Source organism: Mycobacterium sp. SMC-2 (assembly GCF_025263485.1).
In the GTDB taxonomy this organism is placed as follows: domain Bacteria; phylum Actinomycetota; class Actinomycetes; order Mycobacteriales; family Mycobacteriaceae; genus Mycobacterium.
This window is the reverse complement of the sequence record NZ_CP079863.1, coordinates 4,064,482-4,978,365: the sequence shown is the minus strand read 5'-3', so window position 1 is coordinate 4,978,365 and position 913,884 is coordinate 4,064,482. Positions and strand designations below refer to the sequence as shown.

Genomic DNA, 913,884 nt, shown 5'->3' with positions numbered 1-913,884 from the left:
ATCATCGCGTAGATCCGGTCCTGGCCCGGCCCGACCCACGCGCCGCCACGATCGATCCACATTCCGTCGGGACGGTACTCGGTGAAGGTGCGGCCGCCGACCCGGTCACGCGCCTCCAGCAAGACCACCGAATGGCCGGCCTGTTTCAGCCGCAGGGCGGCCGTCAGACCGGCGAATCCCGCTCCGACCACGCAGTAATCGACTTCCGACATGGTTGGCTCCTCAACCTATGTCCCGCCCCAGCAGCAAACTACACCTGGGTCGACGTCGCCGGTGGCGAGTTAACGCAGATTTCCGCGCGCGTTCCCTGCGCCCATAGGCTGCGGATTTGTGTTGATGCATGCGGTTCGGGCGCGGCGCAGCTCCGACGACTTTCCCCGCGCCGAACACTTGGCGGCCAAGATCGCCGACGTCGCCGCCGACCCGGTCGCCGTCGAGCCGGAAGCCGCGGAGATGGTGGCGAACCGGATCATCGACAACGCGGCGGTCAGCGCCGCGGCCGTGCTGCGCCGGCCGGTCACGGTGGCGCGACAGCAGGCGCTGGCGCATCGGACGCGGCGCGGGGCGAGGGTTTTCGGCGTGGACGGAACCTATTCGGCGGAGTGGGCGGCCTGGGCCAATGGCGTCGCGGTGCGCGAACTCGACTTCCACGACACGTTTTTGGCCGCCGAGTACTCGCACCCGGGTGACAACATCCCCCCGCTGGTCGCGGTGGCCCAGCAGCTGGGCTTGCCGGGCGCGGACCTGATCCGCGGCGTGGCCACGGCCTACGAAATCCAGATCGACCTGGCTCGCGGAATCTGCCTGCACGAGCACAAGATTGACCACGTCGCGCATCTCGGGCCCTCGGTGGCCGCAGGCATCGGGACGATGCTTCGGCTCGACACCGAGACGATCTATCAGGCGGTGGGGCAGGCGCTACACCTGACGACCGCCACCCGTCAGTCCCGCAAGGGGCTGATCTCCAGCTGGAAGGCGTTCGCCCCCGCGCACGCCGGCAAGGTCGCCATCGAGGCGGTGGACCGCGCGATGCGCGGCGAGGGATCGCCGGCGCCGATCTGGGAGGGCGAGTACGGGGTGATCGCCTGGCTGCTGGGCGGGCCCGAGCGCGAATACCAGGTGCCGCTGCCCGCTCCGGGCGAACCCAAACGCGCCATCCTGGACAGCTACACCAAGGAGCACTCGGCGGAGTACCAGAGCCAGGCACCGATCGACCTGGCCCGGCGGCTCCGCGAGCGGATCGGCGACCTCGGCGAGATCGCGACCGTCGTGCTGCACACCAGCCACCACACCCACGTCGTGATCGGAACGGGCTCCGGGGATCCGCAGAAGTTCGACCCGGACGCGTCGCGGGAAACGCTCGACCACTCGCTGCCCTACATTTTCGCCGTCGCGCTGCAGGACGGCAGCTGGCACCACGAACGCTCCTACACTCCCGAGCGCGCCCACCGGCCCGACACCGTCGAACTGTGGCGCAAGATCTCGACGGTCGAGGATCCGGAGTGGACCCGCCGCTACCACTCGACGGATCCGGCCGAGAAGGCGTTCGGGGCGCGCGCCGAAATCACGCTGAGAAGCGGGGAAGTGATCGTCGACCAGCTGGCGGTGGCCGACGCCCACCCGCTGGGCGCGCGGCCGTTCGGGCGGCCGCAGTATGTGCAGAAGTTCACCGACCTCGCCGTCGACGTCGTGGAACCCGCTGAGCGGGAAAGGTTTCTAGCCGCCGTGGCGGCGCTGCCCGATCTGGACGACCTCGACGCGCTCAATCTGATGGTCGACCCGCAGGCGCTCGAGTGGGCCCCGGCGATCGCGCCGGGAATCTTCCGTGCGTGAAATCGCGTGTGCGCTCACGGATTTGGGCGTGCGTCCAGGGCGGGAATTTCGCGGATTTCTCACCCTCGGCGCACATCGGAAGCCCTTGGCTCACGGACGCGTTGGCCGCGCCTCATGCGCGCCTTAGCCGGGGCCGCCGTACTGCCACACCAGGTTGTGCGCGCCGGTCATCGTGGGGTTGCACCACATCGTCCTGTTGTTGGTGTCCTGGGTTGTCGCGTGCAACACCGTACAGGGATCGCCCGGCGCGGGTGGGTCGGCCCGGGCTGCTGGTGCGACGGCCGCGACGGTGGCCAGCACCGCGGCCGATATGACCATTCGAAGCCTGCTCATACTGGATGCCTCCTGCACGTCTCACGCTAACCGCTCGTGGAGTAGCGGGCAAAGGATTCTTGCCCGGCTCAACTGCCGCGCGCCTAGAACGCGTTCTAATCTGACCACCATGGGATTTCTCAAGCCTGAGCTGCCGCAGCTCGACATGGCCGAGTGGAAGAAGGGCACGCGTAGCGAGAAGATCCGCCCGATGGCCAGGCACTGGGCCGAGGTGGGCTTCGGCACGCCGCTCGCGTTGCACCTGTTCTACGTCGCCAAAATCCTTGTTTACATCCTCGGCGCGTGGCTGTTCGCCTCGGCCACCAAGGGACTCGGCGGGTTCACCCACGTCGCGTCGTGGTGGTCGGAGCCGATCGTGTTCGAGAAAGTCGTGCTCTACACGATGCTGTTCGAGGTGATCGGGCTGGGTTGCGGCTTCGGCCCGCTGAACAACCGGTTCTTCCCGCCGATGGGCTCGATCCTGTACTGGATGCGGTTCGGCACCATCCGGCTGCCACCGTGGCCGGACCGGGTCCCGCTGACCCGGGGCACCAAGCGCAAGCCGATCGACGTCGCGCTGTACGCGCTGTTCCTGCTGGTGACGTTGAGCGCGCTGTTCGCCGACGGCACCGGGCCGGCACCCGAGCTGGGTACGACGGTCGGGTTGCTGCCGGCCTGGAAGATCGTGCTCATCCTGCTGCTGCTCGGCGTGCTCGGGCTGCGCGACAAGGTGATCTTCCTGGCCGCCCGCGGCGAGGTCTACGCCACCATGGCGGTGACCTTCCTCTTCGGCGGGGTCGACATGATCGTCGGGTCCAAGGTGGTGTTCCTGGTGATCTGGATGGGCGCCGCCACCTCGAAGCTCAACAAGCACTTCCCGTTCGTGATCTCCACGATGATGTCCAACAACCCGCTGGTGCGGCCCCGCTGGCTGAAGCGGCAGTTCTTCGAGAAGTTCCCGGACGATCTGCGCCCCGGGCGGCTGTCGCGGTGGTTGGCGCATCTCAGCACCGCCATCGAGATGCTGGTGCCGCTGCCGTTGTTCTTCTGCCACACCGGCTGGCCCGTCACGGTGGCCGCCATCGTCATGGTCTGCTTCCACTTGGGGATCTTGGTGTCGATCCCCATGGGCGTGCCGCTGGAGTGGAACGTCTTCATGATCTTCGGTGTGCTGTCGCTGTTCGTAGCGCACGCCCGCCTGGGCCTGCGCGACCTGCGACACCCGGTGGTGGTGGCGATGCTGTTCGTCGTCATCGCGGGAATCGTTCTGTTAGGCAATATATTTCCCCGCAAGATCTCGTTCCTGCCGGGGATGCGGTACTACGCCGGGAACTGGGACACGACGTTGTGGTGCATCAAGCCCTCGGCGAGCGACAAGATCTCCAGGGGCATCGTGGCGATCGCGAGCATGCCGCAGGCCCAGCTCGAGCGGTTCTACGGCAGTCCGGAGGCCGCGCAGATCCCGATCTACATGGGATATGCGTTCCGCGGGTTCAACACTCACGGCCGCGCGCTGTTCACTCTGGCGCACCGCGCGATGGCGGGCCAGAACGAGGACGACTACGTGCTCACCGACGGCGAACGCATTTGCAGCACCGCGATCGGCTGGAACTTCGGGGACGGCCACATGCACAACGAGCAACTGATCGCCGCGCTGCAGGAGCGCTGCCACTTCGAGCCGGGCGAGGTGCGGGTGGTCCTGCTGGACGCGCAGCCCATCCACAAGCAAACGCAGGCGTACCGGTTGGTGGACGCGGCGACGGGCGAGTTCGAGCGGGGCATCGTCCGGGTCGCAGACATGGTGACCCGCCAACCGTGGGCCGACGATGTGCCCGTCGAGGTGGAGTCGGAATAGGTTCGCGAGCGTAACCGCACCGCGAAATATCCGCTCGGAAATCGCGGTGCGGTTACGCTCGCGGGCAAGAAGGGGAGACCCCGCGCAAGCTAGGCGCCCGAGCGCACTTCCCGCGCCGCGGCGACCATGTTCCTCAGCGACGCGGTGACCTCGTCGGGGTTGCGCGTCTTGAGCCCACAATCGGGGTTGACCCAGAGCCTTTCCGCCGGAACCGCTCTCAGCGCCGCGCGCAGCGACTCGGCCATCTCCTCGGTGCTCGGCACCCGCGGCGAGTGGATGTCGTAGACGCCCGGCCCCACGCTGTTGGAGAAGCCGATCGAGTTGAGGTCGTCCAGCACCTCCATGTGTGAGCGGGCCGCCTCCAGCGACGTGACGTCGGCGTCCAGGTCGGCGATGGCCCCGATCACCTCACCGAACTCCGAGTAGCACAGGTGGGTGTGGATCTGCGTGGAGTCCGCGACCCCGGAGGTGGCCAACCGGAAAGACCCTACGGCCCAACGCAAGTAGTCGTCTTGCTGAGCGCGGCGCAGCGGCAGCAGCTCCCGCAGCGCCGGCTCGTCGACCTGGATGACGGCGATGCCGGCCGACTGCAGATCGACGGTCTCGTCGCGGATGGCCAGCGCCACCTGATTGGCGGTGTCGGCCAGCGGCTGGTCGTCGCGGACGAACGACCACGCGAGGATCGTCACCGGACCGGTCAGCATGCCCTTGACCGGCTTGTCGGTCAGTGACTGCGCGTAGGTGATCCATTCGACGGTCATCGGGTGGGTACGAATGACGTCGCCGTAAAGGATCGGCGGACGCACGCAGCGGCTGCCGTAGGACTGCACCCATCCGTTCTGCGTGGCGAAGAAGCCCTCCAGCTGCTCGGCGAAGTACTGCACCATGTCGTTGCGCTCCGGCTCGCCGTGCACCAGCACGTCGAGCCCGAGTTCCTCCTGCAGCTTGATGACGTCGGCGATCTCCGTGCGCATCCGCTTTTCGTACTCCGCCTGGTCGATCTCGCCGGCCCGCAGCGCGGCGCGCGCCTTGCGGATCGCGGAGGTCTGCGGGTAGGAGCCGATGGTCGTCGTCGGCAGCGGCGGCAGGTGCAGCCGCGCGTCCTGCGTGGCGCGGCGCTGGGCGGCGTCGCCACGATGGGTGCCCGACGCGACGATCGAGTCAATGCGGGCCCGCAGCCGGTCGTTGTGCAGCCGTGGATCGCTCTTGCGGGAGGCCACCGCGGCGTTGGACGCGGCGATCTGGTCGGCGACGGCGTCGCGCCCGTCGCGCAGGGCGCGCGCGAGCGTCACCACCTCGGCCACCTTCTCCTGCCCGAACGCCAGCCAGCTGCGCAGCGCGTCGTCCAGATCGGTTTCCGGTTCCAGCGAGTACGGCACGTGCATCGTGGAGCATGACGTCGAAACCGCCACCGTGCCAACCGAGCCCAGCAGGGTGGCCAGCTTGCCGAGCGCCGCCTCCAGGTTGGTGCGCCAGACGTTGCGCCCGTCGACCACGCCGGCCACCAGGGTCTTGCCGGACAACTCCGGGATGCCCGCGACCGCGGTGTCGGCGCCGTAAACCAGGTCGATGCCGATCGCCTCGACCGGGGTGCGGGCCAGGCCGGCAAGCGAGGGGCCGGGGTCACCGAAATAGGTGGCGACATACATGGCCGGGCGGTTGCTTCGCTTGCCCAGCGCGTTGTATGTCGCCTCGGCCAGCGCCGGGGCGTCGGGGGAGATGTCGGTCACCAACGCCGGCTCGTCGAACTGCACCCACTGGGCGCCGTTGTCGGCGAGCAGGGACAACAGTTCCGAGTAGATCGGCACCAGCTCCTGGAGCCGTTCGATCGGCGCACCGCCGCCGTTGACCGCCTTGCTCAGCAGCAGGAAGGTGATCGGTCCGATGATGACGGGGCGGGCTGGAATCCCTTGCCCCAGCGCCTCTTTCAGTTCGGAAAGCACCTTGCCGGGGTTGAGCGAGAAGGTCGTGGCGGGCTCGATCTCGGGAACCAGATAGTGGTAGTTCGTGTCGAACCACTTGGTCATCTCCAGCGGCGCGACGTCGGAGTTGCCCCGCGCGGCCGCGAAGTAGCGGTCCAGATCGTCGGAGACCTGTGCGGCCCGGGACGGCAGGGCGCCGAGCATCACCGCCGTGTCCAGCATTTGGTCGTAGTAGGAGAAGGTGTTCACCGGCACCGAGTCGAGGCCGGCGGCGGCCAGGCCGGCCCACATGTCGCGGCGCAACGTCGCGGCGACGGATTCCAGCTTCGAGCGGCTGGTGCGGCCGGCCCAGTAGCCCTCGGTGGCGCGCTTGAGTTCGCGTTTCGGCCCGATGCGCGGCGAGCCGGTGACGGTGGCGGTGAATGGTTGAGCGGTCACGATCTGGTCCTATCCATCAGCGAGGTGGTCACCGCCGGAGGACGCGCAGCCGATCCGTCGCGGTTCGCACTTGCGTAGAACCGCAACGCATTCGGCCAAACGCCCATTCCACGAGGCGATGAGCCGCCGGACGCGGCGCGCCCGGCACAGCCGGCAGGTCTTCGGACTCGCAGGCGTGCACCGGGTGGGCGCTCCTACTGGCCGTCGCTTCCCAGTCTCGCGACCAGTGCTTGGTTGACGGCGGTCGTTCCTGCATACCGCTGCGGGACAGTCCCGGGCTCTCACCGGGTTCCCTCTCGCGAGGCGTTACTAACATGCCTCGCTCGATGCCGGCGTCGCGTTGTGCGGCGACGGCAGACCAGCTGCGTAGCGGAGTTTACCCCGGTCTTACGCGTCGGCTTGCCAGCGCCCGGGCGATCGGAGTCTCGCCATTGTTGAAGTCGATCGTTCGGCCGACCGTCGAGTCGTCCGCCAGCGCGGCGGCCACCACGAGCGCGACGTCGGCCCGCGAAACTTCTCCCTTGCCCCGCCCGAGCGCAATGTGGCCGGTGGCCGGCTCGAGGGTGAGCCGGCCCGGTCCCAGCACCGTCCAGTCCAGGCCGCTGGCGCGCAGATGTGCATCGGCGGCGGCCTTCGCCTCCGCGTAGGCGAAGAACGAATCGTCCCGCGGTACACCGTGATCCGGCCCGGCGCCGAAATAGGAGACCATCACGAAGCGCTTGACGTCCGTCCGCGCTGTGGCATCGATCACCCGAATGGCGGCGTCGCGGTCGACGGCGTAGGTGCGCGCCGGGTTGCCGCCGCCGGCTCCGGCCGAGAAGACCACCGCGTCGTGCCCGGCCAGCAGGCCGGCTAGCTGTACTGACCACGGACGTTGGTGACGGCGTGGCGTGGTGACATGACGAAGACCTCCGAGTGAAGTGCGAGCTGTCAAGGAACGCACTGCTCACAATCGGAGGTCTTCGTGTCCCACCGTAATGCTCCATTGTCTGAAACCGGTCGGCTGCGGCTGGCCCGATGTGTTGTTGATGATGGCTGGCCGCTGCGGCGGGCCGCCGAGCGGTTCCAGGTGTCGGCGACCACCGCGGCGCGCTGGGCCGGGCGGTACCGCGCCGCCGGGGCGCCGGCAATGGTTGATCGCAGTTCACGCCCGCATCACAGCCCTCGCCGCACACCCACGCGCACCGAGCGCCGCATCATTAAAGTTCGGGTGATCCGCAGGTGGGGACCCGCTCGAATCGGTTACCTACTCGGCATCCATCCCTCCACGGTGCATCGCGTGCTCACCCGTTACGGGATGGCCAGACTCCGTTGGCTAGACCGCCCCACCGGTCGGGTGATCCGCCGCATCGACTCGGCTAGGTGCGGCGAGCTAGTGCATGTCGATGTCAAAAAACTGGGCAAGATCCCCGCCGGCGGTGGTTGGCGGATGCTGGGCCGATCGCTGGGCAAACGCAATTCTCAAGCTCATCGATCGATTCGGATGACCGCGCGCCACCCCGCGATCGGGTACCACTTCCTACACACCGCCATTGATGGCCACTCGCGCCTGGCCTACACCGAGCTGCTGGCTGACGAACGCAAAGACACTGCGGCAGCGTTTTGGATCCGCGCTGATGCCTGGTTCACCGCGCACGGCATCACGGTACGGAAAGTATTGACCGACAACGGGTCCTGCTATCGATCCCAGGCCTTCACCGACGCACTCGGAGCTATCGAGCATCGCCGCACCCGCCCCTATCGGCCGCAAACCAACGGCAAAGTGGAGAGATTTCACCGCACGCTAGCCGACGAATGGGCCTACGCCCAGCTCTACACCAGCGACGCCGAACGCTGCCACGCCTTCACTGCCTGGCTCCACACCTACAATCACCACCGCGGCCACACCGCACTCGGCGGCCAACCACCCGCCAGCCGCGTACCTAACCTCTCAGGTCAGTACAGCTAGCGCATCGGTGTCGAGTTGCTCGATGTCGGCCACCACGGGCGTGGCGCCGGTGGCGGCGACGTCGTCGGAATGGTCAGGGTTGCGGAAGGCCGAACTCACCTCGTCGCCGCGTTCGGTCAGAATGCGGGCCAGCTGCAGCGCGACCTTGCCGTGGCCGCCGATGACGATGATCCGTGCCATGCCCCCGACGGTAGCTTCCGAGCCGAGCGCCCGGCTGGCCAGGCGATCGTGGCTCGGCGCCCGGCTACGCGGCGCTCGCGATCGCCGTCTAGAGCTTCACCCGGCCCATGATCAGGTCGATGATCGGCTTGCCCGGCGGGTACGCGCCGGTCAGCGATGCCATCGTGTGCCCGTAGTCCACCAGCAGCGTGATCCCGTTGATGCCGAAGGCGGCGGCGCTGTTCAGGAACGCCATCACGTCACCCATCTGCTCCGGGGTGTGCACCTTCGAACCGGTCTCGTCGCGGTAGTCCTGCGCGAAGGTCAGCCACAGGTCGGCGTTGGCCTGGGCCAGCGGGGTGTCGGTCGGGCCCGGGCAGATCGCGTTGATCCGGATGCCCTTCTTCAGCAGCGGGTAGCCCTGGGTCGCGACGTAGGCGTTGACGACCTTCTTGGAAAAGCCGTAGTGGATGATGCCTTCCGATTCGTGCGCTTTCACCCACTCTTGCGCCGCGGCGAAGTCCGGCGTGGCGAGGAATTCCGTCAGCAGGTCCAGGTCGTTCTCCCAGCCCATGCCGGCGACCGAGGAGATGAAGCAGATCGCCGAGCCCGACGGCAGCTGGTTCTTCTCGAGGAGGCGGTCGATGAGGTGCCGGTGGCCGATGAAGTTGATCGCCATCAGGTCGGTCGTCCCCTCGGCGATGCCGGCGGCTGAGAACAGCGCGTGGATCGGACCGTCCAGCTGCTCGAGCGCGGAGTCGATCGATGCGGGGTCGCGCAGGTCCACCTGAATGGACTTGGCGACGTCGTAGCTCACCGGCGCGTAGTCCATCACGATCACTTCGGCGCCGAGTTCGGCCGCTGACTTGGCCGCCGCTGCGCCCATGCCGGTGGCGCCGCCAACGACGAGAGCCCGCTTGCCGTCGTAGCGCAGCCGATCGACAATAGTCATGGAAATCCCCTTCTCGTTCACCGCCAATGCGGTTCTAGTCGCCCTACTGTATGGGTAACAGTTATTTGGTTCAATACCTACCCGGCGCGAACGGCGACACCACGCAGAACCGTGTCACGGACGTGCACCAGCGCCGCGCGTTTGCCCACCTCGGCGAGGATGTTCTCCGGTATCCACTGCAGGCCGATGACGCACCGGGCCAGCATCGCTGTGGACGCGGCGTCGACGGCGATCTCGCCTGACCGGAGTCCTTCGGAGAGCAGTGATTTCATCTGCCTTAGACGCGTTGTGTACGACCAGCCGGGGTTGGCCGTCGGTGGCGACAGCCGCATCCAGGCGAGTTGAATCCTGAACTCGTCGGAAAACCGGTCCAACGCATTGACGTTCACCCAGCTCAAGGCGTCCAGCTTCTCAATCGGTGTGGCGTCAGAGCGCAGCACGCTGACCCAGCCGGCCTCCACCTTCTTGCCGAAGGAGCGCATGATCGAGTCGAGGAGTTCGTCTTTCGATCCGATCACCCGATAGACGGTTCCGGTGCCGAGGCCGGCCGCCGCGGCGATGTCCCTGATGGTGGTGGCCTCGTACCCTCTGCGGCCGAACTCCGCTCGCGCCACCGCACGGACGTGCGCCGCTTTGTCGCTGGGGTCGGCGTCGCTGTCATCGGACCACGTCGCGATGACGTCCCTGGCGGCGGCGAAGGCGTTGGACCGGTCGAGCGCCGAGTCGGCGGGAGGCCGGGCTGCCAACCCGTGCAGGATAATTCGGCAGAGCAACTCGGCCACCTGGTCGGCCGATGAACTGTGGCGCATGACGTCAAGGCCGACCTGCAGCATGGTCTGGCAAATCCGGTCGGCCAACGTGGGCAGGTCGATGTCGGGTTTGATGTAGCCGCTCCACCTGCCCGCCCGCAGCGTTTGCAGCATCGCCTCCTGAATCGCCAGGGGCCGCTGCTGGGTCAGCTTCATCAACTCCGGATCGGTGCTGGGCCCCTCATAGAACGACATCTGCAGCGCGGCCCGATGCCGCACGGCGCAGTCGGCGATCGCCGAGCCCAGCTCGACAATCTGCTCGGGGACCGGGCGCGGGTCGGCTTTGTCCAACTTCGCTTGCGCGGCCTGCCCGATCCGGTCCAGATCGTCCTGGTAGCGGCGGATCAACTCGATGAGGATCGCCTCTTTGGACTCGAAGTGGTGATAGAGGCTGCCCGGAAGGATGCCCGCCGCGTCCGCGATCTCCTGCAACGAGGTCCGCAATCCCGACTGCGCGATCAATGAGGCGGCGGTGGTCAGGATTTCGGTTCGGCGCGTGCCCAAATCGGCTGTGGCGCCGACGCGTAATGACTCCGCTCGCGGCATGATCAGCGGTGCGCGCATCCGGACGACTGCGGACTGGCAAGCATACGCGTTCGTCCCTCTCGCCGAACCAAATCTTTGTTAGAGGCTATCAGACCGGGCGCAAGGAATGCGCTGCATAACGGCCGTGACGGCGTCCATTCTAGAGCCCCGGACCGTCCCAACCGTCGCGCACGACGACCTCGCCGACGGGCCGCCGACGGGCAGGCCGGAACGTGTGCCCGGCACGGAGCCGGCCCACCGGAAGCAGGCAACCCTGGACGTAGGTTTCCGGAATCCCAAGCAGCCGCCGCACCTCCTGCTCCCGATGCAGATGCAAGGTGGTGATGCAGGTTCCGTATCCCCGGGCGTGCAGCGCCAGCTGAAAGTTCCAGACTGCCGGGAAAATCGAGCCGTACAGCGTGGCCCGGTAAAACGATTCGTCACCCTCGATGCGCGGCAGGTATGGCTGATAGCAGGGAATCACCAGCAGCGGCACCTTCGCCATATTCTCGACCAACCACTCCGTCGACGACATGATCCGGCCTTGGGGCGTTCCGGCCGGCATGAGCTCGGCGAGCATCTGGCCACCGACCCGCAGCAGGTAGACCTCGCGGTACAACTCGGCGATCTCGTTGCGCAACGCCGGATCGGTGATCACCAGCCAGCGCCAGGACTGCTGATTGGAGCCGTTGGCCGCCTGCAAGCCGATGCGCAGGCACTCCCGGATGTCCGCGAGGTCGACCGGCGCGTCCAGGTCGAGCGTCTTGCGCGCCGAGCGGGTGGCGGTGAGAAGGTACTCGATATCCATTAACGTCGACTCCTCTTCGCAAGGCGCGCACCGAGTTCGGTGAGGTACCGGTCGGGGCCGCCGAGAAACGCGCTCCAACTCAGGAGGCGCTTGAGGTACAGGTGTGCGTCGTGCTCCCACGTGTAGCCGATGCCGCCGAACACCTGGATGGCCGTATCGCCGACGGTAGCCAGTCGCCCGGCGAAGGCTTTCGCCCGCAGCGCGGCCAGTTGCCGCCCGTCACGGTCGGCGTTATCAGCGGCCCACAGCGCATGGATGACACCGCTACGGGCCAGCTCGACCGTCTCGAACATGTCGACGCACAGATGCTGGACGGCCTGGAACGAGCCGATCGGATGACCGAATTGCGTTCTGTTTTTGGCGTATTCGACGGCCATGTCCATGACCGCGCGCGCGGCGCCGAGGGCGTCGGCGGCATTCGCGATCAGCACATCGTCAACCACCGCCGCGACGTTTTCTGCCGACGCCGTGGCCAGCCGTTGCGCGGGCGCTGACTCCAATGTGATGTGGAACCGCTTGCGGGTCTGGTCGATACCACGTTCCGGCGTGACCGACACCGCCGGCGAGCCGGTGCGCACCGCGAAAAGCCCGAGCCCCCGGTCGTCCTCGGCGAACGCCAACAGGACGTCCGCTGCGCCCGCATCGGGTACGGCGGCGATCTCACCCCGCAGCAGGCCGTCTCTGGATTCCAGGCCCTGCCGGCTCGCCGCACCGTCGGCATCCACGCAGACGGTCGCGACCGTGGTGCCGTCGGCGATCCCGCTCAACAGCTCGGCCGCGGTGTCGGTGGCTCCGAGCCGGGTCAGCGCCCGCGCGGCGCCGACGGCGGTCGACAACCACGGCCCCGGGTGCAGGGCGGCGCCCAGCTCTTCGGCGACGACGCCGGCCTCGACCATCGTCATGCCGGCGCCGCCGTTGTTTTCCGGTACCAGCAGGCCGGTCGTCCCGAGGTTGGCAAGGCCACGCCACACCGCGTCGGTGGTGCCGGTCGGGTCGTCGAGCAACGGGCGCACGTGATCCGAGATGGGTGCCTTTTCGGCGAGGAAGCGGCGGGTGGTGTCGCGCAGCGCAACTTGCTCGTCGGTGAGTTCGAGGTTCATGCGCGCGGCAACCCGAGTACCCGCTGGGCGGTGATGTTCTTATTGATCTGACTGGTGCCGCCCGCGATGGTCAGCGAGCGCGACGTCAGACGGTAGTTCGCCCACGGAGCACCGGCGCCGCCGGCACCCAGCAGGTCGAAGGCCAGGGCGGCCATGTCCTGGCCGATCTCGCCCCACACGGTCTTGGCGAGGCTGGCCGAGGCGAACGCATCACCGCCATGCAGCGTGGCCGAGATCGACCGCTGGCACAGGACTTCGAGATATTTGATGCGCAAAGCGATTTCGCCGAGGCGCCGCAGCGTCACGGCATCTTCGAGCGCGTCTGTGTGCGAGGCGATGTCGTCCACCAGTTCTTCCAGCCGGACCTGCATTTCGGCGTACAGCCGTGCGGCCCCGGCCCGTTCGTGGCTGAGCGTGGTGGTGGCCACCTGCCAGCCCCCATTCAGCGGCCCGAGCAACGCGTCCGCCGGGACGCGCACGTCGTGGAAGAACACCTCGGCGAAATCGGCGTCGCCGTTGAGCGTCACGAGTGGACGGGCTTCGATGCCGGGCAGCGTCATGTCGACGATCAAGCAGGAGATGCCCTTGTGCTTGGGTGCGTCGGGATCGGTGCGCACGTACAGCTGGCACCAGTCCGCCCGGTGCCCGAGTGAGGTCCAGATCTTTTGCCCGTTGACCACGAAGTCGTCGCCATCACGCACCGCCCGGGTGCGCAGCGCCGCGAGGTCGGACCCGGCTTCGGGTTCCGACATCCCTTGGCACCAGATGTCGTCGGCGCGCATCATGCGGGGGAGCAGCGTGAGCTTCTGCGATTCGGTTCCGTATTGCATGATGGCCGGCGCGATGTTGTTCAGCCCAATGACGTTGAGCGGCATGGGTGCTCGAGCGCGGGTGGTTTCCTCGGTGTAGACCAATTGCTCGAGAACGGTCGCGCCGCGGCCGCCGTATTCGCGGGGCCAGGACACCGCGGCCCAGCCCGCGTCGGCCATCGTCGCGCTCCACGCACGCAGCATCTCGATGGCGGCGTCGTCGCGTCCGGGGGGCCGACGGGCGGCCACCAGTTCGTCGGTCAGGTTCTCCGACAGCCAGTCGCGCAGCTCGACGCGGAACTGCTCCACTTCCGCCGGGTATGAGAAGTCCACGGTTCCTATTCTCTAGCCCTGGATTGTCCGGTCAACGTCGGTGGTCGGTGAGGCGACTGACCTGGTCCCGCAATTCGTCATCCACGGGCGGCGCCCTTGGGTTCGGGGAAGGCGACATCGGCGTTGCCCGGCATCGCGCTCACGCCGCGTCGCTCACACACTTCCAGCACCTCGTCGACGATCGACGTGGGCACGTAGAAGTTGTCCGTGGATGACATGTGTTCGAGACGTGCCTCGATGTCTTCGGCCGTCGGGTCGCTCTCGGCGTCGGCCAGCCACCCTTCGCTCAGTCCGACGAACACCCGCGCGTAGCGGCCGGCGGCAGCCGAATAATTGTGGTGGGTGAACGTGCAGGCCCGGCTGGCGAGGAAGGTGACCAGCGGCACGACGAGTTCGGGCCGGATGGCGCGCATGAAGCCGGATTCGGCGAGAAACTTCTCGTCGCCGACGGTCTCGGTGACCATTCGCGAAAAACCGGTCGGCATAACGGAATTGGCGAGAATCCCGTGCGGTTGGCCTTCGATCGCGATCACGTTCGTCAATCCGACCAGGCCGGCCTTCGCCGCGGCGTAGTGGGCCTCCATCGGCTGGCCGAAGATCCCGGCGGACGACGAGATGAACACGAAGCGCCCACCCCCGCTCTTCTTCATCACGCGGTACGCGGGCTGAGACAGATGAAAGCCGCCGTCCAGGTGCACGCGCAGCATGCGAGTCCAGTCGTCATGCGAGAGGTCCTCGAAGGGCACGCTGCCGAAAATGCCGGCGTTGCTGATCACCGCATCAAGCCGTCCGAACGAACCGACGGCCGCGTCGATGATCGCCTGGCCGCCCGCGGGGCTGTCGACCGAATCGTAGGAGGCGACGGCGGTGCCGTCGCCCTTCGTGATCTCGTCGACCACCTCATCGGCGACACCGGAGTCCGCGCCCTCGCCGCGCATCGAGCCGCCGACGTCGTTGACCACCACCGCGGCGCCGCGGCGCGCCAGGTCCAGCGCGTACAGCCGACCGAGTCCGCGGCCGGCACCGGTGACCACCACGACCTGGCCGGTGAAGTCAATCACCATGTGCTCCTTGCCCAAGTGCCCGTTGTCTCGTTGACTGCGGGTGGCACCGGACTTTACGGTGGAACAGATATTTGGTCAACGACGTCCAGGCGGGTCGGAGATTTGAGCGTGTCCACCGAGGTTCGCTGTGACTGGTTGCCCGGCCTCGGCATGCTCGCGTCCGCGCTGGCGGGCCGGGCCGTGGCGGTGGCCGAGCTGCGACCGGGCGAACCGTCGTGGACCGACGGCCAGACGATTCACGTCGACGCCGGGGCGAGCGCCCGCGGGCGGCTCGAAGCGGTCGCCGCGCAGGCCTCGATGATCGCGGCCGGCAGCCTGCACCCGGACGTGATGCGCCGACTGCTCCGCCACCCGCGGCTGGCCAGGCGCTACCTCGCGGTGGAGGGCCACCGCGCCCTCGCCGCCAACGCCGGCCTGCTGCCGGGCGTCCTGGCATCCCTGGGCGACCGCGAGGCCGGGAGGCGCAGCGATTCGCCCGCCGCTTCGCTGCGGATCGCCGAAGGGCGCGCGGCGATCGGCGACGCGGCACCGGAATTCGGCGTCATCCGTCCGGCGAAGGTGCTGGCCGCGTGCGCGCGGGCGGCCGAACAACAAGACGGCGAAAACCCCGGGCACGTCCCGAGGAGCCAGCGGGCCGCGCAGGAACTGGCGGAACTCGACGACGGCGAGCTCGACGACTCCGACGATCCGGACATGTTCACCAGCCCGGTGGGCGGCGGCGGTTTCATCGGCAAGTGGCTGAAGAAGATGCTCTCGTCGGCGCGCAAGACCGGGAGCGGCGGCGGACCGCCCGGCGCGGACACCCCGACGCATCGGACGAACTCCGCCAAGCGCGGGTTGCACGCGGTGACCTCGTTGGCTACCGCGTCGAGCGAGGATAGCGAAGACCAGCTGACGCCCACGGACGGTCTCACCTATCCGGAATGGGACGGCGCGCGCAAGATGTACCGGCCCGCGTGGTGCACCGTGCGCGAGGTCGAGGCGGAGATCAAGCCGTCGGCGACACATGCGATCGAAGCCGCCGTCAGCGTGCGTCGCCCGCTGTCGCGGCTGGGGATGGGACTGCACCGCCGCCACCGGCAGTCGCAGGGCGACGACATCGACATCGACGCGGCGGTCGAGGCCCGCGTGGAGGTGCTCGCGGGGTCGGTGCCCGACGAGGCGGTGTACCTGGACAGCCTGCGACGCCGCCGAGACCTGTCGGTGCTGCTCCTGCTCGACGTGTCAGGGTCGGCGGCGGAGCCCGGGACGGTGGGGCGCACGGTGCACGAGCAACAGCGCGCGGCGGTGGCCAACCTCGCGGTCGCGCTGCACGACCTGGGTGACCGGGTCGCGCTTTACGCCTACTACTCGCAGGGCCGCGCCGCGGTGAGCATGGTGCCGGTCAAGCGGTTCGACGATCACCTCGATGCCCGAGTCATGAAGCGGCTCAACAGCCTTGAACCCGGGGCGTATTCGCGCCTCGGTGCGGCCATCCGGCACGGTTCGGCGGTGCTGGAGGCGCGCGGGGGCACGTCACGGCGTCTGCTGGTGGTGCTGTCCGACGGACTGGCCTACGACCACGGGTACGAACGCGCCTACGGGGCCGCGGACGCGCGCCGCGCGTTGACCGAGGCCCGCCGCCGCGGCACCGGCTGCGTGTGCCTGACCGTCGGCGCGGGGACCGACGTGCAATCGCTGCGCCGAGTTTTCGGTAGCGCCGCGCACGCCACGATCGGGCGCCCGGACCAACTCGCGGGCGTGATCGGGCCGCTGTTCCGGTCCGCGCTGCGCTCGGCCGAGGTCCGCCGCAGGGTGTCATGATGCGCCGCCAAAACCGATTGTCGGGCCTGAATCCGCTCGTCAGAGAACTTGAAACAAACATCTGTTCCGGGATAGGCTCCACTCACCGTGGGTAGCAGAAGGGAAGCTATGGCCAACGAGTCCGGGCTTGCATACCGGAACGGCGCGATCCCCGAGGCCGGGGGGACGCGGCCCTACTACAAGGCGATCGGCGGCGAGGAAGCCGTCTTCAAGGCGGCGTACCGCCAGGGCCTGGCACTCGTCCTGAAGGGGCCGACGGGTTGCGGCAAGACGCGCTTCGTCGAGGCGATGGCCCACGACCTCGGCCGGCCGCTGATCACCGTCGCCTGCCATGACGACCTCACCACCGCGGACCTGGTGGGTCGGTATCTGCTGCAGGGCGACGAGACGGTGTGGGTGGACGGCCCGCTGACGCGCGCGGTGCGCGAGGGCGCGATCTGCTATCTGGACGAGGTTGTGGAGGCGCGGCAGGACACCACCGTGGTGCTGCATCCGCTCGCCGACCACCGGCGTCAGCTGCCGATCGAGCGCCTCGGCGTCACGCTGGACGCGGCGCCCGGATTCGGCCTCGTGGTGTCCTACAACCCCGGCTACCAGAGTGTGCTGAAAGACCTCAAGGATTCGACTCGGCAACGGATGGTCGCCATCGAATTCGATTTCCCCGCAGCCGATGTCGAGGAGGCGATCGTCGCGCACGAGGCGGGCGTGGACGGTGCGACCGCCGCGGAGCTGGTGCGGCTGGGCCAAGCCATCCGACGGCTGGAAACCGGCGGGCTGCGCGAAGTCGCGTCGACCCGCGTGCTGATCGCGGCGGGCAGGCTGGTGGCAGAAGGGCTGACGATGCGAGAGGCGGCGCGGGCCGCGATCGCCGGGCCGCTCACCGACGACGTGGCGGTGGGCAGGGCCCTGGGCGAGATGATCGAGATCTATCTGGGCGCGGCGAGTGATGATTGACCCGGTATAGCGCCGCCGTTAGGGTCTGAACAAATATTAGGTCTGCTTGATTCGGTTCGTGAGTCCGTCACCCGGGAGGTCAGATGTCCTACGAAAGTAGCGCTGAGCCGATCAAGGTCGGCTACCTGATGGACTTCACGCTGCCACCGGGATTTCCCGAGGAGATGAAGGCCGACTTCACGCGGTGCTTCGACCTGGTATTCGCCGAGGCCGTCGAAACCGCGACGATGGACCGGCCCGTCCAGATGGTGTACCGCGAGGTCGAGGGCCTGCCGAAGGGTTCGGTCAAGGCCGTCATCGACACATTCGGTGAGCTGGTGGACGAGGGCTGTTTGGTGGTGTTCGGGCCGCACATCACCGACAACTGCGTGCCGACCCGCGAGGCGATCGAAGAGCGGTTCAAGGTGCCGGCGATCAGCGTCACCGGCACCGACGACTGGCTGGGCGAATGGACGTTCGCATTCCCGCAGGGCTCCATGACCGACGAGCCCATCTTCATCGCCGACCTCGTCGCCAAACGCGGCCTCTCCGAAGTCGGAGTCCTGGTGGAGCAGAACCTGATCGGCGAGAGCTACCTGAAGAATCTGCGAAGCGCTTGCCGCCGCAAGGGCATTCGCATCGTCGCGGAAGCGGCCATCGCCCAGACCGCGCAAGACATCAACGACGCCGTCCGCACGCTGCACGAAGCCAAGGCCGAGGCGATCGTGCACCTGGGGTTCGGCTTCGGCATCGTCTTCATCAACCCCGCACTGGAGGCCGTGAGCTGGGATCCGCCGCGCTTCACCACCACGGCATTCCAGAACGCCTGGGTGAACCCGATCATGTGGAACGCCTTCATGGGCTGGGTCGGGGTCGACCAGTACGACGAACAGAACCGGCTCGGCCAGGATTTCCTCGACCGGTACGCGCAGAAGTATGACGGCAGGCGCCCCGAGTATTGCGTGCCGGTGGTCAACCGCGATGTCGCCGCGACGCTGGTCCGCGCGTTCACCGACGCGCACCCGCTGAGCCCGCGCGGGGTCAAAGAGGCATTGGAGCGGGTGAAGATGATGCCCGCGGCCTCGGGCGCCCCCGGCACTCGCGTCTCCTTCGGCAAATGGACTCGCCGCGCGTGGATGGGCGCGGGCTATCTGGTCGCCCGGACTCTGGACGCGGACGGGGTCAACTCGCACCTGATCGATCGCTTCGGAGAGTGAGGCTGACGAAGACATGAGCACTGACCAATCCATACCGCCTGCGGCGGAAGCAAAGCCGGCCAGCCCGCCCGCCGGCGAGAAGCGCAGCTGGGGTGGCTGGATCGCCGGCGCCGCCCTCGCCGCGTTCGCGCTCTTCTTCATTGCGAACTGCCGCGTCGCCCTGGACCCGCGCGTCGCCAACCCGAACGTGCAAGGCCGTCCGCGCCCGGTGAAGTTCATCTTCGGCCTGGACTACATCACGTTCCTGCACGTCTCCACCGTCATCATGCTGCTCGTTCTCTTGGTGGTGTTCATCAGGGGCTGGCGCCGCAACCCGGGCAGCCCGGTGATGCTGATGTTTTTGTGCACCACGCTGATCGTGTGGCAGGACCCGATCATGAACTGGGCCCCGTTCGCGGTGTACAACCCCGACCTCATCCACTGGCCGGAGTCCTGGCCGCTGGTGTCGCTGTCGCCGACCGTCGAGCCGTTCGTCGTATTCGGTTACGTCACTTTCTATTTCGGTCCGTACTTCCCGGCGATCTGGATCCTGCGCAAACTGCAGGCCAAGTACGGGCCGACGGCGTTCGTGTCTCGCCACCCGCTGGTCAGCCTGGGCGTGCTGACCTGTGCGATCGGCTTCGTCTTCGACGCCTGGCTGGAGATCCAGCTCGTGCATGCCGGCATGTACATCTACTCCCAGGTGATCCCCTGGGGCTCGGTGTTCACCGGCACGACGTTCCAGTTCCCGCTGATCTGGGAGTCGTTCTCGGTGACCTTCGTGATGGTCCCCGCGGCGATCCTCTGCTACCGCGACGACACCGGTAAATCGGTGGCCGAGAAGCTGGCGGCGAAGGCGAAGATCTTCCCGACGCGTCCGGTGCTCGGCACGTTCCTGGTGATGTTCGCCATCATCAACGTGTCCTACTTCGCCTACGGCGCGTGGTTCTGGGTCATCAAGGTCAGCCATGCGGCGACCTCCGTCGCCTGCCCGTGGCCGTATCCGGAGGCCAAAGTGTATGACCCGCAAGGGTTCTACGAGAAGGCCGGCGCGCAGGGGCCGTACTCGGTCGGCATCTGGTCGACGTGGGCCAGCGGGGAGCCGAATGGGCGGCCACACGTCGATCCGCCACCGCCCGGCGTAGGCCCGTGTGCGACTGCGGGCGCGCATGGCTGAGCCGCGCACCGTCGTCATCACCGGCGCCTCGCGCGGTCTGGGATTCGCCTCGGCCGTGCGCCTGTATCGCGAGGGCTGGCGCGTGGTAGCGGCCATGCGGACACCCGACCGCGGGCTGCCGCTACTTCGCGAGGCGACGGGCGCCGGCGACGACGACCGGCTGATCGGCGTGCAGCTGGACCTGCTGGATACCGCGTCGATAGCCGCGGCGGCCAAGGCCATCGAGGGAGCCGTTGGCGCGCCCTACGCGCTCGTGCACAACGCGGGGATCTCGGCCGCCGGAATGGTCGAGGAGACCGATATGGAGCTGTGGCAGAACATGTTCGCCACCAGCGTCATGGGTCCCGTCGCGCTCACCAAGGCATTGTTGCCGTCGATGCGGGCGGCGGGTGAGGGCCGCATCGTGCTGGTCTGCAGCGCGGCCGGGGTGCGCGGCCAGCCGGGCACCGCGCCGTACTCGGCCGCCAAGGGGGCCCTGGAGCGCTGGGGGGAGTCGTTGGCGGGCGAGATCGCGCCCTTCGGGTTGGGTGTCACCGTGTTGGTGGCAGGAATGTACGACACCGAAATCATCACCGACGCGGGCACCACCGACAGTCGCGACTTCGGCGGTCCATACGCCCGGCTGCACAACTCGATGGACACCCGGGGAAGGGCCGCAATGAGACTCGCCCGGTCACCCGAGCGGTTCACCGACGGCCTGCTCACGGCGCTCGGTGACCAGGGCCCGTTCCGCCGCCGCGGCGTGGGGCCCGACGCGTCGATGCTGTTGGTGGCCAACAGGATTCTGCCGGCCTCTGGCATGCACCACATGTCGCGGTTGGTGCTGGGCATACCGAGGCAGGGCTCGATGCGGGGCGGCGCGTGGCCGTTGACGGCCGCCCAACGGGCGATGGTATTCGCGGCGCGCGTTGTGCCGCAGTCGGTGCTGCAACGCTTGGCGTCGCTGGGGGCGAAGCGCCGCAAGGGAAATGACGGGACTGAGGGGTAAGCATGGAACAGCTTTTCGACGATCTGGAGGACTTCGGCGCCTTCGACGACGCGATATCCGGTGACGTCCGTGACCCGTACACCGAACTGGCGCGGCTGCGCGGCGAGGAACCGGTGCAGCGACTCGAGACGTCGGGAGCGCTGCCGCACGAGGAATCGCTGCCGATGTTCATCGTGTACCGCCACGAGGACATCCAGCAGATGCTGCGCGACAACGAGACGTTTTCGTCGTCGGCCGTCATCGCCGCGTTCGGTCCCGTGCTGGGTGAGGGCGTGATGCTCGGCATGGACGAGCCGATCCACGGCCGGCTGCGCTCGTTGATATCGAAGGCGTTCACGCAGAAGTCGTTGGCGCGGTGGGAAGACGAACTGGTCGGCCGTGTGGCAAACAGCCTGATCGACAAATTCGCGCCCAACGGCAAGGCGGATCTGGTCAAGGAATTCACCTTCGATTACCCGAGCCAGATCATCGCCGGCCTGCTGGGCCTGCCGGAGGAGGACTACCCGCAGTTCCAACGGTGGTCTATCTCTTTGCTGAGTTGGCTGATGAACCCGGAACGCGGGCTCGCGGCCTCGGCCGCCCTGTGCGACTACTTCGCGCCGATACTCGAGGCCCGCCGCACCGAGCCGAGGGACGACCTGATCAGCGCGCTGGCCGAGGCCGAGGTCGAGGGGCAAAAGCTCGACGACGAGGAAATCTTCTCGTTCCTTCGGCTGTTGCTCCCCGCCGGCGTCGAGACGACCTACCGGGCACTGGGCAGCCTGCTGCTGGCGCTCCTGAAGGATCCGGCGCAGTTGGATGCCATCCGCGCGGACCGGTCGCTGTTGCCACAGGCGATCGAGGAGGGCGTGCGGTGGGAATCACCGTTGTTGACGATCACCCGGGTGGCGACTCGCGACACCGAACTCGGCGGCGTCGCGATCCCGGCCGGGGCGACGGTGATGCCGATGCTCGGTTCGGCGAACCGGCAAGAGGATCGTTATCCCGATCCGGACACGTTCGACATCCACCGAGAGGCCCGGGCGCATCTGGGCTGGGGGCACGGCGTGCACGTGTGCCTCGGCATGCACCTGGCGCGGCTCGAAATGCGCACGGCGATCAACCTTTTGCTCGACCGGCTGCCGAACCTGCGGCTGGATCCCGACGCCGACGACCCGCACATCCGCGGACAGGTTTTCCGCTCGCCGACGTCGGTACCGGTGCTGTTCGACCCCCAATAGCGGCCCCGCGAAGGTTGGACCTTGCCAATCGGCTAGTTTCCGGTAAGGCTTTCCGTAGCCCCTCAACGACTCAGAAGAGAGTGACAAACATGACTGAGGCTGTAAAGGTCCGCTTCGAGCCCAAGATGATGATCGACGGCAAGCTCGTCGACGGACAGGGCGGCACCTTCACGAACATCAACCCCGCGACCGAGGAGCCGCTCGGCGAGGTCGCCGACGCGTCCAAAGAGGACATGCATCGGGCAATCGACGCGGCCCGGCGCGCCTTCGACGAGACCGACTGGTCGACCAACCGCGAGCTGCGCAAACGCTGCCTGTTGCAGCTGCACGAGGCGATCGAATCGGAGAAGGAAGAGTTGCGTGAGGAGCTCATCCTCGAGGTCGGCTCCCCCCGGGCGATCACGTTCGGGCCCCAGCTGGACGCCCCGCTGGCCGAAGGGCTGCTGTATCCGGCCAAGCTGATCGACGAATACCCGTGGGAAACCGACCTGGGCGACCGGGTGATCAGCCTCACCGGCACGAACACCACCGTCAAGGTCTGGCGGGAGCCGGTGGGCGTCGTCGGCGCTATCGTGCCGTGGAACTTCCCGTTCGAGGTCACCATCAACAAGCTCGGCCAGGCGCTGGGCACCGGCAACACCGTGGTCCTCAAGCCGGCGCCCGACACGCCGTTCAACGCAACCCGCCTGGGCCGGCTGATCGCCGAAAAGACCGACATTCCGGCCGGGGTCGTCAACGTCGTCACCGCCTCGGACCACTTGGTGGGCGAGGAGCTCACGCTGTCGCCCAAAGTGGACCTGATCTCGTTCACCGGCTCCACCGCGGTCGGAAGGCGGATCATGGAAAAGGGTGCGGCGACGCTCAAGCGGCTGTTCCTCGAACTGGGCGGCAAGTCGGCCACCATCGTTCTCGAAGACGCCGACTTCGGGACGGCCTGCGCAATCGGCATCTCGCCGTGCATGCACGCCGGGCAGGGCTGCGCCATCCCCACCCGGATGCTGCTCCCGCGGTCCCGCTACGACGAGGGTGTGGCGATTCTCAAGAGCATCTACGAGAACGTCATGCCGGGTGATCCGCAGGACCCCGCCACCCTGACCGGCCCGCTGATCTCGGACAAGCAGCGCAAGCGCGTGCTGGGTTACATCAACAAGGGCGTCGAGGAGGGTGCCACCGCGCTGGTCGGCGGGCCGGACGCTCCCACCGGCTTCGACAAGGGATTCTATGTCAGGCCAACACTTTTCACCGACGTCGACAACTCCATGACGATCGCCCAGGAGGAGATTTTCGGCCCGGTGCTGGCCGTCATCCCATTCGACGACGAGGAGGACGCGATCCGGATCGCCAACGACAGCATGTACGGGCTGGCCGGCAACGTGATGTCGGGTTCCCTGGAGCGTTCGCTGGCGGTGGCCCGTCGGATCCGGGCCGGCGGCATCGGCGTCAACGGTGGCGCTTGCTACGGCGCCGACATACCGTTCGGCGGTTACAAAGCCAGCGGCGTGGGCCGCCAGAACGGCATCGCCGGGTTCGACCAGTACACCGAGGTCAAGTCGGTGGGGTACCCCGCCGTCTAGAAGGACCCTTCGCCGACATTGCCGTCACGGCTGTGGGTTTGGGCTCACCCGCGACCGTGGCGGCAATCTCGGCGCGAAGTACGCGGTGGCCGCCTGCCGAATGCAATATCGCGTGCCCGCCGTGTGGTGGTCTCCAGCTACACCTGTGACTGCTGGTCGGACCTGGCGCGTCGAAACCACCCCGCCCTCAAACCTCCCAACCCCTTGGTTGACAATCGACGCAAGACCCACACGTCAAAGGAGACATCACCATGGCTGAAGCCGTCATCGTCGAGGCTGTCCGCTCACCGCTCGGGAAGCGCAACGGCGGACTGTCCGGGGTGCACCCGGCCGACCTGTCCGCGCAGGTGCTCAACGGGCTGGTCGACAGGGCCGGTATCGACCCGGGAATCGTCGACGACGTCATCTGGGGCTGCGTGATGCAGGCCGGTGAGCAGGCCCTCGACATCGGCCGCACTGCGCTGCTGGCCGCCGGTTGGCCCGAGACCGTGCCCGGCGTGACGGTCGACCGCCAGTGCGGGTCGAGCCAGCAGTCCATCCACTTCGCCGCGGCGGGCGTGATCGCCGGCCACTACGACGTCGTCGTCGCCGGCGGTGTCGAGTCGATGTCCCGGACGCCGATGGGATCGTCGCTGGCCAACGGCGGCAACCCGTACCCCCAGGGTTTCAAGGACCGGTACCACCGGACCCCGAACCAGGGCATCGGTGCGGAGATGATCGCCGAGCAGTGGGGCTTCGACCGCACCGCGCTCGACGAGTTCTCGCTGGGCTCGCACGAAAAGGCCGCCGCGGCACAGGATTCGGGCGCGTTTGACGACCAGATCGTGGGCATCAAAGACCAGGACGGCAACGTCCTTCTCAAGGACGAGGGCATCCGCCGCGGCACCACAATAGAAAAGATGGCGTCGCTGAAGCCGGCGTTCAAGGAAGACGGCGTCATCCACGCCGGCAACTCATCGCAGATCACCGACGGTTCGGCCGCACTGCTGCTCATGTCGGCCGAGAAGGCCAAGGAACTGGGCCTGAAGCCGATCGCCAGGGTGCACACCGCGGTACTGGCCGGCGCCGACCCGGTGATCATGCTGACGGCGCCCATCCCGGCGACGCAGAAGGCGCTGAAAAAGTCCGGCCTTTCCATCGGCGACATCGGCGCCTACGAGGTCAACGAGGCGTTCGCGCCGGTGCCGATGGCGTGGCTGAAAGACATCGGCGCCGACGAGAAGAAGCTCAACCCCAACGGCGGCGCCATCGCGCTCGGCCACCCGCTCGGCGGCTCGGGGGCGCGGCTGATGACCACGCTGCTCTACCACATGCGCGACAAGGGAATTCGCTACGGCCTGCAGACGATGTGCGAGGGTGGTGGCCAGGCCAACGCCACCGTCGTGGAATTGCTGTGACCGACGTCGACACCACCGCTCCCGGAGCGCTGGCCGAGCGCCGTGGCAACGTCATGGTGATCACCATCAACCGGCCGGAAGCCCGCAACGCGATCAACGGCGCGGTCAGCATCGGCGTCGGGGACGCGCTGGAAGCGGCCCAACAGGATCCCGAGGTCCGGGCCGTGGTGATCACCGGGGCCGGCGACAAGTCGTTCTGCGCCGGGGCCGACCTCAAGGCGATCTCGCGCCGGGAGAACATCTACCACCCCGACCATCCGGAGTGGGGTTTTGCCGGATACGTGCACCACTTCATCGACAAGCCCACCATCGCCGCGGTCAACGGCACCGCGCTGGGCGGCGGCACCGAGCTGGCCCTGGCCAGCGACCTGGTGGTGGCCGACGAACGGGCGAAATTCGGGCTGCCGGAGGTCAAACGCGGACTGATCGCGGCCGCCGGCGGCGTCTTTCGGATCGTCCAGCAGCTGCCGCGCAAGGTGGCGATGGAGCTACTGCTGACCGGCGAGCCGATGACCGCCTCCGACGCCCTCGAATGGGGCCTGCTCAACCAGGTCGTCGACGAGGGCACGGTGCTGGAGGCCGCGCTGGCCCTGGCCGCGCGGGTGACCGTCAACGCGCCGCTGTCCGTGCAGGCCAGCAAGCGCATCGCTTACGGGGTCGACGACGGCGTGATCGCCGACGAAGAGGCCGGCTGGGCGCGGACCACGAACGAGATGCGCGCACTGATCAGATCGGAAGACGCCAAGGAGGGCCCACTGGCGTTCGCCGAGAAGCGCGAGCCGGTCTGGAAGGCGCGCTAGCCCGGTGACGATGCGCGCCGGAACGGGGCGCGGAGGAGGCGGGCAATCGAGCCAGCCCGGTGACGATGCGCGCCGGAACGGCGCGCGGAGGAGGCGGGCAATCGAGCTAGGTCGCCAGGACGTTCATCCCGCGTTGGAACGCGCCCGGCAGCAGCGTGCACGTCGGCACGATGGCGCGGCGTGTGAGCGGCGGAGCGCTGGCGAGCACCAGGGCGCGGGTGAGTAGTCGGTAGTTGCGGGTAATCCGTTGCCACGCAAGCTCATAGGACGGCGGCGCCTCGTCGACGATGGCGGCGACGGCCGCGGCCGCTTGCTTGACGGCCAGGCTGATGCCCTCGCCGGTCAGCGCGTCCTCGTATCCCGCCGCGTCGCCCACCAGCAGCACCCGGCCCGCTACCCGGCGAGAGACCACCTGCCGCAACGGCCCGCAGCCACGCGCCTCGCCGCGAGCGGCGCCCGCCAACTGCTGGGCCAGCCGGGGGAACCAGGCGAGGTCGGGGCGTCCCCGAGACAGTATCGCCACCCCGACCAGATCCGGCTCCACCGGCGTCACGTACGCCTCGCCCCAGCGCGACCAGTGCACCTCGACGAATTCCGACCACGCCGGCACCCGGTAATGCCAGCGCACGCCGTAGCGCCGCGGTGTCCCGGCCGTCGCCGCGATCCCGACGGCCCGCCTGACCTGTGAGTGCAGCCCGTCGGCGGCCACCAACCATTTCGCGCGCACCCCGGCGGCCGTCACCCCGTGAGCGTCTTGTTGCACGGTGGTCACCCGCGCCCGAACCCATTCGGTGTCTTGCTCTTTGGCGCGCGCGACCAGCGCGGCGTGCAGCGTGGTGCGTCGCACACCGCGGCCCGGGCCGTTGCGAAACCGCGCCTGCGCGCGGCGGTGGTCGCTCACGTAGGCGATCCCGTGAAAGGGCATGCCGGCCGGGTCGACGCCGAGGGACGTCAGCTCGGCCAGTCCACCGGGCATCAGGCCCTCGCCGCACGCCTTGTCGATCGGGCCCTCCCGCGGGTCGGCGAGGATCACCGAAAGTCCTTGCCGGCGGGCGTGTAACGCCGTGGCCAGGCCGCCCGGCCCGCCTCCGACGATCAACAGGTCGGTGTCGTAATCGCTCACGTGTAGCCCAGAGCCGAGTTCTCGACCCGCAGCCGCACCCTGAGCAACGCCGCGTTGGCCAGCGTGAAGACGGCCGCGGTCAGCCAGGCCGTGTGCACCAACGGCAGCGCCAACCCCTCAGCCACCACTGCAACATAGTTCGGGTGGTGCAGCCACCGGTAGGGACCCTGGCGCACCAGCGGGGCCCGCGGCAGCACGATCACCCGGGTGTTCCACCGTCGGCCCAGCGTGGCGATGCACCACCAGCGCAGGCACTGGCTGAGCGCCACCACCGCCAGCATTGGCCAGCCCAGCCAACCGATGAACGGCCGGTGCAGCGCCCACGGCTCCAGGACGCAGCCGACCAGCAGTGCGGTGTGGATGGCCACCATCACCGGATAGTGCGGTCGGCCAAACTCCTTGGCGCCCTGGGCAAACGACCACTGCGCGTTGCGCTTGGAGACCACCAGCTCCGCGACGCGTTCGATGCCGACCGCCAGGACCAGCAGGTAATACATGTCTCCACTATCTCGTGCCGAGGGCTCGTTGTATCGGTCACGGTGCCGCCGCCGCGCCGGTTCACCCGCCGCGAGCGTAACCACACGGCGAAAATCCGGGCCGAAAGTCGCAGTGGCGTTACGTACGCGACGGTGCCCCGCGGCCGCGAGCTAGGTTGGACAGTATGCGGATCCTCGTCACCGGTGCCACCGGCTATGTCGGATCGCGGCTGGTCACGACGCTGCTGGCGGACCGGCACCAGGTCGTGGCCGCCACCCGAAACCCGGAGCGCCTCAGGCGGTTCGGCTGGTTCGACGAAGTCACGCCGGCGACCCTGGACGCCGCCGATCCCGCGTCGACCCGAGCGGCGTTCGCCGCCGCCGGCCCTCTTGACGTGGTGTATTACCTGGTGCACGCGATCGGCCAGCCCGGCTTCCGTGACGTCGACAAGGCGGCGGCCGCCAATGTGGCCGCGGGGGCCAGGGACGCCGGGGTGCGGCGCATCGTCTACCTGGGCGGATTCGTGCCCGCCGACGAGGTGCTGTCCGAGCACCTGACCAGCCGGGCCGAGGTGGCCGAGGCCCTGACCGTCCCGGGCGGCCCGGAGCTGGTGTGGCTGGGCGCGGCGATGATCATCGGTGCCGGCTCGACGTCGTTCGAGATGTTGCGCTACGTCGGGGACCGTTTTCCGCTGATGCCCATACCGAGCTGGATGGACAACCCGATCGACCCGATCTCCATCCGTGACGTGCTGCACTACCTCGTCGCCGCGGCCGATCCCGACCTGTTGCCGGCGGGGGCATACGACATTTCCGGCCCGGAGACCACGTCCTACCGGCGGCTGCTCAGGACGTACGCGCGGATCTCCGGCAGGTGGCACGCCGGGCTGCCGGTCGGCAGGGTCGACACCGGGCTGGCCTCGCTGCTCACCGGCGTCGTGCTGCCGGTGCCGCCGGGGCTGGCCGGGGACCTGGTCGAATCGCTGGACCACCCGATGATGGCGTCCGAGAGCGACCTGCGCGATCGAGTGCCCGACCCGCCCGGTGGGTTGCTCGGCGTCGACGACGCGATTGCCCTAGCCTTGGCCGATCAGACGAATCGCCCGTCCCCGGTCAACGCCCTGGCCGACCCCCACCGCCTGGCCAACACCGATCCCGTGTGGGCCGGCGGCGACGCGCGGCGCATCCGCCACGTCGCGGGGCGGCTCACCCCACCGGTCGTGCGGCCGGCTCTGGGGCTGGTGAGCATGGTCCCCGGTCCGCTGGCCGGAGCGCTCCGAACCGGCCTTGACCTCCTGATCGCCTTGACCCCGAAGGTGCGTCCCGCATGAGCCAGTCAACCGCCCCGTCCCGCACCGGCACGCTGTCCGAGCTGCGCCGCGCGCTCACCAAGGTCGCGGTGCCGCACCACGAATCGCCCGCCGTCGTGCGGCGCCGCCGCATCATCGTCGCCATCACATTGGTTGTCGGTGCCGCCGTGCTCGGATATTCGCTGCGGCTCCATCCGGGGGAGTCCAGCTTCTACTGGCTGACCCTGGCGCTGGCGGGGGTGTGGCTGATCGGCGCGTTCATCTCCGGCCCGCTGCATCTGGGCGGCATCTGCTGGCGCGGCCGCAACCAGCGGCCGGTCATCACCGGGACGACGATCGGCCTCCTGCTCGGCGGGATATTCGTCGCCGGCGGGCTGATCGCCCGCGAGATCACGCCCGTCGCGGAGTTGATCAACCGGGTGCTGCTGTACGCCCACCACGGGTGGTATCCGGTGATCGTGGCGATCACGCTGGTCAACGCCATCGCCGAGGAAGCGTTCTTTCGGGGCGCGCTCTACACCGCGCTGGGCCGCTATCACCCCGTCGTGATCTCGACCCTCCTTTACACGGGCGCGACGCTGGCCAGTGGCAACCCGATGCTCGGTTTCGCCGCGATCATCCTGGGGACGGTGTGCGCGTTCGAGCGCCGGGCCACCGGCGGTGTCCTGGCGCCGATGCTGACCCACTTCGTGTGGGGCCTGATCATGGTGCTCGCGCTGCCCCCGATGTTCGGGGTATGAGCTAACCGACGACCTCGCGGGCCAGCCGCCGCAGCGCGGCGGTGCGGGCCGGCCGCACGAAGAACCAGTACACCCGGCCGGGAATGCCCCGCGGCAGAAAGATGGCCCGCTGGGTGTAGCGGGTGCCGCGACCGTCTTGCTGCGTGACCGCGATCTCGAGCCACTGCCGTCCCGGCGCGCGCTTGGTGGAGCACAGCCGCAACAGGGTTCCCTCGGCGCGTTGCTCGACCCGCCAGCCCCGTGACTTCACGGCGGCCTCCGCCGCCTTCCACACGGTCACGGGTTCGGCGGCGGTGTGCGCGGTGCGCACATCGGTGTAGACGATCTCGCCCGCCCAGTCCGGGTCGCTGGGCAGCGCATCGGCCGGTGCGGATCGCAACGACGACCACGTGCGTTCCGGGACGCCACGCGCGGCGCGGTCAAGCGCCAGTTCGACGGACCGGCGGTAGCCGGTGAGGCCGCCGGGCGGCGGCTCGATGATGCCGTCGACGTCGTGGTTGCGCATCACCGCGTCGCACTCCAGCGATTCGATCAGCGGCCGCGCCAGTCCCGGCGGGATCGGCGTCACCGTCCCCACCCACAGGCTGGCGATCGTCGGGGTGAGAAACGGCAGCACTATCAGGTGGCGCTTGCCCAGCCCCGCGACCTCCGCGTAGATGCGCATCATGTCGCCGTACTCGAGGACGTCGGGTCCGCCGATGTCCCAGGCGCGCGATGACGGCACCGGGGCCGTGGCCGCGGCGACCAGGTAGTGGAGCACGTCGCGCACCGCGATCGGCTGAATCTTGTTGTGCACCCACTTCGGGGTGGTCATCACCGGCAACCGGTCGGTGAGGTGGCGGATCATTTCGAACGAGGCCGAGCCCGAACCGACGACGACGCCCGCCTGCAGCACCAGGGTTTCGATGCCCGACGCGATCAGCGCATCGCCGACGCCCGCCCGCGACTCGAGGTGCGGTGAGAGCTTGCGGCCCTCGGGGTGCAGCCCACCCAGATACACGATGCGCCGCACCTTGGTGCGCCGCGCCGCCGTCACCACGTTGCCGACCGCACGGGCTTCCTCGTCGGCGAAATCCTTGGAAGCGCCCATCGAATGGACCAGGTAGTAGACGACGTCGATCCCCTCGAACGCGGCGACCAGGGAATCGATCTCACCCAGATCGCCCCGCGCAACCTCCGCCTGCTCCCGCCACGGCACGTCCGCCAACTTGGCCGGGTCGCGTGCCAGGGCGCGGACCGAATGACCTTCGTCCAGCAGGCGCGGCACCAGCCGGGCGCCGATGTAGCCGGTGGCCCCGGTCACGAGACAGCGAACCTGTCCAGCCATCGATCCTCCGTTCGTCGTCAATCCAATTGTTCGGACCCGACGCGGGGAGGGTTACCGGCTTGGGGTACCCGTAAGCGCCCGGGTGTTCAGCGGTCGGTGAAGTCGGGCGTGCGGCGCTGCTGGAAAGCCGTTGCGCCCTCGACGAAGTCGTGCGATCGCAGCAGGACGGCCTGCCCTTCGTATTCACGCTGCAGCGCCGGCTCCAGCTGCGCGAGCGTGGCCGCGTTGATGGCGAGCTTCGTCTTGCCCAACGCCACGGCGGGACCCGCCAACAACCTCGCGATCACCTTGTCCACCTCGGCCTCGAATTCGTCGGCCGGGTAGACCGCGCTGACCAGGCCCCAGGCCAGCGCCTCGGCGGCCGGCAGGCGTTCGGGCAGCAGCGCCATGTGCATCGCCCGGATGCGGCCGACGGCCGCGGCGATCAGCGCGGACGCGCCGCCGTCGGGCATCAGGCCGATCTTGGTGAAGGCGAGCATGAAAAATGCGCTCTCCGAAGCCAATACGACGTCGCACGCCAGCGCCAGGGAAACCCCGACGCCGGCCGCCGGTCCCTGAACCACGGCGACCACCGGGTGCGGCACGGCGGCGATCGCCCGGATCAGCCGGTTGATCTCCACGACGATCTCGTCCGGCGAGACACCGGTGTCGGACACGTCGTCGGCGCTGATGCCCGCCCCGGAACAGAAGCCACGGCCGGCACCGCCGAGGCGCACCACCTTCACCTCCGGGTCGGAGGCCGCACGTTCCATCGCGTCGGCGATCCCGGTAACCATCGGCAGCGTCAGCGAATTGAGGCTGTCGGGGCGGTCAATGGTCACCGACAGCACACCGCCGGAAAGCGTGACGGAAAGGCCGGCGACGGGGGTCAGGGTGTCGATAGCGGATTGCGGCATGGCCTCACCCTAGGTGACCGGGCTGCGCGCCCGCCGAAGGCGGCTGCGAAGATGCCAACTACAACGGGCGTCAGAGCAGACGAAAGGTCGGTAGATCGTGGCTGGACCGCTGAAGGGGCTTCGGGTCGTCGAGTTGGCCGGCATCGGGCCGGGCCCGCATGCGGCGATGATTCTGGGGGATCTGGGAGCCGACGTGGTGCGCATCGACCGGCCGTCAACCGGTCCCGGCGGTGTCGCAAAGGACGCCATGCTGCGCAACCGGCGCGTGCTGACCGTCGACCTCAAGTCCGACGAGGGGCGTGCCGTCGTGCTCCAGCTCGTCGCCAAGGCCGACGTGCTGATCGAGGGCTTCCGTCCCGGGGTTACCGAGCGGCTCGGCCTGGGCCCCGAGCAGTGCGCCGAGGTCAACGGGCGGCTGATCTACGCCCGGATGACCGGCTGGGGACAGACCGGCCCGCGCAGTCAGCAAGCCGGCCACGACATCAACTACATCTCGCTCAACGGGATCCTGCACGCCATCGGCCGGGCGAACGAGCGGCCGGTGCCCCCGCTGAACCTGGTCGGCGACTTCGGCGGCGGCTCGATGTTCTTGCTGGTCGGCATCCTGTCTGCGCTGTGGGAGCGGCAGAGCTCCGGCAAGGGCCAGGTGATCGACGCCGCCATGGTCGACGGTTCCAGCGTGCTGATCCAGATGATGTGGGCGATGCGCGGCATGGGCATGTGGTCGGACGTGCGCGGCGCCAACATGCTCGACGGCGGCGCGCCCTACTACGACACCTACGAGTGCGCCGACGGACGCTACGTCGCCGTCGGCGCCATCGAACCGCAGTTCTACGCGGCCATGCTGGCCGGGCTGGGCCTGGACGCGGCCAACCTGCCTTCGCAGAACGACGTCAGCCGCTGGCCCGAGCTGCGCGCGGCGCTGACGACGGCGTTCGCCGGCCACGACCGCGACCACTGGGCCAAGGTGTTCGCCGATTCCGACGCCTGCGTGACGCCGGTGCTGGCGTTCGGCGAGGTGCACACCGAGCCGCACATCACCGAGCGGAACACCTTCTACGAAGTCGACGGTGGCCTGCAGCCGCTGCCCGCCCCGCGGTTCTCGCGCACCACACCCGACGTGCCTCGCCCGCCGGCAGCGCCCCTGGCCGACGTCCAAGCCGTGCTCGCCGACTGGGTATAGTCACCAACCAACTGGTTGGCTGGACCCCAAGCAAGGAAGGACTCGCATGAAGATCAAAGACGCCGTCGCCGTCGTCACCGGGGGCGCCTCGGGCCTGGGCCTGGCCACCACCAAGCGGCTGCTGGACGCGGGGGCGCAGGTGGTGGTGATCGACCTGCGCGGCGAAGAGGCGGTCCAAGAGCTGGGCGAACGTGCCCGGTTCGTGCAGGCCGACGTCACCGACGAGGCCGCCGTCGGCAAGGCGCTGGACATCGCCGAGTCGATGGGCCCGGTGCGCATCAACGTCAACTGCGCGGGCATCGGCAACGCCATCAAGACGCTGTCCAAGGACGGCCCGTTCCCGCTGGACGCGTTCAAGAAGGTGGTCGGGGTCAACCTGATCGGCACGTTCAACGTGCTGCGGCTGGCCGCCGAGCGCATCGCCAAGACGGAACCGGTCGGCGAGGAGCGCGGCGTCATCATCAACACCGCCTCGGTCGCCGCGTTCGAGGGCCAGATCGGCCAGGCCGCCTACTCCGCGTCCAAGGGCGGCGTGGTGGGCATGACGCTGCCGATCGCGCGCGACCTGTCGCGCGAGCTGATCCGCGTGGTGACCATCGCGCCGGGGCTGTTCAAGACCCCGCTGCTGGGTTCGCTGCCGGAGGAGGCGCAGAAGTCGCTGGGCAAGCAGGTGCCGCACCCGGCCCGGCTGGGCGACCCCGACGAGTACGGGGCGCTAGCGGTGCACATCATCGAGAACCCGATGCTCAACGGCGAGGTCATCCGCCTGGACGGCGCCATCCGGATGGCGCCACGCTGAGGCCCTCCGATACGAAAGCCCCCCGCGACGAGCGGGGGGCTTTCGTATCGGAGAAAGGACTTATCGGCGGAACCATCGACTGACAGCGGGTTCGGCCATCAACAGCCGTGCGAGCATGCTCATGGTCGTAGCTCAGCTCGCCGCTTGCAGTTCGTCGAACTGCTCGGAGGTCTCGCCTTCCACCAGCACGTCGCCGTGGTAGAGGGCTTCGAAGTCGACCTTGATGACGTCGGCACTTGTGTCGTCGATCCACATGACACTGAGCGTATGGGCCACCATTAAGGAATCTTTGAGTCACGATTCGGAAAACAGTGGCAATTTACCGGCGGGTAGGTTGCAGGCGGTCGAGCGCGGCATCAACCCCGTGACCTGCTTAGTTGCCGCACATTTTTCTGGCCGGACTCTTACCGCCGCCGCGGTTTAACCGCCGTACTGAACCGTGCCCGCGCCGTCATCCGTGCTTAAGGAGGAAGCTGTTCGACGCGTGCAAATTAGCGTTTGTTACGTTGACGCGGGGACGCCGGCGGCCAGCGCGGTCAGCGCCGGTGGCGGAAGGGCATGAAATGCTGCAGGCGATCGCTCGACTGGCCATTGCGGCGCCGCGCCGCATCATCGCAATCGGTGTCCTGGTCTTCGTCGCCGCCGCGGTCTTCGGCATCCCCGTCGCCAAGCGCCTGTCTCCCGGGGGCTTCCAGGATCCGCATTCGGAGTCCGCCCACGCGATCCAGGTGCTGACCGACAAGTTCGGGCAGAGCGGTCAGCAGATGCTGATCCTGGTGACCGCGCCGGGGGGCACCGACAGCGAACAGGCCCGCAACGTGGGCACCGACCTCGTCAACCAATTGCAGAAGTCGCCGTTGGTCTACAACGTGTCGTCGCCCTGGACGGTCCCGCGTGGGACAAACACCGATCTGGTCAGCCGCGACGGCAAGTCGGGTCTGCTCGTAGTCAACCTCAAGGGCGGCGAGAACTACGCGCAGAGCAACGCCCAAACCGTCGCGGACCAATTCATCCACGACCGTGACGGCGTCACCGTCCGCGCCGGGGGTGCCGCGATGCAGTACGCCCAAATCAACACCCAGAACCAGTCCGACCTGCTGGTGATGGAAATGATCGCGCTCCCGCTGAGCTTCCTGATCCTGATCTGGGTGTTCGGCGGGCTGCTGGCGGCGGCGTTGCCCATGGCGCTGGGCGCCCTGGCCGTCGTCGGGTCGATGACGGTCTTGCGGCTGATCACCTTCACCACCGAGGTGTCGATCTTCGCCCTGAACCTGGCCACCGCGTTGGGCCTGGCGCTGGCGATCGACTACACCCTGCTGATCGTCAGCCGCTATCGCGACGAGTTGGCCGAGGGCAGCGATCGCGAAGCGGCGCTGATCCGGACCATGACCACCTCCGGGCGGACGGTGTTGTTCTCCGCGGTGACCGTGGCGTTGTCCATGTCGGCGACCGTGGCGTTCCCGATGTACTTCCTCAAGTCGTTCGCCTACGCCGGCGTGGCCACCGTGGCCTTCGTCGCGACCGCCTCGATCGTGATAACCCCGGCCGCCATCGTGTTGCTGGGCCCCCGGCTGGACGCGCTGGACGCGCGCCGGCTGATGCGTCGGGTCTTCCGGCGTCCCGAGCCGGTGCACAAGCCCGTCGAGCAACTGTTCTGGTACCGGTCGAGCAAGTTGGTGATGCGCCGCTGGGCCTCGATCGGTCTGACCGTCGTCGCGCTGCTGCTGCTGCTCGGGCTTCCCTTCATGGGCGTGAAATGGGGGTTCCCCGACGACCGGGTGCTGCCGCGTTCGGCGTCGTCGCACCAGGTCGGGGACCAGCTGCGCAACGATTTCGCGCACGACTCCGCGACGTCGGTTCCGGTCGTGGTCCCCGACGCGCGCGGCCTGGATCCGGCGGACCTCGACAGGTACGCCGCCGACTTGTCGCGGGTTCCCGACGTGTCGGCGGTGTCGGCTCCCGGCGGGACGTTCGTCGGCGGCAACCGGACCGGGCCGCCGGCCGGCGCCACCGGGCTGGCCGACGGCAGCGCCTTTTTGACCGTGAGCAGCACGGCGCCCCTGTTCTCCAAGGCCAACGACGCCCAACTCCAGCGGTTGCACGGGGTGCCGGGGCCGGCGGGCCGGCCCGTGGCGATGGGCGGCGTGGCCCAGGTCAACCGCGACAGCGTCGACGCGGTCACGGACCGCCTTCCGCTGGTGCTCGGGTTGATGGCCGCCATCACCTTCGCGCTGCTGTTCCTGCTCACCGGCAGCTTGGTGCTGCCCGCCAAGGCGCTGGCCTGTAACTTCCTGTCGCTCACGGCGGCGTTCGGTGCGCTGGTGTGGATCTTCCAGGACGGGCATCTCGGCGCGCTCGGAACGACGCCGAGCGGGACGCTTGTCGCCAACATGCCGGTGCTGCTGTTCTGCATCGCCTTCGGCCTGTCGATGGACTACGAGGTGTTCCTGCTCTCGCGCATCCGCGAGTACTGGCTCGCGTCCGGGGCCGCTCGACCGGCAAAGCCGACCGCGAAAGAGGCCAACGCCGCCAACGACGAGAGCGTCGCGCTCGGCGTCGCCCGCACCGGCCGGGTGATCACCGCCGCCGCGCTGGTGATGTCGATGTCGTTCGCCGCGCTGATCGCCGCCCACGTTTCCTTCATGCGGATGTTCGGCCTCGGCCTGACCCTCGCCGTGTTCGCCGACGCCACCCTGGTGCGGATGGTTGTCGTGCCGGCGTTCATGCATGTGATGGGCCGATGGAACTGGTGGGCGCCCAGGCCCCTGGCCTGGCTGCACGATCGGTTCGGCATCAGCGAGTCAGCGGCCCACGCAACCGGATACGTCGAGCCGATCCCGATCGACGGCGGCCCGCTGGGCGAACCCGTACCCAACATCGGCTGACCCGCCGATAAACCCGCCCGCAGACCCTATTGTGAAGGCTCATCCGAGTCGGAAGGTTGACGTGTATGACAACGACGGTGGACAACCCGTTCTTCGCGCGCATCTGGCCCGTCGTCGCCACCCATGAAACCGAGGCGATACGGGCCCTGCGCCGGGAGAACCTGGCGGGGTTGTCGGGGCGGGTGCTCGAAGTCGGGGCGGGCATCGGGACGAACTTCCCGCACTACCCGGAGTCGGTCCACGAGGTGGTCGCGGTGGAGCCCGAGCCGCGGCTGGCGGCCCAGGCCCGCGCCGCCGCGGACGTGGTGTCCGCCCGTGTCGTCGTGACCGGCGAGACGGCCGAGGGGTTCAGCGGCGGCGACCCGTTCGACGCCGTGGTGTGCTCGCTGGTGTTGTGCTCGGTGCGCGACCCCGGCGGCGTGCTGCAACGGCTCTACTCGTTGCTACGGCCGGGCGGGGAGTTGCGATACCTCGAGCACGTCGCGAGCGGCGGCGCGCGGGGCCGCCTGCAACGGTTCGCCGACGCGACGCTGTGGCCCCGGTTGTTCGGCAACTGCCACACCCACCGCGATACCGAGCGCGCGATCGTCGACGCCGGGTTCGAGGTTGACATTTCCCGGCGCGAGTTCACGCTGCCGGCGTGGGCGCCGATGCCGGTGTCGGAATTGCTGCTGGGCCGCGCCCGCCGGCCGTAGTTCCCGCGGGGCTACTTCAGCAGGGCGGGCAGCCGCTGCAGCAACCCGGGCAAGGCCTGGCTGGCGGTCTCGCGAATGCTGAGCGTCGCGTGCCTGGACAGCGGCGTGACCTCCGGATTGACCTCGATGACGGCCGTGCCGCGCGACAGCGCCAGCTCTGCCAGCCCGGCCGCCGGATAGACGATCGCCGACGTTCCGACCACCACCATGACGTCGGCGGCCTCGGTCGCGTCGACGGCGCTCTGCCACGGCGCGTCGGGCAACGCCTCACCGAACCACACGATGTCGGGCCGGATCAGGCCGCCGCAGTGACAGACCGGTGGCTGAACCTCGAGCATCGGCTCGGCCATCGCGGGCAGCTCACCGGTGTAGGGCGTACCGCAACGGTCGCAACGGAATTCGAACAGGCTGCCGTGCAGGTGGTGAACCGGCGCGCTCCCGGCACGCTCGTGCAAGTCGTCGACGTTCTGAGTGATGACGCTGACCTCGGCGCCGTCCTGCCAGGCCGCGATGGCGCGATGCCCGACGTTCGGCTGAACGTCGGCCACCAGATAGTGACGCCACAAGTACCAACCCCAGACCCGCTCGGGATTGTCGCGCCACCCTTGCGTGCTGGACAGCTCGTAAGGATCGAAGCGGGCCCACAACCCGTTCTTGTCGTCGCGGAAGGTCGGCACGCCGCTCTCCGCGGAGATCCCCGCGCCGCTCAGCACCGTTACTCGCATCCCACCAAGATAGTCGCGCGTGGGACATACTGAACGCGTGGAGCTGCGGGATTTGCTGAAGGTCGACGTGAAGGCGAGCAGGCCACTGTTCGACCAGCTCAGGACCCAAGTCATCGACGGTGTTCGGGCCGGCGCCCTGCCGCCCGGGACCCGGCTCCCCACGGTGCGCGACCTGGCCGGCCAGCTGGGCGTCGCGGCCAACACCGTCGCCCGTGCGTACCGGGAATTGGAGTCGGCGGCGATCGTCGAAACCCGGGGTCGCTTCGGCACTTTCATCTCTCGCTTCGACCCGACCGATGCCGCCATGGCCGCCGCCGCCAGGGAGTACGTCGAGGTGGCCCGCGCGCTGGGGCTGACCAAGTCCGACGCGATGCGTTACCTGACGAACGTGGCGGACGACTGAGCGCGCCTGGGGCGCCGCGTTTTACCGCAATACTTTGGCCAGCGTGCGCAGGTTGCGCGTGGTCGTCGAGGACTTGTAGCGCGGCTTGCCCATTGTCTTGCCGATCGTGCTGTCCAGGGTGGCGCCCTTGGGCACCTGCCAATAGATGACGCCCGCGCCGCGGGCGATCCTCTCGTCGGGGCCGGCGCCGCCGCCCAGCGCGGCGAGCTCGTCGAGCGCCGCGTTGTCGGCGACGAACGTGACGTAGGACTGAAAGCCGTCCACCTCGGGCTCGAACGGGTAGGCGTCCACGACGGCGCGCACGGTTTCGAGGTCGTAGACCAGCACCCACGCGTCATAGCCGAAGCCGTCGCGCAGCGTGGCTTCGGCCTTCTTGCGCACCGCCGCCGCACCGGCGGATGACTCCAGCAGCACGTTCCCGCTGGCCAGGATGGTGCGCACGCCGGTGAATCCCGCGTCGGTCAATGCGCGCGCCACCTCGGCCATTTTGAGGTTGACTCCGCCGACGTTGACGCCGCGCAAAAAAGCCGCGTACGGGGTCATCATCCGATTCCACCAGGGCAGCCGGTGCGGACGCGATCCGGGACCGGTCGCTGGACGCGCGACGTAGGCTTTCGACATGGGGCGCCAAGTCTTCGACGACAAGCTGCTGGCCGTGATCAGTGGAAACTCTCTCGGAGTGCTGGCCACCATCAAACGCGACGGGCGTCCGCAGCTGTCGAACGTCAGCTACCACTTCGACCCGCGCGACTTGGCCATCCGGGTGTCGATCACCGAGCCGCGGGCCAAGACCCGCAACCTGCGCCGCGATCCGCGGACGTCCATCCTGGTCGACGCCGACGACGGGTGGTCGTACGCGGTGGCCGAAGGCACGGCGATCTTGACGCCCCCGGCGGCCGCCCCCGGCGACGACACCGTCGAGGGGCTGATTGCCTTGTACCGCAACATCGCCGGCGAACACCCGGATTGGGACGAGTTCCGCCAGGCGATGGTCACCGATCGGCGGGTGCTGCTGACCCTGCCGATCTCGCACGTGTACGGCATGCCGCCCGGCGTGCGGTAGCCGCCCGATTCCGGCCGCCTGGGGCTACGCTGCCGGTATGGCTGAACCCAAGTCGTCGGAGGCGCCGGAATCGGACGACGACACCAAGCGCAAGTTCCGTGAGGCCCTCGAACGCAAGATGGCCAAGTCGTCGGGCGGCTCCGACCACAAGAACGGCAGCGGCAAGCAGGCGCGGGCGCATGGCCCGGTGGAGAACCGCCGCGAATTCCGCCGCAAGAGCGGGTGACCTTCGGGCAGTCGTTGCCTTCCAACGGCTTTCGGTGAGAGTTCAGCCTTTGGGCGGTTCGAACAGGCTGATCGACGGGTCGGCCTGGCCCGGTGCGCCGCGCAGGCTGCCCCGGGTGCTCGGGTGCGAGAAGTCCAAGTGCGACGGGTCGTTGCGGTACGCCCAATCCGCCACGATGGTGCGTTGACGGAACTTCCAGCGGCCGTCGTGTCGGGTGTAGGTGTCCAGGTACCGGCCGCCGATGATGACGTCGATGTCGTGTTCGGGGCCGGCGAAGGTGTGGAACACCAGGCAGTAGACCTCACCGCGGGCGTCCTCGCCCTCGATCACGAAGTTCGTTGTGGTGATGTTGTGTTGCGAGACACGCACGTAGGGCTCCGCCGCCCGTAGCTGTGCGATGAACTGTTCGACGCCGCCCGTCGAGAACGAGCCGTGCGAGTCCGTCGCGTCGGGGTGGTACAGGCCCCGCAGCGCTTCATAGTCGGCGCGGTCGACGGCCCGGCAATAGGCGGTGACGAGCGCGTGCAGTTCGTCGCGGGCCAGCATCAGTGCCAATCGCGCCTCATCCACCACCACGCCACGATAACGCGGCGGTTGCTGCTGAGTACTCTCCCAACAACGGCTCATCGGGCTTAGGGTGTTCAGCGGAAAGGAAGGTCGTCGACGGTGAAACTGTGGCTCGCCCAAGATCCCGAGGCCGACGCGCTGCTGGACGAGGACCCGTTGGCGCTGCTCATCGGGATGGTTCTCGATCAGCAGGTACCTTTCGAGACCGCCTTCGCGGGCCCGAAGAAGATCGCCGACCGGATGGGCGGCTTCGGTGCGCATGAAATCGCCGAATTCGACCCCGACAAGTTCGCCGCGCTGTGCTCGGAAAAGCCTGCGATCCACCGCTTTCCGGGATCGATGGCCAAGCGGATCCAGACCCTGGCCCAGATCATCGTGGACCGTTACGACGGCGATGCGGCCGGCTTGTGGACCGCCGGCGACCCCGACGGCGCGGAGGTCCTGCGCCGAATCAAGGGGTTGCCCGGTTTCGGCGAGGTCAAGGCGCAGATCTTCCTGGCGTTGCTGGGCAAGCAGTACGGCGTCACTCCCGAGGGCTGGCGCGCGGCGGCCGGACAGTTCGGCAAGGCCGGCACGCACATCTCCGTCGCCGATATCGTCGACGCCCAATCGATGGGCGCGGTGCGTTCGTACAAGAAGCAGATGAAGGCAGCAGCCAAGAAGGGAAGGGCGGCAACGTGAAGACACACCTAACGTGTCCATGCGGGGAAGCCATCGTCGGCAAAGATGAGGACGAGCTGGTCGAGCTGACCCAGGCTCATCTCGCCAGCGTTCACCCGGGTCTCGAGTACGACCGCGACGCGATCTTGTTCATGGCGTACTAGATCTTCGTCTGACGCGAGCGCGCGTGCCGCCAGGTGGGGGACACGCGCGCTCGGGCGGGAAAGGTGCCAGCCCTACGGCACCACGGTGGAGCCGATCGTGGGCATGAACTGGCACTGCTTTTCCTTGGTGGTGACCTGCCCGAAAATGGTCGACATGATGCTGCCCGACCCGGTGTCGGCAATCGCGGTCAGCGTCGTCGGACCGTCGGGATTGATATCGGTGCGCGGCTTGAGCGCGACCGTTCCCGACTTGCCCGTGGTCAGGTTCACCCACGTCACGTTCAACGGCAGCTTCTGCACCTCCGCGGGTCCGGGGGTGCCGACGGCGGTGAACACGTAGGCGGTCTGCCCGGGGCCCGGCCCGGGAGTCGGGATCTTCGCCGGCCCCGCCACCGACAGCGCGGTGGCGATCGCACTGCTGCCGTCCGCGAGGCAGTTGGTGCCGATCGAGGGATACATGAAGTCCTGCGTCGGCGGAGCGTCGGGGCCGAAACCGGGGGCCGCCGCCGCGGCGGGCGCGGGGGCCGGTGCGACGTCGGGCGCGGGGGCTGTGGCCGGCGCGGGTGGCGCCGGTGCGGGCGCGGCGACGGGTGCGACGGTGCCGGGCCCCGGCGCGGAAGCGGCCGGAGCGGCCACCGGGGTGCCGCAGCCGGCGGGGCTGCGACCGGCCCGGGACCGGCGGCGTGCGCCGGGTCGATCCCGGCCGGCAGGTGCGCCTGCGGGCCCGCTGCGACCGCCGCCGGCGGGGCGGTGGCCGGCCCGGGACCCGCCGCGTGCGCGGGGTCGATGCCGGCGGGCAGGTGCGACTGCGCGCCCGGTTCGACGCCCGCCGCCGGGACGTGCGGCACCGGCGAGCCGTCGGGGAGCGCCGCGCCGGGCATCGCCAGGAACTGGTTCACCGACGCGGCCACGTTCCGGGACTCGGTGGGCGCGCTCTGGTTGTGGCTGAAAGCTTGCGCTGCGGCCATGAGCAGTTGCGTCGCCTGGCCGGGATTGCCGGCCGCCTGCTGGATGATGGGGCTCAGCTGCGACAACGCCGGCAGGCCCGGGAGTTCCTGAGTCGAGTTCGGTTGCGGTGCCGCCGGGTCGGCTGCCGCGCTCGGGCAGAACCCGAACGCGGCAGCCGACGCCGTCACGACAGCGGCCAAACCTTTGGACAGATTCCAAGTGGTTGCCACGCTGTGTCCTCCGGTCATTAGGTGGTGGGCTGTGCTGTCTGGCTGACTATTCAGGGCAGGGCGGCGAGCAGCGGAGCTACCGGGTTGGCCCCGGTTGCCGGTGCGGCCGGCGCGGCCGGGCCGGCCGGGGCCCCGGCCAGCGCCGGCAGGTCCTGCGGCAGGGTCATCTGCGCAGGCACGTTGACCGGCAGGTTGGGCAGGAACGCCGGCATGTCGACCTTCGCCTGCGGAATCTGCGGGGTCGGCGGGGTGGCGGGGGCGGTCGGCGTCGACAACCCCGGGATGGCCGGCAGTCCGGGAATGGACGACGTGGCCGGGGCGGCGGGTGCCGCGGGTGCCTGCTGCGTCAGGCCGGGGATCAACCCCTGCAGGCCCTGCGTGGTCGCCGGGGCGGATGGCGTCGGCGCCTGGGGCAGCCCGGGAATCGAGGGGATGGCCGCGGACGTCGCCGGTGACGTTGCCGACGGAACACCCGGGAAGGTGATGCCGGGAGCGGCCGGCGCGGCAGGCGGGGTCGCGCCGAGGGCGGTGGCGAGGTTCTGCAGGATCTGCGGCGCGTTGGCCGCCGAGCTGATCAGCTGCTGCGGAATGTTCGGGATGGGTGGAGCCGGCACGGGGTCGGCGTGGGCGATACCGCCCGTGAGTAGGGCTGCGGACGAACCGACTACGACGGCCGCTGCACGCAAGTAAGTCCAGATGGTTGGCATGACTCTCCCTGGTTGTGGATTACGGGGTCCAGCGCCGAAGTTACGTTGATACTGATGGGACTCAAGTGACACGTGTGGCATTTATTTGATCGTTATTGATACGAGTGACGGCGGTGACCGGACGCCTACCGACCAGGCGGGGGAGGTCGTCCCTATGCCGCTCAGCCCGCCTCGATCGCTAAAGTCATGCGGATAGACACCACCTCGGCCGCGCCAACCGCACCCCCGCGCCGGCGGTTCGCGAGTCTGCTTCGGGCGGCGGCACCCGCGCTGCTGGTCGCCAGCGTCGCCGCGCGGCTCGGCTGGACCTACCTGTCGCCGCACGGCGCGAACTTCGTCGACCTGCACGTTTATCTCGGCGGCGCCGCCGCCATCGACCATCCCGGCACGCTGTACAGCTACGTCTATGCCGATCAGACACCGGACTTCCCGCTGCCGTTCACCTATCCGCCCTTCGCGGCGGTCGTCTTCTACCCGCTGAGCCTGCTGCCGTTCGGCCTGGTCGCCTTCGCATGGCAGATCGCCACGATGGCCGCGCTGTACGGGGCGATCCGGATCAGTCAGCGCTTGATCGGTGTTGCGCCCGGCGCCGACGGCCGCCGCCTGGCCATGGGGTGGACGGCGATCTCGATCTGGATCGAACCGCTGCGCAGCACGTTCGACTACGGCCAGGTCAACGTGCTGCTGATGCTCGCGGTGCTGTGGGCGGTCCTGACGACACGGTGGTGGCTGTCCGGGTTGCTGGTCGGCGTGGCGGCCGGGATCAAGCTGACGCCGGCGATCGCCGGTGTCTATCTGGTCGGCGTGCGGAGATGGGCCGCGGCGGTTTTCTCCGCCGCGGTCTTCCTGGCCACGATCGGCGTGTCGGCCCTGGTGGTCGGGGATCAGACCCGCTACTACTTCACGAAGCTGCTGGGCGACGCGCACCGAGTGGGGCCCATCGCCACGTCGATCAATCAATCCTGGCGCGGCGGCATCTCCCGGATCCTGGGACACGACGCCGGCTTCGGCCCGCCGGTCCTGATCGCCATCGGCGCCACCGCGGTGGTGGCCGTGCTGGCCTGGCGGGCGCTGGGCCCGTCCGACCGGCTGGGCAAGTTACTGGTGGTCGAGCTGTTCGGGCTGCTGCTGTCGCCCATTTCGTGGACCCACCACTGGGTGTGGCTGGTGCCGCTGATGGTCTGGGCGATTCACGGGCCGGTGCGCGAGCGCCCCGGCGCGCGGATCGTCGGCTGGGGCTGGCTGGCGCTCGCCATCGCCGGCGTGCCGTGGCTGCTGCTCTACGCCCAGCCGACCATCTGGCAGATCAGCCGGCCCTGGTATCTGGCCTGGGCCGGCCTGCTCTACATCGTGGCGGCCGTGGCGACCTTGGTGTGGATCGGCGCCACCGGCAGGTCGAAGGACTAACTGCCGACGATCTCGTCGATGTCGTGGGCCATGGCCACGTCCTTGTCGGTAATCCCACCCTCGGAATGCGTAACCAGGGCGAAAGTCACTGTCCGCCAACGGATATCAATATCCGGGTGATGGTCCTTGCTCTCCGCGTGCTCGCCCACCCGGCGCACCGCGTCGATGCCGGCGAGAAAACTCGGAAACTTGATCGACCGGCGCAGCGCACCGTCGATGCGCTCCCATCCGTTGAGCTCGGGCAGTGCGGCGTCCACTTGCTCATCCGTTAACACAGCCATATCGTATCTATCTCCTCTCATACGACGAACGGTCTGACATGCGGAGACACGCCTGAAAACCGTGCTCAGCGCATTGCACAACGCTGTCAGTTAAAGTTAATAAGATGAGCGTTGCACTTCCCCCGGTGGACATCACCACCCTGGTCGCTAGTTTCGAGATCGCCCTCAAGTCGGCCCGTCGCTCTCCACAGACGCAGAAGCTGTATCTGTCGAGTATCCGCCGCTACTTCGCATGGTGCGCGAATAACGGGCATCCCGCTCAGATTGATCGCGGCCAGGTTCAAGCTTGGATTGCTGATTTGCTTGACTCCGGTGCTCAGTCCGCAACGGCAGCGGTGCGGCTGGCCGGCGTCCGTCAGTTCTCCAAATGGTTGGCCGAAGAGGGAGAGATCGACTCCGATCCGCTGCTGAGATTGAACGCACCGAAGTCGGATACCCCGATCACGCCAGTACTCACCGAGGATCAGCTTCGTGCGTTGATCAAGGCGTGCCAGGGAAGTGGCCTCAAAGACCGCCGTGACGAAGCGATCGTCCGATTGCTGGCCGAAACCGGGATGCGGGCCGGGGAGTTGATCGCCTTGGAGCTGGACGACGTTGACCTGTCGCGCGGGCTGGTGATGATTCGCCGCGGAAAAGGCGGCAAGGGCAGGATTGCGCCGTTTGGCCCGCAGACGGCCCGCGCCCTGGACCGCTATATCAGGTTGCGGCGCGGCCATCCTGGGGCCGAAAGCAAGGCGCTGTGGTTGGGTGCGCGCACTCACCAGCCGCTTGGACCGCACGGGTTGCGGGTCACTTTGGCCGACCGCGCTAAAACTGCAAATATCAACGGCTTTCACCCTCATGTACTTCGACACACTTTCGCCAGCAGATGGATGTCGTCTCGCGGGTCTGAAGGCGGTCTGATGTCGGTCGCCGGTTGGTCATCGCGGGAGATGCTCGACAGGTACGCCCGCGCCACTGCAGCCGAGCGCGCCACGGCTGAGGCTCGGGCGCTAAACCTCGGGGACTTCTGACGGCCGCCGCCGCGCTTGAGCCGACCGCAGCGCTAAACGCGTGTAGTAAGCCTTGCGTGCGTTTTCTGCCCTTTTTGAGCGTTCCGCTGGCAACAGTTCGTTGTTCGGGTCAACCTGTTCCTCGAACTTGCGTTGCATCGCCGCGCGGGCGGGTGCCGTTCTCGCAGTGCGGTTTTCGGTTCGTGCCCATGACTCGTGGGCGGCTGCCCTCGCCCGCAGTGTTGCCTCTGTAGACAATGTGCTTCTCTGTGTTCTGCCAGCATGCACCACCAGTTCGGCGCCAGCTCGATAGCGCAGTCTAGTGGGGCGCGAGCGGAATTAGCGCGAGGGCGCGACGCCGATAGCGAACAAAATTGTGCACTACTACGACCAATGTGGATATTACGATAATTAGCTGTGCTATATTGCGTTCCGCTCGGTCTGTTACTCGCGTTCCGCCGAAGGCGGCACCAAACAAATCAACGCAGACCCAGCGGAGCGGCTAGCCAACTAGCGGTAGCGGACAACCGTTAGTCCGCGATGGCATCTGAGGTGTTTTGTTTCGAGGCATACCCCTCTCATAGGCGAGGTATCACGACAGCTCAACGCCGCACTGACATCCCAGGAGGTTGAATCGCGTGCTCGACGGCCCGGGGGATATGTGCGGAGGCATCCGCTATCTTCTCTACCTTTAGTGTAATTCACAAATGGTGGATAGATTCGTTTCAGAAGCAATTTCGCGCGTTAATGATGTTAATCTGATTATAGAAAGGTTGTTTGGCGCAAATGGCAATCGAAACATGTCCGAAGTGTGGCCGAACGGCCACGTTAAATGGCGATGTCTTGATATTCGTGCAGGAGCATGGACGGCCCGTGCGGCCGGAGGATGTGGCGCGACACTTCGGCATCTCCACCACACGCGCCAACTGGGCACTGTGCCGCCTTGCGGACGGGGGTTTGATTGTCAGGCTGAGCCGGGGCGTCTATAGCGGCGACCTTGAACTCAGACGGCTGGTGCTTGATCAGCTTGATCGGCTGGCCCCGGCGTGAGCGGCTTCTGCATCGAATGCGGGGCGGCCGTGGCGTGGCTGGCTACCCTGTGCCCACGCTGCCAAGCCGTCGAAGAACGAACCGCACTTCGAGAGTGGGATCAATGACCACGGATGATCCGGTAACCCTGCTGCGCCCGTATCCCAACTCCGTTGGGGTCCAGATCCATCCTCATGTCGATGGCGATGTTGTTTCGGAAGTTTTCATGGATGCGGCCACTGGCGGCCGGTACATCATCTTGCGGCAGCCATCCGCCGCGCTCCGATTGGGCGAGGATTTGTTGGAGGCCACAACGAACCCTGACATCGCCCGCGAGGCCGACGCGGTACGCGAACGTCAGCAGCACCGCCGGTGAGCCGGGCCTCGCTTTGCGGCCAGTGCTTAACGCGAACGAACTTTCCGCATGCCCGACGGGTAAAGAGCGATCGAACCCCTTATCACGTGATCGCATGGGCTTCTCGGCGATGAGCATGATGTGATGCTTAAGCCTTGCCTAGTCTGCGGCGAACTCTCCAGCCAGTCACGCTGCCCTGCATGCCAACTCCCGAAGCTATCGCCGAAGGAACGCGGATACGGAACAGGTTGGAAGCGGCTGTCCGAACGTGCACGCCAGCTACAACCGTGGTGCTCGGAATGTCTGTCCCCTAAAGACTTACAGCTTCACCACACCAAAGCGGGCTGGGAAATTGTAGCGGCTGGCACGCCGCTAACTATGAAACACGTTGCAGCTGGATACTTCTTAGTCCTCTGTGGCGCATGCAACCGGGCGCAAGAGCCCGTGCGGCCGTCCCGCGCCAGCAAACGGTCCACAACGGAGTTTGCCAAGCGATCGTTGTAATCATGTCGTGGCACAAGCACTGTCGACACACCAACGGCATGGCGAGGCCCCGGGGGGATGCCCGCAAACCGCTTTGAACTCGTCGCGCTTGCGCTCGCCATTCACAATTAATTGCCGACCCTAACGGATTTAACCAATTAGAGCAGGCCCTAAGGCACGGGTTGATCCCTCGCCAATCCCGTTTAACCCCAGCGGGTTACCGTCCCAGCAGTTCGAGCAGTTCTGCAGGGAGTTTCTGGTTGTTCCCAAGGGGTATGGCGCTCGGCAAACATTCGAGTTACGGCCTTGGCAGCGCGAATTGTGCGCGTCAATGTTGGATCGGCCGAAGCGCCCCCGGACTGTTGGGTGGATGCTTCCTCGCGGCAATGGAAAGTCGACGTTGCTTGCAGCGCTGGCCATTTGGGAATTGTTCTGCGGTGGCGAATCGGCGACGGTGGTTATTGTCGCCTTCAGTAAGGAACAGGCGGGGCTTATTTTTGGGATTGCCCGCCAGTTCGTGCAGATGTCCGACCCGTTGGCGTCTCGCTGTCAGGTGGGTAGGGATCGGCTGACGATTCCGGCCAGGTATGCCACGTTGCAGACCCTACCGGCTGAACCGGCGGCCCTTGAGGGCCTCGACTACACCCTGGCTCTGCTCGATGAAGCGGGCCGTGTGGCGCGGGAGACGTATGAAGTTCTGACCCTGGCGCAGTCGAAGAGGCCGGTGTCCACGCTGGTGGCTATCGGGACGCCGCCGCCCGACCCGACCGATTCGGTGTTGACCGATCTGCGCAACATTCACGCCGAACTTGGTGACGATCATGTGGTGTGGAGAGAGTTCTCCGCCAATGACTTTCAGCATCACCCGCCCGATTGTCGGCACTGCATCGCGTTAGCGAATCCCGCGCTCGGTGATTTTCTCGACGCCGAGGATGCGGTTAAGTTGCTGAAGACGACCCGCGAAGGCACGTTCCGGCGTGCGCGGTTGTGCCAGCTGGTGAACGACACGGTGGGCGAGTTTTTGCCCGCCGGGGTGTGGGCTGCCCGCTCCACGGGTCAAGGGATCGCACCGGGTGCCCCGGTAGTCATCGCCCTTGACGGGTCACATTCGGATGACTCGACCGCGCTGGTGATCGGCACGGTATCCGCCGAGCCGCACTTCGATGTGCTCGCGGTGTGGGAGAAGCCCGCCGACGATGCGGGCTGGCAGGTTCCCATCGCTGAGGTTGAAGAGTGCATTAGGCAGGCCCGAAACATATACCGGGTTGTTGAATTAGTTGCTGACCCGTGGGGATGGCTGCGGACCATGCAGCTCCTAGAGGCTGAGGGTCTGGTGGTTTCGCAGTTCCCACATTCACCGTCCCGCCTCGTGGCGGCCACCACCGATCTGTACAACGCGGCCGTCAACGGCAACCTCACCCATTCGGGCAACGCGACGCTGGCGGCCCACATCGGCAACGCGGTGGTGGTCCGTAACCATCGCGGCTGCCGCATCGAGAAGGCTTCTCGGCGGGGCCGCAAGGTGGACGCCGCTGCGGCGCTGGTCATGTGTCACTCGCGGGCTACTTGGCACGGCACCCGTAAACCTAAGAAAAGATATGCGAGTTTCGCGAATTGAACCAAGATTTATTGGTTGAGCTGCTGCACACTCTGGACGGCCCGCAGTGGCGCTACTCCACCTTGCAGAGTTACTACACCGGCAGGCAACCACTTTCATTCCTATCTCCTGAGGCGCGGGTTGCGCTGGGTGACCGGTTCGGCCGCATGGCGTCGAACCTTCCCCGGCTGGCGGTGACGAGTCTGGCCGAACGCCTGCGCGTTGTGGGTTTCAAGGGTGCAGACGTGTGGCCCGACTGGCTTCGGTTAGACCTCGATCAGTTGTCGGCGGCCGCGCACCGTGACGCGCTGCTGTTCGGTCAGTCGTTTGTGATCTGTTGGGCGGACAGCGTAGGTCGGCCGCTCGTGACGGTGGAATCCCCGAAGCAAGTTGCGGTGATTTCCGACCCCGGCACGCGGGCGGTCACGTCTGCGGTGAAGCGGTGGCGCACCCAAACCACTACCGAGGCCGTGGTGTACCTGCCCGATCAGATCATCCGGCTTAGGGCTGACACACCCGGCGCGGCAACCGCCGGCTTCTACGTGGTGGAAACCCTGGACAACCCGATGGGCGTGGTTCCGGTTGTGCCGCTGCGTAACTCGGACCTGGTTAGCGTGTGGCGTCCCGACGCAAACGGAACCACTGACATCGGGCATTCGGAGCTTGACGATCTGATGCCGCTGGTTGACGGGCTCAACAAGGTGCTGACCGATCTCCTCGTTTCCAGTGAGTACGTGGGTCGGCCGCGACGGTGGGCTACGGGCATTGAGCTGGTGGAGCGGCCGGTGTTGGACGCGGACGGCAACCCCGTCTTGGACAACAACAATGAGCCTGTCATGGAAACCGTGTCACCCATTCCCGAGGGCGACCGGCTCATGACCGCCGAGAGTGAGCAGGCCAAGTTTGGCCAATTGGACGCCGCTGACCTCCGCGGCTACACGAACGCCGTCAACGTGCTGGTCACTCAGATCATGGCAGTGAGCGCTCTTCCCGCGCACTATGTGGGCATTCTGACCGACAGCCCGACGAGTGCTGACGCGATCCGCGCGGCGGAAGCGTCGTTGACTGCACGGGCGGAGGCCCGGCAACAGTCGTTTGGTCGTGGGTGGGAACAGGCGGCGCGCCTCATGGTGGCTGTCCGGGACGGCGTTGATCCGGCCGTGGTGGACGTGCAAGTGCAGTGGGCGCCCGCCGATACCCGCAGTGTGGCAGCCGAGGCGGACGCCACAGTCAAGTTGTTCCAAGCCGGTTTGTTGCCTGCGTCGTACGCGTTGCAGAAGCTGGGTTATTCCGCCGACGAGATAGCGGCGATCAGGGCCGCCAGGACGGCCGATGCGGCCACCCTGGCCAATCACGGCACCAACCCCGCGAACGGCCCGCAGCGTGAAGCTCAGGGCCAGAAGTAAACAGGACCATGGACGAAGAAGCAACAAACACCGAATTAGCAACTGACAGCGACGAGGCCGCTAACGATGCCGTCATGGAAACGCCCGAGGACACCACCGAGGGCACCGAGCCGGATAAGGATGTGCGCAAGCTCCGCAGGGAGGCCGCAACCCTGCGTGAACGGGCGAAGGCCGCCGAGGCCCGCGCCGCCCGCACTGACACCCTCGCAGCGCGACTGCACACCGAATTAGTGCGCGCCAGCGGCAAGCTGGCCGACCCGACCGACTTCCCCTACAATCCGGACGCCGATCTGCTGGACGACCCCGAAGCGCTCAACCAAGCGATTGACGCATTGTTAGAAGCCAAGCCCCATTTGAGGTCGCGGACGCCGAAGGGTGATGTGGGGCAGGGCAATCGGGGGCGAGCCGATGAGCCAGTGAACTTCCACAATATTCTCAAGCAATTCATTTGATACGCTAAGTAGTCCGCTAAACTAGAGGTAGGGAGAGCGCCCGGCAGCGCTCCGATTCACTTCTGACATTCGTCCCGGTTGACGAAACGTCTTTCACCACCAGACATTTCGCATCGTTCAGGACGTATTCTCCTATGACCATCGAGGTCACGGGTGGCAACTCCACCCTTTTGCAATCCGAAGTAGCTTCACTACTTGTCCAGCCGCTAGAACAGGCTTCCACCTTCCTGGCCGCCGGGCCGGTCATCTACGACACCAACGACACCCTTCGCGTTCCGCGTATCGCTAACGGTGTGACTGCGGGGTTTGTGGCGGAAGGTTCCCAGATTGGGGACGGGGACTTCTCGTTTGACGAGGTGACCCTTCTGCCGTCCACCCTCAAGGGCATTAAGACGCTCGTGAGGGTGAGTAACGAGCTGATCCGTCAAAGTGTGGTTGGTCTGGAAGTTGTTCTACAACAACGCCTTATCACTGATGTCGCACACGCATTAGACGCCGCTCTGTGGGACGGCACTGGCAGCTCCAACACCATTAAGGGCATTCTCCGCGCCACCGGTATCGCGACCGGCACACTGGACTTGACCGATGCCGACAGCCTGATCGACGGCCTGGCGACCGCACAAGGCAACCACGTCAACCCGACGCACTGGGTGATGACGTCGGCCACGTTCGCCGCGCTCCGCAAGCTGAAGGTGGCAAACCCTGGCGCGACATCTGACCAGGACTTCCGCCAATACCTGTTTGACCCCAGCACGATTCAGAACGGCACCGCGTTCCAGCTATTCGGCCTGCCCGTCATAGTCACTGACAACATCCCAGCTGTCTCGACTAAGAACCGTGTTGCGCTGGTGGACATGTCCAAGGTAGTTGTGGCCCGCGATGTTGACTCCGACGTGTTCATTTCGCCGCACCTGGCGGCCGACTACGACTCGGTCGTTATCCGCGTGGTAACCCGGTTCGACGTGGCCCTGCTACAGAATCACGCGGTCACCCTACTCACCGAGGCGTAATGTCGTTGGTGCAGAATGTGCTTGACCTTTTGAGCACATCGCCGGCCCCCACCGGCAACCAAGTCTCGCAGGCACTATCGGTGGTCACGAACATCGCCAAGGCTTACGTGCGCTCGGTCGGGTTCGAGAATGGCGAACCCAACGACGAGATCGCCAGCGTGATCGTCACGGCAACCGCCCGCCTGCTCCGCAACCCCGGTCAGTTGGCAGTGCGTGAAGAGATGGGCCCGATTGTTGTGGACTATCATGGCGGATTCGCCGGATGGTCAATAGCTGAGCGGGAGACGCTGAATAGATACCGCATGCAAGCGGTTTAACCGAATAGACTTCCCCGGCAGGTTTCCTTACCTTGATCGTTGGTGGCCAAGCCGGGGAGACAGAAAAGCTCCTTATCTGTCAGGGGCTAACGTGTGAGCCACGTTAGGCACTGGCCCCGCGGTGATCCTGCGGGGCCGGTGTTTATGCACCTAGTTGTTCTTCAAGGTCGAGGACTTAGGCAAGCCGGTCGTGGAGTGCTTGTATTCCGGCTTGTGTGGGTTGTCTGCCGTTGAGCGCGGCGCGGGGTTATCCACCTCATTTCGTCGGGCAGGTGGTCGGCGAGGTACGCGAGCGCGGCTAGGTCCATACAGGAATCGTTGACGCCCGGCAGCGGCGGTGTTAACACCAACATTGTGCGCTATTATTAAGGGGCGCAAGGTAATCGGACGAACATAGTACAGCTCGAAGCGCTTAATCCTTATTCACCGGAAACTCGGTGACACAATGATCCATCAACTTGATCATCTGATCGTAGATGTCGCTTTGTCGACTTAAGTGCCTCTCGGGCAGAGTACGACCGCGTTCCATTCTCGGATCGGAGGGCGACATCTTCTCTCGCGCCGCTATTAGGCTTTCGAAGTCTCGGCGGTCTTCTTCTATCAGTTTGTATATCTCGTGAGTGGGTTCAAGGATTCCCTTGTCGCTGGTAAGCATCATGAGGGTGAAATCACGTACTGCTAAGCGCCGGTAGACATCCCAGACGGTTTCAAGATAAGCAGCTTCCGACTGCTCCCGGTACTGTTCGAACTTCTCTGCTACCAACTGAGCATTCTGCTGCCAGGGTTGCGCCTCTGCTTGGGATAGTTGGTAGGGCGCGTCGATTAACTCCCGCATAAACTTGCCGAGTTTGCGGCTTTGGAGTCTGCATTCGTCCAGGTCGCTCAGGTATGCTGCCAGCTCCGCCCGCAGCTTGTCGTTTCGAGCGTCGATGCGGCCCTGAACAAACTTCTCGTTGGCACCTCGTAGCGTTCGGCGGTTATACCAGGCGCTTACCGCAATCGCGGCGACCGCGACCATGACCGTGAAGAGGTTGCCCCAACCGGGCGTCCATTGCCAGTCAATCACGCCATCCCAAAGCGTTGACCAAGCGCACATGACGTCATCACTCACGCCTTCAGCTGCTTGGGTAAACATTGTGCGCTAGCTTCCGTTGCGGCGCGCCACGGGTACGCCAGTCAGGGTTATCCACGGTTCGGCTAGTTGCATGGCTGCACGGTGGACCTCGGAAAATTCAGTGTCAAGGACCGCGCTGTGCACTACTATCCATTGGTGCACAACGGGTTTGCTACTCGCCACCCTGTGGCGGGTTGTTGATCACGATGGTGGTTGGCGCGTTGGTCACGTTGTTGATTGTCTGTTCTATGTGCTGTTGCGACGGCGGCACCCCATGCATCATCTGATATAGGCTCACGAACGCGGCTATCAGGTTTATCAATGCCGCACGGAAGTTTAGCGCCGCAGTGATGTCTTGCGGGCTGCGGAGCTCTAGCTCGTCGGCTAGCTCTCGATCGACCGCTCGAATCGCGGCAACCGCGGCCTGGCCGCTGAGAGACGCCTCAGTTGGTTGGAGTTGAGCCGCCATGCCCTGGGTCACGACGATCATGTCCCCAAATGCTCTCGGGCTCGGGACACCGATCAGTTCAATCTGCTGGGCGACTGCCTGTTGGGCTTGGATCAGTTTGTCCAGGCCTCCTTGGCCCAGCTGCTCGCGGATTCTGCGCGCCACCAAGTTTTCGATCCGCTCAGGTTGATCTCCCACGGTACCCACCTTAGGTCCGTGGCCTGCTGAAGACCAGGGCTGTGCATTATTACATTGCGGCACAGCGGATCGCTTGGTGGTTACTCCACGAACGTAATCGGAATATCGTTGTTGTCATCGAGCTCGGCAACAACCGGAGCCTTCGAGAATGGGACACTCAGGAACGGCTTGTCATCGCGGATGAACGTCACGTATCCGCTGTCGATGCGGTAGGAGTCGGCCAAAACCACCGTTTTGGCTCCAACGCGGCGACGAAACCCGAAGGGGTCGACCGGTTCTGATAATGCTCCATAGGTGTAACGCGGCACTGTGTTACCTCTCGAATCTGTGTTGGTCCACTCGGAAGCCTTGTGGGGCTGGTGGCGAGCCCAACGTCGTACACTACAGCGTTGTCAGGCAGGTGCTTACGGGACTTCATAGGGCTCCGATGTGCGGTAAAGATCTTCGAAGTCATACGTCAGCCCCATGAGCGTATGCCACTCTCTTGCGAATGCCATACTAGATTCGCAGGCCCACTCGGCAGTTCCAGCGCCGAGCGCCTTGTTCGGAAACCATGGCCTGCCTATCGGCTGCTGGTTTTCGCGGTGAGTCGTAATTTTACTCTTCAGTTGCCTCTCGAACTTCTCGTCTGTGTCGACGCGACGGTCGTGTGGCTTGAAGTGGACCAGCGCATTCCTCACCTGGATAAGCACTCTTACGCTCCGGTACGGGTCGCGGTCTTTCGGCATGCATTGCTGTCCAACCAATTCGAGCCCGAATTGGAATTTGTCCAGCATTGAGCGCATCTCGTAATCGGGCCACAGTTCGCGCATACGCGTGAGCGCTGCCTGAGGTATGCCCTGCGTGTACACCGTTGATTTTTGGTCGGCAGCGTCCTGCCAGGACGAATTGACGAGGCCTTCAAGGAAGGCGACCGCAGACAATACGGCGGTCACCGCATGGGAGTGACGCTTCGGGTCAAAGTTGCCATTGCCCTGGGCGACGAGCTCGTTCTCGCGGATGCGGCACAGCCACGCTTCGCGTCGCGCGGTCCAAAGGTGTTGCGAGGCGAGGTAGTCACGAACGCTGACGACCACAAAGTTCATGCGTGCAGTCACTTTCATCGCCCTTGCGCCCATTCCCGATCGCAGACGATGCAGTGTCTGACAACGGTGGCCCAACCCGGTTCACGGTCATCCGGCGGCCGGATCGGCTGCGCGTCAATATGCCCGCAGCCAGGACATATTGAGTATGTCCAGAACGGCTCCCATGGCTGCCGGGCCATGAGTAACCGGTTCTCCACTGGGCTGTACGGCTGGATCTGTAGCGGCTCCGGCGCGGGTATCGGTGGGTCAATCCACCAGATGCGGGCGCAGTACGCGGACATCGCTGCCAACAGAATGGCCAACACGAATACCAACGGCGCAAGCAACGCGGCGGTGATCCCGGCGGTGACCGCCAGCACCGCCAAGCCAACGGTGAGTTGACCGGCCAGCCGGTGCCCGCCGACGTCCATCGCCCTCCGATGCGCTACCTCGCGGTCTCGCTGGGCGATGTCCGCGAGGGTTGGGTGGTCAGGGAAACCGATCACCACCGTGGGGCCGAAGCCGAATCCCATCCGCGCGTGCCAGCTACTCGTCAATCTCGATGGTCACGCTGTCCAGGCGGTCACCCCGGACCGGGATCGCCATATTCCCGTTTCGGGTTTCGATGTTCAGCTCAGTCCAGTCGGCGGCGTGGGCGACGGTGTGCAGCCTCCCCGTGTTGGTGTTATTCGGTGTCGGCCTGAAGGTCACGTGCTTGCCCAAGTCGTCTGCGTTGAGTGCGCGCACTCGCTTTTTCGCCATGAGGATAGTCTGCCACCTGCACGCGGCGGAGCGGAATACTTACGTTTAACGGGCGGCATGACGCTCGAAGCGGGGCGGGGTTTACGCAGGCCGCGCACAACGTTGGGCATGAAATAACACAGCCATATCCAAGACCGTATACCGTCTGGCCATGCCGACCCAGGTCGTCGTCGCCGGCGCGGTCATCCGCCACGCCACGGTGCTGGTGGCGCAGCGCGTCCGGCCACCGGAGCTGGCCGGGCGCTGGGAGCTGCCCGGCGGCAAGGTCGCCCCGGGGGAGACCGAGCGCGACGCGCTGGCCCGTGAGCTGGCCGAGGAGCTGGACCTGGCGGTCGGCGACGTCGCGGTGGGCGACCGCCTCGGCGACGACGTCGCGCTGGACGGCATCACGTTGCGGGCATACCGCGTGCGACTGCTCGGTGGTGAACCGCGCGCGCGTGATCACCGGGCGGTGCGCTGGGTGACGGCCGCCCAACTGTCCGATGTCGACTGGGTGCCCGCCGACCGCGGCTGGGTCCCTGACCTGGTGCGGACGCTGGCCGGGGTGGCCTCATAACCAGTCCACAGCCTTCTTGCAGCTGACGTCCAGCGCCGCAGAAGGTCGCGAGGGTCAACTTGAGATATAACGCCAATGTGTACTTATAAAAAAGACTTAACCTAGAAGCGCGTACCGGTGGTCGCGGCGTCCGCGACGGCGCCTCTAGATCCGCAAAACCTATGCTGACCAAACGAATTTTCGTTAACAGGCCATTCGCGGCGGACATAGGTCCGTCTGCCGCGCCCCATGCCGACGCGCTCGCCGATCCCGGTCGGCGCGGGCGGACGAATCGACGTGCCACCGTCCAACACCACGCACCCGCGGTCGAAGCGACGGCCCGGCCAGGACGCGCGGCACTACGGAATAGAAGGGGTAGCTGTTGACTGTCACACCACACGTTGGTGGAGCGCTCGAGGAGCTACTGGAGCGCAGCGGGCGGTTCTTCACGCCCGGCGAGTTCTCGGCCGACCTGCGCACGGTCACGCGCAAGGGCGGCCGGGAGGCCGACGTGTTCTACCGCGACAGGTGGAGCCACGACAAGGTCGTCCGCTCCACCCACGGGGTCAACTGCACCGGCTCGTGCTCCTGGAAGATCTACGTCAAGGACGGGATCATCACCTGGGAGACCCAGCAAACCGACTACCCCTCGGTCGGCCCGGACCGGCCCGAATACGAGCCGCGTGGTTGCCCGCGCGGGGCGTCGTTCTCCTGGTACAGCTACTCGCCCACCCGGGTGCGCTATCCGTACGCGCGGGGCGTGCTGGTCGAGATGTACCGGGAAGCCAAGGCGCGGCTCGGCGATCCCGTGCTTGCGTGGGCCGACATCCAGGCGGACCCCGACCGCCGGCGCCGCTATCAGCGTGCCCGCGGCAAGGGCGGGCTGGTCCGGATCACCTGGGCCGAGGCCACCGAGCTGATCGCCGCCGCCCACGTGCACACCATCAAGACCTACGGCCCCGACCGGGTCGCCGGCTTCTCGCCCATCCCGGCGATGTCCATGGTGTCCTATGCCGCCGGTTCGCGATTCTTCGAGCTGACCGGCGCCCCCATGACGTCGTTCTACGACTGGTACGCCGACCTGCCGGTGGCCTCGCCGCAGGTGTTCGGCGATCAGACCGACGTGCCCGAATCCGGCGACTGGTGGGACGCGGCGTATTTGATGATGTGGGGCTCCAACGTGCCGATCACCCGGACCCCCGACGCGCACTGGATGGCCGAGGCGCGCTACCGCGGTACCAAGGTGGTGACCGTGAGCCCCGACTACGCGGACAACACCAAGTTCGCCGACGAGTGGATGCCCTGTGCGGCCGGCACCGACGGGGCGCTGGCCATGGCGATGGGGCATGTCATTCTCTCGGAATGCTATGTGCGGAGGGAGGTTCCGTTCTTCGTCGACTTCTCGCGCCGCTACACCGACCTGCCGTTCCTGATCAAGCTGGAAGAGCGCGGCGACATGCTGGTGCCGGGCAAGAACCTCACCGCGGCGGACCTGGGGGAGGCGGTCGAGAACGCGGCGCTCAAACCGGCGGTGTGGGACGAGGGCACCGACTCGGTCGTGGTGCCCCATGGCTCGCTGGGATTCCGCTACGGCGAGGACGGCGTGGGAAAGTGGAATCTGGATCTTGGCACCTTGATGCCGGCGCTCAGCGTGCGAAACGCCCGCGGTGCCAACGAAGTTGGGGACACCGCGTTGGTGCACCTGGCCAGCTTCGACACGGTCAACGGCGAAGGCACCACGGTGGCGCGCGGTGTCCCGGTGCGCCGTGTCGGTAAACACCTGGTGTGCACCGTCTTCGACCTGATGCTCGCCCAGTACGGGGTGGCCCGGCCGGGGCTGCCCGGCGACTGGCCCACCGGCTACGACGACCCGACCCAGCAGAACACCCCCGCCTGGCAGGAGGCGATCACCGGCGTGTCGGCCGCACAGGCCATCCGCGTCGCCAAGGAATTCGCCCGCAGCGCAGAGGAATCCGGCGGCCGCTCGATGATCATCATGGGCGGCGGCATCTGCCATTGGTTCCACAGCGACGCGATCTATCGGGCGGTGCTGGCGCTGCTGATGCTGACCGGCTCGATGGGGCGCAACGGCGGTGGCTGGGCCCACTACGTCGGCCAGGAGAAGGTGCGTCCGCTCAGCGGATGGCTGACGATGGCCATGGCCACCGATTGGTCACGCCCAGCCCGGCAGGTGCCGGGCGGGTCCTACTGGTACGCGCACACCGACCAGTGGCGCTACGACGGGTACGCCGCCGACAAGTTGGCCAGCCCGATCGGCCGCGGCCGCTTCGCGAACAAGCACACGATGGACGTGCTGGCCTCGGCGGCAGCGATGGGGTGGAGCCCGTTCTACCCGCAGTTCGACCGGTCCAGCCTGGACGTCGCCGACGAGGCCCGAGCCGCCGGCAGTGACGTCGCCGACTACGTCGCCGAGCAGCTCGGCCGGCGCAAACTCAAGCTCGCCGTGACCGATCCCGACAACCCCGCCAACTGGCCACGGGTGCTTACGGTGTGGCGGGCCAACCTGATCGGGTCCTCGGGCAAGGGCGGCGAGTACTTCCTGCGCCATTTGCTCGGGACCGACTCGAACGCGCAGGCCGAGCCCCCGGCCGACGGGATCCGGCCCGCCCATGTGGCCTGCGACGGTGACATCCCGGAGGGCAAGCTCGACCTGATGATGTCGATCGACTTCCGCATGACGTCGACGACGCTGGTGTCCGATGTCGTGCTGCCGGCCGCGACCTGGTACGAGAAGGCCGACATCTCCAGCACCGACATGCATCCGTACGTACACGCGTTCAGCGCCGCGACCGACCCGCCGTGGGAAACGCGTTCGGACTTCGAGGCTTTCGGCGCCATCGCCCGTGCCTTCAGCGCCTTGGCCAAGCGACACCTGGGCACCCGCAGCGATGTCGTGCTCACGGCGCTGCAGAACGACACCCCGGAGGCGATGGCCTGTCCCGACGGCGCCGAGGACGATTGGTTACGCACCGGGGCGACCCCCGTACCGGGCCGGACGATGGCCAAAGTCACCGTGGTGGAACGCGATTACGCGTCCGTCTACGACAAGTGGCTGACCTTGGGTCCGCTCGTCGACACGTTCGGGGTGAGCACCAAGGGCGTCACGGTGCACCCCTTCCGCGAGGTGGAGGAATTGGCCGCTAAGTTCGGCGTGCTGAATTCCGGCGCGGCGGCGGGTCGCCCGGCCATCACCACCGCGCAGCGGATGGCCGACGTCATGCTGCTGCTGTCGGGGACGACCAACGGCCGGCTGGCCGTGGAGGGCTTCCGCGAGTTGGAGAAGCGCACGGGTCAGCGGCTGGCCCACCTGGCCGAGGGCAGCGAGGAACGCCGCATCACCTACGCCGACACCCAGGCGCGTCCGGTCCCGGTGATCACCAGCCCGGAGTGGTCGGGCAGCGAAACGGGCGGTCGCCGCTACGCGCCGTTCACCATCAACATCGAGAACCTCAAGCCGTTCCACACGCTGACCGGACGGATGCACTTCTATCTGGCCCACGACTGGGTCGAGGAGCTCGGCGAGCATCTGCCGGTGTTTCGCCCACCGCTGGACATGGCGCGGTTGTTCGGCCAGCCGGAGCTCGGCCCCGCCCCGGACGGGATCGGGCTGACCGTGCGGTATTTGACGCCGCACTCGAAGTGGTCGTTCCACTCCACCTACCAGGACAACCTGTACATGCTGTCGCTGTCGCGCGGCGGCCCGACGATGTGGATGAGTCCGGGAGACGCGGCGAAGATCGGTGTGCGGGACAACGATTGGGTCGAGGCGGTCAACGCCAACGGCATCTACGTGTGCCGGGCGATCGTCAGCCACCGGATGCCCGACGGTGTGGTGTTCGTCTACCACGTCCAGGAACGCACGGTGGACACACCGCGCACCGAGACCAACAACAAGCGAGGCGGCAACCACAACGCGCTGACCCGGGTGCGCATCAAGCCCAGTCACCTGGCCGGCGGTTACGGCCAGCATGCGTTCGGGTTCAACTACCTGGGCCCCACCGGGAACCAGCGCGACGAGGTCACCGTGGTCCGCCGTCGCAGTCAGGATGTGACGTACTGATGCGCGCACGCGATGGGGGACTGCGATGAAAGTCATGGCGCAACTGGCGATGGTGATGAACCTCGACAAGTGCATCGGCTGCCACACCTGCTCGGTCACCTGCAAGCAGGCGTGGACCAACCGTCCCGGCACCGAGTACGTGTGGTTCAACAACGTCGAAACCCGCCCGGGGCAAGGTTATCCGCGCACCTACGAGGACCAGGAGCGCTGGCGTGGCGGCTGGATTCGCGACAAGAAGGGCCGGTTGCGGTTGCGTGACGGCGGCCGCATCCAGAAGCTGTTGCGCATCTTCGCCAACCCCAGGCTGCCCATCCTCGACGACTACTACCAGCCCTGGACCTACGACTACGAGAACCTGACCACGGCGCCCGCCGGTGACACCTTCCCCACGGCCGCACCGAAGAACCAGATCAGCGGCGAACCAATGAAGATCTCCTGGGGGCCGAACTGGGACGACAACCTGGCCGGGTCACCGGAGATCCTGGCCGGCGACCCGATCCTGAAGAAGGTGAACGAGGAGGTCAAACTCGCGCTCGAAGAGACCTTCATGTTCTACCTGCCCCGAATCTGCGAGCATTGCCTCAACCCCTCCTGCGTGGCGTCGTGCCCGTCGGGCGCGATGTACAAGCGCAGCGAGGACGGCATCGTGCTGGTCGACCAGGACCGCTGCCGTGGCTGGCGCTTCTGTGTCTCCGGATGTCCTTACAAGAAGGTCTATTTCAACCACAAGACCGGCAAGGCCGAGAAGTGCACGCTGTGCTACCCGCGGATGGAGGTCGGTCTGCCCACCATCTGCTCGGAGACCTGCGTGGGGCGGCTGCGGTATCTGGGCCTGGTCCTCTACGACGCCGACCGCGTGCTGGAGGCGGCCTCGGTGGACAACGATACCGACCTCTACGAGGCGCAGTGCCGAATCCTGTTGGACCCGAACGATCCCGAAGTGATCACCGCCGCGCGCGCGGAGGGCATCTCCGACGAGTGGATCGAGGCCGCGCAGCGCTCACCGGTGTACGCGCTGATCAACGACTACAAGGTGGCGCTGCCGCTGCACCCGGAATACCGCACGATGCCGATGGTCTGGTACATCCCGCCGCTGTCGCCGGTGGTGGACGCGGTCAGCCGCGACGGCCACGACGGGGAAGACCTGGGCAACCTGTTCGGCGCGCTCGACGCGTTGCGCATCCCCATGCAATACCTTGCCGAACTGTTCACCGCCGGCGACACCGCCGTGGTGGAGGGCGTGCTGCGGCGGCTGGCGGCGATGCGTTCGTACATGCGCGACATCAACCTCGGACGCGAGACCAAGCCGCACATCCCGCATTCGGTCGGGATGACCGAAGAGCAGATCTACGAGATGTACCGGCTGCTGGCCATCGCGAAATACGAAGAGCGCTACGTCATTCCGACCGCGTTCAGCCCGCAGGCCCGCGACCTCGAACAGATGGGTTGCTCGTTGACGAACGACGGCGGCCCGGGCATGTACGAGTCGGACGAACCGGTGCCCGTGGCCGTGGAGACCTTCCACGCGCTCAAGCGCCCCGACGGCGAGGCGGCGGCCAACGGGCGCCGGCCCGCGCGGGTGAACCTGCTCAACTGGGACGGACGCCAGGTGCCCACCGGAATGTTTCCCGAAGGGCCGAAGCGATGAGGCTGCTGGCCGGGCGTCGGGGTCGCACCGACATCCTGCAGGACCGCCTGGTGTGGCAGGCGGCATCGCTGCTGCTGGCCTACCCGGACGATGACCTGCCGGGGCGGCTGGACACCGTCGACGAGTTGCTCAGCCACCTCCGCGGGCCCGCATCGGCGCTGCTCGGACAGACGCTCGACGCGCTGCGCGCCCGCGACCCGATGGCCGCCGCGATGGACTACGTGGCGACCTTCGACATGCGGCGCCGCTGCACGATGTACCTGACGTACTGGACCGCCGGGGACACCCGTAACCGCGGCCGGGAGATGGTGAAGTTCGCCACCGCCTACCGGGAGTCGGGGGTGCAGCCGCCGCGCGCCGAGGCGCCCGATCATCTGCCCGTCGTGCTCGAATTCGCCGCCACCGTCGATCCGGAGGTGGGGCGGCGGCTGCTCATCGAGCACCGCATCCCGATCGAGGTGTTGCGGGGCGGCCTCGCCGACGCGAAGTCGCCCTACGAGCCCACCGTGGCGGCGGTGTGCGCGACGCTGCCCGTCGCGACCGACCAGGACGTGCGTCGCGCGGAGCACCTGGCGAAAGCCGGGCCGCCCGCGGAAGCCGTTGGGCTGCAACCCTTTAACTTGACCGTGCCGCCCCGAAGCGAAAAAGGAGCGCCAGGTGTTTAGCAATGTGCTGTTCTGGGACATCGCGCCGTACGTCACTCTGACCGTATTGATCGTCGGCACCTGGTGGCGCTACCGCTACGACAAGTTCGGCTGGACCTCGCGTTCCTCGCAGATGTACGAGTCGCGGCTGCTTCAGGTGGCCAGCCCGATGTTTCACTTCGGCATCCTGGCCGTGTTCGCCGGGCACGTGGTGGGGTTGTTCATCCCGCCGCGGGTGACGCAGATGCTGAAACTGAGCGACCACGCCTACCACCTGCAGGCCGTGATCGCCGGGTCATTGGCGGGCTTTGCGACCCTGGCCGGGATCGGCTTGCTCATCTACCGCCGGTTCACCCGCCCGGCGGTGTCCATGGCCACCACCCGCGGCGACAAGGTGATGTATCTGGTGCTGGTGCTGGCCATCGTGGTGGGCCTGTACTGCGACCTGATCGGCACGGGGCCACACGGCGGGGAGTTCCACTACCGCTACACGGTCGGCATGTGGTTCCGCCGGATCTGGATATTGCAGCCGCACGGCGAGGTGATGATTAACGCGCCGCTGGACTACCAGTTGCATGCCCTGATCGGCATGGTGCTGTTCACGCTGTTGCCGTTCACCCGGCTGGTGCACATCTTCAGCGCGCCGGTCGCCTACCTGTTCCGGCCCTACATCGTCTACCGCAGCCGCGAAACCAAGGGCGAATTGGTCGGTACGGCGCCCCGCCGCAGGGGCTGGTAGCGGGGGTTCAGCTCACGTTCCTTGAACATCTCGACGGGTAATCGGCCGCGCCACCGCCCCGGCGATGACCAGCACTGCGCCGGGGGAGTGGCTTCGTCGGAGTGTGGGTTGGCAACGCGCTGTTGGGGCCCGGCAATCAGTGGGCTAACGGGTCCGGGCCGCATCGGGGCCCGGGGGCCTGGCGCCTCCCACAACCGCCCGTGGTCAACGACGGTGGGTGGGACCGGCGGCGGCGCGGCCGGGCCGCTGAGCGCATGCCTGGCTGCGGCGGCAAGTTCGGTGGCGGTCTGATACCGCTCGTTGGGTGGTTTGGCCATCCCGCGCGCGATCACCTCGTCGAACCCTGCGGGAATCCTCGGGTCAGTCCGACTGGGTCTCGGGGGGGCCATGTTAAGGTGCCCAGCGATCTGCTTCCATGCTGTCGCCCGGGAAAGGCTTTGTCCCGGTTAGGCATTGGTAGAGCACGCACGCCAGCGAGTACACGTCAGCGCGGGCATCGGGAGTGCCGGGCGAGAAGCGTTCGGGTTGGCTTGGGCCTCGCGACGAAATCGTTGTCGGTAGCCCTCCAGCGTCGCCATCTCGGCGGGTAACACTTTCACTGCCACGTCCCGGCCGATCACGGTGTCATGAGCCTTGAACACCTGGCCCATGCCACCTTCGCCGATCAACTCCTGCAGCCGGTAGCGCCCGAGTCCACCGACCGCACCTCCTGCCGACGCCATGACGGATGCTACCGACCTGCTGCTCCGCCTGCCGCTGGTAGCGCGGGTTGCGATCGGCCTTACTCCCATCGAGCGTGCGTCCCGGGCTTTCGGCGTGCGGCCAGGGCGACGACACGCCGTGGCGGGCCACCATGGACGCACACCGGACGGCCGGCCAGCCGGCCGCCGGTTCGCCTTTGAGGGCCCCCCGCTGCCACAATCACCGACGTGCCATTCCGTAATGTCGCCATCGTCGCCCACGTAGACCACGGCAAGACCACCCTGGTGGACGCGATGCTGCGGCAGTCAGGCGCCCTGACCCACCGCGGCGACGACACCCAAGAACGAATCATGGACAGCGGTGACCTGGAAAAGGAAAAAGGCATCACCATCCTGGCCAAGAACACCGCCGTGCACCGCCGCAACCCGGATGGCACCGTCACGGTCATCAACGTGATCGATACGCCCGGGCACGCCGACTTCGGCGGCGAGGTGGAGCGCGGACTGTCCATGGTGGACGGGGTGCTGCTGCTGGTCGACGCATCCGAGGGGCCGTTGCCGCAGACGCGGTTCGTGTTGCGCAAGGCGCTGGCCGCGCACCTGCCGGTCATCCTCGTCGTCAACAAGACGGACCGGCCCGACGCGCGCATCGCCGAGGTGGTGGAGGCCAGCCACGACCTGCTGCTGGACGTCGCCTCGGATCTCGACGACGAGGCCGCCAAGGCCGCCGAACACGCACTGGGACTGCCGACGCTGTACGCCTCCGGCCGCGCGGGCATCGCAAGCACCACCCAGCCGGCCGACGGTGAGGTGCCCGCAGGCGACAACCTCGACCCGCTGTTCGACGTGCTGATGGAGCACATCCCGCCGCCGTCGGGGGACCCCGAGGCGCCGCTGCAGGCGTTGGTGACCAACCTCGACGCGTCGGCCTTCCTGGGCCGGCTCGCCCTGATCCGCATCTACAACGGCAAACTGCGCAAGGGCCAGCAGGTCGCGTGGATGCGTGAGGTCGACGGCTTGCCCGTGATCACCAGCGCCAAGATCACCGAGTTGCTCGCGACCGAGGGCGTGGAGCGCAGCGCCACCGACGAGGCGGTGGCAGGGGATATCGTCGCGGTGGCCGGGCTGCCCGAGATCATGATCGGCGACACGCTGGCCGATCCCGATCACGCCCACGCGCTGCCGCGGATCACCGTCGACGAGCCCGCGATCTCGGTGACGATCGGCACCAATACCTCGCCGCTGGCGGGCAAGGTGCCTGGCCACAAGCTCACCGCGCGCATGGTCCGTGGCCGCCTTGACCAGGAGTTGGTCGGCAACGTGTCGATCCGCGTCGTCGACATCGGCCGGCCCGACGCGTGGGAGGTGCAGGGCCGCGGCGAGCTCGCCCTGGCCGTGCTGGTCGAGCAGATGCGCCGCGAGGGGTTCGAGCTCACGGTCGGCAAGCCGCAGGTGGTTACCCGCACGATCGACGGTCAGCTGCACGAGCCGTTCGAGGCGATGACGATCGACTGCCCCGAGGAGTTCGTCGGCGCGATCACCCAGCTGATGGCCGCCCGCAAGGGCCGCATGGAGGAGATGGCCAACCACGCGGCCGGCTGGGTCCGGATGGACTTCATCGTGCCCAGCCGCGGCCTGATCGGCTTCCGCACCGACTTCCTCACCATCACCCGCGGCACCGGGATCGCCAACGCCGTGTTCGACGGCTACCGGCCGTGGGCGGGGGAGATCCGCGCCCGCCACACCGGCTCGCTGGTCTCCGATCGTTCCGGCACCATCACGCCGTTCGCGCTCATTCAGCTCGCCGACCGGGGCCAGTTCTTCGTCGAACCTGGCCAGGACACCTACGAGGGCATGGTCGTCGGGATCAACCCGCGCGCGGAGGACCTCGACATCAACGTCACCCGGGAGAAGAAGCTCACCAACATCCGATCGTCGACCGCGGACGTCATCGAGACCCTGGCCAAGCCGCTCGAGCTCGACCTGGAACAGGCCATGGAGTTCTGCGCGCAAGACGAATGTGTCGAGGTGACCCCGGAGATCGTCCGCGTGCGCAAAGTGGAGTTGGACGCCACTGCGCGGGCCCGCAGCCGGTCGCGGGCCAAGGCCCGGGGTTAGTCGCGCGTGCTTGGGCGGGCGGTCGGGCCGGTGCTCGATACCCTGATCGGCATGCCGAGCCGAGTCCGCCGTTTCTTCATGACGGTCGGCGTGCTCGTCTCGCTGGCCGGTTTGGTGCTGGCCGCCTGCACGGTCAACCCACCGCCGGCGCCGCAGAGCACCGACACGCCACACAACTCGCCCCCGCCGCCGCCGCGGCCCACCCAGATCATCATGGGCATCGACTCGATCGGGGCGGGCTTCAACCCGCACTTGCTGTCCGACCTGTCGCCGGTGAACGCGGCGATCAGCGCGCTGGTGTTGCCCAGCGCGTTCCGGCCGGTGCCCGACCCCGGCACGCCGACGGGCTCGCGCTGGGAGATGGACCCCACCCTGCTGGAGTCCGCCGAAGTCACCAACCAGAACCCGTTCACGGTGACCTACAAGATCCGGCCGGAGGCGCAGTGGACCGACAACGCCCCGATCGGCGCCGACGACTTCTGGTATCTGTGGCGGCAGATGGTCAGCCAGCCCGGCGTCGTCGACCCCGCCGGCTACGACCTCATCAGCGGGGTGCAGTCGCTCGAGGGCGGCAAGCAGGCGGTGGTCACTTTCGCCCAACCGTATCCCTCGTGGAAGGAACTGTTCAGCAACATCCTTCCGGCGCACATCGTCAAGGACGTGCCGGGCGGTTTCGCGGCCGGGCTGGCCCGGGCGCTGCCGGTCACCGGCGGCCAGTTCCGGGTGGAGAGCATCGACCCGCAGCGCGACGAAATCCTGGTCGCCCGCAACGACCGGTATTGGGGATCACCGGCCAAGCCCGCCCTCATCCTCTTCCGGCGTGCCGGAGCGCCGGCCGCGCTGGCCGATTCGGTGCGCAACGGCGACACCCAGGTGGCCCAGGTGCACGGCGGATCGGCGGCCTTCGCGCAGCTATCCGCAATCCCGGATGTGCGCACCGCCCGGATCGTGACGCCCCGCGTCATGCAGCTGACGCTGCGCGCCAACGAGCCCAAGCTGGCCGACGCGCCGGTGCGCAAGGCGATCCTCGGGCTGCTCGACGTCGACCTGCTGGCGGCGGTGGGCGCGGGCAGTGACAACACCGTCACGCTGGACCAGGCCCAGATCCGGGCGCCCAGCGATCCGGGCTACGAGCCGACCGCGCCGCCCGCGATGACGACGCAGGCGGCGCTGGCGTTGCTGGAGGGAGCGGGCTACAGGGTGGAGGGCAACTCCTCGGGGTCGCCGGCGCCGACGCCGGCGAACGCCGGGCCGCCCGAGGTCATCCGCGGCCGGATCAGCAAGGACGGTCAACAGCTGTCGCTGGTCATCGGCGTGGCCGCCAACGACCCGACGTCCGTCGCGGTGGCCAACACCGCGGCCGACCAGTTGCGCAACGTCGGCATCGCCGCCACTGTGCTGACGCTGGACCCGGTGGTGCTGTATCGCGACGCGCTGAACAACAACCAGGTGGACGCGATCATCGGCTGGCACCAGGCGGGCGGCAACCTGGCGACGCGGCTGGCGTCGCGGTACGGCTGCCCGGCGCTGCAGGCGACGCAGGTGCCCACGTCCGCGGGGCCGAGCCCCACCTCGGCGGGGCCGACTACGTCCGGGCCGGCCACGTCCGGGCCGGGCACCTCCGCCACCACGCCGACGTCGTCCCCGCCCAGTCGCCCGGCGGATCCCAACGCGCTGGTGCAGGCGCCGTCCAACCTCACCGGGATGTGCGATCGCAGCGTCCAGTCGAACATCGATGCCGCGCTCAACGGCACCAAGAACATCAACGACGTGATCGCCGCGGTCGAGCCGCGGCTGTGGAACATGTCCACCGTGTTGCCGATCCTGCAGGACACCACGATCGTCGCCGCCGGGCCGAGCGTGCAGAACGTCAGCCTGTCGGGCGCGGTGCCGGTCGGCATCGTCGGCGACGCGGGCCAATGGGTCAAGACCGGGCCCTGAGGGGCCCTCGCTAGTTCGGGGCAGCCCGCCCCGCTGGCGCCGGGATCACGGCGTCGACGATGAGCGCCAGCTCGCGGCGGTTCGGCGGCGAGCCGGTCATCAGGAAGTGCTGGTTGATCAGAGCGGGGCCGATGCGTGCGGTCAGCGGGGTGAGCATCTCCGCATCGAGGTCGCCCTCCGCGACGGCGGCCCGCAGGATCGATTCGACGATCTGCAGGCGGGGGGCCACCACGGCGTCGGCGAAGATAGCGCGCATCTCGGGTTCGTGCAGGAGCTGGTACACGGTGGCGATGCCGGGGAAGTTGGTCTTGCCGGCGCAGATGTCGCGGTGGGTGGTAAAGACCGCGAGCAGGTTCTCCCGGGCCGACCGCCCGGGGCGCGCCTCCGGCAACGGCGGCAAGGTGTGGACCAGCGCGGCGTGCACCAGCTCGCACTTGGTGGTCCAGCGCCGGTAGAGCGCGGCCTTGCCGGTGTGGGCGCGCGCCGCGATGCCCTCCATCGTCAACCTGCCGTAGCCGACTTCGGCCAGTTCGGCCAGGGTGGCCTCGTAGAGCGCCCGTTCGAGGACCTCTCCTCGTCGGCGGCTCCGGCCGCCCGTCGGGGCGGTCTGGCTGAGCTGCGGCATTCCCCGATAGTAGCCGCATGCGTTCCTATCGGATCGACCAGGCCGCCGCCCGCAGGCGCTGCGGGTAGGGTGCCTCCATGCCTGAGACTCCACGGCTGCTGTTCGTCCACGCGCATCCCGACGACGAGAGCCTCAGCAACGGCGCGACCATCGCCCACTACACCGCCCGCGGGGCCGACGTGCGCGTCGTCACCTGCACGCTCGGCGAGGAGGGTGAGGTCATCGGCGATCGCTGGGCCGAGCTGGCCGTCGACCGCGCAGATCAGTTGGGCGGCTACCGCATCGGCGAGCTCACCGCGGCGCTGCGTGCGCTGGGCGTCGACGCTCCCCACTACCTGGGCGGCGCCGGACGCTGGCGCGACTCGGGCATGCGGGGCACGCCCGGGCGGCGGCGCCAGCGGTTCGTCGACGCCGACGAACGCGAGGCCGTCGGCGCGCTGGTCGCGGTCATTCGCGAGCAACGGCCGCACGTCGTCGTGACCTACGACCCCGGCGGCGGCTACGGCCACCCCGATCACGTCCACACCCACACCGTGACCACGGCCGCCGTGGCGGCGTCTGGTTCGGGGGCCGGCTCCGGCGACTTCCCCGGCGAGCCGTGGACCGTGCCGAAGTTCTACTGGTCGGTGTTCGCCACCCGCGCCTTCCTGGCGGGCCTGCGGGCGCTGGATCGAGAGGATCTTCTGCCGCAGTGGACAATCCCCCCGGAGGAGGAGTTCGGCTTCGGGTACGCGGACGCAGACATCGACGCCGTCGTGCACGCCGCCCCGGAGGCGTGGGCGGCGAAGAGGGCGGCGCTCGCGGCGCACGCCACCCAGGTGCTCGTCGGGCCGACCGGCCGGGCCTGCGCCCTGTCGAACAACATGGCGCTGCCGATCCTGGCGGAGGAACACTACGTGCTGGCCGGCGGCGCTGCGGGGGAGCGCGACGAACGCGGCTGGGAGACAGATCTGCTTGCTGGGCTTGATTTCACCGCCGCCGTCACGCGGTAGGCTTGCCAATCAGGCAGCCACGGAAGGATTTCGCATGGACCCCGACCTGGACCCTAATCAGCAGCATTGGCAGGACCGGCTCGACAGCCTGCAGTGGGTTATCGGCTCCATACTCTCCAACCTCGACAGCGTTCCGACCTGACCGAAACCAGGCCGCGCGCCGCATCCCTCGAAGACGGCGGCGCGACAGACCCCGCGATACGCTTCGTTGTCCTGGCGCTGTTGGCCGTCGACGGGGTCCTCTCCGCATTGGCCGGGGCCCTGCTGCTGCCTTCCTATATCGGGGCCGTCCCGTTTCCCATCAGCGGATTGATCTCCGGATTGGTCAACGCCGCCCTGGTGTGGGCCGCCGGGCGGTGGACCACGTCGACGCGGCTGGCCGCGCTCCCGTTGTGGACGTGGCTTTTGACGGTGGCGGTGATCAGCATGGGCGGCCCCGCCGACGACGTCATCCTGGGCGGTCGCGGCGTGCTGGCCTACGGGGCTCTGCTGCTGATCGTGCTCGGCGTGGTGCCGCCCTTCTGGGTGCTGTGGCGGCGCGGCCACCGCGGCTGACGTTTGCGCGTTCGCGCGGGCCGGGATGTCCCCGCTTGGCGGTGTAGGCCTGCCGCTACTGTTTGACTGTTGCGCAGACGGGGCCCGTACGGGTCGGAAGAAAATTTCACATGTTGGGACACGCGGATGAAATTCGATCGTGGGGAAGTTACACGAAGGTGCCGCTGATTCCGGGCGAGGGGCCTACCGCTCTTCCTGATCCTGTGGTTCCGACGGCGGTTAACTCGAAGACCAGCGCGTCGGCGTTGCGGCGGGTGTTGCGCCGCGCTCGAGACGGGGTTGCGCTCAACGTCGATGAGGCGGCCGTTGCGATGACCGCGCGGGGCGCGGACCTCGAGGATCTGTGCGCCAGTGCGGCGCGGGTACGCGACGCGGGTCTGGTGTCGGCCGGCCGGCGCGGTCCCGGCGGCGGGTTGCCGATCACGTATTCGCGCAAGGTGTTCATCCCGGTCACCCATTTGTGCCGCGACACATGCCATTACTGCACCTTCGTCACCGTTCCGGGCAGGTTGCGCGCCCAGGGCGCAGGCATGTACCTCGAGCCGGACGAGATCCTCGACATCGCCCGGCGCGGGGCCGAACTTGGTTGCAAGGAAGCGCTTTTCACCCTCGGTGACCGCCCCGAGGATCGGTGGCCGGAGGCCGGGCAGTGGCTCAGCGAACGGGGTTACGACTCCACGCTGTCCTACGTGCGGGCCATGGCGATCAGGGTGCTCGAAGAGAGCGGGCTGCTGCCACACCTGAACCCCGGCGTGATGAGTTGGTCGGAGATGGCCCGGCTGAAGCCGGTGGCGCCGTCGATGGGCATGATGCTCGAGACGACGTCGCGACGGCTGTTCGAAACGAAAGGGCTTGCGCACTACGGCAGCCCGGACAAAGACCCGGCGGTGCGGCTGCGCGCGCTCACCGATGCGGGGCGGCTGTCCATTCCGTTCACCACCGGCCTGCTGGTCGGCATCGGCGAGACGCTGACCGAGCGCGCCGAAACCTTGCACGCGATTCGCAAGTCGCACAAGGAGTTCGGGCACGTTCAAGAAGTGATCGTGCAGAACTTCCGGGCCAAGGAACACACCGCCATGGCCGCCGTTCCCGACGCGGGGATCGACGACTACCTGGCGACGGTGGCGGTTGCGCGGCTGGTGCTCGGCCCCGGCATGCGCATCCAGGCGCCGCCCAACCTGGTGTCCCGCGAGGAGTGCCTGGCGCTGGTCCGCGCCGGCGTCGACGACTGGGGCGGCGTGTCGCCGCTGACGCCCGATCACGTCAACCCCGAGCGCCCATGGCCCGCGCTCGACGAGCTGGCCGACATCACCGCCGCGGCCGGATACGAACTCGTCCAGCGACTGACCGCCCAGCCGCGGTATGTGCAAGCGGGTGCGGCGTGGATCGACCCGCGGGTGCGCGGACACGTGATGGCGCTGGCCGATCCGGCGACCGGCCTGGCCCGCGACGTCAACCCGGCCGGGCTGCCCTGGCAGGAGCCCGACGATGTTTCGTCCGCCGGGCGCGTCGATCTGGGCGCGGCGATCGACACCGAGGGCCGCTCCACCGAAGCCCGCAGCGATCTGGACAGCGCCTTCGGCGACTGGGAATCCATCCGCGCGCACGTGCACGAGCTGGCCGCGCGGGCCCCCGAGCGCATCGACACCGATGTGCTCGCCGCCCTTAGGGCCGCCGAGCGCGACCCCGCCGGCTGCAGCGACGGCGAGTACCTGGCGCTGGCGACCGCCGACGGGCCGGCACTGGAAGCCGTTGTCGCCCTGGCGGATTCTCTGCGCCGCGACACGGTCGGTGACGACGTGACGTTCGTCGTGAACCGCAACATCAACTTCACCAACATCTGCTATACCGGTTGCCGGTTCTGCGCGTTCGCGCAGCGCAAGGGCGACGCCGACGCGTATTCGCTGTCCACCGAAGAGGTGGCGAACCGCGCCTGGGAGGCGTACGTCGAGGGCGCCACCGAGGTGTGCATGCAGGGTGGGATCGACCCGGAGTTGCCCGTCACCGGCTACGCCGACCTGGTCCGCGCCGTCAAGGCGCGGGTGCCGTCGATGCACGTGCACGCCTTCTCGCCGATGGAAATCGCCAACGGCGTGACCAAGAGTGGGCTCAGCGTGCGCGAGTGGCTGATCAGCCTGCGCGAGGCCGGGCTGGACACCATCCCGGGCACGGCCGCCGAGATCCTGGACGACGAAGTGCGCTGGGTGCTGACCAAGGGCAAGCTACCGACGTCGGAGTGGATCGACATCGTGACCACCGCACACGAGGTGGGCCTGCGATCGTCGTCGACGATGATGTACGGGCACGTCGACAGCCCGCGACACTGGGTGGGCCACCTCAACGTGTTGCGCGGGATCCAGGACCGCACCGGCGGGTTCACCGAGTTCGTGCCGTTGCCGTTCGTGCACCAGAGCTCGCCGTTGTATCTGGCCGGCGCGGCCCGTCCCGGCCCCACCCACCGCGACAATCGGGCCGTGCACGCGTTGGCGCGAATCATGTTGCACGGCCGCATTTCCCAGATTCAGACCAGCTGGGTCAAGTTGGGCGTCGAGCGCACCCAGGTGATGCTCAACGGCGGTGCCAACGATCTGGGCGGCACGCTGATGGAGGAGACCATCTCGCGGATGGCCGGCTCCGAGCACGGGTCGGCCAAGACCGTCGAGGAGCTGACCGCGATCGCCGAGGGGATCGGGCGCCCGGCGCGGCAACGCACCACCACGTACGCCCCGCGGGCGGCTTAGCGGTTTTAGGCGCGGGTATCCCCGATGCCGCGAGCCGACGTATCGACGACGACCCGGTTCCCGCAGTGGCGTCCCTTCGTGGACGCGGTGCAGCGGAGACGACCCGACGCGGGCACCCGGTGCGAGGCCGCGTCGGACCCGAAAACCCTGGGCCGCGTGCGCGGCCTACTCAGCGGTTACTGAACCGCGTGTGCGCTCGGGTCAGAAGTTGTTACAGGTGTTCGCGACCTGGTTGATGTCGTCGTAGTACTTCATCGCCGACGGCATCGACTGGATCTGCTGGGCCATCTGCTGGCGCTTGGGCGGCGGCGAGGCCAAGAAGCTGCGGATGTAGGACTGCGCCAGCGGCGAGCTGTTCAACTGCGTCGCGGCCGCCGGATCGGTGGCGTTGAGCGCGGCGATCACCTGCCCGTAGTTGCACGTGGTGTTGATGATTGCGTCCGTCGGGTCCGCGGACGCCATGCCGGCCGCGGCGGTCAACGCCACTGCCGCGCTGCCAACCGCAACGGTCAATTTGGTCAACGACAGCCTCACCATGTGTGGACACCCTTCCCCTGTTAATGCACCGCTAGCACGGCGACGACATTTGCCCCACGGCTGCCGCCTTTTGACGAGATTACCAGGCGCCGCGAGCAGCCTTCCATCGCAACAGATATCGCGGGGCGCCACCGAAGCGCGACTTTCTGCAGGTCATCCGGGGCGTGGACCCTGTTCGCCCTCCGCGAAAGCGACCCGGGTCGCAGGGTGCGAGACTGGCAGTCTTAGATCGTTGATTTAACGGGCGTGCCAAGTAGTTGACCTGTATGTGCTACGTCTAGTATCAGTAACCGAAAGCTTTGTCTGGAGCGGCCGAGTGCACCTGGCGCGAGCCGAAGAGCAGCCCACACCGAAGTAGTACATGGAGGAGACGTCTGTGACCTACACGATCGCCGAGCCCTGTGTCGACATCAAAGACAAGGCATGCATCGAGGAGTGCCCGGTCGACTGCATCTACGAAGGCGCGCGGATGCTCTACATCCACCCGGACGAGTGCGTCGACTGCGGGGCGTGCGAGCCGGTCTGCCCGGTGGAGGCCATCTACTACGAAGACGATGTGCCCGAGCAGTGGAGCCAGTACACGCAGATCAACGCCGACTTCTTCACCGAGCTGGGATCGCCGGGCGGCGCCGCCAAGGTCGGCATGACCGAGAACGACCCGCAGGTGGTCAAGGATCTGCCGCCGCAGGGCGAGGGCGACTGAGCGAGCCGGTGCTGCAGCAGCCCGGGGTGAGGCCGCGCGCCGCACGCGGGCGGGTGTCGGCGTCCCTGCCGGAGTTCCCCTGGGACACCCTGGCCGACGCCAAAGCGCTGGCCGGCTCCCATCCCGACGGGATCGTCGACCTGTCCGTGGGGACTCCGGTCGACCCGGTCGCGCCGGTGATACAGGAGGCGCTGGCGGCCGCCGGGTCCGCGCCCGGATATCCCGCCACCGCCGGCACCCCGCGACTGCGTCAAGCGGCGGTCGCCGCGCTGGGCCGCCGCTTCGGTGTCACCGGGCTGGCCGAGGCCGACGTGTTGCCGGTGATCGGCACCAAGGAGCTCATCGCGTGGCTCCCGACCCTGCTGGGGCTGGGGCCCGCGGATGGCATCGTGGTGCCCGAGCTGGCGTATCCGACCTACGACGTCGGGGCCCGGCTGGCCGGGGCGACGGTGCTGCGGGCCGATTCGTTGACCCAGTTGGGCCCGCAATCGCCGGCGCTGGTCTACCTCAACTCCCCGAGCAACCCGACCGGGCGCGTGCTGGGTGTCGACCACCTGCGCAAAGTGGTCGGCTGGGCGCGCGAGCGGGGCAGCGTCGTGGCTTCCGACGAGTGTTACCTGGGCCTGGGCTGGGAGGCCCAACCGCTGTCGATCCTGCATCCGTCGGTCTGCGACGGCGACCATGGCGGGCTGCTTGCGATCCACTCGCTGTCGAAGAGCTCGTCGCTGGCCGGTTACCGGGCCGGATTCGTCGCCGGTGACCCCGATCTGGTGGCCGAGCTACTGGCGGTGCGCAAACACGCCGGGATGATGGTGCCGACGCCGGTGCAGGCGGCCATGGTCGCCGCCCTGGACGACGACGCGCACGAGCGGGCGCAGCGGGAGCGCTACGAACGGCGGCGGGCCGCGTTGCTGCCGGCGCTGCGCGCGGCCGGATTCGCCATCGAGCACTCCGAAGCCGGCCTCTACCTGTGGGCCACGCGCGGCGAGTCGTGCGGCGACAGCGTCCGCTGGCTGGCCGAACGCGGCATCCTGGTGGCGCCCGGGCACTTCTACGGTCCGCGCGGCGCGCGACACGTGCGGATCGCGTTGACGGCCACCGACGAGCGGATCGCCGCCGCGGTGCGGCGGCTCGCCTAGCCGGCACCCACCGGTTGCCCGCCCGTCGCGGCGCCGAACGTGCACAATGCATCGGAGGTGTTTCGCCCGCTCAACCTCGGGTAAGGACGGTGGTCGTGACGACGTCGGCCGGCAAGCTGCGCATCCCCCTGTCCGTCGGGGACATCGTCAAGCGGGTGTTCCTGGGAAAGCCCCTCATCACCGAGGACATCGCCGCCGAGAAATTGTCGAATGGGGTTGCACTGGGGGCCCTTTCGCCGGACGCGGTGTCATCCGTCGCCTACGGTCCGGAGCAGATCCTGATCGAACTGCTGCCACACGCCGGGCTGGCCGCCTTCCTGCTGCTGCTTCCCATCACCGGTGTCATCCTGCTGATCCTGGTGCTGGTGGCCGCCTCGTATCGGCAGGTGGTGATGGCCTACACCCGGGCGGGCGGCTCCTACATCGTCGCGCGCGACAATTTCGGGCCCCGGGTGGCGCAGATCGCCGCCGCCGCGCTGCTGATCGACTACGTGGTGACCGTCGCGGTGCAGGCGGCGGCCGGGACCGTGGCGGTGGTCTCGGCGATCCCCGCCCTGGGCCCGTACAGCCTCGAACTCACGGTCGGTGTGGTGCTTGTCATCTGCTACGCGAACCTGCGTGGCCTGAAGGAGGCGGGCCTGCCGTTCGCGGTGGCGACCTACTCCTTCATCGTCATGGTCGGCCTGACCATCGTGGTCGGCGTGATTCGCGCGGCTATGGGGAATCTGCCGGTTTACGATCCCGCGCGCATGGCCGGCACCGTGCCGGTCCACCAGGGCAACGGGTTGGTGCTCGGTGCCACCATTTTGGTGTTGCTGCGCGCGTTCGCCAACGGGGGTTCGTCGCTGACGGGGGTGGAGGCGATCTCCAATACGGTCGATTACTTCCGAAAGCCCCAGGGACGCAACGCGCGCCGGGTGCTCACCGCCATGGCCACGATCCTGGGCCTGCTGCTGGCCGGCGTCGCCTACCTGGCGCACGTCACGCACGCGACGCCGCATCTCACCGAATACCCGTCGGTGCTGTCGCAGATCGGCCGCGCCGTCTTCGGAAGCGGCGTGATCGGCGACGTCTTCTTCGTTCTGGTCCAGGCCGCGACCGCCGCCATCCTGTTCACCGGCGCGAACACCAGTTTCAACGGATTCCCGGCGCTGGCCAGTTTCGTCGCCGAGGACCGCTTCCTGCCGCGCCAGCTCACCAAACGCGGGCACCGCCTGGTCTTTTCGAACGGCATCATCACCCTGACGGCGCTGTCGGTGGTGTTGCTGGTGGTGACCGGCGGCTCGGTGAGCGCGCTGGTCCCGTTCTACGCGATCGGGGTGTTCACGGGGTTCTCGATGGCCGGCTACGGGATGACCAGACACCATCTGACGCACCGCGAACCGGCATGGCGCCGCCGCCTGGCGATCAACCTGTCCGCGGCGATCCTGTCGACGATCGTGGTCGGCATCTTCGCGGTGGCCAAATTCACCGAGGGCGCCTGGCTGGTGGTCGTCGTGTTCCCCTTGCTGGTGTTCATGCTGATGCGGCTGAACCGCGAATACCGCGCCGAGGCAGCCATTCTCGAGATGTTCCGCACCGACCGCCCGGAGTTGGTGAAGTACGCGCACCATCGGGTGTTCGTGTTCGTCGACTCGGTCGACCTGGCGGTGATCGAAGCGTTGCGCTACGGCAAGGGATTGCGCGCCGACGAACTGACCGCGGTGCATTTCATGGTCGACCCGGCCCACGCCGCGCAACTGCGCAAGCGCTGGGATCACTTCGATCTCGACACCCCGCTGCGGGTGGTGGACTGCCCCGACCGGCGGGTCAGCCGGGCCGCGCAGCTACTGGTCGCCAAGGCGCGCGAGGACCAACCGCGCACCAACGTAACCGTGCTGCTGCCGCGCCGGACGTTCGCGCGGCTGCTGGGCCGGCTGCTGCATGACCGCACCGCGGACAAGATCTCCCGCGCGGTGAGCCTGATCCCCGATGCGGCGGCGACGATCGTGCCCTACGACGTGGAATCGCGCATCAAGGAGGCCTACCCCGACACCTTCGAGCAGCGGATCGCGCAGGAGATCGACAAGCTCGAAGCGTGGGTGTCCCGCGGCGAGGACGAGAAGGTGGAAGCCTACGAGCACCCCGAGCGGCCGGCGTCGGTGATCCTGGTGGCCGGCCTGATCTCGGGGCAACGGGCCACCGTCGAAGGGCGGGTCAACGAGGTCGAGGACGTCACCGACCGCGGGCGCACCTTTCGGCAGGTCGTCATCGGGGACAACAGCGGGGAAATGAAGATCACCTTCCGCCCCGGCCATGGCGGCGCCGACATCCAGCCCGGCCAGGTCTTGAGGATCACCGGAAAGGCCCGCCAGATGGGCAACCGGCCCATATCCATGGTCGATCCGGTGTATCACGTGATCGAGGACCCCGCGAAGGTCGTCGAGTCCGGCGAATCCGGGGACAGGGGCACCACGTAACCTCCCGAATCGAGCTGCGGGCGAGAGGGTTTCGGCACTGTGCGGTCGGCCCGGGTCGCGCCGTGGGCGGAACTGGCGAGCGATTCCCGGTGGGTCCGTATTCCTACGGCGCCATCCGGGCGTCACGAGCGTCGACGCAGTGCCGGACGAATTGTGGATCTCAAAGTCCCAACATGGGTTTCACGGCGGTTCACCGCGAAACTTGGCGCGCGGCGATATTGCCCCGACCGGCTAAGCTGAGGGGGTTAGGTCGGTAAGCTGACACCCGCACATACGAATCCTGAGCCCGAATGCGTTAGAGATGGTGCGCGCCGATGCGCACAGGGGGGCTCTGCTGAGCGTTATGGCCGCCGACCGCCCAACGCCGTTGGGCGAGAACAGGGGACCGCACACATTGCGTGCCGCAACTGCCACACCCGTTGCCGTCATCGGTATGGCCTGCCGACTTCCCGGCGGCATCGATTCTCCGCAACAGCTGTGGGAGGCATTGTTGCGCGGCGACGATTTCGTGGGGGAGATTCCCGCCGACCGGTGGGACGCGGACCTGTACTACGACCCCGAACCCGGCGTGCCCGGCCGCTCGGTGACGCGGTGGGGGGCCTTCCTGGACGACGTCGGCGGCTTTGACTGCGATTTCTTCGGCATGACCGAGCGCGAAGCCACCGCGATCGACCCGCAACACCGCCTGCTGCTGGAAACGTCCTGGGACGCCATCGAGCACGCGGGCCTCGATCCCGCCGGCCTGTCCCGCTCACAGACCGGCGTCTTCGTCGGGCTGACGCACGGCGACTACGAACTGCTGTCCGCCGACTGCGGCGCCGCCGAGGGCCCGTACGGATTCACCGGCACCAGCAACAGCTTCGCGTCGGGGCGGGTCGCCTACACCCTCGGTCTGCACGGCCCGGCGGTCACCGTGGACACCGCGTGCTCGTCGGGGTTGATGGCCGTCCACCAGGCCTGCGGCAGCCTGAACAGCGGTGAAAGCGATCTCGCGCTGGCCGGCGGCGTCGTCGTGACCCTGGAGCCGCGGAAGTCCGTCTCGGGATCGCTGCAGGGCATGCTGTCGCCGACCGGCCGCTGCCACGCCTTCGACGCGCAGGCGGACGGCTTCGTGTCGGGCGAGGGCTGCGTCATGTTGCTGCTCAAGCGGCTCGACGACGCGCAACGCGACCGGGACCGCGTCCTGGCCGTACTGCGCGGCACCGCCGCCAACCAGGACGGCCGCACCGTGAGCATCGCGGCGCCCTCGGAGACCGCCCAGGTGGCCGTCTACCAAAAGGCCCTGGATGTCGCCGGCGTCGACGCCACCACGGTCGGCTTCGTCGAGGCGCACGGGACCGGCACCCCAGTGGGGGACCCGATCGAATACTCGAGCCTGGCCGCCGTGTACGGAACCGGGGGGCCCTGCGCGCTGGGTTCGGTGAAGACGAACTTCGGGCACCTGCAGTCAACCTCCGGACCGCTGGGGTTGATGAAGGCGATCCTTGCCCTGCAGCACGGCACGGTGCCGCGGAACCTGCACTTCACCCGCCTGCCCGACGAGATCGCCCGGATCGAGACGGAACTGTTCGTGCCGCAGGCCAACACGCCGTGGCCCACCGACGGCCGGCACCCGCGGCGCGCGGCGGTGTCGTCGTACGGGATGTCCGGCACCAACGTGCACGCCGTTCTAGAACAGGCACCGGAACATGCGCCCGCCGAGCCGACGGCCGCGCCGAACCTCGGCGGGGCGTTGTTGTTTCCGGTATCGGCCACCTCCGCGGAGCAACTGCGCGTCACCGCCGCCCGGCTGGCCGCTTGGGTCGACGAGCACGCCGGTGACACGGGCCTGCGGGACCTCGGCTACACGCTGGCGCGCCGCCGCGCACACCGGCCGGTGCGAACCGTGGTGTCGGCGAGCAACTTCGGCGAACTGAGCGCGGCCCTGCGCGGCGTCGCCGACAGCGACATCCCGTACGGGCCCGCCGTCGGGCAGGACGACCGCGGCCCGGTGTGGGTGTTCTCCGGGCAGGGTTCGCAGTGGTCGCGTATGGGCGCCGAACTGCTGGCGCGCGAGCCGGTGTTCGCCGCGACGATCGCCGCGATGGAGCCGCTGATCGCGGCGGAATCGGGGTTCTCGGTCACCGAGGCGATGTCGGTGCCGGAGGTAGTGACCGGCATCGACCGGGTGCAGCCGACGATCTTCGCGATGCAGGTCGCGCTGGCCGAGGCGATGAAGTCCTATGGGGTGCGTCCGGGCGCCGTGATCGGGCATTCGCTGGGTGAATCCGCGGCGGCGGTCGTCGCCGGCGGTCTGTCGCTGGAAGACGGGGTGCGTGTCATCTGCCGGCGCTCGAGGCTGATGGTGCGGATCGCCGGCAGCGGCGCCATGGCGTCGGTGGAACTGCCCGGCCAACAGGTGCTGTCGGAACTGTCCATTCGCGGCATTACCGACGTCGTCCTCTCCGTCGTCGCCTCACCCACGTCGACGGTCGTCGGCGGCGACGCGCAGGCGATTCGGGACCTGGTCGCGGCCTGGCAGGAGCAGGATGTGATGGCGCGCGAGGTGGCGGTGGACGTGGCCTCGCACTCACCGCAGGTGGAGCCGATCCTCGACGAACTCATCGAGGCACTCGCCGGACTCGAGCCGAGGGAGCCGGAAGTCCCCTACTACTCGGCGACGCTGTGGAACCCCCGCGAACGGCCGTCGTTCACCGGTGACTACTGGGCCGAAAACCTGCGCTACACAGTGCGATTCGCGGCGGCCGTGCAGGCGGCCCTCAAGGACGGTTTCCGCGTCTTCGGGGAGTTGGCGCCGCATCCGCTGCTCACCCACGCCGTCGAGCAGAACGCCGCCAGCCTGGACATGCCCATCGTGGCGCTGGCGGCCATGCGCCGGGAGCAGGAGTTGCCGGCCGGCTTGCGCGGTTTCGTCGCCGACGTGCACAGCGCCGGTGCGGCGGTCGACTTCTCGGTGCAGTACCCGACGGGTCGCCTGCTCGACGCCCCGCTCCCGACGTGGACCCGCCGCAGGCTGATGCTCAGCCGCGAGTCGGTGGAGCAGGCGCACGGCGCCTCGGTCCAGGCCGTCCATCCCCTGCTCGGTGCGCACGTGCACCTGCTCGAGGAACCCGAGCGCCACGTCTGGCAGGGCGACGTCGGCACCGAGGCGCACCCATGGCTCGGCGACCACCAAATCCACCACGTGGCAGCGCTTCCCGGCGCCGCCTACTGCGAGATGGCGCTGGCCGCCGCGCGCGCCGCCCTCGGCGACCGGTCCGAGGTCGCAGACATCACCTTCGAGCAGACGCTGTTGCTGGACGGCCAGACGCGGGCATCCTCGGCCGCGACGGTCGCCGCGCCCGGTGTTCTCGAGTTCACCGTGGACACCCACGAGGACGGCGAACGCGTTCGCCGGGCGGGCGCGGTCCTGCGCGCCCCGGAAGAAACGGACGAGGCCGGGCCGGATCAGCCGCCCGCCCACGACATGGCCACGCTGATCGCCAATCACCCGTCCGGCATGGACGGGGCCGAATTGCGAAAGGCCTTCGACGCGATCGGGATTCAGTACGGCCCGGCCTTCTCGGGTCTGGCCGCCGCGCTCGTCGCCGACGGGGACGCCGCCACGGTGCTCGCCGAGGTCGCGCTGCCCGGGGCGATCCGCTCGCAGCAGTCCGGCTACACCGTCCACCCCGCCCTGCTCGACGCGTGCTTCCAGTCGGTGGTCGTGCATCCCGTGGTGCAGCGGGCGAGCGCGGGCGGCCTGCTGTTGCCCGTCGGCGTGCGCCGGCTGCGCAGCCATTCCTCGGCGCGCAACGCGCAATACTGCCTCGCCCGGGTGACGTCGTCCGGCCCCGGCGAGTGTGAAGCCGACATCGACGTGTTGGACCCGTCCGGCGCCGTGCTGCTCACCGTCGAGGGGCTGCGGCTGGCCGGCGGGGTCTCCGAGCGCGAGCAGGCGCACCGGCTGCTCAACGAGCGGTTGTTGACCGTCGAATGGGAGCCCCGTCAACTCCCGGACCCGTCCGGTGCCGAGCCGGGGTGGTGGCTGCTGCTCAGCGCGTGCGACGTGACGGATTCGCTGACGGCGCAACTGGGCGAGGCGTTGAATTCCGATGGCGCGCAATGCACCACGATGTCCCTGCCGCTCGGGTCGGCGCAAACCGCCCAGCTGCGCACGCTGCTGTCCGGCGGCGGTTTGGCCGCCTCCAATGGGCACGGGCCGCTCAAGGGCCTGACCGGTGTCGTCGTGGTGACCGCACAGCGGGCCGGGGGTGCCGACCAAACGCGGCGCGGCCGCGACTACGTGTCGCACGTGGTGGCCATCGCCCGTGAGCTCTCCGAGCTGCCCGGTCAGTCGCCCCGGCTCTTCGTGGTGACCAGGAACGCGGCGAACGTGGCCGCCGGTGATGTGGTCAACCTCGAGCAGACCGGGCTGCGCGGGCTGTTGCGGGTGATCGATTCCGAGCACCCGCACCTGAGCGCCACCCAAATCGACGTCGACGGTTCGACCGGACCCGATCACGTCGCGCTGCAACTCAAGAGCGGCTCGGAAGAAGACGAGACCGCGTGGCGCGACGGGCAGTGGTACACCGCGCGGCTGCGGCCCGGCCCGCTGCGCCCGGCCGAACGGCAAACCACGGTCGTCGATCATGAGCGGGACGGCATGCGCCTGCAGATCCGCACCCCGGGCGACCTCGAATCGCTGGAGTTCACCGCGTTCGACCGCGTGCCGCCGGGGCCGGGGGAGATCGAGGTCGCCGTCGCCGCGACGACCGTCAACTTCGCCGATGTGCTGGTCGCCTTCGGTCGCTACCCCACCTTCGAGGGCTACCAACAACAATTGGGCGGCGACTTCGCCGGTGTGGTGACCGCCGTCGGCCCGGACGTCACCGAGCACAAAGTGGGCGACCGCGTCGGCGGCCTGTCCCGCAACGGCTGCTGGGGCACCTTCGTCATCGCCGACGCCCGGCACGCCGTCAGCCTCCCGCCCGGCATGGCGCCGGAAGACGCCGCCGCCGTGCCCACCGCCTCGGCGACCGCCTGGTACGGCCTGCATGACCTGGCCCGCATCGCGCCGACCGACAAGGTGCTGATCCACTCCGGCACCGGAGGCGTCGGGCAGGCGGCCATCGCGATCGCCAGGGCCGCGGGCTGCGAGATCTTTGCGACCGCGGGCAGCCCCCAGCGCCGGCAACTGCTGCGGGACATGGGGATTGAGCACGTGTACGACTCGCGCAGCGCGAAGTTCGCAGATGAGATCCGCCGCGACACCGGCGGATACGGCGTCGACGTGGTGCTCAACTCCCTGCCCGGCGCGGCGCAGCGCGCGGGAATCGAGTTGCTGGCCTTCGGTGGGCGATTCATCGAACTGGGCAAGCGGGACATCTACCGCGACACGCATCTTGGGCTGTTCCCGTTCCGCCGTAACCTGTCCCTGTTCGCGGTCGACCTCGCGTTGCTGACGTTCAGCCACCCCGAGACGGTTCGCCGCCTGCTGACCACCGTCTACCAACGCACGGCCGACGGCGAGCTCGCGCTGCCGCGCACCACGCACTACCCGATCCACGACGCGGCCGCCGCGGTCCGCCTGGTCGGCGCCGCCGGGCACACCGGCAAGGTGGTGCTCGACGTGCCGCGCGCGGGACGCAGTGTCGCCGCGGTCCCCCCGGAGCAGGTGCGGCCGTTCCGCGCCGACGGCGCCTACATCGTCACGGGCGGTCTCGGCGGCCTGGGGCTGTTCTTGGCCGGTGAGATGGCCTCTCGAGGTGCCGGACGGATCGTGCTCAACTCCCGCTCGGCGCCCGACGGGCACGCACGGCAGGCCATCGAGCGTCTGCGCGCCGGTGGGGCCGACGTCGCGGTGGAGTGTGGCGACATCGCCGAGCCCGGCACGGCCGAACGCCTGGTGGCCTGCGCGACGGCCACGGGTCTGCCGGTACGCGGGGTGCTGCACGCGGCGGCGGTCGTCGAGGACGCCACGCTGACCAACGTCACCGACGAGCTCATCGACCGGTGCTGGGCGCCAAAGGTTTACGGCGCGTGGAACCTGCATCAAGCCTTGCGGGAACGAAAAGCCGGGCAGCCGCTGGACTGGTTCTGCTCGTTTTCCTCGGCCGCCGCGCTGGTCGGCTCCCCGGGGCAGGGCGCGTACGCGGCGGCCAACAGCTGGTTGGACGCGTTCGCTCACTGGCGCCGCGCCCAGGGGCTGCCGGGTAGCGCGATCGCCTGGGGCGCATGGTCCCAGGTCGGGCGCGCGACGGCCCTGGCGGAAGAGGCCGGCATCGCGATCAAGCCTTCGGAGGGGTATTACGCGTTCGAATCCCTGCTGCGCCACGACCGCCCCTACTCCGGCTACGCGCCGCTCATGGGAACGCCCTGGCTGACCTCGTTCGCCCAACGCAGCCGCTTCGCGGAGGCGTTCCAGTCGATGGGGCACGGCAACCGGGACACGGGCAAATTCCTGGCCGAACTCAATGCGCTGCCGCGCGAGGAATGGCCCAGCGCCATCCGTCGCCTGGTGTCCGGCCAGATCAGTCTATTGCTGCGGCGCACAATCGATCCGGATCGTCCGCTGTCCGACTATGGGCTGGATTCGCTCGGCAATCTGGAGCTGCGAACCCGCATCGAAACCGAAACGGGTGTGCGCATCAGCCCCACCAAGATCACCACGGTTCGTGATCTGGCGGAGCACCTGTGCGACGAGCTGGCCGCATCCCAAGCGGCATCGCCGGCATCCTGACCGCAGCCGCGGGGCCTGCCGGGCAACCCCGGGTAGGCTAAACCCGCCCTAAATTGACCATCTTTACTTGTAGACTGCGTAAAGTCCGTTTTCACTGCGAGCCATGCCGCGCATGGGTGTTGCAGGCGTGTCAACGCATGAGCGCGGTGGGGCCCTGCGAGGAGCTGAGGATGTCCGACAACATCACGTGGCACGAGCACCACATCTCTCGCGAGGCACGCGAACGGCTCAACGGCCACAAGGGCTGTGTCATCTGGTTCACCGGGCTGAGCGCCAGCGGTAAAAGCACGATCGCGAACATCGTCGAGCGGAAGCTGTACGACCGCGGCGTGCGGAGCTACCTGCTGGACGGGGACAACGTCCGCCACGGGCTCAACGCCGGGCCCAACCTTCTGCAAGAGCGCCACGGAACCGATTTCGCCAAGCGGTTCGGCCTGGGATTCTCCGCCGAGGACCGTGAGGAGAACATCCGGCGCCTCGGGGCGGTCGCGAAGTTGTTCTGCGATGCCGGCGTGGTCTCCGTGACGGCCTTCATCAGCCCGTACCGGCGCGACCGCGACGCTGTCCGCGCCACCCTCGGCGACGGCGATTTCTTCGAGATCTTCGTCGACACCCCGATAGAGATCTGTGAGCAGCGTGATCCGAAGGGGCTGTACAAGAAGGCCCGGGCAGGTGAGATCCGGGGATTCACCGGAATCGACGATCCCTACGAAGCCCCGCTGAGCCCGGAGTTGCGGCTCGAGGGCAGCACGAAGGATGCGGACACGCTGGCCGAGGAAGTGATCTTTTATCTCGAGACGGCGGGCGTTGTCCCCGCCCGCGCAACTGCCTGCCAAGGGCCTGACACACACCGCTAAGCGAGGTCATGGGATGGACTATCACGGTCACAATGGGAAACCGATCGTGGAAAGAGTGTTTACGGACGACGCGGCCGGACAGATCAAAGGGCTTCCGCGCGTCCCCATCTCGAAGGCCACCGCGCACGAGGTCATCAGCCTTTCCTACGGGTTCTTCACACCGCTGACCGGGTTCATGGGCCGGCAAGAGGTCGACACCACGCTGGACAAGTTGGCGCTGCCGGACGGGACGCTGTGGAGCATCCCGATCGTGTTCGACATTTCCGAAGACGACATCGAGCGGCTGGACATCACCGAGGGCGGCAGCGTGGTCCTCGAATATCTCGGGACCCCGATGGCCATCCTCGACGTCACCGAGATCTACAAGTACGACCTGCAACGCCTGGCGGAAAAGACCTACGGCACAACGGATCCGCGACACCCGGGCGTCAAGAAGACACTGGCGTATGAGAACCGGTTCGTCGCCGGGGACGTCACACTCATCAATGAGCCGGTTTTCAACGAGCCGTTCAAGAGTTTCTGGCTCACCCCCAGGCAACACCTGGACGCGCTCGCGGAAAAGAACTGGAAAAACGTCGTCGCCCATCAGACCCGCAACGTGCCACACACCGGCCACGAGGCGCTGATGAAGCAGGCGTGGTTGGCCGCCAACGAGGACCAGCCCGTCGACACCCTGAACGCGGGCGTGCTGGTCAACGCGATCATCGGGCAGAAGCGGGTCGGCGACTACATCGACGAGGCAATCCTTTTGGCGCAGGACGCGCTGAGGACCAGCGGGTACTTCCGCGAGGAGATCCACAAGGTGACCTTCACGCTGTGGGACATGCGATACGCGGGGCCGCGGGAGGCGATCTTCCACGCAATCCTGCGGACCAACCTCGGCTGCACGCACCACATGTTCGGGCGCGACCACGCCGGCGTCGGCGACTTCTACCACCCCTACGACTCCCAAGACCTTCTTCAGGAACACCGGTCGGAACTGGGCATCAAACCGGTCTTCCTGCGGGAGAACTGGTACTGCCCGGAATGCCGGGAAGTGACCAATTCGGCGCTGTGCGGTCACGACTCCAAGGCGCAGAGTTTCAGCGGAAGCCTGATCAGAAGCATTCTGACCGACGAGGTGAAGCCCACCCAGCAGGTCATGCGGCACGAGGTGTTCGAGGTGGTGCTTGCCGCCGCCGCCGAATACGGCCAGGGATCGCCGTTCGTCACCGAGCAGTACCTGGCGGACCGGCTGCCCGTCTTCACGCTGAACCCCTTGGAGGAAGCCCGATCATGAGCGGCGAGACGAAGATCAAGGTCAACGTGTGGATCAACGAGGAACGGCTCGAGGCGCTGGCGGACGCGGGAATGGCCGACTCGGCGAAGGAGGCTTTCGCCGGTATGCGGCTTCTGGAGATCCACACCACGGAGGAGCAGAAGAACGTTGTCCTGCAACGTTTTCCGGGAGCAAAATACGACTCGGCCACCACCAAGTCCATCGAACTGCTGCCCAAGAAGGTCAAGGATCGGCTCCTGGAGCTGTCGATCGCGCTGCGCTCCACGGGTCCTGACGTGGTGGACCGCTTCCTTGCCGAAGCGCAGTGCTGACGGTAGGGCGCTCAGGCGTCCAACCGGGTGAACTGCTGCTGGCGGTACTGCTCGACGCAGGCGGCCCGCCGGATCTTACCGCTGGTGGTGGTGGGAATCGACCCCGGCGGCACCAGCACCAGATCGGCGACGTTCAGACCGTGCGAACTCGAAATCGCCGCGGTCACATCGTTTTTGACGACGGCAAACCGGCGTAGCGCCTCCTCGTCGGAATCGCCGCGTTTCTTCAATTCGATGATGGTCACCAGCTTCTCGGTCTCGCCCACCGCGACGGAGATCGCCGCGACGCGACCCCCGGTGATCACCTGGACGGTGGACTCGATGTCCTCGGGATAGTGGTTGCGCCCGTAGACGATCAAAAGATCCTTCATCCGGCCCACGATGAACATCTCGCCCTCGGAGGCGAAGCCGAGATCGCCGGTGCGCAGCCATGGCCCCTCGGGCGTGCCCGGCGACGCGTCGGCGACGATGCCGCCGAAGGTGCGCTCGGTCTCCTCCGGCTTCCGCCAGTAGCCGCCCGCCACGTTCTCGCCGTGGACCCAGATCTCGCCGACCGAACCCGGCGGGCATTCTCTGCACGTGTCGGGGTCCACGATCCGCACCGTCGGCGATTTCGGCATGCCGTAGCTGAGCAGCGGCGAGCCGGTCTGGGCCGGACACCGTTCCGCGGTGCCCTCCGACAGCTTCTGGGGTTCGAAGTGCACCACCTGCGGGGCGCCGCGCACGGTGCGGCTGGCGACGTACACGGTGGCCTCGGCCAGGCCGTAGGAGGGGCGCATCATGCGGTCGTCAAAGTTGTACGGGGCGAACCGTTTAGAGAACCGGTCCAGCGTGGCCGGATGGATGCGTTCGGCGCCGCTGATGATGCCCAGCACGTGGCCCAGGTCGACGCCCTGCAGGTCGGCGTCCGTTGTCTTGCTGACAGCCAGCTCGAAGGCGAAATTCGGCGCCGCCGACATCACCGGGCCGCCGATCGACATCGCGTGGATCCACCGCGCCGGTCGCTGCAGGAAGGCGACCGGGCTGGTCAGGTCACCGCGATAGCCGCCCAGGATCGGCGCGATGACGCCGAGCACCAGCCCCATGTCGTGGTAGAAGGGCAGCCAGGACACCACGGCGGTTTCGCGGGGCGGCACGCCATTGACGTCGACGAAGTAGTCGGCCATCAGCTGCCGGAAGTTCACCTGAAGGTTCCGGTGGGAGATCATGACCCCGGCGGGCAGGCGCGTCGAGCCGGACGTGTACTGCAGGTACGCCGTGTCGGGGGCGCCGCTGGTCCGGATGCTCGGTGCGCCCGCGTCCAAATCCAGTGCGTCGACGGCGATGACGGCCGGGGCGGGGTCAGAGGCCGGCTGCCGGATGTAGTCGGTGACGGTACCGGCCGCCGCGGACGTGGTGAGGACGACGGTGGGCGCGGTGTCGGCCAGGACGGCGCTGACCCGTTCGTCGTGCGTGCCGGCCGCCGGCACCGACAGCGGCACCGCGATCAGCCCGGCCTGCATCGCCCCCAGGAACGCCACGATGTAGGGCAGACCCTGGGGAGCGAGGATCACGGCCCGGTCCCCGACGGCGCCGTGTCGCTTGACCTCGTGCGCGACGTTCAGCGTCCGCTGGTACAGCTGCGCCCACGTGAGTGCCTCGGTGACGCCCGCCCAATCCTGCTCGTAGTCGGTGTACCGGAACGCGACATCGTCGGGCTGCAGACCCGCGCGTTCCCGCAGCAGGGCGACCACGGACGCGTTCGGCATGGCCGTTAGGTTACCGCGTTGCCGCGGTTCCGCATGATGGTCGTGGGTTTTCGGCTCGGGCTGGCGGGGGTGTGGGCGCCATCCTGTCCGACCGCGCGAAAAACGCTGTACGGCAGTCCGATCACGGCTGGGTGTCCCACGTGCTTGGCAGCATCGGCGCGCGCGTGCCCCCGCCGAAGGAGTCGTGGGCGAGCGCGGTCAGTCCCGCCGGCGTGGTGGCGGACTGCGCCGGTAGGGTTCCGGCGAACCCCAGGGCTTCCGCGCCTCGGGCCGACGGTGTCGGCTCCGCGTCCAGATACTCGTAGCGGCGGCCGATTTGGTTGGCCTTCGCCCGCCGGCGCCGCCCGTGCGAATCCTGTTCCTCCGGCTGCGCCACCGCGGGAACCTCGGCGTGGTCGGGCTCCGGCGCCTTTTTCGCACGCGCGCTGGTGCTCGCCGCCCGCCGAGCATCGGCCGTCAGGCCACCGACCAGGTAGGCGAGACCCTGCATCGTTGCCACCGGTGGTCCCGATGGTGTGGGCGGCGGGCCCCCGGGTGAGGGCGGTGCGGGCGCCGCGGCGGGCGCGGCTGTGGGCGCCGGGGCCGGCGCCGGTGCCGGTGCCGGCGTGGGGGGCGGGGCAGGCGCCAGCGCGACCGGGGCGAACGCAGGGGCCGGCACGATCGGCACCACCGGGATGGCATGCAGCCCGGCCAAACCCGTCAAGCCCGCGAGACCCCCCACCAGGGTGGGCACCACCAGCGGGACCACCGAAACCGTCAGCAGCGGAAGAATGACCGGGATCAACACGATCATCTGCTCGAGCAAGGTCTTCAGTAGCGCGATGGTATCGGTGATGATCGTGCCGATAGCTTCGATGGCGGTGAACAACAGGGTCCACGCGATGGTCGCGGGATTGCCGGAGGCGAACGCCGCCGCCAGGTCGGCCGCGATGAACGAGAAGGTCTGCGCCAAATAGGCGAAGTACGAACCGAAGTCCATCGGGTAGCCGAGCGCAAACGCGATGTTGAACGGGTTGAGGAAGCTCAGTGGATTGCCGAGAACGGGCAGCCACGGGTCGAATCCGGAAAACAGCGCGTGGAAGAACGGGTTGTTCATCAGCTGGTCTATCAAGGGCTGGATGTATCTGTTGTAGAAGTCGATGAAGCCGATCTGCCGCAACCACTCGAGCACCTGGTTCTGCCGGTCGGGGGGTGACGCCGATGGGGTGGAAGTGGCGGCCAGCGCCTCGGCCTTCATCATCTGCGGAGCGGGTTCGGTCTGCGGTGCGGCGGACACTGCCGCGGTGGCGACGCCCTGGTATGTGCTCATCACGGTTGCGGCCTGCACCCACATCCGCGCATAGTCGGCTTCGTTGATCGCGATGGGAATGGTGTTGAGACCAAGGAAGTTCGTCGCCACCAAGGCGGTATGGGTGGCGTGGTTGGCGGCCAGCTCGGCCAGGGTGGGCATGGCCGCCAGCGCCGCGGAGTAGGCGATGGCCACGGTTTCGTGCTGGACGGCCGCGGCCGCGCTGTCGGTGCTCGTCCGCACCAGCCACGCCAGATAGGGCGCGTGCGCGGCCACGTAGGCCTGGGCGGCGGAGCCGTCCCAGGCTGCGCCTTGCAGCGCGCCCAACAGCGCGGCCAGTTCACTGGCGGCCTCGGCGTATTCGGCGCTCAGCGAACTCCACGACGCGGCGGCGGCCAGCAGCGGGCCGGGGCCGGGCCCGCTGCTGAGCAGCGCCGAATGCACCTCGGGAGGCGAGGCCAGCCAGATCGGGGCGGTCATCGCTCGCCCACCTCGGGGCCGATGAAAAAGCTTGTGCGGCTCGGGTTATCGGAAAAGATGGCGGCGGGGCGGGTGGCAACGACGACGGCCACCCATGCAGGACGTGACATGGACGTTGACAGCTCTCTCGGGGTACTCCGCCCCGGGTCGCAGGACGCAATGACGCGAGTGTCCTGGCTCTCGGATCGCTGCTCGCCTCGCCTTCCAGCTGGTCAGCCGTGGCAGTTGAGGGTCGCTCCCCGATGACAGTGGCGGGACCGCGCCGGATTCGCACCGGCTTCCTGCATCGTCATCACCTTACGGGTCGCATTGTTACATCCGTTGTGTCCAAACACCAGCAAAACGTCAGCCGCTGCCCAGAACCCGCAGGCCGAGCGAAAACAGCAGCCTCACCTCGGGATCGGCCAGCGACGTCGACAACAACTTTTCGATGCGCCGCACGCGGTAGCGAACCGTGTTGGGATGGACATGCAACGACTGCGCGGCGGCGGCAATGTCGCCGAAGCTGTCCAGATACACCCGCATGGTCTCCGCCAGCACCGGCTCCCGGGCGCGCAGGTCAACGATCCGCGGATCGACCAATCGCTTCTCGCGGCCGACCAGGGTGAGGATCTCGTCGAGCAAGACGGTGGTGCGAGCCTCGGCCAGCGACGTCACCTGCGGAATCGAAATAGGATGGCGCGCAGCGCTGTCCAGCACGCGGTCCAGCTCGGCGCGCGCCGCGGCTACCCCGGCCAGTCCGGCGACGGGGGCGGCGATGGCGGCCCGCAGCTGCACCCCGAGTTCGGTGCGCATTGCGGCGACGGTGCCGCGGACCCACGAGGTGGCCGAGCGGGTCTGCGTCGCCGGCAGCAGCACATAGATCCGCGATCCACGAGAGGCCACCTGGGCGTCAGGCCGGAAAGCGCTGGCGCTCAGCGCCATCACGTCGGCCAATCGTGTCTGAGGGGACGCGCCGTCCGCCAGGTCCCAACCGATTAGCGCCGCGGCGCCGTCCGCGGCGAGGCCGAGTTCGCGGGCGACGGCGGCCACGTCGGGTTCGCCGTCGACGAGGCCCAACAGCTGCTGCACCCGCCGCAGGTGCGTAGATGGCCGGGCCGCCAACCGCGCCATGATCCGCGCGGCCAGCACCGCCGCGCCGCGCAGCATCTCCTCGGCGTCGTCGGCCAGCGGTACTGCGCCCTGCTGCACCCAGATGGTGCCGGCGAACTCCGGCGGTCGCCGCGCGTCCACCGCGGGCTGGTAAATCCCGACGGCCAGCCGCGGACGCAGGCCCAGCTCCGGACGCTCGGCCACGCGCACCACCTGATCGCTCGCCCGCAGCGCGTCGAAAATGCCCCACTGGCCGATCCATTCGAGATGCTCGGGCGGTCCCGCCCGGCCCAGGATGGAAAGGCGGCGCAGCTCGTCGGCTTCGTCGTTGGAGGCCGAATAGGCCAGCACACGCGATTGGGCGTTTTCGATGCTGACCATGCCGTGGATGCGGTCGGCCAGCGACTGCGCCAGGCCGAACAGGTCGGTGCCCGAGTCTTCGGTCGCGTCGGCGCGATCGCCGTGGTGCTCCAGGACGTGATTGACCAACTGGTAGAGCCGTTCCCAGCGCGCCCGCGGCTCCACGGCCACCACCGCGGACCCGGCCCCGACCGCCGCGCCGACCAGCGCCGCCGACGGCTCCTTGGCGAAGATCGCCACCGGGACGCGCTCGCCGACCTGTTTGTCGATCCAGCGCAGCGCCTCGTCGTCGGCGACTCCCAGCAGGAAGAACACGTCGGCCGAACCGGCGGCCGCCGCCAAGCCCAGCCGGACATCGTCGCTATCGATCAGCGCCGCCGAGCTCACCGGAAGGTCCAGGCCCCGCGGCGCCTCCACCAGGCCGACCAGCGTCGCGTCCAGCGCCAGCAACAGCTGACCCAGCCCCACTCCAGCCATTGTCCGATCGTACTACTAAATAGACACTATCTTGTCCGATCAGCTAACTCAGCGCGTCGTCGCGGCGAGGATCCTAACGACATGGACGCGATAACCCAGGTGCCGCTGCCGGCCAACGAGCCGGTCCATGACTATGCGCCGCACTCACCCGAACGCGGCCGGCTGCGCGGCGAGTTGGCCGCGCTGGCCGAGCATCCGATCGACCTGCCGCACGTCATCGGCGGCAGACACCGGATGGGCGACGGGGAGCGCATCGACGTCGTCCAGCCGCACCGGCATTCCGCCAAGCTGGGCACCCTGACCAACGCCGTCCACGCCGACGCGGCGGCGGCCATCGATGCCGCGATGGCCGCGAAGAGCGCTTGGGCGGCATTGCCTTTCGACGAGCGCGCGGCGGTGTTCCTGCGGGCCGCCGACCTGCTGGCCGGGCCGTGGCGGGAGAAGATCGCCGCCGCGACCATGCTCGGCCAATCCAAGTCCGTCTACCAGGCCGAGATCGACTCGCCCTGCGAGCAGATCGACTTCTGGCGCTTCAACGTGGCCTTCGCCCGGCAGATCCTGGCGCAGCAGCCCATCAGCGGGCCCGGCGAATGGAATCGCATTGACTACCGCCCGCTGGACGGATTCGTGTACGCGGTCACGCCGTTCAACTTCACCTCGATCGCCGGCAACCTGCCGACCGCGCCGGCGCTGATGGGCAACACCGTGGTGTGGAAGCCGTCCATCACCCAGACGCTGTCGGCCTATCTGACCATGCGGCTGCTCGAGGCGGCGGGCCTGCCGCCCGGCGTGATCAACCTCGTCACCGGCGACGGCTACGCGGTTTCCGATGTCGCGCTGGCCGACCCGCGGCTGGCCGGCATCCACTTCACCGGGTCGACGGCCACCTTCGAACACCTGTGGCAGCGGGTGGGCGCCAATATCGGCGGCTACCACAGCTATCCGCGGTTGGTGGGCGAGACCGGCGGCAAGGACTTCGTGGTGGCGCACGCCTCGGCGCGGCCGGATGTGCTGCGCACGGCGTTGATTCGCGGCGCGTTCGACTACCAGGGGCAGAAATGCTCGGCGGCGTCGCGGGCCTTCATCCCGCATTCGGTGTGGCGGCGCATCGGTGACGACTTCCTGGGCCAGACCGCCGCGCTGCGCTACGGCGACGTCACCGACCTGAGCAACTACGGCGGCGCGCTGATCGACGAGCGCGCGTTCGCCAAGAACGTCAAGGCCCTCGAGCGCGCGAAAAGCGCCGCCCACGTCACCATCGCGGTGGGCGGCGAATACGACGACAGCGTCGGCTATTTCGTCCGTCCCACGGTGTTGCTCTCCGACGACCCGACCGACGAGTCGTTCGCCACCGAGTACTTCGGTCCGCTGCTGTCGCTGCACGTTTACCCCGACAACGACTACGAGCGGATCCTCGACGTGATCGACACCGGCTCGCGGTACGCGCTGACCGGGGCGGTCATCGCCGACGACCGCGAGGCCGTGCTGACCGCGCAGGACCGGCTGCGCTTCGCCGCCGGGAACTTCTACGTCAACGACAAGCCCACCGGCGCGGTGGTCGGGCGCCAGCCCTTCGGCGGTTCGCGCGGCTCCGGCACCAACGACAAGGCCGGGTCGGTGCTGAACCTGTTGCGCTGGACCTCGGCCCGCACCCTCAAGGAGACGTTCGTCCCGGCGACCCACCACAGCTATCCGCACATGGCGGCCGACTGATGGGCGGCGTGTTCGCCGGCACGCTGCGGCCCGCGATCCTGGCGGCCGGCCGGCGACCGGGGTTGCGCCGGGCCGCTGAAGGGCTGCCGGTCACCCGTCGCGTGGTGCACCGCTTCGTGCCCGGCGAGACGATCGGCAGCGCGCTGGACAGCGTTGCCGCGCTTCGCTCTTCGGGCCGCTACGTCAGCATCGACTATCTGGGTGAAGACGTCACCGATGCCGAGGACGCCGGCGCGGCGGTGCGCGTTTACCTGGATCTGATCGACCGCCTGGCCCGGTTCGGAGATCACGCCGCCGTCCGGCCGCTCGAGATTTCGCTGAAGCTGTCGGCCCTGGGGCAGTCGCTGGATCGCGACGGCGAGAAGATCGCCCGGGAGAACGCCTTCACGATTTGCGAAGCGGCGCAGCGGGCCGGCGTGTGGGTGACGGTGGACGCCGAAGACCACACGACGACGGATTCCACCCTGGCGATCGTGCGTGATCTGCGGCTCGACTTCGAATGGCTGGGTGTGGTGTTGCAGGCCTACCTGCGGCGCACGCTGGGCGATTGCGAGGGATTCGCCGCGGCCGGGGCGCGGATCCGGTTGTGCAAGGGCGCCTACGACGAACCGGGCGCGGTGGCCTACCGTGATCCCGCGGCGGTGACCGGCTCGTACCTGCGCTGCCTGCGGGTGCTGATGGCCGGCTCGGGGTACCCGATGGTGGCCTCCCACGACCCGGCGATCATCGAGGCGGTGCCCGCGCTGGCGCGCGAAGCGGGCCGGTCCGCAACCGATTTCGAGTACCAGATGCTGTACGGCATCCGCGACGGCGAGCAGCGCCGGCTGGCCGAATCCGGCAACCAGGTCCGCGTCTACGTGCCGTTCGGCACCCAGTGGTACGGCTACTTCATGCGCCGGCTGGCCGAGCGGCCCGCCAACCTGACGTTCTTCCTGCGGGCGCTGGCGCAGCGCGATCACTGAGTGTGCGCCCACGGCTTTGCGTGTGCGCCCACGGCGGGAAATTTCACCGGAATCCCGCCCTGGACGCACACGCAAAGCCCACGATGCACACTCGAATCACCTCCTGCCGGCGTAACGTCTCGGCCATGAGCCTGGTCATCGACGAGATGCCCGATCTCGGCGTTACGCGGGTCTCGCGCTGGGTATTCAACTGTTACGTCCTGCAGGGTCGTGATGGCGTGGTGGTCGTCGACGCTGGGTTGCCGCGGGTCGCCACCGATCTGCAGCCGATCGTGAATCGGCTCGGCGGCACCGTGCATGCCGTGGTGGCGACGCACGGACACAGCGATCACGTCGCCGGCGCGGTGGAGCTGACCGCCCGCTATCACGCGCCAATCTGGTTGCCCGCCCTGACCCTTACCTATTTCGACGGAGCAAAACCACGCACGCCGACCCCGGCCCGCGCCGCACGTATTTGGCCCACCCTCATCGACCAGCCGTTCGACGGGGCGGGTCTGGCCGGCCTCCTCGGCGGCGCCCGCGTGGCGGGCTACGGCACGCCGGCCGGCATGCGCTGGGCGGGGCCACCCCCGCAGGGTGGACTGGCCGCCGGGGAGTCGCTGCCCGGCGCGCCGGATTGGACCGTGATCAAGGCGGGCGGACACACCGATGACAGCATCGCGCTGTGGAATGCGACCACCCGGACGCTCTTGTCGGGCGACGCCGTGCTGACGGCCCGCGGCAAGGTTTGGCACACACCGGAAATCGTCGATGCGGCCAGCGCCGCCGACACCCGAAAGCGCCTGGAAGGGCTACCGGTTGCGCACTTGTTGCCCGGCCACGGGCGGCCGGTTCACGCTACCGATACCGTTTGGCCGCAACAGCGGGGCTGAGTGTGCGCTCAGGTACTTGCGTGTGCGCTCACGGCGGGAAATCCGCCGAAATCTAGCCTGGGCGCACACGCGACGCCCACGATGCACACGCGAAGTGAGCGCTATCCGCGGCGGGGCCGCGGGCGATCGCCCGCGAAACCGCGCACCACGTGCGCGCGCACGAACTCGGCCGCCACCTCGGGATCGCCCATGTCCCGGATCGAGGACGGCGTGCTGAAGAGCGAGAACAGGATCCGCGCAAACCATTCCGCGGCGGCCTCGACGTCGAGGCCCTTGCGCACCTCGCCGGTCAGCCGGGCGGCCGACAGGTAGGGCGCGAAGAAGTCGACGCATTCGCGCAGCAGCACGGCGGCGTCCTTGGTCAGCAGCAGGCTGATCGCGTCCTCGTCGAAGTACTTCTCCGACGCGATGGACCGTCGCGCCTGCGTCACGAAAACGGCGGCCTGGCTCAGCTTTTCCTCCAGCGAGCCGCCCCGGTCCATGGCCTTGGACATCTCGCGGTAGAACCGCTCGGAAGCGTGTTCGGCGCACGCCTCGATGATGGCGGCCTTGTCGCTGAAGTACTCGTAGATGGTGCTGCGGGACACCCCGGCCGTCCGGGCGATGTCGACGATCGTCGCCTTCTGCAGCCCCTGCCTGCGGAAGCAGGCGTACGCGGACTCGACGATGAGCTCGCGGGTATCGGTGGCCTGGGCCGCTTGAGTCATCACGGCACCAAGGCACCCCTGGGCACCAGCCCGGCGTCGGCCGACGCGAAGGCGGCGTTGACGTCGGCCAGGTGGAACGGTTCGGGCATCAGGCGGTCGAACGGAAAACTGGTGTGCTGCAGGAAGGTCAGGCCGGTGGCCAGCGTGACGGGATCGTAGAACATGACCCCGCGCACGGACTTGTTGCCGTAGACCAGCACGCTCGGATCCAGCTCGAACGTCCGCCCCACCCCGACGTTGCCGACCTCGAGCAGAGTGCCGGCGTTGTTGAGGAACCCGATCCCCTCGGGAATGACGCCCGGCACGCCGACGACCTCGAGCACCCAGTCGGCGCCGATGCCGTCGGTGCGCCTGTGCACCTGCTCGGTGATCTCCGCGGTCGAGATCGCACTCGCGTCGATGCACGCGGTGGCGCCGAAATCGGCTGCGACGTTGAGCCGTTCGGCGATCCTGTCGATGACGATGACCTCCGCGGCGCCCGCGGTGCGGGCCACGGCCGCGGCGTTGATACCCAGCCCGCCCGCACCCTGGATGACGACCGTGTCGCCCAGCCGCACGTCGCGCAGCGCGAACAGCACCTGGGCCAGCGCGCAGTTCAGCGGGGTGACGGCTTCGTCCGGTAGATCCTCGGGCACCTTGTACAGCGGCTGGCGCCGGCTGGTGTAGTAGTACTCGCCGTGAGCGGCGACGAAGTGCGGCTCTTGATCGTGGCTGCGGTATTCGCCGGCCATCAGGTTCTGACAGGCATAGGACCGGCCCCGCGCGCAGGCGTGGCATTGACCGCAGAACCAAAAGTACGGCGTCACCACGCGATCGCCGACGGCCAGCGGCTTGCCGGTCGCGTCGGTGCTCAGGCCCTCGCCGAGTTCGGCTATCTCCCCGACCATTTCGTGGCCCATGGCAAACGGGCATGGCAACGGTAGTTCGCCTCGGAAGATGTGCAGGTCGGACCCGCAGATGCCGGCCATCCGCAGCTTGAGCGCCGCCGTTCCGGGCGCCGGGGTGGACAACGGATATTCGGCAAGCTCGATGGGCCCGCCGTGGGCGGTCAGCAGCGCGAGCTTGGGCATGACGATCCCCCTCAGTCGGCGGGCGCCAGAATGAGCCCGCTGGTGGGCACCCCGGTGCCCGACGTGACCAGCACGTGTTCGACGTTGTCGACCTGGTTGTACGACGTGCCGCGGACTTGGCGCACCCCCTCGGTGATGCCGTTCATGCCGTGGATGTAGGCCTCGCCGAGCAGTCCGCCGTTGGTGTTGATCGGGAACTCCCCGCCCAGCGAGAGCCGCTCGACGGTGGCGAAGTCCTTCGCCTCGCCGCGCCCGCAGAACCCGAGTTCCTCGAGCTGGGTGAACACGAACGGCGTGAAATGGTCGTAGATGAAGGCGGTTTGGATGTCCTGCGGTTTGAGCCCCGAGTCGCGCCACAGCCTCTGGGCCACCACGCCCATCTCGGGCAGGCCGGTGATGTCGTCGCGGTAGTAGCTGGTCATCATCTCGCCGTTGGCGGCCGCGCCCTGCGCTGCCGCGGTGATGATGGCCGGTGGCTGACGCAGGTCGCGCGCGCGTTCCGCGCTGGTGACCACCAGCGCGACCCCGCCGTCGCTCTCCTGGCAGCAGTCCAGCAGGCGCAGTACCGGTTCGACGATCCAGCGCGACTTCTGGTGGTCTTCCAGCGTGATCGGACGCTGATAGAACCAGGCATCCGGATTGCGGGCCGCGTGCGCGCGGTCCACGACGGCGATGCGGCCGAAGTCCTCGTTGGTGACCCCGTACGTCGACATGTAGCGCTGGGCGTGCATTGCGACCCAGGCCGCGGGCGTGAGCAATCCGAACGGCGCGTAGTGCGCCATGAACAGCGGCGTCCCCAGGTCGGTGCGCCCGCTGCCGCCGAACCGCATGCCGGACCGCTCGTTGAAGGCGCGCCAGCACACCACCACGTCGGCGACGCCCGTCGCGACGGCCATCGCGGCGTGCACGACGGTGCCGGCGGCGGCGCCGCCCCCGTGGTGCACGCGGGAGAAGAAGCTCAGGTCGCCGATGCCGACGTTGCGCGCGATCTCGATCTCGTCGCTGGAGTCCATCGTGAAGGTGACCATGCCGTCGACGTCGCTGGGTGCCAGTCCGGCGTCGTCGAGCGCGGCGCTGACCGCCTCGCACGCCAATTGCAGTTCGCTGCGGCCGGATTCCTTGGAGAACTCGGTCTGGCCGATCCCGACGATGGCCGCGGCCCCGGGCAGTGCGCTGCTCACGCCTGGTCCCTTTCGAACGCCCCGTCGAGCAGGCTGAGGACCGCGGTGCCCGAGACGTGATCGCCCAGGCTGTTGGAGCCCTTGAACGTCACCTCGACGAAGTTCTCGCCCCCGGTGCCTTCGGTCTTCCCGGTGACGCTGCCGGTGAACCGCAGCGGGTCGTCCGGAAAGCACGGCACGCCAAGGCGTATCGACAGCTTCTTCACCATCGCCTCCGGTCCGGCCCAGTCGGTGAGGAACCGCACGCAGTAGCCGTTGGTGGTGAGGATGTTCATGAACAGGTTGGGCGAGCCCTGCTTGTTGGCGTAGTCGCGGTCGTGGTGCACGGGCATGAAGTCGCGGGTGGCGATCGCACCGGCGACGATCATCGTTGTGGTGATGGGGATCTCGAGCGGGGTGACCTCGTCGCCGACGGAGATGTCGGCCCAGCGCAGGGTGGTGGTGCGGCTCGCGGTGGTCGTCATGGGCGTCCTTCCGAATACGTTGCGCCGAGGTGGGCCAGCTGCGCCGTGGCCGGGCCGAGCGTGAGCTCGTTGTGCTTGGCCCACAAGAAGTAGCGGTGCAGGGGATAGGTGGTGTCGATCCCGATGCCGCCGTGGACGTGCTGGGCGGTGGCGGCGACGCGCGCGCCGGCCTCGGCGGCCCAGAATTTCGCGATGCGGGCGGCGCGGTGGGCCTCTTTTAGGGGCCGCCCGTGCGCGATCAGCCACGCCGCGTGCCACGTGGTCCACCGGATCGCCTCGACATCGATGAACGCGTCGGCCATGCGCTGCTGGACGGCCTGGAAGCTGCCGATGGGCCGGCCGAATTGCTCGCGGCCCGTGGTGTATTCGGCGGCGATCCGCAGCGCCCGCTCCGCCACGCCGAGCTGAACCGCGCACAGCGCGACCAGCGCGCGGGTGCGCAGCGACTCGATCAGGTCAGCCCCGACGAGCCGGTCGGCGTCGGATACCGTTGCGCCATCGAGGTAGACGTCGGCGTGCGGTTCGCGGTTGGTGGTCGGCGCCGGCCGGATCTCGACGCCGCGGGCGTCGGTCGCCAACAGGAACAGGCCGACCTGACCGTCCTGCGTCGCGGCGGGAATCAGGACGGTGTCGGCGGATTGGGCGGCCGGCACCAGCTCCTTGGCGCCGTCGAGCCGCCAATTACCGCCGTCGCGGCGCGCGGTGGTGGCCGGCGCCGTGACGTCGGAGCGGCCCGGCTCGGCCAGGCCCGCGGTCAGGATGCGGCTTCCGGCGGCGACACCGGGCAGGTAGCGTTGCCGCTGTTCGGGATTGCCGTGCCGGGCGATGGGGTCGGCCCCCAGCGCCAGCGTCGCGTAGGCCGGCACCGGCGCGACCGCCCGGCCCACCTCGGCCAGCAGCACCCCGAGCTCCACGAAGCCACCGCCGTTGCCGCCCACCGACTCCGGCAGCGCGGTGCCCAACAGGTCGGCGGCCGCCAGCTCCTTCCACAGTGCGTCGTCGAAGCGGACGTCGCCGGCTTCCAACTCGGTCAGGCGCTCCGGCGTGGCGCGGCGCTCGAATAGGTCGCGGGCGAGCTTGGAGATGGTCTCCTGCTCCTCGGTGAAGGTGAAGTCCATGAGCCCGCGCCTAGGTGGCCGGCCGGAACTGATGCAACACCAGGTCGGTATCGAAACTCTGGTAGTACACCTCGACCGGCATTCCGGTTGTCACGTCGGCCGGCTCGATGCCGGTCAGATTCGACACCAGCCGCACGCCCTCCTCGAGTTCCACCAGCACCACGACGTAGGGATACTCGAAGAACGGAAACTTCGGCTCGTGCGGCATCACGTAGCTGTAGACGGTGCCGCGGCCCGAGGACTCGACCGTGTCCCAGTCCAGGGACCGGCAGTGCGGGCACATCGGGCGCGGCGGGTGGCGCAGCTGCCCGCAGCCGCCGCAGCGCTGGATCAGGAGTTTGTTGTCCCGCAATCCGTTCCAGAAGAACTCCGTGTCGCCGGTGACGGCCGGCGCCAGTCGGGTCGCCATCAGCGCTCCGGCCTGAATCGCAGCACCCGGAAGCGCTGCCTGCCCAACACCTCGCCGTTCTGGTCGGTGTAGGTGGTCAGCCAGGTCAGGAAGAAGCCGGTGCCCAGCGCCGTTTTCTTTTCCTCGGAAACCGATTCGTACACCGTCGTCGCGCTGATGACGTCGCCCAGTCGCGGGTAGCGCTCGATCTCGAACTCCGAGTTGGTCGCCACCGTGCTGGTGTAGCCGGCCTCGTCGAGAAACGCCGTCGGATTGCTTTTGATTTCGACGGGTGCGCCACCACGCTCACCGATGCCCTCCAGGATCGGCGACGGCATCGTCCAGGTTTGCAGCATCACCGGCGGCGACACGATGCCGCCGAACCGCGACTTCTCGGCGAACTCCGGGTCGAGGTAGACGGGGTTCATGTCGGCCATCGCGTAGGCCCAGTGCCGGATCATCGGCTGGTTGACCGGATCCGGGGCCACCGAGGGCCTTCCGGTGCCGCCGGTCGGCTGGCCGACGAGGGCCCGCACCTTGGCGCTGACGGTTTCTGAGTCGGTCACTTACGGCTGTCCTCCTATGTTGCGGTGGCGCCACTTTCAGCGCGCAGGTCACGGGGAGCCCGCGGCATGCCCAATCCGGCCATGGCGATGATGTCACGTTGAATCTCGTTGGCGCCGCCACCGAACGTATTGATGACTGCCCATCGATACGCGGTTTCCAGCCCGCCGCGTAGCGGTGCATCGACGCCCCGGCGTACCCCGTTGTGGTTCAGCACTTCCAGCAGCTGGCGGGCGACCTGCTGGGTCAGTTCGGTGCCGAACACCTTCGCGGCGGAGGCTTCGCCCATGTTGAGGACGCCCTTGGTCATGGCCGCATTCACCCGTAGGTTGATCAATTTGTACGCCGCGACCTGGGCTTCGACCCTCGCCAGGGTGAGCTGCACCCACGGCTGGTCGATGACGCGGCCGCCATCGAGCTCGGTGGTTGCGGCCCACTGCAGGGTCTGCTCGAACAGTGGCTCGAGCGCGCCGAGGTTGCCCAGGGCCGCGCGCTCGAAGTTCAGCTGGGTGGTGATCAGCTGCCAGCCCTGGTTCTCCCCGCCCACCAGTGCGCTGGCCGGGACCCGCACGTTGTCGTAGAACGTATAGAAGGTGGAGATGCCGGGCATGGTGTGCAGCGGCTGCCAGGAGAAGCCGGGCGACGAGGTGGGCACGATCAGGATGGAAATGCCCTTGTGTTTCTTGGCGTTCGGATCGGTGCGGGCCGCCAACCAGATGTAGTCGGCGTACGCGGCGCCGCTGGTGAACATCTTCTGCCCGTTGATCACGTACTCATCGCCGTCGCGGACCGCGGTGGTGCGCAGGGACGCCAGGTCGCTTCCGGCTCCCGGCTCGGAGTAGCCGATCGCGAACTCGACACTGCCGTCCAGGATCGCGGGCAGGAACTTCCGCTTCTGCTCCTCGGTACCGCACTGCATCAGGGTCGGGCCGACCGTGTTGAGCGTCACCAGCGGGATTGGGGCGTTCACCCGCTGCGCTTCCTCGGAGAAGATGAACTGCTCGATCGCCGAGAATCCACGTCCGCCATACTCTTTGGGCCACCCGACGCCGAGTAGGTCGGCCGCGGCCAAGGCGCGTACGCACTCGCGCACTTCGGGGCCCCCCTCCATCCGCTCGCTGAGCGCGAGGGTGCGTTCGGGCGTCATCACCTTTTCGAGGGCGGCGCGGATCTCGGCGCGCAGCCGCTGCTGCTCGGGGGAGTACTCCAGATCCATCAGGACCCCAGCCGCACCGGCATGCGCTTGACCCCCGGAACCATGGTGGCCCGCATCCGGTCCACCTCGCCCACCAGCTCTAGTCTGGGGAAGCGGCGCAGCAGCTCGTCAAACATCACGCACGCCTCCAGCCGCGCCAATTGTGCGCCGACGCAAGAATGTTCGCCGCACCCGAACGCGATGTGCGGGTTGGGGTGCCGGGTCACCTTGAACTCCTCGGAGTCGGCACCGAACACCTCCTCGTCCCTATTGGCCGACCCGTAAAGCATCACCACCACGTCGCCCTCGGCGATCCGCTGACCGCGAATCGTCACCTCTGTCGTCGCGGTGCGCGCCATGTGGACCACCGGGCTGGTCCACCGGAGCATCTCCTCGACGGCGCCCGGGATCAGGGTGGGATCGTCGACCAAGAGGCGGCGTTGGCCGGGATGCTTTATCAGCGCCAGCGTGCCCAGCGCGATCAGGTTGCGGGTGGTCTCGTTGCCGGCCACCAGCAGCAAGAACGCGAAGTTGAGCAGATCCTCGTCGGTCAGCCGGACTCCGTCGATCTCGGCGCCGGCCAGCACCGACAATAGGTCGTCGCGCGCATCGGTACGCCTGGCCGCGATCAGCTTCTGGAAATACGCGTGCAGCTGGCCCATCGCGACCAACGGGTCCAGCTCGATCTCCGGGTCGGCCGTCCCGGTGGCCGCGTCCGACCACGCCCGGAACTGCTCCCAATCGTCGGGCGGTGCGCCGATCAGCTCGGCGATCATCCGGGTGGGCAGCGGCGCGGCGATCTCTTCGGCGAACTCGTGAACGGAATCCGGTTGGATGCCATCGAGGATTCCCCGCACGATCTCGCGGATCTTGGGCTCCAACCGGGCCACCCGCCGCCGGGTGAACCCGGAGTTGATCAGCTTGCGCAGCTGCCGGTGCCGTGGCGGGTCGGTGAAGATGAGATTGCCCTCCTGCACCGCGTTCCCCATCTGCGGGTCGGGGATGGTGATGCCGCGGGTCGAGGTGAACAGCGCCGGGTTGGTGGACACGAAGCGGATGTCTTCGTATTTCAACAGCGCCCAGAAGTGGGTGACGTCGTTCCAGCAGACCGGCGCCGTGGCGCGCAGCTCGCGGTACGCCGGGTACGGATCGCCGGCATAGAAGTCGGGGGAGTGCAGTGGAAAAGTGGTCCGCACGGCGGCCTCCCTGACCAGACGATCCGACACATAGATGTGATGTGTCTTGCGGCCTTGTGTCTACTCCGCGTCGCCCTTTCCTGTCAATACCGCTGCAAAACCCGAAAATAGCGTGTAATTCGCTTACTTGGTGATTGACGGCACGGGGGCATGGGTGTACACCAAGTGGTTAGATGACCGACGTTCGGGTGAGGAAGCGCATGACCGAGCTACAAACTCCGGGATCCCTTGTCGACACCTATCAGCTCTACATCGACGGCAGATGGGTCGAACCGGAGGACGGTCGTTACGACGACATCAACCCGGCCACCGAGCAGTCCATCGGCACCGCGCCCGACGCGAGTGTCACCCAGGTCGGCGCGGCGATCGCCGCCGCGCGCCGGGCCTTCGACAGCGGGCCGTGGGGCCGCATGGGCCCCGACGAGCGGGCCGGCTGCCTCAACCAGCTCGGTGGGGCCCTGGTCAAGCACGCCGACGAGATCTTCGCGCTGTCACAGGTCGAATGGGGCTGCGTCAGCAACGAGCGCATGATGCAAATCGACGGCGCCGGCTACATGTCCATGCATGCCGCCCAGCTCGCCACCAAGCTGGTCGACGAACCGGTCACCGGGATCGGTGCGGGAACGACGTTGCTGCGCCGCGAACCGCTCGGCGTCGTGTCGATCCTGACGCCGTGGAACTTCCCGCACTGCCTGAACGTCATGAAGGTCAACAACGCGCTGGCCGCGGGCAACACCGTCGTGCTCAAGCCCTCCCCGCTGACGCCACTCGCCGGGCTCGCGCTGGCGCGCATCATCGACGAGGAGACCGACATCCCCCCGGGTGTGGTCAACGTCGTCACGCCCTCGGGCCTGGAGGCGGCCAAACTGCTGACGACGGATCCGCGCATCGACATGATCAGCTTCACCGGCAGTTCGGCCGTCGGCTGTGAGGTGATGCGGGCGGCCGGCGACGCCATGAAGCGGTTGCTGCTGGAGTGCGGCGGGAAGTCGGCCAGCATCATCCTCGACGACACGCAAGTGACCGACGAGATGCTGCAACAGATGCTCTTCGATTGCTGCTCGTTGCACGCCGGGCAGGCGTGCATCCTGCACAGCCGGCTGCTGCTGCCCGCTTCGTTGCACGACGACGTCGTGGACCGGCTCGTCGCGCTGGCCCGCGACGTGAAGGTCGGCGACCCCACGGACCCGACGGTGCAAATGGGCCCGCTCATCAGCGCGGCGCAACGCGACCGGGTGCAGGCGCACGTCGACGGTGCCGTCCGCGACGGAGCGAAGCTGGCGATCGGCGGTGGCCGCCCGGCCGGCCTGGACGTCGGTTTCTACTTCGAACCGACGATTCTGACCGGCGTGCAACCGGATTCGACCATCGCCCAGGAAGAGGTGTTCGGGCCCGTGCTGTCGGTGCTGCGCTACCGCGACGACGAGGACGCCGTCGCGATCGCGAACAACTCGTGCTACGGGCTTTCCGGTGCCGTGTGGGGCGCCGACGTGGACCGGGCCGTCGCGGTCGCCCGGCGCATGCGCACGGGCCAGGTCGCCGTCAACGGCATCGGACCGGGCGATGCGCCATTCGGTGGCTTCAAGCTGAGCGGGTTCGGCCGGGAGAGCGGCGGCATCAGCGGACTGCACCAGTACATGGAGGTGAAGGCCATCGGGATCCCGGCATGACGGGACCCCTTGCCGGGCTCCACGTCGTCGAACTTGCCAACGAGATCTCAGGTTCCTACGCCGCAAAGCTTTTCGTCGACCTCGGCGCCGAGGTCACCAAGATCGAGCCACCCGCCGGCGATCCGCTGCGCCGATGGGGCCCGTTTCCCAGTGAAGTTCCCGACCCCGAGCGCTCCGGCCTGTTCCACTACCTCAACGCCGGAAAGCGCGGTGCCACCCTCGATTTGAATCAGCCGGGTGACCTGGACCGCGCCCGCGAGCTGATCGCGCGGGCGCACCTGCTCATCGACGACTTCGGCCCCGGGACGTTGGAAGGCTGGGCGCTGGGCCCGGAGACCCTGAGCCGGCTAAACCCAAACCTGGTGCTGCTGCGCATCTCTGCGTTTGGTCAGTGTGGACCCTGGCGTCAGCGGCGGGCCACGCCGCTGACCCTGCAGGCCGCGTCGGGCTGGATCAGCGCCCGCGATCCGGAACGTCCACCGGTACAGGTCGGCGCCCGCATCGCCGAGTACGTGGCGGGCGCCTACGCCGCGCTGGGCGCGCTGACCGCGCTGCGGCTGCCGCCCGAAGGCCGAGAGGTCGACGTCTCCCACTTGGAGGCGCTGCTGTCCACGCTGCCCTATCCGATGCTGATGGCCCAGCGCATGAAAAGCCTTGGCCTGCCACCGAACCTGCGGTCGGCCCCCATGCTGGGCGTAGTCCGGGCCGCCGACGGCTGGGTGGGCGTCAACTGCCTGACGGGCCAGCACTGGCTGGACGTGTGCGCGATGCTCGGCCTGCCCGAGTACGGCGAGCATCAGCTTGCGATCATGATGGGCGGGCCCGAGCGCGACGAGTTCTTCGCCAAGGCGCAGCCGCTGCTTGCCCAGCAGACCGTCGCCGAGATCGTGGAACTCGGTCAGGCGCTGCGCATTCCGACCGCGCCGGTCAACGACGGCGCAACCGTGCTGGACTGTCCGCAGTACGCCGAGCGCGGTTTTTTCGTGCAATCCGGTGGGCCCGGCTGGACGTTTCAGCGGCCCGGCCCGGCGTTCCGCTTCTCGAAAACCCCCGTGGGACCACCGCGCCCGGCGCCTCGTTTGGGCGGCCACCCCGAGCCGTGGGTCACCGATGCCCGATCGCATTCCACCACCGAAGGGCCGTTGCCGTTCTCCGGGCTGCGCGTGCTCGACCTGACCACGTTCTGGGCGGGGGCGTACCTGACCTGCTACCTCGGCGCGTTCGGCGCCGACGTCGTCAAGGTCGAGTCGATCCAGCGGCCCGACGGCCACCGCTACTCGGGAGCGTTCGCCTACGAGGGTGACGACTGGTACGAACGCAGCCCCATCTGGCAGGGCACCAACCTCAACAAGCGCGACCTCACGCTCGACCTGGCCTCGGAACGGGGTCTCGACATCGCCCGGCGTCTGGCCGCACAGGCCGACGTGGTCGTGGAGAACTTCTCACCCCGGGTCGTCGAGCAATTCGGCCTGGACTACGACTCGCTGACGTCGCTCAACCCCGACGTGATCGCCGTGCGGATGCCCGGCTACGGCCTGCATGGTCCGTGGCGCGACTACGTCGGCTGGGCGCTGAACTTCGAGCAGACCTCGGGCATGTCGGCGGTCACCGGCTACCCCGACGGCCCGCCGTGCAACCCACAGGGGCCCGCCGATCCCATCGTCGGCGTGCACGCGGGCGTCGCGCTGCTGGCCGCCCTCGAGCACCGGAGCCGCACGGGAGAAGGTCAGCTGATCGAGGTCGCGCAGGTCGAGGTCGCCGCCGACGTGACCGCCGAACCCGTGATCGACTTCTCGATGACCGGTGTCGTGCGCCCGCGAGAAGGCAACCGGCGGCGCGGTTACCTGCAGGGCGTTTACCCGACCAGCGCCGAGGGCGGGTGGGTCGCGCTGTCGCTGCCCGACGACGGGCGGCTCGACCACGACGTCTTCGACGAGCTGGTCGCCGCGTGGACCCGCACGCAGACCGCTGCAGTGGTCGTGGAAACGCTACGCGCACAGGGCATCCCGGCCGAACAGGTGATCACCGGCGACCGGATGTACGACGGTGACCTGATCGGGGCCCAGCTCGACGCCCGCGGCTACTACGAGGAACTTGCGCACCCGATCACCGGGCCGCACCGCTACCCCGGCTGGCCGTTTCGGATCACCCCCGGACCGGCGCGCCACCACCGCGCCGCCCCGCCCACGCTGGGCCAGCACAATGACGAAGTCCTGGGTGAGCTAGGCCTCTTCGCGGACGACGTCGCGAGCCTGCGGGCCGAGCGGGTCGCCGGCGAGCGGCCGCTCAACGCCTGATCCGTGAGCTTTTGGTAAACCGCGCGTCACATGCAAGGCTGCTGACATGGCCATCGAGATCGCCCGCCCCAAGCTCGAAGGAAACGTCGCCGTCGGCGAGGACCGCCAGATCGGTTTCGCCGAGTTCGGCGACCCGCAGGGCCGGGCGTTCTTCTGGCTGCACGGCACCCCCGGCGCCCGCCGTCAGATCCCCACCGAGGCCCGCCTCTACGCCGAGAAGAACAAAATCCGACTGATCGGCCTGGACCGGCCCGGCATCGGCTCGTCCACACCCCATCGCTACGAGAACATCCGGGCGTTCGGCGACGACTTGCGGACGATCGCGGACACGCTCGGCATCGACGACATGGCCGTCATCGGCCTGTCCGGCGGCGGTCCGTACGCGCTCGCGTCCGCCGCGGTGCTGCACGACCGGGTCGTGGCGGCCGGCGTCCTCGGTGGCGTCGCGCCCTTCCTCGGTGACGAGGGCATCACCAGTGGCCTGATGAACCTGGGCAAGCGGGTGGCGCCGCTGCTGCGGCTGGGCGGTGACCCACTGCGGATCGGCGCGAGCCTGGTGGTCCGGATGATCCGTCCGGTCGCGAATCCCGCGCTGTATCTGTATGCGGCGATATCGCCCGAGGCGGATCGGCGCCTGCTGACCCGGCCCGAGTTCGGGGCCATGTTCCTCGACGACCTGCTCAACGGCAGCCGCAAGCAGCTGGCGGCCCCGTTCAACGACGTCATCCTGTTCACCCGGGACTGGGGATTCCGGCTCGACGAGGTCAAGGTCCCGGTCCGCTGGTGGCACGGCGACAGCGACCACATCGTCCCGTTCGCCCACGGCGAGCACGTCGTGTCCTTGCTGCCCGACGCCGAGCTGTTCGTGCTGCCGGGTGAGAGCCACCTCGCCGGGCTGGGGCGCGGCGAGGAGATCCTGTCCACCCTGACGAAGATCTGGGACGAACGGGGCTGACGCTGCGGCCGCCGGGTAGCCTGCTCACGTGCTGCTGGCGTCCCTGAATCCCGCGGCGGTCACCGCCACCGACATCGCCGACGCGGTGCGCATCGACGGCGACGTGTTGAGTCGCAGCGACCTGGTCGGCGCCGCCACGTCGGTGGCGGAGCGGGTCGCCGGGGCGGACCGGGTCGCGATCCTGGCCACCCCGACCGCGTCGACGGTGCTGGCGGTGACCGGGTGCCTGATCGCCGGCGTTCCCTTCGTGCCGGTGCCCGCCGACGTCGGTGCGGCCGAACGCCGGCACATGCTCACCGATTCGGGAGTGCAGGCCTGGCTTGGCCCCGTGCCGGACGAATCGGAGGGGCTGCCGCACGTCCCGGTGCGCTTGCACGCCCGGTCCTGGCACCGCTACCCCGAGCCGTCGCCCGACGCCACCGCGATGGTGATCTACACCTCGGGCACCACCGGCCTGCCGAAGGGCGTGGTGCTGAGCCGGCGCGCGATCGCCGCCGACCTCGATGCCCTGGCGGAGGCGTGGCAGTGGCCGGCCGACGACGTGTTGGTGCACGGGCTGCCGCTGTTTCACGTGCACGGGCTGGTGCTGGGGTTGCTGGGGTCGCTGCGGGTGGGAAACCGGTTCGTGCACACCGGCAAACCGACGCCGGCGGGGTATGCGCAGGCTTGCTCGGAGGCGGGGGGGACGTTGTTTTTCGGCGTGCCTACCGTGTGGTCGCGGGTCGGCGCCGACGAGTCCGCCGCCCGGGCGCTGCGGCCGGCGCGGCTGCTGGTCTCCGGGAGCGCGCCGCTGCCGGTGCCGGTGTTCGACCGGCTCGCCCAACTCACCGGGCATCAGCCCATCGAACGGTACGGCGCCTCCGAATCGCTGATCACCCTGTCGACCCGCGCGGACGGCGAGCGACGCGCCGGGTGGGTGGGCCTACCGCTCGCCGGCGTGCAAACCAGGCTGCTGGACGACACCGGCGGACCGGTGCCGCACGACGGGGAAACCGTTGGGCGCCTTGAGGTTCGGGGCCCGATGATGTTCGACGGTTACCTGAACCGTCCCGACGCCACCGCCGAGGCGTTCGACGCCGACGGCTGGTATCGCACCGGCGACGTCGCGGTCATCGACGGCGGGGGGATGCACCGCATCGTGGGCCGCGAGTCGGTCGACCTGATCAAGTCCGGCGGCTACCGGATCGGCGCCGGCGAAATCGAGACGGCGCTGCTCGGGCATCCCGGGGTGCAGGAGGCGGCCGTCGTCGGGATGCCGGATGAAGATTTGGGCCAGCGCATCGTCGCGTTCATCGTCGGTGCGCCCGACGTGAAAGCCGACGACCTGATCAACCATGTCGCGCAACAGCTTTCGGTGCACAAACGGCCTCGCGAGGTGCGCCTCGTCGACGCGCTGCCCCGCAACGCGATGGGCAAGGTGCTCAAGAAACAGCTGCTGTCCGACGGCTGATACCCAGCAAGTTGCCAGCTGCAGCGCCGAGCGTGACCGCGAAGCTTCACCTACGGTCGTAACCGTGTGTCGAGGCAACCGGACAGTGAGCGGCGTGGATGGGTGAGCTGACTCGGCCCACCACCCCCATGCGGCGGATAGCGGCCGCCTGCCTCGTGGGCTCGGCCATCGAGTTCTACGACTTCCTCATTTACGGGACCGCGGCGGCACTGGTGTTTCCCACGGTGTTCTTCCCGCGCCTCGGCCCGACGCTGGCCACCATCGCCTCGCTGGCGACGTTCGCGACGGCGTTCCTGTCGCGCCCGCTGGGCGCGGCCGTCTTCGGCTACTTCGGGGACCGGCTCGGCCGCAAGAAGACGCTGGTCGCCACGCTGCTGATCATGGGCGCGTCGACGGTGAGCGTGGGGATGGTCCCCGGCACGGCGTCGATCGGCATCGCCGCACCGTTGATCCTCATCGGGCTGCGGCTGTTACAGGGGTTCGCCGTCGGCGGAGAATGGGCGGGGTCCGTCCTGCTGAGCGCCGAGTACGCCCCGCCCGGCAAGCGCGGCTGGTACGGCATGTTCACCCTGCTCGGCGGTGGCACCGCCGGGATCCTTGCCAGCCTGACCTTTCTCGCCGTCGACCTCACTATGGGCGAGAAAAGCCCCGCGTTCATGGAGTGGGGATGGCGGGTGCCGTTCCTGATCAGCAGCGGGCTGATCGGGATCGCCTTGTACGTACGACTGAACATCGACGAGACCCCGCTGTTCGTCGAGGAGAAGGTCCGCAACCTGGTGCCCAAGGCGCCGCTCGCGGAGCTGTTGCGGTTCCAGCGGCGTGAGATCGTGCTGGTCGCGGGCGTCTTTGTGGGCGGTATGGGCTTCGTGTACCTGGGCAACACCTTCCTCGTCATGTACGCCCACAACCATCTGGGGTACTCGCGCAGCTTCATCTGGGGCGTCGGGGCCCTCGGCGGGCTCACCAGCATGGCCTGCGTGTCGTTCTCGGCGTGGATCTCCGACCGAGTCGGGCGCCGCCGGGTGATGTTATGCGGGCTGGCGGCGTGCCTGCCGTGGGCGTTCGCGGTCATCCCGCTGCTGGACACCCGCAAGCCGGTGTTGTACGCGGTCGCCGTCCTCGGCATGTTCGCCGCCGCGGCGGTGGCCAACGGGCCGACGGGGGCCTTCGTTCCCGAACTGTTCGCCACTCGCTACCGCTACAGCGGCGCCGCGGTGGCGATGAACCTTGCCGGCATCCTCGGCGCGGCGGTGCCGCCGCTGGCCGCGGGCACGCTGCGGGCGACCTACGGCGGCTGGGCGATCGGGCTCATGATGGCCACCCTCGTGGTGGCCAGTTTTGTGTCCGTCTATCTGCTGCCCGAAACCAGCGGAGCCGCGCTTGGCGCCGCCCCGACCGCGGAGAAGGTCGCCGCCGAGGTATAGCCGCGCTCAGTTGGCGTGCAGATCCTCGTTGAGGGCGATGCCCTGACCGCCGCGGGCCACCACCTCGACGGCCCCGGTGACGGAGTTGCGGCGAAACAGCAGGTTGTTGCCGCCGGACAGCTCCAGCGCCTTGCGCACCTGGCCGTCGGGCGTGGCCACCTTGGTTCCCGCGGTCACGTAGAGGCCGGCTTCGACGATGCAGTCGTCGCCCAGCGAGATGCCCAGCCCCGCGTTGGCACCGAGCAGGCAGCGCTTGCCGATCGAGATGACTTCCGTGCCGCCGCCGGACAGCGTGCCCATGATCGACGCGCCGCCGCCGATATCGGATCCGTCGCCCACCACCACGCCGGCCGAGATGCGGCCCTCCACCATCGACGCGCCCAGCGTGCCCGCGTTGTAGTTGACGAAGCCCTCGTGCATCACCGTCGTCCCCGGCGCCAGGTGGGCGCCCAGCCGCACCCGGTCGGCGTCGGCGATGCGCACCCCGCTGGGCACGACGTAGTCCACCATGCGGGGGAACTTGTCGATGCCGTAGACGGTCACCGGGCCGTGCCGGCGCAGCCGCGCGCGGACCGCCTCGAACCCGTCGATGGCGCACGGTCCGCGGTTAGTCCACACCACATTGGTCAATACCCCGAACAGGCCGCCGGCGTTCAGCCCGTGCGGCGCCACCAACCGGTGCGACAGCAGATGCAGCCGCAGGTAGGCGTCGTAGGCGTCGGCGGCCACGTCGTCGAGCGAGCCGATGACCGTTCGCACGGCGACGCTTTCGGTGCCGCGGTCCTCGTCGCGCCCGGTCAGCGCGGCCAGCTCCGGGGGAACGTCCGACAGGGCGAGGCGCGAAGTACCGCTGGTGCCCGACTCGGTCAGTTCCGGTGCGGGGAACCACGTGTCGAGGATCGATCCGTCGGCGGCCAGCGTCGCCAGCCCGATGCCTACAGCTCCAGTCACGGCGGTCAGGTTACTTGCCGCTGGGCAGCGGATAACCTGGGACCCGTGCTGGACTTGCGCGGGGACCCGATCGAGCTGACCGCGGCGTTGGTCGACATCCCCAGCGAATCGCGGGACGAGGCGCGCCTGGCCGACGAGGTGGAGGCCGCGCTACGCGCCCAGACCTCCGGCTTCGAGATCGTTCGCAACGGCAACGCCGTCCTGGCGCGCACCCGGCGCCAGCGTCCGTCGCGGGTCCTGCTGGCCGGGCACCTGGACACCGTCCCGGTCGCCGGCAACCTGCCCAGCCGCCGCGAGGACGGCAACCTGTATGGCTGCGGCGCCGCGGACATGAAATCCGGCGACGCGGTCTTCCTGCACCTGGCCGCGACCGTGGCCGAACCGGTCCACGACCTGACCCTGGTGATGTACGACTGCGAGGAAATCGACGCGGCGGCAAACGGTTTGGGCCGCATCGAGCGGGAGTTGCCCGACTGGCTAGCCGCCGATGTGGCCATCCTGGGCGAACCCACCGGCGGCTACATCGAAGCCGGCTGCCAGGGCACGCTGCGCGTCGTGATCTCGGCGACCGGGACGCGCGCCCACTCGGCGCGACCGTGGCTGGGCGACAACGCGATTCACAAACTGGGCGCCGTGCTGGATCGGCTAACCGCGTACTCGGCGCGCACCGTGGACATCGACGGGTGCGAGTACCGCGAGGGCCTGTCGGCCGTCCGTATCGACGGCGGCGTGGCGGGCAACGTGATCCCGGATGCGGCCGCGGTCACGGTCAACTTCCGCTTCGCCCCCGACCGGTCGGTGGCGGCGGCGCTGCAGCACGTGCACGAGGTGTTCGACGGGCTCGACGTGCACATCGAGCAGACCGACGCCGCCGCGGGCGCGCTGCCCGGGCTGTCCCAGCCCGCGGCCAAGGCCCTGGTCGAGGCCGCCGGGGGACGGGTACGGGCCAAGTACGGCTGGACCGACGTCGCCCGTTTCGCCGCGTTGGGTATCCCGGCGGTCAACTTCGGCCCGGGCGATCCCAACCTGGCGCACCGCAGCGACGAGAGCGTCCCCGTCGTCAACATCACCGCCGCGGTGGACATGCTGCGCGGCTACCTGGGCGGCTAGCTGGGGCTGGCGACCCCGCACCGCCGGGCCTGCGCGGCGGCGTCGGCGGCCGCCGCGCGCATCCCCACCGCCGTGAGGTCGTCCGACACCGCCAGCAGCGCCGCATCGTCGCCGGCCGCCAGCGCCTGCGCGTGGGCGAGTGCGAGTTTTGCCGCGGCACAATGGATCTCATCGCAGAGCCGGGCCAGCGGATCGGCCGCACGGATGTCACCCAGCCGTACGGCCTCGTGCCAGACGCGCACCGCCACGGCTCCCTGCCCGCCGCGTTCGGCCATCCGGGCGGCATCGCGGGCGGCGGCCACCGCGCCGTGCGCGTCACGCATCGAGGCCAGCCGCCACGCCCGCGCCACGCCGAGCTCCGGCGCGAACAGCGCCGACTTGGTGCCGTGCCGGGATTCGGCCCTGGCCAACGTCTTTCCCGCGGCGGCGATGTCCCCCTGCTGGGCCAGCGCGGTGGCCAGCAGCGTCAACGACAGCGGCCCCCACGAATAGCCGGTGCGTTCCAACGTGGCGGCCGCCGGGCCGAGTAGCGCTGCCGCTCGGGCGAACTCACCGTCGACGAGCAGCACATGGGCCAGCAGCACCTCACCGATAGCGCGACCCGGTTGCTGCAGCTCCGCGAAATCGGTGAACTGCTGGGCGAGTTCGCGGGCCGCCTCGAGCCGGCCGGCCATCAGCAACGCGGTGGTCTGCCCCAACCCGATCGTGAAGCGCAGCAATCCGGGATGTTCGGCGGCCAGGGCACGCTGGGCCAGCGGCTCGACCTCGTCGAAACGCCCTTGCCGCGCCGCGCACAGCGCCGCCGCGCTGGCGGCCCAGGCCACCGCCTGGTCGTCGGCGTCCGGTGCGGCCAGCACCTCGCCCGCGACCTTCACGGCATGCCCGACGTTGCCGGCGTTCATGGCGAACGTGGCGCTCAGCGCGTCGAGGGTGGTGCGCGCGCCCGGATCGGTGATCCGGTTGCGGATGGTGCGCAGAAACGCGGTCGCCCGCTCGGGCTCGCTGAGCATCCAGAACTGGTTGGCCGCCCGCAGCAGCGTCCAGTCCATCAGCGCGGCCTCGGTCAACGCGGTGGGGTCCAGGCCGGCCAGCACAGCGTCCGCCTCGCGTCCGCGGCCCCGCCAGGCCAGGGCGTGCGCCAGCGCCAGCCGCGCCGCCAGCCCGGCGGACCGGTCCAGCGCCGAGCGGGCGAGTCGTTCGCCCAGGGCGAGGTCGCCCAGCCGCAGCGCCTGCTGGGCGGCGGCCACCACCTCGGCCGTGGGTTGGGGGGCGTCGCTGTCGAGGGCGAGGAAGGCCAGCCGCAGCCGGTCGCTGAGGTGGTCCGACGGGTGCTGCGAGAGCAGCCGCACCAATTCGGTGCGCCGTTGCCGCGCCCCATCGCCGCCGAGCGCGGCGCGCACCCGCTCGGCGAAGAGCGGGTGGGCCGTGTACACCACCGGCTCATCCGCGGCTCCGCCGCGCGCCCGCGTCTCCACCGCGCCGCAATCCGCCGCCTGGCGAACCGCGTCCGCGCCGGTCAGGGCGCTGAGGTCGGCGAGGGACAAGGGCTCGGCGACGGCCAGGTATTCCAGCACCGGCCGGGCCGGGGCGGGTATCTCGGCGAGGAACGCGTCGACCTCGGCCGGCGTGGTCATGTCGCCCGGCGGTTCGATGTCGATCCGGGGGAGCAGGCCGTCGGCCCACAGCGCCGCGATGGCCTCGGGAGCCGACTCGGCGCGGCCGGTGACGATCATCCTGGCCGCGCCGGCCAGCGCCAACTGGTACACCAGCGTGGCCGATAGGACGTCCAGGTCGTGGGCGTCGTCGACGAGGAGCAGCAGGTCGTCACCGTCCAGCGATGCTCTCGCGGCGCGCAACAGCGCGGCCGGCTTGCCGATGTCGGCGATCTGCACCAGGTGGCCGAAGGCGCCGAAGGGGACCGCGCGTTCGGTCGGGGTGCCGGTCACCCAGCGGACGCGCGTGCCGGGATGGCGCCGGCCGAAGTCTTCGGCGGCCAGCCGGGCCAACGTGGACTTGCCGCAGCCGTCCGGTCCGAGCACGACGGCCCCCCTGCCGGCCGCCAGCGCCGCGCCCAGCCGCTCCAAGGCCGAGGCGTGCTGGGGGACGTTCCATCGAATCGGCATCGCCGGATTTTATTGCGCGCGGCGTGCAGCCCGCAGCAAGCTTGGTCTACCTTTCGTTGTATGCGCGACTGGGCGGTGTGTGTGTACTGCGCGTCTGGCCCCCAACATCCCGAATTGCTTGCGGTCGCTGCCGAACTCGGTGAGGCGATCGCCGAGCGCGGCTGGACCCTGGTGTGGGGTGGCGGCCGCGTCTCGGCGATGGGCGCGGTGGCGACCGCGGCCCGCGCCCGCGGGGGCCGGACCGTCGGCGTCATTCCGCAAATCCTGATGCGCGTCGAGATCGCCGACACCGACGCCGACGAGCTGATCGTCACCGAGACCATGCACGAGCGCAAGCACGCCATGGAAGAGCGCTCCGATGCGTTCATCGTCCTCCCCGGCGGCGTGGGCACCCTGGACGAATTGCTGGACGCGTGGACCACGGGCTACCTCGGCCTGCACCGCAAACCCATCGTCTTGCTCGATCCCCTGGGGCACTACGAAGGGCTGTGGCTCTGGCTGTGCGGGCTGCTCGACAGCGGGTACGTCTCGCAACCGGCGATGGACCGGTTGTTGCTGGTCGACAAGGTGAGCGCCGCCGTGGAGGCGTGTGCGCCCGATTGAGCGCGCCGGCCAACGCGCTACCCCGACTAGGCTGTCGCCGGGTTGTTACGCAGAATCGAGGGACGACGTGGCCGATCACGACGGGGGAGCGCGCACCGCGGTCAAATTGACCGATATCGCATCTCGGGCGCCGGGGCTGCTGGCCGACATGCCGGTGATAGTGCGCGGGGCGATGACCGGGCTGCTGGCCCAGCCGGGTTCGAAGAAGTCGATCGGCATGGTGTTCCAGGAACGGGCCGCCCGCTACGGCGATCGGATCTTCTTGCGGTTCGGCGATCAGGAACTGACCTACCGCGACGCCAACGCCGCCGCCAACAGGTACGCCGCGGTGTTGGCCGCGCACGGCGTCGGCCACGGCGACGTCGTCGCGATCATGCTGCGCAACTCGCCCAACGCGGTGCTGGCGATGCTGGCCGCCGTCAAGTGTGGCGCGGTCGCCGGGATGCTGAACTACCACCAGCGCGGCGAGGTGTTGGCGCACAGCCTGGGTCTGCTGAACGCCAAGGTGTTGATCGCCGAGACGGACCTGGTCAGCGCGGTGGCCGAGTGCGGCGGCGCGGGCGACACGGAGACCATGACCGTGGAAGACCTGGAGCGATTCGCCGTCAGCGCGCCGGCCACCAACCCGGCGTCGGTGTCGGCCGTGCAGGCCAGGGACACCGCGTTCTACATCTTCACCTCGGGCACAACGGGATTCCCCAAGGCCAGCGTCATGACCCACCTGCGGTGGCTGAAGGCGCTGGCGGCGTTCGGCGGCATGGGGTTGCGGCTGAAGAGCTCCGACACGCTGTACAGCTGCCTGCCGCTGTACCACAACAACGCGCTGACCGTCGCGTTGTCGTCGGTGATCAACTCGGGCGCGACGCTGGCGCTGGGCCGCTCGTTCTCGGCGTCGAAGTTCTGGGATGAGGTCATCGCCGCAGAAGCCACGGCGTTCATCTACATCGGGGAGATCTGCCGGTATCTGCTCAACCAGCCACGCAAAGTCACCGACCGGGCGCACCGGGTGCGGGTGATCGCCGGCAACGGCCTGCGCCCGGAGATCTGGGACGAGTTCACGAATCGGTTCGACATCGCCCGCGTCTGCGAGTTCTACGCCTCCAGCGAGGGCAACACCGCGTTCATCAACGTCTTCAACGTGCCCCGGTCGACCGGCGTCTTCCCGATGCCATTGGCCTACGTGGAGTACGACCCCGACACCGGAGCCCCGCTGCGCGGCGACGACGGGCGGGTGCGCCGGGTGCCCCCCGGGGAGCCCGGCCTGCTGCTCAGCCCGGTCAACCGGCTGCAGCCGTTCGACGGCTACACCGACAAGGAGTCGAGCGAAAAGAAGTTGGTGCGCAACGCGTTTCGTGAGGGTGACGTGTGGTTCAACTCCGGTGACGTGATGAGCCCGCAGGGCATGGGGCACGCCGCATTCGTCGACCGCCTCGGCGACACGTTCCGGTGGAAGGGCGAGAACGTCGCCACCACCCAGGTGGAGGCCGCGTTGGGGTCCGACGAGTCCGTGGAGGAGTGCACGGTGTTCGGCGTCGAGATTCCCCGCACCGGCGGTCGCGCCGGGATGGCCGCGGTGAAGCTGCGCGACGGCGCCGAGTTCGACGGCAAGTCCCTGGCCCGCGCGGTGTACGACCAGCTGCCGGTCTACGCGTTGCCGCTGTTCGTGCGGGTGGTCGAGTCGCTGGAGCACACCACGACGTTCAAGAGCCGCAAGGTGGAGCTGCGCGAGCAGGCCTACGGACCCGACATCGATTCGCTCTACGTGCTGGCCGGCCGCGACGAGGGCTACGTGCCGTACTACGACGAGTACCCCGACGAGGTGGCCGACGGTAAGCGGCCGCGGGGCTGAGTGTGCGCTGGCGGCGTCGGGTGTGCGCCGACGGTGACGACACGCCGCAACATCGCGCCCTGGCCGCACACTCGATCCCCGGGCGCGCCCGGCGCGGTGACCGGGCACCATAGACGTGTGCATTCGACACCGTCGGCGTCAGCCGGCCAATCGACCTGGTGTGGCCGTCCGGTCGCCGGCGATCGCCCGCTGATCATGGCGATCGTCAACCGCACCCCGGACTCGTTCTACGACAAGGGTGCGACCTTCAGCGACGAGGCCGCCCGGGCCGCCGCACACCGGGCCATCGCCGAGGGCGCCGACGTCATCGACGTCGGCGGGGTCAAGGCCGGCCCGGGGCAGGAGGTTGACGCCGACACCGAGATCGCGCGGTTGATCCCGTTCATCGAATGGCTGCGCGGCGCCTACCCGGACCAGCTGATCAGCGTCGACACCTGGCGCTCCGAGGTGGCCAAGGTGGCGTGCGCGGCGGGGGCGGACCTGATCAACGACACCTGGGGCGGCATCGACCCGGCCTTGGCCGAGGTCGCCGCGGAGTTCGGTGCCGGCCTGGTGTGCTCGCACACCGGCGGCGCGCTGCCCCGCACGCGTCCGTTCCGGGTGAGCTACGGCACCACCACGCGCGGCGTGGTCGACGACGTCATTCGCCAGGTCACCACCGCCGCCGAGCGCGCAGTCGCCCGCGGGGTGGCCCGCGACCGGGTGCTCATCGACCCGGCCCACGACTTCGGCAAGAACACCTTCCACGGGCTGCTGTTGTTGCGCCACCTGGGCGATCTTGTTAGTACCGGATGGCCTGTGCTCATGGCTTTGAGTAACAAGGACTTCGTCGGCGAGACTCTGGGGGTGGAATTGACCGAGCGGCTCGAGGGAACGCTGGCGGCCACCGCGCTTGCGGCGGCCGCCGGTGCGCGGATGTTTCGCGTGCACCAGGTCGCAGAGACGCGACGGGTGCTCGAAATGGTGGCCTCCATCCAGGGAATACGCCCGCCGACACGCACGGTGAGGGGGCTGGCATGACGGCATCCGACCTGTTCGCCGGGGACCTCACCGACGACGCGGTACCGGCCTCCCGGCCCGGCGACACGTGGCTTTCCAACCGCAGCTGGAACCGTCCGAACTGGACCGTTGCCGAACTCGAGGCCGCGAAGGCGGGGCGAACCATCTCGGTGGTGCTGCCGGCCCTCGACGAAGAAGAAACCATCCAATCGGTGGTCGAGAGCATCTCACCGCTGGTTGACGGGCTGGTCGACGAGCTAATCGTGCTGGACTCCGGCTCGACGGACGACACCGAGATCCGCGCCGTCGCCGCCGGCGCCCGTGTCGTCAGCCGTGAGCAGGCATTGCCCGAGGTGCCGATCCGGCCGGGCAAGGGGGAGGCGCTGTGGCGCTCGCTCGCGGCCACCAGCGGCGACATCGTTGTGTTCGTCGACTCCGACCTGATCGACCCGCACCCGATGTTCGTGCCGTGGCTGGTGGGCCCGCTGCTCACGGGTGACGGCGTCCACCTGGTCAAGAGCTTCTACCGGCGGCCCCTCCAGGTCGCGGACGTCGGGGGCGGCGCGGGCGCTACCGGAGGCGGGCGCGTCACCGAGCTGGTGGCCCGGCCGCTGCTCGCCGCGCTGCGACCGGAGCTGGGCCGCATCCTGCAGCCGCTCGGCGGGGAGTACGCGGCCACCCGCGAACTGCTGACGTCGGTGCCGTTCGCGCCGGGCTACGGCGTGGAGATCGGCCTGCTGCTGGACACTTTCGACCGGCTGGGGTTGGACGCGATCGCCCAGGTCAACCTGGGTGTGCGCGCGCATCGCAACCGGCCGCTGACCGAGCTGGGCGCGATGAGCCGCCAGGTCATCGCCACCCTGCTCGCCCGCTGCGGGGTTCCCGACTCGGGGGTCGGGTTGACGCAGTTCTTCGCCGATGACTCCGAGAGTTACAGCTACACCCAGCACACCTCGCCGGTGTCGCTGGCGGACCGCCCGCCCATGAAGGTTCTGAGGCCGCGCTAAGGCCACGTTGCTTGATCGCGGTGTCGGCGGCATAGGGCAATATCGACGACGTGGCCTTGGTGTTGCTTTACCTAGTGGTGCTGGTGCTGGTGGCGATCGTGCTGTTCGGCGCGGCGAGCCTGCTGTTTGGTCGGGGTGAGCAGCTGCCACCCCTGCCGCGGGGGACGACCGCGACGGTGTTGCCCGCCTACGGTGTGACCGGCGCGGACGTCGACGCCGTCAAGTTCACCCAGGTGCTGCGCGGCTACAAAACCAGCGAGGTGGACTGGGTGCTGGATCGGCTCGCCCGCGAGCTCGAGGCGCTGCGCGGCCAGCTGGCCGCCGTGCACGCCCGCGCGGAGTGCGAAGTGGAACCCCAGGACGGCGAGGATCGTCAGGACTAGACGTGAGCGATGACGCATTGGTTCGGTGTAGCTGGGCGGCCATTCGGCCCGGACCCGATTTCGAGATGTACCGCGACTACCACGACCAGGAGTGGGGCCGTCCGGTGCACGACGGGGTGGCGCTGTTCGAGCGAATGAGCTTGGAGGCCTTCCAGAGCGGGCTGTCGTGGCTGATCATTTTGCGCAAACGGGAGAACTTCCGGCGGGCCTTCGCCGGGTTCGATTTCGAGCAGGTGGCCGGCTACACCGATGCCGACGTCCAGCGGTTGATGGCGGACACGGGAATCGTTCGCAACCGGGCCAAAATCGACGCGACGATCGCCAACGCGCGCGCCGCCGCCGAGCTGGGAACTCCGGCGGACCTGTCGAAGCTGCTGTGGTCGTTTGCGCCGGCGCCCCGGCCCCGGCCGGCTGCGGGCTCCGAAATTCCCTCGGCGACTGCCGAATCGAAGGCCATGGCGCGTGAGCTCAAGCGGCGCGGGTTCCGCTTCGTCGGGCCGACCACCGCCTATGCGTTGATGCAGGCGACCGGGATGGTCGACGACCATATCCGGGGTTGCTGGGTGCCCTCCAGCCGGTGACTACGGGGGTCCTGAGCGGCCCGCTAAGCCCTCAGAACCGGGTCTTTGTACAACTCGTGACCTGGATAGGGAACAATGGAGGGGTGATTTGGCAGTTCGATGCCGGGTATGGCTGGAAAATCGCTGGCGGGGCATGCTCGGCGCCGACCAGGTCCGCAAAGGCGGGCCAGCTCGAACCTGGAGGGAGCACTCGATGGCGGCGATGAAGCCCCGGACCGGAGACGGTCCTCTGGAAGCAACCAAGGAGGGGCGCGGCATCGTGATGCGGGTACCACTTGAGGGAGGCGGTCGACTGGTCGTTGAGCTGACGCCCGACGAAGCCGCCGCCCTCGGTGACGAACTCAAGGGTGTCACGAGCTCCAGCTGAGGCGGGCCGGCGGACCGTTGCCGGCGGCGCTACGCACAAACCTTTCGGTAGATTTCCAGGGTCTGCTCGGCGACGCGGGCCCAGGAGAATTCCTCGACGCAGCGCTGGCGTCCCGCCTCGCCGTAGCGCTTGGCCTTCTCGGGGTCGGCGACAAGCTCATTGACCGCTTCGGCCAGCCGGGCGTGGTAGCCGGAAGGGTCGCCGGCGTCGTAGTGCACCAGCGACCCGGTCACCCCGTCGGCGACCACCTCGGGTATCCCGCCGACGTCGGACGCCACCACCGCGGTCGCGCACGCCATCGCCTCCAGGTTGACGATGCCCAGCGGCTCGTACACCGAGGGACACACGAAAACGGTTGCCGCCGATAGTATTTCGCGTAGCTCGCCGATGGGCAGCATCTCTCTGATCCAGAACACGCCCTGTCGGTCGCGGGCCAGCCGCGCCACCGCGGACCGAATCTCGTCGGCTATCTCCTGGGTGTCGGGGGCGCCCGCGCACAGCACCACCTGCACCTCGGGGTCGAAGTGGTGCGCCGCGGCCACCAAATGGGCGACGCCCTTCTGCCGGGTGATCCGGCCGACGAACGCCACGGTGGGCCGCTGCGGGTCGACCCCGAGTTCGGCCAGCACAGACCCGGCTTGCACCGGCCCGGCGGGATGCCAGACGTCGGTGTCGACCCCGTTGCGGATGACGTGCACGACGTTGGGGTCCAGGGCGGGGTAGACCCGCAGGATGTCTTCGCGCATCGCGGAGCTGACCGCGATGACCGCGTCCGCAGCCTGTACCGCGGTGTGCTCCACCCACGTCGACACGCGGTAGCCGCCGCCGAGCTGTTCGGCCTTCCACGGCCGCAGCGGCTCGAGCGAATGGGCGGTCAGAACGTGGGGGACGTCGTAGAGCAGCGCGGCCAGATGCCCGGCCATGCCGGTGTACCAGGTGTGCGAATGCACGACGGTGGCGGCCGACGCGGCGTTGGCCATCATCAGGTCCGAGGACAGCGTCGACAGCGCCACGTTGGCGCCCTGCAAGCGCGGATCGGGTTGGTGCACGAAGGCGTTTGGCCGCTGCGCGCCCATGCAGTGCACGTCGACCGCGCACAGTCGGCGCAGTTGCGCCACCAGTTCGGTGACATGTACGCCGGCTCCCCCGTAAACCTCTGGTGGGTACTCCCGAGTCATCATCGCCACCCGCATACCCGCACGGTAGTTCGGCGACGACGAGGTCCGCGAGTCGGGCCGAGGAGAAGCCGGACGGTTGAGCTTGGACGGCGTCGAGGGGGCCCGCGAGTCGGGCCGAGGAGAAGCCGGACGGTTGAGCTTGGGCGGCGTCGACGGGGCCCGCGAGTCGGGCCTGGGCAATCCGTGGCCGGCCGCGGGACCAAATACCTTGACGGACAGCCGCACAGCAGACCACCAATAGCACCGTCCCTCTGGCAGCGGTTCGCGGCGGCCGATAGGTTTGAATCATGAGGGAAGCGCCACACGTGCTGGGCATCGTCCTGGCCGGCGGTGAGGGCAAGCGGCTGTATCCGCTGACCGCGGACCGGGCCAAGCCCGCAGTTCCCTTCGGGGGCGCCTATCGACTGATCGACTTCGTGCTGTCCAATCTCGTCAATGCCCGTTACTTGAGGATCTGCGTTCTCACCCAGTACAAATCGCATTCACTGGACCGTCACATTTCGCAGAACTGGCGGCTGTCCGGCCTGGCCGGTGAGTACATCACCCCGGTGCCCGCACAGCAGCGTCTGGGCCCGCGCTGGTACACCGGCTCCGCCGACGCGATCTACCAGTCGCTCAATCTGATCTATGACGAAGACCCCGACTACATAGTCGTTTTCGGAGCCGACCACGTGTACCGAATGGACCCCGAACAGATGGTCCAGTTCCACATCGAAAGTGGGGCGGGGGTAACGGTGGCGGGCATCCGGGTGCCGCGCAGCGAGGCCAGCGCGTTCGGGTGCATCGACGCCGACGACTCGGGCCGCATCCGCGCTTTCGTGGAGAAGCCGCTGGATCCGCCGAGCGTCCCGGGCGACCCCGACTCGACGTTCGTATCGATGGGCAACTACATCTTCACCACGAAGGTCCTCATCGACGCCATCCGCGCCGACGCCGACGACGACCATTCGGATCACGACATGGGCGGTGACATCATCCCGCGACTGGTAAGCGACGGCATGGCCGCGGTGTACGACTTCAAGGACAACGAGGTGCCGGGCGCCACCGATCGCGACCGCGGCTACTGGCGTGACGTGGGGACGCTGGACGCGTTCTACGACGCGCACATGGACCTGGTGTCGGTGCACCCGGTGTTCAACCTCTACAACAAGCGCTGGCCGATTCGCGGCGAGTCGGAGAACCTGGCACCGGCCAAGTTCGTCAACGGCGGCTCCGCACAGGAGTCGGTCGTCGGCGCCGGCAGCATCATTTCGGCGGCGTCGGTGCGTAACTCGGTGCTGTCGTCCAACGTGGTGGTCGACGACGGCGCGATCGTCGAGGGCAGCGTCATCATGCCGGGCGCCCGGGTCGGCCGGGGCGCGGTGGTACGCCACGCCATCCTGGACAAGAACGTCGTCGTCGGGCCCGGCGAGATGGTCGGAGTGGATCTGGAGCGGGACCGGGAACGGTTCGCGATCAGCGCCGGCGGCGTGGTCGCGGTGGGCAAGGGCGTCTGGATCTAGCTGGCCCAGCTTCCGCGAGCAGACGCAGAATCGCACGATTTCATCATGAAACGTGCGATTCTGCGTCTGCTCGCGCCTTACGGGACCTCGGGGATGAGCAGGTGCGCGTCGTAGCGCGGGCCCCAGTGCAGGGTGACGCGGCCGCGGGGCGAGCGCGCATAGGCCGCGGGCATCTGGCCGATCAGCGGATTGCGCGGGCACAGCCAGCGCCCGGCGACCACCAGCCGCAGCTGCTCGCCGGCCCGGAACAAGGTCGCCGACGGGCCCAGTGCGACATCGACCGCGACCACCTCCCCGGCGGGAACCGGCTGCGGCTCCGCGCACGACGGGACGGGCTCCCACGGCCGCGAAAGCTCGGGGTCCAGCGCCCGCAGCGAGACCCGCTGCCAGCCGGTGGTCACCCGGTCGCGGCCGTAGCCGTAGGACCCCTCGAACGCGACGAAGCGACCGTCTCGCCACTTCTCCACGCCGACGAACAGGTTGGCGTCGTCGCAGCCGTCCAGCGCCACCCACAACCGGGCGGCCATCGGGCCGGTCAGCTCGATGTCCGCCGGGACCGTCCAGCTGAATACCGCTGCGCGGGAAAGCGTTTCGAACGCGATGCTGCCGGCCTCCGCCGGCCGCCCGGGTGTCAGCACGCCGGCCCGTGCCAGATATATTGGCCGCCAACGGGTTCGGGGCAGCGGCCAGTCCGCTTCTTCGCGCACCGCGGCGATCGTGTCGCGGTCCTCGCGCACCTCGAGGCGGACGCTGCGCGAGCCCGGCACCCCGTCCAGCACTGCGCGGAAGAATGTCAGCTGTTCGGCCAGCGCCGCCTCGGAGTAGAAGGTCGCCCACTTGCCGCCTCGATGGGTGTACAGGCGGGCGTGCGCGGAGCCGGTGTGCGTGAAGGCCCGCATCGAGCCGCGGCTGTGCAGGTTGTTGTCCGAGAAGCTGCCGCAGATCAGCATGGGGATTTGGATCGCCGGCAGGTCGGGCGCCACCGAGCGCCAGAAGTCGTCGCGCAGCGGGTGGCCGTCCTGCATCCGTTCGAGGTCGTAGGTCTGCCGCGAGGCGCGCCGCAGGTTGCGCGACCACATCTTGGTGAAGCCGGTCTCGCGGACGCCGCCGGGAAAGGTCAGGTCGCGATAGGCGTCGGTGAAGCCTTCCCAGGGGCAGATCGCCCGCAGCGCCGGCGGCTGCAGGGCGGCGACGGCGTACTGGCTGATGGCCAGGTACGACACGCCGAGCATGACGACACGGCCGTCGCACCACGGCTGGCCGGCGAGCCACTGCACGAGGTCGTAGGTGTCCTCGGCCTCCCGGCGTGACAGCAGGTTTCCGGTGCCGCCGGAGTGGCCGCAGCCCCGCGAGTCGGCATTGACCACGGTGAAGCCCTGCGCGGTCCACCACGCGGGATCCGGTGCTTCCCAACCGGTCAGCGCCGAGAAGGTCACCGGGCGCGGTTGGCGCAACACCCGGTATTGCACCGAGAACGTCCACCTCCCGGCGCGCCGCTTGGGCAGGTTGTCCTTGCCGTAGGGATGGATGCTCAGAATGACCGGCCGGGGCCCGGTGCCGGCTCGCCGGAAAACGTTGATCCGCAGGACGGTTCCGTCGCGGGTCGGCGCTGCGACGTCGCGTTCGACGTGGATGTCGCCCGGTGGGTCGGTCACCGTGACGGGGGGCTTGGCGACGCCGCGTAGGCGGCTCAGCGCGTAACGAAGGGCGCCGGGGCGCCGCCAAGGCCGGTCTCGGGTGGGGACGGGAGCGCGCGCCACCCGACTACCCTAAGCGCCTTCTCCCGGCCGCTACCACACACTCGGCAGCAGCCGATAGCGAACGTGCTGCGCGTATTCGCGGTATCCCGGGAGTTCCCTTTTGAGGAGCTTCTCCTCGTCGAGGATGCGCAAGACGAGGAGCGTGACGCCCGGGATGACGAACAGAAGTGCCCAATAAGAGCCGAGCGCCAGGGCCATGCCCACCATCATGATCACGTTGCCGGCATACATCGGGTGCCTGACGAACCTGTAGAGGCCGCCCGTGGCTACTTTCTGGCCGCTCTCCACCGTGACGGTGGCAGCGGCGTAACTATTCTCGATGACCACGAGCATGGCGATGCCCAACCCGGCCGCCATCAGCACGTCCCCGACCAGGCACAGCCATACGGGCACCGTCGACCAGCCCATCCGATGGTCGAACGCGCTGAACGCCATGATCCCGAAGAGAAGCCCGAACGCGCCGGTGATGATCATTTTCTGGGCCATTCGGGTTTCCGCCTGCGGTCCCGCATGCATGCGCCGCCGCAGGGCCGCCGGACGTTTGCGCGCCAAATATATTGTGGGACCGATCGATACCGCCGTGAACAGGGCGATGAAAGCCCATCCCTGCCAATAGTGGATGGTGCCGGCCGGTAAGAACAGGACCAGAGCATAGGCGGCCATTCCGAGAATCGATGATGCCACCAGTCGAAGACCGAATTTCATGACACTCCTAACCTCGCAGATCACGTCGTCGGAAAGCCACGGCGCCCAGGGCGATCAGTGTCACGTCGACGACGAGCAACCACAACAGTGGCACGGTCGTGAAATCGCCGCTGACGCGCGGGATGTGGGCGAACGGTTCGAGATCCAGCAACCACTGGGGGAAGCCGGCCAGCGAACCGATCAGGTACAAGGCGACGAACCCGACCAGAGCGCCCCAGGCCACGGGCGTGAACCGCGGCGCGAGGCCGAACAACGCGACCGTCACCGCGCACAACAACCACACGGCCGGCAGTTGCACCGCCGCGCTTGCCCCCACGAGCGCCACCTTACCGCCGACATCGCCGGCGGCGGCGCCGTAGACGAGCCCGCCCGTCAACCCGCTGAGCAGCATCGCAACCGCGGATCCGAGCAGCGCGGCCAGCACGTGGCTTGCCAGCCAACGGGTTCGCGACACCGCACCGGCCAGTATCGTCTCGGCGCGTTGGGCCGACTCTTCCTGGTGCAACCGCAACGTCAGCGACACCGAGAACGCGGCGGCGGCCATGCCCAGCATGGTGAATGCCACGGCGATGAAGGCTTCGGCCAAAACGTTGGTGCCGCCCATCCGGACGACGATGTCGCGCGCGGCGTTGCTGCCGCCGAGTTCGTCGCCGATGCCGTGCACCACGCTGCCCACCAAAACGCCATAGAGGCACAGGCCCACGGTCCACAGCAGGAGCGCACCGCGGTCCAGCCGCCACGTCAGCCCGAACACGTTGCCCAGCGCGGGAGCGGCGGAGCCGGGGCCGGGCCGCTCGGCGAAAAGCCCGGCGCCGACATCGCGGCCGGCGAGTAGTCGATATGCCACCGCGGTGAGCGCGACGGTGGTCGCCAGATGCAGCACCAGCACCGGCCAGTGGTCGCCCGCGTAGGGCCGCACTTGCAGCGACCACCCCAGGGGCGAAAGCCACGACAGCGCACCGGAACCCGCGTCCCCGAGGGCACGCAGCGTGAAGGCGGCCGCCAAGACGGCGAACGCGGCGCCGCGGGCCGTGCGCGCGCTCGGCGACAACTGCGCGGCCACCGCGGCGACGGCGGTGAAGACCAGGCCGGAGCAGGCCAGCGCCGCGCCGAAGGCGAGCGACCCACCCGGCGGGACATCGGTGGTGAGCAATCCCGCCGCGCCGATCACCCCGGTGGCGACGCTGGCCCCGGAGGACAGCAGCAGCGCGGCGCTAAGGCTGGCGTAGCGACCGACCGCGGTCGAGTCCACGAGTTCGGTTCGGCCCGCCTCCTCGTCAGCGCGGGTGTGCCGGATGACGGTCAGGATGACGGCCACCGCTAGCAGCAAGTGGAAGATGCCGGCCTTCCAAATGCCAACGGCTCCAAGGCTATCGTTGTAAACCTGCCCGTAGAGCGCGCGTTGCGCGGGGCTCGCCATGATCGAAGCCGCGAATCCGGCGCGTGCGGCCCGGGTGGGGTAGACCTTTTCGATGCTGCCGACGTATACCGTCGCCAGCGGCACCGACAACAGCAGCACCCACAGCGGCAGTGAGATCCGGTCGCGGCGCAGGTAGAGCCGCAGCATCGCGAGCGTTCCCGAGAAGTTCGGCCCCAGTTGCGGCGCCGGGTAGGCCGGAGGGTGCGACCGATCCAAGGTTGCGGTGCTCATGATGCTGAAACCTGCTCGGCCGTGTCGTAGTGACGCAGGAAGAGCTCCTCGAGCGTGGGCGGCTGGCTGACGAGGCTGCGCACACCGGCGTCACCCAGCGCCCGGATCAGTTCCCCGAGGCTCTCGCCGTCGACCTGAGCGCGCACGGTGTTGCCCTCGAAGCTGACGTCCTCGACGCCCTTGATTCGGGTGAGATCGCCGGGATCGCCGTTGATTTCGGCTCTGATCGAGGTGCGGCTGAGATGCCGCATCGAGTCCAGCGAACCGCTCTCGACCGTCTTCCCGGCCCGGATGATGGTCACCCTCTCGCACAGCGCTTCCGTCTCGGCCAGGATGTGACTGGACAACAAGACCGTCGCGCCGCGGTCGCGCGCCTCGGCGACGCACTGTTGAAACACGTTTTCCATCAACGGGTCCAGGCCGCTGCTGGGCTCGTCCAGAAGCAGGAGGCGGGCCCGGGACGAGAAGGCGGAGATCAGCGAGACCTTCTGCCGGTTGCCCTTGGAGTAGGTCCGCGCCTTCTTGTGGGGGTCGAGGTCGAAGCGCTCGATCAGCTCGGCGCGACGGCCGTGGTCGATGCCGCCGCGCATGCGGGCCAGAATGTCGATGGTCTCGCCGCCCGTCAGGGTCGGCCACAGCGTGACATCGCCCGGCACATAGGCGATCTGGCGGTGCAGTGCGACCGCGTCGGTCCACGGATCACCACCCAGCAACCGCACGCTGCCACCGTCCGCCTTGACCAGGCCCAGCAGGATGCGGATGGTCGTCGACTTCCCTGCGCCGTTGGGGCCGAGAAAGCCGTGCACTTCGCCCTCGCGAACCGTGAGGTCGAGGCCGTCCAGCGCGCGCACCGCCCCGAAATTCTTTCTCAGACCGCGGATCTCGATGGGTGCGGCATTGTCAACTGGCATGGGGTTCTCCTTGATCATCGGCGGCCAGGAATGCGTCGTACATGGTGCGGTCGACCATGAGTCCTTCGGTGTAGATCTCCAGTGCGGGCAGCACCATCTCGCGGGCGTAGTCGCGGAGGACCGCGCGGATATCCGTCGGCGTTTCGTGCATCTGCAGATACAGCAGAAAGCCGCCACCGCCGGTGATGCCCAGATACCGTGCCCGGGCGACAGGGTCTCGACTCGCCTTTATGGTGCCGGCCCGCACGCCCTCCTCCAGGTACTCTTCGGCGTTGTCAATCATCCTGCGCCACAACATATTTGCTAGCTCACCGCCGGTCTGCATGCTGCGTACCAGGTAGGCCATTATCGGTGCGTACGACTCGATCTCGGCCATCTGCGCGAACCACGTGGCGGGATCGTTCGACGTCAGCGCCTCCGATTTGGTGTCTCGGATCTCTTCGGCGATGAAGTCGTCGCACGCCTTGCGCAGGCCCTCCTTGGAGCCGAAGTGGTGAATCACCAGCGCGGCACTCACCCCGGCGGCTTCTGCGATCGCGCGTAATCCCACGCTGAATCCGTGCTCGCCGAACTGCTCGATGGCCGCGTCGCGGATCCGGGCGGCGGCGGTCAGGTCGGCTGAACGCATGTTCAGTACACTAAACAGGCGTTCAGCCGAGAGTCAAGGAGACGCGCGTCAAGATTCCGTAAAAGGTTGGATCAGTGGCGATCGCAAGCGCGGCGTAGCCGGGCGCGGCGGGTCGCCACCATCGGATCAGTGGCGATCGCAAGCGCGGCGTAGCCGGGCGCGGCGGGTCGCCACCATCGGATCAGTGGCAGGGGGCACCACCCCTTGCGGGGCGGCGGCACCGGATCTAGTCGCGCACGGCCGCCAAAATGCCGTCGCCCAGCGGCACCAGGGCCGGCGTGAGGCGTTCGTCCTCGGCGATGAGTCGTGCCGCTTCCCGCACCGCGACCACCTCGGCATCGCGGGCGGCGGGGTCGCCGGCTCGCCCGCCGAGGGCGGCCCGATGCACCACGATGACCCCGCCGGATCGCAACAGCCGCACGCCCTCCACGACGTAATCCGGCTGGTCAACAGGGTCGGCGTCGATGAACACGAGGTCGTAGGACTCGTCGGCCAGCCGGGTCAGGACGTCTTGGGCCCGGCCGCTGATCAACCGGGTGCGCGACGGCCCGATCCCGGCTTCGGAGAAGGCCTGCTTGGCGAGCCGCAAATACTCGGGCTCGATGTCGATCGTCGTCAAGACACCGTCGTCGCTCATGCCGGACAACAACCAGAGCCCGCTGACTCCCGCGCCAGTACCGACCTCGGCCACGGCCTTGCCACCGCTGAGCTTGGTCAGCAGGCTCAGCAGCGCACCCACCGCCGGCGTCACGGCCCCCGCGCCGATGTCCACGGCGCGCTCGCGGGCGGCCGCCAGGATCGCATCTTCGGAAATCGACCCCTCGGCGTGCGCGAAGAGCGACTCAGCCCGACTGGGCGCAGGCTGGCCGGGGGTTTCTGCGTCGGTGCCGTCCATGCCCGCAGCGTATTCCACATCGCCGCGCACCCCGGCATGGCGCGCCTAGGCTGCACCGTCATGACACGCCCGGGAAAGCCGCTGCGTTTAGCTTCACCCCGCGGCGGATATTTCCTGCACAGCGCAGGTAACGATACGGTTTCTCAGCCTGAGCTCAGACTGTTCATATATCGCACATACGCCCATGCGCGACGGTGTCTGTTATGGATCGCGGCGCGGGTGGGTACGGGAATACGGACTGGCGGTTGCGTGTTACCGCCGGTGACGACTTGTCGTTTCGTGGCAGGACGAATTCGGAGGATTTGATCATCACCACGCTTTTGGGCCCGACCAGCATGTCGCACGCCCAGGACTGCCCCTCTGACGAATGGGTGGAGCCGTCTGACGGGTTGCAAGGCACCGCGGTATTCGACGCGACCGGGGACAAGGCCACGATGCCCTCGTGGGACGAGCTGGTGCGCCAGCACGCCGACCGGGTGTACCGGCTGGCCTACCGCCTCTCCGGCAATCAGCACGACGCGGAGGACCTCACCCAGGAGACTTTCATCCGGGTTTTCCGGTCGGTGCAGAACTACCAGCCGGGAACGTTCGAAGGCTGGCTGCACCGCATCACCACCAACCTCTTCCTCGACATGGTCCGCCGGCGCGCCCGCATCCGGATGGAGGCGCTGCCCGAGGATTACGAGCGGGTGCCCGCCGACGAGCCCAATCCCGAGCAGATCTACCACGATGCGCGGCTCGGGCCGGACCTGCAGGCGGCCTTGGACTCGCTGCCGCCGGAGTTCCGCGCCGCGGTCGTGCTGTGCGACATCGAGGGCCTGTCCTATGAGGAGATCGGCGCCACGCTGGGCGTGAAGCTCGGCACCGTGCGCAGCCGCATCCACCGCGGTCGGCAGGCGTTGCGCGACTACCTGGCCGCGCATCCGCAACCGGGCGCCGGCCGGGCAGACGCAATGCACGCCGAGTCGGCATAGCCGACGCTCGCCCGAAAACGCCACAGCAGAATCCGCCGCCGGGCGACGAGCCAGCGCCTTTGCCGTCTTGAGACGCGCTATTACGCACCTCCTCGCGCTACATTCGAGGGGAGGCGCAACGAAAGGACCCGGTGATGCTCGATCGAGGACATGTCTTCCGTCGCGCGTTCTCCTGGCTTCCCGCACAGTTTGCCTCTCAGAGCGATGCGCCCGTCGGCGCGCCGCGCCAGTTCGGTTCCACCGAGCACCTCTCCGTCGAAGCCATCGCGGCGTTCGTCGACGGCGAGCTGCGGATGAACGCGCATTTGCGGGCGGCGCACCACCTGTCGCTGTGCCCGCAATGCGCGGCCGAGGTCGATGATCAAAGCCGGGCCCGTGCGGCGCTGCGCGACTCGCACCCGATCCGCATCCCGAGCACGCTGCTGGGGATGCTGGCTGAGATTCCGTACGATGCGCCCGACGACGCGACCGCCCGGACGTCCGACCGTTTTGCCGACCGGGACGCCCGTAAGCAGCGCAAGCGCCCGTAGCTGGACACCTTTTCGCCGAAGCCCCCGTCGTTGATCCGCCCGAATTTCCGCACCCCGCCCGTGCGCTCATGGGCGAGGTGCACCGCACCGTGGATACTAGGGTGAACACGACCGGCCCGGTGTCGTGGATATCGCCCGCTGAAGGGCCGTCTCGAGCGCTCAAGAAGAGGATCTGAAGGGGTAACGTGACCTCCGATCAAGGCTTCGACCAGAAGCAGGACAGCGGCAACCGCTTAGCGCCGCGCCCCGTCTCCCGTCCGCCGGTGGATCCCGCATCGCGTCAACTGTTCAGCCGTCCCGACGGACTGCGCGGATCCTTCGTGGCCGATCGTGTCCGCCCGAAGAAGTATCGCGACCAGACCGAGTTCTCCCCGCACGACGAACCAGCCGATCCGGTGCTCCAGGAGGCCTTCAGCCGGCCCGTGGGGAGCCCCGACTCGTTGCAGCGCCACCCCATCGACGCCGGCGCCATGGCGGCCGAGAGAGACGGCGAGGGGCCGGACGAGCTCGACGACCCGTGGCGAGACCCGTCGGCGGCGGCGGCGTTGGGCACTCCGGCGGTCGCGCCGTCGGGGCCGCGCGCACCGCAAGGCTACGGCGGCAAGCTCGGTGTGCGCGATGTGCTGTTCGGCGGCAAGGTGTCCTACCTGGCGTTGCTCGTCCTGCTGCTGATCGCGCTGGTCATCGGCGTGATCGGCGGGGTGGTCGGTCGCAAGACGGCCGAGGTCGCCGAGGCGTTCACCACCTCGAAGGTGACGCTGTCGACCAATGGCAACGGTGAAGGCCCGGCCGGCCGGTTCGCGAAGGTGGCGGCCGCCACCGCCAATGCCGTGGTGACAATCGAGTCCAAGAGCGACCAGGAGGGCATGCAGGGCTCCGGCGTGGTGATCGACGGTCGCGGCTACATCGTCACCAACAACCACGTCATCTCGGAGGCGGCCAACAACCCCAGCCAGTTCAAGACGACCGTGGTGTTCAACGACGGCAAGGAAGTTCCCGCCAACCTCGTTGGCCGCGACCCCAAGACCGACCTGGCCGTGCTCAAGGTCGACAACGTCGACAATCTGAGCGTGGCCCGGTTCGGCGACTCGGACAAGGTGCGCGTCGGCGACGAGGTCCTCGCGGCCGGCGCGCCGCTGGGGCTGCGCAGCACCGTGACCCACGGCATCATCAGTGCGCTGCACCGGCCCGTCCCGTTGTCGGGGGAGGGCTCGGACACCGACACCGTCATCGATGCGCTGCAGACCGACGCGTCGATCAACCACGGCAACTCCGGTGGCCCGCTGATCGATATGGACTCGCGAGTGATCGGCATCAACACCGCGGGTAAATCCTTGTCCGACAGCGCAAGTGGGCTGGGCTTCGCGATCCCGATCAACGAGGCGAAGCAGGTTGCCCAGACGCTGATCAAAGACGGCAAGATCGTGCACCCGACGCTCGGGATCAGCACGCGGTCGGTGAGCAACGCGATCGCCTCCGGCGCCCAGGTCGCCAACGTGAAGGCGGGAAGCCCGGCGCAGAAGGGCGGGATTCTGGAGAACGACGTCATCGTCAAGGTCGGCAGCCGCACTGTCGCCGACTCGGACGAGTTCGTCGTCGCCGTGCGGCAGCTGACCATCGGCCAGGACTCCCCGATCGAGGTGGTCCGAGACGGCCGGCACGTCACCCTGACCGTCAAGCCCGACCCCGACGGCAGCTAAATGTTCGGCAGCCTGAGCTGGGAACACATCCTGGTCCTCGTCGTGGTCGGGCTGGTGGTTCTTGGCCCGGAGCGGCTTCCGGGTGCGATCCGCTGGACGTCGAACGCGCTGCGGCAGGCGCGCGACTACCTCAGCGGGGTGACCACTCAGCTGCGCGAAGACCTCGGGCCCGACTTCGAAGATCTGCGCGTCCCGCTGAGCGAACTACAGCGACTGCGGGGGATGACGCCGCGCGCCGCGCTGACCAAGCACCTGCTGGATGGCGATGATTCGTTCTTGACCGGGAACTTCGACAGGCCGGTGAACGGGGCGGCGGCTGAGCCGGTACAGCCTGCGCAGCCCGAGCACCACACCGGCGGCGGCCCCGCCCCGTTCGATACCGACGCGACCTGAGCGGTTCAGTCGCGCCCAACGTCGATCGTTGACCGCGAGCGACCGCGTATTTACGCGCCTGACGGCGTGTCGGCGTGCAAACACGGTCGCTCGCGGGCAGGTCAGCGCCGCGTCGGATCGAGCCCCAGTGAGACGCCCGCCAATCCCCGCCGCCGCGACGACAGGTTGTCGGCCACGCTGCGCAGTTCCTTGCCCGCCGGGGAGTCGGGGGCGCTCAGCACGATCGGGGTGCCGGAATCGCCGGCCGCGACTAGCGCGGGGTCCAACGGGATCTGACCCAGCAGCGGCACCTCAGCACCGACGGCGCGGGACAAACGTTCCGCCACTTGCCGGCCGCCGCCCTCACCGAACACCTGCATGGTCGAGCCGTCCGGCAGGGTGAGACCCGACATGTTCTCCACCACGCCGGCGATGCGCTGCCGGGTCTGCATCGCGATGCTGCCCGCCCGCTCGGCGACCTCGGCCGCGGCCAACTGGGGCGTCGTCACCACCAGGATCTCGGCGCTCGGGATCAGCTGAGCCACCGAGATGGCGATGTCGCCGGTGCCCGGCGGCAGGTCCAGCAGCAGGACGTCCAGATCGCCCCAATAGACGTCGGCCAAGAACTGTTGCAGCGCCCGGTGCAGCATCGGCCCGCGCCACACCACGGGCGTGTTGCCCTCGGTGAATTGGGCGATCGAGATGACCTTCACCTCGTGGGCGATGGGCGGCAGGATCATCGACTCCACCTGCGTGGGCCGGTCGGTGGTGCCCATCATCCGGGGGATGGAATGGCCGTGGATGTCGGCGTCGAGCACCCCGACGGACAGGCCCCGGGCCGCCATCGCCGCGGCCAGGTTGACCGTGACGGTGGACTTGCCCACCCCGCCCTTCCCGGACGCGACCGCATAGACCCTCGTCAGCGAGTTCGGTTGGGCGAAGGGGATGACGGGCTCGCGGGCATCGCCGCGCAACTGCTTGCGCAGTTCGGCGCGCTGCTCGTCGCTCATCACGTCCAGGGTGACTTTCACTGCCCCCGTGCCCGGAACGTCGGAGACCGCTTTGGTGACCCGCTCGGTGATTTCGGTCTTCTTCGGGCAGGCGGCGGTCGTCAGATAGATCGCCACGTGCACGCCGCCGTCGGGCTCGGTGTCAATGCTCTTGACCATCCCGAGTTCGGTGATCGGGCGCCGTAGTTCGGGGTCGATCACCTTCCCCAGTGCGGTGCGGATTGCTGCGCTCAAGTCGGCAGCGTCATGACCAGACATCACCGCCGAGTGTAGGCGCGCGCTTTGGGGCCGGTTGGCGGCGGCCCATTCGGGTCAGCCGCCCGCGACGGGTCCCGGCTGCTTCGGCGCGGCCGCGTTCGGCGGGCCGGCCGGGTTGGGCGCTGGCGGCGCGGGAACCGGGGCAGCCGGTGGTGGGGCCGCCTGCGGGTCCGGCGGTGGCGGCGGGGCCAGCGGCGGGGCGGGCGGCACGCCCATCGGCGGCGCCCACGGCATCGCAGGGTTGGGCGGCGGGCTCTGGGGCCCGACGCAGATCACCGTGCACCCGGGCAGCCGCGCCGGGGCCTGCTGTGGCGTGGGGGTCAGCCACGGGAACATCGGCGGTGGACCGGCGCTCTGCGGTTGGGTGAGGTCGATCAGCGGCATGCGCGCCAAAGGATCGTCCAGCGGCAACCCGTTGACGTTCATCGGCAGGTTGGGGCCGAGTCCCTCGGGATGCTCGAGGTGCGCGTCGCCGAGCGGAGGCGGCGGACCAGTCATCGGAGGCAGGTCGACCGGAACCACGCCGGTGGCGTATGCCGACGCCCATCCCAGCACGTTCTGCGCGTAAGCCATCGAGTTGTTGTAGCGAAGGATCGCGGCCATCACTTGCGACGGGTCGCGGAGGTTGAGGCCGCCGCTGCACAGGTAGCGGGCCGCGGCCAGGGTGGAATCGAAAAGGTTCTGCGGATCGGCGACGCCGTCGCCTTTGCCGTCGGAGGCGTACCGCGCCCAGGTGCCGGGCAAGAACTGCATCGGCCCCATCGCGCGGGCGTAGGTGGGGCGATTGCCGGCGCTGCTTTGCAGGATGATCTCGTTGCCCGGCAACGTGCCGTCCAACGCGGGGCCGTAGATCGGGACGACCGCGGTGCCACGCGCGTCAACCGCCCCGCCGCCCGCATGACCGGACTCGATGCGCCCGATCCCGGCCAGCAGGTTCCAGCTGACGCCGCAGCCCGGGGCGGCGACGGCCATCTTCTGTTCGGCACTGCGATAGGCCGCCAGCGCGATGCTTGGAATGCCAAGTGCGCCGGGCGAATTCACGATCATCGGTTTCGGCGGCGCCGACAGGGCGGGCTCGGCGACGTGAAAGGCGGTCGGCGAACGATCGATCGCGACGACGGCCGGTCCCGAGAGGTCGGGAAGGGTGTGGGAGACCGCGGCCATCGGAGTGACGTTCGCGTGCACCGGCGGGAGTTTTACCGGGAGCGAAGGGAGCGAGGGCGCCGCCCCGCTCACCGCTCCAGTGAAGACCAGGGGGGCGATGGTGGCTACACCGAAGGCACGCGTGCGTGTTACCTGAAGCGCTCGCTGCCGCTCCGCGGCGGCGGCCGGGCGTGCCCGGCGTCCCCCAATGCGCACTCGACCGTCCTAGGTGTGTGAGCGGGTCAACTGCCTCTCAGCCGTGAACTAGCTCACCATACATAACTCTTGTGACCAGAGTGGCGCAATGGTCGGAACTGGTTTTCACCCCGATTTCTTCGCGGTGCGGTCCCCGCCGTCACCGCCCGGCGCCGCCGCCGAGCCCTCGGATTCCGAGTCCAGATGGGCCAGCAGGGAGCGCAGGTCTTCGAGCTCGTGACGCAAGTATTCGCGGGTCACGACCTCGCCGACCGCCAGCCGCACCGCCGCGAGTTCGCGGGCCAGAAACTCGGTGTCTGCCTTGGTCTGCGCCGCGCGATGGCGGTCCTGTTCGAGCGCGACCCGGTCGCGGTTTTCCTGACGATTCTGGGCGAGCAGGATCAGCGGCGCCGCGTAGGCGGCCTGCGTGGAGAAGGCCAGGTTCAGCAGGATGAAGGGATAGGGGTCCCAGCGCAGCCCCACCGCGAACAGGTTCACCGCGATCCAGGCGAACACGATGATCGTCTGCACCAGCAGGTAGCGGCCGGTGCCGAAGAACCGCGCGATCGACTCGGTGATCTGGCCGACGGCCTCGGGATCCAGGCGTGGCGAGTACCTGCGCGACGTCCGCGGGGTGGAGAGGCGGCGCGCGGCCGAGAACTTGCTCACGCGGATCCTCCCAGTTCTTCCAGCCGGCCGTCGGCGTCGAGTGCCTGCATATCCACTCGCCAGTTGTGCGGCAACAAGTGGTCGAGCAGATCGTCCACCGTCACCGCACCCAACAGATGGTTCTGATCATCGAGCACCGGTCCGCACACCAGGTTGTATGCGGCCAGGTAGCGGGTCACCGCGCCCAGCGGCGTTTCCGGCTTCAGGGTGAGCAGGTCGGTGTCGACTATCCCACCGACTAGTTCCCCGGGTGCTTCGCGGAGCAGCCGCTGGAGCTGCACACAGCCCAAGAACCGACCTGTGGGTGTGGCGGTGGGCGGGCGCACCACGAACACCATCGACGCGAGGGCGGGGGTGAGGTCTGGGTCGCGCACCCGGGCCAGCGCCTCGGCGACCGACGTGTCGGGCGTCAGCACCACGGGATCCGAGGTCATCAGGCCGCCCGCGGTGTCCGGCGAATGCGCCAGCAGCCGGCGAACCACGGCCGAATCGTCGGGGTCCATTCGGGTCAGCAGCATCTCGGCGTCCGTCGGATTCAGCACGCCGAGCAGGTCGGCGGCATCGTCGGGATCCATCTCCTCGAGCACGTCGGCCGAGCGATCGGCACCCAGCTCGGACAGCACGTCGGCCTGGTCCAGCTCGGGCAATTCCTGCAGGACATCGGCCAGCCGGTCGTCGTCGAGCGCTTTGAGCACCTCGTAGCGCCGCTTGGGTGGTAGGCCGCGGATGGCGTCGGCCACATCCACCGCCTTCCGGCCCTCGAACTGGTTCAGCAGCTGCGCCACCCCCTGCCCTGGCAGCGCCAGCGCGGACGGTGTCAGGCCCTGCACGTTGCGCCAATCCACGACGTGCACGGGACCACGCCGGCCCAGCCGCCGCTGGCTTCTCACGGCGACCCGGCTCACCACCCAGTCGCGGGTGCGGGTTTGCTCGATGCCCAGGTCGGTGACGATGACGTCGAGGCCGGTCAGCTCCGGCAGCGCGGGATCGTCGACCTTGACCTGGGTGTCGAGTACCTGGCCGATCGCCAGCGCCTCGCCCGGGCGCTGTTCGAAGTGCCGCAGGGAGACGCTGCCGGTGTTGAGCGTGACGGCCTCCGGCTCGATCGCGGCGACCCGGAGCATCGGGATGAATATGCTGCGCCGCGTCGCGAGATCGACGACGAGTCCGAGGACGCGCGGCTGCTGACGCACGATGCTGATGCCGATCACGACATCGCGGATCCGGCCGAAGGACTCGCCGAGTGGACCCAGCACCAACATCCGCGAGAGCCGGGCGATGTACACCCTGTTGACCGACGCCATGGGGAAAGCCTAGGCAGGCGCGGGCGAGACCGCCGATGGTGGCGGTGTCGGCCCGGTTACTTCGGTGCCGCTAACGCGAGTGCAGCGCGAACATCGCGACGATCAGGGTCACCGCCAGGGTCGCGATGCCGATGGCGATGCCGGCGACCGCGAGGCCGTAGCCGTCTTGCTGGGTCCGCTTGATCTGATTGATCGCGATCGCGCCGAGCACGATGGCCACAATCGAGCCGAGGCAGCAGCAGAACACGCCGGTGAACGACGAGATGAGTGACGCGATAGCGAGCTTGTTCGTCCCCGGTTTCACTCCGCTCGGCGGCCCGTAGCCGCCCAGGTAGTCCGGCGCCGGGTAGTAGCCACCCGGATAGGGCGACGGCCCATAGCCGCCGGGCGGCCCACCGAATTGGGACGGCCCCGGTTGGTGCGGCGGTGCGCCATAACCCGGGGGCTGGTCATACCCGGGCGGCGGCCCGTAACCGGGTGGGGGCGGCGGGTATTGGGCCGAATAACCAGTGGGGTACTCGGTGGGATAGCCCGCCGGCGGATATGCCGGGGTCGGGTATTCGGCTGCCGGCGCCGGCGCCGGCGGTTCCCACGGAGCCTCTGGCTGTTCGGGGGCCCCGCCGCCGGCGGGGGACGGTTTCGCCTGGTCGCCGTCGGCGCCTTCGCCGAAGCCATCGCCGGGCGCTGTCATGCTGTTCAACCTAGCCGATGCGCGGGGAGGGCTCGGCGGTCAATCGCCGCGGCCGTCGGGCCGCCTCGCCCGACGGCGCCGTGTTTTCGCAGGTTGGTGCGCGGTCGCTGGATAGGCTAAGAGGGCCCGAGATGTGCGTTCGGCCAGGGCGGAGGAGAATGAGCACCAATGACTAGTCCTTTCCAGCCCGGTCAGGTTCCCGGCGCCACGCCCACGGGCGCGGCGGCCCGCCGGCATGGCGTCCCCGGACTGCCGACGCCGCCCAAGGGTTGGCCGGTCGGGTCCTATCCCACCTACGCCGAGGCACAGCGCGCCGTCGACTACCTTTCCGAGCACCAGTTCCCCGTTCAGCAGGTGACCATCGTCGGGGTCGACCTGATGCAGGTCGAACGTGTCACCGGCCGGCTGACGTGGGCCAAGGTGCTCGGCGGTGGTGTGCTCAGCGGGGCCTGGCTGGGCTTGTTCATCGGGTTGGTGCTCGGCTTCTTCAGCCCGAATCCCTGGGCCGCGCTGGCCACCGGCCTCGTCGCCGGTGTGTTCTTCGGGTTGATCACCTCCGCGGTCCCGTACGCGATGGCGCGTGGGACAAGGGATTTCAGCTCAACCATGCAACTGGTGGCCGGCCGCTACGACGTGCTCTGCGACCCGCAGAACGCGGAGAAGGCACGGGATCTCTTGGCGCGCTTGGCGATTTGAGGCCGCGCGCGAGAGGTGTGAACCCAGTGGTGCATCGTCGTGGTCGCCTGTTCCGGGCGGGCGCCAGCGCGTTGGCGACGGTGACCATCGCGGCGGCATCGGGCTGCGGAGGCGCCGGCCACGGGCTGGTGATCACGTTCTTCACGCCGGCCACCGATTCGGCCGCGTTCAACGCCGTCGCCCAAGAGTGCACCCGGCAAATGGGGGGCCGGTTCGCCATTCAGCACGTGAGCCTGCCGAGGGGGCCCGGAGAGCAGCGGGTGCAACTGGCGCGGCGGCTGAGCGCACACGACCGCGGGCTGGATGTGATGGCGCTGGACGTGGTGTGGACGGCCGAGTTCGCCGAGGCGGGCTGGGCGCTGCCGCTATCCGACGACCCGGAGGGTCGGGCCGACGGCGACGCCGTTGTTGACACCTTGCCGGGTCCGTTGGCGACGGCCCGTTGGAAGCACAAGCTGTATGCCGCACCCGTCACCACCAACACCGAATTGCTGTGGTACCGGCCAGATTTGGTGAAGCAACCACCGCGCGACTGGGACGGAATGGTGGCCGAGGCCGCCCGGTTGCACGCCGAGGGGCAGCCCGCCTGGATCGCCGTGCAGGCGAACGAGGGTGAGGGCCTGGTGGTGTGGTTCAACACGCTGCTGGTCAGCGGGGGCGGTCAGGTGCTCTCCGAGGACGGCCGCCGGGTCACCTTGACCGACACGCCCGCGCACCGGGCCGCGACCGTCAACGCACTGCGCATCCTCAAGTCGGTGGGCACCGCCCCCGGGGCCGACCCGTCGATCACCCGGACCGACGAGTCAACGGCGCGCCTGGCGGTCGAGCAGGGCAAGGCCGCACTGGAGGTCAACTGGCCGTACGTGCTGGCCTCCCTGCTGGAGAACGCGGTGAAGGGCGGTGTCCCCTTCCTGTCGCTGAACCGGGATCCGACCCTGGCCGGCAGCATCAACGACGTCGGGACGTTCGTGCCCAGCGACGAGCAATTCCGCGTCGCGTACGCGGCCAGCCAGAGGGTCTTCGGTTTCGCGCCGTATCCCGGTGTGGCGCCGGCGCGGCCGGCCAAGGTGACGATCGGCGGGCTGAATCTTGCCGTGGCCAGCACCACCCGCCACCGCGCGGAGGCTTTCGAAGCCGTACGCTGCCTGCGCAGCCCGCGGAGCCAGAAATACGTTTCGATCCAAGGCGGCCTGCCCGCGGTGCGGACGTCGTTGTACTCCGATCCGCAATTCCAGACCAAGTACCCGATGTACACGGTCATCCGCCGGCAACTCACCGACGCCGCCGTGCGGCCGGCAACGCCGGTCTATCAGGCGTTGTCGCTGCGACTGTCGGCGGCGCTGAGCCCCATCACCCGGATTGACCCCGAGCGGACGGCCGACGAGCTCACCGCGCAGGCGCAAAAGGCCATCGACGGCAAGGGGCTGTTGCCGTGACGGCGCCGGCTGTCGAGCTCGAAAGGACCGCCGTCGCGCCGCGTACCCGAAACCGGTTGTCGGAATGGCGACTTGCCTTCGTGCTCGTCGCGCCGTCGGCGATTCTCATGCTCGCGGTGACGGCCTACCCGATCGGCTACGCGGTGTGGCTGAGTCTGCAGCGCAACAACCTCGCGACCCCCGGCGACACCGCGTTCGTCGGGTTGAGCAACTACCAAACGATCCTGACCGACCGGTATTGGTGGACCGCGCTGGCCGTAACGGTGGGCATCGCAGTGGTTTCGGTGTCGCTCGAGTTCGTGTTGGGCCTGGCGCTGGCGTTGGTGATGCACCGCACCCTGGTCGGCAGGGGCCTGGTGCGCACCGCGATTCTCATCCCGTACGGCATCGTCACCGTGGTCGCGTCGTACAGCTGGTACTACGCGTGGACGCCGGGAACCGGCTATCTGGCCAACCTTTTGCCCCACGGCTCGCCTCTCACCCAAGCGCCCTTGACACAGCAGATCCCATCGCTGGGCATCGTCGTCCTCGCCGAGGTCTGGAAGACGACCCCGTTCATGTCGCTGCTGCTGCTGGCCGGGCTGGCGCTGGTGCCCGAGGACTTGCTCAAGGCCGCCCAGGTCGACGGCGCCGGCCCGTGGCGGCGGCTGATGCGCATCACCCTGCCCATCATCAAGCCGGCGGTCATGGTCGCGTTGCTGTTCCGGACGCTGGACGCCTTCCGCATCTTCGACAACATCTACGTGCTGACCGACGGCGCCAACAACACCGACTCGGTGTCAATCCTGGGCTACAACAACCTGTTCAAGGGGTTCAACGTCGGACTGGGCTCGGCCATCAGCGTGCTGATCTTCGTCTGTGCGGGCATCATCGCGCTGGTCTACATCAAGGCGTTCGGCGTGGCGGCGCCCGGTGGTGACGTCGATGGCCGGTAAGCGGGGAGGCGCCCGGCGCGCGGCGGCGTGGGCCATCATCGACACCGTGGTGGTGGTTTACGCGCTTGTCCCGGTGCTGTGGATCCTCAGCCTCTCGCTGAAACCCACGTCAATGGTCAAGGACGGCAAGCTGATTCCGTCGTCGGTGTCCTTCGAGAACTACCGCGGCATCTTCCGGGGGGACCTGTTCGGTTCGGCGCTGGTGAACTCGATCGGAATCGGGTTGATCACGACCGCGATCGCGGTGGTGCTCGGCGCGATGGCGGCCTATGCGATCGCCCGGCTGAGCTTCCCCGGCAAGCGGGTGCTGATCGGGGCCACCTTGCTGGTCGCCATGTTCCCCGCCATCTCGCTGGTCACCCCGCTGTTCAACATCGAACGCTTCGTCGGGCTGTTCGACACCTGGCCGGGCCTGATCCTGCCTTACATCACGTTCGCTCTGCCGCTTGCCATCTACACGCTGTCGGCGTTTTTCCGCGAGGTCCCGTGGGACCTGGAGAAGGCGGCCAAAGTCGACGGTGCCACACCGGCCCAGGCTTTCCGCAAGGTGATCGTCCCGCTGGCCGCGCCCGGAGTGGTGACCACGGCCATCCTGGTGTTCATCTTCGCCTGGAACGACCTGATGCTGGCGCTGTCGCTGACCGCCACGAAGGCGGCGATCACCGCACCGGTGGCAATCGCAAACTTCGGTGGCAGTTCGCAATTCGAGGAGCCCACCGGGTCAATCGCGGCCGGTGCCATCGTGATCACGGTCCCGATCATCGGTTTTGTTCTAATCTTTCAACGACGAATCATCGCCGGGTTGACCTCTGGCGCGGTGAAGGGATAGCGCGATGGCCGAGATTGTGCTGGACCATGTCAGCAAGCGCTACCCGGACGGCGCCACAGCGGTGGAAGACCTCAGCATCACCATCGCCGACGGCGAGTTCCTGATCCTGGTCGGGCCGTCGGGCTGCGGCAAGACGACGACGCTGAACATGATTGCCGGCCTTGAGGACATCTCGTCCGGGGAGCTGCGCATCGGCGGCGAGCGTGTGAACGAGAAGGCGCCCAAGGACCGCGACATCGCGATGGTCTTCCAGTCGTACGCGCTGTACCCCCACATGACCGTGCGACAGAACATCGCGTTTCCGCTCACACTGGCGAAAATGAAGAAGGCGGACATCGCCCAGAAGGTGGAGGAGACCGCCAAAACCCTTGACCTGACCGAACTGCTGGACCGTAAGCCATCCCAATTGTCGGGCGGGCAACGACAGCGGGTCGCGATGGGCCGGGCGATCGTGCGCCGCCCCAAGGCCTTCCTGATGGACGAACCGCTGTCCAACCTGGACGCCAAGCTACGCGTCCAGATGCGTGGCGAGATCGCCCGCCTGCAAAGGCGACTGGGCACCACCACCGTGTACGTCACCCACGACCAGACCGAGGCCATGACGCTCGGAGACCGGGTGGTGGTGATGCACGGCGGCATCGCGCAGCAGATCGGCACCCCGGACGAGCTCTACGAGCACCCGGCCAACCTGTTCGTCGCGGGGTTCATCGGCTCACCGGCGATGAACTTCTTCCCGGCCACGTTGACCCCCATCGGGCTGACGCTGCCTTTCGGGGAGGTGATGCTGAAACCAGAAGTCCAACAGGTGATCTCGCAGCATCAGGCGCCGGAGAACGTCATCGTCGGAGTCCGGCCCGAGCATCTCCACGACGCCGCGTTGATCGACGGGTACCAGCGCATCAGGGCGCTCACCTTCGAGGTGAAGGTCGACCTGGTCGAGTCGCTAGGCGCCGACAAGTTCGTGTACTTCTCCACCGCGGGGTGGGCGGCGCACTCCGCCCAGCTGGACGAGCTGGCCGCCCAGGCCGACGCGCACGAAAACCAGTTCGTGGCAAGGGTTCCCGCGGAATCCAAAGCGGCTATCGGGCAGTCGATCGAGTTGGCGTTCGATACCACCAAGCTTGCCGTCTTCGACGCCGGCTCCGGAGCCAACCTGACCGTTGCGCCGTCTGGGGCGCAGTGACCCCGATCCTGGACCAGGTGCGCGCGCACCTGCGCCGCCACTTCGCCGACGCCGAGCCGGATTCGGCGAGCGTGACGTTCCTGGGCACCGAACCCATCGAGGTGCTGCGTTTCCGCGGCAGCGACGGGCTGGTTCATTACGCCTCGCTGGGCTGTTCGCGCTATCCGATGACCGACCCGACGCAGCTCCTCGACGACCGGACGCGAGGCCCCCGCGCCGAAGTCGTGCTGCGCCTGCGGGATCCGGGGCCCGTCACCGGTATCGCCCGCAGCCTGGCGGTACTGGCCGCAACGCCGGCCGTCGAGGGTCTGGTGCTGACCGCCGACGCGTTGGTCGATCTCGGCTCGCCACTGTGGGCACGGCCTGCGGGCCGGGTGCCGTTCACCGCGGTGCTGTTGGGCCCCAGCGACATCGAGGATCTGCCGCTGGAACCGCCCCACGACCCGGTGCGATTCCTCGCGGCGACCCCCATCACCGCGACCGAGGCGGCCTGGGTGCGGCTCAAGGGCGCCGAGGCGATGCGGCAGGCGTGGCAGAACGACGGTGTGGACGTGTTGAACTCGAATCGTCCTGCGGCACAACCGAAATAAACCGCCATCGAGTGTGCGGCTAGGGCGTCGAGTGTGTACCCAGGCGGGAAAATCGCGAAATTCTCGCCCTGGATGCACACTCGAATTCCCAGGCGCACGCCGAAAGGCCGGCGTTAGAGCCAGTTGTTGCGTCGGAATTGGAAGTACAAGACCAGGCACACGAGGACCATCAGCGCCACTATTCCCGGATAACCCCAGGTCCAATTCAGCTCTGGCATGAAACGGAAGTTCATGCCGTAGATCGCGGCGACCATGGTGGGAAACGCCAAGATACCGGCCCAGGCCGCCATCTTGCGCATGTCGTTGTTCTGCTGCATCCCGACCCGGGCCAACGCCGCCTGGATCAGCGAGTTGAGCATGTCGTCGTAACTGGCAATCTGGTCGGCGGCCTGGGACTGGTGGTCGGAGACGTCGCGCAGGTAGCGCCGCACTTCTTTGGAGATGATGTCCTTGTTCTCCACTTGCATTCGCTGGAACGCCACGGACAGGGGGCTCACGCACCTGCGCAGCTCGACGACTTCCCGCTTGAGCAGATAGATCGGTTCGACGTCGATCTTGCTGCCCGGGGCGAACGCCACTTCCTCGATGGCGTCGATGTCGGCTTCGATCAGGGCGCTCACCCCGAGGTAGTGGTCCACCACGTCGTCGGCGATGGCGTGCATCACCGCGAAGGGGCCCAGCCGCAACTGCTCGGGATCGGCGTCCATCCGCTTGCGAACTTCGGACAGCCCGCCGTGCTTGCCGTGGCGCACGGTGATCACGAAGTCCTTGCCGACGAAGACCATGATCTCGCCGGTCTCGACGATCTGACGGGCCATCACCACCGATTCGTGTGGGACGTAGCTGACCGTCTTGAGAACCAGGAACACCGTTTCGTCGTAGCGCTCCAGCTTGGGTCGCTGGTGCGCGCAAACGGCGTCCTCGACGGCCAGCGGGTGCATGCCGAAAAGGTCCGCGACTTCCTGCATTTCGGTTTGGTCGGGTTCGTGCAGGCCGACCCAGACGAAGGCATCCTGTCCGAGCATGCCGATCTGGCGCACCTTGTCCCTGGCCGCGGCGTAGCTGAATTTCCCGGGCAGGCGGTGGCCTTCGGCGTAGACGGCGCAGTCGACCAACGTCTCGTTGGGCGAGTGCGGTTGGGGTTCGGGCTGCGGCGGGTGCGGTTCGTGCGCGAGTGGGCGAAGCGCTTCGGGCAATGCGTCAAAACCCTGGAACACATCCACCTCCGATCGCGGCGCAGGTCTGACCAGGCGGTGCTCCATGCTACGCGTCCCCGCCGACCGAGGCGCGACGATCCGTTTGCGCAGCAATGGGCCGGGTATTGGACCGGAGGTTGGCGGCCGATAAGGGTGCGCTAGTTTCGAGCCGAGACCCGAAATCTTCATGACTATCTCCACAAGGAGCGTTTCGACGTGAGCGCAAGTCCTCTCAAGGTTGCCGTCACCGGCGCCGCCGGCCAGATCGGCTACAGCCTGTTGTTCCGCTTGGCGAGCGGTGCACTGCTGGGCCCCGACCACCCGATCGAGCTGCGTCTGCTCGAGATCGAGCCGGCGCTCAAGGCGCTCGAGGGCGTCGTGATGGAATTGGACGACTGCGCGTTCCCGCTGCTGGCCGGGGTCCAGATCGGCTCGGATCCGAACAAGATCTTCGACGGTGCCAGCCTCGCCCTGTTGGTCGGCGCCCGCCCACGGGGCCCGGGCATGGAGCGCAGCGACCTGCTGGAGGCGAACGGCGCGATCTTCACCGCGCAGGGCAAGGCCCTGAACTCGGTCGCCGCCGACGACATCCGCATCGGCGTGACGGGCAACCCGGCCAACACCAACGCGCTCATCGCGATGAGCAACGCGCCCGACATTCCGAAGGAGCGGTTCTCGGCGCTGACCCGCCTGGACCACAACCGGGCCATCTCGCAGCTGGCCAAGAAGACCGGCGCGAAGGTCACCGACATCAAGAAGATGACGATCTGGGGCAACCATTCCGCCACCCAGTACCCCGACGTGTTCCACGCCGAGGTCGGCGGCAAGAACGCCGCCGAGGTGGTCGGTGACCAGAGCTGGATCGAGAACGACTTCATCCCGACCGTGGCCAAGCGCGGCGCGGCGATCATCGACGCGCGGGGTGCCTCCTCGGCGGCGTCGGCCGCGTCGGCGACCATCGACGCCGCCCGCGACTGGCTGCTCGGCAGCCCGGACGACGACTGGGTGTCCATGGCGGTCGTCTCCGACGGCTCCTACGGCGTGCCGGAAGGGCTGATCTCGTCGTTCCCGGTGACCACCAAGGACGGCGACTGGAAGATCGTCACCGGCCTCGAGATCGACGACTTCTCCCGCGGGCGCATCGACAAGTCCACCGCCGAGCTGGCCGACGAGCGCAACGCGGTTACCGGGCTCGGTCTGATCTGACCCGGCGGTCGTCACAAGAATGTGATCCCTAGAGGATTAGGTCTACTAACCGGTAGTCAGTACCCTAGGGCGCGTGTCCGAGTTGATTGAATCGATACAGACGCGCGCCGCACTGGGCGCGATCACCGACGACGAGATCTTCGACGCGCACGTAGGCGGGAAGCTTTCCGTAGCCCTGAGCGCGCCGCTGGACACCAAGCGCGCGCTGTCGATCGCCTACACCCCGGGCGTGGCGCAGGTCAGCCGCGCGATCGCCGCCGACCGCACCCTGGCCGCCCGCTACACCTGGTCGAACCGGCTGGTCGCCGTCGTCAGCGACGGCAGCGCGGTGCTCGGCCTGGGCGACATCGGGCCGGAGGCGTCGCTGCCGGTGATGGAGGGCAAGTGCGCCCTGTTCCAGGCGTACGGCGGGCTGAACGCGATCCCGATCGTGGTAGACACCAAGGACCCCGATGAGATCGTTGAAACCCTGGTGCGGCTGCGGCCGACGTTCGGCGCCGTCAACCTCGAGGACATCTCCGCGCCGCGCTGCTTCGAGATCGAGCGGCGGGTCGTCGAGGCGCTGGACTGCCCGGTGATGCACGACGACCAGCACGGCACGGCGATCGTGGTGCTGGCGGCGATGATGGGCGCCAGCAAGCTGCTGGGCCGCGACATGTCGTCGCTGCGGATGGTGGTCTCCGGTGCCGGCGCCGCCGGTGTGGCGTGCACGAATCTGCTTCTGACGATGGGTGTTTCGGACATCACGGTGCTGGATTCGCGCGGCATCCTGTACACCGGGCGCGACGACATGAACGGCGTCAAGGTCGAGCTGGCGCGACGGACCAATCCGGGCGGCCTCAGTGGCGGCCTGGTCGAGGCGCTCGAAGGGGCGGACGTCTTCCTCGGGGTGTCGGGGGGCGTGGTGCCCGAGGAGCTCGTCGCCACCATGGCACCCGGCGGGATCGTGTTCGCGCTGTCCAACCCGGACCCGGAGATTCAGCCCGAGGTCGCCGCCAGGTACGCGGCGGTGGTGGCCACCGGTCGCAGCGATTTCCCCAACCAGATCAACAATGTGCTCGCGTTCCCCGGAGTGTTCCGCGGCGCGCTGGACGCCGGGGCCCGGCGGATCACCGAGAAGATGAAGGTGGCCGCGGCCGAGGCGATCTTCTCCGTCGTCAGCGACGACCTGGCTTTCGACCGGATCGTCCCCAGCCCGCTTGACGTGCGCGTCGGAGATGCCGTCGCCACGGCGGTGGCCCTGGCCGCAGATCCCGCAGACACCGCGGGGTGAGAACCGGCTGGCCGGCGGTCTTGCTGCTTGCCGCCATACTCGCTGTGCCCGGCTGCGGGACCGACACCCGCGACCATGGCGCCCGTCCGGAACTGGTGGTCGGCTCCGCGACGGATCCCGAGTCGACGCTGTTGGCCGGGGTTTACGTGGCCGCGCTGCGCTCGTACGGTTTCGCGGCCCGCGCCCAGACCGCTGAGGATCCGATGGCGCGCCTGGACTCCGGCGCGTTCACCGTCGTCCCGGCCTTGACCGGCCGCAAGCTGCAGAGCCTGCAGCCGGGCGCGGTGGCGACGTCCGCCGCCGACGTCTACCGCGGGATGGTGGCCGCGCTTCCCGAAGGCGTCGCCGCGGGCGACTACACGACGGCCGCGGAAGACAAGCCCGTGCTGCTGGTGACGCCGGCCACCGCCAAGGCGTGGGGTGGCAGTGATGTCAGCGCGGAATTGAGCGCGTTGCCCAAGCACTGCACCGGCTTGGCCGTCGGGGCGGTCACCGGGCGCGCGGCCCCGTCGGCCGTGGGCACCTGTCGGCTTCCCGTTCCGCGCGATTTCCCCGACGAGACGGCGATGTTCGCCGCGGTGCGGGCCGGGCAGCTGACCGCGGGTTGGACGACGACCGCGGACCCCGGCCTACCGGCCGACCTGGTCACGCTCGCCGACGGCAAGCCCGCACTGATACGCGCCGAGAACGTGGTGCCGCTGTATCGCCGTAACGCGCTCAGCGATCGGCAGCTGTTGGCGATCAACGAGGTGGCCGGCGTGCTGGATACCGCAGCCCTTGTCGACATGCGCCGCCAAGTGGCCGGTGGAGCCGACCCGCAGGCCGTGGCCGGCGCATGGTTGGCGGAACACCCACTGGGGCGGTGACGCCCCAGAGCGACCGGGGTCAGCGCTTGGGCAACAACCGGGTCACGGCGCGCTGCACCCGACTCATGACGGGTCCGCCCAGTAGCCGATCGGCTTGCGAACCCGTCAGCCGCACGACCAGGTCCATGGCCTTGACGTCCGGCCCGACCAGCACCCGAGCCTTGTTCCTGCGCACACCCGCCAAGATGACATGGGCCGCCCGTTGCGGCGTGGTCTTGGCCTGCTGTTCCTCGAACATCTCCGCCAGGCTGTCCTGGTCGAGCCCGTCGGCGAACACGGCGTTGCGGGCGAACCCCGTCTTGACGCCGCCCGGGTGCACCGTCGTCACCCGCACCGGTCGGCCGGCCCGCACCATTTCCAGTCGCAGCGCTTCGGTGAAACCGCGAACGGCGAACTTGGCCGAAACGTACGCCGCCTGCCCCGGCGCCGCGAACAGGCCGAGCGCGCTCGAGATGTTGACGACGTGGCCGTCGCCCGAGGCGATCAAATAGGGGAGGAAAGCCTTGGTGCCGTTCACGACGCCCCAATAGTCGACGTCCATCACCTGCTCGATGTCCTTGAACCGGCTGTCGTTGATGGATCCGACGAACGTGATCCCGGCGTTGTTGTAGATCTGGTTGACCTTGCCGAAGTGCTCGTGGACGGCGTCGGCGTAGGCCAGGAACGCTTCGCGCTCGGTCACGTCGAGCCGGTCGGCTTTGACCGGTGCGCCGATGGCCTTCAGCTGCTCCTCGGTCCGCGCCAGCCCTTCGATGTCGGCGTCGCTGATCGCGAGCTTCGCACCGGCGCGGCCGAGTTCCAGGGCCAATGCCTGGCCGATCCCTGAGCCCGCGCCCGTCACCACGGCGACTTTTCCGGCGAACCCTTGCATGCCGTAACTCCCTAGTGGCGCCCCTGCGCCGTGGCCCCGTGCTGCGTCAGGTTATCCGGTACCGGCCGTCATTGCCACGGCGGGATCACTGCTTGGGCATCAGGCGGCCCATGACGGGCCCGAACAGCTGCTGATATCCGGGGCCGGTCAGCCGCACCAAGGCGTCCAGAATCTTGGCGTCCGTCCCGACCAGCACCCGGGCCTTCTTCTTGCGCACGCCCTCCAGGATTATCTGGGCGGCCCGCCGGGGGCTGGTCTTGGCGAGCCGTTTGTCGAACAGGCTGGCCAGCTCGGCCTGGTCCAGCCCCTCGGCGACGGTGGCGTTGCGGGCGATGGCGGTTTTGATGCCGCCTGGGTGCACCGTGGTCACCGCCACCGGGTGGCCGGCGGCCACCATTTCCTGTCGCAGCGCCTCAGTGAATCCCCGGACCGCGAACTTCGCCGAGTTGTAGGCCGCCTGCCCGGGCACCGAGAAGAGCCCGAACACGCTGGAGACGTTGATGACGTGGCCGTCGCCCGAGGCGATCAGGTGCGGAAGGAACGCCTTGGTGCCGTTGACGACGCCCCAGAAGTCGACGTCCATCACCCGCTCGATGTCCTTGAACTGGGTGACTTCGACGTCGCCGGAGAACGCGATGCCGGCGTTGTTGTAGATCTGGTTCACCTTGCCGAAGTGCTCGCGGACCGCGTCGGCGTAGGCCAGGAACGCCTCGCGCTCGGTCACGTCGAGCCGGTCCGATTTGAAGTCGGCTCCGATCGCCTTCAACTGCGCCTCGGTCTCCGCCAAACCCTCGAGGTTGACGTCGCTGATCGCGACCTTGGCACCCGAGCGAGCCAGCTCGACGGCCAGCGCTTGCCCGATACCCGAACCCGCGCCCGTCACCACGGCGACTTTGCCGGCGAACCCTTGCATGAGCAACCTTCCTTGTCAGCCCGTTTGCGTCGAGGCTAGCCGTGACCGGTGGTTCCCCGTACCGGTGGGTGGTCGAGAACTGCTCGCTCAGCGGAAGGCTGTGTCGAGGATCTCCTGCTGCTCGACCGCATGCACCTTCGACGAGCCCGACGACGGGGCCGACATGGCCCGGCGCGAGATGCGCTTGAGCCCGGTCAGCTTGTCGGGCAGCAGCTCGGGCAGCTCCAGCCCGAACCGCGGCCACGCCCCCTGGTTGGCCGGCTCCTCCTGCACCCAGAAGAATTCCTTGGCGCCGGGGTAGCGGTCCAGCGTCTCCCTGAGCCGGCGCTTGGGCAGCGGAGCGAGCTGCTCGATGCGCACGATCGCGACGTCGTCCCGCTTGTCCTTGGCCTTGCGCGCCACCAGCTCGTAGTAGAGCTTTCCGCTGGTCAGCAGGATCCTGGTGACCTTGCCGCGGTCGCCGACGCCGTCCTCGTAGGTCGGCTCTTCGAGCACCGAGCGGAACTTGATCTCGGTGAAGTCCCTGACGTCGCTGACGGCCGCCTTGTTGCGCAGCATCGACTTCGGCGTGAAGACGATCAGCGGGCGCCGAACGCCGTCGAGGGCGTGCCGACGCAGCAGGTGGAAGTAGTTGGACGGCGTCGAGGGCATGGCGATCGTCATCGAACCCTCCGCCCACAGCTGCAGGAAGCGTTCGATGCGGCCCGAGGTGTGGTCGGGGCCCTGGCCCTCGTGGCCGTGCGGCAGCAGCAGCACCACGTTCGACAGCTGGCCCCACTTGGCCTCGCCGGAGCTGATGAACTCGTCGATGATCGACTGCGCGCCATTGACGAAGTCGCCGAACTGCGCCTCCCACAGCACCAGGGCGTCCGGGTTGCCGACGGTGTAGCCGTACTCGAAGCCGACGGCGGCGTACTCCGACAGCGGGGAGTCGTAGACCAGGAACTTGCCGCCGGTGGGGGTGCCGTCGGGGTTGGTCGCCAGCAGTTGCAGCGGCGTGAACTCTTCGCCGGTGTGGCGGTCGATGAGCACCGAATGCCGCTGGGAGAAGGTGCCGCGCCGGGTGTCCTGGCCCGAGAGCCGCACCAGCTTGCCCTCGGCCACCAGCGAGCCCAGCGCCAGCAGCTCGCCGAAGGCCCAGTCGATCTTGCCTTCGTAGGCCATCTCCCGGCGCTTCTCCAGCACCGGCTGCACCCGCGGGTGCGGGCTGAAGCCCTCCGGCAGGGCGAGGAACGCGTCACCGATCCGGGACAGCAGCGCCTTGTCCACCCCGGTGGACAGGCCCGCGGGAAGCATCTGGTCTGCCTCGACCGATGCGCTGGGCTGCACGCCGTGTTTTTCCAGCTCCCGGACCTCGTTGAACACCCGCTCCAGCTGGCCCTGGTAGTCGCGCAGCGCGTCTTCCGCCTCCTTCAGCGAGATGTCGCCGCGGCCGATCAGGGCTTCGGTGTAGCTCTTGCGGACCCCACGCTTGATGTCGACGACGTCGTACATCGCGGGGTTGGTCATCGACGGGTCGTCACCCTCGTTGTGGCCGCGCTTGCGATAGCACAGCATGTCGATGACGACGTCCTTCTTGAACTTCTGCCGGAAGTCCACGGCCAGTTGCGCCACCCACACGCACGCCTCCGGGTCGTCGCCGTTGACGTGGAAGATCGGCGCCCCGATCATCTTGGCCACGTCGGTGCAGTACTCGCTGGACCGCGAATACTCCGGCGCCGTGGTGAAGCCGATCTGGTTGTTGACGATGATGTGGATCGTGCCGCCGACCCGGTAGCCGGGCAGGTTGGCCATGTTCAGCGTCTCGGCGACCACCCCCTGGCCCGCGAAGGCGGCGTCGCCGTGCACCATCATCGGCACCACCGAGAAGGCCTTCTCGTCGCCGTCGTCCTGGGCGCCACGGTTCAGCAGGTCCTGCTTGGCCCGGACCAGGCCCTCCAGCACCGGGTCCACGGCTTCGAGGTGGGACGGGTTGGCGGTCAGCGAGACTTGAATGTCGTTGTCGCCGAACATCTGTAGGTAGACGCCGGTGGCGCCGAGGTGGTACTTGACGTCACCGGAGCCGTGGGCCTGCGACGGGTTGAGGTTGCCCTCGAACTCGGAAAAGATCTGCGAGTACGGCTTGCCGACGATGTTGGCCAGCACGTTGAGCCGGCCGCGGTGCGGCATCGCGATGACCACTTCGTCGAGGCCGTGCTCGGCGCACTGGTCGATCGCCGCGTCCATCATCGGGATCACGCTTTCCGCGCCCTCCAGCGAAAAACGTTTCTGCCCAACGTACTTGGTCTGCAAGAACGTCTCGAATGCCTCGGCGGCATTCAGTTTGCTCAGGATGAACTTCTGCTCGGCCACCGTCGGTTTGACGTGCTTGGTCTCGACGCGTTGCTGCAGCCACTCTTGCTGCGTGGGCTCGAGGATGTGGGTGTATTCCACGCCGATGTGGCGGCAATAGGCGTCGCGCAACAGGCCCAGCACGTCGCGCAGCTTCTTGTACTCGCTACCGGCGAAGCCGTTGACCTTGAACACCCGATCGAGATCCCACAGCGTCAGGCCGTGGTTGAGGATTTCGAGGTCGGGGTGGCTGCGGAACCGGCTGCCGTCCAACCGCAGCGGGTCGATGTCGGCCATCAGGTGGCCGCGGTTGCGGTACGCCGCGATCAACTCCATCACCCGGGCGTTCTTGTCGACGATCGAGTCCGGGTTGTCGGTGCTCCACCGCACCGGCACGTACGGGTTGCCCAGTTCGCGGAAGATCTCGTCCCAGAACGCGTCCGACAGCAGCCTCTCGTGGATGGCGCGCAGGAAGTCGCCGGATTCCGCGCCCTGGATGATCCGGTGGTCGTACGTGGAGGTCAGGGTGATCAGCTTGCCGATCCCCAGTTCGGCGATGCGTTCCTCGCTGGCACCCTGGAACTCCGCGGGATACTCCATGGCGCCCACGCCGATGATGGCGCCCTGGCCGGCCATCAGGCGGGGCACCGAGTGCACGGTGCCGATGGTGCCGGGGTTGGTCAGCGAAATCGTCACGCCCGCAAAGTCTTCGGCGGTCAGCTTGCCGTCACGCGCGCGCCGCACGATGTCCTCGTAGGCGGTGACGAACTGCGCGAACCGCATGGTTTCGCAGCGCTTGATGCCGGCCACCACCAGGGAGCGCTTCCCGTCTTTGCCCTGCAGGTCGATGGCGAGGCCGAGGTTGGTGTGCGCGGGGGTGACCGCGGTGGGTTTGCCGTCGACCTCGGCGTAGTGCCGGTTCATGTTCGGGAACTGCTTGATCGCTTGCACCAGCGCGTAGCCCAGCAGGTGGGTGAAGGAGATCTTGCCGCCGCGGGTGCGCTTGAGCTGGTTGTTGATGACGATCCGGTTGTCGATGAGCAGCTTGGCCGGAACGGCGCGGACGCTGGTGGCGGTGGGCACGTCCAGCGAGGCGGACATGTTCTTGACGACGGCGGCCGCGGCGCCGCGCAGCGTCTGCAGTTCGTCGCCCTCGGCCGGCGGGGGAGTCGGGGCTTTGGCCTTCGCCGGTGCTGCGGCGGGGGCGCCGTTGCCGGCGCTGCCCGCGGGCTTGGCGGGCGCAGCGGTCTGAGCCGACGGCGGCGGGGCCGGCGCGGGCTTTGCTTGCGGGGCGCTCGCGGCCTGGCCGTCACCGGTGGGCGGGGCGCTCGAGGCCGATTCGCCGCTCGGCTCGGGGTTGTAGTCAACGAGGAACTCGTGCCAGCTCGGATCGACCGACGAGGGGTCATCGCGGAACTTGCGGTACATCTCCTCGACCAACCATTCGTTTTGCCCGAATGGTGAACTTATGTTGCTCACGACCGCTGTTCGCCTCAATTCCTCTGTCCTGCAAGCGCTCAAGCAGTTGTTGCGCGGCGCCCGCACGTTTGTCGGCCCCGGGATTGTGGAGCACGTCACACCAGCGACGATGCTCAACGTCTCCGCCCTATAAAGGCTAACCTTTCGCCAGCAATTCGCCAGGGAGACGGGGGTAGGAGGGGATGGTCGTTCGTTAGCCGGCTTCGTGCAGCGGCGGCACCAGGTGCAGGGCGCGTGGCCAGCGCACCGGTGGGGTGCCGAACGCCCGGTCGGCGTTGCGGACGATCTTGCGCCCGGCGAGGTAGTTGCCGACGGCCCCGACGACGATGCCGATGCCCACCGGCAGCAGCTTGCCGAACATGAGGGCGCCGCGCCGCAGCGTGTACCGCTTGACCCAGGACTTGAGCAACTGCGCGTTCAGCCGCGACATCGACGACAGCGGCACGGCTGCCACGGTCTCGGAAACCCAGCCGCCGTTGGTGCGGGCCGGGCCGAACAGTTGGGCGACCGTCTCCTTGCTGTTGTCGCCGACCAGCACCGACAGCACCAGAGCGCGGCGCCGTTCCCGGTGGTCGGCGGGAATGTCGTACACCACCGCGACGGCCAGCACGAAGAACGCGGTGGCCTCCAGGAACGTCACCGTTTCCGCCGCGGCGGCAGACAGCGCGCTCAGCGTGCCGACCCCGGGGACGGTCGCCGCCGCGCCCACCGCCATGCCGCTGGCCGTCACCATGCCCACATAACGGTTCTGCAGCTTGGCGAGGATGTCGGCCGGGCTGCTGCTCGGGTGCGCGTTGCGCAGCCGGGACACATAAGCCTCGGCCGCCGGGCCCTGGATCCGCGAGCTTCGCTCGATGACCTGGGCCAATGCCCGCGCGGAAGCCTTGGGCCGGCCGTTGGTGGGCGTCGGCGCCTGATCCGCATGGGACATGCTGAAAAACCGGTTCGAAGACCGCTTCCGTCGGGCCCGCATCTTGCCTCTCCTGCAAATGGCGTCCTACCAGGCTAACGTGCGCGCCGCGGAACACCCGACCGAACACGAAAGCTTCGAGCCTGGTGTACCCCGGATCGGGTCCGTGGCTGCGCTCAATAGGCTCAGCGGCAATAATGCAGGCTGGATGTCCATGACGGTCCGGGCCGGTCGACCACGCCCCGTGCAGGCAGGCATCGTCGGGAGCTGAAGCGAGGTGGGGTGGATGACCGCGGCGACCCCTCCGTCGTCCGGGGGGACCCGGCGCGCGGCGCCGAACCCAGCCCAGCTCACCACGCGCTGGAACTGCCTCACCCAGAGCTCGCCGCAATCGCGCAACCCCTGGAACGCGCTCTGGGCGATGATGATCGGCTTCTTCATGATCATGGTCGACTCGACCATCGTCGCCATCGCCAACCCGACGATCATGTCCAAGTTGCACATCGGCTACGACACCGTGGTCTGGGTGACCAGCGCCTATCTGCTGGGTTATGCGGTCGTGTTGCTGGTGGCCGGGCGGTTGGGTGACCGGTTCGGCCCCAAGAACCTCTACCTGATCGGTCTGGTGGTGTTCACCGTCGCCTCGGTGTGGTGCGGGCTGTCGGGCAGCGCCGCCATGCTGATCGCCGCCCGCGTCGTCCAGGGTGTGGGCGCCGGAGTCCTCACGCCCCAGACCTTGTCGACGATCACCCGGATCTTCCCGCCCGAGCGGCGCGGCGTCGCGGTGAGCCTGTGGGGAGCCACCGCCGGTGTCGCCAGCCTGGTGGGCCCACTCGCCGGCGGCGTGCTGGTCGACGGGCTGGGATGGCAGTGGATTTTCTTCGTCAACGTCCCCATCGGCGCAGTCGGGCTCGCCCTGGCGTACTGGCTGGTCCCCGTGCTACCCACCCATTCGCACCGATTCGATGCGGCGGGAGTCGCGCTGTCCGGCGCGGGCATGTTCCTGATCGTGTTCGGGTTGCAGCAGGGCCAGGCCGCGCACTGGGAACCCTGGATCTGGGCGATGATCGTCGCCGGGGTCGGGTTCATGACGATATTCGTGTTCTGGCAGTCGATGAACACCGACGAGCCGCTGATTCCGCTGGCGATCTTCGGTGACCGCGACTTCGGCCTGTGCAACGCCGGGGTCGCCATCGTCTCGTTCGTCTCCACGGCGATGATGCTGCCGCTGACGTTCTACGCGCAGGCCGTGTGCGGGCTCTCCCCGACGCGCTCGGCCCTGCTGATCGCGCCGATGGCGATCGCCAACGGCGTGTTCGCACCGTTCGTCGGCAGGATGGTTGACAGATACCACCCGCGGCCGGTCCTCGGCTTCGGCTTCTCGGTGCTGGCGATCGCGCTGACCTGGCTCACCGTCGAGATGTCGCCGGCGACGCCGATCTGGCGGCTGGTTCTGCCGTTCTTCGCGGCCGGGGTCGGGATGGCGTTCGTGTGGTCGCCGCTGACGGCCACCGCGACGCGCAACCTGCCGCCGCACCTGGCGGGCGCCGGCTCCGCCGCGTACAACTCCGTCCGCCAGCTCGGCGCCGTGATCGGCAGCGCCGGCATGGCCGCGTTCATGACGGCACGGATCGGCGCCGAGATGCCGCCGCAGCCGTCCGGTGGCGCCGCCGGCGAGGGGGTCGCCTCGTTGCAATTGCCCGAGTTCCTGCGTGATCCGTTCGCGGCCGCCATGTCGCAGTCGGTGCTGTTGCCCGCGTTCATCGCGCTGTTCGGGATCGTTGCCGCGCTGTTCTTGCTCGGGTTCGCGCCGTCGGCCATGGCGGGTGGCCCGCCCGAGGGGGCCGAGGCGCTGGACGACGACTATGACGACGACGAGTACGTCGAATTCATCCTTCTTCGTGAACCCGAGGCCGTCCCCGCGCCGGCCGATCGGGTCGTCCGACCGCCCCCGTCGCCAGGCGGCGCGCGGCAGAGCGTGCGAGACGACCCGCTTCCACACGTCGGACCAATTGGCTCGGAACACAACGGCTCTCACGCTGATGCACACGGACGTTTCCGTCCGGTCACTGAGCTTTCGGCACGCACCTATGGGTCTGCCCCGCGCGATCGGGTTGCGCCGCCGGAATGGCAGCAGAACGGCTCGGCGCGAGGTCGGCGTCACCGCCGTGATCCCGACGACGACCCGACCGGTTTCGGCCGCCACTCGTCCCGCGGCTAGGTGCTCGCCGGCTCGGTCAGCGCCAGAAACGCACCCAGGTCGATCAGGCCCGCGGGCGTCGTGGGCAGGTACTCGGTCAGCGACGCCGAGCGCACGATGACCGCCGCATATTGGGCCCGGCTGATGGCGACGTTGAGCCGGTTCCTGTTGAGCAGGAACGAGATTCCACGCGGCACCATGTCCGCGGTGGAGGCGGTCATCGAGATGAACACCACCGGCGCCTGCCCGCCCTGGAACTTGTCGACAGTGCCGACCCGGATCGCGTCGAGCCCGGCAGCCCTCAACCGCTGGCGCAGCAGCGCCACCTGGGCGTTGTAGGGCGCCAGCACCAACACGTCGGAGGCGGCCAGGGCCCGGGTGCCGTGCTCGTCGGTCCAGGGCGCGCCGAGCAGTTGGTCGACTTCGGCGGCGATCGCGTCGGCCTCCTCCGGGCTTTCCGTCGAGTTACCGTGGTGCGCAACGGTAAGCGTCCGCACGCCGGGCCGGTGACCGGCGAGGCGTCGCGCGGCGGTGCACTCGTGGGAATACAGCCTGCCCTCATAGGACAACGCGGAGACCGCGGCGCAGACCGCCGGATGCATGCGGTAGGAGCGGTCCAGGAAATAGCCGCGTTCGTCGGGCAGGGTGCGCCGGCCGTCCACCAGCCAGTCGAGCGCGGACGTGTCAACCGGGTCGGGATGGGTTCCCTGGCTGACCTGCGGCAGCTGCTGGGGGTCGCCGAGCAACAACAGGTTGGCGGCGGCCGGTGCCACCGCGATGGTGTTGGCCAAACAGAATTGGCCCGCCTCGTCGATCACCAGCAGGTCGAGGGCGCCCGGCGGTACCCGATTGGCGTTGGCGAAATCCCATGCCGTGCCGCCCACCACGCAGCCCGCGGTGTCGGCGATGAACGCGGCGTAAGCGCTGCTGTCGATTTCCTGCCAGCGCGGGGCGCGGTGGTCGTTGCGTTTCTTTGCGACCCGGGCCGGGTCCAGCCCGGCGTCGATAACACAGTCCAGCACGTTCTCCACGGTGGCATGCGATTGCGCGACAACGCCGATGCGCCAGCCATGGTCGGTGGCCAGGCGCTGGACCACGCGCGCGGCCGTGTGCGTCTTGCCGGTACCGGGCGGACCGTGCACCGCCAGGTACGACGAGTCCAGATCGAGGATCGCGGCGGTGATGTCGGCTGCGATGCCCGCGGTGCCGTCGCCGCGCGGCAGCGCGGAGCGGCTCCGCGTGCGCGGCGCGCGGCGCAGCAGGATGTCGACGACGGCGCTGCGGGGCAGTTGGGGCAAGCCGGCCGCCACGGCGGCGGCCGTGGCCTCGATCGACTCTCGCAGGGCGGTCGTCGGAATCGGCGGGCCTGGGGTGAGGGCGAACGGGAGTTGGTGAAATGGCTTGCCGTCGTTGCCGACTCGTTCCACGATGGTCACTTCGGTGGGCAGCGTGGGATCGTCGGCGGCTATGACGGTGGCGCGTCCGGCCGCCCGCCGGTCGGGATCGCTCGACATTCCCGGCGGGGCGGGCGGGTCGTAGAGGGCGAAGACGTCGGTCATCAGCTCCCCGCGTGCCAGCTCGCCGCGCAGTTGCACGCGTCGCTGTGGCTTGCGTGCGCGGGGCGGCGTGTTCCAGTCCACGGCCACCGACGCGTCCTCGGCGATGAAGACGTCGGTGTTGTCAGCCCACTCCTCGACGGGGAAGTTCAGCCGGTCAAAGTGCGCCCACCAGAACGGTTTATCCTCGCGCCGGTGGTAGCCGCGCGCGGCGGCCAGCAGCGCGACCGCCGTCTGTTCGGGCGTGCGCTCACCGACGGCGGCGTCGCCGGCGAATACCGCCAAGGTCACCGCCAGCTGGTCATGGTCCTCGACGGTGTTGCCGTCCGGGACGGGCTGGGCGCCAACCGGCACGACGCCGGATTCGTACGCGCGCAACATCAACCAGTTGCGCAGTTCCTGGGTGGAGCGGCAGTCATAGCGGTTGTAGTCCTCGATCTCCTTGAGCACCGAGGCGGCCTCGTCGCAGCGGCCGTCGGCCCGCAGTTCGCAGTACCGGGCGTAGGAGGTGATCGACCCGGTGGCCGTGGTGACGTCACCGGACCGCAGCTGCGCTCCCATGTACAGCGGTTCCAGCGCCTTGAGGCTGAACGACTCGGCACCGACCCGAATGCTCTTGCGCACCAAAGGGTAAAGGTCGACCAGCGTTCCGCTGCGCAATAGCTCGTCGACCTGGTCCTCGCCCACCCCGTAGCGGCCGGCGAGCCGCAGCAGCGCGGTCTTCTCGTAAGGCGCGTAGTGGTAGATGTGCATGTTGGGCCGGCGCTTACGGCGCTTGGCCACCATCGCCAGGAAATCGGCCAGTGCCTTGCGTTCGTCCACCCGGTTGTGCGCCCACAACGGGCGAAACGTGCCGGTGGGCCCGGCTTCCAGGACGCCGAACAGGTATTCCAGGCCCCAGTCCTTTCCGTCGACGGTCCACAGCGGGTCGCCCTCGAAATCGAAGAACAAGTCGCCCGGGTCCGGTTCGGGTAGCAGCGTCAGCGGCTGCGGGTCGACGATCTCGAACCGCGGCGTTCCGGTTTCGCGTTGGTGCACTTGAAGTTTCGCCTGGGCGGTCAGTTTGCCGAGCGCGGCCGGCGCCAGGTCAGGCACGGGACCGGTATGCCCGGCGAGCTCGGACACCGTGGTGATTCCGGCGTCGATCAGCTTGTCCCGCTGGCCGACTCGCATGCCGGCGACCAGCAGCAGGTCATCGGTGGCATGCAACTGCTCGGTGCACAGCGGGCAATCCAGACAGGCGCCCACGCCTTCGTCGTCCCAGCGGACCGCGGTGCCCCCGACATGGTGCTCATCGAGGATTCGCTGCAGCCGCGCGCGCTGGGAGCGGTAAACCGGGACCAGGTCTTTGACGCGATAGCGCACCGCCGTCCCGTCGCCCAGGTGCAGTTCGGCCTCGGGCGCCACCGGTACACCCGAGGCGGCCAGCGTGTCGGCGTAGGCGGCCAGCTGCAGCAGCGCCGTGACGTTGGCCGAACGGGCCAGCTTGGTGTCGATGACCCGGTACCGCTCGCCGTCCCGCACCAGGAAGTCGGCGAAGCCGACGAAGCGGCCGTCGAACATGGCGGCCTGATACACCGCGGGCGCACCGCCGGCGATGGCGCGCCGGGTCGCCTCGGCGGCCGCCGCGAGGCCGGCGAGGGTGTAGGCCGGGCGGCCGATGACCGCGACGCCGTCGCCGAACTCGGCGCGCAGCCGGTCCAGTTCGCGTCGCTCGTGTTCGTTCCCGAGGGCGGCGGTGCGCGCGAGAAGGTCGTCCTCGGCCGCGGCGGCGGGTCCCCAGCCGAGTTTCGCGTCGAAATCCCGGAGCAGTGCGTACTCACATCGCGCGGCGGCGGCGAGATCCGACGCGCTGTACACGATGCTGTCGCCGGTGACGAACACAGCAGCAACTGTAGGTGAGGGGACCGACGAAAAGGCGCGTCTGCCTAGCGGCCGGGGGCGTTACCGATCAACTCCACGCCGTTGCCGTTCCAGTGGAACCGCACGTCGGTGTTCAACCCGTTGATGCCGCTGGGGTAGGTCAGCGCGACCGTGTCGCCGGTGGTCTGCTCCGCGTCGATGCCGTTGAACCCGTAGGTGTCGGGCACCCCCTGCGGGATGAACTGCCCGAGGTGGAACAGCACCGCCCGGGTGGTCGGGTTGACGGCGTTGGTGTTGGCCTTGATGATCACCGCCGACAGCTGGGCGCACTGGTTGTAGTTGCCGGCCAGCGGCTCCGGGCTCCAGCCTTGCTGGCTGCGCGGATCGCGCGGCAGCTCCGAGACCACCTTCGCGATGGTGGGCGAGGCGAGGTTGACCGCGCACGGGTCGGCCGGCGCGGCGGCGCCGGAGGGCTGGGCCGGGGCGGTGATGGACGGGGTGTCGGTCGTCGTCGCCTGCGGCGTCTTCGCGACCGTGGAGTCTCCCGAACCGCAGCCGGTCAACGTCATGGCGATCAATGCGACAGCGGCCGAGCCGCTAAGTGGCTCGGTACGGCGGGGTAGCGACCACACATCGGGCACCGTACCGTCATCGCGCGCGCAGGTGTGACAGGCGTGGCCGGACCCGGCGCAGCTGTGCTCATGATCACGGGCTCGTCGCGCTCAGGCCCCGCTGCGCTCGCGATCAGCACTAGACTCCATGGACGATGACCCTCCCCGACGGCACGACCGAGGCTGCCCCGACGACGTTTGCCGACCTGCAGATCCACCCCTCTGTCCTGCGGGCGATCGCCGACGTCGGCTACGAGTCGCCCACCGGCATCCAGGCCACAACGATCCCGGCGTTGATGGCGGGCTCGGACGTCGTCGGGCTGGCGCAGACCGGCACCGGCAAGACGGCGGCGTTCGCGATCCCCATCCTGTCCAAGATCGACGTCACCAGCACCGCGACCCAGGCGCTGGTGCTGGCGCCCACCCGGGAGCTGGCGCTGCAGGTGGCCGAGGCGTTCAGCCGCTACGGGGCCCATCTGCCGAAGATCAACGTGTTGCCGATCTACGGCGGCTCCTCCTACAGCGTGCAGCTGGCCGGGCTGAGACGCGGCGCCCAGGTGGTGGTGGGGACACCCGGCCGGGTCATCGACCATCTCGAGCGCGGGACGCTGGACCTGTCGCGGGTCGACTACCTGGTGCTCGACGAGGCCGACGAGATGCTCACCATGGGCTTCGCCGAAGACGTCGAACGCATCCTGGCCGACACACCCGAGTACAAACAGGTCGCCCTGTTCTCGGCGACCATGCCGCCGGCCATCCGCAAGCTCACCACCAAGTATCTGCACGATCCGTTCGAGGTCACGACCAAGGCCAAAACGACCACGGCCGAGAACATTTCGCAGCGTTACATCCAGGTCGCCGGTCCGCGCAAGATGGACGCGCTGACCCGGGTCCTCGAAGTGGAGCCGTTCGAGGCGATGATCGTCTTCGTACGCACCAAGCAGGCCACGGAGGAGGTCGCCGAAAGGCTGCGCGCCCGAGGGTTTTCCGCGGCGGCGATCAACGGCGACATCCCGCAGGCGCAGCGGGAGCGGACCATCGCCGCGTTGCGGGACGGCGGCATCGACATTTTGGTCGCCACCGACGTGGCCGCCCGCGGGCTGGACGTGGAGCGGATCTCGCACGTGCTCAACTACGACATCCCGCACGACACCGAGTCCTACGTGCATCGCATCGGGCGCACTGGCCGGGCCGGGCGGGCGGGAACCGCGCTGCTGTTCGTTTCGCCGCGGGAACGCCACCTGCTCAGAGCGATCGAAAAGGCGACGCGCCAACCGCTCTCCGAGGCTGAGCTGCCCACCGTCGAGGACGTCAACGCCCAGCGGGTGGCGAAGTTCGCCGATTCCATCACCGCCGCGCTGGGCCGCCCGGGCATCGAGTTGTTCCGCAAGCTGGTGGAGGACTACGAACGCGAGCACGACGTCCCGTTGGCCGACATAGCCGCGGCGCTGGCGTTGCAGGCCCGCGACGGTGAAGAGTTCCTGATGGCGCCCGAGCCGCCGCGCGAACGACGCGAGCGGCACACCGAACACCGTGAGCGTCCCGGACGGCCAAGGGAAGCAAGGTCATTCAGCACGTACCGGATTGCGGTGGGCAAGCGGCACAAGGTCGGCCCGGGCGCGATCGTCGGCGCCATCGCCAACGAGGGCGGCCTGCATCGCAGCGATTTCGGCCACATCGCCATCGGCCCGGACTTCTCGCTGGTGGAATTGCCGGCGAAGCTGTCCAAGTCGACGCTGAAAAGGCTTGAGCGCACCCGCATCTCGGGGGTTCTGATCAACCTTCAGCCGGACCGGTCAGCGACCAAGCCCCGCAGCCGTGACGGGCAGAAGCCGCGCAGGAAACACACCGGATGATCCTGTCCGAAGAACAAGACGCCCAGGGCGGACTCGAACAGACCGCCCACGTCGACCGGGTCGCGTCGCTGACCGGAATTCGCGCCGTCGCCGCCCTCCTCGTCGTCGGCACCCACGCGGCCTACACCACCGGCAAGTACACCCACGGTTATTGGGGCCTGATGGGCTCCCGGTTGGAGATCGGCGTGCCGATCTTCTTCGTGCTGTCCGGCTTCCTGCTGTTCCGTCCGTGGCTGAAATCCGCCGCCACCGGCGCGCCGCCACCGTCACTGAGTCGCTATGCGTGGCACCGGGTTCGGCGCATCATGCCGGCCTACGTCATCACCGTGCTGTTCGCCTACGCGCTCTACCACTTCCGCGCGGCGGGACCCAACCCCGGGCACACGTGGCCCGGACTGGTGCGCAACTTGACGCTGACGCAGATCTACTGCAACGGCTACCTGGGGAAGTATCTGCACCAGGGCCTGACCCAGATGTGGAGCCTCGCGGTGGAAGCCTCGTTCTATGTGCTGCTCCCGCTGCTGGCATACGTGCTGCTGGTGCTCGTCTGCCGCCGGCGCTGGCGGCCGAGACTGCTGCTGGCTGCGCTGGCCGGGTTGAGCTTGATCAGCCCGGCCTGGCTGGTCCTCGTGCACACCGATCATTGGTTCCCCGACGGCGCGCGGCTGTGGCTGCCCACCTACCTGGCCTGGTTCCTCGCCGGGATGTTGTTGGCCGTGCTGCAGGCGATGAGGGTGCGGGGGTACGCGTTTGTGGCGATACCGCTGGCCGTCGTCTGCTATTTCATCGTCTCCACTCCCATCGCCGGCGCGCCCACCACGTCGCCGGCAACGCTGAGCGAGGCCCTGTTCAAGACCTGCTTCTACGCCGTGATCGCCGCGCTCGCGGTGGCGCCACTGGCTCTGGAGGACCAGGGTTGGTACTGGCGGGCGTTGGCGACGCGGCCGATGGTGTGGCTGGGGGAGATCTCCTACGAGATTTTCCTGATCCACCTGATCACCATGGAATTCGCCATGGTCTATGTCGTCCGCGCCCACGTCTACACCGGCTCGATGCTGTACCTGTTCATCGCGACGATGGTGCTGACGATTCCATTGGCCTGGCTGCTGCACCGCTTCACCCGCGTGCGGACCTGAGCCGTCTTCCGTCCGCTACCCGCGGGCGGAAACCGGCGTCACGATCGGGACGACGAACTCTTCGATCATCGCCCGCTCGTCGGCGTCGTCTCGGCCCGGGAATTGCAGCAGCGATGTGATCACTCGCACCACCCAGCGCGCCCGGCGCTCCACCAGGGCGGGGTCCTCGGGCCCGAGTGAGCCGACGAACGCGGCGGCCAGGGCGGTGATCACCTCGGATCGCCCCGCCATCTCGGCGCCGACCGGCGGCCGGGTGAGGACGAACCACGACGCCAGCGCGCGGCTGCCGCGAACCATCCGCAGCGTGGCGGTGATGCTCGCGACAAGCCGTTCCCGGGGATCGTCGAGGCCGCCGATCTGCTCCTTGATCGCCCGGCTCAGCCGGCGCGTCTCGCGGTGCACGTAGGCGGTGCGCAACGCCTCCCGGCTCTCGAAGTATCGGTACAGCGTGGCTCGCGAACACCCTGCGGCCCTGGCGATTTCGTTCATGCCGATCGAAGCGTGGTCGCGCTCGGTGTAGAGCCGCTCCGCCGCGTCGAGTATCCGGTCCGTGGCCGCCTCGGTGCGGTGCGCGCCCAGCCAGTCGTTCGGCATCAGGACTCCACCCGGATCGGCACCGACAGCGGGCGCCGCACGTAACTGCCGCCCGACCAGACGATCGCGGACTCGTCGACCTCGAAATCCGGGCAGCGGGTCAGCAGTTCGGTCAGGGCGACGCGGGATTGCATCCGTGCCGCCGCCGCTCCCAGGCAATGGTGTGCGCCGTGGCTGAAGGTCAGGATGTTGCGCGGGCGGCGGGTGACGTCGAGTTCTCCGGCGTCCGGCCCATATTGACGCTCGTCCCGGTTGGCCGACCCATACAGCAGAAGCACCTTGCGGCCCGCGGGGATCGTGGTGTCGCCGATCGTCACATCGCGGGTGGTCGTGCGGGCCAGCCCCTGCACCGGCGAGGTCAGCCGCAGCAGCTCCTCCACCGCGTCCGGGATCAGCCCCGGATCGTCGACGAGAAGCCGCCGCTGATCGGGCCGCCGGTGCAGCAAAGGCATTGAGCCGCCCAGCATTCCGGTGGTGGTGTCATTGCCTCCGGTCACCATGGTGAACGTGAACGCCAGCACCGACAGCGTGCCCGCGATGTCGCCGTCGGCGCCCACCCCGGCGGCCACCAGATGCGAGATGGTGTCGTCCTCGGGCTCGGTGCGGCGGCGCTCGATCAGGCCGGTGAAGTAGGCCATCATCGATCCGACCGCATCGCCAACCGTTTCCAGCGCCCCGGCCACCCCGCCTTCGGCGGTGTTGGCCGCGACGATCACGTCGGTCCACCAATCAAACTGCGCCCGATCCGCTTCGGGGACGCCGAGGTAGTGTGCGACCACCATCGACGGCAGCGGTTTGAACAGCTCGGTGACGATGTCGCCACCGCCCTCGGCGCGCAGCCGCTCGATGCGCTCGACGACGAAATCGCGCACCTTGGGCTCCACCGCCTCCACCTGGCGTGGCGTGAAGCCACGCGACACCAGTTTGCGAAACTCGGTGTGCACCGGCGGATCCTGCATCACAAACGGTGGATTGTCTTGTAGCCCGATCATTTCCAGGTCGCCGTAGTTCACGGTCAGTCCCTGCGCGGAGGAGAAGGTCTCGTGATCGCGCGCCGCGGCCCACACGTCGGCGTGCCGGGACAGCACGTAGTAGTCGTGCTCGGGCCGATTGGCCGGGACGACATGGTGTACCGGATCGTGGTCGCGAAGCGCGCGGTACATCGGCCAGGGATCCGGCCAGGTGTCTGCGGTGGCCAGCTCGAACACCACCGGCGCGTTGTGAGACATAACCGGAGTCATGTCTCATGAGTACGACAGTTGAGCAGCATTGTCAACAGGTGCGTCGTCGATCTGCGTCGAGTGTGCATTGACGGCGTCGAGTGTGCGTCCAGGGCGCAAGAAGGCCGGAAATCGTGCCATGGGCACACACCCGAAGCCTTCAGCGCACACTCAAGGCACCCAACAAAAATCAGATACCCGCGCCGGGGTTGAGAATGCCCTGGGGGTCCAGGGCCTGCTTGATGCGCCGGTTGAGGTCCATCACCTCCGGCCCGAGGTAGCCGGCCAGCCACGGCCGCTTCAATCGGCCGACGCCGTGCTCACCGGTGATGGTGCCGCCGAGCCCGACGGCCAGGTCCATGATCTCGCCGAAGGCCAGATGTGCCCGCTCGGACATCGCGGCATCCGCGGGGTCGTACACGATCAGCGGATGGGTGTTGCCGTCACCGGCGTGGGCGATCACCGAGATGGTCAGGTCACTCTCGGCGGCGATGCCCGCGATGCCGGTGACCAGCCTGCCCAGCGCCGGGAGCGGTACGCCGACATCCTCGAGCAGTAGCGATCCCTTCGCCTCGACCGCGGGGATGCAGAACCGGCGGGCGGCGACGAAGGCCTCACCCTCGTCGGGGTCGTCGGTCGAAAACACCTCCGTCGCACCGCTTTCCGCGAAAACCGCGGCCATGACCGAAGCGTCGTCAAAGGCCGCTCGCCCCCTTTCGTCGGACCCGGCCACCAGCATGGCGGCCGCCCCACGGTCCAGGTCCATGCGCAACGTGTCCTCGACGGCGTTGATCGCCACCGAATCCATGAACTCCAGCATCGATGGGCGCAGCCGCGCGGTCACCCCGAGCACCGCATCGACCGCCGCCTCTACGGTGGCGAAGCTCGCCACCACGATGCTGGACGCGTTCTGCTTGGGCACCAGCCGCAGCGTGACCTCGGTGACGACGCCCAGGGTGCCCTCGCTGCCGACGAACAACTTCGTCAACGACAGCCCCGCGACGTCCTTGAGCCGGGGGCCGCCGAGTCGGACCGCCGTACCGTCGGCCAGCACCACCTGCATGCCCAGCACGTAGTCGGTGGTGACGCCGTACTTCACGCAACACAGGCCGCCGGCATTGGTCGCGATGTTGCCGCCGATGCTGCAGATTTCGAACGACGACGGATCGGGCGGATACCACAGGCCGTGCTCGGCGGCGGCCTTCTTGACTTCGGCGTTGAACAGCCCGGGCTGGCACACCGCGGTGCGGGTCACCGGGTCGACGGTGATGTCGCGCATCTTCTCCGTCGACAGGACGATGCCGTTGTCCAGCGCCGTCGCCCCGCCGGACAGGCCGCTGCCGGCTCCGCGGGTCACCACCGGCACCCCGTGAGCACAAGCCCAGCGCAACACCGTCTGCACGTCTTCGGTGCGCCGCGGCCGGACCACGGCCAGTGGTTTGCCGGCCGACGGGTCGAACGCCCGGTCCTGCCGGTAGCCCTCGGTCACGGCCGGGTCGGTGACGACCATGCCGTCGGGCAGGCCCGCGGTGAGCTCGGCCAGGACGTCAGCATTCACAGACCGATCCTACGGGCCCGTCAGCGGCGTACAGTTGAGCGATTCTGGCGAAAGGCAGGTCAGAAGTGTTCGGACGGCGAGATCTCAGCAAAGTCGGTGTGCGCGCGTACGCGGACGTCCTGGCCGCGGAGCAATCGGCGCTGTCGGTCACCATCGGCAACCCGAACCTGGTTGACAACACCGAGGTTCGCTGGAAGCTGCACGTGAGGGTAACGCCGGACGGTGAGCCGCCGTTCGAGGCCGGCGTCACCGCGCTGCTGCCCCAGCTCACCAGGCCCCGGCCCGGCATGCGACTGGCGGTGCTCTACGACCCGAAGGACCACAGCCGCGTTCAAGTCGATCACCGGCCGGCCGCCACGGCCGGCGTGGCCATCGACGCCGTGACGGCGGCCCGCCCCGACCTGGCGGGCGCGCAGGTCATGGGGATGCCGATGGCCGATGTCATTCGGCGAGCCATCGCGGACCCCACCGCCTTCCGGGAAGAGATGATGCGGCGCGGGGCCGAGATGCAGCAGCAGGCGCTCGGCGCAATGCAGGCGGCGCAAACCCAACAAGCCCACCAGGACCCGATCGATCGGCTCGAACGGTTGGCCGCGCTGAAAGACCGGGGCTTGCTCACCGACGAGGAATTCGAGCAGCAAAAGCGCAAGATTCTCGGCGACTGACGAATCACAGCGGCGAACGCCGACTCGCCTCGAACTCCGGCGCGCGGTCCAATTCCCGCAGCGACGGCAGCCTCAACGCCACCAGGCCGATCAACAGAATCGGCACCGCCAGCGCCAGGAAGGTGACCTTCAATCCGGCGGCATCGGCGAGCGGACCGGCCACCAGCAAGCCGAGCGGTCCCGCGGTGTAGGTCAGCCCCGCCATCACCCCGACCACTCGACCGCGCAGATGCTGCGGCGCCCGGGTCTGCATGACGTAGTTGTAGATGGGCTGGATCGGCCCGTAGACCAGGCCGGTGACCGCGCAGAGCACCAGGATGACCGGCAGCGGCGGCAGGAACGCGATGCCGACCGTCGCGGCGCCGAAGGTGAGGGTCGCCGTCAACACGGCCGTGCGACGCCGGGTGTGTGTCGACAGCGCGGCATAGCCAAGCGCGCCCGCCACGCCGCCGACCGCGATCGCCATCAACGCCCAACCCAGCTGTGCGGGCTGGTCCTTGTCGGCGAAATACTTTGGGAACAGCACGCTTTCCATCGGCAGGTACAGCGCGGTCACCGCCAGGTCGATCAGACCGAGCGTCCGGAGCACCCGCAGCGTCCAGACGAACCGAAGCCCTTCGACGATGCCGGACACCAACCCCTCGGGGCGGGTCGCGTGGTGGGGCTTACCGGCCCCCTGGAGCCGCAGCGCACCAATGGCCAACAGGGACAACCCGAAACAACCCGCCGTGACCCACATCGTGTTGACGCCGCCGACCGTCGAGATCATCAAGCCGCCGATGCCCGGGCCCACCATGAAACCCAGGTTGAGCGCGGCCTCGTAGATGCCGTTGGTGCGGTCCAGCGACCAGCCCGCGCGGGCGGCGGCCTCCGGCAGCATCGACTGGCGCGCCGTCGTCCCGGCCGGGTCGAAAGCGGCCGCGCAGAACGCCAGCGCCGCCAGCTCGGCGACGTTGATCGCGTCCACCCCGAACAGCCCGGCGGCCAGCGGGACGGCGGCCACCGCCGCGCACGACAGCGAGTCGGAGACCAGCGACACCCGGCGGCGCCCGATGAAGTCGACCGCGGTACCGGCGACCAGCGTGGCGAGGACCAGCGGCAGCGTCATGGCCGCTGCCACGATCGACGCGTCGCGCGCGCGGTCGTGGTGCTGCAACGCCAACCAGGGGAACGCGATTATCGAGATGCCGGTACCCGTCGTCGCCAGCAGCGTGGCGAACAGGATCAGAAACGCCGGGCCGCGGCTCGGGTGGCTCATGGATATCCCGGAAAATTTAACCGCTCATCCGCGGCGGGACCACTCAATATCCGGGCCGTTCGGCCGTCACCCACCGGCTGACTGCAGGATGTTCATGTGCTCGTCCACCCACGCACCGGCCAGGCGTTCGACTCTCCAGTGGTTCCCGGCACCGGATGGCCGGGCGATCCGGCGACCCCGCAGACCACGGTGGCCGCCGACGCCGCAGGGGTCACGGCCCTGGCGGCGCAGGTCGCGTCGATCCCCGAACTCGACGCCGTGATCAGCGTCTGCCGGGCCTGCCCGCGGCTGGTCGCCTGGCGCGAGGACGTCGCCGTCCTCAAGCGGCGCGCCTTCGCCGACCAGCCGTATTGGGGCCGGCCGGTGCCGGGCTGGGGGTCGGAGCGGCCCCGGATGCTGATCGTCGGGTTGGCGCCCGCCGCGCACGGCGGCAACCGGACCGGACGTATGTTCACCGGCGACCGGTCCGGTGATCAGCTTTATGCGGCGCTGTACCGGGCCGGACTGGTGAACCAGCCGACCAGTGTGGATGCCGCGGATGGGTTGCGGGCCAACGGCGTTCGCATCGTGGCGCCGGTGCGGTGCGCGCCTCCGGCCAACGCCCCGACGCCCGTGGAGCGCGACACCTGCTGGCCCTGGCTGGAGGCCGAATGGCGGCTGGTGTCCGATCATGTGCGCACGATCGTGGCTTTGGGCGGATTCGCCTGGCAAATCGCGCTGCGACTGCCGGGCGCGTCGGCGATGCGCAAGCCGCGGTTCGGCCACGGGGTGGTCGCGCAATTCGCGCCCGGTGTGCGGTTACTCGGTTGCTACCACCCGAGCCAGCAAAACATGTTTACCGGTAGGTTGACACCAGCGATGCTCGACGACATATTCCGCGACGCAAAGAGGCTGGCAGGTATCAAGTGACTGACATTTTGATTTCCGGTGCCAGCGTGGCCGGTGCGACGGCGGCCTATTGGCTTGGACGGCACGGCTATTCGGTCACCGTGGTGGAGCGCCACGCCGGGCCGCGGCCGGGCGGTCAGGCGATCGACGTGCGTGGGCCGGCGCTGGGAGTGCTGGAACGCATGGGGCTGCTGGCCGCCGCCCAGAAGCGCAGGACGCAAATTCGCGGCGCGTCCGTCGTCGACCGCGACGGCAACGAACTGTCCCGCGACACCGAGTCGACACCCACCGGCGGCCCCATCGACAGCCCCGACATTGAACTTCTGCGTGACGACCTGGTCGAATTGCTTTACGGCGCAAGCCAATGGACGGCCGAATACATCTTCGATGACACCATCACCGGCTTGGACGACGACGGCGCCGCCGTCAACGTGACCTTCGAACGCGCCCCCGCGCGCCGCTTCGACTTGGTGATCGGCGCCGACGGATTGCATTCCAACGTGCGCCGATTGGTGTTCGGCCCCGAGGAGCAATTCATCGAGAGGCTGGGCACCCACGCGGCGATCTTCACCGTGCCCAACTTCCTGGGCCTCGATTACTGGCAGACCTGGCATTACGGGGACTCCACCATGGCCGGGGTCTACAGCGCCCGCAACAACACCGAGGCCCGCGCCATGCTCGGTTTTATGGACACCGATCTGCGGATCGACTACCGCGACACCGAAGCGCAGTTCGCCGAGCTGGAACGGCGGATGGCCGACGACGGGTGGGTGCGTCCGCAGCTGCTGGAATACATGCGCAGCGCGCCGGATTTCTATTTCGACGAGATGTCGCAGATCAAGATGGATCGCTGGTCCAATGGCAGGGTCGCGCTGGTCGGCGACGCCGGCTATTGCTGCTCGCCGCTGTCGGGTCAGGGCACCAGCGTCGCGCTGCTGGGCGCCTACATCCTGGCCGGCGAGCTGGCCGCCGCGGGTGACGACTATGCACTCGGCTTCGCCAACTACCACAAAGAGTTCAACGACTACGTTAATCGCAACCAATGGCTGGTCGTCGACAACATTCCGGGCGGGGCGCCCATACCGCAGGAGGTCTTCGACCGTATCGTCAGTTCGATCACGCTCAAGGACTACTGAGCTCAAGGACTACTGAGCTCAAGGACTACTGAGCTCAAGGACTACTGATGAGCCGGGAACGTTCGCATGCCGACCGGCGTTGACGCCAACGTGCGTCTTTCCGTCCTTGACCTCGTCCCGGTGCGCACGGACCAGACGACCCGCGATGCGCTCGCGGCGACCGTGCAGCTCGCACAGGCCGCCGATCGGCTGGGTTTCACGCGCTACTGGGTCGCCGAGCACCACAACATGCCGTCCGTCGGCGCCACCAGCCCGCCGGTCCTGATCGCCTATCTCGCGGCGCAAACCTCGCAGCTGCGGCTCGGGTCCGGCGGTGTCATGCTGCCCAATCACGCGCCGCTGGCGGTGGCCGAGCAGTTCGCGCTGCTGGAAGCCGCCGCGCCGGGCCGCATCGACCTGGGCATCGGCCGAGCGCCCGGATCGGACCCGGTGACCTCCTACGCGCTGCGCGGCGGCCGGGACGATCGCGACATCGAGAACTTCCCGGAATACCTCGACGACGTGGCGGCGCTGATGAGCGCGCGCGGCGTAGTGGTGCCGCTGCGCTCGGGGGACTACCGGCTCAAGGCCACGCCGGCAGCGGCCGGGGAGCCGCGCCTGTGGTTGTTGGGCTCGTCGATGTACTCGGCGCACCTGGCTGCCGCCAAGGGGTTGCCGTACGTCTTCGCGCATCACTTCTCCGGCAACGGAACCGAGGAGGCGCTCGAGGTGTATCGCTCCCGGTTCAAGCCGAGCGCCGTGGCGGCCGAGCCGGTGACGTTTCTGACCGTCAACGCGGCGGTGGCCGAAACCCGCGACGAGGCAACGGCATTGATGCTGCCCAACCTGCAGATGATGGCGAAGCTGCGCACCGGACAGCCCCTCGGGCCGGTGCCGCTCGTGGAAGAGGCCGAAGGCGCCGAGCTGACGCCCCAGCAGCGGCGCATCGTGGAGAGCGGGCTGCGACGAGCGGTCCTGGGTACGCCGGCCGAGGCGGCCGAACAATTGTGGGCGCTCGCGCAACGGTTCGACGTCGACGAGGTGATGATCAACCCGGTCGCCTCGGCCCGCCGGGGCACCGAGCCGGCCACCGCGCCGGCGCGGGTAACCACCCTGGAATTGCTCGCCAAGGAGCTGTTCTGACCGGTCAGTCCGCGACACGCTGGGACTCGACCGACCCGGCGGTCGCGCCCTTGGCCGTCATCCAGCGCAGCAGTTTGTCCGGTGGCAACGGTGGGCTGTGCACGAACCCCTGGGTGATGGTGCAGCCGTAACTCCGCAGCGCGCTCAGGGTGACCTCGTCCTCGACCCCCTCGGCGACGAGGTCTGCGCCCAAGTTCTGCGCCAGGTCCACGGTGGACTGCACGATGGCCACCGATCTAGGGTCCTGGGCCAGCCGGGCCACGAATCGCCTGTCGAGCTTCAGCTCGTCGACCGACACATCCTGCAGGCGGGCCAGCGACGACCATCCGGTGCCGTAGTCGTCCAGCGAGATGCGAACACCGAGGAGCTGCAGGGCGGCCACGGTGTTGCGGGACCGCTCCGAGTCGACCAGGGCGCTCTCGGTGATCTCGACGATCAGTGCGTCAGCGGGCAAGTCGTGGGTCCGCAGCAACCGCTCGATGGTGACCGCGAGGTCGAGGTCGAGCAGGCTCGCCGTCGACAAGTTCACTGCGACGGTCAGCGGGACCCCCTGGTCTCGCCAGGACCGAGTCTGCTCGAGCGCGAGGTCGAGGGTGCGATTGGCGACCGTGCGCATCAAACCGGCGCGCTCGGCGGCGGGCAGGAACTCCTCCGGCAGCAACAACCCACGGGCGGGATGCTGCCAGCGCAGCAGCGCCTCGACGCTGTGGACGCTTCCGTCGGCCGCGTCGACCTTGGGCTGGTAATGCACCGTCAACTGGTCGCCGTCGGTGAGCGCTGCGCGCAGCTCCCCGACGAGGTTGGGATCGTGGTCGCGGTCCACCTCGAAAGTCGACTCGTACACGGCGATTCTGCTGATGGCGGACTTGGCATGCGGGACCGCCGCTTCGGCCCGATTCAGCAGCTCCTGGGGATGGTCGCAATGGTCGGGGTAGAGCGCGACGGCGATGCAGGCGTCGATCTGCACACTGATCGCATCCAGTTCGAACGGGGTGTTCATGCCCTCGAGCAATCGGCCGGCCTGGGCGCGGGCGGCGATCAAGTCGGACCCTTCGCCGAGCAGGATGGCGAATTCTTCGTCACTGACACGCGCGAGCAGATCGTCGCGACGGACGTTGCGCCCCAATCGGTTTGCGATGTGCCACAGAAGTTCGCCGCCGAAATGGTGGCCGACCGAGTCGTTGATCTCCCGCAGCTTGTCGAGGTGCAGCAAGAGCAGCGCGCGACGCGATGACGTCCTCGCCTGCGACGCTGAGGCCGACAGCGCGGTGAGCGCCGTCGCCAGTGACCGCCGATTGGGCAGGGCGGTCAATTCGTCGGTCATGGCCTGCTGGTGGCTTTCGGCCAGCATGCTGACATCTCGGAAGGTCACCGCGAACCGCGCGGCGACCGCGATGAGGCTCAGCGCGGCGAGGGTCGAAGCGAGCCGCGAGTGGTGCCCCAGGATGGCCACGCCGAGTGCCACCACGGTGCACGTCACCGGCACCGCATAGGAGCCGAGCCCGCGCCGCGATGGCCGTGTCGCCGACGACCAACGCGCCCAGCTGGCGATCGCCACCAACAGCGACGAAGACGGCCAGAGTGCGTCCAGCGTGGTGCCCGCCCGGTATGAGCCCGCCGATGTCTGAAAGAGGTAGATGGTGTCCGCGACCGCGAAGCCGACCAGGCCGACAACGAGAAAGCCCCACCGAACGTCGCTGCGCCGGCCGACGATTGGCAACATGCCGACGGCCAGGGCCAGCAGCAGCAGATCACCCCAGGGGTAGACCAGACCCACCAGCACGGTCGCGGGCGTCCGGGCCGCTGCGGCGTGCATGGGTCCGGCCCTCAGCGCGGCGGCCAGCGCGGCCACGGCCAACGCGCACACCAGCGAATCGAGGCGGATGGGCATCGGCACCCGTTTCAGGCAGGATCGCATCAGCAGCAGAATCCCGGCGTAGACGAGCGGGTAGAACGCCAGGTATCCGGGATCGGCAACCGACGGCGAGTGGGCATTCGGAACCCACAATGCGTAGACGATGTCGCCGAGTGCCGAGAATGCCATGCCGGCCGCGATCAGGGACCACGCAAGCCGGTCGGCCCTGAGGCGGTGTGCGCGAACGGCAATCAGCCCGGCCGCCAGCACGTTCAACGCCGAATACAGGAATTTGGAGAAAAAGACGCCGCGGCTCGCATCCGGGAAGGCGACGCTGGCCGCGGTGAAGCAGACCACGCCAACCGCCAAGACGGCCAACGCAATCCGGATTGCCGTCGGTGGCCACCGAATGCCGTCGAGACCGTCGTCCGGTTGCGCCGGGCTGGACGTCGCCAGGTCGGTGGCCCGCCTGCGCATCGGGCCGGTACTCGGCTCAGCCACCGCCGCTGCCGCCGGGGCCGGCTCGGCGGCCGACGACGAGTACGCCAGGGGCAAATCGGGCAGGAAGCCGCGAACGCACTGGCCGCCTTCGCGTTTGGCGGCATACATCGCCAGGTCGGCGTGGCGGAGGAGCTGTTCGACACTGCAGTCCGACCCGCCGGTGGCCACCGTGAAACCGATACTCGGTCGGACCGCTATGGGAATGCCGTCGACCACGATTGGGGCTTTGAACGCCTCGAGCACCCGGCGCGCCTCCGCTTGCGACTCCTCGACGGAGCCTTCCAGCAGCACCGCGAATTCGTCACCGCCAAGGCGGGCGGTGACGCACTTGTCGCCCAAGGCGGCGGTGAGCCGCCCGGCGACCCGCACCAGCAGTTCGTCACCGGCGGGGTGGCCGAGGGCGTCGTTGACCGATTTGAAGTTGTCGAGGTCCAGGCACAGCACACCGATGGGTGCGATATCGCAGCTTTGGCGCGCGACGGCCTCTTCCAGTCGTTGCAGGAAATAGGTCCGATTGGCCAGCCCCGTCAGGCTGTCACGAAACGCTTCCCGCTCGACCTCCGACAGCAGACTCTGGTTCTCCATCAGCACCACGAACTGGCGGGCGAGCACCGCGGCCACGAGGATGCCCAGCGCGACCGCCAACGGCCCGCGCTCCATCAGGCCCACCGCGTGACCCACTCCGACCGCGGAGGCCACCACCAGCGGCAGATACGGCAACCACAGCCGGGTACGGGACCGAATCTCGTCGTTGCGCGTTGTCGGCGACGGGGACTCGCGGATGCTCGTCAGTGCGGCCAGCGCCAGCAATCCCAGCCCGGCCACCCTGCCCAGGTCGACCAGATCGCTCACCTGATAGGTGCCGATCCCGCTCTTGAACACCATCGCGATGTCGGAGACGCTGATGGTCGCCACGCCGCCCGCCAGCAGGTTGCGGCTCGGCTGGTCGCCGCGATGCTCCCGGGAAAGCATCAGGATTGCGGTCGTCAGGAGGACGACGTCGGTGAAGATTTCCGCGACGGTCGTCACCCGCGACCCGCTGTCCTCGCGCAGTTGTTGGTCGAGCACGAATACCCACGACACCACGAACAGCGAGGTCGCCACGATGAGACCGTCGAGCGCCAGCCGCCGTGGACTGTGGCGGGAAAAGCGCGACAACAGCAACATCGACGCGAAGGCGCCGAACGGCCAGAGCAGCAGCACGACCTCGGCGGCGGCCGGGTTGGTGGCATGGGCCAGTTCCGGACGCACGTCGTAGACGGCCCAGATGACCTCGCCGGCCGCCCAGCCCAGCAGCGCCGTCACCAACGCCAGCCATCCGCGCCGGTGCCGCCCGACGGTGGACCGGGCCGCATAGCCGGCACACACCGCCGCCGACAGCAGGCAAACCGCCAAAGCGATTTCGTCGACCGGTCGGGTGGCGTAGGCACCCTGCCAGCCACCGATCGAGGACGCGACCACCAGCGCGGCGGCCAAACCGTATACGCCGGCCACCAGCCAACCGAGGCGCGAAGGCAGCCGGAACCGCCACCGGGGATTTCCCGCCCAGGGTGTCATGCCCGCTCCAGCCGATCCCGCGCCATGTGGTGAGCTTCCGAGGAGTTCACCGCGCGCTAGTGGAGAATAATCCTCCGCGCCGGGTTCAGGGTCAGCGTCGCGTAAGTACCACGACCGGAATCGGCCGCGACGTCTTCTTCTGGTAAGCCGTGTATCGGTTGCCGTTGTTCTTGTTGACGATCTGCCACAGCCGCGAATAGTCGGCGTCATCCGGCAGCACGGGCCGGGCCGTTACCGCGAAACGCCTTGGCCCAACATTGATTTCCACGTCCGGATGCTTGCGGAGGTTGTGATACCAGCCGGGTGCGCGCGGGTCGCCCCCCTTGGACGCGACGATCAGGTAGTCGTCGCCGTCCCGAGCGTAGGTGAGCGCCGCGGTTCGGGGCTGGCCTGTCTTGGCGCCCACGGTGTGTAGCAGCAGGCTGGGTATCAGGAGCATGCGATGACCGACCCAGCCGTTCGTCCTGCGATAGACGGTGTCGTGTACGCGCAGAATTCGGGGCAGTAACCGCTGCTCGACCCAGGACGGAAGTGCCATCCGCCCAGTATTACTGGCTGGCGTCGATGCGGGCCAGAGCCGAACGCAGGATCTGCGCGGTGGCCTCCCGGTCGGGGTCGCGCCGCAGCAGCACGCCCTTGGCGACCGACAGCTTGTCGCCGTTGCGCCGCGGGAGCACGTGCAGGTGGATGTGGAACACCGTCTGGAAGGCGGCGCTGCCGTCGTTGATGGCGATGTTGGTCGCGTCGGCCAGTTCGGTCGCGCGGGCGGCACGGGCGATCCGTTGACCCATGGTGACCATCCCGGCCACCGTCTCCGGGGGCGTGTCAGTGAGGTCCACGCTGTGTCGTTTGGGGAGCACCAGGGTGTGGCCCCGGGTGAAGGGGCGGATGTCGAGGATGGACAGGTAGTCGTCGTCTTCACAGATCCGGATGGCCGGGGCCTCGCCGGCGACGATCGCACAGAACACGCAGGACATGTCGCCCACGGTACTGGCCGGGGGATACGCTGCCGCAGTGGACGCACCCGACGTGGCCCGCGAGGTGGCTTATGCCGGCGCGGCCGCGCAGGCACGGATGCTCGCCGACGGCGAACTGACGGCGCCCGAACTGCTCGAGATCTACCTGGACCGGATCGCGCGGCTGGACAGCCAGCTGCGCTGCTACCGCGTGGTGCTCTCCGACAGCGCGCGCTACGAGGCCGCCGTCGCGCAGGACCGCCTCGACGCCGGCGAGCGGCTCCCGCTGCTCGGGGTGCCGATCGCGATCAAAGACGATGTCGACGTCGCCGGCGAGGTGACGACGTACGGCAGCGGCGGACACCGGCCCGCGGCGACATCCGACGCGGAGGTGGTCCGCCGGCTGCGCGCCGCCGGCGCCGTCATCCTCGGCAAAACCAATGTGCCCGAGCTGATGATGTTTCCCTACACGGAATCGCTGACCTTCGGTGCGACCCGCAACCCCTGGAATCTGAGGCGCACCCCGGGTGGCAGCAGTGGCGGCAGCGCCGCCGCAGTGGCCGCCGGCCTCGCTCCACTGGCGCTGGGATCCGACGGCGGGGGCTCGATTCGCATCCCGGCGATCTGGTGCGGCCTGTTCGGTGTCAAACCGCAACGGGATCGGGTGTCGCTGGAGCCGCACGACAACGCCTGGCACGGGCTGAGCGTCAACGGTCCGCTGGCCCGGTCGGTGCTCGATGCCGCGCTGTTCCTGGATGCGACGTCGACGGTCCCGGGGCCCGAGGGGGAGTTCGTGGCCGCGGCGACTCGTGACCCCGGACGGCTGCGAATTGCCTTGAGCACCAAGTCCCCAACGCCGGTGCCGGTCAAGGTCGGTAAGGAGGCGCTGACGGCGGTCGAACAGGCCGGCGCGTTGCTGCGCGACCTGGGGCATGAGGTGATCGCCGGGGACCCCGACTATCCGCCGTCGGCCATCATGACCAATTACCTGCCCCGCTATCTGCGCGGCATCAGCGACGATGCCGATTCATTGGCGCACCCCGAACGGCTGGAGGCGCGCACCCGCAACCTGGCCCGCGCCGGTTCGTTGTTCTCCGACCACCGGATGACCGCCCTTCGCGAGGCCGAGCCGGCGGTGACCGCCCGGATCCAATCGATCTTCGACGACGTCGACGTCGTCCTCACGCCGGGCAACGCCACGGGCCCCTCCCGCATCGGCGCCTACCAGCGCCGCGGCGCGGTGTGGACGCTGCTCGCGGTGGCGCAGCGCGTTCCCTACCAGCAGATCTGGAATCTGACCGGACAGCCCGCCGCCGCCGTGCCGTGGGACTTCGACGGTGACGGCCTGCCGATCGCCGTTCAGCTGGTGGGCCGGCCGTACGACGAAGCGACGCTGTTGTCGCTGGCCGCGCAGATCGAATCCGCCAGGCCGTGGGCCCACCGGCGCCCTCCGGTGTCATAACGGCTGCACTGAAACTTCGCGCCAAGCCGCCAGCTTGGCTTCCGGCGGCACGGCATGGGCCGGGCTGGTCGACGGCAGCCGCCGGTACTCGAGCCGCTCGTCGGCATAGGCCAACCTGCGGTACAGCTCGGCGGCCTTGGCGCCGTTGAAGTACACCCGGGCGATGGTAGGGTGCCGCGCGAACAATCCACCGAAGTCGTTGACCACCAAGCTTTTCGGCTCGATCGCCGAGTCCGCGCTGCCGGCGCGGCGGCATGCGCGCACCACGTCCCAGAGGGCCACACCGGCCGATTGCAGCGCGGCCAGCCGTGCTTTGTAGGGCGCCGCCGCATCGAACCCGAACAGCTCTGCGGTGATCGGCCAGAACGCATTTCGGGGATTGGCGTAGTACTGACCCACCGCCAGGGACTGGGCGCTGGGAAACGAACCCAGGATCAGCACCCTCGCGCGCTGATCGACGACCGGCGGGAACCCCAGCAACAGTGATGCGCTCATCCTTCACATCATGACTTCACATCATGGCTCGCTGGCGTTGTACGTTGGCGACGTGGACGAGGACCTGCTCGAAGGACTCGAGGGCAGCGCGCGCACCGAGCGGGCGGAATTGGTGGAGTGGCTGCTCGAGCAGGGCATCACCGCGGACGAGATCAGGGCGACCAACCCGCCATTGCTGCTCGCCAGCCGCCACCTCATCGGTGACGACGGCACCTACGTGTCCACCCGGGAGATCAGCGAGACCCACGGCATCGACCTGGACCTGTTGCAACGAGTGCAGCGCGCGATCGGTCTGGCCCGGGTGGACGATCCCGACGCGGTCGTGCACATGCGCGCCGACGGTGAAGCCGCCGCCCGCGCCCAGCGCTTTGTCGAACTCGGCCTGGATCCCGAGCATGTGGTGCTGGTGGTCCGGGTGCTCGCCGAAGGGCTGTCACGCGCCGCCGAGGTCATGCGCTACTCCGCCCTCTCGGCCATCATGCGGCCCGGGGCGACCGAGCTGGAAATCGCCAAGGCCTCAAAGGCGTTGGTCAGCAAGATCGCGCCCGAGCTCGGCCCGCTGATTCAGCACATGCTCTTCATGCAGCTGCGCCACATGATGGAGACCGAGGCGGTCAATGCCGCGGAGCGCGCCGCCGGCAAACCGCTGCCGGGCGCGCGCCCGATCACCGTCGCCTTCGCCGACCTCGTCGGCTTCACCCGCATCGGCGAAGCGGTGTCGGCAGAGGAGCTGGGCCATCTGGCCAACCGGCTTGCCGTCCTGGCCCGAGACATCACCGTCCCGCCGGTCCGGTTCATCAAGACGATCGGTGACGCGGTGATGTTCGTCTGCCCCGACCCGCTGCCCATGCTCGACGTGGTGGTGAAGCTCGTGGACGCTGTCGACACCGACAACGACTTCCCGCGGCTGCGGGCGGGTGTGGCCTCCGGCATGGCGGTGAGCCGGGCGGGCGACTGGTTCGGCAGCCCGGTCAACGTCGCGAGCCGGGTCACCAGTGTGGCGCGCCCGGGCACCGTGCTGGCGGCGGATTCGGTCTGGGAGACGATCGGCGACACCGGCGAGTTCAACGGGTCGTTCGCCGGCGCGCGCCGCCTGAAGGGCATCAAGAACGAGGTGAAGCTTTTCCGGATTCGCCGCGGCGACGGGTCCAACGGCGACGACTGACCCGGGAAGCCCGCGGACATAGGCAGGCCCGGACGACACTAGGGGGCGTTTGACTCCGTCATGCGCGGGTCCTACGCGGCCGGTTTCTACCCTGACTTCCGGCGCTTGCGATCTGGTCGTTCCGGGCCTGCTTCGCTACCCAAAATACAACTTTGAGCAGCCCATATCAACGGGTTCTGCGCACTTGGGCGCACCTTTTGGTGCCCGCGTCGCCGCGACCGCGTTCGCCGCGGGTGAACGGCCTTCCATAAACCATGAAACGATGTAATTATGTAATCATGAAATCGCATCACACGCGCGGCCGGCGTTACGGCCGCCCCGGCGGCTGGCAGCAGGCCCAGCAACCCGACGCCAGCGACGCCGCGGAATGGTTCGCCGGGCGTCTGCCCGAAAGCTGGTTCGACGGTGACCCGACGGTCATCGTCGACCGCGAAGAGATCACGGTCATCGGACGGCTGCCCGACGTCCAGGGTTCGGAGCAAGAGGAGACCGAGGCGCGCGGGCAAGGCCGCGCCTCACGGTTCCGCGAGGAAACCCGTTCGGAGCGAATGCGCATCGCCGATGAGGCGCAGGATCGCTACGGCCGCAAGGTTTCCTGGGGCGTCGAGGTCGGCTCCAAATCCGGCGCGGAGCGAATCCTGTTCACTCACATCGCAGTACCGGTGATGACGCGCTTGAAGCAACCGGAACGGCAGGTGCTCGACACGCTGGTCGACGCCGGCGTCGCCCGGTCCCGCGCGGACGCGCTCGCGTGGTCGGTCAAGTTGGTCGGTGAGCACGCCGAGGAGTGGCTGGCCAAGTTGCGCAGCGCCATGTCGGCCGTCGACGACTTGCGCGCTCAGGGTCCGGACATCCAATAGCGCAGTGCCGCTTCGGCTTTGCCGTGCCTAGCCGTTCTCGATCTTCGCGAGGATCTTGTCGACGATCTGGGTGCCCTGGTCGCTGATGTGGTACCCGCAGGCATTGACGTCGACGATCACGTTGTTCGCCGTGCCCATAGCGCGCTGGCACTCCCAGCCGTCGGCGCCTTCTTGGGTGTCCAACACGGCGATCTTGGGTGGATCACCTTGAACCTGTGCAAACGTCCACCGATAAGTCTTGCCCTTGTTCGTCACGGTCACCGTCTTGCCGGCGCAGCCCTTCCACTTGCTCGCCGAACTCTGCAGGAATGCCTTCGCCTTGTCGGTGGATGGGAAAAGGACAACGGCCTGATTGACCCAATGGTCGTAGTTGTCTCCCGGCTCGGAAGACACCAGTCCGCTCACCGCCGAGTAACCGGTGCCCGCGTAGACCGGATTCTGGGTGGTGTAGAGCGCTCCCTGACAGTCGGGCTGCGACACCGTCAGCGACGAAGTGTCCATTGTCTGAATGGGCTTGCCGGGCTCCATGGTTGAGGAGCCCATGACGGTGTTGATGTCGGTAGCGCCGAGCAAGAGCGCGCTGAGACGCTCGGCCGGTATCGGGTCGGGAGGCGGCACCGGCTTGGGTCGCACGGCAAGCCAGATGCCGACGCCACCGGCGATGACGACGATGACTAGGGCGGCGGCGGCGGCGATGATGGGCCAGGGGTTGCGTTGTTTGGGTGGGGGTTGGTTCCAGGCGGGTGTGCCGGTGAATGGGGCTGGGGTTGGTGGTGGGGGGCCGCCCCAATTGGGGTTGGCGCCTTGGTAGTAGGGCGGTGTGGCCGCGGGCTGGCCGGCGGCTGGGATGGGGCCGCTTTCGGGCCGCCAGGTCGGCGGGCCCGGCGCGGGTATCGGGGTCGAGCCGGGTACCGGGGTGGAGCCGGGTACCGGGGTCGAGCCGGGGGCCGGGGGCGGTGGCGCCGGCGTCGGGGGAGGCGCCATGACGGTGCCGGGCAGGGTGGCTTCTTGGCTGCGGCGCAAGATGGTGGCGGCGTGGTCTTGGTCGGGGTCGCTGAGTGCCTCGTGGGCGGCCAGGGCCAGGTCGCCGGCGCTGGCGTAGCGGTCGGCGGGGTTTTTGGCCATCCCGCGGGCGATCACCGCGTCGAAACCCTTGGGTATGCCCGGCCGCAACGCGCTGGGCTGGGGGATGGGATTCATGGTGTGGGCGGTCACCAGCGCGCCCGCGCTACTGGATGTGTAGGGCGGGGATCCGGTGAGGCATTCATAGAGCACGCAGGCCAGGGCGTAGATGTCGGCGCGGTAGGTGACTTCGGCGTTGGAAAACCGTTCCGGGGCCATGTATTTCCACGTCCCGACCGCGGTGCCCAATTGGGTGAGCTTCTCGTCGGTGGTGGCGCTGGCGATGCCGAAGTCGACCAGGTAGGCGAAGTCATCGCGGGTGATGAGAATGTTTTGTGGTTTGACGTCGCGGTGCATCACCCCGGCGGCGTGGGCGGCATCCAGGGCCGAGGCGATCTGGGTGATGATGGCCACCGCGCGCGGCGGGGCCAGCGGGCCGAAGCGTTTGAGCACGCTGTCTAAGTCGGTGCCCTCGACCAGGCGCATCTCCAAGAACATCTGGCCATCGATTTCGCCGTAGTCGTGGATGGGCACCACGTGCGGCTCCTGCAAACGACCGGCGGTGCGGGCTTCGCGTTTCATCCGCTCCCGAAACACCGGGTCCTTGCTGAAGGTCTCCGAGAGCAGCTTGACCGCCACCGTCCACTCCTTGACGGTGTGCTCGGCCTCATAGACTTCCCCCATCCCACCCCGGCCCAGCAGCCGTTTTAGGTGATAGGGGCCAAAATCCGACCCCACCCGCGAGGGCTGCTCATCACTCATCGCCGATCCTTCACACCCATCCACCACGCCACCGACACCAACAATTGCCCGGCGCACCGGTCAGCCGCAACCCCCGCACCCAGCAACCACGACCGTAAGCCCCCACCCACCCCCACGCACCACAAACACCCGAATCAACCAACCCCGATCAACCCCCGCCGAACGCTTCAAGGATTCGTCAAGGATGCGGCGAGTAGATGCGCGGATTCTGAGGGCACATCTCGGGACGCAACGAAGGGAACGCAGGTGCTGACGACTACAGGGACCGCGGCACGCGGTGTCACCGCGCGGCACGCGTGCTCCTACCTGGTGTATTGCGTCGGATACCGGCTGTTGTCGATGCAATTGTGGTGCGCCGCGCTGGCGGTCAGCGGCGCCCCTCTCATGGTGAAGTTTCCCGCCTAGAACACTCGCCCGCATCGCTTCGCGGCGGTCAGGCGGAAGCCTCTCTCCGCGTTGCGGTTTGACCGCATCGGCTCAGCCGCCGTAGTTGGTCCACCACGTGTGCAGGTCCTCGATGGCGGGGGGATCCCCGTAAACATCACAGAGGATGAGTTTGGCGTCGTTGGTCCATATCACGTTCGGGTGGTTTTTGTAGGTGCCGCACGCGATCATGCCGGCGGTCACGTTCGGGGTGCTGTCGTGGTGCCAGCCATCCGGCGACGGCCCGGCTCCCGGACAGTTCATCAGCTGCACGGCGGCGACGTCGTCGTCGAACGCCTTCTTCAGCAGATCCTCATTGGCGAACAGCCCATAGATCGCGCGGGATGGGCCGCCAGGGTTGGTGTTCTTCTCGCAGTCGACCATGGCCAAAGTATTGATCCAGATGCTGTTCGCCTTAGGGGTCGCCGGTGTGCAAGCGCCCGCGGGATACCCCGCGGGCAGCATGCTCAGCAGCTTGCTCTGCGGATTGCTCGCCCGGGTGGTCGTCGTGGTGGTGGTCCTGGCGGTGGTCGTTGTCGTGGTCGACGTGGGGTTTGCTTGCGGCTTGGTGTCGTGACCTTGCATGACTATCGCGATGCCGACGGCGGCGGCGATGACGACGATGACTAGGGCGGCGGCGGCGGCGATGATGGGCCAGGGGTTGCGTTGTTTGGGTGGGGGTTGGTTCCAGGCGGGTGTGCCGGTGAATGGGGCTGGGGTTGGTGGTGGGGGGCCGCCCCAATTGGGGTTGGCGCCTTGGTAGTAGGGCGGTGTGGCCGCGGGCTGGCCGGCGGCTGGGATGGGGCCGCTTTCGGGCCGCCAGGTCGGCGGGCCCGGCGCGGGTATCGGGGTGGAGCCGGGTACCGGGGTGGAGCCGGGTACCGGGGTCGAGCCGGGGGCCGGGGGCGGTGGCGCCGGCGTCGGGGGAGGCGCCATGACGGTGCCGGGCAGGGTGGCTTCTTGGCTGCGGCGCAAGATGGTGGCGGCGTGGTCTTGGTCGGGGTCGCTGAGTGCCTCGTGGGCGGCCAGGGCCAGGTCGCCGGCGCTGGCGTAGCGGTCGGCGGGGTTTTTGGCCATCCCGCGGGCGATCACCGCGTCGAAACCCTTGGGTATGCCCGGCCGCAACGCGCTGGGCTGGGGGATGGGATTCATGGTGTGGGCGGTCACCAGCGCGCCCGCGCTACTGGATGTGTAGGGCGGGGATCCGGTGAGGCATTCATAGAGCACGCAGGCCAGGGCGTAGATGTCGGCGCGGTAGGTGACTTCGGCGTTGGAAAACCGTTCCGGGGCCATGTATTTCCACGTCCCGACCGCGGTGCCCAATTGGGTGAGCTTCTCGTCGGTGGTGGCGCTGGCGATGCCGAAGTCGACCAGGTAGGCGAAGTCATCGCGGGTGATGAGAATGTTTTGTGGTTTGACGTCGCGGTGCATCACCCCGGCGGCGTGGGCGGCATCCAGGGCCGAGGCGATCTGGGTGATGATGGCCACCGCGCGCGGCGGGGCCAGCGGGCCGAAGCGTTTGAGCACGCTGTCTAAGTCGGTGCCCTCGACCAGGCGCATCTCCAAGAACATCTGGCCATCGATTTCGCCGTAGTCGTGGATGGGCACCACGTGCGGCTCCTGCAAACGACCGGCGGTGCGGGCTTCGCGTTTCATCCGCTCCCGAAACACCGGGTCCTTGCTGAAGGTCTCCGAGAGCAGCTTGACCGCCACCGTCCACTCCTTGACGGTGTGCTCGGCCTCATAGACTTCCCCCATCCCACCCCGGCCCAGCAGCCGTTTTAGGTGATAGGGGCCAAAATCCGACCCCACCCGCGAGGGCTGCTCATCACTCATCGCCGATCCTTCACACCCATCCACCACGCCACCGACACCAACAATTGCCCGGCGCACCGGTCAGCCGCAACCCCCGCACCCAGCAACCACGACCGTAAGCCCCCACCCACCCCCACGCACCACAAACACCCGAATCAACCAACCCCGATCAACCCCCGCCTAGCCCTGGGTGTCCGCGGCGATCTGAAACGTGAATTCGTGGTCGCAGATGCGGACGTGGTCGCCGTCGCGCAGAGTGGCCGCCGAGCGGATCCGCTCATGTTGTACATGGACCCCGTTGGAGGACCGGAGGTCGTTGATGATGAAGCTGGTGCCGGTGTCGACAATGACGGCGTGGTGGCGGCTGACTTTCGGGCTGTCGAGCACGATGTCGTTGTCGGGAAGGCGCCCAATCCGGGTCGCCGCCGCGCGCAGCGGATAGCTGCGCCCGGTGGTCTCATGCAGATAAGCGATGGCCTTCTGCCCGGACACCATGGTGTGCTGTTCGAGCACCGTGACCGTGTCGACGGCGGCGGTCTTGGCACTTCGTTTCACGTCCAGCGGTTCCTGCCGCAAGATCCGCTCGTTGAGCGACCGCAGCGTCGGACCCGGATCGATCCCCAGGTCGTCGGCGAGCGTGGTCTTGACGCGGCGGTAGGCGGCCAACGCGTCGGACTGGCGGTCGGTGAGGTAGTAGGCCGTGATCAACTGGGCCCACAGCGGCTCGCGATAGGGGTGTTCGGCGGTGAGCGCTTCCAGCTCAGTGATCACACCAGACGCTCGCCCGCAAGCGATTTCGGCCTCCGCCTTTGCGCCGTGCACCAGAATCTTTTCCTCGACAAGGGAAGTCGCGAAGGTGTCGACGAACTGAAACTCGCGTAAGTCCTCGAGCACGGGTCCGCGCCATTGGGCCAACGCGGCCGCCAAGTGCCGGCTGGCTTCCTCGAATTTTCCTAGCGCGGCCGCGTGCACGCCCGCGGCCTTTTCCGCGATGAACCGTCCCAGATCGTAGGCGTTTTCGTCGATGCTGAGCCGGTATCCCGGTGGTGCCGCGGCCAGCACCGCTCTCGGGTCGATTCCCGCGTTGCTGAGCAGCTTGCGAAGATTGGACACGTAAGAATGAATGCTGGCCCGCGCCCCCGACGGCGGCTCGTCGTCCCATAGGGCCGTGATGAGCCTGTCGACCCCGACCGGAGTGTTGCGGTTCATCAGCAGCATGGCCAGCACCGCTCGCTGTTTGGGGGTGCCCAAGGCCACCAGGGTGCCGTCGACGGTCATCTCCAACGGTCCGAGCAGACCGAGTTCGAGACGTTTGTCCACCATCGCTTATCGGTCCTTCCGGTCCTGCGCAGCACCAAAGAAAATGTCCTAGCTTGTCATTGTGATATCAATCCCGGCGAATTCGGTAGAAACGCGCGAATCTGGCTCTGCCGCGGATGAGTGAAAAGCGTTCCCCGCCAGAACGACCTCTGACACGCGGTGCGAACAGGGTTGGCCCCCAGACGAACACGCATACGGCGGGCAACCGTGGGGCTGCCCGCCGCGCGATGGGAATTCGGTTGTGCCTCACATGGTGGCGACGATCAGCTCGTGGCTGGCTTCCCAGGCTCGCATGAAGAGCGCCATCGGGAGCTGCGCGTCCCGGCCCTTGGGGTCACCGCTGTCGTTCAGGTGCACGATGTTGTAGGCGGTGTCGACACCGGTCACCACCACGGCGTGGTCACCTATCGGGTTGCCGTTCTCGTCCGTTGTCTCGACGGGGATGTTCCAGATCAGTTCGGCGTTGACGCTGACCATCACCTTGTGACCGGTGCCCAGCAGCTGCTCGATTCCTTCGATGCCCGCGGGTACGCCGGTCTTCGCCGCGTGGGCCGCGTCGCTGACCACTCCGTAGACGTTGTACAGCTTCAGCAGCGTCGGGACATCGCCGAACATGGTGCCCTGGCCCGAATTCGGGTCCTTGGCGTTGGACGGCTTGATGTAAATCGAGCCCGGGTGGATCGTGCTGGGTGTTGACTGGGCCTTCTTGATGATGGCGTCCTCCGAGGGCTCCTTGCCGGTCATCTGGCCGATCACGTCGGCGGCGGCCATCAGCACGCAGTCGTCGTACTTCTGGTGGCGCCACCACTTGGCGGCAGCGGCGGGGTCGCCGTAGGTGGCGCCCGAGGCCGCTTCGGCCGGGCCGGCCACTCCCAGCGCGATGGCACCGGCGACCAGTGCCAAGACGGCGGTCTTGGCCATGCTGGCAATCTTGATGCTCTTCATGGTTTGTCCTTTTCTCGTTGCGTTCGTTGCGCCCCGTGGCGGCTTTGATTGAGAAAAGGTTCCGACCTTCGCCTTTTCGTTACCTCAACGAATTCTCAAAGTGACTTCGTCCGGATAACGGGAGGCGGTGCCCGGGCTGGCCGGACGAGCTCGCTTCTCGGGCTTACGCCTTCGTCATGGCGTAGTAGGCACCTCGCCGGGCCACCAGTTCGGGGTGGCTGCCTTGCTCGACGATCCGGCCCGCCTCGATAACGACGATGCGATCCGCATCGCGGATCGTCGAAAGCCGATGCGCGATAATAAAACTCGTGCGATCGCGGCGAAGCTCGGACATGGCGCGGGCAATAAAGGCCTCGGTGCGGGTGTCGACCGAGCTGGTCGCCTCGTCCAGGATCAACAGTTGCGGCCGGGCAAGGAATGCGCGGGCGATGGTGATGAGTTGCTTCTCGCCGGCGCTGATGTTGCCGCCGCCGCCGCTGACCCGGGTCTCGTAGCCTGCCGGCAGCGTGTGCACGAACCGGTCGACGTAAGCCGCCTTCGCGGCCTCCACCACCTCGTCCGCGCTGGCCCCGGGCCGCCCGTAGGCGATGTTCTCCGTGATCGTCCCGTCGAAAAGCCAGGTGTCTTGCAGCACCATGCCGATCCGCGACCGCAACGACTGCCTGCTCACCCTGGTGATGTCGACCCCGTCGACCAGGATCCGGCCGGAGTCAACGTCATAGAACCGCATGAGCAGGTTCACCAACGTGGTCTTGCCGGCGCCCGTCGGCCCGACGATCGCCACCGTGCTGCCCGGCTCGGCCACCATCGACAGGTCATGGATCACCCGCGAATTCGGGCGGTAACCGAAGCTCACGTGCTGGAACTCGACTCGTCCGGCACCGCCGCTGACCCCCACGGAGTCCGGCGATTCCTCCGGCTCGTCGAGCAGATCGAACACTCGCTCCGCGCTGGCGACCCCGGACTGCAGGGTGTTGTACATCCCGGCCACCTGGCTCAGCGGGGCGTTGAACTGCCGGACGTATTGGATGAAGGCCTGGATGTTACCCAGGGTGATGTGGCCGGTGGCCACCTGCAGGCCGCCCACGACGGCGACGGCCACGTAACCGAGATTGCCGATGAACGACGTCGCCGGCCCCACCAGGCCGGAGAAGAACTGGGCGCCGAAACTGGCGTGGTAGACGTCGTCGTTGAATTCGCGGAACTGCTCGCGCGCCGCAGCCTGGTGGCCGAACGTCTTGACCACCGTGAAGCCGCTGTAGGTCTCCTCGATATGGGCGTTGAGGCGCCCGATGCTTGTCCACTGCGCCACGAACAGGCGCTGTGCGCGCCGCGCGATCGCACGCGTCGCCACCAGCGACAGCGGCACCGTCGCCACGGCGATCAGGGCCAGCAGCGGCGAGATGGACACCATCATCGCCAGCACCGCGACGACGGTCAGGATCGACGTCACCAGCGCGCTGATGGTCATCGACAGCGACGACTGCACGTTGTCGATGTCGTTGGTCACGCGGCTCAGCAGCTCACCGCGTTGGCGCCCGTCGAAGTAAGACAGCGGCAGCCGGTGGATCTTGTCCTCCACGTCGGAACGCAGCGCGACCATGGTGCGCTGCACGGTGACGTTGAGCAGCCGCGCCTGCGCCCAAATCAGCAGCGCCGAAACCAGATACAGGCCCAACGCCAGCGTGAGGGTTCGTGCCACCGCGCCGAAATCCACGCCTTTGCCCGGCACCACGTTCATCCCCGACAGCAGGTCGGCGAAGGTGCCGTCGCCTCGGGCCCGGGCCGCGGCGACGGCCTGCGCCTTGGTGATTCCCGCGGGCAGCTGTCGCCCGATGACGCCGTTGAACAGTAAATCGGTGGCGTGACCGAGGATTCGCGGGACGATGACTCCGATCACCGTTCCGGTGATGCCGAGGCTGATCACCGCGATGCTCAGCCGGCGTTGTGGCGCAAGCCGTCTCACCAGCCGGCCGGCTGAACCCCAGAAGTCGCGGGAGCGCCCGGCCGGTGCCGGGGTCAGGCCGCGGGTGGCCGCCACGGTCATGGCGCGCCCCCGACTCGACCCGATGGCAAGGCGCTCACCGACTGCGAGTCGGCGAACTCCGCGTAGGTGGCGCAGTCTGTGAGTAGCGATTCGTGCGTGCCGGTGCCCACCAATTTCCCGTCGTCGACGACGATCACCTGGTCGGCCTGGGCGGCGGTGGAAACCCGTTGCGTGACAACGATGACGGTGGCCTCGCGCGAAACCTCCTGCAGCGACGCGCGCACCCGTGCGTCGGTGTGCACGTCGAGGGCGCCGAACGAGTCGTCGAAGAGATAGATGGCCGGGCGGCGGATGACCGCCCGTGCGATCGCCAGTCGCTGCCGCTGACCGCCGGAGAAGTTGATTCCGCCCTGGGCCACCCGCATGCGCAGCCCGTCGTCTTGCGCGCGCACGAACCCGTCGGCGTCGGCCACTCGCAACGCCTCCCACATCTCGTCCTCGGTCGCGTCCGCCTTGCCGTAGCGCAGGTTGTCGGCCACGGTCCCGGAGAACAGGTAGCCGCGCTGGGGAACCAGCCCGATCGCGGACCAGAGCCGTTCGGTGTGGTAGTCGCGGACGTCGACGTCGTCGATCAGGACGGCGCCACCCGTCACGTCGTAGAGCCGGCAGATCAGCGACACCAGCGTCGACTTGCCCGAACCGGTGCTGCCGACGATGGCCGTGGTGGCGCCGGGCCGCGCGGTCAGCGAAATGTCCTGCAACACAGCGCGATCAGCGCCCGGGTAGCTGAATGTCGCGTGTTCCAGGCGCACCACCCCGGTGATGCCGCCGCGCGGGAACACCGGACTTTGCGGGTTGTCGACGGCGGCCTGGGTCGAGAGCACCTCGGTGATCCGTTCGGCGCAGACGGAGGCTCGCGGCAGCACCACCAGCGTCATGGTCGCCATCAAGACCGCCATGAGGATCTGGGTGAAGTAGGCCAAGAACGCGGTCAGCGAGCCGACCTGCATTTGGCCGCGATCGATGCGCAGCCCGCCGAACCAGATCAGCGCGACACTGGACACGTTGACGGTCAGCGTGGTCACCGGCAGCATGACCGCTTGCCAGTTGCCGGCGGTCAGCGCGGTGTTCGAGAGCGCGGCGTTGGCGCGGGCGAATCGATCGCGCTCGTAGCCTTCGCGGGCGAACGCCCGGACGACCCGGACGCCGGACAACTGGTCGCGCATCACCCGATTGATGCCGTCGATGAGGCCCTGCATCCTGCGGAACAGGGGCAGCATGTGCGACATCACCCAGTAATTGGCCACGGCCATGATGGGAACGCTGACCAGCAGCAGCCAGGTCAGCGCCGCCTCCTGGTGGATGGCCATGATGATTCCGCCGATGCACATGATCGGCGCGGTGATTAGCACGGTGCTCGATATCTGGACCAGGTACTGGATCTGGCGGACGTCGTTGGTGCTGCGCGTCAACAGCGTCGGCGCGCCGAAGCGGGCGGTCTCATGCTCGGAAAAGGTCGTGACGTGTTCGAACATCGCCGCGCGCAGGTCGCGACCGAAACCCATTCCGGTCTTCGAGCCGAAGTACACCGCCGCGACCGCGCACAGCACCTGCAACCCGGTGACCGAGAGCATCACCATGCCGAGACTGACGATGGTCGCCGTGTCACCCTTGGCGACGCCCTCGTCGATGATTGCGGCGTTGACCGTCGGCAGGTACAGCGACGCCAACGTGCTGACCAGCTGCAGCAGCATCAGCACCGCGACCAGCCGCCGGTACGGCTGGATGTACTGGCGCAGCAGTGCCAGGAGCATTTCGTAACTGTCGCATACGGCGGGTCGCACAGTGGCCAGCAACCGCCGGACGCCCTAACCCGCGCATCGTTTGCGGCCGGGCCGGTGAAACGCCTGTTCAGGCGCGTCGGTGGTTGACCCGCTGAGCTGCCGCTACAGTGCATCGTGTGGACCGGCAGCAGGCTGAGCAAAAGCAGGGTAGCGGTGCGGCGTAACTCGAGGGCGCTGGCCGTTGCGGCGTCAGCCCTGGCGATCCTGGTTCCCGGGGTTGCGGCGTGCTCGGATTCCGGGAGCAACAAACCGGGGGCGACGTCCTCGTCGGCGCCGGGGAACTCCGAGGGCCACCACGGGCCGATGTTCCCCCAATGCGGCGGCGTCAGCGATCAGACCGTGGCGGAGTTGACCAGGGTGACGGGCCTGATCAATACCGCCCGTAACTCCGTCGGCTGCCAATGGCTGGCGGGCGGCGGCATCCTCGGTCCGCATTTTTCCTTCTCCTGGTATCGCGGCAGCCCGATCGGCCGTGAACGCAAGACCGAGGAGCTGTCGCGGGCCAGCGTCGATGACATCAACATCAACGGCCATAGCGGGTTCATCGCCATCGGAAACGAGCCCAACCTGGGTGACTCACTATGCGAGGTGGGCATCCAATTCCAGGACGACTTCTTCGAATGGTCGATCAGCTTCAGTCAAAAGCCGTTCCCGCCGCCCTGCGACATCGCCAAGGAGCTGGCACGTCAGTCGATTGCGAACTCCAAATGAGCAGACGAAGCGTCCGTGCCCTCGTAGCCGTCCTGATCGCCGCGCTGCTGGTGTTGACGGGATGTTCGAGATCCATCGGCGGTACCGCCGTCAAGGCGGGCGGTCCGACGCGCAACAACAACTCGCAGCAGCAGTATCCGAACCTGCTCAAAGAGTGCGAGGTGCTCACCAGCGACATCCTCGCCAAGACGGTGGGCGCCGACCCGCTCGACATTCAGAGCACGTTCGTCGGCGCCATCTGCCGGTGGCAGGCGGCCAACCCGGCCGGGCTGATCGACATCACCCGGTTCTGGTTCGAGCAGGGCAGCCTGAGCAACGAACGCAAGGTCGCCGAATTCCTGAAGTACAAGGTCGAGACCCGCAACATCGCCGGGATCGATTCGATCGTGATGCGCCCGGATGACCCGAACGGCGCGTGCGGAGTGGCCAGTGACGCCGCGGGGGTGGTCGGCTGGTGGGTCAACCCCCAGGCGCCCGGCATCGACGCGTGCGGTCAGGCTCTCAAGCTGATGGAGTTGACGCTGGCCACGAACTCCTAGGGTTCAGCGCGGCACCTCGAAGCCGATCAGCGCCGCGCGGCCGAGTTCGAGGCACTTCCATCCGGACGGCACGGTCAGGACGGCGATCGCCGACGTCGGGAACTTAGCCGAAACTCGTTCGGCCACAGCGACATCGGTGCCACTGCCGCCAAGGCCGAGCGCCACGGCCGACATCGTCGGCTCGTGTCCGATGACGAGCAGCGTCTCGACTCCCTCGCCGACCGTGCTGATCTCCTCGATCAGGGTGCCGGGCGTGGCGCCATAGAGCCGCTCGCTGTACCGCGCCGGCGCGTCGATACGCGTGTTGACGAACGTCTGTCGGGTACGCGTGGCGGTGGAGCACAGCACGGCATCGATGGCCGGGACGTTGGCGCGCAGCCAGTCACCGGCAAGGCCGGCTTCACGAACCCCGCGGGGCGCCAGCGGCCGGTCGTGGTCGGCAACGCCGGGCGGGTAGCCGGATTTCGCGTGTCGCATCAAGAGCAACGTGCGCTGGTCTTCCACGGCAGTCACGCTAACCAATCAGAAACCATCACCGCTATGCCGCGTCGTCATCGTCATCGTCATCGTCGCCGCGTAGCAGCTTTTCGGGATGATGAAATGTGTTGGTGCGGGGTTGGCCGCGGTCGAGGTGGGGCGGTGGGATCCACTGGGTTTCATGTTTGGCGTTCTTACGGGTGGTCCAGCCGCCGGGTTTGAGCATGCGGTGATGGGGTCCGCAGGCGAAGGTGAGGTTGTCGATGCCGGTGCGCCGGCATTTCACCCAGTCGGTGACGTGGTGGACTTCGGAGAGGTAGCCGGGCACGGTGCAGCCGGGTGCGGTGCAGCCGCGGTCCTTGGCGTAGAGCATGATTCGCTGACCGGGGGAGGCCAGGCGTTTGGTGTGGTACAGCGCCAGGGGTTTGGCGTTGTCGAAGACGGCCAAATAGTGATGGGCGTGGCGGGCCAGGCGGATGACCTCGCTCATCGGCAGCACGCTGCCGCCACCGGTCAGCCCCGTGCCGGCGGCGGTTTGCAGTTCCTGCAGGGTGGTGGTGATGATGATGGCGGCGGGTAACCCGTTGTGCTGGCCTAGATTTCCCGACGCCAGCAGCGCGCGCGACGCCGCCAGTAGGCCGTCGTGGTTGCGTTGGGCCGCCGAGCGGGTATCGCGGTCGATCGCCTCTTGTGTAGGTGCGCCGTCCACGCAGGGCGTGTCGTCGAGCGGGTTGCACATGCCCGGCGCGGCCAGCTTGGCCAGTACGGCCTCCACGCTGGCGCGGGCCTCGGGGGTCAGAACGCCGCGCAGTTCCGACATGCCGTCGGGGCCCTGCTTGCCAAGGATGAGGCCGCGGCGGCGGGCGCGGTCCTCGTCGCGGTAGGTGCCGTCAGGGTTGAGGCAGTCGGCGAGGTGATCGGCCAGTGCGGCCAGCTGTTCGGGGCGGTATTGCGTGCCGTGGGTGGCCAGGTCGGCCTCGACGGCGTCTCGGGTGTCGGCATCGACCCAACCGGGTAGGCGGTGGAAGAAGCGGCGGATCACCGCCACCTGCCCGGCGCCAAGCTTCCCGTCGCGTTGGGCGGTGGCGGTGGCCGGCAGGATCGGCGCCAGGGGCTCACCGGTGAGTCCGTGTCGCGGGCCCAGGTCGGCGGCCTCTTTGACGCGCCTGGATGCCTCGGCGCGGCTGATCAGTGTCGCCTCGGCGATCGCGTGCGGCAGCGTGCCGCCCAACTCCTCGGGCGTGGCCTGGCGGGCAAGGTTGTTGATCAACGGATGCTCCACCGCCGGGAGGCTCCGGCGGACCTTCTCACAGCGCCCCAACATCGCCAGCTGCTCGCGGGCGGCCAATGCGTCGCAGTCGTAGTTGACCAGATCGGCGATCGCAGCGTCGATGACATCAAACGCCGCCGACAACGCCTCCGGATCAACACTCACAACGCCAAACTAGCCACACCCACCGACAAAAAAGCCGCCATAAATCGCCATAGACGCACACTCGCGCAAAAAGTTTCCCGCGTACTCGTGGCATTCGCGATCGTGGCCGAAAACAGCCGCTCGGAGACCTGCCGTGCGAGGTCCCGCGTCTTGTCGGTGCGCGGATCTAAGCTCGCGGTGCCCTGATAATCACGCAGTTCGGAAGGGGGCCGCCGCCGTGCGATTCCTGCACACCGCCGATTGGCAGCTCGGCATGACCCGGCACTTCCTGGCCGGTGACGCCCAGCCGAGATACTCCGCGGCCCGGCGCGACGCGGTGGCCGGTCTGGGGGCGCTGGCGGCGGAGGTGGGCGCGGAGTTCGTCGTGGTGTCCGGTGATGTCTTCGAGCACAATCAGCTTCCCCAGCAGGTCGTCGGGCAGTCCCTGGAAGCCATGCGCGCCATCGGGATTCCGGTCTACCTGCTGCCGGGCAACCATGATCCGCTCGACGCCTCCTCGGTATACACCAGCGCTCTGTTCACCGCCGAATGTCCCGACAACGTGGTGGTGCTCGATCAGGCCGGCATCCATCGCGTAACGCCCGGGCTGGAGATTGTCGCGGCGCCTTGGCGGTCCAAGGCCCCGACCACCGACCTCGTCGCGGAAGTTCTCGAAGGCCTGGCGCCGGGACCGGTCACGCGGATACTGGTCGCCCACGGCGGGGTCGACGTCCTCGACCCGGACCGCGACAAGCCCTCCCTGATCCGGCTCGCCGCGCTCGACGCCGCGCTGGCGGCCGGCGCGGTGCATTATGTGGCGCTGGGGGATAAGCATTCGCGCACGCACGTCGGTGACAGCGGCCGGATCTGGTATTCCGGTGCGCCGGAAGTCACCAATTTCGACGACGTGGAGTCGGATCCCGGTCATGTCCTGATCGTCGACATCGACGAAACCGACCCGCGCCGCGCCGTCACGGTGGAATCGCGGCATGTCGGCCGGTGGCGTTTCGTCACCATGCGCCGCCAGGTCGATACCCGCCGCGACATCGCCGACCTCGACATGAACCTGGACCTGATGACCGAAAAGGACCGCACCGTGGTGCGGTTGGCGCTCACCGGATCGCTGACGGTGACCGACCGTGCCGCGCTGGACGCCTGTCTGGACAAGTACGCGCGGTTGTATGCCTGGCTCGGCCTGTGGGAACGCCGCACCGACCTGGCGGTCATCCCGGCCGACGGCGAATTCAGCGACCTCGGTATCGGGGGATTCGCCGCCGCCGCGGTCGACGAACTGGTGGCGACCGCACGCGAGGGCGACAACGAGACGGCAGCCGACGCTCAGGCGGCGCTTGCGCTGTTGCTGCGCCTCACCGACCGGGGCGCCGCATGAAGCTGCACCGCCTGACCCTGACGAATTACCGCGGCATCGCGCACCGGGATATCGAATTCCCCGATCATGGCGTCGTCGTGGTGTGCGGCGCGAACGAGATCGGCAAGTCGTCGATGATCGAAGCCTTGGACTTGCTGCTGGAGTCCAGAGATCGCTCGACGAAGAAGGAAGTCAAGCAGGTCAAGCCCACCCACAGCGACGTCGGCTCCGAGGTGAGCGCCGAATTGAGCTGTGGCCCTTACCGTTTCATCTACCGCAAGCGGTTCCACCGGAAATGCGAAACGGAGCTGACCATCCAGTCACCGCACCGCGAACAGCTCACCGGTGACGAGGCGCACGAACGCGTCCGTGCGATGCTGGCCGAGACGGTGGACAGCGATCTCTGGCATGCCCAGCGGGTGCTGCAATCCGCATCGACCGCGGCGGTCGATCTGTCAGGCTGCGACGCCCTGTCGCGTGCGCTCGATGTGGCGGCCGGGGACACCGCGGCGCTGTCCGGCACCGAGCCGCTGCTCATCGAGCGAATCGACGCGGAATACGGACGCTACTTCACCCCCACCGGGCGCCCCACCGGCGAATGGGCCGCGGCGATCACCCGGCTGGCCGACGCGGAGGCCGCGGTCGCGGAGTGCGCGGCGGCGGTCGCCGAGGTGGACGAGCGGGTGTGTCGGCACGCCACCCTGACGCAGCAGGTCGCCGACTTGTCCCGGCAGCGCGCCGCCGCCCGGCCCCGGCTCACCGCCGCACAGGAGGCCGCGGAGAAGGTCGCCGAACTGACGGCACAGGCGCGCGAGGCCGATTTGATCGCCGCCGCCGCGGCGGCGACGAGCAAGGCGGCGGCGACCGCCCACCACTCCCGCCTGCAACTACTTGCCGAAATCACTACGCGCACAGCGGCTGTCGCGGCCACCGAGGTTGAAGCGAAAGAAGCCGCCGACGCCTGCTCGGCGGCACACGCCGAAGCCGAGACCGCCGACGTCGCGGCACAGGAAGCCGCCGAGGCCCTTGCCGACCTGCAACGCCGAGCCGAATCCGCCCGGCGCTCCGTCGCTCAGCTCGCCGACCGCGAGGAGGCCGACCGGTTGAGCGCCCGGTTGGCCAAGATCGACGCCATCCGGCGGGAGCACGACGGCGTGTGCGCAGCACTCGGCGAAATCGCCATCGGCGAGCAGTCGCTGCGGCGAATCGAGACCGCGGCCGCCGCGGTCGATCGGATCGGCGACCAGTTGGCCCTGACGTCCGCGGCCGTCGAGTTCACCGCCGCCGCGGACATCGAACTCGCGATCGGCGACCAGCGGATCTCGTTGTCCGAGGGTCAAAGCTGGTCGCTCACGACCACCGGACCCACCGCGGTCCAGGTCCCCGGCGTCCTCACCGCGCGGATCACACCAGGCGCCACCACGCTCGATGTCCAAGCGAAACACGCTGCCGCACAAGAGGAGCTGGCCGCGGCGTTGGCCGCCAGCCGGGTGGCCGACCTCGCTGAGGCGCGGTCCGCCGATCAGCGTCGCCGCGAACTACAGGGCAGTCGCGACCAGCTGAGCGCCACCCTGGCCGGGCTGTGTGGCGACGAAGAGCTCGACCAGCTGCGTTCGCGGCTCGCGCAGCTGCGCGCCGGCCAACCGGCCGCGGCGGACCTCGCTGCGGCCGACATCGGCGCCGCCCGCGACGAGCTCGATGCGCTGGAGACGGCTAGCCGGGCCGCGACCGCCGAATGCGACGACCGCCGCCGGAACGCCGCCGCGGCCAAGGCCCGGCTCACCGAGTCAACCACCCGCGCAACGGTTCTGCACAACAAGCTGGAGACCCAGCGCGGCGAGCTCACCGCGGCCACCGAGCGGCTGGACCAAGAGCGGGCGTCGTCCGGCGATGACGAACTCGCGGCGGCGGCGGACACGGGGCGACAAGCGGTGCTGACCGCCGAAGGGCGTCGCGCCGAGCTGGCCGACGGACTCGCGGCGGCAAAGCCGGACGACGTGGACGCCGAATTACGCGCTGCCACAAGGGAGACGGAGGATCTGCGTGAACGCTACGAAGAGGCGGCCCGTGCGTTGCGTGAGATCACCATCGAACTCTCGGTAATGGGCAGCGAGGGTCGCCAGGGCAAGCTCGACGCCGCGGAAACCGAGCGCGAGCACGCCGCCAGCGAGCACATCCGGGTCGGTGGTCGGGCGCGGGCGGCGCGGCTGCTGCGCTCGGTCATGACACGCCACCGCGACACCACCCGGCAGCGGTACGTCGAGCCCTATCGCGCGGAACTGCAACGGCTCGGCCGCCCGGTGTTCGGTCCCACGTTCGAGGTGGACATCGACAGCGACCTCTGCATTCGCAGCCGCACGCTCAACGGCGTCACGGTGCCCTACGACTCCCTGTCGGGCGGGGCCAAGGAGCAACTCGGCATCTTGGCGCGGCTGGCCGGCGCCGCCCTGGTCGCCAAGGAGGACGCCGTTCCCGTGGTGGTCGACGACGCGCTGGGGTTCACCGATCCGGACCGGCTGGCGAAGATGGGGGAGGTCTTCAACACGGTGGGTACGGATGGGCAGGTGATCGTGCTCACCTGCAGCCCCGATCGGTACGACGGCGTCAAGGGCGCGCACCGCATCGATCTCAGCGCCTAGCCGGGGCCGAGCTGCGGCAATGCAGCGGACCGGCAGAATGGGGTCATGGCGGGCCGACACCGATGACGATGAATGCGAAGCGGCGCCGGGTGCAGGAGAAGCTCGCGGCATTGCCCGGGGTGCGGCCGGTGCGCCGGCCGATCTCGCCGGAGAGTCGCGAAGAGTTCGATCTGTACTACGTGCGCACGGGCCGAAAGTCGGCGCATCCGCTGGTCATCATCCCCGGCGGCCCCGGGGTGGCGTCGGTGCAGATGTACAAGGGGTTGCGGCGCCGTGCCGCCGCGGCCGGCCTGGACGTCATCATGGTCGAACACCGCGGGGTGGGCATGTCGCGGCACGACGACTCGGGCGCGGACCTGCCGCCCGAGGCGATCACCGTGAACCAGGTCGTCGATGACATCGCCGCCGTGCTCAACGACGCCCATGTCGACTCGGCCGTCGTCTACGGCGCGTCCTACGGCACGTACATCGCCTCGGGGTTCGGTGTGCGCCATCCGGGCCGGGTGCGGGCGATGATCCTCGACTCGCCTCTGCTGTCGCGGCATGACATCGTGATCGTGCGCCGCGCGATCCGTCGGCTTTTGCTCAGGGGTGATAGCCCGGAAACCGCTGCGCTGGCGCCGAAAATGCGCAAACTTGTCGAGGCGGGCGTGATGACCGCGGCGGCCACCCAGGTGGTGGCGACGATCTACGGCTACGGCGGCACCGACCTGCTCGAGCGGCAACTAGACCTGCTGCTGGATGGTCGAAAGCTGCTGTGGTGGGTGCTGACCCGGTTCACCACCCTGAGCCACCTGCCGTACCGCTACGAGGAAGACCTGGTGAGCCGCATCGCGTTCCGCGAACTGGACTACGCCGCCCAACCCGACGGCCTACCGCTGGACCCCGCCGTGGCCGAACGCGAAGCACGCACCCAGACAGTGACTTTCGAGGACGAGCCCTATGACCTGGCGACCGAGATGCCGCATTTCGACTGGCCCACCGTGGTGGTTTCCGGCGGCCGCGATCTCATCACTCCGCCGGCGGTCGCCGAGCGTGTCGCCGCGCTGCTGCCCAACGCGGTGCTCTTGAAACTGCCAAGCATGGCGCACAGCGCACTGGACTTTCGCGAGCGCGCCGCGATCGCCATCGCGCGGGCGGTGTGCCGCGGCGAGCTCGACGGGCTTGCCGCGAAGGCACCAGCGTTCGACGCGCTTCCGCCGCGTCCGGAGCTGCGCTTGCTGTGGGCGGCGGTCGGGGTGGCGGCCGCCGTGGAGGGCGCCCTGCCGATTCCGGCGCGGCTGCGGCGGATCAGCCGCGCATGAACCCGATGGCGGTGTAGCGCAGGTCGGCGAGACCGGCCGCGCCGAAATTGGCCAGCGTGCTGCGAACCGCGATGTCGCCGGGGGATTGCGTCAGCGGCAGGCTGAAACCCTCGGCCCAGATGAGTTTGTCGAGCTCGTTGGCCAACGCCCGCGCCTTGTCGGGATCGAGTTCTTCCAGGGTCCGTTCGATCGCCGCGTCGATCTGCGGGCTACCGATCTTGCCGAAATTGCTCTCCCCGCCCGATAGGTAGATCTGGGTCAGTGCCGACAGCGGGAATGCGTCGCCGAGCCAACCGAATTGGGCGATGTCGAAATCCCCGACGTTGATGTAGTTGGTGAAGAAACCGCTGCCCGCCCTGGCCACGAGTTCGAGCTTGACACCGATCCGCGCCAGACTGTGCTGCGCGATCTGGGCGAACTGCCGGCTGCCCTGGGTGTCGTAGAACAGATCGCGGATCACCAGCTGACGGCCGTCCTTCTCGCGGAACTGGCCGTTGAGCTTCCAGCCCAGGGCGTCGAGTTCGCGTCTGGCCGCCTCCGGGTCGTAGGGGACGACCGCGCTGTTGTCCTGGTAGCCCTTCTGGCCCGCGACGTAGATGTGGTTGCCCAACGCCGCGGGATCACTGGTGAGCCCGTATTGGACGACCTTGGCGATGGTGCGCCGGTCGATGCCCTTGGACACCGCGAGGCGCAGCGCCTTGTCGGACAGGATCGACCCGGGCGCACCGTTGAACGTGAAGTGCGACCACGCGGGAGCAGGGGCGCGCCGGATCGAGATTCCCTTCGTGCGCTGCGCGATGGTCAGTTGGTCGAGGGTACCGACGCCGGACGCATCGATGGTGTTGTTCTGCAGGGCCGGCAGCCGGGCGGCCTCATCCAGCACCAGGTAGGTGATGTTGTCCAGGCGTGGTCGGTCTCCCCACCATTTTGGGTTGCGGGACAACACGATTCGCTGTGCTGTCCGGTTCAGCGACGTGACGATGAAGGGGCCGGCCGACGGGCCGGGGCCGTCGAGTTGGCCCTTGTTGAACGCCTCCGGGGTTGCCGTCATGCTCCTCGGCAGCAGCATGCCGTTGCCGGCGAACATGCCGCGCCACTCGGCGTACGGCTTGGCGAAGGTGACGACGGCCTGGCGGTCGTCGACGCCCCGGGTGACCGATGCGACGCGGTCGGCGCCGCCGGGTCCGGCGATCTCGAACCTCTTGTCAGAGCCGCTCAATGCGTGGACCTGGCTGGCGATGTCTTCCCACGTGATGGGTGTGCCGTCGGACCACACCGCCCGGGGGTTGATGGTGTAGGTCACCACCTGCGGTGCGGTGCCGGTGAGTTCGACGCTGGTGAAGTAGTCGGTGTCGACCGTGGTCGAGCCGTCCGCGCCGATGATGAACGCCCGCGGCAACGTGGCCTTCATCATGGCGGCGACTTCGGCCGAATTGCCGTCGATGTGCAGGATGTTGAAGTTGGGCGGGAAGTCGCTGAGCGCCAGCCGCAGGCTGCCCCCGTCTCGCAGCGTGGCGGGATCCTGCGGGTTGATGTCGCTGGTGGTGCCGATCTCGGCGTTCTGGCCGGTTTCCGGCGTCAAATTGATGGCCGGCGAGCATCCGGAGACCACCAGCGCCACGACGAGAAGCGCCGTCGCGACCCGCCTAGACACGTCTGCCCGGATCCGGTTGTGGCACGGCGGCCAGCAGTCGCCGGGTGTACTCGTGCTGCGGGCTGCCGAACACCTGCTCGCTGTCGCCCTGCTCCACGATCGTGCCGGCATACATCACCACCACCTGGTGCGCGAGGTGTTTGACCACCGAAAGGTCATGGGACACGAAGAGATACGACAGGCCGAACCGCTCCTGCAAGTCGAGCAGCAGGTTGATGATGCCGGCCTGGATGGAGACGTCGAGCGCGGAGACCGGCTCGTCGAGCGCCAGGATCTTCGGCTGCAATGCCAGCGCCCGCGCGATGCCGATGCGCTGCTTCTGCCCGCCGGAGAACTCGGCGGGGTAGCGGGCGGCGTCGGCCCGCCGCAACCCCACGATGTCGAGCAGCTCGGCGACGCGCTCGTTCGTCTCGCTCTTGCCGAAGTCGTTGGCCAGCAACGGCTCCGCAAGCAGGTCGAACACGGGCAGTCGCGGGTCCAGTGACGCCACCGGATCCTGGAACACCACCTGTATGTCGCGTCGCAACGATCGCCGACGGGACGCGTTCAGGGCCGCGACATCGGCACCAAGCACTTCGATCGAGCCGGATTGCGGCGCAACGAGTTCCAGGATTTCGTTCAGCGTGGTCGACTTTCCCGAACCAGACTCGCCGACGATGCCCAGGGTGCGGCCCTGCCGCAACTCGAAACTGACACCGTCGACCGCGCGGACCTCACCGACGGTGCGGCGCAACACCACACCCTTCGTCAGCCGGAATGTCTTGACCAGATCACGCACGCGGATGACGACGGACGAGTCGCCGGCCGCCTCCGCTCGTGCGGAGGTGTTGACCCCGTAGATTTCCGCGGCGGTGCGCCCGTTGACCTGGTCGGTGCGGATGCAGGCGGCCCGATGGTCAACACCGACCGGAAGCAACTCCGGTTCATCCGCCCGGCATTCGTCGATGACGAGGGGGCAGCGCGGCGCGAAGGGGCAGCCCGGCTCCAGTCCCACCAACGACGGGGGCGCGCCGGGTATGGGCACCAGCCGGGTGCCCTGCGCGGCGTCCAGCCGCGGAACCGAACCCAACAGCCCGACGCTGTAAGGCATCTGGCGATCGCGATACAGGTCGTACACCCCGGCGGATTCGACGACCCGGCCGGCGTACATCACCAGCGCGCGGTCGGCGAACTCGGCGACCACGCCCAGGTCGTGGGTGATGATCAGGACCCCGGCGCCGGTGATGTCGCGCGCCGTCTTGAGCACCTCGAGGATCTGAGCCTGCACGGTGACGTCCAGGGCGGTAGTGGGCTCGTCGCAGATCAGCAGATCCGGGTCATTGGCGATCGCGATCGCGATGACCACCCGCTGACGCTCGCCGCCGGACAGCTCGTGCGGAAACGCGCGGGCGCGGCGCTCCGGCTGCGCGATGCCGACCATCTCGAGCAGTTCCACCGCGCGCCTGCGGGCGGCTTTCTTGCCCACGCGGGGCTGGTGAATTTCGATCGCCTCGGCGATCTGGTCGCCTACGGTGTAGACGGGCGTCAGCGCCGACATCGGATCCTGGAACATCATGCCGACCGTCTTGCCGCGGAACCGCGACATCGCGTCGTCGCCGAGCCCCAGCAACTCGGTGCCGTTCAACCGCACCGAGCCGTGTACTCGCGCATACTCCGGAAGCAGGCCCACCACCGCCATCGCCGAAACCGACTTGCCCGAGCCGGATTCGCCGACCATGGCCACGACTTCGCCCTTGGCGATGCTGTAGCTGATGCCGCGCACCGCGGTCACCGGTAGGCCGTCTGTCGGGAACGTGACCGCCAGGTCGGTCACCTCCAGGAGCGCGCTCATCCGGCGCCCCCTCGCAACATGCCGCTGCCGGGGTCGAGCGCGTCGCGCAGGCCGTCGCCGGTCACGTTGGCGCACACCAGGATCAACACCAGGACGCCGGCCGGAAACAGGAACACCCAGGGGAAGGTGGTCGCGGACTGGGTGCCGTTGGCGATCAGCGTGCCCAGCGACACGTCCGGCGGCTGGATGCCGAAACCGAGGAAGCTCAGCCCGGTCTCGGCCAGGATGGCCGAGGCGACGTTGAGGGCGGCGTCGATGATCAGGATAGATGCCACGTTGGGCACCACATGGCCCAGGATGATCCGCCGGCTGGACACCCCCATATACCGCGCGGCCCTGATGAATTCGCGTTCGCGCAGGCTCATGGTCATGCCACGCACCATCCGCGAGCTGATCATCCAGCCGAACCCCGCGAGCAGCAAGACGAGCGTCAGGATGTTGGCCGAGCTCTTGGTCCGCGGTGTGACGATGGCGATGAGGATGAAGCTGGGTACCACCAACAGCAGGTCGACCAGCCACATCAGCACCCGGTCTCGCCAGCCACCGAAATAGCCCGCGATCGAGCCGACGGTGGCGGCGATGCCGGTCGAGATGATGGCCACGCAGACACCGATCAGCATTGACTTCTGCATGCCGCGCAGGATCTGTGCCAGCAGGTCCTGCCCAAGCGCGTTGGTGCCCAACCAGTGCCGGTTGTTCGGCGGTTCCAAAAGCGCGTTGAAATCGAGGTCGTTATAGGAGTACGGCAACATCGCCGGCAGCGTGTAGCAACCGACGAACAGCAGCACCAGCAGCGTCAGCGAGGCGACGGCCCATCGGTTGCGCACGAACCTGCGCAGCACCAGGGTGCGCCGCGAGGTGAACTCCGCTTCCTTTGGCACAGCAATCCCCTGGGCGCCACCCACTTTCGCCTCGGACGTCATGACACCCGCACTCTGGGATCGAGAGCCGCGTAGAAGACGTCGGAGAGCAGCCCGGCCAGCAGCACCACCGTGCCGGAGAACAGCGTGATCGCGGCGATGATGTAGGTGTCCTGCGTCGCGATGCCCTGCACTAGCCATTCACCCATGCCGTGCCAGCCGAAGATCTTCTCCACGAACACCGCGCCGGTGACCAGCCCGGCCACCCCATAGGCGAACAGGGTGGCCAACGGTATCAGCGCGGTGCGCAGCCCGTGCTTCACCAGCGCGCGCCGGCGCGTGAGCCCTTTGGCGCGCGCGGTGCGAATGAAATCCTGGCCCAGGACGTCGAGCATCGCGTTGCGCTGATAGCGGCTGTATCCGGCGGCGGCGGCCAACGTCAGGGTGAGTGTCGGCAGAATCAGATGCCGCAACCGGTCCACGAAGTGGTGCCAGGCTCCGCCGCCCACCCCCGGCGAGGTTTCCCCCGTGTAGTCGAAAAGGTTCACGCCCAAAGCCCAATTCACCCGCAGCGCGCCAAGGATCAAAAGGCTGGCGATGACGAACGTCGGGGTGCTGAGGACCAGCAGCGCCACCATGGTGACGAGGCGGTCGCTGAGTCGGTACTGGCGGATGGCGCCCCACGCCCCGGCCACGATGCCCAGGACCGTGCCCGCCAGCGATCCAATGACCAATAGCCGCAGGGTGACTCCGACGCGGCGCCAAAGTGTGGCACCGACGGGCTGTCCGGTGACGGTTTTTCCGAAGTCGCCGCGGACGGCGTGCGAGGCCCATTGCGCGTAGCGGATCGGTATCGGCTTGTCCAGATTGAGCGCATGAGCCTTGGCGTCGATGACTGACTGTGGCGGCCGTGGACTGCGCTGCAACAGGGTGTCCAATGGCCGGAACGCCGCCGACGTCAGGCAGAACGTCAGAAACGACGCCAGCGCCAGCAGCACGACATAGTTGAGCACCCGGCGCGCCAAGAAGCGAATCATCCGCGACTGCACCGCCCGTCTCGCATTGGGACAGGTTAACGAGCCGAGCCGGGAGCGGTCGGGTTCGGCGCCCGCATCCTTGTGATCCGGCTGATTTTCATGCGTCAATAATCGGTGGCCCGTTGTTAACATCCACCGTGGCACCGAAGCAGGCGGCAAAAACCGTGCTGCGACACTCCTGAGGAGGCTGGCATGACGGTTACCGAGGACTACCTGGCCAACAACGCCCAATACGCCAGCACGTTCCAGGGTCCCCTGCCGATGCCCCCGTCCAAACACGTCGCGGTCGTCGCGTGCATGGACGCCCGGCTCGACGTCTATCGGCTTCTAGGCCTCAACGAGGGCGAGGCGCACGTCATCCGCAACGCCGGCGGGGTCGTCACCGACGACGTCGTCCGCTCGCTGGCCATCAGTCAGCGGTTATTGGGGACCCGGGAGATCATTCTGATCCACCACACCGACTGCGGCATGCTGACCTTCACCGACGACGACTTCAAGCGCTCCATTCAAGAGGAGATCGGCCTCAAGCCGCCGTGGGCCCCCGAATCCTTCCCGGACCCCGCCGAGGACGTCCGGCAGTCGTTGCGTCGCATCGAGGCCAGCCCGTTCGTGACCATGCACGGATCCCTGCGCGGATTCGTCTTCGACGTCGCGACCGGGAAGCTCAACGAAGTGACTCTCTAGCCGACCTCTAGCCGACCTTGTAGGTGGCGAGCGCCTTTGCGACGAGCGTGTCCCCGCGCGTCGACGATCTCGGCCTCGCGGTTGACCAGCGACCGGCCGCGCCGCAGTACCCGGCCGATGCCGATCACATCGGCGGCCCGGGCCGGGGCCATGAAGTCCAATGCCATCGAAACGGTGACGCCCCGCAGCTCCCGGGGCGCATCCGCGCCGCACCACGCCGCCGCCATGACGGTGACATCGGCGAATGTGGCGATGGCGCCCCCGTGGACCATGTCACCGATGGTCACGTTGGACGGGTCCCACGGCAGCCGCACCCTGACCTCGCGCTCGTCGAGCTTTTCTAGATTCCCAGCTTCGCGACGAACGCGGATTGGGGGAGGAACGGCGCGATGACGTCACGGCCGGAAGCCATCCGCTCATACTTTCGCACCGGGCGCCGGCCGGAAAAGGGCTGGCGGCAGTCTTGACGCGATGCGTCGGATGGCCGGCGTCCGCGCCATCGGGGGGCCCACTTGACAACCGTCATCGCGAACTGCTGCTATGGAGGGCAAAACTGCCAAACTTGACCGACTCTACCAGGTTTACCTAGGAAGCTATGACCAGCGATCTGAAGGCGGGCCCTGCCGCCGGCCAGTACGAGTTGAGCCATCTGCGCTCGCTGGAGGCCGAAGCGATCCACATCATCCGGGAGGTGGCCGCCGAGTTCGAGCGGCCCGTGCTGTTGTTCTCGGGTGGCAAGGACTCCATCGTCATGCTGCACCTGGCGTTGCGGGCCTTCCGGCCGGGGCGGTTGCCGTTCCCGGTGATGCACGTCGACACCGGTCACAACTTCGACGAGGTGATCGCCACCCGCGACGAGCTGGTCGCCGAGCACGGGGTGCGTCTGGTGATCGCCTCGGTCCAGGAGGACATCGACGCCGGTCGCGTCGTCGAGCCGCGGCAGGGACGCAACTCGATCCAGACCGTGACGCTGCTCCGCGCCATCCGGGAGAACAAATTCGACGCGGCGTTCGGCGGGGCGCGCCGCGACGAGGAGAAGGCACGCGCCAAGGAGCGGGTGTTCAGCTTCCGCGACGAGTTCGGCCAGTGGGACCCGAAGGCGCAGCGACCCGAGCTGTGGAATCTCTACAACGGCCGGCACCACAAGGGCGAGCACATCCGGGCCTTCCCGCTGTCCAACTGGACCGAGTTCGACATCTGGTCCTACATCGGCGCGGAGAACATCGCGCTGCCCTCGATCTACTACGCCCACCGGCGCGAGGTTTTTCGCCGCGACGGCATGTTGCTGGCGGTCGACCGGCACATGCAGCCGCGCGACGACGAGCCGGTGTTCGAAGCGACGGTGCGTTTCCGCACGGTCGGGGACGTCACCTGCACCGGATGCGTGGAGTCGCAGGCCGCCACGGTCGAGGAGGTCATCGCCGAGACCGCGGTGTCGCGGCTGACCGAGCGTGGCGCGACCCGCGCCGACGACCGGATCTCGGAAGCCGGAATGGAAGACCGCAAACGGCAGGGGTACTTCTGATGACCACCCTGTTGAGGCTCGCCACCGCCGGTTCGGTCGACGACGGCAAGTCCACGCTGATCGGGCGCCTGCTCTATGACTCCAAGGCCGTCATGGAGGACCAGTGGGCGGCGGTGGAGCAGACGTCCAAAGAGCGCGGTCACGACTACACCGACCTGGCGCTGGTGACCGACGGCCTGCGTGCCGAACGCGAGCAGGGCATCACGATCGACGTCGCCTACCGCTACTTCGCCACTCCCAAGCGGAAATTCATCATCGCCGACACCCCGGGCCACATCCAGTACACCCGCAACATGGTGACCGGCGCGTCGACCGCCCAACTGGTGATCGTGCTCGTCGATGCCCGGCACGGTCTGCTGGAGCAGTCCCGCCGGCACGCCTTCCTCGCCTCGCTGCTGGGCATCCGGCACATCGTGCTCGCCGTCAACAAGATGGACCTCATCGGTTGGGACAGAGAGAAATTCGAGGCTATCCGGGACGAGTTCCACGCCTTCGCCGCTCGCCTGGATGTGCACGACGTGGCCACCATCCCGATCTCCGCGCTGCACGGCGACAACGTGGTGGCCAAGTCGGATCAGGCGCCCTGGTACGAGGGCCCGGCGCTACTGTCGCATCTCGAAGAGGTCTACATCGCCGGTGACCGCAACCTTGTCGACGTGCGGTTCCCGGTCCAGTACGTCATCCGGCCGCACACCCGCGAGCATCAAGACCACCGCAGCTATGCCGGCACCGTGGCCAGCGGGGTCATGCGCCCGGGAGACGAAGTCGTCGTTTTGCCGATCGGCAAGACCACCCGGATCACCGCGATCGACGGGCCGAACGGTCCGGTGGACGAAGCGTTTCCGCCGATGGCCGTGTCGGTGAGCCTCGCCGACGAGATCGACATTTCCCGCGGCGATCTCATTGCCCGTACCCACAACCAGCCACGGGTCACGCAGGAATTCGACGCCACCGTGTGCTGGATGGCCGACGACGCCGCGCTGGAGCCCGGTCGCGACTACGTCATCAAACACACGACCCGCACCACCCGAGCGCGGGTGACCGGTCTGGACTACCGGCTCGACGTGAACACCCTGCATCGCGACAAGGGCGCAACGGCGCTGCAACTCAACGAACTCGGCCGCATCTCGCTGCGCACCCAGGTGCCGCTGCTGCTCGACGAGTACACCCGCAACGCCAGCACCGGCTCGTTCATCCTGATCGACCCGCACACCAACTGCACCGTCGCGGCGGGCATGGTGCTGCGTGACGTCTCGGTGCAGACGGCAAGCCCGAACACCGTGCGGCACAAATCATCCGCCGTCGCCGAAGCCCGGCCGCGGGGGAAGACGGTGTGGTTCACCGGCCTGTCCGGTTCCGGCAAGTCGTCGGTGGCCATGCTGGTCGAGCAGATGCTTCTCGAAAAGGGCACCGCCGCTTACGTTCTCGACGGCGACAACCTGCGGCACGGTTTGAACGCCGACCTGGGCTTCAGCATGGCTGACCGCGCGGAGAACTTGCGCCGCCTCGCCCATGTGGCGGCGCTACTGGCCGACTGTGGCAACGTCGTGTTGGTACCGGCGATCAGCCCGTTGACCGAGCAACGCGAGATGGCCCGTAACGTGCACGCCGCGGCGGGATTCGACTTCGTCGAGGTGTTCTGCGACACCCCGATCGAGGAATGCGAGCGGCGTGATCCGAAGGGGTTGTACGCCAAGGCCCGCGCGGGCGAGGTCGCGCACTTCACCGGCATCGACAGTCCGTATCAACCGCCGACGAACCCCGACCTGCGGCTGACTCCGGAGCGCACCGTTGAGGAGCAGGCGCAGAGCATCGTCGATCTGCTCGAATCGCGGGCTTAAGCACGGCTGCGCCGAAATCCGCGCAGCGGGTGGCACAATCCTGAGAGTGCGCATGTCGGCGAAGGCGGAGTATGCGGTGCGGGCCATGGTTCAACTCGCCACGGTCCCCCATGGGACGTTGGTCAAGACCGACGACTTGGCCCATGCGCAGGGCATACCGCCGCAGTTCCTCGTCGACATTCTGACCAATCTGCGCACCGACCGCCTGGTGCGCAGCCATCGGGGCCGCGAGGGTGGCTACGAGCTTGCCCGTCCCGGGAACGAGATCAGCATCGCTGACGTATTGCGCTGTATCGACGGACCACTGGCCAGCGTGCGCGACATAGGCCTCGGGGACCTCCCCTACTCAGGGCCGACCGCGGCGCTCACCGACGTCTGGCGGGCGCTGCGCGCCAGCATGCGGTCGGTGCTGGAGGAGACAACACTGGCCCACGTCGCCGCCAACGCACTGCCGGAGCATGTCGCGCGATTCGCCGACGAATATCGGACACAGGAAAGCGTGCGGCACGGCACACCCCGCGCCGGCGAATAGGCGTTACCGCTGGCGCCCCGACCCGTAGGGGCGGGTGAGGATTTCCATGGCATGGCCTGAGGGGTCGCGGAAGTACACCCCGCGCCCGCTGTCGTTGTGGTTGATCTCGCCGGGCCGTCGTGCGCCCGGGTCCGCCCAGTGCTGCAGGCCGCGTGAGGAGATCTTTCCGTAGATGGTGTCGAATTCCTCTTCGGACACCAGGAAGGCATAGTGCTGCCGCGTGATGTCCGCGCCCTCGGGCGCGTCCGCGTAATCCAGACTGACACCGTGCTCGAGTTGGACAACCATGAAGTGGCCGAAGGGCTTTGGGCTGGGCAGGTCGAACAATTCGGCGAGAAACTCCGCGGACTCGTGTTTGTCGCGGGAGGCGACGATGGTGTGGTTGAAACTGATGGCCATAGTTCCTCTTTACCCCTTGACGAGCGTGCGTGTTTGCCCGCCGACACGCCGTGCACGCTGTCATTCTGCGCGCGCTGGCCGCGGCGTGCCGCTCCTATTTGGGCGCCGTGAGCTCCAGGGCGATGTTGTCGGGGTCGCGGAACTGAAGGATGTAGGACGGCCCGATGTCTTTCACCGGCTCGTGTGCGATGCTGAGTCCATCGAGATGTGCGGCGGCGGAATCTAATTCGTCCTTGCTGGCGACACGGAACGCGATGTGGTCGAGCCCGGCACGATCCTCGTGGAAGCGGTCGGTGGCGACCGGCCGCAGCCCGAGCAGCGTTCCGCCGAGGTCGTAGATGACGCCACCGAACAGGAAGCTCAACTGTTTGCGGGTGGCCTCGTCGGCGTTGTCGGGCACTTCCAGAAGGACCGGCCAACCGAACACGCTCTCGTAGAACTGTCGGGACCGCTCGATATCGGTGACGGTGAGGCGGACGTGCGCGATCGAACTACTGCTGAAACCCATCTGCTACATGCTGCCACTTGCGGTACCGAATGTTGACTCCATGCCAGAATCGCGGTCGTGCGGATTGCGATGACCCTGCCGGTGATGGAGCCGGACCTGGATGCCGGAGTTTTGGAGAACTGGGCACGTGCGATAGACGACGGCCCGTTCTCGTCGCTGTGCTGGGGCGAGCGCATCGCCTTCGAGAACCCGGACAACCTCACCCTGCTGGGAGCGCTGGCCGCCTGGACCAACCGGGTGCGGCTGCTGACAACCGTGATCGTGCCGCAGCTGCATGACCCGGTCATGCTGGCCAAGGCGCTGGCCACCGGCGACATGCTCTGCGGCGGGCGGCTGAGCGTGGGCATCGGCGTGGGCGGCAGGCACGAGGACTACCATGCCGTCGGCGCCGACCCGGCGACGCAGACCATGCGCGACATGGCCGAGCGCGTGGCCGTGATGAAGCGGGTGTGGGCCGGGGAAAAGCTCACCGACTCGGTCCTGCCGGTTGGGCCGGCGCCAGTGCAGCCCGGCGGTCCGCCGCTGTTCGTGGGCAGCATCGGCCCGAAGACCATCCGCAGCGCCGCGGCCTGGGCCGAGGGCCTGGCGGGGACCACGCTGGATCTCGACGTCGCCAAACAGAACGAGCTGTTCGACGTCGCGCGCGACGCGTGGGCGCGGGCGGGCAAGGGCAAACCGCACCTGGTGACGTCGTTCTGGTTCGCGTTCGGGTCGCCCGAAGAGTCCCGCGCCCAGGTGCATCGTCATCTACGGCGCTACATGAACTGGATACCGGCCGAGTACGTCGACGCCATGGCGCCGACGACCGGGTGGGCGGGCACCGAGGAGGAGCTGCTGGCGGTGCTGCGCAAGTTCGAGGACATCGGCACCGACGAGGTGCAGCTGATCCCGACGAGCACCGACGTCGACCAGCTGAGCCGCGCGGCGGACGTGGCCGGCCGGCTCTAGCCTGAATGGCTGCGCCGCGCTTGCGATCCCCACTCGGCCTGATGGTGGCGACCCGCGGCGCCCGGCTGCGCCGCGCTTGCGATCCCCACTCGGCCTGATGGTGGCGACCCGCGGCGCCCGGCTGCGCCGCGCTTGCGATCCCCATTCGGCCTGATGGTGGCGACCCGCGGCGCCCGGCTGCGCCGCGCTTGCGATCCCCATTCGGCCTGATGGTGGCGACCCGCGGCGCCCGGCTGCGCCGCGCTTGCGATCCCCGCTCGGCCTGATGGTGGCGACCCGCCGCGCCCGGCTGCGCCGCGCTTGCGATCCCCGCTAGGCCGACGCGCGCGTCTCCCCGGCGGCCGGCTGTTGCGGCGGCTGGCCCTTGCGCAGCGTCGCCATCAACTCGCGGTAGGGGCCGACGAGGTAGACGGTGTCGCCGCCGCGGAGCCAGGCGTCGCGTCGCGGGTGTAGCTCGACGGGCGCGTCCTCTCGGGTGATCGCGATGACACGGGTTTGGGTGGACAGTTCGAACATCTTCAGCCCGTCCAGTTCGCTGCCTGGCGCCACATGCATTCCGCCGATCATGAACGAGCGCTGTCCGACCGAGAAGGTGCCCAGCACCTGCAGGCCCATCGCGGCGCCGATGAACCAGGGTGCGGCGAGTTCGACGGTGGACCGGACGTTTTCGAATCCGAACCGCTGCGCGACCGCCGCCCCGAGCGCACGGTCGTACACGCGCAGCACCAGGGGAACGTCGGTCCGGACGACTTCCGGCATCACCCGTGGCCCGAGCATCTCGCGCAGCACGATCCCGGTCTCGATGTTCACCATGTCGTCCTGCGTCAGTACCGCCACCGCGCGGGCGTGCTCGACGCGGGCGGCCTCCAGCGTCTGGCGCAGCGTCGCGTCCCCGAAGATCACCGGGACGTCGAGGTCGGCGGCGGTCGACAGGAAGCGGTTGTTATCGTCGCGCTCGATCACCGCGACGTCGTATCCGGCTGACCGCAGGTCGGCGATCACGCGGCTGCCGAACGAACCGAGCCCGACGACGATGACGTGATTGCGCAGATGGCGTGCCCGGCGACGTCCGACCGAATGCGCGAAACGTCGCGATATCAGCAGGTCGGCGATGAAGGCCACGAGGAGCGCGGTGGTCGTCACGCCCGCGAACATCAGCATGATGCTGTAGATCCGTAGCCAGGTGGGCTGCTGGAGGAAGCTGAAGTCGCCGTAACCCACCGTCGCGATCGTCTCGGTGCTGAAATACAGCGCGTCGAGCCACGTCATCTTTGGATTCGGCTGGTAGCAGAAGCGCAGGACCACCGTCGACCCGAGCAGCAGGCATGCCGCGGCCAGCAAAGCTCGCCCGAACATCGGGTTGACGTCGTCACGCAGGGCCCGCACGCTGTCGAGGGTCCGCCGCAGCCGGGACAGGCGATAGCGCGTCACGGTCGGCCGCGGGACCTTGATGCCGCGGGCGGCCAATTCGTCCGCGGTGCCGATCATCGCGGTCCAGTCACCGGCGTGAACCGACAGATCACGGCCCGGACAGTTCACCACCTCTCCCGGCGTGGCGCAGTTCTCGCCGTGTATCACCGCCACCGGAGCGAGATCGCCGTAGATGTCGCGCAGCGTCGCGTCACGCGGTGCTTCGGCGCAGGAGACCACGAACTCCATGCCCGCCGCCTCGAACGGGTGCACGGTGTGGGCCAGACAAGCCTCGACGACCGAGGGCGCCGCAAGGTCGGCGACGTCCAGGATCGCGCCGGGGCGCTTGTCGGCGGCCATCGCCGTGCGCAGCACATCATTGGCCAGCCGCGCCACCACGCGCACCCGGGGATTGGCTTTCCTTGCCAGCAGCGCGATTTCGAGGTTTGTTGCGTCGTCATCCCCGACACAGATCACGGCGCGAGCGCGGCCCACATCAGCGTTCTCGAGTTCGCCGGCGCTTTGGAGCTTGACGATGTGCACACCGGCGTTGTTGAGCTCCTCGACGATCGTGGTCGCCAGCGCGTCCTCACCGCTGACGATGATGTGGCCGCGCATGGCTACGCACCCTTCCGGGCGTCGGGCATAACCCCCACCTCTGGCGACGTTGGCGTTGTGTTCCTATGACTATCGGGCACCGTACCCATTGATGCCAGTGCGGCACCGGACGCGGGGGGAGACGAGGTGAATTGCCACGAGGCCGCATGAGAGATTCGATAGCCCTATGACGCAGCCGGAACTGCCTGGGCCGCTCGCCGCCTTGACCCGGCTGATCTCGGAGCGCATCGCCGCGGCGGACTTCGCCGGGGCGTTACCGCTCATGAACGAGCTGGTCGCTGTCTGCCGGCCGGTCTTGGGCGAGCGCCACCCCAACGTCTTGGACATGCGGCTCGCGCTGGTGCATCTGCAGCTGCAGATGGGCGACCAGGCCGGGGCCTATGCCGCCCTCGAGCAGCTGGTACCCGAACTCGAGGAGGTGCTCGGCCGCGATCACATCACCACGTTGACGGCGCGCCACATGTTCGCGGACCGGCCGCAGCCCGAAGTGGGGGCCGCGTTGGCCGAATGGTCGGAGCTGCTGTCCGACGAAGAACGGGTGCTGGGGCCCGAGCACCCCACCGCGCTGACGTCCAGGGACCGGGTGGCGCAGAAGCGCAAGGAGCTTGGGGACTATGCCGGCGCCATCGCCGAGGGCGAGCGGGTCCTTGCCGCCCGGTGCCGGGTGCTCGGCGACCACCACGAGGACACGCTGGGCATGCGCATGGCGCTGGCCCAATGGCACGGCGAGTCGGTGGATGGCCCGGGCGCCGTCGCCGAGCTGCTGTTGCTGGTCGAGGTGATGCGCGAAAAGCTGGGCCACGACCACCGCCACACGCTGATCGCGCGGCACACCATCGCGCTGTGGGAGCCGGAACCGGAGGACTGCCGGGACAAGGTCGCCACCTGGCAAGCCCTGGTCGACGACGAGGCCAGGGTCTTCGGCGAGGACAATCCCGTCACCGTCGCGGCCCGGGAGGAATTGGCGAAGTGGCGTGACCGTGCTGAGGACTGCCGGAGGGTGGCCGGGATGCGCGACCGGGTCGAGAAGTCCGCCAAACGCCGGATGCGCGCCAAAAGTCAAGCAACGCAGCACTTTTCGGATCAAGAATTCCTGCGGTGCTGGCTTGCCGAGCGTGGGGCCCAATTCCCGGTGTGGGCGGGCCATTACGGTGGCGACGCCGTGTGGGACTTCTCCCCGGAGTCCCTTGACGCATTGGAAGAGCTGGTCGTTGAGAAGGCCCCGACCCCCGAACAGCTCCTGGAGGAGGAGCGCAATGCGCCGTTCGTCGACGGCGCCGTGTGGTACCTCGGCGAAGTGCTGCGCCGCGGACGGTCCCTACCGTGGCAATACACCCGCGGCGACACGGCGGATCCCACTGTCGGGCATGTCGACGTTTTCGGAGTCCTCACCCGGGTGCTGCACTCGGCCGAGCGCGGCGCCCTGCGCCGCACGTACGACCGCTTCACGGCATCGCGGTAGAGATACTGAGTTGGTGCCCTTCATCGAATGCGTCGCGTCCCGCGAGATCTATCGGAGCCAGTGGATGGTGCTCCGCGAAGACGACATCCGTCGCCCGGACGGCAGCCCCGGCATTTACGGTGTGGTGGACAAACCGGACTATGCGCTGGTGATGCCGTTCGACGGGCACCGCTTCCGGCTGGTCGAGCAGTTCCGGTATCCGCTCGGGGAGCGGCGGTGGGAATTCCCGCAGGGCACCGCCCCCGGCTTGGCGGCCACCGACCCGTCCGAGCTGGCCGAGCGTGAGCTGCGCGAGGAAACGGGGTTGAGTGCGACGTCGTTCGAGGTGCTGGGCCAGCTCGATGTCGCCCCGGGCATGACCAGCCAGCGAGGGTGGGTGTTCTTGGCCACCGGAATCGCCGAGGGGGAGCCGGATCCAGAGCACGAGGAACAGGACCTGCGAAGTGCCTGGTTCGACCGCGAGGACGTCGAGCAGATGATCCGTTCCGGAGTGATCGCCGACGCGCAGTCCGTCGCCGCCTACAGCCTGTTTCTGCTCCGGTGCCCATGACAAGTGCGGGGACCCGCCGGGGTCCCCGCACTTCACCAAGGCCACTGTGGTGGTGGTGTCAGGCCGAGGTGACGTACTGCGGGCAGTAGGCCGAAGCGGCGTCGACGGCGAACGTCTTGGAGCCCTTGGCGCTCAATCCGGTCGCCTTGGCCACGGCGCTGATGACCTCTTTGCTCGAGTGACCCTGGTCGAGGGCGTTGCAGACGGCGTGTGCGTCCTTGATGGCGATCGAAGCGCTCGGCGGGGTGATGCCGTCCGACGCCAGTTGGGCGAGGAACGCGTCATCGACCGAGCTCGCGCCCGCGGTGCCGGCGAGGCCGAGCGCGGCCAGGCCCAGGGCGGCGGTGCCGACGACGGAGGCGGTGAAACGGCGAGAAAACATCGGGATCTCCTTGTGCTGATGTGGGTTTTCTGGTGACGCTGGGTGCGTTGATCACAGAATCAGCACGGGGGCTTAACGGCTTCTCAACAAATTCTTGGAGCAGTAACAGGGGAGGTCTCCGGCGGCACTCGGTGGGTCGAGCATTTGCGACTGTGTGGGCGCCCGCTGGGTCGTGGGCGTTCTACGCGCCGCAGGCGGACGGATGAATCTGCTTGTCGCCCAACGGCTCCGCTATTGCTGCGGGGCGGGCGTCATCGAGGCGATGTAGTAGACCTCGTGCCCGTTCGGGTATCCGCCACCGTTGGTGGCGATATGAACGTGGTCGTAGTGGTTGAGGGTTTCCGAACCAAGATCGGCGGTCCAGCTACCCCCGCCGACGCCCGGGTAGATCTTCTGCCGCCAGATCACGTGGTTGATGCCCCAGCGTTTGGCATTCGCCAGGGCGTAGCCGGCGATCTGGTTACCGAGCTCGATACCCTCGGGGCTGTTGTGGTTCGGGATCATCACGTCGATCGCCAACCCGTTGGGATGCCACGGCAGGGGATCTTCCCGGTACCCGTAGATGGTCGTGATCTGCGGAAACAGCACGCTGATGGCGCGCTCCGCCCAGATCGTCTTGACCTGCAATCTGTCCTCCGACGCGATGCCACGGGGCAAAGCGACCTGAAACTGCTGGGCGGCGGCGGGCGCGTTTGCGGTCAACATCGCGATTTCAGCGGGAGTGGCGGTGTGCGGGCCGTCGGGCAGCGCGGCGACCGCGCTGGTCGGCGCAGCGGCCGGAGTGGTGGGGGCTGCCGCGGCCGCGGCGTTCGGCGCGCAGCATCGCGGCTTTGTGTCTTGGGCGTACACCATGCCGGCCGCGAGGGCGAACGAGGCCACGATCGCCAGCCAACGACCCCGACCGTTGGCTAACACGTTCTTGCCCACGACCAGCAGCTTAATGTCGTGGGCGACGCCTGTGGCGCGTTTTGAAAGGGTTGTTCGGCCCGGGGAACCGGCTCGTAAGCCGCACATCGTCGGGTCCACAATGGCACCATGCCCAATCGGTCCTTCGACGATGCCAACGCCTTCCACCGGGTGATGCGTCGCTTCGCGTCCACGACGGTGGGTGTGGCGCTCCTGCGCCACACGGCGCACCACCTGGACCGGCTCGTCACAAGGGTTGCGGGTGGCAGAACCAGCTTCGCCGGCGTCGCAACCGGCATCCCCGTGGTCATGCTCACCACCACGGGCGCCAAATCCGGTGAGCCACGCACCGTGGCCGTGTACGGAATTCCGCATCCGGATGGTTTGGCGCTCATCGCATCCAACTTCGGCGGCGCCAAGCATCCCGCCTGGTACCACAACCTGAAGGCCCATCCCGAAGCGACGGTGACCATCGGCCGCGACACCTGGCAGACGGCCGCACGGCTCGCCACGCCAGTCGAGCGCGACGAGATCTGGGCAAAGGGCCTCGAGCTGTATCCCGGCTGGCGGAAGTACGAAGTGCGGGCCGGCAAGCGCCACATCGAGGCGTTCGTCCTGCCGAGAAGTTGAGGGGGAACGCGGTTACGCCTGCGCTGGTCAGAGAGTGCCCCCGGCAGGATTCGAACCTGCGGCCTTCTGCTCCGGAGGCAGACGCTCTATCCCCTGAGCTACGGGGGCGCTACGGCTTTGGCGTGGCGCCATTGGGCCCAGCCAGACTAGCGCATGTTGGTAGCCGCGTTGCGACCGCAATGGATTCGGGGCGCGGGCACCTCAGCCAATAGGATGGACGCTCGTGACCCCCGCTGACCTCGCTGAGCTGCTCAGAACCACCGCTTCCGCGGTGCTGGCCGAGCGCGGGCTGGATGCTGCCGCGCTGCCGGCGACGGTCACCGTGGAACGACCCCGCAATCCCGAGCACGGCGACTACGCCAGCAACCTGGCCTTGCAGCTGGGCAAGAAGGTCGGCGTCAACCCCCGTGAGCTGGCCGGATGGCTGGCCGAGGCGCTGTCAGAGGCCGACGGCATCGCCTCGGCGGAGGTGGCCGGGCCCGGCTTCATCAACCTGCGCCTCGAGACGTCGGCGCAGGCCAAGATCGTCAATGCCGTCCTCGGCGCCGGCGACCGCTTCGGGCACTCCGACGCGCTGGGCGGCCACAAGATCAACCTCGAGTTCGTCTCCGCCAACCCCACCGGACCGATCCACATCGGTGGCACCCGCTGGGCCGCCGTCGGCGACGCGCTGGGCCGGCTGCTCGCCACCCAGGGCGCCGACGTGGAGCGCGAGTACTACTTCAACGACCACGGCGCCCAGATCGACCGGTTCGCCAGCTCGCTGATCGCCGCCGCCAAGGGCGAACCCACCCCCGCCGACGGCTACGCCGGCGCGTACATCAACGACATCGCCGCGCAGGTATTGCAGAAGGCGCCCGACGCGTTGAGCCTGCCCGCCGCCGAAATGCGTGAGACGTTCCGCGAAATCGGTGTCGACCTGATGTTCACCCACATCAAGCAGTCGTTGCACGAGTTCGGCACCGACTTCGACGTCTACACCCACGAAGACTCGATGCACACCAGCGGCCGGGTCGACCAGGCCATCGCCCGGCTGCGCGCGACGGGCAACATCTACGAGAAGGACGGCGCAACCTGGTTGCGCACCAGCGCTTTTGGTGACGACAAGGACCGCGTCGTGATCAAGAGTGACGGCAAACCGGCCTACATCGCCGGTGACATCGCCTACTACCTGGACAAGCGGCAGCGCGGCTTCGACCTGTGCATCTACATGCTCGGCGCCGACCACCACGGATACATCGCCCGGCTCAAGGCCGTGGCCGCCGCGTTCGGTGATGACCCGGCGACCGTCGAGGTGCTCATCGGGCAGATGGTCAACCTGGTCCGCGACGGCGCGCCGGTCCGGATGAGCAAGCGGGCCGGAACCGTGATCACGCTCGATGACCTGGTCGAGGCGATCGGCGTCGACGCGGCGCGCTACAGCCTGATTCGCTCCTCGGTCGACACCCCGATCGATATCGACCTGGCGCTGTGGTCATCGGCGTCGAACGAAAACCCGGTCTATTATGTGCAATACGCGCATGCCCGGCTGTCGGCGCTGGCCCGCAACGCCGCCGAGCTGGGCCTGATCCCCGACACCGGGCACCTCGAGCTGCTCAGCCACGACAAGGAGGGCACGCTGCTGCGCAGCATCGGGGAATTCCCCCGCGTGCTCAAGACGGCCGCGTCCCTGCGGGAGCCGCACCGGGTGTGCCGTTACCTGGAAGACCTGGCCGGCGACTACCACCGGTTCTACGACTCCTGCCGGGTGCTGCCCCAGGGGGACGAACAGCCCACCGATCTGCACACCGCGCGCCTGGCGCTGTGTCAGGCCACTCGCCAGGTCATCGCCAACGGGCTGGCGATCCTGGGCGTCACCGCTCCGGAGCGAATGTGAACGTACACCCGGCCGGTCCCCGGCACGCCGAGGAGACCCGGCACCCCGACAGCACGCCGCGGCCGCAATCGCCCGACGAGCTGTTGCGTCTTGCACCGAACGTGTGGCCGCGCAACATTATTCGCGACGAGAACGGTGTGGTCAGCCTCGCCGGGATCCCGGTCACCCGGCTCGCCCAGGAGTACGGCACTCCGCTGTTCGTCATCGACGAGGACGACTTCCGTTCCCGGTGCCGCGAGCTCGCGACGGCCTTCGGCGGCGGACACAACGTCTGCTACGCGGCGAAGGCCTTCCTGTGCAGCGAGATCGCCCGCTGGGTCGACGAGGAAGGCCTCTCGCTTGACGTGTCCACCGGTGGCGAGCTCGCCGTCGCCCTGCACGCCGACTTCCCGCCGGAGCGGATCACCTTCCACGGCAACAACAAGTCCGTCGCGGAACTGACCGCCGCGGTCAAAGCCGGTGTCGGGCAGATCGTCTTGGACTCGATGACCGAGATCGAGCGTCTCGATGTCATCGCGGGGGAGGCGGGCGTCGTCCAGGACGTCTATGTCCGGCTGACGGTCGGGGTCGAAGCGCACACGCACGAATTCATCTCCACCGCACACGAAGACCAGAAGTTCGGGCTGTCGGTGGCCAGCGGCGCGGCGCTGGCCGCGGTGCGCCGGGTCTTCGCCACCGATCACCTGCGACTGGTGGGGCTGCACAGCCACATCGGCTCGCAGATCTTCGACGTCGACGGATTCGAGGTCGCCGCGCACCGTGTCATCGGACTGCTGCACCAGATCGTCGACGAATTCGGCGTCGACAAGACGGGGCAGATCTCGACGGTGGATCTCGGTGGCGGGCTGGGGATTTCATACGTGGGAACCGACGACCCGCCCCCGGTGGCGGAGTTGGCGGCCAAGCTGACGACCATCGTCGGCAACGAGTCGGCGGCCGTGGGACTGCCCACCCCGCGACTGGTGGTCGAGCCCGGGCGCGCCATCGCCGGGCCGGGCACCATCACGCTGTATGAGGTGGGCACCATCAAGGACGTCGACGTGAGCAGCACGGCCGAGCGCCGTTATGTCAGCGTCGACGGCGGCATGAGCGACAACATCCGCACCGCGCTCTATGACGCGCAGTACGACGCCCGGCTGGTCTCGCGGGCCAGCGACGCACCGGCGACACTGGCACGAGTCGTCGGGAAGCACTGCGAAAGCGGTGACATCGTCGTGCGCGACGCGTGGGTGCCCGACGACCTGCGGCCCGGTGACCTGCTCGGGATCGCCGCCACCGGTGCGTACTGCTATTCGCTGTCCAGCCGCTACAACATGATCTGCCGTCCGGCGGTGGTAGCGGTGCGTGCGGGACAGTCCCGCCTGATCCTGCGCCGCGAGACGGTTGACGATCTACTGAGTCTGGAAGTGAGGTGAACTGTGCCCCGTGACGAAAAGCCTGTCGGCGTAGCGGTACTCGGGTTCGGCAACGTCGGAAGCGAAGTTGTGCGAATCATCCAGAACAGCGCCGACGACCTCGCGGCTCGGGTCGGCGCGCCCTTGGTGTTGCGCGGCATCGGAGTGCGGCGGGTCGCCGCCGACCGCGGTGTTCCGATCGAGTTGTTCACCGACAACGTCGAAGAACTCGTCTCCCGCGAAGACGTCGACATCGTCGTGGAGCTGATGGGGCCGGTCGAGCCGGCGCGCAAGGCCATCCTGCGCGCGCTCGAGCACGGGAAATCCGTCGTCACCGCGAACAAGGCGCTATTGGCCACCTCTACCGGGGAATTGGCGCAAGCCGCCGAAAACGCCCATGTCGACCTGTATTTCGAGGCGGCGGTCGCGGGTGCTATCCCGGTCATCCGCCCGCTCACCCAGTCGCTGGCGGGCGACACGGTGCTGCGGGTCGCCGGCATCGTCAACGGCACCACCAACTACATCCTGTCCGCCATGGACAGCACCGGCGCCGACTACGCCACCGCCCTGGCCGAAGCGAGCGCGCTTGGCTATGCGGAGGCCGATCCCACCGCCGACGTCGAAGGCTACGACGCTGCGGCCAAGGCCGCGATCCTGGCATCGATCGCCTTTCACACCAGGGTCACCGCCGACGACGTCTATCGCGAAGGAATCACCAAGATCACGCCGGCCGACTTCGCCTCCGCGCGGTCCCTGGGCTGCACCATCAAGCTGCTGTCGATCTGCGAGCGCATCACGACCGACGACGGGCAGGAACGGGTGTCGGCCCGCGTCTATCCGGCGCTGGTGCCGCTGTCGCACCCGTTGGCCACGGTCAACGGCGCGTTCAACGCGGTTGTGGTCGAGGCCAAGGCCGCCGGCCGGCTCATGTTCTACGGGCAGGGCGCCGGCGGCGCGCCCACCGCGTCGGCGGTCACCGGTGACCTGGTGATGGCCGCCCGGAACCGGGTACTCGGCAGCCGCGGGCCGAAAGAATCCAAGTATGCCCAGCTTCCCATTGCCCCAATGGGTTTCATCTCCACCCGCTACTACGTCAGCATGAACGTCGCCGACAAGCCGGGTGTGTTGTCCACGGTGGCGGCCGAATTCGCCAAGCGCGAGGTGAGTATCGCCGAGGTCCGCCAAGAGGGCGTGTCCGACGAAGGCGGGCGGAGGGTGGGAGCCCGTGTCGTGGTGGTCACCCACAGCGCCACCGATGCCGCGCTCTCCGAAACCGTCGATGCGCTGGCACATCTGGATGTCGTGCAGGGCGTCACCAGTGTGCTGCGACTGGAAGAGACCGCCCGATGAGCGTCCCGCGTACCGCCGTGCACCAACCCTGGCCGGGGTTGATCGCGGCGTACCGCGACCGGCTGCCAGTCGGCGACGACTGGACCCCGGTCACCCTGCTCGAGGGCGGTACCCCGCTGATCGCGGCGACGCGTCTCTCGGAGAAGACCGGCTGCACGGTGCACCTCAAGGTCGAGGGCCTCAACCCGACGGGCTCGTTCAAGGACCGGGGCATGACCATGGCGGTCACCGATGCACTGGCGCGGGGTCAGCAGGCCGTGCTGTGCGCGTCGACCGGCAATACCTCGGCGTCGGCAGCGGCATACGCCGCCCGCGCCGGCATCACCTGCGCGGTGCTGATCCCGCAGGGCAAGATCGCGATGGGCAAGTTGGCGCAGGCGGTCATGCACGGCGCCAAGATCATCCAGATCGACGGCAACTTCGACGACTGCCTGGAGTTGGCCCGCAAGATGGCCGCCGACTTCCCGACGATCGCGTTGGTCAACTCGGTCAACCCAGTGCGCATCGAGGGCCAGAAGACGGCGGCGTTCGAGATCGTCGACGCGCTGGGCGCCGCGCCGGACGTGCACGCCCTGCCGGTCGGCAACGCGGGCAACATCACCGCGTACTGGAAGGGCTACACCGAATATCACCACGACGGCGTCATCGACAAGCTGCCCCGCATGCTGGGCACCCAAGCGGCCGGCGCGGCACCGCTGGTGCACGGCGCCCCGGTCAGCCACCCCGAGACGATCGCGACCGCGATACGCATCGGTGCTCCCGCGTCGTGGGCGGCCGCGGTCAACGCGCAGCAGCAGTCCAACGGTCGCTTCCTGGCCGCCACCGACGACGAGATCCTGGCCGCCTACCACCTGGTGGCCGAGAGTGAAGGCGTCTTCGTCGAGCCCGCATCGGCGGCCAGCATCGCGGGTCTGCTCAAGGCCGTCGACGACGGTTGGGTGGCGCGCGGCTCGACGGTGGTCTGTACGGTGACCGGCAATGGCCTCAAAGACCCCGACACCGCGCTGAGGGATATGCCGACCGTGTCGCCGCTGCCCGTCGATCCGGTGCTCGTCGTCGAGAAGTTGGGGCTGGCCTGAGATGGTGGTCTGTCGGTGACCCGGCTGCTGCCCGCCGGGCTGGTGGCAAGCGCCGTCGTGTCGGCGTCGAGCGCCAACCTCGGTCCCGGTTTCGACAGCATCGGACTGGCCCTGAGCCTTAGCGATGAGATCGTCGTGGAGACAACGGATTCCGGCCTGGTGGTGCAGGTCGAAGGGGAGGGCGCCCAGCAGGTGCCGCGGGGCCCCGAACACCTGGTGGTCCGCGCCGTGGAACGCGGGCTACGGGCCATGGGCGTCCGCGCCCCGGGCCTGGTGGTCCGCTGCCGCAACGCCATCCCGCACTCCCGCGGCCTGGGCTCGTCCGCGGCGGCCGTGGTCGGCGGCCTGGCGGCCGCGAACGGCCTTGTCGCGCAGTTGGATTCGAAACCACTAAGCGATGTCCAACTGATCCAGCTGTCCTCGGAATTCGAGGGCCACCCCGACAACGCCGCCGCCGCCGTGCTGGGGGGTGCGGTGGTTTCCTGGATCGACCGCTCCGGTGACCGGCCCGGGTACGCGGCGGTGCCGGTGCGGCTTCACCCCGACATCCGGCTCTACTGCGCGGTACCCCAAGAGCGCTCCCTGACCGCGGAGACCCGGGTGCTGCTGCCCGCCCACGTGAGCCACGAGGATGCCCGGTTCAACATCAGCCGCGCCGCCTTGCTGGTGGTAGCGCTGACCGAGCGCCCGGACTTGCTCATGCCGGCCACCGAGGATGTGCTCCATCAGCCACAGCGTGCTTCGGCGATGCCGGCCTCCGCGGAATATTTGCGGCTGTTCCGGCGTCATAATGTCGCAGCGACACTTTCTGGGGCTGGTCCGGCACTGATTGCGTTGAGCACGGAGCCGGAGTTGCCCACGGAAGTGGTGGGGTACGGGGCCGCGAATGGATTTGCCCTCACTGAGATGACCGCCGGCGATGGAGTTCGCTGGAGCCCGGGAGTCACAGTCCCAGGTTGATCCACCCGGTTGATCCACAGCGTGGCCGGAGGGTTTGCTTGCTTCCATCAAAGATGCGGGCTATCCTCGGTTCCGTCCAGCAATCGCAGCATCTGCATCTGCATCCATACTGCCTTGCCGCTAGGACACACCAATTCTTCTCGTGAACGAGGTTCGCCGCTTACTCCGCCGATTAAGGCGATCACCGTTGCAGAGTCGATATTTGGGCGCACTCGGCGATTTGCTGAATGCAACGACCCCCCGGATGACCTGATCAGAGGGGGAAGAAAGGAAATCCGTGACCGATACGGACCTATTCACGGCTGACACGAGCACCGAAAGCAATGAGGTGCCGAGCGCTGTGACCCCAGACACACCCGACGGCAACACCAATGCGCCTGTCGGGTCCCTGTCCACCATGGTGCTTCCCGAACTGCGCGCGCTGGCTAACCAAGTCGGCGTCAAGGGGACGTCGGGCATGCGCAAGAACGAACTCATCGCCGCCATCAAGGAAATCAGGGGACAGTCCAACGGGACCCCCGCCCCTGCCGCCCCTGAGGACAGCGGCAAGTCCGGCGCCGCCGGTGCTGAAGCGCCGGCCGCCGAGGACCACCAGAACGGTTCGACGACCGAGGCGCCCCGCCGCGAACGGCGCAGCGCCTCCCGCGAGCCGGGAGCAGCCCGCACCGGCGACGGGGAGGACGCCGAGCGCTCACGCACCCGTGAGGGCGCGCCGACTGGCGAGGACGACACCCGTCAGGGCGGCAAGCGCGACACCCAGAGCGACGAGCGCGGCCAAGACTCCGGTGGCGACCAGCAAGGCACGGGCGGCCAGCAGAATCGCGGCGGCTCGACCCAGCAAGACGACGACGGCGAGGGCCGTCAGGGCCGGCGGGGCCGCCGGTTCCGCGATCGCAGGCGGCGCGGCGAGCGCACCGGCGAAGGTGGCGACACCGAACTGCGCGAGGACGACGTCGTGCAGCCCGTCGCCGGCATCCTTGACGTTCTCGACAATTACGCCTTCGTGCGCACCTCCGGTTACCTGGCCGGGCCGCATGACGTCTACGTGTCCATGAACATGGTGCGCAAGAACGGCCTGCGCCGCGGCGACGCGGTGACCGGCGCGGTCCGCGTGCCGAAGGACGGCGAACAGCCCAACCAGCGCCAGAAGTTCAACCCGCTGGTGCGCCTGGACAGTGTCAATGGCGGTCCGGTCGAAGACGCGAAGAAGCGGCCTGATTTTTCCAAGCTGACGCCGCTCTACCCCAACCAGCGCCTTCGCCTGGAAACCACTCCCGACCGGCTGACCACCCGAGTCATCGACCTGATCATGCCGATCGGCAAGGGCCAGCGCGCCCTGATCGTCTCGCCGCCCAAGGCCGGTAAGACGACGATCTTGCAGGACATCGCCAACGCGATCACCAGGAACAACCCGGAATGCCACCTGATGGTCGTGCTCGTCGACGAGCGCCCCGAGGAGGTCACCGACATGACGCGCTCGGTCAAGGGCGAGGTCATCGCCTCGACCTTCGACCGGCCGCCGTCGGACCACACCTCGGTCGCCGAGCTGGCTATCGAGCGCGCCAAGCGGCTCGTCGAACAGGGCAAGGACGTCGTGGTGCTGCTCGACTCGATCACCCGCCTGGGCCGCGCCTACAACAACGCGTCACCCGCGTCGGGCCGGATCTTGTCCGGTGGTGTCGACTCCACCGCGCTGTACCCGCCGAAGCGCTTCCTGGGTGCCGCACGAAACATCGAGGAAGGTGGATCGCTGACGATCATCGCCACCGCGATGGTCGAGACCGGATCCACCGGTGACACGGTCATCTTCGAGGAGTTCAAGGGCACCGGTAACGCCGAGCTCAAGCTAGACCGCAAGATCTCCGAACGGCGGGTCTTCCCGGCGGTCGACGTGAACCCCTCCGGTACCCGCAAGGACGAGCTGCTGCTCTCGCCGGACGAGTTCGCGATCGTGCACAAGCTGCGCCGCGTGCTGTCGGGGCTGGACTCCCACCAGGCCATCGACCTGCTGATGTCCCAGCTGCGCAAGACGAAGAACAACTACGAGTTCCTGGTGCAGGTCTCCAAGACCACGCCGGGGTCGATGGACAACGACTAGCCCAGAGGCTGCTGCGGCCCGGGAATGTCCGGGCGCAGCTCCTTGTTTGGGAAGATAGCGGTTGACCTGGCATAATCGAGGCTCGATTACTTCAGGACCGCCTTGAAGGTTCGAAGTTCACGCCCGACCGTCGGATTCCGACTGGTGGAGGCCGGGCGACACAGCGATCGAAGAGGACGTTATGAAAGCCGACATTCACCCCGCTTACGCGGAGACCACCGTGCACTGTGGGTGTGGAAACACCTTCCAGACCCGCAGCACCAAGCCTGGCGGCAACATCGTCGTCGAAGTGTGCTCGCAGTGCCACCCCTTCTACACCGGCAAGCAGAAGATCCTCGACAGCGGCGGCCGGGTGGCCCGCTTCGAGAAGCGCTACGGCAAGCGCAAAGGCGCCGCGGCGGACAACACCGACAAATAGCTGCGTTGCCGACGCCCGAACTGTGCGAGACAGCACAGGCCGGGCGTCGGTTTGCGTTTGCAGGCAATGACTCGGGGGCCGAACGGGGCAGGAGGTGACACACATGACGCAGCCCGTGCAGACGATTGATGTGCTGCTGGCCGAACACGCCGAACTCGAGCAACGGCTGTCGGATCCCGACTTGCACAGCAATCCGGCCGAGGCGCGCAAAGCCGGCCGCCGATTTGCCCGATTGGCCCCGATCGTTGCCACCTATCGCAAGTTGGAGTCGGCGCGCGGCGACCTGGAGACCGCGCGGGAACTGGCCGCCGACGACGACTCGTTCGCCGACGAGGTGACCGAACTGCAGTCGCGGGTGGCCGAATTGGACACCCAACTGACCGACATGCTGGCGCCCCGCGATCCGCATGACGCCGACGACATCGTGCTGGAAGTCAAATCCGGTGAGGGTGGCGAGGAATCGGCATTGTTCGCGGCCGACCTGGCCAGGATGTACATCCGCTATGCCGAGCGGCGCGGCTGGAACGTGACCGTACTGGACGAGACCACGTCCGACCTCGGCGGCTACAAGGACGCGACGCTCAGCATCGCGAGCAAGGGCGACTCCGCCGACGGGGTGTGGTCGCGAATGAAGTTCGAGGGCGGGGTGCACCGGGTGCAGCGCGTCCCGGTGACGGAATCCCAAGGCCGAGTGCACACTTCGGCGGCGGGCGTACTGGTCTATCCCGAACCCGAGGAAGTGGGCGAGGTGCAGATCGACGAGTCGGATCTGCGCATCGACGTGTACCGCTCGTCCGGCAAGGGTGGGCAGGGGGTGAATACGACCGACTCCGCGGTGCGGATCACGCATCTGCCCACCGGGATCGTGGTCACCTGTCAGAACGAACGCTCGCAGTTGCAGAACAAGACGCGCGCGCTGCAGGTGCTGGCCGCCCGCCTGCAGGCACTGGCCGAAGAGCAGGCGCTGGCCGACGCGTCGGCCGATCGGGCCAGCCAGATCCGGACCGTGGACCGCAGCGAACGGATCCGTACCTACAACTTCCCGGAGAACCGGATCACCGACCACCGGATCGGTTACAAGGCGCACAATCTCGATCAGGTACTCGACGGCGACCTGGACGCGATGTTCGACGCCTTGAGTGCCGCTGACAAACAGTCCCGGCTGCAACAGGCATGAACGTCTTGCGGCGCGCGATCGACTACGCTGCGGCGACGCTCGCCGAAGCGGGGATCGGCTCTGCGCGTTGGGATGCCGAGGAGCTGGCTGCACACCTCACGGGCACCGAGCGCAGCCGGCTGGCCATGCTCGAGTCGCCCGGGGACGACTTCTTCGGCCGTTACCGCGACGTCGTGGCCGCGCGTTCCCGGCGGGTGCCGTTGCAGCATCTCACCGGCACGGCCGCATTCGGACCGCTGATACTGCACGTCGGCCCCGGCGTCTTCATACCGCGCCCGGAAACCGAAGCCCTTTTCGCGTGGGTCACCGAACAGCGCCTCCCGGGCCGGCCGGTCATCGTCGACCTGTGTACCGGATCCGGCGCATTGGCCGTGGCGCTGGCCCATCGGCACCCCACAGCGCGAATCATCGCCGTCGATGACTCCGGGGCGGCCCTCGACTACGCGCGCCGCAACGCGGCGGGCACTGCGGTCGAGCTCATGCAGGCCGACGTCACCGCGCCCGGCCTGCTGCCCGAACTGGACGGCGGTGTCGACGTGGTGGTCGCCAATCCGCCCTATGTCCCCGACGCAACCGTCGTGGAACCTGAAGTCGCCCAATATGATCCACACCGCGCGGTGTTCGGCGGACCAGACGGGATGGCGGTGATCGCCTCCGTCGTCGAGCTGGCCGGGCGCTGGCTGCGCCCGGGCGGCATCTTCGCCGTCGAACATGACGACACGACCTCGTCGAAGACCGCCGAACTGGTCTGCAAGACGGGGCTTTTCGACGAGGTCGCGGCCCACCAGGACCTGGCCGGCCGGCCGAGATTTGTCACCGCCCGAAAGGGCGGCGCCGGTGAGTCGCGTCGCGACGATGCAGAGCGGAGCGATGGGGTGGGGGCACGCCCCACAACTGGGAGGTACCCCCACCCGCTAGCGGGGGAAGGCGGCGCAATTGACTGAAGTCTTCGACTGCGCCGACCCCGGCCAGCGTTCGCGCGGAATCGCCTCGGCGGCAGGCGCGCTCAAGGGTGGCCGACTGGTCGTCATGCCGACGGACACCGTCTACGGCATCGGCGCCGACGCCTTCAACAGCGCCGCGGTGGCCGCCCTGCTCTCGGCGAAGGGGCGGGGCCGGGACATGCCGGTCGGCGTGCTGGTCGGCTCCTGGCACACCATCGAGGGACTCGTCTACACGATGCCGGGCGGGGCCCGCGACCTGATTCGCGCGTTCTGGCCGGGAGCACTGAGTCTGGTGGTGCCGCAGGCGCCGTCGCTGCAATGGGACCTCGGCGACGCCCGGGGCACCGTTATGCTGCGGATGCCGCTGCACCCGGTGGCCATCGAGCTGTTGCGAGAAGTGGGGCCCATGGCGGTATCCAGCGCGAACGTCTCCGGCCGTGCGCCGGCGGTGGGCGCCAACGAGGCCCGAAATCAATTCGGCGAGCTCGTCGACGTCTATCTCGACGCGGGGACGGCCCAGCAGCAGGCCGCCTCCACGATCGTCGACCTGACCGGCGCCGCCCCGCACATCCTGCGACCCGGTCCGGTGAGCGCCGAGCGGATCGCCGAGGTGCTCGGGGTGGAGCCCGAAAGCCTGACCGCCCAGGCCTAACCGGAGCGGTTCTCTGGTTGCCAGGTTGGTGCAGTACGGTCTCGACGTGTCCAGCGACCCGGCCGCCGGCGTAGCCAACCTCGCAAGTGGTTTGCTCGCCCTGTCCGACCGTGGCGCCGGTGTCCCACTGCGCGAGCTTGCACTCGTGGGACTGACCGCGGCGATCATCACCTACTTCGCGACCGGACCCGTGCGCGTGCTCGCCACCCGGTTGGGCGCGGTCGCCTATCCGCGGGAACGCGACGTCCACGTGACCCCGACCCCGCGCATGGGCGGTCTGGCGATGTTTCTCGGCGTCGTCTCGGCCGTCTTCCTGGCTTCCCAGCTTCCGGCGCTCACCCGCGGCTTCGTCTATTCGACGGGTATGCCCGCGGTGCTGGTGGCCGGCGCGGTGATCATGGGCATCGGCCTCATCGACGATCGTTGGGGGCTGGACGCCCTGACGAAGTTCGCCGGCCAGATCACCGCGGCCAGCGTGCTGGTCACCATGGGCGTGGCCTGGAGCGTGCTCTACATCCCGATCGGCGGTGTCGGCACCATCGTGCTGGACCAAGCGTCGTCGATCCTGCTCACGCTGGCGCTGACGGTGTCCATCGTGAACGCCATGAACTTCGTCGACGGCCTCGACGGACTGGCTGCCGGCCTCGGACTGATCACCGCGCTGGCGATCTGCATGTTCTCGGTCGGCCTGCTGCGCGACCACGGCGGCGATGTCCTCTTCTATCCGCCCGCCGTGATCTCCGTGGTGCTCGCCGGGGCCTGTCTGGGCTTCCTGCCGCACAACTTCCACCGCGCCAAGATCTTCATGGGTGATTCGGGCTCCATGCTGATCGGGTTGATGCTCGCCGCGGCCTCCACCACCGCCGCCGGCCCCGTCTCGCAGAACGCCTATGGTGCGCGCGACGTGTTCGCCCTGCTGTCGCCGTTCCTGCTGGTCGTCGCGGTCATGTTCGTGCCGATGCTCGATTTGCTGTTGGCGATCGTGCGCCGCACCCGCGCGGGCCGCAGCGCGTTCAGCCCCGACAAGATGCACCTGCACCACCGGTTGCTGCAGATCGGTCATTCCCATCGCCGGGTGGTGTTGCTGATCTACCTCTGGGTGGGCATTGTCGCGTTCGGTGCGGCCAGCACGATTTTCTTCAATCCCCGCGACACCGCCGCGGTGATGCTGGGCGCCATTCTGGTCGCCGGCGTCGCGACGGCCATCCCGCTCATGCGCCGGCGAGATGAGTACGACGATGAGGACTACGACAGCTAGTAGTAGTTGGGCCCTACGTTGTGGTACGGTGCAGGTAGAGCCCCAAAAAGCCGCACAATTTGCCGGTCCATCGGACGCAGTTCCGATCGGGTCGGTTGAGGACTCGCGTCGGGAGATACCCCTTGGGCGAATCCCCTGTGACGTGCGATACGCTCGGCGGGCCACCGATCAGTCGGTCGGGGGACTCCCGCTCCAACAACTTGGGATTGAGGTGCTGCAGTGACGACACCAGCGCAGGACGCGCCGTTGGTGTTTCCCTCTGTTGCTTTTCGCCCGGTCCGCCTGTTCGTCCTCAGCATTGCCGTTACCGCGGTGGCGGTCGTCGTTGCCGGCCTGGCCGGTCACCCGATGGTCGGGGTGTTCTTCGGCATCGGGTTGCTGCTCGGTTTGCTCAACGCCCTTCTGGTGCGTCGTTCGGTCGCGTCGATCACCGCCAAAGACCACCCGCTGAAAAGCGCGATGGCGCTGAATTCAGCCACCCGGCTGGCCATCATCACGGTCATCGGGCTGATCATTGCCTACATCTTCCGGCCCGCCGGGCTGGGTGTCGTGTTCGGACTGGCGCTATTCCAGATCCTGCTGGTGGCATCGACGGCGCTTCCGGTGTGGAAGAAGCTGCGTGCCGGTGACTGGGCCGAGGCCCATCCCTCGGACGGTTCCGGAGGTGGCGTGAGCGCGGGATCGGAAGGAACGGAAGGAAGAAGCAGCAGCGATGACTGAAACGACGTTCCTCGCCGCCGCCATCGAGGTCGGCGAGCACGCGCACGCCACGTGGCTCGGGATGACCGTTAACACGGACACCATCCTGTCCACCGCGATCGCCGCGGTGATCGTGCTCGCGCTGGCCTTCTTCCTGCGCGCGAAGATCACCTCCACCGGGGTCCCCAGCGGCGTTCAGTTGTTCTGGGAGGCCATCACCGTCCAGATGCGCGATCAGATCGAGAGCGCGGTCGGCATGCGGATAGCGCCGTTCGTACTGCCGCTGGCCGTCACCATCTTCGTGTTCATCCTGATCTCCAACTGGCTGTCGGTGCTTCCGCTGCAGTACACCGACGCGTCCGGGCACACCACCGAGCTTCTGAAGTCGGCGGCCGCGGACATCAACTACGTCTTGGCGTTGGCTCTCTTCGTGTTCGTCTGCTATCACGTGGCGGGCATCTGGCGCCGCGGGATCGTCGGACACCCGCTCGCCGTGCTCAAGGGGCACGTGGCGTTCCTGGCGCCGATCAACCTGGTGGAAGAGCTGGCCAAGCCGATCTCGTTGTCGCTCCGACTTTTCGGGAACATCTTCGCCGGCGGCATCCTGGTCGCGCTGATCGCGCTCTTCCCGCCGTACATCATGTGGGCACCCAACGCCATCTGGAAGGCCTTCGATCTGTTCGTCGGGGCGATTCAGGCCTTCATCTTCTCGATCCTGACCATCCTCTACTTCAGCCAAGCCATGGAGATCGAGGAACATCACGACTGAGACCACCATGAATTGCTTTGACCCACACACCATTACAGAGGCCTGGTAGACCGCTACCAGCTATCAAGGAGGATAAGAATGGCTCTGGACCCCCAAGTCGCTGCCGCTGCTCTCATCGGCGGTGGACTCATCATGGGCGGTGGCGCGATCGGCGCCGGTATCGGTGACGGTATTGCCGGTAACGCGTTGGTCTCCGGCATCGCCCGGCAACCCGAGGCGCAAGGCCGGCTGTTCACGCCGTTCTTCATCACCGTCGGTCTGGTTGAGGCGGCCTACTTCATCAACCTGGCGTTCATGGCGCTGTTCGTGTTCGCCACACCCGTCGGCACCTAACTCGCTGTGATGGGTGACGCGAGCCTGAGCTTTCTGGCGTCCAGCCAGGTGGTGGCCGAGGGAGGCAACAACTTCCTCGTCCCGAACGGCACTTTCTTCTTCGTGCTGGCGATCTTTTTGATCGTGCTGGCCGTCATCGGCACGTTCGTCGTGCCGCCCGTCATGCGGGTGTTGCGCGAGCGTGACGCCATGGTCGCCAAGACGGTTGCCGACAACAAGAAGGCCGGCGAGCAGTTCGAGGCCGCCGAGGCCGACTACGAAGAAGCTATGACGGAAGCCCGGGTGAAGGCGTCGTCGCTGCGCGACAACGCTCGGGCGGAGGGCCGTAAGGTTGTGGAAGACGCGCGCGCCCGAGCCGAGCAACAGGTGATGTCGACGTTGCAAATGGCCGCCGAGCAATTGAAGCGGGAAAGGGACGCCGTGGAGCTGGATCTGCGTGCCAACGTGGCGTCCATGTCGGCGACGTTGGCCAGTCGAATCCTCGGCGTGGACGTCGCCCCCGTCACCGCGACCACATCAGCAACCAAGACATCCGGACGGTAATCACGCATGTCGACATTCATCGGCCAGTTGGTGGGCTTCGCGGCCATCGTTTTCCTGGTGGTGCGTTACGTGGTGCCGCCCGTGCGTCGTCTGATGGCGGCGCGCCAAGAGGCGGTGCGCCAACAGCTCAAGGACGCGTCCGCGGCGGCCGATCGGTTGACCGAGTCGACCGCGGCTCACAGCAAGGCCGTGGAAGCCGCCAAGGCGGAGTCGAAACGGGTTGTCGCAGAAGCGGAGGCGGACGCGAAACGCATCACCGAGCAACTGGGGATGCAGGCGGGGGTCGAGGAGGAACGCATCAATTCGCAGGGCGGCCGCCAGGTCGAACTGCTGCGCACCCAGCTGACCCGTCAGCTTCGCCTGGAACTCGGTCACGAGGCGGTGCGCCAGGCTGGCGAGTTGGTCCGCAACTACGTCGCCGACCCCGCCCAGCAGTCGGCGACCGTCGACCGGTTCCTCGATGATCTCGAGGCGATGGCACCGGCGTCCGCTGAAGTCCAGTACCCAGTGATGACAAAGATGCGCTCGTCGAGCCGCGCTGCGCTGACCAACCTGTCGGAACGGTTCAACACCATCGCGAAAGACCTTGACAACAAGGGCCTTTCCACGCTCTCCAGTGAACTGGTGGCGGTGGCCCAGATGCTGGACCGCGAGATCGTGGTTACCCGGTATCTCACCGTTCCGGCCGAGGACGGGGCCCCCAGGGTCCGATTGCTCGAGCGGTTGCTCGCGGGCAAGGTCGGCGACACCACACTCGACGTGCTGCGGTTCGCGGTGTCGGAGCGGTGGTCGGCCAACTCCGACCTGATCGACGCCATCGAGCACATATCGCGGCAGGCGCTGCTCGAGGTCGCCGAGCGTGAGAACAAGGTCGACGAGGTCGAAGAACAGCTGTTCCGGTTCTCCCGCATCCTCGACGCGCAGCCGCGGCTCGCGATCCTGCTGGGCGACTACGCCGTTCCGGTCGAGGGCCGAGTTAACTTGCTGCGCAAGGTACTGGACAGCGCGAGCGGCAGAGTCGAACCGATTGTGCAGTCCCTGCTGACCCAGACCGTCGAGCTGCTCAGAGGCCAGCCGGCCGAGGTGGCCGTTCAGTTCTTGGCCGAGGTTGCGGTGGCGCGCCGTGGCGAAGTCGTCGCGCAGGTCGGGGCGGCGGCCGAGCTGAGCGATGCCCAGCGGACCCGCCTCACCGAAGTGCTCACCCGCATCTACGGTCACCCGGTGGCGGTGCAGCTGCAGGTCGACACCGAACTGTTGGGCGGGCTGCTCATTGCCGTGTCCGACGAAGTGATCGACGGGACGCTCGCGTCCCGTCTGACCGCGGCCCGGGCCCAGTTGCCGGACTGACCACCAACCACTCACCACAAACCCTTTCCAACACACGCGATACGAAGATCAAGTAGGAAGACGAAAAGCCATGGCCGAGTTGACAATCTCCGCTGATGACATTCAGGGCGCCATCGAGGAGTACGTAGGCTCTTTCACCTCCGACACCACGCGCGAAGAGGTCGGTACCGTCGTCGACGCCGGCGACGGCATCGCGCACGTCGAGGGTCTCCCGTCCGTGATGACCCAGGAGCTGCTCGAGTTTCCCGGCGGTGTCTTGGGCGTCGCGCTGAACCTCGACGAGCACAGCGTCGGCGCGGTGATCCTGGGTGACTTCGAGAAGATCGAAGAAGGCCAGCAGGTCAAGCGCACCGGTGAGGTCCTCTCGGTTCCCGTCGGCGACGCATTCCTCGGGCGGGTGGTCAACCCGCTGGGTCAGCCGATCGACGGCCGCGGGGACATCGAAACCGACACGCGGCGCGCGCTGGAGATCCAGGCACCCTCGGTGGTGCAGCGGCAGAGCGTGAAAGAGCCGCTGCAGACCGGGATCAAGGCCATCGACGCGATGACGCCGATCGGTCGTGGCCAGCGCCAGCTGATCATCGGTGACCGCAAGACCGGCAAGACCGCCGTGTGTGTGGACACCATCCTGAACCAGCGGCAGAACTGGGAGTCGGGCGACGAGCGCAAGCAGGTGCGTTGCGTGTACGTGGCCATCGGGCAGAAGGGCACCACGATCGCGTCGGTGCGGCGCGCCCTGGAAGAGGGCGGGGCGATGGACTACACGACCATCGTCGCGGCGCCGGCGTCCGACTCTGCCGGGTTCAAATGGCTTGCGCCGTACACCGGTTCGGCGATCGCCCAGCAATGGATGTACGACGGCAAGCACGTGCTGATCGTCTTCGACGACCTGTCCAAGCAGGCCGAGGCGTACCGCGCGATCTCGCTGCTGCTGCGCCGCCCCCCGGGCCGCGAGGCCTACCCGGGTGACGTGTTCTACCTGCACTCCCGGCTGCTGGAGCGTTGCGCCAAGCTGTCCGACGAACTCGGCGGCGGCTCGATGACCGGCCTGCCGATCATCGAGACCAAGGCCAACGACATCTCGGCCTACATCCCGACCAACGTCATCTCGATCACCGACGGGCAATGCTTCCTGGAGTCCGACCTGTTCAACCAGGGTGTGCGGCCGGCCATCAACGTCGGCGTCTCGGTGTCCCGCGTCGGTGGCGCCGCGCAGATCAAGGCCATGAAAGAGGTGGCCGGTTCGTTGCGTCTGGACCTGTCGCAGTTCCGCGAGCTGGAATCCTTCGCCGCCTTCGCCTCCGACCTGGACGCCACGTCCAAGGCGCAGCTGGAGCGCGGCGAGCGGCTGGTGGAGCTGCTCAAGCAACCGCAGTACCAGCCCATGCCCGTTGAGGAGCAAGTGGTTTCGATCTTCCTCGGCACCGGCGGCCACCTGGACTCGGTGCCGGTCGAGGACGTCCGGCGGTTCGAAACCGAGTTGCTGGACCACATGCGGGCTTCCGAGGAGAAGATCCTGGCCGGTATTCGCGACAGCCAGAAGCTTTCCGACGAAACCGCCGAAGAACTCGAGAAGGTCATCAACAACTTCAAGAAGGGCTTCGCCGCCACCGGCGGTGCATCCGTGGTGCCCGACGAGCACGTCGAGCCGCTCGACGAAGAGGAGCTGGAAAAGGAATCGGTGAAGGTCAAGAAGCCGGCGCCGGAGAAGAAGGCAAAGAAAGAGAAGAAGTAGCAACCAATGGCTGCCACACTTCGCGAATTACGCGGCCGGATCCGATCGGCAGGGTCGATCAAGAAGATCACGAAGGCCCAGGAGATGATCGCCACGTCGCGCATCGGCAAGGCGCAGGCGCGGCTGGAGTCCGCACGGCCATATGCGTTCCAGCTCACCGCGATGCTCACCACCCTGTCGGCCGAAGCCGCGCTCGATCATCCGTTGTTGGTCGAGCGTGAGGAACCCAAACGGGCTGCTGTCGTGGTGGTGTCGTCCGACCGTGGCTTGTGCGGTGCGTACAACTCGAGCATCTTCCGGCGCTCCGAGGAGCTGTTCTCCCTGCTGAGGGAGGAAGGTAAGACGCCGGTCCTCTACACGGTTGGCCGCAAGGCGCAGAACTACTTCAGCTTCCGCAACTGGGATATCACCCAGTCGTGGACGGGCTTCTCCGAGCAGCCCAAGTACGAGAACGCCGCGGAGATTGCTTCGGTCTTGGTCGACACCTTCATGAAGGGCGCCGGCGGCGAGGATGAGGACGGCGAAGGCGTCGACGAACTGCACATCGTCTACTCGGAATTCAAGTCGATGATGTCTCAGGCCGCAGTGGCCCACCGGATCGCCCCCATGGTCGTCGAGTACGTCGAGGAGGCGCCAGAGGTGCGCACCCTGTATTCGTTCGAACCGGATGCGACAACGCTTTTCGAGTCGCTGCTGCCGCGATACCTGACCACCCGCGTCTACGAAGCGCTGCTCGAATCCGCCGCATCGGAGCTTGCGTCGCGCCAGCGGGCGATGAAGTCGGCCACCGACAACGCGGACGACCTGATCAAGGCCCTGACGCTGATGGCGAACCGCGAGCGGCAGGCCCAGATCACCCAGGAGATTAGCGAAATCGTCGGTGGCGCAAACGCGCTCGCCGACGCGCGCTAGATAGGCCCCCACGAGGAAGCGAAGAAAATGACTGCTACAGACGAAAAGACCGAAAAGTCGACCAAGAGCGACACCAGCGGCCGCGTGGTGCGGGTCACCGGGCCGGTCGTCGACGTCGAGTTCCCCCGGGGTTCGGTGCCGGAGCTGTTCAACGCGCTCAACGCGGAGATCACGTTCTCCGAACTCGCGAAGACCCTGACGCTCGAGGTCGCCCAGCACCTGGGTGACAACCTGGTGCGCACGATCTCGCTGCAGCCCACCGACGGCCTGGTGCGCGGGGTGGAGGTCACCGACACCGGTCGGGCGATCTCGGTGCCGGTCGGCCAAGAGGTCAAGGGCCACGTCTTCAACGCGCTGGGGCACTGCCTGGACAAGCCGGGCTATGGCGAGGACTTTGAGCACTGGTCGATTCACCGCAAGCCGCCGGCCTTCGAAGAGCTCGAGCCGCGCACCGAGATGCTCGAGACCGGCCTGAAGGTGGTCGACCTGCTCACCCCGTACGTGCGTGGCGGCAAGATCGCGCTGTTCGGCGGCGCCGGGGTGGGCAAGACGGTGCTCATCCAGGAGATGATCAACCGTATTGCCCGCAACTTCGGTGGTACGTCGGTGTTCGCCGGCGTGGGGGAGCGCACCCGCGAGGGCAACGACCTGTGGGTCGAGTTGCAGGAAGCCAACGTGCTCAAGGACACCGCCCTGGTGTTCGGTCAGATGGACGAGCCGCCCGGCACCCGTATGCGGGTGGCGCTGTCCGCGCTGACGATGGCGGAGTGGTTCCGCGACGAGGCGGGCCAGGACGTGCTGCTGTTCATCGACAACATCTTCCGCTTCACCCAGGCGGGTTCGGAGGTGTCGACGCTGCTCGGTCGCATGCCGTCGGCCGTGGGCTACCAGCCCACGCTGGCCGACGAGATGGGCGAGCTGCAGGAGCGCATCACGTCAACGCGTGGCCGGTCGATCACGTCGATGCAGGCGGTTTATGTGCCCGCCGACGACTACACCGACCCGGCGCCGGCGACGACCTTCGCCCACCTGGATGCCACCACCGAGCTGTCCCGTTCGGTGTTCTCCAAGGGCATCTTCCCCGCGGTGGACCCGCTGGCGTCCAGCTCGACCATCCTCGACCCGGGTGTCGTCGGTGAAGAGCACTACCGCGTGGCGCAGGAAGTCATCCGAATCCTGCAGCGCTACAAGGACCTTCAGGACATCATCGCGATCCTCGGTATCGACGAGCTGTCCGAAGAGGACAAGCAGCTGGTGCAGCGCGCCCGCCGTATCGAGCGGTTCCTGTCGCAGAACATGATGGCGGCCGAGCAGTTCACCGGCCAACCCGGTTCGACGGTGCCGCTGAAGGAGACCATCGAGGCATTCGACCGCCTGACCAAGGGTGAGTTCGACCACGTGCCCGAGCAGGCCTTCTTCTTGATCGGTGGCCTGGATGACCTGGCCAAGAAGGCCGAGAGCCTTGGCGCCAAGCTCTAACCTCGTCGACGGGTCGAAAGGTGGTGTGACATGGCCGAACTGAACGTTGAGATCGTCGCGGTCGATCGAAAGATCTGGTCGGGTGAGGCAACGTTTCTGTTCACCCGCACCACCGTCGGCGAGATCGGTATCCTGCCGCGGCACATCCCGTTGGTGGCGCAATTGGTCGACGACGCGATGGTGCGTGTCGAGCGGGAAGGCGAAGACGATCTGCGGATCGCGGTGGACGGCGGTTTTCTGTCGGTCACCGAGGAGGCGGTGACCATCCTCGCCGAGTCCGCCGCATTCGAGTCGGAGATCGACGAGAGCGCCGCCAGAGAGGCTTCTGAGTCGGACGATCCGCGTATCGCCGCCAGAGGGCGCGCAAGGTTGCGCGCCGTCGGCGCGATCGACTAACCGCCGATGAGCGCGCCCATGGTCGGCATGGTCGTGCTCGTTGTCGTCCTAGCGGGCGCGGTCGTCGCGCTGAGCTATCGGTTGTGGAAACTGCGCCAGGGCGGCACCGCGGGGATCATGCGAGACATTCCCGCGGTCGGCGGTCACGGCTGGCGTCACGGCGTGATTCGTTACCGCGGCGGTGAGGCCGCGTTTTACCGCCTCTCCAGCCTGCGTCTGTGGCCGGACCGTCGACTCAGCCGCAGGGGAGTGGAGATCGTGGCCCGGCGGGCGCCGCGCGGTGACGAGTTCGACATCATGACCGACGAGATCGTCGTGGTGGAACTGCGCGACACGACGCAGGACCGCAGGACCGGTTACGAGATCGCGCTGGACAAGGGGGCTTTGACGGCATTCCTGTCCTGGCTGGAATCCCGCCCGTCACCGCGTGCTCGTCGGCGCAGCGTTTAGGCCTTGCGCCGCAAGTTAACTCGCACTTGGTGCTCCGCCGGCGGGCTTCCAGAGCACGTCGCCGCCGGGATTGGCCGCGCGAGCCAGGATGAAGAGCAGATCCGAGAGGCGGTTCAGGTATTTCGCCGGAAGGGCGTTTACCTGCTGCGGTGCGGCATCGACCGCCGCCCATGCCGAGCGTTCCGCTCGACGGACGATCGTGCGGGCGACGTGCAGCAGCGCCGATAGCGGCGAACCACCTGGCAGCACAAAGGAATTCAGCGCGGGCAGGTTCTCATTGTATTTGTCACACCAGCGCTCGAGCCGATCGATGTAGGGCTGAGTGACCCGCAGCGGCGGATACTGCGGGTTTTCCACCACCGGGGTCGACAGGTCCGCGCCGGCGTCGAACAGATCGTTCTGGATCTGACGCAGCACGCCGGCGGTCTCCTCGTCGGGCTCACCCAGGGCGATCGCGACGCCGATCGCCGAGTTGGCCTCGTCGCAATCCGCGTAGGCGACCAGGCGGGGATCATTCTTCGAGACCCGCGAGAAGTCACTCAAACCCGTCGTGCCGTCGTCGCCGGTTCGCGTATAGATGCGGGTCAGATGTACTGCCATGAGCAAAACGGTACTGCTGCTCGCAACGGGCTGGAGCGTCGGCTGACTGCTTGACTCGCCCCGCGCCGCTTCGCGGCTGGCGGTGCCCCCACCGCATCGTCGTCAAGCGGGCCGACTGACAACCCGATACCGCTTCACTAGACTGACGCGGGTGGCTGAGCGATTCGTGGTGACCGGCGGCAACCGGTTATCCGGCGAAGTCGCGGTGGGGGGCGCCAAGAACAGCGTGCTCAAGCTGATGGCCGCGACGCTGCTGGCCGAAGGCACCAGCACCATCACCAACTGCCCCGACATCCTCGATGTGCCGTTGATGGCCGAGGTGTTGCGTGGCCTGGGCGCCACCGTCGAACTCGACGGTGACGTCGCCCGCATCACCTCGCCCGACGAGCCGAAATACGACGCCGACTTCGCCGCGGTGCGACAGTTCCGGGCCTCGGTCTGCGTGCTCGGGCCACTGGTCGGCCGGTGCAAGCGCGCCAGGGTCGCGCTCCCGGGCGGTGACGCCATCGGGTCGCGGCCCCTGGACATGCATCAGGCGGGCCTGCGCCAGCTGGGCGCGCAGTGCAACATCGAGCACGGCTGCGTCGTCGCCCAGGCCGACACATTGCGCGGCGCGGAGATCCAGCTGGAATTCCCGTCCGTGGGAGCCACCGAGAACATCCTGATGGCCGCCGTCCTGGCCGAGGGTGTCACCACGATCCACAACGCGGCGCGCGAGCCCGACGTCGTCGACCTGTGCACCATGTTGAACCAGATGGGCGCGCAGGTCGAAGGTGCCGGTTCGCCGACCATGACCATCACCGGCGTCCCGCGGCTGTACCCGACCGAGCACCGCGTGATCGGGGATCGCATCGTCGCCGCCACCTGGGGCATCGCCGCGGCGATGACCCGGGGCGACATTTCGGTGACGGGCGTCGACCCGGCCCACCTTCAGGTGGTGCTGCACAAGTTGCACGACGCCGGCGCCACGGTCACCCAAACGGACAACAGCTTCCGGATCACCCAGTACGAGCGCCCCAAGGCCGTCAACGTCGCGACGCTGCCGTTCCCCGGATTTCCCACCGACCTGCAGCCGATGGCGATCGCTCTGGCGTCGATCGCCGACGGCACCTCGATGATCACGGAAAACGTCTTCGAGGCGCGCTTCCGTTTCGTCGAAGAGATGATCCGGTTAGGCGCCGACGCCCGCACGGACGGCCACCACGCCGTCGTGCGAGGCCTGCCGCAATTGTCGAGCGCCCCGGTGTGGTGTTCGGACATTCGTGCCGGAGCCGGCCTGGTGCTGGCGGGGCTCGTCGCCGACGGTGACACCGAGGTTCACGACGTCTTCCACATCGATCGCGGCTATCCGCTGTTCGTCGAGAACCTGTCGATTTTGGGAGCGGAGATCGAGCGGGTAGAGTAGCCAAAGTCAGTGCCCCGCAGGGGCGGTCGCCACACCAGGCGGCCGACACCCCGGGCGCTTGACTCCCTCGCTGGATTGGTACTAGCCTGGCACGGCTGCTCCCGAAACGGTCCTTGGAGACCACGACTGGGAGTTGACTCCCTGCCGGACCTGTATTAAGCTGGCAGGGTTGCCCCAAAGCGGGCGGAACAAGTGTTGTTTGAGAACTCAATAGTGTGTTTGGTCTTTTTATTTGTTGTTGTTTTTTGGCCATACCTAGCACTCCCCGTGTGTGGGTATGGCAATTTTTGATGCCAGTTAATTGGCGTCTTGTCAGGTATCTCTGATTTGAAATTCACCTCGTTCTGCGAGGAGATTTTGTTTGGAGAGTTTGATCCTGGCTCAGGACGAACGCTGGCGGCGTGCTTAACACATGCAAGTCGAACGGAAAGGTCTCTTCGGAGATACTCGAGTGGCGAACGGGTGAGTAACACGTGGGCAATCTGCCCTGCACTTCGGGATAAGCCTGGGAAACTGGGTCTAATACCGAATAGGACCACTTGGCGCATGCCTTGTGGTGGAAAGCTTTTGCGGTGTGGGATGGGCCCGCGGCCTATCAGCTTGTTGGTGGGGTGATGGCCTACCAAGGCGACGACGGGTAGCCGGCCTGAGAGGGTGTCCGGCCACACTGGGACTGAGATACGGCCCAGACTCCTACGGGAGGCAGCAGTGGGGAATATTGCACAATGGGCGCAAGCCTGATGCAGCGACGCCGCGTGGGGGATGACGGCCTTCGGGTTGTAAACCTCTTTCACCATCGACGAAGGTCCGGGTTTTCTCGGATTGACGGTAGGTGGAGAAGAAGCACCGGCCAACTACGTGCCAGCAGCCGCGGTAATACGTAGGGTGCGAGCGTTGTCCGGAATTACTGGGCGTAAAGAGCTCGTAGGTGGTTTGTCGCGTTGTTCGTGAAATCTCACGGCTTAACTGTGAGCGTGCGGGCGATACGGGCAGACTAGAGTACTGCAGGGGAGACTGGAATTCCTGGTGTAGCGGTGGAATGCGCAGATATCAGGAGGAACACCGGTGGCGAAGGCGGGTCTCTGGGCAGTAACTGACGCTGAGGAGCGAAAGCGTGGGGAGCGAACAGGATTAGATACCCTGGTAGTCCACGCCGTAAACGGTGGGTACTAGGTGTGGGTTTCCTTCCTTGGGATCCGTGCCGTAGCTAACGCATTAAGTACCCCGCCTGGGGAGTACGGCCGCAAGGCTAAAACTCAAAGGAATTGACGGGGGCCCGCACAAGCGGCGGAGCATGTGGATTAATTCGATGCAACGCGAAGAACCTTACCTGGGTTTGACATGCACAGGACGCGTCTAGAGATAGGCGTTCCCTTGTGGCCTGTGTGCAGGTGGTGCATGGCTGTCGTCAGCTCGTGTCGTGAGATGTTGGGTTAAGTCCCGCAACGAGCGCAACCCTTGTCTCATGTTGCCAGCGGGTAATGCCGGGGACTCGTGAGAGACTGCCGGGGTCAACTCGGAGGAAGGTGGGGATGACGTCAAGTCATCATGCCCCTTATGTCCAGGGCTTCACACATGCTACAATGGCCGGTACAAAGGGCTGCGATGCCGCAAGGTTAAGCGAATCCTTTTAAAGCCGGTCTCAGTTCGGATCGGGGTCTGCAACTCGACCCCGTGAAGTCGGAGTCGCTAGTAATCGCAGATCAGCAACGCTGCGGTGAATACGTTCCCGGGCCTTGTACACACCGCCCGTCACGTCATGAAAGTCGGTAACACCCGAAGCCAGTGGCCTAACCCTTGGGAGGGAGCTGTCGAAGGTGGGATCGGCGATTGGGACGAAGTCGTAACAAGGTAGCCGTACCGGAAGGTGCGGCTGGATCACCTCCTTTCTAAGGAGCACCACGAAAAACACCCCAATTGGTGGGGTGTGAGCCGTGAGGGGTTCTCGCCTGTAGTGGGCGGGAGCCGGGTGCACAACAGCAAATGATTGCCAGACACACTATTGGGCCCTGAGACAACACTCGGCCAGTCCGTGTGGTGTCCCTCCATCTTGGTGGTGGGGTGTGGTGTTTGAGTATTGGATAGTGGTTGCGAGCATCTAAACGGATGCGTTGCCGGCAACGGTGGCGTGTTCGTTGAAATGTGTAATTTCTTCTTTGGTTTTTGTGTGTAAGTAAGTGTTTAAGGGCGCATGGTGGATGCCTTGGCATCGAGAGCCGATGAAGGACGTGGGAGGCTGCGATATGCCTCGGGGAGCTGTCAACCGAGCATTGATCCGAGGATTTCCGAATGGGGAAACCCAGCACGAGTGATGTCGTGTTACCCGCATCTGAATATATAGGGTGCGGGAGGTAACGCGGGGAAGTGAAACATCTCAGTACCCGTAGGAGAAGAAAACAATTGTGATTCCGTGAGTAGTGGCGAGCGAAAGCGGAACAGGCTAAACCGCACGCATGGGTAACCGGGTAGGGGTTGTGTGTGCGGGGTTGTGGGATTGATATGTCTCAGCTCTACCTGGCTGAGGGGTAGTCATAAAGTGTCGTGGTTAGCGGAAGTGGCCTGGGACGGTCCGCCGTAGACGGTGAAAGCCCGGTACGCGAAAACCCGGCACCTACCTTGTATCAACTCCCGAGTAGCAGCGGGCCCGTGGAATCTGCTGTGAATCTGCCGGGACCACCCGGTAAGCCTAAATACTTCTCGATGACCGATAGCGGATTAGTACCGTGAGGGAATGGTGAAAAGTACCCCGGGAGGGGAGTGAAAGAGTACCTGAAACCGTGTGCCTACAATCCGTCAGAGCCTCCTCGTGGGGTGATGGCGTGCCTTTTGAAGAATGAGCCTGCGAGTCAGGGACACGTCGCGAGGTTAACCCGTGTGGGGTAGCCGCAGCGAAAGCGAGTCTGAATAGGGCGCATCCCCTTTGGGGTGTAGTGGCGTGTTCTGGACCCGAAGCGGAGTGATCTACCCATGGCCAGGGTGAAGCGCGGGTAAGACCGCGTGGAGGCCCGAACCCACTTAGGTTGAAGACTGAGGGGATGAGCTGTGGGTAGGGGTGAAAGGCCAATCAAACTCCGTGATAGCTGGTTCTCCCCGAAATGCATTTAGGTGCAGCGTTGCGTGTTTCACCACGGAGGTAGAGCTACTGGATGGCCGATGGGCCCTACTAGGTTACTGACGTCAGCCAAACTCCGAATGCCGTGGTGTATAGCGTGGCAGTGAGACGGCGGGGGATAAGCTCCGTACGTCGAGAGGGAAACAGCCCAGATCGCCGGCTAAGGCCCCTAAGCGTGTGCTAAGTGGAAAAGGATGTGCAGTCGCAGAGACAACCAGGAGGTTGGCTTAGAAGCAGCCACCCTTGAAAGAGTGCGTAATAGCTCACTGGTCAAGTGATTGTGCGCCGATAATGTAGCGGGGCTCAAGCACACCGCCGAAGCCGCGGCAACCGTAAGGTTGGGTAGGGGAGCGTCCCCCATGCAGCGAAGCTACCGGGTAACCGGTGGTGGAGTTTGGGGGAGTGAGAATGCAGGCATGAGTAGCGATAAGGCAAGTGAGAACCTTGCCCGCCGTAAGACCAAGGGTTCCTGGGCCAGGCCAGTCCGCCCAGGGTGAGTCGGGACCTAAGGCGAGGCCGACAGGCGTAGTCGATGGACAACGGGTTGATATTCCCGTACCCGTGTGTGGGCGTCCCTGACGAATCAGCGGTACTAACCACCCAAAACCGGATCGATCATTCCCCTTCGGGGGCGTGGAGGTTCGGGGCTGCGTGGGAACTTCGCTGGTAGTAGTCAAGCAATGGGGTGACGCAGGAAGGTAGCCGTACCAGTCAGTGGTAACACTGGGGTAAGCCTGTAGGGAGAGCGATAGGCAAATCCGTCGCTCATTAATCCTGAGAGGTGATGCATAGCCGATTGAGGCGAATTCGGTGATCCTCTGCTGCCAAGAAAAGCCTCTAGCGAGCACACACACGGCCCGTACCCCAAACCGACACAGGTGGTCAGGTAGAGCATACCAAGGCGTACGAGATAACTATGGTTAAGGAACTCGGCAAAATGCCCCCGTAACTTCGGGAGAAGGGGGGCCGGAATACCGTGAACACCCTTGCGGTGGGAGCGGGATTCGGCCGCAGAAACCAGTGGGTAGCGACTGTTTACTAAAAACACAGGTCCGTGCGAAGTCGCAAGACGATGTATACGGACTGACGCCTGCCCGGTGCTGGAAGGTTAAGAGGACCCGTTAACCGTAAGGTGAAGCGGAGAATTTAAGCCCCAGTAAACGGCGGTGGTAACTATAACCATCCTAAGGTAGCGAAATTCCTTGTCGGGTAAGTTCCGACCTGCACGAATGGCGTAACGACTTCCCAACTGTCTCAACCATAGACTCGGCGAAATTGCACTACGAGTAAAGATGCTCGTTACGCGCGGCAGGACGAAAAGACCCCGGGACCTTCACTACAACTTGGTATTGGTGTTCGGTACGGTTTGTGTAGGATAGGTGGGAGACTGTGAAACCTCAACGCCAGTTGGGGCGGAGTCGTTGTTGAAATACCACTCTGATCGTATTGGACACCTAACGTCGAACCCTTATCGGGTTCACGGACAGTGCCTGGCGGGTAGTTTAACTGGGGCGGTTGCCTCCTAAAATGTAACGGAGGCGCCCAAAGGTTCCCTCAACCTGGACGGCAATCAGGTGTTGAGTGTAAGTGCACAAGGGAGCTTGACTGCGAGACCTACAAGTCAAGCAGGGACGAAAGTCGGGACTAGTGATCCGGCACCCCCGAGTGGAAGGGGTGTCGCTCAACGGATAAAAGGTACCCCGGGGATAACAGGCTGATCTTCCCCAAGAGTCCATATCGACGGGATGGTTTGGCACCTCGATGTCGGCTCGTCGCATCCTGGGGCTGGAGCAGGTCCCAAGGGTTGGGCTGTTCGCCCATTAAAGCGGCACGCGAGCTGGGTTTAGAACGTCGTGAGACAGTTCGGTCTCTATCCGCCGCGCGCGTCAGAAACTTGAGGAAACCTGTCCCTAGTACGAGAGGACCGGGACGGACGAACCTCTGGTATACCAGTTGTCCCACCAGGGGCACCGCTGGATAGCCACGTTCGGACAGGATAACCGCTGAAAGCATCTAAGCGGGAAACCTTCTCCAAGATCAGGTTTCTCACCCTTTTAGAGGGATAAGGCCCCCCGCAGACCACGGGATCGATAGGCCAGACCTGGAAGCTCAGTAATGAGTGCAGGGAACTGGCACTAACCGGCCGAAAACTTACCAACACACAATCGCAACCACTTTTCAGTTCCAGCGACTATTTGTCGCGGGACGCTCTGACGCCACACCCCCCACCGAAACAAATTTAAATAGAGTTACGGCGGCCACAGCGACAGGGAAACGCCCGGTCCCATTCCGAACCCGGAAGCTAAGCCTGTCAGCGCCGATGATACTGCCCATGCGGGTGGAAAAGTAGGACACCGCCGAACATACACAAAAACACCCCCGGCAACGGGGGTGTTTTTGCATTGTTGGTACACGGCATTCCTAGTCGAACAATGTCAATGCCGCATTGTGCGATACGCGTTTCTTTTCCAGTGCCAGCAGGGTTCGCTTTCGGTCGAGCCCACCGCCATAGCCGGTAAGGCTCCCGTTGGCGCCGATGACGCGGTGACAGGGAACGACAATCGCGATGGGGTTGTGGCCGTTGGCCAATCCCACGGCGCGCGCGGAACCCGGAGCGCCGATCTGTTCCGCGATTTCTCCGTAGGATCTGGTTTCGCCGTAAGGAATTGTCTGAAGTGCGTTCCACACGCGCCGCTGAAATTCCGACCCGCGGAGCTCAAACTGGAAATTGAACTCCGTCAGCTCGCCGGCGAAATACGCGTCCAGTTGCTCGGTGGCCTCGTTGAATGCCCCGGGATTCGGCGCCCAACCGGTGCGGCTCGGTTCGTAGGTCTGGTCGACCATGCGAAGCATGGTCAGTACCGAGTCCTGGCCGGCCAGGGTCAGCGGCCCGATCGGGCTGTCGATGGTGCGGTACTCGATCATGCGACCTCCTGTGGTGGCCATTGGTTAACCGGATGCTCGAGGGTGGTCCATAGGTATTGGGCGGCGTAGGAGCGCCAGGGGCGCCATCGGGCGCCACGGCTGACCAGGGCCCGCTCGTCGGTCGGTAAGCCCAGCTGCTTGGCGGCCAGGCGAAGGCCAAGGTCCGTGGCGGGGAAGGCATCCGGGTCGCCAAGGCCGCGCATTGCGATCACCTCCGCGGTCCACGCGCCTACGCCGGGCACGTCCAGCAATTGCCGGCGGGCGGCTTCCCAGTCGCTTCCGCTGTCGAGGACGATACTGCCGTCGGCAAGGCCCGCCACCAATGCGCTCAGGGTCCGTTGCCGGGCCTTGGGGACCGCCAGGTGGATGGGGTCGATCTCCGCAAGCTGTTGCACCGACGGGAAGGTATGGGTCAGCCCGCCGTCCGGGTCTGCGACCGGCCGCCCGTAGGCCGAGGCCAGGCGACCCGCGTGGGTTCTGGCCGCCTTGGTCGACACCTGTTGGCCCAGTACGGCGCGCACGGCGAGTTCGGCCTCGTCGACGGTGCGCGGAATGCGTTGTCCGGGCGCCTTTGTCACCACGGGACGCAGGTGCGGGTCGCCGGACAGCGCGTCGTCCACCGCTTCGGGATCGGCGTCGAGATCCAGCAGCCGCCGGCAGCGGGCGATCGCCGTCGTCAGGTCACGAAAGTCGTCGAGCACCAGCACGCAGCGTACGTGATCGGCGGCAGGCGTGAGGGTGACGACGGCGCTGCCGAACGGGAGGCGCAGGCTCCGCCGGTACGCACCCTCGCGAACCTCCTCGCAGCCGGGCACTGCACCGGCGGCCAGGTGACCGAACACGCCCTCATAGGCGAACGGGGTGCGTACCGGCAAGCGAAGGCAAACCGTGCCAGCCGACGCGGCTCCGGATTTGAGGGCCGCGGACGGGTTCGTCGCGCGGCGGCGCAACTCCGTCGGCGTGCTTTCGAATACCAAGCGCACGGTGTCGTTGAACTGGCGAATGCTGGAAAAGCCTGATGCGAACGCGATGTCCCCGAACGGCAGGTCGGTGGTCTCCGTGAGCAGGCGGGCGGTCTGCGCTCGTTGGGCGCGGGCCAGCGCGAGAGGGCCGGCGCCGACCTCGGCCCGCAACAGCCGCTCCAGCTGGCGGGGGGTGTAGCCGAGGTGGGCCGCCAGGCCGCCGACGCCTTCGCGGTCCACGGTGCCGTCGGCGATGAGCCGCATCGTCCGCGCAACCACGTCGCCACGCACGTTCCATTCGGGTGACCCCGGGGACGCGTCGGGGCGGCACCGCTTACATGCGCGGAAGCCCGCCCGCTGAGCGGCGGCGGCCGTCGGATAGAACCTCACGTTGCGAGCGAACGGCGGCCGCACCGGGCAGCTGGGCCGGCAGTAGATCCGGGTGGTCAGCACCGCCGTGACGAACCAGCCGTCGAACCGGGCGTCCTTGGACTGGACGGCGCGGTAACAGCGTTCGAAGTCGTCGTGCATGCCTCAAGACTTACACCCGCCCACCGACAAAACTGGCGGAAAAACGACATGGTAGTGGGGCGGGCGGGTCAAGCAGGCGCTACGACGCCGGTGGCGCCGGCGCGGCTACGGGCCGGGAGGGGTTCCGACGCACACGCCGCCGGCGCAGGCACCCGCACCGCCGGGCCCGGCGGACGCCCCGGCGCCCGGAACCCCAGCACTTGCCCCACCCGGCCCGGCGCCGGCGCCGGAACCACCCGGTCCAGCGGTCGTGGCACCGCCGGGTCCGGTCTCGGGACCGCCGCCCGGTCCGGCGGGAGTCGTCGCCGCCGGGGCCGTTGTCGTGACGCTGGACGGCGTCGTGACGGTGGTGGTGACCGTCGAAGTCGTCGGGTTCTTGTTGTTGTTGCCCGAGCCGCAGCCCGCGGTCAACGAGCTCAAGGCGATCGCCGCGGCGATCCCCGCGGCGATGCAAACGCGGCGGGCAGCTCCACTACCGGTCATGTCAACACCAATCTCTTCGAGGGGCGATGTCCTTACTCTCCTTACCCACTCGGGTCCGAAACCAATCGCATCAGGTCGATGGGGCGGCGGCCCCTGCGGGCGAAGCGAGCCGGGTAGGGCGTTCGTATCCCCGCAGGGTCACGGTCTCGCCCAAAGACCAACGGCCGCGCTCGTTCTCGCTCGCACGCTTCAGCGCATCGGCAGTCGCAAGCAGTCGCCCCGGATGCGACTTGGCGAGCTCGCATAGGCGGGAGGCCTCGTTGACCGGCTCGCCGATCACGGTGTACTCGAAACGCTCCCTCGCACCGACGTTCCCGGCGACGACCTGCCCCGCCGCCACGCCGATGCCGGCCTCGCACACCGACATTTCATCGTTCAGCCGCTCGGCGATGCTGCGCGCGGCGGCCAGCGCCTCGTCTTCGGGACGGTCGATACGATTGGGAGCCCCGAACACTGCCAGCGTCGCATCGCCCTCGAACTTGTTGACCAGCCCGCAATGTCGGTCCACCTCTTCGACGACGATTGCGAAGAATCGGTTGAGCAACTGAACGACCTCCGCCGCGGGTCGACTGGTCACCAGCTTGGTGGATCCGATGATGTCGATGAATACGACTGCCACATGGCGTTCTTCGCCGCCCAGTTTCGGTCGCTCGCGTTCCGCGGCCAGGGCGACCTCGCGTCCGACGTGTCGGCCGAAGAGGTCGCGAACGCGTTCGCGCTCGCGCAGGCCGTCGACCATCGCGTTGAAACCACGTTGCAGCTCCCCGAGTTCGGTGCCGTCGAAAACGACGAGTTCCCCCTGCAGATCACCCCGCTCCACGCGCCGTAGCGCCGCGCGGACCACGCGCACCGGAGTCGCGGTGATCCAGGCCAGGATCCACATCAAGGCGCTCCCGAAGATCACCGTGGCCATCGACACGATCAGTACGCCGACCGCGAACTGGGTTTCGCTCAGATTCCGCATCCAAATTTGGAAGCTCGCCAGGAAGGCGATGCCGAGGACGGGCAGGCCCGAGCCGACGAACCAGACCATCATGGTCCGGCCTATGAGGCCCGCCGCCAACCGCCGCGGCGGGGGGCCCGCCTCGAGCGCCTGGGCCGCCACCGGGCGCAGCGCGAACTCGGCGAGGAGGTAACTGCCGGTGGCGACCAGGACGCCGCAGATGCTCACGGCGACCAGGAAGCGCGGGATGAACAGCGTGTTGGCCAGCCCGAAGAGGGTCGTCAGCACCACGGTCCCGACGCCCCACAGGATGAGGTCGAAGGCCGCGATCCGCCACGGCGCCAGGAAGGTGTTGCGCTCGTCTTCTTCGGTCGGGGTGCGCTCCTCGATCGCCCAGCGCAGAGCGTCGACGGTTCGGCGGGTGATGACGAAGGTGCCCAGCGCCAGCGCCAGAGCGATGTAAGCCGGTGAAACCACCCAGGTGCTCCACCACGGCGCGTCGTCGAACACGCTCGGTTGCGGAATGGCGACCGTCACGATGACCAACGCGACCGCGATGCCGACCACGTTGGCACCCAAGATCATCACGGTCAGGATGATCTGAATGCGGATGCGGCGACGTCGCTGGCTTTCGGAGACCCGTCCCAGCAGCAGGGAGCCGTACGCCGGGGTCTCCGGTAGCCGGCCGCTCTGACGAGTGACCGTCTCGAGCACCCGGCCGATGCGTTTTGCCAAGCTCTGGTTGGCCGACATGGTGGCGTCAGCCTAATTTGTCGGCCACGCTCTAAGGTGAGTCGGGTGCGTCTAGTGATTGCCCAGTGCACCGTCGATTACGTCGGCCGGCTCACCGCGCATCTTCCCTCGGCCCGCAGGCTGCTGCTGTTCAAGGCCGACGGATCGGTGAGCGTGCATGCCGATGACCGCGCCTACAAGCCGCTGAACTGGATGAGCCCGCCGTGCTGGCTGACCGAGGAGCCGGGTGATCAGGCGCCCGTCTGGGTGGTGCAGAACAAGGCCGGCGAACAGCTGCGCATCACCGTCGAGGACGTCGAGCACGACTCCAGTCACGATCTGGGTGTGGACCCCGGGCTGGTCAAGGACGGCGTCGAAGCCCACCTGCAGGCGTTGCTCGCCGAGCACGTGCAACTGCTGGGCGAGGGTTACACGCTGGTTCGGCGCGAGTACATGACCGCTATCGGGCCCGTCGACCTGCTCTGCCGTGACGAGCAGGGCGGTTCGGTCGCCGTGGAGATCAAGCGGCGCGGCGAGATCGACGGCGTCGAACAGCTGACCCGCTACCTCGAGTTGCTCAATCGCGACAGTGTGCTTGCGCCGGTGAAGGGGGTGTTCGCCGCCCAGCAGATCAAGCCGCAAGCGCGCACACTGGCCACAGATCGCGGGATCCGTTGCATCACACTGGATTACGACAAAATGCGCGGGATGGACAGCGACGAATACCGGCTGTTCTGAGCCTCGCGGCTAGGCTGGCGGTATGGCTCGGCGCCGCACACCGCCACGTCCGCGACGGCGGTCGTCGCCGCCACCGGTGTTACCCCGGGTGGAGGTCGGGCCCGACGGGCACGAGTACGAAGTACGTCCCGTCGCGGCGGCCCGCGCGGTCAAGACCTACCGCTGTCCCGGTTGCGATCACGAAATACGAACCGGCACCGCACATCTGGTGGTGTGGCCGACCGATCCGACCCTCGGGGGAGCCGACGATCGGCGGCATTGGCATACCCCGTGCTGGAGCCACCGCGCTACGCGGGGCCCGACCCGAAAGTGGTCTTGATCAGGCGGCCGGTTCGACCAGCTCGATGAGAACGCCGCCGGCGTCCTTGGGGTGGATGAAGTTGATCCGCGAGTTTGCCGTGCCGCGGCGCGGGGCCTCGTAAACGAGCCGGATGCCCTGCGAGCGCAAGTGCTCGATCACGCTGTCCAGGTCGCTCACCCGAACCGCCATCTGCTGGATGCCGGGCCCGCGCTTGTCGAGGAACTTGGCGATGGTCGAGGAGTCGTCGATCGGGGCCATCAACTGGATCTGTGCGGTGCCGGCCGGGGCCCCGCGCACAGCCAGCATGGCTTCGCGGATTCCCTGGTCGGAGTTGACTTCCTCGTGCACCAGGATCATTCCGAGGTGGTCGCGGTACCAGGCGATTGCCGCGTCCAGGTCGGCGACTGCGATGCCGACGTGATCGATCGCCGTCACCAGCGCGGTGGCCAGGAACTGACGGGCGTCAACTTGATCGGTCGTCATCACATAACGGTAACCTGGCGGCAAAGATTGCGCTTCTGCGGGAGGGCGAACGGCCGTCCAGGGGAGCCTTAGGAGGTTGGTATGACGACGTCGGTAATCGTTGCCGGAGCCCGGACGCCGATCGGCAAGTTGATGGGTTCGCTGAAGGATTTCTCGGCCAGCGATCTGGGTGCCATCGCGATTGCCGGCGCACTGGAGAAGGCCAATGTCCCCGCTTCGGCGGTCGAGTACGTGATCATGGGCCAGGTGTTGACGGCCGGTGCCGGCCAGATGCCCGCGCGCCAGGCGGCCGTAGCGGCCGGCATTGGCTGGGACGTCCCGGCGCTGACCATCAACAAGATGTGCCTGTCCGGCATCGATGCCATCGCGCTTGCTGACCAGCTGATTCGCGCCGGCGAGTTCGACGTGGTGGTGGCCGGTGGTCAGGAGTCCATGACCAAGGCGCCTCATTTGCTGATGGACAGCCGGGCGGGCTACAAGTACGGCGACGTGACGGTCCTGGACCACATGGCCTACGACGGCCTACGCGACGTGTTCACCGACCAACCCATGGGCGCGCTCACCGAGCAGCGCAACGACATGGACAAGTTCACCCGCCAGGAGCAGGACGAGTTCGCTGCGCGGTCGCATCAGAAGGCGGCCGCGGCGTGGAAGGACGGCGCCTTCGCCGACGAGGTCGTGCCGGTCAATATCCCGCAGCGCAAGGGTGATCCGCTGCAGTTCACCGAGGATGAGGGGATTCGCGCCAACACCACCGCGGAGTCCCTGGCCGGCCTCAAACCGGCTTTCCGCCGCGACGGCACCATCACCGCCGGCTCGGCGTCGCAGATCTCCGACGGGGCGGCGGCCGTCGTGGTGATGAACAAGGCCAAGGCCGAGGAGCTGGGCTTGAGCTGGCTGGCCGAAATCGGTGCGCACGGCGTCGTGGCCGGACCGGACTCCTCCCTGCAATCGCAGCCGGCCAACGCGATCAAGAAGGCGCTCGGGCGCGAGGGCATCTCCGTCGACCAGCTCGACGTGGTGGAAATCAACGAGGCGTTCGCGGCGGTCGCGCTGGCCTCGACCCGCGAACTCGGCGTGGATCCCGAGATCGTCAACGTCAACGGGGGTGCGATCGCCGTCGGGCATCCGATCGGGATGTCGGGCGCGCGGATCACGCTGCATGTGGCCCTGGAGCTGGCCCGCCGCGGGTCCGGCTACGGCGTTGCGGCCCTGTGCGGCGCGGGTGGGCAGGGCGACGCGTTGATCCTGCGGGCAAAGTAAGCGGCCTGGGACGGGCGCGCTGACGCGCCCGTCGACGTTTTGCTGATATGACGGGCGCCGGAACTTTTGTGATCTTCGTCATATGTTTGCCCGGGCGGGCGGCTTCGGGGCCGGTTCCGCGCCCGGCACGGCGGATCCGAGCGCCCCGCCACCGGGTGGATAGGTCTCCGGCGCGCATGCCAAACTTGACGACGTGACGCGTCCGCGACCCTCGATCGGCCCCGCGATGGCTGGTGCTGTCGACTTGTCCGGCCTCAAGCAGCGGGCCCAGCAGCCGCCGCCGGGAGCTGGCGCCACGTCGGCCGCCGAGGGCGCTCCCGGCGTCACTGCGATCACCGAGGCCAATTTCGAGGCCGAAGTTCTGCTCCGGTCCGAGGAAGTGCCCATTGTGGTGGTGTTGTGGTCACCGCGCAGCGACGCGTGTGTCCAGCTCGTCGACATCCTGTCCGGCCTGGCCGCCGAGGACAACGGCAAGTGGTCGCTGGGGACCGTCAACGTCGACGTGGCACCCAGGGTGGCCCAGATATTCGGCGTCGATGCGGTGCCGACCGTCGTCGCTCTGGCCGCCGGGCAGCCGATTTCGAGTTTCCAGGGCATGCAGCCGCCCGAACAACTGCGGGGCTGGTTGGATCAGATTCTTTCGGCGACGGCCGGGAAACTCAGGGGCCCAGGCAATTCCGCGGGTGCCGACGAGGTCGACCCCGAGCTGGCGGCGGCCCGCGAACAGCTGGAGGCCGGCAACTTCGAGGCCGCCAGAGGGTCGTATCAGGCGATACTGGACGCCAATCCGGGCAGTGCCGAGGCAAAGGGCGCGATCCGGCAGATCGACTTTCTCATGCGCGCAACCGCCCATTCACCGGACGCAATCGCCGCCGCCGACGCGGCGCCGGGCGACATCGATGCGGCGTTCGCGGCCGCCGACGTCCAAATCCTCAATCAGGACGTGAGTGCGGCGTTTGAGCGCCTAACCGCTTTGGTGCGCAGCACATCCGGGGACGAGCGCACCCGCGTACGCACCCGGTTGATCGAGCTTTTCGAACTCTTCGATCCCGCCGATCCCGAGGTCGTCGCCGGACGGCGGAACCTGGCCAACGCGCTCTACTGAGGTTCGCGGGCCGCGTCGAGTTCTTGCGACCAATTGGGCCGAATTTCAACAACAAGTCGACGTTCGCGGTGAGAGCGTGGACGTTCGTGGCGAGGGCTGCTCGGGCTCCAGCCACAGCGCTGAGTTGGGCGGCAGCACCAGCACCGCCGAGGCCGGTCGGCCATGCCACGGTTCCTCGGTGGCCTCGACGCCGCCCATGTTGCCGATACCGGAGCCGTTGTAGTCGGTGGCATCGGTGTTGAGCACCTCACGCCAACGCCCGGCCGACGGCAGGCCCAGCCGGTAGCCGCTGTGCTCATTGCCGGCGAAGTTGAACACGCAGGCCATGACGGAGCCGTCGCTGCCGTAACGCAGGAAGCTCAACACGTTGTTGGCCGAGTCGTTGGCGTCGATCCAGGAGTAGCCGTCGGGGATGGTGTCCTGACTCCACAGCGCAGGGTGGCTGCGGTAGATGGCGTTGATGTCGCGCACCAGCCGCAGGACGCCGTTCGAGAAGCCCTGCTCGTCGAGCTGCCACCAGTCCAGGCCGCGTTCCTCGGACCACTCGGCACGCTGGCCGAATTCCTGCCCCATGAACAGCAATTGCTTGCCGGGATGCGCCCACTGATAGGCCAGCAGGCTGCGCAGCCCGGAGGCCTTGACGTGGTTGTTGCCCGGCATCCGCCCCCACAGCGTGCCCTTGCCGTGCACCACCTCGTCGTGGCTGATCGGCAGGACGTAGTTCTCGCTGAATGCGTACAGCATCGAGAACGTCATCTCGCCATGGTGGTAGCTGCGGTAGATCGGGTCACGGCTGATGTAGTCGAGCGTGTCGTGCATCCAGCCCATGTTCCACTTCATCGAAAAGCCCAGGCCACCAAGGTTTGTCGGGCGGGTCACGCCTGGCCACGACGTCGACTCCTCGGCGATCGTGACGATGCCGGGGGCGGCCTTGTGCGCCGTCGCGTTCATCTCCTGCAGGAACTGCACGGCCTCCAGGTTCTCCCGGCCGCCGTAGATGTTCGGCGTCCAGCCGCCCTCGGGGCGCGAGTAGTCCAGGTACAGCATGGAAGCAACCGCGTCCACCCGCAGCCCGTCGACGTGGTACTCCTCTAGCCAATACAGCGCGTTGGCCACCAGGAAGTTGCGCACCTCGTTGCGGCCGAAGTCGAACACGTAAGTGCCCCAGTCGAGTTGCTCGCCGCGCTTGGGGTCGGAGTGCTCGTAGAGCGCGGTGCCGTCGAACCGTCCCAGCGCCCAGGCGTCCTTCGGAAAGTGCGCGGGCACCCAGTCCACGATGACGCCGACGCCGGCACGGTGCAGCGCGTCGACCAGCGCCCGGAATTCGTCGGGCGTGCCGAATCGCGACGTCGGCGCGTAGTAAGACGTCACCTGGTAGCCCCACGATCCGGCGAACGGGTGCTCGGCGACGGGCAGCAGCTCGACGTGAGTGAATCCATGCTCGACCACGTAATTCGTCAGTTCTTCGGCAAGCTGCCGATAGCCCAGCCCGGGGCGCCACGAGCCGAGGTGCACCTCGTAGGTGCTCATCGGCTCGAAGACCGGATTGCGGTGGGCGCGCTGTTCCATCCACGCGGCATCCTGCCAGGTGTATTCGCTGTGCGTCACGCGGGAGGCGGTGTGCGGCGGCACCTCGGTGGCGAAGGCCATGGGGTCGGCCCGCTCGGTCACCACGCCGTCGGCGCCGTGCACGCGGAACTTGTACAGGCCGCCTACGGGAAAGTCGGGCCAGAACAGCTCCCACACCCCCGAGGAACCGAGCGACCGCATCGGAGCGTCGCTGCCCGTCCAGCCGTTGAACTCACCGATCAGGCTGACGCCCTTGGCGTTGGGCGCCCACACTGCGAACGACACCCCGTGGACGACACCGTCGGCCGTGGTGAACGAGCGGGGATGTGCGCCAAGGACTTCCCAGAGCCGCTCATGACGACCCTCGCCGAACAGGAAGAGGTCTACCTCGCCCAGGGTGGGCAGAAAGCGGTACGCGTCGGCGACGGTGTACGGGTCGGAGCCCTCGTATCGCACCTCTAGCCGGTAGTCGATCAGGTCGGTGAACGGCAACGCCGTCGCGAACAGGCCGGACTCGATGTGCTCCAGCGGGAACCGGTCCTCGCCGACGAGCGCGACCACCTCGACGGCATGCGGGCGGAACGCCCGGATGACGGTGTGGTCGGCGTACTCGTGGGCCCCCAGAATGCCGTGCGGGTTGTAGTGCGTGCCGGCCAGCAGGCGCGATAGGTCGGCCGGGTCGGGCACCAGGTGTGTCCTGGCGAGTTGGTCGGCTTGGCTCATGTCCTTTTTCACCTCCGGTCCGTTTTACCGCCTGCGCAGCAACGTCATTCGGGACTCATGCGGTATGAGTGGCATGTTGATGACGTGCGCGACCGCCCGCGCAGGGTCGATACGAACGTAATTTGCCTGCCCCCATTGGAATTCCTGGCCGGTGATTTCGTCGCGCACCCAGAACCGCTCATAGGGCTCCATACCCAAAGCCGCCATATCCAAAAACAGCGTGGCTTCCTCGGAGCCGAACGCGTTGAGCGTCACCACCACCAACACACAGTCGCCGGTCGCGGGGTCGAACTTGCTGTAGGCCAGCAGCGCATCGTTGTCCACGGCGTGGAAATGGATGGTGCGCAACTGCTGCAGGGCGGGATGCAGCCGGCGAATCGAGTTGAGCAGCGTGATGAACGGCTCGAGCGAGCGTCCTTCGGCCAGCGCGCCCGCGAAATCACGCGGCCGCAGTTCATACTTTTCGGAGTCCAGATACTCCTCGCTGCCCTCCCGCAACGCGCGGTGCTCGAACAGCTCATAGCCCGAGTACACGCCCCATGCCGGGCCCAACGTCGCGGCCAGCACCGCGCGGATGGCGAACATCCCGGGGCCGTCGTGCTGCAGGACGGCGTGCAGGATGTCGGGCGTGTTCACAAACAGGTTCGGCCGACGGAAGTCGGCGAGGGCGGCGATGTCGTTGCCGAACTCGGTCAGTTCCCACTTCGCCGTGCGCCACGTGAAATAGCTGTAGGACTGCGTGAACCCGAGCTTGGCCAGGCCGTACTGCCGGGCCGGGGGCGTGAAGGCCTCCGAGAGGAAGAGCACATCGGGGTCGATGCTTTTTGCCTGGGCGATCAGCCACGCCCAGAAGTTGGGCGGCTTGGTGTGCGGGTTGTCCACCCGAAAGAACTTGATGCCGTGGTCCATCCAGTGCCGGACGACGCGCAGCACCTCGTCGTAGAGTCCCGCCGGGTCGTTGTCGAAGTTGAGCGGATAGATGTCCTGGTATTTCTTGGGCGGGTTTTCCGCATACGCGATGGTGCCGTCGGGCAGTTCGGTGAACCACTCGCGGTGCTCGCGCGCCCACGGATGGTCGGGCGCGCACTGCAACGCCAGGTCCAACGACACCTCCATGCCCAGCTCGCGCGCCGCGGCGACGAAGGCGTCGAAATCCTCGATGGTGCCCAGGTCCGGGTGGATGGCGTCGTGGCCGCCCTCGTCACTGCCGATGGCCCACGGCGAACCCACATCCCCGGGGGCGGCGGTGGGAGAGTTGTTGCGGCCCTTGCGGTGTACCTTGCCGATCGGGTGAATCGGCGGCAGGTAGACGACATCGAACCCCATTGCCGCGATGCGCGGAAGCTGGGCGGCAGCCGTGGCGAACGTGCCGTGCACGGGTTTACCCTCGGCGTCCCACCCGCCGGTCGAGCGGGGAAACATCTCATACCAGGAACCGAAGCGCGCCAGCGGCCGATCCACCCAGACTCCGTACTGATCGCCGCGCGTGAGCAGATCGCGCAACGGATACTCAGCCAGGATCTCGTCGATTTCGGGTGCGAGGGCCAACGCGGTGCGGGTGAGGGGGTCCCCGGGCTTTCGCAACGCGGCGGCGGCCGCCAGCAGCGGGTCGCGCCGTGCGCGCGGCACGCCCGTGGCGGCGCGCTCGAACAGCGCGGCGCCGACCAGGAGGTCGTTGGACAACTCCTTCTCGCCCTGGCCGGCATCGAGCTTGGCGACCACGCCATGCCGCCAGGAGTGGATCGGGTCGCCCCAACCGTCGACCCTGAAGGTCCACAGCCCGACCCGGTCGGGCGTGAATTGCCCATGGAAGACATACGGCTCGAGGCCCACCGTCATCGGCAGTAGCACCGGCTTGATCCGTTGCTGGTCCACACCGCCGTCGACTGCGGTTGCGGGTTTCACCGGAGCCTGAACCGCTTTGATCCGGCGGGTTTCCGTTGCCTGCGGATAACGCGGCCCGAGGTAGCGCACGACCAGGGTCGCGGCGACGGCATCGTGGCCTTCCCGCCATACCGCCGCGCTGACCGGGATGATCTCGCCGACCACGGCCTTGGCGGGATACGCGCCGCAGGAAACGACGGGTTGGACGTTATCGATCTCGACACGACCAGGCACAACACTCCGTTCCGATGCGCCAGCTCCTCCTCGGTCCGCATTCTCGGACCGCATCGTCGCCGGCAGTGTTCCGATTTCGTGCGGCCAACCGCGGTGTGCTCCGTCGCGGAATGCCTCTCGTCTGGCGAAACTTCCTGTCGTGGGGAGCTTCCTCTGCAGGGGAAGCACCGTTGCGGCCCCAATTACTAACCGATACCCACCCTAGTGTCCGGTCACACGCTTGGCGGCAAAAGCGGTCTCTGCCGCCGCCGTGCGCGGGGCGAAATCCTCAGTAAGGTAATGACGCGTGAAAGCCCTCCGCCGCTTTACCGTCCGTGCTCACCTTCCGGAACGGCTGGCCGCGCTGGACCAGCTGTCGACCAACTTGCGATGGTCGTGGGACAAGCCCACCCAGGACTTGTTCGCGACCATCGACGCGGACCTGTGGGGGCGGTGCGGCTCTGACCCGGTGGCGTTGTTGGGCGCTGTCAGTCCGGCACGGCTCGACGACTTGGCGCTCGACGCGACGTTCCTCGGCCGGCTCGACCAGTTGGCCGCCGACCTCAACGATTACCTGTCTCGTCCGCTGTGGTACCAGCAGCAGCAGGCCGAAGGCATGGCGATGCCGAAGGCCGTCGCCTACTTCTCGATGGAGTTCGGCGTCGCGGAGGTGCTGCCCAATTACTCCGGCGGTTTGGGCATCCTCGCCGGGGACCACCTGAAGTCGGCCTCGGATTTGGGGGTGCCGCTGGTGGCGGTCGGCCTGTACTACCGGTCGGGGTATTTCCGCCAGTCGCTGACCGCGGACGGCTGGCAGAACGAGACATACCCGTCGCTGGATCCGCAGGGGTTGCCCTTGCGGCTACTCACGGATGCCGCCGGCGATCCGGTCCTGGTCGAGCTGACGCTCGCCGACTCCGCGCAGCTGCACGCGCGCATCTGGGTCGCGCAGGTGGGCCGGGTCCCGCTGCTCCTGCTGGACTCCGACGTCCCCGAGAACGAGCACGATCTGCGCGGCATCACCGACCGGCTGTACGGCGGTGACCAGGAACACCGGATGCGCCAGGAGCTGCTGGCCGGCATCGGCGGGGTGCGGGCGATCCGCGCGTTCACCGCCATCGAGGGGCTTCCCGCGCCCGAGGTCTTCCACATGAACGAGGGGCACGCCGGCTTCCTCGGCGCCGAACGCATCCGCGAGTTGATCACCGATGCCGGGTTGGACTTCGACACCGCGCTGGCCGTGGTGCGATCCAGCACGGTGTTCACCACCCACACTCCGGTGCCCGCCGGTATCGACCGCTTCCCGATCGACATGGTGCGGCTCTACTTCGACGGCCATGTCGAGGACGATCCCGAAACGAAGACCGAGAAAGCCGGTGGCAAGAGCGCGCCCGTGTTGTTGCCCGGCGTGCCGACCGCCCGGATTCTCGCGCTCGGCGCCGAGGAGGATCCGACCAAGTTCAACATGGCGCACATGGGTCTGCGGCTGGCGCAGCGGGCCAACGGCGTCTCGTTGCTGCACGGCGAGGTGAGCCGGGCCATGTTCAACGACCTGTGGTCCGGGTTCGACGCGGACGAGGTGCCGATCGGGTCGATCACCAACGGGGTTCACGCGCGCACTTGGGCGGCGCCGCAGTGGTTGCAGCTGGGGCGGGAACTGGCCGGGTCGGATTCGTTCAGCGATCCGGGCGTCTGGCTGCGAGTGAATCAGGTTGATGCGGGCCATCTCTGGTGGATCCGCTCGCAACTGCGGTCGCTGCTGGTCGAGGACGTCCGGCGGCGGCTGCGCAAGTCCTGGCTCGAACGCGGTGCGTCGGAGGCCGAACTAAGTTGGATAGCAACGGCTTTCGATCCGGATGTGCTCACCATCGGATTCGCCCGGCGGGTGCCCACCTACAAGCGGCTGACGCTGATGCTGCGCGACCCGGAGCGGCTCGAACGCCTGCTGCTCGACGAGGACAGGCCCATCCAGCTGATCGTCGCCGGGAAGTCGCACCCGGCCGACGACGGGGGTAAAGCGTTGATCCAGCAGGTGGTGCGCTTCGCCGACCGGCCGGAGGTGCGCCACCGCATCGCGTTCCTGCCCGACTATGACATGTCCATGGCCCGGCTCCTGTACTGGGGCTGCGACGTTTGGCTGAACAACCCACTGCGCCCGCTGGAGGCCTGCGGCACCTCCGGAATGAAGAGCGCACTCAATGGCGGGCTGAACCTGTCGATCCGTGACGGCTGGTGGGACGAGTGGTACGACGGCGAAAACGGTTGGGCGATACCGTCTGCCGACGGCCTGAGCGACGAGGCCCGCCGGGACGACCTGGAGGCCAGCGCGCTTTACGACCTGCTGGAACAGGCCGTGGCACCCAAGTTCTACGACCGCGACGAACACGGGGTGCCGCCCCGGTGGATCGAGATGGTGCGGCACACGCTGCAGACGCTCGGCCCGAAGGTGCTCGCTTCGCGCATGGTGCGCGACTACGTGCAGCAGTACTACACGCCTGCGGCGCAATCGCTGCGCAGGACCGTGGGGCCGGCCGAGGGCGGTGAGGGCGGCGGCGAGTTCGGCGCGGCCCGCGAGGTGGCCGCTTACCGTCGCCGCGCCGAAGAGGCATGGCCCAAGATCACCATCACCGACGTGGACAGCACCGGGCTGCCGGATACGCCGGTGCTCGGCTCCAAGCTGACCCTGACCGCCACCGTGGCGCTGGCCGGGCTCGCGCCCGACGAGGTCACGGTCCAGGGGGTGGTGGGCCGGGTGGACGCCAGCGACGCGCTGCTGGACCCGGTCACCGTCGAGATGTCGTATACCGGGAGTGCCGAAGGCGGCAACCAGGTGTTCTCGACGACGCTGTCGTTACCGCTGGCGGGGGCGGTCGGGTACACCGTGCGAGTGCTGCCCCGCCACCCGCTGCTGGCCGCCGGCACCGAGCTGGGTCTGGTCACTCTGGCCCGCTGACCTCAGGCGGGCAAGCCCTCCGCCGAGGCACGCAGCCGCTCCAACGCGGCGCGGACCTGGGCCGGGTCGGTGGTCTGCCAGAACGGCGGCAGCGACGCGCACAGGTAGCCGCCGTAGCCGGCGGTGACCATCCGCGAGTCCAGCACCGCAACCACTCCGCGGTCGGTGACGCGACGCAAGAGCCGACCGGAGCCCTGCGCCAACAGCAACGCGGCGTGGCTGGCCGCGACCGCCATGAAGCCGTTGCCGCCGCGCGCGGCCACCGAGCGCTGCCGCGCGCCCAGCAGCGGGTCGTCCGGCCGCGGAAATGGGATGCGGTCGATGAGCACCAAAGACAGCGACGGCCCCGGCACGTCGACGCCCTGCCATAGCGACAGGGTCCCGAACAGCGATGTCTGCGGGTCGGCGCTGAACTGCTCGACCAGCGTGGCAGTGCTGTCGTCGCCCTGACACAGCACCGGCGTCGACAGCCGCTGGCGCATGGCCTCCGCGGCGGCCTGGGCGGCCCGCATCGAGGAGAACAACCCCAGGGTCCGCCCGCCCGCCGCGGTGATGAGCTCGGCGATTTCGGTGAGCTGCTCGGCCGAGCCGGTGCCGTCTCGGCCCGGCGGTGGCAGGTGCGCGGCGACGTAGAGGATTCCGGCCTTGGCGTGGTGGAACGGCGAGCCGACGTCGACGCCGCGCCAGCGTGCATCCTCGGTGTCTGGAGCGGTCAGACCCCACGCCGCGGCCATCGCGTCGAAGGATCCGCCGATGGTCAGCGTCGCCGACGTCAGCACCGTGGTGGAACGGGAGAACACCCGGTCGCGCAGCAGGCCCGCGACCGACAGCGGCGCCACCCGTAACACCGGGCGCATCGAGCCTCTGTTGTCCTCGTGTTCCAGCCACACCACGTCGGTGCGATCCGGAATCGCCGGGCCGAACGACGTCAGGACGCGCGAGGCGGTATCGGATATCTCGCTCAGGGCCGCGACCGCTTCGGCGCGCGCCGCGGCCGCTTTCGCGTCGCTGGTGGTGTCGATCGCCGACCGTGCCGCGCCGGCCGCGTCGCGCAGGGCGGTCAGGTATGTCGCCAGCTCGTCGTCGAGGCGGTCGATGCGGCCGGGGCTGGCATCGTGGGTCGCCGCGGCGAAGTTGGCCGTCGCCGCCTCCAGCCGTTGGGTCAGCTCGGGATTCACCAATCGGGCGATCCGGCGCGCGGCGACGCCCAGGGCGGCCGCCGTCAGCTCCGCGGTGGCCACCGACGTCACCCGGTCGACCAACTCGTGGGCCTCGTCCACCACCAGCAACTGGTGTTCGGGCAGCACCGCCGATTCGGCGACCGCGTCGATGGCGAGCAGCGCGTGGTTGGTGACCACGATGTCGGCGGCGCCGGCCCGGCCGCGCGCCCGTTCCGAGAAGCACTCGGAGCCGAACGGACAACGCGCCACGCCCAGGCATTCCCGCGCCGACACGCTGACCTGGGACCACGACCGTTCTGGCACACCGGGTTTCAGGTCGTCGCGGTCTCCGGAATCGGTCGTCGACGCCCAGGTGGTGAGCCGTTGGACGTCGCGACCCAAGGCGGTGGCCGCCAGGGCATCGAAGAGCTCCTCCTGCGGCCGGTCGCCGGGTGCTTCCTCGGTCTCGGCGCCGCCGTTGTGGATCTTGTTCAGGCACAGATAGTTTCGACGCCCCTTGAGCAACGCGAACTGCGGGCGGCGCGGAAGCGCGTCGGCGACCGAATCGATGAGCCTGGGCAGGTCGCGATCGACGAGCTGTCGCTGCAGCGCGATGGTGGCCGTCGACACGACGACGGGCGAGTCGTCTTCGATGGCGCGCACGATCGCGGGGACGAGGTACGCCAGCGACTTTCCGGTGCCGGTACCGGCCTGCACGACGAGATGCTCACCGGTTGCGAAGGCGCGCGCGACGGCGTTGGCCATCTCGAGTTGGCCGCTGCGCTCACTGCCACCGAGCGCGGCCACGGCGATGGCCAGCAACTCGGGCACGGACAATTCGGACGTGGCTATCCTCTTTTTGCTCTGCGGTGCTACGGGCGGCCGGCGGTAATCTGCGTCGTCGGGATCGCGGGCTCACCCTGCGACAGGTTCAAACCCTCCCACGGCAGACTGCGCAGCCCGGAAGCTACCAGCTCGCGCGCCGTGGCCACGTCAGGTTTGGACACCATGTCCCCGCCGCGGACCAGCGGGACGGTCAACATCCGATGCGGCTCGGTGACCGGGGGCCGGTGGCCCGCCGGATACACCACCTCCTCGGTCACGGTGCCCGACGTGCGCATCAGGCGGAGGGCCTCTTTGCGGCCGCCGTGGGATTCCTTGTGGCTGCTGCGCTTTTGCACCGGCATTCCGTTCACTTCGACGAGTTTGTAGACCATGTTCGCCGTCGGTGCGCCCGAACCCGTCACGAGCGACGTGCCGACGCCGTAGCTGTCCACCGGCTCGGCACCCAGGGCCGCGATGGAGAACTCGTCGAGGTCACTGGAGACCACGATGCGGGTGCTGGTGGCGCCCAAGCCGTCGAGCTGATCGCGGACCTGACGGGTCAACACGCCCAGCTCGCCGGAGTCGATGCGGACCGCCCCGAGCGACTTGCCGGCGGCGGCCACGGCATTGGCGACGCCGGTCGTCACGTCGTAGGTGTCCACCAGCAGCGTGGTGCCGGCGCCCAGCGCATCGACCTGGGCCCGGAAGGCGGCCAGCTCGGTCGCTTCGGGGGGCTCCCCGCTGGCGTGCAGCATGGTGAACGCGTGCGCGGTGGTGCCCTCCGCGGGTATGCCGTATCGGCGCTGGGCCTCGAGGTTGGAGGACGCGGCAAAGCCGGCGATATAGGCGGCGCGCGCCGCGGCTACCGCGGCGCGTTCGTGGGTTCGCCGCGACCCCATCTCGATCAGGGGACGGCCCCTGGCCGCGCTCACCATTCGCGCCGCTGCCGACGCGATCGCGGTGTCGTGATTGAAGATCGACAACGCCAGCGTCTCGAGCACGATGCACTCGGCGAAAGTGCCGGTCACCGACAGCACGGGGGAGCCGGGGAAGTACAGCTCGCCTTCGGCGTAGCCGTCGATATCGCCGCGGAAGCGGAAATCGCGCAAGTAACGCAACGTATCCGCATCGAGGAATTGCGCCAGCAACTGGCACGCCTCGTCATCGAACCCGAACTGCGGCAACGCTTCGAGCAGCCGCCCGGTCCCGCAGACCACGCCGTAACGGCGGCCCGCGGGGAGTCGGCGCGCGAACAATTCGAAGGTGGTCCGGCGATCGGCTGTGCCGTCTCGCAGCGCCGCCGCCAGCATCGTCAACTCGTACTTGTCGGTAAGCAGCCCAGTTAAGACCGGGTCGTTCATTCCATAACGGTATCGGCTGCCGCCCGGGGCTCGGAAACCTCACCCATCCCTCGGTATCGTGTACGTCATGGTTGTTATGTCAGCGCCCACTAAGCCGGGCACTACAGGACAACGCGAGTCCGCCCCGGTAGACGTCACGGCAAGTCCGTGGGTCACGATCGTGTGGGATGACCCGGTCAACCTGATGACCTACGTGACGTATGTGTTCCAGAAGTTGTTCGGTTACAGCGAGCCGCATGCCACCAAGCTGATGTTGCAGGTGCACAACGAAGGCAGGGCGGTGGTGTCGGCCGGCAGCCGGGAGTCCATGGAAGTCGACGTGTCCAAGCTGCATGCCGCCGGTTTATGGGCGACCTTGCAGCAGGACCGGTGACCTGCGAGGGCTTCGGCGATCACCTGTGCGCAAATGGAAGCGCGTCGAGACCGCGGACGGTCCCCGTTTTCGGTCCGCCTTGGCGTCTCACGAGGCCGCCCTGCTGAAGAACCTGGCGACCGCCATGGTCGGGTTGCTCGATGAGCGTGAATCTTCTTCGCCCGCAGACGAACTCGAGGAGATAACCGGTATAAAGACCGGTAACAGCGATCCGCCCAAGGATCCGACCCTGCGCCGGCTGCTGCCCGACTTCTTCCATCCCGACGACGATGACCCGTCGGCCCGCGACGTGGCCGACAGCCTCAACGCCGCGCTGCGCAGCCTGCACGAGCCGGAGATCATCGACGCCAAACGCCTTGCCGCACAGCGGTTATTGGACACCGTTCCGGATGACGGGGGCCGGTTCGACCTGACCGAGGAGGACGCCAACGCGTGGGTGGCGGCGGTCAACGACATCCGGTTGACGCTGGGAGTCATGCTCGAGGTCGGGCCCGAGGGACCTGAGCGCCTGCCCGCCGACCACCCGCTGGCCGTGCACTTCGACGTTTACCAGTGGTTGACCGTCCTGCAGGAGTACCTCGTCCTGATGCTGATGGGGCCCAGATGACCCCCATTGGCTGCGGGATGAACGCCATCACCGACGTCGGGGGCATCCGCGTCGGGCACCATCAACGACTCGACCCCGACGCCACCATGGGCGCCGGATGGGCCTGCGGCGTCACCGTCGTACTGGCCCCGCCCGGGACCGTGGGCGCGGTCGACTGCCGCGGCGGTGCGCCCGGCACCCGGGAGACCGACTTGCTGGACCCGGCCAACACCGTCCGGTACGTCGACGCGGTGTTGCTCGCGGGCGGCAGCGCCTACGGTCTGGCGGCCGCCGACGGCGTCATGCGCTGGCTGGAAGAACGGGAACGCGGCGTGGCGATGGACGGCGGGGTGGTGCCCATCGTGCCCGCCGCGGTGATCTTCGATCTGCCGGTCGGTGCTTGGGATTGTCGCCCGACGGCGGAGTTCGGCTACCTGGCCTGCGAGGCCGCCGCAAACGGCGAGGGTGCGCCGGCCATCGGGAGCGTCGGCGCCGGCGTCGGGGCCCGCGCCGGGGTGCTCAAGGGCGGTGTCGGGACGGCGTCGACCGTGCTGCCGTGCGGGGTGACCGTCGGCGCGGTGGTCGTGGTGAACTCGGCCGGCGACGTCGCCGACCGCGCCACCGGCCTGCCCTGGATGGCGGACCTGACAGGCGAGTTCGGGCTGCGGCCACCGCCGGCGGAGCAGGTCGAGGCCTTCGCGCAGTTACCCACGGCGGCGAGCCCGCAGCAGAACCCGCTCAACACCGTCATCGGGGTGGTGGCGACCGACGCGGCGCTCAGCCCGGCCGCGTGCCGGCGCATCGCCGTCGCCGCCCAGGACGGCCTGGCCCGGGCGATCCGCCCGGCGCACACCCCGTACGACGGCGACACCGTTTTTGCCCTGGCGACGGGGGCGGTCGAGGTGTCACCCGCGGCCGACGCACCCGCGTCGTTCTCGCCGGAGATGCGGCTGGCCGCCGAGGTGGGCGCGGCAGCGGCCGACTGCGTCGGGCGTGCGGTGTTGGGCGGGGTGTTCGCCGCGGAATCGGTGGCGGGGATACCGACCTACCGCGACGTGCTGCCCGGGGCGTTCGCCCGATGAGGAGTTCACCGCCGCCCGCGCCGGTACCCTGCAGCCATGGGTAAGACCACCCCGAAGGGACGCCCTGGCGCACCCGCGGCACGGGCGAAGCGGCCCGCGTGGGTGGTGGGCGGGGCAACGATCCTCACCTTCGTCGCGCTGCTCTACCTCATCGAGCTGATCGACCAGCTGACGCGGCATTCCCTGGACATCAACGGCATCCGGCCGCTCGAGGCGGACGGGCTGTGGGGGATCGTCTTCTCCCCGGTCTTGCACGCCAGTTGGCAGCATCTGATGGCCAACACGATCCCGCTCTTGGTCCTGGGTTTTCTGATGACGCTGGCCGGTCTGAGCCGGTTCGTCTGGGCCACCGCGATTGTGTGGATCCTGGGCGGTTTCGGCACCTGGCTCATCGGCGACCTGGGCAGCACCTGCGGGCCGACCGACCACATCGGGGCCTCCGGCCTGATCTTCGGCTGGCTGGCCTTCCTGCTCGTGTTCGGGATTTTCGTGCGCAGGTTCGCCGACATCGCGATCGGCCTGGTGGTGTTGTTCGCCTACGGCGGCGTGCTGCTGGGCGCCATGCCCGTGCTGGGCAGGTGCGGTGGCGTGTCATGGCAGGGGCACCTGTGCGGTGCGATCGCCGGCGTCCTCGCCGCGTATTGGTTGTCCGCGCCGGAACGCAAGGCCCGCGCGAAGAGAAAAGCCGGCCCCGCCACGCCGCGCCCCACGATATGAGCTCGCCGTTGGCACCCGTCGGGATCTTCGACTCCGGCGTGGGCGGACTGACCGTCGCGCGGGCGATCATCGACCAACTGCCCGACGAGGACATCGTCTACGTCGGCGACACCGGGCACGGACCCTACGGTCCGCTCACCATTCCCGAGGTCCGCGCGCACGCGTTGGCCATCGGCGACGACCTCGTCGGCCGCGGCGTCAAGGCGTTGGTGATCGCGTGCAACACGGCGTCCGCGGCGTGCCTGCGGGACGCCCGCGAGCGTTACGACGTACCGGTCATCGAGGTGATCCTGCCGGCCGTGCGACGTGCGGTCGCGACGACGCGCAACGGTCGCATCGGCGTCATCGGCACGCAGGCGACCATCAACTCGCACGCGTACCAGGACGCGTTCGCCGCCGCCCGCGACACCGAGATCACCGCGGTGGCCTGTCCGCGCTTCGTCGACTTCGTGGAGCGCGGCGTGACCAGCGGCCGCCAGGTGCTCGGACTGGCCGAGGGCTACCTGGAGCCGCTGCAGCGCGCCCAGGTCGACACGCTGGTGCTCGGATGCACGCACTACCCGCTGCTGTCCGGGCTGATCCAGCTCGCAATGGGCGAGCACGTGACGCTGGTGTCCAGCGCCGAGGAAACCGCCAAGGAGGTGCTTCGGGTGCTCACCGAGCGCGACCTGCTGCGTCCGCATGACGCGCCGCCCGCGACCCGGGTCTTCGAAGCCACCGGCGATCCCGAGGCATTCACCACGTTGGCGGCGCGGTTCCTGGGTCCCGCGGTCACCGGAGTGCAACCCGTTCACCACGTGCAGATCGACTAGATGCTCATTGTGGCGACCCGCTTCGCCCGGCTTCGCCGCGCTCGCGATCGCCACTGGTGCTGATGGTGGCGACCCGCTTCGCCCGGCTTCGCCGCGCTCGCGATCGCCACTGGTGCTGATGGTGGCGACCCGCTTCGCCCGGCTTCGCCGCGCTCGCGATCGCCACTGGTGCGGGACGAGATTCTCATCACATGAATGCGGCGATGTTTTCGTCGCGGTCCCATCGGGCATGGCACAGTAGTGTCCGTGCGAATAACCGTGCTCGGCTGCTCGGGCAGCGTGGTGGGGCCGGATTCGCCTGCGTCGGGATATCTGCTTCGCGCACCGGACACTCCGCCGTTGGTCCTCGACTTCGGTGGCGGCGTGCTGGGCGCGCTCCAGCGTTACGCCGATCCCGCTTCTGTGCACGTGCTCTTGACCCATCTGCACGCTGACCATTGTCTGGATCTGCCCGGCCTGTTCGTATGGCGGCGCTACCACCCGTCGCGCCCCGGCGGCAAGGCATTGTTGTACGGCCCTGGCGACACCTGGTCCCGGCTGGGAGCTGCATCGTCACCGTACGGCGGCGAAATCGACGACTGCTCAGACATTTTCGACATCCGGCACTGGGTGGACGGCGAACCGGTGACGTTCGGGTCGGTCTCGGTGACGCCGCGGGTGGTGGCCCACCCCACGGAGTCCTACGGCATGAGGATCATCGATTCCACCGGCGCCTCGTTCGTCTACAGCGGGGACACCGGGGTCTGTGACGAGCTGGTCGAGCTGGCTCGGGACGCCGACGTGTTCCTTTGCGAAGCCTCTTGGACGCATTCGCCGGATCGCCCGCCCGCTCTGCACCTGTCGGGCACCGAGGCCGGCAGGACCGCGGCGCAGGCCGGCGTTCGCGAGCTGTTGCTGACCCATATCCCGCCGTGGACTTCGCGCGAGGACGTAATCAGCGAGGCCAAGGCCGAGTTCGATGGTCCCGTGCATGCGGTGGTGTGCGGTGAGACGTTCGATATCCGCCGCTCTGAAAGGGTTTGAGAATCCCGCGTTAGGGTTGGCGTCGTGACCAGACGAGAAGACGGCCGCCTTGACGACGAGCTGCGGCCCGTAGTCATCACCCGCGGGTTCACCGACCATCCGGCGGGGTCGGTACTGATCGAATTCGGCCACACGAAAGTGATGTGCACCGCCAGCGTCACCGAGGGGGTGCCCCGCTGGCGCAAGGGATCGGGTCTGGGTTGGTTGACCGCCGAGTACGCGATGCTGCCGGCGGCCACCCACACGCGCTCCGACCGCGAAGCCGTCAAGGGACGCCTGTCCGGGCGCACCCAGGAGATCAGCCGGCTGGTCGGCCGCTCGCTGCGGGCCTGCATCGATTTGGCGGCGCTGGGGGAGAACACCATCGCCGTCGACTGCGACGTGCTGCAGGCCGACGGCGGCACCCGCACCGCCGCCATCACGGGCGCCTACGTGGCGCTGGCCGACGCCGTCACCTACCTGGCGGCGGCGGGCAAGCTGTCGGACCCCCGGCCGTTGTCGTGTGCCATCGCGGCGGTCAGCGTCGGGGTCGTCGACGGCAGGATCCGGGTGGACCTGCCCTACGAGGAAGACGCGCGTGCCGAGGTGGACATGAATGTCGTCGCCACCGACACCGGGACGCTCGTAGAGGTGCAGGGGACCGGCGAGGGGGCGACGTTCCCGCGTTCGACGCTGGACAAGCTGCTCGACGTGGCGCTGGCCGCCTGCGACAAGTTGTTCGCCGCCCAGCGCGAGGCGCTCGCCCTGCCGTACCCGGGTGAGCTGCCCGAGGGGCCGCCGCCCTCGAAGGCGTTCGGCAGCTGAGCCACAGCACCGGGACTGAGTTAGCTCGCGCCCGCCGCGATCACCTGGTCCACCTCGAGGGCGCGCTCGGCCATCTCGGCGTGTGCCTTGTCCAGAGCCTCGGCCTGATCTTCGTCGGCCTTCATCAGCGCCTCGATGTCGAAGTTGGCCATGTCGTGGACGCCCATGTCCCTGAACGCCTTCTGCACCTTGTCGCCCCACAACCCGATGTCCTTGACGATCGGCACGATTCGGCTGAACAGATGCGAGCGGAACTGGATCATCAGCGGTGACGTGTCGACCCACTCGGCGCACGCCTTGACGTCCATGCCGAGGGTCTCGAAGACCTCCTCGCCGCGGAACCGGTCGCGCATCAGGTAGCAGGCGTCCACGACGAACTCTTCGCGCTCGTCCCGCTCGGCCTCGGTCAGCGCGGAGTAGTAGTCCTTCAGTGAGATCCGGCCGAAGGCGACGTGCCGGGCCTCGTCCTGCATGACATAGGCCAGCACCTGCTTGGCCAGCGAGTCCGGCGCCGCCATGTCACGCAGCACCCCGAAGGCGGCGAGCGCCAGCCCTTCGATGAGTACCTGCATGCCGAGGTAGGGCATGTCCCAGCGCGAGTCGCGCAGGGTGTCGTCCAGCAGTGCGGTCAGGTGCTTGTTGATCGGGTAGACCAAGCCGGCCTTCTCCTGCAGGAGCCGCGAGAACGCTTCGACGTGCCGGGCCTCGTCCATGGTCTGGGTGGCCGCGTAGAACTTCGCGTCCAGGTCGGGGACGACCTCCACGATCTTGGCCGCGCACACCATCGCGCCCTGTTCGCCGTGCAGGAACTGCGAGAGCTGCCAGGCCTGGAAGTGCTGGCGCATCTCGGCGCGACGGGCTTCGTCGGCGGCGTCCCACATCGGGCTGCCGAACAGCGGGTGGAATTCGTCGGGTAGCCCAACCGGGTTCATCGGGTCGACGTCTTGCGCCCAGTCGATGCGCGACTGCGCATCCCACTGCTTGTCCTTGCCCTTTTGGTACAGGGAAAGCAGTCGGGAGCGCCCCTCGTCGTATTCCCAGGTGAAGCGCGCGCTGCCGGCGCTGGGGACCTCCCACGAGTACGGGGAGGGCACGTCGGTGTACTTGTCCCTCGTGGTCATGGGCTACCCCTCTCTACCTCGTATGACCAGTGGTCATATGACGGGTATCACATTGCGCCGCGTTCGGCGGCGCTGTCAACCCCTAGGCACGTCGCTGGACCGATCCGCGGTCGAACGTCGGGGGCTAATTTGTTGTCTGCATGGGTGGCTCTTGCGGAGGTGATGGCATGTCTCGGATTGACCCGTGACCGAGCTCCTGGTCGCCAGCCGCAATCCAAAGAAGCTGGCCGAATTGCGGCGGGTGCTCGACGCGGCCGGCTTGACGGGGTTGACGTTGGTGTCTCTGCGCGACGTGCCCTCGTTCGACGAAGCACCCGAAGACGGCGCGACGTTCGAGGACAACGCGTTGGCCAAGGCGCGGGCCGCGTTCGCCGCGACGGGCCTGGCCTCGGTGGCCGACGATTCCGGGCTGGAGGTGGCCGCGCTGAACGGGATGCCCGGGGTGCTGTCGGCGCGCTGGTCGGGTAAGCACGGCGACGATGCCGCCAACACTGCGCTGCTGCTGGCGCAGTTGCATGACGTGCCCGACGAACGGCGCGGGGCGGCGTTCGTGTCCGCCTGCGCCCTGGCCGGGCCGTCCGGCGAGCTCGTAGTCCGCGGCGAGTGGCCCGGCAGCATCGCTCGGGCACCACGGGGCCACGGCGGCTTCGGCTATGACCCTGTCTTCGTCCCCGACGGCTCCGAACGTACGGCCGCGGAGCTCAGCCCCGAGGAGAAGGACGCCGTCTCCCATCGCGGTCGCGCGCTTGCGTTGCTAGTGCCGGCGCTGCGCGACCTGACCTAGCGCTGCACACTCGGAAGCTACAGCCCGAAGCGGGCCTGGACGTCCCTGGTTTGGAAGTGTTCGACGATGATGCCCAGCACCGGGATGGTCCCGGCAAGCAGCACGCCGATCGTCTTGGGAATCGGCCACCGCACCTTGACCGCAAGGTTGAAGGCGGTCAGGACGTAGATGAAGTACACCCAGCCGTGCACCACCTCGATCCAGCGGATCTCGTGGTGCCAGACGAGGTGCGAGACGATCTCGTAGCACAGCGCGATCAGCCAGAGTCCCGTCGTCCACGCCATGATCCGGTAGCCGAGCAACGCGGTGCGGATCTTCTCGACGGGAAACGCCGACGCGGGTGTCTCGGGTGTGGTCATGCGGTGGTCCTGTTCTGCTTTTCGTTGTCTTGTTTGGCCAGCTCGGCCAGGTAGGCGTTGTATTGCGCCAGCGCGGGATCGTCGGACGGCTGCGGTGTCGGCTTGGGCCGCTCCGGCAGCAAACCGGCGGGTATCTCGGTGAGGGCGGCGTCCTGCCGGGGCTCCGGCGGCATCTCTTCGTAGCGCACGTATTTGCGGTACGCGTACACGCAGAACCAGGCGAACAGCGGCCATTGCAGCGCATAGCCGAGATTCTGGAACGTGCCCGAGACCGACTGGAACCTGGTCCACTGCCACCAGCCCAGCGCCAGGCAACCGCAGGCAGCGACGATCACCAAGGCGATCAGCGCGGGCCTACGACGACGCGTGGTGGACACCCCTTGAAGGTACCGCTCACGTTTTGGGTCCGACGAATTCGTCGACGCGTGCCACCGACAGGTCCGTCCTCGAATAGAGCGGTAAGATCGCTAGGCCCGCGGGCGTGGCGAAATTGGGAATACGCGCCGGCTTTAGGTGCCGGTGCTCGAAAGAGCGTGAGGGTTCGAGTCCCTCCGCCCGCACTCTTATTTCGCGAACTCGAAGCGTCAAACCCTCGATGCGGGGTACCTGCAATTGCACGGGACACGAGGGAGACGCCATGGCCATCGAAAACCAGTCACCAGGGCACGCCTTTACCACCAAAGATGCCGAGCTCGCCGAACGCCGGGCCGCAGAGGCTCGCGAACGCGCCGCGCAGGCGGGCCTCTCGGCGGCCCGCAGCATTGAGCGATCGGCCCTTCAGCACGAGCGGGTCGCGCGGGTGCAAGACCGGACCATCGAACAAGGGGCCTCTCACGAGGACCTGCATCGCGAGTGGGCGGCCAAGCATCGCGATGCGGCGGTCGACGACCACAAGCTGGCCGAACTGAAGCGCAAAGAGTCCGAGGCCGACCTAGCAGTCGATTAGGCGTCCAGAAAGCGCGCGCGAACCTCCGGCGGCGGCAGCGGACAGGTGTCGTACTTGCCGAAGAGGCGGTACCGGACATCGGCGACCCTGTCGTAGAGCCAGTCGCGCACGGGAGCGGGGATGACGCGGGCCGCCCCGAGCAGCTTCCACGGCCCGCCAAGGTAATCCACCACCCGCAACGCCGCGGCGGAACGGACGGCCACGCGCTCCTCGGGCCGGCCGGGTTTGTCGACGAACACCACGGAATCGACGCCCTCGATGGCCGGATGCCGAGCGAAGACCGCCCGGGCGTAGTCGCTATCCAGGGCCGCGAAGCGCAGCGTGCCGTGGCGATCGAACCGAAGTATCGTCCGCACCGCCGAGTTGCAGACGCCGCAGACCCCGTCGTACAGCAAAACGGGCGGCACCGATTCACCGCTCACACCGCCAGGCTACTGACCGGCCGCCGACCACGCGGGTTGACCTTCGGTAAGGTAACCCTTAGTTTGTGGGGGTAACTTTCCGAGCGGAGGGTGGTGTCGATGCGCGCCGTTGCGCCTCGCCAGGGCGGGCGACCGCCGCTGATCACGCTGGACGACGTCATCGCGATCGGCCGTGACCTGGGCATGCGACGGCTCAGCGTCAACGCCGTCGCGGCGCGGCTCGGGGTGTCGGCGACCGCCCTGTACCGGCACGTCGAAGGCAGATGGGAGCTCGAGCGGCTGGTGGGCGAGAGCCTGCTCGCCGAACTCGACCTTCGCGACGACCCCAGCGCCGACGCCGTACGCCACCTGCTGTCGTTCGCCCTGCAACTGCAGGACTTCACCGCCGAGCACCCCGGGCTGGCGTCGTACCTGCAAGTGCTGTTCCCGCGCGGCGACGCCGGTCGCCGGCTGCTGGCGACCGAGATTGAGGCGCTGACCCGACGCGGTTATTCGGCGGACGCCGCCATGGTGCTGAGCAGCGCGGTCGCCACGCTGGCGATCAGCCTGGCCGCCGGCGAGGAGAACAACGCGGACGCGACCAGCGGGGGCCAGGCCGGCGGTTTCGCGGAGGAATGGGACGCCGTCGCCGACGCGTTGTCCCACGACCCGCGACTCGGCCCCGCATGGGCCGGGTTGCCGCAGGCGTCAAGTTCGCAATTCGTGCGGCTGTTGCTGGCCGCTTCGGTCCGGGGGCTGGTGACGCTGATTCCGCCCGGCCGCCCGTTCGCTGAAGTCGTCGCGGAGTTGAGCGACGCGGGAAGGGACCGCTGATGGCGCGCGGATTCTCCGGTGTGATGTTGCGGAGCTTCGGCGCGCGCGACCACACCGCCACAGTGATCGAAACCGTCGATATCGCACCGCATTTCGTGCGGGTGCGGTTGATGTCACCGACGTTGTTCGAAGACGTGGACGCCGAACCCGCCGCGTGGCTGCGGTTCTGGTTCCCGGACCCGGACGGATCCACCACCGAGTTCCAGCGCGCCTACACGATTTCGGAGGCCGACGTCCCCACCGGCCGCTTCGCGATCGACATCGTGTTGCACGAGCCCGCCGGCCCGGCGTCGACGTGGGCGCGCACTGTTGCGCCCGGCGCCACCATCGCCGTCATGGCGCTGATGGGCTCGTCGCGTTTCGACATGCCCGACGAGCAGCCTGCCGGCTACCTGCTGATCGGTGACTCCGCGTCGATCCCGGGCATGAACGGCATCATCGGCGTCGTCCCCGATGACGTGCCCATCGAGATGTATCTCGAGCGGCACGACGACAACGACGTCCGGATCCCGATCGCGCAGCACCCCCGGTTGCGAGTGCACTGGGTGACCCGCCGCGACGAGAAATCCCTTGCCGCGGCGATCGATAACCGCGACTGGTCCAACTGGTACGCGTGGGCGACGCCCGAGGCCACCGTGCTCAAACACGTGCGCACGCGATTGCGCGACGAGTTCGGCTTCCCCAAGTCCGAAATACACGCCCAGGCGTACTGGAGTGCCGGGCGGGCGATGGGCACGCGCCGCGGTGACGAGCCGGAGACCTCGAATGACGTTGCGCACGAGGAGCCTTCGACACCGAAACCTTCGGAGAAGACGGCCGCCGCGGCGGCGCGCGGAAGGTGGCGTGCCCAGGCCGCCGGCCGGTTGCTCGCGCCGCTGCGCTCGGCGCTGATCGTCTCCGGTGTGCTGCAAGCCGTCATCACGGTGGTGCAGCTGGCACCGTTCGTGCTACTGGTCGAGCTGGCCCGGCTGCTGGTGGCTGGTGCGCCCGCGTCCCGACTCTGGGACGTCGGGATCGCGGCCGTCGCGCTGCTGGGAACGGGCACCGTCCTCGGCGCGGCCCTCACGCTATGGCTGCACGTCGTCGACGCGCGGTTCGCCGCCGACCTGCGTTCGGGGTTGTTACGCAAGCTTTCTCGATTGCCGCTGGGCTGGTTCACCGCGCGCGGGTCCGGCTCGATCAAGCAGTTGCTGCAGGACGACACGCTGTCGCTGCACTATCTGGTCACGCACGCCATCCCGGACGCGGTCGCGGCGATCATCGCGCCGGTCGCGGTGCTGGTCTACCTGTTCGTCATCGACTGGCGAGTGGCTTTGGTGTTGTTCCTGCCCGTCCTGGTGTATCTGGTTTTGACGTCGTCGCTCACGATTCAGTCGGGCCCGCGCATCCCGCAATCGCAGCGCTGGGCCGAGAAGATGAGCGGCGAGGCCGGCGCCTACTTGGAGGGGCAGCCGGTAATCCGCGTCTTCGGCGGCGCGGCCGCATCCAGCTTCCGGCGCCGCCTCGACGAATACGTCGAATTCCTGGTGTCCTGGCAGCGGCCGCTGGCGGGCAAGAAGACGCTGATGGACCTGGCCACCCGGCCCTCGACCTTCCTGTGGCTCATCGCGCTCACCGGTACCCTGCTCACGGTCACCGGGCGGATGGATCCGGTGAATCTCCTACCGTTCTTGTTGCTGGGCACCACATTCGGCGCGCGCCTGCTCGGGATCGCTTACGGAGTGGGCGGTATCAGCGCCGGCATGCTGGCCGCCCGACGACTGCAAAACACGCTCGACGAGCCGGAGCTGGAAGTGCGAGACCGGGCCCCGTCAGCAGATTCGTCGGCGACGGTCGTCTTCGAGGATGTCAGCTTCGCCTATCGCCCGGGCGTCCCGGTGCTCAGGGACGTCTCGCTGACGCTGCGGCCCGGCACCGTCACCGCCCTCGTCGGCCCGTCCGGGTCCGGCAAGTCCACGCTGGCCGCGCTGCTGGCCCGTTTCCACGACGTCGAGCAGGGCTCGATATGCGTTGGAGGACAGGATATCCGGTCGATGACCGCCGACGAACTGTACGCGAAGGTCGGCTTCGTCCTGCAGGAGACGCAGCTGGTGCATGGCACCGTCGCGGACAACATCGCGCTGGCCGTCCCCGACGCCACCGCGGAGCGGATCCAGGAGGCGGCGCGGCAGGCCCAGATCCACGACCGCATCATGCGGTTGCCGGACGGCTACGATACGGTGCTGGGCGCGGCAACGGGGCTTTCGGGCGGGGAACGGCAGCGGCTCACCATCGCCCGGGCGATCCTGGCGGACACCCCGGTGCTGATCCTCGACGAGGCCACCGCATTCGCCGACCCCGAATCGGAATACCTTGTGCAGCGGGCGCTCAGCCGGCTGACCCGGGATCGCACCGTCTTGGTGATCGCCCACCGATTGCACACCATCACCGGCGCCGACCAGATCGTCGTCCTCGACCGCGGCCGGATCGCCGAACGCGGCACGCATGACGAGTTGCTGGCCGCCGACGACCGGTACCGACGGCTATGGGAAGGCGGTCGACGGGAGCCGGTGGCCGCCACCAGGGTTCGGGAAGGGGCGCGATGATTCGCACGTGGTTGGGGCTGGTGCCCGCGGACCGCCGCGCCAAGGTCGTTGCCTACGCCGTGCTCGCGGTGCTCTCCGTGGTGGTGCGGGCGGCGGCCGCCGTCCTCCTCGTCCCACTGGTGGGCGCCCTGTTCAGCGAGCCGCACCGCGCGCTGGCATGGTTGGGCTGGCTCACCGCCGCCACCGTGACCGGATGGGTGATCGACACCGCCACGGCGCGCATCGGCTTCGAACTCGGTTTCGCCGTGCTCGACCACAGCCAGCACGACGTGGCGGACCGGTTGCCCGGCGTGCGACTGGACTGGTTCACCGCCGAGCACACCGCGACGGCGCGCCAGGCGATCGCCGCCACCGGGCCGGAACTGGTCGGCCTCGTCGTCAACCTGCTGACGCCGCTGATATCCGCCATTCTGCTGCCCGCGGCAATCGCGGTGGCCCTGCTCCCGATCTCCTGGCAGCTCGGCGTGGCCGCGCTGGGCGGCGTGCCGCTGCTCTTGGGTGCGCTCTGGGCCTCGGCGCGACTGGCGCGACGGGCCGACGCCGCGGCCGACGAAGCCAACAGCGCACTCACCGAACGGATCATCGAATTCGCCCGCACTCAGCAGGCGTTGCGGGCCGCGCGGCGGGTCGAACCGGCGCGCAGTCTCGTCGGCGATGCGCTGGCGGCGCAGCACGGGGCGACCATGCGGTTGCTGTCCATGCAGGTTCCGGGCCAGCTACTGTTCAGCCTGGCCAGCCAGCTGTCGCTCATCCTGCTCGCCGGGGCGACCGCGGCGCTGACGGTGAACCAAACGGTCACGGTTCCCGAAGCCATCGCCTTGATCGTGGTGATCGTGCGCTACCTGGAGCCGTTCACCACGATCAGCGAGCTGGCACCGGCGCTGGAGAGCACGCGCGCCACGCTCGGCCGCATTCGCTCGGTGCTCACCGCGCCGCTGACGAACTCCGGCCCTGCCACGCCGCCCGCCGCCGCGGTGCCCCGCATCGAATTCGACGACGTCGCGTTCCGCTATTCCGGCGGAGGCGCACCGGTGCTCGACGGGGTGAGTTTCACCCTGGAGCCGGGCAGCACCACGGCGATCGTCGGCCCGTCCGGATCGGGCAAGAGCACGATCCTGGCGCTGATCGCCGGCCTGCACGAGCCCACCCGTGGCCGGGTCCTGATCGACGGCGTCGACGCGGCGACGCTGGACGCCGATGCGCGACGCGCGTTGAGCAGTGTCGTGTTCCAACATCCGTATCTGTTCCACGGGTCGATCCGCGACAACGTGTTCGCCGGGGATCCGGGCGCCGGCGATGACCAGTTCAACCGGGCCATGGCCCTCGCCCGCGTCGACGAACTCATCGGCCGGCTGCCCGACGGCGCCGAGACGATCGTCGGCGAAGCCGGCTCGGCCCTGTCCGGCGGCGAACGTCAACGGGTCAGCATCGCGCGGGCGCTGCTCAAGCCGGCGTCGATACTGTTGGTCGACGAGGCCACCAGCGCTCTGGACACCGAAAACGAGGCCGCCGTGGTGGACGCGCTGACGCTCGACCCGCGATCGCGCACCCAGGTGATCGTCGCGCATCGGTTGGCCAGCATCAGTCACGCCGACCGCGTCCTGTTCCTCGACGACGGCCGAGTGCTCGAGGACGGAACCGTCGGCGAATTGCTCGCGGCGGGTGGACGTTTCGACGAGTTCTGGCGGCAGCAACACGAGGCCGCCGAATGGCGCATTCTCGCCGACTAAATCGCCGTAGTTGACCGCAACTCTTGCGGTATGCCTTACAGTTTGTCAGTCGGGCAGGGCTGTCCGGGTACAGGAGGCGAGCTGTTCATGAGTGCTGTGGTGTCGATTCCGCGGTATCCCGGCGACGTGACCCCGCAATGGTTGTCGGCCGCGCTCAGCGGGCGTGGCGCACCCGTCGAGGTTGCCGAGGTGGACGTGGTCGCGATCGGCACCGGGCAGACGGGTGCGACTTACCGGGTGACCGCTCGCTACGCGACGGAGCCCGGAGACTTGCCGCAAACGTTCGTGATCAAGCTGCCGTCCCAGGACGACACGGTGCGCGACAGGGTCGTCATCGGATACCGCAGCGAATGCGCGTTCTACTCGTCCGTGGCGGGCCGAGTGCAGGTACCGACGCCGCGGTGCTTCTACTCCGAGATCACCGCGGACGCAATGGATTTCGCGTTGCTGCTCGCCGATCAAGCGCCCGCGGTGCAGGGTGACCAACTCGTCGGCTGCGGCGAAGCGGAAGCGCGCCTTGCGGTCACGGCCCTGGCCGGTCTGCACGCGCCCAGTTGGTGCGACCCCTACTGGCTGGATTTCCCGGGCATCGCGTTCGCCAGGCCCGACGAGGCGGGTGCCGCCGGCATGGGCGAGGTGGCGAAGATGAGCGCCGACATCACGCTGGACAAGCTGGGCGATCGGATGAGCGGCGAAGACCGCGATACCTTGAGTGCGGCAATGGGTTTGATCACACCGTGGCTGCTCTTAGAGTATGATCGGTTCGCCCTGCTGCACGGCGACTATCGCCTGGACAATCTGCTGTTCGATCCGGAGCTAACCCGCGTCAGCGTGGTCGACTGGCAGACGCTCGGGGTGGGCCTGCCGGCCAGGGATCTCGCCTACTTCACCGCGACCAGCCTCGATCCACAGCTGCGCGCGAGCATCGAAGAACAGCTCGTCGCCGACTATCATCGCGCGCTGTTGGCCTACGGGGTCACCGGCTACGACCGCGAAACGTGTTGGCGCGATTACCGGCTCGGGGTATTGCAGGCACCGCTGATCTCGGCGCTGGGGTTCGCGTTTGCCGCCGCCACCGACCGTGGCGATGACATGGTGCTGACCATGCTCAGCCGCGGCTGCCAAGCGATCCGGGAGTTGGGCACGCTGGAACTGATCGGCTGAGGCCTCAGAGGTCGCCGGTGAAGTCCGCGCTCAGCCAGCGGTCGGGCCGGATGGTGAACATGACCTCTTCCACGCCCTCCATGCTGCGGATGAACGCCCGCCCGCCTTCCTCGCCGAGGTAACGAATGGCGATGGACTCCTGCACGTCGGGCGGAGCCGGCTTGGTGGTCTCCACAACGGCGCCCTCGACCACCACGTACTGATACGGCGGCTCCTCGCGCTGCACCACCAACGTCACCACACCGGCCCGCTCGATCAGCTGCACCTTGCGGCTGGACGCCCCGGTCATGATCCGGATCTCGCCGCCGGGGGTGTAGTCGTACCAGATCGGAACGCTGGCTGGCGGCCGGCCGTCGGTGGCCGCGACGGACAGCACGGCGATGTGCTTGGCGGCCAGGAACTCTTGGCGTTCGCTCTCGGTGAAGGCTCTCATGTGCCCTGAAAGTACCGATGCCGCGGAATCTATTCCCAAGCGCCGCCGAATCAGTACTGCGTCGAGCCCTGGTCGATCGGTATCCGGGCGGCGGTGACCTTGCGCGACTCGTCGCTGGCCAGCCAGCACACCGCGTCGGCGATCTCCTCCGGCTCGGCGACCCAGTCGGGCAGGAATGGGGTGAGCACGTGGGACAGCTGCGGGTTGGTCTGCATTGTTGAGCCCACCGCCGTGACCATGTCGCCCGCTCCCATCGGGGTGTTCACCGGCCCGGGATGAACGCTGTTGACTCGGATCGAATGCTTGCCCAGCTCGGCGGCGAAAGCGCGCGCCATCCCGGTGACGGCGTGCTTGCTGGCGGTGTAGTGAATCATGAACGGCTGCATCTTCATGCCGGCCGCGGAACTGATCAAGATGATGGAGCCGCCGCGGCCCCCTTCGATGATCTTGTCGGCGCCGACCATCACGGTGTTCCAGGTGCCGGTCACGTTGATGTCGATCACGTCGCGGAAGTTCTCGGGCGTGATGTCGTGCCAGGCCTGCGGTGCCGCGACGCCGGCATTGGCGACGATGATGTCCAACCGCCCGAGCGCGGCGACACCGTCGTCGACGGCCTTGCGAAGCCCGTCGAAGTCGCGGGTGTCCACCACTGAGGCGATGATCCGGCGGTTGGTCTCTTCGACCAGGCGGACGGTCTCGTTCAGATCGTCGGGAGTCGCCGGGTCATAGGGGACACAGGACGGAAGCTTGCCGGCGATGTCGACGGCGATGATGTCGGCGCCCTCTCGCGCCAGGCGAACCGCGTGAGCCCGGCCCTGGCCGCGTGCGGCCCCGGTGATGAAGGCGACTTTCCCCTCGAGCTTGCCTGCCATTAACGCTCCTTCGTTGTGGTAGCTCGCTGCGCTGCTTTGACGAGGTTGGACCCGATGATCAAGCGCTGAATCTCGCTGGTGCCCTCGTAGAGCCGCAGCAGCCGCACATCGCGGTAGATGCGCTCGACCGGGACACCATGCATGTAGCCGCTGCCGCCGTGCACTTGCACCGCCAGATCGGCGACATTGCCGGCCATTTCGGTGCAGAACAGCTTGGCCGCCGACGGCGCGACCCTGCGGTCTTCGCCCGTGTCCCAGAGCCGCGCGGCGTCGCGGACGAGCGCACGGCCGGCGAGCACTCCGGTCTGCTGGTCGGCGATCATCGCCTGCACCAATTGGAAGTGACCGATCGGCGTGCCGCCCTGCGTCGCGGTGGCGGCGTAGGAGACCGATTCGTCGAGCGCGCGTTGGGCGGCGCCCACCGCCAGGGCGGCAATGTGGACGCGGCCACGGGCCAGCGAGGTCATGGCGGCTCGATAACCGATGTCTTCGCTGCCGCCGATCAGCGCGCCGCCCTCGACGCGGATGTCGTTGAAGCTGACATCGGCGGTCCACGCGCCCTCCTGCCCCATCTTGGCGTCCTTGGCGCCCACCTCTACGCCCGGCGCGTCCGCGGGAACCAGGAACACCGCGATCCCGGGACCCTGGTCGTCGGCCGGTCGGGTGCGCGCGAACACCACGAACAGATCGGCGACGGGCGCGTTGGTGATAAAGCGCTTCTGCCCGGAGATCACCCAATCACCTTCGTCGCGAACGGCTTTCGTTCGCAGGCCGGCCGGATTCGATCCGGCGCCGGGTTCGGTCAGCGCGAAGGAGGCGACGACGTCGCCGGACGCCATGGATTCCAGCCAGCGTGCCTTCTGCTCGTCGGTGCCGAAGCCGACCAGGACCTGCCCGGCGATGCCGTTGTTGGTGCCGAACATCGATCGCAGCGCCAGCGAGGTGTAGCCCAATTCCATTGCCAGCTCGACGTCTTGCATCAGGTTCAACCCGAGGCCGCCCCACTGCTGCGGGATCGCGTACCCGAACAGGCCCATCTTCTTGGCTTGGTCACGCAGGTCATCGGGCACCCGATCCTCGGCCAGGATCTCCTGTTCGCGCGGGACCACGGCGGTGCGAACGAAGTGACGGGTCTGGGCGAGGATCTGCTGAAAGTCGTCGTCGGAGACCTCGGGTTGTTCGGCGGTGGTCACTAGGGCACCATCCTTTCGGCGGATGTCTGATGGGCATTCGTTGAAGGGACTCGGCGGGGGCCGAGGTGACGGCCAGTGGTGGTCGCTCGTTGAGGGCCTGTATGACACCGCCGCCCTCGGTCCTCCCGGGGTCGCAGACCGGCATCAGGAAGACGCGCCGCAGAGCGCCAGTTAGTGACCGTCCGGTGGTCGATCCCCTCGCCGCGTCGTCGCTGCCAAGTTGAGGAGATCCGTTGCCGGAAGACACCACAGGAATTATCTACGTCGGTTTGGACTGGGCCGCTGCCGCACATGCTGTGTGCGTGCTGTCTGCGGTGGGAAAAGTATTGGCACAGTTCATGATTGACCACACTGCGGAAGGCATTGCCATGCTGATCCGTAGACTCGCCAAGTACGGCGATCCCACCCAGATACACATCGGGATCGAGCGACCCAATGGGCGGTTGGTCGACCTGCTGCTCGAGGCCGGCCACCCGGTCATCCCGGTATCGCCGAACGCCATCAAAACCTGGCGCGACGGCGAAGTCATCTCCGGCGCTAAGTCCGACGCCGGCGACGCACTGGTGATCGCCGAGTACCTGCGACTGCGCCACCACCGACTGCATCCCGTAGCGCCCTACAGTGCTCAGACCAAGGCACTTCGCACGGTAGTGCGCACCCGCGATGACATCGTCGCCATGCGGGTATCGGCCACCAACCAACTCAGCGCCTTGCTCGATGACCACTGGCCCGGCGCCAAGGCGATCTTCGCCGATATCGAGTCCCCGATCAGCCTGGCGTTCCTGCGCCAGTACCCCACTGCGGGCAGCACATCGCGCCTCGGTGAGAAACGCCTGGCCGCGTTCCTGGCCAAGCACGGCTACTCCGGCCGTCGGCCAGCCAGCGAGCTGCTGGGCCGGCTGCGCGCGACCCCGCGGGCACCACCGACCCCACCCTGTCGGTCGCCGTCGCCGACGCCGTAGGAGCCCTGGTCACCGTGCTGGAGGCCCTCAACAGCGCCGCCAAAACTCTCGACCGCTCCGTCATCGCCCGCCTCGGGAAGCACCCGGACGCCGAGATCTTCACGTCGCTGCCAAGGTCGGGTCAGATCAACGCCGCCCAGGTGCTCGCCGAGTGGGGCGACTCCCGGGCAGCCTACGACGGACCCGACGCCGTAGCGGCTCTGGCCGGAGCCACTCCAGTGACCAAAGCCTCCGGCAAACAGCACGCCGTGCACTTCCGCTGGGCCTGCAACAAACGCTTCCGCCGGGCACTGACCACCTTCGCCGACAACAGTCGTCACCAAAGTCCTTGGGCCGCCGACATCTACGCCCGAGCCCGCGCTCGCGGACACGACCACCCTCACGCCGTACGTATCCTCGCCCGCGCCTGGATCCGCGTCATCTACCGCTGCTGGCACGACCACCGCCCCTACGACCCCAACCTCCACGGCGGAACACAAAGACTGTTGCCACAAACAGCCTGAGGTTGACTCAGGAAGTGTCATAGGCGGACGCTCCATCGTTGGCACCTCGTTGGTGGCGAGTCGCTCAGCCGCAAGCGGCCGGCCGGCTCAACGGGCCTGGGTGGGAACCCGGCACCGGAGCAGATCCTATATGAAATATGATATTCGACTGCCGGGGCGTCCCCGGGACGGAAAGCACAGGGAGGCGGGATCAGGTGTCGTTGTTGACGGGTCAGACCGCAGTAATCACCGGCGGTGCGCAGGGCCTGGGTCTGGCCATCGCGGAACGCTTTGTCGCCGAGGGGGCGCGAGTTGTACTCGGCGACGTCAACCTCGCGGAAACCCAAGTTGCGGCGAAACAATTGGGCGGCGATGACGTCGCGCTGGCGGTGCGGTGCGATGTCACCCAGGCGTCCGACGTCGAAACCCTGATCCAGACCGCCGTCGAGCGCTTCGGCGGCCTGGACATCATGGTCAACAACGCGGGCATCACCCGCGACGCGACGATGCGCAAGATGACCGAGGAGCAGTTCGATCAGGTCATCGCCGTGCATCTGAAGGGCACGTGGAACGGCACCCGGCTGGCCGCCGCGGTCATGCGGGAAAACAAGCGGGGCGCCATCATCAACATGTCCTCGGTGTCGGGGAAGGTCGGCATGGTCGGCCAGACCAACTACTCGGCTGCCAAGGCCGGCATCGTCGGCATGACCAAGGCGGCCGCCAAAGAGTTGGCCTACCTGGGCGTCCGCGTGAACGCGATCGCCCCCGGTTTGATCCGCTCCGCCATGACGGAGGCCATGCCGCAGCGCATTTGGGATTCAAAGGTTGCCGAGGTGCCGATGGGCCGGGCCGGCGAACCGAGCGAAGTCGCCAGCGTGGCGCTGTTCCTGGCTTCCGACCTGTCCTCGTACATGACCGGCACGGTCCTGGAAATCACCGGCGGCCGGCATCTATGAGCGCGCTGCGCGACACGGTCATTTGTGAACCCGTACGGACCCCGATCGGCCGCTACGGCGGGATGTTCAAGTCGCTGACGGCCGTCGACCTGGGGGTCGCCGCCCTGAAGGGCCTGCTTGAGCGCACCGGACTCTCGCCCGAGGCCGTGCAGGACGTCATCCTCGGGCACTGCTATCCCACCAGTGAGGCGCCGGCGATCGGGCGGGTGGTGGCGCTGGATGCGGGCCTGCCGGTGACGGTCCCCGGAATGCAGGTCGACCGCCGCTGCGGGTCGGGCCTGCAGGCGGTGATCCAGGCGTGCCTGCAGGTGGGCAACGGCGATCACGACCTCGTGGTGGCCGGTGGCTGCGAGAGCATGAGCAACGTCGCGTTCTATTCCACCGACATGCGGTGGGGTGGCGCGCGAAGCGGCGTCCGGGTGCACGACGGGCTGGCGCGCGGACGCACCACCGCCGGTGGCCGGCACCACCCCGTGCCCGGCGGCATGCTCGAGACGGCCGAGAATCTGCGCCGCCAGTACGGCATTCCGCGGGTGGAGCAAGACGAGCTGGCCGTGCGATCGCACCAACGCGCCGTGGCCGCCCAGAAGGACGGCATCTTCGCATCGGAGATCGTTCCCGTCGCGGTGCCCACCCGCCACGGTGAGGAGCTGATCGACACCGACGAACATCCGCGCGCCGACACGTCGGTCGAGTCGCTGAGCAAACTGAAACCCGTTTTGGGAAGCGATGATCCAGAGGCGACGGTCACCGCGGGCAATTCGAGCGGGCAGAACGACGCCGCGTCCATGTGCGTGGTGACCACGCCCGAGAAGGCCCGCGAATACGGTCTGACTCCGTTGGTCCGCCTGGTCTCGTGGGGGTTGGCGGGGGTGGCGCCCCACATCATGGGCATCGGCCCGGTACCGGCGACCGAGTTGGCGCTCGGCAAGGCCGGGCTTGCGCTGTCCGACATCGACGTCATCGAACTCAACGAAGCCTTCGCCGCGCAAGCGCTCGCGGTGATGCGGGAGTGGAATTTCGGCGACGCCGACCACGAGCGCACGAACGTGCATGGATCGGGCATCTCCCTGGGCCACCCGGTCGGTGCGACGGGTGGGCGGATGCTGGCCACCCTGGCGCGCGAGCTCAACCGCCGCGAGGCGCGCTACGGGTTGGAAACCATGTGTATCGGCGGCGGCCAGGGTCTCGCCGCGGTCTTCGAGCGGGTCGCTTCGGCGTGACCGGCCCCCTGGGTGGTCTCACCGTCGTCGAGGTGTCCAGCTTCGTCGCCGCCCCGCTCTGCGGCATGACGCTGAACCAGCTTGGCGCTGAAGTGATTCGGGTCGACCCGATCGGTGGCGCATCCGACGTTCACCGCTGGCCGTTGGCGGCCGACGGCACGTCGATCTATTGGACCGGCCTGAACAAGGGGAAGCGTTCGGCCACCATCGATTTGCGGTCCCCGGACGGCCAAGAGCTGGTCCAGCGCCTCATCGTCGACGGGGACGGCGTGGTGGTGACCAACGCCGCCGGGCTGTCCTGGCTCAGCCACGAGGCCTTGGCCGGGAGGCGTCCCGACGTCATCCACGTGCAGCTGCTCGGACGTGGCGACGGCTCCACGGGCGTGGATTACACGGTCAACGCCGGCATCGGATTCCCGCTCGTCACCGGTCCGGCCGATCATGCCGGTCCGATCAATCACGTGTTGCCGGCCTGGGACGTGTGTTGCGGGCTCTACGCCGCGCTGGCCGTCGTCACCGCCGTCCGCCGCCGGGACGAATCCGGGGTGGGAGCGCGGATCAGCTTGGCGCTCGAGGATGTCGCGCTGGCCACCGCGTCAAGCCTGGGTCTGTTGACCGAGCCGCAAGTCACCGGCACGCAACGCCAGCGGCTCGGCAACGCCATCTACGGCCAGTACGGGCAGGACTTCGCCAGTCGCGACGGCGCCAGGTTCATGGTGGTCACCTTGACCCGCAGGCATTTTCGCGATCTGGTCGATGTGACGGGCACCGGGGCCGCCGTGTGGGCACTCGCCGAGGCGCTGGGTGTCGATTTCGATTCCGAGGGTGACCGCTACCGATACCGCGACGTGCTGTCCGGCCTGTTCGGCACCTGGTTCACCGATCACACGGCCGACGAGATCACCGTCGCGCTGTCGGAGACCACGGTGCTCTTCGAGCGGTACCGCACCTTCGCGGAGGTCGCGGCGGGCCCGAAGGTGACGGCCAACCCCCTGTTTTCGCGGCTGCGCCAACCGGGTCTGGGCGACTACTTCGCCGCCGGGCTGCCGGCCGCGTTCGACGGCGTTCACCCCGCCGGCGCGCCCGCGCCAGCCCTGGGACAAGACACCGCCGAGATCCTCGAGCGGCGCCTGGGATTGACATCCGCCGACATCGAACGGCTGACGAACGCCAAGACAATCAACTAGCGAAGAAAGCCGAAGCCAACGCATGACCAAACTCGCACAGACCCTTGGGCTGACCGAATTCCAGACCGAAATCATCGCCACCGTGCGGCAGTTCGTCGAGAAGGAAGTCATCCCCAACGCCGCGGAGCTCGAACGCGGCGACACCTATCCGCAGCACATCGTCGACCAGATGCGTGAGATGGGGCTGTTCGGATTGATGATCCCCCAGGACTACGGCGGCCTGGGGGAGTCGCTGCTGACCTACGCCCTATGCGTCGAGGAGTTGGCACGCGGCTGGATGAGCGTGTCCGGCGTCCTCAACACCCACTTCATCGTGGCCTACATGCTGCGCCAGCACGGCACCGATGCGCAGAAGCAGCGGTTCCTGCCACGCATGGCGACCGGCGAATCACGGGGCGCCTTCTCGATGTCGGAGCCGGAGCTGGGCTCCGACGTGGCCGCGATCCGTACTCGGGCGGGGCGCAATCCGGACGGCACCTACACCATCAACGGCCAGAAGATGTGGCTCACCAACGGCGGGAGTTCGACGCTGGTCGCGGTGCTGGTCCGCACCGACGAGGGCGCCGACAAGCCGCACCGGAACCTGACCGCGTTCCTGGTCGAAAAGCCAACGGGCTTTGGCGAAGTCGTGCCCGGCCTGCTGATACCCGGCAAGATCGACAAGCTGGGCTACAAGGGGATCGACACCACCGAACTCATCTTCGACGGCTACCGGGCGAGCGCCGACGACGTTCTCGGCGGCACCCCGGGACAGGGCTTCTTCCAGATGATGGACGGCATCGAAGTCGGCAGGGTCAACGTGTCGGCCCGGGCGTGCGGTGTCGGCATCCGCGCCTTCGAGTTGGCGGTGCGTTACGCCCAGCAGCGCCACACCTTCGGCCAACCCATCGCCGAGCACCAGGCCATCGCATTCCAGCTGGCCGAGATGGCCACCAAAATCGAAGCGGCACACCTGATGATGGTCAACGCGGCCCGGCTGAAGGATTCGGGGGAGCGCAACGACGTCGCCGCCGGGATGGCGAAGTATCTCGCCAGCGAATACTGCACCGAAGTGACCCAGCAGAGCTTCCGGATCCATGGCGGCTATGGGTATTCCAAGGAATACGAGATCGAGCGGCTGATGCGCGATGCGCCGTTCCTGCTCATCGGCGAGGGCACCAGCGAGATTCAAAAGTCCATCATCAGCAAGCGGCTGCTCGCCGAGTATCGGGTATAACGATGACGGCTCCGGATTTCGCCGCGCGCCCACAACTTTCGGACGATGTCGCGCGCTTTGTCCGACAGCGGATCTTCGATGGCACCTACGCCGCGGGGTCGTATGTCCGCTTGGACCAACTGGCCGCCGAACTGGGAATCAGCGTCACCCCGGTGCGGGAGGCGCTTTTCGCGCTGCGCGCCGAGGGCTTGATCGACCAGCAGCCCCGCCGGGGCTTCATGGTGTTGCCGGTGACCGGGCGCGACGTCACCGACGTCGCCAACGTCCAGGCTCACGTCGGCGGCGAACTCGCCGCCCGGGCCGCGATCAACATCACCGACGACCAACTGCGCGAACTCAAGCAGATCCAGGCGGAACTCGAGGACGCCTACGCCGGCGACGACGACGAGCGGACGGTGCGCCTCAACCACGAATTCCACCGGGCCATCAACGTCGCCGCGGACTCGCCGAAACTTGCCCAGCTGATGTCGCAGATCACCCGCTACGCACCGGAATCGGTGTTTCCCGTCATCGAAGGCTGGCCGGAACAGTCGATGCGCGACCACCGGCGCATTCTGTCCGCGCTGAAAAAGCGCGACGAGCAGCTCGCGCGCGCGGCGATGTCGCACCACCTCGCCGCGGGCGCCGTCCCGTTGATCGATCACCTCACCGCGCGCGGCGTGGTCGTCGATGCGAGCCTTCCGACATCTGGCTAGCTGTTGTTTCGCGTGCTCGTCTCGGCATAGGCTGGCCTCTAAGGGGGCAACAACACAGAGCGAGGAAAAGTGCCCCGAAGGATTCGCACATCGGCCATGCTCGCTGCAGCCGTGGTCGCGATAGCCCTTGCGCCGGCTGCCGTCGCCGACCTACTCGACCCGATCCCCGGCAATGGTGTCTTCGTCGTCGGGCCCGACATCGCGCCCGGCCTCTACCACACCGACGGTTCGGCGTCGACCTTTGGGGTTTGGATAAACAATGTGCCGACCCAGGACTCGATGTGCGCGTGGTTCACCTACAGCACACCCGATGCCAACAAGGAACATGTCCTTCAGACGAATATGTCGATCGGCCCGATGTACGCGAACATCAACACTGCGGTCAAGGCCTTCGAGTCGCGGAATTGTCAACCCTGGACCCGGGTTCCCTAGGGCCGATCCGCGTCAATCAACATCTCCCGCAGCCGGCAGGTGTCGACCTTGCCGGTGCCGCCGCGCGGGACGTCGTCGTCGGATTTCAACAGCAGCCACGCCGTCGGTACCTTGAACGCGCTCAGCAGATTTCGCGCACACCGACTCAGCTGGTCGACGGACATCGCGTCGTCGCACACCACCGCCGCGCCCACCCGCTGTCCCGCCGCCGCGGGCACGTTGGTGACGAAGGCGCTGTGGACGCCGTCGATGGTGCGCAGCGCCCGTTCCACCTCGCTGGGATAGACGGTGGCACCGCTCACCTTGAACATGTCGTCGGAGCGTCCGTGGTAGAACAGGAACCCCTCCTCGTCGAGGCGGCCCAGGTCGCCGGTGGGGTAGAAGCCGTCGACGGTGAACAGTTCCTCTCGGCTGCGACCGCAGATTCCGCGCAGGGTGTGCGGTCCCCGAATTTGGATCATGCCCACGGCGCCGGCCGGGACGGGCCCGCCGCTGTCGGCGTCGACGATGCGAACTTCCATCCCCGCGAACGGTTTTCCACAACTGCCCCATGCCGCCGCGGGCATGTCGGTGTCGGCGGGGTAGCCGCAGTACGGGCCGAACGCCTCGGTCATGCCGAACAACGTGGCCCGGGCGCCGGGCTGAGCCCGCTGCTCGGGCGGGAGTAGCGCCTGTAGGCTGCCCGGCCGCAGGGACGACAGATCGGCGCCGACGGTGGCGGCGTGCCGCGCCAGCGTCTCGGCTTGGTCGGGCCAGCCGCGAAACAGCGTGACCCGCTCGGCTTCCAGGAGGCGCAGCGTGGTCTCCGGCCGCGGTATCTCTTCGGTCACCAGGGTGGCGCCCGCCAGCAGCGTGGACAGGATTCCGCTGCCGAAGCCGCCCACCCAGAAGAACGGCATCGGCAGATACAGCCGGGTGTCGGCCGTGATGCAGCGCGCGGCCAGGCCCGAGCGCACGGCGCCCAGCGCGCTGCCGTGGGAGTGCATGACTCCCTTGGGCGCCCCGCTGCTGCCGGAGGTGAACATGATGACCAACAGGTCGGCGGCCGTGACCGTTTCCGTCATGGCGTCGACGATTCGGCGGGCCCGATCGCCGGCGGTGGCGCCGGCGAGCCGGTCGGCCGTCCAGACCTGGCGCAGGGCGGGCAGCTCGGTCCGCGGCGCCAGCTCGTCGAGGTAGCGGTGTCCACGGAACTCCTCGACGCTGATCAGGAATTGCACCGCCGCGGCCCGCAGTTGCGCGGCCAGTTCGCCCGCTGACAGCAGGGTGCTCAGCGGAACCAGCACGGCGCCGACGCGGGCCAGGGCGAGGGCCACCTCGACCCAGCGGGCGCCGTTGGGCATGATCAGCCCGACCCGGGTGCCCTTGCCGACACCCGCGTCGACGAAGACCGCGGCGAGATCCCTTGTCGCCGCGTCGAGTTGGCGGTAGCTGATTCGCGACGTCGGGTCGATCACCATCGGCTTGTCCCCATAAATCGCGGCGCGCGAACGCACTAACGCATCGATGGTCGTCGAGTCAGGCATCGAGCAGCTTCCTCAGGTGCTGCCCGTCGACCTTGCCGCTGGCCAGCAACGGCAGCTGGGCGCGGGACACGACGAGAAACCGCCGGGGGATCTTGTAGGCCGACAGTTCCGCTTTCAGCCGGTCGCGCAGCGCCGCCTCGTCGAAGGCGGCGCCGTCCGGCACCACCACGACCGCCGCGACCAGCTGCCCGCGCTGGGCATCGGGGACGCCCACCACATGGGCAGTCAGCCCGCCGGTGACCCTGGCAATCGCCCGTTCCACCTCGTCCGCCGACACGTTGGCGCCCGCCGTCTTGATCATCGTGCTGAGCCGGCCGACGTAGTAGAAGAATCCGTCCGCGTCGACGCGCGCCAAATCGCCGGTGTGGAACCAGCCGTCGGCGTCGAAGCACTCCTCGCGACTGCGCCGGTAGTAGCCCTGCATGACGTAAGGCCCGCGGATGCACAGTTCCCCGACCTCGCCGCCGACCGCCGGTAGCCCGGTCTGGGTGTCGATGATTTTGGTCTCGAACCCGGGTGCCGGCCTGCCGAACGATCCGCGCCGGTTCTCGGGTTGATCGGTTTCGTCGTCGCTGATCAGCACGATGCTGCCGGCTTCGGTCATGCCCAGCATGTTGTGCCGCAATTCCGGGTCGGCCGGTCGAACGTCGGGCGCCATGATCGGGTACAGGTTGCCCCGGCGCATCGAGGACAGGTCGCGACGGGGGAAGCTCGGATGATCGGCCAGGTGGGCGATACCGGCGCTGAAACCGTTGGTCAGGGTGGGCCTTTCGGCCTCCAGCAGGTCGAGCGTCGCACCGGGATCGACGGCGTTGGAGCACACCAGCGTGGACCCGGCGAGCAAGGTGGCCAGGAGTCCGAACGCGAGGCCGCCGATCCAGAAGAAGGGCGAGTTGCAGAACAGCTTGTCGTCGGCGGTCAAACCGCGGATCTCGTTGAGGTTGCGCTGATGCCCGAGCAGGGCGGCCTGCGTGTGCACGACCCCCTTGGGCGCGCTGGTGGAACCCGACGTGTACACGATGGCCAGGGGATCGCAGCCGCGGACATCGTCTTGCGTCGCCGCCAGCAGCTCGGGGGCCACGGTAGCGGCCAGCCGGTAGAACCGGTCGATGTCGCGGACGCGCTGCACCGCGCCGGGGCCATAGCTGATGCCGACGTGCCGCAGTTGTGGCGCGGTGGGGGAGAACAACCGGCGGCCGGATTCGAAGTCGGGCTCCGCCAGCACCTCGGCCAGCCGCTGCACGTAGTCGTGGCTGCGGAAAGACGCTGTGGTCAAGAATATTTCGACGTCGCTGTCGAGCAACTGCTCGCGCAGCTCGCGGGCGGTGACGAAGGTGGAGAAGGGAACCACCACGGCGCCGATTCGCGCCACCGCAAGCATGGTGACCACGAAATCCGGGCCGTTGGGGTAGAGCAGGCCCACATGGGTGCCCTTGCCCGCGCCTGCGGCGATCAGCCCGCGGGCGAGCTCGGCCGAGCGGACGTCGGCTTCGGCATAGCTGATGCGGTCGCGGTCGCAGACGAGTAGGGGATGGTCTCCACGCGAGCGGGCCTGGCATGTCAGGACCTCGGCGACCGTCAGCGCGTCACCGCGCATGGTCGCTGTGGGCGGCGGGCGCGCTGAAGTAGCGCTGGACCGCGCCGAGGTCGGCCTTGCCCGACGGTGTCCGCGGGATGGCGCCCACGATCACGATCTCGGTGGGAATCTCGTAGCGCGCCAGCCGTGTTCGCAGATATTCCATCAGAGTGTCGGATTCGACGGAGGCGCGCTCGCGCAGTTCCACCACGGCGACCGGCGTCGCGCCGAGGCGCTGGTCGGACCGGCCGACCACCGCCGCGCCGGCAACCGCGGGGTGGCTCTCCAGGGCGGTGCGTACGTCGTCGGGCATCACCTTGAACCCACCGCGGATGATCGCCTGGTCGGCCCGCCCGACGATCCAGACGAAGCCGTCGGCGTCGATGCGCGCCATATCCGTGGTCCGCATCCACCGAGCCGACGGCCCCAGCTGGCCCGGCTTGACTTCGAGCAAACCGACCTGGTCGGGCCCGAGCGGCGCGCCGTCGTCCCCGACCACCCGCAGCTGCGCACCGGGGTTGGCGCGGCCGACGCTACCCCGTTTGGCCGCCCAGTATCGCTGGTAGTCGGGCAGTGTCCAGCCCGCCACGCCGCCCCCGAATTCCGTTGCCGCGTAGGAGGTCAGGACCGGGATACCGTACTTGTCGGTGAAGGCGTCGGCGTCGTCGGCCGTCAGCGGGGCCGTGCCGCAGGTGACCGCGCGGATGCTCTCCAGATCGGCCCTCGGTAGGTCGGAGTGCAACACCGTCCGCAGGGCGGCGGGTACCAGCGATACCGTGCGCGGGCGGTGCCTGCGCACCGCGTCGGCCCAGGCGTTCAGCTCAAAACGCTCGAGGAGCGCGAAGGGTCTTGCCTCGGCGATGCATTGCAGCACGCGGAACACGCCGCCGATGTGCACCAGCGGCGAGTTGACGATCGCGACGCCGCGCCGTAGCTCGGTGGGGGCCGGGGCGCGCTCAGGCTCGGCGCCCATCACGCTGCGCGCCAGCATGTCGTAGCCGAGGTCGATCCGTTTGGGCGGGCCCGTCGTACCGCTGGTCAACATGCGTACCGCGACGCCGGTCCGCGGGCCGGTCTCCGGCACCGGATGACTCGCCGAGCAACCGGTCTGGGCGTCCTCCAATCGGCCCGAGATCGCCACTGTGGTCGCATCGGTCGCCGGCGGCAGCAGTGTCGTCAGATCGTCCTGTTCCCCGATGATCAGCGGCAGCCGCAGGCCGGCGACGTCGGCCCTGGTGCGCTCGTCGCCGCGCGACGGGTTGATGACGACGACGGTGCCGCCGCCCAGCAGCACCCCCAGGAAGGCCGCGACGTGACCGGGCCGGTTGCGCAGCAGCATCCCGACGCCGGGTCCGTGCTCGGCGACCAGGCCGGCGACGCGCTGTGCCATGGCGCTGACCCCGGCCCACGAGATCCATTTGCCCTCATATTCGATGGCGTGCGCGTCCGGCTGCAGGTCGAGGACCTCGGCGATGCGTTGGCTGAGCGGGTGCGGGGGCATCAACGGGTCTTCGGAGTGTGCGGGGTGCTTTTGCCGCCGGAATCCTGCTGGGCCGCAAGTTCCGCCGTGCCGATCGGATTGCCCAGCCGGGTGTAGATCAGCCCCTGCTCCATGGCCGCGCGATACGGCTTGTCGAGCGACTCCCAAATCGCCTTCACCGTGCCCTGAGTCGCGCTCGGTGGCTTCGCGGCGATCGTTGCGGCGATCTCGTGCGCACGATCCCAGAGCTGCTCGGCGGGGACCACTTCCGAGACCAAACCGATCCGTAGCGCGGTGCCGGCGCCGACCCGCTCGTCGTTGCCCATCAGGGCGATGCGCAGCGTCTCTCCGAGGCCGATGCGCCTCATCAGGCCGATCGGCTCCAAGGCGCAGACCAGGCCGGCCGAGACGTGCGAGTCGAAGAACGTGGCGTCCTCCGAGCAGATGACCACGTCCGATTCGTTGACGAAGTAGAACGCGCCCGCGGTGCACATGCCCTGAACCGCGCACACGACCGGCTTCCACATCTTCTGCCATTTGGGGCTGAGCGCCTCGCCGGGATCCTCGTGGTTCCAGATGTTTTCGGGCTGGCCGTACGGCGTCTTGACGTCCAGCCCGGCGCTGAACGCGCGGTCACCGGCCGCCCGCAGCACGACCGCGTTCACCGATTCGTCGAGTTTGACCGTGCGCCAGGCGCGGGCCATCTCCTCACACATGGTGCGGTTGAACGCGTTCAACTGCGCGGGCCGGTTCAGCGTGATGGTCGCGACCCGGTCGGTCTGATCGACTTCGAGCAGGATGGTCTCGAACGTCATCGGCATTGCCAATCCGGCTTGCGTTTCTCCACGAAGGCCTTGGGCCCTTCCGCCGCGTCCTCGGTGCGCAATACACGCTCGCGGAACGTCTCGGCCATGATCTCGGCTTCGTGCAGCGGCACGTTGAGGCCCTTGATGATGGCCAGCCGAGTTCCCCGAACCGCCAGCGGCGCATTGGAGTTGACGACGTCGGCAATCTCGTGGGCCCGCTCGAGGAGCCGGTCGTGCTCGACGATTTCGCTGATCAAACCGAGTTCGTAGGCGCGCCCCGCGCTCATCCGCTCGTGCTTGCCCATCAACGCCATGCGCAGGGCAATGGAGCGGGGCAGCACGCGCGACACCCGCACCATCTCGCGTCCGGCCACCAGCCCGATGCTCACATGAGGATCGAAGAAAGTGGCTTGCTCCGAGGCGATCACGATGTCCGAGGTGGTGACCCAGTCCATGCCGGCGCCGCAGCATAACCCGTTGACCGCGGCGAGCACCGGCTTGGCGGCCGTGCGAAACGGCGGAGTGCCCTCCTGCGGCGCCTCCCATTGGTCGTAGGTCGACAGGTACGGGCGCTCGTAGATCACCTTGCCGTCTTCGGGGATGGCCTTGACGTCGGCACCGGTGCAGAACGCGCGACCGGTGCCGGTCACGATCGTCAGCCACACCTTGTCATCGTTTTCGGCCTCCACGTAGGCGGCCCGCAGTTCGGTGATCATGTGCGGGCTGAGCGCATTGAGGGCGTCCGGACGGTTCAGCGTGATGGTGGCGGTATGCCCGTCGACGTCGTAGTTGATGGTGTCGAACGAGTCAGTAGGCATCCTGCTCCCTCATCGGCCCTGGAATTTCGGTGCTCGTCGCTGCCGGAAGGCCTCCAGGCCCTCCTTGAAATCGGCTGTCCGGCAAGACAGTTCGAGGTTAAACAACTCCTGGTTCATGGACTGGCTCAGCGTCGTGTCCTGGCCGAAGCTCAGGGCCTGCTTGGCCAGCCCGATCGCCGTCGTCGGCCCCGAGGCCAGCCGCTGCAACAACTCTTCGGTGACATCGTCGAGTTCGGCGGGGCTCACCGCCTGGTGAATCAATCCCCAGTCGGCCGCATCCACCGCGCTGACCTTCTCGCCCAGCAGCAGCATTCGCCTGGCCCGTGCCAGGCCTACCAGCCGGGGCAGCAGCCAGGTGGCGCCCGAATCGGGGCTGAAACCGCGATCCACGAAGGGCTCCCAGAACACCGCGTCGGCGGCGGCGACGGTGAAGTCGGCCGCCAGCGCGAGGTTGCAGCCGAAGCCCGCGGCCCATCCCCGCACCGTGCAGAGCACCGGCAGCTGGATGCTCGCGACAAGCTCGATCACGCGGTGAGCGGCGTGGGGGATCCGCCGCACCAGGTCGCCGGTGCGGGGCCGCCGCCGGTCGTTGCTGGCCACCCAGTCCACTCCGGCGCAGAAGTCGTCGCCGCCGCGGATGTGGACGGCGCGTAACGAATCGTCGGCTCCGGCATCGGTCAAGGTCTCGACCAAGGTCCCAATCATCGGCTCGCTCAACGAGTTACGCCGCGACGGGCGATCGAGCGTTATCCGCAACACCGCGCCGTCCCGGCGCACTGCCACCGCACCCTCGGCACCGGCCGCGTCGGCCTCCTGACTCACCGTCTAATCCGGCCTTTCTGCCGATACGGTTACCCATACAGTAGGCAATACGATTGATACGCTGTATAAGTTAGCAGGGTACGCTGCCGCCGGAAATAGCCGGGCCGGAACCCAAGCGAAAAGAGAGAAGCATGGCCTTGCAGGAGGGGCGAGCGGACGGGCGGGCCGCACCCGAGTCGACGCGCACCGGCGATGCCAGATTCGGCGAACAGCCCCTCGCCCAGACCGTGGCCGCCGCCGGTGCCATGCGGCGCCTGAGCTCGCTGCTGCTTTCACTCGAACATCCGCATCCGACGGTCGACACCATGGTGGCGAAGTTTGCGGAATGGGAGCGCGAACTGTCCACCGCGGCCCCGGTGGACACTGCGCCGCGCATCGGCGAAGTCGCCGACGATCCCCGGCGCGTCTATCTCAACCACGCGACCGATATCGGCGCCTACAACCCGTGCTTTCCGGAGTATCGGTTCGACCACCTCGATGCCGACAAAGCAACCGGCCGGGTCGACTTCCCCCTGCTCTACGAGGGCCCACCGGGATTGGTGCACGGTGGCTTTCTGGGCGTCTTCTTCGACTGCGTCATCCAGCACCATAACTGCGTCACTGGCCTGTCCGGCAAGACGCGGTCCCTGGTCGTGACGTTCCGCCGACCGACGCCGGTGTTGACCGAGCTGCGATTCGACATCGCCCGTTCGGAGATCGAACGCGGCATCGCATCGACGGCGCGGCTGCTGCTCGACGACGAAGTGCTGTGCACCGGTGAGGTGAACACGTTGGCGTCACCGCCCGAAAAGCTGGCCGGGTTTCAATTCGGCAGGCGCCGAAAGGAGTCCGATACATGACTGCCCCGAACTCCTCGGACGATCGCGTGCTGTTCGAGATCGACCGCGACCGTCGCATCGCCACGATCACGCTGAACAATCCGTCGCAACGCAACTCCTACGACGCCGCGATGCGCGAGGCCGTCGCCCGCTGTCTCGACCGGGTGGCCGACGACGACGACCTGACGGTGGTGTTGTTGCGGGGGGCCGGCGGCGTCTTCTCCACCGGGGCCGACATGAACAACGCGTACGGCTGGTACGGCAAGCAAAGCCAGGCCGACGGCGACGACGCACGGGCCAAGCGCCGCCCCAGTCAGCGCCGGCGACTCACCGTGGATCGCAAGTCTTTTGGCTTCTACCACAACTTCATGGGCTTTCCCAAGGTCACGGTGGGTGAGATCGCCGGCTATGCGCTCGGCGGTGGCTTCGAGATGGCGTTGATGACCGACATCTCCGTGATCGCGCGCGACACGAGGATCGGCATGCCGGCGACCCGGTTCCTCGGCCCCGCGCTCGGCAGCCTGCACATGTTCTTCCACCGGCTGGGTCCGGTGCTGGCGCGGCGCCTGCTGCTGACCGGCGACGTCATCGAGGCGGGCGAGGTCGAACATCTCGGAATCTTCACCGATACATGCGATTCCGCCGCCGTCTCAGCGCGGGCGCGGTACTGGGCCGAGAAGGCGGCGAAGATGCCCGCCGACGGAGTGGTCATCGCCAAGGAGGCGTTCCGTCTCGTCGAACAGAGCCAGGCCTACCAGGGTGAGGAAGTCGCCAGCTATCTCTTCCACGCGTTCGGCACTAACCTGCAATTCGGGCCGGGCGAGTTCAACTTCGTCAAGACCCGCGCACAGCACGGGACCAAGGAAGCGTTTCGGCTCCGCGACGAATACTTCGACGTCCCGGAACCCGAAGTGTGATAAGTCGATTGGGCTCGGGCTAGCGCGCGGGCGGTGCCTTCGTCCGCGCGCGCGACCCGGGCGACTTGGCCGCCTTGCGTGGCCGTGACGGCGCCGCCTTGCCGCCTTTGGATCCCTTACCCTCCTCGATCAACCGGCTGGCGTGGTCGAGGATGCAGCCGAGTCCGTACTCGAAGTTGGTTTCGTCGGGGGCGCCGATGCGGTGACCGATCCGGCTCACCTGAGCCAGCAGGGGGGTCTTCTCGGGGTCGATGGCGACGGCGTCCTCGATCGCGCGTGCACCCTCATCGGAGGATTGGTTCTTCTCGTAGAGGCGCTGCAGCACCACCGACCCGCGGACGTGCACCGAAACCGCCGAGTAGGTGTCGAAGGCATCCTCGGGCGACAGGCCGGCCTCGACCAGGTTGGCGATCGCCTTCTCCATCTCCTCGGCACCCATCCGAGCCGCCCTCGGGCTGAGCGCGGCGCGAATCAGGATCAGGTCGCACAGAATTGGGTTGCCCATGAACGTCTTGCGCATCAGGCGCGCGTGGTTACGCAACGTCTCGCGCCAGTCACTGGCCTCGACGTAGGGGGTGGCGAACACATACTTGCTCAAGGCACGGTCGGTCATCGCGTTGAGCAGGTCGTCTTTCTTGCGGAAGTACCAGTAGATGCTGGTGACGCCGACACCGAGATGTTTGCCCAGCAGCGGCATGCTCAGGTTGTCGATCGACACTTGCTCCGCGAGTTCGAATGCGCCACTGATAATGTCATCGGGGTTGATGGATCCGCGCTCGCGTCGTTGACGCTTATCGGCGGTAGCCTGCTTTGCCACTACGGGCACCTCCATCGCGATGTATCCTGTGCATGCGGTCGGGGAGCCGTGCCAACTCACCTGCGCACACGTAGGCGTGTCGCCGCTCGACGATGACCGTCAACCGGCCTTTCGTGCGCTTTTCCATCTGCTACTGTAATACCTATCGTAGGCTTTTTGGTAACAGCGGCTGGACGGGCGAAAATGACCGGGCTAAAGCCATTGAACGAGTCACCCGATGAGCCACGGGAATTGCCATGGATTTAGGCCTGGCCAATGCCGCAACGGTGGTCGTCGGCGGTAGTCGTGGGATGGGGTTGGCGGCCGCCCGTTGCCTCGCCGACGAGGGCGCCCGGGTGGCGTTGGTCGGCCGTAGCCGCGACGCGCTCGACTCCGCGGTTGCGGACTTGACGGGGCGCGGTAGCGCGGATGCCCTCGGACTGGTCGCGGACATCGGCGATGCCGGGCAGGTTGACGAGGCATTCGCCGAACTCGACCGCCGATGGGGCGGCGAACTGAACGTGCTTGTCAATACGGTCGGGCCGGGCGCGGCGGGCACCTTCGATGATCTGACCGACGAGCAGTGGCGCCAAGCCGTCGAAGAGGGCGTGATGGGAATGGTGCGTTGCGTCCGCGCGGCACTTCCGCTGCTGCGCAGCGCGCCATGGGCGCGGATAGTCAACTTCTCGGCGCACTCGACCCAGCGACAAAGCGTCATGCTGCCCGCCTACACGGCGGCCAAATCGATGTTGACGAGCGTCTCCAAGAACCTGTCCCTGCTGTTGGCCAAGGACGAAATCTTGGTCAACGTGGTGTCGCCCGGCAGCATCGCGTCCGAGTCCCTGGTCGGTTGGGCGAAGTCGGTGGGCGTCGACGGCGACGATCCCTACGCGCTAATGGACGCGATTGCCAAGCACTTTGGCCATCCGGCGCACATGCCCCGGGCGGGCCTGCCGGAGGAGATCGGACCCGTGGTCGCCTTCCTCGCGTCGCGGCGCAACTCCTACATGACGGGGGCCAACATCAACGTCGACGGTGGTTCGGACTTCACGTAACCGCCCGCAAGAATGCACGGCTGAGGACAAGGAGTCGACTGTGGCAACGGCAAGCGAGGCGCGTGCCTGGGCGCGCGGGGCATTGCGGGGAATCGGCGACTCCCTCTACACCCCGTTCTGCGGCCCGGATGGCGACAACATCGACTGGGAGGCGTACCGCACGCTGGTGCGCTACTGCGTCGGCGACCTCGGGCACCCGATGTTGTGGTGCACCAGTGGGCTGTCCGAATTCTGGGCGTTGACCCTGGACGAACGAAAACGCTTGCTGGAGGTCGCAATCGAGGAGGGACGCGCCGTCAATCCCGACGTCGTCGTGCAGGCGTGCACGGCGGCCATGACGGCCAAGGACTGTGTGGACTTGACGCTGCACGCCCAGGAGGCCGGCGCCGACATCGCCTACATCCAGACGCCGATGATGGAGGCGCATGGCGGCGAGGGCGTGCTGCGATTCTTCAAGTACGTCGCTTCGCGTACCGACATCGCGCTGGGCATGTTCAACTCGCCCTCATCCGGCTACGTGCTGACGGCGGCGGAAAGCGCACGGATCTACGACGAGGTGCCCGCGGTGTGCGCCACCAAGGAGGGCGCCTTCCGGCCGGCCAGCAGCCGGTTGCTGCACCAGTTGGCGCCGGGCCTGGTGCTCTGGGAATGCGACAAGACGGTGTATCGCGCGGGATGGCTGCGCGACGGGATCGTCTGCCCGGCACAGCTGGGCACCGCGGGCTACCTGTTCGAGACGCCGCAGCGGCGATTGTTCTCCCAGTACTGGGATTTGGTGCAAAACGACAAGCTGCTCGAGGCGATGGACTTCGGCCGTGAGTCGGGCCTGGACCAGTTCGACCTCGATGTCGGGTCCTGGTGGACGTGCTACCCGGGGCGGCCGGACTACTTCACCCACTGGGGTGGCGCGTTCAAATACGCCGCCTCGCTACTGGGCTTGCCGATAGGTGCGTATCCGCATTCCCGGCCTCCCCAAGCGGAGTTGCCGCCCGAGGCCAAGGCGCAGATCGAGGAGGCCTACCGCCGTCTCGGGCTCATCTGAACGTAGCGGGTTCGTCGGCGATACGGGACGATTCGCGGTCGCGCCCACCGCGGTCCAAGGTGGGGTCCTGTAAGCCGAAATCCGCTGTTCGCCCGGGGTTCGCGGGGGTGCGGAGGCAGTTGTGGAAAACAGTACCGATAGGTATACAGTATGCGTACAAAATATCGCGGGATCCGTCGGCAAGTCGTGAGGAGGTACCGGGGGAGATGTCCGGCAGCGACGGCGCTTCCGAGGACGCGGTGCTCTACGAGGACACAGGCACCGGCGTCGCGATTCTGACCTTCAACCGCCCGGACCGCCTCAACGCCTGGGGGCCAGACATCGCCGGCGGGTTCTACTCCGCGATCGACCGCGCCGAACGGGACCCGGCCATCCGGGCGATCGTGCTGACCGGCCGGGGCAAGGGTTTTTGCGCCGGCGCGTATCTCGGTACGCCGAGTTCCGCACCCTCCTACCGCGACACGATGGAGAGGGCGAGTCAGACCAACCTCGCCGACTTGGTCGGCGAACGCCCGCCGCACTTCGTGACCACGCTCCGCAAGCCCGTCATCGCGGCCATCAACGGCGCCTGCGTCGGCATCGGCCTGACCCACGCGCTCATGTGCGACGTCCGGTTCGCGGCGTCCGGCGCCAAGTTCGCCGCGGTTTTCGCTCGCCGCGGACTGATCGCCGAGTTCGGCATCTCCTGGATCCTGCCGCGCCTCACCACGTGGGGTGTAGCCCTGGATCTGCTGCTCAGTGGCCGTACCTTCCTCGCCGAAGAGGCGGCCGAGCTCGGTCTCGTCAAGGAAGTGGTGGAGCCCGAGGAGCTGATGAAGCGCGCGCTGGACTATGCCGAGGATATCGCCCGCAATTGTTCGCCGGCTTCGATGGAAGTGATCAAGAGGCAAGTGTACGGCGACGCCACGCGCGACGTCGTGGACGCCACGTCGCGAGCCGAGGTCCTACTGCACGAGGCGATGCCGCGGCCGGACGTGATCGAAGGCATCACCAGTTTCCTCGAGAAGCGGCCGCCGCAGTTTCCCTCACTCAACTCGACCGACGCTTAGTGTTCGCCGGTAATGCCGGAAAGGATGATGATGGCCACTTTGGGGTACCAGGCGATTGACGTCGACAACCACTACTACGAGCCACTCGACGCTTTCACTCGCCACCTGGACAAGAAGTTCAAACGCCGCGGCGTGCAAATGCTCAGCGACGGCAAGCGCACCTGGGCCGTGATCGGGGACCGGATCAACCACTTCATCCCCAACCCGACCTTCGACCCGATCATCGTGCCGGGCTGCCTCGACTTGTTGTTCCGCGGCGAGATCCCCGAGGGCGTCGACCCGGCCTCGCTGATGAAAGTCGAGCGCCTGGCCAGCCACCCCGAGTACCAGAACCGCGATGCGCGGATTGCGGTGATGGACACCCAGGACATCGAAACGGTGTTCATGCTGCCGACTTTCGCGTGCGGCGTGGAGGAGGCGCTCAAGGCAGACATCGAGGCGACGATGGCTTCGGTGCACGCGTTCAACCTGTGGCTCGACGAGGACTGGGGCTTCGACCGGCCCGACCACCGAATCATTGCCGCGCCGATCATCTCGCTGGCCGATCCGGTCAAGGCGCTCGAAGAGGTCGAGTTCGTGTTGGCGCGAGGCGCCAAGCTGGTGCTGGTGCGGCCGGCGCCGGTGCCCGGTGTCGTGAAGCCCAGGTCGCTGGGGGATCCCAGTCACGACCCGGTGTGGGCCCGGCTGGCCGAGGCGGGGGTACCGGTGGGCTTCCATTTGTCCGACAGCGGCTATCTGCACATTGCGGCGCAGTGGGGCGGCAAAGCGACCTTCGAAGGGTTCGGTGAGAAGGACCCACTGGACACGGTGCTCCTCGACGACCGTGCCATCCACGACACGATGGCCTCGATGATCGTGCACGGCGTTTTCACCCGCCACCCCAAGCTCAGGGCGGTCAGCATCGAAAACGGTTCGTACTTCGTGCACCGGCTGATCAAGCGCCTGAAGAAGGCGGCCAACAATTATCCGCGGCACTTCCCCGAGGATCCGGTGGAGCAGTTGCGCAACAACGTGTGGATCGCCCCCTACTACGAGGACGATTTGGCGGAGCTGGCCAATACCATCGGTATCGACAAGATCCTCTTTGGCTCCGACTGGCCGCACGGCGAAGGCCTGGAGTCGCCGGTGTCCTTCGTCGAGGAGCTCAACGGCTTCAGCGAATCCGATATCCGAAAAGTGATGCGCGACAACGCCCTCGACCTGCTCGGCGTTCCTGTCGCGTCGGGCGTCTAGCCACTCGCGCTATGAGTGAATGGACTGTGGGCGCCGTTCTGGACGCCATCGCGGACGTGGTGCCCGACCGCCTGATGACCGTGTGCGGCGACCGCAAAAGCACGTTCGCCGAATCCGCGCGCCGCACCAACCGATTGGCGAACTACCTGGAGGCCAAGGGTTTCGGCGTCTACGCGGCGCGTGACGAGTTGCAGCGGTGGGAGTGCGGCCAGGACCGCATCGCGCTCATCATGTACAACGACCTATACCCCGACATGGTGATCGGATGCCTCAAGGCGCGCACCGTCCCGGTCAACGTGAACCACCACTACTCGCCACGGGAAATCCGCGACCTGCTCGACTACGTCCGCCCCCGGGGCATCATCTATCACCGTTCGCTCGGCGCCCGGTTCGCCGACGTGTTGCCGCCGGCCGGAACCGAGCTGCTGATCTCCATCGACGACGGCAGCGCCGCTCCCCAACTGCCGAAAGCGATCTCGCTCGACGAAGTCCTGGCGGCCGCCAGCCCGGACCGAGAGGACGCGGGTTCCCCGGACGACCTCATCATGATGTGCACCGGTGGAACGACGGGACGCCCGAAGGGTGTTCTGTGGCGACAGAGCGACATGTATGTCTCGTCGATGGTGGGCGCCGACCATGCCAGCGTCGCCGAGATCCACGACAAGGTGGCCGGCGGCGGGCAGCCGTGGTTCGCCGTCTCTCCGCTCATGCACGCCGCCGGCATGTGGACCGCCTTCTCCGCGCACTGCGCCGGCCTGCCGGTGGTGCTCTACGACGACCGCAACAAGCTGGACGTACGGTCGGTGTGGGAAACCGCCGAGCGGGAGAAGGTGGGCATGATGACCATGGTGGGTGACGCGTACGCCGGGCCGCTGATCGCCGAGCTACGCGCGCGCTCCTACGACCTGTCCTCACTGCAGGCGATCGGCACCGGCGGCGCCGCGACGAATGCGAAACACAAACGCGCACTGATGGAATGCCTGCCACACATCACCATCATCGAGGGCTACGGGTCTTCCGAGAGCGGCAACATGGCGTTCGGGCACAGCCGCGAAGGGAACGCCAGCGAGACCTTTCAGCCCAGGGACGGGGCCACCGTGGTGTCGGCCGATCGCAGCCGGTTCCTGTGGCCCGGTGAGCGAGAGGTTGGCTGGGCCGCCCGGACCGGCCGCATTCCGCTCGGCTACTTCGGCGATCCCGAGGCCACGCAGCGGACCTTCCCGGAGATCGACGGCCGACGGGTGGTGCTACCGGGTGACCGGGCGTCGCTGGAAGCCGACGGCACCATTCGCCTGTTCGGCCGCGATTCGCTGGTGGTGAACACCGGTGGCGAAAAGGTTTTTGTCGAAGAGGTCGAGGAAGTGCTCCGGGCGCAGCCGGGCGTCGTCGACGCTTTGGTTGTGGGGCGCCCGAGCGAGCGGTGGGGCGAAGAGGTCGTCGCTCTCGTCGCGACGCACCCCGACGCCCGCCCCACCCGTGACGCCCTGTACGGCGCGTGCACCACGCAGCTGGCGCACTTCAAGGCGCCCAAGGACTTCATCTTCGTCGAGCAGATCGAACGCCTGGGCAACGGCAAGCCCAACTACCGTTGGGCGAAGCGCCAGGCAACGGCAAAGGCGCCGATGTCGACATGAAAGCCATTGATTGCCTGGTCAACGTCCACTTCGGCGAGACTGAGAAGCAGCCGGCATGGATGCTCAAGGTGCGTGACGATTACTTCAAAGGTCCGCAGTCCATGTTCGAGCCGGTCGAGTTGTCGCAGCTGCTCGACGAAATGGACACTCAGGGTGTGCGCAAAGCCATCTTGATGGACAACCTGGCCAAGCCATCGGTGACCGCGCGCAAATTCGTCGAGGAGAAGCCCGAGCGTTTCGCCCTGGCGATGGGAGGGGTGAACCTGTTGCGGCCGATGCCGTCCCTGCGGGAACTCTCTTCCATCGTCAATGATTTGCCCGTCGCGTATGCCGCTGTCGGACCCAGCTTTTGGGGTGATGGTCAATACCCACCCAGCGACGCCGTCTACTACCCGCTATACACCAAGTGCGCCGAGCTCGAGCTGCCGCTGTGTATCAACACCGGTATTCCCGGGCCTCCCATCCCCGGGGAGGTACAGAATCCGATCCACCTCGACCGGGTCTGCGTGCGATTTCCGGAACTGAAGCTGTGCATGATCCACGGGGCGGATCCTTGGTGGGACATAGCGATCAGGTTGTTGATCAAATACGCCAACCTGCGCCTCATGACGTCGGCGTGGTCGCCCAAGCGGCTGCCGGAAAGCCTGCTGCACTACATGCGCACCCGCGGCCCCAACAAAGTGATCTTCGCTTCCGACTGGCCGGTGCTGAAAATGCGCCGCGTCGTTCCCGAAGCGGCCGGGCTCGACCTGCCCGCCGACGTGCTCGAAAACTACCTCTACAACAATGCACAAGAATTCTTCTTCGGTCGCCAGGAGGAACGCTGAGTATGGACCGTTACGAGCTACGCAGGCTCGACTACAGCCTGACGTCGGATCACGAGGCGTTGCAGGCCGCGTACCGCGATTTCTTCAAGACACATTGTTCGATCGACACCGTACGCGCCGCGGAGGAAACCGGTTTCGACAAGAACCTGTGGGAGCGGTTGTGCGCCATGGGCGCAACGACCATGGCGCTCCCGGAGTCCGCGGGTGGCGACGGTGCCACGGTCGTCGATCTGACGTTGGTCGCGGAGGAGATTGGCCGGTCGCTGGCACCGGTGCCGTGGGTCGACCAGGTCTGCACGGCGCGGTTGCTGGCTCGACTGGGCGCGGCGGAACCCGATGTGGTGCATGGCAAGCGACTCGTCGCATTCGATCCGCAGCACGACAGCGCCTCTGGTGCTCGCCTCATCCCCGCCGGGTCGATTGCCGACCAGATCATCGTGCGCGACGGCACGGACGTCGTTGCGCTGACGTTCGGTACGCGCCCGACGAAGGTTGACAACATCGGCCGGCTGCCGATGGCCTGGGTGGATCCGGCGACCGCCGACACCCGCACCGTGCTGGCCAGTGGATCCGACGCGTTGGCGGAATATCAACGGGCGCTGGATGAGTGGCGGGTGCTGACGGCCGCGGCGTTGGTAGGTCTGGTAGAGGAGACCATGACGATCGCGGCCGAGTTCGCCAAGACCCGCTACACGTTGGGCGTGCCGATCTCGACGCTGCAGGGCATCTCTCATCCGCTGGCCAACATCGCGATCACCGTGCAGGGCGGCCGCAATCTGGCGCGGCGCGCGGCCTGGTTCTTGGATAACGAGCCCCACGAGCGTCCGGAACTGGCGCCCTCGGCGTTCGTGTTCATGGCGGAAGAGGCAGCGAAGGCGGCGACCATGGCGGTGCATGTGCAAGGTGGCCTTGGTGTTTCGGCGGAGGCGGCCGCGACGGCCTATCTGGTGCGTGCCCGTGGCTGGGCGCTGGCCGGTGGGGATCCTGGGGCGAGCGCCAAGTACATAGGCGAACTCGTCGCCGCACGCGAAGGTGGAGAGGGAGCATAGTGGATTTCTCACGAGTCACGCTGTCCGCGGACGATCAGCATTTCCTCGAAGAGGCGCGCGAATTCCTGCGCACGCACGTGACCGAAGACGTCAAGCGCCGCGACCGCGAAACGGGCGACAACTTCGACGAAGGGGTGCACCTGGCGCTGGGTGCCGCCGGCTATCTCGAACGCGAATGGAAGCCGGAGGCCGAGGGCGGCTTCACCAGGGTGCGGCGCCGCATCTGGGAGCTGGAGAAACGGCGTGCGCACGTGCCCTGGGTGACCTGGGGTACCACCGCCATGGTGGCGCGTTCCGTCGCGAAGTTCGGCTCCGCCGAGCTACGCGATGAGGTGCTGCCGGGCGTCTTCAGCGGGCACATCCGGCTCTGCTTGGGCTACACCGAACCCGAGGGTGGATCCGATGTTGCCACCTGCAAAACCCGGGCGGTCCGCGACGGCAACGGCTGGATCATCAACGGGTCCAAGATGTTTACCACCGGTGCGCACAACTGCCAGTACGTCTTCCTGATCACCAACACCGATCCGATTGCCCCGAAGCACAAGAGCCTGACCATGTTTTTGGTTCCCCTGGACTCCCCGGGCATCGAGATCCAGGGTATCCGCACCGTCGACGGTGACCGCACCAACATCGTCTACTACAGCGACGTGCGTGTTGACGACAAGTATCGCCTGGGCGACGTGAACGCTGGCTGGACGGTGCTGCGCGAGCCGCTCAACGTCGAACACGGGGCGGTGGCGGCCGCCCCTGACGGCCTGCAGGACGTGTCGATCATGATGCACCAGGCCAGCTTCATGGCCGACGCCGTGGACAAGGCCGCCGGTAAAGTGGCAGAGCGGGACCCCAACGGACGCAGGCTCATTGACGATTCGGCGGTGGCGTACCGATTGGGGCGCAGCGCGGCACGGATGGAGGCGGCGCTGAGCGCGCCGAGCATCTACGGCCGGGTCGCCATCGCCCAGACGATGCGCGACATCTCCCCGGACCTGATGGACCTACTCGGCACGGCGTCCGCCTTGCCGCTCGGCACAGACGGCGCGGCCGACGACGGCGCCGCCGAGTACGTATTCCGATTCGCACCGTTGGTCGGGATCTACGGCGGCACCCTGGAGGTGTTCCGGAACATGATCGCGCAGTACATGCTTGGCCTGGGCAAGCCGGCTTACGCGCCGCCGGTCAAGAAAGCCTCGTGACCCGTCGCCACTCTTGACCGGCCCCTCGTCAGCCGTGGCCGTAGATGATCCGCAGCATCTTGAGGTTGATGCGGATGAAGCGTCCGAACTGGACGAGGATATTCTGACGCATCCGCAGCGTCGCAGGGGTGGGCAGCGGTGCGTCGGAGATGCGCTCGGCTGTCAGCGCATTCACGTCTGAATAGTTGTTTCCGTCGTCCATTGGAGTGCCTTTCACTCAGGGATCAGCCACCAGAATGGGCGGGCTTTCGCCTTGTAGATGAAGAGGTAGTGCAACAGCAGCTTGATCCAGTGGCCGGCAAAGCCGAGCTCACCGGAGGTGCCAGCGATGTCACGCCCCGTTTGGGGATACTTCACCGGATCGGGGACAACCGGGAACATCGTCATCGCCGCGGCCGAGCCCTCACGCAAACCGGTTCCTGCCGACGCGACGCACGCGGCGCCCATGCTCGACATCGAGGCGCGGTGCGCAACACTGGCCGTTCCCTTGGTGATCCGATCGCGAATCGTCGCAGCGACCGTCTTGGCCATGATGCCCGACGGCATGCCGGTGCGCGGCGGGCTGGGCGTGATGACCGTCCCGTTGGGGCTCGTGCGGGGCCGGGAGATGGGATGCGGGGGCGCAAAAGCGATGCCCGGCGCGAAAATGTTCGGGTAGGCCGGAGACTCGTACGTGTGCGGCCAATCCTCGGCGGACCACTCGTCATAGGGCTTGCTGGAGTAGTCGGCGTCGACCTTCATGAAGCCCGACGGTGCGAACAGGACGGAGCTGATGTCGTTGCCGCGCTTGTCGTATGCCGCTAGGTCGGCTCCCCTGAACGGAGGTAGCAGCATGGCGAAGTCGAAGTCCAGCTCGTGCTCTTTGCCGTCGAGTTGCTCGTAGCGCAGCTTGCCGTCCATCACCTCATGGACGGCCGCCTGCGTGATGGCCCTGACGCCGCGCTCGCGGAACAGCGACTCCGTCCACAGCCGACTGGACTGCACGAAGCCCTTCTCGACGAAACTCATGCCGCCGACGCCGAAGTCGCCCAGTTCGTACTCGTTGGTGAGGTAGACGATCTCGGCGAGGTCTCGCACGCCGGCCGCACGCAGCGTGTGCTCGACGTTGAAGGCGTACTCGAACGCCGCACCCTCGCACGTGCAGGTGCCGTGTCCGACGCCGATAACGAGGCGCTGCTTCTCGCCGGCCTTCAATCTGGCGATGATCCGGTCGAGCGCCTCGGCCGCCTCGACGGCGTGGGCTGCGGTGCACACCGAGTAGGAATGGCCGGCAGGGCCGAGCCCGGGAGTGGCCCCGAAGTTCAGTCGCGGTCCGGTCGCATTGATGAGGTAGTCATAAGTGATCGTGCCGGTTTGGCCGTCGCGCTCGTCATCTGTGTAGGTGAAGTCCACCGATGGTGCCGACTGCTCGTCGGTGCCCTCCGGATGGATCGCCGTGGCGAGCGCCTGATGAAACACGATCCCCTTGCGCCGGTAGATCGGCCCGAGTGGGATCAGTACCTTGGCCGGATCCATCCGGCCCACGCCGACCCAGATGTTCGACGGGATCCAGTTCCAGTCGGCGTTGGGAGAAATGACCACGACCTCATGACTGCGGCCCAGCCATCGGCGCAGGTGCAGCGCGGCGGTGTGCCCGGCGATTCCAGCGCCGAGGATGACGACTCGTGCCATTGATGCTCCTCTGTCGAAATTGGAGACCTTGCTCCTCGTCGGGAACACCGGGTGCTCCGAGGCCAGATTGCGCTCAGCGACGAGGTGTTCCTAGGGCCGATGGACCCTACTGGCGGAGGTCTATGTGCACCAAAAGAGAAATTCGGCCGACCGGAGGAATACCCATACCCGTATAGGTATTATTCGAGGTATGACGGAACACAACCACTACCAGCACGTGCTGGACGACCTCAACCCACAGCACCGCGCGCTGCGCAAGATGATCCCTGATGTGTACCGGGGTTTTGCCGAGATGAGCAATGGCGCACTGACCTCGGGCGCCTTGGACAAAAAGTTCAAGGAGCTGATCGCGATGGCGATCGGGGTCGTCGCCGGGTGCGACGGTTGCATCGCCTCCCACGCCCAGGGGGCGGCTCGCGCCGGCGCATCCAAGGAAGAGGCCGCCGAGGCCATCGGCGTCAGCATTCTCATGCACGGTGGGCCGGCCACGATCTACGGTGCCCGTGCCTACGCCGCTTTCTGCGAGTTCGCCGACAAGGCCTCCGATACCGGCCCAGCATCGACCCAGTGATCGCGCACGGTGACATGGGTCCTGGTTAGACCAGTGCCTCCACGCCGCCGGACCCGTTCAGCTCTAGATTTCGCCGTAACCCCGTACCCCGAAAGGAACAACCATGACCGTAAAAACACTGACCCTCGCCGATTTCGAGTCGACGGTACTGGCGAGCCCGATCGTCCTGGTCGACTTCTGGGCCCCTTGGTGCGGGCCATGCCGGGCTTTCGCGCCCGTCTTCGAACGGTCCGCGCAGGACCACTCGGACATCGTTTACGCGAAGGTAGACACCGATGCAGAGCGCGAACTGGCGGCGACGGTGGGCATCCGCTCGGTTCCGACCCTCATGGCATTCCGCGACGGCATTCTCATCTACAGCCAGCCGGGAGCGATGTCACCAGCGGTGCTCGACGACTTGATCGACCAGATCAAAGGTCTCGACATGGAGAGGGTCCGTGCCAAGATCGCTGAGCGCAAAGCTGCGGTGAAGGCATAGTGGCTCTGCCACTTCGCCTGAATTGCCGGTGACCAACGATGTGTTACCCCGTGCGCTGTCGCCAGTGCGGCAAGATCACCTGGGCGGGCTGTGGCGCGCACGCCGAGAGTGTGATGACACGTGTGCCCACCGATCAACGATGCACGTGCAGCCATAGCATCGCCAGATAGCGCACGCCGTCGTCAGGTTGTCAGGATGGTCGCCGCGGCGGTGCCCGGCGCCCCGTAGAGCTGAGCGAACCCGACTCGCGGCTCACCGGGTACCTGTCGGTCGCCCGCCTCGCCGCGAAGTTGGCGGACCAGTTCGTGAATCTGGCGCAGACCCGACGCCCCGATCGGCTCGCCGTTGGCGATGAGGCCGCCGTCGGTATTGACCGGCATCGTGCCGGAGATTTCGGTAGCGCCGTCGGCCAATAGCTTTTCCTGCTCGCCGTCGGCGCAGAACCCGCACTCGGCCATGTGGATGATTTCCGCCCCGGCGTCGGTGTCCTGCAGCTGGATGACGTCGACGTCCTGCGGCGCGATGCCCGCTCTTTCGAACGCGGCGCGCGACGCGTACACCGTCGGGGACGCGTCCTCGTCGACCGGAGCGAAGGTGGTGTTGACTTCGTAGGCGCCATACCGGCGAGTACGCACCTCGACCGCCCGCAGGAAGACCGGCGTGCCGGTGTAACGGTGAGCGATGTCCGCCCGGCACATCACCACGGCGGCGGCGCCCTCGTCGGGCGCGCAGAACATGTACTGGGTGAGTGGGTAGTTCAGCATCGTCGAGTTGAGGATGTCGTCTTCGGATATCGGCTTGCGGCGAAAGGCGTTGGGATTCAGCGCCCCGTTGCGGAAGTTCTTCGCGGCCACCTTGGCCAGTGTCTGCTGCGAGATGTCGTGGTCGTGCAAGTAGCGGTTGGCCTTCATGCCGAAAAACTTCGTCGTCAGGTACTGCCCATTCTCGGCATACCAGCGTGGCATGCCCACCAGCGCCGGGTCCTCGGTGAAGGCGCCGCGTGGGTGTTTGTCCAAGCCGATGGCGATCCCGATGTCGTAGTCGCCCAGCCGGATACCGTCGGCGCACGCCTTGGCGGCGCTGGCTGCGGTCGCGCACGCATTGAACACGTTGGTGAACGGGATGCCCGACAGCCCGACCATGGCCACGATCGCGTCGGGGTTGGCCACCGTCCAGCTGCCTCCCGTGGCGGCTTGGATGTCTTTCCACTCGATGCCCGCATCGGCGACCGCAAGTTGGATCGCGTCGGCGGCCATCTCCATCGCGGACTTGCCCTCGAAGCGGCCGAAGGGGTGCAGGCCGGCACCGATGATGGCCACGTCATTCATGAGCGCCGCCCTCCCCCGCACGCGGGTGGTGCCCCCACTGCATCGTCGCCGGCGCGGTCACGCAATAGCTCCCGATTCCTTCAGTTCCTCGATGCGGTCCCAATCCATGCCCAGTTCCATCAGCACGATTTCGGTGTGCTCGGAGGGTTGGGGCGCCCGGGTGGTCTCCAGCGGCTCGTGGTTGAACTGCACCGGACCGCGCACGACGCGGAAAGGCTTTCCGCCGCTGGCGAGCTCGACCTCGCTCACCATGTCGTTGGCAAGGGCCTGCTCGTCGTCGATCAGGTCGAGGAGGCTCTGGAACGGCGCCCATTGACCCTTCATCGTTTTAAGGTGCTGCCGCCAGTAGTCGAAGGGCTTGCCGGCGAAGGCCTTTGCGATCAGTTCGGCGGCCGCGTCGGCGTTTTGTATCAAGGGCAGCACGTCACAGAAGCGCGGATCGTCGGCCGCCTCGGGGATGCCGAGGTGCTCGAACGTGTCGCGGATCAACCCGGTCGGGCTGATGATGCACAGGTTGATCGTGCCGCCGTCGGAGGTTTCGTAGTTGCCCATGAAGGGATTGACCGACGGCGCGCCGGCACCCGGCATGGGCGTGCGCATCACCTGTCCGGTCTCCATGCCCTGCGTGACGCTCGCTCCCGCCGCCCACCAGGCGGTGCTCAACAACGACACATCCAGCTCGACGGCTTCGCCGGTACGCTCCCGATGCAGCAACGCGGCCGAGATGCCGCCGGCGATGAACATGCCGCCGATGGAGTCGCCGAACGCGGGAATGCCTTGTCCCAGTGCGCCGCCCAGTTCCTCCGGCGTCAGCGCGTACCCGATGCCGCTGCGTGTCCAGAACGCTGTCCCGTCATAGCCGCCCACGTCGCGCTCCGCGCCCTTGTCGCCGTACGCCGAACCGCGCGCGTAGACGATGTTCGGGTTCACCGCGCGAATGTGCTCCACGTCGAACTTGTGCTTCTGCCGTTGCGCCGGCATGTAGTTGGTGAGGAAAACGTCGGAGGTCTTGGCCAGTTCGTAGATCACTTCCTGACCGCCCGGCGTGGACACGTCGATCCCGACGCTGCGTTTGCCCCGGTTGGGATGTTCCATCAGGGGGTGCCGCTCCGGATCGAGTTGGATGCCACCCATGTTGATGAAGCCACGCTGGGTGTCGCCGCGCAGCGGGTGTTCGACCTTGATGACGTCTGCCCCCCAATCGGCCAGGATGGCGCCCGCCGCCGGGACGAAGGTGAATTGCGCAAGTTCCAGGACCCGGAAGCCCGACATGACTTTGACCATTTTCGGGACCCTACTTGGCGTCGAACGTCACGGGAAGCGCGGTCGGCGAACGGAAGGGCTGGCCGTGGATGTGCGGGTCGTCGTCGGTGAGCAACCTGATGTTGGTCACCCGGTCCAGCAGGCATTCGACCGCGACGCGGGTTTCCAGCCGGGCCAGGTGCAGACCCAGACACGTGTGCTCACCGGCGGCGAAGGAGATGTGCGGCACGTGCTTGCGGAAGATGTCGAACTCTCCCGAACGTTCCCAGCGCCGCTCGTCGCGGTTCGCCGACCCGATGCACACGCCGATCACCGAGCGCGCCGGAATCTGGACGCCTTCCAGCTCGGTGTCCTCGGTGGTGAACCGCTGCACGGTGGTCAGCGGTGTCTCGAAGCGCAGCCCTTCCTCGATCGCCTGCGGCAACAGCCCGCGGTCGGTCTGCACCGCGGCGAACTGGTCCGGGTGGGTGAGCAGCAGGTACAGCAGGTTGCCCGACGACCGGTAGGTGGTCTCCAGCCCGGCCGGCAACAGCAGCCGCAGGAAGGAGTAAATGGCTTCGTCGCTTAGCTTTTCGCCGTCGATCTCCGCAGTGACCAGGTCGCCGATGATGTCCTCGGTGGGCTGGGACTTGCGCTGTTCGATCTGCTCGACGAAGTAATCCTTGAGCGCCGCCGACGCCTCGAAGGCGCCTTCGTAGTTGACGTGGTAGCTGATCAGCTGCACGGCGCGCTTGCGGAACGTCGGCAGGTCGTCGGCCGGCAGCCCCAGTAGCTTGGCGATGACGCGGGTGGGGAATTCGAAGGTGAATTGCCGGACCAGGTCGGCTTCGCCGGTGTCGATGAACTCGTCGATCAACGCGTTGCAGATCGGCCGGACGATGGTGTTCTCCCAGCGGGCCAGCGCCTTGGACTTGAACGCCGCGGACACGAGGTTGCGGTGATCGCGATGCTTCTTGCCCTCCATCGCCAGGATGGTCGGTCCCATGAAGAGGCCGATCGTCTTGTCGTACGGCGCGGAGCTGAACACCTGGCCGTCGCGGAACACGGTGTTCACCGCATTGAAGGACATCGCGGAGTACTCGCGCTTGGGCATCAGCGACTCGGGAGTCTTGGAATAGTCCAAGACCGTGCCGCGGAACACCCCGGACTCGTTACGCTTCCGGGCGAAGAACGGGTAGGGATCACGCAGGTCGACGGTCTGGCCGTCGGCACCCGCGGCAGCGTGAACGTTGGTCGTCACCTTGATCTCCAGCATCTTCAGCGTGAACGGCAAGCCCTTGCGTAAGATCGTACTGTAATTCTTACAGTAGACAATATGGCGGACTTGCCCGAAGTTGCTCGTGTCCGAGCGCCTCAGCGAGCGGAGTGGGCCGAGCCGGAGTTGGTCAACCTGGCGGCGCGGGCCAACAGGCCCGTGTAGCCTGCACCGAACAGGCGGGGCAGGGCCGCCATCGCTCGTCCATCGGGGCCGATCAGGATTCTGGCGTGGTTGCGCTCGGCGCCGCGAAGAATCAGGCGGGCCGCCTTCGCTGCCGAGGTGAGCGCCGCACGGTCGAACAGCTTGGCGGCGAGGTCGGGGTCCTCGGCGCCCGCGGTGCGCATATTGGCACCGAAGTTGGTGCGCACGACACCCGGATGCACGCAGTGCACCGTCACCGGGCGGCGTTCGATGATCATCTCCTGGCGCAGCGCCTCGGTGAAGCCGCGCACCGCGAACTTCGAAGTGCTGTAGGCGCCTTGATAGGGAATCGCGATGAGGCCGAAGGCGCTGGACAGGTTGACCAACCGCGCGGGCCGTCGGGCGGAACCGGACTGGATGAGTTGCGGCAGAAAGGCTTTGGTGCCATTGACCACCCCGCCGACGTTGATGCCGATGAGCCAGTCGTAGTCCTCCCAGGACATGTCCGCCACACCGGCGAACAGGTCGACGCCTGCATTGTTGAACAGCATTGAAGCGGGCCCGTATTCGCGGCGCACGTCTTCGGCGAAGGCCGACACCGCCTCGCGGTCCGCCACGTCGACCTGGTACGTCGTGACATGGCCGGGCGGGCAAGCCGCCTGGGTTTCCGCCAGGCCATGGGGGTCGATGTCGGAGGCCGCCACGTGCGCACCGCCGCCGGTGAGCGCGCTGGTCAGTGCGCGACCGATGCCCGAGCCGGCGCCGGTGACCACGGCAACGCGGTCCCGGTACCTCATGGCCTCGTCGCCGCTCACCCGTTCACCGCCTGCTCGCGCGCCCACCGGTAGTCGGCCTTGCCCGAGGGGCTGCGCTCGATGGCCGCGCGGAACACGATCGCCTTGGGAAGCTTGTATCGAGCCAACGATTGCGCGGCGTGTGCGACCAACTCTTCGGCGTCGGCGCGGGCGCCCTGGGCAAGCGCGACGACGGCAACAACCTCTTGGCCCCACCGCTCGCTGGGGCGCCCGGCCACCAGCACGTCGGCCACAGCGGGATGCGACGCGATCGCGGTCTCGACCTCCTCGGCGAAGATCTTCTCGCCACCGGAGTTGATCGTCACCGAATCGCGGCCCAGCAATTCGACGCTGCCATCGGCGTGCTGGCGGGCCCGGTCGCCGGGAATCGCGTACCGCACCCCGTCGATGACGGGAAATGTCTTGGCGGTCTTGGCCGCATCCCCCTTGTAGCCCAGCGGAACGTAACCGCGCTGCGCCAGCCAGCCCATTCCGTCGTGGCCCGGTTCCAGGATGCTGGCCAGATCCTCGGCCGCCACGAACGTGTCTGGTCCGGCGTTGAAGGTACCGGTCGAGACCGCGCCCGACGTCGACATGTGGTGCATCTGCGCGCCGGTCTCCGAGGATCCGACGCCGTCGACGACGACGGCATTCGGCAGGACCTCGATCAAGCGCTGCTTGACGTATGGGGTGAGCAACGCGCCCCCGTTGGCGACCACGGCCAGCGACGACACGTCGGCGATCCCTTTCTCGATGGCGGTCACCAGCGGGCGGGCCATGGCATCGCCGACCACCGTCACCACCGTCACCCGTTCGCGTTCGATGGTGCGGACGACATCGTCGGCGTCCAAACGATCGACCACCGAGGGGAAGACGACCGATTGCCCGGTCGTGATCGCCGTCATCACACTCCACTGGGCCGCGCCGTGCATCAGCGGCGGCAGGATCATCAGCTTGGTGCCGGGGCCGGCGGCCGCGCCCGCCGCGATCTCCTCGACGGACCCGAACGGCTCGCCCGTCATCAGGTTGCGGCCACCGAAGGACGTCATGAAGATGTCGTGCTGGCGCCACAGCACGCCTTTCGGCATTCCCGTCGTGCCGCCGGTGTACAGGACGTACAGGTCGTCGGGCGAATGCTGCACCGGCAGTGGCCCCGGCGCGCAGGACGCGAGGGCGGCCTCGTAATCCACCGCGCCGTAGATCAATTCGTTGCCCGAGTCATCGGCGATCTGAATCAGCACCCGCAGCTGGGGAAGATCCGGCAGGATTTCGGCCACCCGCGGCGCGAACGCGGCGTGGTAGATCAGCCCGGTTGCCCCCGAGTCCGCCAGCAGATACTGCAACTCGCTCTTGACGTAGCGGAAGTTGACGTTGAACGGGGCGACCCGGGCCCCGAACGCGCCGAGCAACGCCTCGACGAATTCGTTTCCGTTGTAGGCGTAGACACCGAGCAGGTCCTGGCCGGCCTCATGGCCGGGCAGTGCGGAGCGTTCGGTGTGGCACCCCAGCCCACGGGAATGCAGGTACGCGGCGAGGCGGTGCGACCGCTCGACCACCTGCTCGTAGCTGTACCGCCGTTCGCCCTGGATCAGCAGCTCCCGATCGGGGATTGTGGCCGCAACGGCTGCCGCGACGGCCGGGACCGTGAATTGTGTTGCCGTGTCGGACATCAGGCCTCTCATGTAGTCACGCTCGCGCTTTCACGGCTGGTGGGGGAGCAGTCGGACCATCAGGCCGTTGGCTTCGGTGAGCAGCGTACCGTCGGCGGCGGTCATGGTAGCCGAGATGAAGATCTTCCTGCCGTCGATATCGGTGATGCGGCCGCGGGCGGCCAGCGGCTCGTCGATCGGGGTGATGTTTCGGTAGTCGACGTGCAGGTATGCCGTACGGGTGGGTGGAGTGCCGGCTGTGGAGACCACCATTCCGAACAGCCAGTCGTAGAGCAGGGGGATCATGCCGCCGTGCACGGCGTTGTTTCCGCCGACGTGCGATCGGGTGAAGTGTCCGGCCATCGTGACGCCGTTCGGCCCGGATTCGGTGATGGTCCAGGGCGGCAGCAGGGGATGACCCAGGCCCGGCAGTTCGATGACCCGGCCGGCCGGCGCCATGCCTTCGGGCACCTGATGGCCGTCCAGTAGGGCGCAGGCTTCTTCGACGTGCCGGGCCGCGGTCGTCCATGCCGAGCTGTCCGGATTGCTGGCGAGGGTCAGATCCTGCAGGCGGCGCATCGCGTCGACGAACCTGCCCAGTCCGGGCGGCGCGTGCTCGGCCGGCTTGATCTCGGGAAATCCGCCGCGCACGCCGGGTGCGGTCTCGGTCATCGCCGCGTCCATGTCTGGAGCAGCTCGTCGGTGGTGGTGATGGTCGCGAGCAGCGACAGGGTGTTGGCGATGATGGCCTCTCCGTACTCGGTGGGGATGCCGGCAACGGCATCCCGGGGAACGATCACGCGGTAGGCGGCATTGACCGCATCCATGACGACATTGGGGATGGCGATGTTCAACGACACCCCGACGACCACGATGGTGGACACCCCGAGGTTGCGCAGTACCGCGTCCAGGTCGGTGCCGCCCATCGGCCCAACGCCGTGCCACCGGCTCAGCACCAGATCGCTTGGCTCGGGACCTAATTCGGGTAGCACCGCCGCACCCGGAGTGCCCGGGGTGATGTCGACATGACCATCTCCCATGGCGAAGATCTTGGCGTTGTGGTTGGACCCGAGCCCGTCGGGCCGCCGCTGCACCAAGCAGTGCACGACGCGTACGCCGGCCGCACGGGCCACGGGCAGCAGCCGCACGATATTGGGCAGCGCGACCCGGCGGGCCTCCTCGGCCAGCATCGCCAGCCCGGCGTTGGGGCCGATGACCGCTCCCTGGCATTCCTGTGTGACGATCGCGGTGTGCTCGGGCGCCGCGATTTCGGTGAGGTCCGGTGTCATGCCGGCACTTCGTAGAACTGCGTCGCCCACTTGCGCAGTGCCATGTACCCTTTCGCGTCCACCTTGGACAGCGCCGGATGCTCGACGTACTTCTGGTAGCGCCAGATCTGCAGATCGTCGAAGACGGTGGACAGGAACTGCGTTTCGATCACGTCGCGTAGCTTGCCTTCCGGCACGGCGGAGTCATCGCCCGGGACCCGCGGCCACCAGATCGAGTAGAACAGGTCCGAGCACTCGTCATCGACCGGCGTGCAGGTGAAGATCAGCCGATGGTTCTGCGCGCCCTCGAAGACGCTGATCGCCCCGCCCAGGCCGAACAGGTGGCTGTGGAACCGCAACGCGAGGTCCTCGGGGTTGTCGCTGCGCGCGTCCGGCCAGCCCGCGACGAACTGCCACTCGTGGTCGACGATCTTCCAGTCCAGCACTCGCGGCGTCACCGTGGCGTGGTGCACGTATTCGAAATGTGCGCTGTCGGGAGCGTTCTCCGCGACGATCTGCGGATGCACCGGCTCGCGTTCGGCGCGCCGGGAGAACTCCGGGTACGCGCGGTAATAGGCCGCCGGATCGGTTTCGAATTGCGGAAACTTCTTGAAGATGTCCGGCATCTCCCACTGCGGCTCCTTGCCGTCCGGCTGGTGCCAGATGAACACGCAGTCGTACTGCTCACGTACCGGGTACACCCGCAGCCGCAGCGCGCGGTTGGGCCGGTCCGGTTGGTAGGGGATGTACCGGTTGGTGCCGTCCGGGCCCCAGCGCCAGCCGTGGAACGGGCACTCGACGCAATCGCCCAGCACCTTGCCGCCGTGGCCGATATGCGCGCCGAGGTGTCTGCAGTGCGCTTCGAGAACGTGCAGCTCGCCGGACTCGTCGCGGTAGGCGACCAGGTCCTCGCCGAAGTAGCGCAGCGGCCGCACTTCGCCGACCGGAAACTCGGGCGACCACCCGACCATGAACCACCCGGTGACCTTCCAGGTGAATGGCACTTTCACGTCGACGCCTCCGATTGCCTGATACTAAGCCCGTTACAGTATAGATTTCAGCAGTCCGGCCCGTGCACGGCAGGAGCGAAATGACACAGGCGGCTGACGAGCTGCAAGAGCGGTGGTGACGGTGGACGCTGACCCAGGCCTCGACGTCATCGTCATCGGCGCCGGCTTCTCCGGCCTGTACATGCTGCATCGGCTGCGTCAGTTGGGCATGCGGACCCGCGTGCTGGAGATGGCCGAAAACGTCGGCGGCACCTGGTTGTACAACCGTTACCCCGGCGCTCGCTGCGACATAGAAAGCATCGAATACTCGTACAGCTTCTCCGAAGAGATTCAGCAGGAATGGGTTTGGACCGAATCGATGCCTGCCCAGCCTGAGATCGAGGCCTACCTGAACTTCGTCGCCGACCGGCTCGATCTTCGCCGCGACATCCAATTCGGCACCAAGGTCGTCGCGATGACCTTCGACGAGGGCGCCGCCGCGTGGCTGGTGCGTACGCAGGGCGGCGAAACCTTGCGGGCCCCGTTCGTCGTCGCCGCCTCCGGCATCCTGTCCGTTCCGCTGAAACCCGACATCCCCGGGATGGACAGCTTCGCCGGGACGTCGCTGTACACCAGCAATTGGCCCAAGGAGGGCTTCGACCTGACCGGGAAGCGGGTGGGCGTCATCGGGACCGGTTCCACGGGCGTTCAGCTCATTCCCGTCGTCGCCGCCGAGGCGCGGCGGCTCTGCGTGTTTCAGCGCTCGCCCGCGTACACCCTGCCGTGGCGCGTGCACCGGTTCGAGGCCGGCGAGCTGGACGAGATGAAGGCCCGCTACGACGAAATCCGCGCCGCCCAACGGGCCCACCCCATCGGGGCGGCGCGGCTGAGCGCCTTCTCGGTGCTGCTGGAGATGCTGGGCAGGCCTCCGCTGAAGTCGGCCACCCGCGAAGAGCAATTGCGCGCCATCGAGGAACACGGCGTCATGGGCGCGCTCAACTGGGGCGACATCTTCTTCGACATCGAGGCCAATCGAATGGCCGCCAAACTCTACGGCGAGGCGGTGGCCCGCATCGTCAAGGATCCGGAAACGGCGGCCTCGTTGGTGCCCGTCCATCCGTTCGCATGCAAGCGACCGATCATCGATCAGGGTTACTACGAGACGTTCAACCGGGACAACGTCACCCTCGTCGACCTGCGCAAGTCACCGATCCGCGAGGTGACGCCCGGTGGCATCCGCACCGAGGAGCATTGCTACGAATTGGACGTCATCGTCTACGCCACGGGATTCGACGCGATGACCGGGGCGCTGTCCCGCATCGACATTCGCGGCCGTGGCGGAATGTCGCTGGCCGAGTTCTGGGCGGGCAAGGGCCCGCTGTCCTATCTTGGTTTGGCGGTCGCCGGCTTCCCGAACCTCTTCACCATCCAGGGTCCGGGCAGTCCCAGCGCCGCCACCAATTTCGTCGCCGCGCTGGAACAGCATGTGGAGTGGATCGGTGATTGCATCGCACACCTGCGGGACCGCGGGATCCGCACGATCGAGGCGCTGGCCACCGCGCAGCAGGAGTGGGTCGACCACGCCACCGCGCTCGTCGCGCCGACCGTGCTGGTCCACCCGTCGTGCAACTCGTGGTACAACGGCGGCAACGTGCCCGAGAAGAAGCGGATGTACATGGGCTACACCGGCGGAATTCCCGAATACCGGCGCCGCTGTGACCAGATTGCGGCAGGCGGATACGCCGGATTCAAGCTGGCTTAGGTGAATGGCATGTCGAAGGTGACGCGCGGGCTGGGGCTCGCCAGGGAGGCGACCCGCGAGCTCGGCATGTTATTGCCCCGCACGCTGGCCGGGCTGAACGAATCGACCGGCTGGGCGCCGGTGTCGCCGCGTGGCGTGCGGCAGTTCGGCGAGGTCATGCTGGATGAGCTTGTGCTGAGCAGCTTTTCGCTGCTCGGCGGGTCCCCCGCGGCGATCCGGCCGCTGGCCGGCTGCACGGCGGCGGCCGAAGAACTGTCCGCCCTGGGCATCGACCGTGCGCACGCCGACCCTGCGCCGCTGCGCGCGATCTCGGTGCGGCGGCGGCGCATCGGCAATCTCGCGTACGAGCGGATGGCCTTCGAGCACGATCCGGCGTTGCCGCAAACGCTGGAAGCCGAGGGTCTGGGCGGACCGGCGAGGGCGGTGGTGCACCTGTGCCGGCACACCGACGGCCCGAGGCCGTGGCTCGTCTGGGTGCACGGCGCCGGTCAGGGCGGCACCGAAGACCTGTTGCTGAGTCGCATCGGCCGAATACACCACCAGCTGGGATTCAACGTCGCGCTGCCGGTGCAGCCGGGCCACGGCTGCCGGCGTCGGGACTGGCCGGCCTACCCCGACATGGACCCCGTGGGCAACGTCGCCGGCATGATGCGCTCGGTGTCGGAGATCCGCGCGGTGGTGCGCTGGGTCCAACCGCGGGCGAGTGCGGTTGTGGTGGCGGGGATTTCGATGGGTACTCCGGTCGCGGCGCTGGTTTCGCACCTGGAGAGACAGATCGATGCGGTGGCGCTGTACACGCCGATCCTGGGGCTGAACGCGATGATCGCGCGGCACCTGGGGCGCTGGGGATCCTCGCGGGACGGATACCGTGAGCTGCTGGCGTCCCCGGAGGTCGCGAAGCTGACGTCGGTGATCGATCCGCTGCGGGCGGATCCGGCACCGCCGCCGGATCGCCGGCTCATCGTCGGCGCCTGGCACGACCGGATGGCCATGCGCGACCCCACGGTCGAATTGCAAAAGCGCTGGGGTGGGCGGCTGTACTGGTATGACGGCAGCCACGTGGGACACATCTTCTCCCGGCGGGTGCAGCGGGTGACCGATCGATTCCTGCGCGAGGTGGCCGGCTGATGGCGGCCCCGCGCACGGCCCGTGAAGTGGTCGAGCTCTACAACCTGGTCGTGTGGAACGAGTGCGACCTGAGCCTGGCCGAGGAGCTGTTCGCCGACACTGTGATTCGGCACGGGGTGGGGGAGGCACACACCCTCACCCGTGAACAGGCGGTCAGCCGGGTCAAGGACGTCTGGGGGATGTTCGACAAGTTGCGCTTCGACCTGAACGTCGTCGCCGCCGGCGACGACGGCGAGCACGTCGCGATCGTCTACGACTCGTCGATGACGGCCAAGGACGGCACCGAAACCAACGTCGCCAGCATCGAGATGTTCCGCGTCGTCGACGGGAAGATCACCGAAGTCTGGAATTGCGGCTACCAGCAAGGAGTTTGGAGTTGACCGATCGCATGCTTGATGAATTGGGCTATTACCTGCTGGCCGGTGCCGGTGGGGAGGGGCCGGCCACGCTGGTCGACGAGGCCCGCCGCGGTGAGGAGCTGGGCTTCGGCACCGCGTTCATCTCCGAGCGCTGGAACGTCAAAGAGGCGTCGTCGCTGACCGGCGCCGCGTGTGCGGTGACCACCCGCATGCAGATCGCCACCGCCGCAACCAATCACAACACCCGCCACCCGCTGATCACCGGATCGTGGGCCACCACCATGCACCGGCTCTCCAGCGGGCGCTTCACCCTGGGCATCGGGCGCGGCATCGCGGCGATCTACGGGGCGTTCGGCATACCGGCGGTCACGACCGCGCAGATGGAGGACTGGGCCCGGGTCATGCGCCGCCTGTGGCACGGCGAACTGATCTTCAACCACGACGGACCCATGGGCAAATACCCGATCCTGTTCCTCGACCCGGACTTCAACGAGGACATCCGGCTGGCGCTGGTGGCTTTCGGGCCCAAGACCCTCGACCTCGGCGGCCGCGTGTTCGACGACGTCATCCTGCACACCTACTTCACCCCCGAGACGCTGCAGCGCTGCGTGGCGACCGTCAAGTCCGCGGCCGAGAAGGCCGGCCGCGACCCGGACAGCGTTCGGGTATGGTCGTGCTTCGCGACGGTCGGTGACCACCTGCCCGAAGAGCTGCGGCTGAAGAAGACGGTCGCCCGCCTGGCCACCTATCTGCAGGGCTACGGCGACCTGATGGTGCGGACGAACAACTGGGATCCTGCTGTGCTGCAACGCTTCCGGGAAGACCCGGTGGTGACTTCCATCGCAGGCGGGATCGACCACAAGGCCACGGCCGAGCAGATCGAGCACATCGCGACGTTGATTCCCGGTGAGTGGCTCGAGCCGTCGGCCACCGGGTCGGCCCGGCAGTGCGCGGATCGGGTCCGCAAGGAATTCGACTACGGGGCCGACGCGGTGATCATGCACGGCGCGACGCCGGACGAACTCGAGCCTGTGGTCGCGGCGTATCGGGCCGGCTGACCGCGAGAGTGCAACTAGCGGCGCATTCCCCGAGAGGCGCCGTCGGTGGTTGCACTTTCGCGAAGGCCGGGTGCGTGGCATCGCGCGGATGAAGAGCGCTACGGCAAGATGACGGTCCGGCTGACCGGCTCCGCGGCAGCCTGCCGGCTGGACAGGCCGCGCCGCAAGGCGGCGAGCAGGGCGTCCCGGGTCTCACCGGGGTCGATGAGTTCGTCGAAACCCATGTGTTCCGCCGAGCGGTAGGACGCTTGCAGTTCCGCGTCGCGCAGCCGGGCGGTGAGGTCCTCGCCGGCGTGCGAAGCCCGGCTGAGCGCCGCGGCGCTCATCGCGCCCATCGTCGCCCCGGGATAGGCGAAGGTCGCGACCTGGTGGTCGAAACCCAGCAGCGACATGACCATCGAGCCGAATCCGTACGCCTTGCGGAGCGTGACGTGCAGTTTCAACGTGGTGGCCGCGGTCTGGGCGGCGAACATCCGCCCACCGGCGCGCAGCACACCGCTGCGCTCGGAGCGGCTTCCGGGCAGCATGCCGGGGTTGTCGGCGAGGAAGACGATCGGCAAGTGGAACGAGTCGGCCACCAGGATGAAGTGCGCTGCCTTGTCCGCGGCGTCCGCGTCGATCGAGCCGGCGATCACCTGGGGCTGGTTGGCCACCACCGCGACCGGATGCCCCCCGAGATGTGCCAGCGCGCAGATGATCGCCCTGCCGTACTGCGGCTGCACCTCGAACCAGTCCGGCCGGTCGAAGATCACGTCCAGGACGGCGCGCATGTCATACACGCGGCGGTTGTCGCGGGAGATGATGTCGAGCAGTTCCGGTGTCTGCCGCGGCTCGCCGGTCTGGTCGGCGGGTAGCGGCGACGGGTAGGACCAGGCGCTGGGCGGGAAGTAGGACAGGTAGCGCCGGATGTCGTCGAGCACATCTTCGTCGCTCTCGGCGACGTTGTGAATCACCCCGCTGGGCAGCGCGACATCCGGCCCGCCGAGATCCTCCTTCGAAATGTCTTCGCCCGTAGACTCTTTGACCACGGGCGGGCCGGCGGTGAAGATGGCGCCCTGTCTGCTCATGATGCGGAAGTCACACACCGGCGCGACGAGCGCGCCGTGTCCCGCCGAGGGGCCGAGCACGGCGGCGATGGTCGGCACCCGGCCCGAGCACTGCGCCTGGGCGAGCAGGTCGGTGGGGGTGCGCCCGTAGTGACCGCCGGTCGGACGAAACCCGGCGCCCTCGAGCAGCATCACCAGCGGAACCTTGTCCCGCAGCGCGAGTTCTGCGATGCGGTAGCGCTTCGAGTTGCCGCCGGGCCCGATGGTGCCGGCCATTGTGGTGAAATCCTCGGCGCCGAGCATCACCGGTGAGCCGTTGATCAAACCGGAGCCGACGACGATCCCGTCGGCGGCGACCTGGCCCCCGACGAGGGTGCCGATTTCACGGAATGACCCCGGGTCCAGCAGCCGGTCGATGCGCGCGCGGGCGTCGAGCTTGCCCTTGCCGCGGTGCTTGTCGAGCCGCTCCGGCCCGCCCATTTCCAGCGCGTGCTGACGACGCCGCTCGAGGTCGTCGAGCGTTTCTCCCCAGTCCTGGGTTTTCGCCATGCCTATGTCCTACCTCATGGAGTTTCGTCGCGCGATCAGATCCGCAGGGTCACATACTGGATTGCTTACTGTAAAGTTACCCGCATGGCCGACGCCGCCCGCCTCAAGATCGACGGGGGCATCCCCAATCGACTGGCCGAGGCGACCGAGGCGGCGGTCGCCCTGGAACGCGACGGGTATGACGGCGGCTGGACGGCGGAGACCAGTCACGACCCGTTTCTGCCGCTGCTGCTGGCCGCCGAGCACACGTCGCGGCTGCAACTCGGCACCAACATCGCGGTGGCGTTCGCCCGCAATCCGATGATCGTCGCCAACATCGGTTGGGACCTACAGGCTTACTCGAAGGGCCGGTTCATCCTCGGCCTGGGCACCCAGATCCAACCGCATATCGAAAAGCGGTTCAGCATGCCGTGGAGCCATCCCGCGCGCCGGATGCGCGAGTTCGTCTCCGCCCTGCACGCGATCTGGTCCGCGTGGAAAGACGGCGGCAAACTGCGTTTCGAGGGCGACTTCTACACGCACAAGATCATGACCCCGATGTTCACGCCGGAGCCGCAACCCTATCCGGTGCCGAAGGTCTTCCTCGCGGCGGTGGGCGAAGCGATGACCGAGATGTGCGGCGAGGTCGCCGATGGTCACCTCGGACATCCGATGGTTTCCAAGCGCTACCTCGACGAGGTCACGATGCCGGCACTGCTGCGCGGCATGCAGCGATCGGGCCGGCGCCGCAGAGACTTTGAAGTGTCGAGCGAGGTGCTCATCGCGACCGGCGAGAACGAGGAAGAGCTGACGTCGGCCACCGCCGCCGTGCGCAAGCAGATCGGCTTCTATGGGTCAACGCCCGCTTACCGCACGGTCTTGGAGCTACACGGTTGGGGAGACCTGCAACCCGAACTGCATCGCCTGTCCCTTGCGGGTGAGTGGGACGCCATGGGTGCGCTCATCGACGACGAGGTGCTCGCCGCCTTCGCGGTCGTCGGACCGGTGGACGCCGTCGCCGCCGCGCTCAAAAAGCGCTGCCAAGGCGCGGTCGACCGGGTCCTGCCGATCTTTCCGAATGCTTCTCAGCACTGTATTTCGGCCGCACTGAAGGAGTTTCGCGAGTGAGCACAACCGCGGTAGACGAGTCCGCCAAGCTGTTGGCAGATCCCTTGGCCTACACCGACGAACAACGCTTGCATGCGGCGCTTACCCACCTGCGGGCCAGCGCACCGGTGTCCCGGGTCGAGGTGCCGAACTACCGGCCGTTCTGGGCGATCACCAAGCACGCCGACATCATGGATATCGAACGCGAAAACATGCTGTTCACCAACTGGCCCCGGCCCGTCCTGACCACCGTGGAGGGAGACGAGCAGGCGCTCGCGGCGGGCGTCCGCACGCTGATCCACCTCGACGATCCGCAGCATCGGGTGGTGCGCGCGATCGGCTCCGACTGGTTCCGCCCGAAGGCGATGCGAGCACTCAAGGTTCGGGTCGACGAGCTCGCCAAGATCTATGTCGACAAGATGATGGCCGCAGGCCCGGAGTGCGACTTCGTACAGGAGGTGGCGGTCAACTACCCGCTCTACGTGATCATGTCGCTGCTGGGGCTGCCGGAGGTCGACTTTCCGAGGATGCTCAAGTTGACCCAGGAATTATTCGGCAGCGACGACTCCGAATTCAAGCGGGGCGCCAGCAGCGAGGATCAACTGCCGGCGTTGTTCGACATGTTCCAGTACTTCAACGGGGTAACCGAGTCGCGCCGCGAGCACCCGACCGAGGACCTGGCGTCCGCGATCGCCAACGCCCGCGTCGACGGCGAGCCGCTGTCGGACATCGACACCGTGTCGTACTACCTCATCGTCGCCACCGCCGGCCACGACACCACCAGTGCAACCATCTCCGGTGGCCTGCAAGCGCTCATCGAAAACCCGGACCAGCTCGAGCGCCTGCGCGACAACCTCGATTTGATGCCGCTGGCCACCGAGGAAATGATCCGCTGGGTCACCCCCGTCAAGGAATTCATGCGCACCGCCACCGAGGACACCACCGTGCGCGGGGTGCCCATCGCGGCGGGGGATTCGGTGCTGCTGTCCTATGTGTCGGCCAACCGTGACGAGGATGTCTTCGTCGACCCGTTCCGCTTCGACGTCGGGCGCGACCCCAACAAACACCTCGCCTTCGGCTACGGGGTGCACTTCTGCATGGGCGCGGCGTTGGCCCGCATGGAGGTCAACAGCTTCTTCACCGAACTACTGCCCAGGCTCAAATCCATTGAACTGACCGGTGAGCCGAAACTGATGGCCACCACCTTCGTCGGCGGCCTCAAACACCTGCCGGTTCGCTACGCGCTGACCTGAACGCAAGGCCCTACCGTCCTCGTTACACTCCACGTGGAGGACTGGGCAATGACGCGTAGGACGATTGTGATCACCGGTGCCAGCGACGGCATCGGCGCCGCGGCGGCCCGCCGGATGCGCCGTGGCGGCGCGAACGTCGTACTGGTCGGCCGGACGGAAGGCAAGACCGCGGCCATGGCCGCGGAGCTGGACGCCGGCTATTTCGTGGCCGACTTCGCCGACCTGTGCCAAGTGCGGGCACTGGCGGACAAGATCCGCTCGGAGTGCCCGCGTATCGACGTCTTGGGCAACAACGCCGGCGGCGTCTTCAGCAAGTTGCGCACCACGGCCGACGGCCATGAGATCACCCTTCAGGTCAACTACCTGGCGCCGTTTCTGCTCACCACGCTGCTGCTCGACGTGCTCGTCGCTTCGCGCGCCACGATCGTCAACACATCGAGCTCGTCGCAGCGGCTGCTCCGCCAGGTCACCCTCACCGATTTCGAGACGACCGGCCGGCGCCGGCCGAGCACCGCCTACGCCCTGGCGAAACTGGCAAACATCTTGTTCACCAGGGAATTACATCGGCGCTACAACGCCGACGGGCTTTCGGCCGCCGTCGTGCATCCGGGCTTCGTCAACACCAACATCGGCCACTCGTCGGGATCGCGATTCCTGACGACCATGCAACGCACCCCGGTGAGCCGCCTCATCAAAACCGCGGATCGGGGTGCCGACCAGCTGGTCTGGTTGGCCACCAGCACGCCCGGCGTGGACTGGTCTTCCGGCGAGTACTACTCCGGGGGCAAAGTCGCGAGGGCCAACCGCGCGGCCGACGATCCGGTGCTCGCGCGCGAACTGTGGGATCGCACCCTGGCCAAGGTTACATAGCAGCCCGAGCCTCCCGGCGGCGCCGTGGAGCCGGGCTAGACTCGCATCCCGTGGAAACTGCTCACCACCCGGCCCTGGTGACCGGTGGCGCGTCCGGCATCGGGCGTGAGGTCGCCGCACGGCTGCGCGAAGCGGGCCACCACGTCGTGGTGTGGGACCTCTCGAACGCCGACATCGCCTGCGACGTCAGCGATCCCGACGCGGTGTCTGCCGCTATGGAGCAAACCGTGCGCGACCACGGCACGCCGACCCGGATCGTCACCTGCGCCGGAGTCGGTGCGTCGGGCCTGCTGCTCGAGCAGGCGCCCGCGGAATGGAACCGCGTGTTGGGCGTCAACCTCACGGGCACCTGGCTGACCATTCGCGCGGCCGCCAGGGCCATGGCCGACGCAGGCGTGGGCGGCTCGATCGTTGCCGTCTCCAGCATCAGCGGCACTCTCGCCGACCGGGACATGGGCGCCTACTGCGTGTCGAAGGCCGGGGTGGACATGCTGGTGAAGGTCGCCGCCGCGGAGTGGGGCGTGCACGGCATTCGGGTGAACGCCGTCGGGCCGGGCGTTACGCGCACCCCCATGCTGGCGAAACCCGAACAGCTGCCGGGCTGGGTCGAAGCCCTGTCCGAACGGACGGCGCTGGGCGGCCTGGGGGACCCCGCCGACGTGGCCGCAGCGATCGTCGGCGTCCTCGAGTTGCCTTGGGTGACGGGGCAAGTCGTGCACGCAGACGGCGGCCTGGCGCTGCACAGTCCCATCGACGCGTATGGCCAACTGCAGCGGGTGATGCGCCGGAAAGGCCTCAGCTGATTCCGAAATCGATGATGCCCCTGATGATTCTGCCGTTGCGGAGGTCATCGTAGGCATCGTTGATCTCGTCGAGGCGGTAGCGGCGCGTGATCATCTCGTCGAGCTGAAGTTGCCCGGTTTGATAAAGCCCGGCCAGCCGGGAGATGTCCGCCCTCGGGTTGCACGAGCCGAATATCGTTCCCGCCAGCGTCTTGTTCATCAGGATGAAGTCTTGCAGGTCGATCTTCACCGACCGGGTCAGCTGCGAGGTCATGCCGGTGAGCACACAGGTGCCGCCCTTGCGCGTGAGCTGCAGCGCGTCGCGGACGTCGGCGGCGGTGATCAACGAAGGCGAGACCACCACCGCGTCGGCCATGACGCCGTACGTCAAGCCCCGCACGAGGTCCAGCGCCTCGGCGACCGTCGCCACACTGTGGGTCGCGCCGAACTGCAACGCCGATTTCTGCTTGAAGTCCACCGGGTCCACGGCGACGATTTGTGCGGCGCCGTTGATCCGTGCGCCCTGGATCGCACCCGTGCCGATTCCGCCGGCGCCGACGATCACGACGGTGTCACCGCCGCGCACGCCGGCGCGATTGGCGGCCGAACCGTAGCCGGTTGGGATGGCGCACGACAGCAACGCGACCGGCGCCAGCGGGAGATCCGGCTCGACTTTCACCAGTGAATTCGTAGACACCACAGTGTGTTCGGCGAACGCCCCGACCTTGGCCAGATGTCCCAACGGCCGGCCGTCGGCGGTGTGATGACGAAAGGTACCGTCGGTGGGCATGCCGGGGGTGAGGGTGAAAGCACCGACGTCGCAGATGTATTCCATGCCGGTCGCGCACCAGCGGCACTGCCCGCAGACCGCGACGAACGACATCACCACGTGATCACCGGGGGCGAAATCCGTTACCCCCTCGCCGACTTCGCGCACGATGCCCGAGCCCTCGTGGCCGCCGATCGTCGGGAACATGGTCGGCAGGCCGAGGGACCGCATCACCTCGTTGGGTGCCGACATGTCGCCCTTGAGGATGTGGTCGTCGGAGTGACACAGCCCGGCCGCCGCCAGCTCGACCAGGACTTCCCCCGCGCGGGGCGGGTCGAGCTCGAATTCCTCGACCGACCAGGGTCCGCCGACATCGTGCAGGATCGCCGCGCGGCTTCTCATTTGACCGGGGCGAAGGTGACCGGAAGCTTGTTGGGGGAGCGGAACGTAAGCCCGACGATCTTGGATTCCTGGCCGGTTCCATCGTCGGCCACGAAGGCCAGATCCTTGACGCGGTCGAACAGGCTGTTCAGCATGACCCGCGTCTCGAGCCGGGCCAGATGCATGCCGAGACACATGTGGATACCGCCGGCGAACGCGATGTGCGCCTGGCGGGGCCGGCGGATGTCGAAGGTGTTGGGGTCGGTCCAGCGGCTCTCGTCACGGTTGGCCGAGCCCATGCACATGTCGATCTGCGCGTCGGATGGGATTGTCTTGCCGCCGATTTCGACCTCTTCGGTGGTGGTCCGCATGACCATCGTCAGTGGGGTTTCGAAGCGCAGGCCCTCTTCGATCGCCATCGGTATCAGCGACCGATCCTGGTAGACGAGCGCCAGCTGCTCGGGGTGGGTCAGCAGCAGGTACAGCAGGTTGCCCGACGACCGATAGGTGGTCTCCAGCCCGGCGGGCAGCAGCAGGCGCAGGAACGCGATGATGGCCTCGTCGGAGAGCTTCTCGCCCTCGATCTCGGCGGCGACCAGGTCGCCGATGATGTCGTCGGTGTGTTTGCGCCGCCGCTGCTCGACCTGTTCGAGGAAGTAATCGTGCAACTCCGCCGCCGCGTTGAGCCCGGCGACGATGTCGGTCGGGATGGAGATGAGGTCGAGGGACAGGCGCCGGAAGAGGTCGAGATCCTCGGGAGGCAGACCGAGCAGCGTGGAGATGATCCGGGTCGGGAACTCGAACGTCACCGCCTTGACCAGGTCCGCCTGGCCGTCGTTCTTGATTTCGTCGACGAGTTGATCGCACACCGGCCCGATGACCGACGGCTCCCAGCGTTCCAGCGCGGTGGAGCGGAAGGCCTTGGCCACCAGGTTGCGGTGATCGTGGTGCTCCTTGCCGCCCATCGCCAGGATGGTGTGGCCCATCACCAAACCGATGGTCTCGTCGTACTTGTGCGAGCTGAAGATGCGGTCGTCGCGGAACGCCTGGAACACCGCGTCGTAACCGAACAGCACCCACTCGTCGTTCGGGCGCAGCTCTTCCGGCATCTGGGAGTGGTCGGCCAGTGCGCCGTGCCAAACCGGTTCCGTGCGCCTCATGTACTCGAAGAACGGGTAGGGGCTGGTTTCGCCGGTGAGGTCGAGTGCGACGGGCGGGTTCGCGGGGTCGGTACTGAGCGACATCAGCGCTGCTCCTGAGCGGCCGTAAGCGGATTGGTACGCGGAATATTGCTATCATAGTATAAATAGCAACTAAGCCCAACGGGCTTGTCGTGGTTACCGTAACGGGCACAGTATTGAGCTTGCGTTGGTCAGAGGTGGTGATGCAGGTGGCCCAGCGGCGATTCGTATGTGCTCTGGACGATCTGCCGCCCGGCGCGATGAAGCTGGTCGACGTCGGAAAGTTCGGTGTCGGGGTGTACAACGTGCGCGGCGAGCTCTACGCGATCGTCAACTATTGCTCGCATGAGGGCGCCCCGCTGTGCCTCGGTTTGATCGGTGGGACCAACGAGTTCGACCCCGGCGAACCCGGCGGGGTGCGGCGTGTCCGCGACGGTCAGATCGTCCGATGCCCTTGGCACAACTGGGAATTCGATATCACCACCGGACAAAATCTCGCCGATCCGACGCGCCGTGTCCGCACCTACCCGGTCGACGTCACCGACGGGGAGGTGTACCTGACCGCATGAGCCGGATCATCGATGCCAACGTGCAGCCACATTTTCGCTCCAACGCGGAGATACGGCGCTATCTGCCCGCGGCGCATAGGTTGAGGTCGATCCCCGACGTCGAGCAGCAGTGGTATCAGGCGCCCGGCGGCGACTACCGCCAAGACCTCTACGGGGAGCACTACCCCGGGTCGGACCCGGAGACGGTCGGCCGCGACCTGTTCGCGCAGGGTGTCGAGTACGCCATCCTCAATCCGCTGACCCGCGGCAACATCGCCGACTACCTGCTCAACAGCAGGATCTGCGCGGCGGTCAACGACTGGCTGCTCGACCGCTGGCTCGAGCCCGACAACGCCGATCGATTCCGGGGCACCATCCGCGTCAATCCGGAAGACCCCAAGGGGGCCGTGGCGGAGATCGAGCGCCTGGCCGATCACCCGAAGCTGGTGCAGGTCGGCGTCCCGCTGCAGTCCCGCGAACCCTATGGCAAGCCGATGTTCGAGCCGATCTGGGAGGCCGCGGCCGCCCACGGGCTGCCGGTGGCGGTGCACATCAATGGCGGCAATGGCGTCGACTATCCGCCCACCTTCGCCGGGCACGCCCACACCTATCCGGGATACGCGGCGTTCATGCCGCTGAACTACTTCGTGCACCTGGCCACCCTCATCGTCGAGGGCGTGTTCGGCAGGCACCCCGGCCTCAAGTTCGTCTTCGCCGACGGGGGCTACGACATCCTCACCCCGTTGATCTGGCGGCTGGACACCTTCTGGGTGTCGATGCGCGATCAGACGCCGTGGGTGGACCGCTATCCGAGCGAGTACCTGCCCGGCCATGTCAGGTTCTGCTCGTCGGCGTTCGACGGCCCGACCGACGCCGGCGAGATGCGCCGCTGGATGGAGTTCAGCGGCAAGTCCGACCTGCTGATGTACGGATCGGCGTATCCGCATTGGTCCACGTCGCCGCCGGAGGCCGTGGCGGAGGGTCTCGACGCCGCGCAACGCGACAAGGTGCTGTGGCGAAACGCAAGCGAGTTGTACGGGCTGAAGGAGCGTGTCCGATGACCACGATCGAACGGGTCGAGTCGCCGACCGACCACGACGACGAAATAGCTGTCACCATCGTCGACACAGACGTGCACCCGTTGCCCGTCTCGACCGACGTGCTCAAGTCGTACGCGGCGCCCGAATGGGTGGACAAGATCTGGCCGACCGGCAACGCCGTCGCCCCGGTGCCGCATTTCTACGACACCCCGGACTCGTACAAGACATCGTCGCTGCGTATGGACGCGTGGCCGCCCAATGGGGGAGTCGCGGGCAGCGACCCCGAGTTCGCCGCCAAGCAACTGCTGCTCGATGCCGGCGTCAGCATCGCGACGCTGGAGCCCATGTGTGACGCCCAGCTGCCGCAGGCCGAACATGTTCTCAAGTCCGCCTACAACGACTGGCTTGCCGACGTCTGGCTTGACACCAACAACCAGCACGGCCGCTGGCGCGGATCGATCAGCGTCAGCGCGCAGACGCCCGAGCAGGCGGCGCGGGAAGTCGAACGGTGGGCGGGGCACCCGTACATGGCCCAGGTGCTGATGACACCCCAGACCCGCGGAATCCCTTTTGGGAACCCGCATTTCGACCCGCTTTATGAAGCCGCGTCGCGCCACGGTTTTCCGGTGGCCACGCACCTGATGGGGCAGACGCCGTTCGAGCTGATCCCTCTGTATCCGGTTGGCAATCCGGCGCATTGGCACGACTTCTTCGCCTCCTGGCCACTGCTGTACGTCTCGCACCTGATGAGCCTGGTGTTCGACGGCGCGTTCGACCGCCACCCCGACCTGCGGGTGGTATTCGTCGAAGGCGGCTTCACGTGGGCGATGCCGGTGATGTCGCGGATGGACCGCATCTGGGAGGCGCGCCGCGGCGACCTGCCCCACGTGCGGCGCCGCCCGTCGGAGTATGTGCGCGAACATGTTCGGTTCACCACCCAGCCGCTGGAAGACGCCGACACCGTGCAGTTCCGGGAGTACCTGGAGATGATGGACCTGGGTGACAACCTGATGTTCTCCACGGACTACCCGCACTGGAGCTACGACTCGCCGGCCTATGCGATCAACCGATTCCCGGCCGACCAGCGGGAGCGGATCATGCGCGGCAACGCGACCGCTCTGTACGGGCTACCGGCGACGGTCAAGGCGCTCCCCGGAGAACGCCAAATCTGACCCGAGCGCGGGCGGCAAGCACCTCATCTTTCACCACCCGGAATCGCAGGTCTACCTTGAAGGGGGCTTCCGGCACTTCGCGCGCCGGGACCGGACGAGCCCCCACGACGAGCCCGGAAGATGAGAGGGTATGACACAAACGAATCTGACACGGCCGCAGGGCCTTACCCGGATCGACCCGGTGCTCCGGGAGGCCGCCACCGCGCTGGGCGTCGCCGAATTCCGCGCCGAGACGCTGCCCGCCGAACGCGAACACGCCAACCGGCTCGCCGCCGAGCGCGCCGCGGCGGCCGACACCGCCGATGTCGCCATCGAAACCCGCACCATCGCCGGTCCGGGTGGCCACCAGCTGAATCTTCGCCTCTACCGGGGTCCCAACCTGGAGCGAGCCGAGTCGGGCTTGCCCCTTGTCCTGTATGCACACGGCGGCGGCTTCGTGACCGGGAACCTCGACACCGATCACGCCCAATGCGTGGAGCTGGCCAGAGAGGGCGGCTGCCTGCTGATATCGGTCGACTACCGGCTCGCGCCCGAGCATCCGTGCCCCGCGGCGTTGGACGACGTCGAGGCCGGCTTTTACTACGCGATCCGCAATTGCGCCGAGCTGAACGTCGACGTCAAACGCATCGCGGTGATGGGCCGCGACGCGGGTGCGGCGCTGGTCGCCGGCCTGAGTCAGCGCATGTTCGATGACGAGGGCCCGCAGATCCTGGTGCAGATCCTGCACCAGCCGATGCTGGACTCCGACGCCACCCAGTCGCGGCGGGAGTTCCAGCGCACGCCGGGTCTCAATGGGCCGGCGGTGAGCCGGGCGTGGGGTCATTACCTCGGGCACGCGAGCGCCAGCGGTCAACACGTGCCCGCGCACCGGGCGAACCTCGAGGGCCTGCCGCCCACGTTCATCAGCTGCGCGGAGATCGATCCCTGCCGCGATGAAGCCATCGGCTACGCGAACCGGCTGTTGCACGCCTACGTGCACACCGAATTGCACGTCATCGCAGCGGCATTCAACGGGTTCGACTCGGTGGTTCCCGATTGGGTCGTTTCCCGGGAGAACCGGGCCCTGCACGCGCGTTCGCTGCGCCGCGTATTCGCCATGTAGGCGCGCGCAGCACTATCGACGGGACTCCGGTATCTCTTACCGTAGTGCCCGTTGCTACCATCGAAAACGCCGGCGAACTCTCCACGAGAGGCAGCATGACCACACTCGACTCTCCCGAGAAGACGCTGTTCACCTCGACGACCCAAGCCTTCCTGGAAAAGGAGGCGCCCCTGCGCCGCGTGCGCGAGTTGCACGCCGCGGGGGTGTCGTTCGATCCGGCATGGTGGCGGCGCGCCGCGGAGCTGGGCTGGACGGGCCTGCTGGTGCCGGAGGAATTGGGCGGCGGCAGCGTCTCGGACAGCGGTCTGGCCGATCTGGCCATCGTCGCCGAACAGCTCGGCAAGACGGTGGCGCCCGGGCCCCTGTATCCGGTCAGCGTCGTGCTGGCCGCGCTTGTCGAGTGCGCGGACCCCGGGCCGCACACCGCCACCATCGAGGCGTTGATGTCCGGTGAAACGGTGGCGTCGTGGGCGGTTTCGGAGCCGGGCCGCGGCTGGGCGCCGCTGAATCCGTCGGTGACGGCCACGCCGACCGATTCGGGCTATCGCATCGACGGCGCCAAGGACCGGGTCGAGGCGGGCGCGCAGAGCGCGGTGCTGCTGGTGGTGGTGCGCTGCGGTAACGAGCTTCGCCAGTTTCTGGTCCCGACGGATGCGCCGGGCGTCACGGTCACGCCCCAGCAGTCGGTCGACCTGGTCAAGCAATACGCCCGGGTGCGTTTCGACGGTGTGATGGTGGACCGATCCGCGGCCGTCGGCACCGCCGCCGAGACCGCCGCGCTGGTAGACCGGCAGAGCCACATCGCACAGGTCCTGCAATGCGCCGAGGTGGTCGGCGCGTTGCAGACGGTGTTCGACCTGACCGCGCAGTGGGCGCTGGATCGGCACACGTTCGGGCGTCCGCTGGCGTCCTACCAGGCGCTCAAACACAAATTCGCCGACATGAAGCTGTGGCTGGAAGCCTGTCGCGCCACCACGGCCGCGGCGGTCGCCGACGTCGCCGCCAACGCGCCCGGGGCGGGCATGTCGGCCAGCGTGGCCAAGTCCTACGTGGGCGAGATGGCCGGCCAGATCGTCCAGGCCTGCGTGCAGATGCACGGGGGCATCGGCGTCACCTGGGAACACGACCTGCATCTTTACCTGCGCCGGGTCACGTTGTACCGCTCCATGTTCGGGACACCAGAGGAACACAACCTGCGCGTGTACGAATACGAGAAGGCGGGGCGGTCGAACCGATGACGGCGACCGAATCCGTTGCCGACTTCGCCGCCAGGGCCAGGGCGTGGCTGGCGGACAACATGCCCCCTATCGACCCCGAGTCCCCGCCGCCCGCCCCGCGCGACGACGAGCGATCCTGGGTGCGGGCCCGGGAACTGCAAAAGCGGCTCTACGAAGGGGGATTCGCCGGCATTTGCTTCCCCCGCGAGTACGGCGGCCTCGGCCTGGACTACGAGTATCAGAAGGCGTTCGACGCGGAATCCCTCGCCTACGAGATGCCGCTGATTCTCAACACTCCCACGTTCACGATCTGCTGCGCCACACTGCTCGACACCGGCAGCGAGGATCAAAAGAAGCGACACATCGCGGCGGCGCTGCGCGGCGACGAGGTTCTGGTGCAGTTGTTGTCCGAGCCGAGCGGGGGATCCGATCTGGCCGGCGTCATCACTCGAGCCGAACGTCGCGGCAACCGCTGGATACTCAATGGGGCCAAGACGTGGAGCACGAGCGCCTTCGCCGCCGACTACGGGCTGTGTCTGGCCCGCACCAATTGGGATGTGCCCAAGCACGAGGGCCTGACCATGTTCCTGGTGCCCATCGCCCATCCGGGAATCACCTTGCGGCGCATCACCATGCTGAGCGGTTCCACCGAGTTTTGCGAGGAGTTCCTGGACGAGGTGGACGTCGGCGGCGACGCCGTCGTCGGGGAGGTCGACGGTGGCTGGGCGGTGGCGTCGCGACAGCTGTATCACGAGCGCCGCGCGGTGGGTCAAGGGTCGGAGTTTGCCAGCGGGAGCGGTAGCGAGGGTGGTAACGCGAATCCGGTTGACTATGTGGGCCTTATCGAAAAGACGGGGCAGGCCGGTAACGAACGCGTGCAGCAGATGGCCGGCCGCGCACTGGTACAGCGCGCGGTGGCCGAGCAGCTGATCGGCCACGTCTACCGCAGCGTCCGAGACGGCACGCTGCCGCCGGCCGCGGGCACGCTCATCCGGCTGTTCCACGCCGAGACCGTGTTCGTGGATGTCGACACCGCCATGGCGATCGCGGGAAGCGCCGGGGTCGTCGGGGAACCCGGCGAAGGCCTGGAAACCGGGCTGCGCTACCTGGCCCGCCAGACCGTCGCGATGGGCGGCGGCACCACGGAGATGGCTCGCAACGTCATCGGCGAGCGGGTGCTGGGCCTCCCACGGGAATTCGCGGCCGACCGCGGCGTGCCATTCAAGCAGGTGCGGCACGGCCAGCGGTCCGACCGCCCCTAGCCCTCCGCGACGAGGTTCTCGGCGAGCCCACCGGCAACGGGGAGTTGTACCAACGACAGGACATGGTGCGCTGGGCTTCCCGGCGGAGCCACCAGCACATACTCGCTGCCCTGTCGTAGCGCTCGCTCGCGGGCGGCGGCCAGCGCGCTGACCCCGGCCGAGCCGAGCTGGGTCACGGCACTGAGGTCGATCGTCAATGGCGCTACGCCGGAACGGCTTTCGACCGCAATCTGGCGATCCAGGGTGGATGCGGAATTGGAGTCGACGTCGCCGTTGACGACTATGCGGCCCGGTTCGGTGACCACGGAGGCAAATTCGGAGTTCATCGACCGCTGCTGGTCTCTCCGGGTGACGAGCGTGTCGGTGACGAAATTGGCCGGCCGCGACAGGCGGTGCGTCAAGCTGGCGGTGGTCCCGCCAGGACCGTGGCTGACGTGCGCGCTGGACACCAGGGCTTCGGCCATGGCAAGTCCGCGGCCGCGGCCCTGCTCGCCCTCGCGATGATCCTTCCACTGCCCGTGATCGATGACCGATGCGTACAGCTTGCCGTCTCCGGCCAGCGACGCCTCAACGGCGACTCCGTCGGAAACCTCTGCGGCGTAACCGTGTTCGACCGCATTCTCGACGAATTCGGAGACCGCGTGCACGATGTCGGAAATGTCGTCGGCGGCGGCGCCGACGTCGGAGAGCCACTGGCGCAGGCGGGCGCGAACCGCGCGTGCGGCGTGAATCGTGGCGTCCAGCGTCATCTGGAGCGGTGGCGGTGGCGTGCGCCGTTGCGCCGCGAGCAGGGTGATGTCGTCGTTATAGCCGGTCGACCGCAGCAGCAGCTCCAAAGTCTCCGAACAGATACGGTCGATGCGCCGTGCCGAGGACTCGATGACGAACCCGCTTTGACCGCCGGCGACGTTCGCGGCCAGATCGGCGAATTCGGCGGTGCTGGCCATCAGCGGCCGGCCCGGGCGTTCGATCAGACCGTCGCTATAAAGCATGACCGTGTCGCCCACGTCAAGAAACTCGGTGCGCACCGGGAAACCCGTGCCGCTGCCCAGCGGGCCGGCCCCAGACGGCTCGAGGTAGCGCGCGGCGGCCTCCGCCGTGACGAGCAGCGGCGGCGGGTGACCGGCGGTGCAGTACTGGAATTCGCCCGTGGTGAAGTCGAGCGATCCCACGCACACGGTGGCAGACCTCGACCCGGGCACATGTTCGTGGAACCGGTCGACCGCCGCCAGTGCCTCGGCGATCGGATGTCCCGCCAAGATCTGCATCCGCAGCGCGGTGCGCAATTGCGACATCACCGCGGCCGCTTCGACGCCATGGCCCACGACGTCGCCAACGATGACAACCAGTCGATCCCCAAGGGGGACCGCATCAAACCAGTCGCCGCCCGCCCCGGTGTCCTCCGCGGCGACGAGGTACTCGGCGGCCACGTCGGCGCCGGGAACGACCGGGACCGACGGAGCCAGCAACGCCTGCTGCATAACGGTGGCCGAATCGCGGACGTTGCGGTACCGCTCGGACAACTCCTGCATGCGCGACTCGGCGGCCAGCCGTGCCCGCACCCGGTCGGTCACGTCGACGAAGGCGAGTTGCACGCCGTCGATCGAGCCGTCGTCGCCGCGCCGCGCGGTGACGATGAAGTCGAAGAAGTGTTCTTGTGCTGCCCCCGAGCCTTCGAAGTCGGCCTGCACCCGCCACTCGGTCCCCGATTGCGGCTCGCCCGTTTGATACACCCGGTCGAACATCTGCAAGATCTGCTGGCCCTCGAGCTCGGGATAGACCTCACGCACCAGCAGCCCGATGCTGTCGACCGGCGGACTGAGTGCGCGGTAAGCCGCGTTGACCGCGACGAAGCGGTGGTCGGGCCCTTCGAGCCCAACCAACAGCGCGGGGACGTTATCGAAGGTGCGGCGCACATCGTCGGCCGCACCCACGGTCTTGTCCCAGTCTCTGTCAGCGGCCATTGGCCGTTCCTCCTACGGACCCGTTCTCCAACCGAGTCCCGCAAGCTGGTCACAAAGCGTTGAGCACTCGCCAGACACCGAAGTAAAGGGTATCAACGGCAGTCCGGTGCTCGATGCACCAATTTTCCCAGCGTGGCGCGGCTGCGCCGGTCACCCGTCGATTTAACCAGCCCTGTTTGTAATTACTCTGCGCGGGTATCACGCGCCAATGGTCAATGGCTTCCTAGGGCGATTGATCTCGCGCTGGCAGAGCATCGTGTCCTCACCGGTGCTCACCCTGAACGGCTGGGTCGCCTTCAACCTGCCGCGAACGGTGACCGCACTCGGCGGATCGCTACTGATGGGTCTGGTGGCCGTGCATGCATACGTCTTTATCAGGGAGCCGACACCCTGGTACTTCGGTGTCTACTCGGCTCTGCTGGCAATCGGCTGCCTGGGGGCGGCGGCCGCGATGGTGTTCGCCCTCAAACCGCATGTGCCACAGGCGGGCTGGTACTTCGGCAGTCTGGTCTGCCTGGCCTTCCTGGCCATCTACCTGGTCAGCCGGTGGGTCACCCTAGCCGGGCTGGAAGCGCTGACCGGCCGATGGGACCTGACGCCGGGCACTTTCGCACTGGTGTTCGCCGCCGGCTTCATCGCGGTGCACACGACGGTGCTGTCCGGCATCAACGTGGCCTACCCGCAACGGCAGCATTGGTACGACTGACTGGAGCCCAGGCATGACGACGCTCGATTACCCGGTGTGGCTGCGAGTGGATCACTGGCTCAACGTCCTGTTCGTCACCCTGATCATCCGCAGCGGCATCGAGATACTCTCCACCCACCCCAAGTTGTATTGGCACGACGACAGCAAACCCGGCAGCGAATGGGCGCGCTTTACCCGCAAGGTAATGCCGCGCGACCGGCTGTACGACACCCTCGACGAAGAAGAGTCCTACAGTTCGTTGGTCGCGCTGCCCGGTCACAAGAAATTGGGGATGGGGCGCCATTGGCACTTCTTCTCGGTGATCTGCTGGATTCTGCTCGGGTTGTCGTACTACGTCCTGCTTTTCACGACCGGTCAATGGCACCGGTACTGGCCCTATTCGTGGTCGATCTTTCCCGAGGCCGCCAATGACATCGTCACGTACATGTCGTTCAACCTGCCGCCGCTGCTCCCCGGTGAGCCATTGGACGCCATTCAGAAGCTGACCTATGCGGGCGTCGTTTTCATCCTCGCACCGTTCCAGATCCTCACCGGGGCCGCACAGTCGCCGGCGATCGAGGCGCGCTTTCCGTGGTATGTGCGGATGTGGGGTGGCCGGCAATCGGCCCGGAGCCTGCATTTCCTGGGGTTGTTGGCCTTCGTCGTCTTCATCGCGATTCATCTGTCGATGATCTTCTTCTGGGGCTGGGGCCAACTGACGGCGTCGATGATCTTCGGCTCCGTCCGCAACATCAATTGGGCTACGGCGCTGTCGCTGATCATCATCGGGGCGATCGTCGCCATCCACGTCGCGGCCACCAAATGGAGCCTGCGCTACCCAGTCCAGGTTCACCGCATACTCGGTGCCGCGGTGACCGGCGCCCGGCTGCTGTTGCTGCGCCCGCTGAATTCTCGGCAGAACTACCCGGCCCGCAAGTTGACCAAAGATCACCGGATCAACGGAAAGCCGCCTGCCAGCACCGAATACAAAGTCATGGCGGTCCACAACTTCGTCGACTGGCGGCTGCCGGTCGGCGGACTCGTCGAAAACCCGGTGACGTTGGATCTGGCCGCGCTACGCGCGCTCGCCGAGCGGCAGACGCAGCGGACGCTGCACAACTGCGTGCAAGGTTGGACCAGCATCGGCGAGTGGAGCGGAATTCTGCTGGCCCGGCTGGCGGATGTGGTGCGGCCGTTGCCGCAAGCCAAGTACATCTGCTTCCTGAGCATGCAGGAGACCGGGCGCGACGAACCCGCGGCAGAGCTACCGGGGGGCCAGTTCTATGAGGTGATGGACATCGAGCTCGCCTATAAGCCGCAGACGCTGCTGGCGTATGAGATGAACGGCCGGCCGTTGCCCATCAAACATGGCGCACCCCTGCGGCTGCGGGTGGAGACGCAGGTCGGTTTCAAGATGGTCAAGTGGATCAACGGGATCGAGTTCGTCAACGACTATTCCGGCATCGGCAAGGGGCTGGGTGGCTGGCGTGAGGATCATGTCCACTACGACAAGGACGTGGAGATTTGACATGACCGATGAGGACCCGACCGTGCGGCCCGAGCTCATCGACCTGAATTCCGCTGCGCGGCACCGTGTTCTGGAAAACGTCTCCGCCAAGGGCGGCCACTGCGAGCAGTGCGGCGGAACCGACTTCGACGTGGGTCACGCCCTATACCTCGGATTCCTGTTCCTCAACGAGGACCATGACGCCTATATGGTGGCGCTGACCTGCCGCAACCCGGATTGCACCAGGCCACGCACCGGGATCGTGTTGCCGCAGAGCGACTTTCTCAGTCACGGCGCTTCGGAGAGCGCAACCGCATCCTGAGACGACGGTGATCCTTTGCCGCCGCGGCCTGGTCGCCGGGTAGCACCGGGCGCGGTAGCCGCAACCTTTCGGCGAGATCCGAAACCCTGCGGAGGTCTTCACACAGCGACTGGAACCGTTGCCGGTCCGCGCCGTCGAGCAGACCGAGCGAGCTGTAGTGCACCAGCCGGGGCAGTCGTCCCGCCAGCGCCGCGCCCCAACGGACGCTGAAGTCGTAGAGCTCGGCGTCGTCGACCGAACCTTTTCGACCCAAAGCTTCGAGGGCATTAATCTGCCCGGCGAGCAACTCGACGTCGGCGTCGATACTGACCGGCGCCCGGCCTTCCGATGCCACGCTCATCTGTCCTCCATCGCTCCGACCGCAGAACCCGCGTCAGCATCGTGCCGTATACCCCGCCACGCCGGTTTACACGCGCCGTCGGCGGGTACTTGCGGGGTCGTGGGGCGTTGGGGCTGGCCGCACCAACGACCACGCGCACAGAGAGCAAGCCATGGGCGATCCCGACACGATCGTCGACGCAGTTGTACCAGCCCCTCGACGAAGAAGACGGGCTTGCCAATCTCCTTGAGCGCTCGTTGGTTACGGCCCGAGAATGGGCGGAGGCCGAGTTGAGGCCCGACCTCTTCGCGGCCCCGACGTTCGCCTCGCGTTGTTGGAGACGAAGGGGTGGTCTCTGTCTTCGCCGATGCCGAGCCGTCCGGCACCGACGGCCGGTCAGGCCGAGACGGGCTTCTTCGCCGGCGCGGAAACCTTCATCAGCTTCATCAGGTTGCCGCCCATGATCTTGGCGACATCCTCCTCGCTGAAATCGGTCAGCTCGTCGACGAAGGAGATGGGGTCCTTCAGGCCTTCCGGGTGCGGCCAGTCGGAGCCGAACAGCACCCGGTCAGTGCCGACCATCTTGACGATCTCGGTGAACCGGTCCTCCCAGAACGGGGTGATGTAGACGCAGCGCTTGAACGCCTCGATCGGGTCCTCGCTGAACGACTGCGGCATCTTCTTGTAGACGCCCTTGAGGCCCTTGAACAGGTCGGGCACCCAGTCGGCGCCGTTTTCGATCGACAGAATCCGCAGCTCCGGGTTGCGCGACAGCGCGCCGTGGCAGATCAGCGCGCCCATCGCGTCCAGGATCGGCCGATGGCCCATCGCGAAGCTGCGGAAGGCGGTCGGCTTGAACGGCAGGAACTCGTCGCCTGGCTCCCACACGTTCGCGAACTCTGAGTAGCCGCTGTCCGAGGCGTGCATCGAAACCGGCAGCTCGGCTTTGATGCAGGCCTGCCAGAACGGATCGAATTCCTCGAGCCCGAACGAGCGGCTGCCCTTGTAGCCGGGCACCGGCGCCGGGCGGACCAGCACGGTGCGGGCGCCGCGCTCCAAGACCCATTCGAGTTCTTCGAGCGCGCGTTCGACGATGGGCAGGGTGATCACCGGGGTGGCGAAGATGCGGTCCTGGTAGTTGAACGACCATTGCTCGTACATCCACTGGTTGAGCGCGTGGATGACGTCGTGGGTCATCTCGGGGTCGTCCTTCATGCGCTCCTCGACCAGGCTGGCCAGCGTCGGGAACATCAGGGCGTAGTCGATGCCGAGCTCGTCCATGACCTCCAGCCGGGCGCCGGGTTCGCGGAAGGCAGGGATGGCCTTCATGGGCTCGCCGAGGATCTCGCGGTAGCTCTTGCCCTGCGCGCCGTGGCGGAAGTAGTCCTCCTGGGCGCCGGGGCGGGCCACCACCTCGAACGTCGGGTTGGGGATGTACTCGCTGATGTGGCCGCGCACCACGATCTTGGTGCGGCCGCGCACCTGCACGTAGTCGATGACGTTCTTGCGGTTGTCCGGCAGGAACTTGGTCAGCGCCTCTTGCGGCTCGTACATGTGGTTGTCCGCGTCGAACACGGGGAAGGAAAGTTCGCGAGACGGCATGGCGATCTCCTTGGGAGAAGTCTTGGATTCTCGGTAGGTGGTAATGACGTTACCACTTTGGTCGCGTCGCGTGTAGCGCACCCAGCGGGCTCGGTCGCCGCGCTGGCATGACGTTCGACGACGACTGCCACGCCGGCGTGGCGCGTGGTCGCCGTCTAAGCGTCCGGCCAGTTGGGAAGCTTCGGCGTCTTTCCGTTGATGACGGCGAAGTTGACGGTCGCCGTCGCCACGAGCTCGTCGTCGGCGTCGCCGTAGATGTCCACCTGCATCACCATCGCCCGCCTGCCGGAACGCAGCATCCTGGGCACTGCGAACGCCGCGCCCTGCCGGATCGGACGCAGGTAGCGAATGAAGAGGTCGGCCGTCGTCATCGTGGTGTCCGGCTGCAGGTAGTCCAGGCCGAACTGTCCACCCGCCACGTCGACGAGCGTCGCGATCAGGCCGCCCTGCAGCGCGCCGGACGTGTTGACGACGGCCGGGCTCACCGGCATCGTCATCGCGAATTGGCCGTCCCGGGTCCCCGGTCGTATGCCGATCTGGGCGAATAGCTCGCCCAGCGACGGTGCGCTCGATTCCTCGTCGCTTTCCGGGATGCCCAGGGCACGACTGCAGAACTCATACAGTTGCCCGACGTCGACCGGGGTTCCGTTGAGTTCCGTTCCCAGCCAATGCAATCGCTGCGCCCCCATCACCGTCTGCATGACGATGGCGGCCGCCGCCCCGACGTCCAGTCCCGGGTTGAAGACACCTTCGGTGATGCCCTGCCCCACGATGTCGCGGATCAGCCGGTGCAAGGGCGAGAGCACCCGGGCGTAATCGCGGGGGCGGGTCTCGGCCAAGTGCTGGTTGTAGAGGGTCAACGCGCGATTGAGGCTGTCCTGGGTGCTCGATTCCGGCTGTTGGCTGATGCGGTCGATCACCAGCTTGAGCGCCGCGGTGCTGTCCAGCCCGTCGATCTCGGCGCGCCAGGTCTGCACCGATTGGGCGATGGTCCGGTCGAACAGCGCCAGCAGGAGCTCATCCTTGCTGCTGAAATGCTGGTAGAAGGCGCGCAGCGACGTCTTGGACCGTGCGACGACCTCCTGCACGGTGAAGTCGGTGCGTCCGGTTTCACCCAGGATCTCGACGGCCGTCTTGATGAAGCGGTCGCCGCGCGTCACTTCGACGTCGTCGCCAAGGTCGGCCATGAGCGCTTCGTCCCCTTCCGCCGCGCGGTGCTCGCGCGATGAGAATGAGGTTACCGCGAATCCGGACCGGCGTGACGCTATGCCTTCGGGCAGAAGATTCCGAGTATCTGCTGGCAGTTGTCTTTGGTGATGAGGGCCGGCGGGGGTGGCGGCTTCGGCGGCGGGTTGTCCCCGTCCCAGATCATGTTCGAGACGTTGCCCATCCCGGGCCAGAGGTAGTAGTAGGTGTGGCACACGTTCATATCCCAACCGCGGAATGGGTCAGTGACATGGTTGCCTGTCGCGGGCAGCGGTTGCCCCGGGCACCACTGGTGGGCTGGCCCCCAGTCGGGGTTGTCGGCCCGGGCGGTGCCCGCGGCGAGACCGGCACCGGCGACCGCCAGGCCGCCCGAGAGCGTCGCGGCGGCAACGACCTTCTTCAGGGCGCGGATGGTGTCCACGAAGCGTTCCTTTCGCTGTTCTGACTAGCGAAATTCTTGCGGCCGCTGCCGATTACCGATCCCAACTATGACAAGACCGCGATGGATTTCATTTCCAGGTAGCTGTCGATGCCCTCGGGCCCCAGTTCGCGACCGTATCCGCTGCCCTTGACGCCGCCGAAGGGTGCGAACGGGTCCATGGTGTAGCCCTGGTTGATCCCGAGAGTGCCGCTACGTACCCGCCCGGCGAGCGACAGAGCCCGGTCGGTGTCAGCGGTCCACACCGACCCGGCCAGGCCGTAGTCGGAATCGTTGGCGATTGCGACGGCCTCGTCCTCGTCGCGATAGGGGATGACGGTGATCACGGGTCCGAAGATCTCTTCGCGGGCGATGCGCATGGTGTTGTCGGCCGAGGCGAACAGGGTGGGGGCGACGTACCAGCCGCGGTCGAGCCCGTCGGGCATGTCGGTCCCGCCGGTGACGAGCCGTGCGCCTTCGTCCTGGCCGATCTGGATGTACTCGCGAACACGTTTCTGTTGGCGGCGCGAGACCAGCGGGCCCAGCTGGGTTGCGGGATCGCCGGGATCGCCGACTCGCAGGGCGGTCATCTCGGCAGCGAGTGCGTCGACGTACTCGTCCTCGCGGTGGCGGGGGACCAGAACGCGGGTGAGGGCGTTGCAGATTTGACCGCTGTTCGACAGGCTGGCCGATCGCACGCCGGCCGCGACCGCCTCGGGCGCGGCGTCGTCCAGGACGATCGCGGCCGACTTGCCGCCCAGCTCGAGACTGACCTTGGTGAGGTTCGCCGCGCAGGCGGCCGCGACGGCCCGCCCCGCCGCCGTCGATCCGGTGAACGACACCTTGTCCACACCAGGGTGGGATACCAGGAGTTCGCCGACGCTCCGGTCGCCGGGCAGGACGCCGACCACACCCGGGGGCAGGTCGATCTGGTCGAGCATCTCGGCCAAAAGCAATGCGTCCAAGGGTGATTCGGGGGCGGGTTTGAGCACGACGGCACAGCCGGCGAGCAGCGCCGGCACCAGCTTGGTGGCGATGAGGAATTGGGGCATGTTCCACGGCACGATTGCGGCGACGACGCCGACGGGTTCCTTCTGCACGCGCACGTCGGCGCCGAAGAACCCGCGACGGGTATCGCTCCAGGTGTGCCGCTCGGCGAGGTCGCAGAACGCGCGCATCATCATCGCGGGCAGGCCGACTTGGGCGCGCTGCGAAAAGGTGATAGGTGCGCCGATCTCGGCCGTGATGATGCCCGCCATCTCTGCGCGCCGCTGGTCGTAGGCGTCGGCGAGTCGCCGGATCGCCGCGATGCGTTCGTCGGGGGCGGTCCTGCCCCAGGCCCCGGAGTCCAGTGCCGCGTGTGCGGCCTTGACCGCAGTGTCGACGTCCGCCGGTGCGGCAGCGGCCACTTCGGCGATGGGTTCCTCGGTGTGCGGGGAGATGACCTCGAATGCCTCCGCGTGCGACAGTACGGAGCGGCCCGGAGCGATCCGCAACCCGAGGTCTTGATCCATCGAGGACTCCCATCGGTAGTATCAACTACTTGCGATTATCCGGTCGAGCATATACCGTCGGGCCCGACGGAGCCCTACGAAATCACTGAAACCGGTGGGCGCGCGGCAGTTCGGGGTAAACCGCCCGTCGGGTGGCCCCGGCGAGATCGGATCGGATAGGAGCGGTCATGGCTCGATTCCCCAAGCCGCCGGAGGGCAGCTGGACCCAGCACTACCCCGAGCTGGGAACCGGACCGGTCTCGTATGAGGACTCCATCAGCCCGGAGATCCACGAGTTGGAGCGCGAAGCCATCTTCAAGCGCGCTTGGCTCAATGTTGGCCGCGTCGAACAACTCTCGCGTACGGGCAGCTATTTCACCAAAGAGCTCAAGGCCGTCAACACCTCGATTATCTTGGTGCGCACGAAATCCGGGGAGATCAAGGCGTATCACAACGTATGTCGCCACCGGGGCAACAAGCTGGTGTGGAACGACATGCCGCTCGAGGAGACCAGCGGTGTGTGCCGTCAGTTCACCTGCAAGTACCACGGCTGGAGATACGACCTGGACGGCAACCTGACGTTCGTCCAGCAGGAGGAGGAGTTTTTCGACCTGGACAAGAGCCGCTACGGGTTGGTGCCGGTGCACTGCGAGGTCTGGGAGGGCTTCATCTTCGTCAACTTCGCCGAGAAGCCCGAACAGTCGTTGCGCGAATTCCTCGGGCCGATGGTCACCGCGCTGGAGGGCTATCCGTTCCACAAGATGACTTCTCGCTGGCACTACCGCTCGGAGGTCAAGGCGAACTGGAAGCTCTACATGGACGCGTTCCAGGAGTTCTATCACGCGCCGGTGCTGCACGCGAACCAGTCACCGAGCGCTTACTCAAAAGCGGCCGCCGAGGCCGGATTTGAGGCCCCGCACTACCGATTGGAAGGCCCGCACCGGTTGGTCAGCACCTCGGGGGTGCGGGCCTGGGAGATGTCGCCCGAGATGCGCAAGCCGATCGAGGACATCTGCCAGAGCGGACTGTTCGGTCCGTGGGAGAAGCCCGATCTCGGGGAGATGCCGGCCGGGCTGAACCCGGCGAAATGCGATCCGTGGGGGCTGGACTCCTTCCAGTTGTTTCCCAACTTCGTGGTGCTGTTCTGGGGCCAGGGCTGGTATCTGACCTACCACTACTGGCCTACCTCGTATAATTCCCACATCTTCGAGGGAACGCTGTACTTCCCCGAGCCGCGCACCCCGCGTGAGCGCGTCGCCCAGGAACTGGCGGCCGTCTCGTTCAAGGAATACGGCCTGCAGGACGCAAACACGCTCGAGGCGACCCAGAGCATGATCGAGTCGCGGGTGGTCGACCGGTTCGTGCTCAACGACCAGGAGATACTGCTGCGACACTTGCACAAGGAGACCGCGGCGTGGATCGATCGGTACCGCCGCACGTCCAAGGCGGGGGTGTGAGCGCGATGTCCCGCGTGCTGCCAAGCGAATTCGCCGATCTGGAGCGGTTCGCGGACTGGTGCCTGCCTTCCGAACCGGAGCGCTATGCCAAGAGGCTGGCGAGCACCATGACCGAGATGACGGCGTTCTACGACGCGATCACGCCGCGGGCGGAGGAGGCCCTGGCGTACTGCGACAAGTTCTCCCTCGACGACCTGCCCGAGGACGTGCTGAACCTCATGCACCTGCTGTATTCGATGATCATGGTGTCGTTTCCGGTGGAGTGCTGGAAGCAACCAAGGGTGCCCGACTCCGGTGCTTCCACCCTGGATTGCGTGTCCGAGCCCGTTCCATGACAACCGTCCTGCGCGCGGCGCGGTGGGGCGACGTGGTCGACGGCCGGGTTCGCTCGCCTGCGGTCGTGGTGATCGAGGGTGAGCGCATCGCCGCCGTCAATCCCACAGGCGGCGTGCCGGATTCGGCCACCGTCATCGACCTGGGCGACGTGACGCTGCTGCCGGGCCTGATGGACATGGAACTCAACCTGCTGATCGGCGGCCCGGGTGGACCGGAAGGCCTACCGGCGCCGATGCACGGTGTCCAGGACGACCCGGCCTATCGCACCCTGCGCGGTGCGGTCAACGCGCGCACCACGCTGGAGGCCGGCTTCACCACTGTGCGCAACCTGGGGTTGATGGTCAAGACCGGTGGCTACCTGCTCGACGTTGCGCTGCAGCGCGCCATCGACCAGGGCTGGCACGCCGGCCCCCGCATCTATCCCGCCGGTCACGCCGTCACCCCCTACGGCGGGCACCTGGATCCGACGGTGTTCCAGCGGCTCGCGCCCGGAGTCATGCCGCTATCGGTGGCCGAAGGCATCGCCAACGGTGTTCCGGACGTGATCGCCTGCGTCCGTTATCAAATCCGCCACGGCGCGAAGCTGATCAAAGTGTCGGCGTCCGGCGGGGTCATGTCCCACAGCACGGCCCCGGGTGCCCAGCAATATTCCGACGCCGAGTTCGCCGCGATCGCCGACGAAGCCCACCGGGCCGGGGTGCGGGTGGCCGCGCACGCCGTCGGCGATACCGCGATCCAGGCGTGCATCCGCGCCGGAATCGACTGCATCGAGCACGGATTCCTGGCCAGCGACGAGACGATCCAGATGATGGTCGACCACGGCACCTTCCTGGTGTCCACCACCTACTTGACCGAGGCGATGGCGGTCGACCGGATCGCGCCGGAGCTGCGCAGGAAAGCCGAAGAGGTGTTCCCGCGGGCGAAGGCCATGCTGCCGAAGGCGATTGCCGCCGGAGTGCGGATCGCGTGTGGCACCGACGCGCCGGCCATCCCGCACGGCCACAACGCCAAGGAGCTTGGCGCACTGGTGAAGCGCGGCATGACGCCGATGCAGGCGATCCGGTCGGCCACGGTGGTGGCCGCGGAGCTCATCGATGCCGACGACGAGCTGGGCCGGCTGGCGCCCGGCTACCTCGCCGACATCATCGCTGTGCCCGGGGATCCCTCCCACGACATCGACACCACTCTGGAGGTGTCGTTCGTCATGAAGGGTGGCGAGGTCTTCGAGCAGGGAGGTGGCCATGGAACTCACCGATAACATCCTGTGGCTGCTCAAGCAGGCCTTCTATTACTCGCTGACCACCATCAACGACGCGATGCGAGTGCACGGGGTCAGCACCGCCCAGATCGGTGTGCTGCGCCAACTCGCCAACGAGCCCGGCCTTTCCGGCGCCGAGCTGGCCCGACGCCTGTTGATCAGCCCGCAAGGGGTTCAGCTCGCGCTGACCGCCCTCGAGCGCCGCGGCCTGGTGGAACGAAAACGCGATCCCCAGCACGGCCGAATTCTGCAGGCCTACCTCACCGGGGAGGGCCGCAGTGTCGCGGCGACCGTCGTCAACGACGCGATCGCCGCTCACGAGAAGGTGTTCGGCGTCCTCAGCAAGCAGGAGCAGCAAACTTTGCGTGAGCTGCTGGGCCGGGTGGTCGAAAAGGGCACGGGCCATGAGCTTTTCAACGATCACGTCGAGGGCTGACGTCCGGCGCCGGGCGCGTATCTCTAGTAGTTGATGATAATAACAAGTAGTTGATATTGTTCGGGAGATGCCAGAGCCCACTGCGGCCGCCGGGGCGGGGCCGCCCGACCGCGACGGGGTCGTGACCGAGGAAGTGACCATAGAGCTGGATCGGCGCACCACCACGGTGGCCTACAGTGCGGGCGACACCTTACTGCAGACCGCCCGCATGGCGGGCTTGGCCGCGCCGTACTCGTGCGAAACAGGTTCCTGTGCAACCTGTATGGCGCGGCTGACGCAGGGCAGCGCCCGGATGCTCAACAACGATGCACTCGAGGCCGACGAGGTCGACGACGGCTGGGTACTGACCTGCCAGGCGCTGCCGACCAGCCGCGCGGTGCGCGTGGTCTACGAGTGACTGGACAGGAGAGCTGCCGCAATGGAGCAGGGTCGATGAGCCGGGTGGCCGTGGTGACGGGTGGCGCCTCGGGCATGGGCGAAGCCACCTGTCACGAGCTGGGCCGGCGCGGGCACAAGGTCGCGGTCCTTGACGTCAACGAGCAAGCGGCGCAGCGTGTCACCGAAGACCTGCGCGCCGGGGGCGTCACGGCGATCGGCGTAAGTGCCGATGTCACCGACCGGCCCGCGCTCGAGCAGGCTTTCGCCAAGGTCCGCAGCGAGTTGGGTGCGGTCGCGGTGTTGGTGACCAGTGCCGGGATGTTCGAGTTTTCGGCCTTCGCCGACATCAGCGCCGAATCGTGGGCGCGCATCATCGACGTCAATCTCACCGGCACGTTTCATTGCTGCCAAATCGCGCTGCCGGACATGGTCGACGCGAAATGGGGACGGATCGTCATGATCTCGTCGTCTAGCGCCCAGCGCGGCTCACCGTATGCGGCCCACTACGCGGCATCCAAAGGCGGCGTGATCACCTTGACCAAGTCGCTTGCGCGCGAGTATGCGTCGCACGGGATCACGGTCAACAACATCCCGCCGTCGGGCATCGAAACGCCGATGCAGCACCAGGGTCAGGCCGCCGGCTATCTGCCATCCAACGAGCAGATCGCCGCCAACATCCCGCTGGGCTACCTGGGCGCGGGGGCGGACGTCGCCGCGGCGGTGGGGTTCTTGTGCTCGGAGGAAGCCCGGTTCATCACCGGCCAGGTCTTGGGCGTCAACGGCGGGGCGGTGTTGTGAGGTCGATCAGGAGGTTCAGATGACGCGAGCAGGCAGGCCACCGGAGGGCTCCTGGACCGAACACTATCCCGGACTGGGCACCGGTCCGGTGTCGTTCAGCGACTCCACCTCGCCGGAGTTCTACCAACTCGAACGCGAGGCGATCTTCAAACGTGCCTGGCTGAACGTCGCCCGGGTCGAGGAGTTGCCCCGCGTCGGCAGCTACCTCACCAAAGAAATCGAGGTGGTCGGGACTTCGGTCATTGTGGTGAAGGGCCGAGACGAGCGCATCCGCGCCTTCTACAACGTCTGCCGTCACCGGGGAAACAAGTTGGTGTGGAACGACTTTCCCAACCAGGAGACGCGAGGCAACTGCCGGCAATTCACCTGCAAGTACCACGGGTGGCGCTATGACCTCGAGGGCGCCTTGAAATTCGTTCAGCAGGAAGGCGAGTTCTTCGATCTGGACCTGTCCGAGTACGGCCTGCGGCCCGTGCGCTGCGACGTCTGGAACGGGTTCATCTTCATCAACTTCGACGCCGAACCACGGCAGACCCTGCGGGAATTCCTCGGGCCCATGGTCACCGGTCTCGACGGCTACCCCTTCGACAAATTGACGGAACGCTACGAGTGGGTCGCGCATAACAACAGCAACTGGAAGATCTTCGCCGACGCGTTTCAGGAGTACTACCACGTACCTTCCCTGCATCCACAGCAAGTGCCCCCCGACGTGCGCGACCCCAACGCCGGATTCACCTGCGGGCACTTCCAACTCGACGGTCCGCACCGGCTGGTGTCGACCGCCGGGCGGCGGCGGTGGCTGCTGCCGCCCGAGTATATGTATCCCATCGAGCGGGCCACCCAGAGCGGACTGGTCGGCCCCTGGCGCACACCGGATATCGGCGCATTGCCGCCCGGCCTCAACCCCGGCGGCATCGAACCCTGGGGAATCAGCAACTTCCAGATTTTCCCCAACATCGAGATCTTGATCTACGGCGGCTGGTATCTGCTCTACCGGTACTGGCCCACCTCACACAACACGCATCGCTTCGAGGCCTACACGTACTTCCACCCCGCCCGCAGCGTCCGCGAACGCGTCGAACACGAAGTGGCGTCGGTGGTGCTCAAGGAGTTCGCGCTGCAGGACGCGGGGATGCTCGGTGGGACCCAGGCGGCACTGGAATACGGCATCGTCGACGAGTTTCCACTCAACGACCAAGAAATCCTGGTCCGCCATCTGCACAAGGTCGTCGTCGACTGGGTCGATGCCTACCGGCGCGAACGCGCCTCCGAGCCGGCAGGAGTGTGACCGATGTCAGATGCTGCGATGCTGCCCAGCGCCTTCGCCGAACTGGAGAAGTACGCCAAAAAGTGGTGTCTGGCAACCGAAACCGAACGCTGGAACGCCCGGATCACCAGCACGATGCCCGACATGCACGAGTTCTACGACGCGTTCTTCCCCCGGCTCGAGGAGGCCATCGAGTACTGCGACAAGTTCTCGCTGGACAACCTGCCTGACGACGCGCTCAACCTGCTGCACATGATCTATTCGTTGATCATGGTCGCGATGGCGGTGGAGATCATGCACCAACCCACGCCGGTCAGCGCCGCCGACGCGGTCATGATCCGCACCGTCGAGCCAGCGCCCTGACGGCGAGACCCCCGCACCTTCATCAGGAAGGACAGACCATGAGTCTGCTCACCATCAACAAGCTCACCGCGTCCGTCGGCGCGGAAGTCACCGGCCTCGAACCGGCCCGGCTGGTTCCCGGCGACCCGGTCGGCGGGGCGGTCCTGGATGCGTTGGAGGACAACGGCGTTCTGGTCTTCCGCGGTCTACATCTCGATCCGCAGGTCCAGGTCGCCTTCTGCCGTCTACTCGGCGCGGTCGATCACTCCGCTGACGGCCATCACCCGGTCGCAGGCATCTACCCCATCTCGCTGAACCCGGCCAAGAACTCCTCGGCGGAAATCTTGAAGGCCACGTTCGACTGGCACATCGACGGTTGTACCCCGCTCGGCGACGAGTGCCCGCAGAAGGCCACCGTGCTCTCGGCCGTGCAGGTCGCCGAATGGGGCGGCGAGACTGAATTCGCCAACTCTTATGCCGCCTATGACGAATTGAGCGACGAGGAGAAGGATCGCTTCGGCTCGCTTCGCGTCGTGCACTCACTAGAGGCCTCGCAGCGCCGCGTCTATCCGGACGCCGGTCCAGAGCAGGTGGCCCGCTGGCGATCCCGGCGCACGCATGAACACCCGCTGGTGTGGACGCACCGCAGTGGCCGCAAGTCGCTGGTGCTGGGCGCGTCGGCCGACTACGTGGTGGGCATGGATCTCGACGAGGGCCGAGCGCTGCTTCAGGAATTGCTCGAGCGGGCCACGGACACGGACAAGGTGTACCGGCACGAATGGTCAGTGGGGGACACCGTCATCTGGGACAACCGCGGAGTACTCCACCGCGCGGCCCCCTACGATCCCACGTCGCAGCGCGAGATGCTGCGCACGACCGTGCTCGGCGACGAACCGATCCAATAAGCTGCCACGACGAACACCCGTAGCTAGAGGCACCAATCCAGTCCGCTGACTGCCCCGCTATGTCTCTCGCCGGCGTTGTCGATGCGAGCGGCGAAAGGAATGCTCAGCGCAGTCGGATCAGGGAACGCTGTCCCACTGCTCGTCTTGCACGTCGGCGATGCAGTGATAGGCGATCACCGGAGTCCCCGGGTTCGCAACGCCGCCGTTGATGTTGAGGCAGGGACCGAGAGCGCTCGTCACCTGGCCGTTCGGCTGGGCAGTCCAACGCTGGTTGTTCCCATTGGGCTGACAGGTCGACAGCATCGCCGGGGTGGTATCGGCTGCGTCGCTGATGCTCACGCAACTCCCCGGGAAGGCCACGCTCGCGATCTGGCCGGCAGCGTTGAAATCCCATAACTGGGTTTTCGACCCATCACAGGGGTTGACCATCGTCGCCGTGTTGTTGCCATTCGGGGCGTCGAGGCACACATTGGCCAATCGGCTCCTCAACTGGGCCGGGCCAGCGGCGCTCGCCGCACCAGCGCTCAGCAGCGCGACGCCCGACACGGCGCCGATCACGACGAGGGCCCAGCGCACACCACCCGTTGATCGCGATCTATGCATTTCAGCTCCCTCCTTTGGTCCCGGCCGACCTCTGCCCGGCATCCCAGGCCGGGGCGATACCGCCACCACCCCGGACGGCCTCAGGTAAAACGATTCTCACCCCAGCCCGCCGCAAACACCACCTTCACCCGCATCCGACGCTCATGGGGTTTTCGGCGCCAGCCATAACACCGGCATCTCCCGAACGCCGGCGGTCTCGGCGTAGACAGCTTGGCCTGACTGGGGATTACCCGCCGCGGGATTCGATCATGGCCGAGCGGTTGACCTTGGTCGCCGCGGTGCGGGGAATCGCGTCGACGAATTCGACGGTCTTGGGGGCCTTGTAGTGGGCGAGCCGGCCCTTCGCGTACTCGATCACCTGCTCTTCGGTGAGCGCCACGCCGTCGGCCAGCTGCACCACCGCGTGCACGCGGCGTCCCCACTGCGGGTCGGCGAGGCCGATGACGACGACGTCGGCGATATCGGGATGGCCCGCCAAAGCCGACTCCACCTCCGCGGGAAACACATTCGCGCCGCCGCTAACGATCATGTCGACGCGGCGGTCGACGATGTAGAGGTAGCCGTCCTCGTCCAGGTAGCCGATGTCGCCGGCGGAGCGGAAGCCATCTTCGGTGGACGGTAGCGGCGCCGCACCGCCCACGTAGCGGGATCCCGCGCTCATCGGTGCGCGTAGATAGATCTCGCCATGCTCGCCGGGGCCAAGCTGTTTGCTTCCGCCGTCGAGAATCCGGATCTCCGTATCGCGGAAACCGCGGCCGACGCTGCCCGGATGATCGAGCCACTCGTCACCCCGCAACGCGGTGAGCCCAAGGTTCTCCGTCATGCCGTATGCCGACACGATCTGCTGCGGGCTCAGCAGTTCGAACCAGGTGTGCATGAGCGACGGGGGCATCACGGCGGCGCCCTGCAGGATGAACACGATGCTGGACAGGTCCCGCTCCCGGACGTCGGGCCTGGCCGCGATGCGCGCCAGCATCGTCGGTGTGGCCGTGAAATTGGTGATCTTGAAGCGTTCGATCACATCCAGAACCAGTGCGGCATCGAACTTTTCGAGTATCACCAGGTGGTCGCCGGCCAGCAGGAAGAATAAGGTGGCGAAGCCGTTGGTGTGATACATCGGCGCGGGCACCATGATGGTCTGGGGCGCGGCCACGGGCGTCCAGTTCGCGAGGAACGGCTCGCCGTGCTGTGGCGTCCACAGCGACGGCGCCAGGCTCAGGATCACTTTCGGTATCCCGGTCGAACCGCTGCTGCAGATGCCGTTGACATGGGGGGAGACGGCCTCCGGCAGGGCGTCGGCGGACTCGGCGTCCGCTTGGGCCTCGAGGCGCCACCGGCTCTCCTCGTCTACGACGACCGCGGGATCGATCACCTCACGCACCCGGTCTCGCTCCCACTCGGGCAGGTCCCAGTGCATGGGAACGGGAACGGCGCCGATCTTCCAGCAGCCCAGCGTGGCCAGAACCAGATGGGTCGAGTTCGGGATCGCCAGCGCCACAAGCGAACCGGTCTCGGCGCCGTTGGCGGCCAGCGCCCGGCCCCACTGGTTGGCGCGGGCGTCGAGCTCACCGAATGTCAGTGACTGCGCGGTGCCGTCGAGGGCGACGATCGTGACCCCGACTTCGTCGCCACGCTGCTCGGCGAGCTGTTGAAGCTTGGCTCCGAACGGGATTCCGTCCGCTAACGGGTCGGCCGCCACTTCGGCCGCGGCATATTCGGTCACGCGGACACCGGCCCGCTGAACAGGGTTTCCAGGGAGCCGTCCGGGACACCGGGGATCAGGCGCAACGCGAGCGCCTCGGTGCCCAGCGGCAAGCGGATCAGCGGCTGGGTGTGCCGGTCGAGCACGCTGACGTCGGACTCGTCGCAGAAGCCCAAGGCGCCGAGCAACTGATGGGAGGTGCGCAGCACCTGTCGCGCGGTGTCGGACGCCTTGAGCCGAAGAACGAGTGCGTCCGCCGACCGGATCTGCATCGGTAGCGATTCGGGACGGCAGACGGTGTATTTTGCCAACTCTTGCAGTCCGCGCACGGCGACGGCGGCCTCCGCGACGGCGAACCTGACGGCCTGGAAATCCGCCAGTGGCTTGCCGAACTGAACGCGGGCGCACACGTGATCGGTGACGATCTGCAGCGCCTGCTGCACCGATCCCAGAATCCGCCATGATCCGAGCACGAGATGAAGGTTAACGTCGGCGGCCGGAATGGCTCCATCGGGTGGGCCGAGAAAGGCGGGCACCAGGAACGGCCCGAGTTTGGCCGCGGTTCGCGACGCCGGCCGCGGGTGGTACCGGATGCCGTCCAGGTCGGCGGCGATCCAGTCACCGGGCAGGTCGCCATGGTCGATGCGCGGCGCCTCGGGGTTGACCAGGGCAAGGCGTGCGCCGTCGATCGCCAGCAACTCTTCGACGAGGGGATAGGGCAACGCGGTGGCGCCGGCGGCGCGGCACAGCACGGCGGCGGCGAGCAGGTCCTCGGGCGCCGACCGGACATCGAGCTCGAACGCGCCCACCTCGCTCAGGGCGGTGCGCGCGGCGTCCCGGATGCCGTTGTCGGTTTCGGCGCGCAATGCTGCCTGCGGCCCGCCCAGCCGGGCGAAGCGCTTGGCCGCGACCGCGGCGAAGTCACTGATGTCTTGTGGCAGATCAGTGTTCACCGGTGCTCTCCCAACACGTCGCGGGCCACCAACATCTTCTGCACTTCGATGGTGCCGGATGCCACGGTGGCCGCCTGTGCGTAACGCCAATGGTCTTCGATCGCCCCGTGCAGCGCCGCGCCGGCGCCGCTGTCCAGCGCCACCGGGCCCAGGACGTCGAAAAGTAGCTCCGCGACCTGCTGGTCGCACGTCGTCGTGGCGATGCGGGCCGCGCTGGCCGCCGCGCCCGCCGCCGGGTCGTCCTGCAGTGACACGGCTCGGTAGGCCAGCAGCCGGGCCACCCGTAGGTCCACCAGCGCCCGCACCCATCGGGAGCGGAGTGATTCCGGCAGCGCGTCCCAGTCATCGCCCAGCTGGGTGCGCATCCGCTCGAGTAGCGATTCGCAGCGCGCGTAGCGGGCGATGCCGACGCGCTCGAACGCCAGCGCCTCGCGCATCACCCGCCAGCCGTCGCCTACCTCGCCGAGAACGTCACCCGGAAACGCCTGCACGTCGTCGAGGAACATCTCGTTGAGGTGATGCGGTCCCAGCATCGACCCGATGGGCCGGACGGTGAAGCCGGGTCGGTCCATAGGAATCAGAAATAACGTGAGCCGCTTGGGTTTTGGGGCCTCGGGGTCGGTGCACGCCGCCAGCACACACCACGATGCCATCAGCGCATACGACGTCCACACCTTCTGGCCGGTGATCCGCCAACCGTCCCCGTCCGGCACGGCACGTGTGCGCAACGAGGCGAGGTCGGTGCCGGCCTCCGGCTCGGAGAAGCCCTGGCACCAGATCACGTCGCCTGCGGCGATGGCGGCCAGATGCTTGGCCTTCTGCTCGGCCGTCCCATAGCGCATCAGCGCCGGACCCACCCAGTTGATCCCCATGTACTGGGGACCGCGGGGCTCGTGCTGGGCCCACATCTCCTCGCGCAGCACCGTCTGCTGCCACACCGAACCGCCTCCGCCGCCATGCTCTTTCGGCCAGGCCAGCGCCAGCAGGCCCTCGGCGGCCAGCAGTTTGCAGAACGTCTCGGTGGTGGCCAGGTCCCGCGGGTTCTCGGTGCAGGCGCCGAGGAAGTCGGCGGGGATGTGATTGGACACCAGCTCGCGCAGGTGGTTTCGCAGTTGTGCGGCGTCGTCGCCGAGGTCGTAATCCATCGTGGTCATCCCTTCGGCAGCCCGAGCAGCCGCTCGGCGATGATGTTGCGCTGCACCTCCGATGTCCCGCCGTAGATGGTCGCGGCCAGCGCGTCCTGGCGCTCGAAGAGCAGGTCCGGGTCGGTGAGCGACTGGGTTCCCTCCGCGACGGCGGCGAGCTCCCAAACACGCTGCAAGGTAACCGATCCGAGCAGCTTCATGGTGTCGGCCTCGGGGCTGGGTCGCCCCGCCAGCTCGTTGCCCAGGGCGCGATATCCGGTGGCCCGCAACGCTTCGGCGTCGGCAAGCAGGGAGCCGAGCTCCGCGCAGATGTCCGCCGTCGGTTGCGCCCTACGTACCGCGTCGAGCCCACGTTTGATCTCGACCCAGTTCATGATCCAGATCATCTGGCGTTCATGGTGCAGCGACGACAACGCGACGTTCCACCCGCCGTGCAACGGCCCCAATAGGTTTTCGGCGGGCACCTCGACGTCGTCCAGGAACACTTCGCAGAATGTCTCGTCGGAGATGGACGCCATCCGGATGGGTTCGATCCGCACCCCCGGGGAGTGCAGGTCGAGGATCAGGCAGGAGATGCCGCGGTGTTTCGGCGCCTCCGGGTCGGTGCGCGCATACAGGGTGCACCACCGCGATTCGTGCGCCTGCGTCGTCCAAATCTTGTGGCCGTTGACCCGGAAGCTGTCCCCGTCGCGTTCGGCGCGCGTGCGCAGGCCGGCGAAGTCCGATCCGGCTTCCGGCTCGGACATGCCCAGCGCCCACCATTCGTCGCCGCGCAGCAGTGGCACCAGGAGGCGGTCGATCTGCGCCGGGGTGCCGAACTGGCGGATGCCGGGTGCGGCGACGTTGGGGCCCGCGATGTTGGGCAGCTTGGGCGCGGACCGCAGCGCGGCCTCGAGCCGGACCTCCATCGCGTCCCGCAGGCCCAGCGATCGGCCGCCGTGTTCGCGGGTCCAGGTCGGCTGTATCCAGCCCGCCTCGAAGGCCGCTCGCTGGTAATCGCGCCGCAGCTTCAGGTCCCAGCGGTATTCGCGATAGTTGTCGTAGTAGTCCTTCGGCAGAAAATCCGTCAGCCAGGTGGCGAATTCGTCGACTATCGAAACCGCCCCGGTCATGCCGCGCCTCCCGCAAAACGCCGGCCCACCTCGTGGTAGAGCGCGCGGCTGTCTCCCAGCATCGCTGCGGCCTGCCAGGCGTGCCGGACGTAGAGGTGGGCGTCGTGCTCCCAGGTCTGCCCGAGGGCGCCGTGCACCTGGACCGCGGTCTTCGCGCAGTTGGCGGCCGCGTCGCCGGCCGCCGCTTTGGCGAGCGCTGCGGTGGTCCAGGCGTCGGCGGGTGCCGTGGCCGGATCGCCCAGCCGGGCGGCCGCGGCATAGGTGAGACTGCGGGCGCGCTCCAAACCGACGTAGTTGTCGGCGAGTGCGTGCTTGATTCCCTGGAACGCGCCGATCGGCGTGCCGAACTGGCGACGCGTCTTCGCGTGCTCGACGGCGCGGTGCAAGGCGGTGCTCGCCGTGCCGACCAGGTCGGCGGCGGCCGCCACCAACGGCGCCGTCAACGCTTTTTCGATATCGACCGGTGCGGTGGCCAACGGCTCGGCGTCGACCTCGACATCCGCCAGCGGTTGGGCGGGGTCGGTGGACTCGCCCGCGATCACGGTCACCCCGTCGCCGCAGCGCGCGACGGCCACCACCGTGTCGTCGGGGCCGGTGTCGGACCGCGCCAGCGTGACGAGCAGCTCGGCGCGGGACAGGTTGGGGACCGCGACGGCTCGTCCGCGCAGGTGCCCGCCGCGTAGCGTCATCGGCGCCCCGGGCAGCCGAGACCCCTTGGAGTGCACGGCCAGGGTGGCGACGACACCGCCGGCGATGTCCTCGAGAACCGCGTCGAGGCCGGTGGGGCGCAACGCGCCGGCAGCCAGACCGATGCTGCTCAGCAGCGGGATCGGCGCGATGGCGGCACCGCATTCCTCGAGTACCACAGCCAGCTCAACCGGTCCGTAGTCGCCGGCCCCAGGGACGGCCAGCTCCGTCCAACCGAGATCGACGACCGTCTTCCACAGCGCGCGCCACCGCTCCGGATCCGTCATCGCTTGGCGAGCGGAATCGGGAGGGCACTCGGTGCGCAGGACGTCACGCACGGTGTCCCGCAGCGACAGCTGCTCCGAGTTCAGTCCAACATCCATAAGACCCCTAACATAATAAAAATAGTAAACTAGCGGGCCGGTCCGCAATCGCAGGGAACACACGCATAGGTGGGTGCATGGTCGAGTGGTATTTGTTCTTGCCGCAGGTGCGGTTGTCGGCGGCGGACATCGCGGAGCGGGCACGCCACGCCGAGGCGAGTGGCTTCGACGGGATGGCGTTCATCGATCACCTCGAGGCGCCGGGCCTACCCGATGAAAGCATCTGGGAGGCAATGGGCATCGCCGGCTGGGTGGCGGCCAAGACGGAGCGGCTGCGGATCGGCCACCTGGTGCTGTGCGACGCGTTTCGCCACCCCGCCGTGCTGGCCAAACAGGCCGTCACCCTGTCGGACGCATCCGAGGGCAGATTCGATCTGGGCCTGGGTTCGGGATCCTGGCCGGCGGAGCTAACCAGATTCAATGTGGGGCAGCAGGATCCGAAGGCCAGGGTCGAACAACTCGGGCGCCACCTCGAGCTGATCCGGCAGTACTGGGGCGACGCGTCGGGGGAGCCCGCGCAGGCCCCACGCAGGTCCCATCCGATACCGTTGGTCCTGGGCGGCACGGGACCCCGGATGATGGAACTCGTTCGTAGACACGCGGATTGGTGGAATGTGCCGGCCAACCACCTCGACAAGTTGCCCAAGCTGGCCCCCAACGCGGGGACGGCCCGGGTGTCGATCCAGCAGATGGTGGGTTTTGTCAGGGCCGGCAGCGATCCGAAGACCGTACGCGAGGTGAGCACGCGGCGATTCGGCAACCTGGGATCGGGTCTGGTCTGCGGCGATGCCGAGGAGCTGATCGGTCACTTCAGCGGGTTGGCCGCCCAGCGGGTCGAGCGGTTCTACGTGTGGTTCGCCGACTTCGCGCAGCCGGATTCCCTGCGCGAGTTCGGCGAGTCGGTGATCAAGGCGTTCCCTGGCGGCGCCGGCGCGCCTCGGTAGGCACGACCGGCGGCCGGGCGAACGGCCCGCGCTGCACCGCGCTGAGCCGGATCTCCGGCAGGTCGACGGACGGGTCGACGGTGTCCAGCCAGGCGACCGCATCCGCCACGTCGGACACCTGAATCGCGTACATCTCGAAGGGCACGTCCTGGAGCATGTCGGTTTCCACCGGGCCCGGCGTCACGATGTGCACGGCGATGCCGTCGCGGTCGACCTCCAGCGCCAGGGCGCGGGCGAACGCGTTCATGCCGGCCTTGGATGCCGAGTAGGCGGTCCGGGCCATCATCGGTTCGTGCGCCGCCGACGACGAGATGAACACGAACCGCGAACCCGCGCGCATCTTGGGCAGCGCGGCGGCGGTCACCACGAAGCACGAGTCCAGGTTGGCCGAGATGATGGTCCGCCACTGCTCGAACGTCTGCTTGCGCGCGTACGTTCCGCCCAGCGTCCCGGCGGCGTGCACGACGAGGTCGATCCGCTCCAAAGCTCTTGTGGCAGTGGTAAACCCGCCCGGATCCGACGCGTCGGCCACGATGTGCCGGGCGCCGATCTCCTCGGCGGCCGCCCGCAACGGGGCCTCGCGGCGCGCCGCCAGCACGACGTCGTAACCCAGCTCCACCAACTTGCGAGCGCACCCTTTGCCGATCCCGCCGCTGCCGCCGGTGACCAATGCGGTTCTCAAGGGGCGCCTCTTACGGTTGCCGGAAGTCCCGCGTCCGCGACAAAGCCTGCGGCGACAGCGCGTGGATTCGTTGATCGTGCCGATCGGAGAGCACGTAGGTCTGCGTGTCGGCGAGATGGCGACCCGCGATGCGGCGCGCCCGGTCGACATCACCCTCCGCGATGGTCTCGGTCAGCTTCACGTGCGTGCTGAGGACGGCGCGGCGTTGAGCCAGCGAGGGGTAGGTGCCGCGCGCCGCGCTCTCGTCCGCCCACTGTTGTTCGTGGCTGGTCCACAGCGTCTCCAAGCTGCCGACCACCGCGATGATGGTGTGGTTCCCGCAGCCGCGGACCACGAGATCGTGGAATTCCCGGCCGATTTCGGTGAACAGCCCCCCGTCCTCGATGTTTTCGGCCATGGAGTCGTTGACCCGGTTGAGTTCGGGAACCAGGGTGTCCGCCCGGTCCGGCCGCCGGGCGGCCAGCGCGGCGCACGCGGGCTCGAGTTCCTGCAACGCCATACCGAGGTCGGCGACCGCTACGGACTCGCTCTGCAGTAAGAGCCCGAGCATGTAGGCGGCGCTGGTCTTCGCCGGGGCGTGCACGACGGCGCCGCCGCGATTTCCCCGCCGAACCGAAACCAGCCCCTCGGTCTCCAGAATCCGAAGCGCTTCGCGCAGCGAAACCAGGCTCACGTTGAACTGTTCGACGAGCACCTCTTGACGCGGCAACAGATCGCCGTCGGCGAGCTCGCCATTGATGATCTGGCGGCGCAACTCGTCGGCTACGATTTCTGCGATCCGCGGCGCCGACAATCGGCGACGGGCGTCGCGCCCAATTCCCAAGTCGGTCATCCGATCCTCGAAACCAATCAACTCGCTGGCTTAGCTATTTTAGCAGTAATGGTATAAATAGCTTCTTCGATCGCGCGTCGATCGGGAGGGCGGGTGTAAGTGAGCGAGCGGTCCGAAAGCCGGCCCACGCCCCTGCATGACCTGCGTGTCGTCGAGATCAGTGACCGGATAGCGGGCAGCTACTGCGGCAAGCTGCTGGCCGATGCCGGCGCGCAGGTGCTCAAAATCGAACCGCCGCAAGGCGATTGGCTCCGCCGGTACTCCGCGACACGCTCACCGGTGCCGGACGGGCAGAGCTCGCCGTTTTTCGCTTACCTCAATGCCGGCAAGCGCAGCTTGACTCACCCGCCTGGTTCCGGTCGCTTTGCCGTCGAACTCGCCGCCGCGGACGTGGTCGTGGTCACGGCCGGCAGGGCGCAGGCCGCGGCGCTGGGCGTCGACCCGCAGCGGCTGCTGGCGTCGTCGCCACACGCCATCGTCGTCAGCATTTCCGACTTCGGCTGGTCCGGGCCGTACGCCGACCGGGCTGCCAGCGAATTCACCCTGCAGGCGTGGGCGGGCTCGCCCGGCTTTCGCGGTGATCCCGATGGCCCGCCCATCTCCATCGGCGGCGACCTGGGGGAGTACATGGGCGGCGTGTACGCGGCCTTCGGCGCGCTGGCCGTGCGCCGCCGTGTCGAGCGTGGCGGCCCCGGCGAGCACCTCGACCTGTCCATGCTCGAGGCGTTGACCGCGATGCAGAGCAGCGAATGGCTGCACTCCCAGCTGCTGCGGGTGCCCCCAATCCGCCGCACGCTCGAAGTGCCGTCGATCGAGCCCGCCAAGGACGGCTACGTCGGGATCACCATGGTCACCGGCCAGCAGTGGCTCGACTTCTGCGCGATGGTCGAATGCCCGCAGCTCGAGGAGATCGAACAGCTCCGCTTCCAGATCGGCCGGTGGGCCTACCGTGACCTGATCCGCGAACAGATCGGCCCATGGCTGGCCGAACGGACCGTCGAGGAAATCGTCGAGCTCGGGCAACTGTTCCGGTTGCCCATCGCGGCGCTGGGCAACGGCTCCACGATCCGGGATATGGAGTACGTGACCCAGCGCGGGGCATTCGTCTCGAATCCCGCCGGCTTTCACCAGCCGCGCCCGCCATGGTTGATGTCGGTGTGTGCGCCCGCCCCGCCGCGGGTCACCCCCGATCTGGGTGAGGCTGACGACGAGATGCCTTGGCCCCGAAAGGAGCTCGCGGTCGGCTCGATACCGCGCGGGCTGCCCCTGGCCGGGGTGCGCATCGTCGACCTCACCGCGTTCTGGGCCGGTCCCGCGGCAACCCACCTGCTGGCCGCGTTCGGAGCCGACGTCGTCAAGGTGGAGTCGATACAGCGACCCGACGGCATCCGGTACTCGGGCGGCATGCGCACCGACGTCGACGATTGGTGGGAATACGGCTGGGTGTTCCACGCCATGAACACCAACAAGCGTTCCGTCACAATGGATTTGGGATCCGAAGACGGGCGCCGCCTGTTCACCGAGCTGGCCGCCGACGCCGACGTCGTGATCGAAAACTTCTCACCGCGGGTGATGGAGCAGTTCGGCCTGACCGCCGACGTGCTGCTGAAGGTCAACCCCAGGCTGGTCGTTGCCCGGATGCCCGCCTTCGGACTGGATGGGCCGTGGCGGGACCGGGTCGGATTCGCCCCCACCATGGAGCAGATCGCCGGCCTGGCCTGGGTGACCGGACTGCCCGACACCCCGCCGGTCACGCCGCGCGGGGCTTGCGATCCGCTGGCCGGCGTGCACGCCGCGTTCGCCGTGCTGGCCGCGCTCAACTTCGCCGAACGCACCGGCTCGGGCCAGCTGGTCGAGCTGCCGATGCTGGAAACGGTGCTGAACGCCACCGCGATACAGGCCATCGAATCGGAGGTGTTCGGCACAACGCTGACCCGGCGGGGCAACCGCGGTTTCGGCGACGCGATCCAAAACATCTACCGGTGTGCCGGGGAAGACGATTGGATCGCGGTCACCGTGCGCGACGATCGGCAGTGGCGTGCCCTGGTCGAGCTGATGGATCGTCCCGCGTGGTGTGACGACGAGCTGCTGACTGTCGCCGGGCGGTGGCAGCGGGCCGACGACGTCGATCGCCGGCTCGCGGATTGGTTCGGCCGGCAACCCCTTGCGTCGACGGCGGAGCGGTTGGCCGCCGCCGGCATTCCCGCCGCGCCGGTGGTGTCGCCGTCGTTGGTCACCGACAATCCCCAACTGCGCCATCGGGGATTCCTGGAGACCCTGCAACACCCCAGCACCGGTGCGGGCCTCTACCCCTGCCCCCCGTTCGCCAAGCTGGCGGGCCAGGACAAGTGGCTGCTTCGCCCACCGCCGCGATTGGGCGAGCACAATGAAGACATACTGCGCGAGCGGTGCGGGCTGACCGACGAAGAACTGACGCGCCTCGCAACCAGCGGGGTGATCGGGACCCGACCCAAGGGCCTGTGAGAAGTGGAGGGCATCTGATGCGCGTGACAGTTGACGAAAACCTGTGTGAGGCCAACGGCTTCTGCGAATCGCTGGCACCGGAAATCTTCGAACTGGGGGACGAGGACGTGGTGCAGATCGCGGATGGACCCGTGCCGCCGCGGCTGGAGATCGACGTGCGCGCCGCGGTTGACCAGTGCCCCAAGGCGGCGCTGCGGCTGATCGACTGACTCCGCCCGACGACGGCGCGAGTTGGGCACCCCAGCCGCAGCGGCGAGGGTCGAGATAGGCAATCAGCCTCGCCGCTCGGTGAGCGAGATCGGCATCTCGTCGTAGATCGACATGTTCGTGGTCAGGTTTGGGTAAGCCACCTTGGCCGGGCCGAGGGCGATGTCGTCGCAGCGCAGCAACAGTTCGTCGAAAACCGCGCGGAGTTCCGCTCGCGCCAGCATGGCGCCCAAGCAGTGGTGCGGCCCGCCCCCTCCGAACGCCACCTGCGGGTTGGGTTGGCGCCCGATGTCGAAGGTGAACGGCGAGGAGAACACCTCCTCGTCGCGATTCGCCGAACGCAACATCGACACCACCCGCTCGCCCTTCGCGATGTGCTGGCCGTCCATTTCCACGTCGACCTTGGCGGTGCGCGTCCAGTACGCGACCGGTGATGCCCAGCGCAACACCTCCTCGACGGCGCTGGGGCGCAACGCTTCCCGCTCGCGATAACGTCCGATCTGCTCCGGGTTCTCGGTGAAGGCCTGCAGCCCGATGGCCAACGCGTTCTTTGTGGTGTCGCTGCCCGCGAACGCCAGCACGAAGAAGAAGAACTCGAGTTCGTTGGGGGGCAGGCTGAATTCCTCACCGTCCTCGCCGGTGATCACCGCGGTCGCCAGCGTGCTCCAGATGTCGTCGGTGGGATTGCGCCGCTTCTCCGCGGTGAGCTCCATGGCGTAGCCGAAGATGGTGGCGTAGAGGTCGGTGTAATCCTGGCGACTCAGCCGCGCCCCGGCCGAGTTGGCCTTCAATATGGCGTCCAGCGAGTCGAAGATCCGCGGCCGGTCGTCCTCCGGTATGCCGATGATGTCGCCGATGACCGTCATCGGCAGGGCGTCGGCGACGTCCTCGATCCAATCGCCGCCGCCCTCGTCGAGCAGACGGTCGATCATGCGCGCGGCGCGCGCCCGGATGCCATCCTCGAGTTTGGCGATCGCCCGCGGGTTGAAGGCGTTCGAGATGAGCTTGCGGCGCTTGTTCAGCCCGGGCGGGTCCATGTTGATGATGGTCGGGTACGACGAGAACATCCCGACCGGCTGGATGAGCGGGCCGTCGACCGCGGTGAAGGAGTCGACATCGCGATGCAGCCGGACCGTGTGCCGGTGTTTGGTGGTGATCCAGAACTCGCGCTGGGCGCCCCCGGGAAACAGCGCGGCGACGCCGGGGGTGAGGTCGTGGCGAAAAAGTGGCCGGCTGCGCCGCAGTTCCGCGAACAGCTCGTCGGGGAACCCGTTGCGCCACAGAGCGAAATCGGAAAGGTCCACTGCCGCAGCCGTCATTTCTAACCCCGCTCTGCCGGACGCGCCTGGAGCCGCGTTGACGTTCAATGCTTAAAATAGTAAAAATAGACGTTGTAGTCGAACCGCGGTGAGTGACGGGCGGCTTAGATGCAGCTCGGCTCGCCTGGGTCAAGGCGGGATATGGAGAGCGCGTGACGCATACGATTTCGGATCCGGCGTCGGATTCCGCCGGAGATCCCTCGGAACGCGAATTCGGACAAGCAGGCATCGCGTTGTCGACCTATCGGTTCCCGACGGGCTGGTTCATCGTGGCCTTCGGCTCCGACCTGGCCGCCGGTCAGGTCAAGCGGGCGCACTACTTCGGTGAGGAACTCGTCATCTTCCGCACGGAGTCCGGCCGGGTGCACGTCATGGACGCCTACTGCCAACACCTCGGCGCCAACCTGGGTGTCGGCGGCACCGTAGAAGGCGACAACATCGTCTGCCCCTGGCACGGCTGGCGGTGGCGGGGTGACGGCACCAATGCCCTCATCCCCTACAGCAAGATCGGTTGCAAGAACAACGTCCGCATCCGCACCTATCCGAGCATGGAGTGGTACGGCTTCGTCCTCGCGTGGCACGAGCGCCACGGCCGGGCGCCCTACTGGCAGCCCCCCGTGTTGCCCGAGTTGGAGACCAACGAGTACTACCCGCTGCACCCGCACACTCAGATGCTCAACCGAGTCAAGGTGCACCCGCAGATGATCATCGAGAACGCCGCCGACCCGTACCACGTGCAATACGTGCACAAGGCCGCCAATCCCGCCACCACCGCCTCTTTCGAGGTGTCCGGTTACCACTTGCACGCGACCGTCAACGCCCATTTCGGCGGTGGCCGCGCCTCGACCTGGCTGACACCGAACGGGCCGGTCGACGCCAAGATCATCTACGACAACTACTCGCTGGGGCTGGGGATCGTCCGCTTCCCGAGCGAGCTGGTGGCCACGGTCCAGGTCACCGGGCAGACGCCGGTGGACGAGGACTACACCGACTACTTCTACACGCAGGCGTCCGTCCGCGAGCCGGGCGACACCGGCGACGTGCCGACCGGCCGCGCGGCCAAATTCCTGGCGCTGCAGCAAGAAGTCATCAAACAGGACTTCTTCACGTGGGAGAACATGAAGTACCTGGAAAAGCCGAATCTGGCTCCCGAAGAGGCGCACGACTATGCGGCCCTTCGCCGCTGGGCGCACCGCTTCTACCCGGGCACGCAGCCGTCGCCGTCCGACTTCGGCTACACCGCCGACGGTGAGCCCGACCCGGCGGCCGCGAAAGCCTGAGCGAAAGCCATGTGTCCCGACCGGAGCGGACCTCTCGGGCCCTCCGATTTCGGCGTCGACAGTTTCACGGTGCCGGCCGTGCTCGACCGGCGCGCCGAGCAGTACCCCGACCGGGTGATGATGTCGATCGCCGGGGTCGACGTGACCTTCGAGCAGATGCGGCAGCGGTCCTGCGCCGCGGCGAACATGCTCGCGGACTTGGGCGTCGGCCGTGGTGATGGCGTGGCCCTGTTCACCGGCACCTGCCCGGAATGGGTCTACTTCTGGCTGGGCGCGGCGCGCATCGGCGCGGTGAGCGCGGCCGTCAACGCCGCCAACAAAGGAGACTTCCTACTGCACACCCTGCGCCTGTCGCAGGCCAAGGTGATCCTCACCGATGCCGAGCGCCGGCCCCGGGTCGACGAGGTCACCGGCGTGTTGGACACGGCGCCGAGCCTTGTGCTGCAAGATGATTCACTCGCGGCCACCTTGACCCGCGGCGCAGCCAGGCCCGCCCCCGACGTCGGCGCGACGGCGGGGGAGGTGGGCTGTCTGTTCTACACGTCCGGCACCACGGGGCCATCGAAAGCGGTTGCCACGACCTGGCACTACCTGTTCACGGTGGCCGCGACGGTCGCCTCGGCCTGGGAATTGCGCGCCGGGGAGGTGCTGTGGACGGCGATGCCGCTGTTTCACTTGAGCGCGGCGCCCAGCGTGCTGGTCCCGATGCTGCTCGGCGCGACGACCGTGCTGGCCCAGGCGTTTCACCCCGGCGAGGTGTGGGACGACGTGCGCGCCCACAATGCCGTCGGCTTCGCCGGCGCCGGCGCGATGGTGTCGATGCTGCAAAACCTGCCCGCGGACCCCCAGGATGCGCGGCTGCCGCTGCGGTTCATCTCCGCGGCTCCGATCGACGCCAAGGCCTATCGCGACATCGAAAAGCGTTACGGCTGCCGGATAGTCACGATGTACGGGATGACCGAGGCGTTCCCGATCGCCGTCAAGGCCCTGGCCGACGACGGGGTGCCCGGGACATCGGGCAGGCCGAATCCCAATTTCGACGTGCGCATCGTCGACGAAAGCGGCGATCCGTTGCCCGCCGGCGCAGTCGGGGAGATCGCCTGCCGGGCCCGGTATCCGCGCGTGATGAGCGAAGGCTATGTCGGCCAAGGGTTGCGGGTGATTCCACACCAGGAATGGTTTCGGACCGGCGACCTCGGCCGGCTCGACGCCGAGGGAAACCTGACATACGTCGACCGCAGCAAGGATTCGCTGCGCCGGCGCGGTGAAAACGTTTCCTCGGTCGAAGTGGAGGCCGTCGTCATGAGCCATCCCGCCGTGGCCGAAGCCGCCGCGGTCGGGGTGCCCAGCCCGTTGGGCGAGGACGACATCATGGTGGTCGTGACGTTGCGGCCCGGTGCCACAGTGGATTACCCGGAGCTGCTTGATTTCTGCGCGGCCCGGATGCCCTACTTCTGTGTACCGCGATTCCTGGAGACCGTCAGCGAGCTCCCGAAGAATGCGATCGGGCGAATAAGGAAAGACTTGTTGCGCGAACGGGGGGTGACGCGTGAGGCGTGGGATCGTGAAACTCAGGGCTATACCGTTACCCGCTGAGTTACGTTAATGTTACGTAATCTTCGGCTAGGCGCTTTACCGTTGCATCATTTCGCTCGCTGGCGGCCATCCGAGAGAGGCTGGAGACCAAAATGACCATGTCCTACCAAGAACAGCAAATGCTGCAGGCCGCCACGGCCCGTGCCGCCATTCTCAACCTGAACGCCCGACACAACCGGGCCTACTCCGATGGCGATCGCGAGCGTTGGATTGCCACGTTCCGCCACGCCGGCGCCACCTACCGCCGTGATGGTGAGACGTTCGACGACCTGCGCGCGGCTTTCGGCGGCGGCGACGGTCAACGGCTTGTCACGGTCGACCACGAAATACGCGTCGACGGCGTCAACGCGACACAGCATTGTGTCGCCGTGCTTTATGCCGCCATGTACGGTGACACCACGCTGCGTGCCACCGGGGTATTCCGGGACACGCTGATCTACGAGCGTGGCGGCTGGTACTTCACTTCCCGCACACTGCAATGGGATTCGGCGCCCAGCCGGCACCCGCTTGTTATGTGAGCGGCGTGGACCTCAGTTACCGGCTGGCCTTCGGCACCTATGAAGACGCGCTGCGGATGGTCGGCGCGACGACCGAGCCGCGCACCGCGGCTACGGCGGTCAGCGGGGCGCGCATCCAGTTGTTCGCCGCGATGGTCCAGGACGGCAACCGTTCGTACTGGGACGCCGAGTTCGCCGGCCGAACATGGGGAGGCCTGCTAGCGCCTCCGGCATTGCTGATGGGATGGCTGATCCCTCCGCCGTGGCAGCCGCAGGGCACGCCGCCGGTGGCGTCCCTGGTGTTGCGAGTGCCGCTGCCGGGCACCACATTCATCAACGCCGCCAACGATGTCGAGTTCCTTCAGCCCATCATCGAAGGAGACGTGCTGACCGTCGTCGAGGAGCTGGTGTCGGTGTCACCGGAAAAGCGGACGCGGCTGGGCGCCGGCCATTTCGTCGAGACGCTGGAGACCTATCGCCGCCAGGACGGGACGGTGGTCGCCACCTGCCGGAACACCTTGTTCCGCTTCACACCCGGGGCGTCCCCGTGACCGGCGACGACCTTGACTTCGACGAGATCACCGTGCCGGTCGAGCTGCCCGAGGTGATCGACGACATCAGCTATCAGCGAGTCGTGGAGAACGCCGGAGCGACGTGGGACTACTTTCCGGGCCACTTCGATCCCGAATACGCGCGGCGCCAGGGGAATCCGACGATCTATGTCAACACCATGCATCTCGCCGGCTTCGCCGACCGCGTCGCGACGGATTGGGCGGGCCCGAGCAGCCGCGTGGTGCGGCGCTCCCTGCGGCTGACGGGCTCGGTGTATGCCGGCGACACCATGATCGGCCGGGGACGCGCGGTGGCCAAGCGGCGGGACACCTCGGTGGACCCGCCGCGCTGCCTCGTCGACATCGAGATCCAGGTGACCAATCAGCACGGCGCGCTGTGCTGCCCGGTCGAGCTCACCCTGCAGATGCCGCATGCCGCAACTGCCCGATGACGAGGTAGCCGCACTGCATCTCGCGGTCTGCCGACGGTTTGGCGAGGCCGTCTGGTCTGCCGATGGCAGATGGGATCGTCGAACTCCGTGCGATGAGTGGGACGCCCGGGCGGTGCTTGAACATGTGATCGGTTTTCATGACGTACTCGTCTTGCGCCCTTTGGGATTGAAGCCCGAGCGTCCACGAGCCGATGCTCGGGCGCGATGGCAGCTCACTTACGACTCTCTGGTCGAGGCTTTCGAGTCTGGCGGGGTCACAGCGCTTGATGCGTTCAAGCTGATACCGAATCTGACGCGCGATGTTCTGGTGCACACGTGGGACCTCGCGCGTGCGGTTGAGGCAGACGACCGTCTTGATGCCGCGTGGTGCCAGCTGTTCTACGCCGACCTTCCGGCAGACCCGCAGGTGTTGAGTTCCTCGGAAATGTTCAGTGCTCCCGTTGCGGTGCCCAGCGAAAGCGATGCGCAGGCCAAGCTTCTCGCGCGGCTTGGCCGCGATCCTTCATGGCGACCGGAGATCTCATAGCGGCGCAGGCCGCTGCGCGAGCGAGCATAGGACGACTTTGGATCGTGATATCGCCGGTGATATCGCACATGGAAGTCGCTCTTGTCCCGGTCACGGACAGGCGTGACTGATGTGATCACGGCCAGCGCTTATAGCGGCGGCAGCTGCCCCTTGCATACCAGCGTCTGAAGCTCGACGTATTCGTGGAGACCCTCCGGGCCGAACTCGCGTCCGATGCCCGACTGCTTGAAGCCACCGAACGGGGCGCCGATGTCCAGCGTGTACATGTTGATGCCGTAGGTGCCGGTGCGCACACCCGCCGCGATCTCCAGGCCGTGTGCGATGTCGGAGGTCCACACGGAACCGGCCAGCCCGTAGTCGCTCTCGTTGGCGATGCGGATTGCGTCGTCCTCATCGCGGTAGCGCAACACGGTCAACACCGGACCGAAGATCTCCTCCCTGGCGATGCGCATCTCGTTGGTGGCGTCCGCGAACAGCGTCGGCTGCACATACCAGCCACGCGTGGACGGGCTGTCCTGGCCGCCGAGGACGACGCGCGCGCCTTCGGCCTGGCCGGACTTGATGTAGTCCTGGACGCGGCGTTGTTGCCGTTGCGCGACAAGGGGTCCGATGTCGGTGGCGTCGTCGGCCGGATCGCCGACATTGAGGGACGACATCATGTCGGCCAGTGCGTCGACCACCTCGTCGTGCCGCCGGTCGCTGACCAGGATGCGGGTCTGGGCGACGCAGGCCTGGCCGTTGTTCATCAGGCCGGCGGTTTTCAATCCGGCGACGGTCTTGCCGATGTCGGCGTCGTCGAGAATGATCGCCGCGGACTTGCCGCCCAGCTCCAGGCTCACTCGCTTGAGCTGTTCGCCGCACAGGGCGGCGATGCGGCGGCCGACGACGCTGGAGCCGGTGAACGCGATCTTGTCCACATCCCGATGGCGCACCAGCGCCTCGCCGATCTCGGGACCGCCGGGCAACACCGAGACCACACCTTCGGGCAGGTCGAGCTGCTCGATCATTTCCGCCAACCACAAAGCGTCCAAGGGTGTTTCGGGCGCCGGTTTGATGATGACGGTGCACCCGGCGATCAATGCCGGGATCAGTTTGGGCATGATCAGGAACTGCGGCACGTTCCACGGGACGATCGCGCCGACCACGCCGACCGGGGCCCTGCGCAGGTGCACTTCGCCGAGCACGCCTTGACGCCGTTCCTCCCACGGAAAGTCGCGCGCGGCCGCCAGCGCCAGATGTATGAGCGACGCCGCGGCCGCCGCTTGGCCCATCCGGCTGAAACTGCGCGGAGAGCCCATTTCGTCGGTGATCAGGTCGGCCATCTCCTCGAGGTGACCGGCGTAGATCGCGGCAAGCTGTTCGACCTTGGCCATCCGCTCGGCGTGACTCATCCGCGGCCACGGGCCGTTGTCGAAGGCGTGTCGCGCGGCCGCGCCGGCGGCGTCGACGTCCTCAGGCCCGGCCAGCTGGACGTGGCCGACCGGTTCTTCGGAGTGCGGGGAGATGACGGCGAGCTGTCGGGGGTTGGCGGGCTTGCGCCACTGCCCCCCGATGAAGAGTTCGTCGTAGTACCGGTGAGCGGCGTTTTCCGTCATCGGGCACTTCCTCGAGGGGTTGGGCGCAAAGGCGACAGTGACCGTGATTTCGCTATTGACGCTAACATAGCGAAAAAAGCAGCGAGGCTTGATATGACCAGGGATTGGCGCAGTTACCCGTTCCAGTTGGTGCCCGGCGACGCCCAGCTGGATTTCCCCGCGGCCGAGGGCGAACACCCGGATCAGGAGTCGGACACCTGGTTCATCGCCGGGCAGCTCGATGCCGCGGAGGCCGACCGGTCGTTCGCCTTCCTGACCATCTTCAACAAGAACCGCCCCGGCGGGACCGTGGTCGCGGACTTCTACACGCTGGCGCTGTTCGACCTTGATACCGGTGACTACGGCACCTATACGGACTACGACATGCCGCCGGCCAACATGAAACCCGGAGCGCAGCCCAAGCTGACTTTGACCCCGGGCTATCTGGACATCCACTACGCCAGCGGGGCCGGCACCGCGTCGTGGGCCACGTGCCGCGACGCCGACGGGGAGCTGCTGCCCTACACCTACCGCGTCAGCCTGGTCGGCGAGGACCATTCGGGCCGGCCCATGCGCCTGGACCTGGCCGTAACGCCAACGCGCGCACCGACACCGGTGGGTGCGTCGACGTACAACGGGAAGATCTGCTGCTTCGGCCAGACCGAAACCTATTCGTATTTCCAGACCGGCATGGCGATGACGGGCACCCTGCGCTGGGGCGACGTAGTTGAACAGGTTTCCGGCAGCAGCGGGCACATCGACCGGCAGTGGTTCCCCAAATACGCCGGCGGCGGCGGAACCGAGGGAGACCCGCGGGCGCTGTCGCACGAATGGCGCACCATCAACTTCGACAACGGCGTGGATCTCAGCATCTGGCGGCAGTTCGACCGCCTCAATGGCAATGCGCTTCAGCCGTTTACCGGCGTGACGATGAGTCATCCCGATCCGGCCATGCCCCCGGAATGCGCCGAAGACGTCGAGGTGACGGTCAGCAGCTACGTGCGATGGCCGGATGCGGTGAAACCGTTGGTGCGGCCGCACGCGGCCGCCCGATACATGCCGGACCGCCACCGGATCACCTGCCGCACCATGCAACTCGACATCGTCGGCGAGCCGCTGGTGGCCGCACCCGCGCACGGCCTGCCCATCGAATACATGGAGGGCCCGTACCGCTACCACGGCACCCTGTGGGGTAAGCCCGTGACCGGCTTCGCGTTCAACGAGCGCTCGCTGGCCCTGTACCGGGACTGGGAGCTGGTCGAGGTGCTGACCACCACCGTCGCGAACATGGAGCCGGCCGATCGCGACCTGCAGATGGCGGCGGGTCTGCTGGTGCAGCTGCTGGCCCGCGGGCGACGACAGGAAGCGGTCGGGCTGTTGACAACGGTGCGCGCCGCACAAAGCGACGCGTTGGCAACCCTGTTGGATGACCTCGTGGCGGCGCTATCCGCCGAAATATCAACCGAGAGCGGCTGACTCGGCAAGCGCCCGGGCCCAGGCGGTGTGGCGATGCTGCAGCCCGGGTTCGTTGCGACCGAACAGCAGGTGTTCGCTGGCGCCCGACTCGAGGTTCGCCTGCAGGCCTTCCACCAGCCGGTAGTCCTCGTCGCGCACCGTGGCGTGGGCGTACTCGAAGACGGCCTGTGCCCCGGCGGCCACCGCTTCGTCGGACAGGTCCAGCGGTGTCGAGTTCTGGTGCACGGTGATCGATCTCCCCGGTCGATCGCCCGGGTAGATCCGGAACAGCTCGCCGTTGGCGATGGTCACCGACAGCACGATGTTGGGGAACAGCGCGTAGATGACGACCATGTTCTGGAACGGATCCCACTGCTCTTCGGGGACATCCTCCAGCGCCAGGATCGTGTTGAGCGGGAAGATCAACCGATGGTGCGGACCGAACGCATCGAAAACCGTGCAGTTGCTGCGGGCGATGGTGGCGAAGGTCTGCCGGTGCACGGTGGCGAAATGGTAGTTCTCCGAGAAGGTGTCGACCGCGAGCTTCCAATTGATCGGGCAGTCGAGCACCTTCTCGCCCAGCGGTGACCAGCGCCCGATGCCCCAGGAATCGAGCTCGGCGGCCAGCGGGCCGAGGTGTGCGGCGACGTCCAAGCCCGCCCCGGGATCCATTGCGACCCAGAGGAATCCGGCGAACTCCGCAGCCGGTAATTCGGTCAGGCCACCGGACTTCGTCGCCGCGTCGCTTTGGCGGCGACCCGCTGCGCCCGGCTTCGCCGCGCTTGCGATCGCCGCGTCGCTTTGGCGGCGACCCGCTGCGCCCGGCTTCGCCGCGCTTGCGATCGCCGCGTCGCTTTGGCGGCGACCCGCTGCGCCCGGCTTCGCCGCGCTTGCGATCGCCGCGTCGGGAAAGCCCTCGCGGCCCGGCAGGCCGACCAACCGCCCGGTGTTGTCGTAGGTCCACGCGTGGTACGGGCAGGTGAATCGCTTCGCGCTGCCGCATCCCGTCGCCACCTGCGACTGGCGGTGCAGGCAGACGTTGTTGAACGCTTTGACCGATCCGTCGGCCGTGCGGGTCAGCAGGATCGACCGGCCCATCACCGTCTTGGTGCAGTACGCGCCGGGGGCGGGGAGCTCCGAGACGTAGCCGACCAACTGTGGGCTGGCCATCACCATGGCCCGGTCCCGGTCGTGGCGCTCTCCCGACGTGTAGGCGCGCGCCTCGACCCGGTGCTCGGCCGGGGCGAGATCGGTGGTCTTGTCGCGCGCCAACTTCAAGGCGCGGCGGGTGAGGTCGATCAGCTGGTCGCGTTCCATGTGATCAGTACAGACCTTGCCACGGTTGTAAGGTCAAGGAGTGGCTGAGCAGTTGCTGATCGGCGACGTCACGGCCCTGACCGGGATCGCTTCCGGTCGCATCCGCCACTACGAGAAAATCGGCCTGCTGCGCGCCGAGCATCTGTCCAACGGCTATCGGGTCTTCGACGTGGAGCAGGTGCTCGACCTGTTGCGCATCGATCTGATGAGAAGTCTCGGCGTCAGCATCAACGACATCCAGCGGTTGATCGCGGGCGGGCGCACCACGTTGGCGGGCGTGCTCGACGAGCACCGGACGTTGTTGGTGCGTCAGCGCGACCGGCTGGATCAGCTGATCGCAGCCATCGACCGCTCCCGCGCCGCCACCGATTGCCCCGCCGCCGACGTCAACGAGGACATCCTGCGCAGGCTGGCGACCACGCACCGCGACAGCATCGGGGTCATCGGGCGGCTTACCGCGCCGCTGTCTGCGCCCGTCGCCGCCATGTACGCCGAGCTGTTCGACGAGTGGGACTTGCCGGTTCCGGCGCTGTTCGGGCAAATGGTCCTGCCCCCGGCTGCCAGCACCCTGCTGGCGGAATTGGCGGAGACACCGGGACGTCAGGTGCTGTTCGACCGCTTGCGCAGCCTCGCCGGCGACGTGGTCGGGTTGGGCGACGATCACGCGGCGGCAACGGAACTCGCGCACACCTGGATCGACAAGCAGTTGGCCGACCCATTGCCCGACGACGTGGTCGGCGTGCTGCGGGGCGTGCAGCCGTCCTTGGAGCGTGACCCCGTGATCGTGCAGGGGTTCCGGGCCTGGGCGGCATCGATCAACCCCGCGGCCGCTCACTTTCTCGACGAGATCGCCCGTCAGACCGCTCGCCGCGGCCTGGAGGCAGTGAGCGTCATCGTGCTGCCCGCGCCGACGCGGGCCCAAAACCAACGATGCGGCACTGTGATGTAGATGTGACCAGTGTGGTCAATGTGTCATATGGTGTTCCCGTCGTACTCTGTCGCTTGTGTCATCGGTTTCGCGGCGCGACCTCCTCAAACTGGCGGCCGCGACCCCTGCCTTGATGGGCCTGGGTGTCGCGGGTGCCTCCTTGCGCCCGGCACCCGCGTCGGCGTCGCTCGGCACCCTGTTGGACTACGCGGCCGGGGTCATCCCGGCCAGCCAGATCAGGGCCGCCGGCGCCGTGGGCTCGATCAGGTACGTGTCGGACCGCCGCCCTGGCGGCAACTGGATGCTGGGCAAGCCGATCCAGTTCGCCGAGGCGCGCGACCTCAACAGCAACGGGCTGAAAATCGTTTCCTGTTATCAGTACGGCAAGGGCAACACCGCCGACTGGCTCGGCGGAGCCAACGCCGGGATCCAGCACGCCCAGCGCGGAATGCAACTGCACGCCGCCGCGGGCGGGCCCGCGAGCGCGCCGATCTACGCCTCGATCGACGACGACCCGTCCTACGAGCAGTACAAGCAGCAGATCGCGCCCTACCTGCGGTCCTGGGAGTCGGTGATCGGTCATCAGCGCACAGGTGTGTACGCCAACTCGAAGACCATCGACTGGGCCCTGCACGACGGTTTGGGCTCGTACTTCTGGCAGCACAACTGGGGCTCGCCGAAGGGGTTCGCCCACCCGGCCGCGCATTTGCATCAGGTAGAGATCGACAAACGCAGCGTCGGCGGGGTCGGGGTGGACATCAACGAAATCCTCAAGCCGCAATTCGGGCAGTGGGCCTAGCGTCGCGACTCCTGCACCCACCGCCGGCCGACTCGGACTCTTAGAGATCCCAGCAAACACTCGTTCGCTCATTTTCCGGCGCGGCGGGCGCGAACGCCGCCCGGGCGACGCGACCGAAGCGGCCGCGGCGCCGCCCCACGGCGCAAAATCTTTACATAACGATTACATAACAAAACTGCTTTGATCAGCGCAGTTATAGCTACTCGACCGTAACCACCTGCATGCAGCAGGTTTGTTCGCGGCGCCCGCACCGCCAATTCCGGCAGGTGTTACCCACGACACGGTTACCCATGCGTAGAACTCATCAGTAACCGATCACCACGCGAAACGAGGGTCGATCCTTATGACACTCTTAGTGCAGCCGATGCAGTCCGCCGCGCCGCTCTACAACCCATCCGGCCGGCCCGCGGACACACACCGGTCAGCCGCTTCCCGGCTTTGATTCGACGCGGAATCGCCGAGCCCGCCCGCCGGCGGTGACGACCGGCCGGACGCACCGATACGTAAAGACGCATACAGGGAGACAGAGAAGGTGACGATCCACGAGAGGCACGACTGGGGTTCCCCAGCGAAGCGAGGGGAGGTGTCCGCTGACCGCGACCACGCGCCGGCCGGCGACACCCATGCTCTGGTCGACCGTCTGACGGCCGGGGAGCCGTACGCCGTTGCTTTCGGAGGCCAGGGCAGCGCCTGGCTGGAAACCCTCGAAGAGCTGGTGTCGTCGGCCGGGATCGAAGCCGAGCTGGCAACGCTGGTCGGTGAGGTGGAGCTGCTGCTCGAGCCGGTGGCCAAAGAGTTGGTGGTGGTCCGTCCGATCGGCTTTGAGCCGCTCGCATGGGTACGTGCGCTGGCCGCCGAGGACCTGGTCCCGTCGCCTAAGCACCTCACGTCGGCCGCGGTGTCGATCCCCGGCGTGCTGCTCACCCAGATCGCGGCCGTGCGCGCGCTGGCGCGCCAGGGCATGGATCTGAAGGCCACCCCGCCGGTGGCCGTCGCCGGGCATTCGCAAGGCGTGCTCGCTGTCGAGGCGCTCAAGGCCGCGGGCACCCGCGACGCCGAGCTGCTGGCCATGGCCCAGCTGATCGGTGCGGCCGGGACGCTGGTAGCCCGCCGGCGCGGGATCTCCGTGCTCGGTGACCGGCCGCCGATGGTGTCGGTGACCAACGCGGACCCCGAGCGCATTCGCCGGCTGCTCGACGAGTTCGCGCAGGATGTCCGCACTGTGCTGCCGCCGGTGCTGTCCATTCGCAACGGCAGGCGCTCGGTCGTCATCACCGGCACGCCCGAGCAGCTGTCCCGGTTCGAGCTCTACTGCCAGCAGATCTCGGAGAAGGAGGAGGCCGACCGGAAGAACAAGCTCCGCGGCGGGGACGTCTTCTCTCCGGTCTTCGATCCGGTGCAGGTCGAGGTGGGCTTCCACACGCCCCGGTTGGCCGACGGCATCGACATCGTCGGCGGCTGGGCCGAGAAGGTGGGCCTGGACGTCGGGCTCGCCCGCGAGCTGACCGAGGCCATCCTGGTGCGCTGCGTCGACTGGGTCGAGGAGATCACCCGCGTGCACGAGGCCGGTGCGCGCTGGATTCTCGACCTGGGACCCGGCGACATCCTGACCCGGCTGACCGCGCCGGTGATCCGCGGCCTTGGTGTCGGCATCGTGCCCGCCGCGACCCGCGGCGGGCAGCGCAACCTCTTCACCGTCGGGGCTGTGCCCGAGGTGGCGCGGGCGTGGTCGACCTATGCGCCGACCGTCGTCCGGCTTCCCGATGGCAGGGTCAAGCTTTCGACGAAGTTCACCCGATTGACCGGACGCTCCCCGATCCTGCTTGCGGGCATGACCCCGACCACCGTCGACGCCAAGATCGTCGCCGCCGCCGCCAACGCCGGGCACTGGGCCGAGCTGGCCGGCGGTGGGCAGGTCACCGAGGAAATCTTCGCCGGCCGCATCGCCGAGCTCGCCACGCTGCTCGAACCGGGCCGCACCTATCAGTTCAACGCGCTGTTCCTCGACCCGTACCTGTGGAAGCTGCAGGTCGGTGGAAAGCGCTTGGTGCAGAAGGCGCGTCAGTCCGGCGCGGCGATCGACGGCCTGGTGATCAGTGCCGGCATCCCGGACCTCGAGGATGCCGTCGAGCTGATCGAGGAGCTGAACGACGTCGGCATCAGTCACGTCGTGTTCAAGCCCGGCACGGTCGAGCAGATCCGCTCGGTCATCCGCATCGCGACCGAAGTGCCCACCAAGCCGGTGATCATGCACATCGAGGGCGGCCGCGCCGGTGGCCACCATTCCTGGGAAGACCTCGACGACCTGTTGCTGGCGACCTATTCGGAGTTGCGGTCGCGCCCCAACATCACGGTCTGCGTGGGCGGTGGCATCGGCACGCCGGAGCGGGCGGCCGAGTACCTTTCGGGGCGCTGGGCGAAGGCGTACGGCTTCCCGCTGATGCCGATCGACGGCATCCTGGTCGGTACCGCGGCGATGGCGACCAAGGAGGCCACCACGTCGCCGTCGGTCAAGCGCATGCTGGTCGAGACCCAGGGCACCGACCAGTGGGTCGGCGCCGGAAAAGCCGTGGGCGGCATGGCTTCCAGCCGCAGCCAGCTCGGTGCCGACATCCACGAGATCGACAACAGCGCCTCGCGGTGCGGCCGGCTGCTCGACGAGGTCGCCGGTGACGCGGAGGCGGTCGCCGAGCGCCGCGACGAGATCATCGCGGCGATGGCCAACACCGCCAAGCCGTACTTCGGCGACGTCGCCGACATGACGTACCTACAGTGGCTGCAGCGCTACGTCGAGCTGACCATCGGTGAGGGCTACTCCACCGCCGACACCGCCGCGCCGGGCAGCCCGTGGCTGGCCGACACCTGGTGTGACCGGTTCCAGCAGATGCTGCAGCGCACCGAAGCGCGTTTGCATCCAAAGGATTCCGGCCCTATCGAGACGCTGTTCAACGACGAGGCGCTGCTGGAGCACCCCGCGGCGGCGATCGACATGCTGCTCGATAGTTACCCGGACGCCGAGACCGTGCAGCTGCACCCGGCCGACGTCCCGTTCTTCGTCACGCTGTGCAAGACGCTGGGCAAGCCGGTCAACTTCGTGCCGGTCATCGACAAGGACGTGCGGCGCTGGTGGCGCAGCGACTCGCTGTGGCAGGCGCACGATGCCCGTTACGACGCGGATCAGGTGTGCATCATCCCCGGCACCGCGGCCGTGGCCGGCATCACCCGGATGGACGAACCCGTCGGTGAGTTGCTGGATCGCTTCGAGCAGGCCGCCATCGACGAGGTGCTGTCGGCCAACGGGCAGCCGCGCGCCGTCGCGTCGCGTCGGCTGGGTCGTCCGGACGTGACCGGACCGCTGGCCGTCGTGCTCGACGCCCCCGACGTGCGGTGGGCCGGTCGCACCGCGACCAACCCGGTCCACCGGATCGCCGACCCCGGCGATTGGCTCGTGCACGACGGACCCGAAAGCCGCCGCGCCACAAACTCGTTCACCGGGGCACGCCTCGAGGTCGACGGCGACCGAGTGGTGCTGAGCGTCCCGGTGTCGGGGACCTGGATCGACATCCCGTTCACCCTGCCCGCCAACACGATGGACGGTGGCACTCCGGTGGTGTCCACCGAAGACGCCGCCACCGCCATGCGCGCGGTGCTGGCGATCGCCGCGGGTGTCGACGGGCCGGAATTCTTGCCCGCGGTCGTCGACGGGACGGCCACCGTCACGGTGAACTGGGACCCCGAGCGGGTCGCCGACCACACCGGGGTCACGGCCACCTTCGGGGAGCCGCTGGCGCCCGGCCTCACCACGGTGCCCGACGCCCTGGTCGGCCTTTGCTGGCCAGCGATCTTCGCGGCGATCGGCTCGGCGGTCACCGACGCCGGCGTCCCGGTCGTCGAAGGCCTGCTGAGCCTCGTGCACCTCGACCACGCCGCGCACGTGGTCGGCGCGCTGCCGAAAGTCCCGGCCGAATTGGCTGTCAACGCAACGGCTTTGCCAGCCGTCGACACGGACATGGGTCGTGTCGTCCGGGTCGCGGTGACGATCGCCGGCGCCGACGGCACGACGATCGCCAGCCTCGATGAGCGGTTCGCGATCCTGGGACGCACCGGTGCCGCCGAGCTCGCCGAGCCGGCGCGGGCCGGCGGTGCGGTGTCGCAGAACGCGACCGACACCCCGCGTCGCCGCCGGCGCGACGTCCGCCTGACCGCGCCGGTCGACATGCGACCGTTCGCCGTGGTGTCCGGTGACCACAACCCGATTCACACCGACCGGGCGGCCGCGCTGCTGGCCGGCCTGGAATCGCCCATCGTGCACGGCATGTGGTTGTCGGCGGCCGCACAGCACGCGGTGACCGCCACCGACGGCCAGGCCCGGCCCCCGGCCCGGCTGGTCGGCTGGACCGCGCGGTTCCTGGGCATGGTGCGTCCTGGCGACGAGGTCGACTTCCGGGTCGAGCGCGTCGGAATCGACCAGGGCGCCGAGGTTTTGGAGGTGGCCGCCCGCATCGGGTCCGATTTGGTGATGTCGGCGACGGCACGCCTGGCCGCCCCGCTCACGGTGTACGCCTTCCCCGGTCAAGGGATTCAGCACAAGGGCATGGGCATGGACGTCCGCGCCCGCTCCAAGGCCGCCCGCAAGGTGTGGGACAAAGCGGACAAGTTCACCCGCGACACGCTGGGTTTCTCGGTGCTGCACGTGGTGCGGGACAACCCGACCAGCATCATCGCCAGCGGCGTGCACTACAACCACCCCGAGGGCGTGCTGTACCTGACGCAGTTCACCCAGGTCGCGATGGCGACCGTGGCGGCGGCGCAGGTGGCCGAGATGCGCGAGCAGGGCGCCTTCGTCGAAGGTGCCATCGCCTGCGGCCACTCCGTCGGCGAGTACACTGCGCTGGCCTGTGTGACGGGTATCTACGAACTGGAAGCGTTGCTGGAGACGGTCTTTCACCGTGGCTCGAAGATGCACGACATCGTGCCGCGCGACGAGCTGGGCCGCTCCAACTACCGGCTGGCGGCCATCCGGCCCTCCCAGATCGACCTGCCCGACGACGAGGTGCCCGCGTTCATCGCCGAAATCGCCGAGCGTACCGGCGAATTCCTGGAGATCGTGAACTTCAACCTGCGCGGTTCGCAGTACGCGATCGCCGGAACCGTCCGCGGTCTGGAGGAGCTGGAGGCCGAGGTGGAGCGGCGTCGCGAGCTCACCGGGGGCCGCCGGTCGTTCATCCTGGTTCCGGGCATCGACGTGCCGTTCCACTCGCGGGTGCTGCGCGTCGGGGTGGCGGAGTTCCGCCGCTCGCTGGAACGCGTGATGCCGCGGGACAAGGATCCCGACGTCATCATCGGGCGTTACATCCCGAACCTGGTGCCGCGCCCGTTCACCCTGGACCGCGACTTCATCCAGGAGATCCGGGATTTGGTGCCCGCCGAGCCGCTCGACGCGATCCTGGCCGACTACGACACCTGGCTCGCCGAGCGTCGCAACGAGATGGCGCGCATCGTCTTGATCGAGCTGCTGGCATGGCAGTTCGCCAGCCCGGTGCGTTGGATCGAGACCCAGGACCTGCTGTTCACCGAGGAGGCCGCGGGTGGTCTGGGTGTGGAGCGATTCGTCGAGATCGGCGTGAAGTCGGCCCCGACCGTCGCCGGACTGGCCACCAACACCCTGAAGCTGCCCGAATATGCCCACAGCACAGTCGAAGTGCTCAACGCCGAGCGCGACGCCGCGGTGCTGTTCGCCACCGACACCGACCCGGAGCCGGAGCTAGAGGAAGCACCCGATGAGCCGGCCCCGTCGGAGGGTGCGACCACCGCGGAGGCCGCCCCGGCGCCTGCGCCGGCGGCCGCCCCGTCAGGTGGCCCCCGACCGGACGACATCGGGTTCGACGCCGCCGACGCCACCCTGGCCCTGATCGCGCTGTCGGCCAAGATGCGCATGGACCAGATCGAGGAGCTGGACTCCATCGAGTCGATCACCGACGGCGCCTCGTCGCGGCGCAACCAGTTGCTGGTGGACCTCGGCTCGGAGTTGAACCTGGGCGCCATCGACGGCGCCGCCGAGGCCGACCTGGCCGGGCTGCGGTCACAGGTGACCAAGTTGGCCCGCACCTACAAGCCTTTCGGCCCAGTGCTTTCCGACGCGATCAACGACCAGCTGCGCACGGTGCTCGGGCCCTCGGGCAAGCGGCCCGGCGCGATCGCCGAGCGCGTCAAGAAGACGTGGGAGCTCGGTGACGGGTGGGCCAAGCACGTCACGGTCGAAGTGGCGTTGGGAACCCGCGAGGGCACCAGCGTTCGCGGGGGCGCCATGGGCCACCTGCACGAGGGCGCGCTGGCCGACGCCGCCTCGGTCGACAAGGTGATCGACGCCGCCGTCGCTTCCGTCGCCGCGCGTCGCGGCATCTCGGTGGCGCTGCCGTCGTCGGGCGGCGGTGGCGGAGCGACCGTGGACGCGGCCGCGTTGAGCGAATTCACCGATCAGATCACCGGTCGCGAGGGTGTGCTCGCCTCGGCGGCCCGCCTGGTGCTGAACCAGTTGGGGTTGGACGACCCGGTCAGCGCGGCGCCGGCGGCCACGGACGCCGAGCTCATCGACTTGGTCACCGCCGAACTCGGCGCGGACTGGCCGCGTTTGGTGGCGCCGGCTTTCGACGCCAAGAAGGCCGTCGTGTTCGACGACCGGTGGGCCAGCGCCCGGGAGGACTTGGTCAAGCTCTGGCTGACCGACGAGGGTGCCATCGACGCCCAGTGGAAGAGCCTGTCCGAAAGGTTCGAGGGCGCAGGCCATGTCGTCGCCACCCAGGCCACCTGGTGGCAGGGCAAGTCGCTGGCCGCCGGCCGGCAGATCCACGCGTCGCTGTACGGCCGCATCGCCGCCGGCGCCGAGAATCCCGATCCCGGCCCCTACAGCAACGAAGTCGCCGTGGTGACGGGCGCGTCGAAGGGTTCGATCGCCGCGTCGGTGGTCGCGCGACTGCTCGACGGCGGGGCCACCGTCATCGCCACGACATCGAAGCTCGACGACGAGCGGCTGGAGTTCTACCGCGGCCTGTATCGCGACCACGCCCGCTACGGCGCGGCGCTGTGGGTGGTCGCCGCCAACATGGCGTCCTACTCCGATATCGATGCACTGGTGGAATGGATCGGCACCGAGCAAACCGAAAGCCTTGGGCCGCAATCCATTCACATCAAGGACGCGCAGACCCCCACGCTGCTCTTCCCGTTCGCGGCGCCACGCGTGGCCGGCGACCTGTCGGAGGCCGGTTCGCGCTCCGAGATGGAGATGAAGGTTCTGCTCTGGGCGGTGCAGCGTTTGATCGGTGGGCTGTCCAAGATCGGCGCCGAGCGCGACATCGCGTCGCGGCTGCACGTGGTGTTGCCCGGCTCGCCCAACCGCGGCATGTTCGGCGGGGACGGGGCCTACGGCGAGGCCAAGTCGGCGCTGGATGCCGTGGTGAGCCGCTGGCAGGCCGAGTCCTCCTGGGCCGCGCGGGTCAGCCTCGCGCACGCGCTGATCGGGTGGACCAGGGGCACCGGGCTGATGGGCCACAACGACGCCATCGTCGACGCCGTGGAGCAGGCCGGTGTCACCACGTATTCCACCGACGAGATGGCGGCCATGCTGCTGGACCTCTGCGACGTCGAGTCCAAGGTGGCGGCCGCCGGCGCGCCGATCAAGGCCGACCTGACCGGTGGGCTGGCCGAGGCCAACCTCGACATGGCCGAACTGGCCGCCAAGGCCCGCGAGCAGGCCACCTCGGGCGAGGCGACCGCCGATGACGTTGTGGCCGAAGGCACCATCGCCGCGCTGCCGTCCCCGCCGCGCGGCTTCACCCCGGCACCGCCGCCGGAATGGGCCGACTTGGACGTCGACCCGGCCGACCTGGTCGTGATCGTCGGCGGCGCCGAGATCGGCCCCTACGGTTCGTCGCGCACCCGGTTCGAGATGGAGGTCGACAACGAACTGTCGGCGGCCGGCGTCCTCGAGCTGGCCTGGACTACCGGGCTGGTTCGCTGGGAGGCCGACCCCCAACCAGGTTGGTACGACACCGAATCCGGTGACCTGGTTGACGAGACCGAGTTGGTCGAGCGCTACCACGACATCGTGGTCGACAGGGTGGGCATCCGCGAGTTCGTCGACGACGGCGCAATCGACCCCGATCACGCGTCGCCGCTGCTGGTCTCGGTGTTCCTGGAGAAGGACTTCGCCTTCGTGGTGTCCTCCGAGGCCGACGCTCGCGCCTTCGTCGAATTCGACCCCGAGCACACCATCATCCGGCCGGTGCCCGAGTCCAGCGACTGGCAGGTGATCCGCAAGGCCGGCACCGAGATCCGGGTGCCGCGCAAGACCAAGCTGTCGCGAACCGTCGGCGCGCAGATCCCCACCGGGTTCGATCCGACCGTGTTCGGCATCAGCCAGGACATGGCCAGCTCGATCGACCGGGTGGCGCTGTGGAACATCGTCGCGACCGTCGACGCGTTCCTGTCGTCCGGATTCACCCCGACCGAGTTGATGCGGTGGGTGCACCCGGGCCTGGTGGCCAGCACGCAGGGCACCGGCATGGGCGGCATGACGTCGATGCAGACCATGTATCACGGCAACCTGCTCGGCCGGAGCAAGCCGAACGACATCCTGCAGGAAGTGCTGCCGAATGTGGTTGCCGCGCACGTCATTCAGAGCTATGTAGGCAGCTACGGCGCGATGATCCACCCGGTGGGCGCGTGCGCGACCGCGGCGGTGTCGGTCGAGGAGGGCGTCGACAAGATCCGCCTCGGCAAGGCCGAACTGGTGGTCGCCGGTGGCTTCGACGACCTGACGCTGGAAGCCATCATCGGCTTCGGCGACATGGCGGCCACCGCCGACACCTCCATGATGCGGGGTCGGGGCATCCACGACTCGAAGTTCTCCCGGCCCAATGACCGGCGCCGGCTCGGTTTCGTCGAGGCGCAGGGCGGCGGCACCATCCTGCTGGCCCGGGGTGACCTCGCGCTCAAGATGGGCCTGCCGGTGTTGGCCGTGGTGGCCTACGCGCAGTCGTTCGCCGACGGCGTGCACTCCTCGATCCCGGCGCCGGGTCTGGGCGCGCTGGGCGCCGGCCGCGGCGGCAAGGACTCGCAGTTGGCGCGGGCGCTCGGCAAGCTCGGCGTCGGCGCCGACGACATCGCGGTGATCTCCAAGCACGACACCTCGACGCTGGCCAACGACCCCAACGAGACCGAGCTGCACGAGCGGCTGGCGGACTCGCTGGGCCGCTCCGAGGGCGCCCCCCTGTTCGTGGTGTCGCAGAAGAGCCTCACCGGGCACGCCAAGGGCGGCGCGGCGGTGTTCCAGATGATGGGCCTGTGCCAGATGCTGCGCGACGGGGTGATTCCGCCGAACCGCAGCCTGGACTGCGTCGATGACGAACTCGCCGGCTCGGCGCACTTCGTCTGGGTGCGTGAGACACTGCGGCTGGGTGAGAAGTTCCCGCTCAAGGCGGGGCTGGTAACCAGCCTCGGGTTCGGCCACGTGTCCGGACTGGTGGCGCTGGTGCACCCGCAGGCCTTCGTCGCCTCGCTGGATCCCGATGAGCGCGCGGACTACCAGCGGCGTGCGGAGGCGCGGCTGCTGGCCGGTCAGCGCCGGTTGGCTTCTGCCATCGCCGGCGGCGCGCCGATGTACGAGCGGCCGCCGGACCGTCGTTTCAGCCACGATGCAGCGGAGAAGCGCCAGGAGGCGGCGATGCTGCTGAACCCGGCCGCCCGGTTGGGTGAGGGCGAGGCCTACGAGGTCTCGGCCGGATGACGTCGGTTTATTGCCCGGCTTCTTCTCGGTCCGCATCGTCGCCGGGCTTGACCGTCCGTTAGCCTGGCCATCCATGGGAATTGTCGGTGTGGGGATCGATGTCGTCTCCATCCCTGATTTCGCCGAGCAGGTCGACCAGCCGGGAACCGTTTTCTCCGAGACGTTCACACCGGGTGAGCGTCGCGATGCGTCGGACAAGAGTTCGTCGGCCGCGCGTCACCTGGCGGCCCGGTGGGCGGCTAAGGAGGCGGTGATCAAGGCGTGGTCGGGTTCCCGGTTCGCGCAACGGCCCGTCCTGCCGGAGGACATCCACCGCGACATCGAGGTGGTCACCGACATGTGGGGGCGGCCCCGGGTTCGGCTGAGCGGCGACATCGCCAAACATCTGGCCGACGTGACGATTCATGTGTCGCTGACGCATGAAGGGGATACCGCGGCCGCGGTGGCCATCTTGGAGACCCCTTGATGCCGCCGAACGTGGGGCTTATGGACGAATTCACGCGCCAATTTTCATATCTAACCGTCACACTCGGCGTCGCGCGCGGAGAAGCGCATGACTGATCTGGTCGAGCGCGTCCGCGAGGCGTTGCCATCGGTGCGCCGCGACCTCGAGGACCTGGTGCGCATCGAGTCGGTGTGGGCCGACCCCGCGAGGCGCGACGAGGTGCACCGCAGCGCACGGGCGGTAGCGGATTTGTTGTCGCAAGCGGGTTTTGGCGAGGTGGAGATCGTCAGCGAGGGTGGCGCGCCGGCGGTCATCGCGCGCCATCCCGCGCCGCCGGGCGCACCGACCGTGCTGCTGTACGCCCACCACGACGTCCAGCCCGAAGGCGATGTCGGCCAGTGGGCGTCGCCGCCCTTCGAACCCACCGAACGCGGCGGGCGGCTCTACGGGCGCGGCAGCGCCGACGACAAGGCCGGCATCGCAACGCATTTGGCGGCATTCAAGGCGCACGGTGGGCAACCGCCGGTCGGCGTAACCGTTTTCGTCGAGGGCGAGGAGGAATCCGGCTCGCCGTCACTGGGACGGTTGCTGGCCGCCCACCGCGACGCGCTGGCCGCCGACGTGATCGTCATCGCCGACTCGGACAATTGGAGCACGGATGTTCCGGCGCTCACGGTTTCGCTGCGGGGCCTGGTCGACTGCGTGGTCGAGGTCGCCACTCTCGACCACGGCCTGCACTCCGGCATCTGGGGCGGCGTGGTTCCCGACGCGCTGAGCGCGCTGGTGCGGCTGCTGGCCAGCCTGCACGACGACGACGGCAACGTGGCGGTCGCCGGCCTGCACGAAAGTACTGCCGCCGCTGTGGATTACCCGCCCGAGCGGGTGCGTGCCGACTCCGGGCTGCTGGACGGGGTGTCCGAGATCGGCTCGGGTTCGGCGCCGCAGCGGCTATGGGCCAAGCCGGCGATCACCGTGATCGGGATCGACACCACGCCCATCGAGAAGGCGTCGAACACGCTGATCCCGCGGGCCCGCGCAAAGATCAGCATGCGCGTCGCGCCGGGCGGTGACGCCGCGGCGCACCTTGACGCGTTGACCGCGCACCTGCAGCGGCGTGCGCCGTGGGGCGCGCAGGTCAGCGTCACCCGCGGCGACGTCGGTGAGCCCTACGCCATCGACGCCAGCGGCCCGGTATACGACGCGGCGCGCGCGGCGTTCCGGCAGGCATGGGGTACCGAGCCGATCGACATGGGCATGGGCGGCTCTATCCCGTTCATCGCCGAGTTCGCCGACGCGTTCCCGCAGGCCAGAATCCTGGTCACCGGCGTCGAGGACCCGGGCACCCAGGCGCACAGCATCAACGAGAGCCTGCACCTCGGCGTCCTGGAGCGCGCCGCGATCGCCGAGGCGCTGCTGCTGGCCAACCTGGGCCAGTGACGTATCGAGCGCGACGTCAGCGCCCGAGCAGATCGTCCGTAACGCGGCCGCCCGACTGCCTCGGCCTGATCCACTCGTCGAGATCGAACCCTTGCCGGGTCGCTTCGGCGAGGTAGGCCGCTTCGGTGGCGTCGTCGATGTGCGGCTCGCGGGCCAGCAGCCACAGGTATTTGCGGTCGGGCGTACCGACAAGGGCAACGGTGTAGGCATCATCGATCTTCAAAACCCAGTAGTCGCCTTTCGTGAAAGGGATCCACCGCAGGAATTCCGGAAGGAACGAAACCTCCAACCGTCCCGCCTGGCCGTTAACAACGGTTGCGCGACCGACCGCTTGCGACGGTGCGCCGTGCTTGTCGACGCACCGGTTGTCGACGCGCACGCTTCCGTCGTCCTGGGCCGTGTATTCGGCGGTGATGTCTGAGGCGTCGGCGTCCTCCCACCTGAATGGGAGCCGGCCGATCTCATACCAGAGGCCGCTGTAGCGGTTGAGTTCGAGAGATCCGACGGAGTTGACAGCGGACCGTTGAGTCATGCTGGCTTCTCTCCGACTACTCAGCACCGGGCTTCTCGTCGACCTGCTTCTTCAACGCCTCGGTCGCGCTCCCGACGACGCTTCGGATGAACTCGTACTGCGTCTTGACGAGTTTGTCGGCCATCTCGAGGGCAGCGTCGACGATGGTGTTGCGTCTCGACGGCTGGTCGCCGCTGTGCCCGGGCAACGACTCATCGACGGTGCCGACGAACTTACGCACGGCGTCGATGGCGGCCCGTTGCCCGGATTCGACCGACTTGAGCACTTCGTCGGACAGGCCCGCCACTCGTTCCGTCAGCTCCGAGGCTCGTTCCGCCGCCGTTTTCTTCTCGGTGCCTTCTGTCATGACCGCCCCTCGAGTTTCGATGCGAAGAAAGCAATGGGTCTCCGACGACTCAGCATCAAGGATGCGCTCGAGGTCTCGGGGTTCTATAGGGTCAATGGTCCTTTCCGCCGGCCGGCGGAACTACCTCGAGGACAGGGCATGACGCGGTGACTCGGAAACGGCGATCATCCCGCCCAGGGGTGGTTAGGAGGCGCTGAGCACTTTTTGGATGAACGATGTTGTGTGCGCAGCCTTCACGTTGTACTGCGCTACGGCGACCTTGCCCTTCTCGTCGATCACGAACGTTGACCGGATGACACCAGTGACCGTCTTGCCGTACATCTGCTTTTCGCCGTAGGCCCCGTAGGCCGTCAGCACCTTGCGATCCGGATCCGACAACAGTGGGAACGTCAGTTTCTCGGCGTCGCGGAATTTGGCCAGCTTTTCCGGTTTGTCGGGGGAGATGCCGATCACGTCGAGGCCGGTGTCGCTGAGTTCGTGCAGGTTGTCGCGGAAGGCGCAGGCCTGCTTGGTGCAGCCCGGCGTCAAGGCCGCCGGGTAGAAGTACACGATGACGCGACGCCCCTTGTAGTCGGCGAGCGACACCTGGTTTCCGTCGGCGTCGGGCAGGCTGAAGGAGGGCGCCTTGTCGCCCGGCGCAAGCCGCGTGGTCTCGGTCAACTCGGGTCCTTTCTGTTCACCGCAGCATCGGCACTAGGGTAGTGCGTCAGGTGCATCAGGCCGATTGGGAGGACAGACACGTGGCGGACCGGGACCCCGAGGCCATCAAGCGGGACATCGACGTTGCCCGTGACCAGCTGGCGGCCACCGTCGACTCGCTCGCCGTGCGGGCCAACCCGCGCCGCCTCGCCGAGGACCTCAAGGTGCGGGCGATTGCCTTCGTCAAGAAGCCCGCGGTGACGGTTTCACTGGCCGGCGTCGGCGTCCTCGTCGTCGTGGTGGTGGTGCACCGGGTGCGGAACCGCTGACGCGTCACGTCATGCCGGCGCCCGTGCCGCTCTGCACGTGCACGGGAATGTCGTCGGCCCACGGCTGCGACGTGACCATGTCGTCGACGTCGACATAACCGCGCTCGAATTCGCCGGTCGCCGCGTCGGCCAGGCGGTACTCCTGCCGCTGGATGTGGATGGGCTGCGCGTCGAGGATCACCACCCGCACTTCGCCGGGCTGGAAGTGGCAGCGCTGCTGGAGCGCCTCGATGAGGCATTCGTTGTGCATGTGCCCGTCGCCGAAGTTCCACCCGAGCACCATCGCGCACAGGACTTCGCCCTCGCAGAGGTTGTAGTCGTCCTCGTCATAGCCGGCCAGCGCGCGGTGCACCAGGGTGAACAGCGCGCGCCCGTGGGTGTTCATCCCGCGGAACGCCATGGCCAGATGCAGCGGCACCAGCGTGGCCTCCTTGGAGCCGTAGAGGCGCTCGAGCTGCAGGTGTTGCATCGGCCCCAGCGCGCGCGACCCGGTGCGGAACTTGTCGTCGACCGACGGCTTGACGCACCACACCGTGGTGTCCCAGTTGCCCGCGTAATACCGCATGCTCGGCAGGAAGGACACCTTGCGCGGGTAGAGGTTTCCCACGACGACGATGCCGGCGATGACCACGAACAGGATCGCCACCGGCAACGGGTTGGCCAGATCGGACAATCCCAGGCCCGCATGCGCGACGAACAGCGACAGCACCCCGAAGATCATGAACACGTTCCACTCCAGCGGCACCCCCATCGGGAAGGCCAGCAGGATGTTCAGGTGGAAGACGATCATCACGAACGCGGCGATGGCCGTCGACCAGCCGCCGTGGGAGAAGAGCAGCGCCAGCGGCACCAGGCCTTCCACGGCGGTGGAGAAGTGCGCGATGAAGCCCGCCAGCGCGCTGGGGCGCAGGTCGTCCGGATAGCGCTTGAACATCGAACGTTTCAGTGCCCCGGACGGGATGAATGGGTTGTTCGCCAGCATCGTCGAGATCACGAACGGGAAGTGCCGGTTGAGCTTTGAGGTGGCGGCCCCCAGCCAGATCACCATGAAGACCACCTTGGCCCCGATGATGGAGTCCGCCCCGGCGAACAGGAAAACCAGCGCCAGCGGCGCGTATACCTCGCCGCGAGCGGCCAGGAAGATCACCTTGTCGCGGAGGCCGACGACGGCCAGCACCGCCAGGATCGCGACGGTATGCCAGGGCGCGAGCACTCCAATTTCCGTGTGCAGGGCGGGAATTGGACCGCTGCCGTCGGACACCAGCGCGACCGCGAGCAAGACCAGCAACGCGCCGTAGAGGGCCGCATCGATCGGGCTGCGGAAGCTGCCCTTGGTCAGCGGCACCCGATTGGGCCACGGCGGCAACCGGATGGTGCCGGGCCGCAGCCAGTACAGGATCGAGCCCATCGGGGGGAAGTAACGTCCGGCCAGCGGCCCGAAGCAGCAGCCCAGGCCGATGACTTCGAACAGCATCGTGTAGAGCACGGCCTTCTCGAACACGATCGGTTCCGACCACCACGCGGCGACGCCCGTGAAGCTGCCGATGCCGGTCGTGCACCACCCGAACACCCAACCGCCGAGGATGTACAGCGCGATCTTCGCGCCGTACATCACATGCATCACCAGTGGGGTGCCGAACCCGTTCTCGGCGATGTGGCGCGCCATCGGCACGATTCGCTGCGCGCGGCTCTGCTTGCTCCACTCGGCAACGTCCACAATCGGCAGATTCGGCTGGATGAACCCCATTGCAGCTCCTTCGACGCGGCTCGTTCCAAGGGCGCCGGTGGCGCGCTTGCGCCAACCGGTGCCAGCAAAAAGTACCTGGAGCGTCAGCTACTGCGTGTGGATACGAAGTGGGCAGTTTCACGGGTTTCCTTCGGCCCCGCCGTTGTCTCAATTCTCCGTGCTTGCGACACAGGTGTTGCGCACCTGCTAAGGCCTGTCCGAATCAACTGCGGTGCAGTCGATGTCAAGGGCTTCGACTTCTTGCGCACGATTCAGGCGGCAACGTCAGAAGTCGAACCCTTAAGGGCGCAGGGTGATTCCGATAGGCGCGGTCGCTCGCGCCGCTGCATTCCTACGCATCGAGCCGGGGGAAGTGGCAAACGACCCGGGACGGAAGCGGCTATCGGCTGTAAAATTGCTGTCTAGCTTGGGTTTCGGTGCGAGCTAGGGCGGTACCCGTACCAGGTGTTTATGGACCTCTACGGGCTTCCGCTGGAAGACCGAGATCGCGTGATCGGCTGGCCGCGGTGGAGGGCAAGCCCGAGGGCCAGGAGTTGTTGGCCTACTTCACCGACGCCATCCAGCAGCGCCGGCAGAACCCGGGGTCCGACATGTTGTCGGAAGTGATGACTGGTCCGGGTGCACTGAGCGACCTCGAACTACTCGGCATGAGCCACCTCTTGGTCTTGTCCGGTCTGGACACCCTGGCCGCGGCGATCGGATTCTCGCTGTTCGAACTGGCGCGCAGACCGCAGCTGCGCAGGGAGCTTCGCGACCGACCGGAACGGGTCAAGGTTTTCATCGAGGAGATCGTCCGACTCGAGCCGGCAGCCCCGTTGGCGGCGCGGGTTACCACGGACTTCGTCAACGTGGGTGGCATGACACTTCCCCTGGTACGCCGGTACGGCTGTGCACGGCCGCGATCAACCGCGACGGCAGCGACGAGATATCGACCGACGACCTGGTCATGGACGGAAAGGTGCACCGACACTGGGGATTCGGTGGCGGACCGCACCGCTGCATAGGCTCCCACATGGCGCGATTCGAACTGACGATCATTGTCGAGGAGTGGCTGAAGCAAATCCCCGACTTCGACGTGCCGCAGGGGTATGTTCCGGAGATTAAGTTTCCCTCGAAAAGCTTCGCTATCATCTCGCTGCCGTTGACCTGGGCCAAATCGGCCGCCTCGGCGTCGCGCGCTGCTAGCTCAAACTCCTGGACGAGAGCACGGTGAACGAGTCAGTACCCCGCTTGCATCCTCCGGGACAGCGGTACTGCGTATGCCCGCTTTGCGTGGAGAAGCCGCATCGACGCTGCTCAGGAGCGTAACGCTCGAGGTAATACACGTCAGTGGTGCGCCGTCAGGGTTTCGAACCCCGGACCCGCTGATTAAGAGTCAGCTGCTCTACCAACTGAGCTAACGGCGCTTTTCGACGGCCGAGACCGCGTACGCGACAATAACAGGCGTCCTGCCGCGGAGTGAAATCCTTCGATCTCCTCCAGGATAGTCACCACGCAGGGACGGTGAGGCCGCGCCTGGGCGGTCCCGTGTTGTCAGTCTCGAAGTGGCCTGCAGCGCCGCTACAACTCAGAACAGCGTCCCGCAGTACGGTGCCCGGTCGGTGCGGAACGCGGCATCCAACTCGCGTAGCGCGCCCGGCCGCAGTTCTGTGATCCGGCCCGCTCGGTGGATTTCCGAGGCGCTGTGCGCTCCGATGTAGATCGTGGCCAGGTCGGCCAGACCGATTTCGACGTCGGCGGGCCCCTCATGCGGCGCGCACTTTCCCGCACCATCGCGGGCCTGGAGCAAGAATCGTCCGCCGGCGAGGCCGAGCGGATCGGTGACGTCCAGTGCGACCTCGATCTCCGCCCCGTAGGCGCGGGTGCCCAGTACCTCGGGCACATCGTTGATCCGTACCCACAGGAAGTCGCTCTGGCCGGTGGTTTGGGCGGCCCGCAGGTCGGTGAGTTTGAGCGGCAGCGGGTCGTCGACCGGCAGGTCCATTTCGACGTTGTCGAACATCTCCAAGACCAACAACGTCTGGAGTAGCTCGGTGTGGGCCTCGTCCGTGATGGGGCAGAAGTCCTCGACAACCACGGTGCCCAACGGTGGCCGGTACCCGTGATTGGACTTACTGAGGACGCGGTATGTCAGGAACCCGTCCGGATGAACCGTGTAATTCGACGCAGTTCTGTTGCCTCGCTGCGTCGGCCTGTCCTCCAAATGATCGGCCCACCAAGCGTCATCGCGGCCGACCGCTCCAATCGTTGTGGCGCACCATCGTTCGTAGATGTTCGGCAACTGGCGCTTCGCCTCGTCAGCGTTGACCTCGCGGGCCCGCATCTCGCCCGGCGGGGTTCGCAGCTTCGCAAAGCGGCGGTCGACCGAGTAGGTGCGGCTGTAACTCGCCACGCCGGCTCCGAAGCCGTCGTACATTGCCGTCTGGGTCGGCACCCCGCAGATGATCGGGTAGCCCCGCTCGATCAGGATTCCCAGTCCCTGGGCACTGAGATGACCCCACACTCCCTTGCCCTGATGCGTTGACGCGACGGCAATCATCGTCAGCCACGCGGCTCGCAACCTGGCGCCGCCGGGCACGGTCAACTGCGCGCGGTAGATGATCGAGGTTCCCACCAGGAATGGGTTTTGCGGATCGGAGACGTCTTCGGCCACCAGGATGTCTTCGACGTTGACGCGTCGCTTCCATGCTTCGATGTCGTCTGGATCGACCGGGTCCCCGAAAGTGCGAGCCTGATTCCGGTAAACCTGTCGGCTGCCAGGAATAAGGGACCAGCTCGGCGCCGGTTTTGCCATGAGCATGGGACCACCCGATTGCCAGTGATGGGACCATCTGGCTAGCTGTTTTGCCAGTTATGGGACCACCCCGGCGTGGCGTTGGGGGCTTCCGGTTGCTCGGCCGCTGTATTGGCCGAATGAGCTACCGGGAGGTGTCGGTGATCGAAGTCAGGGAGATGCTGCGGTTGTGGCTGCAGGGTCATGGGTTGCGCGAGGTGGCCCGGTTATCGGGCACGGACCGCAAAACGGTGCGCCGGTATGTGGACCGCGCCCGCGCGTGCGGGCTGGACCGTGACGGCGACGGGTGTCAGTTGACCGACGAGCTGTTGGCGGCGGTGATCGCCGGCGTGCGGCCGAGTCGGCCCAACGGCAAGAGCCAGGCCTGGGAGACCATCGCCGCCCAGCACGAGCAGATCAAGGCGTGGCTGAAGCAAGACTTGACTCTGACGAAGGTGCACACGCTGCTTGGGCGTCGGGGCGTGGTGGTGTCGTATCGAACGTTGCATCGCTATGCCACAACGGAATTGGGGTTCGGGATTCGGCAGGCCACGGTGCCGGTGGCCGATTGCGAGCCCGGTGCTGAACTGCAGGTCGATTTCGGTCGGCTCGGAATGCTCACTGATGCCGCGGATGGCCGCCGGCGGGTAGTGCAGGGGTTGATCTTCACTGCGGTGTATTCGCGGCACATGTTCGTCTGGCCGACCTACCGGCAGACGCTTCACGAGGTGATCGCCGGGTTTGAGGCCGCGTGGGCATTCTTCGGCGGGGTGTTCGCGGTGGCGATCCCCGACAACATGAAGGCCATCGTCGACAAGGCTGATGCGACCGATCCGAAACTTAATGACGCCTTCCGCGAATACGCTCAGGCGCGGGGCTTCGTCGTGGACCCCACCCGCATCCGCAGCCCGCGCGACAAGCCTAGGGTTGAGCGCTGTGTCCAATATGTTCGGTCGAATTTCTTTGCTGGAGAAGACTTTCGGAATCTGAGTGACTGCCGGGCACGAGCCGAGCAGTGGTGTGGGCAGGTGGCGGGGATGCGGATACACGGCACCACTCGGCTGCGCCCGGCCGAGGTATTCGCCACCGACGAGCTACCCCACCTCAAACCGGCACCCGACGAGGTGTTCGACATCCCGACCTGGAGCCGGCCCAAGGTGGCTCCCGATCGGCACGTGCAGGTCGCCAAGGCGCTCTACAGCGTTCCCGGTGAGCTGATTGGGCGCCGGCTGGATGCCCGGGTGGATGCGCGCACGGTGAAGCTGTATTGGCGCGGTGAGCTGATCAAGGTCCATCCGGTCATGGCGCCAGGACGCCGCCATACCGACCCCGCTGATCTACCGGCCGAGGTGTCGGTCTATGCGATGCGAGATATCAACACCTTGCAGCGCAAGGCATCCGCACACGGGCAGCATGTCGGCGCCTACGCGGCGGCGGTGCTGGAGCATCCGCTGCCGTGGACCAAGATGCGCCAGGTCTACCGACTCCTGGGACTGGTGCGCCGCCACGGCGCCGACGCGGTCGATGACGCCTGCCAGCGCGCGCTGGACGCCGAGGTCATCGACGTCGGGCTGATCGAGCGCATGCTTACCCGCGGTGCCGGCGCACAGCTGCCGCTGATCCCGAACCCGCCGCAGGCGTCGCGGTTCGTCCGCGCGGCCACCGACTTCGCGGTGCGCAGGCCCTCATGAGCACAACCCGCCGCCCCGATGCCACCCCCGCGGTCAAGCCGATCGAGGTGTCTGCAGACCTCAAAGCGCTGATGCGCCGCCTCAAGCTCGGCCGCCTGCTCGACACCCTGCCCGAACGGCTCGCGCTGGCACGATCGAATCGGCTGCCACACCACGACTTCCTGGAAATGCTGCTAGCCGATGAGGTCACCCGCCGCGACCGCGAGTCCGCCGCCCGCCGCGCCAAGACAGCACAATTGGATCCGCAGATGCAGCTGCAGGCCTGGGATGACACCGCCGCGGTCAGCTACGACCGCCAACTATGGGCAGAGTTGACCTCGCTGCGGTTTCTGGCCGACGCCTACAACGTGCTCATCATGGGACCGGTCGGAGTCGGAAAAACGTTCCTGGCCAACGCATTAGGCCACATCGCCGTGCGACGTCACCACAGCGTGCATACCGAACGCGCCGACAAACTGTTCAAACGCCTCCGCGGAGCACGGCTAGACGGCAGCTATGAAGACGAGATGCGCAAACTACACCGCGTCGAGCTGCTCATCATCGATGACCTCGCGTTGCACCGGCTTGAGGCCACCGAGACCAATGACTTCTACGAGCTCATCGTGGAACGCCACCGCACCGCATCAACGGTCATCACCAGCAACCGCGAACCACCGGAGATCCTCACCATGATGGCCGACCCACTCCTGGCCCAGTCGGCGATGGACCGGCTCCAATCCGCGGCCTACGAACTCGTCGTCGAGGGCGAGTCCTACCGGCAACGCCAGAAACCCCGTCCTCGAAAGCCGGTCAATTCGGACCAGCCGAATTGACCAGCAGCCAGGTCATCAGTCACCATCACCCCACGGCCAGCAACCGGAAACAACCGGTCCCATGCTCATGGCAAAACGGTGGTCCCATCACCCTGGCAAGCGACAAACCGCCTGCAATTCGTCTTCGGTCGGATATCTCATGCTGATGGCGTTATCCACCGAGTTCATCGCTGATCCAATCCGCTTATAGCCCAGCCAAACCGGCGCTCCGCACGCGAATGACTTGCTGAATGCACCCCTTTTCGTTCGATACCCGAGTGGCCAATTGTCAAACGTCGTCGGGCCACCTCCGGGGGAAAGTGGGTCAGGCGGCCGCGCCCGGGTATAGGGCTGGGGACTAGCGATGAAAGGACCATAGATGCTGCAAGCAATCACCAGACTTGCCATCGCCGCACCGCGACGCATCATCGCGGTCGCCTTCTTGGTCCTGGTCGGCGCCGCCGTTTTCGGCCTTCCGGTGATCAACAGCCTGTCGGGTGGCGGTTTTCAGGACCCGACCTCGGAGTCTGCGCGGGCGACCGAGGTGCTTCGCGACAAGTTCAACCAAACCGATCAACAAATGGTGATCGTGCTGAGCACCCCGGCCGGTGCCCAAAGCAATGAGGCGCGCCAGGTCGGCACCGACATCGTCGACCACCTTCGACGATCGCCATGGGTGTTGAACGTGTCCTCGCCGTGGACGTCCCCGCCGCAGGCCGCCGCCCAACTGGTCAGCAAGGACCAAAAGTCCGGCATGGTGGTGGCCGGCCTGAAGGGCGGCGAAAACGACGCCCAAAAGTACGCCGGCGAGCTCACCGAGCAACTGGTGCACGACCGTGCCGGTGTCACCGTGCGCGCCGGGGGCGTGGCGGTGGCGTATGCCCAGATCAACGACCAGAACGAGCGCGACCTGCTGTTGATGGAGTCCATCGCGATCCCGCTCAGCTTCGCGGTGCTGGTCTGGGTGCTGGGGGGCGTGGTCGCGGCGGCGCTGCCGGTCGTGCTGGGCGCCCTCGCCATTGTCTGCACCATGTCGGTGCTGCGGCTGATCAGCTTCGCGACCGACGTGTCGACGTACGCGCTGGACCTGAGCATCGCGATGGGCCTCGCCCTGGCGATCGACTACAACCTGCTGATCATCAGCCGCTTCCGCGAGGAGCTGGCACGCAGCGGCGACCGGGAGCGAGCGCTCCTGCGGACCATGGCCACCGCCGGCCGGACGGTGCTGTTCTCCGCGACCACCGTCGGGTTGTCGATGGCGGTGATGGCGGTCTTTCCGATGTACTTCTTGAAATCGTCGGCCTACACCATCGTGGCCACCGCGGCCATCGTCGCGTTCGCCGCGGTGGTAGTCACCCCGGCGGCGATCGCGCTGCTGGGCCCCCGGCTGGACGCGCTGGACGGCCGTCGGGTGCTGCACCGCATCCTGCACGGCCAGCGGTCGTCCCGCGATCACGCGCACCAGCCGTTCGAGGCGCAGTTCTGGTACCGCTCGACCAGATACGTGCTGCGCCATGCCTTGCCGGTCGGCCTGAGCGTCGTCGCGTTGCTGCTATTGCTGGGGGTTCCGTTCCTGGGGGTGAAGTGGGGCTTTCCCGACGAGCGGGTGTTGCCGCGATCGGCGTCGGCGCGCCAGGTCGCCGACATGATGGACGACGATTTCGCGAACGGATTCGGTGCCGGGGTCACCGTCGTCGTGCCAGACGCCCGGGGCGTGGGCCCCGCCGATCTGGACCGCTACGCCGCCGAGCTGTCGCGCGTGCCGGACGTCACGTCGATGGCCGCGCCGACCGGGACATTTGTCGCCGGTAAGCGGGTGGGACCGCCCGCGGCGGCCACCGGCGTGGCCAACGGTGGCGCGTTCTTCACCGTGGCCAGCAGCGCGCCGCTCTATTCGCCGGCATCGGACGCGCAGCTCGACCGACTCCACCAGGTCGCGGGACCCGCGGGGCGGTCGGTGGAGATGACCGGGCTGGCGCAGATCAACCGCGACAGTGTCGACGCGATCACCAAGCGGCTGCCCATCGTGTTCGGGCTGATCGCCCTGATCACCGTCACGCTGTTGTTCTTGCTGACCGGCAGCGCGGTGCTGCCGCTGCAGGCCCTGGTATGCAACCTGCTGTCGCTGACGGCCGCTTTTGGGGCAATGGTGTGGATCTTCCAAGACGGCAACCTGGGTGCGCTGGGCACCACCCCGAACGGGACGCTGAACGCCAACATCCCGGTGTTGTTGTTCTGCATCGCCTTCGGGCTGGCCATGGATTACGAAGTGTTCCTGGTGTCGCGGATTTACGAATACTGGCTGGCGTCCCGAGCGATCCAGGAGACGCCGCCGAGCGCGGCCGAGGCGCGCGCCGCCACGGACGAGAGCACGGCCTTGGGCATCGCCGGCATCGGCCGGGTGGTCACCACCGCCGCTGTGGTGATGTCGATTTCGTTCGCCGCGTTGATACCCGCGCATGTGTCGTTCATGCGAATGCTCGGTCTGGGGCTGACCCTTGCCGTGCTGGCCGACGCCACCCTGGTTCGGATGGTCCTGGTGCCCGCCTTCATCCACCTGCTCGGCCGGTGGACTTGGTGGGCGCCCAAACCGTTGGAGTGGCTGCGGGACCGGTCTGAGACGGGAGAAGGCGCGGCCGCCGCGGTGGGGCGGCGCCGCTGGGCCTCTGACGCGTCCGAGCCGCAGGGGCCCTCGATCCGCAGGTGGCCCACCAGAGCGGCGACATACCGTGGCTAGCCCTTGCGGTGCAACGGTTTTCGCGCCACAGATCGTTCCCGACATCGGAGACTCCTGATGCCCACGACGGACCTCGCCGCTCTGCTCGCGCTGGCATCCGCGCTGTGCGTAGCGATCGGTGACGTGCTGCAGCAGCGAGCGGCGCATTGCATCGAGGACAAGTCGGTCGGGCATGTCGAATTGTTCGCCAGCTTGCTGCGCAACCAGCGGTGGTGGTGGGGCACCCTGCTGCTCGCGGGGAGCGTCGCATTACAGGCGGCCGCGTTGGGTCAGGGTTCGGTGCTGCTGGTCCAGGCGCTGCTGATGTGTTCGCTGCTGTTCGCGCTGCCGATCAACGCCAGGGTGTATCACCGCAAGGTGACGGGAGCCGAGTGGATGTGGGCCGGTCTGCTCACCGCCGCGGTGACCGTGATCGTCGTTGTCGGCAATCCGCGGGCCGGTCACGCGTCCGCGCCGTTTCGGACCTGGGCCGTGGTGGCCGTCGTGCTCGGGCCGCTTTTGGTCGCCTGCGTCGTGGCGGGCCGGATCTGGGGTGGTGCGGCGGCCGCGGTGCTGTTCGCTCTGATTTCCGGCTCACTGTGGGGGATCTTTGCGGTGCTCGCCAAGGAGGTGGTCGCGCGGCTCGGCGATGGCGGCTGGGCGGTGATCCGCACCCCCGAGCTCTACGCGGCGATCCTGGTCATAGCCGGCGGTGTGGTGTGGAGCCAGGCGGCGTTTCGGGCGGGGCCCTTGACCGCGTCGATGCCCACGCTGGAGGTGTCGCAGCCGGTCGTGGGTGCCGTGCTGGGGGTCGTCGTGCTCGACGAGACGCTGGACGCGGGTCCCGCCGGGATGATCGCCTTGGCGGTGGCCGTCCTCGCGGTGGCGGCGGCCATCGTCAAGCTCGCGCGTGTCGAGGCCGCCACGACCCGCGATCGGGTTGAGACGGAACTCCACGACAGGGCCAGCCAACCGGCCTGAATTTCGTCCGGGCGGCCCGCGTGACACCCGATCACGGACCTGTCAAGGTCGGCATGCGAACGCCACAAAACGCTTTACAATGCATGCACTGTGCTGGTCAGCGGTGACCAACTACATCGGATTTCATGGAAGGTCATTCGATGACGCCTTTGCGCAGACGACGATCGTGGCTGGCCGCCGCGATCGCTTCGGTTGCTGTGCTCGGCGTTGCCTGCGGTGGCGGCAGCCCGGCCGCGGCGCCGGCGAAGGTCATCTTCGACAAGGGCACTCCGTTTGCCGATCTGCTCGTCCCGAAGCTCACTGCCTCGGTGACCGACGGCGCCGTCGGCGTCACCGTCGATGCACCGGTGACGGTCAGCGTCGCCGACGGCGTTCTTGCGTCCGTCACCATGGTCAACGAGAACGGAAAGTCCATCAGCGGCCAACTCAGCCCCGACGGACTACGCTGGTCGACCACCGAGCAACTCGGCTACAACCGGCGCTACACCTTGAGCGCCAAAGCGCTGGGTTTGGGCGGCGCGGCGAATCGGCAGATGACCTTCCAGACCAGCTCGCCGGCGCACCTGACTATGCCATACGTCGCTCCGGGCGACGGCGAGGTCGTGGGCATCGGTGAGCCGGTCGCGATCCGGTTCGACGAGAACATCGCGGACCGCGCCGCGGCGCAGAAGGCCATCAAGATCACCACCAACCCGCCCGTCGAGGGTGCGTTCTACTGGCTCAACAATCGCGAAGTGCGTTGGCGCCCAGAACATTTCTGGAAATCGGGAACGGCCGTTGATGTGGCGGTCAACACCTATGGCGTCGACCTGGGTGACGGGATGTTCGGCGAGGACAACGTCAAGACCCACTTCACCATTGGCGACGAGGTCATTTCGACGGCCGACGACACCACCAAGACGGTGACCGTGCGCGTCAACGGCGAAGTGGTCAAGACGATGCCGACGTCGATGGGCAAGGACAGCACGCCAACCGACAACGGCTTCTACATCATCGGCGGGCGGTACCGGCACATCATCATGGACTCGTCGACCTACGGCGTTCCGGTCAACTCGCCCAACGGATATCGCACCGAAGTGGACTGGGCCACCCAGATGTCCTATAGCGGTGTTTTCGTGCACTCCGCGCCCTGGTCGGTCGGCGCACAGGGGCACAGCAACACCAGCCACGGCTGCTTGAACGTGAGCCCCAGCAACGCCGAGTGGTTCTACGACCACAGCAAGAGCGGCGACATCGTCGAGGTCATCAACACGGTGGGGCCGACGCTGCCGGGCACCGAGGGGCTGGGTGACTGGAACATTCCCTGGGCGCAGTGGAAAGCGGGCAACGCCAACACCTGAAGTGGGTCGGTCGACCTTCTGCCATCTGGCGCAATTTCTGGAGGGCACGGTGACGGTGGTCGCCGCGTGGTCCGCCGTGCCTTCCGTTACGGGCGCAATCACATTGCGTGCGCCGGTAGGCCCCGGGCGGTCAGGAAGCAGCGATGCCTTCCAGCCGATTGGGGTGGCTGACGGGACTCGAACCCGCGACACCCAGGATCACAACCTGGTGCTCTACCAGCTGAACTACAGCCACCATCGCCGCCTGGCCTCGAGGCCAACGAGCGGCGACGTCGATACTAGCCGGTCGGTGGCTCGGCGGCCGAATCGTTTGACCCCGGTGTGCCCTCTCCGCCGTCCAGTTCGGCGACGACGGCCTCGATCTCGCTGGTAGAGGGGCCCGGCGGGGCGACGAACGCGGTCCGGCGATAGAACTTCAGCTCGCGGATGGATTCGTGAATGTCGGCCAGTGCCCGGTGGGCGAGTCCCTTAACCGGCTGGCCGAAGTAGATCCGCGGATACCAGCGCCGGCAGAGCTCCTTGATCGAACTCACGTCGATCATCCGGTAATGCAGGAACGAGTCCAGCGCGGGCATGTCGCGGGCGATGAACGCGCGATCGGTGGCGATGGAATTGCCGGCCAGTGGCGCGGTCTTGGGTTGCTTGACGTGCTTGCCGACGTAATCGAGCACCATGGCCTCGGCGGTTGCCACGTCGACGGTGGACGCCCTCACCTCGTCGATCAAGCCGGAACGCGAGTGCATGTCGGTGACCACGTCGATCATCGACGACAGCGCCGCGTCGTCAGCGTGGATCACCACGTCGACGCCGTCGCCCAGAACGTTCAAATCGGCGTCGGTGACCAGGGCCGCGATCTCGATCAGCTTGTCCGAGCCGAGATCCAGCCCGGTCATCTCGCAATCGATCCACACCAACTCGTCTCGCACAGCGCTCAGACTAGGCCCACCGGGCGCTCACGCCGCCCCTCGCCCCCGACTCGGCCGGAGAAGTAGTGTGAGCGTTGCCGAACCGCATGCCGAACCACTGGAGAACGGGGGCGCGGCACGATGAGCACCGAACCAGCAGAGACCGCCGCGCGCCGGATCGCCAACGGCTACGCCGTCGACGGGCGGGCGCTCGAATTGGGCACGGTCGTCGTCGATGGCGTCGCCGACCCGACGGCACAGATACGCATCCCGCTGTCCACCGTCAACCGGCACGGCCTGGTGGCCGGCGCGACCGGAACCGGCAAAACCAAGACGCTGCAGCTGATCGCCGAGCAACTCAGCGCGGCGGGTGTGGCGGTGATGATGGCCGACGTCAAGGGTGACCTGTCGGGTCTGACCCGGCCGGGGGAGGCCAACGACAAGACCGCCGCGCGTGCCAAAGACACCGGCGACGACTGGGTGGCAACCGGATTCCCGGTCGAGTTCCTGTCGCTGGGCACCGGGGGAGTGGGCGTACCGGTACGCGCGACCATCTCCAGCTTCGGTCCTGTTCTGCTGTCGAAAGTGCTGGGCCTCAACGCCACTCAAGAGTCGACGCTGGGACTGATCTTTCACTGGGCCCAGCAAGCCAACCGTCCGCTGATCACTCTGAACGATCTGCGCGGCGTGATCAGCCACCTGGCGAGCGACGAGGGCAAGGCCGATCTGAAAGACCTGGGCGGGGTGTCGTCGACGACGGCGGGTGTCATCCTGCGGGCGCTGGTGAACCTGGCCGGCGAGGGTGGGGATACGTTCTTCGGCGAGCCGAAGCTTGATCCGAACGATCTGCTGCGCGTCGACGACCAGGGCCGCGGCATCATTTCGTTGCTGGAGTTCAGCGGCCAGTCGTTGCGTCCCGTCATCTTCTCCACCTTCCTCATGTGGCTGCTGGCCGATCTGTTCGCGGAGTTGCCAGAGGTCGGTGATGTCGACAAGCCCAAGCTGGTCTTCTTTTTCGACGAGGCGCACCTGTTGTTCGCCGACGCTTCGAAGGCGTTCCTCGAACAGGTCGAACAAACCGTCAAGCTGATTCGCTCCAAGGGCGTCGGGGTGTTCTTCTGCACCCAGCTACCCACCGACGTGCCCAACGACGTGCTCTCCCAGCTGGGCGCCCGAATCCAGCACGCGCTGCGGGCGTTTACCCCCGACGACCAGCAGGCGCTGAGCAAGACCGTGCGGACGTACCCGAAAACGGATGTGTACGACCTGGAGTCGGCGCTCACGTCGCTGGGAATCGGTGAGGCCGTCGTCACCGTGCTGTCGGAGAAGGGTGCACCCACGCCCGTCGCATGGACACGCATGCGGGTCCCCCGGTCACTGATGGCCTCGATCGGCACCGACGCGATCGCCAAGGCGGCGAAAGACAGTCCCCTGCAGCAAAAGTACGGCCAAACGGTTGAACAACCGGCGCAGCCCCAGGCCGGCCCGCAGGCCCAGCCCGCGCCGCACGTCCAGTCGGACTATCCGCCGGTTCCGTCGAACGAGCCGCCACCGCCCATGCCGGAGCCGGCGGAGCCAAAGGGCCCCGCGATGTGGGAAGAATTGCTGAGTAACCCGACCGTGAAAAGCGGTATCAATACGGCGATACGGGAAGCGGTGAAAGGCATCTTCGGCACCGGCCGCCGCCGCCGCCGGAAGTAAGGGCTAGCTGCCGCCGAGCTTCTTGTAGAAGCTGCCCACGATGGGCGCGACGATAGCGCGGGGGGCGTAGCCGCTCGCCACCGACATGGCCTTGGACGTCAAGCCCGGGACGACGCGCATCTTGTTGCGCTCCAACGCATCCAGCGACACCTGCGCGGTGTGTTCGGTGGAGATCCACAGGAAGTCCGGCACCAGCCGTTCCACCAGCGATCTCTCGGCGTCGTCGGGGAGGTCTGTGCGCACCGGTCCCGGCGCCAGCAGCGTGACGTGCACACCCGAGTTGCGCAGTTCACCGCGCAGCGATTCGCTGAACGTGTTGGCGAACGCCTTGGTGGCCGCATAGGTGGCGTTGTAGGGAATCGGCGAATTGCCCGCCGCCGAACCGGAAATCAGAATGCCGCCCGCCTTGCGCTCGACCATGCCAGGGAGCACCGCCAACGTAAGGTCGTGCACGCCCAGCACGTTGAGCTGCACTTGCGCCTTTTCGCCGGCCGGGTCCAGCGTCGCCACCGGACCGAAGGTCGCGGTGCCCGCGTTGGCGCACAAGATCGAGATCGGCCGGGCGGCCAGTTCGTCGCACAGTTTCGCGCGTTCCCCCGGATCGGCGAGGTCGGCGGGTCGCACGTCGACCGCGACGCGGTACTTGTCGGTCAGGCGCGCGGCCAGCTCGTTGAGCAGGTCTTCACGTCGAGCGGTGACGATCAGGCTGTGTCCACGGGCGGCCAGTTCGGTGGCCAGCGCCTCGCCGATGTTCTGCGAAGCTCCGGTCACGACGGCGCGCGCGTCTGGGCTGGGCGGGGGGATCGGCATGAAGCCAATCGTAGACAGCCAGCGCGGCGAAGCCGGGCGCGGCGGGTCGGCTGCGGAACAAATAGAGTGCCGGGCATGGGGCAGCCGTCGCCGCGTTCACTCACGCCGGTGCCATCCCGGGTGGTGGCGTGGGCGCTCTGGGACTGCGGCTCCACCGGCCTGAACGCGATCGTGACGACCTTCGTCTTCGCCGTGTACCTGACCAGCAGCGTGGGGGTGGGCATTTCCGGCGGCACCACGCCGGCGAGTTGGTTGGGGCGTGCCGCGGCGATTGCCGGGCTAACCGTCGCGCTGCTGGCGCCGGCCGTGGGCGTCTGGGTGGAGTCCCCGCATCGCCGGCGGGTCGCCCTGAGCGTGTTGACCGCTCTGGCCGTCGCGCTGACGAGCGCGATGTTCTTCATCCACGACCGCCCCGGCTACCTGTGGGCCGGGCTGGTGTTGATGGGAGCTACGGCGGCCTGCAGCGACCTGGCCAGCGTCCCGTATAACGCCATGCTGCGCCAACTTTCGACGCCGCAGACCGCCGGCCGGATATCTGGGCTGGGCTGGGCGGCCGGCTACGTCGGCAGCGTCCTGCTCCTGCTTGTGGTCTACAGCGGATTCATTTCGGGGACCGGCTCCGGGCCGAACGCGACGCGCGGGCTATTGCGGGTGTCTCTTCACGACGGCCTCTACGTCCGGGAGGCGATGCTGGTCGCGGCGGCATGGCTGGCGATCTTCGCTCTGCCACTGCTGTTCGTCGCCCATCGGCTCCCCGACTCGGCCGCGGTGCACGGGCCGACGAGCATGCTCGGCGGCTATCGCAAGCTGTGGACAGAGGTCTCCGCCGAATGGCGGCGCGACCGCAATCTGGTCTACTTCCTGTTGGCCAGCGCGCTTTTCCGGGATGGGCTGGCGGCGATCTTCGCCTTCGGCGCCGTGCTGGGCGTCAACGTGTACGGCATCTCGCAGGGCGACGTGCTCGTATTCGGTGTGGTGGCCAGCGTGGTGGCGGCGGTGGGCGCGGTGCTGGGTGGGTTCGTCGATCATCGGATCGGGTCGAAACCCGTCATCGTGGGGTCGCTGGCCGCCATCGTCGCCCTGGGCCTCACCCTGATGTCGCTGTCCGGTCCGGTGGCCTTCTGGATATGCGGGCTACTGCTGTGCATGTTCATCGGGCCATCGCAGTCATCCTCACGTGCCCTGCTGCTGCACATGGCGAAGCGCGGCAGGGAAGGCGTCGCGTTCGGCCTTTACACCATGACCGGGCGGGCGGTGGCGTTCCTGGCGCCCTGGCTGTTCTCCGTGTTCGTGGACGTATTCGGCGCCGTGCGTGCGGGCCTGGGCGGCATCACGCTGGTGCTAGGCGCCGGGCTGCTGGCGATGCTGGCGGTCCGGGTTCCCGCGCGTGGCGCTTTGGCAGTCGAGCCGTCGTAACGGGCGCTTAGCCCCTGGCGTCGCAGATCGTCAGCCCGACGCCGACGCGCTTGCTCATCTGGATGCCGTTGACGGTGACCGAGCAGGTGACGTTGTGCCCGATGTTGACGACCGTGACGTTGGCCGGATGGACCGCCGTCTTGGGCAGGGTGACCTCTTTGCTCCAGGGCAGCGCGACGTTGAATTCAGTCTGGATCAGGTCCCCGGTGTCGATGTACATGATGCTGATCGCGCGGCCTTCGCCGGCGACGCTGTAGACGATGTCCTGCATCGCGGCCGGGCCGGTGGACTCGGTGGGCGTCTGCGAGCCGCCGGGCGGCACGGGAGCCGGGACGCGGGTCGGTGACGTGCGCGTCGACGGGCTCGGCATCGTCGAAGTGGTCTCCGGCATGGCGGGCAACGGCGGGACCGCGGTCTGGGTCTTGATCGCGTCGTTCACCAACACCAACGCAACGACGAGGGCGACCACCAGCAGCACGGCCGCGCCGGCAAGGATCCACAGCCATCGCGGTGGAGGTTTCGGGCCGCCCGGCGGCGGCGGAGCCTGGGGATGCGGTTGACCCGACGGAGGAAGCTCATGCTGCCAGTACGCCGGCAGCTCTCGGGTCGTGTTGGCCTCGTTCATGCTGGGTGCCCACGGCGGAGCTTGCCCACCGTAGGCAGGCGCGTAGGGCGCCTGGTCGGCGTACGCCGGGTCGGCGGGCGGGTACCACGGGCCCTGCGGCGACGATCCCGGCAGGGAGGGACTGTACCGCTCGGTGGGACGTGAATCGTTCATGTCCACCTCATGGATTGCAGAGTACCTGCGCCGGGCGCCCGAGCGGCGAATCACCTCACCAGCGGCAATTCAGGGGCACTCGTTCCCGGCGGCGAGCGCGGCGACCGTCATCGCCCGCATGACGGCGCGGGACCGTGCGCTGCGGGCGGACTTGCTGCGCGAGGCATCGGGGGACTTCATGCTGTGCGGCGTCGAGTTGAGCAGGCCGAACACCGCGTGGGCGGTCAGCCGGGCATCGGGCTCGGGCAGCTCGGGGTTCAGCTCGCGCAACACCTCGACCCACACCTCGACGTATTGGCGTTGCGCTTTGCGCACCTGCTTCTCGGCCGCCTCGGGCAGGTGCGCGAGGTCGCGGTCCTGGATGCGGATCAGGTCCGGTTCGCCCAGCGCGAAGTCCAGGTGAAAGTCGATCAGGCCGTCCAGCGCGCTGGCCGCGTCGGGGTTGCGGGCCCGCACGTCCCGGGCACCGGCGAGCAAGCGGGCGCTGATGCCCACCAGCAACTCGACCAGCAGCGACTCCTTGTTGGGGAAGTGGCGGTAGATCGCCGGACCGCTGACACCGGCGGCGGCGCCGATGTCCTCGAGCCGCACGGCCAGGAAGCCGCGCTCGGCGAACAGACGCTCGGCGGCCGACAGCAGCTGCAGGCGCCGGTCGGATTTCAACCGGCTCCGACGATTTGGGGCATCGGGGGGGCCGGGCTGGCCGTCAGAGGTGGACGTTGTCACGACGAACCCCCGTCGAGTTGGTTAATCGCCACTAACTTAGCACGAGTTTTGGCGGTTGACTTGCGGCAATGGACGGCGATGACCCGGCGTCGTCGTCGCTGGACCGGCGGGACCGACGGTGGTATTCTCAGCCGTTAGTTAATGAGCATTAACTCAAAATGGCCCGCCCGACGGCAAGGAGGCTGCTGCGGCGATGGACAAGGTGGTGGCGACGGCCGCTGAGGCGGTAGCCGACATAACCGACGGGTCGTCCCTGGCGGTCGGGGGCTTTGGGTTTTGTGGCATCCCCGAAGCTTTGATCACCGCGCTCGTCGCCACCGGGGTCCGCAACCTGGAGACGGTGTCCAACAACTGTGGCGGCGATGGAATCGGGCTGGGCCCATTGTTGGCGCACAAGCGAATTCGGCGAACCATCGCCTCGTATGTGGGCGACAACAAGGAGTTCGCTCGCCAGTTCCTCGCGGGTGAACTCGAGGTGGAGCTCAACCCGCAGGGCACGCTCGCGGAGCGGCTGCGCGCAGGAGGAATGGGGATTCCCGCCTTCTACACCGCCGCGGGGGTGGGGACGGCCGTTGCCGACGGTGGGTTGCCGTGGCGCTACGACGCCTCCGGCGCGGTGGCGGTGATGTCGCCACCGAAGGAGACCCGCGAGTTCGACGGTGTCACCTATGTTCTGGAGCGGGCGATCCGCACGGACTTCGCACTGGTGCACGCCTGGAAGGGGGACCGGCACGGCAACCTCGTCTACCGGGGGGCCGCCGCCAACTTCAACCCGGACTGCGCCCAGGCCGGCAGGATCACCATCGCCGAGGTGGAACACCTTGTCGAGCCGGGAGAGATCGATCCCGCCGCGGTGCACACGCCGGGCATCTATGTGCAACGGGTCGTGCACGCGCCGGGGCCGGTGAAGCGGATCGAAAAGTTGACGGTGCGCTGATGCCCGCGCCACGACGATGCAGAGTGAAGCGATGAGGAGAAGTGGCGCCTGATGCCTTGGAGCAAAGAGGGTTTGGCCGCGCGGGTGGCCGCCGAATTCGAGGACGGCCAGTACGTCAACCTCGGCATCGGGATGCCCACTCTTGTCCCCAATCACATCCCGGCGGGCGTCACCGTCGTCGTGCATTCGGAGAACGGAATCCTCGGTGTCGGACCGTATCCCCGGCCCGAGGACGTCGACGCGGATGTGATCAACGCGGGCAAGGAGACAGTCACCACGATTCCGGGTGCGGCCTTACTCGGTTCCTCGGCCTCATTCGGGATCATTCGCGGCGGACACCTCGACCTCGCGGTGCTGGGGGCGATGCAGGTCTCGGCCACCGGCGACCTCGCCAACTGGATGATTCCCGGAAAGATGGTGAAGGGCATGGGCGGCGCGATGGACCTCGTCCACGGCGCCCGCAAGGTGATCGCCATGATGGAGCACACCGCCCGCGACGGCAGCCCGAAAATCGTTGCGCGGTGTACTCTTCCGCTGACCGGCGCGGGCTGTGTCGATCGCATCATCACCGACCTGGCCGTCATCGACGTGTGCGACGACGGCCTGCGCCTGGTCGAGACCGCCCCGGGGGTCTCGGCCGACGAGGTGCGCGCCAAGACCGAACCGTCCCTGATGACCGGGAGGCAACCGTGACCTCTGTGATGACCGCGCCATCGTTCGCCGACGAGCACCGCAGGCTGGTCGCCGAGTTGAACGCCAAGCTGGCGGCCGCCGCACTGGGCGGCAACGAACGCGCGCGCGAACGCCATGTGAGCCGCGGCAAGCTGCTGCCGCGGGAGCGGGTGGATCGCCTGCTCGACCCGGGCAGCCCGTTCTTGGAGTTGGCGCCCCTGGCCGCCAACGGCATGTATGACGACGAGTCCCCGGGGGCCGGCATCATCACCGGGATCGGCCGGGTGTCCGCGCGCGAGTGTGTGATCGTCGCCAACGACGCCACCGTCAAGGGCGGCACCTACTACCCCATGACGGTCAAAAAGCACTTGCGCGCACAGGAAGTCGCGCTGCAGAATCGCCTGCCCTGCATCTACCTGGTGGACTCCGGCGGCGCCTTCCTGCCGCGCCAGGACGAGGTGTTTCCCGACCGCGAGCACTTCGGCCGCATCTTCTACAACCAGGCGACCATGAGCGCCAAGGAGATTCCCCAGGTGGCCGCCGTCCTCGGCTCGTGCACGGCCGGTGGCGCCTATGTGCCGGCCATGAGCGACGAGGCCGTCATCGTCCGCGAGCAGGGCACGATCTTCCTCGGTGGTCCGCCCCTGGTGAAGGCGGCCACCGGTGAGATCGTCTCGGCCGAGGACCTCGGCGGCGGCGACCTGCACTCGCGGGTCTCCGGTGTCACCGACCATCTCGCCGACGACGACGAGCACGCGCTGCGCATCGTGCGCGCCATCGCGGCCACCTTCGGCCCGCGCGAACCCAGCCAGTGGGACGTCCGGCCCCCGGTGGAGCCCAAGCATCCGCAGAGCGAGCTCTACGATGTGGTGCCGCCGGATCCGCGCGTGCCCTACGACGTGCACGAGGTGGTAGTGCGGCTGGTCGACGGCGGCGAATTCAGCGAATTCAAGGCGAATTACGGCAAGACGCTGATGACCGCCTTCGCCCGCATCCACGGCCACCCGGTGGGGATCGTCGCCAACAACGGCATCCTGTTCAGCGAATCCGCCCTGAAGGCCGCCCATTTCATCGAGCTGTGTGACAAACGCAAGATCCCACTGTTGTTCCTGCAGAACATCGCCGGGTTCATGGTCGGGCGTGACTACGAGGCCGGCGGAATCGCCAAGCACGGCGCCAAGATGGTGACCGCCGTGGCCTGTGCCCGGGTGCCCAAGCTGACCGTCGTGATCGGCGGATCCTATGGCGCGGGTAACTATTCGATGTGCGGGCGGGCATACTCCCCGCGCTTCTTGTGGATGTGGCCCAACGCCCGCATCTCGGTCATGGGCGGCGAACAGGCCGCCTCGGTGTTGGCCACGGTGCGCGGCGAGCAGCTCGCGGCGGCCGGCAAACCGTGGCCGCCCGACGAGGAGGAGGCGTTCAAGGCCCCCATCCGCCAGCAGTATGAGGACCAGGGCAACCCGTACTATTCGACCGCCCGACTGTGGGACGACGGCATCATCGATCCGGCCGACACCAGAACGGTTGTCGGGCTGGCCCTTTCGGTGTGCGCCCACGCCCCGTTGGATCCGGTCTCCTACGGCGTCTTTCGGATGTGATGACGATGTTTTCGACTGTATTAGTGGCCAACCGTGGCGAGATCGCCGTCCGGGTGATGCGGACCCTGCGCCGCCTCGGCATCCGCTCGGTCGCGGTGTACAGCGACCCCGATGCCGGCGCCCGTCATGTCCTGGAGGCCGACACGGCCGTGCGCCTGGGCCCCGCGGCGGCCCGCGAGAGCTACCTCGACATCGGCAAAGTGCTCGATGCGGCGGCACGCACCGGGGCTCAGGCGATCCATCCGGGCTACGGGTTCCTCTCGGAGAACGCGGAATTCGCGGCCGCCTGCGAAAAGGCCGGCGTGGTGTTCCTCGGCCCGCCGGCGCGAGCGATCCAGGTGATGGGCGACAAGATCACCGCCAAGAACGCGGTCGCCGCCTTCGACGTGCCGGTGGTGCCCGGGGTGGCCAAGCCCGGACTGAGCGACGACGAGTTGGTGGCGGCAGCCGAAGACATCGGATACCCGGTGTTGATCAAGCCGTCGGCGGGCGGCGGCGGCAAGGGCATGCGCCTGGTGGATGACCCGAGCCGGCTGCGCGACGCCCTGCTGGGTGCCCGGCGCGAGGCCGCCTCGTCGTTCGGCGACGACACCCTGTTCCTGGAGCGATTCGTGTTGAGCCCCAGACACATCGAGGTGCAGGTGCTCGCTGACACCCACGGCAACGTGGTCCACCTCGGCGAGCGCGAATGCAGCCTGCAGCGGCGTCACCAGAAGGTGATCGAGGAAGCGCCCTCGCCGCTGCTCGACCCGCAGACACGCGCCCGCATCGGGGCGGCTGCGTGCAACACCGCCCGCAGCGTCGACTACGTCGGCGCGGGCACGGTGGAGTTCATCGTCTCCGCCGACCGTCCCGACGAGTTCTTCTTCATGGAGATGAACACCCGGCTGCAGGTGGAACATCCGGTCACCGAAGCGATTACCGGACTGGACCTGGTGGAGTGGCAGCTACGGGTGGCCGCCGGCGAGAAGCTGGGGTTCGCGCAGGATGACATCGAACTGCGGGGCCACGCGATCGAGGCCCGGGTGTATGCCGAGGACCCCGCACGCGGATTCCTGCCCACCGGTGGCCGCGTGCTGCAGGTGGCCGAGCCCTCCGGCGCCGGCGTGCGGGTCGACTCGTCGCTGTTGCCCGGCACGCTGGTCGGCAGCGATTACGACCCGATGCTGAGCAAGGTGATCGCCTGCGGAGAGGACCGCGACGAGGCGCTGGCCAGGCTCGACGGGGCGCTGGCGCAGACCGCGATCCTGGGGGTGCAGACCAACATCGAGTTCCTCCGGTTCCTGCTGGCCGACGGGCGAGTGCAATCCGGTGACCTCGACACGGCGCTGCTCGACGAGCGGGTGGCGGACTTCGCGCCGTTGCCGGCGCCCGACGACGTGCTCGCCGCCGGTGGTCTCTACCGCCAGTGGGCCCTGGACCGCCGCGCCGCCGGCAGACTCTGGGCCGTCCCGACCGGATGGCGGGTCGGGGGTGCGCAGGCACCCGTGCGCACTGAGATGCGGACCCCCCTGCGCAGCGAAACCGTGTCGGTATGGGGTTCCCCGTCCGACGCCCGGGTGCAAGTCGGGACGGGCAAAATCCGTTCCGCGAGCGTGCAAGTCGACGACGATCGGATGGATGTCACGCTGGAGGGGGTGCGCCGTGAATACCGGTGGGCGGAGGCCAACCGTCACCTTTGGATCGCCGACGAGCGCGGAGCGTGGCACCTGCGTGAGGCCGAGGAGCACAAGATTCACCGCGCGGTCGGTGCGCAGCAGGCCGAGATTCTCAGCCCCATGCCCGGCAGCGTGATCGCGGTCCAGGCCGCCTCCGGCGCCGAGGTGTCCGCGGGCGACGTGGTGGTGGTTGTGGAGGCAATGAAGATGGAACACTCGCTCTCCGCGCCGCTTTCGGGACGGCCTGAGCTCTTGGTGTCCGTCGGCGATCAGGTCACGGTCGACCAGGTGCTGGCCCGGCTGGTGCCCGAAGAGCCTGATGCAGCAGCAGATTCGAGTGAGGACGAAACATGACGACATCCATTGCCGCGGGGACGCTACCCAAGGAATACCAGGATCTTCGCGATACGGTGGCCGAGTTCGCACGCACCGTGGTCGCCCCCGTATCGGCCAAACACGATGAGGAGCACAGCTTCCCGTACGAGGTCGTCGCCAAGATGGGCGAGATGGGGCTGTTCGGCCTGCCGTTCCCGGAGGAGTACGGCGGCATGGGCGGTGACTACTTCGCGCTGTCGCTGGCGCTCGAGGAACTCGGCAAGGTCGACCAGTCGGTGGCGATCACGCTGGAGGCCGGCGTGAGCCTCGGCGCCATGCCCATCTACCGCTTCGGCACCGAAGAGCAGAAAACTATATGGCTGCCTGACCTGACGGCCGGCCGGGCCCTGGCCGGTTTCGGGCTCACCGAACCGGGCGCCGGTTCCGACGCGGGCGCCACCCGGACCACTGCCCGGCTCGACGACGGCGAGTGGGTGATCAACGGCAGCAAGCAATTCATCACCAACTCCGGCACCGACATCACCAAGCTCGTCACCGTCACCGCGGTCACCGGCACCGTCGCCGACGGGAAAAAGGAGATCTCGACGATCATCGTGCCCAACGGAACACCGGGATTCACCGTCGAACCGGTTTACAGCAAGGTCGGCTGGAACGCCTCGGATACCCACCCGTTGAGCTTCGCCGACGCCCGGGTGCCGGAGGAGAACCTGCTTGGCCCGCGCGGCACAGGCTATGCGAACTTCCTGTCCATCCTGGACGAGGGCCGCATCGCGATCGCCGCGCTGGCGACCGGCGCCGCGCAGGGCTGCGTCGACGAGAGCGTCAAGTACGCCGGGGAACGCCAGTCCTTCGGTCAGCCGATAGGCTCCTACCAGGCGATCAGTTTCAAGATCGCGCGGATGGAAGCACGCGCGCACGTCGCCCGCACGGCGTATTACGATGCGGCGGCAAAGATGTTGGCCGGCAAGCCATTCAAGAAGGAGGCAGCTATCGCGAAGATGATCGCGTCGGAAGCGGCCATGGACAACGCGCGCGACGCCACCCAGATCCACGGGGGATACGGCTTCATGAACGAGTACCCGGTGGCGCGGCACTACCGCGATAGCAAGATCTTGGAGATCGGTGCGGGGACCACCGAGGTGCAGTTGATGCTCATCGCGCGATCGCTGGGGCTGTCGTGACCGAACCAGGAGGCGGTAAGTCAATCGTCCAGCGGGGCTTGTGGTTCGACGAGTTCGAGATCGGCACGACGTACCTGCACCGGCCCGGCCGCACCATCACCGAGGCCGACAACGTCTTGTTCACCACGCTGACCATGAACACCCAGTCGTTGCACCTGGACGCGGCGTGGGCGGCCGAGCAGCCGGGCTTTCGGGGCGAGCGGTTGGTGAACTCGATGTTCACCCTGTCCACGCTGGTCGGGCTGTCGGTCTCGCAGTTGACCTTGGGCACCATCGTGGCCAATCTTGGCTTCTCCGAGGTGTCCTTCCCCAAGCCGGTCTTCCACGGCGACACCCTGTATGCGGAGACGGTCTGCACCGGCAAGCGCGAGTCGAAGAGCCGGCCCGGCGAAGGGATCGTCACCCTCGAGCACACCGGGCGCAACCAGAACGGCGAAATCGTTGCGCGGGCGGTGCGGACAACGCTGGTCCAGAAGCGGCCAAGCGGGGAGGGTTCCCGATGAACCTGGAAGCCGCCGGTCCTGCCTGGTTGTTCTGCCCGGCCGACCGTCCCGAGCGGTTCGCGAAGGCCGCCGCCGCGGCCGACGTGGTGATCCTCGACCTCGAGGACGGCGTGGCCGCAGCGGACAAGCCCGCCGCCCGCAAGGCGCTGCGGGAGACCCCGCTCGATCCCGCGCGCACCGTGGTGCGCGTCAACGCGGCCGGCACCGAGGAGTACGGCCGCGACCTGGACGCCCTGGCCGGAACCCCCTACACGACCGTGATGCTCTCGAAGGCCGAATCGGCCGCCCAGGTCGCCGCGCTGGCGCCCCGGGACGTCATCGCGCTGATCGAGACGCCCCGCGGCGCGGTGTTCAGCACCGAGATCGCCGCCGCCGAGGGCGCCGTCGCGCTGATGTGGGGGGCCGAGGACCTCGTCGCCGCCCTCGGCGGCAGCTCCAGCCGTTTGGCCGACGGCACCTACCGGGACTTTGCCCGCCATGTCCGGTCCACCGTCCTGCTGGCGGCGTCCACCTTCGGCCGGGCTGCGCTCGATGCGGTTCATCTGGACATCCACGACGTCGAAGGCCTGCGGGCCGAAGCCGCCGACGCCGTCGCGGTGGGGTTCCACGCGACGGTCTGCATCCACCCGACCCAAATTCCGGTCGTGCGCGACGCCTACCGCCCCAGCGAGGAGAAACTCGACTGGGCGCGAAGGGTATTGGAGGCGGCGCGGACCGAGCGCGGCGTTTTCGCGTTCGAGGGACAGATGGTGGACTCGCCGGTGCTCAAGCACGCGGAAATGCTGGTGCGCAGGGCGGGTCAGCCCGCGAGCGGGTGAAATTCGCGAAGCAGCATCACCGACGATATCGAATTCAGAAGTCGTCTAACGGTCGCAAGCTGCCTCTTGCCCCGCGGGCGCGACACGTTTGCGATCACCGCGATCTCTCCCGAATCGAGCGCATAATGGTGAGTACGCCAGTGTCGCGGCGAGCGGAGCCTTTCGTGTAGCTGGCGATCGACTTCGGCTCGCGGTAGGTCCCGGCTGTGACCCCTGCGGCACCGAAGTAGGGAGACGGTATGGCGACGATGCCTCACTTGCCGATGACCGTCGACCTCGAGCCGGTGCAACTCGTCGCCCCGGACGGCACATCGACGCCCGAACTCCGCTATGACCGCGACCTGCCCGCCGAGACGCTGTGCTGGCTCTACGAAATGATGATGGTCACCCGCGAGCTCGACACCGAGTTCGTCAACCTCAAGCACCAAGGGGAGTTGGCTTTGTTCGCCTCCTGCCGCGGCCAGGAAGCCGCCCAGGTGGGCGCGGCGGCCTGTCTGCGCAAGACGGACTGGCTGTTTCCCCAATACCGTGAGCTCGGTGCGTATCTGGTGCGCGGCATCCCGCTGGGGCACGTCGGTGCGTTGTGGCGCGGAACCTGGCACGGCGGATTGGAATTCACCAAGAAATGCTGCGCCCCGATCTCGATCCCGATCGGCACCCAGACCCTGCACGCCGTCGGCGCGGCGATGGCCGCGCAACGCCTCGGCGAGGATTCGGTGACGGTTGCCTTTCTCGGGGACGGCGCCACCAGCGTCGGGGATGTGCATGAGGCGCTGAACTTCTCGGCCGTGTTCGCCACGCCCTGCGTGTTCTTCGTGCAGAACAACCAGTGGGCGATCTCGGTGCCGGTCCACAAACAGACCGCGGCGCCGTCCATCGCGCACAGGGCAATCGGCTACGGCATGCCGGGGATACGGGTGGACGGCAACGATGTGCTGGCGTGCTACGCGGTGATGGCCGAGGCCGCCGCCCGCGCCCGGGACGGCGGTGGCCCCACGTTGATCGAGGCGGTCACCTACCGGCTCGGCGCGCACACCACGTCGGACGATCCCAGCCGGTACCGGACCCAGGAGGAGGTGGACCGCTGGGCGGCGCTCGACCCGATCACGCGCTATCGCACCTACCTGCGGGGCCAGGGCCTGTGGTCGGATCGCCTGGAGGACAGGGTAACCGCCCGCGCAAAGCGGATGCGCGCCGAATTGCGCGACGCGGTGTTCGGCGCACCCGATTTCGACATCGACGAGGTGTTCGCAACGGTGTACGCCGAGACCACGCCCGAGTTGGAGGCGCAGCGCCAACAGTTGCGAGCCGAACTGGACCGTAGCGATGGGGAGGCGTGATGACTCAGCTCGCTGATCGTCCGGCGAGTGCCGACGAAACCCTTACCGCCACAGCGCAGAACACTGCGCAATCGCTGACCATGGTGCAGGCGCTCAACCGGGCGCTGCGGGATGCGATGGCCGCCGACGAGCGGGTGCTGGTGTTCGGCGAAGACGTCTCGGTCGCGGGCGGGGTGTTTAGGGTAACAGAGGGGATCGCCGAAACGTTCGGCGAGAAACGCTGTTTCGACACGCCGCTGGCGGAATCCGCCATCATCGGGATCGCGGTGGGGCTGGCGCTGCGCGGCTTCGTACCGGTGCCGGAGATACAGTTCGACGGGTTCTCTTACCCGGCGTTCGATCAGGTGGTCAGCCATCTGGCGAAGTACCGCACCCGCACCCGCGGCGAGATCAACATGCCGGTGACGGTGCGCATCCCGTCCTTCGGCGGAATCGGTGCGGCCGAACATCATTCGGACTCCACCGAATCGTATTGGGCACATACCGCCGGCCTGAAGGTGGTGGTTCCGTCCAGCCCGGCCGACGCGTACTGGCTGCTCCGACACGCGATCGCCTGCCCGGACCCGGTAATGTACCTCGAGCCCAAGCGGCGCTATCAGGTCCGCGGCACGGTGGACACCGCGCGGCCCGAACCGCCGATCGGGCGGGCGATGGTGCGCCGTCCCGGGTCCGATGTCACCGTGTTGACCTATGGCGGCTTGGTCGGCACCGCCATCGGCGCAGCGGAAGAGGCACAGCGGCAACGCGGTTGGAGCCTGGAGGTCATCGACCTGCGGTCACTGGTTCCGTTGGACTTCGACACCGTGGCGGCATCGATTCGTCGGACCGGGCGTTGCGTGGTGATGCACGAGGCGCCGCACAGCCTGGGATATGGCGCCGAATTGGCCGCCAGGATTCAAGAGGAAATGTTCTACGAGCTGGAGGCGCCGGTGTTGCGCGCCTGCGGATTCGACACTCCGTACCCGCCCGCCAGGCTGGAGCGACTGTGGCTGCCCGGCCCCGACCGGCTGCTGGACTGCGTCGAGCGCGCCTTGGGGCAGCCATGAGCGCCGACGAGCGGGTCAAGGCATTCCGGGTTCCCGACCTCGGTGAGGGGCTGCAGGAAGTGACGGTGACGCACTGGAACGTCGCCGCGGGCGACGACGTCGAGCTCAACCAGGTGTTGTGCACGGTGGAGACCGCCAAGGCCGAGGTCGAACTTCCCAGCCCGTACGCGGGCCGGATCGTCGAAACGCACGGCGGTGAGGGTGACGTGCTCGAGGTCGGGGCGGTGCTCGTGCGCATCGACACCGCACCGATGAACGGCGACATCCCTACCACCGCTGCGGCGGTCCCCACTCTGGTCGGCTATGGCGCGGACGCCGGCATCGACGCCAGCCGACGGGCCAGCCGCCCGCTCGCCGCTCCTCCGGTGCGCAAACTGGCCAAGGAGTTGATGGTCGACCTGCGCTCGCTGCAACGCGGCCCCGACAGCATCATCACCCGCGCGGACGTGCTGGCGGCGGCCGACCAAAACGTGGCAGACGTTCGACCGGTCCGTGGCGTGCAGGCGCGAATGGCCGAGAAAATGGCGTTGTCGCACAGGGAAATCCCGGCCGCCAAAGTCAGCGTCGCGGTTGACTGCACCGAATTGTTGCGGCTGTCGGACCGCGCGTCGGCTGACCAGAAGGTCACGCCGTTCGTGCTCACAATGAGGTTGCTGCTGATTGCGCTGCGCCACAACGAAATTCTCAACTCGACATGGGTGGATTCGCCCGACGGCCCGCGGCTTCGCGTTCATCATCACGTGCATCTGGGATTCGGCGTGGCCACCACGCGGGGCCTGCTGGTCCCGGTGGTCCCCGACGCACACAAGAAGACTACCCGCGAACTCGCAAGTCGGACAGAAGAATTGATCATCGGCGCGCGGGAAGGCACGCTCACGCCGGGGGAGTTGCGCGGCTCGACCTTTACCGTGTCGAACTTCGGGGCGCTGGGCGCCGACGACGGTGTGCCAGTGATCAACCATCCCGAAGCGGCCATCCTTGGCATGGGGGCAATCAAACCCCGCCCGGTGGCCGTCGGTGATCAGGTCGTGGTGCGCCCGACGATGACGCTGACCTGTGTCTTCGATCATCGCGTCGCCGACGGCGCCCAGGCGGCTCAATTCGTCACCGAGCTCAGGGATTTGGTCGAGTCGCCGATGACCGCGTTGCTCGACCTGTAAGAACTCAGGGATGTGGCGGTACGGGGCACCAGAACAGGCCGCAGTTGAAATTGGGCTGGCGGGACGGCGGCGGGGGTGGGTAGTGCGGCGGGTTGTCGGTGTCCCAGCACTGATTCCAGTACTTGTTCTCGCCCCATGCCGGGTTCCATGGCTGGTTTGGGCACCAATACACCTGCGGCGCAGGAGTTGGCTGCGCCTGGGCAACGCCTTCAACCAGCGCGGATACAGCCGCCAGCAGGCCGGTGGACAATAGGGCCCCGGCGACGATCCGGGTGGGGGCGCGGGTGATGTGCACTTGCGTGTCCTTTGCTGGGGCGCCAGGTCTGCCGGCGTCTTCGTAGCTAAGCACACAGTGGCGGGTGCGCTACCGATCCCAACCGCTAACTCACGCTAGTCACGAGCGGCGTTGCGCTGCGGCCAGTCGCTGGGCGAATTCGGGTGACTGGATGGAGTAGGCCTGCGGCCCGAGCTCGGTGCGCATGGCGAAGACGTGTTGTTCGTGATCGAGCGACCCCGGGCTGATGGTGGCGCGCATCGTGGCCTTCGTCGCCAGCACGACGTCGCGCGGGGCGGCCGCGGGCCCCGCGGCCAGTTCCAGCGCCGCGGCGACCGGGTCGTCGGCGACAAAGAGCGCCAGGCCGTGGTGCACGGCGGCTTCGGCGTCGAACCGCATGCCGAAGAGCAGGGCCGCGCGGGCCACTTGAGGGCCCACCGCCCGCTGCAGCATCCAGGTCGCCCCACCACCGGGATGCAGTCCCAGCTTTTGGAATCGGGCGTCGAACAACGCCCCCGGCCCGGCGATGCGCACGTCGGCCGCCAGAGCGAGATTCAGGCCCGCGCCCACGGCCGCGCCGTTGACCGCGGCGATCGTGGGCAGCCGGCAACTGCCGACGGCCATGAAGCCGTCGTAGAGCTCCTGCAGACCCGTCTCGGTTTTGTCGCCGCCCGCGGCGCCGAGCGCGCTGAGGTCCGCGCCGGCACAGAAGGCCTTGCCTGCACCGGTGACCACCACGGCGTGCACGTCGGGATCGGCCTCGGCCCGCTCGACGGCGGCCCGCAGCTGCCCCGACATCTCGGCGGTCACCGCGTTGCGCCGGTCGGGGTCGTTGACGGTGATCAGCGCGACGCGATTGTCGACGGTGAACGAGACGAGGTCGGATTGGGCCATCGGGCACCTCCACGGCTTGGGTTTTGGGGGTCCGCGCGACGCACGATTGCTGTGCCGTCGGCTGCGACTCCCGGGCAGGGTAAGGGTACTGCCCGGCGTGTTCTCCGACGGTGGCCGGTGTGCGGGCGATCCGGCTGTCCGTCCGGTCGCCTAACGCGCTTTCGAACGCCATCGGTTACCGCGTGGGTATCTTTAAAGAATGGTTGTGTGAACGCGAATACGTTTGCGCTTGAGTGCGGGAAACGAGACGCATCGTCAATCACAACGATGCAATTCAGCCGCGCAGTGGCAGACCGCGACGCCATTCCGGGGTCTCGATCGGTTTGCCTCACCCAACTTCGGGTCTTGCCAACTTCTTCGCGAGCTGATCGAGCGCCGCTTGACGCCGTTTTACGGCGCACGCGCGCTGGTCCCGCAGCGTCCCCTGAATAACCGCCTTCGGCAACGCGTCGCGCCGCAACCTAGTGTTCGCATAGTGGATTGCCGCATCGATCATTTCGATGTAGCGCTCCGCCTCATCGACAGCGCATGTTCCTTCGATCCGCTGGACCTCATCCCAACACGGATAAGACGAGTACCTGGCATCGATCCGTTGTTGCGATACCTGTAGACCGAAGTAGCAGCGCCAGTCTCGGCTTAGCCATCCCCTGGTCTTGACTTCAACTTTGATCCTGTTCCCAAGGCCGGCTACGAACTTTGGTTCTCCGACTCGCACTACCGGTTGCCAGTCGTCCGACGTCATCATCATCGACCACCCCTCGAATAGAGACGCCTAAGTCATGATCCCCCTGCTGGCGTCATCTGCTCGCACGACACGCCAATTGTGGTGCCCTAACCATCCAATTGGCAAACTTTGGGTGACGGCGGGCATCGCAGCACTTGTTGAGGGCCATTTGTGGTGCACAGTTGTTGCGAAGTGCCGGGCCGGGGTTGGCCACTTTGCTTTTGCGTGGCCATGCGCGGGTCCACACTTAGGGAATGACGGTATATGAATGCAAGGCCGGCGTCCTGACCGCACCACCCTTGCCGCCGCAGCGGTCTGAGGCGTCGACGTCAGCGCGGGCGGCGTGACCGCGCCCGCGGGCGGGCCCGAGCCGGAGGCGCGCCGCCTGCTCAAAGGCCTCTCGGACGTGCGCGCTTTCTTTCACACCAATACCGTGCCGCTGTACTTCATCTCGCCGACCCCGTTCAACCTGCTCGGAATCGACCGCTGGATACGGAACTTCTTCTACCTGACCTACTTTGACTCGTTCGAGGGCATACATTCACGCGTGTTCGTACCCCGGCGGCGGGACCGCATCGATTTTGACTCCATGGGGGATGTGTGCAACCACCTCCTGCGCGATCCCGAGACGCTCGAGTTCATCGCGGGCCGGGGGCCTGGTGGCAAGGCGTGCTTCGTGATGATGGACGAGGAGACCCAGGCCCTCGCTCGGCAGGCGGGTCTCGAGGTCATGCATCCGCCGGTGGAACTGCGCCATCGTCTCGGCTCCAAGACCGTCATGACGCGCCTGGCCGACGAGGCGGGCGTACCGAGCGTGCCCCACGCGATGGGGCGGGCCGGCTCCTACGACGAACTGCTGGCTCTCGCCCAGAACGCCGGATTGGGCGATGACCTCGTTATCTCGGTCCCTTATGGCAACGCCGGCAGCGGCACGTTCTTTGTGCGCGGCCAGCGTGATTGGGACGAGTATGCCGGTGAACTGACCGCGCAGCATGAATTCAAAGTCATGAAGCGCATCCGCAATGTCGAGGTGTGCATCGAGGGTGCCGTGACCCGCCACGGCACCGTGATCGGCCCCCCGATGACGAGTCTCGTCGGTTACCCCGAGCTGACTCCGCACCGGGGCGCCTGGTGCGGCAACGACATTTGGCGCGAAGTCCTGCCGCCGGACCAGACGCACGCCGCGCGGGAAATGGTGCGGAAGCTGGGCGACATCCTGAGCCGCGAGGGTTACCGCGGCTACTTCGAGGTGGACCTCCTGCATGACTTGGACTCTGACGAGCTCTACCTCGGCGAGGTGAACCCGCGCTTGAGCGGTGCCAGCCCGATGACGAACCTGACGACCGAGGCCTACGCCGACATGCCCCTGTTTCTTTTTCACCTGCTCGAGTACATGGACGTGGAGTACGAGCTCGACATCGAGGACATCAACGCGCGCTGGGAGCGCGGTTATGGCGAGGACGAGGTCTGGGGTCAAGTGATATTGACGGAGACCTCGCCGGATGTCGAACTCTTCACCGCGACGCCACGCACCGGTGTGTGGCGCATCGACGACGACGGTCGTGTCTCCTTCGCGCGCTCCGCCAACGACTGGGCCACGCTGCTCGACGGGTCCGAGGCCTTCTACATGCGTGTCGCGGCCCCCGGCGACTTGCGTTCTGAGGGCGCTCAACTCGGGGTGCTGGTCACCCGCGGGCACCTGCAGACCGACGATTACCACCTCACCGAGCGCTGCCAGCGCTGGGTCAAGGGCATGAAGGCGAAGTTCGCCTCGACACCCCTGGCGCCGGCGACGCCGATCGTCTCGCGACTCGTCGCACGAGCGTGAGCTTCCCGGCGGGCATCTCACTGGACAACTGGCTGTCGCCGCCGTACTCGAGGTGGTCGTTCCAGCACGTCGAAGACATGGTGCCGACGGCGGTGATCTCGCGCGGGACCGGGCCCGCCGCGGCGCTGCCCGCGGCCCCCGCTCCCTTGGCGGAGATCCCGGTCACCAGAGTTCATGGCCGGGCCACCACCGTGGGCGCGGTGATGGCCGCCACCGTTACCGACGGGTGGGCCGTCGCATACCGCGGGTCGCTGGTGGCCGAGGAGTACCTCGACCACCTACGGGCCGACAGCCGACACCTGCTGTTCTCGGTGAGCAAATCGCTGGTGGGCGCCATTGTTGGCGCGCTGCACGGGGCCGGCGCGATCGAGCTTGACGCGCCGGTCACGGCATTCGTTCCCGAGCTAGCGAATTGCGGCTATGCCGGTGCGACTGTGCGCCACCTGCTGGACATGAGGTCGGGTATCAAGTTTTCGGAGAGCTACGACGATCCGGCGGCGGAGATACACCTGCTCGACCAAGCGATGGGGTGGGCGCCAAAGAGAACCTCGAATGGCCCTTCCACGCTGCGCGACTTCCTGCTTACCCTGCGGCAGAAGTCAGCTCACGGCGGCCCGTTCGAATACCGCTCGTGTGAAACCGACGTGCTGGGCTGGATATGCGAGGTCGCCGGAGCCCAGCGGATGCCGGAACTGATGTCGGACGTGCTGTGGAGCCGCATCGGCGCCCAGTACGACGCCACCATCGGTGTCGATTCCGCCGGCACCGGATTCTTCGACGGCGGCATCAACGCCTGCCTTACCGACATGATCCGGTTCGGTTCGCTGTTCTTGCGCGACGGCGTTTCGTTGACCGGTCGGCAGGTGGTGCCGCCGGCGTGGATCGCCGACACCTTCGACGGCGGGCACGATTCGCGTCGGGCGTTCGCCGCGAGCCCCGACCACGACACCGATTTGCCCGGCGGGATGTACCGCAACCAGATGTGGTTCCCCTACCCGGGCAGCAATGTCGTGTTGTGCCTGGGCATGTGCGGTCAGATGATCTACGTCAACCGCGCCGCGGAGTTAGTCGCCGCCAAGGTGTCCACCCAGCCGCACTCTCATGAGCCGCACATGCTCGACACGCTGCGCGCATTCGATGCGGTGGCACACGAATTGGCTGAAACCGCTGGTTAGCCTCGGCCCGTCAAGCATCAACCGACATCAGGTAGGAGTGCCCCTGCTGCCCGCGCTGATTGTGCGGCCGTGCTGCTAACGGCGCGCCTCTGAAGCGGGCACAACTGGATGCCAGGACATTTCAGTCGATAGCTGATAAGCGATTCCATCGCGCCTTGTGCACGAGCCCTCCCGATTCCATACGTCGCGAGTCCCAGCCATTGTGTGGGCTGTGGTGCCATCGACGACACCGCACGACTTTCCGTTTTGGCGGCTCCACAGGCGACCGCCGACTGCGCGCCAACGAATTGGAGGTTGTCGCTAGTCGCTATTCGGTGACCACTTCGCGGATCGCCGCGACGATCTTCTGCGGGTCGGGAAGCCAAACCTGCTCGAGGACAGGCGAATACGGTGCAGGAGTAAAGGGAGGGGTCACCCGCTTGATCGGGCCGTCGAGGTGCCATATCGCCGCGTCGGCCACTTGAGCCGCGATCTCGCCACCCAGCCCTGCTCGGCCATGCGCCTCGTGTGCGATGACGAGTCGTGTGGTCTTACGAACGGACCGGAGAATCGAATCGATGTCAAACGGCGCGACGGTCCGAAGATCGATGACCTCGACGTCGATCCCGTCGGACGCTACCTGGTCCGCCGCGCTGAGCGCGGTGTGCACCATGCGTGACCAGCTGACCAATGTGACGTCGGAGCCCTGCCGCCGAATAGCCGCCTGCCCCAAGGGAACTACGTGATCGGAAGCGGGGCGATTGCCCTTGAGCCCGTATTGGAGTCTGTGTTCGACGAAGATCACCGGGTTGGGGTCTAGAACGGCTGCGCGAAGAAGGCCGTACGTGTCTTCTGCCGTTGACGGCATGACCACTGTCAGACCGGGGATGTGCGCGAGTAGGGCTTCCAGGCTCTGCGAGTGTTGGGCTGCCGATGACCGTCCGGACCCGAACTGGGTCCTGATCACCAGGGAGGCCGGCGCGCGGCCGCCGGTCATGAAGTGAATCTTGGCTGCCTGGTTCAGGATTTGATCGAATGCGACGCCGATGAAGTCGAAGTACATGATCTCGACGATGGGTTTGCAGCCGGTCATGGCTGAGCCCACGGCAAGTCCGACTACGGCAGTTTCCGAAATCGGGGTGTTGAAGACGCGGCCGCCGAAGCTGTCGCGCAGGCCGCGAGTGAGGCCGAAGACGTTGCCTGCGCCGACGTCGACGCCGGCGACGAACACCGAGGGATCGTTCGCCAGCGAGTACTCCAGCGCGTCGTGAACGGCGTGCATGAGCTTGAAACCGCGGTCGCCGCCGACCGTAATCGGATCAAGCTGGGCCGGTGCGGGTTTCGCACGTGGCACCTCGACCGAACTGAACAGCGCCGAAAGATCCGGCGGTGGTGCGGCATCGGCGAAATCCACAGCATCGGAAATCACCGTCTCGGCGCGTTCGGTGAGGGACGACAGCACAGCGTGGTCAACCTGATCATGCAGTCTGCCGGCCAGCGCGGCGATCGGGTCCTTCTGCTTCCACTGTGCCAACTCCTCGTCGGTCCGATACGACATCGGATCGCCTTCGTAGTGGCCGTGCCAGCGGTACGTGACCGCTTCCAGAAGGAACGGACCCTCGGCGGCGCGCATACGAGATACGAATGAGGTTGCGGCGCAAGCCACCGCCACCACGTCGTTTCCGTCGACCGATGTGCAGTCGATGCCATAGGACAACGCCCTGGCGGCCACGGGGACGGGATGCTGTTCTTCGAACGGCGAGAACTCCGAATACTGGTTGTTCTCGCATACGAAGAGCACCGGGAGCTTTCGCAGAGCCGCAAGATTCACGGCTTCGTGGAAGGCTCCCTGGGCGATGGCTCCGTCCCCGAAGAACGCGACCACGACATCGTCACGACCCAACTGGCGGAAGCCTTCGGCAACACCCACCGCAATCGGCAGTCCGGCGCCGACGATGCCGTTGGCGCCATAGATCCCGCAGCCGAAGTCAGCGATGTGCATCGACCCGCCCATTCCGCTGCCGGTGCCGACCGCCTTTCCCATCAACTCACCGAACATCGCCTTGGGGTCTGCACCCTTCGCGAGGCAGTGCCCATGCCCGCGGTGGTTGGAAACGATCCCGTCCGATGGCCGCAACGGCCAGCACCCTCCGACCGCCGATGCCTCCTGCCCGATCGACAAGTGAACGAATCCGGGCACGCGGCCCGCTGCGTAGAGCTCCGACGTCCGTTGCTCAAAGCTCCGGATGAGCAGCATCCGGTAGTACATCTCCAGCAGGTCCTCGGTCGACAGGGAACACGCAGAGGTATCAGTCACCACGTCGTCACACTTTTCCGATGACATGCCGGGCGATAACGTTTCGTTGGATCTCGCTGGTGCCCTCTCCGATTTCGAGGATCTTGGCGTCGGAGTAGAACCGGGCGATCTCCGATTCGCGCATGTAGCCGTAGCCGCCATGGATCTGCAGGCTGGCGCTGGCGGCGCGATTCGCCACTTCTGACGCGTGCAGCTTGGCCATGGCCGCAGCTTTGCTGAACGGTTGCCCGGTGTCCGCCAGCCACGCGGCCCGGTACACCAGCCAGCGGGCCGTTTCGACCTCGGTCGCGATGTCGGCGACCTTGTGAGCAATCGCCTGAAACTTCGCGATCGGCTGGCCGAACTGCTCGCGCTCCCGGCACTGTCGCACTGCCAGCCGAAGGGCTGCCTCGGCGAGTGAAAGGCTCACCGCTGCCACGCTGATGCGACCCGGGTCGAGAACCTCGAGGAACTGGCGAAGCCCCCCGCTGTCGTCTCCGATCAGGTGGTCGTCGGGAACCCAACAGTCCTGGAAGACGAGCTCGCGGGTGTCGCTGGAATTCCAGCCCAACTTGCGCAGTGGCTGGCCGAGCGTGAAACCTTTTGTGCCCGCAGGCACGAAGAACGTGCCGTACCGCCTTCGGTCGCCGTCGTCGCTTGTCACGGCGAGCAAGCTGACTCCGAGACTCATATCGGTGCCGGCGTTGGTGATGAACATCTTGGTGCCGTCGATGAGCCAACCTCCCGCCTCGCGGCGGGCGCGCGTCCGGATTGACGCGGCATCCGAGCCGGCTGTGGGTTCGGTGAGGCCGAACGCTCCGATGTGAGTGCCTTCGGCGAGTGGGCGCAGCCACCTCTCCTTCTGCTCATGCGTCCCATACCGGATCAGCGGCAGCGATGCGATGGTCAGATGAGCATTCCAACTGGCGGCAACCGACTGATCGGCAACGCCGATCTCCTCCATCGCGGCCACATAGGCGACGTAGCCCACGTCGGTGCCGCCGTACTCTGCTGGGGCCAGCAGCCCCATCAGCCCCAGCTCGCCCATCTTCTTGAACACCTCGGTGGGGAACCGGTGCTGTTCGGACCAGGCGGCCGCGTACGGTGCGATCTCTTTCTGGGCGAATGCGCGGCACAGTTCGCGAAGCTCATGGGTTTGCGCATCGAAGGAAAAGTCCATGGTCAACCGTTCGGGGTAAGGAGAATTTTGAGTTGGTCGACCGGCGAGGTGGCCAGTTGCAGGAACGTGTCGACTGCAGCGTCGAGCGGGCGCACGTCGGTGATGAACGGCACCGGGTCGAGGCGACCCGAAGCCATGAGCCTGAGCACTCGTTCGATGTCGTGGTGATATCCCAAGGCGCCCAGCACGCTGCGTTCGAAGAGGACGACCTGTCGAAGGTCGACGCTGAGCTGGGCGTCAGAGATGCCGACGATGCTGACGCGCCCACCGCGTCGGACCGAGGTGATGGCGAGCTCGAAGGCGTCGGGCCGCCCGGTCGCTTCTATCGCGGCATCCGGACCGACCTTGCCCGAACGAAGGAATACTTCCCGCCGGACGTCGGTCGTTGTCGGGTCGAATGCTTCGGTGGCTCCGAATCGCCGGGCGAGTTCCGCCCGGCCGGGTACCGGTTCGCTGACGTACACGGCCGCGGCACCGCGACTGATCGCGCCTAGCAGCGATGCGATACCGATCGGACCCGCACCAGTAACGAGGACCACGTCACCCGGTCCGATTCCCGCTCGTGCAGCTGCGTGCAATCCGACCGCAAGGGGCTCCGCGACCGCGGCCCATTCTGCCGGCACCCCGTCTGGGACGGGCAGGACATTCACCCGCGGGACAAGGACGTGGGAGGCGAACGCGCCATCGGATGCCAGCCCAACCGAGCCGCCCTTGGTGCAGAGGTGATAGTCGCCGCGAAGGCAAGACGGACACGAACCGCATCGCAAGCACGGGTCAACGGTTACCAGTTGGCCGGGGTCAAGACCACTGACGTCGTCGCCGACGCCGGTGACGCGGCCGCTGAATTCGTGGCCGAGGGTGAGTGGTGGGGCTACGCCACTCAGCGGATGAGGAGTCGAGCGAATCATGTTGGGGCCGTGGCGGAATTCGTGGAGATCGGTTCCGCAGATTCCGCATGCCGCAACCTCGATGAGAACGTCGTGAGGCCCCGGTTGTGGTGTCGGCACCTCTTCGAGCCGCAGGTCGTTGTTGGCGTGCCACCGCAGTGCTTGCATCAGATCCTCACAGGGTCAACGAGCTTGACGGGTTGATTGGCGACCAGCTGTGGTGTGCGGCCGGCCATGATCCGACCCGCGGTCGATTCCGCTTGCCGGACCATTGCGGTCTCGGCGCCGAAGCCGAGCATGAGCGTGCGGTAGTAGACAACAGACAAATCCGAGGGTGACCACGGCAGGTTCGGCCGCGCCCATTGAAAGGTGTGGTTGTGCAGATTGAGGAACTGCAGCATGGCGAGCTTGGGGTCTGCACGGGTGAGTTCGCCGGCATCCATGGCCTCCTCGAGCATCGATCGGACAAAATTTTCGAACTCGTGGCGCTGCGCCAGAACACGCGCACGATTCGGCTTGGAGAGGTGTCGATAGTCGTGTTCATAGACCCAAATATGGTCGAGCCGCTCGAAGATGACGGTCAGCAGATATTGAGACAGGACTCGCAGGCGCACCATCGCGGAGACATCGGTCGCGTTGATCCGTTCGGTTTCCCGCAAGAGGGGGGCCAAGACGCGGTTCTGGATCTCGATCAGCAGGTTCTCTTTCGAGCCGATGTAGTGGTACAGCGCTCCCTTGCCCAGATTGACCTGCCGGCAGATGTCCGAGATGCTGGTTGCCGCATACCCTTTCGTTGCGAACAGCACCGCCGCCTGGTCGATGATGGCTTGGCGTCTGAGCTCGAAGTCTGGGCCGTGGCCGGGAGGGCGTGGCATCGAGCTTCTCCTTCATTTTGGTGACAGTGTTGGGGCGGTTATGCACGGCTGCAACTTCTTACGTCCTCTTTCGCCGGTTCAAGAAGCGCGCCATCGCGGTGTCTCGGTCGCCGGTGGCGAACATGCCTGCCAGCGCGGACCGTTCCAAGGCCAGCCCGGCTTCGCTGATCGGCACAGCGGCGTCGACGCATTCCTTGATCGCCCGGACGGCATGGCGCGGCGCCGCCGCCAGCGTGTCGGCCAGTTCGTACGCACGTGGCAGAGTGCGGGCCGGCTCGACGATTTCGTCGAGGATGCCCAGGTGCAACGCCTCGTCGGCGGCGATATGCCGCCCCGTCATCATCAGGAGTTTCGCGGTACTGCGACCGACGATCTGTGGCAGTCGCTGCGTGCCTCCGGAACCGGGGACAATGCCCAGCGTGACTTCGGGGAGCCCCACCTTGCACGTGTTGGAGCCGATGCGGAAATCGGCGGCAAGTGCGAGCTCGAGGCCGCCGCCGAGCGCGTAACCATTGATCGCCGCGATCACCGGCAACGGCAACCTGGCCAGGGCGGTGAACGCGACATTGAGGCGTTCGTTCCAGCCGACGATCTCCTCGTACCCCATTTCTGCGAGGGCTTTGATGTCGGCACCGGCTGCGAAGTTCTCGGTGCCGCCGTGAACTACGCACGCCCGGACGTCAGGATCGTCCGCGACCGCCCGGATCGCCGCTATGAGCGCGTCCCGCATCGCGGTATCGAGCGGATTCATCGGGGGATGGGCGAGTTCGATAATCGCTACCGCATTTTCCTGTGTGAGCCGCACCGGCGGTTCGCCGAGACTTCCGCTCACCATGCTTGCCACCCCCCGTCGACCGCGAAAGTTGCACCGGGGACGTAGGTCGACGCGTCGCTGAGCAGGAAGCTGACGGCGCCTGCCAACTCGCTGGGCCGGCCGGTGCGCGCCATCGGGATCCGGCGGAGTATGCCCCCACCCCAACGGCTTTCGCGAAGCCCATGACTGAGCTCGGTACGGAAGTTCACGATGGCTCGGCCGAGTCCTTTGCCTGCTCCGGTGACCCAGATGACCTTGCCGCCCAGCGGGGGTGCCGGTGCGCTCATCGGCTCACGCCCGTTCTTGTATTAGCAATGCGCAGTTCGCGTTTGAGTACCTTGCCCGACGGTGTGCGGGGGAGAGCATCGATGAACTCGACGTAGCGGGGGACCTTGAACCGGGCAAGGCGTTCATGGCAGAAGTCGATCAGCTCCTCGGCCGTCGCGTCCGCGCCTTGTCGCACGACGACGAATGCCTTGGGGACCTCCCCCCATTTCTCGTCGGGATACCCGATCACGGCGGCTTCGAGCACCGCGGGGTGTTCGTAGAGCGCGCGTTCCACCTCCGGTGAGGCGATGTTCTCCCCACCGGAGATCAACATGTCCTTCTTGCGATCCTCGATGTACAAATACCCATCCTGGTCGAGTCGGCCCACGTCTCCGGTGTGAAACCATCCGTCGCGGATCGCGTCGGCCGAGGCTTTCGGGTCGCGCCAGTAGCCGCCGAACACCTTGGGCCCGCGGACCGCAATCTCGCCTATCGTCCCTGCCGGGACGGGTTCGCCTGCGTCGTCGACGATTCGGACTTGCTGGTGAGGCAGCGGCAACCCCACCGAGCCGAGTTTGGTGACCATGTGGTCGCGATCGAGGAACGTGTCGCTGGAGACGGTTTCGGTCAGGCCGTACGCGTCGGCGAACCACACATCCGGCAATGCGTCCAGCAGCTGGCGTAGCCGGGCTTCTGGCATCTTCTCGCCGCCGCTGAGAATTGTTTTCAGACTTGACAAGTCGCGTGTCGTCAACTCCGCGCACTGCAGCACTTGATTGACCATCGCCGGCGCCAGCCAGCAGTTGGTGCCGCGGTACTCCTCGATGAGCGCGAGCAGCTCGGCCGCGTCGAATTTGCGTTGCAGCACCAGGGTGCCGCCGACATGCAGAGTGGTGATGCCGCCCATGTCGAGTGCACCGACGTGGTAGAGGGGTCCGCCCACGACCGTGACGTCATTGTGATTCCAGCCGAACTGCACCAGCAGGCCGAGTGTTTTCCACGCGAAGTTCGAGTGCGTGATGCATACGCCTTTCGGATGGGCGGTCGTTCCCGACGTGTACATCAGTCGTTGCAGCGCGTCCGGTGCAACATCGACGGGGGCAACGAAACTGCCTCGATACGGAGCCACGACGTCGGCGTAGCGTTCGAATGCGGGCGTCGCGGGCTCGTCGACGGTGAATCGGACGGAAAGCGTTAGTCCCTCGATCACACCGGCCAGGTCCGACTCGAACTGCGCTTCGGTGACGACCGCCGCAGCTTGACCGTGGTCGAGGATGTAGCGCCACTCCGCCGGGGCCAGCCTGAAGTTGATCGGCAAGAACGCCGCGCCGAGCCGGTTCACGGCATAGATCGTTTCGATGAATTCCGGGGTGTTCTGCATCAGCAGTGCGACATGGTCGGATTCGCGTATGCCGCGCTCGGCCAGGGCGACGGCAAGGGCGTTGACGCGTTCGAGAAACTGCGCATAGGTGTAGTGGCCGCCGCGCCATGCCAGGGCCGTTTTGTCCGGACGCACCGCGGCGTGGTGATCGAGTATTGCGGCGACGTTGATCACGGAGTGCGCTCCTTTGCATCAACGCAGGCCAATCTTAGATACTATATATTGAATGGACCGACCGGTCCAGATAACAATCTCCGGCCGGGCTGAATTTGCCGGTCAGTCGCTAGCTTGGCCTACGAAGGCAAGAAGTCGCCGCTTCCAGTCGGCGGAGCCCGTGTCCTCGTCCAGGGCGATGTCGATGCTCGGTGTCAACACCGTTCCACTTTCTGCGGCCGATCGCGCATCGTCGAGATCGGCCGTTGCCTCGTCCACGACCTTGGCGCCGTCACCGTGGGCGTCGTTGGTGGTCCACACCACCGTCGCGACCATGGAGTGGCGGCTATCAATGGGTGCGCACGACACGAGTCGACGATGCTGCGCGCCGTCAGACTTCGAAGTGCCTTGAACGACGAACGGAATATCAGCGGTGACGTCATCGAAGGGCGAATTTGCCCGTGCGAGAAGCGTTTCGACAATCCGTATCGGATTGGAGTTCCACACCGACACACTGCTGTGGATCCTGCGGTGCACAGCGTCGCCGTCCCACGCCAGATCGATGAGCGGTGCGGCAGGCTCGTTCAGAGACACCCAGATCAGCCCGTATCGCTCGGTGCACGCATGGATCTTGAGATGCGCTTTGTCGTTGATCGAGAGTCCCGACGGTTTGAACACACAACGACCTTCGTCGCCGAATGTCCAACCGTGTTTCGGGCACACCAGGAGGCCCTCGTTCACTTCGCCCTTGGTCAAGTCGCCCTTGCTGTGCGTGCACAGATCAGGAGCGGCTACGACCGCGGCACTGGGACTGCGCCACAGCACGAGGTTGCGTCCCAACAACCGTGCGGCGGCTGGCGAGTCCTGAACGTCTGCTGAACTCGCCACCGGCAACCACTGGCGGCCGAACGGTCCAGCAGCACTGAATCCGATTACCGCACTGGTCATTACGCGAATTTCTCCTCGGGAAACGTTGCAGACGATCTGCCGGATGAGATGTCAAGACGCGGCGCCCGGTGCGCCGAAACGCCCCGGGCGCCGCACCTCGGCTGTCACATCATGCAGTTGTCGGTGATCGTCTTGTACTGCGTGTACTGCAAGATGCCGTGTTCGCCACCGAACTCCTGGCCGACGCCGCTCTGCTTGAAACCGCCGAAGGGTCCGTCGACGTCCACGCTGGCGAGGTTGTGGCTGTTCACCCACGTGCAGCCGGCCTCGATGCGGGAGCCGATGGCGAAGGCTTTGTCGACGTCTTGTGACCATACGGAACTGGACAGCCCGTACTCGGTGTTGTTGGCGCGGCGCACGGCTTCGTCGGTGTCGGAGAATTTCATGATCGGCAGGATGGGGCCCATCTGCTCGCAGCTGACGATGGTCGCCTCGTCCGGCGGGTTGAGAACCAGGTGCGGCAGGAGGAAGTAGCCATTGGCCGGATCGGTGCCCTCGGCATAGGAGCCGAGCTGCACGACATCGAGGCCGGCGTCCTTGGTCTCTTTGAGCAGCGCCGAGACCTTCTTGAACTGGCGCTCATTGTTCAGCGGCCCCATGGTCACCTCGGGCCGGGTCCCGTCACCCACGACGAGCTGATCGACTGCGGCCTTCAGCTTTTCGACGAGCTCGTCGTAGCGCGACTCGTGCACGAAGAGCCGTTTGATCGCAAAACAGATCTGGCCGGCGTCGGCGAACGCGCCGTTCACGATGCGCCCGATGGCCTGCTCACCGAGGTCGGCATCGTCGAGGATCAGCGCGGCGTCGTTACCGCCCAGCTCCAGCGTGACGCTGGCGAGATGCGATGCGGCGTCAGCCATCACGGCCCGGCCGGTCTCGGTGCTGCCGACGAACGCGACCTTGCGCACGCGCGGATCTTTGACCAGCGCCGAGCCCACCTCCGGACCCAACCCCGACACGATGTTGAGGACACCGGGCGGAAACACCGCCGCCACCGCTCCGAGGACTTCCAGGGTGGCCAGCGGTGCGAATTCGGGGACCTTGACGACCACGGTGTTGCCGGCCATCAGCGCCGGGCCGATCTTGCCGCACGCCAATCCGGGCGGAAAGTTCCACGGGATGATGGCGGCGACGACGCCAAGCGGCTGCCGTTCCACCCGTAGACGTTTGGTGTCTGTGTCGAGCACCTTGGTCTCCAGGTACTCCGGTTGCGGCGCGTAGTAACTCAGCGTCATGGCCGCCATGCCGAAGCAGATGAACGACTCCATCAGCGTCTTGCCGTTTTCGGCGGTCAGGATCGGCGCGAGTTCATTGGTGCGTTCGCCGGCGACTGCCGCGGCCTGCATCAGCAATGCGCCCCGATCAGCGGGCGGCGTGTCGCGCCACGCCGGGAAGGCATCGGCGGCGGCCTGCACCGCGCTGGCCGCGTGCGCGGCCGACCCGTTCGGATAGCGGCCGACGACCGTCTTGAGGTCCGCGGGGTTGCGGACGTCGATCCAGTCGTCGCTGGTGGCGGGTTTGCCACCGATGGTCATGGTGGGCTCGATGGGCACGTGAATCCCTTTCTCGCGGGGTCAATCAGAGGTAGGTGTTGGTGATCGACTGCAGCTGGGTGTAGCTGTCGACGGCTTCCGCGGACATCTCATAACCACAACCGCTTTGCTTGGCACCGCCAACCGGACCGTCCGGGTGCAGCGCGAAGATGCTGTGCCCGTTGATGAACGTCATGCCGGCTTCCATCCGGTCGGCGACCGCGAAGGCGCGGTTCTCGTCTGCCGACCACACCGACGACGCGAGGCCGTACTCGGTGCCGTTCGCGCGCGCGACGGCCTCGTCGTCCGTCGAGAACTTCATGACCGGCAGGATCGGGGACATCTGCTCGGTCGCGACGACCCTCATGTCGTCCGGGGGGTTGAGCACGAGGTGCGGGAGCATGAAGTACCCGTCCTCGACGTCGGTTCCCTCGGCATAAGAACCGAGCTGTACGCAGTCGGCCCCCTCCTTGGTCTCAGCGAGAAGCTTGGTGACTTTGTCGTACTGGCGCGAATTGTTGATCGGCCCCATGGTGACCTCGGGCCGGGTGCCGTCACCCACCACGATCTGGTCGACGGCGCCGCTTAACTTGTCGACGAGCTCCTCGTACCGGCTCTCGTGCACATAGAGCCGCTTGATGTCGATGCAGATCTGCCCGGTGTGCATGAACGCACCGGTGACCAGTCGCTCGATCGCCTGGTCGGAGAGATCGACGTCATCGAGCAGGACCGCGGCGTCGTTGCCGCCGAGTTCGAGGGACAGCCGGGCCAGGTGACCCGAGGCGTCGGCCATGACCTGCCGGCCGGTCTCGGTGCTGCCGGTGAACGCGACCTTGCGCACCTTGGGATGCGTGACGAGAGCGCGTCCGACTTCCGGACCGAACCCGGACACGACGTTCAGCACGCCCGGCGGGAGCATCGCGGCCATCTCGCCGTAGCCCTGCAGCGTCGCCAGCGGACCGAACTCCGGGACCTTGAGGATCATCGTGTTGCCCGCCAGCAGCGCCGGGGCGATCTTGAGGCTTCCGACGATGAGCGGGAAATTCCACGGAACGATCCCGACACAGACGCCGAGCGGCTGCCTGCGCACCACCAGGCGCCCCCGCTCGTCGTCGATGGCGCGCCCGTTCGCCCATTCCGGGTGTGCCCCGTACGTCGAAATCGCTTGCCCCGCAAAACCGAAGTCGATGGCCGACTCCTTCAGCAGCTTGCCATTCTCGGACGTCAGCAGGCCGATCCATTCGTCGGGAGGTTGCGCCAGCATCAAGCCTGCCTTGGTCAGCAGGTCCGCCCGGTCCTCCACGGGCATCGCCCGCCAGTCGGGAAACGCCGCGGCGGCCGCTTTGACGGCCAGGTCGGCGTGCTTGGCCGTGCCGCTCGGATACCTGCCGACCGTCCGGCTCAGGTGGGCGGGATTCGGAACCGTGACCCAGTCGTCGGCGGTGACCGGCTTGCCGCCGATTGTCATGTGCCCCTCAAAGCTCATGTGGAGACAACCTCCTCGAACGCCAAGCTCGACGCTGGGCCCCGGCTATATGCGCGCATAGTCCACCTATCGCCTGACCGTAGATATAATACTTTATCATCTTTAACTCCTTGAGGTCTAGACCGCCGAGCAAGGGACCTCCTTACATGAAGCGCCGCATCATGGCCTGCTTGAGCCGCCCCATCGGCGGATACATCATCGGCGGGTCGAAGCGAGTCGACCGGGTGAGCACGCCGCGGCGATGGCTGAAGGTGTCGAAGCCCGATCGGCCGTGGTAGACCCCCATCCCGCTGGCTCCCACTCCGCCGAACGGCAGGTCGGAGACCGCGACTTGCAAGATTGTGCCGTTCACGCACACACCGCCCGACGACGTCGCACAAAGCACGCGGTCCACAACCGCGCGGTCTTCTGAGAACACGTAGAGCGCGAGCGGCTTTTCGCCGGCGTTGACGCGCTCGATCGCGTCCCCGATGTCGTCGACGGCCAGTACGGGCAGGATCGGCCCGAAGATCTCCTCGGCCATGACGGCGGCGTCGGGCTCAACACCGGTGAGGATGGTTGGGGCGAGGTAACACGTCTCCTCGTCGCCGTCACCCCCGCACGCCACCGACTGGTAGCCGCCCGCCCCGAGTAGATCCATCAGCCGCCGCCAGTGCCGAGCGTTCACGATGCGGGCGAAGTCATTGCTTGCCTTGGGGTCAGGGCCGAAGAAGTCGCGGACCGCTGCTGTCATCCGCTCGACCAGCTTGTCCTCGATTTCGCGATGAACCAGCACATAGTCCGGCGCGATGCATGCCTGGCCGGCATTGGTGAACTTGCCCCAGGTGATACGGCGGGCAGCGACGTCGAGGTTGGCGTCGCGGTCGACGATCACCGGGCTCTTGCCACCCAGCTCGAGTGTGACCGGCGTGAGATGGCGTGCGGCGGCGGCCATTACGATGCGGCCGACCCGCCCGTTGCCGGTATAGAAGATGTGGTCGAAGCGCTGCTCGAGCAGCGCGGTGGTCTCGTCGACGCCACCCTCGACGATGGTGACCGCTCTCTTGTCGAGATAGCGGGGGATTAGCCTGGTCAGCACGGCAGATACGCGCGGTGTTACCTCCGACGGCTTGCCTACCACCGCGTTCCCCGCCGCGAGCGCGGTGGCCATCGGTACCAGCAGCAGCTGGACGGGCAGGTTCCACGGAGCGATGACCAGGACCACCCCCAGCGGCTCGGGAACGACGCGGGCGCTCCCCGGGCGGAGCTTCAACCCCGGTGACACGCGTTGCGGCGCCATCCACCTGTCCAGGTGTGCCTCCATGTGACGGATCTGGCCCAGCGTGAAACCGACGTCCGCGGCGTAGGCCTCCGCGCTGGACTTCCCGAGGTCGGCGCACACGGCCTCGAGCAACTCGGGCTCGTTCTCCACGATCATCCGCCGAAGCTGCGCGAGCTGGGAACGTCGCCACGCGGCGGGGCGGGTCAGCCCGCCGCGAAAGGTGACACGGAGCCTATCGACGACCTCGGCGGCGTCGGCGGCCGTCGGCTGGCCGACCCCGGATACCGCTACCGATTTTCCTGACAACGCCCGCGGCTCCCCTTCGTCATGGCAGCGCCAACAGGCCAGGATCGCGGGTCATAGGCGACGCTTGCCGGATACTTGGTAGGGGTAATCTATCTCCAAACTCGACATTAGTGTAGCGAAATCACCATAGATGTCGAATATCGATGCTTACGCGAGCCCCGCGACACGCATCATCCCGCGAACGCCGAGGCCGCCGTCGGACTGGATGATGGTGCCGGTCACCGCGCCGCTGCAGGCCTTAGACGCGAGGTAGACATACGCCCCGGCATGCACGGACGGAGCGGGGTCGTAGTCGAGCGGAGAGTATTCGGCCATCCGGGCCCGCAGCTCCTCCGGCGGCCCGCTGAGCAGCGCGACGTCCTGCAGACCCAGCGCACGCAGACCGCGCAAGTCCGACGTCGTCCCTCCGGGTGCGACGCCGTTGACGCGGATCTTGGGTGCCAGCTCGTGGGCCAGTTCGATGACGAGGCCTCGCACCGCGAACTTCGTTGCGGTGTAAAGGATCCCCCCGCCACCGGGATAGAACCCGGAGTTGGACACGGTGAAGATGATGTTGCCCTCCGACTTCTCCAGCTCGGCGAGCGCGGCCTTCGCGGAGAACAGGTAGCTCTTCACGTTGACCGTGAAGATCTCGTCGAAGGCGGGGGAGAGCACATCTGCGGCCGTGTCTCGCAGTGTCTGGAAGAAGTCGAATACCCCGACGAACGTTGCCAGCACGTCGATCCCACCGAATGCCGAAACCGTCGCCTCGACAGCGCGCTCATTGTCTTCCATCCGGGTGGCGTCACCCTCGACCACCACAACGGCGTCATCGAGATCCTGCCTAAGCTGCTGAGCTTTCTCCGAAACTAGCTCGAGCACACCGACTTTGGCGCCTTCGTCGACGAATGCTTCGACCGCGGCGCGGCCGATCCCCGACCCGGCCCCGGTTGCCAGCACCGTCACGCCGTCAAGCCAACCCACGTCACCGTCTCCTTGGGGTCAGAGGAATATCGACAGGTTCGACACGCCCAGGCTGGATTGGTCGACGAGGATCTCGCGAGACGCCAGCACAAGCCGGTCGCCGTCGACGCGGCGAAGCCGGTCGTGGCGTTCGCACGAGATGGTTTCGTAATTCGGGGTATCGCGTCGGCTGCGCAGCAGCAGCAGGTAGCTGGAAGCCGTCAGTTCATCGTCGCGTTCGGCGGTGGCGACCCGCACGTTCGACACGTGTCGGCGAGTCCGTGATGGCGGGTTCTCGGACTGCGCGGCCCCGCCGATCAGCCGTTGGACCCGCACCCACAGCGACTCGTAGTTCTCATCCAGGTAGTGGAATGTCGCCCGGCTTTCCTCATCGTCGGCTCCATCGACCGTTTGACGTACCGGCATCCGGTAGCTGACATCGGCGCCGACGCGTGCGAGCCAGTCTTCGAACCGGCGGCCGTCGAGCAGTTCGGCCTCTTCGATCAGCCACTCGCAGACCTCGGCATAGCGGGGATCGGTCATCCGCAGTCGCGTGGTCGTTCGCCCGACGGCGCTGGACATCACGCGTCCACGGCCATCAGTTCGCGCCACTGGGCGTAATACTCCAGCAGGGTGTCGTCCGCAGCACCGCCCAGCCGCAGCACACCGGGCAGGTCGGACTCAATCTGCGGCACGGTTACCAGGTAGCGGTTGACGTGGCGCCGGCCCTGGCTGCCGCGGAAGCTGGCTTGCACCAACGACCACACCTCGGCGTCGTCTTGCTCGAAGGTGCCGCCGGGCCCGAAGGTGCGCAGCGCCGCGCGGGCGCCGGCCGCCTTCAGCTCGGCGTCGGCGTCCTTGTGCACCAGCCCCCACGACCAGATCTCCATCTCGTCGACGCTGCGGGGCTGGTACACCCGGATGCTCAGCAGGTGCGGTATCACGCCCTCTGACTGCCCGCGCTCGGTGGGCAGGTTGAGGTTGAGGAACGCGAAGTTCGGGAAGAGCGCACCGACCGACGGCATCATCGTCTGAAAGGCCCGGCGCTGCAGCTCGGTTCGCAGGCGCTGGTGGACCTGGGGGAGTGCCTTGGGCGGGATGCCCACCGACTCGCCGATGCGATCGATCGTCTCGTGTTCAGACATCTCCCCGGCGCCCAGCAACGCCAGAGCCGTAAAGCCGGACATGAAGGCATGTCCGTGCCGCGGGTCGGAGACCAGCGTCAAGAACTGCAGCCCAATGGGATCCATCATCGGCATCAATCCGAGTTCGGACACGAACTTGTGCACCGAAAAGATGTGTGTGTTGTCGACGGCGAAATTCTCCGACGCGAGCTTCCAATTCGCGGGCACGATCCAGCGCTGCGGTGGGCCGGCGACTTTGAAGCCACCATCGGTGAGCCCAAGCATCAGCTCGTAGTAGAAAGCCATGTCGCCCAAATACTCCCGCAGCGACGGGCCGTCGATGTTCCAGGTGGCGAAGATCAAGCCGTGGAAGCTTTCGACGCGGGCACGCCGCAGGCCCAGCGGGCCCTTGTCGAGTCCGTCGCCGAAGATCATCCGCTGTGCCCGCATGCCCCGCAGCTCGCCGGTGTTCTTGTAGACCCAGCCGTGGTAGGGGCATTCGAACGTGGTCCGGGTGCCGCGTTCGGCGCTGCACACCCGGGCCCCGCGGTGCGCGCAGACGTTTAGCAGGACGTGCGGGTCACCGTCTGGGTCGCGGCTGACGATTACCGAGTCCAGGCCCATGTAACGGACAACGAAGTCGCCACTGCCGGGGATCTCGGAGTCATGGGCGACGAAGACCCACACCCGATCGAAGATCCGCTCCATCTCGAGCGCGAAGATCGCCGGGTCGCTGACGACCCGCGCCGACACTTCACGTGCCTCGATCCGGACGAGGTCGTCGATCGAGATTCCGTTCGTCAACGTGTCATTGGCGACAGTGGCGTCGCGGTTGGATCGCACGCGCGCATCAACGGTCATGGCCTGGTCATCGTCCTTCCATACGGTACCGTATGGAAGGACGATAGGCGTCGGTGGGAATAGACGTCAACACTCGAAATCCGCTAAAGAGGGACATGGCCATCGCCCGGACACCGCGCCGACGTTGGGTCGAACAAGGGCTCCGTGCCCTTGCCGCCGGCGGGCCGGACGCTGTCCGGATCGAGACGTTGGCGAAGGCGCTCGCCGTCTCGAAAGGCGGTTTCTACTGGCATTTCAAGGACCGCAGCGCCCTGCTCGACGAGATGCTCAGTACGTGGGAACAGCGCGGAGTCGACGAGGTGATCAGCTGGGTTGACACCGGCGGGGGTGACGCCAAGGCGAAGCTGTGGCGATTGTTCTCGCCTCCGTCCACGATCAACGAAGAGGTCAGTGTCGAACTCGCGATCCGCGACTGGGCGCGGCGCGACAAGAGCGTCGCCAAGCGCGTGCGACGCGTCGACAACCGACGAATGGATTACCTGCGTTCCCTTTTCGGGACTTTCTGCCCCGACCAGGAGGACGTCGAGGCGCGCTGCATGCTCGCGATGGCGCTCTTCATGGGTGACCAATTCATCGTTGCCGATCATGGCGAGCGCAGCCGTCGCGAGGTGCTGGACGCCGCGCTGCGGCGGCTGTTGTCGTAGCTGGCCTCTGGCGCAACATCATTCGAGCCGTGATCTCGCGCGTCAGCTCACCCGTCCGCCTAAGTCGGACCCAACCCGGTGCATCCGCGTTGGGTCCAACGCGTTGCCGTAGAACCCGACAACATGCTTGTAGGCCGTCGGTGCCAAGCAGCCACGCACTGCGAAGCCGCGTTCCTCGAAGGCGGCCGCCCATCGCGGTTATGATAAAAATTCATCTGTGGTAGCGGCTGTGACCAGTGCGTCCACCGCTGGAAACGTGGCGCATGCGTTCCTGAAGGCTCTGCTGGAAACGCGGCTGCTGTCGCCGACTACAGCACTTGTGATTGGCATACGGCGGACGGAAACGCGGGCTAATGAAAGCAGTAAGATTCGACCGCTACGGCGGCGTGGACGTGCTCGAGGTGCGCGAGGTTGACCGCCCAGTGCCGGGCGTAGGTGAAGTACTGGTCGAGGTGAAGGCGGCTGGTATCAACCCAGGTGAAGCCATGATTCGCCAGGGTATGTTCCACGAGATCTTCCCGGCGACCTTTCCCTCCGGGCAGGGCAGTGATCTGGCCGGTGTCGTCACAGAGGTCGGCCCTGGCGTCGAATTGTTCTCGGCGGGCGACGAAGTGCTGGGTTTCACGAACAACCGGGCCAGTCAGGCCGAATTCGTTGTGGTGCCCGTCAACCAGCTCACCGCCAAACCGCCGGCAGTGTCATGGGAAGCCGCCGGTGCTCTTTTCGTAGCCGGCACAACGGCATACGCCGCGGTCGGTTCGGTCGAGTTGACGCCCGACGACACCGTCGCGGTCGCGGGCTCCACCGGCGGGGTGGGCACGATAGCTGTACAGCTGGCAAAGCGCACGGGCGCGACTGTGCTCGGTATCGCGGGCCCGTCCAACGACGAGTGGCTGGCCGCGCATGGCGTGATCCCTGTCAACTACGGCGATGGTCTGGCCGACAGGTTGCGCTCGGCGGCACCTGATGGCCGCGTCGATGCGTTTCTGGACTTCTTCGGTGGCGGCTACGTCGACCTAGCCATAACCGAACTGGGCACTGCACCGGCGCGCATCGACACGATCATCGACTTCCCGGCGTTGGAGCGGTTCGGAGCGCTCGGGGTCAAGTTCGTGGGCAATGAGGACGCGGCCGACGCAGCTGTGCTGGCCGAACTCGCCGCGATGATCGGTGGGGGACAACTGGAAGTGCCGATCGCGGAGGTCGTTCCTCTCGACGAGGTCCAGCGCGCCTACTCCATCCTCGAGCGCCGCCATACCCGCGGCAAGATCGTACTTCGGCCCTAGGCGAGTTCAGCGGCGGCTGACCCCGAAACGCCTTGCTCGTCAGTCGGTTTGGTGGCCTCCACCAGGATCGCGTGCTCGGGGCAGACGAACTCCGCCTCCCGGACCGCGCCGGCCTGCTCCGCGGGTACGCGTTCGACGTATGCATCGACGACGAACGCCTTGCCCGCCTCGTCGACATCGAACACCTCGGGGGCCTCGCCGATGCACAGCTCGTAGCCCTTGCACTTCACTCGATCCACGCGAACCTTCATCGGACCCCGTTGCTCGGAAACTTCTTGACAAGCTCCGCCCAGCGCCGACCGCACTCGCGTGCGCCGTCGGCGAGATCTTCGGGAAGCACGTTGTAAGGCGGGCGAATTGGTCCGGGACTGCAATACCCGGCGGCCTGGATGCGTGTCCGCTCGAGCTGGAGGTTGTAGTGCGCGAACACCGGAAACGCATGCGGCGGAAGGAAAGTCTCGCACGCCACGGCCATCTCTTCGGAGATCGCCTTGGCACGGTCCATGTCGCCGGCCAGTATCGCGTCCATCACTGCGACCGACGGCTGAGGTCCCATGCCCGCGCCGGTGGCCCAGCAGGCCGTGACCGCCCCCGGATAGGTGCTCGCCAGGGGGTAGGCGAATGAGTCGATGGGCATGAGGTTGAGCCGGCCACCCGTCACTTCGCGCAGCTCTGGGTAGTTCGCGAACGGGTCGATCTTCGCGCACACCGCGGTGGGAGCACGATCGAGCAGCTGTGCCCAGAAATCGGGAGGAAAGCCGTAGCGGAATGCATTCGAGTTCGCATACACCATGATCGCCAGGTCCGGAAACGCCTCGGAGATGGACTCGTAGAAGCCGAGCGCCATCTCGTCGGTGCAGGGCTGCCACATCGGCAGGCCGAGCAGTGTTCCGGTGGCACCCCGTTCCCGGGCGAAGCGCAGCCGCGCGACGGTCTGGTGGGTGCCCATCGTTGTCGCACCCACGAAGGTGGGGACGCGGCCGCCGACCGTCGACAGGAAACAGTCGACGAAAGCCCGGTACTCGTCGTCGGTCACCGTCGCGCATTCGCCCGTGGTGCCCAGCACGATCAAGCGCTGACGCCGTCGGCGATCAGCTGGTTGGTCAGGTTGACGGTGTCGACCGCATCCCAACGCTCGGCGCCCTCGTTCGCCGGGGTCACGATGATTCCGTAGAGGCCCTGCACGTCAGATGCACTCAGCACCGGTCACCCTCCTCATTCGCGTTTGGTGGCGCCTGTCGGCCGGAAGCCCCGCGAGATGCTTGACCAACGCTTCGGATAGGACTTTACTGTAGTGCACATACCAATATCAAATATGTAGTAGCCGCGAAGGTGAAGCGATGTCGGTGAGTGGATGCAAGGACGATGTGCGCACTTCCGGTGCCGGTTCGGAGACTGTGCGCGTTCGGCCCGGCGACCCGCTGTATAACGACGTACTCGATTTCCTCTACGAGGAAGCCGAGCTGCTGGACGACGACCGCCTCAACGAGTGGCTCAACATGATGGATGAGGAACTGTCGTATCGCATGCCGGTGCGGCTCACCGTGGCCCGGGGAGATGGCGCGGGCTTCGCACCCGAGGCGACGTTCTTCGATGACGGCCTTCCAATGTTGACGTTGCGGGTCCGACGCATCCTGGAGACCGCGAACGCCCACTCCGAGATGCCGCCCACGCGCTCGCGTCGTTTTGTGACGAACGTCCGCGTCGGCGTGCTCGGCGACGATGTGCTGGCACGGAGTTCGGTGCTGCTGCTGCGCAGCCGCTGGGATTCGAAGTGGTTCGAGTTTTTCGTCGCACGCCGCGACGACGTGTTGCGACCATCCGACGGCGGCCGGCTGAAGTTGGTGCGGCGCGAGATCCTCATCGAGCAATCAGTCGCCGAGTCGCCGAACCTGTCGGTGTTCCTATGACATCGACATTGGGAGCGAGCCTGCGCGACGGCACGCGCCTGGAAGACCTCTTCGATCTCGAGAGGCGGCGGATCAAGGGGCGGGTGTTCTCGGACCCGGAGATCTTCGAGCTGGAGATGACCCGCATCTTCTCGCGGTCATGGCTGTTCGTCGGGCTGGAGTCGGAGATTCCCAAACCGGGTGACTACGTGGTGCGCCCGATGGCGGGTGACTCGGTCATCGTGTCTAGAGACCGTGGTGGCTCCGTCAACGTGCTGTTGAACCGGTGCACGCACCGGGGGACACAGCTGTGCGTGACCGACGGCGGGCAGGCGCTACGGTTCCGCTGCCCCTATCACGGCTGGCTGTTTACCCCCGACGGGCGGTTGGAGGCCATGCCGGCCGAGCGCGACTGGTTGGGCGACACAGGCAAGGCCGACTACGCGATGCGCAAGGCGCGGGTGGCGGTCCGGGGCGGGTTGATCTTCGCCACCTTCGACGACGACATGCCTGACTTCGAGACGTACCTGGGCGACTTCCGCTTCTACTTCGACATGATGTTCTGCGCCCTCGACGACAACCTCGTCTCGGTCGGGCCGCCGCAGCGGTGGTCGGTGCCGTTCAACTGGAAGCTGGGTGCGGAGAACTTCGTCGGCGACGGCTACCACCTGCAGACTGCCCACGCGTCGCTCGTCGAGCTCGGGATGGTGCCGGGCTTCAGTGACGTGGTTGCCGCGTTCGGCGCCGAACCGCGGTGGGGTCACGGGTTCCAGGCGCTTGCGCTGGATGTGCCGCTACCGCAGGAGATCCTGCTGACCTGGTTGCCGCCCGACGTGATTCCGCAGATGGCGCGCCATCTCGACGAGACCCAGCTAGCGCTGGTCAATCAGGGTTCGGTGCCCATGGTGGCCACATTGTTCCCGAATATGTCATGGCTGACGATGCCGTTCTTCGGCGCATTCCTGCGAGTGTGGCATCCGGTGGGGCCCGGCGAGATCGAATTGCGCACCTGGGTGATCGCCCACCCGGCTGCCGACGGCCCGCAACGTCGCGCCCGCATGCAGGGCGTGAACTCCACCTTCGGCGCCACCGGCATGTTCGAGCAGGACGACACCGCGATCTGGAGCCGCGCCCAGCGCGCCCACCAGTCATTCGAGGGCAGCCGCCAGTGGGTCAGCTACGCCCCGAGCAAAGGCGCCCCAAGCACCGATTGGCCGGGGCCCGGGCCCGTCTGGACCGGTTTCAACTCCGACGACCACATATGGGCCTTCCACCTGCGCTGGCTGCACCTGATGGCCGGGGGCGAACTGTAGTGCACAGGGTCGACGAGCTGAGCTACCTGGGCATTCACGCCGCGGATCTGGACGCCTGGTCGGCCTACGCCACCGAGGTGCTCGGGTTCGAAGCCTGCCGCGAGGGTGAGAACCTCTACCTGCGGATGGACATCAACCACCACCGGTTCATCGTCCAACCGTGCGGGGATGGACCCGAGGACGTGGCGTACGTCGGCTGGGAGGTCCGCGACGCTTCGCGGATGCGGGCGATCGCGGCACAGGTCGAGGCCGCGGGGGTCGCCGTCAACGAGGGGTCGGCCGAAGAGGCGGCGGTCCGCCGGGTGCTCGGCTTCGTGCACTTCGCCGATCCGCACTCCAGGGTGCGCATGGAGATCTCGTATGGGCCACAGCTGACGTTCAGCCTGCCTTTCCGGCCAGGCCGGCCGATCGACGGTTTCCTCACCGACGGCATGGGTTTGGGCCACTACGTCACCTATGTCCCCGACGTCGAGGCGGCCGAGCAGTTCTACAGCGCGGCGCTGGGTCTGGCGACGTCGGACACGCCCAACTTCGGCGGCTATCGGGTGGCGGCGTTCATGTACTGCAACTCGCGGCACCACTCGCTGGCGTTCTTCGGCAACAGCGAGGCGAAGCGGCGCGCCAACCACGTCATGCTCGAATACACCGCGCTCGACGACGTCGGCGCCGCGTACGACATCTGCAACGCCCGGGACTTGGTCAAGGTCGAACTGGGCCGGCACCAAAACGACCGGATGTTCTCGTTCTACGCCACCAACCCGTCGGGCTGGTATTTCGAATTGGGCTGGGGCGCCCGCCAGATCGACCCGGACACCTTCCGGGTCGAGCACTACAGCCTGGGCGGCAGCTCGGGGATGGGCGAGTGGGGCCACCGCGGCCTCACCGAACTCGTCTGAGCCGCCGGCGCGAGGGGTGAGGAAGGACCATATGCAACGCAACGGACGAAGGCCGGCGGAAGCGGTGCTCGCCGACGGCTCCCAAGTGGAGGACCTGATCGACCGCGCCGAGCGCACGGTGTCGGCCCGCGTGCTCGCCGACCAGGAGATCTTCGAGCTCGAGCTGGTCAACATCTTCGCCAAGGCATGGATTCCGGTGGCGCTGACCGCCGAACTGCAGCAACCCGGTGATTTCGTGACGAGGCGGATTGGGCTCGACCCCGTCATCGTCAGCCGCGACCACGTCGGTGAGTACCACGTGATGCTGAATGTCTGCTCGCACCGTGGCGCGCAGGTGTGCCGGGGTGAGGCGGGCAACGCACGCACCCACACCTGTCCGTTCCACGGTTGGGCGTTCGGCTCGGACGGCAAGCTCGTCGGCGTGCCGTTCGAGCGGCTCGTCTACGGTGACCGCCTCGACAAGGCGCGGCTGGGTTTGCGCCACGCGCGGGTGGGCGTCATGTCCGGGATCATCTTTGCCACCTGGGCCGACGACGCGCCCACACTCGAGCAATACATCGGGGACTACCGCTTCTACCTCGACGCGATGCTGAACCGCACCGATGCCGGTCTGGAGGCGTGCGGGCCACCACAACGATTCGTGGTGAACGCGAACTGGAAGCTGCTCGGCGGCTACGGCGACAACTACCACGTACTGTCCATGCACCGCTCTCTGGCTGACATCGGCGCGGGACCGACCGGTGAGCAGGTCCTCTACGGCTTCAAGTCCAGCGTCAACGGCCACGCCGTGAGCGGACCGGACTTCGAGCGCTTCGACACGGGTCTGGAGCCGGCTCAGTTCCTCGCGATGATGCCGCCCGCGGGCATGTGCGCGGAGCTTGTTCCGCAACTCGAACGCCGGCTCAGCCCCGAGCAGGTGACCTACTTGGGCACCACACCGCCGTCGACGGCCGCACTCTTCCCATCGACCTCGATCCTGATGTTCGGCGCGGAGCGGGCAGGGCAGCAGGGTGAGCGTCCGGCGGGGCAGTCGGTGAATCTGCGATTCTTCGCCCCGCTGGGGCCGGACCGCACCGAGCTGTTCCTGTTCTACCTCGTCGAGCGCGATGCTCCCGAGGAGCTCAAGGCCCGCATGAGGCAGAACTGCACCGCCGCGTTCGGGATCGGCGGCTACATCGACGAGGACGACTTCGAGGTCTTCGGCAGTATTCAGCGCAACCTCGATGGGGTGATCGCCCGCCAGGAGTTTGCGTGCTACCGGGCGGCCGGAACACCCCTGGACCCCGACCCCGCCCGGCCCGGCATCGCCTTCCGCGGGGTGTCCACCGACGATGGCCAGTGGGCCTTCTACGAGCGCTACTTCGAGTTCCTGGAGGGAAAGCCATGGTGACTGACACCGCGACACGTCGGGGCGAGCTCGTTCGCCCGACCGATCCGGACCACGTCGATGCGCTGCTGTTTTTGATGGCCGAGGCCGAGGTGCTCGATGCCGGCGATTTCACGGGTTGGCTTGCGCTGTTGGCTCCCGACGTCACCTACAAGGTGCCGGTGCAGACCACCCGCCTGCGCCGCGATCGCGCCGACTCCGCGGTCATGTACCACCACGAGGAAGACAGAGCCTCGCTCGAGTTTCGGGTCAAGCGCATCGCCGAGGCCGACACGTCGTGGGCGTACAACCCGGCGTCGCGGACCCGGCGGTTCGTCTCGAACGTCCGCGTCCGTCGCACCGGCGGCACCGACCTGCGAGTCTCGAGCTACGTGCTGTTCCTGCGGTCCCGCCACGACCGCGAGACCTACGAGCTGCTCACCGGCGAGCGCAACGACGTGCTGCGTCGTACGGCCGAGGGCCAACTCACGCTCGGCGCGCGCGAGGTCACCGTCGACCAGGCTCGGGTGGGCGTCGCCGGCCTGCCGTTTCCGCTGTGACGCCCATGCCCGAGATGACCGACCTGGAGACGGCGCGAGCCGAGGCGGCGATCACCCGGCTTGCCGCGGACGAACGGATGGCCCGGGATACCGGCCAGTGGGACTTGATGCACGCCTCCTACCACGACGAATCCCACGTGCGGGTGTTCTGGTTCAACGGCACCGGCCACGACTTCATCGAGGCCTCGCGCAACATGACGGCGCCGGACCAGAAGTGGTCGTCGTCGATTCACGTCGTCGGCCCGACTTCAGTGAAGCTGCAGGGGCATCGGGCGATCGCCGACACCGGATGCACGGTGCACGGCCGCCTGCTCATCACCGACGTCGAGGTCGACCACACGATCTTCGTCCGCCACCGGTCGATGGTCGAGCGTGACGGCGACGGCGCCTGGAAGCTGCGGTCGTTCAGGGCCTGCTACCAACGTGACGCCTTCACGCCGACGATCCCCGGCGAGACCCTGCCCATCGACAAGGAGCGGCTGGCCACCTTCCGGCAGAGCTACAAGTTCATGAGCGCCTTCATGGACCTGATGGGCGCGGAGGCGGACCGGACGTTGCCGGGCATCGACCGGCCGGACCTCATCGATTCGCTGATCGCCGAAGAGGAGGCGTGGCTGGCGGGCGGGACCTACACGCCGAAGCTCTCCTCGCAAGCGGAAGGGAAAGCATGACCGATCACACACCCGCACCACCGGCTGAGAAGTTCGTCGGGGACTTCATGTCGGCGATGGACCCCAGCAAACCCGCGTCGATGGTGTTCTCGATGTCCACCTATCAGGTCTTCGACGAAGAGGCGCCGACGGTCGTCATGGCCTACGCCACCGGCAAACTAGGAATCGTGATGTGGAACCTTCTGCCCGGCCAGGAGAACGACTACCACCTGCACCCGAAGATGGAACACCTGCAGATCGTCACCCAAGGAGAGGTGGAGTACACGATCGGTGACGAGCCGCCGGTGACGCTCGCGGTGGGCCAGGCGGTGCTGGTTCCCGCCGGTGTCCCGCACGGGATCCGCAACACGTCCAGCGCCCCGGCCTCTTATCTCGCTGTCACCGATGCGACAGGCGGGTACGAGAAAGTCCTCGTCGAACGAAACGCAGGATCGTGAAGCCGGGTTCACTCGAGAGACCCCGGCGCGGTCAACGCACCGAAACCCGCTTGCTGCCCAGACATCTGTCGGGTGCGCCTTAATTGCTGCACAGGAGGCCTGAGCATGGTCGCAGACCTGCGTGTCGCGGTTGTCGGTGGCGGCATTGGCGGGCTGGCGGCCACGCTCGCGTTTTACCGTCGCGGGATCGAAGTGCGGTGCTTCGAGCAGGCTGGTGTGCTGGCGGAGGTGGGCGCGGGGCTGATGCTCGCCCCGAACGGGGTCCGGGCGCTCCGGCACCTGGGTGTAGGTGATGTAGTCGACCGGTTGGGCGGCCCGATCACGGACATGATCATCAGCGGAGCCGACGGCACCGAGGTGGCCCGCGTGGATCGGCGGACGCCGGGCGGCTCAGAAAGGTACCTCGGGATCCACCGGGCGGATCTGTTCGAATTGCTGGCGTCGGAGCTGCCGGACGACATCGTGGTGGCTGGCCACCGTTGCGTCCAATTCGAGCAGGAGCCTGAGCGGGCAACCGTGTGCTTCGCGAACGGCGCGTCTTACGACGCCGATGTAGTGATCGCCGCTGACGGTATCCACTCGTTTCTTCAGCGTTACGTGGTGTCTCCGGCGAAGCCTGTGCACTCGGGAACGACGGCGTACCGGGGGACGCTGCCAAGCAGCGAGGTCGATTGGCCGCCGGGGCGGTTCCAGATCTGGATGGGGCTGGGCAAGCACTTCATCGCCTACCCCCTGCGTGCCGGCGAGCTCGTCAACTATGTCGGGTTCGTCACGACCGCCGATAAGGCGAGGGAGTCGTGGTCGGCGCACGGCGATCTTCGCGAACTTGCTGCTGCCTTCGCGGGCTGGGACGAGACGGTGAAACGGATCATCGACCGGATCGGGGATACGTTCGCGTGGGGGTTGTACGACCGGGAGCCGCTTTCCCGCTGGACGGCCGGTCGGCTCGCACTGCTTGGCGACGCTGCCCATCCCATGTTGCCGCATGCCGGCCAAGGGGCTAACCAGGCGCTCGAGGACGCAGTCACCGTTGCAGCACTCGTCGCGCGTGCTCACCGAGCGGACGTTCCACGTGCGCTGCAGCACTACGTCAACCTACGCCGGCCAAGGACTACCGAGATCCAACGGAATTCCCGGAGTAACGGCAACCGGTTCGACTCCGACGAGGGTCACATCGAAGCTCGTGATCGTTCGATCTCGTCCGGTCCCGGCGACACCAGTTGGATCGACGACCACGACGCCGTCGCACATGCCGAGGCATATGCCGATGCGCTCGACTGAAGACGCCGCGCGCGAAATAGAGCAGTGGGCCGGAGACCCCAGAATCAGTCGATAACCGCCGGGCCTGGACGAGAGGCACTGAGGTGGTCGGCAGCGGCGAGTACAGCCGCCGCGAGCATTTCAGACTGGCCGAGAATGTCAACGGTATTGCTGTCGAATTCGCCGGCGATGAACAGCCCATCGGTCATCGCCATCGAGAATGTGACGAGCTGCCGAACAGCCGACTCATCCAACTCCGGGAAGAGCTCGGTGAACGAGGCGACTGTGCGTCGATATGCCTCGTCGCGCACTTGCAAGAACATTCGTCGCGCCGAGCGCTCTTCATCGCGGTGCTCCAGTGTGAGCAACATCCCGAGGCGCAAGAAGACACGCGATATCTTCAGGCCGTTCGCGGTGCGCTGCATCATCGCAACCAGCCGACCCGCCCTCGTGGATCCCGGGGTCGCCGGCGGTAGGGCGGTCGCGCCGGCCAGCCATTCACCGAAGCTGTGTTCGATGGCGGCCGCGATCAAGGCATCCTTGTCTCCGTAATGCCAATAGATCGAACTCGCCGGTAGTCCCGAACGTTCGCTGACCAACGCGATGCTGGTGCCGTCGTAACCGCGCTCAGCCGCGATGTGTGTCGCCGCCTCGAGGATGCGTTGACGCGAACGTTCGCCGTTGGCGCGTATCTTTCTCGGGAGCCGCTGTTTCGCAGCGCTCGGCACGGCCTTCTCCTCATCGTCAGGCAATCTTCAACAATCGAGCCTATTGTAGTGGTCATTCCATTTTCGGTCGTTGGTTATGCGACTCTTGAGTCGGCGCGCGCATCCCGGCGGCAAGGGCTTCCAACGGGCGCTGACAAGCCGATACAGGGAACGATCCGCGCCGATGGCTGGCTCGCCAAGCTATCGCTGTATATTATATCTCCCAGGCGATCAACGTTGGCGTGGTGATCTCGCCGCCCACGTTGATCTGTCCGTGAAGAAGCCCGCGTGACCACTAGCGCGAACGAGACACATAGCCGGCAAGGGCTACCAGGACGAGTACGCGACCGCCCCGAAAGGGGGACCATGTGACCACCGTCAACGCCGCCGCATCCGAGAAGGGCTGCCCGGTCGTCGACAGCTACCAACCGACGGCTGACGAGCAGCTCGTCGACCCGTTCTCGACGTGGGCGGTGGCCCGGCGTGAGACGCCGGTGTTCTTCGCACCGGCGCTCGGCGCCTACGTGGTGACGCGTCACGACGATATCTGCGCGATCACCAACGATCCGCAGGCATTTTCCAACAGCGACATCCTCAAGCCGCTGAAACCGACTCCGCCGGCGGTGGCCGAGATCCTGGCTACCGGCTTCGACCCCTCGAAGCTGGGCGCCATGATCATGCTCGACCCGCCCGAGCACGACAAGATCCGCCGCTCGATAGCGGCCAGGTTCACCTTCCGGCGGATCGGCCAACTTGAGCAGGAAATCCGCACGGCTGCAGATGATTTCATCGACCGCATGCTCGCCGGGGGCACCAGTGCGGACTTCGTCAAGGCGTTCGCATATCCCTTGCCGCTGCGGATCATCTGCCGACTGCTCGGTGTACCGCTGGAGGACTCGGAACAGCTGCACGAGTGGGCCACTTTCAAGCTCGCGTTGCAGTTCGGCGACATGCCGCTCGACGAACACGTGCGCGCGGCTCGCGGATACGTCGATTTCCAGCGATATGTAGCCAACCTCATCGACCAGAAGCGGGCCGATCCCCAAGACGACCTCGTTTCGGCGATGCTTGCGCCGACCGCCGACGGCGACGTACTCGACGACATCGTCCTCGTCGGTCAGGTCATGGGTCTGGTCAATGCCGGGCACGAGACGACCACGACTGTGTTGACGATGGGTCTCTACCACCTGTTGTCGAATCGCGAGCAGTGGGAGATGCTTTGCGCGGACCCGGGACTCGCGGCGGCGGCCGCCGAGGAGGCGCTGCGCTTCGACGGACCTATCAAGCAACTGTGGCGGCGCGCGGTTCGTGATGTCGAGGTCGGAGGCGTGCCCATTCCGTGCGGAGCGCGCATCGCGATCGTCAACGGCTCCGCGAACCACGACGAGACCGTGTTCGACGACTCCGAACGTTTCGACATCGCCAAGAAGCGCGACGGGATTCACCTGGCGTTCGGGCGCGGCACCCACTACTGTCTCGGTGCGAACCTTGCGCGGGCGGAAGCCCGCATCTCGCTCGAATTGCTCAGCGCGCGTATCCCTTCGATCCGGCTGGTTACCGGTGCGCCAACCGGATACGCCCGCAACGTCACGGTCCGGATGCCGCTCGGACTCGACGTCGAGTGGGATGGCTGAGGTCTCTCCGACGGCGGCGTCGCTGCGTGACGCCACGATCGTCGTCACCGGTGGAGCCTCGGGCATCGGGCTGGCCGCCGCCGAGGCGGCGGCCGAGGTCGGCGCGGCCGTCATGCTCGCCGACCGTGACCGCGGCGCGCTTGACGCGGCCCACGTCGAGCTGAAGCGTTTCGGCACGCCGGTCGCGACCCATCAGGTCGATGTAGCCGATGCCGCCCAGGTGCAAAGCCTCGTCGAAGCCACGCTGTCGGCGTTCGGTCGCGTCGACGGGCTCGTCACGTCGGCCGGGATCGAACGCTCGGCGCCGGCAGTGCAAATCAGCGACGACGACTTCGACGAGGTGCTCCGAGTGAACCTCAAGGGCACGTTCCTGTGTGCTCAGGCGTTCGCCCGGGCGATGGTGGACCGAAGATCGGGCGGATCGATCGTCACTGTCTCGTCTGCGCTTGCCTTCAGCGGGCGGGTCAACGCTGCCCAGTACACCGCATCCAAGGGCGCGGTCGTCTCCCTCACGAAGAGCCTGGCCATCGAGTGGGGCCCACTGGGCATCCGGGTCAACTCGGTGGCGCCGGGGTTGATTGCCACGCCGATAACTTCAGACATGCCAATCAAATACCTCAAGGAATACGCAAGCCGTACGCCGCTCGGGCGGATAGGCACGCCGGAAGATGTGGCGAAAGCCATTCGGTTCCTGCTCAGCGACGAATCCTCCTACGTCACCGGGCAAACCCTCGTCGTCAACGGTGGATTCCTGATGCCGTCATGAGCGACATCGGACAGATCTCCGTCGTTGTGTGCGGCTGGGTCGAATCCGGGAGCGTCCCAACGAAAGTGAGGAGCCAACCATGACTACGAAACTCGCGGGAGGGATGCGGGGCGTCGATCACGTCGCCTACCCGACCTGGAAACTGCCGGAGACCGTTCATTTCTATCGCGACGTGCTGGGGTTCCCGCTCAAGCACTGCATCCTGGCGCCCGGTTGGGGCAATGACCCGCATCCTGACTTCGCGCATTTCTTCTTCGACATCGGTGCTAACGGAACCATTGCCTTCTTCTACTATTTCAACACTCCGGAGTATCGCGACCCGAACGTCCCGGACCGCATCAATCGGGCACGGCATCTGGCGCTGCAGGTCGACACCCTTGAGGAGCTAGACGGCTATCAGAAGCGCATCGAAGACGCCGGCTATGAGCTGCGGTTCCGCATCGCGCACGAGATCATCGAGTCGATCTATGTGTGGGATCCCAACGGGTATTCCATCGAGATCTCCCGGCATCTGCGACCCTTGCAGGAAGCCGACACCGTCGACACTGAGCTCTCCATTCAGGCTTTGGTCGATGTGACCCAAGGCCCAGAGCCGTCGCTGGCCAAGGTGTGGGAGCGCAAGGCCGAGCTCATCGCCGAGAAGCTGGGGGTTCCTAATGTCTAGTGTGTTTTTCGCCGACATCCCCGAGACCGAGCCGATCTGGAAGCGCGCCGTGGGAGACAGCGGGCAGGTCGAAACCCGCCACGTGGGTACCTATGTCGAGTTGCGATTCCCCGACGGAATCACGATCGACCGGCGCAGCACCGGTGCGCGGCATGCGGTGTGGTACAGCTGCATCGGCGCCCTCGACCATGCCCGCGTTGTGCAGTTCGACAAGGACGCGCTGCGCATCGTGACCGACAGCGCATCGTGACTGCGCCGACCAAGCGACTGGGCTACCGGCCGCGGATGGAGCCGGGCCCGATGCCCGATTGCGTCGAGATGGGGAAACAATGACTGATTTCCGTGAATCCGAGCTGCACAACGACATTCGTGAAGGCGTTCGGCTGGTATGCCGAGACTTTCCGGACAGTTACTGGCGTGATCTCGATGAACGACACGAATTTCCATGGGAGTTCTACAAGGCCCTTGCGGAAGGCGGCTGGGTTGGCATCGCCATTCCCGAGGAGTACGGGGGAGGCGGATGCGGGATCGCTGAAGCGTCGATCGTGCTCGAAGAGGTAGCAGCTTCCGGCGCGGCGATGAACGGCTGCAGTGCGATTCACCTGTCCATCTTCGGAATGAACCCCGTGACGAAGTTCGGGAGCGAGCACATGCGGCAGAAGTATCTGCCTGCCGCGGCCGCCGGTAACCTGCACGTCGCATTCGGGGTGACCGAGCCCGATGCCGGCACCGACACCACCAACATCCGCACGCGCGCCGTGCGCGACGGTGACAACTACGTTGTGCGCGGCCAAAAGGTTTGGATGTCCAAGGCCTCGTTCTGTCAGAAGACGCTGCTGCTCGTTCGGACGACACCGCTCGAGGATGTGCAGAAGCGAACCGACGGCCTGACGCTGTTGTTGGCGGACCTCGAGGCACCCGAGGTGCGGATCAACCCGATCCCGAAGGTTGGGCGCAACGCAGTCGTGTCATGCGAGGTGACTTTCGACGACCACGTCGTGCCGGTGCACGATCGCGTCGGCGAGGAAGGGCAGGGCTTCAAGTATCTGCTGCACGGGCTGAACCCCGAGCGAATCCTGGTGGCGGCGGAGGCTATTGGCATTGGACGGGCGGCTATCCGGCGAGCCGTCGAGTACGCCAACGACCGCGTCGTCTACGGAGCGCCGATCGGTTCCAATCAAGGCATTGCGTTCCCCCTCGCGGAGGCTTATGCCCGCCTGCACGCCGCGGAGCTGGTGGTGCGCGAGGCGGCGTGGCGATACGACAACGGGCTGCATTGCGGTGAACAGGCGAACATGGCGAAATGGCTCGCCGCCGACGCCGCCTTCGCCGCCGCCGACCAGGCCGTGCAGACACACGGCGGGTTCGGTTACGCCCATGAGTATGACGTCGCGCGGTACTGGCGGGAGGCGCGCCTGATGAGGATCGCCCCGGTGCCGCAGGAGATGATCCTGAATTACCTTGCCGAGCACGTGCTCGGCTTGCCCCGCTCTTACGGGACTCGCCGCTAGCATCGCGTGTCTGAAATTCGTTGACGTTGCGGATGGTCCCATTCACCGCATCGGGTCGACAAAGGGTTAGCTGGCCGCTTCCGCAGTGCCCTCCGACTCGGACCAGTAGCCCTGCGCGCGCAGCTCATCGATGGTCACTTTGGCGCAGGTGCGGAGGTGTTCCTCGGTCGCCCTGGCCGCTGCCTCAGCATCGTGGCTCTCGATTGCGGTGAGGACGCGCTCTCGGTAAGCCGTCTCTGTCGCCGGCCATCGGGAGGTGCTGAAGTAGTAGTCGCTCGGCAGCGCGAGGGCCAAGAACCGAAGTGTCACGAGCAATCGTTCGGTAATTCCCAACTCATTGATCACCCGGTAGAACTCGTAGGTCAATGCCAGCCGGGTCGACGGATCCTGCGTAGTGGTGGCTTCGGTGTGGAGCTTCTTCAGGCTGCGGAGCTGCTCGTCGGTGATGCACTTGGCTGCCCGCCGTGCGGTCAGCCCGAAGAACAAGCCGATCACCTCGAAATAGTCTTCGATGTCCTGGACCGTGAGCCTTGCGACGAATGCACCGCGGCGGGGGATCGATTCGACAAAACCCCTCGCCGTGAGGTCGATGAGCGCCTCTCTGATGGGAAGCCGGCTGATGCCGAGTTCTCCAGCAATCTGGTCTTGATCCACCTTGGCGCCAGGCCGCAAGCGACCGGAGACGATGCCTTCGCGGATGTAGTCGGTAGCCAGCTCTTTGAGGCTTTGGTGATTGCGGCGACCGCCTCGGGCGTCGAACAGGAGAGACCCCGTGTGCCTGTCTGGGGCGTCGTTATCGGGATCGGGCAAGTGCGACATACTTTCGGGAGAAGGGGCGATGCGGCCGAGCTAACTCCAGTTTTGTGACCATTGGTTCATATATCTTATCTCATGTTGTCGAGCCACGGCCGTTGGCGCGGCCGTGATCAGAAGACCGATTCCGCCAAACCTGCGTGCCCCCACTCGCCCATGCCGTTTCCGCCGCCGATGGTGTAATGCTCGACCGCGAAGGTGTTCGGATCGATGGTGCGGGCGCCCCACCCGAGTTCGAACAGCCAGCCCGACGGGTTCTCGGTGTAGAACGAGAACATCCGGTCGTTGTTGTGGCGGCCGAGCTGCACTTTGACCTTGCCCTGCGACTGGCAGATGTCGAACGCCGAACCCACATCGTCGATACTCGTGTGCTCGAGCATCACGTGATAGGTACGGCGCCGGGGCTGCGGATTGCCGAAGAACGCAAATGAGTGATGCCTTTGGTTGCAGGACATGAACGCCGCGAACTGGGCGCCACCCGGGATGCTGGGCGAGTCAGTCGTGGTGAAGCCCAGGGTCTCGCTGTAGAACTTCTCGGCGGCAGCCACATCGGGCACGTAGGTGACGAAGTGGCCGAGACCCTGAGCGCCGGTGACGAACCCCGAGATCGGCCGGGACGGCCGGTACGGCGGCTGGAAGGTCACTTCGTGGCCGTACGCCAATTCCATGCGTACGCCCGAGTGCGGGTCAGCGAAGTGCACGAAGCCGAGTACGCGCCGGGTAGCCGCTTCCTCGGGCTTGCCTTCGATGACGTTGACTCCTGCGGCGTTTAGCTTGCCCGCAATGGCGTCCATCGCGTCGGCATTGCGTACCTGCCATCCGACGTAGGAGACGTCTTCAGGTTCGTTGTCCGCCGGGTGGACGATAAACCTGTGGTGGCGTTCGTCCATGCGCAAGTAGAGGTTGCTGTTATCGCTGTCGGCGGTGACCTCTTGCCCCAGCACCTCTTGTGCGTATTTCGACCAAACGTCGAGGTCCTTGGCGCTGATCCCGACGTAAGCGAGCTCGTCGACTTTGTGCACGCTTGCTCCTTCCAACCGACCTGACAAGTCCGCACGGTCTATGTGGCAGCGGATGACCCGTTCGATGATAATATATCTAAAATGACCCAACGGTCAGGGCTAGTGTCAGCTTTGATTCCGCAACAAGACTCGAATTCGGTCCCGTCGGGTCCGGCTCGATGAAAGCGCGAGTTGCCCTTCTAGGGACATTTATATATTATTTACAAGATTCTGGACCGACTTGGTCGTCATCAATGGCGCGGATACCGCGTGACGGCCTAGGGAAGGACAGGGAGTGCACGACCACGAATGCGATGTCGCCGTCGTCGGCGGGGGTTTGGCTGGTGCCGCCGCGGCTCTCGCGTTCTCCCGGCAGGGATGTTCGGTTCGGTTGTTCGAGCGCCGCGATCTGGCGCGTGATCCAAACCGTGGCGACATCCTGCACGAGCCGACCGTCCAGATCGCGCGGCAGCTCGGCATCCTGGACCTCCTCGAGGCTCGGGGCGCGACGAGGTGGCGCGGCAGCAAGATCGTGGATTCCGGGGGAAGCTTCTCCGCGGCCTCCGAGGTCCGGGAGGCCTGGCTGCTCAACCATGCCGAGATGGAAGCGGTCTTTCTCGAGGCAGCCGAGTCGGCCGGCACCGTCGTTCAGCGGGACCGGGTACGCGCGCTCGAGCGCGACGGTTTACCCCGTGGGGGCTGGCTGCTCGGCACCGACAACGGGACAACCAGCGCTCGGCTGCTCGTCGGTGCGGATGGCGCGGAGTCGTTCACGCGCCAGACGTTGGGCATCCCGCTTGAGGATGTGCACCCCTACGACAACTGGATCGTTGTGTTGCACAGCCCCACGCCGTCGTGGCTGCAGACAGATCATGTATGGACCCTGCTGCACCCCGCGGGGACTGTCTGGATGCTTCCCACCACGCCGGTCGGACGCCACCGGGTGGTGCTCACCGTCCGCCGCGACGAAGCCAGAGAATGGATGTCGTTGAGTGAGGCTGAGCTCGGCCGGCGGCTTGAGCAGCGCGATCCAGGGCTCGGTGAGCTCAAGCTCAACAAGCGGGGCGGCTCGCACGTGTACCGCGTCAAACGCCAGCACGCGGCCAGCTACTCCGGGCCGCGGGCCGCGCTGACCGGCGATGCGGTGCACACCATCCATCCGGTCGGTGGCCAGGGGCTCAACATCGCCATCCAGGATTCGGCGAAGTTGGCCGAGCTGCTGGGGCCCGTGCTGTCGGACGACCGAGCGTCCGAGCAGGTGTTCACCGACGCGCTGACCGAGTACGAAGAGGTACGCCGACCGATCAACAGCGCCACGATCCACGTGGCTCATCTCGGATCGCAGATCGCCGGCCCGGGCCGCGAGCCTTACGAGCAGGCGATCGAGTTCTACAGCAAGGCGGCGTCGGACCCGGAGTGGGTGCGACAGTACATGGCCGGTTTCGGCGGGCGGGTGAGCTGACTTGAACTACGGGCACATCGGAATCGTCGGCGCCGGCATCGGTGGTTTGACCGCGGCCGTGTCGTTGCAACGAATCGGCATGCGGGTTTCGGTGTTCGAGCGCGCCCCGGAGATTCACGAGGTGGGCGCCGGCATGGTCGTGGCGGGACCGTCGATGCGGGCGCTGGACTTCCTCGGCCTGGGTGACCGAGTCCGGGACAAAGCCGGCGAGCGGCCCCGCGGCTACTTCCATATGAAGCACTACGCTACGGGGGCGACAATCCAGGAGGCGCTTGACGTTCCGGGCCAAGAGCTCGCATACGCCCTGCATCGGGCCGACCTGCATGGCGTTCTGATGGACGCAGCGCTCGCACACGATCCCGGCTGCCTGCACCTGGGGAGCGAGTTCGCCGGTTTCAGCCAGGACGACGATTCCGTGACTGTCACGTTCACCAACGGCCGTTCGGCAACCGTGGACGGGCTCGTCGGTTGCGACGGTGTGGCCTCTGTGGTGCGGCCGGCGATGTTCGGACCCGAGCCGGTCGTCTACACCGGCATGGTGTCCTACCGGGGGCTTATCCCGGCCCCGCTGGTGACCGAAGGCGTGGCGAACGAGAACGGCAGCTTCTACGTCGGCCCCGATCAGATGTTCCTTTTGTATTTTGTGCGTGGGACCGAGTTCATGAATGTGGTGGCCCACGCCCGCCAGCCTGGCTGGGAAGAGGAGGGCTGGTCGATTCCGGCCGAACGGGCGTCGCTGCTCGGCCTCTATCAGGACTACTGCGGCGTCGTGCACGAGGTCATCAACGCGATCCCGGAGGAAAACCTCTTCAAGTGGGCGTTGCGCGACCGGCCCACCATCGACCTGTGGACGCTGGGGCGGGTGTCGCTGCTCGGCGACGCCGCGCACCCCCTGCTGCCGTTCTTGGGTCAGGGCGGAAACATGGCGATCGAAGACGGCACCGTGATCGGCCGCTGCTTCGAGGCGGCCGACGGCGTCGAGGAGGCCCTCGCCCGCTACGAGGCCACCCGGAAGTTCCGCGCCAACGCGGTACAGATCATCTCCCGTCAGAAAGCCGAAGAGCTGATGACGTTCACCGATGCGGAAGCCCTGCCGTTCCGCAACACCGGCGGCCCGCCGGATTACGACCCGGGCACCGTTGCTCTTGCGACCAAGGAAGAAGCCATGACCCACGCACCGATCAAGGAGAGCCAGTAATGCTGACAGCCCAGGACTTCAAAGGCGTCTACGGGATCTTGGCGACTCCCGCCAAGCCGGGCGCCGATCGATGGGACGCGACCGACACCGTCGATCTCGACGAAACCGCCCGCTTGACCGAACGGATGATCCAAGACGGCTGCGCCGGACTGCTGGCACTCGGGACGACGGGGGAGTGCGCCACCTTGACCGAGGCCGAGTTCCAGGCTTTCACCGATTGCTTCCTGTCAACGGTCGACAAGCGGGTGCCCGCGTTTGTCGGCGCCACGACTCTCGGCACGCACGAGACGGTGCGGCGGATGCGGTTCCTGCGCGACCGCGGCGCCGACGGCACCATGCTCGGGCTGCCGATGTGGCAAGCCTGCAGCGAGAGGCAGGCGGTCAACTTCTACGCGTCGATCTCCGAGGCCTTCCCGGACATTGCGATCATGGTCTACGCCAACCAGTACGCCTTCCGCTTCGGATTCCCGCCGTCGTTCTGGGCCGGGGTCGCCGCCGCGGCGCCGACTGTCACCAGCGCCAAGTTCGCCAGCCCGGTCTCTTACCTCGACTGCCTGGCAGCGGTGAACGGCAAGATCAACTTTCTGCCGATCGACATGATGGCGCTCGGTTTCGCCCAGCAGGCCCCCGATGCCATGACGGCACTGTGGGCCACGGCCGCCTCCATGGGCCCGCAGCCCTGCGTTGCCCTGATGAACGCAATCGAGGCCAAAGACCTCGACCGGGCCGGCGAGATCGCCAAGGACATCTTCTGGGCCAACGAGACGTTCATCCCGAACGGCGACTTCGAGACGTTCTCCCAGTTCAACCTCCAGCTGGAGAAAATCCGGTTCAACGAGTCCGGGTACTGCAAGGCCGGCCCGATCCGGCCTCCTTACAACGACGTTCCGGAGGAGTACGCCGAGGGTGCCCGCGAGTGCGGTCGCCGCTGGGCCGAGCTCGTGAAGAAGTACTCCTCCGAGGCGAACTGAAACAACTACAACCGCGACTGGGAGCGAACCTTGACCGCACCACCCGACATGCCCAAGCTGCCCGACGACGAGAACGTCGTCTTCGACTTCCTCGGCAAGATCAACCCCGAGAACCTGCCGAGCATGATCTTCTCGCTCTCCGAGCTGCAGCAGTTCGACCGGGAAAAGCCGACCGTTGTCCTCGGCTATGCCGCCGGGCAGATCGGCGTGGTCGTGTGGAACCTCGAGCCGGGGCAGGAGAACGACTATCACATGCACCCGACCACGGAGCACATACACATAATCATCGAGGGCGAGTGCGAGTACACGCTGGGCGCCGAGCCGCCTGTGATCACCCGGGCCGGCGACGCGATCATGGTCCCGGCCAAGGTCGCGCACGGTATCCGCAACGTCAGTGACAAGCGGGCGTCCTACGTCGCGGTCACCAGCCCGGGGCCGTACGAGAAAATCCGCGTCGAGCGACCCGGCCACTGAGCCGCGCACGACGCCAGCAAACCAACGTGGGCTGATCGCATCGCGCAGTCGATCGCAGATTGTGACCAATGGGGCAGAGCGAACCTGGCGGATCATTCCCGCGCGGTGGTGGTCCGCCTGTCGTTGCTGACGAACGACGCCATCGAGGTGTTCAACCCGCCTCGCACGCAGATGCTCAGGTGAATTCGCCGAACAGAGCTATATCCGTGCTCGACACTAATGTAGAATATTCACCACTTATGTTCGATGGGACGAACTGAGAGGCCATGATGCCAACTTCGACCGTGCGGGAGGATGTGACGCTGGCTGAGCTATCCCAGATGTGGCTCAATGCCTTCGAACAAGCACTTCACGCGGGCGACAGCGAAGCCTTCGACGGGTTATTCCTCATGGAGTCATACTGGCGCGACATGGTGTCGCTGACGTGGGACACGCGCCAGTTCTGGGGCAGGCACGCCGTGCGGGACGCGATGCTTGATTACGCGCCGTCGGCCGGCTTCAACGAGCTACGCCTCGATGACGAGCGCTCGGCCCCCCGCTTGGCAGAGTTCCTCGGTGAGGAGGTCTTCGAGGTCTTCTTCGCCTTCAAGACCGCAGTCGGAATCGGCAAGGGCTTCGCCCGGTTGGCTCGCGACGAGTCGTCCCGATTCGGTATGCGCGTCTGGATGATTGCCACCGGTTTGGTGGCGTTGAATTGCGCACCAGAGGCCGTCGGGCGGCACCCCCGGCTAGGGTTCGAACCCGCCTGTCCGGGCCAGACCTGGGGTGAGTGGGCGGAGGCGAAGTCGGACTTCTCGACGCGTGACCCCGACGTCCTGATCATCGGCGGCAGCCATTCCGGGCTGAGCGTCGGTGCGCGGTTCGAGCGCAAGGGCGCGTCCTACCTCATCGTGGAAAAGAACGAAAAGCCCGGTGACACATGGCGCAATCGCTACGAGTCGCTGGCCCTGCACACACCGACGTGGATGAATGACCTGCCCTACATCCCGTTGCCTGAAGGCTGGCCGATGTTCCTGCCGAAGGACCGCTGGGCCGACTGGCTGGATTGCTATGCCACGCTGATGAATCTCAACTTCTGGGGATCCACGGAAGTTCTGAGCGCATCGTTCGACGAGACCGCTCGTGTATGGGAGGTGTCGCTGCGCCTCGCCGACGGCTCCACGCGGGTCATGCATCCCAAGCACCTGGTGCTGGCCGTCGGCGGCGCCGGGGGCAGGCCGAGGATTCCCGAGCTGCCCGGACTGAACGAGTTTGCGGGCGAAGTTCTGCACTCCTCGATGTTCAAGAGCGGCAGCGTGTTTCGGAGCAAGAGGGTGCTGGTCGTCGGTACGTCGACCACCGGCCATGACATCTGTCTCGACCTGTATCAGAAGGGCGCGTTTCCGACCATGGCCCAGCGCGGTGCCGCCTGCGTCGTCAATATCGACGAGGTCGTAAAGTTCAGCGCGGACTATGGCAGATTGCCAGTGGATGAGGCCGACCAACTCCGCAGCTCCATGAACCTGCCCATGATGGTGGCGCGGGCGAAGGCCTACACCGCCGCGACAGAGGTGTCGCACGCCGAACTGCACACCGGCTTGAGGAAGGCCGGCCAGAAACTCACCGTCGGTGACGACGAAACCGGCTGGACCATGAAGTTGTTCCGCGACGTGCGAGGGTACTACCTCAACGTCGGCGCGTCGGAGGCGATCGTCGAGGGCAAGATCACGATGCTGGACTTCGACCGGATCGAGCGATTCGTCCCCGAGGGTGTCCGCATGAAGGACGGCCGTGTGACGCCGTTCGACGCGGTCGTCTTGTGCACGGGCTACCACGACCTGTCCGAGGACATCGCTGCGCTGCTCGGCCCGGCGGTGGCGCAGAAGGTCGGCCGCTGCATCGGCGTCGCCGAAGACGGCGAGTACCGCACGATGAGCCGACCGACCGCACAACCGCACCTGTGGCTGATCAACGGGGGAATCGTCGACTCCCGCAAGTCCAGCGACATCCTGGCGCTGCAGGTGATCGCACAGATGGAGGGGCTGGTGCCGAGCCTGGTGAGGCAGCCCGACGGCAGCGTCAAACCGCTTTGACGTCGGCGATCTAAGTGCCTAGTGCTGCGCGGTTTTCTGCAGGATCAGATCCGCGGCGCGCTCGGCGACCATGATGACCGGCGCATTCGTGTTGCCGCTGGTGATCCGGGGGAAGACCGAAGCGTCGACGACCCGCAGCCCGTCGATACCCCGCACCCGCAGCTCGGGATCCACGACCGCACCGTCATCGGACCCCATCCGGCAGGTCCCCACCGGGTGATAGGGCCGGAACGCGTGCCGCCGCAGGAATTCCGCCCACTGCTCGTCGGTCTGCACCTCGTCACCGGGAAGTTCCTCAACGACCTCGCGAGCCTTCATCACCGGCGTGCGGAAGATCTCTCGCGCCTGGCGGCACGCGGCAATGAGCGCCGCCATGTCCTCGCCGCCCACCAGCGAGTGCTCGATCACCGGTGTAGCCCTCGGGTCGGCCGACGCAAGGCGGACGGTGCCCCGGCCCGTCGGGTGGACGAAACTCGGGTACAGCATCACCCGCTTACCGACGATCTTCACGTTGTGGATGTCGTGGGTGTCCTCTTGGCCCTCAAGGGATTTGAACTCCATACCGACGGGCATCAGAATGATCTCGGTCTCGGTGGGTCGCTCGCCGGTGATCGGCGCGAACACGATGGCCGCGCCGCCGGACATCGTCAAGGCGCCCCCGCCCCGCCGGAGAAACTCCCAACCATGCCGGATCGCGCGTAGCGGCCGCAGCTCCTCGCGTAGCGTGCCGGCGGTCGTGCGGTACCGCATGAGGGCGTACGCGTGCTCCTGCAAGTTCGTCCCGACGGCGGGCTGGTCGAGGCGAACGTGGATGCCGAGCGCTTGCAGATGGTCGGCCGGCCCGATACCCGACAGCATGAGCAGCTTCGGGGATGTGAGCGAACCCGCGCTGACGATCACCTCCGAGGCGGCACGCGCCTGGACGCGGCGCCCCTCATGCTCGTACTCCACGCCCGTAGCCCGCGTCCCTTCGATGCACACTCGATTGACGAACGCACCGGTGCGGATCGTCAGGTTCGGGCGCTTGCGGGCAGGCACCAGGTACGCGCGGGCGGTGTTGCACCGAAACCCGCGCCGCTGGTTCACCTGTGCGACGGAGACGCCCTGCTGACGTTCACCGTTGTAATCGGGATTCGGCTGGTGACCCGCCGCTTCGGCAGCTTCGAGGAAGTCATCGAGGGCCTCGACCCGCATCTTGACCTTGGTCACGCTCATCGGGCCGCTGCTGCCGCGGTAGGGACTCGGCCCGTCGGCGAACGTCTCGGCGCGCTCGAAGTACGGCAAGACGTCGTCGTATCCCCAGCCCGGGCAGCCCAGGTCGCGCCACTCGTCGAAGTCCGAGCGCTCCCCGCGCACCCAGCACATCATGTTGATCGAGCTGCCGCCGCCGAGCACTTTTCCTGCCGACCAGTCGTCGGGCAACCCATTGCGGGACGGGTCGGGCGCACCGGCGAACCGCCAGTCGAATTTCTCGGGCATCATCGCCAGTGCCGCCGGGATGCGAATCAGGGGGTGGCCGTCCCAGCCGCCGGCCTCCAGCAGCAGCACGCTATTGGACGGGTTCGCGGAAAGCCGATTGGCGAGAACACATCCGGCCGATCCGCCACCGATGATGACGTAATCCCACTCGGCGCGGTCATGGTCGCGTGGCATTACTGCCCCAACCCGCCGAGGGATGTCACGAGACCGGGCAACGGTATTGCCATCGCTACCAACTGCACGCCTTCCAAGATCGTTACCGATGCTCTTGGTTCAGTTGGGCCTCGACCCATTCGGCCAAACTTGATAAAATAGTTCATATCACGTCGGGTTAGACTCCAGCAATCCATTCGGCAGCGCGCCTCCATGGTCGCCGCCGGGTCCGGTCCAAAGGAAAGGCGTCGATGACGAACTACGTTCCCGAGCCTGGCCATGAGCGCTTCATCGCCGATCGGGCGTCAGCGATGAACCCGGCGGATCCGCCTTCGCTGGTGTTTTCGATGTCGACCTATCAGGAGTTCGACGAGAAGTCACCGACCGCAGTGCTTGCGTCCGCGACGACCGACCTCGGCCTGATCATGTGGAACCTGTCGCCCGGCCAGGAGAACGACTACCACGTTCATCCCAGGACCGAGCACCTCCACATCATCGTTGAGGGCGAGGTCGAATACACGCTAGGCGAATATCCCCCAAGGAGGATGAAGGTCGGTGAAGCGGTGCTGGTGCCGGCCGGAATTCCGCACGGGATCCGCAATGTGTCCAGCGCGCCGGCGTCGTACCTGGCCGTCGCCGGCATGACGTCGGGAGCTTACGAGAAGATCCTCGTCGAGCGACCTCAGTCCACGAATAGCGCCGGCTGACAGGGCCATTGGGCGCGCGCTCACCCTAAGGAGCAAGGCATGACGGTGGAATCGGCAGTACCGACCCTCGACACCATCGACCTGAGCCTGGAGGACTTCACCCACGGCTTCCCGCACGACGTCTTCACGGTCTTGCGTGAGCAGGCGCCGGTGTGGCGTCATCCGGAGACTGCGGGTGCCAAGGAGAAGCTCGGCGGCGGATCGTTCTGGGTGGTGTCGACCCACGAAGAGATCAAGACGGTGAGCGCCGACCACACTACGTTCCGGTCGTTCGAGGGCCCCAAAATCCCCGACTGGGATCACAACGCCCGCGGGATGATGCTCATCACGATGGACCCGCCCGACCACACCCGCCTGCGCAAGCTGGTGAACAAGGGGTTCACGGCCAGGATGACGGCGATGCTCGAGGACCAGGCGCGGTCCTGGGCGATCCGGATCATCGAGCGAGCTCTGGAATTGGGGGAGTGCAACTTCGTCGAAGAGATTGCCTACCAGCTGCCGGTGCACATGATCGCCGACATCGTGGGCATCCCCGAGGCGGATCGCGAGCCGCTGTTCCACGTGGTCCGCGCTGCCATCGAGGCCCAGAGCATGCAGTTGCCCGAAGCAGAGCAGCAGGCGCGCATGGGCCAGATGTTCGCCTATGCCCACGAACTCGCCGACCGCAAGCGGCAGTCGCCGGCCGACGACGTGTGGACCAAGCTCACCACGGCCGAGATCGCACAACCCGACGGGTCCACGACCCGGCTCACCGAGTTCGAGCTCGACCTGTTCTTCATGGTGCTGACCATTGCCGGCAGCGAGACCACCCGTGATTCAACCTCCAGCGGGTTGCTGGCCCTGCTCGAAAACCCCGACCAGATGGAGCTTTTGCGCAGCGACCCGTCGGTGATGGGCACCGCCGTGGACGAGATTGTCCGCTGGGCATCGCCTGTCGTCGTCTTCCGGCGGACCGCGACTAAGGACACTGTGCTGCATGGCGCCGAGATCAAAGCGGGTGAACGGGTCGCGCTGTTCTACCCGTCGGCCAATCGCGATGCCAAGGTGTTCGCGGATCCGTTCCGCTTCGATGTCACCCGTAGCCCGAACCCGCATGTCGGCTTCGGCGGGCACGGCGTGCACTACTGCCTGGGCGCCAACCTGGCCCGGCGTGAGATCCGGGTCATGTTCGAAGAGCTGCTGGCACGCACGAAAGACATCGAGCTTCTCGCTGAGCCCACCTACCGGGTCGGGCACATCGACATCATGACGCCCTGCGGAGTGAGCAACCTCCCGGTGCGCCTCACGCCACGCTGAACCTGTCCACGTCCGAGCGAGAGAACGGATCGAAATGCCGCCGACCCGGTTGGGCCTGATCGTGCCGAGTTCCAACACCACCATGGAGACCGAGCTTCCCGAGATGTTCGCGCGGCGCGCGCAATTGATACCCGAGGAGCGCTTCACCTTTCATTCCAGCCGCATGCGGATGCAGCATGTCACGGCGGATGCGCTGGCGCAGATGGACCGCGACAGCAACCGGTGCGCAGTCGAGCTCGCCGATGCGCAGTGCGACGCCATGGCCTACGCCTGTCTGGTGGCGATCATGTCGCAGGGGCCGGGTGCACACGTCGGCGCCGAGGAACGGTTGACCGGGGTTGCGCGAGACGAAAACTGCAACGTGCCAGTCGTTTCCAGTGCGGGTGCGTTGGTGCGCAGCCTCAATGCGCTTGGTGCGAAGAAGATTTCGATGGTCACCCCCTATGTCCCGGAGCTCACCCAGAAGGTGTGTGACTACATCGAGGACGCCGGCGTCGAGGTGGTGGACGTGGTCAGTCGTGGCGTCGCGGACAATTGCGCGGTCGGGCGGCTCGACACCGACGAACTGCTGCCGTTGGCCACCGGGCTGAAGCGCGCTGGCAGCGACGCGCTGGTGCTCTCGGCATGCGTGCAGATGCCCTCGCTGGCGGCGATTCCGCACGTCGAGGCGCGGCTGGACCTGCCGGTCTTGTCGGCGGCGACGGCGACCACCTACGACCTGCTCACCGCGCTCGGCCGGTCGACGGCGGTCCCCAACGCGGGCTACCTGCTGAGCAAAGACTTCGCGGGCTGAGGCCCGCTGTGGGCACTGACCGCGTCGTCCTCGTCACCGGTGGCGCCAGGAACATCGGCGCCGCAATTGCGGCAAGGTTCGCTTTCGAAGGGGCGCGGGTTGTGGTGGCAGATCTCGAGGCGCCGGCCGATGCCGACGCCCGGATCCGGTACGAGACCGCGGATGTGTCGGTCGAAGACGACGTCGAGGCGTTGTTCGAGCGGGTCCGGTCCGAGTACGAGCGAGTCGATGTGTTGGTGAACAACGTCGGGATCTGGTTTCGCCGGCCCTTCAAAGAGATCACGGTCGACGAGTGGGATCGCGTCATCGCGGTGAACCTACGCGGCGTGTTCCTGTGCACGCGGGCGGTGCTGCCACTCATGGAGGCTGCCGGGGGCGGGGCGATCGTGAACATCGGTTCTCAGGCCGGTGTGACCATCACCCGGGGGCAGGGCGCGCACTATCACGCATCGAAGGCCGCGATATCGCACCTGACCAAGGCGTTGGCCGTGGAGTTCGGGCCGCTCGGGATCCGGGTCAACTGCTTGGCCCCGGGGCAGACGTTCCCCGATCCGTCGTTTCTGCCGCCGCAGATTCTCGATCAGATTCCGTTGGGGCGGGGCGGCGTACCCGAAGAGGTTGCGGGCGTATGTGCGTTTCTCGCGTCGCCCGACGCCTCGTACATCACCGGTCAAACGTTGCTCGTCAACGGGGGCGCCGTCGCGCTGCTTTAGGGCTTTGCCGGTGAAGCCTGTTGACCCAACAGGAATATACTAAATATTCTGATTGATCAGGCTCCCCCGCTTTAGGCGGCGGCGCGACACCCGGGAAGGCCCGTCAATGAGCGTGACGACGCAGCAGCCGACACTCGACTCGATCGATCTCGGTGACCCGGAGTTGTTCCGGCACGGTTTCCCGCACGACGTCTTCACGGTGCTTCGTGAGCAGGCACCCGTGTGGCGCCACCCCGAGACCCCGGGCACCAAGGAGTTGAATCGGCCCTTCTGGGTCGTGTCGCGCCACGCCGACATCGACACGGTGAGCCGCGACCATGAGAACTTCCGATCGTATGAAGGTCCGAGCATTCCGGACTGGGACCAAAACATGCGGGGACTGATGCTCATCGCGATGGACCCGCCCGATCATTCGCGGCTGCGCCGGCTCGTCAACCGAGGGTTTACACCTCGAATGATCGCCATGCTGGAGGACCAGGCACGGGCTTGGGCAATCGCCGTCATCGATCGTGCGCTGGACCAGGGCGAGTGCAACTTCGTCAACGAGGTCGCCTATCAGCTGCCGATGCACATGATCGCCGACATCGTCGGCATTCCCCGCAATGACCGGGCGGAGTTGTTCGAGTTGGTCACGAGGACGCTTGATACCTTCGACCCGCAGTCGGGACGCACAGAAGTCGAACTCGCAGAGATCCTCGGCAAGACGTACGCATACGCTCACGAACTTGCCGAGGAAAAGCGCCGGTCGCCGCAAGACGACGTGTGGAGCAAACTCACCTCGGCCGAGGTCGAGCAATCGGACGGCACAACCACACGGCTGAGCGAACCCGAACTCGATCTGTTCTTCATGCTCCTTACGTTCGCGGGCAGCGAGACCACCCGCGACGCGATCTCCGCGGGACTGCTGGCATTGCTCGAACACCCCGCCCAGCTGGAAATCATCCGCAACGACCCGTCGGTACTGGACACCGCGGTCGAAGAGATCGTCCGCTGGACCTCGCCGACATCCTATTTCGGTCGAACCGCAACGCGGGACGTCACCTTGCACGACGCCCGGATAAAGGCGGGGGATCGCGTCAGCCTTTGGTATGCCTCCGCCAACCGCGACGCCGCGGTCTTCGCCGACCCGTTTCGCTTCGACGTCACCCGCAACCCGAACCCACAGGTCGGTTTCGGCGGCCACGGCGTGCACTACTGCCTGGGGGCCAACCTGGCCCGGCGAAACATCAAGGTGATGTTCGAAGAACTTCTTGCTCGCGTGAAGAGCATCGAGATGCTCGGGGAGCCGTCCTACCGCTCGGTCGGCATCAAGAACATGATCACGTGCTCGCTCAAGGAGCTTCCGGTTCGTCTGGTGGCTGCCTGACGGCCGGATAGGCGAAGACGTGAACACACTGTGGCTGCACCGAAACCCATTGACGCGCATACTGATTGGCGCGATAGCTGCCCTGGTATCTGGCGCTTTGCTGGCGGTGCCGTCGGCCAGGGCCGATGACGTGGCGTATCTGGTCAATGTGACGGTTCGGCCGGGCTACAACTTCCCCAACGCCGACGCCGCACTGGCGTACGGGCACGGCATCTGTGACAAGGTCGCGCACGGCCGGAGCTATGCCGATCTGGTCAGCGACGTGCAGGCCGACTTTGCCACCTCCGACTACTACCAGGGTGCCTACCTGATCAACCAAGCCGTCAACGAACTGTGCCCGGCCCTGATCTGGCAGCTACGCAACTCGGCAGCGCACTACCGTCCACCGCCCGCTGGCGGCTGACCAGGAGGAGATCGACATGCAACCTAGGCCGCTGATCCTGCCTGTATTGGTGGCCATTGCCGCCGGCTCCCTCGTGGGCACGCCCGCCGCACGTGCCGACAACAAGCGACTCAACGACGGCGTGGTGGCCAACGTCTACACCCTGCAGCATCAGGCAGGCTGCACCAACGACGTCAAGATCAACCCGCAGCTGCAACTGGCCGCGCAATGGCACACCCTCGATGTGTTGAACAACCGAAACCTCGACGGGGACATCGGTTCCGACGGGTCTACGCCACAGGACCGCGCAAACGCCGCCGGCTTCCACGGGAAGGTGGCGGAAACCGTGGCGATCAATCCCGCCGTGGCGATCAGTGGGATCGAGTTGCTCAACCAGTGGTATCGCAACCCGGCGGATTACGCGGTCATGTCCAATTGCGCCAACAACCAAGTCGGCGTGTGGTCGGAAAACAGTCCGGACCGCACCGTCGTGGTGGCCGTTTACGGGCAGTCCGACCAGCCAAACCCGACATCACCGAAGGCGCCGCAAATCGGGCCGCCTGGGACGACTATTCAGGAGAACGTACCCATCGATCCGAGCCCGGACTATGACGCCAGCGACGAAATCGAATTCGGCATCAACTGGTTGCCCTGGATCCTGCGTGGTGTGTACCCACCGCCCGCAATGCCGCCGCAATAGTCCGGCGCCAGAAAACGGTTGGGATCGCACCCGCGCTGGCCGGCTGGGGACAACCGACTTGAATCAGTGTGTAATGCTCACGCCGCGACAGTAGGCGTGCCTTCCACGGCCGCGAGGGCCAGCCGCTCGATCTCGGCGAACATCAACGCGAACGTCTCCACGGCGGTTTTCGCGGCCCACAGCATCTGCTCCTGGGTGTGGGGGTCAGCACCGTACTTGGACAGCAGCTCGAGTTCGCCGCCCCCGTGGAACTGGTCTTTATACCCGTGCAACGCGTTGAATAGCAGGTCGTCGCCGGGAATGCCGAGCCGCTCCGGCAACGAAGACGACATGGCGGCCGTGGCGTCGGCCAGCTGCTCGGGGGTCATCAGCTTGAGGCGCAGCTCCACAGCGGGCTTGGAGTTGATGATCTCCAGTCCGGCGATCGCCGCGTAGGCCGCCTCCCAGGGCAAGGTCCGGGCGAGGTCGTCGAGCGCCAGGATGCAGGCCTGGATCAGCGGGCTGGGAGGGGTCGCCGCGACCACGTCGCGGGTGATGCCGCAGGCCTCGGTCTCGTCATACAACACGTCGACGTGGCAGCGGCCGTTGGCGTCCTCGTCGCCGACCTCCTCGTCGACGCAGTCCTGGATGATCTCGCGGCGCACGTCCTGATACGGGCAGCGCGAGGCCACCTCGAGTAGCCAGCTGGGGAAGCGCCACGCAAAAAAGGAGAAGTACTCCATCGACGTCGCGTGGTACAAGCGCGCCTGTGTCTGGTCGTAGTGATCGGGGATGACAAATGGGCGCTTCATGTGCTTCATCGCGGTGGTGACGACGGTCTCGACCAGCTTGTCCTGGAACTCCTCCGGGGAGATGTCGCTGGTCCACTTGGGGGCGCCTCGATCCCGGCCGTCGTACGGCAATCCGGTCATGGCAATCCTCTCGGTGTCCTCTTCCGATGGTCAGCGCGGGCAGCGGGCGCTAGGCCTGCTGTGTACCCGCCGTATAACTTAATATAATATTCAATCTTGAACGCCTCAACCTCAGGATCAGGGATGCCGATCGACGCCGCAACGATCTCGAAGCGCTGGCTGAGCTACATAGACGGGCGGTGGACCGAGTCGCAGACCGGCGATGTTTTGCCGGTGGAAAATCCGTCAACCGGTGAACACCTCGCACAGGTCGCTCAAGCGGGCGCCGGCGACGTTGACGCCGCGGTCGACGCGGCGAGCCGTGCCTTCGCGACACGCCTTCTCGCCGACATGCGGCCGGCGGACAGGGGCGCGATGATGCTCGACATCGCCCGGCACCTCAAAGAGATGTCCGAGGACATTGCCGTCGTCGACTGCCTCGAAAGCGGCAAGCCGATCCACACCGCCCGCAACGAACCCGCGGCCGCGGTCCGCTACTTCACCTACTACGGCGGGCTCGCCGACAAGCTCGAGGGCGTGTCAATTCCGCTCGGTGCCGACTACGTGGACTACACGATCCGTGCGCCGTTCGGAGTCTCCGCGCAGATCGTGCCGTGGAACTTCCCGCTGCAAATCGCGGCCCGCTCCATCGCGTGCGCGATCGCGACGGGGAACACCGTGGTGCTCAAAACACCAGAGCTGTCGCCCCTGGCGTGCACGTACCTGGCCGAGGCGTGCAGCCGTGCCGGTGTTCCCGACGGCGTCGTGAACATCATCTGTGGCTATGGCAACGAGGCGGGGGCGGCGCTGGTCGCCCACAGCGGCATCGACCACATTGTGTTTACCGGCAGTGTGGCCACCGGTCAGAGCATCATGTGCGCCGCGGCGGAGCGCGTGATCCCGAGTGTGATGGAGCTGGGCGGGAAGTCGGCGGCCGTGGTGTACCCGGACGCCGATCTGGCGCAGGTGGTGGCGTCGACGACGGCGGGCATCTTCACCCACGCCGGCCAGGTCTGCTCGGCCGCTTCCCGGCTCGTCGTACATCGCTCGGTGCACGACGACGTCGTCGAAAAAATCGCCGAGCGGGTCGGCCGATTCACTATCGGGCCCGCGATCGAGGGTCCCGACCTCGGCCCGGTGATTTCCGAGCAGCAGCTCGCCAAGGTGGAAGGCTTCGTCCAGCGCGCATCGGCCGCCGGTGGCCAGGTGGTGACCGGGGGCAAGCGGGTCGGATATCTGCCGGGCCACTTCATGGAACCGACGATTGTCACAAACGTTGCACCCGACTCCGAAATCGTGCAGAGCGAGGTATTCGGGCCCGTTCTCGTCGTGCAATCTTTCGAGGAGCCTGAGGAGGCAGTGGAGCTCGCAAACGGGACCGACTACGGCTTGTGCGCCGGAGTGCACACCAACGACCTGCGGCTCGCGCACTGGACGGCGGAGCGGTTGGTGGCCGGGCAGGTCTTTGTCAACGAGTGGTTCGCGGGCGGAGTGGAAACGCCGTTTGGCGGCACGAAGCGCTCGGGCTTCGGCCGCGAGAAGGGCCAGGAGGCGCTACTCAACTACGTGCAGACCAAGAACGTCGCCATCCGCATCGGCGGTACGGGCACGGGACGACCGGGCGGCTGAGCTTGTCCGGACCACGGGACAGAAATGTCGATTGGAGGTCGTGTTGAGTCGGGTGGCGGTCGTGACCGGTGGGGCATCCGGGATGGGTCTGGCGATATGCCGTCATCTTGCGGAGCAAGGAAATGCCGTCGCCGTGCTGGACCTGCAGGGCGACGCGGCGGCCGAGGTCGCCGCTGGACTGTCGGGGAACCCCTCCCGCTCCGTCGGGGTGGAGGTCGACGTCGCGGACAAGGCATCAGTAGACGCGGCATTCGACGAGGTACGCAACGCTTTAGGTCCGGTGTCCATCCTGGTCACGAGCGCGGGTATCGCGCCCTACGATGCGTGCCTCGACATCACCCTCGAGTCATGGCGCCGGGTGGTCGACGTGAACCTCACCGGCACGTTCCTTTGCGCTCAGGCCGCGATTCCCGACATGGTCGACGCGGCATGGGGCCGGATCGTCACGGTCTCATCGGCAGCCGGGCAGTGGGGCACCGCCAGGATGGCGCACTACTCCGCGGCCAAGGGCGGCGTCATCGCGCTCACCAAGGCGCTCGCGCGTGAGCTGGCGCCGTGCGGAATCACCGTCAACACGGTTCCTCCGGGGGTGATCGATACGCCAATGAGCCGACGAGCGCAGGCCGACGGGGAGATTCCCACCGACGACGTGGTTTCGGCACGGATCCCACTCGGGCGCAAAGGGTCGGTCGACGAAATCGCGGCGACTTGCGCCTTCTTGTGCACCGATCACGCGGCCTACATCACCGGACAGGTCTACGCCGTCAACGGCGGGATGGTCATCTGACGGTAGGGGGACCCAGAGCTGCGCTTGGCAACATCGGCGAATAATATATAGTATTAACGACAGCCGACCACGGGAGCAAATGAAGTGACAGCCGAGACTGGCGCGACGACATCGAGCGACCAGGCGCTGCGGGAGCCGACCGAAGAGGTCGTCATCACACTGAACGGCCGGCGCTATCGGCAGCCCTACACAGCTGGGGAAAGCGTGCTCGAGACCGCCCGGCGAGCCGGGCTTGCACCGCCATTCTCCTGCGAGGCGGGGGAGTGCGGTTCGTGCATGGCCCTACTCCTGGAAGGCGAAATCGAGATGACGGCCAACAAGGCACTGATGCCCGACGAGCTCGACGAGGGCTGGCGACTGACATGTCAGGGTTACCCGATCACCAAGCGGGTCGCCGTCGAGTACCCGGAGTAACTTGCGTGGGTTGCAGAATTCGGCGCTGGAGCCTTCAATATATTAGATATACTTTACAAGCGCTCGGTACAGAGAACTCAGTGTCGAGAAGGGACGTAGGGCCATGACAGCACAGATCTCGGGTCTGACCGAGGCCGAGGCCGCGGGCATCCAGAGCTTCGAGAAGCCTCCGGCCGGCAGCTGGACGAAAGCCTTCGAGCTTGACACCGGGCCGATCGCGTACGAGGACTCGTTCTCGCCGGAGTTCTACGAACTGGAGAAAGAAGCCGTCTTCCGTCGTTCGTGGCTCAACGTCGGGCGGGTCCAGGACCTGCCGCGGCGCGGCAGCTACTTCACCAAGGAACTGAGGTTCCTCAACGCCTCGCTCCTCGTCATCCGGGGCATGGACGACAAGATCCGGGCGTTTCACAACGTCTGCTCGCACCGCGGCAACCAACTGGTGTGGGATGAGTTCCCCGGCCAGGAAACACGGGGGACTTGCCGGGCGATCTCCTGCAAGTTCCACGGCTGGCGCTACGGGCTGGACGGATCGATCGACTATGTCCACAATGCCGCCGAGTTCTTCGACCTGGATCCCGAGAAGCTGGCGCTGCCCATGGTGCATCTCGAAGTCTGGGCCGGCTTCATTTTCATCAATCTCGAGAAGGAACCGCGCCAGTCGCTGCGCGAATTCCTCGGCCCTGACGTGGTCAAGCTCGAAAGCTACCCGTTCGAGAAGCTGACGCAGACCTATGTGATGGAAGCCGACGTCGATGCGAACTGGAAGTTGTTTCTGGACGCATTCCAGGAGGTGTACCACGTCCCGTACGTGCACGGGAAAATGAACAACCCGACCGGTCCCGCGACCGGGGTCGACAAGGTTCCGTTCATGATCCCGTTCTTCGGAAAGTACGGAAAACACCGGCTGTTCACCTCGGGCGGCCAACACGCGAATGCCAACGTACTGAACGCCCGGCCGCTGGACGAGCTGTTCAACGGCGGGTTCTTCGGGCCGATCCCGGTGCCGGACATTGGCTCTCTTGGGGATGGCATCAATCCAACCCGCATTCAGAATTGGGGCCTGGATTCGTGGCAGATCTATCCCAACTTCGTCATCCTGTGCTGGTCCCGGAACTGGCTAATCACTTACCATTACTGGCCAACCGACGTGAACAAACACAAATTCGTGTTGTCGGCCTACTACGTGCCACCCCAGAATGCAACCGAGCGTTTGGCGCAGGAGTACACGATTGCGACCACGCGCGAGTTCGTGATCCAGGACGCCAACACGCTGGCGGCGACTCAGCGGATGATTGAGACGAACGCGCGCCGCGAGTATTACCTCAACGACCAAGAGGTTTTGGTGCGCCACCTGCACAAGGTGGTCACCGACGATGTGGAGGCGTACCGCAACGAGTTGCACGTCGCAGGAAACGGTAAAGCTGGGAGCGTGATCGAATGACCACAGTCGAGGCTGGAATCTTCCCGCGCGAATTCGCCGATCTGGAGCCGTTCGCGGAATGGTCCATCGAAAAGAACCACGACCGCTACCAGAAAAGGCTGGCAAGCTCCATGCCTGAACTTCAGGCGTTCTATGACGCTGTGGTGCCGCGCGTGCCGGCCGCGAAGGAATACCTCGACCAGTTCGATCTGAAAGAGTTGCCGGACAACGGACTTCGTCTGATGTGGCTGCTCTATTCGCTCATCACGATCTCGTTTGCGGTGGACATCTTCAAGCAGCCGAGGATTCCCGATACCGGTTCCGCCTACGTCAAGGTGATTCGCGAACCCAGCCCCTAGACGCCTGCGAGGCCTCGCTCAGTACGCAGTCGGAAAAGGATGACATATGAGCCGTGACTTCGAATCGGTGGATTACTTCCGCGACGAAGAACTCGTCATCGACCCACACCCGTATTACGAATACCTGAGGAGTAAATGCCCCGTCTACCGGGAGTCCCACCACGACGTGGTGATGGTGACCGGCTACGACGAGGCCTCCGCGGCCTTCACCGACACCGACTCGCTGTCGGCGTGCATCGCGCCGAGCGGGCCGTTCCCCGGGTTCCCCGTCCCGCTCGACGGACGCGACGACGTGACCGAGTTGATCGAGCAGTATCGCGACCAGCTGCCGCTGAACAAAGAAGTCATGACCATGGACCCGCCGCTGCACACCCGGCACCGGGCCCTGATGAAGCAGCAGTTCACGCCCAGAAGGGTCAGCGAGACCGAGGACGCCATGATCGGCCTGGCCGACAACGAAATCGACCGCTTCATCGGCAACGGCGTGTTCGACCTCATCGGCGAATTCGCCGCACCATTCGCGCTGCTGAACATCTGCACACTGCTGGGCATCCCGGAAGAAGACTGGCCGGAGTGGCGCGTGGAGATGCTGGGCGAGCACCGTGACCGCGGGCTGGGAACCGTCAAAGGCGAGATCGCCAAGGATGCGCACTCGTTTGTGCACGAGCGGTTCCGCCGCTACATCGAGGACCGGCGCCGCGATCCCCGCGACGACATCATCACGCACATGACCGAGGCGACCTTCCCCGACGGCGAGACCCCCACCGTCGACGACGTCCTCGAGCTTGCCTCGGCGCTGTTCATCGGCGGCAGCGGAACGACGGCCCACCTTCTCGGGTCGGCATTTCTGCGGATCGCCGAGGACCCGGAACTGCAGCATCGGCTGCGCACCGACCCCGGCCTCGTCCCGAATTTCGTCGAGGAGATGCTGCGCCTCGAGGGCCCGGTCAAGGGGACGTTCCGGCTGGCGAAAGTCCCGATTACGCTCGGCGGCGTCGACGTCCCGGCCGGTTCCACGTTGATGCTCATCTGCGCGGCCGCGGGCCGGGATGCGCGCCACTTCGATCACCCTGACGAGCTCGACCTCGAGCGGGCCAACGTGCGCCATCACCGGTCGTTCGGTTTCGGTGCCCATGTCTGCCCCGGCGCCCCGCTCGCCCGGGCAGAAGCGCGGGTGGCCATCGAGCGTCTTCTCGAACGCCTCGACCAGATCGAGATCAACGAAGCGATTCACGGTCCCGCAGGCGCCCGCAGGTTCCACTACCTTCCCACATATCAGCTGCGTGGTTTGGGTGACCTGCACCTGAAATTCAAAGCGCGGTAACGAAAGTCCGTCCGAGTCACAGCTTCGAGGAGCAATGCCGAAACGCACACGTTTTGACGACTACAAGGACAGCTACGCCAACTTTCAGTTCGAGTTGAGCGACGAGGGCATTCTTCTGATGCGTTGCCACACCGACGGCGGACCATTGGTGTGGGACGCCGAGTCACACGACCGGATGGCGGATGCGTTCGCGGATATCGCCGGCGACCGCGACATCAAAGTCGTCATCCACACCGGAACCGGGGAGAACTACAACGCGGACTGGGGTTTCCTGGCGAAAGGCTCCACCGACGACGACACGGTCGCCAAGTCTCAAATCCCAAAGGGATTCACGCCGCCGGTCGAGTTCATGGACGAGCGCGGGTGGTACGGGCGCATGCTGATCATGAACCTGCTCGACATCGAGGTGCCGATCATCGCGGCGGTCAACGGGCCGTGCAATATCCACTCCGAAGTTCCGCTGTTGTGCGACATCGTGATTGCCTCCGACGACGCGACGTTCCAAGACGCACCGCACTACCGGCGTGGCATGGTGCCGGGTGACGGCCAGCACATCGCGTGGCCCATGGTGGTCGGCCCGAACCGGGCGCGGTACTTGATGCTAACCGGCCACACGCTGTCCGCCCAACAGGCTCTGGAGTGGGGCGCCGTCGCGGAGGTATTACCCAAAGACCGTGTCCTGGAACGTGCTTGGGAGCTGGCGCGCGACATCGCCAAGCGGCCCCCGATGGCAACGCGCTACACGCGCATGCTTTTCACGCAGAACTTCAAGCGGGCTTGCATCGACGAACTGAGCCACGGCATTGGGCTCGAGCTGTATGCTCAGCGCCAGTTCTACCCCGTCGGCGGCGGTATGGGCCCGATCAAGCAGGCATGGGATTCCGATGATCCCATGGCCGACTAGCATTGTGACAGAACCGCATTCACGTTATATGAGCGGTTTTGAAGTGATTTCACTTACCGCGATGGGGGCATAACAACGCCACTGGCGTGCAGAGCCTTTCACGCTACGATCCGCGACCGGTGTCGGCCTTGGAAATGTCGACGGCCTTCGGCATCGATCCCGCCAATGCGTGCAACCGCCGACCGCTCCACCCGGTTGCACCACTGCCAAAGCCTCACCAAGACCGAGGTGCAGTCGGCACGATCTGATCGAAGGCCTGGTCGAGCACCCGGCTCCAAGGAACTGCCCGGCCGGATTCCTCCCACCAGGAAAGGCCCGCCCGCAGCGTGGCCACCACGGCCGCGACCAGCATGCGCGGTGAAGGGTCGGCCTCGGCATCGACGCCCATGCGTTCAGCCAGCGACTTCGCCAGGGCTGACTCGATCTCCACCAATGCCGCCAGATACTGCGGCAGCAGGGCGGGGTACTTGCTCACTAGTTCATATCGAAGACCCCAACGGCTGAGGATCACGTCTTGATCCATCATGTTGGTGAACACCGCATGTAACGCATCGCGCGGCCTCTCCCGCTTGGGACGGGCACGCAACGCGGCGTCTAGTTCCGCAAGCAGTTCCTCGGGAACACCGACGACCGCCTCCTCCTTGCACGAGAAGTAGTTGAAAAACGTGCGTTCCGAGACGCCCGCGCCTCGGGCGATGTCCTCCACGGTGACTGAGCCGAGGCCCCGGTCACGCACAAGGTCCTGCGCCGTCCGGGCAATGGCTCGACTCGTCTCCCGCTTCATCTGATGCCACAACTGCTGCCGCAGGCTCATCGATCTCCTTCGAGCCGTCCACATAACTGCCGGCGGTCACCCGCCAGCGGTCGCAATCTGCGCCGGTAACGAGGGTATCGAGTCATCAGCTGACTCCGCTCGATCGCGCTCGTTGCGCGATCAACTTGTTGGCGCATTCTTCGCAGTTTAGCTAGTTATATTGCAGAATCTGCAAAATACTGCATATCATGCATAGTACTGCGGAGTGTGGGGAGGACAACATGAGCCCAGCCCAGACGATTGGTGATGGGCCGCTGGTTCCGACACGGCTGGCTCCTGGTGATCCGGTCTACAACGACGCGCTCGAGTTTCTGTACACCGAGGCGGAACTGCTGGATGAGAACCGGCTGGTTGATTGGCTTGCCCTGCTGGCGGACGAGCTGTCCTACCGCATGCCCGTGCGGGTGACGCGCCAGCGCGGCGACGGCGACGACTTCGCGCGGGGAGTGACGTTCTTCGATGACGATCTGCAGACGCTGACGCTTCGTGTTCGTCGTCTTACTGAGAGCCCGAACGCTCATGCCGAGATGCCGGCGACGCGCTCGCGGCGGTTTGTGACGAACGTGCGGATCGAGCGGCTAGGAGATGACGTGTTCGCCCGCAGTTCGCTGCTGCTATTGGGCAGTCGCTGGGATTCCCACTCATACGAATTCCTCGCGGCCCGCCGCAATGATGTGCTGCGACGCTTCGATCAGGGGCTGAAGCTGGTGCGGCGGGAGATCCTCATCGACCAGACCGTGCCGGAATCGCCGTGTCTGTCGGTGTTTCTGTGACGGCCGGGCCAATCGGACGAGGACGAACGTTGAAAGGGGAGAGTCGTTGAGCACAACACAGGAAGCCACGGACCGAGACGCATGCTCGCTGTCGGACGGTACCCGCCTGCATGACCTCTTCGACCTCGAACGCCGACAGCTTTCGGCGAGGGTGTTCTCCGATCCGGAAATCTACGAGCTGGAGATGGCGCGGATCTTTGGTCGGTCCTGGCTGTTCGTCGGGTTCGAGTCGGAGATCCCCGAGACCGGCGACTACGTTGTGCGGCCGATGGGCGGCGACTCGGTGATCGTCACCAGGGGCAAGGACGGTGCGATCAGCATTCTGCTGAACCGGTGCGCGCACCGCGGAGTACAACTGTGCGTGACCGACTGCGGGTCGGCCAACCGGCTCCACTGCCCCTATCACGGTTGGACCTACGGCCTGGATGGCCGCTTGCTGGCGATACCGTCACAGCGCTACTGGATTGGTGGCAAGAAGTCCGAGTATGGACTGCGCTCGGCGAGAGTGGCCACTCGCGGTGGCCTGATATTCGGGACGTGGCAGCAAGACATGCCCGATTTCGAAACCTACCTGGGTGACTTCGCGTTCTACTTCGACTCGATCTTCTGCGCAGTTGACAAGAACCTCGTGGCGATAGGTCCTCCGCAGCGGTGGGCCCTGCCGTTCGACTGGAAAATCGGTACCGAAAACTCGCTCGGTGACGGTTACCACCTGCAGGCCACGCACAAATCGCTCGCTGACATCGGCATGCTTCCCCAGCTTGCGCAGACTTTGGAGGGGATCATCGGTGCCGACCCGCGCTGGGGGCACGGCTTTTTGGCGCCGATGGCGCCCGAACGTCCGTCCTTGGAAGCCGCTCTGCACTGGCTACCCGCAACGGTGCTGTCCGAAATCGACCGACACTTATCCCCTGAACAATTGACCCTGTTGCGCAATGGCACGGCCACCAACATCGCCACGATCTTTCCCAACACGACCTGGTCGATGGCACCAGGCATGTTCTTCTTCGTCCGCACGTGGCAACCTGTCGCTCCCGGTCAGATCGAAATCTGGACCTGGACGCTCAGCCATCCCGACGCCAGCGAGGAGCAGAAGCGAGCGCGAGACCGCGGGCTCAATCTGACCTTTGGTCCGACCGGAATGTTCGGCCAAGACGACTTGGTCGTGTTCTCGCGCGGTCAGCGGGGAGCGCGCGGCACCGTCGGATCCCGCGAGTTCATGAACTATGGCTACTCCAACGGAGCCCCGGACAAGCGCGGCTACCTCTCTGACGACGGTGAATGGCCCGGACCCGGTGACGTGTGGATCGGTTTCCCCGGTGACGACCAGATCTGGAACTTTTACCTGCGCTGGTTGCACCTGATGACCGGGGGAGACCTTTAGCTCTGCCAACGCCGGACCAGCATGCGCGGTAAGGATTTCGGCTGGTTAGACCGCCGTCAGGCCCCCGTCCACCACAAAATCCGCGCCGGTGATGTAACTGGCCTGGTCCGAGGCGAGGAAAACCGCAAGGCTCACGACATCTGCCGGCGTGCCGAGGCGAGGCAACAGGTTCTGGCTCTCCGCCGCCGCGCGCACTTCGGGAACGGCGAGCAGGTCGGCGATGGCGGGAGTCTCGACGCCGCCCGGACTGATGCTGACGGCGCGAATGCCCACCGGTCCGCCTTCGGCGGCCATGTGCCGCGTCATCGCGATTACGCCGCCTTTTGCCGCCACGTGGGCCAGCAGCGGCAACGAACGGTTGCCGACCCACCCCGCGACCGAGGCGACGTTGATGACCGTGCCGCCACCAGATCGAACCAGAATTGGCCATGCGTACTTGGTCACAAAGAAAACGAGATCAAGCTCGTTGCGCATGGTGAATCGCCAGTCCTCAATGGACAGTTCGGCGATCGGGCCCAACCGGGCCGCCGAACCGTTGTTGTACACCACGTCGATCCTGTCGTGTCGTTGCGCGGCAGCTTCCACCCACAGCCGTGCTTGCTCGGGGTCACCAAGATCCACGTCGTCAACCGCGATGTCGGCATTCAGTCCCGCGGCCTCGACCGCCAGCTTGGTTTCCCGTGCCGTGCTGCCGTTGATGTCGCAGCCGACCACTACGGCTCCTTCGGCAGCGAAGCGCAGTGCCGCTTCTCGCCCTTGGCCGCCGCCGATGCCGGTGATCAGTGCGACCTTGCCAGGCAGGATCATTCGATTCCGTCCCTTCCCGCGGCGGTATTGCGGAGCCGACCCGGCGGATCTCAGCGCATCGGCGTCTGGCCGCCATCGAGCGCGAGTGTCGTCCCGGTGACGTAACTCATCTCCGGACGACACATCATCGCGACGGCACGGCCGATGTCTTCGACAACGTCACCGATCCGGCCCAGCGGAACGGTCTCGGCGGGGTTGTGGCGGCCGGGTGGAATGTTGTCCATGTACTGCTTCATCGCCGGTGACAAGGCAAGGGGCAGTATGGCGTTCACTCGGATGCCGTCGGGTCCCCACTCGCATGCCGCCGCGCGGGTCAGCGTCCGCATGGCTTCTTTGACCATCCCGTAGGCGCCGACGCCGGACAGGTTGGGTAACAGCGCCGACCCGGTCCCCATGTTGATGATGACCCCGCCTCCTTTGAGGTGCGGATAGCACAGTCGCATGTACCGGAAGGCTGCGAGCGGGCCTGAGCGCCAACCCCTTTCGAGCGCTTCCTCGGATAGGTCGTTCAGTCTGCCGGCGGGTGGCTCCACCGCGTTGTTCACCAGGATGTCGATGGTGCCGAAGCGTTCGAGCGTCGCGTCGACGCTGGCGCGGATGTCGTCGGCGTCGGTCACGTCGGCCTGTAGCGCGATGGCGGTGCCGCCGCGCGCCGCGATCTCCTCGGCGACGCGCTCGACCTTGGACAGCGTGCGGCCGACGCAGGCGACGGCCGCACCCTCGTCGGCCAACGCGATCGCGCAGCCTTCGCCGACTCCCTGGCCCGCGCCAGTGACCAGTGCGACTTTGTCCGACAGTGCACCCTTCATCTGACCCGACGTCCTTTCAGAATTTGACATTGCGACCGAAAATCATTGGCAGGTCACGGGTGCTCAGCAGTCCCGGGGCCGCGCCGCACACGTAGGGGATGGCATTGACAACGCGCATGCCGCATGCGATCAGCAGACCCCGGGTGCCGTCCTCGGCCAGCATCTCGATCTCGCACTCGATGCGCGGTCTGCCCTCGATGATGACCTTGTAGCACTTGTCGCCGCGGGTGCCCCGCGGCCAGTCCGGAGCGGCGTCGTCGTCGATACGCGAGGAGTGCTCCAGCACGATCGTCGGACGGCCGTTGACGATGCCCTGGAGCTCGAAGCGCATGGCGCCGACAGTGCCCGCTTCGATACGCCCGATCGCCGCGTCGACGGTGTTGCGCGCCGGTGCCAGCTCGCCGACCTGACGGATCTCTTCGAGCTCGACCCCCAGCTGATCGGCCATCAGCTGAACCATGCCGCCGAACCACTCGGTCAGCTTTCCACTTGCGAAGAAAGGAGATTCGTAGCCCATCGGCTGCCCGTAGCCGATGACCTTTCGGAGCAGCTCCGGATGATCGTAGTGTTTGTAGTTGCTGATCTCCTGGGTGCGCACTTCCTCGATGTCGTCCATCAGCGACAGCAGCGTGAGCGGCATCAGGTCGCTGGCATAGCCCGGGTCGGCGCCGCTGCAAAAGAACGTCGTGCCCCCTGCCGCACAGGCCCGTTCGATCGGCTCACGATGATCCCTCGGCGCGGCCGGCGGATATACCAAATCCAAGAACGACGTCGACACCACGTTTCGGCCGGCTTCCAGGAAGCGACAGGCATCGGCGATGGCCTCCGCCGGACGCATCGGATAGTCGCCCATATAGACCAGGCAATCCGCATCGATGGCGAGTAGTGCGTCCGGGTCATCGATGGCTTCGACGCCCACTGGGTCGATGCCGCAGAGTTCACCGGCATCCTTCCCAACCTTCGCGGGGTCGTGGACGAGGAGCCCGACGAGTTCAAGGTCGGGGTGGTTGATGACCCCACGCAGTGCAGGGGCGCCAGTATTGCCCGTGCCCCAGTGCACAACACGATGTTTCATCCGGCGCTCCTATCCTGCTGGCGTTTCAATCCTCACGAAGTGCGCGCTCGATCGCGCCTGCGAGCTCGGTCAAAGGACGGCCTACCAGTCGACGGAGGTCACCCGTGTCGACGACGGCCTCACCAGCGGCTGTGGCGCGCTCGTAATCGGCAAGGCTCGTCGCGATGCGTGCGCTAAGGCCTGCATCGAGAAGCCGCGATTCGAACGTTTCCTGATCGAGGTCGACGTAGGGCAGCGCTTCCCCGGTCTGGCGACTCAGTTCGGCGGCGAACTCCGCGAGGGTGTACGGCACGTCGCTGGCCAGCTCGTAGACCGCCCCGTCATGACCGTCGGTGGTAAGCACCGCCGCAGCCGCATCGGCGAGATCGGCCCGTACTGCGGAACTCACCCGCCCGTCGCCGCTCGCGCCGAGTACTTCGCCCCGCGCGCGCCAGAACCCGATCATCGCGGTGCGCGCCTCAAAATAGCCCGCACACCGCAGCACCGCGTGCGGGATGCTCGTCTCGGTCAGGGCATGCTCGGTCGCCCGGTGGTCGACGGCAATCATCATCGTGCTGGTCGCCGCATGCATCCAGCTCGTGAAGACCACAAGCTCGGCGCCGGCCGCCTCTGCCGCCCGAATCACGTTGCGGTGCTGAGTCTTTCGATCGGGATTACCCGGCACCGAGATGAGCATTACCCGGTGCGCCCCGTCGAAGGCGGCGCGCAGCGTTGCCGCATCATCGAAATCAGCGTGCATTGTCCGGACGCCTCGTGCGCGAAGCTCGTTGAGGCGCTCGGTGTTTCGGCCGGTCGCGACGATCTCCTTGGGGTCGACGCCACGGTTGAGCAGCGCGTCGATGGTGAGCGCGCCGAGGTTGCCGGTGGCGCCGGTGATGGCCAGGGTCACTAAATCACCGCGGGATTACATCGCCGGTTCGAGCACCCAGTCAAGCGTCGCCGCGTTGGAGTCGGGGATCTGTGGCTGCTTGAACACGTCGACGCAGAAGGAGATGGTGCTGAACGACGCGAGCAGCCACATCAGGTGGCGCGCATCATCGGGCATCCCAGGGAGGTCTTCGAACTGCTCGAGGTAGGCGAGGGCTCTTTCGCCGTGAGTTGCCACCGCGTCGTAGAACGGCTGAATCTCTGCCATCGTGGCGGACAACCGAGCCTGGTAGCGCTCGGGCCCGGTCGGCAACGCCCATTGCTCGGCAAAGGGCTGCAGGTCGGCGAATTCGGCAGGCAATTGCTTGGTCGCACTCATCAGGCCTGCGCCCCCTTCTGCTCGACCTCGCGCCGGTAGGCCTCGACATCGTCCTGAATCACCTTGTGGAAGTGGCGAACCGCCACCTCCTGGTCGCCGATGTAGTAGTCGTCACGCACCCCCGTGGCCACCATCTGCTGGGTCGCCTCCAGGGTGTTCGCGTCCTGGATGAGGAACTCGCGCGTCGTGATCAGGCAGTGCTCCTGGGCCAGCCGTTCCCGGGCGTTCCTGGGGGGGACGAAGTTGACGGTCCACACGAAGCGGTTGGTGCTCTCATCGACGGGCCAGTACTGGTAGGTGATGAACCAGTTGCGACCCCACGTGATGATGTCGAAGTTCGGGTAGATCTTCCAGGAATCGAGCCCCCAGTTCTCGATGCCGCCCGGGTTGAGTGCGTCTCCGAGGGGTCCCACGTCCGGCACGTCGAGCGGCCCGTAGAAGGTGGCCCCGAACATCGCGTCGGCAGGACGGGCCTTGCGAACCTTCACGTTGGCCAGGGGGCCACCCGAGGTGAACAGCCTGTGCTTCCCGTAGGCCGCGAAGTACGGAACCATCGTCGGAATCTTGTCGACGCCGGTCTGCGGGAGGTTCGGGTCGTTGAGCTTCCCGTGCACGAACGGGTTGTGGTACACCTCCTGGAACGCGTCCATGAACAGCTTCCAGTTCGACTTGATCGTCGACTCGAAGACGTACCGCTGGGTCATCTTGTGGAATGGGTACGTGTCCAGCTTGGCGATTGCCGGCGTGAGGAAGTCACGCAGGCTCTGGGCGGGCTCCTTGGCCAAGTTGATGAAGATGAATCCGGCCCACACTTCCAAGTGCACCTTGGGCAGCGCCAGCTTCGCCGGGTCGAGGTCGAAGAACTCCGGAGCGTTGTGGACGTAGGTGATCTCGCCGTCGAGGCCGTAGCGCCAGCCGTGGTATTTGCAGGCCAGCGCCCGGCAGATGCCTTTGGCCTCCTTCTTAGGGTGCTCGTCCCACACGAGTTTGTTTCCGCGGTGTGAGCAGATGTTGTGGAACGCGCGGATCTGGTCGTCCATCCCACGGACGACCAGGATGGACCACCCGAGGAACGTCAGCTCCCGGGTGAAGTAGCTGCCCTTGCGCGGTAGCTCCTCCACGCGCCCCAGGTGCAGCCAAGACCGCTTGAACACCGCCTCCTTTTCGAGCCGATAGAACTCCGGGTCGTACGAGTCCACGAACGAGACCGCCCCGGTGTCGAGTCCGAAGGATTCGGTCCAGGACCCTTCCGGCGGCTTCGGGAACTGCTCGGCGCCCTCGGAATCGGTCGGGGTGAAGCTGCTGGTCTGTAGGTCCGTCATCTGGTCACCCTTTCGTGATGGCAGAACAAGCCTGGCCCGCGGCGAGGGAAACGTCGCGACGCAATACGACGGCTATTTAGTATATAGTATTTTCCATACGGCGGTAGACCCATGTCGGTTCCCGCCGGTTTCCGGAAGGGAGGGGCGGTGGCCCGCAAAGGAGTTTTCCTCGTCTTGTCCGAACCGGTCTCCGAGGACGTCGACGCCGAATTCAACCGCTGGTACGACGAGAACCACATCCCCGATGGGCTGCTGTTGCCTGGCATCGCGAAGGCCCGCCGGTTTCGCATGGCCGCGGAGCAGTTGACGCCCGACATGGCGACTGCGGGCGGCTTCAAGTACGTCACGATCTTCGAGGTCGACGACGTCGACCGCATCCCGGACGCCCGAGCGCTTCTGCCCCGCCTGAGAGCGGTGTCGGCCCAGTTCTTCACCGACGCGCTCGACCGCGACAGCCTGCGTGCGTTCGTCTTCGAGCAGATCTCCGAGATTGACCAGCCCAGCCCGCTGCCCGACGGCATCGAATCTCTCGCCGACGTCCCGGCGCCTGGCACGGACTGACAATTAGGTGGCGCGGCCCGAGGTGGTGTGGTCGCCGCCGGCAGACGTGATGCAGCGCAGCCAGGTCGGTCACTTCCTGACGTTTCTGCGCGACGAACACGGGCTGACGTTTCGCGGCTATCCCGACCTGTGGCAGTGGTCGGTCGATGATCTCGACGCGTTCTGGGGGTGCTTGGCCGACTGGGCGGGCGTGCGGTGGCATCAACCACCGCTAGCCGTGCTCGCGACCCGCACGATGCCCGGAGCGAAGTGGTTTCCGGGCGGCACGCTGAGCTTCGCCGAGCACGCGCTGGCGCATGCCGACGAGCGGCCGGGCAGCGTCGCGATCGTGGCACGCAGCCAGACGCGCGCGGAAAGCGAGCTGACCTGGGCCGAGTTGCGCGACGCCGTGGCACGCTGCCGCGCCGGCCTGCTCCGGCTGGGCGTCGGCCGCGGTGATCGGGTGTGCGCCTACGCGCCCAACATCCCCGAGACACTGATCGCGTACCTGGCCACCGCCAGCCTGGGCGCGACCTGGGCCGCCTGCGCGCCGGAGTTCGGCACGCGCGCCGTGATCGATCGGTTCGCCCAGATCGAGCCCAAGGTGTTGCTGGCCGTCGACGGCTACCGCTACGGCGCGCGCCGCGTCGACCGCCACGACGAGGTCGCAGCCATCGAGGCGGCCCTCCCGACGCTGCGGCACACGGTCCGCCTGCGCTACCTGGGCGAGTGGGCCGACGGCTGGGGTCGGCTGCTCGCCCACCACGAACCCATGGCCTACGAGGCCGTCCCGTTCGACCATCCGCTCCATGTGCTGTTCAGCTCTGGGACGACCGGCCTGCCGAAGCCGATCGTGCACGGGCACGGCGGCATCGTCATCGAGCACCTCAAAACGATGGCCCTACACCACGACCTGTCGCCCGGCGACCGGCTCAGCTGGTTCACCACGACGGGCTGGACCATGTGGAACTATCTGGTGGGAGGCCTGCTCGTCGGGGCGACCCTGGTGCTGTTCGACGGCGACCCGGGCCATCCCGACCTGTCGACATTATGGCGGCTGGCCGCCGAGACCGAGCTTGACGTCTTCGGGGTCAGCGCGCCGTTCATCATGGCCTCGCGCAAAGCAGGCGTGCGCCCGCCCGCCCACCGGCTGCGGGCTCTCGGCTCGACCGGCGCACCCCTGCCGCCGGACGGCTTTCGCTGGGTGTGCGCCGTGCTCGGCGCGGGCGTGCAACCGTGCTCGATGAGCGGGGGCACCGATGTCGCCGCCGCCTTCGTCGGGTCCACGCCGCTGTTGCCCGTGCGGGCCGGCGAGATCACCTGCCGGATGCTCGGGGTGGCCGCTACCGCCTACGACCCGGACGGCCGCCCCTGCCCGGCCGGCGTTCAAGGCGAGCTGGTGATCACACAGCCGATGCCGTCCATGCCCGTCAAGTTCTGGGGCGACCCAGACGGTGAGCAGCTGCGGGCCGCCTACTTCTCCACCTACCCGGGCGTGTGGCGCCACGGCGACTGGATCACGTTCGCTGACGACGGCGCGTCGGTGCTGTCCGGCCGCTCCGACGCCACCCTCAACCGGGGTGGTGTGCGGCTGGGCACGTCCGACTTCTACGCCGTGGTGGAGGAGCTGCCCTGGGTGCGCGACTCGCTCGTTGTGCACCTCGAGGGCGACGGCGGGTCGATGGGCACCCTGGTGCTATTCGTAAGCACGGCAAGCGAAGTCGAGCTCGGCGACACATACCGAGCCGAGATCGCCGCTGCGCTGCGAGCGCAGCTGTCGCCCCGCCACGTCCCCGACGTGATCGAGCGGGTACCGACGGTCCCGCGCACGCTCTCGGGTAAGAAGCTCGAGGTACCCGTGAAGAGAATCCTGACGGGCGCTGCGGCCGATGCCGTCGCGAGCCGCAGCTCGCTCGCCGACCCTGATTCGTTGGCGTGGTTCGAGGCCTACGCAAAACGGCTGACTCAGGGGATCGGTTCGGTCACCCAATCGAGGTAGGTGGCACCCGAATCGGGAGTCTTGGGTTGCTTGAACAGGTCGGTGGCCATCGACACGATGCTCAACGAGTAAAGCATCCGCATCAGGTTGAGCGCCTGATCAGGCAGGTCGTCGAGCGGAAGGGGATCGAGGTATTCCATGATCGCCTCGGCGCGGGGAAAGACGGCGTCGTAGAAAGCCTGCAGCTGGGGCATGGTGCTGCCCAACCGCTGCTCCCAGCGCTGCTGGCCGGTCTCGAGCGACCAGATTCGGGCGAAGGGCTCCATGTCGGCGAACTGCTCGGGTAGCAGCGCGGTCGCGGCCGTCATCGAACGCCTCCAGTTGGGTTGACCTCCCGGCTGTAGGCGGCCACGTCGTCCTGCACCACGCTGTGCAGGTGCCGGATGGCGACCTCCTGGTCGCACAGGAAGAACTTCTTGCGGGCACCCGACGCGATCCCCATCTGGGTCGCCTCGAGCGTGGCGGCATCCTGCAGGCCTCCCTCGCGGATCACCATCGCCGCGTGTTCCTGGGCCAGCCGCTCGCGGGTGGTGGTCGGCGGCACGAAATTCACCGTCCAGACGAACTTGTGTCGCGTCGGGCTCAGCGGCCAGTAGTGGTAGGTGAAGTAGTGGTTGCGATTCCAGGTGACTATCACGAAGTTCGGGTAGATCTGCCACGAGTCCGCACCCCACCGGTCGATGCCGCCCGGGTTGACGCCCTCGCCCAGCGGGCCTACGTCGGGGGTGTAGTCGGTGCCGAGCAAGCCGGCCTGAAACAGTGCGTCGGCCGCCTTGCGGACCCGCAGGTTGACGTTGCCGAGCGGGCCCACGGACGTGAACAGCCGGTGCTTACCGTAGGGCGCCCAGTACGGAATCATGAACGGGATCTTGTCGATTCCGGTCTGCTCGGCGGCGGGGTTGTTCAGCTTTCCGTGCACGTAGGGCACGTGGTAGACCTCCTGGAAGGCGTCCACGAAGAGCTTCCAGTTCGCTTCGACCTCGGACTCGAAGACGTAGGTCTGCGTCATCTTCTCGAACGGGTAGGTCTCCAGCCTGGCCACCGTGGGCGTCAGGAACTCGCGCAGGCTCTGCCGGGGTTCGTTGTCGAGGTTGATCCAGATGAAGCCGGCCCAGGTGTCGAGGTGGATCTTCGGCAGCGCGAGCTCCTCGGGCTTGAGGTCGAAGAACTCCTGCGCGTTGTGGACGTAGGCGATCTGGCCGTCGAGGCTGTAGCGCCAGCCGTGGTATTTGCATGACAGCGCCCGGCACATGCCGCGGGTCTCTCGGTCCGGGTAGTCGTCCCAGATCAGCCGGTTGCCGCGGTGCGAACAGACATTGTGGAAGGCGCGGATCTGGTCATCCATGCCCCGCAGCACGATCACCGAGATGCCGAGAAATTTGAGCTCCTTGGTGAAGTAGCTGCCCTTTCTCGGGAGCTGCTCGACACGTCCCAGGTTCAGCCAGGATCGCCGGAACACCGCCTCCTTTTCCAGCTCGTAGAACGCGGGGTCGAACGAGTCACGGAATGACACCGGGCCGGTTTCCAGTCCGAACGACGCGGTCCACGAGCCTGCCTGCGGCTTGTCGAACACTTCGATGCCGGCGGCTTCACCCTCGGTCAGGCCCCGGATGTGCGCCGTCGTCAGCTGATCCGTCATCTGCTCACCTCTTCCGATGTTGTCCCCGACGCGGCAGCCCCGGCCTGCAATCGGGCGCGGATCTTGTCCACGAGCCGGGCGCCCCCGGCCATCAATCCGCCGTCGACGGTGACCGACTCACCCGTGATGAAACGGGCATCGTCGCTGGCGAGGAACTCGACCACGGCGGCCACATCCTCCGGCAGGCCCGCCTCCGGCCACGGCTGCAGTTTCTCGAGCCACGTCCGCGCGCCCTCCACGTCACCGCGGGCCAGCATCGGCGTCAGGACACCGCCGGGGCAGATCACGTTGACGCGGATACGGGCTGGCGCGAGCTCGACGGCCGCCACCCGGGTCAGGTTGATGACGGCGGCCTTCGCGGCGGAGTAGGAAGGGAAGCCAGAGGAGGCCGACAACCCGTCGATCGAAGCGGTGTTCACGATGGCGCCGCCGTGCTCAGCCGCCAGCATCGCGCGCGCGCTGTGCTTGATGCCGAGGAACACCCCGCGGGCGTTGACGGCGAACACCCGGTCCCAGTGCTCGACGGGTACCTCCACGATCGGGTCCAGGGTGTCGGAAACACCCGCGTTGTTGAACATGACGTGCAGGTCGCCGAACTCGGCGACCGCGGCGGCGATCAGGGCGGCGACATCATCTTCCGCCGAGACGTCGGTGCGCCGGAAGCGGACGTTCTCGGCATGCCCGGCCATCGCGGCATCGGAAAGCAGTTGCTCGGCCGCCGCTTCGTCGACGTCCCCGACCATGACCCGAGCGCCCGCCGCGCACATGCGCAGGGTGGTGGCCTTACCTATTCCGCTCGCGCCGCCGGTGACCACTGCAACCCGGCCTGTTAAACGTGGTTCGATGATGGATTCCCTTGGTCGGTCAGTGCGACAATAATATACAAGATAATCTACGGTGGACTAACGGAAGGACTTCGTCATGACGACCACGTCGGACACCGACCTGAACCTGTCAAAGGTCGATCTCACCGACCTTTCCTACTTCAAAGACGGTCCGCCGTACGAGATCTTTGCGCAGATGCGCGCGCTGCCGGCTCCGCACTGGAATGCGCTGCGCGGTAGCGAACCGGGTTTCTGGTCCTTCACCCGCTTCGCGGACATCGCAACCATCAGTCGCGACTCGCACACCTTCTCATCGGCTCGCGGGGGCGTGTTCACCACGAGCGAAGGCGGGGCCGTGCCACTCGATGCGCTGCGGCAGATCCTCCTGGGCATGGACGACCCCGAGCACGGGAAGCAACGCAGAGTCGTCCACGGCGTGTTCACTCCCAGGCTGGTGGCCCGACGAGAGGGCCACATCCGCAACACGGTGACCGAGCTGCTCGACGACGTGATCGAGAGGGGCAGCTGCGACTTCGTCGAAGACATCGCCGTCGAGCTGCCGCTTCGTGTGATTGCCGACCTGCTCGGTGTCCCTCAGAGCGACCGTCCGAAGCTGTTCGAATGGACGAACACGGTGTCACTCGCGCAGGCAACGGCCGATAAAGAGTTGGGACTTGGTGCGATCTTCGAGATGGGTGCCTACCTGGCAGCGCTCACGGCAGCCCGAAAGGCCAACCCGACTGAGGACCTCATCTCTCTTCTGCTGGCGGCCGAGATCGATGGCGAAAGCCTCACCGAGGACGAAGTGACGTTCTTCTTCGCCACGCTGATGTTCGCCGGCAACGACACCACGCGGAACACCGCCTCCGGCGCCATGCGTGCCTTGATGCAACACGAAAGCGAACGGCAGAAGCTGATCGCCAACCCCGGCGCTATGTCCAACGCCGTCGAGGAGATGTTGCGTTGGGTCTGCTCGGTGGTGTACTTCGCCCGCGTTGCCCAGTGCGACACGCAAGTCGGTGGACACCCGGTCCGCGAGGGCGAGCGTGTCGTCATGTGGTACGCGGCCGGGTCCCGGGACCCGGCGGTAAACGAGGACCCGGAAATCTTCAATGTGTCTCGCGAGAAGCCACAGCACCAGGCTTTCGGTGGGGGTGGAGCGCATTTCTGTATCGGCGCTGCGCTCGCGCGACTCGAATTGCGTGTGCTCTTCGAGGAACTGGTACGGCGGGTGCCGGACATGCAGTTCGCCGGACCGGTCACGCGCCTCGAGACGAACTTCTTGAACGCGCTTACGTCGATGCCTGTTTCGTTCACCCCGGGCCGGCGCGAAGGCGTAAATAGCAGCTAAGGCTCTGAGCTGCAAGCCTTTTCAGTGGATTGCATGATTCACAGGCGGAAGAGGCGCTCGGCGTTACGGTGCGCGAGCTGGTGCGCCTCGTCGTCGGTGACGGGCAAGTTCTCCAGGAACTTCCGGGTCCCGTCGAGGGTTAGGTAGGGGTAGTCGACCGACCAGATGAGGCGGTCGATACCGATGACCGCGCGGATGAACTCGAAATGTGGTTCGTCGAACATGCCACTCGGGGTGATCCAGACGTGGTTGCGGTAGGTGTCGCTGATCGTCGTGGACAGACCGGTGAATTTGGGTGGCAGCAGGTCATCGAGGCGTTGCAGATAGAACGGGACCATCTCGCCCCAATGGCCACTGATGACTTGGAGGTCTCCGTACCGCTCGAAGACCCCCGCCAAGATCAGGCGCAACACGTGAATGCCGGCTTCGTGGTGCCAGCCCCATCCGCCCAGGGAGAACATCGCGCTCACCTCCGGCCGAAACCCCGCGTAGTACGCCTGCTGTACCTGCGGCAGCGGGTAGAACGGGTGCAGGTAGATTGGCAACCCGAGGTCGTTGAGCCGCTGTAAAACCGGCGCGTAACGCGCATCGTCGAGGAACGTCTCGCCGGGGCGGCCCGCGAGCATCACTCCTCGCAGGCCAAGTTCGCCGGTCGCACGGTCGAGCTCATCGACCGCGGCTTGGGGGTCCTGCCAGGGCAACGCGGCGAACCCGCGCAGCCGGCTTGGATTCGCCGTCACCGCCGCTGCGAGCCGATCGTTGGCGGCCCGGGCGATCGACACGGCTTCTGCCGCCGGCACCAATTGGATTGGGCTGCTGTAAGACACGATCTGCATGTCGATCCCGTGTTGGTCCATGTCCCGGATTCGCCCGTCCCCCAGATCGTCGGCCAACTCCACGGCTTCGCTGAACTCAACCAGGCTCGGCCGGTCGGCCGGGCGTGTTTCGGGGAGCGCGTCGGGCGATCTTTGCAGGCCCATGTATGGGGCTTCGCGTTGCAGCGCGGGTCGTGCCGCCTGCGCGATCGGTCGATCGATGGCGTGCTCTTCGATGCATATGAGTTTCATCAGGTGGCTCCGGGCGTCAGCGGATGGCAGGGGAGGGGCGCTACGGACTTGACCGGTATTGCAAATTTAATATTATATTTGTAGCGATACGATACACAGTCAGCCGACTTGGAGCCGAGGTGCTGACCACCCACTCGGCGCGACGAAAGGAATGCGATGACGGGATTGCCGTATGACGGCCGGGATCGGGGCGCGCCCAAGTGGACCAGTGACATTTCGCCCGAGGAGTTCCAGGCCCAACTGGTCGAGACCATCGTCGTGACAGCGGCCAAATACATGAAGCGGCCGTTCGCGATTCCAGAGCACTATGACCAGACGCAGGCGCGGCTGTATCACGCCACCGCGATGAAGTACTTCTCGTTCTTCGCGTGGCGGTTCCCGAGCTGGCTGCTCGAGGTGGCGTCGCGCTGCCCGTACCAGGACGTGCGCCGCGAGATCATCCAGGACTGTGTCGACGAGGAGGTCGGCGACGAGGACGCCAACGGCCGCTGCCATGTCGACGTGCTCTACGAGGAGGTCGAGGCCTGCGGCATTTCACGCGAGGAAGTCGCGGCGACGCCTCCCAGTCCGCTTATTCAGACCTGCGTCCTGGCACTCGACGACCTGGCCCGGACCCTCCCCTGGGAGGCGGCTTATGCCGCAATCGCGGGGCTGGAGATCATGAACTCCAAGCCGGCAATTGAGCTGCGGGCGAAGATGATGACGCCGGAGCAGCTCAAGGCCGCCACGGCCGCCATGTCGTCTTCTTTGCCGGAGCGGCTCGGGATTCCGGGCGACGACCTGCTGTTCGCCGCGTTGCATCAATACAAAGACCAGTTCCACGGTGGCGGCGAACTCGAGCTGCTGTCCAAGTACGGTGCTGACCTCCACACCCAGGAGCAGATGCTGTGGGGAGCCAGGGTCGGCTTCGAGACGTTCGCCCTCATGGTCAATGAGATCGACCGGCTCGCTCTGGAGGCTGTCGAGGGGGCGCCGACTCCTGCTGCCGTGTAAGCGGTTCTTCTCGACAGCTCCCGCAGTAGGCGGGGTGGTACGGAGTTGCACGGCTGCAACTCCGCCCACTCTGCGCAAATCGTCGCGTGTCGCGTGTTCGAGCGCGCCACCTCGCCCTGAATCCGGATGCTGACCGATGCGCGTCAAGCCTCGACCGGCGTCGAGCGGGGTTCGATCACGCGCCGGAGCTCCTCTTCCAGCGCGTCGATGCAGTCGCGCCAGTCAGCGACGATGCCCACGTCGGCGTGGTCCCACACAGGGGCGTTCCGATCGGGGTTGATCGCCAGCACCATACCTGCCGATCGCACTCCCACCATGTGGTTGAACTTGCCGCTTGTGCCGATGGCGACGTAGAGGCGCGGCGAGATCGATCGCCCGGTGATCCCGATCTGGCAGGAGTGCGGCATCCACCCGTGATCGGTGACCTTGCGGGTACAGCCGATCTCGGCGCCGAGCAGCTCGCGCAGTACCTCAAGACGGTGTAGCTCCTCGGGTGCTACTCCGGCGCCGACTCCAATTACGACACCGGCCTCACCCAGGCGCTCCAGTGAGTCCTCCTGCCGCCGCAGCCGGATAACCAGTCGCCTGCGCGGTTTCGCGACGATCGAGGCAACGTCGGCTACGTGAGTGCGAGGCTGCGGGCGCGGCAGCACACCGGCGCGGACGGTAGCCATCTGCACGGGCGACGTTGCGGTGATCGCGGCGAGCAGTGACCCACCGAATGCCGGCTTCCAGGCGACCAATCGTCCGTCGCTGACCTCCAAGTCGACGGCGTCGCCGGTCAGCCCGGCCCCCACTGCGGCGGCGACGCGTGAGGCGATCTCGCGACCCCACGCAGTCGAACCGGCCAGGATCGCCCACGGCTGCTCAGCGCGTGTCCAGTGTGCGACCTCGCTCGCGATGTCCTCTTCTGCTTCGGCTCCGCGAATGAGCACAAGCCGGTCGGCGCCCCAGGAACCGGCCATAGCGGCGCCGAGCTCATCGGGAGTCAGCAGAACGGTGCAGCCGGACAGCGAAGCCGCCAATCGCGCTGCGGCACCGCATAATTCCTGACTCAGCGCAGCATGGCCCGGCTCAGCGAGGACGGCGACTACCGGACCGTCGCCGCCGGTGGTTCCGAGGACCGGAGGGGTGGGCACCTGGCCAGCGTCCAGCGCGCCTCGATCGCGCAGCGTGCGGACAGCGTCCCGGACCTGCGCTGCGATCGGGGCGTCGGCATCGCGCTGACGTCCCCTGTTCGCCGCAACTCGCCGGACCTCGCCCACCACAGTCAAGCTGGCCGCTGCGCCCCATGGCCCCGGTCCCAGCTCGGTGGCGCAGATAGCACGGATCGCCGCGGCCGGCACGGCGGAGCGCCCCTCCGGCGCCACCTTCGCGGGGTCGCACAGCCGCTCCGCGCACGATAGAACGGCCGGCAATCTCACCTCGGCATCTACCCAGCCGTCATCGTGTTCACAACCGATGGTGAGCACGCACCCGTCGAGGGCGAGAACCTTGACTCCGGCCGCGAATGGGAGATCGAGAAGCTGAGCGAGCTGCGGCGGAACCTGTCCTGTGTCCGCGTCGAGTGAGTTCTTTCCGGTGAGGATGAGGTCGAACGGCCCTTCGCGCTCGATGGCCGCGGCAAGCACGCGTGCGGTCGCGATAGTGTCGCTTCCCGCGAATGCAGGGTCGGTGGCAAGGACCCCTCGTATCTCGACACCGCGTTTGAGGCCCAACGCGAGTGCCTCCCGCAGGACATCCTCGGCGACCGGGGGACCGAGTGTGAAGACCACGATGGACGAACCGGGTTCGCCGGCTGCGAGTTCGACCGCCTTGCTCACCGCTCGGCGACAGTAGGCGCTCATCTCCAGCGCAGCGCCATCGCGAACTAGACGACCGTCCGGACCGAGCGCCATCTCCTCGAATGCAGGAATCTGCTTCACCAGCACCGCGAACCTCGTCATCGCCCGGCGCATTCCTTCCGATAGGATGAATATGATATTTTATTCTGCATTCCGCTGAGCTCCGCCATCATAAGCCGCCTACCCGCAGGACCTGGGAGTCGTCAGTAGAACTGGCGGCGCGAGCGCGAGGTTGCCACCCGATCCGGACGGCAACCTCGGCGTCCTGCTTTCTATGCCAGCGTGCGGTGGATGTATCGCTGTCCGCCTCCGGCTCCTGGGACAACCAATTTCCAGTCGGCACCTCTAGGCACCCGAGAATCAGATATATAGTATCGCCATGTCGAAGCAAGCGGCCGATGCTATGAACTGCGAGTATGCGGGAGGGGGTTCGATCGTGGTCTATGCGCAGGGCGTCTCCAAGCCGCTGAGCGCGATCGGCGGTTTTTTTGCGATGGCGCTCGATGCGTTGTTCCTGATGCCGCGAAGGCCGTTCGCGTGGCGGGAGTTGCTGCATCAGACATGGTTCGTGGCGCGAGTGTCGATTCTGCCCACATTGATGTTGTCGATCCCGTTCATGGTGTTGATCGTCTTCATGCTCAACATCCTGCTGAGCGAGTTCGGCGCGGCCGACCTCTCCGGGTCCGGCGCGGCGCTGGGTGCGGTCACGCAGATCGGCCCCTTGGTGACGGTACTCGTGGTCGCTGGGGCAGGCGCCACGGCGATGTGCGCAGACCTCGGAGCCCGCACCATCCGCGAAGAACTCGACGCGCTGCGAGTAATGGGGATCAACCCGGTCCAAGCCCTTGTGGTGCCCAGGGTGCTGGCCGCCACCGTGGTCGCATTGGCGCTGTCCTCGTCTGTGACCCTCGTCGGCTTGACCGGCAGCTTCTTCTTCTCGGTGTTCATCCAACACGTCACACCGGGCGCGTTCGCGTCGAGCCTGACGCTACTGGTCGGCCTGCCCGACATGATCGTCGCGCTTGCCAAGGCCGCGTTGTTTGGCCTGGCCGCCAGCCTGATCGCTTGCTACAAGGGCGTCTCGGTCGAAAGGGGACCGGCTGGAGTCGGCAACGCGGTCAACGAGACCGTCGTGTATGCGTTCATGGCACTGTTCGTGATCAACGTCGTGGTGACCGCAGTCGGCGTCAAGGCGACAATGTGAGCCTCGCCGTTCCCAGCACGCTGTATCCCCAGCTACGCCGGCTGGTGACGAAGTTGGTCTACGGCTGGGACCGCGTCGGAGCCCAGACACAGTTCTACGGCAAGACCCTCGGCGCATCCGGGACTGCTCTGGCGAATTACAGGTCAGAAGTGGTGCGGCTGATCGCACAGATGAGCCTGGGCACCGGCGCCCTGGCGATCATCGGCGGCACCGTGGTGATTGTCGGCTTCTTGACTCTGGCGGCTGGCTCGATCATCGCGATCCAGGGCTACAACTCTCTTGCCAACATCGGCGTCGAGGCCCTGACCGGCTTCATCTCCGCTTACGTCAACGTACGTCTCATCGCACCGTTGGTGGCCGGCATCGGCCTGTCCGCGACCATCGGCGCCGGTGCCACCGCGCAGCTGGGGGCGATGCGGATCAATGAGGAGATCGATGCGCTCGAGGCGATGGGAATCCGATCGATTCCCTACCTGGCGTCGACGCGGGTTCTCGCCGGGATGATCGTGGTGATTCCGCTGTACTGCGTCGCGGTATTGATGTCGTTCCTGGCCGCCCGTTTCGGTACCACCGCGGTCTACGGCCAGTCGGCGGGCGTCTACGACCACTACTTCTACACGTTCCTCAATCCCACCGATCTGGTCTGGTCGTTCTTTCTGGCTTTATGCATGGCCATCGTCGTCATGCTCGTGCACACCTTCTATGGCTTCACCGCATCTGGTGGGCCGGCTGGGGTGGGCGAGGCGGTCGGCCGGGCGGTACGTACCTCGCTGGTTTCCGCGGTATTCGTGACCCTGTTTGTCTCGCTGGCGATTTATGGCCAGTCCGGCGGCTTGAACTTCTCTGGGTAGAAAGATGGCTGCCAGTACAGGGGAGGACCGCACTCGCCGGATTTTCACGCGCGTGCGGCGAGTTGTCAGCGCGCCGGCCTGGTGGACTTTGATGCTGATCGTCGGTGTCGTGTGCTTCGTCTGGGTGTGCTCGGCGTTGTTCGGCGGAACATTCCGGTCATACGTCCCGGTCACATTGACCTCCGATCGCTCGGGTCTGGTGATGGAGACCGGGGCCAAGGTCAAACTGCGCGGCGTTCAAGTCGGCCGGGTCGCGGCGGTGACAGGCGGGAACGGACCGGCGAGTTTGAAGCTGGAGATCGACCCCGATCAGATCAAACGCATCCCGGCCAATGTGGAGGCGCAGATCCGCGCCACGACGGCGTTCGGTTCGAAGTACGTCGACCTCATCTATCCGGACCACCCCAGCCCACAGCGGCTGGCCGCCGGGGCGGTGCTGCGGTCGAGCAACGTCAGCACCGAGGTGAACACGGTGTTCCAGAACCTTGTCGGGGTGCTGAAGCAGATCGAACCGGCCAAACTCAACGCGGTGCTGGGCGCGCTCGCCGAGGGGGTGCGCGGCCAGGGGCAGCGCATCGGCGAAGCCACCACCGATGCCGACCAGGTGCTGCAGGCGGTCAACCCGCGGATGGACGCCGTACGGCAGGACTTCCGCTCGTTTGCGGAATTCAGCCAGACCTACAGCGCGGCCGCCCACGACATCCTCACAGTTCTCGACTCCGCAAGCACCACCAGCAGCACCATCACCACTCAGGCCTCCGAACTCGATGCCCTGCTGCTGGCGACCATCGGGTTCTCGCGGGCCGGCAGCGACCTGCTCGGGCCCACCGAGAACAACCTGATTCGCTCGATCGATTTGCTGGAGCCCACGACCGACCTGCTGTTGAAGTACAACCCGGAGTACACCTGCACGCTGCAGGGCGGGTTGTGGCTCCTGCAAAACGGCGGCTGGGAGGAAACCGGCGGCCTGAACGGTTATTCGGTGATCACCGACGCGGGCTTGCTATTCGGTGACGACCCTTACAAATATCCGGACAACTTGCCGATCGTTGCTGCCAAGGGCGGACCTGGCGGTAAGCCCGGGTGCGGATCGCTGCCGGATGCCAGCAAGAACTTTCCGGTGCGCTATCTGGTGACCAACACCGGTTGGGGCACCGGCCTCGACGTCCGGCCGAACCCGGGTATCGGGCACCCGTGGTGGATCGACTACTTCCCCGTTACTAGGGCTGTGCCGGAGCCGCCCAGCATCCGTGGGGTGAAACCCCCGGCCATCGGCCCGGTGCCTTACCCGGGTGCGCCACCGTACGGCGCGCCGCTGTACGGCCCGGACGGGACGCCGCTCTATCCGGGGGTTCCGCCGCCCCCACCGCCAGCTCCCGAGCCGGCACCGGCGGCGCCGGCGACCGGCGCGGAACCCCCGCCAACACCCTGACCGACGACTGCGAGGACCGAACATGAGAGACAACCTGCGCGGTGTCATCTGGCGCCTCGCGGTATTCCTGACGGTGTGTGGGCTGGGGACGTTCGTGCTGCTGGCGGTGTTCGCCCAACTTCGCTTCGAGGCGCAGACCACCTACAAAGCCGAGTTCAAGAATGTGACCGGCCTGGCGGAGGGCAACTTCGTCCGGATCGCCGGTGTCGAGGTCGGCAAGGTGAAGAACATCTCGATCAAGGACGACACCGTTGCGGTCGTCGAATTCTCGACCGACGACTCGGTGGTCCTGACCAAAGGCGCCAGGGCCGCGATCCGCTACGAGAACTTGATCGGCGGCCGATACATGGCGCTCGAGGAAGGCGCCGGCAGTGTCGACCGGCTCAAACCTGGCCAGACAATCCCCGTGTCGCAGACTGAGCCCGCGCTAGATCTGGACGCCCTGATAGGCGGTTTTCGGCCGCTGTTCCGCGCACTGGATCCCGATCAAGTCAACGCGCTCAGCGGCCAATTGGTGCAAGCCTTCCAAGGGCAGGGTGCGACGATCGGCTCGTTCCTCACCCAGGTCACTGCGCTCACCAATACCCTGGCAGACCGGGACCAGCTGATCGGGCAAGTCATCACCAATCTCAACGTCGTCCTGGGTTCGCTCGGTGACCAAAGCCAACAGTTCGACAAGGCGGTCACTTCGCTTTCCGAGTTGGTCGGGGGCCTCGCGGCCCGTAAGAAAGACATCAGCAACGGCCTGGCGAACGCCAGTGGGGCGGCAGGAACCGTCGCGGACCTGCTGTCGCAGGCCCGGCCGCCACTAACCAAGGTCGTCCATGAGGGCGACAGGACCGCGGGCATCGCGGTCGCCGACCACGACTACCTGAATACCTTGCTCGACAAGCTTCCCGACAAGTACCGGCTCCTCGCCAGGCAGGGCATCTACGGCGACTACTTCAACTTCTATCTCTGTGACCTGATCCTGAAGGTCAACGGCAAGGGCGGCCAGCCCGTGTTCGTGAAGCTGGCAAGCCAGAGCACCGGGCGGTGCACGCCCAAATGAAATCCTTCGCGGAACGTAGTCCACTGGCCATCGGAGCGATCGGTGTCGCGTTGACCGCCGGGGTCATGCTGGCGGCACTGCAGTACGACAAATTGCCGTTTTTGTCCGGTGGCAACAAATACGAAGCGTATTTTGCCGAGGCAGGAGGCTTGCACGGCGGGGACGCGGTACAGGTATCCGGATTCCGGGTGGGTCAGGTTTCCAGCGTCGACCTAGACGGCAACAAGGTGCTCATCAAATTCAACGTCGACAAGAAGATCAGGCTGGGCGACCGTACCGAGGCGGCGATCAAAACCAAGAGCTTGCTCGGCGCGAAGATCCTCGAGGTCACCCCGCGTGGAGAAGGCAGGCTGAAGGGTGCGATTCCGGTGGACCGCACCACCGCGCCATATCAATTGCCTGACGCGCTGGGGGATTTGACCACCACGATCAGCGGTCTGAACACGTCCCAGCTGTCCGATGCCCTGCAGACGCTGGCACAAACCTTCCGGGACACTCCACCGGATTTACAGGTCGCGGTGCAAGGGGTGGCACGCTTCTCCGAGACGCTGAACAGGCGCGACGCCCAACTGCGGAACCTGCTGGCGAACGCCAACAAGGTGACGGGGGTGCTCTCCGAGCGGACCGACCAAGTTGTCAGCCTGATCGCCAACACGAACGCGCTGTTGGTTCAATTACGAACAGAAAGCGATGCGCTGGAACGCCTTTCGGGCAATATCTCCGTACTTTCCAAGCAGCTGTCCGGATTCGTCGCCGAAAATCGCGCAACGCTGCGGCCGGCGCTGGACAAACTCAACGGCGTGTTGACCATCGTCGACAACCACAAGGACCAGGTCAAGCAGAGCCTCAAGCTGCTCGAGAAATACGCGATGGGACTAGGTGAAGCGGTAACCTCCGGCCCCTTCTTCAAAGCGTATCTGGGCAATCTGATACCGGGTCAATTCCTGCAGCCCTTCATCAATGCGGCGTTCTCCGACCTGGGTCTGGATCCCAACGTGCTGTTGCCGTCTCAACGGCACGATCCACACACCGGCCAGCCGGGCACGCCGCCGCTGCCCGTCCCCTACCCACGCACCGGTCAGGGGGGCGAGCCGAGGCTGACGCTGCCCGACGCCATCACCGGCAATCCCGGCGACCCCCGTTATCCCTATCGCCCGCCCCTACCGGCTCCTCCACCGGGCGGCCCACCGCCCGGCCCTCCGGCCGGATATGCGCCAACGCCCGTCCCCACCACGCCCGGAGCGCCCGCGGAGGGAGGACAGTGACCCGCTCACGCGCGAGGATCGGCCTTGCGATCGGCCTGGCGATCACGCTGATCGCCGGGTTTGTGGTCGCGCTGCGATCCGCCGATGCAGCCGACCGGACCAGGATCACTGCGTATTTCGACAACGCCAACGGGCTGTACGCCGGTGACGACGTGCGCATCCTCGGCGTGTCTGTAGGAAAGATCGACAAGATCGAGCCGCACCCCCAGCACGTCAAGGTTGAATTCTGGATCAACGCGAAGTACAAGGTGCCCGCCGACGCCGACGCGGTCATCGTGTCGCCGTCTCTGGTCACAGCGCGGGCCATCCAATTGACACCCGCGTACACCCATGGCCTGGCGATGCACGACGGCGCGGTCATTCCCCAGAACCGCACGGCCGTCCCGGTCGAGTGGGACGACCTGCGCACCCAGTTGCAGAAGCTGACCGATTCGCTGCAGCCCACCCAACCCGGCGGCGTCAGCACACTGGGCGCCTTAATCGACACCACCGCCGACAACTTGCGCGGCCAGGGCGCCAACATTCGCGACACCATCATCAAACTGTCGCAAGCGTTTTCGGCGTTAGGCGATCACAGCACCGACATCTTCGGCACCGTCAAGAATCTGTCGATCGTGGTATCGGCGCTGCAATCCAGCACGAACCTGCTCAAACAGTTGAACACCAACCTCGCGGGGGTGACCGCGCTGTTCGCCAACGAGCCGAACAAGGTTGCCAACGCGATCCGCGATCTGGACACAGCCGTCGGCGACGTCCAGGGTTTCGTGGCCGAAAACCGTGAATCGCTGGGAACGACGTCAGACAAGCTGGCGTCGGTGACGAACGCGGTCGTCGACAGCCTCGACACCGTCAAGGAAATCCTGCACATCGGCCCCAACGCCTTTCAGAACTTCACCAACATCTATCAGCCCGCACAGAGCGCTTTGACAGGTATCGCGGCCTTCAGCAACTTCGCCGACCCGATCTCGTTCTTGTGCGGCGCCATACAGGCGGCATCGCGCCTGGGCGCTGAGCAATCGGCAAAGCTGTGCGTGCAATACCTGGCACCCATCATCAAGAACCGGCAGTACAACTTCCCTCCGCTCGGCTTGAACCCCTTCGTCGGCACGGCGGCGCGGCCCAATGAGATCACCTATAGCGAGGACTGGCTGCGTCCGGATTACGTTCCGCCGCAACCGCCCTCGCCGCCGGCCGCACCACCGGCGGGCGGCGCTCCGTTGGCTGCCGACCAGGGTCCACCCCCCGGTGCGGGCGCGCCGGCGGACATCGCGCCCGTAACGCCCCCGGGTGCGGTTGCGACAAATCCGGCCCAGGGCCTGCCCGGGATGATGGTGCCGCCTGGAGGGGACTCGTGATGCGAACCCGCCGGCGTCGCGTCGCTGCCGCTCTGGTGTTGTCGGTGTTGTTGATGGCCGTCGCGTCCGGCTGTGGTTGGCGAGGGGTCAACTCGCTTTCGCTTCCTGGAACCCAGGGAAACGGCCCCGGCTCGTTCGAGATCAAGGCTCAGCTGCCCGACGTGACGAACATCCAGCAGAATTCCCTGGTCCGCGTGGGTGACGTGAACGTAGGCCACATCACCAAAATCGAGCGCCAGGGTTGGCACGCACTGGTGACGATGCGGGTCAACGGCGGCGTCAACCTGCCGGCCAACGCGACCGCCAAGGTGGGCCAGACCAGCCTTCTCGGCTCGCTGCACATCGAGCTGGCGCCGCCGACCGATGTCGCCCCGAAGGGAAGACTCCATGACGGGTCACTCATTCCGCTGTCGTCCGGCTCCACCTACCCGACCACCGAGCAAACGCTGGCCGCGATATCGACTCTGCTCAACGGGGGCGGGCTCGCCCAGGTTCAAGACATCACCAGGGCCTTCAGCACGGCCTTCGCCGGCCGGGAAAAGGACCTCAGGAACCTCATCGAACAACTCGACACGTTCATCGCGCATCTCAACAAACAGACTGACGACATCATCCACGCCACCGACAGTCTCAATAATCTCGTCGGTCAGTTCGCCGATCAGAAGCCGGTGATGGACAGGGCGCTGCGGACGATCCCCGATGCGCTGAGCGTACTCAGGGACGAGCGGGACAACCTGGCACAAGCGGTCGACCAGCTGGGCAGGTTCAGCGCTCTGGCTGCGCAATCAGCCAACCTAACCAAGGACGCCCTGGTCAAGGAGCTTCACCAGCTCGGGCCGGTGCTCGAGTCGCTGGCCAACGCCGGCCCGGCGCTGACCCGCTCATTGAGCTTCTACCTGACCTACCCGTGGCCGAACGAGACGATCGACAACTGGTTCCGCGGCGACTACGCCAACCTCACGCTCATCATCGACCTCACGCTCAGCCGTATCGACTCGGGCATCTTCACCGGCACCCGTTGGGAGGGCAACCTGACCCAGCTGGAGATGCAATGGGGCCGCACGATAGGGCAGATGCCCAGCCCGTATACCGCTGCCAATCCTCTGATCGTCCCCTACCACTTCGATCAGGGTCGCTGACGTGACCACTCGACGGATCAAGATTCAGCTGGCGATCTTCATCGTGGTATCAGTGGTCGCGGCCGGGTTCATGCTCGTCGACTATGTCAGGTTGCCGGCGATGTTGGGCGTTGATCGTTATACCGTCACCCTCGACTTGCACGAGTCGGGAGGGTTGTACGCGCGAGGCAACGTGACCTATCGCGGCATCGAGGTCGGGCGCGTCGAATCTGTCAGTCTCACTGACTCCGGTGTGCAAGCCGTGCTGTCACTGCGGTCCGACGTGGCGATCCCTTCCGATCTCGAGGCCCAGGTGCACAGCGAAAGCGCGGTCGGCGAGCAATACGTCGCCCTGATACCACGCGACGGGGCATCCCGACCGCTGAAGAACGGCGACGTCATATCGGCGAGCCGGACGACGGTGCCACCGGACATCAACAACTTGCTGGATGCGACCAACCGTGGCCTGCAGGCGATTCCGCGCGACAACCTGAAGACAGCTGTCGACGAGGCGTATGCGGCCGTCGGCGGGTTGGGTCCCGAAATCCGGCGGTTCGTCAACGGTTCGACCACCCTGGCCATCGATGCCCGCACCAACCTCGACGCGTTGACCACGGTGATCGACCAGTCGCAGCCGGTGCTGGACTCGCAGACGCAAACCTCCGACGCAGTCCGGGCATGGGCGGCACACTTGGCCGTGATCACCCGGCAGTTGCAGTCAGAAGACAGCGCGGTGAACGGCGTCCTCACCAAGGGCGCGCCGGCTGCCGGCGAAGCGCGCGCGCTCTTCGAGCGACTGCAGCCCTCGCTGCCACTGCTCCTGGCCAACTTGGTCAGCGTCGCCGATGTCGGCATCACCTATCGCAATGACCTCGAGCAGTTGCTGGTCCTGCTGCCCCAGGCCACCGGGATCCTGGAGGCGTTCGTCGTGCCCAACCGGAACACCAAGCAGGCCTACCGGGGTGCCTATCTGGACTTCAACCTCAACCTCAACCTTCCGCCGGCGTGTACCACCGGGTTCTTGCCCGCCCAGCAAATGCGATCGCCCACCGAGGTGGACGCTCCGGATCGACCCGAGGGCGACTTGTACTGCCGAATACCGCAGGACTCGCCGTTCAACGTCCGCGGGGTGCGCAACACACCGTGCGAGACACGTCCGGGCAAGCGCGCCCCAACGGTCAAGCTGTGCGAGAGCGACGAGAACTACGTTCCGCTCAATGACGGCCTGAACTGGAAAGGCGACCCGAACGCCACCCTGTCCGGTCAGGACATTCCCCAGCTGCCGCCGGGATCCCCGCCACAAGCGGCACCATCCCCGCCGCCGGCGCCCCCGCCGCCGCTCGCGTTTGCTCAGCACGACCCGGCTACCGGTACATATATCGGGCCTGACGGGAGGGTGTACAAGCAATCCAACCTAGCCCAGACTGCACCAAAGGAGAAGAAATGGCAGGACCTGCTGATACCGCCGACGGGGAACTGAGCGGGTCCCCGTCCAAGCCCGTTGGCGCCGAGGAAGATTCGTCAACTGGTGATGGCGAGGTTGCCACTGAGACTGCCGAGGCGCCGGCAGCCGGTGAGGGCGAGATAGCGACGACGGCCAGCGAAAGCACAGACGAAGCGAATGGCAGCGGCGACTCCGAGTTCGCCGAAGATGGCGAGGCTGTCGCAACCAGCAAAGGCCCGCGCTCCGGCGTGCGGCTGGCCTTGGCTTTCGGAATTGCGGCCATGCTGACGCTGGGCGCACTGGCCGGTTGGCTGGGCTACCACGCGTACCAGGGGCACGAGGCCGCCAAGCAGCGGGAGCTTTTCCTGCAGGTCGCTCGGCAAGGTGCGGTCAACCTGACAACAGTTAGCTACATGGAAGCAGAAGCAGACGTCCAGCGGATCCTGGATTCGTCGACCGGCACCTTGTACGACGACTTCTTGAAGCGGTCGCAGCCCTTCATCGAGGTCCTCAAGCAGGCGCAGTCGACGTCAGCGGGCACGGTCACGTCGGCCGGTCTCGAGTCCGTCAATGGTGACGAGGCTCAGGTACTGGTGACGGTTCAGGTGAAGTCGTCGAATGCCGGGGCCGGCGAACAGGCCCCCCGAGCTTGGCGGATGCGCATGAGCGTGCGGAAGATCGGCGACAGCGCCAAGGTCTCCAACGTCGCGTTCATCCCATGACCGACTCCGGCAGACCACGACTTACGGATAGAGGTAATCATGCTTGTCAGAATTGAGGATGTGACTGACGAACGCGTCGTAGATGACGACAGCGCCGACAACGACAGTGGGCAGCCTGTCGAGACAGCTGGTTCGCCCGAAGGCACCGTGTCCAGGGACGCTGATGTCGCGATTGAGCGCGAAGACGACGACACAGAAACCAAGGCCACTCAACCGGAGGCGCGCTCCAAGCGTCGTGCGTCTTTTGAACGCGCGATTGCTTTCGCGGTGCTTCCCGGGCTGGTACTGATGGTCGCAATGGCCGCAGCCTTCCTGAAGTGGGAAGATGCATCGACGCGGGCGGCAGACAATGCACGGGTGGAGTCCATGCGGGCCGCGAAGGACAGCACAATCGCGCTTCTTTCTTATCGGCCCGACACCGTAGACAAAGACCTGGGCGCGGCCCGCGATCGGCTGACCGGCAGTTTCCGCGACTCCTACACCAAGCTCATCCACGATGTGGTCATCCCCGGTGCCAAACAGAGGAAGATTTCGACAGTCGTCGATGCCCCTGCCGTCGCTTCGATATCAGCCAATGCGAACCACGCGGTCGTGCTGGTGTTCGTCAATCAGACCACCATCATCGGCAACGATGCGCCTACCGCAACCGCGTCCAGCGTCCGGGTGACCCTCGAAAAGATCGACGGCCGCTGGCTGATCTCCGACTTCACGCCAGTATGAGCACCGGAGCGGGACCGGACCATGTGAGGCTGAGTGGACGGTTCGCACAGCGCGAGTTGCGGAAGGACATGTGGCGGCGCTAGCGGACCGGCATACAGGGCTGAGTATGGTAGTGAATTCGCCTCGATAGATATATTATATACACTATGTCCGACATGATTGAGATTTGGCGCCAGATCAGCTTGACCCCTCTGGCTAGCGGTTTCTGCCTCGGTGAAGGTCCGCGTTGGTTTGAGGGCCTGCTGTGGTTTTCCGACCCGCCGGGTGGGGCGGTGCACACCGTCAATCTCTCCGGAGCAACGAGCACACTGCCTCTCCCTGGTCACGCTCCGTCCGGTTTAGGATTCCGACCTGACGGGTCATTGCTAATCGCCTCCACCGAGAGTCGGCGGATACTGCGATATGACGGTGAAATAGTCTCGACCGAAGCCGATTTGAGCCACACCGTCCCGGCCAACCTCGGCGGCATGGTCGTCGACGAACTTGGGCGCGCATACGTCGGATGCCAAGTTCGCGGCGGGGTGATCGTCCGGATCGATCCTGACGGTAGCCAGACCGTTGTCGCCGAAGAGCTCGACATTCCCAGCGGAATGGGCATCACCTCCGACGGCGAATCAATGATCGTCGCCGAGTCGGGGAGCCGTCGGCTGACCGCCTTCGCCGTAAGCGAGGATGGGGCCCTGTCGGATCGACGGATCTTCGCTGACGGACTCGCTGGACCTCCCAATGGCATTGCGCTGGATGTCGACGGCGGAGTTTGGACCTCGATGACAGCGGCGCACCAATTCTTGCGGGTCCTCGAGGGCGGCAGGGTCACGGATCGCGTCGACATGGCTGGGCGCAGTGCAAACGCCTGCACGCTCGGTGGACCGCAGCGCCGGACACTATTCCTGCTGTCAAGCACCCAGGCCGGTCGTCAACGTCTGACCGAGACGAAATCCTGCCGCGTTGACGCGGTAATGGTTGACATTCCAGGCGCGGGCTTGCCCCAGCCCGACAAGGAAGTCAAGGTAGCGACTTGCCCCTGAGAGGTCGGCTTCAGCGTGCAATCATCCTCTCACTGAAGCGATTTGAGGATTTAGCTTCGACATGGCACTGAGCAGAGCTGACACACTGGCGACACCTCTAATCCGAACGGCTGACCGCTTTTTCAACCGCGACGTACAACCCATCGCGTTGCTGGAGTGGGCGAAGCTTCGAAGCGATCCCGACTATTGCTGCGTCGGGTACTGGGAGGGCGAAGGTGGGGCCTGGGTCTACACCTTCTGGCTCGGCCTCGACATCAGTTTCGGCGCCGGTGCGGAGGCGTCGGCAATCTTCGACACGCATGTTTCTGCGTATGGCAGTCAACCCTATGCCGACTGGACCTGTCCCACGGACTCAATCGAGCGGGCGCAAGCGCTGCATCAGCGAGTCGTCGAATACGTGGAACGGGGAATGACGCCGCCGACGTGGGACCTCGAGGGCATTTGATGCTCAAGGTCATCGAGATATGTTGTCGACCCACAACTGGCTGCGGTCACGGTGTCGCTTGCCAGGGTGATGGGACCACCGTTTTGCCATGAGCATGGGACCGGTTGTTTCCGGTTGCTGGCCGTGGGGTGATGGTGACTGATGACCTGGCTGCTGGTCAATTCGGCTGGTCCGAATTGACCGGCTTTCGAGGACGGGGTTTCTGGCGTTGCCGGTAGGACTCGCCCTCGACGACGAGTTCGTAGGCCGCGGATTGGAGCCGGTCCATCGCCGACTGGGCCAGGAGTGGGTCGGCCATCATGGTGAGGATCTCCGGTGGTTCGCGGTTGCTGGTGATGACCGTTGATGCGGTGCGGTGGCGTTCCACGATGAGCTCGTAGAAGTCATTGGTCTCGGTGGCCTCAAGCCGGTGCAACGCGAGGTCATCGATGATGAGCAGCTCGACGCGGTGTAGTTTGCGCATCTCGTCTTCATAGCTGCCGTCTAGCCGTGCTCCGCGGAGGCGTTTGAACAGTTTGTCGGCGCGTTCGGTATGCACGCTGTGGTGACGTCGCACGGCGATGTGGCCTAATGCGTTGGCCAGGAACGTTTTTCCGACTCCGACCGGTCCCATGATGAGCACGTTGTAGGCGTCGGCCAGAAACCGCAGCGAGGTCAACTCTGCCCATAGTTGGCGGTCGTAGCTGACCGCGGCGGTGTCATCCCAGGCCTGCAGCTGCATCTGCGGATCCAATTGTGCTGTCTTGGCGCGGCGGGCGGCGGACTCGCGGTCGCGGCGGGTGACCTCATCGGCTAGCAGCATTTCCAGGAAGTCGTGGTGTGGCAGCCGATTCGATCGTGCCAGCGCGAGCCGTTCGGGCAGGGTGTCGAGCAGGCGGCCGAGCTTGAGGCGGCGCATCAGCGCTTTGAGGTCTGCAGACACCTCGATCGGCTTGACCGCGGGGGTGGCATCGGGGCGGCGGGTTGTGCTCATGAGGGCCTGCGCACCGCGAAGTCGGTGGCCGCGCGGACGAACCGCGACGCCTGCGGCGGGTTCGGGATCAGCGGCAGCTGTGCGCCGGCACCGCGGGTAAGCATGCGCTCGATCAGCCCGACGTCGATGACCTCGGCGTCCAGCGCGCGCTGGCAGGCGTCATCGACCGCGTCGGCGCCGTGGCGGCGCACCAGTCCCAGGAGTCGGTAGACCTGGCGCATCTTGGTCCACGGCAGCGGATGCTCCAGCACCGCCGCCGCGTAGGCGCCGACATGCTGCCCGTGTGCGGATGCCTTGCGCTGCAAGGTGTTGATATCTCGCATCGCATAGACCGACACCTCGGCCGGTAGATCAGCGGGGTCGGTATGGCGGCGTCCTGGCGCCATGACCGGATGGACCTTGATCAGCTCACCGCGCCAATACAGCTTCACCGTGCGCGCATCCACCCGGGCATCCAGCCGGCGCCCAATCAGCTCACCGGGAACGCTGTAGAGCGCCTTGGCGACCTGCACGTGCCGATCGGGAGCCACCTTGGGCCGGCTCCAGGTCGGGATGTCGAACACCTCGTCGGGTGCCGGTTTGAGGTGGGGTAGCTCGTCGGTGGCGAATACCTCGGCCGGGCGCAGCCGAGTGGTGCCGTGTATCCGCATCCCCGCCACCTGCCCACACCACTGCTCGGCTCGTGCCCGGCAGTCACTCAGATTCCGAAAGTCTTCTCCAGCAAAGAAATTCGACCGAACATATTGGACACAGCGCTCAACCCTAGGCTTGTCGCGCGGGCTGCGGATGCGGGTGGGGTCCACGACGAAGCCCCGCGCCTGAGCGTATTCGCGGAAGGCGTCATTAAGTTTCGGATCGGTCGCATCAGCCTTGTCGACGATGGCCTTCATGTTGTCGGGGATCGCCACCGCGAACACCCCGCCGAAGAATGCCCACGCGGCCTCAAACCCGGCGATCACCTCGTGAAGCGTCTGCCGGTAGGTCGGCCAGACGAACATGTGCCGCGAATACACCGCAGTGAAGATCAACCCCTGCACTACCCGCCGGCGGCCATCCGCGGCATCAGTGAGCATTCCGAGCCGACCGAAATCGACCTGCAGTTCAGCACCGGGCTCGCAATCGGCCACCGGCACCGTGGCCTGCCGAATCCCGAACCCCAATTCCGTTGTGGCATAGCGATGCAACGTTCGATACGACACCACCACGCCCCGACGCCCAAGCAGCGTGTGCACCTTCGTCAGAGTCAAGTCTTGCTTCAGCCACGCCTTGATCTGCTCGTGCTGGGCGGCGATGGTCTCCCAGGCCTGGCTCTTGCCGTTGGGCCGACTCGGCCGCACGCCGGCGATCACCGCCGCCAACAGCTCGTCGGTCAACTGACACCCGTCGCCGTCACGGTCCAGCCCGCACGCGCGGGCGCGGTCCACATACCGGCGCACCGTTTTGCGGTCCGTGCCCGATAACCGGGCCACCTCGCGCAACCCATGACCCTGCAGCCACAACCGCAGCATCTCCCTGACTTCGATCACCGACACCTCCCGGTAGCTCATTCGGCCAATACAGCGGCCGAGCAACCGGAAGCCCCCAACGCCACGCCGGGGTGGTCCCATAACTGGCAAAACAGCTAGCCAGATGGTCCCATCACTGGCAATCGGGTGGTCCCATGCTCATGGCAAAACCGGCGCCGAGCTGGTCCCTTATTCCTGGCAGCCGACAGTCACGGGCTGTGACTCCGGAAGATTTCCTGGCGAAGCCTCGGATGTGCTCCAAAAAAGCTTTGCTGTCAATGTAATTCGAGATCAAAGGTTACAAATGGCCCGAGCCGAAAACGACCGATGGGACTTGAAGTCGAGCGTGGGCGCCACCGCGACGATGGTGGCCGCCCAGCGGGCGTTAGCACATCGCGACAAGCTGATCGATGACCCATTCGCCGAGCCGCTGGTGCGAGCCGCGGGTCACCACTACTCGATCCGGCTCGTTGACGGCAGCATTGAGTCCCAAGAGGATCCGGAATCCACCGTGCGGCGATCGGTCGACGCCATAACGGTGCGCACCCGATTCTTCGACCGGCTGTTCAACGATGCGGCTGCGTCAGGCGTGCGTCAGGCGGTGATTCTCGCGGCGGGACTGGATACCCGCGCCTACCGATTGTGGTGGCCTAAGGAAACTGTCGTCTTCGAACTGGACCAGCCCGCAGTGATCGACTTCAAGACCGCTACGCTGGCCGATCTGCATGTAAAACCAAGGGCGGTCCAGCGAGCCATCGGTATCGATCTTCGCGACGACTGGCCGAAGGCGTTATTAGACAATGCCTTCGATCGCAGCAAGGCGACTGCCTGGATCGCGGAAGGTCTGTTGATCTATCTGCCGCCCGAAGCGCTGGGCCGCCTGTTTGAGAACGTAACCGAGCTCAGCGGGCCGGGAAGCACGATGGCCACCGAGTACGTCCCCGACATGAGCGTGTTTTTTGGCGCACGCGCCCAGAGCGTTGCCGAGCAAATGAAGAAGTCCGGCCACGACCTCGATGTCGCCGACCTCATCTACCACGGCGAACGCAGCCACGTGATCGAGCACCTTGGCCGGTTGGGCTGGCAAGTGTCCTCACAGACAAGCAAAGAGCTCCTTGAAGCTGACGGCTTCTCATACCCCGACGACGAGGATGCCGTACCGTTCGGCAACGCCAACTATGTCACCGCGATGCTGCTATAGGGCTAGCAACCAACCATCATTCGGTTTCGCGCAGACCTCGCGAATGTTTCTTCCGCCTCATCGGTCAGCATTCTCAGCCCCGATGCCATTGGCGGCTCGTCGAGCTAACCGGAGCCGAGATGCCGCAGCGGCAGTCGGCTTTCCCGAGCAGACACATCCGAGGACGTCGGTGCAGCCGTCCTGTACTTCGCGACATCGGCCACGACTGTGTGCATTCGGCCATGTTGTGTTTCCAGTTGTCTGCGACTCAAACGGCCGTAGAGTTCTCGGATCCCCACAAAGATGAGAATGGCGCGAGGTTAGCCCTTGACACTGTGGCTACAGTGTTGTAGAAAACTCGACATCTGTGACTAAGGGCGTCCTCCGCACATGCGGGTCGCCGCACCGAAGTGACTGGATATCAGGTGCCCACAGCGTCGTATGCGATGTCGCTCCCTTCCGCTGGAAGCGAGCCAGCTTCCGAGCGGTCCGATGTCTCTGCGATTAGCAGCGGTTGGTTTGGTCAGAAGACACCGCTTGAGGCGCGCTGGGCCGCCGTTGAGCGTCAGGACACTCCACTACTCGTATGCCTGCACGGTGGTGGTTACGACAACCGCTACTTTGACGCGCCACGTTGTTCACTGCTGTGCCAGGCAAGCGCGGCGGCCTTCGGTGTTGTCTCGCTTAGCCGACCCGGATATCCCGCTGACGACGATTCTGCGCGCCGCCAGCCGTCCTTCTCGCAGGCGGCGGAGATAATCGCCGACGTCGTCACCCATATTTGGGACCAATTGGGCGAAGGCCGTCCGGGCATTGTGCTGATTGGGCACTCGATCGGCGCGGCGATCGCCATCCACGTCGCAGCGAAGAAGGTCTCCTGGCCGCTGATTGGGCTGGCGATCTCCAGTGTTTGCGACTCACTTGCGCCCGTCGTGGTTGAGCTGATCGGGCAGCTGCCCACCGACGTCGCTTTGAGCATGCCGGGCGATCTTATCCGCCCGCTCTTCTACGGCCCGGACTGGACCTTGAACACGACGACCCTGGCCGACGTCGCGGATCTGCCGGTGAGCACCCCATCGGCCGACCTCGTGGAACTGAACACCAGCTGGGCAGATGACCTACCGAAAGTCGCCTCCCGCGTTGAGGTTCCGCTGCACTACGTGCTCGCCGAGTTCGACGGGCTTTGGGAGACATCAGCTGAGCGGGTCGCCACCATCGCCGGCCTATTCTCCCGAGCGCCGTTTGTGGAGGCATCGTTTTGGCGCGGCGTCGGACACAACATTGAACATCACCGGCTCGGCGAAGCCTACGGACGGGCCGTGCTCGCTTTCGCTGAACGCTGCGCAGTCGAGACAGATCGACCGAAGGCTTAGTCGGACGGCACCCACGCTTCTGGGTCAGTGGTCAGGCCTACTCGCGGGTGCGAAAGGCCCGTTGGTTTCTTACCTCGCCGCGGCTGGTGTGCGCGGCGGTCTTGGACAACCGGTCGCCGATCGCAACAGCTCTGCGTCGAAGTGCACATCGCAGCGGGCCCCGGCGTAGTGGGCTCCGACGCAGACCTGCGGCCAGTCAGGCGTCACCTAAGCCGAAATGGCAAGCATCAGCCGAAAACGCCGTCAGGCAGCACCCGAAGACGAAATGTCACGCATCCACCGAGGTCATACACACTGGCCAGTGCCCCCGGCACGACTCGAACGTGCGACCTAGGGATTAGAAGGCCCTTGCTCTATCCACCTGAGCTACGGAGGCGTTGTGCAGGTCAGTCTATTCCAACGGCGTGTCGCGACACGACTCGCCGCCGCCACGCGCGCGAAAAGCGTTCCGGCCCCGCGGTTATCAGTTATGGTGGTGACCCTCGACACACGTAGAACACCGGCCGGTCACCGGCCGTTTACCGCAACGAGGCGTGTGCATACCGTCGAGGGGTGGCGTTGCTATGAGCGTGACCATGCACTTGACTTCACGGTGCTCGTGGGCCGGTACCCAGGCAGCACGCCTGGCGGCCGACGCGATGGACGTCTACCGGGCCGGCACGCTGTTGCTGCGCGGTTCGCCGCTCGCGGTCGGCTTCGTCGCCGGCTGGCTTGCCACGGAGTTTCCCCCGCACGTCCTGACCGGCCACGCGTTGTCGCGGGTTGCGCACCCGTCCATCGGCCGCGTCGGCACCACCTGGGCGGCGCAGCGGGCCGATCGGGCCCTCACCGCCGCGCTCGAGCAATCGTTCGGACCGGGCTTCCGTGAGCAGGTGTGCCACCCGGCCAGCGACAAGACCGTCTGTGCCCCGCCCGGCGGCGTGTTGAGCAGGCCCGGGCCGCACCGCCGGTACGCGGCGCAGACGTCCAACATCTCCTACGGCCCCGGAGGACGCGACAACCTGCTCGACATCTGGCGGCGCGACGATTTGGCGCCGGGTTGCCGGGCGCCGGTGCTGATTCAGGTTCCCGGTGGGGCGTGGACGGTCGGCGATAAGCGGGTGCAGGCCTACACGCTGATGAGCCGCATGGCCGAACTCGGCTGGATCTGCGTCTCGATCAACTACTGCAAGAGCCCGCGTTCCACGTTTCCCGCGCACCTGATCGACGTGAAAAGGGCGATCGCATGGGTCCGGCAAAACATCGCCGACTACGGCGGTGATCCCGACTTCATCGCGATCACCGGCGGATCGGCGGGTGGCCACCTGGCTTCGCTGGCGGCGCTGACCCCGAACGACCCGGCGTTCCAGCCCGGATTCGAGGGCGCCGACACGACGGTTCAGGCCGTCGCGCCCTACTACGGCGTCTACGACTTCACCGACTTCGACAACATGCACGAATTGATGCTGCCGTTTCTGGAGCACTTCGTCTTGAAGGCCCGCTACGCCGATCACCCCGAGCGGTTCATGGCGGCGTCCCCGGTCTCCTACGCGCACAGCGACGCGCCGCCCTTCTTCGTGCTGCACGGCGAGAAGGACGAACTGGTTCCCAGCGGCCAGGCGCGGGCCTTCTGCGCGGCGCTGCGCGCGGCGGGCGCTGCGACGGTGGCCCACGCCGAACTCGCGAACGCGCACCACGCGTTCGACATCCTCTCCACGGTTCGGTCGCGCCTGGCCGCCGACGCCGTCTCGGACTTCTTGGGTGTCGTGTACGGCCGGCGCGTCAGCTCGCTGCTGGACGCGGTCCCGCTGGCGGCCACCCCTGCGAGCTGACTCGCACCGCGACCGCTCCTTTCACCAGCGCGGCAACCCGGCTAGCGTTGTGTTGGCGAAGGTTGGTGGGTCCAAGGCAGGAGGCTTGAGCGACGGTGACAGGATTGACGCGTCCGTGAGCGAATCCGTCGAGGTCGTGCAGTTATCCGATCAGCTCGGACCGGTCGACTATCTGATGCACCGGGGAGAAGCGAATCCCCGCACCCGGTCGGGCATCATGGCGTTGGAACTCCTCGACACCACGCCGGACTGGGACAGGTTCCTGGCCCGATTCGAGAACGCCTCGCGGCGCGTGTTGCGGCTGCGGCAGAAGGTGGTCGTGCCGACGCTGCCGACGGCATCGCCGCGCTGGGTGGTGGACCCCGATTTCAACCTCGAATTCCATGTGCGCCGGATGCGGGTGGCCGAGCCCGGCACCCTGCGCGACGTGTTCAACCTCGCCGAGGTGATCCTGCAGTCGCCGCTGGACATCTCCCGACCGCTGTGGACGGCCACCTTGGTCGAGGGTCTGGCCGACGGGAAAGCCGCGACGCTGCTGCACGTCAGCCATGCGGTCACCGACGGCGTCGGCGGGGTGCAGATGTTTGCGGAAATCTATGACCTCGAGCGCAACCCGCCGCCCAAGCCGACGCCCCCGCTGCCCATCCCTCAGGACCTCACGCCCAATGACTTGATGCGGCAAGGCATTAGCCACCTGCCCACCGCCGTGGTCGGTGGCGTCCTGAGCGCAGTGTCCGGGGCGGTATCGGTGGCCGGACGGGCGGTGCTGGAACCGGCGTCGACCGTGTCCGGGATCGTGGGTTACGCCCTGTCCGGGATGCGGGTGCTCAACCGGGCGGCCGAGCCGTCGCCGCTGCTGCGGCGGCGCAGCCTGGCCACCCGCACCGAAGCGATCGACATCCCGCTCTCGGATCTGCACCGGGCCGCCAAGGCCGGCGGGGGTTCGATCAACGACGCCTACCTCGCCGGCCTGTGCGGCGCCTTGCGGCGCTACCACGAGGCGCTCGGCGTGCCGATCAGCACGCTGCCGATGGCGGTACCGGTGAACCTGCGGGCCGAAGCCGATACGGCCGGCGGCAACCGGTTCACCGGCGTCAACCTGGCCGCACCCGTGGGCACCCTCGATCCGGTCTCGCGGATGAAGAAGATCCGCGCACAGATGACGCAGCGCCGCGACGAGCCCGCCATGAACATCATCGGTTCCGTCGCACCACTGCTCAGCGTCCTGCCGACCGCGGTCCTCGAGGGCATCACCGGCTCGGTCATCGGCTCCGACGTGCAGGCCAGCAATGTCCCGGTGTACCCCGGAGACACCTACATTGCCGGTGCAAAGGTGTTGCGGCAGTATGGCATTGGCCCACTGCCCGGGGTGGCGATGATGGTGGTGCTGATCTCGCGGGGCGGGTGGTGCACCATCACGGTGCGTTACGACCGGGCGTCGGTGCGCAACGAGCCGCTGTTCGCCCAATGCCTGCTGGAGGGCTTCGACGAAATCCTGGCGCTCGCCGGTGACGGGGCGACCCGCGCGGTGCCCGCTTCCTTCACCGAACCGGCGACCTCGGCACGAACGGCGGCCGGCTCATGAGCGCCCCGAAAGATCAGCGAGACGACGGCGGAACGCCCGGGGACATGCGGTTGCCGGGCTCGGTCGCCGAAATCATGTCCAGCCCACCGGGTCCCAGGATCGGGGCGTTCTTCGACCTGGACGGGACACTGGTGGCCGGCTTCACGGCGGTGATCCTCACCCAGGAGCGGCTGCTGCGCCGTGACATGGGTGTGGGCGAGCTGCTCGGCATGGTCCAGGCCGGGCTGAGCCACACGCTGGGGCGCATCGAGTTCGAAGACCTCATCGGCAAGGCCGCCGCCGCGTTGGCCGGCCGCGTGCTGGACGACCTGGAGGAGATCGGTGAGCGGCTGTTCGTGCAGCGGATCGAGTCGCGGATTTACCCGGAGATGCGCGAGCTGGTACGGGCGCACGTCGCGCGCGGGCACACCGTGGTGCTCAGCTCGTCGGCGCTGACCATCCAGGTCAACCCGGTGGCGCGGTTCCTCGGCATCTCCAACATGCTCACCAACAAGTTCGAGACCACCGAAGACGGCATCCTCACCGGCGGTGTACAGAAGCCGATCCTGTGGGGGCCGGGCAAAGCCGCTGCGGTGCAACGGTTTGCAGCCGAGAACGGCATCGACCTGCAGGACAGCTACTTCTACGCCGACGGCGACGAGGACGTCGCCCTGATGTATCTGGTCGGCAACCCGCGTCCGACCAATCCGGAGGGCAAAATGGCCGCCGTGGCCAAGCGCCGCGGCTGGCCGATCCTGCGGTTCAACAGCCGCGGTCCGGTGGGTCTGCGGCGCCAGCTGCGCACCCTCGCCGGCTTCGGCTCGATGTTCCCCGTCGCCGCCGGCGCCGTGGGCATCGGGGTACTGACCCGCAACCGGCGCCGCGGCGTCAACTTCTTCACCTCGACCTTCTCCCAGCTGTCGCTGGCGATCGCCGGCGTGCACCTCAACGTCATCGGGGGGGAGAACCTGACCGCGCAGCGCCCGGCGGTCTTCATCTTCAATCACCGCAACCAGGTCGATCCGGTCATCGCCGGCGCGCTGGTGCGCGACAACTGGATCGGCGTGGGCAAAAAGGAGCTGAAGAAGGACCCGATCATGGGCACGCTGGGCAAGCTACTCGACGGCGTGTTCATCGACCGCGACGATCCCGTCGCCGCGGTGGAGACGATGCGCGAGGTGGAAGACCGCGCCAAAAAGGGGCTGTCGATCGTGATCGCCCCGGAAGGCACCCGGGTGGACACCACCGAAGTCGGGCCGTTCAAGAAGGGCCCGTTCCGCCTCGCCATGGCGGCCGGAATCCCGATCGTCCCGATCGTGATCCGCAACGCGGAGCTCGTCGCCGCCCGCAACTCCACCGTCATCAATCCCGGCACGGTCGACGTCGCGGTATTCCCGCCTATTTCGGTGCAGGACTGGACCGTCGAGAACCTGCCCGAACGCATCGCCGAGGTCCGGCAGCTGTATCTCGACACGCTGGCCAACTGGCCCGTCGATGAGCTACCCCAGGTCGACCTGTACGCGGAAAAAAAGGCGGCGGCCAAGGCCAAGACGTTGGCGAAAAAGACTGCCGCCAAAGCCGTTTCGAAGGCGCCGGCAAAGAAAGCGCCGGCGAAGAAGGCCGCACCGAAACGCCGGCCAGCCAAGGCGAATCCCCACGAGTCCCAGGTCGCTCTCAAAGACGGTGAGGCACAACGGCCCACCGAAACGACCGCCGTTGCCGAACCGCCGCAATCCCCGCCCGAAGGGCGAAGGTGACCGAACCGGCCGCGGATACCACCGCAGTCCTCACCGGCCGAGACTCGCTGGTGTTGGCGGCCATGGCCTCGCCGGTCGAGAGGGAACTGGTAACGGCCTGGATGGCCCAACAGCGGGCCGACAAGCCGGAGGCGAGATTCGACGTCCTGGACCTGCCACGGCCACACGCGCCGCCCGACGCGCTGAGCGCGCTGATCGGGCAGCTCGAGGCCGGTGGCGGCGCCGACGACGACCGTTCGGTCGTGCCGGTGCGGGTGTTCTGGCTGCCGCCGCCCGATCGCGGCAGGATCGCCAAGCTGGCCGGCCTGCTCCCGGGTCGGGATCCCTACCACCCCAACGAACGCCAGCAACTGCAGATCATGCGTAACGCTCCCGAGCGGGCGCGGGTGGTGGCCGGGGAACCGGCGAAAGTCTCCGAACTGCGCCAGCAGTGGCGCGACACCACCGTGGGTGAGAACGAGACCGACTTCGCCCGATTCGTCATCCGCCGCGCGCTGTTGGCCCTGGAGCGCGTGGAGTACCGAATCCTGGGGCCGCACTACAAGTCTCCGCGCCTGGTCAAGCCGGAGATCTTGGAGTCCAGCCGATTTCGTGCCGGGCTGAAGAAGATCCCCGGCGCAACCGTCGAGGAGGCGGGTGGGATCCTCGACGAACTCGCCACCGGCTGGAGCCGGGTGTCCGTCGACCTCGTCGGTGTCCTCGGCAGGGCGCTCAGCCGCGGGTTCGATCCGGACATCGACTACGACGAATATCAGATCGCGGCCATGCGCGCCGCGCTGGAAACCCATCCCGCGGTGCTGCTGTTCTCGCACCGGTCCTACATCGACGGTGCGGTGATCCCGGTGGCGATGCAGGAGAACCGGCTGCCCCCGGTGCACGTGTTCGCCGGTATCAACCTGTCGTTCGGGGTGATGGGGCCGCTGCTGCGCCGGTCCGGCGCCATCTTCATCCGGCGCAACATCGGCGATGACCCCCTGTACAAGTACGTCCTGCGCGAGTACGTCGGCTACATCGTCGAGAAGCGGTTCAACCTGAGCTGGTCGATCGAGGGGACGCGTTCGCGGACCGGAAAGATGTTGCCGCCCAAGCTGGGTCTGCTGTCCTATGTGGCCGACGCGTACCTGGACGGCCGCAGCGAAGACATCTTGCTGCAGCCGGTGTCGATCGGATTCGATCAGCTGCACGAGACCGACGAGTATGCCGCCTACGCCCGCGGCGGCGAGAAGACGCCGGAGGGCGTCGTCTGGCTCTACAACTTCATCAGGGCGCAAGGCGAACGCAACTACGGCAAGATCTACGTCCGCTTCCCCGAAGCCGTTTCGATGCGCCAGTACCTCGGCCCGGCGCACGGCCCGCTGATCGACGACCAGGACGCCAAACGGCTTGCGCTGCAGAAGATGTCGTTCGAGGTCGCGTGGCGGATATTGCAGGCGACACCGGTGACCGCGACGGGTCTGGTGTGCGCGCTGCTGCTGACGACCCGCGGTGCGGCGCTGACGCTCGGCCAGCTGCACCACACGCTGCAGGATTCGCTCGACTACCTGGAACGCAAACAAATCCCGATGTCGACCAGTGCATTGCGGCTGCGCTCGCGCGACGGGGTGCGGGCGGCGGTTGACGCGTTGTCGAACGGGCACCCGATCACCCGGGTCGACGGCGGCCGGGAGCCGGTGTGGCTCATCGCCCCCGACGAGCAGCACGCCGCGGCGTTCTACCGCAACTCGCTGATCCATGCCTTCCTGGAGACCTCGATCGTCGAGCTCGCGCTGGCACACGCCCGTCACGCCGAGGGCGACCGCATGAAGGCCTTCTGGGATCAGGCGATGCGGCTGCGTCACCTGCTCAAGTTCGACTTCTACTTCGCGGACTCGGCGGCGTTTCGGGACAACATCGCCGCGGAAATGGCCTGGCACGACGATTGGGAAGCCCACGTCACCGCGGGCGGCGACGAGATCGACGCGTTGCTGTTCGCCAAGCGTCCGCTGATGGCCGAGGCGATGCTGCGGGTGTTCTTCGAGGCCTACGAGATCGTCGCCGACGTGCTGCGGGACGCGCCGGCCGGCGTCGGCCAAAAGGAATTGACGGAGTCGGCGCTCGGCGTGGGCCGCCAATACGTGGCGCAGATGCGGGTTCGCAGCAGCGAGTCGGTGTCGACGTTGTTGTTCGCCACCGCGTATCAGGTCGTCGTCGATCAGGACCTGATCGCGCCCGCCCCGGACCTCGCCGAGCGTCGGACCGCTTTTCGGGAAGAACTCCGGATGATCCTGCGGGATTCCGATCACGTCGGGCGGATCGCGCGCGACCAGTTCGTCTCCCGCGACGTCAGGGCCCGTCAGGAGCGCCTGGCTCGGTAATCACCGGTCCGGGCCCATACCCTGGCTGTATGACGGTCGATCGGTCGGTGACCACAATGCGTGCGCCGGCGTGGCCGCTGCTGGTCGGTGTCGCGCTGCTGGCGGGTTGCACCGCGGCCGGTATCGGGGCGCTGGCGCTGGCCGACGCGCTGACCGCGACGGGCTTGCCAAACCCGGGTCCGGCGACCACGCTGGGGCTGCCGTTCGTCCGGGCGGCGGGGGAGATCGCCGCGGTGCTGGCCGTCGGGTCGTTCCTGTTCGCGGCGTTTTTCGTGCCACCGCAACGCAGCGGCGTCCTGGACGCCGACGGCTATCGGGCGCTTCGGCTGGGGACGGTGGCGTCGGGCGTCTGGGCGGTGTGCGCGGCGCTGCTTGTACCGCTGACGATTTCCGACGTGTCGGGTCGACCGCTGGTCGCGCTGCTCAACCCGGTGCGGATTTGGTCGGTGGCGGGCCTGGTCACCACCGCCTCCGCGTGGCGCTGGACCGCGGCACTTGCGGCCCTGGTGATGCTGGCCAGCCTGTCGGTGCTGCGCTGGTCGTGGACGCCGCTGCTGCTCGCCGGCTCGTTGCTGACGCTCATCCCGTTGGGACTGACCGGCCACTCGTCGGTCGGCGGGTCGCACGACCTGGCGACCAACAGCCTGCTGATCCACCTCGTGGCTGGCGCCCTGTGGGCCGGCGGCCTGCTGGCGTTGGCCGCCCACGGGCTGCGCGGAGGGGGGCACGTCGCCCTGGCGGCGCGGCGCTTCTCGGCGGTCGCGCTGTGGTGTTGGGTCGCGATGGCGCTCAGCGGCGTGGTGAACGCCGTGGTGCGCGTGCCGCTCGCCGACCTGTTGACCACCGATTACGGGCGCCTGGTGGTGGCCAAGTTCGTCGCGCTGTGCGTGCTCGGGGTCATCGGCTGGCGCCAGCGGCGCTCCGCGGTCGCCAGGCTGCAAACGGAACCGGGCCATCCCGAGGCGCGACGCGCCCTGCTCCGGCTGGCGCTCGCCGAGGCCGCGGTCTTCGGCCTCACCTTCGGCGTCGCCGTCGGGCTGGGCCGCACCCCACCACCACCGCCGCCGAGTCGGCTGCCCTCGATTCCCGAGGCCGAGATCGGCTACGACTTCGCCGGGCCGCCCACCCCGGCGCGCATTCTGTTCGACTGGCGCTTCGACTTGATCTTCGGCAGCGCCGCGATCGTCTTCGCCGCCCTGTACGTAGCCGCCGTAATGCGCCTGCGCCGCCGCGGTGATGCCTGGCCGCGCGGCCGGACCGTTGCCTGGCTGCTTGGCTGCCTGACTTTGCTGTTCGTCACCTCGTCGGGCGTCGGTCGCTACATGCCGGCGATGTTCAGCGTCCACATGGTCGCTCACATGGGCCTGTCGATGCTGGTGCCCATCCTGCTGGTGCTCGGCGCCCCGGTGAGCCTGGCCCTGCGCGCATTGCCCGCCGCCGGGCGCAACGACCCGCCCGGGATGCGGGAATGGGTGTTGGCCGCGCTGCACAGCCGCTACTCGCGCTTCGTCACCAACCCGCTCGTCGCCACCGTGCTCTTCATCGCCGGTTTCTACGGGCTGTACCTGTCGAGCCTGTTCGACACCGCCGTGAGCAGCCACGCGGGACACCTGGCGATGAACGTGCACTTCCTGCTCAGCGGCTACCTCTTCTACTGGATCGTCATCGGGGTCGACCCCACCCCACGCCCGATCCCGCCGCTGGCCAAGGTGGGCGTGGTCTTCGCGTCCTTGCCGCTGCACGCCTTCTTCGGGGTGGTGCTGATGGGCACCCGCACGGTGCTCGGTGCCGACTATTACCGCTCGCTCGGATTGAGCTGGCACACCGACCTGCTCGGTGACCAGCGACTGGGCGGCGGCATCGCCTGGGCGGCCGGCGAGGTGCCGTTGGTGATCGTGATGCTGGCCTTGCTCGTGCAATGGGCCCGCAGCGACGACCGCACCGCCCGGCGGCTCGACCGCGCCGCCGAACGGGACGACGATGCCGAGCTGGTCGCCTACAACGCGATGCTGGCCGAATTGGCGCGCCGGGAAACGCCGGGGCGTAGCGGTGGCCCGCGAGCGTAACGGCACTGCGAAATCCGCGGCGAATTTTCGCGGTGAGGTTACGCTCGCGCGCCGGGACGCGACCGACGTCGACGCCCGTGGTGTCATCGTCACCATGCGCGGCAGCGACTTCGCTTCTTTGCACCCGCTGCCCGTATCGATGAGGACCCAGTGACTGCGTCCGCGAATTGGCCTGCAACTCTGCGACGGCCGGGTCGACCTGACCGGTCGCGCGGTCACCATCACCCGCGGCCGGCTGGCGATCTGAGCCAATACGGCTGCCCCGGTTCGGTAAAAACGAACCCGGACCCGGGAAGTCGGGACGCGTACCGAAATGCGGCGGCTTTTACGGGCAGGTGTCGTCCAAGGTGGAGTCGGAATCTCCAGACGTCAAAGACGCTGTCGGCCACGAGCAGCGGGTCCACATTTGATCGAGGTTTGACTTGACCGACTCGGCTCCCGGTGGAAGTGGGACGCGTCCGACCGAGCCGTACACGCGCTCCATGCATGACTGCACCACCGCACGTGCTCGCCGCACCCCCATGCCCCAGGATGCGGCTTCGGCGGCCAGGTCATCGACATTGATGTTGTCGATCCTGGTCTTACCGTTGATCACATGGCCCGTGCTTTTGAATGCGGGGTCCAGGTACATCACCGGCGCGGCATCGTAGAGCGGGGCCAGCGAAACACTGCCATCGCGGCTGATCATCACCGAATAGTTTTTGGAGTGCGCGTCAGCGTTACCGATCACCACGTTAAACGTCACAGCCTGCAGCAACATCAACCGAAACCCATCGGGGTCCAGCGCCCTGGGTGCGGCCAGGCGCGCTATGCGACGGAGCCTCGAGCCCAAACGTGCTGCTTCGCTGGTGCTTTCGTACTTGGCCTGAGGATCGAGACCCAGCGCCTGACAGAAATCCTCCTGATGCAGGCGGTAGCCTTCAGGGCTTCGGTCATAGCGGACAACGACAATCGCCTCGCGCCCTTCGAACCGCTCTAAACGCGACTCCGCAGCGGTTATGCCCGTTCCCCGCGCCACCCGTAGCGCCCAGTCCTCCGTCTGGATGAGATGCTTCACCGCGCCGCCCACTGGCTCGGGCTTGATGATGTGCGTCGAGGCCGCGCCCGCTTCGGGCCAGCCCCATCCTCCGTCGGGGAGAGCTACCAACAGCACTTTGTCCTGAATGCCGGCCAGCGATGCCTGTGGTGTGGTGCCCTCGGGGAGGTGGTAGGTCGGCAGGTCCGCGATAAGACTGTCGACCTCCTGCTTGGTCAACCGGCGGACTCGACCGGCACTGGGCTTTGCTTCCGCGGCGAGAATCTGGACAGCGCCGGCACATTCGGCGCCGACCCGTTCTAATAGCGTCATCGTGTCGTTGACGGGTACGCCGGCTTCTGTGGCGATGTGACGGCGCAGGTTGCCCTCCGGCAGAAGACCTTCGATGAACGCCGACACCTGCAACGCGCCGTTCCTGTCCCGGATTGGTTGGGGTGATATGGGCAAAGCCAAAGAGAGGACTCGACTCCCTTCGCCGAATGTGTCGAGCGCCTCCTCGGTGAATTCCAAATGCAGGCGGAATCGGCGTGGCTCGGTCAGCCTCGCGATGCGCACGCCGTACAACCAAACGTCAAGTGCCTTACGTGCCATCGATCACCGCCACGCGGGAAAACTTCGGCACCAGCGCGAGTGCGATCCCGCACTCCGATAGCGCGCGCAGCGCTATATCGACGCTGACAGATTCCCCCCGCTCAAGGCGGGAGATGGTCATACGAGTGACCCCGATACGGTCAGCGAGCTCACCCTGGTGAAAGCCCCGAGCCTGGCGCGCGCGTCGCAGGTGTTCGCCGAGTTCGACGGTGTCGTACACGAGCGCGACAGGGCGATGATTCATATTTCGATCATACCGTTCACATGCCGAAATGATCAATATTTCAATCATATGATCACAGCTTATGAAATGATCGCTATTTCGATCATCGTGGCCAAAGCCCCTCGTGATCGAAATATGTAGCACGTCCCTTACAAATAGCTCGTGATGGAACGCGCCCTGCACCAGCCCGCGCCCGATCCACAGTCACGGGTTTCTCCACAGGGGCCGCAGGTGGACGTCGTCTCAATGCGGAACCCGTCTGTGGTGCCGGGCTGAATGGCGATCGGATAGGGCGGTGATGCGGTCACCGCGCCAAGAGAGAAATGAAACCGAGAAGGGATCAGCCAATGTTCGAAACCCCGCTTACCGTGGTCGGCCACATCGTCAACAACCCCGAACGCCGACAGGTCGGCACCCAGGAGGTCATCAAGTTTCGCGTCGCCAGCAACTCCCGGCGGCGCACCGCCGACGGCGGCTGGGAGCCGGGCAACTCGCTGTTCATCAACGTCAATTGCTGGGGCAGGTTAGTCACTGGCGTGGGTGCCGCGTTGGGTAAGGGTGCGCCGGTGATCGTGGTGGGCCAGGTCTACACCAGCGAGTACGAAGACCGGGACGGCAACCGCCGGTCGTCACTGGAGATGCGTGCCACCTCCGTCGGGCCCGATGTGTCCCGCGCGATTGTGCGCATCGAGAGGCCGGGCTATACCGGTCCGACTGCCGGTGATGCGACCACACCCCCGACGGACGCGACCGGCGCAGGTGAGGGCGCCGATGTCGACGGCAGCGTCGAGGCCGCCGCAAAGGGACCGCTGCCGCTGTCGGCTTAGCTGCGGGATCCGGCCTCCCGCCCGGTGCCTAGGATGGTCGGCGAGAACTCTCTCAAAAACCAGAAAGGCACAACCGCGGCATGGCTGAGTTCATCTACACGATGAAAAAGGTCCGCAAGGCGCACGGCGACAAGGTGATCCTGGACGACGTCACGTTGAGCTTCTACCCGGGCGCCAAGATCGGTGTCGTCGGCCCCAACGGCGCCGGCAAGTCGAGCGTCTTGCGGATCATGGCCGGGCTGGACAAGCCGAACAACGGCGAGGCCTTCCTGGCCACCGGCGCCACCGTCGGCATCCTGCAGCAGGAGCCGCCGCTCAACGAAGAGAAGACGGTGCGCGGCAACGTCGAGGAGGGGCTCGGTGAGATCAAGGTCAAGCTGGACCGCTTCAACGAGGTCGCCGAATTGATGGCCACCGACTACTCCGACGACCTGATGGAGGAAATGGGCCGGCTGCAGGAGGAGCTCGACCACGCCGACGCCTGGGACCTCGATTCGCAGCTGGAGCAGGCGATGGATGCGCTGCGCTGCCCGCCGCCGGACGAGCCGGTGACGAATCTGTCCGGCGGTGAGCGGCGCCGCGTGGCGCTGTGCAAGCTGCTGCTGTCCAAGCCCGACCTGTTGCTGCTCGACGAGCCGACCAACCACCTGGACGCCGAAAGCGTGCAGTGGCTCGAACAACACCTGGCCGCCTACCCGGGCGCTGTGCTGGCGGTGACCCACGACCGGTACTTCCTGGACAACGTCGCCCAGTGGATCCTCGAGCTCGACCGCGGTCGCGCGTACCCGTACGAGGGCAACTACTCGACCTACCTGGAGAAGAAGGCCGAGCGCTTGGCCGTACAGGGCCGCAAGGACGCCAAGCTGCAAAAGCGGCTGATCGAGGAGCTGGCCTGGGTGCGTTCGGGGGCCAAGGCGCGGCAGGCCAAGAGCAAGGCGCGGCTGCAGCGTTACGAGGAGATGGCCGCCGAAGCGGAGAAGACGCGCAAGCTCGACTTCGAGGAGATCCAGATCCCGGTGGGGCCGCGGTTGGGCAACGTGGTCGTCGAGGTCGAGCACCTGGACAAGGGGTTCGGCGGACGCACCCTGATCAAGGACCTGTCCTTCACCCTGCCGCGCAACGGCATCGTCGGCGTCATCGGCCCCAACGGGGTGGGCAAGACCACGTTGTTCAAGACCATCGTCGGCCTCGAACAGCCGGACAGCGGCACGGTGAAGGTCGGCGAGACCGTCAAGCTCAGCTATGTCGACCAGTCCCGCGCCGGGATCGACCCCAAGAAGACCGTGTGGGAAGTCGTTTCCGACGGCCTCGATTACATCGAGGTCGGCCAGAACGAGATCCCGTCGCGCGCCTACGTCTCGGCGTTCGGGTTCAAGGGTCCCGACCAGCAGAAGCCGGCCGGCGTGCTGTCCGGTGGCGAGCGCAACCGGCTGAACCTGGCGCTCACCCTGAAAGAAGGCGGCAACCTGCTGCTGCTCGACGAGCCGACCAACGACCTCGACGTCGAAACGCTGGGCTCGCTGGAGAACGCCCTGGAGAAATTCCCGGGCTGCGCGGTGGTGATCTCCCACGATCGCTGGTTCCTGGACCGCACCTGCACCCACATCCTGGCGTGGGAGGGCGACGAGGACAACGAAGCCAAGTGGTTCTGGTTCGAGGGCAACTTTGGTGCCTACGAGGAGAACAAGATCGAACGGCTCGGCGCTGAAGCGGCGCGGCCGCACAGAGTGACCCACCGGAAGCTCACCCGCGACTAGTGTCAACTGCGCACGTCCCGACGATGCGGCCCCGACGGCCGCTTGGGGCGTCTCCCGGCTGCGCGGGGGGAGTGGGCGGTTGAACGCAGTGGCACTGGTCACTAGTTGGGAGCCATCGGCATGACGATCGATCCCGGAGCCAAGCAGAGCCTCAAGCCGTGGACCGCCTTCTCCCGGCGGCAGGACATTCCGGACTGGATCGCCAAGGCCTACATCGAGAGCTATCGCGGCCCGCGCGCCGGCGAACCGGGGGTGGAATCGGGTCCTATCGACCTGACCGTCCCAACCACCATCCTGACTCCGGCCATGCTGGGCGCCCACTATCGGCTGGGTCAGCGCCGTCCTTCGGGCCAGAGCAAGGTCGCCGTCTACCCCCCGGACGACCCCGCCGGATTCGGGCCCGCGCTGCAAGTCGTCACCGACCACGGCGGCATGCTGATGGACTCCGTGACCGTGCTGCTGCACCGGCTCGGCGTGCCCTACGCGGCCATCATGACGCCGGTGTTCGAGGTGAACCGCAACCCGGACGGCGAGCTGGTCGGCGTCCAACCGAAACCCCCCGGCGCCCCGCAATACGTCGGCGAAGCGTGGATACACGTGCAGCTGCTGCCGTCGGTCGACAGCAAGGGACTCGCCGAGGTCGAACGGCTGCTGCCCAAGGTCCTGTCAGACGTGCAACAGGTCGCCAGCGACGCCGGCGCGTTGATCGCCGCCCTCAGCGGTCTGGCCGCGGAGGTCGAAACCAACGCGCAAGGCCACTTCTCGGCCCCCGACCGCGACGACGTCGCGGCCCTGCTGCGCTGGCTGGGTAACGGCAACTTCCTGCTGCTCGGCTACCAGCGCTGCCACGTGCACGACCGTCTGGTCTCCGGCGACGGGTCACCCGGCCTGGGCGTCCTGCGCGTCCGCACCGGTTCCCGCCCCCGGTTGACCGACGACGACACGATGCTGGTGTTGGCGCAATCGGTCGTCGGCAGCTACCTGCGCTACGGCGCCTACCCGTACGCCATCGCGGTTCGCGAGAACGTCGGCGGCGAAGAGGGCGTGGTCGAACACCGCTTCGTCGGGCTCTTCACCGTCGCCGCCATGAACGCGGACGTCTTGGAGATTCCGACGGTCTCGACCAGGGTGCGCGAGGCGCTGGCCCTGGCCGACAGTGACCCGATTCACCCCGGCCAACTGCTGCTCGACGTCATCCAAACCGTTCCGCGTTCGGAACTGTTCACGCTGAGCGCCGAACGGCTGTTGGCGATGGCAAAAGCGGTGGTGGATCTGGGATCCCAACGGCGGGCGTTGTTGTTCCTGCGCGCCGACCGGCTCCAGTACTTCGTTTCCTGCCTGGTCTATCTGCCCCGCGACCGCTACACCACGCAGGTGCGGCTGCAGATCGAGGACATCCTGGTCCGCGAGTTTGGTGGTACGCGACTGGAGTTCACCGCCCGCGTCAGCGAATCACCATGGGCCCTCATGCATTTCATGGTCCGGCTGTCTGAAGACGCGGGACCGGTCGACGTCTCCGAGGACAACCGGGTCCGCATCCAGGGGCTGCTGAGCGAGGCCGCGCGAACCTGGACAGACCGGTTGATCGGCGCGGCCACGGGCGGCCCCGTCGGACAGTCCGACGTCGAGCACTACGCGACGGCGTTCTCCGAGGTCTACAAGCAGGCCGTCAGCCCGGCCGATGCCATCGAGCACATCGCCATCGTCCAAGAGCTGCAGGACAATTCGGTCAAGTTGGTGTTCTCCGAACACGGCGCGGATGGGGCCGCCCAGCTGACATGGTTCCTGGGTGGGCGCACCGCTTCGCTGAGCCAGCTGCTGCCCATGCTGCAGAGCATGGGGGTGGTGGTGCTCGAGGAACGACCGTTCGCCGTGACCCGCCCGGACGGGCTGCCGGTATGGATCTACCAGTTCAAGATTTCGACGCAGCCCACCATCGCGCCCGCGACGACACCCGCCGAGCGCGACGCGACCGCACAGCGATTCGCCGACGCGGTGACCGCGATCTGGGAAGGCCGGGTCGAGATCGACCGGTTCAACGAGCTGGTCATGCGCGCACAGCTGACCTGGCAGCAGGTCGTGCTGTTGCGCGCTTACGCGAAATACCTGCGGCAGGCGGGCTTTCCCTACAGCCAGTCCTACATCGAGTCGGTGCTGGGCGAGCACCCCTCGACCGCGCGGTCTCTGGTCGCCCTGTTCGAGGCGCTTTTCGATCCGCGGCCGTCGGACTCGTCAACCAACCGCGACGCACAGGCGGCGGCGACCGCCGTCGCCGCCGACATCGACGCGCTGATCAGCCTCGACACCGACCGCATTCTGCGCGCGTTCGCGTCACTGGTTCAGGCGACGTTGCGCACCAATTACTTTGTGACGCGCGAGGGTTCGGCCCGCGCCCGAAATGTGCTGGCCCTCAAGCTCGATGCTCAGCTCATCGACGAGCTGCCGCTGCCGCGCCCCAAGTACGAGATCTTCGTCTATTCGCCCCGCGTCGAAGGCGTGCACCTGCGGTTCGGCCCGGTGGCCCGCGGCGGGCTGCGCTGGTCGGACCGCCGCGACGATTTCCGCACCGAGGTCCTCGGACTGGTCAAGGCGCAGGCGGTTAAGAACGCCGTCATCGTGCCGGTCGGGGCCAAGGGCGGCTTCGTCGTCAAGCGGCCGCCGCTGGCGACCGGCGATCAGGCGGAGGATCGCGAGGCCACCCGCGCCGAAGGTGTCGCCTGCTATGAGCTGTTCATCTCCGGATTGCTCGACGTCACCGACAACGTCGACCACGCAACGAAAAAGGTCAACCCGCCGCCCGAGGTGTTACGGCGGGACGGCGACGATGCCTACCTGGTGGTGGCCGCGGACAAGGGCACCGCCACCTTCTCCGACATCGCCAACGACGTCGCGAAGTCCTACGGATTCTGGTTGGGCGACGCCTTCGCGTCCGGCGGATCGGTGGGCTACGACCACAAGGCCATGGGCATCACCGCCAGGGGCGCGTGGGAGGCCGTCAAGCGACACTTCCGGGAGATGGGTGTCGACACCCAGGCCGAGGACTTCACGGTGGTGGGCATCGGCGATATGAGCGGCGACGTGTTCGGCAACGGCATGCTGCTGTCCAAACACATCCGATTGATCGCCGCCTTCGATCACCGGCACATCTTCCTCGATCCCGACCCCGACACCGCGTCCTCGTGGGAGGAACGCAAGCGGATGTTCGACCTGCCGCGGTCCAGCTGGGACGACTACGACAAGTCGTTGATCAGTGAGGGCGGTGGGGTGTACAGCCGCGAACACAAATCCATCCCGGTCAGCCCCCAGGTGCGCGATGCGTTGGGCATCGACGGCGACATCACCGAAATGACCCCGCCCAACCTGATCAAGGCGATCTTGCAGGCGCCGGTCGATCTGCTGTTCAACGGCGGCATCGGCACCTACATCAAGGCCCAATCCGAGTCCGACGCCGACGTCGGCGACCGCGCCAACGATCCCGTCCGGGTCAACGCAACTCAGGTGCGCGCCAAGGTGATCGGTGAAGGCGGGAACCTGGGGGTGACCGCCCTGGGCCGCGTCGAGTTCGATCTGTCGGGTGGGCGCATCAACACTGACGCGATGGACAACTCCGCCGGTGTGGACTGTTCGGACCACGAGGTCAACATCAAGATCTTGATCGACTCGCTGGTCACCGCCGGCAGGGTCGACCCCGGCGAGCGCAAAGAGCTGCTGGAGTCGATGACCGACGAGGTCGCGCAACTGGTGCTCACCGACAACGAGGATCAGAACGACTTGATCGGCATCAGCCGCGCCAACGCGGCCAGCCTGCTGCCGGTGCACGGCAGGCAGATTCAGTACCTGGTCGACGAGCGAGGGCTCAACCGCGAATTGGAAGCGCTGCCATCGGAAAAGGAAGTCAACCGGAGGTGGGAGGCGGGCATCGGGCTCACCTCGCCCGAGCTGTGCACCCTGATGGCGCACGTCAAACTCGGCCTCAAAGAGGAGATGCTGAACACCGAACTGACCGAGCAGGACGTGTTCGCATCCCGGTTGCCCCAATACTTCCCGACGCCGTTGCGGGAACGGTTCACCCCGGAGATCCGCACCCACCAGCTGCGCCGCGAGATCGTCGCCACCATGCTGATCAACGACCTGGTCGACACCGCGGGCATCACCTACGCGTTCCGAATCACCGAAGATGTCGGCGTGGGGTCCGTCGACGCGGTGCGGACCTACGTCGCCACGGACGCCATCTTCGGCGTGGGGGATATCTGGCGGCGGATCCGCGCCGCGAATCTGCCCGTCCCACTGTCGGACCGGCTCACGCTGGACACCCGGCGGCTGATCGACCGCGCCGGACGCTGGCTGCTCAATTACCGTCCACAGCCGCTGGCCGTCGGCGCCGAGATCAACCGGTTCGCCGCGAAAGTCAAAGACCTCACTCCCCGGATGTCGGAGTGGCTGCGCGGCGACGACAAGGCGATCGTCGAGAAGGAAGCCGCCGAGTTCTGCTCGCAGGGCACGCCCGAGGATTTGGCGTACACGATCGCCGCCGGTCTGTACCGCTTCAGCCTGCTCGACATCATCGACATCGCCGACATCAATGACATCGACGCCGCCGAGGTGGCGGACACCTATTTCGCCCTGATGGACCGGCTGGGCACGGACGCCCTGCTGACGGCGGTATCCGAGCTGCCCCGAAACGACCGCTGGCATTCCCTGGCGCGCTTGGCGATTCGCGACGACATCTATGCCTCGCTGCGGTCGTTGTGCTTCGACGTGCTCGCCGTGGGGGAGCCCGACGAAAGCGGCGAGGAGAAGATCGCCGAGTGGGAGCACCTGTCGGCATCGCGGGTGGAGCGGGCCCGCCGCACCCTCATCGAAATCCAAGAAAGCGGGGAGAAGGATCTCGCGACGCTTTCGGTGGCCGCGCGCCAGATCCGGCGGATGACCCGCACCAGCGGGAGAGGATCGTCTAGTTGAGCATCGGCTTCGTCGCCCCCGTACCTGTGCGCTGGTCGGACATCGACATGTATCAGCACGTCAATCACGCGACCATGGTCACGATCCTGGAGGAGGCGCGGGTCCAGTTCCTGCGCGAAGCATTCGAGGTCGACATCTTGACCATCGGATTGCTGATCGCCGAAGTCAAGGTGACCTACAAAGGTCAACTGCGGCTGGTCGATTCGCCGCTGCAGGTGACGATGTGGACCAAGCGGTTGCGGGCGGTGGACTTTACGCTGGGCTACGAAGTGCGCTCGGTCAGCGCCGCCCCCGAGTCTAAGCCCGCCGTCATCGCCGAGTCGCAGCTGGCCGCCGTTCATATCGAGGAGGAGCGCTTGGTGCGGCTCTCCCCACACCATCGGGAGTATCTGCAACGGTGGATTCGGTAGTAGTCGACCGCGGGCTCTGGTTGGGGCCAGCCGACCGGGCCGCCCAGCGCAGGGATCTGGCCGCGTTCGTCGACTACGCGCTGCGCCTCGACGACGCCGCCGTCATTCGCCTGCGGACTCGACCGGCCGGCCTGCTGACGGCCTGGGTGGCAACGGGTTTCGACGTCCTGGCCAGCCGGGTGGTCGGTGGCGAAGTGCGGCCCGATGATCTGTCGGTGGGCGCGGACGCCCTGGCGCGCGGCCTGTCCGCGATGGACGACTCGGGCTACGTCGATCCCGGCTTCGCGATGGACTCGGCGTGGCGGGGGGCGTTGCCGCCGGACTCCGGCTTCACGCACCTCGAGGACATACCCGCCCGGGTGGTCCTCGAACTGGCGCAGCGTGGTGCGCGACTCGCCAAGGAACACGGCAGTTCGCACGGCCCGCCCGTGTCCCTGCTGGACCAGGAGGTCATTCAGGTGAGCTCCCCCGAGGCCAGCGTGGGGCTGCCCATGCGGTGTGTGTTCGCCTTGACGGCAATGGGTTTCCTGCCGCAGTCACCGGATGCCGTCGGCGCGGACGAAATGATCCGCGTCCGGGTCCTGCCGACCTGGTTGCGCATCGATGCCCGGTTCGGCTCCGTGTACCGACGCCGCGGAGACCCCACGCTGCTGCTGCGCTGACGCATCGGCCGGCCCGACCTCGCTCGCGATCACGTCCCGTACATCATCCACAGCGGCAGGACCGCGTCCAGGTGATCCATGAACTTCTTGAGGCCCACGCGGTATTGCCCGTAGCCATACGGGTCTTCGGCGTAATCCGGAAATGCGATGCCCAGCCCGAACAGGCCGGGGGCAAGGATTCCGTTCATCCGGTTGTATTGCAGCGGACCCCACTGCGGCGTCTCGGGCAGCCTCCGCGGCTCGAAACCGACGGTGTAGATCACGTGGTCACATTCGGCGACCTTCGCGTCGAATTCCGGGCTAAAGACCCAGCAGCGCTCCAAGCGTTCCGGGTACACCCCGTCGATGTTCTCGCGGGCCCACACGGCGGCTCTTCCCTTGAGCCCGGTGTCGTCGAACAGTATCCAATCATCCAGATAGACAGCGTATTTGAGCGGGCTGCGGTAAAAATTGATCACCTTGGCGACCGGAAGCCGTAGCAGGTGCGGCAACGCGATCATCGACGAGTGCGACGAGCCGAAGACGGCAACCGTCGCGCCTTCGAGCGGCACCTCGGCGAGCTTGTCGGCATCAAGGGCGACCTCGACCGGAATCTCGTCGATGGGATAGTCGAGCCTCTTTGGCACCGCACCGACGGCGAGGATGACGTTGTCGGAGGTGAGTTCCGGGTCCTGCGTCTCGATCCACCACTGCCGTCGCCGCAGCGACAGGGTGGTCGCGGTCGTCTCGAACACGTGCACCCGATGGCGCAACTGTGCGGTGACCCACACCAAGGGGTCGGCGACCAGGGCGAGGGCGCAGGTTTCCTCCGGGTCGACTTCGGCCAGCGGCATGGGCGGGGCCTGTGAGAACCGAAACGCCGCAGAACCATTCAAGTAACTCAGGAAAGTCCCGGCAATGGTGTTGCTGGACACCGAACGCCACTTACCGCCCAAGTCTCCTGCACCGAAGGCCGGGTCGATCCAGGCGATCTTGTCAGGCGGTACGCCCTGATCGAGCAGCCTCCCCACGGCAGCAATCCCCGCGGGCCCGGCTCCGATCACTGTCCACGCGTAGGTCGCCATGTACTAGGTATAGAGCAGCGACGAGCCAAGCGCAGAATAGGACGGTTGGCCGAACCGCTCGGGCCGATCCGCTCAGATGATGTCGGCGAACATCAGCGCGGCGCCGGCGGCGGTCACCGTTTGAGTCATGATTTGCGCGTACGTCGGTCGAACGGTGCGCGGCATCGGCTTCGTCCAGCGCCCGGTGATCCAGCGGTACGCCCAGTAGATCGCCACCGCGGCGAAGCCCAGGGCCGCGATCCAGTTCACCCTGTCCACCCAGTCCGCGGTCTGGGGCATGTGGTGTGCCGCATGCTGCATTTCGGATGCTGCCCCGGGTGAGGCCATGTCCATCGCCTCGCCGCCCGAGTGACCCGACCGGCCCGGCAGGCCGCCATTCATCACCCCGTACATCCACGCCATCGCCACCATCATCACGGCGTAGTAGTAGTTCGTCAGCCGGCCCTCGACGGCCCAGGGCGCGTGGCCGGCGATGCTGACAAACCAGGCGCCGCCGAGTGAAAAGCACATCGTCGCCGCTACCGTCGGAAGGGTCATTCCCACACCCCAAGCCATCAAGATCATCACGGCCGACATCGCCAGATGTATCAGCTGGCTCACAACGCTTGTCCAGCAGCGGCGCTGGGCGACAAGGAAATACGCATAGGCTGCGAAGCTGACGGCGAACAGCGCCGTCACCACCCATCGCAACGCGTTATCCACCTACCCGCCTTTCGCTCCCGACCACATCTCGGCCACGACACGACAGTACCCCCACAGGGTATCTACTCCCGAATCGACACCCCCAGGTAGTCATGCGAAAGCGACTACTCCGCCGTGCCTTTGGGCGCTCAGGCCAGCCAGGCCGCGGCATCCGGCGCGAGTTTGCCGCCGATCAGCGGCGCACTGGCCACGATGAGCTCGCCCGGCGGCAGTGGTATTGGTCGGCGGCCCGCGTTCACTGCGCACACCGCCCCGCCGCCGCGGCGCCGAAAGATCAGCGCATCCCGTGGTGCGTCCAACCAATCGATCTCTTCGCCATCGAATTCGGTGTGCTCCTTGCGCAATTTGATGACGTGCCGGAAGAACGAAAAGGTGGAGTCGGGGTCCGACATCTGCCGCTCGACGGTAAGCGTCGCCCATTCCCGCGGCATCGGTAACCACGTGTCCGGCGACGAGGAGAACCCGAATGGGGGAGCGTCGCCCGACCACGGAATCGGGACTCTGCACCGGTCGCGGCCGCGCTCGGTATGCCCGGAGCGTTCCCACGTCGGGTCCTGCAGCACCTCGTCGGGCAGCTGCACGTCCGGCAGCCCCAGCTCTTCGCCGTTGTAGACGAACACCGCGCCCGGCAACGCCAGCATCACCATCGCCATCGCGCGCGCCCGGCGCAGCCCGGTCTCGCCGTCGCCGTAACGGGTGACCTCGCGTCCGACGTCGTGATTGGACAGCGTCCACGTCGGTGTGGCGTTCTCGATGGCGGTGGCCGCCAGTGAATTCTCGATCGCGTCGTGAATCGCGACCGCGTCGAAGTCGATCCGCGCCAACCGGAAGTTGAAGCCGAGATGGAGTTCGTCGGGCCGCAGGTACTCCGCCCAGCGGATGTTGTCGGTGACCCAGACCTCGCCGACGGTCATTGCCCCGGGATAGTCGTCGACGACCGACCGAATGCCGCGGTGGATGTCGTGCACGCTGGGGTGATTGAAGCGCGGGTCGTCATCGTTGTGGTGCAACACCCTGCTGTCGCCCTTGGCGTCCGGCAGGCCGGGCGGTTTCGCCATGCCGTGCGCCACGTCGATGCGGAAGCCGTCGACGCCGCGTTCCAGCCAGAACCGCAGCGTCTTCTCGAAGTCGTCGAAGACCTCCGGGTGTTCCCAGTTCAAGTCGGGCTGCTCGGCGTCGAAGAGGTGCAGGTACCACTGACCGGGATTGCCGTCCGGTTCAGTCACCCGCGTCCACGCCGGCCCGCCGAACACCGACTTCCAGTTGTTCGGCGGCAGCTCGCCGCGGGAGCCGCGCCCGTCGCGAAAGAAGTAGCGCTCGCGCGCGTCGGTGCCCGGACCGGCCTCCAGCGCGGCCTGAAACCAGGGATGCGCCGAACTGCTGTGGTTGGGCACCACGTCCATGGTGATCTTGATGCCTCGTTCGTGGGCCGCCGCCACCAGCCGCTCGAACGCCGCCATCCCGCCGAACAGCGGGTCGATGTCGCGCGGATCCGCGACGTCGTAGCCGTGGTCGGCCATCGGCGAGACGGTGACCGGGTTGAGCCAGATCGCGTCGACACCCAGCCGTTCGAGGTGTTCCAGCCGGGCCGTGAGACCGTCCAGATCACCGACCCCGTCGCCGTTGCTGTCGGCGAACGACCGCGGATACACCTGGTAAAAGACCGCGTTTGACCACCACGGCTTGGAGGAGTTCATTGGACCCCGCTCGGTTTCGTGGGCCGACATCACAAGGCCGCGTTGACCAGCGAGTGGGCGGCCATCTCAAGGTAATCGAGCAACTGACGTCGGTGCTCGTCGTCCAGGGTCGCCGAGTCGATCGACGCGACGGCGGTGTGCATGCAGCGCAGCCAGGCGTCCCGCTCGATCGGGGTGATCCGGAATGGGACGTGACGCATCCGCAACCTGGGATGGCCCCGCCGGTCGGAGTAGGTGCGCGGGCCGCCCCAGTACTGCTCGAGGAACATGCGCAACCGTTCCTCGGCGCCCGCCAGATCGTCTTCGGGATAGAGCCGGCGCAGGATCTCGTCCTCGGCGACCTGGGCATAAAAGCGGGACACGATCGCGTGAAAGGTTTCGGCGCCGCCGACGGCGTCATAGAACGACTGTGGCTCGGAATCCATCGCCTCCATTGTGGTCCATCCTGGCGGCGCCGGCCCGAGGCGGGCCGGCCGCGCTTCCGGAGTTCACCCCGGCGACATGCCGTTCACCTGCAATAGGGGTGCGATTGGCGGCGAATCATGGTGGACTATCCGCGGAGGATCTATGGCGCAGGGCAAGAGACGCCGCAGCCACCGCAGTTCTGGTGTCGCGGCAGGGTTAACCGGGCCCCCAACCGCGTCATGCCTGCATAGCGTCGAAACCCATCCCCCCACCCGCCAAGAAACCGCATCCGTGTGGAGCCGCCGGCGGGTGCTGCTGCTGAATTCGACCTACGAACCGTTGACCGCCCTGCCGATGCGGCGGGCCATCGTGATGGTGATCTGCGGGAAGGCCGACGTGGTCCACCACGACCCTGCCGGACCGGTGATCCACTCCGCCACCAGCTCGATCGTGGTGCCCTCGGTGATTCAGCTGCGGACCTACGTGCGAGTTCCCTACCGGGCCCGGGTCCCGATGACCCGGGCCGCGCTCATGCATCGAGACCGGTTCAGCTGCGTCTATTGCGGCGCGAAGGCCGACACCGTCGACCACGTGGTGCCCCGCAGTCGCGGCGGCGACCACTCCTGGGAGAACTGCGTCGCATGCTGTTCGACGTGCAATCACCGCAAGGGCGACAAGCTGCTCACCGAACTGGGCTGGGTGCTGCGCCGGGCGCCGCTGCCGCCGACGGGCCAGCACTGGCGACTGCTGTCCACGGTCAAGGAGCTCGATCCGGCCTGGGCGCGCTACCTCGGCGAAGGTGCGGCCTGACCAATCTCGTGTCCGGGTGTGCCGCGAGATCACCCGGTGGGTTACGGTTTTCGTCGTGAGCCCTTTGCAGATTCACCTGTACTTCATCGGAATACCGTTGCTGCTGGTGGCCGTGCTGGCGCTGCTGATCTGGTCCCACAAGGGACCGCATCCGGCGACCTACAAGTTGGGCGAGAAGTGGACGCACCCGCCGATCCTGTGGGCGGCCACGGACGAAGACGTCGGCCATGCGCACGGCGGGCACGGCGAACAGGAATTCTCAGTCGGAGGTGGCGCCAGTGGCACGTGGTGATGTAGCGACGATCGAGCCCGGCGAGCTCCCCAACGGGTGGGTGATCACCACCAGCGGCAGGATCTCCGGGGTCACCGAGCCCGGCGAGCTGAGTGTTCATTTCCCGTTTCCGATCAAGGACCTCGTCGCCATCGACGACGCGCTGAAGTTCGGCTCGCGGGCGTCGAAGGCGCGGTTCGCCATCTACCTCGGCGACCTGGGCAACGACACCGCGGCACGGGCCCGCGAGATCCTGGCCAAGGTGCCGACGCCGGACAACGCGGTGCTGCTGGCCGTCTCGCCCGACCAGAAGGTCATCGAGGTCGTCTACGGCTCGCAGGTCCGCGGCCGCGGCGCCGAGTCGTCGGCGCCGCTGGGGGTCGCCGCCGCGTCTTCGGTGTTTCAGCGGGGCGACCTGGTGGACGGGCTGGTCAGCGCGATCCGGGTCCTCAGCGCGGGTATCTCCCCGGCCTAGTGGTGATCGCAAGCGCGGCGTAGCCGGGCGCTGGGGGTACCTCCCGCTTGCGGGGGACGGGTCGCCACGATCGGCCTAGCCAGCCGCGTCGAACGTGCGGGCCCGCAAGGCCCGCTTCACACCGGCCTGGCCCTCGAGCACAAGTCGCCGCAACGCCGGCGGTACCTCCGGATCGGACAGGAACTTGTCGGCGGCCGCGATGCCGGCCTCGCTGATGTTCCAGTGCGGGTACAGCCCGATCACCACCGTTTGCGCGACTTCGCTGGACCGCCGCGCCCACACCCCCGGTATCGCCTCGAAATAGCGATCGGTGAACGGTGTGAGCAACTCGTGCTGCCCGGGCGGGGCGAAGCCCGCGATGATGGCGCGGGCCGTGATGTTGGCCAGGGTGTCGTCCTCGATCACCGTGGTCCAGGCTTCCTCCTTGACCCGCAGTTGCGGCCGCGCCGTCGCCGCTTGGGCGGCGTTGCGCTTGCCGGCGGCGGTGGGGTCGCGCTGCACCTCCGCGTCGATGAACGGTGTCGCGGACCCGTCGGCGTCGATCTCGCCGGCGGCGGCGAGCACCGTCACAATGCGCCACCGCAGGTCCGTGTCGACCTCGAGGCCGGCCAGTCCCAGGTCAGCCGGGTCGTGGTCGAGCAGGTCCGCAAGCGTCACGACGTGCCGGGTCGACAGCACCGACGAGCACAGGGTGTTGACGAAGGCGAGCTGATGATCCGAGCCGGGCTGCGCGGCGCGCGCCAGCTCCAGCAGCCGGTCGGCGAACTGCGGCCACCCATGCTCGTGCGCCCAGCACGGTTCGGCATAGGAGCCCAGCGCCGTTTGCGCCTGCAGCAGCAGCCGCTGCGCCACCCCGACCTCGGTTTCGGCCCGCACCCCGTCCGAGACCAGGGCCACGAAGTCGCGGGCGCGCAGTTCGGCCTCGCGTGTCATCTCCCACGCCGCCGACCACACCAGCGAGCGGGGCAGCGGCTCGGCGATGTCGGCGATGCGCCGCAGCGCGGTCTGCAGCGACTCACCGTCGAGCCGCAATGAGCAGTACGTCAGGTCGTCATCGTTGACCAGAACCAGCTGACCGCGCGAAACCCCAACCAGCGCAGGCACTTCCGTGACGGCACTTTCGACGTCGAGTTCTTCCCGGCGCACCCGCACCAGCTTGCCGGCGCCGTCATCGTCATAGATGCCGATCGCCAACCGGTGCTTGCGGGTTTCGCCGGCCCCCGGGGCGGCGCCGCTCTGTGTCACCGCGAACCGGGTGAACCGGCCGTCGGCGTCGACGTCGAAATCCGGCCGCAGCGTGTTCAGGCCGGTCGTCTTCAGCCACTGTTGACCCCAGTCGGACAGATCCCGGCCCGACGCCTTCTCCAGCGCGGCGACCAGGTCGTCGAAGGTGGCGTTGCCGAAGGCGTGGCTGCGGAAATAGTCGCGCAGCCCGGCCAGGAAATGCTCCAACCCCACGTAGGCGACAAGTTGTTTGAGGACGGAGGCGCCCTTGGCGTAGGTGATGCCGTCGAAGTTCACCTCGACCGCGGCCAGGTCGGGGATGTCCGCGGCGATCGGATGCGTCGACGGCAGTTGGTCCTGGCGGTACGCCCACGACTTTTCGACGGTGGCGAAAGTCGTCCAGGCCTCGGTGAATTCGGTGGCCTCCGCCTGACACAGCACCGACGCAAACGTCGCGAACGACTCGTTGAGCCAGAGGTCGTCCCACCACGTCATGGTGACCAGGTCCCCGAACCACATGTGCGCCATCTCGTGCAGCACCGTCTCGGCGCGCCGCTCGTAGGAGGCCCGGGTGACCTTGCTGCGGAAGACGTAGTCCTCCAAGAAGGTCACCGCCCCGGCGTTTTCCATTGCGCCCGCGTTGAATTCGGGGACGAACAGCTGATCGTATTTGCCGAACGCATACGGCAGCCCAAAGTTCTTGTGGTAGAAGCCGAATCCCTGTTTGGTCTGGGTGAACAACCGCTCGGCGTCCATGTACTCGGCCAGCGACTCCCGGCAGAAGATGCCCAGCGGGATCTCGCCGTGTTCGTCGGTGTAGCTGTCATTCCACTCGGCGTACGGCCCGGCGATCAGCGCCACCAGATAGGTGCTCATCCGCGGGGTGGTGGAGAAGGTGTGCACGCCGTCCTCGATGGACACCGTCGCGCCGTTGGAGACCACCTTCCAGTGCCTGGGGGCGGTCACCCGCAGGTCGAACGTCGCCTTGAGGTCGGGTTGGTCGAAGCAGGTGAACATGCGCTTGGCGTCGGCGGTTTCGAATTGCGAGTACAGGTACGTCTCGTTGTCGACCGGGTCGACGAAGCGATGCAAGCCCTCCCCGGTGTTGGAGTAGCGGCAGTCCGCGTCGACGACGAGCACGTTGTGTTTCTCGAGGCCCCGCAACGGGATGCCCGTCGATTCGTCGTATCCGGACACATCCAGCTCGCGGCCGTTGAGGGTGGCGGCGCGCACCGTCTCGGCGGCGATGTCGACGTAGGTATCGGCGCCGGGAAGCGCGTCGAACACCACCGTGGTCGTGGACCGGAAGGTCTGTTCGCCTGCAGCGCCGTGGCCATCGGTGACATCGAGTTCGATCCGGTAGTTGTCGACGGTGATCAGGGCGGCGCGTTCGACGGCCTGGTCCCGGGTGAGGTTAGGAAGGGCCACGCCTCCAACTTACGTGCCCGCCTTGCATCCGGGCGCTGCGGGAACAGAGGCGACGCGCCTACGGTTGTGCTGAACGGTGTGTTGACCGACGAGAGGACTGCGCTATGCCTGACAAGGCTGCCGGGAAAGACCAAGCCGATTTCTGGTTCGATCCGCTGTGCCCGTGGTGCTGGATCACGTCGCGCTGGATCCTCGAGGTGGAGAAGGTCCGCGACATCGAGGTCCACTTTCGCGTCATGAGCCTGGCGATCCTCAACGAGAACCGCGAAGGGCTGTCCGACAAGTATCGCGAAATGATGAAGCACGCCTGGGGGCCGGTGCGGGTGGCGATCGCCGCCGAACAGGCTCACGGCGCCGACGTGCTGGGCCCGCTGTACACCGCGATGGGGACCCGGATTCACAACGAGGACAACAAGAACCTCGACGAGGTCATCAAGTTGTCCCTGGCCGACGCCGGCCTGCCCGCGGAGCTTGCCGAGGCCGCGCACAGCGAGGCCTACGACGACGCCCTGCGCAAGAGCCACCACGCCGGCATGGACGCGGTCGGCGACGACGTCGGCACGCCGACCATCCACGTCAACGGTGTGGCGTTCTTCGGGCCGGTGCTCTCGAAGATCCCGCGCGGCGAGGAGGCGGGCAAGCTGTGGGACGCGTCGGTGACCTTCGCGTCCTACCCGCACTTCTTCGAACTCAAGCGGACTCGCACCGAGAAGCCCGAATTCGACTAGGTCATCGGGCGGCCATCCGTCCCCCGCAAGCGGGAGGTACCCCCAGCGCTCGGCTTCGCCGCGCTTGCGACCGCCGCGGCACGCAGCTGTGTAAGGATGGCGGGCATGCGTGTCTACCTCGGCTCTGACCACGCCGGATTCGAGCTCAAGCAGCACATCATCTCCCACCTCAAGGCGTCCGGGCACGAGCCGATCGATTGCGGCGCCTTCACCTATGACGCCGAGGACGACTACCCGGCGTTCTGCATCGCCGCCGCGACGCGCACGGTGGCCGACCCGGACAGCCTGGGCATCGTGCTGGGGGGGTCGGGCAACGGCGAGCAGATCGCGGCCAACAAGGTGCCCGGGGCCCGCTGCGCGCTGGCCTGGAGCGTGGAGACGGCGACGCTGGCCCGCGAACACAACAACGCCCAGTTGATCGGGATCGGCGGCCGCATGCACACCGTCGCCGAGGCGCTGGCCATCGTCGACGCCTTCCTGGGTGCGCAATGGTCGAAAGCCGAACGCCACCAAAGGCGTATCGACATTCTCGCCGAATACGAACGCACCCACCAGGCGCCGCCGGTTCCCGGCGCGCAGGGCTAAGAGGCACCGTGCCCGAGGGCCATACTCTGCATCGGCTGGCCCGGCTGCACCAGCGACGATTCGGTGGGGCGCCCGTCGCGGTGTCGAGCCCGCAGGGGCGCTTCGTCGATTCGGCCGTGGTGGACGGCCGCGTGCTGCGCCGCACCAGCGTGTGGGGCAAACACCTGTTCCACCACTACGACGGCGGCCCGATCGTGCACGTGCACCTGGGTCTGTACGGCGCCTTCACCGAATGGCCACGCGCGGACGCGATCCTGCCCGAACCGGTCGGGCAGGTGCGGATGCGGATGGTCGGCGCCGACTACGGCACGGACTTGCGCGGACCGACCGTTTGCGAGGTGATCGACGAGGGCCGGGTCTCCGACGTGCTGGCCAAGCTCGGCCCCGACCCGTTGCGCAACGACGCCGACCCATCATGGGCGTGGAACCGAATCGCCAAGTCCCGCAGGCCGATCGGTGCATTGCTGATGGACCAGAGCGTCGTCGCGGGCGTGGGCAACGTCTACCGCAGCGAGCTGCTGTACCGCCACAACATCGACCCGTTCCGGCCGGGCCGGGACATTGGGGAGGCGGAGTTCGACGCGGCGTGGACCGATCTGGTGGCGCTGATGAAGGTCGGCTTCCGCCGCGGGCAGATCGTCGTGGTGCGGCCCGAGCACGATCACGGCGCGCCGCCGTATCGCCCCGACCGGCCCCGGACCTATGTGTACCGGCGCGCCGGTGACGCCTGCCGCGTGTGCGGAGATTCGATCCGCACGGCCGTGCTGGAGGGGCGAAACGTGTTCTGGTGTCCGACGTGCCAGAAATGACGCGACGCGTGAGCGAGGACTAGATGTGATGTCCAGGGAGGTTGGTCAGTCGTGTCACGGGTGGCTGGCCTCCGATGGCGGAGTGGGCTCGGTGATGATTGTAGAAATGCAGCCAGCCGGGCAGTGCGGTGTCGCGCTGTTCGGTTGACTCGTAGAGCTGGGCGTAGGCCCAGCCGTCGGCGAGGGTGCGGTGGAATCGCTCAATCTTGCCGTTGGTCTGAGGTCGGTAGGGACGGGTCCGCTTAGGGGTGATGCGCAGTTCGGCGCAAGCGTCGCGCCATGCGCTGGACCTGTAGGCAGACCCGTTGTCGGACAGCACTCGTTCAACGGTCACGCCGCGCTCGGCGAACCAGGCCACCGCGCGCTGCAGCACGCCGATCGCGGTGGCAGCTTTCTCATTGGTGCAAATCTCGGCGTAGGCCATGCGGGAGTGGTCGTCAATGACGGTGTGTACGAATGCCGTTCCGATCCTGGGACGCCAATTCTTGGCGGAGTCGCCGCGATTACCGGTGCGGTGGGCCGTCTGTATCGCGTTGTGCTTACTTTGTTGTCGGCTCACGAACTTGTGGCCGCCGCCGTCGGGAATGTTGCCGAACTTGGTGACATCGACGTGAATCAGCGCGCCGGGATGAGCGTGCTCGTAGCGGCGCAGTGGCTCACCGGTAGCGCGATCGATGGCCGACAGGCGGTTGATCCGACAACGGGTCAGCACTGCGTGCACAGTCGATGCCGGCATGCCCAAGCGTCCGGCGATCTGCACGGGCCCGAGCCGGTGACGCCACCGCACGCCGACTATCTGTCGCACGAGCTCAGGCGCAGTGCGGGTGGGGCTGATCCGCGGCCGGGAGCTGCGGTCAATCATCCCGAGCGCACCTTCGGCGCGGAAGCGGTCGGCCCACTTCTTGGCAGTTCGCGGTGCGACCATGAACATCTTGGCGGCCTCGGCGTAGGTCCAGCCACCCTCGACGATCAGCTCAGCGAGCCTCAACCGAGCACGCGGGGTCAAAGCAGCATTAGCGTGGGACACGAAGGCCTCCTGGTTTGTGAAGCGGTTCCTAGACAGCTCCACTTCACAACGGGAGGCCTTCACCTGTCACACAGGCTCACCGATACCAAACAGGACAACGTCCCTGGACATCACAACTAGATGACGCCCAGCGCGGCATAGACCTCGTTGCTGAGGGCGAGGCTGCGCGGGTCGGCGTTGGCCTTGGTGGCGTCGAAGCGGTTCGCCACGTACGCGTAGCCGATCCGGTGTTCCAGATCGACGAACCCGAACGAGCCGCCCAGGCCGCCGTGGCCGAAGATGCGAGGGTTGGGCCCGTTGACGCACCGTTGGTTGAGCATGTAGCCCAGGCCCCATCCATGGTCGGCGACCCGTGGGCCGAGCACCAAGTCGGTCTCCAGCCCGCCCTGACACTCCCGCACCAGGTCCATGTGCTCGCGGCTGAGCACCTTCTCCTGGGCTAGCGCGTTGTAGAAGGTCGCCAATCCCAGCGCCGACACCTGCCCGTTCGTGCCGGGGAACTCGAGTTCGCGCCACAGCTGTAGGTCGTGCGAGCCGAGCTCGTCGTCAGGGGCGAAACCCATCGAGATCGACAGCCCCGCCTTGGGGTGCTCGGCCAGGCTGGTCGGGTAGCCGGGGGCTTGCGCGTCGGCCAGCAGGTCGCGGGCGTGCGGCTTGTTGACCCGCTCGGCGCAGCGGCGTTGTTCGGCCAGCGGCAACCCGATGTGGACGTCGGCGCCCAACGGTTCGGCGATCTCGGTGCGCAGGTACTGGCCGATGGTGCGGCCGGTGACGCGGCGGAACACCTCGCCGAGGATGAATCCGAAGGTGGTCATGTGGTAGCCCTGGGCGGTGCCCGGCTCCCAATAGGGTTCGGCGGCGGCCAGCCGGGCGCAGACGAAGTCCCAATCGGCGACGTCTTCCCAGCGCAACCGGGTGCGCGGGCCGATCACGCCGGACCGGTGGCTCATCACCATCGCCAGCGTGATGTCTTGTTTGCCCGCCTGCCCGAACTCGGGCCAGTAGTGGGCCACCGGGGCCTGCAGGTCCAGCTCCCCCCGGTCGGCCAGCTGGTGGACACAGGTGGCGGACAGGCCCTTGGTGCCGGACAACACCGTGGTCAGCGTGTTCTGCTGCCAGGGCCGGGTGCGGGCGGCATCAGCCCAGCCACCCCAGAGATTGACGACGAGGGAGCCGTCCACCCAGACCGCGACGGCCGCGCCGACTTCCTTGCCCAGCGTGAAGTTGCGCTCGAAAGCGTCGCGCACTCCGACGAAGCCCGACGCGCATGAACCATGGATCGCCGCGTCCGGTTTTAGGTCGCTCATGGCGCCCTCTCTATGGAGCAGATCCTTACGCCGAGCGGGCGACGGGAATCGAACCCGCGTAGCTAGTTTGGAAGACTAGGGCTCTACCATTGAGCTACGCCCGCATGTGTTAGTCGAGCGTGACTGTAACTGCCGACGAAGATCAAATCTAATCGACGCGATCTTGTGATCGCTCCGTGAGGGTCTGCAAGTCGCCGCGAAGCCTGTCGCCAACCCCGGCACCGAGGAGCCTTAGGATCATCGAGGTCAGCGCGGGGTGTAGCGCAGCTTGGTAGCGCATCCGCTTTGGGAGCGGAAGGCCGCAGGTTCAAATCCTGTCACCCCGACCAGCACGACCCCGTGCCGCATGCATACGGCCCACCGAACGCCAGGAACGACCACCGAGGAGCACCCCCGTGAAGAGCACTGTCGAGCAGTTGAGCCCCACCCGGGTCCGCATCAACGTGGAGGTGCCGTTCGCCGAACTCGAGCCCGACTTCCAGCGGGCCTACCGGGAGCTGGCCAAGCAGGTGCGGCTGCCCGGCTTCCGGCCCGGCAAGGCGCCGGCGAAGTTGCTGGAGGCCCGGTTCGGCCGGGAGGCGCTACTGGACCAGGTCGTCAACGAGGCGCTGCCCGCGCGGTACGGGCAGGCGGTCGTGGAGTCGGAAGTGCAGCCGCTCGGTCAGCCCGAAATCGAGGTGACCAAGAAGGAGTACGGCGAGGAGCTCGCGTTCACCGCGGAGGTCGACGTCCGCCCCAAGATCGAGCTGCCGGACCTGGGTGCGCTGAAGATCTCGGTGGACCCCATCGAGGTCAGCGACGAAGACGTCGACACCGAGCTGGAATCGCTGCGCGCCCGGTTCGGCACGCTGACCGGCGTCGACCGGCCCGTGGCCACCGGCGACTTCGTCTCGATCGACTTGTCGGCCGCCATCAACGGCGAAGAGGTGCCGGGGGCCGCCGCCGAGGGGCTGTCCCACGAGGTGGGGTCGGGCCGGCTCATCGCGGGTCTCGACGATGCCCTGGTCGGTTTGTCCGTCGATGAGTCGCGGGAGTTCACCGCGAAGCTGGCGGCCGGTGAACACGCCGGGCAGGACGCGCAGGTGACCGTCACGGTCAAGTCGATCAAGCAACGCGAGCTCCCCGAGCCCGACGACGAGTTCGCCCAATTGGCCAGCGAGTTCGACACCATCGAGGAGCTGCGGTCCAACTTGCGCGACCAGGTGGGGAGGATCAAGCGCGCCCAGCAGGCCGATCAGATCCGCAACGCTGCCCTGGACGCGCTGCTCGAGCAGGTAGACGTGCCGCTGCCCGAAGCCATCGTCCAGGCGCAGTACGACAGCACCATTCACGGCGCGCTGCACGGCCTCGACCACGACGACACCAAGCTCGAAGAGGCGCTCGCCGGGCAGGGTAAGACGCGTGAAGAGTTCGAGACCGAGACGCGCACCGCCGCCGAGACGGACGTCAAGAGGCAGCTCCTGCTGGATGCGCTGGCCGACGAGCTGCAGGTCCAGGTGGGCCAGGACGACCTGACCGAGCGACTGGTGGCGACCTCGCGCCAGTACGGCATCGAGCCGCAGCAGCTGTTGGGCTATCTGCAGGAGAACAACCAGCTGCCGGCCATGTTCGCCGATGTCCGGCGCGGGCTGGCCATCGCCGAAGTGGTGCGGGCGGCGACGGTCACCGACACCGCCGGGAACACCATCGACACCAGTGAGTTCTTCGGCAAGCGTTCGGAGGCCGCCGACGAGGTCCACGAAACCGAAGCCTCCGACGACGAAGCGGAGTGACCGGGCTTGACGCTGTGAGCGAAAGCGCCCAATTGAGGGGGAGCGTGGCCGCCAAACAGTCGGCTCGGTTGGTTAGTGTCGGTGCATAGAAGAACTCGAGAAAGCAGGTAACCCAGTCGTGTCTGACATGCGTTCGCCCTCGCAGGGGCTCAACCTCACGGACTCGGTCTATGAGCGCTTGCTCTCCGAGCGCATCATCTTCCTGGGTTCGGAGGTGAACGACGAGGTCGCCAACCGGCTGTGCGCGCAGATCCTGTTGCTCGCCGCCGAGGACGCCGACAAGGACATCTCGCTCTACATCAACTCCCCGGGCGGATCGATCAGCGCCGGCATGGCCATCTACGACACGATGGTGCTGGCGCCCTGCGACATCGCCACCTACGCGATGGGCATGGCGGCCTCGATGGGAGAGTTTCTGCTCGCGGCCGGCACCAAGGGCAAGCGCTACGCGCTGCCGCACGCACGCATCCTGATGCACCAGCCGCTGGGCGGGGTGACGGGCAGCGCCGCCGACATCGCCATCCAGGCCGAGCAGTTCCACGTCATCAAGAAGGAGATGTTCCGGCTCAACGCCGAATTCACCGGGCAGTCGATCGAACGCATCGAGGCCGATTCCGACCGCGATCGCTGGTTCACCGCACAGGAGGCCCTGGAATACGGGTTCGTCGACCACATCATCACCCGCGCCGCCCACATCACCAACGGAGAAGCCCAGTGAGCACCCAGCACCCGAACATCCAGCCGCAGGCGCGCTACATCCTGCCGTCGTTCATCGAGCACTCCAGCTTCGGCATCAAGGAGTCGAACCCGTACAACAAGCTGTTCGAGGAGCGCATCATCTTCCTCGGCGTCCAGGTCGACGACGCTTCGGCGAACGACATCATGGCCCAGCTGCTGGTGCTCGAGTCGCTGGACCCCGACCGCGACATCACTATGTACATCAACTCGCCCGGCGGTGGATTCACCTCGCTGATGGCGATTTACGACACCATGCAGTACGTGCGCGCCGACATCCAGACGGTGTGCCTGGGCCAGGCGGCCTCTGCCGCGGCCGTGCTGCTGGCCGCGGGAACCCCGGGCAAGCGGATGGCGCTGCCCAACGCCCGGGTGCTGATCCACCAGCCGTCGCTTCAGGGTGTCATCCAGGGCCAGTTCTCCGATCTGGAGATCCAGGCGGCCGAGATCGAGCGGATGCGCACGCTGATGGAGACCACGCTGGCCCGCCACACCGGCAAGGACGCCGCGACGATCCGCAAGGACACCGACCGGGACAAAATCCTGACCGCCGAAGAGGCCAAGGACTACGGGATCATCGACACCGTCCTGGAGTACCGCAAGCTCTCCGCGCAGACCGCTTGACGGTTCGCCGAACGTGTAGTCACTGCGACTTTTCGGCTAGTCTTTCGCGCTCAGTGCACGCTCGGCGCACGTCGGCGACGGCAGCCGGCTCACGCGGCAGCAGCCACCCACGATGCTGACGCCGGCCGCGACGGCGCACGCGTCGGCCAGAGGTTGCCCGGCCCGCGTCCTGGTGCCTGAGACGGTGTAGCTGAGCCAGGAGCCTCGCCGACCACAGCCGGTCGGAAAGGTCATGACCGCGTACTTCGAGCTCGGTGCCCAAACCGCCGTCGCTGATCGGTACCGACCCGCGGATCAGAGCCAATTCCCCCCAGCCACTGTAGGGTGATTTCTTGGGGATCTGTCCAGGAACCAGCCCGGGTCGGCATCTCCAGCGGAAGTGGGGGTCGGTCGACGCACCAGCCTCGGTCGGGTAACGACCGCGACACGCCAAAGACACACAAAGCGCGTCTTTCGCGAGTTATGGGCGTCGTCTGGCTATATGTTTCATCGAGACGGACGGCATGAATACCACCGACGCGATTCGGCCTTAATGGTCGCGTCGGGCCCGATCTAACGGGTAGCGTCGGGGGATACATGCGGCACAGGACGACGACGGCGAACAGGAAGTAGGCCCTGAAGCACAATGGCGCGCATCGGAGACGGGGGTGACCTGCTGAAGTGCTCGTTCTGCGGGAAGAGCCAAAAGCAGGTGAAGAAGCTCATTGCTGGCCCCGGTGTGTACATCTGCGATGAATGCATCGACCTCTGCAACGAGATCATCGAAGAGGAACTCGCCGACGCCGACGACGTCAAACTTGACGAACTGCCCAAGCCCGCTGAAATCCGAGAGTTCTTGGAGGGCTACGTCATTGGGCAGGACACTGCCAAGCGGACGCTGGCCGTCGCGGTTTACAACCACTACAAGCGGATTCAGGCCGGCGAGAAGGGCCGTGACTCCCGGCACGAGCCGGTTGAGCTGACCAAGTCCAACATCTTGATGCTCGGGCCCACCGGCTGCGGCAAGACCTACCTGGCCCAGACGCTCGCCAAGATGCTCAACGTGCCGTTCGCCATCGCCGACGCCACCGCGCTGACCGAGGCCGGATACGTCGGCGAGGACGTCGAAAACATTCTGCTCAAACTCATTCAGGCCGCCGACTACGACGTCAAGCGCGCAGAGACCGGCATCATCTACATCGACGAGGTCGACAAGATCGCCCGCAAGAGCGAGAACCCTTCGATCACCCGCGACGTCTCCGGTGAGGGCGTACAGCAGGCCCTGCTGAAGATCCTGGAGGGCACCCAGGCCTCGGTTCCCCCGCAGGGCGGCCGCAAGCACCCGCACCAGGAGTTCATCCAGATCGACACGACCAACGTGCTGTTCATCGTGGCGGGCGCGTTCGCCGGTCTGGAGAAGATCATCTACGAACGAGTCGGCAAGCGGGGTCTGGGCTTCGGTGCGGAGGTGCGCTCCAAGGCCGAGATCGACACCACCGACCACTTCGCCGAGGTCATGCCCGAGGACCTGATCAAGTTCGGCCTGATCCCCGAGTTCATCGGGCGGTTGCCGGTGGTCGCCTCGGTGACCAACCTGGACCGGGAGTCTCTGGTCAAGATCCTGTCCGAGCCGAAGAATGCTCTGGTCAAGCAGTACACCCGGCTGTTCGAGATGGATGGCGTCGAGCTCGAGTTCACCGACGACGCGCTGGAGGCGATCGCCGATCAGGCCATCCACCGCGGCACGGGAGCCCGTGGTCTGCGGGCGATCATGGAAGAGGTCCTGCTGCCGGTGATGTATGACATCCCGAGCCGCGACGACGTCGCCAAGGTCGTGGTGACCAAGGAGACCGTGCAGGACAACGTGCTGCCGACGATCGTGCCGCGCAAGCCGTCGCGCACAGAACGCCGCGACAAGAGCGCCTGATACCCCGTCCCCACCAGACGCGCCGCGGCGTGGGCTTTTCCGCTGCCTGAACCCGAGGCCGGCAACGGCGCCGAGAGTTTTGATCACCGCCGCGCGGACGTGATCAATGCCACAGTTTGGTGTGATCCGCACCACCGTGCCCGCGCTGACATCGGCTTTAGGTGTAAAACCGCTGGATGCAATGGTTTAGAGACGCCCATTCTCGCCTGGAAAGAGTGCCATAATTGGTACTACCAGTGACACACAGCTCGAGGGCGCGGGAGCCGCTTCTTTGGCGCGTACCCTAAAGCTCCAGCGAAGTGCCTATTCCGGATGACGAATGGAAGGCGGATACGTGGATCCGAACGGCAGCGGAGCCGGGTCTGATTCTCATAACGGGTCGCCCCGGCAGGGGGCAACTACCCGAAACGGATCCGGCCGCCAGCGCCTGGAACAAGTCGTCATTCGCTTCGCCGGGGACTCCGGCGACGGAATGCAGCTGACCGGCGACCGGTTCACGTCGGAGGCAGCGCTTTTCGGTAACGACCTGGCGACCCAGCCGAACTATCCCGCCGAGATCCGGGCCCCCGCAGGCACCCTGCCCGGGGTCTCGTCTTTCCAGATCCAGATCGCCGACTACGACATCCTGACAGCCGGTGACCGCCCGGACGTTCTCGTCGCGATGAACCCGGCGGCGCTCAAGGCCAACCTCGGCGACCTGCCACGCGGCGGCATGGTGATCGCGAACTCCGACGAGTTCACCAAGCGCAACCTGACCAAGGTGGGTTACGTAACCAACCCGCTCGAGTCCGACGAGTTGTCCGACTATGTCGTGCATTCCGTCGCGATGACCACCCTGACGCTGGGCGCCGTCGAGGCGATCGGCGCGTCGAAGAAAGACGGCCAGCGCGCCAAGAACATGTTCGCGCTCGGCCTGCTGTCATGGATGTACGGCCGCCCGATCGAGACGAGCGAGAAGTTCATCCGGGAGAAGTTCGCCCGCAAGCCCGATATCGCGGAGGCCAACGTCTTGGCGCTGAAGGCGGGCTGGAACTACGGCGAGACGACCGAGGCGTTCGGCACCACCTACGAGGTTTCGCGCGCGACGTTGCCCGCCGGCGAATACCGCCAGATCTCCGGCAATACGGCGATGGCCTACGGCATCGTCGCGGCGGGTCAGCTGGCCGGCATTCCGGTGGTGCTCGGCAGCTACCCGATCACGCCGGCGTCGGACATCCTGCACGAGCTGTCCAAGCACAAGAACTTCAACGTGATCACCTTCCAGGCCGAGGACGAGATCGGCGGCATCTGCGCCGCGATCGGCGCCTCGTACGGCGGTGCCCTCGGCGTCACGAGCACCTCGGGTCCGGGGATTTCGTTGAAGTCCGAAGCGCTGGGTCTTGCGGTGATGACCGAATTGCCGTTGCTCGTCATCGACGTTCAGCGCGGTGGGCCCTCGACCGGCCTGCCGACCAAGACCGAACAAGCCGACCTGCTGCAGGCGCTGTACGGCCGCAATGGGGAGTCGCCGGTAGCCGTGCTGGCGCCGCGCTCGCCGTCCGACTGTTTCGAAACCGCGATCGAGGCGGTGCGCATCGCGGTCTCGTATCACACGCCGGTGATCGTGTTGTCCGACGGCGCGATCGCCAACGGTTCGGAGCCGTGGCGGATTCCGGACGTCAGCACGCTGCAGCCGATCCAGCACACCTTCGCCAAGCCGGACGAGCCGTTCCAGCCCTACAACCGCGACCCGGAAACGCTGGCACGCCAATTCGCCATTCCCGGCACCCCCGGCCTTGAGCACCGCATCGGTGGCCTGGAAGCGGCGAACGGCTCGGGTGCCATCTCCTACGAACCGGTCAACCACGACCTCATGGTTCGGTTGCGCCAGGCCAAGATTGACGGCATCTCGGTCCCCGATGTTGAGGTCGACGACCCGACCGGAGACGCTGAGTTACTGCTGATCGGCTGGGGCAGCTCGTACGGGCCGATCGGTGAAGCCTGCCGGCGCGCGCGGCGCAAGGGTGTGAAGGTGGCGCATGCACACCTGCGCTCGCTGAACCCATTCCCGGCGAACCTGGGCGACGTGTTGCGGCGCTACCCGATGGTGGTGTGTCCGGAGATGAATCTCGGCCAGCTGGCGTTGGTGCTTCGCGGCAAGTACCTGGTCGACGTGCAATCGGTCACCAAGGTTCAGGGTGTGGCGTTCCTGGCGGACGAGATCGGGCGTGTCATCCGCGCCGCGCTGGGCGGCACGCTGGCCGAGATCGAGCAGGACAAGGCGATGGTCGCCAGAATGGCGGCGGCAACGGTTGGAGCGGGAGCTAGCGAATGACCGACCTGATGGGAAATCTGGCGGGCACAGACCTCGGGCTGACCCCGAGGTTGAAGAAGAACGACGGGGTGCCCACGACGGATCAGCCGCAGAAGGCTAAGGACTTCACGAGTGACCAAGAGGTCCGTTGGTGTCCCGGGTGTGGTGACTACGTCATCCTCAACACCATCCGCAACTTCCTGCCCGAACTCGGGCTGCGTCGCGAGAACATCGTGTTCGTCAGCGGCATCGGTTGCTCGAGCCGATTCCCGTATTACTTGGAGACCTACGGGTTTCACTCGATCCACGGCCGCGCGCCGGCGATCGCGACCGGCCTCGCGCTGGCCCGCGAGGACCTGTCGGTATGGGTAGTCACGGGCGACGGCGACGCGTTGTCGATCGGCGGTAACCATCTGATCCACGCGCTGCGACGCAACGTCAACATCACGATCCTGTTGTTCAACAACCGGATTTACGGGCTGACCAAGGGCCAGTACTCGCCGACGTCGGAGGTCGGCAAGGTCACCAAGTCGACGCCCATGGGATCGCTCGATCATCCGTTTAACCCGGTGTCGTTGGCGCTGGGCGCCGAGGCGACGTTCGTCGGCCGCGCCCTCGACTCGGACCGCAACGGACTGTCCGAGGTGTTGCGCGCCGCCGCCGAGCACCGCGGTGCAGCGGTGGTCGAAATCCTGCAGGACTGCCCGATTTTCAACGACGGGTCGTTCGACGTGCTGCGCAAGGAGGGCGCCGAGGAGCGGGTGATCAACGTGCGCCACGGTGAGCCGATCACCTTCGGCGCCGACGGCGAGTACTGCGTAGTGAAATCCGGCTTCGGCCTGGAGTTCGCCAAGACCGCCGACGTGTCCGTGGACGAGATCATGGTGCACGACGCGCATTCCGACGACTCCGCCTACGCCTTCGCGCTGTCGCGGCTGTCCGATCAGAACCTCGAGCACACGGTGCTGGGCATCTTCCGCGACGTCAGCAGGCCCACGTACGACGACGCCGCCCGCTCCCAAGTGGAGGCCGCGCGGGCCTCGAAGCCGTTCGACACCGCCGCCCTGCAATCGCTGCTGCGCGGGCGCGACACCTGGACCGTCGACTGACGTGGGTGAAACAGGTTCACTGGCCGGCGTAGTGCTCGCCGGCGGCGCATCGCAACGGATGGGCCGTGACAAGGCCAGCCTCCCAGTCCCGGCGTCCGCAGGCTCCGCGAGCACGATGGTCGAGCACGTGGTCGGCGTCCTCCAACAGCGTTGTGACCCAGTGCTTGTGATGGCCGCCCAGGGCCAGCCGCTGCCCGAACTGCGGGCTCGGGTCATCCGCGACGAACTGCGCGGGCTAGGCCCGTTGCCGGCGACGGGACGGGCGTTGCGCGCGGCCGCCGATGCCGGGGCCCGGCTCGCCTTCGTTTGCGCCGTCGACATGCCGTTCCTCGCGGTCGATCTGATCGACGATCTCGCCCGCCGGGCTCTGGAGACCGGCGCGGAAGTGGTGTTGCCGTGGGATGGTCAGGATCACTACCTCGCCGCCGTGTATAGGACCGACCTCGCCGACCGCGTCGACACGTTGGTGGCAGCCGGCGAGCGCAAGATGCGCGCCCTGGTGGACGCATCCGACGCCCAGCGCGTCGTGACGTCGGACGCGCGGTCGCTGACCAACGTCAACACCGACGCCGAGCTACGCGCCCTCGCACAGTCCCGCGGCTGACGCCATCCGCGCCCGTCGCGGATGCAGCGTCGCGAATATTCGCGTTCAAAATCATGGCCTGCCGCGACGAGACGCGAAATCGGCAATTCTATTTGACATAAGACGAGTCCTCCTTTTCCGCGTGAATAATTGCGAGGCGACTGCGCCTTGGGTTGAGTCCATAAGATAGGCCGCGGGCCGTGATCTGTTGGTATACCGGCGGTTTCGGATCGAATGGCCACCGATCTGGGGCAGTTGGTGGAGCCGTCGCGCTTGGTGCCCCGTCGGAACGCGGGGTGGCGTGAGCAAATTGGCATTGCCTGAATCGGACGGCGCTGTGGAGCCCTCCCGGGGTGTCGTTCTTCCAGAGCCATGGCGCATCTCAACGGGGTGACCAATGCGTAATATGTTGTGCGAGGGAATATTTCGATAAGCCACGGGTTGTGGCACGCACATGACCTGTCAGGGATCCAGTGCGCTATTCGAATAACGCCAGTTAGTCGGCAGCTCAACATAATTCGTTCATTTGTCTGGGGTGTCCCGTGGTGAGCGCACGTACCTTGTTGTAAACTACAGCACTTCGCGACGGCGGACCTGGGTCCATTTGCGCCACAGTGGCTAAACCTGGTACCGCAAATGCGTGGGCCAGTTCACAAAATCGACGTGATTCGGCTCACGATTTGTAAGCATTTGCGTTTCTTGGGTACCCGCCGGAATTGTGCGGATGACCTGCAAGAATGGCGATGCGATCGCGCTGTGATCACCCCGTTACCCAAACGAGATGTCCGATTACCGAAGATGACGAATGCGGCCGGGTCTCGTACGGTCCTTGTTAGCCCGCAATGGGTTACGAAAGAGTAACTGAAAACAGAATCACGGACCCGCGTGTGAGCGGGGCTGCGGACGGCGAAAATCCGGTCCGCGGCCGACGGGTGGTAGCCCGCCGGGCGACTCGAGCCCACCGCTGTCGTGCCAGAACAAGTCGGCACGTTCCAAAGCAGGTTTTCCGCATCAAGCAGACACCTTCAGCCCACCCCCCGTGGGCTTGCTTTGGCGCGCGCGCACCGCGAAAGGAAAAAATATTGAAGAACGTCCGTAAGACGCTCGTTCTTGCCGCGATCACGGGCACCCTCGTGACCATCCCGTCGGCCGCCGCCAATGCGGAGCCGATGGGTTTTGACCCCAACTTGGCGCCCGCCGGGGCGCCGGACGCGCCCCCGCCGCCCCCGGCTCCTGACGCGCCCCCGCCGCCGGCTCCGGACGCCCCCCCGGCTCCGGACGCGCCCCCGCCGCCGGCACCCGCCGGCTTCGACCCGAACGTTCCGCCGCCTCCCGGCCCGGAAGCGCCGCCGCCTCCGCCGGTCCGGGCGTACAGCGTGAACTGGGACGCCATCGCGCAGTGTGAGTCCGGTGGTAACTGGGCGATCAACACCGGCAACGGCTTCTCCGGTGGCCTGCAGTTCACACCGAGCACCTGGCGCGCCAACGGTGGCGCGGGTTCGCCCCAGAATGCGAGCCGTGAGGAGCAGATTCGGGTTGCCGAGAACGTGCTGCACTCGCAGGGCATCGGTGCCTGGCCGGTCTGCGGACGCCGCGGCTGACCGACGCAGTGATAAGTAGTGCCGGGCTTGTGGCCCGGCACTACTTATTTGCGGGTCGGGTAGCGTCGGGCCTGTGACCGCAACGCCGCGCGAATTCGACATCGTGTTGTACGGGGCGACCGGCTTCGTCGGGAAGTTGACCGCCGAATACCTGGCGCGGTCGGCTCCGGACACGCGAGTGGCGCTGGCCGGCAGGTCGACCGAACGCTTGCGGGCCGTCCGCGACACACTGGGCGGGCCCGCGCAGTCCTGGCCGCTGGTGGCCGCCGACGCCTCGTCGCCGTCGACGCTCAACGAGATGGCGGCCCGCACCCAGGTCGTCATCACCACCGTCGGGCCCTATACCCGCTACGGGCTGCCGCTGGTGGCCGCGTGTGCGGCGGCCGGCACCGACTACGCCGACCTGACCGGCGAGGCGATGTTCGTCCGCGACAGCATCGACTCCTACCACAAGCAGGCCGCCGACAGCGGCGCCCGCATCGTGCACGCCTGCGGGTTCGATTCCGTGCCTTCGGATCTCAGCGTGTACGCCCTGTACCGGGCGGCGCGCGACGACGACGCCGGCGACCTCGCCGACACTGACCTGGTCATCCGGTCCTTCTCCGGCGGGTTCTCCGGCGGAACCATCGCCTCGATGATGGAGGTGCTGGACACGGCGTCCAGGGATGCAGACGCACGGCGCCAGCTCGCCGACCCCTACACGTTGAGCACCGACCGCAGCGCCGAACCGGAAATCGGCCCGCAGCCCGACCTGCCGTGGCGGCGTGGTCGTCAGATCGCGCCGGAACTGACCGGCCTGTGGACGTCGGGATTCGTGATGGCGCCCTACAACACCCGGATCGTGCGGCGCAGCAACGCATTACTGGACTGGGCGTACGGCCGCCGATTCCGCTACAGCGAAAGCATGAGTTTGGGGTCGTCGCCTCTGGCGCCGCTGGCGTCCGCCGCTGTCGGCGGGGTCACCACCGCGACCTTCGGCTTGGGCAGCCGCTACTTCCGGCTGTTGCCGCGCCGGCTGCTGGAGCGCATCGTCCCCAAACCGGGGACAGGCCCGAGCGCCGCGGCCCGCGAGCGCGGCTACTACCGCATCGAGACCTACACCACCACGACCACCGGCGCCCGCTACGTTGCCCGCATGGAGCAGCGCGGTGACCCCGGCTACAAGGCGACCTCCGTGCTGTTGGGCGAGTGCGGCCTTGCGCTCGCATTCGACCGCGACAAGCTCTCGGACCTGCGCGGCGTCCTGACCCCCGCGGCCGCCATGGGTGACGCACTGCTGGCCAGGTTCCCCGCCGCGGGTGTGACGCTGCAGGTCGATCGGCTGGCAAAGTGAGCCGACTCACCTGCGATTTGGGCACTTACATCGGGGTGAACGGCGCTCCCTAGAATTGACGGGTGACCGCCAGCCCCAGCCCCGCCACCGACCTGCCGAAGTCGTGGGATCCGGCTGCGGCCGAAAGCGCGATCTATCAGAAGTGGCTCGACGCGGGCTACTTCGAGGCTGACCCGACGAGCGCCAAACCCGGGTACTCGATCGTGCTGCCACCGCCGAACGTCACCGGCAGCCTGCACATGGGGCATGCGCTGGAGCACACCATGATGGACGCCCTGACGCGCCGCAAGCGGATGCAGGGATATGAGGTGCTCTGGCAGCCGGGCATGGATCACGCGGGCATCGCGACCCAGAGCGTGGTGGAAAAGCAGCTCGCCGTCGACGGCAAGACCAAAGAGGACTTCGGCCGGGAGCTGTTCGTCGAGAAGGTGTGGGACTGGAAGCGCGAGTCCGGTGGTGCCATCGGCGGTCAGATGCGCCGGCTGGGCGACGGGGTGGCCTGGAGCCGCGACCGGTTCACCATGGACGAAGGCCTGTCCCGGGCGGTGCGCACGATCTTCAAGCGGCTTTACGACGCGGGGCTGATCTATCGGGCCGAGCGGCTGGTCAACTGGTCCCCGGTGCTCGAGACGGCGATCTCCGACCTCGAGGTCAACTACCAAGACGTCGAAGGCGAACTGGTGTCGTTCCGCTACGGCTCGCTCGACGATTCCCAACCCCACATCGTGGTCGCCACCACGCGCGTCGAGACGATGCTCGGCGACACCGCCGTCGCGGTCCACCCGGACGACGAGCGCTACCGTCACCTGGTCGGCAGCACCCTGCCGCATCCCTTCGTGGACCGGCAGCTCCTCGTCGTCGCCGACGAACACGTCGACCCGGAATTCGGCACGGGCGCAGTCAAAGTCACTCCCGCCCACGACCCGAACGACTTCGAAATCGGCCTGCGGCACCAGCTGCCGATGATCTCGATCATGGACACCAAGGGCCGGATCGCCGACACCGGAACGCGATTCGACGGCATGGACCGCTTCGAGGCCCGGGTCGCGGTGCGGGAGGCGTTGGCCGCCCAGGGACGTGTCGTCGAAGAGAAGCGCCCTTACCTGCACAGCGTCGGGCATTCCGAACGCACCGGTGAGCCGATCGAGCCGCGGCTGTCGCTGCAATGGTGGGTCCGGGTCGAAACGCTGGCCAAGGCCGCCGGTGATGCGGTTCGCAACGGCGACACCGTGATTCACCCCGCCAGCCTGGAACCGCGCTGGTTCGCCTGGGTCGACGATATGCACGACTGGTGTATTTCGCGGCAGCTGTGGTGGGGTCATCGGATCCCGATCTGGTACGGGCCGGGCGGCGAGCAGGTGTGCGTCGGCCCCGACGAGACACCGCCGGAGGGCTGGGAGCAGGACCACGACGTGCTGGACACCTGGTTCTCGTCGGCCTTGTGGCCGTTCTCCACATTGGGCTGGCCGGAGAAGACTCCGGAGCTGGAAAAGTTCTACCCCACAAGCGTTTTGGTCACCGGATACGACATCTTGTTCTTCTGGGTGGCGCGGATGATGATGTTCGGCACGTTCGTGGGGGGCGACGACGCCATCACCCTCGACGGCCGCCGCGGCCCGCAGGTGCCGTTCACCAACGTGTTCCTGCATGGGCTGATCCGCGACGAATTCGGCCGGAAGATGAGTAAGTCCAAGGGCAACGTCATCGACCCGCTGGACTGGGTGGACATGTTCGGGGCGGACGCGCTGAGGTTCACGCTCGCTCGCGGCGCCAGCCCCGGCGGTGACCTGGCCGTCGGCGAGGACGCCGTCCGGGCGTCACGCAATTTCTGTACCAAGCTGTTCAACGCCACCCGCTACGCGTTGCTCAATGGCGCGGCAGTGGTTCCGTTGCCGGCTCCTGACCAGCTGACCGATGCCGACCGCTGGATCCTGGGACGGGTGGAAGAGGTTCGCGCCGAAGTCGATTCGGCACTCGACGGTTACGAGTTCAGCCGCGCCTGCGAAGCGCTCTACCACTTCGCCTGGGACGAATTCTGCGACTGGTACGTCGAATTGGCCAAGACACAGCTGGCCGAGGGGAACGCATACACCACCGCCGTGCTCGCCGCCGTGCTGGACACGTTGCTGCGGCTGCTGCACCCCGTCATCCCGTTCCTCACCGAGGCGTTGTGGCAGGCGCTGACCCACCAGGAGTCGCTGGTGATCGCCGACTGGCCCGAATCGTCGGGTCTGAAACTGGATCCCGTTGCCGCACAGCGGATCAGCGATATGCAGAGGCTGGTCACCGAGGTCCGGCGATTCCGCAGCGATCAAGGCCTGGCCGATCGGCAGAAGGTGCCGGCCCGGCTCACCGGGGTGGCGGGCGCGGACCTGAGCGCCCAGGTGGCCGCGGTGACCTCGCTGGCCTGGCTGACCGAGCCGGGCGAGGATTTTCAGCCGTCGGTGTCGCTGGAGGTGCGGCTCGGCCCCGGCATGGACAGCACGGTCGTCGTCGAACTGGACACCTCGGGCACCATCGACGTCGCCGCGGAACGCCGCCGCCTGGAGAAAGACCTCGCCGCAGCGCAGAAGGAATTGGCTTCCACCACCGCCAAATTGGCCAACGACGACTTTCTGGCCAAGGCCCCGCAGAATGTCGTCGACAAGATCCGGGACCGCCAGCGGGTGGCCCAGGACGAGACCGACCGGATCACCGCGCGGCTCGCCGGGTTGCAGTGAGGGTTCGATGACCGAGCCCCCCGACTGGCCCGAGCGCGGCGAAACCAGCCTGGCTCCCACCCCGGACGAGATCGCCGCGCTGCTGCAAGTCGAACATCTGCTGGACCAACGCTGGCCGGAGACGAAGATCGATCCGAGCCTGACCAGGATCAGCGCACTGATGGACTTGCTGGGCTCACCGCAACTGGCCTATCCCTCGATCCACATCGCCGGCACCAACGGCAAGACGTCGGTGGCGCGCATGGTGGACGCTCTGGTGACCGCGCTGCACCGGCGCACGGGGCGGACCACCAGCCCGCACCTGCAATCGGCGGTGGAGCGCATCGCGATCGACGGACGGCCGATCACCCCGGCGCAGTACGTGTCCACGTACCGGGAGATCGAGCCGTTCGTGCACATGATCGACGCGCAGTCACAGGCCGCCGGCGGGCCGGCGATGAGCAAGTTCGAGGTGCTGACCGCCATGGCGTTCGCCGCTTTCGCCGACGCGCCCGTCGACGTCGCGGTCGTCGAGGTCGGCATGGGCGGGCGGTGGGATGCCACCAACGTGATCAACGCGCCGGTGGCGGTCATCACCCCCGTCGGCGTCGACCACGTCGAGTACCTCGGCGACGACCTGGCCGGCATCGCCGGCGAGAAGGCGGGGATCATCACCAAGGCTCCCGAGGGTGCGCCCGACACCGTCGCGGTCCTCGCGCGCCAGGCGCCGGAAGCGATGGAGGTGCTGCTGGCCCAGACCGTGCGCGCCGACGCCGCCGTGGCCCGCGAGGACTCAGAGTTCGCGGTCCTGGGCCGTCAGGTCGCGATCGGCGGACAGGTGCTGCAGCTGCAGGGCCTCGGCGGGGTGTATTCCGACATCTATCTCCCGCTGCACGGCGAACACCAGGCGCACAACGCCGCGGTGGCGCTCGCGGCGGTGGAAGCGTTCTTCGGCGCCGGCGCGCAGCGGCAACTCGACATCGAGGCGGTGCGGGCCGGGTTCGCCGCCGTCAGGAGCCCGGGCCGCCTGGAACGCATGCGCAGCGCGCCCACGGTGTTCGTCGACGCCGCGCACAATCCGGCCGGTGCCGCCGCGCTGGCGCAGACCCTGAGCGACGAATTCGATTTCCGATACCTGGTCGGGGTGCTAAGCGTGCTGGGCGACAAGGACGTGAACGGCATCCTCGCCGCGCTCGAGCCGGTGTTGGACTCCGTCGTGGTGACCCACAACGGGTCGCCGCGGGCACTGGACGTCGAGTCGCTGGCGCTGGCGGCGGGGGAGCGCTTCGGGCCCGACCGGGTGGTCTCCGCCGAGAACCTGCGCGACGCCATCGACGCCGCGACCGCGCTGGTTGACGACGCGACGTTGCACGGGGAAGCCGAAGCGTTCTCCGGAACCGGGATCGTCATCACCGGCTCGGTCGTCACCGCCGGGGCGGCGCGGACCCTGTTCGGTCGTGATCCGGAATGACCGACCAGAATCGGGCCGACCCCTGGAAGAGCTTCGGAGCGGTGATGGCCGCGACGCTGCTGCTGGAAGCGATCGTGGTGTTGCTGGCGATCCCGGTGGTGGGCGCGGTCGGTGGTGGGCTGACGCCGGTGTCGCTGGGCTATCTGATCGGCGTGGCCGCGCTGCTCGTCCTGCTCTGCGTGGTGCAGCGCAAACCGTGGGCGATCTGGGTGAACCTGAGCGTCCAGGCGGTCCTGCTCGCCGGCTTCGCGGTGTACCCGGGCGTCGGGTTCATCGGGGTGCTGTTCACCGGGTTGTGGGCCTTGCTCGCGTACTTCCGCGCCGAGGTGCGGCGCCGCCGGCTCTAGGCGGCCCGTAAAGGGCCGACCGCGGTCGCCGCCCGGTTCTGTACGCTGTGCGCCGTGACGGAACGGACCCTGGTACTGATCAAGCCGGACGGCGTCGAGCGGCAGTTGGTGGGGGAAATCATCGGCCGCATCGAGCGGAAGGGCCTGACCATCGCTGCGCTGGAGCTCCGGCGCGTCAGCCAGGACCTGGCCGCCGCGCATTACGCCGAGCACGAAGGCAAGCCGTTCTTCGGCTCGCTGCTGGAGTTCATCACCTCGGGGCCGGTGGTGGCGGCGATTGTCGAGGGACCGCGGGCGATCGCCGCGTTTCGGCAGCTCGCGGGGGGCACCGACCCGGTGGAGAAGGCAACACCCGGGACGATCCGGGGCGATTTCGGGCTAGAGACGCAGTTCAATCTGGTGCACGGGTCCGATTCCCCGGAGTCCGCCAAGCGCGAAATCCAGCTCTGGTTTCCGGACGCGTAGCGTGCCCGCTGACGGGGGCGCGTCACGCCGCGGACGGCGCGTTTGCTCGGGGGCGGGTGGGCCCGCCGAGTGATGTGGGATACTGACGGAGGGTGAACGTCGCCGGACCGGCTTCGGACACCCGAATGAAGACTTAGACAAGCGCGATCATCGTCACAGCGCGTTGGTGCGCGGCATGTCAAGCCGTCATTCAGCACGGCGCCGAGTGCGTTCCCCGCGAACCGCTCGGGGCGAGACCATCACAAGCCCGGGGAAACACCCGGGCCCATAGCGAAGCCCTCGCGTGGCCGCGTCGCAAGGACGCGCCCGGGGGCTTGAGGAGAATACGTGGTAGACGGTGCACCATCTGCAGAGTCATCCGAAGAGCCGACCCGGCCCGGCGAACTGCCGGACCGCCTGAGAGTCCATTCGCTGGCACGAACGCTGGGAACCAGCAGTAAGCGGGTGCTGGACGCGCTGAGCGAACTCGACGGGCGGGTACGCAGCGCGCACTCCACCGTCGACCGCGAGGACGCGGTCCGCGTACGCGACCTGCTTGCCGCCCAGCCCGGCGGAGGCGCCGAGGACACCGCCGTCGCCGGCGGCGAAAACGCCGACGAACCCGAATCCCGGCTGATGCTGGAGACGGCGATCGAGCGGCCGCATTACATGCCGCTGTTCGTCGCGCCGCAGCCGATCGAGGCGGACGAAGACGACGCGAACGCCGACGGCGGCTCCGACTCCGACTCCGACGATTCCGACACCGAGGACGAAGACGACCAGACCGATCGACCGGCCAACCGGCGGCGGCGTCGAGGCCGCCGCGGTCGCGGTCGCGGCCGCGGCGAGCAGGGCGGACCGGACAACCAGAACGACGATGACGACGAAGAGTCGCAACAGCGGGGCCAGAAGGCGGGCCGGGGCGACTCCTCCGACGCCGAGGAGGAGGACGGCGAAGAGGGCTCCGACTATTCGGACTCCGAGGACTCCGACACCGGTGACGACGGTTCGGCGGAGGGCGCCAGCCGCCGCCGCCGCAGGCGCCGCCGCCGCAAGTCGGGCTCGGGTGACGATGGTGACGAAAGCCCATCGCCCGACGACCCGCCCAACACGGTGGTGCACGAGCGGCCGCCCCGCAACGGCAAGAGCGGCGGCGACGGTGGAAACGGCTCGGCGAACGCCGAGATCAAGGGCATCGACGGCTCCACTCGACTCGAGGCCAAGCGGCAACGCCGACGAGACGGCCGCGACGCCGGGCGGCGCCGGCCGCCGGTCCTGACCGAGGCGGAGTTCCTGGCGCGCCGCGAGGCCGTCGAACGGGTCATGGTCGTGCGGGACAGGGTCCGCACCGAGCCGCCGCATCAGGGGGCGCGGTACACCCAGATCGCGGTCCTGGAGGACGGCATCGTCGTCGAGCACTTCGTGACGTCGGCCGCGTCCGCCTCGTTGGTGGGCAACATCTATCTCGGGATCGTGCAGAACGTCCTGCCCTCGATGGAGGCGGCGTTCGTCGACATCGGCCGCGGCCGCAACGGCGTGCTCTACGCCGGCGAGGTCAACTGGGAAGCCGCGGGGCTGGGCGGTTCCGACCGCAAGATCGAACAGGCGCTCAAACCGGGTGACTATGTCGTAGTCCAGGTCAGCAAGGATCCCGTCGGGCACAAGGGCGCCCGCCTGACCACCCAGGTGTCGCTGGCCGGCCGGTACCTGGTGTATGTGCCGGGCGCGTCGTCGACCGGGATCAGCCGCAAGTTGCCCGACGTCGAGCGGCAGCGGCTCAAAGAAATCCTGCGCGAGGTGGTGCCGTCGGATGCAGGGGTGATCATCCGCACCGCGTCCGAGGGCGTCAAAGAGGACGACATCCGCAACGACGTCACCCGCCTGCAGGAGCGCTGGAAGCAAATCGAGGCCAAGGCGACCGAGGTCAGGGATAAGGCCGCCGGCGCCGCCGTCGCGCTGTACGAAGAGCCCGACGTGCTCGTCAAGGTCATCCGTGACCTGTTCAACGAGGACTTCACCGGCCTGATCGTCTCCGGTGACGAAGCGTGGACGACGATCACCGATTACGTGAATTCCGTTGCGCCCGACCTGGTTTCGAAGCTGAGCAAGTACGAACCCCCCGCCGGCCCGGACGGCCAGGCCGGCCCCGACGTGTTCGCGGTGCATCGCATCGACGAGCAGCTCGCCAAGGCGATGGAGCGCAAGGTGTGGCTGCCCTCGGGCGGCACGCTGGTGATCGACCGCACCGAGGCCATGACGGTGGTCGACGTCAACACCGGCAAGTTCACCGGGTCCGGCGGCAACCTGGAACAGACCGTCACCAAGAACAACCTCGAGGCGGCCGAGGAGATCGTCCGCCAACTGCGGCTGCGCGACATCGGCGGCATCGTGGTCATCGACTTCATCGACATGGTCCTCGAGTCCAACCGCGACTTGGTGTTGCGGCGTCTGACCGAGGCGCTGGCTCGCGACCGCACCCGCCATCAGGTGTCCGAGGTAACGTCGCTGGGCTTGGTTCAGCTGACCCGCAAGCGGTTGGGGACAGGGCTGGTCGAGGCGTTCTCGACGTCGTGCCCCCACTGCAGCGGCCGCGGGATCCTGCTGCACACCGACCCGGTGGACTCGGCCCCCTCGAACGGGCGCAAGTCCGAGTCCGGTGGTCGCCGCGGCAGGCGCTCCAAGAAGAACCGCGCCGAGGAGCCGGTGGTCGCCAAGGTGCCGGCCCACGCTCCCGGCGAGCACCCGATGTTCAAGGCGATGGCCGCCGGCGGCTCGGCGCAGAACGGCCGCGAGGACGAAGAGTCCGACGAGTCCGCCGAGGAAGCGGCCAACGAGCTCGATGAGCAGAAGCAGCGCGACGTAGCCGAGATCGAGGACACCGACCAAGAGGACTTCGAGGAGTCTGACGAAGACACCGACGAGGATCTCGACGAGGACGAGGACGAGGACGAGGACCTCGACGACGAGGAAGACCTTGGCGACGATGACGACGACCTGGAGATGGACGACGACGACCTGGACGTCGAGGATTCCGACTCCGATGACTCCGACGACTCCGACGAGGGGTCCGAAGCGTCCTACAGCGCCGGATCGGGGTTCGGACGTCCCCGGCGGCGCCGCGCGGCGGGCCGGCCGGCAGGCCCGCCGATCCACGCGGACTGACCCGACCCGGTTTGACCCTGTAGCCGCTGGTCAAGTACCCTAGGACAGTTGTCGCCAGGCCGTGTGGACTTTGGCCGGCGACAGCGGGACTCCCGGGCAGTCGGCGCGGACCCGCAACCCAGACCCACTGAGCTTTGTCCGAGCGCACCGCCGGTGGCTCGCGCGCGAAGAGCCGAAGAAGCGGCTGAGCAGAGGAAAGAAGGCAGGAGCAACGATGGCGACCTACGCAATCGTCAAGACGGGCGGCAAGCAGTACAAGGTCGCCGTCGGGGACGTGGTCAAGGTCGAGAAGCTCGACTCCGACCCCGGCGCGAACGTCTCGCTGCCCGTCACCCTGGTCGTGGACGGCGCGAAGGTGACCACCGACGCCGCGGCGCTGGCCAAGCTGGCGGTGACCGGCGAGGTGCTCGAGCACACCAAGGGCCCCAAGATCCGTATCCACAAGTTCAGGAACAAGACCGGCTACCACAAGCGTCAGGGACACCGTCAGCAGCTGACGGTCCTGAAGGTCACCGGGATCAAGTAGCGGGAGGCGACAGAAATGGCACACAAGAAGGGCGCTTCCAGCTCGCGGAACGGTCGCGATTCCGCTGCTCAGCGGCTTGGCGTGAAGCGGTTCGGCGGCCAGATCGTCAAGGCGGGCGAGATCATCGTTCGCCAGCGTGGCACCAAGTTCCACCCCGGCCTCAACGTCGGGCGTGGCGGCGACGACACGTTGTTCGCCAAGGCCGCCGGAGCCGTCGAGTTCGGCATCAAGCGCGGACGCAAAACCGTCAGCATCGCCGCGGCCGACCAGACCACCGACTGACCATCGCGAGCGTGCGCTCACTGCGAAAATCGAACGCGAAGTTCGCAGTGAGTACACGTTCGGCGGTTGGGAGGATCCTCGATGCCCCGGTTCGTCGACCGCGTCGTCATCCACGCGCGTGCGGGTTCGGGCGGTAACGGCTGTGCGTCGGTCCATCGCGAGAAATTCAAGCCGCTGGGCGGTCCCGACGGCGGCAACGGCGGGCGCGGCGGCAGCATCGTGTTCGTCGTCGACCCGCAGGTGCACACCCTGCTGGACTTCCACTTCCATCCGCACGTCACCGCGCCGTCGGGCAAGCAGGGGATGGGCAACAACCGCGACGGGGCGGCCGGCGCGGATTTAGAGGTCAAAGTTCCCGACGGCACCGTCGTGTTGGACGAAAATGGGCGGCTGCTAGCCGATCTGGTCGGTGCGGGCACCCGCTTCGAAGCGGTGGCCGGAGGTCGTGGCGGCCTGGGCAACGCGGCACTCGCCTCGCGCGCGCGCAAGGCCCCCGGTTTCGCGCTGCTCGGGGAACAGGGCGAGGAGCGGGACCTGACGCTGGAGCTCAAGACCGTCGCCGACGTCGGTCTCATCGGGTTTCCCTCGGCCGGCAAATCGTCACTGGTGTCGGCGATCTCGGCGGCCAAACCGAAAGTCGCGGACTACCCGTTCACCACGCTGGTGCCCAACCTCGGTGTGGTGTCGGCGGGCGAGCACACCTTCACCGTCGCCGACGTGCCGGGCCTGATCCCCGGCGCGTCGCAGGGCCGCGGCCTGGGCCTGGATTTCCTTCGGCACATTGAACGGTGCGCCGTGCTGGTGCACGTCGTCGACTGCGCCACCGCGGAGCCGGGCCGCGACCCGATCTCCGACATCGACGCGCTGGAAGCCGAACTCGCCGCGTACACGCCTACCCTGCAAGGGGATACGACGCTGGGTGACCTCGCCGAGCGGCCACGGGCGGTGGTGCTCAACAAGATCGACGTGCCCGAGGCGCGTGAGCTCGCCGAGTTCGTCCGCGACGAGATCGCCGAGCGCGGCTGGCCGGTGTTCCTCGTGTCGACGGTGTCGCGGGAAGGGTTGCAGCCGTTGGTATTCGGGCTCTGGCGGATGATCTCGGAATACAACGCCGCCCGGCCGGAGATCGTGCCGCGGCGGCCGGTCATCCGTCCGGTTCCCGTCGACGACAGCGGCTTCACCGTCGAGCCGGACGGCAAGGGCGGCTTTGTGGTCACCGGCGCCCGGCCCCAGCGTTGGGTCCGGCAGACCAACTTCGACAACGACGAAGCCGTCGGTTATCTCGCCGACCGCCTGGCCCGGTTGGGTGTCGAGGAGGAACTGCTGCGGCTCGGCGCGCAACCCGGGTGCGCCGTGAGCATCGGGGACATGACATTCGACTGGGAGCCGCAAACGCCTGCGGGACAACACGTGGCGATGTCGGGCCGCGGGACCGATGTGCGGCTGGAACGTAGCGATCGCACCGGTGCCTCGGAGCGTAAGGCGGCCCGGCGTCAGCGCCGCGAACGCGGTGACGAACAGTGAGCGCTCAGCGCGACGCCATCCGGACCGCGCGCAGCCTGGTGGTCAAGGTCGGAACCAACGCGTTGACCACCGATTCCGGCGTGTTCGACGCCGCCCGGCTGGCCGGGCTGGCCGACGCCATCGAGTCGCGCATGAAGGCGGGCACCGACGTCGTCATCGTCTCTTCGGGCGCCATCGCCGCCGGTATCGAGCCGCTCGGATTAGCCCGCCGCCCCAAGGATTTGGCGACCAAGCAGGCCGCGGCGAGCGTGGGGCAGGTCGCGCTGGTGAACGCGTGGAGTGCGGCGTTCGCGCGGTATGGCCGCACGGTGGGTCAGGTGCTGCTGACCGCGCACGATATCTCGATGCGGGCCCAGCACACCAACGCCCAGCGCACGTTGGACCGGCTGCGCGCCCTGCACGCGGTGGCGATCGTCAACGAGAACGACACCGTGGCCACCAACGAGATTCGGTTCGGTGACAACGATCGGCTGTCGGCGCTGGTGGCTCACCTGGTCGGCGCCGAAGCCCTGGTGCTGCTCTCCGACATCGACGGTCTCTACGACTCCGATCCCCGAAAAAGCAAGGGCGCTCGATTCATTGCGGAAGTGTCCGGCGCGGCGGATCTGTCCGGCGTGGTCGCCGGCCCGGGCAGCGACCTGGGTACCGGCGGAATGGTGTCGAAGATGTCGTCGGCATTGCTGGCGGCCGACGCCGGGGTGCCGGTCCTGCTGGCCGCCGCCTCCGCCGCCGCGACCGCGCTGACCGACGCCTCGGCCGGCACCGTGTTCGCCGCGCGGCCCGTCCGGATGTCGGCCCGCCGGTTCTGGGTGCGGTATGCCGCCGAGGCGGCCGGTGCGTTGACCCTGGACGAGGGGGCGGTGCGCGCGGTGGTCGCCCAGCGCCGCTCACTGCTGGCCGCCGGGATCACCGCGGTGTCGGGCCGGTTCTACGCCGGAGACGTCGTCGAATTGCGCGGCCCGGACGCGGCCATGGTGGCCCGGGGCGTGGTGGCCTACGACGCCACCGAACTGGCGACCATGATCGGCCGGTCGACCTCCGAGCTGCCGGGCGAACTTCGCCGGCCCGCGGTGCACGCCGACGACCTGGTGGCGGTGTAAGCCGGCTAGCTGAAGGGGTTGCTGTTGTCCTGCCACGCAGCCGATTCGGGACGCGGGCCGAAACGGCGGGCGTACTCCTCATGCATCTTCGCTTGTTTCTTGTTCTTGAGCACATCGACCAGGTTGGGGTCGAGGCCATGCTGCGCCAACCGGTGTCGGCGCCAGACCTTGTTCAGCGCAAGCGAGATCAGCAGGGCCCAGACGTAGAGCGGCACCGTCATCTCGGTGTGCACATACAGCGATGCGGGCAGCAGCCAGAGGGGCGCGAGGACGAACAGCGGGGGTACGGCCCACCGGAACATGTGCCGGCGCACGGCTCCCTTGCCCGCCAGATCGTTGGCGACCCAGTCGCGCATCGAGTCGGGTAGGCATCGACCGTACGAGTAGGCGATGTATTGCCAAACGTTGGGTTTGGTGTTGGTCATGGTGGCTGGCTCCTAGGGCCGGTTTTCAGGACTGTAGCGCGCCCGCCGCCAAGGCGGCCGCGTTGACGCGGGTGAGCACCTGGTGCAGGTGCGCAAGTTCGCCCATGCCGACGCCGAGACGCTCGACCACGGCGGGCGGAATCTTGCACGCACGTCGGCGTAAAGCGGTCCCTTTGCCGGTGAGTTTGACGTCAGTGGAGCGCTCGTCGACGGCGCTTCGTGCACGGGTGATCAGGCCGAGCGCCTCCAAGCGCTTGAGCATCGGCGACAGGGTCGCCGAATCCATCTGCAGCGTGGTGGCGATCTCCTTGACCGACAGCGGCTTCTGCTGTCGTGTTGCCGCCTTCTGGTGACCCCAGAGCGTCAGCATCACCAGATATTGGGGGTGGGTCAGCCCCAACGGCTCCAATAACGGCCGGTAGACGGCCAGGACCGCGCGGTTGGTCACGCTCAGCGCAAAGCAGACCTGCTGCTCGAGGGAGAGCGGGTCGGTCTCCGGTGCGGTCAACTGCGCCATACTTGCAAGGTACCTAATTATTAGTGCACTAACTATATTGTGTTCGTCACAGGGTCCGTGGTGACTGTGGTTGGCTTGAGATACAGTGCGCCCCAAACGATCTCAGCCAGTGTGGCGGCCAGTTCGGCGTCGTAACCGGCGGACGCGGTCGGAAGGTTTTGCTGGCACGCGCGCTCCACCATCCACGTCAGCGCGCTGGCGGTGGTGGCCGCAGGCAGCTCTGGCCGGATAGAGCCGTCGGCCTGGCCATGCTCGATGACGCGGGTCATCCGCCCGGTAACGGCGGTCAATAGGTTGCGGTAGGTCGCCGCGACCAGCGGGTCATAGCCGGCCATCTCGTTGAGCGCGACCAGCAGCGGTTGGTGACGCCGATAGCTGGCGAGGATGCCGTCCATCGCGGCACGGACGTCGCCCGAATCGTGCCGCGCCGCCACGCTCCACCAGCGATCCGCGTTGTCGGCGAGATCGGCGAACACCTGGTTGGCCAGGCGGCGCAATAGGTGGCCTTTGTCCTCGAAGTAGATATAGAAGCTCGCGCGGGAGATGCCGGCCGCGCCCGACAGCCGGTCCACGCTGAGCTCGGTGAAACTGGCGCCCTCGCGCATCAGCCGCTCGGTGGCCTCCAGCAACCGGCGCTCGATCTGTTCGCGCCGCTGCTGACGTTCCCGTTCGCGGTTGGCCTGCCGCTTGCGCGTAACCGATGGCATTCACCCAGCATAGACCGCTATTTGACGACTTGACTAGACACTATGTCTAGGAATAGTGTTGCGGGCAATTGTGACCGAGGTCATACGCAACGGAGGATCGCCATGACCGTGATGACCGGGAGGTCGGGCATCGAGCGCGCCTACGACCCCATCGACCTGTCCTCGCGCGCATTTTGGTCGACGACCGCGGCCGATCGGGAACGTTCGTTCGCGGTGCTGCGGGCCGAGCGGCCGGTGAGCTGGCACCCGCCGGTCGAGGACGCCCTGATGCCCGATCCCGACGACCCGGGCTACTGGGCGGTCACGAGGCGCGCGGACATCGTCTCGGTCAGCCGCAACAACGAGGTCTTCCTGTCCGGCCGGGGCGTGTTGTTCGAGAACGTCCCCCCCGAACTGCTCGAGGCGTCGCAATCCTTCCTGGCGATGGACCCACCGCGACACACCAAGCTGCGCAAGCTCGTCAGCGCGGCGTTCACCCCGCGGCAGGTCCGCCGCATCGAGGACTCGATCAAGGCGAACGCCAGAACCATCGTTGAAGAGCTCCGGAATGCAGGCAGCGGCGTCGATTTCGTCGAGCACTGCGCGAAGCAACTGCCCATCCGCACGCTCTCGGACATGGTGGGAATCCCGGAATCCGAGCGTGAGCGGGTGGCGCACGCCGCCGATGCGATGGTGTGCTGGGCGGATCCCGTTTACCTCGGCGGGCGCAATCCGCTGGAGGTCTTGGTGGAAAGTCAGATGTACCTGCATCAGGTTGCCGGCACGTTGGCCGCGGAGCGCCGCGAGCGGCCGGGCGACGACCTGTTCAGCGGCCTGGTGAACGCCGAGGTGGACGGTGACCGGCTGACGGACGCGGAGGTGGCCGCGTTCTTCGTGCTGCTGGCCGTGGCCGCCAACGACACCACCCGTCAGACCACCAGCCATGCGATGAAGGCGCTCACCGACTTTCCCGACGAGAGGGCCTGGCTCCTCGAGGATTTCGACAACCGGATCAGCATGGCGGTCGAGGAGTTCATTCGGTGGGCCAGCCCGGTGATGACCTTCCGGCGGACGGCGGCAACGGATGTCGAGCTGGGTGGCCAGATCATCCGGGCGGGTGAAAAGGTGGTGATGTTCTACCCGTCCGGCAACTGGGACACCGAGGCTTTCGACCATCCGGAGCGTTTCGATCTGAGCCGCGACCCCAACCCGCACGTCGGCTTCGGCGGGGGCGGGGTGCACTTCTGCCTCGGCGCACATGTGGCCCGGGCGCAGCTGCGCGCCATCTTCGCCGAATTACTGCGGCAGGTGCCGGACATTCAGGCGGGCGAGCCGAACTACGTGGCGGGCAACTTCATCCACGCCGTCCGCAGCATGCCGTGCATGTTCTAACGCGTTGGTATCGGCGATAACTCGTCCACTAGCAACGTCAGCAGTTCGGAGCAGCCGCCGTCGACCTTGACGGTGGCCAGCGCATCGCCCCGAGTACGGCCCCGGTTGATGATGGTGATCGGCATGCGGCGCGCGGCGGCGTGACGCACGAACCGGTAGCCGGAGAACACGGTCAGCGACGAGCCGGCGACCAGCAGCGCATCGGCTTCATCCACCAGTGAATAGGCTTGGTCGACAACGGCTTTGGCGACGTTCTCGCCGAAATAGACGATGTCCGGCTTGAGCATGCCGCCGCAGCGCGGGCAGTCGAGATAGCGGAACGACGTGGTGTCGGCGACGACGGCGTCGGCGTCGGGCGCCACGGCGAGACCGCCGACCGCTTCGGCACGTTCGATGAATCCCGGGTTGAGCGCTTCCAGCTCGTCGGCCAGCGCGGCGCGGCTTATGGCGTACCCGCAGCCCAGGCAGATCACCCGCGCGTAGGTGCCGTGCAGGTTGACGACGTTCGCGCTGCCGGCCTTGGTGTGCAGCAGGTCGACGTTCTGCGTGATCACCCCGGTCACCACGGAAGCGCGCTCGAGGGCGGCCAACGCCCGGTGCCCGGCGTTGGGCAGGGTGTGGTCCATGTGGCGCCAGCCGACGTGATTGCGCGCCCAGTAGCGCTGCCGGAACACCGGATCCGACGTGAACTGGCGGATCGTCATCGGGTTGCTGGGCGGCGAATCAGGCCCGCGGTAGTCGGGGATGCCGGAGTCGGTGGATAGCCCCGCGCCCGTCAGCACCGCGATCCGAAGGCCGGCCAGCAGGGCGACCAGCTCCGGCGATTCGGCGCAGCGGGTCACCGTGCCAGGGTAGCCGCCCTTCGCGACCGTCCGTGTTTGTACGCCGACACGCCGATGCCGCTGGCATTGTGCGGCCCCTCGCGGGCTTCTAGCCCAGGCACTCCGCGCCGGTGGTGAGCTCCGCGGACATGTTCTTCTCCATCATTTTCACCGCGGCCGCGGCCAGCTCGGCGTCGATGCCGGCGACGGTGTCGGTCGCGATGACGACGGGAAAATGGCGCACGTACGCGTCGAGGGCGGTGTAGAGGATGCACTGCTCGGTGACCTGGCCGGCGATGATCAGCCGCTTGGTCTCCAGCCGGTTCAGCAGATACGCCAGCGCGGTCGCGTAGAAGGCGCTGTGCCGCACCTTGGTCAGGACGCGGCAGTCCCCGGCCGGGACGATCGGTTTCACCAGATCGGGACGCGCGCCGTCGAGCGCGGAGCCCACGATGTCGGAGAACTGGGCCGCGAAATCGCCGTAGTTGTCGTTGACGTAGATCAGGTCGACGTCGTCGGATTCGCGTGCGCGCCGGACCAAATCGGCCAGCGGGTCGATGATCTTGGCGACATTGGGTATTAGCTGTTCAGCATCGGGATGCTGATAGGTGTTCATCATGTCGACCACGACGACGGCAGTATCGCTCATGATGGAGGGGATACCCGGCGGCCGCGGGTTGACACCGGTCAGGCGACAATGGAAGGGCGATGGACTTCTACAACGCTTACAGCCAGGGCTTCGTCCGGGTCGCCGCGTGCACCCATCACACCACGATCGGCGATCCGGCGGCCAACGCGGAGTCGGTCCTGGGGCTGGCGCGCGAGTGCCACGACGACGGCGTTGCGGTGGCCGTGTTCCCGGAGCTGACGCTCTCCGGGTATTCCATCGAGGACATCGTGATGCAGGACCTGTTGCTCGACGATGTGCAGGCCGCCATCGAGAGCATCGTCGCGTCCTCGACCGATCTGCTGCCGATCCTGGTTGTCGGCGCCCCGCTGCGGTACCGGCATCGCATCTACAACACCGCGGTGGTCATTCACCGCGGCGCCGTGCTCGGGGTGGTGCCGAAGTCGTACCTGCCCACCTACCGGGAGTTCTACGAGCGCCGCCAGATCGCGGCCGGGGACGACGAGCGCGGCACCATCCGGATCTGTGACGCCGATGTCCCGTTCGGCTCCGACCTGCTGTTCGCCGCGTCCGATGTCCGCGGCTTCGTGCTGCACGTCGAAATCTGCGAGGACATGTTCGTGCCGATCCCGCCCAGTGCGGAGGCGGCGCTGGCCGGCGCGACGGTGCTGGCGAACCTGTCCGGCAGCCCCATCACGATCGGCCGCGCCGAGGACCGCTGCCTGCTGGCCCGCTCGGCATCGGCGCGGTGCCTGGCCGCCTACGTCTATGCCGCCGCGGGCGAGGGCGAGTCGACCACCGACCTGGCCTGGGACGGCCAGACCATGGTGTGGGAGAACGGCGAACTGCTGGCCTCATCCGAGCGCTTCCCGAAAGGCGAGCGGCGCAGCGTCGCCGACGTCGACATCGACCTGCTGCGCTCAGAACGGCTGCGCATGGGGACGTTCGACGACAACCGGCGCCACCACCGCGGCTCGGCCGAGGCGTTCCGGCGCATCGATTTCCGGCTGGACCCGCCGGGCGGCGACATCGGATTGCGCCGTGACATCGAGCGATTCCCGTTCGTGCCTGCCGATGCGCAACGCCTGGAACAGGACTGCTACGAGGCCTACAACATCCAGGTCGCCGGTCTCGAGCAGCGGCTGCGCGCGCTGAACTACCCAAAGGTGGTCATCGGGATCTCCGGTGGCCTGGACTCGACGCACGCGCTGATCGTCGCCGCGCGCGCGATGGACCGCGAAGAACGGCCGCGCAGCGACATTCTGGCCTTCACACTGCCCGGTTTCGCGACGGGCGATCGCACCAAACGCAACGCCATCGAGCTGTGCCGCGCGCTCGGGGTCACCTTCGCCGAGATCGACATCACCGAGACCGCGATGCTGATGTTCAAAGAGATCGACCATCCGTTCGGTCGCGGCGAGAAGGTCTACGACGTCACCTTCGAAAACGTCCAGGCCGGACTGCGCACCGACTACCTCTTCCGCCTGGCCAACCAGCGCGGCGGCATCGTGCTCGGCACCGGTGACCTCTCCGAGTTGGGGCTGGGCTGGTCCACGTACGGGGTGGGCGACCAGATGTCCCACTACAACGTCAACGGCGGTGTCCCGAAGACGCTCATCCAGCACCTGATCCGCTGGGTCATCTCGTCCGGCCAGTTCTCCTCCGAGGTCACCGACGTGCTGCAGTCGGTGCTCGGCACCGAGATCTCCCCGGAACTCGTTCCGAGCGGCGAAGAGGAAGAGCTGCAGAGCAGCGAGGAAAAGGTCGGACCCTATGCGCTGCAGGACTTCTCGCTGTTCCATGTGCTGCGCTACGGGTTCCGGCCGTCGAAGATCGCGTTCTTGGCCTGGCACGCGTGGAGCGACCCTGAGCGTGGGACCTGGCCGCCTGGATTCCCGGAGGACAAGCGACCGACTTACTCGCTGAAGGAGATTCGGCACTGGCTCGGCGTTTTTGTGCAGCGCTTCTACTCGTTCAGCCAGTTCAAGCGCTCGGCGCTGCCGAACGGCCCCAAGGTGTCCCACGGTGGTGCGCTGTCGCCGCGCGGTGATTGGCGCGCCCCGTCGGACATGTCCGCGCGCATCTGGCTCGACGAGATCGAGCGCCAGATTCCCGAGGAGTAGCGCGCTCGTGAGCCCGCCCGGGCAGGGCGGGCTCACGGCGTCCGGCTCACGCCCTCGCGCGACGCCACCCCTGGTATTGCAGCTCCGCGAACACCAGCGTGTAGGCGCCGGCCGCCAGATTCAACGCGACGCCCGCCGAGGTCAGCGGGAAGACGTCCGCGAGCACCAGAACGACGGCGGCCACCGTGTACGTCAAGTTGCCAATGATGACGCACATTCCGGCTCGGCGCACCGACGGCAGGCGGGCGAGCCCGAACACGAGCACGCCATAGGCGACCAGGAATGCGCCCATGGCGTACTCGAACGCCTTCGTGGTGCCCGAGAGCTCGGCGAGCCGGCCGGCCAGCGGGATACCGGCCAGGCCGATAAGCCCACTGATGGCGGCGTCGGCGCGCATGGCCAGGCGAAGCAGCCCGTCCCGGGTGCCCGTGCGGTCAATCGTGGTGGCGGACATGATGTTCCTTTCGTCGATGGCTGGGAGGTCGCCACCGACGCTGCCCGCCAGCCACTGCCAGATCGACGCGGGAAGCTGCCAATCACTGCCAACCGCAGGTCAGCGGGGTCAGCGTTCGTAGGTTCCGGTCAGCACACCGCGGGCCAGCACGTGCCCCCTCATCGCGGTCAGCAACGGCTTGGCTGTGGTGACGTGGTCCGGGACTGCGTGGTCAATCGCGAACACCTGAAATCGGTAGTGGTGGGGGCCATGGCCGGGGATCGGGCGGGGCCCGGCGTAGCCGTGGTGGCCGAGATCGGTTCGAAGGCAGCGGATGCCTGACGCGCCCGGTCGCAGCCCGCCGGCGCCGAGGCCGTCCAGCGTGGGTTCGATCACCGCGACGGTGTGCAGCAGCGGGCGGGGCAGCGGGACGTCGACGTCGTCGATGATGAGCACTACCTGGCGGGTCCCTGGTGGCGGCGCGCTCCACCGCAACGGCGGCGAGACGTTGTCCCCGACGCCCTTGCCGGCGCTGGAGGTCGGCATGCAGCCCCCATCGGTGAACGCGGCGCTGCTGACGCTAATGGAGGTGGGCGCATCGAACGCCGGCCCGGCAAGGGGACTGCGGTGTGCGCCGGCGCGGACCCCACGCAGCAGCCTGCCCACCGGCGCCATCATGCTCCGCTGCCCGCGCCGCGAATCGTGACGGTGGGAGACCGTAAAAGATCGCCCAATTCAGCTGGGAGATAACCCTGCTCGACCAAGCGCGGCAGCACGCCACCGCTCTCGATGATGTCGAGGATGAGGCCCGGGAGTTTGGCGACACTTCCGGACGCACCCGTGGTGTCGTTACGCCAGGTGCCGCCGGTCAGGTCGAAGGTTCCGGTTTCGCCTTCGTGGAAAACGCTGGTGGCCTCGGGCACGGTCATCGCCGGCAGGCCGGCGTTGACGGCATTGCGGAAGAACAGCGAGTTGAACTCCTCGGCGACCAGCCCCGCGACGCCGAGCTCGACAAAAAGGGCCGCGACCGGCCGCGACGATCCCAGCCCGAAGTTCCTACCGGCTACGACAATGTCACCCGGGGACACCTGGTCGGTCCAACCCGGGCGGACCTCGTAGAAGACGTGCTTGGCCGCCTCGGCCGGGTCCATCTTCATCGCGAAGGCGGGGTACATGGCATCGGTGTTCAGGTTGTCTCCGAACATCCAGACTCGCCCGCCGAACACCACGGTCATGCCGTCACACTCCTCGGGTCGGTGATATAGCCGGTGATAGCCGACGCGGCAACGGTTGCCGGTGACGCCATGAAGATCTCCGCCTCGGTGCTACCCATGCGCCCGGTGAAGTTGCGGGTGCTCGAGGTGATGCACACTTCGCCGGGACCGACCACCCCCATGTGGTAGCCGAAGCAGGCGCCGCAGGTGGAGTTGGTGATGACCGCACCCGCGTCGGCCAGGTCCTGCAGATAGCCCAGCCGCATGGCGTCCCGGTACACCGCTTGCGAGGCGGGCGTGACCAACAAGCGCACACCCGGTGCGACGGACTTGCCGCGGACCACCCGCGCGGCGATCTCGAGGTCCTCGAGCTGGCCGTTCGCACACGAGCCGATGAAGGCCTGGTCGACGTTGCGGCGCTCCAGCCGGGAGACGGGCAGCCCGTTGCGGCTGACCGTTCCCGGCCGGGCTACGTAAGGCTCCAGCGTCGAAAGATCGACATGCCGGATCTCCCGGTACGTGGCGTCGGAATCCGGTGTGGCGGCGTCGTATCCGGCGACGCCGCGCTCGCGCAGAAACGACGCCAACACATCGTCGGGCTCGAACGTGGCGAAGTCGGCGGAAACCTCGGCGCACTGCGTAGCGATGGTGCGCCGGTCGTGCATCGGCATGCCGGCCAGGCCGCTGCCACCGAATTCCAGGTTCAGGTTCGGGGCATCGCCGTACTCGTTGGCGATGTGCAAAAAGATGTCTTTGCCGCTGACGGTCTGTGGTTTGACGTCCTCGAGCTCGTAGCGGATCGTGGGCGCGACCTGGAACCACGTCGCGCCGGTGCACATGATCGAATAGATCTCCGCGGGCCCGAGGCCCCGCGCGGCGGTGTTGTAAGCGCCCGCGGCACAGGTGTGAGAGTCGGTGCAGGCCAAGATTTCTCCGGGCCGTGCCAGTCCGTTCTCCGCGATCACCTGGTGACAGATGCCGTGCCTGCCGACGTCGTAGAACCGTTCGATGCCGAAGTCGGCGACGAATTTGCGGGCCTGCGGGCCGGCGGCGGCATCTTTGATGGTCGGCGCCGGAACGGCGTGATCCATGACGACGGCCAGTTTCTCGGGGTCGTGGATTCGGTTGGGCGTGATCCACATCGTGGCGAACTGCAGATCGATCAGCACGGTCATGTCGACGTCGACCACCACCGTGTCACCCGCCGACACCGCGTCCAGACCGGCCTTGCGGGCGAAGATCTTCTCGATGATCGTCATGCCCACGAGCGGTCCTTGCGGGCGTATCGGGCGTCGCGTTCCAGCCATTCAGCCATCCCCACCATGTTGAAGAAGTCGGCCGGTGTGGTGAGAGGGTGGCCGGCGATGTCAGTGCCGTTCAGTTCGCAAAGGCTCTGCAGCATACCAAAAGTCGCCTGCATCAAGAGGTTGCTCGGATGGATCGCGATAGCGTAGCCCAACTCCTGCAGCCGCGCGGCCGACTGCAGCGGCGTCCGGCCGCCGAGCACCAGATTGATCAGCAGCGGGGCGTCCACTTCCCTTGCGATGCGCTCGATCTCGCCGGCGTCCTGCGGCGCCTCGACGAAGATGATGTCGGCGCCGGCATGTGCGTACCGGTTGGCGCGCTCGATGGCAGCGTCCAGACCGAGGGGGGCCCGTGCGTCGGTGCGGGCCACCACCAGCAGGTCGTCGCCGGATCGGGCGTCCAGCGCCGCGGCGAGTGTCTGTTCGAACACCGCCGCGTCGACCACCTGTTTGTCGGGCATGTGTCCGCAACGTTTCGGAAAGACCTGATCCTCCAACTGAATTGCTGCCACCCCCGCCGCGTCGTAGGAGCGAACGGTGCGCACCACATTCATGGGCGCGCCATAGCCGGTGTCGGCATCGGCGATCAACGGGATGTCGCCCAACGCGTCGGTGATCATCGCGACCCGGCCGGCCATCTCGGTCGCGGTGACCAGCCCGATGTCGGGTAGGCCGAAACCGGAGGCTGCCACACCGGCACCCGTCATGTACGCCGCAACGTGGCCGGTGCACCTGGCCAGGTGTGCAGATATGCCGTCGAAAACGCCTGGGGCGACGATGAGTTCACGAGTGCTGAGTAAGTCCTTCAGCCGTTGGCGGGCCGGGGTGCTGGGCATGGCTCTCCTTTCAGTCCAGGGCGCCCGCGACCGGGGCCGCGAGCAGATCCATCAGTTGCCCGATGTCATCGAGGTCGTCGAGATGGACCACCGCTTGTTCGATCGCTTCGGCCCGCGCGCGGCTGGTGACCCGGTCGGCGAGTGAGTGGAACTTGTCGACGATTTCGTCGTTGGTGACGGGATCGTTGGGCGCGCCGTGCGGCAAGGCCACGCGGGCGCGGTGGACTTCGCCGTCGCGGGTGGTCACCACGACGTCGGTGCGAAACTTCTCGGTGATGCCGGCGTGGGTGAGTGATTCGTCGAGGTGAACCGTCGTCGCGGCGATGAGCGACCAGATGTCGTCGGAATCGAGGCGTGCGGGGGTGAATTGCTCGGGTAGCACGTTTCCGTCCAGCAGCGCCGCGGCGGTCGCGTACCCGATGTTCATCTGGGCACCGATCGGGGGGAGGGGTCGCTGCGGCCGCCACCAGCCGTGCTTGTAGATGGTCTCGCCGACGGTGATGTCGATCTTCGAGATATCCTGGGGCACAACCGAGCCGCGTAATTGCCGGGCGGCGTCGATCGCCGCGTGCACGCCACCCATCGCGGCGTAGGACTTGACCATGATGGTGGTGGTCTCCCACCGTTGGCCGAGTTCGCCGGTCAGTGATGCTGCGTCGGGATCGTGGCCCTCACCGAAAACGCTGAGGAATCCGCCGTATTCACGCTCGAACACCCGCTTGATGCCGGTGTAGCCGGCCGCCGCCAGCCCCGCTGCGTAGAAGCCGTTGCGCGCCGCGAAACCGTGGTGCATGCGCTTGCTCATGGCCTCGTACTGGGCGGCCATCAGTCCCGCCGACTGGGTACCGGCCAGTCCGAGGGCGTCTTCCAGTTGCGCCGGCGACAGCCCGCGCAACTTTCCGGAGGCCATCGCCGCGGCGTGGGTTCCGAAAACCGACCCCGAGTGCCAGCCCCGATCGAGCATCTGGGTGCCGTGCAGCGTGTAGCCGACGCGGGGACCCACCTCGAAGCCGGCGGCGGCAGCCAGCAGCAGTTCGTGGCCCGTCGAGGGGTGCGGCCGCGTGCACACCGTCGACAGCAGCGCGGGAATCAGCAGCGCGCAGCTATGTAGCGGGGCGAGGGGGTGAAAGTCGTCGAGCTCGAAGCCCTGGATGAACGTGCCGTTGAGTATCGCCGCTGCGGGTGCCGGGGCCGTGCGTCCGGTGCCGATGACGGCGGCGTCGCCGCGGCCTTCCAACGCGAGGACGGCGTCGGTTGCGACGCGTGACCACGGCAGTTGCGCCCCGACGAGTGCGCAGCCGATGCCATCCAGCAGAAGGTGTTTCGCGCGGTCGAGGACGGTCGGCGGGATGTCGTCGAGCGTGAGGCCAGCGATCCAGGTGGCCAGTCGCCCGGTCGACCCGGCCGGGTCGGTGGCGGCCAGCGCGTTCATCGGATCCCTCCGGAGGACTAGAGGTAAGTTGTTATATACATATAACAACTCGTCGGGCCGTGCAAGGGAGGGTCGTGTGGAAGCATTGACCACCGTGCGGCAGGGCAGAGGTGGGCCGGTCTCGGCGGCGGCCGGGGTGCCGCTGCACCGGCAGCTGTTCTTGGTGCTGCACGACGAGATCGACCGCGGCGTCATCGCCCCTGGCGACGCGTTGCCCACCGAGCAGACCCTGTGCGACCAGTTCGGAGTGTCGCGCATCACGGTGCGCAGGGCGCTGGCGGACCTGGCCGAACAGGGCTACATCGAGCGCAGGCACGGCGTCGGGTCGTTTGTGCGGCCGCACGGACCGACGGACGCCTCGGGCGCTCCAGGGGCGGGGCGTTCGTTCATGCAGGGACTGCGACAGACACAATTCGAAACCAAGGCCGAGGTCGTCGAACTCGGGAAGCACCGTCCGCCGCAGCCCATTGGCGCGGCCCTGCAAACGTCCGACGAGTTGCTCCACATCGTCCGAGTGCGGCGCCAACGCAGGACCGATGAGCCGTTGATGGTGACCGAAGCCTGGCTGCCGCAGGAATTGGCCGACGTGCTGACCGAGCCGGAGTTGCGGCGTGCGCCGCTATACCGGCTGCTGTCGGAGGCGGGCGTCGCCGTGGACCGGGTGCGGCACGAGATCACGGCCGAGATCGCGGGACCGCGCAACGCGCAGCTGCTGGACACGGCCATCGGCGCCGCGTTGCTGCGCATCAACCGCCTGGCGTTCGTGGCTGAGGCGCCGCATCATTACCTGTCGACGGTGCTGTCACCGAGCCGCAGCCGTTTGCTGCTCAGCCAGACGGCGGACGAGTTGGAGACCGGCGACGGCCTGAGAATCGCCCACGACGTCGGCGGCGATACCGGCTAGCGGTCGTCGTGCAGCGCCGCGTCGATCGCTTCGGCGTCCGGTGCGCAGTTGCCGGCCCCGGGCACCAGCGTGGCCAGCGCGCCCGCGGCGCAGGCGCGCCGCAACGCGCGCAGCCGCCGGGCGGGCGAACCCGGATTGCGTGGCCAGCTGCCCGCCAGCACGCCCGCGAACACGTCCCCGGCCCCGGCGGTGTCCACCGCGGCTACCGTCGGAGCAGGCACCAGGAAGTCACCGTCGGCGCCCACGTACCGCGCGCCGCGCGCACCCAGTGTGGTCACCAGGTGGCTTGGCCGCCACGGCCACTCGCCCGCCTCGGCTTCATTGGCGATCACTACGTCGGCCGCGTCGGCCAGGTCGGACAACGAGCCGAGATCCTGGCCGGCCGGGGAGGCGTTGACGATGACGACCGCCCCCGCCGAGCGGGCCCGCTGTGCCGCTTCGACCGCCGCCTCCATCGGAATTTCCAACTGCGTCAATAACACGTCGCAGTCGGCGATGACCGCCCGCACGTCCGCGGAGTCGAGCCTCAGCCGCCCGTTGGCGCCTGGCGCGACCACGATGGTGTTCTCGGCACCGGCATCGACGACGACGACCGCCGTGCCGCTCGCTCCCGTCGTTTCCGCGGTCCCGTCCAGCCCGACGCCGTTCGCGAGCAGGTGGGCGCGTAACTGCTCGGCGGCCGGGTCGTCGCCGACGGCCCCGACGAATTGCACCTGGGCGCCCGCGCGCGCCGCCGCCACGGCCTGGTTGCCGCCCTTGCCGCCGGGTGCGTACGTCAAGGAAGACGCCAGCACCGTCTCGCCGGGACGGGGCAGGGCCTGGACGCGCAGCGCCAGGTCCATGTTCACGCTGCCGACCACACAGACTCGTGCCATTACGTTGACGTCAGTCGATTGCAGGAGCCAAACCGTCTGCGGCGCCGTCGTTTTGATGGGTGTGTCAGCATCCGCAGTCCTCACCGCGCCACGCCAGGAAACCCTCCCGCACGGCGAGGCCGGCGATAACGAGTCCGGCCACCGGGTCCAGCCACCAGCCGCCCGGCCACACGGCGATGACGGCCAGCGTGATCAGCACCGCGGCGGACTGCGCGGCGCACAAATAGTTTTGGATCCCCTCGCCGGCGGTGGCTCGCGAGTCCAGGCGCGCGCCGAGCCGCTGCTTGGCCCATCCCAGAAGCGGCATCAGGACCAGCGCCGCGGCGGTCAAGGCGATCCCGATCAACGTCGTCCCGGGGCGGGCCCCCGTGAGCAGGTTCCGGATTGATTCGACAGCGATGTAGGGCGCGATGAGCCAGAACGAAACGGCCACCCCACGTTGCGCGCGGTGCTCCGACGTCTCCGACAGCGTGCGTGAACCCGTGAACCTCCATACGACGACCACGCTCGCCAAGCCCTCGACCGCGCTCCCGAGCGCCCAGCCGATCAAGGAGATGGACCCGACGGCAAACCCTTGCCACAGGCCGAGGGCGCCCTCCGCGCACATCCAGACCAGGCTCGCCCACGCGAGCCAACGCGCCCAGCGCGCGGCCCGTACCCATTCGGCATCGCGCTCGAGGGTGCGCGCGGTTGCGGCGCCGGTCGCGCCGCAGCCGCAACCGTCCGCGCATCCATCGCCCATAACGCCCAAGGATAAGTGCACGCCATTAGCGGGGGTAGGTGAATCGGGGCGCGAGCAGTCTTTACGCTGAAACGCTTTGCCGCATTCGCGAATATCTTCAGGCGTGCGCGCTAGGGTGCTGCGTGAGCGATGCTGCGTGTCCGAGGAAGGACGAAGTCGAGTGACATCGAGCGAGCTACAAGACGCCGAGCCGGCTTCCGAGAACGCCCCGGAACATGGCCCGGCGGAAGTGGCTGGGACGCGGGAGGGCGAGGCTCGCAAAAGCCGTAGGTTTCGCCGTCGCCGGCTGTTGCGGATCGGCCTTCAATCCAAGCTTTTGCTGACGCTGCTGGTCTGCAGCATCCTGTCGATCGGCGTGATCGGCTTCATCGGGGCGTCGTCGGGCCGCAATGCGCTGCGCCAAGTCGAATCCGAGCGACTCACCGAGTTGCGCCAGTCCCAGGCGCGTCAGGTGCAGTCCCTTTTCAAAGAGGTGACGAATTCCCTGATCGTCTACAGCGGAGGGTTCAGCATCGTCGACGCGACGACGGCGTTCACCGACGGCTTCGCGCAGCTGTCCAACGCGACGATCACGCCGGCCCAGCAGCAGGCGCTCGTCGCCTACTACGACGACAACATGATCAAACCGATCAAGCGGATCACCGGTGAGGAACTCGATCGCAACGCAATCTTTCCGAGTTCCAACGCGCAGAAGTACCTTCAGGCGTACTACACGGCGCCGTACCGCTCGATCTCCGAGGCGAGGAAGGTCGAGGACGCCGGTGACGGCAGCGCGTGGTCGGCGGCCAGCGCCCGCTATAGCTTCTTCATGCGCGACATCGTCACCCGTTTTGAGTATCCGGACGCGCTGTTGCTGGACCTGCAGGGCAACGTGGTCTTTTCGGTGAACAAGGGCCCAGACCTCGGCACCAATATCTTCACCGGCCCGTACCGCGAATCCAATCTGCGCGACGCATACCAAAAGGCCTTGCGCTCTAATGATCTCAGTTTCGTCTGGATCACCGACTTCCAGCCCTACCAGCCGCAACTCGACGTCCCCACGGCGTGGGTGGTGTCGCCGATCGGAATGAACGGCAAATTCAACGGCGTCATGGCGTTGCCACTGCCGATCTCGAAGATCAACAAGATCATGACCGCCGACAAGCAATGGGAAGCCGCCGGGATGGGGCCGGCGACGGAGACATACCTGGCCGGTCCCGATAACCTGATGCGTTCAGATTCAAGGCTTTTCCTCGAGGACCCAGCCGAATACCGGCGCGAGGCCGTGGCCTCCGGTACCGCACCCGACATCGCGGAGGAAGCGATCCGCCTGGGTGGCACGACACTGGTGCAGCCGGTCCCGACCGCGGGTCTGCGTGCCGCCCAACGCGGACAAACCGGGGTCGTCAGCGCCACCGACTATCTGGGCAACCGGGAGCTGGAAGCCTACGCACCGCTAGAGGTGCCCAACTCCGATCTCCGTTGGTCGATCCTGGCGACGCGCGACAACTCCAATGCATTCGCGCGCCTCGGCAGGTTCAGCAGAACGCTGGTGCTGGCGGTGTCGATCATGATCTTTGTCATCTGCGTGGCATCGATGGTGATGGCCCAGCTGATGTTGCGTCCGATCCGCCGGCTGCAGGCCGGCACGCAGAAGATCAGTTCCGGCGACTACGAAGTCAACATCCCGGTGAAAACACACGACGAAATCGGCGACCTGACAGCTGCTTTCAACGAGATGAGCCGCAACCTGGCGATCAAGGAGGAGTTGCTCAACGAACAGCGCCGGGAGAACGACCGCTTGCTGCTGGCGCTGATGCCCGAGTCCGTGGTCCAGCGATATCGCGAGGGCCAGGAAACCATCGCGCAGGAACACCAGGATGTGGCCGTCATTTTCGCCGAAATCGTCGGACTCGACGAGGTTTCCGTTGACCTATCCGGCGACGAGCTGGTCGGGATCGTCGACGAGCTGTTCCGGCAATTCGATTCGGCCGCCGAATCGTTCGGCGTCGAGCGGATCCGCACCTTCCACAACGTCTACCTCGCCAGCTGCGGGGTGGTCACGCCGCGGCTGGACAGCATTCACCGCAGCGTCGACTTCGCAATGGAGATGCGCCGCATCATCGAGCGGTTCAACGGCCAAACCGGTCACGAGCTGCGGCTGCGCGTGGGCATCAGCACCGGCAACGTCATCAGCGGGCTGGTCGGCCGCTCCGGGCTCGTCTACGACATGTGGGGCGCCGCGGTGAGTCTTGCTTACCAAATGCAAAGCGGCGCAGACCAATCGGGTATATATGTGACCTCGCAGGTGTACGAGGCGTTGCGTGACGTGCGGCAGTTCGCGCCGGTCGGCACCATCTCGGTCGGCGGAACCGACCAGGCGATCTACCGGTTGTCGGAGCGGTCATGAACTTGTTCGAATCCTCGTGGTTTTACTGGGCCATCGGCGTCGCGTTGGGATTCCCGGTCTGTTTGATCCTGCTCACCGAGCTGCACCGCACGCTGGTCCGCCGGAATAGCCATCTGGCCAGGCAGGTGAGCCTGCTGCGCAACTACCTGCTGCCGCTGGGTGCGCTGTTGCTGCTGCTCGTCAAGGCTTCGCAGATTCCTGCCGGGCAGGGCTCGGTGCGGATCCTCACCACCGTCTTCGGCCTGCTGGTGCTGTTGTTGGTGCTGTCGGCCCTGAACGCCACCGTGTTCGAGCGCGCGCCCGAAGAGAGCTGGCGCAAACGGCTGCCCGCCATCTTCATCGACGTCGCCCGGTTCGGGGTCATCGGCGTCGGGGTGGCGGTGATGCTGTCGTATATCTGGGGCGTCCGGATCGGCGGCCTGTTCACCGCGCTGGGCATCACCTCGGTGGTGATCGGCCTGATGCTGCAGAACTCCGTCGGCCAGATCGTATCGGGCTTGTTCATGCTGTTCGAGCAGCCGTTCCGGATCAATGACTGGCTGGACACGGGAACGGCGCGGGGGCGCGTCGTCGAAGTGAACTGGCGCTCCGTGCACATCGACACCGGCAGCGGAATCCGCATCATGCCCAACTCGATGCTGGCCAGCACCTCGTTCACGAATCTCAGTCGCCCGTTGGGCGCCTACGACTGCGCGATCACTACCAAATTCGCGACCGGCGATCCGCCGGACAAGGTGTGCGCGATGCTGACGCGAGTCGCGGGCGCGCTACCGGCCCGCAAACCCGAAATCCCGCCCACCACGGTCGCCCTGGGCGGCGCCCAGTACCGCACGACGATCAGGCTGATGTCGCCGGCCGACGCCGAAGCCACCGAAGCGACCTTCCTGCGCTGGGTCTGGTACGCCGCCCGGCGGGCGGGCCTGCGGCTCGACGGTGCCGACGACAACTACTCCACCAAGCAACGCGTGGAGAAAGCGTTGCGCACGGTCGTGGCCCCGGCGTTGCGGCTGAGTCACACCGATCAGCAATCGCTGGTGCCCTACGCGAAGGTCGTCCGCTACGGTGCCGACGAAATCGTCGAGTCCGCCGGTCAAGTGTCGCGGGGGATGACCTTCTTGATTGCCGGCCGGGTGCGCTTGACCGCGACGACCGACGACGGGTCGGTGATACCGGTCAGCATCCTCGACGAAGGGACCTTCCTCGGACTGACCGCGCTGACCCGTCAACCCAACCTTGCCGGCGCGTACGCGCTGGACGAGGTGACGGCGCTGCAGATCGATCGCGAGCATCTCGAGCACCTGGTGATGCGTAAACCGTTGCTGCTCCAAGACTTAGGCCGATTGATCGACGAGCGGCAGACCATGGTGCGACAGGCAACCCGCCGCGAACGGGTCGGGCCGGACGGCATCGGGGTGCCGGGGCCGGCGAAACCGCTTCGCTGACCCGCCGCGCCCGACGTTCTTGGTCGCCGGCACGTTACGCGCGGGGCGGATGCCGTAAATCCCGGGCCGCCTCACCTGGCCAGCTAAGGACCGATACCCTGGTTCAATGAGTCTGCAAGCACCATTCCTCAGCGGTGGGGCTCAACCGCGGGAGTCTGACTTGCGCCGGGAGGTCCACAACGCGGCTCGCCGCGCCCGGGTCGCCTCCCGCGTCCTGGCATTGTTGCCGACCGTCGCCAAGGACCAGGCGCTACGGTCCGCGGCCGACGAGATAGCCGCCCACACCGACTTGATCCTCTCGGCCAACGCCGAAGATCTCCGCGCGGCCGAAGCCGCCGGCACACCGACCGCGATGCTCGACCGGTTGGCGCTGGACCCCAAGCGCGTCGAGGGAATCGCCGGCGGATTGCGCCAGGTCGCGGGTCTGCCCGACCCGGTCGGGGAGGTGCTGCGCGGCTACACCCTGCCCAACGGTCTGCATTTGCGGCAGCAGCGCGTGCCGCTCGGCGTCGTGGGCATGATCTACGAGGGCCGGCCCAACGTCACCGTCGACGCCTTCGGTCTGGCGCTCAAGTCGGGCAACGCGGTGTTGTTGCGGGGCAGTTCGTCGGCGGCACGGTCGAACCAGGCGCTGGTGCAGGTGCTGCGCGCTTCGCTGGTCAGCGAGGACCTGCCCGCCGATGCGGTGCAACTGCTTTCGTCCGCCGATCGCGCCACGGTGACGCACCTGATCCAGGCCCGGGGCCTGGTCGACGTGGTCATTCCGCGCGGGGGAGCGAGCCTGATCGACGCGGTGGTCCGCGACGCGCAGGTGCCCACCATCGAGACCGGCGTCGGCAACTGCCACGTGTACGTGCACGAGGGAGCCGACCTGGACGTCGCGGAAAGGATCCTGCTGAACTCCAAGACCCGCCGGCCCAGTGTCTGCAACGCGGCCGAGACGTTGTTGGTCGATGCCGCGATCGCCAAGAAGGCGCTACCCCGGTTGCTGACCGCCCTGCAGAATGCCGGCGTGACCGTGCACGGGGGGGTCTCGGCGGACGCCGGGGAGGACGATTTGCGGCGCGAGTACCTGTCGATGGACATCGCGGTCGCGGTGGTCGACGGCGTCGACGCCGCGATCGCTCACATCAACGAGTACGGCACCGGGCACACCGAGTCGATCGTGACCAGCAATATGGCTGCGGCGCAACGGTTCAGCGACGGCGTCGACGCCGCCGCGGTGATGATCAACGCGTCGACGGCGTTCACCGACGGAGAGCAGTTCGGTTTCGGCGCCGAAATCGGCATTTCCACCCAGAAATTGCATGCGCGCGGTCCGATGGGGCTGCCGGAGTTGACCTCGACCAAGTGGATTGCCTGGGGGGACGGGCAAGTCCGCCCCGCCTGACAACCACGACGAAAAGTGCCTTAGGAGAACTGAGATAGTGAGCGTGCCCGCCCGGCCCAAGCCGCTGTTCGCCGACATCGACGACGTCTCGCGACGGTTGGCCGAGACCGGCTACCTACCCGACACCGCCACCGCCACCGCGGTGTTCTTGGCCGACCGGCTGGGCAAGCCGTTGCTGGTGGAGGGCCCCGCCGGCGTCGGCAAGACCGAGCTGGCCCGCGCCGTCGCCCAGGCGACCGGCTCGGGACTGGTGCGCCTGCAGTGCTACGAGGGGGTGGACGAGGCGCGCGCCCTCTACGAGTGGAACCACGCCAAACAGATCCTGCGTATCCAGGCCGGGTCCGGCGACTGGGATCAGACCAAGGACGACGTGTTCAGCGAGGAGTTCCTGCTGCAGCGTCCGTTGCTGACGGCGATCCGGCGCACCGAGCCGACGGTGCTGCTGATCGACGAGACCGACAAGGCGGACATCGAGATCGAGGGCCTGCTGCTGGAGGTGCTGTCCGACTTCGCCGTGACCGTCCCCGAACTGGGCACGCTGACCGCGGAGCGGGCCCCGTTCGTCTTGCTGACGTCCAACGCCACCCGCGAGCTGTCCGAGGCGCTCAAGCGTCGCTGCCTGTTCCTGCACATCGATTTCCCGAGCCCCGAGCTGGAGCGGCGCATCCTGCTGTCCCGGGTGCCCGAGTTGCCCCAGCATCTCGCCGAGGAACTGGTGCGCATCATCGGAGTGCTGCGCGGCATGCAACTCAAGAAGGTGCCGTCCATCGCCGAGACCATCGACTGGGGCCGCACGCTGCTCGCGCTGGGCCTCGACACCATCGACGACGCCGTCGTCGCCGCCACGCTCGGCGTGGTCCTCAAGCACCAATCCGACCAGCAGCGCGCAAGCGGCGAGCTCAGGCTGAACTAGTGTCCCGCCGCGTCCGCCCCACCCGCCCGCTCGCCCCGCACGGGCTGCCGGGGCACCTGGTGGGCTTCGTGGAAGCGCTTCGCGGAGTGGGCATTTCGGTGGGGCCATCGGAAACCGTGGACGCCGGCCGGGTGGTGGCCACCCTCGGTTTGAGCGATCGTGAGGTGTTGCGCGAGGGCATCGCCTGTGCGGTGCTGCGGCGTCCCGATCACCGCGAGACCTACGACGCCATGTTCGACCTGTGGTTCCCCGCGGCGTTGGGCGCGCGGGCGGTGGTGCTGGACGAGGAGGCCGACGGAACGCCGGACGATTCGCTGCCGGCGGACGACGTCGAGGCGATGCGCCAGATGCTGCTGGATCTGCTCGCCGAGAACCCCGAGCTCGCCGACATGAACGAGCGGCTGGTCGCGATGATCGCGCGCATCGTCGAGGCGTATGGCAAATACAGTTCCAGCCGCGGCCCGTCGTTCTCGTCGTACCAGGCGCTCAAGGCGATGGCGCTGGACGAACTGGAGGGCAAGCTGCTGGCGGGCCTGCTCGCCCCGTACGGCGACGAACCCACGCCCACCCAGGAGCAGATCGCCAAAGCCATGGCGGCGCAGCGGATCACGCAGCTGCGCAAGATGGTCGACGCCGAGACCAAGCGGCGTACCGCCGAGCAGCTCGGCCGCGACCACGTCCAGATGTACGGCATCCCACAGCTTTCCGAGAACGTCGAGTTCCTGCGCGCCTCCGGCGAACAGTTGCGTCAGATGCAGCGGGTGGTGGCCCCGCTGGCCCGGACCCTGGCCACGCGGCTGGCGGCCCGGCGGCGCCGGTCGCGCGCGGGGGTGATCGACCTGCGCAAGACGCTGCGCAAGTCGATGTCCACCGGCGGCGTGCCGATCGACGTGGTGCTGGCCAAACCGCGCCCCGCGCGGCCCGAACTGGTGGTGCTGTGCGACGTGTCCGGTTCGGTCGCCGGGTTCAGCCACTTCACCCTGTTGCTGGTTCACGCTCTGCGCCAACAGTTTTCGCGGGTCCGGGTGTTCGCGTTCATCGACACCACCGACGAGGTGACCCACATGTTCGGGCCCGAGGCCGACCTGGCGGTGGCGATCCAGCGGATCACCCGGGAGGCCGGCGTGTACAGCCGCGATGGGCATTCCGACTACGGCAACGCGTTCGCGTCGTTCGTGCAGGCCTTCCCCAACGTGCTGTCGCCGCGCGCCTCGTTGCTGGTGCTCGGAGACGGGCGCACCAACTACCGCAATCCCGAAACCGAGCTGTTGTCCCACATGGTGACCGCCAGCCGGCACGCGCACTGGCTCAACCCCGAGCCGAGGCACCTGTGGGGCAGCGGCGACTCGGCGGTGCCGCGCTACCAAGAGATCATCACGATGCACGAATGCCGGTCGGCCAAGCAGCTGGCCGCGGTGATCGACCAGCTGCTGCCCGTCTGAGGGCGGGCTCGCCTCGTCCTTTCGCACCCGCCACAGGCGTCTCTGGCCGCGTCGGCGCTCTTTGTTCCCATGACAGCGACAACCTCGTGTGTCGCTCGAAGGCGGGCGCAACGCGTGCCGCCCGACGCAGAGGCGGGCGTGGCCCGTGTGACCCGAGCCCGGAAAATCCGGCCGAGTCGCTGCCTCAAGTAAGCTGGCAAATCGTGCAAAAGCAGCTTCGCAGGCTGGGTGTGATGGGTGGGACGTTCGATCCCATCCATTACGGGCACCTGGTTGCCGCCAGTGAGGTCGCCGACCTGTTCGACCTCGACGAAGTGGTGTTCGTGCCCAGCGGTCAGCCCTGGCAGAAGGCTCGGCACGTTTCCGCTGCGGAGGACCGGTACCTGATGACGGTGATCGCCACGGCGTCCAACCCCCGCTTCTCGGTGAGCCGGGTCGACATCGACCGCGCCGGGCCCACCTACACCAAGGACACGCTGCGGGATCTGCACGCCCTGAACCCCGATTCGCAGCTGTACTTCATCACCGGCGCGGACGCGCTGGAAGCCATCCTGTCGTGGCAGGGCTGGGAAGAGCTGTTCGGGCTCGCGCGCTTCATCGGCGTCAGCCGGCCCGGATACGAGCTGCGGCGCGAACACATCACCGGCGTGCTGGGCGAGCTGACCGAGGATGCGCTGACGCTCGTTGAGATCCCTGCGCTGGCGATCTCGTCGACCGATTGCCGTCTGCGCGCCGAACAGCATCGGCCGCTGTGGTACCTGATGCCCGACGGTGTCGTGCAGTACGTCTCCAAGCGCCGGCTGTATCGCGCCGGCGAAAAATCGAAGGACACCGTGAGCCGATCAACCCTGCCCGCCGGGAACAACACATGACCGCCACCCAGGAAGCCATCGACATGGCGACCGTGGCCGCCCGCGCGGCGGCCTCGAAGCTGGCGGACGATGTCGTCGTGATCGACGTGTCGGGGCACCTGGTCATCACCGACTGCTTCGTCATCGCCTCGGCGTCCAACGAGCGGCAGGTCAACGCCATCGTCGACGAGGTCGAGGAGAAGATGCGACGGGCGGGCTACAAGCCGGCGCGCCGGGAGGGCACCAGGGAGGGCCGCTGGACGCTGCTGGACTACCGCGACATCGTCGTGCACATCCAGCACCAGGACGACCGCAACTTCTATGCCCTGGACCGGTTGTGGGCCGACTGCCCCGTGGTGCCGGTGGACCTGACCGAGGTCCACGAAGACTCAGCGGGCGCGCAATGACGATTCGGCGCCTGATCATGTTGCGGCACGGGCAAACCGAGTTCAATGCCGGGAGCCGGATGCAGGGACAGCTGGATTCCCAACTCAGCGAACTAGGCCGGGCGCAAGCGATCGCTGCCGCCGAGGTGCTCGGCAAGATGCAGCCGTTGCTGATCGTGTCGTCGGATCTGCATCGCGCCTACGACACGGCGACCAGGCTGGGGGAGCGGACCGGTCTGCCGGTCCGGGTGGACCCGCGGCTGCGCGAAACCCATCTCGGCGACTGGCAGGGACTCACTCATACCGAAGTCGACACGCAGGCGCCCGGTGCCAGGCTGGCCTGGCGCGAAGACGCCACCTGGGCACCGCATGGCGGCGAGAGCCGGGTAGACGTCGCCGCTCGCGGCGTGCCGTTGATTTCCGAACTGGTGTGCGGCGAACCGGAATGGGGTGACCCCCAGCACGCCGACCGGCCGGTGGTGCTGGTGGCTCACGGCGGCCTGATCGCCGCGCTGTCGGCCGCGCTGCTGAGGCTTCCGGTTGCCAACTGGCCGATGTTGGGTGGCATGGGTAATGCCAGCTGGGTGCAACTTTCGGGTCATTCCCACGACGGCGGTTTGGCTCTCGACGGCATCCGCTGGCGCCTCGACGTGTGGAACGCTTCGGCACAGGTGTCCAACGATGTCCTCTGATGCACGGCCCACCCTGCTGATCTTCGCCGACTCACTGGCCTACTACGGGCCCACCGGCGGCCTGCCCGCCGATGATCCACGCATCTGGCCCAACATCGTTGCCGCGCAACTGGGTTGGGACGTCGAACTCATCGGTCGCATCGGCTGGACCTGCCGCGACATCTGGTGGGCGGCGACCCAGGACCCGCGCGCCTGGGCGGCACTGCCCAGGGCGGGTGCTGTCATCTTCGCCACCGGCGGCATGGATTCACTGCCGTCGGTGCTGCCGACAGCGCTGCGCGAACTGATCCGCTACGTGCGCCCGCCGTGGTTGCGGCGCTGGGTCCGTGACGGCTACGGCTGGCTGCAGCCCAGGCTCTCACCGGTGGCCAGGTCCGCGCTGCCCCCGCACCTGAGCGCCGAATACCTCGAACAAACACGCGGCGCCATCGATTTCAACCGACCCGGGATTCCGATCGTGGCGTCACTGCCTTCGGTGCACATCGCCGAAACTTACGGCAACGCCCACCATGGCCGCCCCGGAACCGTCGCGGCGATCACCGAGTGGGCGCAAAGCCACGATGTACCGCTCGTCGATTTGAAAGCCGCTGTCGCCGAACACATCATGGCCGGTCGGGGAAACCCCGACGGCATTCATTGGAATTTCGAAGCGCACCAGGCGGTCGCCGAGCTGATGCTCAAGGCTCTGGCCGAGGCCTTTGAGAAATCCCCCGTGGCGACCGACAAGCCACTCGGGTAGCGCCGTGTCTGTCGTGGTGGTGACCGACGCGTCCGCGCGCTTGCCGGCCGACCTGCTGGACAAGTGGGCGATACGCGTTGTGCCGCTCCACATTCTGCTCGACGGTGTCGATCTGCGCGACGGGGTGGACCAGATCCCCGACGACATCTACAAGCGCCAGGCGACCACCGCGGCGGCCACACCGGCCGAGCTGGCCGATGCCTATCAGCAGGCGTTGGCCGACAGCGGCGGGGACGGCGTGGTGGCGGTGCACCTTTCGTCCGCGCTGTCGGGCACCTGCGGTGCCGCGGAACGGACGGCCACCGACCTGGACCCCCACGTGCGGGTGGTCGACTCGAAGTCGGCAGCGATGGGCACGGGGTTTGTGGCGTTGGCGGCCGCACGGGTTGCGGCGGCCGGCGCCGACCTCGACGCCGTCACGGACGCGGCGAATGCGGCCGTGCCACATGGTCACGCGTTCATGGTGGTGCACCGGCTGGACAACTTGCGCCGCAGTGGACGAATCGGCGGGGCCAAGGCGTGGCTGGGCACGGCGCTGGCGCTCAAGCCGCTGCTGCGCATCGACGAAGGCAAACTCGTTCTGGCTCAACGGGTGCGCACCGTCACCCATGCGACGGAGGCGATGATCGAGCGGGTCTGTGAGGTCGCCGGCGACAAGGCCGCCGCCCTGGCGGTGCATCACGTCGCCAACCCGGACGGTGCCAAAGAGGTGGCGGCGGCGCTCGCGCGGCGGTTACCGGCGTGCGAGCCGGCGATCATCACCCCGTTGGGCCCGGTGCTGGCGCTGCACGTCGGCGCCGGGGCCGTCGCCGTCGTCGCGCAGCTGCCGTCGGATTAAGTCCGCCCGGCGACGATGCAGACGGCGTAGCCGTGTGAGGTGGGGGTACCGCCCGCTTGCGGGGGCGAGCCGGGCCATTAAGCCGATGCTGGAGCGGCCCGCCGGGCGTTGTCGCCGCGCGGATGCACCACCTGCGGCCACCAGAACCAGCGGCCCAGCAGCGTCGCGATGGACGGCATCAGCAGCGTGCGCACGATCAGGGTGTCGAGCAACAGACCGATGCACACCGTCGAGCCGAACTGCCCCAGCACGCGCAGGTCGCTGCCGAGCATCGAGGCCATGGTGAAGGCGAACACCAGCCCCGCCGCCGTCACCACTCCACCGGTGCCGGCCATCGACCGGATGATCCCCGTCTTCAGCCCGGCATGGATCTCTTCTTTGAACCGCGAGACCAGCAGCAGGTTGTAGTCGGATCCGACGGCCAGCAGGATGATCACCGACAGCGCCATCACGATCCAGTGGATCTTGATGCCGAACAGGTCCTGCCAAATGAGCACGGACAACCCGAATGACGCCGCGATGGAGCTGGCCGCGGTGCCGACGATCACCAGAGCCGCGACGACGCTGCGGGTCAGAAGCAGCATGATCATGAAGATCAGCGTCAGGGCCGAAACGACCGCGATCATCAGGTCGTACTTCTCGCCGTCGGCCATGTCCCGGAACGTCGCCGCGGTGCCGCCGAGGTAGACCCGGGCGTCCGACAGCGACGATTGCTTCAGCCCCTCCTGCGCAGCGCTGCGTTCGGCGTCGACCCGCGAAATGCCTTCCGGCGTCATCGGGTCGCCCTGGTGGGTGATGAAGAACCGCGCCGACTTGCCGTCCGGCGACAAGAACATCCGCAGGCCGGTCTGGAAGTCCGGGTTGTCGAAGGCCTCCGGCGGCAGGTAGAAGAAGTCGTCATTCTTCGATGCGTCGAAGCTCTGTCCCATCACGATCGCGGTGTTGCTCATCGCCTCCATCTGGTCGATCATCGCCTTGAACGTCTGGTACAGCGTCAGCGTGATGCCCCTGGTGGTCTTCAGCGTCGCGATCAGCGTGGGAAACAGCGCGGTCAGGTCGTGGGTGGCTTTGGCGGTGTGCTCGATATCGGCTGTCAGATAGTGGAATTGCTCGGCGAGCTGGTCGAACCCGTCGAAAGTGTCGAAGAGCGACCGCAACCCGATACACACGGGAATGTCGTAGCAGTGCCTCTCCCAATAGAAGATGCTGCGTATCGGCCGGAAGGTGTCGTCGAAATCCGCGATGTGGTCGCGCAGGGTATCGGTGATCTGCGACGTCACCGCCGTCGTTCGTGCGCTGTCGTCCGCGGCGTTGGCCAGGTCAAGCGACACCTCGTACTGGCGCTGCGTGGTTTCGATCTGGGTCTGCAGGTCGTCGGCCATCCTCAGGATGTCGGCGATGCGCTCCTTGAGGAAGCCCATGTTCTGCATCGTGGTCTGACTTTGGATGCTGTTCTGAAACGGTATGGAGCTGTGCTGAATCGGAATGCCCAGCGGCCTGGTGATGTCCTGCACCATGGCGATGCCCAGCGTGCGCATCTCGTTCTTGGCCACCCGGTCCAGAACCAGCATGTCGGCCGGGTTTCGCATGTCATGGTCGGACTCGACCATCAACATGTCGGGATTCATCCGGGCCTGCGAGAAATGGCGGTCGGCGGCCGCCTGCCCGAGATTGGACGGGGCCGAGGTCGGCAGGTAGTAGCGGTCGTTATAGCTCGTCTTGTAGCTCGGCAGGGCGACCATGCCGATCAGCACGATGGCGGCGCTCACGGCCAACACCGGTGCGGGCCAGCGCACCACTGCCGTGCCCACCCGCCGCCACAGCCGCCCGCGCTTGGCCGCCCGTTTGGACTCGAAGAAGTGAAATCGACTGCCCACGAAGACAACCGCGGGGCCCAGCGTGAGCCCGGCCAGCACCACGACCAGCATGCCGATCGCCACGGGTGCGCCCATGGTGTTGAACCACGGCAACCGCGTGAAACTCAGGCAGTAGGTCGCCCCGGCGATGGTCAGCCCTGACCCCAGCACAACGGGGGCCACCCCTTTGAAAGTCGTGTAGTACGCGGTTTCTCGATCCTCGCCCGCGCGCAACGCTTCTTGATAACGTCCGACGAGGAAGATGCCGTAGTCGGTGCCGGCCGCGATCGCCAGCATCGTGAGGATGTTGGCGGCGAAGGTGGTGAGCCCGAATGCGTTGTGGTACGCGAGAACCGCGACGACGCCACGCGAACAGAGCAAGGCGACGAAGGTCATGAACAGCTGGACCAGCGTGGTCACGATGGACCGGTAGACCAGCAGCAACATGATCGCGATGGCACCCAAGGTGAACAGCGTGATCTTGGCCAGGCTGGCGTTACCGATGATGTGCATATCGTCGGACAGCGCGGCGGGACCGGTGACGTAGGCCTTCACGCCCGGGGGTGCCTTGTTCTCGTCGATCACCTTGCGCACGGCGTCCACGGACTCATTGGCTTGCGTGGTGCCTTGGTTGCCGGCCAGGTTGATCATGACGTAGGCGCCCTTGGCGTCGGCGCTCTGCGCGCCCGCGGCCGTCAGCCGGTCGCCCCAGAAGTCCTGGATGTGCTGGATGTGCTTGGGATCCTTGCGGAGGTCCCGAATCAGTTTGTCGTAGTACTGGTGCGCCTCGGGGCCGAGGGGCTGCTGGCCCTCCAGGACGATCATCACCGTGCTGTTGGAGTCGAACTCGTGGAAGTTGTGGCCCAGGCGCATCATCGCCTTCATCGACGGAGCGTCCAGCGGTGTCATCGGCGCCGAATGCTGCTCGCCGACCACTTCCAGGGTGGGGACGATGACGTTGACCAGGACCGTGACGAGCACCCAGCCCACGATGATCGGCACCGCGAAGATGCGGATCGCATGGGGCAGGTACGGCCGGTGGCCGCGCTCGGTCTTTGCTTGAGCCGGTGTCGTGATCGGACTGGTGTCGGCGGTGTCCACGTCACCCGGCCTGTTCGCGTCGCTCATGCCGACTTCACCAAGCAGAAGGTCTGCGCGTTGTGGCCGTCGGAGTTGCGTTGCTCGCGGACGACACCGTCGACGGTGATCTTGCAGCTGATCTGACCGCTGTCGCTTTGCGCCATGATGTTGGCGCTCACCGACGGCAGGGTGGTCGAGATGGTGGTCGACCACGGCAGCGGTGCGCCGTTGACCTGATGGGTGTTGGCGTTCTCGTCCCAGTAGTTGATGTTGGCGGTGGCCCCGGGCGGCCCCGTGATGTCGTAGACGACGACCTTCGGATTGAACTGAACGATTTCGATCCCCTTGCCGGCGTTCGCGTTGAGATCCTGTGAGCCGAAAATCTTGTGGAGCCGCGACACGATCAAGGCCGAAAAGGCCAGGACCACCACCAAAACCAGCGGTATCCACGCCCGTCGGAGCACACGGCTGACGGCGCCGGAACGTGGACTTGAGTCTGGACTAGCCACCACCTGACCGCCTTCCGCTTACCGCCACCCCGGCGCTGAAGCCAAGCTACCTACCTCGCCGACGACCTCGATGTCTTTCGACCATTTGCTCAGCTAAGCACTCTAAACCTTAGTGCACGTGAGCGTTCCTCCGGGGGCCTCCGGCGTGGTGAACGGCATATGCCGTGGGGGGCTTAGCGCGCCACCCGGCCGGTCACCGGTGGTAGGTCGGCGAGCGTCACGATCCCGGGCTCGGCGGCGACGACGGCCGGGACAGCGTTGGTAACCGGCATCGCCGTGTAGATCATTCCCAATCCCATGAACCCGGGCTCGGTCCAATCCTTCGGCGGCAGGCAATGCAGGACGGTCCGCATGTTGGGCAGCCCGAACACCTGGATGACGTGGCCGTGCTCCAACGGCTTGGGCGGCATCACGTGACTGCCCATGGTCCAGTTGAAGCCGACGCTGACCACGTTGCGGTCGCCTTCCCAGCCGCGGTGGTAGCCGTAGACGCCGCCCACCGTTCCCGCGGGGATCTTCATGAAGCCCAGGTCGGAATCACCGGTGGCCGCGGTGAACGTCACGTCGAACGTCATCCGGTCCAGCTTCGCCCCGATCGCGTCGGCCATCATGGCGGCCGATTCGGCGAAGACCTCGCTTTCACGCCGGACGCTTTCCGCCAGGCCTGGAGTGTCCGGATCCTGCGAGAAGCCCATCGCCTTTTGGGTTTCCGCCGATTCGTAAGTCGAGCAGTCCACCGACTCGGTGATGCGTATCTCGTCGACGCGTTCGCAGGCGCCGCTGAGGACCATGCCGACCATGTTGGTCATGCCCGGGTGCGCCCCGCTGCCGAAGATCGTCGAACCGCCTCGTTTGCAGGCGTCCGCGATGCGCTCGCGGTCCTCGGGTGTCTGCTTGCCCCCGGTGATCCAAGCCGCGCTGGAGCACACGTTGACACCCGATTCCAGCAACCGCACCAGCTCATCGATGTTGGGCCACAACGGGTTATAGCAACACGCGTCGGCGCCCAGGGCGAGCAGCGCATCGATGTCATTCGTCGCCCGCACGCCGGTCGGTTCCGGCCAGCCGGCCAGTTCGGCGGCATCGACCCCGACCTTGTCCGCCCCGTGCGCGTACACCCCGACCAGCTCCATGTCCGGCCTGCCGATGATGGCGTGCAGCGAACGTCGCCCGATGTTGCCGGTGGTCCACTGGATCACCCGCAGCGGACGGTCTGTCGGGGATTTGCTCATCGCGTGCTCCTTTGGCGGTGCGTTCAAGTCATTATGCGAAGCGGGTCTGGTGCCGTTGAACCCGAGTCGGGAATCGGCGGCGCGAACCGGAGGCGCGCCGGGCCAAAGCCGCTCTTCCGCTGGGACTAACTGCTTCGCGCAATTGGCGCTCAGTACGCCCCAGTGACGAACCTCCGCCCTGCAGGAGCAGTGATTGTCAGCAAAGTGAGTTCCAGGGGTGCGCTCTGTTCGCACCTTCGCACTATTTGAACATCGCCCTCTGTTCGCCTAATGGATCGCCTGTGCGCTCACGGAAGATACTAGCCACAGTTCTGTTTGCAAGTTTCGAGGTTGCTGTGGGCATCTCGAAGGCATTGCTGGGTGGTCCAGTAGTCGTGCTCGGGGTAGTAGCAAAGTTGCACCCTTCGCCGCCAATCACTCCTGCAATAATCCAGACACGCTCCCGAGGCCTTCGACTCAGGACCCCCGGGTGCGACCGACTCGCCGCAACCGCCTGTGAAGTCATGCATTCCAAAGACGGCTCCGGCGGCGAATACAAGGGCCAAGAGCGATACCAGCGCAACGGCCGCGGCGACTTTGAACAGATTCATGCCGAGCCCCTTTCGCGCGACCGTGCTATTGCTATTCGCCGATTCCGATGTGACCACGCTTAGTAGAATCGCTGCGCCCACCCAGGGAGGCGTAGAGCCATTTGTCACACAGCCATAAAGCACTTCTGCCTGCAATGTCGTTTAGACGACGTTTCGTCATCGGCTTCTTTGATGCCGACTGGACTCGCTACGCGATCAGACTTGGCGGGCGTTGCGCCCGTTTCACGCGCTGATATCGAAGCCCGCAACGACCTTGGTGGGGCGCAGCCGCACCACGACCTCGCCGGGCACTGCATTGCGGCGGCCGAATTCTTCGGCGCGGTTGGCGCCCATGTACCGCCCGCCGGTCCGGGTGGCGATGTCCAACACGTCGGCCGGGTCATCGCCGACGGCGGCAACGCCCTGCACCTGAACGAACGAATACGGCGGATGGGGATCATCGACGCAGATCACCGCTCGCGGATCACGAGCCAGGGCACGGCCTTTCGACGTGTGACGGCCGGTCGTGAAAGCCAGCTGGTCGCCATCGACCACGAACCACACCGGCGCGACCAGCGGCCGGCCGTCGGCGGCGACGTACCCCAGCATCCCGGTGCGGGTGCCGGCTGAGAGGAACTCCACGACCCTCTCGGATAGCCCCGGCGGCTGGGCCATCGGCTACAGCCGGGCCAAATCGTAGTCGCCGATGTGGTCGATCAAATTGTGCAGGTGGTCACCGGACGTGCCCAGGGTGTGCTCGATAGCGGTGAGCCGGGCCGCATAGTGTGCCACCGGATATTCCGCGGTCACGCCGATACCGCCGTGCATCTGGACCGATTCCTGCGCGATGTGCCGGCCCGAGCGGCCGATCTGCAGCTTGGCCCGCGAGGCGATCACCGGGTCGAGGTTGCCGTCGGCGATCGACATCGACGCGTACAGGCTCATGCTGCGGGCCAGCTCCAGCGAGACGTACATGTCGGCCGCCCGCTGGGTGAGTGCCTGAAATTTGTTGAGCGTGACGCCGAACTGCTTGCGGGTCTTGAGATATTCGGTGGTCAGGCGCAGCGCTTCCTCCATCGCCCCGAGCGCTTCGGAGCACAGCCCCGCCTGGATGCGGATGACGGCGTCGCGGATGGCCTGCGACGCGTCGACCGCCTCGCCCAAGGGTTCGGCCGGTGTGGCGTCCAAGTCGACCTGCGCACCGCGTTGTCCGTCGAAGGTCCGGTACGGGTGACGGGTGATGGCGCCCGCGTCGACCAGGAACAGGCCGGTGCCCCCGTCCGGCAGGGCGGCGCTGACCACCAGGGTGTCGGCGCAGTCACCGGCAAGCACCGGGTTCTTGCGACCGCTCAAGGTCCACGAATCGCCTTGCCGCGCAGCGGTTGTGCCCACGTCGACGGATGGTGTGCGGCGGCCCGGTTCGAGGTGGGCGAACGCCAGCAACCGCCGCCCGCCCGCGACGTCGTCGAGCAGCTGCTTCTGCTCCTGGCTGCCCAGCTCGGCGATTAGCGCGCCGGGGCCGAGCGCGGCGTGCAGGACCGGTTCCGGGGCGAGCCGGCGCCCGATCTCGGTGAGCACCACCGCGATCTCGATCTGCCCCGACTCGTCGGGGTCGAAACCGAGACCGAGTATCCCGGTGTCGGCAAGCTGACTCCACACCTCACGGCTCCAGCCGAGGTCGGAACCGATGATCTTGTTGCGGCTTTCCGGGTCGTAGGTGCGCGACAGCAAGTCGCGGGTGGTGTCGCGGAGCAGTACCTGCTCGTCGCTCAACTGAAAGTCCATGGCTGCCTCACAATCCCAGAATGGTGGACGCGATGATGTTGCGCTGCACTTCGCTGCTGCCGCCGTAGATCGACGTCTTGCGGTAGTTGAGGTAGTGCGGCGCGCTGTGTTGCGCCCAGGCCGGGGACGCGATGCCATCCCCGTCGGCGGGCAGCGCATCCGGCCCGGCCACCTCGACGAGCAGTTCGGTGGCCACCTGTTGCAGCTGGCTGCCGCGCAGCTTGAGCACCGACGACGCGGGGTTGGGCTGCCCGTTCGCGGAGTCCGTGACCACCCGCGACTGCGTGAGTTCCAGTGCCAACAACTCGTTTTCGGCCTCGGCCAGCCGCGCCGCGAACAGGGGATCGTCGAGCACCCCGGCGGCCGCCGCGTGCTTCTTCACCTCGGCGAGGCGCACTTTGGTCCGGCCTACCCCGGCGATGCCGGTGCGTTCGTTGCCCAGCAGGAACTTCGCGTACGTCCAGCCCTTGTTCTCTTCTCCGACAAGCTGATTGGCGGGCACCCGGACGTCTTCGAAGAACACCTCGTTGATTTCGTGGCCGCCGTCGATCGTCTTGATGGGCCGCAGCGTGATGCCCGGTGTCTTCATGTCGAACAGCAGAAACGAGATGCCGGCCTGCCGCTTGGGGGCCTGCGGGTCGGTGCGCACCAGACAGAAGATCCAGTCCGCATACTGGCCCAGCGTGGTCCAGGTCTTCTGGCCGTTGACGACGTAGCTGTCGCCGTCCCGGACCGCGGTGGTGCGCAGCGAGGCCAGGTCCGAACCGGCCTCCGGCTCGGAGAACCCTTGACACCACCAGATGTCGAGGCTGGCCGTCGGCGGCAGGAAGCGTTGTTTGAGCTCCTCCGAACCGAACTCGGCGATCACCGGGCCCACCATCTTGGTGTTGAAGTTCAGCGGCTCCGGGACGCACGCCAGCTGCATCTCGTCGGCCCAGATTTGGTGCTGGGTCGGCGTCCAGTCCTTGCCGCCCCACTCGACCGGCCAGTTCGGCACCGCCAGACCGTGCTCGTGCAGGATCTTGTGGCTGGTGACGATGTCGTCGCGGTTCACTTCCGCGGCGCCCCGGCGCACCCGCTCGCGCATCTCTTCCGGGATTTTGGTGGTGTAGATGGCGCGGAGTTCGTCGCGGAACGCGGCCTCCTCCGGTGTGAGCGCCAGTTGCACGGCGACCTCCTGTCGTCTGGGGGTGAAAGTGGCCACCAGCGACGGGTGGATGCCCGGTCCTGGCGATGCGTTCGTGGTTCCATATTGACCCATCGCGCACAGCGGTTGTGCACAGCCTCGGTTTAGTCCACAGTCGCCGGTCGCGGCACCGGGAAGCGGGGCCGATCGGGCGGTTCACGCACCTACCGTGGGCGCATGCGAACAGAACTTCCCGCCGAGCGCCTGCAGCGGCGACTCGGTGCCGAACCGGACGCGGAGTACGACGGCGCGGGGTCGATGCCATCAGGGGAGGCGGCAGACGAGGACCCGAATTCGCTGCTGCCGCGATGGTTGCCCGACGCGTCCGCGGATCGGGGCTGGATGGCGAAGCTACGTGCCGACCCCGGGCGTGCCGGTGCCGTCGGCCTGGCGATCGTGGCCGCGCTGGCCGTGCTGGTCACGGTGTTCACCCTGCTACGCGACCGCCCGGCGCCGGTGATGTCGGCCAAGCTGCCGCCAGTGGAGAAGGCGTCCACGACGAGCCCCAAGTCGTCGGCGAGCCCCGACCGGCCCGTGGTGGTGAGCGTGGTGGGCCTGGTGCACAGCCCCGGTCTGGTCACCCTGGCGCCCGGCGCGCGCATCGCCGACGCGTTGCAGGCCGCGGGAGGTGCGGTGAGCGGGGCGGACACCGTCGGGCTGAACATGGCGCGCCCGCTCGGCGATGGTGAGCAGATCGTCGTCGGGCTTGCTCCCGCCCCCGGGCAGCCGACGGCTCTGGGAAGTTCGGTGGCGTCCGGTTCGACGCCGACGTCGAAGCCGCCGCCGCGCCCAGGAACGGGGTCCGTCAAGCCCAAGGCGGGCGGGGTGCTCGACCTCAATACCGCGACCGCGGAGGAGTTGGACGCCCTGCCCGGCGTCGGACCCATCACGGCCGCTGCGATCGTCGCCTGGCGGCAGGCCAACGGCAAATTCACCAGCGTCGACCAGCTCGCCGATGTCGACGGCATCGGCCCGGCGCGCCTGGAGAAGCTGCGCGCCCTGGTCCGGGTCTGACGCCGGTGCACCATCCCGGCCTCGAATCGGGCGGCGCGACGCGCCTCGATGCGCGGCTGGTGCCGGCCGCGCTTACCTGCTGGGTGGTGACCGCCGCCGGCATCTGGTGGGCGATCGGCCGGGCGGTGGCGGCGTGCTGTGTGCTGTTGGTCGCCGCCTCGGGGCTGGCGTGGCGCGCCGCCTGCCGGCGGGACGAGACCGGGCGACTGCGGGGCGTCGCCGCCGGCTTGGTCGCGGTCGGTGTCACCGGCGCGGGGTTCGGGTTCGCGGTCGCGCTGCGCGCCGAAGCGGTTGACCGCCACCCGATCACCGCAGCGTTCGGCGCTGCCGGCCCGGTGACCGTCACCCCGACCGAGAGCCCGGTGCCGTTGGGTCGCGGCCGGCTCATGTTTCGCGCCACGCTGCAGCGCCTGCGCGACGCGCAGACGTCGGGCCGGGTGGTCGTTTTCGCGCGCGCCGCGGACTTCGAATCGCCAGCCGACGTCCTGATGGTGGGCCGCCCGGTGCGGTTCACCGCGCGGATCAGCCGTCCGACCCGCCGCGACCTGACCGTCGCGGTGCTCAACGCGTCGGGCCGCCCGGTCGCGGGCACCGCGGGCGCCGTGCAGCGGGCGGCCCACGCGCTGCGCGGTCGATTCGCCGCCGCCGTTCGGGACACGTTGCCCGCCGAGCAGGCGGCGATGCTGCCCGCCCTGGTCCTCGGTGACACCTCGGCGGTCACTGCCGAGACCGAGCGCGACTTTCGCGCGGCGGGAATGACGCACCTAATGGCGGTGTCGGGCGCCAACGTGACCATCGTCTGCGCCGCCGTCCTGTTCTCGGCGCGCCTGCTCGGCCCGCGGGCGGCCGTCGTCCTCGCCGCGCTGACGCTCGTAGCGTTCGTCGTCGTCGTGCAACCGACGGCGAGCGTGTTGCGGGCGGCCGTGATGGGCGTCATCGCACTGGCGGGGATGCTGTCTTCGCGTCGGCGCCAAGCCATTCCGGCGCTCTGCGGCACGGTGCTGGGATTGCTGGCGGTGGCGCCGCAGCTGGCCGTCGACGTGGGCTTCGCGCTGTCGGTGGTCGCGACGGCCGCCCTGGTCGTCATCGCGCCGGCGTGGTCGCGGCGCCTGGTCGGGAGAGGCTGCCCGAAACCGCTGGCCGACGCGCTCGCGGTCGCCGTGGCCGCGCACGTGGTGACCGCCCCGCTGGTGGCCGGTATCTCCGGGCGAGTCAGCCTGGTGGCGGTGGCCGCCAACCTCGCTGCGGCACCGGTGATAGCGCCGATCACCGTTCTGGGCAGCGCCGCAGCGGTGCTGAGCGTGGCGTGGCCGCCCGGCGCGCAGATCTTGATCCGGTTCACCGGCCCCGAACTGTGGTGGGTGGTGCGGGTGGCGCAGTGGTCGGCCGGGGCCCCCGCGGCGACGGTGCCGGTTCCGTCCGGCGTGCCAGGGGTGCTGCTGGTCGCCGCGGTGACCGTGGTGATCGTCGTCATGGCCGCGCGGCGGCGCGGCCGGCGCTGGATTGGGGCCGCGGTCGGCTTGGGTGCGCTTTGCGCGCTGGCTTGGTGGTTGTCCACGCTGCTGGATCCCCGGGCGGCGTGGTCGGTGCGTCGTGACACCATCGTGGGGTGAGCGAGGATTCGCCGTTGCACCTGGTCCTGGGAGACGAGGAGCTGCTGGTCGAGCGGGCGGTGGCAGACGTGCTGCGGTCGGCGCGTCGGCGGGCCGGCTCCCAAAACGAGGCCGACGTTCCGGTCAGCCGCATGCGGGCGGGCGATGTCAGCACCTACGAGCTCGCCGAACTGCTGAGCCCGTCGCTATTCGGTGACGAGCGCATCGTCGTGCTCGAGGCCGCCGGCGAAGCGGGCAAGGAGGCCGCCGCGGTCATCGCCTCGGCCGCGGCCGACGTTCCCCTGGGCACCACGCTGGTGGTGGTGCACTCCGGTGGTGGTCGGGCCAAGGCGCTGGCCACCGAGCTGCAGTCACTCGGGGCCAACGTGCATCCGTGCGCGCGGATCACCAAGGCCAGCGAGCGAATCGACTTCGTCCGCAAGGAGTTTCGCGCGCTGCGCGTCAAGGTCGATGAGGACACCGTGACCGCGATGCTGGACGCGGTCGGCTCCGACGTGCGGGAGCTGGCGGCCGCCTGTTCGCAGTTGGTCGCCGACACCGGCGGGCTCGTCGACGCCGCGGCGGTCCGCCGCTACCACAGCGGCAAAGCCGAGGTGAAGGGGTTCGACATCGCGGACAAGGCGGTGGTCGGCGACGTCGCGGGGGCCGCCGAGGCGCTGCGGTGGGCGATGATGCGCGGCGAGCCGTTGGTGGTGTTGGCCGACGCGCTGGCCGAAGCCGTCCACACGATCGGCCGGGTCGGGCCGTTGTCAGGCGATCCCTACCGGCTGGCGTCGCAGTTGGGCATGCCGCCCTGGCGGGTCCAGAAGGCCCAGAAGCAGGCGCGGTATTGGTCGCGCGACAGTGTGGCGGCCGCGATGAAGGTGGTGGCGACGCTCAACGCCAACGTCAAAGGGGCCGTGGCCGACGCGGACTACGCGCTGGAATCGGCGGTCAGGAAGGTGGCCGAGCTGGCCGCCCACCGGAATCGGTGAGCGGGCGGGCGGGGCTCAGAGCTTGTTGAGGGCTCGCGCCAGGGCCGACTTCTTGTTGGCGGCCTGATTCTTGTGGATCACGCCCTTGCTGGCCGCTTTGTCCAGCTTGCGGTTGGTCGATGCAAGCAACTCCGTGGCCTTCTCTTTGTCGCCGGCGTGGGCCGCCTCGCGGAACGCCCGGACGGCGGTGCGAAGCGAAGACTTCACCGACTTGTTGCGCAGGCGAGCGCGCTCATTGGTGCGATTGCGCTTCTGCTGCGACTTGATGTTGGCCACGCTTCTAGTTCCTTCTTCGATTCGACGTTTGTTTTTCGGCGCCGGATACCACCACAGCGACTGCCCAGGTTATCAGTCGGTTACGTTTTCTCCCAAAACGGGAACCCGTGGCCTGCCATAACGCCAATTTGAGGCAGCATCTGACAAGTGAGCCTTCCGAGCCAGCTTGAGGGAACCGGGTGGGGGTTACGCGCTGCGCGCGCCGAGCGCATTTTCGGGGGATACAACGCGTCGTCGGACATCTATTCCATGGCCTTTGACGAGATGTTCGACGCCCAGGGCGTCGTGCGGGGGCCCTACAAGGGCATCTACGCCGAGCTTGCGCCGTCGGACGCCTCGGAACTCAAGGCCCGCGCCGAGGCGCTGGGCCGCGCGTTCATCGACCAGGGCATCACGTTCTCGCTCTCGGGTCAGGAGCGGCCCTTTCCGCTCGACCTGGTTCCCCGGGTGATCTCGGCCGCCGAGTGGAGCCGGTTGGAGCGCGGCATCATCCAGCGCGTCAAGGCCCTTGAGATGTATCTCGACGACATCTACGGCGACCAGGAGATCCTGAACGACGACATCATCCCGCGCCGCCTGGTCACTTCCTGCGAGCATTTCCACCGCCAGGCGGTGGGCATCGTCCCGCCCAACGGCGTGCGCATCCACGTCGCCGGCATCGACCTGATCCGCGACGAGAAGGGCAACTTTCGCGTTCTCGAGGACAACCTGCGCTCGCCGTCGGGGGTGTCTTATGTCATGGAGAACCGGCGGACCATGGCGCGGGTCTTTCCGAATCTGTTCGCCACCCACCGGGTGCGTGCGGTCGACGACTACGCGTCGCACCTGCTGCGCGCCCTGCGCAATTCCGCGGCCACCAACGAAGCCGATCCGACGGTGGTGGTGCTGACGCCCGGGGTATACAACTCGGCGTACTTCGAGCACTCACTGCTGGCCCGTCAGATGGGCGTCGAACTGGTCGAGGGGCGCGACCTGTTCTGCCGGGACAACCAGGTGTACATGCGCACCACCGAAGGGGAGGTGCAGGTCGACGTCATCTACCGTCGCATCGACGACGCCTTCCTGGACCCGCTGCAATTCCGCGCCGACTCCGTGCTGGGCGTGCCCGGCCTGGTCAACGCCGCGCGCGCCGGGAACGTCGTCATCTCCAGCGCCATCGGCAACGGTGTGGGTGACGACAAGCTCGTCTACACGTATGTGCCGACGATGATCGAGTACTACCTGGGGGAGAAGCCACTGCTGGCTAACGTCGAGACCTACCGGTGTTGGCTCGACGACGAACGCGAAGAGGTGCTGGACCGGATCGACGAGTTGGTCCTCAAGCCGGTCGAGGGGTCCGGGGGTTACGGCATCGTGTTCGGGCCGGAAGCGTGCGAGAAAGATCTGGCCGCCGTCGCCAAGAAGATTCGTGACGATCCGCGCAGCTGGATTGCCCAGCCGATGATGGAACTGTCCACCGTGCCGACGCGGGTCGGCGACACGCTCGCGCCCCGATACGTCGACCTGCGGCCGTTCGCGGTCAACGACGGCGACGACGTGTGGGTGCTGCCCGGCGGGCTTACCCGGGTCGCCCTGGTCGAGGGCTCGCGAGTGGTCAACTCCAGTCAGGGCGGTGGCTCGAAGGACACGTGGGTGCTGGCGCCCCGCGCGTCACGTGGCGACCGGGAACTCGGCGCGGCGGAAGTCGTGCGCTCGTTGCCGGAGTCGATGCCCGACCCGATGCTGGACGGCGCGCCGCGACTGCCGCAAACGCAGGCGCAACCCACGGAATCGCCCCAGGAACAGCAACAGCAACGGACGATGCGCTGATGCTCGCCCGTAACGCAGAGGCGTTATTTTGGATCGGTCGCTATGTCGAGCGCGCGGACGACACCGCGCGCATTCTCGACGTGACGCTGCACCAACTGCTCGAGGATTCCAGTGTCGACCCGGACCAGGCGTCCCGGGTGCTGCTGCGGGTGCTCGGAATCGATCCCCCGAGCCACGACCTCGACGTCTGGTCGTTGACCGACCTGGTGGCCTTCAGCACCAACGCTTCTGGCGGTTGTTCGATCGTCGACGCCATCACGGCGGCGCGGGAGAACGCCAACTCTGCGCGGGAAGTGACGTCCAGCGAGATCTGGGAGTGCCTCAACGGCACCTACCATGCCCTGGCCGAACGCGAGCGTGCCGCCAAACGCCTTGGGCCCCACGAATTCCTGGCCTACATCGAGGGACGGGCCGCGATGTTCGCCGGCCTGGCGGACTCGACGCTGTCCCGCGACGACGGGTACCGCTTCATGGTGCTGGGCCGGGCGATCGAGCGGGTCGACATGACTGTGCGGCTGTTGCTTTCGCGGGTGGGGGACAGCGCGTCGTCCCCGGCATGGGTGACGCTGCTGCGCTCGGCGGGCGCGCACGACACCTACCTGCGCACCTACCGCGGCGTGCTGGATGCCGGCCGGGTGGTCGAGTTCATGCTGCTCGACCGGCTGTTTCCCCGGTCGGTGTTCTATTCGCTGCGGTTGGCCGAACACAACCTCGACGAACTGCTGCACAATCGGCAGAGCCGGATCGGGGCCACCGGGGAGGCGCAGCGGCTGCTCGGGCAGGCGCGCAGCGAACTGGAATTCGTGCAACCCGGCGTGCTGCTGGAGTCCCTGGAGATCCGCTTGGCGGGGCTGCAGCGAACCTGTCGCGATGTCGGAGAAGCGTTGTCGCTGCAGTACTTCCACGTCACCCCGTGGGTGGCATGGTCGGATGCCGGAAACCACGCCCCCGTGGTCAAAAGGCAGGGGGACGCCTGATGTGGCGCCTGCGGGTGGTGCACACCACCGGGTACGCGTACCAGTCGGCGGTGACCGCGTCCTATAACGAGGCCCGGCTGACCCCGCGGTCGGACGCCAGGCAGAACGTCATCCTCAATCGCGTCGAAACGATCCCCGCAACCAGGTCCTATCGCTACATCGACTATTGGGGCACTGCCGTAACGGCATTCGACCTGCACGCGCCGCACACCGATCTCACGGTGACGTCGTCTTCGGTGGTCGAAACCGATCCGCCGGAACCGCGGGCGGCCGGCGTCGGCTGGGGTGACCTGCGGTCGGAGGCCGTGATCGACCGGTTCGACGAGTTGCTTCGCCCCACCGGGCACACCCCGGCGAGCAAAAAGGTGGCGTCCGTGGCGAAAAAGATCGCCAAGTCGCACCAGCCCGCCGACGTCGTCGTCGCCGCGGCCCACTGGGTGCGCGGCGAGGTGGAATATCTCCCCGGGACCACCAGCGTGGCTTCGTCGGGCCTGGATGCGTTGAACCAGGGCAAGGGCGTCTGCCAGGACTTCGTGCATCTGTCGCTGATGTTGTTGCGCGCCATGGGGATTCCCGCGCTCTACGTGTCGGGTTACCTGCATCCCAAGCGGCACGCCGTCGTCGGGGACACGGTCGACGGGCGCAGTCACGCCTGGGTTCAGGCGTGGACGGGCGGGTGGTGGAGCTACGACCCGACGAACGAAACCGAGATCTCCGAGCAATACGTCAGTGTGGGCGCCGGCCGCGACTACACCGACGTCCCTCCCCTGAAGGGCATCTACTCCGGTCAGGGTGCGACCGATCTCGACGTGGTCGTGGAGGTCACCCGGCTGGCTTAGCCGTGGAGCCTGCGCGGGCATAGCGTTCATGCCATGAACGACGCTGCGCCCCGCGGTGGCTCCCCGGTTGACGGCGGTGTGATCTGGCCGGGGCGCTGCTGCCTTTGCGGGCGACGACGTTCGGGAACGAGCTAGGGCGCGTCGATCTCGACGCGATGCAGGTCGTCGCCGAGCTCGATCCGCCCGCCGAACTGCGAAGCGGCCAGCGCGCGCCATTGTTCTTCCTGGCCCGGCACCAGCGCCGGCACGTAGTGCGTCATGACGAGGGTGCCGACCCCCGCGCGGGCGGCGGTTGCCGCCGCTTCTTCGACTGACGAGTGGTAGTCGCAGATGTCCTGCAGCCGCTGTTGCGGGATGTTGCCGACGATGTCCTTTCGGATCACGGTGTGCACCAACGCACCGGCGCCGGCCGCCAGCTCGTCGAGGCCGGGGCAGGGCACGGTGTCCCCGGCGAGCACCACCGAGGCGGTCCCGTAGTCGATGCGGAACCCGATGGTCGGCGCTACCGGCCGGTGATCGGTTGGCGCCACGCGGATCGACACGCCGTCGCGGTCCCACACCGCCCCCTCGGTGCATTCGTGGACCTCGACCGCCGGTGGGGCGTTCAGGTCGGCGTGATGCGCGATCCGGTACTCGATGTCGTGGCGAAACGCGTGCAGCGTCGCCTGGACCGTCTCCGCGGTCCCGGGCGGCCCGATGATCGGCAGCGGCGCGGGGTCCGGTGCGAAGGTGCTGATCCAGCGGGTGATGAGGAGATCGCCGAGGTCTCCGATGTGGTCGCTGTGCAGGTGGGTGATCAGCAGTGCCGACAACCCGGCGGCGCCCACGCCCACCGCCGCCGCGCGCTGCAGCACGCCGCGGCCGCAATCCGCCAAAAACACCTGTCCGCCGGCGCGCACCAGAGTCGACGGCCCGGCCCGGTTCGGGTCGGGGATCGGGCTTCCGGTTCCGAGGAGCGTGATCTCGATCATGGCCCCTATCTTGCAAGCCGCGGCCCTTGGCAGTGGGTCAATCCGACGATCCGGCCGTGGAGCACCGCGTTGGTTTCGAGCGCTGACGTCAGGGTATGGACACGGATCGGCTACCGGTGCTCGTGGTGGCTTTTCCGCCGCGCGAGTTAGCCGTAGCCTGATGTGAAGCGGATCACGACCAGCTGGAGGTCCTTGATGCGGATTGCAGACGTGTTGCGAAACAAGGGCGCGGCGGTGGTGACCATCAACCCCGAGGCGACCGTGAAAGAGCTGCTCGCGGGCCTCGCCGAGCAGAACATCGGCGCAATGGTGGTGGTCGGCGACGAGGGTGTCGTCGGCATTGTCTCCGAGCGCGACGTCGTGCGCCAACTGCACACCCATGGCGCCAGCGTGCTGTCGCGCCCGATCTCCAAGATCATGACCACCACCGTCGCCACCTGCACGAAAGCCGACACGGTGGACTCCCTCAGCGTGCTGATGACCAAGAACCGGGTGCGCCACGTGCCGGTGCTCGACGGCAAGAAGCTGATCGGGATCGTCAGCATCGGCGACGTGGTGAAGACCCGCATGGAAGAACTCGAGGCCGAGCAGCAGCAGCTGCAGTCCTACATCACGCAGGGCTAGCTCGGCGCGGCTGACCGCAGCTTTTCGCCGAGCGTGCACTCAGCGCGAAAATCCTGCCATCTTCTCGCAGTGGTTACACGCTGGGCGCGGGTCAGCTCCAGGAGTAGTCGGCGCGCAACCGCTCGGCCACCAGCTCGAAGATCTCCCGTTCCAGGATCGCGCCCTCGCGGCGGATGCTCTCCTCAGGCACGTCGAGCACGCGATCCAACCGGACCCAGCTCGGCCTGCCCTCGTAATCCCAAGCGCCGGAACCGATCCCGATCCAGTCCCGGTCCTCGGCGTGGTGCTCCTGGCTGGACACCATCAGCCCGAGCAGGACTCGGCGGTCACGACCGACCACCAGCACGGGCCTGTCTTTGCCGCGGGTGGGGTCGTCCTCGTAGACCACCCAGGTCCAGACGATCTCGCCGGGATCGGCTCGGCCGTCGAGGTCGGGGGCATACACCAGCTTGCGGGCCCGCTGGGCGGTGGGGAAGCTCGTGCTCGTCACCGGGCGCCCCGCGGTGACCGCGGGCGGCTGCGGTGCGGCCGCGGCGATGACGTTCGCGGTGATCCTGACGGCCTGCTGCAGCTCCCGCAGCACGGTCTGCGAGTTCTGCACGTGCCGGGCCAGCCGCGGCGCCCGATCGAAGACCAGGTTCTCGGCAAAGCGCTGGAACGTCTTCCACTGGGATTTGCGGGCAGACGCCATATTCGCAGCATAGACGCGGGCGCGCGGGCGCGATTGTGTCCAAGTAGGTCTCGGCCGCCCCGCCTAGATACCCTGGACATACCAACTGAGCCGGCGCTCAAGCCCGCCTCAAGCATGTGCAGACCAGGAGATTCCCATCAGCAGTTTCGCCGACAAGACCTTCACCGCGCCGGCGCAGATTCGGAACTTCTGCATCATCGCCCACATCGATCACGGCAAGTCCACGCTGGCGGACCGGATGCTTCAGCTCACCGGCGTCGTCGACGAGCGGTCCATGCGCGCGCAATACCTGGACCGGATGGACATCGAGCGCGAGCGCGGGATCACCATCAAGGCGCAGAACGTGCGGCTGCCCTGGAAGGTCGGCGATGAAGAGTACGTCCTGCACCTGATCGACACCCCCGGCCACGTCGACTTCACCTACGAGGTGTCGCGGGCGCTGGAGGCCTGTGAGGGCGCGGTGCTGCTGGTCGACGCCGCCCAGGGCATCGAGGCGCAGACGCTGGCCAACCTGTACCTGGCGCTGGACCGCGACCTGCACATCATCCCGGTGCTCAACAAGATCGACCTGCCTGCGGCCGACCCCGAGCGCTACGCCGCCGAACTCGCCCACATCGTCGGCTGCGAACCCGGCGACGTGCTGCGGGTGTCCGGCAAAACCGGGGAGGGCGTCGCCGACCTGCTCGACCACGTCGTGCGCGAGGTGCCCCCTCCGCAAGGCGACGCCGATGCGCCCACCCGCGCAATGATCTTCGACTCCGTCTACGACATCTACCGCGGCGTGGTGACCTACGTCCGGGTCATGGACGGCAAGATCGTCCCGCGCGAGCGCATCCTGATGATGTCCACCGGCGCCACCCACGAGCTGCTCGAGGTGGGCATCGTCTCGCCCGAGCCCAAGCCCAGCGAGGGGTTGGGGGTGGGCGAGGTGGGTTACCTGATCACCGGGGTGAAGGACGTTCGCCAATCCAAGGTCGGCGACACGGTGACGACGGCTCGCCACGGCGCCACCGAGGCGCTGACGGGCTACCGCGAACCCAAGCCGATGGTCTACTCGGGCCTGTATCCCGTCGACGGCTCCGATTACCCGGTGCTGCGCGACGCCCTGGACAGGCTGCAGCTCAACGACGCGGCCCTGACCTACGAGCCGGAAACGTCGGTGGCGCTGGGCTTCGGCTTCCGGTGCGGTTTCTTGGGACTGCTGCACATGGAGATCACCCGCGAACGCCTGGAGCGCGAGTTCGACCTGGATCTGATCTCGACCTCGCCGAACGTCGTCTACCGGGTGATCAAGGAAGACGACACCGAGATCGTGGTGACCAACCCGTCGGACTGGCCCGAGGGCAAGGTCCGCACGGTCTACGAGCCCGTCGTCAAGACCACCATCATCGCGCCCAGCGAGTTCATCGGCACCATCATGGAGCTGTGTCAGTCCCGCCGCGGCGAGCTGGGCGGCATGGACTACCTGTCGCCCGAGCGGGTCGAGTTGCGCTACACCATGCCGCTCGGCGAGATCATCTTCGACTTCTTCGACTCGCTGAAGTCGCGCACCCGCGGCTACGCCAGCCTGGACTATGAGGAGGCCGGCGAGCAGGAGGCCCAGCTGGTCAAGGTCGACATCCTGCTGCAGGGCGAGGCTGTCGACGCGTTCAGCGCGATCGTGCACAAAGACTCGGCGTTCGCCTACGGCAACAAGATGACCACCAAGCTCAAAGAGCTCATTCCGCGCCAGCAGTTCGAGGTGCCGGTGCAGGCGGCCATCGGATCGAAAATCATTGCGCGCGAGAATATTCGGGCGATCCGCAAGGACGTGCTATCCAAGTGCTACGGCGGGGACATCACCCGCAAACGCAAACTGCTGGAAAAGCAGAAGGAAGGCAAGAAGCGGATGAAGACCATCGGGCGGGTGGACGTGCCCCAGGAGGCCTTCGTCGCGGCGCTGTCCACCGACGCCGCGGGAGACAAGGGCAAGAAGTAGCAGTGATACTGGCGCGGGTCCGTGGTGTGGTCGGTATCTGCCTGCTGGCCGTCGCGCTGACCGCCGGGTGCACCGTCGCCGGCACCCCGCGGCCGGCACCGGGTCTGAAGCCCCACCCGGTCATCGGGCAACCCGTCAAGAAGGTGCTCCTCGACGACCGTGAGCTGTCGAAGCTGCTCGGCCAGTCCTTCGGATCCAAAGCCGAACTTCCAGCGCGGTTCGGCGGTCCCGAGGTGCTGCCGCCGGCCTTCGGGGCGGTCTCGCCCGCCAACTGCGTCGGTGTCACCTCGATGATGGTGAAGGACGCCTACCGGTCCGGCGACGTCAAGAATGCGGCGCGGGAGACGTGGTGGAACCAGCGCGGGCCGGCGAAGGTGATCAGTGTCGCCGAGGGCGTGGTTGCGCTGTCCAGCGCCGCCGGGGCCGCCGCGCTGTTCCAACAGTTTGCGCAGCAGTGGCGCGACTGCGACGGCACGACCGTGACCATCGGGCGCCCCAGCATCATCACCGACCGCCCCGCGGTCGTCTTCTCGGACACCATCTCCGAGGTGCGGGTCTCGGATTCGGTTCTGGCCGCGACCCTTTCGATCGACACCCAGTTGCCCGGTTTGCCGTCCAGCGGACCCAGGCCCGAGGCGCGCGCCATCGGTGTGCGGGGGAACTGTCTCGTTGAGGTCGAGGTGGCGTTCTTCAATTCGACGAGCCCGTCGGACGAGGGCTCCGGCGACGCGCACCGCAGCGCCATCGACATCGCGCACGCGATGATGGATAAGGTCAGCGACCTGAGCTGAGTCGGGTCGCGCTGATGGCGGCGACCCGCTTCGCCCGGCCTGGCGGCCGCGCTCGCGATCGCCGCCGCGCTGATGGCGGCGACCCGCTTCGCCCGGCCTGGCGGCCGCGCTCGCGATCGCCGCCGCGCTGATGGCGGCGACCCGCTTCGCCCGGCCTGGCGGCCGCGCTCGCGATCGCCGCCGCGCTGATGGCGGCGACCCGCTTCGCCCGGCCTAGCGGCCGCGCTCGCGATCGCCGCCGCGCTGATGGCGGCGACCCGCTTCGCCCGGCCTAGCGGCCGCGCTCGCGATCGCCGCCGCGTTGATGGCGGCGACCCGCTTCGCCCGGCCTAGCGGCCGCGCTCGCGATCGCCGCTCCTACATCGGCGCGTTGGCGGGCTGGAACATCCCGGAGCCGTCGGCCTCCTCCTCGGCGCGAATCACGTGCACCACCGCGTTGATCAGCGCCAGGTGGGTGAACGCCTGCGGGAAATTGCCCAGGTGCCGGCCGGTCCGTGGCTCGATCTCCTCGGCGTAGAGGTGCAGCGGGCTGGCGTAGGCGAGCAGCCGCTCGCACAGCCGCTTGGCGCGCGCCACCTCGCCGATCTCCACCAGCGCCGACACCAGCCAGAACGAGCAGATCGTGAACGTGCCTTCCTCGCCGGACAGCCCGTCGTCGGTCTCCTCCACGCGGTAGCGCAGCACCAGACCTTCCGAGGTGAGTTCGTTGGCGATGGCCAGCACAGTGTTGCGCACCCGCGGGTCGTCCGGCGGCAGGAACCGGGTCAACACCACCAGCAGCAGCGACGCGTCCAGCGCGTCGCTGCCATAGCGCTGGGTGAACACCCCGCGGGAATCCACGCCGTGTTGCAGGATGTCGTCCTTGATCTCCTCGGCGATGGCCCGCCACTGCTGGGCGTAGCTCTTCTCGCCCTGCCGCTCGGCCAGCTTCGCCCCGCGGTCGAGCGCCACCCAGCACATCACCTTCGACGAGGTGAAGTGCTGCGGTTCGCCGCGGACCTCCCAGATGCCCCGGTCGGGCTCGCGCCAGTGCTTGATGGCCTCTTCCACCTGCTTCTTGAGCACCGGCCAAAGGCTCTCCGGAATCTGCTCGCGGGATTTGCAGTGCAGGTAGAACGAGTCGAGGATCGAGCCCCAGATGTCGTGCTGCACCTGGTCGTAGGCGCCGTTGCCGATCCGCACCGGCCGCGCGTGGTCATAACCGGACAGGTGGTGCAGCTCCTCTTCGACCAGGCTGCGTTCGCCGCCGACGCCGTACATCACCTGCAGCGGGTGGCGTTCGTTGCTGTTGGCGCCGGAGACGTCGGCGATGAACGCGAAGAAGTCGTCCGCCTCGCGGTCCAGTCCGAGCGTGTAGAGCCCCCACAACGCGAACGTGGAGTCGCGCACCCAGGCGTAGCGGTAGTCCCAGTTGCGTTCGCCATGCGGCGTTTCCGGCAGCGACGTGGTGCTGGCCGCCAGCAACGCGCCGGTGGGTGAGTACGTCAGCCCCTTCAGGGTGAGCGCACTGCGCTGCAGGTAGGCGCGCCACGGGTGATCGGGGAAGTTGCCGATGTTGATCCACTGCCGCCAGCATTCGGTGGTCTGCCACATCCTCTCGGCGGCCTCTTCGTAGGTCTGCGGCGCCGGGTGCTTGGTCCAGCTCAGGGCGACGAACACGTCGTCGCCCTCCTTCATTCGGGTGCGCGCCCGCGCCTCGCGTCCCTCCAGCCCGATCCGCAGGTTGCTGGTGAGCCGCAGCGTCGGGTGGGCGTCGGGCTGCTTGGTAGCCCGCGCGATCGCCTCGCCGTACGCGTTGGCCGAGTATTCCCAGTTGGCGCCGACGCGGTGGTAGTCGAAAGCGGGCTCGCAGCTCATCATCAGCTCGACGGTGCCGCTGACGCAGCGCACCGTGCGCAACAGGATGTGTTCGGCGTCCCAGTCCATCGGGGTGCGCCGGTGGGTCCGCGACCGGCGCTCGATGTCGTGCCACGGCCCCATTACCAGGGCGTCGCGCACGATCAGCCACCCGGTGTGGGTTTGCCACGTGGTCTCCATGATCAGGCTGCCGGGCAGGTAGCGGCGGGCCGAGGGCACCGAGACGCCGTAGGGGCCGAGCCGGAAATGGCCGGCGCTGCGGTCCAGGATTGCGCCGAAGACGCTGGCCGAGTCCGGCCGCGGGACGCACAGCCATTCGACGGACCCGGCGGGGGAGATCAGGCACGTCGTCTCCCAGTCCGACAGGAACGCGTAATCGGCGATCGGCGGAAACGGGTTCCGCAGTGCCCCGCTGGAGGCCAGTGGCGCTGGCGCGCTGAAGTCGATGGGCGACGGCAGGGCCGCCGAGGCCGCCTGGAACGCTTCATCCGGCATGGCGTCGGCGGGCTGCTCATCGGGCTGGGCGTGCAGGACCATCCCGACATCATCATCTGTTGAGCGGCCCGGCGTCCATTCTTTCGCCGACGTGGCGTTCAGCCGCGGCGCCTGGCAAATCTCGGGGCGTGCTCCGGCAGCGGGCCGACCGCGACGAGGTAGCCGACGAGCCGCCGCAGGGCCGTGGAACGGCCCGCCAGCCGCACGCCGAGCGGCGCTCGGTGCTCCTGTCCGCCTACCGCGGCGGCGATCACCTTGGCGTGGATCAGTCGTTGTGCGGCCTGCAGCCCCACCGTGGGAAGCCAGCGTCGCGCCTGTACCCGGGCCAGCCGCCAGGTGGGCACCCGCCCCGCGCCCAGCGGGCCGGCCAGGATGCGGGCGGCCGCCACCGCGTCGGCCACCGCGAGGTTGATGCCGATCCCACCCACCGGCGACATCGCGTGCGCGGAGTCGCCGATGAACAGGACGCCGTCGGCATACCAACGGGAAAGCCGATTAAGTTGCACGTCAAGCAGTTTCACGTCATCGAACGTTGTCAGCGTCGCCACGCGGTCACCGAGCCAGGGCACCATGCCGACCAGCGCCCGGTGCAGCGCTTCGATGCCCTGAGACCGCAACTGGGCGTCGGTTCCCTTCGGGATGATGTAGGCGATCTGGTAGTAGTCGCCGCGATCGACCACGATGACCGCGTGCCCGGCCCGCAGCACGCCGCCCAGCCCCCGAGGATCGCCGGGATGGCGGGGCAAGCGGAACCACCACACGTCCATGGGCGCGCCGAAGCTGTGCGGTGTGAGGCCGACCGCCGCACGCACGGTGGAAGACCGGCCGTCGCAGGCCACGGTCAGCTCGGCCCGCATTTCTTTGATCTCGCCCGTGGGGTCGCGGTAGGTGACGCCGACGACGCGGTCGGCGTCCCGGATCACGCCGACCACCTCGGTGCTGCGCAGCAGCCGAAAGCTCGGCTCTGCCTCGGCGGCGGTGGCTACCAGTTCCAGGAAGTCCCATTGCGGCACCAGGGCGATGTGCTTGTGCGCGCCCGGAAGGCGGGTCAGGTCGAGTGCCACCGGGTGGTTCTGTATCTCCATCTGGACGGTGTCGATAAGGCGATGCGGAATCTGCGCGAACTGTGCGCCCAACCCCAGCTCGTCGAGCAGTCGCAGGGTGCTCGCATGCACGGTGTCGCCGCGAAAGTCACGCAGGAAGTCGGCGTGCTTTTCCATCACCGTGACGTCAACGCCGGCGCGGGCCAGCAGCAGGCCCAGCACCATGCCCGCCGGTCCGCCGCCGGCGATCAGGCACGCGGTCGCCTCCGACGCGGGGAACGGGGGAGGCATGCGCCGATCTTGGCACATTGGTTTTCCGCCGCAGGCCCGAATAGGGTGAGCCCGTGACCGCGTTCCTGAATTGGTGGGACGGCAACGAGCTGTGGCTTTCCGGGCTCGCTTTCGTACTCCAGGCCATGGTGGTGATGCCGGTCGTGCTGGTGGTGGCCGCCGTCACGGCGGGGTTGCTCGACGGCCTACTCGGCAAGAGCATCGCCCTGATGCGCCGTGTCCGCCACGCCGGTGGGGCGCCCGGGTAACGCGCATGCCCCGGTCACACGTGACGCTGATTCTGGTCTCGCTCGTGGTGCTCGTGCTCGTCGCGTGGTGGGTAACGCACTGAACACCCGGGGTGCCGCTCAGCCCGGCGCGCGGTGGCGGGCCTGCCGATTCCTGTTAGGCTTCCCGCCATGCATTCGACATTCGGTGTCGTGGGGCGCCATGTCCTCGTGCACTGTTGTCGCTGACTGCCACGCCCGTGCGCGGTCTGGTTTGGGGTTCGTGAGGTCTCCCGTCGTTCAAGGCGCCTTTCCGCAGCATCGGGACCGATATCTGTAAGTCCCCATACCGGAAGGCCCGAATGCTCAACGACATCGCTGGTGCGCCGCGCTGGCGGCCGGGGGTCGCGCTCGCCCTGGTCGCCGCCGTCATCGCGGGGTGTAGTGGCGGGCCCAGCGACGTCGTGGGCGGAAGCGGCCCGAGCAACGCACACACGAGCATCACCCTCGTCGCCTATTCGGTCCCGGAACCCGGCTGGAGCAAGGTGATTCCGGCGTTCAATGCCGCCGAGGAGGGCAAGGGCGTGCAGGTGATCACCTCTTACGGTGCCTCCGGCGACCAATCGCGCGGGGTCGTCGATGGCAAGCCGGCCGACGTCGTGAACTTCTCGGTCGAACCCGACATCACCCGGTTGGTGAAGGCCGGCAAGGTCTCCAAAGACTGGAATACCGACGCCACCAAGGGGATTCCTTTCGGTTCGGTGGTGAGTTTGGTGGTGCGTAAGGGCAATCCGAAGAACATCAGGGACTGGGATGACCTGCTGAGGCCGGGAGTGGAGGTGATCACGCCCAGTCCGCTGAGCTCGGGGTCGGCCAAGTGGAACCTGCTGGCCCCGTACGCGGTCAAGAGCGAGGGCGGCGGCAACCCTCAGGCCGGCGTTGACTTCATCAGCAAGTTGGTGCACGAGCACGTCAAATTGCGTCCGGGATCGGGCAGGGAAGCGACCGACGTTTTCGTCCAGGGCAGCGGGGACGTGTTGATCAGTTACGAGAACGAGGCGATCGCCACCGAGCGCGCAGGCAAACCAGTCGAGCACATCAATCCACCGCAGACGTTCAAGATCGACAACCCGGTGGCGGTGGTTACCACCAGCGCGCACCTGGACGCCGCCGTCGCCTTCAAGAACTTCCAGTACACGGCCGCTGCGCAGAAGGTATGGGCGCAGGCCGGCTTTCGGCCCGTCGATCCGGCCGTCGCCGCCGATTTCCGTGACCAGTTCCCGGCGCCGGCGAAGCTGTGGACGATCGCCGACCTCGGCGGTTGGGCGGCGGTGGACCCGCAGCTGTTCGACAAGACCACCGGCAGCATCACCAAGATCTACACGCGGGCGACCGGATGACGGCCGCGATCACGCCCGACCCCCAGGCAGTCAGGCCCGAACTGGGCCAACCCTCCGGTGACGCCGAGCACCCCCCGGCGACGATGCGGGCCTCCGGGGGCACCACGTCGCTGCGGGTGGGCGTCGCGACGCTGTGGCTTTCGGTGATCGTGCTGCTGCCTTTGGCCGCCATCGCCGGGCAGGCCGCCGGCGGTGGGTGGCACGCCTTCCGGTTGGCGGTCACCTCGAACGCGGCGTTGGAGTCGTTCCGGGTGACGCTGACCATCTCCGCCGGGGTCACATTGGTCAACCTGGTTTTCGGCCTGGTGATCGCCTGGGTGCTGGTGCGGGACAACTTCGTCGGCAAGCGGCTCGTGGATGCGATCATCGATCTGCCCTTCGCGCTGCCCACCATCGTCGCCAGCCTGGTGATGCTGGCCCTCTACGGCAACAACAGCCCGGTACGTCTTCATCTGCAGCACACGGCGTGGGGCGTGGCGGTGGCGTTGGCCTTCGTCACGCTGCCCTTCGTGGTGCGTGCGGTGCAGCCGGTGCTGCTGGAGATCGATCGGGAGACCGAGGAGGCGGCGGCGTCGTTGGGTGCCAGCGGGCCAAAGGTTTTCACCTCGGTCGTGTTGCCGTCGTTGACGCCGGCCTTGTTGTCCGGTGCGGGCCTGGCCTTTTCGCGAGCGATCGGTGAGTTCGGGTCGGTGGTCCTGATCGGCGGCGCGGTACCCGGCAAGACGGAGGTCTCATCGCAGTGGATACGGACCCTGATCGAGAACGACGACCGCACCGGTGCCGCCGCGATATCGATTGTGTTGCTGTCGATCTCGTTCGTCGTGCTTTTCATCCTGCGGATCGTGGGTGGGCGCGCGGCCAAGCGAGAGGAGCTGGCCCCGTGACACCATCGCGCAGGGTTCGTTACCTGATCCGGTTCGTCGCACTGGCGTACATTTTCGTGCTGCTCGTCGTCCCGATAGCCCTGATCTTGTGGCGGACATTCCGGCCCGGCGTCGGCCAGTTTTTCGACTGGGTAAGCACGCCCGCGGCGGTGTCGGCGCTGAACCTGACGTTGCTGGTCGTCGCCATCGTGGTGCCACTGAACGTGCTTTTCGGCATCCCTACCGCATTGGTACTGGCCCGCAACCGCTTTCGCGGCAAGGGCTTTCTGCAGGCGGTCATCGATCTGCCCTTCGCGGTGTCGCCCGTCATCGTGGGCGTCGCCCTGATCCTGCTGTGGGGATCGGCCGGTGCGTTCGGCTTCGTTGAAAACGACCTTGGGTTCAAGGTCATTTTCGGGCTGCCCGGCATCGTGCTCGCCAGCGTCTTCGTCACGCTGCCGTTCGTGGTGCGCGAGGTGGAACCCGTTCTGCACGAATTGGGCACCGACCAGGAAGAGGCCGCCGCCACCCTGGGATCGGGCTGGTGGCAGACGTTTTGGCGGATCACCCTGCCATCCATCCGGTGGGGCTTGACCTACGGCATCGTGCTGACCGTCGCCCGCACCCTCGGCGAATACGGTGCGGTACTCATCGTGTCGTCGAACCTGCCGGGCAAGTCCCAAACCCTGACGCTGCTCGTCTCGGATCGGTATAACCGCGGGGCCGAGTACGGCGCCTATGCGTTGTCGACGCTGTTGATGGGCGTCGCGGTGCTGGTCCTGGTCTTCCAGGTGGTTCTGGACCTTCGCCGGGCGCGAGCGGCCAGATAGGCTTGACATGGAGACTCGTAGATGACCGACAAGGACAGCCGGCCCGTCGACCACGCCATTGTCGTGCGGAACGCCTACAAACGCTATGGCGAATTCGTGGCATTGGACAACGTCGACTTCGTCGTGCCCTCCGGTTCGCTTACGGCACTGCTGGGTCCCAGCGGCTCGGGCAAGTCCACCCTGTTGCGCGCCATTGCCGGGCTCGACCAACCCGACAGCGGGACGATCACGATCAACGGTCTGGACGTGACGCGGATTCCGCCGCAGCGACGGGGCATCGGGTTCGTGTTCCAGCACTATGCCGCCTTCAAGCACATGACCGTTCGTGACAACGTGGCGTACGGGCTGAAGATCCGCAAGCGGCCCAAAGCAGAGGTCAAGGCCAAGGTCGACAATCTGTTGGAAGTTGTGGGGCTGAGCGGGTTTCAGAACCGCTACCCCAATCAGCTGTCCGGTGGTCAGCGACAGCGGATGGCGCTCGCGCGGGCGCTGGCGGTCGACCCGCAGGTGTTGCTGCTCGACGAGCCGTTCGGCGCGCTGGACGCCAAGGTGCGTGAGGATCTGCGCGCGTGGCTGCGCCGCCTGCATGATGAGGTGCACGTCACGACAGTCCTGGTTACCCACGACCAGTCGGAGGCACTGGACGTCGCCGACCGGATCGCGGTTCTCAACCAGGGCCGCATCGAGCAGGTCGGATCCCCGACCGAGGTCTATGACGCCCCGGCGACCGCGTTCGTGATGTCCTTCCTGGGAGCGGTTTCCACGCTGAACGGCAATCTGGTTCGCCCGCATGACATCCGCGTCGGCCGCAACCCCGAGATGGCCATCGCGGGTGGGGATGGCACCGCGGAGTCGATCGGGGTGGTGCGCGCCACCGTCGACCGCGTGGTCGTGCTGGGTTTCGAGGTGCGGGTTGAGCTGACCAGCGCCGCCACCGGCGGTGCCTTCACCGCCCAGATCACCCGCGGGGACGCCGAGGCCCTGGCTCTCCGCGAGGGCGACACCGTCTACGTGCGCGCCACCCGTGTCCCGTCCCTTCCCAGCGATCATGTCGCCCTTCGCGGCGGGGAAGCCGGCAGTGCCGGCCAAGGTCGCATTCACGCTGAGGCCGGCTCGGCGGGGACGTCCCCGGGATGATCAAACGTGTCGCGCGCATCGCCTGTTTGTCGTCGCCGCGCCACGCGCTGCGGCCCCGGTAGCGCATCAGAGCGCCCAAATTCTCAGGAGTTCTTACGGCTCCGGCAATGTTGGCTAGCTGCGGACTTGTGGCACCCTCACGTCCATGCTGGTAGACACTGTCAACGACACCATCGACCACTATCGGACCAGCCGCCCGCGCGTGGGGCAAACGTTGAAGAGTCCGGCCAAAGAGCCCGGATTGCTCTTCATGGCGGTCGGCCTGGTGGCATACGGGATCTGTCTTGTCAGCTTCGCCCAACGCCAAGTCGAGGCGGGTGTCACCGCCGCCCTGATTTCGTTGGTGGCGATGGTGGCGGGCGGGGCCTGGTTGTGGAAAGAAGCACGGCGAGTCCGAAAACTCGAAAACGACTACAACGCCAAGAAGGCCATCGAGTCGGTCGAAGCGAGTGCTTCCGCCGCGCAGGTCGTAGACCTGAACCAACGGGAGCTCGCGAACCACTAGCCCTTCGCTCGTCGACATCGAGGTTCATCGACGCCGGACCGCGACTGGTGGCCGCCCTTCGTCGCGCGGCTCAGGAACAGGGCGATTACGAGGCGTGCAGCCCGCACTCGGTCTTCGACAGCCCCTGCCAGCGCCCGCTGCGCGGGTCGGCGCCAGCGAGCGGCTTGGCCGTGCAGGGGGCGCAGCCGATCGACGGATATCCGTCGTAGAGAAGCGGATTGACCAGCACGCCGTGCTCGTCGATATAGTTCTGCATGTCCTCGTCGGTCCATGTGGCCAACGGGTTGATCTTCACGAGTTTGAAGCCCTCGTCGAAGCCGATCACCGGGGTGTTGGCGCGGGTCGCCGCTTCGCTCCGGCGTAATCCGGTCACCCACGCTGAGTATCCGCTCAGGGCTTTGCGCAGCGGCACGACCTTGCGCAACCGGCAGCACTCGCCCGGATCCCGGCCGAAGAGGTTCTTCCCCAGCAACTGGTCCTGCTCGGCCACCGTCTGTTCGGGCGTGATGTTGAGTACGTGGATGTCGTAGACCGACTCGACCGCGTCCCGGGTTCCGATGGTTTCGGCGAAGTGGTAGCCGGTGTCCAGGAAGACCACCGGCACACCCGGCCGAACCTTGGCGGCCAGATCGATCAGCACGGCCTCCTGCATGCTGGAGGTCAGCACGTAGTTACAGGTCGCCCAGCCCCGGGGGCCGTTGACTCCGCCGAAGGTCTCATCGGTCCAACGCAACACCTCGGTGGCGCTGGCGCCCTCGAGCTCCGCGGCGCCGCGCGCCGCCAGGTCCCGCAGCTCGGCTTCGGTCGGTTTCGTTGCTCGTTCACTCATCGTAAGTCGTCCTCATCTGCCCGAATCACCCACTGCGCGAACCGTTCTCCCGCACTGCGGTGTTTGATGAAGTTACGTACCACCCGCTCGATATAGTCGCCCAGCTCGTCGCTGGTGACCTTGTGCTGGCGCAGCTTTCGGCCGAATCCGCTGTCCAGCCCGAGGCTGCCGCCCAGGTGCACCTGAAAGCCCTCGACGGAGCCCCCATGACCGTCGTCAACCATTTGACCCTTGAAGCCGATGTCGGCCACTTGAATTCGCGCGCACGAGTTCGGACAACCGTTGATGTTGACGGTGATCGGCACGTCGAGCGCGGCGTTGATGTCCTCGAGCCGGCGCTCCAGCTCCGGCACCAAAACCTGCGCCTTGCCCCTGGTCTCGGCGAACGACAACTTGCAGTACTCGATTCCCGTGCACGCCATCAGGTTTCGGCGCCAATGGGACGGTTTGGTCTGCAGTCCGAGCGCCTCCAGCCCGGCGAGCACGTCGTCGAGTTTGTCGTCGGCTATGTCGAGGATGACCAGCTTCTGGTACGGGGTGAACCGGATGCGGTTCGAGCCGGCCCGGCCCATCAGGTCGGCCACCGCGGAGAGGATGGTGCCCGACACCCGTCCGGCGATCGGCGCCGCCCCGACCGCGTTGAGCCCGTTCTTGAGCCGCTGGACCCCGATGTGGTCGATCGGATGCTTGAGCGGCTCGGGGGCCGGGCCGTCGATCAGCGGCCGCTTGAGGTACTCGGTTTCGAGGACCTGGCGGAATTTTTCGATGCCCCAGTCCTTGATCAAGAACTTCAGCCGGGCCTTGGACCGCAGCCGCCGGTAGCCGTAGTCGCGGAATATCGACGTCACGGCCTCCCAGACCTCGGGCACCTCGTCCAGCGGCACCCACGCCCCGACCCGCTGCGCCAGCATCGGATTGGTGGACAGGCCGCCGCCGACCCACAGGTCCAGGCCGGGCCCATGCTCGGGATGGTTGACCCCGATGAAGGCGATGTCGTTGATTTCGTGCGCGACATCCTGCAGGCCCGAGATCGCGGTCTTGTACTTGCGCGGCAGGTCGGCGAAGTCCGGCTTGCCGATATAGCGGCGCACGATTTCGTCGATAGCCCAGGTCGGGTCGAGCACCTCATCGAGCGACTCACCGGCCAGCGGCGAACCCAGGATGACGCGGGGGCAGTCGCCGCACGCCTCGGCGGTCTGCAGACCGACGTCGGCCAGCCGCCGCCAGATCTCGGGGACGTTCTCGACCTCGATCCAGTGCATCTGCACGTTCTGGCGGTCGGAGATGTCGGCGGTGTCGCGGCCGAACTCGGTCGAGATCTGGCCCACCGTGCGCAGCGCGGCGGCCGACAGCGCGCCGCCGTCGCAGCGCACCCGCATCATGAAGTACCTGGCTTCGAGCAGGTCGGCGTTCTCGTCGCCGGTGAAGGTGCCGTCGTAGCCCTGTTCGCGCTGGGTGTAGAGCCCCCACCAGCGGAAGCGCCCGCGCAGGTCACTCTTGTCGATGCTGTCGAACCCGGCCTTGGCGTAGACGTTCTCGATGCGTTCGCGCACGTCAAGGGGCGCGCCGGCACGCTTCATCTCTTCGTTGGGGTTGAGCGGCTGCCGGTCTCCCAGCGCCCACTGGCCCTCGTCGCGGGCCTTGTTTTGAGCCCCGGCGGGACGGGCTGTGGTCATTTGAGAAGGTCTCCTTTGCGACATCGCAGGCATAGAAGCGCAGCTCACCGGTGGTATCGGCGGCGCAGATCCGATGCCAGCTGGACGTACAGGTGGGCGGGTCTACGACATCAAGGGAGACAGCAACAGCTGCAAACACGCTTGAGATCAATGTGCCGCCGCGCCACGAGCGCAATGCGAAGGCTGGGCTGAGCGACGGTCACGTTGAACATTGTGCCATGCCCGTCGGGCAGTGACGCCACCAGGTCAAAGTTCGGCTCACGGTGAGCGGAATTCCCCGATTAAGCTGGCCGCCCGGCAAGGGCGAGATCGACGCCAGGGCCGCGGCCCGCTCACCGTGGGATGATTTGGCATGGCACTTCGCGAGGAAGCGGTCGAGCTTCCCGACCTGCAGCCCGTGCCCGGACGGCCGTTCGGGATCTACATTCACGTCCCGTTCTGCGTAACACGTTGCGGCTACTGTGATTTCAACACCTACACCCCAGCCGAGCTGGGCGGTGTGAACCCCGACGCCTGGCTGGCGGCGCTGCGGACGGAGTTGAAGCTGGCGGCCGAGCGGCTTCCGGGGCCGACCGTGAGCACGGTGTTCGTCGGGGGCGGGACGCCGTCGCTGTTGGGCGGGCCGCGCGTGGCCTCTGTGCTGGACATGGTGCGCGACCATTTCGTGCTGGCACCGGATGCCGAGATCACCACCGAGGCCAACCCGGAGTCGGCGTGGCCCGACTTTTTCGACGCCATCCGCGCGGCCGGCTACACCCGGGTGTCGCTGGGCATGCAGTCGGTGTCACCCCGAGTGCTCGGGGTCCTCGACCGCATCCACACCCCGAACCGATCGGCGGCCGCCGCCCGCGAAGCGTTGGACGCGGGCTTCGAGCACGTCAGCCTGGATCTGATCTATGGAACTCCGGGGGAGACCGACGACGATCTGCTGCGCTCGGTCGACACGGCGATCGACACCGGCGTCGATCACGTGTCCGCCTACGCACTGGTGGTCGAGGAAGGCACCGCGCTGGCCCGACGGGTTCGGCGCGGCGAGTTGGCGGCTCCCGACGACGACGTGCTCGCGCACCGCTATGAACTGGTCGATGCCCGGCTGTCCGAGGCCGGAATGACCTGGTACGAGGTGTCCAACTGGGCGCGGCTAGGCGGTGAATGCCGGCACAACCTCGGCTACTGGGACGGTGGTCAATGGTGGGGTGCGGGGCCCGGGGCGCACGGATACGTCGGTGCCACGCGCTGGTGGAATGTCAAGCACCCCAATGCCTATGCGGAGCGGCTGGCCGATGCCAGGCTGCCGGTGGCCGGATTCGAGCGGTTGGACGCGGAGGCCCTGCACACCGAAGACGTGTTGTTGAAAACCCGCCTGCGCCAAGGGCTTCCGCTAGAGCTGCTGAGCCCCGCCGAACGCGAACGCGCCGAAGGCGCGGTCGCCGACGGGTTACTGGTGCGCGACGCCGACCGGTTCGTTCTCACGCCGCGCGGGCGCCTCCTGGCCGACGCGGTGGTGCGCACCGTCCTGGGGTAGTGCTCAGATCGCCGGAAACCCAGTGCGCAACTAGAACCAGTGCGAGATCAGCCGATTGACCTCGATGTAGAGCGGGATTCCGATGGTGACGTTGTAGGAGAACGTCAGACCGAGCGATGCGGCCAACGGCAGGGTGGGGCTGGCCTCGGGGATCGCCAGCCGCTGGACCGCCGGGACGGCGATGTAGGACGCCGCGCCGCAGAGCACCGCGAAAAGTACGTAGGTTCCCGGCTTGAAATCGGCGTGGGTGAGCGACGAATAGATGTGAGCGACCAGGATGCCAAGCGGCGCAAAGATGTTCGGTGCCAGCAGGCCGAAGGCGATGAACCCGAGGCCGGCCGTTCGCAGGTCCTTCAACTTCCGGGAGGCGGTCATGCCCATCTCGAGCAGGAACAAACAGAGCACACCCTGGAACGCCAAGACAAAGAACTTGTCGTCGTCGGCGACCACCTTCTGCCCCTGCAGCCCGCTGACGAGGCCGATGATGATGCCCCCCATGAGCAGGACGAGTCCCGGGTTGAGGAACACCTCTTGGAACAGCTCTCGCGAGAAGATCGGCACCCTCTTGCCCCTCGCGCGGGTCAGGCTTTCGTCGGCCTCCCAATCCGGGTGGTCGAGCTTCTCCAGGGAGAATTCGAGCTCCTCCTCGAGTCCGCGCTCGTGCTCGGCCTCGAGGCTCGAGCCGTGCGGGGGCTTGGCCGCGGTGCCGGGCCCGACTCCGACCCTGACCGGCGCGCTGTAGCCCGGCTCGTCGACCATGTTCCCCGCCGTGTCCATCCCACGGTGGCGAAGACGCGCCACCAGGTACAGCGCCACCAGGCAGCCCGGAATCTCCATGACGGCCAACATGACCGGCATGTACGCGTTGAACGCCATGCCGACTGCCGTCAGGACCGCAACGCAGGTGGCAAAGGTACCCGCCGAGTCGGACCCGTAGAACCCCGCGACCGTCGCTCGGTCTATTCGTCGAAGAGAGGAAAGCCAATTCAGCAGCAGGTAGGCGATGCAACCGATCACGAAATTGAGCACGAAGCCCAACACCATGAAGCCCACGATCACCCCGACGCTGCCAGCGCTGATCTTGGCGAGCTCCTCACCGCCGTGCCAGCCGATGGCCAGCAGCAGGTACAAGGTCAGGCCCTGATAAATCACGTAGGGAAACTCGAAGCGCACCTTGAGGATAGGAATGAGGAATCCGAAGTAGAAGAACAGCAGGAGCGGCTTGAACAGGTTGTGGGTGAAGTTCTGCCAAAACTCTTGCAGCATCCAGTGCCTCCCTCGATGAGTGTGGTGATCAGGAAAAGCACCGTCCGCAAGCGAAGCCACCACGAACATCCCGACGACCGTGGAAAACGTATCCTCGGCGGTGTCAAACCGCCACTCGTATGCAAAGGACCAAGTACAAGCGTGTCGGGGCGATGCGGGCCGGCCGTCGCCCGGCAGAAGCGCTGGTCAGAGGGCTGTGAGCGGCGAAGGGCGGGGCGCGCGGCTATCGCACCGCAGGCGTGAATCTGGTGGGAAAGTACTGTGTATTTGCTGTGGGTCAGAAAAATAACGCGTGATGGGCGAAATCAACGAGGCCTGACCTCGACGCCCTTCTTGCGGTGCGTCACCGACAGCCATGCCACTGGCGAGTAATGCGTGGTGATCTCCTCGAAACCGTCGACGCGCGTAATCGTGAGCACACCGGTCTGCTGGTTGATCTCGAGCCCGTCGCTATCGCCGCCCTGGACCTCTTCGCCGTTCGCGAGCCGGATTACGAACATGGTGTTCCTCTCGAATAGAGGCCAGCGGGTTCGGTCTGGCAGCGATTTTAGGAGAAGTCACGTTGCCGCGACCGGTGCTTTGACTCCAGCGGAGCCTCGGCGGGCGGCCGCGTTTGCCGGGCCGAAGCGGGGATTAGTTGCGCGCCATTAGATAGGTTAGGCTACATTTACTAACCGTGACCGAGGTCAGCGTTCAGACGAGTTCCGCCGGCTCCACGTCGTCACCCATTCCGCTTCCCGCACACGTCGAGCCGGCCGACCTGGCCGGCGAGCTGGCCGCGTTGCTGCCGGAACGAGTCGGCGAGGAATACCTGCTCTACGAGCGCGGCGGTCAATGGGTGCTGGCCAGCGGTGTCCGCGCGATGGTCGAGCTGGACTGCGACGAAGTACGCGTCATCCGCGACGGCGTGACTCAGCGGCAACGATGGTCGGGTCGACCCGGGACCGTCCTGGGGGAAGCCATTGACAGGCTATTGCTGGAAACCGACCAACTCTTCGGTTGGATCGCCTTTGAGTTCGGCGTCTACCGCTATGGGCTGCAGCAGCGGCTGGCGCCGCGAACGCCGCTGGCCCGCGTGTTCTGGCCACGCACCCGCATCGTGGTGACCCGGGAGGCGGTCCAGCTGTGGGGCACGACCGCGGTTCATCGCGACGCGGTGCTCGGCTTGCTGGGCGGCGGTGTGCCCGAGTTGCGCCAGGCCCGCGGCGTCGACGTCGTCGCCGACCCCTCCGGCTATCGCGATCGGGTGGCGTCGGCTGTCGCCGAGATCGCGGCGGGTCGCTACCACAAGGTGATCCTGTCCCGTTGCCTGGAAGTGCCCTTCCCGCTGGACTTCCCGTCCACCTACCGGCTGGGCCGTCGACACAACACCCCGGTGCGGTCGTTCTTGTTGCGACTGGGCGGGATTCGCGCTGTCGGCTACAGCCCTGAACTCGTCGCAGCCGTCCATGACGACGGCATCGTAGTGACCGAGCCGCTGGCCGGTACCCGCGCGCTGGGCCGGGGTGTGGTGCGCGACCGGCAGGCCCGCGACGATCTAGAGTCGAACTCCAAAGAGATTGTGGAACATGCGATCTCGGTGCGAAGCTCGCTTCAGGAGATGACCGAGATCACCGAACCCGGTAGCGCGGTGGTCACCGACTTCATGACGGTGCGGGAGCGCGGGAGCGTGCAACACCTCGGCTCCACGGTCAGCGGGCGGCTAGGTCCGACGAACGACCGGATGGACGCGCTGGAAGCGCTTTTCCCGGCGGTCACCGCGTCGGGCATTCCGAAAGCGGGCGGCGTGGAAGCGATCCTGCGCCTCGACGAGGGCCCGCGCGGACTGTATTCGGGAGCGGTCGTGATGTTCTCGGCCGATGGCGGCCTGGACGCGGCGCTGACGCTGCGGGCGGCCTACGAACGCGACGGCAAGACATGGTTGCGGGCCGGCGCGGGCATTATCGAAGAGTCCACACCCGAGCGTGAGTTCGAAGAGACATGCGAAAAGCTGTCCACGCTCGCGCCCTATTTGGTTCCGCGCCGCTAACCCAGCTCGACTGGTCGGCGGCCCGCCCGGGCCGCCGCGGCGTCGTGGGCACCCTTCCCGGCGTAGGGACTTTTGGCCCTAGTTGGCCGAGTTTCCGGCGTGTCACTTTATGTAACCGTATGACACAGGTACATTGTGCGTTACGCGACGACACATATAACTGGAGGACCCAGTGTCCAAGGAATTGACTAACCTGCAGCTACTCCACGAGCTAGAACCCGTGGTCGAGACCCTGATCAACCGCCACCTGTCGATGTTCAAGGAATGGAATCCGCACGACTACGTCCCGTGGTCGGACGGCAAGAACTTCTACACGCTGGACGGTCAGGATTGGGAGCCCGGCCAGAGCCGGCTGCCGGACGTCGCGCAGGTGGCCATGGTGCAAAACCTGCTAACAGAGGACAACTTGCCGTCGTATCACCGCGAGATCGCGATGAACTTCAGCATGGACGGCCCGTGGGGTCAGTGGGTGAACAGGTGGACGGCCGAGGAGGCCAGGCACAGCACGGCGCTGCGCGACTACCTGGTGGTCACCCGCGCCGTCGATCCGGTGGCGCTGGAGCGGCTACGGCTCGAGCAAATGACCAGGGGCTTCAGCCCCGGGCAGAATCAGCAGGGTGACATGTTTGCCGAGAGCCTGTTCGACTCGGTCATGTACGTCTCGTTTCAGGAGCTGGCCACCCGGGTCTCCCACCGCAACACCGGTAAGGCCTCCTGCGACCCCATCGCCGAGCAGCTGATGGCCAGGGTGTCGCACGACGAGAACCTGCACATGATCTTCTACCGGGACGTCAGCGCGGCGGGCCTGGACATCGCCCCGAACCAGGCGATGAAGTCCGTGCACCGCATCCTGCGCAACTTCAAGATGCCCGGCTTCACGGTGCCGGAATTCCGGCGCAAGGCGGTGATCATCGCCGTCGGCGGCGTCTACGACCCGCTGATCCATCTCGAAGAGGTGGTGATGCCGGTGCTCAGGAAGTGGCGCATCTTCGAACGCGAAGACTTCACCGGCGAGGCCGCGCGGATGCGCGACGATCTGGCCGTGTTGGTGAAGGAGCTGGAGCAGGCCTCCGACAAGTTCGACGAATCCAAGCAGCGCTATCTCGAGCGCGAGGCCCGCAAAACCGAGAGAATCACCGCCAGCAAGGTGCTTAAAACGGAAGGGACGCTGACCCTGAGCGGCCACTGACCGTGGTTTTCCCAGGTTCCGGTAACCACCGTTTCATCGCGGGCCGTGAAAGGGCTGGGAATCTCGCAAATCGCCTGCATTTCCGCGGCGGCGCGCTTAACATCCCACCCATCTTCAACGGGATGGAGTACTCGTGTCCGGCCTTAAGTCCAAAGTCGTTCTTGCCCTGATACTTGCCCTCAGCACCCCGACCATGGCGGAATGCACGGCGACCATCGGATGCCCGACCTGCACCGTCGTCACCTCCTAGCGCTGTCGACAGGTTTTGGGCCCCACGGCATAGCCATGAGAGGCCGGCCGCAGCCGGTCAGACAGAGGAGCTGGACTCGAGATAGTCGGCGAGTATGCGGCTGACGAGGGACTCGATGTTGGACTCGATCGACGACGCCAGCGTGGCGGTGACCGTCGCCACGGCCTGAGTGCGGAAGCGCACCAGCATGGTGATCAACTCGGCGATCTCGGCATCCGCCGGTAGGGGCTCGCCCGGCTTGATGCGGTCCAGCACGTGTTCGGCCCCGGCGCGCACCAGGATGTCGCTGATCTGGTCGACCTCGGGGACGATCTGCTCGTGTAGGTCGATGAGCTTTTCCAATTTGACGCCGTAGCCACGGATTTCGTTGAACGCTTCGATCAGTTTGGGACGGGTGATGGTGGCTCGCGCCCCGTCGACCCGGATGACTTGCAGCGCCACCAGGCGCTCGAACGCGTCCGGGTCGTCGACGAGCCGCTGTGCGTCGACCAGCGGCATGGTCTCTGGTTTTTCGGTGGTCCAGGTGCCCACGATGGCCGTTTCCAGGCCCAGCACGTCGCCCAGGTTCTTGCCTTCCTCCCAGGCGCTGAGCATTTCGCGCACGTGCGCGATGTTGTATCCGCGGTCGAGCATCGAGGTGATCAGCCGCAGGCGGGTCAGGTGGGTGTCGTTGAACAATGCGATGCGGCCGACGCGTAACGGTGGAGGGAGTAATCCGCGGTCGCGGTAGACCCGGATGTTGCGCGTGGTGGTGCCGGCGAGCCGGGCCAGGTCGTCGATCCGGTACTCGCCGGATGCGGGAGCGCCGTGAGGGTGCCGGACCGCCGCGTCGAAGAGCTGCGACACCGCAGTCTCGATCAATTGCCGGTATTCCCGCGATTGCCGCCGAACGCGCTTGGGCGCGCCCCGCACGTTGTGCAGCGCGCTGGCGATCGTGCCGGGTTCGGGTCTTGTAGAACGATCCGGTGTCATGTGTCAGCCCGACGAGGCGGCGAACACCCTGGCGCTGCGCGCCACCGCTCGGTAATCCTCGTAGCGGAAATCCCTCATCTGGCGAAGATACTGTGTCGCGAAACCCGGGTACATCGACCCGTTGTATCCGTCCTTGGTGAGGTACCAACTGCGGCAGCCTGACATCCACGTCGTCCTGGCGAGGCGGCGCTGCAGGCGATCGTTGTGCCGGCGCTGGACATCTTCGCGCACGTCGAGATAGCGCAGGTCGTTGTCGAGGATGGCGGCGATGCCACGCACCGCGTAGTCCAGTTGACCCTCGATGTAAACCAGCAGCGAGTTGTGGCCCGGCCCGGAGTTGGGTCCGGTCATGACGAACAAATTCGGGTAGCCGTGCACGTTGATGCTCTTGTACGCCTGTGCGCCACCGGCCCATTCGTCGGCCAGCGAGCGACCGCCGAGCCCGGTAACCGCAAAGGGCGGTCCGGTGAGATGGACGTCGTAGCCGGTGGCGAACACGATGCAGTCGAGGTGGTGCTCGATGCCGTCGCTGGTGCGGATTCCCGCCGGACTCAGGGTGGCGATCGGCCAGTCGATGAGCTTGCAGTTCTCCCGCTGCAGGGCGGGGTAGTAATCGCTGGAGATCAGCATCCGCTTGCACCCTGGCCGGAAGTCCGGGGTCAGCTGGCGCCGCAGCCACGGATCCTTCACCTGAGCGCGCAGGTGTGCCCGCCCCAGACGCGCAACCAGCGATGTCAACGGCGTGTCCCACACCAGCGCGGTGGCGCTGGCCTCATGGCCCCAGAACAAGGCCTGGCGCGCAAGTTCCTGGGCGGCAGGAACTTTCGTGAACAGGGCTTGCACGGCCGGCGGTGTGGCCACGTCCAGGCGTGGCAGCACCCAGCACGGCGTGCGTTGGAACACCTTGACGAAACCGGCCCGCTTCACCAACTCGGGGATGATCTGGATCGCGCTGGCTCCCGTGCCGATGACGGCGACCCGCTTGCCCGCGAAGTCGTAGTCGTGGTCCCAGCGGGCGCTGTGAATCTTGTGTCCGCGGTAGCTGTCCAGGCCGCGGATGTCTGGCAGGCTGACGTCCGACAGCGGTCCGGAGGCCAGCACGACGGTGCGCGCAAAAAACCGCCTGCCGCCCGTGGTGGTTGCGATCCAGCTGCCGGCATCCTCGTCGAAGGTGAGGTTGCTGACCTCATGGCCGAATCGGATGTGGCGGCGGATGCCGAATCTCGTTGCCATGTCTTCGAGATGGCGGCAGATCTCCGGGGCGGGGGAGTACGTACGCGACCAGGCGGGGTTCTTGACGAACGTGTAGGAATACAGCAGCGAGGGGACGTCACAGCTGGCGCCGGGATAGGTTGTGTCGCGCCAGGTTCCGCCGATGCGGTCGCTGCGTTCCAGGATCACGATGTCGTCGACCCCGGCGTCGGCCAGTCGAATAGCCGCTCCCAGTCCGGTGAAGCCGGCCCCGACGATGAGTGTGGCGTAGGTGTGTTCGGTCGCCACGGTCAAGCCGCCGGCTTGTAGGTGAGTTCCTTGAACCAGCTGGGCACCGGTCGCAGAAGTGGCTTGGGGTAGCGATCCGAGAGCCAGACCATGGAACTGGCCAGCATCTGATACGGGTGTCGGGCGTTGACCACCATCGCGCCGTGCCGCTTGAGCAGCTGATAGGTGGGCACGCGCCAGGTGTGTTCGCCCCGTTCGCCGAGTTCCTTGAAACGCTTGACCGCGTTGTTCAGCCGCTCGGGCTCCAAGCCCATTTCGGCCATCTCGGCGTAGATGCGTTTGAGCAGCGGCACGTACATGAGCATGCCGATGATGAGACCCGGTGAGGCGAAGCGGCCGACGAGTTCGATGGTAAGCCGGCGCGCCGTCGCGTGCCCGATCATGTCGAGCACCTCGAAATCGACTGCGATGTGCCGAGACTCGTCGTTGTTGATCTTTTCGAACACCTGATGGCAGACGGGATCCTCGACGCTGTCCAGCAGGAACTTCAGCAGCGCGCCGTCGAGGGCCACCTCGAGCATGGGTATGACGGTGCCCAGCACGGACAGCGGCATGTCGTCGGAGAACGCGTCGAGCCACTCGATAGCCAGCCGGATGTTGACGTTCGGCTCTGGGACTTCGCCGTCGTCGAGCATCCCCCATCGCTTCATCAGCGCCATCTCGGCGTTGGCATGACGCTGCTCCTCGGCATGGAAATAGCGGTATATCTCCGCCAGCGTCGGGTCGGGCGCCTTCTTGGCCAGCGCGGCGAAGCCCCGCGCACCCACGTTCTCGATCCAGCACAGGTCGGCCATGAATGCCTTGAGTTTGGGACGAAATTCGGGCCGGATGGTATCGGCACCGGGCGCGTCCCAATCGATGTCGGCGAGCGCCCATTGCCGATCCTTGATCTTGGCGAGCATGGCTTCCATGTCGATGGCCACCGGGAGCTCCTTTGCGTTGGGCGATCAGGGCAGGTTGATTCGGGACACCAGGCCGGCCGCACGCGTATACGCCTGCGGCGCCAGGCGTTTGATGCTCCAGCCGATCTTGGCGTCGAGTTGCGGCATGCAGTACAGGTCGCCGCGGTCGTGTGCGTCCAGGCAAATCCGCGCGACTTTGTCCGCCGAGAATCCGGTCCAGCGCATCAATCTGTTGGCCAGCTCGCTGGACTCCTCGCTGATGCGGCCCGACTCGACGATGTTCGTCTTCACGAAGGTCGGACACAGCACGGTGACTCTCACCCCGGTACCGGCCAATTCGGCGGCCAGGGTCTCCGAAAGTGACAGCACGCCCGCCTTGCTGACGTTGTAGGCGGCCATACCCGGGGCCGCGCCGAACGCCGCTGCGGAGGCCACGTTGATGATGCCGCGAGGCGCGTGCGACCGACCGGCCTCCCGCAGGATCGGGGTGAACACGTGACAGCCGTGGATGGGCCCCCACAGGTTGATCCCCAAGGTCCACACCCAATCCTCAAGCGGTGCATCGCCGATGGCCGCGCCGCCGGCGCCGACGCCGGCATTGTTGATCACCAGGGTGGGCGGCCCGGAAAACCAGGCCTGCGATTGCTCGGCCAGCGCCTCGACGTCCTCGAATCGCGATACGTCGCAACGGATTGCGGTGGCCTTGCCGCCCCGTTCGGTGATTTCGTCGGCCGTCCTTTGGGCGGCGGTCACGTCGATGTCGCTGCACACGACCGCGCCGCCGCGGTGCCCGAGTTCGACGGCGAAGGCCGCACCAATGCCGCTTCCGGCGCCGGTCACCACCGCCGACGCGTCGCGGCTGGCCTTCGACCTGCCCAGGAGTCTGTCCAGCATTCCTCAGTGCACCTCCCGGGTCGTGGCGCGTGCGTCCTGTAACGAGTGCGGCGCGACGTAAGTCACGGTCTTGGCGTCTTCGGGAGTCATGCGTGGCAATGCCTGAAGTACGTGTGGCTGACGCGGGCAGGCGATCAACCCGTTTTGGCCCCAACCTGTTTGGATGCCAGCGGCGAGCCGGCGCGCGTCGTCTTCGAGCGTCTCCGCGCCGCCGATCTCGGACCCCTGAGGCGGTACCCGGACCGTGACCGGCCGCAGCGTGTATGCACTTACCGCTGGCACGCCGCGGGACCGCACTGACCCGCGGGCCGGAACGTCGTCCGCCATGCAATAAAGTCAATAGCAAATGGTGACATTAGTCAATGGCAGCATTGCGGCAGCGTTGTGCTAGCGGGAATCTCCGCACCAAGCCGGGATCGGCTTGTATGTGTTCGGCTGCGTCGCCGTGCCGCGCGATCCAGCGGTCCGCCGCGCCGACCTACCGGCGTCGGACTTCCTGGCCACTCGGGCGTTCGGTGCTGCGTAGCGGTCCGCGATATCGGCGTGTTTGTCGAGGCTCGCGGCGGCCCGGACATGGGCTGCCGCCGCACGTCGAGTTCGTTGTCGGCCATGGACTTAGCCCCTCCCCACATTTTTACAATCCGAACAGCCCCTGCGCGCGTCAGATTGTTTGGTGACGTCCGAAGTATTCGTGGTCTTCGTTGTAGCCGCCGTACCCGCTACCCAGCTCGGAGTAGTGTGCGATGAACTCAATGCCCTTGATCCACTTCACATGCCGGAATCCGTGTTGGAGCTCGTTGCGCAGCCGCAACGGCGCGCCGTGGCCGTAGCTCACCGGTTCGTCGTTCATGTTGTAGGCCAGCATGGTCAGGTGGTGGCTCATCTGCTCGATCGGATGGGCGACGTAGTAGATTCCGCCATCCGCCCCGGCGCCCAGTGAGTAGAACACCACCCATTTGGCCTCGCGCAAAGGTTTGACGATATCCATGATCGTCTGCATCGACACGCCACCCCATTTGGCGACACCCGACCAGCCCTGGATGCAGAAGTGTTGGGTGATTTGCTCGTGGTAGGGCAGCTCATGCAGGTCGGCCAGGGAGAACTCGGTCGGATGCTTGACGAGGCCGTAGACGCGCAGCCGCCAATCGACGAACTCGTTCTTCTCTAACTCTTTGTATTCAACACTTTCCGGATAGGTGCCGTTGTGCCACAAGTACGGAGAGATGTCCTTGTCGGTGAACGCACCCGGCCTGGGGTTGGTGTGCTCGAACAGCCGCTGCAGCGGCCCGACGAGCGCGTAGCCAATCCGTTGTACCACGCGGGGGTGTCGATAGGTTAGCGGCGTGGCGGCCACCCAGCCGACGATGACGACCGTCATGGCCACGCTGAAGATCGCGAATCCCACCCAGCCGTTGTCGTCGCGCGCGGCGAAGATGTGGTTGAGGTTGCGCAATGCGTCGGTGGTGAAGACGAAGGTGACGTGGACGACGATGAACAACAGGAAATACACCAGCACCAGGAAATGCAGTGAGCGGGCGGCCTGGATGCTCAACCTCTTACTGATCACCGTGAAACGCATCGAGAGGGCGGGCGACATGCCAAGACCGGTGATGACGGCGAGCGGTGCGGCGATGAAGACCGTGGTGAAGTACGCCAGCAGCTGCAGTGCGTTGTAGGCCACCCATGTGTTGTCCGTCGGCCAGTTCAGCGACAGGTATTGGATCGCAACCGATGCCGCGTTGGGAAAGACGTCCCAGCTGGTCGGAACGACGTGACGCCATTGGCCGGTGACGAACAACAGCGCGTAGAAGACTGCGCCGTTGAGTAACCACAAGACGTCGATGCCAAGGTGCCACCATCGTGCCAGCCCGATCGAGTGACGAATTCCCGGCAGCCCCAATTGGCCGGGCAGTCCAACCGAGTCGTCCTTGGCGGTCCACAGCGGGTCATCCGGCACGGGCTTTGCCACCCGCAGCCACTCGTCCTTTCCTGGGGTGGAGTTGCGGCTGAAGTAAAGCCGTGGATGGTCGCACAGGATTTGAATTCCGGAGCGGATGATGAAGATCATCAGGAACAGGTTGAAGAAGTGCGTCCAGCCCACCCAGGCGGGGATACCCGGGCTGATCCCAGAAGGCGTCGGGGTGCCCGGATACCTCTGGATGAATGCCTGCACCGCCGGCATGTTGTGCAGGCCTTTACCCGCCGCCACCGCCGCGATCAGCAGAATGAACCCAATGGGGATGAGCCACAATAGGTTTAACCACCTGTCACGACCGATGCGTAGACGGGGTGCAATCGCCCGTTTATCTTCCATCCCACCGGCCCAGGTCTGCGGGTCGACGATGTTCTCGGCCAGCAGCAATTCTGACCGGTAGCCCGCATCCTGAAACTGATCGCCGACGTCGTTGTCGGGTGGGACGTTTCGACCAAGCTGTCCGTCGTCATCGTGATCACCCTGCGAACGCAGAAAGGAGGTGTGTTTGCCGGTCATGGAGGCCCACGCTCCCTCTAGTTTATACAAACCCTCTTGTGTAAACTCTACGCCATGGCATACGTGATAGGAAAGCCATGCATTGACGTGATGGACCGGGCCTGCGTCGAGGAGTGTCCCGTCGACTGCATCTACGAGGGGGGCCGTGCGCTCTACATTCATCCCGACGAGTGCGTGGACTGCGGAGCATGCGAGCCCGTATGCCCTGTCGAGGCGATCTACTACGAGGATGACCTGCCCGAAGAGCTACAGCCCTATCTAGCGGACAACGCGGAGTTCTTTTCCGAAACACTGGCGGGCCGTGACGAGCCCCTTGGGTCACCGGGCGGAGCCGCCAAGATGGGCCCGCTCGGCGTCGACACACCGTTGGTGGCAAGTCTGCCCAAACAGGATCCCCAGCGCGCGTGCGCGTGGCCGCCGTGGCACGGGAGGAGTTGTCCGGTCACCGTCGTGATGTGCTGCGCGTATTGAAGGCGGGACCCGGCCCGATGAGCATTTGGGCGCGATCGCCAAAGTGCCTGAGGTGCAACATGAGATCATCCGCTTTCACCGGGGCACGTTGGTTAACGCCGGCCGGGGCGGGCATGTCGAGCCGGGTGGCAAGCGACCAAGGCGAACCAACGCTGATGTCTCGTGCGATCCCGCGGATGGACCGCGGAAGACCGCGCCGTTACCGGCTGGTCGCGGAGATCCTGGCGGCGACACTTGCCTCGGGTCGTGATCCGAGTGCCAAGGCGCGGGCCGCGGGCCGTGCGTGTGGGCGGCAGTTCAAAAAGCCGGGGCGACAACAGAAAAAGACGAGTGCAAAGAAATCGATCGACCGCTCCGCACTTGTAGTCGGACGAACGACGGCCAATCCTCCTCGGCCGTCATGCGACCCGACGATGCGGGCCGCGGCCGGATCCGCTCGAGACTCTAAGCCGAAGACCGGCTACGGACACGCGAAGGAAGGGCAGCAACGCAATGAGTTTTCGAGACGACGGCAAGGTGTACCTCGAAGTCGGGGTGAACGAAGACGCCAGTAAGGACGAAAACCCGAATGTGCCTTATGGCGCTGAAGAAACGGCCCGCAACGTGGTGGAGTGCATTGAGCACGGAGCCTCTGCCGTCCAATTCCATGCCCGCTGCGACGACGGTGGGCAGGCCTGGACCAACGACGAGGTCTCTCGCACCATCTTGGCTACCGCGGCCCGTGATGTTGACCCGCTGGCCTACCCCGGGTATGCCGGTAGCCTCGAACACATCTGGGCGCTGGCTGAGCACCCACCGGCCGCCACTGGGCTGCTGCTCGCGCCGTTCGACCCGGCTCAACACGTCAAGCGTGTGTTGTGGTTAGAAGACGAGAACAAGTTCAAGACAGTCGATTTGGGCCCCGCCAGTTCGAACGGCTCCCGCCCGCATTACCCGCCCGAACTCGATCGTTTCCCCAAGCTGGGACTGGTGCCCAGTATCGGTGTGTTCAACGCAGTCGACTTACGCTGGGTGATACTGGCCGCCCGCATCGGGATCTTGCGGCAACCATTGAATATCAAGTTGTTCTTTTCCGACCGTTGGGTGTCCCACAACGATCCCGACCCTGACGTCCTCGACTTCCTAGTCTCGCGCATCCCAAAGTGGATCGACCACGAAATCGTCGTGGTGCCGTATGCGATGAGCTCGGCAGAACGGTGTCAAGAGATTTGGGAACATGCACTGAACCGGGGGTTCGGCATTCGCGTGGGCATCGGTGATTGCCCATCGACATTCCGGACTGCCACCAACGCCCAGATGGTGGATCGTGCGGTCAACCTCATTACCAAGCAGGCACTCGTCCCGGCCACACAAGATGACGTGCGCGCCCGCTTCGCTGCGGCCGTGGCGGACGAAAGCGAAACGGTAAGAGTGGTCGTCAACCGGAATCGCTGTATGGGATGGGGCGTCTGCTACGCGCATGCGCCGGAGATATACCAACTCGATTCCGCTGGCTACTGCGTCGTCGTGAAGCCCCATGTCGACGCGAGCCTGCTGGAGAAGGCCATCCAGGGTGCGGCGAGCTGTCCGGAGCGGGCGATCCGAGTCGAGTTGTAACAACACATCACGAGGCCGCCTGCTGCATGGATTCGGGCATCTCGGCATTCTTGATTTCCACGAGTCGGACTTCGATACCCGGGTCTTCGGTTCGATGATGGTCTGAAGAAACAAGCGGCGCGGCCCGAGTCGTACCACCTGATCGGTGGGAGGAAGCGTCGAGCGTTGCGGCGGCGCGGGTTTGGGCGCTCCGCTTTGATCACAGGCGATCGTTCTTTGAGGTCGTGGGCGACCTGGACTTCTGCGCAACTTGTTGATGTGGGATGCGACGGCATGCTTGTGTTTTATACATACGGTATGTATCTTCATACATATTGTATGTATCTAGGTGGGGAGGGCCGAATGAGTGCCACGCTCGAAGCCATAGCGCAGGAACGCGCAATCGCTCTAGAGGTTTGCTCGCAGCTGCCTGACTCGATGTGGGCGAAGGACAGCGGGTGCCCCGGCTGGTCCGTCCGGGATCTGGTGTCGCACATGGCGTGCAGCTATTGGTTGGCCGTCGATCCGTCGACGCTGCCCGATCCCGGCGGGCTGCCCGCAGAACGCGCAGCCGACCTCTACGTCGAGTCACGTCGCTGGATGACCCCCGCGGAAGTGGTGGCCGACTACGAGTCGGTCAGTTCGCGAGGGCTGGGCGTCCTCGCCGCGGTCGAGGGTCAAGACGTCGAGATACCGATAGGCGATGTCGGGACCTACCCGGCCTCCGTCGTGCCCACGACTTTCGTGTTCGAGTCCTTCATCCATCTTCGGTACGACTTGTTCGCGCCGGATGGGCCATTGCGCTCAGATCCGCCGCCCGTCGACGAGGCACGGCTTGCACCCACGCTCGACTGGATCGAGGCGGCGCTGCCGCAGCAGAACACCCACCTACTCAACGATTTACGCGCCGGTGCCGAGGTCCGGCTCGAGGGGCTGTGCGCCAGGACGCTGCGCCTGGGCCCGCGGGCCGATCCGGCCGCGCACATCACGTCCGATTCGCAGGCCTTCGTGCGGTGGGTCACCCAGCGCGGCACCTGGGAACGCCTGGGGGTTCGTGCCGAAGGGGACCCGTCGACGCTGGACGCCATCCGCCGGCTCAGGGTGTTCTGAACGACGCTACCGCCAGGGCAGCTGCCTCCCACGACCTCCATACGGTATGTATGACAATGCCTACGTAGCTGTGAAGGAAAGGGTCGCATTGGCGCAGGATGGTCGCCGCACACAGGCCGAGCGTGCCGCCGACACGCGTGGCGCGTTGATCAGCGCCGCCCGCCCGCTTTTCGCGTCGCTGGGATTCGCGGAGGCGTCCCTGGAGACGATCGTGCGCGACGCGGGGGTGACGCGCGGCGCTTTGTATCACCACTTCGCCGACAAGACAGAGCTATTCGCGGCGGTGTTCGAACAAGTGGAAGGCGAGATGGCCGCCCGGATGGGGGAGGCCGTGGCGGCCGCGGGGCACACCGATCCCGTCGAGATCATGCGGCTGTGCGCGGGCCTGTGGTTGGACGCGTGCGCCGACCCCGAGGTTCAGCGCATCGTCTTGCTGGAGGCGCTGGCTGTGCTGGGATGGGAACGCTGGAGCGACATCGGGCACAGATACAACATCGGATTCGTGACGGCGCTGCTGACCGACGCGATCGAGTCCGGCAGCATCCCGCCCCAGCCCGTCGAGGCGACGGCCCTGACGGTCATGGGTGCGCTGCGCGAGGCAACGCTCTACATCGCCCGGGCAGACGATCAGCGCAAAGCCCGCGCGGATGCCGGCGCGGTGATGGACAGGCTCATCAATGCGTTGCGTGCCAAAGACATCGGCTAACGCGGGCCTGTTCAGGTCGATGCCGAAAGCTGGCTGGCGATCGCCTTCTTGTCGACCTTGCCGATCGGGGTGGTCGGTAGCGCCGCCATCGCGACCAGTACGTCGGGCCGGGCATGGGCGGCGACGCCACGGCGGTCGAGGTAGGCGTTCAGTTCCGCCACCGTAACCGCTGGCCCGGTGAAAACGACCGCCGCGCAGATCCTTTCACCCAGGTATGGATCGGGCAGCGGCACCGCCGCCGCCGAGAAGATCGACGGATGACCGAGCATCTGCTCCTCGAGGTCGGCCGCGGAGACGGTTTCACCGGCACGGCAGATCACGTCCTTGACCCGCCCGGTGACGGTCAAATGGCCGTCGGGCCTTCGCCTGACCAGGTCACCGCTGCGGAAGAAGCCGTCGGGGTCGAAGCAGCGTTCGTTGTCGCGCTCGGCGCGGTAGTAGCCGTTGAGCGTGTACGGCCCGCGCACCAAGAGCTCGCCTTCCTCGCCCGGCGCCACCGGTTCCCCGTCCGCGCCGACCACGCGCAATTCGTCGGCCGCGCACAACGGCCGCCCCTGGGTGTGCTCGATCACCTCGGGCGGATCGTCCAGTCGGGTGTAGTTCAGCAGTCCCTCCGCCATCCCGAACACCTGCTGCAGCCCCGGGGTCAACGCGGCGCGGATCAGGCGGGCGTCCTCGGGCTCGAGCTTCGCCCCGCCAACTTGCAAGAGCCGCAGCGACTTCGGCGTCACCGCCTCCCACTCGCACGCCTGTGCCCACAGTTTGGCCAGGGTCGGCACCAGCGCGGTGACCGTGACGCCGTGGCGCTCGATGGCGGCGAAGGCGGCCTCGGGGCTGGGATCGGTGCCGAACACGGTGGTCGCGCCCACCGTCATGGCGCCGAGCAGCCCGGGGCAGGCCAACGGGAAATTGTGGCCGGCCGAGAGCACCACCAGATAGACGTCGTCCGCGGTGAGGCGGCACAGGCGCGCGCTGGCGGTCGCGTTGAACAGGTAATCGTCGTGGGTGCGGGGGATGAGTTTGGGTGTCCCGGTGGTGCCGCCCGAAACCAGCAGCAGCGCAGGCGATCCCGGGTCGGGCGGGGGTGCCGGGGGAAGCGTGGTTGCCCGGTCGCACAGTTGCGTCCACGAGGTGAATGGGCCGGGGTCGCCGTCGACGATGACGTGCTCGAGCGTCGGGTGATCCTTGACGAGTTCGCGGGCCATGGCGCGGTAGTCGAAACCGCTTGCCGCCTCGGCGATCACCAACCCGGTGGACTGGCTGACGGCGGCGAAATGGGCCAATTCGGTCGCCCGGTGGCCGGGCAGACACATCACCGGGATGGCGCCCGCCCGCAGCAGCCCGAAAAGCGCCACCGCGAACTGGCACCCGTTGGGGAGTTGCAGCAGAACCCGGTCGCCCGGCGCGATGCCGAGGCCGCGCAGTCCTGCGGCGGCGCGGTCGGCGTGCTCGTCGAGCTGGGCATAGCTCAAGCCGCCCACGGCGTCGAGCACGGCGGTGTGGTCCGGCCACCGTCGCGCCGCGTCACCCAGGATGGTGTCCAGGGTCCGTCCCGCCCAGTAGCCGGCCGCCCGGTACGCGGCGGCCCGGGCAGCCGGAAATGGCACGAACCCGTCCAGGGCCCCGGCCAGGGGTTGCCGTGCGTTCGCGGTCATCGAGGTCCTTAGACGGGGGGCGTGGTAGCGGGGATCCGTGAGTAAGGATAGGGTAACCATCACAACTTAGGGCAGCCTGTGCTAATTCAGGGAGGATTCATGGTGCGTGCCTCGGCGCGCTCGGAAGACGTCCGGGCGGAGGTGGCCGAACTGCTCGGCGTCGCTGTCGACCAAGTTCACCCAAACACCAACCTCATCGGCCAGGGCCTGGACTCCATCCGGATCATGACCCTCGCCGGCCGCTGGCGCCGCCGGGGCATCGCCGTCGATTTCGCCACGTTGGCCGAAACCCCGACGGTCGAGGCCTGGGCCGAGCTGGTGGCCGCCGACTCGCCGGTCGCGGTCGCCGAGCCACCCGTCGAATCGCCGGATCACGACGCGGGCGAGCCGTTCCCGCTGGCCCCGATGCAGCACGCGATGTGGGTCGGGCGGCAGGACCACCAGCAGCTCGGCGGGGTGGCCGGGCACCTCTACGTCGAATTCGACGGCGGCCCGACCGATCCCCGGCGCCTGCGCGCGGCCGCCACGGCGCTGGCCCGGCGCCACCCGATGCTGCGGGTGCAGTTCCTGCCCGACGGCACCCAGCGCATCGCGCCCGCCGGTGACGAATTCCCGGTCGCGCTAGAGGACCTGCGCCACCTGAACGACGACGAGGTCGACCAGCGGCTGGCCGCCATCCGCGACGCCAAATCGCACCAGCAGCTCGACGGTGCGGTGTTCGAGCTCACATTGACGCGGCTGCCCGGCGAAAGGTCGCGCCTGCACGTCGATCTGGACATGCAGGCCGCCGACGCGATGAGCTATCGCACCCTGATGGCCGACCTGGCCGCCCTGTACTTCGGCCACGACCTGCCCCCGTTGAGCTATAGCTACCGGCAATACCGCCAGGCCGTCGAGGCGGAAGAGGCGCGCCCGCAACCCGCCCGCGACGCCGCCCGCCAGTGGTGGGCGCAGCGCATCCCGCAGCTGCCGGACCCACCGGCGCTCCCCATCACCGGGGACCGCGCCTCGCAGCAGAGCACCCGGCGCTGGCACTGGCTGGACCCGGAAACCTGCGACGCCCTGTTTTCCCGCGCCCGGGCCCGCGGGGTCACCCCGGCGATGACGCTGGCCGGCTCCTTCGCCAACGCGCTTGCGCGCTGGTCGACCGCCTCGCGCTTCCTGCTGAACGTCCCGCTGTTCGGGCGCCGGCCGCTGCACCCCGACGTCGATTCGCTGGTCGGCGATTTCACCTCCTCGCTGCTGCTGGACGTGGACCTCACCGGCACGCGCACCCCGGCGGCGCGGGCGGAGGCCGTGCAGGACGCGATGCGGGCCGCCGCCGCCCATTCCGCCTATCCCGGGCTGTCGGTGCTGCGGGACCTCAGCCGCCATCGCGGCACCCAGGTGCTGGCGCCGGTCGTCTTCACCAGCGCGCTGGGACTCGGCGCGTTGTTCAGCCGCGGGGTCACTGCCCAATTCGGCACACCCGCGTGGATCATCTCCCAAGGGCCGCAGGTGCTGCTCGACGCTCAAGTCACCGAATTCGACGGCGGCGTCCTGGTGAATTGGGATGTGCGCGACGGGGTTTTCGCCCCGGGCGTCATCGACGCCATGTTCGCCTACCACATCGACGAACTGCTCAGGCTCGCATCCGCCGACGACAGCTGGGAGGCGCCCGCGCCGCCGCCGCTGCCCGACGCGCAGCGCGCCGTGCGCAACGCGGTCAACGGCCGCACCGCCGAGCCCAGCGGAGAAGCGTTGCACGACGGGTTCTTTCGCCAAGCCGAGCGGCGGCCCGACGCGCCCGCGGTATTCGCCGGCTCCGGTGACCTCAGCTACGCACAACTGCGCGACCAGGCGCTGGCCGTGGCCGCCGCGCTGCGCGCGGCCGGTGTGGCCGCCGGCGACACGGTCGCGGTGATGGGCCCGAAAACCGCCGAGCAGGTGCCGGCGCTGCTGGGCATCCTGAGCATCGGCGCGGCCTACCTGCCGATCGGCGCCGACCAGCCGCGCGACCGCGCGGAGCGCATCCTGCGAACCGGCGCCGTGCGCCTGGCCGTGGTGTGCGGCGGACAGCGGCTGACCCTGCCGGTGCCCGAGCTGATCCTCGCCGATGCGCTGCGCGACACACCCTTCGCCGCGGACCTTCCGAGCATCGATCCCGGCGGGCTCGCCTACGTCTTGTTCACCTCCGGCTCCACCGGCGAGCCCAAGGGCGTCGAGGTGACGCACGACGCCGCGATGAACACCGTGGAATTCATCGCCCGCCACTTCGAGATCGGCCCCGCGGATCGATGCCTGGCCCTGTCCACGCTAGAGGGCGACATCTCGGTGATGGACATCTTCGTCACCCTGCGGACGGGCGGGACGATCGTGGTGGTGGACGAGGCGCAGCGCCGCGACCCCGACGCCTGGGCCCGCCTCATCGACACCCACCGAGTCACGGTGCTGCACTTCATGCCGGGCTGGCTGGAGATGCTGATCGAAGTCGGCCGCGGCCGGCTCTCCTCGTTGCGGGTGATTCCCACCGGCGGGGACTGGGTGCGGCCCGAGGTCGCGCGCCGCCTGAAGGCCGAGGCGCCCAACCTGCGGTTCGCCGGCCTGGGGGGAGCGACCGAAACCCCGGTTCACAACACCATTTTCGAGGTTCCCGACCCTCACGCGCTGCCGGCGGACTGGACCGCTCTGCCCTACGGCGTGCCGCTGGCCAACAACGCCTGCCGCGTCGTCAACGACGCGGGCGATGACTGCCCCGACTGGGTCGCCGGCGAACTGTGGGTGTCCGGTCGCGGCATCGCGCGGGGCTATCGCGGGCGGCCGGACCTCACAGCGGAGCGCTTCGTCGAGCATGCGGGACGAAGGTGGTACCGCACCGGCGACCTCGCCCGGTATTGGCCCGACGGCACGCTCGAGTTCGTCGGCCGCGCCGATCACCGGCTCAAGATCAGCGGGTACCGCGTCGAACTCGGGGAGATCGAGGCCGCGTTGCGGCGCCTGCCGGGTGTGGCGATCGCGGTCGTGGCCCCGGCCCCCGGGCCAGGTGGGTCCGAGGCGCTGGCCGCCGCGGTCTGCCTCAACAGCTCCAGCGGTGCCCAGCTGACCGCCGAGCGGATTCGGGAACTCATGGCCGAACTCGTTCCCGCGCACATGGTGCCGCGACACGTAGTCCTGGTGGACCGCGTTCCGTTCACCGACGCCGGCAAGATCGACCGTCGAGCCGTCGCGCGCGACTTGGGCGCCGTAATTTCGCTCTCCGAGCAGCCCGGCTATCGCGCACCGGCGACACCGCTGGAATCCGCCCTCGCCGCGCTCCTCGGCGATCTACTCGGCGTGGACCGGGTCGGTCGTGACGACGACTTCTTTGCGCTGGGCGGTGATTCGGTGCTGGCCACGCAGGCCGTGGGTCGTATCCGCACCTGGTTGGACACCCCCCACATCCTGGTCGCCGACATTTTCGCCACCAGAACCGTTGCGGCACTGGCCGATTTGCTCGCCTACCGCGAGCAGGACCGCGCGCGGCTGGATCAGGTGGCCGAGCTGTACCTCGAAGTCGTCCACATGGACGCCGACACCGTGTTGGCGGCTTCCCAGCGGACCGGCGATTTCGAGACCGCCCAATGAAATTCGACCCTGTGGTGGACATGCCCACCGAGTTCGCAGCCTGGATCAAGCGGGTGCCCGGCAGTAACGGGAACCGACGCGCCGGTGCGACCGTCGTATTTCCGCACGCCGGGTCGGCCGCGGCAGGCTACCGCGCGCTGGCGACCGCGCTGGCCGCCGGCGGCGACACCTACATCGTGCAGTACCCCCAGCGCGCGGACCGGCTGAATCACCCGGCCCCCGACACCGTGCGCGACCTTGCCCAGGGCCTGTTCGACGCGGGGCCGTGGGGTCGCGTCGCGCCGCTACGGCTGTTCGGCCACAGCATGGGCGCCGTGGTCGCGTTCGAGTTCGCCAGGATCGCCGAGTCCCGCGACGTTGCCGTGCAGCGCGTTTGGGTCTCGGCCGGTCCGGCGCCATCCGCGGTTGCCGCCATGCCGGAGCTGCCCACCACCGACGACGCATTGCTCGCCGACATCGCCGACCTCGGTGGCACCGATGCGGAACTGCTCGCCGACGAAGAGTTCGCCGAGCTGCTGACCACCGCGGTGCGGGCCGACTACCAAGCGGTCAACCGCTACGAGTGCGCTCCCGGCGTCCGCATCCGCGCCGACATCTGCGTGTTGGGGGCGCACGACGACCACCGCGTCGATCCGGCCGTGTTGCGGCTCTGGGAGAACCACACCGCCGGCGCCTTCGAGTTGTTCTGGTACGACGGCGGACATTTCTATCTGGACGAACACCGCGATGCCGTGGCCGCACGGGTGAATGCCGATGTCTGAGAACCTCAACGGCGCATCCGATCCGGTCGTGATCGCCGGCATGGCCGTCGAAGCGCCCGGTGGCATCGACACCGCCGAGAAATACTGGGAGCTGTTGTCGCAGGGCGGGGAGGCGCTGGGGCCGTTCCCCACCGACCGCGGTTGGCGGGTGCGCGAGCTGCTTGCCGGGTCGCGGCGCAGCGGCTTCAAGGAGATCCACGACCGCGGTGGATTCCTGACCGGCGCAACGGCATTTGACCCGGAGTTCTTCGGCATCTCGCCGCGCGAGGCCGTCGCCATGGACCCCCAGCAACGCGTCGCGCTTCGGGTGTCCTGGCGGGCACTGGAAAACAGCGGCATCAACCCCGACGACCTGGCCGGGCATGACGTGGGGTGCTTCGTCGGCGCCTCGGCCACCGGATACGGGCCACAGATGGCGAACTTCTCCGAGCACAGCGGACACCTGCTGGCCGGGACCGCGCTGAGCGTGATCTCCGGACGGGTCGCCTACACGCTGGGATTGGCCGGGCCTGCGCTGACGGTGGATTCGTCGTGTGCGTCCGCGCTGGCGGCCTTCCACGTCGCCGTGCGATCGGTGCAGAACGGCGACTGCGACCTGGCGCTGGCCGGTGGGGTCAACGTGCTGGGCTCGCCCGGCTTCTTCGTCGAGTTCTCCAAGCAACACGCCCTCTCCGACGACGGTCATTGCCGCCCCTACAGTGCGCAGGCCAGCGGAACGGTGTGGGGCGAGGGGGCGGCGATGTTTGTGCTGCAACGCAAGTCGGCCGCATTACGCGCCGGTCGCCAGGTCGTCGCCGAGGTCCGCGCCACCGCCGTCAACCAGGACGGCCGCAGCGCCGGGCTCAGCGCCCCCAGCGGTGAGGCGCAGGTCCGCCTGTTCCGGCGAGCCATGGCGCAGGCCGGGATTCGGCCCGAAGAGGTAGGGATGATCGAAGGCCACGGCACCGGCACCCGGCTCGGCGACCGCACCGAACTGCGATCGCTGGCACAAACCTACGGCGACACGGCATCCGGCGGCGGTGCGCTGCTGGGCTCGGTGAAATCGAATGTGGGGCACGCCCTGGCCGCCAGCGGGGCGCTGGGGCTGGCCAAGGTGATGGTCGCCGCCGAGCACGGGGCTATCCCACCGACCCTGCACACGGCGGACCCGAGCCCGGAAATCGACTGGGACAGCCAGGGTTTGCGCTTGGCGAAGGCCCTGACCCCCTGGCCCGCGGTCGGCGGCCAACGGATCGCGGCGACATCGGCATTCGGCATCGCCGGCACCAACGCGCACGTCATCGTCTCCCTGCCCGAGGTCGCGTGATGCTGACCTCGCCACTGCCCGACGGCCGCGTGCCCGTGCTCCTCTCCGCCCATCACGAAGAGCTGATCGGTCAGGACGCCCAAGCCATCCTGGACTACCTGCGCCGCGCCGGTGCGGACGCAGACCCCGCGGCGATAGCCTCGACCCTGCTGCGGCTGCGGCGGGTGCGGCGGCACCGCGCGGTGCTCCGGGCCGCCGACCGCGCCGAGCTGGCCTCCGGGCTGGCCGCGCTGGCCAGCGGCGAAGAGCACCCGCTGGTCACCCGATCCTCCATCGGCGTCGCCCCCCGCATCGCCTTCGTGTTTCCCGGCCAGGGCAACCAATGGCCATCGATGGGCGCCGGGGCCTACCAACGACTTCCCGCTTACCGGGCCGAGGCCGACCGATGTGCCCGGGCGTTTCTCACCGCCGGCCTGCCCTCGCCGTTGCCCTACCTGACCGGAAAACTCGACCAGTACTGGGCGCGCACCGAAATCCAGGGAGCGCAGTTCACCCACGCCGTCAGCCTGGCCCACGAGTGGCGGTTCCACGGCGTGCTCCCCGCGATCGCCATCGGACACAGCCTCGGCGAGGTGGCGGCGGCGTACGTCGCCGGAACGATTTCGCTGCCAGACGCGGTCGCGTTGGTGGGAGCCCGCGCCACGATCGTCGACCAATTGACCGGCGACTACGCCATGGCGGTGCTCGGTGCCGGCGTCGACGAGGCCGTGGCTGTCATAGCCGAAACGGCTGGTTGGCTGGAAGTTTCGGCGGTCAACGGCCCTTCCTCGACCGTGGTGTCCGGCGAGCACGACGCCGTGGCGGCCGCCGTGCGGCTGGCCCGGCAGCGGGGCGTGTTCGCCCACCAACTGTCCGTGGACTACCCGGGGCACACCAGCGTCCTGCGGCGGTTGCGCACCGAGTTGGCCGAGTTGGTTCCCCGCTCCGCATTCCGGGCCAGCCCGGTCAGATTCGTCGGCTCAACCTTCGGCGCCGAGGTCGGCAGCGACGCGGACTTCTGCCAGTACTGGTATGACAACCTCTGCAACACCGTGCGTTTCGATCACGCGGTGGCGGCTGCACAGAAGCTCGGAGCCACCACGTTCATCGAGCTGTCCGCGCATCCCTCGCTGCTGTATCCGCTCGCGGAGCTGATCGACGAGCGCACGACCGTCGTCGTCGGTTCGGGGCACCGCGAAGGCGCCATCACTGACGTGCTGGCGGGGAACATCGCCACCGTGGCGGCCGCCGATCCCGGCTGCCATTGGGGCGACACCATATCCGGTGGTGTCCGGCCGCCGCTGCGCGGGTTCCCGAACGCGCCCATGCGGGCGGTGCATCTGTGGGCGGCACCCGAACCTCCGATGCAGACGGCGCCGGCGTCATCGCTCACCGTCGCCGTGGAGGACTGGCAGCAGGCGACCCCGTCAGACGCGTCGGGCGCCGACATCGGGTTCTTCACCCTCGCCGGTATCGAAACCGCTTTGACGCAGCGGCTGATCGACGCCGTTGGTGCACAGGGGAGTTGCCGGGTTGTCCCGCCGCGCGACGCGGAAATCCTCGCCGTCATCGCCCCCGGCCTGGACGAGCCGGACGCCGCCGCCGCGATCGAGCAGATCGCGCGCCGGCCCGACGCGGGTCTACCCGACTACGCCGCCCTGATCGGCGCGCGGTGCCGGGCCGTGTGGTTGCTCACCACCGGCGCCGAGGCCCTCGACCGGGATGGCGCCGATGCGTCCCCGGCGCAGGCGGCGCTGGCCGCGATGCACCGCAGCGTCGGCTTCGAATTCACCGACCAGGCGTTCGGGCACCTGGACCTGGCGGGCCCGGACGTCGACGAGCCGACGGCGCACGCCGTCGTCGACGCGCTGCTCGGTGAGGTAGCCGAGGTCGCGCTGCGCGGCGGCGCATCGCCGCGGCGCTACGTCCGAACCTTCCGCGAATGCCGCGATTCGGCGACCAGACGGCCGTTGGATGCCGCCGCGCTGGACAACGTCGTCATCACCGGCGGCAGCGGAGCGATCGGCCTGCAGTACGCCCGGTACTGCATCGAGCGCGGCGCACGGACGGTCACTCTGTTGAGCCGCAACGGTATCGACCTCGCCACGCTGCGCCGGCTCATCGCGGACCACAACGCCGAGGTGCACGCCCCGCGGTGCGACATCACCGATCCGCTCGCGCTGGCCGCCGTCGCCGCCCGGCACGCCGGCCCCGGCGCGTCGCTGGTGGTCCACACCGCGGGCATCGCCGAGGCCCGCTCCCGCGGCGCTTTGACCGGTACCCACGTGGCGACGGTGTGCGCCGCCAAGGTCCGTGGCCTCGCGCTGCTCGCCGACGTGTGGCCGCTACGGCCGGATTGCCGAATCCTGGCCTGCTCGTCGGTGTTCGGCGTGTGGGGCGGCCACAACCACGCGGCCTACGCCGCCTCGAACCGGATGCTCGACCTGTTGGCCGCCCAGCTGCGCGGCCGCGGCCACGACTGCGTCGCGATTCGGTGGGGACTCTGGCAGGCCGCCGGCGTGGTGACGGCCGACGAGATCACCCGCACCGAACGCTCCGGCCTGATCGCGATGCTGCCGGACCTGGCGATCGAGGCCAGCCTGTACCGCTACGACGGCGACCCGCTGATCTTCGACGCGGACTTCGACCGGCTGGCGGTGTTCTTCGAAAGCCAAGGCATACCAACGCCGTTCCGCGCGCCCCAAGGCGGCGATGGCGCAGTGGGCGTCTCCGCCGCGAAGCCGCTCGCCGAGGTGGTGCGCGCGGAGCTCGCCGCGACCTTGCACCTGGGTGACTCGGTTTCGATCGACCCGAGCGCACCACTGATCGACCTTGGGGTGGACTCGTTGCTCGCACTCGACCTGCGCAAGCGGCTGCGCCGGACGGTCGGAAGCTCCGTCCCGGTGGCTCGCATGCTCGGCGGCATCACCCTGGACGAATTGATCGACGCGCTGCGCGCCCGCCCGACCGGCGAGCCGGTAAAAGCCGCGACACTCGATGCTCGCCAAGCCAGGAAGGTTGGACTCCCCGCGTGACGAACCCCACCCGAACCGGCGCACGGCTCGACGACGAGCGCCTGGAATTGTTGCGCCGCAAGATCGCCGAACGGGGCCTGGCCAGGCCGGCCGCCGGCGCACCCGTGGCGGCCCACGACGAGCCGCGCATGTCCGCCGGCCAGCACCGGATGTGGTTCGTGCAGTCGATGGACCCCGACAGCGCGCTGCTCAACGTCTGTGTCTCCTACCGCATCACCGGTGCGGTCGACACCGAACGACTGCGGTGCGCGGTCGACGCCGTGGCCGCGCGGCATCACGGCCTGCACACGACGTATGACACCGGCGCGGATGGCGACCCGTGCCCGGTCATCCGCGACGAGCTACGACCCGAGTGGGCCGAGCACGACTTGTCGGCGCTGACCGATCAGGCCCGGCGGTTGCGGCTGGATGTGCTGGCGCAGCGGGATTTCCGCCGTCCCTTCGACCTCGCCAAGGATTCGCCGCTGCGTGTCACCGTGGCGCGCCTGTCCGCCGACGAGCTGATGCTGCTGATCACCGCCCATCACATCGCCTGGGACGATGGCTCCTGGGGCCCCTTTTTCGCCGACCTGACCCGCGCATACACCGATCCGGACGGCTTCGCCGACGAGCCCGCGGTGGCGGCCCCCGTGCCGGACGAAGCCGCGAATGCCGCCGACTTCGAATACTGGCGGCCCCTGATGGCGAATCTGCCGGAGCCACTTGAGCTTCCGGGTCCCAACGGATCAGTGGTGCCGAGCACCTGGCGTGCGCAACGCGCCACGACGCGGTTGTCCGCGGCCACCGTCGACCGGGCGGCGGCGCTGGCGCGCGAAACCGGTGCCACGCCGTACATGGTGCTGATGGCCGCCTTCGCGGCCCTGGTGCACCGCTACACCCAGTCGACCGACTTTCTGATCGCGGCCCCCGTGCTCAACCGCGGCGTCGGGACCGAATCCGCCATCGGCTACTACGGCAACACCGTGGTGATTCGGGTGCGGCCGGAGCCGCGCCAGACGTTCCGTGAGCTGCTGGCCCAAACCCGGGACAGCGCGGTGGGCGCCTTTGCCCATTCGCGCGCCGACTTGGACTGGCTGGTCCGCGAGTCCAATCCCGACCGCCGGCACGGCGCCGACCGGATGACCCGGGTGAGCTTCGGGCAGAGGCAGCCCGATGGCGCCGGCTTCTGCCCGCCCGGCGTGCGCTGCACGCGCGGGGAGTTGCGCGGCCATTTCAACCAGCTGCCCCTGAGTTTCATGGTCGAGCTGGACCGCTCGGGCGGCGGGTTCGTCGAGGCCGAATACCTGGTCGAGGTGCTCGATCAGGGGTTGGTGGACCAGCTGCTGCGGCACTATGCCGTGTTGCTGGACAACGCGCTCGCCAACCCCGATTCGACGCTGTCGGCGTGCGCGCTGATGGACTCCGAGGACGCCGACTGGCTGCGCAGGGCCTCGACCGGCGCGGAGTTCCAGACCCCGGCCGCGACCTTGCCCGCGCTGGTCACCCGCCGAGCGGCGCTGTCGCCCGCTGCCATCGCCGTCGTCTACGAGGGCCGCGAGTACACCTACCGCGAGATCGACGAAGAGTCGAACCGCGTGGCGCACTGGCTGATCGAGCGGGGCGTCGGCACCGAGGACCGCGTCGCGGTGCTGCTGGACAAGTCACCCGAGTTGGTCATCACCGCGCTGGGCGTGCTGAAGGCAGGGGCGGTCTACCTGCCGGTGGATCCCACCTACCCAGCGGACCGGCTGACCTTCATCGTGGGTGACGCAGACGCCAAACTGGTGCTGCGCGAGCCGATTACCGGACTGTCGCGGTACCCGGCCACCGCGCCCGCCGAGCTTATCCGGCCACTGAGCCCGGACAACACCGCCTACCTGATCTACACGTCGGGGTCGACCGGGCTGCCCAAGGGCGTGCCGGTGCCCCACGCGCCGATTGCCGAATACTTCGTCTGGTTCGGTGCGGAGTACCGCGTCGACGAAACCGACCGGCTGTTGCAGGTCGCGTCGCCGAGCTTCGACGTGTCGATGGGGGAGATCTTCGGCACGTTGATAATGGGTGCGCGCCTGGTCATTCCGCGGCCCGACGGCCTGCGCGACATCGGCTATTTGACCGATCTGCTGAGCCGCGAGGGCATCACCTCGATGCACTTCGTGCCGTCGCTGCTCGGTCTGTTCCTGTCGCTTCCCGGGGTCAGCCAGTGGCGCACGCTGCGGCGGGTCCCCATCGGCGGGGAGGCGCTACCGGGCGAGATCGCCGACAAGTTTCACGCCACCTTCGACGCGCTGCTGTACAACTTCTACGGACCGACGGAGACCGTGGTCAACTGCACCAGCTACCCGGTGGAAGGGGCTCAGGGCACGCGGGTGGTGCCCATCGGACGTCCCAAGATCAACACCCAGGTGCATCTCCTCGACAACGCGCTGCGGCCGGTTCCGGCGGGCGTGATCGGCGAGATCTACATCGGCGGAACGCATGTCGCGCACGGATACCACCGCCGGCCGGGCCTGACGGCCGAGCGTTTCGTCGCCGACCCCTTCACCCCGGGCGGCCGGCTGTACCGCTCGGGTGACCTGGCCCGCCGCAACGCCGACGGGGACATCGAATTCGTCGGCCGCGCCGACGAGCAGGTGAAGATCCGGGGCTTCCGCATCGAACTGGGCGAGATCGCCGCCGCCATCTCGGTCGATCCCAGCGTGGGGCAGGCGGTGGTGTTGGCCATGGACCTGCCCCGGTTGGGCAAGAGCCTGGTGGGATACGTCACGCCGGCCCAGGGCGGCGGCCCGGAAACCGTTGACGTCGAACGCATCCGCGCCCGGGTGGCCGCTGCGCTCCCGGACTACATGACGCCGGCCGCCTACGTGGCGCTCGACGAGATTCCGATCACGGCGCACGGCAAGATCGACCGCACCGCGTTGCCCCAACCGCAGATCGCCGCGGGCGCGGAATACCGCGACCCTACGACTCCCGCCGAACGCCGCATCGCCGCACTGTTTTCCGGGCTGCTCGGCCACGACCGGGTGGGTGTCGACGACTCGTTCTTCGACTTGGGCGGCCACTCACTGGTGGCCACCAAACTGGTCACCGCGATCCGCTCGGAGTGCGGAGTGGAGATCGGCATCCGCGACGTCTTCGAACTGGCGACGGTGGGCCTGCTGGCGGAGCGGGTCGACCAGCTGAGTTCCGGCGAGCTCACGCAGTCGCGGCCCAAGCTGATCGCGACCGCCCACGACGAGCCCATGCCGCTGTCGGCATCCCAGCTGCGCAGCTGGTTCGCCTACCGCGTCGACGGACCCAGCTGGGTCAACAACATTCCCTTCGCCGCGAAACTGAGCGGACCGTGGGACATCGACGCGCTGATCGCCGCCGTCGGCGACGTCGTCGCGCGGCACGAAATCCTGCGCACCTCCTACGTGGAACTGGACGGTGTGCCCTACCAGGTGGTCGGACCGGCCGGGGAGGTCTCCGTGCGCCGCGCCAGCGGGCCCGACGATGACTGGCTGCAGCGGCAACTGGACGCCGAGCGCCGCCACTGCTTCGAGCTGGACCGCGAGTTGCCCGTTCGGGTCGCGGTGCTGCACACCGCCGACAACGCCGCCGAGCACGTGCTGTCGCTGGTGGTGCACCACATCGCCTCCGACCATTGGTCGGCCGGGGTGCTCTTTGCCGACGTCATGACCGCGTATCGGGCCCGGCGGGTCGGGGAAGCCCCGGCCTGGGCGCCGCTGCGGGTGCAGTACGCCGACTACGCGGCGTGGCAGGGGGAGTTCCTGGGCGACTCGAGCGGTCACGAGTCCCCGGTCGCCGCCGAGCAGCGGGAGTACTGGAACCGGCAACTGGCCGGGCTTCCCGAGGACACCGGGCTGCGGCCCGACTTCCCGCGCCAGCCGGTGCCCAGCGGTGCGGGCGAATCCGTCGACTTCCACATCGACGCGGCCACCCGCGCCAAGCTCGCCGAGTTGTCCCGCGAGCTGGGCATCACCGAATTCATGCTGCTGCAAACGGCCGTCGCCGTGGTGCTGCACAAGGCGGGTGGCGGCCTGGACATCCCCCTGGGCACCCCGGTCGCCGGGCGCACCGAGGCCGAATTGGACCAACTGATCGGCTTTTTCGTCAACATCCTCGTGCTGCGCAACGACCTGGCCGGCAACCCGACGCTGCGCGAGCTGCTGACCCGCGCCCGGCAGACCGCGCTGGCCGCCTACGCCCACCAGGATCTGCCGTTCGACCGGGTGGTCGACAGCGTCAGCCCGGTGCGCTCGCTGTCGCGCAACCCGCTGTTCCAGGTCGTGGTGCACGTCCGCGACCAGCTGCCGGCCACCCGGGTGATCGAGCCGGCCCCCGAAACCGGTGGCCAGGACACGGTGTGCACCTCGTTGGACCCCGTCTTCGACATGGCGCACGCCGATCTCAGTGTCAACTTCTTCGGCGCCGACGGCTCCGGGGGCATCGGGTACAACTGCAACCTGATCTTCCGCACCGAGCTGTACCGCAGGGCCACCATCGAGCGGTTGGCCGCCTGGCTGACGCGGGTGGTCACCGCGTTCGCAGGCGATATCGACCAGACGTTGCGCGACGTGCAGTTGACCGACGCCGAAGAGCGCCTTCGTATTTTGGAGCAGTGGAGCCGTGGCGAGCGGCCGCCACTCGAACGACCCCGCACCATCCCGGAATTGCTGCAGCCGAGCCGGAGCTGGGGACCGGATCGGATCGCGGTGCGCTGCGGCGGCGAGCAGATCGATTACCCTGCGCTGCACCGTCGTTCGGACAACCTGGCGGCGATGCTCGCCCGGCGCGGCGTGGGACCGGGCTCGCTGGTGGGGCTGTCGACGCGGCGCAGCATCGACCTGGTGGTGGCACTGGTGGCCATCATGAAGGCCGGTGCCGGGTACTTCCCGATCGATCCCGGCTACCCGCCGGCGCGCAAACAGTTCATGCTCGACGACGTGCAACCGCCGGTGGTGGTAGCCACGGCCGAAGCGGCGGACGGCATGCCCGAAATGGCCGGCGTCACGGTGATTTCGCTGGACGATCCGCAGGTGCGCGCGGCGGTGGAGGCCGGGAAGGTCGATCGGCGGGAACTGCCCCTACCGCACCCCGACGACCCGATGTATCTGGTATTCACGTCCGGTTCCACTGGGAAGCCGAAAGGAGCGCTGGGCACCCACCGATCGATGGCCGCCCGGCTCGACTGGCAGTTGCGGCACTACCCGCCGCGGACGGACGACGTTCGACTGGCGCAGGCCTCGATCACGTTCCTCGAAGGCGGTATGGAGATGCTCGCCGGCTTGGCGGCGGGCGCCACGATGATCCTCGCCGACGACGCCGAGCATCGCGACCCGGAAGCCCTGGGAGAGTTGATGAACCGGTATGGGGTTGCCCAGGTGACCGCCGTGCCCAGCCTGGTCTCCGCCCTGGTCGACAGCCGGCCCGAGGCGGTGCGTGGCTTGTCCCGGCTGGTGTGCGGCGGGGAACCGGTGAGCGTGTCGCTGCTGCAGCGGCTGGTGTCGGTATGCGGCGGCGCAGACCCCGAGCTGCTGAACAACATCGGATCCACCGAGACCTCCGGTGCGGTGTCCCGCGGGCGACTGGAGCTGCCGAATCCGTTAGTGGGCAAGCCGGTACCGGGAGCGGACGCCTACCTGCTCGACGACGGCCTGCGGCCGGTACCGGTCGGGGTGGTGGGCGAGCTGTATTACGCCGGTGATCAACTGGCCCGGGGCTACTGGAAGCGGCCCGGGCTGACCGCCACCCGTTTCGTCGCCAACCCCTATGCCCTCGAACCCGGTTCGCGTCTCTACCGCAGCGGCGACCTCGCCCGCTGGACCGACGACGGCCGACTGGAATTCGTCGGACGCTCCGACCACCAGGTGCAGGTCCGCGGTTTCCGGGTGGAGTTGGCCGAGGTCGAGGCCGCGCTGTCGGGAGTCGACGGCGTCGCCGCCGCGGCGGCCCGCACCTGGGACGTGCACGGCGGCACCTCACTGGCCGGATACGTTGTCCCGCAACGGCCGATCGTCGATGAGGCCGAGAAGGCCTCGTTCGCATCGGAGGTGCGCGCCGCGATCGGCAGCACACTGCCCGGCTACATGATGCCCTCGTCGTTGACCGTCCTCGGTGCGCTCCCGAAGACCGAGTCGGGCAAGTTGAACCGGCCCGGGCTGCCGCGGCCGGCGGTCGCCACCAGCGCGCGCATCGAACCGTCGCGCACCGACACCGAGCGGGCGCTGTCCAAAATGTTCGCCGAGCTGCTCTCGACGCCCGAGGTGGGCCGCTTCGACGACTTCTTCGCGCTGGGCGGCGACAGCATCCTGTCGGTGCAGCTGGCCTCGCGGGCGCGGGCCGCCGGCCTGCCGGTCAGCCCACGGATGATCTTCGAGAACCCGACGGTGCAGCAGTTGTCCGCCGCTCTGGATGCGTTGGGACAGAACAGGTCCGAGCCGATCGAGGAGCCCACCGACACCCGGTTCGAACCCATGAGCACCTCCGGGCTGTCGGCCGAGGATCTGGCTGCCGTGACGCGGCTTTGGTCGCCGGCACGCGACGGTACGCCATGACGGCCACCAAAGATGTGGCGCCCGCCATCGAGGACGTGATGGCGTTGAGCCCGCTGCAAGAGGGCTTGTATTCGCTCACCACGCTGGCCGAATTCGCCGGCGGCGAGGCCGACGATCCGTACGTGATCGGCATGGCAGCCGACATCTCCGGTGCGCTCGACGTCGCGCTGTTGCGGGATTGCGCGACAAAGATGTTGGTGCGCCACCCGAACCTGCGGGCCAGCTTCTTCAGCCGGGGCATCGCGCGCCCCGTGCAGATCGTGCCCTCCCGGGTCGACCTGCCGTGGCGCACCGTCACTGCCGCACCCGAGGAAGTGCAGGCGCTGGAGGTTGGCGAACGTCGGCGGCCGTTCGATCTGGAACGCGGGCCGGCCATCCGCTTCCTGCTCATCGAATTGCCCAGCGCGCGATGGCGTTTGGTGCTCACCGCCCACCACATCGTGATCGACGGCTGGTCGCTGCCGGTGTTCGTCAACGAGATGATGACCCTGTATCAGGCCGGCGGCGACCTGTCGGCGCTGCCCGTCACCCCGCGGCCGTACCGCGACTACATCGGCTGGCTGGCGAGCCGCGACCTCGAAGCCAGCCAACAGGTCTGGCGCCGGCACCTGGCCGGCCTTCCGGGCCCGACCCTGCTATCGGCGGCGCTGGGCTTGGCCGAAGACCGGCGCAGCGCGCTGCCCCGCGCCACCGAACTGCGGATGCCGGCCGAGGCCACCGCGCGATTGGTCGAGGAGACCCGCTCCCGGGGCATCACCGTCAACACCCTGATGCAGATGGCCTGGGCGCTGGTGCTGTCCCGGCTGACCGACACCCATGACGTGATTTTCGGGGTCACCGTGTCCGGCAGGCCGCCGGAACTGACCGGCGTGGAAACCATGATCGGCCTTTTCATCAACACCGTTCCCATGCGGGTGCGGCTCGACCCGGCCGCGGGCGTCGGCGAGCACTGCCGCACGGTGCAGCGAAACGCCGCGCTGCTGCGTGAGCACGGCTACCTCGGCCATGCCCAACTAAGGGCACTCGGCGGCGTCGGGGAGATGTTCGACACCCTGCTCGTCTACGAGAACTTCCCTTTGGACGGACTGACCGCCGGGACCGAATTGACCGCTGCCGGTGCGACATTCCGGCCATCCGCCCTACAAACCCTGTCGCATTTCCCGATCACCATCGCGGCCCACATGGAACGCGGCGAACTTGTCGTGCTGATCGAAGCGATCGACGGGGCGCTGGGCGCCATCCCCGCCGCCACCTTCGGGCGGCGGGTGCTCGTTGCCGCCGAGCGGCTGCTGCAGGGCTGGGAGCGGCCGCTGCGCGAGGTCAGCGTCCTCTTCGAGGACGAGGCGGTCCCGCCGCGCGCCGCCGCCGCGCCCACCCCGCCGGGGGTCGGCATCCACGCGCGATTCGCCGACGTCGCCGGCAAAGCCCCGGATGGCGTCGCGGTCAGCTGGGCGGGCGGCACGCTGAGCTATCGCGAACTGGACGCCCTGACCAACGGCCTGGCCACCCGGCTCGCGGACCGCGGCGTGCGGTCCGAAACCCCGGTGGTCATCCGGCTTCCCCGGGGGCCCGAGTACATCGTCGCGATGCTCGCGATCCTCAAGGCCGGCGGCGTGTGCGTGCCGATGGAGCCGGGGACGCCCCCGGAACGGGTCGAATCGATCCTGCGCCAATCCGGGGCCGCCATCGTGATCGACGAGGCGTCCGCCGGCGGCCCACCCGGCGACTTCCACGCGGTCGACGTGGCGCCCGGGCAGGCCGCCTACGTCGTCTTCACCTCGGGCACCACGGGAGAACCCAAGGGCGTCATCGGAACTCACGCGGCGGTGGGCGCCTACGCCGACGATCACCGTGACAACGTGTTGCGGCCGGCGGCCGCCCGGCTGGGTCGGCCGCTGCGCATCGCGCACGCGTGGTCGTTCGCGTTCGACGCGGCCTGGCAGCCGTTGGTCGCGCTGCTCGACGGCCACAGTGTGCACATCGTGGACGAGCACACGCAGACCGACGCCGAGGCGCTGGTCGCGGCGATCGCCGAACACCGCATCGACATGATCGACACCACCCCGTCGATGTTCGCCCAACTCACGGCATGCGGCTTGCTCACCACGGTCCCGCTGGCGGTGCTGGCGCTTGGCGGGGAAGCGCTCGGCAAACCCGCTTGGACGGTCATCCGCGCCCAGTGCGCGCGCACGGGCATGGCGGCCTACAACTGCTACGGCCCCACCGAAACCACGGTCGAGGCGGTGGTCGCCGCCATCGCCGAGCACGACGAGCCCTCGATCGGGCGGCCGACCCGGCACACCCGCGCTTACGTGCTGGACTCCGCGCTGCGCCCGGTGCCCTGCGGGGCGACCGGCGAACTTTATCTGGCCGGCGCCCAGCTGGCCCGCGGGTATCTCGGCCGCGCGGCGGAGACCAGCCGGCGGTTCGTCGCCGATCCGTTCGCGATCGGTGGACGCATGTACCGCACCGGCGATTTGGTGCGTCGGGGCCTCGACGGCTCGCTGCAATACGTGGGCCGCGCCGACGAGCAGGTGAAGATCCGCGGCTACCGCGTCGAACCGGGCGAGATCGCGGCCGCACTCGAATCGCATCCGGCCGTCCGGCAGGCGGGCGTTCTGGTGCGCCGACCGCAAGGAATCGCGCGGCTAACCGCCTACGTGGTCATTTCCGATGCGGCACCGCGCCCACCGTCGCCCGCCGAGCTGCGCGGCATGCTCGGCTCCCGGCTGCCCCGCTACATGATTCCGCAGTGCATCGTCACCGTCGACGAAATCCCCCTGACGGTCAACGGCAAGCTGGACGAGGCCGCGCTGAGCGCCTTCGACCCCGCCGAGGCCGGTGACGGCGAAGCCGGAGCCGATCCGGAAACTCCGACCGAAGCCGCGCTGGCCGAGCTCCTTTCCGAGCTGCTGCATCAACCACGGGTAGACGTCTCCACGGATTTCCTGCAGCTGGGCCTGGATTCCATCGTGGCCCTGTCGGTGGTGCAGGCGGCCCGGGCGCGGGGGATCGCGCTGCGCGCCAGGCTCATCCTCGAGTGCGCCAACGTCCGCGAGCTGGCCGAGGCCATCGACTCCGAAAACATCACCGCCAGAAGCGATCTGGAAGACGACACCGGACCGACGCCGGTGCTGCCCAACGGCCGCTGGCTGTACGAATACGGCGAGCCGCGCCGGCTGGCGCAAACCGAAGCCATCCGGCTGCCCGACGACGTCACCCGCGCGCAATTGGACGCCGCGCTGGCCGGCATCATCGACGGGCACGAAGTGCTGCGCGCCCGCCTGGACCGTGCCGCCATGACCCTGGTTTCGACGCCGGCCAGCGACGCCGCACTCGTCCACGAGGTCGCGGTCTCCGGCGAGCTGCAGGCGGTGGTTCCCGAACACGCCGCGCGGGCCGTCGACCGCCTCGACCCGGAGCGGGGGACGTTGCTGGCCGCGGTGTGGCTTCGCCCCCCGGCCGGGCCGAGCGTCCTGCTGCTGGCCGCCCACGTGCTGGCGCTGGATCCTGCGTCGTGGCGAGTGGTCCTCGGCGAATTAGATGGTGCCCTAAGATCTTTGGCCGCCGGGCGCCCACCCGCACCGATCCGCGAGCATACCAGCTACCGGCGCTGGGCCGGCGCGCTCGTCGAACGCGCACACCGGCTGGACACGGTGGAATTCTGGGCCGCACAGTCCGAGGGCGCCGACCCCGACCTCGGCGCCCGACGGGTCGATCCGGGCCGCGACCGAGCGCGCGAGCTGGACGTGCGCATGATCGCCGCCGATGCGGAGACGACCCGCCGGCTGCTGGACTCGGGGCTACCCTTGCCGCACCTGTTGGTCGCCGCCACGGCGGCGACGGTGACGCGGTGGCGGCGGTCGCGGAATCAGGCCACGCCACCACCCCTGCTGGCGCTCGAAACACATGGGCGCGCCGACGGTCTCGTCGACCCAGCGGGCGCGCACATCGTCGACACCGGCGACACCGTCGGGCTGCTGAGTTCCATCTACCCCATACGCGTGGCGTCGGCCGATCCGCGAGAGGTGGGGGAGCAACTGGCGGCCATCCCCGGCGACGGGCTGGACTACGGGTTGCTGCGCTATCTGCGTGCCGACACCGCCGAACGCCTCGCCCCGCTGCCCGGGCCGCAACTGCTGTTGAACTACCTCGGTGCCGCCCACGCCCACGGCGGCACCGGGCTGACGCTGGAGCGTGAGCTCCTTGCCGGGGTGTCGCCGCAGCCGGAACCGGATCTGGCGGTGCGCCATGAGCTCACCATCGTGGCCGCCATGCTTACGTTCGACGGTCAGCGCGTGCTGGCCGCGCAGTGGCGCACGCTCCCCGACATTCTCGGCGAGGCCGATGTCGCTGCGTTACAACACCTTTGGATTGAATCGTTGCGGGAGATGGTGCGATGAGCACATTTGCGATCCTGGGCGCGGGAGCCAAGGCGGTCGCGGTCGCGGCCAAGGCGTCCGTGCTGCGGGACATGGGCATCGATGCCCCCGAGGTGATCGCGGTCGAACGCCTCGGCGTCGGGGCCAACTGGCACGCGGGCGGCGGTTGGACCGACGGGGCGCAGCGGCTCGGCACCAGCCCGGAAAAGGATGTGGGCTTTCCATACCGCTCCGCGCTCGTGCCCCGCCGCAACGCCGAACTCGACGAGCGGATGACCCGCTACAGCTGGCAGTCCTACCTGATCGCCACGGCGTCGTTCGCCGAATGGATCGACCGTGGCCGACCGGCGCCGACGCATCGCCGGTGGAGCCGGTACCTGGGCTGGGTGGCCGACCAGGTCGGGCTCGACGTGGTGCACGGTGAGGTGGAAAGGCTGGCCGTGCGCGGCGACCAATGGGCGCTACACACCCACGAGACGACCGTGCACGCCGACGCCCTGATGATCACCGGGCCCGGCCAGGCCGAGAAGTCGTTGCTCCCCGGCAATCCGCGGGTGCTGTCGATTGCCCAGTTCTGGGACCGCGCGGCGGGCCATGACCGGATCAGCGCCGAGCGGGTGGCGGTGATCGGCGGCGGTGAGACCGCAGCGTCGATGCTCAATGAGCTTTTCCGGCACCGGGTTTCGACCATCACCGTCATCTCACCACAGGTGACGTTGTTCACCCGGGGGGAGAGCTTCTTTGAGAATTCGCTGTTTTCCGATCCGACCGACTGGAGCGCCCTGACGCTGGCCGAACGCCGCGACGCGATTGCCCGCACCGACCGCGGCGTGTTCTCGGCCAACGTGCAGGAGGCCCTGCTGGCCGACGACCGCATCCGCCACTTGCGGGGCCGCGTTGCCCATGCCGTGGGCCGGGACGGGCAGATCCGGCTCACCTTGTCCACCAACCGGGGCAGCGAGAACCTCGAGACGGTGCACGGTTTCGACCTGGTCATCGACGGTTCCGGCGCCGACTCGCTCTGGTTCACGTCGTTGTTCGGCCAGGACGTGCTGGATCTGTTGGAACTCGGCCTGGGCGGACCACTGACGGCCGACAGCCTGCAGGAAGCGATCGGCTACGACCTGGCGGTCGCCGACGTCACGCCCAAGTTGTTCCTGCCCAACCTGTCCGGTCTGACGCAGGGGCCGGGATTTCCGAACCTCAGTTGCTTGGGATTGTTGTCTGACCGGGTATTGGGATCCACAGTGGGCTCAGTGGGGCCGACCAAGCACACGACAAGGAGACGCGATGAGCATCAACCCCTTCGATGACGACAACGGCACTTTCTTCGTTTTGGTCAACGACGAAAACCAACACAGCCTGTGGCCGAGCTTCGCCGACAAACCGGCGGGGTGGCGGGTGGTCTTCGGCGAAGCAAGCCGCGCGGAGTGCCTGGAGTATGTCGAACAGAACTGGACCGACATCCGGCCGAAGAGTCTTCAGGAATCGCTCAAGCGACGCTCGTAAGAGTGGCGGCGGGTGCACCGCCGCCGTACCGTGACCGGCCCGAGACACAATCGCCGGTCACACGAGGCACACTTAACACCCATTGCACGTGGTAACGCGGAACCGTGTGGGGGACAAGATCGCTGAGATCCCGCCACGGTGCATGCGTATCTGAAGGGGGAACCGTGAAAACCAGGAAAAGTATTGCCACCGGCGTGGCGGCGTTCGCCGTCGTAGGGGGAGCCGCCGGTGGCGCGTTCGTCGCAACACCGATGGATCAGGTGCGGTTGGCCGCGATCGGCGCGCCGATACCGCAGGACCCGCCACCGCCGCCGCCGGCCCCGGGAGCGCTGCCGACCGCGGATCAGTTGTCGAACCTGTGCGACCAGGCCACCAATCCAGGCGTCTCCTACACGACCAAGAACAACTTGGTCGAGAACGGCATCAGCCCCGACGAGGGCCACGTGGCCGACCACGAGCTGCGAAAGGCCTACCGGAATGGGAACTTTCCGGAGACGTTCGCCGTGACGAACATCGCGCCGGCCGGCCCGAACATGGCCCAGGCCGATGTGGCCATCTCGGGTCCGAAGTTCGCCGGCCCGGTGCAAAAGCATCTGGAGTTCGTCAACCAAGGCGGGAACTGGGTGCTGCAGCACGACGCCGCCATCGCCCTCATCCAGGCGGCCACGGCGATCAACTAGCCGGCCCGAACTCTGGGCGGCCACACAGCGCGCGCACAGCTTCCGCCTGTTGTCTTCATATGGCGCTGCCGTAACGTAGCCGTGCCGAGTTGCGAAACAACAGGGTGCGGGCGCGCTGAGACTCGTGCCCGTCGAAGGGGGAAGCATGAAAACCGTTAAGTTGCTCGCCACCAGCGTGGCAGCATTCGCCGCCATCGGGGGCGCCGCCGCCGGCTTGGCCTCCACCGCGGCGCCGATGGATCAGGTGCGGTTGGCCGCGGTCGGCGCGCCTCTACCGCAGGACCCGGTCCCGGCCGCCGCCGCCGACGTCCCGACCGCCGATCAGCTGACCGGCGTGCTGACCAGCCTGGCCGACCCGAGCGTGTCGTTCTCCAGCAAGGGCAATCTGGTTCAAGGCGGCATCAGCGGGATCGAGGCGCACGTCGCCGACAAGAAGCTGCAGAAGGCGGCCAAGAACGGCGACCTGCCCCTGTCGTTCGACGTCACGAACATCCAGCCGGCCGCCGCGGGTTCGGCCACCGCCGACGTGGCGGTCTCCGGCCCGAAGCTGACGTCGCCGGTCACGCAGCACATCACGTTCGTCAACCAGGGCGGCTGGGTGCTGTCCCGCGCGTCGGCGATGCAGTTGCTGCAGGCCGCCGGTCAGTGACCGGCGCGCAGGTGTGATCTGGCGACGCGAACGGGGTCGGCCAGCACGTCGATCGAGGCGATCAGGCCGTCGCGCACCACGAACCCCATGATCGCCGTCGCGTGCCCCGCGACGAAGATGACCGCGCCGGCGGCCCCGTTGACGGTCGCGGCACGCACCTCGCGGTCCGCACCCGCGTAACCGCGGGCGAGCCTGGCCACCTCGGACGCACCCTCGGCGCGGAAACCCGCGGTGCCGCGGCCGAAATCGCCGCGGAGCACCACGTCGGGATGCAGCACCGCCACCAGGCGGTCGAAGTCGCCGCTTCGTCCCGCCGCGAAGAATGCGTCGACCGCCTCCCGCTGGGCGGCCACGTCGCCGTCGGGGGCCGGATCGGCCTCTTCGATGCGTCGGCGCGCCCGGCTGGCCAGCTTGCGGGTGGCCTCCGGCGTCCGCCCGACGATGGGTGCGATCTGGTCGAACGGCACGGCGAAGACGTCGTGCAGCACGAAGGCCAGGCGCTGCTCCGGCGGCAACGTGTTCAGCACCACGAACAACGCCAGCCCGACCGCGTCGGCCAGCATCGCGCGATGTTCGGGGTCGAATTCGTCGTCGACTTCCACGATCGGATCGGGCAGGACGACGGCCGGTTCCTCCCTGCCGCGGGCCCGGCGGTCGCGCAGCATGTTCAGGCAGATGCGGGCCACCACGGTGGTCAGCCAGGCGTCCAGGTTGTCGATGCCGTCGGCGCCGCTGCCGCTCAGCCGCAGCCAGGCTTCCTGCACGGCGTCCTGGGCGTCGTCGATCGAACCCAGCATGCGGTAGGCGATGGCGCCCAGCTGCGGTCGCGCCGCCTCGAACCGCGCCGTCACGGACGCATCCACGGTCATGTGCCGCCCTGGAGTTCGGGCAGGGCGCAGACCTGGTTGCCGGAGAAGCCGGACGAGCCGATCCCCAGCGCGAGGTTGAAGCGCGCGCGCAGGTTGCCCAGCGTGATGACGTGGGTGAGCCCGACGAGTTGGGCCGTGTCGAAATGCGCGCGCAGCGCAGCGAAAAGCTCGTCGTCGACCTCGACGGGGGTGCGGCTGATCGCGGTGGCGTACTCGAGGATCAGCTTGTCGACCTCGGAGAAGCACGCGGCGTTTCGATAGTCGGCCATCGCGAGCAGCTCCTCGTCGGTGATGCCCCACCTTCGGGCGATCTGCGAACCGAGGTCGATGCAGTACTCGCAGCGCACCGTCGTCGCCGCCTTGAGCTCCGCGAGCGCGCGATGGCGCGGGCGCAGGATGTCCAGCTTCGACTCGGCCTGCTCGAGCCTGCCGTAGGCATTGAGCAGCCGGGGGATGTGCGCGTACATCCGCAGCGGTTCGAGCATTCCGGCCGTTTCCAGGCCGGTCATCTGGGCCAGCTTGCGCTTGGTGAAGAAGAAGGCGATCTTGGCGCCCAGACTGGCGTCGTGGTCGGAGACCCCTGGCAACCGGGACATGGCGATCCTCCTAGCAAGTTGCGGTGTGAACCAACGTCCTTACTAAGTCGACACCCGGCGTCACCCAAACGTGACCGGCCCTACCTGCGCGGCCCCGGCGCCATGTCCATGTCGAACACGCGGGCGTGCAACACGGTGCGGTTGCGCAGCGCCGCACGGACCGCCCGGTGCAGCCCGTCTTCGAGATAGGTGACGCCCTTCCACCGCACCGCATGCGGGAAGAGGTCGCCGTAGAAGGTTGAATCCTCCGACAGCAGGCGGTCCAGCGCCAGCACCGTCGTCGTGGTGACCAATTCGTCGAGCCGGATCTGCTGCGGCGGGATCTGGGCCCAGTCCCGGTAGGACAGCCCGTGCTCGGGATACGGCTTGCCTTCGCGGACGCCCTTGAAAATCATTGCCCGATCTTCCCCGACGCGTTGCTGTGACCCGACCGGTTCATGCTGGACAGGCTAGTCGGAAGAAGCGTCGCCAGCGGCGAAGCCGCCCGGAATCCCGACCGCCGCCGCCGAGCGCCCGCCGCGGCTCGCCCCCGCGGCCGGTTGCTGGTAACAGTTAGCACGGCTCGGGACCCGTAAAATGAACCCGGTCAGGGTGGTGAAGGGAGGTGACAACGCGTGGGAAGCGCCGACGATCGTCGTTTCGAGGTGCTGCGTGCCATTGTCGCCGATTTCGTTGCCACCAAGGAACCCATCGGTTCCAAGACCCTGGTGGAGCGTCATAACCTGGGCGTCTCGTCCGCAACTGTCCGCAACGACATGGCGGTGCTGGAGGCCGAGGGTTACATCGCCCAGCCGCACACCAGCTCCGGCCGCGTGCCCACCGAGAAGGGCTACCGCGAGTTCGTCGACCGGCTGCACGACGTCAAGCCGCTGTCCTCCGCCGAGCGCAGCGCGATCCTGAGCTTTCTGGAGTCCGGCGTCGACCTGGACGATGTGCTGCGGCGCGCGGTGCGGTTGCTGGCCCAGCTGACCCGCCAGGTGGCCGTGGTGCAGTATCCGACGCTGACGTCGTCGACCGTGCGCCACCTGGAAGTGATCGCCCTGACCCCGGCGCGGCTGCTGATGGTCATCATCACCGACACCGGTCGCGTCGATCAGCGCATCGTCGAACTCGGCGACGTCATCGACGACCACCAGCTGTCCCAGCTCCGCGAGATGCTCGGCCAGGCGTTGGTCGGCAAGAAGCTCTCGGCGGCCTCGGTCGCCGTGGCCGACCTGGCCGGACAGCTCCGCGCCCCGGACGGCCTGGGCGACGCTGTCGGCCGTTCGGCCACGGTGTTGTTGGAGTCGTTGGTGGAACACAGCGAAGAACGCTTGTTGATGGGCGGGACCGCCAACCTGACCCGGAACGCCGCCGATTTCGGCGGCTCGCTGCGCTCGATCCTGGAGGCGCTCGAGGAGCAGGTGGTGGTGCTGCGGTTGCTGGCGGCCCAGCAGGAAGCCGGTAAGGTGACGGTGCGCATCGGCCATGAGACGGCCGCCGAGCAAATGGCGGGCACCTCGATGGTGACCACCGCCTACGGCACCTCCGACACCGTGTTCGGCGGAATGGGTGTGCTGGGGCCCACCCGGATGGACTATCCGGGAACTATCGCCAGCGTCGCCGCGGTTGCCCTATATATCGGCGAAGTCCTGGGTGCTCGATGAACGCGCACCCGCGGTCTGCGCAGGCGCGGGATAAGGACCAGGTTTAGGAGAGTCAGGCGTGGCACGCGACTATTACGGGCTGCTCGGCGTGAGCAGGAACGCCAGCGACGCGGAGATCAAGCGCGCGTACCGCAAGCTGGCGCGCGAACTGCATCCCGACGTCAACCCGGATGAGGCCGCGCAGGCGAAGTTCAAGGAGATCAGCGTCGCCTACGAGGTGCTGAGCGACCCTGAGAAACGACGCATCGTCGACCTGGGTGGCGATCCGATGGAGAACGCCGCCGCGGCGGGCGGCGGCTTCGGCGGCGGCTTCGGTGGCCTCGGCGACGTGTTCGAAGCGTTCTTCGGCGGCGGGTTCAGCGGCGGTCCTACCGCGCGCGGCCCCGTCGGCCGGGTGCGGCCGGGCTCCGACTCGCTGCTGCGGATGCGGCTCGACCTCGAAGAATGCGCGACCGGTGTGACCAAGCAGGTCACCGTCGACACCGCGGTGCTGTGTGACCGCTGCCAGGGCAAGGGCACCAACGGGGATTCCGTGCCGGTCCCGTGCGACACCTGCGGCGGCCGCGGCGAGGTCCAGACGGTGCAGCGGTCGCTGCTCGGCCAGGTGATGACGTCCCGGCCGTGTCCCACCTGCCGCGGTGTCGGCGTCGTCATTCCCGATCCCTGCCACCAATGCATGGGCGACGGACGGGTGCGGGCCCGCCGCGAGATCAGCGTCAAGATTCCCGCCGGGGTCGGCGACGGCATGCGGGTTCGCCTCGCCGCCCAGGGTGAGGTCGGGCCCGGGGGAGGGCCGGCCGGCGATCTGTACGTCGAGGTCCACGAGCAGGCCCACGACGTCTTCGTGCGCGAGGGCGACGACCTGCACTGCACGGTGTCGGTGCCCATGGTCGACGCGGCGCTGGGGGCCACCGTCACCATCGACGCCATCCTGGATGGTCTGAGCGAGATCACCATTCCGCCTGGCACACAACCGGGTTCGGTGATCACCCTGCGTGGCCACGGGATGCCGCACCTACGGTCGGGCACCCGGGGTGATCTGCACGTACACGTCGAGGTCGTGGTCCCCACGCGGCTGGACCACCACGACACCGAACTGCTGCGCGAGTTCAAGGGGCGCCGCGGCCGCGATGTGCCCGAGGTCCGCTCGACGAACGCCGGCGGCGGGCTGTTCAGCCGGCTGCGCGAAACCTTCACCGGGCGCTAGCCGCGCCGTTTCAGCTCGTCGAGCGTGTGGCCTGTGGACGAAGTCGGAGCGCTTTTCGTACCTAGACCCCACGCTCGGCGACGTGCGGGTCACCCGCGACTGACGTAGGAGAAACTCATGGTCGCGACCCTCTTCTACATCGACGCACTGCCCGACATCGGCTCGCTGGCCGTCCTCGACGGCGACGAGGGATTTCACGCCGCCACCGTGCGGCGGATCCGCCCCGGCGAGCAATTGGTCCTCGGCGACGGAGCCGGCGGCCTGGCGCACTGCGAGGTCGAGCACGCCGGCCGCGAGGGATTGCGCGCCCGAGTGCTGAAGCGCTGGCACATCGCACCTGCGTACCCGCCGGTGACGGTGGTTCAGGCGCTGCCCAAGTCGGAACGCTCGGAGTTGGCGGTCGAGCTGGCCACTGAAGCCGGCGCCGACGCGTTCGTGGCCTGGCAGGCGGCCCGGTGTGTGGCCAATTGGCAGGGCGCCCGTGCGGACAAGGGCCTGCGCCGATGGCGTGCCGTCGTCCGTGCTGCGGCACGGCAATCGCGCCGGGCGCACATCCCGCCCGTCGACGGCGTGCTGACCACCGCCGAGCTGACCGAACGGATCCGCGACGAGGTAGCCGCCGGAGCGACTGTGCTGGCGCTGCACGAGTCGGCCACCGAACGGCTCGCCGACATTGATGTCGCGCAAGCGAATTCGTTGCTCTTGGTGGTCGGTCCCGAAGGGGGTATCACCCCCGAAGAGATCGCCGCCTTGACCCACGCGGGCGCGGCAGCGGTGCGGCTTGGCCCCCAGGTCCTGCGGACCTCGACCGCCGCGGCGGTGGCGTTGGGCGCGCTGGGCGTGCTGACGCCGCGGTGGGATATCGATGCGGGTCCCTAAATTCGCCGGTTTCGCACTTTCCCGGCACCGGCGTTCGTCGGCGGAGTTATCTTGCGGTGATGGCCGAGATTGCCGGCGATTTGAGCGCCATCTTCGACGCGCATGTCGCGCACGAGTTCGTCGCCAAGGACGTCGCCGCCACCATGGCGACGATGACCGCCGACCCCTTCGTCAACCACGTGCCCACGATGATGGGCGGGGTCGGCGGCCGTGAGGTGGCGGAGTTCTACGACAGATACTTCATCGGCCACTGGCCTGCCGACACCGCGATCATCCCGGTCTGCCGCACGGTGGGCGCCGACCGCGTGGTCGACGAGATGATCATGTCGTTCACCCACGACATCCCGATGCCCACCTTCCTTCCCGGCGTACCGCCGACTGGCCGCGCCGTCCTGCTGCCCGTGGTGGTGGTGATGGGCTTCGACATGGGCTCCGAGACGCCCAAAGTGGCATATGAGCGGATTTACTGGGACCAGGCGTGCCTGCTGGTACAGGTCGGACTGCTCGACCAGGCGCCGCTGCCGGTCACCGGGGTTGCGCAGGCCCGCAAGGTGATGGACCAAGGCTCTGCCGGCCAATACGTTGCTGAAAGCTGACCTACCAGGGCCCCCGGCGTAGACTGAGGCGACTAACAAACCACCGACAAGCCGAGGAAGCAGGCATCGAAAACCACGTGACGCCCCGCGAGACGAGGGCTGCCGACGCAGCCGGAGGCCCCGAGGCCAACGCTCAAGTACGCAGCAGCATCGATGTTCCGCCCGATATCGTCGTGGGCTTGTTGGGTTCGGCGGACGAAAATTTGCGGGCCCTGGAAAGCACCCTGAGCGCCGAGCTCCATGTGCGCGGCAATACCGTGACCATCTCGGGTGAGCCCGCCGACGTCGCGCTCGCCGAGCGGGCGATCTCCGAGCTGGTCGCGATTGCGGCCAGCGGGCAGCCGATGACGCCGGAGGTGGTCCGCCACAGTGTCGCCATGCTGGTCGGCACCGATAACGAGTCACCGGCCGAGGTGCTCACGCTGGACATCCTGTCGCGCCGCGGCAGGACGATCCGGCCCAAGACGCTCAACCAGAAGCGCTACGTCGACGCCATCGACGCCAATACCGTCGTCTTCGGGGTCGGCCCGGCCGGCACCGGTAAGACGTACCTGGCGATGGCCAAGGCCGTGCATGCGCTGCAAACCAAGCAGGTGACCCGCATCATCTTGACCCGGCCGGCCGTGGAAGCCGGTGAGCGCCTTGGCTTTTTGCCGGGGACGCTCAGCGAGAAGATCGACCCGTATCTGCGGCCGCTGTATGACGCGCTCTACGACATGATGGACCCCGAGCTGATCCCGAAGCTGATGTCCGCCGGGGTGATCGAGGTGGCGCCGCTGGCATACATGCGTGGTCGCACCCTCAATTCGGCCTTCATCGTCCTCGACGAGGCGCAGAACACCACCGCCGAGCAGATGAAGATGTTCCTCACCCGGCTCGGCTTCGGATCGAAGATCGTCGTCACCGGAGACATCACCCAGGTGGACCTTCCGGGCGGCGCCCGATCGGGCCTGCGCTCGGCGATGCAAATCCTGGAAAACGTCGAGGACATCCACATCGCGGAACTGACCAGTGTGGACGTCGTGCGGCACCGGCTGGTCTCCGAAATCGTCGACGCCTATGCGAAATACGAAGAGCCCGACCTGGCGATGAACCGGGCGGCTCGGCGGGCCGCGGGCTCCCGCGGTCGCCGGTGATAGGGCCGTGAGCCTCGATGAGTATTGAAGTATCTAACGAGTCGGGCATCGACGTCTCCGAAGAGGAACTGATCAGCGTCGCGCGCTTCGTCATCGCCAAGATGGACGTCAATCCCGCGGCCGAGCTGTCGATGGTGCTGCTGGACACCGCGGCGATGGCCGACCTGCACATGCGCTGGATGGACCTCCCCGGGCCGACGGACGTCATGAGTTTCCCGATGGACGAGCTCGAGCCGGGTGGCCGGCCCGATGCGCCGGAACCGGGACCGTCGATGCTGGGCGACATCGTGCTGTGCCCGGAATTCGCGGCCGGGCAGGCCGACGCGGCGGGCCACAGCCTGGGCCACGAGTTGGCGCTGTTGACCATCCACGGCGTGCTGCATCTGCTGGGCTACGACCACGCCGAGCCGGACGAGGCAAAAGAGATGTTCGCCCTTCAGGACCGGTTACTCGAAGAGTGGGTCGCCGAGCAAGTCCACGCCTACCACCAGGACCGCCAGCAGGAGCGGGATCGCCGGTTGCTGGACAAATCGAGGTATTTCGACAATTGATCCGACGAAAAGCACTCGGCGTCGCGGCCGCGGCCGCCATCATCTTCGCACCGCTCTCGGTGGTAGCCACCACGATCGGGGTGGCGGAGGCGGCTCCATGCGCCGGGGCGGGCTCGAACCCCGCCAGATGCCAGTGGTGTCAATACCTGGTGGCGCAGTATCACACCTCCAACGTGTGCTCCCAGGACGCGCCGCCCCGCCGGGCTCAGCCGTCCCCGACTCCAGTACAGGTTCCGGAGCTTCCCCCGTACGTGCCGCCAAGCCCGGAGCCCGTCCACGCCCCACCGCTCATTCCGTCGAATCTGCCGCCTACCAACCCGGTTGCGACGATCAATCCGCCGGGCCCCGACGCGTCGAGAAACGTCTCGGTCGTGGCGCCGCCGAGGGGGCTCGACGTTTCGCCAGAGGCGGTCGCGGCGGCCAAGGCCGCACCGGCCACGCGGGTCAACCCCGCCGACCCTCCCAAGCCGCCGAAGCAGATGGACTTCAACCAGCGGGTGCAGAACGTCGTCAGCACCCACCGGGAGAACGTGGACGTCCTGAAGGTTGACAATCAGCGACTGGTCCGGCCCCGGCACTGGGACTACGTCGACTACGACGACGCCTATCGCCGCCCGGCCCTCTTCAACCCGCTCAACCAGGCGATGATCTTCCGCTACTTCTACGACGGCGCCGACCGGGAGGCCTACCTGCCGGCGGGCGCCCGGATCGTGTTGGACGCCGCCACCGTCGGCGTGGTCCCCTTCACCGCGGTCGGCGACAGCTGGGTGGCGGCAGGCAGCTTCTACGGCGGGGGCTCGTTACCGCCGGACGGCTCCAACGGCCCCCCGCCGCCGAACTACAAGCCGCCCGAGCCCCCGAAGTTGTACCGCAACGTCCTGGTTGCCGTCCCCGCCGCCAGCCAGACGTTGGAAGTCGGCGAGGTGGCGGTGGTGGGCCGGGACGAGAGCCAGCCCGGGGGCAGCCAGCAGACCTTCCTGCTCGACGACTCCACGATGGCCTGGGGTGAGATCAACGACTCCAGCAGCAGCAGTGCCCAAATCAGGGTGACCAAGACTCAGTCGCTGCCGCGCACCGGACCGACCGACGACGGCAACTTCTTGGTGGTGCTGGCCGTTCGCCCGCGCGAGGAACCCACCCAGCCCCCCCAACCGTGGTGGCCCTCGGCGCTGGGCTACGGCGTATTGGGTGTAGTAGTGGGCCTGACCGCCTGGGCCCTCAACCGAAAACGGAGTGACGACGACGTAGGGGAGTCTGTCACCACGTCAAGGTCTTCCGGCAGTTGACCGGCCTGTCCTGGCTGCTCGGCGCGATGGCGCTGATCGCCATCGGTGGGCTCTTCGCGGCCATCGACGCCGCCATCAGCACGGTGTCGCTGGCCCGGGTCCAGGAGCTGGTGCGTGAGGAACGGCCCGGCGCCGTGTCGCTGTCGGAGGTGATGGCCGAGCGGCCGCGCTATATCAACCTGGTCGTGCTGCTGCGAATCACCTGCGAAATCACGGCGACCGTGTTGCTGGTGCTTTTTCTGTACGACAACTTCGGCTTGGGCTGGGCGCTGTTCGGCGCCGCGGCCACCATGGTGGTGATGAGTTTCGTCGTCATCGGGGTGGGTCCGCGCACACTCGGCCGCCAGCACGCGTATTCCATCTCGTTGACGACAGCCGTTCCACTGCGGCTCATTTCGTGGTTGTTGATGCCGCTCAGCCGGTTGCTGGTGGTGCTGGGTAATGCGCTGACACCCGGCCGCGGCTTGCGCAACGGGCCATTCGCATCCGAGATCGAGCTACGCGAAGTCGTCGACCTGGCCCAGCAGCGCGGCGTGGTCGCCGCCGACGAACGCCGGATGATCGAGTCCGTCTTCGAGCTCGGTGACACGCCGGCCCGCGAGGTGATGGTGCCGCGCACCGAGATGATCTGGATCGAAAGTGACAAGCTCGCCAGTCAGGCGCTGAACCTGGCGGTGCGCAGCGGGCATTCCCGCCTCCCGGTGATCGGGGAGAATGTCGACGACATCGTCGGGGTGGTCTACCTGAAAGACCTTGTGCAGAAGAGCTTTCTGCCGGGTGACGGTGGTCGGGGCATCACCGTGGCACAGGTGATGCGGCCGGCGGTGTTCGTGCCGGACTCCAAGCCGCTGGATACGCTCCTTCGCGAAATGCAGCGCGACCGCAACCACATGGCTCTTCTCGTCGACGAATACGGCGCGATAGCCGGCCTGGTCACCATCGAAGACGTGCTGGAGGAGATCGTCGGGGAGATCGCCGACGAGTACGACCAGGCGGAGACGGCACCAATAGAAGACCTGGGCGACAAGCGGTTCCGCGTCTCGGCGCGGTTGCCGATCGAAGACCTCGGCGAGCTGTACGGCGTGGACTTCGACGACGGTCTCGACGTCGATACCGTGGGCGGCCTGCTCGCCCTGGAGCTGGGCCGGGTTCCGCTGCCGGGTGCCGAGGTGGTCTCCCACGGCCTGCGGCTCCAAGCCGAAGGCGGGACCGACCACCGGGGCCGGGTAAGGATCGGCACTGTCCTGCTGAGCCCGGTCGAGTCCGAGTCCAACGGCTCCGACGGGGCAAACCCGCAATGACGCCAAGCGTGCGCCCAGTGCGAAAAACCGGCCCGTCACCCGCGACATGAGCGAATTCCATTCCGGCTTTGTGTGTTTCGTCGGGCGTCCGAACACCGGCAAGTCGACGCTGACCAACGCGCTCGTCGGCACCAAGGTGGCGATCACCTCGACCCGGCCGCAGACCACCCGCCACACCATTCGCGGCATCGTGCACCGGGAGAACTTTCAGATCATTTTGGTGGACACCCCGGGCCTGCACCGGCCGCGCACCCTGCTCGGCAAGCGGCTCAACGACCTGGTGCGCGACACCTACGCCGAAGTCGACGTGATCGGGTTGTGCATCCCGGCCGACGAGGCGATCGGCCCGGGGGACAGGTGGATCGTCGACCAAATCCGTTCGACCGCACCGAAGACGACGCTGGTGGCGATAGTCACCAAGATCGACAAGGTGCCCAAGGATCGGGTGGCCGCGCAGCTGCTGGCGGTGAGCGAACTGGTCGGTGACTCGGCCGAGATCGTCCCGGTGTCCGCGGCCACCGGGACGCAGGTGGACGTGCTGATCGACGTGCTGGCCGCGGCGCTTCCCGTCGGCCCGGCGTACTACCCCGACGGCGAGCTGACCGACGAACCCGAGGAAGTCCTGATGGCGGAGCTCATCCGCGAGGCCGCCCTGGAGGGGGTGCGCGACGAGCTGCCGCATTCGTTGGCCGTGGTCATCGACGAGGTCACCCCCCGGGAGGGCCGCGACGACCTGATCGATGTGCACGCGGTCCTCTACGTCGAGCGCGACAGCCAGAAGGGCATCATCATCGGCAAGGGTGGCACCCGGCTGCGACAGGTGGGCACCGCGGCGCGCGGCCAGATCGAAAAGTTGCTCGGTACCAAGGTCTACCTCGACCTGCGCGTCAAGGTCGCCAAGAACTGGCAGAGCGACCCCAAACAGCTTGGTCGGCTTGGCTTCTGAAATGCCGGCGCGAAGGTTTTCACCGCCAGCGAGCGGGTAGCCGTCGCGTATGACCCAAGCACAGTTAGCGTTAGTGACCGGCGCGTCCAGTGGTATTGGGCTCGAACTGGCCAAGCAGTTCGCCCAACACGGCTACGACCTAGTCGTGGCCGCCGAAGACGATTCCATCCATGACGTACCGGACAAACTGTCCCAGTGGAGTTCCACCGTGCAGCCGGTGCAGGTAGACCTGCGCACCCCCGAGGGGGTGGAGCATTTGTACCAGAGCACGATCGAGGGCGACCGAGTGCTGGCCGCCGCGGCGCTCAACGCCGGGATCGGCCGCGGCGAGATGTTCCTCAAGAGCGAGCTCGCCGACGATCTCAGCATCGTCGACCTCAACGTGCGCTCCACGGTTCACCTGGCCAAGCTGGTGCTGCGCGACATGGCAAACCGCGATACGGGCAAGGTCCTGTTCACGTCGTCCATCGCGGCCCAGATGCCGGGTTCGTATCAACCGGTGTACAACGCGTCGAAGTCGTTCATCCAGTCGTTCGCGGCGGCGCTCCAGGACGAATTGCGCGACACCGCAATCACTGTCACGGCAATGATGCCCGGCCCGACGGACACCAACTTCTTCGGGCGCGCGAAGATGGTGGAGTCCCTGATGGGGAAGGGTCGGAAGGACGATCCGGCCAAGGTCGCGCGGCAAGGGTTCGAGGCGTTGATGCGCGGTGATCAGAAGGTCATCGTCGGTTCGGTCCTCGTCAAGGCGATGGGCATGGCGAACCACGTGTTGCCCGACAGCGTGAAAGCCGTTGGCAATCGGGTGATGTCGCGCCCGCGCGGAAACTAGCCACCCGCTAGGCGAGCACGCGGATGGTTTGCAGCGACGGGTCCGCCGCGTCTGGGACGTTCATGCCCGCGCGCACACCGGAACACAAGTAGTCCAGGACCGCGTCGTTGAGGCGCTCGCCGGGCACGACGGCGGGAATCCCCGGGGGGTACGGCGTGCACTGTTCGGCGGCGACGCGGCCCGCGGCCCGGTCGGTGGGTACAGTTTCGACGCGCCCGAAAAACGCGTCGCGGGGCAGGCACACGGTCTCGAGTTGCAGCTGCTCGGGTGAGGGCAGATCGATGCGCGGGGGTGGGTCGAAGGTGTCGGCGGCCTTGCGCCAGGCCACGAGCGCATCCGTGAGCCGGCCTGCGGTGTTTTCGTCTTCGGCCATGGACAGCGTCGCCAGGATGCGGCGGTGATCGCTCATTCCCATGTCGATGTGCGCGTGCTCACGCAGCCAGTCGTGGGCCTGATAACCGGAGGTGCCCGTCGCGGACACGTCCATCAACACCTGCATCCGGTCCAGGTCGTGGGACGCCTGCACGCCGAGCAATTCGTCGTCGAGCACCTTCACATCCGGGATGCCTTCGATGTCCTGGCGCAGCTGGTATGCGAGATCAATTGCGGTGCTGAGCAATTCGTGTCCATGCTGCACCATCTGCCGCCGCCAACCATCCATGGCGGCATACACCAGGACGTTGGGACTGGTGGTCATCAGCAGGTCCGCGCACGCCGATATGCGGTCCTGATCGATCCGATCGCCCTGCACGTGGAACACGGAACCCTGTTCGAAGCCGGCACCCATCTTGTGGACGCTGACCACGCAGACGTCCGCGCCGGCGTCCATCGCCCATGTCGGCAGCTTCTCGTGGAACGGCAGGTGCGCCCCCCACGCCTCGTCGATGATCAACGGTTTGCCGCGCGCGTGGCAGACCTCGGCGATCCCGGCTATGTCGGCGCACGTGCCGTAGGGGCTGGGGCTGACGATGAGCGCGCCGGCGGCGTCGGGGTGCTTTTCCCAGGTCTCTTCCACCTGCTGCGGTGACGGCGGATGCGAGAAATGGTGCTCGGCGTCCCAGCGGGGGGTGATCCAACGGGGTTGCATTCCGGAGAAGATGAGCCCCGCCACGATCGACTTGTGGCTGTCCCGGCTGACGAGCAGGCTGCCGTCGCCGCCGGCCACGGCCATCATCGCCGCCTTCACCGACAGCGAACTGCCGCAGGTGGAGAACCAGGCGATGTCGGCGCCCACGGCCTCGGCCATCAGGTCCTCGGCGTGCTTGAGGTATTCGTGGCTGGTCCTGCGGTCATCGAGCCCGCCGCTGGCCAGCACGTCGTCCAGAAAGGGCTCGCGGCCGAGGACCGCTAGGACACGCTCATCCGTGCCGCGGCCCTGCCGATGGCCCGGCGGCGTGAACCCGTACCGGTTCTTTTCGCGGTAATCGACCAGCGCATCTAACAGTGGAGCATCAGATTGGTCCATTGCGAAGGGGTACCCGCCTTGTCACCCGCTATGCGACGGCCTCGGTGACCTCGAGTAGCCCGCGTTCGCGTACCGGCTTATGCGCGACTGCGTCGAGGTCCAGGCCGTCGGATCGTTGCACTGCGGTCAATTACCCGGTGCGGGCATCGACAAACCCAAAGCTCCCCAAGCGAACTCAACTTCTGGCGATGTGGCGCCCGCGGTTTCACCTTCCTGGCGGCGCGGTGCCCGCCACCGGCGGCGTGCCCGTTTCGGCGTTCCACCACATCGTCGGCTGCTTGGTCGACCACCCGCACACGGCCTCCAGCTCGGCGGCCAGCGAGATCAGCATGCCCTCACTGTTGGCCGGCCCCATCAACTGGACCCCGATCGGCAATCCCTCGGAAGTGAACCCGGCCGGCACGTTGATCGACGGCCAGCCCAGCACGTTCCACGGGAAGGTCAGTGGGCACGCGGCGATCATCGCGCGATCGGTGTCGAAGCTGCTCAACCGGTCGAAGGCGCGCGCCAGCGGTGGCGGCTGGGCGGTGGTCGGAGCCAAAACGACGTCGACGATGTCGAAGATCGAACCCACCCGGCGCTGGGCGGCGGTTTCGTGCCGGCGCGCGGAGCGCAGGATCGCCTGCCCCAGCACGTGGCCCAGGCGCAGATTGGACAGCGTGCGGGGGTCGAGGTTCACCCCGTCGCCCAGCCGCTCCTCCCAATCCCGCAGGCCCGCGGTGGACCGGACGAGGAAGTCCCACGACAGCCGCAGGCCGTAGTCGGGATTGCCCGGCACCACGGTATGGCCGAGCAACTCGAGCTGCTTGGCCACGGCTTGGGTCGCGGCCAGGATTTCGGGATGCAGCTTGGTCCGGAAACCGGTGTACGGGAACCGCGTCGACAGCGCGATGTTCAGCGGTCCGGGCGCGATACCGACATAGTCCGACGCGGTGATCGGGGGTGGCTTGTGCCGGTCGACCTCGACGTTGCCAGACGCCGCGTCGAGCACCAACGCCGCATCGGCCACCGTTCGGGCCAGCACGCCGTTGACCGTGATGCCGTTGAACGCATCCGGCAGTGGCCAGGTGGAGATGCGGCCGCGCTGCGGCTTGATGCCCACCAGGTGCGTCCACGCGGCGGGCACCCGGATGCTGCCCGCGCCGTCGGAGCCGATCGCCGCGGTGACCAGCCCCGCCGCCACCGCGGCCGCGCTGCCCCCCGACGAGCCGCCCGGGGTGTGTCGGCGCGACCAGGGGTTGCGGGTATGCCCGAACCCGGGCCCGCTGGTGAACGGCCACTGACCCAGTTCGCAGGTGTTGGTCTTGCCGACGATCACCGCGCCCGCGGCCTTGAGCCGGCGAACCACCTCGGCGTCGTGGGGGGCGGGCGCGACATAGCCCTCGGTGCCGTAGGCGGTGGGCACGCCAGCAACGTCGACGTCGTCCTTGATCGCGATCGGTATGCCCAGCAACGGCGCGGTGTCACCGGCGGCCCGCCGCCGATCGGCCGCCGCGGCGTCGGCCAGCGCCGACTCGGTGAGCACGACGCGGAAAGCGTTCAACGTCGGCTGGCTCGCGTGGATGGCGTGCAGCGACCGGCGCACTAGTGTGACGGAGGTCACGGAGCGGTTGGCCAGCTGATAGAGCAGGTCAGTCAGTGTGGGCAGGCGCTGGCCGCCGGATCCGAAAACGGACCCAGGACCTGACTCGGAAGCGCCGATCACGGGGTACGAGACTAACCGGCGCGGATACCAGCATTGTCGCGGCGGGGTGCAAAACTGTTGTGATGCGGCTATATCGAGACCGGGCGGTGGTGTTGCGCCAGCACAAGCTCGGCGAAGCCGACCGGATCGTCACCCTGCTAACCCGCGATCACGGGCTGGTTCGGGCGGTGGCGAAGGGTGTTCGTCGCACCCGCAGCAAATTCGGCGCACGGCTGGAGCCGTTCGCGCACGTCGACGCGCAACTGCATCCCGGCCGCAATCTCGACATCGTCACCCAGGTGGTCTCGATTGACGCGTTCGCCACCGACATCGTCAGCGACTACGGCCGCTACACCTGCGGGTGCGCGATGCTGGAAACCGCCGAACGCCTCGCCGGTGAGGAGCGGGCCCCCGCCCCGGCCCTGCACCGGCTCACGGTGAGTGCGCTGCGGGCGGTGGCCGACGGCCGCCGGTCCCGGGACCTGCTGCTGGACGCCTACCTGCTGCGCGCCATGGGCATCGCCGGATGGGCACCGTCGCTGACCGAGTGTGCCCGGTGCGCCACACCGGGGCCGCATCGGGCGTTTCACGTCGGCGCCGGGGGGAGCGTCTGTGCACACTGTCGTCCGGCCGGTTCGACGACACCGCCGCCGGGTGTGCTGGACCTGATGTCCGCGCTGCACGACGGCGACTGGGAGTTCGCCGAACAGGCCCAACAAGCGCATCGCAGCTACGTCAGCGGGCTGGTGGCCGCGCACCTGCAATGGCATCTGGAACGGCAGCTCAAAACGTTGCCACTGGTGGAACGGACGTATCACGTCGACCGCACCATCGCCGAACGGCGCGCCGCGCTGATCGAGCAGGATTTGGACTGTGGCTAAGAAGGCCGAGCGGAAGCTGGCGTCCACCGTCTTCCCGCAGCTGCCTCCCGCCCCCGACGACTATCCGAGCTTCCCCGACAGGTCGACCTGGCCGGTGGTGTTCCCCGAGTTGCCGGCGCCTCCCGGCGGCGGCCCGAGCCGGCCACCACAGCACATCTCGAAAGCGGTAGCGCCCCGCATCCCGGCCGATCGATTGCCCAACCATGTGGCGATCGTGATGGACGGCAACGGCCGCTGGGCCACCCAACGTGGGCTGACTCGTACCGACGGCCATAAAGCGGGCGAGGCGGTCGTCATCGATATCGTCTGTGGCGCAATAGAAATCGGGATCAAGTGGCTCAGCCTCTACGCCTTCTCCACCGAAAACTGGAAGCGTTCCCCCGAGGAAGTCCGGTTCCTCATGGGCTTCAACCGCGATGTGGTGCGCATGCGCCGGGTGAACCTCAAGACGATAGGGGTCAAGATCCGCTGGGTGGGCTCGCGTCCACGCCTGTGGCGCAGCGTGATCAATGAATTGGCGATCGCGGAAGAGATGACGAAGGACAACGACGTCATCACGGTCAACTACTGCGTCAACTACGGGGGCCGCGCCGAAATCGCCGACGCCACAAAGGAAATCGCGCGCTTGGCCGCCGCCGGCCGGCTGAATCCGGAGCGCATCACCGAGTCGACGGTGGCGCAGCACCTGCAGCGGCCCGACATCCCGGACGTGGACCTCTTTCTGCGGAGCTCCGGGGAGCAGCGCTCCAGCAATTTCATGCTGTGGCAGGCGGCCTACGCGGAGTACATCTTCCAGGACAAACTATGGCCCGACTATGACCGCCGTGACCTGTGGGCGGCCTGCGAGGAATACGCTTCTCGCAATCGAAGGTTCGGGAGTGCCTAATGCCATCACTGCAAGAGCGCCTGGCGTCGGTGCTCGGCGAAGTCCTCCGGGTCGAGGAGGAGCCCGACGGGGCGCTGACGGTGCGCCACGCCGGGACCATCGCCTCGTTGCGGGTGGTGAACATCGCTGAAGACCTGGATCTGGTGTCGCTCACCCAGGTGGTGGCGTGGGATCTGCCGCTGACCAAGAAGGTCAGCGATCAGGTCGCCAAGCAGGCCCGCTCTAGCAACTTCGGCACCGTCACGCTCGTCGAGAAGATCAACGACAAGGCAGTGCAACGCAACTCGGGCAAGGGTGCGGCCAAGAGCGCCGACGTGATCCTGCGCTACAACTTTCCCGGCGCGGGGCTGACCGACGACGCCCTGCGCACCCTGATACTGCTGGTGCTGGATGCGGGCGCCGGGATGAGTCGCACGCTGACGCCGTGAATGCGGCGTCGGCATCGACGGGATCGACTGCAGCGCGCACGGGAAGGTGTCGCCGTAGCGTCGATTTCGCGGGGGTCAGCTCCTACATTGTCGGCAGGTGCCGAAGATCTCGATGGTGTGGCTGACGTCGGAATAGCCGTGCTTGGCGGCGACTTGCGCGGCCCACTCCTCGACCTCGTGGTCGCCGACCTCGATGGTGGAACCGCAACTGCGACAGACCAGATGGTGATGATGGTGCTCGGAGCACCTGCGGTAGACCGACTCGCCGGTGTCGGTGCGCAGCGTGTCGACCATTCCCGCCGCCGCCATCGACTGCAGCGTCCGGTAGACGGTGGTCAGCCCGATGTTCTCGCCGCGCCGGCGCAGCTCGTCGTGCAGCTCCTGCGCCGAGCGGAAGTCGTCGAGGGTGTCCATCAGGGTGGATATGGCCGCCCGCTGACGGGTCGACCGGACGGTCGCGCCCGTCATGCGGTGTCCTCGCCCGCGTGGGCGACCGCGTCCACGACGATGTGCGCCAGGTGATGGTCGGCGAGCCGGTACAGCACCTCGCGGCCGGATCGCTCACCGGCGACCACGCCGGCCGCCTTGAGAATCTTCAGGTGCTGGCTGACCAGCGGCTGCGGCACGCCGAGCGCGTCGACCAGCTCGTGCACGCAGCGGTGGGATTCGTGCAGCTGCAGCACGATCGCGATCCGCACGGGTGCGGCCAGCGCGCGCAGCAACTCGCCGGCCGCGTCGAGGATCTCCCGCGCCGGCGGCACGGGGTAGGCGGCCGGCGCGCCGGACCCGGTTCCGCCGTGCTCGTGGGCTACCACGCTCATGTCACCAGCGGCGGCGGCCGGCATCGAGGAAGGCGGAGAGGAGGACATCGCCATGGGAGAGAGTCATCACCTCGAGAAGTGCCAGGTAGTGGTGGGACGCCCGCCGTGAGGCATCGCGAGCGGCCGACTTCCACTGTCACATGCATGATGACGCATGTCAAAGACCGCGGCGGTGATCGTTACCATGACTACTGCTCTGCGCACGGCGGTTCACTGCCGCGTGTGCTTGCCCAAACCCGGAAAGGGAGTGCACCACCCCGTGGCGTCCGTCATCGACACCGTAGTCAACCTTGCCAAGCGGCGCGGCTTCGTCTTTCCCTCGGGTGAGATTTACGGCGGTACCCGGTCGGCGTGGGACTACGGCCCGCTGGGGGTGGAACTCAAGGAGAACATCAAACGGCAGTGGTGGCGCTCGGTGGTCACCGGGCGCGACGACGTCGTGGGCATCGACTCGTCGATCATCCTGCCGCGGCAGGTGTGGGTGGCCTCCGGCCATGTCGAGGTCTTCCACGACCCGCTGGTCGAGTGCCTGAACTGCCACCACCGGCATCGCCAGGACCACATGCAGGAGGCCTATCTAGCTAAGAAAGCGGCCAAGGCGGGGATCGACGACCCCGGGTCGGTGCCGATGACCGAGATCGTCTGCCCGGATTGCGGCACCAAGGGGCAGTGGACGGAGCCGCGTGAGTTCAACATGATGCTCAAGACCTACCTCGGGCCGATCGAGAGCGAGGAGGGCCTGCACTATCTGCGTCCCGAGACCGCGCAGGGCATCTTCGTCAACTTCGCCAACGTGGTCACCACCGCGCGCAAGAAGCCACCGTTCGGTATCGGCCAGATCGGCAAGAGCTTTCGCAACGAGATCACGCCCGGCAACTTCATTTTCCGAACCCGCGAGTTCGAACAAATGGAAATGGAGTTCTTCGTGGAGCCGTCGACCGCGAAGGAATGGCACCAGTATTGGATCGACACCCGGCTGCAATGGTATGTCGAGCTGGGTATCAACCCGGAGAATCTGCGCCTGTTCGAGCACCCCGCGGACAAGCTTTCCCACTACTCCGATCGCACCGTCGACATCGAGTACAAGTTCGGCTTCGCCGGCAACCCGTGGGGGGAACTGGAAGGCGTCGCCAACCGAACTGACTTCGACTTGTCAACGCACGCAAAGCATTCCGGTGTCGACCTGTCGTACTACGACCAAGTCACCGACACGCGGTACACCCCCTACGTCATCGAACCCGCAGCTGGCCTGACCCGGTCGTTCATGGCGTTCTTGATCGATGCCTACACCGAGGACCAGGCCCCCAACGCCAAGGGTGTGATGGAGAAGCGCACGCTGCTCCGCCTGGACCCGCGGTTGGCCCCGGTCAAGGCCGCGGTGCTGCCGCTGTCCCGGCACGCCGACCTGAGTCCAAAGGCTCGCGACCTGGCCGCGGAGTTGCGCACCTGCTGGAACATCGATTTCGACGACGCGGGCGCCATCGGGCGGCGCTACCGCCGCCAGGACGAGGTGGGGACGCCGTTCTGTGTGACGGTGGATTTCGATTCACTCGAGGACAACGCCGTCACCGTGCGCCGGCGCGACGACATGACGCAGGAGCGGGTCGCGATGAACGCCGTCTGCGACTATCTCGCCGCCCGGCTCAAGGGTTGCTAGCCGCCACCGGTAGCGGCCGCGTACAGGGGCGGACTTGCCTGGTTGATCGAGGTCGACACCCCGCCACGGCGTAATTAAACGTTTCGTAAAAATCCAGTTCTGGGTAGCCGATTGGCCTAGGCTCTTAAGGCGAATGTTGCTCACGTATCTAGTGGCCGGGGGTGGGTGTCGGTTCGTGTGGGTGTAGGTGCCGTTGACGCGGTCGGCGGGTTGGGGATGTGATGATTCCAGCTTTTCTCTTCTTCCCCCCCGAGATCAACTCTGCGCTCATGTACGGCGGCGCGGGGCCCGGTCCGTTGTTGACGGCGGCCTCGGCCTGGGAGGCGCTGGCGGCGGATCTGGCGGCCGCCGCGGCCTCGTTCGAGTCGGTTGTGACGGGAGTCGCCGCGGGTCCGTGGACCGGTCCGTCGTCGGAGGCGATGGTGGCGGCTGCGACGCCGTATCTGCAATGGCTGATCTCGGCCGCGGGACAAGCCGAGATGGCCGCAGCGCAGGCCACTGCGGCGGCGACGGCCTATGAGGCGGCGTTCATGGCGACGGTGCCCACCCCGGAGGTGCTGGCGAATCGCATCCGGCTGGTCGCGCTGATCGCGACGAACTTCTTCGGTCAGAACACCCCGGCGATCGCGATGACCGAAATCGAGTACATGGAAATGTGGGCCCAGGACGTGGCCGCGATGGTGGGCTACCACGCCGGGGCGCAGACGGTGGCGTCGACGTTGCCGGCGTTCAGCGTCCCGCCGGCCGGCCTGGGTGGGTTGGCGGGGCTGGTGACGGCGCCGCTGAACCTGGCGTCGGAGGCTCTCGGGGCGTTCTCCTCGCTCGGGGCCACATTCGTTGCCCAGCTGCAGTCGGTGCTGGGGGCGTTCTCGCCCGCGTTCACGTCGGTCACGTCGTTACTTTCATCGATGCCAGTGACGACGCTGACCGCCATGGCGCCGATCGGGATGTATCCCGCGACGGCGCTGATGTCGCCCATGATGGTGCTCGCGCACAGTGTCGGGCCTGCGGCGCCGGCCGCGACGGGCGTCACCACCGTGGCTGCCGAGATTCCGCACGCCGCCGGCGGCGCGGTCCTAGGGCCGCAACCGCTCGGCGGGCTGGGCGTCGCGACCGCCGGGCTGGGCAACGCGCGGTTCGTGGGGGCGATTACGGTGCCGCCGACCTGGCAGGGGTCGCTGCCGGTGCCGGCGGTCCTGACCAGTCTGGCGGTGCCGGCATTGGGCACCCAGATACCGACCCCGATCGCGACCGGAGGATCGTCCGCGCCCGCCGGTTCGACGTCGGCGATGCCCGTGGCGCTGGAGGGTCGGGACGCCGAGGACGACAAGACCGACCGGAGGGGGCGCCGCGGCGGGGAGAACCCGCACGTGGTGCAGTCGCGGCCCAAGGTGGTGCCGCGGACCAAAGGCGGATAGGGCCGGGCAACCCCGCTCGTAGGCGCTGGTCGGGAGCGAAAGCAAATCGGAGTTTTTCGGGTTTTTGCCCCAAGTTTGGCTTACGATGTGGCTGCTTGGTGTTAATTGGTTCGGCCACAGCGACCGAAGATTAGCTGTGGAAGGGGGCAACATGCTTTTGCCTCTTGCTCCGCCGTTACCAGATGACTCTGTGTCGGCGGTTCGGGGTGAGTCGGGGATGCTCGGGGGCCTGTCGGTACCACTCAAATGGGGCGTGGCCGTCCCGCCTGATGACTACGACCATTGGGCACCGAAGCCGGAAGCGAGCGCCGACCCCGGCGACGCGGCGGCCGAGGTGCCGGCCCCGGCGGTCGTCCCCGACGCCAGCCAGTGGAATGAGTGGAAGCGGTGGGAGGGTGAAACCGAACCCCACTTCGACATACCGCGCAGCGGAGGCGTGATTCCGCATTCACCGGCCGCCGGTTGACGTTCGGGGGTGTTGGGCCGAGCTCAGAATCGGCCGCCGCCACCCATGAAGCCGCCGCCTGACGAGCCGCCGAACGATGTCGGACTCCACCCGCCGAACCCTCCCCGCATTGCCCCGCCGAGCAAGTTGCCGATGATGATGCCGCCCAGCATCGCGCCCATGTCGCTGCTCGCGCCCCGGCTGTAGGCACGCTGAGCCGCTTGTACATCGGCATTGGCCAGTGCTTGCGCCTGGGCGGCCAGCGTCGACGCCGCGTTGGCGTGGGAGATCGCTTCGGCCGGGTTCGTCGCCCTCTTGTCCTGCGCGGATTGCAGGTGCCGTCTGGCTTCGGCAAGCCGGGTGCGGGCCTCCGGGCCGACGCAGCCCCGGCGCGTGTCGATGTAGTCGGAGACCGCGCGCACCCGGGACTCGGCGCTGAACGCCGCCTGCTGGTACGACCGATTGAGCTGTTCGGCGGTGGCCTGCTCCTGGGACAGGGTGACCAGCAGACCGTTCAGGTCGGCGCCCGCCTTGACCAACTGGGCGAAGGCGCCCAGCGGGTCGGTGGAGCCTCCGGCGCGCGCACCGTCGACGGCCCGGGTGGCCGCATCGCGCGCCGCGATCAGGTCGCCGGTGCGAGCAGATTTGATGGGCTGTGCTTTCTGCAATAGCTCGCCGGCCCGCTTGATGTGCGCCTGAACGTCCGCCATGGCCGACGGCAGCCGGTCGATGGCGTGCTGGATGTCGTTGGCGGCGTTGTCGACCGAGTCGAGCAGCGCACGGGCCTGCCCGAGCGCGGACTCGGCGGCGCGGACGGCATCCACCAATCCGGCCTGCCGTCCGCTGACGGCTTCGGCGGCCAAACCCCGGGCAGCGCTGATGTTGCGGTCGGCGAAGGCCAGCCGCTCGTTGGCCGCCGCGACGTTGCCGGACACCGATGTCAATGCGGCAGCATCGAATTGGGCGTGCAGCTCGGCCAGTCGCTGTTCTGACGGGGCTATGCGGGTGGTGAGCTCGACGTACTGCTGGGTCAGCGCGTCGAGCCGCGACGGGGCGTTGATCACCAGGTCGCGCAGATTTTCGAACGCCTCGGTCTGCGACTCCAGTTCGCGGTCCGCGCGCGCCGCCGCGACGACCACCTGGGTGATCAGCTCGCGACGCTGCTCAGACGTCTCCGGTGTGCTGTCGTCCAGCCGTTGTCGCACCGTAAATGCTTGCGACAGGGCGGCTTTGGCGTTGTTCAAGGCCTGGGTAAACGGCTGGGTCCGCTCTTCACCGAACTCGGCGACCGCCAGGTCGAGTTCGTTGGAGCTCGTCCGCACGGCGTTGTCGACATCGACCACCAGCGCGCGGGACAAATCGTCGAGGGCCAGCAGCGGGACCGCGGCCAGCGCTTGGGAGTCGGTGGGGTCCACCCGCCGGGCCGCGGCCAATTCGGCCGCGCGCCGCCGCCGGCCGCGATACTGCATCACCAACAACAGAACCGCCAGCGCGACCAGGATGACGGCCAGTGTTACCAGCAGGACGACCCGGCCCGACGAATCCGGCGATTTGTTGAGCCCATTGGCGGCCGCGACCGCGGCGCCGCTCCAGTCGCCGTTGTGCAAAGCGGGCTCAATCTTGTTGCGCCGCAAGTCATCGACCTGGCGCGCGTTGACGCTCTTGACGGTGGACGGCACCAGGAAGGCGTATGCCCGGCTGTTGGTGGCGACGGCCAGCAGGGCGTCATAGTCGCCCAGATCGCTGGCGCGCATGGTGGCCTGCGCCCAACTCGCGGCGCCCTGGCCGGAGAAGTCATCGACGTAGACCACCCACAGCCGGATGTGGCGATCCGTGTACAGCTTGCCCAGCGCCGACGTGACCGCCGCGCGGCCGGAGTCGGACAAAACGCCCGCGTTGTCGCTGATGTAGTCCGCCAGCCGGAACGGGGGTTGCGCGCCGGCCGCGGGTGCCACCAGCAGCCCGCCGCTGAAAGCAATCGCGAGAATCGTCCCGATCACGCTTAGCAGGCGAGCAATGCGCATGACGCCAATTTAGCCCGGCCACGATGCGGGCAAATGGGCGTGCGGCGGAGCGGTCCCTCGCCCGGCATTCCCTGGCAGACTGTGCTGCGGTGACCACGAATCGGCAAGACCCTTATGACGACTTCGACCGCCAACGGCGGGTACACGAAGCGCCGAAGACTGCGAGTTTGCCGGGGACCGAAGGCCAGCATCGCACCGACTTCGCCCGGGACCGGGCACGGGTGCTGCACAGCGCCGCGCTGCGCCGGCTGGCCGACAAGACCCAGGTTGTCGGGCCCCGCGAAGGGGACACACCGCGCACCAGGTTGACGCACTCGCTGGAGGTCGCCCAGATCGGGCGGGGGATGGCGGTCGGCTTGAGCTGCGACCTCGACCTGGTGGAGCTGGCCGGCCTGGCCCACGACATAGGCCACCCGCCCTACGGGCACAACGGCGAGCGCGCCCTCGATGAGGTCGCCGCGAACTATGGCGGTTTCGAAGGGAACGCACAGAACTTCCGCATCCTGACCAGCCTCGAGCCCAAAGTGCTTGACGAACAAGGTAATAGCGCAGGGCTGAACCTGACCCGCGCGTCCCTGGACGCGGTCATCAAGTATCCGTGGTACCGCGGCAGGGGCCTTGGGGAAGGGCGAAGAAAGTTCGGGTTTTACGACGAGGACCGCGAGCCGGCGGCCTGGGTTCGCGCCGGCGCGCCGGAGGGCCGGATGTGCCTGGAGGCGCAGGTGATGGATTGGGCCGACGATATCGCCTATTCGGTCCACGACGTCGAGGACGGCGTCGTCTCCCAGCGCATCGACCTGCGCGTGCTCGCCGACGACGACGAGGCGGCCGCGCTTGCCAAACTGGGTGCGAGCGAATTCTCGCGGGTCAGCGCCGACGACTTCATGGCGGCCGCGGCGCGGCTCTCGGGACTGCCGGTGGTCGCCGCGGTCGGCAAGTTCGACGCCACGTTGGCGGCGTCGGTCGCGCTCAAGCGGCTCACCAGTGAATTGGTCGGCAGGTTCGCCTCGGCCGCCATTGCCACCACGTGCGCCGCGGCCGGTCCCGGGCCGCTGGTACGCTACCGGGCCGAGTTGCTGGTGCCCGATCTGGTGCGCGCCGAGGTCGCGCTGCTGAAAATCCTGGCGCTGCAGTTCATCATGTCCGATCCGCGGCATCTCGATTCCCAAGCGCGGCAGCGCGAACGAATCCACCGGGTGGCGCACTGGCTGTATTCCGGAGCGCCCCAGACGCTCGACCCCGTTTTCGCCGCGGCCTTCACCACCGCGGTCGACGACCGCGCCCGGTTACGGGTCATCGTCGATCAGATCGCGTCATACACCGAGGGCCGGCTGGAACGCATCGACGCGCGCCAGGCCGGCGGCTAGGAGCGGCTCGGCCGCACGTCATCCCAGCGCGGTCCCGTCGTCGTCGCGGGATAGGCTGCCCGTCATGACCAAATTCAGCGGTATCGCCACCCTCGCGGTGGGGCTTCCCGTCGTCGCCATGACCGCCTGCAGCTCGCCTCAGCATGCGAGCACCCAGCCCGGGACCACCCCTCCGGTCAAGAGCGCCCCGCCGGCGTCTTCGGGTGAGTCGACGACCCCGCCGCCCAATGGCAACTCGCTCACGGCGCAGTTGAAGGCGCCCGACGGGCGGCCGGTGGCCACGGCGACCTTCGATTTCACCGAGGGCTACGTCACCGTCACCGTCAAGACGGTCACCCCCGGCATCCTGACGCCCGGCTTCCACGGCATGCACGTGCACGAGATCGGCAAATGCGAGCCCAACTCCGTCGCCCCGACCGGCGGTGCACCCGGCAACTTCCTGTCCGCCGGGGGGCATTACAACGCGCCCGGCCACACCGGAAAGCCCGAAACCGGCGACCTGACATCGCTTGAGGTACGTCAGGACGGCTCGGGCTACCTGGTGACGACCACCGATGCGCTCACCAGGGACGTGCTGCTGGCGGACGGTGGCAAAGCGTTGATGTTGCACGGCGCCGAATACAGCGACCGCGCGATGGAACGGGTGGCATGCGGCGTCATCGGAACCGGATAGCCGGCCGGCTCGGCGCTCTAGACTGAGCCGATGTCCAGCCCGGCAGGTTCGTGGGGGCACCACCCGCGCGCGGGGGAGGATGACGCCCGGCCCAGGGGCCGGGGCCGGATTCCCGATCGTGACATCGCCGCCATCCGCGAGCGGGTCCGCATCGACGAAGTCATCGGCGACTACGTCCAATTGCGGCGCGCCGGTGCCGATTCCCTCAAGGGGCTGTGCCCGTTTCACGACGAGAAGTCGCCGTCGTTCCACGTTCGCCCCAACCACGGACACTTCCATTGCTTCGGCTGCGGGGAGGGCGGCGACGTCTACGCGTTCATTCAGAAGATCGAACACGTCACCTTCGTGGAGGCCGTCGAGCTGCTCGCCGACCGGATCGGCCACACCATCAGCTACACAGGGCCGGCGACCAGCGTGCAGCGCGATCGGGGGAGCCGCAGCCGGCTGGTCGCGGCCAACGCCGCCGCGGCGGAGTTCTACGCGGCGGCGCTGGAATCCGACGAGGCCGCGCCGGCCCGCCAGTACCTGACGGAACGGAATTTCGACGCCGAGGCGGCCCGCCGCTTCGGCTGCGGCTTCGCGCCGTCGGGATGGGATTCGCTGACAAAACATCTGGTGCGCAAGGGTTTCGAGTTCAAGGAGCTGGAAGCGGCCGGCCTGTCGCGGCAGGGGCGTCGCGGCCCGATCGACCGGTTTCACCGGCGGCTGCTGTGGCCCATCCGCACCGCCGCGGGCGAGGTGATCGGGTTCGGCGCCCGCCGGCTGTTCGACGACGATCCGATGGAAGCCAAGTACATCAACACGCCCGAGACGCTGCTGTACATGAAATCGTCGGTGATGTTCGGCATCGATCTGGCCAAACGCGACATCGCGAAGGGGCATCAGGCCGTCGTCGTCGAGGGCTACACCGACGTGATGGCGATGCATCTGGCCGGGGTCACCACCGCGGTGGCGTCGTGCGGCACCGCGTTCGGCGACGAGCATCTGGCGATGCTGCGCCGGCTGATGATGGACGACAGTTTCTTCCGCGGCGAGCTGATCTACGTTTTCGACGGTGATGCGGCGGGGCGCGCGGCCGCGCTCAAGGCCTTCGGCGGCGAGCAGAATCTGGCGGGGCAGTCCTTCGTCGCGGTGGCCCCGGACGGCATGGATCCCTGCGATCTTCGGCTGAAGTCCGGCGACGGCGCGCTGCGCGACCTGGTGGCGCGGCGCACCCCGTTATTCGAGTTCGCGATCCGCACCGCGATCGGCGAGATGGACCTGGACAGCGCCGAGGGCAGGGTCGCGGCGCTGCGCCGCTGTGTGCCGATGGTGAGCCAGATCAAAGATCCCACGCTGCGCGACGAGTACGCCCGCCAGCTCGCCGGGTGGGTCGGGTGGGACGACGTGGCACAGGTCATCGACCGGGTGCGCAGCCGGGCCAAGAAGTCGCCGGCCCCGTCGCGTTCCGGTCCGGATGCCGCCCGCCGCCCCGCCCAGCAGCCCCGTGCGGCGGCCCCGGCCCAATCCGCCTCCACCCGCCCCGACCCGCGGGACCCGATGCTGTGGCCCCAGCGGGAGGCGCTCAAGTCAGCGTTGCAGTACCCGGCGCTGGCCGGCCCGGTCTTCGACACGCTGACCGTCGAAAGCTTCACCCATCCCGGTTACGCCGCCGTGCGCAAGGCCATCGAGGCGGCCGGCGGGACGTCGAGCGGCATCACCGGGGCGCAATGGATCGATGCGGTGCGCCAGCGGGCCGGCTCGGACCTGACCGCGGGGCTGGTCAGCGAGCTCGGTGTGGAGGCCGTCCAGGTGGACGACGAAAAGCTGCCGCGCTACATCGCCGGCGTGCTGGCCCGGTTGCAGGAGGTGTGGATGGGCCGCCAGATCGCCGAGGTGAAGTCCAAGCTGCAGCGCATGTCGCCGATCGAACAGGGCGACGAGTACCACGCGCTGTTCGGCGACCTGGTCGCGATGGAGGCCTACCGGCGCAGCCTGCTGGAACAGGCTAGCGGCGACGATCTGACGATGTGAGGGCCTCGTCGGCGGGCCGCTCGGCGCCACGCTCCATGACGGCCGTCTGGTCGTCGATCTCGGCGACGGTCACGAACCCGGTGTCCGGGGAGATCCGGTTCGCGACCTTGCGGCGCCCCCCCTCGATCATCGACTTGGCCACGGGGCTGCTGGTCAGGGCGCGATACGTGCCGACGATCTGCTCGTATCGGCGACGGCCGGCCCTCGAGCCCAGCACGTAACCCAGTCCCAGCACCACGACATACCGGATCAAAGCGTTCCTCCCGACTATCGACCCGTTCCATCCTGCCTCACCCGGCCCGGTGCGTGCGCGCCCGATCCGTCCCGGCCCACCAGTCAGAGGCGACGCGGGAACGGTCCCTGTCCAGTTGGGTGCGGTTACGCCAATACGCTAGAGTCGTCCCGCGATCGTGTTGATCCCCCGTAGCTCAATTGGCAGAGCGTTCGGCTGTTAACCGATAGGTTCCTGGTTCGAGTCCAGGCGGGGGAGCAAGGCCGCTAGTCGTACACCGGGGTCCACACGGTGTCGAGGACGGCTCGCCGGGGATCGGCATGCGTCCGGGTGGCCACCCCGTCGGCGACGGCGGCGTGATAGACGGCTTCGGCAACGGCCGTCGAGATGGTGCGCAACTCCTTGACATCCGGTAGCAGCGAATCGCCGCGAGCTGACGCGCTGGCTTGCCGCACAAGGGCTTTCGCCGCCGCCTGCAGCATCCCCTTGGTCAGCAGCCGGGCCCCGGCGACGATGACGCCCAGCCCGATCCCGGGGAACACCAGCACGTTGTTGGCCTGGCCGATGGTGTAGGTGGTGCCGTCGTACTCGATCGGCGCGACGGGGGTGCCGGTGGTGATCAGCGCCTTGCCGTCGGACCACTGCAGCACGTCGGCCGGCACGGCTTCCATGCGTGAGGTGGGGTTGGACAGCGGGAAAATCATCGGGTGCTCGCAGGACGCGGTCATGGCCTGCACGGCCTTCTCGGTGAACGCGCCGAACACGGTCGAGAAGCCCACCAGGGTGGTCGGGGAGGCGAGCTTGATGGCATCCACCAACCCCACCCGGTCCCCCACTCCCACGCCCAGCTGGGCGCGGTTCTTGGCGTAGGGCACCTGGAAATCGCGCAGGTCCGCCATGTCGTCGAACAGCAGGCCCTGCTTGTCGATCGGCCAGATCTGGGCCGTGGCCTGCTCGAGGGTGGCGCCGTCGGACACCATCGCGTCGCGAATCTGATCGGCCACCCCGATCCCGGCGGTCCCGGCACCGAAGACGACTACCCTTTGGTCGCGCATCGGCACGCCGGTGATACGGCATCCGCCGTACACGGCCGCGACGACCACTGCGCCGGTTCCCTGGACGTCGTCGTTGAACACGCAGTACTTCTCGCCGTACGCCTGCAGGATCCGGCGCGCGTTCAGCGGCCCGAAGTCCTCGAAATGCAGGATCGCCTTCGGAAACAGCCGGTGGGCGGTCTCGATGTAGCGGTTGACGAAGTCGTCGTACTCCGCGCCGACGCGCCGGGCGTGTCGGTTGCCCAAGTAGAACGGATCCTGCAGCAGTTGTTCGTTATTGGTGCCGACGTCCAGGGAGACCGCGATGCAGCGGCGGGGATCGATGCCGCCGCCGGCGGTGTAGAGCGCCAACTTGCCCACGGCGATCTGGATGCCGCCCACACCCCAGTCGCCGATGCCCAGGATCGCTTCGGCGTCGGTGCACACGATCAGGTCGACGTCGTCCGGCTCCAGCCCGAAAGTCGCGAAGGCCGCCTCGATTTCGTCGGGCTCGTCGATGCTCAGGAAAAGCCCGCGCTGTCCGCGGTATTCGTCGGAGAACCGTTGGATGGCCTCCCCGACGGTGGGTGTGTACACCACCGGCATCAGTTCGGGCAGATGGTCCTCCAACACCTTGTAGTAGAGCAGCTCGTGGCGGTAGTGCAGCTGCTCCAACAGCAGATTGCGGCCCAGATCCGTTGCCAGGCTTTGCAATTGATGCCACACCCGGTCGGCTTGTTGATCCAGCGTGAGCACGGCGGACGGGAGCCGTCCGGTCAGCCCCAGCTGCCGCCGCTGCTCGTGCGTGAAGCCGACTCCCCGGTTGAGGCTGGGCGCGGCCAGTGCCGGAGGGATCCGCGGCGCGTGTGCGTCGTACATCGCAATCTCCGTCCGTAACTTGGCCCTCTACGCCACGGTAGCGTCGATCGCGTCGAACGCATGTCGAAGAGCGTTTGAAGCGCCGGCACGGCCGGTCTAAGCCAGCAGAGGTTGCAGCGCTTGTCGCAAGTCGGCAGCCTTGGGCACGCCCGCGCTGCGGTATCGCTGCCGGCCGTCGGCGTCGAAGATGAACGTGGTCGGCAGTGACAACACCGAAAGCTGTTTGGCGGCCGCGGGGTGGGAGTCAATGTCGATCTCGAGATGCGACACGTCGCGAAGATCGGCGCACACCTGCTCGACCACGCGACGGACTGATGCGCACGGGCCGCACCACGGGGCCGTGAAATGCACGATGGTCGGACCCATCTCGGACAGGTCCAGTTCCGCCGCGTTGCGCTGCAGGCTGGGGGTCGTTGCGCGCAACACGCCCGAGCGTCGATTGACCATCACGCCTGCGACGGTGGCGGCTCCCAGCGCAGCGATCAGCGCCGTCCCCGCGATGACAAGAGTGCTCAATTGGTCCTCAGATGGAGAAGTCTTCGCCGTGCCACACCCCGGCTTGGGGTGGCCGGATGACACGCCCTGCTTGTTGTTGTCCGTCGTTGGCGGCTTCCAGCTTGGCGACCCTGGTGAGCAGGGACTGGAGACTGACACCGACGAGGTCTGGCATCATCGAGTCGTCCGGGCTGCTGCGGCCGTGGCGACTGATCACCTGGCCGGGAACTCCGATGACCACGGCGCACGACGGGACCTCTTTGACGACGACGGCGTTGGCGCCGATCCGGCTGTCGTCGCCGATTTTGATCGCGCCGAGCACCTTTGCGCCGGCACCGATGACTACCCGGTCACCGATGGTCGGGTGGCGTTTGCCCGTATCCCTGCCGCTGCCGCCGAGGGTGACCCCGTGGTACAGCGTGACGTCCTCGCCCACCTCAGCCGTTTCTCCGATTACCACGCCGGTGGCGTGGTCGATGAAGAGCCCGGGGCCGAGGACGGCGCCCGGGTGGACCTCGACCCCCGTCAGGATGCGGGTCAGTTCGGCCAGCGTTCGGGCGACCAGTCGCGCACCGCGAAGCCAGAGCCAGTGGTTGATCCGGTGTGCCCAGATGGCGTGCACGCCCGGGTAGGCGAAGATCACCTCCAGCGTGGTCGGGCGGGCCGGATCACGCTCCCTGGCCACCCGGATGTCACGTCGTATGGTCGCGAGCATGGCTAATCCGCCAGGTCGGCGAAGAGCGGCGTGCTCAGATACCGCTCACCGAAGCTGGGCAGCACCACGACGACGAGCTTGCCGGCGTTCTCCGGCCGGCGGGCTACCTGAAGGGCGGCCACGACGGCCGCGCCCGAGGAGATGCCGACCAGCAGACCTTCCTCCCGCGCCATCCGCCGGGCCATATCCAGCGACTCTTCGTTTCCGACCGTGATGACTTCGTCGACCAGGTCCATGTCGAGGACCGGCGGGATGAACCCGGCGCCGATGCCCTGGATGGGGTGAGGTCCCTTCTGGCCTCCGGACATGACCGCGGAGGCGGTGGGCTCCACGGCAACGATCTGCACCGATGGCTTGCGTTCCTTGATGACCTGGGCGACACCGGTGATGGTGCCCCCGGTGCCGACCCCGGCGACGAAAAAGTCGACCTTGCCCTCGGTGTCTCGCCACACCTCCTCGGCCGTCGTCTTGCGGTGTATCTCCGGATTGGCGGGGTTTTCGAACTGCTGGGGTATGAAATACCGCTGGTCGTTCTTGGCCAGCTCCTCGGCCTTGGCGATAGCGCCCGCCATGCCCTCGGCGCCCGGCGTCAGGACGATCTCGGCGCCGAACGCGCGCAACAACATTCGGCGTTCGGTGCTCATGGTGTCCGGCATGGTCAGGACGCACCGATAGCCGCGCGCCGCGCACACCATCGCCAGGGCGATACCGGTGTTCCCGCTCGTGGGTTCCAAGATGATGGTGTCGGGTTTGATCAGACCCGCCTGCTCGGCCGCATCGAGCATCGCAACCCCGATGCGGTCCTTCACACTGTTCGCCGGGTTGAAGAATTCCAGCTTGGCGACGACGTCGGCGACCGCGCCCTCGGTTACCCGGTTCAGCCGGACTAGCGGCGTGTTCCCGATCAGTTGCGTGACGTTCTCTGCGATGCTCATCTGTCTTCCTCAACGATGTCATTACCAGCTTCGTCGGCTTGCCGGTTGATGTCGAATTCGGCGGCGACGCCGTGGCGTGTGGACAACATGGTCATCGGGGGGTTGATCTTCCTGGGATTGACTAACGCGCGTAGGCGGCCACTGGGCGTTACCTGTGCTAGGGCCCGCAAACCGGGCAAGCGCGAGGATTTCTGCAGCGTCAGAAAATCAACAACAACGACAACAACAGCGCACGGCGGCGCGGTGCGTGAGGACGAGGCACGGCTGTGTGGCCTGTTGCATAGAGCCCACTATAGGACATCCACGGATTTAGGCCTGTTGAGCTCATCCTTTACCGCAGCAAAGCCCCGCCGGGGGTTCACGGTCAGGTTGGCAGGCCGTGCTTCTCGGCATCCGCACGGTACCGGTCCACCCACTCGTCGGAGCGCTGGTCGGCCTGACGTTCCAGTACCGGCTGGGGCGCCAGCCTCGGGTCGAGCCCCAGCGCCTCCAGAATGGAAGCCACCACCTGAGTCAGATTGCGCCACAACACCGGGTACGGAATCTCCATGTGTTTGACGTCCTCCTCGGCAAACCAATTTCGCCAGCTCTCGTTCTGGGCGCGCAGCATGGTGACGACGTGCGCGATCGCGCGCGCGTGATAGGTGGCGCGCGCGTCGCGAGCCGGATCGGGCCGCCCCCGCCACACCCGCGTCTGAACTGCGCGCCAGAACGACACCGCCTGCGAAATCACGTCGGGCCGGTGCACATAGATGAAGAGCGGTTCCTCACCCACCACGTCGGTGATCGCGGCCAGCAGACCGTCGCCGCTGCGATTCGGGAGATTCTTCGCGCGGTTCAACAACAGCGGCGTCTGGTTCCACATCAGCTTGCCGCCCCATATCCCGTTCGGCGTCCTCCCGACCGTGCGGATGTAGTCGCGCCAGATCTCGGGCGGCGCGAGGTCCGGGGTCCCGACATCGAGCGGGTCGAGTAGGCGATGGATCGACTCATCCTCCGCGTCGGCGAACCACTCGCGGGGCTGCGGCGCCTGGCTGGTGGCCGGCAGGTATTGGAAGAACTCCTGCGGCTCGCCGGCGACGCCGGTCGCGCGCAGCGACTCGACGAGCAGTGTGCTGCCGCTCCGTTGGGATGCCAGCACCAAGTAGGAGGACGGGGTGGCTGTCACCGTGTCAGCCTATTCGCACGGGATCGAGTGCGCAGGTGATGCGTTTACGCTCACTCTGAATGTAACCCTTGCTGTGAACAAAAATTATCCGAACCGTGTCGTTTGGCGGCGATAGCTTAACGGGACGGTGGGCCGTGAGCGCTCAACTAGATTGTCGTAGGATCGAAACTCGCCGGGCGACGAGTTCCTATTCCGCGTCCCCGCCGTCGAACGGCTCCGAAAAGCATGTGACGTTGGCCGCGTGCCGGCCGGCTGCCCCTCGCGCGCCCCCGGCGGGCCACCCGTGTCCTGAACGCGGTCGCCGCCCAGCCGTGAGACGGCGCCTATGGCCAGGGATTATTCACGAGTATGCGGCGCGGTGTGTGCGGCAGGCCTGTGCCTGGCCTGAATCTTGTTCATCGCTGGCTCGATTTCTTCTCGGTGATTGCAAACCTGACGCGGACATCGTCCTGCCCGTAAATTCCTCGCTTGATCTATGCGCATGTGACATTGCGGTCCGGCGTGCAGGAAGGGCTGCATGGGCCCGCAAATTGCGGGCAGATTAATTGCGTTAAGAGAATGGAAACGGGGTTGAGCCATATGGACGGCGGTCGGGCTGAGCGAGCCATATGAACGGCATGACAATCGCGAAGCCCATGAACGCGTTGGGCGAATTCTTCATGCTCAGCGCCGAAGCTTTGATTGCCGCGGTGCGGGGTCCGTGGGCATGGCGGGAGTTGCTCGAGCAGATCTGGTTCGTGGCCCGGGTTTCGATCTTCCCGACCATCATGCTGTCGATCCCGTACACGGTGCTGATCGTGTTCGTCCTGAACATCTTGCTCGTCGAGATCGGCGCCGGTGACTTGTCCGGTGCGGGTGCGGCCCTCGCTTCGGTGGGCCAAGTCGGACCGGTGGTGACCGCGATGGCCGTCGCCGGTGCCGGATCGACCGCGATGTGCGCCGATCTGGGCGCCCGCACGATCCGGGAAGAGATCGACGCGATGAAGGTGATCGGCGTCAATCCCGTTCAGGCTCTTGTGGTCCCGCGGATCATCGCGGCCACTTTCGTTGCGTTGCTGCTCTACTCGGTCGTCGCGGTCACCGGGTTGACCGGCAGCTACATCTTCGTGGTCTTCGTCCAGCACGTCACCCCGGGTGCTTTCATCACCGGCATGACGCTGGTTACCGGACTGCCGCAGGTCGTCACCTCGCTCATCAAGGCAACGTTGTTCGGGTTGTCCGCCGGTCTGATCGCCTGCTACAAGGGGCTGTCTGTGGGCGGCGGTCCGACCGGTGTCGGCAATGCCGTGAACGAGACCGTGGTGTTCTCCTTCATGGCCTTGTTTTTCATCAACATCGTGCTCACGGCGCTCGGAGTGAAGGTGACCGCCAAATGACCGATGCGGCGCGGGAACCATCGTGGTTCCTCACCCTTGGCCCGAGCGCGGCCGATTACGCCCGCAAGCTGGGTGAGCAGACCGAGTTCTACGGGAAGTCCTTGGCGTCCACGGTCGACGCGGTGCGCCGCTATCCCAATGAGTTGCTGCGACTCATCGCCGAGATGGGTTTGGGCACGGGCGCTTTGGCGGTGATCGGGGGAACCGTCGGCATCATCGGCTTTCTGACGCTGACCACCGGCGCGCTCGTCGCGGTGCAGGGTTACGACACCTTGTCGAACATCGGGGTGGAGGCGTTGACCGGTTTCCTGTCGGCGTTCTTCAACGTCCGGATGATCGCGCCGTGCACCGCCGGGGTGGCTTTGGCCGCCACCATCGGCGCCGGTACCACGGCGCAGCTGGGCGCCATGCGGATCAACGAGGAAATCGACGCGCTGGAAGTGATGGGCATCCGCGCGATCACCTATCTGTCGTCGACGCGGATCATCGCCGGCATTCTGGTCGTCATTCCGCTGTACGCCGTTGCGGTGCTGATGTCGTTCATCGCCGCGAAGTTCGGCACCATCTACATCTACGGCCAGTCACGCGGCGTGTACGAACATTACTTCTCCACGTTCCTGCGTCCCACCGATCTGTTCTGGTCGTTCTTGGCGGCGCTGGCGATGGCGACGGGCGTGATGGTCGTGCACACCTACTACGGCTTCACCGCGACAGGTGGTCCTGCCGGTGTGGGGGAGGCTGTTGGTCGGTCGGTGCGGTCATCGATGATCGTCACAGCGTTTGTCTGCCTGGTGATTTCGCTGTCCGTCTACGGGCAGTCCGGCAACTTCAACCTGTCGGGATGACGGGATGAGCAACCACAGGGACAGCGGGCCACGCAACAGGAATCGGGCCCGCCGCAGCAGAGTCGACCCGATCTGGTGGGCGCCAACCCTGTTCCTCCTCGTCGCGGGCATCATCGCGTTGACCGCGGGGGCGTTCTCGGGCAAGTTCCAGGAGACGATCCCGCTCACGCTGGTGTCGGACCGGGCGGGGCTGGTGATGGAGCAGGGCGCCAAGGTCAAGCTGCGCGGCGTGCAGGTCGGCCAGGTCGGTTCGATCGGCACCGGCGTGAAAGCGGCACAGCTGCAGCTCAAGATGCAACCGGGCCCGTTCAAATATCTGCCGAGCAACCTCGAGGCCGAGATCAAATCGACGACGGCCTTCGGGTCGAAGTACGTCGACCTGATCATGCCCGAACATCCCAGCACCACACCGCTGAAGCCGGGCGCGGTGCTGCACTCCCGCAACGTGACGGTGGAAGTCAACACCGTCTTCGAGAATCTCCAATCCGTGGTCCATGCGATCGATCCGGCGAAGCTGAACGCGATCTTGTCGGCCTTCTCGGAATCGCTGCGCGGCAAGGGGGAACGGCTCGGTGAAGCGATCACCGATGCGAACAACCTGCTGCTGACCGTCAACCCCCGCATGGACACCATCGACAAGGACTGGAAGTTGTTCGGCAAGACGACGGCGATTTATTCGGATGCCGCCCAGAACATCTTGTCGATCCTCGACTCCGCGACGACCACCAGCACCGCCCTCACCGACAACCAACGGTCACTCGACAGGCTGTTGTTGTCGGCGGTGGGCCTGAGCCAGACCGGCATCAACGTCATCGGCCGGAACGAATCCGACATCGTGCGTTCCGTCAACCTACTCGATCCGACCACGGCGCTGCTGAACAAGTACTCGCCGACGTTCACCTGCTTGTTCCAGGGCGCGCAGTGGTACGTCGACCACGGGGGCCGGGACGCGTTGGGCGGCAACGGCTATTCCTTCATCATGGACGCCGGGCTGCTCTTCGGCGACGACCCGTATCGGTACCCGAAACACCTCCCGAAGGTGAATGCCACCGGCGGCCCGGGCGGCAGACCCAGTTGCGGCTCGCTGCCCGATCCGAGCGCGAACTTCCCGGTGCGCGCGCTGGTTACGGACACGGGCTGGGGCGCCGCTCCGAACGAGATCCGCACGAATGTGGCCGCCGGCAACCCGTGGTGGTCCAACTACTTCCCGACCACCAAGAATCCGCCCGAACCGCCGCGCTACTTCTTCCGCGGGGGGCAGCCACCGCCATGAGAAGGAGCCTGTCCGGGATCGTCGCGCGCGTGGCGCTGTTCACGACGGTCTGCCTGGTGTTCACGTTCGCCCTGATCGCGGTGTTCGGGCAGTTGCGTTTCGGGGACCGCACCGGCTATCAGGCGGTCTTCACCAACATCTCCGGTCTGAAGTCCGGCAACTTCGTCCGCATTGCCGGGGTGGAGGTCGGCAAGGTCGGCGACCTCACCCTGCATCGCGACGGCACCGTCACCGTCGGCTTCGCGGTCGACAAGGGGGTCCGCCTCACCGAGGGCACCAGAGCAGTGGTGCGCTACGAAAACCTGATCGGGGACCGCTATCTCGCGCTCGAAGACGGCCCCGGGCCGCCCCGACGGCTGCCGCCGGGCGCGATGATCCCGCTGGCGCGAACCTCACCCGCGCTGGACGTCGACGCATTGATCGGGGGCTTCCGCCCGTTGTTCCGGGCGCTGAACCCCGATCAGGTCAACGCCCTGTCCGGCGAGCTGCTGCGCATCTTCCAGGGGCAGGGCGGCACCCTTGCCTCGGTGCTGGCGCGGACCTCGACGCTGACATCGACCCTGGCCGGGCGCAGCCAGCTGATCGGTGAGCTGATCAACAACCTCAACATCGTGTTGCACACCTTCGCGACTCGTGACCACGCGTTCTCCGACGGACTGGACAAGCTGTCCGCGCTCGTGCAGGGCTTGGCGCAGCGCAAGGACGACATCTCCACCGACTTGGCCTACATCAACGCGGCCGCGGGGTCCATCACCGATCTGCTGGTCCAGGCGCGACAGCCGATTAAGGACGTGGTGCACGAGACCGACCGGATGTCGGCGCAGGTGCTCGCCAACGGGGAGTATGTGGACAACTTGCTCAAGCAGCTGCCCGACACATATCAGGTGCTGGCCCGGCAGGGGCTTAATGGCGACTACTTCGGCTTCTATTTCTGCGAGGTGTTGCTGAAGCTAAACGGCAAGGGGGGCAATCCCATCTATGTCAAGCTGCTCGGCCAGCCGAGCGGGCGGTGCACGCCGAAATGAGGTTACCCCAGCCCAAATCGCTCGGCGCGCGAAACCCGGTCACGATAGGCGTCATGGGTACCGCGACCTTGATCTGCGTGACCGTGGCCGCTTTCCAATACGACAAGCTGCCGTTCGTCAAGAACACCAACGACTATGCGGCCTACTTCTCCGAAGCCGGTGGCATCAAAGTCGGTAACTCGGTGCGCGTTTCCGGCATGGGCGTCGGCAGGGTCTCCGACATCAGGTTGGAGGGCACCAAGGTTCGGGTCAACTTCACCGTCCGCCAGGGAATCGAGCTGGGCGACCGCACGGAGGCCGCGATCAAGACCGAAACCATACTCGGCGCCAAAATGCTCGAGCTCACGTCGCGCGGTGAGGGAAAGCTGACGGGCGTCATCCCGCTGCAGCGCACCACCTCGCCGTACGACCTTCCTGTGGCGCTGGGCGACCTGACGACCACCATCAGCGGCCTGGATACTAACCAGCTGTCTTCGGCGTTAACGACATTGGCCGAGACCTTCAAGGAAACGCCGGCGGATCTCAAGCCCGCGCTACAGGGCGTGGCCCGGTTCTCGCAGACCCTTAACACCCGCGACGAGCAGCTCCGCAGCCTGTTGGGGAACGCGAACAAGGTGTCCGGGGTGTTGGGCAGGCGCAGCCAGCAGATCGCGAGCCTGGTGTCCAACTCCAACGCGTTGCTGGCGGCGCTGCTCGACGAACGGGATTCGATCGACGCGCTGATGAACAACCTCACCGCGCTGTCGCATCAGATCTCTGGGCTGGTGGACGACAACCGGACCCAACTCAAACCGGCCCTCGACAAGCTCAACGGCGTGCTGGAAATCCTGGACAACCGGAAGGAAGAGCTGCAGCAGACCCTGCCCAAGTTCAAGCGGTATGCGATGTCGTTCGGTGAAGTGTTGGGCTCCGGACCGTTTTTCAAGGCTTACGTCGCCAACCTGATCCCCGGCCAGCTGGGCGGGCCGACCCTCGACGCGCGAATGTATGACCGGCCGTTGGATCCCAACCAGAAGTTGCCGTCGGAGGCGGTGGATCCGCCGACGGGGACGCCGCCAGTGCCGCCGGAAAACGCGCCGCACCCGATCTGGTCGCAGCCGCCCTCACCGGGACCCGCGCCCGGGCCGCCTCCCGAGCCCGGCCCCGCTCCCGTCGGAAGCGGGGAACAATGACGAGTCCGCGCACCCTACGACGAGTGACCGCCACCTGCCTGGTCCTGACGCTGGCCGCTGCCTCGTTTCTCGTCGGCGAGACGCTATGGAAAGGCGTCGAAAAGAACACGTATTCGGCGTATTTCGCGGAGTCCAACGGGCTGTTCGTCGGTGACGAGATCCGGATCTTGGGCGTCGCCGTCGGCGTGGTGGACAAGATCGAGCCACAGCCGTCGAGTTCCAAGGTGACGTTCTCGGTTGACAAGCAGTATCCGGTGCCCGCCGACGCCCGCGCCGCGATCCTGTCGCCGTCGCTGGTGACGTCCCGGGCGATCCAGCTCGTCCCGGCGTATTCGGGCGGGCCCAAATTGAGCCCGGGAGCGTCGATCCCGCTAAGCCGCACCGCGGTCCCCGTCGAATGGGACGACTTCCGCAAGCAGTTGGAGAAGTTGACCGACGCGCTGCAACCGACGGCACCCGGCGGAGTGAACTCGGTGGGCGAGTTCATCAACTCGGCCGCGGACAACCTCCGCGGTCAGGGGGACACCGCGCGCGACACGATCATCAAGCTGTCGCAGGCCATTTCGGCGCTGGGCGACCATGCCGACGACATCTTCAGCACTGTGCGCAATCTCCAATTACTGGTCTCGGCCCTGTATTCCAGCAGCGACCTGCTGGCCTCCTTCAACCAGAACCTGGCCAGCGTGACGACGGCCCTGACGAACAGCCCCGACGAAGTCGCCAATGCGGTCAAGGGTCTCGATGGGGCGCTGGCCGACCTGCGCGACTTCCTCGCCGAGAACCGGGAGGCCGTGGGCACCACCTTCGACCGGCTCGGTTCCATCACCACCGCGCTGAACGACAGCCGTGCCGACATCAAACAGATCCTGCATGTCGTCCCCACCGTTTTCCAAAACTTCATGAACATCTATCAGCCGGCGCAGAGCGCGATGACCGGCATCCTGGCGCTGAACAACTTCGCTGACATCCCGCAGTGGATCTGCAGCTCGATCGAGGCGGCCGCCCGGGCCCGGCTGGACCGGGTTTCGAAGCTGTGCCTGCAGTACGTCAACCCGATCATCAAAAACCGCATCTACAACTACATTCCGGTGGGGATCAACCCGTTCGTGGGGACGCAGGCCCGGCCGAACGAGATCACCTACAGCGAGAATTCGCTCCGGCCCGGTTACACGTCGCCGCCCGAAGCGACGCCGCCGCCGGCGGACACCGCGCCGCCGCCCGGCGAGGCGGCGCCCACGGCGCCGAACACCGGCCTCAGCTCGACGCAGGTTCTGCAAAACTTGATGCTGCCGACGGGGGCGCCATGAGACGGGCGATAGCCGTCGCGGTCGGCCTCATATGCATCGCCGCGCTTTCGGGCTGTGAGTGGCGGGGCCTGAACTCGTTCAAGCTGCCCGGCACCGCCGGCGGGGGCCCGGGCGCCTACACGATCCAGGCCCTGCTGCCCGACGTCGTCACCATTCAGCAGAACACCCGCGTTCGGGTCGACGACGTCAACGTCGGCAACGTCACCAGGATCGAGCTCCAGGACTGGCATGCCCTGGTCACCATGCGCATCAACGGAGATGTCCACCTGCCCGCCAATGCGACGGCCAAGCTCGGCCAGACCAGCCTGCTCGGCTCGATGCACATCGAACTCGCACCCCCCAAGGACGAGCCTCCGGTCGGCGAGCTCGAGAACGGTTCGGTGATACCCCTGGAGCGCACGAGCATGTATCCGACCACCGAGCAGACCCTGGCCTCGGTGTCAATCCTGCTCAATGGCGGCGGAATTGGGCAGTTGCAGGAGATCAACCAGGCGATCGCCAAGGCGTTCGGGGGTCACGAGAACGACATGCGCAGCCTGCTGAAGCAGCTCGACGAGTTCATCGGAGGCACCAATGCCCAGACCGACGACATCATCGCCGCGGCCGAGAATCTCAACTCGCTGGCCGGACAGTTCGCCGAGAAAGATCCGGCCGTCGACAAGGCGCTGATGACAGTGCCCAAGGCGCTCGCGATCCTGGCCGAGGAGCGCACCAAGATCGCCGATGCGATCGACCAGCTCGGCAAGTTCAGCGCCATCGCGGCCGACACCATTCAGCAAAGCAAGGAATCTCTGGTCAACAACCTGCGCAGCATCGCACCGGTGCTGCGGTCGCTCGCCGACGCCGGACCGGCTCTCACCAAGGGCCTGGACGGATTGGCCACCTATCCGTGGCCGACCTCCACGGTGAAGAACTGGTTCCGTGGCGACTACGCCAACCTGACGATGATCGTCGACTTGACGTTGAGCCGCATAGACACCTCACTGTTCACCGGGTCCCGCTGGGAGGGGAACCTCACCGAACTCGAGCTGCAGTGGGGACGAACGATCGGCATGCAGCCCAGCCCGGTGACCGGCGGCAACCCGCTCACTTTCCCGTACCACAACGGGGGATACTGAATGCTGCGCCTGAACCGCCGGACATGGATCCAACTGTCGATCTTGACATTGGTGACCGTCTTCTCCTGTGGTGCAATGGCATTCAGCTTCATGAAGTTGCCGCAGACGCTGTTCGGGATCGGGGAGTACAACGTCACGGTAGACCTGCCCACCTCGGGCGGGCTGTACAAGACCTCGGTCGTCACCTACCGCGGAACCGACATCGGGCAGGTCGAGTCGGTCGACGTCACCGCCACCGGGGTGCGTGCGGTCCTTGCGTTGAGATCGGGCGTCAAGGTCCCCTCCGACGTGCAGGCGTCGGTGCACAGCCGCTCGGCGATCGGCGAGCAGTACATCGAGCTGACCCCGCAGCCGGCAAAGGACGGAGAACACCTGCGGCCGCTGCGCGCCGGTGACGTCATACCGGCTGGCCGCGTCGACGTCCCGGTTGACATCGGGCACCTCCTCGACCTGACCAACCGTGCCCTGCAAGCGATTCCGCGCAACAATTTGCGCACAGTGATCGACGAGACCGACCGCGCCGTCAGCGGACTCGGGCCCGAACTATCCCGGATCGTCGACGGGTCCGCGGCGCTGGCCATCGCGGGAGGCCGGACCACAGACCCGCTGGCCGCGCTGATCGACCAGTCGCCGCCCGTCCTCGACTCCCAAGTGCAGACATCGGGGGCGATCGCCACGTGGGCCAATCGGACCGCCGCGATCATGGCGCAGTTCAAGGCGCAGGACGCGGCGGTGCGAGACCTGTTGAACCGGGGTAGTTCCGGGCTGGAGGAGGGCCGCGCGCTCTTCGACCGCGTGGCCCCGGCGGTGCCGCTGTTGATGGCCAACCTGGTGAGCCTCGGTGACATCGGCGTGGTCTACCGCCACGACCTCGAGCAGATCCTGGTGCTTCTGCCGCAGGGCATCGCGGTGATGTCGGCGGCCCTCGTGCCGAACCTGTACAGCAAGCAGGAATACCGCGGCTTCTACCTGGATTTCAATCTCAACCTCAACCTGCCGCCACCCTGCACGACGGGCTTCCTGCCGCCCGCGCAGCGCCGCTCACCGGCCGACATCGACTCTCCGGACAGGCCGGCGGCGGACCTGTATTGCCGGATCCCGCAGGATTCCGAACTCAATGTGCGTGGGGCGCGCAACATTCCCTGCGAAACCAAGCCCTGGAAGCGGGCGCCGACAGTGGAGTTGTGCGAAAGCGACGAGGACTACGTGCCGCTCAACGACGGCTACAACTGGAAGGGAGACCCCAACGCCACCTACAGCGGGCAGGGGGTGCCGCAGTACCCTCCGGGCCAGGATCCGCGGCTGCCACCGCCGCGCGGCATCGCGCCACCGACACCGTCGCCACCGCCGCTCGCGGTTGCGACGTATGACCCGGCCAACGGCGACTACATCGGCCCCGATGGCCGCCGGTACACCGAATTCGACTTGGCCCACCCGCGTGCCAAGAACTGGCAGTCACTTCTGGTGCCGCCGGCGTAAGTAAAGGAGCAACATGGCACAACAGACCGAAAAGCCCGCCGAACCCGACGGCGCAGCGGGTGGCGAACACCCTGACGATCAGCCGAGCGAGATCGTCGGCGAGACAACCCCATCCAAGGGTCAGCTCACCCGCTTGCGGTACCGCGCCACCCCGTGGCTATCGCATACCGGGCGAGCGTTGTTGGCCGGTGGCCTCGTCGTAGCGGTCTTGGCCGGATTAACCGGTTGGCTCGGCTACCGGACCTACCAACAGCATGAGGCTCAAGCCCAGCGCGATCTGTTCGTTCAGGTTGCACGGCAGGGAGCGGTCAACCTGACCACGATCAACTACACGCAGGTCGATGCCGACGTGCAACGCATCCTCGATCTCGCCACCGGAGCATTCCGTGATGACTTCGAGCAGCGGTCCAAGCCGTTCATCGAGGTTGTCAAGGCGGCGCAGTCGAAATCCGAAGGCACGGTGACCGACGCCGGTCTGGAGTCGCAGCGCGGCGATTCGGGTCAGGTGCTGGTGGCGGTCGGGGTGAAGTCGCGCACCGCCGGTGGCGAGGAGGCGCCCCGGGAATGGCGCATGCGGATCGAGGTCCGGTCGGTCGGCCAGGGCGCCAAGGTGTCGAATGTGGTGTTCGTGCCATGACGACTCTCGACGAAATCGCCACGCACAACGAGCAGATAGACGACGAGTCAACGCCACAGGGCGCCGCCGATATCGCTAAGGTCCCCGACGACGAGCCCGACACCACGAGAAGAAGGCGTCCGATCCCGTGGTCGCGTGTCTTCGCGTATGGAGTTCTGCCCGGACTGGCGCTGCTGTTGGCGCTGAGCGCGGGTTATTTCAAATGGGTGGCGGCCTCGGCCGACGATGCCGCTCAAGCCCGTGCCGAATCGGTGCGCGTCGCCAGCGACGACGCGGTTGCACTGTTGTCGTACACGGCGGATTCGGTGGACAAAGACTTGGCCGCCGCCCGCGAGCGGCTGACCGGAGATTTCAGGGATGCGTACACCGAACTCACCCGCCAGGTGGTCATTCCGGGGGCAAAGGAGAAACACATCACCGCGGTCGCCAAAGTGACTGCCGCGGGCCCGGTTTCGGCTGCCGCCAACCACGCCGTGGTGTTGTTGTTCGTTAACCAGACCGTGACGGTCGGGGGCGGCGCTCCGACGGATACCCAGCCGGTCGTCCGCGTGACGTTGGACAGGGTCAACGGCCGATGGCTGGTGTCGCACTTCGACCCGGTGTGAGGGAAGTCGTCATGATCGGATCGGTGCGTGCGCTGCCCGCGGCGTTTCTTCTCGCGGGGCAGGTGCTGCTGGCAGCCCCCGCCGCGCATGCCGACAACAAGCGGCTCAACAGCGCCGTCGTCTCCGCCGTCTACACCTTGCAACATCAGGCGGGGTGCACGAACGACGTCGTCAGGGATAACGCGCTCACGCTGGCCGCTCAATGGCATGCCGACGACATGCTGAAGAACCAGAACATCAACGGCGACAGAGGATCCGACGGATCGATACCGCAGGACCGTGCCAACGCCGCCGGCTTCCACGGCAAAGCGTCCCAGACGGTGGCGATCAACCCGGCCATGGCCATCAGCAGCCTGGAGCTGGTCAACCAGTGGTACTACAACCCCGACGACATGGCGATCATCCGCGACTGCGCCAACACCGCCATGGGGGTGTGGTCGGACAACAGCGTGGACCGCACCGTCGTGGTAGCGATGTACGGGCAGCCGGCACCGCGCAATCGGTGACGTCCGACCGAAGACGTGGACCTCGTTGAGACCCTCTGCGGTTGACCAGCGGTCCTATTGCCGTGAAAGCTGGCTGGCTCACGATTCGCAATAGTTGCAGCGGGTTCGGCGGGCCGGGAGTTGTCGTACCCGGCTGCTTTGATGTGGTTATGTCTTCGACCGCATCTGCTGAGGCCGTGGTGGTGAGTCCTAAAGAGCGCCTTGAGGGGTTGTTCGAGGAGTTGGCGGAGTTGGCCGGTCAGCGCAACGCCATCGATGGGCGCATCGTGGAGATTGTCGCCGAGATCGATCGTGAGCAGTTGTGGGGAGGCACGGGGGCGCGGTCGGTGCCGGCGTTGGTGGCCTGGAAGACGGGCTGCTCGCCGGCCAATGCGCAGACGGTCGCCACCGTCGCGGGCCGGCTGGGGGAGTTTCCGCGCTGTGCTGCGGGCATGCGGGAGGGTCGGCTGTCGCTGGATCAGGTCGGCGTCATCGCGGGGCGCGCCGGTGCGGGATCTGATGAGCACTACGCGCAGCTGGCGCACGTCGCCACGGTCACCCAGCTGCGCACCGCGGTCAAGCTCGAACCGCGACCCGACCCCGATTCCCGGCCGCAACCGCAGCCCTCGATCACCAAGACCACCCCCGGCGAGGGGTTCAGCTGCTACCGGATCACCCTGCCGCAGCCCGACGCGGCGAAGTTCGACGCCGCCTTGGCGTCTCATCGGGAGGCGCTGATCGCCGAATGGAAACACGACCACGACAACGGCCAGGGCGCCTCCGATCAGCGGCCCCCGTTGCCGGGCACCCTCGAGGCGTTTCTGCGCCTAGTCGAGGCCGGGTGGGACGCCGAGGCCACCCGCCGCCCCCACGGGCTGCACACCACCGTGGTGGTGCACCTCGACGTGAAACAGCGCGCTGCGACGCTGCATCTGGGTCCGCTGCTGTCCGACGCCGAACGCCAATATTTGACCTGTGATGCCACGGCTGAAGTGTGGTTCGAACGCGACGGCCAGGTCATCGGCGCCGGCCGGGCCAGCCGGGTGATCAACCGGCGGTTGCGCCGCGCGCTGGAGCATCGCGACCGCATGTGCGTGGTTCCCGGTTGCGGCGCCACCCGGGGCCTGCACGCCCACCACATCCGGCACTGGGAAGACGGCGGCCCCACCGAGCTGGCCAACCTCGTTTTGGTCTGCCCCTATCACCACCGGTCGCACCACCGCGGCGCCATCACCCTCACCGGGCCCGCACACACTCTCACCGTCACCGACGACGCCGGCCAAGCACTAAGCCCGGGATCGCTGGCCCGCCCACCCACCCAACCCCCACCCGCCGTGCCACCCTGCCCCGGACCCACCGGCGAACGCGCCCAATGGTGGTGGTACGACCCCTTCCAACCCCAACCACCACCAACACCCAACTAACTACTCGGCTACCGGGCCGGTCACCACCGGCAACCTGAGTGCGCCGACGTTCATCCCATACACAGCAAGGGCGTCCGCGACCAGGAGTCGATGACCTCACAACTCACCGACTCCGCTCGAAGCAGCTGTATTCGCCTCAACGAAGTGGCACAGGCCTTTTGGCTGCCAGACCCGCCGGGCTGTTCAAAACTTGGTGATTATTTTCGGCGGCCGGGCCGTCACCGATCGGACATGGAGTCGGCGTCGCCCGGGGAGACGCGCCGACCGTCGGCCGCAAACTCGCAGGCGCACCGCTGACCCCGGTCCTGAAGCCGCCGCAGCGCAGTTCCGCGCTTGCGCATCAGGTGCTGTGCGTAGACCTTGTCGCGTTGCTGCGGCGAGAACGCCCAGTCCAAGTTGACCGGCAGCCCGGCCCAATCGACCCGGTCATCGTCTGCGGCGCGCCGCAGCCTGCACTGCAGCGGGCAGACCGCCCGCACGGTGTCCTCGAGGGGCCCATCGAAATCCAGAGCCACGCGTACGTCCCTCCTCGCGCAACCAATGACTGAATGGTGCGACGAGGTTGTTTCAGCGGCAGGCGCGAGACGTTTCCGTCTTATTACAAGTGCGCCTAGTAGACGTCGCGGTGGTAGCGCTTGTCGGCGCTCAACGACCGGATGTACTCCTTCGCCGCGTCGGGATCGAGGTTGCCGTGTTCGGCCGCGATCTCGCAGAGCGTGCGGTCGACGTCCTTGGCCATCGGGTCCGCGGTCCCGCAGACGTACAGTTGCGCCCCGTCCTGCAGCCAGTGCCACAGCTGCGCGCCGCGCTGACGCATCAGGTGCTGCACATAGACCTTCTCGCGCTGGTCCCTGGAGAACGCCAGGTCCAGTTCGGTGAGCAACCCGTCGGCATGCATCTGCTCGATCTCGTCGCGGTAGTAGTAGTCGGTCTCGGCGTGCTGTTCGCCGAAGAACAGCCAGTTGGGGCCGGTGTGGCCGAGCGCACGACGTTCCTGCAGGAAGCCGCGGAAGGGCGCGATCCCGGTGCCCGGACCGATCATGATCATCGGCGTGTCCGGGTCACTCGGCGGCCGGAAATTGCTCGATGGCTGCAGATAAATCGCGACGCGATCGCCCGGGGAGCGGTCGGCAAGGTAGGTCGAACACACCCCGCGGCGTGGAACGCCCTGGAAGTTGTAGCGCACCGGCGAGACCGTCAGGTGGACTTCCCGCGGGCTCTCCTTGGGGCTCGACGAGATCGAGTACAGTCGCGGCTGAAGGCGTTTGAGGACCCGCAGCCACTCGTGAGCCGATGCGGAGACCGGATGCTGCGCCAGCAGGTCGATGGACTGCCGCCCCCACACCCAATTGCTCAGGGCAGCTTTGTTTTCCGGCTTCAGCATCGAGGCGAGTTTCGGGTCGCCGGTGCGCTCCTGCACGAACCGCACCAGGTCGCGGCTGATGTGGGCGATCTCGATGCGCTCGGTGAGCGCCGAGCGCAACGACATCAGACCATGCTCGCCGACCTCGACGGGGGTCTGCCCGTCCAGCCCGGTGACGGAGAGCCATTCGTCGACCAGCTGGTCGCTGTTGCGCGGCCACACCCCCAGCGCGTCACCGGCCTCGTAGCTGATCGTGTCTTCGGGCAGACGAAAGATCAACTGCCGCACGTCCTTCGTCGATTCCGGGCGGCCGAGCTTGATGTTGTGGGCCATGTCCGTGATCAGCGGATGCTTCTTGGTGTATCCGACCGCTCCGGAGCCGTTGGCAGGCCGGGGCCGCGGCGCCACCGCGGAGGTGGTCGCCACCGGCGCACCGCCATCCCGGCCCACCGGCGCGGGCGCGGGCGCGGGGGAGAGCGCCCGGATGACACCGGCCAGCCACTTGGCCGCGCCGTCTTCGTAGTCGGGTTCGCAGTCGACCCGGTCGACGATGCGGGTCGCCCCGAGCTGGGCCAGCCGCTCGTCGAGCTTGCGGCCATGACCGCAGAAGTCGTCGTAGTTGGAGTCGCCCAGCGCGAGAACCGCGTAGCGGGTGCCCGCCAATCGCGGTGCGCTGTCCGAAGTTAGCGCCCGCCAGAGCCCGGCGCCGTTGTCGGGCGGCTCGCCGTCACCGGTGGTGCTGGTGATCAGCAACAGCTGCCGCGTCGTCCGTAGCTCGGCCACCGGGAAGTCGCCCATGCTGTGCAACGCGACGGGCAGCTCCTTTTCGCGCAGTCGCGCCGCGATGTCGGCGGCGAGCTCCTCCGCGTTCCCCGTCTGCGACGCCCACAGCAGCACGACGGGCGCCCGGTCGGCGGCGTTCGCCCGGGGTGGCCCGGTCGTCGGTTCCTTGACCGCCGGCGCCGGCCTCGGCGTGGGCCGGGGCCCGTCGTTGCGCGAGAACAGACCGGCGAGCAGGCCATCCACCCACAGCCGGGTGCCGGAATCGAATGGGGCGCTTTGGGGCAGCGTCGGGACCCCGGCCGCCAGTCGGCCGGCGTCCGACCGAAGAGCGGTCAACATTCCGGCAAGGTAGGAGCGGCCAAGCTCATCAAATTCCGGCACGGGTGTTGTTGCCACGCCGAGCAAGGTGGCGAGGGCATCGACCTGTGACACGCTGATTTCCGATACCACCGCGGGTGCGGGTGACTCCGTGTCGGCGTCCACCGAGGGCTTGGGTTCGGTGCCCGGGCCTGCCGCGGGCACAGCGACTTTCGCCAAAGTGACGGCGCACGCTTTGAATTCCGGCTGGTTCGAGATCGGGTCTACCGCATCGTTGGTGACCGCGTTGATCGCCAGGTACTCGCCGAAAACGTCGTTCCAGTGGAACGGGGCGAAGCAGTTGCCGGGACGCACCCGGTCGCTGATCGCGGCGGGCAGCACGGCGCGCCCGCGGCGGGAAGCGATCTCGACCGAGTCGCCCCCGGCGATCTGCAGCCGCGCGGCGTCGTCGGGGTGGATTTCGACGAACGGGCCGGGGTTCAGCTTGTTGAGCTTGGCGACCTTGCCGGTTTTGGTCATCGTGTGCCACTGGTGCGGCAGGCGCCCGGTGTTCAACAGGAACGGGTAGTCGTTGTCGGGCATTTCCTCGGGCGGCAGGTGCGGGCGGGCGAAGAACACCGCGCGGCCGTTCTCGGTGGGAAAGGCCAACCGGGGAGCGCTGCCGTCCCCGCGGAGCAGCCGCGCCTGGCTGACACCGTCGTTGAGGTAGCGAATGGGGTTGCGGCCGCCCGCGCCGTCGGGCGCGCACGGCCACTGCAGCGGGCCGCGACGCAGCCGCTCGTAGCTGACGCCCCGAAGGTCGTAGCCGGTCTTCGGGTTCGAGAATCGCTTGATCTCTTCGAAGACTTCCTCGGCGCAGCCGTAGCTGAAGGCGTCCGAAAAGCCCATCTCGCAGGCGATCCGGGCGATGATCTGCCAGTCTGGCATCGCGTCGCCCGGTGCGGTGACCGCCGGCTGGAACAGTGTCATGTTGCGTTCGGAGTTGACCATCACCCCCTCGGCCTCCGACCACAGGGCCGCCGGCAGCAGCACGTCGGCGTATTCGTTTGTCTCCGTGTCGAGGAAGGCGTCCTGGGTAATGACCAGCTCGGCGCGCTCCAGACCCGCCAGCACGGTCTTGCGATTGGCAACGGAGGCAACGGGGTTGGTGCAGACGATCCAGCACGCCTTGATTTCACCGGCGGCCATCCGGGAGAACATGTCGATCGTGCCGGCGCCGACCTCCGTGCGGAGTGTGCCCCGGGGAATGCCCCACTGGTCTTCGGCGAAGGCGCGGTCGTCGGCGGAGAGGACGGAGCGCTGGCCGGGCAATCCCGGTCCCATGTAACCCATTTCGCGGCCGCCCATGGCGTTGGGCTGGCCGGTGAGCGAGAAGGGGCCGCTGCCGGGTTTGCAGATCGCGCCGGTGGCCAGGTGCAGGTTGCAGATGGCGTTGGTGTTCCAGGTGCCGTGCGTGCTCTGGTTGAGGCCCATGGTCCAGCAGCTCATAAAATTCTGGGCTTCGCCGATCATGCGGGCCGCCGCGCGGATGTCTTCCGCGGGGATCCCGGTGATTTCGCTGACAGTGTCCGGGGTGTACTGCTGCAGGAAGCTGGGCATCACCTCCCAGCCCTCGGTGAACTCGGCGATGAATTCGGGATCGGTGTGCCCATTCTCGACGATCAGGTGCAGCAGCCCGTTGAGCAGTGCGAGGTCCGAACCGGGGGCGATCTGGAGGAACAGGTCGGCCTTGTCCGCGGTCGCGGTGCGGCGTGGATCGACGACGATCAGTTTCGCCCCGGCCTTGACGCGGTCCATCATCCGCAGGAACAGGATCGGATGGCAGTCGGCCATGTTGGCACCGATGACGAAGAACACGTCGGCGTGTTCGAAGTCTTGGTAGGAGCCGGGTGGTCCGTCCGCGCCCAGGGAGAGCTTGTAGCCGGAGCCGGCGCTGGCCATGCACAGCCGCGAGTTCGACTCGATCTGGTTGGTGCCGATGAAGCCCTTGGTGAGCTTGTTCGCCAGGTACTGCGCCTCGATGGACATCTGGCCCGACACGTACATGGCAAACGAATCCGGGCCGTGCGCATCGATGATCGCCCGTAACCGGCGGGCGCAGTGGACGATTGCCCGGTCCATGTCGACGGGATCGGCGGGCTCGCCACGATCGGCACGCAGCTGCGCGGATTCCATTCGTCCGGGTGCATTGAGCAAGTCGTTGGTGGTGGCACCCTTGGTGCACAGCCGGCCGAAGTTGGCCGGATGTTCTTTGTTGCCAAGGGGCTTCGCGACGTGGCGCCGACCGCTTTCGGGATCCGTTGTGACCTGCAGCACCATTCCGCAGCCGACGCCGCAGTACGCGCACATGGTGTTCACGGCATCGCTGTTTGACGCCATGGACTCCGTGGCCACGCCTACCTTCCCTCCATTGAGCACAATGGGCTTGCGTTGAATGGTGCGACGAGGATGTTTCGGCACCGGGTATCCGGAGTTTCCCCCGTTTTACGGCTTCCTCTCACGGGCCAATGCGCGCGCGTGAAGTCTCGGAAAAGCCGTAAAGCCCGAGGCCAGCGGGGGTCGTCGTCGGCCCGCCAACTCCGGTCAAGGCTACCCGGGCGGCCGGAGGCTTTGTCTGTCAAAGCGGGGTCCGGAACCAAACAAACTGGACATTCACAGCCTTCGCTAAGCTCACCGAGTGCGTCGGCTGATTGTGATCCTGTTGATCCTGCTGGCCTCCGGTTGCGGCGGGAAGCACACCGGTTCGCCGCCGATGTCACCCGACAAGTGCAAGGACTCCGACGGCCCGACGGCCGACACGGTGCGGCGGGCCATCGCGTCGGTTCCCATCACCATCCCCGGAACGACTTGGGTGGAAATCGCTCGGGGACATGCCAAGAAGTGCCGTTTGTACTGGGTTCAGATCATCCCGACCATCGCCAGCGAATCGACCCCGCAGCAGCTGCTGTTCTTCGATCACAACACGCCGCTGGGTACGCCCACCCCAAATCCCAAGCCATACATCACCGTATTGCCGCCCTCCGATGACACCGTCGCCGTTCAGTACCAATGGTTGAAGGGCAACGATCAGCCGTGCTGTCCCACCGGCAGCGGCACGGTGAAGTTCGAGATCGGTCAGGACGGCAAGCTGAAGGCGCTCGGCAAAATACCCAATCAGTAGCGTTGCGCTACAACGTGCGCAACCAGCTGGTCAGCTCGCGACGCCGTCCGTCAAGTTCTCCGGGTGCAACATCTCGGCGTAGCGCAACTGTTCCGGGATCCCGAAACCGTCGACGAGCGTTTCCGCGTTCGGCCGCAGCGCGCGGCACCGGTCGTTGATACCCCGCGTCACCGCCTTGGCCCGCTCGGTGGACAGGTACCGATGCTCGATGTACCAGGCCTTGTCGTCCTCGATGACCGACAGCGCATACAGATCGCACAGAACGCCCAGCAGCTCGCGGGCCTCCTCGTGCGGGCAGGCGTCGATGCCGGCGACGAACGCCTCGAGCACCACCCGGTCGATGTGTGCGGCCGCGGCGTGTAGGACGTGGTCCTGCACCGAGTTGAACGCGTCGAATTCCGACATTTCCTTGGATTTGGCCTGCAGTCGGCGCGCGACCGACGCCAGCAGGTACTCTTCCCGGTCCTCGAACATCTTGATCTGCGTACCGCGGTTGAAGAGGCTGCCCTCTTCCTCGCTGTCTTGCCGGGCGTCGACGATCGTTTGGATAATGATCTCTGCCGCAGTGCGTTTGACGACGCGCTCGCCGACGGTGTTGGCGGCGAAGCGCACCCATTCGACCGGGCTCATGCTGCGGATGTCATCGGCGTAAGCCGTCAGCAGCTCCTTGGCGACCAGCTGCGTCAGCACGTGGTTGTCGCCCTCGAACGTGGTGAACACGTCGGTGTCGCCGCGCAGCGCGATCAACCGGTTCTCGGCCATGTAGCCCGCGCCGCCGCAAGCCTCCCGCGCCTCCTGAATTGCCCGCGACGCGTGCCACGTGTTGGCCGCCTTCAAACCGGCGGCGCGAGCCTCCAATTCGCGCTGCTCGTCGGCGTCGGGCGCGTCCGCGGTCTGGATGTCGTGGCATTTACTGACCAGCTCGTTCTGGGCGAACTGCAGCGCGTATGACTTTGCGATCAACGGAAACAGCCGGCGCTGGTGCACCAGGTAGTCCATGATCAGCACCTCGGACTCATCGTCGGGAGCGCAGAATTGCTTGCGCTGCAACGCGTATCGCGTGGCGATGTCCAAGGCGACGCGGGCGGCGGCGCCCGCGCTGCCACCCACAGTGATCCGCCCGCGGACCAACGTCCCCAGCATGGTGAAGAACCGGCGGTTGGAGTTCTCGATCGGCGAGCTGTAGGTGCCGTCCGGGGCCACGTCGCCGTACTTGTTCAGCAGGTTCACCCGCGGGACGCGGACGTGGTCGAACACAATGCGGCCGTTGTCGACGCCGGGCAGCCCGCCCTTGTACTCACAGTCCGACGTCGTCACGCCCGGAAGGTCGTTGCCGTCGGCGTCGCGGATCGGCGCCAGCAGACAATGCACGCCGTGGTTGACCGGCTTGCCGTCCTCGGTCGTGATCAGTTGGGCGAATACCGCTGCCATGGTGGCCGTTTCGGCCGCACCACCGATGTAGTCCTTGCGGGCGGTCGGCGTGGGGGAGTCGATGACGAACTCCTCGGTCGCCGGGTCGTAGGTCGCGGTGGTCTCCAGCGACTGAACGTCGCTGCCGTGCCCGGTCTCGGTCATCGCGAAGCAGCCCCGTAGTTCAAGGCTGATGATCTTCTTCACGTACGCCTCGTGGTGGCGCTCGGTGCCCAGATTCTCGACCGCGCCGCCGAACAGCCCCCACTGCACCCCGGCCTTCACCATCAGCGACAGATCCGACATCGCGAGCATCTCGATCATCGTGATCGCCGCGCCGATGTCGCCCGTTCCGCCGTGCTCCTTGCGGAAATTGTCGGCTGCGGCACCGAACGCCGCCATGATCCTCATCTGCTCGGCCACCTTGGTGCGGGCGATCACCGTGTTCGGGGTGTAGTGCGGCCGGAAGAGGTCCTCGCTCATGGTGGACCGCAGCTGGTTCCTGGTGTCGCGCCAACGCCCGTCGAGGGCGTTGCGCAGATGGTCGGCGATGGTGGTGGTGTCTGGCGCCATAACCCGACCGTATCCTGCGGTTCGCGTCGCGGGAATAACAACCGGATGCCAATCGCCGTTTTCGCCCAGCGTGCATCCAGTGCGAGGTCGCGGCCCGATTTTCGCGCTGAGTGCACGCTCGGCGATACCTTCGCGGGTATGGGTCGCCTCCAGGCAGCGTGCATGTGCGTCGCCCTGGTGTTCGCCGGATGCGCACCCGCGCATCCGCCCGGGCCCGCGACCGCGCCGCGGCCCATGCTGACTTATCTCGGGCAGTCGCAGGTGCCGTTCGATGCCACCTTCGACGGCACCGTCATCGGCGGGCTGTCGGCGCTCAGCTATGACCCGGGCCGTCAGCTGTACTACGTCATCAGCGACGACCGCTCGAAGAAGAACCCGGCCCGGTTCTACACCGTGGAGCTCTCCTTATCCGGCAGGGGAATTGACGAGGTCAAGTTCCCGGTACCCACCCGTTGCTGGACCGTTCCGGTCGGCCGTTTCGGCCGCTGACCCTGGACACCACGCCGCCGGTCGTTCCCCCCGATCCCGAGGGCGTCGCCTTCGACCCGGTTCGGCAGCGGCTGTATTGGTCCTCCGAAGGCGAGCGGCTCACCGCGGGGCCGGTGTTGCTCGACCCGTGGGTCCGGATCGCCGCGCTGGACGGCGCCTACCTCGGCGAGTTCACCCTCCCGGGCAATCTCATGATGTCCGCGCAGCCCACGGGTCCGCGCCGGGACAAGGCGCTCGAGGGGTTGGCACTGACACCTGACGGCCGATCGTTGTTCGCCGCGATGGAGGAGCCCGGATACAACGACGGCCCGGCCGGCGGCGACGGCCACCGCGTGCTCACCCGGATCACCAAATTCGACGTCGCCACCGGGGCGCCCACCGCTCAGTACGCCTACCCGATGGAGCCGCCCGCCCCGCCCGCCGGCCTCAACGGTCTCTCGGACTTGGTGGCGCTGTCGGACACGACGTTTCTGGTGGTCGAACGATCCTCCGCCTGGCCGCCGACCGTGCGAATCTACCGGGCCGAAATCGGTGCCGCGACCGACGTTTTGGCCACGCCGTCGCTGCAGAACGCGGCCGTGAGCGCGATGGGAAAATCGCTGGCGGTCGACCTGTCCGCCACACCGGGACTGTCGCCGCTGGACAACGTCGAGGGCATCACCCTGGGACCCAAACTGCCCGACGGTCGCCAATCGGTGGTGCTGGTCAGCGACAACAACTTCAAACCCGGTCAGGTCACTCAGTTCCTGTTGTTCGCGATGTGACCGCTTCGGCGCCTCAGCCGGTAGAGGGCGAAGCCCCCCGCCGCCACGCCGAAGAGCACGAGCATCGTCATGTCGAACACCCACCAGCCGCTGTAGTGGGTCCACGTCTCGGAGTCGGCGGCCAGCGCGTCAACCCTGCGCAGGTCGACCGTGGACGCCAACGCGGCGAAGCCCCATTGGGCCGGGACGAACCACGAGACCTGTTGGAAGCCCCACTTGCTCACCAGGTGAACGAGGCTCCCGTTGAACAGTGCGGATGCCAGGATCACCGGCAGCAGCAGCGGCAGGACTTCGCGCAGCGACTTGCCGAGCGTCGACAACGCCAGCCCGACCACCGCCGACACGGCGGCCGTCACCGCGACGCTTACGCAGAGCTCGACCGTGGCGTTGTGCAGCAAGACGGCGCCACGCGCGGGCCCGCCCTTGTCGGCGATGACGATGGCGAACACGATGGCCGCCAGGACGGCCGAGGCCAGGCCGAACACGAGGACTTTGGCGGCCAGGTAGGCCGCGGTCGAGAGCCCGAGAGCCTGCTCGCGCCGGAAGATGCGATGCTCGCCCACCACGGCCCGGAAGGTCAGCGCGGTGCCGATGATCACTGCGGCGACGTTGAGGGCGGCCAGGATCTCGATGGCTTCGTGCGGGTGGGCGCTGCCCGCGCTGGGCCGGGCAAGGCCCGAATCACCCGGGATCAGCAGGGTCAGGCCCGCCAGCGCGAACGGCAGAATCGCCAAGAACACCAGATAGAGGCGGCCGGCGAACAGCAGTCGGACGTCGCGCCGGGCCAGCAACCCGAATTGGCGCGTCAGGGGGGCTTGGGTGGGAGGCGGCGACGGCGCGACGACTTCTGGCGGCGCCGCCGACGCCGATGCCTGCGGCCGGGCGAGAAACGCTCGGTAAGTTCCGTTGGGATCGGCGCTCACCCGCGCGAGCACCTGCGACCAGTCGGCGGTGCCCATCGCGGGCTCGATCTGCGGGGGCGGCCCGAAAAATGCCGTCGTCCCGGCTGCGGTCAAGACCAGCACCTGGTCGCACAGGTCGAGGTTCGGCAACGACGTTTGCGATGACACGGCCACCACGACCGCGCAGCCAATGTCGGCCTGCCGGCGCAACATCGCCATCACGTGACGCTGTTGCTCAGCATCCAGACCGGCGCTCGGCTCGTCGACGACGAGCAGGGTCGGCCGGGTGATGAGCTCGACCGCCAGCGCGGCGCACCGGCGCACCTCGGGTGGCAGTTTGCCGATCCGGGTGGCCCGGTGTGGCGTGAGGCCGAGCTCCTCGAGGACCTGGCTGACCACGCGGTCACGTTGCTCGGCTGAGACATCCTGGGGCAGGCGCATTTCGGCGGCGTACCGCACCGCCTTGTCGACGGTGAGCTGCCGGTGCAAGCGGTCGTCGGGCGACACAACGCCGATGCGGGTGCGCATGTGCTCCGGCTCCGCGTGCACGTCGTGGCCGTCGACGGTCACGCGCCCGGAGCTGAGTTGCCTGGTTCCGGCGAGCAGCCCGAGCAGGGCGGAGTTGCGTGTGGCTGACGGCCCGACGACCGCGGTGAACATGCCCGGCCGCGCGGCGAACGAGACGCCCGACAGCAGTTCGCGCCCGTCGACGGTAAGTCCCAGCTGGTAGGCGGCCACCCCGACGGTGCGGGCCTCGGCCTTGAGCGGCAAGCGATAGGTGGTATTTCCCTGCGCGGTGCGAAAGGACGGACGCGCGACGCGCAGTTTGGAGGTGATCATCCGCTCGATCAGGCCCGGACCCTTCGCCTGCTCATCCGCAGCGGCGGGCGGCGAAGGGGGTGGTGCCGGTTGCTGCGGCAGTGCGCGCATGCGCTGGGTCTCCCGCTCGGTCGGGGCCCGCAGGTTCGGATCGTTGGGGCGCGCGGGTTGGGGCGCGACGGGAGGAGGAGGCGGTGGGTAAGCGGGCGGCCGAGGAGCCGGCCTGGGCGGACCGGCGTGGTGAGCGATTTGAAAGACCAGCCGCGGACCGCGCTGCGGATCACCGAGGCTGATCGCCTGACCGTTGCGAATATTCACCGTCGATGCCCGTGCGCCGTCGACGAAGATGCCGTTGTGGCTCAGATCAATGGCCACCCAGTGCGTGCCGGCGAACCGCAGCACCACCTCGGGGCGGGGCGCCGGCGGTGGCGAGGTCGGAGTTCCGAGGCGTTCGAGGGCGATGTCGCTGCCCGGGCCGTAGCCGATGATCACGTCGCGCCCCGGCGAGAAGTCGAATCGCGCCGACCCGACCCATACGGTCAACGGGGAGGCTCTGAACGCGGAAGCCTCGGGCCGCATGGCCGCCACCTTTCGTCACACGGTCAGCTCGACTCAGTGTCTACCCGCTGGCCGCCGTCTCTCCACCGGGGTCCTGCCCATCACAGCGTGTTACGCCGACCCGGCGACGCATTTTCGAGGAGCCGGCGCAACACCTCGACCGCCTCCGTCAGAACCTGGCGGTCACCCGGCTCGAGCAACGCCAGTTGCGGTTCGATTGCGGCCGCCCGGTCGGTGCGAACCGCGTTGAGCGTGCGCCTCCCCTGGGGTGTGATCCGGATCCGGACGGCGCGGGCGTCGCCCGGGTCGACGGTTCGAGTGACCAGGCCGGCGTCCTCGAGCCGGCGCACCTGCGTGGTCATGGTCGGTTGTGAGCAGTGATCGACGGCGGCCAGGTCGCCGATTCGGGCTTCCCCGTGGGCCTCGATCGTGGCGAGCAGCCGGGCCTGGGCCGCGGGCAGCGGCATCTGGATCCGCTGGGTGGCCAGCCGGTTGAGCCGCGCCACCACGGCGAGCAGGTCCGCTCCCAACTGCTGAGCCCCGACGTCTCCGCCCTCGACAACTCTGTCCATGTAACCCATAGTTCCATAGCTTTGCTAAGCGAGACGAGGAGCGGCGGTCCGAATCGAGCCGGAACTCACGAAGTGTGACGAACCAACTTGGTGGTGCCGCCTGGCAGAATCAGTGAAGTGAATGCCCGCCGCCCCGTTCGTGCGCGCCGTCGGGGTGGACCGCTACAACCGGCCGAGTTGGCGCAGGCCTCGGTCATGGGCGCGCTCTGCGCGGTGATCGCGATCATCGCCGGGGTGATCCCGTTCGCGCAAGGATTGGCGCTGCTGGGCACGGTGCCCATGGGGCTGCTGACCTACCGTTACCGGCTTCGCGCGCTCTTCGCCGCGACGTTTGCCGCCGGAACGATCGCCTTCCTCATCTCTGGGCTGGGCGGCTTCCTGACCGTTGCCAACTGTGCCTACATCGGCGGGTTGACCGGGGCCGTGAAACGCAGGGGCAGGGGCACACCGACCGTGGCCGTCGCGTCCCTGATCGCCGGGGTCGCCGTCGGTGCCGCGACGGTCGGCTTGTTGGCGGTCCTGAATCGGCTGCGCCATCTCATTTTTCAGGTGATGACGGCCAACGTCGACGGTGTTGTCGCATTTCTGAACCGGGTCGATCTCGGGTGGCTCGGCGCCGACGTCAAGCGGTGCTTCGACTTCGGTCTGCACTACTGGCCGTGGCTGATTTTCGGCTACGTCACCTACGCGGTCATCATTTCGTCGCTGATCGGTTGGTGGGCACTGTCTCGCTTGCTGAACCGGATGGGCAACGTCCCGGATGTGCACAAACTCGACGCTCCGGACGAGGCCCCCGACGCCCCGATCGGGCCGGTGCCCGTGCGGTTGGACAAGGTGCGGTTCCGCTACCCCCACGCCAAGCAAGACGCGTTGCGTGAGCTCAGCCTGGACCTCCAAGTCGGCGAACACGTCGCCGTCATTGGCGCCAACGGGTCCGGGAAGACCACGTTGACGCTGATCCTGGCGGGCCGGCAACCGACGTCGGGCTCCGTGCAGCGCCCGGGCGCGATCGGGTTGGGCATGGTGGGCGGCACGGCGCTTGTTCTGCAGCACCCGAAGAGCCAGGTCTTGGGAACCAGGGTGGCCGATGACGTGGTCTGGGGGCTGCCGCCGGGCACCGAGGTCGACGTCGACCATCTGCTGCGCGAAGTAGGGCTGGAGGGTTTTGCCGAACGTGACACCGGAAGCCTGTCCGGTGGCGAACTGCAGCGCCTGGCGCTCGCCGCGGCGCTGGCTCGGGAGCCGGCGCTACTGATCGCCGACGAATTCACCAGCATGATCGACCAAGAGGGTCGTGACGTCCTGTTGAATGTGCTGTCAGGCCTTCCCAAACGGCACCGGACCGCCCTGGTGCACATCACGCATTTCGACAACGAGGCCGCGTCAGCGGACCGGACGATCAACCTCAGCGATTCCCCCGACAACACCGGCATGGTCGAAACCGCGCCGGCCCCGTCGCCGGTCACCGTGGTCAAGCGCACCCCGGCCAAGCCGGTACTCGAAATCGTCGGCGTCGCACACGAATACAACAGCGGCACACCGTGGGCGAAGACTGCGCTGCACGACATCACCTTTGTCGTGGAACAAGGCGACGGGATCTTGATCCACGGCGGCAACGGCTCGGGCAAGTCGACGCTGGCGTGGATCATGGCCGGGCTGACCGTTCCCACCGTCGGCGCCTGCTTGATCGACGGCGAGCCCATCCGCGAGCACGTTGGCGCGGTGGCGCTGTCGTTTCAGACGGCGAGGTTGCAGTTGATGCGCAGCCACGTTGGCTTGGAAATCGCTTCGGTGGCGGGCTTTTCGCACCACGACAAAGGCCGCGTGGTCGCTGCCCTGGCCGCGGTCGGACTGGAACCGACGATGGCTGAGCGGCCCATCGATCAGCTCAGCGGTGGCCAAATGCGACGCGTCGTGCTGGCCGGGCTTCTGGCGTGTTCGCCACGCGTGTTGATCCTCGATGAGCCGCTGGCGGGGTTGGACATCGACAGCCAGCGGGGCCTGCTGAGCGTGCTGGCGGACCTGCGCCGCCATAGAGGTCTGACCGTAGTTGTCATCTCGCACGACTTCGCCGGTTTGGAAGCCGTGTGCCCGCGGACTCTGCATCTGCAGAATGGCGCGCTGAGATCGATGTCGGCCACCGCCGCGGCTGGGGGTGTGGCGTGACCGCGAGCCCGGACCCGACGCCCGATAGAAACCCGCGCACTTCGCGTCCGGTCGTGCTGTTGGTTCCGGTGCCCGGAGGGTCGGCAATCCACAACTTGTGGGCCGGCACCAAACTCCTGGTGGTATTCGGTGTTTCGGTGTTGCTGACCCTATACCCGGGGTGGGTGACGATTGGTTCGGTGGCCGCGCTGGTCCTGGCGGCGATCTGGATCGCTCACATCCCGCGCGGTGCGCTTCCGTCAATTCCGCGGTGGCTGTGGGTCCTCGTGGCATTGGGTTTCGTGACGGCCGCGTTGGCCGGTGGTAGCCCAATGGTGTCGGTCGGCGGGGTCGATGTTGGGCTCGGCGGCGCCTTGAACTTCCTGCGAATCACCGCGCTATCGGTGGTTTTGCTTGGGCTGGGAGCGATGGTGTCCTGGACCACCAATGTCGCCGAAATCGCGCCGGCCCTGGCGGTTTTGGGCCGTCCGTTCAAATTGCTGCGGATACCGGTTGACGAGTGGGCGGTGGCCTTGGCTCTTGCGCTACGCGCCTTTCCGTTGTTGATCGAGGAATTCCAGGTGCTCTACGCCGCTCGTCGGCTGCGGCCCAACCATATGCCACCAAGCCGCAAGGCTCGGGTACGGCAGACGACGGGCAACTCGATCGACTTGGTCGCCGCCGCCATCGTGGTGACGCTGCGGCGTGCCGATGAGATGGGCGACGCGATCACCGCCCGCGGCGGCATCGGTCAACTCTCTGCCGCTCCGGCGCGGCCGAAATTGGGGGACTGGGCGGCGCTCGCGGTGACCATCGCGGTCAGCGCGGGCGCGGTGGCGGTGGAGACGATATTCCACCTGACCCGCTAGCCCGTCGCGTAGCGTGAGCGGGTGTCCGACATTCACCGGAGTCGCACGATCGCGGCCCGCATCGGCGACATCTGGGAAATCCTCGCAGACTTCGGGTCCATCAGTTCGTGGGCCGGCAACGTCGTCCACTCGTGCATCTTGTTTTCCGGGCCCGACGGGGGCCCTCTCGGCACCGCCCGACGAGTGCAGGTCAAACGCGACGCCCTCGTCGAGCGCATCACCGAGTTCGAGCCGCCGCGCGCCCTCGGCTACGACATCGAAGGCCTGCCCAGTCGTCTGCGCAGGGTGTCCAACCGCTGGACGCTGGCGCCGACCGCCGGCGAGTCGGCCACCACCATGGTGACCCTCACCAGCACCGTCGAAATCGGGCCGCACGCAATGCAAGCGCTGGCCGAACGGGTCTTGTGTCGCTTCCTTGCCCGACAGTCCGAGGCGATGCTCGCCGGGCTGGCGAATCGATTGGAGCATGCTGGTGTCTGACCGCCCCGATGTCATCGTCATCATGACGGACGAGGAACGCGCGGTGCCGCCGTACGAGGCGCCCGACGTGCTCGCGTGGCGCAACCGTACGCTGACTGGCCGCAAATGGTTTGACGATCACGGCGTCAGCTTCGCTCGGCACTACACCGGCTCGCTGGCCTGCGTGCCGAGCCGCCCAACGATCTTCACCGGGCACTACCCAGACCTGCACGGCGTCACCCAGACCGATGGCATCGGAAAGACTGCCGACGATTCGCGCATGCGTTGGCTCCGCCCGGGCGAGGTGCCCACACTGGGGAATTGGTTCCGCGCGGCCGGGTACGACACCCACTACGACGGCAAGTGGCACATCTCGCACGCCGACCTCACCGACCACCGCACCGATCGACCGCTGGCCACCAATGATGAGAACGGTGTCGTCGACGCCGCCGCGGTGCAACGCTACCTGCGGGCAGATCCGTTGGGGCCGTTCGGTTTCTCCGGGTGGGTCGGCCCCGAGCCGCACGGGGCGGCGCTGGCTGACGCCGGTGTCCGCCGCGACCCGTTGATCGCCGACCGCGTGGTCACCTGGCTCGCCGACCGCTACGCCCGTCGCCGCGACGGCGACCCCGCCGCGTTGCGCCCGTTCCTCCTCGTCGCCAGCTTCGTCAATCCCCACGACATCGTGCTGTTTCCGACCTGGTCACGGCGCGGCCCGGTCAAGCCGTCGCCGCTGGATCCGCCCGCGGTGCCTGCCGCACCCACCGCGGATGAAGACCTGTCCACCAAACCGGCGGCGCAGATCGCCTTTCGCGAGGCCTACTACTCCGGCTACGGCCCCGCGGCCGCGATCGACCGCACGTATGAGCGCAACGCGCAGCGCTACCGGGACCTGTACTACCGGCTGCACGCCGAGGTGGACGGCCCGATCGACCGGGTCAGGCGGGCCGTCACCGAGGGCGGTTCGGACGACGCGGTGTTGGTGCGTACGGCCGATCATGGCGACCTGCTAGGCGCCCACGGGGGTCTGCACCAGAAATGGTTCAACCTGTACGACGAGGCCACCCGCGTTCCCTTCGTGATCGCGCGTGTCGGGTCGGGCGCCACGAGGCCACGGGTCGTCACGGCGCCGACCTCACACGTCGACCTGGTCCCCACCCTGCTGGCGGCCGCGGGCATCGATGTCGCGGCGGTGGCCGCCACGCTGGCCGGGTCGTTCTCCGAAGTGCACCGGCTGCCCGGCCGAAACCTCATGCCCATCGTGGACGGCGCCCCGGCCGACGAGGCCCGCGCCGTCTACCTGATGACCCGTGACAACATGCTCGAAGGAGACAGCGGCGCCTCGGGATTGGCGCGCCGCCTCAAGCGGACGGTGAATCCGCCCGCGCCACTGCGCATCCGGGTCCCGGCACACACCGCGTCGAACTTCGAGGGGCTGGTCGTCCGCGTCGAGGAGGCGACGGCTCCGGGCGGCGCCGGCCATTTATGGAAGCTGGTACGCACTTTCGACGATCCGAGCACCTGGACAGAACCGGGAGTGCGGCACCTGGCGGCCAACGGGCTTGGGGGAGAGGCGTACCGAACCTCTCCGCTCGACGACCAGTGGGAACTCTACGACCTCACCGCCGACCCGATCGAAGCGATCAACCGCTGGGCCGATCCGGAGCTGCATTCCCTGCGCCAGCACCTTCGGGCCCGGCTCAAGCACACGCGGGCCGAGTCCGTCCCCGAGCGAAACCGGCCGTGGCCCTACGCGTCTCGCCGGCCGCCGGCGCCACGACCGTCGCGGATGAAGCGGCTTTTTGGCCGCTGATACCGCGAGCGTAGCCACACTGCGAAAAATCGACCCCGAATTCGCAGTGTGGTTACGCTCGCGAGCGTAACCACACGTTCAGGTCGCTAGTGCCGGCGGTCTAGCTGGATCCGGGTGTTCTGCCGGATCAGCGATCGCGCCTGACGCAGGTGCTTAGCCGCCCACCTTCGATACGTCCGCCGTGCCCACGACATCCGCTCGTGCGGCCGCTCGGTGCTTCGCACCAGCTCGAGCTCGACATGGCCGGGTTCCTCCGCCCCGATTTCCATGCTGTCGTCATCGCGGATGAAGTCGATCAAGAGCGCATCGGGGTCCAGCAACTCGCGCTCCCACGCCTCGTGGTCCAAAAATCCCATACCGGCGATCCGGCTCAGCATTCGTAGATAAGCCCGACGGCTCAGCAGCAGCCCGGGCATGAACAGCAACGGCACTCCACGGCCGCCGACCGAAAGACCGATCCGGCGCCCGTCATCGAGTTCCACGGTGTGATGGCGCAGGCGCATACGGCTTTGTGATGTCTCCGGCATGGCGACAACGGGATTCCCGGCCCGCCGGCCGTCAAACCGGGCCCTATGCGTTCGAGGGGCGCATGCGGTCGATGAGGTTCGAGAGCACGACGATGCTTTCGCTGCGTTCGATGTCCGCGCTCGAGCGGATGCGTTCCAGGGCCGCCTCCAGGTGGCGCATGTCGCGGGCCAGCACGTGCAGGATCGCGTCCGACGTGCCGGTGACCGTGGCCGCACTGACCACTTCGGGCATGTCCACCCACGCCGCCCGCAGCTGGTCGGGCGCGATCGTGCCGTGGCAGAACACCTGCACGTAGGCCTGCGTCTTCCAGCCGAGCGCATTGGGGTCGACGACCGTCGTGAAGCCCTTGATCACGCCGTCGTCGAGCATCCGGTCGACGCGGCGCTTGACCGCGGGGGCCGAAAGGTTCACCGTCTGGCCGATTTCCGCGAAGGTGGCCCGCGCGTTCCGGGTCAGCTCGGCCAGGATGCGCTCGTCGGTCTCGTCCAGGCGCTCCATGCGCTATCCCCTTTAACAAATCGCCGTTACGACGATAATAACGCAATAAACCGACCATAGACACACAAGAAACGTCGTTTGCTTGTTTCAACCAGGGTAAATACCGTTGATTTATGACGGATTCGTACGTGGCTGCACCCGCGGTGACCAAGCCCGTCCGCGGGTCACGGGCCCGCCGGTATGCGATGACGCCGCCGGCATTCTTCGCGGTTGAGTACGCGATCAACCCGTGGATGGACATCGCTACGCCCGTCGACCTCGGCCTCGCGCACGCGCAATGGGAGGCGCTGCGCACGACCTATCTGCGGCTGGGTCACCGGGTGGAGGTCATCGAGCCGCGGCCCGGGCTGCCGGACATGGTGTACGCCGCCAATGGCGGATTCATCGCCGGCGACGTCGCGATCGTCGCGAAGTTTCGATTCGCCGAGCGGGCCGGCGAATCGCGCGCCTACGCCGACTGGATGTCGTCGCTCGGGTACCGGCCGGTGTCCACTCGTCACATCAACGAGGGGCAGGGCGACCTGCTGATGGTGGGGGAAACGGTGTTGGCGGGCTACGGCTTTCGCACCGATCGGCGCGCGCACGCGGAAATCTCCGCGGCGCTCCGCGTGCCGGTCGTCTCGCTCGAACTGGTGGATCCGCGTTTCTACCACCTCGACACCGCCCTGGCCGTCCTCGACGACCACACGATCGCGTTCTACCCGCCGGCGTTCAGCGCTGCCGCACAGGACCGACTGCGGGCCCTGTTTCCCGACGCGATCGTGGTGGGAAGCGCCGACGCATTCGTGCTCGGCCTCAACGTGGTTTCTGACGGGCTGCACGTTGTCTTACCTTCTAAGGCAACCGGTTTCGGCGCTCAACTGCGTGACGCCGGCTTCGAGCCCGTCGGCGTCGACCTGTCCGAGCTGCTCAAGGGCGGCGGTTCGGTCAAGTGCTGCACACTGGAGGTGTTTGAATGACGATCCTCGACGCCCCGACTTCGATGCGCACCCGGGGTGCCATCGACTTGGTCGAACGCCATGCGGCGCACAACTATTCGCCGCTGCCTGTGGTGGCGGCCAGCGCCGAGGGCGCCTGGATTACCGATGTGGAGGGCCGGCGCTACCTGGATTTCCTGGCCGCCTACTCGGCGGTCAACTTCGGCCATCGCAACCCGGAGATCACCGCGACGGCCCACGCCCAGCTCGACGCCGTCACACTGGTCAGCCGCGCATTCCATTCCGACACGCTCGGTCCGTTTTGCGCTGCACTCGCGCGGCTATGCGGCAAAGACCTGGTACTGCCGATGAACTCGGGTGCCGAAGCCGTGGAGAGCGGCCTCAAGGTTGCCCGCAAGTGGGGTACCGACGTAAAGGGTGTCCCGGACGGCCGGGCGAACATCATCGTGGCGGACAACAACTTTCACGGCCGCACGATCAGCATCGTCAGCTTCTCCTCGGATCCCGCGGCGCGGGACGGATTTGGACCGTTCACGCCGGGGTTCCGCTCGGTGCCCTTCGGTGATGCCGCCGCGCTGGCCCGCGCGATCGACGACGACACCGTCGCGGTGCTGCTCGAGCCGATCCAGGGCGAGGCGGGCATCGTCGTTCCGCCCGACGACTACCTGCCGGCCGTTCGCGCCCTGTGCAGCGAGCGCAACGTGCTGATGATCGCCGACGAGATCCAATCCGGCCTCGCGCGCGCGGGCCGCACCTTCGCCTGCGACCACTGGGGCGTGGTGCCGGACGTCTACCTGCTCGGCAAGGCGCTGGGCGGCGGCGTGGTTCCCCTGTCGGCGGTTGTCGCCGACCGCGAGGTCCTGGGCGTGCTGCATCCCGGTGAACACGGCTCCACCTTCGGCGGTAACCCGTTGGCCGCGGCCATCGGTACCACCGTGGTTTCCATGCTGAGCCGCGGGGAGTTCCAAGCTCGCTCGGCGGAATTGGGCGCGCACCTGCACGGGCGCCTGCGCGAATTTGTGGGCCACGGCGTGCTGGCCGTGCGCGGCCTGGGACTGTGGGCCGGAGTCGACATCGACCCGGCGCTCGGGACGGGCAAGCAGGTGAGCCTTCGGCTGGCCGATCGCGGCGTGTTGGTCAAGGACACGCACTCCTCGACGCTGCGGTTCGCACCGCCGCTGGTGGTCAGCGAGCAGGAGATCGACTGGGCGATTGAGCAGTTCGCTATGGCGTTGCGGGAGGCTGGCCCATAATCAGCTGATCGAGCAAGGAGGGGAATTGCCACCCGCGTCGATCGGTCTGAAAGAGCAGATGCTGCGGCGCCGCCCGGTTGTCGGCATGGCCGTCGCGCACGGGGCCGCCGACCATCTCAAGCGGAGCATCGGCACTTTCCAGCTGACCATGTTCGGGGTTGGCTCAACTGTCGGGACGGGCATCTTCTTCGTCATGTCGCAGGCCGTACCGGAGGCCGGCCCCGGGGTGATCCTGTCGTTCCTCATCGCCGGGCTCGCGGCCGGCCTCGCGGCCATCTGCTACGCCGAATTGGCTTCGGCCGTACCGGTTTCCGGCTCGTCCTACTCGTATGCCTACACCACCCTCGGTGAGATCGTCGCGATGGGGGTGGCGGCCTGCCTGCTGCTCGAATACGGGGTGTCGACCGCCGCGGTCGCGGTCAACTGGAGCGGCTACCTCAACAAGCTGCTCAGCAATGTCTTCGGTTTCCAGTTGCCGCATGCCCTGTCGGCCGCGCCGTGGGATGCGCGGCCCGGCTACGTGAATCTGCCGGCGATCATCTTGATCGGGATGTGCGCGCTGCTACTCATCCGCGGCGCCAGCGAATCGGCCAGGGTCAACACCATCATGGTGCTGATCAAGCTGGGCGTGCTGGTCATCTTCGTGATCGTCGCGTTCACCGCCTTCGACGCCGACCATCTCCACGACTTTGCGCCGTTCGGCGTCGCGGGCATCGGCACGGCCGCCGGCACCATCTTCTTTTCCTATATCGGCCTCGATGCCGTATCGACGGCCGGCGACGAGGTGAAGAACCCGCAAAAGACCATGCCGCGTGCGCTGATTGCGGCCTTGCTGACCGTGACCAGCGTGTACGTGTTCGTCGCGCTCGCCGCCCTGGGCACCCAGCCGTGGCAGGACTTCGCCGGGCAGCAGGAGGCCGGGCTGGCCACCATCCTCGACAACGTCACGCGCCGCAGCTGGGCCGGCACGATTCTGGCTGCGGGCGCCGTCATCTCGATCTTCTCCGTCACCCTGGTCAGCATGTACGGCCAAACGCGGATCCTCTTCGCGATGGGCCGCGACGGGCTGCTGCCCGCGCGATTCGCACGCGTGAACACGCGAACCATGACGCCGGTAAGCAACACGGTGATCGTGGCCATCGCTGCCTCGGCGCTGGCCGCCTTCATACCGCTGGACAAGCTGGCGGACATGGTGTCCATCGGGACGCTCACCGCGTTCGTCGTCGTATCCGCCGGAGTGATCATCCTGCGGGTGCGCGAGCCCGACCTGCCGCGCGGCTTCAAGGTGCCGGGTTATCCCGTCACGCCGGTCCTTTCGGTGCTGGCGTGCGGATACATCCTCGTCAGCTTGCATTGGTACACCTGGATTGCGTTCACTGGCTGGATCGCGCTCGCGTTAGTCTTCTATTTCGTGTGGGGCCGCCATCACAGCGCGCTCAACGGCGAAGCGTTGCAGCGGGAGGCGCTGTGACCGTCGTCGTCGGTTACCGGGCCGGCGAGGTCGGGCTCTCGGGGTTGCACCTGGGCGTGCGCATCGCGCGGACCCGCGGCACCTCGCTCACCGTGGCGACCATCGTGCCCAAGCCTTGGCTCACACCGTCGCTGGGCCGCGTCGACGCCGAGTACGAGCAGTGGGCGGACAACCTGGCTGCGGAGTCGGCGAGGGAGGCCGACCGCTTTCTGAGCACGGTGACCGACGGCATCCAGGTCGAGTATGTGCATCGCGCGCACGGGTCGGTGTCGGGGGGACTGCTCGAAGTCGTCCATGAGGTGGACGCCGACGTGCTGGTGCTGGGCTCGCTGCCCAGCGGCGGCGCCGGCCAGGTGGTGATCGGCTCCACCGCCGAATGGCTGCTGCACGCGTCGCCCGTGCCGGTGGCCATCAGTCCCCGTAACTACCGTTCGCACAAGGGAAAGCTGACCCGGCTCACCTGCGCCTACTCCGCCACCCGGGACGCGATCGACGTGGTGAGACGCTGCGTCGATTTCGGTCAACGGTTCGGTGTGCCGGTGCGGGTCATCACCTTCGCGGTCCGCGGCAAGACGATGTATCCGCCGGAGGTGGGGCTCGAGGTCGAGGACGAGGTCCTTGCGGCCTGGGCGTCGCAGGTGCGAGACATCCTCGAGGAGCTGAAGACGGACGGGATCGTGAGCGAAGACGTTGCGCTGCGGGTGGTTACGGGCCGCAGCTGGCAAGAGGCGCTGGCCAAGGCCGATTGGCAGGAGGGCGAGATCCTGGCGTTGGGCACCCGGCCGCGCGGCGACATCCGCCGGGTGTTCCTCGGTTCCCGCAGCGCCAAGATCATCCGGGAGAGCCCGGTGCCGGTGCTGGTGCTGCCCGGCTAGCGTTGTGCCGCGGCGTTGGCGGCCGCTTGCGCCCGCGTCAGGGTCGCCGCGACGTCGCCGCGGCCCAAGAACATTTCGTCGAAATATGGCCGCAGGGCGTCGTTGCCGGCCGCGAAGCCGGCGCCGCCGGGCGCCGGGATGCGTGGGCCGTCGAGCACGGTGAAGAAGGGTGTGACGTCGACGCCTCGGGCGGACCAGTGATTGAAGTAGACCGGCTGAGCCGACAGGACCGCCGGGATGGCCGCACCCTCGCGGCCCAGGAACTCGTTGCCCTCCCTGCTGCCCATCCAGGCCAGGACCTGACGCACCGCGTCGGGATGCTTCGTTGCGGCATTGCCCGCCGCCGCAATGCCATTGGTGACGCTCACCCGCCCGACCGGGCCCGCCGCCATCATCGCCACACCCCAGTGGAAGCGGGCATCGCGGGCCACCGGCGCCAGGTTGTAGGTGCCGGACTGGAAGAGCGCCATCCGGCCGGCCAGGAACTGGTTGCGGGAGAAGTCGCCGTTGTCGTTGGTGTCCGAGGCGGGCGGCGCGACGTGGTCGTCGTTGATCAGGCCGACCAGGTAGCGGAAGGCTTGCACCGCCCCGGGATTGTCGAAGGCGAACTTGTCGCCGCGTTGGAAAACCCCGCCGGCCGAGCCGATGTAGTTGAGGTAGATGCCCTGCGGGTCGTTGGCGGCGTTGTAGCCCCACTGCCGGACCCGTCCGGCGTCGAAACCCGCTGCGTTGGCTGGGCGTCCAGCGGCGTCGACTGTGAGCCGGGCGAGCAGGGCGCGCAGCGTGTCGCGGCCGTCGGGGCTCCACCGCAAATCCTTCAGTTGGGCGGGGTCGACGCCGGCCGAGGCCAGCAGGTCCGCGTTGTAATACAGCGCGATCCCGGCATCGGTCAGCTGCGGCACGCCCCACAGCGTGCCCCCGCGGGTGAACTGTTCCACGACCGCGGAGTCCCAACCGGGGGCCCGCTCGATCTTCATCAGCCGGTCGCTGTCGGCGTAGGCGGCCAAGTAGGCGTTGGAGATCCAGAAGATGTCGTCGGCGCTGCCCCCGGCGACGTCGGTACGCAGCGTGTCGAAGTACGTCGAGTACGCGACCACGTTGGTGTGCACCTCGATGTCGGGATGCGCGCGGGTGAATGCCTCGAACGACTGTCGATAGGCCGCGGCGATCTGTTCGGCCCACACCCGCACTGTGACGACGACCTTGCCGCCGAGAGGCTGGCCGGAGTAGTCGAGCAGCACCGCGGTCGCACCCAACAGCACCGCCACCAGCGCGAGCGCCCCGGCCATCAGCGTCGAAAAGCGGGGCCGGCTCATGGTGTATGTCCAGATTGCCGTGCTGGTCGTGGATCGTCGAAAACCCCAGCCCTGACGGCAATCTCGGCGCGAGGAACGCTCACTTGAGCCCCGAGACGACGATCGAAGCGACGATGTGGCGCTGGAAGACCACGAAAAGCGCGATCAGCGGGACGATCGCGACGGTCGTCGCCGCCATCACCAGCGTCCACTGGGCGTTGAATCGCGACTGCAGATCGGCCGTCGCGACCGTGAGCACCCGCCACTTGTGGCCGCTGGTGATCACCAGCGGCCACATGAAGTTGTTCCACTGCGAGACGACCGTAATCAGCGTCAAGGCCGCCAGCACCGGTCGGCTGGACGGAATCACCACATGCACGATCACGTCCAGGGTGTTGGCCCCGTCCAGGTGGGCGGCATTGATCAAGTCGTTCGGGATGATCCGGAAGTGCTCGCGCAGCAGGAAGATCGCGTACGGCGAGCCGAACATGAACGGCAGCACCAACGCCCAGAACGTGTTACGCAGGCCCAGCTGGGCCATCATGAGATACAACGGCACCACCGTGACCGTCCCCGGCACCATCAACGTCGCGATGTACACCCAGAACAGCGCGTCGCGCCCGGGGAATTCCAGCCGCGCGAACGCGTATCCGGCCAGCACCGAAAACGTCAACTGACCCACCAGGATCACGGCCGTCATCAAGGCGGTCACGGCCGCCGCGCGGCCGAATCCCGCTCCGGCCAGGTCCGCGTAATTGGCCAAAGTGAACGGCCGCGGCAGCTGCAGGGGTGTGCCCGTGGCGAACTGGTGCGCGGAGGTGAACGAGGTCAACAAGCCAAGTAGAAAGGGCACCAACGTGATCAGCGCACCGAGGATAAGCCCGGCGTAGATGGCGAGCCGGCTAGGTGAGGTCATAGCTGATCCGCCGCCGGAAATATTGCTGCTGCACCATGGTGACGCCGATCAGGATGACGAACAGCACCACCGCCATCACCGACGCGCGCCCGATGGCCGCCGAGCCGAAAGCTTCGGCGTAGATGCGGTGGGCCACCAGGTCGGTGCTGCCGCCCGGCCCGCCGCCGGTCAGTGCGTAGACCATGTCGAAAACCTGTGCCGTGCTGACGATCCCGGTCACCAGGACGAAGAAGGTGGTCGGCCGCAGCATGGGCAGGGTGATGCGCCAGAACCGTTGCCACGCAGTGGCGCCATCGGTGCGCGCGGCGGCGTGAATGTCGTCGGGGATCGCCAGCAGGCCGGCCAGGAACGACAGCGAGACGTATCCGACGTTGGTCCATACGACCACGGCCGAGACGAGCGGCAGCGCGAAGCTGGGGTCCGACAGCCATTCGATGCTGTGCCCGAGCAGGGTGCTCACCGCTCCGTCGGTGGGAGCCAGAATCCAGCGCCACAGCACCGCGATCGCCAGCGGCGCGCAGATCCACGGCAGCACATACAGGGTGCGGAACAGGCCGGTGCCGGGAAGCCGGCGGGCCAGCATGGACGCGGCCACCAGGCCCAGCACCGTCTGCGCGGGAACCACGATCGCCACGAAGAGGGCCGTGACGATCAGCGAGTTGGCGAAACCGCGATCCGTCAAAACCGACCGCCAGTTCGACAGGGCCACGTAGCGCAGCGGACCCAGCAGGTCCCAGCGGTAGAGGCTCAGCCAGATCACCACGAGGATGGGCAGCAACAAGAAGGCGACGACGCCGAACAGGCTGGGCGCCAGCAGGGCATAGCCCAGCGCGGGTTGTTTTCTCAGGGCGCCGCCGGCCATGGAGGTAATTAAAGCGGGCGGCACCGGGGTTTGGGGCGAACGGCCGTTACGGTGGAACCGTGACACCGAACCGGGGGATCGATGCCGACTTCCTGAACCTGCCGCGCCACGAGCTCGCCGCGGCCGCGCTGTCGTCGGCCACCGCGGCCGGCGCCAGCTACGCCGACCTGCGGATTCACCGCATCATGACCGAGATCGTCCAGCTGCGCGACGGCGAATTGCAGACCGCGGTCGTCAATCGCGAGGTCGGCTTGGCCGTACGGGTGATCGTCGATGGCACGTGGGGGTTCGCCTCGCACGCGGAGCTGGCGCCATCGGTCGCGGCCGAGACCGCGCGTCACGCCGTGCAAGTGGCCACCACCCTGGCGACGCTGAACAGCGAGCGCGTCGAGCTGGCACCCGAGCCCGTGTACGCCGACGCCACCTGGGTTTCCGATTACCGGATCGACCCGTTCAGCGTCCCGGCGAGCGACAAGATCGCAGTGCTGGAGGAGTACTCCGGCCAGCTGCTCAGCGCCGACGGTGTCGATCACGTGTCGGCGGTGCTCACGGCGGTCAAGGAGCAGACGTTCTATGCCGACACCTTCGGGTCGGCGATCACCCAGCAACGGGTCCGGATACAGCCGTCGCTGGAGGCGGTGACCGTCGACGCCGAGGCCGGCAGCTTCGACTCGATGCGCACGCTGGCCCCGCCGACCGGACGCGGCTGGGAAGTGCTGGCCGGCGACGAGGTGTGGAACTGGAGCGACGAGCTGGCGCAACTGCCGTCGCTGCTCGCCGAAAAGGTCAAGGCGCCCAGCGTGATCGCGGGCCGCAAGGACCTGGTGATCGACCCCACCAACCTGTGGCTCACGATCCACGAATCCATCGGGCATGCAACCGAATACGACCGAGCCATCGGCTACGAGGCCGCCTACGCCGGAACGTCGTTCGCTACCCCGGACAAACTCGGCACCATGCGGTACGGCTCCCCGGTGATGAACGTGACCGCCGACCGCACCGTCGAACATGGCTTGGCCACCATCGGTTACGACGACGAGGGTGTCGCGGCGCAAACCTGGGATCTAGTGCGCGACGGGGTATTTGTCGGCTATCAGCTCGACCGGGTCTTCGCGCCCCGCCTGGGACAGCCGCGCTCCAACGGATGCTCGTACGCCGACTCCCCGCATCACGTGCCGATTCAACGGATGGCCAACGTCTCGCTGCAGCCGGCGCGTGAGGACGTCAGCACCGCCGACCTGATCGGCCGCGTCGAGGATGGCATCTACATCATCGGCGACAAGTCATGGTCAATCGACATGCAGCGCTACAACTTTCAGTTCACCGGTCAGCGATTCTTCCGTATCCGCGACGGCCGGCTGGACGGGCAATTGCGAGACGTCGCCTATCAGGCCACCACCACAGATTTCTGGAACTCCATGGAAGCCGTGGGCGGCCCGTCGACCTGGCGGCTCGGTGGCGCATTCAACTGCGGCAAGGCCCAACCCGGGCAGGTCGCCCCGGTCAGCCATGGCTGCCCGTCGGCGTTGTTCCGCGGCGTCAACGTGCTCAACACCCGGACCGAGGGCGGCCGATGATCACCCCACAGCATGTCGTCAACCTCGTCCTCGAGGAGGCCGCCAAGCTCGGCGGCGCCAACGAAACCATGGTGCTGGTCACCGACAAGGTCGAGGCGACGTTGCGGTGGGCGGGCAATTCGATGACCACCAACGGGGTTTCGGTCAACCGGAGCATCACGGTGATCTCCGTTGTACGCCAAGGGTCCAGCGCCCGAATCGGCACCATGGTTTCAGCCGAGGTGGATCCGCGGGTGATCCCCGAGCTGGTGGCTGCGTCGCAGGAGGCGGCCCGTTCGGCGCCCGAGGCGGGCGACGCCGCGCCGCTGCTGGCCGACACCGGGATTCCCCCGGACTGGAACGCGCCGGTGCCGGGTACGGGACCGTTGGTGTTCGCCGATGTCGCCGACTCCTTGAGCCGCGCCTTCCGTGGTACCGATCGACTTTACGGCTTTGCGCACCACAGTGTTTCGACGACGTTCCTCGCGTCGTCGACGGGGGTGCGCCGACGCTACACGCAGCCCGCCGGGGCGGTGGAGATGAACGGTAAACGCGGCGACGCGAGCGCCTGGGTGGGTGTCGGCGCACCCGACTTCGCCGACGTGCCAATGGATTCGCTGCTCGATGAGCTGTCGATGCGGCTGGGGTGGGCCGAGCGCAGCGTGGAGCTGCCTGCGGGACGCTACGAGACGATCATGCCGCCGTCCACGGTGGCCGACATGATGCTTTACCTGGCCTGGTCGATGGCCGGCCGCGGCGCCCAGGAGGGCCGCACCGCCTTTTCGGCGCCCGGCGGCGGGACGCGGGTGGGGGAGCGGCTCACCGAATTGCCGCTGACGCTGTTCTCCGATCCGTTGGCGCCGGGCCTGGCGTGCACCCCGTTCGTGGCGGTGAGCAGCTCGTCGGAGACGGTGTCGGTGTTCGACAACGGCATGGAGATCGGCCAGGTGGACTGGATCCGCAACGGGGTGATCAACGCGCTGGCCTACCCGCGCGCGACGGCCGCCAAGTTCGATGCCGACGTCGCGGTCGCCGCCGACAACCTGGTGATGACTGGCGGGTCGGCCGAGCTTGCCGACATGATCGCGGCCACCGAACGCGGCCTGCTGCTGACCACGCTGTGGTACATCCGCGAGGTCGACCCCACCACGCTGCTGCTCACCGGGCTGACCCGGGACGGCGTCTACCTCATCGAAGACGGCGAGGTGACCGCCGCGGTCAACAACTTCCGGTTCAACGAGAGTCCGCTGGACCTGCTGCGGCGGGCCACCGAGGCCGGGGTGAGCGAGAAGACCCTGCCCCGGGAGTGGGCGGACTGGGCCAGCCGCGCGGCGATGCCGTCGCTGCGGATACCGGACTTCTATATGTCGTCGGTCAGCCAGGCCCAATAGACGATTGCCGCAGGGCCTACCGCGTTCTAGCGTGTGACGAATGGCGGCTCCGGTTTCGGCTCAAAAAGATCAGCTGACGAGGTTGGTGGTGTTGTCGCCGGGCTCACCGGCGGACGCGCGCATCGCGGCATTGATCCGGCGGACGTGCGCTCAGACGTTGTCTTTGCCGCCGTTGCCAAGTGGCGTCGAGGCCGGCGCACCCGAATCGCAGGCCGAGGTCGTCGCCGCCGAGTTCGCCGAACAGTTCAGCACGGACGTCTCCGCGATCACCGGCGAGCAGCGATCGGGGCTCATCGAGCACCTGGGGGATAGCGCCTTCGGCGTGGTGGTCCAGACATATATCGCCGACTTCGTTCCGCGCGTGCGCGCCGGGCTGGACGCGCTCGGCGTCGGCTCGGAGTACTTGGGCTGGGTGTCCGGCGCCGTCGAGTGGGATCACACGACCGATCCGTCGAGTGCGGTATTCAACGACTTCTTGCCCGCGGTGGCCCGGATGCGCGCGCTCGACCCGCTCACCTCCGAGTTGGTCCGGCTGCGCGGAGCGGCTCAGCACAATTGCCGGTTGTGCAAGTCCCTGCGCGAGGGCACCGCGCTCGATGCCGGCGGTTCGGAGACGCTGTACGACGAGATCGCTCGCTTCGAGTCGTCGAGCTTGCTTGACGACCGCGTTAAAGCCGCGCTGCGCTACGCCGATGCGTTAATTTGGACCCCTGCGCACCTCGCCGCCGACGATGTCGCCGAGGTGCGCTCCCGGTTCTCCGATGCCGAGGCCGTCGAGCTCACCTTTGACATCATGCGGAATGCAAGCAACAAAGTTGCCGTCGCTCTTGGCGCGGACGCCCCGCGGGTCGAGCAGGGTACCGAGCGATACCTGCTCGGAGCAGACGGGCAGACCGTATTCAGCCACGCGTGAAGTACGAAATGTTAACCATCCATACACGGGCACGCAAACAGAAGTTCGCTCCGCGCGGGGCCGTGCTGGCTAAATTTATGTCCCGGCAGCGAAACTGAGACGTGCCGGTGATCGTGTCTGGCAGCGCCGCCTGAGTTGACGGCCATGGACCGCGCGCGAATGAGCCGCGGCCCAAATCGCGTCTCGGCTAGTTGTCGCCACACCACAGCTTGGATTGCGTCGGAGAGCAACACGTTCCCGCGCAGAGGGAGGTCCGGAGATGAGAACCACCCGTTCACGCTCGCGCCGGCGGGTGTTGCCGGTGTTGGCCGCCGGGGTCGCGCCGGCGGTCGCGATGCTGGGCTATGCGGTGCTGTCGGCGCCACAGGCGTCAGCGTCCTGCAATTTGAGCCCCAAAGACGACCAGTACATCCAGTTGCTCGCGCAGAACAAGATGGTTCACAACGCCGATTTCAGCGATTGCCATGAGGCCGCCGAGGGGCGTTGGTTCGCCGACCAGGTACGGAACCACCCCAATCCGTTTGGGGAGGCCCAGGAGCTGGTCAATATGATCACCAGCACCACGCCGATGAGCCAGGCCCAGGCCGAGTGGGAGGTCGAGTCGGCGATCTATGTCTACGCCCCAGAAGTGATCCCCAAGATCAAGGATCAGGCCGCGCATTTCAACTGGCCGGCCGAATAGCGAGGGTCACCAGCTAACTTAGTTCCGGGACGCTTGATGCGCCCGCAGCACGGCGGCGACATGTCGTCGTCCATGTAAAACGGTGTCGATTCGTCGGCCTGCCATATCGCTCGAATCGTCTGCCGCGCTGGAATTTTCGACAGCTTATGTTCACCTATTGTTTGCAAACGCGGCTGTTTGTCACGCTGGATACCTGTGGTACGCGGTGTTTGGATGTCACGAGAAACAGCAAATTTTCCGTGCAAGGGGGTTCGGGAAAATGACGATCAGAGGGAGGCACGGTCGGGTGCTGGCGGTAGGGGCCGCCGGCGCTGTATTGGCAACGTCGACGCTGGGTGGAGCGCTGTTGGCAGCGCCGCAGGCATCGGCCCAGTGCAGCATGACCCCGGCCGACGACCAATACATCAAGCTGTTGGCGCAGAACAAGATGACTCACAGCGCCGGTGTCAACGATTGCAACGTCACCGCCGAAGGTCGTTGGTTGGCCGACCAGGTCCGGACATCGGCCGATCCGTACGCAACCGCCAAGCGACTTGTGCAGGTGGTGGACGACAAGACGTCAATGGACGCCAAGCAGGCCGAGTGGGAGGTCGAGACGGCGATCTACGTGTACGCGCCAGACATGATCCCCAAGATCAAGAATCAAGCCGCGCAGCAGGCGCCCGCTTAGCGCACGCAATGTCGAACGGCCACAACGGCTTTCGCCGTTCTCATCGGGCATCGAGTCGCGCCCGCCCGCGTGGGTGAGCTTCTGACGACGCTTGCGGCCGCCGGCGATGTGTCCGCCGGTACTTATCCAGCGCGTCGACGCCGAACAGGATCGGCACCGCGGCCAGGGCGACGGCCCAGCCCCACGGCGGCGGATTCCACTGACCGAGCAACCTCGCGATCGGTGGCACCCACAGTTCGACAAGGGAAAAGGCCAGCCCGATGAACGCCGCCGGCACCAGGAGCCGGTTGGTGAGCCAGCCCAGCGCTCCCGGCCAGCGCGAGGAGGACCGGCACGCAAAGACGTTCGCGGTCTGGGCGAAGACGACGGTGATGAACGCCGCGCCGGATGCCATTGCCAGGTCGTGCCCGGTTGGGAACGGGTTTGCGGGACGCCAGCCGAGCGCCATCAGGGACACCACGAAGGCGGTGAGCGAGACGACGGCCTCGAGCGGCCCCAGCACTCCGAAGGCCCGGCGTAGCACCGTGCGGTTCATCAGCCGACCGTGGACCGGGGGTCCCTCGAGCAGGTGCTTGGCGGGCGGCTCGGCGCCGAGTGCCACCGCGGACAGGGTGTCGGTGCCGATGTCGAGCGCGATGATCTGCAGAACACCGAGCGCGAGGGGGAACAGGCCGCCCGAGAGCGCCCACACGAGAAAAGGTGCGAGCTCGGCGACGTTGTCGGTGAGGTGATAGGTCAGGAATCGGCGGATGTTGACGAAGGTCGCGCGACCTTGCTCGATGCCGGCCACGATGCCGGCGAAGGAGTCGTCGAGCAGAACAAGGTCGGCGGCCTCGCGGGCGACGTCGGTGCCGGAGCGGCCCATTGCCACACCGATGTCGGACTCGTGCAGTGCCGGCGCGTCGTTGACCCCGTCGCCGGTCATCGCCACCACGTGGCCCCGGGAGCGAAGGGCACGGGCGATGCGGAGCTTGTCCTCGGGAGAGACCCGAGCGATAACCACCCCGTCGTGGTCGAGGACAGCGGCGAGATGCTGCTCGTCCTCCGGTAAATCCGCTCCCAACAGCACCGGAGAGTCGGCGGACCGCAGCCGCACCTCGTTGCCGATGGCCGTGGCGGTGGCCGGATGATCACCGGTCACCATCGCCACCTTCACCCCCGCCTTGCGGCAGGCGTCGAGCGATGCGGAGATGTCGTCGCGCGGCGGATCCTCGAGCGCCACCAGGCCGAGCAGGCGCAACCCCTGGTCGCATTCCTGCTGGTCCCGGGGTATACGGCCGTTCCTCGGGCCCGCGGCGACGGCGAGAACTCGGAGCCCCCGGGCGGTCAGGGCGTCCACGGCCTGGTGTGCCGCCGGGTCGTCACCGCACAGCGGAAGCACCGCGTCCGGCGCGCCCTTCACCACGACCTCGTCTGCCCGCACGACGGCCATGCGGCGCAGCCGGGGATCGAAGGGGAACCGCAGCTCGGCGTGGCCGGTACGACGGTCCTCGACGGTGTCGATGCCCAGTCGTCGGGCGAAGGTATCGAGGGCCGCCTCCATGGGGTCGCCGTGTGCCCGCCACTGCCCGTGGACTTCTTCGGCGTATCCGGTGGAGCAGCGTTCCCCGGCCAGGGCGAGCCGGCGAACCGACTCGTATGCGCCGGGTGAGGACCACGTGAGCTGCGCTGTGGGCCCATAGCCGGCACCGCCGATGGTCAACGAGCCGGCGGGCGTCCACGCTTCGACCACCGTCATCTGGTTGCGGGTGAGGGTTCCCGTCTTGTCGGTGCAGATGAACGTCGTGGAGCCGAGCGTCTCGACGGCCTCGAGGTTGCGCACCAGGATCTCCCGCTTCGCCATCTGCTCCGAGCCCCAGGCGAGGGACAGCGTCACGGTGGGCAGCAGCGCCTCCGGGACCAGGGCGACCGTGACACCGATCGCGAACACGAAGGCCTGCTGGATCGGATTGCCCACGAGCACGGAGACGAGCAGGAACAGCGCGCCCACGCCGATTGCGATGGCGGCGATGAGGCGGACGACGCCGCGCAAACCGCGGGTCAGGGGGGTGTCCGGTTTCCTGGTCGCGGTTGTCAGCCGGGTGATGCCGGCCAGGCGGGTCTGTTGGCCGGTCGCGGTGACCAGGGCGCGCGAATCCCCTTCCACGACAAACGTGCCCGCGAAGAGCGGTTCGCCCGCCGCGACGGCGCCGGCCACGCTCTCGCCGGTGAGCATGGAGGAGTCGACGAGCAACCGATTCTGGCGAAGCACCACGGCGTCGGCCGGGACGCGGTCGCCGCTTTCGAGGAGCAGCACGTCGTCGACGACGACGTCCTCGGCCTCGATCACCCGCCGAGCGCCATCACGCAAGACCGTGACGCGCGTCGGCAGCATCTCCTGGAGCCGGTCGGCGGCGCGGTCTGCCCGCGCTTGCTGGATCAGGGAGAAGACCCCGTTCAGCACTATTACCGCGATGATGGCGACGCTGAGTTGGGGCAGCTTCGCCAGGAAGGCGAGCACCGCGGCAGCCCAGAGGAGCAGGGCGAAGAAATGCGTCAGCTCCCCGAGCAGGCGGCGGGCGATCGACGGCCGCCTCGTTGCGGGCAGCCTGTTCGGACCGCTCTGCGCGCGCCGCTCGGTGGCCTCCGCGGTGGTCAGCCCGAGCGTCGTGACGTTGGCCATGGCTCTCCCCTCAGCTGGGTTGAGACCATGATGTCTCGGCCGCCTTCGTGCCCAGCCTGCCGGGCCGATTCTGTCCCGATCTGCCCCGGGGTCCCGCCAGGCGCACACTGGGTTTGGCGTTGGTCTACGGTTTCGTACGGAACGATCACGTCAGGGGCGGTAGCTCAGTTGGTTAGAGCCGCGGACTCATAATCCGTTGGTCGCGGGTTCGAGCCCCGCCCGCCCCACCTGAAATATTGTCGCTTGCCAGGGTGATGGGACCACCGTTTTGCCATGAGCATGGGACCGGTTGTTTCCGGTTGCTGGCCGTGGGGTGATGGTGACTGATGACCTGGCTGCTGGTCAATTCGGCTGGTCCGAATTGACCGGCTTTCGAGGACGGGGTTTCTGGCGTTGCCGGTAGGACTCGCCCTCGACGACGAGTTCGTAGGCCGCGGATTGGAGCCGGTCCATCGCCGACTGGGCCAGGAGTGGGTCGGCCATCATGGTGAGGATCTCCGGTGGTTCGCGGTTGCTGGTGATGACCGTTGATGCGGTGCGGTGGCGTTCCACGATGAGCTCGTAGAAGTCATTGGTCTCGGTGGCCTCAAGCCGGTGCAACGCGAGGTCATCGATGATGAGCAGCTCGACGCGGTGTAGTTTGCGCATCTCGTCTTCATAGCTGCCGTCTAGCCGTGCTCCGCGGAGGCGTTTGAACAGTTTGTCGGCGCGTTCGGTATGCACGCTGTGGTGACGTCGCACGGCGATGTGGCCTAATGCGTTGGCCAGGAACGTTTTTCCGACTCCGACCGGTCCCATGATGAGCACGTTGTAGGCGTCGGCCAGAAACCGCAGCGAGGTCAACTCTGCCCATAGTTGGCGGTCGTAGCTGACCGCGGCGGTGTCATCCCAGGCCTGCAGCTGCATCTGCGGATCCAATTGTGCTGTCTTGGCGCGGCGGGCGGCGGACTCGCGGTCGCGGCGGGTGACCTCATCGGCTAGCAGCATTTCCAGGAAGTCGTGGTGTGGCAGCCGATTCGATCGTGCCAGCGCGAGCCGTTCGGGCAGGGTGTCGAGCAGGCGGCCGAGCTTGAGGCGGCGCATCAGCGCTTTGAGGTCTGCAGACACCTCGATCGGCTTGACCGCGGGGGTGGCATCGGGGCGGCGGGTTGTGCTCATGAGGGCCTGCGCACCGCGAAGTCGGTGGCCGCGCGGACGAACCGCGACGCCTGCGGCGGGTTCGGGATCAGCGGCAGCTGTGCGCCGGCACCGCGGGTAAGCATGCGCTCGATCAGCCCGACGTCGATGACCTCGGCGTCCAGCGCGCGCTGGCAGGCGTCATCGACCGCGTCGGCGCCGTGGCGGCGCACCAGTCCCAGGAGTCGGTAGACCTGGCGCATCTTGGTCCACGGCAGCGGATGCTCCAGCACCGCCGCCGCGTAGGCGCCGACATGCTGCCCGTGTGCGGATGCCTTGCGCTGCAAGGTGTTGATATCTCGCATCGCATAGACCGACACCTCGGCCGGTAGATCAGCGGGGTCGGTATGGCGGCGTCCTGGCGCCATGACCGGATGGACCTTGATCAGCTCACCGCGCCAATACAGCTTCACCGTGCGCGCATCCACCCGGGCATCCAGCCGGCGCCCAATCAGCTCACCGGGAACGCTGTAGAGCGCCTTGGCGACCTGCACGTGCCGATCGGGAGCCACCTTGGGCCGGCTCCAGGTCGGGATGTCGAACACCTCGTCGGGTGCCGGTTTGAGGTGGGGTAGCTCGTCGGTGGCGAATACCTCGGCCGGGCGCAGCCGAGTGGTGCCGTGTATCCGCATCCCCGCCACCTGCCCACACCACTGCTCGGCTCGTGCCCGGCAGTCACTCAGATTCCGAAAGTCTTCTCCAGCAAAGAAATTCGACCGAACATATTGGACACAGCGCTCAACCCTAGGCTTGTCGCGCGGGCTGCGGATGCGGGTGGGGTCCACGACGAAGCCCCGCGCCTGAGCGTATTCGCGGAAGGCGTCATTAAGTTTCGGATCGGTCGCATCAGCCTTGTCGACGATGGCCTTCATGTTGTCGGGGATCGCCACCGCGAACACCCCGCCGAAGAATGCCCACGCGGCCTCAAACCCGGCGATCACCTCGTGAAGCGTCTGCCGGTAGGTCGGCCAGACGAACATGTGCCGCGAATACACCGCAGTGAAGATCAACCCCTGCACTACCCGCCGGCGGCCATCCGCGGCATCAGTGAGCATTCCGAGCCGACCGAAATCGACCTGCAGTTCAGCACCGGGCTCGCAATCGGCCACCGGCACCGTGGCCTGCCGAATCCCGAACCCCAATTCCGTTGTGGCATAGCGATGCAACGTTCGATACGACACCACCACGCCCCGACGCCCAAGCAGCGTGTGCACCTTCGTCAGAGTCAAGTCTTGCTTCAGCCACGCCTTGATCTGCTCGTGCTGGGCGGCGATGGTCTCCCAGGCCTGGCTCTTGCCGTTGGGCCGACTCGGCCGCACGCCGGCGATCACCGCCGCCAACAGCTCGTCGGTCAACTGACACCCGTCGCCGTCACGGTCCAGCCCGCACGCGCGGGCGCGGTCCACATACCGGCGCACCGTTTTGCGGTCCGTGCCCGATAACCGGGCCACCTCGCGCAACCCATGACCCTGCAGCCACAACCGCAGCATCTCCCTGACTTCGATCACCGACACCTCCCGGTAGCTCATTCGGCCAATACAGCGGCCGAGCAACCGGAAGCCCCCAACGCCACGCCGGGGTGGTCCCATAACTGGCAAAACAGCTAGCCAGATGGTCCCATCACTGGCAATCGGGTGGTCCCATGCTCATGGCAAAACCGGCGCCGAGCTGGTCCCTTATTCCTGGCAGCCGACAAAATATGTATGACCTCGGCTGATGCTTGACATTTCAGTTCCGGGTGATGCCTGACAGTGTTTCGGCTGATGGTTGACAGTTACTTCGGTTGATCCTTGACACTCCCTAGATGAGGGAGTTGAGCGTGGCTGAGCAGCGGTATCAGGCCGTGTTGGCGGTGATCAGTGATGGGTTGTCGATCTCGCAGGTCGCCGAGAAAGTTGGGGTGTCGCGTCAGACGCTGCACGCCTGGTTGGCCCGGTATGAGGCCTCGGGCCTGGAGGGGCTGGTGGATCGGTCGCATCGACCGGTGTCGTGTCCGCATCAGATGCCGGCCGCGGTGGAGGCCGCGCTGTTGGAGTTGCGTCGGTCGCGGCCGTATTGGGGGCCGCGGCGGTTGGTATTCGAGCTGGCCAAGCGCCGCATAGGGCCGGCGCCCTCGGAGTCGGCGGCGTACCGGGCGTTGGTGCGCGCGGGCATGATTGACCCGAGCCTGCGGGATCGGCGCTCACGCAAGTGGAAACGCTGGGAACGCGGCACCGCGATGGAGTTGTGGCAGATGGACATCGTGGGTGGCTTTCCATTGGCCGATGGCACTAGCGCCAAAGCGTTGACCGGAATTGATGATCACTCCCGGATGTGTGTCTGCGCGCGGTTGATGGCCCGCGAGCGTACCCGCGCGGTCTGCGAGGGACTACGTGGGGCGCTGGCCACGTACGGGGTCCCCGAGCAGATCTTGACCGATAACGGCAAGGTGTTCACTGGCCGGTTCAACCACCCGGTGGTGGAAGTGCTCTTCGACCGGATCTGCCGCGAAAACGGGATCGAGCACCTGCTGACCCAGCCGCGCAGCCCTACCACCACTGGCAAGATTGAGCGCTTCCACCGCAGCATGCGTGCGGAGTTCCTCAGCAACAGGCCAGCTTTCGCCAACTTAAAGGCAGCGCAGCAGGCCCTTGATGAGTGGGTGGACTACTACAACACCACCCGCCCGCATCAATCGCTGGACATGGCCACCCCGGCACAACGGTTTACCCTCGCCGCGACCCCCGCGACATCACCGCCGAGGGCCGAACAAGTCGGCGCTGATCGCAGCGGTGATGACTGGGTCAGCCGCCGGGTGTGTGTCAACGGCATCGTGTGCGTGTCCTGGCAGCAAGTCAGCGTTGGGCGCCACTACGCCGGCGCCCGCTGCGATGTCCACGTCGATGGTGACCTGCTGCGGTTTTGGATCGGCGACCAACTCGTCAAAACCGCCGCCCGCACCAGCTCCGGAGAGGTACGAAACAAGCGGGCCTTGCGCACCAGCGCAGGCGCCTAACACACAACAAGAGTGTCAAGGATCAACCGAAACAGAAACGTCAAGAATCAACCGACTCTGAACAGCCCCACCTGAAATATGTATGACCTCGGCTGATGGTTGACATTTTGTCTTCGGGTGATGTCTGACAGTGTTTCGGTTGATCCTTTACAGTCCATCAGGCTCGCGGCGGTCGGTGTCAGATCACGTAAGGCGCGATCAGCGTGGTGGCACCCAGCACCACCAATCCGATCAAGAAGGCGACGATCGTAAAACCCATCACCTGGCGGACATTGAGTTTCGCAATCGCAAGCAGCGGCAGCAACCAGAATGGCTGGATCATGTTCGCGACGCCTTCGCCGACGGCAACTGCCATGGAAATCAATCCGAGATAGCCCGGCGAGCGCTGGCCGATCGCCAGCGCCGAGTCGACCGCGATCGGGCCCTGCACGGCCCAGTGCCCGCCGCCCGACGGCACGAACAAGCTGATGACCAAGGAGCCGACGAAGGTCAGGAACGGCAGTGTGTACTGCGTCGCGCCGCCAACCACTGCCTCGGCCAGCAGCGTCTGCAGCGGCTTGGCGCCCTCAATCGCGCGATAACCCAGCAGGCCAACCAGGCCGCCGTACAGCGGATACTGCAGGAGCAGCGGACCGGACACCTTCGCCGCGCCGGTAAATGCCCGGATGAACCGGATCGGTGTGCGGTGCAGCAGCGCGCTCGTGATCGTGAACAACATGATCATCGACGAGATGTTCAGCGCGAAACCGCTGATGCAGAAATAAGCAATCCCCGCGGCGAATACGAGGACATTCAGGATCCACAGGTTTTCCAGCCATTCAGCAAACGTCTTCTTGCCCTGGGCCGTAACCTCCGGCTGGTCCTCGTCTTCGAACACCGCGGGATCCGGCGCAAGGCTCTGCGCCGGCTCCATACGCCAGATGGCGAGCGCGAGCAGCCCGAGCGCGACGAGCGCCGACACCCAGCTATAGGGCTGGAAGATGGTCAGCTTCAGCGGCACGGTACTGCCGGTTATCTTGTGGATCACGTTGATTGGGCTGCCGGTGTCCGTGTTCGCCAGCGCGATCGACGACGAGAGCCCCTGTGTCCAGACGATGAAGCCCATAAACGCCGCCGCTATGAGGTAGCCGAAATGTGCGTCGGTGAAGCGCTTGGCGACCTGCCGCGCGACGAGCGCGCCGGCCACCAGACCGAGGCCCCAATTCAGCAGGGAGAGGACAGCGCTCACGCCGAAGCAGAGGAGGGCTCCCTGGACCTGGTTCCCCGGCTTGCTGGCGAGCGAGACGATGGCGCGCTTGAGGACCGGCGCCTCGGCGAGCGTGTATCCCGTCACCAGGATCAGGACCATCTGGAATGCGAACGTGAAGATGTTCTGGGATCCCCAGACACCGCCATACCACGCCTTGAGCATGCCGTTGACGGAGGCGCCCTTCACCAAAAGGGCGACCAGCGTGGCGACGATGACGGTGAGGATGACGGCGAAAAGATAAGGGTCCGGCATCAATCGTTCGACATACCGGACACACAGCGCGGTGAGGGACTGCATCACACCGTGGCGTTCGGGTTTGTTTTCGACGTCTGACGGCCGCAGCCGTTCGGGCCCGGCCTGTGGTGGCGTGCTCGAGGCCGTTGCGTCTATGCCGCTCGCCTCGGGGTCCTCGCTTGCGGCCTTCGGGTCTCCGCTCGTCTTCATTGACCTACCCTCGTCAGCTGTCCCAACGTTTGCCAACCGCATCAACTCTGGTCGAACCGGCTGATCTGGGCCGGATCACAAGAGCAAAGATCCCATGTTCCCGGGATCGAGCCGCACCCGCCCTACCGAGAATCCGTATCTCTCGCGACCACAGCCTCAACCCTCGACCGCGAACAGCGGCCACTCGCCCGCCACACCCTTGAGGGTGTGCTCGCCGCGAGCCGCAAAGCGCAGGCCCGACCCGGCGACCAGATCGACGACGGTGCGCGAGACGAGCACCTCGCCGGCCCCGGCCGCTGCCGCCACACGCGCCGCGATATGGACGGCGATGCCGCTGATGTCGTCGCCGCGCAGCTCGACCTCGCCCGTATGAACGCCCGCCCGCACTTCGAGACCCAGGCTCCGCAGCACGTCGCGGATCGCCATGGCGCAGCGGATCGCTCGGGCGGGTCCGTCGAACCGGGCGAGGAAGCCGTCGCCCGTCGTGTTGACCTCATCGCCGCGGAAGCGCTCGAGTTGGCGGCGGACCTGGGCGTCGTGCCTGCCGAGCAACTCCTTCCATCGCTCGTCTCCGAGCTCGACGGCTCGCTTCGTGGAGTCGACGATGTCGGTGAACAGCACGGTGGCCAGGACGCGCTCGACCGCAGGCAACGGCCGGACACCGGTGAGAAACTCCTCGATCTCGTCGAGCACGGCGTCGGCGTCGCCCGTGAAGAACAGGTGGTCGGTGCCGTCGACCTCGACGAATTTGGCCCCGGCGATGCGGTCGGCGAGGTAGCGACCCATCTCGACAGTCACCATCCGGTCGTCCCGCCGATGGACCACGAGCGTCGGCACCTGGATCGCGGGCAGCACGTCGCGGATGTCCAATTGCGGATAAAGCGCAAATATGTTGCGGACCATGCCCGGGCTGGCGGCCATGCGCTGCAGCCGGCCCCACCACCGCCGCAGTTCGGCGTCGCCCCGCCGGCTCGGAGCCCAACCACCCAGTCCAATGCCCTCACCCCAGCCCTTGGCGCTCAACTCGACCAACGCCGACAGCTGCTCCTCGGTAACGCCGAGCGGGTAGTCGGGCGCTCGGAGCAGCCGGGAGAACGTGCCGTATAGGACGAGCGCCTTCACCCGGTCGGGGTGGCTGGCCGTCATCAGCATCGCCATCGTGCCACCTTCGGAAATGCCCACCAGGTCGGCACTTTCACATCCGGCCGCGTCCATAACGGCGCGCAGGTCGTCGACGGACTCTTCCAACGTCGGCGCGTCGGTCGCCGGATCCGAGAGGCCTGTGCCTCGCTTGTCGAATGTGACCACGCGCCGGAAGGAGGCAAGCCGGGAAAAGAAGTGGACGACCGATGGCTCTTCCCACATGATCTCGAGGTGCGAGATGAAGCCGGGCGCGACCACGAGGTCGGGCCCTTTCCCGGTCACGGAGTAGGCGATGTTCAGGTCACCGCTCTTGGCATAGTGAATGTCCGGTGCCCTGCCCGCGACGTTCATGGCCAAACACTACGCTGCCTGGGCCTCGCCGCCCCAGTCATTCCGCTGGTCAATAGCGGTTCAGGCCAGCAGCGCTGCCAGGTCGACGCGGGGCACCTTGACTTGGTGTGGCCCGGCGTTGTCCTGGACCACCTGGTCTTGGCCGAAGAAGAAGATCACCGCCTCGTTCGTGATCGCGAAGTTTTGGTAGGTCTTCTCATCGAGTTCGGCTGTCGGCGCGTCCAACTCGCGCCGCACGATCGGGTTGAGGACATCAAGCGGTTTCGTACCGGGCTTGAATAACGTGTCGAACGTGATCGCGGTGTGCTTGGCGAGGTCAAAGTTGAACGCCCGGAAAGTGGTGTTTGGGTGGCCTTCGTGGGCCAGGCCGGTGTCGTTGTCGATCTTGAGCACCAGGCTTTGGGTGCCCGCGCCCGGGGTTCCCGACCGAAACGTCTTGGCGGTGACGATGTATTGATACGGCCGGCCACGCTTCTGTTGCGGTCCCACCTCGGCGACCCAGTCGACGAAGTCGTCGCGGTCCCGTTTCAGGAATGCGCCGACGGCCGACATGTCCGGGTAGTCGATGGGAAAGCTCATCTCGGTCTGGTAGGTGGATGTCGCATTCCGCACGTGGCAGATGCCGTCGGGACCAACGGTTCCGCCGAGATCGACGCACATCGACTGTCCTTGCGCCGCAACGGACGTGGTAGCCGCCGTCGACGTGGTCTGACGAATGTTGCTTGACGTACCGCACCCCGCCGCACAGGCGATCACCGCCGTCGCGGCGAGGGCCACAAATGGGCGGTGGGTTGTCGCTTTCATTTCGCGTTTCCTTCTCGGGGTGGGTCAGATATCGGGGTGCTTGGGGAACATCTTGCGTGACGGGCCGCGGCGTCTCAGTAAGGTGCCTCGACGCCGTCCCGCGCCATGGTCAGGTCGCCGCAACTGATGTCGCCCGCCGTGGTCCAGGCTGGGTCCTGATCCGACGTCGCGGAAACCGTATCGGAGCGGCCGATCGTGGCCGTCGCGCCATTCAGGACGATCTCGGTGCGGCGCACACTCAACAGCGGTTGGTCGCGTTCGTCCCGCATTTGCAGCAACCCGACCAGGCGACGGCCGTCGCCCAAGTCGCTGCAGCCGATGCCGTCGCCGTTGCCCATCCGGTGCCCAATGTCTAAACGGAACGACGCGCCCCGCTGATCGACGACCGGGGTGATGGTGCAACCCGAGACCGCGTGGAGGATTGCCTCCCGCCCGGTGTAGACGATGATCTGGTGGTTGCCGTCCTGTTGGGCGTCGATCAGCAGCGCGGGTCGCTGAAGGGGGCTGGGGCTGTGTATCTCTGCCTGGCCGTAGCCGTGGGCGGTGGAGATGCCGACGATCGTGTTGGTGAGCCACAGCGTGGCGGGCTGGCCATAAACATCGCTGACATCTCTGCTCGCCGCGCCGGGCGGTGGCCCGCCCGACCCGCACCCCGCGTCCGCGAGTGCGGGCGGCGCGACGCCGACACCGAATGGCGCCATCGCGATGGCGAGTAGACCCGAAAGCTTTGGATTCATCTTTGTTCTCCTGTTTGAGTGTGGTTCAACCCGTTGGGTACGGCCTTCAGTTATGCGGCGAAAAGGATTGGTCGCCAAGCGTTATCCGCCGAGCATCAGGCAGCCGCAAGTTTGAGCACGTTGTGGTTGCCGACGTCGGTGACGTAGACACTGCCCGCGGCGTCCACCGCCACCCGTACAGGCTGATTGAGGCCGGTGAACGGAAGCACGATTGGCTTGTCCGCCCCGGGCGCCAACTTCAGCACCTGCTTGCGCTCGGCGTCGACCACGTACACGCTTCCGGCGGAATCCACTGCCACACCTACAACGCTGCCGAGATCGAACGGCAGCTCCGTTGGGGTGTCGGCCCGCGCCGTCAGCTTCAGCACCCGGTTGAAGTCGCCCACGTACACGTTTCCGGCGGCGTCCACCGCCATTCCGCCGAGGCCGAGGATGTGGGTGAACGGCAACACCGTCGGGGCGTGCGACCCGGGTTCCGACTTCACCACGTGGACGGGCACACAGCACCCACCAACGGGGTACACCCCACCGCCGTCGATACCGTAAGCGGCGCCGGCGGTATTCACTGCTAGTACCTCGCCGCGCAAGCCGAGATCGGGCAACGGCAGCACGGTCTGGATGTCCGAGCCGGCCGCCAGCTTCACCAGTTGTTGGTTTGCGGCGTCGATGACCCACACGGCGCCCGCGGAGTCCGCCGCCAGGTCGGCATGAACGAACTGCGGCAACACCGTAGGGTTGTTCGATCCTGCCGGCAGCTTGATCACGCGGGTGGTCACGTAGGGGTGTCCCGCTTCGTCTTCGGAGTGATGAAGGTCGGCGACGTACACGTTGCCCACGGCGTCCACCGCCAGATCGCGGGGACTCTCGAGGCCGGTGAAGGGCAGCAGGGTCTGTCGGGGCGCCGGTGCCGGCGTCGGGGCCATCGCCCGCGGCGACGGTGGTGTTCCGCTGCATCCGCTCATGCCGAAGGCGCTGACCGCTAGTAGGACCAAAGCCGCGATTTTGCGCCGCATCATCGTGCTGCCAACTTCACGACTCGGCCGAAGCCGCTGCGGTCGAGGACGTAGACATTGCCGCCGCCATCCACCGCCACAGCGTTGGGTCCGTTGAGACCGGTGAACGGCAGCACGGTCGCGTCGTTTGACCCCGCCGGCAACTTGAGCACCTGCTTGCCTTCGCTGTCCGTGACATACAAGTCACCGGCGGAGTCGACCGCAATGGAGCCGTTATGGCCGTCGACCGGCAGCACGGTCTGGTCGCGAGATCCGGCCGGCAGCTTAAGCATCCGTTTGTTGCTCGGGTCCGAGACGAACACAGTGCCAGCGCCGTCCACCGCAACGCCGCCGGGCCACCTGAGGCCGGTGAACGGCAGCACGGTCTGTTCGTTGGAGCCTGCCGCCAGCTTGACGACCCGCACCTTGCTGTCGGTGACGTAAACGTCGCCGCGGCCGTCCACCGCGACATTGCGCGGATTCTCCAGGCCCGTAAACGGCAGCACCGCTTGCTCGTTCGATCCGGCCGGCAGCTTCAGCACCCGGTTGTTGGCCGCATCGGTGACGAACACATCGCCGGCGCTGTCCACCGCGACACCGGCGGGTCTATTCAGGCCCGTGAACGGCAGTACCGTCTGCTCGTTCGATCCGGCCGGCAGCTTCAGCACCCGGTCATTCCATGAGTCGGTGAGATAGACGTTGCCGATCGCGTCCGCCGCCAGGTTGCTCGGATAGGTGAGACCTTTGAAAGGCAACACCGCTTGTCGGGGTGTCGGCATATTCGACGGAGCCGTTGAGTCATGCGAAACGGTGAAGGGCAAGTCAGCCTTGCCGATCTGAACGAGTGGATGAGGAGTCACGGCCACGGCCTCCACACCGCCCGCGCCGTCGGTCATTGCGGTGTCGAGGGCGATCCGATACCGCAGCGTCACGGATTTGCCCTTCGGCAGCCCCTGTACGTTGTCGTACGCCATGAGGTAGTCCATTCCGGTGCCCATGGACGGATAGTGGGACTGGATCCAGGCGTTGGTGGCCGGGTCGAAGCGCTCGACGCTCCCCTCGGTGATTCCCAAATTGTTTGTCGCGCAACTGCAGCGCTCGAGCACCAGTACGACGCCGACCTTCGGGTAGTCGACGGGGGAGTCGTTGCATAGCGTCACATCGACCTCGGTTGGTGGGTCGCCGGGCTTGACGGTCCCCGACGGGATGCCGCTCAGCGCGACGGAGACCCTACCCACCTCGGGCACCGGTCTTAACTCTTCGACGCTCGGCACCGGCGCGGAGGACGGGTTGACCGCGCAGCGGGTGGGGCTCGCGCCAGACGGCCCCGCGTTGGGTCCGCTCGTCGAGCATGCGCCGAGCGAGATCGTTGCCGCAAATGTCGCCGTCGCAATCAAAATGCGCCTCGTAAGTTGTTGGCGGCGCGTAGTTTTGGTCATGTTGATCGCTCCTGATTACCGCTGGCCCGGGTAGGGCACCGCATTGATGACGCCGCCGCCGTTGACGGGCGGACCGAGCAGCACGGTTGAGGTGCCGGTCGCCGGGTTGTAGTCGATGAGCGCCTGGCCGCCCCCGCAGCCCGCCCTGGCTTTGAGGTCGAGGTTGCCCCCGTTGACGCCGATCACGACGACGCTGTCGCCTTTCACGCCGGGTACCGAGACCTTCGATGTCGTGCCGTCGTCGTTGAGCTTGGCAAGATAGACCACGCCGCACGCGCCGGCTGCCTGCACGTACGTCCCGGCCGGGAGTTGCCACGCGTTCAAGTCGCCGTAATCGGGGCCGTGCCCGGTGTTCGGCGCGGTGAGAGCGGTCGGTTTCCCGCCGTCGATGGGCACCAGCCACAGCTGCGATCCGGCGGAGCTATCGCAGCGGGTGAGGGCGATCGTCGAGCCGGCGTCCCACCACCGCGTCGGTGAGCAGTCCTTCTGCCCGGCGATCGGCAGCGCTTTGCCTGGGACGCCGTCGTTGCCCATGAGGCCCAGACCGGACGCCGTCCCCAGCACCAACTGCGTGCCGTCTGGTGTGGCGAGATATCCCCGGTAGTCCGGGCCGACCGGGTACGTCAGCTGATGGTTGCCGGCAAGGTCGACTCTTTGAAGCGACCCAGGCCCCGCCATCTCCCACCTGTCCAGGAATAACGCCTTGCCGCTGGGGCGGGTGTACCGAGGGTTTGGATGAGTGCCTTCGACGGTGAACGTCTTCTGCGTGCCGCTGCGCAAGTTGACCTCGGTGATGACGGTCTGGCCCTTCTCGATATTGGAGAACAGGGCGCGGGTCCCGTCACCCGACCAGTCGACCAGCTTCGGGCTGTCACCGTCGCCCGGAGGCGGGAAGGTGGTAATCGGGTAGCGGCCGCCCGCCGGGTCGACCAGATACAGCGTGGTGGCGGCCGTCCGCCATGTTGGTGAGCCGGGGGGCGGTGACTCGCCGTGGTGCAAGCCGGGAACCGGGCTCCACATCGCGAGCATCCAACCCGGACCGACCTGCGACCACGGGACGGCCCCGAGCGGGGCCTCGACGCCGTGGGCCGCCATCGCCTCGGGCCCCGCGTGTGCCGTGGGTGGGAGCGTGATCGTTGCCGAGCCTGTCGCTAGTGCCATCAGCGCGAGCGTCATCGACGTCGTTCGTCGTACAAGCCGGGTCCGCTGACGCAGGTGGCGTGACGTTGTGGCCATCTTCGTGTCCTTCGGTAAATGGGCCGTGGTTCCGCTGGGCCGCGCTGCCCGGTCGCACAAAGCCTGCGGCGGATGCCTTGCGCATTTCTTGCGCGGATCTTGTGCCTGGTTGCCGACCCCGTCGTGGTGGCTTTGCGGCAAACATGTGCACCGGCTGGCCGCCAGGGGAGATACTGCCTCGATAACCGAGGAATCGAGGCGGATGGCGGTGGACGCGCGCGTCGGTACGACGTTCGGCAAGTACGACATCACGCGCCGCATCGGCAAGGGCGGCGGCGGGGTGGTGTACGAGGCCTACGACACCGACAAGAGGCGAACCGTCGCGCTCAAGGTGCTCGCCGAAGAGTCCTCAGCTAACGCCACCTTCCGGACCAGGTTCCAGCGGGAGTCCGAGGCGGCGGCGATGCTGCAAGAGCCGCACGTCATTCCCATCCACGACTGGGGCGAGATCGACGGCAACCTTTACATTGATATGCGGCTGGTCCAGGGACAGACGCTTCTTGACCTCATCGCGGAGGGACCGCTGGCGCCCGCACGGGCGGTGGCCATCATCACTCAAGTCGCCGCCGCGCTGGACGCGGCACACGCCGAGGGATTGATCCACCGCGACGTCAAGCCGCAGAACATCCTCGTCACCCCTGCGGATTTCGTGTATCTCGTCGACTTCGGCATCGCGCAGACCATGTCCGATCCCCGCCTGACGACGGTCGGCAGTCAGATCGGCACGTTGAATTACATGGCGCCCGAACGGTTTAACGACAAGGTGACCACACGCGCTGTAGACGTCTACTCGCTGGCATGCGTTTTGTACGAGTCGCTGACCGCTGAGGCCCCGTTCGCCGGTGACAGCCTTGAGCATGTGGTGGCGGCCCACCTCGCCGTGCCGCCGCCGCGGCCGAGCGCCGCCAATAGGCGCGTTCCCCCGGCGTTCGACGAAGTCGTCGCCCGCGGCATGGCCAAACGCCCCGGTGAGCGGTACGCAACGGCGGGTGACCTTGCCAGCGCCGCGCAGCACGCATTGGAAAGCTCGTCGGCTGACGGGGACCGCACGCGGCCGTTCGCGACCGCCGTGGTGCCGTCCGACGGCCCGACAGACCGACGCACCGATGGGGAAGAACGCCGGCGCAGCTGGGTGCTCCCGACCGTGATCGGGGTCGCGGCGGGCCTGATTGTCGCGGGCACCGTCATCGGACTTCTCACCCATCGGTCGACTGGGCAACAGCAGGCACCGCCGCCACGCGCCGTCCAGCCTCCCCTAATCACCGGACCCGACCTCAGTAGCCTGCATCAGTCCTGCGACCAAGGGTTCTCGTTGCCGGCGGCTACGGGCTTCGGCACCCATGCCGGACGTGGGACTCCCGAAACCTCATGCCTTTTCGCCAATAGCGTGCTGACGTCGTACTGGGCTGAATACGGCGACGCCAGCCCGCTGCCGCGCGCCGTCTCGGCGCCCGGCGCGGTTGACTGCAAGACCGTGCCCGGTGCGCTGTGCACCGGCTCGAACTTCCTCATGCACTGCCAGCAGCGCCCCGCGGAAAGCTGGATCACCTGCATCGGGGGCAGCAGCGCCCGCGTATACCTGTGGTGACGGCGCGGGCCGGCACGACAATGGGTTTCAACCACCACCGAGCTGAAAGGATTACCACCGCGATGGGCCAGAACGCTCTCCGGTTCGGAGTGTTGGGACCGTTGCAGATAAGTGCCGACGGCAACGAGCTGCCACTGGGACCGGCAAAGCAACGGGCGGTGCTGGCCACGCTCTTGATCAACCGAAATCGCACAGTCTCGATTGACTCGCTGATTGACGCTGCCTGGCGCCAGTGCCCACCACCGGAGGCTCGGGGTAGCCTGCACGCGCACGTGTCCAGGCTCCGCCGATTGGTCAGCAGTGCCGGCGTGGATGCCGCCGCCGTTCTGGCCAGCGCCCAGCCGGGGTATCGGCTGAACGTCCCCGACGAGGCTTGCGACGTCGACCGCTTCGCCATCGCGCAGAAAGCGGGAATTGAGGCGGCCGCGGCGGGCAGGTTCGAACAGGCCAGCGGCCACCTATCGGCCGCACTGGCCGAGTGGCGCGGCCCGGTGCTCGAGGATCTGCGGGACTTTGAATTCGTCGATGCCTTCGCCGCCGCGCTCGCGGAGGACAAGCTGGTGACGCTGACGGTGCGGGCAGAGGCTGAAATCGCTTGCGGGCGAACTCACTCCATCATCGGAGAGTTGGAAAGGCTCGTGGCCGAGCACCCCTACCGAGAACCGCTGTGGGCACAGTTGATAACCGGCTACTATCTGGCGGAACGCCAATACGATGCACTGGACGCATACGGTCGGCTGAAGGCTTTGCTCGCCGACGATCTGGGCATCGACCCTGGGCCTACGTTGCGGAGTCTGCATGAGAAGGTCCTTCGCCAAGAGCCGCTGGACGTCAAGCACGCGGCCCGCGCAACCGCTAAGCGTGCCGCCGGCACCTTCCAGTGGCGCACCGGACGCGGCCGCGGGTCCACCGTTGGCCATCTGCGCGACGCCGCCGGACGTCGTTATCCGCTGGTAGGGACAGCCACCAGGATCGGGCGCCTTCCCGAGAATGACATCGCACTCGACGATGACACCGTCAGCCGTTTCCACGCGGTGATCGTCGACACCGGTAACAGCTTTGTCATTACAGATCTGCAGTCAGCCAACGGAGTCGATGTAGCGGGCCGGCGGATCCGCACCAGCGCGACGCTGGCCGATGGCGACCGCATTCGCATCTGCGACCACGAATTCACGTTCGAAGTCGGTGCCAGCTGAAGAAGCCCTGAGATACATTGCCTGCCCGCGCTTGCGGGGCGTTGCCGGCGACTCCGTAGCGGGCGTTGCCCCAGTGCCCCGATCCTCAGATCGGCATGTTCCGCAGAATGTCGAGTGCTTGTTGCATGTGGGTGTCCCCTTGGCTCAGGTACGACGAGGCCTGGTTCAAGTCGCTCGCGGTTCCGCTGTGCACTGCTGCATCGCAGTACACGGCTCCTGCGTGATAGTCGTTCATAGCGGCTTGCAGCACGTTGGTAAGAGCCGGGTCGGGGGAAGGCAAGTCAGCCGCCATACCCTCCGTCGCGTCGTGCAATGCCGCACAGGCGTCGTGGAGGGCGGGCAGATCGCCGGTTCGCGCCGCGATGGACGCGTCTTCGAAGGCGTCCTGCATCTGATGCACGTGCACGCTGCTTCGCGACCACCAGTCAAGCCAGGATGTCGCGGCACTGGCCGTTGCTGCTGAGCCAAGGCTCGCGAGTATCGCGGCGGCGACAACCGCCCCCGCTATGCGGTAAACCGGCCCGGCGTTGACTTGGATGCGGTTGAACATGACGCGAATTCCTCCCTCTCGCGGCGACAGAGCGGCGGCAGGTTCGGTGCGGCCTTTGCCTGCTTGCGCCCGGAAATAAGTTGTCTGATGTGGCATATCGCTTACCTGCGGGGCCCGACTAGGGCCATTAGTCCTGGCGCGGTCTTCTAAGCCAAGAAGTACGGCACACACGCTTGCGGAGAACCGCACTTGGTCCGCGGCTTCGAACCCGCCCGCCCCTGCACGATCGACGGCTAGATTGGCCCTATGCGGGTTGTTCGCCTGTTCGGAGTCGTCTCGGCATTCCTCACAGCGGGGCTGCTGCTGGCAAACCCCGCCGCCGCGCAACCGCCGTCCAAGCTCACGGATCACATCACTGACAGCACCGGGGTGTTGACGAATCCCGGTCGGGCAGCGGTCAGCTCGGCGATCGACCGGCTTTACCGCGATCGGCACATTCAACTGTGGGTGGTCTACGTCGACAACTTCTCCCGGTTCAAACCCGACAACTGGGCCACTCAAACTCGCAGTGCCAGCGGCATGGGCGACCACGACGCGCTGCTGGCCGTGGCCACGAACACCAAGCTGTACGCGTTCTCCGTGCCGCCGCAGGTGCAAGGTCTCACCGCAGCCGAGCTAAACAGTTTGCGGAGTAACCAAATTGAGCCTGCGGTGGCCGCGAAAGATTGGAGCGGTGCCGCGGTCGCCGCAGCTGACGGGCTGAACCGAGCGGCAAGCTCGTCAAAGCCGACCGGGTTGCGGATCGTGATCGGCGTCATCGTCGTTGTGGTCGTCGTCGCGGTGTTTTTCCTGCTCTATCGCCGATACCGCCGTCGGCGGGCCGACGCTGGCGATGGGCGGGTAACCATTGAAGGGCGCGACGTTTCATTGGGGCAGGCGTTATCCACCGCGGACGCCCGACTGCGCCAAGTCTCCGACTATGTCGCCAGGCATCGCGACAGCGTTGGCGCCCCGACGCAGAACCGGTTCGAAGAGGCGAAACGGTATTTGGCAGCGGCGCGCGGCAAGGAAGCAACAAATAGCGCCGAAGCAATCGCCTACGCCAACAGGGCGTCGACGCTGGCCGCTCAGGCGCAGACGTTGGCGAACGCCGACGTGCTGGCGGCGCACCGCACGCGGCGGGGCCGAGGCACTGCATCTCCGCGATGATTGGTGGGGCCGCTAGGCTTGCTAGAAGCACCCGCTTACATGAACTCGACGGCCGCCTCCGACGCAGACATTCACCGGTGGCGGTGGGGGCGGAAAGTCTTGCGGCAGTGGCGCATACGCATCCGGTGGTGGCACGTTGGCGTTGATTGTGTCGGCGATGTTGGTGCACCCGCTCACCGAAACACGCCTGCCGACGCTTGCGCACACGTCCGCGTTGGCCACGCCGGGTGGCTGCACCACGGCATAGAGCTCGGGAATCGCGGCAAGGGCCAACATCGCAATCCCCCCGGCCGTCCACGACCGTACCCACGCATTCATCGGGATCTCCTTCCCTCGCAGCGGGTCTGATCGCTCAGGAAGTCGCGCCGGCCTGCCCGACCAGCGGTGTCCACTGGCAGCGTTGCCTGATGTCAGCCAGTGGCTGACGGATGTTCTCAAGATCTGCCTGCTCCTGTGGGTTGGCGTTGAAGTACGACTGCACGTCGTCGCGAATCTGATCTTTGGGCCGATCCTGCAGGTCGGTGTAGAAGCCGTTGAGGTCCGGATGGGTGAACAGGTAGGCCGACAGCGCCGCGGCGACGCCGGCCGCGACGCCGGCCACGTCTGCCGCTGTGCAGTTGGGCGGCCGGGGCGGGGGATCCGCCGCGGCGGTCCCCGCCGTAGCACATAACAGCGTGCCGGTCACCGCGCCGGCACTGATGGCCCCGAGCAGTAGCCGACGCGGGATCAGATCTGCGAGGAACACAACGGCTCCCTTCGTTACGGCACGGTTCAGACTGAGTCGAGCAGTTGACATGGGATTAACTGTGGACAAGAGCGGGGTTCACTACGCGGGCCGAAAGTCACTACCACAACGGCCAAGCGTCACCATCCGATTTCGATGTCGCCCTCAGGTGCGGCTGCAAGCCATGGCTCGGCGACACTGGCGCGTCGCATGCTAGCGGGGCTGAGAGATGGCGAAGTGCATTGCGGCAAAAGAAGACAAGACCCCTCACCCCGTCGACCAGCACCGCTAAAGGTGGGGGATGCCGGGCAGAGGGGTGTGCGGGATAGGCACGACCGGAGGTCCGGCTGGTATCGGGGGACGTATGGCCGGGATCGGGGGCCCGGGCGGCCCGGCCGGAAGCGGCGGGGCCGGCGCGGGAACCCGGGGTGCGGGTCACGCAGGTTGTCGCGTATCGCCCCGGCTTCCAGCCTAACGTCGCGGCCAGGCAGGCGGGCCTGGCGCGGACGCGGCCGGGGGCCGGGTACACCCGGGGGGCTCGTTGGAGGTTCGAGTCCGCCAGCCAAAGCCCGTGGGCTGGCCGAACCGTCAGTCCCCCTCATCTGCACGCAATAGCGTGTGCACGACGCGGGTGCCGTCGTAGCGGAACTCGTGCGCCGGATGCCGGAGAGACTCGACAGTGCCATTTGCATGGACGATGACTCCGCCACCAGAGGGGATTCCGAGCCCGGTGGTCATTCCCTGCAAGGATTCGATCGTCCGGGATAGCCGCGCCCACCCGGCCCGCTCGTCGTGCACGTCGATGACCATGGGGACGAGATTGAACATATCGAGCAGCTCAGGTGCGGCGGACTCCGGTGTGCCGACAATTCCGTAGCGTCCGAGCTGGACCGCGCCGGCCGAAATGCCCACCAGGACCGCTCCCTTGGCGTAACGGGCCAGGATCACCTCCGTCATGCCGGTTCTCTCGAACGTGTCCCAGCCGAGAACCACATCGCCGCCTGCCAGGACGATCAACTGGGCAGTCTCCAGGAAGGCCCGGTCCTCCTGGCCGAATGACGAAACGATCATGCGACGGCCGGCGATTCCGATCGCATCCATTGCCGCCTCGAAGATTTCGTAGAACTCCGCCAAATCCCCGTTGGAGGCGCCGACGTATGCCGCGCTAATTGGTGTGTCGCAAGCTACTTCGTAGAGAGCCGCCTCGAGGAGCAGTCGGTCGCGCCGTTTCCAAAACAGCAGCTGACTGTCCGCCAGCAGATAGAGCGGTTGATGTTGTGGGGCAGACTCATTCACTAGCGCTGCCAAGTAGCGGCCTCGGTGAGGTGAGCTCGTCGAACCGCGCCAGCACGGCGTCGAGGTCTGCCTCGTCGAATAATTCGCAGCGGTCCATCCGGTCGCCGCGAACGGTCAAAAGTTGGATCACTCGCCACTCGGCGTCGAGTCCTTCTGGGGTCCCATGCGCCGCATAGGTGGCGACCGCTCCGAAACTGCTGAGCCGATGTACTGCCTCGATGTGAATCTTGAAGTTCGGCGTGGAATCCCAAATAGCCATGGCTGATTGCGGATCGCTCGCGTCGATTACAGCAAGCTGCCGGTGGTCGATGGTGACCCAGTCCGCTGCGGGGGGTTCATGTCGATTGAACGCTGCGCATTGCCGTGCGATGACCGACCATGTGCGTGCGGCGGCACCCGCCGACGGCCGCTCGAAAACCGAGAACGTGGCGTCGCCCTCGCCGCGGGTCTTGATCAGGCGCCCTCCACGCGACGTCACGACCTGCTCGATGAGCTCGTCGTGTCGCGCCAGCGCTACCGCCATGGCTTCGGCGTCTGCCTCCCACGCGGCGGTCGACCCTTCGATGTCGGTCAGCAGGAACGTCACGGCGCGCGTCACCGACGAGAGTTGTTGTACGGCAGGTATTTCCAGCGCGGAGTCCTGCGCGACGATCGCGGCCTCCAGTCGGCGAAGATCCGGTCCCGGGTCCACCCCCAGTTCTTCGGCGAGCAGGGCGCGCGCACGCTGGTATGCGCCAAGCGCTTCGCCCTGCCTGCCGGCGCGATTGAGCGCGAGCATCAGCTGGCCCCAGCGTCGTTCGCGCAGCGGCGCATCGGTGACCGCGGCCTCGAGCTCACCGATGTGCTCCGCGGCCCGGCCCGTCGCGAGCAGCGCATCGGCCCGATCCTCCACCTGCGCGGCATGACCCTCGATCCACCGTGTCTTCTCGGAGGTTCCTCGCCGGCCGTCGGGCAGCTTGGGGATTCCACGCCACAGAGCGAGCGCCTCCTCGAAGCGGGCCACCGCCTGGCTGGTGTCGCCGGCCGCGGCGGCGTGGCGTCCCAGTCGGGCGGCCGACTTGTAGCGCGCGGCATCGACCTTGGTGTCGGCCAGCGTCCAACCCGCGCCCGCCGTCAGAACAAAGCCGTCGCCCAGGGTGCGACGCAACGAGGAGATATGGGTTTGTAGGGCCTTGGCCGAGGTGCGTGGCGGGTCTTCGCCCCAGAGCAGCTCGACGAGCGTGTCGGCCGATACGACCGAACCGCCGTGCAGCCCGAGCATCGACAGGATCGCGCGAGGCTTGGCGCCCGGGATAGTGACGGGCGCCCCGCCTTGCCGGACCTGGAGAGGTCCCAAAACGCCCAGTTCCACCGATGGAAGCGTACTCACATCGGCCATCGTCGGTGCGGCGATTCAATGCATGGTCAAAGTCGAGTAAAGCCCGTCGTATCCAGCCCGAATATCAGCGCCACCCTAGGGCTCACCAGGGTGAGCGGTTAGGTTTGTAGCCATGGGCAATGAAGGAGGAGGTGGATCGGCGTTCACCTGGCGGGGCCGGCGCGAGCTGGTGAGCCAGATACACGAGCAGCTCGACGAGCTGGTGGAAGCTCGCGACCAGATGGAACAACTGGTGCGAGTCATCAGCGAAATCGGTTCTGACCTCGACCTGGACGTGACCCTCCACCGAATCGTCAAGGGGGCGATGGGGCTGACCGGCTCCCCCTACGGGGCCCTGGGTATTCGAGCTTCCGACGGCACCCTGGCCTCGTTCGTGCGCGAGGGGATCGACGACGATACGGCGCGGCGGCTCGGCGATCTACCGGTGGGCGAGGGCCTCCGACTCGACGATGTGAGCGCGCATCCGCAGGCCGGCGCGCTGGTTGCCCATGATCCGCCGATGCGGGCGCTCCTGGCGATACCGATCACGGTACGGGGAGCGGACTTCGGAAGCCTGTACCTGGCCGACGACGTTGCCGGGCGGGTGTTCTCGGACTCCCAGGCCGCCGCCGTGCGGGCCTTGGCGACGGCCGCGGCGGCCGCCATCGACAACGCGCGCCTGTTCGAGCGGGAACGCGAATCGGCGAAATGGACGAAAGCCAGCCGCGAGATCACCACCGCCCTGCTGTCCGGCGACCCCCAGACCGGGCCGCTGCAGCTCATCGTGAACCGTGCACTGGAGTTGGCCGGTGCCGAACAGGCGATTCTGCTGGTTCCGAAGGAGCCCGACCTGCCGGCCGACGAGGTCGACACCCTCGTCGTGGCCGCCACGGCGGGCCGGTACTCCTCGGAGGTGATCGGTCGCCAGGTGCCGATGGACGGTTCCACCACGGGCGGGGTGGCGCGGCGCGGCCTGCCGCAGATCACCGATTCCTTCCAGTATCCGATCGAGGGATTCACCGACGTCGGCGCGCGCTCGGCGATCGTCATGCCGCTGATCGCCGACGGCGCGGTGCTCGGCGTGATCGCTGTTGCCCGCGACCCGCAGCAGTCACCCTTCGGCAACGACTACCTCGAGCTCGTCAGCGACTTCGCCCGGCACGCGGCTATCGCCCTGGCGCTGGCGGCGGGCCGCGAACATGCGCTCAACCAGGAACTCGCCCAGGCGGACACCGTCGACGACGCGGTGAACGCCGCGGCCGAGGAACTGCGCCGGCTGTGGCGGGCTCGCCGCGTCGTCGCGGTCACCTTCCCGACCCAGAGTTCTTCCAACGGAACCGCCCATGGCGCACCGCAAGTCGTGTCGGTCGGCGAGCCCGCGCAGTGGGCCGACCTACCGCCCCGTACCCAACGGGTGCTCAGCTCGTTGCGCGACGGCGACCTACTCACCCCCAGCACCGGGGATCCCGGGACGGCTGGCATCGCGCTGCAGCATCCCGAGGGCGTGCTCGTCGTCTGGATCGATCTGGCCGAGCGTCGGCCATTCACCCTGGAAGACCAGACGTTGCTCACGGTGCTGGCGGGCCGCCTCGGCCAGGGCCTGCAGCGGGTCCATCAGGTCGACCAGCAGCGCGAAACCGCATTGGCGCTACAGCACGCGATCCTCGGCCCCGCTGTTCTGCCGCAGGGGTTCACGGTGCGCTATCAGGCAGCCAGCCGGCCCCTACAGGTGGGCGGTGACTGGTACGACGTCGTCGACCTGGACGACGGGCGCATCGCGATGGTCGTCGGCGACTGTGTGGGGCATGGTCTCGCCGCCGCCACCGTAATGGGGCAGGTGCGCAGCGCCTGCCGCGCGTTGCTGTTCGAAAACCCCAGTCCCGCAGCCGCTCTCGCCGGATTGGATCGCTTCGCTGCCCGGCTGGCCGGCGCTCAATGCACCACCGCGGTCTGCGCCGTGCTCGACCCAGAGACCGGCGAGCTGGTGTATTCCAGTGCCGGGCACCCACCGCCCATCCTGGTCCACGCGGACGGCACCACCCAGATGCTCGACGACGGTCACACCATCGCCTTGGGAGTGCGAGCCGACTGGTCGCGTCCCGAGGCCCGGGTGACCATTCCGGCGCGCGCCACCCTGCTGCTCTACACGGACGGGTTGGTCGAACGTCGCCGCGCCGCTCTGGGGAAGGGCATCTCGCAGGCCACCGAGCTCGTGCAGGACGGCCGCGGGTCCACGCTCGACGATTTGGCGAACCACATCATGTCAAGTCTGGCCCCCAGCGGCGGCTATCAGGACGACGTTGTCCTCCTGCTCTACCGCCATCCCGCACCCCTGGAGCTGACGTTCCCCGCGGACGTCAGCCACCTCGCCCCCGCCCGAACGGCGTTGCGCACCTGGTTGACCCGGACCCGCCTCGACCCGGAACAGGCGATGAACGTGCTCGTCGCCGCCGGGGAAGCCGTCGCCAACGCCATCGAGCATGGTCACCGCGACAAGCCGGGCGGCACGATCAGCCTGGGCGCGACGGCACTGGTCGACCGCGTGCAGTTGACCATCACCGACACTGGATCGTGGAAGCCTCCGCAACCGGCCAGCTATCCCCACCGGGGCCGGGGCATCGCCCTCATGCGAGGGCTCATGCATGACGTCACCATCGACCCCGACGCCGCTGGGACCACGGTTCACCTGTCCGCGAGGATCACATGATTCCCACGTCGCTCACCCTGGACACCGCGCGCGGCAACGACGGAAAACTGATGCTGGTCGCGGCGGGCGAGATCGATCTGAGCAACATCGACGACTTCGTTCGAGCTCTCACCAGCGCCAGCGGTGACGCTACGGGCGACGGGCCACTCACCGTCGACCTCAGCGGCGTCGAGTACCTCGACAGCGCCGCCATCAACGCGTTGTTCTCCCACGCCAACCACATCCAGCTGATCGCCCATCCGATCCTGATGCCGGTCCTGACAATCAGCGGCCTCACGGAACTGGTTGCCATCGAGCCCGCACCTTCAGCGGACTCATGACGAACCGGCCGAGTATCAGGCGTTCTCGGCGATCCAGGTGCTGGTGAAGCGCTGCAACGCGGGGATGCTCTCGGCCAGGTCGGCTTGCATCGACTTCTCGAGTTTGCGGCCCACCAACGGAATCTTCACGGCCACCTCCACGGCGAACCGCAACCGGGCGCCGTCGCCGGCTGCCGCCATCCACGCTTCGGCACGACCCGATCCCAACCCGCCGGAGGTCACCACATTGATTTGTCCGCGGACCTCGCCGTCAGCGAGAGGTCGCCACGTCTCGCTGTGGGAGATCTTCAGGTCGCCGGGGACGGCTTTGGCCAGCAGCGCCGGCAGCACCTGGCGGCCCACGTGTTGGGTGGCGCGCATGGTCACCGTGCCGTCGGCATCGACAATCAACGAATCCAGCGTGGTGGGCGCGTTGCTGGCGGCAAGGCGGGCCAGCCAATAGTCTTCGCGCCCGAACGCCGCGTGGATCTGTCCGACGCTGGCGGGCGATTCGATTCGGATGTCGAAGGAACGCGACATAGCAACCGATTCTTACAAAGGGTGGGTCGCGACGACCGGGTGCCCGAGGTTTCGAACGTACGTGCGATGGTTATCCGTGGCGGCGGAGGTGGAAAGACATGACTGACGACGCGCGACAGGCGCCAAGTGAAAACCCCGAGAAGGACACGTCCGACTGGGTGACCGGCGACGAACCGATGACCGGTCCGCAGCGCAGCTACGTGCACACGCTCGCACAGGAAGCCGGCCGCGATATCCCCGACGATATGACGAAGGCGCAGGCGTCGGAGCTCATCGACGAGCTGCAGCAGCAGACGGGGCGCGGCAACTGACTAGCCGGCGGGCCGGCTGATCGTCGGCGTCCGCGGCCGGCTCGCCTTGCGGGCGAGGTCGCCGAACCGGACGCTGACGCGCTGAAAGCCCTTGAACCGCTCGGCTTTTGTCTTCTTGGTATACGTCTTGCGGTCCGCCGGTGTGAGTTCGGCGTCATCGGTAAATGGTGTGAGCAAGGCGCGCGGGTAAAGCCGTTCCACCAGAACGACATTGATCTCGGCGCACAGAACCAGTGTGGACGACACCAGGAAAAGGAAGGCCAGTAATCCAAGCACCAGAGCGAAGACGCTGTTGGTGGCGCTGGCCGTCTTCACCGTGTGCCGAATGTATCCCGCTCCGCCCCACTGTAAAATCTGCCAAATCACCGCCGCGGCAAGCGCTCCCGGCAGCACTTGGCGATAGGTGAGGTCCCGCGCCGTGGTCACCCGGAACGCCACCAGGCAAATCAACGCATTGATGCCCACGGCGACCAGTGCGACACCGATCTTTCCGTACACGCCCAGCGCCCCGGTGGCCTGGCCCGCCGCGGACAGGGCGGTGGCGGCGATGGCCGCGGAGCCAAGGACCAGCAGCAAGAGCAGGCTGCGCAGGCGGGAGCGGAACGGGTCGGGACGCTTGTTCCTCGGGACGGCCCATACCGAGTCCATTGCATTCTGCACCGCCTGGCCCACGCCCAGACCGCCGTAGAGCGCGCCCGCAATGCCGACGACGACGGCGACGGTCCCTCCGCTGAGCCCCGCGGGCTGATGCAGTTGGCCGCCGATCACCGGGAATTGGCTCAACGTGCTGTGCAGCACCTGCTGCTGCAGTTCGGGGTGTCCGGCGAGGACCACTCCGAGGCCCGTCGTCAACAGCAGCAATAGCGGGAACAGCGACACGAAGCCGTAATAGGTGATCAGGGCGGACAGGTAACCGCCTTGGTCGTCGAGGTATTTGTAAACCACGCCGATCACCACGCCGGCGGCGCGGTTCCGTCGCTGCAGCCTGTCCAGCCAGCCGACCATCTCGTGCTCACTTCGTTGCTACGGAAGCGGATGCCCCCCCCGATGGGATTTCCAGGTGATACCCCGATCCGGCGGCGATCAATCGCGGGCCGCTGGCCGGCCGGGGCAAGAACCCCGTGGGTCCACAACATCCGCGCCAATCCGCGGGTGACTGCGGAGATCGGTTCGCAAGCCCCCATGCCGGCTACGGTGCGCGAACTGCCGCGCGGCGAGCGCGATTCCGTCTATCTTGTCGTCGTCGAGCGAGCGCCGGGTTCGGCGAGTACCAGGAGCGCACCGACCGCGTCTCCCGGTCTTCGAACTGGTTACCGGATAACCGCAGCGCTGGCGGGTTGCGAGTCGCAAAATGATGTATAGGGTGTCGCTGGCCGGGAGGAGACCGACATGACGATCGCAGCGATGAAGGACCTGTTGCGGGGCAGGGTATTCGGCGCCTTGTGGCTCGCTTTGGCGATGTTGTCGGCAATCGCGATTGCCGCGCCGGCGATCGGCCGGGCCGACCCTAATTGCGCCGAGGGGTTTGCGTGGAGCGTGGACTTGCATCAATGCGTGCCCGAGGTCCCCGCCGTGAACGGACCGGGCGGACCCGCTGGACCTAGCTCACCGGGCGGAGTCGCCCAATCTAGCGAACCGGGCGCACCCGAGGTGCCCGGCGAACCGGGCCTGCCTGGCTATTCCGGTCCGTAGTAGCGCGCTAGCCCAAAGCCCCAACCCGCGCGGCGAGCGAGAACTGGTTACCGACCACGGCTGGCGCCGACGGGTTGCATGGCGGAAAATCGTGTGCATCGCGTCGCCGGCCGGGAGGAGGCCGAGATGACGATCGCGGCGGTGAAGCGTCGGGTGCGGGGCAGGGCCTTCGGCGCCGTCTCGCTCGCTTTGGCGGTGTTGCCGATTTTGGCACCGGCGATCGGCCGGGCCGACCCCGATTGCGGTCCGGGGTTCGTGTGGAGCAGGTCCTTGAGTCAATGCGTGTTGTGGGTCCCTGCCGCGAACGGGCCGGCTGCACCCGTTGGGCCGGGTGGGCCCGGTGCAACGGGTGGGCCCGTGGGCCCGGGTGCACCTGGCGTTCCCTGTCCGCGCCGTTAGGGCGCAACAGTCCAACCCGCGATCAGCGCGGTGACCTGCGGCGAAACGCTCGGGAACCAACCGCCCCTTGCGGTCGTTATAGTGGCTAAGTATCGCTTCACTCCGAGGGGGAACAGGCGCATGCCACGCACAGACGACGACAGCTGGGATCTGGCCACCAGTGTGGGCGCGACGGCCACGATGGTGGCCGCCGCCCGAGCGATCGCGACCAAGGCCGACAATCCGCTGATCGAGGACCGGTTTGCCGAACCGCTGGTTCGCGCGGTCGGGGTGGACTTCTTCACGCGATGGGTCGACGGTGCCCTCGCCGCCGCTGACGTCGACGACCACGAATCCGGTTGGAAACTCGAGCACATGCCCGCGGCGATGGCCGCTCGGACCCGGTTCTTCGACACCTTCTTTCACGACGCTGCGCAGGCGGGGATCCGTCAGGCGGTAATCCTGGCTTCCGGCCTTGACGCGCGCGCCTACCGGTTGGCGTGGCCCGCCGACATGACGGTGTTCGAGATCGACCAGCCGGAGGTGATCGAGTTCAAGACCACCACCCTGGCGAAGCTGGGGGCCGCCCCGCGGGCGGACCTGCGCACGGTCGCCATCGACTTGCGCCGTGACTGGCCGAAGGCGTTGGTGGATGCGGGATTTGATGGCAACCGCCCGACCGCGTGGATCGCGGAGGGGCTCTTCGGGTATCTGCCACCCGACGCTCAGGACCGCTTGCTGGACAACATTTCCGCGCTGAGCGCCGATGGCAGCAGGCTTGCTGTCGAAGCCATCCCCGCCCGGCCGCACCGGGACGTCGAGAAAGCGCGGGAAATGATGCGCAGGGCCACCGCGAAGTGGCGCGACCACGGCTTCGAGCTGGATTGGGAGGAGCTGGGTTTCGAGGGTGAGCGCAACGACGTCGCCGACTACCTGAAGAACTTCGGCTGGCAGACGGTGGGCACCCAGATGAGTGAGCTGCTGGCCGACAGGGGGCTTGCGGCGCTCCCGCAGACGAACGACTCGGTATCCGTCGCCGACACCGTTTACTACAGCTCTGTTCTGAGCAAATGACGGCACCGAGTCGCCGGGGCCTCAACGACGCGGTGACACGGTTGTGGAGCTTCCTGGCCCCGGCGTACGACCTGCCGTTCCTGCAGCAGTGGGTCTATCGTCCCCCGCACGATGAGGTGATCGCGCAGCTGCGCGCCCACAAAGCCCGCAAGATCGCTGACATCGCCTGCGGCACCGGCATTCTCAGTGATCGGATCGCCCGGGAACTGCAGCACGACGAGATCTACGGCGTCGACATGTCCGACGGCATGCTCGCCCAGGCGCGTGCCAGAACCGACCGGGTGCAGTGGTTGCGCGGCCCGGCTGAGCAGTTGCCATTCGACGACGGAGCGCTCGACGCGGTGGTGACCACCTCGGCGTTCCACTTCTTCGACCAGCCCGCGGCGTTACAAGAATTCCACCGCGTGCTGGCGCCCGGCGGGTTGGTGGCCGTTGCGGCCCTCAGTACGCGGCAATCGCTGCTGCAAGTACCCTCGGCCAATCGGTGGAAGCCGCAACACAATGCGTCGCCGGCGGAGATGCGGACTTTGTTCGAAGGCGCCGGGTTCGTCGTCAACGATCAGCACCGCATTCCGCGGCCGGTTTGGACGCGGGTCATTTCCGACCTCATCACGGTCGGCATTAAAAGATGATCGATCCTCAGGCGGCCAACTTGCTCACGACGCGCGGTGCGGGTCGCGAGAAGTGTTCGCAGCGACCGGTGTGCACGACGCGGGAGCGCTGATAAGCCGGAACCGGGCGCCGAGCGAAACGCTCCTGCCGGTACCGTTCGATGAAGTCGGTGACGATCCACCCGGCGCCGAATAATGCCAACGCGACACCGAACTGAAGTGGCGAGCCGGCGGCGAGCGCAACTAATGCGCAGATTCCCGACACCACGGCGAGGACCAGTGTGCCGACGTAGAGGAGGGTTACGCGGGGGTCTCGGGTTTGCGGCGGGATACTAGGCATTGCCGCGGCTCCTTCTGTTCAATCGGCACAAATCGTTTACGGCGGAATCTCCCGACCGTGACCTCAATGTTTCGTTACCGAGACACTTCAAAGGAGGGTCATACGGCACGTGTGGCGTGGCGTAGGGCTCCCGCTGAGAGGACAAAAGTCCCACCAGCGCGCCGGCGAGGGAACCACGGGACATAAGCCACTGCGACGGACGCCGGGGCATTGTCAATCGGTTGGTGCGACATCTGGCTAGGCGGCTTGGTCGAGGAGTTGGGCGAGCCGTTGGGCGAGCCGTTGGGCGGGGGTGTCGAGGTTGAGTGTGGGTCTGGGCCGGCGGTTGAGGGTGTCTTGGATGCGCTTGAGGTCGGTCTTGGTGTGGCCGGACAGGTCGGTGCCCTTTTCGAACCAGAACCGCAAGAGTCGGTTGGTGTTTTCGTTACTGCCGCGCTGCCAGGGTGAGTGGGGGTTACAGAAGTAGACCGGGGCGCCCAGCTGTAGCTGGATGTCGCGCCATTTGGCCATTTCGCTGCCCCGGTCCCAGGTAATGGAGCGCCGTAGGTGTTCGGGCAGCTCGCGCATCGCCTCGATCATCGCTGTGGCCACGGCCTGGGCACTGTGGTCGGCGGGCAGGTGCAACAAGAGCGTGAACCGTGTGCTGCGTTCAACCAGGGTGCCTATCGCACTGTTGTTAGGCCCGACGATCAGGTCGCCTTCCCAATGACCGGGCACGGCCCGATCCGCGGCTTCGGGAGGACGATCGCTGATCATGAACTCCTCGCCGTTGTAGACGCCGCGGCTCACGTAGCGGCCCTGGGGTTTGCGTGCCGCCCGCTTGGTGGACAAGCACTTGTGCAAATCAGCACGCAAACTGCCGCGGGTCTGCACATACAGACTCTGGTAGATGGTTTCGTGGCTCACCCGCGCCTGCCTATTGTCGGGGTGATCGCGGGCCAACATATCGGCGATCAGTTTGGGACTCCAGCCATCATCCATCCATGCCTCGATGAGCGCGCACAACGGATTGTCTTTGAGCTTGAAGGGCTTTGGTCGACGCGCTCTGTCTGCGGCACGGCCATGGGCCATCAACGCGTGGTAGTCCCCGTCGGCATTTTGGTTGCGTCGAATCTCGCGATAGACCACGCTGCGATCACGGCCGATCTGCTTGCCGATGTCGGCGTGGCTAAGGCCAGCGTCGCGCCCGCGCATGATTGATCACCCGCTCGTCGGCGCTGAGCCGGTGTCCACGCCCGCCGGGCCGCGACACATCGCCGGGGTTTGCCAAACCACCGCGTCCCCAACTGTTGACCCGCAGTTCATCGCCCCAGCCTCGCGCCACCAGCGCGACCCGGTCAGAAACGACACACCCACAGCACGTTCGGTCTGCAGCACCGAGGTGCCCTGGCACACCAGATCGAAAAACTGGCGTCGAACCGACCTCGCAAACGGATAACCACTCGGCACGGCAACCTCCCGAATCACAGATGTTGCACTGACCGTATGAATCCACCCGGCGTGTCGTCGCAGGCGTTTATGTGTCGCGGTCGGCGGCGGCCGGGTGCGGCACCTTCAGGCGACCCGACGAGCCCGAGCGGCCCTCGCGGACGCTTTGGCAAGGCTAGGTTTAGTAGTCGCGCGGGTCTTTGGTGTATATCGTTGCGGCCGTGTCGAGTCCGTCGCATCCGCATCCGTCCGAACCGCATGTGGGTTCGGTGTCGTCGAGATTGAATTGGCTGCGCGCCGGCGTCCTGGGCGCCAACGACGGAATCGTGTCCACGGCGGGCATCGTGGTGGGAGTCGCGGCGGCGACGGTGGAACGCGCTCCGATACTTACCGCCGGCAGCGCCGGGCTGGTCGCCGGAGCGGTGTCGATGGCGCTGGGGGAATACGTGTCGGTCAGCACCCAGCGGGACACGGAGAAGGCGCTGTTGCACAAGGAGCGCCAAGAGCTGCGTGACGCACCGGCCGCCGAGTTGGACGAGCTCGCGGCCCTGTACGAAGCGAAAGGTTTGACCGCGGCGACCGCCCGCACCGTCGCCGAGGAACTCACCGACCACAATCCGCTACTGGCCCATGCCGAAGTCGAACTCGGTATCAATCCCGCGGAGCTGACCAACCCGTGGCAGGCGTCGTCGTCCTCGGCCCTGTCGTTCGCCATCGGGGCCCTCTTGCCGTTGATCGCGATCTTGGCCCCGCCCGCGGCGTGGCGAATCCCGGTCACCGTCGCGGCGGTACTCGTCGCGCTGGTGATCACCGGGGCGGTGTCGGCGGGCTTGGGCGGGGCGCCCAGGGGCCGCGCAGTGCTCCGCAACGTCATCGGCGGTGGTCTGGCACTGTCGATCACCTACATGATCGGCCACTTGGTGGGTGCGGCGATCGCCTGACGGCGCCAACGCCATTGCTCGGCCCATTGGGACTGCAACTCGAACTGTAATATCTACTGTTGCCATCCTCATACGAGAGATCCCAACCCTGGGCGGAGCGCCTTGACCGAAACGAATTTGGTACCGGATGACGTTGATTCGGCCGCGTCGACCCCGTACTTTTTGCGCGACGAAAGCCGTTTCGTGCCAAACCGGATCGCGCGCGGTGGATGGGGTCCTTCGCTCAGCGGGCACGTGGTCGGCGGACTGCTGGGCTGGGCGGTCGAACGCGCGGTCGACGACCCGGAGCTGCAACCCGCCCGGCTGACGGTCGACCTTCCCGCTCCGGTCGCGCTGGAACCCATCGAGGTGCACACCACCGTGCACCATGATCGTCGGCGGCTGCGCCTCGTCGAGGCCGTCCTCAGCCAGCGTGGCGCACCCGTCGCGCGGGGGAGCGCGTTGTTTCTGCGGCGCGGCCCCCAGCCCGAAGGCGACGTGTGGTCCCCGAAGTTGCAGATGCCGCCGCTGCCCATCGAGGACGGCGCCCAACCGTCGCTGTTCATGCGCACCTACGGCTGGGGCACCGAACTGCAGAATCCCGACCCCGATTGGGCCGACGTCGCAGGGCCGAAATACACCTGGCTGTATGAGACGCGCCCCCTGATCGACGGCGAACCGCTGAGCGCCTTCGCCCGCGCCGCCATGGCCGCCGATATCACCGCGTCCCTTGCGAATTGGGGCACCAACGGTCTGCAATTCATCAATGCCGACTACACGCTCACGCTGAGCCGGCTGCCGGAAGGCCCCCACATCGGCATGGCCTCGCTGACGCATTACAGCCATGACGGGGTGGCCACCGGTTCGGCCGTGCTCGTCGATCGGAAGGGTCCCATCGGCAGCGGCGTGTCGGTCGCGATAGCGCACTCCGGATTCCGCCCGGTGCAGGTCAATTCGACGAACGAATGAAGACCGGAAGTGACGTCACCTACTGGACGTTGATCGCCGACGCCGCGCGGGCGGCGTCGCCCCGGCCGCTGCTCGCCGACGACTACGGGCGCAGCCTGACCGCGCGTCAGTTCCACGACGCCGCGTGCGCGACAGCCGCCGCGTTCGCCGGCCGCGGAATACGCGCGGGAACCGTCGTGTCCTGGCAGCTGCCGACCACGCTGGAGACGATGGTCGTCATGGCGGCGCTGGCCCGGGTCGGTGCGGTGCAAAACCCGATCATCCCGATACTGCGCGAACACGAGGTCGGCTTCATAACCGAGCAGCTGTCCTCGGAATACCTTGTGGTGCCCGGGGTTTGGCGCGGATTCGATCACGGCGCGCTGGCGCGCGCCCTGGCGGCGAGGCGAGGCTTCGAGGTCATCACCGTCGACCTGGCGAGGCCGCCGCTCGGCGGCCAGCTGCGGCTGCCCCAGGAAAGCACGGACGCGCTCGCGTCGCCGCCGGGTTCCGCCGGCGACGCGCGATGGACCTATTACTCGTCGGGAACCACCGCGGCCCCCAAAGGGATTCGCCACACCGACGCATCGGTGATCGCCGCCGCCACCGGGCTGGTCGGCGCGATCGGCATCACCGGCGACGACGTTGACCCCATCGCCTTTCCGGTCGCGCACATCGGCGGGGCGGTGATGCTCGCCGCCGCGCTGCAGACCGGCATGCGGCTGGCGCTGTTCGACGTGTTCGACCCCGCGACGACACCGTTTTCCATCGCGGCGCACAACCCGACGTTTCTCGGCACCGCGACGCCGTTTTTCGTCGGCTTCCTCGAGGCGCAAAAAGCCCACGGCGACCAGCCGCTGTTCCCCCACCTGCGCGGCTGCCTGGCCGGCGGCGCGCCCATCACCGCCGAGCTCGGCCGCCAGATCCGGGAAGCTTTCGGCCTGCCGGGCATCGCCAACGCGTGGGGGCTCACCGAGTTCCCCGTGGCGGCTTCACCGTCGCTCACCGACACCCCCGATTCGCTCGACCACACCGTCGGCAAGCCGACCCCGGGAGTCAGCGTCCGGGTGGTCGGCGGCGACGAAGCCGAACTGCCAGCCGGGCAGGAAGGCGAGCTGCGGCTCAAGGGACCGCAGTGCTTTCTCGGCTACGCGGACCCCGCCCTGGACGCCGACGCGTTCGACGCGGACGGCTGGCTCCGCACCGGCGACCTAGGGCTGGTCGATGAGGATGGCAACGTCCACGTCACCGGCCGCAGCAAGGATGCGATCATCCGCAACGCGGAGAATGTCTCGGCCCTCGAAGTCGAGAACGTGCTCGCCACCCACCCCGCGGTCGCCGACATCGCGGTCATCGGCGTCCCCGACGCGCGCACCGGTGAACGCGTCTGCGCGGTGGTGGTGCCCGCGCCGGCCGAAGCGGTGTCGTTGGAATCGCTGGTGCGGCATTGCCATTCAAGCGGGTTGAGCCGCTACAAACATCCCGAGCGCCTGGTGATCGTTGATGCGCTGCCGCGCAACCAGTTCGGCAAGGTGATCAAGAAGGACCTTCGCGAAGCCTTCGGGTGAGGCCGGGACTAGAGCCCCTTGGGCGCCTCGCGGACGGCCTGAACCGCCGAGGCGTCACCGTCGAACTCGACCTGGGCGGCTCGCCCGACGGCGAACAGCAGCAACTCCTCGGGCGGACCGGTCACCGTAACCGCCGGGCCACGCCCCGCGGTCAGCAGCGTCTTGCCCTCCGGGGTGCGCAGCGCCACCCGGCCCGGCACCTTGGCGAGCGTGAGGCGGGCCATCAGCGGCAGGGTGCGGCGCAGCCTGGCGCTCAGGTCGGGGGCAAGGACGCGCGGCTGCCAGGCGGGCTGCGCGCGTCGCACGTCCTCGTGGTGGATGAACATCTCGGCGACATTGGCCACCGGGTCGAGAAGCTTGAACGGCGAGTAAAGCGGCGGGCCGGACGCGACCTTGTCCACCAGCTCGTCCCACTCGGCCTGCTCGGCCACCTGGTTCTGCACCTTCTCGGTGTGCGAGGCGAAGAAGGGGATCAGGATGCCCGGAGCGGCGTCGGGCCGGTACTCGCGGATGACGAGGTGGGCGGCGAGGTCGCGCGTCTTCCACCCTTCGCACAAGGTGGGTGCCTCCGGCCCGACGGCACGCAGGGTCTCCACGAGGGCGGCTCGTTCGCGTTGAGCTACAGACATCCGTTCAGCCTAGGCCCGCCGCGACGGCCCCAGGCGACGCGTGTCTCGCATCTCGGTAAATTTGGTACGTCAATGTCCTCGAAGAGGACCTGGGAAGAGATATAGGGAATGGCATGAACGCGCGTGTCGAGCAGCTGGAGTTTCAGGCGGAAGCACGACAACTGCTGGACCTGATGGTCCACTCCGTCTACTCCAACAAGGATTCGTTTCTGCGGGAGCTGATCTCGAACGCTTCCGACGCATTGGACAAGCTGCGGCTGGAAGCGTTCCGGAACAAAGAGCTCCACGTCGACACCTCGGACCTGCACATCGAGATCGAGGTCGACAAGAGCGCAAGGACGCTCACCGTCCGCGACAACGGGATCGGTATGACCCGTGACGAGGTGGTCGGGTTGATCGGCACGCTGGCCAAGTCGGGCACCGCCGAGCTGCGTCAGCAATTGAGGGAGGCCAAGAACGAGGCCGCGTCGGAGGAGCTGATCGGTCAGTTCGGCATCGGTTTCTACTCGAGCTTCATGGTCGCCGACAAGGTCGAACTGCTCACCCGCAAGGCCGGCGAGAGCGAAGCGACCAGGTGGGAATCGAGCGGCGAGGGCACCTACACCATCGAAGCCGTCGAGAGCGCTCCGCAGGGAACGTCGGTCACCCTGCACCTCAAGCCCGAAGACGCCGAGGATGAGCTGCACGACTACACGTCGGAGTGGAAGATCCGGGGCCTGGTCAAGAAGTACTCCGACTTCATCGCCTGGCCCATCCGGATGGAGGTCGAACACCGGACGCCCGCGACCGAGGAGGGCGGCGAGGAGACCGTCACCAAAGAAATCGAGACCCTCAACTCGATGAAGGCTCTTTGGGCCAGGCCCAAAGAAGAGGTCTCCGAGGACGAGTACAAGGAGTTCTACAAGCACATCGCGCACGCCTGGGATGACCCGCTGGAAATCATCGCGATGAAGGCCGAGGGCACCTTCGAATACCAGGCGTTGCTGTTCATCCCGTCCCACGCGCCGTTCGACCTGTTCAACCGCGACGCCCACACCGGGATCCAGCTCTACGTCAAGCGCGTGTTCATCATGGGCGATTGCGACGACCTCATGCCCGAATACCTGCGCTTCGTCAAAGGCGTCGTCGACGCGCAGGACATGTCGCTCAATGTGTCGCGCGAAATCCTGCAGCAGGATCGGCAGATCAAGGCGATCCGCCGCCGGCTCACCAAGAAGGTGCTCTCCACCATCAAGGAGCTGCAGTCCGAGCGGCCCGACGACTACCGCAGCTTCTGGACCCAATTCGGCAGAGTCGTCAAAGAGGGGCTGCTGTCGGACTTCGACAACCGCGAGACCCTGCTGGAAATCTGCGCATTCGCCTCGACGCACAGCGAGGAGGAGGCCACCACCCTCGCCGAGTACGTGGAGCGCATGAAGGAGGGCCAGGAGCAGATCTTCTTCGCCACGGGGGAGACGCGGCAACAGATCCTGAAGTCGCCGCACCTCGAGGCCTTCAAAGCCAAGGGCTACGAGGTGTTGCTACTCACCGACCCGGTCGACGAGGTCTGGGTGGGAACGGTGACCGAGTTCGACGGCAAGCCGCTGCAGTCGGTCGCCAAGGGCGAGGTGGACCTCAGCTCCGAAGGCGAGGAGAGCGAGGCCGAGCGGGAGGAGCAGCAGAAGGACTTCGCCGACTTGCTGACCTGGATGAAGGAGACCTTGAGCGACCACGTCAAGGAGGTGCGGCTGTCCAGCCGCCTGACGGAGTCCCCGGCCTGCCTGATCACCGACGCCTTCGGAATCACCCCCGCGCTCGCACGGCTCTACCGTGCGTCCGGACAGGACATCCCGGTCGGCAAGCGGATTCTGGAACTCAATCCGAACCACCCGCTGGTCACCGGCCTGCGTGAGGCGCAAAAGAAGGCGGACGGCGACGCCGCGCTCGCCGAGGTCGCCGAGACCGCCGAATTGCTCTACGGCACAGCACTTCTGGCCGAAGGCGGTGCGCTCGAAGACCCGGCGAGGTTCGCCGAGCTGCTCGCAGACCGATTGACCCGCACGGTGTAACCCCGGCGGCGGCCGTAGCGTTCACACCCGCCACATCAGTCACGAGATGGTGGGCACCATTGCGGCTGGAAAATTGGTAGCGCCCGCGCTATCACGTTTGCGGATTGCCACATACCGGCGAGGGTGAGGCTGGTGTGACTGACGCGAACAATGGCGAACGGCAGTGCTTGAAAACCCTCCGACGGGGATAATCACATCCCATGGTTGAGTTTCGCGTCATCGACCCACATGGGCGGGTCGTCGCGACGAAGAATTTTGCCAACGCGGAGTCCGCGCACGCATGGTTCATCCATTCGATCGGCGGCGACACAGAGCTGGGCTGGCGCATGGAGGTCAACGACGCCGGGCAGTGGGCCCACTTCGACGACACCGAGGGCTTCACCGCCCCGGTGAGCCACCGCCCTGGCAAGCGCTGATCAAGTTTCCCCGCCGTTGGGGCCGATGACGAAGCAGCGGGCGTCGCCGCTGGTGAACAAGACCTCGGAAACCGCGGACGACGCGACGTTGGGGAACCCGAAGCGATGCACCTGTTGGCCGGTCTCGATGTCGGCGTCCTGCGATTCGGTGGTGCCATCCTTCTTGCGCACCAACGCCGTGACCTTGTCCGGCTTGGCCGGGATCTGCGGGTCACGGAAGTACCACACCTCGATCCCGGCGCCCGAGTCGTCGGCGCGCCACCCGTCGGCGTAGTAGCACGCCGGATTTCCCTCGGCGTCCGGCGGCGGTGGCGGGCAGATGGATAACCCGATGCACGGCGCCGTGCTGGTGCTGGTGGTGGTGGACGAGACGACTGGGCTGGCCGGTGTGCTCGAGGTGGGCGGCTTCGTCGTGCTCGAACTAAAGGTGTTGGGCGGTGCGGCGTGCTGCGACCCGCAAGCCATCAGACCGGCGCAGGCCGTCGCGAGGATGGCGGTCGAGCGGACCCAGTTCGAGATCATCGAGGGCACACTTCGCAGGCGACCCCGTCGCCGTCGCGGTCCAGACCCGGCCGGTAACCCAGCTGCCCGCGGTAGAGGGGAGCCACCCCGTCGGCACACGCCGCTTTGCAGTCCGGGTAGTAAACGCTGGCGCCCGCCGTTGGGGCGGGTGAGGGCGAGGTTGTCGCCGTCAGGGGAGCGGCTTGGGCCGCGGGGCTCCCCGCAATCCCCACGACGATTGCTCCGATCGTGAGCAACACACGAAGCATGTTGGCAAGTCTTCTGTTAGCGAAGCGGCGTTCGTTGCTCACGACTAAAGAGCTAACACTGTGATGCGGTCGCCCAGCAAGAGGCAAATACCACGTAGGCTCCGCTCATGCACGTCGACGCGATGACGGTCCCTCAGCCGCTACACCAGATCGGCGACCTGGCCCGGCGAACGCAATCCGCCGGCTTCTCCGGTCTGTTGTTCACCGAGACCGGCCGCACGGCCTATCTCAACGCCGCCGTGGCGTCGCAGGCCGCGCCCGGCCTCGAGTTGTCCACCGGGGTGGCGGTGGCCTTCCCGCGCAGTCCCTTCATCACGGCGGCCACGGCCTGGGAGCTACAGGAAGCGACCGGTGGAAACTTCCGGCTGGGTCTGGGCACTCAGGTGCGCACCCACGTCGTTCGGCGGTACGGCGTGGCATTCGAGCGGCCGGGCCCGCGGCTGCGCGACTACCTGTTCGCGGTCAAGGCGTGCTTCGCGGCATTCCGTTCCGGGACGCTCGAGCACCACGGCGACTTCTACGACCTCGACTTCATCACCCCGCAATGGAGCCCGGGTCCGATCGAGGCGCCCAATCCGAAAGTCGATATCGCAGCGGTCAATCCGTGGATGCTGCGGATGGCGGGCGAAGTGGCCGACGGCGTGCACGTGCATCCGATCGGTGAGCCGGGCTACATCGCGCGGCATGTCCTGCCGAACATCGCCGAAGGAGCGGGCAAGGCGGGACGCTCGCCGTCGGACCTCGCGGTGATCGTCCCGGTGTTGACCATCGTCGGCGACAGCGACGAAGAGCGCGACAAACAACGAGAAGGGGTGCGGGCCAGCATGGCCTTTTACGGCAGCACACCCAACTACGCGTTCATCTGGGACCAGGCCGGGTTCGAGGGCACGACCGCCCGGATTCGTGAGAAGCAGAAGGCCGGCGACTTCGCCGGCATGGCGGCGCAGGTCAGCGACGACCACATCGCCGCCTTCGCCACAGAGTCGACATGGGACGGGCTGGCCGACGCCCTGATCGAGAAATACGCCGGAAAAGCCACGCGCCTGGTGCTTTACAACGCCGTTGGCGATCCGGAGCATTTCGAGCGATACGGCGAGGTGGCCCGACAGATCCAACAAGCGGCCAGTCACTGAGCTGTATCGCCTTGACTAAGCGATATGTTCGCTGAGTGGCCGCAGTGAACTTCACCTCGGTGGCGCCGATCGTCCCCGTCCGAAATCTGGACGTCGCCCTGGACCGCTACCGGCGACTCGGGTTCGATGCACGCAGATACGACGGCCCCGACCGCTACGGCTTCGTGGAGCGCGGGGCCGTGTCTATGCACCTCATCGAATGGGACGAGCACGACCCGCTGCGCACGGCCGCCAGCGTCTACCTCTACGTCAGCGACGCCGACGCCCTCTATGCCGAGTGGGAAGCGCTGGAAGGCCTTGAGGGCCGCCTGATCCCACCGCAGGACACGCCATATGGTCTGCGCGAGTTCGCCTATGTCGATCCGGACGGCACGGCGCACCGAGTCGGCTCGCGCGTCTGATCAGCTTGGTACTGCCGGCTTTTCGTCCGGCGGCGCGGCGGAAGTGGCCTGGCTGTGGGCCAGCGCCAGCGTCGCCGCCGCCATCACCGCGACCGATAGTCCCAGCGCCACCAGGCCGACCTCGTTGGTGTGCAGCGTCTCGCCGAGCACCGTGACGCCGAGCACCGACCCGACGACGGGCTCGGCGACGGTCACCGCCGGAAGCGACGCGGTGAGCGGGCCGGCCCGAAACGCCGACTGCTCCCAGGCGGTGGCGGCGATCGCCACCACCACCCACACGTACAGCTCGGGCAGGCGAAGGAGGGCGGGGATGCCGCGGTCGAGTTGGTCGACCACGCCCTTGGTGAGCACCGAGAACAATCCCCACAGCGAGCCGGACATCAGGCCCAGCAACAGCGCGCCGACCATGCCCGGGAAGATGCGCGCGCCGATCACGCACAGGATCAGCGCGGGACCCATCACCAACGCCACGATGGTCCATGTCTCCGCCGACCCTCGCGGCGTCCCCTCCTGAGGGTCGCCGACCGTCACCACCACCCCGACCGCGGCCGCCAGCAATATGGCCCAAATCCCTTGCCGCGGCGTGATTCTCCGGTGGTCCACCCGCGCGCTGATGAGCAACGCGAACAGCAACGACGTCACCAGTATCGCCTGCACGAGCACCACGGAACCCAGGCCCAGCGCCGCGGCCTGGAACCCGAACCCCGCGCCGGCCACCAGGCTGCCCGTCCACCATTGGCGGTCGCGCAGCAGCCGGCGAAACAGCGCGAGGGTGCTAACCGGCTTGTCGGTGACCTGTTGGGCTGATCGCTGCTGGATGACGTCCCCGATGCCGACCATCAGGGCGGCCGCGACCGCGAGAACCGCCGCGATGTCTGTCCTGCCCAAGCGGACCTCCCGTGAACCGGCGTTGCGACCCTAGACTTCTGGACGGTACGCGACCGCATCGCTATATGGCATTTCAAGGAGATCCGCGCCATGGACGACACCCGGATCGGCGTGATGGCCACCGAGGCACTCGGTCTGCTCATCGAAGCCGTCGACCGGATTCCACCGGAGCGCTGGGATCAGCCGTCCAATCTGGACGGCTGGAGCCTGCGCGAGCTGGTGGGTCATGTCACCGGCAGCGCGGCCAAAGTCGTCGCACTCGTTGAGAACGGCGAGGTCTGGGACCGCCCCTCGCAGCCTTCCGACTGGCTATGCGACAACCCGGCGGCGCGGCTTCGCGAGTTGGCGACGCGGCTGCAGGAGGCCCTGCCGGGCGCCGACCTCGACGGGATGCGGACATCGCCGGAAGGCGAGGTTCCGGTGCGCCGGGCGCTGAGTTATCCGGTCTCGGACCTGGCCATGCACGCCTGGGACATCCATCGGTCACAAGGGCGGCTGATCGAGCTGCCCGTCGAGCTGCTGGGGCTGTGCCGCCGGCTGGTGGAGTCGGTGCCGGAGCAGCTGTTGCGGCGACCGGGCGGATTTGGGCCCGCCCAAGCCGCGCCGGATGATGCGACGCCGACCGCCCGGCTGATGGCCTACCTGGGGCGCTCGGTCGACGTCAGGGTATGACTTTGTTTGCGGCGCAACGGATTCTGCTGGGGCTCTTGTCACACCGGTCGCAGCTGCCCCATCAGCCCCCGCGTCGGGAAATGCCCTGAGTTGCCCGCCTTCGAGCGACAAACCGGGTGATGAAAGCTCGGGGCCACCCAACGCGCGCGTTGTCGCTCGAAGGCGGGCACCCCGGGCATTCCCTCGGGCAGGGACGGCTGTGGCGCAAGTGACGGCGACGCGGAACCTCAGCTGTCGCGGGTGGTGTCGAGCTGCACCATGACCTCGCCGCGGCGCCGTTCGCCGATCTCGATCTCCTCGACCGACCACGGTTGGTTCAACTCCCAGACCAGAGCGCCTTTGGTTTTCACGTCGGTCTCCTGTCCGTCGCCCGCTGCTCCAGGTGAACTCAGGCCATTTACTATTGGCCATACGGTATTTGTTACGATTCGCGTCATCTGCTGACATCCGCGCTGCCGACCGCAGCCAGACCGTTCGAGGTTGAGAACATGGCAACACCCGTCATTGTCGGAGCGGTGAGGACGGCGATCGGCCGCTCCTTCAAGGGCACGCTCGTCAACACGCCGCCCGAGACGCTGATCACCGCGGTGCTTCCCGAGGTGGTGCGCAGGTCCGGCGTCGACCCGTCCGCGATCGACGACATCATCTTCGCCGAATCACATTATGGCGGAGGGGATTTGGCGCGGTACGCGGCCACCGCGACGGGCATGGAGGACATTCCCGGCCAGTCGGTGAACCGGCACTGCGCGGGCAGCCTGACCGCCATCGGCAACGCCGCGGCCCAGATCGGCTCCGGAATGGAGCGCGTGCTCATCGCGGGTGGGGTGCAGTCCTTGTCGATGACCCCGCTGACCAACTGGCGGATCCCCGGCCCGGAGCTCAAGTTCGAGGAGCGCTGGATGCCGCCGACCCACGTGGAAACCCCCGATGCGCCCGCCAAGGACATGTCGATCACGGTGGGCTGGAACACCGCCCAGGCGGTCGGCATCACCCGCGAGGAGATGGACGCCTGGGCGGCCCGCTCCCATCAGCGCGCCATCGCGGCCATCGACGCCGGCAAGTTCGTAGACGAGATCATCCCGCTGAAGATCACCCAATTCGACGGTTCGGTGACTGAGTTTTGCGTCGACGAGCACCCTCGCCGCGACACGACCGTCGAAAAGCTCGCCGGGCTCAAGGTGCTGCACCCGGAGATCGAGGGATTCTCGATCACCGCCGGGAACAGCAGTGGCACCAACGACGCCGCGGCGGCCGTGGCCCTCGTCGACCGCGACTACGCCGCCGCCGAGAACCTCAACGTGATGGGCACGGTCCGCGCGTGGGCCGCCGCCGGCGTCGCCCCCAGGGACACCGGTCTGGGGGCCGTGAAGGTCATCGGCAAGGTGTTGCAGCGGGCCGGCCTTTCCGTCAACGACGTGGCGCTGTGGGAGATCAACGAGGCGTTCGCCTCCGTGCCGATCGCGGCGTGCCGGGAGTACGGCATCGACGAGGAGAAAGTGAACTTCTCCGGCAGCGGCTGCAGCCTGGGCCACCCCATCGCGGCCTCGGGTGCGCGCATGGTGACCACGCTGGCCTACGAGCTGGCCCGCCGGGGCGGCGGCATCGGCGTCGCGGCCATGTGCGCGGGTGGCGGCCAGGGCGGCGCCGTGGTGATCGAGGTCTAGCTAGTTGCAGTAGGTGTAGCCGATGAATTGGGTGCCGCGGGTGTCGCCGCTCGAGTAGTTGGCGAAGTGCACCGCCGGCTGTCCGTTGTACTGGGTGTTCATCTTCTGCACGTTCGGTGGCGGGACGCCTTTGGGGAACGCCAAAATCATGTCGGCGAAGATGTTCAGGCCGGCCTGGCAGATGGCCTCGCGCCGCGGCGGCTGCGGATTCCACGCGTGGACGACGACCGGCTCGGTGAGCTGATACCCGGCGGCGCAATTCGGGTCGCAGACCTTGAACACGGCCGTGCCGGTCCCGTCGGCACCCTGTGGGCCCCACGAGCCCCACGACATGTCTTGCAGCGCAACGGCAACGCTCGCGCAGCCCAGCACGTTGAGCCGCTTCGGACGCTCGACCGGCGGAACGGACATGTTGTAGCAGCCCGGGATGGCGAAGCTCCGCGGCGGTGGTGGCTGGGCGGTGGGTGGCCCGGCGCCCTGGTCGCCCTGTGTCAGCTCCGGTATCGCGAACGCCAGCACGCCGGCCAGCGCGACGCCCGAGACGATACCGATCACGATCAGACGTCCCCGTGGAATGCGTCGCAATCGGCTCAACAATGGAACGTTGCCCCCGCTCACGTTCACCAGATTACGGCGAAACCATCCCGGGGGTGGTGCCCGTCAGCACCGGAGTTGGCAGGGTAAAGTTGGTCAACGCTACCAACTTAAGGATTGTGATGGCCTTGCAGCTGACGGATGACCACGAACTGGCCGCGCGGTTGGCCACCGAGGCGGGGCGGCTGCTGCTCACGGTTCGGGAAGAGTTCGCCGACGTGGACGCGAGCGAGCGGAAAGCCGCGGGGGACAAGCGATCCCACGACTTTCTGATGTCAGCGCTTGCCGATGAGCGGCCCGACGACGCGGTGCTGTCGGAGGAGGGTGCCGACGATCCGGTCCGGCTGCGCTCGGAGCGGGTGTGGATCGTCGACCCGCTGGACGGGACGCGGGAATTCTCCGAACTCGGGCGCGACGACTGGGCGGTGCACGTCGCCCTGTGGGAGGCCGGTGAGCTGGTCGCCGGGGCGGTAGCGCTGCCGGCGCAGGGCGTCACGTTCGCCACTCCTGAGGTGGATTCGCCCCCCGTCGCGCCGGGCAAGCCGCGCATCGTGGTATCGCGCACCCGGCCGCCCGCCATCGCCCTGACCGTCCGCGACCAGCTGGACGGGGTGCTGGTGGAGATGGGATCCGCCGGGGCCAAGGTGGCGTCGCTCGTGCAGGGGTTGTCCGACGTCTATGTGCACGCGGGCGGTCAATTCGAATGGGACTCGGCCGCCCCGGTGGCCGTCGCCCGCGCCGCGGGTCTGCACACCTCGCGCATCGACGGTTCTGCGCTGGCCTACAACCGCTCGGATCCGAAGTTGCCGGATCTGGTGGTCTGCCGGCCCGAGTTGGCCGAAGCCGTACTGACCGTCACGCGCTGACTCTCAGTCGACGCAACGTATTTCGTGCGCGGCGCGGTTGCCGAGATCAATGTTGGTGCGAAGAAGTGCGAGCGAGCCGCACGCTGGCGTCGATCTCGGCGTTCCAAGCGCGGTCAGCGCAGCGCCTGCTGCCAGGACAGAACGCGTTCGGCCAGTTCGGGTCCGGAGTCTTCCTGGATGAAGTGACTGGCGTTGATGCGGGCGTGCGGTTGCCCCGCGGCGCCGGGAATGTGCTGGATGAGCGGACGGTCCGCCTGTCCGAGGATGGGGTCGCGGGCCCCGAAGATGGCGAGGAAGGGTTTCTCCCATTGGCCCAGTGCTTTCCATGCCGCCCTATTGGCGGGGACCGCCGGATCATCCGGTGAGGTCGGCACCAGCTGCGGGAAGGCGCGGGCCCCGGCCTGATAGGCCTTGTCGGGAAACGGGGCGTCATACCCCGCGCGCACCCTGGCGGATACCCGGCGCACGGTACCCACGGACACGATGCGGCCCGCGGGCAGCACGGGGGAGTAGCGCGCGAACGCCCGCCAGACATAGAAGGCGGGCGGGGTGCGTCGCTGCGCGGTCGGCAGGAAACCATTGGCCACCACGAGCCGCGCGATGCGGTCACCCTGCTCGGCGGCGATGCGCAGTCCGATCAGCGAGCCCCAGTCCTGCACGAACAGCGTCACATCCTTGAGGTTGAGCCGCTCGAACCAGGAGGTCACCCAGTCGACGTGCCGCTGGTAGGTGTAATCCTCGATCCGGCTGGGCTTGTCCGAGCGGCCAAAGCCGATCAGGTCAGGCGCCAGCACGCGGTTCCCGGCGTCGGCGAGCGGCTGGATCATCGTCCGGTAGAGGTAGCTCCAGGTGGGCTCCCCGTGCAGCAGCACGATCGGCGGCCCGTCGGCCGGCCCCTCGTCCAGGAAATGCATGCGTACCGACTGGGTGTCGCTTGCCGCGACGTCAACGTAGTTCGCTACGAACGGATAGCCCTCCAAATTTTCGAATCGGGAATCCGGGGTTCGTAGCACATCCATACTCAGCTCCTCCGGTGCGCGGGCGCCTCTGCTAGCCTCTCGCGACAACGCGAGTTCGTCTAGTGGGAGATTTCATTGGGCTAGACGTCGCGTGGCCAGTAAACTGGCTTGCTCATGGCGATTCGGCGCGCGGTCCTGATCATTGCCGACATCGGCGGCTACACCAGCTACATGCAGTGGAACCGCACCCACCTGGCCCACGCGCAGTTGACGGTGGCGGGCCTGCTGGAGTCGGTGATCGACGCGGGCAGAGGCCTGAAGCTGGCGAAGCTGGAGGGCGACGCCGCGTTCTTCTGGGCGCCCGACGGCGACGCCAAAGTGCTGGTGTGTGACCGGCTGTCCCGGATGCGGGAGGCGTTCATCGCGCGGCGGGAGCGCTTCAAGAAGGATCTCGCCTGCGAGTGTGCGAGTTGCGCGCAATTGGACAACCTCTCGTTGAAGTTCGTCGTCCACCAGGGTGAAGTGGCCGAGCAACGGGTGAAGCGCCACGTCGAACTCGCGGGTTACGACGTCATCCTGGTGCATCGAATGCTGAAAAACCTGGTGCCCGTGGCCGAATACGTGCTGATGACCGATCCCGTCGCGGCGTGCCTCGACGAGCCGGTGCGTTCGCTCTGCAAACCGCTGACCCACATCTTCGACGACATCGGGGAGACACCGACGTACTACATCGACCTCGCGACGTCGCAGGTTTCCCTTGCCCCGCCCGAGTACAGCTTCCTTCGCCGGCTCGGGGCGACGATGAAGCTCGAGTTGAGTTCGCTGCCGTTCGTGCTTGGCTTCAAGGAGCCCGCGGAGGGCTTCCGCAACTTGGGCCGGGGCGCCGAGGAGATACCCGCCTAGCCGGCGTCGGCGAGGGCCCGGCCCATCCGCGACACCGCCTCGGTGAGGATGGCCCGCGAGGTCGCGAAGTTCAATCTGACGTGCCCCGCGCCGCCGGTTCCGAAGACGTGACCGGAACTGAGCGCCACCCGGGCGTGGTCGAGGAACCACCGGGCGGGCCCGGACAGGTCGGCGACCACCGCAAGACCGTCGGCGGCTTCTTCGACGAACCCGAGCTCCCGGCAATCGAGCCACGCGAGGTAAGTCCCCTGCGGCCAAAGGTATTTCACCCTCGGCAGGTGCTCGGCGACCAGGTCGCCGAGCAGCGCCCGATTTTGATCCAGGCCGCGCAGCAGGTCGTCGAGCCAGTCGCCGCCGGTTCGGAACGCTTCGGCGTGGGCGATCACGCCGAAGTGGCTCGGTCCATGACTGACCTCCTCGGGCATCCGGTGCAGGTCCGCGACCGCCTCCGGTCCGGCGATCGCCAACGCCGCCTTGAGGCCGGACAAGTTCCAGGCCTTGGAGGCGGACGTGAGGGCGAAAGCGTTCTCCGCTCCGGGCACGGTCAGGTACGGGGTGAAACGCGACCCCGGCAAGACGACGGGCGAGTGGATCTCATCCGACACCACCCGGACGGCGAACCGGCGGGCAAGCTCGGCGACCTGGCGCAGTTCCTCGGCGGTGTGCACGGTACCGGTCGGGTTGTGCGGGTTGCACAGCAAGTACGCAACCTTTCGGCCCGATGCGCCGGCACGCGCGAAGGCATTCTCCAAGGCGTCCAGGTCAATTCGGCCCTCGGCGCCCAGCGGCGCTTCGACGATTCGGCGGCCATCGTGCGACACGAACGCGTAGAACGGCGCATAGACCGGCGGGTTGACGACGACGGCGTCGCCACGGTCGGTGAGAAGACGCAGCACCTCGACGGCGGCGAGCATCACGTCCGGGACGATCGCGGTGCGGCTGACCGCCAGGTCGTGCCATTGCCAACGCCGCGAGGCGAATTCACTGACCGCCTCGGCGAACGCGGTGCCGCACGGGTATCCGGTGTCACCGATGTCGATCGCCCGGCGCAGGGCGTCGGCCACCGTCGGCGCCAGGTTGACGTCCATCTCCGCGACCCAGAGCGGCAGGACGTCGGCCGGATGCGCGCGCCACTTCATGCTGGTGCGCAGCCGCAGTTGCCGCAGCGTGATTTCCTCGAGTGGGTTAAACGTCACCCCGGCAGACTAAGTGGCAAACGCGTGCTTTGGAATCGTCAGCGGTAGATCCACCGAACTCAACAACCCAGGTTCTGCGGCAACGACATACGGCACTGCGTTGACGACGCGCATCGCGGTCGCGACCATGGCGCCCGCCCCCGAAGTCATTCCGGCCACCCCGGCCTTGCGCGGATCCTTCAGCGTCGCCGCCAGGGTGCAATCGATGTCGGGGTCGCCGCTGATCATCACACGGTAGGACAGGTCGCCGATCCCGGTCGGCCAGTCCGGGGCGACGTCGTGGGCGAGCCGGGTCACGTGCTCGATGACGATCGCCTCACGGCCGTCGACCACGCCGATCGCCCGTATCCGCAGCGCACCGCACGTCCCGGCCTCGACGGTGCCCATGGCGACCTCCAGCGTCCGGTTGGTGACCGCGCGGTCGAAATATTCGCGCACCTCTTGGACTTCGACGCCGAGTGCGTCGGCGACCAACCGGATCTGCCCCTGCCATTCGCCGGCGATGGCGCCGGGGAAGCCGATCCAGGGCCGGTAGTCCAGCGGCCGGCCGAAACCCAGTGCGTCGCTCATGATGTCGGGGACGCCGTAGTCGTCGTACAGGCCGATCTCGTACGCGTGGATCTTGTCGATGGACGACGACTGGGTGGACAGCACCAGGGGCAAATAATCGGCGGCGAAGCCGGGCTCGATCCCCGACGCGTACAGCGATACCTGGCCCTGCTTGGCCGCGGCCATCAGTTGGTTGCGCCATTCGGCGGGTTCGTAGGCGTGCGGGTTGACCAGTCGGGTGGTGCTGGTCGTGACGACGTTGATGCCGGACTCGAGCAGCCTGACGTAATCCGGGATGGCCAGCGCGTCGCGCTCCGGGCCGCTGGCGGCGTAGATGACGCAGTCGGGCTTCAGCGCGATGAGCGCGTCGGCATCGGTGGTGGCGGCCAGACCGATCGGCTCGCCGTTGGCGAGTTCGCCGGCGTCCTTGCCATCCTTTTCCGGCGAGTGCACCCACACGCCGACCAATTCCAGATTGGGGCGACGCGCAATGGTGCGGATGGCGATCGACCCGATGCCGCCCGTCGCCCACACCACCACGCGGTGAGCTGTCATCTTGTTCCTCCTCAGTGCGTGCGCGATGAAAGCCGAGGCGGCCGTTGCCCTTACGCAGGCGGTTACCCAACGTTCGATTCGGAAGCTAACAGCCGCGAACCCGCCCGGTCAAGGGGTTAGGAAAGCGCGCACTATCTTAACGAACAAATTTTAGGTTATGGTGCTGCTGATGTTCACCCTCAGGTTCGACATGCGCGCCCCGACGTGGGCCGCGCCGGCAGCCGACCTGTACGCCGCGGCCATCGACATGTGCGCCTGGGCGGAAACTCGCGGCGGCGTGCTGGCGGTGCTGTCGGAGCATCACGGCGCGGACGACGGCCACCTGCCGGCGCCGCTGACCCTGGCTTCGGCGATCGCGGCCAGGACGCGCACGCTGGCGATCCTGCTTGCGGCGGTGCCGATTCCGTTGTGGGATCCCGTCCGGCTCGCCGAGGAGATGAGCGTGCTCGATCTGATCAGCCGCGGCCGGGTCTCCTATGCGTTCGGCGTCGGGCATCGACGCGAGGAATACGACCACTTCGGCGTCGACATGGGCACGCGCGGCCGAGTCGCCGACGAGACGCTGGCTGTGCTCGGCCCACTGGTGCGCGGCGAACCGGTCGAATATCGCGGCCGCCGGGTGCGCGTCACGCCGCCGTGCGCGTCGCCGAACGGGCCCATGGTGCTGATTGCGGGCGGTAGCAAGGCCGCGGCGCGGCGGGCCGGCGCGCACGGGATGGGGTTCATCTCGCAGACCGCATCGCCCGGCCTCAAGGAATACTACGAGGCCCAGTGCCGCGCGCACGGGCACGAACCCGGGATCATCCAGTTTCCCCAACCGGATTCCCCGACAGCGGTTTTCGTCGCCGACGACATCGACGAGGCGTGGGACGAGCTGGGGCCGAACCTGTTGCATGACGCGCAGACGGCGGCGTCCTATCGGCCACACGACGACTCGGTGGCCAGCATCACCCGGGCCACCAGCGTGGCGGGGTTGCGCGAAGAGGGCGGACCTTACCGCATCTTCACCGTCGACGAGGCGGCGGACTTTGTGCGCAGCGGGCGACCGCTGCCCTTGCACCCGCTCTGTGGTGGCGTTGCGCCCGACGTGGCCTGGTCGTATCTCGAGCGCGCCGCGGCCGCGAGCGCTCGAGCTCACCACGAGTAAGGACTGGTTATGCGTGTTGTCGTGTGGGCCACCGGGGGAGTCGGCGCGATCGCGATCGACGCCATCAGGCGCCGGCCCGATCTGGAACTCGTTGGCGTCTGGGTGCATTCGCCCGACAAGATCGGTAAGGACGCCGGCGAATTGGCCGGCGGCGAGCCGCTGGGATTACCAGCCACCAACGATGCCCACGCGTTGATCGCGTTGAAGCCCGACTGCGTGGTGTACGCGGCGAGCGGCCCCGAGCGCGACGGCGCCGCCGTCCCCGACTATGCGCGCCTGCTGGCGGCGGGCATCAACGTGGTATCGACGTCGTCGACGAGCCTGGTGTATCCGCCGTCGTACTTCGCGCCCAACTGGCGGGACGAGCTGGAAGCGGCGGCCACGTCCGGCGGGGCGTCGTTCTACGTGTCGGGCATTTTTCCCGGCTTCGCCTCCGATCAGCTGGCGTTGCTGATGACGACACAGTCCAAGAGCATCCGCCGGATCACGGCGAGCGAGGTCGCTCTCAACGACCACTATCCCGTGGCCGACGTGATGATGGACGGGATGGGGTTTGGCCGGCCGCTGGATTTCGAGCCGATGCTGAAGACGCCCGGATTCATCGAAATGGCTTGGAAAGCACCGATATACCTGATGGCAGACGGCCTCGGGGTCGAGGTGGAACAAATTCGCGGCTCGCTCGATCGTGAGTTGACGCATTGCGACATCGAGGTCGCGTTCGGCACCATCAAGGCGGGGACCTGCGGTGCGGTGCGGACCCGGGCGGCGGGGGTGGTCAACGGGCGGGAAGCCATCGTCATCGAGCACGTCATCCGGATGGCCCGCGATGTCGCGCCCGACTGGCCGACCTCGGACTCCGACGCGACGTATCGGGTCGACATCGAAGGCGATCCCGACATCCACTGCGTGCTGACGCTAGGTGCGGCCGAAGGCCATGCGGCGGGGCGCGCCGCGATGACGGCCACGGCGATGCGGGTGGTGAACGCGATTCCCTATGTCGTGGGAGCGCCCGCGGGCCTGCTGAGCTCGCTGGACATCCCGACCACGCTGCCGCTTTACGCCTTCGACTGAACGTGTAACGTGCATCGCAAAGATTAGGCCACCTAGGAGTTCGCCGTGTACACATTGCGCTTCGACATGCGCGATCCTGAGTGGGCCGCGCCCCCCGCTGATCTGTACGCCGCGGCGCCCGAAATGTCCGCCTGGGCAGAGGAACACGGCGGTCTGGCCGCCGTGCTTTGTGAGCATCACGGGTCCGAGGACGGCTATTTGCCGTCACCGTTCTTGCTCGCCTCAGCGGTGGCCGCGCGAACCCAGCGTCTGGCACTGAGCCTGATCCTGATCCTCCCGTTCTACGAAACCGTGCGCCTCGCCGAGGACATGGCGGTTCTCGACATCATCAGCAACGGGCGGGCGTCGTACATCCTGGCTTTGGGCTACCGGCCCGAGGAGTTCGAGCACTTCGGCGTGCCGATCAAGACCCGTGGCCGCGTCTGCGACGAGAAACTCGCGCTGTTACGGCGACTGCTTGCCGGTGAAACCGTCGTCGAAGACGGGCGACGGATCACCGTGACACCGCGTCCGCTGACTGCCGGCGGGCCTGGACTGATGTGGGGCGGCGGAACGGTCGCCGCGGCCCGCCGGGCCGGCAGGTACGGCCTGGGGATGCTCGGCAACGCCAACGCACCGGGCATGCAGGAGGCCTACGAGGAGGCCTGCCGCGAGCATGGTCACGAGCCCGGGCCGACGATGTTTCCCAGCCGCGACACGCCGTCGGTCGTGTTCGTCGCCGACGACGTGGAGCAGGCGTGGAAGGAGATCGGCGAGCACCTGCTGCACGACGTGCGCACCTACGCCGCGTGGAATCCCGGGGACGAGACGACGGCCGGCTTCTCGCACGTGAACACCGTCGACGAGTTGCGCGAGACGGGCACCTCGCACATCATCATCTCAGTGCCAGAAGCGGTTTCGCGAGTCCGCAATGGTCAGGTGCTCAACCTCTCACCGCTGTGTGGCGGGCTGCCACCCGACGTTGCGTGGCCGTACCTGAAGCGAGTTGGCGAGGTTGTGCTGCCCGAGGCTCTCGGGTAGATCGCTACTCCACGCCGAAACGATCCACGAGGTGGGAATTGACGCCGTCGGCGTCGAGCCGGCGTGCCACCAGGTAGCCCGCACCCATCCAGGCGCGGCGGGTCCAGTTGCCGAATGACACCCGCGTGCCGGGAGCGCCGGATGCGGCCGGCATCATCTTGACGCGCTCGAGCGCCTCCTTCACGCCGCGCGGGCTCAGCGGGTGGGCGTCCGCGAGCGCCCGCAACAGGGTGCATGCCACGTCTCGATTGACCACCGGCACGCACCATTCCGGCCGCCTGCCGTAGGCCTCGTCGTATTCGTCCAGGAATTGCTGCCCGACCATGTTGCCCTCGTCGTATTGGTCGACCCCGGTCCAGCCCATGAGCGCGTTCCACATGACGGGGTTGAGCCACGCGTTCTGGAAGGCGGTGCCGCAGAACCGGGGCGGATCCCACCCCAGCGCCTCCAGCGCCGGGTTGACGAACACTATCCCGAAGCCGAAGCCGCAGTGCACGATCGCCTCTACCTTAGCGTCGTGCAGCGCGGTGACGGCGGCCGTGACGTCGCCGGCCGTCTGTGCGATGGATGCTTCAGCGGCAACGCGAATTCCCCTGCGTTTGGCGGCCTCCCGGAAGTTCTTGAGATATGCCTCGCCCACCAGGGACTGCTCCACCAGCACCCCGACCTCGGTGTGACCGCCCTTGGCCAGTAGGTCGGACCAGAAGATCGGCTCGTCGGTGTGCGAACCCATCGGAAACGCGAAAACCCATTCACCCAACGCTGCGTCCGATCCCGTCACGCTGATGCACGGAACCTTGAAACGCTCCTCGATGGCTTCCCTGGCCGGGATCACGTTGTCACCGATATTCGGGCCGAAAACGGCCAGGCACCCCTCGTCACATAATTCGCCGTAGGCGTCCACGACCGCTTTGACCGATCCCTTGGGCAGGCCTTCGACCTCGCGGTAGATGATCTCGATCGGCCGATCGATAAGCCCCTGCTCGACACCCTTCTCGAAGACGAGGTCGAAAGGCTGGGTCAGATCCTCGAAGTACGTCTTGGGAAAGCCCTCGGGCAGCCGAAAGTCCATCAGGTAGCCCATCTTGATCGGCTCGGCGCCGCTCTCGTAAGCCATGAGACTCCCTCCGTTTCCGTGCTGAGCGTCGAGTTGTTGGGTGAAATGTGCGCGATTCTGCGCAACAACTCGACGTTCGTGGCTAGCGCGGTTGGTTCGGTACGCCGGGGAACAACTGTTCCGTCGGCCCCGCGGTCACCCAACCACCCAGCTTCGTCACCAGGTGCGGTGCGAAAACCGCGCCATAGAGCACGTTTCCGACCACGACGACGGCCAGGACGGACAGCAGTGACGAGCCGAGTCGGCCCTTCGACCTGCGCTTGGCCCACATCTCGATGACGTTTCGCCCTTGCGCGTCGGTGCGTCCCAGCAGATAGGTGAAGGCCATCATCTGGATGGCCATCGCGAGGGAGTCGTAGAGCGGGTACTGATGCACCGTGCCCTCGCGGATCGCCAGACCGGGGATCACCCGGCCGTAATAGAATACGCCGAGCTTGGCGCCCAGGAACCCGTTGAAGAAGAGCGCCCAGCAGAAGCCGACGATGAGACCGACCACCAATAATGTTGGGGGCCTGCGCCACCCGAACCGTGCGCTCAGCCATCGCCCGAGCGCCGTGCCCGTCACGGCGGGCAGCACGAAGTAGGAGATGTAGCCGACGGGAACGAACAAGGGCAGTCCGCCCCACGTCACGTTCAACGGCCACCACGACGGCATGCGGGGGATGGCCGGCGGGAACTGCGCGTACATCGCCCAGTCGTAGGGCGCCTCGATCCAGGAGAACGACATCGCCGAGATGCACAGCAGCAGGAGCGGGTGCAGGCGGCGCCGGCGAACGCTCAGGTACACGCCGAGGGCGGTGAACGAGATGCCCCCGACGAGCGCGAAGTCGCTGGCCGCCTGCATCACGGGCGTCATCTGGGAGCTCACTGGTCGGGACCCGGAGTCCGGCGTGCCTGCGGGTCAAAGCGCAGCACCAGCCCGAATATCAGCACGATCAGCCCGAACAACGTGCCCAGCATGATGACAGCGCCCACGGTCACACCCCTTCCGATACTCGACTGTGTAGATAGTGCACACTATCCTAAAGGCAGTCAACCATCGGGCGAGGAGCGAGACAGTGCCCCAGCGGCCACCCACGAAGCGCAGCACATCGGCTGCGACGACGCGCCGGCCCCGCGGCGCCCCGCGCGGACTGCTGCTCGACGCCGCCCGTGCCCGCTTCGCCCGCCAGGACTACCGCAGCACGACGACGCGTGAAATCGCCCAGGCCGCAGGTGTTACCGAGCATCTGTTGTTTCGGCACTTCGGCTCGAAGGCGGCGCTGTTCCGCGAGGCGCTCGTGTTGCCCTTCACCACCTTCGTCGAGGAGTTCGGCCGGACCTGGCAGTCGGTGGTCCCGGAGGAGACCGACGAGGAGGAGCTGTCGCGCCACTTCGTCGGGCAGCTCTACGACGTGTTCGTCGAGCACCAGGGCCTGCTGTTGACGCTGATGGCGTCGGAGGCGCTGAGCGAGGAGGAAAAGGCCGACGCCGGCATCGCGGAGATCAGGCGGGCGATCACGACGCTCGGCCAGATCAGCGCCGAGGGCATGAACCTGCGGGGGTTGCGGGCGCAACACCCGGACCTGCCGGCCCATTCGACGGTGGCGATGATCGCCGGGATGGCAGCGTTGCGTTCCGCGTATTTCGGGAGCAGGCCGCCGTCGAGGAAGGTCATCGTCGACGAACTCGTCCAGGCGATCCTGCATGGCTTCCTACACCGAAACGACTGACTGAAGGGACTTTACATTGGTGGGCACCAGCGCGATCGACTTGTACTACGACCCGTTCGACTCCGACATCGACGACAACCCGTACCCGGTGTGGAGGCGCATGCGCGAAGAAGCGCCGCTGTACTACAACGAGAAGTACAACTTCTACGCCCTGAGCCGGTACGAGGACGTGGCGCGTGAACTGCCGAACTGGCAGACCTACCGATCCGGGCGGGGGACCACGGCCGACATCTTGTTCGCCAATATCGAAGTGCCGCCGGGCATTCTGTTGTTCGAGGACCCCCCGCTGCACGACCTGCACCGCCGCCTGCTGTCCCGCGTTTTCACGCCACGGCGCATGCTGGCGGTGGAGGACCTGGTGCGCAGCTTCTGTGTTCGAGAGTTGGATCCGCTGATCGGTGCGGGCGGCTTCGACTTCATCGCCGACCTCGGGGCGATGATGCCGATGCGGACCATCGGGTACCTGTTGGGCATTCCCGAGCAGGATCAGGCCAAGATTCGCGATCGCGGCGGGGCGTACATCGAGTTGTCCAAGGACCGCGACCCCGCTGAGGTCAACGCGAAGCTATTCGAGGACAGCATCGTGATGTTCGCCGAGTACATCGAGTGGCGGGCGAATCACCCGTCCGACGACCTGATGACCGACTTGCTGCGGGCCGAGATCGAAGAACCCGACGGCACGCGACGCCCCTTGTCACGGACCGAGGTGCTGGCGTACACCGCCATGATCGCCGGCGCCGGGAACGAGACCACGGCCCGGCTGATCGGCTTCATGGGGCAGCTGCTGTCGGACCACCCGGATCAGCGCCGCGAACTCGTCGCGGACCCGTCCCTGATTCCCGGCGCGGTCGAGGAGACCCTGCGCTACGAGCCGCCGTCGCCGGTGCAGGCCCGGTACGTGGCCCAGGATGCCGAACTCTACGGCCGGGCGGTGCCCGAGGGCTCATACATGTTGCTGCTCAACGGTTCCGCCAACCGCGACGACCGCCACTTCGACGATCCGGATCGCTACGACATCCACCGCCAGGGCGGCCACCTGAGTTTCGGGCAGGGGCTGCACTTCTGCCTCGGCTCGGCGCTGGCCCGGATGGAGGGCCGGGTTGCCCTCGAAGAGGTTTTGAAACGCTGGCCCGACTGGGAGGTCGACTACGCCAACGCCCAGCGGGCGCACACCGCGAGCGTGCGCGGATGGGCGCGCCTGCCCGTCGTCACGGGCTGAGGCCTTCTCGGCCTTCCGGCTCGAGCGTGACGCCACCGTCACGTTGGGCGTCGAACGTGACGGTGGCGTCACACTCGGCGGCAACGGCGAGGCTACGACTGGTCCACCAGCACCGCGCCGTCGGGTTGGTCGCCGAGCGTCTGCAGCGGAATGTCCCCACCCCGAGCCGTGAGACGAACGATCTGGGCGAGTTGCCCGGGGGCGTCGCATTGCAGGTAGTGGTCGGCGCCGGGCACCACCCAGTAGCGGTTGCGGCCGGGCTTGGTCTTCAGATACGCCTGCCAGACATGGTTGGGGACGCGCAGCGGCGCGACACCATCGTGCAACCCCCACACCACGGTGGTATTGACCGGGCTCTTGGAAAGCGCTTCCAGCCAACCCGTTTCGTCCGCGGCACGCTCGTGGAGATATTGAATGGTGTCGGGCAGGACGCGGATCCCGTCGTTGTGGGCGAAGCACTTCGCCAACGCGGCGATCTCCGGGTCGTCGAGCGTTCGCCGCGGCATGAAGGTGTTGGCCCCCAGGCCGGCGGCCAACATCTCCGGCGTCGTCGCCGCGGCGGTGGGCCGCCCGGTCGCGGGGTCGAGCAACGCGGTCTGGAACGCGGTCAGGTTGGACAGGGGCAGGTAGATGTTGGCATTCGTCACGATGAGATCGACGGGTACGGCAGGCGGATCCAGGGCCGCCAGCATCTCCACCGCGATCATCCCGACGCTGCTGCCGCGGTCGTGGGTGAGCATGCGAAAGTCGGTCAGATTCCACACCTGGGTGATCGCGTACACGAGCAGACGCGCGTCGTCGTAGAGCGAATAGACGTACGGCTCAGCCGGTTTGTCCGACAGGCCGTAACCCGGAAAGTCCAGTAAGTACATGTCGAACTCCGAGCCCAGCTCACCCGCCAGGGCGAAAAAGTCGATGCTCGACGTCGGGAAGCCGTGCACGAGCACCAAGGCGGGTGCGCCCGGTGTCCCGCAGCGGCGACAGAACACCGCGACTTCGCGCCCGTCGTTGGCGGCGGTCGTTGACCGCCAACGCAGTTCCGTACCGCCGTCCTGCCACTCCGCGAAGATGTCCAAGCCGCCAGCATCGCAGAGGCGGTCGCGGCAGACAACTACCGGAAGGTGACGACCACCTTGTCGGCGGCGCCCGGGGAGCCGGCCAGCTCGAGCGCTTCGCCGAGGTTTTCGAACGGGATGGTATGGCTGACGATGAGCGCGTATTTCTCCCAGTTCGCCACCAGATCGCCGGTGACCTGAAAGATTTCGTCGGGGTAGCCCATGCAGCCGATGATGTTGATCTCATTGCTCATCACGTTGACGAATTCCACGGGGACCGGTTCCTTGTGCACCCCGACGATTCCCAAAGTGGCCCCCTTCTTCGCGGCGGCCAGCGCCGTGTTGACGACGGCTGGCGCGCCCGCTGCGTCGAGGTAGATGTCGGTGCCCGCCTTCCCAGGGAATACCGACTCGCCCTCGCCGTGCAACTCGATCAGGCGGCGGACGACGTCCTCCTGGGCGGAGTTGATGACCGCGTCGGCCCCGATCTGCAACGCCTTCTCCAGGCGGGGCGGGATCAGATCGGCGACCACCACGTGGCTGACCCCAACGGATTTGAAGGCCAGCGTCGCGCCCAACCCGATCGGGCCGGCGCCAAACACCACAACCTTGTCCGACGGTTTGGGTTTGCAGCGGTTGACGCCGTGGCGCGCGACGGCCATCGGCTCGTTGAGCGCGGCGACCTCCCACGGGACGTGGTCGGGGATGACCTCCAGGCTGGTTCCGCGGACGGCGTTCTCGATGAGCAGGTAGTCGCCGAGTGCCCCAGTGGCCCCGCCGTTTCCGATGATCCCACCGGCCGAGGCCATGGGGTTGATCACCACGTGATCACCCACCCCGATGCCGGACACGTCGGCGCCGACCTCGACGACCTCCCCGGCCGGCTCGTGCCCCAGCGGCATCCGGCCGTGACGAGGCGGGATACCGCCGATGGCGATGTAGAACGCGTCGGAACCGCAGATGCCGCAGGCGCGCATCCGGACGAGCGCGTCGTGCGGGCCGATCTGGGGGCGGTCGGCGTCGACGACCTCGGCCTTACCCGGGCCCGTCACCATTGCCACCTTCATGACTCACTCCTTGCGGTTTGCGGCGTGCCTCCGAGGTTTCCTTCTCGCCCGCAACCCTCTAGAACTGTAGAGGTCAAGTCAACAGTCCCGAAGGAGGCGGCCATGGGGCTGCGCGGTCTGGCCGACAAGGTCGCGATCGTCGTCGGCGGTGCCACCGGCATCGGTGCGGCAACGGCAGCTCGCCTCGGCGCCGAAGGCTGCCGGGTGGTCGTCGGCGACATCGCCGACGACGCCGCGGAGCAGACGGCCGCGCGCATCGTGACTGCGGGTGGAACGGCGGCGCACTTCGCCTTCGATCTGTCGGATCCCGAATCGGTTGCCGCCCTGGTCGACAGCGCGGCCACCACGTACGGCGGGGTCGACCTGCTGTTCAACGTGGGCGCGGACATGAGCACCATCCGGGTCGACACCGACGTGGTGGATATCGACTTCGGCACCTGGGATCGCGTGATGGCCGTGAACCTGCGCGGATACCTGGCCGCGATGAAGTACACCATCCCGCGAATGTTGGAGCGCGGCGGCGGGGTGATCGTCAACATGTCCTCGGCGGCGGCCTTTCAGGGAGAGCCCGCGCGACCGGCCTACGCCACCGCAAAGGCCGGAATCGGCGCGCTGACAAGGCACGTCGCGTCCCGGTGGGGGAAGGAAGGCATTCGCTGCAACGCCGTCGCACCGGGATTCACCGCCACCGACGCCATCCGCTCCGCACCGCAATGGCCGGAGCTGCAAGCCGGCGCGCTGAAGCGAATCCGCGGAACGCGCGTGGGGGATCCCGACGACGTCGCCGCGCTGGTCGCCTTTCTGTGCTCCGAGGAGGGCTCCTGGATCAACGGACAGGTGATCAACATCGACGGCGGCACCATTCTGCGCTGACTCACGGGCAGGTGACGTGCACCCCGAAAGTCACCGGGCGCGTGCCGCTTTGGCCGGGTGTTGTCGCTTCGCCCGTCCCGGTCACCGTGTAACTCTTGCCCTGCCTGGTTGCCTGGACCTGGGTTGCCGACCTGGTGGCCTGATAGGGGAGTTGGTATTGACCGGTCGCCAGAGTGAGCGAGACCGCGAATCCGTCCACCATGGGCGGATTCTCGTCCGAAATCGCCAGTGACACTGACGCCGTATCGTCGTGCACGTTGATGCGGGTGGTGAGGTCCCCCGATTCCGGGGGCGACGCGTCCGGTTGCGCCGCCGAACTGGAGCATTCGACTCGCGCGGTCATGGTGTGTTTGTTCCCGTCGATCATGACGGTCGTGGTTACCGGAGCCGGAGTCGAACTCGGGGCGGACGCCGGTTTCCCGCCCTTGCCGGAACAGCCGGACAGACCGGCCGCCAGCACGATCCCGGTGGCCGCGAGGACGTACGGGCTTCGCATGTCACCTCCTTTGCCAGCGGGGACTATAGGGCCCATTCGTTGCGGGAAGGCCTCATTTCCCTAACGGCCGGCCAACCGCGGGGTTTACCGCCACGCTTCCCAATTCACCATGCTCCGCAGCGGCCCGGCAAACAACGGTCGCACGGCGGCCCATCGCCAGCGCTCTTCCAGGACGGGTGCCAGCGCGCCCGAGGTGGTCAGCGGGTCGTCATCGAGGTAGACGACGGTGATGTACTGTCGGCCCGTTCGCCAGCCCTGCGGCAGGTGGCTCCAGCCGGCGCTGGAACCGAATGTCCATGCGCCGGCCGTGCCCGGCACGGCGAGCAGCGCCGGATGGTGCTCGGCACGCAGCCATTGCAGCCACTCGTCCGGGCGGCGTCCGTCGACGGGTTCTTCGACGATGAGCACGATGCCGCGGTGCGGCCGAAACGGCACCACCTCGGCGGAAACGAGCGCGTGCGGCGAAGATTCCCACTGCAGCAACCGCAGGCCGCACACTTGCAGCGACGGCCGGACGACGGGGAACCGACCGTTCTCGCGCAGCGCGCGACCGAGCGCGACGAAGTCGTCGAAGGTTTCCTCGACGGGGTCGCTCACCAGGTAGTGCACCGCGTTGCCGATCTCACCGAGGGGGCCGTTTCCGGCCAGGCGATGCTCGGGGTAGTCGCCGTCGGCGATCCAGCGCAGCCCGTGCACGATGCCCGGCAGCTGATACTGCTCCGGCATGTGATCCAGCAGGTGCCAACGCAGGTAGCTGCCGTCGTCGTCGGCCGGAGCGGGGGCGGTAAGGCTGAATATGCCTGCCCTGACGCGTATCACGCGGCACCCGCGGGGGAGTGCAGCTCGGCCAGCGCCTGCAGGTTGTCCAGGTAGTGCTGCAGCGAGGTGTGGTTGAAGACGGCGGGCACGATGGTGGCGCCGTGCGCGGCCGCTTGGCCGACCGCGTCGCGGGTGCGCTCCGGCTCGTCGATCGGGTCCAGCGGCGCCGGTGGGGGCAGCACGACCTCGAATCCCGGCCGAAGGTCGAAGCGGCGCAACCAGTCCCGCGCTTGCTCCAGGGTCACGCTGAAGGGCGCCCAGCCGTCGGCCAGGGCCACGGCGCGGCGCAGCGACCGTAGCGTGCGCCCACCGATCCAGATCGGGACATGCTCCTGCACCGCGCACGGATCGACGACCATGCCGTCGAACGAATAGAACTCGCCGTGGTAGGCGGGTTCGGGCACGGACAGCGAGGCGCGCAGGGCCCTGAGGGCGTCGTCGCCGCGCGGTCCGCGGTCGTCGAACGGCGCGCCGATGAGCTCGAACTCTTCTTTGAGGCTGCCGACGCCGACCCCGAGGATGAGCCTGCCGCCGCTGACCTTGTCCAGCGTGCCGTAGCGCTTGGCGACCTCGAGTGGATGGTGGTACCCGAGCACCAGCACGTTGGTGGCCAACCGAATTCGCCGGGTGCGCGCGGCCAAGTAGCCGAAGGTGGCCAGCGGATCCCAATAGCGGGTGCCGCGGCGGTGCGTCTCGGCGGCGGGCAGCGCGATGTGCTCGCTGCAGGTCAGGTGGTGGTAGCCGAGCCGATCGGCGGCTTCGGCGATGCGCGCCAGGTCCTCGATGGAGGCGTGTTTCTCCCAGTCGCCGCTGGACTTTGGGAACATCGTCACCACGGGTGTGGCCACCGAGAGTCGAACGGTGCTCATCCCTGCATGTACCCTCCGGCGTCGACGGGGATCGATTGGCCGGTGATGGTCCGGCTTTCGTCACTGGCCAGGAACAGCGCCAAGTTGGCGACATCGTTGGTCGTGGAGATATCCTGCAGCGCAACCCCTTTGAGGGCTTTGGCCCGCTGGGTGGCGAAATCGACCCCTTGCTCGTCGGCCGTGCGCTGCACCCACCGACGCCACAGCTCAGTGTCGATGGCTCCGGGCACGATGCAGTTGCACCGGATGCCGTAGGGGCCGACCTCCAGCGCCACGGCCTTGGTGAACGCCCGAAGGGACGCCTTGGCGGTGACGTAGTGGCTCTTGCGGACGACGCCGGAATAGCCCGCCGTGGAGGAGAAGTTGAGGATGACGCCGCGACGGCGCGCCAACATCGACTGGTTGAGCACTTCCCGGGTGCACAGCATCGCCGCGGTGACGTCGATGGCGATCGTGGCGTTCCAGTTGTCCAGCGTCTGCTCCCAGATCCAGCGGTCCTGTCCCGGGGCGGCGGCGTTGTTGCACAGGACGTCGACATGGCCGAATTCGTCGACGGCTCGGGCCACCATGGCAGCGACGTCATGCTCGTCGGTCACATCCGCGCGCATCGCGACGGCTCCGGGACCGGCCGCGGTGGCGGCATCGCGGACGAGCTCTTCGCGCCGCGCGGCCAGCAGCACCTTGGCCCCCTCCCGGACGAACACCGAACCCAGCACCGGTCCCAGGCCGGTGCTGGCCCCGGTGATGATCGCGACCTTGCCGTCCAGTCGGCCCGTCATCGCGGAGTCAGCCTGCGGGCACACATATTTCGAGCCACGCGTGGATTCGTTCGGCGACGGCGCGCCACCCGGGATCGAGCATCATGTCATGGCTCATCTTAGGGAAGATCTCCGCGTCGGTGGCGTAGGTGCTCCTCCGTGCCTGGCTGCAACGCCGCTGAGACTAACCGCTGGCCTGCCGGTGCAGGGCCGGAATCAGCAAAGCCGCTGTGTCCGGACGCGGCCGTGGTGGCGTTTACTGGGGCGGTGGGTGTGGCACGACGCACGCTGGTGTTGTCCGCGTTTCCGGCCGAGGCCGACGCGGTGCTGTCGCACACCACGCTCGATCCCGATCCGGTGGTGATCGCCGACCGTCGGCACTTCTATCTCGGCGCGATCGCCGGCACGAAGGTGATCGTGGCGATGACCGGCATCGGCCTGGTGAACGCCGTCGACACCACCGCGGTAGCCTGCGCCCGATTCGCCCTTGGCGCGGTGGTATTTTCGGGCGTCGCCGGCGGGGCGGGGCGCACCAGCATCGCGGACGTGGCCGTACCGGCGCGCTGGACACTGGACAACGGCAACACGTTTCACCCGGTGGATCCCGCCATGCTGGCGACGGCCGAGAAGCTCTCTGTCCCACTGGAAAGCGTCGTCCGGAGGATCGATCTGCGACGCCGGCCGCAAGTCGTGGTCGGCGGTGACGGTTGCAGCTGGGACAACAACAACGGCGTGGCGTTCCCGTGCATCCCGAACGGCGGCGACGTTTTCGGCTGCCAGCCCCGCAGCGCGCCGGACCGATCGCTCCGCTATACCGGCAACTTCCGGCGGGCGGCGGGCCCCTGGCTGAGAAGCGCCCTGATCAGCAACCTGAACGTCGTCTCGACGGCGGACCCGGCCTTTGACGCGACGGACATGGAGACCGCGGCCGCGCAGGGCGTGGCCGACGCGCACGGTATCCCGTTCCTTGGCATCCGGGGCATTACGGACGGCCCGGGCGACCCACTTCACCTGCCGGGCTTCCCCGTCCAGTTCTTCCGCTACAAGCGGATCGCCGCCAACAACGCCGCGCGGGTGACCGCTGCCTTCCTGCGGAGCTGGACGGGTGCCTGACCGTTATCCGGGTCCGACGGCGACCGCGCGGCCCGGGTCCGAACACCACTCGGACCACGACCCGGGAAAAAGGGCTGCTTCCCGGCCCAGCGCCGCGAGCGCGGCGATCGTGACGCTGGCGGTCACGCCCGAGCCGCAGTAGGCGGCCAGCGCGCCGTCAGACTCGATCCCGCAGTCGGCCAGCAGTCGGACGAGCGCGTCGCCGCCGACGAACGTGCCGTCGGCGGCCAGGACGGCGGTGCTCGGCAGGTTCGTGGCCCCGGGGATGTGCCCGGCGGCGGGGTCGAGCGGTTCGACCTCGCCGCGGAAGCGCTCGGGCGCTCGCGCATCGAGCAACGTCACGTCGCCGGTGCCGGCTTGCTCGGCCGTCAGGGTGGGTCGGCATCCGGCATACAGATCATCGTGCAGCACAGTCACATTTCCGGGTTGCGGTGTGACAGGGCCGGTTTCGAGGCCACGGCCGGCCGAGCGCCAGGCGGCCAGCCCACCGTCCAGAATGCGGACGTTCGGCAGGCCGGCGGCCGTCAACACCCACCAGGCGCGCGCCGAACCGGCGCGATTCCAGTCGTCATAGACCACCACCGGCGAGTCCCGCCGGACCCCCCATCGGCGGGCGGCGGCCTGGAGCTCGCTCCCCGACGGCAGCGGGTGGCGGCCGCGTCCGGCGACCGTGTGATCGCTCAGTTCGTCCTCGAGGGACGCGTACACCGCGCCCGGGAGGTGGCCCCGCAGGTAGGCCGGCCGCCCGTCGGGCTCGTCGAGCCGCCAACGGACGTCAAGGATGGCTAACGGATCGCCGGCCTCGATGAGCTCAGCCAACTCCGCGACGGTGATCAAAACCTGGTCTCGGGCTTCCACCGATTCGCCTCCTCATGTTTTCAGCGAGCCTAGCGACCGCGCGATTTCGCTTCTCATCAGCAAACCGCGGCGTAGTGTCCTGGTGGGCGATAGGGCAGATGGAGCAGATCGTGACGCGCATCAGCTATGGATTCACCGGGTGTCTCGCGGTCGCGTCGGCTCTGGTGACCGCGGTTCCCGCCGAAGCGATGCCAAATACCCAGTGCGCGCTGACGACACCCGTTCAGGAAGTGCAGCATTTGTCCCAGGTGCCCCCGGAGCTCCTCAAGCTTCTTCCGCCCATCGCCGACGTCGGCGCGCCGTTCAACGCGACCGACTCGGTCAGCGATCCGACGTTGCCGTTCCGCCGGCTGATTCGGGCCGGCAATCACGACGGCGATTGGTTCGTCTGGTACGAGCACGGCGGTATCGGCTACTTTTGGCAGGCGGTGGTCGCGCGCGTCGTGCCGGGCAGCGACCCGAAGGTATTGGCCAACGCCGGAACGATTTCCGACACCCTGTGCAGGATCACCGATGGCGCCTTCGCCGGCACGGTTCCGCCTTACCCGCCCGGATCATGGGCGGCATCCGGCTTCTAAGGACTTCATCGATGAGTTCATCCGAGCAATCGCAGACCCGTACCCGCATGTTCGCCCGTGTGCTGGGCCCCTACCTCACCATCGTGCCGATCACGGTCGCGGTGCGCCGCTCGTACATGCAGACGCTGTTCACGGAGTTCAAGGCAAATCCCATGTGGCCGTGGCTTTATGGGGCCATCCTGTTGATGGGTGGGATCTTCATCATCGCGTTCCACCAGTACTGGCGCAGCCTGGCGGCGGTCATCGTGTCGACCGTGGGCTGGTTTTTCCTGATACGTGGAGTGCTGTTGTTGACCGTGCCCCGGGCCTACGACGCGGCCGGCGACGCGGTGCAAGGCTCGGGTATGTCCGCGGTGATATGGGTGTTATTCGCCTGCCTCGCGTCCGCCGGGCTTTACCTGACGTATGTCGGCTGGAAGCCGGAGCGCGCCGGCGGATAGTAAAGCTCGCGACCATTTTCCATTTCCGCCGCGGGCGCCGAATGCCGGGCCATTTGGTGCCGGGTAGCCCCGGAGAACTAATGGGTCGAATGGCCCTAGCGAAAGGACAATGCGGGAGACACAATTAATCCTTCGGATCGATTGGCGGCAAATGGCTTGGCCGCTCAAACGAGGAGGAATACAGTGAAAATCACCACGATGATCATGACGGTAGCAGCCGTCGTAATGACCGCGATTGGTGTGAGCGGCGTGCCGACTGCATCGGCCACCTATCCCGTTGTCGGCAAACTGGGTAGCGAACTGACGATGACCGACAGCGTCGGCCAGGTTGTCCTTGCGTGGACGGTCAGCAACCTCCAGCCCAGCACCGACGCAACCCCCGGCTACACCCCGACGGGCAAGCTATGGGAAGCCACGGCTACCGTCAGGTCGATCCGGGGCACTGTTACTCCAGCAATTTCGCAGTTCAATGCCGTCGCCCCGAATGCGGCCGCCTATCGGGTCCTGTGGTACGTCGCGAGCCCGACGAACATCAGTGGGGCAACCATTCCCGACGGCGCGCAGGCGACCGGCAAAATCCACTTCGACGTCACGGGTCCGGCGCCGACCACAGTGACGATGAACAACGGGATGGAAGACCTGCTCATTTGGGGACCGTAAGCCCTCGGAGCTAACACGCGACCCCAGCGTATTCGCCCGCTTCATGGCGAATAGGCGGGAATGGTTATGCGGTGTGTTCGGAATCGCCGCGGTGATCGGGCAGTGCCGGCGCCCCCAACGAGGCCAGCATGCCCGTCGCCGCGCGATGCCAGGTGAAGTCCTCGGCGCGGCGTCGAGCGGAGACGCGGCGGTGGTGTTCGGGACGACTGGTGACGGCGCTGACCGCACGCGCGATCGCGGCCGGGTGGTTGTCCGCCGAAGCGCCGCTGTCCGGGGTGATGATCTCGGTCAGCGCCGAGGTGCGCGAGACCACGGCCGGCGTCCCGCAGGCCAGCGACTCCAGCGCGGCCAGCCCGAACGTCTCGTGCGGCCCGGGCGCCAGCGTCACGTCGGCCGACGCTAGAAGCCCGGCCACCGTGCGCCGGTCGGAGACGAAGCCGGTGAAGTCAACCGGCAGCCGGGCGGCCTGTCGCTCCAGCCGGGCCCGCAACGGACCCTCGCCCACCACGACGAGCCGGGCATCGACCCCGGCGTGGCGCAACTCGCCGATCGCGTCGATGCTGCGGTCGACGCGCTTTTCCACCGACAGCCGGCCGCAATGAACCACCAGCAGCTGCGTCGGTGCGGCCCAGCGTCGCCGCAGCAGGTACGAGTGCCGGCGCGGGTGAAAGGTCTGCAGGTCCACACCCAGCGGGACGGTCACGGTGTTGGTCGCACCGATTCGGTCGAATTCCTCGCGCGCGAAACCGGTGGTGCACACCACTGTGTCGTAATCGGCCGCGGTGCGCGCGTTGGCCAGATCGGCGAACTTTACCGCGGCCCGGTGCGGAAGTATTTGTCCCACAAGCCGATCCAACCGCTCGTGGGAGATCATCACGGTCGTGGCGCCATGGTCGCGACCCCACTTGCCCAGTGAGCGCAGCGTGAGCCGGTCGGAGACCTCCAGCGCGTCGGGCCGCAAAGCCCGCAGCAGCGCCTTGACCGGGCCGGGCATAACCGCGCGATAGCCACCGGTGAGGGGAATCAGCCGGGCCGGCAGGGTGATTCGCACCACGCCGGTGTGCAGCCGGCTGCGCTCGGCGCGCTGACCGGGAACGATCAGGAACACCTCGTGCCCGCCGGCGCAATATTCGGCGCCCAGTCGATCCACCGCGGTGCGAAGGCCGCCGGAGCGAGGGCCGTAGAAATTGGCGACCTGTGCAACGCGCATAAGGTGAGGACACGCGGCGCGCGTGTGCACTCAACAATGGGGAATTGGCGCTGGCCTGAACAGTCCATGAATTCCGCCGAAGGGCCGGCATCTGGGGACGCTCGGCCCGCGTCGAGCGTGCGCTCAGGGCTTTGGGTGTGCGCCCAGGGCGGCGACACGCCGAGTGGCGCCGCCCTGGGCGCACACGCAACGGGGTCGGCGGGCGCGCGAAACTACCGCTTGCCCCAGTCCCAGGGCGGCGTGGTCACCAATTCCTGACCGGCGACGCGCGTCTCGCCCCACTCTTTGCACAGCTCGATCTCGACGGCTCGGTCGCTCCCGTCGGCGTCGGCCACCGGCACGGTGTCCAGGAATTCGAGCAGAGCACGCGAATGGGTGACCACCAGGACCTGTGTGCGCGCTGCGGCGGTGCGGATCAGCCCCGCGAGCGGATGCACCAGATCGGGATGCAGTGAGGTCTCGGGTTCGTTGAGCACCATCAGCGACGGCGCCTGCGGGCTCGACAGCGCGGCGGCCCACAGCAGGAGTCGCAGTGTGCCGTCGGACAATTCGGCAGACCGCAGCGGTCGCAGCATGCCCCGCTGACGCAGCTGCAGATCGAAGAGCCCGTCGTGGACGGCGACGGAAACCGTTGCGCCGTCGAACGCGTCGGCGACGGCGCGGCTCAGGTCGTCGAAACCGGCCTCGATGATGGTCTGGATCGCTGCGGCCAAGTCGCTGCCGTCATCGGAGAGCACCGGGGTGCGCGTCCCCACCTGCGGGTGCCGCGCCGGCGCCCCCGCGTCGACGCGGAAGCCGTCGTAGAACCGCCACCCGCGCAACCGCTCCCGGACGGCCGCGAGTTCGGGGAGCGCGTGCGGGTGGGCGTACTCGGCCAACACGCTGCGGTACGACGGCAGCGAGTGGGACAACTCGTCGAACCCGCGGCCGGAGTCCGCGCTCACCTCGGCGAAATCGCGCGTGCGGCGCACGAGCGTCGTGCCGGCGCGCAGCACCGGGCCGGCGAACAACGCTTCCCGCTTGATCTCGGGGTCACGGCCGAAGGCCGACTTCGGCCCCGCCATCTGCGGCATGCCCAGGTCGACGAGATAGCCGAAATCGTCTGAGGCGAAGCCCAATTCGAGGGAGACCGGCCGGGTGCGCACCGTGCCCTCAACCCTCCCGGTCCGGCGGGCGCCCTTGAGCTCCTCGGGTCCGGCCCACAGCGCGGACTGCAGCCCGCCCTCGCGGGCGAGCGACGCGATCACCTCGCCGCGGCCGCAATCGGCCAGCAGCCGCAACGCACGGTATAGCGACGACTTGCCGGCCCCGTTGGCGCCGGTAACCACCGATAGCCGACCCACCGGCAGGATCACCTCGCGCAGCGAGCGATACCCGCGGATCGCCACCGTCTGCAACATGGTGGCTTACTCGTTCTCGGCGGCGCCGAGCAGTTGGATCTCCTCGAGGTCCATTTCGTTCTGCAGCTCGCGCAGCACGATGTCGTCGATCAGGTTTTGGTTGCGCAGCGCGGTGATCTCGCGGCGTTTGCTCTCCAGCACACCCAGTCGCACCCGGCGGACCAGCTCCTTGCGCTTGACCAGGTGGCTGTTCGTCGAGTCGCCCTCGGTGGCCAGGGTCAGCGCGGCCTTTTCCTCGTACTCCTTCTGCAGCCGCCGCCGCAGGTCGTCACTGATGCCGACCTCGTCGGCAACGGACGGCAGCGCGTCGAGGGCGGCTCGGACGCCCCGGGTGCGGGCCAGCTGCAATTCCTCGGCGTGGGCAACGTCCTCGGGCATCTTGGCCCAGCGGACCACGGCCGGCAGCGTGGTGCCCTGAACCAGGACGGTCGTCAGAATCACGAAAACCACGACGAAAATGAGCAGGCTGCGGTCGGGGAACGGCGCGCCGCCGAGCGTGGTCGCCGGGACGGCAAGCGCGGCGGCCAGCGACACGGCCCCGCGGAACCCCGCCCACGCGGTGACGAAGCGCTGACGCCAGCTGACGCGACGTTCGCGCTGCGCCTCCCGGCGGTCGATCAGCCGGATCAGCAGCACCGTGATCTCGCCCCAGAAAATCCGCGACAGGATCACCACGCCGGTGACGGCGAGCGCAATGAACAGCGCGTGGCGAACCCCGCCGCCCACGCCGGCGATGCCGCGCAGCGCTCCCGGTATCTGGACGCCGACGAACACCCACAACGAGCCGTTGAGCAGGAAGGTCGCGCTGTCCCAGAACGCGTACGCCTGCAGGCGGGATCGCGCGCGGATCACCACCGGCCCGGCGTAGGCGAGCATCAGGGCGGCGACCATGACCGCGACAACCCCGCTGCAGTCCATGCTCTGCGCCAGCAGGAACGCCGCGAACGGCGTCAGCAGGCTCAACGCCCCTTCCTCTTGGGGCGCGTCAAGTCTCTTGCGCAGCAACGTAACCGCGCCACCGACCAAGAGCCCGGCGGCGATCCCGCCGAGGTAGGAGCCGACGAACCGGCCGACCAGGTCGGCCGGGGTGATCGCGGATCCGCCGATCGCGACGTGGACCGTGACCGCGAACAGGACCAGGGCCGTGCCGTCGTTGATCAGACTCTCGGCCTTGAGCACGGTGACCGACCGGCGGGGCAACTTCTTCGCCAAGCCGGCCACGGCGGCGGCGTCGGTGGGGGACAGCACCGCGCCCAGCACGGCCGCCGCGTGGGAGTCCATGCCCAGCGCCCGCGCCGTCCACGACACCGCGACGGCCGTCGCGATCACCAGCGCCACGCTCAGGAACACGATGATGCGTGCGTTCGCCCGGATCTCGCGGAAGCTGGTGTTCAGGCCCTCCCAGTAGAGGATGGCCGGCAGGAACAGCAGCAGCACGATCTCACCGTTGATGTGCACGTGGCCGAAGCTTGGGATCAAACCCAGCAACGTGCCGAGCACGATCAGCAGCACCGGGGGACCAACGCGATAGCGCCGCCCCAGGACCGTCCCGACGATGACGGTGGAGACGAGCGCAACGATCAGGACGAGGCCAAACACCAGCCCATCCTGCCGGACACGTCCGGTGTGCGCCGAGCGGGGCGCGGGTGCAGAGCGTTGTCACTTGGGTCATTTCAGCCCCGTGTGCGGGGAGCCACCCGAAGCTCAAAACTGATAGCGCCCGCGATATCAAATTCGACGGTCGTGTGATGGTCGAGGATGAGCCCTTAGCCGGGCCTCAAGTGCAATCGCAGCAGCAGTCGTCGCACTCGCAGCAGCAATCGCAGCCATCGCAGCAGCACCAGCAGCTGCCGGTGCCGCCTCCGCGCCGCTTGCGGCCCGGAATTCCCTCCCCGACCGCGGGCTCAAACGGTTGGTCGCCGAAGTTGATCGGTCCCTGCTGGCCGTGCGGCGTTCCGCTTTGTGCGCGGTAACCGGCCTGCGCGAAAGTGCGGTTGATCGCGCGGCGCACCTCGCCGATCAACAGCCGATCGACCAAACGCCTGTCGGTAAACGACACGTCGGCCAGCGCCAGCTCGATGCCCAAGACCGCGTCGTCACACAGAGCACGGGCGGCCGCGACGGGAGTTGCGGTGGCGGCCAACGGGTTCCACTTGCCTCGCGCGACGTCGTCGCGGTAGTCCTCGACCGCATCGAGCAGGTGGGCCACCCTGCCGAATAGCCGCCCCACCTCGCGCAGCGGCATCCCGTTGTCGGGGCGGCCGGCCAGCACGGCGGTGTGGGCGAACGCTTCGGCGACGGCGGTCTCGGTGGGCTCGGTCACCAGCAACAGTGAGCTGCCCGGACGGGCCTGCGATTCGAGCGCGGCCTGGCGGTCCATCGCGGCGACGAGCTTCCCGGTGTCGAAGCCCAGGGAGCGACCGGTGTCGGTGCCCTGGCGCACCCAGCGTTCGGCGATGCGGCGCGCCGCCGGGCGCACCCCGGCCACGCCCACCATGCCGTCGCGGTCGTCGATATGGTCGCGGACTCGCGCCGCGGCCAGCGCCAACGACACCACCGCGGCCAGCCGCGCGCATTCGCCGGTGGCCACGTCGGCGCGGCGCATCCCCCGCAACGGGCACCGCCCGGCCGTGCGGCGGGTCGGCTGCCCGGCCGACTGCGCTTCGACCAGCAACGAGACCACCAACCCGTCGTAGTTGGTGGCGATGCGGGCGGCTTGGCCGTAGTCGTCACGCAGCGCCAGACATAACCCGCACAGTTGCGCTCTCCAGGCCGCTGCGAACTCGTCGCCAAGCCGGTGACGGCAGGGCCGGATGATGCCAAACATGCACAGAAGCTACCGGACATTCAGCAAACACGAGCCCAAAACGCCGAGCCGGTGATGGGCTCGTGCGCAGCCGCACGTCGATCAGGCTCCAGGCCATAATGGGCTCGATGACTGTCGGGAAGATCAGGCGCTTGGTGGCCGTCGCGATGCTCGTTTCGCCGATCTTGGCGGGCTGCCACTTCGGGTCCAGGAACCCACCGTCGACCAAGACGCTCGAGGTGCCCATGAGCCAGGTGCTCACGGAAAGCGACATCACGCAGAACATCACCGTGGCCGTCGGCAACACGCTGATCCTCCGGTTGGGCTCGAACTACACCACCCCGTACCGGTGGACGCCGGACACGACGATCGGCGACCCGGGCATCATCAAGCAAACGAGTCACGAGTTCGTCCCACCGAGCTCCGACGCGTTGGGCGCGCCCGGAACCGAGGTGTGGAAGTTCACCGCGTTGCGGCCGGGCACGACGACGATCGGCACGTCCTACACCAGCTTCGTCGGCAATGACTCCAAGCCGGCGTGCACGTATACGGCCACCGTCACGGTGCAATAACCATGCCGGAAACGACGCCGCGCTTTCCGGTTCAGCCGGTTTTCGTGTAACGCGGCGTGCGTCCCAAGGCATAGCCTGCGGCACAGGGGCTTTCCCATTTCGCAAAGGCTGTCCCCGCGGGGCGAATGCCGAGGGCGTGGCTGAGGAGGCCGATCCCGGCGCCGAGGATGGGCCATATCGGCCAGAAGTACGTGGCGCCGGTGGTGGCGGCGACGGCCGCCCACACGGTGAGCACGATGACGGTCATCGCAACGTAGGCGGCGAGGTGAACGCGCACGCCGCGGCGGGCGGCCTCGATGCGGGCGGCGCGACGTCGCGGGTCCGCCCGCCGGATCCGTTCCAGCGGCAGGTCGGCGAGGAGTTGGCGCAGTTCCTCAGTGGTGTGTGTCTCGAAGACCGCCTGCACCCGTTGGTCGTATTCGTTCAGATCCAGGTAGCCCTGCGCGAGCGCTTGGCCGAGGCGTGCGGCCGTCCTCTCCCGGTCGCGGTCGCCGGCGCGCGGGGTCGCGAGTTGCTGGTTCATTTCGTCCCCTTCCAACGATGTGAATGGCCTTAACATAGTCCCAAATGTTAATGTCGTCAACATGGCACGTGAGCGGAAAACCCCGGCGGGTGCGAAGCGTCGGGACAGCTACCACCACGGCGACCTGAAACGCGCCCTGACCAGCGCCGCCTTGTCGCTGGTGGCCGAAAAGGGGCCCAAAGGCTTCACGCTGACCGAGGCGGCGAGGCGCGCCGGGGTCAGCGCCGCGGCCCCGTACCGGCACTTCGCGGACAAGGCCGCGCTGCTCGCGACGGTGGCCGAGCAGGGCTTCCGCGACCTGCACGCCGGCCTCGCCGCGGCCGCCGAGGCCACGCCCGACCCGAAGGACCGGGTGGTCGAACTCGGCCGCGCGTACGTGCGCTGGGCCGTCGCCCACCCGGATCGCTACCAGGTGATGTTCGGCGCCGAGCTCCCGAAGGCGGACCATCCCGAGCTGGCCGTCGCCGGCGAGCAGGCGTTCGCGGACCTTCTCGACGCGATCGCGGCGTGCCAGGCGGCGGGCATCGTCGGCGGTCGGGATCCGCGCGAGCTCGCCGCGCCGCTGTGGTCGCTGGTGCACGGCGTCTCGTCCCTGGCGATCGGCGGCGAACTACGCACCGTCGGCATCGAGCGGGACCCGGAGGCCATCGTCACCGGCGTGGTGGCCCAAATACTCGGCGGCTAAGCCACATTGGCCTGGCGGCGCGTCGAATACACCTGGGCCAGGAATTGCTCGACGGCGACCGCGGTGTGCGCCGCGCGGGCCGAACCGAAGATGTCGAAAGCGTGCTGGGTGAACGGCAATTCGGCGTACACGACGGGCTGGTTGCTGACTTGCCGCAGTCGCTCGACGAACCCACGCGCCTGCTCGACGGGCACCAGCGAGTCGTTGCGGCCGTGCAGGACGAAGAACGGGGGAGCGTCGGGCGAAACGTGGTTGATCGGCGAGGCGGTGATGAACGGCTGCATGTTGGTCGACGGCCGTTCCTTGACAACGGATTTGACCAGCAGCGCGGGCATCATCGGGTGCATCGCGTCGCTGAACCGGGTGAAATCGTAGACGCCGTAGAACGGCACGGCGGCCTGCACCCGGGTGTCGGCGTCCTCGAAGCCGGGCTGGAACTCAGGGTCGTTGGGGGTGAGCGCGGCCAACGCCGACAGGTGGCCGCCGGCCGAACCGCCGGTGATGGCGATGAATTCGGGATCGCCGCCGTACTCGGCGATGTGGCCCTTAACCCACGCCAGGGCGCGCTTGACGTCGATGATGTGAGCGGGCCAGGTGTTGCGGGGGCTGTGCCGGTAGTTGATCGCCACGCAGATCCAGCCCAACTCCGCAAGGTGGCTCATCAACGGATGCGCTTGCCCGCGTTTGTTTCCCAACGTCCAGGCGCCGCCGGGGATCTGGAAAAGCACCGGCGCCTTGCCGCTCAGGTCGAGATCGGGACGGCGCCAGATGTCCAGAAAATTGGCGCTGCCGAATTCGCCGTAGCTGATGTTGGAGTCGTGGGCGTAGTCGCGATAGATGCGCATCATCCGCAGCAGCCCCGGTGTCTTGGCGGTGCCGCTGCCGGCCGGCTTACGCCACAGGTCCCCCGATTCGGTGAGACGAGACGCGCCCAGGCCACTGTCTAGCGCCTCGGTCAGCGGCACGTTGGCCTTGTGCCCGGCACGGCTGAAGTTCAGCAGGCCCATTGCCGACACTCCCGCCACCGTCCACGCGGCGATCCGCACCGGCCGCGTCAGGCGACGGGCGGTCAACGCCAGCCCGCCGAGCTGGCTGACCAAAGTCTGCAGCGGCAACTCGGTGACGACCAGCCCGAACATGAACGAGAAGAGCGAGAGGTATCCGCTGCGCGCCAGTGGCCGGTAGGCGTTGAGCGTGGATACCGCGGTTACCGCCGTGACGACGAGCGACCCTATCTGCCGGATGACGTGGATGATTCGAGCTGTCCGCATGGGCTCACCCTATTAAAGGCCCCGGCGGGCCGGCCATGGCCGGTTGTCTCAGGCGAAAACCGTCTTCGGCATCACCGTGGGCTTGACCCCGTACCGCGGGGTGCTGAAGCCGTAACCTCTACCGGCCGTGGCCATCGCCGGCATCCCGGCCGGCACCGCGGTCACCGGTGCCGCCTCCTCGGGCGCCACTGCCCAGCCCGACCCGACCGAAGCGACGGGATCCATCGGGGGAGCGGCCGCCGACCAGGTGGCCGGAACCGACAGACGACCCACCGTGGACGCCTGGCCGACGCCGGCCAGCACGGGCGCCTGGGCCATTCCGGTCGACCCGGCCTGCGCCACCGACCCCGCCAGCGTGGGTCCGACGAAGGGGCCCGCGGTGCCGAGCATGACCGACGGAACGCCGTTCATCGTGTGTCCCAGCAACACCGAGGTCGGGATGGTTTCCATGGACCACCACGCGGCGGTGTTGATCGCGCCGTTGATGGTGTTCTGCACGATCGGGATTTGGAAGAAGGGCGTGGCCGGGGGAGGGTCGGCGGTCGCCCCGACGTTCGGGCCGGCGAGTCCCGCCACCGTGTTCTGGAACGTGTTGACCGACTGCATGAGCCCGGCCTGCGTGTTGGTGGCGGCACCCGTGCCCGATACCACGGCGGCCTGGCGGGCGATCCCGCCTGGGCTGGTCGTCGATGTCGGCGAGGTCAGCGGGCTCAACTTTCCGGCGGCCGACGACGAGGCTGCATAGCCGTACATGGCGGCGGCGTCTTGGGCCCACATCGCCGAGTACTCCGCCTCGGTGGCCATGATCGCCGACGTGTTCTGTCCGAGCACGTTGGTGGCGACTAGGGCCGCCAGCTGGGCCCTGTTGGCCGCGATCACCGGAGGCGGAACCGTCATCGCAAAGGCCGCCTCGTAGGCGGCCGCGGACGCCATGGCCTGGGCGGCGGCGTACTGGGCGGCCGCGGCGGTGGTGTTCAGCCAGCTCACGAAGGGCTGGACCGCGGTGGCCGCCGATGTGGAGGCCGGGCCCATCCACTGCTCGCCGGTCAGCTCCGAGATCACCGACTCGTAGCCCGCCGCGGTGGTGCTCAGCTCGGCGGCCAGGGCGTTCCAGGCGGCCGCGGCGGCCATCATCGGCCCGGCGCCGGCCCCGGCGTACATGCGTGCCGAGTTGATTTCTGGGGGTAGTGCTCCGAAGTCCATTGTCCTGCACTCCTTTTCGCTCAAAACTTGGGGTTTCCTAGGCGACCGTGGGGCGTCCCATGACGGTGGGCTTGACGCCGTAGCGGGGCGCGCCCAGTCCGCCGAGTTTCCCGGCGGTCGCCACGGCGGGCATCCCGGCAGGCACGCCGGCCACCGACGGGCCCTGGGGCGCCGCGGTAGTCCAGCCGGTCAGCGTCGGAGCTGCCGGCGGCGTGGTTGGCGCGCTCGCTCCGGCGGCCCAGCTGGGCGGCACCGACAGCCGGCCGACCGCGGTCGCCTGTCCGAGACCCGCCACCATCGGGGCTCCCGCCGCACCTGCGGGTTGCGGCGTTCCCGCGAGGGGCTGCACCGTGTCCGTAAGGGTCGTCCCGGCCAGGGCGGACGATGCCGGGCCCGACAGCCCTTCGGGTCTGACGAGCAGGCCGCCACCCGCCATCGCAAGCAGGTCCGACGTCGCGGAGCCGAAGTTGCCCACCCCGATGTCGCCGATGTTGAGCAGGCCACTGCCCGCCGGCGGGTCCGCCGCGGCCGCCGGGGTTGCCGCACCGTTGACGGCCGGTGCGGCCGCGAAGGGCGACGCGGTTGCCGCGGAGTTGGTGGCCTCGGCGGTTTGATACGACCCGGCGCTGGTGTCAAGGGTTTCCACGAACTGCTGGTGGATGCTCGCGGCCTGGGCGTTGATCGACTGATACAGCTCGCCATACGCCGTGAACAGCGCCGCTTGCAACGCCGATATTTCGTCGGCGGCCGCGGGCGCGATCGCGGTGGTCGGCGGAGCCGCCGCCGCGCTTTCGGCCGCCAACGCGGACCCAAGGGCCTCGAGCTTGCCCGCGGCGTAGAGCAAAGCTTCGGGTTGGGTAATCACAAAGGACATCGGTGTCTCCTTATGGAATTTGGTCGGGCAATGTGGGAATGCCCCGACTTGTGACGGCTGAAGCCGCCAATTCCATTCGACGCCGGTTGAGCGCGCCCGGAAAGGCGCCTTAGGTCCCTAGCTGGCCTCGGCCCGGCTCTCGAGGTTCTTGACCGCGGCCGGGTCGTTCTCCGTCGGTCCAATCTTCGCCGCACCGCCGGGCGAGCCGAGCTCCGTGAAGAAGTCGGCGTTGATCTGCGTGTATTTGGCGTATTCGGCGGGCAGGTCGTCTTCGTAGTAGATGGACTCGACCGGGCACACCGGCTCGCAGGCGCCGCAGTCGACGCACTCGTCGGGGTGGATGTAGAGCATCCGCGCGCCCTCGTAGATGCAGTCGACGGGGCACTCCTCGATGCACGCCTTGTCCTTGATGGCGACGCAGGGCTCGGCGATCACGTAGGTCATGGCTTCATGGTTCGTGCCGCGACCAGCCGCGAGTAGGGCCCCCGGCGTTGTGGAGTCACAAGCTATCGTTGTGTCACACGAATCGATTGTGATGTGATCAGCCATGCCGCTCAGCCCCCGGATGCCCGAGCTCGCCTCGTTCGAGGTGTTTCTGGCGATCGCCGAGACGGGCAGCCTGGGCCGCGCCGCGCGCGAACTCGGGCTGACGCAGCAGGCCATTTCGCGGCGGCTCGCGGCGATGGAGGCCCAGGTCGGGGTGACGTTGGCGGTGCGGACGACCCGCGGCTCGCAACTGACGCCGGCGGGGCTGATCGTCGCGGACTGGGCGAGGCGGTTGCTCGAGGTCGCCGCCGAGCTGGATGCGGGTATGGGCGCGCTGCGCAAGGAGGGCCGCGAGCGGATCCGGGTGGCGGCCAGCCAGACGATCTCCGAACAGCTGATGCCGCACTGGCTGCTGTCCCTGCAGACCGAGGCGACGCGGCGCGGTGGCGCTGCACCGCAAGTCATTTTGACCGCCACCAACAGCGAGCACGCTATCACCGCGGTCCGCGACGGCAGCGTCGATCTCGGCTTCGTCGAAAACCCCGGCACGCCAACGGGGTTGGGCACCTGCGTGGTGGGGCAGGACGAATTGGTGATCGTCGTGCCGCCGGGGCACAAGTGGACCCGACGGGCGCGGGGCGTGACCGCCCGTGAACTCGCGGAAACGCCGCTGGTTGCGCGCGAACCGCATTCGGGCATCCGCGATTCGCTGACCGTGGCGCTGCGCCGGGTGCTGGGCGACGACATGGAACAGGCCGCGCCGGTGCTGGAGTTGACGTCGGCGGCGGCGATGCGCGCGGCCGTCCTCGCCGGCGCGGGGCCGGCGGCGATGAGCCGGTTGGCGGTGGCCGACGACCTGGCGGTCGGGCGGCTGAGCGCGGTCACCATCCCGAAGTTGGACTTACGACGCAAGTTTCGCGCCATCTGGGTGGGCGGGCGCACCCCGCCGGCGGGGGCGGTGCGAGACATGGTGAGCCACATCGTCGGTCGCACGCGCGGATAGGCTCGCGCCGAACGTCGAGTTGTCGTGGTGTTTCGGGTGGTTTGCCCGCAACAAGTCGACGTTCGGCGAATGGATTAGGCCGCGGCGTCGGCGTCCAGCGCCTCGTCGTAACGGTCCAACACGGTTTCGGCCACCAATCGGTGCGCGCCGAGCGGCGCGGCCATCGCAATGCCGTTGTCCCGCACATACGTTGAGACGCCGTCGGTGAGCAGTCCCGGTGCCAGGAACCACGGCGCGATGACGAGCCGCCGCGCGCCGCGGCGGCTCAGGTGGCCGGCGGCGCGGTGCACCGACGCCTCGGGCCGGGTGGCGAAGGCCGTCGTGGCCCCGGCCCACCGGGTGCCGACGGCCAGCCGGGACGCCACCTGCGCGGTGCGCGCGTTCGCCGCGGGGTTGGACGAGCCGATCGCGACCACCATCACCCCTAGGTCCTCGTCGTCGGGCGAAACCCCCAACTCAGCGAGGCGTTCGCGCAGCACCGAGATCAGCCGCCCGTCCTCGCCGAGCACGTCGGCCTGCCGGATGCCGTGGGCTCCGGCCCTCGCGATCTGCTTCGGGATGTCCAGGCGCGCGTGGTAGGCGCTGGCCAGCAGCAGCGGGGCGACCACCGCGCGGCGGCTGTCCGGCAATCCGGCCAGGACGTCGACGAAGTTCGGCGCGTTGAGCTCCAGGAAGGCCAGCCGCACGTCGAGGTCGGGGCGCATGAATGCCAGCCGGTCGGCCAGGGCCTGGGCGTTGGCGCCCGACCGTGGGTCCCGGCTGCCGTGCGCGGTGAGGACGAGGGTGCTCATGATGCGTGTAACCCGCATTCGATCTTGTTTCGTCCGTGCCAGCGCCCGCTGCGCGGGTCCTCGCCCGCGGCCGGCTTGGTGGTGCAGGGGGCGCAGCCGATGGAGGGGTAGCCCTCCTCGACCAGCGGGTTGACCAGCACGTTGTTGCGCCCGATGTAGTCCTGGACGTCCTCGTCGGTCCAGGCCGCGATCGGGTTGACCTTGATCAGGTTGAACGATTCGTCGAAGCTGATCAGCGGCGCGTTGGCCCGGGTGGCGGCCTCCGCCCGGCGCAACCCGCTGACCCAGGCCGCGTAGCCGCGCAGCGCGCGGCGCAGGGGGAGGACCTTGCGCAGCCGGCAGCATTCGTTGGGATCGCGGGCGAACAGATCCTTGCCCAGCAGCTCGTCTTGCTCGGCCACGGTGTGCTCGGGCGTGACGTTGAGCAGGTGGATGTCGTAGACGGACTCGACCGCGTCGCGGGTGCCGATGGTTTCGGCGAAGTGGTAGCCGGTGTCCAGGAACAGCACCGGCACACCCGGCCGCACGTCGGAGGCCAGCGAAACCACCACCGCGTCTTGCATATTGGCGGCGACCACGTACTTGCAGTTGGCCCAGCCGCGGGGACCGTCGACGCCGCCGAAGTGCCCGTCGGTCCAGCGCAAGATGTCGACGGCGTCAGCCCCGTCCATTTCGGCCGCGCCCCGCTCCGCCAGCTTGCGCAGCTGGTCTTCGGTGAAGTTCATCGCCACCATGGCGTGTCCTCAGCTCCTATCGCAGGTCGCCCTCGTCGGCGCGCAGGGCCCAGGACGCGAAACGCTCACCGCCGTCGCGCTGTTCGAGGAACTTGCGGGTCACCCGGTCGATGTAGTCGCCGAGCTCGGCGCTGGTCACCTTGTGCTGGCGCAGCTTTCGGCCGAAACCGCTTGCCTCGCCGAGGCCGCCGCCCAGGTGCACCTGGAAGCCTTCGACGGAATTGCCCTCGCCGTCGTCGATCCACTGGCCCTTGAAGCCGATGTCGGCGACCTGAATTCGCGCGCACGAGTTCGGGCATCCGTTGAGGTGGACGCTGATCGGCACGTCGAGCTCGCCGTTGACGTCGGCCAGCCGCTGTTCCAGCTCGGGCACCAAAGCCTGTGTGCGAACCCGGGTTTCGGCGAAGGACAGCTTGCAGTACTCGATGCCGGTGCAGGCCATGGTGTTCTTGCGCCACGCCGACGGCCGCGACGGCAGGCCCAACGCGTCCAGCGCGGCGACCGTCTCGTCGACCTTTTCGTCGGGCACGTCGAGGATGACCAGCTTCTGGAACGGGGTCAGCCGGGCGCGGTCGGAGCCGACCTTCTCCATCAGGTCGGCGACCGCCGAGAGCGTGGTGCCCGACACGCGCCCGGCGATCGGGGCGACGCCAATGGCGTTGAGCCCGTTCTTGATCTTCTGCACGCCGACGTGGTCGATGGTCTGCTTGACCGGCTCGGGGGCGGGGCCGTCGACGAGCCGGCGGTTGAGGTATTCGGTTTCGAGGACCTCGCGGAACTTGTCGACGCCCCAGTCCTTGATCAGGAATTTCAGCCGGGCCTTGGCGCGCAGCCGCCGGTAGCCGTAGTCGCGGAAGACCTGGGTGACGGCCTCCCAGACGTCGGGCACCTCGTCCAAGGGGACCCACACGCCGACCCGCTGGGCCAGCATCGGGTTGGTCGACAGGCCGCCGCCCACCCACAGATCCAGGCCGGGGCCGTGCTCGGGGTGGTTGATGCCGACGAACGCAACGTCGTGGGTCTCGTGTGAGACGTCCTGCAGGCCCGAGACCGCGGTCTTGTACTTGCGGGGCAGGTTCGCGTACTCGGGGTTGCCCATGGAGCGGCGGACGATCTCGTCGATCGCGGGGGACGGGTCGAGCACCTCGTCGAGCGAATCGCCGGCCAGCGGCGAGCCGTGGATGCCGCGCGGGCAGTCGCCGCACGCCTCGGTGGTCTGCAGACCCACCGAGTCCAGGCGGCGCCAGATCTCGGGGACGTCCTCGATGCGGACCCAGTGCAGTTGCAGGTTTTCCCGGTCGCTGATGTCGGCGGTGTCGCGGGCGAACTCGGTCGAGATCCGGCCCAGCGTGCGCATCGAGTGCGCCGTCAGCGGTTTGCCGTCGGTGCGGACGCGCATCATGAAGTACTTGGCTTCGATCTTGTCGGTGTTGTCGTCACCGGTCCAGCTGCCGTCGTAGCCCTGTTCGCGTTGCGTGTACAGGCCCATCCAGCGAAAGCGGCCGCGCAGATCGGAGTGGTCGATGCTGTCGAAGCCCCGTTTGGCGTAGACGTTGACGATGCGGTCGCGCACGTTCAGCGGCGCGTCGTCGTCCTTGATCTTCTCGGTGTCGTTCAGCGGTTCGCGGTCACCCAGCGCCCACTGGCCCTCGCTGCGGGTCTTGGCGGGACGTGCTGCTGTGGTCATGTGGTGTGTGCTCCTTCGCGGTGCTCGGGGCTGCAGGGCTGCGGGCCGCGGCATCGACGCGATGATGTTTGTCAGTGAGGTCGTGGCGCTGCGTTGCGCCCACGCCTCATGGCTTCATAGTGCCCATTGGTGGGGCGAGTGCAGTAGAGGTCGTGCTGTTGTGAGGCCACAACCGTTGGTTGTGTGTGCCGGTTCACGTTTATTGGTTTGGCGCGCAGCGTGATTGCCGTACCCTGCAGTCGTGGCCTCGCCCGTTTCGACGCCCACGCTCGACGCGCGGGAGCGGTCCGCGCTCTGCGACCTTTTCGACGAACTCGGCCCGTCCGCGCCCACGCTGATCGATGGCTGGACCGCACGCGATCTCGCCGCCCATCTGGTGTTGCGGGAACGCGATGTGGTTGCGGGACCGTGCCTCGTGCTGCCCGGCCCATTCCAGCGGTTCGCCGAGCGGCGCAGGGCCGCATTGGCTCGGCGCAAGGATTTCGCTTGGCTCGTCGCGCGGATTCGCTCCGGTCCGCCGGTCGGGTTGTTCCGCATCGGATGGGTGCGGGAGATGGCGAATCTCAACGAGTTCTTCGTTCACCACGAGGATGTCCGCCGGGCCAACGGACTCGCGCCCCGCGAGTTGGCGCCCGACATGGAGGCGGCGTTGTGGCGGAACGTTCGGCGCGGCGGTCGCTTTCTGGGTCGGCGGCTTGAGGGCTGCGGGCTTGCCGTCGAATGGGCCGGCGAGCGGGCCACCATTCGATCGGGTACGCCGATGGCGTTACTCAGCGGTCCGCCAGGTGAACTGCTGGGGTACCTGTTTGGGCGGCAATCCGCCGCGCAGGTCGAGGTGGGTGGGCCGCCGGAAGCCGTTGCGGCGCTGCGGCGTACGCACTTCGGGATGTGAGCCCGTCGTCCGCTTCGCCACACGAGCCACAGGGGCCTCTGGCTGAGGAGGCGCACCCAAAGCGCCCGCCTCACAGCGACAACTCGCGGGGCGCGTCGCTGAAGGCGCGGTTGTCGCTCGGAGGCGGGCACCTCCGCTAATCCCTAGGAATCGCCGGCCCTGATAAAACCTATGTCGCCGCAGGATCGGCGGGCGTAGCATCAGCCAATCTGAGGGCGACATGAACGACACCCACACCGACTCGACCGACGTCGAGAAATGGGACCGCGGTCTGACCGAGCACGTCATCGCGCTGACCCGGCCGCTCGTCAAACGGTATTTCCGCTCCGAGGTGCGCGGCCTGGACAATATCCCGCCGGGACCGTCGCTGGTGGTGGCCAACCATTCCGGCGGCATGCTCACCTTGGACCTGTCGGTGTTCGCCGTCGACTATTACGACGCCTACGGCTACGACCGTCCCCTCTACGCGCTTGCCTTCGACACCGTCTTCGCCGGGCCGGCCGGCGATTTCTTTCGGCGCACCGGGGTGATCCGGGCGACGCGCGAGAACGCCGCCGAGGCGTTGGCCGCGGGTGCGGTCGTGTTGGTCTTCCCGGGCGGTGACTATGACGTGTACCGGCCGACCCTGAAGGAGAACGTCATCGACTTCGCCGGCCGAACCGGCTATATCAGCACCGCCCTGGAGGCGAACGTTCCAATCGTGCCCGCCGTGTCCGTCGGCGGGCAGGAAACCCAGTTGTTCTTGACCCGTGGGCAATGGCTGGCACGCCTGCTTCGGCTCACCAAGCTGGAGCGCAAGCTATTCCGGACGAACATCATGCCGATAACGTTCGGTTTTCCCTTCGGATTCAGCGTCCTCGCCCCGGTCAACGTGCCGCTGCCCACCAAGATCGTCACCGAGGTGTTGCCGCCGATCAACCTCGCCAAATGCGGCGGAGCTCCCGACATCAAAAGGCTCGATGCGCATGTGCGTTCGGTCATGCAAAAGGGAATCAAAGACCTTGCCGCTCAACGCCGCTTCCCGATTATCGGCTAGGGGTTCGCGAACACCACGTCGGGGTTGAGGATGCCCGCCGGGTCGAAGCTCTGCTTGATGCGGCGCATCAGGTCGATCTTGACCGGGTCTTCCAACTCGAGGAAGTACGCGGTCTTGGCGCGGCCCAGACCGTGTTCGCCGGAGATCGCACCACCCAATTCCATTGCCAGCGCGAAGATGTCGGTAAGCAGTTTCTTGCGCGCGTCGGGGTCCTTGCAGAAGATGGCCAGGTGCACGTTGCCGTCGCCGGCGTGCCCGCAGCCCGCCGCGGCGCCGCCCGCGGCCGCCGCCAGGCCGCGTGCGGCGGACAGGAACTTCGGCATCGCGCCGCGCGGCACCACGGTGTCGATGAGGTCGTCGGCGCCGACGGCCTTCAACGTCCAAAACGCCTTCTCCCGCGCCTCGATCAGCTTGCGCGCCGAACCACCTTCGAGCACGTAGGCGTCCACGGCGCCGAGCTCGGCCAGCAGTTCGCCGGCCTTCTCGACGTCCTCGTCCAGCCGGCTTGCGGTCCGGTTTTCCAGCGCCACAACCAGATACGCGCTGCAGCTGTCGCGGACGCTGTCCGGAACACCCAGCTCCAGGTTTTGCGTGTGGACCAGCGCGGCCATCGTCACGTTGTCGACGTATTCCAGGATGTAGGGCCCCAGCCCGCTGGCCAGGATCTTGGGCACCGCCGTCATCACTTGATCCAAGTCGGCGAACGGGGCGAGCACGGTGGCGGCGTGGTCGAGCCGCGGGTGCAGCTTGACGGTCACCTCGGTGGCCAGCGCCAGGGTGCCCTCGGAGCCGACGATGAGCTGGGTCAGGTCGTAGCCGGTGGAGATCTTGGCGACCTTGCCGCCGGTGCGGATGAGCTCGCCGGTCGGCAGCGCCGCCTGCAGCCCGAGCACGTTGTGGCGGGCGATCCCGTACTTGACCGCGTTCATGCCGCCGGCGTTGGTGCCGACGTTGCCGCCGACGCTCGACGACAGCTCGCCCGGGTGCACCATGTAGCGCAGGCCCGTATCGGCGGTGGCCTCGTCCAGCTGGGTGAGCGTCACCCCGGGTTGGACGACGGCGACCTGGTTGGTGGTGTCGACCTCCAGGACGGCGTTCATGCGCTCGAAGGAGATCAGCAGCCCGTCGGCCCGCGGGATCGCCGCGCCCGACAGTCCGGTGCCGGAGCCGCGGGCCGTCACCGGGATGCCGTTGTCCGAGGCGGCCTTGAGCAGCTGCGAAACCGCTTCCGCCGAAGCCGGTTTGGTGACGTATGCCGGGCGTTGCGGCGGCTTGGTCAGCACCTCGTCGTGCCAGTAGTCCGCGGGGATGGCGTCACCGGTCAGCAGGTTGTGCCGGCCGACGATCTCGGCGAACCGCGCCGTCATGTCGCTCATGAAGATTCACCCTATCGCCGGAGTGAGGTGATCGACGGGTGCTCGCATTCGACCGCGGACGATCGGCACGCAGTCGTCGGGGAGGTCGGTGGTGACCTCTACGCCGGAGTCGTCGAGTTCATCGAGAAACGTGGTTAGCTGCTCCATCGCGCCAGTGGGCAGGTCGTGCAGCACGACCACGGTGTGCTGTTGGCTGCGGGCATCGGCGAGCGCCCGGTTAACCCAGCCGCGGGGGTCGGCCCAGTCGCGCGGGACGCTGTTCCACAGCACGCAGGTGTACTTCTCCGCGATGAGGTGGTCGATCGCCGTCGGATTCAGGCAGCGCCGTTCGAGTGCGCCCTCCGTGCCCCAGGGCCTGAAGTAGCGGTCGCCATCGCCGAATTCGTCCAAAAGGTCTTGGGTGGTGTGGATTTCGTGGATGGTCTCCGCGGGGGAGAGCTCGCCGAGAGGTCGGCCGTGCGTGAAGGAGTGATTGCCGATCCGGTGCCCCTCGCGCACGGCCCGCTCGACCAACCGGCGTCCCGCGGGGGAGGAGGCGTTCTGCCCGACGACGAAGAAGGTGGCGGGTGCCCGGCGCTGGGCGAGGACGTCGAGGACCCGGTCCGTGACACCGGGCGTCGGACCGTTGTCAAAGGTCAGAGTGATCTTCGGTCGCATCAGTCTCTAGCCTACCTTGCCTGACTGATCGATCAGGCAGTATCGTGGCGGAAGGCGGAAACACGAAAAGAGGCGATGTTGACCGCGACAGTTTCCAAGTGCGAGGTACCCGCCGGTGACGCCCGGCAGCGAATCCTGCAGACGACGATCCAATGCTTTTGCGCGTACGGCTATGAAAAGTCCTCGATGAAGCTGATCTCGACGAAGGCGGGCGTCTCGCAGACGCTGCTGCACTATCACTTCGAGACGAAGGAAAAGCTCTTCCAGGCGGCGATCGACGACATGGCCAAGCGAATGTTCGCCACGGCGGCGACCCAACTGCCGCACAGGGTGTCGGTGCGTGAGGGTCTGGCCGAGGCGGCCGGTCTGATGTACGCCCTGTTCATCGACAACCTCGACGCGGTCACGTTCATGGTGGAGTTCGCCGCGGCGGCCAACCACAACGAGTTCCTGCGGACCGCGTATGTCGACTATCGCGACACCCAGCGTCGGCAGCTGGGCGAGGCGCTGCGCCGCATCGTCGGTAAAGGTGTGCCGCAGCGCTTGATCGATGAGTCGGTGCGCCTCTTCGAGACCGTGCTGCTGGGCATGTCCATGCAGCGACCGTTCGTTTCCGACACGTCGGGGTTCCGTCGCGACTTCGACGTGTTCGCCCAACTGCTCGCCGCCCGCATCACCGAAGGATTGGAACCCAGGCGATGACCTCGAACGTCACCGATCAGCCGATGGTGGAAGACGCCGTAACCCGATCCGGCGGCAAACGAATCTTCGTGCGCCGCTACGACAACCCCAACGCCGACTACGTACTGGTGCTGGTGCACGGCACCGCCGGGAACAGCGAGAATTACGACGCGTTCGCCGAGCACATGCGCCGCAACTTTTCCGCGGCCGTCTATTCGTTCGACCTGACCGGGCACGGCCGCACCGAGGGCGAGCCGGGTGTGTTCAGCTTCGAAGACTTCCTCGAAGACACCAGGGCGGTCACCGATTACGCGGCGCGGCGCACCTCCCTGCCGGTCGTGCTGCACGGCGCGAGCCAGGGTGGGGAAGTCGCGTTCCACGCGCTCGACGCGTGCCCGGCCGTGACGGCCGGTGTGTGCATGAACATCCTGTTGAACCACGAGGCGCCGATGAGCCCGGCGATTCGGTTGTTCCAGTCGCGGCCGGCCAAGTGGGCGGCCAAGGCGATCGGCGATCGGCTGCGGGTCCCGCTGCGGCGGGTCATCGACTTCAAGGCCGCCTACCAGGAAGACCCCGGGCTGCTGGACACCAAGAAGAAAGACCCGTATTACGTCTGGCGGTACGGACTCAAGAGCTATCACTCGGTGTTCAACTACGTGCCACCAAAACCCGCCGCCGCCAACACCAAACCCGTCCTGATCACCTGCGGGGAGCACGACGAGGTCGTCGGCGCCGAGCACTGCCGAGCATGCTTCGCGCGGATCGGTGGGACCAAGGACTTCTTCATGATGCCCGGTGGCGGCCACCAGCTCATGCTGTTCGACACGGTCGTCTACGGCCGCGTGATCGACTCGTGGATCCGGCAACGCGTCCTCGGGCACGCCCAGTCGTGGGAGCCGCCCATCGAACCCGAAGAGCGACGCTACTTCGAGTTCCTCGATCGTGAACGGGCCAACGACGCGGCGGGCGAGCCCGAGTACCGCTATTCGATGATCGACCGCGCGCTGATGCGGATCAGCAACGGCACGATCGAGCGCGGGGTGCGCTACTTCTCCAACGCTGAGGTCAGCGAGCAGTGGCGCTTCACCGCCGAGCTCGTCAGCGAAATCGACTACGCCGCATGGGATTTTCTGCGCGACTACCTTCCTCCCGTCGATGGTCCGCGCCCGAGGATGGCGGTGGTCGGTTGCGGCGGAGGCGGGGCGATCGGGGGGTTGCTCGATCGATATCCGGAATTGGCCCAATGGGACATCGTGGGCGTCGACGTCGACTACAAGTCGATCGACGCGGCCCGCAAGCGTTTTGCCGACAAGGCCGGCGTGGCCTTTGTCGTCGGCGACATGCGTGACCCGGAGGTGTTGGGAGATAACCGATTCGACCTCGTTTACCTGCACGGGGTGCTCGACCACTGCACCGAGCACCGCCGCCTGATGGACAGCGTGTTTCGCGCGCTGCGGCCTGGCGGGCGGATGTTCTATGTCGCACCGGATCGCAACGTGTGCACATGGCTGTGTTTCGTGACGGTCGGGCCGCTGTTCGTGTTCGGTCTGCACAAGCCGAACCACGACTTCCGGCGGTTTCCTCGCCCCGCCGAGTTGAACACCGTGCTGGCGCAGGCCGGCTTCGAGCTGCTGCCCAGGCAAGGCCGGCCGGACGCCCCCGCCATGGTCGGGGTCGAATACAAGTCGGGGATGAATCCGTTTCCCGTCAAGCGGTCGGTGCGCACTCGCGTCCTGGGCGAGGAAATCTTCGAGCACACCGAGCCCAGGTGGTGGTTGAGAAACGGCTTCGTCGGCGAGTATGCGGGGGCGGTCCAGAAACCGTTGCTGACGTCGACATGGGATCGGTAGCCAGCCGGCGGCTGTGTGCTTGGCGGCATGACTAAGAAGTGGATGGCCGGCGCGCTGCTGACGGCCTTTGCCGGCCTTGGTTTGGGCGTAGGCGTCGCGCAGGCCGACCCGTACGGCCACGTCGGCGGGAACTGCCCGGCCGGGCACACCTGCGGCAAGTGGTGCCCGGGCGAGCGCGTCCCGGACAACTTCATCAGCTGGGACATGGGCGTGTGCCACCTCTACTACTACGACTACCGCGGCGTCGTCGACGCCGATACCGGCGCCGTCTATGGGTGGCCGAGCGGCCCGATCACCGCGACCCCGCGGGCGCCGGCGGGCCCGCCAAACTTCAACTGCGGCCTGTTCTGGTGCCCGGTGCCGCCGCACGCGTGAGCCGCCGCACGTTAGGTCGGTGCCGAATTTGGGAACCCGCCGGGCTGGACCTGTTCGACCTGGCGAAGGGAGCGCCGATTGACCCGCTTCGGCCGCTACGAGCTGCGCTCACTGATCGGGACGGGTGCGACGGGCCAGGTCTACCGGGCTTACGACTCGGTTAAGGACCGGATGGTCGCGGTCAAGCTATTGCCTGGCGCGATGGCCGCGGAACCCGGCTTCCAGCAACGCTTTCGGCGAGAGTGCGCGATCGCGTCACGACTGGGGGAGCCGCACATCGTCCCGGTGCACGATTTCGGCGAGATCGACGGCGTGCCGTTCGTCGACATGCAGCTGGTCGAGGGCGGCAGCCTCAGGGACCTGCTGCGTGAGCGTGGACCGCTGGAACCCCCGCGCGCCGCGTCGATCGTCGCGCAGGTGGCCCGGGCGCTGGATGCCGCGCACACCGCCGGGCTGGTGCACCTGGGCGTCAGACGGGAGAACGTGCTGCTAACCCCCGATCACTTCGCGTATGTCGCCGACTTCGGGATCGGGCACGCCGACGCGTCGCGCGTCTACATGGCGCCCGAGCGGTTCACCACCGGCCGGGTGGGGCCGCAGACCGACGTGTACTCGCTGGCGTGCCTGCTCTACGAGTGCCTCACCGGTCAGCCGCCGTTCGAGGGCGCGGACCCGGGGGAGCTGAAGAGCGCACACCTGTTGTCGCCGGCGCCGCGGCCCAGCATCATGCGTCGCGGTGTGGGCCGGGCCTTCGACGACGTCATCGCCCGAGGCATGGCCAAGCAGCGTGCGGCGCGGTTCGCTTCCGCGGGTGACCTCGCCCGGGCGGCCAGCGCGGCGGTGAACGCGGCGTACGACCCGGTTGGCGCTGGCGCGGGGCCCCTTCGCACCCGGCCGTTTGAGGCGGTCTATCCGAATCCCGACGACACCGGCTACAGCCCCTATCCGGTTGTCGAGCCGCCTTCACCGCCGGTGAATCGGCCTTTTGCCAGCCGGGCGCCGTTCGTGGTGACCGGGGCGGCGGTGGTGCTGGTGATCGCCGGTCTGGTCGGGGCGCTGGTATCGGCGTTGATGACCGGTGGTTCGCCGCCGCCGGCCGCCAAGCCGGCCTCGCCCGCGCCGTCCAGCCCGCCCCCACCGAAGACGCCGACGTTGTCGGCTCCGGTGCGGGGCGCCGACGGGTTGGGATTCGTCGGCGAGACGGCCCGTTGCGACCCGGGCAACCCGCCGGCCGCGGTGGTGCGGACCGCCAAGTCGCTGGCCGTGGTATGTCAAAACCTCAGCGGCAGTTACTACTACCGCGGTGAGCGCATCCGCGACGGCGCGCACATCGAGCTGTCGAACGCGGAGCGCGTGGGGGACGGATTCGACGTCACCAATCCGGTCAACGGCGTGCGCTACGAGGTGCGCCCGAACCGGCTCAGGATCATCAGCGGCAGCCACGTCGATTCGTCGGAACCGGTGTTGCAGTACGCGACGGCGTCCTGATCATCACGGGCGCAACGTGTCTCGGCTCTTCGCCGGGATAAAGGTGACCGGCAGCTTGCCCAGCCCGGTCGTGCTGGGGTTACCGAGGTATTGGTGGACGTGGTTGAGGTCGACCTCATATGGCGCTCCTAGCGCGCCATACCCAGCGGGGGCTGGCCTGAGCTCGTTGGCCGGGCGCATGATCAGCAGAGAGGGAAGCGCCAAAGTCGACCGTTCGTGGAGGTGCGAGGTGGCAGAGCGACGCCGGCTCGGCATCCAGGACGCCCTGTGGCTGGAGATGGACCGCCCCAACAATCTGATGGTCGTCGACACGGTGGTCTGGACGGCCGACCCGCTCGACTGGAACCGGGTGCGTCAGGTCATCGAGGAGCGGCTCACCAACCGCTACCCGGTGTTCCGCAGCCTGGCGGTCAAGGACCGCGACGGCTCGTGGTGGTGGGAGGTCGACGACGACTTCGACTTCGAGGAGCACGTCACGATCGTGGACCTGAAAGACCCCGACGACCGCCGCGAGTTGCAGGCGCTGGTGGCCAGCCATCACACCGAAATGCTCGACCGTAAAAAGCCACTCTGGAAGAGCATTTGGGTGAACCGCTACCGGGAGGGTAGCGCCATGATCATGCGGACGCACCACGCCGTCGCCGATGGCATGCGCATGGTCGAGCTGGCGATGAGCCTGTTCGACGCGTCGCCCGACGGGGGCCCCATCCGCGGTCCCGACGTGGTGCAGCACGCCGCGCGGCCCCACCCGCCGGGACGGCCGATGAAGGACCGGTTGCGGACCGCGGCGGTGAGGGCGGCGGGCACGGCGCGGCGCGCGCGGTCGGTCGCCAATGAGATGCTGGACGACCCGGTCGGACGGGCGACGGCAGGTGCCGTACGGACCACCGCCGGACTGCCTCGAATTGTCGCTCGTGCCACCGACTTTGGTCGCCTGGCGCTGGAGAACCCGGTGGGCGCCGGCCACACGATCACGATGTCGGCGCGGGCGAGGGTGTTCGACGTCGCCGAATCCGTCCGCTCGATCATGCGGGCGGCGGTGCCCGGCAGCGGCGCGCTGGTCGACGTGTTCTCGTCGGCGCCGGGTGACCTGGACACGGTCCGCAAACTGCTGGTCGGCACCCGCAACGACGCGACCCTGTGGACGGGCACCGCAGGCGTCGAGAAAGCGGTGGCATGGTCGGAGCCGATCCCGCTGGCCAAAGCGAGGGCCGTCGCCAGGGCGAATCGGTGCACGGTCAACGACGTGCTGGTGACGTGTGTGGCCGGAGCGTTGCACGACTACCTCGAGACCCAACACGCCCGCTGCTCCGCGGTGACCTTCATGGTCCCGGTCAACCTCAAGCCGGTCGACGTGACGCTGCCCGACAATCTCGGTAACGAGTTCGCGCTCGTGCAACTCGAACTGCCGACCGACGAGCCCGATGCCCTGCGAGTGCTGGCCGTGGCCAAACGGCGGATGAACCGCATCAAGCACGGCCACGAGGCGGCCGTGGCGTTTCGCCTGCAGGAGAGCATCGCCGGGTTCAACAGGCAGCTATATGAAGCGTCGGTGGGCCTGTTCACCGACCGCACGATCGGCACGCTCACCAATGTGCCCGGCCCGCCGATGCCGGTGTACCTGGCCGGCAGCAAGGTGGAGGGCATCGTCGGGTGGGCGCCCGTATCGGGCAACCAGCCCATGAGCTTCGGCATCTTCACCTACAACGGCGACGTGACCGTGGGCATCGCCTGTGACAAAACCCTTGTGCCCGAACATGAGACGATCGTCGACGGCTTCGCCCACGCCTTCGACCGGTTGCTGGCGGCGACTCCTGGCGTGACGGCTTGAACGACGGCGAGGCTCGGGTGCGGCCGGCCGGTAGCCGCTATCAGGCTGACCACACCTGCCGATACTTGCCGGTTCCGGGGTCGAGGGCGGGCAGCTCGGTCGCGTGTTCCACGACTACCGGCGCGGCTCCCTGTGTCGCCAAGAACGCGTCCAGCCGCTGGTCGACGGCATGCCAGACCTGCACCGGGTCGGCGTCAGGCCATATCTCCAATCGCACGGTCACAGCCGACGGGCTGGTGCGGATCACCTGAAACCGGCGCACGCCGGGGGTTTCCTCGACGACAGTCCCGAGCGCGAGTGACAGCACCGTGACCGCCGTCCCGTCTGGTGCCTCGAACGAGAGCAGGTCGCCGCTGCGTCCCTCCACCGTGATCCCCGGCAGCCGATTGCCGCACGCGCACGGCGTAGCGGCCAGCTTCACCCGGTCACCGAGGTCGTAGCGGATCAGCGGTTGCACCCGGTTAGCCAAGTTGGTGACCAGAACGGTATGGGAGACAACGCCCGGCGGGACGGGACGATAATCCTCATCGACCGGCTCGAGGACGTACCAATCACTGTTGACGTGGAACAGGCCGTGCGTGCATTCCATTGACAAACCAGGAAATTCGGCTGAAGCATAGCGATTCTGGACCGGACAGCCGAACGTCGACTCGATGTCGGCGCGCAGCGTGGCCGTCAGGTGCTCCCCCGAGGTGATGGCCAGCAGTGGTCGAATCGTCAGCCGGCCCGCCCGTTGTTCGCTCGCCAGCAGTGCCAGCGCGCTCGGGTAGCCCTCGAGCACCGTCGGCTGGAAAGCATTGATCTGTGCGACCAATTCCGAAAGTGGCCGCAGCACCGAGAACACGCGAGCGCGTTCGGCCAGGAATCGGCTGCGGCGCCGGGCAGACTCCAGCGCGGCGGACGCGCCGATGTGCCCGTCGGTGACGAACAACGCCGCGGCGCGCACTCCGCGCCGCAGGACCCCGAACAGAAGGTCCCGGCGAGCGATGAATCGCAGTTCTCCTCGCCGGCCGACGAAGTGAAACAGCGCCCACGAGGCGTCATCGTGGATCAGGATGGCCGGGTCGCCGCTCGTTCCCGATGTCGTCGCCACGTGATAGCGGCCCAGGTACCGGGCGCCGACCAGCGAGTGGTCTGCGAGAAAGTCGCGCCGCAGCGATTCAAGGCTGATGGCCGGGTCGGTGACCCAGTCATCGAAATGCGCCATCAGGTCGCGCTTCGCCACGACCGGCAGTGACGCCAGTTTCACCGGCCCAGGCTCGAGGTGCCGGTACAGATTCCGGTAGTACGGTGACGCGATTCGCGCATGCCGCACAATATCTTCGAGTCGGGCCTGCTGGCGGCGTGCGATGCTCTTGTCATCACCCCGGTGGAAACGCCAAGCCTCCCAAGCGATCTTGAGCAAACCTAACTTGGCAGGGATGGCCCGCAATTTTGCACGCATGCGTGATCCTCCTGGCAACTGGATTCGGCGGGCCGGCAACGTTTGTGATCGTCACGCTTGCTAATTGTCCTCGACGGAGACGACGAATCCGGCTCCGGTCAGGGCGGTCAACACCTCTTCCCGGTGTGCCTGACCCCGGGTCTCGAGGGTAAGCCTCACCTCGACTTCGTCCAGTGCCAGCTTGCGTGCCGTACGCGAGTGCACCACGTCGAGCACGCTGGCGCCGCTCGCGCTGACCACGTCGAGTAGCCTGCTGAGCCCACCGGGGCGGTCGGGGATGGTGACCTCGACTGCGAGATAGCGCCCGGCCGCACGCAGGCCGTGAGTGATCACGTGGGTCAACACCAGCGGGTCGATATTGCCGCCCGACAAGACCGCGCAAACGGGACCGCGCAAGCCGAGTTCGGGTGCCCGGGTCAGCAGCGCCGCCACGGCTGCCGCCCCGGCCGGTTCGACGATGAGTTTCACGCGCTCCATGCACACCAACAGCGCCCGCGAGAGCGCCTCTTCGCTAACCGTCTGAATCGAGGTGCCGAATGCCTGTACATGGGCGAAAGGGATTGCTCCAGGCAAGGCCACGGCGATGCCGTCGGCCATCGTCGACATCGACTCCAACCGCACGGGATGCCCGGCGGCCAACGAAGCCGGCCAGGCGGCCGCGTTGGCGGCCTGCACTCCGATGACCTGGACGTGCGGGCGCCAGAAAGTGTGCCGCAGTGGCAATTCCGGCTAGGAGGCCTCCGCCGCCGGTCGGTACGACGATGGTTGCCACATCGGGAATCTGCTCGAGGATCTCTAGCCCGACGGTGGCCTGGCCGGCGACGACGTCGGCGTGATCGAACGGGTGGATGAAGACCGCGTCGTGTTGCTCCGAATATTCACACGCCGCGACCAGTGCGTCGTCGACCGTGTTGCCGATCAGGTGAACTTGCCCACCATAAGCCTTGGTGGCCGCCAGTTTTGGGAGCGGGACGGTGATGGGCATGAACACCGTTGATGCGATCCCCAGCTGGGTCGCGGCCCACGCGACGCCCTGCGCGTGGTTGCCTGCGCTGGCCGCCACCACACCGCGAGCCCGCTCCTCGACGCTGAGATTGGCGATCCGGTTGTAGGCTCCGCGGGTCTTGAACGACCCAGTGAGTTGCAGGTTCTCGCATTTGAGCCACACCTGTTCGCCCGTGCGATCCGACAGCATTCGCGACGCGATAACCGGGGTTTGGCGCACTACCGCGCTCAGCCGATTTGCCGCCGTGTTGATCTGATCGAGCGTCAGCAGCTCCACAGCAAGACTCGCAGCATGCGGGTCGTCGTCCAGATCTTCCACTGGCTCAGTACCTTTTGCGTTGTGACCGTGACGGGTCGGCCAGGCCCGACTGCACCAGCGCGTCGTCGATGAAGCGCTGCACCGGCCGCGAGCGGAAGAATCCGGTGTGACCGCCTGGGTACCACTGGATTTCGGGTTTGCCCCAGTGCTCCCAGAGTCGGGTGACCTGGTCGCGCGGGTGTACCAGCCGGTCGGCGAGGCCGGCGTAGATGAAGCGGCCCTTCTTCGGCACGCGCGGGGTCAGGGCGAGCGGCGAGATCATCCGGCCCAGGGGCTTGGCCGAGTTCATCGTGTGCCGCAGGGCGGCGTGGCCGCTGAGGCCGGCGTGGCGGCCGACCAGGTTCACCAGGTCGACGGCCGGCACGCCCAGGATCGCGCAGCTGAGGCCGTCGTCGAGGCTGGCGACCAGCGACGAGATCAGGCCGCCGAGGGAGATGCCGTTGACCCCGATCGCGGCGCCGGGCTGTTGCGCGCGGATCCAGGCGATGAGGCGCCGGATGTCCCAGACCGCCTGAGCGGCGCCGTGGACGTCGTCGAGCACGTCCTCGCTGGGGAACTTTGGTCCGCCGCTCGCTCGAGGGCCGTGCAGGGGCAGTACCGGAAGCACGACGTTGAGGTCGAGATCGCGATACAGGTGCCAGGCGTGAAACAGCATCGGGTCGAGCGCCGCGCGCCCCATCTCCGCGCCGTGGATGCAGACCAGCCAGGGCCGCGGCCGGCGGTGCCGGAACATCAGGGCGTACTCGCGTGTGTTGCCGGTGTAGCTTTGCCAGCGCTCCCGGCCGGGTTCCCCTTCGTGGGGCTCGTAGCCGCTGTCGAAGGACAGCCGCTCGTAGTTGCGTCCCATGCTGCTGACGCGCTTGACCGTGACGTCGGTGAGCGGCGGGGGCGGGGCGAAGAAACCCCCGGGATTGTCGAGCCAGCCCTTGTCGCCGTAAAAGTCCTGTGCGGCAAGCACTTCGCTGTTGATGCGTTCGAGGGTTTTTGTGTCGGGGGCTCGGCGCAGCAGGCTGAAGCCGGCCAGCAGGATTTCGTCGCGGAAGGCCTGTGCCGCGAGCGCGATGGTGGGCCGGGCCACCGGTAGCTCGTCGGGCTGGCGATCCAGGTAGGTGCCCCAGGAGCGGGCGTAGAAACCGCCGGTGCGGGTGAATGGGCCCAGCATTTGCGTTACTGGGTTGGCGGGTCTGCGAGCGCTGTCCGGCATCTAGCCTCGCTTTGCTCCGGGGGTGAAGGTGACCGGCAGCTTGCCCAGCCCGGTCATGCTCGGGTTGCCCAGGTATTGGTGGACGTTTTGGATGTCGACCTGGTAGTCGGGGATGCGGTCGAGGACCGCTCTCACCATGGTTTCGGACATCAGGCGCGCGAGGTGCGAGCCGATGCAGCGGTGCGGCCCGAGCCCGAAGGCGAGGTGGCGGTTGGGTGTTCGGTCCAGGATGATCTCGTCGGGCTTTTCGAATTCTTTTTCGTCGTGGTTGGCGGAGAGCCAGCTGATGACGACTCTGTCGTTCTTTCTCAGGTGTTGGCCGTTGAGTTCGACGTCGTGAGTGACTGTGCGGCTGAGGGTTTGGTTCACCGAGAAGTAGCGCAGGAATTCGTCGGTGGCGGTGCGGTAGAGCTCCGGGTGGTCGATGAGTTGCTGTCTGATGGCCGGGTGGGTGCCCAGGTGTTGCAGTGTCAGTGCGGTTTGGGAGGTGGTGGTGTCGACGCCGCCGCCGATGAGGTTCCAGAGGATGTTAAGCAGCTGCTCGTCGGTGAGGCGGTGGCCGTCGAACTCGAACTGGATGAGGAAGCTAGTCAGGTCTTCCTCGGGTCTGGCCCTTCTGCCGGCCGCATATTCCAGGACTTCTTCCATCATCTTCGGGACTTTGGCGATGGCTTCCAGGTACTCCGGGCTGTCCTGCGGGACGGCCATGACGGAGTGGAAGAGGTTGGCGTAGAGGTGCCAGTTGTCGTGGGGCAAGCCCATCAGCTTCATGGTGAGGATGGCCGGGACCGGGCTGGCGTAGTCGAGGACGAGGTCCATCTGTCCGTCTTCGATTTTTTGGTCGAGGAACTCGTGGGCTTTTTGTTCCATGAACGGCTTGAGTTTCTGGACGGCGCCGGGGGAGAAGAACGGGGCCAGGGCGTGCCGTAGGGCTTGGTGGTAGGGGCCGTCGACTTCGCCGATGCCCAGGGCCGGCTGGCCTTCGGGGCGTGGGACGCCCATCTCGCCCTGATAGTCGACGCCGTCCTCGGCGTTGGGCTCGTATTTGTGGGCGAAGGTGTCGCCGTCTCTGGCCGTGTGGCTGACCGCGTCGTAGCTGCTGAGGAACCAGAAGCCGCCGTAGTTCTTGTTCCAGGCGACCGGGCATTTCTGCCGCAGCTCGGCGTTGATGGCCAGCTCGTTGAGGTTGAACGCGTCGGAGTGGTGGTCGAAGTCGACGATGGCGTCGTCGCTGACGTCAGGTCGAGTTGCCATCTGGAAGTCCTCCACCGCGACGAGAGCCCTGCTTTCTACACTATCTTTGCATTATTACGCTCGTGGGTTCTGTCGAGAAAGGCCGCGATGAGTAGTCACCGGACGACCTTCAACCATGTCGGATTGTGCGTCTCCGATCGCGAGCGGTCGCGGCGGTTCTACGAAAACGTGCTCGGGTTTCAGTTCTGGTGGGAGCTCGATCCGCCCGACGGCCCCACCGCCAAGCTTGTCCAGCTTCCCGAGCCGCTCGGGGTGCATGCGACCTACTTGGTGCGCGACGGGTTTGTGCTCGAACTCATGGATTACTCGAAGCGTCAAGTTCACACGGGGTCGGAACGCGTCATGGATCAGATTGGGCTGACGCACATTTCGTTTTCGGTGTCCGATCTCGGCGGCGCGCTCGAGAAGGTTGAGGAGTACGGGGGAGCGGTGGTCGATGGGACTGTGACCGAGGCGATGGCGATGATCCGGGATCCTGATGGGCAGTTGCTGGAGTTGCTTTCCGATGGGTGGCTTTCGGCGTTACCGCCACGGCCGTAACGCGTACGCGGGGTTCAACGGGCTGACGCACCGCATGAACGCACCGTGATGACCGGCTTGGGTCGGTTCCGGATTCTTGGATCAGTTGTAAGCCGTACTCCCCGCAACAGGATGCGTCGTGCTGACGATCTTCGCGGCGCAGTGGTCTCGATCGAATCCATGGTTCCTGCACCACGCCAGCGCACCCGCGGAATCGGCGAATGTGATGCCGGCGACGGTGACCCAGAAGTCCGGCGCTGAAAACGTCGACCAGTCACCCGACCAGAGCAGCCTCACGTTCGAGTAGCGCTGCCTCAACTGAAGGTGCTCTTGGAGGGTCATCGCGTTGTCCCACACCTGCCCGTTGTCGACGACCCCGGGGCGCTTGGAACTGAGTTGCGGCACCCATTGGTCCGCGAGATGCGCGCCCACCCATGCCCGGTCATCGTTCGCGATCTGCCGGAGCTCTTGCGCTGGATCTTGGGGGGCAGACGTACCCGTGGGCGGCAATTGGGCTGGCGGTGTCGTTGAGGATGACTCGGTCGGGTACCAGGTGGGTACGGGGTTGGAGTAGGTGACGAGCGATGACGTCGAGGGCCCCGAGTTGTTGGAGTCCCGGTGAGCGAGAAGACCGATCGTCACACCGGCACCGCCCACCAACGCGACCGCGATCCCGATAGTCACCCCCACGACCAACTGCCTTGAGCGTCCTTGGTCGGCGCCAACGACCGGCGTCGACCCTCCTGCGGGGTACCCATATTGGGCATTGAACGGCGGATAACTTGAAGGCCCGCTGATGTATTGGGGCGCAAGCAGGGTGTCCGGGAGCGGCGCGGCCGACGAGTCTGCAGACAGTGCCCGCTTGGCGGCACGTCCCAGCGCGCCAGCACTGCCGTAGCGGTCGTCAGGGTGCTTCGCCATACCGCGAGCGATGACCTCGTCAAAAGCCGCTGGAACGCGTGGATTAACGGCACTCGGCCGTGGAGGTGGCGACGAGATGTGCGCGCCGATGACCTGCTCGGCACTGTGCACCGGGAACGGCTTGGCGCCGGTCAGCGCCTCGTAGAGGACGCAGGCCAGCGAGTAGATGTCCACCGACGCCGTCGCGTCCTCGTCGCCGAATCGTTCCGGGGCCATGTAGTCGAAGGTGCCGACTTGGTAGCCCGCCATCGTCAGGTGCGTGTCACCCTTGGCTTCGGCGATACCGAAGTCGACCAAGTACGCGAAATCATCCGGCGTCACAATGATGTTCTGCGGCTTCACGTCCCGATGGATGAGTGCTTCAGCGTGGGCAGCGTCCAACGCCGCGGCGATCTGGCGGATGATGTCGGTCGCGCGCTCTGGCTCAAGGGGGCCGGCCTTCAGCATGTCGTGCAACGTCTGTCCCCGGACCAACCGCATATCGATGTACAGAACGCCGTTGATCTCTCCCCAATCGTGGATCGGGATGACATGTGGCTCCTGCAGAACAGCTGCCGCGTGGGACTCGCGGAGAAAGCGCGCACGATATGTCTCGTCTCGGGCGTACCGGTCCGTGAGTAACTTGAGCGCGACGGTTCTGCCCTTATTGGTGTCGTATGCCTCGTAAACCTCGCCCATACCGCCCTGGCCGAGCAGTCGCCTGATCTCGTACCGCCCAAACGCACCGCCGACCAGTGACCTCACAGCAGACTTCCTTCTCTTCGCTGCGCTCAGTGTCCGTCCACTTGACTCTGCTACGGAGGAGTTTGCCCAAGAAGCGTTGAATTTATGCGATGCGGCAGAATCTGCGCCGTTGGTCCGGACAATAGTGATAAGGACTTCGAATGGCGGACCCGGCTCAAGCCGGTAAATCCCGTCATCGAAGCCGCCCTCTCTGCGGCAAAGGTTAGGACCGCGCAGAGCAAATACGGCGCAGCTGTGGGACACCTCGTCCATCGTGGGTGGACATACGAAAAGATCATCAGCGATTCCCGGCGCTGACTCTAATGATTCTCGTCGGACATGCGGCGCTCGCCTATGACCACGGTGCCTATAGGGAAAACTATTGGGGGCGAAACACTCGGGCTGCAGAGCGATTCGGCCCGCCGCTGGGGAACCGGCGCCCCGACGAGTTCGACCCGGACCAAGGCCGGTTCCTGGACGACCCGCAGGTGAGCCGTCGTTGGGGATGGCCGACGGATGCGCGTTCGACGCCGAGGGAAACCTCTGGGTCACAATCGTTTTAGCGAACAGGATCGTGGCATTCCGCCACGACGGCACGGCAACCGTGGTACTCGACGACCCTGACGGTGCGGTGTTAAGCGGCCCCACGAGTATTGCCTGGGGCGGTCAGGAGATGCGCGACATCTACATCGGTTCGATCCTGGTCCCCTACGTTCGCAAGGAGAGAAGCTCGGTGCCGGGCCTGCAGATGATCCACCAGCGCTAGAGCCCTGGCCTGGACGGGCTTCTTCGCCCGTATGCCTGCTGCACAGTCGATCTCGCTTAGACCCGCTTGAGGTGGTTGGTGATGATCGGCGTGACCCGCGCGATGAGTTCGTCCACTGGTGTGGACGCGATCGGCTCCACCTGCAGCACGTGGCGCAGGTAGGCGATGCCCAGGAGTTGGGCCATCGCCAAATCGATCCGCAGTTCGGCATCCGATCCCTTCAGCGGCTTGGCCAAGTGCGGGTACAACTGGCCCTGAATGAACTGACGCACCAGTACGGTGGACTCCTCGTGGGTCGCCGCGCCGCGCAGGATCGCCAGGAGCGGGGCGCGCGAGTCCGGGTGCTCCCACGCTTCGAAGAACACCCGCGTCAGTCGCGCACCGATTTCGCCGCGCTCACCGCTGATTATTCGGGTCCCAAGCTCGGCTGGCTCGAACGGCCATCCCACGGTGGACCGGAATAGCTCAGCCTTGCTGCCGAAATAGTGGCGGATCAGTGCCGGGTCGACGCCGGCCGCGGCGGCGATGTCGCGGACCGAGGTCTTGTCGTATCCGGAGTCGGCGAACAGCCGTCGAGCGGTCGCCACGATCGCGTTGCGGGTGTCGGGGTTACCCGGACGTCGTCCAATCGGGCGCATAGTCCTGAAATTCTACAGCCGTTGACTTCCGCGCCCACGGTCGCTAACCTGGGCGTATAAATTCCACAGGCGAGGAGTTTCGGAGATGCCGACACCACGATGGGTCGCCAAAGCCAATAAGATCGGCCTCAATCGCGTCACCAGGTACATCGCCCCCTGGGCACCGGGATGGGCGGTCGTCATCCATCGCGGTCGCAAATCGGGCCGCACCTTCCGCACCCCGCTGTGGGCGTTCCGTCGCCACAACGGATTTGTGATTGCGCTGACCTACGGTCCGGGCACCGACTGGGTGCAGAATGTCCTAGCCGCGGGCGGTTGCGAACTGCAGAGTAGGCGGCGACACTACCAACTCGGCGCCCCGACGATCTTCCGCGACGAGAACGCGACCGACATGCCGCCGTTCATCCGGTTCATGCTCCGCAGGGTGATCAAGGCGCCAGAGTTCCTGAAGCTCGACGTGGTGCGCGAACTGGCGCCCGCACGCTGATTTGGCCGGATTCCGTTGTCAGGGTTGAAAGAAGAGGTGAGTCCAGTGACGGTGGACCTACCGAGCAGTCCGCTCGGGGAAGTAGATCCGCAGTTCGAAAAGCTCGCGGTCGAAGGGATCGCTGCGTTCACGTTCGCACTGCCCGGGACCAGCGTCCGCGAAAAGCTACTGCAGAACCTGACCCTGGATGTGTGCCGTTCATATATGGGGCTGGCCTTCCGGATGCACATCACCGCGGCCCTGATGCACGGTCTTACCTACGCCGACCTGTTGGCCGCGATCCGGTTTATCGCCCCATACTCGGGTTATCCGGCCGCAGCCGACGCCCTCGCCCGGCTCAAGGAGGTCGCGACCGAGATCGGTTTGGACACAAGCGATCTCGGTGAGCCGCCGATGACCGGCGCCGGGGGCGACGGTTTGGCCCGCCTCGACACCGCAGACGAATGGACCACCAAGTTCCTTGATTGGCAGCTATCGCGGGCGTGGTCGGAGGATCGACTGAGCATGCGAGAGCGCGCCATCATGGCGCTCACCTCCGATGTCAGCCAGCAGGCTCTGGACGAGACTTTCCATCGGCACGTCGAACTCGCGCTCGACACCGGTCTCGGCGCGGACGGCGTCCGCGACGTGGTCCGCTTCTGCGCCGAGCACGGCATCGCCCGCGTCGTGGCGGCGCTGAGAGAGCTCGACAACGTGTTGTCGACAGCTCACTGAACGTCGCGCTCCAGCGGCGCCTCTGATATCGACCCGATCTGCGCGCAGCTGGGGCAGCGTGATCTCTTGCAGCTCAGAGGAGTTCGGGGCCGCCCCGCGCAGCCGGCCACTAAGGTCACGGTCACTCCGCCACGCGTATGTCCTAGTCGTGTTCGCGTTTGTGGAGCGTGCGTGAAGCCGGACGCAGGGCCCATGACGCGACCGTCAGTACGAGCAGAATGGAGCAGATCGGGACTTCTTGGACATCCTTGCCCGTGGTCAAATGCGACACGATGGCCCCCGAATAGACAAAGAAGATGCCGGCGTAGGCCCACTCCTTGACCAGCGGAAGCCGTGGCACGACGAGGGCAGCCGCGCCGAGCAGTTTCCATGTCCCTAGCAAAACCAAGAAGTACGTCGGATAACCCACGTGCGTCACGACGTCGCGAACCAACGGAACGCGGAGCACATCCCAGATGCCTCCCAGTGTCAACTCAGCGACGAGCAGGGCGGTGGCAATCCAGTAGGTGGTCATCTGGGCGCGAGTGCGCATGTCAGGGGTTGTTGTGATCGCAGTCATTTCAGAGTCTCCTTGAAGCGTCGTAACGAATGGTCTACTGCTACGACACCCCACGACGCCAGAACGTGACCGCCGACGACCTCAGGTTCTGTGATAGATCGGTTGGATCGCGGGACGTCGGGTGATCTTGCCGCTCGCAATTCACCGACTACCGCGGCACCTTGCTCGTCATGTCCACGGCCGTCGCCCACACGGTGCTGACGTGGTACTACTACGGCAGCGAAATCATCGGCGGCTTGCCGTCGGTGAACACCTCGAGTTTCTTCGACCTGGGCGTGAAGTTCATCATGCTCAACATGCCCTGGCTCATCGCGCCCTGGCTAGTACTCGCCTGGGGATACCAAATGCTCAAACGCCAATTCGCAGCCATTGCCTAACGGCCAGGAATGGTCAACGGCACCACGGCCTGAGCACACTGGCCCGCCCTGTGCCGGGTGAGGGTCTTTCATGCTGGGCTGCTCGACCCGGTGAGCTCGCGTACCCTCTACTAGCCTGACATCGGGTTGCGACAAGTCCACAAGGGAATCGATGAGCGGAAGCGGCAAGACCACAATCGGGGTGACCGGTTTGCACGCCGTCGGGTGCGGCGTGGATCGTCCGGAACACGTTGTGGTGGCTGGTGATGGTCGGGTGTTCGCGTCAGACAAGGCCTCAGCCGTCGCAGAACTCGTTGATGAGAACACTGTTCGACGCATAGGCCAGGCCGGCGGCGAGCCGAACGGTATTGCTCTCGACCGCGACGGCCACTTTCTGATCGCCAATTGGGGCTTGGGTGTGTTGCAGGATCTCGACCCGCAGACCGGCGCGATCACGGTGGTATTAAGCGGCCAACTTGACGGACACCCGCTGCGATGGCTGAACTTCGTTCTGGTGGATTCCATTGGGGCGTTGTGGTGTTCGGTGAGCACGACGGCAGACGATCTGCTGGACACCATTGCGCGCGGCACCGCCGACGGGTTCATTTGTCGGGTCACACCAGATCGCCAATCCGCGCAAGTGGTCGCCGACGCGGTGAGCTTCCCGAACTGCATGGCGCTGGATCGTAACGAGGACTTTCTGTATGTGGTCCGGACGGTGGCCGCCGACGTGGTGCGGTTTCCGATCCACGGCGAAACACTCGGGCCGCCAGAGCGATTCGGCCCGCCGCTGGGGGACCGGCGCCCCGGCGAGTTCGGCCCCGACGCCGGCCGGTTCCTGGCCGACCCGCAGGTGGGCCGCCGATGGGGGATGGCCGACGGATGCGCGTTCGACGGCGAGGGAAACCTCTGGGTCACACTCGTTTTGGCGAACAAGATCGTGGCAATAAGCACGGACGGCCAGGCGCAAACGGTACTCGAAGACCCCGACGGCGCGCTATTGAAAGGCCCGACCAGCATCGCCTGGGGCGGACACGACATGCGCGACATCTACATCGGCTCGATCACGGCCCCATATGTGCTCAAGGGGAGAAGCTCGGTGCCCGGCCTGCCGCTCGTGCACCGGCGCTAGCCAGTCGACGGCCCGGGTTTCATGAAGTCCGGCAGCGCCGCCTCCGGGTCCGCCGGGATCATCGATTCGGGCAGGTTCCACAGCTGGCGAATGGTGGCACCGCCGTCGACGACGAGGGTCTGACCGGTGATGCGCGCGGCCAGCTCGGAGGAGAGGAACAACGCGGCGTTGGCGACGTCGTGCGCCCGCGGCGCGGCCAGCGGGTTGATCCCGTTGACGGCATACTCACCAGGCGGCTGATCCTCGTTGCCGGAGCCCACATTGCCCGGGGCGACCGCGTTGGCGCGAATGCCGTACCGGCCCAGTTCGTCGGCGAAGGTCTTGACCAGCGCGATGACGCCGGCCTTGGCGGCGCCGTAGGCGGCGTGGTAGGTCGCCGAGGCGATGCCGTCGACCGACGCGATCGCGACCAACGATCCGCCGCTGCCCTGGGCGATCATGTACCGCGACGCGGCCTGAAAGAGGTAGAAGACCTGGGTCAGGTTGTAGTGGATCGCCGCGTCCCACAGCTCGGTGGTGAAGTCCTCGACCTTCGACCAGGTCGCACCACCGATGATGTCCACGCACACGTCGATACCGCCGAGCGCTGCCTCGACGTCGTCGATCGCCCGACCGACCTGCTCGGAGTCGGTCATGTCGGCGATGATCGGGATGGCATGACCGCCCCTGCCGACGATCTCGCCGGCGATGCGCTCCGCGCGCTCCTCGTCGATATCGATGCAGGCCACCGAGGCGCCGGCTTCGGCCAGGGCCAACGACGTGAACCAGCCGTGGCCCGCGCGCTCGGGGATGTAGCCGGCACCCGACACCACCGCACGCTTGCCGGATAGTCCCAAATCGATCACGTCGACCTCCTTTGCGCGCCAACTGGCCAGCGTTGATGGTGGAGTATCAAGGCAGCCTGGACCACAGTCAACGAGTCAGCACGCCGAATCGGGTTCCTCGACTCCAGCGCCGGCGGCCTGACATTCAAAGTCCTTGCCGTCCTTCAGATCTTCGCCATGCCCGCCCCGGAACTGCCCTGCCAGCTGCTCGCCCAAGCCAACGAGCCCCCGGCCGACGGTCACCAGCGCCCGGCCCGTAAAGCTTCCTACAACTTCGAGCGTGGCCAGCGCAGCGTCGAGCACGCTGGGAATGTGGAAGTCCTCCCACGTCTCGACCTGGTGCTGCCGCGCCTCCGCGAACCGGTCGAGCTCGTCGCGCAGGGCGCCACGCTGTTTGGCCAGCTCCCGCACCGCCCAGAACCGGAAGCCGTCGATGGCCTGCGTCTTCCCGAACCGGTCGAGGATCTCCTTCGCGCTCCGGTAAATGTCGAGGTCCTCGCGCAGATGGTGGTCGACGAGCCCGCGAGCTTCGTCGATTGCCCGTAGCAGCTGCTCGGGCTGCGTGGCTTCGATGCGTGCGAGGTTCAGCCGCTGCCACTTGTGCAACGCTTCCTCGGCGATCACCAGCAGGCTCAGAGTGTCGCCCAGCCGGTTCTCGCTGATGGCATTTCGCAGCTTCGAGGCGCGCTGCTGCACGCCCAGGGTGTGATCGAACGACGCCAGGATCCGGCTGACATGGTTGCGGAGTTGCTCGACGGTGACGTTGAGCGCGGGTCCCAGCGCGGCCACCGAATCCCAGTACGCGTCGGGCAGCGACCCGTACTTGTCCAAGGAGTCGACCATCCGCGAGATCGTCAGGCTGGTGCCCAGGACGTCGCCGGCGCGCTGGGCCCGGGCGACTTCGAGCACCGCCTCGACCTTGTCCTCCACCCGCCGCACGGCGTCTTCCACCTCGGCGACCGCGGACTTCAACGCCATCTGCACCGCGAGCATCTGCGCAGACAGCATCACCTCCGGGCCGATCAGTTCCGGTCGCCATTGCAGCTGAGCCAGGAGCGGGCCGGCATCGGCGCCCGTCGTCAGCCGGAAGAACCCGTCGGCGACGGGAACCAGATTGCCTTCCCTCAACGCGTCCACGGTGTCGCGATGCAACTGCACGTACTTGCCGGAGTCGGCCAGTAGCGAAGCCAGCCCGGCGATCGCCGCGTTCGCGAGCGAGGCGCTGTCGATGCCGGCGACCCGGATGGCTTGGCCTGCGGTCGCGCGCAGCCGGGTCAGGTAGGACTCGACGGCGGCGGGGTCGCCGCCCAGCAGCAGGGACTCGTCCTGGAACGACACCACGACCTCGTCGTTATCGGTGGTTGCCGACACGTCGGACACCTCGGTCACGGCACCCCCTGGTCCTTCGGCGCGGCAGCAAGCGGGCCAAGAGTTAACAGGAATTTGTCGGCTAGCAAATGCGGACATTACACCCAAGCCGTAGCGGCGCCCCACGGTTCGCCGCCAGTTCGGGAGGAATTCACCCGGCACGGGAGCGGTCGGCGCCGTGCCCAGGTGTCCGCCTCACCCAGCCGGGCTGTAACCCCCCGTAACCTTGCACGATGTGGCCGCACGCAAACCCCCTCGGCTGACAGTCGAAGACTGGCTACAGGCGGGCTACACGCTGCTCGCCGAACAGGGAATGCGCGCGCTGAAGATCGAACGCCTGTGCCAGCAGGCGGGCGTCACCCGGGGCAGCTTCTACTGGCACTTCGCCGACATGGACAGCTACCGGGCCGCGCTGGTCGAATCGTGGAACATTTTCCTGGAAAAAGACCGCCAGTCGCTGGCCGAGCTCGACGCGCTACCACCGCGAGAACGCCTGTCCGCCATGATGACCGCGTTGACCAGCCCGGGGCATTGGACGCTCGAGCGCGCGATGCGCGAATGGGCGCGCACCGACCCGGCCGCCGCCGCCAACGTCCGCGCGGCCGACCGGCGCCTGCTGCGCGCCGTGACCAAGGCCTACAGCGACTACGGTTTCAGCCCCGAGGACGCCAAGCTGCGCGCCGAGCTGACGTTCGCCGCCGGGATCGGGCTGCTACACCTGGCCGGCTCGGCCCAGCAGGCGCAGAAGATCGCTCAGCGGGAACGCTTCCTGGAACTGATGCTCAAGGACTAAATCATCGCGATCGGCGAAATCTTGGCGCCAATCGCCAAGGCACCGGCCAACTCTCGGCTCACGTCGTAGTCGAACACGACATGCCCGGCCGCGATGTCCACGTCGCGTTTGAAGCGCTGCAGCGGGTTGGACAGGAACTGCGCGCTGGCGCCGGAGGCGTCCAGCAGATCGGCAATAATGGCCCGGCTCTCGTGCACCGTGTGGGCGGTTGCGAGCCGCGCCTCGGCCCGCACCGCTCGGTGCACCCGCTCGCCGCGGGCCACCAGGTCATCGATGCGCCGAGCGGTCTCGTCGACCAGCGCCCGCAAAGCGCGCAACCGAACCCGCGCACTCGCGAGCCGGATCTGCGCGGCGGGCTGATCCTTCTGCGCCACACCGCTATACGCCAGGACACGCTCGCCCAGCCGCTCGGCGAACAGCTCGGTCACCCGTTCGGCGGCGCCGAGCACCGGCATCGACGCCACCAGCGCCAGCGCGGGAACCATCGGCCACCGATACGTCGGCACCGCGTGCGCCATAGCGCCCGGCGCCGTTCCGGCGTAGATGTCGGCCACCGCGACCATGCGGTGCTCCGGAACGAAGACGTCGGTGACGACGACGTCGTGGGAGCCGGTGCCGCGCATGCCGGCGGTGTGCCAGGTGTCGGCGACCTCGACCTGGTCGGCGGGCAGCACGACCAGCACCGGATCGATGCGGTCCGACCGCTCGATGAGCGCCCCGACCATCACCCAGTCCGCGTCCATCGCGCCCGTGGCCCACGACCACCGGCCCGTCAGCCGCACCCCGCCGTCGGCCGGGACGCCCCGGCCGGTGGGGGCCAGGGGAGCAGGCGCCAGCACCGGGCCCGAGGCGAACACCTCCTCCTGGACCCGCATGTCGAACAGCGACAGCATCCAGTTGTGCAGGGCGTAGAAACCCAGCGTCCAGGCGCTGGACGCGCACCCGTGCGCCATCCGCCGAACCGGTTCCAGCAGTTCCGGGAACGACGCCTGGATGCCGCCGAAGCGCGCCGGGAGCAACAGCCGGAACAGGTCGGTCTGCCGGAACTCGCTGACCGTCGCCGCGGGCAGCCGGCGCAGCCGCTCGGCCTCCTCGGCGCGCTCGGCCAGTCGCGCGACGAATTCGTCGGTGATGCCGTACGTCGGATGAGCGTCGACCGCGGACATGGCGCCGACCGTACCATACTATTTTGTACGGTCACGTAAGCGGTTCAAGCGGAACAACTCTCAGCCGATGTCGTAGGAATCCCGCGACACGCGGAAGTAGTGCCCGGTGCTGCTGTCGGTGCACGTCATGCCGGACGGTTCGCTGCCGCACGTGATCGTTCCCGCGGACATGGATTGGCCGTAGTCGAGTGTCGGCTCGCCGGCGACGCGCAGGGTGTCGCCGTGGCAGTGGATGGCGGCAGGCTGACCCGCCGTCAGGACGAAGCGATTGCCCCAGGCGAGGTGTTTGCCGCACTCCGGGGGTGGCGGTGGCTGGTAATCGAAGTCGCTGATGTCGCATGCGACAAAGGCGCTGTCCAGGACGCAGTAGATGTTCCCGGACGGGGATTGGAAATTCAGAGTGTCCGCGCGTGCGGTCGGTGGCACGGCCATGGCCGCCGCGACCGTGGCACCGATGACGAGCGCCTGTCTGATCATTTGCTGAGCGTAAGCGCAGGGGCTGTTCGTCGGGGCATAAATGGACTACAACTGCATGATGGAAGCGAACATGATCGCGGCGGTGTCGGTTGCGGCGGCCATCACCGCGGTGGGCTCGGCGGCCATCGCCCATGCGGAGCCGTTCTACCAATTCCAGTCGCCCTCGGGAGACGTCACCTGTGTGATGGCGGCGTTCCAGGGCGACGCGCCCCGCGCGTCCTGCGGCGTCACCGACCCCACCTACGTGATGCCGCCACGTCCGCAGTCCTGCGTGGGGGCCTTCGGCGATCAGGTTGACATGGCCCAGGGCAGCTCACCGGCCATGGTCTGCCACACCGACACCACCCGCGGCATGGGACTGCCCACGCTCCAGGTCGGTGAGACGCGTTCGGTGGCCTCGCTCACCTGCAAGGGCGAGGTCGCGGCCATCACGTGCACCGACTCCAGCACCGGTCACTTCTTCCGCATCTCGCGCGAGGCATACAACCTGAAATAGAGCAACCGCTCTGTTATGATGCCGGGATGCCGCGCCCCCGCGTTCACGACCAGGATCGGATCCTGGATGCCGTCGAACGGCTGGCGGTGCAGTCCGGGCCGGCATCGGTCACGATAAGAGCCGTCAGCGACGCGACCGGTGTATCCAACGGCGCGCTGTACCACACCTTCGGTTCGCGGGCGGGACTCGTCGGGCGCGCCTGGCTGCGGGCCGGACACCGATTCCTCGGCGCGCAGGGCGATTTGATCGACTCCGCCCCCGAGGGCGACGGCATTGCGGCCGTGGTGGCGGCGGCCGAGGCGCCGGCCGTCTTCGCCGCAACCCACCCGGAGTCGTCGCAGCTACTGCTGACGGTGCGCCGCGAGGAGTTGCTGGGTCCCGATACGCCGCCGGACGTCGCGACGCAGCTGCGCGACCTGGACCGGCTGCTGGTGGAGGCGATGATTCGGCTGGCCCGCCGACTGTGGGACCGCAAGGACGCGGCGGCCGTCGACGTCATCACGGCCTGCATCGTCGACCTACCGACCGCGATCCTGTTGCGCCACAACCGGATCGACGACCCGGACGCGCGGGCGCGGCTGCGCGCGGCGGTCAAAGCTGTGCTCGACGCCGGGGCGCCCCGACGCAAAACCAGAGAAAGGGCCACCACATGACACCGACATTCGGCTGGGACGAAAAGATCGCGATTCTGAACCTCGGCGAGGACGAGAATCGTTTCTCCCCAGGGTTTCTCGACGCGATCGACGAGCGGCTCGACGAAATTCAGCAGGCCGGCGCCGAGGGCCTCGTCACCACCGGGGGCAACAAGTTCTACACCAACGGACTGGATCTGGACTGGCTGGGCGCCCACTCCGACCAAATGCAGTCCTACGTCGCGCGGGTGCAGGCCCTGCTGGCTCGCGTCCTCACCTTCCCCATGCCGACCGCCGCCGCGATAACCGGACACGCCTTCGGCGCCGGCGCCATGCTCGCGATGGCCCACGACGTGCGGGTGATGCGCGCCGACCGAGGATTCTTCTGCTTCCCCGAGGTCGACATCCGCATTCCGTTCAGCGACGGCATGGCCGCCCTGATCCAGGCCAAGCTCACGCCCCGCGCCGCGGTGGCCTCCATGACGACCGGGCGGCGGTTCGGTGGGGAAGAGGCCGCCGAATTCGGCATCGTCGACGCGACCGCCGCCGAGGGCGAGGTGACCGCGGCCGCGACCGAGCTGCTGCGCCCGCTGGGCGGCAAGGATCCCGGCACGCTCGGCGCGATCAAGCAGACCATGTTCCGCGCCGCGGCCCGGGCGTTGACCGACGTCTGATTGCTACCATCGCGCGGTGAGTGACCACCCCGGCCGCCGGGGATCCTTCTCGCGGCGCGACGTGCTGAGGTTCGCGCCGGTGCTGCTCGGTGCCGGGGGCCTCATCACCGCTCCGCGCGCGGCGGCAGGCCTCGCCGGGTCGGCCGTCTTCCTGGACCCGGGCCACAACGCCGTCAACGACGCGTCGATCAGCCAGCAGGTCCGCAACGGTCGCGGCGGGACCAAGGCGTGCCAAGCGTCGGGCGCCGCCACCGACGGGGGCTATCCCGAGCACGCGTTCACCTGGGCGGTCGTGGGGCTGATCAACGAATCGCTCAACCAGATGGGCGTCCGCACCCAGCTATCGCGAGGCGACGACAACTCCGTCGGCCCCTGCGTGGATGAGCGCGCGGCGGCGGCCAACGCGATGCGTCCCGACGCGATCGTGAGTGTCCACGCCGACGGCGGACCCGCGTCCGGCAGCGGCTTTCACGTGAACTACTCGAGCCCGCCGTTGAACGCCGTGCAGGCCGGCCCCGCCGTGCAGCTGGCCACCATGATGCGGGACGCGTTGTCGCAGGCGGGTTTTCGGCCGGCCAACTACATCGGGTCGGGCGGCCTGTACGGCCGCGCCGACCTCGCGGGGCTGAACCTGGCCCAATACCCGGCGATCCTGGTCGAACTCGGCAACATGAAAAACGCCGAGGATGCCGCGCGGATGCAACGCGCCGACGGGCGGGCGAAGTATGCCGCCGCGGTCACCCAGGGGATTGTCGCCTACCTGAACGCCAAATCGAACTAGCCGGAACGCGAAGCGAGCCTGCGACAAAGGGCAGGCCAGCTGGCACGTGTCGGGCATATGCACGCCACTGATCTCCGAACTCCGCGGCGAGTGCCTGCTCCTCGCGACGAGCGCGGCCGGTGTTGGTGACGATCTCCGCTCCCAGCAACAGCACAACGCTCCACGTCCGGTACAACAAAACGGCGCCCATGAATTGGACGATTGCCCCCACGTACATCGGGTGCCGTACCACGGCGAAGGGGCCGGATGTCACCAGCCGGTGGTCTTCGTAGAGCTCGGCCCCCGCTTCGGTCGAAATGTTGTACATCTCGCCAAGGGTCACGCGTCCCCAGACGACGGACCCGAATCCCACGCTGTACAAAACGACTCCGAGTGCAAGCGCCAGTACCCGCCACCGCCTCGGGAGCGGCAATGGGACCCGCCGGTTCAGCGGGACCAGAGCGGCCATGCCGACCAGGCCGGCGAGAAGCATCCCGAGAAGTGTTGGTAGCGGCAGTCGTTCGTAGGCGCGACCAACGGTGCGCCCTTTGGGTCGATGCCACGCGCGCGAGACCCCGACGACCACCATCAGGGTTTCTCCGGCGAAGCCGAGCATCCCGATCCGTCTGGCCCAGACCTCCAGCCGTTCAAGCGTCGGCATGTCGGCCTGCCGGAAGTTCGTCATGGAGAGCGCCCGCCGTCAGCTAGCAGCGTGCTGCGCCGGCGACGCGAGGGGAGAGGACTCGATGCGCTGCTCGTGGCTTTGGTGCAACCAGACGAAGTCGTGGATCCCGGCCAGTTGCAACAAGATTCGCAACCTTACTGGCCACGCGCGCATCACGTCGGGGCAGGAGACGAGTTCCGGCCGCTCGAGCGGATAGGTCTGCCCTTTCCAGGCCAGGGTGCACACCCCCGTGGCCATCAGGTTGCGGTACCAGTCGGTGTGCGGGCCGTAACCCAGCGGCAGAAGAAAGCCGTCACGGTAGGGAGTCGCGCCGAGCGACGTCTGATACACGCGCCAGCTGCGGCGGCCCACGTGGGTCAGTAGCCCCCATGACGACCGCTTCGTTCCCGCGATCCTGCGAGTCAACGCGTTGTACCTCGTCAAGAATGCCTTGAACGGGCCGATCCTGAGCATGAGGTCTCGGTTTCGTCGGAAGACCCTTGGCAGGATCACCAGCCAGGCCAACACCACAAGCACTACAAGAAGCAGGCCGCGACCCAGCCTGCGTCCCGCGTTATCGAGCGCCATGCACCAAGCTGACACCCGGCGGGCCGTCGTCCACCAGAGACGAAAGTCATCGTGCGCCGCGTGGCCTAGCCGAGCGGTCGCTCAGCCGGAGAAGCCCCTGACCGGAGGTGCCGCGGGTCCGCCGGTGCCTGCGTCGAGGTGGCTGGAGGCGAAGGCGACGCCTTTGTCGATCATGGCGCCGTCGTCGGCGTAGGTGTTGTGGGCGGCGAAGTTCATGCCGTCGGAGCAGACCGGGTCCTCGGTGGCGCAGACTTTGATGGTCTTGTTCTGGTAGGCCGGCCCGATGACGACGGGGGGTTCGCCGAGGAAGTTCATGGCGCGCACGTTGGGCATGCCGAACAGCACGACCGAGGAGACGTGGTCGGCCACCGAGGGGTCCAGGGGTTTGGGCACGGTGTTGGGGTCGACGCCGTCGGGGACGGCGGCGGAGGTGACGAAGCCCATCACGGCCGCGCCCTGGGAGTAGCCGCCGAGCACCATTTTGGTGTTGGGGCAGTCGTGGGCCATCGAATTGACGTGGGCGCCTGCGTCTCTGATGCCGTCCAGGCCGGTGTCCCATTGGTCGCTGGCGGGATAGTTGACGGGGTAGACGTCGAAGGACTTGGCGCCCATGCGGGAGTGCAGGGAGTCGACGAAGGCCTGTCCGGTGGGGCCGACGCCGGGGGCTTCACCGGTGCCGCGGGCGAACACCACTTGGACGTCCGGGCATTGGGCGGAGGCGGAGGGGATGACTGAACCGGCGAGGGCCGACGCGCCGAGGCCGGACGCCGCGACTATCGCGGGAGTAAGGGAACGGATGAGTTGACGTGCGATCATGCCGCGGTTGATGCCCATGCGGACCCCTCCCAAACTGTCAGTCTGTCAAAAGCTTCGTCATCGTTTCCTGTATACCGATGCGCGGTCTCAACTGTCGGATGACGGCCGCGTGTCGTCGCACCAAATGACATACACCCAAAGGGCTCGGGCCGCAAAGTCATCTTGCGAAATCGGCTTGGAGCCTTCGTTTGGCGCCCGTTACCCCGGGTAGCCCGTCCAGCGAACACACTAGGGACACCGAAGGGAGACGATATGGCCACGGGTGAAACAGGTTTCGGGGACGTGACTTTCGACTTCATCTCCGTTCAGTACCACTCGCTGAAGGCCGGCCACGATTAGGGCCAGTACGTGCGTGACGCGAGGAACGCGGGCATGGACGACGTCGCGTCGTTCTTCAGCGAGGTGATGGAGCAAGATTCGGAACGTGCGCGGCGATGCCACGAATTCTGGGGCCGCCTCCAGACGACGGGCACGGCCGGGCCGGCCGCCCGGTAGAACACCGGTCTCGCAGCTTCGGCTCTGAGACAGAGGCTTTGGCGCGGGGTGGTCGTCCACCTCGGCCGCCCCGCCGCCAAGGGCGAGCGATCTCGCGTTCTGGGGCGGCCGACAGGTCCGCTGACGGTGTCAGCAAGGTCACATGCTGGCAAACACGTGTGCGTCTTAGACACGGGTTTATTAGAATTCCGTAAGGTTAGCGACAGTTCTTGATGTGTAATCGCGGGGCAAGTAGGCACGGAGCAGGCTTGTGAACACGGACCGTTTCGACGCCGTCATCGTAGGCGCGGGCTTTGGCGGCATCGGCGCCGCGATCCAGCTCAAGCGTCTCGGATATGACAACTTCGTCATCGTCGACCGCGAGGATGACCTGGGCGGTACCTGGCACGTCAACCACTACCCGGGCCTCGCCGTCGACATCCCGTCGACCACCTACTCCTACTGGTTCGAACCCAATCCGGGCTGGTCACGGCTGTTTGCGCCGGGTGCCGAGGTCAAGCAGTACGCCGCGGACGTCGCCGACAAGTACGACGTGCGCCGTCACATGCGGTTCAACACCACCGTGGAAGGCGCCCAGTGGGACGAGGACGCCGAAATATGGCGGGTGGCGCTGGCCGGCGGCGAGACCCTGACGACCCGCTTCCTGATCACCGCGACAGGCTTTTTGTCCCAGCCGCGGCTGCCGGAGATCCCGGGGATCGCGAGCTTCGAGGGCAAGATCGTCCACACCACCGCGTGGGACCACGACTACGACTACGCGGGACGCCGGATCGCCGTCATCGGGACCGGCGCGTCGGCGGTTCAGCTCATCCCGGAACTGGCCAAAGAGGCCGGGGACCTGACCGTCTACCAGCGCACCGCGACCCACGTGATGCCCAAACCCGACTTCGAGTTTCCGCCGGCGGTGCGCCACCTGTTCGCCCGGGTGCCGGTGGCGCAGCGCGCGCTGCGGTGGGTCACCGACGTCGTCCTCGAGATCATCATGGTCATCGGGGCGCTGCACTTCCGGGAGACCCGGGGGCGGGGCAACATCTCCGCCGCCGACCTGGCCAAGATCAACCGATTCCGGTGGATCCGGGACAAGGAACTGCGCGCCAAGTTTACCCCGGACTACGACTGCGGCTGCAAGCGGCCCACCATGTCCAACACCTTCTACCGCGCGTTCGCCAAGCCGCACGTGCACCTGGAGACCACCTCGATCGCGCGGATCGACCCGGACGGCATCGTCACCGTCGACGGGCGCAAGACCGTCATCGACACCCTGGTGCTGGCGACCGGTTTCGACCTGTGGGAGGCGAACTTCCCGGCCATCGAGGTGGTCGGCCGCAAGGGCCGCAACCTGGGTAAGTGGTGGCGCGAGACCCGGTTCCAGGCCTACCAGGGCATCTCGATGCCGTACTTCCCCAATTACTTGAGCCTGGCCAGCCCGTTCGCCTTCTCCGGACTGTCCTTTTTCCACACCATCGAGTACCAGATGCGGCACATGGACCGGCTGCTCGGCGAGGTCAAGCGCCGCGGTGCGACGACCTTCGAGGTGACCGAAGAGGCCAACGACCGGTTCATGGAGCGGATGACCAAACTGCTGGACGACACGGTGTTCTACGCGGGCAACTGCGCCACGTCGCGTTCGTACTACTTCAGCCCCAGCGGCGAGGCCTCGCTGCTGCGGCCGACGTCGACCCTGAACGCGGTGCAGGAAGGCCGCACGTTTCCGCTCAGCGACTACGCCATCGCCTAGCGCCACACCGGTCACACCGGCCCCGGCGCGGAAGTGGCCGGCTGTTTGCCCGCCTTTCAGCGACAAGTCCGGTGCGCGTCGGGGTTGTCGCTGAAAGGCGGGCAAAAGGCCACCGCCTTCTTTCCGGTGACTGGTGTGGCCGATGGGGCGCTAGCGATTCGGCGAATCACCCCGGCGCTGTTTGGTTTCGCCGAATCGGGGTAGTCGGCCGGAAGCAGAAAACGCGGACTTCCTCCGCTGCCGATGCGAAAGATGATGTGGCCCAATGGAAATACTGTGCCGTGTGTGTGCTTGCCTGGCGATCACCTTTGCCTTTGTGCTGGGGGCCATTGACCAGCCTGCGCATTCGGTCGCCTGCCCGAGCGCGCAACAGTCGCTGACAAGCGCCGCCCAAACGAACTAAAACAGAACACCGCAAGGAGCGAGTTCCTCAACGCACCGGGATCGAACCAGCCCACCATACTGCCCGCGCTCTTGCGGCTGCTGGGTGTCCAAACCGCCTCGGCCTACCAGCAACGCCCGGCCCTGACGGAGTGGCTCGAGCGCAACACCCCGAGTCCCGCGCTGCGAATCAGCCTGCGCACCAACGGCTATGGGGTGATGTTCCTGTCGTCGTTGCGCCCCATGCGCTCGACGGTGTCGGGTCTCAAAGCAACCGCCTAGGCGTCGGACGGCCAGTCGGCCAGCGTGGCCAGATAGAGCTGGCGGACCGCGGCGATCCCATCGGGCAACGTCTCAATTGTCCAGTCCTGCACCGAGATCGGCGGCAGCACGGCGACGTCCACCGTGCCGGGATTGATCGCGAGCGAATCGCGGGACGCGATGATCTCGGCGTTGCGGATCACGATCGGCACGATGGGGATGCCGGCGGCCATCGCGATGCGAAACGGCCCCTTCTTGAAGGGTCCGACCTCGGTGGTGTCCAGCGCGGTGCCTTCCGGGGCGATCAGGATGGACAGGCCCTTTTTCGCGCGCTCCTCGACTTCGCGCAAAGCTTCCACGGCCGCGGCTGTGTTGTCGCGGTCGATGAACACGCCGTCGGTCAACTTGAGCAGGGTGCCGATGATCGGGTCGCGCGCCAATTCCTTCTTGGCGATCTTGATCCAGTTGTCCCGCATCAGTGCGGCGCCGACGAAGGGGTCGACGCGGTTGCGGTGGTTGTAGATGAACACGGCCGGCCGCTGCGCCGTCATGTTCTCGACGCCGACCACGTTGATCCGTATGCCGTTGGCGGCGAGCAACAACCGGGGCCAGGTAGCGGTAAAGAAGTTCAGCCCGCGGCGACGGCTGCCGGTCAGCACGCCGAGCCCCAACGCCCCCGCCGCCAAGGGGAGGGCTGACGCGAATCCGACGACAAGGTTGCACTGCCTGCGGAGGTCGGCCATCATCGGCCGCTCCGACAACGCCGGCACCTTCATTGAAACCTCCCGGATCGCACGGATGTATTCGCGGCACCGCATGTGGGCCGACGAAACAACAAGGTGGGCAGCCCATTTAACGTGACCACGCGTGACTACTCGCTTTCTGTCAGGGCACGTACGGACGAACGGGTGCCGAACGGCCGGAGTAATGCACTGGCGGGACGGGGACGCACCGCCATCGGCCACCAGAACCAGCGGCCGAGCAGGACGGCGATGGACGGGGTCATGAACGCGCGCACCACCAAGGTGTCGAACAGCAAGCCCAGGCCGATGGTGGTGCCCACCTGGCCGAGCACCCGCAGTTCGCTGACCGCCATCGATGCCATCGTGAGGGCGAAAACCAAACCCGCGTTCGTCACGACTTTGCCCGTGCCGCCCATCGCGCGGATGATCCCGGTTTTCAGGCCGGCGCCTATTTCCTGTTTGAACCGGGCCACCAAGAGCAGGTTGTAGTCGGATCCCACCGCCAGCAAAATGATGACCGACATGGCGAGCACGAGCCAATGCAATTCCATTCGGATGAGGTGCTGCCAAAGCAGCACCGAGAGCCCGAAGGAAGCGCCCAACGACAGCCCCACCGTGCCCACGATGACCACGGCCGCCACAAAACTCCGGGTGATCACCAACATGATGATGAAGATCAAACAAAGCGACGAGATGGCCGCGATCATCAGGTCGTATCGGGCGCCGTCGGAGATGTCCTTGAAAACCGCTGCGGTGCCGCCGAGGTAGATCTTGGCGCCCTCCAGCGGGGTGGTCTTGAGCGCCTCCTCGGCTGCGCTCTTGATGGCGCTCACCCGGGCGAAGCCCGCGGGCGTGGCGGGATCCCCGCGATGGGAAATGAAGAACCGGGCGGCTTTCCCGTCTGGCGAGAGGAACAATTTCATGCCGCGTTTGAAATCGTCGTTGTCGAAGGCCGCCGGCGGCAGGTAGAACGAGTCGTCGTTCTTGGCCGCGTCGAAAGCCTGACCCATGGCGGCGGGATCGGTCGTGTTCGCCTGCATCTGGCCGATGACGCCGGACATGGTGCTGTGCATCGTCAGCATCATGCTGCGCATGCTCTGCATGGAGTCGATCATCGGCGGGATTTGCGAGAGCAGCTGCGGCAGCAGCACATCCACCTCGTCGAGATCGACTATCAGTTCGTCCAGCTTGTCGTTGATCTCGTCGACGCCGTCGATGGCGTCGAAGATGGATCGCAGCGACCAGCAGACCGGTATGTCGTAGCAGTGCCTCTCCCAATAGAAGTAGCTGCGCATCGGCCGCCAGAAGTCCTCGAAATCGGAGATGTCGTCGCGCAGTTCCGCCGTGATCGCCTGCATGTCATGCGTTTTCCCGACCAGGTGATGCGTCGTGCTGACCAGCTGGTGCATCGAGTCATACATGCGCTGCATGATGCCGATCATTTTCGCCAGCTCGGCGGCCTGCTTGAGCAGGTCATCCATGCGCTTGTTCTGAAAGACCGTATTTTGCAGCAGGATGGCGTTTTGCGCGCTGAGCATGAAGGGGAGCGTCGTGTGTGGAAGGGCGGTCCCGTCCGGCCTGGTGATGGCCTGCACCTTGGAAACACCGGGAACCGCGAGGACTCCCTTGGCCAACCTGTTCAGGACCAGAAAGTCCGCCGGATTGCGCAGGTCGTGGTCCGCCTCGATCAGCAAGATCTCCGGCTTCATCCGCGCCGGAGAAAAGTGGCGGTCCGCGGCGGCGTATCCGGCGTTCGCGGGTAGGTGGCCCGGCACGTATTGCCGGTCGTTATAGCTGGTCCGGTAGCCCGCCAGGGCGAGCAGGCCGACGAAGGCCACCGCGGAGGTCGCGGCGAGAACGGGTGCGGGCCAGCGGACCACGACGGTGCCCACCCGTCGCCAGCCGCGAACCTCGATCATCCGCCTGGGGTCGAAGAGGCCATGGCGACTGCCGACGGTGAGGACCGCCGGCCCGAGCGTGAGCGCTGCCAGGACCGCAACCAGCGTGCCCACCGCGCAGGGGATGCCGAGACTCTGGAAATACGGCAGTCGGGTGAAGCCCAGGCAATACGTCGCGCCCGCGATCGTCAGGCCGGAACCCAGAATGACGTGGGCGACCCCGCGGAAGGTGGTGTAGTAGGCGCGTTCCCGGTCCTCGCCGGCCTGACGGGCCTCCTGGTAGCGGCCGAGGAGGAAGATCCCGTAGTCCGTGCCAGCCGCAAGGACCAGGGAGGTGAGCAGGTTGATGGCGAAGGTCGAAAGCCCAATGGCGCCCAGGCTTCCGAGAAACGCGACGATTCCCCGCGCCGCCGCGAACTCGACACCGACCATCAGCAGCAGCAGGACGACGGTGCTGATCGAGCGGTAGACCGCCAGCAGCATCAGAAATATGACCGCGACGGTCGTGGCCGTGATGAGGATGACGGACTTGTCGCCGATCGCGTGCATGTCCGCGATCAGCGCCGACGGTCCGGTGAGATACACGTGCAGCCCCCTGGGCGGCGGCGTGCCTGCCACGATATTGCGCACCGCTTCAATGGATTCGGTGGCCAATATCTCGCCCTGGTTGCCGGCCAGATCCGGCTGGACGTAGGTCGCCTTGCCGTCGGCGCTTTGCGCGCCCGCGGCCGTGAGCGGGTCCCCCCAGAAGTCCTGCACGTGCTGGACGTGGCCGGCGTCGGCTTTCAGTTTCCGGAGCAGATCGGCGTAGTATTCGTGCGCCTCGTTACCGAGCTGTTGGTCGCCCTCGAGGACGATCATGGCCGCATTGTCGGAGTCCGATTCCCCGAAGACCTTGCCCATCCGCTTCATGGCCTGTATCGATGACGCCTCGTCGGGCGTCATGGATACCGAGTGTTCCTGCCCCACTCTTTCCAGCGACGGGACGCCGACGGCGACCACGACGGTGATTGTCAGCCACGCGATGATGATCGGCACCGCAAAGCGACGGATGGCGCGCGCGGTGAATGGCCGCTCCGAATGGCTGACGGCCGTCTGTGCGTTTATCACGCGGATTCTACGAGGCGGTTGACAAGGATGCGGGCCTTTGCGTTGCCGAGAATGGGGATCGATCGGGCGGGCGGGGTGAACGCACAGTCACGATATACATGTGTTGAACAACACGCCTGTATTGAGTTAAAGTTTGCCGAAGATGTGAAATTTACCCAAGCGTAGACGCCGTGAGTGGCATAGTGTTTGGGGCAGTGGCATCATGGAATACCCACTGCCAGAAGGGGATTCGTGGTGGGTGCTCGCATGCGCGAGCTCGCCCCGCCGGATCCCGTTCCTGCACTTTGAAGATGGGCGGTGCTCATGTCCCAACAGCCCTCGGTCTCGATCGTCATTCCGGCCTTCAACGAGGAGCACTTCATCGGCCGCTGCCTGCAGTCCTGCGTCAGGCAGACCTCGCCTCCCGACGAGATCATCGTCGTCAACAACAGGTCGACCGACGCCACCGTCTCGGTCGTGCGGCGGTATCAGAAAGAGCACCCGCATCTCCGCATCCGCCTGCTCCACCAGAACGGACATCAGGGCATCGCCCCGACGCGCAACCACGGATTCGACCACGCGCGAAGCGACATCATCGCCCGGACGGATGCCGACGCCATGATCGCCGACAACTGGGTCGAGACCATCCGGGGGCGCTTCGCGGATCCGGCCATCGACGCGGCGAGCGGCCCGATTGCCCTGTACGACATGCCCCTGCCCGGCTTCCTCTTCTGGCTCGACCGCAAGCTCCGGCTAAAGCACAGCCGGGAAAAGAACGAGCGGTTTCTGCTGGGTGCCAACATGGCGATCCGGGCCCGGGCGTGGCAGACGGTGCGCCACCTGACGCAGCTGGACGTGGAAGACCAACTGCACGAAGACGTCGATCTGGCCCTGACGCTGTTCAAGAACGGCTTCGAAATCGTCTACGAGCCAACCATGGTCGCCGCCATGTCCGGGCGGCGCTTGGAGAGCTCCCTGCGCGACTTCTACCACTATGTGACGCGCTATACCCGGACGACCGAATTGCACGGCATCAAGAGCCGGACGGCCCGCACCACGGTCGTAACCCTGATGCTGCTCTACTTTCCGTTCCGCGCGATCCGGTTGTTCTACGACGCCGGCGACTTTCACCTCACCTTGCTGCGACAGAGCCGTGCGGATGCGTCCTCGGTCGAGCTGCCGAAGGGCGCGTGACCGGACGCGACTAGATCAGCAGGGCCACCGTCGTCACGGCGATGAGCACCAGCACGGCCACGCCGACGACGTAGACCGGGCGTCGTGGCGTGACGCGCCGCGGCATGGGCCGCTGTTGCAGGATGCGTTGGCGCTGAACGGCGATCACGAACGTTCCCAACGCCACTAGGCCCGCGAGCCCGGCGGGGATGAACGAGTCCGGTCCCACCGGGCCGTGCAGGTTCCTGATCATCAGCAGGGCGCCATTGCCCAGAAACGCGAACGAGGTCCGCGTCCAGGCCAGGATCGTCCGTTCTACCGGGAGGCCGGGCCGGTCGCCGGTCATGGCCGCGTCGGTCAACGCAGCACCGCCTTGGCGATCACCAATCCCAGGGCGACGATCGCGACCAGCGTGAGACCGATCGCGAGGTAGGTCGGCGAGGGATGACGCGGCAACGGCCGGCCGTGGCGCATGGCGTCATCCGCCTGCCGCCAGCGCAACAGGCCCATCCCGCTGGTGAGGATGGCAAGCACGGCGAGCCCCGCGCCCAGTACCCGGCGGGCGCCGGGGATCCCAAGCTCGGGGACCAACTGCACGAGCGCCACCGCCGCGGCGAGCAGCCCGAGCGCGGTGCGCTGCCAGGCCAAGAAAGTCCGCTCGTTGGCGAAGGTGAACCGGTAGTCGGGCTCGTGCTCGTCGGCGGGGTCGGCCACCGGGACATCGTAGATCCATCCGGGCAGCGGGTTGCATGATTGCGCGTGTGGTTAAGGCTTTGTTGTTCGACGTGCAGGGTACGGCGACGGACTTCCACTCGACCGTGTGCGACGAGGCGCGGCGGATCAGCGCCGGCCGCTTTGCCGACGTCGACTGGCCCGACCTGGTGCGGCGTTGGCGCGCAGGCTACTTCGCGACGCTGGAGGGGGCGCGGGCTTCCCGCAGCGGCTGGGTGCCGGTCCACTCGGTGTATCGCCGGGCGCTGGACGCCGTGCTCGACGAGCGCGGCATCGCGTTTCCAGACGCCGAACGAGAAGAGCTGACCGGGGCTTGGCGGCGGTTGAAGCCCTGGCCGGACGTGGTGCCCGGGCTGGCGCGGCTGAAAGGCGGGCACACGCTGGCCACCCTGTCGAACGCCGACGTGTCGGCGGTCATCGAGATCTCCAAGCGCGCCGGCTTGCGGTGGGATGCGGTCTTCGCCGCGGAGATGGCCGGGGTGTTCAAGCCCGACCCGGCGATCTATCGAATGGCCGCGACCTACCTCGGCCTGGACCCCGGCGAGATCATGATGGTGGCCAGCCACAAGTACGACATTCGCGCCGCGGCCCGGCTGGGGTTCCGGACCGCCTTCGTCGCGCGTCCGCTCGAGTTCGGCGCCGACGGCGGGGCCGACGTCGCCTATTCCGACGAGTTCGACGTCAACGCATCCGACTTCGTCGACCTCGCACGGCAACTCGGCTGCTGAACAGCGGTGCGCTTAGGCACTCAGCAGCGCCGGGTCGGGCTTTTCCGACGACATCGACAGGAATCCGCGCGCGCAGCGCGCGGCCAGCAGCCAGTTCGCCGGCTTCGTCATGTCCAGCCCGCCGAGGAGCTGCTTGATCATGGTCAGCGTGTCGAAGTAGATGCGTTCGCAGACAAGGGTTTCGGTTTCGTCGAAGACGAAGTAGGCGGTCATGCGGACCCGGAACCGGCTGCCGGTGGGCGGAACCTTGCCCAGGTAGCCGCGATGGGTGCCCATCAACCAGAACTCGACGATCACCGCGTCGGCGCTGTGCCGCAGCGCGATGATCTCGTGATCCTGGTCGGGAAACGCGGTCCGCGTGTAGGTGTAGTAGTCGCGCACCGCCGTCTCGCCGTCGTGGACGATCATCTGCGGGATCAGCTCGTAACGCGGATGCGGGAAGGTCGACAACACGTCGTCCCAGGCCTGGCGGACCTCGTCATGGAAGTGGTCGAGCACCAGCTTCTCGCGGGCGGCCAGCACCTCGGCGGGCGGGAACGCGGGAATCGTCATGCCGGTAACGATAAACCCCGCGAGCAGACGCAAACTCGCACGATCGAGCGCCGTGCGATGCGAGTTTGCGTCTGCTCGCGCAAAAAGGGGGCGACTACCCGCGCGGCGGGGTCCAGGCGACCGGCAGGGCCTTGATGCCGTGGATGAATTGCGACAGCAGCCGCGCGGGCTCCTCGACCGCGACGATGTCGGGCATCTCGCGGCGCAACTCGTCGAAGACGACCCGGATCTCGCGGCGAGCGAGGTTGGCGCCCAGGCAGAAATGCGCCCCGCCGCCGCCGAACCCGAAATGGGGGTTGGGGGTGCGTGCCAGGTCGAACAGCCAGGGGTTGGCGAACTTTGACTCGTCGCGGTTCGCCGAGTTGTACCACAGCACCGCCTTGTCGCCCTCGGCCATCTTGGTGCCGCTCAGCTTGAAGTCGCGGGTCAGCGTCCGGCGCATGTAGACCACCGGCGAGGCCCACCGCACGATCTCCTCGACGGCCGTGGGCGCCAGATGCTCGAAGTCGGACCACCACTTGTCCCGCTCCTCGGGGTAGCGGGACAGGGCCAGCACGCCGTGGCTGATCGCGTTGCGCGTGGTCTCGTTGCCCGCCACCACCAGCAGGATGAAGAAGGACGCGATCTCCGCGGACGACAGCCGTTCGCCGTCGACCTCGGCTTCGACCAGGCTGCTGGTCAGGTCGTCGTGGTGATTGACGCGGCGGTCCTCGGCGAGCGCGGTGGCGTAGGCGCCGATGTCCATCGAGATCTTGAGGAATTCGTCGAAATCGGTCGTCAGGTCTGGGTCGCCGAACCCGAGAATCACGTTGGTCCAGTGGAAGATCCGCTGATGGTCCTCCTCGGGGATCCCCATCATGTCGCAGATGATCTGCAGCGGCAGCGGGCCGGCGAGCTCGGTCACCAGGTCGGCCTCCCCGTTGGGATGGTTGGTGATCAGCGACGCGACCAGCCGGCGGGCCCGCTCGCGCACCGACGCCTCGATGCGCGCCACCACCTTCGGGGTGAACGCCCGGCTGACGATCGAGCGCAGCCGCTGGTGCCGCGGATCGTCGAGCACGATCATCGACCCGAAGTACTCGGCGATCTCCGGCGCGTTGTCGTTGACCGTGATGTTGGGGCTGCTGCTGAAGATTTCCGGGTGACGGCTGGCGAAGTGAACGTCGTCGTGTCGGGTGAGAGACCAATACCCGTCGCCCCCCTCGAATCCCTCCATCTCGATCGCGGGCCAGAACGAGATGGGCGCCTCGCGGCGCAGGGTGGCGAAGGCGCCGTCGCGGAAGTCGTCGTCGAGACCCCAGAAATCCAGCGAATCGAGGTGGATGTCGGAGAGCGGCACCTCGGGCGGTGGCGCCCCGTTCGTCCGCGTCGCGATACCCGTCTTGAGACTCACCGAGGACCTCCTGGGAAGCGTGAATTGTTAGTGCGCACAGACGGTCCTGCCGCCGGCCGACTGCGCATCGGCGACCACGTTGCCATCCAGCAGGATCTGGCACCGGATGGGGCCAACCCCCTGGGCGCTGATGACGAACACCTGACCGCCGAAGGCGGTGAACTCCGTCGACCACGGCAGCGGCGCGTTTACCTGGTGCAGCTGGCCGGCGTCGGTCTGGTACGAGATGTACTGCGCGACGCCGGCGCCGGTCACCTCGTAGCGGGCTTGGGGCATCTGGGGGATCGCGTGGGCCACACCGGGTGCGGCCCCGACGCCGAGGGCGAACAGGATCGAGAGCCCGCGCACATGCTTGGTCATGATTTGCATCGTGTCACCACGCGCGGTGCTACGGAAGCTTTCCGCCCAGACGAAGCCGAGCCGCTCTAATGTGAGTCCACGGGGGGCTGGCACGGGAAGGTGAGTATGTCGGGACACGGCTCAAAACGTGTGGTGGTCTGGGGCACCGGCTTCGTCGGCAAGATGGTGATCGCCGAGATCGTCAAGCATCCGCTGTTCGAGTTGGTGGGGGTCGGCGTCAGCAACCCCGACAAGGTCGGGCGCGACGTCGGCGACATCTGCGGGCTGCCCGAGCCGACGGGCATCATCGCCACCAACGACGTCGACGCCCTGATCGCGCTGAAGCCCGACGCGCTGGTGCACTACGGCCCCACGGCGATGCACGCCAAGGACAACATCGCGCTGATCACCCGCTTCCTGCGGGCCGGCATCGACGTGTGCTCGACGGCGATGACCCCGTGGGTCTGGCCGACCATGCACCTCAACCCGCCGCAGTGGATCGCGCCGATCACCGAAGCCTGCGAGCTGGGGCAGTCGTCCTGCTTCACCACCGGCATCGACCCCGGGTTCGCCAACGACCTGTTCCCGATGACGCTGATGGGCCTGTGCTCGGAGGTGCGCCGGGTGCGCGCCTCCGAACTGCTCGACTACACCAACTACGAGGGCGACTACGAGGTCGAGATGGGCATCGGCCGCGAGCCCGAATACAGCCCGATGCTGGAAGACTCCAACATGCTGATCTTCGCGTGGGGGGCCACCGTCCCCATGATCGCCCATGCGGCCGGCATCATGCTCGACGAGATCACCACCACCTGGGACAAGTGGGTGACGCCCACCGAACGCAACACCGTCAAGGGCGTCATCAAGCCGGGGCACGTCGCCGCGGTCCGGTTCACCATCAACGGAATCTATAAGGGCGACACCAGGATTCAGCTCGAGCACGTCAACCGCATCGGGCTGGACGCCGCCCCCGACTGGCCGTCCGGCCACGACAACGACGTCTACCGGGTCGACATCGAGGGCACGCCGAGCGTCTTCCAGGAAACCGCGTTCCGGTTCACCGACGGCTCCGGCCGGGACGCGGCCACGGCCGGCTGCCTGGCCACCGGGATGCGGGCGCTCAACGCCGTGCCGGCCGTCAACGACCTGCGGCCGGGCTGGGTCACGCCGCTCGACCTGCCGCTGATCGCCGGGGCGGGCAACATTCGCTGACGGGCACACAGCCGGCACCTAGGTTGCGCTGAGACGCGGTACAGGTTTCGGCGGCACAATAACGGCTAGCCGGTTGCGAGTCGCTGAAGTTGGGGTTGGGACAAATGGCCGATGGAGCTGGGACCGCGCTGGGCCTGTCGATCGGGGCCACCAACCTGGCGGCGGTCGCCGCCGGCCGGGCCATCACCCGCAAGCCGGTCTTGACGCTCTACCCCGAGCGCGCGCCGGAGGTCGGCATCCCCGCCGAGAACCCGCGGCTGAACCAGCCCGGCCTGGTGATGACAGGGTTCGTGAATCGGGTCTCCGACCCGCGGGGAATCGTGGCGGCCGACGGCTCGGTGCACCGCGGCGAGACACTGATCGCCGACGCCATGCGCGCGCTGGCCTACGCCGTCACCGGCGGGCGGGCCATGCCGCAGAGCGTCGCCGTGACCTATCCCGCCCACTGGGCGTCCATGACCGCCGACGCGGTCGGCACCGCGCTGAGCTCGGTGGCCGAATGGTCCAACCGGGCGCGGCCCCTGCTGCTGATTCCCGACGCCGCGGCCACGCTGTTCGCCGTGCGGACCGACCCCGGCATGCCGTCCACGGGCACGGTGGCGGTCTGCGACTTCGGCGGCAGCGGCACCAGCATCACCTTCATGCGCGCCGACGGCGACTACCAGGCGCTGGCCCCGACCGTGCGGCTGCGCGACTTCTCCGGCGACCTGATCGACCAGGCCCTGCTGAGCGCCGTCGTCTCCAACATGCCGAGCACCGCTTCCTTCGACCCGTCGGGCACCGTGGCGATCGGCTCGCTGAGCCGGCTGCGGACCGCATGCCGAGGCGCCAAGGAAGCGCTGTCGTCGAGCGCGGCGACCACGCTGACCGACGGGCTGACGGGTGAGGTGCGGGTCACCCGCGACGAGCTCGACGAGGCGATCCGCACACCGCTGGACAGATTCGTGGCGGTGCTGGAAAACGCATTGGCGCGCAACGGGATTCATGATCTGGTCGCGGTCGTCTCCGCCGGCGGCGGGGCGAACATCCCGGCGATCACCACCGCGCTCTCGCAGTACTTCCGCGTCCCGGTCATCACTACGCCGCGCCCGCAACTGACGGCGGCCACCGGGGCGGCGCTGCGCGCGGCGCACGGTCCCGGCGAGGACGTGGCCACGGCGTCGGCGCCCGCCGCGCTCGCCACGGCGACGGCCCGGGCGGCGCAGGCCTGGTCGCGGACCGGCCAGCAATCGCGGGCGACGCCCGCCGCCAAACAAGAGGCGGAGCCCGCCAAGCGCAAAGGCCGCCTGTTTCGGTTGCCGGTGCTGGCGGCGATCGTCGGTGCGGCGGCGGCGATGGCGCTGGTGGGGACTGCGGTCATGATCGGCCTGACTTCGGCGGACAAATCGGCGACGACGCCGGCGCCCGGCGTGACCAGCAGACCGGTCCCCGCTCTGCCCGCCAACACCGCGACCGCGCAGCCGCCCACCGGAGAGGCTCCCGCGCCGTCGACGACTGATACCAACCCGCCCGCCACCACCGAGACGCCGTCGACCAGCGCGCCGTCAGCCAAACCGCAGCAGGCGCCGCCGCTGGCGGCCGCGCCCCATCCGGCGATCCCGCGGATCCCGGAGATACCCCCCATTCCGCCGGTGCCCGGCCTCAACGAACCCATCCCGGGGCTGGACCGGGTCAATCAGATCATTCAAGGAATCGGGGGCGACTTGGGCATCAGCGGCATCCCCCAATTGGCCCCCCAGCTGGGAACGACCCGATAGCTCAACTCTTTTCGCCCTTGTTCTCCGCGGTCGCGGCCTCTTTGAGTTGCTCGTTGAGGGCCTTGTCCTTCTCGATCTGGTCCCGCAACGCTTCCTCGTCGCGGGAATCGTCGGCCTTCGCCTGACCGTCGGAGTCGGCACCCGCGGCCTTTTCGTGCCTCGGATTGCCGTCCTCGTCCAACCACCCGTTGACCGCGGTGCCCGAAACGCTCCCCCCGGTGCCGGGCAACACGATGGTGGGCTTTTCTTTGTAGGCCTCCATCATCTCGGCGGCCTTCTTCTTGTCGCTTTCGTCCGGCTCCGGCTTTTCGGTCAGCTTTTGATCGGTGTCCTGGCCGGCCGACTTATCGTCCTGCACGCTCATTCAGCAAACCCCCTCGAAATCGCAGGTCGCGATCTTCAGGGGGTTACCCGCTCGCGCGTTGTGTCGAAACTCTCATGAACCGGATCGTTCGCGCTTGACGAGCTCGATCAATGCCAGCGGGATGCGCATCGGCTCGGGTGCGCTTGACAGCTGCGCCGCGACCGCGCGCTCTAGGCGGTCGGCGAATTCCGCGGCCCGGCCGTCGTGGACGCCGCCGTCCAGCCCGCGCACCAGGGCGGGGAACAGCGCCGCGCGGGCGAAGGCCGCCCACTGCGCGCCGAACGCCTCGGCGTCGCGGTCCGCCAGGAATCGGGCCCAGAAGCGGTCCTCGGCGTTGAACATCTCGAGATGGTCGATCGTCAGGCCCTCGAACCGTCCGCTCGGCGCGAACGGGGCGCGAAAGTCCTTCTCGCCGCGGGCAAAGGTGGGAATGGTCATGCGCCGCTCCTCGTCCTGGCTCAGCAGGCCGTCGCGCACGTGCTCCCGCAGCCCCGCGACGATCGCGCCGACCAGTGTCGAGAACCCCGCGGTGCCGTCCTCGTCGAGGGCGATCGTCATCACCACCAGCCGCCCGTCGGGCGCCAATTCGCGGCCGCGGAACGCGACGAAGTTGTGCCAGTCCAGGGCCGCCTGCTGGGCGTACGCCGCGCGCGCCGCGTCGTCGCTGCTGTAGGCGACGTGCACGTGGTCGTGCACCTCGCCGGGGATCGCGCTCAGCCAGTGCGTCGCCCACGACGACCAGCCGAGGGTGACGGTCTTGGACGGCACGATCTGGTCGTAGAACGAGCGGCCGATCGAGGACGTGAATGTCGCCGTGTCCAGGTGCAGGTAACTCTCCGGGTCGTCTTCCAGGGTGTGAAACAGCGCCGAGAAGTCGTTGTCCGGAATATCGGTGTGCGCCACCAGGATTGCGTGGTCGTGACGGGTGCGGCGACGCAGCACCGCGATGGCCGCCGACATCGGCTTGAGCGAATTGTGCCCGTTGGCGGCGCCATAGTCGGCGATCACGATGGGCTGCGGCGGCTTGGGCAGCGCCACCCGCTCGGCGGCGCGCTCGAACAACGCGATGGCCGGCGCCAACCCGGCGGCCTGTAGTCGGGAGGACTGGGTGTAAACGGGCTCGGGCCGAACCACAACGCTCGATTCGGGCATCCGGGGCTCAGGCCGCATGTGCCAACGATAGTCGTCAGCCCGGCTTCGGGTAGCTGACGCCGGTGAGCTGCTCGGACAGCTCCCAAAGTCGTTGGCAGTCAGCCTGGTTGCGGGCCGGATCGGGCACCTTGGCCAGCCGCACCCCGCCGCCGGCCAGTTCGAGGAAGCCCCGGGGCCCGTAGAACGCGCCGCCCTCGGCGTGCGGCGCGGCGGCCGCGTACAGCGCCGGCAAGATCCCTTCGTCGATCTCCTGCCACAGAAACGGCGTGAAACGCCAGGATGCCTTGTACAACCGCTCCATCAGCGCCGGCTTCTCGCGGCCGTGCGAGGGCCCGGCGATCTGCAGGTTGGTCTTGGTCAGGCCGGGGTGCGCGGCGTTGGACATGACGCCCCAGCCGGCCGCGCGGCTGCGCCGGTCCAGTTCGAGGGCGAACATCAACACCGCCAGCTTCGACTGGCCATACGCCGACATCGCCGCGTAGGACTTCTCGAAATTGGGGTCGTCGAAATGGATCTTGCCGCTCTGGCGGGCCGCCACGCTGCTCAGCGAGACGACGCGCGCTTTGCCGGCCGCGCGCAGCAGCGGCAGTAGGTGCCCGGTCAGGGCGAAGTGTCCGAGATGGTTACTGCCGAACTGCAATTCGAAACCGTCGGCGGTGGTGTCGCGTTCCGGCGGGGTCATGACGCCGGCGTTGTCGATCAGGATGTCGATCGGGCGGCCCTCGGCGTTGAGTTGTTCGCCCAGCGCGGCCACGGCGGCCAGCGACGACAGGTCCAGCGACCTGATCGTCAGCTTGGCGTCGGGCACCGTCTTGCGGATTTCCTCGATCGCCTTTTCCCCTTTGGCGTGATTGCGGATCGCCATGACGACGTCGGCGCCGGCGGCCGCGAGGCGCCGGGCCAGGCCGAAGCCCAGGCCGCTGTTGGCGCCGGTGACGATCGCCAGCTTGCCCGACAGGTCGGGCACCGTGGCGACGAGATCGTTGGCCATGCGTATCGCTCCTTCGGGTCGGGCGGCATTCTGGTCAGCATGCCGCGACGGATTCCCGGTTGGCTAGTGGCGCTGGTCGTCGGTGCGCTCCCCGCACTGGCGTTTCCCGCGCCGTCGTGGTGGTGGCTGGCCTGGTTCGGCCTGGTCCCGCTGCTGTTGGTGGTGCGGGCCGCGCCTTCCGGTGCGGTGGCGTCCGTGCGGGCCGGGCTCGGCGTCGCCGGGTTCGTGCTGGCCACCCAGTACTGGCTGGCGCCTTTCGTTGGCCCGCTGCTGGTGGTGCTGGCCGCCGGCCTCGGTGCGCTGTGGCTGCCGTGGGGGTGGTTGGCGCATCGGTTGCTGTCCGGGCCCGTCGGGATCGGGCGGACGGCGGCCGCTGCGGTGGTGTTGCCCAGCGCGTGGGTGGCGGCGGAGGTCGTGCGATCGTGGCCGCCGCTGGGTGGTCCGTGGGCGTCGCTGGGCGCGTCGCAGTCCGGCCAGCCCGTCACACTGGCGTCGGCGTCGCTGGGCGGGGTGTGGCTGACGAGTTTCCTTCTGGTGGCGGCCAATACCGCGCTGGTCGGCGTGATCGTGCACCGGAGGGTGGGCGCGCTGGTGGTTTTCGTGGCGTGCGCGGCGGTCGGCCCGGCCTGGTATGTGCTGGGGCCCTCGCCGGCCGGCGGTCCCACGGTGCGCGTGGCGCTGGTGCAGCCCGGCGACATCGCCGATTCCGGCGCGCGCCAGGCCGCCAGCGAGGAGCTCACCGCTTCGCTCGCCGGGCAGCGGCCCGGCCTGGTGGTCTGGGGGGAAAGCAGCGTGGGATCCGATCTCCCCAGCCATCCGGAGGTGTTGGCGCGCCTCGCCGACCTGGCCCGGCGGGCGGGCGCTGACCTGCTGGTGAACGTCGACGCGCCCGCGCCCGGCGGCGGGATCTCCAAGTCCGCGGTGCTCGTGGGCCCTGGCGGATCGTTGGGCAGCTACCGGAAGACCCGGCTGGTGCCGTTCGGCGAATATGTCCCGCTGCGACCGCTTTTCGGCTGGATCACCCGCCACAGCCGGGCCGCCGCCGAGGACCGGCAACGCGGAACCGGGCCCGTCGTGTTGCACGCCGACGCCCTGCCCATCGGCCCGTTGGTCAGCTACGAGGTCCTGTTCTCCGACCTGGCGCGGCGGGAGGCGCAGCTCGGTGCGGAGCTGTTGGTGTATCAGAGTTCCACGTCGTCGTTCCAGGGCAGTTGGGCGCAGCCGCAGTTGGCCGCGCAGCCCGCGGTGCGCGCCGTCGAAGCGGGCCGCCCGGCCGTGCATGCAGGACTGTCCGGCGACAGTTCCGCTTTCGACGCGCGCGGCCACCGGCTGGCCTGGTGCCCGTCGGGATTCCGGGGCGTGACCGTGGTGAGCGTGCCGCTGGGATCGCGCGTGACGCCGTACCAGCGGCTGGGGGACTGGGTGCCGGTGCTGGCGTTCGTCGTCCTCGGGTTTGCGCTGTTGCGCTGGCATCGCCCGGCCCGCGGTGACACACTGCCTGGATGAACCGCAGACGGCTGGCGAAGATTTCGCTGGCCGCCGCCGTCGTGCTGATGGTCGTGTCGGTGGGCGGCTTCATCGTCTCTTTGGTGCTCAACGCGTTCTTCCTGGACAAGTACAACGCCTACGGCGAGGTGCCGATCCCGGGAACGGGCAGCCTGTATCTGCCCGCCGGCGAAGTCACCGTCAGCCTGCACACCGTCGTGGTCGGTAGTCCCAACGCCGGCCTGCCGGTCCCGCCGCTCGGTGTCACGATCGCGCCGCCCGAGGGTGTGGCGCAACCCGCATTGAGCGAAAGCATCGGCAGCACAACGACGGTCAACAATGACGCGCACGTGCGGGTGTGGGTGGCTCAGATTCCCGTCAGCGGCGACTACGACATAACCACGGATGGCCAGGTCAACGGATACATCAACCCTCGCCTGGCCTTCGGGCACAAAAGTTCCTACGGCTTTTTGGTGTGGTTGTTCGTCGGCCTGTTCGTGGTGGGACTCGCCGGTGCGATCTTGTCCGGGTTGTGGCTGGGGCGCACCCGGCGCAGGGCGGTGGCGGTGGCGGCGAGCCCCTACGTGCACGCGCCTGTCGTTCCTGTCGCGCCTGTCGCGCCTGTTGCGCCTGTCGCGCACGAGCCGAGCGACGAAGGCATCCGCCTGGAGCGCCTCAAAACCCTTGCCGCGCTGCGGGATTCCGGGGCGCTGACTCAGCAGGAGTTCGAGTCCGAAAAGCGGCGGATCCTCGAGGGGCAGTAGGGCGGCGGGCTGCCTGCCGCGAGGAAGCTCAGTCGGACCAATAGGGGACTCTCAAATCCGATATCACCGGTGCTATCAAATTCGACGACCGCATGGTGGTCGTAAACAGGTACTGGTGTGGCGGATGTGACTGGGCGTCTCGCGACGAACGCTTAATGCCCGCGGGCCACCCACTCCTCGTAGTGGACGATTTCGTCGCCGACGGTGGTGCTGTCGCCGTGGCCGGTGTGCACCACCGTCTCGCCGGGTAGCTTGCCCAGCCGCTCGGAGATGGACTGCAGGATCGTCGGGAAATCCGAATACGAGCGGCCGGTCGCGCCTGGGCCGCCGGAGAACAGGGTGTCGCCACTGAACACCACACCCAGGTCGTGCGAGTACCAACACACCGATCCGGGGGAGTGGCCCGGGGTGTGCATCGCCCGCAGTTCCGTCCCACCCACGCTCAGCGTCTCGCCGTCGCACAAAGAACGAAAGCCGCTGTCGGGATGCGTCATTCGCCACAGCACCTCGTCGGCCGGATGCAGCAGCACCGGCGCGTCGAGGGTCTTGCCCAGTTCCGGCGCGACCGTGACGTGGTCGTTGTGGCCGTGCGTGCACACCACCGCGACCACGTGGCGCCCGGCCACGGCCTCGACGATCGGTGCCGCGTCGTGGGCGGCGTCGAACACCACGACGTTGGAATTGTCGCCGATCAGCCAGATGTTGTTGTCGACTTCCCAACTGCCGCCGTCCAATTCGAACGTGCCGTGGGTCACCACCCGCTCGATGTTCACCATCAGAGCATCACCACCGAACGCAACACCTTGCCCCCGTGCATCTTGTGTAAGGCTTCCTCGACGTCACCGAGGCCGATGCGCTCGGAGACGAACTGCTCCAGCGGGAGCCTTCCCTGCAGGTACAGGTCGATCAGCGTGGGGAAGTCGCGTTCGGGCAGGCAATCGCCGTACCACGACGACTTCAGCGCCCCGCCATGGCTGAAGAAGTCGACCAGCGGCATTTCCAGCTTCATGTCGGGCGTCGGAACACCCACCAGCACAACGGTTCCCGCGAGGTCGCGGGCGTAGAAGGCCTGCTTCCAGGTCTCGGGCCGGCCGACGGCGTCGATCGCCACGTTCACCCCGAACCCGTCGGTGAGGTCCTGGATCGCCTCGACGACGTCGCCCTGGCGGGCGTTGATGGTGTGGGTGGCGCCGAACTTGCGGGCCCAGTCCAGTTTGGTGTCGTCGGTGTCCACCGCGATGATCCGCCTGGCCCCGACCAGAGCGGCGCCGGCGATCGCGGCATCGCCGACGCCGCCGCAGCCGATCACCGCGACGGTGTCGTCGCGCGTGATGCCGCCGGTGTTGATCGCCGCGCCGATGCCGGCCATCAGCCCGCAGCCGAGCAGGCCCGCGACGGCAGGGTCGGCGGCGGGATCGACCTTGGTGCACTGGCCGGCGTGCACCAGCGTCTTGTCGGCGAACGCGCCGATGCCCAGCGCGGGTGTCAGCTCCGTGCCGTCGGTCAGCGTCATCTTCTGGGCGGCGTTGAAGGTGTCGAAGCACAGGTGCGGGCGGCCGCGCTTGCAGGCCCGGCACTGGCCGCAGACGGCCCGCCAGTTCAGGATCACGAAGTCGCCCGGCTCGACCGCGGTCACGCCGGGCCCTACCGCCTCGACCCGGCCGGCGGCCTCGTGGCCGAGCAGGAACGGGTACTCGTCGTTGATGCCGCCCTCGCGGTAGGTCAGGTCGGTGTGGCACACCCCGCAGGCGATGACGTCGACCAGGGCCTCGCCGGGCCCCGGGTCCGGGACGACGATGTCCACCAATTCGACGGGTTCACCCTTCTTTCGTGAAATCACGCCGCGCACTGTCTGACTCATGGCCACCAACCTACGGTGTACCGTCGCTGACCATGACGGCACCCGAGATCGCCGCGGAAACCAGTGACGAGTTCGCCGGACGGATGGTCGCGGCCATCGACGGCGCCAGCCTGGCGCTGTTGCTGAGCATCGGACATCAGACCGGCCTGCTTGACACGATGGCCTCACTTCCACCCTCCACCAGCGCGCAGATCGCCGACGCCGCCGGCCTCGACGAGCGCTACGTGCGGGAGTGGCTGGCCGGCATGGCCACCGGGCACGTCGTCCACTACGACGCCGGCGCGGCCACCTATTCATTGCCCGCCCACCGCGCCCGCGTGCTGACCAGGGCGGCCGGGCCCGACAACCTGGCCCTGGCGGCGATGTTCATCCCGCTGCTCGGCGAGGTCGAACAGAAAATCATCGACTGCTTCCGCCAGGGGGGCGGGCTGCCCTACAGCGAATACCCGCGCTTCCACATGCTGATGGCCGAGCAGAGCGCCGCGGTGTTCGACAACGCGCTCGTCGACGTGGTGTTGCCGTTGGTCGACGGCCTCGTCGAGCGCCTGCGGTCCGGAGCCGACGTGGCCGACTTCGGCTGCGGCAGCGGTCACGCGATCAACGTGATGGCCCAGGCGTTCCCCGCGAGCCGGTTCACCGGCATCGACTTCTCCGACGAGGCCATCGCGGCCGGCATCCGGGAGGCGGCCGGCCTCGGCCTGACCAACGCGGGCTTCGAAAGCCACAACCTGTCCGAACTCGACAAGGTGGCCGAGTACGACGTCATCACGGTCTTCGACGCCATCCACGACCAGGCGCAGCCGGCGCGCGTGCTGGAGAACATCTACCGCGCGCTGCGGCCCGGCGGTGTGTTGCTGATGGCCGACATCAAGGCCTCCAGCCAGCTGGAGGACAACGTCGGCGTCCCGATGAGCACCTACCTCTACACCACGTCGTTGATGCACTGCATGACGGTGTCGCTGGCGGCCGAAGGCGCCGGACTGGGCACCGCCTGGGGCACGCAGCTGGCCACCTCGATGCTGACCGATGCCGGATTCGGCGACGTGCGGGTCAGCGAGATCGAGTCGGACCCGATCAACAACTACTACATCGCCAGGAAGTGATGGCCCCGCTCGATGCGCTGGCGGACTGGCCGGTCGAGGCCGCCGCCGCGGCGGTGATCGGACCCGACGGGGTGCTGGCCAGCCACGGCGACACCGGACGGGTGTTCCAGCTGGCCTCGGTGACCAAGCCGCTGGTGGCCCGGGCCGCGCAGGTCGCCGTCGAAGAGGGCGTCGTCGACCTGGAGACGGCCGCCGGCCCGCCCGGCGCCACCGTCCGCCACCTGCTGGCGCACGCGTCGGGGCTGGCCCTGCACAACGATCACGTGCTGGCCGCCCCCGGAACCCGGCGCATCTACTCCAACCACGGCTTCACCGTGCTGGCTCAGACCGTGGAGCGCGAGTCCGGCATCGAGTTCGGTCGCTACCTGGCCGAGGCGGTCTGCGAACCCCTCGGAATGGCGGCCACCCGGCTGGACGGCGGCGCGCAGGCCGCCGGGTTCGGGGTGACATCCACGGTGGCTGACCTGGCGAAATTCGCCGGGGACCTGTTGCGCCCGGTGACCGTCTCGGCCCAACTGCACGCCGAGGCGACGACGGTGCAATTTCCCGGCCTGGACGGCGTGCTGCCCGGCTACGGCGTCCAGCGGCCCAACGACTGGGGCCTGGGCTTCGAGATCAGGGACGCGAAATCGCCGCACTGGACCGGCACGCGCAACTCGCCGCGAACCTACGGCCATTTCGGCCAGGCGGGTGGTTTCATTTGGGCAGATCCCAAACGGGACCTGGCTCTGGTGGCCCTCACCAACCGCGATTTCGGGGAGTGGGCGCTGCAGCCGTGGCCCGCGATTTCCGACGCCGTGATCGCCGAATACGGCTAAGGAAAAATGCACACTAGCGCAACACGGGTATCACGAGGCACAATAGACACGCACGACACACAAAATAGTTAGACATCCTGCTTGCCAGGTCCCACCAGGTCGTTGGGGAAGACGTCCCTCGTGGAACCGAAGGAGCAGGAAATGCGTGCGTCGAATCAATTCGCCGACGTGACGACTGGCGTGGTGTACGTGCACGCCTCGCCGGCGGCGGTATGCCCGCATGTCGAGTGGGCGTTGTCGTCGACCCTCGGGTCGAAGGCCAATCTCACGTGGACGCCGCAGCCGGCCATGCCCGGACAGCTGCGCGCGGTCACCAACTGGGTGGGGCCCGTGGGCACCGGCGCGAGGCTGGCCAACGCCCTGCGCTCCTGGTCGGTGCTGCGGTTCGAGGTCACCGAGGATCCCAGCCCCGGAGTCGACGGCCAGCGGTTCAGCCACACCCCGCAGCTCGGGCTGTGGAGCGGGGCGATGAGCGCCAACGGCGACGTGATGGTCGGGGAGATGCGGCTGCGGACGCTGATGGCGCACGGCGCCGACACCCTGGCCGCCGAGCTGGACACGGTGCTGGGAACGGCGTGGGACGACGCGCTCGAGGCGTACCGCGACGGCGGCGAGGCCGGCGAGGTGTCCTGGCTCAGCCGGGGAGTGGGCTAGGCGGCAGGCCCTCAGCCCCGGCGCAGGATCCGCAGCGCGCCCGGAACCGCGGTGATCTCCGCGGGCAGCGAGCACGCGAAGTCGCCGTCGGCGTAGACGTTGATACCGGGGCACTCGACGTGGACCGTTTGCGCGCGCGTCGTGCTCACCTCGTCGAGGTTGACGTGGGTGCCTTTCATCACGGTGGGGAACAGGCGCACCAGCTTGGTCCGCGACGCCTCGTGCACCATGGTGATGTCGAGCAGGCCGTCGGTGGGATCGGCATGGGGACAGATCAGCATGCCCCCGCCGTAGCTGCGGGTATTGCCGAAGGCCGCCAGCGTGATGTCGGCATCGATCTCGCGCGTCCCGTCGAGCACCATGCGGAACGGCAAGAGCCGCAGCTGCGACAGCTCGGCGAGCATCGCGAGGTAGTACCGCAACCGGCCATGCGGCCAGCGCATTCGGTTGGCCCGGTCGGTCACCAGGGAGTCGAATCCGGCGGCGGCCACGGTGCCGAACCATTTGTTGACCCCGTCGCTGTCGCGAATCCGCCCCAGATCGATGGTTTCGGTGCAGCCGTCGACGATGATGTCCGCGGCGGCTTCGGGATCCTTGGTGGGAAGCCCGAATTCGCGGGCGTGGTCGTTGCCGGTGCCCGCCGCCACGATGCCCAGCGGGACGTCGGTGCCGGCGAGCACTTGCAGCGCGTTGGAGACGACGCCGTCGCCGCCGGTCACCATCACCGCGTCGGCGCCCTTCTCGAGCGCCGCGCTCACCAGGTGTCGCGCGTCTTGCGCGTCGTCGCCGATGATCTCGACGACCTCCACCCCGCGGTGGTGCAGCCGGGTGATCGCGAGCTGCGCGGCCCGGATCGCCGCGCCGTGCCCCGAGACCGGATTGGTCAGCGCGATCACCTTCGCGATCTCGCGCCGGGTCATGGAATTAGCTTGCCGGGGTTGAGGATTCCAGCCGGGTCCAGGGTCGCCTTGACCGCGCGCAGGACCTGCACCCCCAGCTCGCCCACCTCGTCAGTCATCCAGGGCCGGTGGTCGGCGCCGACCGCGTGGTGGTGGGTGATCGTTCCGCCGGTGGCCATGATGGCGTCGCACGCGGCCCTTTTCGCGGCCTGCCATTGTTCGATCGGATTGCCGCGCTGGCCGGCGACCACCGTGAAGTACAACGACGCGCCGGTGGGATAGACGTGGGAGATGTGGCACATCACCAACGCCGGGGTGCCAGTCTCGGCCAGTGCATCGGTAAGCGCTTGGGTCACAGCGGCTTTGAGTGCGGGGATGTTGGACCAGTCGGTGGCCGTCTCGAGCGTCTCGCAGAGCGCACCCGCCGAGAGCAGCGAGTCGCGCAGATACGGCGCGCCGAACCGGCCGTATTCCCAGGCCCGCGCCGGCGCTTCGCCCAGCGACGTCCCGCCCTGGGCCGTTAGCAGGGCGCTGGTTTCGGCGTGCCGGCTTTCGACGTGTTCCTCGGTGCCCTCGAACACGGTGATGCCCAGGCAGCCGCCGGTGATCTGGCTTTCGCCGATCGCCTCGGTGGTGGCCAGGTTGACGCCCGTCTCGGCCTCGTCGGAAAGCCGGATGACGGTGGGGCCGGTAGCGGTTTGGGTGACGGCGCGCAGGGCCGCGGCGCCGGTCTCGAAGTCGGGGAAGGACCACGCCTCGTAGCGGACGGCTTCGGGGACGCGGTGCACGCGCAGCCGCACCCGGGTGACGACCCCAAAAGCGCCCTCCGAGCCGATCATCAACTGACGCAGGTCGGGGCCCGCGGCGGACTCGGGCGCGCGGCCCAGGTCCATGATGCCCACCGGGGTGACCATGCGCAGGCCGCGCACCATGTCGTTGAACCGGCCATAGCCTGCAGAGCCCTGCCCGGACGAGCGGGTCGCGGCGAAGCCGCCGATCGTCGCGTATTCGAAGCTCTGCGGGAAATGCCCGAGCGAAAAACTCTGGGCACCAAGCAATCTCTCCGCGTCCGGGCCGGTGACGCCGGCCCCGAAGACGGCCTGACCGGAGACTTCGTCGAGGGAGATCAGTTGGTCGAGGCGGCGCAGATCGAGGGACACCACGGCCTGGAACTCACCGCGGATGGGATCCAGACCGCCGACCACGCTGGTGCCGCCGCCGAACGGAACGACGGCGATGCGGTGGTAGGAGCAGTAGCGCAGGATCGTGGCGACGGCGTCCTCGTCGTCCGGCAGCAAGACGGCGTCGGGCGCGTCCTGCACGCCGGTGTCCTTGCGGCGCAGCAGGTCGATCGTGGACTTCCCGCCGGCGTGCAGCAACCGATCCCGATCGTCGGTGCGGCAGTACGCCGCCCCGACGATCTCGGCCAGCCCGTCGCGGTGTGCCTCCGGCAACGCCGACGGGCGCAGGCGCACCTGATCGGGTTGTAGCTCGGCGGCGCCGGAATCTTCCACGCCCACGACCTGTTTCAGCAACGCGCGGATCCCTTCGGAGAGCGGCTTGGCCGCGGCGGGATCTCCCCACGCGTTCCACTTCATCGGGGGAAGGAGGCCCTCGCGTCGCATCATGCGTTACAGTATTACACATGCTGTCAATTAGTAACGCACGCGTTCCGGTGGACACGGGGGAGCGCATCCTCGCGGCAGCAGCCAGCTGTGTGGTCGATTTCGGGGTGGACCGGGTGACGCTAGCGGAAATCGCCCGGCGCGCCGGCGTCAGCCGGCCCACGGTGTACCGGCGCTGGCCGGACACGCCCTCGATCGTGGCGGCGCTGTTGACCCGCCACGTCACCGAGGTGATGCGCGAGGCGCCGCTGCTCGGCGACGACCGGGAATCGCTTGTGCGACAGATAGTTACGGTGGCCAACCTGCTGCGCCAGGACCGGCTCGTCATGTCGGTGCTGCACTCCGAGCTCGCCCCGATATACATCACCGAACGCCTAGGAACGAGCCAGCACATGCTGATCGACGCCCTCGCCGCCCGGCTGCGGGTGGCCCAGCGCAACGGCAGCGTCCGCGCCGGCGACCCCGTCCAGATGGCCACCATGGTATTGCTGATCGCCCAGTCGACCATTCAGTCGGCGCAGATCGTCGAACCGATCCTGGACGCCGAGACGCTGGCCGGCGAACTCGCCTACTCGCTGAACGGGTACCTGTCGTGATACCCGACCCCACGTCGCTGAACGCCGCGCGCCGCGCGGCCGACCTGACCGCCCTGGCCGACGGCGAGCCGTTGGACGTGCTCGTGATCGGCGGCGGCATCACCGGGGCCGGCATCGCCTTGGACGCGGCGGCGCGGGGGCTGCGGGTGGCGCTGGTGGAAAAGCACGACCTGGCGTTCGGCACCAGCCGCTGGAGTTCGAAACTGGTCCACGGCGGCCTGCGCTACCTGGCGAGCGGGAACGTGGGCATCGCCCGCCGCAGCGCGATCGAGCGCGGAATCCTGATGACCCGCAACGCGCCTCATCTCGTTCGCGCGATGCCGCAACTGGTTCCGCTGCTGCCGTCGATGAGCCGGGGCAACCGCGCGCTGGTGCGCGCGGGATTCCTGGCCGGCGACGCGCTGCGGATGCTTGCCGGCACGCCGTCGTCGACCCTGCCCCGGTCGCGCCGGATCGGGCCCGAGCGCGTCGTGCAGCTGGCGCCCACGGTTCGTCGTGCGGGGCTGGACGGGGGCCTGCTGGCCTACGACGGGCAATTGATCGACGACGCCCGGTTGGTCACCGCGGTCGCGCGCACCGCCGCGCAGCACGGGGCGCGGATCCTGACCTACGTGGCGGCGTCGAAGGCGACCGGCACCTCGGTGCGGCTGACCGACCAGCGCACGGGGCAATCGTTCGATGTCTCGGCGCGGGCGGTCATCAACGCGGCCGGGGTGTGGGCGGCCGAGATCGACGGCTTGTTGCGGCTGCGGCCCAGCCGCGGCACCCACCTGGTTTTCGACGCCGACGCTTTCGGGAATCCCACTGCGGCGCTGACGATTCCGATCCCCGGCGAGCTGAACCGATTCGTGTTCGCCATGCCCGAGCAACTAGGGCGGGTCTACCTGGGGCTGACCGACGAAGCCGCCCCCGGGCCGATCCCGGACGTGCCCACGCCGTCGACCGACGAGGTCGCGTTCTTGCTCGACACGGTCAACACCGCGTTGGGGGCAGCGCTCGGCCCGGCCGACGTCATCGGCGCCTACGCGGGGCTGCGGCCGCTGATCGACACCGGCGAGGGTCGCACCGCCGACGTCTCGCGCGAACACGCGGTCGTCGAGTCGGCGTCCGGGATCATCAGCGTGATCGGGGGCAAGCTGACCGAATACCGGTACATGGCAAAGGATGTGCTGGACCGCGCCGTCAGCCTGCGGCGGCTGCGCGCCGCGAAGTGCCGGACCCACGACCTGCCGTTGGTCGGGGCGCCCGCCAATCCCGGAGCCAGTTCGGTTGCGGGCGCCGGGTTGCCGGCATCGCTGGTGCAGCGGTACGGCGCCGAGGCGGCCAATGTCGTCGCCACCGCCACCTGCAATCGCCCGACCGAGCCGGTCGCCGAGGGCATCGACGTCACCCGTGCGGAATTCGAGTATGCGATCACCCATGAGGGCGCGCTGGACGTCTCCGACATCGTGGATCGGCGGACCCGCATCGGGTTGGTGGAATCCGATCGCGAGCGGGCGGTGCCGGTGGCCGAGGAGTTCGTGGCGCGCTTCGGCTAAGGCGCCAGGCCGATGTCCTCGTGCCAGAGGTCGGGATGCTCGGCGATGAACGCCCGCATCATCGCCGCGCAGCGGTCGTCGTCGAGCACCGTGACCTTGACCCCGTTGCCGGCCAGCCACTCATGCCCGCCGCTGAACGTCCGGCATTCGCCGACCAACAGCGAACCGATGTTGAACTGGCGCACCAGGCCACTGCAGTACCAGCACGGCGAGAGCGTCGTCACCATGAGCGTGGAGCGGTAGTCGCGCTGTCGGCCGGCCGCACGAAACGCGTCGACCTCGGCGTGCAGCGACGGATCGCCTTGCTGCACACGGCGGTTGCGGCCGCGGCCCAGCAGCGCGCCGTCCGCAGTGAACAACGCGGCCCCGATCGGGATGCCGCCCTCCGCCAGCCCGGCCCGCGCCTCGTCGAACGCGACGTCCAGCATCGCCGCCGCCGAGAGAGTCATGGACCCATCTTTCACCAGGCCGATTTGGGCTCGATTCTGACTGTAAATATCGAATGATAGTGACTATCATTTTGTCGGTGACGTCCACGCGAATTCCCGTCCTCATCGTCGGCGCCGGCGCCGCCGGCCTCGCCACTTCGGCGCTGCTGGCCAAGCACGGTGTTCACTCGCTGCTGGTCGAGAAGCGGCGCGAGGTGTTCATCTATCCGAAGGCCCGCAATCTGAGCTTCCGCAGCCTGGAAATCCTGCGCGGCCTGGGACTTGGCGACGAGGTGCACGCGGTCGCCGACCATGTTTCGGGCATCATGGTCAAACCGGCGCTCAACAGCGCCGAGAAGCGCCTGGCCATCGACGTCAACGCCATCTTCACGGGCCTTGACCACCTGAGCCCCGAGCCGGCGGCGCAATACTGCCCGCAGAGCAGGCTCGAGCCCATCCTGCTTGCCGACACGCGCCGCCGGGGCGGCGAGGTGCGGTACGGGACGGAGCTTTCGTCGCTCGAGCAGGACGGGGCGGGCGTCACCGCGGTGGTGCGCGATCGGGACACCGGGGAGTCCGACACCGTCCGCGCCGACTACCTCGTCGGCGCCGACGGTGTGCACAGCCCGATCCGAAATTGGTTGGGCATCAACACGTCCGGTTATGGCGCGCTACCGATCTTCGTCGTCTTCATCTATTTCCGGGCGCCCTGGACGAAGTTCGTCTCGCACCTGTCCGACGGCGACGCCGTGCAGACCAAGAACGCCGACGTGGACGGCATCTTCCTGGTGGTCGACGGCGAGCTGGGGATGTTCATCACCACGTATTTCCCCGGCAAAGGCGAGACGGCCGACCAGTTCACACCGCGACGCTGCCGCGAGCTGCTGGTCAAGGCGATCGGTGAGCCCATCGATATCGACGTCATCGAGGTGGCGGCGTGGCAGCCGCACGAGCAGGTGGCCGACCGATTCCGCTGCGGCCGAGTATTTCTCGTCGGCGACTCGGCGCACACGATGCCGCCGTTCAAGGCCGGTGGGGCCAACACCGCCATCCAGAGTGCGCACAATCTGGCCTGGAAGCTGGCCGCCGTATTGGACGGGACGGCCGCACCGGCGCTGCTGGACACCTATCACGCCGAACGTCACCCGGTGGGGCGGTTCGCCGCGCGCCAGTCGCTGACCGGCCCGAGCCTTGCCGTGCTTCCCCTGAGCGAGGGCCGCCCGCAATTGCCGGCCGAGGAAGAGTGCTCGATGTTCGAACTGCTCATCGGATATCGGTACGGCTCGGCGGCGATTGTGAACGGTTCGACCGAGCCGGACGCGGTGCAACTGGTCTCGGAGTTGCGCGGTCAACCCGGCACCCGGGTCCCGCACGTGTGGGTGCGCGACGGTATGTCGACGCTCGACCTGCTGGGCTCGGGATTCACGGTGCTCACCGGCGACGAGCGCTGGTGTGCCGCCGCGGCTTCGGCGTCGGTGCCCGCGCACCGCGTCTGCGGCGACGAGTGGGCGGCAGTCACCGGACTCGCTCCTGAAGGGGCGCTGCTGGTTCGCCCGGATGATTTCGTCGGGTGGCGCGCCGACGCGCTTCCTGACGACCCGAATGCCGCACTGCGCCAGGCGCTGACGACGATTCTCGGTCGCCCGGCTCCGCGAGCGTAACCACACTGCGGTTTCAAGCGTGATTTTTCGCAGTGGGATTACGCTCGCGCTAAAAAGGCTGCGGCGCGCTGCCTTACAGCGGGATGTTCTTGTGGCGACCGCGGCGCGCCGGCGCCTGGGCCAGCGCCTCGGTGAGCTTGCTGCGGGTGTGCGACGGGTCGATCTTCTCGTCGACCACACCGATCTCGATGGCGCTGTCCACACCGCCGGCGATCTTCTCGTGCTCGGCCGCCAGTTCGTCGTGCAGCGCTTCGCGCTCGTGATCGGCCGCGGCGGCCAGCTTCTTCTTGTGCAGGATGCCCACGGCGGCCTTGGCGCCCATCACCGCCACCTCGGCGTCCGGCCAGGCGTACACCTTGGTCGCGTTGAGCGACCGAGAGTTCATCGCAATGTAGGCCCCGCCGTAGGTCTTTCGGGTCACCAGCGTGACGCGCGGAACCGTGCACTCGCCGAACGCGTGCAGCAACTTCGCGCCGCGGCGCACCACCCCGCCCCACTCCTGGTCGACACCGGGCAGGTAGCCCGGCACGTCGACGACCACGATCAGCGGGATGCCGAACGCGTCGCAGAGACGCACGAAACGTGCTGCCTTCTCGGCGCTTTCGGAGTTCAGGCAGCCGCCCAGCCGCAGCGGGTTGTTGGCCAGCACGCCCACGGTGCGGCCGGACAGCCGGCCCAGCCCGATCACCATCGACGGCGCCCAATTGGCCTGGAACTCGTCGAACGGGGTCTCGTCGTCCAGGATCGCGGTCACGATCGGACGCACGTCATAAGCCCGCCGAGCCGATTCAGGCAGCAGCGCGTGGATGTCGGTGTCACCGGCCTCGGCCTTGCTGCGGTCGAAATGCCCTTGCTGGCAGAACAATCCGACGAGGCGGCGGCCACGCGCGTAGGCGTCGAGCTCGTCGTCGGCGACGATGTGGCACACCCCGGACTTCTTGTGGTGGGTCTCCGGGCCGCCGAGGGACGCCATGTCGACGTCCTCGCCGGTGACGCTGCGCACCACGTCGGGCCCGGTGACGAACACCCGACTTTCCGGCGCCATCACGATGACGTCGGTCAGCGCGGGGCCGTAGGCGGCGCCGCCGGCGGCGAAGCCGACGACCACCGAGATCTGCGGGACGTATCCGGACGCGCGGATCATCGCCTCGAACACCGTGCCGACCGCGTGCAACGCCTTCACACCCTCGGCCAGGCGCGCCCCGCCGGAGTGCCAGATCCCCACGATCGGGCTCTGCTCCTCGATGGCGGTGTCGTAGGCGTTGACGATGTGCGCACAACCCTCGATACCCATGGCGCCGCCCATCACGGTTCCGTCGGTGCAGAAGGCGATGGTGCGCACACCGTTCACGGTGCCCGCCGCCGAAAGCACACCCGAGCGGTCACGCTCGTGCAGCAGCTCCACGCTGCCCTCGTCGAAGAAGTTGCTCAGACGCAGCAACGGGTCCCTGGGGTCGAGCGACTCGCCGACCGACGCGGGGGCCATGATTGTCATCGCAGGTCTCCTGTTCCGGGGGTGCTTCCTGGTGCGAAAGCGGTGGTCAGTACCGCCCGAAGGCGATCGCGACGTTGTGGCCGCCGAATCCGAACGAGTTGTTGATGGCGTACTCGTAGTTGCCCGGCCGCGGCTTGCCCGCCACCACGTCCAGATCGACTTCCGGGTCGAGGTTTTCCAGGTTCAGCGTCGGCGGAACGACCTGATCCCGCAGGGCGAGCACGGTCAGGATGGACTCGACGGCACCCACCGCGCCCACCGAGTGGCCCAGGGCCGCCTTCGGCGCGTAGACGGCCGCGTTGCCGCCGTGGGGGCCCAACGCGTTGTTGATCGCCTTGCTCTCGGCGACGTCACCCACCGACGTACCGGTGGCGTGCGCGTTGACGTGGTGGATGTCGCCCGGCGTCAGGCCGGCGAGCTGGATTGCCCGGCTCATCGCGTGCCCGGCCCGCAGCCCGTTGGGGTCCGGCGCCACCATGTGGAAACCGTCCGAGGTGATGCTGGCCCCCATGATGCGGGCCAGGATGTTGGCCCCGCGAGCCTTGGCGTGCTCCTCGGTCTCGATCACCATGAGCGCCCCCGCCTCGCCGAACACGAAGCCGGTGCGGTCCCGGTCGAACGGGCGGCACGCGCCCGCCGGGTCGTCGTTCTTCGTCGACATCACGATGCGCATCTGGGCGAACGCCGCGATCGGCACCGCTTCGATCTTGGTCTCGACACCACCGCAGATCGCGATGTCGGCCTCGCCGAAGACGATGTTGCGCCACGCCTGCGCGACGCCCTCGGAACCGGACGCGCACGCCGACACGGGCGTGATCACACCGGCCTTGGCGTGCCGTTCCAGACCCACCGCCGCGGCCGCCCCGTTGGGCATGTACTTCTGCACCCCGAGCGGGGAGACCGCCTTCATGCCACGGGCACGCATGTCGTCGTAGCTGAAGACCATCTCCTCCGACGAACCCAAGCCGGTGCCGATGGAGACCATCAAGCGGTCGGAGTCGACCTCGGGTGAGCCGGCGTTCTCCCAGACCCGCCGGCTCAAGATGGTGGACATCCGCTGCAGATAACCCGTGCGGCGCAGCTCGACGCGGGTCATCTGGCTGTCGAATTCCTCTTGCAGATGCCCGCCGATCTTCACCGGCAGGTCGAACTCCTCGACGAACGGGTCGTCGAGCTTGCGGATACCACTTTGGCTGTCCAGCAACAACTTCCAGGTGGTCTCGGCATCAGTCGCCAGTGCGGTCGTCATGGCGACGCCGGTGACGACCACATTCGGGAGCGTTTTCCCGGTAACCAGCTCTGTCATGGGTCTTGCGAACGTTCCTTCCGTGCTTAGTGGTGATCGCGAGCCCGGCGAGGCCGGGCGAAGCGGGTCGCCACCATCCAGGTTCAGTACCGCCCGAAGGCGAGCGCCACGTTGTGGCCACCGAATCCGAACGAGTTGTTGATTGCGTAACGGAAATCGCCGTAGCGAGGTTCGCCCGCGACAACATCAAGGTCGATCTCGGGATCTGGGGTCTCGTAGTTCAGTGTTGGCGGTATCACGCCGTCCCGAAGGCTCAATACCGTGAGGACAGATTCCAGCGCGCCTACCGCGCCGATGGAGTGGCCCAGCGCCGACTTCGGCGCGTACACCGCCGCCTGTTCGCAGCCGGCGACCCGGATGGCGTTGGCCTCGGCCGTGTCGCCGATCGGTGTCGCCGTGCCGTGGGCGTTGACGTGGTCGATGTCCTTGGCGGACAAGCCCGCCAACTCGAGCGACCGTTGCATTGCCCGGCCGGCGCGCACGCCGTCCGGCGCCGGCGCCACCATGTGGAACGCGTCGGAAGTGATGCCGGCGCCCATCAACCGGGCCAGCGGCTTGGCGCCGCGGGCCTTGGCGTGCTCCTCGGTCTCGATGAGCATCATGGCCCCGGCCTCGCCGAACACGAAGCCGTCGCGGTCCTTGTCGAACGGCCTGGACGCGCGTTCGGGCTCGTCGTTGCGAGTGGACATGGCCCGCATCATGGAGAACGCCGCGATGGGCAGCGCCTCGATGGGACCCTCGACGCCACCGCAGACGGCGACGTCGGCGTCACCCATGACGATCTGGCGCCAGGCGTGGGCGATCGCTTCGGAGCCCGACGAGCAGGCCGACACCGGGGTGATCACCCCGGCACGCGCCCCGAGCTGCAGGCCCACCACCGCCGCGGCGCCGTTGGGCATGATCATCTGAACGGCGAGCGGCGACACCTTGCGGGGGCCGCCCTCGTTCATCAGGTCGTAGCTCTCCACGATCCTTTCGGCGCCGCCGAGCCCGGTGCCGACCACGACCGAGAACCGGTCGGGGTCGAGCTCCGGGTTCCCGGCGGTCTCCCACAGCTGAGTGCTGAGCAGCTTGGCCAACCGTTGGACGTAGGACATGCGCCGCAGGTCGAGCCGGCTCATGTGCTCGTCGATGGGCTCCTTGAGGTGACCGCCGATCTTGACGGGCAGGTCCCACTTGGTTACGAACTCGTCTTCGAGTACGTGGATGCCGCTTTCGCCGGCCAACAATCCCTTCCACGTGCTCTCGATGTCCGGCGCGATCGACGTCGTCGCCGTGACAGCGGTTACCACAACGCTGGGGTAACCGCCATTAGCAGTGGAAGGCTTGCTCACTTGTCCGCTTCCATCCTCGCCTTGACGTTGGCGACGGCCTCGGGGTTCTCCGTCTCCAGCTTGGCGCGCAGGGCCTCGGCGGCCTCGGGGTTCTCTTCCTCGAGCTTCTGGATGTAGGAGACGACGTCACCGACGGTGCGCAGACCGGCGAGGTCCTCGTCCGGGATCTTGACGCCGTACTTGTCCTCGGTCTGCACCGCGATCTCCACCATCGACAGCGAGTCGATGTCCAGGTCGTCGACGAACGACTTCTCCGGGGTGACCTCGGACGGCTCGATACCGGTGACCTCTTCGATGATCTCCGCGATACCGGCAATGATTTCTTCCTGGCTGACGGCCACAGCGTCTTCCCTTCGTGATGTGTTGTGTTGGTCGAACAGAGCGTTCTTATAGAGCGTTATGTGGTTGTACTGGATGCGGCTTTAGAGTTCGGCCAGTGCGTCCAGGTCTGCGGGTGCCTTGACGGCGCGGGTGGTAACCCCCCGAAGTTCGCGTTTGGCGATGCCGGTCAGAGTGCCCGCGGGGGGGAACTCCACGGCCGCCGTGATCTCCCGGTCACGCATGGTCGCCGTGCACAGGTCCCAGCGCACCGGCTGGGTCAGCTGGGCGACCAGCGCGTCCATCGCCGCGGCCGCGGAGGCGACGGGCTGTCCGTCGCGGTTCGACAGCAGCGTCGCGGTGGGCTCGGAGGTCTCGACGGCGGCCGCCGCGGCGGCGTAGCGGTCGAGGGCCGGAGCCATGTACTTGGTGTGGAACGCGCCGGCCACGCCGAGCGCGCGGACCCGGGCCTTGGCCGGCGGGTCCTCGGCCAGCTTCTCCAGCGCCGTCAGCGGGCCGGCGGCGACGATCTGGCCGGCGGCGTTGCGGTTGGCGGGGAACAGGTCGAGCTGCTCGAGACGGGTCAGCACCTCGGCCTCGTCACCGCCGAGCACCGCGGACATGCCGGTCGGCTCGATGGCGCACGCCTTGGCCATTTCGGCGCCCCGGGTGGCGGCCAGCGCCACGGCGTCATCGGCGGCCATCACACCGGCGATCGCGTAGGCCGCGATCTCGCCGACGGAGTGCCCGGCCACGATGAGGTCCTGGTCGGCCAGCAGGCCGCGCTTGGTGAGCTCCTGGTGGGCCAGCAGGGTGGCGGCGACGACCAGGGGCTGAGTGACCGCGGTGTCGGTGATCTCCTCGGTCGACGCGGTGGTGCCCAGCCGGACGAGGTCGAGGCCGCTGGCCTTCGACCACAGGTCGAGCTGGTCTGCGGCGCCCGGCAGGTCGAGCCACGGCGCCAGCATCCCCTCGGTCTGCGAGCCCTGTCCGGGCGCAAGCAATGCGATCACGTGTTTAAGAGAACACTGTGGAAACGGTTTTGGCGGGTGTAACAGATTATGAACCTGGTCTTAGGTTTTTGTGTACTCCCTACAAAATAGCTCCGTAAGCTACGAGTTCGATACCGTGCCGCGACCTGTTGCCTGGGTCACTATGGCTCGGAGTGATCGCCGATAGCCGCCCTGACCGGCAGCGGAACCGGGGGCAGCGCGTTGGTGCCGACGCTAGCGGGAGCGGTCGGGTAGTTGAGCTGGCCGACGGTCGCCGCCACTCGCAGCACATATGCGTCGCGGGGCTGGGTGGGATCGCGTCCGGTGAAGTCGGTGATCCGCTTGAGCCGGTAACGCACCGTGTTTGGATGAACGAACAACTTTCTGGCACAAGCTTCAATCGCGCCGCCACAATCTAAGTAAGCGTCAAGAGTCTCGATGAGGGTGGGCCCCGCGGCGGCCAACGGGCCCATGACGTCGGTGTGCAAGGCCACGATCGCCGACGCGTCCCCCATCAGGGCGCGTTCGGGCAGGAGTTCCCGCGCCAGCACGGGCCGGGGCGCCCCACGCCAGCCGCCGACGGCGTTCATCCCCGAAATCGCCTCGCTCGCGCTGTGATAGGCCGCGGTCAGCATGGGCGCGGTGGGCCCGATGACCACCGGGCCGTCGGAGAAGGCTTGCAACAGGTCGCCGAGGAATTTGTCGGTAGGTGACAGTTGGCCCGACACGATGGCGACCAGCCAGGTGCCGTGCACGTCGGTGAGGGCCGCGCGGCCGTGCTGGGCGGCGACGTCGCGGACGTGCTGACTGGCCCGCTGGTCGTCGCCCGGCCCGGTCGTCCCGTCCCGGCCGGGGGCGGGGGCGCCGACCACGACCGTCGCCGGGGCGGTGGTGTCCCAGTTGAGCGCCGCGGCCCGGGACAACAACTCGGGGCCGGTGTCCCCGCGGACCACCGCGTCGACGACGCTGGCCTCCATCCGGCTGTCCCAGGTGCCGCGCGCCTCGGCCGCGTTCGCGTAGGCCGACGCGGCGGTGAACGCCAGGTCGCGGCTGTACTTCAAGACGCCCACCGTCAGGGCCGTCAGCTGCTCCTCGGAGCGGGCCACCAGCGGCAGCACCTCTTCGAAGAACTCCATAGTGACGCGCACCATGTCGACGCTGTGCCGCAACGCGATTCGGCGGGCCAGGTCCTGGGGCACCAGCTCGAAGGCCTGGGCGGTGTAGCTGACGTTGCTGTGCGGGTCCTGCATCCACTCGACGAAGTTGTTGATGGCCGTCTGCACCACCAGCGCCACGCTGGCCCGCTGCGACGCCTCCAGGTCGGCGAAGAAGGGCAACCGCTCCTGCATGACCGAGACCGCTTCGGTGGCCAGCCGGCCGGAGTACTGCTTCAGCCGGCGCAGCACGGAATCCGGCACCGTGTTCAGCAGTTCGAGCGGGGACCGGGGCTGCTTGGCGAATGGCCCGGCGAAGGGGTTGTCATTCACCCCTAAAACCTACGCCACAATTTGGAAGTATCCACCAAAGGGTGCGGGTGGTTTTTGGCGTCGTGGCCCCGGCTGGCCGGGCGAGGGCTCGCGGGGCGGACGTCAGGTGGCCGTACCCGCGTCGGACGACTGGCCCGGCGCGGCCTGCACGTCGTCGATCCGGTACTGGCGCGCGGCCGCGACCGGCACCGAGGGGTCGATCTCACCGTCGCGCGCCAACGCCTCCAGCACCGCGACCACCTGCGATTCGGCGTCGGTGTTGAAGTAGCGCCGCGCGGCGGGCCGGGTGTCGGAGAACCCGAAGCCGTCGGTGCCCAGGGTGACGAAGGTGCCGGGCACCCACGGCCGGATCTGCTCGGGGACGGCCCGCATCCAGTCCGACACGGCGATCACCGGGCCGGCGGCGTTCGCCAGCGCCTGGGTTACGTAGGCGGTGCCGGCGGGCCGATCCGGGTGACGCAACTTGGCCCTCTCCACGGCGATGCCGTCGCGGTTCAGCTCACCCCAGCTGGTCACCGACCACACGTCGGCTGCGACGTCCCACTCGGCGGCCAGCATCTCGGCCGCCCTCAGCGCGTCCGGCATCGCGACCCCGGAGGCCAGGATCTGCGCGGTGTTGGCGCGCTGTTCGGTGGCCGCGCGGTACCGGTAGATGCCCCGCAGTACGCCCTCGGGATCGAAGTTTTCGGGCTCCGGTGGCTGCTTGTAGGGCTCGTTGTAGATGGTGATGTAGAAGTACACGTTCTCCGGGTTCTCGCCGAACATGCGGGCCAGCCCGCTTTCCACGATGTAGGCGATCTCGTAGGCAAACGCCGGGTCGTAGGACACCACGGCCGGATTGGTCGCGGCCAGCAGCAGCGAGTGGCCGTCGGCGTGCTGCAGGCCCTCGCCAGTTAGCGTGGTGCGGCCCGCGGTCGCCCCGAGCAGGAAGCCGCGCGCCATCTGATCGGAGGCGGCCCACAGCAGGTCGCCGGTGCGCTGGAACCCGAACATCGAATAGAAGATGTAGATCGGGATCATCGGCTCGTTGTGCGTCGCATACGACGTGCCGGCCGCGATGAACGAGGCCGCCGCCCCGGCCTCGCTGATGCCCTCGTGCAAGATGTGCCCGGTTTCGCTCTCCTTGTAGGCCAGCATTAGGTCGGCGTCCACCGCCGTGTACAGCTGGCCGAGGCGGTTGTAGATCTTCAGCGACGGGAACCACGAGTCCATGCCGAACGTGCGCGCCTCGTCGGGAATGATCGGGACTATGCGCGGACCAACCTCCTTGTGCCGCAACACTTCCTTGAAGGTGCGCACCGTCGCCATGGTGGTGGCGACCTCCTGGTTGCCCGACCCCTTCTTCAGCGCGGCGTAGGTGTCGCGGCCGGGAAGCGCCAGCGCCTTGGCCTTGGTCCGGCGCTCGGGCAGAAATCCGCCGAGGGTGCGGCGGCGGTCGAGCAGGTACCGGATCTCCGGCGCGTCCGGGCCGGGGTGGTAATAGGGCGGGAGGTAGGGGTCCTCTTCCAGCTGGGCGTCGCTGATCGGGATCCGCATGGCGTCCCGGAAGTACTTGAGGTCTTCCAGCGCAAGCTTTTTCATCTGGTGCGTGGCGTTGCGGCCCTGAAAGTGCCCGCCCAGCGAGTAGCCCTTGATGGTCTTGGCCAGAATCACCGTCGGCTGGCCCTTGTGGTCGACGGCGGCCCGGTAGGCGGCATACACCTTCCGGTAGTCGTGACCGCCACGCTTGAGATTCCAGATCTCGGCGTCGGTCATGTTCGCCACCAGCGCCTTGGTGCGGGGGTCGCGGCCGAAGAAGTGGTCGCGCACGTAGGCGCCGTCATTGGCCTTATACGTCTGGTAGTCACCGTCGGGCGTGGTGTTCATCAGGTTCACCAGCGCGCCGTCACGGTCGGCGTGCAACAGGGCATCCCATTCGCGGCCCCAGACCACCTTGATGACGTTCCAGCCCGCGCCCCGGAAGAACGACTCCAGCTCCTGGATGATCTTGCCGTTGCCACGCACCGGGCCGTCGAGGCGCTGCAGGTTGCAGTTGATCACGAAGGTCAGGTTGTCCAGGCCCTCGAGCGCTCCGACGTGCGCCATGCCGCGGCTTTCCGGTTCGTCCATTTCGCCGTCGCCCAAGAAGCACCACACGTGCTGGTCGGAGGTGTCCTTGATGCCCCGGTCGTGCAGGTAATGGTTGAACCGCGCCTGGTAGATGGCGTTGAGCGGGCCCAGGCCCATCGACACGGTGGGGAACTCCCAGAAGTCGGGCATCAGCCGCGGGTGCGGGTAGGACGGCAGCCCGCCGCCGGGGTGGCTGTGCTCCTGGCGGAAGCCGTCGAGCTGGTCCGCGCTGAGCCGGCCTTCGAGGAAGGCGCGCGCATAGATCCCCGGGGACGCGTGGCCCTGGATGAAAATCTGGTCGCCGCCACCGGGGTGCGACTTGCCCCGGAAGAAGTGGTTGAAGCCGACCTCATACAACGCCGCAGACGACGCGTACGTCGAAATGTGGCCGCCCACACCCACTCCCGGGCGCTGGGCGCGGTGCACCATGATCGCGGCGTTCCACCGGATCCACGCACGGAAGCGCCGCTCGACGTCCTCGTCGCCGGGGAACCAGGGCTCGAGTTCGGTCGGAATGGTGTTGACGTAGTCGGTCGACGTCAGCGCCGGGATGGCCACCCGCTGCTCGCCGGCGCGTTCGAGCAGCCGCAGCATCAGGTACCGCGCCCGCGACGGCCCGGAGCGCTCCAGGAGTTCGTCGAAGGACTCCAGCCACTCCGACGTCTCTTCGGGGTCGATGTCGGGCAGGTACGACGCCACGCCTTCGCGGATCACCCGGACGCGGTCGGGTTCGCTTGGGCTGCTAGGGGTTTTGGCCAGATCGTGGCGCGCGAACTCGGTTGTCAACGCACTGCTCCTGTGGTTGGCGGGGCTTGTGCCCTCGGGGTGCTGTGCACCGTGTCCCTCTATCGTGCCGCACCGGCGTTTCGCGGGGCCAGCCGACGCCGGGTAGCTGACGCGGGTTCATCCGGCGGACACGAACTTGTGCGTAGCGGGGCGATCGGGAAGGCCACCCGGTAACGTCAGGAGCCGTGCTCATCGGATGGCGCGCCGTCCTTGGGGGGAGCGTCCCCAGGCGAGGTGCTCTGGCGCTCGGATGTATCGCGGCGACGCTGATGGGGATCGTGGGGTGTACCACCGTCACCAACGGCACGGCCACACCCGACACTCAGGTGGCACCGGCCTATCGGCAGTCTGTCTCGGCGTCGGTGTCCGCGTCGTCGGCGACGTCGCGGGTCCGCGAATCCCAGCGGCAGCAATCGCTGACCACCAAGGCGGTGCGCACCTCGTGCGACACGCTGGCCACCTCGAGCAAGGACGCGATCGACAAGGTGAACATCTTTGTCGGCGCGTTCAACGCGGGCCGCAACACCGGCCCGACCGAGGGCCCGGCCATCGACGCGCTCAACAACAGCGCCGACACCGTGAGCAACAGCTTGAGCGAGGCGCTGTCGCAGCAGCTGAAGGACGCCTTCAACACGTATATCGACGCGGCCCGCGGGGTGGCTAGCGCCATCGGCACCCACGCGGCGACCGGCGAATTCAATCGCCGGGTGGACCTGCTCAACGACGCCAAGACGAAGGCGCTGAAACTCTGCCTGGCAGTGTTCTGAGGCGCCCCGTGAGGCGCGGGTGTCGACCTGGTTGCGGCTGTGCGACGATAATCCCCATCGCACGGCACTGGACGGTTTAAGGAGGCTCCACGGTGGTCGCGGCGGATCACGCCCCGAGCTACGCTCGCAAATTGGGCATCCAACGAGACCAAGTTGTCCAGGAATGGGGCTGGGACGAGGACGCCGACGACGACATCCGCGCTGACGTCGAGGAAGCCTGCGGCGGTGAGCTACTCGACGAGGACACTGACGAGGTGGTCGACGTCGTGCTGCTGTGGTGGCGCGACGGCGACGGCGACCTGGTGGACACCCTGATGGACGCGATCGGCCCGCTGGCCGAGGACGGCGTGATCTGGGTGCTGACGCCCAAAACCGGCAAGCCCGGCCACGTCCTGCCGGCCGAGATCGCCGAGGCGGCCCCCACCGCAGGCCTGATGCCGACGTCGTCGGTCAACTTGGGTGACTGGAGCGCCAGCCGGCTGGTGCAGCCGAAGTCCCGAACCGGGAAGCGTTGATGCTGCCCGTTGGCGCCACCGCCCCGGATTTCACACTGCGTGACCAGAATCAACAGCGCGTCACCCTGAGCGCCTACCGCGGCGCCAAGAACGTCCTGTTGGTGTTCTTCCCGCTGGCCTTCACCGGCATCTGCCAGGGCGAGCTGGACCAGGTGCGCGATCACCTGCCCGACTACGAGAACGACGACAGCGCCACGCTGGCCATCTCGGTGGGACCACCGCCCACGCACCGGATCTGGTCGCTGGAAAGCGGGTTCACCTTCCCGGTGCTGTCGGATTTCTGGCCGCACGGCGAGGTCAGCCAGGCCTACGGCGTGTTCAACTCCGAGGCCGGCTACCCCAATCGCGGCACCTTCGTCGTCGACCGGTCCGGCGTGATCCGGTTCGCGGAGTGCAAACAGCCCGGTGAATCCCGCAATCAGCGGTTGTGGATCGACGCGCTGGGGGCTTTGCGGGGCTGAGTCGTTCGCGAGCGCGCGTGTTTGTACGTCGACACGCCGTGCGGGGCGGGCAAACACGGACGCTCGTCGCGGATGGCAAAGTTTTGGGTACTTGGGCTTGGTGCGTGTAGCCTGCCCGGGGCACAGGGCGCGTAGCTCAGTGGTAGAGCTCTGGTTTTACACACCAGCGGTCGGCGGTTCGATACCGTCCGCGCCCACAGGATTCGGCTCCGCGAGCGTAACGCCATGGCGACTTTCGGCTTGGATTTTCGCAGTGGGGCTACGCTCGCGGGCTGGGTGTTAGGTGGATCGTTGCTCGGGCGGCCCTGAGACCCACCACCGGGCGCCGGCGAGCACGGCAGCGTGCACCGCCCGTGCGATCCGGGCGCCGAACGCCGAGCGCGGCCCGCCGAATGCCTCCGCGGCCCCGTCCGTCGGACAGTGCACGACGATCGCATCCGAGGCGGTTCCGGTGGCCCGTATCCCGGTCTCGTGCAACGCCTGTGCCTTCGCCTCCGTCGCGGTGGCCACGGCGTTGACCAGGGCGGCCTGCGACAGCCGCACCGGCACCGCGACGACGACGTTGATCGTCCCGACGCGGTACGGCGACTCGCGGCGGAAGTGCCCGTCGGGCGCGGCCGCCCAGGCCGGGCTGGAGAGCCCCACGGTGGCGGCGGCATGCACGCCGCCGTCGGCGGCCAGGTGGTGGCGCGTCACGTCGACCGCCGTGAGCAGCCCGCAGCCGGCGCCGACGAGCCCGAGCGCGGTGCCGAGCTCGGTCAGGTGGCGGTCCGGGTCGGTCCGGTCGTAATCAAGTGGGACCGTTGCGTTGACCAACCAGTCCCGGGCACCGATGCCGCCGCCAAGCGGGCCCGAGGAGATGCACAGTCGAGGCTCGGCGAATTCCCAGACGAGGACCGGGAGCGACCGAGTGTGTTCCACCCGCGCGGTCAGCCTGGGACGCATGGTGTCATCCTCGCGGGCGAGCTATTGCGAGCGTAACCGGGCTGCGACTTTCGGCCGCGATCTTCGCGGTGGGGTTACGCTCGCGCAGTGGACGAGCAACCCGTGGAACCGTTTCTGATCGACGTCCCCGACGACGTCCTGGAAGACCTGCGGTCGCGGCTGCTGCGCACCCGCTGGCCGGAAGCCGAATGCGTGGACGACTGGAGCCAGGGCATGCCGCTGGCCTACACCCGCGACCTGGCCGGCTATTGGGCTGACGAATACGACTGGCGCTCGCGCGAGGCCGCGCTCAACCGCTTCGACCAGTTCGTCACCGAGATCGACGGGCTGGACATCCATTTCATCCACCACCGGTCGCCGCACGACGGCGCGTTCCCGCTGCTGATCACCCACGGCTGGCCCGGCTCGATCGTGGAGTTCCACAAGGTGATCGAGCCGCTGACCAACCCGGTGTCCGGGCGCGCCGAGGACGCCTTCCACGTGATCTGCCCGTCGCTGCCGGGATATGGCTTCTCCGGCAAACCCACGCGCACGGGCTGGGGCGTGGAGAAGATCGCCAAGGCCTGGGAGACGTTGATACTGCGCCTGGGCTACGACCGCTACGGCGCGCAGGGCGGCGACTGGGGAGCCGCGGTGACCACGCAGATCGGCCGCAACGGGGGCCGCTGCGCGGCCATCCACCTCAACATGCCGATCGGGCGGCCCACGCCGGAGTCCCTGAAGAACCCGACGGAAACGGAGCAACGGGCGCTGGCCGCATTGGCCGAACACCGCAAGTGGGGCACCGGTTATTCCAAGCAGCAGTCCACCCGGCCGCAAACTCTTGGCTACGGGCTGGTGGATTCGCCGGTGGGGCAGCTGGCGTGGATCGTCGAGAAGTTCTGGGCGTGGGCCGATTGCGACGGGCATCCCGAGAATGCGTTCAGCCGGGACGAGCTGCTGGACAACGTGATGGTCTATTGGGTGACCGCCAGCGGCGCGTCCTCGGCCCGGTTGTACTGGGAAAGCTTCAGGGTATGGGGGCAGATGGACCGGGTCGAACTGCCCACCGGGATAGCCGCTTTCCCGAAGGAACTCTTGAAGTCACCGCGGTCGTGGTGCGAGCCGGTCTACAACATCACACATTGGACGGACATGCCGCGGGGAGGACACTTCGCCGCGTTCGAGCAGCCGGAGCTGTTCGTCGACGACCTCCGCGCGTTCTTCGCGACGGTGCGCTAGTCCGCGTTGCGCCCAGTGTGCATTTCCCGACGAGACACGCCGTGGAAGCCGTTTGCACACTCGACGGCAAGGAGACGGCGCGGGCCTAGACGATCCGCCAACCCCGTCGTGCACGAAAACGCATGTCCCACAGGTAAATCTGGTAGCCGAGGAGCCAGATCCCGTGCGGTAGGAAGAGGTCGGCCAGCCGCAGCGCCGACAGCAGCCACTCGAACCGGCGCTGCCGGCGATCCGACCAGTCCAGCTGCATCATCGCCCGAAACTCCGGAGCCAAGAACCCCGTCGTCGCAAACAGGTTGAACGGGCCGGCCAGAACGCGCAACGGCCACGGCAGGAACGCCAGCGACGCCACCCCGCGCAAGTGCTCTCGCACCGGAGCGTCGATACGCAGCTCGTCGAGCGAGCGCTTCCAGTACTCGTCGAACGCCGCCCGGTCCGGCGGCCACATGTCCTCGGACACCTGCAGCGTGGTGGCAAGCCGCTTGGCGTCGAGATAGACGGCGTCGGCGGCCGCGTCGTCGAGCGGGCCGTGCAGGAACTCGTGCTGGTCGACGAAATAGCGGTACAGGCACGCGGCCACCCACAGCTGCAGTTTGGAGTCAAAGGCGTTGTAGGACACCGGGCTTGAGGACGTCGACCGGACCTGCCGGTGCGCGACGTCCACGGCGCCGCGGATCAACGCGCGGTCGGACTCGGTCCCGATGGTGGCCACCGCCAGGTAGGTGCCGGTGGTGCGGGCCCGCTTGAACGGATGCTTGTAGACGTTTCCGCTGTCGACCGGGCTTTCCAGCACGCCATACCCGACGCCGGGCAAGGACAACTGCATGATCACGTTCGCGGCGGGCAACAGCATCGCCGCCGGGTTCAACAGGTCGGCAACCCGGGTCGCGGGCCGCTTCGTTGCGGACGACGCCATGCCTTCGAGTGAACCACGTATCTGGGCGCGGGCGTTATGCCCGCCCGAAAACGGGCACGCCTGGGTGGATGAACGCCGAACCGAGCCCGCCGCCAGACGCCTTGCACGGAAGGTGGAACCGTGCCCCTTCCGGAAGTCCCGAGCCGGACACGACGGCGCCGGCGTCCTGGCTGTGGTGGCTGCTGGCCGTGCTGATCCTGGTGATCATCGTGCTGGCCATCTTGTCGGCGGCGTAGCCGGCTTCCCCGCGTGTGAGACGCTGCCAGGGTGTTGGCAACCCGGACCCGGCTTGCCGGCGTGCTGGCCGGCTACCTGGCCGACGTCGCGCTGGGCGACCCGACACGGGGACATCCCGTGGCGGCGTTCGGGCGGGCCGCCTCCGGGTTGGAGCGGGTGACCTACCGCGACGGCAGGGTCGCGGGGGTGGTGCACGTCGGCGTGCTGGTCGGGGCCGTCAGCCTGCTCGGCGCCGCGCTGCAACGGGTCGCCGAGCGCGGCGGCCCGGCCTGGTCGATCGCTGCCACCGCCGCGGCCACCTGGGTGTCGGTGGGCGGAACCTCGCTGGCGCGCACCGGCACGGCGATGTCGGAGTTGCTGGAACGCGGGGACGTCGAGGCCGCCCGTGCGCTGCTGCCGTCGCTGTGCGGGCGCGACCCTGCGTGGCTGGACGGCGCCGGCCTGACGCGCGCGTCGCTGGAATCGGTCGCGGAAAACACGTCCGACGCCCAGGTGGCGCCGCTGCTGTGCGCGGCCGTGGGCGGGATACCCGCGGTGCTGGCGTACCGCGGCATCAACACGTTGGACTCAATGATCGGCTATCGCTCGGTCCGCTATGCCCGATTCGGTTGGGCCGCAGCCAAATTGGACGATGCGGCCAACTACGTCGGCGCGCGGGCGACGGCGGCGCTGGTGGCGCTGTTCGCGCCCCTCGTCAGCGGGTCACCCGCGGGCGCGGTGCGGGCCTGGCGCCGTGATGCCGCCCGTCACCCCAGCCCCAACGCCGGCGTCGTCGAGGCGGCCTTCGCCGGGGCGCTGGGGGTGCGGCTCGGCGGCCCCACCCAGTACCGCCACGAGTTGCAGATCCGGCCCACGCTGGGCGACGGCCACGAGCCGACGGTGGCCGACCTGCGCCGCGCGGTGGCGCTGTCGCGGACGGTGCAAGCGGGCGCGGCCGTCGTGGCCGGGCTGCTCTGTTACCTGCGGCGGCCGTAGCGATCGGCGAGCTTGGCCTCCACGGTCTGCAGGGCCTGTGGGGCCTGTGCCGCCGCCGCTGCCTCGGATTGGCGTTGCTTTTCCCGGCGGCGGGCGCGGATCTCCGAATACGCGAAGTAGCCCAAACCGAGTGGGGCGACGATACCGAAGGAAATCCACTGGATCCCGTACGACAGGAACGGCCCGGCGTCCAGGTGCGGCACGCCGATCACGCCGAGCCCGCCGGGCTGGTCTTCGGTCAACTGAAGATAGGAGCCGGTCAGTGGCACCTTGGTCAGCGCCGAGACCTGCTCGGTGTTGATCGAATACACCTGCTGCACACCGTCTTCGGCGAAGGGGCCCTTGTCCCGGTCGACGGGTTCCGAGTCGCGTAGCCGCGCGGTGATCGCGACGGTGTCTTGCGGCGGGCGGGGGATCGTCGGGACATGGGAGCCCTGCTCGGGCCGCACGTAGCCCCGGTCGACGAGGACGGTGGGCCCGTCGTCGACGACGAACGGTGCCAGCACCTCGAATGCCGGCTTGCCCTCGATCACCCGCAACCGGGCCAGCACCTGGACGTCGGGCAGGTAGTGCCCAGTGGCCGTCACGCGGCGCCACTGCGCGTCCGGAGCCGACGAATCCTGCTGTGGCAGCAACGTTTTCAGCGGCACCGGGTCGGTGTTGAGGGAGTATTCGATCTGGCGGTTCTCCCGCGACGTCCGGTTGTGCTTGCCCAGCTGCCAGGGCGCCAGCACCGTGAAACACAGGTACGTGAAGGCGACGACCACCAGCGCCAGCGCGATCCAGCCCGGGCGCAGCAAAAACGCCAGCCGGCGCATCAGCCGGATCCGTTCCGGTCGAGTCGGTCGTCGACCCAGGCGTGCAGGCCGGGCAGCGAGGCCTCGATGACGGCGAAGACGTCCTCGAAGTCCCGCGCGTCGCCGTAGTAAGGGTCCTCGACGTCGAGGGCGTGGGCACCCGAACGCGGATCGAACGACCGCAGCATGCGCACCCGCTCCTCGTCGACGCCCAGCTCGCGCAGCATCCGAAGATGGTTGCGGCCAAGGGCGACCACCAGGTCGGCCGCGAGATGGTCGGCGTCGACCTGTGCGGCGCGGTGGTCGGTGGAGTAGCCGTGGGCGCGCAGCACGTCGGTCGCCCGGTGGTCGGCGCATTCGCCGACATGCCAGTTGCCGGTGCCCGCGCTGGTCACCCGCACCGCTTCGGCCAGGCCGCGGCGCTGGAGCTGGTCGGCGAACATCTTCTCGGCCATCACCGACCGGC

At 67.2% G+C, this 913,884-nt stretch carries 814 protein-coding genes, 10 tRNA genes, 3 rRNA genes, 21 pseudogenes and 2 riboswitches (1 of these 850 only partly in view); of the genes and pseudogenes, 485 read left to right on the top strand and 363 right to left on the bottom strand.

Annotated elements, in window-relative coordinates; translation table 11 throughout:
- Window positions 1–212, bottom strand: the 5' end (the start) of a protein-coding gene (locus KXD96_RS23260; RefSeq protein ID WP_260740363.1) for an FAD-dependent oxidoreductase. Its footprint begins 1,153 nt before the window's first position; only the first 212 of its 1,365 coding nucleotides appear in the window; the start codon lies at window positions 210–212; its stop codon lies off the left edge, out of view.
- Window positions 213–336: 124 nt separating this feature from the next.
- On the opposite strand from KXD96_RS23260, the gene prpD reads away from it, so the two are divergent.
- On the top strand, window positions 337–1,833 hold the full coding sequence (gene prpD, locus KXD96_RS23255; RefSeq protein WP_260745517.1) for a 2-methylcitrate dehydratase PrpD: 1,497 nt from the start codon (window positions 337–339) through the stop codon (window positions 1,831–1,833).
- A gap of 123 nt (window positions 1,834–1,956) precedes the next feature.
- Here prpD and KXD96_RS23250 read toward each other — a convergent pair whose 3' ends face one another.
- On the bottom strand, window positions 1,957–2,166 hold the full coding sequence (locus tag KXD96_RS23250) for a hypothetical protein (protein WP_260740359.1): 210 nt from the start codon (window positions 2,164–2,166) through the stop codon (window positions 1,957–1,959).
- Between the two features lie 109 nt (window positions 2,167–2,275).
- Here KXD96_RS23250 and KXD96_RS23245 point away from each other — a divergent pair, with 109 nt between their 5' ends.
- Window positions 2,276–4,000, top strand: a complete 1,725-nt coding sequence (locus KXD96_RS23245) for a DUF3556 domain-containing protein (RefSeq protein WP_260740357.1) — start codon at window positions 2,276–2,278, stop codon at window positions 3,998–4,000.
- An 89-nt stretch (window positions 4,001–4,089) separates the two neighbouring features.
- Here KXD96_RS23245 and metE read toward each other — a convergent pair whose 3' ends face one another.
- Together metE and KXD96_RS23235 are read right to left on the bottom strand one after the other, a co-directional pair.
- A complete protein-coding gene (gene metE, locus KXD96_RS23240; protein WP_260740356.1) occupies window positions 4,090–6,360 on the bottom strand; it encodes a 5-methyltetrahydropteroyltriglutamate--homocysteine S-methyltransferase in 2,271 nt (756 codons plus the stop codon).
- Window positions 6,361–6,494: 134 nt separating this feature from the next.
- A riboswitch (cobalamin riboswitch) is annotated at window positions 6,495–6,689 on the bottom strand.
- A 47-nt stretch (window positions 6,690–6,736) separates the two neighbouring features.
- Window positions 6,737–7,216, bottom strand: a pseudogene (locus KXD96_RS23235) (NAD(P)-dependent oxidoreductase); the annotation flags it as partial.
- A 108-nt stretch (window positions 7,217–7,324) separates the two neighbouring features.
- Here KXD96_RS23235 and KXD96_RS23230 point away from each other — a divergent pair.
- Window positions 7,325–8,308, top strand: a complete 984-nt coding sequence (locus KXD96_RS23230; RefSeq protein ID WP_260740354.1) for an IS481 family transposase — start codon at window positions 7,325–7,327, stop codon at window positions 8,306–8,308.
- On the opposite strand, the pseudogene KXD96_RS23225 reads toward KXD96_RS23230, so the two are convergent.
- From KXD96_RS23225 to KXD96_RS23195, 7 genes and pseudogenes are all read right to left on the bottom strand, one after another.
- Window positions 8,297–8,488, bottom strand: a pseudogene (locus KXD96_RS23225) (NAD(P)H-binding protein); the annotation flags it as partial. The gene KXD96_RS23230 and the pseudogene KXD96_RS23225 overlap by 12 nt on opposite strands.
- Before the next feature lie 88 nt (window positions 8,489–8,576).
- A complete protein-coding gene (locus tag KXD96_RS23220) occupies window positions 8,577–9,419 on the bottom strand; it encodes an SDR family oxidoreductase (protein ID WP_260740352.1) in 843 nt (280 codons plus the stop codon).
- A 77-nt stretch (window positions 9,420–9,496) separates the two neighbouring features.
- Complete coding sequence (locus tag KXD96_RS23215; RefSeq protein WP_260745516.1) at window positions 9,497–10,774, bottom strand: TetR/AcrR family transcriptional regulator; 1,278 nt, start codon at window positions 10,772–10,774, stop codon at window positions 9,497–9,499.
- 139 nt (window positions 10,775–10,913) lie between these two features.
- On the bottom strand, window positions 10,914–11,561 hold the full coding sequence (locus KXD96_RS23210; RefSeq protein ID WP_260740349.1) for a nitroreductase family protein: 648 nt from the start codon (window positions 11,559–11,561) through the stop codon (window positions 10,914–10,916).
- Window positions 11,561–12,661 (bottom strand): acyl-CoA dehydrogenase family protein, encoded by a 1,101-nt coding sequence (locus KXD96_RS23205; protein WP_260740348.1) that lies wholly within the window; start codon window positions 12,659–12,661, stop codon window positions 11,561–11,563. The genes KXD96_RS23210 and KXD96_RS23205 overlap by 1 nt, the downstream gene beginning before the upstream one ends.
- A complete protein-coding gene (locus tag KXD96_RS23200; RefSeq protein ID WP_260740346.1) occupies window positions 12,658–13,803 on the bottom strand; it encodes an acyl-CoA dehydrogenase family protein in 1,146 nt (381 codons plus the stop codon). Before KXD96_RS23200 ends, KXD96_RS23205 begins: the two co-directional genes overlap by 4 nt.
- 77 nt (window positions 13,804–13,880) lie before the next feature.
- Window positions 13,881–14,864, bottom strand: a complete 984-nt coding sequence (locus KXD96_RS23195) for an SDR family NAD(P)-dependent oxidoreductase (protein ID WP_260745515.1) — start codon at window positions 14,862–14,864, stop codon at window positions 13,881–13,883.
- 153 nt (window positions 14,865–15,017) lie between these two features.
- Between KXD96_RS23195 and KXD96_RS23190 the strand changes: the two genes are divergently transcribed.
- The 9 genes from KXD96_RS23190 to KXD96_RS23150 all read left to right on the top strand — a co-directional run bounded on the left by KXD96_RS23190 (window position 15,018) and on the right by KXD96_RS23150 (window position 25,955).
- Window positions 15,018–16,670, top strand: coding sequence for a nitric oxide reductase activation protein NorD (locus tag KXD96_RS23190; protein ID WP_260745514.1), 1,653 nt, complete (start codon window positions 15,018–15,020; stop codon window positions 16,668–16,670).
- 108 nt (window positions 16,671–16,778) lie between these two features.
- The gene (locus tag KXD96_RS23185; protein ID WP_260740345.1) at window positions 16,779–17,624 is read left to right on the top strand and encodes a CbbQ/NirQ/NorQ/GpvN family protein; all 846 of its coding nucleotides are present in this window, start codon (window positions 16,779–16,781) and stop codon (window positions 17,622–17,624) included.
- Between the two features lie 83 nt (window positions 17,625–17,707).
- The gene (locus KXD96_RS23180) at window positions 17,708–18,820 is read left to right on the top strand and encodes an ABC transporter substrate-binding protein (RefSeq protein WP_260740343.1); all 1,113 of its coding nucleotides are present in this window, start codon (window positions 17,708–17,710) and stop codon (window positions 18,818–18,820) included.
- Between the two features lie 13 nt (window positions 18,821–18,833).
- Entirely contained in the window at window positions 18,834–19,976 is a 1,143-nt protein-coding gene (locus tag KXD96_RS23175) for a spirocyclase AveC family protein (RefSeq protein ID WP_260740341.1), read from the top strand.
- Window positions 19,969–20,964 carry an SDR family NAD(P)-dependent oxidoreductase gene (locus KXD96_RS23170; protein WP_260740340.1) on the top strand — a complete coding sequence of 332 codons (996 nt, stop codon included), beginning with the start codon at window positions 19,969–19,971 and terminating at the stop codon, window positions 20,962–20,964. Before KXD96_RS23175 ends, KXD96_RS23170 begins: the two co-directional genes overlap by 8 nt.
- 2 nt (window positions 20,965–20,966) lie before the next feature.
- Window positions 20,967–22,184, top strand: a complete 1,218-nt coding sequence (locus tag KXD96_RS23165; protein WP_260740337.1) for a cytochrome P450 — start codon at window positions 20,967–20,969, stop codon at window positions 22,182–22,184.
- 89 nt (window positions 22,185–22,273) lie between these two features.
- On the top strand, window positions 22,274–23,758 hold the full coding sequence (locus tag KXD96_RS23160; protein ID WP_260740334.1) for an aldehyde dehydrogenase family protein: 1,485 nt from the start codon (window positions 22,274–22,276) through the stop codon (window positions 23,756–23,758).
- 251 nt (window positions 23,759–24,009) lie between these two features.
- Window positions 24,010–25,155 (top strand): thiolase family protein, encoded by a 1,146-nt coding sequence (locus tag KXD96_RS23155; protein WP_260740332.1) that lies wholly within the window; start codon window positions 24,010–24,012, stop codon window positions 25,153–25,155.
- A gap of 53 nt (window positions 25,156–25,208) precedes the next feature.
- On the top strand, window positions 25,209–25,955 hold the full coding sequence (locus tag KXD96_RS23150; RefSeq protein ID WP_260745513.1) for an enoyl-CoA hydratase-related protein: 747 nt from the start codon (window positions 25,209–25,211) through the stop codon (window positions 25,953–25,955).
- A gap of 106 nt (window positions 25,956–26,061) precedes the next feature.
- Here the strand turns inward: KXD96_RS23150 and KXD96_RS23145 are convergent, their stop codons facing one another.
- Together KXD96_RS23145 and KXD96_RS23140 are read right to left on the bottom strand one after the other, a co-directional pair.
- On the bottom strand, window positions 26,062–27,078 hold the full coding sequence (locus KXD96_RS23145; RefSeq protein ID WP_260740330.1) for an NAD(P)/FAD-dependent oxidoreductase: 1,017 nt from the start codon (window positions 27,076–27,078) through the stop codon (window positions 26,062–26,064).
- Window positions 27,075–27,575: an isoprenylcysteine carboxyl methyltransferase family protein gene (locus KXD96_RS23140; RefSeq protein ID WP_260740327.1), complete on the bottom strand. Its 501-nt coding sequence runs from the start codon at window positions 27,573–27,575 to the stop codon at window positions 27,075–27,077. The genes KXD96_RS23145 and KXD96_RS23140 overlap by 4 nt, the downstream gene beginning before the upstream one ends.
- Before the next feature lie 164 nt (window positions 27,576–27,739).
- Between KXD96_RS23140 and KXD96_RS23135 the strand changes: the two genes are divergently transcribed.
- Window positions 27,740–28,885, top strand: a complete 1,146-nt coding sequence (locus KXD96_RS23135; protein ID WP_260740325.1) for an NAD(P)H-binding protein — start codon at window positions 27,740–27,742, stop codon at window positions 28,883–28,885.
- Window positions 28,882–29,604, top strand: coding sequence for a CPBP family intramembrane glutamic endopeptidase (locus KXD96_RS23130; RefSeq protein ID WP_260740324.1), 723 nt, complete (start codon window positions 28,882–28,884; stop codon window positions 29,602–29,604). Before KXD96_RS23135 ends, KXD96_RS23130 begins: the two co-directional genes overlap by 4 nt.
- Before the next feature lies 1 nt (window position 29,605).
- On the opposite strand, the gene KXD96_RS23125 is transcribed toward KXD96_RS23130, so the two are convergent.
- Window positions 29,606–30,931, bottom strand: a complete 1,326-nt coding sequence (locus tag KXD96_RS23125) for an SDR family oxidoreductase (protein ID WP_260740322.1) — start codon at window positions 30,929–30,931, stop codon at window positions 29,606–29,608.
- An 86-nt stretch (window positions 30,932–31,017) separates the two neighbouring features.
- Complete coding sequence (locus KXD96_RS23120) at window positions 31,018–31,827, bottom strand: enoyl-CoA hydratase (RefSeq protein WP_260740319.1); 810 nt, start codon at window positions 31,825–31,827, stop codon at window positions 31,018–31,020.
- Window positions 31,828–31,924: 97 nt separating this feature from the next.
- On the opposite strand from KXD96_RS23120, the gene KXD96_RS23115 reads away from it, so the two are divergent.
- Window positions 31,925–33,010 (top strand): CaiB/BaiF CoA-transferase family protein, encoded by a 1,086-nt coding sequence (locus KXD96_RS23115; RefSeq protein ID WP_260740317.1) that lies wholly within the window; start codon window positions 31,925–31,927, stop codon window positions 33,008–33,010.
- Window positions 33,011–33,056: 46 nt separating this feature from the next.
- The gene (locus KXD96_RS23110; protein WP_260740316.1) at window positions 33,057–33,809 is read left to right on the top strand and encodes a 3-hydroxyacyl-CoA dehydrogenase; all 753 of its coding nucleotides are present in this window, start codon (window positions 33,057–33,059) and stop codon (window positions 33,807–33,809) included.
- A gap of 132 nt (window positions 33,810–33,941) precedes the next feature.
- On the opposite strand, the gene KXD96_RS23105 is transcribed toward KXD96_RS23110, so the two are convergent.
- Complete coding sequence (locus tag KXD96_RS23105; RefSeq protein ID WP_003878506.1) at window positions 33,942–34,064, bottom strand: hypothetical protein; 123 nt, start codon at window positions 34,062–34,064, stop codon at window positions 33,942–33,944.
- A 308-nt stretch (window positions 34,065–34,372) separates the two neighbouring features.
- On the opposite strand from KXD96_RS23105, the gene KXD96_RS23100 reads away from it, so the two are divergent.
- Together KXD96_RS23100 and KXD96_RS23095 are read left to right on the top strand one after the other, a co-directional pair.
- A complete protein-coding gene (locus KXD96_RS23100; RefSeq protein ID WP_260740314.1) occupies window positions 34,373–36,694 on the top strand; it encodes an MMPL family transporter in 2,322 nt (773 codons plus the stop codon).
- A gap of 65 nt (window positions 36,695–36,759) precedes the next feature.
- Complete coding sequence (locus KXD96_RS23095; protein ID WP_260740312.1) at window positions 36,760–37,389, top strand: class I SAM-dependent methyltransferase; 630 nt, start codon at window positions 36,760–36,762, stop codon at window positions 37,387–37,389.
- An 11-nt stretch (window positions 37,390–37,400) separates the two neighbouring features.
- On the opposite strand, the gene KXD96_RS23090 is transcribed toward KXD96_RS23095, so the two are convergent.
- Window positions 37,401–38,114 (bottom strand): NAD-dependent deacylase, encoded by a 714-nt coding sequence (locus tag KXD96_RS23090; protein ID WP_260740311.1) that lies wholly within the window; start codon window positions 38,112–38,114, stop codon window positions 37,401–37,403.
- A gap of 37 nt (window positions 38,115–38,151) precedes the next feature.
- Between KXD96_RS23090 and KXD96_RS23085 the strand changes: the two genes are divergently transcribed.
- Window positions 38,152–38,517, top strand: a complete 366-nt coding sequence (locus tag KXD96_RS23085) for a GntR family transcriptional regulator (RefSeq protein ID WP_260740308.1) — start codon at window positions 38,152–38,154, stop codon at window positions 38,515–38,517.
- A 21-nt stretch (window positions 38,518–38,538) separates the two neighbouring features.
- Here KXD96_RS23085 and KXD96_RS23080 read toward each other — a convergent pair whose 3' ends face one another.
- Window positions 38,539–39,060, bottom strand: coding sequence for a DUF1697 domain-containing protein (locus tag KXD96_RS23080; protein ID WP_260745512.1), 522 nt, complete (start codon window positions 39,058–39,060; stop codon window positions 38,539–38,541).
- A gap of 76 nt (window positions 39,061–39,136) precedes the next feature.
- Between KXD96_RS23080 and KXD96_RS23075 the strand changes: the two genes are divergently transcribed.
- Complete coding sequence (locus KXD96_RS23075) at window positions 39,137–39,580, top strand: PPOX class F420-dependent oxidoreductase (protein ID WP_260740305.1); 444 nt, start codon at window positions 39,137–39,139, stop codon at window positions 39,578–39,580.
- 37 nt (window positions 39,581–39,617) lie between these two features.
- Window positions 39,618–39,806: a DUF5302 domain-containing protein gene (locus KXD96_RS23070; RefSeq protein WP_260740302.1), complete on the top strand. Its 189-nt coding sequence runs from the start codon at window positions 39,618–39,620 to the stop codon at window positions 39,804–39,806.
- Window positions 39,807–39,848: 42 nt separating this feature from the next.
- Here KXD96_RS23070 and KXD96_RS23065 read toward each other — a convergent pair whose 3' ends face one another.
- Window positions 39,849–40,382 carry a nuclear transport factor 2 family protein gene (locus tag KXD96_RS23065; RefSeq protein WP_260740299.1) on the bottom strand — a complete coding sequence of 178 codons (534 nt, stop codon included), beginning with the start codon at window positions 40,380–40,382 and terminating at the stop codon, window positions 39,849–39,851.
- Between the two features lie 90 nt (window positions 40,383–40,472).
- Between KXD96_RS23065 and KXD96_RS23060 the strand changes: the two genes are divergently transcribed.
- Together KXD96_RS23060 and KXD96_RS23055 are read left to right on the top strand one after the other, a co-directional pair.
- Window positions 40,473–41,054: an HhH-GPD-type base excision DNA repair protein gene (locus KXD96_RS23060; RefSeq protein WP_260740297.1), complete on the top strand. Its 582-nt coding sequence runs from the start codon at window positions 40,473–40,475 to the stop codon at window positions 41,052–41,054.
- Window positions 41,051–41,197, top strand: coding sequence for a hypothetical protein (locus KXD96_RS23055; RefSeq protein WP_007169078.1), 147 nt, complete (start codon window positions 41,051–41,053; stop codon window positions 41,195–41,197). The genes KXD96_RS23060 and KXD96_RS23055 overlap by 4 nt, the downstream gene beginning before the upstream one ends.
- Window positions 41,198–41,269: 72 nt before the next feature.
- Here KXD96_RS23055 and KXD96_RS23050 read toward each other — a convergent pair.
- Together KXD96_RS23050 and KXD96_RS23045 are read right to left on the bottom strand one after the other, a co-directional pair.
- A pseudogene (locus KXD96_RS23050) lies at window positions 41,270–42,393 on the bottom strand (hypothetical protein).
- 32 nt (window positions 42,394–42,425) lie between these two features.
- Window positions 42,426–43,082, bottom strand: coding sequence for a hypothetical protein (locus KXD96_RS23045; RefSeq protein ID WP_260740267.1), 657 nt, complete (start codon window positions 43,080–43,082; stop codon window positions 42,426–42,428).
- A 186-nt stretch (window positions 43,083–43,268) separates the two neighbouring features.
- Between KXD96_RS23045 and KXD96_RS23040 the strand changes: the two genes are divergently transcribed.
- The gene (locus KXD96_RS23040) at window positions 43,269–44,489 is read left to right on the top strand and encodes a mannosyltransferase (protein ID WP_260740265.1); all 1,221 of its coding nucleotides are present in this window, start codon (window positions 43,269–43,271) and stop codon (window positions 44,487–44,489) included.
- Here the strand turns inward: KXD96_RS23040 and KXD96_RS23035 are convergent.
- On the bottom strand, window positions 44,486–44,770 hold the full coding sequence (locus KXD96_RS23035; protein ID WP_260740263.1) for a 4a-hydroxytetrahydrobiopterin dehydratase: 285 nt from the start codon (window positions 44,768–44,770) through the stop codon (window positions 44,486–44,488). The two genes, KXD96_RS23040 and KXD96_RS23035, sit on opposite strands and share 4 nt — an antisense overlap.
- 104 nt (window positions 44,771–44,874) lie before the next feature.
- Here KXD96_RS23035 and KXD96_RS23030 point away from each other — a divergent pair, with 104 nt between their 5' ends.
- Together KXD96_RS23030 and KXD96_RS23025 are read left to right on the top strand one after the other, a co-directional pair.
- Window positions 44,875–45,783 carry a tyrosine-type recombinase/integrase gene (locus KXD96_RS23030; protein WP_260740260.1) on the top strand — a complete coding sequence of 303 codons (909 nt, stop codon included), beginning with the start codon at window positions 44,875–44,877 and terminating at the stop codon, window positions 45,781–45,783.
- A gap of 765 nt (window positions 45,784–46,548) precedes the next feature.
- Window positions 46,549–46,812, top strand: a complete 264-nt coding sequence (locus tag KXD96_RS23025) for a type IV toxin-antitoxin system AbiEi family antitoxin domain-containing protein (RefSeq protein WP_260740257.1) — start codon at window positions 46,549–46,551, stop codon at window positions 46,810–46,812.
- A 100-nt stretch (window positions 46,813–46,912) separates the two neighbouring features.
- On the opposite strand, the gene KXD96_RS23020 is transcribed toward KXD96_RS23025, so the two are convergent.
- On the bottom strand, window positions 46,913–47,284 hold the full coding sequence (locus KXD96_RS23020) for a hypothetical protein (RefSeq protein WP_260740256.1): 372 nt from the start codon (window positions 47,282–47,284) through the stop codon (window positions 46,913–46,915).
- Between the two features lie 715 nt (window positions 47,285–47,999).
- On the opposite strand from KXD96_RS23020, the gene KXD96_RS23015 reads away from it, so the two are divergent.
- The 5 genes from KXD96_RS23015 (at window position 48,000) to KXD96_RS22995 (ending at window position 52,411) form a co-directional block, all read left to right on the top strand.
- A complete protein-coding gene (locus KXD96_RS23015) occupies window positions 48,000–49,247 on the top strand; it encodes a terminase large subunit domain-containing protein (protein ID WP_313901594.1) in 1,248 nt (415 codons plus the stop codon).
- Window positions 49,244–50,632 (top strand): phage portal protein, encoded by a 1,389-nt coding sequence (locus tag KXD96_RS23010; RefSeq protein ID WP_260740254.1) that lies wholly within the window; start codon window positions 49,244–49,246, stop codon window positions 50,630–50,632. The genes KXD96_RS23015 and KXD96_RS23010 overlap by 4 nt, the downstream gene beginning before the upstream one ends.
- An 8-nt stretch (window positions 50,633–50,640) precedes the next feature.
- The gene (locus tag KXD96_RS23005) at window positions 50,641–51,084 is read left to right on the top strand and encodes a hypothetical protein (protein WP_260740253.1); all 444 of its coding nucleotides are present in this window, start codon (window positions 50,641–50,643) and stop codon (window positions 51,082–51,084) included.
- 134 nt (window positions 51,085–51,218) lie between these two features.
- Complete coding sequence (locus KXD96_RS23000) at window positions 51,219–52,094, top strand: phage major capsid protein (protein WP_260740251.1); 876 nt, start codon at window positions 51,219–51,221, stop codon at window positions 52,092–52,094.
- Window positions 52,094–52,411, top strand: a complete 318-nt coding sequence (locus tag KXD96_RS22995) for a hypothetical protein (RefSeq protein ID WP_260740247.1) — start codon at window positions 52,094–52,096, stop codon at window positions 52,409–52,411. The genes KXD96_RS23000 and KXD96_RS22995 overlap by 1 nt, the downstream gene beginning before the upstream one ends.
- 412 nt (window positions 52,412–52,823) lie before the next feature.
- On the opposite strand, the gene KXD96_RS22990 is transcribed toward KXD96_RS22995, so the two are convergent.
- The 6 genes from KXD96_RS22990 to KXD96_RS22965 all read right to left on the bottom strand — a co-directional run bounded on the left by KXD96_RS22990 (window position 52,824) and on the right by KXD96_RS22965 (window position 55,997).
- Entirely contained in the window at window positions 52,824–53,522 is a 699-nt protein-coding gene (locus tag KXD96_RS22990) for a hypothetical protein (protein WP_260740246.1), read from the bottom strand.
- A gap of 175 nt (window positions 53,523–53,697) precedes the next feature.
- Window positions 53,698–54,171 (bottom strand): hypothetical protein, encoded by a 474-nt coding sequence (locus KXD96_RS22985; protein WP_260740243.1) that lies wholly within the window; start codon window positions 54,169–54,171, stop codon window positions 53,698–53,700.
- A gap of 80 nt (window positions 54,172–54,251) precedes the next feature.
- A complete protein-coding gene (locus KXD96_RS22980; protein WP_260740239.1) occupies window positions 54,252–54,479 on the bottom strand; it encodes a hypothetical protein in 228 nt (75 codons plus the stop codon).
- A gap of 96 nt (window positions 54,480–54,575) precedes the next feature.
- Window positions 54,576–55,256 carry a hypothetical protein gene (locus tag KXD96_RS22975; protein ID WP_260740237.1) on the bottom strand — a complete coding sequence of 227 codons (681 nt, stop codon included), beginning with the start codon at window positions 55,254–55,256 and terminating at the stop codon, window positions 54,576–54,578.
- Window positions 55,257–55,270: 14 nt separating this feature from the next.
- Window positions 55,271–55,768: a hypothetical protein gene (locus tag KXD96_RS22970; RefSeq protein WP_260740234.1), complete on the bottom strand. Its 498-nt coding sequence runs from the start codon at window positions 55,766–55,768 to the stop codon at window positions 55,271–55,273.
- A 13-nt stretch (window positions 55,769–55,781) separates the two neighbouring features.
- Complete coding sequence (locus KXD96_RS22965; RefSeq protein WP_260740233.1) at window positions 55,782–55,997, bottom strand: hypothetical protein; 216 nt, start codon at window positions 55,995–55,997, stop codon at window positions 55,782–55,784.
- Window positions 55,998–56,148: 151 nt separating this feature from the next.
- On the opposite strand from KXD96_RS22965, the gene KXD96_RS22960 reads away from it, so the two are divergent.
- The 5 genes from KXD96_RS22960 (at window position 56,149) to narI (ending at window position 63,644) form a co-directional block, all read left to right on the top strand.
- Window positions 56,149–56,553 (top strand): (deoxy)nucleoside triphosphate pyrophosphohydrolase, encoded by a 405-nt coding sequence (locus KXD96_RS22960; RefSeq protein ID WP_260740230.1) that lies wholly within the window; start codon window positions 56,149–56,151, stop codon window positions 56,551–56,553.
- A gap of 361 nt (window positions 56,554–56,914) precedes the next feature.
- Window positions 56,915–60,613 (top strand): nitrate reductase subunit alpha, encoded by a 3,699-nt coding sequence (locus KXD96_RS22955; protein ID WP_260740227.1) that lies wholly within the window; start codon window positions 56,915–56,917, stop codon window positions 60,611–60,613.
- Window positions 60,614–60,638: 25 nt separating this feature from the next.
- Window positions 60,639–62,261: a nitrate reductase subunit beta gene (gene narH / locus KXD96_RS22950; RefSeq protein ID WP_260740224.1), complete on the top strand. Its 1,623-nt coding sequence runs from the start codon at window positions 60,639–60,641 to the stop codon at window positions 62,259–62,261.
- Window positions 62,258–62,926 (top strand): nitrate reductase molybdenum cofactor assembly chaperone, encoded by a 669-nt coding sequence (gene narJ, locus KXD96_RS22945; protein ID WP_260740221.1) that lies wholly within the window; start codon window positions 62,258–62,260, stop codon window positions 62,924–62,926. Before narH ends, narJ begins: the two co-directional genes overlap by 4 nt.
- Window positions 62,919–63,644 (top strand): respiratory nitrate reductase subunit gamma, encoded by a 726-nt coding sequence (narI, locus tag KXD96_RS22940; protein WP_260740218.1) that lies wholly within the window; start codon window positions 62,919–62,921, stop codon window positions 63,642–63,644. The genes narJ and narI overlap by 8 nt, the downstream gene beginning before the upstream one ends.
- Before the next feature lie 446 nt (window positions 63,645–64,090).
- On the opposite strand, the gene KXD96_RS28825 is transcribed toward narI, so the two are convergent.
- The gene (locus KXD96_RS28825; protein WP_396877275.1) at window positions 64,091–64,366 is read right to left on the bottom strand and encodes a hypothetical protein; all 276 of its coding nucleotides are present in this window, start codon (window positions 64,364–64,366) and stop codon (window positions 64,091–64,093) included.
- 207 nt (window positions 64,367–64,573) lie between these two features.
- Between KXD96_RS28825 and typA the strand changes: the two genes are divergently transcribed.
- Both typA and KXD96_RS22925 read left to right on the top strand, forming a co-directional pair.
- A complete protein-coding gene (gene typA, locus KXD96_RS22930; protein WP_260740215.1) occupies window positions 64,574–66,463 on the top strand; it encodes a translational GTPase TypA in 1,890 nt (629 codons plus the stop codon).
- 45 nt (window positions 66,464–66,508) lie between these two features.
- Entirely contained in the window at window positions 66,509–68,404 is a 1,896-nt protein-coding gene (locus KXD96_RS22925; RefSeq protein WP_260745510.1) for an ABC transporter family substrate-binding protein, read from the top strand.
- 10 nt (window positions 68,405–68,414) lie between these two features.
- Here KXD96_RS22925 and KXD96_RS22920 read toward each other — a convergent pair whose 3' ends face one another.
- A complete protein-coding gene (locus tag KXD96_RS22920) occupies window positions 68,415–69,029 on the bottom strand; it encodes a TetR/AcrR family transcriptional regulator (RefSeq protein WP_260740212.1) in 615 nt (204 codons plus the stop codon).
- Window positions 69,030–69,106: 77 nt separating this feature from the next.
- On the opposite strand from KXD96_RS22920, the gene mshB reads away from it, so the two are divergent.
- From mshB to KXD96_RS22900, 4 genes are all read left to right on the top strand, one after another.
- The gene (gene mshB, locus KXD96_RS22915) at window positions 69,107–70,021 is read left to right on the top strand and encodes an N-acetyl-1-D-myo-inositol-2-amino-2-deoxy-alpha-D-glucopyranoside deacetylase (RefSeq protein WP_260740208.1); all 915 of its coding nucleotides are present in this window, start codon (window positions 69,107–69,109) and stop codon (window positions 70,019–70,021) included.
- Window positions 70,022–70,114: 93 nt separating this feature from the next.
- The gene (locus KXD96_RS22910; RefSeq protein WP_260740205.1) at window positions 70,115–70,576 is read left to right on the top strand and encodes a hypothetical protein; all 462 of its coding nucleotides are present in this window, start codon (window positions 70,115–70,117) and stop codon (window positions 70,574–70,576) included.
- Window positions 70,577–70,686: 110 nt separating this feature from the next.
- Entirely contained in the window at window positions 70,687–73,317 is a 2,631-nt protein-coding gene (locus KXD96_RS22905) for a bifunctional FO biosynthesis protein CofGH (RefSeq protein ID WP_260740203.1), read from the top strand.
- 24 nt (window positions 73,318–73,341) lie between these two features.
- Window positions 73,342–73,500, top strand: coding sequence for a hypothetical protein (locus KXD96_RS22900; RefSeq protein WP_260745590.1), 159 nt, complete (start codon window positions 73,342–73,344; stop codon window positions 73,498–73,500).
- A gap of 18 nt (window positions 73,501–73,518) precedes the next feature.
- Here KXD96_RS22900 and KXD96_RS22895 read toward each other — a convergent pair whose 3' ends face one another.
- Window positions 73,519–73,851 carry a hemophore-related protein gene (locus tag KXD96_RS22895; protein ID WP_260745509.1) on the bottom strand — a complete coding sequence of 111 codons (333 nt, stop codon included), beginning with the start codon at window positions 73,849–73,851 and terminating at the stop codon, window positions 73,519–73,521.
- A gap of 379 nt (window positions 73,852–74,230) precedes the next feature.
- Between KXD96_RS22895 and fdxA (KXD96_RS22890) the strand changes: the two genes are divergently transcribed.
- The 7 genes from fdxA (KXD96_RS22890) (at window position 74,231) to KXD96_RS22860 (ending at window position 87,323) form a co-directional block, all read left to right on the top strand.
- Window positions 74,231–74,557, top strand: coding sequence for a ferredoxin (gene fdxA / locus KXD96_RS22890; protein ID WP_055398945.1), 327 nt, complete (start codon window positions 74,231–74,233; stop codon window positions 74,555–74,557).
- Window positions 74,558–74,610: 53 nt separating this feature from the next.
- Complete coding sequence (gene dapC, locus KXD96_RS22885) at window positions 74,611–75,696, top strand: succinyldiaminopimelate transaminase (RefSeq protein ID WP_260745508.1); 1,086 nt, start codon at window positions 74,611–74,613, stop codon at window positions 75,694–75,696.
- 95 nt (window positions 75,697–75,791) lie between these two features.
- Window positions 75,792–78,155 carry an APC family permease gene (locus KXD96_RS22880; protein WP_260740192.1) on the top strand — a complete coding sequence of 788 codons (2,364 nt, stop codon included), beginning with the start codon at window positions 75,792–75,794 and terminating at the stop codon, window positions 78,153–78,155.
- A gap of 394 nt (window positions 78,156–78,549) precedes the next feature.
- A complete protein-coding gene (pks2, locus tag KXD96_RS22875) occupies window positions 78,550–84,876 on the top strand; it encodes a sulfolipid-1 biosynthesis phthioceranic/hydroxyphthioceranic acid synthase (protein ID WP_313901669.1) in 6,327 nt (2,108 codons plus the stop codon).
- Window positions 84,877–85,046: 170 nt separating this feature from the next.
- Window positions 85,047–85,733 (top strand): adenylyl-sulfate kinase, encoded by a 687-nt coding sequence (gene cysC, locus KXD96_RS22870; protein ID WP_260740188.1) that lies wholly within the window; start codon window positions 85,047–85,049, stop codon window positions 85,731–85,733.
- A 13-nt stretch (window positions 85,734–85,746) separates the two neighbouring features.
- On the top strand, window positions 85,747–87,012 hold the full coding sequence (sat, locus tag KXD96_RS22865; protein ID WP_260740186.1) for a sulfate adenylyltransferase: 1,266 nt from the start codon (window positions 85,747–85,749) through the stop codon (window positions 87,010–87,012).
- On the top strand, window positions 87,009–87,323 hold the full coding sequence (locus KXD96_RS22860; protein WP_260740185.1) for a DUF6955 family protein: 315 nt from the start codon (window positions 87,009–87,011) through the stop codon (window positions 87,321–87,323). The genes sat and KXD96_RS22860 overlap by 4 nt, the downstream gene beginning before the upstream one ends.
- Window positions 87,324–87,334: 11 nt before the next feature.
- Here KXD96_RS22860 and fadD21 read toward each other — a convergent pair whose 3' ends face one another.
- From fadD21 to KXD96_RS22845, 3 genes are all read right to left on the bottom strand, one after another.
- Window positions 87,335–89,071: a fatty-acid--AMP ligase FAAL21/FadD21 gene (gene fadD21, locus KXD96_RS22855; protein WP_260740183.1), complete on the bottom strand. Its 1,737-nt coding sequence runs from the start codon at window positions 89,069–89,071 to the stop codon at window positions 87,335–87,337.
- A 121-nt stretch (window positions 89,072–89,192) separates the two neighbouring features.
- Complete coding sequence (locus KXD96_RS22850; protein WP_260740181.1) at window positions 89,193–90,839, bottom strand: PPE family protein; 1,647 nt, start codon at window positions 90,837–90,839, stop codon at window positions 89,193–89,195.
- Between the two features lie 145 nt (window positions 90,840–90,984).
- Window positions 90,985–91,174: riboswitch (cobalamin riboswitch) on the bottom strand.
- A 10-nt stretch (window positions 91,175–91,184) separates the two neighbouring features.
- The gene (locus KXD96_RS22845; RefSeq protein ID WP_260740180.1) at window positions 91,185–92,768 is read right to left on the bottom strand and encodes a CdaR family transcriptional regulator; all 1,584 of its coding nucleotides are present in this window, start codon (window positions 92,766–92,768) and stop codon (window positions 91,185–91,187) included.
- A gap of 81 nt (window positions 92,769–92,849) precedes the next feature.
- On the opposite strand from KXD96_RS22845, the gene pruA reads away from it, so the two are divergent.
- The 3 genes from pruA (at window position 92,850) to KXD96_RS22830 (ending at window position 96,315) form a co-directional block, all read left to right on the top strand.
- The gene (pruA, locus tag KXD96_RS22840) at window positions 92,850–94,481 is read left to right on the top strand and encodes an L-glutamate gamma-semialdehyde dehydrogenase (RefSeq protein ID WP_260740178.1); all 1,632 of its coding nucleotides are present in this window, start codon (window positions 92,850–92,852) and stop codon (window positions 94,479–94,481) included.
- Entirely contained in the window at window positions 94,481–95,443 is a 963-nt protein-coding gene (locus KXD96_RS22835) for a proline dehydrogenase family protein (RefSeq protein ID WP_260740176.1), read from the top strand. The genes pruA and KXD96_RS22835 overlap by 1 nt, the downstream gene beginning before the upstream one ends.
- A 125-nt stretch (window positions 95,444–95,568) precedes the next feature.
- On the top strand, window positions 95,569–96,315 hold the full coding sequence (locus KXD96_RS22830; protein ID WP_260740174.1) for an MBL fold metallo-hydrolase: 747 nt from the start codon (window positions 95,569–95,571) through the stop codon (window positions 96,313–96,315).
- Window positions 96,316–96,416: 101 nt separating this feature from the next.
- Here KXD96_RS22830 and KXD96_RS22825 read toward each other — a convergent pair whose 3' ends face one another.
- From KXD96_RS22825 to KXD96_RS22785, 9 genes are read right to left on the bottom strand one after another with little or no spacing between them, the layout of a single operon-like run.
- Complete coding sequence (locus KXD96_RS22825; protein ID WP_260740172.1) at window positions 96,417–97,022, bottom strand: TetR/AcrR family transcriptional regulator; 606 nt, start codon at window positions 97,020–97,022, stop codon at window positions 96,417–96,419.
- Window positions 97,022–98,092 carry a zinc-binding dehydrogenase gene (locus KXD96_RS22820; RefSeq protein ID WP_260740170.1) on the bottom strand — a complete coding sequence of 357 codons (1,071 nt, stop codon included), beginning with the start codon at window positions 98,090–98,092 and terminating at the stop codon, window positions 97,022–97,024. Before KXD96_RS22820 ends, KXD96_RS22825 begins: the two co-directional genes overlap by 1 nt.
- An 11-nt stretch (window positions 98,093–98,103) precedes the next feature.
- Window positions 98,104–99,273, bottom strand: coding sequence for a lipid-transfer protein (locus tag KXD96_RS22815; RefSeq protein ID WP_260740168.1), 1,170 nt, complete (start codon window positions 99,271–99,273; stop codon window positions 98,104–98,106).
- Window positions 99,270–99,737 carry a MaoC family dehydratase gene (locus KXD96_RS22810; RefSeq protein WP_260740167.1) on the bottom strand — a complete coding sequence of 156 codons (468 nt, stop codon included), beginning with the start codon at window positions 99,735–99,737 and terminating at the stop codon, window positions 99,270–99,272. The genes KXD96_RS22815 and KXD96_RS22810 overlap by 4 nt, the downstream gene beginning before the upstream one ends.
- Window positions 99,734–100,855: an acyl-CoA dehydrogenase family protein gene (locus KXD96_RS22805; RefSeq protein WP_260740165.1), complete on the bottom strand. Its 1,122-nt coding sequence runs from the start codon at window positions 100,853–100,855 to the stop codon at window positions 99,734–99,736. Before KXD96_RS22805 ends, KXD96_RS22810 begins: the two co-directional genes overlap by 4 nt.
- 10 nt (window positions 100,856–100,865) lie before the next feature.
- On the bottom strand, window positions 100,866–101,264 hold the full coding sequence (locus KXD96_RS22800) for a Zn-ribbon domain-containing OB-fold protein (protein ID WP_260740164.1): 399 nt from the start codon (window positions 101,262–101,264) through the stop codon (window positions 100,866–100,868).
- Window positions 101,264–101,809 (bottom strand): MaoC family dehydratase N-terminal domain-containing protein, encoded by a 546-nt coding sequence (locus KXD96_RS22795; protein WP_260740162.1) that lies wholly within the window; start codon window positions 101,807–101,809, stop codon window positions 101,264–101,266. The genes KXD96_RS22800 and KXD96_RS22795 overlap by 1 nt, the downstream gene beginning before the upstream one ends.
- 14 nt (window positions 101,810–101,823) lie before the next feature.
- Window positions 101,824–103,023 carry an acyl-CoA dehydrogenase family protein gene (locus KXD96_RS22790; RefSeq protein WP_260740161.1) on the bottom strand — a complete coding sequence of 400 codons (1,200 nt, stop codon included), beginning with the start codon at window positions 103,021–103,023 and terminating at the stop codon, window positions 101,824–101,826.
- A complete protein-coding gene (locus KXD96_RS22785; RefSeq protein WP_260740159.1) occupies window positions 103,023–104,198 on the bottom strand; it encodes a cytochrome P450 in 1,176 nt (391 codons plus the stop codon). The genes KXD96_RS22790 and KXD96_RS22785 overlap by 1 nt, the downstream gene beginning before the upstream one ends.
- A gap of 200 nt (window positions 104,199–104,398) precedes the next feature.
- Between KXD96_RS22785 and KXD96_RS22780 the strand changes: the two genes are divergently transcribed.
- From KXD96_RS22780 to KXD96_RS22760, 5 genes are all read left to right on the top strand, one after another.
- On the top strand, window positions 104,399–105,868 hold the full coding sequence (locus KXD96_RS22780) for an aldehyde dehydrogenase family protein (protein ID WP_260740157.1): 1,470 nt from the start codon (window positions 104,399–104,401) through the stop codon (window positions 105,866–105,868).
- Window positions 105,865–108,165, top strand: coding sequence for a CaiB/BaiF CoA-transferase family protein (locus KXD96_RS22775; protein WP_260740155.1), 2,301 nt, complete (start codon window positions 105,865–105,867; stop codon window positions 108,163–108,165). The genes KXD96_RS22780 and KXD96_RS22775 overlap by 4 nt, the downstream gene beginning before the upstream one ends.
- Before the next feature lie 46 nt (window positions 108,166–108,211).
- Window positions 108,212–109,120 (top strand): alpha/beta fold hydrolase, encoded by a 909-nt coding sequence (locus tag KXD96_RS22770; protein WP_260740154.1) that lies wholly within the window; start codon window positions 108,212–108,214, stop codon window positions 109,118–109,120.
- A 28-nt stretch (window positions 109,121–109,148) separates the two neighbouring features.
- Complete coding sequence (locus KXD96_RS22765; RefSeq protein WP_260740152.1) at window positions 109,149–110,570, top strand: acyl-CoA synthetase; 1,422 nt, start codon at window positions 109,149–109,151, stop codon at window positions 110,568–110,570.
- Between the two features lie 128 nt (window positions 110,571–110,698).
- Entirely contained in the window at window positions 110,699–111,994 is a 1,296-nt protein-coding gene (locus KXD96_RS22760) for an MFS transporter (protein WP_260745507.1), read from the top strand.
- Between the two features lie 6 nt (window positions 111,995–112,000).
- On the opposite strand, the gene dapD is transcribed toward KXD96_RS22760, so the two are convergent.
- Window positions 112,001–112,954 (bottom strand): 2,3,4,5-tetrahydropyridine-2,6-dicarboxylate N-succinyltransferase, encoded by a 954-nt coding sequence (gene dapD / locus KXD96_RS22755; protein ID WP_260745506.1) that lies wholly within the window; start codon window positions 112,952–112,954, stop codon window positions 112,001–112,003.
- Between the two features lie 36 nt (window positions 112,955–112,990).
- On the opposite strand from dapD, the gene dapE reads away from it, so the two are divergent.
- A complete protein-coding gene (dapE, locus tag KXD96_RS22750; RefSeq protein WP_260740151.1) occupies window positions 112,991–114,055 on the top strand; it encodes a succinyl-diaminopimelate desuccinylase in 1,065 nt (354 codons plus the stop codon).
- On the opposite strand, the gene KXD96_RS22745 is transcribed toward dapE, so the two are convergent.
- Window positions 114,052–116,178: an AAA family ATPase gene (locus KXD96_RS22745; RefSeq protein ID WP_260740148.1), complete on the bottom strand. Its 2,127-nt coding sequence runs from the start codon at window positions 116,176–116,178 to the stop codon at window positions 114,052–114,054. The two genes, dapE and KXD96_RS22745, sit on opposite strands and share 4 nt — an antisense overlap.
- A 60-nt stretch (window positions 116,179–116,238) precedes the next feature.
- Here KXD96_RS22745 and KXD96_RS22740 point away from each other — a divergent pair, with 60 nt between their 5' ends.
- From KXD96_RS22740 to KXD96_RS22710, 7 genes are all read left to right on the top strand, one after another.
- Window positions 116,239–116,781, top strand: coding sequence for a TIGR00730 family Rossman fold protein (locus KXD96_RS22740; RefSeq protein WP_260740146.1), 543 nt, complete (start codon window positions 116,239–116,241; stop codon window positions 116,779–116,781).
- Window positions 116,782–116,848: 67 nt separating this feature from the next.
- Window positions 116,849–118,630 (top strand): long-chain-acyl-CoA synthetase FadD6, encoded by a 1,782-nt coding sequence (fadD6, locus tag KXD96_RS22735; RefSeq protein WP_260740144.1) that lies wholly within the window; start codon window positions 116,849–116,851, stop codon window positions 118,628–118,630.
- A 195-nt stretch (window positions 118,631–118,825) separates the two neighbouring features.
- A complete protein-coding gene (gene folP, locus KXD96_RS22730; protein WP_260745505.1) occupies window positions 118,826–119,650 on the top strand; it encodes a dihydropteroate synthase in 825 nt (274 codons plus the stop codon).
- Window positions 119,647–120,636, top strand: a complete 990-nt coding sequence (locus tag KXD96_RS22725) for a glucosyl-3-phosphoglycerate synthase (protein WP_260740143.1) — start codon at window positions 119,647–119,649, stop codon at window positions 120,634–120,636. The genes folP and KXD96_RS22725 overlap by 4 nt, the downstream gene beginning before the upstream one ends.
- 50 nt (window positions 120,637–120,686) lie before the next feature.
- Window positions 120,687–121,019: a DivIVA domain-containing protein gene (locus KXD96_RS22720; protein WP_260740141.1), complete on the top strand. Its 333-nt coding sequence runs from the start codon at window positions 120,687–120,689 to the stop codon at window positions 121,017–121,019.
- Window positions 121,020–121,021: 2 nt separating this feature from the next.
- Window positions 121,022–121,600 (top strand): DNA-3-methyladenine glycosylase I, encoded by a 579-nt coding sequence (locus KXD96_RS22715; RefSeq protein ID WP_260740139.1) that lies wholly within the window; start codon window positions 121,022–121,024, stop codon window positions 121,598–121,600.
- A gap of 193 nt (window positions 121,601–121,793) precedes the next feature.
- Entirely contained in the window at window positions 121,794–121,967 is a 174-nt protein-coding gene (locus tag KXD96_RS22710; RefSeq protein ID WP_003878471.1) for a DUF3117 domain-containing protein, read from the top strand.
- Window positions 121,968–121,996: 29 nt separating this feature from the next.
- Here the strand turns inward: KXD96_RS22710 and glgA are convergent, their stop codons facing one another.
- Window positions 121,997–123,160 (bottom strand): glycogen synthase, encoded by a 1,164-nt coding sequence (gene glgA, locus KXD96_RS22705; RefSeq protein ID WP_260740060.1) that lies wholly within the window; start codon window positions 123,158–123,160, stop codon window positions 121,997–121,999.
- A gap of 272 nt (window positions 123,161–123,432) precedes the next feature.
- Here glgA and glgC point away from each other — a divergent pair, with 272 nt between their 5' ends.
- The gene (glgC, locus tag KXD96_RS22700; protein ID WP_260740058.1) at window positions 123,433–124,647 is read left to right on the top strand and encodes a glucose-1-phosphate adenylyltransferase; all 1,215 of its coding nucleotides are present in this window, start codon (window positions 123,433–123,435) and stop codon (window positions 124,645–124,647) included.
- A 77-nt stretch (window positions 124,648–124,724) separates the two neighbouring features.
- On the opposite strand, the gene KXD96_RS22695 is transcribed toward glgC, so the two are convergent.
- The 6 genes from KXD96_RS22695 to KXD96_RS22665 form a co-directional block, all read right to left on the bottom strand.
- Window positions 124,725–126,407 (bottom strand): CocE/NonD family hydrolase, encoded by a 1,683-nt coding sequence (locus KXD96_RS22695; RefSeq protein WP_260740057.1) that lies wholly within the window; start codon window positions 126,405–126,407, stop codon window positions 124,725–124,727.
- Between the two features lie 30 nt (window positions 126,408–126,437).
- On the bottom strand, window positions 126,438–127,112 hold the full coding sequence (locus KXD96_RS22690) for an isoprenylcysteine carboxylmethyltransferase family protein (RefSeq protein ID WP_260740055.1): 675 nt from the start codon (window positions 127,110–127,112) through the stop codon (window positions 126,438–126,440).
- Between the two features lie 7 nt (window positions 127,113–127,119).
- Complete coding sequence (locus KXD96_RS22685) at window positions 127,120–128,763, bottom strand: ABC transporter permease (protein WP_260740053.1); 1,644 nt, start codon at window positions 128,761–128,763, stop codon at window positions 127,120–127,122.
- Complete coding sequence (locus KXD96_RS22680; RefSeq protein WP_260740051.1) at window positions 128,760–129,674, bottom strand: ABC transporter ATP-binding protein; 915 nt, start codon at window positions 129,672–129,674, stop codon at window positions 128,760–128,762. Before KXD96_RS22680 ends, KXD96_RS22685 begins: the two co-directional genes overlap by 4 nt.
- Window positions 129,664–130,302, bottom strand: coding sequence for a TetR/AcrR family transcriptional regulator (locus KXD96_RS22675; RefSeq protein WP_260740049.1), 639 nt, complete (start codon window positions 130,300–130,302; stop codon window positions 129,664–129,666). The genes KXD96_RS22680 and KXD96_RS22675 overlap by 11 nt, the downstream gene beginning before the upstream one ends.
- A gap of 226 nt (window positions 130,303–130,528) precedes the next feature.
- Window positions 130,529–131,197, bottom strand: coding sequence for an O-methyltransferase (locus tag KXD96_RS22665; RefSeq protein ID WP_260740047.1), 669 nt, complete (start codon window positions 131,195–131,197; stop codon window positions 130,529–130,531).
- Window positions 131,198–131,400: 203 nt separating this feature from the next.
- Here KXD96_RS22665 and sigE point away from each other — a divergent pair, with 203 nt between their 5' ends.
- The 4 genes from sigE (at window position 131,401) to tatB (ending at window position 134,794) form a co-directional block, all read left to right on the top strand.
- Window positions 131,401–132,171 (top strand): RNA polymerase sigma factor SigE, encoded by a 771-nt coding sequence (gene sigE / locus KXD96_RS22660; RefSeq protein WP_260740046.1) that lies wholly within the window; start codon window positions 131,401–131,403, stop codon window positions 132,169–132,171.
- Window positions 132,172–132,305: 134 nt separating this feature from the next.
- On the top strand, window positions 132,306–132,701 hold the full coding sequence (rseA, locus tag KXD96_RS22655; protein ID WP_260740044.1) for an anti-sigma E factor RseA: 396 nt from the start codon (window positions 132,306–132,308) through the stop codon (window positions 132,699–132,701).
- 185 nt (window positions 132,702–132,886) lie between these two features.
- Window positions 132,887–134,401: a S1C family serine protease gene (locus tag KXD96_RS22650; RefSeq protein WP_260740042.1), complete on the top strand. Its 1,515-nt coding sequence runs from the start codon at window positions 132,887–132,889 to the stop codon at window positions 134,399–134,401.
- Window positions 134,402–134,794 (top strand): Sec-independent protein translocase protein TatB, encoded by a 393-nt coding sequence (gene tatB, locus KXD96_RS22645; RefSeq protein ID WP_260740041.1) that lies wholly within the window; start codon window positions 134,402–134,404, stop codon window positions 134,792–134,794.
- 101 nt (window positions 134,795–134,895) lie between these two features.
- Here the strand turns inward: tatB and KXD96_RS22640 are convergent, their stop codons facing one another.
- The 5 genes from KXD96_RS22640 to KXD96_RS22620 all read right to left on the bottom strand — a co-directional run bounded on the left by KXD96_RS22640 (window position 134,896) and on the right by KXD96_RS22620 (window position 140,043).
- Window positions 134,896–136,041 carry an Mrp/NBP35 family ATP-binding protein gene (locus tag KXD96_RS22640; protein WP_260740039.1) on the bottom strand — a complete coding sequence of 382 codons (1,146 nt, stop codon included), beginning with the start codon at window positions 136,039–136,041 and terminating at the stop codon, window positions 134,896–134,898.
- Window positions 136,042–136,095: 54 nt separating this feature from the next.
- Window positions 136,096–137,400: a lytic transglycosylase domain-containing protein gene (locus tag KXD96_RS22635; RefSeq protein ID WP_260740038.1), complete on the bottom strand. Its 1,305-nt coding sequence runs from the start codon at window positions 137,398–137,400 to the stop codon at window positions 136,096–136,098.
- A gap of 105 nt (window positions 137,401–137,505) precedes the next feature.
- Window positions 137,506–138,048 carry a DUF1003 domain-containing protein gene (locus tag KXD96_RS22630; protein WP_260740036.1) on the bottom strand — a complete coding sequence of 181 codons (543 nt, stop codon included), beginning with the start codon at window positions 138,046–138,048 and terminating at the stop codon, window positions 137,506–137,508.
- The gene (locus tag KXD96_RS22625; RefSeq protein ID WP_260740033.1) at window positions 138,045–139,352 is read right to left on the bottom strand and encodes a magnesium transporter MgtE N-terminal domain-containing protein; all 1,308 of its coding nucleotides are present in this window, start codon (window positions 139,350–139,352) and stop codon (window positions 138,045–138,047) included. Before KXD96_RS22625 ends, KXD96_RS22630 begins: the two co-directional genes overlap by 4 nt.
- A 70-nt stretch (window positions 139,353–139,422) precedes the next feature.
- Window positions 139,423–140,043, bottom strand: a complete 621-nt coding sequence (locus KXD96_RS22620; RefSeq protein ID WP_396877253.1) for a DUF4190 domain-containing protein — start codon at window positions 140,041–140,043, stop codon at window positions 139,423–139,425.
- 168 nt (window positions 140,044–140,211) lie between these two features.
- Between KXD96_RS22620 and KXD96_RS22615 the strand changes: the two genes are divergently transcribed.
- From KXD96_RS22615 to KXD96_RS22590, 6 genes are read left to right on the top strand one after another with little or no spacing between them, the layout of a single operon-like run.
- The gene (locus KXD96_RS22615) at window positions 140,212–140,739 is read left to right on the top strand and encodes a general stress protein (protein ID WP_260740029.1); all 528 of its coding nucleotides are present in this window, start codon (window positions 140,212–140,214) and stop codon (window positions 140,737–140,739) included.
- A 26-nt stretch (window positions 140,740–140,765) separates the two neighbouring features.
- On the top strand, window positions 140,766–142,175 hold the full coding sequence (locus KXD96_RS22610; RefSeq protein ID WP_260740027.1) for an extracellular solute-binding protein: 1,410 nt from the start codon (window positions 140,766–140,768) through the stop codon (window positions 142,173–142,175).
- Entirely contained in the window at window positions 142,172–143,110 is a 939-nt protein-coding gene (locus KXD96_RS22605) for a carbohydrate ABC transporter permease (protein WP_260740024.1), read from the top strand. Before KXD96_RS22610 ends, KXD96_RS22605 begins: the two co-directional genes overlap by 4 nt.
- Entirely contained in the window at window positions 143,100–143,939 is an 840-nt protein-coding gene (locus tag KXD96_RS22600) for a carbohydrate ABC transporter permease (RefSeq protein WP_260740023.1), read from the top strand. The genes KXD96_RS22605 and KXD96_RS22600 overlap by 11 nt, the downstream gene beginning before the upstream one ends.
- 4 nt (window positions 143,940–143,943) lie before the next feature.
- Entirely contained in the window at window positions 143,944–145,122 is a 1,179-nt protein-coding gene (locus tag KXD96_RS22595; RefSeq protein WP_260740020.1) for an ABC transporter ATP-binding protein, read from the top strand.
- The gene (locus KXD96_RS22590) at window positions 145,119–145,712 is read left to right on the top strand and encodes a suppressor of fused domain protein (protein ID WP_260740018.1); all 594 of its coding nucleotides are present in this window, start codon (window positions 145,119–145,121) and stop codon (window positions 145,710–145,712) included. The genes KXD96_RS22595 and KXD96_RS22590 overlap by 4 nt, the downstream gene beginning before the upstream one ends.
- Before the next feature lie 113 nt (window positions 145,713–145,825).
- Here the strand turns inward: KXD96_RS22590 and corA are convergent, their stop codons facing one another.
- A complete protein-coding gene (corA, locus tag KXD96_RS22585) occupies window positions 145,826–146,929 on the bottom strand; it encodes a magnesium/cobalt transporter CorA (protein ID WP_260740016.1) in 1,104 nt (367 codons plus the stop codon).
- A 195-nt stretch (window positions 146,930–147,124) separates the two neighbouring features.
- Here corA and KXD96_RS22580 point away from each other — a divergent pair, with 195 nt between their 5' ends.
- The 3 genes from KXD96_RS22580 to KXD96_RS22570 all read left to right on the top strand — a co-directional run bounded on the left by KXD96_RS22580 (window position 147,125) and on the right by KXD96_RS22570 (window position 150,253).
- Entirely contained in the window at window positions 147,125–148,114 is a 990-nt protein-coding gene (locus KXD96_RS22580) for a malate dehydrogenase (RefSeq protein ID WP_260740013.1), read from the top strand.
- Between the two features lie 73 nt (window positions 148,115–148,187).
- A complete protein-coding gene (locus KXD96_RS22575; protein WP_260740012.1) occupies window positions 148,188–149,387 on the top strand; it encodes an NADP-dependent malic enzyme in 1,200 nt (399 codons plus the stop codon).
- The gene (locus KXD96_RS22570) at window positions 149,384–150,253 is read left to right on the top strand and encodes a glycine betaine ABC transporter substrate-binding protein (protein ID WP_396877246.1); all 870 of its coding nucleotides are present in this window, start codon (window positions 149,384–149,386) and stop codon (window positions 150,251–150,253) included. The genes KXD96_RS22575 and KXD96_RS22570 overlap by 4 nt, the downstream gene beginning before the upstream one ends.
- A 19-nt stretch (window positions 150,254–150,272) precedes the next feature.
- Here KXD96_RS22570 and KXD96_RS22565 read toward each other — a convergent pair whose 3' ends face one another.
- The 4 genes from KXD96_RS22565 to KXD96_RS22550 all read right to left on the bottom strand — a co-directional run bounded on the left by KXD96_RS22565 (window position 150,273) and on the right by KXD96_RS22550 (window position 156,820).
- Window positions 150,273–151,124 carry an SDR family oxidoreductase gene (locus KXD96_RS22565; RefSeq protein ID WP_260740010.1) on the bottom strand — a complete coding sequence of 284 codons (852 nt, stop codon included), beginning with the start codon at window positions 151,122–151,124 and terminating at the stop codon, window positions 150,273–150,275.
- A gap of 85 nt (window positions 151,125–151,209) precedes the next feature.
- Window positions 151,210–152,037, bottom strand: coding sequence for an SDR family oxidoreductase (locus KXD96_RS22560; protein WP_260740009.1), 828 nt, complete (start codon window positions 152,035–152,037; stop codon window positions 151,210–151,212).
- 87 nt (window positions 152,038–152,124) lie between these two features.
- Complete coding sequence (locus KXD96_RS22555; protein WP_260740006.1) at window positions 152,125–155,847, bottom strand: multifunctional oxoglutarate decarboxylase/oxoglutarate dehydrogenase thiamine pyrophosphate-binding subunit/dihydrolipoyllysine-residue succinyltransferase subunit; 3,723 nt, start codon at window positions 155,845–155,847, stop codon at window positions 152,125–152,127.
- A gap of 193 nt (window positions 155,848–156,040) precedes the next feature.
- Window positions 156,041–156,820, bottom strand: a complete 780-nt coding sequence (locus KXD96_RS22550; protein WP_260740003.1) for a hypothetical protein — start codon at window positions 156,818–156,820, stop codon at window positions 156,041–156,043.
- A gap of 223 nt (window positions 156,821–157,043) precedes the next feature.
- Here KXD96_RS22550 and KXD96_RS22545 point away from each other — a divergent pair, with 223 nt between their 5' ends.
- Complete coding sequence (locus tag KXD96_RS22545) at window positions 157,044–158,978, top strand: MFS transporter (protein ID WP_260740001.1); 1,935 nt, start codon at window positions 157,044–157,046, stop codon at window positions 158,976–158,978.
- Here KXD96_RS22545 and KXD96_RS22540 read toward each other — a convergent pair.
- Together KXD96_RS22540 and KXD96_RS22535 are read right to left on the bottom strand one after the other, a co-directional pair.
- Complete coding sequence (locus tag KXD96_RS22540) at window positions 158,975–162,397, bottom strand: TM0106 family RecB-like putative nuclease (protein ID WP_260739999.1); 3,423 nt, start codon at window positions 162,395–162,397, stop codon at window positions 158,975–158,977. The genes KXD96_RS22545 and KXD96_RS22540 overlap by 4 nt on opposite strands.
- A gap of 44 nt (window positions 162,398–162,441) precedes the next feature.
- Complete coding sequence (locus tag KXD96_RS22535; protein WP_260739997.1) at window positions 162,442–163,017, bottom strand: LppP/LprE family lipoprotein; 576 nt, start codon at window positions 163,015–163,017, stop codon at window positions 162,442–162,444.
- A gap of 125 nt (window positions 163,018–163,142) precedes the next feature.
- On the opposite strand from KXD96_RS22535, the gene KXD96_RS22530 reads away from it, so the two are divergent.
- Together KXD96_RS22530 and KXD96_RS22525 are read left to right on the top strand one after the other, a co-directional pair.
- Window positions 163,143–164,843: a DEAD/DEAH box helicase gene (locus KXD96_RS22530; RefSeq protein ID WP_260739995.1), complete on the top strand. Its 1,701-nt coding sequence runs from the start codon at window positions 163,143–163,145 to the stop codon at window positions 164,841–164,843.
- A complete protein-coding gene (locus KXD96_RS22525) occupies window positions 164,840–165,979 on the top strand; it encodes an acyltransferase (protein ID WP_260739992.1) in 1,140 nt (379 codons plus the stop codon). The genes KXD96_RS22530 and KXD96_RS22525 overlap by 4 nt, the downstream gene beginning before the upstream one ends.
- 15 nt (window positions 165,980–165,994) lie before the next feature.
- Here KXD96_RS22525 and KXD96_RS22520 read toward each other — a convergent pair whose 3' ends face one another.
- The 3 genes from KXD96_RS22520 to KXD96_RS22510 form a co-directional block, all read right to left on the bottom strand.
- Entirely contained in the window at window positions 165,995–166,576 is a 582-nt protein-coding gene (locus KXD96_RS22520) for a TetR/AcrR family transcriptional regulator (RefSeq protein WP_260745503.1), read from the bottom strand.
- Window positions 166,573–167,814 carry a cytochrome P450 gene (locus tag KXD96_RS22515; protein WP_260739990.1) on the bottom strand — a complete coding sequence of 414 codons (1,242 nt, stop codon included), beginning with the start codon at window positions 167,812–167,814 and terminating at the stop codon, window positions 166,573–166,575. The genes KXD96_RS22520 and KXD96_RS22515 overlap by 4 nt, the downstream gene beginning before the upstream one ends.
- A gap of 169 nt (window positions 167,815–167,983) precedes the next feature.
- Window positions 167,984–169,351: an FAD-binding oxidoreductase gene (locus tag KXD96_RS22510; RefSeq protein ID WP_260739988.1), complete on the bottom strand. Its 1,368-nt coding sequence runs from the start codon at window positions 169,349–169,351 to the stop codon at window positions 167,984–167,986.
- 98 nt (window positions 169,352–169,449) lie between these two features.
- Here KXD96_RS22510 and KXD96_RS22505 point away from each other — a divergent pair, with 98 nt between their 5' ends.
- Window positions 169,450–170,016 carry an SHOCT domain-containing protein gene (locus KXD96_RS22505; RefSeq protein WP_260739986.1) on the top strand — a complete coding sequence of 189 codons (567 nt, stop codon included), beginning with the start codon at window positions 169,450–169,452 and terminating at the stop codon, window positions 170,014–170,016.
- 4 nt (window positions 170,017–170,020) lie between these two features.
- On the opposite strand, the gene KXD96_RS22500 is transcribed toward KXD96_RS22505, so the two are convergent.
- Window positions 170,021–171,274, bottom strand: a complete 1,254-nt coding sequence (locus tag KXD96_RS22500; protein ID WP_260739984.1) for an MFS transporter — start codon at window positions 171,272–171,274, stop codon at window positions 170,021–170,023.
- An 81-nt stretch (window positions 171,275–171,355) separates the two neighbouring features.
- Between KXD96_RS22500 and KXD96_RS22495 the strand changes: the two genes are divergently transcribed.
- The 3 genes from KXD96_RS22495 to KXD96_RS22485 all read left to right on the top strand — a co-directional run bounded on the left by KXD96_RS22495 (window position 171,356) and on the right by KXD96_RS22485 (window position 174,420).
- The gene (locus tag KXD96_RS22495) at window positions 171,356–172,183 is read left to right on the top strand and encodes a uracil-DNA glycosylase (RefSeq protein WP_260745501.1); all 828 of its coding nucleotides are present in this window, start codon (window positions 171,356–171,358) and stop codon (window positions 172,181–172,183) included.
- Window positions 172,180–173,298, top strand: a complete 1,119-nt coding sequence (locus tag KXD96_RS22490; RefSeq protein WP_260739982.1) for an FAD-binding protein — start codon at window positions 172,180–172,182, stop codon at window positions 173,296–173,298. Before KXD96_RS22495 ends, KXD96_RS22490 begins: the two co-directional genes overlap by 4 nt.
- Before the next feature lie 90 nt (window positions 173,299–173,388).
- Window positions 173,389–174,420, top strand: a complete 1,032-nt coding sequence (locus tag KXD96_RS22485; RefSeq protein WP_260745500.1) for an LLM class flavin-dependent oxidoreductase — start codon at window positions 173,389–173,391, stop codon at window positions 174,418–174,420.
- A gap of 4 nt (window positions 174,421–174,424) precedes the next feature.
- Here KXD96_RS22485 and KXD96_RS22480 read toward each other — a convergent pair whose 3' ends face one another.
- From KXD96_RS22480 to KXD96_RS22470, 3 genes are all read right to left on the bottom strand, one after another.
- On the bottom strand, window positions 174,425–178,333 hold the full coding sequence (locus tag KXD96_RS22480; RefSeq protein ID WP_260739980.1) for a bifunctional diguanylate cyclase/phosphodiesterase: 3,909 nt from the start codon (window positions 178,331–178,333) through the stop codon (window positions 174,425–174,427).
- A 91-nt stretch (window positions 178,334–178,424) separates the two neighbouring features.
- The gene (locus KXD96_RS22475) at window positions 178,425–178,871 is read right to left on the bottom strand and encodes a nitroreductase family deazaflavin-dependent oxidoreductase (protein ID WP_260739978.1); all 447 of its coding nucleotides are present in this window, start codon (window positions 178,869–178,871) and stop codon (window positions 178,425–178,427) included.
- Window positions 178,872–178,881: 10 nt separating this feature from the next.
- Entirely contained in the window at window positions 178,882–179,310 is a 429-nt protein-coding gene (locus KXD96_RS22470; protein WP_260739975.1) for an HIT family protein, read from the bottom strand.
- Window positions 179,311–179,407: 97 nt separating this feature from the next.
- Here KXD96_RS22470 and KXD96_RS22465 point away from each other — a divergent pair, with 97 nt between their 5' ends.
- On the top strand, window positions 179,408–180,751 hold the full coding sequence (locus KXD96_RS22465) for an amidase (RefSeq protein WP_260745499.1): 1,344 nt from the start codon (window positions 179,408–179,410) through the stop codon (window positions 180,749–180,751).
- On the opposite strand, the gene KXD96_RS22460 is transcribed toward KXD96_RS22465, so the two are convergent.
- A complete protein-coding gene (locus tag KXD96_RS22460; protein ID WP_260739972.1) occupies window positions 180,746–181,246 on the bottom strand; it encodes a DNA-deoxyinosine glycosylase in 501 nt (166 codons plus the stop codon). The genes KXD96_RS22465 and KXD96_RS22460 overlap by 6 nt on opposite strands.
- 10 nt (window positions 181,247–181,256) lie before the next feature.
- Between KXD96_RS22460 and KXD96_RS22455 the strand changes: the two genes are divergently transcribed.
- Together KXD96_RS22455 and KXD96_RS22450 are read left to right on the top strand one after the other, a co-directional pair.
- Window positions 181,257–182,411, top strand: coding sequence for an adenylate cyclase regulatory domain-containing protein (locus tag KXD96_RS22455; protein ID WP_260739971.1), 1,155 nt, complete (start codon window positions 181,257–181,259; stop codon window positions 182,409–182,411).
- Between the two features lie 278 nt (window positions 182,412–182,689).
- The gene (locus KXD96_RS22450; protein WP_313901593.1) at window positions 182,690–183,271 is read left to right on the top strand and encodes a hypothetical protein; all 582 of its coding nucleotides are present in this window, start codon (window positions 182,690–182,692) and stop codon (window positions 183,269–183,271) included.
- Window positions 183,272–183,298: 27 nt separating this feature from the next.
- On the opposite strand, the gene KXD96_RS22445 is transcribed toward KXD96_RS22450, so the two are convergent.
- The gene (locus tag KXD96_RS22445) at window positions 183,299–185,155 is read right to left on the bottom strand and encodes a serine/threonine-protein kinase PknH/PknJ (RefSeq protein ID WP_260739967.1); all 1,857 of its coding nucleotides are present in this window, start codon (window positions 185,153–185,155) and stop codon (window positions 183,299–183,301) included.
- 246 nt (window positions 185,156–185,401) lie between these two features.
- Here KXD96_RS22445 and KXD96_RS22440 point away from each other — a divergent pair, with 246 nt between their 5' ends.
- Window positions 185,402–185,560 carry a hypothetical protein gene (locus tag KXD96_RS22440; protein ID WP_260739966.1) on the top strand — a complete coding sequence of 53 codons (159 nt, stop codon included), beginning with the start codon at window positions 185,402–185,404 and terminating at the stop codon, window positions 185,558–185,560.
- A gap of 72 nt (window positions 185,561–185,632) precedes the next feature.
- Here KXD96_RS22440 and KXD96_RS22435 read toward each other — a convergent pair whose 3' ends face one another.
- The 5 genes from KXD96_RS22435 to KXD96_RS22415 all read right to left on the bottom strand — a co-directional run bounded on the left by KXD96_RS22435 (window position 185,633) and on the right by KXD96_RS22415 (window position 193,459).
- Window positions 185,633–187,414: a serine/threonine-protein kinase gene (locus KXD96_RS22435; protein WP_260739963.1), complete on the bottom strand. Its 1,782-nt coding sequence runs from the start codon at window positions 187,412–187,414 to the stop codon at window positions 185,633–185,635.
- 159 nt (window positions 187,415–187,573) lie between these two features.
- The gene (embR, locus tag KXD96_RS22430; RefSeq protein WP_260739961.1) at window positions 187,574–188,716 is read right to left on the bottom strand and encodes an ATPase/transcriptional regulator EmbR; all 1,143 of its coding nucleotides are present in this window, start codon (window positions 188,714–188,716) and stop codon (window positions 187,574–187,576) included.
- 243 nt (window positions 188,717–188,959) lie between these two features.
- On the bottom strand, window positions 188,960–189,658 hold the full coding sequence (locus tag KXD96_RS22425; protein ID WP_260739958.1) for a hypothetical protein: 699 nt from the start codon (window positions 189,656–189,658) through the stop codon (window positions 188,960–188,962).
- 163 nt (window positions 189,659–189,821) lie between these two features.
- Window positions 189,822–191,705: an ABC transporter ATP-binding protein gene (locus tag KXD96_RS22420; RefSeq protein ID WP_260739955.1), complete on the bottom strand. Its 1,884-nt coding sequence runs from the start codon at window positions 191,703–191,705 to the stop codon at window positions 189,822–189,824.
- Window positions 191,702–193,459 carry an ABC transporter ATP-binding protein gene (locus KXD96_RS22415; RefSeq protein ID WP_260739953.1) on the bottom strand — a complete coding sequence of 586 codons (1,758 nt, stop codon included), beginning with the start codon at window positions 193,457–193,459 and terminating at the stop codon, window positions 191,702–191,704. The genes KXD96_RS22420 and KXD96_RS22415 overlap by 4 nt, the downstream gene beginning before the upstream one ends.
- A gap of 183 nt (window positions 193,460–193,642) precedes the next feature.
- On the opposite strand from KXD96_RS22415, the gene KXD96_RS22410 reads away from it, so the two are divergent.
- Window positions 193,643–194,200 (top strand): DUF3558 domain-containing protein, encoded by a 558-nt coding sequence (locus KXD96_RS22410; protein ID WP_260739949.1) that lies wholly within the window; start codon window positions 193,643–193,645, stop codon window positions 194,198–194,200.
- A complete protein-coding gene (locus KXD96_RS22405; RefSeq protein ID WP_260739948.1) occupies window positions 194,197–194,739 on the top strand; it encodes a DUF3558 domain-containing protein in 543 nt (180 codons plus the stop codon). The genes KXD96_RS22410 and KXD96_RS22405 overlap by 4 nt, the downstream gene beginning before the upstream one ends.
- A 3-nt stretch (window positions 194,740–194,742) precedes the next feature.
- On the opposite strand, the gene KXD96_RS22400 is transcribed toward KXD96_RS22405, so the two are convergent.
- Complete coding sequence (locus KXD96_RS22400; protein WP_260739946.1) at window positions 194,743–195,243, bottom strand: histidine phosphatase family protein; 501 nt, start codon at window positions 195,241–195,243, stop codon at window positions 194,743–194,745.
- Between the two features lie 34 nt (window positions 195,244–195,277).
- On the bottom strand, window positions 195,278–196,651 hold the full coding sequence (locus KXD96_RS22395) for an HNH endonuclease signature motif containing protein (RefSeq protein ID WP_260739944.1): 1,374 nt from the start codon (window positions 196,649–196,651) through the stop codon (window positions 195,278–195,280).
- Window positions 196,652–196,868: 217 nt separating this feature from the next.
- Between KXD96_RS22395 and KXD96_RS22390 the strand changes: the two genes are divergently transcribed.
- From KXD96_RS22390 to KXD96_RS22380, 3 genes are all read left to right on the top strand, one after another.
- The gene (locus tag KXD96_RS22390) at window positions 196,869–198,020 is read left to right on the top strand and encodes an exonuclease SbcCD subunit D (RefSeq protein ID WP_260739942.1); all 1,152 of its coding nucleotides are present in this window, start codon (window positions 196,869–196,871) and stop codon (window positions 198,018–198,020) included.
- On the top strand, window positions 198,017–200,638 hold the full coding sequence (locus KXD96_RS22385) for an AAA family ATPase (RefSeq protein ID WP_260739940.1): 2,622 nt from the start codon (window positions 198,017–198,019) through the stop codon (window positions 200,636–200,638). The genes KXD96_RS22390 and KXD96_RS22385 overlap by 4 nt, the downstream gene beginning before the upstream one ends.
- Window positions 200,639–200,700: 62 nt before the next feature.
- The gene (locus KXD96_RS22380) at window positions 200,701–201,942 is read left to right on the top strand and encodes an alpha/beta hydrolase (RefSeq protein ID WP_260739939.1); all 1,242 of its coding nucleotides are present in this window, start codon (window positions 200,701–200,703) and stop codon (window positions 201,940–201,942) included.
- Here KXD96_RS22380 and KXD96_RS22375 read toward each other — a convergent pair.
- From KXD96_RS22375 to KXD96_RS22360, 4 genes are read right to left on the bottom strand one after another with little or no spacing between them, the layout of a single operon-like run.
- Window positions 201,929–203,608, bottom strand: a complete 1,680-nt coding sequence (locus KXD96_RS22375) for an ABC transporter family substrate-binding protein (protein ID WP_260745498.1) — start codon at window positions 203,606–203,608, stop codon at window positions 201,929–201,931. The two genes, KXD96_RS22380 and KXD96_RS22375, sit on opposite strands and share 14 nt — an antisense overlap.
- Complete coding sequence (locus KXD96_RS22370) at window positions 203,589–205,427, bottom strand: ABC transporter ATP-binding protein (protein ID WP_260739936.1); 1,839 nt, start codon at window positions 205,425–205,427, stop codon at window positions 203,589–203,591. The genes KXD96_RS22375 and KXD96_RS22370 overlap by 20 nt, the downstream gene beginning before the upstream one ends.
- Complete coding sequence (locus KXD96_RS22365) at window positions 205,424–206,350, bottom strand: ABC transporter permease (protein WP_260739933.1); 927 nt, start codon at window positions 206,348–206,350, stop codon at window positions 205,424–205,426. Before KXD96_RS22365 ends, KXD96_RS22370 begins: the two co-directional genes overlap by 4 nt.
- Complete coding sequence (locus KXD96_RS22360) at window positions 206,347–207,324, bottom strand: ABC transporter permease (RefSeq protein WP_260739932.1); 978 nt, start codon at window positions 207,322–207,324, stop codon at window positions 206,347–206,349. Before KXD96_RS22360 ends, KXD96_RS22365 begins: the two co-directional genes overlap by 4 nt.
- Before the next feature lie 192 nt (window positions 207,325–207,516).
- Here KXD96_RS22360 and KXD96_RS22355 point away from each other — a divergent pair, with 192 nt between their 5' ends.
- Entirely contained in the window at window positions 207,517–208,008 is a 492-nt protein-coding gene (locus KXD96_RS22355; protein ID WP_260739929.1) for a carbonic anhydrase, read from the top strand.
- Window positions 208,009–208,015: 7 nt separating this feature from the next.
- Here KXD96_RS22355 and KXD96_RS22350 read toward each other — a convergent pair.
- Window positions 208,016–208,420: pseudogene (locus tag KXD96_RS22350) on the bottom strand (PaaI family thioesterase).
- Window positions 208,421–208,603: 183 nt separating this feature from the next.
- Here KXD96_RS22350 and cysD point away from each other — a divergent pair.
- Genes cysD through KXD96_RS22335 form a run of 3 tightly spaced genes read left to right on the top strand, consistent with a single transcriptional unit; the run spans window position 208,604 to window position 211,906 of the window.
- Complete coding sequence (cysD, locus tag KXD96_RS22345) at window positions 208,604–209,533, top strand: sulfate adenylyltransferase subunit CysD (protein ID WP_260739927.1); 930 nt, start codon at window positions 208,604–208,606, stop codon at window positions 209,531–209,533.
- Entirely contained in the window at window positions 209,533–211,374 is a 1,842-nt protein-coding gene (gene cysC, locus KXD96_RS22340) for an adenylyl-sulfate kinase (protein WP_260739925.1), read from the top strand. The genes cysD and cysC (KXD96_RS22340) overlap by 1 nt, the downstream gene beginning before the upstream one ends.
- 46 nt (window positions 211,375–211,420) lie before the next feature.
- A complete protein-coding gene (locus tag KXD96_RS22335; protein WP_260739922.1) occupies window positions 211,421–211,906 on the top strand; it encodes an RrF2 family transcriptional regulator in 486 nt (161 codons plus the stop codon).
- Window positions 211,907–211,909: 3 nt separating this feature from the next.
- Here KXD96_RS22335 and KXD96_RS22330 read toward each other — a convergent pair whose 3' ends face one another.
- Together KXD96_RS22330 and KXD96_RS22325 are read right to left on the bottom strand one after the other, a co-directional pair.
- Complete coding sequence (locus KXD96_RS22330; protein WP_260739920.1) at window positions 211,910–212,305, bottom strand: VOC family protein; 396 nt, start codon at window positions 212,303–212,305, stop codon at window positions 211,910–211,912.
- Window positions 212,306–212,399: 94 nt separating this feature from the next.
- Entirely contained in the window at window positions 212,400–212,813 is a 414-nt protein-coding gene (locus tag KXD96_RS22325; protein ID WP_260739918.1) for a VOC family protein, read from the bottom strand.
- A gap of 69 nt (window positions 212,814–212,882) precedes the next feature.
- Here KXD96_RS22325 and KXD96_RS22320 point away from each other — a divergent pair, with 69 nt between their 5' ends.
- Entirely contained in the window at window positions 212,883–213,761 is an 879-nt protein-coding gene (locus KXD96_RS22320; protein WP_260745497.1) for an LLM class flavin-dependent oxidoreductase, read from the top strand.
- Between the two features lie 312 nt (window positions 213,762–214,073).
- On the opposite strand, the gene KXD96_RS22310 is transcribed toward KXD96_RS22320, so the two are convergent.
- Entirely contained in the window at window positions 214,074–215,789 is a 1,716-nt protein-coding gene (locus tag KXD96_RS22310) for an NAD-binding protein (protein ID WP_260739916.1), read from the bottom strand.
- Between the two features lie 166 nt (window positions 215,790–215,955).
- Here KXD96_RS22310 and KXD96_RS22305 point away from each other — a divergent pair, with 166 nt between their 5' ends.
- Both KXD96_RS22305 and KXD96_RS22300 read left to right on the top strand, forming a co-directional pair.
- Window positions 215,956–217,251, top strand: coding sequence for a tetratricopeptide repeat protein (locus KXD96_RS22305; RefSeq protein ID WP_260739915.1), 1,296 nt, complete (start codon window positions 215,956–215,958; stop codon window positions 217,249–217,251).
- 64 nt (window positions 217,252–217,315) lie between these two features.
- Window positions 217,316–217,801, top strand: a complete 486-nt coding sequence (locus KXD96_RS22300) for an NUDIX domain-containing protein (protein WP_260745496.1) — start codon at window positions 217,316–217,318, stop codon at window positions 217,799–217,801.
- A gap of 58 nt (window positions 217,802–217,859) precedes the next feature.
- Here the strand turns inward: KXD96_RS22300 and KXD96_RS22295 are convergent, their stop codons facing one another.
- Both KXD96_RS22295 and KXD96_RS22290 read right to left on the bottom strand, forming a co-directional pair.
- Window positions 217,860–218,183 (bottom strand): DUF732 domain-containing protein, encoded by a 324-nt coding sequence (locus tag KXD96_RS22295; protein WP_260739914.1) that lies wholly within the window; start codon window positions 218,181–218,183, stop codon window positions 217,860–217,862.
- Between the two features lie 231 nt (window positions 218,184–218,414).
- Complete coding sequence (locus KXD96_RS22290; RefSeq protein ID WP_260739909.1) at window positions 218,415–219,110, bottom strand: glycoside hydrolase; 696 nt, start codon at window positions 219,108–219,110, stop codon at window positions 218,415–218,417.
- 108 nt (window positions 219,111–219,218) lie between these two features.
- Here KXD96_RS22290 and KXD96_RS22285 point away from each other — a divergent pair, with 108 nt between their 5' ends.
- The gene (locus KXD96_RS22285; RefSeq protein WP_260739907.1) at window positions 219,219–219,719 is read left to right on the top strand and encodes a nitroreductase family deazaflavin-dependent oxidoreductase; all 501 of its coding nucleotides are present in this window, start codon (window positions 219,219–219,221) and stop codon (window positions 219,717–219,719) included.
- A gap of 35 nt (window positions 219,720–219,754) precedes the next feature.
- On the opposite strand, the gene KXD96_RS22280 is transcribed toward KXD96_RS22285, so the two are convergent.
- A tRNA-Arg gene (locus KXD96_RS22280) sits at window positions 219,755–219,827 on the bottom strand.
- Between the two features lie 115 nt (window positions 219,828–219,942).
- Between KXD96_RS22280 and argS the strand changes: the two genes are divergently transcribed.
- The 21 genes from argS (at window position 219,943) to KXD96_RS22175 (ending at window position 241,588) form a co-directional block, all read left to right on the top strand.
- The gene (argS, locus tag KXD96_RS22275) at window positions 219,943–221,595 is read left to right on the top strand and encodes an arginine--tRNA ligase (protein ID WP_260739905.1); all 1,653 of its coding nucleotides are present in this window, start codon (window positions 219,943–219,945) and stop codon (window positions 221,593–221,595) included.
- A complete protein-coding gene (lysA, locus tag KXD96_RS22270; protein ID WP_260739904.1) occupies window positions 221,592–223,010 on the top strand; it encodes a diaminopimelate decarboxylase in 1,419 nt (472 codons plus the stop codon). The genes argS and lysA overlap by 4 nt, the downstream gene beginning before the upstream one ends.
- Window positions 223,011–223,013: 3 nt before the next feature.
- Window positions 223,014–224,339 carry a homoserine dehydrogenase gene (locus KXD96_RS22265; protein WP_260739902.1) on the top strand — a complete coding sequence of 442 codons (1,326 nt, stop codon included), beginning with the start codon at window positions 223,014–223,016 and terminating at the stop codon, window positions 224,337–224,339.
- Window positions 224,336–225,418, top strand: coding sequence for a threonine synthase (gene thrC, locus KXD96_RS22260; protein WP_260739900.1), 1,083 nt, complete (start codon window positions 224,336–224,338; stop codon window positions 225,416–225,418). Before KXD96_RS22265 ends, thrC begins: the two co-directional genes overlap by 4 nt.
- Window positions 225,419–225,433: 15 nt before the next feature.
- The gene (thrB, locus tag KXD96_RS22255) at window positions 225,434–226,378 is read left to right on the top strand and encodes a homoserine kinase (RefSeq protein WP_260739899.1); all 945 of its coding nucleotides are present in this window, start codon (window positions 225,434–225,436) and stop codon (window positions 226,376–226,378) included.
- 277 nt (window positions 226,379–226,655) lie between these two features.
- Entirely contained in the window at window positions 226,656–228,476 is a 1,821-nt protein-coding gene (gene rho / locus KXD96_RS22250; protein ID WP_260739895.1) for a transcription termination factor Rho, read from the top strand.
- Between the two features lie 181 nt (window positions 228,477–228,657).
- Window positions 228,658–228,894 carry a 50S ribosomal protein L31 gene (gene rpmE, locus KXD96_RS22245; RefSeq protein WP_260739893.1) on the top strand — a complete coding sequence of 79 codons (237 nt, stop codon included), beginning with the start codon at window positions 228,658–228,660 and terminating at the stop codon, window positions 228,892–228,894.
- Between the two features lie 103 nt (window positions 228,895–228,997).
- A complete protein-coding gene (gene prfA, locus KXD96_RS22240; protein ID WP_260739892.1) occupies window positions 228,998–230,071 on the top strand; it encodes a peptide chain release factor 1 in 1,074 nt (357 codons plus the stop codon).
- Complete coding sequence (prmC, locus tag KXD96_RS22235; RefSeq protein WP_260739891.1) at window positions 230,068–231,015, top strand: peptide chain release factor N(5)-glutamine methyltransferase; 948 nt, start codon at window positions 230,068–230,070, stop codon at window positions 231,013–231,015. The genes prfA and prmC overlap by 4 nt, the downstream gene beginning before the upstream one ends.
- A complete protein-coding gene (locus tag KXD96_RS22230) occupies window positions 231,008–231,667 on the top strand; it encodes an L-threonylcarbamoyladenylate synthase (RefSeq protein WP_260739889.1) in 660 nt (219 codons plus the stop codon). The genes prmC and KXD96_RS22230 overlap by 8 nt, the downstream gene beginning before the upstream one ends.
- Window positions 231,668–231,695: 28 nt before the next feature.
- Window positions 231,696–232,925 carry a glycosyltransferase family 4 protein gene (locus tag KXD96_RS22225; RefSeq protein WP_260745495.1) on the top strand — a complete coding sequence of 410 codons (1,230 nt, stop codon included), beginning with the start codon at window positions 231,696–231,698 and terminating at the stop codon, window positions 232,923–232,925.
- 219 nt (window positions 232,926–233,144) lie between these two features.
- The gene (locus KXD96_RS22220) at window positions 233,145–233,645 is read left to right on the top strand and encodes an ATP synthase subunit I (RefSeq protein WP_260739888.1); all 501 of its coding nucleotides are present in this window, start codon (window positions 233,145–233,147) and stop codon (window positions 233,643–233,645) included.
- Entirely contained in the window at window positions 233,638–234,393 is a 756-nt protein-coding gene (atpB, locus tag KXD96_RS22215; RefSeq protein ID WP_260739886.1) for a F0F1 ATP synthase subunit A, read from the top strand. The genes KXD96_RS22220 and atpB overlap by 8 nt, the downstream gene beginning before the upstream one ends.
- Window positions 234,394–234,477: 84 nt before the next feature.
- Entirely contained in the window at window positions 234,478–234,726 is a 249-nt protein-coding gene (locus KXD96_RS22210) for a F0F1 ATP synthase subunit C (protein ID WP_024636915.1), read from the top strand.
- A 9-nt stretch (window positions 234,727–234,735) separates the two neighbouring features.
- Window positions 234,736–235,269, top strand: coding sequence for a F0F1 ATP synthase subunit B (locus KXD96_RS22205; protein WP_260739884.1), 534 nt, complete (start codon window positions 234,736–234,738; stop codon window positions 235,267–235,269).
- A 6-nt stretch (window positions 235,270–235,275) separates the two neighbouring features.
- Entirely contained in the window at window positions 235,276–236,616 is a 1,341-nt protein-coding gene (locus KXD96_RS22200; RefSeq protein ID WP_260739882.1) for a F0F1 ATP synthase subunit B/delta, read from the top strand.
- A 70-nt stretch (window positions 236,617–236,686) separates the two neighbouring features.
- On the top strand, window positions 236,687–238,351 hold the full coding sequence (gene atpA / locus KXD96_RS22195; protein WP_260739880.1) for a F0F1 ATP synthase subunit alpha: 1,665 nt from the start codon (window positions 236,687–236,689) through the stop codon (window positions 238,349–238,351).
- A 6-nt stretch (window positions 238,352–238,357) separates the two neighbouring features.
- Window positions 238,358–239,263, top strand: coding sequence for a F0F1 ATP synthase subunit gamma (locus tag KXD96_RS22190; protein WP_260739877.1), 906 nt, complete (start codon window positions 238,358–238,360; stop codon window positions 239,261–239,263).
- A 27-nt stretch (window positions 239,264–239,290) separates the two neighbouring features.
- Entirely contained in the window at window positions 239,291–240,742 is a 1,452-nt protein-coding gene (atpD, locus tag KXD96_RS22185; RefSeq protein ID WP_260739876.1) for a F0F1 ATP synthase subunit beta, read from the top strand.
- Between the two features lie 30 nt (window positions 240,743–240,772).
- Window positions 240,773–241,138, top strand: a complete 366-nt coding sequence (locus KXD96_RS22180; protein ID WP_260739874.1) for a F0F1 ATP synthase subunit epsilon — start codon at window positions 240,773–240,775, stop codon at window positions 241,136–241,138.
- A 6-nt stretch (window positions 241,139–241,144) separates the two neighbouring features.
- A complete protein-coding gene (locus tag KXD96_RS22175; protein ID WP_067747734.1) occupies window positions 241,145–241,588 on the top strand; it encodes a DUF2550 domain-containing protein in 444 nt (147 codons plus the stop codon).
- A gap of 15 nt (window positions 241,589–241,603) precedes the next feature.
- Here the strand turns inward: KXD96_RS22175 and KXD96_RS22170 are convergent, their stop codons facing one another.
- Window positions 241,604–242,188, bottom strand: coding sequence for a cob(I)yrinic acid a,c-diamide adenosyltransferase (locus tag KXD96_RS22170; protein WP_260739868.1), 585 nt, complete (start codon window positions 242,186–242,188; stop codon window positions 241,604–241,606).
- Between the two features lie 151 nt (window positions 242,189–242,339).
- On the opposite strand from KXD96_RS22170, the gene murA reads away from it, so the two are divergent.
- The 4 genes from murA (at window position 242,340) to rrf (ending at window position 249,068) form a co-directional block, all read left to right on the top strand.
- Window positions 242,340–243,593 carry a UDP-N-acetylglucosamine 1-carboxyvinyltransferase gene (gene murA, locus KXD96_RS22165; protein WP_260739867.1) on the top strand — a complete coding sequence of 418 codons (1,254 nt, stop codon included), beginning with the start codon at window positions 242,340–242,342 and terminating at the stop codon, window positions 243,591–243,593.
- 358 nt (window positions 243,594–243,951) lie between these two features.
- A 16S ribosomal RNA gene (locus KXD96_RS22160) occupies window positions 243,952–245,482 on the top strand.
- 282 nt (window positions 245,483–245,764) lie between these two features.
- A 23S ribosomal RNA gene (locus KXD96_RS22155) occupies window positions 245,765–248,864 on the top strand.
- Between the two features lie 91 nt (window positions 248,865–248,955).
- Window positions 248,956–249,068, top strand: a 5S ribosomal RNA gene (gene rrf, locus KXD96_RS22150).
- Together the 16S, 23S and 5S rRNA genes form the textbook arrangement of a ribosomal RNA operon.
- A 58-nt stretch (window positions 249,069–249,126) precedes the next feature.
- Here rrf and KXD96_RS22145 read toward each other — a convergent pair.
- The 4 genes from KXD96_RS22145 to KXD96_RS22130 form a co-directional block, all read right to left on the bottom strand.
- Window positions 249,127–249,630, bottom strand: a complete 504-nt coding sequence (locus KXD96_RS22145; protein WP_260739866.1) for a methylated-DNA--[protein]-cysteine S-methyltransferase — start codon at window positions 249,628–249,630, stop codon at window positions 249,127–249,129.
- The gene (locus tag KXD96_RS22140) at window positions 249,627–251,123 is read right to left on the bottom strand and encodes a DNA-3-methyladenine glycosylase 2 family protein (RefSeq protein ID WP_260739865.1); all 1,497 of its coding nucleotides are present in this window, start codon (window positions 251,121–251,123) and stop codon (window positions 249,627–249,629) included. The genes KXD96_RS22145 and KXD96_RS22140 overlap by 4 nt, the downstream gene beginning before the upstream one ends.
- Window positions 251,124–251,228: 105 nt before the next feature.
- The gene (locus KXD96_RS22135) at window positions 251,229–251,606 is read right to left on the bottom strand and encodes a hypothetical protein (protein ID WP_260739864.1); all 378 of its coding nucleotides are present in this window, start codon (window positions 251,604–251,606) and stop codon (window positions 251,229–251,231) included.
- Window positions 251,607–251,676: 70 nt separating this feature from the next.
- Window positions 251,677–253,302: an adenylate/guanylate cyclase domain-containing protein gene (locus tag KXD96_RS22130; RefSeq protein ID WP_260739862.1), complete on the bottom strand. Its 1,626-nt coding sequence runs from the start codon at window positions 253,300–253,302 to the stop codon at window positions 251,677–251,679.
- 45 nt (window positions 253,303–253,347) lie between these two features.
- Between KXD96_RS22130 and nucS the strand changes: the two genes are divergently transcribed.
- Window positions 253,348–254,019, top strand: coding sequence for an endonuclease NucS (gene nucS / locus KXD96_RS22125; protein WP_260739860.1), 672 nt, complete (start codon window positions 253,348–253,350; stop codon window positions 254,017–254,019).
- A 22-nt stretch (window positions 254,020–254,041) separates the two neighbouring features.
- Window positions 254,042–254,338, top strand: a complete 297-nt coding sequence (locus KXD96_RS22120) for a hypothetical protein (RefSeq protein ID WP_260739858.1) — start codon at window positions 254,042–254,044, stop codon at window positions 254,336–254,338.
- Here KXD96_RS22120 and mce read toward each other — a convergent pair whose 3' ends face one another.
- Window positions 254,339–254,806: a methylmalonyl-CoA epimerase gene (gene mce, locus KXD96_RS22115; protein ID WP_260739856.1), complete on the bottom strand. Its 468-nt coding sequence runs from the start codon at window positions 254,804–254,806 to the stop codon at window positions 254,339–254,341.
- 78 nt (window positions 254,807–254,884) lie between these two features.
- On the opposite strand from mce, the gene KXD96_RS22110 reads away from it, so the two are divergent.
- Together KXD96_RS22110 and KXD96_RS22105 are read left to right on the top strand one after the other, a co-directional pair.
- Window positions 254,885–256,066 carry an acetyl-CoA C-acetyltransferase gene (locus tag KXD96_RS22110; protein WP_260739854.1) on the top strand — a complete coding sequence of 394 codons (1,182 nt, stop codon included), beginning with the start codon at window positions 254,885–254,887 and terminating at the stop codon, window positions 256,064–256,066.
- Between the two features lie 193 nt (window positions 256,067–256,259).
- Entirely contained in the window at window positions 256,260–257,171 is a 912-nt protein-coding gene (locus KXD96_RS22105; protein ID WP_260739852.1) for a tetratricopeptide repeat protein, read from the top strand.
- Window positions 257,172–257,216: 45 nt separating this feature from the next.
- Here KXD96_RS22105 and glgB read toward each other — a convergent pair whose 3' ends face one another.
- Together glgB and KXD96_RS22095 are read right to left on the bottom strand one after the other, a co-directional pair.
- A complete protein-coding gene (gene glgB, locus KXD96_RS22100; protein ID WP_260739849.1) occupies window positions 257,217–259,463 on the bottom strand; it encodes a 1,4-alpha-glucan branching protein GlgB in 2,247 nt (748 codons plus the stop codon).
- A 24-nt stretch (window positions 259,464–259,487) separates the two neighbouring features.
- Entirely contained in the window at window positions 259,488–261,635 is a 2,148-nt protein-coding gene (locus KXD96_RS22095) for an alpha-1,4-glucan--maltose-1-phosphate maltosyltransferase (protein WP_396877213.1), read from the bottom strand.
- 232 nt (window positions 261,636–261,867) lie between these two features.
- Between KXD96_RS22095 and glgP the strand changes: the two genes are divergently transcribed.
- Window positions 261,868–264,513 carry an alpha-glucan family phosphorylase gene (glgP, locus tag KXD96_RS22090; protein ID WP_260739845.1) on the top strand — a complete coding sequence of 882 codons (2,646 nt, stop codon included), beginning with the start codon at window positions 261,868–261,870 and terminating at the stop codon, window positions 264,511–264,513.
- A 2-nt stretch (window positions 264,514–264,515) separates the two neighbouring features.
- Here the strand turns inward: glgP and KXD96_RS22085 are convergent, their stop codons facing one another.
- Both KXD96_RS22085 and KXD96_RS22080 read right to left on the bottom strand, forming a co-directional pair.
- Window positions 264,516–266,525, bottom strand: coding sequence for an ATP-dependent DNA helicase (locus KXD96_RS22085; protein ID WP_260745494.1), 2,010 nt, complete (start codon window positions 266,523–266,525; stop codon window positions 264,516–264,518).
- Between the two features lie 20 nt (window positions 266,526–266,545).
- The gene (locus KXD96_RS22080) at window positions 266,546–267,859 is read right to left on the bottom strand and encodes a nicotinate phosphoribosyltransferase (protein WP_260739843.1); all 1,314 of its coding nucleotides are present in this window, start codon (window positions 267,857–267,859) and stop codon (window positions 266,546–266,548) included.
- Between the two features lie 67 nt (window positions 267,860–267,926).
- Here KXD96_RS22080 and clpS point away from each other — a divergent pair, with 67 nt between their 5' ends.
- The 7 genes from clpS (at window position 267,927) to rph (ending at window position 273,256) form a co-directional block, all read left to right on the top strand.
- A complete protein-coding gene (clpS, locus tag KXD96_RS22075) occupies window positions 267,927–268,232 on the top strand; it encodes an ATP-dependent Clp protease adapter ClpS (protein WP_067950984.1) in 306 nt (101 codons plus the stop codon).
- A gap of 25 nt (window positions 268,233–268,257) precedes the next feature.
- A complete protein-coding gene (locus KXD96_RS22070) occupies window positions 268,258–268,839 on the top strand; it encodes a DUF2017 domain-containing protein (protein WP_260739831.1) in 582 nt (193 codons plus the stop codon).
- A 17-nt stretch (window positions 268,840–268,856) separates the two neighbouring features.
- On the top strand, window positions 268,857–269,900 hold the full coding sequence (locus KXD96_RS22065; RefSeq protein ID WP_260745493.1) for a P1 family peptidase: 1,044 nt from the start codon (window positions 268,857–268,859) through the stop codon (window positions 269,898–269,900).
- Window positions 269,901–269,936: 36 nt separating this feature from the next.
- On the top strand, window positions 269,937–270,617 hold the full coding sequence (locus tag KXD96_RS22060; RefSeq protein ID WP_260739829.1) for a rhomboid family intramembrane serine protease: 681 nt from the start codon (window positions 269,937–269,939) through the stop codon (window positions 270,615–270,617).
- A complete protein-coding gene (murI, locus tag KXD96_RS22055) occupies window positions 270,614–271,429 on the top strand; it encodes a glutamate racemase (protein ID WP_260739828.1) in 816 nt (271 codons plus the stop codon). The genes KXD96_RS22060 and murI overlap by 4 nt, the downstream gene beginning before the upstream one ends.
- A 240-nt stretch (window positions 271,430–271,669) precedes the next feature.
- Window positions 271,670–272,452 (top strand): cyclic nucleotide-degrading phosphodiesterase, encoded by a 783-nt coding sequence (locus KXD96_RS22045; RefSeq protein ID WP_260739825.1) that lies wholly within the window; start codon window positions 271,670–271,672, stop codon window positions 272,450–272,452.
- A gap of 24 nt (window positions 272,453–272,476) precedes the next feature.
- Window positions 272,477–273,256: a ribonuclease PH gene (rph, locus tag KXD96_RS22040; protein ID WP_260739824.1), complete on the top strand. Its 780-nt coding sequence runs from the start codon at window positions 272,477–272,479 to the stop codon at window positions 273,254–273,256.
- A gap of 20 nt (window positions 273,257–273,276) precedes the next feature.
- Here rph and KXD96_RS22035 read toward each other — a convergent pair whose 3' ends face one another.
- Window positions 273,277–274,377: a ferritin-like domain-containing protein gene (locus tag KXD96_RS22035; protein WP_260739823.1), complete on the bottom strand. Its 1,101-nt coding sequence runs from the start codon at window positions 274,375–274,377 to the stop codon at window positions 273,277–273,279.
- Window positions 274,378–274,561: 184 nt separating this feature from the next.
- Here KXD96_RS22035 and rdgB point away from each other — a divergent pair, with 184 nt between their 5' ends.
- A complete protein-coding gene (gene rdgB, locus KXD96_RS22030; protein ID WP_260739820.1) occupies window positions 274,562–275,161 on the top strand; it encodes an RdgB/HAM1 family non-canonical purine NTP pyrophosphatase in 600 nt (199 codons plus the stop codon).
- Window positions 275,162–275,178: 17 nt separating this feature from the next.
- Here rdgB and KXD96_RS22025 read toward each other — a convergent pair whose 3' ends face one another.
- Window positions 275,179–275,520: a DUF3817 domain-containing protein gene (locus KXD96_RS22025; RefSeq protein ID WP_260739819.1), complete on the bottom strand. Its 342-nt coding sequence runs from the start codon at window positions 275,518–275,520 to the stop codon at window positions 275,179–275,181.
- Window positions 275,517–275,897: a hypothetical protein gene (locus KXD96_RS22020; protein WP_260739817.1), complete on the bottom strand. Its 381-nt coding sequence runs from the start codon at window positions 275,895–275,897 to the stop codon at window positions 275,517–275,519. The genes KXD96_RS22025 and KXD96_RS22020 overlap by 4 nt, the downstream gene beginning before the upstream one ends.
- 98 nt (window positions 275,898–275,995) lie before the next feature.
- Between KXD96_RS22020 and KXD96_RS22015 the strand changes: the two genes are divergently transcribed.
- Both KXD96_RS22015 and KXD96_RS22010 read left to right on the top strand, forming a co-directional pair.
- Window positions 275,996–276,080, top strand: a tRNA-Leu gene (locus KXD96_RS22015).
- 77 nt (window positions 276,081–276,157) lie between these two features.
- Complete coding sequence (locus tag KXD96_RS22010) at window positions 276,158–276,466, top strand: hypothetical protein (protein WP_260739814.1); 309 nt, start codon at window positions 276,158–276,160, stop codon at window positions 276,464–276,466.
- Here the strand turns inward: KXD96_RS22010 and KXD96_RS22005 are convergent.
- Entirely contained in the window at window positions 276,463–276,888 is a 426-nt protein-coding gene (locus KXD96_RS22005) for a thiol-disulfide oxidoreductase DCC family protein (protein ID WP_260739813.1), read from the bottom strand. The genes KXD96_RS22010 and KXD96_RS22005 overlap by 4 nt on opposite strands.
- A gap of 99 nt (window positions 276,889–276,987) precedes the next feature.
- Here KXD96_RS22005 and KXD96_RS22000 point away from each other — a divergent pair, with 99 nt between their 5' ends.
- From KXD96_RS22000 to KXD96_RS21985, 4 genes are all read left to right on the top strand, one after another.
- The gene (locus KXD96_RS22000) at window positions 276,988–277,701 is read left to right on the top strand and encodes a TetR/AcrR family transcriptional regulator (protein ID WP_260739810.1); all 714 of its coding nucleotides are present in this window, start codon (window positions 276,988–276,990) and stop codon (window positions 277,699–277,701) included.
- Window positions 277,701–280,286 carry an ABC transporter ATP-binding protein/permease gene (locus tag KXD96_RS21995; RefSeq protein WP_260739807.1) on the top strand — a complete coding sequence of 862 codons (2,586 nt, stop codon included), beginning with the start codon at window positions 277,701–277,703 and terminating at the stop codon, window positions 280,284–280,286. The genes KXD96_RS22000 and KXD96_RS21995 overlap by 1 nt, the downstream gene beginning before the upstream one ends.
- The gene (locus KXD96_RS21990) at window positions 280,283–282,016 is read left to right on the top strand and encodes an ABC transporter ATP-binding protein (RefSeq protein WP_260739805.1); all 1,734 of its coding nucleotides are present in this window, start codon (window positions 280,283–280,285) and stop codon (window positions 282,014–282,016) included. Before KXD96_RS21995 ends, KXD96_RS21990 begins: the two co-directional genes overlap by 4 nt.
- A gap of 87 nt (window positions 282,017–282,103) precedes the next feature.
- On the top strand, window positions 282,104–283,180 hold the full coding sequence (locus KXD96_RS21985; protein WP_260739802.1) for a phosphotransferase family protein: 1,077 nt from the start codon (window positions 282,104–282,106) through the stop codon (window positions 283,178–283,180).
- Between the two features lie 4 nt (window positions 283,181–283,184).
- Here the strand turns inward: KXD96_RS21985 and KXD96_RS21980 are convergent, their stop codons facing one another.
- From KXD96_RS21980 to KXD96_RS21970, 3 genes are read right to left on the bottom strand one after another with little or no spacing between them, the layout of a single operon-like run.
- Window positions 283,185–283,613, bottom strand: a complete 429-nt coding sequence (locus tag KXD96_RS21980; RefSeq protein WP_260739800.1) for a pyridoxamine 5'-phosphate oxidase family protein — start codon at window positions 283,611–283,613, stop codon at window positions 283,185–283,187.
- Between the two features lie 50 nt (window positions 283,614–283,663).
- The gene (locus KXD96_RS21975; RefSeq protein WP_260739797.1) at window positions 283,664–284,485 is read right to left on the bottom strand and encodes a mycofactocin-coupled SDR family oxidoreductase; all 822 of its coding nucleotides are present in this window, start codon (window positions 284,483–284,485) and stop codon (window positions 283,664–283,666) included.
- Window positions 284,485–285,678, bottom strand: coding sequence for an acyl-CoA dehydrogenase family protein (locus KXD96_RS21970; RefSeq protein WP_260739795.1), 1,194 nt, complete (start codon window positions 285,676–285,678; stop codon window positions 284,485–284,487). Before KXD96_RS21970 ends, KXD96_RS21975 begins: the two co-directional genes overlap by 1 nt.
- A 296-nt stretch (window positions 285,679–285,974) precedes the next feature.
- Here KXD96_RS21970 and KXD96_RS21965 point away from each other — a divergent pair, with 296 nt between their 5' ends.
- The 8 genes from KXD96_RS21965 to KXD96_RS21930 all read left to right on the top strand — a co-directional run bounded on the left by KXD96_RS21965 (window position 285,975) and on the right by KXD96_RS21930 (window position 292,831).
- Complete coding sequence (locus tag KXD96_RS21965; RefSeq protein ID WP_313901652.1) at window positions 285,975–286,640, top strand: IS110 family transposase; 666 nt, start codon at window positions 285,975–285,977, stop codon at window positions 286,638–286,640.
- A gap of 14 nt (window positions 286,641–286,654) precedes the next feature.
- On the top strand, window positions 286,655–287,143 hold the full coding sequence (locus tag KXD96_RS21960) for a transposase (protein ID WP_260739794.1): 489 nt from the start codon (window positions 286,655–286,657) through the stop codon (window positions 287,141–287,143).
- A 137-nt stretch (window positions 287,144–287,280) separates the two neighbouring features.
- The gene (gene fabG, locus KXD96_RS21955; protein WP_260739791.1) at window positions 287,281–288,078 is read left to right on the top strand and encodes a 3-oxoacyl-ACP reductase FabG; all 798 of its coding nucleotides are present in this window, start codon (window positions 287,281–287,283) and stop codon (window positions 288,076–288,078) included.
- Window positions 288,075–289,301 (top strand): acetyl-CoA C-acetyltransferase, encoded by a 1,227-nt coding sequence (locus KXD96_RS21950; protein ID WP_260739789.1) that lies wholly within the window; start codon window positions 288,075–288,077, stop codon window positions 289,299–289,301. Before fabG ends, KXD96_RS21950 begins: the two co-directional genes overlap by 4 nt.
- A gap of 65 nt (window positions 289,302–289,366) precedes the next feature.
- Window positions 289,367–290,488 (top strand): CoA transferase, encoded by a 1,122-nt coding sequence (locus KXD96_RS21945; RefSeq protein ID WP_260745492.1) that lies wholly within the window; start codon window positions 289,367–289,369, stop codon window positions 290,486–290,488.
- A 22-nt stretch (window positions 290,489–290,510) separates the two neighbouring features.
- Window positions 290,511–291,704, top strand: coding sequence for an acyl-CoA dehydrogenase family protein (locus KXD96_RS21940; RefSeq protein WP_260739785.1), 1,194 nt, complete (start codon window positions 290,511–290,513; stop codon window positions 291,702–291,704).
- Window positions 291,705–291,706: 2 nt separating this feature from the next.
- Window positions 291,707–292,399, top strand: a complete 693-nt coding sequence (locus tag KXD96_RS21935) for a GntR family transcriptional regulator (protein WP_260739783.1) — start codon at window positions 291,707–291,709, stop codon at window positions 292,397–292,399.
- A 96-nt stretch (window positions 292,400–292,495) separates the two neighbouring features.
- On the top strand, window positions 292,496–292,831 hold the full coding sequence (locus KXD96_RS21930) for a hypothetical protein (protein WP_396877201.1): 336 nt from the start codon (window positions 292,496–292,498) through the stop codon (window positions 292,829–292,831).
- Here the strand turns inward: KXD96_RS21930 and KXD96_RS21925 are convergent.
- Genes KXD96_RS21925 through KXD96_RS21900 form a run of 6 tightly spaced genes read right to left on the bottom strand, consistent with a single transcriptional unit; the run spans window position 292,828 to window position 299,859 of the window.
- Window positions 292,828–294,357: a class I adenylate-forming enzyme family protein gene (locus KXD96_RS21925; protein WP_260739779.1), complete on the bottom strand. Its 1,530-nt coding sequence runs from the start codon at window positions 294,355–294,357 to the stop codon at window positions 292,828–292,830. The genes KXD96_RS21930 and KXD96_RS21925 overlap by 4 nt on opposite strands.
- Window positions 294,350–295,954: a class I adenylate-forming enzyme family protein gene (locus tag KXD96_RS21920; RefSeq protein ID WP_260739777.1), complete on the bottom strand. Its 1,605-nt coding sequence runs from the start codon at window positions 295,952–295,954 to the stop codon at window positions 294,350–294,352. Before KXD96_RS21920 ends, KXD96_RS21925 begins: the two co-directional genes overlap by 8 nt.
- Window positions 295,944–297,434, bottom strand: coding sequence for a class I adenylate-forming enzyme family protein (locus KXD96_RS21915; protein ID WP_260739775.1), 1,491 nt, complete (start codon window positions 297,432–297,434; stop codon window positions 295,944–295,946). Before KXD96_RS21915 ends, KXD96_RS21920 begins: the two co-directional genes overlap by 11 nt.
- Complete coding sequence (locus tag KXD96_RS21910) at window positions 297,434–298,234, bottom strand: enoyl-CoA hydratase/isomerase family protein (RefSeq protein ID WP_260739772.1); 801 nt, start codon at window positions 298,232–298,234, stop codon at window positions 297,434–297,436. Before KXD96_RS21910 ends, KXD96_RS21915 begins: the two co-directional genes overlap by 1 nt.
- The gene (locus tag KXD96_RS21905) at window positions 298,225–299,037 is read right to left on the bottom strand and encodes an enoyl-CoA hydratase/isomerase family protein (protein ID WP_260739770.1); all 813 of its coding nucleotides are present in this window, start codon (window positions 299,035–299,037) and stop codon (window positions 298,225–298,227) included. The genes KXD96_RS21910 and KXD96_RS21905 overlap by 10 nt, the downstream gene beginning before the upstream one ends.
- A 9-nt stretch (window positions 299,038–299,046) precedes the next feature.
- Window positions 299,047–299,859 (bottom strand): enoyl-CoA hydratase/isomerase family protein, encoded by an 813-nt coding sequence (locus KXD96_RS21900; RefSeq protein WP_260739769.1) that lies wholly within the window; start codon window positions 299,857–299,859, stop codon window positions 299,047–299,049.
- 131 nt (window positions 299,860–299,990) lie between these two features.
- Here KXD96_RS21900 and KXD96_RS21895 point away from each other — a divergent pair, with 131 nt between their 5' ends.
- Window positions 299,991–300,698 carry a hypothetical protein gene (locus tag KXD96_RS21895; protein ID WP_260739766.1) on the top strand — a complete coding sequence of 236 codons (708 nt, stop codon included), beginning with the start codon at window positions 299,991–299,993 and terminating at the stop codon, window positions 300,696–300,698.
- Window positions 300,695–301,594, top strand: a complete 900-nt coding sequence (locus KXD96_RS21890; protein WP_260739764.1) for an enoyl-CoA hydratase/isomerase family protein — start codon at window positions 300,695–300,697, stop codon at window positions 301,592–301,594. The genes KXD96_RS21895 and KXD96_RS21890 overlap by 4 nt, the downstream gene beginning before the upstream one ends.
- A gap of 19 nt (window positions 301,595–301,613) precedes the next feature.
- Here KXD96_RS21890 and KXD96_RS21885 read toward each other — a convergent pair whose 3' ends face one another.
- Window positions 301,614–302,426: a TetR/AcrR family transcriptional regulator gene (locus KXD96_RS21885; protein WP_260739760.1), complete on the bottom strand. Its 813-nt coding sequence runs from the start codon at window positions 302,424–302,426 to the stop codon at window positions 301,614–301,616.
- Between the two features lie 221 nt (window positions 302,427–302,647).
- Between KXD96_RS21885 and KXD96_RS21880 the strand changes: the two genes are divergently transcribed.
- From KXD96_RS21880 to KXD96_RS21845, 8 genes are all read left to right on the top strand, one after another.
- Window positions 302,648–303,445, top strand: coding sequence for an SDR family NAD(P)-dependent oxidoreductase (locus KXD96_RS21880; protein ID WP_260739758.1), 798 nt, complete (start codon window positions 302,648–302,650; stop codon window positions 303,443–303,445).
- 40 nt (window positions 303,446–303,485) lie between these two features.
- Entirely contained in the window at window positions 303,486–304,487 is a 1,002-nt protein-coding gene (locus KXD96_RS21875; RefSeq protein WP_260739756.1) for a dihydrodipicolinate synthase family protein, read from the top strand.
- Window positions 304,488–304,693: 206 nt separating this feature from the next.
- Window positions 304,694–305,536, top strand: coding sequence for an enoyl-CoA hydratase (locus KXD96_RS21870; protein WP_260739755.1), 843 nt, complete (start codon window positions 304,694–304,696; stop codon window positions 305,534–305,536).
- A 30-nt stretch (window positions 305,537–305,566) separates the two neighbouring features.
- On the top strand, window positions 305,567–306,769 hold the full coding sequence (locus tag KXD96_RS21865; protein WP_260739751.1) for an amidohydrolase family protein: 1,203 nt from the start codon (window positions 305,567–305,569) through the stop codon (window positions 306,767–306,769).
- Window positions 306,770–306,780: 11 nt separating this feature from the next.
- Complete coding sequence (locus KXD96_RS21860; RefSeq protein WP_260739749.1) at window positions 306,781–308,403, top strand: acyl-CoA synthetase; 1,623 nt, start codon at window positions 306,781–306,783, stop codon at window positions 308,401–308,403.
- Entirely contained in the window at window positions 308,400–309,230 is an 831-nt protein-coding gene (locus KXD96_RS21855; RefSeq protein WP_260745491.1) for an amidohydrolase family protein, read from the top strand. Before KXD96_RS21860 ends, KXD96_RS21855 begins: the two co-directional genes overlap by 4 nt.
- A 2-nt stretch (window positions 309,231–309,232) precedes the next feature.
- Window positions 309,233–310,279, top strand: a complete 1,047-nt coding sequence (locus KXD96_RS21850; RefSeq protein ID WP_260739748.1) for an acyl-CoA dehydrogenase family protein — start codon at window positions 309,233–309,235, stop codon at window positions 310,277–310,279.
- The gene (locus tag KXD96_RS21845; RefSeq protein WP_260739747.1) at window positions 310,279–311,472 is read left to right on the top strand and encodes an acyl-CoA dehydrogenase family protein; all 1,194 of its coding nucleotides are present in this window, start codon (window positions 310,279–310,281) and stop codon (window positions 311,470–311,472) included. The genes KXD96_RS21850 and KXD96_RS21845 overlap by 1 nt, the downstream gene beginning before the upstream one ends.
- A 28-nt stretch (window positions 311,473–311,500) precedes the next feature.
- Here the strand turns inward: KXD96_RS21845 and KXD96_RS21840 are convergent, their stop codons facing one another.
- Window positions 311,501–311,674, bottom strand: coding sequence for a hypothetical protein (locus KXD96_RS21840; RefSeq protein ID WP_260739745.1), 174 nt, complete (start codon window positions 311,672–311,674; stop codon window positions 311,501–311,503).
- Between the two features lie 11 nt (window positions 311,675–311,685).
- Window positions 311,686–313,143: an NAD(P)/FAD-dependent oxidoreductase gene (locus KXD96_RS21835; RefSeq protein WP_260739744.1), complete on the bottom strand. Its 1,458-nt coding sequence runs from the start codon at window positions 313,141–313,143 to the stop codon at window positions 311,686–311,688.
- Window positions 313,144–313,333: 190 nt separating this feature from the next.
- On the opposite strand from KXD96_RS21835, the gene KXD96_RS21830 reads away from it, so the two are divergent.
- Window positions 313,334–313,714: a carboxymuconolactone decarboxylase family protein gene (locus KXD96_RS21830; protein ID WP_260739742.1), complete on the top strand. Its 381-nt coding sequence runs from the start codon at window positions 313,334–313,336 to the stop codon at window positions 313,712–313,714.
- A gap of 103 nt (window positions 313,715–313,817) precedes the next feature.
- Window positions 313,818–314,192, top strand: a complete 375-nt coding sequence (gene trxA / locus KXD96_RS21825; protein ID WP_260739740.1) for a thioredoxin — start codon at window positions 313,818–313,820, stop codon at window positions 314,190–314,192.
- A 182-nt stretch (window positions 314,193–314,374) separates the two neighbouring features.
- Here the strand turns inward: trxA and KXD96_RS21820 are convergent, their stop codons facing one another.
- The 8 genes from KXD96_RS21820 to KXD96_RS21785 form a co-directional block, all read right to left on the bottom strand.
- On the bottom strand, window positions 314,375–315,520 hold the full coding sequence (locus tag KXD96_RS21820) for a thiolase family protein (protein ID WP_260739738.1): 1,146 nt from the start codon (window positions 315,518–315,520) through the stop codon (window positions 314,375–314,377).
- A gap of 57 nt (window positions 315,521–315,577) precedes the next feature.
- Window positions 315,578–316,792 carry a CaiB/BaiF CoA-transferase family protein gene (locus KXD96_RS21815; protein ID WP_260745490.1) on the bottom strand — a complete coding sequence of 405 codons (1,215 nt, stop codon included), beginning with the start codon at window positions 316,790–316,792 and terminating at the stop codon, window positions 315,578–315,580.
- 22 nt (window positions 316,793–316,814) lie between these two features.
- Window positions 316,815–318,038: a cytochrome P450 gene (locus KXD96_RS21810; protein WP_260745489.1), complete on the bottom strand. Its 1,224-nt coding sequence runs from the start codon at window positions 318,036–318,038 to the stop codon at window positions 316,815–316,817.
- Between the two features lie 98 nt (window positions 318,039–318,136).
- Window positions 318,137–318,979 (bottom strand): SDR family oxidoreductase, encoded by an 843-nt coding sequence (locus KXD96_RS21805; RefSeq protein WP_260745488.1) that lies wholly within the window; start codon window positions 318,977–318,979, stop codon window positions 318,137–318,139.
- Window positions 318,980–318,993: 14 nt separating this feature from the next.
- Window positions 318,994–320,646, bottom strand: a complete 1,653-nt coding sequence (locus KXD96_RS21800) for an acyl-CoA synthetase (protein ID WP_260739736.1) — start codon at window positions 320,644–320,646, stop codon at window positions 318,994–318,996.
- 30 nt (window positions 320,647–320,676) lie between these two features.
- Window positions 320,677–321,297 (bottom strand): PaaI family thioesterase, encoded by a 621-nt coding sequence (locus KXD96_RS21795; protein WP_260739734.1) that lies wholly within the window; start codon window positions 321,295–321,297, stop codon window positions 320,677–320,679.
- A complete protein-coding gene (locus tag KXD96_RS21790) occupies window positions 321,294–321,914 on the bottom strand; it encodes a cysteine hydrolase (protein WP_260739732.1) in 621 nt (206 codons plus the stop codon). The genes KXD96_RS21795 and KXD96_RS21790 overlap by 4 nt, the downstream gene beginning before the upstream one ends.
- On the bottom strand, window positions 321,911–322,903 hold the full coding sequence (locus KXD96_RS21785; protein ID WP_260739731.1) for a Rieske (2Fe-2S) protein: 993 nt from the start codon (window positions 322,901–322,903) through the stop codon (window positions 321,911–321,913). The genes KXD96_RS21790 and KXD96_RS21785 overlap by 4 nt, the downstream gene beginning before the upstream one ends.
- Window positions 322,904–323,084: 181 nt before the next feature.
- Here KXD96_RS21785 and KXD96_RS21780 point away from each other — a divergent pair, with 181 nt between their 5' ends.
- From KXD96_RS21780 to KXD96_RS21765, 4 genes are read left to right on the top strand one after another with little or no spacing between them, the layout of a single operon-like run.
- Entirely contained in the window at window positions 323,085–324,644 is a 1,560-nt protein-coding gene (locus KXD96_RS21780; RefSeq protein WP_260745487.1) for an NAD(P)/FAD-dependent oxidoreductase, read from the top strand.
- A 9-nt stretch (window positions 324,645–324,653) separates the two neighbouring features.
- Window positions 324,654–325,772: a PHB depolymerase family esterase gene (locus tag KXD96_RS21775; RefSeq protein ID WP_260739729.1), complete on the top strand. Its 1,119-nt coding sequence runs from the start codon at window positions 324,654–324,656 to the stop codon at window positions 325,770–325,772.
- A complete protein-coding gene (locus KXD96_RS21770) occupies window positions 325,772–326,152 on the top strand; it encodes an ester cyclase (RefSeq protein ID WP_260739727.1) in 381 nt (126 codons plus the stop codon). The genes KXD96_RS21775 and KXD96_RS21770 overlap by 1 nt, the downstream gene beginning before the upstream one ends.
- On the top strand, window positions 326,149–327,189 hold the full coding sequence (locus tag KXD96_RS21765) for a TIGR03857 family LLM class F420-dependent oxidoreductase (RefSeq protein WP_260739725.1): 1,041 nt from the start codon (window positions 326,149–326,151) through the stop codon (window positions 327,187–327,189). Before KXD96_RS21770 ends, KXD96_RS21765 begins: the two co-directional genes overlap by 4 nt.
- Before the next feature lie 98 nt (window positions 327,190–327,287).
- Here KXD96_RS21765 and KXD96_RS21760 read toward each other — a convergent pair whose 3' ends face one another.
- On the bottom strand, window positions 327,288–328,784 hold the full coding sequence (locus tag KXD96_RS21760) for an acyl-CoA carboxylase subunit beta (RefSeq protein ID WP_260739723.1): 1,497 nt from the start codon (window positions 328,782–328,784) through the stop codon (window positions 327,288–327,290).
- Between the two features lie 84 nt (window positions 328,785–328,868).
- Between KXD96_RS21760 and KXD96_RS21755 the strand changes: the two genes are divergently transcribed.
- Genes KXD96_RS21755 through KXD96_RS21740 form a run of 4 tightly spaced genes read left to right on the top strand, consistent with a single transcriptional unit; the run spans window position 328,869 to window position 332,796 of the window.
- On the top strand, window positions 328,869–329,891 hold the full coding sequence (locus KXD96_RS21755; protein WP_260739721.1) for an LLM class F420-dependent oxidoreductase: 1,023 nt from the start codon (window positions 328,869–328,871) through the stop codon (window positions 329,889–329,891).
- On the top strand, window positions 329,888–331,123 hold the full coding sequence (locus tag KXD96_RS21750) for a cytochrome P450 (protein ID WP_260739720.1): 1,236 nt from the start codon (window positions 329,888–329,890) through the stop codon (window positions 331,121–331,123). The genes KXD96_RS21755 and KXD96_RS21750 overlap by 4 nt, the downstream gene beginning before the upstream one ends.
- A 48-nt stretch (window positions 331,124–331,171) precedes the next feature.
- The gene (locus tag KXD96_RS21745; RefSeq protein ID WP_260739719.1) at window positions 331,172–331,993 is read left to right on the top strand and encodes an SDR family NAD(P)-dependent oxidoreductase; all 822 of its coding nucleotides are present in this window, start codon (window positions 331,172–331,174) and stop codon (window positions 331,991–331,993) included.
- A 50-nt stretch (window positions 331,994–332,043) separates the two neighbouring features.
- On the top strand, window positions 332,044–332,796 hold the full coding sequence (locus tag KXD96_RS21740) for an SDR family NAD(P)-dependent oxidoreductase (RefSeq protein ID WP_260739718.1): 753 nt from the start codon (window positions 332,044–332,046) through the stop codon (window positions 332,794–332,796).
- Here KXD96_RS21740 and KXD96_RS21735 read toward each other — a convergent pair.
- Window positions 332,789–333,946, bottom strand: a complete 1,158-nt coding sequence (locus KXD96_RS21735; protein ID WP_260739717.1) for a Zn-dependent alcohol dehydrogenase — start codon at window positions 333,944–333,946, stop codon at window positions 332,789–332,791. The two genes, KXD96_RS21740 and KXD96_RS21735, sit on opposite strands and share 8 nt — an antisense overlap.
- A complete protein-coding gene (locus KXD96_RS21730; RefSeq protein WP_260739716.1) occupies window positions 333,943–335,169 on the bottom strand; it encodes a cytochrome P450 in 1,227 nt (408 codons plus the stop codon). Before KXD96_RS21730 ends, KXD96_RS21735 begins: the two co-directional genes overlap by 4 nt.
- 119 nt (window positions 335,170–335,288) lie before the next feature.
- Between KXD96_RS21730 and KXD96_RS21725 the strand changes: the two genes are divergently transcribed.
- The 6 genes from KXD96_RS21725 to KXD96_RS21700 all read left to right on the top strand — a co-directional run bounded on the left by KXD96_RS21725 (window position 335,289) and on the right by KXD96_RS21700 (window position 341,447).
- Entirely contained in the window at window positions 335,289–335,675 is a 387-nt protein-coding gene (locus tag KXD96_RS21725) for a Rieske (2Fe-2S) protein (RefSeq protein WP_260739714.1), read from the top strand.
- Complete coding sequence (locus KXD96_RS21720; protein WP_260739713.1) at window positions 335,672–336,715, top strand: amidohydrolase family protein; 1,044 nt, start codon at window positions 335,672–335,674, stop codon at window positions 336,713–336,715. Before KXD96_RS21725 ends, KXD96_RS21720 begins: the two co-directional genes overlap by 4 nt.
- The gene (locus KXD96_RS21715; protein ID WP_260739710.1) at window positions 336,712–337,866 is read left to right on the top strand and encodes an amidohydrolase family protein; all 1,155 of its coding nucleotides are present in this window, start codon (window positions 336,712–336,714) and stop codon (window positions 337,864–337,866) included. The genes KXD96_RS21720 and KXD96_RS21715 overlap by 4 nt, the downstream gene beginning before the upstream one ends.
- A gap of 130 nt (window positions 337,867–337,996) precedes the next feature.
- Window positions 337,997–338,968, top strand: coding sequence for an alpha/beta hydrolase (locus tag KXD96_RS21710; protein WP_260739709.1), 972 nt, complete (start codon window positions 337,997–337,999; stop codon window positions 338,966–338,968).
- A 95-nt stretch (window positions 338,969–339,063) separates the two neighbouring features.
- On the top strand, window positions 339,064–340,206 hold the full coding sequence (locus KXD96_RS21705; RefSeq protein WP_260739707.1) for an acyl-CoA dehydrogenase family protein: 1,143 nt from the start codon (window positions 339,064–339,066) through the stop codon (window positions 340,204–340,206).
- Entirely contained in the window at window positions 340,203–341,447 is a 1,245-nt protein-coding gene (locus KXD96_RS21700) for an acyl-CoA dehydrogenase family protein (RefSeq protein ID WP_260739705.1), read from the top strand. Before KXD96_RS21705 ends, KXD96_RS21700 begins: the two co-directional genes overlap by 4 nt.
- Here KXD96_RS21700 and KXD96_RS21695 read toward each other — a convergent pair.
- Window positions 341,444–343,411, bottom strand: a complete 1,968-nt coding sequence (locus tag KXD96_RS21695; protein ID WP_260739703.1) for a SpoIIE family protein phosphatase — start codon at window positions 343,409–343,411, stop codon at window positions 341,444–341,446. The genes KXD96_RS21700 and KXD96_RS21695 overlap by 4 nt on opposite strands.
- A gap of 208 nt (window positions 343,412–343,619) precedes the next feature.
- Here KXD96_RS21695 and KXD96_RS21690 point away from each other — a divergent pair, with 208 nt between their 5' ends.
- Genes KXD96_RS21690 through KXD96_RS21680 form a run of 3 tightly spaced genes read left to right on the top strand, consistent with a single transcriptional unit; the run spans window position 343,620 to window position 345,925 of the window.
- Complete coding sequence (locus KXD96_RS21690; protein ID WP_260739700.1) at window positions 343,620–344,117, top strand: Sec62 family protein translocation protein; 498 nt, start codon at window positions 343,620–343,622, stop codon at window positions 344,115–344,117.
- 13 nt (window positions 344,118–344,130) lie between these two features.
- Window positions 344,131–345,624, top strand: coding sequence for a molybdopterin-dependent oxidoreductase (locus KXD96_RS21685; RefSeq protein WP_260739698.1), 1,494 nt, complete (start codon window positions 344,131–344,133; stop codon window positions 345,622–345,624).
- Between the two features lies 1 nt (window position 345,625).
- Window positions 345,626–345,925 (top strand): hypothetical protein, encoded by a 300-nt coding sequence (locus KXD96_RS21680; RefSeq protein ID WP_260739697.1) that lies wholly within the window; start codon window positions 345,626–345,628, stop codon window positions 345,923–345,925.
- Here KXD96_RS21680 and KXD96_RS21675 read toward each other — a convergent pair.
- The 5 genes from KXD96_RS21675 to KXD96_RS21655 all read right to left on the bottom strand — a co-directional run bounded on the left by KXD96_RS21675 (window position 345,888) and on the right by KXD96_RS21655 (window position 350,984).
- Window positions 345,888–346,265: a hypothetical protein gene (locus KXD96_RS21675; protein ID WP_260739695.1), complete on the bottom strand. Its 378-nt coding sequence runs from the start codon at window positions 346,263–346,265 to the stop codon at window positions 345,888–345,890. The two genes, KXD96_RS21680 and KXD96_RS21675, sit on opposite strands and share 38 nt — an antisense overlap.
- Window positions 346,266–346,640: 375 nt before the next feature.
- Window positions 346,641–347,846: an amidohydrolase family protein gene (locus KXD96_RS21670; RefSeq protein WP_260739694.1), complete on the bottom strand. Its 1,206-nt coding sequence runs from the start codon at window positions 347,844–347,846 to the stop codon at window positions 346,641–346,643.
- Between the two features lie 155 nt (window positions 347,847–348,001).
- Entirely contained in the window at window positions 348,002–349,033 is a 1,032-nt protein-coding gene (locus KXD96_RS21665) for a hotdog fold thioesterase (protein ID WP_260739693.1), read from the bottom strand.
- 77 nt (window positions 349,034–349,110) lie between these two features.
- Window positions 349,111–349,473 (bottom strand): hypothetical protein, encoded by a 363-nt coding sequence (locus KXD96_RS21660; protein ID WP_260739692.1) that lies wholly within the window; start codon window positions 349,471–349,473, stop codon window positions 349,111–349,113.
- Window positions 349,474–349,538: 65 nt separating this feature from the next.
- A complete protein-coding gene (locus KXD96_RS21655) occupies window positions 349,539–350,984 on the bottom strand; it encodes an aldehyde dehydrogenase (protein ID WP_260739691.1) in 1,446 nt (481 codons plus the stop codon).
- A 167-nt stretch (window positions 350,985–351,151) separates the two neighbouring features.
- On the opposite strand from KXD96_RS21655, the gene KXD96_RS21650 reads away from it, so the two are divergent.
- The 9 genes and pseudogenes from KXD96_RS21650 to KXD96_RS21610 all read left to right on the top strand — a co-directional run bounded on the left by KXD96_RS21650 (window position 351,152) and on the right by KXD96_RS21610 (window position 358,140).
- Entirely contained in the window at window positions 351,152–352,420 is a 1,269-nt protein-coding gene (locus KXD96_RS21650) for an aromatic ring-hydroxylating dioxygenase subunit alpha (protein ID WP_260739690.1), read from the top strand.
- A gap of 5 nt (window positions 352,421–352,425) precedes the next feature.
- Window positions 352,426–352,755, top strand: coding sequence for a hypothetical protein (locus KXD96_RS21645; RefSeq protein ID WP_396878874.1), 330 nt, complete (start codon window positions 352,426–352,428; stop codon window positions 352,753–352,755).
- Complete coding sequence (locus KXD96_RS21640) at window positions 352,752–354,014, top strand: amidohydrolase family protein (RefSeq protein ID WP_260739687.1); 1,263 nt, start codon at window positions 352,752–352,754, stop codon at window positions 354,012–354,014. The genes KXD96_RS21645 and KXD96_RS21640 overlap by 4 nt, the downstream gene beginning before the upstream one ends.
- The gene (locus tag KXD96_RS21635; protein ID WP_260739686.1) at window positions 353,998–354,450 is read left to right on the top strand and encodes a MarR family winged helix-turn-helix transcriptional regulator; all 453 of its coding nucleotides are present in this window, start codon (window positions 353,998–354,000) and stop codon (window positions 354,448–354,450) included. The genes KXD96_RS21640 and KXD96_RS21635 overlap by 17 nt, the downstream gene beginning before the upstream one ends.
- A gap of 124 nt (window positions 354,451–354,574) precedes the next feature.
- Window positions 354,575–354,847, top strand: a pseudogene (locus KXD96_RS21630) (2Fe-2S iron-sulfur cluster-binding protein); the annotation flags it as partial.
- A gap of 35 nt (window positions 354,848–354,882) precedes the next feature.
- Window positions 354,883–355,626, top strand: coding sequence for an SDR family NAD(P)-dependent oxidoreductase (locus KXD96_RS21625; protein WP_260739683.1), 744 nt, complete (start codon window positions 354,883–354,885; stop codon window positions 355,624–355,626).
- Window positions 355,627–355,645: 19 nt separating this feature from the next.
- The gene (locus KXD96_RS21620) at window positions 355,646–356,914 is read left to right on the top strand and encodes an aromatic ring-hydroxylating dioxygenase subunit alpha (RefSeq protein ID WP_260739681.1); all 1,269 of its coding nucleotides are present in this window, start codon (window positions 355,646–355,648) and stop codon (window positions 356,912–356,914) included.
- 3 nt (window positions 356,915–356,917) lie between these two features.
- Window positions 356,918–357,256 (top strand): hypothetical protein, encoded by a 339-nt coding sequence (locus tag KXD96_RS21615; RefSeq protein WP_260739679.1) that lies wholly within the window; start codon window positions 356,918–356,920, stop codon window positions 357,254–357,256.
- Window positions 357,257–357,294: 38 nt separating this feature from the next.
- Window positions 357,295–358,140, top strand: a complete 846-nt coding sequence (locus KXD96_RS21610) for a TauD/TfdA family dioxygenase (RefSeq protein ID WP_260739676.1) — start codon at window positions 357,295–357,297, stop codon at window positions 358,138–358,140.
- A gap of 117 nt (window positions 358,141–358,257) precedes the next feature.
- Here KXD96_RS21610 and KXD96_RS21605 read toward each other — a convergent pair whose 3' ends face one another.
- From KXD96_RS21605 to KXD96_RS21580, 6 genes are all read right to left on the bottom strand, one after another.
- Window positions 358,258–358,716 carry an RICIN domain-containing protein gene (locus tag KXD96_RS21605; RefSeq protein ID WP_260739675.1) on the bottom strand — a complete coding sequence of 153 codons (459 nt, stop codon included), beginning with the start codon at window positions 358,714–358,716 and terminating at the stop codon, window positions 358,258–358,260.
- A 253-nt stretch (window positions 358,717–358,969) separates the two neighbouring features.
- Window positions 358,970–360,466, bottom strand: coding sequence for a class I adenylate-forming enzyme family protein (locus KXD96_RS21600; RefSeq protein WP_260739673.1), 1,497 nt, complete (start codon window positions 360,464–360,466; stop codon window positions 358,970–358,972).
- Window positions 360,463–361,398, bottom strand: coding sequence for an acyl-CoA dehydrogenase family protein (locus tag KXD96_RS21595; RefSeq protein ID WP_260739671.1), 936 nt, complete (start codon window positions 361,396–361,398; stop codon window positions 360,463–360,465). The genes KXD96_RS21600 and KXD96_RS21595 overlap by 4 nt, the downstream gene beginning before the upstream one ends.
- Window positions 361,395–362,552 carry an acyl-CoA dehydrogenase family protein gene (locus KXD96_RS21590; RefSeq protein ID WP_260739669.1) on the bottom strand — a complete coding sequence of 386 codons (1,158 nt, stop codon included), beginning with the start codon at window positions 362,550–362,552 and terminating at the stop codon, window positions 361,395–361,397. Before KXD96_RS21590 ends, KXD96_RS21595 begins: the two co-directional genes overlap by 4 nt.
- Window positions 362,549–363,655 carry an acyl-CoA dehydrogenase family protein gene (locus tag KXD96_RS21585; RefSeq protein WP_260739666.1) on the bottom strand — a complete coding sequence of 369 codons (1,107 nt, stop codon included), beginning with the start codon at window positions 363,653–363,655 and terminating at the stop codon, window positions 362,549–362,551. Before KXD96_RS21585 ends, KXD96_RS21590 begins: the two co-directional genes overlap by 4 nt.
- A complete protein-coding gene (locus KXD96_RS21580) occupies window positions 363,652–364,725 on the bottom strand; it encodes an acyl-CoA dehydrogenase family protein (protein ID WP_260739665.1) in 1,074 nt (357 codons plus the stop codon). The genes KXD96_RS21585 and KXD96_RS21580 overlap by 4 nt, the downstream gene beginning before the upstream one ends.
- A gap of 77 nt (window positions 364,726–364,802) precedes the next feature.
- On the opposite strand from KXD96_RS21580, the gene KXD96_RS21575 reads away from it, so the two are divergent.
- Entirely contained in the window at window positions 364,803–365,669 is an 867-nt protein-coding gene (locus KXD96_RS21575; protein WP_260739663.1) for an LLM class flavin-dependent oxidoreductase, read from the top strand.
- On the opposite strand, the gene KXD96_RS21570 is transcribed toward KXD96_RS21575, so the two are convergent.
- Window positions 365,632–366,351, bottom strand: a complete 720-nt coding sequence (locus KXD96_RS21570; protein ID WP_260739660.1) for an SDR family oxidoreductase — start codon at window positions 366,349–366,351, stop codon at window positions 365,632–365,634. The genes KXD96_RS21575 and KXD96_RS21570 overlap by 38 nt on opposite strands.
- 10 nt (window positions 366,352–366,361) lie before the next feature.
- Window positions 366,362–367,183, bottom strand: coding sequence for a FadR/GntR family transcriptional regulator (locus KXD96_RS21565; RefSeq protein ID WP_260739658.1), 822 nt, complete (start codon window positions 367,181–367,183; stop codon window positions 366,362–366,364).
- A 99-nt stretch (window positions 367,184–367,282) separates the two neighbouring features.
- On the opposite strand from KXD96_RS21565, the gene KXD96_RS21560 reads away from it, so the two are divergent.
- Together KXD96_RS21560 and KXD96_RS21555 are read left to right on the top strand one after the other, a co-directional pair.
- A complete protein-coding gene (locus tag KXD96_RS21560) occupies window positions 367,283–369,667 on the top strand; it encodes a CoA transferase (RefSeq protein ID WP_260739656.1) in 2,385 nt (794 codons plus the stop codon).
- Window positions 369,668–369,684: 17 nt separating this feature from the next.
- The gene (locus tag KXD96_RS21555; RefSeq protein ID WP_260739654.1) at window positions 369,685–369,876 is read left to right on the top strand and encodes a ferredoxin; all 192 of its coding nucleotides are present in this window, start codon (window positions 369,685–369,687) and stop codon (window positions 369,874–369,876) included.
- 63 nt (window positions 369,877–369,939) lie between these two features.
- Here the strand turns inward: KXD96_RS21555 and KXD96_RS21550 are convergent, their stop codons facing one another.
- Complete coding sequence (locus tag KXD96_RS21550; protein ID WP_396877175.1) at window positions 369,940–371,241, bottom strand: cytochrome P450; 1,302 nt, start codon at window positions 371,239–371,241, stop codon at window positions 369,940–369,942.
- A gap of 104 nt (window positions 371,242–371,345) precedes the next feature.
- On the opposite strand from KXD96_RS21550, the gene KXD96_RS21545 reads away from it, so the two are divergent.
- From KXD96_RS21545 to KXD96_RS21520, 6 genes are all read left to right on the top strand, one after another.
- A complete protein-coding gene (locus tag KXD96_RS21545; protein WP_260739649.1) occupies window positions 371,346–372,473 on the top strand; it encodes an aromatic ring-hydroxylating dioxygenase subunit alpha in 1,128 nt (375 codons plus the stop codon).
- Window positions 372,474–372,482: 9 nt separating this feature from the next.
- On the top strand, window positions 372,483–374,069 hold the full coding sequence (locus KXD96_RS21540) for an AMP-binding protein (RefSeq protein ID WP_260739648.1): 1,587 nt from the start codon (window positions 372,483–372,485) through the stop codon (window positions 374,067–374,069).
- Window positions 374,070–374,161: 92 nt separating this feature from the next.
- Entirely contained in the window at window positions 374,162–374,587 is a 426-nt protein-coding gene (locus KXD96_RS21535; RefSeq protein WP_260739646.1) for a nuclear transport factor 2 family protein, read from the top strand.
- Window positions 374,548–375,117: a MaoC family dehydratase N-terminal domain-containing protein gene (locus KXD96_RS21530; protein WP_260739644.1), complete on the top strand. Its 570-nt coding sequence runs from the start codon at window positions 374,548–374,550 to the stop codon at window positions 375,115–375,117. The genes KXD96_RS21535 and KXD96_RS21530 overlap by 40 nt, the downstream gene beginning before the upstream one ends.
- Window positions 375,114–375,569, top strand: a complete 456-nt coding sequence (locus KXD96_RS21525) for a MaoC family dehydratase (protein ID WP_260739643.1) — start codon at window positions 375,114–375,116, stop codon at window positions 375,567–375,569. Before KXD96_RS21530 ends, KXD96_RS21525 begins: the two co-directional genes overlap by 4 nt.
- On the top strand, window positions 375,550–376,095 hold the full coding sequence (locus tag KXD96_RS21520; RefSeq protein ID WP_260739641.1) for a maleylpyruvate isomerase family mycothiol-dependent enzyme: 546 nt from the start codon (window positions 375,550–375,552) through the stop codon (window positions 376,093–376,095). The genes KXD96_RS21525 and KXD96_RS21520 overlap by 20 nt, the downstream gene beginning before the upstream one ends.
- Before the next feature lie 128 nt (window positions 376,096–376,223).
- Here the strand turns inward: KXD96_RS21520 and KXD96_RS21515 are convergent, their stop codons facing one another.
- Window positions 376,224–377,690, bottom strand: a complete 1,467-nt coding sequence (locus KXD96_RS21515; RefSeq protein ID WP_260739639.1) for an aldehyde dehydrogenase — start codon at window positions 377,688–377,690, stop codon at window positions 376,224–376,226.
- Between the two features lie 93 nt (window positions 377,691–377,783).
- Here KXD96_RS21515 and KXD96_RS21510 point away from each other — a divergent pair, with 93 nt between their 5' ends.
- Entirely contained in the window at window positions 377,784–379,145 is a 1,362-nt protein-coding gene (locus KXD96_RS21510) for a carotenoid 1,2-hydratase (RefSeq protein WP_260739637.1), read from the top strand.
- Here the strand turns inward: KXD96_RS21510 and KXD96_RS21505 are convergent.
- Window positions 379,128–379,847: pseudogene (locus KXD96_RS21505) on the bottom strand (SRPBCC family protein); the annotation flags it as partial. The gene KXD96_RS21510 and the pseudogene KXD96_RS21505 overlap by 18 nt on opposite strands.
- 162 nt (window positions 379,848–380,009) lie before the next feature.
- Window positions 380,010–380,441, bottom strand: a pseudogene (locus KXD96_RS28660) (aromatic ring-hydroxylating dioxygenase subunit alpha); the annotation flags it as partial.
- Window positions 380,442–380,481: 40 nt separating this feature from the next.
- Here KXD96_RS28660 and KXD96_RS21490 point away from each other — a divergent pair.
- From KXD96_RS21490 to KXD96_RS21470, 5 genes are all read left to right on the top strand, one after another.
- A complete protein-coding gene (locus KXD96_RS21490; protein WP_260739635.1) occupies window positions 380,482–381,390 on the top strand; it encodes a MerR family transcriptional regulator in 909 nt (302 codons plus the stop codon).
- 55 nt (window positions 381,391–381,445) lie between these two features.
- Window positions 381,446–382,168, top strand: coding sequence for a DUF1906 domain-containing protein (locus KXD96_RS21485; protein ID WP_260739633.1), 723 nt, complete (start codon window positions 381,446–381,448; stop codon window positions 382,166–382,168).
- 532 nt (window positions 382,169–382,700) lie between these two features.
- On the top strand, window positions 382,701–391,952 hold the full coding sequence (locus KXD96_RS21480; protein WP_396877170.1) for a fatty acid synthase subunit beta domain-containing protein: 9,252 nt from the start codon (window positions 382,701–382,703) through the stop codon (window positions 391,950–391,952).
- A 73-nt stretch (window positions 391,953–392,025) separates the two neighbouring features.
- Window positions 392,026–392,418 (top strand): holo-ACP synthase, encoded by a 393-nt coding sequence (locus tag KXD96_RS21475; RefSeq protein ID WP_260739630.1) that lies wholly within the window; start codon window positions 392,026–392,028, stop codon window positions 392,416–392,418.
- Window positions 392,419–392,505: 87 nt separating this feature from the next.
- Window positions 392,506–393,834, top strand: coding sequence for a dipeptidase (locus tag KXD96_RS21470; protein WP_260739628.1), 1,329 nt, complete (start codon window positions 392,506–392,508; stop codon window positions 393,832–393,834).
- A gap of 16 nt (window positions 393,835–393,850) precedes the next feature.
- Here KXD96_RS21470 and KXD96_RS21465 read toward each other — a convergent pair whose 3' ends face one another.
- The 3 genes from KXD96_RS21465 to bcp all read right to left on the bottom strand — a co-directional run bounded on the left by KXD96_RS21465 (window position 393,851) and on the right by bcp (window position 395,372).
- Window positions 393,851–394,366, bottom strand: a complete 516-nt coding sequence (locus tag KXD96_RS21465; RefSeq protein ID WP_260739627.1) for a lipocalin family protein — start codon at window positions 394,364–394,366, stop codon at window positions 393,851–393,853.
- 16 nt (window positions 394,367–394,382) lie between these two features.
- The gene (locus tag KXD96_RS21460) at window positions 394,383–394,712 is read right to left on the bottom strand and encodes a hypothetical protein (RefSeq protein WP_260739626.1); all 330 of its coding nucleotides are present in this window, start codon (window positions 394,710–394,712) and stop codon (window positions 394,383–394,385) included.
- Window positions 394,713–394,895: 183 nt separating this feature from the next.
- Window positions 394,896–395,372 (bottom strand): thioredoxin-dependent thiol peroxidase, encoded by a 477-nt coding sequence (gene bcp / locus KXD96_RS21455; RefSeq protein ID WP_260739625.1) that lies wholly within the window; start codon window positions 395,370–395,372, stop codon window positions 394,896–394,898.
- An 80-nt stretch (window positions 395,373–395,452) separates the two neighbouring features.
- On the opposite strand from bcp, the gene KXD96_RS21450 reads away from it, so the two are divergent.
- Window positions 395,453–395,680: a DUF3618 domain-containing protein gene (locus KXD96_RS21450; RefSeq protein ID WP_260739622.1), complete on the top strand. Its 228-nt coding sequence runs from the start codon at window positions 395,453–395,455 to the stop codon at window positions 395,678–395,680.
- Window positions 395,681–395,684: 4 nt separating this feature from the next.
- Here KXD96_RS21450 and KXD96_RS21445 read toward each other — a convergent pair whose 3' ends face one another.
- Window positions 395,685–397,427, bottom strand: coding sequence for a DUF3556 domain-containing protein (locus tag KXD96_RS21445; protein ID WP_260739620.1), 1,743 nt, complete (start codon window positions 397,425–397,427; stop codon window positions 395,685–395,687).
- A 432-nt stretch (window positions 397,428–397,859) separates the two neighbouring features.
- Here KXD96_RS21445 and KXD96_RS21440 point away from each other — a divergent pair.
- A pseudogene (locus tag KXD96_RS21440) lies at window positions 397,860–398,640 on the top strand (cytochrome P450); the annotation flags it as partial.
- Between the two features lie 117 nt (window positions 398,641–398,757).
- On the opposite strand, the gene KXD96_RS21435 reads toward KXD96_RS21440, so the two are convergent.
- Both KXD96_RS21435 and KXD96_RS21430 read right to left on the bottom strand, forming a co-directional pair.
- Window positions 398,758–398,833: transfer RNA gene (locus KXD96_RS21435), tRNA-Lys, on the bottom strand.
- A 161-nt stretch (window positions 398,834–398,994) separates the two neighbouring features.
- Window positions 398,995–400,227, bottom strand: coding sequence for a GNAT family N-acetyltransferase (locus KXD96_RS21430; protein WP_260739617.1), 1,233 nt, complete (start codon window positions 400,225–400,227; stop codon window positions 398,995–398,997).
- 113 nt (window positions 400,228–400,340) lie between these two features.
- Here KXD96_RS21430 and istA (KXD96_RS21425) point away from each other — a divergent pair, with 113 nt between their 5' ends.
- The 5 genes from istA (KXD96_RS21425) to KXD96_RS21405 all read left to right on the top strand — a co-directional run bounded on the left by istA (KXD96_RS21425) (window position 400,341) and on the right by KXD96_RS21405 (window position 407,719).
- Window positions 400,341–401,891 carry an IS21 family transposase gene (gene istA / locus KXD96_RS21425; protein ID WP_260737107.1) on the top strand — a complete coding sequence of 517 codons (1,551 nt, stop codon included), beginning with the start codon at window positions 400,341–400,343 and terminating at the stop codon, window positions 401,889–401,891.
- Entirely contained in the window at window positions 401,888–402,703 is an 816-nt protein-coding gene (gene istB / locus KXD96_RS21420) for an IS21-like element helper ATPase IstB (protein ID WP_260737101.1), read from the top strand. The genes istA (KXD96_RS21425) and istB (KXD96_RS21420) overlap by 4 nt, the downstream gene beginning before the upstream one ends.
- Window positions 402,704–403,061: 358 nt before the next feature.
- Complete coding sequence (locus KXD96_RS21415) at window positions 403,062–405,419, top strand: MMPL family transporter (protein ID WP_260739616.1); 2,358 nt, start codon at window positions 403,062–403,064, stop codon at window positions 405,417–405,419.
- 57 nt (window positions 405,420–405,476) lie between these two features.
- Window positions 405,477–406,379 carry a DMT family transporter gene (locus KXD96_RS21410; protein WP_260739614.1) on the top strand — a complete coding sequence of 301 codons (903 nt, stop codon included), beginning with the start codon at window positions 405,477–405,479 and terminating at the stop codon, window positions 406,377–406,379.
- Window positions 406,380–406,504: 125 nt separating this feature from the next.
- On the top strand, window positions 406,505–407,719 hold the full coding sequence (locus KXD96_RS21405) for an Ig-like domain-containing protein (RefSeq protein WP_260739611.1): 1,215 nt from the start codon (window positions 406,505–406,507) through the stop codon (window positions 407,717–407,719).
- Between the two features lie 159 nt (window positions 407,720–407,878).
- Here KXD96_RS21405 and KXD96_RS21400 read toward each other — a convergent pair.
- Window positions 407,879–407,954: transfer RNA gene (locus KXD96_RS21400), tRNA-His, on the bottom strand.
- Between the two features lie 43 nt (window positions 407,955–407,997).
- Window positions 407,998–408,645 (bottom strand): oligoribonuclease, encoded by a 648-nt coding sequence (gene orn / locus KXD96_RS21395; RefSeq protein ID WP_260739610.1) that lies wholly within the window; start codon window positions 408,643–408,645, stop codon window positions 407,998–408,000.
- 120 nt (window positions 408,646–408,765) lie between these two features.
- On the opposite strand from orn, the gene KXD96_RS21390 reads away from it, so the two are divergent.
- Window positions 408,766–410,325, top strand: a complete 1,560-nt coding sequence (locus tag KXD96_RS21390; protein WP_260739609.1) for a DUF853 domain-containing protein — start codon at window positions 408,766–408,768, stop codon at window positions 410,323–410,325.
- A 3-nt stretch (window positions 410,326–410,328) separates the two neighbouring features.
- On the opposite strand, the gene cmrA is transcribed toward KXD96_RS21390, so the two are convergent.
- Window positions 410,329–411,135 carry a mycolate reductase gene (gene cmrA, locus KXD96_RS21385; RefSeq protein WP_260739607.1) on the bottom strand — a complete coding sequence of 269 codons (807 nt, stop codon included), beginning with the start codon at window positions 411,133–411,135 and terminating at the stop codon, window positions 410,329–410,331.
- Between the two features lie 75 nt (window positions 411,136–411,210).
- Here cmrA and KXD96_RS21380 point away from each other — a divergent pair, with 75 nt between their 5' ends.
- Window positions 411,211–412,551 (top strand): MFS transporter, encoded by a 1,341-nt coding sequence (locus tag KXD96_RS21380; protein ID WP_260739605.1) that lies wholly within the window; start codon window positions 411,211–411,213, stop codon window positions 412,549–412,551.
- Window positions 412,552–412,558: 7 nt separating this feature from the next.
- Here the strand turns inward: KXD96_RS21380 and KXD96_RS21375 are convergent, their stop codons facing one another.
- Together KXD96_RS21375 and KXD96_RS21370 are read right to left on the bottom strand one after the other, a co-directional pair.
- On the bottom strand, window positions 412,559–413,335 hold the full coding sequence (locus tag KXD96_RS21375; protein WP_260739603.1) for an MmpS family protein: 777 nt from the start codon (window positions 413,333–413,335) through the stop codon (window positions 412,559–412,561).
- Between the two features lie 63 nt (window positions 413,336–413,398).
- Window positions 413,399–414,055, bottom strand: coding sequence for a TetR/AcrR family transcriptional regulator (locus KXD96_RS21370; RefSeq protein WP_260739600.1), 657 nt, complete (start codon window positions 414,053–414,055; stop codon window positions 413,399–413,401).
- A gap of 193 nt (window positions 414,056–414,248) precedes the next feature.
- Between KXD96_RS21370 and KXD96_RS21365 the strand changes: the two genes are divergently transcribed.
- The 10 genes from KXD96_RS21365 to KXD96_RS21320 all read left to right on the top strand — a co-directional run bounded on the left by KXD96_RS21365 (window position 414,249) and on the right by KXD96_RS21320 (window position 425,307).
- Window positions 414,249–414,992 (top strand): CoA transferase subunit A, encoded by a 744-nt coding sequence (locus tag KXD96_RS21365; protein ID WP_260739596.1) that lies wholly within the window; start codon window positions 414,249–414,251, stop codon window positions 414,990–414,992.
- A 51-nt stretch (window positions 414,993–415,043) separates the two neighbouring features.
- The gene (locus KXD96_RS21360; protein WP_260739594.1) at window positions 415,044–415,685 is read left to right on the top strand and encodes a 3-oxoacid CoA-transferase subunit B; all 642 of its coding nucleotides are present in this window, start codon (window positions 415,044–415,046) and stop codon (window positions 415,683–415,685) included.
- Window positions 415,686–415,693: 8 nt separating this feature from the next.
- Entirely contained in the window at window positions 415,694–417,265 is a 1,572-nt protein-coding gene (locus KXD96_RS21355) for a carboxyl transferase domain-containing protein (RefSeq protein WP_260745485.1), read from the top strand.
- A gap of 5 nt (window positions 417,266–417,270) precedes the next feature.
- On the top strand, window positions 417,271–419,277 hold the full coding sequence (locus tag KXD96_RS21350) for an acetyl/propionyl/methylcrotonyl-CoA carboxylase subunit alpha (RefSeq protein ID WP_260739592.1): 2,007 nt from the start codon (window positions 417,271–417,273) through the stop codon (window positions 419,275–419,277).
- A complete protein-coding gene (locus KXD96_RS21345) occupies window positions 419,274–420,440 on the top strand; it encodes an acyl-CoA dehydrogenase family protein (protein ID WP_260739591.1) in 1,167 nt (388 codons plus the stop codon). The genes KXD96_RS21350 and KXD96_RS21345 overlap by 4 nt, the downstream gene beginning before the upstream one ends.
- A complete protein-coding gene (locus tag KXD96_RS21340; RefSeq protein ID WP_260739589.1) occupies window positions 420,437–420,943 on the top strand; it encodes a MaoC family dehydratase in 507 nt (168 codons plus the stop codon). Before KXD96_RS21345 ends, KXD96_RS21340 begins: the two co-directional genes overlap by 4 nt.
- The gene (locus KXD96_RS21335; RefSeq protein WP_260739586.1) at window positions 420,940–421,761 is read left to right on the top strand and encodes a CoA ester lyase; all 822 of its coding nucleotides are present in this window, start codon (window positions 420,940–420,942) and stop codon (window positions 421,759–421,761) included. Before KXD96_RS21340 ends, KXD96_RS21335 begins: the two co-directional genes overlap by 4 nt.
- 239 nt (window positions 421,762–422,000) lie before the next feature.
- Window positions 422,001–423,101 (top strand): pyruvate dehydrogenase (acetyl-transferring) E1 component subunit alpha, encoded by a 1,101-nt coding sequence (pdhA, locus tag KXD96_RS21330; RefSeq protein ID WP_260739584.1) that lies wholly within the window; start codon window positions 422,001–422,003, stop codon window positions 423,099–423,101.
- Window positions 423,101–424,147 (top strand): 3-methyl-2-oxobutanoate dehydrogenase subunit beta, encoded by a 1,047-nt coding sequence (bkdB, locus tag KXD96_RS21325; protein WP_260739583.1) that lies wholly within the window; start codon window positions 423,101–423,103, stop codon window positions 424,145–424,147. The genes pdhA and bkdB overlap by 1 nt, the downstream gene beginning before the upstream one ends.
- Window positions 424,144–425,307: a dihydrolipoamide acetyltransferase family protein gene (locus tag KXD96_RS21320; protein WP_260739579.1), complete on the top strand. Its 1,164-nt coding sequence runs from the start codon at window positions 424,144–424,146 to the stop codon at window positions 425,305–425,307. The genes bkdB and KXD96_RS21320 overlap by 4 nt, the downstream gene beginning before the upstream one ends.
- A gap of 4 nt (window positions 425,308–425,311) precedes the next feature.
- Here KXD96_RS21320 and KXD96_RS21315 read toward each other — a convergent pair whose 3' ends face one another.
- From KXD96_RS21315 to KXD96_RS21305, 3 genes are all read right to left on the bottom strand, one after another.
- Entirely contained in the window at window positions 425,312–425,602 is a 291-nt protein-coding gene (locus KXD96_RS21315) for a hypothetical protein (RefSeq protein ID WP_260739578.1), read from the bottom strand.
- A 99-nt stretch (window positions 425,603–425,701) separates the two neighbouring features.
- Window positions 425,702–426,475: an enoyl-CoA hydratase gene (locus KXD96_RS21310; RefSeq protein ID WP_260739576.1), complete on the bottom strand. Its 774-nt coding sequence runs from the start codon at window positions 426,473–426,475 to the stop codon at window positions 425,702–425,704.
- Between the two features lie 328 nt (window positions 426,476–426,803).
- Complete coding sequence (locus KXD96_RS21305; protein ID WP_313901668.1) at window positions 426,804–427,217, bottom strand: hypothetical protein; 414 nt, start codon at window positions 427,215–427,217, stop codon at window positions 426,804–426,806.
- Window positions 427,218–427,542: 325 nt separating this feature from the next.
- Here KXD96_RS21305 and KXD96_RS21300 point away from each other — a divergent pair, with 325 nt between their 5' ends.
- On the top strand, window positions 427,543–429,027 hold the full coding sequence (locus KXD96_RS21300) for a biotin carboxylase (RefSeq protein ID WP_260739570.1): 1,485 nt from the start codon (window positions 427,543–427,545) through the stop codon (window positions 429,025–429,027).
- A 20-nt stretch (window positions 429,028–429,047) separates the two neighbouring features.
- Window positions 429,048–430,202 (top strand): serine hydrolase domain-containing protein, encoded by a 1,155-nt coding sequence (locus KXD96_RS21295; protein WP_396878871.1) that lies wholly within the window; start codon window positions 429,048–429,050, stop codon window positions 430,200–430,202.
- Between the two features lie 307 nt (window positions 430,203–430,509).
- On the opposite strand, the gene KXD96_RS21290 is transcribed toward KXD96_RS21295, so the two are convergent.
- From KXD96_RS21290 to KXD96_RS21225, 14 genes are all read right to left on the bottom strand, one after another.
- Window positions 430,510–432,501: a dehydrogenase E1 component subunit alpha/beta gene (locus tag KXD96_RS21290; RefSeq protein WP_260739566.1), complete on the bottom strand. Its 1,992-nt coding sequence runs from the start codon at window positions 432,499–432,501 to the stop codon at window positions 430,510–430,512.
- A gap of 4 nt (window positions 432,502–432,505) precedes the next feature.
- Window positions 432,506–433,657 carry an acyl-CoA dehydrogenase family protein gene (locus KXD96_RS21285; protein ID WP_260739563.1) on the bottom strand — a complete coding sequence of 384 codons (1,152 nt, stop codon included), beginning with the start codon at window positions 433,655–433,657 and terminating at the stop codon, window positions 432,506–432,508.
- Between the two features lie 2 nt (window positions 433,658–433,659).
- Complete coding sequence (locus KXD96_RS21280; RefSeq protein ID WP_260739561.1) at window positions 433,660–434,712, bottom strand: 2,3-butanediol dehydrogenase; 1,053 nt, start codon at window positions 434,710–434,712, stop codon at window positions 433,660–433,662.
- Window positions 434,712–435,419, bottom strand: coding sequence for a TetR/AcrR family transcriptional regulator (locus KXD96_RS21275; protein ID WP_260739559.1), 708 nt, complete (start codon window positions 435,417–435,419; stop codon window positions 434,712–434,714). The genes KXD96_RS21280 and KXD96_RS21275 overlap by 1 nt, the downstream gene beginning before the upstream one ends.
- 58 nt (window positions 435,420–435,477) lie before the next feature.
- The gene (locus tag KXD96_RS21270) at window positions 435,478–436,254 is read right to left on the bottom strand and encodes an enoyl-CoA hydratase/isomerase family protein (protein ID WP_260745484.1); all 777 of its coding nucleotides are present in this window, start codon (window positions 436,252–436,254) and stop codon (window positions 435,478–435,480) included.
- Window positions 436,248–436,520, bottom strand: a complete 273-nt coding sequence (locus KXD96_RS28820; RefSeq protein ID WP_260739557.1) for an SDR family oxidoreductase — start codon at window positions 436,518–436,520, stop codon at window positions 436,248–436,250. Before KXD96_RS28820 ends, KXD96_RS21270 begins: the two co-directional genes overlap by 7 nt.
- Window positions 436,517–438,055 (bottom strand): long-chain fatty acid--CoA ligase, encoded by a 1,539-nt coding sequence (locus KXD96_RS21260; RefSeq protein WP_260739556.1) that lies wholly within the window; start codon window positions 438,053–438,055, stop codon window positions 436,517–436,519. The genes KXD96_RS28820 and KXD96_RS21260 overlap by 4 nt, the downstream gene beginning before the upstream one ends.
- A gap of 102 nt (window positions 438,056–438,157) precedes the next feature.
- Window positions 438,158–438,982 (bottom strand): Rieske 2Fe-2S domain-containing protein, encoded by an 825-nt coding sequence (locus KXD96_RS21255; protein WP_260739554.1) that lies wholly within the window; start codon window positions 438,980–438,982, stop codon window positions 438,158–438,160.
- Window positions 438,983–439,086: 104 nt separating this feature from the next.
- On the bottom strand, window positions 439,087–440,535 hold the full coding sequence (locus KXD96_RS21250; RefSeq protein ID WP_260739552.1) for an aldehyde dehydrogenase family protein: 1,449 nt from the start codon (window positions 440,533–440,535) through the stop codon (window positions 439,087–439,089).
- Window positions 440,536–440,560: 25 nt separating this feature from the next.
- Window positions 440,561–442,000: an aldehyde dehydrogenase family protein gene (locus tag KXD96_RS21245; RefSeq protein ID WP_260739550.1), complete on the bottom strand. Its 1,440-nt coding sequence runs from the start codon at window positions 441,998–442,000 to the stop codon at window positions 440,561–440,563.
- 142 nt (window positions 442,001–442,142) lie between these two features.
- Window positions 442,143–443,567 (bottom strand): aldehyde dehydrogenase family protein, encoded by a 1,425-nt coding sequence (locus KXD96_RS21240; RefSeq protein WP_260739548.1) that lies wholly within the window; start codon window positions 443,565–443,567, stop codon window positions 442,143–442,145.
- 147 nt (window positions 443,568–443,714) lie between these two features.
- Entirely contained in the window at window positions 443,715–444,530 is an 816-nt protein-coding gene (gene hcaB / locus KXD96_RS21235; RefSeq protein ID WP_260739547.1) for a 3-(cis-5,6-dihydroxycyclohexa-1,3-dien-1-yl)propanoate dehydrogenase, read from the bottom strand.
- Between the two features lie 18 nt (window positions 444,531–444,548).
- Entirely contained in the window at window positions 444,549–445,052 is a 504-nt protein-coding gene (locus KXD96_RS21230; RefSeq protein WP_260739546.1) for a 3-phenylpropionate/cinnamic acid dioxygenase subunit beta, read from the bottom strand.
- Between the two features lie 38 nt (window positions 445,053–445,090).
- Window positions 445,091–446,494: a Rieske 2Fe-2S domain-containing protein gene (locus KXD96_RS21225; protein ID WP_260739543.1), complete on the bottom strand. Its 1,404-nt coding sequence runs from the start codon at window positions 446,492–446,494 to the stop codon at window positions 445,091–445,093.
- Between the two features lie 95 nt (window positions 446,495–446,589).
- Here KXD96_RS21225 and KXD96_RS21220 point away from each other — a divergent pair, with 95 nt between their 5' ends.
- Window positions 446,590–447,138, top strand: coding sequence for a TetR/AcrR family transcriptional regulator (locus KXD96_RS21220; protein ID WP_260739541.1), 549 nt, complete (start codon window positions 446,590–446,592; stop codon window positions 447,136–447,138).
- 353 nt (window positions 447,139–447,491) lie between these two features.
- Window positions 447,492–448,424, top strand: a complete 933-nt coding sequence (locus KXD96_RS21215) for an NADP-dependent oxidoreductase (RefSeq protein ID WP_260739539.1) — start codon at window positions 447,492–447,494, stop codon at window positions 448,422–448,424.
- On the opposite strand, the gene KXD96_RS21210 is transcribed toward KXD96_RS21215, so the two are convergent.
- The 3 genes from KXD96_RS21210 to KXD96_RS21200 are packed head-to-tail and all read right to left on the bottom strand — an operon-like array spanning window position 448,421 to window position 449,627.
- Window positions 448,421–448,663 (bottom strand): ferredoxin, encoded by a 243-nt coding sequence (locus KXD96_RS21210; RefSeq protein WP_260739538.1) that lies wholly within the window; start codon window positions 448,661–448,663, stop codon window positions 448,421–448,423. The genes KXD96_RS21215 and KXD96_RS21210 overlap by 4 nt on opposite strands.
- 8 nt (window positions 448,664–448,671) lie before the next feature.
- Complete coding sequence (locus tag KXD96_RS21205) at window positions 448,672–449,490, bottom strand: dihydrodipicolinate synthase family protein (RefSeq protein WP_260739535.1); 819 nt, start codon at window positions 449,488–449,490, stop codon at window positions 448,672–448,674.
- 2 nt (window positions 449,491–449,492) lie between these two features.
- Window positions 449,493–449,627, bottom strand: a complete 135-nt coding sequence (locus tag KXD96_RS21200; protein WP_260739533.1) for a hypothetical protein — start codon at window positions 449,625–449,627, stop codon at window positions 449,493–449,495.
- Between the two features lie 137 nt (window positions 449,628–449,764).
- Here KXD96_RS21200 and KXD96_RS21195 point away from each other — a divergent pair, with 137 nt between their 5' ends.
- The 8 genes from KXD96_RS21195 (at window position 449,765) to KXD96_RS21160 (ending at window position 456,837) form a co-directional block, all read left to right on the top strand.
- On the top strand, window positions 449,765–450,334 hold the full coding sequence (locus KXD96_RS21195; RefSeq protein ID WP_260739531.1) for an aromatic-ring-hydroxylating dioxygenase subunit beta: 570 nt from the start codon (window positions 449,765–449,767) through the stop codon (window positions 450,332–450,334).
- Window positions 450,331–451,626, top strand: coding sequence for an aromatic ring-hydroxylating dioxygenase subunit alpha (locus tag KXD96_RS21190; protein WP_260739529.1), 1,296 nt, complete (start codon window positions 450,331–450,333; stop codon window positions 451,624–451,626). Before KXD96_RS21195 ends, KXD96_RS21190 begins: the two co-directional genes overlap by 4 nt.
- Complete coding sequence (locus tag KXD96_RS21185; protein ID WP_260739527.1) at window positions 451,626–452,522, top strand: VOC family protein; 897 nt, start codon at window positions 451,626–451,628, stop codon at window positions 452,520–452,522. The genes KXD96_RS21190 and KXD96_RS21185 overlap by 1 nt, the downstream gene beginning before the upstream one ends.
- A gap of 31 nt (window positions 452,523–452,553) precedes the next feature.
- Window positions 452,554–453,912 carry an aromatic ring-hydroxylating dioxygenase subunit alpha gene (locus KXD96_RS21180; RefSeq protein WP_260739526.1) on the top strand — a complete coding sequence of 453 codons (1,359 nt, stop codon included), beginning with the start codon at window positions 452,554–452,556 and terminating at the stop codon, window positions 453,910–453,912.
- Entirely contained in the window at window positions 453,906–454,448 is a 543-nt protein-coding gene (locus KXD96_RS21175) for an aromatic-ring-hydroxylating dioxygenase subunit beta (protein WP_260739524.1), read from the top strand. The genes KXD96_RS21180 and KXD96_RS21175 overlap by 7 nt, the downstream gene beginning before the upstream one ends.
- Before the next feature lie 5 nt (window positions 454,449–454,453).
- Entirely contained in the window at window positions 454,454–455,119 is a 666-nt protein-coding gene (locus KXD96_RS21170) for a nuclear transport factor 2 family protein (RefSeq protein ID WP_260745483.1), read from the top strand.
- Complete coding sequence (locus tag KXD96_RS21165) at window positions 455,116–455,556, top strand: cupin domain-containing protein (RefSeq protein WP_260739522.1); 441 nt, start codon at window positions 455,116–455,118, stop codon at window positions 455,554–455,556. Before KXD96_RS21170 ends, KXD96_RS21165 begins: the two co-directional genes overlap by 4 nt.
- Before the next feature lie 105 nt (window positions 455,557–455,661).
- Entirely contained in the window at window positions 455,662–456,837 is a 1,176-nt protein-coding gene (locus KXD96_RS21160; protein ID WP_260739521.1) for an FAD-dependent monooxygenase, read from the top strand.
- Between the two features lie 44 nt (window positions 456,838–456,881).
- On the opposite strand, the gene KXD96_RS21155 is transcribed toward KXD96_RS21160, so the two are convergent.
- Complete coding sequence (locus KXD96_RS21155) at window positions 456,882–457,568, bottom strand: TetR/AcrR family transcriptional regulator (protein WP_260739519.1); 687 nt, start codon at window positions 457,566–457,568, stop codon at window positions 456,882–456,884.
- Window positions 457,569–457,891: 323 nt separating this feature from the next.
- On the opposite strand from KXD96_RS21155, the gene KXD96_RS21150 reads away from it, so the two are divergent.
- The 5 genes from KXD96_RS21150 to KXD96_RS21130 all read left to right on the top strand — a co-directional run bounded on the left by KXD96_RS21150 (window position 457,892) and on the right by KXD96_RS21130 (window position 462,098).
- Window positions 457,892–459,157, top strand: a complete 1,266-nt coding sequence (locus KXD96_RS21150; protein WP_260739517.1) for a cytochrome P450 — start codon at window positions 457,892–457,894, stop codon at window positions 459,155–459,157.
- The gene (locus KXD96_RS21145; RefSeq protein WP_260739515.1) at window positions 459,150–459,923 is read left to right on the top strand and encodes an SDR family NAD(P)-dependent oxidoreductase; all 774 of its coding nucleotides are present in this window, start codon (window positions 459,150–459,152) and stop codon (window positions 459,921–459,923) included. Before KXD96_RS21150 ends, KXD96_RS21145 begins: the two co-directional genes overlap by 8 nt.
- A 79-nt stretch (window positions 459,924–460,002) precedes the next feature.
- Window positions 460,003–460,587 carry a VOC family protein gene (locus tag KXD96_RS21140; protein ID WP_260739513.1) on the top strand — a complete coding sequence of 195 codons (585 nt, stop codon included), beginning with the start codon at window positions 460,003–460,005 and terminating at the stop codon, window positions 460,585–460,587.
- Window positions 460,580–460,837: a hypothetical protein gene (locus KXD96_RS21135; RefSeq protein ID WP_260739510.1), complete on the top strand. Its 258-nt coding sequence runs from the start codon at window positions 460,580–460,582 to the stop codon at window positions 460,835–460,837. The genes KXD96_RS21140 and KXD96_RS21135 overlap by 8 nt, the downstream gene beginning before the upstream one ends.
- 79 nt (window positions 460,838–460,916) lie before the next feature.
- Window positions 460,917–462,098 carry an acyl-CoA dehydrogenase family protein gene (locus tag KXD96_RS21130; protein ID WP_260739508.1) on the top strand — a complete coding sequence of 394 codons (1,182 nt, stop codon included), beginning with the start codon at window positions 460,917–460,919 and terminating at the stop codon, window positions 462,096–462,098.
- A gap of 66 nt (window positions 462,099–462,164) precedes the next feature.
- Here KXD96_RS21130 and KXD96_RS21125 read toward each other — a convergent pair whose 3' ends face one another.
- Entirely contained in the window at window positions 462,165–462,908 is a 744-nt protein-coding gene (locus KXD96_RS21125) for a GntR family transcriptional regulator (RefSeq protein ID WP_260739506.1), read from the bottom strand.
- Window positions 462,909–463,024: 116 nt separating this feature from the next.
- Window positions 463,025–463,933: a VOC family protein gene (locus KXD96_RS21120; protein WP_260739504.1), complete on the bottom strand. Its 909-nt coding sequence runs from the start codon at window positions 463,931–463,933 to the stop codon at window positions 463,025–463,027.
- Window positions 463,934–464,207: 274 nt separating this feature from the next.
- Between KXD96_RS21120 and KXD96_RS21115 the strand changes: the two genes are divergently transcribed.
- The 5 genes from KXD96_RS21115 (at window position 464,208) to KXD96_RS21095 (ending at window position 470,089) form a co-directional block, all read left to right on the top strand.
- Window positions 464,208–465,374: an FAD-dependent monooxygenase gene (locus KXD96_RS21115; RefSeq protein WP_260739503.1), complete on the top strand. Its 1,167-nt coding sequence runs from the start codon at window positions 464,208–464,210 to the stop codon at window positions 465,372–465,374.
- 1 nt (window position 465,375) lies between these two features.
- Complete coding sequence (locus tag KXD96_RS21110; RefSeq protein ID WP_260739500.1) at window positions 465,376–466,572, top strand: FAD-dependent monooxygenase; 1,197 nt, start codon at window positions 465,376–465,378, stop codon at window positions 466,570–466,572.
- Window positions 466,572–467,543: a dihydrodipicolinate synthase family protein gene (locus KXD96_RS21105; RefSeq protein WP_260739498.1), complete on the top strand. Its 972-nt coding sequence runs from the start codon at window positions 466,572–466,574 to the stop codon at window positions 467,541–467,543. The genes KXD96_RS21110 and KXD96_RS21105 overlap by 1 nt, the downstream gene beginning before the upstream one ends.
- Window positions 467,544–467,573: 30 nt before the next feature.
- The gene (locus KXD96_RS21100) at window positions 467,574–468,017 is read left to right on the top strand and encodes a cupin domain-containing protein (RefSeq protein WP_260739495.1); all 444 of its coding nucleotides are present in this window, start codon (window positions 467,574–467,576) and stop codon (window positions 468,015–468,017) included.
- 266 nt (window positions 468,018–468,283) lie between these two features.
- Window positions 468,284–470,089 carry an NAD(P)/FAD-dependent oxidoreductase gene (locus tag KXD96_RS21095; RefSeq protein ID WP_260739494.1) on the top strand — a complete coding sequence of 602 codons (1,806 nt, stop codon included), beginning with the start codon at window positions 468,284–468,286 and terminating at the stop codon, window positions 470,087–470,089.
- Window positions 470,090–470,107: 18 nt separating this feature from the next.
- On the opposite strand, the gene KXD96_RS21090 is transcribed toward KXD96_RS21095, so the two are convergent.
- Complete coding sequence (locus KXD96_RS21090) at window positions 470,108–471,742, bottom strand: GMC family oxidoreductase (RefSeq protein WP_260739492.1); 1,635 nt, start codon at window positions 471,740–471,742, stop codon at window positions 470,108–470,110.
- A gap of 230 nt (window positions 471,743–471,972) precedes the next feature.
- On the opposite strand from KXD96_RS21090, the gene KXD96_RS21085 reads away from it, so the two are divergent.
- The 7 genes from KXD96_RS21085 to KXD96_RS21055 all read left to right on the top strand — a co-directional run bounded on the left by KXD96_RS21085 (window position 471,973) and on the right by KXD96_RS21055 (window position 477,678).
- A complete protein-coding gene (locus KXD96_RS21085; RefSeq protein WP_260739490.1) occupies window positions 471,973–472,428 on the top strand; it encodes a cupin domain-containing protein in 456 nt (151 codons plus the stop codon).
- 39 nt (window positions 472,429–472,467) lie between these two features.
- Window positions 472,468–473,724 (top strand): cytochrome P450, encoded by a 1,257-nt coding sequence (locus KXD96_RS21080; protein WP_260739488.1) that lies wholly within the window; start codon window positions 472,468–472,470, stop codon window positions 473,722–473,724.
- A 34-nt stretch (window positions 473,725–473,758) separates the two neighbouring features.
- Entirely contained in the window at window positions 473,759–474,517 is a 759-nt protein-coding gene (locus KXD96_RS21075) for an Asp/Glu racemase (RefSeq protein ID WP_260739486.1), read from the top strand.
- 8 nt (window positions 474,518–474,525) lie between these two features.
- The gene (locus tag KXD96_RS21070; protein WP_260739484.1) at window positions 474,526–475,230 is read left to right on the top strand and encodes an SDR family NAD(P)-dependent oxidoreductase; all 705 of its coding nucleotides are present in this window, start codon (window positions 474,526–474,528) and stop codon (window positions 475,228–475,230) included.
- A 106-nt stretch (window positions 475,231–475,336) separates the two neighbouring features.
- Window positions 475,337–476,596: a cytochrome P450 gene (locus KXD96_RS21065; protein ID WP_260739482.1), complete on the top strand. Its 1,260-nt coding sequence runs from the start codon at window positions 475,337–475,339 to the stop codon at window positions 476,594–476,596.
- Window positions 476,597–476,624: 28 nt separating this feature from the next.
- Window positions 476,625–476,999 carry a DUF732 domain-containing protein gene (locus KXD96_RS21060; RefSeq protein WP_396878868.1) on the top strand — a complete coding sequence of 125 codons (375 nt, stop codon included), beginning with the start codon at window positions 476,625–476,627 and terminating at the stop codon, window positions 476,997–476,999.
- Between the two features lie 16 nt (window positions 477,000–477,015).
- The gene (locus tag KXD96_RS21055; protein WP_260739481.1) at window positions 477,016–477,678 is read left to right on the top strand and encodes a CAP domain-containing protein; all 663 of its coding nucleotides are present in this window, start codon (window positions 477,016–477,018) and stop codon (window positions 477,676–477,678) included.
- 77 nt (window positions 477,679–477,755) lie between these two features.
- On the opposite strand, the gene KXD96_RS21050 is transcribed toward KXD96_RS21055, so the two are convergent.
- Window positions 477,756–478,589: an iron-containing redox enzyme family protein gene (locus KXD96_RS21050; RefSeq protein ID WP_260739478.1), complete on the bottom strand. Its 834-nt coding sequence runs from the start codon at window positions 478,587–478,589 to the stop codon at window positions 477,756–477,758.
- Window positions 478,590–478,712: 123 nt separating this feature from the next.
- On the opposite strand from KXD96_RS21050, the gene KXD96_RS21045 reads away from it, so the two are divergent.
- From KXD96_RS21045 to KXD96_RS21015, 7 genes are all read left to right on the top strand, one after another.
- Complete coding sequence (locus tag KXD96_RS21045; RefSeq protein ID WP_260739477.1) at window positions 478,713–480,197, top strand: aldehyde dehydrogenase family protein; 1,485 nt, start codon at window positions 478,713–478,715, stop codon at window positions 480,195–480,197.
- Between the two features lie 43 nt (window positions 480,198–480,240).
- Window positions 480,241–480,984: an SDR family NAD(P)-dependent oxidoreductase gene (locus tag KXD96_RS21040; RefSeq protein ID WP_260739475.1), complete on the top strand. Its 744-nt coding sequence runs from the start codon at window positions 480,241–480,243 to the stop codon at window positions 480,982–480,984.
- Between the two features lie 84 nt (window positions 480,985–481,068).
- Window positions 481,069–481,398: a 2Fe-2S iron-sulfur cluster binding domain-containing protein gene (locus KXD96_RS21035; protein ID WP_260739474.1), complete on the top strand. Its 330-nt coding sequence runs from the start codon at window positions 481,069–481,071 to the stop codon at window positions 481,396–481,398.
- A gap of 103 nt (window positions 481,399–481,501) precedes the next feature.
- Window positions 481,502–482,839, top strand: a complete 1,338-nt coding sequence (locus KXD96_RS21030) for an aromatic ring-hydroxylating dioxygenase subunit alpha (protein ID WP_260739472.1) — start codon at window positions 481,502–481,504, stop codon at window positions 482,837–482,839.
- Complete coding sequence (locus tag KXD96_RS21025; protein WP_260739470.1) at window positions 482,836–483,177, top strand: hypothetical protein; 342 nt, start codon at window positions 482,836–482,838, stop codon at window positions 483,175–483,177. Before KXD96_RS21030 ends, KXD96_RS21025 begins: the two co-directional genes overlap by 4 nt.
- A 46-nt stretch (window positions 483,178–483,223) precedes the next feature.
- Window positions 483,224–484,501 carry a cytochrome P450 gene (locus KXD96_RS21020; RefSeq protein ID WP_260739468.1) on the top strand — a complete coding sequence of 426 codons (1,278 nt, stop codon included), beginning with the start codon at window positions 483,224–483,226 and terminating at the stop codon, window positions 484,499–484,501.
- A 34-nt stretch (window positions 484,502–484,535) separates the two neighbouring features.
- Window positions 484,536–485,405, top strand: a complete 870-nt coding sequence (locus KXD96_RS21015; protein ID WP_260739466.1) for an enoyl-CoA hydratase/isomerase family protein — start codon at window positions 484,536–484,538, stop codon at window positions 485,403–485,405.
- 214 nt (window positions 485,406–485,619) lie between these two features.
- Here the strand turns inward: KXD96_RS21015 and KXD96_RS21010 are convergent, their stop codons facing one another.
- A complete protein-coding gene (locus KXD96_RS21010; RefSeq protein ID WP_260739464.1) occupies window positions 485,620–486,219 on the bottom strand; it encodes a TetR/AcrR family transcriptional regulator in 600 nt (199 codons plus the stop codon).
- A 221-nt stretch (window positions 486,220–486,440) separates the two neighbouring features.
- Here KXD96_RS21010 and KXD96_RS21005 point away from each other — a divergent pair, with 221 nt between their 5' ends.
- Entirely contained in the window at window positions 486,441–486,992 is a 552-nt protein-coding gene (locus KXD96_RS21005) for an aromatic-ring-hydroxylating dioxygenase subunit beta (protein ID WP_260739462.1), read from the top strand.
- A 46-nt stretch (window positions 486,993–487,038) separates the two neighbouring features.
- The gene (locus KXD96_RS21000) at window positions 487,039–488,376 is read left to right on the top strand and encodes a Rieske 2Fe-2S domain-containing protein (protein WP_260739460.1); all 1,338 of its coding nucleotides are present in this window, start codon (window positions 487,039–487,041) and stop codon (window positions 488,374–488,376) included.
- A gap of 45 nt (window positions 488,377–488,421) precedes the next feature.
- Here KXD96_RS21000 and KXD96_RS20995 read toward each other — a convergent pair whose 3' ends face one another.
- From KXD96_RS20995 to KXD96_RS20970, 6 genes are read right to left on the bottom strand one after another with little or no spacing between them, the layout of a single operon-like run.
- A complete protein-coding gene (locus tag KXD96_RS20995) occupies window positions 488,422–489,183 on the bottom strand; it encodes an SDR family NAD(P)-dependent oxidoreductase (RefSeq protein WP_260739458.1) in 762 nt (253 codons plus the stop codon).
- Between the two features lie 50 nt (window positions 489,184–489,233).
- Window positions 489,234–489,992, bottom strand: coding sequence for an SDR family NAD(P)-dependent oxidoreductase (locus KXD96_RS20990; protein ID WP_260739456.1), 759 nt, complete (start codon window positions 489,990–489,992; stop codon window positions 489,234–489,236).
- A gap of 16 nt (window positions 489,993–490,008) precedes the next feature.
- Window positions 490,009–491,052: a dihydrodipicolinate reductase gene (locus KXD96_RS20985; RefSeq protein ID WP_260739454.1), complete on the bottom strand. Its 1,044-nt coding sequence runs from the start codon at window positions 491,050–491,052 to the stop codon at window positions 490,009–490,011.
- A 40-nt stretch (window positions 491,053–491,092) separates the two neighbouring features.
- A complete protein-coding gene (locus KXD96_RS20980) occupies window positions 491,093–491,956 on the bottom strand; it encodes an NAD(P)H-binding protein (RefSeq protein WP_260739452.1) in 864 nt (287 codons plus the stop codon).
- A gap of 15 nt (window positions 491,957–491,971) precedes the next feature.
- Window positions 491,972–492,313 carry a hypothetical protein gene (locus KXD96_RS20975; protein ID WP_260739450.1) on the bottom strand — a complete coding sequence of 114 codons (342 nt, stop codon included), beginning with the start codon at window positions 492,311–492,313 and terminating at the stop codon, window positions 491,972–491,974.
- Window positions 492,313–493,635 carry an aromatic ring-hydroxylating dioxygenase subunit alpha gene (locus KXD96_RS20970; RefSeq protein WP_260739448.1) on the bottom strand — a complete coding sequence of 441 codons (1,323 nt, stop codon included), beginning with the start codon at window positions 493,633–493,635 and terminating at the stop codon, window positions 492,313–492,315. Before KXD96_RS20970 ends, KXD96_RS20975 begins: the two co-directional genes overlap by 1 nt.
- A gap of 147 nt (window positions 493,636–493,782) precedes the next feature.
- On the opposite strand from KXD96_RS20970, the gene KXD96_RS20965 reads away from it, so the two are divergent.
- Both KXD96_RS20965 and KXD96_RS20960 read left to right on the top strand, forming a co-directional pair.
- On the top strand, window positions 493,783–494,196 hold the full coding sequence (locus KXD96_RS20965) for a DUF4286 family protein (protein ID WP_260739446.1): 414 nt from the start codon (window positions 493,783–493,785) through the stop codon (window positions 494,194–494,196).
- A 7-nt stretch (window positions 494,197–494,203) separates the two neighbouring features.
- Window positions 494,204–496,174, top strand: a complete 1,971-nt coding sequence (locus KXD96_RS20960; RefSeq protein WP_260739444.1) for an acetoacetate--CoA ligase — start codon at window positions 494,204–494,206, stop codon at window positions 496,172–496,174.
- Here KXD96_RS20960 and KXD96_RS20955 read toward each other — a convergent pair.
- From KXD96_RS20955 to KXD96_RS20945, 3 genes are read right to left on the bottom strand one after another with little or no spacing between them, the layout of a single operon-like run.
- The gene (locus KXD96_RS20955; protein WP_260739442.1) at window positions 496,141–496,482 is read right to left on the bottom strand and encodes a hypothetical protein; all 342 of its coding nucleotides are present in this window, start codon (window positions 496,480–496,482) and stop codon (window positions 496,141–496,143) included. The genes KXD96_RS20960 and KXD96_RS20955 overlap by 34 nt on opposite strands.
- A complete protein-coding gene (locus KXD96_RS20950; protein ID WP_260739441.1) occupies window positions 496,479–497,813 on the bottom strand; it encodes an SRPBCC family protein in 1,335 nt (444 codons plus the stop codon). Before KXD96_RS20950 ends, KXD96_RS20955 begins: the two co-directional genes overlap by 4 nt.
- Window positions 497,810–498,628, bottom strand: coding sequence for an SDR family NAD(P)-dependent oxidoreductase (locus KXD96_RS20945; protein ID WP_260739439.1), 819 nt, complete (start codon window positions 498,626–498,628; stop codon window positions 497,810–497,812). Before KXD96_RS20945 ends, KXD96_RS20950 begins: the two co-directional genes overlap by 4 nt.
- A 106-nt stretch (window positions 498,629–498,734) precedes the next feature.
- Here KXD96_RS20945 and KXD96_RS20940 point away from each other — a divergent pair, with 106 nt between their 5' ends.
- The gene (locus KXD96_RS20940; RefSeq protein WP_260739438.1) at window positions 498,735–499,988 is read left to right on the top strand and encodes a cytochrome P450; all 1,254 of its coding nucleotides are present in this window, start codon (window positions 498,735–498,737) and stop codon (window positions 499,986–499,988) included.
- A gap of 38 nt (window positions 499,989–500,026) precedes the next feature.
- Here the strand turns inward: KXD96_RS20940 and KXD96_RS20935 are convergent, their stop codons facing one another.
- Window positions 500,027–501,055, bottom strand: coding sequence for an amidohydrolase family protein (locus tag KXD96_RS20935; protein WP_260739436.1), 1,029 nt, complete (start codon window positions 501,053–501,055; stop codon window positions 500,027–500,029).
- Window positions 501,056–501,211: 156 nt separating this feature from the next.
- On the opposite strand from KXD96_RS20935, the gene KXD96_RS20930 reads away from it, so the two are divergent.
- Complete coding sequence (locus tag KXD96_RS20930) at window positions 501,212–502,048, top strand: iron-containing redox enzyme family protein (RefSeq protein WP_260739435.1); 837 nt, start codon at window positions 501,212–501,214, stop codon at window positions 502,046–502,048.
- Between the two features lie 143 nt (window positions 502,049–502,191).
- On the opposite strand, the gene KXD96_RS20925 is transcribed toward KXD96_RS20930, so the two are convergent.
- Window positions 502,192–503,994, bottom strand: a complete 1,803-nt coding sequence (locus tag KXD96_RS20925) for an FAD-binding protein (protein ID WP_260739433.1) — start codon at window positions 503,992–503,994, stop codon at window positions 502,192–502,194.
- 301 nt (window positions 503,995–504,295) lie between these two features.
- Between KXD96_RS20925 and KXD96_RS20920 the strand changes: the two genes are divergently transcribed.
- The 12 genes from KXD96_RS20920 (at window position 504,296) to KXD96_RS20865 (ending at window position 516,527) form a co-directional block, all read left to right on the top strand.
- The gene (locus KXD96_RS20920) at window positions 504,296–505,096 is read left to right on the top strand and encodes an ABC transporter permease (RefSeq protein ID WP_260745481.1); all 801 of its coding nucleotides are present in this window, start codon (window positions 504,296–504,298) and stop codon (window positions 505,094–505,096) included.
- Entirely contained in the window at window positions 505,093–505,947 is an 855-nt protein-coding gene (locus tag KXD96_RS20915) for an ABC transporter permease (protein WP_260739432.1), read from the top strand. The genes KXD96_RS20920 and KXD96_RS20915 overlap by 4 nt, the downstream gene beginning before the upstream one ends.
- Before the next feature lie 91 nt (window positions 505,948–506,038).
- Window positions 506,039–507,379: an MCE family protein gene (locus KXD96_RS20910; RefSeq protein ID WP_260745480.1), complete on the top strand. Its 1,341-nt coding sequence runs from the start codon at window positions 506,039–506,041 to the stop codon at window positions 507,377–507,379.
- Between the two features lie 22 nt (window positions 507,380–507,401).
- Complete coding sequence (locus tag KXD96_RS20905) at window positions 507,402–508,430, top strand: virulence factor Mce family protein (protein WP_260739430.1); 1,029 nt, start codon at window positions 507,402–507,404, stop codon at window positions 508,428–508,430.
- On the top strand, window positions 508,427–509,695 hold the full coding sequence (locus tag KXD96_RS20900; RefSeq protein WP_260739429.1) for an MCE family protein: 1,269 nt from the start codon (window positions 508,427–508,429) through the stop codon (window positions 509,693–509,695). Before KXD96_RS20905 ends, KXD96_RS20900 begins: the two co-directional genes overlap by 4 nt.
- Window positions 509,692–511,050: an MCE family protein gene (locus KXD96_RS20895; protein ID WP_260739427.1), complete on the top strand. Its 1,359-nt coding sequence runs from the start codon at window positions 509,692–509,694 to the stop codon at window positions 511,048–511,050. The genes KXD96_RS20900 and KXD96_RS20895 overlap by 4 nt, the downstream gene beginning before the upstream one ends.
- The gene (locus tag KXD96_RS20890) at window positions 511,050–512,189 is read left to right on the top strand and encodes a virulence factor Mce family protein (protein WP_260739426.1); all 1,140 of its coding nucleotides are present in this window, start codon (window positions 511,050–511,052) and stop codon (window positions 512,187–512,189) included. Before KXD96_RS20895 ends, KXD96_RS20890 begins: the two co-directional genes overlap by 1 nt.
- Before the next feature lies 1 nt (window position 512,190).
- The gene (locus KXD96_RS20885; RefSeq protein ID WP_260739423.1) at window positions 512,191–513,648 is read left to right on the top strand and encodes an MCE family protein; all 1,458 of its coding nucleotides are present in this window, start codon (window positions 512,191–512,193) and stop codon (window positions 513,646–513,648) included.
- Window positions 513,612–514,334, top strand: coding sequence for an Mce protein (locus KXD96_RS20880; protein ID WP_260739421.1), 723 nt, complete (start codon window positions 513,612–513,614; stop codon window positions 514,332–514,334). The genes KXD96_RS20885 and KXD96_RS20880 overlap by 37 nt, the downstream gene beginning before the upstream one ends.
- A gap of 60 nt (window positions 514,335–514,394) precedes the next feature.
- Window positions 514,395–515,054 carry a hypothetical protein gene (locus KXD96_RS20875; RefSeq protein ID WP_260739419.1) on the top strand — a complete coding sequence of 220 codons (660 nt, stop codon included), beginning with the start codon at window positions 514,395–514,397 and terminating at the stop codon, window positions 515,052–515,054.
- Window positions 515,055–515,209: 155 nt separating this feature from the next.
- Entirely contained in the window at window positions 515,210–516,082 is an 873-nt protein-coding gene (locus tag KXD96_RS20870) for an SMP-30/gluconolactonase/LRE family protein (RefSeq protein ID WP_396878867.1), read from the top strand.
- 61 nt (window positions 516,083–516,143) lie between these two features.
- Complete coding sequence (locus KXD96_RS20865; RefSeq protein ID WP_260739417.1) at window positions 516,144–516,527, top strand: hypothetical protein; 384 nt, start codon at window positions 516,144–516,146, stop codon at window positions 516,525–516,527.
- Window positions 516,528–516,684: 157 nt separating this feature from the next.
- Here KXD96_RS20865 and istB (KXD96_RS20860) read toward each other — a convergent pair whose 3' ends face one another.
- Both istB (KXD96_RS20860) and istA (KXD96_RS20855) read right to left on the bottom strand, forming a co-directional pair.
- Window positions 516,685–517,500, bottom strand: coding sequence for an IS21-like element helper ATPase IstB (gene istB / locus KXD96_RS20860; RefSeq protein WP_260737101.1), 816 nt, complete (start codon window positions 517,498–517,500; stop codon window positions 516,685–516,687).
- Window positions 517,497–519,047, bottom strand: coding sequence for an IS21 family transposase (istA, locus tag KXD96_RS20855; protein WP_260737107.1), 1,551 nt, complete (start codon window positions 519,045–519,047; stop codon window positions 517,497–517,499). The genes istB (KXD96_RS20860) and istA (KXD96_RS20855) overlap by 4 nt, the downstream gene beginning before the upstream one ends.
- 262 nt (window positions 519,048–519,309) lie before the next feature.
- On the opposite strand from istA (KXD96_RS20855), the gene KXD96_RS20850 reads away from it, so the two are divergent.
- Window positions 519,310–520,206: a class I SAM-dependent methyltransferase gene (locus tag KXD96_RS20850; protein WP_260739415.1), complete on the top strand. Its 897-nt coding sequence runs from the start codon at window positions 519,310–519,312 to the stop codon at window positions 520,204–520,206.
- Window positions 520,207–520,631: 425 nt separating this feature from the next.
- A complete protein-coding gene (locus KXD96_RS20845) occupies window positions 520,632–521,558 on the top strand; it encodes an alpha/beta fold hydrolase (protein ID WP_260739413.1) in 927 nt (308 codons plus the stop codon).
- 37 nt (window positions 521,559–521,595) lie between these two features.
- Here KXD96_RS20845 and KXD96_RS20840 read toward each other — a convergent pair.
- Window positions 521,596–521,765: pseudogene (locus tag KXD96_RS20840) on the bottom strand (IS481 family transposase); the annotation flags it as partial.
- Between the two features lie 95 nt (window positions 521,766–521,860).
- Window positions 521,861–521,934 (bottom strand) — tRNA-Arg (locus tag KXD96_RS20835).
- A 187-nt stretch (window positions 521,935–522,121) separates the two neighbouring features.
- Between KXD96_RS20835 and KXD96_RS20830 the strand changes: the two genes are divergently transcribed.
- The 5 genes from KXD96_RS20830 (at window position 522,122) to KXD96_RS20810 (ending at window position 531,110) form a co-directional block, all read left to right on the top strand.
- A complete protein-coding gene (locus KXD96_RS20830; protein WP_260739411.1) occupies window positions 522,122–523,369 on the top strand; it encodes an alpha/beta hydrolase in 1,248 nt (415 codons plus the stop codon).
- 115 nt (window positions 523,370–523,484) lie between these two features.
- Window positions 523,485–524,954 carry a wax ester/triacylglycerol synthase family O-acyltransferase gene (locus KXD96_RS20825; protein WP_260739409.1) on the top strand — a complete coding sequence of 490 codons (1,470 nt, stop codon included), beginning with the start codon at window positions 523,485–523,487 and terminating at the stop codon, window positions 524,952–524,954.
- Window positions 524,951–526,690 carry an HAD-IB family hydrolase/lysophospholipid acyltransferase family protein gene (locus tag KXD96_RS20820; protein WP_260739407.1) on the top strand — a complete coding sequence of 580 codons (1,740 nt, stop codon included), beginning with the start codon at window positions 524,951–524,953 and terminating at the stop codon, window positions 526,688–526,690. The genes KXD96_RS20825 and KXD96_RS20820 overlap by 4 nt, the downstream gene beginning before the upstream one ends.
- Window positions 526,687–529,044, top strand: a complete 2,358-nt coding sequence (locus KXD96_RS20815) for a glycerol-3-phosphate 1-O-acyltransferase (protein WP_260739405.1) — start codon at window positions 526,687–526,689, stop codon at window positions 529,042–529,044. The genes KXD96_RS20820 and KXD96_RS20815 overlap by 4 nt, the downstream gene beginning before the upstream one ends.
- 29 nt (window positions 529,045–529,073) lie before the next feature.
- Window positions 529,074–531,110 (top strand): cytochrome c oxidase assembly protein, encoded by a 2,037-nt coding sequence (locus KXD96_RS20810; protein WP_260739404.1) that lies wholly within the window; start codon window positions 529,074–529,076, stop codon window positions 531,108–531,110.
- Window positions 531,111–531,435: 325 nt separating this feature from the next.
- Here the strand turns inward: KXD96_RS20810 and KXD96_RS20805 are convergent, their stop codons facing one another.
- Complete coding sequence (locus KXD96_RS20805) at window positions 531,436–532,737, bottom strand: type II toxin-antitoxin system HipA family toxin (protein WP_260739402.1); 1,302 nt, start codon at window positions 532,735–532,737, stop codon at window positions 531,436–531,438.
- Entirely contained in the window at window positions 532,727–533,029 is a 303-nt protein-coding gene (locus KXD96_RS20800) for a helix-turn-helix transcriptional regulator (protein ID WP_260739400.1), read from the bottom strand. Before KXD96_RS20800 ends, KXD96_RS20805 begins: the two co-directional genes overlap by 11 nt.
- Before the next feature lie 278 nt (window positions 533,030–533,307).
- On the opposite strand from KXD96_RS20800, the gene KXD96_RS20795 reads away from it, so the two are divergent.
- From KXD96_RS20795 to KXD96_RS20775, 5 genes are all read left to right on the top strand, one after another.
- The gene (locus KXD96_RS20795; RefSeq protein ID WP_260739399.1) at window positions 533,308–533,787 is read left to right on the top strand and encodes a single-stranded DNA-binding protein; all 480 of its coding nucleotides are present in this window, start codon (window positions 533,308–533,310) and stop codon (window positions 533,785–533,787) included.
- Window positions 533,788–533,867: 80 nt separating this feature from the next.
- A complete protein-coding gene (ettA, locus tag KXD96_RS20790; protein WP_260739397.1) occupies window positions 533,868–535,544 on the top strand; it encodes an energy-dependent translational throttle protein EttA in 1,677 nt (558 codons plus the stop codon).
- Window positions 535,545–535,664: 120 nt separating this feature from the next.
- Entirely contained in the window at window positions 535,665–540,506 is a 4,842-nt protein-coding gene (locus tag KXD96_RS20785) for an NAD-glutamate dehydrogenase (RefSeq protein ID WP_260739393.1), read from the top strand.
- The gene (locus KXD96_RS20780) at window positions 540,503–540,916 is read left to right on the top strand and encodes a thioesterase family protein (RefSeq protein WP_260739392.1); all 414 of its coding nucleotides are present in this window, start codon (window positions 540,503–540,505) and stop codon (window positions 540,914–540,916) included. Before KXD96_RS20785 ends, KXD96_RS20780 begins: the two co-directional genes overlap by 4 nt.
- Window positions 540,904–541,578: a hypothetical protein gene (locus KXD96_RS20775; RefSeq protein WP_260739389.1), complete on the top strand. Its 675-nt coding sequence runs from the start codon at window positions 540,904–540,906 to the stop codon at window positions 541,576–541,578. The genes KXD96_RS20780 and KXD96_RS20775 overlap by 13 nt, the downstream gene beginning before the upstream one ends.
- A gap of 29 nt (window positions 541,579–541,607) precedes the next feature.
- On the opposite strand, the gene KXD96_RS20770 is transcribed toward KXD96_RS20775, so the two are convergent.
- The 4 genes from KXD96_RS20770 to KXD96_RS20755 form a co-directional block, all read right to left on the bottom strand.
- Window positions 541,608–542,621: an FAD/NAD(P)-binding protein gene (locus KXD96_RS20770; RefSeq protein WP_260745478.1), complete on the bottom strand. Its 1,014-nt coding sequence runs from the start codon at window positions 542,619–542,621 to the stop codon at window positions 541,608–541,610.
- A 93-nt stretch (window positions 542,622–542,714) separates the two neighbouring features.
- Window positions 542,715–543,344 (bottom strand): DUF5134 domain-containing protein, encoded by a 630-nt coding sequence (locus tag KXD96_RS20765; protein ID WP_260739387.1) that lies wholly within the window; start codon window positions 543,342–543,344, stop codon window positions 542,715–542,717.
- A gap of 128 nt (window positions 543,345–543,472) precedes the next feature.
- Window positions 543,473–545,041, bottom strand: coding sequence for a glycoside hydrolase family 13 protein (locus KXD96_RS20760; protein WP_260739386.1), 1,569 nt, complete (start codon window positions 545,039–545,041; stop codon window positions 543,473–543,475).
- Window positions 545,042–545,070: 29 nt separating this feature from the next.
- Window positions 545,071–545,466 (bottom strand): globin, encoded by a 396-nt coding sequence (locus tag KXD96_RS20755; protein WP_260739383.1) that lies wholly within the window; start codon window positions 545,464–545,466, stop codon window positions 545,071–545,073.
- Window positions 545,467–545,608: 142 nt separating this feature from the next.
- On the opposite strand from KXD96_RS20755, the gene KXD96_RS20750 reads away from it, so the two are divergent.
- The 3 genes from KXD96_RS20750 (at window position 545,609) to KXD96_RS20740 (ending at window position 547,002) form a co-directional block, all read left to right on the top strand.
- Entirely contained in the window at window positions 545,609–546,256 is a 648-nt protein-coding gene (locus KXD96_RS20750; RefSeq protein ID WP_260739381.1) for an HNH endonuclease, read from the top strand.
- A 64-nt stretch (window positions 546,257–546,320) separates the two neighbouring features.
- A complete protein-coding gene (locus KXD96_RS20745; protein ID WP_260745477.1) occupies window positions 546,321–546,548 on the top strand; it encodes a hypothetical protein in 228 nt (75 codons plus the stop codon).
- Complete coding sequence (locus KXD96_RS20740) at window positions 546,535–547,002, top strand: DUF5130 domain-containing protein (protein WP_260739379.1); 468 nt, start codon at window positions 546,535–546,537, stop codon at window positions 547,000–547,002. Before KXD96_RS20745 ends, KXD96_RS20740 begins: the two co-directional genes overlap by 14 nt.
- On the opposite strand, the pseudogene KXD96_RS28815 reads toward KXD96_RS20740, so the two are convergent.
- Both KXD96_RS28815 and pepN read right to left on the bottom strand, forming a co-directional pair.
- Window positions 546,997–547,074 (bottom strand): annotated as a pseudogene (locus KXD96_RS28815) (hypothetical protein); the annotation flags it as partial. The gene KXD96_RS20740 and the pseudogene KXD96_RS28815 overlap by 6 nt on opposite strands.
- 3 nt (window positions 547,075–547,077) lie before the next feature.
- Window positions 547,078–549,654: an aminopeptidase N gene (gene pepN, locus KXD96_RS20735; RefSeq protein ID WP_260739376.1), complete on the bottom strand. Its 2,577-nt coding sequence runs from the start codon at window positions 549,652–549,654 to the stop codon at window positions 547,078–547,080.
- Between the two features lie 104 nt (window positions 549,655–549,758).
- Between pepN and KXD96_RS20730 the strand changes: the two genes are divergently transcribed.
- The 3 genes from KXD96_RS20730 to KXD96_RS20720 all read left to right on the top strand — a co-directional run bounded on the left by KXD96_RS20730 (window position 549,759) and on the right by KXD96_RS20720 (window position 551,776).
- Window positions 549,759–550,382 (top strand): DsbA family protein, encoded by a 624-nt coding sequence (locus KXD96_RS20730; RefSeq protein WP_260739374.1) that lies wholly within the window; start codon window positions 549,759–549,761, stop codon window positions 550,380–550,382.
- A 105-nt stretch (window positions 550,383–550,487) separates the two neighbouring features.
- Window positions 550,488–550,967 (top strand): ribose-5-phosphate isomerase, encoded by a 480-nt coding sequence (locus tag KXD96_RS20725; RefSeq protein WP_260739371.1) that lies wholly within the window; start codon window positions 550,488–550,490, stop codon window positions 550,965–550,967.
- Window positions 550,968–550,975: 8 nt separating this feature from the next.
- Complete coding sequence (locus KXD96_RS20720) at window positions 550,976–551,776, top strand: Fpg/Nei family DNA glycosylase (protein ID WP_260739368.1); 801 nt, start codon at window positions 550,976–550,978, stop codon at window positions 551,774–551,776.
- 19 nt (window positions 551,777–551,795) lie between these two features.
- Here the strand turns inward: KXD96_RS20720 and KXD96_RS20715 are convergent, their stop codons facing one another.
- The 3 genes from KXD96_RS20715 to KXD96_RS20705 all read right to left on the bottom strand — a co-directional run bounded on the left by KXD96_RS20715 (window position 551,796) and on the right by KXD96_RS20705 (window position 554,214).
- Complete coding sequence (locus tag KXD96_RS20715) at window positions 551,796–552,803, bottom strand: IS481 family transposase (protein WP_260739367.1); 1,008 nt, start codon at window positions 552,801–552,803, stop codon at window positions 551,796–551,798.
- Window positions 552,804–552,919: 116 nt separating this feature from the next.
- The gene (locus tag KXD96_RS20710) at window positions 552,920–554,110 is read right to left on the bottom strand and encodes a serine hydrolase domain-containing protein (RefSeq protein ID WP_260739365.1); all 1,191 of its coding nucleotides are present in this window, start codon (window positions 554,108–554,110) and stop codon (window positions 552,920–552,922) included.
- 33 nt (window positions 554,111–554,143) lie between these two features.
- Window positions 554,144–554,214: transfer RNA gene (locus tag KXD96_RS20705), tRNA-Gly, on the bottom strand.
- Between the two features lie 148 nt (window positions 554,215–554,362).
- On the opposite strand from KXD96_RS20705, the gene KXD96_RS20700 reads away from it, so the two are divergent.
- The 4 genes from KXD96_RS20700 to clpP2 all read left to right on the top strand — a co-directional run bounded on the left by KXD96_RS20700 (window position 554,363) and on the right by clpP2 (window position 557,241).
- Window positions 554,363–554,439, top strand: a tRNA-Pro gene (locus KXD96_RS20700).
- A gap of 66 nt (window positions 554,440–554,505) precedes the next feature.
- Complete coding sequence (gene tig / locus KXD96_RS20695; protein ID WP_260739362.1) at window positions 554,506–555,882, top strand: trigger factor; 1,377 nt, start codon at window positions 554,506–554,508, stop codon at window positions 555,880–555,882.
- Window positions 555,883–556,009: 127 nt separating this feature from the next.
- Entirely contained in the window at window positions 556,010–556,600 is a 591-nt protein-coding gene (gene clpP1 / locus KXD96_RS20690; RefSeq protein ID WP_040622585.1) for an ATP-dependent CLP protease proteolytic subunit ClpP1, read from the top strand.
- Window positions 556,597–557,241 carry an ATP-dependent CLP protease proteolytic subunit ClpP2 gene (gene clpP2 / locus KXD96_RS20685; RefSeq protein ID WP_260739360.1) on the top strand — a complete coding sequence of 215 codons (645 nt, stop codon included), beginning with the start codon at window positions 556,597–556,599 and terminating at the stop codon, window positions 557,239–557,241. The genes clpP1 and clpP2 overlap by 4 nt, the downstream gene beginning before the upstream one ends.
- A gap of 96 nt (window positions 557,242–557,337) precedes the next feature.
- On the opposite strand, the pseudogene KXD96_RS28810 reads toward clpP2, so the two are convergent.
- A pseudogene (locus tag KXD96_RS28810) lies at window positions 557,338–557,442 on the bottom strand (homocysteine S-methyltransferase); the annotation flags it as partial.
- Window positions 557,438–557,545 (bottom strand): annotated as a pseudogene (locus KXD96_RS20680) (homocysteine S-methyltransferase); the annotation flags it as partial. The pseudogenes KXD96_RS28810 and KXD96_RS20680, both read right to left, overlap by 5 nt.
- 321 nt (window positions 557,546–557,866) lie before the next feature.
- On the opposite strand from KXD96_RS20680, the gene clpX reads away from it, so the two are divergent.
- From clpX to proB, 15 genes are all read left to right on the top strand, one after another.
- Window positions 557,867–559,147 carry an ATP-dependent Clp protease ATP-binding subunit ClpX gene (clpX, locus tag KXD96_RS20675; protein ID WP_260739358.1) on the top strand — a complete coding sequence of 427 codons (1,281 nt, stop codon included), beginning with the start codon at window positions 557,867–557,869 and terminating at the stop codon, window positions 559,145–559,147.
- Window positions 559,148–559,481: 334 nt separating this feature from the next.
- A complete protein-coding gene (locus KXD96_RS20670; protein WP_260739355.1) occupies window positions 559,482–561,461 on the top strand; it encodes a 2-oxoacid:acceptor oxidoreductase subunit alpha in 1,980 nt (659 codons plus the stop codon).
- A complete protein-coding gene (locus tag KXD96_RS20665) occupies window positions 561,458–562,549 on the top strand; it encodes a 2-oxoacid:ferredoxin oxidoreductase subunit beta (RefSeq protein ID WP_260739353.1) in 1,092 nt (363 codons plus the stop codon). The genes KXD96_RS20670 and KXD96_RS20665 overlap by 4 nt, the downstream gene beginning before the upstream one ends.
- A 58-nt stretch (window positions 562,550–562,607) precedes the next feature.
- Window positions 562,608–563,153, top strand: coding sequence for a molybdenum cofactor guanylyltransferase (gene mobA, locus KXD96_RS20660; RefSeq protein ID WP_260745476.1), 546 nt, complete (start codon window positions 562,608–562,610; stop codon window positions 563,151–563,153).
- Window positions 563,154–564,214: 1,061 nt separating this feature from the next.
- A complete protein-coding gene (locus KXD96_RS20655) occupies window positions 564,215–564,733 on the top strand; it encodes a transglycosylase family protein (RefSeq protein ID WP_260739351.1) in 519 nt (172 codons plus the stop codon).
- Between the two features lie 73 nt (window positions 564,734–564,806).
- Window positions 564,807–566,066 (top strand): trans-acting enoyl reductase family protein, encoded by a 1,260-nt coding sequence (locus KXD96_RS20650; RefSeq protein ID WP_260739349.1) that lies wholly within the window; start codon window positions 564,807–564,809, stop codon window positions 566,064–566,066.
- A gap of 62 nt (window positions 566,067–566,128) precedes the next feature.
- A complete protein-coding gene (locus KXD96_RS20645) occupies window positions 566,129–568,786 on the top strand; it encodes a valine--tRNA ligase (RefSeq protein ID WP_260739347.1) in 2,658 nt (885 codons plus the stop codon).
- Between the two features lie 7 nt (window positions 568,787–568,793).
- Window positions 568,794–570,236, top strand: a complete 1,443-nt coding sequence (locus tag KXD96_RS20640) for a folylpolyglutamate synthase/dihydrofolate synthase family protein (protein WP_260739346.1) — start codon at window positions 568,794–568,796, stop codon at window positions 570,234–570,236.
- On the top strand, window positions 570,233–570,583 hold the full coding sequence (locus KXD96_RS20635) for a DUF4233 domain-containing protein (protein ID WP_260739344.1): 351 nt from the start codon (window positions 570,233–570,235) through the stop codon (window positions 570,581–570,583). The genes KXD96_RS20640 and KXD96_RS20635 overlap by 4 nt, the downstream gene beginning before the upstream one ends.
- 54 nt (window positions 570,584–570,637) lie before the next feature.
- Window positions 570,638–571,048: a nucleoside-diphosphate kinase gene (gene ndk, locus KXD96_RS20630; RefSeq protein ID WP_260739342.1), complete on the top strand. Its 411-nt coding sequence runs from the start codon at window positions 570,638–570,640 to the stop codon at window positions 571,046–571,048.
- 327 nt (window positions 571,049–571,375) lie between these two features.
- Entirely contained in the window at window positions 571,376–574,189 is a 2,814-nt protein-coding gene (locus KXD96_RS20625) for a ribonuclease E/G (protein WP_260739341.1), read from the top strand.
- 214 nt (window positions 574,190–574,403) lie between these two features.
- The gene (gene rplU / locus KXD96_RS20620) at window positions 574,404–574,715 is read left to right on the top strand and encodes a 50S ribosomal protein L21 (protein ID WP_260739339.1); all 312 of its coding nucleotides are present in this window, start codon (window positions 574,404–574,406) and stop codon (window positions 574,713–574,715) included.
- 15 nt (window positions 574,716–574,730) lie between these two features.
- Entirely contained in the window at window positions 574,731–574,997 is a 267-nt protein-coding gene (gene rpmA, locus KXD96_RS20615; protein WP_260739338.1) for a 50S ribosomal protein L27, read from the top strand.
- 81 nt (window positions 574,998–575,078) lie between these two features.
- Window positions 575,079–576,521, top strand: coding sequence for a GTPase ObgE (gene obgE, locus KXD96_RS20610; protein ID WP_260739336.1), 1,443 nt, complete (start codon window positions 575,079–575,081; stop codon window positions 576,519–576,521).
- Window positions 576,518–577,621, top strand: coding sequence for a glutamate 5-kinase (gene proB / locus KXD96_RS20605; protein ID WP_260739334.1), 1,104 nt, complete (start codon window positions 576,518–576,520; stop codon window positions 577,619–577,621). The genes obgE and proB overlap by 4 nt, the downstream gene beginning before the upstream one ends.
- Before the next feature lie 5 nt (window positions 577,622–577,626).
- On the opposite strand, the gene KXD96_RS20600 is transcribed toward proB, so the two are convergent.
- The 3 genes from KXD96_RS20600 to KXD96_RS20590 are packed head-to-tail and all read right to left on the bottom strand — an operon-like array spanning window position 577,627 to window position 579,270.
- The gene (locus KXD96_RS20600; protein WP_260739332.1) at window positions 577,627–578,046 is read right to left on the bottom strand and encodes a DUF5313 domain-containing protein; all 420 of its coding nucleotides are present in this window, start codon (window positions 578,044–578,046) and stop codon (window positions 577,627–577,629) included.
- Between the two features lie 25 nt (window positions 578,047–578,071).
- On the bottom strand, window positions 578,072–578,563 hold the full coding sequence (locus KXD96_RS20595) for a MarR family winged helix-turn-helix transcriptional regulator (protein WP_260739331.1): 492 nt from the start codon (window positions 578,561–578,563) through the stop codon (window positions 578,072–578,074).
- A 32-nt stretch (window positions 578,564–578,595) separates the two neighbouring features.
- The gene (locus tag KXD96_RS20590; protein WP_260739330.1) at window positions 578,596–579,270 is read right to left on the bottom strand and encodes a TetR/AcrR family transcriptional regulator; all 675 of its coding nucleotides are present in this window, start codon (window positions 579,268–579,270) and stop codon (window positions 578,596–578,598) included.
- 102 nt (window positions 579,271–579,372) lie between these two features.
- Between KXD96_RS20590 and KXD96_RS20585 the strand changes: the two genes are divergently transcribed.
- Window positions 579,373–580,641, top strand: a complete 1,269-nt coding sequence (locus KXD96_RS20585) for a cytochrome P450 (RefSeq protein ID WP_260739329.1) — start codon at window positions 579,373–579,375, stop codon at window positions 580,639–580,641.
- Here KXD96_RS20585 and KXD96_RS20580 read toward each other — a convergent pair.
- Both KXD96_RS20580 and KXD96_RS20575 read right to left on the bottom strand, forming a co-directional pair.
- Window positions 580,638–581,483: a Sir2 family NAD-dependent protein deacetylase gene (locus tag KXD96_RS20580; protein WP_260739328.1), complete on the bottom strand. Its 846-nt coding sequence runs from the start codon at window positions 581,481–581,483 to the stop codon at window positions 580,638–580,640. The genes KXD96_RS20585 and KXD96_RS20580 overlap by 4 nt on opposite strands.
- An 88-nt stretch (window positions 581,484–581,571) precedes the next feature.
- Window positions 581,572–582,111, bottom strand: coding sequence for a cysteine hydrolase family protein (locus KXD96_RS20575; RefSeq protein WP_260739327.1), 540 nt, complete (start codon window positions 582,109–582,111; stop codon window positions 581,572–581,574).
- 59 nt (window positions 582,112–582,170) lie between these two features.
- On the opposite strand from KXD96_RS20575, the gene KXD96_RS20570 reads away from it, so the two are divergent.
- Entirely contained in the window at window positions 582,171–584,213 is a 2,043-nt protein-coding gene (locus KXD96_RS20570) for an NAD(+) synthase (RefSeq protein WP_260739325.1), read from the top strand.
- Between the two features lie 46 nt (window positions 584,214–584,259).
- Here the strand turns inward: KXD96_RS20570 and KXD96_RS20565 are convergent, their stop codons facing one another.
- From KXD96_RS20565 to KXD96_RS20540, 6 genes are all read right to left on the bottom strand, one after another.
- Window positions 584,260–584,667 carry a hypothetical protein gene (locus KXD96_RS20565; protein ID WP_260739323.1) on the bottom strand — a complete coding sequence of 136 codons (408 nt, stop codon included), beginning with the start codon at window positions 584,665–584,667 and terminating at the stop codon, window positions 584,260–584,262.
- Between the two features lie 108 nt (window positions 584,668–584,775).
- Window positions 584,776–585,321: a YbhB/YbcL family Raf kinase inhibitor-like protein gene (locus KXD96_RS20560; RefSeq protein WP_260745475.1), complete on the bottom strand. Its 546-nt coding sequence runs from the start codon at window positions 585,319–585,321 to the stop codon at window positions 584,776–584,778.
- On the bottom strand, window positions 585,321–585,881 hold the full coding sequence (locus KXD96_RS20555) for a 3-isopropylmalate dehydratase (protein WP_260739321.1): 561 nt from the start codon (window positions 585,879–585,881) through the stop codon (window positions 585,321–585,323). The genes KXD96_RS20560 and KXD96_RS20555 overlap by 1 nt, the downstream gene beginning before the upstream one ends.
- Entirely contained in the window at window positions 585,878–587,125 is a 1,248-nt protein-coding gene (locus tag KXD96_RS20550) for an aconitase/3-isopropylmalate dehydratase large subunit family protein (protein ID WP_260739319.1), read from the bottom strand. The genes KXD96_RS20555 and KXD96_RS20550 overlap by 4 nt, the downstream gene beginning before the upstream one ends.
- Entirely contained in the window at window positions 587,116–588,000 is an 885-nt protein-coding gene (locus tag KXD96_RS20545; protein WP_260739317.1) for an oxaloacetate decarboxylase, read from the bottom strand. The genes KXD96_RS20550 and KXD96_RS20545 overlap by 10 nt, the downstream gene beginning before the upstream one ends.
- Window positions 588,001–588,010: 10 nt before the next feature.
- A complete protein-coding gene (locus tag KXD96_RS20540) occupies window positions 588,011–589,432 on the bottom strand; it encodes an MmgE/PrpD family protein (RefSeq protein ID WP_260739315.1) in 1,422 nt (473 codons plus the stop codon).
- Window positions 589,433–589,508: 76 nt separating this feature from the next.
- On the opposite strand from KXD96_RS20540, the gene KXD96_RS20535 reads away from it, so the two are divergent.
- Complete coding sequence (locus KXD96_RS20535) at window positions 589,509–590,336, top strand: GntR family transcriptional regulator (RefSeq protein WP_260739313.1); 828 nt, start codon at window positions 589,509–589,511, stop codon at window positions 590,334–590,336.
- On the opposite strand, the gene KXD96_RS20530 is transcribed toward KXD96_RS20535, so the two are convergent.
- Window positions 590,333–591,211, bottom strand: coding sequence for a ribokinase (locus tag KXD96_RS20530; protein ID WP_260739312.1), 879 nt, complete (start codon window positions 591,209–591,211; stop codon window positions 590,333–590,335). The genes KXD96_RS20535 and KXD96_RS20530 overlap by 4 nt on opposite strands.
- A 64-nt stretch (window positions 591,212–591,275) precedes the next feature.
- Window positions 591,276–591,953, bottom strand: coding sequence for a cation transporter (locus KXD96_RS20525; RefSeq protein ID WP_260739310.1), 678 nt, complete (start codon window positions 591,951–591,953; stop codon window positions 591,276–591,278).
- Window positions 591,954–592,113: 160 nt separating this feature from the next.
- On the opposite strand from KXD96_RS20525, the gene KXD96_RS20520 reads away from it, so the two are divergent.
- The 10 genes from KXD96_RS20520 (at window position 592,114) to KXD96_RS20475 (ending at window position 603,035) form a co-directional block, all read left to right on the top strand.
- Window positions 592,114–594,342, top strand: a complete 2,229-nt coding sequence (locus KXD96_RS20520) for an adenylate/guanylate cyclase domain-containing protein (protein WP_260739308.1) — start codon at window positions 592,114–592,116, stop codon at window positions 594,340–594,342.
- Window positions 594,339–595,784, top strand: coding sequence for a mechanosensitive ion channel domain-containing protein (locus KXD96_RS20515; protein WP_260739306.1), 1,446 nt, complete (start codon window positions 594,339–594,341; stop codon window positions 595,782–595,784). Before KXD96_RS20520 ends, KXD96_RS20515 begins: the two co-directional genes overlap by 4 nt.
- Window positions 595,785–595,890: 106 nt before the next feature.
- Window positions 595,891–597,174, top strand: coding sequence for a glutamate-5-semialdehyde dehydrogenase (locus KXD96_RS20510; protein ID WP_260739305.1), 1,284 nt, complete (start codon window positions 595,891–595,893; stop codon window positions 597,172–597,174).
- Between the two features lie 37 nt (window positions 597,175–597,211).
- Complete coding sequence (locus KXD96_RS20505) at window positions 597,212–598,087, top strand: MoxR family ATPase (RefSeq protein ID WP_260739303.1); 876 nt, start codon at window positions 597,212–597,214, stop codon at window positions 598,085–598,087.
- On the top strand, window positions 598,045–599,529 hold the full coding sequence (locus KXD96_RS20500) for a VWA domain-containing protein (RefSeq protein ID WP_260745474.1): 1,485 nt from the start codon (window positions 598,045–598,047) through the stop codon (window positions 599,527–599,529). The genes KXD96_RS20505 and KXD96_RS20500 overlap by 43 nt, the downstream gene beginning before the upstream one ends.
- 233 nt (window positions 599,530–599,762) lie before the next feature.
- A complete protein-coding gene (gene nadD, locus KXD96_RS20495; RefSeq protein ID WP_260745473.1) occupies window positions 599,763–600,401 on the top strand; it encodes a nicotinate-nucleotide adenylyltransferase in 639 nt (212 codons plus the stop codon).
- The gene (rsfS, locus tag KXD96_RS20490) at window positions 600,398–600,787 is read left to right on the top strand and encodes a ribosome silencing factor (RefSeq protein WP_260739300.1); all 390 of its coding nucleotides are present in this window, start codon (window positions 600,398–600,400) and stop codon (window positions 600,785–600,787) included. The genes nadD and rsfS overlap by 4 nt, the downstream gene beginning before the upstream one ends.
- Entirely contained in the window at window positions 600,784–601,458 is a 675-nt protein-coding gene (gene gpgP / locus KXD96_RS20485; protein ID WP_260739299.1) for a glucosyl-3-phosphoglycerate phosphatase, read from the top strand. The genes rsfS and gpgP overlap by 4 nt, the downstream gene beginning before the upstream one ends.
- Complete coding sequence (gene octT, locus KXD96_RS20480) at window positions 601,448–602,197, top strand: diglucosylglycerate octanoyltransferase (protein ID WP_260739298.1); 750 nt, start codon at window positions 601,448–601,450, stop codon at window positions 602,195–602,197. Before gpgP ends, octT begins: the two co-directional genes overlap by 11 nt.
- Window positions 602,198–602,201: 4 nt before the next feature.
- A complete protein-coding gene (locus tag KXD96_RS20475) occupies window positions 602,202–603,035 on the top strand; it encodes a DegV family protein (RefSeq protein WP_260739296.1) in 834 nt (277 codons plus the stop codon).
- Window positions 603,036–603,112: 77 nt separating this feature from the next.
- Here the strand turns inward: KXD96_RS20475 and KXD96_RS20470 are convergent, their stop codons facing one another.
- The 6 genes from KXD96_RS20470 to KXD96_RS20445 all read right to left on the bottom strand — a co-directional run bounded on the left by KXD96_RS20470 (window position 603,113) and on the right by KXD96_RS20445 (window position 611,234).
- Window positions 603,113–606,019, bottom strand: coding sequence for an RND family transporter (locus tag KXD96_RS20470; protein ID WP_260739294.1), 2,907 nt, complete (start codon window positions 606,017–606,019; stop codon window positions 603,113–603,115).
- Complete coding sequence (locus tag KXD96_RS20465) at window positions 606,016–606,483, bottom strand: MmpS family protein (protein ID WP_260739292.1); 468 nt, start codon at window positions 606,481–606,483, stop codon at window positions 606,016–606,018. Before KXD96_RS20465 ends, KXD96_RS20470 begins: the two co-directional genes overlap by 4 nt.
- A gap of 170 nt (window positions 606,484–606,653) precedes the next feature.
- Complete coding sequence (locus KXD96_RS20460; protein WP_260739290.1) at window positions 606,654–607,712, bottom strand: dihydrodipicolinate reductase; 1,059 nt, start codon at window positions 607,710–607,712, stop codon at window positions 606,654–606,656.
- An 812-nt stretch (window positions 607,713–608,524) separates the two neighbouring features.
- A complete protein-coding gene (locus tag KXD96_RS20455; RefSeq protein WP_260739287.1) occupies window positions 608,525–608,956 on the bottom strand; it encodes a PPOX class F420-dependent oxidoreductase in 432 nt (143 codons plus the stop codon).
- 3 nt (window positions 608,957–608,959) lie between these two features.
- Window positions 608,960–610,066: an acyl-CoA dehydrogenase family protein gene (locus KXD96_RS20450; RefSeq protein WP_260739286.1), complete on the bottom strand. Its 1,107-nt coding sequence runs from the start codon at window positions 610,064–610,066 to the stop codon at window positions 608,960–608,962.
- Window positions 610,067–610,073: 7 nt separating this feature from the next.
- The gene (locus KXD96_RS20445; RefSeq protein WP_260745472.1) at window positions 610,074–611,234 is read right to left on the bottom strand and encodes an acyl-CoA dehydrogenase family protein; all 1,161 of its coding nucleotides are present in this window, start codon (window positions 611,232–611,234) and stop codon (window positions 610,074–610,076) included.
- Window positions 611,235–611,429: 195 nt separating this feature from the next.
- On the opposite strand from KXD96_RS20445, the gene KXD96_RS20440 reads away from it, so the two are divergent.
- The 3 genes from KXD96_RS20440 to holA are packed head-to-tail and all read left to right on the top strand — an operon-like array spanning window position 611,430 to window position 614,853.
- Window positions 611,430–612,266 carry a ComEA family DNA-binding protein gene (locus tag KXD96_RS20440; protein ID WP_260739283.1) on the top strand — a complete coding sequence of 279 codons (837 nt, stop codon included), beginning with the start codon at window positions 611,430–611,432 and terminating at the stop codon, window positions 612,264–612,266.
- 5 nt (window positions 612,267–612,271) lie between these two features.
- A complete protein-coding gene (locus tag KXD96_RS20435; protein WP_260739280.1) occupies window positions 612,272–613,879 on the top strand; it encodes a ComEC/Rec2 family competence protein in 1,608 nt (535 codons plus the stop codon).
- Between the two features lie 14 nt (window positions 613,880–613,893).
- The gene (holA, locus tag KXD96_RS20430) at window positions 613,894–614,853 is read left to right on the top strand and encodes a DNA polymerase III subunit delta (protein ID WP_260745471.1); all 960 of its coding nucleotides are present in this window, start codon (window positions 613,894–613,896) and stop codon (window positions 614,851–614,853) included.
- A gap of 15 nt (window positions 614,854–614,868) precedes the next feature.
- Here the strand turns inward: holA and rpsT are convergent, their stop codons facing one another.
- Window positions 614,869–615,129 (bottom strand): 30S ribosomal protein S20, encoded by a 261-nt coding sequence (rpsT, locus tag KXD96_RS20425; RefSeq protein ID WP_260739279.1) that lies wholly within the window; start codon window positions 615,127–615,129, stop codon window positions 614,869–614,871.
- Between the two features lie 147 nt (window positions 615,130–615,276).
- Here rpsT and KXD96_RS20420 point away from each other — a divergent pair, with 147 nt between their 5' ends.
- The 3 genes from KXD96_RS20420 to KXD96_RS20410 are packed head-to-tail and all read left to right on the top strand — an operon-like array spanning window position 615,277 to window position 618,754.
- Window positions 615,277–616,938 (top strand): circularly permuted type 2 ATP-grasp protein, encoded by a 1,662-nt coding sequence (locus tag KXD96_RS20420; RefSeq protein ID WP_260739264.1) that lies wholly within the window; start codon window positions 615,277–615,279, stop codon window positions 616,936–616,938.
- Entirely contained in the window at window positions 616,938–617,915 is a 978-nt protein-coding gene (locus KXD96_RS20415; RefSeq protein WP_260739262.1) for an alpha-E domain-containing protein, read from the top strand. The genes KXD96_RS20420 and KXD96_RS20415 overlap by 1 nt, the downstream gene beginning before the upstream one ends.
- Window positions 617,915–618,754, top strand: a complete 840-nt coding sequence (locus KXD96_RS20410) for a transglutaminase family protein (protein ID WP_260739260.1) — start codon at window positions 617,915–617,917, stop codon at window positions 618,752–618,754. Before KXD96_RS20415 ends, KXD96_RS20410 begins: the two co-directional genes overlap by 1 nt.
- Window positions 618,755–618,885: 131 nt before the next feature.
- Here the strand turns inward: KXD96_RS20410 and KXD96_RS20405 are convergent, their stop codons facing one another.
- Window positions 618,886–619,725 carry a ribonuclease Z gene (locus KXD96_RS20405; RefSeq protein WP_260739258.1) on the bottom strand — a complete coding sequence of 280 codons (840 nt, stop codon included), beginning with the start codon at window positions 619,723–619,725 and terminating at the stop codon, window positions 618,886–618,888.
- Between the two features lie 195 nt (window positions 619,726–619,920).
- Between KXD96_RS20405 and KXD96_RS20400 the strand changes: the two genes are divergently transcribed.
- The gene (locus KXD96_RS20400; protein WP_040622910.1) at window positions 619,921–620,349 is read left to right on the top strand and encodes a CBS domain-containing protein; all 429 of its coding nucleotides are present in this window, start codon (window positions 619,921–619,923) and stop codon (window positions 620,347–620,349) included.
- A 91-nt stretch (window positions 620,350–620,440) separates the two neighbouring features.
- On the opposite strand, the gene KXD96_RS20395 is transcribed toward KXD96_RS20400, so the two are convergent.
- Entirely contained in the window at window positions 620,441–621,040 is a 600-nt protein-coding gene (locus KXD96_RS20395) for a type II toxin-antitoxin system PemK/MazF family toxin (protein ID WP_260739252.1), read from the bottom strand.
- A 67-nt stretch (window positions 621,041–621,107) separates the two neighbouring features.
- On the opposite strand from KXD96_RS20395, the gene lepA reads away from it, so the two are divergent.
- Complete coding sequence (gene lepA / locus KXD96_RS20390) at window positions 621,108–623,018, top strand: translation elongation factor 4 (RefSeq protein ID WP_260745470.1); 1,911 nt, start codon at window positions 621,108–621,110, stop codon at window positions 623,016–623,018.
- 2 nt (window positions 623,019–623,020) lie between these two features.
- Entirely contained in the window at window positions 623,021–623,809 is a 789-nt protein-coding gene (locus KXD96_RS20385) for a sensor domain-containing protein (RefSeq protein ID WP_260739250.1), read from the top strand.
- Window positions 623,810–624,166: 357 nt separating this feature from the next.
- Here the strand turns inward: KXD96_RS20385 and KXD96_RS20380 are convergent, their stop codons facing one another.
- The gene (locus tag KXD96_RS20380) at window positions 624,167–626,203 is read right to left on the bottom strand and encodes a glycoside hydrolase family 15 protein (protein WP_260739248.1); all 2,037 of its coding nucleotides are present in this window, start codon (window positions 626,201–626,203) and stop codon (window positions 624,167–624,169) included.
- Between the two features lie 56 nt (window positions 626,204–626,259).
- On the bottom strand, window positions 626,260–627,495 hold the full coding sequence (locus KXD96_RS20375; RefSeq protein WP_260739246.1) for an FAD-dependent oxidoreductase: 1,236 nt from the start codon (window positions 627,493–627,495) through the stop codon (window positions 626,260–626,262).
- Between the two features lie 53 nt (window positions 627,496–627,548).
- Here KXD96_RS20375 and KXD96_RS20370 point away from each other — a divergent pair, with 53 nt between their 5' ends.
- The 6 genes from KXD96_RS20370 (at window position 627,549) to KXD96_RS20345 (ending at window position 632,436) form a co-directional block, all read left to right on the top strand.
- On the top strand, window positions 627,549–627,743 hold the full coding sequence (locus KXD96_RS20370) for a hypothetical protein (protein ID WP_260739243.1): 195 nt from the start codon (window positions 627,549–627,551) through the stop codon (window positions 627,741–627,743).
- Between the two features lie 320 nt (window positions 627,744–628,063).
- A complete protein-coding gene (locus KXD96_RS20365; protein ID WP_260739241.1) occupies window positions 628,064–629,101 on the top strand; it encodes a sulfate ABC transporter substrate-binding protein in 1,038 nt (345 codons plus the stop codon).
- An 83-nt stretch (window positions 629,102–629,184) separates the two neighbouring features.
- On the top strand, window positions 629,185–629,985 hold the full coding sequence (gene cysT, locus KXD96_RS20360) for a sulfate ABC transporter permease subunit CysT (RefSeq protein ID WP_260745469.1): 801 nt from the start codon (window positions 629,185–629,187) through the stop codon (window positions 629,983–629,985).
- The gene (cysW, locus tag KXD96_RS20355; RefSeq protein ID WP_260739239.1) at window positions 629,982–630,794 is read left to right on the top strand and encodes a sulfate ABC transporter permease subunit CysW; all 813 of its coding nucleotides are present in this window, start codon (window positions 629,982–629,984) and stop codon (window positions 630,792–630,794) included. Before cysT ends, cysW begins: the two co-directional genes overlap by 4 nt.
- Window positions 630,795–630,815: 21 nt before the next feature.
- Window positions 630,816–631,931, top strand: coding sequence for a sulfate/molybdate ABC transporter ATP-binding protein (locus tag KXD96_RS20350; RefSeq protein WP_260739238.1), 1,116 nt, complete (start codon window positions 630,816–630,818; stop codon window positions 631,929–631,931).
- 145 nt (window positions 631,932–632,076) lie between these two features.
- Window positions 632,077–632,436 carry a UsfY protein gene (locus KXD96_RS20345; RefSeq protein ID WP_260739236.1) on the top strand — a complete coding sequence of 120 codons (360 nt, stop codon included), beginning with the start codon at window positions 632,077–632,079 and terminating at the stop codon, window positions 632,434–632,436.
- Between the two features lie 85 nt (window positions 632,437–632,521).
- Here the strand turns inward: KXD96_RS20345 and KXD96_RS20340 are convergent, their stop codons facing one another.
- The 3 genes from KXD96_RS20340 to KXD96_RS28805 form a co-directional block, all read right to left on the bottom strand.
- Complete coding sequence (locus tag KXD96_RS20340) at window positions 632,522–633,265, bottom strand: phosphoadenylyl-sulfate reductase (protein WP_260739234.1); 744 nt, start codon at window positions 633,263–633,265, stop codon at window positions 632,522–632,524.
- On the bottom strand, window positions 633,262–634,941 hold the full coding sequence (locus tag KXD96_RS20335; RefSeq protein WP_260739232.1) for a nitrite/sulfite reductase: 1,680 nt from the start codon (window positions 634,939–634,941) through the stop codon (window positions 633,262–633,264). Before KXD96_RS20335 ends, KXD96_RS20340 begins: the two co-directional genes overlap by 4 nt.
- Window positions 634,942–635,051: 110 nt before the next feature.
- The gene (locus KXD96_RS28805; RefSeq protein WP_396878859.1) at window positions 635,052–635,153 is read right to left on the bottom strand and encodes an Ms4527A family Cys-rich leader peptide; all 102 of its coding nucleotides are present in this window, start codon (window positions 635,151–635,153) and stop codon (window positions 635,052–635,054) included.
- A gap of 140 nt (window positions 635,154–635,293) precedes the next feature.
- Between KXD96_RS28805 and hemW the strand changes: the two genes are divergently transcribed.
- Complete coding sequence (gene hemW / locus KXD96_RS20330; protein WP_260739231.1) at window positions 635,294–636,466, top strand: radical SAM family heme chaperone HemW; 1,173 nt, start codon at window positions 635,294–635,296, stop codon at window positions 636,464–636,466.
- A 30-nt stretch (window positions 636,467–636,496) separates the two neighbouring features.
- Here hemW and KXD96_RS20325 read toward each other — a convergent pair whose 3' ends face one another.
- Both KXD96_RS20325 and KXD96_RS20320 read right to left on the bottom strand, forming a co-directional pair.
- A complete protein-coding gene (locus tag KXD96_RS20325; protein WP_260739229.1) occupies window positions 636,497–637,732 on the bottom strand; it encodes a sodium-dependent bicarbonate transport family permease in 1,236 nt (411 codons plus the stop codon).
- A 305-nt stretch (window positions 637,733–638,037) separates the two neighbouring features.
- Window positions 638,038–638,232: a hypothetical protein gene (locus KXD96_RS20320; protein ID WP_260739228.1), complete on the bottom strand. Its 195-nt coding sequence runs from the start codon at window positions 638,230–638,232 to the stop codon at window positions 638,038–638,040.
- Between the two features lie 176 nt (window positions 638,233–638,408).
- On the opposite strand from KXD96_RS20320, the gene KXD96_RS20315 reads away from it, so the two are divergent.
- Both KXD96_RS20315 and KXD96_RS20310 read left to right on the top strand, forming a co-directional pair.
- Window positions 638,409–639,761 carry a salicylate synthase gene (locus tag KXD96_RS20315; RefSeq protein WP_260739227.1) on the top strand — a complete coding sequence of 451 codons (1,353 nt, stop codon included), beginning with the start codon at window positions 638,409–638,411 and terminating at the stop codon, window positions 639,759–639,761.
- Window positions 639,762–639,933: 172 nt separating this feature from the next.
- Window positions 639,934–640,950, top strand: a complete 1,017-nt coding sequence (locus tag KXD96_RS20310; protein WP_260739225.1) for an acyl-ACP desaturase — start codon at window positions 639,934–639,936, stop codon at window positions 640,948–640,950.
- 307 nt (window positions 640,951–641,257) lie between these two features.
- Here KXD96_RS20310 and KXD96_RS20305 read toward each other — a convergent pair whose 3' ends face one another.
- From KXD96_RS20305 to KXD96_RS20280, 6 genes are all read right to left on the bottom strand, one after another.
- The gene (locus KXD96_RS20305) at window positions 641,258–642,172 is read right to left on the bottom strand and encodes a MerR family transcriptional regulator (protein WP_260739223.1); all 915 of its coding nucleotides are present in this window, start codon (window positions 642,170–642,172) and stop codon (window positions 641,258–641,260) included.
- Window positions 642,173–642,175: 3 nt separating this feature from the next.
- On the bottom strand, window positions 642,176–643,678 hold the full coding sequence (locus tag KXD96_RS20300; protein WP_260739222.1) for an NAD(P)/FAD-dependent oxidoreductase: 1,503 nt from the start codon (window positions 643,676–643,678) through the stop codon (window positions 642,176–642,178).
- A complete protein-coding gene (locus tag KXD96_RS20295; RefSeq protein WP_260739220.1) occupies window positions 643,675–644,595 on the bottom strand; it encodes a ferritin-like domain-containing protein in 921 nt (306 codons plus the stop codon). Before KXD96_RS20295 ends, KXD96_RS20300 begins: the two co-directional genes overlap by 4 nt.
- Before the next feature lie 24 nt (window positions 644,596–644,619).
- A complete protein-coding gene (locus KXD96_RS20290) occupies window positions 644,620–645,468 on the bottom strand; it encodes an SDR family oxidoreductase (protein WP_260739218.1) in 849 nt (282 codons plus the stop codon).
- Between the two features lie 3 nt (window positions 645,469–645,471).
- Complete coding sequence (locus KXD96_RS20285; protein ID WP_260739216.1) at window positions 645,472–645,750, bottom strand: hypothetical protein; 279 nt, start codon at window positions 645,748–645,750, stop codon at window positions 645,472–645,474.
- Window positions 645,751–646,129: 379 nt separating this feature from the next.
- The gene (locus KXD96_RS20280) at window positions 646,130–647,959 is read right to left on the bottom strand and encodes a molybdopterin-dependent oxidoreductase (RefSeq protein ID WP_260739213.1); all 1,830 of its coding nucleotides are present in this window, start codon (window positions 647,957–647,959) and stop codon (window positions 646,130–646,132) included.
- Between the two features lie 54 nt (window positions 647,960–648,013).
- Here KXD96_RS20280 and fdxA (KXD96_RS20275) point away from each other — a divergent pair.
- The 4 genes and pseudogenes from fdxA (KXD96_RS20275) to KXD96_RS20260 form a co-directional block, all read left to right on the top strand.
- A pseudogene (gene fdxA, locus KXD96_RS20275) lies at window positions 648,014–648,343 on the top strand (ferredoxin); the annotation flags it as partial.
- A 579-nt stretch (window positions 648,344–648,922) separates the two neighbouring features.
- On the top strand, window positions 648,923–650,026 hold the full coding sequence (locus KXD96_RS20270) for a 3-keto-5-aminohexanoate cleavage protein (protein ID WP_260739211.1): 1,104 nt from the start codon (window positions 648,923–648,925) through the stop codon (window positions 650,024–650,026).
- A 405-nt stretch (window positions 650,027–650,431) separates the two neighbouring features.
- Window positions 650,432–651,115 carry a maleylpyruvate isomerase N-terminal domain-containing protein gene (locus KXD96_RS20265; RefSeq protein ID WP_313901666.1) on the top strand — a complete coding sequence of 228 codons (684 nt, stop codon included), beginning with the start codon at window positions 650,432–650,434 and terminating at the stop codon, window positions 651,113–651,115.
- A gap of 88 nt (window positions 651,116–651,203) precedes the next feature.
- Entirely contained in the window at window positions 651,204–651,821 is a 618-nt protein-coding gene (locus KXD96_RS20260) for a TetR/AcrR family transcriptional regulator (RefSeq protein ID WP_260739208.1), read from the top strand.
- An 11-nt stretch (window positions 651,822–651,832) separates the two neighbouring features.
- Here KXD96_RS20260 and KXD96_RS20255 read toward each other — a convergent pair whose 3' ends face one another.
- Window positions 651,833–653,476: a (2,3-dihydroxybenzoyl)adenylate synthase gene (locus tag KXD96_RS20255; RefSeq protein WP_260739206.1), complete on the bottom strand. Its 1,644-nt coding sequence runs from the start codon at window positions 653,474–653,476 to the stop codon at window positions 651,833–651,835.
- 99 nt (window positions 653,477–653,575) lie between these two features.
- Between KXD96_RS20255 and KXD96_RS20250 the strand changes: the two genes are divergently transcribed.
- The 10 genes from KXD96_RS20250 to KXD96_RS20205 all read left to right on the top strand — a co-directional run bounded on the left by KXD96_RS20250 (window position 653,576) and on the right by KXD96_RS20205 (window position 675,919).
- Window positions 653,576–657,079 (top strand): amino acid adenylation domain-containing protein, encoded by a 3,504-nt coding sequence (locus KXD96_RS20250; protein WP_260739204.1) that lies wholly within the window; start codon window positions 653,576–653,578, stop codon window positions 657,077–657,079.
- A gap of 20 nt (window positions 657,080–657,099) precedes the next feature.
- A complete protein-coding gene (locus KXD96_RS20245; RefSeq protein ID WP_396878856.1) occupies window positions 657,100–657,840 on the top strand; it encodes a thioesterase II family protein in 741 nt (246 codons plus the stop codon).
- Window positions 657,827–659,146 (top strand): polyketide synthase, encoded by a 1,320-nt coding sequence (locus KXD96_RS20240; RefSeq protein WP_313901592.1) that lies wholly within the window; start codon window positions 657,827–657,829, stop codon window positions 659,144–659,146. The genes KXD96_RS20245 and KXD96_RS20240 overlap by 14 nt, the downstream gene beginning before the upstream one ends.
- A complete protein-coding gene (gene mbtD / locus KXD96_RS20235) occupies window positions 659,146–662,160 on the top strand; it encodes a mycobactin polyketide synthase MbtD (protein ID WP_260739197.1) in 3,015 nt (1,004 codons plus the stop codon). Before KXD96_RS20240 ends, mbtD begins: the two co-directional genes overlap by 1 nt.
- Window positions 662,157–668,699 carry a non-ribosomal peptide synthetase gene (locus KXD96_RS20230; RefSeq protein WP_260739194.1) on the top strand — a complete coding sequence of 2,181 codons (6,543 nt, stop codon included), beginning with the start codon at window positions 662,157–662,159 and terminating at the stop codon, window positions 668,697–668,699. Before mbtD ends, KXD96_RS20230 begins: the two co-directional genes overlap by 4 nt.
- Entirely contained in the window at window positions 668,696–673,102 is a 4,407-nt protein-coding gene (locus KXD96_RS20225; RefSeq protein WP_260739193.1) for an amino acid adenylation domain-containing protein, read from the top strand. The genes KXD96_RS20230 and KXD96_RS20225 overlap by 4 nt, the downstream gene beginning before the upstream one ends.
- Window positions 673,099–674,394 carry an NADPH-dependent L-lysine N(6)-monooxygenase MbtG gene (gene mbtG, locus KXD96_RS20220; RefSeq protein ID WP_260739191.1) on the top strand — a complete coding sequence of 432 codons (1,296 nt, stop codon included), beginning with the start codon at window positions 673,099–673,101 and terminating at the stop codon, window positions 674,392–674,394. Before KXD96_RS20225 ends, mbtG begins: the two co-directional genes overlap by 4 nt.
- The gene (locus KXD96_RS20215) at window positions 674,372–674,590 is read left to right on the top strand and encodes an MbtH family protein (RefSeq protein ID WP_260739190.1); all 219 of its coding nucleotides are present in this window, start codon (window positions 674,372–674,374) and stop codon (window positions 674,588–674,590) included. The genes mbtG and KXD96_RS20215 overlap by 23 nt, the downstream gene beginning before the upstream one ends.
- A 164-nt stretch (window positions 674,591–674,754) precedes the next feature.
- Window positions 674,755–675,270, top strand: a complete 516-nt coding sequence (locus tag KXD96_RS20210; protein ID WP_260739188.1) for a hypothetical protein — start codon at window positions 674,755–674,757, stop codon at window positions 675,268–675,270.
- Between the two features lie 145 nt (window positions 675,271–675,415).
- Entirely contained in the window at window positions 675,416–675,919 is a 504-nt protein-coding gene (locus tag KXD96_RS20205) for a hypothetical protein (RefSeq protein ID WP_260739186.1), read from the top strand.
- Here the strand turns inward: KXD96_RS20205 and KXD96_RS20200 are convergent.
- The 3 genes from KXD96_RS20200 to KXD96_RS20190 form a co-directional block, all read right to left on the bottom strand.
- Complete coding sequence (locus tag KXD96_RS20200) at window positions 675,913–676,788, bottom strand: sigma-70 family RNA polymerase sigma factor (RefSeq protein ID WP_260739185.1); 876 nt, start codon at window positions 676,786–676,788, stop codon at window positions 675,913–675,915. The genes KXD96_RS20205 and KXD96_RS20200 overlap by 7 nt on opposite strands.
- Window positions 676,785–677,384, bottom strand: coding sequence for a carboxymuconolactone decarboxylase family protein (locus tag KXD96_RS20195; RefSeq protein ID WP_260739182.1), 600 nt, complete (start codon window positions 677,382–677,384; stop codon window positions 676,785–676,787). Before KXD96_RS20195 ends, KXD96_RS20200 begins: the two co-directional genes overlap by 4 nt.
- An 80-nt stretch (window positions 677,385–677,464) precedes the next feature.
- Window positions 677,465–677,779, bottom strand: a complete 315-nt coding sequence (locus tag KXD96_RS20190; RefSeq protein ID WP_260739180.1) for a type II toxin-antitoxin system VapB family antitoxin — start codon at window positions 677,777–677,779, stop codon at window positions 677,465–677,467.
- Window positions 677,780–677,998: 219 nt separating this feature from the next.
- Here KXD96_RS20190 and hrcA point away from each other — a divergent pair, with 219 nt between their 5' ends.
- From hrcA to KXD96_RS20140, 10 genes are all read left to right on the top strand, one after another.
- Window positions 677,999–679,030: a heat-inducible transcriptional repressor HrcA gene (hrcA, locus tag KXD96_RS20185; protein WP_260739178.1), complete on the top strand. Its 1,032-nt coding sequence runs from the start codon at window positions 677,999–678,001 to the stop codon at window positions 679,028–679,030.
- A gap of 58 nt (window positions 679,031–679,088) precedes the next feature.
- Complete coding sequence (gene dnaJ / locus KXD96_RS20180) at window positions 679,089–680,237, top strand: molecular chaperone DnaJ (protein ID WP_260739176.1); 1,149 nt, start codon at window positions 679,089–679,091, stop codon at window positions 680,235–680,237.
- A 117-nt stretch (window positions 680,238–680,354) separates the two neighbouring features.
- On the top strand, window positions 680,355–681,116 hold the full coding sequence (locus KXD96_RS20175) for a 16S rRNA (uracil(1498)-N(3))-methyltransferase (RefSeq protein WP_260739174.1): 762 nt from the start codon (window positions 680,355–680,357) through the stop codon (window positions 681,114–681,116).
- Between the two features lie 59 nt (window positions 681,117–681,175).
- The gene (locus KXD96_RS20170; protein WP_260739172.1) at window positions 681,176–681,712 is read left to right on the top strand and encodes a hypothetical protein; all 537 of its coding nucleotides are present in this window, start codon (window positions 681,176–681,178) and stop codon (window positions 681,710–681,712) included.
- Window positions 681,713–681,789: 77 nt separating this feature from the next.
- The gene (locus KXD96_RS20165) at window positions 681,790–682,848 is read left to right on the top strand and encodes a PhoH family protein (RefSeq protein ID WP_260739170.1); all 1,059 of its coding nucleotides are present in this window, start codon (window positions 681,790–681,792) and stop codon (window positions 682,846–682,848) included.
- A 17-nt stretch (window positions 682,849–682,865) separates the two neighbouring features.
- Window positions 682,866–683,399, top strand: coding sequence for an rRNA maturation RNase YbeY (gene ybeY, locus KXD96_RS20160; RefSeq protein WP_260739168.1), 534 nt, complete (start codon window positions 682,866–682,868; stop codon window positions 683,397–683,399).
- Window positions 683,396–684,685 (top strand): hypothetical protein, encoded by a 1,290-nt coding sequence (locus KXD96_RS20155; protein ID WP_260739166.1) that lies wholly within the window; start codon window positions 683,396–683,398, stop codon window positions 684,683–684,685. The genes ybeY and KXD96_RS20155 overlap by 4 nt, the downstream gene beginning before the upstream one ends.
- The gene (locus tag KXD96_RS20150; protein WP_260739165.1) at window positions 684,682–685,986 is read left to right on the top strand and encodes a hemolysin family protein; all 1,305 of its coding nucleotides are present in this window, start codon (window positions 684,682–684,684) and stop codon (window positions 685,984–685,986) included. The genes KXD96_RS20155 and KXD96_RS20150 overlap by 4 nt, the downstream gene beginning before the upstream one ends.
- A gap of 46 nt (window positions 685,987–686,032) precedes the next feature.
- Window positions 686,033–686,932, top strand: coding sequence for a GTPase Era (gene era, locus KXD96_RS20145; RefSeq protein WP_260739162.1), 900 nt, complete (start codon window positions 686,033–686,035; stop codon window positions 686,930–686,932).
- Between the two features lie 49 nt (window positions 686,933–686,981).
- A complete protein-coding gene (locus KXD96_RS20140; RefSeq protein ID WP_260739161.1) occupies window positions 686,982–687,767 on the top strand; it encodes an SDR family oxidoreductase in 786 nt (261 codons plus the stop codon).
- Between the two features lie 7 nt (window positions 687,768–687,774).
- Here the strand turns inward: KXD96_RS20140 and KXD96_RS20135 are convergent, their stop codons facing one another.
- Window positions 687,775–689,232, bottom strand: coding sequence for an aminotransferase class I/II-fold pyridoxal phosphate-dependent enzyme (locus KXD96_RS20135; protein WP_260739159.1), 1,458 nt, complete (start codon window positions 689,230–689,232; stop codon window positions 687,775–687,777).
- 205 nt (window positions 689,233–689,437) lie between these two features.
- A complete protein-coding gene (locus tag KXD96_RS20130) occupies window positions 689,438–690,937 on the bottom strand; it encodes an amidase (protein ID WP_260739157.1) in 1,500 nt (499 codons plus the stop codon).
- Between the two features lie 62 nt (window positions 690,938–690,999).
- Here KXD96_RS20130 and recO point away from each other — a divergent pair, with 62 nt between their 5' ends.
- Genes recO through KXD96_RS20115 form a run of 3 tightly spaced genes read left to right on the top strand, consistent with a single transcriptional unit; the run spans window position 691,000 to window position 693,111 of the window.
- A complete protein-coding gene (recO, locus tag KXD96_RS20125; RefSeq protein ID WP_260739155.1) occupies window positions 691,000–691,797 on the top strand; it encodes a DNA repair protein RecO in 798 nt (265 codons plus the stop codon).
- Window positions 691,790–692,683 carry a decaprenyl diphosphate synthase gene (locus KXD96_RS20120; protein ID WP_260739154.1) on the top strand — a complete coding sequence of 298 codons (894 nt, stop codon included), beginning with the start codon at window positions 691,790–691,792 and terminating at the stop codon, window positions 692,681–692,683. Before recO ends, KXD96_RS20120 begins: the two co-directional genes overlap by 8 nt.
- Window positions 692,683–693,111, top strand: a complete 429-nt coding sequence (locus KXD96_RS20115; RefSeq protein WP_260739152.1) for a hypothetical protein — start codon at window positions 692,683–692,685, stop codon at window positions 693,109–693,111. Before KXD96_RS20120 ends, KXD96_RS20115 begins: the two co-directional genes overlap by 1 nt.
- A 75-nt stretch (window positions 693,112–693,186) precedes the next feature.
- Here KXD96_RS20115 and KXD96_RS20110 read toward each other — a convergent pair whose 3' ends face one another.
- Window positions 693,187–693,579 (bottom strand): Fur family transcriptional regulator, encoded by a 393-nt coding sequence (locus KXD96_RS20110; protein WP_260739149.1) that lies wholly within the window; start codon window positions 693,577–693,579, stop codon window positions 693,187–693,189.
- Complete coding sequence (locus KXD96_RS20105) at window positions 693,576–693,932, bottom strand: ArsR/SmtB family transcription factor (protein ID WP_396877073.1); 357 nt, start codon at window positions 693,930–693,932, stop codon at window positions 693,576–693,578. Before KXD96_RS20105 ends, KXD96_RS20110 begins: the two co-directional genes overlap by 4 nt.
- A 247-nt stretch (window positions 693,933–694,179) precedes the next feature.
- On the opposite strand from KXD96_RS20105, the gene KXD96_RS20100 reads away from it, so the two are divergent.
- The 3 genes from KXD96_RS20100 (at window position 694,180) to KXD96_RS20090 (ending at window position 697,473) form a co-directional block, all read left to right on the top strand.
- Window positions 694,180–695,589 (top strand): glycine--tRNA ligase, encoded by a 1,410-nt coding sequence (locus KXD96_RS20100; RefSeq protein WP_260745467.1) that lies wholly within the window; start codon window positions 694,180–694,182, stop codon window positions 695,587–695,589.
- 221 nt (window positions 695,590–695,810) lie between these two features.
- Entirely contained in the window at window positions 695,811–697,007 is a 1,197-nt protein-coding gene (locus KXD96_RS20095) for a PPE family protein (RefSeq protein ID WP_260739147.1), read from the top strand.
- Between the two features lie 217 nt (window positions 697,008–697,224).
- Window positions 697,225–697,473, top strand: coding sequence for a hypothetical protein (locus KXD96_RS20090; RefSeq protein ID WP_260745466.1), 249 nt, complete (start codon window positions 697,225–697,227; stop codon window positions 697,471–697,473).
- Between the two features lie 23 nt (window positions 697,474–697,496).
- On the opposite strand, the gene KXD96_RS20085 is transcribed toward KXD96_RS20090, so the two are convergent.
- Window positions 697,497–699,476, bottom strand: coding sequence for a TPM domain-containing protein (locus KXD96_RS20085; RefSeq protein WP_260739145.1), 1,980 nt, complete (start codon window positions 699,474–699,476; stop codon window positions 697,497–697,499).
- Between the two features lie 89 nt (window positions 699,477–699,565).
- On the opposite strand from KXD96_RS20085, the gene KXD96_RS20080 reads away from it, so the two are divergent.
- The 3 genes from KXD96_RS20080 to dnaG all read left to right on the top strand — a co-directional run bounded on the left by KXD96_RS20080 (window position 699,566) and on the right by dnaG (window position 703,529).
- On the top strand, window positions 699,566–700,843 hold the full coding sequence (locus KXD96_RS20080) for a deoxyguanosinetriphosphate triphosphohydrolase (protein WP_260739143.1): 1,278 nt from the start codon (window positions 699,566–699,568) through the stop codon (window positions 700,841–700,843).
- Between the two features lie 64 nt (window positions 700,844–700,907).
- A complete protein-coding gene (gene sodC, locus KXD96_RS20075) occupies window positions 700,908–701,516 on the top strand; it encodes a superoxide dismutase[Cu-Zn] (RefSeq protein ID WP_260739142.1) in 609 nt (202 codons plus the stop codon).
- Between the two features lie 30 nt (window positions 701,517–701,546).
- The gene (gene dnaG / locus KXD96_RS20070) at window positions 701,547–703,529 is read left to right on the top strand and encodes a DNA primase (RefSeq protein WP_260739140.1); all 1,983 of its coding nucleotides are present in this window, start codon (window positions 701,547–701,549) and stop codon (window positions 703,527–703,529) included.
- Here dnaG and KXD96_RS20065 read toward each other — a convergent pair.
- Window positions 703,504–703,782 (bottom strand): hypothetical protein, encoded by a 279-nt coding sequence (locus tag KXD96_RS20065; protein WP_260739139.1) that lies wholly within the window; start codon window positions 703,780–703,782, stop codon window positions 703,504–703,506. The genes dnaG and KXD96_RS20065 overlap by 26 nt on opposite strands.
- A gap of 164 nt (window positions 703,783–703,946) precedes the next feature.
- Between KXD96_RS20065 and KXD96_RS20060 the strand changes: the two genes are divergently transcribed.
- A tRNA-Asn gene (locus KXD96_RS20060) sits at window positions 703,947–704,019 on the top strand.
- A gap of 8 nt (window positions 704,020–704,027) precedes the next feature.
- Here the strand turns inward: KXD96_RS20060 and KXD96_RS20055 are convergent.
- The 5 genes from KXD96_RS20055 to KXD96_RS20035 form a co-directional block, all read right to left on the bottom strand.
- Window positions 704,028–705,674 carry an NAD-dependent malic enzyme gene (locus tag KXD96_RS20055; RefSeq protein ID WP_260739137.1) on the bottom strand — a complete coding sequence of 549 codons (1,647 nt, stop codon included), beginning with the start codon at window positions 705,672–705,674 and terminating at the stop codon, window positions 704,028–704,030.
- 96 nt (window positions 705,675–705,770) lie between these two features.
- Entirely contained in the window at window positions 705,771–706,190 is a 420-nt protein-coding gene (locus KXD96_RS20050; protein ID WP_260739135.1) for a thioredoxin family protein, read from the bottom strand.
- 7 nt (window positions 706,191–706,197) lie between these two features.
- Entirely contained in the window at window positions 706,198–706,884 is a 687-nt protein-coding gene (gene cysE / locus KXD96_RS20045) for a serine O-acetyltransferase (RefSeq protein WP_260739133.1), read from the bottom strand.
- A 2-nt stretch (window positions 706,885–706,886) separates the two neighbouring features.
- A complete protein-coding gene (gene cysK / locus KXD96_RS20040) occupies window positions 706,887–707,819 on the bottom strand; it encodes a cysteine synthase A (protein ID WP_260739130.1) in 933 nt (310 codons plus the stop codon).
- Window positions 707,820–708,183: 364 nt separating this feature from the next.
- Complete coding sequence (locus KXD96_RS20035; RefSeq protein ID WP_260739129.1) at window positions 708,184–708,987, bottom strand: trehalose 2-sulfotransferase; 804 nt, start codon at window positions 708,985–708,987, stop codon at window positions 708,184–708,186.
- A gap of 608 nt (window positions 708,988–709,595) precedes the next feature.
- On the opposite strand from KXD96_RS20035, the gene KXD96_RS20030 reads away from it, so the two are divergent.
- From KXD96_RS20030 to KXD96_RS19975, 12 genes are all read left to right on the top strand, one after another.
- Window positions 709,596–710,363 carry an ABC transporter permease gene (locus KXD96_RS20030; RefSeq protein ID WP_260739127.1) on the top strand — a complete coding sequence of 256 codons (768 nt, stop codon included), beginning with the start codon at window positions 709,596–709,598 and terminating at the stop codon, window positions 710,361–710,363.
- The gene (locus KXD96_RS20025) at window positions 710,360–711,208 is read left to right on the top strand and encodes an ABC transporter permease (RefSeq protein WP_260739125.1); all 849 of its coding nucleotides are present in this window, start codon (window positions 710,360–710,362) and stop codon (window positions 711,206–711,208) included. The genes KXD96_RS20030 and KXD96_RS20025 overlap by 4 nt, the downstream gene beginning before the upstream one ends.
- A 4-nt stretch (window positions 711,209–711,212) precedes the next feature.
- Complete coding sequence (locus KXD96_RS20020) at window positions 711,213–712,481, top strand: MCE family protein (RefSeq protein ID WP_260739123.1); 1,269 nt, start codon at window positions 711,213–711,215, stop codon at window positions 712,479–712,481.
- Window positions 712,478–713,506: an MCE family protein gene (locus KXD96_RS20015; RefSeq protein WP_260739122.1), complete on the top strand. Its 1,029-nt coding sequence runs from the start codon at window positions 712,478–712,480 to the stop codon at window positions 713,504–713,506. The genes KXD96_RS20020 and KXD96_RS20015 overlap by 4 nt, the downstream gene beginning before the upstream one ends.
- Window positions 713,503–714,678, top strand: coding sequence for an MCE family protein (locus tag KXD96_RS20010; RefSeq protein ID WP_260739119.1), 1,176 nt, complete (start codon window positions 713,503–713,505; stop codon window positions 714,676–714,678). The genes KXD96_RS20015 and KXD96_RS20010 overlap by 4 nt, the downstream gene beginning before the upstream one ends.
- The gene (locus KXD96_RS20005) at window positions 714,675–715,985 is read left to right on the top strand and encodes a virulence factor Mce family protein (RefSeq protein WP_260739117.1); all 1,311 of its coding nucleotides are present in this window, start codon (window positions 714,675–714,677) and stop codon (window positions 715,983–715,985) included. The genes KXD96_RS20010 and KXD96_RS20005 overlap by 4 nt, the downstream gene beginning before the upstream one ends.
- Window positions 715,982–717,103 carry an MCE family protein gene (locus KXD96_RS20000; protein ID WP_260739116.1) on the top strand — a complete coding sequence of 374 codons (1,122 nt, stop codon included), beginning with the start codon at window positions 715,982–715,984 and terminating at the stop codon, window positions 717,101–717,103. Before KXD96_RS20005 ends, KXD96_RS20000 begins: the two co-directional genes overlap by 4 nt.
- Window positions 717,104–718,582: an MCE family protein gene (locus tag KXD96_RS19995; protein ID WP_260739114.1), complete on the top strand. Its 1,479-nt coding sequence runs from the start codon at window positions 717,104–717,106 to the stop codon at window positions 718,580–718,582.
- Window positions 718,583–718,595: 13 nt separating this feature from the next.
- A complete protein-coding gene (locus tag KXD96_RS19990) occupies window positions 718,596–719,219 on the top strand; it encodes a tetratricopeptide repeat protein (protein ID WP_260739112.1) in 624 nt (207 codons plus the stop codon).
- Window positions 719,216–719,824, top strand: a complete 609-nt coding sequence (locus tag KXD96_RS19985; protein ID WP_260739111.1) for a hypothetical protein — start codon at window positions 719,216–719,218, stop codon at window positions 719,822–719,824. The genes KXD96_RS19990 and KXD96_RS19985 overlap by 4 nt, the downstream gene beginning before the upstream one ends.
- Before the next feature lie 11 nt (window positions 719,825–719,835).
- The gene (locus KXD96_RS19980; protein WP_260739109.1) at window positions 719,836–720,330 is read left to right on the top strand and encodes a CAP domain-containing protein; all 495 of its coding nucleotides are present in this window, start codon (window positions 719,836–719,838) and stop codon (window positions 720,328–720,330) included.
- Between the two features lie 149 nt (window positions 720,331–720,479).
- Entirely contained in the window at window positions 720,480–721,733 is a 1,254-nt protein-coding gene (locus KXD96_RS19975; protein ID WP_260739108.1) for an HNH endonuclease signature motif containing protein, read from the top strand.
- Window positions 721,734–721,951: 218 nt separating this feature from the next.
- Here the strand turns inward: KXD96_RS19975 and KXD96_RS19970 are convergent, their stop codons facing one another.
- Together KXD96_RS19970 and KXD96_RS19965 are read right to left on the bottom strand one after the other, a co-directional pair.
- Entirely contained in the window at window positions 721,952–722,212 is a 261-nt protein-coding gene (locus KXD96_RS19970; protein WP_313901665.1) for a hypothetical protein, read from the bottom strand.
- Between the two features lie 131 nt (window positions 722,213–722,343).
- Window positions 722,344–726,576, bottom strand: a complete 4,233-nt coding sequence (locus KXD96_RS19965; RefSeq protein ID WP_260739102.1) for a bifunctional nitrate reductase/sulfite reductase flavoprotein subunit alpha — start codon at window positions 726,574–726,576, stop codon at window positions 722,344–722,346.
- Between the two features lie 313 nt (window positions 726,577–726,889).
- Here KXD96_RS19965 and KXD96_RS19960 point away from each other — a divergent pair, with 313 nt between their 5' ends.
- Window positions 726,890–727,357: an LppP/LprE family lipoprotein gene (locus KXD96_RS19960; protein WP_396878853.1), complete on the top strand. Its 468-nt coding sequence runs from the start codon at window positions 726,890–726,892 to the stop codon at window positions 727,355–727,357.
- A 30-nt stretch (window positions 727,358–727,387) separates the two neighbouring features.
- Here the strand turns inward: KXD96_RS19960 and KXD96_RS19955 are convergent, their stop codons facing one another.
- Window positions 727,388–729,340, bottom strand: a complete 1,953-nt coding sequence (locus tag KXD96_RS19955; RefSeq protein ID WP_260739101.1) for an acyl-CoA dehydrogenase — start codon at window positions 729,338–729,340, stop codon at window positions 727,388–727,390.
- Window positions 729,341–729,478: 138 nt separating this feature from the next.
- On the opposite strand from KXD96_RS19955, the pseudogene KXD96_RS19950 reads away from it, so the two are divergent.
- Window positions 729,479–730,593, top strand: a pseudogene (locus tag KXD96_RS19950) (esterase-like activity of phytase family protein).
- On the opposite strand, the gene KXD96_RS19945 reads toward KXD96_RS19950, so the two are convergent.
- Both KXD96_RS19945 and KXD96_RS19940 read right to left on the bottom strand, forming a co-directional pair.
- Complete coding sequence (locus tag KXD96_RS19945; RefSeq protein ID WP_260739099.1) at window positions 730,569–732,893, bottom strand: ABC transporter ATP-binding protein; 2,325 nt, start codon at window positions 732,891–732,893, stop codon at window positions 730,569–730,571. The pseudogene KXD96_RS19950 and the gene KXD96_RS19945 sit on opposite strands and share 25 nt — an antisense overlap.
- An 80-nt stretch (window positions 732,894–732,973) precedes the next feature.
- Window positions 732,974–733,444 carry a MarR family winged helix-turn-helix transcriptional regulator gene (locus tag KXD96_RS19940; protein ID WP_260739097.1) on the bottom strand — a complete coding sequence of 157 codons (471 nt, stop codon included), beginning with the start codon at window positions 733,442–733,444 and terminating at the stop codon, window positions 732,974–732,976.
- 117 nt (window positions 733,445–733,561) lie between these two features.
- Between KXD96_RS19940 and KXD96_RS19935 the strand changes: the two genes are divergently transcribed.
- Genes KXD96_RS19935 through KXD96_RS19920 form a run of 4 tightly spaced genes read left to right on the top strand, consistent with a single transcriptional unit; the run spans window position 733,562 to window position 738,730 of the window.
- Window positions 733,562–735,610 carry an ATP-binding cassette domain-containing protein gene (locus tag KXD96_RS19935; RefSeq protein ID WP_396877062.1) on the top strand — a complete coding sequence of 683 codons (2,049 nt, stop codon included), beginning with the start codon at window positions 733,562–733,564 and terminating at the stop codon, window positions 735,608–735,610.
- Window positions 735,607–736,458, top strand: a complete 852-nt coding sequence (locus tag KXD96_RS19930; RefSeq protein ID WP_260739096.1) for an energy-coupling factor transporter transmembrane protein EcfT — start codon at window positions 735,607–735,609, stop codon at window positions 736,456–736,458. Before KXD96_RS19935 ends, KXD96_RS19930 begins: the two co-directional genes overlap by 4 nt.
- 21 nt (window positions 736,459–736,479) lie before the next feature.
- Window positions 736,480–736,938 carry an SRPBCC family protein gene (locus KXD96_RS19925; RefSeq protein WP_260739094.1) on the top strand — a complete coding sequence of 153 codons (459 nt, stop codon included), beginning with the start codon at window positions 736,480–736,482 and terminating at the stop codon, window positions 736,936–736,938.
- Window positions 736,931–738,730, top strand: a complete 1,800-nt coding sequence (locus tag KXD96_RS19920; protein ID WP_260739092.1) for a sulfatase-like hydrolase/transferase — start codon at window positions 736,931–736,933, stop codon at window positions 738,728–738,730. The genes KXD96_RS19925 and KXD96_RS19920 overlap by 8 nt, the downstream gene beginning before the upstream one ends.
- Before the next feature lie 86 nt (window positions 738,731–738,816).
- Here KXD96_RS19920 and KXD96_RS19915 read toward each other — a convergent pair whose 3' ends face one another.
- On the bottom strand, window positions 738,817–739,257 hold the full coding sequence (locus tag KXD96_RS19915; protein WP_260739090.1) for a hypothetical protein: 441 nt from the start codon (window positions 739,255–739,257) through the stop codon (window positions 738,817–738,819).
- A 43-nt stretch (window positions 739,258–739,300) separates the two neighbouring features.
- Window positions 739,301–739,756, bottom strand: coding sequence for an Lrp/AsnC family transcriptional regulator (locus tag KXD96_RS19910; RefSeq protein WP_260739089.1), 456 nt, complete (start codon window positions 739,754–739,756; stop codon window positions 739,301–739,303).
- Between the two features lie 113 nt (window positions 739,757–739,869).
- Here KXD96_RS19910 and ddaH point away from each other — a divergent pair, with 113 nt between their 5' ends.
- Genes ddaH through KXD96_RS19890 form a run of 4 tightly spaced genes read left to right on the top strand, consistent with a single transcriptional unit; the run spans window position 739,870 to window position 744,293 of the window.
- On the top strand, window positions 739,870–740,715 hold the full coding sequence (gene ddaH / locus KXD96_RS19905) for a dimethylargininase (RefSeq protein WP_260739088.1): 846 nt from the start codon (window positions 739,870–739,872) through the stop codon (window positions 740,713–740,715).
- On the top strand, window positions 740,712–741,947 hold the full coding sequence (gene rocD / locus KXD96_RS19900) for an ornithine--oxo-acid transaminase (RefSeq protein ID WP_260739086.1): 1,236 nt from the start codon (window positions 740,712–740,714) through the stop codon (window positions 741,945–741,947). The genes ddaH and rocD overlap by 4 nt, the downstream gene beginning before the upstream one ends.
- A 58-nt stretch (window positions 741,948–742,005) precedes the next feature.
- The gene (locus KXD96_RS19895; protein ID WP_396878851.1) at window positions 742,006–743,418 is read left to right on the top strand and encodes an amino acid permease; all 1,413 of its coding nucleotides are present in this window, start codon (window positions 742,006–742,008) and stop codon (window positions 743,416–743,418) included.
- Window positions 743,415–744,293, top strand: coding sequence for a universal stress protein (locus tag KXD96_RS19890; RefSeq protein ID WP_260739080.1), 879 nt, complete (start codon window positions 743,415–743,417; stop codon window positions 744,291–744,293). The genes KXD96_RS19895 and KXD96_RS19890 overlap by 4 nt, the downstream gene beginning before the upstream one ends.
- Here the strand turns inward: KXD96_RS19890 and KXD96_RS19885 are convergent.
- The 3 genes from KXD96_RS19885 to KXD96_RS19875 form a co-directional block, all read right to left on the bottom strand.
- Window positions 744,290–745,609, bottom strand: a complete 1,320-nt coding sequence (locus tag KXD96_RS19885) for an extracellular solute-binding protein (protein ID WP_260739078.1) — start codon at window positions 745,607–745,609, stop codon at window positions 744,290–744,292. The two genes, KXD96_RS19890 and KXD96_RS19885, sit on opposite strands and share 4 nt — an antisense overlap.
- Window positions 745,610–745,688: 79 nt before the next feature.
- Window positions 745,689–746,504: a carbohydrate ABC transporter permease gene (locus tag KXD96_RS19880; RefSeq protein ID WP_260739076.1), complete on the bottom strand. Its 816-nt coding sequence runs from the start codon at window positions 746,502–746,504 to the stop codon at window positions 745,689–745,691.
- Complete coding sequence (locus tag KXD96_RS19875) at window positions 746,491–747,366, bottom strand: carbohydrate ABC transporter permease (RefSeq protein ID WP_260739073.1); 876 nt, start codon at window positions 747,364–747,366, stop codon at window positions 746,491–746,493. Before KXD96_RS19875 ends, KXD96_RS19880 begins: the two co-directional genes overlap by 14 nt.
- A 59-nt stretch (window positions 747,367–747,425) precedes the next feature.
- Between KXD96_RS19875 and KXD96_RS19870 the strand changes: the two genes are divergently transcribed.
- The 5 genes from KXD96_RS19870 to KXD96_RS19850 all read left to right on the top strand — a co-directional run bounded on the left by KXD96_RS19870 (window position 747,426) and on the right by KXD96_RS19850 (window position 752,578).
- Complete coding sequence (locus tag KXD96_RS19870; RefSeq protein ID WP_260739071.1) at window positions 747,426–748,943, top strand: TldD/PmbA family protein; 1,518 nt, start codon at window positions 747,426–747,428, stop codon at window positions 748,941–748,943.
- A complete protein-coding gene (locus KXD96_RS19865; protein WP_260739069.1) occupies window positions 748,940–750,313 on the top strand; it encodes a metallopeptidase TldD-related protein in 1,374 nt (457 codons plus the stop codon). The genes KXD96_RS19870 and KXD96_RS19865 overlap by 4 nt, the downstream gene beginning before the upstream one ends.
- A gap of 40 nt (window positions 750,314–750,353) precedes the next feature.
- Window positions 750,354–751,226 (top strand): carboxymuconolactone decarboxylase family protein, encoded by an 873-nt coding sequence (locus tag KXD96_RS19860; protein ID WP_260739065.1) that lies wholly within the window; start codon window positions 750,354–750,356, stop codon window positions 751,224–751,226.
- Window positions 751,227–751,485: 259 nt separating this feature from the next.
- Complete coding sequence (locus KXD96_RS19855; RefSeq protein ID WP_260739064.1) at window positions 751,486–751,908, top strand: hypothetical protein; 423 nt, start codon at window positions 751,486–751,488, stop codon at window positions 751,906–751,908.
- Window positions 751,909–752,167: 259 nt separating this feature from the next.
- On the top strand, window positions 752,168–752,578 hold the full coding sequence (locus tag KXD96_RS19850) for a hypothetical protein (RefSeq protein ID WP_260739062.1): 411 nt from the start codon (window positions 752,168–752,170) through the stop codon (window positions 752,576–752,578).
- A 40-nt stretch (window positions 752,579–752,618) separates the two neighbouring features.
- Here the strand turns inward: KXD96_RS19850 and KXD96_RS19845 are convergent, their stop codons facing one another.
- Window positions 752,619–755,240, bottom strand: coding sequence for a cation-transporting P-type ATPase (locus KXD96_RS19845; protein ID WP_260739060.1), 2,622 nt, complete (start codon window positions 755,238–755,240; stop codon window positions 752,619–752,621).
- A gap of 153 nt (window positions 755,241–755,393) precedes the next feature.
- On the opposite strand from KXD96_RS19845, the gene KXD96_RS19840 reads away from it, so the two are divergent.
- A tRNA-Ile gene (locus tag KXD96_RS19840) sits at window positions 755,394–755,467 on the top strand.
- 115 nt (window positions 755,468–755,582) lie between these two features.
- Here the strand turns inward: KXD96_RS19840 and istB (KXD96_RS19835) are convergent.
- Together istB (KXD96_RS19835) and istA (KXD96_RS19830) are read right to left on the bottom strand one after the other, a co-directional pair.
- Complete coding sequence (istB, locus tag KXD96_RS19835; protein ID WP_260737101.1) at window positions 755,583–756,398, bottom strand: IS21-like element helper ATPase IstB; 816 nt, start codon at window positions 756,396–756,398, stop codon at window positions 755,583–755,585.
- Complete coding sequence (istA, locus tag KXD96_RS19830; protein ID WP_260737107.1) at window positions 756,395–757,945, bottom strand: IS21 family transposase; 1,551 nt, start codon at window positions 757,943–757,945, stop codon at window positions 756,395–756,397. The genes istB (KXD96_RS19835) and istA (KXD96_RS19830) overlap by 4 nt, the downstream gene beginning before the upstream one ends.
- A 275-nt stretch (window positions 757,946–758,220) precedes the next feature.
- Here istA (KXD96_RS19830) and KXD96_RS19825 point away from each other — a divergent pair, with 275 nt between their 5' ends.
- Entirely contained in the window at window positions 758,221–759,411 is a 1,191-nt protein-coding gene (locus tag KXD96_RS19825; RefSeq protein ID WP_260739059.1) for an IS481 family transposase, read from the top strand.
- 178 nt (window positions 759,412–759,589) lie between these two features.
- Here the strand turns inward: KXD96_RS19825 and KXD96_RS19820 are convergent, their stop codons facing one another.
- The 7 genes and pseudogenes from KXD96_RS19820 to KXD96_RS19790 form a co-directional block, all read right to left on the bottom strand.
- Entirely contained in the window at window positions 759,590–760,957 is a 1,368-nt protein-coding gene (locus tag KXD96_RS19820) for a TIGR00366 family protein (RefSeq protein WP_313901664.1), read from the bottom strand.
- Window positions 760,958–761,260: 303 nt separating this feature from the next.
- Window positions 761,261–762,598: an adenylate/guanylate cyclase domain-containing protein gene (locus KXD96_RS19815; protein ID WP_260739056.1), complete on the bottom strand. Its 1,338-nt coding sequence runs from the start codon at window positions 762,596–762,598 to the stop codon at window positions 761,261–761,263.
- 60 nt (window positions 762,599–762,658) lie between these two features.
- On the bottom strand, window positions 762,659–763,402 hold the full coding sequence (locus KXD96_RS19810; protein ID WP_260739054.1) for an esterase: 744 nt from the start codon (window positions 763,400–763,402) through the stop codon (window positions 762,659–762,661).
- Between the two features lie 74 nt (window positions 763,403–763,476).
- On the bottom strand, window positions 763,477–764,139 hold the full coding sequence (locus tag KXD96_RS19805) for a hypothetical protein (protein WP_260739052.1): 663 nt from the start codon (window positions 764,137–764,139) through the stop codon (window positions 763,477–763,479).
- 95 nt (window positions 764,140–764,234) lie between these two features.
- Window positions 764,235–765,155, bottom strand: coding sequence for a hypothetical protein (locus KXD96_RS19800; protein ID WP_260739050.1), 921 nt, complete (start codon window positions 765,153–765,155; stop codon window positions 764,235–764,237).
- A pseudogene (locus KXD96_RS28800) lies at window positions 765,152–765,889 on the bottom strand (NHL repeat-containing protein); the annotation flags it as partial. The pseudogene KXD96_RS28800 and the gene KXD96_RS19800, both read right to left, overlap by 4 nt.
- Window positions 765,890–766,585: 696 nt before the next feature.
- On the bottom strand, window positions 766,586–767,731 hold the full coding sequence (locus KXD96_RS19790; RefSeq protein ID WP_260739047.1) for a hypothetical protein: 1,146 nt from the start codon (window positions 767,729–767,731) through the stop codon (window positions 766,586–766,588).
- 277 nt (window positions 767,732–768,008) lie between these two features.
- Between KXD96_RS19790 and KXD96_RS19785 the strand changes: the two genes are divergently transcribed.
- Both KXD96_RS19785 and KXD96_RS19780 read left to right on the top strand, forming a co-directional pair.
- The gene (locus KXD96_RS19785) at window positions 768,009–769,394 is read left to right on the top strand and encodes a serine/threonine-protein kinase (RefSeq protein WP_260739045.1); all 1,386 of its coding nucleotides are present in this window, start codon (window positions 768,009–768,011) and stop codon (window positions 769,392–769,394) included.
- A gap of 62 nt (window positions 769,395–769,456) precedes the next feature.
- Window positions 769,457–770,590, top strand: coding sequence for a BTAD domain-containing putative transcriptional regulator (locus KXD96_RS19780; RefSeq protein WP_260739043.1), 1,134 nt, complete (start codon window positions 769,457–769,459; stop codon window positions 770,588–770,590).
- A gap of 85 nt (window positions 770,591–770,675) precedes the next feature.
- Here the strand turns inward: KXD96_RS19780 and KXD96_RS19775 are convergent, their stop codons facing one another.
- Window positions 770,676–771,140 carry a hypothetical protein gene (locus KXD96_RS19775; protein WP_260739040.1) on the bottom strand — a complete coding sequence of 155 codons (465 nt, stop codon included), beginning with the start codon at window positions 771,138–771,140 and terminating at the stop codon, window positions 770,676–770,678.
- A 246-nt stretch (window positions 771,141–771,386) separates the two neighbouring features.
- On the opposite strand from KXD96_RS19775, the gene KXD96_RS19770 reads away from it, so the two are divergent.
- Window positions 771,387–772,289, top strand: coding sequence for a YgcG family protein (locus KXD96_RS19770; RefSeq protein ID WP_260739038.1), 903 nt, complete (start codon window positions 771,387–771,389; stop codon window positions 772,287–772,289).
- 21 nt (window positions 772,290–772,310) lie between these two features.
- On the opposite strand, the gene KXD96_RS19765 is transcribed toward KXD96_RS19770, so the two are convergent.
- From KXD96_RS19765 to KXD96_RS19750, 4 genes and pseudogenes are all read right to left on the bottom strand, one after another.
- Window positions 772,311–772,607 carry a hypothetical protein gene (locus tag KXD96_RS19765; protein ID WP_396877052.1) on the bottom strand — a complete coding sequence of 99 codons (297 nt, stop codon included), beginning with the start codon at window positions 772,605–772,607 and terminating at the stop codon, window positions 772,311–772,313.
- A 34-nt stretch (window positions 772,608–772,641) separates the two neighbouring features.
- Window positions 772,642–773,034, bottom strand: a complete 393-nt coding sequence (locus tag KXD96_RS19760; protein WP_260739034.1) for a heme-binding protein — start codon at window positions 773,032–773,034, stop codon at window positions 772,642–772,644.
- A 567-nt stretch (window positions 773,035–773,601) separates the two neighbouring features.
- A complete protein-coding gene (locus KXD96_RS19755; RefSeq protein WP_260739033.1) occupies window positions 773,602–774,309 on the bottom strand; it encodes a Type 1 glutamine amidotransferase-like domain-containing protein in 708 nt (235 codons plus the stop codon).
- Window positions 774,310–774,694: 385 nt separating this feature from the next.
- A pseudogene (locus tag KXD96_RS19750) lies at window positions 774,695–775,660 on the bottom strand (BTAD domain-containing putative transcriptional regulator); the annotation flags it as partial.
- 139 nt (window positions 775,661–775,799) lie between these two features.
- Here KXD96_RS19750 and KXD96_RS19745 point away from each other — a divergent pair.
- Together KXD96_RS19745 and KXD96_RS19740 are read left to right on the top strand one after the other, a co-directional pair.
- Window positions 775,800–778,373, top strand: a complete 2,574-nt coding sequence (locus KXD96_RS19745) for a SpoIIE family protein phosphatase (protein WP_260739030.1) — start codon at window positions 775,800–775,802, stop codon at window positions 778,371–778,373.
- Window positions 778,373–778,693 carry an STAS domain-containing protein gene (locus KXD96_RS19740; protein ID WP_260745462.1) on the top strand — a complete coding sequence of 107 codons (321 nt, stop codon included), beginning with the start codon at window positions 778,373–778,375 and terminating at the stop codon, window positions 778,691–778,693. Before KXD96_RS19745 ends, KXD96_RS19740 begins: the two co-directional genes overlap by 1 nt.
- Before the next feature lie 15 nt (window positions 778,694–778,708).
- On the opposite strand, the gene KXD96_RS19735 is transcribed toward KXD96_RS19740, so the two are convergent.
- Window positions 778,709–779,212 carry a DUF2505 domain-containing protein gene (locus tag KXD96_RS19735; RefSeq protein ID WP_260739028.1) on the bottom strand — a complete coding sequence of 168 codons (504 nt, stop codon included), beginning with the start codon at window positions 779,210–779,212 and terminating at the stop codon, window positions 778,709–778,711.
- 98 nt (window positions 779,213–779,310) lie between these two features.
- On the opposite strand from KXD96_RS19735, the gene KXD96_RS19730 reads away from it, so the two are divergent.
- A complete protein-coding gene (locus KXD96_RS19730; protein ID WP_260739027.1) occupies window positions 779,311–779,523 on the top strand; it encodes a DUF3072 domain-containing protein in 213 nt (70 codons plus the stop codon).
- Here KXD96_RS19730 and KXD96_RS19725 read toward each other — a convergent pair whose 3' ends face one another.
- Window positions 779,524–780,528: a YihY/virulence factor BrkB family protein gene (locus KXD96_RS19725; protein WP_260739026.1), complete on the bottom strand. Its 1,005-nt coding sequence runs from the start codon at window positions 780,526–780,528 to the stop codon at window positions 779,524–779,526.
- A 384-nt stretch (window positions 780,529–780,912) separates the two neighbouring features.
- Here KXD96_RS19725 and KXD96_RS19715 point away from each other — a divergent pair, with 384 nt between their 5' ends.
- The 3 genes from KXD96_RS19715 (at window position 780,913) to KXD96_RS19705 (ending at window position 783,299) form a co-directional block, all read left to right on the top strand.
- The gene (locus KXD96_RS19715) at window positions 780,913–781,215 is read left to right on the top strand and encodes a hypothetical protein (RefSeq protein ID WP_260739022.1); all 303 of its coding nucleotides are present in this window, start codon (window positions 780,913–780,915) and stop codon (window positions 781,213–781,215) included.
- A gap of 519 nt (window positions 781,216–781,734) precedes the next feature.
- Complete coding sequence (locus KXD96_RS19710) at window positions 781,735–782,667, top strand: class I SAM-dependent methyltransferase (RefSeq protein WP_260739020.1); 933 nt, start codon at window positions 781,735–781,737, stop codon at window positions 782,665–782,667.
- Window positions 782,664–783,299 (top strand): class I SAM-dependent methyltransferase, encoded by a 636-nt coding sequence (locus KXD96_RS19705; RefSeq protein WP_260739018.1) that lies wholly within the window; start codon window positions 782,664–782,666, stop codon window positions 783,297–783,299. Before KXD96_RS19710 ends, KXD96_RS19705 begins: the two co-directional genes overlap by 4 nt.
- 7 nt (window positions 783,300–783,306) lie before the next feature.
- On the opposite strand, the gene KXD96_RS19700 is transcribed toward KXD96_RS19705, so the two are convergent.
- Window positions 783,307–783,618, bottom strand: coding sequence for a hypothetical protein (locus KXD96_RS19700; RefSeq protein WP_260739016.1), 312 nt, complete (start codon window positions 783,616–783,618; stop codon window positions 783,307–783,309).
- Window positions 783,619–783,855: 237 nt separating this feature from the next.
- A pseudogene (locus KXD96_RS19695) lies at window positions 783,856–785,067 on the bottom strand (IS30 family transposase).
- 200 nt (window positions 785,068–785,267) lie between these two features.
- Between KXD96_RS19695 and KXD96_RS19690 the strand changes: the two are divergent.
- From KXD96_RS19690 to KXD96_RS19680, 3 genes are all read left to right on the top strand, one after another.
- Window positions 785,268–785,987: a VIT family protein gene (locus KXD96_RS19690; RefSeq protein ID WP_260739014.1), complete on the top strand. Its 720-nt coding sequence runs from the start codon at window positions 785,268–785,270 to the stop codon at window positions 785,985–785,987.
- A gap of 102 nt (window positions 785,988–786,089) precedes the next feature.
- Window positions 786,090–786,935, top strand: coding sequence for an acyl-CoA thioesterase domain-containing protein (locus KXD96_RS19685; RefSeq protein ID WP_396877045.1), 846 nt, complete (start codon window positions 786,090–786,092; stop codon window positions 786,933–786,935).
- Window positions 786,932–788,482: a class I adenylate-forming enzyme family protein gene (locus KXD96_RS19680; protein ID WP_260739011.1), complete on the top strand. Its 1,551-nt coding sequence runs from the start codon at window positions 786,932–786,934 to the stop codon at window positions 788,480–788,482. Before KXD96_RS19685 ends, KXD96_RS19680 begins: the two co-directional genes overlap by 4 nt.
- Before the next feature lie 8 nt (window positions 788,483–788,490).
- Here KXD96_RS19680 and KXD96_RS19675 read toward each other — a convergent pair whose 3' ends face one another.
- Window positions 788,491–789,111, bottom strand: coding sequence for a TIGR03085 family metal-binding protein (locus KXD96_RS19675; protein WP_260739009.1), 621 nt, complete (start codon window positions 789,109–789,111; stop codon window positions 788,491–788,493).
- Between the two features lie 113 nt (window positions 789,112–789,224).
- Between KXD96_RS19675 and htpG the strand changes: the two genes are divergently transcribed.
- Together htpG and KXD96_RS19665 are read left to right on the top strand one after the other, a co-directional pair.
- Complete coding sequence (gene htpG / locus KXD96_RS19670) at window positions 789,225–791,159, top strand: molecular chaperone HtpG (protein WP_260739006.1); 1,935 nt, start codon at window positions 789,225–789,227, stop codon at window positions 791,157–791,159.
- Between the two features lie 200 nt (window positions 791,160–791,359).
- Window positions 791,360–791,575: a hypothetical protein gene (locus tag KXD96_RS19665; protein ID WP_260739003.1), complete on the top strand. Its 216-nt coding sequence runs from the start codon at window positions 791,360–791,362 to the stop codon at window positions 791,573–791,575.
- On the opposite strand, the gene KXD96_RS19660 is transcribed toward KXD96_RS19665, so the two are convergent.
- Together KXD96_RS19660 and KXD96_RS19655 are read right to left on the bottom strand one after the other, a co-directional pair.
- The gene (locus KXD96_RS19660; RefSeq protein WP_260739001.1) at window positions 791,576–792,097 is read right to left on the bottom strand and encodes a hypothetical protein; all 522 of its coding nucleotides are present in this window, start codon (window positions 792,095–792,097) and stop codon (window positions 791,576–791,578) included.
- Complete coding sequence (locus KXD96_RS19655; RefSeq protein WP_260738998.1) at window positions 792,094–792,345, bottom strand: excalibur calcium-binding domain-containing protein; 252 nt, start codon at window positions 792,343–792,345, stop codon at window positions 792,094–792,096. Before KXD96_RS19655 ends, KXD96_RS19660 begins: the two co-directional genes overlap by 4 nt.
- A 107-nt stretch (window positions 792,346–792,452) precedes the next feature.
- Here KXD96_RS19655 and KXD96_RS19650 point away from each other — a divergent pair, with 107 nt between their 5' ends.
- Together KXD96_RS19650 and KXD96_RS19645 are read left to right on the top strand one after the other, a co-directional pair.
- Window positions 792,453–793,478, top strand: coding sequence for a TIGR03617 family F420-dependent LLM class oxidoreductase (locus KXD96_RS19650; protein ID WP_260738997.1), 1,026 nt, complete (start codon window positions 792,453–792,455; stop codon window positions 793,476–793,478).
- 44 nt (window positions 793,479–793,522) lie between these two features.
- A complete protein-coding gene (locus KXD96_RS19645; RefSeq protein ID WP_260745460.1) occupies window positions 793,523–793,879 on the top strand; it encodes a VOC family protein in 357 nt (118 codons plus the stop codon).
- Here KXD96_RS19645 and KXD96_RS19640 read toward each other — a convergent pair whose 3' ends face one another.
- Window positions 793,880–794,767: a DMT family transporter gene (locus tag KXD96_RS19640; protein ID WP_260738995.1), complete on the bottom strand. Its 888-nt coding sequence runs from the start codon at window positions 794,765–794,767 to the stop codon at window positions 793,880–793,882. It abuts the gene before it with no gap.
- A 90-nt stretch (window positions 794,768–794,857) separates the two neighbouring features.
- Here KXD96_RS19640 and KXD96_RS19635 point away from each other — a divergent pair, with 90 nt between their 5' ends.
- A complete protein-coding gene (locus tag KXD96_RS19635) occupies window positions 794,858–795,439 on the top strand; it encodes a TIGR03086 family metal-binding protein (RefSeq protein WP_260738993.1) in 582 nt (193 codons plus the stop codon).
- Window positions 795,440–795,684: 245 nt separating this feature from the next.
- Here the strand turns inward: KXD96_RS19635 and KXD96_RS19630 are convergent.
- Window positions 795,685–795,789: pseudogene (locus KXD96_RS19630) on the bottom strand (hypothetical protein); the annotation flags it as partial.
- Window positions 795,790–795,927: 138 nt separating this feature from the next.
- On the opposite strand from KXD96_RS19630, the gene KXD96_RS19625 reads away from it, so the two are divergent.
- Window positions 795,928–797,103, top strand: coding sequence for a thiolase family protein (locus KXD96_RS19625; protein WP_260738988.1), 1,176 nt, complete (start codon window positions 795,928–795,930; stop codon window positions 797,101–797,103).
- On the opposite strand, the gene KXD96_RS19620 is transcribed toward KXD96_RS19625, so the two are convergent.
- Window positions 797,104–797,658 carry a hypothetical protein gene (locus KXD96_RS19620; protein WP_260738986.1) on the bottom strand — a complete coding sequence of 185 codons (555 nt, stop codon included), beginning with the start codon at window positions 797,656–797,658 and terminating at the stop codon, window positions 797,104–797,106.
- Between the two features lie 161 nt (window positions 797,659–797,819).
- Here KXD96_RS19620 and KXD96_RS19615 point away from each other — a divergent pair, with 161 nt between their 5' ends.
- The gene (locus KXD96_RS19615) at window positions 797,820–798,563 is read left to right on the top strand and encodes a 3'(2'),5'-bisphosphate nucleotidase CysQ (protein WP_260738984.1); all 744 of its coding nucleotides are present in this window, start codon (window positions 797,820–797,822) and stop codon (window positions 798,561–798,563) included.
- Window positions 798,564–798,676: 113 nt separating this feature from the next.
- Here the strand turns inward: KXD96_RS19615 and KXD96_RS19610 are convergent, their stop codons facing one another.
- Window positions 798,677–799,582: a haloalkane dehalogenase gene (locus tag KXD96_RS19610; protein ID WP_260738982.1), complete on the bottom strand. Its 906-nt coding sequence runs from the start codon at window positions 799,580–799,582 to the stop codon at window positions 798,677–798,679.
- 114 nt (window positions 799,583–799,696) lie between these two features.
- On the opposite strand from KXD96_RS19610, the gene KXD96_RS19605 reads away from it, so the two are divergent.
- On the top strand, window positions 799,697–800,425 hold the full coding sequence (locus KXD96_RS19605; protein WP_260738981.1) for a DUF2652 domain-containing protein: 729 nt from the start codon (window positions 799,697–799,699) through the stop codon (window positions 800,423–800,425).
- Here KXD96_RS19605 and KXD96_RS19600 read toward each other — a convergent pair.
- Together KXD96_RS19600 and KXD96_RS19595 are read right to left on the bottom strand one after the other, a co-directional pair.
- A complete protein-coding gene (locus KXD96_RS19600; protein ID WP_396878848.1) occupies window positions 800,422–801,564 on the bottom strand; it encodes a MalY/PatB family protein in 1,143 nt (380 codons plus the stop codon). The genes KXD96_RS19605 and KXD96_RS19600 overlap by 4 nt on opposite strands.
- Before the next feature lie 66 nt (window positions 801,565–801,630).
- Window positions 801,631–802,725: a dihydrodipicolinate reductase gene (locus KXD96_RS19595; RefSeq protein WP_260738977.1), complete on the bottom strand. Its 1,095-nt coding sequence runs from the start codon at window positions 802,723–802,725 to the stop codon at window positions 801,631–801,633.
- A gap of 169 nt (window positions 802,726–802,894) precedes the next feature.
- Here KXD96_RS19595 and KXD96_RS19590 point away from each other — a divergent pair, with 169 nt between their 5' ends.
- Genes KXD96_RS19590 through KXD96_RS19580 form a run of 3 tightly spaced genes read left to right on the top strand, consistent with a single transcriptional unit; the run spans window position 802,895 to window position 805,963 of the window.
- Window positions 802,895–803,872: an LLM class flavin-dependent oxidoreductase gene (locus KXD96_RS19590; RefSeq protein WP_260738975.1), complete on the top strand. Its 978-nt coding sequence runs from the start codon at window positions 802,895–802,897 to the stop codon at window positions 803,870–803,872.
- 9 nt (window positions 803,873–803,881) lie between these two features.
- A complete protein-coding gene (locus KXD96_RS19585) occupies window positions 803,882–804,943 on the top strand; it encodes a dihydrodipicolinate reductase (protein ID WP_260738973.1) in 1,062 nt (353 codons plus the stop codon).
- Window positions 804,944–804,988: 45 nt separating this feature from the next.
- On the top strand, window positions 804,989–805,963 hold the full coding sequence (locus KXD96_RS19580) for an LLM class flavin-dependent oxidoreductase (RefSeq protein WP_260738969.1): 975 nt from the start codon (window positions 804,989–804,991) through the stop codon (window positions 805,961–805,963).
- Between the two features lie 4 nt (window positions 805,964–805,967).
- Here the strand turns inward: KXD96_RS19580 and KXD96_RS19575 are convergent, their stop codons facing one another.
- On the bottom strand, window positions 805,968–807,080 hold the full coding sequence (locus KXD96_RS19575) for an ABC transporter substrate-binding protein (RefSeq protein WP_260738968.1): 1,113 nt from the start codon (window positions 807,078–807,080) through the stop codon (window positions 805,968–805,970).
- Window positions 807,081–807,162: 82 nt separating this feature from the next.
- Complete coding sequence (locus KXD96_RS19570) at window positions 807,163–807,948, bottom strand: spirocyclase AveC family protein (protein WP_260738967.1); 786 nt, start codon at window positions 807,946–807,948, stop codon at window positions 807,163–807,165.
- 190 nt (window positions 807,949–808,138) lie between these two features.
- Here KXD96_RS19570 and KXD96_RS19565 point away from each other — a divergent pair, with 190 nt between their 5' ends.
- Together KXD96_RS19565 and KXD96_RS19560 are read left to right on the top strand one after the other, a co-directional pair.
- Window positions 808,139–808,792 (top strand): TetR/AcrR family transcriptional regulator, encoded by a 654-nt coding sequence (locus KXD96_RS19565; protein WP_260738965.1) that lies wholly within the window; start codon window positions 808,139–808,141, stop codon window positions 808,790–808,792.
- A 16-nt stretch (window positions 808,793–808,808) separates the two neighbouring features.
- On the top strand, window positions 808,809–810,011 hold the full coding sequence (locus KXD96_RS19560; RefSeq protein WP_260738963.1) for a cytochrome P450: 1,203 nt from the start codon (window positions 808,809–808,811) through the stop codon (window positions 810,009–810,011).
- Window positions 810,012–810,103: 92 nt separating this feature from the next.
- Here KXD96_RS19560 and KXD96_RS19555 read toward each other — a convergent pair whose 3' ends face one another.
- Window positions 810,104–811,087 (bottom strand): alpha/beta fold hydrolase, encoded by a 984-nt coding sequence (locus KXD96_RS19555; protein ID WP_260738961.1) that lies wholly within the window; start codon window positions 811,085–811,087, stop codon window positions 810,104–810,106.
- A 35-nt stretch (window positions 811,088–811,122) separates the two neighbouring features.
- A complete protein-coding gene (locus KXD96_RS19550) occupies window positions 811,123–812,133 on the bottom strand; it encodes a zinc-binding dehydrogenase (protein WP_260738960.1) in 1,011 nt (336 codons plus the stop codon).
- A gap of 102 nt (window positions 812,134–812,235) precedes the next feature.
- On the opposite strand from KXD96_RS19550, the gene KXD96_RS19545 reads away from it, so the two are divergent.
- A complete protein-coding gene (locus KXD96_RS19545; protein WP_260738958.1) occupies window positions 812,236–813,006 on the top strand; it encodes an SDR family NAD(P)-dependent oxidoreductase in 771 nt (256 codons plus the stop codon).
- 1 nt (window position 813,007) lies between these two features.
- On the opposite strand, the gene KXD96_RS19540 is transcribed toward KXD96_RS19545, so the two are convergent.
- From KXD96_RS19540 to KXD96_RS19525, 4 genes are all read right to left on the bottom strand, one after another.
- Window positions 813,008–813,502, bottom strand: coding sequence for a lipoprotein LpqH (locus KXD96_RS19540; RefSeq protein ID WP_260738956.1), 495 nt, complete (start codon window positions 813,500–813,502; stop codon window positions 813,008–813,010).
- A gap of 84 nt (window positions 813,503–813,586) precedes the next feature.
- Complete coding sequence (locus KXD96_RS19535) at window positions 813,587–814,318, bottom strand: hypothetical protein (RefSeq protein ID WP_313901663.1); 732 nt, start codon at window positions 814,316–814,318, stop codon at window positions 813,587–813,589.
- Entirely contained in the window at window positions 814,318–815,190 is an 873-nt protein-coding gene (locus KXD96_RS19530; RefSeq protein WP_260738951.1) for an LLM class F420-dependent oxidoreductase, read from the bottom strand. Before KXD96_RS19530 ends, KXD96_RS19535 begins: the two co-directional genes overlap by 1 nt.
- Window positions 815,187–815,969, bottom strand: a complete 783-nt coding sequence (locus tag KXD96_RS19525; RefSeq protein ID WP_260738949.1) for an SDR family NAD(P)-dependent oxidoreductase — start codon at window positions 815,967–815,969, stop codon at window positions 815,187–815,189. The genes KXD96_RS19530 and KXD96_RS19525 overlap by 4 nt, the downstream gene beginning before the upstream one ends.
- Before the next feature lie 246 nt (window positions 815,970–816,215).
- Here KXD96_RS19525 and KXD96_RS19515 point away from each other — a divergent pair, with 246 nt between their 5' ends.
- Window positions 816,216–817,061, top strand: coding sequence for a 5'-methylthioadenosine/S-adenosylhomocysteine nucleosidase (locus tag KXD96_RS19515; protein ID WP_260738946.1), 846 nt, complete (start codon window positions 816,216–816,218; stop codon window positions 817,059–817,061).
- Window positions 817,062–817,064: 3 nt separating this feature from the next.
- Here KXD96_RS19515 and KXD96_RS19510 read toward each other — a convergent pair whose 3' ends face one another.
- Window positions 817,065–817,919, bottom strand: coding sequence for a sulfurtransferase (locus KXD96_RS19510; protein WP_260738943.1), 855 nt, complete (start codon window positions 817,917–817,919; stop codon window positions 817,065–817,067).
- A 110-nt stretch (window positions 817,920–818,029) separates the two neighbouring features.
- On the opposite strand from KXD96_RS19510, the gene KXD96_RS19505 reads away from it, so the two are divergent.
- The 3 genes from KXD96_RS19505 (at window position 818,030) to KXD96_RS19495 (ending at window position 819,597) form a co-directional block, all read left to right on the top strand.
- The gene (locus tag KXD96_RS19505) at window positions 818,030–818,497 is read left to right on the top strand and encodes a hypothetical protein (RefSeq protein WP_260738941.1); all 468 of its coding nucleotides are present in this window, start codon (window positions 818,030–818,032) and stop codon (window positions 818,495–818,497) included.
- Between the two features lie 11 nt (window positions 818,498–818,508).
- The gene (locus KXD96_RS19500) at window positions 818,509–818,937 is read left to right on the top strand and encodes a hypothetical protein (protein WP_260738939.1); all 429 of its coding nucleotides are present in this window, start codon (window positions 818,509–818,511) and stop codon (window positions 818,935–818,937) included.
- A gap of 183 nt (window positions 818,938–819,120) precedes the next feature.
- Window positions 819,121–819,597: an MPT63 family protein gene (locus KXD96_RS19495; RefSeq protein WP_260738936.1), complete on the top strand. Its 477-nt coding sequence runs from the start codon at window positions 819,121–819,123 to the stop codon at window positions 819,595–819,597.
- Window positions 819,598–819,661: 64 nt separating this feature from the next.
- Here the strand turns inward: KXD96_RS19495 and KXD96_RS19490 are convergent, their stop codons facing one another.
- From KXD96_RS19490 to KXD96_RS19475, 4 genes are all read right to left on the bottom strand, one after another.
- A complete protein-coding gene (locus KXD96_RS19490) occupies window positions 819,662–820,807 on the bottom strand; it encodes a glycosyltransferase (RefSeq protein WP_260738934.1) in 1,146 nt (381 codons plus the stop codon).
- A gap of 212 nt (window positions 820,808–821,019) precedes the next feature.
- A complete protein-coding gene (locus KXD96_RS19485) occupies window positions 821,020–822,207 on the bottom strand; it encodes an AAA family ATPase (RefSeq protein WP_260738931.1) in 1,188 nt (395 codons plus the stop codon).
- 6 nt (window positions 822,208–822,213) lie between these two features.
- The gene (locus KXD96_RS19480) at window positions 822,214–823,806 is read right to left on the bottom strand and encodes a Na+/H+ antiporter (RefSeq protein ID WP_260738928.1); all 1,593 of its coding nucleotides are present in this window, start codon (window positions 823,804–823,806) and stop codon (window positions 822,214–822,216) included.
- 178 nt (window positions 823,807–823,984) lie between these two features.
- The gene (locus tag KXD96_RS19475) at window positions 823,985–825,034 is read right to left on the bottom strand and encodes a DUF5685 family protein (RefSeq protein ID WP_260738926.1); all 1,050 of its coding nucleotides are present in this window, start codon (window positions 825,032–825,034) and stop codon (window positions 823,985–823,987) included.
- A gap of 98 nt (window positions 825,035–825,132) precedes the next feature.
- Here KXD96_RS19475 and KXD96_RS19470 point away from each other — a divergent pair, with 98 nt between their 5' ends.
- Window positions 825,133–825,585, top strand: a complete 453-nt coding sequence (locus KXD96_RS19470) for a protease inhibitor I42 family protein (protein ID WP_396877028.1) — start codon at window positions 825,133–825,135, stop codon at window positions 825,583–825,585.
- Window positions 825,586–825,616: 31 nt separating this feature from the next.
- Here the strand turns inward: KXD96_RS19470 and KXD96_RS19465 are convergent, their stop codons facing one another.
- On the bottom strand, window positions 825,617–826,108 hold the full coding sequence (locus KXD96_RS19465; RefSeq protein ID WP_260738924.1) for a DUF1707 domain-containing protein: 492 nt from the start codon (window positions 826,106–826,108) through the stop codon (window positions 825,617–825,619).
- Between the two features lie 61 nt (window positions 826,109–826,169).
- On the opposite strand from KXD96_RS19465, the gene KXD96_RS19460 reads away from it, so the two are divergent.
- Window positions 826,170–826,793, top strand: a complete 624-nt coding sequence (locus KXD96_RS19460; RefSeq protein WP_260738922.1) for a TetR/AcrR family transcriptional regulator — start codon at window positions 826,170–826,172, stop codon at window positions 826,791–826,793.
- On the opposite strand, the gene KXD96_RS19455 is transcribed toward KXD96_RS19460, so the two are convergent.
- From KXD96_RS19455 to fdxA (KXD96_RS19440), 4 genes are all read right to left on the bottom strand, one after another.
- Window positions 826,790–828,064 carry an alpha/beta hydrolase gene (locus KXD96_RS19455; protein WP_260738920.1) on the bottom strand — a complete coding sequence of 425 codons (1,275 nt, stop codon included), beginning with the start codon at window positions 828,062–828,064 and terminating at the stop codon, window positions 826,790–826,792. The two genes, KXD96_RS19460 and KXD96_RS19455, sit on opposite strands and share 4 nt — an antisense overlap.
- A gap of 48 nt (window positions 828,065–828,112) precedes the next feature.
- Complete coding sequence (locus KXD96_RS19450; protein ID WP_260738918.1) at window positions 828,113–829,267, bottom strand: PPE family protein; 1,155 nt, start codon at window positions 829,265–829,267, stop codon at window positions 828,113–828,115.
- Window positions 829,268–829,304: 37 nt separating this feature from the next.
- Window positions 829,305–830,141, bottom strand: coding sequence for a PPE family protein, SVP subgroup (locus KXD96_RS19445; RefSeq protein ID WP_260738916.1), 837 nt, complete (start codon window positions 830,139–830,141; stop codon window positions 829,305–829,307).
- Window positions 830,142–830,258: 117 nt separating this feature from the next.
- Window positions 830,259–830,585 carry a ferredoxin gene (gene fdxA / locus KXD96_RS19440; protein WP_260738914.1) on the bottom strand — a complete coding sequence of 109 codons (327 nt, stop codon included), beginning with the start codon at window positions 830,583–830,585 and terminating at the stop codon, window positions 830,259–830,261.
- A 103-nt stretch (window positions 830,586–830,688) separates the two neighbouring features.
- Here fdxA (KXD96_RS19440) and KXD96_RS19435 point away from each other — a divergent pair, with 103 nt between their 5' ends.
- Window positions 830,689–831,630 (top strand): LysR family transcriptional regulator, encoded by a 942-nt coding sequence (locus tag KXD96_RS19435; protein WP_260738912.1) that lies wholly within the window; start codon window positions 830,689–830,691, stop codon window positions 831,628–831,630.
- Window positions 831,631–831,704: 74 nt separating this feature from the next.
- On the opposite strand, the gene KXD96_RS19430 is transcribed toward KXD96_RS19435, so the two are convergent.
- Genes KXD96_RS19430 through KXD96_RS19420 form a run of 3 tightly spaced genes read right to left on the bottom strand, consistent with a single transcriptional unit; the run spans window position 831,705 to window position 834,842 of the window.
- A complete protein-coding gene (locus KXD96_RS19430; RefSeq protein WP_260738911.1) occupies window positions 831,705–832,421 on the bottom strand; it encodes a sirohydrochlorin chelatase in 717 nt (238 codons plus the stop codon).
- Window positions 832,418–833,155, bottom strand: coding sequence for a phosphoadenylyl-sulfate reductase (locus KXD96_RS19425; RefSeq protein WP_260738909.1), 738 nt, complete (start codon window positions 833,153–833,155; stop codon window positions 832,418–832,420). Before KXD96_RS19425 ends, KXD96_RS19430 begins: the two co-directional genes overlap by 4 nt.
- A 16-nt stretch (window positions 833,156–833,171) precedes the next feature.
- Window positions 833,172–834,842 carry a nitrite/sulfite reductase gene (locus tag KXD96_RS19420; protein ID WP_260738908.1) on the bottom strand — a complete coding sequence of 557 codons (1,671 nt, stop codon included), beginning with the start codon at window positions 834,840–834,842 and terminating at the stop codon, window positions 833,172–833,174.
- A 241-nt stretch (window positions 834,843–835,083) separates the two neighbouring features.
- Between KXD96_RS19420 and KXD96_RS19415 the strand changes: the two genes are divergently transcribed.
- Both KXD96_RS19415 and KXD96_RS19410 read left to right on the top strand, forming a co-directional pair.
- Entirely contained in the window at window positions 835,084–835,734 is a 651-nt protein-coding gene (locus tag KXD96_RS19415) for a TIGR03085 family metal-binding protein (RefSeq protein ID WP_260738906.1), read from the top strand.
- 220 nt (window positions 835,735–835,954) lie between these two features.
- Window positions 835,955–836,770: a 1-acyl-sn-glycerol-3-phosphate acyltransferase gene (locus tag KXD96_RS19410; protein WP_260738904.1), complete on the top strand. Its 816-nt coding sequence runs from the start codon at window positions 835,955–835,957 to the stop codon at window positions 836,768–836,770.
- On the opposite strand, the gene KXD96_RS19405 is transcribed toward KXD96_RS19410, so the two are convergent.
- Both KXD96_RS19405 and KXD96_RS19400 read right to left on the bottom strand, forming a co-directional pair.
- Window positions 836,767–838,146: an FAD-binding oxidoreductase gene (locus KXD96_RS19405; protein ID WP_260738903.1), complete on the bottom strand. Its 1,380-nt coding sequence runs from the start codon at window positions 838,144–838,146 to the stop codon at window positions 836,767–836,769. The genes KXD96_RS19410 and KXD96_RS19405 overlap by 4 nt on opposite strands.
- A gap of 6 nt (window positions 838,147–838,152) precedes the next feature.
- Entirely contained in the window at window positions 838,153–838,803 is a 651-nt protein-coding gene (locus KXD96_RS19400) for a polysaccharide deacetylase family protein (RefSeq protein ID WP_260738901.1), read from the bottom strand.
- Between the two features lie 75 nt (window positions 838,804–838,878).
- Here KXD96_RS19400 and KXD96_RS19395 point away from each other — a divergent pair, with 75 nt between their 5' ends.
- The 5 genes from KXD96_RS19395 (at window position 838,879) to KXD96_RS19375 (ending at window position 845,028) form a co-directional block, all read left to right on the top strand.
- Window positions 838,879–839,505, top strand: a complete 627-nt coding sequence (locus tag KXD96_RS19395) for a TetR/AcrR family transcriptional regulator (protein WP_260738899.1) — start codon at window positions 838,879–838,881, stop codon at window positions 839,503–839,505.
- Window positions 839,502–841,334: an alpha/beta fold hydrolase gene (locus KXD96_RS19390; protein WP_260738898.1), complete on the top strand. Its 1,833-nt coding sequence runs from the start codon at window positions 839,502–839,504 to the stop codon at window positions 841,332–841,334. Before KXD96_RS19395 ends, KXD96_RS19390 begins: the two co-directional genes overlap by 4 nt.
- A gap of 27 nt (window positions 841,335–841,361) precedes the next feature.
- Window positions 841,362–841,709: a hypothetical protein gene (locus KXD96_RS19385; protein ID WP_260738896.1), complete on the top strand. Its 348-nt coding sequence runs from the start codon at window positions 841,362–841,364 to the stop codon at window positions 841,707–841,709.
- Window positions 841,710–841,787: 78 nt separating this feature from the next.
- Entirely contained in the window at window positions 841,788–843,197 is a 1,410-nt protein-coding gene (locus tag KXD96_RS19380) for a serine/threonine-protein kinase (protein WP_260738895.1), read from the top strand.
- 229 nt (window positions 843,198–843,426) lie between these two features.
- Window positions 843,427–845,028 (top strand): WS/DGAT domain-containing protein, encoded by a 1,602-nt coding sequence (locus KXD96_RS19375; RefSeq protein WP_260738893.1) that lies wholly within the window; start codon window positions 843,427–843,429, stop codon window positions 845,026–845,028.
- A 40-nt stretch (window positions 845,029–845,068) separates the two neighbouring features.
- On the opposite strand, the gene KXD96_RS19370 is transcribed toward KXD96_RS19375, so the two are convergent.
- The 4 genes and pseudogenes from KXD96_RS19370 to KXD96_RS19355 form a co-directional block, all read right to left on the bottom strand.
- Window positions 845,069–846,277 (bottom strand): phenylacetate--CoA ligase family protein, encoded by a 1,209-nt coding sequence (locus KXD96_RS19370; protein WP_260738891.1) that lies wholly within the window; start codon window positions 846,275–846,277, stop codon window positions 845,069–845,071.
- A gap of 255 nt (window positions 846,278–846,532) precedes the next feature.
- A pseudogene (ilvA, locus tag KXD96_RS19365) lies at window positions 846,533–847,667 on the bottom strand (threonine ammonia-lyase).
- A 133-nt stretch (window positions 847,668–847,800) separates the two neighbouring features.
- Complete coding sequence (locus KXD96_RS19360; RefSeq protein ID WP_260738888.1) at window positions 847,801–849,000, bottom strand: S9 family peptidase; 1,200 nt, start codon at window positions 848,998–849,000, stop codon at window positions 847,801–847,803.
- Window positions 849,001–850,254 (bottom strand): cytochrome P450, encoded by a 1,254-nt coding sequence (locus tag KXD96_RS19355; RefSeq protein WP_260738885.1) that lies wholly within the window; start codon window positions 850,252–850,254, stop codon window positions 849,001–849,003.
- Window positions 850,255–850,341: 87 nt separating this feature from the next.
- Between KXD96_RS19355 and KXD96_RS19350 the strand changes: the two genes are divergently transcribed.
- A complete protein-coding gene (locus KXD96_RS19350; protein WP_260738882.1) occupies window positions 850,342–850,794 on the top strand; it encodes a VOC family protein in 453 nt (150 codons plus the stop codon).
- Window positions 850,795–850,875: 81 nt separating this feature from the next.
- On the opposite strand, the gene KXD96_RS19345 is transcribed toward KXD96_RS19350, so the two are convergent.
- On the bottom strand, window positions 850,876–852,438 hold the full coding sequence (locus KXD96_RS19345) for a serine/threonine-protein kinase (protein WP_260745458.1): 1,563 nt from the start codon (window positions 852,436–852,438) through the stop codon (window positions 850,876–850,878).
- Between the two features lie 484 nt (window positions 852,439–852,922).
- Between KXD96_RS19345 and KXD96_RS19340 the strand changes: the two genes are divergently transcribed.
- Window positions 852,923–853,183 (top strand): SMP-30/gluconolactonase/LRE family protein, encoded by a 261-nt coding sequence (locus KXD96_RS19340; RefSeq protein ID WP_260745457.1) that lies wholly within the window; start codon window positions 852,923–852,925, stop codon window positions 853,181–853,183.
- Window positions 853,184–853,239: 56 nt separating this feature from the next.
- On the opposite strand, the gene KXD96_RS19335 is transcribed toward KXD96_RS19340, so the two are convergent.
- Entirely contained in the window at window positions 853,240–853,821 is a 582-nt protein-coding gene (locus KXD96_RS19335) for a TetR family transcriptional regulator (protein ID WP_260738879.1), read from the bottom strand.
- Window positions 853,822–853,906: 85 nt separating this feature from the next.
- Here KXD96_RS19335 and KXD96_RS19330 point away from each other — a divergent pair, with 85 nt between their 5' ends.
- Both KXD96_RS19330 and KXD96_RS19325 read left to right on the top strand, forming a co-directional pair.
- Window positions 853,907–854,308, top strand: a complete 402-nt coding sequence (locus KXD96_RS19330) for a nitroreductase family deazaflavin-dependent oxidoreductase (protein WP_260738878.1) — start codon at window positions 853,907–853,909, stop codon at window positions 854,306–854,308.
- Between the two features lie 45 nt (window positions 854,309–854,353).
- Window positions 854,354–855,022: a carboxymuconolactone decarboxylase family protein gene (locus KXD96_RS19325; protein ID WP_260738876.1), complete on the top strand. Its 669-nt coding sequence runs from the start codon at window positions 854,354–854,356 to the stop codon at window positions 855,020–855,022.
- A 142-nt stretch (window positions 855,023–855,164) separates the two neighbouring features.
- Here KXD96_RS19325 and KXD96_RS19320 read toward each other — a convergent pair whose 3' ends face one another.
- On the bottom strand, window positions 855,165–855,581 hold the full coding sequence (locus tag KXD96_RS19320) for a DoxX family protein (protein WP_260738874.1): 417 nt from the start codon (window positions 855,579–855,581) through the stop codon (window positions 855,165–855,167).
- A gap of 170 nt (window positions 855,582–855,751) precedes the next feature.
- Between KXD96_RS19320 and KXD96_RS19315 the strand changes: the two genes are divergently transcribed.
- Together KXD96_RS19315 and KXD96_RS19310 are read left to right on the top strand one after the other, a co-directional pair.
- Entirely contained in the window at window positions 855,752–855,958 is a 207-nt protein-coding gene (locus tag KXD96_RS19315) for a hypothetical protein (RefSeq protein ID WP_260738872.1), read from the top strand.
- Between the two features lie 151 nt (window positions 855,959–856,109).
- Window positions 856,110–857,069: an SMP-30/gluconolactonase/LRE family protein gene (locus tag KXD96_RS19310; RefSeq protein WP_260738870.1), complete on the top strand. Its 960-nt coding sequence runs from the start codon at window positions 856,110–856,112 to the stop codon at window positions 857,067–857,069.
- Here KXD96_RS19310 and KXD96_RS19305 read toward each other — a convergent pair.
- Entirely contained in the window at window positions 857,066–857,914 is an 849-nt protein-coding gene (locus KXD96_RS19305) for an SDR family NAD(P)-dependent oxidoreductase (RefSeq protein WP_260738868.1), read from the bottom strand. The two genes, KXD96_RS19310 and KXD96_RS19305, sit on opposite strands and share 4 nt — an antisense overlap.
- A 75-nt stretch (window positions 857,915–857,989) precedes the next feature.
- Window positions 857,990–859,264 carry a hypothetical protein gene (locus KXD96_RS19300; protein WP_313901662.1) on the bottom strand — a complete coding sequence of 425 codons (1,275 nt, stop codon included), beginning with the start codon at window positions 859,262–859,264 and terminating at the stop codon, window positions 857,990–857,992.
- A gap of 232 nt (window positions 859,265–859,496) precedes the next feature.
- Here KXD96_RS19300 and KXD96_RS19295 point away from each other — a divergent pair, with 232 nt between their 5' ends.
- Window positions 859,497–860,054, top strand: a complete 558-nt coding sequence (locus KXD96_RS19295) for a TetR/AcrR family transcriptional regulator (protein WP_396877014.1) — start codon at window positions 859,497–859,499, stop codon at window positions 860,052–860,054.
- Here KXD96_RS19295 and KXD96_RS19290 read toward each other — a convergent pair.
- Both KXD96_RS19290 and KXD96_RS19285 read right to left on the bottom strand, forming a co-directional pair.
- Window positions 860,051–861,220, bottom strand: coding sequence for an acyl-CoA dehydrogenase (locus tag KXD96_RS19290; RefSeq protein ID WP_260738863.1), 1,170 nt, complete (start codon window positions 861,218–861,220; stop codon window positions 860,051–860,053). The two genes, KXD96_RS19295 and KXD96_RS19290, sit on opposite strands and share 4 nt — an antisense overlap.
- 60 nt (window positions 861,221–861,280) lie before the next feature.
- Window positions 861,281–861,697 carry a DUF6636 domain-containing protein gene (locus KXD96_RS19285; RefSeq protein ID WP_260738861.1) on the bottom strand — a complete coding sequence of 139 codons (417 nt, stop codon included), beginning with the start codon at window positions 861,695–861,697 and terminating at the stop codon, window positions 861,281–861,283.
- A 40-nt stretch (window positions 861,698–861,737) separates the two neighbouring features.
- Here KXD96_RS19285 and KXD96_RS19280 point away from each other — a divergent pair, with 40 nt between their 5' ends.
- The 4 genes from KXD96_RS19280 to KXD96_RS19265 all read left to right on the top strand — a co-directional run bounded on the left by KXD96_RS19280 (window position 861,738) and on the right by KXD96_RS19265 (window position 864,280).
- Complete coding sequence (locus KXD96_RS19280) at window positions 861,738–862,193, top strand: hypothetical protein (protein ID WP_260738859.1); 456 nt, start codon at window positions 861,738–861,740, stop codon at window positions 862,191–862,193.
- A 26-nt stretch (window positions 862,194–862,219) separates the two neighbouring features.
- Complete coding sequence (locus KXD96_RS19275) at window positions 862,220–862,846, top strand: TetR/AcrR family transcriptional regulator (RefSeq protein ID WP_260738857.1); 627 nt, start codon at window positions 862,220–862,222, stop codon at window positions 862,844–862,846.
- Window positions 862,843–863,499 carry an enoyl-CoA hydratase-related protein gene (locus KXD96_RS19270; protein ID WP_260738854.1) on the top strand — a complete coding sequence of 219 codons (657 nt, stop codon included), beginning with the start codon at window positions 862,843–862,845 and terminating at the stop codon, window positions 863,497–863,499. Before KXD96_RS19275 ends, KXD96_RS19270 begins: the two co-directional genes overlap by 4 nt.
- Before the next feature lie 64 nt (window positions 863,500–863,563).
- A complete protein-coding gene (locus KXD96_RS19265) occupies window positions 863,564–864,280 on the top strand; it encodes an Rv3717 family N-acetylmuramoyl-L-alanine amidase (RefSeq protein ID WP_260745455.1) in 717 nt (238 codons plus the stop codon).
- On the opposite strand, the gene KXD96_RS19260 is transcribed toward KXD96_RS19265, so the two are convergent.
- The 3 genes from KXD96_RS19260 to KXD96_RS19250 form a co-directional block, all read right to left on the bottom strand.
- Window positions 864,237–864,944, bottom strand: a complete 708-nt coding sequence (locus tag KXD96_RS19260) for an isoprenylcysteine carboxylmethyltransferase family protein (RefSeq protein ID WP_260738851.1) — start codon at window positions 864,942–864,944, stop codon at window positions 864,237–864,239. The genes KXD96_RS19265 and KXD96_RS19260 overlap by 44 nt on opposite strands.
- A 15-nt stretch (window positions 864,945–864,959) precedes the next feature.
- The gene (locus tag KXD96_RS19255) at window positions 864,960–865,511 is read right to left on the bottom strand and encodes a hypothetical protein (RefSeq protein ID WP_260738849.1); all 552 of its coding nucleotides are present in this window, start codon (window positions 865,509–865,511) and stop codon (window positions 864,960–864,962) included.
- Between the two features lie 81 nt (window positions 865,512–865,592).
- On the bottom strand, window positions 865,593–866,345 hold the full coding sequence (locus KXD96_RS19250; protein WP_260738847.1) for a cutinase family protein: 753 nt from the start codon (window positions 866,343–866,345) through the stop codon (window positions 865,593–865,595).
- Window positions 866,346–866,579: 234 nt separating this feature from the next.
- Between KXD96_RS19250 and KXD96_RS19245 the strand changes: the two are divergent.
- The 3 genes and pseudogenes from KXD96_RS19245 (at window position 866,580) to KXD96_RS19235 (ending at window position 869,223) form a co-directional block, all read left to right on the top strand.
- A pseudogene (locus KXD96_RS19245) lies at window positions 866,580–866,822 on the top strand (acyl carrier protein).
- 250 nt (window positions 866,823–867,072) lie between these two features.
- Window positions 867,073–868,560 carry an NAD(P)/FAD-dependent oxidoreductase gene (locus KXD96_RS19240; RefSeq protein ID WP_260738846.1) on the top strand — a complete coding sequence of 496 codons (1,488 nt, stop codon included), beginning with the start codon at window positions 867,073–867,075 and terminating at the stop codon, window positions 868,558–868,560.
- A gap of 474 nt (window positions 868,561–869,034) precedes the next feature.
- The gene (locus tag KXD96_RS19235) at window positions 869,035–869,223 is read left to right on the top strand and encodes a hypothetical protein (RefSeq protein WP_260738842.1); all 189 of its coding nucleotides are present in this window, start codon (window positions 869,035–869,037) and stop codon (window positions 869,221–869,223) included.
- A 2-nt stretch (window positions 869,224–869,225) separates the two neighbouring features.
- On the opposite strand, the pseudogene KXD96_RS19230 reads toward KXD96_RS19235, so the two are convergent.
- Both KXD96_RS19230 and KXD96_RS19225 read right to left on the bottom strand, forming a co-directional pair.
- A pseudogene (locus KXD96_RS19230) lies at window positions 869,226–869,891 on the bottom strand (lysophospholipid acyltransferase family protein); the annotation flags it as partial.
- Between the two features lie 182 nt (window positions 869,892–870,073).
- Window positions 870,074–872,953: an RND family transporter gene (locus tag KXD96_RS19225; RefSeq protein ID WP_313901589.1), complete on the bottom strand. Its 2,880-nt coding sequence runs from the start codon at window positions 872,951–872,953 to the stop codon at window positions 870,074–870,076.
- Window positions 872,954–873,256: 303 nt separating this feature from the next.
- Between KXD96_RS19225 and KXD96_RS19220 the strand changes: the two genes are divergently transcribed.
- On the top strand, window positions 873,257–874,126 hold the full coding sequence (locus KXD96_RS19220) for a glycosyltransferase family 2 protein (protein WP_260738839.1): 870 nt from the start codon (window positions 873,257–873,259) through the stop codon (window positions 874,124–874,126).
- Window positions 874,127–874,136: 10 nt separating this feature from the next.
- Here the strand turns inward: KXD96_RS19220 and KXD96_RS19215 are convergent, their stop codons facing one another.
- The gene (locus KXD96_RS19215; protein ID WP_260738837.1) at window positions 874,137–874,466 is read right to left on the bottom strand and encodes a DUF202 domain-containing protein; all 330 of its coding nucleotides are present in this window, start codon (window positions 874,464–874,466) and stop codon (window positions 874,137–874,139) included.
- Complete coding sequence (locus tag KXD96_RS19210) at window positions 874,463–874,819, bottom strand: YidH family protein (protein ID WP_260738835.1); 357 nt, start codon at window positions 874,817–874,819, stop codon at window positions 874,463–874,465. Before KXD96_RS19210 ends, KXD96_RS19215 begins: the two co-directional genes overlap by 4 nt.
- 35 nt (window positions 874,820–874,854) lie before the next feature.
- Here KXD96_RS19210 and KXD96_RS19205 point away from each other — a divergent pair, with 35 nt between their 5' ends.
- A complete protein-coding gene (locus KXD96_RS19205; protein WP_260738834.1) occupies window positions 874,855–875,565 on the top strand; it encodes a haloacid dehalogenase type II in 711 nt (236 codons plus the stop codon).
- A 12-nt stretch (window positions 875,566–875,577) separates the two neighbouring features.
- Here the strand turns inward: KXD96_RS19205 and KXD96_RS19200 are convergent, their stop codons facing one another.
- From KXD96_RS19200 to KXD96_RS19190, 3 genes are all read right to left on the bottom strand, one after another.
- Entirely contained in the window at window positions 875,578–876,117 is a 540-nt protein-coding gene (locus KXD96_RS19200) for an ester cyclase (protein WP_260738832.1), read from the bottom strand.
- A gap of 94 nt (window positions 876,118–876,211) precedes the next feature.
- Window positions 876,212–877,510: a cytochrome P450 gene (locus tag KXD96_RS19195; RefSeq protein ID WP_260738830.1), complete on the bottom strand. Its 1,299-nt coding sequence runs from the start codon at window positions 877,508–877,510 to the stop codon at window positions 876,212–876,214.
- Between the two features lie 27 nt (window positions 877,511–877,537).
- Entirely contained in the window at window positions 877,538–877,870 is a 333-nt protein-coding gene (locus KXD96_RS19190; RefSeq protein WP_260738828.1) for an MmpS family transport accessory protein, read from the bottom strand.
- Window positions 877,871–877,975: 105 nt separating this feature from the next.
- On the opposite strand from KXD96_RS19190, the gene KXD96_RS19185 reads away from it, so the two are divergent.
- Window positions 877,976–879,061, top strand: a complete 1,086-nt coding sequence (locus tag KXD96_RS19185; protein ID WP_260738827.1) for a dihydrodipicolinate reductase — start codon at window positions 877,976–877,978, stop codon at window positions 879,059–879,061.
- A gap of 104 nt (window positions 879,062–879,165) precedes the next feature.
- Complete coding sequence (locus KXD96_RS19180; protein ID WP_260738825.1) at window positions 879,166–880,818, top strand: Hsp70 family protein; 1,653 nt, start codon at window positions 879,166–879,168, stop codon at window positions 880,816–880,818.
- 1 nt (window position 880,819) lies between these two features.
- Here KXD96_RS19180 and KXD96_RS19175 read toward each other — a convergent pair whose 3' ends face one another.
- From KXD96_RS19175 to KXD96_RS19165, 3 genes are all read right to left on the bottom strand, one after another.
- Window positions 880,820–881,182 (bottom strand): hypothetical protein, encoded by a 363-nt coding sequence (locus KXD96_RS19175; RefSeq protein ID WP_260738824.1) that lies wholly within the window; start codon window positions 881,180–881,182, stop codon window positions 880,820–880,822.
- A gap of 72 nt (window positions 881,183–881,254) precedes the next feature.
- Entirely contained in the window at window positions 881,255–882,352 is a 1,098-nt protein-coding gene (locus KXD96_RS19170; RefSeq protein ID WP_260738822.1) for a class I SAM-dependent methyltransferase, read from the bottom strand.
- 16 nt (window positions 882,353–882,368) lie between these two features.
- Window positions 882,369–883,325: an SDR family oxidoreductase gene (locus tag KXD96_RS19165; protein WP_260738819.1), complete on the bottom strand. Its 957-nt coding sequence runs from the start codon at window positions 883,323–883,325 to the stop codon at window positions 882,369–882,371.
- 39 nt (window positions 883,326–883,364) lie between these two features.
- On the opposite strand from KXD96_RS19165, the gene lnt reads away from it, so the two are divergent.
- Window positions 883,365–884,831: an apolipoprotein N-acyltransferase gene (gene lnt / locus KXD96_RS19160; protein ID WP_260738817.1), complete on the top strand. Its 1,467-nt coding sequence runs from the start codon at window positions 883,365–883,367 to the stop codon at window positions 884,829–884,831.
- Complete coding sequence (locus KXD96_RS19155; RefSeq protein WP_260738815.1) at window positions 884,828–885,574, top strand: SHOCT domain-containing protein; 747 nt, start codon at window positions 884,828–884,830, stop codon at window positions 885,572–885,574. The genes lnt and KXD96_RS19155 overlap by 4 nt, the downstream gene beginning before the upstream one ends.
- A 152-nt stretch (window positions 885,575–885,726) precedes the next feature.
- Here KXD96_RS19155 and KXD96_RS19150 read toward each other — a convergent pair whose 3' ends face one another.
- Window positions 885,727–886,350, bottom strand: a complete 624-nt coding sequence (locus tag KXD96_RS19150) for an MBL fold metallo-hydrolase (RefSeq protein ID WP_260738813.1) — start codon at window positions 886,348–886,350, stop codon at window positions 885,727–885,729.
- Window positions 886,350–887,435, bottom strand: a complete 1,086-nt coding sequence (locus KXD96_RS19145) for an S-(hydroxymethyl)mycothiol dehydrogenase (protein WP_260738810.1) — start codon at window positions 887,433–887,435, stop codon at window positions 886,350–886,352. Before KXD96_RS19145 ends, KXD96_RS19150 begins: the two co-directional genes overlap by 1 nt.
- Window positions 887,436–887,467: 32 nt before the next feature.
- On the opposite strand from KXD96_RS19145, the gene KXD96_RS19140 reads away from it, so the two are divergent.
- The 3 genes from KXD96_RS19140 (at window position 887,468) to KXD96_RS19130 (ending at window position 890,010) form a co-directional block, all read left to right on the top strand.
- On the top strand, window positions 887,468–888,538 hold the full coding sequence (locus KXD96_RS19140) for a class I SAM-dependent methyltransferase (RefSeq protein ID WP_260738808.1): 1,071 nt from the start codon (window positions 887,468–887,470) through the stop codon (window positions 888,536–888,538).
- On the top strand, window positions 888,538–889,356 hold the full coding sequence (locus KXD96_RS19135) for a serine hydrolase (RefSeq protein ID WP_260738806.1): 819 nt from the start codon (window positions 888,538–888,540) through the stop codon (window positions 889,354–889,356). The genes KXD96_RS19140 and KXD96_RS19135 overlap by 1 nt, the downstream gene beginning before the upstream one ends.
- 141 nt (window positions 889,357–889,497) lie before the next feature.
- Entirely contained in the window at window positions 889,498–890,010 is a 513-nt protein-coding gene (locus KXD96_RS19130; protein ID WP_260738805.1) for a DUF3145 domain-containing protein, read from the top strand.
- 11 nt (window positions 890,011–890,021) lie between these two features.
- On the opposite strand, the gene KXD96_RS19125 is transcribed toward KXD96_RS19130, so the two are convergent.
- Window positions 890,022–890,930, bottom strand: coding sequence for a diacylglycerol kinase (locus tag KXD96_RS19125; RefSeq protein ID WP_260738803.1), 909 nt, complete (start codon window positions 890,928–890,930; stop codon window positions 890,022–890,024).
- Complete coding sequence (locus KXD96_RS19120; protein ID WP_260745453.1) at window positions 890,927–892,507, bottom strand: FAD-binding oxidoreductase; 1,581 nt, start codon at window positions 892,505–892,507, stop codon at window positions 890,927–890,929. Before KXD96_RS19120 ends, KXD96_RS19125 begins: the two co-directional genes overlap by 4 nt.
- 47 nt (window positions 892,508–892,554) lie before the next feature.
- On the opposite strand from KXD96_RS19120, the gene KXD96_RS19115 reads away from it, so the two are divergent.
- Complete coding sequence (locus tag KXD96_RS19115) at window positions 892,555–893,130, top strand: TetR/AcrR family transcriptional regulator (RefSeq protein ID WP_260738802.1); 576 nt, start codon at window positions 892,555–892,557, stop codon at window positions 893,128–893,130.
- Window positions 893,127–894,668 (top strand): glycerol-3-phosphate dehydrogenase/oxidase, encoded by a 1,542-nt coding sequence (locus KXD96_RS19110; protein WP_260738800.1) that lies wholly within the window; start codon window positions 893,127–893,129, stop codon window positions 894,666–894,668. The genes KXD96_RS19115 and KXD96_RS19110 overlap by 4 nt, the downstream gene beginning before the upstream one ends.
- Here the strand turns inward: KXD96_RS19110 and KXD96_RS19105 are convergent.
- On the bottom strand, window positions 894,665–895,096 hold the full coding sequence (locus KXD96_RS19105) for a nucleoside deaminase (RefSeq protein WP_260745452.1): 432 nt from the start codon (window positions 895,094–895,096) through the stop codon (window positions 894,665–894,667). The genes KXD96_RS19110 and KXD96_RS19105 overlap by 4 nt on opposite strands.
- A gap of 74 nt (window positions 895,097–895,170) precedes the next feature.
- Between KXD96_RS19105 and KXD96_RS19100 the strand changes: the two genes are divergently transcribed.
- Window positions 895,171–896,757, top strand: a complete 1,587-nt coding sequence (locus KXD96_RS19100; RefSeq protein WP_260738799.1) for an FAD-dependent monooxygenase — start codon at window positions 895,171–895,173, stop codon at window positions 896,755–896,757.
- 73 nt (window positions 896,758–896,830) lie between these two features.
- Here KXD96_RS19100 and KXD96_RS19095 read toward each other — a convergent pair whose 3' ends face one another.
- The 7 genes from KXD96_RS19095 to aceE all read right to left on the bottom strand — a co-directional run bounded on the left by KXD96_RS19095 (window position 896,831) and on the right by aceE (window position 906,584).
- On the bottom strand, window positions 896,831–898,252 hold the full coding sequence (locus KXD96_RS19095) for an acyl-CoA carboxylase subunit beta (RefSeq protein WP_260738797.1): 1,422 nt from the start codon (window positions 898,250–898,252) through the stop codon (window positions 896,831–896,833).
- A gap of 46 nt (window positions 898,253–898,298) precedes the next feature.
- Window positions 898,299–899,558 carry a 3-oxoacyl-ACP synthase KasB gene (gene kasB, locus KXD96_RS19090; RefSeq protein ID WP_260738795.1) on the bottom strand — a complete coding sequence of 420 codons (1,260 nt, stop codon included), beginning with the start codon at window positions 899,556–899,558 and terminating at the stop codon, window positions 898,299–898,301.
- Between the two features lie 83 nt (window positions 899,559–899,641).
- Window positions 899,642–900,892 (bottom strand): 3-oxoacyl-ACP synthase KasA, encoded by a 1,251-nt coding sequence (gene kasA, locus KXD96_RS19085; RefSeq protein WP_260738793.1) that lies wholly within the window; start codon window positions 900,890–900,892, stop codon window positions 899,642–899,644.
- Complete coding sequence (gene acpM, locus KXD96_RS19080; protein WP_260738791.1) at window positions 900,889–901,233, bottom strand: meromycolate extension acyl carrier protein AcpM; 345 nt, start codon at window positions 901,231–901,233, stop codon at window positions 900,889–900,891. The genes kasA and acpM overlap by 4 nt, the downstream gene beginning before the upstream one ends.
- Window positions 901,234–901,314: 81 nt before the next feature.
- On the bottom strand, window positions 901,315–902,223 hold the full coding sequence (locus tag KXD96_RS19075) for an ACP S-malonyltransferase (protein WP_260738790.1): 909 nt from the start codon (window positions 902,221–902,223) through the stop codon (window positions 901,315–901,317).
- A gap of 140 nt (window positions 902,224–902,363) precedes the next feature.
- Complete coding sequence (locus tag KXD96_RS19070; RefSeq protein WP_260738788.1) at window positions 902,364–903,689, bottom strand: CdaR family transcriptional regulator; 1,326 nt, start codon at window positions 903,687–903,689, stop codon at window positions 902,364–902,366.
- A gap of 102 nt (window positions 903,690–903,791) precedes the next feature.
- On the bottom strand, window positions 903,792–906,584 hold the full coding sequence (aceE, locus tag KXD96_RS19065) for a pyruvate dehydrogenase (acetyl-transferring), homodimeric type (RefSeq protein ID WP_260738786.1): 2,793 nt from the start codon (window positions 906,582–906,584) through the stop codon (window positions 903,792–903,794).
- Window positions 906,585–906,769: 185 nt separating this feature from the next.
- Between aceE and KXD96_RS19060 the strand changes: the two genes are divergently transcribed.
- The 4 genes from KXD96_RS19060 to KXD96_RS19045 all read left to right on the top strand — a co-directional run bounded on the left by KXD96_RS19060 (window position 906,770) and on the right by KXD96_RS19045 (window position 908,524).
- Window positions 906,770–907,351 (top strand): hypothetical protein, encoded by a 582-nt coding sequence (locus KXD96_RS19060; RefSeq protein WP_260738785.1) that lies wholly within the window; start codon window positions 906,770–906,772, stop codon window positions 907,349–907,351.
- A 92-nt stretch (window positions 907,352–907,443) separates the two neighbouring features.
- Window positions 907,444–907,866 carry a DUF3052 domain-containing protein gene (locus KXD96_RS19055; protein ID WP_260738783.1) on the top strand — a complete coding sequence of 141 codons (423 nt, stop codon included), beginning with the start codon at window positions 907,444–907,446 and terminating at the stop codon, window positions 907,864–907,866.
- The gene (locus tag KXD96_RS19050; RefSeq protein ID WP_260738781.1) at window positions 907,866–908,327 is read left to right on the top strand and encodes a peroxiredoxin; all 462 of its coding nucleotides are present in this window, start codon (window positions 907,866–907,868) and stop codon (window positions 908,325–908,327) included. Before KXD96_RS19055 ends, KXD96_RS19050 begins: the two co-directional genes overlap by 1 nt.
- 125 nt (window positions 908,328–908,452) lie before the next feature.
- Window positions 908,453–908,524 (top strand) — tRNA-Val (locus KXD96_RS19045).
- Between the two features lie 82 nt (window positions 908,525–908,606).
- Here KXD96_RS19045 and KXD96_RS19040 read toward each other — a convergent pair.
- Window positions 908,607–909,272 (bottom strand): adenosylcobinamide amidohydrolase, encoded by a 666-nt coding sequence (locus KXD96_RS19040; RefSeq protein WP_260738778.1) that lies wholly within the window; start codon window positions 909,270–909,272, stop codon window positions 908,607–908,609.
- A 102-nt stretch (window positions 909,273–909,374) separates the two neighbouring features.
- Here KXD96_RS19040 and KXD96_RS19035 point away from each other — a divergent pair, with 102 nt between their 5' ends.
- Window positions 909,375–910,493 carry an epoxide hydrolase family protein gene (locus tag KXD96_RS19035; RefSeq protein ID WP_260745451.1) on the top strand — a complete coding sequence of 373 codons (1,119 nt, stop codon included), beginning with the start codon at window positions 909,375–909,377 and terminating at the stop codon, window positions 910,491–910,493.
- 85 nt (window positions 910,494–910,578) lie between these two features.
- On the opposite strand, the gene KXD96_RS19030 is transcribed toward KXD96_RS19035, so the two are convergent.
- Window positions 910,579–911,409, bottom strand: coding sequence for an oxygenase MpaB family protein (locus tag KXD96_RS19030; RefSeq protein ID WP_260738777.1), 831 nt, complete (start codon window positions 911,407–911,409; stop codon window positions 910,579–910,581).
- 68 nt (window positions 911,410–911,477) lie between these two features.
- Here KXD96_RS19030 and KXD96_RS19025 point away from each other — a divergent pair, with 68 nt between their 5' ends.
- Together KXD96_RS19025 and KXD96_RS19020 are read left to right on the top strand one after the other, a co-directional pair.
- On the top strand, window positions 911,478–911,645 hold the full coding sequence (locus KXD96_RS19025; RefSeq protein ID WP_260738775.1) for a hypothetical protein: 168 nt from the start codon (window positions 911,478–911,480) through the stop codon (window positions 911,643–911,645).
- Between the two features lie 31 nt (window positions 911,646–911,676).
- Entirely contained in the window at window positions 911,677–912,621 is a 945-nt protein-coding gene (locus KXD96_RS19020; protein WP_260738774.1) for a cobalamin biosynthesis protein, read from the top strand.
- Here KXD96_RS19020 and KXD96_RS19015 read toward each other — a convergent pair.
- On the bottom strand, window positions 912,603–913,439 hold the full coding sequence (locus KXD96_RS19015; protein WP_260738770.1) for an SURF1 family protein: 837 nt from the start codon (window positions 913,437–913,439) through the stop codon (window positions 912,603–912,605). The genes KXD96_RS19020 and KXD96_RS19015 overlap by 19 nt on opposite strands.
- A complete protein-coding gene (locus KXD96_RS19010) occupies window positions 913,439–913,873 on the bottom strand; it encodes a low molecular weight protein-tyrosine-phosphatase (RefSeq protein WP_396878842.1) in 435 nt (144 codons plus the stop codon). Before KXD96_RS19010 ends, KXD96_RS19015 begins: the two co-directional genes overlap by 1 nt.
- Window positions 913,874–913,884 lie beyond the last annotated feature (11 nt).

What these genes read in the sequence shown, in the direction of transcription:
- kasB (WP_260738795.1), bottom strand. Translation starts at nt 899,558, where the DNA reads ATGACAGAGCTGGTTACCGGGAAAACGCTCCCGAATGTGGTCGTCACC.
- KXD96_RS20515 (WP_260739306.1), top strand. Translation starts at nt 594,339, where the DNA reads ATGAACTTGTTCGAATCCTCGTGGTTTTACTGGGCCATCGGCGTCGCG.
- KXD96_RS23090 (WP_260740311.1), bottom strand. Translation starts at nt 38,114, where the DNA reads ATGCGAGTAACGGTGCTGAGCGGCGCGGGGATCTCCGCGGAGAGCGGC.
- KXD96_RS21195 (WP_260739531.1), top strand. Translation starts at nt 449,765, where the DNA reads ATGTCGGTGAGTGGATGCAAGGACGATGTGCGCACTTCCGGTGCCGGT.
- rpmE (WP_260739893.1), top strand. Translation starts at nt 228,658, where the DNA reads ATGAAAGCCGACATTCACCCCGCTTACGCGGAGACCACCGTGCACTGT.
- KXD96_RS19990 (WP_260739112.1), top strand. Translation starts at nt 718,596, where the DNA reads ATGGCACAACAGACCGAAAAGCCCGCCGAACCCGACGGCGCAGCGGGT.
- KXD96_RS22190 (WP_260739877.1), top strand. Translation starts at nt 238,358, where the DNA reads ATGGCTGCCACACTTCGCGAATTACGCGGCCGGATCCGATCGGCAGGG.
- KXD96_RS20200 (WP_260739185.1), bottom strand. Translation starts at nt 676,788, where the DNA reads ATGACCGTGGATGCGTCCGTGACGGCGCGGTTCGAGGCGGCGCGACCG.
- KXD96_RS22975 (WP_260740237.1), bottom strand. Translation starts at nt 55,256, where the DNA reads ATGAACTTTGTGGTCGTCAGCGTTCGTGACTACCTCGCCTCGCAACAC.
- KXD96_RS19455 (WP_260738920.1), bottom strand. Translation starts at nt 828,064, where the DNA reads ATGCGGACAGCTCGAATCATCCACGTCATCCGGCAGATAGGGTCGCTC.
- KXD96_RS20325 (WP_260739229.1), bottom strand. Translation starts at nt 637,732, where the DNA reads ATGCTGCAAGAGTTTTGGCAGAACTTCACCCACAACCTGTTCAAGCCG.
- KXD96_RS23025 (WP_260740257.1), top strand. Translation starts at nt 46,549, where the DNA reads ATGGCAATCGAAACATGTCCGAAGTGTGGCCGAACGGCCACGTTAAAT.
- KXD96_RS22745 (WP_260740148.1), bottom strand. Translation starts at nt 116,178, where the DNA reads ATGCCGATTCGATGGAACGTCCCCCAGCACGCCTCGGCCTTGGAGCGG.
- atpD (WP_260739876.1), top strand. Translation starts at nt 239,291, where the DNA reads ATGACTGCTACAGACGAAAAGACCGAAAAGTCGACCAAGAGCGACACC.
- atpA (WP_260739880.1), top strand. Translation starts at nt 236,687, where the DNA reads ATGGCCGAGTTGACAATCTCCGCTGATGACATTCAGGGCGCCATCGAG.
- KXD96_RS19275 (WP_260738857.1), top strand. Translation starts at nt 862,220, where the DNA reads ATGCCGCGCCCCCGCGTTCACGACCAGGATCGGATCCTGGATGCCGTC.
- KXD96_RS22900 (WP_260745590.1), top strand. Translation starts at nt 73,342, where the DNA reads ATGCCGCGAGCCGACGTATCGACGACGACCCGGTTCCCGCAGTGGCGT.
- KXD96_RS22835 (WP_260740176.1), top strand. Translation starts at nt 94,481, where the DNA reads ATGGGCGGCGTGTTCGCCGGCACGCTGCGGCCCGCGATCCTGGCGGCC.
- KXD96_RS19180 (WP_260738825.1), top strand. Translation starts at nt 879,166, where the DNA reads ATGGCCGATGGAGCTGGGACCGCGCTGGGCCTGTCGATCGGGGCCACC.
- KXD96_RS19420 (WP_260738908.1), bottom strand. Translation starts at nt 834,842, where the DNA reads ATGACCACAGCAGCACGTCCCGCCAAGACCCGCAGCGAGGGCCAGTGG.
- KXD96_RS19860 (WP_260739065.1), top strand. Translation starts at nt 750,354, where the DNA reads ATGGCGGCTCCGGTTTCGGCTCAAAAAGATCAGCTGACGAGGTTGGTG.
- clpP1 (WP_040622585.1), top strand. Translation starts at nt 556,010, where the DNA reads ATGCGTTCGCCCTCGCAGGGGCTCAACCTCACGGACTCGGTCTATGAG.
- KXD96_RS22060 (WP_260739829.1), top strand. Translation starts at nt 269,937, where the DNA reads ATGGGTAAGACCACCCCGAAGGGACGCCCTGGCGCACCCGCGGCACGG.
- KXD96_RS19655 (WP_260738998.1), bottom strand. Translation starts at nt 792,345, where the DNA reads ATGCTTCGTGTGTTGCTCACGATCGGAGCAATCGTCGTGGGGATTGCG.
- KXD96_RS22080 (WP_260739843.1), bottom strand. Translation starts at nt 267,859, where the DNA reads ATGAACGACCCGGTCTTAACTGGGCTGCTTACCGACAAGTACGAGTTG.
- KXD96_RS21815 (WP_260745490.1), bottom strand. Translation starts at nt 316,792, where the DNA reads ATGTCGGGCTTCCGGGTCCTGGAACTTGCGCAATTCACCTTCGTCCCG.
- KXD96_RS21225 (WP_260739543.1), bottom strand. Translation starts at nt 446,494, where the DNA reads ATGACCGTTGATGCGCGCGTGCGATCCAACCGCGACGCCACTGTCGCC.
- KXD96_RS22690 (WP_260740055.1), bottom strand. Translation starts at nt 127,112, where the DNA reads ATGAAATTCGGTCTTCGACTGGTGGCATCATCGATTCTCGGAATGGCC.
- KXD96_RS20225 (WP_260739193.1), top strand. Translation starts at nt 668,696, where the DNA reads ATGACGGCCACCAAAGATGTGGCGCCCGCCATCGAGGACGTGATGGCG.
- KXD96_RS21840 (WP_260739745.1), bottom strand. Translation starts at nt 311,674, where the DNA reads ATGGACGACGGAAACAACTATTCAGACGTGAATGCGCTGACAGCCGAG.
- KXD96_RS21025 (WP_260739470.1), top strand. Translation starts at nt 482,836, where the DNA reads ATGACCACAGTCGAGGCTGGAATCTTCCCGCGCGAATTCGCCGATCTG.
- KXD96_RS19355 (WP_260738885.1), bottom strand. Translation starts at nt 850,254, where the DNA reads ATGGCAACTCGACCTGACGTCAGCGACGACGCCATCGTCGACTTCGAC.
- KXD96_RS22920 (WP_260740212.1), bottom strand. Translation starts at nt 69,029, where the DNA reads ATGCCGCAGCTCAGCCAGACCGCCCCGACGGGCGGCCGGAGCCGCCGA.
- KXD96_RS19320 (WP_260738874.1), bottom strand. Translation starts at nt 855,581, where the DNA reads ATGACTGCGATCACAACAACCCCTGACATGCGCACTCGCGCCCAGATG.
- KXD96_RS21105 (WP_260739498.1), top strand. Translation starts at nt 466,572, where the DNA reads ATGCTGACAGCCCAGGACTTCAAAGGCGTCTACGGGATCTTGGCGACT.
- KXD96_RS21160 (WP_260739521.1), top strand. Translation starts at nt 455,662, where the DNA reads ATGGTCGCAGACCTGCGTGTCGCGGTTGTCGGTGGCGGCATTGGCGGG.
- KXD96_RS22500 (WP_260739984.1), bottom strand. Translation starts at nt 171,274, where the DNA reads ATGAGCCACCCGAGCCGCGGCCCGGCGTTTCTGATCCTGTTCGCCACG.
- ddaH (WP_260739088.1), top strand. Translation starts at nt 739,870, where the DNA reads ATGACGGATTCGTACGTGGCTGCACCCGCGGTGACCAAGCCCGTCCGC.
- KXD96_RS20375 (WP_260739246.1), bottom strand. Translation starts at nt 627,495, where the DNA reads ATGCCTCCCCCGTTCCCCGCGTCGGAGGCGACCGCGTGCCTGATCGCC.
- KXD96_RS22035 (WP_260739823.1), bottom strand. Translation starts at nt 274,377, where the DNA reads ATGACCACGAGGGACAAGTACACCGACGTGCCCTCCCCGTACTCGTGG.
- KXD96_RS19335 (WP_260738879.1), bottom strand. Translation starts at nt 853,821, where the DNA reads ATGCGCCCGATTGGACGACGTCCGGGTAACCCCGACACCCGCAACGCG.
- istB (WP_260737101.1), bottom strand. Translation starts at nt 756,398, where the DNA reads ATGAGCACAACCCGCCGCCCCGATGCCACCCCCGCGGTCAAGCCGATC.
- KXD96_RS19205 (WP_260738834.1), top strand. Translation starts at nt 874,855, where the DNA reads ATGATTGCGCGTGTGGTTAAGGCTTTGTTGTTCGACGTGCAGGGTACG.
- KXD96_RS23070 (WP_260740302.1), top strand. Translation starts at nt 39,618, where the DNA reads ATGGCTGAACCCAAGTCGTCGGAGGCGCCGGAATCGGACGACGACACC.
- KXD96_RS21310 (WP_260739576.1), bottom strand. Translation starts at nt 426,475, where the DNA reads ATGGCCCAATCCGACCTCGTCTCGTTCACCGTCGACAATCGCGTCGCG.
- KXD96_RS21335 (WP_260739586.1), top strand. Translation starts at nt 420,940, where the DNA reads ATGAACCTGGAAGCCGCCGGTCCTGCCTGGTTGTTCTGCCCGGCCGAC.
- KXD96_RS21090 (WP_260739492.1), bottom strand. Translation starts at nt 471,742, where the DNA reads ATGCCACGCGACCATGACCGCGCCGAGTGGGATTACGTCATCATCGGT.
- KXD96_RS19625 (WP_260738988.1), top strand. Translation starts at nt 795,928, where the DNA reads ATGGCAACACCCGTCATTGTCGGAGCGGTGAGGACGGCGATCGGCCGC.
- KXD96_RS20175 (WP_260739174.1), top strand. Translation starts at nt 680,355, where the DNA reads ATGGTCGCGACCCTCTTCTACATCGACGCACTGCCCGACATCGGCTCG.
- KXD96_RS22780 (WP_260740157.1), top strand. Translation starts at nt 104,399, where the DNA reads ATGACCGAGCTACAAACTCCGGGATCCCTTGTCGACACCTATCAGCTC.
- atpB (WP_260739886.1), top strand. Translation starts at nt 233,638, where the DNA reads ATGACTGAAACGACGTTCCTCGCCGCCGCCATCGAGGTCGGCGAGCAC.
- narJ (WP_260740221.1), top strand. Translation starts at nt 62,258, where the DNA reads ATGAGGCTGCTGGCCGGGCGTCGGGGTCGCACCGACATCCTGCAGGAC.
- trxA (WP_260739740.1), top strand. Translation starts at nt 313,818, where the DNA reads ATGACCGTAAAAACACTGACCCTCGCCGATTTCGAGTCGACGGTACTG.
- octT (WP_260739298.1), top strand. Translation starts at nt 601,448, where the DNA reads ATGTCCTCTGATGCACGGCCCACCCTGCTGATCTTCGCCGACTCACTG.
- KXD96_RS20400 (WP_040622910.1), top strand. Translation starts at nt 619,921, where the DNA reads ATGCGGATTGCAGACGTGTTGCGAAACAAGGGCGCGGCGGTGGTGACC.
- era (WP_260739162.1), top strand. Translation starts at nt 686,033, where the DNA reads ATGAGCGAATTCCATTCCGGCTTTGTGTGTTTCGTCGGGCGTCCGAAC.
- KXD96_RS23175 (WP_260740341.1), top strand. Translation starts at nt 18,834, where the DNA reads ATGAGCACTGACCAATCCATACCGCCTGCGGCGGAAGCAAAGCCGGCC.
- KXD96_RS19315 (WP_260738872.1), top strand. Translation starts at nt 855,752, where the DNA reads ATGTCCACGGCCGTCGCCCACACGGTGCTGACGTGGTACTACTACGGC.
- KXD96_RS22620 (WP_396877253.1), bottom strand. Translation starts at nt 140,043, where the DNA reads ATGACAGCGCCCGGCGATGGCTTCGGCGAAGGCGCCGACGGCGACCAG.
- KXD96_RS21015 (WP_260739466.1), top strand. Translation starts at nt 484,536, where the DNA reads ATGCCGAAACGCACACGTTTTGACGACTACAAGGACAGCTACGCCAAC.
- KXD96_RS22680 (WP_260740051.1), bottom strand. Translation starts at nt 129,674, where the DNA reads ATGCCAGTTGACAATGCCGCACCCATCGAGATCCGCGGTCTGAGAAAG.
- KXD96_RS22530 (WP_260739995.1), top strand. Translation starts at nt 163,143, where the DNA reads ATGACCCTCCCCGACGGCACGACCGAGGCTGCCCCGACGACGTTTGCC.
- KXD96_RS19270 (WP_260738854.1), top strand. Translation starts at nt 862,843, where the DNA reads ATGACACCGACATTCGGCTGGGACGAAAAGATCGCGATTCTGAACCTC.
- cysK (WP_260739130.1), bottom strand. Translation starts at nt 707,819, where the DNA reads ATGAGCATCGCAGAGAACGTCACGCAACTGATCGGGAACACGCCGCTA.
- KXD96_RS19880 (WP_260739076.1), bottom strand. Translation starts at nt 746,504, where the DNA reads ATGACCTCACCTAGCCGGCTCGCCATCTACGCCGGGCTTATCCTCGGT.
- KXD96_RS19910 (WP_260739089.1), bottom strand. Translation starts at nt 739,756, where the DNA reads ATGGAGCGCCTGGACGAGACCGACGAGCGCATCCTGGCCGAGCTGACC.
- KXD96_RS19255 (WP_260738849.1), bottom strand. Translation starts at nt 865,511, where the DNA reads ATGGCGCTCGATAACGCGGGACGCAGGCTGGGTCGCGGCCTGCTTCTT.
- KXD96_RS20905 (WP_260739430.1), top strand. Translation starts at nt 507,402, where the DNA reads ATGAGAGACAACCTGCGCGGTGTCATCTGGCGCCTCGCGGTATTCCTG.
- KXD96_RS22625 (WP_260740033.1), bottom strand. Translation starts at nt 139,352, where the DNA reads ATGGCGTCGGTCAACAGGGTGTACATCGCCCGGCTCTCGCGGATGTTG.
- KXD96_RS21910 (WP_260739772.1), bottom strand. Translation starts at nt 298,234, where the DNA reads ATGCCGATGACGTTCGAGACCATCCTGCTCGAAGTCGATCAGACCGAC.
- KXD96_RS19030 (WP_260738777.1), bottom strand. Translation starts at nt 911,409, where the DNA reads ATGGCGTCGTCCGCAACGAAGCGGCCCGCGACCCGGGTTGCCGACCTG.
- KXD96_RS21345 (WP_260739591.1), top strand. Translation starts at nt 419,274, where the DNA reads ATGACGACATCCATTGCCGCGGGGACGCTACCCAAGGAATACCAGGAT.
- KXD96_RS20020 (WP_260739123.1), top strand. Translation starts at nt 711,213, where the DNA reads ATGAGCAACCACAGGGACAGCGGGCCACGCAACAGGAATCGGGCCCGC.
- KXD96_RS23250 (WP_260740359.1), bottom strand. Translation starts at nt 2,166, where the DNA reads ATGAGCAGGCTTCGAATGGTCATATCGGCCGCGGTGCTGGCCACCGTC.
- KXD96_RS20470 (WP_260739294.1), bottom strand. Translation starts at nt 606,019, where the DNA reads ATGAGCGACGCGAACAGGCCGGGTGACGTGGACACCGCCGACACCAGT.
- KXD96_RS19735 (WP_260739028.1), bottom strand. Translation starts at nt 779,212, where the DNA reads ATGTCGCGTTCCTTCGACATCCGAATCGAATCGCCCGCCAGCGTCGGA.
- KXD96_RS20800 (WP_260739400.1), bottom strand. Translation starts at nt 533,029, where the DNA reads ATGATTGAAATATTGATCATTTCGGCATGTGAACGGTATGATCGAAAT.
- KXD96_RS21710 (WP_260739709.1), top strand. Translation starts at nt 337,997, where the DNA reads ATGACACAAACGAATCTGACACGGCCGCAGGGCCTTACCCGGATCGAC.
- KXD96_RS19200 (WP_260738832.1), bottom strand. Translation starts at nt 876,117, where the DNA reads ATGACGATTCCCGCGTTCCCGCCCGCCGAGGTGCTGGCCGCCCGCGAG.
- KXD96_RS19980 (WP_260739109.1), top strand. Translation starts at nt 719,836, where the DNA reads ATGATCGGATCGGTGCGTGCGCTGCCCGCGGCGTTTCTTCTCGCGGGG.
- KXD96_RS21020 (WP_260739468.1), top strand. Translation starts at nt 483,224, where the DNA reads ATGAGCCGTGACTTCGAATCGGTGGATTACTTCCGCGACGAAGAACTC.
- KXD96_RS22675 (WP_260740049.1), bottom strand. Translation starts at nt 130,302, where the DNA reads ATGCGTTCAGCCGACCTGACCGCCGCCGCCCGGATCCGCGACGCGGCC.
- KXD96_RS22640 (WP_260740039.1), bottom strand. Translation starts at nt 136,041, where the DNA reads ATGTCTGGTCATGACGCTGCCGACTTGAGCGCAGCAATCCGCACCGCA.
- prpD (WP_260745517.1), top strand. Translation starts at nt 337, where the DNA reads ATGCATGCGGTTCGGGCGCGGCGCAGCTCCGACGACTTTCCCCGCGCC.
- KXD96_RS20105 (WP_396877073.1), bottom strand. Translation starts at nt 693,932, where the DNA reads ATGAGCGTGGTAGCCCACGAGCACGGCGGAACCGGGTCCGGCGCGCCG.
- KXD96_RS19545 (WP_260738958.1), top strand. Translation starts at nt 812,236, where the DNA reads ATGGGGCTGCGCGGTCTGGCCGACAAGGTCGCGATCGTCGTCGGCGGT.
- KXD96_RS21890 (WP_260739764.1), top strand. Translation starts at nt 300,695, where the DNA reads ATGACTGCCCCGAACTCCTCGGACGATCGCGTGCTGTTCGAGATCGAC.
- KXD96_RS22000 (WP_260739810.1), top strand. Translation starts at nt 276,988, where the DNA reads ATGCGCGCCGTTGCGCCTCGCCAGGGCGGGCGACCGCCGCTGATCACG.
- KXD96_RS23140 (WP_260740327.1), bottom strand. Translation starts at nt 27,575, where the DNA reads ATGTATTACCTGCTGGTCCTGGCGGTCGGCATCGAACGCGTCGCGGAG.
- KXD96_RS22460 (WP_260739972.1), bottom strand. Translation starts at nt 181,246, where the DNA reads ATGAGCGCATCACTGTTGCTGGGGTTCCCGCCGGTCGTCGATCAGCGC.
- KXD96_RS20270 (WP_260739211.1), top strand. Translation starts at nt 648,923, where the DNA reads ATGAGTTTTCGAGACGACGGCAAGGTGTACCTCGAAGTCGGGGTGAAC.
- KXD96_RS23045 (WP_260740267.1), bottom strand. Translation starts at nt 43,082, where the DNA reads ATGCCAACCATCTGGACTTACTTGCGTGCAGCGGCCGTCGTAGTCGGT.
- KXD96_RS23080 (WP_260745512.1), bottom strand. Translation starts at nt 39,060, where the DNA reads ATGACCCCGTACGCGGCTTTTTTGCGCGGCGTCAACGTCGGCGGAGTC.
- KXD96_RS19190 (WP_260738828.1), bottom strand. Translation starts at nt 877,870, where the DNA reads ATGACCAAGCATGTGCGCGGGCTCTCGATCCTGTTCGCCCTCGGCGTC.
- KXD96_RS20600 (WP_260739332.1), bottom strand. Translation starts at nt 578,046, where the DNA reads ATGACCAACACCAAACCCAACGTTTGGCAATACATCGCCTACTCGTAC.
- KXD96_RS21045 (WP_260739477.1), top strand. Translation starts at nt 478,713, where the DNA reads ATGCCGATCGACGCCGCAACGATCTCGAAGCGCTGGCTGAGCTACATA.
- KXD96_RS22380 (WP_260739939.1), top strand. Translation starts at nt 200,701, where the DNA reads ATGACGATGAATGCGAAGCGGCGCCGGGTGCAGGAGAAGCTCGCGGCA.
- KXD96_RS21350 (WP_260739592.1), top strand. Translation starts at nt 417,271, where the DNA reads ATGTTTTCGACTGTATTAGTGGCCAACCGTGGCGAGATCGCCGTCCGG.
- KXD96_RS28825 (WP_396877275.1), bottom strand. Translation starts at nt 64,366, where the DNA reads ATGGCGTCGGCAGGAGGTGCGGTCGGTGGACTCGGGCGCTACCGGCTG.
- KXD96_RS22845 (WP_260740180.1), bottom strand. Translation starts at nt 92,768, where the DNA reads ATGGCTGGAGTGGGGCTGGGTCAGCTGTTGCTGGCGCTGGACGCGACG.
- cysT (WP_260745469.1), top strand. Translation starts at nt 629,185, where the DNA reads ATGCGGGCCTCCGGGGGCACCACGTCGCTGCGGGTGGGCGTCGCGACG.
- KXD96_RS20795 (WP_260739399.1), top strand. Translation starts at nt 533,308, where the DNA reads ATGTTCGAAACCCCGCTTACCGTGGTCGGCCACATCGTCAACAACCCC.
- KXD96_RS21775 (WP_260739729.1), top strand. Translation starts at nt 324,654, where the DNA reads ATGTCGAAGGTGACGCGCGGGCTGGGGCTCGCCAGGGAGGCGACCCGC.
- KXD96_RS21895 (WP_260739766.1), top strand. Translation starts at nt 299,991, where the DNA reads ATGGCCTTGCAGGAGGGGCGAGCGGACGGGCGGGCCGCACCCGAGTCG.
- KXD96_RS19705 (WP_260739018.1), top strand. Translation starts at nt 782,664, where the DNA reads ATGACGGCACCGAGTCGCCGGGGCCTCAACGACGCGGTGACACGGTTG.
- KXD96_RS20450 (WP_260739286.1), bottom strand. Translation starts at nt 610,066, where the DNA reads ATGGACTTTCAGTTGAGCGACGAGCAGGTACTGCTCCGCGACACCACC.
- nadD (WP_260745473.1), top strand. Translation starts at nt 599,763, where the DNA reads ATGGGTGGGACGTTCGATCCCATCCATTACGGGCACCTGGTTGCCGCC.
- glgA (WP_260740060.1), bottom strand. Translation starts at nt 123,160, where the DNA reads ATGCGGGTGGCGATGATGACTCGGGAGTACCCACCAGAGGTTTACGGG.
- KXD96_RS22445 (WP_260739967.1), bottom strand. Translation starts at nt 185,155, where the DNA reads ATGAGTGATGAGCAGCCCTCGCGGGTGGGGTCGGATTTTGGCCCCTAT.
- KXD96_RS21790 (WP_260739732.1), bottom strand. Translation starts at nt 321,914, where the DNA reads ATGACACCGGACCTCACCGAAATCGCGGCGCCCGAGCACACCGCGATC.
- KXD96_RS21365 (WP_260739596.1), top strand. Translation starts at nt 414,249, where the DNA reads ATGGACAAGGTGGTGGCGACGGCCGCTGAGGCGGTAGCCGACATAACC.
- KXD96_RS19895 (WP_396878851.1), top strand. Translation starts at nt 742,006, where the DNA reads ATGCTGCGGCGCCGCCCGGTTGTCGGCATGGCCGTCGCGCACGGGGCC.
- KXD96_RS21135 (WP_260739510.1), top strand. Translation starts at nt 460,580, where the DNA reads ATGTCTAGTGTGTTTTTCGCCGACATCCCCGAGACCGAGCCGATCTGG.
- narH (WP_260740224.1), top strand. Translation starts at nt 60,639, where the DNA reads ATGAAAGTCATGGCGCAACTGGCGATGGTGATGAACCTCGACAAGTGC.
- KXD96_RS19590 (WP_260738975.1), top strand. Translation starts at nt 802,895, where the DNA reads ATGTTCACCCTCAGGTTCGACATGCGCGCCCCGACGTGGGCCGCGCCG.
- dnaG (WP_260739140.1), top strand. Translation starts at nt 701,547, where the DNA reads ATGTCCAGCCCGGCAGGTTCGTGGGGGCACCACCCGCGCGCGGGGGAG.
- KXD96_RS21145 (WP_260739515.1), top strand. Translation starts at nt 459,150, where the DNA reads ATGGCTGAGGTCTCTCCGACGGCGGCGTCGCTGCGTGACGCCACGATC.
- KXD96_RS21990 (WP_260739805.1), top strand. Translation starts at nt 280,283, where the DNA reads ATGATTCGCACGTGGTTGGGGCTGGTGCCCGCGGACCGCCGCGCCAAG.
- KXD96_RS20820 (WP_260739407.1), top strand. Translation starts at nt 524,951, where the DNA reads ATGAGCGCCCCGAAAGATCAGCGAGACGACGGCGGAACGCCCGGGGAC.
- KXD96_RS22905 (WP_260740203.1), top strand. Translation starts at nt 70,687, where the DNA reads ATGTTGGGACACGCGGATGAAATTCGATCGTGGGGAAGTTACACGAAG.
- KXD96_RS21950 (WP_260739789.1), top strand. Translation starts at nt 288,075, where the DNA reads ATGAGCGCGCTGCGCGACACGGTCATTTGTGAACCCGTACGGACCCCG.
- KXD96_RS20545 (WP_260739317.1), bottom strand. Translation starts at nt 588,000, where the DNA reads ATGCCCAGCACCCCGGCCCGCCAACGGCTGAAGGACTTACTCAGCACT.
- KXD96_RS20010 (WP_260739119.1), top strand. Translation starts at nt 713,503, where the DNA reads ATGAGGTTACCCCAGCCCAAATCGCTCGGCGCGCGAAACCCGGTCACG.
- KXD96_RS22425 (WP_260739958.1), bottom strand. Translation starts at nt 189,658, where the DNA reads ATGAAGAGCATCAAGATTGCCAGCATGGCCAAGACCGCCGTCTTGGCA.
- hemW (WP_260739231.1), top strand. Translation starts at nt 635,294, where the DNA reads ATGGCACTTCGCGAGGAAGCGGTCGAGCTTCCCGACCTGCAGCCCGTG.
- KXD96_RS19675 (WP_260739009.1), bottom strand. Translation starts at nt 789,111, where the DNA reads ATGTCTGTAGCTCAACGCGAACGAGCCGCCCTCGTGGAGACCCTGCGT.
- KXD96_RS21735 (WP_260739717.1), bottom strand. Translation starts at nt 333,946, where the DNA reads ATGAGAAGCCGCGCGGCGATCCTGCACGATGTCGGCGGACCCTGGTCG.
- KXD96_RS19765 (WP_396877052.1), bottom strand. Translation starts at nt 772,607, where the DNA reads ATGAATGCGTGGGTACGGTCGTGGACGGCCGGGGGGATTGCGATGTTG.
- KXD96_RS20560 (WP_260745475.1), bottom strand. Translation starts at nt 585,321, where the DNA reads ATGGCGCCGGTGGGCAGGCTGCTGCGTGGGGTCCGCGCCGGCGCACAC.
- KXD96_RS20805 (WP_260739402.1), bottom strand. Translation starts at nt 532,737, where the DNA reads ATGGCACGTAAGGCACTTGACGTTTGGTTGTACGGCGTGCGCATCGCG.
- KXD96_RS20585 (WP_260739329.1), top strand. Translation starts at nt 579,373, where the DNA reads ATGACCGTGATGACCGGGAGGTCGGGCATCGAGCGCGCCTACGACCCC.
- KXD96_RS21180 (WP_260739526.1), top strand. Translation starts at nt 452,554, where the DNA reads ATGCAACGCAACGGACGAAGGCCGGCGGAAGCGGTGCTCGCCGACGGC.
- KXD96_RS21925 (WP_260739779.1), bottom strand. Translation starts at nt 294,357, where the DNA reads ATGCCTGACTCGACGACCATCGATGCGTTAGTGCGTTCGCGCGCCGCG.
- KXD96_RS21805 (WP_260745488.1), bottom strand. Translation starts at nt 318,979, where the DNA reads ATGAGGTACCGGGACCGCGTTGCCGTGGTCACCGGCGCCGGCTCGGGC.
- KXD96_RS20725 (WP_260739371.1), top strand. Translation starts at nt 550,488, where the DNA reads ATGCGTGTCTACCTCGGCTCTGACCACGCCGGATTCGAGCTCAAGCAG.
- KXD96_RS21820 (WP_260739738.1), bottom strand. Translation starts at nt 315,520, where the DNA reads ATGAATGACGTGGCCATCATCGGTGCCGGCCTGCACCCCTTCGGCCGC.
- KXD96_RS21095 (WP_260739494.1), top strand. Translation starts at nt 468,284, where the DNA reads ATGATGCCAACTTCGACCGTGCGGGAGGATGTGACGCTGGCTGAGCTA.
- KXD96_RS20215 (WP_260739190.1), top strand. Translation starts at nt 674,372, where the DNA reads ATGAGCATCAACCCCTTCGATGACGACAACGGCACTTTCTTCGTTTTG.
- KXD96_RS19805 (WP_260739052.1), bottom strand. Translation starts at nt 764,139, where the DNA reads ATGAATCCAAAGCTTTCGGGTCTACTCGCCATCGCGATGGCGCCATTC.
- KXD96_RS23165 (WP_260740337.1), top strand. Translation starts at nt 20,967, where the DNA reads ATGGAACAGCTTTTCGACGATCTGGAGGACTTCGGCGCCTTCGACGAC.
- KXD96_RS20850 (WP_260739415.1), top strand. Translation starts at nt 519,310, where the DNA reads ATGGCCCGAGCCGAAAACGACCGATGGGACTTGAAGTCGAGCGTGGGC.
- KXD96_RS20555 (WP_260739321.1), bottom strand. Translation starts at nt 585,881, where the DNA reads ATGACCGTGGTGTTCGGCGGGCGAGTCTGGATGTTCGGAGACAACCTG.
- KXD96_RS19975 (WP_260739108.1), top strand. Translation starts at nt 720,480, where the DNA reads ATGTCTTCGACCGCATCTGCTGAGGCCGTGGTGGTGAGTCCTAAAGAG.
- KXD96_RS19100 (WP_260738799.1), top strand. Translation starts at nt 895,171, where the DNA reads ATGATAGTGACTATCATTTTGTCGGTGACGTCCACGCGAATTCCCGTC.
- KXD96_RS20595 (WP_260739331.1), bottom strand. Translation starts at nt 578,563, where the DNA reads ATGGCGCAGTTGACCGCACCGGAGACCGACCCGCTCTCCCTCGAGCAG.
- KXD96_RS23015 (WP_313901594.1), top strand. Translation starts at nt 48,000, where the DNA reads ATGCTTCCTCGCGGCAATGGAAAGTCGACGTTGCTTGCAGCGCTGGCC.
- KXD96_RS21680 (WP_260739697.1), top strand. Translation starts at nt 345,626, where the DNA reads ATGACCGATGAGGACCCGACCGTGCGGCCCGAGCTCATCGACCTGAAT.
- recO (WP_260739155.1), top strand. Translation starts at nt 691,000, where the DNA reads ATGCGGCTATATCGAGACCGGGCGGTGGTGTTGCGCCAGCACAAGCTC.
- KXD96_RS19285 (WP_260738861.1), bottom strand. Translation starts at nt 861,697, where the DNA reads ATGATCAGACAGGCGCTCGTCATCGGTGCCACGGTCGCGGCGGCCATG.
- KXD96_RS19425 (WP_260738909.1), bottom strand. Translation starts at nt 833,155, where the DNA reads ATGGTGGCGATGAACTTCACCGAAGACCAGCTGCGCAAGCTGGCGGAG.
- KXD96_RS21720 (WP_260739713.1), top strand. Translation starts at nt 335,672, where the DNA reads ATGAGCCGGATCATCGATGCCAACGTGCAGCCACATTTTCGCTCCAAC.
- KXD96_RS21880 (WP_260739758.1), top strand. Translation starts at nt 302,648, where the DNA reads ATGGATTTAGGCCTGGCCAATGCCGCAACGGTGGTCGTCGGCGGTAGT.
- KXD96_RS21005 (WP_260739462.1), top strand. Translation starts at nt 486,441, where the DNA reads ATGAGCCCAGCCCAGACGATTGGTGATGGGCCGCTGGTTCCGACACGG.
- KXD96_RS22995 (WP_260740247.1), top strand. Translation starts at nt 52,094, where the DNA reads ATGTCGTTGGTGCAGAATGTGCTTGACCTTTTGAGCACATCGCCGGCC.
- prfA (WP_260739892.1), top strand. Translation starts at nt 228,998, where the DNA reads ATGACGCAGCCCGTGCAGACGATTGATGTGCTGCTGGCCGAACACGCC.
- KXD96_RS21460 (WP_260739626.1), bottom strand. Translation starts at nt 394,712, where the DNA reads ATGACAGAAGGCACCGAGAAGAAAACGGCGGCGGAACGAGCCTCGGAG.
- KXD96_RS21140 (WP_260739513.1), top strand. Translation starts at nt 460,003, where the DNA reads ATGACTACGAAACTCGCGGGAGGGATGCGGGGCGTCGATCACGTCGCC.
- KXD96_RS21885 (WP_260739760.1), bottom strand. Translation starts at nt 302,426, where the DNA reads ATGGAGGTGCCCGTAGTGGCAAAGCAGGCTACCGCCGATAAGCGTCAA.
- KXD96_RS19470 (WP_396877028.1), top strand. Translation starts at nt 825,133, where the DNA reads ATGGGCTCGATGACTGTCGGGAAGATCAGGCGCTTGGTGGCCGTCGCG.
- KXD96_RS21565 (WP_260739658.1), bottom strand. Translation starts at nt 367,183, where the DNA reads ATGACCGACTTGGGAATTGGGCGCGACGCCCGTCGCCGATTGTCGGCG.
- KXD96_RS20930 (WP_260739435.1), top strand. Translation starts at nt 501,212, where the DNA reads ATGACGGGATTGCCGTATGACGGCCGGGATCGGGGCGCGCCCAAGTGG.
- KXD96_RS20665 (WP_260739353.1), top strand. Translation starts at nt 561,458, where the DNA reads ATGACCGACCTGATGGGAAATCTGGCGGGCACAGACCTCGGGCTGACC.
- KXD96_RS22465 (WP_260745499.1), top strand. Translation starts at nt 179,408, where the DNA reads ATGCTCGCCGACGGCGAACTGACGGCGCCCGAACTGCTCGAGATCTAC.
- lnt (WP_260738817.1), top strand. Translation starts at nt 883,365, where the DNA reads ATGCCGCGACGGATTCCCGGTTGGCTAGTGGCGCTGGTCGTCGGTGCG.
- KXD96_RS22525 (WP_260739992.1), top strand. Translation starts at nt 164,840, where the DNA reads ATGATCCTGTCCGAAGAACAAGACGCCCAGGGCGGACTCGAACAGACC.
- murI (WP_260739828.1), top strand. Translation starts at nt 270,614, where the DNA reads ATGAGCTCGCCGTTGGCACCCGTCGGGATCTTCGACTCCGGCGTGGGC.
- glgB (WP_260739849.1), bottom strand. Translation starts at nt 259,463, where the DNA reads ATGAGCCAAGCCGACCAACTCGCCAGGACACACCTGGTGCCCGACCCG.
- KXD96_RS21245 (WP_260739550.1), bottom strand. Translation starts at nt 442,000, where the DNA reads ATGAGCTTTGAGGGGCACATGACAATCGGCGGCAAGCCGGTCACCGCC.
- KXD96_RS20345 (WP_260739236.1), top strand. Translation starts at nt 632,077, where the DNA reads ATGCTGGTAGACACTGTCAACGACACCATCGACCACTATCGGACCAGC.
- KXD96_RS21575 (WP_260739663.1), top strand. Translation starts at nt 364,803, where the DNA reads ATGGTCGAGTGGTATTTGTTCTTGCCGCAGGTGCGGTTGTCGGCGGCG.
- KXD96_RS19825 (WP_260739059.1), top strand. Translation starts at nt 758,221, where the DNA reads ATGAGGGAGTTGAGCGTGGCTGAGCAGCGGTATCAGGCCGTGTTGGCG.
- KXD96_RS19745 (WP_260739030.1), top strand. Translation starts at nt 775,800, where the DNA reads ATGGGCAATGAAGGAGGAGGTGGATCGGCGTTCACCTGGCGGGGCCGG.
- KXD96_RS22095 (WP_396877213.1), bottom strand. Translation starts at nt 261,635, where the DNA reads ATGCGGTCCGAGAATGCGGACCGAGGAGGAGCTGGCGCATCGGAACGG.
- KXD96_RS22565 (WP_260740010.1), bottom strand. Translation starts at nt 151,124, where the DNA reads ATGCAAGGGTTCGCCGGAAAAGTCGCCGTGGTGACGGGCGCGGGCTCA.
- KXD96_RS19575 (WP_260738968.1), bottom strand. Translation starts at nt 807,080, where the DNA reads ATGGCTTACGAGAGCGGCGCCGAGCCGATCAAGATGGGCTACCTGATG.
- KXD96_RS23105 (WP_003878506.1), bottom strand. Translation starts at nt 34,064, where the DNA reads ATGTGGATCGACGACACAAGTGCCGACGTCATCAAGGTCGACTTCGAA.
- KXD96_RS20540 (WP_260739315.1), bottom strand. Translation starts at nt 589,432, where the DNA reads ATGAACGCGCTGGCCGCCACCGACCCGGCCGGGTCGACCGGGCGACTG.
- KXD96_RS21585 (WP_260739666.1), bottom strand. Translation starts at nt 363,655, where the DNA reads ATGACCGGGGCGGTTTCGATAGTCGACGAATTCGCCACCTGGCTGACG.
- KXD96_RS20205 (WP_260739186.1), top strand. Translation starts at nt 675,416, where the DNA reads ATGAAAACCGTTAAGTTGCTCGCCACCAGCGTGGCAGCATTCGCCGCC.
- KXD96_RS19500 (WP_260738939.1), top strand. Translation starts at nt 818,509, where the DNA reads ATGAGTTCATCCGAGCAATCGCAGACCCGTACCCGCATGTTCGCCCGT.
- KXD96_RS20990 (WP_260739456.1), bottom strand. Translation starts at nt 489,992, where the DNA reads ATGAAGGGTGCACTGTCGGACAAAGTCGCACTGGTCACTGGCGCGGGC.
- KXD96_RS22330 (WP_260739920.1), bottom strand. Translation starts at nt 212,305, where the DNA reads ATGGCCATCAGTTTCAACCACACCATCGTCGCCTCCCGCGACAAACAC.
- KXD96_RS19165 (WP_260738819.1), bottom strand. Translation starts at nt 883,325, where the DNA reads ATGGCCAACGATCTCGTCGCCACGGTGCCCGACCTGTCGGGCAAGCTG.
- KXD96_RS19775 (WP_260739040.1), bottom strand. Translation starts at nt 771,140, where the DNA reads ATGTTCAACCGCATCCAAGTCAACGCCGGGCCGGTTTACCGCATAGCG.
- istA (WP_260737107.1), top strand. Translation starts at nt 400,341, where the DNA reads ATGAGCTACCGGGAGGTGTCGGTGATCGAAGTCAGGGAGATGCTGCGG.
- KXD96_RS23190 (WP_260745514.1), top strand. Translation starts at nt 15,018, where the DNA reads ATGCTCGCGTCCGCGCTGGCGGGCCGGGCCGTGGCGGTGGCCGAGCTG.
- KXD96_RS19330 (WP_260738878.1), top strand. Translation starts at nt 853,907, where the DNA reads ATGCCGACACCACGATGGGTCGCCAAAGCCAATAAGATCGGCCTCAAT.
- KXD96_RS20110 (WP_260739149.1), bottom strand. Translation starts at nt 693,579, where the DNA reads ATGACGGGCGCGACCGTCCGGTCGACCCGTCAGCGGGCGGCCATATCC.
- KXD96_RS21465 (WP_260739627.1), bottom strand. Translation starts at nt 394,366, where the DNA reads ATGACTCAACGGTCCGCTGTCAACTCCGTCGGATCTCTCGAACTCAAC.
- KXD96_RS20170 (WP_260739172.1), top strand. Translation starts at nt 681,176, where the DNA reads ATGGCCGAGATTGCCGGCGATTTGAGCGCCATCTTCGACGCGCATGTC.
- KXD96_RS19770 (WP_260739038.1), top strand. Translation starts at nt 771,387, where the DNA reads ATGCGGGTTGTTCGCCTGTTCGGAGTCGTCTCGGCATTCCTCACAGCG.
- KXD96_RS21405 (WP_260739611.1), top strand. Translation starts at nt 406,505, where the DNA reads ATGGAAGGTCATTCGATGACGCCTTTGCGCAGACGACGATCGTGGCTG.
- KXD96_RS21665 (WP_260739693.1), bottom strand. Translation starts at nt 349,033, where the DNA reads ATGGCCGACCTTGGCGACGACGTCGAAGTGACGCGCGGCGACCGCTTC.
- KXD96_RS21705 (WP_260739707.1), top strand. Translation starts at nt 339,064, where the DNA reads ATGACCACACTCGACTCTCCCGAGAAGACGCTGTTCACCTCGACGACC.
- KXD96_RS19465 (WP_260738924.1), bottom strand. Translation starts at nt 826,108, where the DNA reads ATGAACCAGCAACTCGCGACCCCGCGCGCCGGCGACCGCGACCGGGAG.
- cysE (WP_260739133.1), bottom strand. Translation starts at nt 706,884, where the DNA reads ATGCTCGCGACCATACGACGTGACATCCGGGTGGCCAGGGAGCGTGAT.
- KXD96_RS19185 (WP_260738827.1), top strand. Translation starts at nt 877,976, where the DNA reads ATGTCGGGACACGGCTCAAAACGTGTGGTGGTCTGGGGCACCGGCTTC.
- KXD96_RS21940 (WP_260739785.1), top strand. Translation starts at nt 290,511, where the DNA reads ATGACCAAACTCGCACAGACCCTTGGGCTGACCGAATTCCAGACCGAA.
- KXD96_RS19665 (WP_260739003.1), top strand. Translation starts at nt 791,360, where the DNA reads ATGGTTGAGTTTCGCGTCATCGACCCACATGGGCGGGTCGTCGCGACG.
- KXD96_RS21445 (WP_260739620.1), bottom strand. Translation starts at nt 397,427, where the DNA reads ATGGGGTTCATCCAGCCGAATCTGCCGATTGTGGACGTTGCCGAGTGG.
- KXD96_RS19010 (WP_396878842.1), bottom strand. Translation starts at nt 913,873, where the DNA reads ATGGCCGAGAAGATGTTCGCCGACCAGCTCCAGCGCCGCGGCCTGGCC.
- KXD96_RS21130 (WP_260739508.1), top strand. Translation starts at nt 460,917, where the DNA reads ATGACTGATTTCCGTGAATCCGAGCTGCACAACGACATTCGTGAAGGC.
- KXD96_RS22450 (WP_313901593.1), top strand. Translation starts at nt 182,690, where the DNA reads ATGAAATCGCATCACACGCGCGGCCGGCGTTACGGCCGCCCCGGCGGC.
- KXD96_RS22615 (WP_260740029.1), top strand. Translation starts at nt 140,212, where the DNA reads ATGACTAGTCCTTTCCAGCCCGGTCAGGTTCCCGGCGCCACGCCCACG.
- KXD96_RS22560 (WP_260740009.1), bottom strand. Translation starts at nt 152,037, where the DNA reads ATGCAAGGGTTCGCCGGCAAAGTCGCCGTGGTGACGGGCGCGGGTTCG.
- KXD96_RS19145 (WP_260738810.1), bottom strand. Translation starts at nt 887,435, where the DNA reads ATGAGTCAGACAGTGCGCGGCGTGATTTCACGAAAGAAGGGTGAACCC.
- KXD96_RS19915 (WP_260739090.1), bottom strand. Translation starts at nt 739,257, where the DNA reads ATGCCGGAGACATCACAAAGCCGTATGCGCCTGCGCCATCACACCGTG.
- KXD96_RS20830 (WP_260739411.1), top strand. Translation starts at nt 522,122, where the DNA reads ATGAGCGTGACCATGCACTTGACTTCACGGTGCTCGTGGGCCGGTACC.
- KXD96_RS23030 (WP_260740260.1), top strand. Translation starts at nt 44,875, where the DNA reads ATGAGCGTTGCACTTCCCCCGGTGGACATCACCACCCTGGTCGCTAGT.
- embR (WP_260739961.1), bottom strand. Translation starts at nt 188,716, where the DNA reads ATGGTGGACAAACGTCTCGAACTCGGTCTGCTCGGACCGTTGGAGATG.
- KXD96_RS21590 (WP_260739669.1), bottom strand. Translation starts at nt 362,552, where the DNA reads ATGACCACGATGGATTACGACCTCGGCGACGACGCCGCACAACTGCGA.
- KXD96_RS21935 (WP_260739783.1), top strand. Translation starts at nt 291,707, where the DNA reads ATGACGGCTCCGGATTTCGCCGCGCGCCCACAACTTTCGGACGATGTC.
- KXD96_RS19125 (WP_260738803.1), bottom strand. Translation starts at nt 890,930, where the DNA reads ATGACCCGGCGCGAGATCGCGAAGGTGATCGCGCTGACCAATCCGGTC.
- KXD96_RS22830 (WP_260740174.1), top strand. Translation starts at nt 95,569, where the DNA reads ATGAGCCTGGTCATCGACGAGATGCCCGATCTCGGCGTTACGCGGGTC.
- KXD96_RS19865 (WP_260739069.1), top strand. Translation starts at nt 748,940, where the DNA reads ATGATCACCCCACAGCATGTCGTCAACCTCGTCCTCGAGGAGGCCGCC.
- KXD96_RS21975 (WP_260739797.1), bottom strand. Translation starts at nt 284,485, where the DNA reads ATGGCAGGCAAGCTCGAGGGGAAAGTCGCCTTCATCACCGGGGCCGCA.
- KXD96_RS23155 (WP_260740332.1), top strand. Translation starts at nt 24,010, where the DNA reads ATGGCTGAAGCCGTCATCGTCGAGGCTGTCCGCTCACCGCTCGGGAAG.
- folP (WP_260745505.1), top strand. Translation starts at nt 118,826, where the DNA reads ATGGCGATCGTCAACCGCACCCCGGACTCGTTCTACGACAAGGGTGCG.
- KXD96_RS21985 (WP_260739802.1), top strand. Translation starts at nt 282,104, where the DNA reads ATGAGTGCTGTGGTGTCGATTCCGCGGTATCCCGGCGACGTGACCCCG.
- mobA (WP_260745476.1), top strand. Translation starts at nt 562,608, where the DNA reads ATGGGCCGTGACAAGGCCAGCCTCCCAGTCCCGGCGTCCGCAGGCTCC.
- KXD96_RS19260 (WP_260738851.1), bottom strand. Translation starts at nt 864,944, where the DNA reads ATGACGAACTTCCGGCAGGCCGACATGCCGACGCTTGAACGGCTGGAG.
- KXD96_RS22960 (WP_260740230.1), top strand. Translation starts at nt 56,149, where the DNA reads ATGCCGACCCAGGTCGTCGTCGCCGGCGCGGTCATCCGCCACGCCACG.
- KXD96_RS22325 (WP_260739918.1), bottom strand. Translation starts at nt 212,813, where the DNA reads ATGGGTTTCAGCAGTAGTTCGATCGCGCACGTCCGCCTCACCGTCACC.
- KXD96_RS20090 (WP_260745466.1), top strand. Translation starts at nt 697,225, where the DNA reads ATGCTCGGGGGCCTGTCGGTACCACTCAAATGGGGCGTGGCCGTCCCG.
- KXD96_RS22825 (WP_260740172.1), bottom strand. Translation starts at nt 97,022, where the DNA reads ATGACTCAAGCGGCCCAGGCCACCGATACCCGCGAGCTCATCGTCGAG.
- KXD96_RS22310 (WP_260739916.1), bottom strand. Translation starts at nt 215,789, where the DNA reads ATGCGCGGCCACATCATCGTCAGCGGTGAGGACGCGCTGGCGACCACG.
- KXD96_RS20095 (WP_260739147.1), top strand. Translation starts at nt 695,811, where the DNA reads ATGATTCCAGCTTTTCTCTTCTTCCCCCCCGAGATCAACTCTGCGCTC.
- KXD96_RS20025 (WP_260739125.1), top strand. Translation starts at nt 710,360, where the DNA reads ATGACCGATGCGGCGCGGGAACCATCGTGGTTCCTCACCCTTGGCCCG.
- KXD96_RS19385 (WP_260738896.1), top strand. Translation starts at nt 841,362, where the DNA reads ATGACTAAGAAGTGGATGGCCGGCGCGCTGCTGACGGCCTTTGCCGGC.
- KXD96_RS19945 (WP_260739099.1), bottom strand. Translation starts at nt 732,893, where the DNA reads ATGCGGCCCGAGGCTTCCGCGTTCAGAGCCTCCCCGTTGACCGTATGG.
- htpG (WP_260739006.1), top strand. Translation starts at nt 789,225, where the DNA reads ATGAACGCGCGTGTCGAGCAGCTGGAGTTTCAGGCGGAAGCACGACAA.
- KXD96_RS20935 (WP_260739436.1), bottom strand. Translation starts at nt 501,055, where the DNA reads ATGAAACTCATATGCATCGAAGAGCACGCCATCGATCGACCGATCGCG.
- KXD96_RS19540 (WP_260738956.1), bottom strand. Translation starts at nt 813,502, where the DNA reads ATGCGAAGCCCGTACGTCCTCGCGGCCACCGGGATCGTGCTGGCGGCC.
- KXD96_RS22010 (WP_260739814.1), top strand. Translation starts at nt 276,158, where the DNA reads ATGGCCATCGAAAACCAGTCACCAGGGCACGCCTTTACCACCAAAGAT.
- KXD96_RS21855 (WP_260745491.1), top strand. Translation starts at nt 308,400, where the DNA reads ATGAAAGCCATTGATTGCCTGGTCAACGTCCACTTCGGCGAGACTGAG.
- KXD96_RS20320 (WP_260739228.1), bottom strand. Translation starts at nt 638,232, where the DNA reads ATGTTCGTAATCCGGCTCGCGAACGGCGAAGAGGTCCAGGGCGGCGAT.
- KXD96_RS20940 (WP_260739438.1), top strand. Translation starts at nt 498,735, where the DNA reads ATGACGACCACGTCGGACACCGACCTGAACCTGTCAAAGGTCGATCTC.
- KXD96_RS21800 (WP_260739736.1), bottom strand. Translation starts at nt 320,646, where the DNA reads ATGTCCGACACGGCAACACAATTCACGGTCCCGGCCGTCGCGGCAGCC.
- KXD96_RS20635 (WP_260739344.1), top strand. Translation starts at nt 570,233, where the DNA reads ATGACCGACCAGAATCGGGCCGACCCCTGGAAGAGCTTCGGAGCGGTG.
- KXD96_RS19730 (WP_260739027.1), top strand. Translation starts at nt 779,311, where the DNA reads ATGACTGACGACGCGCGACAGGCGCCAAGTGAAAACCCCGAGAAGGAC.
- KXD96_RS20245 (WP_396878856.1), top strand. Translation starts at nt 657,100, where the DNA reads ATGCCCACCGAGTTCGCAGCCTGGATCAAGCGGGTGCCCGGCAGTAAC.
- KXD96_RS22775 (WP_260740155.1), top strand. Translation starts at nt 105,865, where the DNA reads ATGACGGGACCCCTTGCCGGGCTCCACGTCGTCGAACTTGCCAACGAG.
- KXD96_RS22420 (WP_260739955.1), bottom strand. Translation starts at nt 191,705, where the DNA reads ATGACCGTGGCGGCCACCCGCGGCCTGACCCCGGCACCGGCCGGGCGC.
- KXD96_RS21215 (WP_260739539.1), top strand. Translation starts at nt 447,492, where the DNA reads ATGAAAGCAGTAAGATTCGACCGCTACGGCGGCGTGGACGTGCTCGAG.
- KXD96_RS22065 (WP_260745493.1), top strand. Translation starts at nt 268,857, where the DNA reads ATGAACGCCATCACCGACGTCGGGGGCATCCGCGTCGGGCACCATCAA.
- KXD96_RS21850 (WP_260739748.1), top strand. Translation starts at nt 309,233, where the DNA reads ATGGACCGTTACGAGCTACGCAGGCTCGACTACAGCCTGACGTCGGAT.
- KXD96_RS21280 (WP_260739561.1), bottom strand. Translation starts at nt 434,712, where the DNA reads ATGCAAGCACTGCGGTGGCACGCCAACAACGACCTGCGGCTCGAAGAG.
- KXD96_RS19450 (WP_260738918.1), bottom strand. Translation starts at nt 829,267, where the DNA reads ATGGACTTCGGAGCACTACCCCCAGAAATCAACTCGGCACGCATGTAC.
- KXD96_RS20365 (WP_260739241.1), top strand. Translation starts at nt 628,064, where the DNA reads ATGCTCAACGACATCGCTGGTGCGCCGCGCTGGCGGCCGGGGGTCGCG.
- KXD96_RS19985 (WP_260739111.1), top strand. Translation starts at nt 719,216, where the DNA reads ATGACGACTCTCGACGAAATCGCCACGCACAACGAGCAGATAGACGAC.
- KXD96_RS20995 (WP_260739458.1), bottom strand. Translation starts at nt 489,183, where the DNA reads ATGATCCTGCCTGGCAAGGTCGCACTGATCACCGGCATCGGCGGCGGC.
- KXD96_RS21220 (WP_260739541.1), top strand. Translation starts at nt 446,590, where the DNA reads ATGGCCATCGCCCGGACACCGCGCCGACGTTGGGTCGAACAAGGGCTC.
- KXD96_RS22385 (WP_260739940.1), top strand. Translation starts at nt 198,017, where the DNA reads ATGAAGCTGCACCGCCTGACCCTGACGAATTACCGCGGCATCGCGCAC.
- KXD96_RS20240 (WP_313901592.1), top strand. Translation starts at nt 657,827, where the DNA reads ATGCCGATGTCTGAGAACCTCAACGGCGCATCCGATCCGGTCGTGATC.
- KXD96_RS20030 (WP_260739127.1), top strand. Translation starts at nt 709,596, where the DNA reads ATGAACGGCATGACAATCGCGAAGCCCATGAACGCGTTGGGCGAATTC.
- KXD96_RS22370 (WP_260739936.1), bottom strand. Translation starts at nt 205,427, where the DNA reads ATGAGCGCGCTCCTGGAGGTGACCGACCTGGCGGTCACGTTCCCGACA.
- KXD96_RS21620 (WP_260739681.1), top strand. Translation starts at nt 355,646, where the DNA reads ATGACGCGAGCAGGCAGGCCACCGGAGGGCTCCTGGACCGAACACTAT.
- KXD96_RS22515 (WP_260739990.1), bottom strand. Translation starts at nt 167,814, where the DNA reads ATGACTCCGGTTATGTCTCACAACGCGCCGGTGGTGTTCGAGCTGGCC.
- KXD96_RS19855 (WP_260739064.1), top strand. Translation starts at nt 751,486, where the DNA reads ATGAGAACCACCCGTTCACGCTCGCGCCGGCGGGTGTTGCCGGTGTTG.
- KXD96_RS19995 (WP_260739114.1), top strand. Translation starts at nt 717,104, where the DNA reads ATGCTGCGCCTGAACCGCCGGACATGGATCCAACTGTCGATCTTGACA.
- cysC (WP_260740188.1), top strand. Translation starts at nt 85,047, where the DNA reads ATGTCCGACAACATCACGTGGCACGAGCACCACATCTCTCGCGAGGCA.
- rsfS (WP_260739300.1), top strand. Translation starts at nt 600,398, where the DNA reads ATGACCGCCACCCAGGAAGCCATCGACATGGCGACCGTGGCCGCCCGC.
- KXD96_RS19635 (WP_260738993.1), top strand. Translation starts at nt 794,858, where the DNA reads ATGGACGACACCCGGATCGGCGTGATGGCCACCGAGGCACTCGGTCTG.
- KXD96_RS21795 (WP_260739734.1), bottom strand. Translation starts at nt 321,297, where the DNA reads ATGACCGAGACCGCACCCGGCGTGCGCGGCGGATTTCCCGAGATCAAG.
- KXD96_RS20290 (WP_260739218.1), bottom strand. Translation starts at nt 645,468, where the DNA reads ATGCTGGACAGACTCCTGGGCAGGTCGAAGGCCAGCCGCGACGCGTCG.
- KXD96_RS20570 (WP_260739325.1), top strand. Translation starts at nt 582,171, where the DNA reads ATGGACTTCTACAACGCTTACAGCCAGGGCTTCGTCCGGGTCGCCGCG.
- KXD96_RS22170 (WP_260739868.1), bottom strand. Translation starts at nt 242,188, where the DNA reads ATGGCAGTACATCTGACCCGCATCTATACGCGAACCGGCGACGACGGC.
- KXD96_RS19595 (WP_260738977.1), bottom strand. Translation starts at nt 802,725, where the DNA reads ATGACAGCTCACCGCGTGGTGGTGTGGGCGACGGGCGGCATCGGGTCG.
- KXD96_RS21085 (WP_260739490.1), top strand. Translation starts at nt 471,973, where the DNA reads ATGACGAACTACGTTCCCGAGCCTGGCCATGAGCGCTTCATCGCCGAT.
- clpX (WP_260739358.1), top strand. Translation starts at nt 557,867, where the DNA reads ATGGCGCGCATCGGAGACGGGGGTGACCTGCTGAAGTGCTCGTTCTGC.
- KXD96_RS21690 (WP_260739700.1), top strand. Translation starts at nt 343,620, where the DNA reads ATGGTCAATGGCTTCCTAGGGCGATTGATCTCGCGCTGGCAGAGCATC.
- bkdB (WP_260739583.1), top strand. Translation starts at nt 423,101, where the DNA reads ATGACTCAGCTCGCTGATCGTCCGGCGAGTGCCGACGAAACCCTTACC.
- KXD96_RS22800 (WP_260740164.1), bottom strand. Translation starts at nt 101,264, where the DNA reads ATGGCGACCCGACTGGCGCCGGCCGTCACCGGCGACACGGAGTTCTTC.
- KXD96_RS19360 (WP_260738888.1), bottom strand. Translation starts at nt 849,000, where the DNA reads ATGCCGGACAGCGCTCGCAGACCCGCCAACCCAGTAACGCAAATGCTG.
- KXD96_RS19820 (WP_313901664.1), bottom strand. Translation starts at nt 760,957, where the DNA reads ATGCAGTCCCTCACCGCGCTGTGTGTCCGGTATGTCGAACGATTGATG.
- KXD96_RS19390 (WP_260738898.1), top strand. Translation starts at nt 839,502, where the DNA reads ATGACCTCGAACGTCACCGATCAGCCGATGGTGGAAGACGCCGTAACC.
- KXD96_RS19700 (WP_260739016.1), bottom strand. Translation starts at nt 783,618, where the DNA reads ATGCCTAGTATCCCGCCGCAAACCCGAGACCCCCGCGTAACCCTCCTC.
- KXD96_RS19955 (WP_260739101.1), bottom strand. Translation starts at nt 729,340, where the DNA reads ATGGCGCCAGACACCACCACCATCGCCGACCATCTGCGCAACGCCCTC.
- KXD96_RS23005 (WP_260740253.1), top strand. Translation starts at nt 50,641, where the DNA reads ATGGACGAAGAAGCAACAAACACCGAATTAGCAACTGACAGCGACGAG.
- KXD96_RS21730 (WP_260739716.1), bottom strand. Translation starts at nt 335,169, where the DNA reads ATGTCGCTCAGTACCGACCCCGCGAACCCGCCCGTCGCACTCGACCTC.
- KXD96_RS20255 (WP_260739206.1), bottom strand. Translation starts at nt 653,476, where the DNA reads ATGACCGCGAACGCACGGCAACCCCTGGCCGGGGCCCTGGACGGGTTC.
- KXD96_RS21685 (WP_260739698.1), top strand. Translation starts at nt 344,131, where the DNA reads ATGACGACGCTCGATTACCCGGTGTGGCTGCGAGTGGATCACTGGCTC.
- KXD96_RS23150 (WP_260745513.1), top strand. Translation starts at nt 25,209, where the DNA reads ATGGTGATCACCATCAACCGGCCGGAAGCCCGCAACGCGATCAACGGC.
- KXD96_RS19025 (WP_260738775.1), top strand. Translation starts at nt 911,478, where the DNA reads ATGAACGCCGAACCGAGCCCGCCGCCAGACGCCTTGCACGGAAGGTGG.
- KXD96_RS20730 (WP_260739374.1), top strand. Translation starts at nt 549,759, where the DNA reads ATGCCTGACAAGGCTGCCGGGAAAGACCAAGCCGATTTCTGGTTCGAT.
- KXD96_RS22475 (WP_260739978.1), bottom strand. Translation starts at nt 178,871, where the DNA reads ATGGCACTTCCGTCCTGGGTCGAGCAGCGGTTACTGCCCCGAATTCTG.
- mbtD (WP_260739197.1), top strand. Translation starts at nt 659,146, where the DNA reads ATGCTGACCTCGCCACTGCCCGACGGCCGCGTGCCCGTGCTCCTCTCC.
- KXD96_RS20920 (WP_260745481.1), top strand. Translation starts at nt 504,296, where the DNA reads ATGAACTGCGAGTATGCGGGAGGGGGTTCGATCGTGGTCTATGCGCAG.
- KXD96_RS20710 (WP_260739365.1), bottom strand. Translation starts at nt 554,110, where the DNA reads ATGAGCGACCTAAAACCGGACGCGGCGATCCATGGTTCATGCGCGTCG.
- KXD96_RS19410 (WP_260738904.1), top strand. Translation starts at nt 835,955, where the DNA reads ATGAACGACACCCACACCGACTCGACCGACGTCGAGAAATGGGACCGC.
- KXD96_RS20880 (WP_260739421.1), top strand. Translation starts at nt 513,612, where the DNA reads ATGGCAGGACCTGCTGATACCGCCGACGGGGAACTGAGCGGGTCCCCG.
- KXD96_RS19040 (WP_260738778.1), bottom strand. Translation starts at nt 909,272, where the DNA reads ATGCGTCCCAGGCTGACCGCGCGGGTGGAACACACTCGGTCGCTCCCG.
- KXD96_RS21770 (WP_260739727.1), top strand. Translation starts at nt 325,772, where the DNA reads ATGGCGGCCCCGCGCACGGCCCGTGAAGTGGTCGAGCTCTACAACCTG.
- KXD96_RS22710 (WP_003878471.1), top strand. Translation starts at nt 121,794, where the DNA reads ATGGCGGCGATGAAGCCCCGGACCGGAGACGGTCCTCTGGAAGCAACC.
- pdhA (WP_260739584.1), top strand. Translation starts at nt 422,001, where the DNA reads ATGGCGACGATGCCTCACTTGCCGATGACCGTCGACCTCGAGCCGGTG.
- KXD96_RS20460 (WP_260739290.1), bottom strand. Translation starts at nt 607,712, where the DNA reads ATGAGCAAATCCCCGACAGACCGTCCGCTGCGGGTGATCCAGTGGACC.
- KXD96_RS23215 (WP_260745516.1), bottom strand. Translation starts at nt 10,774, where the DNA reads ATGCCGCGAGCGGAGTCATTACGCGTCGGCGCCACAGCCGATTTGGGC.
- KXD96_RS22145 (WP_260739866.1), bottom strand. Translation starts at nt 249,630, where the DNA reads ATGATCGAGTACCGCACCATCGACAGCCCGATCGGGCCGCTGACCCTG.
- KXD96_RS21540 (WP_260739648.1), top strand. Translation starts at nt 372,483, where the DNA reads ATGTGTCCCGACCGGAGCGGACCTCTCGGGCCCTCCGATTTCGGCGTC.
- obgE (WP_260739336.1), top strand. Translation starts at nt 575,079, where the DNA reads ATGCCCCGGTTCGTCGACCGCGTCGTCATCCACGCGCGTGCGGGTTCG.
- KXD96_RS19810 (WP_260739054.1), bottom strand. Translation starts at nt 763,402, where the DNA reads ATGAAAGCGACAACCCACCGCCCATTTGTGGCCCTCGCCGCGACGGCG.
- KXD96_RS20865 (WP_260739417.1), top strand. Translation starts at nt 516,144, where the DNA reads ATGGCACTGAGCAGAGCTGACACACTGGCGACACCTCTAATCCGAACG.
- KXD96_RS20005 (WP_260739117.1), top strand. Translation starts at nt 714,675, where the DNA reads ATGACGAGTCCGCGCACCCTACGACGAGTGACCGCCACCTGCCTGGTC.
- KXD96_RS19050 (WP_260738781.1), top strand. Translation starts at nt 907,866, where the DNA reads ATGCTGCCCGTTGGCGCCACCGCCCCGGATTTCACACTGCGTGACCAG.
- KXD96_RS19105 (WP_260745452.1), bottom strand. Translation starts at nt 895,096, where the DNA reads ATGCTGGACGTCGCGTTCGACGAGGCGCGGGCCGGGCTGGCGGAGGGC.
- KXD96_RS22200 (WP_260739882.1), top strand. Translation starts at nt 235,276, where the DNA reads ATGTCGACATTCATCGGCCAGTTGGTGGGCTTCGCGGCCATCGTTTTC.
- KXD96_RS21270 (WP_260745484.1), bottom strand. Translation starts at nt 436,254, where the DNA reads ATGGTGAGCGGAAGTCTCGGCGAACCGCCGGTGCGGCTCACACAGGAA.
- KXD96_RS21555 (WP_260739654.1), top strand. Translation starts at nt 369,685, where the DNA reads ATGCGCGTGACAGTTGACGAAAACCTGTGTGAGGCCAACGGCTTCTGC.
- KXD96_RS21675 (WP_260739695.1), bottom strand. Translation starts at nt 346,265, where the DNA reads ATGAGCGTGGCATCGGAAGGCCGGGCGCCGGTCAGTATCGACGCCGAC.
- KXD96_RS22685 (WP_260740053.1), bottom strand. Translation starts at nt 128,763, where the DNA reads ATGAGCACCGCAACCTTGGATCGGTCGCACCCTCCGGCCTACCCGGCG.
- KXD96_RS21905 (WP_260739770.1), bottom strand. Translation starts at nt 299,037, where the DNA reads ATGCCTACTGACTCGTTCGACACCATCAACTACGACGTCGACGGGCAT.
- KXD96_RS21860 (WP_260739749.1), top strand. Translation starts at nt 306,781, where the DNA reads ATGAGTGAATGGACTGTGGGCGCCGTTCTGGACGCCATCGCGGACGTG.
- KXD96_RS23170 (WP_260740340.1), top strand. Translation starts at nt 19,969, where the DNA reads ATGGCTGAGCCGCGCACCGTCGTCATCACCGGCGCCTCGCGCGGTCTG.
- KXD96_RS20000 (WP_260739116.1), top strand. Translation starts at nt 715,982, where the DNA reads ATGAGACGGGCGATAGCCGTCGCGGTCGGCCTCATATGCATCGCCGCG.
- KXD96_RS19015 (WP_260738770.1), bottom strand. Translation starts at nt 913,439, where the DNA reads ATGCGCCGGCTGGCGTTTTTGCTGCGCCCGGGCTGGATCGCGCTGGCG.
- KXD96_RS23075 (WP_260740305.1), top strand. Translation starts at nt 39,137, where the DNA reads ATGGGGCGCCAAGTCTTCGACGACAAGCTGCTGGCCGTGATCAGTGGA.
- KXD96_RS19120 (WP_260745453.1), bottom strand. Translation starts at nt 892,507, where the DNA reads ATGAAGTGGAACGCGTGGGGAGATCCCGCCGCGGCCAAGCCGCTCTCC.
- KXD96_RS22140 (WP_260739865.1), bottom strand. Translation starts at nt 251,123, where the DNA reads ATGCACGACGACTTCGAACGCTGTTACCGCGCCGTCCAGTCCAAGGAC.
- ybeY (WP_260739168.1), top strand. Translation starts at nt 682,866, where the DNA reads ATGAGTATTGAAGTATCTAACGAGTCGGGCATCGACGTCTCCGAAGAG.
- rseA (WP_260740044.1), top strand. Translation starts at nt 132,306, where the DNA reads ATGCTCGATCGAGGACATGTCTTCCGTCGCGCGTTCTCCTGGCTTCCC.
- KXD96_RS22120 (WP_260739858.1), top strand. Translation starts at nt 254,042, where the DNA reads ATGGCTCGGCGCCGCACACCGCCACGTCCGCGACGGCGGTCGTCGCCG.
- KXD96_RS21030 (WP_260739472.1), top strand. Translation starts at nt 481,502, where the DNA reads ATGACAGCACAGATCTCGGGTCTGACCGAGGCCGAGGCCGCGGGCATC.
- KXD96_RS21755 (WP_260739721.1), top strand. Translation starts at nt 328,869, where the DNA reads ATGGCCGACGCCGCCCGCCTCAAGATCGACGGGGGCATCCCCAATCGA.
- KXD96_RS22455 (WP_260739971.1), top strand. Translation starts at nt 181,257, where the DNA reads ATGACTTCACATCATGGCTCGCTGGCGTTGTACGTTGGCGACGTGGAC.
- KXD96_RS19650 (WP_260738997.1), top strand. Translation starts at nt 792,453, where the DNA reads ATGCACGTCGACGCGATGACGGTCCCTCAGCCGCTACACCAGATCGGC.
- KXD96_RS21165 (WP_260739522.1), top strand. Translation starts at nt 455,116, where the DNA reads ATGACCGATCACACACCCGCACCACCGGCTGAGAAGTTCGTCGGGGAC.
- KXD96_RS21390 (WP_260739609.1), top strand. Translation starts at nt 408,766, where the DNA reads ATGAGCACCGAACCAGCAGAGACCGCCGCGCGCCGGATCGCCAACGGC.
- KXD96_RS21355 (WP_260745485.1), top strand. Translation starts at nt 415,694, where the DNA reads ATGACCGCGCCATCGTTCGCCGACGAGCACCGCAGGCTGGTCGCCGAG.
- KXD96_RS21920 (WP_260739777.1), bottom strand. Translation starts at nt 295,954, where the DNA reads ATGCGCGGTGACGCGCTGACGGTCGCCGAGGTCCTGACATGCCAGGCC.
- KXD96_RS19435 (WP_260738912.1), top strand. Translation starts at nt 830,689, where the DNA reads ATGCCGCTCAGCCCCCGGATGCCCGAGCTCGCCTCGTTCGAGGTGTTT.
- KXD96_RS23220 (WP_260740352.1), bottom strand. Translation starts at nt 9,419, where the DNA reads ATGACTATTGTCGATCGGCTGCGCTACGACGGCAAGCGGGCTCTCGTC.
- KXD96_RS19395 (WP_260738899.1), top strand. Translation starts at nt 838,879, where the DNA reads ATGTTGACCGCGACAGTTTCCAAGTGCGAGGTACCCGCCGGTGACGCC.
- KXD96_RS20890 (WP_260739426.1), top strand. Translation starts at nt 511,050, where the DNA reads ATGCGAACCCGCCGGCGTCGCGTCGCTGCCGCTCTGGTGTTGTCGGTG.
- mbtG (WP_260739191.1), top strand. Translation starts at nt 673,099, where the DNA reads ATGAGCACATTTGCGATCCTGGGCGCGGGAGCCAAGGCGGTCGCGGTC.
- KXD96_RS19790 (WP_260739047.1), bottom strand. Translation starts at nt 767,731, where the DNA reads ATGGCACTAGCGACAGGCTCGGCAACGATCACGCTCCCACCCACGGCA.
- KXD96_RS20380 (WP_260739248.1), bottom strand. Translation starts at nt 626,203, where the DNA reads ATGGTCCTGCACGCCCAGCCCGATGAGCAGCCCGCCGACGCCATGCCG.
- KXD96_RS19170 (WP_260738822.1), bottom strand. Translation starts at nt 882,352, where the DNA reads ATGCGGCCTGAGCCCCGGATGCCCGAATCGAGCGTTGTGGTTCGGCCC.
- gpgP (WP_260739299.1), top strand. Translation starts at nt 600,784, where the DNA reads ATGACGATTCGGCGCCTGATCATGTTGCGGCACGGGCAAACCGAGTTC.
- KXD96_RS21415 (WP_260739616.1), top strand. Translation starts at nt 403,062, where the DNA reads ATGCTGCAAGCAATCACCAGACTTGCCATCGCCGCACCGCGACGCATC.
- KXD96_RS21080 (WP_260739488.1), top strand. Translation starts at nt 472,468, where the DNA reads ATGACGGTGGAATCGGCAGTACCGACCCTCGACACCATCGACCTGAGC.
- prmC (WP_260739891.1), top strand. Translation starts at nt 230,068, where the DNA reads ATGAACGTCTTGCGGCGCGCGATCGACTACGCTGCGGCGACGCTCGCC.
- KXD96_RS21285 (WP_260739563.1), bottom strand. Translation starts at nt 433,657, where the DNA reads ATGGACTTTTCCTTCGATGCGCAAACCCATGAGCTTCGCGAACTGTGC.
- KXD96_RS22435 (WP_260739963.1), bottom strand. Translation starts at nt 187,414, where the DNA reads ATGAGTGATGAGCAGCCCTCGCGGGTGGGGTCGGATTTTGGCCCCTAT.
- ettA (WP_260739397.1), top strand. Translation starts at nt 533,868, where the DNA reads ATGGCTGAGTTCATCTACACGATGAAAAAGGTCCGCAAGGCGCACGGC.
- KXD96_RS19785 (WP_260739045.1), top strand. Translation starts at nt 768,009, where the DNA reads ATGGCGGTGGACGCGCGCGTCGGTACGACGTTCGGCAAGTACGACATC.
- KXD96_RS20250 (WP_260739204.1), top strand. Translation starts at nt 653,576, where the DNA reads ATGGTGCGTGCCTCGGCGCGCTCGGAAGACGTCCGGGCGGAGGTGGCC.
- KXD96_RS22360 (WP_260739932.1), bottom strand. Translation starts at nt 207,324, where the DNA reads ATGATTCGCTTCTTGGCGCGCCGGGTGCTCAACTATGTCGTGCTGCTG.
- KXD96_RS22790 (WP_260740161.1), bottom strand. Translation starts at nt 103,023, where the DNA reads ATGGATCTGGAGTACTCCCCCGAGCAGCAGCGGCTGCGCGCCGAGATC.
- KXD96_RS22725 (WP_260740143.1), top strand. Translation starts at nt 119,647, where the DNA reads ATGACGGCATCCGACCTGTTCGCCGGGGACCTCACCGACGACGCGGTA.
- KXD96_RS23130 (WP_260740324.1), top strand. Translation starts at nt 28,882, where the DNA reads ATGAGCCAGTCAACCGCCCCGTCCCGCACCGGCACGCTGTCCGAGCTG.
- KXD96_RS19605 (WP_260738981.1), top strand. Translation starts at nt 799,697, where the DNA reads ATGGCGATTCGGCGCGCGGTCCTGATCATTGCCGACATCGGCGGCTAC.
- KXD96_RS21995 (WP_260739807.1), top strand. Translation starts at nt 277,701, where the DNA reads ATGGCGCGCGGATTCTCCGGTGTGATGTTGCGGAGCTTCGGCGCGCGC.
- KXD96_RS21520 (WP_260739641.1), top strand. Translation starts at nt 375,550, where the DNA reads ATGCCGCAACTGCCCGATGACGAGGTAGCCGCACTGCATCTCGCGGTC.
- KXD96_RS22740 (WP_260740146.1), top strand. Translation starts at nt 116,239, where the DNA reads ATGCGCGACTGGGCGGTGTGTGTGTACTGCGCGTCTGGCCCCCAACAT.
- KXD96_RS19490 (WP_260738934.1), bottom strand. Translation starts at nt 820,807, where the DNA reads ATGCGCGTTGCACAGGTCGCCAATTTCTACGGCCCTCGCTCCGGCGGC.
- KXD96_RS20900 (WP_260739429.1), top strand. Translation starts at nt 508,427, where the DNA reads ATGAAATCCTTCGCGGAACGTAGTCCACTGGCCATCGGAGCGATCGGT.
- KXD96_RS21835 (WP_260739744.1), bottom strand. Translation starts at nt 313,143, where the DNA reads ATGGCACGAGTCGTCATCCTCGGCGCTGGAATCGCCGGGCACACCGCC.
- KXD96_RS21255 (WP_260739554.1), bottom strand. Translation starts at nt 438,982, where the DNA reads ATGACCAGTGCGGTAATCGGATTCAGTGCTGCTGGACCGTTCGGCCGC.
- pruA (WP_260740178.1), top strand. Translation starts at nt 92,850, where the DNA reads ATGGACGCGATAACCCAGGTGCCGCTGCCGGCCAACGAGCCGGTCCAT.
- KXD96_RS20405 (WP_260739258.1), bottom strand. Translation starts at nt 619,725, where the DNA reads ATGATCGAGATCACGCTCCTCGGAACCGGAAGCCCGATCCCCGACCCG.
- KXD96_RS19885 (WP_260739078.1), bottom strand. Translation starts at nt 745,609, where the DNA reads ATGAGCCGGCCCCGCTTTTCGACGCTGATGGCCGGGGCGCTCGCGCTG.
- KXD96_RS19485 (WP_260738931.1), bottom strand. Translation starts at nt 822,207, where the DNA reads ATGTTGCAGACGGTGGCGATCCGCGGGTATCGCTCGCTGCGCGAGGTG.
- KXD96_RS22770 (WP_260740154.1), top strand. Translation starts at nt 108,212, where the DNA reads ATGGCCATCGAGATCGCCCGCCCCAAGCTCGAAGGAAACGTCGCCGTC.
- KXD96_RS22820 (WP_260740170.1), bottom strand. Translation starts at nt 98,092, where the DNA reads ATGCCCAAGCTCGCGCTGCTGACCGCCCACGGCGGGCCCATCGAGCTT.
- KXD96_RS19460 (WP_260738922.1), top strand. Translation starts at nt 826,170, where the DNA reads ATGGCACGTGAGCGGAAAACCCCGGCGGGTGCGAAGCGTCGGGACAGC.
- KXD96_RS22300 (WP_260745496.1), top strand. Translation starts at nt 217,316, where the DNA reads ATGGTGCTCCGCGAAGACGACATCCGTCGCCCGGACGGCAGCCCCGGC.
- KXD96_RS20335 (WP_260739232.1), bottom strand. Translation starts at nt 634,941, where the DNA reads ATGACCACAGCCCGTCCCGCCGGGGCTCAAAACAAGGCCCGCGACGAG.
- KXD96_RS20305 (WP_260739223.1), bottom strand. Translation starts at nt 642,172, where the DNA reads ATGACACCGGATCGTTCTACAAGACCCGAACCCGGCACGATCGCCAGC.
- KXD96_RS20640 (WP_260739346.1), top strand. Translation starts at nt 568,794, where the DNA reads ATGACCGAGCCCCCCGACTGGCCCGAGCGCGGCGAAACCAGCCTGGCT.
- KXD96_RS21535 (WP_260739646.1), top strand. Translation starts at nt 374,162, where the DNA reads ATGACCATGTCCTACCAAGAACAGCAAATGCTGCAGGCCGCCACGGCC.
- fadD21 (WP_260740183.1), bottom strand. Translation starts at nt 89,071, where the DNA reads ATGCCGAACGCGTCCGTGGTCGCCCTGCTGCGGGAACGCGCGGGTCTG.
- KXD96_RS22205 (WP_260739884.1), top strand. Translation starts at nt 234,736, where the DNA reads ATGGGTGACGCGAGCCTGAGCTTTCTGGCGTCCAGCCAGGTGGTGGCC.
- KXD96_RS20395 (WP_260739252.1), bottom strand. Translation starts at nt 621,040, where the DNA reads ATGGCGTCTGCCCGCAAATCCCAGTGGAAGACGTTCCAGCGCTTTGCC.
- KXD96_RS19115 (WP_260738802.1), top strand. Translation starts at nt 892,555, where the DNA reads ATGCTGTCAATTAGTAACGCACGCGTTCCGGTGGACACGGGGGAGCGC.
- KXD96_RS20870 (WP_396878867.1), top strand. Translation starts at nt 515,210, where the DNA reads ATGATTGAGATTTGGCGCCAGATCAGCTTGACCCCTCTGGCTAGCGGT.
- KXD96_RS21980 (WP_260739800.1), bottom strand. Translation starts at nt 283,613, where the DNA reads ATGAGAGCCTTCACCGAGAGCGAACGCCAAGAGTTCCTGGCCGCCAAG.
- KXD96_RS22405 (WP_260739948.1), top strand. Translation starts at nt 194,197, where the DNA reads ATGAGCAGACGAAGCGTCCGTGCCCTCGTAGCCGTCCTGATCGCCGCG.
- KXD96_RS23210 (WP_260740349.1), bottom strand. Translation starts at nt 11,561, where the DNA reads ATGGATATCGAGTACCTTCTCACCGCCACCCGCTCGGCGCGCAAGACG.
- KXD96_RS21635 (WP_260739686.1), top strand. Translation starts at nt 353,998, where the DNA reads ATGGAACTCACCGATAACATCCTGTGGCTGCTCAAGCAGGCCTTCTAT.
- KXD96_RS21515 (WP_260739639.1), bottom strand. Translation starts at nt 377,690, where the DNA reads ATGACGGAAAACGCCGCTCACCGGTACTACGACGAACTCTTCATCGGG.
- KXD96_RS22025 (WP_260739819.1), bottom strand. Translation starts at nt 275,520, where the DNA reads ATGACCACACCCGAGACACCCGCGTCGGCGTTTCCCGTCGAGAAGATC.
- KXD96_RS20810 (WP_260739404.1), top strand. Translation starts at nt 529,074, where the DNA reads ATGACGGTCGATCGGTCGGTGACCACAATGCGTGCGCCGGCGTGGCCG.
- KXD96_RS19350 (WP_260738882.1), top strand. Translation starts at nt 850,342, where the DNA reads ATGAGTAGTCACCGGACGACCTTCAACCATGTCGGATTGTGCGTCTCC.
- rocD (WP_260739086.1), top strand. Translation starts at nt 740,712, where the DNA reads ATGACGATCCTCGACGCCCCGACTTCGATGCGCACCCGGGGTGCCATC.
- KXD96_RS22415 (WP_260739953.1), bottom strand. Translation starts at nt 193,459, where the DNA reads ATGCTCCTGGCACTGCTGCGCCAGTACATCCAGCCGTACCGGCGGCTG.
- clpS (WP_067950984.1), top strand. Translation starts at nt 267,927, where the DNA reads ATGGTTGTTATGTCAGCGCCCACTAAGCCGGGCACTACAGGACAACGC.
- KXD96_RS21075 (WP_260739486.1), top strand. Translation starts at nt 473,759, where the DNA reads ATGCCGCCGACCCGGTTGGGCCTGATCGTGCCGAGTTCCAACACCACC.
- KXD96_RS19610 (WP_260738982.1), bottom strand. Translation starts at nt 799,582, where the DNA reads ATGGATGTGCTACGAACCCCGGATTCCCGATTCGAAAATTTGGAGGGC.
- KXD96_RS19530 (WP_260738951.1), bottom strand. Translation starts at nt 815,190, where the DNA reads ATGAGCACCGTTCGACTCTCGGTGGCCACACCCGTGGTGACGATGTTC.
- KXD96_RS22860 (WP_260740185.1), top strand. Translation starts at nt 87,009, where the DNA reads ATGAGCGGCGAGACGAAGATCAAGGTCAACGTGTGGATCAACGAGGAA.
- KXD96_RS21510 (WP_260739637.1), top strand. Translation starts at nt 377,784, where the DNA reads ATGACCAGGGATTGGCGCAGTTACCCGTTCCAGTTGGTGCCCGGCGAC.
- fdxA (WP_260738914.1), bottom strand. Translation starts at nt 830,585, where the DNA reads ATGACCTACGTGATCGCCGAGCCCTGCGTCGCCATCAAGGACAAGGCG.
- KXD96_RS19615 (WP_260738984.1), top strand. Translation starts at nt 797,820, where the DNA reads ATGGCCTTGCAGCTGACGGATGACCACGAACTGGCCGCGCGGTTGGCC.
- KXD96_RS20970 (WP_260739448.1), bottom strand. Translation starts at nt 493,635, where the DNA reads ATGACGGACCTACAGACCAGCAGCTTCACCCCGACCGATTCCGAGGGC.
- KXD96_RS21190 (WP_260739529.1), top strand. Translation starts at nt 450,331, where the DNA reads ATGACATCGACATTGGGAGCGAGCCTGCGCGACGGCACGCGCCTGGAA.
- KXD96_RS22285 (WP_260739907.1), top strand. Translation starts at nt 219,219, where the DNA reads ATGCCCAATCGGTCCTTCGACGATGCCAACGCCTTCCACCGGGTGATG.
- KXD96_RS22480 (WP_260739980.1), bottom strand. Translation starts at nt 178,333, where the DNA reads ATGACACCCTGGGCGGGAAATCCCCGGTGGCGGTTCCGGCTGCCTTCG.
- cysD (WP_260739927.1), top strand. Translation starts at nt 208,604, where the DNA reads ATGACCAGCGATCTGAAGGCGGGCCCTGCCGCCGGCCAGTACGAGTTG.
- KXD96_RS23020 (WP_260740256.1), bottom strand. Translation starts at nt 47,284, where the DNA reads ATGCTCATCGCCGAGAAGCCCATGCGATCACGTGATAAGGGGTTCGAT.
- KXD96_RS23035 (WP_260740263.1), bottom strand. Translation starts at nt 44,770, where the DNA reads ATGGCTGTGTTAACGGATGAGCAAGTGGACGCCGCACTGCCCGAGCTC.
- KXD96_RS22760 (WP_260745507.1), top strand. Translation starts at nt 110,699, where the DNA reads ATGCGGCGGATAGCGGCCGCCTGCCTCGTGGGCTCGGCCATCGAGTTC.
- KXD96_RS21760 (WP_260739723.1), bottom strand. Translation starts at nt 328,784, where the DNA reads ATGGCGAAAACCCAGGACTGGGGAGAAACGCTCGACGACCTCGAGCGG.
- KXD96_RS21930 (WP_396877201.1), top strand. Translation starts at nt 292,496, where the DNA reads ATGCTCGCTGCAGCCGTGGTCGCGATAGCCCTTGCGCCGGCTGCCGTC.
- KXD96_RS20455 (WP_260739287.1), bottom strand. Translation starts at nt 608,956, where the DNA reads ATGGCCCAGCCGCCGGGGCTATCCGAGAGGGTCGTGGAGTTCCTCTCA.
- KXD96_RS19600 (WP_396878848.1), bottom strand. Translation starts at nt 801,564, where the DNA reads ATGAAGTGGCGCGCGCATCCGGCCGACGTCCTGCCGCTCTGGGTCGCG.
- KXD96_RS20750 (WP_260739381.1), top strand. Translation starts at nt 545,609, where the DNA reads ATGGCGCAGGGCAAGAGACGCCGCAGCCACCGCAGTTCTGGTGTCGCG.
- KXD96_RS21625 (WP_260739683.1), top strand. Translation starts at nt 354,883, where the DNA reads ATGAGCCGGGTGGCCGTGGTGACGGGTGGCGCCTCGGGCATGGGCGAA.
- KXD96_RS21010 (WP_260739464.1), bottom strand. Translation starts at nt 486,219, where the DNA reads ATGAGCCTGCGGCAGCAGTTGTGGCATCAGATGAAGCGGGAGACGAGT.
- KXD96_RS21430 (WP_260739617.1), bottom strand. Translation starts at nt 400,227, where the DNA reads ATGCTCATGGCAAAACCGGCGCCGAGCTGGTCCCTTATTCCTGGCAGC.
- KXD96_RS21475 (WP_260739630.1), top strand. Translation starts at nt 392,026, where the DNA reads ATGGGAATTGTCGGTGTGGGGATCGATGTCGTCTCCATCCCTGATTTC.
- KXD96_RS23120 (WP_260740319.1), bottom strand. Translation starts at nt 31,827, where the DNA reads ATGCCGCAATCCGCTATCGACACCCTGACCCCCGTCGCCGGCCTTTCC.
- istB (WP_260737101.1), bottom strand. Translation starts at nt 517,500, where the DNA reads ATGAGCACAACCCGCCGCCCCGATGCCACCCCCGCGGTCAAGCCGATC.
- KXD96_RS21640 (WP_260739687.1), top strand. Translation starts at nt 352,752, where the DNA reads ATGACAACCGTCCTGCGCGCGGCGCGGTGGGGCGACGTGGTCGACGGC.
- KXD96_RS20530 (WP_260739312.1), bottom strand. Translation starts at nt 591,211, where the DNA reads ATGGCACGAGTCTGTGTGGTCGGCAGCGTGAACATGGACCTGGCGCTG.
- KXD96_RS21695 (WP_260739703.1), bottom strand. Translation starts at nt 343,411, where the DNA reads ATGGCCGCTGACAGAGACTGGGACAAGACCGTGGGTGCGGCCGACGAT.
- KXD96_RS23185 (WP_260740345.1), top strand. Translation starts at nt 16,779, where the DNA reads ATGGCCAACGAGTCCGGGCTTGCATACCGGAACGGCGCGATCCCCGAG.
- KXD96_RS21580 (WP_260739665.1), bottom strand. Translation starts at nt 364,725, where the DNA reads ATGGATGTTGGACTGAACTCGGAGCAGCTGTCGCTGCGGGACACCGTG.
- KXD96_RS19525 (WP_260738949.1), bottom strand. Translation starts at nt 815,969, where the DNA reads ATGACGGGCCGACTGGACGGCAAGGTCGCGATCATCACCGGGGCCAGC.
- KXD96_RS19585 (WP_260738973.1), top strand. Translation starts at nt 803,882, where the DNA reads ATGCGTGTTGTCGTGTGGGCCACCGGGGGAGTCGGCGCGATCGCGATC.
- KXD96_RS19940 (WP_260739097.1), bottom strand. Translation starts at nt 733,444, where the DNA reads ATGGACAGAGTTGTCGAGGGCGGAGACGTCGGGGCTCAGCAGTTGGGA.
- cysC (WP_260739925.1), top strand. Translation starts at nt 209,533, where the DNA reads ATGACCACCCTGTTGAGGCTCGCCACCGCCGGTTCGGTCGACGACGGC.
- KXD96_RS19290 (WP_260738863.1), bottom strand. Translation starts at nt 861,220, where the DNA reads ATGTCCGCGGTCGACGCTCATCCGACGTACGGCATCACCGACGAATTC.
- KXD96_RS21610 (WP_260739676.1), top strand. Translation starts at nt 357,295, where the DNA reads ATGAGTCTGCTCACCATCAACAAGCTCACCGCGTCCGTCGGCGCGGAA.
- glgC (WP_260740058.1), top strand. Translation starts at nt 123,433, where the DNA reads ATGAGGGAAGCGCCACACGTGCTGGGCATCGTCCTGGCCGGCGGTGAG.
- KXD96_RS20955 (WP_260739442.1), bottom strand. Translation starts at nt 496,482, where the DNA reads ATGACGGCCGCGACCGCGCTGCTACCCGAGCAGTTCGCCGACATGGAG.
- KXD96_RS19725 (WP_260739026.1), bottom strand. Translation starts at nt 780,528, where the DNA reads ATGGTCGGCTGGCTGGACAGGCTGCAGCGACGGAACCGCGCCGCCGGC.
- KXD96_RS19220 (WP_260738839.1), top strand. Translation starts at nt 873,257, where the DNA reads ATGTCCCAACAGCCCTCGGTCTCGATCGTCATTCCGGCCTTCAACGAG.
- KXD96_RS20135 (WP_260739159.1), bottom strand. Translation starts at nt 689,232, where the DNA reads ATGGACCAATCTGATGCTCCACTGTTAGATGCGCTGGTCGATTACCGC.
- KXD96_RS22805 (WP_260740165.1), bottom strand. Translation starts at nt 100,855, where the DNA reads ATGGACTTCACCTTCACCGAGGAGCAGGAGACCATCTCCAAGCTCGCC.
- KXD96_RS21700 (WP_260739705.1), top strand. Translation starts at nt 340,203, where the DNA reads ATGACGGCGACCGAATCCGTTGCCGACTTCGCCGCCAGGGCCAGGGCG.
- KXD96_RS23160 (WP_260740334.1), top strand. Translation starts at nt 22,274, where the DNA reads ATGACTGAGGCTGTAAAGGTCCGCTTCGAGCCCAAGATGATGATCGAC.
- KXD96_RS21305 (WP_313901668.1), bottom strand. Translation starts at nt 427,217, where the DNA reads ATGACGTCGGACGACTGGCAACCGGTAGTGCGAGTCGGAGAACCAAAG.
- KXD96_RS20085 (WP_260739145.1), bottom strand. Translation starts at nt 699,476, where the DNA reads ATGCGCATTGCTCGCCTGCTAAGCGTGATCGGGACGATTCTCGCGATT.
- cmrA (WP_260739607.1), bottom strand. Translation starts at nt 411,135, where the DNA reads ATGCCGATCCCCCCGCCCAGCCCAGACGCGCGCGCCGTCGTGACCGGA.
- KXD96_RS23095 (WP_260740312.1), top strand. Translation starts at nt 36,760, where the DNA reads ATGACAACGACGGTGGACAACCCGTTCTTCGCGCGCATCTGGCCCGTC.
- KXD96_RS22110 (WP_260739854.1), top strand. Translation starts at nt 254,885, where the DNA reads ATGACGACGTCGGTAATCGTTGCCGGAGCCCGGACGCCGATCGGCAAG.
- istA (WP_260737107.1), bottom strand. Translation starts at nt 519,047, where the DNA reads ATGAGCTACCGGGAGGTGTCGGTGATCGAAGTCAGGGAGATGCTGCGG.
- KXD96_RS20785 (WP_260739393.1), top strand. Translation starts at nt 535,665, where the DNA reads ATGACGATCGATCCCGGAGCCAAGCAGAGCCTCAAGCCGTGGACCGCC.
- KXD96_RS19400 (WP_260738901.1), bottom strand. Translation starts at nt 838,803, where the DNA reads ATGCGACCGAAGATCACTCTGACCTTTGACAACGGTCCGACGCCCGGT.
- KXD96_RS22550 (WP_260740003.1), bottom strand. Translation starts at nt 156,820, where the DNA reads ATGCGGGCCCGACGGAAGCGGTCTTCGAACCGGTTTTTCAGCATGTCC.
- KXD96_RS19680 (WP_260739011.1), top strand. Translation starts at nt 786,932, where the DNA reads ATGAAGACCGGAAGTGACGTCACCTACTGGACGTTGATCGCCGACGCC.
- KXD96_RS21410 (WP_260739614.1), top strand. Translation starts at nt 405,477, where the DNA reads ATGCCCACGACGGACCTCGCCGCTCTGCTCGCGCTGGCATCCGCGCTG.
- KXD96_RS21715 (WP_260739710.1), top strand. Translation starts at nt 336,712, where the DNA reads ATGACCACGATCGAACGGGTCGAGTCGCCGACCGACCACGACGACGAA.
- KXD96_RS23000 (WP_260740251.1), top strand. Translation starts at nt 51,219, where the DNA reads ATGACCATCGAGGTCACGGGTGGCAACTCCACCCTTTTGCAATCCGAA.
- KXD96_RS21360 (WP_260739594.1), top strand. Translation starts at nt 415,044, where the DNA reads ATGCCTTGGAGCAAAGAGGGTTTGGCCGCGCGGGTGGCCGCCGAATTC.
- KXD96_RS19150 (WP_260738813.1), bottom strand. Translation starts at nt 886,350, where the DNA reads ATGGTGAACATCGAGCGGGTGGTGACCCACGGCACGTTCGAATTGGAC.
- KXD96_RS19800 (WP_260739050.1), bottom strand. Translation starts at nt 765,155, where the DNA reads ATGATGCGGCGCAAAATCGCGGCTTTGGTCCTACTAGCGGTCAGCGCC.
- KXD96_RS19850 (WP_260739062.1), top strand. Translation starts at nt 752,168, where the DNA reads ATGACGATCAGAGGGAGGCACGGTCGGGTGCTGGCGGTAGGGGCCGCC.
- mshB (WP_260740208.1), top strand. Translation starts at nt 69,107, where the DNA reads ATGCCTGAGACTCCACGGCTGCTGTTCGTCCACGCGCATCCCGACGAC.
- KXD96_RS21065 (WP_260739482.1), top strand. Translation starts at nt 475,337, where the DNA reads ATGAGCGTGACGACGCAGCAGCCGACACTCGACTCGATCGATCTCGGT.
- KXD96_RS22545 (WP_260740001.1), top strand. Translation starts at nt 157,044, where the DNA reads ATGACCGCGGCGACCCCTCCGTCGTCCGGGGGGACCCGGCGCGCGGCG.
- KXD96_RS23245 (WP_260740357.1), top strand. Translation starts at nt 2,276, where the DNA reads ATGGGATTTCTCAAGCCTGAGCTGCCGCAGCTCGACATGGCCGAGTGG.
- KXD96_RS28805 (WP_396878859.1), bottom strand. Translation starts at nt 635,153, where the DNA reads ATGTTCAACGTGACCGTCGCTCAGCCCAGCCTTCGCATTGCGCTCGTG.
- KXD96_RS21170 (WP_260745483.1), top strand. Translation starts at nt 454,454, where the DNA reads ATGCCCGAGATGACCGACCTGGAGACGGCGCGAGCCGAGGCGGCGATC.
- KXD96_RS22970 (WP_260740234.1), bottom strand. Translation starts at nt 55,768, where the DNA reads ATGGGATTCGGCTTCGGCCCCACGGTGGTGATCGGTTTCCCTGACCAC.
- KXD96_RS22175 (WP_067747734.1), top strand. Translation starts at nt 241,145, where the DNA reads ATGAGCGCGCCCATGGTCGGCATGGTCGTGCTCGTTGTCGTCCTAGCG.
- KXD96_RS21645 (WP_396878874.1), top strand. Translation starts at nt 352,426, where the DNA reads ATGTCCCGCGTGCTGCCAAGCGAATTCGCCGATCTGGAGCGGTTCGCG.
- KXD96_RS21380 (WP_260739605.1), top strand. Translation starts at nt 411,211, where the DNA reads ATGGGGCAGCCGTCGCCGCGTTCACTCACGCCGGTGCCATCCCGGGTG.
- KXD96_RS23205 (WP_260740348.1), bottom strand. Translation starts at nt 12,661, where the DNA reads ATGAACCTCGAACTCACCGACGAGCAAGTTGCGCTGCGCGACACCACC.
- KXD96_RS22320 (WP_260745497.1), top strand. Translation starts at nt 212,883, where the DNA reads ATGACCCTGCCGGTGATGGAGCCGGACCTGGATGCCGGAGTTTTGGAG.
- KXD96_RS19715 (WP_260739022.1), top strand. Translation starts at nt 780,913, where the DNA reads ATGACGATCGCAGCGATGAAGGACCTGTTGCGGGGCAGGGTATTCGGC.
- KXD96_RS22470 (WP_260739975.1), bottom strand. Translation starts at nt 179,310, where the DNA reads ATGTCCTGCGTGTTCTGTGCGATCGTCGCCGGCGAGGCCCCGGCCATC.
- KXD96_RS21275 (WP_260739559.1), bottom strand. Translation starts at nt 435,419, where the DNA reads ATGCCACGCCCTCCCGGCCACGGCCCAGACTTCGAGCTCAGACGCCAA.
- KXD96_RS22595 (WP_260740020.1), top strand. Translation starts at nt 143,944, where the DNA reads ATGGCCGAGATTGTGCTGGACCATGTCAGCAAGCGCTACCCGGACGGC.
- KXD96_RS19475 (WP_260738926.1), bottom strand. Translation starts at nt 825,034, where the DNA reads ATGTTTGGCATCATCCGGCCCTGCCGTCACCGGCTTGGCGACGAGTTC.
- KXD96_RS19405 (WP_260738903.1), bottom strand. Translation starts at nt 838,146, where the DNA reads ATGAGCGACATGACGGCGCGGTTCGCCGAGATCGTCGGCCGGCACAAC.
- KXD96_RS22600 (WP_260740023.1), top strand. Translation starts at nt 143,100, where the DNA reads ATGGCCGGTAAGCGGGGAGGCGCCCGGCGCGCGGCGGCGTGGGCCATC.
- KXD96_RS20590 (WP_260739330.1), bottom strand. Translation starts at nt 579,270, where the DNA reads ATGCCATCGGTTACGCGCAAGCGGCAGGCCAACCGCGAACGGGAACGT.
- KXD96_RS22135 (WP_260739864.1), bottom strand. Translation starts at nt 251,606, where the DNA reads ATGACCGGTAGTGGAGCTGCCCGCCGCGTTTGCATCGCCGCGGGGATC.
- KXD96_RS19130 (WP_260738805.1), top strand. Translation starts at nt 889,498, where the DNA reads ATGCGTGCGTCGAATCAATTCGCCGACGTGACGACTGGCGTGGTGTAC.
- KXD96_RS21050 (WP_260739478.1), bottom strand. Translation starts at nt 478,589, where the DNA reads ATGACCGGATTGCCGTACGACGGCCGGGATCGAGGCGCCCCCAAGTGG.
- KXD96_RS20055 (WP_260739137.1), bottom strand. Translation starts at nt 705,674, where the DNA reads ATGTACGACGCACACGCGCCGCGGATCCCTCCGGCACTGGCCGCGCCC.
- KXD96_RS19550 (WP_260738960.1), bottom strand. Translation starts at nt 812,133, where the DNA reads ATGAAGGTGGCAATGGTGACGGGCCCGGGTAAGGCCGAGGTCGTCGAC.
- KXD96_RS19660 (WP_260739001.1), bottom strand. Translation starts at nt 792,097, where the DNA reads ATGATCTCGAACTGGGTCCGCTCGACCGCCATCCTCGCGACGGCCTGC.
- KXD96_RS21320 (WP_260739579.1), top strand. Translation starts at nt 424,144, where the DNA reads ATGAGCGCCGACGAGCGGGTCAAGGCATTCCGGGTTCCCGACCTCGGT.
- KXD96_RS21530 (WP_260739644.1), top strand. Translation starts at nt 374,548, where the DNA reads ATGGGATTCGGCGCCCAGCCGGCACCCGCTTGTTATGTGAGCGGCGTG.
- KXD96_RS23125 (WP_260740322.1), bottom strand. Translation starts at nt 30,931, where the DNA reads ATGGCTGGACAGGTTCGCTGTCTCGTGACCGGGGCCACCGGCTACATC.
- KXD96_RS20510 (WP_260739305.1), top strand. Translation starts at nt 595,891, where the DNA reads ATGAGTCTGCAAGCACCATTCCTCAGCGGTGGGGCTCAACCGCGGGAG.
- fabG (WP_260739791.1), top strand. Translation starts at nt 287,281, where the DNA reads ATGATATTCGACTGCCGGGGCGTCCCCGGGACGGAAAGCACAGGGAGG.
- rpmA (WP_260739338.1), top strand. Translation starts at nt 574,731, where the DNA reads ATGGCACACAAGAAGGGCGCTTCCAGCTCGCGGAACGGTCGCGATTCC.
- KXD96_RS20415 (WP_260739262.1), top strand. Translation starts at nt 616,938, where the DNA reads ATGCTCGCCCGTAACGCAGAGGCGTTATTTTGGATCGGTCGCTATGTC.
- KXD96_RS22295 (WP_260739914.1), bottom strand. Translation starts at nt 218,183, where the DNA reads ATGTTTTCTCGCCGTTTCACCGCCTCCGTCGTCGGCACCGCCGCCCTG.
- KXD96_RS19875 (WP_260739073.1), bottom strand. Translation starts at nt 747,366, where the DNA reads ATGGCCGGCGGCGCCCTGAGAAAACAACCCGCGCTGGGCTATGCCCTG.
- KXD96_RS20565 (WP_260739323.1), bottom strand. Translation starts at nt 584,667, where the DNA reads ATGTCCGCCACCACGATTGACCGCACGGGCACCCGGGACGGGCTGCTT.
- KXD96_RS23040 (WP_260740265.1), top strand. Translation starts at nt 43,269, where the DNA reads ATGCGGATAGACACCACCTCGGCCGCGCCAACCGCACCCCCGCGCCGG.
- istB (WP_260737101.1), top strand. Translation starts at nt 401,888, where the DNA reads ATGAGCACAACCCGCCGCCCCGATGCCACCCCCGCGGTCAAGCCGATC.
- KXD96_RS20015 (WP_260739122.1), top strand. Translation starts at nt 712,478, where the DNA reads ATGAGAAGGAGCCTGTCCGGGATCGTCGCGCGCGTGGCGCTGTTCACG.
- KXD96_RS20525 (WP_260739310.1), bottom strand. Translation starts at nt 591,953, where the DNA reads ATGGGCGATGGATGCGCGGACGGTTGCGGCTGCGGCGCGACCGGCGCC.
- KXD96_RS19155 (WP_260738815.1), top strand. Translation starts at nt 884,828, where the DNA reads ATGAACCGCAGACGGCTGGCGAAGATTTCGCTGGCCGCCGCCGTCGTG.
- KXD96_RS23100 (WP_260740314.1), top strand. Translation starts at nt 34,373, where the DNA reads ATGCTGCAGGCGATCGCTCGACTGGCCATTGCGGCGCCGCGCCGCATC.
- KXD96_RS21745 (WP_260739719.1), top strand. Translation starts at nt 331,172, where the DNA reads ATGACGCGTAGGACGATTGTGATCACCGGTGCCAGCGACGGCATCGGC.
- KXD96_RS21780 (WP_260745487.1), top strand. Translation starts at nt 323,085, where the DNA reads ATGCTGCATCGGCTGCGTCAGTTGGGCATGCGGACCCGCGTGCTGGAG.
- KXD96_RS21055 (WP_260739481.1), top strand. Translation starts at nt 477,016, where the DNA reads ATGCAACCTAGGCCGCTGATCCTGCCTGTATTGGTGGCCATTGCCGCC.
- KXD96_RS22365 (WP_260739933.1), bottom strand. Translation starts at nt 206,350, where the DNA reads ATGACGTCCGAGGCGAAAGTGGGTGGCGCCCAGGGGATTGCTGTGCCA.
- KXD96_RS20950 (WP_260739441.1), bottom strand. Translation starts at nt 497,813, where the DNA reads ATGACGGATCAGCTGACGACGGCGCACATCCGGGGCCTGACCGAGGGT.
- KXD96_RS20115 (WP_260739152.1), top strand. Translation starts at nt 692,683, where the DNA reads ATGCCATCACTGCAAGAGCGCCTGGCGTCGGTGCTCGGCGAAGTCCTC.
- KXD96_RS19815 (WP_260739056.1), bottom strand. Translation starts at nt 762,598, where the DNA reads ATGAACGTCGCGGGCAGGGCACCGGACATTCACTATGCCAAGAGCGGT.
- KXD96_RS19175 (WP_260738824.1), bottom strand. Translation starts at nt 881,182, where the DNA reads ATGAGCGTGCAGGACGATAAGTCGGCCGGCCAGGACACCGATCAAAAG.
- KXD96_RS22180 (WP_260739874.1), top strand. Translation starts at nt 240,773, where the DNA reads ATGGCCGAACTGAACGTTGAGATCGTCGCGGTCGATCGAAAGATCTGG.
- KXD96_RS20195 (WP_260739182.1), bottom strand. Translation starts at nt 677,384, where the DNA reads ATGTCCCGGTTGCCAGGGGTCTCCGACCACGACGCCAGTCTGGGCGCC.
- KXD96_RS19310 (WP_260738870.1), top strand. Translation starts at nt 856,110, where the DNA reads ATGAGCGGAAGCGGCAAGACCACAATCGGGGTGACCGGTTTGCACGCC.
- sodC (WP_260739142.1), top strand. Translation starts at nt 700,908, where the DNA reads ATGACCAAATTCAGCGGTATCGCCACCCTCGCGGTGGGGCTTCCCGTC.
- KXD96_RS19095 (WP_260738797.1), bottom strand. Translation starts at nt 898,252, where the DNA reads ATGACAATCATGGCCCCCGCGTCGGTCGGCGAGTCGCTCGACCCCAGG.
- KXD96_RS21810 (WP_260745489.1), bottom strand. Translation starts at nt 318,038, where the DNA reads ATGCTGGAGATCAAGGTGACGACCAACGTTCACGCTGCCGCGGGTGCC.
- thrC (WP_260739900.1), top strand. Translation starts at nt 224,336, where the DNA reads ATGAGCGTCCCGCGTACCGCCGTGCACCAACCCTGGCCGGGGTTGATC.
- KXD96_RS21870 (WP_260739755.1), top strand. Translation starts at nt 304,694, where the DNA reads ATGTCCGGCAGCGACGGCGCTTCCGAGGACGCGGTGCTCTACGAGGAC.
- KXD96_RS20280 (WP_260739213.1), bottom strand. Translation starts at nt 647,959, where the DNA reads ATGACCGGCAAACACACCTCCTTTCTGCGTTCGCAGGGTGATCACGAT.
- KXD96_RS20340 (WP_260739234.1), bottom strand. Translation starts at nt 633,265, where the DNA reads ATGAGTGAACGAGCAACGAAACCGACCGAAGCCGAGCTGCGGGACCTG.
- KXD96_RS23180 (WP_260740343.1), top strand. Translation starts at nt 17,708, where the DNA reads ATGTCCTACGAAAGTAGCGCTGAGCCGATCAAGGTCGGCTACCTGATG.
- KXD96_RS19445 (WP_260738916.1), bottom strand. Translation starts at nt 830,141, where the DNA reads ATGTCCTTTGTGATTACCCAACCCGAAGCTTTGCTCTACGCCGCGGGC.
- KXD96_RS21830 (WP_260739742.1), top strand. Translation starts at nt 313,334, where the DNA reads ATGACGGAACACAACCACTACCAGCACGTGCTGGACGACCTCAACCCA.
- KXD96_RS21470 (WP_260739628.1), top strand. Translation starts at nt 392,506, where the DNA reads ATGACTGATCTGGTCGAGCGCGTCCGCGAGGCGTTGCCATCGGTGCGC.
- KXD96_RS19430 (WP_260738911.1), bottom strand. Translation starts at nt 832,421, where the DNA reads ATGAGCACCCTCGTCCTCACCGCGCACGGCAGCCGGGACCCACGGTCG.
- KXD96_RS20350 (WP_260739238.1), top strand. Translation starts at nt 630,816, where the DNA reads ATGACCGACAAGGACAGCCGGCCCGTCGACCACGCCATTGTCGTGCGG.
- KXD96_RS19780 (WP_260739043.1), top strand. Translation starts at nt 769,457, where the DNA reads ATGGGCCAGAACGCTCTCCGGTTCGGAGTGTTGGGACCGTTGCAGATA.
- KXD96_RS22965 (WP_260740233.1), bottom strand. Translation starts at nt 55,997, where the DNA reads ATGGCGAAAAAGCGAGTGCGCGCACTCAACGCAGACGACTTGGGCAAG.
- KXD96_RS19340 (WP_260745457.1), top strand. Translation starts at nt 852,923, where the DNA reads ATGGCCGACGGATGCGCGTTCGACGCCGAGGGAAACCTCTGGGTCACA.
- KXD96_RS22850 (WP_260740181.1), bottom strand. Translation starts at nt 90,839, where the DNA reads ATGACCGCCCCGATCTGGCTGGCCTCGCCTCCCGAGGTGCATTCGGCG.
- KXD96_RS19280 (WP_260738859.1), top strand. Translation starts at nt 861,738, where the DNA reads ATGGACTACAACTGCATGATGGAAGCGAACATGATCGCGGCGGTGTCG.
- KXD96_RS19845 (WP_260739060.1), bottom strand. Translation starts at nt 755,240, where the DNA reads ATGGCCAACGTCACGACGCTCGGGCTGACCACCGCGGAGGCCACCGAG.
- KXD96_RS20910 (WP_260745480.1), top strand. Translation starts at nt 506,039, where the DNA reads ATGCTGATCGTCGGTGTCGTGTGCTTCGTCTGGGTGTGCTCGGCGTTG.
- KXD96_RS21650 (WP_260739690.1), top strand. Translation starts at nt 351,152, where the DNA reads ATGGCTCGATTCCCCAAGCCGCCGGAGGGCAGCTGGACCCAGCACTAC.
- KXD96_RS20440 (WP_260739283.1), top strand. Translation starts at nt 611,430, where the DNA reads ATGCGAACAGAACTTCCCGCCGAGCGCCTGCAGCGGCGACTCGGTGCC.
- KXD96_RS23110 (WP_260740316.1), top strand. Translation starts at nt 33,057, where the DNA reads ATGAAGATCAAAGACGCCGTCGCCGTCGTCACCGGGGGCGCCTCGGGC.
- KXD96_RS21670 (WP_260739694.1), bottom strand. Translation starts at nt 347,846, where the DNA reads ATGCCGTCTCGCGAACTTTCCTTCCCCGTGTTCGACGCGGACAACCAC.
- KXD96_RS21655 (WP_260739691.1), bottom strand. Translation starts at nt 350,984, where the DNA reads ATGGATCAAGACCTCGGGTTGCGGATCGCTCCGGGCCGCTCCGTACTG.
- KXD96_RS19140 (WP_260738808.1), top strand. Translation starts at nt 887,468, where the DNA reads ATGACGGCACCCGAGATCGCCGCGGAAACCAGTGACGAGTTCGCCGGA.
- rplU (WP_260739339.1), top strand. Translation starts at nt 574,404, where the DNA reads ATGGCGACCTACGCAATCGTCAAGACGGGCGGCAAGCAGTACAAGGTC.
- KXD96_RS22665 (WP_260740047.1), bottom strand. Translation starts at nt 131,197, where the DNA reads ATGGACGGCACCGACGCAGAAACCCCCGGCCAGCCTGCGCCCAGTCGG.
- KXD96_RS22130 (WP_260739862.1), bottom strand. Translation starts at nt 253,302, where the DNA reads ATGTCGGCCAACCAGAGCTTGGCAAAACGCATCGGCCGGGTGCTCGAG.
- KXD96_RS20845 (WP_260739413.1), top strand. Translation starts at nt 520,632, where the DNA reads ATGTCGCTCCCTTCCGCTGGAAGCGAGCCAGCTTCCGAGCGGTCCGAT.
- KXD96_RS20975 (WP_260739450.1), bottom strand. Translation starts at nt 492,313, where the DNA reads ATGAGTGCGACCAAGCAATTGCCTGCCGAATTCGCCGACCTGCAGCCC.
- KXD96_RS21615 (WP_260739679.1), top strand. Translation starts at nt 356,918, where the DNA reads ATGTCAGATGCTGCGATGCTGCCCAGCGCCTTCGCCGAACTGGAGAAG.
- KXD96_RS21865 (WP_260739751.1), top strand. Translation starts at nt 305,567, where the DNA reads ATGGCCACTTTGGGGTACCAGGCGATTGACGTCGACAACCACTACTAC.
- tatB (WP_260740041.1), top strand. Translation starts at nt 134,402, where the DNA reads ATGTTCGGCAGCCTGAGCTGGGAACACATCCTGGTCCTCGTCGTGGTC.
- KXD96_RS20140 (WP_260739161.1), top strand. Translation starts at nt 686,982, where the DNA reads ATGACCCAAGCACAGTTAGCGTTAGTGACCGGCGCGTCCAGTGGTATT.
- KXD96_RS20575 (WP_260739327.1), bottom strand. Translation starts at nt 582,111, where the DNA reads ATGAGCGATACTGCCGTCGTCGTGGTCGACATGATGAACACCTATCAG.
- KXD96_RS23135 (WP_260740325.1), top strand. Translation starts at nt 27,740, where the DNA reads ATGCGGATCCTCGTCACCGGTGCCACCGGCTATGTCGGATCGCGGCTG.
- KXD96_RS20410 (WP_260739260.1), top strand. Translation starts at nt 617,915, where the DNA reads ATGTGGCGCCTGCGGGTGGTGCACACCACCGGGTACGCGTACCAGTCG.
- KXD96_RS19710 (WP_260739020.1), top strand. Translation starts at nt 781,735, where the DNA reads ATGCCACGCACAGACGACGACAGCTGGGATCTGGCCACCAGTGTGGGC.
- KXD96_RS22305 (WP_260739915.1), top strand. Translation starts at nt 215,956, where the DNA reads ATGACGCAGCCGGAACTGCCTGGGCCGCTCGCCGCCTTGACCCGGCTG.
- KXD96_RS20760 (WP_260739386.1), bottom strand. Translation starts at nt 545,041, where the DNA reads ATGAACTCCTCCAAGCCGTGGTGGTCAAACGCGGTCTTTTACCAGGTG.
- KXD96_RS20190 (WP_260739180.1), bottom strand. Translation starts at nt 677,779, where the DNA reads ATGATTTTCAAGGGCGTCCGCGAAGGCAAGCCGTATCCCGAGCACGGG.
- KXD96_RS19965 (WP_260739102.1), bottom strand. Translation starts at nt 726,576, where the DNA reads ATGGCGTCAAACAGCGATGCCGTGAACACCATGTGCGCGTACTGCGGC.
- KXD96_RS19135 (WP_260738806.1), top strand. Translation starts at nt 888,538, where the DNA reads ATGGCCCCGCTCGATGCGCTGGCGGACTGGCCGGTCGAGGCCGCCGCC.
- KXD96_RS21175 (WP_260739524.1), top strand. Translation starts at nt 453,906, where the DNA reads ATGGTGACTGACACCGCGACACGTCGGGGCGAGCTCGTTCGCCCGACC.
- KXD96_RS22355 (WP_260739929.1), top strand. Translation starts at nt 207,517, where the DNA reads ATGACGGTTACCGAGGACTACCTGGCCAACAACGCCCAATACGCCAGC.
- sigE (WP_260740046.1), top strand. Translation starts at nt 131,401, where the DNA reads ATGGATCGCGGCGCGGGTGGGTACGGGAATACGGACTGGCGGTTGCGT.
- KXD96_RS20925 (WP_260739433.1), bottom strand. Translation starts at nt 503,994, where the DNA reads ATGACGAGGTTCGCGGTGCTGGTGAAGCAGATTCCTGCATTCGAGGAG.
- KXD96_RS22810 (WP_260740167.1), bottom strand. Translation starts at nt 99,737, where the DNA reads ATGACGACCACCGCGAGCCGCACCACCACCCTGCGCTGGGCCGACATC.
- KXD96_RS28820 (WP_260739557.1), bottom strand. Translation starts at nt 436,520, where the DNA reads ATGAGCGCACCGGCACCCCCGCTGGGCGGCAAGGTCATCTGGGTCACC.
- istA (WP_260737107.1), bottom strand. Translation starts at nt 757,945, where the DNA reads ATGAGCTACCGGGAGGTGTCGGTGATCGAAGTCAGGGAGATGCTGCGG.
- KXD96_RS21915 (WP_260739775.1), bottom strand. Translation starts at nt 297,434, where the DNA reads ATGCCCCCGCACCCGCTCAGCCAACGCATCGCCGAGGTCCTCGACCTG.
- KXD96_RS19250 (WP_260738847.1), bottom strand. Translation starts at nt 866,345, where the DNA reads ATGGGCATCAACCGCGGCATGATCGCACGTCAACTCATCCGTTCCCTT.
- sat (WP_260740186.1), top strand. Translation starts at nt 85,747, where the DNA reads ATGGACTATCACGGTCACAATGGGAAACCGATCGTGGAAAGAGTGTTT.
- KXD96_RS21945 (WP_260745492.1), top strand. Translation starts at nt 289,367, where the DNA reads ATGACGCTGAACCAGCTTGGCGCTGAAGTGATTCGGGTCGACCCGATC.
- KXD96_RS21230 (WP_260739546.1), bottom strand. Translation starts at nt 445,052, where the DNA reads ATGACCGATCCCCGCTATGCCGAGGTCTGCGAGTGGCTGATCGAAGAG.
- KXD96_RS20755 (WP_260739383.1), bottom strand. Translation starts at nt 545,466, where the DNA reads ATGGATTCCGAGCCACAGTCGTTCTATGACGCCGTCGGCGGCGCCGAA.